The organism is Geotalea daltonii FRC-32 (assembly GCF_000022265.1).
GTDB classification, from domain to species: Bacteria; Desulfobacterota; Desulfuromonadia; order Geobacterales; family Geobacteraceae; genus Geotalea; species Geotalea daltonii.
In genome coordinates, this window is the sequence record NC_011979.1 from 1320937 (window position 1) to 2110000 (window position 789064).

At 53.9% G+C, this 789064-nt stretch carries 671 protein-coding genes, 6 tRNA genes, 3 pseudogenes, 5 riboswitches and 1 other annotated feature (2 of these 686 running past the window's edge); of the genes and pseudogenes, 436 read left to right on the top strand and 244 right to left on the bottom strand.

The annotated features are described in order from the left end of the window. The 3 genes from GEOB_RS06035 to GEOB_RS06040 all read right to left on the bottom strand — a co-directional run. Positions 1-20, bottom strand: partial view of an SDR family oxidoreductase gene (locus GEOB_RS06035; protein ID WP_012646298.1) — the 5' end (the start) only. 832 nt of this gene lie to the left of the window's left edge; 20 of the gene's 852 nt are visible here — the first part of the coding sequence; its start codon is at positions 18-20; the stop codon falls past the left edge of the window. A gap of 19 nt (positions 21-39) precedes the next feature. Continuing rightward, positions 40-201 carry a hypothetical protein gene (locus tag GEOB_RS20280; protein WP_012646299.1) on the bottom strand — a complete coding sequence of 54 codons (162 nt, stop codon included), beginning with the start codon at positions 199-201 and terminating at the stop codon, positions 40-42. An 81-nt stretch (positions 202-282) separates the two neighbouring features. Next, a complete protein-coding gene (locus GEOB_RS06040; protein WP_012646300.1) occupies positions 283-885 on the bottom strand; it encodes a hypothetical protein in 603 nt (200 codons plus the stop codon). Positions 886-1317: 432 nt separating this feature from the next. Between GEOB_RS06040 and GEOB_RS06045 the strand changes: the two genes are divergently transcribed. The 10 genes from GEOB_RS06045 (at position 1318) to GEOB_RS06085 (ending at position 16529) form a co-directional block, all read left to right on the top strand. Next, the gene (locus GEOB_RS06045; protein WP_012646301.1) at positions 1318-1968 is read left to right on the top strand and encodes a DUF922 domain-containing Zn-dependent protease; all 651 of its coding nucleotides are present in this window, start codon (positions 1318-1320) and stop codon (positions 1966-1968) included. 192 nt (positions 1969-2160) lie between these two features. Further along, entirely contained in the window at positions 2161-2313 is a 153-nt protein-coding gene (locus tag GEOB_RS19705) for a DUF3309 family protein (protein ID WP_012646302.1), read from the top strand. Between the two features lie 55 nt (positions 2314-2368). Further along, on the top strand, positions 2369-2737 hold the full coding sequence (locus tag GEOB_RS06050; protein WP_012646303.1) for a sll1863 family stress response protein: 369 nt from the start codon (positions 2369-2371) through the stop codon (positions 2735-2737). Positions 2738-2938: 201 nt separating this feature from the next. Then, on the top strand, positions 2939-4798 hold the full coding sequence (gene treZ / locus GEOB_RS06055) for a malto-oligosyltrehalose trehalohydrolase (RefSeq protein ID WP_012646304.1): 1860 nt from the start codon (positions 2939-2941) through the stop codon (positions 4796-4798). Positions 4799-4900: 102 nt separating this feature from the next. Continuing rightward, positions 4901-7342 carry a DUF3536 domain-containing protein gene (locus GEOB_RS06060; RefSeq protein WP_012646305.1) on the top strand — a complete coding sequence of 814 codons (2442 nt, stop codon included), beginning with the start codon at positions 4901-4903 and terminating at the stop codon, positions 7340-7342. Positions 7343-7556: 214 nt separating this feature from the next. Then, entirely contained in the window at positions 7557-10547 is a 2991-nt protein-coding gene (locus tag GEOB_RS06065) for a malto-oligosyltrehalose synthase (protein ID WP_012646306.1), read from the top strand. A 53-nt stretch (positions 10548-10600) separates the two neighbouring features. Next, positions 10601-12592 carry an alpha-1,4-glucan--maltose-1-phosphate maltosyltransferase gene (locus tag GEOB_RS06070; RefSeq protein ID WP_012646307.1) on the top strand — a complete coding sequence of 664 codons (1992 nt, stop codon included), beginning with the start codon at positions 10601-10603 and terminating at the stop codon, positions 12590-12592. Positions 12593-12613: 21 nt separating this feature from the next. After that, positions 12614-15958 carry a maltose alpha-D-glucosyltransferase gene (gene treS / locus GEOB_RS06075; protein ID WP_012646308.1) on the top strand — a complete coding sequence of 1115 codons (3345 nt, stop codon included), beginning with the start codon at positions 12614-12616 and terminating at the stop codon, positions 15956-15958. Positions 15959-16081: 123 nt separating this feature from the next. Further along, the gene (locus tag GEOB_RS06080) at positions 16082-16294 is read left to right on the top strand and encodes a hypothetical protein (protein WP_012646309.1); all 213 of its coding nucleotides are present in this window, start codon (positions 16082-16084) and stop codon (positions 16292-16294) included. Between the two features lie 158 nt (positions 16295-16452). Then, positions 16453-16529 (top strand) — tRNA-Arg (locus tag GEOB_RS06085). Between the two features lie 185 nt (positions 16530-16714). Here GEOB_RS06085 and GEOB_RS06090 read toward each other — a convergent pair. Next, positions 16715-17899 (bottom strand): AAA family ATPase, encoded by a 1185-nt coding sequence (locus GEOB_RS06090; RefSeq protein WP_012646310.1) that lies wholly within the window; start codon positions 17897-17899, stop codon positions 16715-16717. Positions 17900-18232: 333 nt separating this feature from the next. Here GEOB_RS06090 and GEOB_RS06095 point away from each other — a divergent pair, with 333 nt between their 5' ends. The 8 genes from GEOB_RS06095 to GEOB_RS06130 all read left to right on the top strand — a co-directional run bounded on the left by GEOB_RS06095 (position 18233) and on the right by GEOB_RS06130 (position 28875). After that, complete coding sequence (locus tag GEOB_RS06095; RefSeq protein WP_012646311.1) at positions 18233-19846, top strand: ArnT family glycosyltransferase; 1614 nt, start codon at positions 18233-18235, stop codon at positions 19844-19846. Next, positions 19830-20825 (top strand): glycosyltransferase family 2 protein, encoded by a 996-nt coding sequence (locus GEOB_RS06100; protein WP_012646312.1) that lies wholly within the window; start codon positions 19830-19832, stop codon positions 20823-20825. The genes GEOB_RS06095 and GEOB_RS06100 overlap by 17 nt, the downstream gene beginning before the upstream one ends. Positions 20826-21007: 182 nt before the next feature. After that, on the top strand, positions 21008-21580 hold the full coding sequence (locus GEOB_RS06105) for a TetR/AcrR family transcriptional regulator (protein ID WP_012646313.1): 573 nt from the start codon (positions 21008-21010) through the stop codon (positions 21578-21580). A 198-nt stretch (positions 21581-21778) separates the two neighbouring features. Further along, positions 21779-22981, top strand: a complete 1203-nt coding sequence (locus tag GEOB_RS06110) for an efflux RND transporter periplasmic adaptor subunit (RefSeq protein WP_012646314.1) — start codon at positions 21779-21781, stop codon at positions 22979-22981. Between the two features lie 11 nt (positions 22982-22992). Then, on the top strand, positions 22993-26151 hold the full coding sequence (locus GEOB_RS06115) for an efflux RND transporter permease subunit (RefSeq protein WP_012646315.1): 3159 nt from the start codon (positions 22993-22995) through the stop codon (positions 26149-26151). 1 nt (position 26152) lies between these two features. Beyond that, positions 26153-27583 carry an AdeC/AdeK/OprM family multidrug efflux complex outer membrane factor gene (adeC, locus tag GEOB_RS06120; protein WP_012646316.1) on the top strand — a complete coding sequence of 477 codons (1431 nt, stop codon included), beginning with the start codon at positions 26153-26155 and terminating at the stop codon, positions 27581-27583. Between the two features lie 170 nt (positions 27584-27753). Next, positions 27754-28200: a MarR family winged helix-turn-helix transcriptional regulator gene (locus GEOB_RS06125; protein ID WP_012646317.1), complete on the top strand. Its 447-nt coding sequence runs from the start codon at positions 27754-27756 to the stop codon at positions 28198-28200. 75 nt (positions 28201-28275) lie between these two features. Continuing rightward, positions 28276-28875, top strand: a complete 600-nt coding sequence (locus tag GEOB_RS06130) for a YceI family protein (RefSeq protein WP_012646318.1) — start codon at positions 28276-28278, stop codon at positions 28873-28875. An 85-nt stretch (positions 28876-28960) separates the two neighbouring features. On the opposite strand, the gene GEOB_RS06135 is transcribed toward GEOB_RS06130, so the two are convergent. After that, on the bottom strand, positions 28961-29152 hold the full coding sequence (locus GEOB_RS06135) for a twin-arginine translocase TatA/TatE family subunit (protein WP_012646319.1): 192 nt from the start codon (positions 29150-29152) through the stop codon (positions 28961-28963). A 166-nt stretch (positions 29153-29318) separates the two neighbouring features. Here GEOB_RS06135 and GEOB_RS06140 point away from each other — a divergent pair, with 166 nt between their 5' ends. Then, the gene (locus GEOB_RS06140; protein WP_012646320.1) at positions 29319-29765 is read left to right on the top strand and encodes a response regulator; all 447 of its coding nucleotides are present in this window, start codon (positions 29319-29321) and stop codon (positions 29763-29765) included. Positions 29766-29836: 71 nt separating this feature from the next. After that, complete coding sequence (gene uvrB / locus GEOB_RS06145; RefSeq protein WP_012646321.1) at positions 29837-31828, top strand: excinuclease ABC subunit UvrB; 1992 nt, start codon at positions 29837-29839, stop codon at positions 31826-31828. A 3-nt stretch (positions 31829-31831) separates the two neighbouring features. Here uvrB and pcnB read toward each other — a convergent pair whose 3' ends face one another. Then, the gene (gene pcnB, locus GEOB_RS06150; RefSeq protein ID WP_012646322.1) at positions 31832-33187 is read right to left on the bottom strand and encodes a polynucleotide adenylyltransferase PcnB; all 1356 of its coding nucleotides are present in this window, start codon (positions 33185-33187) and stop codon (positions 31832-31834) included. A 116-nt stretch (positions 33188-33303) separates the two neighbouring features. Between pcnB and GEOB_RS06155 the strand changes: the two genes are divergently transcribed. From GEOB_RS06155 to GEOB_RS06175, 5 genes are all read left to right on the top strand, one after another. After that, positions 33304-33663, top strand: a complete 360-nt coding sequence (locus GEOB_RS06155) for a nitrous oxide-stimulated promoter family protein (protein ID WP_041267380.1) — start codon at positions 33304-33306, stop codon at positions 33661-33663. Positions 33664-33675: 12 nt separating this feature from the next. After that, positions 33676-34401: an ATP-binding protein gene (locus GEOB_RS06160; protein WP_012646324.1), complete on the top strand. Its 726-nt coding sequence runs from the start codon at positions 33676-33678 to the stop codon at positions 34399-34401. A 210-nt stretch (positions 34402-34611) separates the two neighbouring features. Then, the gene (locus GEOB_RS06165) at positions 34612-35208 is read left to right on the top strand and encodes a peroxiredoxin (RefSeq protein WP_012646325.1); all 597 of its coding nucleotides are present in this window, start codon (positions 34612-34614) and stop codon (positions 35206-35208) included. Positions 35209-35358: 150 nt separating this feature from the next. Continuing rightward, on the top strand, positions 35359-35763 hold the full coding sequence (locus GEOB_RS06170) for an exosortase system-associated protein, TIGR04073 family (RefSeq protein WP_012646326.1): 405 nt from the start codon (positions 35359-35361) through the stop codon (positions 35761-35763). 1 nt (position 35764) lies between these two features. Further along, positions 35765-36145 (top strand): exosortase system-associated protein, TIGR04073 family, encoded by a 381-nt coding sequence (locus GEOB_RS06175; protein ID WP_012646327.1) that lies wholly within the window; start codon positions 35765-35767, stop codon positions 36143-36145. A gap of 107 nt (positions 36146-36252) precedes the next feature. On the opposite strand, the gene GEOB_RS06180 is transcribed toward GEOB_RS06175, so the two are convergent. Then, positions 36253-36507 (bottom strand): hypothetical protein, encoded by a 255-nt coding sequence (locus GEOB_RS06180; protein WP_012646328.1) that lies wholly within the window; start codon positions 36505-36507, stop codon positions 36253-36255. 310 nt (positions 36508-36817) lie between these two features. Between GEOB_RS06180 and GEOB_RS06185 the strand changes: the two genes are divergently transcribed. The 8 genes from GEOB_RS06185 to hemB all read left to right on the top strand — a co-directional run bounded on the left by GEOB_RS06185 (position 36818) and on the right by hemB (position 45478). Beyond that, complete coding sequence (locus GEOB_RS06185; protein WP_012646329.1) at positions 36818-39301, top strand: TIGR03960 family B12-binding radical SAM protein; 2484 nt, start codon at positions 36818-36820, stop codon at positions 39299-39301. Positions 39302-39383: 82 nt separating this feature from the next. Further along, on the top strand, positions 39384-40895 hold the full coding sequence (locus tag GEOB_RS06190) for an Rne/Rng family ribonuclease (protein ID WP_012646330.1): 1512 nt from the start codon (positions 39384-39386) through the stop codon (positions 40893-40895). A gap of 146 nt (positions 40896-41041) precedes the next feature. Then, positions 41042-42220, top strand: coding sequence for a formate-dependent phosphoribosylglycinamide formyltransferase (purT, locus tag GEOB_RS06195; protein ID WP_012646331.1), 1179 nt, complete (start codon positions 41042-41044; stop codon positions 42218-42220). A gap of 33 nt (positions 42221-42253) precedes the next feature. Continuing rightward, positions 42254-42556, top strand: coding sequence for a Rieske (2Fe-2S) protein (locus GEOB_RS06200; protein ID WP_012646332.1), 303 nt, complete (start codon positions 42254-42256; stop codon positions 42554-42556). Positions 42557-42644: 88 nt separating this feature from the next. After that, positions 42645-42953 (top strand): 50S ribosomal protein L21, encoded by a 309-nt coding sequence (rplU, locus tag GEOB_RS06205; RefSeq protein WP_012646333.1) that lies wholly within the window; start codon positions 42645-42647, stop codon positions 42951-42953. Between the two features lie 61 nt (positions 42954-43014). Then, entirely contained in the window at positions 43015-43272 is a 258-nt protein-coding gene (rpmA, locus tag GEOB_RS06210; protein ID WP_012646334.1) for a 50S ribosomal protein L27, read from the top strand. 73 nt (positions 43273-43345) lie between these two features. Next, complete coding sequence (gene obgE, locus GEOB_RS06215) at positions 43346-44362, top strand: GTPase ObgE (protein ID WP_012646335.1); 1017 nt, start codon at positions 43346-43348, stop codon at positions 44360-44362. Between the two features lie 102 nt (positions 44363-44464). Next, the gene (gene hemB, locus GEOB_RS06220) at positions 44465-45478 is read left to right on the top strand and encodes a porphobilinogen synthase (protein ID WP_012646336.1); all 1014 of its coding nucleotides are present in this window, start codon (positions 44465-44467) and stop codon (positions 45476-45478) included. A gap of 204 nt (positions 45479-45682) precedes the next feature. On the opposite strand, the gene GEOB_RS06225 is transcribed toward hemB, so the two are convergent. After that, entirely contained in the window at positions 45683-46015 is a 333-nt protein-coding gene (locus GEOB_RS06225) for a cupin domain-containing protein (RefSeq protein ID WP_012646337.1), read from the bottom strand. Positions 46016-46089: 74 nt separating this feature from the next. Between GEOB_RS06225 and GEOB_RS19710 the strand changes: the two genes are divergently transcribed. Beyond that, complete coding sequence (locus GEOB_RS19710) at positions 46090-47229, top strand: ribonuclease Z (protein ID WP_012646338.1); 1140 nt, start codon at positions 46090-46092, stop codon at positions 47227-47229. 52 nt (positions 47230-47281) lie between these two features. On the opposite strand, the pseudogene GEOB_RS20400 reads toward GEOB_RS19710, so the two are convergent. Both GEOB_RS20400 and GEOB_RS19245 read right to left on the bottom strand, forming a co-directional pair. Then, positions 47282-49411: pseudogene (locus tag GEOB_RS20400) on the bottom strand (PAS domain-containing sensor histidine kinase); the annotation flags it as partial. 71 nt (positions 49412-49482) lie between these two features. Further along, positions 49483-50853 carry a sensor histidine kinase gene (locus GEOB_RS19245; RefSeq protein WP_012646340.1) on the bottom strand — a complete coding sequence of 457 codons (1371 nt, stop codon included), beginning with the start codon at positions 50851-50853 and terminating at the stop codon, positions 49483-49485. Positions 50854-51183: 330 nt separating this feature from the next. On the opposite strand from GEOB_RS19245, the gene GEOB_RS06245 reads away from it, so the two are divergent. After that, the gene (locus GEOB_RS06245) at positions 51184-51549 is read left to right on the top strand and encodes a translation initiation factor Sui1 (RefSeq protein WP_012646341.1); all 366 of its coding nucleotides are present in this window, start codon (positions 51184-51186) and stop codon (positions 51547-51549) included. Between the two features lie 5 nt (positions 51550-51554). Here GEOB_RS06245 and GEOB_RS06250 read toward each other — a convergent pair whose 3' ends face one another. Then, positions 51555-51752: an RNA-binding S4 domain-containing protein gene (locus tag GEOB_RS06250; protein ID WP_012646342.1), complete on the bottom strand. Its 198-nt coding sequence runs from the start codon at positions 51750-51752 to the stop codon at positions 51555-51557. An 89-nt stretch (positions 51753-51841) separates the two neighbouring features. On the opposite strand from GEOB_RS06250, the gene GEOB_RS06255 reads away from it, so the two are divergent. From GEOB_RS06255 to GEOB_RS06420, 35 genes are all read left to right on the top strand, one after another. Beyond that, complete coding sequence (locus tag GEOB_RS06255) at positions 51842-52405, top strand: elongation factor P (protein WP_012646343.1); 564 nt, start codon at positions 51842-51844, stop codon at positions 52403-52405. Between the two features lie 63 nt (positions 52406-52468). Next, a tRNA-Phe gene (locus tag GEOB_RS06260) sits at positions 52469-52544 on the top strand. A 261-nt stretch (positions 52545-52805) separates the two neighbouring features. After that, positions 52806-56393, top strand: a complete 3588-nt coding sequence (locus GEOB_RS06265; protein WP_012646344.1) for a DUF748 domain-containing protein — start codon at positions 52806-52808, stop codon at positions 56391-56393. Between the two features lie 356 nt (positions 56394-56749). Beyond that, on the top strand, positions 56750-57931 hold the full coding sequence (locus GEOB_RS06270; protein ID WP_012646345.1) for a methyl-accepting chemotaxis protein: 1182 nt from the start codon (positions 56750-56752) through the stop codon (positions 57929-57931). Positions 57932-58090: 159 nt separating this feature from the next. Beyond that, positions 58091-59182: a glycine cleavage system aminomethyltransferase GcvT gene (gcvT, locus tag GEOB_RS06275; RefSeq protein WP_012646346.1), complete on the top strand. Its 1092-nt coding sequence runs from the start codon at positions 58091-58093 to the stop codon at positions 59180-59182. Between the two features lie 41 nt (positions 59183-59223). Continuing rightward, complete coding sequence (gcvH, locus tag GEOB_RS06280; protein ID WP_012646347.1) at positions 59224-59598, top strand: glycine cleavage system protein GcvH; 375 nt, start codon at positions 59224-59226, stop codon at positions 59596-59598. After that, the gene (gcvPA, locus tag GEOB_RS06285; RefSeq protein ID WP_012646348.1) at positions 59598-60926 is read left to right on the top strand and encodes an aminomethyl-transferring glycine dehydrogenase subunit GcvPA; all 1329 of its coding nucleotides are present in this window, start codon (positions 59598-59600) and stop codon (positions 60924-60926) included. Before gcvH ends, gcvPA begins: the two co-directional genes overlap by 1 nt. After that, positions 60923-62362: an aminomethyl-transferring glycine dehydrogenase subunit GcvPB gene (gene gcvPB, locus GEOB_RS06290; protein ID WP_012646349.1), complete on the top strand. Its 1440-nt coding sequence runs from the start codon at positions 60923-60925 to the stop codon at positions 62360-62362. Before gcvPA ends, gcvPB begins: the two co-directional genes overlap by 4 nt. A 314-nt stretch (positions 62363-62676) precedes the next feature. Next, positions 62677-63129: a thioredoxin family protein gene (locus GEOB_RS06295; protein WP_012646350.1), complete on the top strand. Its 453-nt coding sequence runs from the start codon at positions 62677-62679 to the stop codon at positions 63127-63129. A gap of 96 nt (positions 63130-63225) precedes the next feature. Then, on the top strand, positions 63226-63654 hold the full coding sequence (locus GEOB_RS06300; protein ID WP_012646351.1) for an NADH-quinone oxidoreductase subunit A: 429 nt from the start codon (positions 63226-63228) through the stop codon (positions 63652-63654). Between the two features lie 82 nt (positions 63655-63736). After that, entirely contained in the window at positions 63737-66115 is a 2379-nt protein-coding gene (locus GEOB_RS06305; protein ID WP_012646352.1) for an NADH-quinone oxidoreductase subunit B/C/D, read from the top strand. 117 nt (positions 66116-66232) lie between these two features. Beyond that, complete coding sequence (gene nuoE / locus GEOB_RS06310; protein WP_012646353.1) at positions 66233-66742, top strand: NADH-quinone oxidoreductase subunit NuoE; 510 nt, start codon at positions 66233-66235, stop codon at positions 66740-66742. Then, positions 66739-67083 carry a DUF488 domain-containing protein gene (locus tag GEOB_RS06315; protein ID WP_012646354.1) on the top strand — a complete coding sequence of 115 codons (345 nt, stop codon included), beginning with the start codon at positions 66739-66741 and terminating at the stop codon, positions 67081-67083. The genes nuoE and GEOB_RS06315 overlap by 4 nt, the downstream gene beginning before the upstream one ends. A gap of 92 nt (positions 67084-67175) precedes the next feature. Then, positions 67176-68438, top strand: coding sequence for an NADH-quinone oxidoreductase subunit NuoF (gene nuoF / locus GEOB_RS06320; RefSeq protein ID WP_012646355.1), 1263 nt, complete (start codon positions 67176-67178; stop codon positions 68436-68438). 65 nt (positions 68439-68503) lie between these two features. Next, the gene (gene nuoG, locus GEOB_RS06325) at positions 68504-70396 is read left to right on the top strand and encodes an NADH-quinone oxidoreductase subunit NuoG (protein ID WP_012646356.1); all 1893 of its coding nucleotides are present in this window, start codon (positions 68504-68506) and stop codon (positions 70394-70396) included. A 12-nt stretch (positions 70397-70408) separates the two neighbouring features. Beyond that, positions 70409-71413 carry an NADH-quinone oxidoreductase subunit NuoH gene (gene nuoH / locus GEOB_RS06330; protein WP_012646357.1) on the top strand — a complete coding sequence of 335 codons (1005 nt, stop codon included), beginning with the start codon at positions 70409-70411 and terminating at the stop codon, positions 71411-71413. A 28-nt stretch (positions 71414-71441) separates the two neighbouring features. After that, complete coding sequence (locus GEOB_RS06335; RefSeq protein ID WP_012646358.1) at positions 71442-71870, top strand: ankyrin repeat domain-containing protein; 429 nt, start codon at positions 71442-71444, stop codon at positions 71868-71870. 133 nt (positions 71871-72003) lie between these two features. Further along, on the top strand, positions 72004-72534 hold the full coding sequence (gene nuoI / locus GEOB_RS06340; RefSeq protein ID WP_012646359.1) for an NADH-quinone oxidoreductase subunit NuoI: 531 nt from the start codon (positions 72004-72006) through the stop codon (positions 72532-72534). A 91-nt stretch (positions 72535-72625) separates the two neighbouring features. Then, on the top strand, positions 72626-73111 hold the full coding sequence (locus tag GEOB_RS06345; protein ID WP_012646360.1) for an NADH-quinone oxidoreductase subunit J family protein: 486 nt from the start codon (positions 72626-72628) through the stop codon (positions 73109-73111). 47 nt (positions 73112-73158) lie between these two features. Further along, entirely contained in the window at positions 73159-73467 is a 309-nt protein-coding gene (nuoK, locus tag GEOB_RS06350) for an NADH-quinone oxidoreductase subunit NuoK (protein WP_012646361.1), read from the top strand. 4 nt (positions 73468-73471) lie between these two features. Further along, entirely contained in the window at positions 73472-75433 is a 1962-nt protein-coding gene (gene nuoL, locus GEOB_RS06355) for an NADH-quinone oxidoreductase subunit L (RefSeq protein ID WP_012646362.1), read from the top strand. After that, positions 75433-76923, top strand: a complete 1491-nt coding sequence (locus GEOB_RS06360; RefSeq protein WP_012646363.1) for a complex I subunit 4 family protein — start codon at positions 75433-75435, stop codon at positions 76921-76923. The genes nuoL and GEOB_RS06360 overlap by 1 nt, the downstream gene beginning before the upstream one ends. Continuing rightward, a complete protein-coding gene (locus GEOB_RS06365; protein ID WP_012646364.1) occupies positions 76920-78323 on the top strand; it encodes an NADH-quinone oxidoreductase subunit N in 1404 nt (467 codons plus the stop codon). The genes GEOB_RS06360 and GEOB_RS06365 overlap by 4 nt, the downstream gene beginning before the upstream one ends. Before the next feature lie 193 nt (positions 78324-78516). Then, positions 78517-80484, top strand: a complete 1968-nt coding sequence (locus GEOB_RS06370) for a sensor histidine kinase (RefSeq protein WP_012646365.1) — start codon at positions 78517-78519, stop codon at positions 80482-80484. Continuing rightward, positions 80474-81112, top strand: coding sequence for a response regulator transcription factor (locus GEOB_RS06375; protein ID WP_012646366.1), 639 nt, complete (start codon positions 80474-80476; stop codon positions 81110-81112). The genes GEOB_RS06370 and GEOB_RS06375 overlap by 11 nt, the downstream gene beginning before the upstream one ends. A gap of 288 nt (positions 81113-81400) precedes the next feature. After that, positions 81401-81907 carry a GNAT family N-acetyltransferase gene (locus tag GEOB_RS06380; RefSeq protein WP_012646367.1) on the top strand — a complete coding sequence of 169 codons (507 nt, stop codon included), beginning with the start codon at positions 81401-81403 and terminating at the stop codon, positions 81905-81907. A 31-nt stretch (positions 81908-81938) separates the two neighbouring features. After that, positions 81939-82235, top strand: coding sequence for a DUF6916 family protein (locus GEOB_RS06385; RefSeq protein ID WP_012646368.1), 297 nt, complete (start codon positions 81939-81941; stop codon positions 82233-82235). Between the two features lie 84 nt (positions 82236-82319). Next, on the top strand, positions 82320-82841 hold the full coding sequence (locus GEOB_RS06390) for a phage tail protein (protein WP_012646369.1): 522 nt from the start codon (positions 82320-82322) through the stop codon (positions 82839-82841). Between the two features lie 17 nt (positions 82842-82858). Further along, complete coding sequence (locus GEOB_RS06395) at positions 82859-83383, top strand: phage tail protein (protein WP_012646370.1); 525 nt, start codon at positions 82859-82861, stop codon at positions 83381-83383. A gap of 18 nt (positions 83384-83401) precedes the next feature. Beyond that, on the top strand, positions 83402-83956 hold the full coding sequence (locus GEOB_RS06400) for a phage tail protein (RefSeq protein ID WP_012646371.1): 555 nt from the start codon (positions 83402-83404) through the stop codon (positions 83954-83956). Between the two features lie 199 nt (positions 83957-84155). After that, positions 84156-90482, top strand: coding sequence for an InlB B-repeat-containing protein (locus tag GEOB_RS06405; RefSeq protein ID WP_012646372.1), 6327 nt, complete (start codon positions 84156-84158; stop codon positions 90480-90482). Positions 90483-90592: 110 nt separating this feature from the next. Continuing rightward, a complete protein-coding gene (locus GEOB_RS06410) occupies positions 90593-91126 on the top strand; it encodes a hypothetical protein (RefSeq protein ID WP_012646373.1) in 534 nt (177 codons plus the stop codon). A 98-nt stretch (positions 91127-91224) separates the two neighbouring features. Beyond that, positions 91225-91419 (top strand): hypothetical protein, encoded by a 195-nt coding sequence (locus tag GEOB_RS20100; protein ID WP_154650461.1) that lies wholly within the window; start codon positions 91225-91227, stop codon positions 91417-91419. A 65-nt stretch (positions 91420-91484) separates the two neighbouring features. Further along, positions 91485-91907: a MarR family winged helix-turn-helix transcriptional regulator gene (locus GEOB_RS06415; RefSeq protein ID WP_012646374.1), complete on the top strand. Its 423-nt coding sequence runs from the start codon at positions 91485-91487 to the stop codon at positions 91905-91907. A gap of 93 nt (positions 91908-92000) precedes the next feature. After that, positions 92001-92405 (top strand): pyridoxamine 5'-phosphate oxidase family protein, encoded by a 405-nt coding sequence (locus tag GEOB_RS06420; RefSeq protein ID WP_012646375.1) that lies wholly within the window; start codon positions 92001-92003, stop codon positions 92403-92405. Between the two features lie 75 nt (positions 92406-92480). Here the strand turns inward: GEOB_RS06420 and GEOB_RS06425 are convergent, their stop codons facing one another. The 3 genes from GEOB_RS06425 to GEOB_RS06435 form a co-directional block, all read right to left on the bottom strand. After that, complete coding sequence (locus GEOB_RS06425) at positions 92481-93218, bottom strand: SDR family oxidoreductase (protein ID WP_012646376.1); 738 nt, start codon at positions 93216-93218, stop codon at positions 92481-92483. Between the two features lie 19 nt (positions 93219-93237). Continuing rightward, on the bottom strand, positions 93238-93669 hold the full coding sequence (locus GEOB_RS06430) for a MarR family winged helix-turn-helix transcriptional regulator (RefSeq protein ID WP_012646377.1): 432 nt from the start codon (positions 93667-93669) through the stop codon (positions 93238-93240). A gap of 209 nt (positions 93670-93878) precedes the next feature. Then, positions 93879-94478 carry a nitroreductase family protein gene (locus GEOB_RS06435; RefSeq protein WP_012646378.1) on the bottom strand — a complete coding sequence of 200 codons (600 nt, stop codon included), beginning with the start codon at positions 94476-94478 and terminating at the stop codon, positions 93879-93881. 426 nt (positions 94479-94904) lie between these two features. Between GEOB_RS06435 and GEOB_RS06445 the strand changes: the two genes are divergently transcribed. Then, positions 94905-95585, top strand: coding sequence for a hydrolase (locus GEOB_RS06445; protein WP_012646380.1), 681 nt, complete (start codon positions 94905-94907; stop codon positions 95583-95585). Between the two features lie 153 nt (positions 95586-95738). Then, positions 95739-97601 (top strand): amidohydrolase, encoded by a 1863-nt coding sequence (locus tag GEOB_RS06450; protein WP_012646381.1) that lies wholly within the window; start codon positions 95739-95741, stop codon positions 97599-97601. 120 nt (positions 97602-97721) lie between these two features. Here the strand turns inward: GEOB_RS06450 and GEOB_RS06455 are convergent, their stop codons facing one another. Further along, a complete protein-coding gene (locus GEOB_RS06455; RefSeq protein WP_012646382.1) occupies positions 97722-98858 on the bottom strand; it encodes a radical SAM protein in 1137 nt (378 codons plus the stop codon). Positions 98859-98961: 103 nt separating this feature from the next. After that, positions 98962-100725, bottom strand: coding sequence for an aminodeoxychorismate synthase component I (pabB, locus tag GEOB_RS06460; RefSeq protein ID WP_012646383.1), 1764 nt, complete (start codon positions 100723-100725; stop codon positions 98962-98964). 236 nt (positions 100726-100961) lie between these two features. Between pabB and GEOB_RS06465 the strand changes: the two genes are divergently transcribed. Then, positions 100962-102089, top strand: coding sequence for a CapA family protein (locus GEOB_RS06465; protein ID WP_012646384.1), 1128 nt, complete (start codon positions 100962-100964; stop codon positions 102087-102089). A 17-nt stretch (positions 102090-102106) separates the two neighbouring features. Here GEOB_RS06465 and GEOB_RS06470 read toward each other — a convergent pair whose 3' ends face one another. The 7 genes from GEOB_RS06470 to GEOB_RS06500 form a co-directional block, all read right to left on the bottom strand. Then, positions 102107-102616: a DsrE family protein gene (locus tag GEOB_RS06470; RefSeq protein ID WP_012646385.1), complete on the bottom strand. Its 510-nt coding sequence runs from the start codon at positions 102614-102616 to the stop codon at positions 102107-102109. Between the two features lie 13 nt (positions 102617-102629). Next, positions 102630-103235, bottom strand: a complete 606-nt coding sequence (locus GEOB_RS06475; RefSeq protein ID WP_012646386.1) for a TetR/AcrR family transcriptional regulator — start codon at positions 103233-103235, stop codon at positions 102630-102632. 174 nt (positions 103236-103409) lie between these two features. Continuing rightward, positions 103410-104960: a uroporphyrinogen-III C-methyltransferase gene (gene cobA, locus GEOB_RS06480; RefSeq protein ID WP_012646387.1), complete on the bottom strand. Its 1551-nt coding sequence runs from the start codon at positions 104958-104960 to the stop codon at positions 103410-103412. 154 nt (positions 104961-105114) lie between these two features. Then, positions 105115-106071: a hydroxymethylbilane synthase gene (hemC, locus tag GEOB_RS06485; RefSeq protein WP_012646388.1), complete on the bottom strand. Its 957-nt coding sequence runs from the start codon at positions 106069-106071 to the stop codon at positions 105115-105117. 68 nt (positions 106072-106139) lie between these two features. Further along, on the bottom strand, positions 106140-107444 hold the full coding sequence (gene hemA / locus GEOB_RS06490; protein ID WP_012646389.1) for a glutamyl-tRNA reductase: 1305 nt from the start codon (positions 107442-107444) through the stop codon (positions 106140-106142). A 63-nt stretch (positions 107445-107507) separates the two neighbouring features. Next, positions 107508-108323, bottom strand: coding sequence for a c-type cytochrome biogenesis protein CcsB (gene ccsB / locus GEOB_RS06495; protein WP_012646390.1), 816 nt, complete (start codon positions 108321-108323; stop codon positions 107508-107510). Next, entirely contained in the window at positions 108320-109093 is a 774-nt protein-coding gene (locus GEOB_RS06500) for a precorrin-2 dehydrogenase/sirohydrochlorin ferrochelatase family protein (protein WP_230199023.1), read from the bottom strand. Before GEOB_RS06500 ends, ccsB (GEOB_RS06495) begins: the two co-directional genes overlap by 4 nt. 86 nt (positions 109094-109179) lie before the next feature. On the opposite strand from GEOB_RS06500, the gene trxA reads away from it, so the two are divergent. Together trxA and GEOB_RS06510 are read left to right on the top strand one after the other, a co-directional pair. Further along, positions 109180-109509, top strand: a complete 330-nt coding sequence (trxA, locus tag GEOB_RS06505; protein ID WP_012646392.1) for a thioredoxin — start codon at positions 109180-109182, stop codon at positions 109507-109509. Between the two features lie 9 nt (positions 109510-109518). Then, the gene (locus GEOB_RS06510; RefSeq protein WP_012646393.1) at positions 109519-110025 is read left to right on the top strand and encodes a TlpA family protein disulfide reductase; all 507 of its coding nucleotides are present in this window, start codon (positions 109519-109521) and stop codon (positions 110023-110025) included. A 10-nt stretch (positions 110026-110035) separates the two neighbouring features. Here the strand turns inward: GEOB_RS06510 and uvrC are convergent, their stop codons facing one another. Then, positions 110036-111904: an excinuclease ABC subunit UvrC gene (gene uvrC, locus GEOB_RS06515; protein ID WP_012646394.1), complete on the bottom strand. Its 1869-nt coding sequence runs from the start codon at positions 111902-111904 to the stop codon at positions 110036-110038. Positions 111905-112111: 207 nt separating this feature from the next. Between uvrC and GEOB_RS06520 the strand changes: the two genes are divergently transcribed. Both GEOB_RS06520 and GEOB_RS06525 read left to right on the top strand, forming a co-directional pair. Beyond that, the gene (locus GEOB_RS06520; protein WP_012646395.1) at positions 112112-115153 is read left to right on the top strand and encodes a tetratricopeptide repeat protein; all 3042 of its coding nucleotides are present in this window, start codon (positions 112112-112114) and stop codon (positions 115151-115153) included. Next, a complete protein-coding gene (locus GEOB_RS06525) occupies positions 115153-115749 on the top strand; it encodes a LysM peptidoglycan-binding domain-containing protein (RefSeq protein ID WP_012646396.1) in 597 nt (198 codons plus the stop codon). Before GEOB_RS06520 ends, GEOB_RS06525 begins: the two co-directional genes overlap by 1 nt. A gap of 145 nt (positions 115750-115894) precedes the next feature. Here the strand turns inward: GEOB_RS06525 and GEOB_RS06530 are convergent, their stop codons facing one another. Both GEOB_RS06530 and GEOB_RS06535 read right to left on the bottom strand, forming a co-directional pair. After that, a complete protein-coding gene (locus tag GEOB_RS06530) occupies positions 115895-116929 on the bottom strand; it encodes a LysM peptidoglycan-binding domain-containing protein (RefSeq protein WP_012646397.1) in 1035 nt (344 codons plus the stop codon). 20 nt (positions 116930-116949) lie between these two features. Continuing rightward, positions 116950-118074 carry a hypothetical protein gene (locus GEOB_RS06535; protein ID WP_012646398.1) on the bottom strand — a complete coding sequence of 375 codons (1125 nt, stop codon included), beginning with the start codon at positions 118072-118074 and terminating at the stop codon, positions 116950-116952. Between the two features lie 557 nt (positions 118075-118631). Between GEOB_RS06535 and GEOB_RS06540 the strand changes: the two genes are divergently transcribed. The 5 genes from GEOB_RS06540 to GEOB_RS06560 all read left to right on the top strand — a co-directional run bounded on the left by GEOB_RS06540 (position 118632) and on the right by GEOB_RS06560 (position 125928). Next, a complete protein-coding gene (locus GEOB_RS06540; RefSeq protein WP_012646399.1) occupies positions 118632-119987 on the top strand; it encodes a DEAD/DEAH box helicase in 1356 nt (451 codons plus the stop codon). A gap of 136 nt (positions 119988-120123) precedes the next feature. Continuing rightward, positions 120124-121311 (top strand): FprA family A-type flavoprotein, encoded by a 1188-nt coding sequence (locus tag GEOB_RS06545; protein WP_012646400.1) that lies wholly within the window; start codon positions 120124-120126, stop codon positions 121309-121311. 138 nt (positions 121312-121449) lie between these two features. After that, on the top strand, positions 121450-123696 hold the full coding sequence (priA, locus tag GEOB_RS06550) for a replication restart helicase PriA (RefSeq protein WP_230199025.1): 2247 nt from the start codon (positions 121450-121452) through the stop codon (positions 123694-123696). Positions 123697-123812: 116 nt separating this feature from the next. Beyond that, positions 123813-124649 (top strand): ribonuclease H-like domain-containing protein, encoded by an 837-nt coding sequence (locus GEOB_RS06555; RefSeq protein ID WP_012646402.1) that lies wholly within the window; start codon positions 123813-123815, stop codon positions 124647-124649. A 25-nt stretch (positions 124650-124674) separates the two neighbouring features. Then, positions 124675-125928 (top strand): diguanylate cyclase, encoded by a 1254-nt coding sequence (locus tag GEOB_RS06560; protein WP_012646403.1) that lies wholly within the window; start codon positions 124675-124677, stop codon positions 125926-125928. A gap of 15 nt (positions 125929-125943) precedes the next feature. On the opposite strand, the gene GEOB_RS06565 is transcribed toward GEOB_RS06560, so the two are convergent. From GEOB_RS06565 to GEOB_RS06570, 3 genes are all read right to left on the bottom strand, one after another. After that, the gene (locus GEOB_RS06565; RefSeq protein ID WP_012646404.1) at positions 125944-126459 is read right to left on the bottom strand and encodes a BCAM0308 family protein; all 516 of its coding nucleotides are present in this window, start codon (positions 126457-126459) and stop codon (positions 125944-125946) included. Between the two features lie 197 nt (positions 126460-126656). Beyond that, positions 126657-126818, bottom strand: coding sequence for a hypothetical protein (locus GEOB_RS20105; RefSeq protein WP_012646405.1), 162 nt, complete (start codon positions 126816-126818; stop codon positions 126657-126659). A gap of 116 nt (positions 126819-126934) precedes the next feature. After that, on the bottom strand, positions 126935-127471 hold the full coding sequence (locus GEOB_RS06570) for a hypothetical protein (RefSeq protein ID WP_012646406.1): 537 nt from the start codon (positions 127469-127471) through the stop codon (positions 126935-126937). Positions 127472-127606: 135 nt separating this feature from the next. Here GEOB_RS06570 and GEOB_RS06575 point away from each other — a divergent pair, with 135 nt between their 5' ends. The 4 genes from GEOB_RS06575 (at position 127607) to GEOB_RS06590 (ending at position 134839) form a co-directional block, all read left to right on the top strand. Next, entirely contained in the window at positions 127607-132175 is a 4569-nt protein-coding gene (locus tag GEOB_RS06575) for a glutamate synthase-related protein (protein ID WP_012646407.1), read from the top strand. A gap of 214 nt (positions 132176-132389) precedes the next feature. Then, positions 132390-133208 carry a lipoate--protein ligase family protein gene (locus GEOB_RS06580; protein ID WP_041267083.1) on the top strand — a complete coding sequence of 273 codons (819 nt, stop codon included), beginning with the start codon at positions 132390-132392 and terminating at the stop codon, positions 133206-133208. A gap of 105 nt (positions 133209-133313) precedes the next feature. After that, entirely contained in the window at positions 133314-134198 is an 885-nt protein-coding gene (gene lipA, locus GEOB_RS06585) for a lipoyl synthase (RefSeq protein WP_012646409.1), read from the top strand. 53 nt (positions 134199-134251) lie between these two features. Continuing rightward, positions 134252-134839, top strand: a complete 588-nt coding sequence (locus tag GEOB_RS06590) for a M23 family metallopeptidase (RefSeq protein WP_041267084.1) — start codon at positions 134252-134254, stop codon at positions 134837-134839. Here GEOB_RS06590 and GEOB_RS06595 read toward each other — a convergent pair. The 5 genes from GEOB_RS06595 to GEOB_RS06615 all read right to left on the bottom strand — a co-directional run bounded on the left by GEOB_RS06595 (position 134814) and on the right by GEOB_RS06615 (position 137880). Further along, positions 134814-135230 carry a DUF309 domain-containing protein gene (locus GEOB_RS06595; RefSeq protein WP_012646411.1) on the bottom strand — a complete coding sequence of 139 codons (417 nt, stop codon included), beginning with the start codon at positions 135228-135230 and terminating at the stop codon, positions 134814-134816. The genes GEOB_RS06590 and GEOB_RS06595 overlap by 26 nt on opposite strands. Beyond that, the gene (locus tag GEOB_RS06600) at positions 135227-135607 is read right to left on the bottom strand and encodes a hypothetical protein (protein WP_012646412.1); all 381 of its coding nucleotides are present in this window, start codon (positions 135605-135607) and stop codon (positions 135227-135229) included. The genes GEOB_RS06595 and GEOB_RS06600 overlap by 4 nt, the downstream gene beginning before the upstream one ends. 137 nt (positions 135608-135744) lie before the next feature. Continuing rightward, positions 135745-136665 (bottom strand): alpha/beta fold hydrolase, encoded by a 921-nt coding sequence (locus GEOB_RS06605; RefSeq protein WP_012646413.1) that lies wholly within the window; start codon positions 136663-136665, stop codon positions 135745-135747. Between the two features lie 64 nt (positions 136666-136729). After that, complete coding sequence (locus tag GEOB_RS06610; protein ID WP_012646414.1) at positions 136730-137512, bottom strand: RNA polymerase sigma factor; 783 nt, start codon at positions 137510-137512, stop codon at positions 136730-136732. 17 nt (positions 137513-137529) lie between these two features. Then, positions 137530-137880 (bottom strand): hypothetical protein, encoded by a 351-nt coding sequence (locus GEOB_RS06615; RefSeq protein ID WP_012646415.1) that lies wholly within the window; start codon positions 137878-137880, stop codon positions 137530-137532. A 366-nt stretch (positions 137881-138246) separates the two neighbouring features. On the opposite strand from GEOB_RS06615, the gene GEOB_RS06620 reads away from it, so the two are divergent. The 5 genes from GEOB_RS06620 (at position 138247) to GEOB_RS06640 (ending at position 142136) form a co-directional block, all read left to right on the top strand. After that, positions 138247-138978, top strand: a complete 732-nt coding sequence (locus GEOB_RS06620) for a DUF72 domain-containing protein (RefSeq protein ID WP_012646416.1) — start codon at positions 138247-138249, stop codon at positions 138976-138978. A 119-nt stretch (positions 138979-139097) separates the two neighbouring features. Further along, the gene (locus GEOB_RS06625) at positions 139098-140156 is read left to right on the top strand and encodes a hypothetical protein (protein WP_012646417.1); all 1059 of its coding nucleotides are present in this window, start codon (positions 139098-139100) and stop codon (positions 140154-140156) included. A 3-nt stretch (positions 140157-140159) separates the two neighbouring features. Beyond that, positions 140160-141338 (top strand): vWA domain-containing protein, encoded by a 1179-nt coding sequence (locus GEOB_RS06630; RefSeq protein WP_012646418.1) that lies wholly within the window; start codon positions 140160-140162, stop codon positions 141336-141338. 149 nt (positions 141339-141487) lie between these two features. After that, the gene (locus GEOB_RS06635) at positions 141488-141889 is read left to right on the top strand and encodes a hypothetical protein (protein WP_012646419.1); all 402 of its coding nucleotides are present in this window, start codon (positions 141488-141490) and stop codon (positions 141887-141889) included. A 61-nt stretch (positions 141890-141950) separates the two neighbouring features. Then, positions 141951-142136, top strand: coding sequence for a putative signal transducing protein (locus GEOB_RS06640; protein WP_012646420.1), 186 nt, complete (start codon positions 141951-141953; stop codon positions 142134-142136). A 149-nt stretch (positions 142137-142285) separates the two neighbouring features. Here GEOB_RS06640 and mobB read toward each other — a convergent pair whose 3' ends face one another. The 3 genes from mobB to GEOB_RS06655 are packed head-to-tail and all read right to left on the bottom strand — an operon-like array spanning position 142286 to position 144361. Continuing rightward, a complete protein-coding gene (gene mobB / locus GEOB_RS06645) occupies positions 142286-142798 on the bottom strand; it encodes a molybdopterin-guanine dinucleotide biosynthesis protein B (protein WP_012646421.1) in 513 nt (170 codons plus the stop codon). A gap of 11 nt (positions 142799-142809) precedes the next feature. Next, the gene (gene mobA, locus GEOB_RS06650; protein ID WP_012646422.1) at positions 142810-143406 is read right to left on the bottom strand and encodes a molybdenum cofactor guanylyltransferase; all 597 of its coding nucleotides are present in this window, start codon (positions 143404-143406) and stop codon (positions 142810-142812) included. A gap of 16 nt (positions 143407-143422) precedes the next feature. Beyond that, complete coding sequence (locus tag GEOB_RS06655) at positions 143423-144361, bottom strand: LysR family transcriptional regulator (protein ID WP_012646423.1); 939 nt, start codon at positions 144359-144361, stop codon at positions 143423-143425. A gap of 185 nt (positions 144362-144546) precedes the next feature. Between GEOB_RS06655 and GEOB_RS06660 the strand changes: the two genes are divergently transcribed. The 6 genes from GEOB_RS06660 (at position 144547) to extKL (ending at position 150973) form a co-directional block, all read left to right on the top strand. Continuing rightward, a complete protein-coding gene (locus tag GEOB_RS06660; protein WP_012646424.1) occupies positions 144547-145971 on the top strand; it encodes a rhodanese-like domain-containing protein in 1425 nt (474 codons plus the stop codon). Positions 145972-146194: 223 nt separating this feature from the next. Beyond that, positions 146195-147523 (top strand): selenite/tellurite reduction operon rhodanese-like protein ExtH, encoded by a 1329-nt coding sequence (gene extH, locus GEOB_RS06665; protein ID WP_012646425.1) that lies wholly within the window; start codon positions 146195-146197, stop codon positions 147521-147523. A 66-nt stretch (positions 147524-147589) separates the two neighbouring features. Beyond that, positions 147590-148795 (top strand): selenite/tellurite reduction operon porin ExtI, encoded by a 1206-nt coding sequence (extI, locus tag GEOB_RS06670; RefSeq protein WP_012646426.1) that lies wholly within the window; start codon positions 147590-147592, stop codon positions 148793-148795. Between the two features lie 75 nt (positions 148796-148870). Then, positions 148871-149182 (top strand): hypothetical protein, encoded by a 312-nt coding sequence (locus tag GEOB_RS06675; RefSeq protein WP_012646427.1) that lies wholly within the window; start codon positions 148871-148873, stop codon positions 149180-149182. Between the two features lie 50 nt (positions 149183-149232). Continuing rightward, complete coding sequence (gene extJ / locus GEOB_RS06680; RefSeq protein WP_012646428.1) at positions 149233-149565, top strand: selenite/tellurite reduction operon protein ExtJ; 333 nt, start codon at positions 149233-149235, stop codon at positions 149563-149565. 55 nt (positions 149566-149620) lie between these two features. Then, positions 149621-150973, top strand: coding sequence for a multiheme c-type cytochrome (seleno)protein ExtKL (gene extKL / locus GEOB_RS06685; protein WP_268741660.1), 1353 nt, complete (start codon positions 149621-149623; stop codon positions 150971-150973). 226 nt (positions 150974-151199) lie between these two features. On the opposite strand, the pseudogene GEOB_RS06695 reads toward extKL, so the two are convergent. Continuing rightward, a pseudogene (locus tag GEOB_RS06695) lies at positions 151200-151421 on the bottom strand (methyl-accepting chemotaxis protein); the annotation flags it as partial. 101 nt (positions 151422-151522) lie between these two features. Between GEOB_RS06695 and extM the strand changes: the two are divergent. The 12 genes from extM to GEOB_RS06750 all read left to right on the top strand — a co-directional run bounded on the left by extM (position 151523) and on the right by GEOB_RS06750 (position 165235). After that, complete coding sequence (extM, locus tag GEOB_RS06700; RefSeq protein WP_012646432.1) at positions 151523-153376, top strand: selenite/tellurite reduction operon c-type cytochrome ExtM; 1854 nt, start codon at positions 151523-151525, stop codon at positions 153374-153376. Beyond that, positions 153324-154574, top strand: coding sequence for a selenite/tellurite reduction operon b-type cytochrome iron-sulfur cluster-binding subunit ExtO (extO, locus tag GEOB_RS06705; protein ID WP_012646433.1), 1251 nt, complete (start codon positions 153324-153326; stop codon positions 154572-154574). The genes extM and extO overlap by 53 nt, the downstream gene beginning before the upstream one ends. Next, complete coding sequence (locus tag GEOB_RS06710; protein WP_012646434.1) at positions 154529-154927, top strand: QcrA and Rieske domain-containing protein; 399 nt, start codon at positions 154529-154531, stop codon at positions 154925-154927. The genes extO and GEOB_RS06710 overlap by 46 nt, the downstream gene beginning before the upstream one ends. A 1-nt stretch (position 154928) precedes the next feature. Continuing rightward, the gene (locus tag GEOB_RS06715) at positions 154929-155549 is read left to right on the top strand and encodes a cytochrome b N-terminal domain-containing protein (protein WP_012646435.1); all 621 of its coding nucleotides are present in this window, start codon (positions 154929-154931) and stop codon (positions 155547-155549) included. A gap of 21 nt (positions 155550-155570) precedes the next feature. Continuing rightward, the gene (extQ, locus tag GEOB_RS06720; protein WP_012646436.1) at positions 155571-155984 is read left to right on the top strand and encodes a selenite/tellurite reduction operon b-type cytochrome membrane protein ExtQ; all 414 of its coding nucleotides are present in this window, start codon (positions 155571-155573) and stop codon (positions 155982-155984) included. Between the two features lie 11 nt (positions 155985-155995). Continuing rightward, entirely contained in the window at positions 155996-156775 is a 780-nt protein-coding gene (extS, locus tag GEOB_RS06725; RefSeq protein ID WP_012646437.1) for a selenite/tellurite reduction operon c-type cytochrome lipoprotein ExtS, read from the top strand. 120 nt (positions 156776-156895) lie between these two features. Beyond that, complete coding sequence (locus GEOB_RS06730; RefSeq protein WP_012646438.1) at positions 156896-157090, top strand: ferredoxin; 195 nt, start codon at positions 156896-156898, stop codon at positions 157088-157090. Positions 157091-157138: 48 nt separating this feature from the next. Beyond that, complete coding sequence (locus tag GEOB_RS20110) at positions 157139-157303, top strand: hypothetical protein (RefSeq protein ID WP_012646439.1); 165 nt, start codon at positions 157139-157141, stop codon at positions 157301-157303. A 454-nt stretch (positions 157304-157757) separates the two neighbouring features. Beyond that, positions 157758-158513 carry a 4Fe-4S dicluster domain-containing protein gene (locus GEOB_RS06735; protein ID WP_012646440.1) on the top strand — a complete coding sequence of 252 codons (756 nt, stop codon included), beginning with the start codon at positions 157758-157760 and terminating at the stop codon, positions 158511-158513. Next, entirely contained in the window at positions 158506-161757 is a 3252-nt protein-coding gene (locus tag GEOB_RS06740) for a molybdopterin-dependent oxidoreductase (RefSeq protein ID WP_012646441.1), read from the top strand. The genes GEOB_RS06735 and GEOB_RS06740 overlap by 8 nt, the downstream gene beginning before the upstream one ends. Positions 161758-161904: 147 nt before the next feature. After that, positions 161905-162678, top strand: coding sequence for a substrate-binding domain-containing protein (locus GEOB_RS06745; RefSeq protein ID WP_012646442.1), 774 nt, complete (start codon positions 161905-161907; stop codon positions 162676-162678). A 73-nt stretch (positions 162679-162751) separates the two neighbouring features. Beyond that, complete coding sequence (locus GEOB_RS06750) at positions 162752-165235, top strand: methyl-accepting chemotaxis protein (RefSeq protein ID WP_012646443.1); 2484 nt, start codon at positions 162752-162754, stop codon at positions 165233-165235. Positions 165236-165293: 58 nt separating this feature from the next. Here the strand turns inward: GEOB_RS06750 and GEOB_RS06755 are convergent, their stop codons facing one another. Next, on the bottom strand, positions 165294-167525 hold the full coding sequence (locus GEOB_RS06755) for a methyl-accepting chemotaxis protein (protein WP_012646444.1): 2232 nt from the start codon (positions 167523-167525) through the stop codon (positions 165294-165296). Between the two features lie 68 nt (positions 167526-167593). Beyond that, complete coding sequence (locus GEOB_RS06760; RefSeq protein WP_012646445.1) at positions 167594-168415, bottom strand: phosphate ABC transporter substrate-binding protein; 822 nt, start codon at positions 168413-168415, stop codon at positions 167594-167596. A 350-nt stretch (positions 168416-168765) separates the two neighbouring features. On the opposite strand from GEOB_RS06760, the gene GEOB_RS06765 reads away from it, so the two are divergent. After that, positions 168766-171984: a molybdopterin-dependent oxidoreductase gene (locus tag GEOB_RS06765; RefSeq protein ID WP_012646446.1), complete on the top strand. Its 3219-nt coding sequence runs from the start codon at positions 168766-168768 to the stop codon at positions 171982-171984. Positions 171985-172018: 34 nt separating this feature from the next. Here GEOB_RS06765 and GEOB_RS06770 read toward each other — a convergent pair whose 3' ends face one another. The 5 genes from GEOB_RS06770 to GEOB_RS06790 are packed head-to-tail and all read right to left on the bottom strand — an operon-like array spanning position 172019 to position 175039. Next, positions 172019-172603, bottom strand: a complete 585-nt coding sequence (locus tag GEOB_RS06770; protein WP_012646447.1) for a hypothetical protein — start codon at positions 172601-172603, stop codon at positions 172019-172021. Next, on the bottom strand, positions 172600-172893 hold the full coding sequence (locus GEOB_RS06775) for a hypothetical protein (protein ID WP_012646448.1): 294 nt from the start codon (positions 172891-172893) through the stop codon (positions 172600-172602). Before GEOB_RS06775 ends, GEOB_RS06770 begins: the two co-directional genes overlap by 4 nt. Before the next feature lie 16 nt (positions 172894-172909). Continuing rightward, positions 172910-173692, bottom strand: a complete 783-nt coding sequence (locus GEOB_RS06780; RefSeq protein WP_012646449.1) for an acyl-CoA dehydratase activase — start codon at positions 173690-173692, stop codon at positions 172910-172912. Next, a complete protein-coding gene (locus tag GEOB_RS06785) occupies positions 173692-174690 on the bottom strand; it encodes a 2-hydroxyacyl-CoA dehydratase family protein (protein WP_012646450.1) in 999 nt (332 codons plus the stop codon). Before GEOB_RS06785 ends, GEOB_RS06780 begins: the two co-directional genes overlap by 1 nt. Positions 174691-174697: 7 nt before the next feature. Next, positions 174698-175039: a hypothetical protein gene (locus GEOB_RS06790; protein WP_012646451.1), complete on the bottom strand. Its 342-nt coding sequence runs from the start codon at positions 175037-175039 to the stop codon at positions 174698-174700. Between the two features lie 165 nt (positions 175040-175204). On the opposite strand from GEOB_RS06790, the gene murI reads away from it, so the two are divergent. The 12 genes from murI (at position 175205) to GEOB_RS06850 (ending at position 196184) form a co-directional block, all read left to right on the top strand. Then, positions 175205-176056, top strand: a complete 852-nt coding sequence (gene murI / locus GEOB_RS06795) for a glutamate racemase (protein WP_012646452.1) — start codon at positions 175205-175207, stop codon at positions 176054-176056. Further along, entirely contained in the window at positions 176031-176600 is a 570-nt protein-coding gene (locus GEOB_RS06800; RefSeq protein WP_012646453.1) for a GerMN domain-containing protein, read from the top strand. Before murI ends, GEOB_RS06800 begins: the two co-directional genes overlap by 26 nt. Before the next feature lie 68 nt (positions 176601-176668). Beyond that, a complete protein-coding gene (locus tag GEOB_RS06805; RefSeq protein ID WP_012646454.1) occupies positions 176669-179092 on the top strand; it encodes a homocysteine S-methyltransferase family protein in 2424 nt (807 codons plus the stop codon). A gap of 114 nt (positions 179093-179206) precedes the next feature. Continuing rightward, positions 179207-179587, top strand: coding sequence for a hypothetical protein (locus tag GEOB_RS06810; protein WP_012646455.1), 381 nt, complete (start codon positions 179207-179209; stop codon positions 179585-179587). Between the two features lie 27 nt (positions 179588-179614). Beyond that, positions 179615-180442: a transketolase gene (locus GEOB_RS06815; protein ID WP_012646456.1), complete on the top strand. Its 828-nt coding sequence runs from the start codon at positions 179615-179617 to the stop codon at positions 180440-180442. Positions 180443-180479: 37 nt separating this feature from the next. Then, a complete protein-coding gene (locus GEOB_RS06820) occupies positions 180480-181418 on the top strand; it encodes a transketolase family protein (protein ID WP_012646457.1) in 939 nt (312 codons plus the stop codon). Beyond that, the gene (locus GEOB_RS06825; RefSeq protein WP_012646458.1) at positions 181418-181963 is read left to right on the top strand and encodes a type II secretion system protein; all 546 of its coding nucleotides are present in this window, start codon (positions 181418-181420) and stop codon (positions 181961-181963) included. Before GEOB_RS06820 ends, GEOB_RS06825 begins: the two co-directional genes overlap by 1 nt. Before the next feature lie 34 nt (positions 181964-181997). Beyond that, the gene (locus tag GEOB_RS06830) at positions 181998-183503 is read left to right on the top strand and encodes an ATP-binding protein (RefSeq protein ID WP_012646459.1); all 1506 of its coding nucleotides are present in this window, start codon (positions 181998-182000) and stop codon (positions 183501-183503) included. A gap of 57 nt (positions 183504-183560) precedes the next feature. Then, on the top strand, positions 183561-184931 hold the full coding sequence (locus GEOB_RS06835) for a sigma-54-dependent transcriptional regulator (protein ID WP_012646460.1): 1371 nt from the start codon (positions 183561-183563) through the stop codon (positions 184929-184931). A 321-nt stretch (positions 184932-185252) separates the two neighbouring features. Beyond that, entirely contained in the window at positions 185253-188099 is a 2847-nt protein-coding gene (locus GEOB_RS19250) for an NHL repeat containing protein (protein WP_012646461.1), read from the top strand. 285 nt (positions 188100-188384) lie between these two features. Beyond that, a complete protein-coding gene (locus GEOB_RS06845; protein WP_230199026.1) occupies positions 188385-191279 on the top strand; it encodes a cytochrome c3 family protein in 2895 nt (964 codons plus the stop codon). 333 nt (positions 191280-191612) lie between these two features. Further along, positions 191613-196184 (top strand): CxxxxCH/CxxCH domain c-type cytochrome, encoded by a 4572-nt coding sequence (locus GEOB_RS06850; protein WP_195892562.1) that lies wholly within the window; start codon positions 191613-191615, stop codon positions 196182-196184. 429 nt (positions 196185-196613) lie between these two features. On the opposite strand, the gene GEOB_RS06855 is transcribed toward GEOB_RS06850, so the two are convergent. After that, positions 196614-197681: a hypothetical protein gene (locus GEOB_RS06855; RefSeq protein WP_230199027.1), complete on the bottom strand. Its 1068-nt coding sequence runs from the start codon at positions 197679-197681 to the stop codon at positions 196614-196616. A 567-nt stretch (positions 197682-198248) separates the two neighbouring features. Beyond that, the gene (locus tag GEOB_RS06860; protein ID WP_012646465.1) at positions 198249-199355 is read right to left on the bottom strand and encodes a DUF362 domain-containing protein; all 1107 of its coding nucleotides are present in this window, start codon (positions 199353-199355) and stop codon (positions 198249-198251) included. Between the two features lie 166 nt (positions 199356-199521). On the opposite strand from GEOB_RS06860, the gene GEOB_RS06865 reads away from it, so the two are divergent. Continuing rightward, complete coding sequence (locus GEOB_RS06865) at positions 199522-200256, top strand: response regulator (protein ID WP_012646466.1); 735 nt, start codon at positions 199522-199524, stop codon at positions 200254-200256. Positions 200257-200328: 72 nt separating this feature from the next. Here GEOB_RS06865 and GEOB_RS06870 read toward each other — a convergent pair whose 3' ends face one another. From GEOB_RS06870 to GEOB_RS06895, 6 genes are all read right to left on the bottom strand, one after another. Further along, positions 200329-201294: a DUF2950 domain-containing protein gene (locus GEOB_RS06870; RefSeq protein WP_012646467.1), complete on the bottom strand. Its 966-nt coding sequence runs from the start codon at positions 201292-201294 to the stop codon at positions 200329-200331. Positions 201295-201345: 51 nt separating this feature from the next. After that, complete coding sequence (locus GEOB_RS06875; RefSeq protein ID WP_012646468.1) at positions 201346-202596, bottom strand: DUF3300 domain-containing protein; 1251 nt, start codon at positions 202594-202596, stop codon at positions 201346-201348. Positions 202597-202709: 113 nt separating this feature from the next. Then, positions 202710-203201: a HyaD/HybD family hydrogenase maturation endopeptidase gene (locus GEOB_RS06880; protein WP_012646469.1), complete on the bottom strand. Its 492-nt coding sequence runs from the start codon at positions 203199-203201 to the stop codon at positions 202710-202712. Positions 203202-203264: 63 nt separating this feature from the next. Further along, positions 203265-206075 carry a GPMC system transcriptional regulator gene (locus GEOB_RS06885; RefSeq protein ID WP_012646470.1) on the bottom strand — a complete coding sequence of 937 codons (2811 nt, stop codon included), beginning with the start codon at positions 206073-206075 and terminating at the stop codon, positions 203265-203267. 139 nt (positions 206076-206214) lie between these two features. Beyond that, on the bottom strand, positions 206215-208059 hold the full coding sequence (locus GEOB_RS06890) for a TIGR04442 family protein (RefSeq protein WP_012646471.1): 1845 nt from the start codon (positions 208057-208059) through the stop codon (positions 206215-206217). A gap of 74 nt (positions 208060-208133) precedes the next feature. Then, positions 208134-208889 carry a GPMC system MBL fold metallohydrolase gene (locus GEOB_RS06895; protein WP_012646472.1) on the bottom strand — a complete coding sequence of 252 codons (756 nt, stop codon included), beginning with the start codon at positions 208887-208889 and terminating at the stop codon, positions 208134-208136. A gap of 181 nt (positions 208890-209070) precedes the next feature. Here GEOB_RS06895 and GEOB_RS06900 point away from each other — a divergent pair, with 181 nt between their 5' ends. Then, a complete protein-coding gene (locus tag GEOB_RS06900; protein WP_012646473.1) occupies positions 209071-210099 on the top strand; it encodes a GPMC system family 4 glycosyltransferase in 1029 nt (342 codons plus the stop codon). 32 nt (positions 210100-210131) lie between these two features. On the opposite strand, the gene rmuC is transcribed toward GEOB_RS06900, so the two are convergent. The 9 genes from rmuC to GEOB_RS06940 all read right to left on the bottom strand — a co-directional run bounded on the left by rmuC (position 210132) and on the right by GEOB_RS06940 (position 224029). Beyond that, positions 210132-211679, bottom strand: coding sequence for a DNA recombination protein RmuC (gene rmuC / locus GEOB_RS06905; RefSeq protein WP_012646474.1), 1548 nt, complete (start codon positions 211677-211679; stop codon positions 210132-210134). Then, positions 211679-212497: an alpha/beta fold hydrolase gene (locus tag GEOB_RS06910; RefSeq protein ID WP_012646475.1), complete on the bottom strand. Its 819-nt coding sequence runs from the start codon at positions 212495-212497 to the stop codon at positions 211679-211681. Before GEOB_RS06910 ends, rmuC begins: the two co-directional genes overlap by 1 nt. Positions 212498-212790: 293 nt before the next feature. After that, positions 212791-213192, bottom strand: coding sequence for a PilZ domain-containing protein (locus tag GEOB_RS06915; RefSeq protein ID WP_012646476.1), 402 nt, complete (start codon positions 213190-213192; stop codon positions 212791-212793). 70 nt (positions 213193-213262) lie between these two features. Further along, a complete protein-coding gene (gene recD / locus GEOB_RS06920; RefSeq protein ID WP_012646477.1) occupies positions 213263-215092 on the bottom strand; it encodes an exodeoxyribonuclease V subunit alpha in 1830 nt (609 codons plus the stop codon). Beyond that, the gene (gene recB, locus GEOB_RS06925) at positions 215089-218340 is read right to left on the bottom strand and encodes an exodeoxyribonuclease V subunit beta (RefSeq protein WP_012646478.1); all 3252 of its coding nucleotides are present in this window, start codon (positions 218338-218340) and stop codon (positions 215089-215091) included. Before recB ends, recD begins: the two co-directional genes overlap by 4 nt. Further along, the gene (gene recC, locus GEOB_RS06930) at positions 218337-221600 is read right to left on the bottom strand and encodes an exodeoxyribonuclease V subunit gamma (RefSeq protein WP_012646479.1); all 3264 of its coding nucleotides are present in this window, start codon (positions 221598-221600) and stop codon (positions 218337-218339) included. Before recC ends, recB begins: the two co-directional genes overlap by 4 nt. Positions 221601-221627: 27 nt before the next feature. Beyond that, a complete protein-coding gene (gene metX / locus GEOB_RS06935) occupies positions 221628-222731 on the bottom strand; it encodes a homoserine O-acetyltransferase MetX (protein ID WP_012646480.1) in 1104 nt (367 codons plus the stop codon). A 76-nt stretch (positions 222732-222807) separates the two neighbouring features. Then, positions 222808-222916, bottom strand: a riboswitch (SAM riboswitch). A 63-nt stretch (positions 222917-222979) separates the two neighbouring features. Then, the gene (locus GEOB_RS20285) at positions 222980-223150 is read right to left on the bottom strand and encodes a hypothetical protein (RefSeq protein ID WP_012646481.1); all 171 of its coding nucleotides are present in this window, start codon (positions 223148-223150) and stop codon (positions 222980-222982) included. A 15-nt stretch (positions 223151-223165) separates the two neighbouring features. Further along, positions 223166-224029, bottom strand: coding sequence for a TIGR02757 family protein (locus GEOB_RS06940; RefSeq protein ID WP_041267087.1), 864 nt, complete (start codon positions 224027-224029; stop codon positions 223166-223168). Positions 224030-224130: 101 nt separating this feature from the next. Between GEOB_RS06940 and GEOB_RS06945 the strand changes: the two genes are divergently transcribed. Further along, on the top strand, positions 224131-224502 hold the full coding sequence (locus tag GEOB_RS06945; RefSeq protein ID WP_012646483.1) for a pyridoxamine 5'-phosphate oxidase family protein: 372 nt from the start codon (positions 224131-224133) through the stop codon (positions 224500-224502). 5 nt (positions 224503-224507) lie between these two features. Here GEOB_RS06945 and dtd read toward each other — a convergent pair whose 3' ends face one another. From dtd to dapF, 5 genes are all read right to left on the bottom strand, one after another. Then, positions 224508-224960 carry a D-aminoacyl-tRNA deacylase gene (dtd, locus tag GEOB_RS06950; protein WP_012646484.1) on the bottom strand — a complete coding sequence of 151 codons (453 nt, stop codon included), beginning with the start codon at positions 224958-224960 and terminating at the stop codon, positions 224508-224510. After that, a complete protein-coding gene (locus GEOB_RS06955; protein ID WP_012646485.1) occupies positions 224957-225472 on the bottom strand; it encodes an O-acetyl-ADP-ribose deacetylase in 516 nt (171 codons plus the stop codon). Before GEOB_RS06955 ends, dtd begins: the two co-directional genes overlap by 4 nt. A 12-nt stretch (positions 225473-225484) precedes the next feature. Then, the gene (locus tag GEOB_RS06960) at positions 225485-226342 is read right to left on the bottom strand and encodes a deoxyribonuclease IV (RefSeq protein WP_012646486.1); all 858 of its coding nucleotides are present in this window, start codon (positions 226340-226342) and stop codon (positions 225485-225487) included. 1 nt (position 226343) lies between these two features. Continuing rightward, a complete protein-coding gene (locus GEOB_RS06965) occupies positions 226344-226775 on the bottom strand; it encodes an HIT family protein (RefSeq protein WP_012646487.1) in 432 nt (143 codons plus the stop codon). A 92-nt stretch (positions 226776-226867) separates the two neighbouring features. After that, positions 226868-227704, bottom strand: a complete 837-nt coding sequence (gene dapF, locus GEOB_RS06970; RefSeq protein ID WP_012646488.1) for a diaminopimelate epimerase — start codon at positions 227702-227704, stop codon at positions 226868-226870. A gap of 138 nt (positions 227705-227842) precedes the next feature. Between dapF and GEOB_RS06975 the strand changes: the two genes are divergently transcribed. The 5 genes from GEOB_RS06975 to larE all read left to right on the top strand — a co-directional run bounded on the left by GEOB_RS06975 (position 227843) and on the right by larE (position 230967). Beyond that, on the top strand, positions 227843-228052 hold the full coding sequence (locus GEOB_RS06975) for a hypothetical protein (RefSeq protein WP_012646489.1): 210 nt from the start codon (positions 227843-227845) through the stop codon (positions 228050-228052). A gap of 101 nt (positions 228053-228153) precedes the next feature. Next, entirely contained in the window at positions 228154-228546 is a 393-nt protein-coding gene (locus GEOB_RS06980; RefSeq protein WP_012646490.1) for a hypothetical protein, read from the top strand. Between the two features lie 126 nt (positions 228547-228672). After that, complete coding sequence (locus tag GEOB_RS06985) at positions 228673-229137, top strand: RrF2 family transcriptional regulator (protein WP_012646491.1); 465 nt, start codon at positions 228673-228675, stop codon at positions 229135-229137. 24 nt (positions 229138-229161) lie between these two features. After that, entirely contained in the window at positions 229162-230085 is a 924-nt protein-coding gene (gene cysK / locus GEOB_RS06990; protein ID WP_012646492.1) for a cysteine synthase A, read from the top strand. Positions 230086-230154: 69 nt separating this feature from the next. Beyond that, a complete protein-coding gene (larE, locus tag GEOB_RS06995; RefSeq protein ID WP_012646493.1) occupies positions 230155-230967 on the top strand; it encodes an ATP-dependent sacrificial sulfur transferase LarE in 813 nt (270 codons plus the stop codon). Positions 230968-231078: 111 nt separating this feature from the next. Here the strand turns inward: larE and GEOB_RS07000 are convergent, their stop codons facing one another. Both GEOB_RS07000 and GEOB_RS19950 read right to left on the bottom strand, forming a co-directional pair. After that, entirely contained in the window at positions 231079-231522 is a 444-nt protein-coding gene (locus tag GEOB_RS07000) for an Hsp20/alpha crystallin family protein (protein WP_012646494.1), read from the bottom strand. 285 nt (positions 231523-231807) lie between these two features. Continuing rightward, positions 231808-231981: a hypothetical protein gene (locus tag GEOB_RS19950; RefSeq protein ID WP_012646495.1), complete on the bottom strand. Its 174-nt coding sequence runs from the start codon at positions 231979-231981 to the stop codon at positions 231808-231810. 212 nt (positions 231982-232193) lie between these two features. Between GEOB_RS19950 and GEOB_RS19715 the strand changes: the two genes are divergently transcribed. Together GEOB_RS19715 and polA are read left to right on the top strand one after the other, a co-directional pair. Continuing rightward, positions 232194-232370: a hypothetical protein gene (locus GEOB_RS19715; protein WP_012646496.1), complete on the top strand. Its 177-nt coding sequence runs from the start codon at positions 232194-232196 to the stop codon at positions 232368-232370. A gap of 10 nt (positions 232371-232380) precedes the next feature. After that, entirely contained in the window at positions 232381-235056 is a 2676-nt protein-coding gene (gene polA, locus GEOB_RS07005) for a DNA polymerase I (protein WP_012646497.1), read from the top strand. A gap of 41 nt (positions 235057-235097) precedes the next feature. Here the strand turns inward: polA and GEOB_RS07010 are convergent, their stop codons facing one another. Then, positions 235098-236192: a GGDEF domain-containing protein gene (locus tag GEOB_RS07010; RefSeq protein ID WP_012646498.1), complete on the bottom strand. Its 1095-nt coding sequence runs from the start codon at positions 236190-236192 to the stop codon at positions 235098-235100. Between the two features lie 303 nt (positions 236193-236495). Here GEOB_RS07010 and GEOB_RS07015 point away from each other — a divergent pair, with 303 nt between their 5' ends. The 6 genes from GEOB_RS07015 to GEOB_RS07040 all read left to right on the top strand — a co-directional run bounded on the left by GEOB_RS07015 (position 236496) and on the right by GEOB_RS07040 (position 242066). Continuing rightward, positions 236496-236852: a PilZ domain-containing protein gene (locus GEOB_RS07015; RefSeq protein ID WP_012646499.1), complete on the top strand. Its 357-nt coding sequence runs from the start codon at positions 236496-236498 to the stop codon at positions 236850-236852. 159 nt (positions 236853-237011) lie between these two features. Continuing rightward, positions 237012-237875, top strand: coding sequence for an OmpA/MotB family protein (locus GEOB_RS07020; protein ID WP_012646500.1), 864 nt, complete (start codon positions 237012-237014; stop codon positions 237873-237875). A gap of 65 nt (positions 237876-237940) precedes the next feature. Beyond that, on the top strand, positions 237941-238636 hold the full coding sequence (locus GEOB_RS07025) for a Smr/MutS family protein (protein ID WP_012646501.1): 696 nt from the start codon (positions 237941-237943) through the stop codon (positions 238634-238636). A gap of 92 nt (positions 238637-238728) precedes the next feature. Next, positions 238729-238832, top strand: a riboswitch (SAM riboswitch). Positions 238833-238943: 111 nt separating this feature from the next. Next, positions 238944-240098 carry a trans-sulfuration enzyme family protein gene (locus GEOB_RS07030; RefSeq protein ID WP_012646502.1) on the top strand — a complete coding sequence of 385 codons (1155 nt, stop codon included), beginning with the start codon at positions 238944-238946 and terminating at the stop codon, positions 240096-240098. Beyond that, positions 240095-241231 carry a trans-sulfuration enzyme family protein gene (locus GEOB_RS07035; RefSeq protein WP_012646503.1) on the top strand — a complete coding sequence of 379 codons (1137 nt, stop codon included), beginning with the start codon at positions 240095-240097 and terminating at the stop codon, positions 241229-241231. The genes GEOB_RS07030 and GEOB_RS07035 overlap by 4 nt, the downstream gene beginning before the upstream one ends. 22 nt (positions 241232-241253) lie before the next feature. Beyond that, entirely contained in the window at positions 241254-242066 is an 813-nt protein-coding gene (locus GEOB_RS07040) for an epoxyqueuosine reductase (RefSeq protein ID WP_012646504.1), read from the top strand. Positions 242067-242133: 67 nt separating this feature from the next. Here GEOB_RS07040 and GEOB_RS07045 read toward each other — a convergent pair whose 3' ends face one another. The 4 genes from GEOB_RS07045 to thiD form a co-directional block, all read right to left on the bottom strand. Further along, positions 242134-243309 carry an acyltransferase family protein gene (locus tag GEOB_RS07045; protein ID WP_195892563.1) on the bottom strand — a complete coding sequence of 392 codons (1176 nt, stop codon included), beginning with the start codon at positions 243307-243309 and terminating at the stop codon, positions 242134-242136. Positions 243310-243639: 330 nt separating this feature from the next. Continuing rightward, positions 243640-243715, bottom strand: a tRNA-Thr gene (locus tag GEOB_RS07050). Positions 243716-243780: 65 nt separating this feature from the next. Then, positions 243781-245091 (bottom strand): phosphomethylpyrimidine synthase ThiC, encoded by a 1311-nt coding sequence (thiC, locus tag GEOB_RS07055; protein WP_012646506.1) that lies wholly within the window; start codon positions 245089-245091, stop codon positions 243781-243783. Positions 245092-245093: 2 nt separating this feature from the next. Next, positions 245094-246587, bottom strand: a complete 1494-nt coding sequence (gene thiD, locus GEOB_RS07060) for a bifunctional hydroxymethylpyrimidine kinase/phosphomethylpyrimidine kinase (protein WP_012646507.1) — start codon at positions 246585-246587, stop codon at positions 245094-245096. Between the two features lie 385 nt (positions 246588-246972). Here thiD and alr point away from each other — a divergent pair, with 385 nt between their 5' ends. The 18 genes from alr to GEOB_RS07150 all read left to right on the top strand — a co-directional run bounded on the left by alr (position 246973) and on the right by GEOB_RS07150 (position 269415). Further along, a complete protein-coding gene (gene alr / locus GEOB_RS07065; protein ID WP_041267088.1) occupies positions 246973-248100 on the top strand; it encodes an alanine racemase in 1128 nt (375 codons plus the stop codon). A gap of 126 nt (positions 248101-248226) precedes the next feature. Beyond that, entirely contained in the window at positions 248227-249267 is a 1041-nt protein-coding gene (gene selD / locus GEOB_RS07070; RefSeq protein ID WP_012646509.1) for a selenide, water dikinase SelD, read from the top strand. Continuing rightward, on the top strand, positions 249254-250519 hold the full coding sequence (locus GEOB_RS07075) for an ASKHA domain-containing protein (protein ID WP_012646510.1): 1266 nt from the start codon (positions 249254-249256) through the stop codon (positions 250517-250519). Before selD ends, GEOB_RS07075 begins: the two co-directional genes overlap by 14 nt. Before the next feature lie 110 nt (positions 250520-250629). Beyond that, on the top strand, positions 250630-252195 hold the full coding sequence (gene purH, locus GEOB_RS07080; RefSeq protein WP_012646511.1) for a bifunctional phosphoribosylaminoimidazolecarboxamide formyltransferase/IMP cyclohydrolase: 1566 nt from the start codon (positions 250630-250632) through the stop codon (positions 252193-252195). Between the two features lie 43 nt (positions 252196-252238). After that, positions 252239-253507, top strand: a complete 1269-nt coding sequence (gene purD / locus GEOB_RS07085; RefSeq protein WP_012646512.1) for a phosphoribosylamine--glycine ligase — start codon at positions 252239-252241, stop codon at positions 253505-253507. Between the two features lie 198 nt (positions 253508-253705). Next, the gene (locus tag GEOB_RS07090) at positions 253706-255877 is read left to right on the top strand and encodes an STT3 domain-containing protein (RefSeq protein ID WP_195892564.1); all 2172 of its coding nucleotides are present in this window, start codon (positions 253706-253708) and stop codon (positions 255875-255877) included. A 60-nt stretch (positions 255878-255937) separates the two neighbouring features. Then, a complete protein-coding gene (purE, locus tag GEOB_RS07095; RefSeq protein ID WP_012646514.1) occupies positions 255938-256435 on the top strand; it encodes a 5-(carboxyamino)imidazole ribonucleotide mutase in 498 nt (165 codons plus the stop codon). 294 nt (positions 256436-256729) lie between these two features. Further along, complete coding sequence (locus GEOB_RS07100) at positions 256730-257002, top strand: cytochrome c7 (RefSeq protein ID WP_012646515.1); 273 nt, start codon at positions 256730-256732, stop codon at positions 257000-257002. Positions 257003-257180: 178 nt separating this feature from the next. Next, positions 257181-258548: a cytochrome c biogenesis protein ResB gene (gene resB / locus GEOB_RS07105; protein ID WP_012646516.1), complete on the top strand. Its 1368-nt coding sequence runs from the start codon at positions 257181-257183 to the stop codon at positions 258546-258548. Between the two features lie 55 nt (positions 258549-258603). Next, positions 258604-259452, top strand: coding sequence for a c-type cytochrome biogenesis protein CcsB (ccsB, locus tag GEOB_RS07110; protein ID WP_012646517.1), 849 nt, complete (start codon positions 258604-258606; stop codon positions 259450-259452). Between the two features lie 106 nt (positions 259453-259558). Continuing rightward, positions 259559-260515, top strand: coding sequence for a cytochrome c3 family protein (locus GEOB_RS07115; RefSeq protein WP_230199029.1), 957 nt, complete (start codon positions 259559-259561; stop codon positions 260513-260515). A gap of 42 nt (positions 260516-260557) precedes the next feature. After that, positions 260558-261544 (top strand): cytochrome c3 family protein, encoded by a 987-nt coding sequence (locus GEOB_RS07120; RefSeq protein ID WP_012646519.1) that lies wholly within the window; start codon positions 260558-260560, stop codon positions 261542-261544. Between the two features lie 30 nt (positions 261545-261574). Further along, positions 261575-262672 (top strand): NHL repeat-containing protein, encoded by a 1098-nt coding sequence (locus tag GEOB_RS07125; RefSeq protein ID WP_012646520.1) that lies wholly within the window; start codon positions 261575-261577, stop codon positions 262670-262672. A gap of 302 nt (positions 262673-262974) precedes the next feature. Continuing rightward, positions 262975-263664 (top strand): cytochrome c3 family protein, encoded by a 690-nt coding sequence (locus GEOB_RS07130; RefSeq protein ID WP_012646521.1) that lies wholly within the window; start codon positions 262975-262977, stop codon positions 263662-263664. A 369-nt stretch (positions 263665-264033) separates the two neighbouring features. Further along, positions 264034-266274 (top strand): hypothetical protein, encoded by a 2241-nt coding sequence (locus GEOB_RS07135; protein WP_012646522.1) that lies wholly within the window; start codon positions 264034-264036, stop codon positions 266272-266274. A gap of 36 nt (positions 266275-266310) precedes the next feature. After that, entirely contained in the window at positions 266311-267270 is a 960-nt protein-coding gene (locus GEOB_RS07140) for a glycosyltransferase (RefSeq protein WP_012646523.1), read from the top strand. A gap of 20 nt (positions 267271-267290) precedes the next feature. Beyond that, positions 267291-268235, top strand: coding sequence for a glycosyltransferase family 2 protein (locus GEOB_RS07145; protein ID WP_012646524.1), 945 nt, complete (start codon positions 267291-267293; stop codon positions 268233-268235). Then, positions 268228-269415 carry a glycosyltransferase family 4 protein gene (locus GEOB_RS07150; RefSeq protein ID WP_012646525.1) on the top strand — a complete coding sequence of 396 codons (1188 nt, stop codon included), beginning with the start codon at positions 268228-268230 and terminating at the stop codon, positions 269413-269415. The genes GEOB_RS07145 and GEOB_RS07150 overlap by 8 nt, the downstream gene beginning before the upstream one ends. An 80-nt stretch (positions 269416-269495) precedes the next feature. Here GEOB_RS07150 and GEOB_RS19255 read toward each other — a convergent pair whose 3' ends face one another. Then, positions 269496-271433, bottom strand: a complete 1938-nt coding sequence (locus GEOB_RS19255) for a YncE family protein (RefSeq protein WP_012646526.1) — start codon at positions 271431-271433, stop codon at positions 269496-269498. Between the two features lie 276 nt (positions 271434-271709). Here GEOB_RS19255 and cysC point away from each other — a divergent pair, with 276 nt between their 5' ends. From cysC to GEOB_RS07370, 44 genes are all read left to right on the top strand, one after another. Next, entirely contained in the window at positions 271710-272321 is a 612-nt protein-coding gene (gene cysC, locus GEOB_RS07160; protein ID WP_012646527.1) for an adenylyl-sulfate kinase, read from the top strand. A 115-nt stretch (positions 272322-272436) separates the two neighbouring features. Beyond that, positions 272437-273234 carry a sulfate adenylyltransferase subunit CysD gene (cysD, locus tag GEOB_RS07165; RefSeq protein WP_012646528.1) on the top strand — a complete coding sequence of 266 codons (798 nt, stop codon included), beginning with the start codon at positions 272437-272439 and terminating at the stop codon, positions 273232-273234. A gap of 19 nt (positions 273235-273253) precedes the next feature. After that, complete coding sequence (locus tag GEOB_RS07170) at positions 273254-273649, top strand: four helix bundle protein (protein WP_230199045.1); 396 nt, start codon at positions 273254-273256, stop codon at positions 273647-273649. Continuing rightward, positions 273639-275498, top strand: coding sequence for a GTP-binding protein (locus GEOB_RS07175; protein ID WP_012646530.1), 1860 nt, complete (start codon positions 273639-273641; stop codon positions 275496-275498). The genes GEOB_RS07170 and GEOB_RS07175 overlap by 11 nt, the downstream gene beginning before the upstream one ends. 174 nt (positions 275499-275672) lie before the next feature. Continuing rightward, positions 275673-276485, top strand: coding sequence for an ABC transporter permease (locus GEOB_RS07180; RefSeq protein WP_012646531.1), 813 nt, complete (start codon positions 275673-275675; stop codon positions 276483-276485). A 142-nt stretch (positions 276486-276627) separates the two neighbouring features. Next, a complete protein-coding gene (locus tag GEOB_RS07185) occupies positions 276628-276885 on the top strand; it encodes a CopG family ribbon-helix-helix protein (RefSeq protein WP_012646532.1) in 258 nt (85 codons plus the stop codon). Next, the gene (locus tag GEOB_RS19720; RefSeq protein ID WP_012646533.1) at positions 276866-277150 is read left to right on the top strand and encodes a type II toxin-antitoxin system RelE/ParE family toxin; all 285 of its coding nucleotides are present in this window, start codon (positions 276866-276868) and stop codon (positions 277148-277150) included. Before GEOB_RS07185 ends, GEOB_RS19720 begins: the two co-directional genes overlap by 20 nt. 605 nt (positions 277151-277755) lie before the next feature. Next, the gene (locus tag GEOB_RS07190; RefSeq protein ID WP_012646534.1) at positions 277756-278478 is read left to right on the top strand and encodes a hypothetical protein; all 723 of its coding nucleotides are present in this window, start codon (positions 277756-277758) and stop codon (positions 278476-278478) included. 116 nt (positions 278479-278594) lie between these two features. Beyond that, positions 278595-279608: a radical SAM protein gene (locus GEOB_RS07195; protein WP_012646535.1), complete on the top strand. Its 1014-nt coding sequence runs from the start codon at positions 278595-278597 to the stop codon at positions 279606-279608. Positions 279609-279769: 161 nt separating this feature from the next. Continuing rightward, positions 279770-281101 carry an ABC transporter ATP-binding protein gene (locus GEOB_RS07200; RefSeq protein WP_012646536.1) on the top strand — a complete coding sequence of 444 codons (1332 nt, stop codon included), beginning with the start codon at positions 279770-279772 and terminating at the stop codon, positions 281099-281101. 92 nt (positions 281102-281193) lie between these two features. Further along, on the top strand, positions 281194-282000 hold the full coding sequence (locus tag GEOB_RS07205) for a sulfotransferase family protein (protein ID WP_012646537.1): 807 nt from the start codon (positions 281194-281196) through the stop codon (positions 281998-282000). A gap of 47 nt (positions 282001-282047) precedes the next feature. Further along, positions 282048-282419: a RapZ C-terminal domain-containing protein gene (locus GEOB_RS07210; RefSeq protein ID WP_049764335.1), complete on the top strand. Its 372-nt coding sequence runs from the start codon at positions 282048-282050 to the stop codon at positions 282417-282419. Beyond that, the gene (locus GEOB_RS07215) at positions 282416-283351 is read left to right on the top strand and encodes a glycosyltransferase family protein (RefSeq protein ID WP_012646538.1); all 936 of its coding nucleotides are present in this window, start codon (positions 282416-282418) and stop codon (positions 283349-283351) included. Before GEOB_RS07210 ends, GEOB_RS07215 begins: the two co-directional genes overlap by 4 nt. Beyond that, on the top strand, positions 283352-284125 hold the full coding sequence (locus tag GEOB_RS07220; protein WP_154650465.1) for a hypothetical protein: 774 nt from the start codon (positions 283352-283354) through the stop codon (positions 284123-284125). Between the two features lie 24 nt (positions 284126-284149). After that, the gene (locus GEOB_RS07225) at positions 284150-285187 is read left to right on the top strand and encodes a glycosyltransferase (RefSeq protein WP_012646540.1); all 1038 of its coding nucleotides are present in this window, start codon (positions 284150-284152) and stop codon (positions 285185-285187) included. Positions 285188-285298: 111 nt separating this feature from the next. After that, positions 285299-286288, top strand: coding sequence for a hypothetical protein (locus GEOB_RS07230; protein WP_012646541.1), 990 nt, complete (start codon positions 285299-285301; stop codon positions 286286-286288). A 27-nt stretch (positions 286289-286315) separates the two neighbouring features. Next, on the top strand, positions 286316-287224 hold the full coding sequence (locus GEOB_RS07235; RefSeq protein ID WP_012646542.1) for a glycosyltransferase: 909 nt from the start codon (positions 286316-286318) through the stop codon (positions 287222-287224). Positions 287225-287260: 36 nt separating this feature from the next. Further along, positions 287261-288106 (top strand): glycosyltransferase family 2 protein, encoded by an 846-nt coding sequence (locus GEOB_RS07240; RefSeq protein ID WP_012646543.1) that lies wholly within the window; start codon positions 287261-287263, stop codon positions 288104-288106. Positions 288107-288140: 34 nt separating this feature from the next. Beyond that, entirely contained in the window at positions 288141-289103 is a 963-nt protein-coding gene (locus GEOB_RS07245; RefSeq protein ID WP_012646544.1) for a glycosyltransferase, read from the top strand. Beyond that, positions 289100-289984, top strand: a complete 885-nt coding sequence (locus GEOB_RS07250) for a dTDP-4-dehydrorhamnose reductase family protein (RefSeq protein WP_012646545.1) — start codon at positions 289100-289102, stop codon at positions 289982-289984. Before GEOB_RS07245 ends, GEOB_RS07250 begins: the two co-directional genes overlap by 4 nt. A gap of 24 nt (positions 289985-290008) precedes the next feature. Further along, positions 290009-291019, top strand: coding sequence for a polysaccharide biosynthesis protein (locus GEOB_RS07255; protein WP_012646546.1), 1011 nt, complete (start codon positions 290009-290011; stop codon positions 291017-291019). After that, on the top strand, positions 291012-292145 hold the full coding sequence (gene wecB / locus GEOB_RS07260; protein WP_012646547.1) for a non-hydrolyzing UDP-N-acetylglucosamine 2-epimerase: 1134 nt from the start codon (positions 291012-291014) through the stop codon (positions 292143-292145). Before GEOB_RS07255 ends, wecB begins: the two co-directional genes overlap by 8 nt. Positions 292146-292244: 99 nt before the next feature. Beyond that, positions 292245-293210, top strand: coding sequence for a hypothetical protein (locus GEOB_RS07265; protein WP_154650466.1), 966 nt, complete (start codon positions 292245-292247; stop codon positions 293208-293210). Beyond that, positions 293203-294234: a glycosyltransferase family 4 protein gene (locus GEOB_RS07270; protein ID WP_012646549.1), complete on the top strand. Its 1032-nt coding sequence runs from the start codon at positions 293203-293205 to the stop codon at positions 294232-294234. The genes GEOB_RS07265 and GEOB_RS07270 overlap by 8 nt, the downstream gene beginning before the upstream one ends. Before the next feature lie 14 nt (positions 294235-294248). Then, positions 294249-295541, top strand: a complete 1293-nt coding sequence (locus GEOB_RS07275; RefSeq protein WP_049764338.1) for a glycosyltransferase — start codon at positions 294249-294251, stop codon at positions 295539-295541. Between the two features lie 19 nt (positions 295542-295560). Next, a complete protein-coding gene (locus GEOB_RS07280) occupies positions 295561-296682 on the top strand; it encodes a glycosyltransferase (protein WP_012646551.1) in 1122 nt (373 codons plus the stop codon). Continuing rightward, positions 296663-297529 (top strand): glycosyltransferase, encoded by an 867-nt coding sequence (locus tag GEOB_RS19260; protein ID WP_012646552.1) that lies wholly within the window; start codon positions 296663-296665, stop codon positions 297527-297529. Before GEOB_RS07280 ends, GEOB_RS19260 begins: the two co-directional genes overlap by 20 nt. Next, positions 297529-298242 carry a glycosyltransferase family 2 protein gene (locus GEOB_RS07290; RefSeq protein WP_012646553.1) on the top strand — a complete coding sequence of 238 codons (714 nt, stop codon included), beginning with the start codon at positions 297529-297531 and terminating at the stop codon, positions 298240-298242. Before GEOB_RS19260 ends, GEOB_RS07290 begins: the two co-directional genes overlap by 1 nt. After that, positions 298239-299051, top strand: coding sequence for a glycosyltransferase family 2 protein (locus GEOB_RS07295; RefSeq protein ID WP_012646554.1), 813 nt, complete (start codon positions 298239-298241; stop codon positions 299049-299051). The genes GEOB_RS07290 and GEOB_RS07295 overlap by 4 nt, the downstream gene beginning before the upstream one ends. Before the next feature lie 187 nt (positions 299052-299238). After that, positions 299239-301068, top strand: coding sequence for a tetratricopeptide repeat protein (locus tag GEOB_RS07300; RefSeq protein WP_230199030.1), 1830 nt, complete (start codon positions 299239-299241; stop codon positions 301066-301068). Positions 301069-301169: 101 nt separating this feature from the next. Further along, the gene (locus tag GEOB_RS07305) at positions 301170-301883 is read left to right on the top strand and encodes a glycosyltransferase family 2 protein (protein WP_012646556.1); all 714 of its coding nucleotides are present in this window, start codon (positions 301170-301172) and stop codon (positions 301881-301883) included. Positions 301884-301886: 3 nt separating this feature from the next. Continuing rightward, on the top strand, positions 301887-302255 hold the full coding sequence (locus tag GEOB_RS07310; RefSeq protein WP_012646557.1) for a DUF2304 domain-containing protein: 369 nt from the start codon (positions 301887-301889) through the stop codon (positions 302253-302255). Positions 302256-302339: 84 nt separating this feature from the next. Next, positions 302340-302951, top strand: coding sequence for a winged helix-turn-helix transcriptional regulator (locus GEOB_RS07315; protein WP_012646558.1), 612 nt, complete (start codon positions 302340-302342; stop codon positions 302949-302951). 51 nt (positions 302952-303002) lie between these two features. Then, positions 303003-303740 (top strand): FkbM family methyltransferase, encoded by a 738-nt coding sequence (locus tag GEOB_RS07320; protein WP_012646559.1) that lies wholly within the window; start codon positions 303003-303005, stop codon positions 303738-303740. A 143-nt stretch (positions 303741-303883) separates the two neighbouring features. Beyond that, complete coding sequence (locus tag GEOB_RS07325; protein ID WP_154650467.1) at positions 303884-305248, top strand: oligosaccharide flippase family protein; 1365 nt, start codon at positions 303884-303886, stop codon at positions 305246-305248. 3 nt (positions 305249-305251) lie between these two features. Beyond that, positions 305252-306241, top strand: a complete 990-nt coding sequence (locus GEOB_RS19265; RefSeq protein ID WP_012646561.1) for a glycosyltransferase family 10 domain-containing protein — start codon at positions 305252-305254, stop codon at positions 306239-306241. 102 nt (positions 306242-306343) lie between these two features. Continuing rightward, a complete protein-coding gene (locus GEOB_RS07335; RefSeq protein WP_012646562.1) occupies positions 306344-307117 on the top strand; it encodes a DUF268 domain-containing protein in 774 nt (257 codons plus the stop codon). Then, the gene (locus GEOB_RS07340; protein WP_012646563.1) at positions 307117-308295 is read left to right on the top strand and encodes a CgeB family protein; all 1179 of its coding nucleotides are present in this window, start codon (positions 307117-307119) and stop codon (positions 308293-308295) included. The genes GEOB_RS07335 and GEOB_RS07340 overlap by 1 nt, the downstream gene beginning before the upstream one ends. A gap of 4 nt (positions 308296-308299) precedes the next feature. Continuing rightward, positions 308300-309181 carry a glycosyltransferase family 2 protein gene (locus tag GEOB_RS07345; protein ID WP_012646564.1) on the top strand — a complete coding sequence of 294 codons (882 nt, stop codon included), beginning with the start codon at positions 308300-308302 and terminating at the stop codon, positions 309179-309181. Positions 309182-309200: 19 nt separating this feature from the next. Then, a complete protein-coding gene (locus GEOB_RS19270; RefSeq protein ID WP_230199031.1) occupies positions 309201-310187 on the top strand; it encodes a glycosyltransferase family 2 protein in 987 nt (328 codons plus the stop codon). Between the two features lie 21 nt (positions 310188-310208). Continuing rightward, on the top strand, positions 310209-311396 hold the full coding sequence (locus tag GEOB_RS07355; protein ID WP_012646566.1) for a glycosyltransferase family 4 protein: 1188 nt from the start codon (positions 310209-310211) through the stop codon (positions 311394-311396). A gap of 3 nt (positions 311397-311399) precedes the next feature. Then, complete coding sequence (locus GEOB_RS07360; protein WP_012646567.1) at positions 311400-313832, top strand: FUSC family protein; 2433 nt, start codon at positions 311400-311402, stop codon at positions 313830-313832. A gap of 107 nt (positions 313833-313939) precedes the next feature. Further along, positions 313940-314719, top strand: a complete 780-nt coding sequence (locus GEOB_RS07365; RefSeq protein ID WP_012646568.1) for a tRNA1(Val) (adenine(37)-N6)-methyltransferase — start codon at positions 313940-313942, stop codon at positions 314717-314719. After that, positions 314706-315446, top strand: coding sequence for a glycosyltransferase family 2 protein (locus GEOB_RS07370; protein ID WP_012646569.1), 741 nt, complete (start codon positions 314706-314708; stop codon positions 315444-315446). Before GEOB_RS07365 ends, GEOB_RS07370 begins: the two co-directional genes overlap by 14 nt. A 91-nt stretch (positions 315447-315537) precedes the next feature. Here GEOB_RS07370 and GEOB_RS07375 read toward each other — a convergent pair whose 3' ends face one another. After that, the gene (locus GEOB_RS07375) at positions 315538-316011 is read right to left on the bottom strand and encodes a DUF721 domain-containing protein (protein ID WP_012646570.1); all 474 of its coding nucleotides are present in this window, start codon (positions 316009-316011) and stop codon (positions 315538-315540) included. Continuing rightward, positions 316004-316258, bottom strand: a complete 255-nt coding sequence (locus GEOB_RS07380) for a hypothetical protein (protein WP_012646571.1) — start codon at positions 316256-316258, stop codon at positions 316004-316006. The genes GEOB_RS07375 and GEOB_RS07380 overlap by 8 nt, the downstream gene beginning before the upstream one ends. 140 nt (positions 316259-316398) lie before the next feature. Between GEOB_RS07380 and GEOB_RS07385 the strand changes: the two genes are divergently transcribed. The 14 genes from GEOB_RS07385 (at position 316399) to rsmI (ending at position 325516) form a co-directional block, all read left to right on the top strand. Further along, on the top strand, positions 316399-316656 hold the full coding sequence (locus tag GEOB_RS07385) for a DUF3343 domain-containing protein (protein WP_012646572.1): 258 nt from the start codon (positions 316399-316401) through the stop codon (positions 316654-316656). A 25-nt stretch (positions 316657-316681) separates the two neighbouring features. After that, positions 316682-317272: a sulfurtransferase-like selenium metabolism protein YedF gene (gene yedF / locus GEOB_RS07390; RefSeq protein ID WP_012646573.1), complete on the top strand. Its 591-nt coding sequence runs from the start codon at positions 316682-316684 to the stop codon at positions 317270-317272. A gap of 148 nt (positions 317273-317420) precedes the next feature. Beyond that, the gene (gene ffh / locus GEOB_RS07395; RefSeq protein ID WP_012646574.1) at positions 317421-318770 is read left to right on the top strand and encodes a signal recognition particle protein; all 1350 of its coding nucleotides are present in this window, start codon (positions 317421-317423) and stop codon (positions 318768-318770) included. A gap of 52 nt (positions 318771-318822) precedes the next feature. Beyond that, positions 318823-319089, top strand: coding sequence for a 30S ribosomal protein S16 (rpsP, locus tag GEOB_RS07400; RefSeq protein WP_012646575.1), 267 nt, complete (start codon positions 318823-318825; stop codon positions 319087-319089). A gap of 52 nt (positions 319090-319141) precedes the next feature. Next, the gene (locus GEOB_RS07405) at positions 319142-319372 is read left to right on the top strand and encodes a KH domain-containing protein (protein ID WP_012646576.1); all 231 of its coding nucleotides are present in this window, start codon (positions 319142-319144) and stop codon (positions 319370-319372) included. Beyond that, positions 319372-319896, top strand: coding sequence for a ribosome maturation factor RimM (rimM, locus tag GEOB_RS07410; RefSeq protein WP_012646577.1), 525 nt, complete (start codon positions 319372-319374; stop codon positions 319894-319896). The genes GEOB_RS07405 and rimM overlap by 1 nt, the downstream gene beginning before the upstream one ends. Further along, positions 319893-320627 carry a tRNA (guanosine(37)-N1)-methyltransferase TrmD gene (gene trmD, locus GEOB_RS07415; protein ID WP_012646578.1) on the top strand — a complete coding sequence of 245 codons (735 nt, stop codon included), beginning with the start codon at positions 319893-319895 and terminating at the stop codon, positions 320625-320627. The genes rimM and trmD overlap by 4 nt, the downstream gene beginning before the upstream one ends. After that, on the top strand, positions 320627-321208 hold the full coding sequence (locus tag GEOB_RS07420; protein WP_012646579.1) for an RNA methyltransferase: 582 nt from the start codon (positions 320627-320629) through the stop codon (positions 321206-321208). The genes trmD and GEOB_RS07420 overlap by 1 nt, the downstream gene beginning before the upstream one ends. Positions 321209-321299: 91 nt before the next feature. Beyond that, positions 321300-321656 carry a 50S ribosomal protein L19 gene (gene rplS / locus GEOB_RS07425; protein WP_012646580.1) on the top strand — a complete coding sequence of 119 codons (357 nt, stop codon included), beginning with the start codon at positions 321300-321302 and terminating at the stop codon, positions 321654-321656. A gap of 69 nt (positions 321657-321725) precedes the next feature. Then, positions 321726-322376 (top strand): ribonuclease HII, encoded by a 651-nt coding sequence (locus GEOB_RS07430; RefSeq protein WP_012646581.1) that lies wholly within the window; start codon positions 321726-321728, stop codon positions 322374-322376. A 3-nt stretch (positions 322377-322379) separates the two neighbouring features. Continuing rightward, the gene (locus tag GEOB_RS07435; RefSeq protein WP_012646582.1) at positions 322380-322763 is read left to right on the top strand and encodes a YraN family protein; all 384 of its coding nucleotides are present in this window, start codon (positions 322380-322382) and stop codon (positions 322761-322763) included. An 80-nt stretch (positions 322764-322843) separates the two neighbouring features. Continuing rightward, positions 322844-323695: a nitrilase-related carbon-nitrogen hydrolase gene (locus GEOB_RS07440; RefSeq protein WP_012646583.1), complete on the top strand. Its 852-nt coding sequence runs from the start codon at positions 322844-322846 to the stop codon at positions 323693-323695. Then, entirely contained in the window at positions 323695-324516 is an 822-nt protein-coding gene (locus GEOB_RS07445; protein ID WP_041267410.1) for an NAD+ synthase, read from the top strand. The genes GEOB_RS07440 and GEOB_RS07445 overlap by 1 nt, the downstream gene beginning before the upstream one ends. A gap of 136 nt (positions 324517-324652) precedes the next feature. Then, positions 324653-325516 carry a 16S rRNA (cytidine(1402)-2'-O)-methyltransferase gene (rsmI, locus tag GEOB_RS07450; RefSeq protein WP_012646585.1) on the top strand — a complete coding sequence of 288 codons (864 nt, stop codon included), beginning with the start codon at positions 324653-324655 and terminating at the stop codon, positions 325514-325516. Positions 325517-325675: 159 nt separating this feature from the next. On the opposite strand, the gene GEOB_RS07455 is transcribed toward rsmI, so the two are convergent. Together GEOB_RS07455 and arsS are read right to left on the bottom strand one after the other, a co-directional pair. Continuing rightward, entirely contained in the window at positions 325676-327268 is a 1593-nt protein-coding gene (locus GEOB_RS07455) for a glucose-6-phosphate isomerase (protein ID WP_012646586.1), read from the bottom strand. Between the two features lie 32 nt (positions 327269-327300). Then, entirely contained in the window at positions 327301-328257 is a 957-nt protein-coding gene (gene arsS, locus GEOB_RS07460; RefSeq protein WP_012646587.1) for an arsenosugar biosynthesis radical SAM (seleno)protein ArsS, read from the bottom strand. 362 nt (positions 328258-328619) lie between these two features. Here arsS and GEOB_RS07465 point away from each other — a divergent pair, with 362 nt between their 5' ends. Both GEOB_RS07465 and GEOB_RS07470 read left to right on the top strand, forming a co-directional pair. Beyond that, positions 328620-329201 carry a cytochrome c3 family protein gene (locus GEOB_RS07465; protein WP_012646588.1) on the top strand — a complete coding sequence of 194 codons (582 nt, stop codon included), beginning with the start codon at positions 328620-328622 and terminating at the stop codon, positions 329199-329201. 44 nt (positions 329202-329245) lie between these two features. Then, the gene (locus GEOB_RS07470; RefSeq protein WP_012646589.1) at positions 329246-329698 is read left to right on the top strand and encodes a hypothetical protein; all 453 of its coding nucleotides are present in this window, start codon (positions 329246-329248) and stop codon (positions 329696-329698) included. Between the two features lie 101 nt (positions 329699-329799). On the opposite strand, the gene GEOB_RS07475 is transcribed toward GEOB_RS07470, so the two are convergent. From GEOB_RS07475 to rpsB, 21 genes are all read right to left on the bottom strand, one after another. Then, a complete protein-coding gene (locus tag GEOB_RS07475) occupies positions 329800-331560 on the bottom strand; it encodes an MXAN_6640 family putative metalloprotease (RefSeq protein ID WP_012646590.1) in 1761 nt (586 codons plus the stop codon). Further along, the gene (locus GEOB_RS07480; protein WP_012646591.1) at positions 331560-332036 is read right to left on the bottom strand and encodes a carboxypeptidase-like regulatory domain-containing protein; all 477 of its coding nucleotides are present in this window, start codon (positions 332034-332036) and stop codon (positions 331560-331562) included. The genes GEOB_RS07475 and GEOB_RS07480 overlap by 1 nt, the downstream gene beginning before the upstream one ends. A gap of 125 nt (positions 332037-332161) precedes the next feature. After that, positions 332162-333712, bottom strand: a complete 1551-nt coding sequence (locus GEOB_RS07485) for a 2-isopropylmalate synthase (RefSeq protein WP_012646592.1) — start codon at positions 333710-333712, stop codon at positions 332162-332164. An 84-nt stretch (positions 333713-333796) separates the two neighbouring features. Then, positions 333797-334043, bottom strand: a binding site (T-box leader). A gap of 129 nt (positions 334044-334172) precedes the next feature. Next, positions 334173-334931, bottom strand: coding sequence for a CDP-diacylglycerol--serine O-phosphatidyltransferase (gene pssA, locus GEOB_RS07490; protein ID WP_054692543.1), 759 nt, complete (start codon positions 334929-334931; stop codon positions 334173-334175). A 20-nt stretch (positions 334932-334951) separates the two neighbouring features. Next, the gene (locus tag GEOB_RS07495; RefSeq protein ID WP_012646594.1) at positions 334952-335593 is read right to left on the bottom strand and encodes a phosphatidylserine decarboxylase family protein; all 642 of its coding nucleotides are present in this window, start codon (positions 335591-335593) and stop codon (positions 334952-334954) included. 104 nt (positions 335594-335697) lie between these two features. Further along, entirely contained in the window at positions 335698-336708 is a 1011-nt protein-coding gene (ilvC, locus tag GEOB_RS07500) for a ketol-acid reductoisomerase (protein WP_012646595.1), read from the bottom strand. A 38-nt stretch (positions 336709-336746) separates the two neighbouring features. Beyond that, positions 336747-337238 carry an acetolactate synthase small subunit gene (gene ilvN / locus GEOB_RS07505; RefSeq protein WP_012646596.1) on the bottom strand — a complete coding sequence of 164 codons (492 nt, stop codon included), beginning with the start codon at positions 337236-337238 and terminating at the stop codon, positions 336747-336749. A 64-nt stretch (positions 337239-337302) separates the two neighbouring features. Further along, complete coding sequence (gene ilvB, locus GEOB_RS07510; protein ID WP_012646597.1) at positions 337303-339003, bottom strand: biosynthetic-type acetolactate synthase large subunit; 1701 nt, start codon at positions 339001-339003, stop codon at positions 337303-337305. A gap of 76 nt (positions 339004-339079) precedes the next feature. After that, entirely contained in the window at positions 339080-340741 is a 1662-nt protein-coding gene (gene ilvD / locus GEOB_RS07515) for a dihydroxy-acid dehydratase (protein ID WP_012646598.1), read from the bottom strand. Between the two features lie 174 nt (positions 340742-340915). Next, on the bottom strand, positions 340916-341752 hold the full coding sequence (locus GEOB_RS07520; protein ID WP_195892565.1) for a carboxypeptidase-like regulatory domain-containing protein: 837 nt from the start codon (positions 341750-341752) through the stop codon (positions 340916-340918). Between the two features lie 32 nt (positions 341753-341784). After that, positions 341785-348660, bottom strand: coding sequence for a fibronectin type III domain-containing protein (locus GEOB_RS07525; RefSeq protein WP_012646600.1), 6876 nt, complete (start codon positions 348658-348660; stop codon positions 341785-341787). A gap of 12 nt (positions 348661-348672) precedes the next feature. Next, entirely contained in the window at positions 348673-353712 is a 5040-nt protein-coding gene (locus GEOB_RS07530) for a CxxxxCH/CxxCH domain c-type cytochrome (protein WP_012646601.1), read from the bottom strand. Between the two features lie 328 nt (positions 353713-354040). After that, positions 354041-354730, bottom strand: coding sequence for a tRNA (adenosine(37)-N6)-threonylcarbamoyltransferase complex dimerization subunit type 1 TsaB (gene tsaB / locus GEOB_RS07535; RefSeq protein ID WP_012646602.1), 690 nt, complete (start codon positions 354728-354730; stop codon positions 354041-354043). A 33-nt stretch (positions 354731-354763) separates the two neighbouring features. After that, complete coding sequence (gene rseP, locus GEOB_RS07540; protein ID WP_012646603.1) at positions 354764-355834, bottom strand: RIP metalloprotease RseP; 1071 nt, start codon at positions 355832-355834, stop codon at positions 354764-354766. Positions 355835-355889: 55 nt separating this feature from the next. Next, positions 355890-357044 (bottom strand): 1-deoxy-D-xylulose-5-phosphate reductoisomerase, encoded by a 1155-nt coding sequence (locus tag GEOB_RS07545; protein WP_012646604.1) that lies wholly within the window; start codon positions 357042-357044, stop codon positions 355890-355892. Between the two features lie 25 nt (positions 357045-357069). Continuing rightward, positions 357070-357864 (bottom strand): phosphatidate cytidylyltransferase, encoded by a 795-nt coding sequence (locus tag GEOB_RS07550; RefSeq protein ID WP_041267092.1) that lies wholly within the window; start codon positions 357862-357864, stop codon positions 357070-357072. Positions 357865-357893: 29 nt separating this feature from the next. Next, positions 357894-358643: an isoprenyl transferase gene (locus tag GEOB_RS07555; RefSeq protein WP_012646606.1), complete on the bottom strand. Its 750-nt coding sequence runs from the start codon at positions 358641-358643 to the stop codon at positions 357894-357896. Between the two features lie 174 nt (positions 358644-358817). After that, positions 358818-359375, bottom strand: a complete 558-nt coding sequence (gene frr, locus GEOB_RS07560; protein WP_012646607.1) for a ribosome recycling factor — start codon at positions 359373-359375, stop codon at positions 358818-358820. A 1-nt stretch (position 359376) separates the two neighbouring features. Further along, the gene (pyrH, locus tag GEOB_RS07565; protein ID WP_012646608.1) at positions 359377-360096 is read right to left on the bottom strand and encodes a UMP kinase; all 720 of its coding nucleotides are present in this window, start codon (positions 360094-360096) and stop codon (positions 359377-359379) included. Between the two features lie 85 nt (positions 360097-360181). After that, positions 360182-360832 (bottom strand): translation elongation factor Ts, encoded by a 651-nt coding sequence (gene tsf, locus GEOB_RS07570; protein ID WP_012646609.1) that lies wholly within the window; start codon positions 360830-360832, stop codon positions 360182-360184. Between the two features lie 47 nt (positions 360833-360879). Next, positions 360880-361647: a 30S ribosomal protein S2 gene (gene rpsB / locus GEOB_RS07575; RefSeq protein WP_012646610.1), complete on the bottom strand. Its 768-nt coding sequence runs from the start codon at positions 361645-361647 to the stop codon at positions 360880-360882. Positions 361648-361861: 214 nt separating this feature from the next. On the opposite strand from rpsB, the gene lptF reads away from it, so the two are divergent. From lptF to GEOB_RS07590, 3 genes are read left to right on the top strand one after another with little or no spacing between them, the layout of a single operon-like run. Further along, complete coding sequence (gene lptF, locus GEOB_RS07580; RefSeq protein WP_012646611.1) at positions 361862-363031, top strand: LPS export ABC transporter permease LptF; 1170 nt, start codon at positions 361862-361864, stop codon at positions 363029-363031. After that, the gene (lptG, locus tag GEOB_RS07585; RefSeq protein WP_327049817.1) at positions 362992-364101 is read left to right on the top strand and encodes an LPS export ABC transporter permease LptG; all 1110 of its coding nucleotides are present in this window, start codon (positions 362992-362994) and stop codon (positions 364099-364101) included. The genes lptF and lptG overlap by 40 nt, the downstream gene beginning before the upstream one ends. A 55-nt stretch (positions 364102-364156) precedes the next feature. Continuing rightward, positions 364157-365077 carry an IPT/TIG domain-containing protein gene (locus tag GEOB_RS07590; protein ID WP_012646613.1) on the top strand — a complete coding sequence of 307 codons (921 nt, stop codon included), beginning with the start codon at positions 364157-364159 and terminating at the stop codon, positions 365075-365077. A 32-nt stretch (positions 365078-365109) separates the two neighbouring features. On the opposite strand, the gene GEOB_RS07595 is transcribed toward GEOB_RS07590, so the two are convergent. The 7 genes from GEOB_RS07595 to GEOB_RS07625 all read right to left on the bottom strand — a co-directional run bounded on the left by GEOB_RS07595 (position 365110) and on the right by GEOB_RS07625 (position 370716). Further along, entirely contained in the window at positions 365110-365529 is a 420-nt protein-coding gene (locus tag GEOB_RS07595) for a VOC family protein (RefSeq protein ID WP_012646614.1), read from the bottom strand. 7 nt (positions 365530-365536) lie between these two features. Further along, complete coding sequence (locus tag GEOB_RS07600) at positions 365537-366265, bottom strand: cytochrome c biogenesis CcdA family protein (RefSeq protein WP_012646615.1); 729 nt, start codon at positions 366263-366265, stop codon at positions 365537-365539. A 16-nt stretch (positions 366266-366281) separates the two neighbouring features. Beyond that, positions 366282-366785 (bottom strand): TlpA disulfide reductase family protein, encoded by a 504-nt coding sequence (locus GEOB_RS07605; RefSeq protein ID WP_012646616.1) that lies wholly within the window; start codon positions 366783-366785, stop codon positions 366282-366284. Next, on the bottom strand, positions 366782-368146 hold the full coding sequence (locus tag GEOB_RS07610) for a sigma-54-dependent transcriptional regulator (protein WP_012646617.1): 1365 nt from the start codon (positions 368144-368146) through the stop codon (positions 366782-366784). Before GEOB_RS07610 ends, GEOB_RS07605 begins: the two co-directional genes overlap by 4 nt. Positions 368147-368171: 25 nt before the next feature. Then, positions 368172-369275, bottom strand: coding sequence for a two-component system sensor histidine kinase NtrB (locus GEOB_RS07615; protein WP_012646618.1), 1104 nt, complete (start codon positions 369273-369275; stop codon positions 368172-368174). Between the two features lie 88 nt (positions 369276-369363). Continuing rightward, the gene (locus tag GEOB_RS19725) at positions 369364-369612 is read right to left on the bottom strand and encodes a hypothetical protein (protein WP_012646619.1); all 249 of its coding nucleotides are present in this window, start codon (positions 369610-369612) and stop codon (positions 369364-369366) included. Positions 369613-369747: 135 nt separating this feature from the next. After that, the gene (locus GEOB_RS07625) at positions 369748-370716 is read right to left on the bottom strand and encodes a polyprenyl synthetase family protein (RefSeq protein WP_012646620.1); all 969 of its coding nucleotides are present in this window, start codon (positions 370714-370716) and stop codon (positions 369748-369750) included. Between the two features lie 175 nt (positions 370717-370891). Between GEOB_RS07625 and GEOB_RS07630 the strand changes: the two genes are divergently transcribed. After that, the gene (locus tag GEOB_RS07630; RefSeq protein WP_041267094.1) at positions 370892-371863 is read left to right on the top strand and encodes a response regulator; all 972 of its coding nucleotides are present in this window, start codon (positions 370892-370894) and stop codon (positions 371861-371863) included. 22 nt (positions 371864-371885) lie between these two features. Here GEOB_RS07630 and GEOB_RS07635 read toward each other — a convergent pair whose 3' ends face one another. Continuing rightward, positions 371886-373889 carry a sensor domain-containing diguanylate cyclase gene (locus GEOB_RS07635; RefSeq protein ID WP_012646622.1) on the bottom strand — a complete coding sequence of 668 codons (2004 nt, stop codon included), beginning with the start codon at positions 373887-373889 and terminating at the stop codon, positions 371886-371888. A 228-nt stretch (positions 373890-374117) separates the two neighbouring features. On the opposite strand from GEOB_RS07635, the gene GEOB_RS07640 reads away from it, so the two are divergent. Continuing rightward, complete coding sequence (locus GEOB_RS07640) at positions 374118-374747, top strand: LexA family protein (protein ID WP_012646623.1); 630 nt, start codon at positions 374118-374120, stop codon at positions 374745-374747. Between the two features lie 155 nt (positions 374748-374902). Here the strand turns inward: GEOB_RS07640 and GEOB_RS07645 are convergent, their stop codons facing one another. Then, positions 374903-375103: a cold-shock protein gene (locus GEOB_RS07645; protein ID WP_012646624.1), complete on the bottom strand. Its 201-nt coding sequence runs from the start codon at positions 375101-375103 to the stop codon at positions 374903-374905. Between the two features lie 201 nt (positions 375104-375304). Continuing rightward, the gene (locus GEOB_RS07650) at positions 375305-376333 is read right to left on the bottom strand and encodes an LOG family protein (RefSeq protein WP_012646625.1); all 1029 of its coding nucleotides are present in this window, start codon (positions 376331-376333) and stop codon (positions 375305-375307) included. Positions 376334-376486: 153 nt separating this feature from the next. Here GEOB_RS07650 and GEOB_RS07655 point away from each other — a divergent pair, with 153 nt between their 5' ends. The 6 genes from GEOB_RS07655 (at position 376487) to GEOB_RS20405 (ending at position 382983) form a co-directional block, all read left to right on the top strand. Continuing rightward, complete coding sequence (locus tag GEOB_RS07655) at positions 376487-377770, top strand: 3-isopropylmalate dehydratase large subunit (protein ID WP_012646626.1); 1284 nt, start codon at positions 376487-376489, stop codon at positions 377768-377770. A gap of 20 nt (positions 377771-377790) precedes the next feature. After that, positions 377791-378318, top strand: a complete 528-nt coding sequence (locus tag GEOB_RS07660; protein WP_012646627.1) for a 3-isopropylmalate dehydratase small subunit — start codon at positions 377791-377793, stop codon at positions 378316-378318. 154 nt (positions 378319-378472) lie between these two features. Continuing rightward, the gene (locus GEOB_RS07665) at positions 378473-379987 is read left to right on the top strand and encodes a hypothetical protein (RefSeq protein WP_012646628.1); all 1515 of its coding nucleotides are present in this window, start codon (positions 378473-378475) and stop codon (positions 379985-379987) included. Continuing rightward, complete coding sequence (locus GEOB_RS07670) at positions 379987-380763, top strand: MlaE family ABC transporter permease (RefSeq protein WP_012646629.1); 777 nt, start codon at positions 379987-379989, stop codon at positions 380761-380763. Before GEOB_RS07665 ends, GEOB_RS07670 begins: the two co-directional genes overlap by 1 nt. Before the next feature lie 45 nt (positions 380764-380808). Next, positions 380809-381858 carry an MlaD family protein gene (locus GEOB_RS07675; protein WP_012646630.1) on the top strand — a complete coding sequence of 350 codons (1050 nt, stop codon included), beginning with the start codon at positions 380809-380811 and terminating at the stop codon, positions 381856-381858. 234 nt (positions 381859-382092) lie between these two features. Further along, the gene (locus GEOB_RS20405) at positions 382093-382983 is read left to right on the top strand and encodes a carotenoid biosynthesis protein (RefSeq protein ID WP_012646631.1); all 891 of its coding nucleotides are present in this window, start codon (positions 382093-382095) and stop codon (positions 382981-382983) included. Between the two features lie 88 nt (positions 382984-383071). Here GEOB_RS20405 and GEOB_RS07680 read toward each other — a convergent pair. From GEOB_RS07680 to GEOB_RS07730, 11 genes and pseudogenes are all read right to left on the bottom strand, one after another. Continuing rightward, a pseudogene (locus GEOB_RS07680) lies at positions 383072-385021 on the bottom strand (diguanylate cyclase); the annotation flags it as partial. Positions 385022-385028: 7 nt separating this feature from the next. Continuing rightward, a complete protein-coding gene (locus GEOB_RS07685; protein ID WP_012646632.1) occupies positions 385029-386411 on the bottom strand; it encodes a TldD/PmbA family protein in 1383 nt (460 codons plus the stop codon). Beyond that, positions 386404-386676 carry a DUF4911 domain-containing protein gene (locus GEOB_RS07690; protein WP_012646633.1) on the bottom strand — a complete coding sequence of 91 codons (273 nt, stop codon included), beginning with the start codon at positions 386674-386676 and terminating at the stop codon, positions 386404-386406. Before GEOB_RS07690 ends, GEOB_RS07685 begins: the two co-directional genes overlap by 8 nt. 97 nt (positions 386677-386773) lie before the next feature. Further along, the gene (locus tag GEOB_RS07695; protein ID WP_012646634.1) at positions 386774-387667 is read right to left on the bottom strand and encodes a 4-deoxy-4-formamido-L-arabinose-phosphoundecaprenol deformylase; all 894 of its coding nucleotides are present in this window, start codon (positions 387665-387667) and stop codon (positions 386774-386776) included. A gap of 70 nt (positions 387668-387737) precedes the next feature. Then, a complete protein-coding gene (locus tag GEOB_RS07700) occupies positions 387738-388487 on the bottom strand; it encodes a substrate-binding domain-containing protein (RefSeq protein ID WP_012646635.1) in 750 nt (249 codons plus the stop codon). Between the two features lie 91 nt (positions 388488-388578). Next, positions 388579-389619, bottom strand: a complete 1041-nt coding sequence (locus GEOB_RS07705) for a bifunctional UDP-4-keto-pentose/UDP-xylose synthase (RefSeq protein ID WP_012646636.1) — start codon at positions 389617-389619, stop codon at positions 388579-388581. A gap of 147 nt (positions 389620-389766) precedes the next feature. Then, entirely contained in the window at positions 389767-390681 is a 915-nt protein-coding gene (locus GEOB_RS07710; RefSeq protein WP_230199032.1) for a formyltransferase, read from the bottom strand. A gap of 1 nt (position 390682) precedes the next feature. Then, positions 390683-391624, bottom strand: a complete 942-nt coding sequence (locus GEOB_RS07715) for a glycosyltransferase (protein ID WP_012646638.1) — start codon at positions 391622-391624, stop codon at positions 390683-390685. Positions 391625-391639: 15 nt separating this feature from the next. Continuing rightward, positions 391640-392803 carry a DegT/DnrJ/EryC1/StrS family aminotransferase gene (locus tag GEOB_RS07720; RefSeq protein ID WP_012646639.1) on the bottom strand — a complete coding sequence of 388 codons (1164 nt, stop codon included), beginning with the start codon at positions 392801-392803 and terminating at the stop codon, positions 391640-391642. Between the two features lie 68 nt (positions 392804-392871). Continuing rightward, a complete protein-coding gene (locus tag GEOB_RS07725; RefSeq protein WP_012646640.1) occupies positions 392872-394533 on the bottom strand; it encodes a glycosyltransferase family 39 protein in 1662 nt (553 codons plus the stop codon). Positions 394534-394547: 14 nt separating this feature from the next. After that, positions 394548-395780, bottom strand: coding sequence for a peptidase U32 family protein (locus GEOB_RS07730; RefSeq protein WP_012646641.1), 1233 nt, complete (start codon positions 395778-395780; stop codon positions 394548-394550). A 161-nt stretch (positions 395781-395941) separates the two neighbouring features. On the opposite strand from GEOB_RS07730, the gene ybgF reads away from it, so the two are divergent. The 4 genes from ybgF to topA are packed head-to-tail and all read left to right on the top strand — an operon-like array spanning position 395942 to position 401091. Further along, positions 395942-396667, top strand: coding sequence for a tol-pal system protein YbgF (ybgF, locus tag GEOB_RS07735; protein ID WP_012646642.1), 726 nt, complete (start codon positions 395942-395944; stop codon positions 396665-396667). Positions 396668-396674: 7 nt separating this feature from the next. Continuing rightward, entirely contained in the window at positions 396675-397673 is a 999-nt protein-coding gene (locus GEOB_RS07740) for a LysM peptidoglycan-binding domain-containing protein (protein ID WP_012646643.1), read from the top strand. Positions 397674-397728: 55 nt separating this feature from the next. Further along, entirely contained in the window at positions 397729-398808 is a 1080-nt protein-coding gene (gene dprA / locus GEOB_RS07745; RefSeq protein ID WP_012646644.1) for a DNA-processing protein DprA, read from the top strand. A 15-nt stretch (positions 398809-398823) separates the two neighbouring features. Further along, positions 398824-401091: a type I DNA topoisomerase gene (gene topA, locus GEOB_RS07750; RefSeq protein ID WP_012646645.1), complete on the top strand. Its 2268-nt coding sequence runs from the start codon at positions 398824-398826 to the stop codon at positions 401089-401091. 315 nt (positions 401092-401406) lie between these two features. On the opposite strand, the gene GEOB_RS07755 is transcribed toward topA, so the two are convergent. Both GEOB_RS07755 and GEOB_RS07760 read right to left on the bottom strand, forming a co-directional pair. Further along, a complete protein-coding gene (locus tag GEOB_RS07755; protein WP_012646646.1) occupies positions 401407-401607 on the bottom strand; it encodes a GSU3473 family protein in 201 nt (66 codons plus the stop codon). A 63-nt stretch (positions 401608-401670) separates the two neighbouring features. Then, positions 401671-401883 carry a GSU3473 family protein gene (locus GEOB_RS07760; RefSeq protein ID WP_012646647.1) on the bottom strand — a complete coding sequence of 71 codons (213 nt, stop codon included), beginning with the start codon at positions 401881-401883 and terminating at the stop codon, positions 401671-401673. 259 nt (positions 401884-402142) lie between these two features. Here GEOB_RS07760 and trmFO point away from each other — a divergent pair, with 259 nt between their 5' ends. The 14 genes from trmFO to rplI all read left to right on the top strand — a co-directional run bounded on the left by trmFO (position 402143) and on the right by rplI (position 411810). Then, complete coding sequence (trmFO, locus tag GEOB_RS07765; RefSeq protein WP_012646648.1) at positions 402143-403456, top strand: methylenetetrahydrofolate--tRNA-(uracil(54)-C(5))-methyltransferase (FADH(2)-oxidizing) TrmFO; 1314 nt, start codon at positions 402143-402145, stop codon at positions 403454-403456. A gap of 38 nt (positions 403457-403494) precedes the next feature. Beyond that, entirely contained in the window at positions 403495-403785 is a 291-nt protein-coding gene (locus GEOB_RS07770) for a hypothetical protein (protein WP_012646649.1), read from the top strand. Further along, positions 403769-404347, top strand: a complete 579-nt coding sequence (locus GEOB_RS07775) for a Maf family nucleotide pyrophosphatase (RefSeq protein ID WP_012646650.1) — start codon at positions 403769-403771, stop codon at positions 404345-404347. The genes GEOB_RS07770 and GEOB_RS07775 overlap by 17 nt, the downstream gene beginning before the upstream one ends. A 10-nt stretch (positions 404348-404357) precedes the next feature. Next, the gene (locus GEOB_RS07780) at positions 404358-405050 is read left to right on the top strand and encodes a YggS family pyridoxal phosphate-dependent enzyme (protein ID WP_012646651.1); all 693 of its coding nucleotides are present in this window, start codon (positions 404358-404360) and stop codon (positions 405048-405050) included. A gap of 158 nt (positions 405051-405208) precedes the next feature. After that, positions 405209-406048, top strand: coding sequence for a 4-(cytidine 5'-diphospho)-2-C-methyl-D-erythritol kinase (gene ispE / locus GEOB_RS07785; protein WP_012646652.1), 840 nt, complete (start codon positions 405209-405211; stop codon positions 406046-406048). An 18-nt stretch (positions 406049-406066) separates the two neighbouring features. After that, a tRNA-Gln gene (locus GEOB_RS07790) sits at positions 406067-406141 on the top strand. Positions 406142-406172: 31 nt separating this feature from the next. Beyond that, positions 406173-407123 (top strand): ribose-phosphate diphosphokinase, encoded by a 951-nt coding sequence (locus GEOB_RS07795; protein WP_012646653.1) that lies wholly within the window; start codon positions 406173-406175, stop codon positions 407121-407123. A 48-nt stretch (positions 407124-407171) separates the two neighbouring features. Beyond that, positions 407172-407762, top strand: a complete 591-nt coding sequence (locus tag GEOB_RS07800) for a 50S ribosomal protein L25 (protein WP_012646654.1) — start codon at positions 407172-407174, stop codon at positions 407760-407762. 21 nt (positions 407763-407783) lie between these two features. Next, positions 407784-408359, top strand: coding sequence for an aminoacyl-tRNA hydrolase (pth, locus tag GEOB_RS07805; RefSeq protein ID WP_012646655.1), 576 nt, complete (start codon positions 407784-407786; stop codon positions 408357-408359). A 9-nt stretch (positions 408360-408368) separates the two neighbouring features. Next, positions 408369-409463, top strand: a complete 1095-nt coding sequence (gene ychF / locus GEOB_RS07810) for a redox-regulated ATPase YchF (RefSeq protein WP_012646656.1) — start codon at positions 408369-408371, stop codon at positions 409461-409463. Between the two features lie 264 nt (positions 409464-409727). Then, positions 409728-410114 carry a 30S ribosomal protein S6 gene (gene rpsF, locus GEOB_RS07815; protein ID WP_012646658.1) on the top strand — a complete coding sequence of 129 codons (387 nt, stop codon included), beginning with the start codon at positions 409728-409730 and terminating at the stop codon, positions 410112-410114. Positions 410115-410118: 4 nt separating this feature from the next. Beyond that, entirely contained in the window at positions 410119-410394 is a 276-nt protein-coding gene (gene rpsR, locus GEOB_RS07820; RefSeq protein ID WP_012646659.1) for a 30S ribosomal protein S18, read from the top strand. Positions 410395-410406: 12 nt separating this feature from the next. After that, on the top strand, positions 410407-411348 hold the full coding sequence (locus GEOB_RS07825; protein ID WP_012646660.1) for a YybS family protein: 942 nt from the start codon (positions 410407-410409) through the stop codon (positions 411346-411348). An 18-nt stretch (positions 411349-411366) separates the two neighbouring features. Then, positions 411367-411810, top strand: coding sequence for a 50S ribosomal protein L9 (gene rplI / locus GEOB_RS07830; RefSeq protein WP_012646661.1), 444 nt, complete (start codon positions 411367-411369; stop codon positions 411808-411810). 58 nt (positions 411811-411868) lie between these two features. Here the strand turns inward: rplI and mutM are convergent, their stop codons facing one another. Next, positions 411869-412684 (bottom strand): bifunctional DNA-formamidopyrimidine glycosylase/DNA-(apurinic or apyrimidinic site) lyase, encoded by an 816-nt coding sequence (mutM, locus tag GEOB_RS07835; RefSeq protein ID WP_012646662.1) that lies wholly within the window; start codon positions 412682-412684, stop codon positions 411869-411871. Positions 412685-412913: 229 nt separating this feature from the next. Here mutM and glyQ point away from each other — a divergent pair, with 229 nt between their 5' ends. From glyQ to GEOB_RS07870, 7 genes are all read left to right on the top strand, one after another. Then, the gene (glyQ, locus tag GEOB_RS07840; RefSeq protein WP_041267414.1) at positions 412914-413789 is read left to right on the top strand and encodes a glycine--tRNA ligase subunit alpha; all 876 of its coding nucleotides are present in this window, start codon (positions 412914-412916) and stop codon (positions 413787-413789) included. Then, positions 413789-415852: a glycine--tRNA ligase subunit beta gene (gene glyS, locus GEOB_RS07845; RefSeq protein ID WP_012646664.1), complete on the top strand. Its 2064-nt coding sequence runs from the start codon at positions 413789-413791 to the stop codon at positions 415850-415852. Before glyQ ends, glyS begins: the two co-directional genes overlap by 1 nt. A gap of 184 nt (positions 415853-416036) precedes the next feature. Beyond that, complete coding sequence (gene ppdK, locus GEOB_RS07850; RefSeq protein WP_012646665.1) at positions 416037-418694, top strand: pyruvate, phosphate dikinase; 2658 nt, start codon at positions 416037-416039, stop codon at positions 418692-418694. Between the two features lie 154 nt (positions 418695-418848). Next, positions 418849-419049 carry a cold-shock protein gene (locus GEOB_RS07855; protein ID WP_012646666.1) on the top strand — a complete coding sequence of 67 codons (201 nt, stop codon included), beginning with the start codon at positions 418849-418851 and terminating at the stop codon, positions 419047-419049. Between the two features lie 77 nt (positions 419050-419126). Next, entirely contained in the window at positions 419127-419342 is a 216-nt protein-coding gene (locus tag GEOB_RS07860) for an outer membrane protein assembly factor BamD (protein ID WP_012646667.1), read from the top strand. 350 nt (positions 419343-419692) lie between these two features. After that, the gene (locus tag GEOB_RS07865; protein WP_012646669.1) at positions 419693-420139 is read left to right on the top strand and encodes a YaaR family protein; all 447 of its coding nucleotides are present in this window, start codon (positions 419693-419695) and stop codon (positions 420137-420139) included. Between the two features lie 112 nt (positions 420140-420251). After that, complete coding sequence (locus GEOB_RS07870; RefSeq protein ID WP_012646670.1) at positions 420252-422960, top strand: choice-of-anchor D domain-containing protein; 2709 nt, start codon at positions 420252-420254, stop codon at positions 422958-422960. Positions 422961-423407: 447 nt separating this feature from the next. On the opposite strand, the gene GEOB_RS07880 is transcribed toward GEOB_RS07870, so the two are convergent. The 15 genes from GEOB_RS07880 to GEOB_RS07945 form a co-directional block, all read right to left on the bottom strand. Further along, positions 423408-424064: a fumarylacetoacetate hydrolase family protein gene (locus tag GEOB_RS07880; RefSeq protein WP_012646671.1), complete on the bottom strand. Its 657-nt coding sequence runs from the start codon at positions 424062-424064 to the stop codon at positions 423408-423410. A gap of 95 nt (positions 424065-424159) precedes the next feature. Next, positions 424160-425119 carry a TIGR01212 family radical SAM protein gene (locus GEOB_RS07885; protein WP_012646672.1) on the bottom strand — a complete coding sequence of 320 codons (960 nt, stop codon included), beginning with the start codon at positions 425117-425119 and terminating at the stop codon, positions 424160-424162. Continuing rightward, on the bottom strand, positions 425116-425775 hold the full coding sequence (thiE, locus tag GEOB_RS07890) for a thiamine phosphate synthase (RefSeq protein ID WP_012646673.1): 660 nt from the start codon (positions 425773-425775) through the stop codon (positions 425116-425118). Before thiE ends, GEOB_RS07885 begins: the two co-directional genes overlap by 4 nt. Continuing rightward, entirely contained in the window at positions 425772-426551 is a 780-nt protein-coding gene (locus GEOB_RS07895) for a thiazole synthase (protein WP_012646674.1), read from the bottom strand. Before GEOB_RS07895 ends, thiE begins: the two co-directional genes overlap by 4 nt. A 180-nt stretch (positions 426552-426731) precedes the next feature. Next, on the bottom strand, positions 426732-426932 hold the full coding sequence (thiS, locus tag GEOB_RS07900) for a sulfur carrier protein ThiS (RefSeq protein ID WP_012646675.1): 201 nt from the start codon (positions 426930-426932) through the stop codon (positions 426732-426734). A 163-nt stretch (positions 426933-427095) separates the two neighbouring features. Continuing rightward, the gene (locus GEOB_RS07905; RefSeq protein ID WP_012646676.1) at positions 427096-427629 is read right to left on the bottom strand and encodes a hypothetical protein; all 534 of its coding nucleotides are present in this window, start codon (positions 427627-427629) and stop codon (positions 427096-427098) included. Positions 427630-427670: 41 nt separating this feature from the next. Then, positions 427671-428537 (bottom strand): hypothetical protein, encoded by an 867-nt coding sequence (locus tag GEOB_RS07910; RefSeq protein WP_012646677.1) that lies wholly within the window; start codon positions 428535-428537, stop codon positions 427671-427673. Positions 428538-428636: 99 nt separating this feature from the next. Continuing rightward, complete coding sequence (locus GEOB_RS07915; RefSeq protein ID WP_012646678.1) at positions 428637-429401, bottom strand: cytochrome c3 family protein; 765 nt, start codon at positions 429399-429401, stop codon at positions 428637-428639. Between the two features lie 48 nt (positions 429402-429449). Next, positions 429450-430811 (bottom strand): polysulfide reductase NrfD family protein, encoded by a 1362-nt coding sequence (locus GEOB_RS07920; RefSeq protein WP_012646679.1) that lies wholly within the window; start codon positions 430809-430811, stop codon positions 429450-429452. Beyond that, positions 430798-431730: a 4Fe-4S dicluster domain-containing protein gene (locus tag GEOB_RS07925; protein WP_012646680.1), complete on the bottom strand. Its 933-nt coding sequence runs from the start codon at positions 431728-431730 to the stop codon at positions 430798-430800. The genes GEOB_RS07920 and GEOB_RS07925 overlap by 14 nt, the downstream gene beginning before the upstream one ends. A 41-nt stretch (positions 431731-431771) precedes the next feature. Continuing rightward, complete coding sequence (locus tag GEOB_RS07930) at positions 431772-432296, bottom strand: cytochrome c3 family protein (RefSeq protein ID WP_012646681.1); 525 nt, start codon at positions 432294-432296, stop codon at positions 431772-431774. Positions 432297-432346: 50 nt separating this feature from the next. Then, positions 432347-432514 carry a hypothetical protein gene (locus tag GEOB_RS20290; RefSeq protein WP_012646682.1) on the bottom strand — a complete coding sequence of 56 codons (168 nt, stop codon included), beginning with the start codon at positions 432512-432514 and terminating at the stop codon, positions 432347-432349. Between the two features lie 34 nt (positions 432515-432548). Further along, entirely contained in the window at positions 432549-432794 is a 246-nt protein-coding gene (locus GEOB_RS07935; RefSeq protein ID WP_012646683.1) for a hypothetical protein, read from the bottom strand. A gap of 22 nt (positions 432795-432816) precedes the next feature. Beyond that, positions 432817-433218, bottom strand: a complete 402-nt coding sequence (locus GEOB_RS07940; RefSeq protein ID WP_012646684.1) for a response regulator — start codon at positions 433216-433218, stop codon at positions 432817-432819. Positions 433219-433254: 36 nt separating this feature from the next. Beyond that, entirely contained in the window at positions 433255-433497 is a 243-nt protein-coding gene (locus GEOB_RS07945) for a hypothetical protein (protein WP_012646685.1), read from the bottom strand. A gap of 443 nt (positions 433498-433940) precedes the next feature. Between GEOB_RS07945 and GEOB_RS07950 the strand changes: the two genes are divergently transcribed. Beyond that, entirely contained in the window at positions 433941-435362 is a 1422-nt protein-coding gene (locus tag GEOB_RS07950; RefSeq protein WP_041267097.1) for a sigma-54-dependent transcriptional regulator, read from the top strand. 15 nt (positions 435363-435377) lie between these two features. Here the strand turns inward: GEOB_RS07950 and GEOB_RS07955 are convergent, their stop codons facing one another. Continuing rightward, entirely contained in the window at positions 435378-437006 is a 1629-nt protein-coding gene (locus tag GEOB_RS07955; protein WP_012646688.1) for a sensor histidine kinase, read from the bottom strand. Between the two features lie 27 nt (positions 437007-437033). Next, positions 437034-437489, bottom strand: coding sequence for a universal stress protein (locus GEOB_RS07960; RefSeq protein WP_012646689.1), 456 nt, complete (start codon positions 437487-437489; stop codon positions 437034-437036). Between the two features lie 356 nt (positions 437490-437845). Here GEOB_RS07960 and GEOB_RS07965 point away from each other — a divergent pair, with 356 nt between their 5' ends. Continuing rightward, positions 437846-438625 carry an IclR family transcriptional regulator gene (locus tag GEOB_RS07965; protein WP_012646690.1) on the top strand — a complete coding sequence of 260 codons (780 nt, stop codon included), beginning with the start codon at positions 437846-437848 and terminating at the stop codon, positions 438623-438625. Positions 438626-438714: 89 nt separating this feature from the next. On the opposite strand, the gene coaE is transcribed toward GEOB_RS07965, so the two are convergent. From coaE to GEOB_RS07980, 3 genes are all read right to left on the bottom strand, one after another. Further along, positions 438715-439320, bottom strand: coding sequence for a dephospho-CoA kinase (gene coaE / locus GEOB_RS07970; RefSeq protein WP_012646691.1), 606 nt, complete (start codon positions 439318-439320; stop codon positions 438715-438717). A 51-nt stretch (positions 439321-439371) separates the two neighbouring features. Continuing rightward, on the bottom strand, positions 439372-440754 hold the full coding sequence (locus tag GEOB_RS07975) for a DUF342 domain-containing protein (RefSeq protein WP_012646692.1): 1383 nt from the start codon (positions 440752-440754) through the stop codon (positions 439372-439374). Between the two features lie 143 nt (positions 440755-440897). Continuing rightward, positions 440898-442022, bottom strand: coding sequence for an aminopeptidase (locus tag GEOB_RS07980; RefSeq protein ID WP_012646693.1), 1125 nt, complete (start codon positions 442020-442022; stop codon positions 440898-440900). A 248-nt stretch (positions 442023-442270) separates the two neighbouring features. On the opposite strand from GEOB_RS07980, the gene GEOB_RS07985 reads away from it, so the two are divergent. The 4 genes from GEOB_RS07985 (at position 442271) to GEOB_RS08000 (ending at position 448880) form a co-directional block, all read left to right on the top strand. After that, positions 442271-444289 carry a dihydropyrimidine dehydrogenase subunit A gene (locus GEOB_RS07985; protein WP_012646694.1) on the top strand — a complete coding sequence of 673 codons (2019 nt, stop codon included), beginning with the start codon at positions 442271-442273 and terminating at the stop codon, positions 444287-444289. A 175-nt stretch (positions 444290-444464) separates the two neighbouring features. After that, positions 444465-446993, top strand: a complete 2529-nt coding sequence (locus GEOB_RS07990) for a molybdopterin-dependent oxidoreductase (protein ID WP_012646695.1) — start codon at positions 444465-444467, stop codon at positions 446991-446993. Between the two features lie 77 nt (positions 446994-447070). Further along, complete coding sequence (locus GEOB_RS07995) at positions 447071-447721, top strand: tRNA-uridine aminocarboxypropyltransferase (RefSeq protein ID WP_012646696.1); 651 nt, start codon at positions 447071-447073, stop codon at positions 447719-447721. After that, entirely contained in the window at positions 447702-448880 is a 1179-nt protein-coding gene (locus tag GEOB_RS08000; protein WP_012646697.1) for an aminotransferase, read from the top strand. The genes GEOB_RS07995 and GEOB_RS08000 overlap by 20 nt, the downstream gene beginning before the upstream one ends. Here the strand turns inward: GEOB_RS08000 and GEOB_RS08005 are convergent. Continuing rightward, positions 448828-449751 (bottom strand): sensor histidine kinase, encoded by a 924-nt coding sequence (locus GEOB_RS08005; protein WP_195892566.1) that lies wholly within the window; start codon positions 449749-449751, stop codon positions 448828-448830. The genes GEOB_RS08000 and GEOB_RS08005 overlap by 53 nt on opposite strands. A 568-nt stretch (positions 449752-450319) precedes the next feature. On the opposite strand from GEOB_RS08005, the gene GEOB_RS08010 reads away from it, so the two are divergent. Then, positions 450320-451744, top strand: coding sequence for an OmpA family protein (locus tag GEOB_RS08010; protein ID WP_012646699.1), 1425 nt, complete (start codon positions 450320-450322; stop codon positions 451742-451744). A 36-nt stretch (positions 451745-451780) separates the two neighbouring features. Here the strand turns inward: GEOB_RS08010 and GEOB_RS19275 are convergent, their stop codons facing one another. Both GEOB_RS19275 and GEOB_RS19280 read right to left on the bottom strand, forming a co-directional pair. Next, complete coding sequence (locus GEOB_RS19275) at positions 451781-453322, bottom strand: sensor histidine kinase (protein ID WP_012646700.1); 1542 nt, start codon at positions 453320-453322, stop codon at positions 451781-451783. 2 nt (positions 453323-453324) lie between these two features. After that, positions 453325-455505, bottom strand: coding sequence for a GAF domain-containing protein (locus GEOB_RS19280; RefSeq protein WP_012646701.1), 2181 nt, complete (start codon positions 455503-455505; stop codon positions 453325-453327). 385 nt (positions 455506-455890) lie between these two features. On the opposite strand from GEOB_RS19280, the gene GEOB_RS08025 reads away from it, so the two are divergent. Together GEOB_RS08025 and GEOB_RS08030 are read left to right on the top strand one after the other, a co-directional pair. Beyond that, positions 455891-456463, top strand: coding sequence for a flavin reductase family protein (locus GEOB_RS08025; RefSeq protein ID WP_012646702.1), 573 nt, complete (start codon positions 455891-455893; stop codon positions 456461-456463). A 47-nt stretch (positions 456464-456510) separates the two neighbouring features. Further along, a complete protein-coding gene (locus GEOB_RS08030) occupies positions 456511-456699 on the top strand; it encodes a tautomerase family protein (protein WP_012646703.1) in 189 nt (62 codons plus the stop codon). A 76-nt stretch (positions 456700-456775) separates the two neighbouring features. Here the strand turns inward: GEOB_RS08030 and hcp are convergent, their stop codons facing one another. Continuing rightward, a complete protein-coding gene (hcp, locus tag GEOB_RS08035) occupies positions 456776-458410 on the bottom strand; it encodes a hydroxylamine reductase (protein WP_012646704.1) in 1635 nt (544 codons plus the stop codon). Positions 458411-458885: 475 nt separating this feature from the next. On the opposite strand from hcp, the gene GEOB_RS08040 reads away from it, so the two are divergent. Continuing rightward, a complete protein-coding gene (locus GEOB_RS08040) occupies positions 458886-466067 on the top strand; it encodes a kelch repeat-containing protein (protein WP_012646705.1) in 7182 nt (2393 codons plus the stop codon). Between the two features lie 335 nt (positions 466068-466402). Here the strand turns inward: GEOB_RS08040 and GEOB_RS08045 are convergent. Beyond that, positions 466403-466479 (bottom strand) — tRNA-Arg (locus GEOB_RS08045). 124 nt (positions 466480-466603) lie between these two features. Here GEOB_RS08045 and GEOB_RS08050 point away from each other — a divergent pair. Beyond that, on the top strand, positions 466604-467485 hold the full coding sequence (locus GEOB_RS08050; protein ID WP_012646706.1) for an MBL fold metallo-hydrolase: 882 nt from the start codon (positions 466604-466606) through the stop codon (positions 467483-467485). Positions 467486-467494: 9 nt separating this feature from the next. On the opposite strand, the gene GEOB_RS08055 is transcribed toward GEOB_RS08050, so the two are convergent. Further along, entirely contained in the window at positions 467495-468178 is a 684-nt protein-coding gene (locus GEOB_RS08055; protein WP_012646707.1) for a DUF1573 domain-containing protein, read from the bottom strand. Between the two features lie 72 nt (positions 468179-468250). Here GEOB_RS08055 and hpt point away from each other — a divergent pair, with 72 nt between their 5' ends. Together hpt and GEOB_RS19285 are read left to right on the top strand one after the other, a co-directional pair. Further along, the gene (hpt, locus tag GEOB_RS08060) at positions 468251-468841 is read left to right on the top strand and encodes a hypoxanthine phosphoribosyltransferase (RefSeq protein WP_230199034.1); all 591 of its coding nucleotides are present in this window, start codon (positions 468251-468253) and stop codon (positions 468839-468841) included. Positions 468842-468863: 22 nt separating this feature from the next. Further along, complete coding sequence (locus GEOB_RS19285) at positions 468864-470807, top strand: DUF3426 domain-containing protein (RefSeq protein ID WP_012646709.1); 1944 nt, start codon at positions 468864-468866, stop codon at positions 470805-470807. A 158-nt stretch (positions 470808-470965) separates the two neighbouring features. On the opposite strand, the gene GEOB_RS08070 is transcribed toward GEOB_RS19285, so the two are convergent. Next, positions 470966-471133 carry a DUF362 domain-containing protein gene (locus GEOB_RS08070; RefSeq protein ID WP_012646710.1) on the bottom strand — a complete coding sequence of 56 codons (168 nt, stop codon included), beginning with the start codon at positions 471131-471133 and terminating at the stop codon, positions 470966-470968. Between the two features lie 257 nt (positions 471134-471390). Between GEOB_RS08070 and GEOB_RS08075 the strand changes: the two genes are divergently transcribed. Then, the gene (locus GEOB_RS08075) at positions 471391-472656 is read left to right on the top strand and encodes an acetate kinase (protein ID WP_041267424.1); all 1266 of its coding nucleotides are present in this window, start codon (positions 471391-471393) and stop codon (positions 472654-472656) included. A gap of 191 nt (positions 472657-472847) precedes the next feature. On the opposite strand, the gene pta is transcribed toward GEOB_RS08075, so the two are convergent. From pta to GEOB_RS08100, 5 genes are all read right to left on the bottom strand, one after another. Further along, positions 472848-473849 (bottom strand): phosphate acetyltransferase, encoded by a 1002-nt coding sequence (gene pta, locus GEOB_RS08080; RefSeq protein ID WP_012646712.1) that lies wholly within the window; start codon positions 473847-473849, stop codon positions 472848-472850. A gap of 149 nt (positions 473850-473998) precedes the next feature. Beyond that, entirely contained in the window at positions 473999-474493 is a 495-nt protein-coding gene (gene moaC, locus GEOB_RS08085; RefSeq protein ID WP_012646713.1) for a cyclic pyranopterin monophosphate synthase MoaC, read from the bottom strand. Between the two features lie 13 nt (positions 474494-474506). Then, positions 474507-475721 (bottom strand): molybdopterin molybdotransferase MoeA, encoded by a 1215-nt coding sequence (locus GEOB_RS08090; RefSeq protein ID WP_012646714.1) that lies wholly within the window; start codon positions 475719-475721, stop codon positions 474507-474509. 61 nt (positions 475722-475782) lie between these two features. Beyond that, on the bottom strand, positions 475783-476466 hold the full coding sequence (locus tag GEOB_RS08095) for an energy-coupling factor ABC transporter ATP-binding protein (protein WP_012646715.1): 684 nt from the start codon (positions 476464-476466) through the stop codon (positions 475783-475785). A 3-nt stretch (positions 476467-476469) separates the two neighbouring features. Further along, the gene (locus GEOB_RS08100; protein ID WP_012646716.1) at positions 476470-477159 is read right to left on the bottom strand and encodes an ABC transporter permease; all 690 of its coding nucleotides are present in this window, start codon (positions 477157-477159) and stop codon (positions 476470-476472) included. 141 nt (positions 477160-477300) lie between these two features. After that, a riboswitch (molybdenum cofactor riboswitch) is annotated at positions 477301-477432 on the bottom strand. Between the two features lie 348 nt (positions 477433-477780). Here GEOB_RS08100 and moaA point away from each other — a divergent pair. Beyond that, positions 477781-478761: a GTP 3',8-cyclase MoaA gene (gene moaA, locus GEOB_RS08105; RefSeq protein ID WP_012646717.1), complete on the top strand. Its 981-nt coding sequence runs from the start codon at positions 477781-477783 to the stop codon at positions 478759-478761. A gap of 17 nt (positions 478762-478778) precedes the next feature. Then, positions 478779-479216, top strand: coding sequence for an MOSC domain-containing protein (locus GEOB_RS08110; RefSeq protein ID WP_041267099.1), 438 nt, complete (start codon positions 478779-478781; stop codon positions 479214-479216). Between the two features lie 72 nt (positions 479217-479288). On the opposite strand, the gene GEOB_RS08115 is transcribed toward GEOB_RS08110, so the two are convergent. Both GEOB_RS08115 and GEOB_RS08120 read right to left on the bottom strand, forming a co-directional pair. Continuing rightward, positions 479289-481280, bottom strand: coding sequence for a cache domain-containing protein (locus GEOB_RS08115; RefSeq protein ID WP_012646719.1), 1992 nt, complete (start codon positions 481278-481280; stop codon positions 479289-479291). Positions 481281-481283: 3 nt separating this feature from the next. Beyond that, on the bottom strand, positions 481284-482666 hold the full coding sequence (locus GEOB_RS08120; RefSeq protein ID WP_041267100.1) for a sigma-54-dependent transcriptional regulator: 1383 nt from the start codon (positions 482664-482666) through the stop codon (positions 481284-481286). Positions 482667-482991: 325 nt separating this feature from the next. Between GEOB_RS08120 and fdnG (GEOB_RS08130) the strand changes: the two genes are divergently transcribed. The 7 genes from fdnG (GEOB_RS08130) (at position 482992) to GEOB_RS08160 (ending at position 492095) form a co-directional block, all read left to right on the top strand. Next, a complete protein-coding gene (gene fdnG / locus GEOB_RS08130; RefSeq protein WP_012646721.1) occupies positions 482992-486024 on the top strand; it encodes a formate dehydrogenase-N subunit alpha in 3033 nt (1010 codons plus the stop codon). Further along, positions 486021-486875, top strand: a complete 855-nt coding sequence (locus tag GEOB_RS08135) for a 4Fe-4S dicluster domain-containing protein (RefSeq protein ID WP_012646722.1) — start codon at positions 486021-486023, stop codon at positions 486873-486875. Before fdnG (GEOB_RS08130) ends, GEOB_RS08135 begins: the two co-directional genes overlap by 4 nt. Continuing rightward, positions 486862-488058, top strand: coding sequence for an NrfD/PsrC family molybdoenzyme membrane anchor subunit (gene nrfD / locus GEOB_RS08140; RefSeq protein ID WP_012646723.1), 1197 nt, complete (start codon positions 486862-486864; stop codon positions 488056-488058). The genes GEOB_RS08135 and nrfD overlap by 14 nt, the downstream gene beginning before the upstream one ends. 156 nt (positions 488059-488214) lie before the next feature. Continuing rightward, complete coding sequence (gene mobA / locus GEOB_RS08145; RefSeq protein ID WP_012646724.1) at positions 488215-488877, top strand: molybdenum cofactor guanylyltransferase; 663 nt, start codon at positions 488215-488217, stop codon at positions 488875-488877. Next, positions 488877-489041 carry a twin-arginine translocase TatA/TatE family subunit gene (locus GEOB_RS08150; protein WP_012646725.1) on the top strand — a complete coding sequence of 55 codons (165 nt, stop codon included), beginning with the start codon at positions 488877-488879 and terminating at the stop codon, positions 489039-489041. Before mobA (GEOB_RS08145) ends, GEOB_RS08150 begins: the two co-directional genes overlap by 1 nt. A 98-nt stretch (positions 489042-489139) precedes the next feature. Continuing rightward, positions 489140-491320 carry a S8 family serine peptidase gene (locus GEOB_RS19290; RefSeq protein WP_012646726.1) on the top strand — a complete coding sequence of 727 codons (2181 nt, stop codon included), beginning with the start codon at positions 489140-489142 and terminating at the stop codon, positions 491318-491320. A 202-nt stretch (positions 491321-491522) separates the two neighbouring features. Beyond that, on the top strand, positions 491523-492095 hold the full coding sequence (locus tag GEOB_RS08160) for a quinol:electron acceptor oxidoreductase subunit ActD (protein ID WP_012646727.1): 573 nt from the start codon (positions 491523-491525) through the stop codon (positions 492093-492095). Positions 492096-492235: 140 nt separating this feature from the next. On the opposite strand, the gene GEOB_RS08165 is transcribed toward GEOB_RS08160, so the two are convergent. Both GEOB_RS08165 and GEOB_RS08170 read right to left on the bottom strand, forming a co-directional pair. Further along, positions 492236-492820 (bottom strand): mobile mystery protein B, encoded by a 585-nt coding sequence (locus GEOB_RS08165; RefSeq protein ID WP_012646728.1) that lies wholly within the window; start codon positions 492818-492820, stop codon positions 492236-492238. Further along, a complete protein-coding gene (locus tag GEOB_RS08170; RefSeq protein WP_012646729.1) occupies positions 492817-493287 on the bottom strand; it encodes a mobile mystery protein A in 471 nt (156 codons plus the stop codon). Before GEOB_RS08170 ends, GEOB_RS08165 begins: the two co-directional genes overlap by 4 nt. Positions 493288-493869: 582 nt before the next feature. On the opposite strand from GEOB_RS08170, the gene fdnG (GEOB_RS08180) reads away from it, so the two are divergent. From fdnG (GEOB_RS08180) to mobA (GEOB_RS08200), 5 genes are read left to right on the top strand one after another with little or no spacing between them, the layout of a single operon-like run. Continuing rightward, positions 493870-497043, top strand: coding sequence for a formate dehydrogenase-N subunit alpha (gene fdnG / locus GEOB_RS08180; RefSeq protein WP_012646730.1), 3174 nt, complete (start codon positions 493870-493872; stop codon positions 497041-497043). Positions 497044-497048: 5 nt separating this feature from the next. After that, positions 497049-497825, top strand: coding sequence for a 4Fe-4S dicluster domain-containing protein (locus GEOB_RS08185; protein WP_012646731.1), 777 nt, complete (start codon positions 497049-497051; stop codon positions 497823-497825). Beyond that, complete coding sequence (locus GEOB_RS08190) at positions 497818-498429, top strand: formate dehydrogenase subunit gamma (protein WP_012646732.1); 612 nt, start codon at positions 497818-497820, stop codon at positions 498427-498429. Before GEOB_RS08185 ends, GEOB_RS08190 begins: the two co-directional genes overlap by 8 nt. Positions 498430-498431: 2 nt before the next feature. Further along, entirely contained in the window at positions 498432-499274 is an 843-nt protein-coding gene (locus GEOB_RS08195; protein ID WP_012646733.1) for a formate dehydrogenase accessory protein FdhE, read from the top strand. Next, positions 499264-499938 carry a molybdenum cofactor guanylyltransferase gene (gene mobA / locus GEOB_RS08200; protein WP_012646734.1) on the top strand — a complete coding sequence of 225 codons (675 nt, stop codon included), beginning with the start codon at positions 499264-499266 and terminating at the stop codon, positions 499936-499938. Before GEOB_RS08195 ends, mobA (GEOB_RS08200) begins: the two co-directional genes overlap by 11 nt. 109 nt (positions 499939-500047) lie before the next feature. On the opposite strand, the gene GEOB_RS08205 is transcribed toward mobA (GEOB_RS08200), so the two are convergent. Next, positions 500048-501790 (bottom strand): hypothetical protein, encoded by a 1743-nt coding sequence (locus GEOB_RS08205; RefSeq protein WP_012646735.1) that lies wholly within the window; start codon positions 501788-501790, stop codon positions 500048-500050. Positions 501791-502320: 530 nt separating this feature from the next. On the opposite strand from GEOB_RS08205, the gene fdhD reads away from it, so the two are divergent. The 15 genes from fdhD (at position 502321) to GEOB_RS08275 (ending at position 516110) form a co-directional block, all read left to right on the top strand. Beyond that, positions 502321-503091, top strand: a complete 771-nt coding sequence (fdhD, locus tag GEOB_RS08210; protein ID WP_012646736.1) for a formate dehydrogenase accessory sulfurtransferase FdhD — start codon at positions 502321-502323, stop codon at positions 503089-503091. Between the two features lie 104 nt (positions 503092-503195). Beyond that, positions 503196-503657 carry an RrF2 family transcriptional regulator gene (locus GEOB_RS08215; protein ID WP_012646737.1) on the top strand — a complete coding sequence of 154 codons (462 nt, stop codon included), beginning with the start codon at positions 503196-503198 and terminating at the stop codon, positions 503655-503657. A 74-nt stretch (positions 503658-503731) separates the two neighbouring features. Continuing rightward, the gene (locus GEOB_RS08220) at positions 503732-504736 is read left to right on the top strand and encodes a sulfate ABC transporter substrate-binding protein (protein ID WP_012646738.1); all 1005 of its coding nucleotides are present in this window, start codon (positions 503732-503734) and stop codon (positions 504734-504736) included. A gap of 24 nt (positions 504737-504760) precedes the next feature. Next, positions 504761-505591, top strand: a complete 831-nt coding sequence (gene cysT, locus GEOB_RS08225; protein WP_012646739.1) for a sulfate ABC transporter permease subunit CysT — start codon at positions 504761-504763, stop codon at positions 505589-505591. Between the two features lie 82 nt (positions 505592-505673). Beyond that, entirely contained in the window at positions 505674-506552 is an 879-nt protein-coding gene (cysW, locus tag GEOB_RS08230) for a sulfate ABC transporter permease subunit CysW (protein WP_012646740.1), read from the top strand. 79 nt (positions 506553-506631) lie between these two features. Further along, positions 506632-507702: a sulfate/molybdate ABC transporter ATP-binding protein gene (locus GEOB_RS08235; protein WP_012646741.1), complete on the top strand. Its 1071-nt coding sequence runs from the start codon at positions 506632-506634 to the stop codon at positions 507700-507702. After that, the gene (locus GEOB_RS19740) at positions 507686-507895 is read left to right on the top strand and encodes a YezD family protein (RefSeq protein WP_230199035.1); all 210 of its coding nucleotides are present in this window, start codon (positions 507686-507688) and stop codon (positions 507893-507895) included. Before GEOB_RS08235 ends, GEOB_RS19740 begins: the two co-directional genes overlap by 17 nt. A 480-nt stretch (positions 507896-508375) precedes the next feature. After that, positions 508376-509575: a methionine adenosyltransferase gene (gene metK / locus GEOB_RS08240; protein WP_012646743.1), complete on the top strand. Its 1200-nt coding sequence runs from the start codon at positions 508376-508378 to the stop codon at positions 509573-509575. A gap of 69 nt (positions 509576-509644) precedes the next feature. Continuing rightward, positions 509645-510898, top strand: a complete 1254-nt coding sequence (locus GEOB_RS08245) for a radical SAM protein (protein WP_012646744.1) — start codon at positions 509645-509647, stop codon at positions 510896-510898. Positions 510899-510916: 18 nt separating this feature from the next. Next, positions 510917-511387, top strand: a complete 471-nt coding sequence (locus GEOB_RS08250; protein ID WP_012646745.1) for a hypothetical protein — start codon at positions 510917-510919, stop codon at positions 511385-511387. A gap of 115 nt (positions 511388-511502) precedes the next feature. Continuing rightward, positions 511503-512468, top strand: coding sequence for an aliphatic sulfonate ABC transporter substrate-binding protein (locus GEOB_RS08255; protein ID WP_012646746.1), 966 nt, complete (start codon positions 511503-511505; stop codon positions 512466-512468). A 39-nt stretch (positions 512469-512507) separates the two neighbouring features. Next, positions 512508-513299, top strand: a complete 792-nt coding sequence (locus tag GEOB_RS08260) for an ABC transporter permease (RefSeq protein ID WP_012646747.1) — start codon at positions 512508-512510, stop codon at positions 513297-513299. Positions 513300-513301: 2 nt separating this feature from the next. Next, positions 513302-514090, top strand: coding sequence for an ABC transporter ATP-binding protein (locus GEOB_RS08265; protein ID WP_012646748.1), 789 nt, complete (start codon positions 513302-513304; stop codon positions 514088-514090). A gap of 32 nt (positions 514091-514122) precedes the next feature. Further along, positions 514123-515475, top strand: coding sequence for a B12-binding domain-containing radical SAM protein (locus GEOB_RS08270; RefSeq protein WP_012646749.1), 1353 nt, complete (start codon positions 514123-514125; stop codon positions 515473-515475). A gap of 206 nt (positions 515476-515681) precedes the next feature. Beyond that, a complete protein-coding gene (locus tag GEOB_RS08275; protein ID WP_012646750.1) occupies positions 515682-516110 on the top strand; it encodes a toxin-antitoxin system YwqK family antitoxin in 429 nt (142 codons plus the stop codon). Positions 516111-516333: 223 nt separating this feature from the next. On the opposite strand, the gene GEOB_RS08280 is transcribed toward GEOB_RS08275, so the two are convergent. The 3 genes from GEOB_RS08280 to GEOB_RS08290 all read right to left on the bottom strand — a co-directional run bounded on the left by GEOB_RS08280 (position 516334) and on the right by GEOB_RS08290 (position 520247). Continuing rightward, a complete protein-coding gene (locus GEOB_RS08280) occupies positions 516334-517590 on the bottom strand; it encodes an exo-beta-N-acetylmuramidase NamZ family protein (RefSeq protein ID WP_230199036.1) in 1257 nt (418 codons plus the stop codon). A 113-nt stretch (positions 517591-517703) separates the two neighbouring features. Then, a complete protein-coding gene (locus GEOB_RS08285) occupies positions 517704-518645 on the bottom strand; it encodes a rhomboid family intramembrane serine protease (protein WP_012646752.1) in 942 nt (313 codons plus the stop codon). 36 nt (positions 518646-518681) lie between these two features. Beyond that, positions 518682-520247: a glucose-6-phosphate isomerase gene (locus tag GEOB_RS08290; RefSeq protein WP_012646753.1), complete on the bottom strand. Its 1566-nt coding sequence runs from the start codon at positions 520245-520247 to the stop codon at positions 518682-518684. A 170-nt stretch (positions 520248-520417) separates the two neighbouring features. On the opposite strand from GEOB_RS08290, the gene truD reads away from it, so the two are divergent. The 7 genes from truD to GEOB_RS20585 all read left to right on the top strand — a co-directional run bounded on the left by truD (position 520418) and on the right by GEOB_RS20585 (position 527293). Then, complete coding sequence (gene truD / locus GEOB_RS08295) at positions 520418-521650, top strand: tRNA pseudouridine(13) synthase TruD (protein ID WP_049764348.1); 1233 nt, start codon at positions 520418-520420, stop codon at positions 521648-521650. Positions 521651-521685: 35 nt separating this feature from the next. Beyond that, positions 521686-522009, top strand: a complete 324-nt coding sequence (locus GEOB_RS08300) for a DUF4212 domain-containing protein (RefSeq protein WP_012646755.1) — start codon at positions 521686-521688, stop codon at positions 522007-522009. Further along, positions 522002-523528 (top strand): VC_2705 family sodium/solute symporter, encoded by a 1527-nt coding sequence (locus GEOB_RS08305; RefSeq protein WP_012646756.1) that lies wholly within the window; start codon positions 522002-522004, stop codon positions 523526-523528. The genes GEOB_RS08300 and GEOB_RS08305 overlap by 8 nt, the downstream gene beginning before the upstream one ends. Before the next feature lie 93 nt (positions 523529-523621). Further along, positions 523622-524854, top strand: coding sequence for a putative nucleotidyltransferase substrate binding domain-containing protein (locus GEOB_RS08310; protein WP_012646757.1), 1233 nt, complete (start codon positions 523622-523624; stop codon positions 524852-524854). A 9-nt stretch (positions 524855-524863) separates the two neighbouring features. Further along, positions 524864-525673 (top strand): sugar phosphate isomerase/epimerase family protein, encoded by an 810-nt coding sequence (locus GEOB_RS08315; RefSeq protein WP_012646758.1) that lies wholly within the window; start codon positions 524864-524866, stop codon positions 525671-525673. A gap of 104 nt (positions 525674-525777) precedes the next feature. Next, positions 525778-526602 carry a polysaccharide deacetylase family protein gene (locus GEOB_RS08320; protein ID WP_012646759.1) on the top strand — a complete coding sequence of 275 codons (825 nt, stop codon included), beginning with the start codon at positions 525778-525780 and terminating at the stop codon, positions 526600-526602. 118 nt (positions 526603-526720) lie between these two features. Next, a complete protein-coding gene (locus GEOB_RS20585; protein ID WP_012646760.1) occupies positions 526721-527293 on the top strand; it encodes an endonuclease domain-containing protein in 573 nt (190 codons plus the stop codon). Between the two features lie 46 nt (positions 527294-527339). On the opposite strand, the gene proC is transcribed toward GEOB_RS20585, so the two are convergent. Next, complete coding sequence (gene proC / locus GEOB_RS08330) at positions 527340-528152, bottom strand: pyrroline-5-carboxylate reductase (RefSeq protein WP_012646761.1); 813 nt, start codon at positions 528150-528152, stop codon at positions 527340-527342. A 377-nt stretch (positions 528153-528529) separates the two neighbouring features. Here proC and GEOB_RS08335 point away from each other — a divergent pair, with 377 nt between their 5' ends. The 16 genes from GEOB_RS08335 to GEOB_RS08410 all read left to right on the top strand — a co-directional run bounded on the left by GEOB_RS08335 (position 528530) and on the right by GEOB_RS08410 (position 548161). Then, positions 528530-529075, top strand: coding sequence for a helix-turn-helix domain-containing protein (locus tag GEOB_RS08335; protein WP_012646762.1), 546 nt, complete (start codon positions 528530-528532; stop codon positions 529073-529075). Positions 529076-529267: 192 nt separating this feature from the next. Continuing rightward, positions 529268-530461 carry a saccharopine dehydrogenase family protein gene (locus tag GEOB_RS08340; protein WP_012646763.1) on the top strand — a complete coding sequence of 398 codons (1194 nt, stop codon included), beginning with the start codon at positions 529268-529270 and terminating at the stop codon, positions 530459-530461. A gap of 94 nt (positions 530462-530555) precedes the next feature. Further along, positions 530556-531710 (top strand): carboxynorspermidine decarboxylase, encoded by a 1155-nt coding sequence (gene nspC / locus GEOB_RS08345; protein ID WP_012646764.1) that lies wholly within the window; start codon positions 530556-530558, stop codon positions 531708-531710. 122 nt (positions 531711-531832) lie between these two features. Continuing rightward, positions 531833-533740, top strand: coding sequence for an arginine decarboxylase (gene speA, locus GEOB_RS08350; protein ID WP_012646765.1), 1908 nt, complete (start codon positions 531833-531835; stop codon positions 533738-533740). Between the two features lie 277 nt (positions 533741-534017). Beyond that, complete coding sequence (locus tag GEOB_RS08355) at positions 534018-535187, top strand: MFS transporter (RefSeq protein ID WP_012646766.1); 1170 nt, start codon at positions 534018-534020, stop codon at positions 535185-535187. Positions 535188-535741: 554 nt separating this feature from the next. Next, positions 535742-536956, top strand: coding sequence for a hypothetical protein (locus tag GEOB_RS08360; RefSeq protein ID WP_012646767.1), 1215 nt, complete (start codon positions 535742-535744; stop codon positions 536954-536956). Between the two features lie 15 nt (positions 536957-536971). Further along, positions 536972-537673, top strand: coding sequence for a cytochrome c3 family protein (locus GEOB_RS08365; RefSeq protein ID WP_012646768.1), 702 nt, complete (start codon positions 536972-536974; stop codon positions 537671-537673). A gap of 28 nt (positions 537674-537701) precedes the next feature. Further along, positions 537702-539474, top strand: coding sequence for a hypothetical protein (locus GEOB_RS08370; protein ID WP_012646769.1), 1773 nt, complete (start codon positions 537702-537704; stop codon positions 539472-539474). A gap of 122 nt (positions 539475-539596) precedes the next feature. Continuing rightward, a complete protein-coding gene (locus GEOB_RS08375; RefSeq protein ID WP_012646770.1) occupies positions 539597-540736 on the top strand; it encodes a DUF3108 domain-containing protein in 1140 nt (379 codons plus the stop codon). Between the two features lie 292 nt (positions 540737-541028). Beyond that, positions 541029-542255: a hypothetical protein gene (locus tag GEOB_RS08380; protein ID WP_012646771.1), complete on the top strand. Its 1227-nt coding sequence runs from the start codon at positions 541029-541031 to the stop codon at positions 542253-542255. 15 nt (positions 542256-542270) lie between these two features. Further along, a complete protein-coding gene (locus GEOB_RS08385; protein WP_012646772.1) occupies positions 542271-543044 on the top strand; it encodes a cytochrome c in 774 nt (257 codons plus the stop codon). A gap of 35 nt (positions 543045-543079) precedes the next feature. Next, complete coding sequence (locus GEOB_RS08390; protein WP_012646773.1) at positions 543080-545332, top strand: hypothetical protein; 2253 nt, start codon at positions 543080-543082, stop codon at positions 545330-545332. 103 nt (positions 545333-545435) lie between these two features. Next, entirely contained in the window at positions 545436-546008 is a 573-nt protein-coding gene (locus GEOB_RS08395; RefSeq protein ID WP_012646774.1) for a hypothetical protein, read from the top strand. Between the two features lie 201 nt (positions 546009-546209). Beyond that, on the top strand, positions 546210-546845 hold the full coding sequence (locus tag GEOB_RS08400) for an O-methyltransferase (protein ID WP_012646775.1): 636 nt from the start codon (positions 546210-546212) through the stop codon (positions 546843-546845). A 9-nt stretch (positions 546846-546854) separates the two neighbouring features. Continuing rightward, positions 546855-547481, top strand: coding sequence for a DNA-3-methyladenine glycosylase (locus tag GEOB_RS08405; RefSeq protein ID WP_012646776.1), 627 nt, complete (start codon positions 546855-546857; stop codon positions 547479-547481). Positions 547482-547574: 93 nt separating this feature from the next. Continuing rightward, a riboswitch (cyclic di-GMP riboswitch) is annotated at positions 547575-547659 on the bottom strand. Positions 547660-547828: 169 nt separating this feature from the next. Further along, positions 547829-548161 (top strand): PQ-loop repeat-containing protein, encoded by a 333-nt coding sequence (locus GEOB_RS08410; protein ID WP_012646777.1) that lies wholly within the window; start codon positions 547829-547831, stop codon positions 548159-548161. Here GEOB_RS08410 and GEOB_RS08415 read toward each other — a convergent pair. Beyond that, the gene (locus tag GEOB_RS08415; protein WP_012646778.1) at positions 548105-551524 is read right to left on the bottom strand and encodes an IscS subfamily cysteine desulfurase; all 3420 of its coding nucleotides are present in this window, start codon (positions 551522-551524) and stop codon (positions 548105-548107) included. The genes GEOB_RS08410 and GEOB_RS08415 overlap by 57 nt on opposite strands. Further along, positions 551524-552591: an L-histidine N(alpha)-methyltransferase gene (gene egtD, locus GEOB_RS08420; protein WP_012646779.1), complete on the bottom strand. Its 1068-nt coding sequence runs from the start codon at positions 552589-552591 to the stop codon at positions 551524-551526. Before egtD ends, GEOB_RS08415 begins: the two co-directional genes overlap by 1 nt. 100 nt (positions 552592-552691) lie before the next feature. Between egtD and GEOB_RS08425 the strand changes: the two genes are divergently transcribed. Next, positions 552692-553198 (top strand): ABC transporter, encoded by a 507-nt coding sequence (locus GEOB_RS08425; protein ID WP_012646780.1) that lies wholly within the window; start codon positions 552692-552694, stop codon positions 553196-553198. A 203-nt stretch (positions 553199-553401) separates the two neighbouring features. On the opposite strand, the gene GEOB_RS08430 is transcribed toward GEOB_RS08425, so the two are convergent. The 4 genes from GEOB_RS08430 to GEOB_RS08445 all read right to left on the bottom strand — a co-directional run bounded on the left by GEOB_RS08430 (position 553402) and on the right by GEOB_RS08445 (position 558268). Then, on the bottom strand, positions 553402-555330 hold the full coding sequence (locus GEOB_RS08430; protein ID WP_012646781.1) for a hypothetical protein: 1929 nt from the start codon (positions 555328-555330) through the stop codon (positions 553402-553404). Positions 555331-555345: 15 nt separating this feature from the next. Beyond that, positions 555346-556338, bottom strand: coding sequence for a FecR family protein (locus tag GEOB_RS08435; RefSeq protein ID WP_012646782.1), 993 nt, complete (start codon positions 556336-556338; stop codon positions 555346-555348). A 9-nt stretch (positions 556339-556347) separates the two neighbouring features. Continuing rightward, positions 556348-557826 (bottom strand): tetratricopeptide repeat protein, encoded by a 1479-nt coding sequence (locus GEOB_RS08440; protein WP_012646783.1) that lies wholly within the window; start codon positions 557824-557826, stop codon positions 556348-556350. 106 nt (positions 557827-557932) lie between these two features. Then, positions 557933-558268, bottom strand: a complete 336-nt coding sequence (locus GEOB_RS08445) for a hypothetical protein (protein ID WP_012646784.1) — start codon at positions 558266-558268, stop codon at positions 557933-557935. A gap of 204 nt (positions 558269-558472) precedes the next feature. Between GEOB_RS08445 and GEOB_RS08450 the strand changes: the two genes are divergently transcribed. Continuing rightward, positions 558473-559525 carry a cache domain-containing protein gene (locus GEOB_RS08450; RefSeq protein ID WP_012646785.1) on the top strand — a complete coding sequence of 351 codons (1053 nt, stop codon included), beginning with the start codon at positions 558473-558475 and terminating at the stop codon, positions 559523-559525. A gap of 10 nt (positions 559526-559535) precedes the next feature. Here GEOB_RS08450 and nuoB read toward each other — a convergent pair whose 3' ends face one another. The 7 genes from nuoB to GEOB_RS08485 are packed head-to-tail and all read right to left on the bottom strand — an operon-like array spanning position 559536 to position 567606. Continuing rightward, entirely contained in the window at positions 559536-560306 is a 771-nt protein-coding gene (nuoB, locus tag GEOB_RS08455) for an NADH-quinone oxidoreductase subunit NuoB (RefSeq protein ID WP_012646786.1), read from the bottom strand. A gap of 42 nt (positions 560307-560348) precedes the next feature. Beyond that, positions 560349-561872 (bottom strand): hydrogenase large subunit, encoded by a 1524-nt coding sequence (locus GEOB_RS08460; protein ID WP_012646787.1) that lies wholly within the window; start codon positions 561870-561872, stop codon positions 560349-560351. Next, positions 561869-563302 carry a proton-conducting transporter transmembrane domain-containing protein gene (locus GEOB_RS08465; protein WP_012646788.1) on the bottom strand — a complete coding sequence of 478 codons (1434 nt, stop codon included), beginning with the start codon at positions 563300-563302 and terminating at the stop codon, positions 561869-561871. Before GEOB_RS08465 ends, GEOB_RS08460 begins: the two co-directional genes overlap by 4 nt. A gap of 4 nt (positions 563303-563306) precedes the next feature. Next, positions 563307-563945 carry a hydrogenase gene (locus GEOB_RS08470; protein ID WP_012646789.1) on the bottom strand — a complete coding sequence of 213 codons (639 nt, stop codon included), beginning with the start codon at positions 563943-563945 and terminating at the stop codon, positions 563307-563309. 2 nt (positions 563946-563947) lie between these two features. Continuing rightward, positions 563948-564856 carry a respiratory chain complex I subunit 1 family protein gene (locus tag GEOB_RS08475; RefSeq protein WP_012646790.1) on the bottom strand — a complete coding sequence of 303 codons (909 nt, stop codon included), beginning with the start codon at positions 564854-564856 and terminating at the stop codon, positions 563948-563950. A 34-nt stretch (positions 564857-564890) separates the two neighbouring features. Continuing rightward, positions 564891-566894 (bottom strand): proton-conducting transporter transmembrane domain-containing protein, encoded by a 2004-nt coding sequence (locus tag GEOB_RS08480; protein ID WP_012646791.1) that lies wholly within the window; start codon positions 566892-566894, stop codon positions 564891-564893. A gap of 22 nt (positions 566895-566916) precedes the next feature. Beyond that, positions 566917-567606, bottom strand: a complete 690-nt coding sequence (locus GEOB_RS08485; protein WP_012646792.1) for a PTS sugar transporter subunit IIA — start codon at positions 567604-567606, stop codon at positions 566917-566919. 395 nt (positions 567607-568001) lie between these two features. Between GEOB_RS08485 and GEOB_RS08490 the strand changes: the two genes are divergently transcribed. After that, on the top strand, positions 568002-568763 hold the full coding sequence (locus GEOB_RS08490) for a TerC family protein (RefSeq protein ID WP_012646794.1): 762 nt from the start codon (positions 568002-568004) through the stop codon (positions 568761-568763). A gap of 15 nt (positions 568764-568778) precedes the next feature. Here GEOB_RS08490 and hflX read toward each other — a convergent pair whose 3' ends face one another. Together hflX and GEOB_RS08500 are read right to left on the bottom strand one after the other, a co-directional pair. Then, entirely contained in the window at positions 568779-570437 is a 1659-nt protein-coding gene (gene hflX, locus GEOB_RS08495) for a GTPase HflX (RefSeq protein WP_012646795.1), read from the bottom strand. A 60-nt stretch (positions 570438-570497) separates the two neighbouring features. Then, a complete protein-coding gene (locus GEOB_RS08500; RefSeq protein ID WP_012646796.1) occupies positions 570498-571268 on the bottom strand; it encodes an enoyl-ACP reductase FabI in 771 nt (256 codons plus the stop codon). 269 nt (positions 571269-571537) lie between these two features. On the opposite strand from GEOB_RS08500, the gene GEOB_RS08505 reads away from it, so the two are divergent. Beyond that, the gene (locus GEOB_RS08505) at positions 571538-573154 is read left to right on the top strand and encodes an HD domain-containing phosphohydrolase (RefSeq protein WP_012646797.1); all 1617 of its coding nucleotides are present in this window, start codon (positions 571538-571540) and stop codon (positions 573152-573154) included. A gap of 25 nt (positions 573155-573179) precedes the next feature. Here GEOB_RS08505 and GEOB_RS08510 read toward each other — a convergent pair whose 3' ends face one another. Further along, positions 573180-573434 (bottom strand): hypothetical protein, encoded by a 255-nt coding sequence (locus tag GEOB_RS08510; protein ID WP_012646798.1) that lies wholly within the window; start codon positions 573432-573434, stop codon positions 573180-573182. 83 nt (positions 573435-573517) lie between these two features. Then, the gene (locus tag GEOB_RS08515) at positions 573518-573760 is read right to left on the bottom strand and encodes a TIGR03905 family TSCPD domain-containing protein (protein WP_012646799.1); all 243 of its coding nucleotides are present in this window, start codon (positions 573758-573760) and stop codon (positions 573518-573520) included. A 143-nt stretch (positions 573761-573903) separates the two neighbouring features. Between GEOB_RS08515 and GEOB_RS08520 the strand changes: the two genes are divergently transcribed. Both GEOB_RS08520 and GEOB_RS08525 read left to right on the top strand, forming a co-directional pair. Then, complete coding sequence (locus tag GEOB_RS08520; protein ID WP_012646800.1) at positions 573904-574326, top strand: hypothetical protein; 423 nt, start codon at positions 573904-573906, stop codon at positions 574324-574326. A 22-nt stretch (positions 574327-574348) separates the two neighbouring features. Then, positions 574349-574675 carry a DUF2845 domain-containing protein gene (locus GEOB_RS08525; protein WP_012646801.1) on the top strand — a complete coding sequence of 109 codons (327 nt, stop codon included), beginning with the start codon at positions 574349-574351 and terminating at the stop codon, positions 574673-574675. Positions 574676-574693: 18 nt separating this feature from the next. Here GEOB_RS08525 and GEOB_RS08530 read toward each other — a convergent pair whose 3' ends face one another. Then, complete coding sequence (locus tag GEOB_RS08530; RefSeq protein ID WP_012646802.1) at positions 574694-575095, bottom strand: response regulator; 402 nt, start codon at positions 575093-575095, stop codon at positions 574694-574696. A 143-nt stretch (positions 575096-575238) separates the two neighbouring features. On the opposite strand from GEOB_RS08530, the gene ybaK reads away from it, so the two are divergent. From ybaK to GEOB_RS08575, 9 genes are all read left to right on the top strand, one after another. Continuing rightward, entirely contained in the window at positions 575239-575721 is a 483-nt protein-coding gene (gene ybaK / locus GEOB_RS08535) for a Cys-tRNA(Pro) deacylase (protein WP_012646803.1), read from the top strand. A 101-nt stretch (positions 575722-575822) separates the two neighbouring features. After that, positions 575823-576641 carry an SIR2 family NAD-dependent protein deacylase gene (locus tag GEOB_RS08540; RefSeq protein ID WP_012646804.1) on the top strand — a complete coding sequence of 273 codons (819 nt, stop codon included), beginning with the start codon at positions 575823-575825 and terminating at the stop codon, positions 576639-576641. Positions 576642-576744: 103 nt separating this feature from the next. Then, the gene (gene dusB, locus GEOB_RS08545) at positions 576745-577725 is read left to right on the top strand and encodes a tRNA dihydrouridine synthase DusB (RefSeq protein WP_012646805.1); all 981 of its coding nucleotides are present in this window, start codon (positions 576745-576747) and stop codon (positions 577723-577725) included. Beyond that, the gene (locus GEOB_RS08550; protein WP_012646806.1) at positions 577715-578800 is read left to right on the top strand and encodes a two-component system sensor histidine kinase NtrB; all 1086 of its coding nucleotides are present in this window, start codon (positions 577715-577717) and stop codon (positions 578798-578800) included. Before dusB ends, GEOB_RS08550 begins: the two co-directional genes overlap by 11 nt. 151 nt (positions 578801-578951) lie before the next feature. Continuing rightward, on the top strand, positions 578952-580394 hold the full coding sequence (locus tag GEOB_RS08555; RefSeq protein ID WP_012646807.1) for a sigma-54-dependent transcriptional regulator: 1443 nt from the start codon (positions 578952-578954) through the stop codon (positions 580392-580394). Positions 580395-580476: 82 nt separating this feature from the next. Beyond that, on the top strand, positions 580477-581040 hold the full coding sequence (locus GEOB_RS08560; protein ID WP_012646808.1) for an isochorismatase family protein: 564 nt from the start codon (positions 580477-580479) through the stop codon (positions 581038-581040). Between the two features lie 253 nt (positions 581041-581293). Then, entirely contained in the window at positions 581294-581566 is a 273-nt protein-coding gene (locus tag GEOB_RS08565) for a helix-turn-helix domain-containing protein (RefSeq protein WP_012646809.1), read from the top strand. After that, positions 581563-582801 (top strand): type II toxin-antitoxin system HipA family toxin, encoded by a 1239-nt coding sequence (locus tag GEOB_RS08570; RefSeq protein WP_012646810.1) that lies wholly within the window; start codon positions 581563-581565, stop codon positions 582799-582801. The genes GEOB_RS08565 and GEOB_RS08570 overlap by 4 nt, the downstream gene beginning before the upstream one ends. Before the next feature lie 102 nt (positions 582802-582903). Next, entirely contained in the window at positions 582904-584664 is a 1761-nt protein-coding gene (locus tag GEOB_RS08575; protein WP_012646811.1) for a cytochrome c3 family protein, read from the top strand. A gap of 130 nt (positions 584665-584794) precedes the next feature. Here GEOB_RS08575 and GEOB_RS08580 read toward each other — a convergent pair whose 3' ends face one another. Further along, positions 584795-585304, bottom strand: a complete 510-nt coding sequence (locus tag GEOB_RS08580) for a Kazal-type serine protease inhibitor family protein (RefSeq protein WP_012646812.1) — start codon at positions 585302-585304, stop codon at positions 584795-584797. A gap of 342 nt (positions 585305-585646) precedes the next feature. On the opposite strand from GEOB_RS08580, the gene GEOB_RS08585 reads away from it, so the two are divergent. From GEOB_RS08585 to GEOB_RS08600, 3 genes are all read left to right on the top strand, one after another. Beyond that, on the top strand, positions 585647-588886 hold the full coding sequence (locus GEOB_RS08585) for an nSTAND1 domain-containing NTPase (RefSeq protein WP_012646813.1): 3240 nt from the start codon (positions 585647-585649) through the stop codon (positions 588884-588886). A gap of 188 nt (positions 588887-589074) precedes the next feature. Continuing rightward, entirely contained in the window at positions 589075-590781 is a 1707-nt protein-coding gene (locus GEOB_RS08595) for a M3 family oligoendopeptidase (protein ID WP_012646814.1), read from the top strand. Positions 590782-590997: 216 nt separating this feature from the next. Further along, entirely contained in the window at positions 590998-591489 is a 492-nt protein-coding gene (locus GEOB_RS08600; protein ID WP_012646816.1) for a hypothetical protein, read from the top strand. A gap of 90 nt (positions 591490-591579) precedes the next feature. Here GEOB_RS08600 and GEOB_RS08605 read toward each other — a convergent pair whose 3' ends face one another. Both GEOB_RS08605 and GEOB_RS08610 read right to left on the bottom strand, forming a co-directional pair. Beyond that, positions 591580-591951: an HVO_A0114 family putative DNA-binding protein gene (locus GEOB_RS08605; RefSeq protein ID WP_012646817.1), complete on the bottom strand. Its 372-nt coding sequence runs from the start codon at positions 591949-591951 to the stop codon at positions 591580-591582. Continuing rightward, entirely contained in the window at positions 591948-592238 is a 291-nt protein-coding gene (locus GEOB_RS08610) for a toxin-antitoxin system TumE family protein (protein ID WP_195892567.1), read from the bottom strand. Before GEOB_RS08610 ends, GEOB_RS08605 begins: the two co-directional genes overlap by 4 nt. Before the next feature lie 208 nt (positions 592239-592446). Between GEOB_RS08610 and GEOB_RS08615 the strand changes: the two genes are divergently transcribed. Then, entirely contained in the window at positions 592447-592983 is a 537-nt protein-coding gene (locus tag GEOB_RS08615; RefSeq protein WP_012646819.1) for a hypothetical protein, read from the top strand. A 115-nt stretch (positions 592984-593098) separates the two neighbouring features. After that, complete coding sequence (locus GEOB_RS08620; RefSeq protein WP_012646820.1) at positions 593099-593323, top strand: hypothetical protein; 225 nt, start codon at positions 593099-593101, stop codon at positions 593321-593323. 19 nt (positions 593324-593342) lie between these two features. On the opposite strand, the gene GEOB_RS08625 is transcribed toward GEOB_RS08620, so the two are convergent. The 8 genes from GEOB_RS08625 to GEOB_RS08660 all read right to left on the bottom strand — a co-directional run bounded on the left by GEOB_RS08625 (position 593343) and on the right by GEOB_RS08660 (position 606197). Then, positions 593343-594239 carry a LysR family transcriptional regulator gene (locus GEOB_RS08625; RefSeq protein WP_012646821.1) on the bottom strand — a complete coding sequence of 299 codons (897 nt, stop codon included), beginning with the start codon at positions 594237-594239 and terminating at the stop codon, positions 593343-593345. Positions 594240-594425: 186 nt separating this feature from the next. Then, positions 594426-597443 (bottom strand): PKD domain-containing protein, encoded by a 3018-nt coding sequence (locus GEOB_RS08630; RefSeq protein WP_012646822.1) that lies wholly within the window; start codon positions 597441-597443, stop codon positions 594426-594428. Between the two features lie 18 nt (positions 597444-597461). Then, positions 597462-597869, bottom strand: a complete 408-nt coding sequence (locus GEOB_RS08635) for a hypothetical protein (protein WP_012646823.1) — start codon at positions 597867-597869, stop codon at positions 597462-597464. A 467-nt stretch (positions 597870-598336) separates the two neighbouring features. After that, a complete protein-coding gene (locus tag GEOB_RS08640) occupies positions 598337-601786 on the bottom strand; it encodes a PKD domain-containing protein (protein WP_012646824.1) in 3450 nt (1149 codons plus the stop codon). A 30-nt stretch (positions 601787-601816) separates the two neighbouring features. Further along, positions 601817-602281 (bottom strand): hypothetical protein, encoded by a 465-nt coding sequence (locus GEOB_RS08645; protein ID WP_012646825.1) that lies wholly within the window; start codon positions 602279-602281, stop codon positions 601817-601819. 332 nt (positions 602282-602613) lie between these two features. Further along, positions 602614-603678, bottom strand: coding sequence for a beta-propeller domain-containing protein (locus GEOB_RS08650; RefSeq protein ID WP_012646826.1), 1065 nt, complete (start codon positions 603676-603678; stop codon positions 602614-602616). Between the two features lie 92 nt (positions 603679-603770). After that, entirely contained in the window at positions 603771-604565 is a 795-nt protein-coding gene (locus tag GEOB_RS08655) for a cytochrome c3 family protein (RefSeq protein WP_012646827.1), read from the bottom strand. Between the two features lie 195 nt (positions 604566-604760). Next, positions 604761-606197, bottom strand: a complete 1437-nt coding sequence (locus tag GEOB_RS08660) for a sigma-54-dependent transcriptional regulator (protein ID WP_012646828.1) — start codon at positions 606195-606197, stop codon at positions 604761-604763. Positions 606198-606589: 392 nt separating this feature from the next. Here GEOB_RS08660 and GEOB_RS19295 point away from each other — a divergent pair, with 392 nt between their 5' ends. Together GEOB_RS19295 and GEOB_RS08670 are read left to right on the top strand one after the other, a co-directional pair. After that, entirely contained in the window at positions 606590-609013 is a 2424-nt protein-coding gene (locus GEOB_RS19295; protein ID WP_012646829.1) for a VTT domain-containing protein, read from the top strand. A 26-nt stretch (positions 609014-609039) separates the two neighbouring features. After that, positions 609040-609768: a YdjY domain-containing protein gene (locus tag GEOB_RS08670; protein WP_012646830.1), complete on the top strand. Its 729-nt coding sequence runs from the start codon at positions 609040-609042 to the stop codon at positions 609766-609768. A gap of 148 nt (positions 609769-609916) precedes the next feature. Here the strand turns inward: GEOB_RS08670 and GEOB_RS08675 are convergent, their stop codons facing one another. The 4 genes from GEOB_RS08675 to recO form a co-directional block, all read right to left on the bottom strand. Then, positions 609917-610609, bottom strand: a complete 693-nt coding sequence (locus GEOB_RS08675; protein WP_012646831.1) for a response regulator — start codon at positions 610607-610609, stop codon at positions 609917-609919. A 15-nt stretch (positions 610610-610624) separates the two neighbouring features. Next, the gene (locus GEOB_RS08680) at positions 610625-611923 is read right to left on the bottom strand and encodes an enoyl ACP reductase FabMG family protein (RefSeq protein ID WP_012646832.1); all 1299 of its coding nucleotides are present in this window, start codon (positions 611921-611923) and stop codon (positions 610625-610627) included. Between the two features lie 37 nt (positions 611924-611960). After that, entirely contained in the window at positions 611961-613334 is a 1374-nt protein-coding gene (gene dnaB, locus GEOB_RS08685) for a replicative DNA helicase (RefSeq protein WP_012646833.1), read from the bottom strand. A gap of 71 nt (positions 613335-613405) precedes the next feature. After that, complete coding sequence (gene recO, locus GEOB_RS08690; RefSeq protein ID WP_012646834.1) at positions 613406-614140, bottom strand: DNA repair protein RecO; 735 nt, start codon at positions 614138-614140, stop codon at positions 613406-613408. Positions 614141-614420: 280 nt separating this feature from the next. Here recO and GEOB_RS08695 point away from each other — a divergent pair, with 280 nt between their 5' ends. Continuing rightward, a complete protein-coding gene (locus tag GEOB_RS08695; RefSeq protein ID WP_012646835.1) occupies positions 614421-615668 on the top strand; it encodes a porin in 1248 nt (415 codons plus the stop codon). A gap of 152 nt (positions 615669-615820) precedes the next feature. On the opposite strand, the gene GEOB_RS20420 is transcribed toward GEOB_RS08695, so the two are convergent. The 13 genes from GEOB_RS20420 to GEOB_RS08760 all read right to left on the bottom strand — a co-directional run bounded on the left by GEOB_RS20420 (position 615821) and on the right by GEOB_RS08760 (position 630033). After that, positions 615821-616264 carry a tetratricopeptide repeat protein gene (locus GEOB_RS20420; RefSeq protein ID WP_012646836.1) on the bottom strand — a complete coding sequence of 148 codons (444 nt, stop codon included), beginning with the start codon at positions 616262-616264 and terminating at the stop codon, positions 615821-615823. Between the two features lie 67 nt (positions 616265-616331). Then, a complete protein-coding gene (locus tag GEOB_RS20425) occupies positions 616332-616799 on the bottom strand; it encodes a dihydrofolate reductase (protein WP_012646837.1) in 468 nt (155 codons plus the stop codon). 13 nt (positions 616800-616812) lie between these two features. After that, positions 616813-619167: an endonuclease MutS2 gene (locus GEOB_RS08710; protein WP_012646838.1), complete on the bottom strand. Its 2355-nt coding sequence runs from the start codon at positions 619165-619167 to the stop codon at positions 616813-616815. Continuing rightward, the gene (locus tag GEOB_RS19300; RefSeq protein ID WP_012646839.1) at positions 619164-621770 is read right to left on the bottom strand and encodes a hypothetical protein; all 2607 of its coding nucleotides are present in this window, start codon (positions 621768-621770) and stop codon (positions 619164-619166) included. Before GEOB_RS19300 ends, GEOB_RS08710 begins: the two co-directional genes overlap by 4 nt. Positions 621771-621834: 64 nt before the next feature. Further along, positions 621835-623022 (bottom strand): cardiolipin synthase, encoded by a 1188-nt coding sequence (gene cls / locus GEOB_RS08720; RefSeq protein ID WP_012646840.1) that lies wholly within the window; start codon positions 623020-623022, stop codon positions 621835-621837. Between the two features lie 249 nt (positions 623023-623271). Continuing rightward, positions 623272-623493: a NifU family protein gene (locus GEOB_RS08725; protein ID WP_012646841.1), complete on the bottom strand. Its 222-nt coding sequence runs from the start codon at positions 623491-623493 to the stop codon at positions 623272-623274. 59 nt (positions 623494-623552) lie between these two features. Continuing rightward, a complete protein-coding gene (locus GEOB_RS08730; RefSeq protein ID WP_012646842.1) occupies positions 623553-624953 on the bottom strand; it encodes an aspartate ammonia-lyase in 1401 nt (466 codons plus the stop codon). Between the two features lie 51 nt (positions 624954-625004). After that, entirely contained in the window at positions 625005-625643 is a 639-nt protein-coding gene (locus GEOB_RS08735; RefSeq protein ID WP_012646843.1) for an HAD family hydrolase, read from the bottom strand. Positions 625644-625737: 94 nt separating this feature from the next. Continuing rightward, positions 625738-626886 (bottom strand): class I SAM-dependent methyltransferase, encoded by a 1149-nt coding sequence (locus GEOB_RS08740; RefSeq protein ID WP_012646844.1) that lies wholly within the window; start codon positions 626884-626886, stop codon positions 625738-625740. A gap of 71 nt (positions 626887-626957) precedes the next feature. Further along, positions 626958-627968, bottom strand: coding sequence for a helix-turn-helix transcriptional regulator (locus tag GEOB_RS08745; RefSeq protein ID WP_012646845.1), 1011 nt, complete (start codon positions 627966-627968; stop codon positions 626958-626960). Beyond that, positions 627955-629325 (bottom strand): DEAD/DEAH box helicase, encoded by a 1371-nt coding sequence (locus GEOB_RS08750; RefSeq protein WP_012646846.1) that lies wholly within the window; start codon positions 629323-629325, stop codon positions 627955-627957. The genes GEOB_RS08745 and GEOB_RS08750 overlap by 14 nt, the downstream gene beginning before the upstream one ends. A 43-nt stretch (positions 629326-629368) precedes the next feature. Then, positions 629369-629791: a type II toxin-antitoxin system VapC family toxin gene (locus GEOB_RS08755; RefSeq protein ID WP_012646847.1), complete on the bottom strand. Its 423-nt coding sequence runs from the start codon at positions 629789-629791 to the stop codon at positions 629369-629371. Then, positions 629788-630033: a DUF6364 family protein gene (locus GEOB_RS08760; RefSeq protein ID WP_012646848.1), complete on the bottom strand. Its 246-nt coding sequence runs from the start codon at positions 630031-630033 to the stop codon at positions 629788-629790. Before GEOB_RS08760 ends, GEOB_RS08755 begins: the two co-directional genes overlap by 4 nt. Before the next feature lie 230 nt (positions 630034-630263). Here GEOB_RS08760 and trmB point away from each other — a divergent pair, with 230 nt between their 5' ends. After that, positions 630264-630896 (top strand): tRNA (guanosine(46)-N7)-methyltransferase TrmB, encoded by a 633-nt coding sequence (trmB, locus tag GEOB_RS08765; RefSeq protein WP_012646849.1) that lies wholly within the window; start codon positions 630264-630266, stop codon positions 630894-630896. Between the two features lie 16 nt (positions 630897-630912). Here trmB and GEOB_RS08770 read toward each other — a convergent pair whose 3' ends face one another. The 4 genes from GEOB_RS08770 to GEOB_RS08785 all read right to left on the bottom strand — a co-directional run bounded on the left by GEOB_RS08770 (position 630913) and on the right by GEOB_RS08785 (position 637593). Beyond that, complete coding sequence (locus GEOB_RS08770; RefSeq protein ID WP_012646850.1) at positions 630913-633369, bottom strand: methyl-accepting chemotaxis protein; 2457 nt, start codon at positions 633367-633369, stop codon at positions 630913-630915. 90 nt (positions 633370-633459) lie between these two features. Continuing rightward, positions 633460-636408, bottom strand: coding sequence for an NAD-glutamate dehydrogenase domain-containing protein (locus GEOB_RS08775; protein WP_012646851.1), 2949 nt, complete (start codon positions 636406-636408; stop codon positions 633460-633462). Between the two features lie 219 nt (positions 636409-636627). Continuing rightward, positions 636628-636828, bottom strand: coding sequence for a cold-shock protein (locus GEOB_RS08780; RefSeq protein ID WP_012646852.1), 201 nt, complete (start codon positions 636826-636828; stop codon positions 636628-636630). 132 nt (positions 636829-636960) lie between these two features. Further along, on the bottom strand, positions 636961-637593 hold the full coding sequence (locus GEOB_RS08785; RefSeq protein WP_012646853.1) for a DUF4136 domain-containing protein: 633 nt from the start codon (positions 637591-637593) through the stop codon (positions 636961-636963). Positions 637594-637686: 93 nt separating this feature from the next. On the opposite strand from GEOB_RS08785, the gene GEOB_RS08790 reads away from it, so the two are divergent. Next, the gene (locus tag GEOB_RS08790) at positions 637687-638970 is read left to right on the top strand and encodes a hypothetical protein (protein ID WP_012646854.1); all 1284 of its coding nucleotides are present in this window, start codon (positions 637687-637689) and stop codon (positions 638968-638970) included. 95 nt (positions 638971-639065) lie between these two features. Here the strand turns inward: GEOB_RS08790 and GEOB_RS08795 are convergent, their stop codons facing one another. The 3 genes from GEOB_RS08795 to GEOB_RS08805 form a co-directional block, all read right to left on the bottom strand. Continuing rightward, the gene (locus GEOB_RS08795; protein WP_012646855.1) at positions 639066-639332 is read right to left on the bottom strand and encodes a hypothetical protein; all 267 of its coding nucleotides are present in this window, start codon (positions 639330-639332) and stop codon (positions 639066-639068) included. 14 nt (positions 639333-639346) lie between these two features. After that, positions 639347-639943, bottom strand: a complete 597-nt coding sequence (locus tag GEOB_RS08800; RefSeq protein WP_012646856.1) for a chemotaxis protein CheD — start codon at positions 639941-639943, stop codon at positions 639347-639349. A 164-nt stretch (positions 639944-640107) separates the two neighbouring features. Beyond that, complete coding sequence (locus GEOB_RS08805; RefSeq protein ID WP_012646857.1) at positions 640108-641004, bottom strand: DUF4382 domain-containing protein; 897 nt, start codon at positions 641002-641004, stop codon at positions 640108-640110. Between the two features lie 80 nt (positions 641005-641084). Further along, positions 641085-641161, bottom strand: a riboswitch (cyclic di-GMP riboswitch). Between the two features lie 247 nt (positions 641162-641408). Here GEOB_RS08805 and GEOB_RS08810 point away from each other — a divergent pair. Continuing rightward, the gene (locus GEOB_RS08810; RefSeq protein WP_012646858.1) at positions 641409-641996 is read left to right on the top strand and encodes a class I SAM-dependent methyltransferase; all 588 of its coding nucleotides are present in this window, start codon (positions 641409-641411) and stop codon (positions 641994-641996) included. 848 nt (positions 641997-642844) lie between these two features. On the opposite strand, the gene GEOB_RS08820 is transcribed toward GEOB_RS08810, so the two are convergent. After that, a tRNA-Sec gene (locus GEOB_RS08820) sits at positions 642845-642942 on the bottom strand. A 209-nt stretch (positions 642943-643151) separates the two neighbouring features. Between GEOB_RS08820 and GEOB_RS08825 the strand changes: the two genes are divergently transcribed. Continuing rightward, positions 643152-643835 (top strand): hypothetical protein, encoded by a 684-nt coding sequence (locus tag GEOB_RS08825; RefSeq protein WP_012646861.1) that lies wholly within the window; start codon positions 643152-643154, stop codon positions 643833-643835. Positions 643836-643989: 154 nt separating this feature from the next. Beyond that, positions 643990-645291 carry a hemolysin family protein gene (locus tag GEOB_RS08830; protein ID WP_012646862.1) on the top strand — a complete coding sequence of 434 codons (1302 nt, stop codon included), beginning with the start codon at positions 643990-643992 and terminating at the stop codon, positions 645289-645291. Positions 645292-645346: 55 nt separating this feature from the next. Here GEOB_RS08830 and GEOB_RS08835 read toward each other — a convergent pair whose 3' ends face one another. The 3 genes from GEOB_RS08835 to GEOB_RS08845 all read right to left on the bottom strand — a co-directional run bounded on the left by GEOB_RS08835 (position 645347) and on the right by GEOB_RS08845 (position 648174). Beyond that, positions 645347-646276, bottom strand: a complete 930-nt coding sequence (locus tag GEOB_RS08835; protein ID WP_012646863.1) for a TerC family protein — start codon at positions 646274-646276, stop codon at positions 645347-645349. 87 nt (positions 646277-646363) lie between these two features. Further along, positions 646364-647221, bottom strand: coding sequence for a zinc metalloprotease HtpX (htpX, locus tag GEOB_RS08840; protein WP_012646864.1), 858 nt, complete (start codon positions 647219-647221; stop codon positions 646364-646366). A 377-nt stretch (positions 647222-647598) separates the two neighbouring features. Then, positions 647599-648174, bottom strand: a complete 576-nt coding sequence (locus tag GEOB_RS08845) for an ANTAR domain-containing response regulator (RefSeq protein ID WP_327049824.1) — start codon at positions 648172-648174, stop codon at positions 647599-647601. Positions 648175-648303: 129 nt separating this feature from the next. Here GEOB_RS08845 and GEOB_RS08850 point away from each other — a divergent pair, with 129 nt between their 5' ends. From GEOB_RS08850 to GEOB_RS08895, 11 genes are all read left to right on the top strand, one after another. Next, positions 648304-649314: an HlyD family secretion protein gene (locus GEOB_RS08850; RefSeq protein ID WP_012646866.1), complete on the top strand. Its 1011-nt coding sequence runs from the start codon at positions 648304-648306 to the stop codon at positions 649312-649314. Between the two features lie 40 nt (positions 649315-649354). After that, positions 649355-650293, top strand: a complete 939-nt coding sequence (locus tag GEOB_RS08855) for an ABC transporter ATP-binding protein (protein WP_012646867.1) — start codon at positions 649355-649357, stop codon at positions 650291-650293. Next, positions 650277-651248 (top strand): ABC transporter ATP-binding protein, encoded by a 972-nt coding sequence (locus GEOB_RS08860; protein WP_012646868.1) that lies wholly within the window; start codon positions 650277-650279, stop codon positions 651246-651248. The genes GEOB_RS08855 and GEOB_RS08860 overlap by 17 nt, the downstream gene beginning before the upstream one ends. A gap of 110 nt (positions 651249-651358) precedes the next feature. After that, a complete protein-coding gene (locus GEOB_RS08865) occupies positions 651359-652492 on the top strand; it encodes an ABC transporter permease (RefSeq protein WP_012646869.1) in 1134 nt (377 codons plus the stop codon). 10 nt (positions 652493-652502) lie between these two features. Next, positions 652503-652685 carry a hypothetical protein gene (locus GEOB_RS20125; protein ID WP_012646870.1) on the top strand — a complete coding sequence of 61 codons (183 nt, stop codon included), beginning with the start codon at positions 652503-652505 and terminating at the stop codon, positions 652683-652685. Positions 652686-652715: 30 nt separating this feature from the next. Beyond that, complete coding sequence (locus GEOB_RS08870; RefSeq protein ID WP_012646871.1) at positions 652716-653846, top strand: ABC transporter permease; 1131 nt, start codon at positions 652716-652718, stop codon at positions 653844-653846. Between the two features lie 204 nt (positions 653847-654050). Next, complete coding sequence (locus tag GEOB_RS08875) at positions 654051-655517, top strand: sigma 54-interacting transcriptional regulator (protein WP_012646872.1); 1467 nt, start codon at positions 654051-654053, stop codon at positions 655515-655517. Positions 655518-655834: 317 nt separating this feature from the next. Next, positions 655835-656845 carry a hypothetical protein gene (locus GEOB_RS08880; protein WP_012646873.1) on the top strand — a complete coding sequence of 337 codons (1011 nt, stop codon included), beginning with the start codon at positions 655835-655837 and terminating at the stop codon, positions 656843-656845. 95 nt (positions 656846-656940) lie between these two features. Continuing rightward, entirely contained in the window at positions 656941-657342 is a 402-nt protein-coding gene (locus GEOB_RS08885; protein WP_012646874.1) for a hypothetical protein, read from the top strand. Between the two features lie 5 nt (positions 657343-657347). Further along, the gene (locus GEOB_RS08890; protein WP_154650474.1) at positions 657348-658046 is read left to right on the top strand and encodes a C39 family peptidase; all 699 of its coding nucleotides are present in this window, start codon (positions 657348-657350) and stop codon (positions 658044-658046) included. Positions 658047-658066: 20 nt separating this feature from the next. Further along, complete coding sequence (locus GEOB_RS08895) at positions 658067-658549, top strand: hypothetical protein (RefSeq protein WP_230199037.1); 483 nt, start codon at positions 658067-658069, stop codon at positions 658547-658549. 163 nt (positions 658550-658712) lie between these two features. On the opposite strand, the gene GEOB_RS08900 is transcribed toward GEOB_RS08895, so the two are convergent. After that, positions 658713-659918, bottom strand: coding sequence for a transporter (locus tag GEOB_RS08900; protein ID WP_012646877.1), 1206 nt, complete (start codon positions 659916-659918; stop codon positions 658713-658715). Positions 659919-660185: 267 nt separating this feature from the next. Here GEOB_RS08900 and GEOB_RS08905 point away from each other — a divergent pair, with 267 nt between their 5' ends. Together GEOB_RS08905 and GEOB_RS08910 are read left to right on the top strand one after the other, a co-directional pair. After that, a complete protein-coding gene (locus GEOB_RS08905) occupies positions 660186-664706 on the top strand; it encodes a cadherin-like domain-containing protein (protein WP_012646878.1) in 4521 nt (1506 codons plus the stop codon). Between the two features lie 22 nt (positions 664707-664728). Beyond that, entirely contained in the window at positions 664729-666033 is a 1305-nt protein-coding gene (locus GEOB_RS08910; protein ID WP_012646879.1) for a hypothetical protein, read from the top strand. Between the two features lie 130 nt (positions 666034-666163). Here the strand turns inward: GEOB_RS08910 and GEOB_RS08915 are convergent, their stop codons facing one another. Beyond that, complete coding sequence (locus GEOB_RS08915) at positions 666164-666511, bottom strand: hypothetical protein (RefSeq protein ID WP_012646880.1); 348 nt, start codon at positions 666509-666511, stop codon at positions 666164-666166. 384 nt (positions 666512-666895) lie between these two features. Between GEOB_RS08915 and GEOB_RS08920 the strand changes: the two genes are divergently transcribed. The 9 genes from GEOB_RS08920 to galU all read left to right on the top strand — a co-directional run bounded on the left by GEOB_RS08920 (position 666896) and on the right by galU (position 672278). Continuing rightward, on the top strand, positions 666896-667207 hold the full coding sequence (locus tag GEOB_RS08920; protein WP_012646881.1) for a YggT family protein: 312 nt from the start codon (positions 666896-666898) through the stop codon (positions 667205-667207). 2 nt (positions 667208-667209) lie between these two features. Then, entirely contained in the window at positions 667210-667659 is a 450-nt protein-coding gene (locus tag GEOB_RS08925; RefSeq protein ID WP_012646882.1) for a DivIVA domain-containing protein, read from the top strand. After that, positions 667649-667957, top strand: a complete 309-nt coding sequence (locus tag GEOB_RS08930) for a DUF167 domain-containing protein (protein WP_012646883.1) — start codon at positions 667649-667651, stop codon at positions 667955-667957. Before GEOB_RS08925 ends, GEOB_RS08930 begins: the two co-directional genes overlap by 11 nt. A gap of 20 nt (positions 667958-667977) precedes the next feature. Continuing rightward, the gene (locus GEOB_RS08935; RefSeq protein WP_012646884.1) at positions 667978-668442 is read left to right on the top strand and encodes a CBS domain-containing protein; all 465 of its coding nucleotides are present in this window, start codon (positions 667978-667980) and stop codon (positions 668440-668442) included. A 70-nt stretch (positions 668443-668512) separates the two neighbouring features. Further along, positions 668513-668761 (top strand): FmdB family zinc ribbon protein, encoded by a 249-nt coding sequence (locus GEOB_RS08940; RefSeq protein ID WP_012646885.1) that lies wholly within the window; start codon positions 668513-668515, stop codon positions 668759-668761. A 157-nt stretch (positions 668762-668918) separates the two neighbouring features. Continuing rightward, positions 668919-669761 carry a bifunctional methylenetetrahydrofolate dehydrogenase/methenyltetrahydrofolate cyclohydrolase FolD gene (gene folD, locus GEOB_RS08945; protein ID WP_012646886.1) on the top strand — a complete coding sequence of 281 codons (843 nt, stop codon included), beginning with the start codon at positions 668919-668921 and terminating at the stop codon, positions 669759-669761. A gap of 77 nt (positions 669762-669838) precedes the next feature. Further along, positions 669839-670498 carry a methylenetetrahydrofolate reductase C-terminal domain-containing protein gene (locus GEOB_RS08950; protein WP_012646887.1) on the top strand — a complete coding sequence of 220 codons (660 nt, stop codon included), beginning with the start codon at positions 669839-669841 and terminating at the stop codon, positions 670496-670498. Continuing rightward, positions 670495-671373, top strand: coding sequence for a methylenetetrahydrofolate reductase (locus GEOB_RS08955; protein WP_012646888.1), 879 nt, complete (start codon positions 670495-670497; stop codon positions 671371-671373). The genes GEOB_RS08950 and GEOB_RS08955 overlap by 4 nt, the downstream gene beginning before the upstream one ends. A 29-nt stretch (positions 671374-671402) precedes the next feature. Then, on the top strand, positions 671403-672278 hold the full coding sequence (gene galU, locus GEOB_RS08960; protein ID WP_012646889.1) for a UTP--glucose-1-phosphate uridylyltransferase GalU: 876 nt from the start codon (positions 671403-671405) through the stop codon (positions 672276-672278). On the opposite strand, the gene GEOB_RS08965 is transcribed toward galU, so the two are convergent. The 4 genes from GEOB_RS08965 to GEOB_RS08980 form a co-directional block, all read right to left on the bottom strand. Next, positions 672279-673133, bottom strand: a complete 855-nt coding sequence (locus tag GEOB_RS08965; RefSeq protein ID WP_012646890.1) for an energy transducer TonB — start codon at positions 673131-673133, stop codon at positions 672279-672281. It abuts the gene before it with no gap. Between the two features lie 109 nt (positions 673134-673242). Further along, the gene (locus GEOB_RS08970) at positions 673243-673821 is read right to left on the bottom strand and encodes a TMEM165/GDT1 family protein (protein ID WP_012646891.1); all 579 of its coding nucleotides are present in this window, start codon (positions 673819-673821) and stop codon (positions 673243-673245) included. A 132-nt stretch (positions 673822-673953) separates the two neighbouring features. Then, entirely contained in the window at positions 673954-674739 is a 786-nt protein-coding gene (locus tag GEOB_RS08975) for an amidohydrolase family protein (protein ID WP_012646892.1), read from the bottom strand. Beyond that, positions 674736-675071 (bottom strand): hypothetical protein, encoded by a 336-nt coding sequence (locus GEOB_RS08980; protein ID WP_154650475.1) that lies wholly within the window; start codon positions 675069-675071, stop codon positions 674736-674738. The genes GEOB_RS08975 and GEOB_RS08980 overlap by 4 nt, the downstream gene beginning before the upstream one ends. A 753-nt stretch (positions 675072-675824) precedes the next feature. Between GEOB_RS08980 and GEOB_RS08985 the strand changes: the two genes are divergently transcribed. The 5 genes from GEOB_RS08985 to GEOB_RS09005 all read left to right on the top strand — a co-directional run bounded on the left by GEOB_RS08985 (position 675825) and on the right by GEOB_RS09005 (position 681729). Beyond that, positions 675825-676637 (top strand): electron transfer flavoprotein subunit beta/FixA family protein, encoded by an 813-nt coding sequence (locus GEOB_RS08985; RefSeq protein ID WP_012646894.1) that lies wholly within the window; start codon positions 675825-675827, stop codon positions 676635-676637. Positions 676638-676736: 99 nt separating this feature from the next. After that, positions 676737-678065, top strand: a complete 1329-nt coding sequence (locus tag GEOB_RS08990) for an FAD-binding protein (protein ID WP_012646895.1) — start codon at positions 676737-676739, stop codon at positions 678063-678065. A 24-nt stretch (positions 678066-678089) separates the two neighbouring features. Continuing rightward, positions 678090-680072 (top strand): heterodisulfide reductase-related iron-sulfur binding cluster, encoded by a 1983-nt coding sequence (locus GEOB_RS08995; RefSeq protein WP_012646896.1) that lies wholly within the window; start codon positions 678090-678092, stop codon positions 680070-680072. Positions 680073-680341: 269 nt separating this feature from the next. Further along, the gene (locus GEOB_RS09000; RefSeq protein WP_012646897.1) at positions 680342-681049 is read left to right on the top strand and encodes a type 1 glutamine amidotransferase; all 708 of its coding nucleotides are present in this window, start codon (positions 680342-680344) and stop codon (positions 681047-681049) included. Between the two features lie 77 nt (positions 681050-681126). Further along, positions 681127-681729 carry a DUF4410 domain-containing protein gene (locus tag GEOB_RS09005; RefSeq protein WP_012646898.1) on the top strand — a complete coding sequence of 201 codons (603 nt, stop codon included), beginning with the start codon at positions 681127-681129 and terminating at the stop codon, positions 681727-681729. 96 nt (positions 681730-681825) lie between these two features. On the opposite strand, the gene GEOB_RS09010 is transcribed toward GEOB_RS09005, so the two are convergent. Beyond that, entirely contained in the window at positions 681826-683133 is a 1308-nt protein-coding gene (locus GEOB_RS09010; RefSeq protein WP_012646899.1) for an acetate kinase, read from the bottom strand. A 315-nt stretch (positions 683134-683448) separates the two neighbouring features. Between GEOB_RS09010 and GEOB_RS09015 the strand changes: the two genes are divergently transcribed. The 3 genes from GEOB_RS09015 (at position 683449) to GEOB_RS09025 (ending at position 684430) form a co-directional block, all read left to right on the top strand. Next, on the top strand, positions 683449-683736 hold the full coding sequence (locus GEOB_RS09015) for a cytochrome c3 family protein (RefSeq protein WP_012646900.1): 288 nt from the start codon (positions 683449-683451) through the stop codon (positions 683734-683736). 116 nt (positions 683737-683852) lie between these two features. Then, complete coding sequence (locus GEOB_RS09020) at positions 683853-684059, top strand: AbrB/MazE/SpoVT family DNA-binding domain-containing protein (protein WP_012646901.1); 207 nt, start codon at positions 683853-683855, stop codon at positions 684057-684059. Continuing rightward, a complete protein-coding gene (locus GEOB_RS09025) occupies positions 684056-684430 on the top strand; it encodes a type II toxin-antitoxin system VapC family toxin (RefSeq protein WP_012646902.1) in 375 nt (124 codons plus the stop codon). Before GEOB_RS09020 ends, GEOB_RS09025 begins: the two co-directional genes overlap by 4 nt. A gap of 12 nt (positions 684431-684442) precedes the next feature. Here the strand turns inward: GEOB_RS09025 and GEOB_RS09030 are convergent, their stop codons facing one another. Then, positions 684443-686428 (bottom strand): APC family permease, encoded by a 1986-nt coding sequence (locus GEOB_RS09030; protein WP_012646903.1) that lies wholly within the window; start codon positions 686426-686428, stop codon positions 684443-684445. Positions 686429-686859: 431 nt separating this feature from the next. On the opposite strand from GEOB_RS09030, the gene GEOB_RS09035 reads away from it, so the two are divergent. The 11 genes from GEOB_RS09035 (at position 686860) to GEOB_RS19315 (ending at position 702624) form a co-directional block, all read left to right on the top strand. Beyond that, positions 686860-687591 (top strand): hypothetical protein, encoded by a 732-nt coding sequence (locus GEOB_RS09035; protein ID WP_012646904.1) that lies wholly within the window; start codon positions 686860-686862, stop codon positions 687589-687591. A gap of 95 nt (positions 687592-687686) precedes the next feature. Next, a complete protein-coding gene (locus GEOB_RS09040; protein WP_012646905.1) occupies positions 687687-688025 on the top strand; it encodes a P-II family nitrogen regulator in 339 nt (112 codons plus the stop codon). Between the two features lie 24 nt (positions 688026-688049). Continuing rightward, the gene (locus tag GEOB_RS09045) at positions 688050-689531 is read left to right on the top strand and encodes an ammonium transporter (RefSeq protein WP_012646906.1); all 1482 of its coding nucleotides are present in this window, start codon (positions 688050-688052) and stop codon (positions 689529-689531) included. Between the two features lie 218 nt (positions 689532-689749). After that, entirely contained in the window at positions 689750-690496 is a 747-nt protein-coding gene (locus GEOB_RS09050; protein WP_012646907.1) for a sensor histidine kinase, read from the top strand. 188 nt (positions 690497-690684) lie between these two features. Beyond that, positions 690685-691482: an inositol monophosphatase family protein gene (locus GEOB_RS09055; protein ID WP_012646908.1), complete on the top strand. Its 798-nt coding sequence runs from the start codon at positions 690685-690687 to the stop codon at positions 691480-691482. 124 nt (positions 691483-691606) lie between these two features. Beyond that, positions 691607-692800, top strand: a complete 1194-nt coding sequence (locus tag GEOB_RS09060; protein WP_012646909.1) for a pyridoxal phosphate-dependent aminotransferase — start codon at positions 691607-691609, stop codon at positions 692798-692800. A 120-nt stretch (positions 692801-692920) separates the two neighbouring features. Next, the gene (locus GEOB_RS09065) at positions 692921-694291 is read left to right on the top strand and encodes a sigma-54-dependent transcriptional regulator (RefSeq protein WP_012646910.1); all 1371 of its coding nucleotides are present in this window, start codon (positions 692921-692923) and stop codon (positions 694289-694291) included. 179 nt (positions 694292-694470) lie between these two features. Next, positions 694471-697200, top strand: a complete 2730-nt coding sequence (locus tag GEOB_RS19305) for a PAS domain S-box protein (RefSeq protein ID WP_012646911.1) — start codon at positions 694471-694473, stop codon at positions 697198-697200. A gap of 123 nt (positions 697201-697323) precedes the next feature. Continuing rightward, positions 697324-699594 carry a PAS domain-containing sensor histidine kinase gene (locus GEOB_RS19310; protein WP_012646912.1) on the top strand — a complete coding sequence of 757 codons (2271 nt, stop codon included), beginning with the start codon at positions 697324-697326 and terminating at the stop codon, positions 699592-699594. A 40-nt stretch (positions 699595-699634) separates the two neighbouring features. Then, positions 699635-700825, top strand: a complete 1191-nt coding sequence (locus tag GEOB_RS09080; protein ID WP_012646913.1) for an FIST signal transduction protein — start codon at positions 699635-699637, stop codon at positions 700823-700825. Between the two features lie 20 nt (positions 700826-700845). Then, positions 700846-702624, top strand: coding sequence for a sensor histidine kinase (locus GEOB_RS19315; protein WP_083767133.1), 1779 nt, complete (start codon positions 700846-700848; stop codon positions 702622-702624). Positions 702625-702659: 35 nt separating this feature from the next. Here GEOB_RS19315 and GEOB_RS09090 read toward each other — a convergent pair whose 3' ends face one another. After that, entirely contained in the window at positions 702660-703883 is a 1224-nt protein-coding gene (locus tag GEOB_RS09090) for a GGDEF domain-containing protein (RefSeq protein WP_195892568.1), read from the bottom strand. Positions 703884-704172: 289 nt separating this feature from the next. Here GEOB_RS09090 and GEOB_RS09095 point away from each other — a divergent pair, with 289 nt between their 5' ends. The 3 genes from GEOB_RS09095 to GEOB_RS09105 all read left to right on the top strand — a co-directional run bounded on the left by GEOB_RS09095 (position 704173) and on the right by GEOB_RS09105 (position 707031). Beyond that, a complete protein-coding gene (locus tag GEOB_RS09095) occupies positions 704173-705558 on the top strand; it encodes a DUF4403 family protein (RefSeq protein WP_012646916.1) in 1386 nt (461 codons plus the stop codon). A gap of 76 nt (positions 705559-705634) precedes the next feature. Next, on the top strand, positions 705635-706588 hold the full coding sequence (corA, locus tag GEOB_RS09100) for a magnesium/cobalt transporter CorA (RefSeq protein ID WP_012646917.1): 954 nt from the start codon (positions 705635-705637) through the stop codon (positions 706586-706588). Positions 706589-706734: 146 nt separating this feature from the next. Continuing rightward, entirely contained in the window at positions 706735-707031 is a 297-nt protein-coding gene (locus GEOB_RS09105; RefSeq protein WP_041267109.1) for a hypothetical protein, read from the top strand. A gap of 111 nt (positions 707032-707142) precedes the next feature. Here the strand turns inward: GEOB_RS09105 and GEOB_RS09110 are convergent, their stop codons facing one another. Continuing rightward, complete coding sequence (locus tag GEOB_RS09110; protein WP_012646919.1) at positions 707143-710703, bottom strand: HYR domain-containing protein; 3561 nt, start codon at positions 710701-710703, stop codon at positions 707143-707145. A gap of 32 nt (positions 710704-710735) precedes the next feature. Next, positions 710736-711149: a hypothetical protein gene (locus GEOB_RS09115; protein ID WP_012646920.1), complete on the bottom strand. Its 414-nt coding sequence runs from the start codon at positions 711147-711149 to the stop codon at positions 710736-710738. Positions 711150-711692: 543 nt separating this feature from the next. On the opposite strand from GEOB_RS09115, the gene GEOB_RS09120 reads away from it, so the two are divergent. From GEOB_RS09120 to GEOB_RS09155, 8 genes are all read left to right on the top strand, one after another. After that, entirely contained in the window at positions 711693-716897 is a 5205-nt protein-coding gene (locus GEOB_RS09120) for a CxxxxCH/CxxCH domain c-type cytochrome (RefSeq protein WP_012646921.1), read from the top strand. A 41-nt stretch (positions 716898-716938) separates the two neighbouring features. Beyond that, positions 716939-723034, top strand: coding sequence for an SBBP repeat-containing protein (locus GEOB_RS09125; RefSeq protein ID WP_012646922.1), 6096 nt, complete (start codon positions 716939-716941; stop codon positions 723032-723034). 202 nt (positions 723035-723236) lie between these two features. Next, positions 723237-723407: a type II toxin-antitoxin system RelE/ParE family toxin gene (locus GEOB_RS20755; RefSeq protein WP_327049827.1), complete on the top strand. Its 171-nt coding sequence runs from the start codon at positions 723237-723239 to the stop codon at positions 723405-723407. Positions 723408-723418: 11 nt separating this feature from the next. Beyond that, the gene (locus GEOB_RS09135; RefSeq protein WP_012646923.1) at positions 723419-723724 is read left to right on the top strand and encodes a HigA family addiction module antitoxin; all 306 of its coding nucleotides are present in this window, start codon (positions 723419-723421) and stop codon (positions 723722-723724) included. A gap of 84 nt (positions 723725-723808) precedes the next feature. Beyond that, positions 723809-724588, top strand: a complete 780-nt coding sequence (locus GEOB_RS09140) for an HAD family hydrolase (protein ID WP_012646924.1) — start codon at positions 723809-723811, stop codon at positions 724586-724588. A 122-nt stretch (positions 724589-724710) separates the two neighbouring features. Next, the gene (locus GEOB_RS09145) at positions 724711-725049 is read left to right on the top strand and encodes a zinc ribbon domain-containing protein YjdM (protein ID WP_012646925.1); all 339 of its coding nucleotides are present in this window, start codon (positions 724711-724713) and stop codon (positions 725047-725049) included. Positions 725050-725246: 197 nt separating this feature from the next. Beyond that, positions 725247-725948, top strand: a complete 702-nt coding sequence (locus GEOB_RS09150) for a DUF72 domain-containing protein (protein ID WP_012646926.1) — start codon at positions 725247-725249, stop codon at positions 725946-725948. Between the two features lie 351 nt (positions 725949-726299). Then, positions 726300-728411, top strand: a complete 2112-nt coding sequence (locus GEOB_RS09155; RefSeq protein ID WP_012646927.1) for a hypothetical protein — start codon at positions 726300-726302, stop codon at positions 728409-728411. Between the two features lie 258 nt (positions 728412-728669). Here the strand turns inward: GEOB_RS09155 and GEOB_RS09160 are convergent, their stop codons facing one another. Beyond that, positions 728670-729143 (bottom strand): PAS domain-containing protein, encoded by a 474-nt coding sequence (locus GEOB_RS09160; RefSeq protein ID WP_012646928.1) that lies wholly within the window; start codon positions 729141-729143, stop codon positions 728670-728672. Between the two features lie 292 nt (positions 729144-729435). Between GEOB_RS09160 and GEOB_RS09165 the strand changes: the two genes are divergently transcribed. From GEOB_RS09165 to GEOB_RS09185, 5 genes are all read left to right on the top strand, one after another. Next, positions 729436-730851, top strand: a complete 1416-nt coding sequence (locus GEOB_RS09165) for an aminotransferase-like domain-containing protein (RefSeq protein ID WP_154650477.1) — start codon at positions 729436-729438, stop codon at positions 730849-730851. A gap of 281 nt (positions 730852-731132) precedes the next feature. Continuing rightward, positions 731133-734780, top strand: a complete 3648-nt coding sequence (locus GEOB_RS09170) for a response regulator (RefSeq protein WP_012646930.1) — start codon at positions 731133-731135, stop codon at positions 734778-734780. 3 nt (positions 734781-734783) lie between these two features. Continuing rightward, entirely contained in the window at positions 734784-735614 is an 831-nt protein-coding gene (locus tag GEOB_RS09175) for a CheR family methyltransferase (RefSeq protein WP_012646931.1), read from the top strand. A gap of 28 nt (positions 735615-735642) precedes the next feature. Then, positions 735643-736185 (top strand): chemotaxis protein CheB, encoded by a 543-nt coding sequence (locus GEOB_RS09180; protein WP_230199038.1) that lies wholly within the window; start codon positions 735643-735645, stop codon positions 736183-736185. Between the two features lie 46 nt (positions 736186-736231). Then, positions 736232-738217: a response regulator gene (locus GEOB_RS09185; RefSeq protein ID WP_012646933.1), complete on the top strand. Its 1986-nt coding sequence runs from the start codon at positions 736232-736234 to the stop codon at positions 738215-738217. Here the strand turns inward: GEOB_RS09185 and mnmH are convergent. Further along, complete coding sequence (gene mnmH / locus GEOB_RS09190) at positions 738159-739244, bottom strand: tRNA 2-selenouridine(34) synthase MnmH (RefSeq protein ID WP_012646934.1); 1086 nt, start codon at positions 739242-739244, stop codon at positions 738159-738161. The genes GEOB_RS09185 and mnmH overlap by 59 nt on opposite strands. Positions 739245-739323: 79 nt before the next feature. On the opposite strand from mnmH, the gene GEOB_RS09195 reads away from it, so the two are divergent. The 6 genes from GEOB_RS09195 (at position 739324) to GEOB_RS09220 (ending at position 746292) form a co-directional block, all read left to right on the top strand. After that, positions 739324-742101, top strand: a complete 2778-nt coding sequence (locus tag GEOB_RS09195) for a cation-translocating P-type ATPase (protein ID WP_012646935.1) — start codon at positions 739324-739326, stop codon at positions 742099-742101. 176 nt (positions 742102-742277) lie between these two features. Beyond that, complete coding sequence (locus GEOB_RS09200) at positions 742278-743558, top strand: class II fructose-bisphosphate aldolase (RefSeq protein WP_012646936.1); 1281 nt, start codon at positions 742278-742280, stop codon at positions 743556-743558. A gap of 207 nt (positions 743559-743765) precedes the next feature. After that, positions 743766-744134, top strand: coding sequence for a PilZ domain-containing protein (locus tag GEOB_RS09205; protein WP_012646937.1), 369 nt, complete (start codon positions 743766-743768; stop codon positions 744132-744134). Positions 744135-744183: 49 nt separating this feature from the next. Continuing rightward, the gene (locus GEOB_RS09210) at positions 744184-744966 is read left to right on the top strand and encodes an HD domain-containing protein (RefSeq protein ID WP_012646938.1); all 783 of its coding nucleotides are present in this window, start codon (positions 744184-744186) and stop codon (positions 744964-744966) included. A 22-nt stretch (positions 744967-744988) separates the two neighbouring features. Continuing rightward, positions 744989-745276, top strand: coding sequence for a hypothetical protein (locus GEOB_RS09215; RefSeq protein WP_012646939.1), 288 nt, complete (start codon positions 744989-744991; stop codon positions 745274-745276). A gap of 50 nt (positions 745277-745326) precedes the next feature. Next, complete coding sequence (locus GEOB_RS09220) at positions 745327-746292, top strand: Tim44 domain-containing protein (protein WP_012646940.1); 966 nt, start codon at positions 745327-745329, stop codon at positions 746290-746292. Positions 746293-746367: 75 nt separating this feature from the next. Here the strand turns inward: GEOB_RS09220 and GEOB_RS09225 are convergent, their stop codons facing one another. From GEOB_RS09225 to GEOB_RS09235, 3 genes are all read right to left on the bottom strand, one after another. Then, positions 746368-747540 (bottom strand): hypothetical protein, encoded by a 1173-nt coding sequence (locus GEOB_RS09225; RefSeq protein ID WP_012646941.1) that lies wholly within the window; start codon positions 747538-747540, stop codon positions 746368-746370. 107 nt (positions 747541-747647) lie between these two features. Next, positions 747648-748034: an HsmA family protein gene (locus GEOB_RS09230; protein ID WP_012646942.1), complete on the bottom strand. Its 387-nt coding sequence runs from the start codon at positions 748032-748034 to the stop codon at positions 747648-747650. A 16-nt stretch (positions 748035-748050) separates the two neighbouring features. Beyond that, entirely contained in the window at positions 748051-748527 is a 477-nt protein-coding gene (locus GEOB_RS09235; protein WP_012646943.1) for a tRNA (cytidine(34)-2'-O)-methyltransferase, read from the bottom strand. Between the two features lie 49 nt (positions 748528-748576). Here GEOB_RS09235 and trpB point away from each other — a divergent pair, with 49 nt between their 5' ends. From trpB to ettA, 3 genes are all read left to right on the top strand, one after another. Further along, positions 748577-749800, top strand: coding sequence for a tryptophan synthase subunit beta (trpB, locus tag GEOB_RS09240; RefSeq protein ID WP_407638382.1), 1224 nt, complete (start codon positions 748577-748579; stop codon positions 749798-749800). 331 nt (positions 749801-750131) lie between these two features. Beyond that, on the top strand, positions 750132-750779 hold the full coding sequence (locus tag GEOB_RS09245) for a transglycosylase SLT domain-containing protein (protein WP_012646945.1): 648 nt from the start codon (positions 750132-750134) through the stop codon (positions 750777-750779). A gap of 94 nt (positions 750780-750873) precedes the next feature. Continuing rightward, positions 750874-752784: an energy-dependent translational throttle protein EttA gene (ettA, locus tag GEOB_RS09250; RefSeq protein ID WP_012646946.1), complete on the top strand. Its 1911-nt coding sequence runs from the start codon at positions 750874-750876 to the stop codon at positions 752782-752784. Positions 752785-752847: 63 nt separating this feature from the next. On the opposite strand, the gene GEOB_RS09255 is transcribed toward ettA, so the two are convergent. After that, positions 752848-754914 carry a cytochrome c3 family protein gene (locus tag GEOB_RS09255; RefSeq protein ID WP_012646947.1) on the bottom strand — a complete coding sequence of 689 codons (2067 nt, stop codon included), beginning with the start codon at positions 754912-754914 and terminating at the stop codon, positions 752848-752850. Between the two features lie 284 nt (positions 754915-755198). After that, positions 755199-756935, bottom strand: coding sequence for a hypothetical protein (locus GEOB_RS09260; RefSeq protein ID WP_012646948.1), 1737 nt, complete (start codon positions 756933-756935; stop codon positions 755199-755201). A gap of 237 nt (positions 756936-757172) precedes the next feature. On the opposite strand from GEOB_RS09260, the gene GEOB_RS09265 reads away from it, so the two are divergent. The 16 genes from GEOB_RS09265 (at position 757173) to GEOB_RS09340 (ending at position 776343) form a co-directional block, all read left to right on the top strand. Beyond that, entirely contained in the window at positions 757173-758534 is a 1362-nt protein-coding gene (locus GEOB_RS09265; protein ID WP_012646949.1) for a hypothetical protein, read from the top strand. Positions 758535-758567: 33 nt separating this feature from the next. Continuing rightward, complete coding sequence (locus tag GEOB_RS09270; RefSeq protein WP_012646950.1) at positions 758568-758927, top strand: hypothetical protein; 360 nt, start codon at positions 758568-758570, stop codon at positions 758925-758927. A 94-nt stretch (positions 758928-759021) separates the two neighbouring features. After that, positions 759022-761253, top strand: a complete 2232-nt coding sequence (locus GEOB_RS09275; RefSeq protein WP_041267450.1) for a methyl-accepting chemotaxis protein — start codon at positions 759022-759024, stop codon at positions 761251-761253. Positions 761254-761268: 15 nt separating this feature from the next. Beyond that, positions 761269-762063, top strand: coding sequence for a tryptophan synthase subunit alpha (gene trpA, locus GEOB_RS09280; RefSeq protein ID WP_012646952.1), 795 nt, complete (start codon positions 761269-761271; stop codon positions 762061-762063). Between the two features lie 142 nt (positions 762064-762205). Continuing rightward, a complete protein-coding gene (gene accD / locus GEOB_RS09285) occupies positions 762206-763054 on the top strand; it encodes an acetyl-CoA carboxylase, carboxyltransferase subunit beta (RefSeq protein WP_012646953.1) in 849 nt (282 codons plus the stop codon). Positions 763055-763186: 132 nt separating this feature from the next. After that, positions 763187-764461 (top strand): bifunctional folylpolyglutamate synthase/dihydrofolate synthase, encoded by a 1275-nt coding sequence (locus GEOB_RS09290; protein ID WP_012646954.1) that lies wholly within the window; start codon positions 763187-763189, stop codon positions 764459-764461. 54 nt (positions 764462-764515) lie between these two features. Further along, complete coding sequence (locus GEOB_RS09295) at positions 764516-766582, top strand: LPS-assembly protein LptD (RefSeq protein WP_012646955.1); 2067 nt, start codon at positions 764516-764518, stop codon at positions 766580-766582. Between the two features lie 48 nt (positions 766583-766630). Beyond that, on the top strand, positions 766631-767707 hold the full coding sequence (gene rfbB, locus GEOB_RS09300; protein WP_012646956.1) for a dTDP-glucose 4,6-dehydratase: 1077 nt from the start codon (positions 766631-766633) through the stop codon (positions 767705-767707). Further along, a complete protein-coding gene (gene rfbD, locus GEOB_RS09305; protein WP_012646957.1) occupies positions 767704-768534 on the top strand; it encodes a dTDP-4-dehydrorhamnose reductase in 831 nt (276 codons plus the stop codon). Before rfbB ends, rfbD begins: the two co-directional genes overlap by 4 nt. Continuing rightward, positions 768534-768899 (top strand): cupin domain-containing protein, encoded by a 366-nt coding sequence (locus tag GEOB_RS09310; RefSeq protein WP_012646958.1) that lies wholly within the window; start codon positions 768534-768536, stop codon positions 768897-768899. The genes rfbD and GEOB_RS09310 overlap by 1 nt, the downstream gene beginning before the upstream one ends. Before the next feature lie 36 nt (positions 768900-768935). Continuing rightward, on the top strand, positions 768936-770078 hold the full coding sequence (locus tag GEOB_RS09315; RefSeq protein WP_012646959.1) for a Na+/H+ antiporter NhaA: 1143 nt from the start codon (positions 768936-768938) through the stop codon (positions 770076-770078). A gap of 85 nt (positions 770079-770163) precedes the next feature. Further along, entirely contained in the window at positions 770164-771240 is a 1077-nt protein-coding gene (locus tag GEOB_RS09320; protein ID WP_012646960.1) for a mannose-1-phosphate guanylyltransferase, read from the top strand. A gap of 81 nt (positions 771241-771321) precedes the next feature. Then, the gene (locus GEOB_RS09325) at positions 771322-773061 is read left to right on the top strand and encodes an aldehyde ferredoxin oxidoreductase family protein (RefSeq protein WP_041267111.1); all 1740 of its coding nucleotides are present in this window, start codon (positions 771322-771324) and stop codon (positions 773059-773061) included. After that, complete coding sequence (locus tag GEOB_RS09330; RefSeq protein ID WP_012646962.1) at positions 773058-774212, top strand: class II aldolase/adducin family protein; 1155 nt, start codon at positions 773058-773060, stop codon at positions 774210-774212. The genes GEOB_RS09325 and GEOB_RS09330 overlap by 4 nt, the downstream gene beginning before the upstream one ends. Positions 774213-774220: 8 nt before the next feature. Further along, positions 774221-775789: a murein biosynthesis integral membrane protein MurJ gene (murJ, locus tag GEOB_RS09335; protein WP_012646963.1), complete on the top strand. Its 1569-nt coding sequence runs from the start codon at positions 774221-774223 to the stop codon at positions 775787-775789. Continuing rightward, entirely contained in the window at positions 775786-776343 is a 558-nt protein-coding gene (locus tag GEOB_RS09340; protein WP_012646964.1) for a methylated-DNA--[protein]-cysteine S-methyltransferase, read from the top strand. The genes murJ and GEOB_RS09340 overlap by 4 nt, the downstream gene beginning before the upstream one ends. A 273-nt stretch (positions 776344-776616) precedes the next feature. Here the strand turns inward: GEOB_RS09340 and mazG are convergent, their stop codons facing one another. Further along, on the bottom strand, positions 776617-777417 hold the full coding sequence (gene mazG, locus GEOB_RS09345; protein WP_012646965.1) for a nucleoside triphosphate pyrophosphohydrolase: 801 nt from the start codon (positions 777415-777417) through the stop codon (positions 776617-776619). Positions 777418-777675: 258 nt separating this feature from the next. On the opposite strand from mazG, the gene GEOB_RS09350 reads away from it, so the two are divergent. Continuing rightward, positions 777676-778218 (top strand): hypothetical protein, encoded by a 543-nt coding sequence (locus tag GEOB_RS09350; RefSeq protein WP_012646966.1) that lies wholly within the window; start codon positions 777676-777678, stop codon positions 778216-778218. Positions 778219-778279: 61 nt separating this feature from the next. Here GEOB_RS09350 and tgt read toward each other — a convergent pair whose 3' ends face one another. Beyond that, positions 778280-779389, bottom strand: coding sequence for a tRNA guanosine(34) transglycosylase Tgt (gene tgt / locus GEOB_RS09355; protein WP_012646967.1), 1110 nt, complete (start codon positions 779387-779389; stop codon positions 778280-778282). A gap of 406 nt (positions 779390-779795) precedes the next feature. Between tgt and GEOB_RS09360 the strand changes: the two genes are divergently transcribed. The 3 genes from GEOB_RS09360 to GEOB_RS09370 are packed head-to-tail and all read left to right on the top strand — an operon-like array spanning position 779796 to position 783161. Continuing rightward, positions 779796-780476, top strand: coding sequence for a succinate dehydrogenase cytochrome b subunit (locus GEOB_RS09360; protein WP_012646968.1), 681 nt, complete (start codon positions 779796-779798; stop codon positions 780474-780476). A 10-nt stretch (positions 780477-780486) separates the two neighbouring features. Beyond that, positions 780487-782403, top strand: a complete 1917-nt coding sequence (locus GEOB_RS09365) for a fumarate reductase/succinate dehydrogenase flavoprotein subunit (protein ID WP_012646969.1) — start codon at positions 780487-780489, stop codon at positions 782401-782403. Then, a complete protein-coding gene (locus GEOB_RS09370) occupies positions 782403-783161 on the top strand; it encodes a succinate dehydrogenase/fumarate reductase iron-sulfur subunit (RefSeq protein ID WP_012646970.1) in 759 nt (252 codons plus the stop codon). The genes GEOB_RS09365 and GEOB_RS09370 overlap by 1 nt, the downstream gene beginning before the upstream one ends. Positions 783162-783238: 77 nt before the next feature. On the opposite strand, the gene GEOB_RS09375 is transcribed toward GEOB_RS09370, so the two are convergent. Further along, a complete protein-coding gene (locus tag GEOB_RS09375) occupies positions 783239-784048 on the bottom strand; it encodes a c(7)-type cytochrome triheme domain-containing protein (RefSeq protein WP_012646971.1) in 810 nt (269 codons plus the stop codon). A gap of 165 nt (positions 784049-784213) precedes the next feature. Between GEOB_RS09375 and cas6 the strand changes: the two genes are divergently transcribed. Beyond that, positions 784214-785122 (top strand): CRISPR system precrRNA processing endoribonuclease RAMP protein Cas6, encoded by a 909-nt coding sequence (gene cas6, locus GEOB_RS09380; protein WP_012646972.1) that lies wholly within the window; start codon positions 784214-784216, stop codon positions 785120-785122. Positions 785123-785241: 119 nt separating this feature from the next. Further along, positions 785242-787092, top strand: a complete 1851-nt coding sequence (ftsH, locus tag GEOB_RS09385) for an ATP-dependent zinc metalloprotease FtsH (protein ID WP_012646973.1) — start codon at positions 785242-785244, stop codon at positions 787090-787092. On the opposite strand, the gene GEOB_RS19955 is transcribed toward ftsH, so the two are convergent. Next, positions 787086-787250, bottom strand: a complete 165-nt coding sequence (locus tag GEOB_RS19955; protein ID WP_012646974.1) for a hypothetical protein — start codon at positions 787248-787250, stop codon at positions 787086-787088. The genes ftsH and GEOB_RS19955 overlap by 7 nt on opposite strands. Positions 787251-787369: 119 nt before the next feature. On the opposite strand from GEOB_RS19955, the gene malQ reads away from it, so the two are divergent. Together malQ and GEOB_RS09395 are read left to right on the top strand one after the other, a co-directional pair. Continuing rightward, the gene (malQ, locus tag GEOB_RS09390) at positions 787370-788863 is read left to right on the top strand and encodes a 4-alpha-glucanotransferase (protein ID WP_012646975.1); all 1494 of its coding nucleotides are present in this window, start codon (positions 787370-787372) and stop codon (positions 788861-788863) included. Positions 788864-788957: 94 nt separating this feature from the next. Next, a protein-coding gene (locus GEOB_RS09395; RefSeq protein ID WP_012646976.1) for an O-acetylhomoserine aminocarboxypropyltransferase/cysteine synthase family protein crosses the window boundary here: on the top strand, positions 788958-789064 show its 5' end (the start). The gene runs 1180 nt beyond the window's last position; the window shows 107 of its 1287 coding nt (coding positions 1-107); the start codon lies at positions 788958-788960; its stop codon lies off the right edge, out of view.

Below are 789064 nucleotides of genomic sequence, written 5' to 3' on the forward strand. Positions count from 1 at the left end.
GGAAAACTCTTATCGCTCATGATCAAGCCCTCACATGGACTATTTCATTCTTTCCCTCACCATCCAATGGTGACCCTTGCTTTTGGCGTGATTCATGCCAGCTTCCTTGGCCACTTCCCTGCTGGGTAGCCAGCCGGTAATGGCGCCGCAGCCATCGGTGCAGTGGGGCAGATATTCATGGTCGGTATAGTCGAAATCCATTCGGACCTCCCGGGACTTTTGAGTCCCCAGGCTCCTGTCAAGTCTGATGATTAATGTCATCTCAAAGCCGGAAGCCTTTACTCAACGGCCAGTGCCGGTCGAACTGGAATACGTTCCCATGGTGCCGCCGGCGCCTTGACCCTCTACTCCGAATTTATAGCTGCCGGATCTGCCACCGGTAATACCACCCATACCCTGACTGGTGTCGGTCCCGGTGGTGGTGTCGGGAGAGACTCCGGGATAACTGCCGCCAGTGCGGGTATCCACATCGATGCCGTAATCGCCGTGGGTTGAGCCACCAGCACCGCTGCTGCTGTAGCTCTTATAAGTAGCTCCTCCCGCACCGCTGCCGCTCTCCACTCCGTAACCGGATGTTCCGCCTGTGGAAGTTCCGCGTTCCTCCCGGTACTCAATGGCTCCGCCTGGGCCGCCACTTTCGAAGCTTCTGTAGATGGTAGCTCCACCGGGTCCGCTACTGCTGTAGCTTCGGAAGATGGTTTCTCCGCCAGGGCCGCTGCTGCTGTAGCTCCGATAGATAGTTGCTCCTCCGGCACCCGAGCCGGCGTCAGAACCAAGACCAACTGCAGGTTCGTCCATGGTTTCGTTGTCGTCTGCGCTGAAAGCCAATCCTGACAGGGCAACCAGCGCTGCAGTGACAAAAATAAGACGTTTCGCATTGTTCATCGCTGTTCCTCCTTTGTCTGGGTGTGTTGTGCTGTCAGCTGTATCATGGGTTTTGTAAATTTACTGCGGGCCGATCTGCTCCGTTGACTCGTTTGACTCGGCTTCCAGCCGACCAGTCACTTTTTCAAGCCCTGGGGTAGAGCAGTCGCCTTGTGAAAGCGCTACGCCAGAGGCTACTGCAACTATAGCAATAAAATTAATTTTTACAAATTTATCGCCTCCTGGAGTCCTTGTTTCCCTCCCATGGACCTTTTCCCTCAAATTTTCCCTGCAGGCACCGACTGTAATTCCCATAATTCCAATTGCTCTGCCTGAGCTCACTGGATAGTTTGCGGTTTTGTGAGCAGGCGCACTTATGGCAGTGCCCCTTTCATGTTCTATTGGACCTGCGCTTTCAAACGGAAGGCGGTTCAACACAAGGAGGATCAGAAAGTGACCAGACAATTCATATGTTTGATTGCCGGAGCCCTGTTTTGCGCTTCGCCCGTGCTCGCAGAAAAGGTTGGGACGGAGACCATAAAGCTTGCCAAGTATGATGAAAAAAACCTTTTTCAGTTGAAGAGGCCGGAAGTGGCTTTGGATCTGAAGGAAAAGCATGAATACTACGACATCAGAGGCACCAGCTTGACGGAATTGCGCAAGCAGATGAAAGAAAACGGCACACGGTGGAATGACAACCATACCTATGCGGCCCTGACGACCTGGAATATCAGGTACAACTACGACATTAACGAAAGCGGCGGCAGATATTCTGTAGCTTCGGTGAAAACCAAGGTCGACATAGTCTACCGTTATCCGCGGCTTGCCAGCGCAGCCGGCATGTCCGAGCAACTGGCAGGACAGTGGAGCTCATATATGGAGAATGTCACTATTCACGAAATAGGTCATAAGGACATTGCCGTCAAGGCTGCCGCCGACATCAACGGGGCGCTGTCTTCATTGGGCAACTTCAGTAGCCGGAGGGAACTGAATAATGTGGTTGACCGGGTTGTCGAGGCAAGATTGAAAACCCTGAAGGAGGATCAGATTCGATACGACGCCGAGACCCACCATGGAGAAACCCAGGGCGCAATTCTTCGTTAGCAGGGCTAGTAGCGGACGGAGTAGGCCCGTCCGCTACTAAATCATTCCCCCATGTACTACACCCACCGTATTAACCCCATTCGTAACCCATTCGTCGTGAAAAAAATGACCTTAAGGTTGATTGTTCCTTAACTGCCTTCAATTACACTTGTTTTGTCTCCCGGCATTTCTCTCTCTTTCAAGGAGCAAACCATGAGAACCATCCTGCTCATTATCCTGATCATACTCCTGGTCGGCGCTCTACCCTTATGGCCCTACAGCTCGTCCTGGGGATACTACCCCAGCGGTGGTCTTGGGCTGGTGCTGTTGATACTGCTGATTCTGGCTTTGCTCGGGCACATCTGAAGCATTGTGCATTCCCGGCAGTTTTGACTAGCAGAATAATAAAGGGGCGAAGAATATGAGACGCACATGGATGGCACTCGTTCTGGCCTTTTTCACCTTTTCCGGGTTCCTGATGGCCTTCGGCGGCGAAGACGGCAAGAGAGAAGACTATCAGAAACAGATAGAACTCAGGCTCAGGACATTGAGACAGAATTTGGACGAACAGAAGGCCAGGTCATCGATCCTTAAGGACGATGCGAAGGTACGGTTCGACGAAGATATGCGGATCTTCCGGGAAAAGGAGAAGATCGCGGCTGCAAAACTGCAGAGGCTTAGGGCTGCCACGGCAAGGACCTGGGGGCGGGGCAAAGCAGGAGTGGAAGCTGCCATGCAGGATTTGAACAGGCAGTATGAGATAATGGAGGAACGCCTTAAAAACCCCTGACCGCGTCCCTGTGCAACAGGCCGGTTATCCCACCAGTGCCGCGAGTGTAACGTACCGTTCGGGACATTAGCCCGATCACAGGTAATGCGGCATCCACAAGTCTCATTCAAAATATATATCCCGGAGTCTTGCCGAGCATTCGACTTGGACCAGCCGATTGACGACGATTTGTCCAACGGGTTGCTAAAGACCGGAGCGATCATGTCTGAAAACAGATGGAAACTAGGTCTGGGCGCAGAACTGCTGGACAACGACAAGGCATATTTCAAGGTCTGGGCGCCAAAAGCAGGCAAGGTGGCGCTACGCCTCTTTTCCCCTGGTTCCGAGAGGTCGATCGATCTCGCTGCCGGTGAAGATGGCTACTTTACAACCGAAGTGGAAAAGGTTTCTGCCGGTGACAGCTATCTTTACCTGCTTGACGGCCACACCGAGCGGCCTGATCCGGTATCCCGCTTTCAGCCCCAGGGGGTGCACGGACCTTCCATGATTGTCGATCCCCGGCAATTCCCCTGGCAGGACCAGGGATGGCAGGGGATACCTCTTGAAGCTTACGTTATCTACGAATTGCATGTGGGGGTATTCAGCGATGACGGCACCTTTACCGCGGCCATTCCCCATCTGGACTACCTGAAGGACCTGGGGGTAACGGCGGTGGAGATCATGCCGGTGGCCCAGTTTCCAGGAAACCGCAACTGGGGTTACGACGGCGTTTACCCCTTTGCTCCCCAGAGCAGCTATGGCGGACCCGAGGGACTCAGGGAGCTGGTTGATGCCTGTCATGGCAAGGGGCTTGCCGTCATTCTCGATGTTGTCTACAACCACTTCGGACCGGAAGGAAATTATCTCAACGATTACGGCTACTATTTCACTGATCGCTACCGGACTCCCTGGGGTGATGCCATAAACTTCGACGGCCCCCACAGCGATCAGGTTCGTGAATATTTCATTGCTAATGCCCTCTACTGGATACATGAGTACCACTTCGACGCGCTGCGTCTGGATGCCATCGATCGCATCTACGACCTTGGCGCTACCCATTTCCTCCGAGCCCTTGCCGACGAGGTGCACCGCCATGGGCAGCAGCTGGGGAGGCGGATTTACCTTATTGCCGAGAGCGACCTCAACGATGTGCGGCTGATAAATCCGCCTGAAACAGGGGGCTACGGTGTGGATGCCCAGTGGAACGACAACTTTCACCACGCCCTGCATGCCCTGCTGACGGGGGAAAAGGAAGGTTACTACCAGGACTTCGGCCGCTTCGACCATCTCGTCAAGGCCTTTACTGAAGGCTATGTCTACAGTGGCGAGTATTCCAGGTATCGCAAAAAGCGCCATGGCAATTCGGCCAAGAATTGCCCAACCGTCCAGTTCGTGGCTTTCTCCCAGAACCACGACCAGGTGGGCAACAGGCTTCACGGTGACCGCCTTGCCGCCAAGCTGCCGTTGCAGAAGCTTTTGCTCGCTGCGGGCACGGTGCTTCTTTCGCCTTATCTTCCCCTGTTGTTCATGGGGGAGGAATACGGGGAAAAGGCGCCCTTCAACTACTTTGTCAGCTATGGGGACAGCTTCCTCATAGAAGCGGTGCGCAAGGGGAGAAAAGAAGAATTTGCCGCCTTTGCCTGGGCTGAAGAGGCCCTCGATCCCCAGGATCCGGATACTTTCATGCAGTCAAAGCTTGACCTGAAGGTGCGGCAGGGTGGAGAGCATGCCGCCCTCTTTGCCTGTTACAAAAAACTGCTCTCCCTTCGCCGGGAGGTGCCGGCCCTGGGCTGCGTGGAACGGAGAGAGATGACGGTCATACCCTTCGAAGAGAAACAGGTACTGGCGCTGACGCGGCGGGTGGGAAACAGCAGTGCCCTGTGCGCTTGGAACTATAGCGATACACCCCAGGACGTGGCGGTGGAGCTTGATAACGGCAAGTGGCAGAAGCTGTTCGATTCGGCTGCAACCCAATGGGGCGGGGCGGGAGAGATGGCATATTCGACCCTGACGGCAACCGAAGGACGAGTGCGCATCGCCCTGACCCCATGGAGCTTTACCGTCTACCTGCGGGAGGAGTGAAGGGTGAGGGGTGAGGGGTAAAACCTCGAACTTCGAACCTCGAACCTCATAGAACATAGAACATAGAACCTAGAACCTAGAACATAGAACCTCGAGGTAACAATGGAGCGCTTCATCTGCATTCATGGACATTTTTATCAGCCGCCGCGGGAAAATCCCTGGCTTGAGGCCATTGAAATTCAGGATTCGGCCCGACCCTATCATGACTGGAACGAGCGAATCGCCGCCGAATGCTATGCGCCCAATTCCGCGTCCCGTATCCTGGACGGTGAGGGGTGGATCAAGGATATCGTCAGCAATTATGCCAAAATCAGCTTCAACTTTGGCCCAACACTCCTTTCCTGGATGCAGGGTTGCGACCCGGAACTTTACCAGGCAGTGCTGGATGCGGACCGCCAGAGCATGGAGTGGCGGTCCGGGCATGGTGCTGCCATCGCCCAGGTATACAATCACATGATCATGCCCCTGGCCAATGCCCGCGACAAGTGCAGCCAGGTAGTCTGGGGGCTCAGGGACTTCGAGCACCGCTTCAAACGCTTTCCCGAAGGGATGTGGCTGGCGGAAACGGCTGTGGACCTGGAAAGCCTGGATATCCTGGCCGAGCAGGGGATTAAATACACCATCCTAGCCCCGCGCCAGGCAGCCTCCTTCAGGAAGATCGGCGAAGAGCAGTGGCAGGAATGCAATGGATCCATCGACCCGACCAGGGCCTATCTCTGCCGGCTTCCCTCCAAACGGACCATCACCCTCTTTTTTTACGACGGTCCCATTTCGCAGGCGGTCGCCTTCGAGGATCTGCTTAATCGCGGCGAGGCCTTTGCCAACAGGCTTCTGGGAGGATTCGACGATGGCAGGGACTGGCCGCAGCTTTTCCATATCGCCACCGACGGGGAAACCTACGGCCATCACCACAAGTTCGGCGATATGGCCCTGGCAGCCGCCCTGGACCATATGGAAAGCAACAGCCTGGCCCGTCTCTCCAACTATGGTGAATACCTGGCCAAATTTCCTCCGACCGTTGAGGTGCAAATCCATGAAAATTCTTCCTGGAGCTGTGCCCACGGCATCGAGCGCTGGCGGAGCAACTGCGGCTGCAATTCGGGGGGGCATGGAGGGTGGAACCAGGAATGGCGGGCACCCCTGCGCAGTGCCCTGGACTGGCTGCGGGACCGGCTGGCGGAAAGGTATGATGAGCTGGGACGCCAGTATCTCAAGGACCCGTGGCAGGCTCGAAACGAATACATCCGGGTGGTGCTGGACCGGGATGAAGCAAACCGCAACACCTTCTTCGCGGAGCAGGCGCGCAGGAACCTGAGCGATGATGACAAGGTGGCGGTGCTGAAGCTGCAGGAGATCCAGCGCCACGCCATGCTCATGTATACCAGTTGCGGCTGGTTCTTCGACGAGCTTTCCGGCATCGAGACGGTTCAGGTAATCCAGTACGCGGGAAGGGCACTGCAGCTGTCCCATGGGCTTTTGGGGCAGGATCTGGAAAGGGGATTCAAGGAAAGGTTGTCCGCCGCCCGGTCTAATATCCCGGAAAACGGCAGCGGTACCCAAATCTATGAAAAATTTGCCCTTCCGGCCCAGGTAGACCTGACCAAAGTGGCGGTCCACTTTGCTTTCAGCTCCCTGTTCAGGGAATATCCGGAACAGACCAGGATCTTTTCCTATACGGTCAACGTGGAAGACTACAAGAAGATGGTTACCGAAGATGCGGCATTGGCAACCGGCACGGTGCGCATTGTTTCCGAGATTACCCAGGAGAGCTCCAGACTCATGTTCTGCGTGGTCCGCATCGGCCACCACGATTTCAAGGGGGGGGTAAGTCCCTGCCTGATAGAAGCAGCATGTGCCTCCATCAAGGAGGAACTGCTGGAGGAATTTGACCGGGGGCATTACATAGAAATAGTCGGTCTGTTGGACAAGCATTTCGGCATGCACAATTTCTCTCTCCTGGATCTTTTCCGCGATGAACAGCGGGAAATCCTGAACCTCATCCTCGATGCCACCATGGAGGAGTTTACCCAGGACTATCGCAGCATCTATGAGCACAACCGCCATCTGATGGAGTTTGTCCAGGAGACCGGCATGCCGGTGCCGAAGCGATTTTTGGCTGCTGCAGAGATAAGCCTGAACACGGAGATAAAAGAGGCGCTCATGGCCGAGGATATGGATGGGGACCAGGTGCAGAGGGTTATCGCCAACATGCAGCGCTGGCAGGTGGCTGTGGATCTCCCCGAGGTGGAATACAGCCTGCGCACCTTTGCCGATGGGCTGATGGACCAGTTTTACGGGAACCCATCAGACCTTGCGCTGCTGCAGAGAATCAAGAGGTTCGTCGAGCTGCAGAAGTCGACACCCATTCAAGTGGATCTCTGGGACATGCAGAATGTCTATTACAAATTGGCGAAGACTGCATATCCCCAGTTCCAGAGCCGAGCCGGGGAAGGGGATGGGGCTGCTGCAGGATGGGTTGAGGCCTTCAAACAGCTGGGGGCGATGCTTTCCATGAATCTGGGAACAATATTGCCCGAGGGATAAGATGAGAAGCGAAAACCTTTGCCGCCGGAGGTGTTGATGCTTACCCATTTCCCTTCTCTCCATGGGAGAAGGTGGCCAAAGGCCGGATGAGGGGTAGCGCGCTGATTGCCGGCATCTCCCCTCACCCCTGCCCTCTCCTTCAGGGAGAGGGTGAACGGTAATAAGCGAGCGAGGTATGCTTTCCATGGTAGTCATTAATCCTGTTGGAGGTGCAATGGTAAACGAGAACCCGCCGGCTGCGAGAATACCTGTTGCAACCTACCGGCTCCAGTTCAACCGGCAATTCAGTTTTGCCGCTGCCCAGGAGATTGTCCCCTACCTTAACGATCTGGGGGTGAGCGATATCTATGCATCGTCCTACCTGACCGCCAAAGAAGGAAGCATGCATGGCTACGATGTTGTGGACCAGAACCGGCTCAACTGGGAAATAGGCACCGGCGAGGCGTATGCAGAGTTGATCGGCGATCTGGACAAATTCGGCATGGGGCACATCCTTGATTTCGTCCCAAACCACATGTGCATAGAAAGCAGGGAAAATGCCTGGTGGATGGACGTCCTGGAAAACGGTCCCTGTTCCAATTATGCCAACTTCTTCGATATCAATTGGCAGCCGGTAAAAAAAGAGCTGACCAACAAGGTATTGCTGCCGCTTCTGGGAGACCAGTACGGCAAGGTCCTGGAGAACGGGGAGCTGCGACTGGTCTTTGAAGAAGGGTCCTTTTCCGTAACTTATTATGAAACCAGGCTTCCCGTGGAGCCGACCACCTGGCTGCAGATCCTCAGGCATCGCCTTGACGTGATAGAGGCGGCCTTCTCCGCCGATGCTCCGCTTCTCCAGGAACTGTTGAGCATCATTACCGCGTTGCAGCACCTCCCCACCACCACCGAGCATGATCCGGAAAAGATCGCCGAGCGGTACCGGGAGAAAGAGGTGGTGAAGAAGAGGCTTTTGCTGCTATGCGGCCAGAGTGTGGAGATTCTCAATTTTATCACCGAAAACGTAGCCATCTTCAACGGCAGCAAGGGGGAGCCTGCCAGTTTCGATCTGCTGGACCAGCTTCTCTGCCGGCAGGTCTACCGCCTTTCCTTCTGGAAGGTGGCGACGGAGGAGATAAATTACCGCCGGTTCTTCGACATCAATGCTCTGAGCGCCATCAGGATGGAGGATCCCATTGTCTTCAGGGAAACCCATGCCCTTGTCCTGAGGCTTATCCAGGAAGGGAAGGTGACTGGACTCCGCATCGACCATGTGGATGGCCTTTATGACCCGTTGACCTACCTGGAGCGGTTGCAGCGGAACTGCTTCATCCAGTGCTGCCTGGGTCAATCGGGGGCGGGTCCCGAATTGGCCGATGCCGGAACTGCCGCCGATTGGATAAAGAGGTGCAACGACGACTATAACGGAGTGATTGCTGAAAATCCGTCATACAAGCCATTCTTTATAGTTTGCGAGAAGATCCTGCTCAAGGGGGAGCAACTGCCGGAAGAATGGCCTGTATTCGGCACCACCGGCTATGACTATCTCAATTATCTGAATGGCATTTTCATCGACCAGGAAAACCTCAAGTGGCTGGACCGCAGCTATACCAGGTTTATCCGCCAGACCATCAACTTTGCCGAAGCGGTCTACGAGAAGAAAAAACTGGTCATGCAGGTGTCCATGTCGGGGGAGATCAACACCCTTGGGCATTATCTGAATAACATCTCGGAAAAGAATCGCCTGACCAGGGATTTCACCCTTATCAGCCTGACCCGGGCCATCATCGAGGTCATTGCCTGTTTTCCCGTCTACAGGACCTACGCCAATTCTTCGATCATTCGGGAGAAAGACGTCCAGTACATAGAAACCGCCGTGGCTAAGGCCAAACGCCGCAATCCCGCCATCAGTACTTTCATCTTCGATTTTCTCCGTGATGTCCTGCTGCTCCGCCAGGGGGAGAATGCCAGCGAAGGGGACCGGCTGGAATGGCTGGATTTCGTCATGAAATTTCAGCAGCTTACCGGGCCGGTCACCGCCAAGGGGATGGAGGATACGGCCTTTTACGTCTATAACCGCCTCGTTTCCCTCAACGAGGTGGGAGGGGCTCCGGACAGGTTCGGTATTTCCGTCGATGCCTTCCACAGCCAGAATGCGGACCGTTTCAGGACCTTCCCCCATGCCCTTGTCACTACGGCAACCCATGATTCCAAGAGGGGCGAGGACGTAAGAACCCGAATCGATGTCCTTTCCGAGGTGCCGGAGAAATGGCAAAAGTCGCTGGTGAAGTGGAGCCGCCTCAACAAGCGGAAAAAAACCATGGTGGACGGCCAGCCGGCGCCGGGGCGCAATGATGAATACCTGCTCTACCAGACCCTGGTCGGTGCCTGGCCGGTGGAGGAGGCTTCGAATCCGTTTTCGCCGGGATTTCACGCCAGGATCAGGGAGTACATGGTCAAGGCCACCCGCGAGGCCAAGGTTCATACCAGCTGGATCAACCCCAACGGGACCTATGAAAAGGCACTGACGGACTTTATCGATGCCGTCCTGGGGGATGCTGCCTTTCTCAGGGATTTCAGAGCTTTTGCGGCCTTGGTTTCCCACCACGGCATGTTCAATTCCCTGTCCCAGGTACTGCTCAAGATAGGCTCGCCCGGCATACCCGATTTTTACCAGGGAACGGAACTGTGGGAATTGAGCCTGGTGGACCCGGACAACCGGCGGCCGGTGGATTTCCGCATCCGGCGCGAGATGCTCAGCCGGCTTAAGGAGCGAGAAGCTCAGGTGGGGGCAGGCCCCCTGGTCCGTGAACTGCTGGCGGCGAAAGAGGACGGCGGCATCAAGCTTTACCTCATATACCGCGGCCTCAATTACCGGCGCGCAGAACGCCGGCTCTTTGAAAACGGAGACTATCTACCCCTGGAGGTGCAAGGGGAAAAATCCAGGCATGGATGCGCCTTTGCCCGCAGGTGGGAACGGAAAATCCTGATTATTGCCGCCTCCCGGCTGACCGTCGGACTGGTTGGCGATCTGGGGCCTGTACCCGTCGGCAGGGATGTATGGAAAGACACCGCCCTTTTCTTGCCGTGGGAAGAGCAGGGGGCAAAATACCGGAATATAGTCACCGGCGGGACCATTGCCGGAGCGGACCGGGGTATGGGTACTGCCCTTGAGCTGGCCGAGGTTTTCAGCGATGCTCCGGTCGCCATACTGGAGCGTCTCCACTAACGCGCAGTAGTTTTCCTGTAGAGCAGACATGACATCTCGACGAGGGGGCTCATATGTCTGAAGGGAGAAAACGGGTAGTCATCGAAGGGGTCTTCCCCCAGGTGGATTGCGGCTTGTATCCTGTCAAAAGGATCTGCGGGGACGAGTTGACGGTGAAGGCCGATATTTTCTGCGACGGCCACGATGAGGTGAGCGCCGTTCTGCTCTACCGGGGGGAGACGGAGCAGCCGTGGCGCGAGGAGCAGATGAAGCATGTGGGCAATGACCGCTGGGAAGGCTCCTTTGCCCTCCGGAGCACCGGGGTCTGGCATTACACCATTATTGCCTGGGTGGACCATTTCAAATCGTGGCAGAAGGACCTGCTGAAAAAATACGAGGATGGACAGGATGTGACGGTAGAACTGGACATGATCAGGGATCAACTCAAGAAGGCTGCGGAAACGGCCGCCGGGAATGGGAATCATCAAGCCTCAGAGCGGCTGCATGCGGCGGCGGACGAACTTTCCAGCCGCCATAGCCCGGAACAGCGGGTGGCGCTGGGACTTATTTCTGAAGGACACCTTTACAGCAGTATCATGGACAGGCCACTGGCAACGCGTTATCACCATGAGCTTTCGGTGGTCGTCGAGCGTGAGAAGGCCGGCTTCAGCGCTTGGTATGAGCTGTTTCCCCGGTCCCTGGGGACAGACGGCAAGCGGCACGGTACCTTTCGAGACTGTGAGGAGCTTCTGCCCGAATTGGCGGGAATGGGCTTCGATGTGCTCTATATCCCCCCCCTCCATCCCATTGGTTCCACCAATCGCAAGGGAAAGAACAATGCCCCAACAGCCGACCCGGACGATCCGGGCAGTCCCTGGGCCATCGGCGCCATAAGCGGGGGACACGCCCAGCTTCATCCCGAGCTGGGTACCATGGAGGACTTCGAATCCCTGGTGGTCAAGGCGGCGGCCCATGGCCTTGAGGTCGCCCTCGACCTGGCCTTCCAGTGCTCCCCCGATCATCCCTATGTGCGGGATCACCCGGAATGGTTTTTCTGGCGGCCTGACGGCACAGTCCAATTTGCCGAAAATCCGCCGAAGAAATACCAGGACATCATCCCCTTTTACTTTGAGACACCGGACTGGCAGTCGCTCTGGCAGGAGCTGAAGCGGGTCGTGACCTTCTGGATCGAAAAGGGGATTCGCATCTTCAGGGTGGATAACCCGCATACCAAGCCCTTCCCTTTCTGGGAATGGCTGATAGGCGAGATAAGGCGCGATTATCCGGACGTGATCTTCCTGGCCGAAGCCTTCACCAGGCCAAAGGTCATGTACCGTCTGGCCAAGCTGGGCTTCAGCCAGTCCTACACCTATTTCACCTGGCGGACCACCAGGGACGAGCTGACCGCCTACCTGGGGGAGCTGACCCGCAGCGAGGTGCGGGAATTCTTCCGACCCAATTTCTGGCCGAACACTCCTGATATCCTCCCCATGCATCTCCAGTACGGGGGGCGGCCGGCTTTCATCATCCGCCTTGTCCTGGCGGCGACCCTGTCATCCAGCTACGGCATCTATGGCCCGGTCTTCGAGCTGGGGGTCAACGATGCCTTGCCGGGGAAAGAGGAATACCTGGACGCGGAGAAATACGAGATCAGGAACTGGGACCGCAATGCCCCCGGTAACCTGAAGGAGCTGATTACGACCATCAACCGCATCCGCCGGGAGAATCGCGCCTTCCACAGCACCTATAACGTTACCTTCTATGAGACGGACAACGACAACCTCATTTTCTACAGCAAGGTCTCCCGTGACGGCGGCAATATCATTCTCGTGGTGGTAAACCTGGACCCGACAAGGGTTCAAGGGGGGAGGCTGCACGTTCCCCTTGAGCAGCTTGGAATTGCTCCGGGGCATCCCTATCTGATCCACGATCTCATCAGTGATGAAAAATCCATCTGGCAGGGGGCCTGGAATTTCATCGAGCTGGACCCCCGCCGGATGCCGGCACGCATTTTCCAGATCCGTCCGCGTCTGCGCCATGAGGCGGATTTCGACTACTACATGTGACGAATCGGCAGGAGTAAAGCCATGACAGGACTGAAAGACGAACCCCTCCTGTGGTACAAGGACGCCGTTATTTACGAGGTTCACGTCCGAAGCTTTTACGACAGCAACGGCGATGGCATCGGCGATTTCCGCGGGCTCTTGAAAAAGCTCCCCTTTCTCCATGACCTGGGGGTGACGGCAGTGTGGATCCTGCCGTTTTATCCGTCGCCACTCAAGGACGACGGCTACGACATCGCCGATTATTACCGCATCCATCCCGATTACGGCACCCTCGGGGACTTCCAGGCGGTGCTGCGCGAGGCCCACCGGCTGGGTATCAGGATCATTACGGAGCTGGTGCTGAACCATACCTCCGATCAGCACGCCTGGTTCCAGAAGTCGCGCCGGGGTGGGCCACGGTCGGTGTGGCGGGATTTCTACGTCTGGAGCGACACCCCGGCCAAATATCAGGATGCGCGGGTCATCTTCAAGGATTTCGAGTCCTCCAACTGGTCGTGGGATCCGGTGGCCAAGGCCTACTTCTGGCACCGGTTCTATTCCCATCAGCCGGACCTGAATTACGATAATCCACGGGTCCACGAGGCTATGCTGCAGGTCCTCGATTTCTGGCTCGGCATGGGGGTAGATGGTTTAAGGCTCGATGCGGTGCCGTACCTGTACGAGCGGGAGGGGACCAACTGCGAGAACCTGCCGGAGACCTACGCCTTTCTCAACAAGATCCGCCAGTTCATGGACGAGAAATATCCGGGGCGGATGCTCCTGGCCGAGGCCAACCAGTGGCCGGAGGACGCGGTTTCCTACCTGGGGAGCGGCGCCTGCCACATGGCTTTCCACTTTCCTCTCATGCCGCGCATGTTCATGGCCCTGCAGATGGAGGAGTCCTTTCCCATCATCAACATTCTGGAACAGACTCCGGGCATTTCCGAACATTCTCAATGGGCGCTCTTCTTGCGCAACCACGACGAACTGACCCTGGAGATGGTCACCGACGAGGAGCGGGATTACATGTACCGGGTCTATGCCAGCGACCCCCGAGCCCGCATCAACCTGGGTATCCGCCGTCGCCTGGCGCCGCTCATGGGGAGTGACCGGCGCAAGATCGAGCTGATGAACGTGCTGCTCTTTTCTCTGCCCGGCACTCCCATCATTTATTACGGCGACGAGATCGGCATGGGGGACAACTATTACCTGGGGGACCGTAACGGCGTCCGCACCCCCATGCAGTGGAGTCCCGACCGCAATGCGGGCTTTTCTGCTGCCAACGCACAGCGTCTGTTCCTGCCGGTGATCATCGATCCCGAGTACCACTACGAGGCGGTCAATGTGGAGAACCACACCCGTAACCCGTCATCGCTGTTGTGGTGGATGCGGCGTCTCATCGATCTGCGCAAGCAGTATAAGGCCTTCAGCCGTGGCTCACTTGAGTTTGTCCGGTTACGCAATCCAAAAGTCATTGCCATGATCAGAAAATTCGAGGAGGAGACAATCCTCATCTTCATCAACCTGTCCCGCTTTTCCCAGGTGGTGGAGATAGCCTCTCCTGAGTTTCTCGGCCATGTACCGGAGGATATCTTCAGCCGCAATCGGTTCCCGGTGATCAAGGACAGCCCCTACGTGTTGATTCTCGGGCCATACAACTACCATCTCCTGCTCATGTCCAAGGCCCAGGAGGCGGAGGCGCCTGCAGCGGAATATGTGTGTCCCGAATTGTCGGTAAGCGGTTCCTGGGAGAACATCCTGAGACGGTCAGGTTTGGCCCAGATGGAGCGGCGGGTGCTTCCCGGCTACCTGCGAAAGACCCGCTGGTTCCGCAGCAAAGGGCAGACCATAAGCAAGCTGATCATCGGCGATAGTCTGCCCGTGCCGGCCGATAATACTTCCTTCTTCCTGAGCTTTATCGAGACCGCCTACACCGAAGGGCAGACCGAGACCTATCTCCTTCCCCTGCATTACCTGCCGTTGACCGAAGGTGAAGAAATCCTGCAGGAATACCCTGAGGCGGTCATTGCCCGGTTGAAGGTGAACAATGAAGACGGCATCCTTTACGATGCCATGTACAGCAGCATCTTCCGTCACGTTATTTTCGGCCTGATCGCGGGAAGAAAGCGTATTGAGGGATCTGAGGGAAGGGTCTTGTCCGGGCGTCCCGGACATTCCTTTGCCGCCATTTTCCGGGAAAAGAAGGCACCGCTGCAATCCAGAGTGGGCAAGGTTGAGCAGAGCAACACGGCTGTCCATTTCGACGAAAGTTTCTTCTTCAAACTTTACCGGCGCGTGGAGGAAGGGGTCAATCCCGAGGTGGAAATTGGCAGATTCCTGACGGAAAAGGATCGCTTTGCCCATGTTGCACCGCTGGTCGGGGTACTGGAGTATTGGCAGAAAGGGACGGAACCGATCACCCTTGGTATCATGCAAGGGCTGGTAGAGAACCAGGGGGATGCCTGGGGGCTGACCATGGACGAGGTTGGGGAATACGTGGAACGGGTCCTGGCAAGCAAGGAGGATATGAAGGTGACGCCGCGGCTGCCGGCCAATATCTATGATGCCGATCACGGGGCGCTTTCACCGAAAATGCAGGAACTGATGGGAGGCTTTTATCTGGAGATGGTGCCCCTCTTAGGCAAGAGGACGGCCCAGCTGCATCTGGCCCTGTCTGCCCACAGCAAATACCCGGCTTTTACCCCGGAGCCATTTTCCATCTTCAACCAGCGCTCGCGTTTCCAGTCCATGCGCAACAGGGTCCGCACCGTCTTCGATCTTCTGAAGCGGAACCTGAAAAACCTCAAGGACGAGATCCGGCAGGAGGCGGAACACTTGCTCTTGCTGGAACAGGAAATCATCAAAAAGCTCGGCAAATTTACCGGCCGCCGGTTTTCTGCAATGAAAACACGCATCCATGGGGATTATCACCTGGGACAGGTGCTCTATACGGGCCAGGATTTCATCATCATCGATTTCGAGGGGGAACCGGCGCGTTCCATGCGGGAAAGAAGGATCAAGGATTCGCCGCTCAGGGACGTTGCCGGCATGATCAATTCGTTCCAGTATGCGGCCTATGCAGTGCTGGTGCAGCATGCCCATATCCGTACCGAGGATATTCCTTTCCTGGAGCCATGGGCCGAAGCCTGGTACCGTTACGTGGCCGGCACTTTCCTCCATGCCTATCTGCAAAATGTGAAAGGTGCCCAATTTATCCCCAGCCTGGAGGCGGACGTACAGACCATCCTCGACATATACATCCTGGACAAGGCGATCCATGACCTGGGCTATGAGATCAACAACCGTCCCGACTGGCTGTTGATACCTCTGCGCGCTATTCAGCGTCTGATGAAGAATGCGGATCAGGCAGAAGAGATGGTCAAATGAAAAATATTTAAAAATAAGTTGCTTTTAATTTAAAACTATTTATACTTGTCCTGCATGCTCGCTCTGCATAGCCTGGATTGCAGGCTGTTGAAACCCAACAGCTTGCTATAAGGAGGTACGGCAATGACAAGGTTCTATCAGGGGATAGTGATGGCGGCAGTTATTCTTTCCGCCGGAATCATCGGCCAGATCGATGCGGCCAACGAGATGAACATGAAGCTGGAGAACCATGCCGAAGCCAGGCGGCAGGAACAGGCAACCGTGCGGCAACAACAGCCACCGGAGATGAAGACAGCAATGGCCGGGCTTAACGAAAAAGATAACCACTTCCCCTGAAAATGGAAGATTCTCTGAGACGATGAAAAAGACCCGAGCTTGCTCCGGGTCTTTTTTTATGGCGAAGGGCAGTTGCATGACCAGGAATGGTCTTGACTGGCAAAGCGATTGCGGTTAGACTGCATCGGCTTTCACAAAGCCGCTCGAAGCGGCATCAGGCGCCCGTAGCTCAGCTGGATAGAGTACCTGGCTTCGAACCAGGGTGTCGGGAGTTCGAATCTCTCCGGGCGCGCCAATAATTAAACAAGAGGTTATGGTTTTGGCCATAGCCTCTTTTTTTGTGCCGTAGTAAATGCTAATGAAATTTTTCCGGATAGCATTGGGTAGGATTGACTGTCATTCCTTCCACAACACTGCTGAAAGTCGCAACTCATTAAGCCCGGCGCGAGCTTCCCGCCAAGTAGGAAAATGCTCTCTATGTCAGGGTTCGAACGTGGGGATTGCGCGCCTCATGAACTCGTCAAACAATGGCACAGTGAAAGCCACATCTCCGTATGATGGGCTATAGATCATTCCTTTTTTTATCAGGCCGGCACGTAACGGCCCCATGGCGCTAATCTTTATATGCAACTGATCTGCAACGTCACTGGTGCGACAAGCGCCACCACCAAGTTCGGCCATTGCTCGCAGAAACATCTTTTCGCGCGGAGTCAACCGGTCGAACCGCACCCTGAAGAAGTTTTCATCCAATCGCTTTGAGACCAGATCGCTGGCTTCCTGCACAACCTGCAAAGAAATTGGGGAGGCAACGGCATGGTTCCAGACCTGATAACCCCATTCTTGCAGGAAATAGGGATAGCCTTGAGTCAATCTGAATATTTCTGCCAGGGCGTCAGGGGCAAATTCTTCGTGAGCTGCCCGTACGGGATCTTGAAGTGCCTTATTCGCATCCGGTTCCGGCAGTGGGCCAACCTCTGGAAAATTAAATAATCGCTCGGCGTACGATTTGGACTCTCCGGCCAGACCCGGCAGGATTGGCAGACCGGCGCCAATAAGCACCAGTGGGAGCTGACTCTGCTGCATTTTGTGCATTGCCATGATCAGGGCACTCAGTTCCAGTTGCTTGAAGTACTGGATTTCGTCGATTAGAATGGTTACTGCAACACCGCGTTCCTGTGCTGCTTCAGCCACGGTCATGAAGAGGCTGGGAAGATCGACCTCAAGGTCGCCGCTGTCAGCCGCACCCGACTCCGGTTCAATGTCCAGACCGATGTCGAACTCGCCCATCGAAATCTTGATTGCGCCGACAAAGCTCTTGAGCACGGCAAGCCCCCTACGAGCCTTATCTCCGGCTCCGGCGATCCGGTCTAGATCGAACAAAAGGCGCCGCAGATGTGGGGCCAGCAGGACAGCCAGGGATTTCCCTTCGTGCGCTTCAACCAGGATGGTACGATAGCCAATATTTTTAGCTCTCCGTTCAATCTCATTGAGCAGCACAGTCTTACCAACTCCGCGCAGCCCGGTGAGCAATAGGCTCTTCTCCGGCCGTCTTGCGAGCACCCGGCCCAAAAGGACTTCCGCCTGTTCCAATATGGCGTTGCGACCTGCCAATTCTGGTGGTGGAGAACCCGCTCCGGGGGAGAAGGGATTTTTGATTTTATCCATAACCACCTCACTTCTATAAAGATATATAAGGTTATATCAGAAAAATGCTATAAGTGTATATAAATTGCTATAACCATCAGCCTGATAGAGATAGATCACACCAACCGTGTCCTCCTGTTAATAATTCCTGCATCATCCCCCTCGCAAACCCGCATGTCTGCTGGGCATGATTTCCTTCAGGCGGTAGCATCTTTATTACGTGCGTTCGAATACGCCACCTCTGGCAATTTGCGGCATTTAATAAATTGACAATGTGCCGTAAATAATATAGTCACATCCAATGTGCTGCCGCAACGAGGGATGCAGTTCAGGAAATAACCGGGGAGTTGATGCATGAACAAGGAACGATTCCTGAACAGGAATGAGCTGACACTGCTGGTTTCACTGTTTACCGTGGCCCTCCTGGTAAGGCTTTATTTCATTCCTTTCTATCGAGTCATTTCAGCCGATGGCGTTGGCTATGTATCTGCGGCGAGAAATCTTATCAACGGCAACTTTGCTCCGCTTACTACCTATGGTGTCATATATCCGTCATTGACGGCGATGGTAAGTTTATTAGGCGTAGATACGGAGTCAGCCGGTCGCCTCGTATCGGCAGTGATGGGCAGTCTGCTGATCTTTCCGCTGTACCTGCTTGCCAGGGATTTCTTTGAGCGTTCTGTTGGCATTATTGCCTGCATTCTCGTGATCGCCTGGCCGCCACTGCGCTCCTGGGCTTGCGAGGTCATGACCCAGGCAACATACATCACCTTGCTCGTCACATGGTACTGGCTTTTGTGGCAGGCTTTCCGCCGCGGGTCCGGGCGATGGGCGCTTGTCGCTGGCGCTGTAGCCGGGCTTTCATACCTTACCAGGCCGGAATCTCTGGTTGCCTTTGCCTTTATGGCGCCGGTACTGCTCCTGCCGTGCGGCGGCACCAGGAGCGTGAAAAAACGACTCCTTCTGATTTCAGTATGTGCAGGTTCTTTTATACTGATGTTGTTGCCCTTTGTCCTGCTGGTTCACAATGTTACCGGCCAGTGGCAATTGACCGGCAAGGGGGGCGCAACCCTTGCCGATGCCTTGAGCGAGTACCTGGGCCGGCCGGATCTGAAAAACGAACCCGGCTTTAAGGGAATCGGATTTCTTGAAGTGATTCGCTCCTACCCGGATTTTCTCTGGATAAACCTTTCGCAAAATCTGATCAAAGTCTTCCAGACCATGGTGCCCTTGTATATGTGGATCGCCGTGGTAACCGGTTTCTTTTGGGGAAGGTGGAAGCGGGAGCAGATAACCCGGCGAGTGTATTTATTGGCATCTTTTGCTCCCTTCGGCATCATCGTGGTCTTTTTCTTTGTTGGGCCTGAATACCTGCAACCGTACCTGCCGGTGCTTTTTCTATGGGTGGGTAATGGTCTGTATTCCGCTGAACTTTGGCTGTCGGGACTGTTTACTGCAAACAGTGGCCTTTCTAAATATATGGCTTGGGCACCGGTTTCCATTATCGCGGTCTCACTGCTTACCCTGTACACTTTTGCCGCGCAGATTCCCGCAGATCGCAACAAGCCTTATCAATTCGAAGATGATGGCGGTCGTTACGACCAGCGTCGTATCGGAGAGCTCCTGAAAAAACATCTCCCCCCGGGAGCAAAAATAATGACCCGGTGGGGAAGAATATCCTTTTATGCCGAAATGGAAAATGTAGGCATGCCCCAGACGGACCTTAAGGAGATGGTATCCACGGCCAGGCAGAAAGGGGCAAGATATATAATAATCGATGGTATGCTGGCCGGTATGCGACCGCAATTCGAGCTGCTTTTCCTGCCTCTTTTCAATGCACCTGCGTCAATCTTCAGTACAGCCCCACGGGACGGAGACTCTTTCACCCCCTTGGCCGGGGTGCGCCTCCATCTGTTGTATAAAGATCCTTCCAGTGTCGGAGTAGCGGTTTATGAAGTCACACCTTAAAGATTCAGAGGCACTGTCGGGAAACGGGAGACAGTCAGTCGCCGTAGTTATCCCCTGTTATGGCGTCCGCAATCATATACTTGGCGTGATCAGTGCGATTGGCCCGGAAGTGCAGGCAATTTATGTGGTAGATGATGCTTGTTTCGAACAGACGGGAAGATACGTCTCGGAAAAGTGCCATGATTCACGGATTCGGGTTCTTTTCAACAGGGAAAACCGTGGTGTAGGGGGGGCTACGATTGCCGGTTACCGGCAGGCGATCAGTGACGGCGCCGACATCATTGTCAAGCTTGATGGTGACGGGCAGATGGACCCCAAACATATCCCCATCCTGATTTCACCCATTGTTAACGGTGTTGCAGATTACACCAAGGGCAACAGGTTCTACTACCTTGAAGGGGTGCAACAGATGCCCCTGGTGCGCCTGCTCGGCAATGCGGCCCTTTCCTTTATTGCCAAATTTTCTTCCGGGTATTGGGATATTTTTGATCCCACCAACGGATTCACTGCCGTGCACTCCAAGGTGGTGGAACATCTACCCCTGGAAAAGATAGATAATCGCTATTTCTTTGAGTCAGACATGCTGTTCAGGCTGAACATCATTCGTGCTGTTGTGATGGATGTGCCGCTTCCCGCAAGATATGCGGATGAAAAAAGTAACTTGAAAGTCTTCCGTTCGATCCCTGAATTCGCTTGCAAGCATATGCGGAATACCTTGAAGAGAATCTTTTACAACTACTATCTTCGTGATTTCAGTGCCATGTCGCTGGGTCTTTTGCTGGGACTCCTGGCCCTTTCCATAGGCATGGTTGTCGGAAGTACGGCATGGGTGACATCTGTGCGCACTGGAGTGGTGGCAACCAGCGGCACGGTAATGCTCGCTGCATTACCGACGCTGGTGGGCATCCAGTTGATTTTATCTTTTCTGGCGACAGATTCTGCAAACGTACCGAAAATACCACTGCAAAAACGTTTATAATCCCGTCTTGTAAAGAAACTCTCCTCGCTGGCACACTTGAGATACATTTCTCGTCACCTCATCATTCACTGACAACGCACTCTGCCTTATGTGAAGGTTTCCCTATTAATTTTCCGTTGACAAGGAGCCGCATCAGTAGTTATAAAGAATGAACGTTCATTCCGTAAAAGAGGATTTGTAGAATGGAAAAATGTGACAAAAAGGAAACGATAATCCAGGCGGCTCTCGAACTTGTTGCGGAACATGGCTTCCATGGTGCCCCCATGGCGATGATCGCCGAGAAGGCTGGGGTTGGAGCAGGGACCATTTACCGTTATTTCGACTGCAAGGACACCCTGATCATGGAGATCTATGGCATTGTCGAAGAGCGATTCGTGACGGCGCTCATGGAGGGGTACCCGGAGAAAGGCTCAGTGCGCGAGCGGTTTCTCCACATGGGCGCGGTGCTGGTCAGGCACCTTATAGCGGCCCCGCTGGAGCTGCGTTTCGTCGAACAGTTTCACAATTCTCCATACGGCGTTGCCCATCGTCGGGAAAAGCTTTTCGGCGAACGGGAAAAGGACATCATAAGGGAACTTTTCGACGAAGCCAAGCAGCAGCAGATCTTCAAGGACCTGGATTTACCCATACTTTTCGCCCTGTCTTTCGGGCCGCTGGTGGACGTGAGCAGGGATCATATCCTGAAGTTCATCAACCTCACCGATCAGCTGATCGAACAAACGGTCGGTGCCTGCTGGGATGCGGTAAGGCGCTGAGTACAAACGGAATGAATATTCATTTCTACTAATTTTGAGGTTACAAGTGCTTACCAAGCTGTTTCTTTTATTGCTGGCTGCCATGTGGAGCTTGATCATAATCATCGCTTTTTCACGGCGCAAATGAACCCGCTGCTGCAGCCGCAATGGCGGTGTTTACTATAGGCTTTATTCAACAAAATCATACGAGGTATTTCAATGCAGATCACGAAGAGAGCACAATTAATCGCCGTCACCACCATTATCAGTGGTTGCATGCTGCTTTCCGGTTGCGGAAAGAAGAAGCAGGCAGGTCCGGTAAAATCCGGACCCCCCGAGGTAGGTGTCATCGAGGTGAAGCCGCAGCGGGTTGCCTTGACTACCGAACTGCCTGGCCGCACGTCGCCTTATATGATCGCCGAAGTCAGGCCGCAGGTGAGTGGCATCATCCAGAAGCGTATTTTTACTGAGGGCAGCGATGTGAAGGCCGGGCAAGTGCTCTACCAGATTGATCCGGCCACCTATCAGGCTGCCTATGCCAGCGCCAGAGCGGCAGAATCCCGCGCTGAAGCCAACCTGGTCCCGGCCCGACTCCGCGAGGAACGTTTCCGTGAACTGGTTAAAATAAAGGCCGTGAGCCAGCAGGATTACGATAATGCCTATGCCTCACTGAAACAGGCCGAGGCCGATCTGGCTTCAGCCAAGGCGGCGGTCGAAACGGCCCGCATCAATCTGGCATACACCAAAGTGACTGCACCGATCAGCGGCCGTATCGGCCGCTCGACCGTGACCAACGGCGCCCTGGTTACCGCCAACCAGCCGGCTGCCCTGGCCACCATCCAGCAGCTCAGTTCCGTATATGTGGATGTGACCCAGTCCAACTCGGAGATGTTGCGACTGCAACAGAGCCTGGCCAGTGGTCTGCTGAAAAAGGACAATGCGGGTCAGGCGCGCGTCAAGCTGATATTGGAGGACGGGACTGCCTATCCCGTGCCCGGCACGCTCAAGTTTTCGGAAGTAACCGTGGACCAGAGTACCGGTTCCATCACTCTGCGGGCAGTGTTCCCCAATCCGAAACAGACATTGCTGCCGGGCATGTTCGTCAGAGCCGTCCTGGAAGAAGGGATAAATGAACAGGCAATTCTGGTGCCCCAGCGTGGCGTGACCCGCAATCCGGCCGGCAATGCCATGGTCTTGGTGGTCGGGGCTGAGGATAAAGTGGAGCCCAGGGTAATCAATGTCGCCCGGACCGTCGGCGACAGCTGGCTGGTGAGCGACGGCTTGAAAACCGGGGACCGGATCATCCTGGAGGGAATCCAGAAGGCCCGGCCCGGTACCCAGGTCAAGGCCGTGCCCTTTAACAGCAACCCGGAACCAGCGCCCACCGGCGCAGGACAACCTGCCGCAACAGCTAAAAAATAAGGAGCCTCTCCATGCCTCGCTTTTTCATAAACAGACCCATATTTGCCTGGGTAATCGCCATCATGACCATGCTGGCCGGTCTGCTGGCCATCAAGACCTTGCCGGTTTCCCAGTATCCGCCGATCGCGCCGCCGCAGATAACCATCAACGCCATGTATCCCGGTGCTTCAGCCCAGACCGTTCAGGATACGGTCACCCAGGTGATCGAGCAGAAGCTGAACGGCATAGACAACCTGATTTACATGTCATCCACCAGCGACTCGGCCGGCGCCGTGGCCATTAACCTGACCTTCAAGGCAGGCACTGACCCGAACATCGCCCAGGTGCAGGTGCAGAACAAGCTGCAGCTGGCCACGCCGCTCCTGCCGCAGATCGTCCAGCGCCAGGGGATTCAGGTGGTCAAGTCCACAAGGAACTTTCTGATGGTGGTCGGACTGGTGTCGGAGGATGGTTCCATGGGCCGCCATGCCCTGACCGACTATATGGTGGCCAATATTCAGGACATCATCAGCCGGACGGAAGGGGTCGGCGAGGTAACGGTCTTCGGCTCCCAAAATGCCATGCGCATCTGGCTGAACCCGGTCAAGCTGAACAATTTTCATCTGACTACAAGCGATGTGATTGCCGCAGTTCAGGCACAGAACGCCCAGGTTTCGGCCGGCCAGTTCGGCGGCAATCCGGCGCCGCAGGGGCAGCAGTTGAACGCTACCATCACGGCGCGGACCCTGATGCAGACGCCGGAACAGTTTGATGCCATAGTTCTTCGCACCAACCCTGACGGCTCGACAGTCAAGCTCAAGGATGTGGCTGAATGTAAAATCGGCACCGAGAATTACGATATCGAGGCACGCTACAAGGGTAAACCCATTGGCGGCATGGCCCTAAGACTTGCGGCCGGCGCCAACGCCCTGGATACGGCCGATCGGGTCAAGGCCAAGATGGCTGAACTGGAAAAATTCGTTCCCCAAGGGGTGAAGGTAGTTTATCCCTATGACACCACCCCCTTTGTCAAGATCTCCATCGAAGAGGTGATCCAAACCTTGATGGAGGCGGTTTTCCTGGTCTTTGTCATCATGTTCCTATTCCTGCAGAACATCCGTGCCACCCTGATCCCGACCATCGCCGTGCCGGTGGTGCTGTTGGGGACCATGGGGGTGCTCTCCGCCGCAGGTTTTTCCATCAACACCCTGACCATGTTCGCCCTGGTCATTGTCATCGGTCTGTTGGTGGATGACGCCATTGTCGTTGTGGAGAACGTGGAACGGATCATGTCCGAGGAGGGATTATCCCCCCATGATGCCACCATCAAGTCCATGGGGCAGATCACAAGCGCCCTGTGGGGCATTGCCACCGTGCTGACGGCAGTCTTTCTGCCCATGGCTTTCTTCGGCGGTTCCACCGGCGTCATCTATCGTCAGTTTTCCATCACCATCATCTCAGCGATGATCCTTTCGGTATTGACGGCGATGATCCTGACCCCCGCCCTCTGCTCCACCCTCCTGAAGCCGGTGGCAAAGGGCCATGAGGCGTGTGAGTCGGGATGGTTCTGCGGTTTCTTCCGCCTGTTCAACAAAGTGTTTGACTGGAGCAGAGGCAAGTATGAAGGGATTGTCGGCCGATCTTTTGGTAAGCCGGTGCGCTATCTGGTGGTGTACGGCGCCATTGTCGCTGCCATGGTGTTCTTTTTCCTGCGGCTTCCCACCGCCTTCCTGCCTGACGAGGACCAGGGATTCATCATCTGCCAGGTCCAGTTGCCTGCCGGCGCCACCCAGGAGCGAACGCTGAAGGTTATCGAGCAGATGGAACAGCATTTTCTTGAAAAGGAGAAAAAGTCCGTAGAATCAATTATTACTGTTGCCGGCTTCAGCTTCGCCGGTCGTGGGCAGAATATGGGCCTTGCCTTTGTAAGGCTCAAGGACTGGAAACTGCGCCCAACTCCTGATTTGAAGGCGCCGGCCGTTGCCGGCCGTGCCATGGCGGCCTTTTCTCAATATAAAGATGGTCTGGCCTTTGCCTTTTCGCCACCGGCGGTGGTGGAACTGGGGCAGGCTAACGGCTTCGACTTTCAGCTGCAGGACCGTGGCGGTCTGGGGCATGACAAACTGATGGAGGCGCGTAACCAGCTTCTGGGGATGGCCATGAAGAACCCCAAGCTGATCGCGGTGCGGCCCAACGGCCAGGATGACTCACCCCAGTTCAAACTGGATATTGACGATGTTCGGGCCGGCGCCCTCGGGGTCTCCCTGGCGGATGTCAACAGCGTTCTGTCCACTGCCTGGGGGAGTTCTTACGTCAATGACTTTATCGAGAACGGCAGGGTAAAGAAGGTCTATCTGCAATCCGATCCCAAGTACCGGATGCTGCCGGAGGATATCAACAATTGGTATGTGAGCAACAAGACCGGCGAGATGGTGCCGTTTTCAGCCTTTGCCACAGCACACTGGCAATATGGTTCTCCCCGCCTGGAGCGCTATAACGGCATTCCGTCGGTGGAGATCATGGGGCAGGCGGCCCCTGGCGTGAGCACTGGCGAGGCGATGGCCGAAATGGAAAAGATGGCTGCCCAGTTGCCTCCCGGTATCGGTTATGAATGGACCGGGCTCTCCTATGAGGAAATACAGTCAGGCAAACAGGCTCCGGCCCTCTATGCCATCTCGCTTCTGGTGGTTTTCCTCAGCGTGGCGGCTCTTTATGAAAGCTGGACCATTCCCTTTGTTAACCTGCTGATGCTGCCGCTGGGCCTGGTGGGGGCGGTTATGGCCATTACCCTTCGCATGTTGCCCAACGATGTCTATCTCCAGATCGGCCTGCTAACTACCGTCGGGCTTTCAACCAAGAACGCCATCCTGATCATACAGTTCATCAAGGATCAGATGCATCAGGGCCATGAGCTGGTCGAGGCTACCCTGGCGGCGGTGAAGATCAGGCTGCGCCCGGTTATCATGACCTCGTTGGCTTTCTTCTTCGGCACGCTGCCCCTGGCACTTACCAAGGGGGCTGGGGCCGCAGCCCAGAATGCCATAGGAACGGCGGTTACGGGAGGATTGCTCTCGGCAACCTTCATCGATCTGCTGTTTATTCCATTTTTCTTTGTGCTGGTCTCGCGCATCTTTGCCCGAAAGCGGGTCGTTGAACCGGCTGCCGGCGCCAATGCCCAGGAGGTGCATTGAGATGAATAGAATAAAAAATATGTTGTATCTTTCCTTGGGGGCACTCCTCTGGTTGAGCGGTTGCGCCACGACCATGGCCCCTGAATATAGCCAGCCCGCCGCACCGGTGACCAATGCCTGGCCCAGCGGCCCCGCTTACAAGACGGAAGCCGCCAAACCGGAACAAAAACCGCTGGCTGAAATCCCGTGGCAGGAGTTCTTCGTCGACCCCCAGCTGCAGAAACTGATCGCCCTGGCCTTGGACAACAACCGCGACCTGCGAGTTTCCATTCTCAACATGGAGCGGTTCAGAGCCCAGTACCAGATCAGGCGCGCTGACCTGTTTCCCAATGTGGATGCCACAGCAGGAGCAACCTATCAGCGGATTCCTGAAGATTTCTCGGCCACCGGCCGGGCAACTACCGTTCACCAGTACGACGTGGGGTTGGGAGTCAGCTCCTATGAGGTGGACCTGTTCGGCCGGGTGCGAAGCCTGAAGGACCAGGCTCTGGAACAGTATCTGTCCACAGAACAGGCCCGACGCAGTGTCCAGATCAGTCTCGTATCCCAGGTGGCTACTGCCTATCTTACACTGGCGTCGGACTTGGAGCGCCTCAAACTGGCCAAGGACACCCTGGCTAACCAGCAGGAATCTTTCAAGCTGACCAAAAGCCGTTTCGACTCCGGCGTTTCTTCGGCTCTGGACCTGCAACAGGCTCAGACCAGCGTGGATGCTGCGCGGGTGGACATTGCGCGCTTCACTGCCCTTACAGCCCAGGATGCAAACGGTTTGAACCTGGTGGTAGGGGCATCTGTGCCAGCGGAACTGCTGCCCCAGTCCCTTTCCGAGACGCTGACAGCATTGAAAGATGTGGCCCCGGGCCTCCCTTCTGATGTGCTCCTGTATCGTCCAGACATTCTCCAGGCCGAATTCCTGCTTAAGGGTGCCAATGCCAATATCGGCGCGGCGCGGGCTGCCTTCTTTCCCCGCATTACGCTGACCTCCAACGTCGGCTTCGGCAGCGACGAACTGGGGGGGCTCTTCAAAGGAGGCGCCTTCACTTGGGGCTTTACGCCGAGGATATCGGTGCCGATCTTCGAGGGGGGGCGCAATCGCGCCAACCTGAAGGTGGCGGAAGTTGACCGGGATATCGCTGTGGCCCAGTATGAAAAGGCCATTCAAGTCGCCTTCCGCGAGGTAGCCGACGCTCTGGCCCAACGGGGAACCATTGACGAGCAGGTGGCGGCGCAACAGTCACTTACCGATGCCACTGCCGAAAGTTTCCGCCTTTCCGAGGCCCGTTACGAAAGAGGGGTCGACAGCTACCTCAATGTCCTCGATTCGCAGCGTTCCTTGTATGCAGCCCAACAGAACCTGATTAGCGCCCGTTTGATACGGCTCAACAACCTGGTTAGCCTGTACAAGGTGCTGGGGGGTGGGGCAGGCAAGTAACAGAAGGGGAGGATGTTACCGATGTTCTGAGCCCGACGGAAATTTTCCGCCGGGCTCTTTTTATTTCCCCCAGTGGCTTTTCCGGTTAAATAAACTTTCCTTGACAGATAGATAAAAATGAATTAGTTTGATATTAAATTATATCCACCTGAACAAAATGAGGTGCTCTTATGTACGCAAAGAACAATCCATCATTCCTGTCCTTGAATACCTACACAAAGCTGATGCGGGCTGCGGAGTCGGTTACGGTCAGGGTAAACCGCCACATGTCGGCTGCGGACCTGACCATCAGCCAGTTCGGCGTTCTCGAAGCCCTGTACCACAAAGGGCCTCTCTGTCAGCGGGACCTGGCAGCGAAGATCCTCAAAAGCACCGGCAATATCACCATGGTCATCGATAACCTGGAAAAACGCCACCTGGTCAGGCGGGAACGGGACAGCGAGGACAGACGTTACCTGACCATTTATCTGACGGATGAAGGGACAGCGCTGATCGCCGAGGTTTTTACTGCAGTGGAAGCAGCTATCGTTAAAGAAATGTCGGAACTGTCCGAAAAGGAACAGGAGCAGCTGGGCATTCTGTGCAAAAAACTCGGCTTGAAAAAAGGGAGAAAGTAAAAAAAGGAAAAAATTTAGTCAATTAGTTTAATATCAAACAGTATTGTTCCTAACCAACACCAAAAGGAGAAAACCATGAAAAAAGCAATCGCATCCATAACTGCCATTATCGCCCTGGCACTGCCGCTGGTGGCTTCAGCCTCCACCTGGAACATCGACCCCGACCATTCAAATGTTGGATTTAAGGTACGACACCTGATGGTTTCCAACGTGAAAGGCAGTTTTGACAAGTACACGGGAAAAATCGAGCTGGATGACAAGGACATTACCAGATCAAGGGTAACAGTGGCCATCGACACCAACACGGTCAACACCAACGTGCAGAAACGGGATGAGCACCTGCGGAGTGCGGACTTCTTTGACGTTGCCAAATATCCGACCATGACTTTCGTTTCGAAAAAAATTGCCAAGGCAGGCAAAGACAAGCTCAAAATGACGGGGGACCTGACTCTTCACGGGATTACCCGCCCGGTAGTGTTGGCTGTGGAAGGGCTGTCAAAAGAGAGCAAGGACCCATGGGGTAACATCCGCCGCGGTGCTATGGCTACGACCAAAATAAATCGCAAGGATTTCGGTCTGGTGTGGAATGCTGCATTGGAAACCGGTGGGGTTACGGTCGGCGATGAAGTGACAATTACTCTGGAGATCGAGTTGATCAAGGCTCAGGCAAAATAGCGGGATCCTGGGGCTGTACGCAAAAATAAAGGGGGTGGCAGGCAGCCATCCCCTTTTGTCTTTAAAGCAGGGTCGTCAGAAAGAATCACCTTTCTTTTTTTGCCTCATCATCTTTGGTGGGCTTGATTTCTATTTCATCCTTGCCGTCAGATGCACGCTTGAAATTTTTAATGCTTTTGCCCAGTGCGCTGCCGATTTCCGGCAGTTTTCCCGCTCCAAATACAACCATGACGATTACCAGGATGACAATAAGTTCCGGCATGCCGAATCCAAACATAGATCCTCCACATTTTGTGCAAATTTGTAGCAAGTATTGCATTGCACATGTAAAAAATCAAGAAATTACCTGTTCTTTCTGACCTTCCGGGGGCGACAAATTAATTGCACATTAATCTTGGGACCAGTATATTAGGGAAAAAATAAGAAGGTGAGGAATAACTGAAGTGAAAAGGATTCTGCTGGTTGAGGACAATCCCGATGATGAGGCTTTGACCCTGCGGGCATTGCAAAAGGTTGCTCTCAATGACGAAATTGTCATTGCCCGTGATGGGGTTGAGGCTCTCGATATTGCCTTCGGCCGAGGAGAGTATGGCAACGGTAACGGGAGCAGTAAGCCTCGTCTGATACTGCTGGACCTCAAACTGCCAAAGGTGGACGGGCTGGAAGTGCTGCGCCAGTTGCGAGCCAACAGCGAAACCCGGACAATTCCGATCGTTGTTTTTACCTCTTCTTCGGAAGAGCTGGACATTCTGCACAGCTATTGTCTTGGGGCGAACAGCTATATCCGCAAGCCGGTGGAATTCAGCCAGTTCTGCGACGCACTGCGCCAGATAAGTGGCTATTGGCTGTCTTTATGCCAGCTGCCTCCGCAAATTGATTGCCAACGATGACCGGCAGCTGAACAGTGTCTCCCCCTCTCCCCTTCTATGCAAGACCACGCATAACATGATATCATCCTTCTATGGATTTCAGACTAAGCAGTGACTACAAGCCACGGGGTGACCAGCCCCAGGCCATAGACGAGCTTACCCAAGGTATTATTCGGGGGGATCGTGATCAGGTGCTTCTGGGGGTGACCGGCTCCGGCAAGACCTTTACCATGGCCAACATCATCGCCAACATCAATCGCCCGGCGCTGATCCTGGCCCCCAACAAGACGCTTGCAGCCCAGCTCTACGGCGAATTCAAGGAGCTGTTTCCTGACAATGCAGTGGAGTATTTCGTCTCCTACTATGACTATTACCAGCCCGAGGCCTATCTTCCCACCACCGACACCTTCATCGAAAAAGATTCATCCATCAATGACGAGATCGACAAGATGCGTCACTCGGCTACCCGCTCCCTGCTCACCCGTCGCGACGTCATCATCGTTGCATCTGTTTCCTGCATTTACGGCATCGGCTCGCCCGCTTCCTATCAGGAGATGCACATCTTCTTCCACCAGGGGGACGATGTTCCCCGGGACGAATTTCTGAAAAAGCTGGTCGCCATCCAGTACGAAAGGAATGATGTCGATTTCCACCGCGGTACCTTCCGGGTCAGGGGGGACATCGTCGAGGTGTTTCCTGCCCACGACGATGAAAGGGCACTGCGCATCGAATTTTTTGGCGATACGGTAGAGGCCATTTCGGAGATCGACCCCCTGCGCGGCCAAGTGATCCAGAAACTGGCAAAGTGCGCCATCTATCCGGCCTCCCATTATGTGGCCAACAAGGAGACCCTGGACCGGGCCATCGAGCAGATCCGCCTGGAACTGGAGGAACGGATCCGCTATTTTCGTGAGCAGAACATGCTGCTGGAAGCCCAGCGCATCGAGCAGCGCACCTTTTTCGACATTGAAATGATGGAAGAGATGGGATTCTGCCAGGGGATAGAGAATTATTCCCGGCATTTCGATGGGCGCTCAGCCGGCGAGCCACCCTATACCCTGATCGACTACTTCCCCGGAGATTTCGTGCTCTTTATCGATGAATCCCACATCACCGTTTCCCAAGTGGGGGGGATGTATCGGGGGGACCGCAGCCGCAAGGAAACGCTGGTCAACTACGGCTTCCGCCTTCCTTCGGCCCTGGACAACCGGCCCCTCAACTTCCAGGAGTTCACGAAAAAGTTGAACCAGACGGTCTATGTATCCGCGACGCCGGCTGAATACGAGCTGAAACAGGCGGGGGGCGTAGTTGTGGAGCAGGTGATCAGGCCGACGGGGCTCCTGGACCCGCAGGTTGAGGTCCGCCCTGCTTCGGGACAGGTGGATGATCTGCTCCATGAGGTTCGCCTGACCGTGGAAAAGGGTGAACGGGTGCTGGTGACAACCCTGACCAAGCGGATGGCCGAAGAACTGACCGATTACTACCGTGAACTGGGCATTAAAGTCCGTTATCTCCACTCGGATATCGACACCATTCAGCGCATGCAGATTATCCGTGACCTCCGGCTCGGCGAGTTTGACGTGCTGGTGGGCATAAACCTGCTCAGAGAGGGATTGGACATCCCCGAGGTGTCCCTGGTGGCAATCTTCGATGCGGACAAGGAGGGTTTTCTACGTTCCGAGCGTTCTCTGATTCAGACCTGCGGCCGTGCCGCCAGAAACCTGTCGGGCTGCGTCATCATGTATGCGGATAGTGTTACCCGATCGATGCAGGCTTGTATAGATGTCACTTCGAAGCGGCGGCAGATTCAGCAGGAATATAACAGGGAAAACAACATTACCCCCCAGAGTGTGAAGAAACAGATACGCAACATTCTGGAATCGGTGGAGGAGCATGACTACGTCACCGTGCCGCTGGCGGCGGAGACCATGGAAGAATACGTGGCGGTGAAGGATATTCCCAAGCTGGTGAAGAAGTTGCGCAAGGAGATGCTTGCTGCGGCGAAGGAGCTGGATTTCGAAAAGGCGGCAGGCTTACGGGACCGGATCAAAAAGCTGGAAGACCAGGAGTTGAAGCTTCGTTAGGGTTCATATACCGGGTTTTTCCGAAGTTTTTTTCCTTCGTTTCCTGCGCCGTCGACGTTTTTGCAGAGGCTCCCCATCGGGTCGAATATCAGATTGAGGTTCCAGCTGAAATTTTTCCCACCATGCCAGGACCTTTTTGTCTTCTCCGGTAATGGCGGAAGCAAAGCGCAGGTAAGACAATGCCTCGGCAAAACCATGGCGTGTGGCGAAAGTCTCCGGGTGGCGCCCCGGTATCTTGCGCAGACGGTGCTGGCTGGTGAGGATATCGCGAATGAGGATAGCGACCCGATTGGGAAACTGGACGGTAGGGGCTACTTCACCCATGAATTCGGCAACAGCAGCATTAACGGCAGGGTGAGCAGGCAGGCCCGCCTTGCGGAAGCTTTCCGCTTTCTCCTGCAGGTATTGGCTGAACATGAGGGCAAAAAGCAGGGGAGGTTGCACTTTTTCCCCGTTTTGAATCGCATTGTCCAAGTGATCCAGGGCCTTGCCGACCCAGGTGTGGGGGAATCCGTCACTTTCCCTTTCGAGCCAGTCATTGAAGTGGGGGAAGAGAGCGGAAAAAATGCCGCTCTGTCGCAGGAGCTGGTAGGTGCGTTCACCTGCCCCCAGCAGGAACAGCTTGAGTACTTCCTCATAAAGTCTGGGTGGCGAAGCTTTCGTGACAGTGGGGCTGAGCTCCAGAATGGTCTGCCAGGTTGTTTCTTCGACGCGGAAGCCCAACATGGCGGCGAATCGCACAGCGCGGATCATCCGTACCGGATCTTCCACGAACCGGATTCCGGAGTCGCCGATGGTGCGGATCACCCCTCTTTGCAGGTCATCCAAGCCGCCCACATAATCGATTAGAGAAAAATCACTGATATTGTAAGCCAGGGCGTTGACGGTGAAGTCGCGCCTGACCGCATCTTCTGCGGGGGTGCCGAAGATATTATCGCGCAATACCATGCCGTCTTCGCTTTTCAGCAGCAGTGGCGAGCGGCCGGTTAAAGTGTGGCCTTCCGATTCATCCATGGCGGCCGGTTCTTCTGCAGGTACATCATCCAGTCTGGCAGAGCGGAAGGTTGCCACTTCGATTATTTCATCCTGAAAATGCAGGTGGGCCAGCCGAAAGCGCCTCCCGATCAGGCGGCAGTTGCGGAACATCTTCTTGATCTGCAACGGAGTGGCATCGGTAACGATATCAAAATCTTTCGGCTCCCTGCCCAGCAGCAGGTCTCGTACTCCACCTCCGACAAGATAGGCGGTAAACCCGTTGTCCTTGAGACGATAGAGAACTTTGACAGCATTGGGACTCAGGGAGCGGCGAGAGATGTTGTGGTCTGCACGGGATATTATCAGCGGCTTGAGTGGTTCCATATGTGTAGTAACCTACCACATCTGTAGGAGAAAGGCAAAGCGCCGCACCCTATAAAAAAATGGATATTTGACTTTTGTCATATCCTGCCGGACCTACAGCTATTATGATGGCATTCATGGAACAGTTTACCGACAAGCAGAAAAAGGACCTGAAGGTCCTCATTACTTTTGTCAGTTTCTATTGCCGGGCCAGGCATGGAAAAAACGCGGAGCAAAGTCCCCTGGCATTGCCGATGGAGCTTGTCTCCGCATTTAAAAGGAATGCCCACCTTTGTGGCGAGTGTGCCGGCCTTGTCGCCTATGCCATTGAGAAGCGTCGCAGGTGTCCTCTTGACCCGAAACCATCCTGTAAAAAATGTCCCGTCCACTGTTACAGCAAAGAATATCGGGCCAGGATCAGGGAAGTGATGGCCTTTTCCGGCAAGCGCATGATCATGCGGGGACGGCTCGATCTTTTGTGGCACTATTTATTTTAGAAGGAGAACGACATGATTAGAAAAATCGTACAGATAGACCAGAAGAAATGCAATGGCTGTGGGCTCTGCGTTCCAGCCTGTGCCGAAGGGGCGATAAGGATCGTTGACGGTAAGGCAGTGTTGTCGGCGGATAATCTCTGCGACGGGCTGGGAGCTTGTCTGGGAGATTGCCCACAGGATGCCATTGCCATTATCGAGCGGGAAGCAGACGAATTTGACGAGGCTGCAGTGGAAACCCACCTGAAGGAAAACAAGAAAGCATCTGCTCCGGTTGCCGAACCTCACCATCATGGCGGCTGCCCGGGGTCCCGTGCCATGTCCTTTGCCACTTCTTCTTCAACCTCAGCCGGCAAAGGGGAGGGCACGCCGAGCCAGTTGCGACAATGGCCGGTACAGCTAAACCTTGTTCCGATCACGGCACCATATTTCCAGAATGCCGACCTGCTCATTACCGCCGATTGCGTCCCTTTTGCCTACGCCGATTATCATAGGGATTTCCTTGCCGGCAAAGCAGTGGTCGTCGGCTGTCCAAAGCTGGACGACAACCAGCACTACCGGGATAAGCTTACCGAGCTGTTCAAGGCGTCCTCGCTAAAATCCATAACGGTCCTGCGCATGGAGGTGCCTTGCTGTGGTGGCATTGTCATGGCTGCCCGTCAGGCATTGGCAGCCTCAGGAAAAGAAATCCCCTTCAAAGAGGTGACCATCGGTATCCGGGGTGAAGTAGTCCTGGACTGAATGATGGAAGCGGACAAAAGAGATAGCTGACAGCCGGGTTCGTTATACTGCATTTTTGCCTAACCCCCCGGTTTTTCACGTGCCGATCAGGCTTTAAATTGGAATAGGACAAAAAGGATAATTTTTATCTTTTTTCCGTTGACAAGGGTCAGATGCACTGGTATTTTTCAGACAGATTGAATTGATTGCCATTCACAAAGGAGAAATACCATGAGCGTTTGCACTTTAGTTACACAGGAAGCCCCGGATTTTACCGCTGAGGCGGTTATGCCGGACAACACCTTTGCCGAGATAAAATTGTCGGCGTTCCGCGGCAAGTATGTCATTCTTTTCTTCTATCCCCTAGACTTCACCTTCGTCTGTCCTTCTGAAATTCTTGCCTTCAACAAACGGCTGACCGATTTCAAAGGCAAGAACTGCGAGGTCATCGGCGTTTCTGTAGACTCAAAATTTACCCATCTGGCCTGGAAAAATACCCCTGTAGAGAACGGAGGCATCGGCGCCATCCAGTATCCTCTTGTTCAGGATCTGAACAAATCCATTGCCCGCTCCTACGGCATTTTGTTTGATGATGCTGTTGCCCTGCGTGGCCTGTTTCTCATCGATCCCAACGGCAAAGTCCGTCACGCCGTTATCAACGATCTGCCGCTGGGGCGTAGTGTAAATGAAGCTCTGCGTATGGTGGATGCCTTGCAGTTTGTGGAAACCCATGGCGGCGAAGTCTGTCCGGCCAACTGGCAGGAGGGGGATGATTCGATGAAGGCTTCAAGCGAAGGCGTAGCCGCTTATCTTGCCAAACACGGCTAGTGAGGGGCATCGAAAGCTGACAACTGCCGCGTGGGAATATCTCCATGCCGTTTTTGTTTTGCCTTGGGAATGCTGGTCTTGCCAGGGTGGGGTATTTATGTTAAAAGGATAAAATCTGTAAGCAGAAACATGGGAAAAAGGAGCGTCATCATGCGTGTTATTGTTGCAGGTTTACCCCTTTTACTGCTCTGTATCCTTACTGTACCTGCCTTTGCCCAGGAGGCCCAGCAACCCGAAGCCATTGCAGAAAAGATGTCCTTTAAGCTGGTGCGGGGATTGACAAACGTGGTGACCGGGGTTGTGGAGGTTCCGAAGCAGTCATATCTGACGGTGCGCGACCGTGGCAATATCGGCTACGTCGTGGGCCCGGTAAAAGGGATGGGCATGGCCTTGTACCGGACACTGTTGGGCGCGGTGGAAACGGTATTTTTCATGGTGCCGCAGCCGGGGTATTACGATCCCATGGTTAATCCCGAATACGTGTGGCATGGTTGGGAAAAGCGGCCTGAAGTGAGCCTTGTTAACGACGCCGAGCCCGTGGAAAAGGGAGAATAGCATGTCACTACGGGGGATGTTCCTCATTGCATCAGCTGCGGTAATCTGGCTCCTTGCTGCTACAGCCAATCTCGCCCATGCCGATGATTACCGCACCGTTGAAAATGCCGGTCCCCAGGAAGTGGTCGATGCAATGGCTACCAAGGCCGCGCGCGGTCTGGCGAACACGGCGACTGGGTGGGTTGAATTTCCCAAGCAGATATATATAACTGCCAAGGATGATGGCGTAGCCAAGGGGCTTTTCGTGGGGCCACTAAAGGGTCTCGGGATGACACTGGTGAGAACAGCATCAGGTCTGCTTGAAGCCGTTACCTTTTTTATTCCTTATCCGGGATTTTACGACCCTTATTTCGACCCGGCCTACGTTTGGCAGAAGGAGTAGTCAGACCAGGGGAGCAGAATAGGATCAGCAATTCAAAAATTTATATGCATAATAAAAAAAAGCCGCACCCCTTGGGGATGCGGCTTTTTAATTCCTGTCGAAGGAAATTACTTTGCAGCAGGAGCAGCAGGAGCAGCAGCGTCAGCAGGCTTAGCTTCTTCTTTCTTCTCAGCAGCTTTCTTGGCAGCTTTTTTCTTCTTGGCAGCTTTTTTCTTAACAACTTTCTTCTCTTCTTTCTTCACTTCGCCAGCAGCAGGAGCAGCAGCAGGAGCTTCGGTTTTTACAGGCTCAGCAGCGAAAACAACGCCAGCGAAAGCTACGGCTACGAGTGCAGCAACAACAGAAGACAGAACTTTTTTCATGGTGATTCTCCTTTAAAAATGTAAGATGCGTTTTGCTACAGCAGAGAGCATGCCAAGTTTGCAGGTAGAGATAAGATGCTGAAAGTAGGAATATCTTTGGCGGTGATTTTCATGGAGAGAAAACTGTCTGCCTGAAATCGTCGAAGATGTGCCCCATTTGGGGTATGGTGCGTCTGCTCTTTAATCTCTGGATATCCCTTGCCAGATATTGAATAAATTTGATAATATACGGCCGGTCGTGGCGGCAAGCTTCCGCCATGACCGTTTTTTTGGGGTAAGGAAATGATTAAATGCCTTGCCTGGAGGTTTCTTGAGTAACGATTTTTTGCTTTCTGTAGAAAAGCCTGCCCGCTATATGGGTGGAGAGATGGGTGCCGTTGCCAGACCAGACGCTGAGATAAGGTTTGCCCTGGCATTCCCTGACGTATATGAAGTGGGCATGAGCCATTTGGGACTGCGGATACTCTACAGCATTCTGAATCAAGAACGCTGGCTAGCTGCCGAGCGCGTCTATGCCCCATGGCCCGACATGGAAGATCAACTTCGGCTTGACGGAAAGCCGCTTTCTACGTTGGAAACCTCAACCCCTCTGGCTGAAACGGACATCGTAGGTTTTACCCTTCAATACGAGCTGTCCTACAGTAACATCCTCAATATGCTGGAACTGGCAGGCATACCACTGCTGGCTTGCGAAAGGGGGAAGGAATTTCCCCTGATCCTGGGGGGTGGCCCCTGTGCCTGTAACCCGGAGCCCCTTGCCGACTTTTTCGATGCCTTCCTCCTTGGGGATGGTGAAGATGCGGTCCTTGAGATTGCAAAAGTCTGCCGTCAATGGAAAAGTGCCGGTGAAGCCAAGGCAGACCTTCTCCATCGCCTGTCGCTGATCGAGGGTGTTTATATCCCGGCATTTTTCTCGGTTTCCCATGACGCTGTCGGAAGAATTGAGGCCATCAAGCCTCTGAAGCATGGCTATGATAAGGTGAGACGGCGCATTGCCCCTGACCTTAATGCCCTGAGTTACCCTACTGCCCCTGTTGTGCCTTTTCTTAAAACGGTCCACGACCGGGTCAGCATGGAGATTGCCCGTGGCTGCACCCGCGGTTGCCGTTTCTGTCAGGCGGGTTACATATACCGTCCTTTGCGCGAGCGGACCCCGGCGCAGGTCATGGAAAAAATAGAAGAGACCCTGCGCAATACAGGTTACGATGAAATATCCCTGCTTTCTCTTTCTGCGGGTGACTATGGTTGTCTTACTCCCTTGCTCCAGAAACTGATGCACCGCTATGCCCAGGAACGCATTGCTGTTTCGCTACCGTCACTGCGGGTGGGAAGCCTGACACCGGAAATGGTGGCAGAGATAAACAAGGTGAGGAAGACAGGTTTCACCCTTGCCCCTGAAGCAGGCAGCGACCGGCTCCGCCAGGTGATCAACAAGGGGATAACCGAGCCCGATCTGCTGGATACCGCCTATCAGGTCTATGGCGCAGGCTGGCGGCTGATCAAGCTTTATTTCATGATCGGACTGCCGACGGAGACTATGGAAGACGTTCTGGGGATTGCCGAGCTGGCCAGGCAGGTCAAATATCAAGGGAAGCGTGCCGGCCAGGGGGGCGAGGTCAATGTTGCCGTCAGCAGCTTTGTGCCAAAAGCGAATACTCCCTTTCAATGGGAACAACAGATCAGCTATGAAGAGATCCTGGAGAAGCAGCAGTTCCTGCGCCAGGAGTTGAAGAAGCGCAAACTCAACTTGAAGTGGCACGATGCCCCATTGACGGTTATGGAAGGGGTATTTGCCAGGGGTGACCGACTGCTGGGCAAGGTTTTGCTTGAGGCCAGACGGCTGGGCTGCCGATTCGACGGCTGGGGAGAGCATTTCAGGTTTGCCCGCTGGCAGGAGGCGTTCGCCGCTGCAGGCATCGACCCGCTTTTCTACCACCGTCGACGGGATCTGGATGAGATACTCCCTTGGGACCACCTGGACAGCGGCATCAGCAGGGAATTTCTGCTGGCGGAACTTGAAAAGGCTTCCGGTGGCATTTATACCCCCGACTGTCGTAATGGCCAGTGTTCCGGGTGCGGGGTCTGCGATTTTAAGGCTGTGCGCATGCGACTTAATGAGCCCGAAGAGGCGATTGTAGCCGCAGACGGAGCACAGCCGGATGAAACCGTCGATGCGGAGCGGATCAGGCTTCGTTTCCAGAAAATCGGCCGGATGCGTTTCCTTAGTCACCTGGAAATGCTAAACCTTTTCATACGAGCAGTGGGCAGGGCACACATCCCCATTCGCTATTCCCAAGGGTTTCATCCCCATCCGAAATTCTCCTTTGCCACGGCGCTTTCCGTGGGGGTTGAATCCTGGGCTGAATATATGGATATGGAGGTGGCTGCGGGCTTTGGTGCCGAGCGACTGCTGGAGGCCCTCAACCAGGTACTGCCGGAAGGTGTGCGGGTGATGGAATCGCAAGTAATCCCGTTGAAGAGCGAGTCCCTATCGGTTATCATTACAGGGACCCGTTACCGGGTAAAACTTCCTTCAGGCACGGTGCAGGGCCTTACTGGCCAGGTGGATCACTTTCTTTCCCTGGATTCTTTTCCCCATCGGCGTGAAAAGAAAGGCAAGCTTGTGGAGTTCGATCTGCGGCATGAGGTCATCAGCCTTTCTGCAACTGCTGATGTCGTGCTCATGGAGGTTCGGCGCGGCAAGCCGCTGGAATTTGTTACCGCGATTACCGGCCTGCCCCGGGAAGCGTTTGCCGGGGCAACCATAGAGAAGCTTGAGGTGCTGTTCAACTGAATCGTTTCCCCCATGGCAAAAAATCCTTTATCAACTTTTATATACGGAATCCGGTCATAAATTAATAGTAAACGAGGTTATCATGGGAAATGAGCTGGTCATCAATACCACCTCCCACGAAACCCGCATCGCCCTCATCGAGAACGGCACCATAGCCGAACTCTATATTGAGCGGAGTAGGGTCAAGGGGATCGTGGGCAACATCTACAAAGGGCGGGTTATCAGGGTCCTGCCGGGCATGCAGGCTGCCTTTGTCGATATCGGCCTGGAAAAAGCGGCCTTTCTCTATGTGGCAGATGTCTTTGATGCCATGGAGGAATACGACGGCTTCATGGACGGCAACGGCAAGAAAGAAGAGCCTGTGGAGGGGGAAGAGCCGGTGCTTCATCCCCTCCACCCCATTGAAGAGCTACTGCAGGAAGGCCAGGAGCTGCTAGTGCAGATATCCAAGGAGCCGATCGGCACCAAGGGAGCACGCATCACTGCCCACATCTCTCTGCCGGGCAGGCATCTGGTTTACATGCCCACTGTTGATCACGTGGGGATTTCCCGGCGCATTGAGGATGAGGCGGAGCGGGAGCGGCTGAAGGAGATCATCGACCGGATCAAGCCGGCTGGCGGCGGCTTTATCGTCCGTACCGTTTCCGAAGGCAAGAGCGAAGAGGACCTGATCTCGGACCTCAACTACCTGACCAAGCTCTGGGACGAGGTGGTGAAACGCAAGGAGAAAGCCAGCGCCCCTTTACTCATCCATTCTGATCTGGATGTGACCCAGAAGGTGGTGCGGGATATCCTTACCGAATCGGTGGAGCGGATCGTCGTCGATTCCAAGCCGGAACACGATAAGATAGTCCAGTTCATCAGTACCTTCATGCCCAAGATGAAGTACTCCATTGAACTCTATGACGAAGAGGAGCCGATTTTCGATCATTTCGGCCTTGAAGTGGAGATCAGCCGGGCGCTGGGACGCAAGGTATGGCTCAAGTCCGGGGGCTACATCATCATTGAGCAGACCGAGGCCCTCACTGCCATCGATGTCAACACCGGCCGCTTTGTGGGTAAGCACAACCTTGAGGACACCATTCTCAAGACCAATCTGGAGGCAGTAAAAGAAATCGCTTATCAGTTGCGGCTGCGAAACCTTGGCGGCATCATCATCATAGATTTCATCGATATGGAGCGGGAAGTAAACCGGGAAAAGGTATTCACTGCCCTGGAAGAGGCGGTAAGGGGCGACAAATCCAAGACCAACATCCTGAAAATTTCCGAGCTGGGGCTGGTGGAGATGACGAGAAAGCGGGTGCGGGAGAGCATCGGCCGGATGATGTGCGAGCCTTGTCCCTACTGCGAGGGGAGGGGTTACGTCAAGTCGAAGACCACCGTTTGTCACGAGATTTTCAGGGAGCTGCGGCGGGAGATGCTCGATATCCGCGGCAGCAAGATTATGCTCACTGTGCACCCACAGGTGGCGGACCTGCTCTACGATGAGGAACGGCGCGGCCTGGAGGAGTTGGAAAAGAACTTTAAGAAACGCATCACGGTGAGGGCGAAGCCGGGATTTCATCAAGAACAATTCGAAATTGCCATCTCATAGGAAGCGCCGCTTTTTGCCAATATCTTCGTTGCCCGTCAAGATTCCTTGTGCGACGTGGCGTAGCCACGCCTCCGCGTCACCCTTCGGGGCGCCTTGATCTTGGCTAAAAATCGACGCTTCCGGAAAAGCCTAAGAAGGATAAAAAGATGATCGGAACACCGTTAAAGAAATCTGCGACAAAAATCATGATGCTTGGTTCCGGGGAACTGGGCAAGGAAGTGGTCATCGAGGCCCAGCGACTGGGGGTTGAAATAATAGCCGTCGACCGCTATGCCCATGCGCCAGCCATGCAGGTGGCCCATCGCAGCCACGTGATCAACATGCTCGACCGGGACGAGCTGGCCAGGGTTATCCGTTTGGAGCGCCCGGACTTTATCGTCCCCGAGATCGAGGCGATCAATACCCCTTATCTGCTGGAGCTGGAAAAGGAAGGTTTTACCGTCATTCCCACGGCCCGCGCCACCAATCTCACCATGAACCGGGAAGGGATCAGGCGCCTGGCCGCCGAGGAGCTGCGTCTGCCGACTGCCCAGTACCTCTTTGCCGCCTCTCTGGATGAATTTTCTACCAGTGTGGAACGCATCGGCCTGCCATGCGTGGTAAAGCCGATCATGAGCTCCTCTGGAAAGGGGCAAAGCGTCGTCCGGGATGCGGCCGATCTGGAAAGAGCTTGGACCTACGCCATGGAAGGGGCACGCGGTGCCTCGGACAAGGTGATCATAGAGGAGTTCATTCCCTTCGACTACGAAATCACCCTGCTGACAGTCCGCTACAATGGCGGTACCCGCTTTTGCCCTCCCATCGGCCATGTGCAGATTAAGGGGGATTACCATGAGTCGTGGCAGCCCATGTCCATGACCCCCCAAGTGCTGGCAGAGGCGGAGCGGCAGGCAAAGGCGGTGACCGATGCCTTGGGAGGCTTCGGCATCTTCGGTGTCGAGCTCTTCATCAAGGGGGATCGTGTCTGGTTCAGCGAGGTTTCGCCCCGTCCCCACGATACCGGTATGGTGACCATGGTCTCACAGAACATGTCCGAGTTCGAGCTGCATGTGCGGGCCATTCTCGGCCTGCCGGTGCCGGAGATAATCAATCTTGCGCCGGCAGCTTCCCATGTCATACTTGCCGAGGAGTCTGCAGCAGAGGTGACCTTCGCCGGTCTGACAGAGGCGCTGTCGGTACCCGATACGAAGATCCGCCTCTTCGGCAAACCTGACACCCGCCCCGGACGTCGTATGGGAGTGGCTCTGTCCCTTGGAGAAGATACCGATCAGGCGCGCAACCATGCGGAAGAGGCCGCCCATGCGGTAAAGATCGTCAAAAACTGAGGGTGAAAAAAACGGCGCTGGAGGAGGAATCCCATGGTATTTGCAGCCAAAGTTTCAGAGGTGCCCCTGTGGGGGAAGAAGGTAGTGACGGTCGAAGGACGGGAGATACTGCTGGTCAATGCCAAAGGGAACATCTATGCCTGCGAGACGGAATGCCCGCACCAGGGGGCGCCATTGTCAGGCGCATTGATCAAGGATGCGGAACATCTTACCTGCCAGCGCCACGGCTATCGCTTCAATCTCAAGACCGGTGCCTGCCGTGAATTCCCTGAGTACACCCTGAAGGTCTATTCAATAGGGATGGAGGGCGATAATATCATGGTGAAGCTGGATTGACGGGATTGAAAAAAGTCCTTGACTTATAGGGCTTTTTTAGATATTTTTTGTTGCTCTTTGTAAAATCGCGATAAAGGTGGTGAAATACATGTACGCAGTAGTGAGAACCGGAGGGAAACAATATAAAGTTTCCGAAGGCGACTTTTTGAAAGTCGAAAAACTTGAGGGTGCAGTAGGTGATACTGTTAATCTCTCTGAAGTCCTGATGGTTGGCGGCGATAAGGTTGCAATCGGAACACCTTTAGTGCCCAGCGCCTCTGTGGTCGGCAAAATTGTCGAGCAGGGCAAGGATAAGAAGATTCTCGTCTTCAAATCCAAGCGCCGGAAAGATTCCAGGAAACTTAACGGGCACCGTCAACTCAGAACCATTCTGAAGATCGAAAAGATCAACGCCTAGGAAATAGATAAAGCGGTCACCACAGCTTGGACACGGGTGGAGCCGCCAGGAGGAGTAGAAAATGGCACATAAGAAAGGCGTCGGCAGTTCCAGGAACGGCCGCGATTCAGACGGCCAAAGGCTTGGCTGTAAAAAATTCGGCGGCGAGCACGTCAAAGCCGGCAACATCATCTATCGTCAGCATGGCACCAAGATCCACCCTGGCAACAATGTGGGTCTGGGCAAGGACTACACCCTCTTCGCCCTTATCGAAGGGGTAGTGAAGTTCGAGCGTCTGGGTCGTGACCGGAAAAAGGTTTCCGTTTACCCCGCCAGCTGAGCAAAAGCTGATATAAATCTGCAAAAGCCTGGAACCGTCGGTTCCGGGCTTTTGTTGTTTGTCTGAGGGAAATATGAGTTTCATTGATGAAGTAAAAATACATGTGAAATCAGGGGATGGTGGGCCTGGTTGTGTCTCATTCCGCCATGAAAAGTTCATCGAGTTCGGTGGGCCTGACGGTGGTGATGGTGGTAAGGGGGGCAATGTGATAGTGGAAGCCTCGCGAAACCTCTCCACCCTGCTTGATCTTCGCCAGCACCCGCACCAGAAGGCCGGTAGTGGCAAAAATGGCATGGGCAAGGATCGACATGGCGCCTATGGCAAAGATCTGAGGCTGCTGCTGCCAGTGGGTACAGTCATTAAAGATGCGGAGACTGACGAAGTGCTTGCCGATCTCACGGAGCCGGGGCAGCCTTTAGTGCTGCTCAAGGGGGGACGGGGAGGGCAGGGCAATGCCCGATTTGCCACTGCCACCCATAAAGCCCCCAGATTTGCCCAACCGGGTGAGCCAGGAGAGGAACGCTGGCTAAGGCTGGAACTGAAGCTGATGGCTGACGTGGGACTTCTTGGCATGCCCAGTGTCGGCAAATCTTCCCTGATCACCAAGGTCTCGGCAGCGCGCCCCAAGATTGCCGAATACCACTTCACAACCCTCAAGCCAAACCTGGGGGTCGTCGCCTATAAGAACTATAAATCCTTCGTCATGGCCGATATCCCTGGGCTTATCGAAGGCGCCCACGAGGGGGCAGGCCTTGGGCACCGCTTCCTCAAGCACCTGGAAAGGACGGGCCATTTGCTCCACATCCTTGACATCTCCTGGATGCCGGACCGGGACCCGATCCGGGAATATGAGGCGATCAACAAGGAGCTGTCCCTCTTCAACCCGGAACTGGCGGAGAAGAAACAGACCATTGTCATCAACAAAATGGATCTGCCAGTGGTAAAGGAAAACCTGGCGAAGGTGCTGCCATATTTCCAGGAGCGGGGCTTGAAGGTTTTTCCCATTTCGGCCGCTACCGGTGAGGGAATCCCGGCATTGCTGGACGAGATCGCCCGCCAGTTGTGGGGAGCAGCTGAGGAAGAGTGGTAAGAGGCTTGCTGCAAAATGGTTTGGGCAGCATCGATAGTTGATGTATTATAAGCAGATTGAACTGAAAATTCTGCGGCATTCCATGATAAAGGAGAAACAGCCATGTTCTATCCCACGTTCCGTGCCCGTCGCATCAGAAGCAAAGAAGTCTTCCGTAACATGGTCCGCGAGACCGCTCTTTCTACCAATGACCTGATCTACCCCATGTTTTCGGCCTTCGGCAAGGGGATAAGGAAGGAAATTTCCTCCATGCCGGGCATCTATCAGCAATCAATCGAGAACATCGTCGAGGAAGCCCAGGAGGCCTATGAATTGGGGGTGCCTGCAGTGATCCTCTTCGGCATTCCGGAAACCAAGGATGCGGTGGGAAGCGACGCCTATGCAGAACACGGTATCATCCAGGAGACGATCCGCGCCCTGAAAAAAGAGGTGCCTAAACTGGCGGTAATCACCGACGTCTGCATGTGCGAGTACACCGACCACGGCCACTGTGGCATCATCAAGAATGGTGATGTGGACAATGACGAGACCCTGGAACTGCTGGCCCAGGAAGCACTTTCCCATGCCCAGGCCGGCGCCGACATGGTGGCTCCTTCCGACATGATGGATGGTCGGGTGATGGCCATCCGCGAGACGCTGGACAACAATGGTTACAAGCATATTCCGGTGATGAGCTATGCCGTTAAATACGCCTCGGGCTATTACGGTCCGTTCCGCGAGGCGGCCGAATCCACCCCCCAGTTCGGCGACCGCCGTTCCTACCAGATGGACCCTGCCAATCGTCTTGAGGCTGTGCGTGAGGCCCAGATGGATGTGGAGGAGGGCGCCGACATTATCATGGTCAAGCCCGGCCTTCCCTACCTGGATGTAGTCCGGGAGATGCGCAACCAGTTCAACCTGCCGGTTGCTGTGTACAATGTATCGGGCGAATACAGCATGATCAAAGCAGCAGGCAAGATGGGCTGGATCGACGAGGACCGGGTAACAATGGAAACCATGCTCTCCTTCAAGCGTGCCGGTGCTGACCTCATCCTGACCTATCACGCCAAGGAAGTGGCAACGCTGTTGCACAAGGGGTATGAGATTGACCGTGCCTCCCGCTGCGGTTGCCCTTAACGGACCAGGCAAAAGTCAATCTGCTGCGTTACGCTCGCCCTTCGTCGCTGCCCGATTAGGGCCGCCCTAATCGGGCTACACCTAACTCCTCAGTGCTCGCAAGCCTCGCAGCTGGAGTTTTTTTTCCTGGTCCGGCAGGTTAATTCGCCCCATGGATGGCAAAAAGCCTGCGATACATTCGCAGGCTTTTTATTTGGTGCACCTTTAGGCCCGGATCATCACCAGCAGCATCTTGAAATTTTTTATTCCCTTCAGCGCATGGGGTTTGTTGGCCGGCATGATGATCATCTGCCCGGCAATCACATGGTGCGGTTCGCCGGCGATGGTGATCTCCGCCTCACCATCCAGGATCTGGACGAAAGCGTCATATGGGGCTGTATGTTCGCTCAGCCCCTGTCCTTCATCGAAGGCGAAGACGGTAATCGTCCCCACTTGCTTGTCGATAAGGGTGCGGCTTACCACCGTCCCCTCCTGGTAGGCAACCAGTCCATTCATTGCCAGCGCTTTTCCTGTCAACATCTCTTTTTTTTCGCTCATCTGAATTCTCCTCTCACTGATTACCGATCCTTTGTTGACTACAAGATTAGCCCCCGAGGCGACGAATTCAATTGATGCAGGTCAAGATATGTTATATTTGCATCATGAACCAGCGTCTGCCATTTCGTTATATGGAACCCACCTTTTTTGCCGGTCTTCTGGATGACCCTTTGCTTTTGGTCAATGTCCGCCCCTTTGGGCGGGCTCTCCTCTTCGACTGCGGCCAACTCCACCATTTGGCGAAGCGCGTGCTGAGATCCATCAACGCCATTTTTATAAGCCATGCCCATATGGACCATTTCATGGGCATGGATACCTTTATCCGCCACAACCATGTCTCCCCCAGAATTGTCGACATCTTTGGCCCCCCCGGCATCTCCGGCAGAATGGAGTGCAAGCTGCAGAGCTATGACTGGAATCTATCCGAACACTACTGGTGTACCTTTCGCGTCCATGAGGTCAGCTTTGAACATCTGCAGACATCGGTCTTTGCCGGCGCAGACGGCTTCAGGCGCCGGAAGCCTGAAAGCCGTGCCCTTGTTAACCGCAATATCTATGAAAATGCGTGGCTTAAGGTGGAGGCACTTTTGTGTGACCACAAGATTCCGTCGCTGATGTTCCGCGTCACGGAGCGGGAATCCTTTGCCATCGACGAGGGGAAGCTGGCTGCGGCAGGACTGGTAAAGGGGGATTGGCTCAGGCAGTTGAAGAAATGTTTTCATGGCGGAATTCTTGATGATGGGCGGGTTACTGTCACCAAACTGAAGGAAGGAGATGTCGTGTCTGAAGAAGTTTCAGACCTCAAAAGCCTTTACGAGTCCATCCGCCGTAAACAGATCGCCGCTTCTATAGGCTATGTGACTGATGTGGGTTTTACGGAAGAGAATCTGGACAAGATGGAGCGGTTTCTGAAAGGGGTGACACTGCTCGTTTGCGAATGTTCCTTTGTTGCCGAGGATATGGATAAGGCCAGAGCTTCACGCCACCTTTGCACCACGGATCTGAATCATCTTCTGAAATGCCTCAAGCCGCAGTTCATTCTCCCCATGCACTTGTCAAAGGCCTACCTGGAGCGGAGTCGGCTTGTATACCGTCAATTGAAGGCACCTCCAGGGGTGACCGTACTGAAAGTCGTGGATCGAGTGACGCCTCGCCCGCTGATAACAGGGGAGATTCCTCCCCCGGAACGGCTCCATTGTAACAGCCGAGGGTGAAATAGAAAGAGGCTCCATCACCGGGAGAACTTTCCGCCCATATTCTTCCGCCGTGCCGCTGGATGATACGTTGGACGGTGGCAAGGCCAATACCGTTTCCCGGAAATTCATGTTCGCTATGCAGCCTCTGGAACGGGGCGAATAATTTATCGGCATGGGCCATGTTAAACCCGGCCCCGTTGTCGCGGATAAGGAAAACTGTGCTGCCATTTTCGACCCGGCTGGAAAACTCGATGCGTGTGTCCGGCTCTTTGGAAGTATATTTCCAGGCGTTACCGAATAGATTTTCCATTACAGATCTTAATAAACTCGGGTCACCCTTAACCACCATTCCGTTATCAATGATGAAAGAAACATTTCGTTCGGGGCAGGTGATGTGCAGTTCGGCTGTGACCACTATGGCAAGTTCGCTGAGGTCAACATCTTCATGCCGTAGCTCCCTTCGGCCGATCCGGGAAAAATCCAGCATCGCATCGATGATCTGTTCCATTCGCCGTCCGCCATTTGCTATCACCTCCACATATTTCCGCCCTTGATCGTCAAGATGTTCACTGCAGTCCTCCAGAAGCAGTTGGCTGTATCCATAGATAGTGCGCAGCGGGGACCTCAAGTCATGGGAGACGGAGTAACTGAACGACTCCAGCTCGCGACAGGCCTCGGCCAGACGCTCTGTCCGTTCCGCCACCCGCTGTTCAAGTTCCGCATTCAATCTTAAAATCTCTTCTTCGGCTTCCTTGCGTGCAGATATGTCACGCACCGCCTCTATAGCCCCCACAACGGCTCCACTACCATCTTTGAGAGGCGAAGCGGTGATCTCCACATGTTTCTTGAATCCATTCTGCTCAACTGTCCTGACAGCACTGTGAACCTGCAGGTCTTGAATAGCCATTGCTACCGGGCAACTGCTGCAGACCTGAGATTGCCCCTCGTATACACGGTAGCAGTACTCGCCGATGTGATCGCCATAAAGCTTTTTGTGAATGTGGTTCTGGTAGGCAATCCTGTGATCGGTGTCCCGGATGCTCAAGCCATCTCCCAGGCATGACAAGATTGCTTCAAGCTTGTTCCGTTCATCCAGAAGCTCCTCAGCAACCATCTTCTGCTCGGTGACATCAGCGACCATGGCGTAAAGGATCTTTTCATCCGAGTCCGGTTGGAGGTGCCACTGTAGCCAGCGTTCGGGACCGTGGGAAGGCATGTATTTCTTTTCGAAACAAATAGGAGAAACTTTTCCATCTTCGGGTATGAATGACAGATTGCCGTCGCGGCGGGTCTCAAAACCGAAGTCGGTCAGCCGCCTTCCCTTGAGCTCGTCGGAAGGAATGCCCAGAACATGGCTGGATGCTGGGCTGGCGAGCAAGAATGTGCCCTCGAAGCTTATCAGTCCAAGCATGCCAGGGCTCAGATTGAAGACGTTTTTTATCACCTGCTCCGCTGTTCCCATGCGTCTGCTGAGATTGCCCCAATAGGTTCCCAGAAAAAAAGGTATGGACCAGATGTGCAGATTGTGCCTGATCGGGGCATAGATATCCACATGACGTTCATCGCTGATGATGTTGAAAATCATCAGGAACTCGTCGAAAAACAGGAATAAAAAACCGCACAGCAGGGTTTTAGAGACATTTTTTCCCTGTGCTGCAGCAGATATGAAGGCGCCAAGGACAAGCAGCATGAAAAGGGCTGCTGCAGAGCGGAAGGCCATATCCCCCCAGAATCTGCCGAATGAGACGCCGGGGTGGTGGGCCAGGAAACCCGGCCAATGGGCAGCTGTCAGCCAGTAAAGCACAATGGTTGTGAATAGGCTGCCTGCGAGAAAGGGGCGGGAGAAACTTGGAAAGTGAAGCTGGTAGTTGAGAAACGCATAGCCGATAAGGAGCCCGGAGATCATGGTGGCGGCATGTTCCAGGGGGGGATAATAATTATACATGAAGTCGAACGGTACCATTTGCCGCCAGGCACCATATTCGGCGGCAAACATCAGCAGTTCGCGGGACATGCCTGTGGTCGAAGCTATTGCAACCCATAAGTCTTTGCTTTCCCTGGTCCTGAGCCATTCCCTGAATGCTACACCTGCAAGAATGGACCAAAAAAAGGTCGGCAGGAGGAAACGCACTGTAACGTTGCCCGGTTCGCCACCCTTGCCTCCTCCGAATTGGGCCAGGATTTCCAGCAGTTCATTCATAGCAGGTATTCTCCATCAAAACAAAGGCAGGCCAAACTGAATGGCTTGCAGGCTCGTCTGGACCCGCGGGTCTAGCCGAGAGTGAAATAGAAGATTGCTCCCTCGTTAGCTTCCCCCTCGCCCCAGACATGTCCACCATGCCGTTCCACTATCTGCTTCACCGCGGCAAGACCGATTCCTGTTCCCTCAAAGCCGTCCTCTTCATGAAGACGTTGGAAGGCCTCAAATATTTTTCCGGCCAAGGCCGTGTCAAAACCGATTCCGTTATCGCTGATAAAGTAAGTTCTGATTTGATTGAGCTCCTTGCTGCCGAAACGAATAATCGTCTCCTGGCGGTTTATGGTGTACTTCCAGGCATTGTCCATCAGGTTCAGGATGGCTTTCCTCAACAATCGAGAATCGCCCCAGGCATTTATGTTGTCCTCAATGAAGAAGCGGGCACTGCGTGCCGGGTCCTGCACTTGAAGGTTATGGGCGATGGCACGGGCCAAATTGCTGAGGTCAATCTGTTCACGCCGCATCTCGATGCGTGATATCATAGAAAGATCGAGAAGGTTTTCTATCAGGGTACCCATTCGTTCACTGGATGAGCAGAGGCGGGTCAGGTGATTCTGTCCCTCCTCGTCCAGCTTCGAGCTGTATTTTTCCAGCAGCAGGTTACCGTAGCCGTTTATAAGCCGCAAAGGCGCGCGCAGATCATGTGCAACAGAATGACAGAACGACTCCATTGACTGATTGGCCTGTTCCAGCATGCAGGCACGTTTTTCCAGATCGTCGTTCAGGTGCCGGATTTTTGACTCAAAATCCTTTCTATCGTTGACATAACGGTTGATGGCATAAAAACCGGAAGCCAGGAGTAGCAGGTAGAGGAGCGTTCCGGTGATGATGGTGATCATCGTCATGCTGTTTTGCCGGCCTGCTTTCGAGATTCTTTCCTGCAGCAGATCCGATTCAGCTCTTCCCATCTGGCCGGTAATCCAGCGGATATTATCCATGCTTTCCTTACCGCTTCCCAGGAGGACCATTTGCTGGGCAGTGGCAAATCCAGCGGCTTTGCGCAGCATGATGGTTTTGTTCAGCTCGTCGAACTTGGCGGCGATGAGAGGCTTCAGCCGATTGAAGTTGTCCAGCTGAGACGGCCTGTTTCCGACCAGACTCTCCAGCATTGCGAGGCTGGTGGCGATCGAAGCCTGGGCAGACCTGTACGGTTCAAGATAGCTTTCATCCCCTGTTATTATGTAGCCGCGCTGTCCTGTTTCGGCGTCCTTCATCACTGAAAGGATCGTTTCCAGTTCTTTCTGCACCTCATATGAACGCATTACGTCGTTGTTTGCATCAAAGAGCCTGAAAGCATTACGGTACGATGTCAGGCTGATTATGAGCAGAATCATGACAATTGCAGAAAAGAAAAGAGCCATTTTATTGTGAATAGTCCAATCCATGGGTGCCCCCAAGACGCTGCTTCACTGCAGCGCTGCAATGGAACTGCCAACAGTCGCTTAAGACGAAAAAAAACCGCTCTAATCAGCTTTTCAACTGAAAAAGAGCGGTTTTACCGAATGTTCCGATAGAGGAAGAGCACATTCGTACTCCGGGAAGCTTTAAAAGCAATTTAATTTTATTAAAATAAACTTGTGTGATGGCGGGTGTCAATACAAAAATACCGGAGGAGGGAAGCGCACAGGCTGCTGCCCTCGGAAAGATCTACTTTCTCTTGAGAAAGCAGGGGAGATGTTGTTGCGGGAACCGGGGTTTTTTGATAAAAAGTGAGGATGAAAAACGATGAGCCCAAAAACTCACGATTAGTCTACTCTTCCGAGCATGGTCGTATCTGTCCCGTTTGCGGCCGGCCAAGCATCGCCTGCAGTTGCAAAAAAAATCCGGAAAGAGCCAGTGGGGACGGCATTGTAAGGGTTCAGCGCGAAAGCAAGGGGCGTGGGGGCAAAACGGTAACGGTTATCACCGGACTGCCAGGTGATGACTACGCGCTAAAAGCCATTGCCGGTGAATTAAAGCGCCGCTGCGGCACCGGCGGTACCCTCAAGGACGGCAATATAGAAATTCAGGGGGACCACCGCGACCTGTTGGTGGCTGAACTGGAAAAGAAAGGATTCAAGGTCAAACGGGCGGGGGGCTGATTTGTTCATTCAACGTGAAATGTTTTTCCACCCAGGCTGACCCGGTCTCCCGGTCTTAGTTTCCGGCCCCGCCTCAACTCAACCTCGCCGTTTACCTCAACCTCCCCTTCACCGATAATAATCTTTGCTTCGCCCCCTGAACAGACCGCGTTGACTGCCTTCAAAAAACTGTCAAGCTTGATGTATTCCGTATCTATTTTCATTTCTCATCTCCATTTCCGTGTCTGTCGTGGGTTGAATTTATCACCTTTTTCTGCTAAAGGTGAAAGAATTATTTTTCAAGGAGATAGCCATGTTCACCACTTCAGATTTCAAAAAGGGACTTGTCATCCAGCTGGATGGAGCCCCCTGCATATTGGTCGATGTCACCTTTCAATCCCCTTCTGCCCGTGGCGCCAACACCATGGTCAAAACCAAATACCGCAACCTTATCACCGCCCAGGTGCTGGAAAAGACCTTTCGCTCCGGCGATAAGGTAGATGAGGCTGATTTCGAGAGGCACAAGGGGCAGTTTCTTTATGCCGACGGCGACAAGGGGATCTTCATGGACCTGGAGACCTATGAGCAGTTCGAGCTGGAGGCGGATGCTTTCGAAGCTATCGCCCATTTCCTGTTGGAGGGAACAGAAGTGCAGCTGGGGCTTTTCGAGGGGAGAATGGTCAACGTCGACCTGCCCATGACCGTAGAGCTCACTGTTACGGATACGGCGCCGGTGCTGAAGAATGCCACTGCCACCGCCCAGACCAAGGAAGCTGTACTGGAGACCGGCTTCAGAATCCAGGTGCCGCCATATCTCAATAGCGGCGAAAAGATCAAAGTTGACACAAGGGATGGCAGGTTCATTTCCAGGGCTTAAGTTCTTACAGGGAAAAAATCATTGACAAAAAGAGGAATTGCCGCTATAAAGTGGGTTCCTTTTGCCCAGGTAGCTCAGTCGGTAGAGCAGAGGACTGAAAATCCTCGTGTCGGCGGTTCGATTCCGTCCCTGGGCACCAGTTAAGCTCGATAAAGCAGGCACTTACCATACCGACGTGAGTGCCTGCTTTCTTTTTTGACGCAGATGAAAAAACGCCGCAATATTTTTACAGCCTTATTGGACAAATTGAAATTGTAATTTTCAATTTGACAATTCGGTTGACGGCCCCTTACCAGGCACCTTCCGACAGTCTTTGCTCCTTTCCATTCCTTTGTTCTTGCTTAATAATTCGATGGTTGTAGACTAGCCCCATGAAATGTTCTTTCTGAAGGAGGCCGCCATGCCGTTATGGAAGAAACTCGCCATTGCTGCCGCTGCTTTTTTTACCCTCCTGGTCCTGTTCGTTGCCTTTGTCCTGCCGGGGATTGTCCGCAGCCAGGCTGAGAAGAAGGTCGGGGCCCTCACCGGAAGAACACTTGCCATCCGCCATATCTCCATCAACCCTTTGACCATGCGGGTCAAGGTGGATGGTCTGCAAATGCAGGAGCCAGGTGGTAAAATCACCTTCGTTTCCTTCAGCAGCGCCTCGGCGCGACTGAGCCCCGCTTCCATCTGGCGCCGGGCTCCCATCGTTACCGGCATCCACGTCATCTCTCCCTATGTGCGCATTGTCAGGACCGGCGCCAACAGGTACAATTTCTCCGACATCCCGGAAAGAATGCCGAAAAGCGAAAAGAAATCATCATCGCCCACCCTTTTTTCCCTCAACAACATTACCGTTACTGGCGGCTCCATCAATTTTGACGACCGCGCTGCAAGAACCCCGAAACTGCACACCGTGCGCAGGATGCATATTGCAGTGCCGTTCATCAGCAATATTCCTTATCTGGTAGATCAATACATCCAGCCGCGCTTTGCAGCCGAGGTCAACGGTGCCTCACTGGACCTGACAGGACGGCTCAAACCTTTTCAGAAGGGAATGGAGACCTTGCTGGATGTGAATCTGACAGATCTGGATATTCCTTACTATGCGGCTTACCTTCCTGTCCGATTGCCGATGGCCATAAAATCGGGAAAGTTCTCCTCGAAGATCGCCATTTCTTACAGGGTTACCCCTGACAAGAAACCGGTGATTGCCATTACCGGAGATGCGGCAGTGGTGCGGCTGGCCATGGCGGAGAAAAGTGAAGGCGAGCTTCTTTCCTTTGATCGCTTTGCCATAAAGATCAATCAGGCAGACCTGATGGGGGGCAGTTACGATATCGCTTCGGTCAACCTGGATGCGCCGGTGGTTACCCTGCTGCGGACGGCAGATGGTCGCTGGCCGAACCAGCGCATGATGCCACCGGCCGCTTTGGCAGGTGAGGAAAAGGCTGAAAAACCAGCGGAAAAGAAGCCCGCACCCTTGGTGCGTATTGCCGAAATCAGGCTCAACGGCGGCAAGGTGCGTCTGGATGACCGGCTGCCCGCCGGTGGATTCCGCTCCGAAATCCACGAGCTTACCGCTCTGGTGACCGGTCTTGCCACCAGGGGCGAGGATGCAGCCGATTATGAGATCTCCTTTTCCACAACCAGGGGAGAGCATCTGGAGCTTGCCGGGGACCTGGCCCTGGAGCCCATGGAGGGATCGGCAATGCTCAATGTTTCCGGTGTTCCCCTGGAAGCCTATCATCCCTACGTGGCGGACCGGTTGACCTCACCGGTAAGCGGCAGAGCAGAACTAAATGCCGAGGCCTCCTGGACGAAGGAGGACGGGATTGTTATCGACGATCTGGGGCTTAAGCTGCTGGATGTTGCTGTCCGGTTAGGCAAAGGTGATGGCGCCCGCATTGGAGAGGCAGTGCTGGCGGGGGGGAAGCTGGACCTGAAGAAAAGAACTGCGGCTGTTGGCTCCATTTCATTTCGCAAGGCCAAGGTTGCCGTTACCAGGGATGCTGCCGGAAAGCTTTCCCTGCTGTCCCTGTTGCGTGAAAACAAGCCCTCTGCCAGTGTCAACCCGGCTAAGACCGTGGCAAAACAGGCTGCTCCCTTCCATTACACTGTCTCATCCGTTGTCGGAAAAGGCATCGATGTCTCCTTTCGCGACGAAGCCCGCAGTTCTGCTCCCCGTTTCGACCTGAAGTCTATAGATGTCAGCGCAACCGGCATAACTGACATTCTGCGGATACCGATCCCGGTGCGGTTTAACGCCTCCTACGGCGGCGGGGCTAAACTGTCGGCCAAGGGAAATATCACCCGGGAGCCGCTCCGATACAACGGTGCCGTCCAGGTGAAAAATCTGCCGATTCCCGACTTCAGCCCCTATTTTCCCGATGATCTGAATATCTATCTGGCCGATGGCAATCTGGACTTGGCGGCGACCTTGGATGTCACCAAGGGTGAGCAGTTGACCGGCAGCTTTTCCGGCAATATGGGGCTGAGGAATCTCTATGCCCTGGACACGGTGGATACGGACGACCTGCTCAAGTGGGAAAGTTTGCAGGTGGAGGAGGTGCGGGGAACGCTGAAGCCGCTGGTGGTAAATGTCGGCGGTATTTCCCTGAACAGGTTTCTGGCGCGGCTGGTGGTTGACCGGGAAGGGATCATCAACCTGAAAAAGATCCGCTCTGGACCTGTTGCTCAAGCTGCAGTCGCAAATGTCCAACCAGCTCCTGCCGCTGTCCGTGTTGCACCAGACTTACCTTCGCCAGCAGCGGCACAACAAAAGCCTGAAGCGGCGCGCCCCGAAATCCGGATCGACACGGTCACTCTCCAGGAGGGAACGGTTTCCTTTCTCGACCAGCACACGCCGCAGCAGTTCGGCACGACCATGTATAACTTGGGGGGTAGAATCAGCGGCCTGTCCTCGGAGGATTTCCGCTACGCCGACGTTGACCTGCGCGGTGACCTGGACAAACACTCGCCGCTCCAGATCACCGGAAAGATCAATCCGCTGTCCCGTGAACTCTTCGCCGACCTGAAAGTGCGCTTCACCGATATCGAACTGAGCCCGGTTACCCCCTATGCCGGCACCTATCTCGGTTATGAGATCGACAAGGGAAAGCTCTTCCTCGACCTTACCTACAAGATCGAGAAAAAGACCCTGAATGCCCAGAACAAGGTCTTCATCGACCAGTTTACATTCGGTAAGGGGGTGGATAGCGGCAAGGCCACCAAGCTTCCCGTTCGCCTCGCCGTCGCCCTGCTCAAGGACCGCCATGGCGAGATCCATCTGGATTTGCCGGTGACCGGGCGGACCGATGACCCGGAATTCAGCATTTTCGGGGTTGTTCTGACGGTGCTTAAGAACCTGTTGGTGAAGGCGGCAACGGCACCGTTCGCCCTGCTCCAGTCGGCATTCAGCGGGGGTGAAGACCTGAGCAACGTAAATTTTGCCTATGGTTCATCACAGTTGAGCGCTGAGGAACGGACGAAAGTGGCCAAGCTGGCCGGAGCACTGGAACAGCGGCCGGGGGTGAAGCTGGAAATGACCGCTTATGTGGATCGGGAAAAGGATGCGGAAGGTTATCGCAACGAACTTTTGGCGAGGAAAATGAAGGGAGAGAAATTTGCCGCCCTGGTGAAGGAGCGAAAGAATGCGCCGGGAGAAACTCCGGAAAAGATGGAGATCCTGCCGGCAGAGCATGACCTCTACCTGAAGGCGGTCTATGTGAAGGAGAAATTTCCTAAACCCCGTAACGCTTTGGGTTTCGTCAAGGACATCCCGGCTCCCGAGATGAAAAAGCTCATTCTTGCCAACACCCTGATCGGCGACCCGCAGCTCCAGGCCCTTTCCCGTGAGCGTGTTGCCGCCGTCCGCACACTGCTCATCAGCGAAGGGAATCTGCCACCTGAAAGAATCTTTGAAAAGGGGGGGGACATGCTCCACCCGCCGGAAAAGAAGGGACAGCCGTTAAGCCGGGTCGAATTCGGCGTTAATGTTCAGTAGCCTTAAGGAGTGGTAGAGGAATATGTTGGCTGGCACTTATCCTGTTTTGCGCAAAAATATTTAACCCTTCTTGATGGTGATAAATGTAGGTCCATCTGGGAATTCTGTGAAATAAAGGCAGTCGCGACATCGCCCGTTCGCTCTGTCGCCACAGCCGCGGACCTTGCGGTGTCGCCCGTGTAATTAGTGCATGATGCTTGAATCGGCGGGTGTCCGCTCGCCGCTCACTCCCGATGCCACGACTGCTTTCCTTCGGAAATATCTGAAGAACCTAAATTTAAAGATGCTGCCCTCAATAAAACGAGGTTTCCGCCGATAAGTGTCAGTAGAAACCAGCAACTTATTGGAGGGAAGCAATGGAACGGCTCTGGAACTGTTATCTTAATTTTTCAATCAAGGTGAGGCTGTCCACCCTCTGCATCTGCTACAGCCTTTGCATCATCGCTACAGCCCTCGCCGCCCAGTCGGATTACCTGCTGGTCAAGTACGGCTCGATGCTGCTCTTTATCATAGCCGGCGGCTTTTTCGGCTGGATCAACATCTGGTCCATCAACAGGCCGATTCAGAGATCCATAAGCTATCTGCAGACGATGGCCGCCGGTGACCTGAGCCAGGAGATCACGGTGCTGCGCAAGAATGAGTTCAGCAGAATGTTGACGGCGATGATCGAACTGCAGAGCTCCATGCGCGAGATCATTTCGGGGATCAAGGCCACGGCGGGAGAGCTGACCAATGCATCCTGCCTGCTTTCGTCAACTTCGGCCGACATCGTCCATGGCACCGATGACGCTTCCAGCCAGTCGGACAGTGTTACCTGCGCCGTAGGCGAGCTGTCCATGGTCAGCGTCACCATTTCCGGAAATTGTCAGGAGATGGCTGATAAAGCGGCGGCAACAGAGGCTGCTACTAGGACCGGGACAGAGACAGTCGCCGGCATGTCGGCAGTCATGGCAGAGATAGAGCGGATGGTGATCAACACCATGGATGCAGTCAAGGCCCTTGGGGAGAATTCCGAGCGCATCGGCACCATAATCGATGCCATCGAGGATATAGCTGACCAGACCAATCTTCTTGCGCTCAACGCGGCCATAGAGGCGGCCAGGGCCGGAGAACAGGGACGAGGATTCGCCGTTGTCGCCGACGAGGTGCGCAGCCTTGCAGAACGGACGACCTCCTCCACCAAGGAAATACAGTCGATAATCGCAGCCCTTCAGGGGGATGTGAAAAACGTGGTGACGCTAATGGATAAAAGCGCTGACAGCGTGCGTAATGGCGCCCAGGATGTCCAGCTTTCCACCCAGGCTATCAGTACCATCAGCGAGCAGATCGCTCCCCTTGTGGAAAGGGTTTCCCAAGTGGCGACGGCAGCAGAGGAACAGTCTGCAACCAGCGCCGGCATAACGGAAAGTATGCAGCGCATTTCGCAGATTATTCATAGTGCGGCAACTGGAGCCCACGAAACGGCAAATGCTGCTGCGGTGCTTGCCAGCTCTTCATCAAATCTGGAGCAGATGGTGAACCGCTTCAAGCTCCAATGACAACCAAATCATTCCGGGGACTCCGGCCTCGCTTACGGCGAGGCTTTTTTTTATGCTTTACCGAGGGCTGTTAATGGTTTATGCCGAGAAACCTGTTTACAAACGTGTATAATTTCTTTAAATTTAGCCAATTTATAGCGCCTGGCAGGAGAAATTCCAATGGAAAATCTGAAAAATACCCCCCTCTTGTCGCGACACCAAGAGTTGCATGCCCTGCTTGCCCCTTTTGGCGGTTGGAATATGCCGATCCAGTATGAGGGGATCATAGCCGAACACAAGTGGTGTCGGGAGATGGCAGGCCTTTTCGACATCTGCCATATGGGGGAGTTTCTCTTTAAGGGGGATATTGAGACGAGCGGTCTTGAGGAGGTCTTCACCTTCTCCGTTAAATCAATCCCCGTCGGCCGTTCACGCTATGGATTTCTCCTCAACGAAAACGGCGGTATTATCGACGACCTGATCGTTTTTCGGCTGGGTGAGGAAGAGGCCATGGTCGTGGTCAATGCCGCCACCATCGACAACGATTTCGCCGTCATCCAGTCGCGGCTCAAGCAGGGGACATCCTTCACCAACATATCGGCCGCCACCGGCAAGCTGGATCTTCAGGGTCCCCTTTCCCGGCAGCTGCTGGCGGAAAAGTTCGGGCCTGAACTGGCTGCCATCCCCTACTTCAAGTTCGTCAAAACGAGGCTTTTGGGCGTCGATGCCATAGTCAGCCGCACCGGTTATACCGGCGAGCTGGGTTACGAGATTTTTCTGCCGGCGGAGAAGGTTGCCGAGCTGTGGGATCTGCTCCTTGCCGACCAGCGGGTAAAGCCGGCCGGTCTGGGGGCTCGGGACGTGCTCCGCCTGGAGGTAGGCTACAGCCTTTATGGAAGCGACATTGACGAATCGACGACCCCCCTGGAAGCTGGTCTTGGTGCTTTCGTCAACCTTGATAAGGAATTCATCGGCCGTGAGGCTTTGAGGAAGCAGCAGCAGACAGGACTACCCAGAGTCAAAGCTGCATTTCAGGTACAATCACGGCGGTCGCCACGGCACCACTACGAGATCTGCTTCGAAGGGGAGACCGTCGGTACGGTGACCAGCGGCGTCTTTTCCCCCATGCTCGGTTGCGGCATCGGTATCGGCTATGTGCCGCCGGAGATAGCAACCCTTGGGGCACAGGTTACCATCAGGCACGAAAAGGTGGCCATGGAAGCCAGTGTGGTGGAACTGCCCTTTTACAGGGGTGGTTCGCTCCGCTCGTAAAATAGATGTCATCATATTTGAAATAATATGGGAGGATGGCCATGGAAACGTATTACAGCAAGGAACATGAGTGGGTCAAGATCAAGGACGGCGTTGCCAGTGTCGGCATCAGCGAGCATGCTGCCCGCGAACTGGGTGACATCACCTTTGTCGAACTTCCCCAGGTGGGTAAGACGGTCAAGCAGTTTGACGTCCTTGCCGGCATTGAGTCGGTCAAAGCGGCCAGCGACATCTACGCCCCCCTTTCCGGTAAGGTGATCAAGATCAACGAGGCCCTTGAAGGCGCCCCCGAGATTGTCAACGAGGCGGCCGAGGAAGCGGGCTGGATTGCCTGGCTGGAACCGGCCGACCTCGGCGAGGTGAAGAACCTGATGAGCAAAGAGGAATACGACAACTACCTGAAAGGGCTTGCCTGATGAGTTACTGTCCCAACACGCCGGAAGATATCCGGGAGATGCTGGCCGCCATTGGCAAGGGCAGTGTCGAGGAGCTGTTCGAGCCGATTCACCATACGCTACGGGCAAAATCCTTCAATCTGCCTGCCGGTATTTCGGAACAGGAACTGCTGGTGAAGATGCAGGAGTTGGCGGCTTGCGATCGGCACCTGATCAACTTCATCGGCGGCGGTTACTACGATCATCATATTCCGGCGGTTGTGGACCATCTCTCCGGTCGCGCCGAGTTTTATACCGCCTATACTCCTTACCAGCCGGAATGTTCCCAGGGGACCCTGCAGGCACTCTTCGAGTACCAGACTGCCATCTGCAGACTGACCGGCATGGAGGTGAGCAATGCATCCCTCTATGACGGCGGCACCGCACTGGCAGAGGCGGCCATGATGGCCCTGCGCATCACCGGCCGGAACCGGGTCGTCATCGATGCCTCCGTCAACCCTTTTGCCCGGCAGATTGTCGCCACCTACCTGAAGAACATCGGAGTCGAGATGGTGGAGATACCCACCAGTTCCGGCAGTGCCGACCGCTCGGCCCTGACCGAGGCCCTCACCGGGGATGTGGCTGCAGTCATGGTGCAAAATCCAAACTTCTTCGGTTCCATCGAAGACCTGACAGCCATTTCCCAGGCTGCCCATGCCAAGGGTGCGCTCCTCGTAACTTCGGTCTATCCCATCAGTCTGGGACTAATCAAGAGTCCCGGAGAAATGGGGGCCGATATCGTCGTCGGCGATGGACAGAGCCTGGGTAATCCCCTCGCCTTCGGCGGGCCCTCCTTCGGTTTCATTGCCACCACGAAAAAATATATCCGCAACCTGCCTGGCCGCATCATCGGCGAGACCATCGACAAGGAAGGCCGCCGCGGCTTTGTTCTTACACTGCAGGCCAGGGAGCAGCACATCAAGAGGCACAAGGCCACCTCCAACATCTGCAGCAACCAGAGCCTCTGTGCCCTGCGCGGCCTGATCTTCCTTGCCAGCGTCGGCAAGGAGGGGATGGTGGAACTGGCCAATCTCAACCGGGACAAGGCCGAGTACGCCAAGGAAAGACTGGGCTCCATCAGGGGGGTGAGAGTCCTGAACCGTGGCGCAACTTTCAATGAATTTACTCTGGAACTGCCGAAAGATGCTGCAGATGTTGTGCGAACCCTTATGGAAAAGGGCATTGCTGCCGGGGTGCCCCTTGGAGAATACTATGCCGGCATGGCCAACTGCATGGTGGTCACGGTGACGGAAAAACGGTCCAGGGGCGAGATCGAGGCACTGGCCGAGGCGCTGGAGGCGTCACTATGAAACTGATTTTCGAACAATCCGTGCCGGGAAGGCGCGGCCTGAAGCTGCCTATAGCCGATGTGCCCAAGGCTGCCCCTTTGCCGGACAATCTTGTGCGCTTTGAACCTGCACAACTCCCAGAGGTGAGCGAGCTGGACCTGGTCCGACATTTCACCGGACTGTCGCGGCGCAACTTCTCTGTGGACGGCAATTTCTATCCCCTCGGCTCCTGCACCATGAAGTATAACGCCAAGGTAACCGAAAATGCCGCGGCCCTGTTCGCCGGCACTCATCCCATGACTGCCCTGCTGCCGGAAGGGGACACCAGTGCCCAAGGATCTTTATGCCTCCTGCTGGAAGTGTCCCGCCTGCTTGCCGAAATAACCGGCATGGACGAGGTCAGCTGCCAGCCCCTGGCTGGCGCCCACGGCGAGATGACCGGCATCATGCTCATCGCCGCCTATCACCGGGCCAAAGGCAACAAAAAGAAGTATGTCATAGTTCCCGATTCCTCCCATGGCACTAATCCTGCCAGTGCGGCCATGGTCGGTTACGAGGTAATCACCATCCCGTCTGCTTCCTATGGCGACATGGATCTTGATGCCTATCGGGCAGCCATGAACGGGGAAGTGGCTGCGGTGATGATGACCTGCCCCAACACCCTTGGTTTATTCAACCCTCACATCAGTGAGATTTGCGATATTGCCCACGAGCACGATGCCCTCATGTACTATGACGGGGCTAATCTCAATGCGATCCTGGGCAAGGTTCGCCCCGGCGATGTGGGTTTTGACGTCATCCATGTGAATCTGCACAAGACCTTCGGCACCCCCCATGGCGGTGGCGGTCCCGGCAGTGGGCCGGTAGGCGTTAAAAAGGCATTGATTCCCTTTCTTCCCGGCCCCAGGATCGTCAAACATGCCGACGGAAGATGCGGACTGGAAAAGGACAATTCGCAGAGTATCGGCCGGGTGGCCAACTTCTTCGGTAATTTCGGCGTCATAGTCAAGGCCTATGCCTACATGACCATGCTCGGACGGGAGGGTCTGATCCAGGTGAGCGAACAGGCAGTGCTCAATGCCAACTATATGCTGGCGCGGCTGAAAGGACATTTCGACGTGCCGTTCGATCAGACCTGCATGCACGAATGCGTCTTCTCTGCCTCTCGGCAGGTGAAGCAGGGGGTGCATGCCATCGACATTGCCAAATACCTCATCGACCGGGGTTACCACCCGCCGACTGTCTATTTCCCCCTCAACGTCAAGGAGGCGATCATGATCGAACCCACCGAGACCGAGAGCAAGGAAACCATGGATGCCTTCATCGAGATTATGATCGAGGCGGCCAGGATGGCGGAAACGAACCCGGACATGCTCCACGAGGCGCCAATAACGATGCCGGTCGGTCGTCTCGACGAGACCAAAGCGGCGCGGGAACAGAATGTCTGCTTCGGCTGAATGAAAGCCCCCTTCAGGAGTGAGCCGGAAGGGGGCTTTGCTTTTCGTGTGCTGCCTCGGAGGAAGGAACCGGCAGGATTTCTTCCGCTCCGGCCCATTCCGAGCTGCGGACCTTGACAGCTTTCCCTTTCAGTGCTCTGTCTGCTGGTACATTGTAACTCATGAACCTGTAACTGACAGCGGGCGGGTGTCCGCTCGCCGCTCGGACTGAACCTCCGCTCCGGAAACCCTGCCGGCTCCAGGGGTCCTGTGAAAGAACCTACCATCACTGTTTCTCGTTTACTTATCCACTCTTTAGCCGATGGAGGATAAATATGACTGAGACCAGCCACACCTACCTTGTCACCTGCCCGTCATGCAAGACGGGAAACAGAGTCCCCGCTGCCAGGGAAGGGCAAGCGGGAAAGTGCGGCAACTGCCGCGGCACTCTTCCTCCCCTTTACCTGCAACCGGTCCAACTGACCGACAGATCTTTCGACTCCTTCATCTCCAACTATAAGGGCACTGTCCTTGCCGAATTCTGGGCACCCTGGTGACCCCACTGCCGCGACTTCGCACCGGTGGTGCGGGACATTGCCAGGGAGCTTGCCGGAAAAGCGGCGGTCGTACAAGTAAATACCGAGGAAAGCCCAGCCGTTGCCGCCAGGTTTGCCATAGGCGGCATACCGGCACTGCTCATTCTCAAGCAGGGAAAAACCATCGCCAGCATGAGCGGTACGCGTCCCAAGCAGACGATCATTGACTGGGTCCGAAAAAATGCCGCCTGATCGGTTATAAACGGTGCCACGCGTTGACATGGGGCGTTTTGGGGCTATCATTACACTTTGTTTAATATTTAAAAATTGAATAAATTCGGATCAGCTATGCCTTTTCAAATGGAGCACGTATCCCCCCAAGCAGATGCAGTCTTGTCGCTGGCGCTTTACACTGCCGTCGCAACCCTGCTTGTAGGGTTCCTGCTGCTGGTTGCCTGGTGGCTGGGGAGCAAAAGACGGACGGTGGTAAAACAGAAGCCCTATGAATCGGGTATCTTTCCGACCGGGACTGCCCGCCTGGCATATCCTGTCCCCTTTTATCTCGTTGCCATATTTTTCATCGTCTTCGATGTGGAGGCAGTGTTTATCTTTACCTGGGGAATGGCCTGGGATGAGCTCGGTTTTCCCGGCCTTGTTCACATAACGATCTTCATCGTCATCCTGCTGCTGGGGCTGGCCTGGCTCTGGCTCAAGGGAGGGCTCGAATGGGGACCACGAAAGGCGGTTCGAGGTTCTAAGTTCGAGGTTCCAGATTAAAGGCCAGAAACCCAGAACCCAGAACATAGAACATAGAACATAGAACATAGAACATAGAACCGCTTCTAAATCAGGAACACGCATGCACGCAGATGCCGACAGGGCAGACAACATCCTCCTGACCAACCTGGACGACCTGATCAACTGGGGGCGGGCCAACTCGCTCTGGCCCATGTTCTTCGGCCTCTCCTGCTGTTTCGTTGAAATGATGACCTCCTTCACCTCCCGCTACGATATCTCCCGCTTTGGCGCCGAGGTGCTGCGTGGCACTCCGCGGGAGGCGGACCTGATGGTCATTGCCGGCACAGTCTTCAAGAAGATGGCCCCCTCCATTCTCACCCTCTACGAACAGATGGCCGAGCCACGCTGGGTTATCTCCATGGGGAGTTGCGCCAATTCCGGCGGCATGTACGACGTCTACAGCGTTGTTCAGGGGGTGAACCAGATCCTGCCGGTGGATGTGTACGTGCCTGGCTGTCCACCGCGCCCCGAGGCCTTCATGCAGGGACTGCTGCTGCTCCAGGAGAAGATCCGCAACGACGAGAGACCGGCCCGGCCGGTGCTGCACCTGCAGGGTGGGAGCCAGGGGACTACAGCGCCGATCCTCGTGGATGGAATATCCAAATCCCGCGATACCCGTGGTCCCGGTTTGGAAGGAACATCAAAAAGGGGGACGTCGGTCAATCATCCCAAATTCTGGCTGTCCCGCTCCGACGAAATGTGGCGGCCTCCGGCAGAAAAGCATCCGTACCCGGATTTCGGGCTTGCCGGTGAACTGGAAGGACTTTTCGGCGAGCAGGTGAAGGTAGACCCTGATGCCACCGACATGCTTACCTATCGCTGTCCGCCGGAACTGGTGCCGGAGGTGCTGAGACACCTCAAAAAGCGCAGTGGCAATGCCTTTGCCCGCCTGGAGGATATTGCTGCCGTCGATGATTCATGTCGGAGGCAACGGGAGAAATTCCAGGATTTCACGGTCAACTACCACCTGCTCTGCTTTGACACCCCTGGCCACATCCGCATCAAAACAGAGATCTCCGGCGCGACGCCCCAACTGCCGACAGTGACAGGCCTCTTCCCCGCAGCCAACTGGTATGAGCGGGAAGTATTCGACATGTACGGCATCCACGTTGCCGGTCATCCCAATTTGCGCCGCATTCTCATGCCCGAGGAGTGGCAGGGGCACCCCCTGCGCAAGGAGCATCCGTTCCGCGCCACTGAGATGCCCGCCTATACCCTTGACGATGCCCGTAAGCTGCAGCCGCTGCCGGCGGGGGACTTCTTCGAACGGGTCGACGAGGAGACCCTCATCCTCAACCTGGGTCCCCAGCATCCCGGCACCCACGGCGTCATCCGCTTTATCCTCAAGCTCAATGGCGAGGAAATCGTCGATATGGATTCCAATATCGGCTTCCACCACCGGGGGGCGGAAAAGATGGGGGAGAGGCAGCATTGGAACCAGTACATTCCCTATACGGACCGCATCGATTACCTGGCCGGGGTGCAGAACAACCTGGCCTATGTGAACAGCGTCGAAAAACTTTGCAGCATCACCGTTCCCGATCGGGCGATCACCGTCAGGGTCATGCTGGCCGAGCTCTTCCGCATCGCCAGCCACCTGGTCTGGCTCGGTACCTTTGCCGCCGACATCGGCGCCATGACCCCGGTCTTCTACACCTTTACCGACCGGGAGAAGATCTTCGACATCGTCGAGATGATTACCGGCGGCCGCATGCATCCCGCCTGGTTCCGCATCGGCGGCGTGGTGGAAGATCTGCCTGAAGGGTGGGAGGCGCCGGTGCGGGAATTCCTGGCCTGGTTTCCCCCGCGGCTGAAGGAATATGAAGACCTCTTGAACGGCAACCCGATCTTTACCGCCCGGCTCAAGGGGGTGGGGGTAATTACGAGGGCAGAGGCTATGGAATGGGGTATCAGCGGCCCTAACCTGCGTGCCTGCGGCTTTGACTGGGATCTGCGCAAAAAGATGCCTTATGCCGGCTATGACCGTTTCGATTTCCAGGTGGCAGTGGCTGAGGGTGGGGATTGCTGGGCAAGGTACCTGGTGCGCCTGGAAGAGATGCGCCAGTCCCTGCGCATCGTTCGCCAGTGCCTGGAGAACATGCCGGGGGGGCGCTGGATCAGCGAAGAATACCGCTATGCCATTCCCCAGAAACCGGACACTCTCAATGATATAGAATCGCTGATCCATCACTTCGTCAACTCAACCCGTGGCATGACACCGCCCAGGGGGGAAACCTATGCGGCGATCGAAGCCCCCAAGGGAGAAAACGGCTATTTCGTCGTTTCCGACGGTATCAACATCCCCTACCGGGTGCGGATCAGGACGCCGAGCTTTCCACACATCCAGGCACTCCCTATCATGAGCAAGGGGTGGCTTTTGGCCGATTTTCTGGCCATTATCGGGTCCATTGATTTCGTGTTGGCCGACGTGGATAGATGAAAAAAACAAGCTTAACCCCTCCTGTCCTCTTTAGGCCCTGCGGGTCCCCTTGACTGAGGGGAGGGACGTGTGTTCCCCCTCTTAAGACTAAGAGGGGGGGAATTATGAAGGAACAGAATGATACCCGAATCGCTGAAAAAGGAACTTGCATCCCGAATCGCCCATGGGGTTACCCCGCGTGAGGCGGCAGTTGACGTGATGAAGGAGCTGCAACTCCACTATGGCTGGCTGACCGACGAGGCGGTTGTGGAGGCTGCCGGTTTGCTGGGCCTGTCGCCGCTACAGGTGGAGGAATTGGCCACCTTTTACGAAATGATCTATCGCCAGCCGGTGGGAAAGCAGGTCATCCACGTCTGCGACTCCATTTCCTGCTGGGCCATGGGTGGGGAAACGATGATGGCTCATCTGGCAGGACTTCTGGGGATAAAGCCGGGAGAAACCACGGCGGACGGACAATTTACCCTGCTCCCCTGTGCCTGCCTGGGCAATTGCGGCGACGGCCCGACCATGATGATTGGTGAGAAAATATACGGCAAGTTGACCGTACCCCTGTTGACCGAGATGATCGGCTGGTTTCGGGGGGCGGCAATAGAGACGCCGGACAGCCACTCAAGGAGCATGCCATGATCAGGATCAAAAGGATTTACGACCCCCCCGAGGCAACCGATGGCAGGCGGCTTTTGGTCGATCGTCTTTGGCCGCGGGGGCTGGCCAAGGAAAAGGCCCAGGTTGACGACTGGCTCAAGGAACTGGCCCCCAGCAGCGAGTTGCGTACCTGGTTCGGCCACGACCCAGCCAAATGGGAAGAATTTCGCCGCCGCTATGAAGAAGAGCTGCAGGGGCAAAGGGAACAACTGGCAAAGCTGCATGCCGAGTCGGAAAAACGAACGGTGACCCTGCTTTATGCGGCCAAGGACGAAGAGCATAACAATGCGGCGGTATTGAAGGAATTAGTCGGCAATGCCTGATGCTGAAAATCACCCTCCTCCTTGCCCCCTCCCATCGAGGGAGGGGGAACTGATGGAAGCTTAAGTTTGGGCATATTGCCTCCAAGGCAGCTATGGAACAGGTTCTTTTTCGACATAACCGGCCCGGCCGGGCAGCGACCTTTGCCGAGTATTGCGGTGACGGTGGATTCGAGGCTCTGAAGAAGGCGCTCGGGGGGCTGTCGCCGGACGACGTGCAGCAGATGGTTGTCGACTCGGGGCTGCGTGGCCGCGGCGGGGCCGGGTTTCCCACCGGCAAGAAGTGGTCCTTTGTCCCCCGCAATCTCCCCGGTCCCCGCTGGCTCATCTGCAACTGCGATGAAATGGAACCGGGCACCTACAAGGACCGGGTGCTGCTGGAGGCCAATCCCTATTCCCTCATCGAAGGCATCCTCCTTGCCTGCTATGCCATCGGCGTCCATCATGCCTTCATCTTCATCCGTCGTGGCTATGAAACCGCGGCGGCCAACCTTCGCCATGGGATTGCCGAGGCAGATAAGGCGGAATTCATCGGCGACAACATTATGGGGAGCGGCTTCAGCTGTGCCATCGATGTCCATGTTTCCGCCGGTCGTTATATCTGCGGCGAGGAAACGGCACTGATGAATGCCCTGGAGGGAAAACGGGCCAACCCGCGCTCCAAGCCCCCTTTTCCGGCAGTGAAAGGGTTGTGGGGCGGGCCGACGGTGGTGAACAACGTGGAGACCCTGTCGAATATCCCGGCGATTGTCGCGAAAGGTTCCGCCTGGTTCAAAGGTCTGGCGAAAGTGCCCGAGGCAGCAGGAACGAAGCTCTTCTGCATCAGCGGCCATGTGCGGAATACGGTCTGTGTGGAGCTTCCCATGGGGATGACCCTGGGGGAGATCATTGACGGGCCGTGCGGCGGCATGCTGCCCGGCAGGAAGTTCAAGGCCTGCATTCCCGGCGGCGCTTCCACCCCCTTTTTTACTGCCGATCACTTCGCCGTCCCCATGGATTTCGATGCCGTGGCCAAGGCGGGATCCCGGCTTGGCACCGGCGGCATTGTCGTCTTCGACGAAAACACCTGCATGGTCGGCGTCACCCTCAACCTGATCCGCTTTTTTGCCAGGGAATCGTGCGGCTGGTGTACCCCTTGTCGGGAAGGGCTTCCCTTCGTCCATGAGGTGTTGACCCGCATGGAACAGGGTCGGGGGAGGGAGGAGGACCTGGAGATATTGAGCGAGCATGTCCATTATCTGAACTATTCCTTCTGCGCCTTGGCCCCAGGAGCCATGGGCCCGGTGGAAGGATTGCTGCGCCTCTTCAAGGACGAGATCCGGGAACATATCAGGAAGAATGGCTGTCCCTTTAAGTGATGCGTTCACACCCCCACTCCCTTGATGGAGAGGGGCCTTTTTTAAAGTCAAACACACAGAATCCTATGCCGAAATTGACCATCGATAACATACCCGTTGAGGTGCCGGCCGGGACCAACGTCCTGGAAGCGGCCAGGCAGGTGGGCGTCTGGATTCCCCACTTCTGCTATCATCCCGCCCTGGGGAGTGTTGGTGCGTGCCGGCTTTGCGCCATGAAATTCCTGGAAGGGCCGGTGAAAGGGGTGCAGATGTCGTGCATGATCCCGGCCCAGGATGGCATGGTGGTTTCCACCACCGATGGCGAAGCGGCGAAGATGCGGCAAATGGTCATCGAGTGGCTGATGATCAACCACCCCCACGACTGCCCTGTCTGCGACGAGGGGGGCGAATGCCTGCTCCAGGACTACACCATCGCCGGCGGTCACGGTATCCGCCGCTACCGGGGAAAGAAGCGGACCTTCAACAACCAGTTCCTGGGGCCGTACATCGAACACGAGATGAACCGCTGCATTGAGTGCTACCGCTGCGCCCGCTTCTACCAGGATTTTGCCGGCGGAACAGATTTTGGCGTCATGGGGAGTGCCGGCCGGGTATATTTCGGCCGCTTCAGGGAGGGACAGTTGCAGTCCCCCTTTTCCGGCAATCTTGTCGATATCTGTCCTACCGGCGTTTTTACCGACAAGACGGCAAGGTTCCGCGCTCGTTACTGGGATTACGACATGGCTCCGTCCATCTGCCCCCACTGCTCCCTGGGCTGCAATACCATTCCGGCGGCCCGTTACCGGGAGCTGCTCAAGACCATGGCCCGCAGAAACGATGCCGTCAACGGCTGGTTCATCTGCGACCGGGGGCGGTTCGAAAAATACCCGGTCAACGACCCGGCCAGACCACGCGCTCCAGGCATAGACGGTGTGGAGGCAAGCTGGGATCAGGCGCTTGATGCACTTGTCCAGAGGCTCGGGGAGGTTACGGCACTGCACGGCCAGGGAAGTATCGCCGTCGTCGGTTCTCCCCGTCTTTCTCTGGAGGGGCTGGTAATGCTTCCCCTGCTGGCGGAAACAATGGGGAGCGGCAACTTCTGTTTTTTTACCGACAAAGATGAGTCAGACAAGGCTAAGGCGGCAGTCGAAAAACTTACTCTAGCCAATTCCGCCTCCATGGCCGATGTGCAGACTGCCGATGCAGTGGTCGTCATGGCCTGCGACCTGCTGACGGAAGGGGCGATGATGGCCCTGGCGGTACGCCAGGCATGGCGCAACGGAGCACGCGTCTTTCTTCTGAAGGCCAACGTTAGTGCACTGACGGCGGGGGTCGGCATTGTTGTCGAGGCGGTGGATTCCCTTTCTGCCATACCTTTTGCGGATTTCAAAAGACCGGTGGTGATCTGCGGTACCGCCCAGGCAGATACAGCCACCATCGAGAAGGCGGCCAATGCAGGCGCTAAAATTTCCTATATGCTTTCCGGAGCAAATGCCTTTGCCGCGGCACGCTTGTCATTGAAACATGGTGCCCGCGATCTGCAGACCGCCGTTGCCGGTGGAAAAATAAAGGGTATCATTGCCTTTGAGGCGGACCTGGCGGCAGACCTAGTGGAAAAACTTCCCTTTGTGGCCATTGCCGATTATATGCCTTCGGATCTCACCGGGAAAGCCTCAGTTTTTCTTCCCGCCACCACTACTATCGAAATGGACGGCACCTTCATCAATAACGAAGGGCGAGCCCAGCGCTTCAAAAAGGTGATGGAGCCCGGGCTGCCCATAAAAGGACTCGACCCGGCGCTCCACCCACCCCATGTGCACCGGTTGTCACCACCCGGTGGCGAAGTACGGCCGTCCTGGCAGATCATAGCCGCTCTGATAGAGCTCCTCAGCGGAGAGAAGATAGTAGAACCCCTTGTCGGGCAATGGGAGAAGCTGCGCGATCTGGATGCGGAAAACGGCGGCCTGAGCATATTATGATGGTGAATTACTGTGAACATTGATCCCCTGGACATACTGCTGATCGCGGCAAAGATCGGCGCCGTCTTCCTCGTCATCCTCACCACGGCGGCCTACCTGGTCTTTGCCGAACGACGCATCCTGGGCTGGATCCAGGACCGGAAGGGTCCGAACCGGGTCGGGCCCATGGGGCTTCTGCAGCCAGTGGCCGATGTGATCAAGATGCTGACCAAGGAAGACATGCTGCCTGCGGCGGCGGACAAATGGCTCTTTTACCTGGCTCCGGCCATGGCGGCAATTCCGGCCATCATGACCTTCGCCATCATTCCCTTCGGCGCACCGGTGACTCTCTTCGGCCGGCAGATCCCCATGCAGGTGGCTGATCTGCACGTTGGGATTCTTTTTTTCATGGCCCTTTCATCCATTGCCGTCTATGGCGTTGCCTTGGGGGGATGGGCCTCCAATTCCAAGTATGCCCTTCTCGGCAGCATCCGCGGTCTTGCCCAGCTCATCTCCTACGAGCTTTCCATGGGACTCTCGCTGGTGCCGGTAGTGATGCTCGCCCGCTCCTTTCGCCTTTCCGAGATCGTCAACGCCCAGGCAGGCGTCTGGTTCATAGTTTACCAACCATTGGCATTCGTCATCTTCCTCATCAGCATCATTGCCGAATGCAGGCGCATACCCTTCGACCTTCCCGAAGCGGAAGGGGAATTGGTGGCGGGTTTCCATTCCGAATACTCGGGAATGCGCTTCGGCCTGTTCTTCGTCGGCGAATATATCAACATCATCGTCCTCGGTGCCCTGGCCACAACCTTTTTCCTCGGGGGCTGGCACGGTCCACTGCTTCCGCCTGTCGTCTGGTTCTTCCTCAAGACCCTGGCGTTCACCTTCCTTTTTATCTGGGTACGCGGCACTTTGCCGCGGCTGCGCTACGACCAGCTCATGCATCTGGGATGGAAACTGCTGACGCCACTGGCGCTGGTCAACATTGTGGTAACCGGCTGGTACTTAACGCTTTCCGGGAGCTTCCGATATTAACCATTCAGATGTAAAAGGAGGAGATGCAATGAGTGAGAATTTGAATGAAATCGATGACCACGGGCACACTCCCCTGATTGAGGCGGCAAAATCAGGGGATGTGGGGGCAATCAAGGATCTTGTCAGCCGCGGGGCCGATCTCAATGCCAAGAGCAACAAAGGCAAAACGGCCCTTCATTACGCCGCAGCCAACGGCAGGGCCATTGCCATCAAGGAGCTCCTGGCGGCGGGGGCCGAAGTGGACCCGCGAGACCGGGAATGGCATACACCGCTGATGCTTGCCGCAATTTACGGCTGCAACGAATGTGTCCAGGATCTTTTGAGTTCCGGGGCGGATGTCAATGCCCGAACCCTGGCAGGCAACACAGCATATATTTATGCAGAAAGCAATGATCATCCGGACACTGCCGGGATACTTAAAAAGGTGTTGAGAGCCAAGCCCCATGCCATTGGGTAAAATGGCTTTGAAAAACTACTGCAGGGCCGATCTGCGGTGTTTTCACTCGCTCGGGCCTTGCATATCGGCCTCTTTAGGCCCTGTGGGTCCCATTACGTTTTTCAAAGCCATTTAAAGACTGTTGAGGAGATTCATGTCTGTCTTTGCGGACATAAAAGCGCTGTCGCTCGGCCTGTGGACCACCTGGAAGCACATCTTCCGCAAGCCGGTGACCATCCAGTATCCGGAGGAAAAACGGACGCCCTATCCCCGCTTCCGGGCGCGGATCGTCCTCACCCGTGACCCGGACGGCGGCGAACGCTGCGTGGCCTGTTACCTCTGTTCTGCTGCCTGCCCGGTGGACTGCATCTCCATGCAGTCGGTGGAAGGTCCCAACGGGCGGCGCTATGCCGAGTGGTTCCGCATCAATTTCGCCCGCTGCATTTACTGCGGCCTCTGCGCCGAGGCCTGCCCGACCCTGGCCATCCAGATGACCACCGACTACGAGTTCTGCAAGCGGGACATCATGGAGATGATTTACGAGAAGGAAGACCTGCTCATCGACGGCTGCGGCAAGGACGATAGCTACAATTTCTACCGCCATGCGGGGATTGGCGTGGTCAACCCACGGGGGGGCAATGTGGATGAGGAACCAACCGTGGACCCGCGGGGGTTATTACCCTGATTTGTAGGGGCGGCCCCGCGTGGCCGCCCTCACTACCCATACAGAACACCAGGGCAACCACACGGGGTTGCTCCTACAGGATTGACTCACCATGGAACAGGCACTCTTCTACATCCTGGCGGCGGTGACGGTCGTTGCCACCATTTTTGCCATTACCGAAAAGCATGCGGTGCATGCCATCGTCTACCTGGTTACCTCGTTCTTTGCCCTGGCGGTGATCTTCTTCCTGCTCAGTGCGCCGCTGGTGGCGGTTTTCGAGGTCATCATCTATGCCGGTGCCATCATGGTGCTGTTCATGTTCGTCATAATGATGTTGGACCTGAGCCACCCGGAAAAGATCGGCCTGCCGCGCTTTGCCCACTGGTGGCCGGCCATCCTTCTTGGGGGAATCATCCTGGCAGCTTTCATCACACTGGTTATGGCCCGTCAGCAGGCAGTGCCGGGGGAGGTGGCAGAAATCGGCATCCGCGACTTTAGCCGCACCCTTTTCCAGAAGTACGGCATTGCCGTGGAGATTATTTCCATGCAGCTCCTCTTTGCCCTGGTGGGTGCGCTATATCTCGGGAGGCGCAGGTGAAAAAATATAGTTCGATGTTCGAAGTTTAAGGTTCGAGGTTAAACGGAATGATCGTGCCCCTGTTGCATATCCTGATTTTGGCTGGCATTCTCTTCGTCCTTGGCCTGGTCTGCACCATGGTCTGGCGAATGAATATCATCATGATGCTGATCGGCATCGAGATCATGCTCAATGCGGCCATGCTCGCCTTCGTCGGCGCTGCCAACCGCTGGGGGACAGCCGACGGTCAGGTCTTCTCCCTGATGATCATGGCCATGACCTCCGCCGAGGTGTCACTGGCCCTGGCGCTGGTGGTCTACCTGCACCGGTGGCGGAAAACCGTTAATGCGGATGACTTCAACAGCATGAAAGGCTGACGATTTGAAACTCTACCTGGCCCTCATAATCCTGCTGCCCCTGATTGGGGGAATAATCAATGCCGTCGTAGGCAGCAAACTGCCCCGCCGCATATCTGAGCTGCTCGCCTGCGGTGTGGTCTGGGGGTCTTTTGTCTGCAGCCTGCTAGCCTATGGTGCTTACCAGACCCCCACAACCGTCAAGCTTGCTTCCTGGCTAGCCGCATTCGATTTCGAGGCACCCATCAGCCTCTACCTGGACCCGCTGGCGCTGGTCATGGTGCTGATGATCACCTTCGTCTGCGGCCTGATTCACGTTTACTCCGTCGGCTACATGGCCGGTGATCCCGATTACGTCCGTTACTTCGCCCTGCTCAACCTGTTCGTCTTCGCCATGCTGGTGCTGGTGCTGGCGGAGAACCTGCCGTTACTTTATCTGGGGTGGGAGGGGGTCGGCTTCTGTTCCTACGCCCTGATTGGCTTCTGGTATCGGGAGGAGAAAAACGCCACTGCCGGACGCAAGGCCTTCATCGTCACCCGCATCGGCGATACCGCCTTCGGCATTGCCATTTTCTGGATGTTCCAGCTCTTTCACACCGTATCCATTACCGAATTGAACGGTCTCGGTTTCCTGATGCCGGTCGGTGTCATCACCGCCTTGGGGTTGCTGCTGCTTTTCGGGGCCATGGGCAAGTCGGCCCAGCTGCCGCTCATGGTCTGGCTTCCCGATGCCATGGCCGGCCCGACCCCTGTCTCTGCCCAGATCCACGCAGCCACCATGGTCACCGCCGGGGTCTACCTCCTGGCCCGGATGTTTCCGCTCATCGGAATGTCAACAACGGTGCAGGCAGCCATCGCCCTCACCGGCGCCCTGACCGCCTTTTACGCGGCCACCTGTGCTCTGGCCCAGCGGGACCTGAAACGCATCCTCGCCTATTCCACCATCAGCCAGATCGGCTATATGATGCTCGGCGTCGGCTGTGGCGCCATCTCCGCCGCCACCTTCCATCTCCTCGTTCATGCCTTTTTCAAGGCACTGCTCTTCCTCGCCGCCGGCTGCGTCATAGCCACAATGCACCATGAACAGGACATTTTCCGCATGGGGGGCTTGCGCAGTCGCCTGCCGCTCACCTTCTGGCCCTTTCTCGCCGGTGCCGCCTGCCTGGCCGGTATTCCCCTCACCGGCGGATTTTTCAGCAAGGATTCCATTCTCCTGGCGGCCTGGGAGAAGGGGGGAACCCTGTATGGCGGGCTCTACATCCTGGGGCTTGTGACGGCGCTCATTACCTCCATCTACACCTTTCGCATGGTCTATCTGGTCTTTGGCGGCAGCACCCATCACCTCCCCCCCCTAGAAAAAGGGGGGACAGGGGGGATTTATTCTGCAGTTTCACATAAAATCCCCCTCTATCCCCCTTTGTCAAAGGGGGAGGGCTTTGTACAGCCGCCGCGGGTAATGGAGCTGATGCTCATTCCCCTGGCGATCCTGGCCCTGTGCGGCGGACTGCTCAATCTGCCTGCCTACCTGGGTCCCGGCTGGCTGGAAGACTTTCTTTCCGGCACGGTAAGCAAGGAATCGGCTGGGGCGGGACACGCCATTGAACTGGTGCTGCAGGCAGTCGCCACGGTCGCGGCTCTGGCAGGCCTTGCCGTTGCCCATATGCGTTATGGGAAGAGGCGGGACCGGGTTATTGCCGCTGCTGCGCAACCGGAAAGCGGCCTCAACGCCTTTCTCCTCAGGGGCTGGTATGCGGATGATCTTTACCGCCTGCTGTTCGTCCGCCCCTATAAGGCGTTGGCGGGCATATTGTGGCAACGGATTGACGAAGGGGTCATAGACGATGCCCTGGACCGGCTGGCGGAGATCCTGGGGCGGGTGGGAAGGGACGTGGGGTGCTGGACCACCGGCCAAGTCTCTCTGTACATCATTAGTTTCGCTGCCGGGGGCGCCCTGATTCTCGGATACCTGGCATGGGTGGTGTGGTGATGGCCGAGCTGCCGTTGCTCTCCATACTGGTCTTCCTCCCCCTGGTCGGGGGGCTCTGTCTGCTGCCTTTCGGGCAGCAGCACCGGATAGCCAGGATCATCGCCATTGCCACGGCTCTGGCTGAACTGCTCATCTGCGTCATGCTCCTTCTCTCCGTCGGATCGGTTACCAATGCCGTTCCCGGCTTAGCTTTGCTGCTGGTGGAGGACTACCCCTGGATCGATCGTCTCGGCATCCGCTATACCCTTGGCCTGGACGGCATCAGCCTTTTGATGGTGCTTCTGACCTCCCTTATCACTCTTATGGCCATGCTCGTTTCCTGGCGCAGCATAAAGGATCGGGTGGCGCTGCACTATGCCACGATTCTCATCATGGAAACCGGCATCATGGGGGTCTTTCTCTCCCTGGACCTGGTTCTCTTCTACCTGTTCTGGGAGGTGATGCTGATTCCCATGTTCCTGCTCATCGGCATCTGGGGGCACGGGCGGCGCATCTATTCGGCGGTGAAGTTCTTCCTCTACACCCTTGCCGGATCGCTGCTCATGCTCCTGGCGATCATCGCCCTTTATCTCATCCACGGCGCCCAGAGCGGCAGCTATACCTTTGCCCTGCCGGCGCTGCTCCAGACCCGTATTGAGCCCACCACAGCCGGATGGCTCTTCGCCGCTTTCCTCCTGGCTTTCGCCATCAAGGTACCACTTTTCCCCGTCCATACCTGGCTTCCCGATGCTCATACCGACGCCCCCACCGCAGGCAGCGTAATCCTGGCGGGGCTGCTCCTGAAAACCGGCGCCTACGGACTGATCCGATTCGGTTTTCCGCTTTTTCCACAGGCAGCGAAGGCAAGCGCAACGCTGCTTTTTACCCTGGCAATAATCGGCATCATTTACGGCTCGTGGGTCGCCTATGCCCAACGGGACATGAAGCGGCTGGTGGCCTATTCCAGCGTCGGCCACATGGGCTTCGTTGCTTTAGGGATCGCCGCGTGGACGCCCCTGGCCCTCTCCGGCGCAATCCTGCAGATGGTCAACCACGGCATCACCACCGGGGCGCTCTTTGCCCTGGTTGGGATGCTGGACGAGCGGACCGGCACCAGGGAAATCGATGCTTACGGCGGATTATGGGGGAAAATCCCCATGCTCTCCTTTTTCTTCCTTTTCTTTGCCATGGCTTCTGCAGGGCTCCCCGGCCTGAACAACTTCGCCGGGGAATTCATCATTCTTACGGGTACTTTCCCCATAGCTCCGTGGGCCGTTGCCGTCGGCTTTTTCGGCGTAGTGCTCGGGCTCGTCTACCTGGTGCGCCTGGTGCAGGAGGTGCTCTTTGTCCGGGAGCGGCAGGCTCTGACCCTGCCTGACCTGTCCCTGCGCGAGGGCGCGCTTCTTACGGTGCTGGCGCTGATGGCGCTGTATCTGGGCGTCCATCCCGGCCCGGTACTGGAACTGGTACAGGCGCCGGTGCAGTTGTTGACCGTAGGGGGGGGGCCATGACCACCTTCGACCTGTGGAGTGTCATGCCCCTGGCCATCCTGGCCTTAGGTGCCCTGCTCATCCTCATCATCGGTGCTGTCAGGCCTGGGGGCCATTGCACCGGCCTCGGCGTTGTCGCTACCCTCGGCGCCGCCGTCTGGACCGTGGTCATGCCGCCGATACCCGCTTCACCAACACTGGGCATCGTCTTTGGCCCCTTTGCCCGCTTCTTCAGTACGCTATTCCTCCTGGCTGCCGCCGTGACCCTGCTCCTTTCCCACCAGTACAACAGGGAACGCCGCATCCAGGGTGAAGAATATCCGGCGACGGTGCTTTTTGCCGCCTTCGGCATGGTAACGGTCAGCGCCTCCACCAACCTCCTTACCCTGTTCCTCGGTGTCGAGGCCATGACTTTCGCCTTTTACATCCTCGTTGCCATGGACCTGAACAGTACCGGATCAGCGGAGGCGGGTCTCAAGTACCTCCTGCTCGGCGCCATTTCCGCTGCCTGCATCGCCTTCGGCATCGCTCTCCTCTATGCTGCGGCAGGGACCCTGGATACGCGGGAGGTGGCCCGACTGACCCTTGGAGGAGGCTCCGATCCCCTTGCCCTTGCCGGTTGGGGACTGCTCCTCACCGGCATCGCCTTCAAGATTTCCCTGGTTCCGGCCCATCTCTGGACCCCCGACGTTTACCAGGGGGCGCCCACACCGGTCGTCGCCTTCCTTTCCACCGCCTCCAAAGGTGCGGCCATTGCTTTCCTCCTCCTGCTCCTCTTGGGGGGCGACGGATTTAAGGCCCTCCATGGGCCGCTCTGGTGGCTGTCGCTACTTTCCATGGTGGTTGGTAACCTGGCGGCGCTGCTGCAGTCCAACGTCAAGCGGATGCTGGCCTATTCTTCCATCGCCCAGATGGGCTACGTGGTGCTGGCGCTTTTGACCGGAACGGAGGATGGCTTTACGGCGGTCATCTTCTATGTGGTGGCCTACACGGCCATGAACTTGGCGGCATTCGGGGCTGTGGCAGTTCTTTGCCGGGGGGAGGCGGGGGAGGAGATCGGCGATCTGCAGGGGATGGGTTACGGCAGGCCGTTTCCGGCGGCGGTGCTGGCCCTGGCCATGTTTGCCCTGGCCGGGATTCCTCCCACCGCGGGATTTATCGGCAAGTTTTTCATTTTCTACTCAGCCTTCAGGGGGGGCGAGATTCCCCTGGCCGTCATAGGCATTCTCACGGCCGCAACCTCGGCCTTCTACTACCTGCGGGTGGTGGTCAACCTCTACATGCACGCTGCAGTCTCGCCGGGCAACGGCAAGATCTCCGCCACCGAATCCCTCGCCCTTGCCGCTTCGGCGGCAGCCGTGTTCGCCATCGGCATCTATCCCCCTCCGCTACTCCAGGTAATCGGCAAACTCATCCCCTGAATCCCCGGTAATCAATGCGGCAGGAAACAGGGCAACCAGATACCCCCCTGCATCCTGAGCTGCCCATGGTTCTCTCGAAAAAAATTAAATCTTGTTTTATCTAGAAAACTAACTAAAATAATCATCTTAATTAATAGAAAAATTAATTTATCCGGCTTGTCCAATGTCAGGTGACTCAGTTTTGCTCTTGAGGATGTACAGAACAGCGCTTGCAATCGTCTTTGCGCTGCTTGTTTCTCTTGGCAGCGGATGCGGTGGGGCAGGAAAAACTCCCCAAGCCCACAGGGGGGTGCTCGATCTTTCCACCGTGCAATGGCCCATTTCAACCATCATACCCCTTGATGGCCAATGGGAATTCTATTGGAAACAGCTGCTGTCTCCCGATGATTTCCATAGAGTCTCTCCCCCGGCACCCTCTGCCCATATCTCGCTACCCGACCCATGGAACAACCTCTTCATCCAAGGGGAAAATATCGGCCCACGCGGCTATGCCACTTACCGCCTGGTGGTGGTCCTGCCGGGGAAAGGGGAACGGGAGCTTGCGCTCAAGCTTGCCGATATTTGTTCCGCCTACAGGCTTTGGGCAAACGGCAAGCTTATCGCCGAAGGGGGTAGGATAGGGAAGGACGCCGCCGGGGAAATTCCGAACCAATCCTTTCGCCAGCCCCGCCTCCGCGTGACCGGAGATTACGTGGAGTTAGTCCTCCAGGTGTCCAATTATCATTACTACCAGGCAGGAGTCGTCAATCCCATCCAGATTGGCCCGGTGGAGAAGGTTGAGGCGGCCCGCTTCAGGCAGTTGGGGGGAGTCCTCTTCTGCGCCGGCAGTCTGTTGATCATGGGCATCTACCATATTGCCATCTTCGCCTTTCGCAGAAGGGATGCGGCTCCCCTTTACTTCGGCGTCTACTGTCTTTGCTGGGTGGGAAACATACTGACCTCCAATGCGAACGGCTGGGTTGCCGGTCTTTTCACCGGCGGTTTACCCGATGCATCCATTTACGTGATCGACACCCTCTGCTTCGTGATAACGGTCGCTGTTTGCTACAGTTTTCTACGGACGCTCTATCCCGAAGAATTCAACCGGTATATTTCCTATGGGGCATGGTGCCTGGCCCTGATCTACTTGGTAATGGGGTTTGTCCTCCCAGCCATTACCGTTTCCTCAGGCCTCCCCGCCTATTATATTTATTCCATTCTGTTGATCGCATACAGCCTGTTCAGGCTCGGCGCTGCATTGGGGAACGACCGGGAGGGGGCCTTCTTCATTTTCATCGGCATCATGGTTCTCGGCGGGGCCGGTATCAACGACATGCTGCTCGACATGGGCGCGATTCACTCCGTGTACCTGGGACACATGGGGCTGTTCGTGTTGATCCTGTTCCAGGCGATGGCCCTGTCGCTGAGGTTTTCCCGTGCATTTTCGTGGGTGGAACAGTTGTCCGACGAACTGGCGGAGAAGAACCTGACCCTGGAAGAAGGGCTTGCGGAGAGAAACCGCCTGGAGCGGAAGATCATCCAGATCAGCGAGGATGAGCGCCGCAGCCTGAGCCACCACCTGCACGACGGTCTGTGTCAGCAACTTACCGGCGCCAGGCTGCTTTTTTCGGTATTGGGTAAGAATTTAGCCGGAGCCAAGGGTGTGAAGCCCGATATGCAGCGACTCTCGTCTCTTTTGGAAGAGTCGGTCAACCAGGCCTACGACCTTTCCCGCGGGCTCTGGCCGGTGGAGCACGATCCCCACGGTGTCAGTCCTTCCCTTGAAGAGCTGGTCCGGCGCCTGGGCGAGTCCAACGGCATCGACATTCAGTTCCGCCAGGAAAGGGGGTGTGCAAAATGCACCAATACCGATGTCACCCAAATGTACCGGATAGCTCAGGAAGCGGTTACCAATGCGGTCAAGCATGCCCGGGCGCAAAAAATCACGGTCACCCTCGACTGCGCCGATCGCACCACGATTTCACTGGCGGTGGAGGACAATGGTATCGGCAGAGCTAAAGCATCCATGGGCAAGAGTGGGCTCGGTATGGGAATAATGTCTTATAGGGCGGGCATTATTGGCGGCAACCTGACTGTCACGGATGCCGTAGGGGGAGGGACACTGGTTTCCTGCACTGCGGTATGCGAACAACATGCGGAGGTGATTTCCAATGGGTTTTAGAAAAAAAGCAGCCAGCATCTTCCTGATCGACGACCATCCCGCAGTAAGACAGGGATTGAAGCTGCTTCTTTCCCAGGAAGGCCACTCCATTAGTGGAGAAGCCGGTTCCCATGCCGAGGTGGCTTCCCTTCTGGCTTCCTCCCATGCCGATGTGGCGCTTCTGGATCTGTCCCTAAGCGAAGAAAGCGGCCTGGGTCTGATTAGCGGAATACGAAATGCCGGTATTGCAGTTCTTGTCTATTCCATGCATGAAGATCCGGATAGCATCGAGAAAGCCTTTACCGCCGGGGCCGACGGCTACGTCACCAAGCGGGAAATGGCCGAAGCGCTCCTGACCGCAGTATCGGACCTTGTGGCCGGTAAGCGGCATATCAGCCCCAGGGCGGCCCAGAGCCTGGCGAGCAGGGCCGTAGATCACCCCGAGCAGGGCCGGGAGAGGCTTCTCAGTGATCGCGAAAAAGAAGTATTGGTAAAACTTGCCCTGGGAGAAACAAATGGGGACATAGCCGCATTCTTCGGCATCAGTGTCCGCACGGTGGAGTCATATTTTTCGCGCATTATAGCCAAGCTCGGCCTTGCGGGAATGAAGGAGCTGAGACGCCATGCCATAACCAGAAACCACCGGTAGTAGATTCCTTCCCGATTTTTCCCTTCCTGCTTATCCTCCTGTAGGGGGATTCCCCCACAAAAAAACAGTATTTCCCCGTACATACAACGGTCCTGGGCGTGTTGTATAATGAGAGCCCATTAGACAGAGCGACCAGCAGCAAAGGAGGACCGGGTATGGGGATCATGTCCCATCGCGCCGGTCATTCAGGTTTTGTTTCATGGAGATTCTTAAAAAACCGAAAAATTCTGATGCAGCCTCCACGGTGGTGCGCCGGCAAGGCCAACGTTTTCCGCGCAGGGGGACCAGATGATTAAGGACGGTCAGATAGCCCTTCGATCCATAGGCGAAGGAGACCTGGAATTCCTCCTCCTGCTCTACGCATCGACCCGGGAGCCGGAGAAGGCGATGGTGGCCTGGCCGGACGAGCAGTGGGACCAGTTCATGCGGATGCAGTTCTCCCTGCAGCATGCCCAGTACATGAAGAACTACGAAAATCCCAGCTTTGACGTCATCCTGGTGAACGGCGTTCCGGCGGGGCGACTCTACGTCAATCGCAAAGCGGACGACTGCCGGTTGATCGACATCGCCCTCTTGCCGGAGTTCCATGGGCGGGGCATTGCCGGGTCGCTCATCGGGTTGTTGCTGCAAGAAGCCGATGAAAACGGTACCTCGGTCAGCCTGCACGTGGAAAAGAACAACCCGGTCCGCGACTATTATCTGCGGCTCGGGTTCAATGTCGCAGAAGACAAGGGGGTCTACGACTTCATGGTCCGCCCCGTTGGGGGCAAGGACCGTCGGTCGGGGGCAGTTTGAATCGGCAGTTGGAAGGGAGCAGGAGGAGCCTATGACAAAACTGAAAAAAGAGGATTTCGAACCCCATCTGGCAACTGTTTTCCAGGTTTTGCCGTCCGGCATGGAGCCGGTTCCAGTGGAACTGGTCCAGGTGGAGGATAAAAGTTCGGCAGCCCTGGAAGTATTCTCCCTGATGTTCAAGGGGAGCACGGACAATGTCTTTCACCATGACACTCACCGGGTGCGCCATGGGGTCATGGGGGAACTGGAAATTTTCCTGGGGCCGGTGCACACCGGCAAGTTGGATGCTGTCTACTACCAGGCGATCTTCAGTTCGCCACGGGGGTGATTGCCGCAACGGCAGGATGTGATGCACCAGATGTGATGCAGGTCGCGGGAGAAGATATATCTTCCAAAAAGAAGGAGGAAAAGGATGAGTGATCAGTTTATCGGAGAAATCAGGATGTTCGGGGGGAACTTTGCCCCTGTGGACTGGGCACTGTGCGACGGCAGCACGTTGCAGATCAGCCAGTACGACGTGCTCTATGCAGTGATCGGCACGTACTTCGGCGGGGATGGGATCACTAACTTCAAGCTCCCCGATTTCAGGGGGCGAATCCCGGTGCACATGGGAACGGGGCAGGGGTTGACGCCGAGGGGGATCGGCAATGCTTTCGGCACCGAGCAGGAGACGCTGCAGGTTGCCCACATCCCGGCCCATAACCATGTCGTCAGCGTCGGCGCCAACGCAACCACTGCCGCTCCGGCCGGTAACTATCTGGGGAACAGCTCCAATTTCAGCCTGTATTCAACTGCTGCCGCGGACTCCCTCTTAAATCAAGACACAGTGGGGTTTTTCCCGGCCGCTCCTGCCCAGCCCCACTCCAATATGATGCCCAGTCTGTGCGTGAATTTCATTATTGCCACCAACGGGTACTATCCCCAGAGACCTTAGGACAAAAGGAGAATTTCATGGCAGAACCATTTCTCGGCGAAATCCGGCTGTTCGGCTTCAACTTCGCCCCCGTCGGGTGGGCGACCTGTGATGGTCAAATAATGCAGATCACTCAAAACCAGGCGCTGTACGCCCTGCTCGGCACGACCTACGGCGGCAACGGCACCACAACCTTCAACCTCCCCGACTTTCAGGGCCGGACCCTGCTGCACGCCAACGCCACCTATGGCGAAGGGAAAGCCGGCGGCGTAGAGACGGTCGCCCTGGCGACAACCTCGGAGCTGCCGGTCCATAACCATGTGTTGGCAGCCAATACAGGTCCCGGCGGGTCCAACGTACCCCAAGGAAATATTCTGGCGGCGACGCAGAGCCCTGACAATACCAAAACAGCCTACGCAACGGCAAAGGCGACGCCGGTGGCCAATCTGGCGGGAGGCACGCTCTCTCCGGCCGGTGGTTCTGCCGGCCACAACAACGTGCAGCCGTCGCTGACAGTTAACTTCTGCATCGCCCTGACGGGGCTCTGGCCCCCTAGAAACTGACCACAAGGAGAGAATTATATGGCAGATCCATTTATCGGAGAAATCCGTGCCTTTGCCTTTACCTATGCCCCCTATGGCTGGGCCACCTGCGACGGACAGATCATGAACGTTCAGCAGAATACGGCACTGTTTTCCATAATCAGTAACACCTATGGCGGTGATGGCAGAACCACCTTCGGCCTGCCGAACCTGTCCGGACGGGCACCCATGGGCTTCGGCACCGGGCCGGCGCTGACCCCCCAGACTTTGGGCCAGTCACTGGGCGAAGCCTCGGTATCGCTGGCAACCAACAACTTTCCCCCCCATACCCACGGTTTCAATGCGGTGTCCAATACCACTGCTACACTGGCGACAGCAGCCGACAGCTATGTGGCAAAGGCGCCGTCATCGGGAAAGCCTCCTGTCACCACCAACTCATTCCAGCCGTCGGCCTCCGCAGGGACCCAGTTGGCGGCAGATGCCGTCCTACTGGCAGGAACTGCGCCCGGAACAATGCCGCACAAGAACATGCAGCCCTACCTGCCGGTTCTGCTCTGTATCGCCCTTAGCGGCATATACCCGGCCAGACCTTAACAGGAACATTCGGTAACCGGAGAGAGAACGGCACGTTCTCTCTCCGGTTACACCTGACGACGGACAGTTGCACCTTTGAACATCGAATATACCCATGCCTCTAGGCCGTGAGTGCGGCATGTACCTATATTATGCAGGACCCGCAGCGTGCATTGAAATGGAACATGTCAGTTCCAATGCGTCACAAAAGGAGATCCCCATGTTGAAGCGATCATTTGTCACTCTAATGGTCATTATGTTTGCAGCTTTTTGGTGCGGTCATGCAGACGCAGGCATCATCGGCACAGGCAACGGCACCTATGACTTCAGCAACGGCAATTCGGGCGCCAACGGAGGCATTGGCACAGACAACACCGCGGGAGCCGGGTTTGCCACCTTTTCCGACAAATTCGTCCTCAGTAACGGTATGTTGATCGACGACCTGGTGCTGACCTCCATCTGGGCCGGCAATCAGCAAACTGCCTTCACTACCGGGTCGTTTACCGTAAAAGCGGAAGGGGGATCGACCTGCAAGACCTTCACCTTCAAGGACCTGGCGATTCACGACTATGACGGCTCCACCAATTTGGAGTCCATCACCGTCACGACCAAGCGGGCTGACGGTTCGACCATCGCCACCCATGCCTCGGGTGTTCTCAGTTTCAACTCCACCACTCCCACACAACTGAGCACGCTTATAAACGGCGGCACTCAGTTCAATGACGCTTATGTCGATTCGATTGTCATAAACTGGACCTTTCAAGGGGGAGCAGCCCCTTCGAACCTTAATTTCGACAACATTACCATAGCCGATGTGGCAGCACCGCCAGCGCCGACCGTAACCGGCATCGCTCCCACCTCCGGGCCAACCGCCGGAAACACCAGCGTCACTATCACCGGCACCGGTTTCGTGAACGGCGCGACAGTGACCATAGGCGGCGCAAGCGCCACCGGGGTAACCTGGAACAGCGCCACCTCGATTTCGGCGACAACTCCGTCAGGTACTGCCGGAGCAAAAAATGTGGTAGTCACCAATCCCGATACGCAGAGCGGGACTCTGAGCGGCGGCTTTACCTATGTGGCCAACACCGCCCCGACCTTCGTCGGTGGCGTTACTACCCTGACAGTGAACCAGAACGCTTCCGCCACCGACATCAAGGGGCTGCTGCATGTCAGCGACACCGATCCCAGTCAGACCCTTACCTGGAGCCAGAGCGCTGCCCCGAGCCATGGCACGCTCAGTGTTTCCAGTGCCACGGCCTCTTCAGGTTCCACCGACATCACCCCGGGTGGCGCCATTACCTACCAGCCCACCGGCGGCTACAGCGGCAGCGACAGTTTCACCGTCCAGGTCAGCGACGGCAATGGAGGAACGGCTACCCGCACGATCACGGTGACGATAAATCCTTTCTACACCGTCACATACAACGGCAACGGCAGCACCGGCGGGACAGTCCCTGTTGACGGGAGCAGCCCCTACGTGACGGGCAGCACCGTCACCGTGATCGGTAACACCGGCTCGCTGGTTAAAGCGGGCTTCACCTTTGCCGGTTGGAACACGATGGCCAACGGCAGCGGTACCACCTATGCCGCGGGAACTCCCTTCACCATAAGCGGCAACACCACCCTTTACGCCAAATGGATCGGCACCGTCACCTACAACGGTAACGGCAATAACGGCGGCACAGTACCCACCGATGCCACCCTCTACCTGCCGGGAGACCTCGTCACCGCTGCCGCCAACAGCGGCAGCCTGACCAGGGCCGGCTACACCTTCGCCGGCTGGAACACCCTGGCCGACGGGACCGGCACAACCTATACCGCGGGCAGCGGCACTTTTGCCATGGCTGGGCATATCACCCTGTACGCCAAGTGGACCGCTGCCGTCACCTATAATGGCAACGGTAACACCGGCGGCACAGCTCCCACCGACGCCACAGCCTATCTGAGCGGGACCACGGTAACTGTTCTCGGCAATACCGGAACACTGGTGAGAACCGGTTATACCTTTGCCGGCTGGAACACCTTGGCCAACGGCACCGGTACCAGCTACGCCGCCGCAGATACCTTCTCCATCGCCGGCAACACCACCCTCTACGCCAAGTGGACCGCCACCGTCACCTACAACGGCAACGGTAACACCGGCGGCGTTGCACCGACAGACGCAAGCAGCTCCTATGTGGCAGGGGCTACGGCAACCGTTCTCGGCAACACAGGAACGCTGACCAGGACCGGCTACACATTTAATGGATGGAATAGTGCTGCCAATGGCAGCGGAACAGACTATTCTCCCGGCGCTACCTTTGCCATATCCGGCAATCTTACCCTTTACGCCAAATGGACCGGAACGGTCACTTACAACGGTAACGGCAACACCGGCGGTACAGTTCCCACCGATGCCACCGGTTACCTGCCGGGAGACACCGTCACCGCCGCCGCCAACAGCGGTACATTGGTGAAGACAGGCTACACATTCAGCGGCTGGAACACTCTGGCCGATGGCACCGGCACTACCTATGCCGAAGGCAGCACCTTCAACATGGCAGGGCACATCACCCTTTACGCCAAATGGACCGCTGCTGTCACCTACAACGGTAACGGCAACACCGGCGGAGCTGCTCCCACCGACGCCACAGCCTATCTGAGCGGGGCCACGGTTACTGTTCTTGGCAATACGGGAACACTGGTGAGAACAGGCTACACCTTCAGTGGATGGAACACCCTTGCCAATGGCACCGGCACCAGCTACGCCGCCGCAGATACCTTCTCCATCACCGGCAACACCACCCTCTATGCCAAGTGGACCGCCACCGTCACCTACAACGGCAACGGTAACACTGGTGGAGCCGTGCCAACCGACGGTAGCAACCCCTATGTGGCCGGAGCCACTGTGACCGTCCTCGGTAATACTGGATCACTGGTGAGAACCAATTATTCATTTGTCGGCTGGAATACCCTGGCAAACGGCAGCGGCACCCCCTACGCCCCAGGCGCAACCTTTACAATGACCGGCGACATCACCCTTTATGCGCAGTGGTTGGGAATCCCTGTTGCTACGGCAGCCTCTTCAGTTAACTTCTCCGGCTTCACCGCCAACTGGGGTGCTGTTGCAGGCGCATCCGGCTACTATCTCGACGTGGCTACCGACATCGGTTTCACCACCTTTGTCACCGGCTTCAACAATCTTGATGTGGGGAATGCCACGACCAAAGCAGTCACCGCTCTTTCGTCCGGCACCCCCTACTGGTACCGCGTCCGGGCCTACAGCGCCAGCGGCACCAGCGCCGATTCCAACACAATCAACCCCACAACCGCCACCACCCGCACCGTTATCAACACCAACGACAGCGGAGCAGGATCGCTCCGCCAGGCCATCATTGACGCCAACCCGGGCGACCAGATCACCTTTGACGCAAGCCTGAATGGCCAGACAATCACCCTTGCTTCAGCTCTGACTATCGGCAAGGATCTGACCATCAGCGGACCCGGTGCAAAGAACCTTACCATCAGCGGTAACAATGCTACCCGGATATTCACAGTAAACGGGGGAAATTTGACCCTGCAGGACCTGACCATTGCCAACGGCAGCGCTGGTGATGGTGGTGCGATGCATAACACAGCTACCACAACCATCGAAAGATGCGTCTTCAGCGGAAACCTGGCAACCAACGCCGGCGGCGCGGTAATTGCGTACGGCACTATGACAATTAAGGACAGCTCGTTCACGGGCAACAGCGCCCTGAATTACGGGGGTGCCATTTATAGTGACTGTAACTTTTCAATGACCAACGTCACCATAAACAACAACAGCGCGGGCATAGATGGCGGCGGAATATATTTTATGAACGACCCGGCTGCCATCTCTAATACCACTATTGCAGGGAATAGTGCCTCGATCAATGGGGGAGGGATAGCTAATAACGGGGGAGCAGTCAGCCTGAAAAACAGCATCGTCGCCAACAACAGTGCCCCGTCCGGTCCGGATATTTACGGTAGTCCTGTCACTTCCCAGGGATACAACCTGATCGGGAACACCTCAGGCGCATCAATCGCTGGAGACACCACAGGCAATATTACCAATCAAAACCCGTTCCTCGGCCCCTTGGCCGACAACGGCGGACCGACCCAGACGATGATGCTGCTCAACGGCTCCCCGGCCATTGACGCCGGTAACTGCAGCAGCGGTCCTGCCGCGGACCAGCGCGGCATGGCCAGACCCCAGGAAGGCACTTGCGACATCGGTGCCTACGAGCGGGGCATCCCGGCAGCCGTGACGGCAACCGGCGGCACGTCACAGTCGACAACCATAAACACGGCCTTTAGCACTCCATTTTCTGCCAAAGTCGCAGATTCTCTCGGCTTCCCCCTCGATGGCATAACAGTCACCTTTGCCGGTCCGGGGAGCGGTGCCGGTATAACCGCTGGGGGTAACGCGGCTACTAATGCCTCCGGCATCGCCTCCTTCAGCGCCTCGGCCAACGGCAATGCCGGCAGCTACTCTGTAACGGCCACCATCGGAAGCCTGACTGCCGGCTATACCCTCACCAATACGAAGGCGAACCAAACCATCACCTTTAACCCGCCAGCCAGCGCCACTTATGGGAATAGTCCCATTACCCTTACCGCCATCGGCGGCGCCTCCGGTAGTCCGATCACCTTTGCCGTCACTAGCGGGCCGGGGAGCCTCACCGGCAATGCCCTGACCATCACCGGCGCAGGCAGCATCGTTGTCACTGCTTCCCAGGCGGGAAACTCCAATTACAGTGCTGCGGCGGATGTGCCCAGGACCATTGTCGTCGGCAAGGCAACGGCCACTGTCAACCTTTCTGGATTGAGCCAGACGTACGATGGTACGGGCAAATTAGCTTCCGTCACTACCACACCCGCGGGGCTGACGGTGAATGTTACCTATGACGGCAGTGCCACGGCACCCAGCAATGCCGGCAGCTATGCAATCATTGCCACCATCAACGACGCCAACTACCAGGGGAGCACCAGTGGCACCCTTACCATCGGCAAGGCGGCGCAATCGGTCACCTTCGGCACCGCCCCGGCCATTGCCTATGGCGGAACAGGTATCGTCAGTGCTACCGCCAGTTCCGGATTGACACTTAGCTTAAGCTCCACAACGCCAACGGTTTGCACCGTCAGTGGTGCCACCGTCAGCGGCCTGGCCGCCGGCACCTGTACCATAGCCGCCGATCAGGCAGGTAACGGCAACTTCAATGCCGCAACCCAGGCCACCCAGAGCATCACCATCGGCAAGGCCAGCCAGACCATCACCTTCGGCACGGCCCCGACGGTTTTTGTCGGCACTACCGGTACTGTCAGCGCCACCGCCTCCTCTGGGTTTGCCGTAAGCTTCACCTCCACAACGCCCCTTGTCTGCACCATCAGCGGCACCGCCGTTACCGGCATATTCCCCGGCACCTGCACCATTGCCGCCAACCAGAGCGGTAACGGCAACTATAACGCCGCAACCCAGGCGACCCAGAGTATGACAGTGACCGTTCCCTTGAGCCTGTTGCTTTCGACCCTCAGTGACGGTGCCGTCACCACCGAAACCACGGTTAATGTCTGCGGTCTGGTCAGCAACCCGACTTTCCTCAGTTCCGTGACCATCAATGGGGTCGCCATTCAGGTCAGTTCTTTCGGCCTGTTCAGCTATCCCGTGCAACTCGTGGCCGGGGCCAATACCATCACCGTCATCGCCACCAGCACCTCCGGCAATGTCATTACCGATACCCGCACCATAATCCTCGATACTATGGCGCCTCGCCTGACCGTTACCTCTCCGCCGGACAACACGGTGGTGATCCGGCAGTTCGTCACCGTCACCGGTACCATTGTCGATTTGTTTGCCGGAAATGCAAAAATGGCCGCCGCGGATTCCGCAGGTATGACTGTCAGCTATACCGTCAACGGCTCATCCCCCCAGGCGGCCAGCCTGACCGATACGACGTACACCTTCACCGCCCCACTGAATGAGGGGATGAACACCATCCTTATAACAGCCGTAAGCCAGACAGGAAAGACAGCGCAGGCCAAGCGGACGGCCAGTTATGTGCCTGCCTTCTCCCTGGCCGTTACCGATCCGTCCGGCGATATCCGCACGGTGCGTGATTCCTATCCCCTTGCGGGAACAGTGGCGGACAATACAACTCCGGTAACTGTCACCATAAATATGGATGGCCAGACGTATACCCCGGCGGTGGTTGAGGGAGTATTCCGGCAGTTGCTGTCGTTGACCGATACCAAGGTGTACCAGGTGAGCGTTACCGGCACCGATCAGAACAGCAATACGTTGACGGTGCAGCGCAATATCATCCGCACCCTGCCGGTGGCGGTCGACGGAACGACGGAAGGTTTAAGTATTGTCGATGCGCTGCTTGCCCTGCAGATGGCGGTAGGGCTGAAAAATCAGCAACCGGACCAGGTTCTGAGGCTGGACATGGCGCCGATGGTCAACGGCGTTTCCACGGGGGACGGCGTCGTGGATATCGAGGATGCCCTGGTCATCCTGCGCCTGGTGGTGGGGCTAATCTGACAACGCTTGTCCTTTGGCAAAGGGGGTGTGATGCATGATCATGCCGCACAAAGATCGGCCGGACTGGAATGGGATTTTGTGCTTTATCTAAAACATGAAGGAGAACGAAGATGAAAAATATTATTGCGGTGGCGACTGCCGTCTTTATGGCTGCGGGTCTTTGGGGATGCGGAGGAGGCTCTTCCGAGCCTGCCGTCCAAAAACTGAGTACAGGCAAGGCGACGCTGGCATTTTCCGCCATGAGTACGGCCAAACTGGACAACTCCATCGGCGGCATCGACATCGAGGTGGCGCTGCCGCCGGGAATGAGCATTGCCACGACCGGTGGGGGATCGGGATCTGTGGACAGCGGTTCCCTAGTTCCCGGTGCGGCTGTGCAGGGCAGCATCCTGGTCTACGGCAATTATTCCGCCTCGACGCGCAAAGCTCGGATAGCCTTCACTACCAGCAGTAACAGCTACCGTTCCGGCGAATTCCTCCGCCTGGTTTGCAGCGTCGACGGCAGTGCGAACGTCACTGCCGCCGATGTTCGGGCACTGAACAACCCGGTAGTGGTCATCAAGGCTGCAGGTTACGATGGTGCTACCTTGAGCACCATCCTTCTGACCGGCAAGGTGAAGGTCACCATGGATGTGCTGCAGTAAATTTTGGATCGACTTAGCGGCTGTCAGACAAAAAGCAGATGGGAAGAAGACCTATCCCCATCTGCTTTTTGCTTTTTTTGAAGTCATCCGGGAATTCAATGGAAATAACAGGCCGGCGCCACATCGTCCGTTCACTCTGTCGCCACAGCTGCGGACCCTGCGGTGTTGTCCGCGTAACGGTGTGCGATGCCTGGAGTGGCGTGTCTTCTCCGCTCAAACATGGGCGGGTATCCGCTCGCAGCTGTGGCTCGTCGCTCTCTCCCGATGCCATGTCTGCCTTCCCTGTGGATTGAAGACTTTTTTTCTCCGAGGAAAAAATTGTTGACAAAAGGTTGGATGTCCAACTAAAGTTGCAGGCATGGATAGTTCAAAAATTGCCCATCTCATCGGTACCGTAAGGGAAAAGATCAACCGCTATCTGGCCGGGGAGCTGGAGCGCTGTGCCGTCAAGGGGCTCGTCGCCTCCCACGGCAGCATCCTCTACCATCTCTTCCGGGAAGAGCAGGTATCCATGAAAAAACTGGCGGAAGTGGTCGGGCGGGATAAATCTACGGTCACCACGCTGGTGGACAAGCTGGTCAACCTGGGCTACGTGACCAAAGGCAGCGGCGATGCCGATCAGCGCTACTCCTACGTCAGGCTGACAGAGGAGGGGCGGGCGCTGGAACCTTCGTTCAGGGAGATTTCCGACAACCTGCTGGCTGCTGTTTTCAAGGGCATTTCCGAGAAAGAGCAGCAGGAGGTCGTCAGGATTCTGAGCAAGATCGACCGCAATCTCTGATATTTTTTTGCCCAAATGGTTGGATGTCAAACCGAGTTGCCGTAGCCATGGTGGCTGTCGGCAGTAATTCACCAAATAAAAGGAGCGAAGATTATGAACACTGTAACTGAATTTCTCACCAAGAACAGAACTGTCTACCTGGCCACCATAGGTATCGACGGCAATCCGAAGGTGCGTCCTTTCCAGTTCATGCTGGAAGACGGCGGCAAGCTCTATTTCTGCACCGCGAACAATAAACCGGTCTATCAGGAGATGCAGAAGCATCCTGCCGTCGAATTCAGTATCTGCGACGAGAAGTTTGCCTGGCTGCGCCTCCATGGCAAAGCTGTTTTTTCTCAGGATCTTCGGATAAAGGAAAAGGTTCTGGAGGGGAATCCCCTGGTGAAATCCATCTATAAAACTGCAGACAACCCTGCCTTCGAGATATTCTATCTGGAAGGGGCCGGGGCCACCATTGCCGACTTCAGCGGCAACCCACCCCAGACCTTCACATTCTGATCGATACAAAAACGGCCCGGGGAACCCAATCCCCGGGCCGTTGCGTTTATGGTTGTTCCTGCCAATGGGGAAGTATCAGGCGGGGATCATCTTCCCGAATTCCCTTTCGGCCAGCTTTGGGTCCTGCAGCATCATGGCATGGGCCTGCCTGGACATCTCTTCGGGGAAAATGTCTTCGACACCGGCGGCAAGACCTTCGACGATTGCTTGCGCCACCCCTTCCGGTGAAGCCTTGGGGATTTCCAACCCTGCCGTCAGCCTGGTATCCACTGGGCCGGGATAGATGCCGACGACGCGTATGTTTTTCGGCGCCAATTCGCCGCGCAGCCCCTGCAGCAGCGAATGACCGGCGGCCTTGGACGCGCAGTAGGTGCCGTTGGCAGGCATATTGACCAGGCCCAAGATGGAACAAACATTGGCGATGACGCCTGAGCCGACATGGGCCATCATGGGGGCAAAGGCCCGGCACATGGCGAGGGTGCCGAAGAAATTCACCTCCATTTCTTCCCGTGCCGCGTCCGCACCTGCCGGCGCCAGGAACCACAAGCCCCGGTTGATGCCGGCATTGTTGACCAGAATCTGCACGTCTGCGCACTCTCCTGCAACCCGTGCGATCCCGGCTCCGTCCAAAAGGTCCAGTTGGACCGGCACGACTCGGCCTTCGCCCAACTGCACCAGGGGGGCGAGGGCCGTGTCGTCCCGTGCCGCAGCATACACTTTCCCCGCATCCCGCTCCAGGAATGCTCTGACCAACGCCTGACCGATGCCGCCATTGGCGCCGGTTACCATTACCACACTACCTTTGATATTCATAACTGCTCCTTTTCCGGTGTCACTTGCCACCCATGTTTCCCTGCAAATGATTGAGCATCCTGAAAAGCTGCCGGCGCTCTTCCTGGGACAGCCCACGGCCTGCGTCGTCGTTCATGGCCTCGGCAACGGGAAGGATTCGTTCCCGCAATTCCCGGCCGTTATCGGTGATGATAATGGTGAACGCGCGTCTGTCGCTGGTGCTGTCATCCCGCCGTACCAGTTCCAAAGCCATCAGCTTGTCCAGGATGCGGGCGGTCGTCGGCTGGTCCTTGAAGGTGCGGGTGGCCAGTTCCCGCTGGGAGATGCCGTCTTGTTCCGCCAGCCGGTTCAAGACCGACCATTGCTCCGGCGTCAGTCCGAAGGGCTTCAGGCGACGGGCCATCTCCGTGCGCAGTTTCAGGGCTGTCTGGTTGACCACGAAACCTATGGACTCATCAAGCAGGAAGGGCATGTGACTTCTCCTAAGAAATATAGCCACAATAATATGTGTTACAACAATAGTTGTCAAGACAAGTAATTTGGAAATTTCTTCCCTTTATATCCGACTGTTTATCGGTTCATTTTATGTTTCCGATCCGCCAACGCACTACAGCCCTTTCAGGGTATTCTGAAAGGGCTGTAGTGCGTTGTGCACCATTTGTATGCCCCGACCGTCGGGCATTATTTAAATAATTTCAGCCGTTCCGCCAAAGGTGCGAACTCTTTTTGATCGGGCTGGGCGACCGGTTTGCCGAACGGCATCTGGGCAATCAGCTTCCAGTTCGCCGGGAGAGACCACTCTGCCCTTACCGCCCCATCTATCACCGGGTTGTAGTGCTGCAACGAGGCCCCCCACCCATCCAGTTCCAGCGCCGACCACACGGCAAATTGCAGCATGCCCGACGACTGATGGGACCACACGGGGAAATTATCACTGTACAGGGGAAATGCCTGCTGCAGTCCTTGGATGACGTTTTCATCTTCGAAGTACAGGATCGAACCGTAGCCACTGCGGAAAAATCCGTTAATTTTCTCTTCAGTGGCCTGATAGCCATCCGCGGGCAGGATTTTTTTCAATTCGGCCTTGGCCAGGTCCCACAGCCGGTCATGCTGCTCGCCAAGCAGGACAACCACTCTGGCGCTCTGGGAATTGAACGGCGACGGCACATGTTTGACCGCCTCTCCCACGATCTCTTCAATCCGCTCATCAGGGGTTACCTGCTTCTTGCTGATGGCATAGTAACTTCTTCTTTCCTTTACTACATTCCAGTAAGTACTCATTTTTTTCTCCTTTTGTTTGGTAATAATATTGCCTGACTTTTCTTCCTGTCCCTAATCCCGTGCCAGACATCTCCTGGGTATGAGCCCTATCGTCGCAAACAGGGCGAACGGGATGAAAAACAGGCTTAAGAAAAGCCCCCACAACAACCCCGCCTCGGTGAAAATGGACCATTGTACCCAGGCGGTATTGATCAGTGCTGCAGATAAAATTAATAATTCGAACAGCCACATCTTTAGACTCCGATTGGTTTCATATTATATAATTTAAACTTAAACTATATTACCATGTCTAGTCAAGTAAATTTTTGTTCTGGCGTTTCCATATGTACACCCTGGGAAAAGATATATTTCAAAACAGTAGCGGCTAGGTATAATTTAATTACATGGAGTTGATTCGGATCAAAAAAATCCAAAGGAGATAAGATCATGGCCTCCATTATGGGAAAAGGTGGACCAAGCCAGCGTCTGTTAACGCCTCAAAACTCGATGCTGCTGCTTATCGACCACCAGCCGCAAATGGCATTTGCATCGCACTCCATCGACGTACAACTCCTCGTTAACAACGTGACGGGCCTTGCTAAATCGGCCAAGATTTTCAAGGTGCCGACGATCCTTACCACAGTCGCCGCCAAAAGCTTCAGCGGTCCCATTTTCTCCAATGTCCAGGAAGTCTTTCCGGAATATAACCCGATCGACCGCACGACGATGAACTCGTGGGAAGATCCGAAAGTGGTCGAAGCCGTGAAGCAGACGGATAGAAAGAAACTGGTAATGGCTGCGCTGTGGACGGAGGTCTGCCTTGCAACTGCCGCACTTTCCGCCCTTGATGACGGCTTCGAGGTTTACATTGTGACGGACGCCTCGGCAGGGGTAACGGTAGAAGCCCACGAAATGGCCATCCAAAGAATGGTGCAGGCAGGTGCAGTGCCGGTGACGTGGTTGCAGGTGCTCCTGGAATGGCAGCGCGACTGGGCTCGCCAGGAAACTTACAACGCGGTAATGAGCGTGGCAAAAGAGCACGCTGGCGGTTATGGCCTCGGCATCAATTACGCAAAAGCGATGCTCGGGGAACACGCCAGCGAAGCGCAGAAGGAGTTGGGGAAATAACCCCATCCAGAATATCTCGAAAAAAGGGGGCGATGGTTGCCCCTTTTTTGCTATTGCAATGGGCATTGTCCTGCTATTGACATGGGCAGTCATGCCGGTGCTGGTCAGAATCATGAGGCCGTGGCTGCACTAAGCAAACGGGAGGTAATCCTTATGAATACGCCCGATTTGATTTTGCACAACGGAAAAATTTCCACCCTGGTCGAAGCTCAACCCGAGGTTACGGCCGTTGCCATTGCTGGGGGACGCATAACCGCCATCGGGGGGGAGGAACTGCTCGATTCCGCAACCGATAAAACCGAAAGAATCGACCTCAAGGGACGCCGGGCAATTCCCGGACTCAACGATTCCCATATGCATGTCATCCGCGGCGGCCTCAGCTATAACCTGGAACTTCGCTGGGATGGTGTGCCCTCTCTTGCCGATGGACTGCGCATGCTGAAAGAACAGGCTGAGCGCACGCCGCCGGGGCAATGGGTCCGGGTTATCGGCGGCTGGAGCGAATTTCAGTTCGCAGAAAAGCGTATGCCGACGCTGGAGGAGATCAATGCCGTATCTCCCGATACGCCTGTCTTTGTCCTGCACCTCTATTGCCGTGGCCTGTTGAACAAGGCAGCGCTGCGGGCATGCGGCTACACGAGGGACACCCCTGATCCCCCTGCGGGAGAAATACAGCGGGATCGAAGCGGCAATCCGACGGGGCTGCTCATTGCCCGTCCCAATGCCGGCATTCTCTATGCCACGGTCGGCAAGCAACCCAAACTACCCCCCGAACATCAGATGAATTCATCCCGTCACTTCATGCGCGAACTGAACCGCCTCGGCCTCACCAGCCTGGTGGATGCGGGGGGCGGATCGCAAATCTACCCGGACGACTACGCGATAATCGAGGAGTTGCACCGGCGCGGTGAAATGACCGTCCGCATGGCCTACAACATCTTCACCCAGAGGCCCAAGGAGGAAAAAGAGGATTTCCTGCGCTGCATGAAGCTGACAGCACCCGGCAAGGGGGACGATTTCTATCGCTGCAACGGCGCCGGCGAGATGCTGGTGTATTCGGCTGCGGACTTCGAGGATTTCCTGGAGCTCCGACCGGACCTTCCAGCCAACCTGGAAAAGGACCTGAAGGATGTAGTCTCGCTGATGGCCGGGAGCAAATGGCCCTTCCGCATTCACGCCACCTATGACGAGAGCATCTCGCGCATGCTGGACGTCTTCGAAGAGGTGAACCGCGAGATTCCTTTCAACGGGACGCAATGGTTCTTCGATCATTGCGAAACCATCTCCGACAAGAGCATGGAACGGGTGAGGGCACTTGGTGGCGGCATCGCCATTCAGGACCGCATGGCATTCCAGGGAGAGTACTTTCTGGAGCGTTATGGGAAGCAGGCGGCAGAGCGGACTCCTCCTATCCGGAAAATGCTTGATCTCGGCATTCCTGTCGGCGCCGGCACCGATGCGACACGGGTGGCGAGCTACAACCCCTGGCTTTCCCTCTACTGGATGGTAACCGGGAAGACGGTGGGTGGTGCCTCGTTATACTCGAATTCGAACCGGCTCAGCAGAGAGGAAGCATTGAAGCTCTATACCCAGGGCAGTAGCTGGTTTTCGGGGGAAAGCGGCAAAAAGGGTGCGATTGCCGTCGGTCAACTGGCCGATATGGCAGTGCTCACCGACGACTACTTCACGGTACCTGAAGATCGGATCAAGGGAATCGAATCGATTCTTACCGTCGTTGACGGAAGGATCGTTTACGGTGCCGGGGAATTTGGCAACTTCGGTCCTCCTCCGCTGCCGGTGCTGCCGGAATGGTCTCCTGTCAAGGTCTATGGCGGGTATGGGGCACCGTTGGATGTCCGCAAAGCAGTCCGCGCCGGCGTCCCGATGACGGAGCATTCAGCCGGGTGCCTCTCCCACGGCTGTCTCCATACAAGTCGGCAACCCAAGACTGGCAAAGGTAAGGCTCCGCGGTTTAGTGAATTGTGGGGCCTTGGCTGCGACTGCTTCGCCTTCTGAAAACGGTTGCTGAAAAACAACCTGTGTTGATCAGGACTTTTCCAGAAGCGGGGTGAATGATCCAACTCAGACGGTGATTGTCCTGCCGCAGAGGTTCGTTCTTTTGCCCCGTTTCCCGCGCTAAAAAGGCATCCCCCGGCGCATGCGGTCCTGGACTATCTCATGGATGCGCTCGTCGGCGTTGTCCGGGGTGATGTCCGACTGCCTGCAGATGTCCCGCACCTGATTGACCCGTCCGGGATCAGCCATGTCTCCCAGGCGGAGGAAATATCCCGCCCGTTTTCCCACTTGGAAGAGGATTTGCTGCTCACGATCCATGGCGATGAATGTCCGCAGAACGCCTGCCAGCCGCTCCTGCTCCTGGGGCAGGGTGCCGTCGATTTCCTGGAAAAGGTTGTAACTGTGATCGCTTGTCATGCGGCTGGTTATGCCGTGCAGGTGCTCGATGAGGGTAAGGACCTCCTTGGCGAGGGTCAGATCGGGCGCCCACCGGTAGCGGGTGTCGCCATCGGGGTAGAGGGTGATCTTGTCGGGCAGGTGCAGCGTCCGGAAGCGGATGAAATCGGGGTTGATCCGGCTGAGGGCGTCTGCCGACTCCAGGGCGTGCAGTTGGGAGAATTCGGTACCCCCCAGGCCGATGAGGAAATATTCGGAAAGCTCGATGCCGGCCGCCTTGACCTTTAGCCCGGCACTGATGTGAGTCTCCTTGGTGACCCCCTTGCGCACCAGCTTGAGAACCGTGTCCGAAGCCGTCTCCATGCCGATATGGATGCGGTTCAGGCCGGCAGCGGCTATCTCCTTGAGCATCTCGTCACCGATGCGCGCCACACTATCGGAACGGGCATAGGAGGTGATCCGCTTCACCCCGGGAAACCTGGACCGGATGTGGCGAAGTATTTTCAGGAGGTTTTCCGGCCGGATCACCAGGCTGTCCGCATCCTGGAGGAAGATGGACTCCATCCCCCCCTCAAGCCAGTTGTATGCGGCATAAAAAGCAGGCTCTTCCCCCGGCGACAGGTTCTTCTGCAGGGCGGCCGGCGAGGTGCCCCGGTCCTGCAACCGGATGATGAAGTCATGGATGCAGTCGATGTCGTGGATGACTTCGTCCACTGGGCGAAGGGAAAATTTGCTTTTTTTGTAGATGGAGCAGAAGGTGCAGCGGTTCCAGGGGCAGTTGCGGTTGACGCGCAAAAGCAGGCTGGAAGCCTCACTGGGGGGGCGAATGGGGCCTTGTTCGAATCCGTTGTGCCGGTCCATGATCTCATCCTTTGGGCGCTTGGTGGAAGGTAAAGTAGTATCTTATGTAGAGTATCGGGAGAGATTAGTCAAGGCGGGGATGAAGCCTCCTTAGCCGTGATGGTCAGCGGATCGGGGGCGTGGATGCCACCTTGACGCGGTACATGCCCCGTACCGAGTTGATCAGGTAGACATCATGACCGTGAATTTGGTCCAGCGTGATGATCCCTTCCTCGATCCTCTTCATTTCCAGGAGTGACTGGCGGAAGGTTCCCGGCAGCAGACCGCAACGAATGGGCGGGGTACACAGCACCCCATGCAGATCGACCACCACGTTGGCAATGGTCGATTCGGTCACCTCTCCGTCCCCATTGTACATGATCACATCGTCATACCCGCTGCAGGCGGCGAGACATCGCCGGTACACATCCCGGCAGGTGGTCTTGTGATAGAGGAACGGGTCCGACTTATCCACCGCAAAGGGGGCAAGGGGTACCTCCTTGGGAGATGCGGTGCCGGACTGGATCAGCGGCTCAGCCTGTGATGTGAAGGTGCCGTCCTGCTCCAGGAGGAGCCTGACCTTGTGGGGAAATGGTTGCAGCCGCCGGGAGAGGTCGACCAGATGCCGGCGCAGGTCATTTTCGGCCATGGGATAATCGAAATATGCCGCCGACTGTGCCATGCGCCTCAGGTGGTGTTCCAGCAGCCGGTATCCTTCCTCAGGGTTCCAGAGGATGGATTCCAGAAGCGAAAAACCAGCCGGGCGCGTCCGGAGCACCGCCGCCTTGGTGCGTGATTCGGCCAGCTCGTTCTGCCAACGGGAATCCCAAACAATTCCCCCGCCGGTGCCGTATTCGACATCATTCTCTTTCCCGCTGAAAAGCATGCTCCTGATAGCCACATTGAACTGGGCCCTGCGTCCGGGGGCGATAAAGCCCATGGAGCCCGTGTAGATCCGTCGCGGTGATGTCTCCAGCTTGGCGATAATCTGCATGGCCTGGTTTTTTGGTGCTCCGGTAATGGAAGCGGCAGGAAACATGGCCGCAAAGATGTCGGTGACCGATGCCCGTGTCCGCCCCCTGACCGTGGAGGTCATCTGCCAGAGGGTCGGATACTTCTCCAAAGTGAAGAGGCGGGTAACATGGACGCTGCCGGTTTCGGCGATCCGGCCCAGGTCGTTGCGCACCATGTCCACGATCATCAGGTTTTCCGCCCGGTCCTTCTCCGAGTTCTGCAGGGCTTGCCCCTGGCGGCAGTCCTCCTCCTGGGTCAGACCCCTGGCGATGGTCCCCTTCATGGGCCGGGACTCGATCAGGTCGCCGTCAAGGCTGAAGAAAAGCTCCGGGGAGGCACTGAGGATGGAAAACGACGGGGTAATAAGAGCGGCGCCGAACGGTGCAGACTTGTCCTGCAGCAGGCCGAGGAAGTCATGGATGGTGGCTGCCGATGATGAACCGCGCAGGCGGTAGGTGTAGTTCACCTGGTAGGTGTCGCCACTTTTGATATGCTCTTTTATCTGCTCGAAAGCCGAACGGTACGCTTCAGGCGAAACCGAGGCAAGCCAGGCCACCTCGGGCCGGGTCAATTCCGATGGAGGAGGGACCCAGGTTGCCTTTTGCGGCCCATGGTAAAGCCCGAACCAGAGAAGCGGCAGATCACCGTCATCGTGGCGCACCTGCAAGCCAGGATCGAATGCGGGCGCAGCTTCGTAAGCGACCATTCCTGCGGCATACAGTCCGCGCCGGTCGACAGCCTCCTCCACATACTTGAGACAGGAAAGCACTTCATGGACGGCATATGCCTGTACGACCTCCACGGGGTGATCGAACCGAAGCCAGTGGCCCGCCGTGCAGTCCCGTACCAGGACTTGATTATGTTGTTCGTTCATGGACGGCCACCGGCTCTTTGATGAAAAACAACGGCTGCAGAAATTGGCGGGTTCTTTTATACCACAGATATGGGGACTTAAAACAAGAAGACGTGAAAAATCATAACTAACTGGGGGTGTCTCCACCTTTTCCTGCTTAAGGTCCGTAGGGATTGTCGCGGAAAGGAGATGGCTATCCGTCTTGCACATTTTCAAGAGTGTGGGAGACTGTTGTTATCTGCAAAAGGGGGACGAGCATGGGCAGAGACAAGCTGATCACCATCTTCATGTGTGGCGACGTCATGACCGGGCGGGGGATCGACCAGATCCTTCCCCATCCCGGTGATCCCGCCATCCATGAACCTTATATGAAGGATGCGCGGGGTTATGTGGCCCTGGCCGAGGAAACCAACGGGCTGATTCCGAAGTCGGCCAGCTTTTACTATATCTGGGGCGATGCCCTGGAGGTGCTTTCTTCTGCCGCTCCCGACTTGCGCATCATCAACCTGGAAACCAGCGTCACCAAAAGCGACGACTACTGGCAAGGGAAAGGGATCAACTACCGCATGAGTCCGGATAATTTTCCTGCCATTACCGCTGCCCGCATCGACTTCTGCTCCCTGGCCAACAACCATATCCTAGACTGGGGCAATTCCGGCTTGGCGGAGACCCTGTCAGTTCTGGATAAAGCCCATGTAAAACATGGCGGGGCGGGGAGAGACCTGGCAGAGGCACGGATGCCTGCAGTGTTTGATGTGGAAGGAAAAGGGAGGGTGCTGGTTTTTTCCTGCGGCACGGAGTCGAGCGGCATTCCCGGCAAATGGGGGGCCGGCGAAAAAAGAGCGGGAGTGAACCTTTTGCCGGATCTTTCCCGGAAGACGGTGGGGGAGGTGGCCAGGATGGTGCAGCGGCTGAAACGTCCCGGGGACCTGGTGGTGCTTTCCATCCATTGGGGGGCCAATTGGGGCTACAGCATTACACCTGATGAGAGAGCTTTCGCCCACGGCCTTGTGGATGACGCAGGGGTGGATGTGATCCACGGCCATTCTTCCCATCATGTGAAGGGGATGGAGGTTTACCATGGCAAGCCGATCATTTACGGCTGCGGCGACTTCATCAACGATTACGAGGGTATTCATGGGGAGGAGCGCTTTCGCGGCGACCTGTCGCTCATGTATTTCGTCAGTATTGACCCGGAAAGCGGCAGGCTGGCCCGCTGCACGATGAAGCCGATGCAGATGCGGCAGTTTCGCTTGCATCGTGCATCGGTAAGGGATGAACTGTGGCTCAGGGAACTGCTCAACCGGGAAGGGCAGAAGCTGGGCACGCGGGTGGAGCGGGATGATGGGGTATTTGTATTGCATTGGCAGGGAGGAATCAGCTGATCCTCCCTGCCAGCTTGTTAAAAAATTGGCACCAGTCCATAACCCTTGCTCTGGAAGCCGATCAGCGAAATGAAGCCGTTGCCGACCAGTTTTAGACCAGGCAGCAGCTTTTCTGCCGGGACTTTGAACACGCCGGTGGCGATTTCACACACTTCCATCCTGACCCCTTTCCCATCCAGTTCCTTGACGGTGGCGGCGACTGATTTTAGCGAATCCTGGTGTTTGGCCGCCAGTTCCGCATCTGGCACCGTCGTGAGGAAGCGGACCGTGGGACCGATAAAAACTACGACCAGATCGGGTCTTACCTTCTGCGCCACGAGACTTTTGTGGGTCTCGTTGATGAGATTCAGGTATAGGGCGGTCTTCTGCGGATTGTCCGTATCCACTAGAAATATCCCCTTTCCCTGCTTAACTCCTTTGAGGGCTGCAGCATCATTGCTGTGACCAGCCCAGGCATTCATACTCCCCAGCAGGGAGGCGACAAATACCAGTGCGGTTGCTGCCAGTGTGATACTTTTTCGTGCCATTAGTTTACTCCTTTCATTCAATGTTGTTAGTGGCCTGCGGCAGGGCCAGCAGAGCGCGGAAAGTGTCGAAGCAGGTTCGCAGGGGAGCATCGTTTTTGCGAAGCCTGGCGAGCATAATGGCACCCTCGGTTGCCGTTACCAGCTGCTGGGCAAGGGCGTCAGCCGCCAGATCATCTCTGACCTGGCCAGCCCCTTGCCCTTCTGCTATGATTTGCCGCAGTTTCATGGTCCAGTCCCGGAACACCTGGTTGATGAAACGGGCCAGCAGCTCATTAGAATCGGCCATTTCCAGGGCGGCATTGCCAAAAATGCATCCGCCGATGAATTCATGGCTGTGGTGCAATGCAATGGTCCCGGCAAAGTAGTTTTCCAGCGCGTCAGCGGGTGTCGCGCCGGTAGTCACTGTTTCCAGGAATTCCATAAGCTGTTCCCGGGCACGCTGCAGAACAAGCAGGGCGATCTCCTCCTTGCCGGAGAAATGGAAGTAGATGGTCCCCTTCTTCAAACCGCTGGCGGCCATCAAGTCGTTGATGCTGGTTGCTGCAAAGCCTTTTTTCTTGAACAAGGCGTATGCCGCATCGACAATGTTTTCCCGGCTCTTGTCCCCTTTTTCTGACATCTCGCTCCACCTCCCTTCGGTAAACCGACCGACCGGTACATTATTCCGGATAATGGTGCATGTCAAGGTAAAAAAAAGTCTCACAGCTTCAGTGGTCGCTGGGAGCGGGACAAGAGGGCATTGGCGGTAGAGAGATGGCCTGCGCAGGGGAGGAGGGTGAAAGAAGGGCTAAAATCAGCGACGAGAGTGGAAATGATTGACTATGGCGGCGGTGAGCGCATCGAGGGTGTAGGTGGCGGGCTCTATATCCACGGCCAGGCCTAATTCACGGCAGGTCTTGGAGGTAATGGGGCCGATGGAGGCGATGGCGACGCCGTCCAGCAGCTTGAGCAGGCGGTTTTCACCCACCATGGCCGCCAGATTCTGGACGGTTGAGGACGAGGTGAAGGTGATGCAGTCAATCTGCCCCTTTTCCAGTGCCTCCATGGCGGAAGCGGGGAGCTCTTCGGGAACAACGTTGCAGTAGGCGACGGGAGCGACCACTTCCGCTCCAAACCTTTCCAGTTCTACCGGAATGATGTCCCGGGCGCGGTCGGCCTTGGGGAAGAGGACCCTTTTGCCCTGCATGTCCAGCTTGCCGAAGGATTCGACCACCCCTTCCGCCTTATAGTTTTCCGGAATCAGATCTGCTTTGATACCGTGGGGTGCGAGGGCGGCGGCGGTTTTAGGCCCGACGGCGCAGACGCGGCAGCGGCCGATGGCCCGTGTATCCAGGTTCAGTTCATGGAGTCGACAGAAAAAGCTGCTCACGGCGTTGTAGGAGGTGAAGACTAGCCAGTGAAAAGACACAAGTTCGGCGATAGCCCCATCCAGTTCCGTGAAGCTTTCGGGGGGTACGATGCGAATGGTCGGACATTCATGGACGGTGGCCCCAAAGCCTGCCAGGAGCCGTGAAAAATCTCCCGCCTGATCGGCGGCGCGGGTGACCACGATGTTGGTGCCGAAGAGGGGTCGGTTGTCGAACCAGCGGAGTTTTTCCCGCAGGTTGACCACCTCGCCGACGATGGTGATGGCCGGTGCCTTGAAGGATGATGCCTTTGCCTTGTCGGCGATGTCGGCCAAGGTGCCTGCCAGCACTTCCTGATCGCTCCGCGTCCCCCAGCGTACCAGCGCCACGGGTGTTTCGGCAGGCCTGCCGTTTTCGACCATCTTTCTGGTGATGAGGGGAAGGTTCTTGATCCCCATGTAGAAGACGACCGTACCGCTCCCAAGCGACAGGCGCTCCCAGTCGATTTCCGAAGCCTCCTTGCCGGGACTTTCATGGCCGGTGACGAAGGCCACTGAGGTGGTAAAGTTCCGGTGGGTAAGGGGAATACCCGCATAGGCGGCGGCGCCGATACCGGCCGTAACGCCGGGGACGATCTCGAAGGGGATGCCTGCTGCGACGAGGGCTTCGCATTCTTCGCCACCACGGCCGAAAACGAAAGGATCGCCACCTTTGAGCCTGGCCACTATCTTTCCCTGCAGGGCCTTTTTCACCAGAAGTTCGTTTATCTGCCACTGCTCGTGATTGTGCGCCCCGCCGATCTTCCCTGCATAGATCAGTTCGGCCGCGGGAGCGGCATGTTTCAGCAACTCCGGATTGGCCAGGTAATCGTAAAGAATCACCTCCGCCCTGGCGATGCATTCCAGCCCCTTGACGGTTATGAGACCGGGGTCGCCGGGACCGGCGCCGATCAGGTAGACATAGCCCTTGTCGTTTTTGGATGGGAAAATATCGGTCATGGCAGATCTTTCGTTTAAGCCCGGAAAGTATGTTCACGGAGATACGTCAAGGCGCAAAGAACGACGGAAAACCCTTGAGCTTCTCCTAGCGTCTTTGCGCCTTGCGTGACGGATCGTACACGGTTTTATGCAGTGCGCGCTGCACTAACGGCAATTAAACAGGGATTTCCTTCTCCCTGGATACTTCCCGCTGATAGACCTCGGCGAGGATGGCATGGCCGCCGTCGGCAAGGAGCTGCTCGGCCAGCTTGATGCCCAGCTTTTCACAGTCCGCGGCCGGTCCGGTGATGGTGCCGCGTACGGACGTTTTACCGTCTACGGAGGCAATAAAACCGACCAGTTTCAGGTCGCTGCCGGTGACTTCGCCGAAGGCGGCGATGGGTACCTGACAGCCCCCTTCGCAACGCCAGAGCAGCGCCCGCTCGGCCCTGACGGCATAGGCGGTGGCGGGGTGGTTGAAGAAGTCGATGGTTTGTTTCACCTCTTCATTGTCAAGGCGACACTCGATCCCCAGTGCCCCCTGGCCGATGGCGGGGATGGACAGGTCGGTCGGCAGATATTCGGCCACTTTTTCCGTAAAGCCAAGCCTTTTGAGTCCTGCTGCGGCGAGAATGACCGCATCCAGTTTCTCGGTTTCCAGTTTGTTGATGCGGGTTTCCACGTTGCCGCGGATGATGACCATCTCCATGTCCGGGCGGACCTTGAGCAGCTGGGCTTGACGGCGCAGGGCACTGGTGCCGATCTTGGCACCCTGGGGCAGGTCGGCGAATTTGGTGCCACGGGATATAACGGCGTCGCGCGGGTCTTCACGCTCGGTGATGCAGTGGAGGCCGAGTCCTTCCGGAAATTCCGTGGGGACATCCTTCATGCTGTGCACGGCAATGTCGATGTCGCCGCGGAGCATGGCCTCTTCGATCTCCTTGACGAAGAGCCCTTTGCCCCCTACCTGGGCCAGGGGTACGTCCAATATTTTGTCGCCGATGGTCTTGATCTTCACCAGCGATACTTCCATGCCCGGATAACGCTGTTCCAGTTCGGACTTGACCCAGTTTGCCTGCCAGAGTGCCAGCTGGCTGGCGCGGGTACCTATTCTCAGCTGTTTTAGTGCCACGGAAATCTCCTTTTCTCTCTATATCTTCTCATCATCAAATTTTTTTTGCATATTCCAGCACCTGTCAACTATTCTTCCAGCTCACCCAGCTCCATTTCTTCGTGGGGGGCAGTTTCCAGATCGAACAGGTTCCGCAGCGCATCCACATACAGATCGTTGCGATTGCCCTGGTCGCTCCGTTTCAGGACACTGGTCGGCTGGTGAAGCAGCTTGTTCATGATGGCATTGGTCAGGGCTTCCAGCCGCTTTTCGCCTTCGGGGGGCAGGTCCTTCCAGTTGGCCATGGTCTTGGCCAATTCGGCCCGGCGGATCTCGTCGAACTTCGAGCGAAGGGCAACGATGGTCGGGGTGACTTCAAGGGAAGAGAGCCACTTGAAGAACTGGCCGATCTCCTGCTCAACGATGGCCTCGGCCTTTTCCGATTCCTTTTTCCGCTGTTCCAGGTTGGTGGCGACGACGCCATTGAGATCGTCCACTGTGTACAGGTAGATGTTCTCGATGTCGTTGACCTTTGGGTCGATGTCGCGGGGGACTGCGATGTCGATGAAAAACATGGGTTTCAGCTTGCGGCGACGGATGACGTCTTCGATATCCTTCGGTTTGATGATGAAGTGGGGCGCACCGGTGGAAGAGAGGATGATATCGGCTTTGTGCAGTTGGTCGAAGAGGTCCTCATAGTTGACTGCCTTGCCGTCGAATTCTTCGGCCAGCTTTACCGCCCGCTCGAAAGTCCGGTTGGTGACCATGACGCCGCGCACGCCGGTGTTGATAAAGTGCTTGGCCGCCAGCTCACACATCTCCCCGGCGCCGATGAGCATGACTGTCTTGTCGGAAAGATCACCGAAGATCTTTTTTGCCAACTCCACGGCGGCAAAGGCCACGGAAACGGCTGAGGAGGCAATCTTTGTCTCGGTGCGTACTCTCTTGGCCACTGAAAAGGCCTTGTGCAGGAAACGATTGAGAATGATGCCGGAGCTTTTATATTCGGCGGCATAGCCGTAGGAGGTTTTGATCTGGCCAAGGATCTGCGGTTCGCCAACTACCATGGAGTCCAGGCTTGATGCCACCCGGAAAACATGGCGTGTTGCCGCCTCACCATGATAGCTGTAGAGGTGCGGCTCCAGGGTTTCCAGGGGAAAGTTGTGATAGTCGGCCAGGAACCGCTTGAGGCGGGCGATGCCCCCGGCAATGTCACGGGTGGTGGCGTAGATTTCAACCCTGTTGCAGGTGGAGACAATCACCCCTTCGGTGATATCCGGAATGGATACCAGTGCGTGCAACGGCTTTTCCATCTGGGTCGGGGAAAATGCTACTTTTTCCCTTATCTCAACTGCGGCTGTTTTGTGGGACAGCCCGACAACGATAATGTTCATAGCTCAATCTGCCTCTGATTCCACAAATGCCCACTGGAGCAGCGGGGCATTTGCCAATTTCCCTCATTTGTAGCTGTGGAGCCCCGACAACAAGAGATTGACGCCGAGAAAGGTAAAAAGCATGATGAAAAAGCCGATGATGGAGAGGATGGCAGCCTTGCGCCCTCGCCAGCCGGTGGTAAGTCTGCCGTGCAAGAGAGCTGCATAGACAAACCATGTGATCAGCGACCACGTCTCTTTCGGGTCCCAGCTCCAGTATGTGCCCCAGGCGGTTTCAGCCCAGATTGCCCCGGTTATGATGGCGAAGGTGAGAAGAGGGAAGCCGAAAGTGAGGCAGCGGTAACTTATATCGTCCAGGGTGTCCAGGGAGGGGAGCCGCTGGAACATTGCACCGAGCTTTTTGTTTTTCAGGAAGTGGGACTGGATCAGGTACATGATGCTAGCGCCGAAAGAGACGGCAAAGGCGCCATAGCCGAGGAACGCAACAATGGTATGCACGGCGAGCCATTTGCTTTTCAGTGCCGGATTCAGCGGCGTTATGGCTGAAGGGAATGTGGTGGATACGGCCAGGAGAATCAGGGCCAGAGGGGTAATGAAAGAACCAAGGACAAACATTTTGTACTTGCGTTCGAAAATGATGAAAATGCCGATAACGGCCAGGCTGAAAAAGGAGAGAGACTCGTGCAGGTTGGTGATCGGCGTATGCCCCACCTCGATGAAACGATTGGCGGTGAAGGCCAGATGGGCAATGAACCCGGCGGAGATGGTCCAGTGTGCGGTACGCCCCAGCAGGTTCTCAGGTTTCACCAGGTAGATGAGATAAATGACGGTGGCGACAAAATAGATGCCGAGGGTGCAATAAAAGAGCAGGGCATTCATTGATGGTCCTTTTCTTCCTCCAAAAGATGGCTGATGCTGAATTCCGAACCGAAAATCTTGAGGAGAAGATGGTCCAGTTGGTCGTATCGCCGTTCTTTGATCATTCGTGGAAGGTCATGGGCTGCCAGTTGGCTTAGAAGGGCCTTATTGTATGCGCTGTTGCCCTTTGCAGTCAATAGCTTTTCACGCAGAATGCCCAATAGCTTCAGGGTCTGCTCATACTCCGGTCCAAACGACGCTTCCAACTGCTCGCGGATTTTTTTTGCCATTGCCGGGCTTTTGCCTCCGGTGGAGACGGCAATCACCAGGTCGCCCCTGGTCATCATTGCCGGCATGATAAAGCTGCTTAGTTCAGGATCGTCGCAGACATCGACAAGAATGCCGCGATTTTTTGCCTCATCGGCTACTGCCAGATTGGCGTATCTGTCGCTGGTGGCGGCAATGGCAAGAAATGCTCCATCCAGATCGCCTTTTTTGAAGTTCCGTGGCAGATGCTTGATGGAACCGCCTTCGCTCAGCTTTGCCAGCTTGTCTGACAGGTCTGGGGCAATCATGGTGATCAGTGCACCTGCTTCAAGCAGCTTGCATGTCTTGCGCTCCGCGATCTTGCCGCCGCCGACAACGGTTACCATTCTGCCGGCCATATTCAAATTTATGGGAAAAAAGGACATGGGATATACTATGGATGAGTGGCGGAATGGAGTCAATAGCCGGCGATACATAATGGTGATCGAAGGTACATGAACCGCGGAACCGCATGCCGCCTGCAATTACTCCTTGATTTTTTTTTCGTGTCGGCTATAGTTATAGCACTTTTTGCATGTATTTTACCGATTTAAATCCAAGGAGAGCAATCATGGCCAGCGAAAAAGTACTGACATTTACCGACGACAACTTTGAAGCAGCGGTGCTCCAGTCGGAGATCCCTGTTCTTGTAGATTTCTGGGCTACCTGGTGTGCCCCGTGCAAAGCCATCGCCCCCCTCATCGATGGCATCGCTGAAGAATATGAAGGCAAGATAAAGGTAGGCAAGGTCAATGTTGATGAAAGCCCTGGCATGCCGGGCAAATACGGCGTACGCGGTATCCCGACCGTCATTCTCATCAAGGACGGCAAGGTTGTTGATCAGGTGGTCGGCGCCGTGCCCAAGGCACAGCTTGAGGCGCTGATCAAAAAGGCTCTGTAAAGGATTGCTATGATGTTACGCAGTATCCGTTTCATTTTACTCGCCCTGTCGCTGCTTTTAATATCTGCCGCCCCGGTATCCGCCGCCTTGCAGAAAGGACAGCCAGCTCCTCCAATCAATGTGGTGACAACCTCCGGGCAGCCGGTATCGCTGGCCAACTACAAGGGACACGTGCTGGTCCTGGATTTTTTCGCCACTTGGTGTTACCCCTGCAAGGAAGCCATTCCCCATCTGTTGAATCTTAATCGCAAGTACGGCAAGCAGGGACTGCAGATCCTCGGTATGAGTGTTGACGATGGCAGCGATAAGGTGGTCAAGGCATTTATCGCCGAAAAAAAGATCAACTATCCGGTTGCCATGGTTGATGAAGATCTCCAGATAGAATACGGGCTACGCTCGGTGCCGACCATATTTGTCATCAGCAAGAAAGGGATCGTTGCCGAAAAGTTGCAAGGCTATTCGGAAGAGGTCGGAAGGACTCTGGAAAACACGGTGAAGAGGCTTCTTGCCGAATAATCCCTGGATGTTATTCAAAATTCACAAAGGGCGATGCGTTTGTATCGCCCTTTTCATTTTCATGTAGATGCTTCCATAGGGACTCAGCGACGGTGGCGGAAATACCCTGGACCTGGCGCAGCTCTTCCAGCGTTGCTTCACTTATCTTTTTCAGGCTGCCGAAGTGGCGCAGGAGTTCCTTCCTTCTCTTAATGCCAATGCCGGGAATCGCTTCAAGCTGCGAAGCCAGCAGCTTATTGCCGCGCAGTTTTTTGTGATAGGCCACGGCAAAACGATGGGCTTCATCCCTGATCCTGGCCAAAAGCAGGAGTGGTGCGGAGTTCTGCCGCAGCACTACCGGATTTTTTCGGTTAGGCAGAAAGACCCGCTCATCTGACCTGCTGATTTCCGTAGCGCCCATCTCCCGGTCAACCCTGCTCTTTGCCAATCCGGCAGCTTCCACATCTGTAATCTGCAAGTCGCCCAGTACATGGGTGAGAACGTTCAACTGGCCGATTCCTCCATCGACGATGATCAGGTCCGGGTAGTCGTCGGGAGCTGTTCCCGGTTTGAACCGCCTGGAAAACATTTCTCTCATCATGGCAAAATCGTCGGATTGGCTGACTCCCTTGATGCGATAACGACGATAATGTGCCTTGTCAGCCTTGCCGTCCACAAAGGCAACCTTACTGCCGACCGCCATCTGTCCCTGAATGTTGGAAATATCATAACATTCGATGCGGCGAGGGAGCTTATGCAGATGGAGACGTTCTTTGAGTGTCTGGAGAATCGCCTCACCAGATTCGGCCGCTTTTTTTCGTTCAGCGGCCGCCGTTTCCGCATTTTTGATGGCAAGTCTTACCAGTTCCAGTTTGTTGCCCCGTTGGGGCACTGTTATGGATACCCGCCTGCCGCGTAATTCACAGAGGAGCTCTTCCTGTGGCAAGGGATCGGCGATGGCAATGGGGAGCACTATTTCCGAAGGAATGAATACCTCCTGATTATAATATTCATTGAGGAAAGAAGCGATCCCTTCATGATCGTCCATTTCCCAGCTGAATGAATAGTTCCTGCTGCCGGTGAGGGTGCCGCCGCGGAGAAAAAGAAGGGCGATGTGCAGTTGTTCCCCTTCCCGGTAAAAGCCGATGACATCGGAATCTCCCCCTTGGGCAACCACCTTCTGCTTTTCCACCGTAACCTCGATGGAACGGATCAGGTCGCGGAACCGGGCTGCTTTCTCGTACTTTTCAGCGGCTGCTGCGGCACTCATCCGCTCCCTGAAAATTTTCAATATTTCCCGATTTTTCCCTTCGAGGAAAAGGGCGGCGCCTTCGGCCAGAGCCATGTAGTCTTCCCGGGAGATCTTGCCGTGGCAGGGGGCGGAGCATTGCTTCAGCTGGTAAAACAGGCAGGGACGATTTCGTCTCCTGCAGGTTTCCATTGGGTAGTGACGGAGGGGAAACAGTTTGTAGAGATGCTTGAGCACGGCCCTGGCATCGGAAGCGGATGAATATGGTCCGAAATAGCGGGCTCCGTCGCGGGTAACCTTGCGGATGATGGACAGGCGAGGAAAGTCGCTGGACATGTCCATTCTCAGGGAAAAATATGTCTTGTCGTCCCGGAGATTGAAATTGTACTTGGGACGGTACTTTTTGATCAGGGTATTTTCAAGGATCAGCGCTTCCTTTTCCGTATCGGTGACGATGAACTGGATATCGGTGACCCTGGCCATGAGGAAGCGGATCTGGTAACGGGAATCACCTGATGCGGCAAAGTAGGAGCGGATCCGCTTGCGCAAATCCCTTGCCTTGCCCACGTAGAGGACTGTTGCCTCGGCATCTTTCATGATGTAGACGCCGGGTGACGATGGAAAATGGCCGATACTGTCAATTTCTATCATAAGTTGTAAGTATAGAAGCAAAGGGAAACCGTTTCAAAGCTTTTCTACGGTTAGCTGTATCAGTGAAAAGGCTGTTCGTTTTCCGTGACACAAATGCCTTCTGCTGCCCATTCACGGAGCCATTCTCAATTGACAATCTTCAATTAAGATGGTAACTTTCGTCACTAATTTTCATACTATCCCAGATATGGCTCGGAAAGGTACACCGTGAATTTAAATAAGTTTTTCCGTGCTTTGCCATGCAGGACCCTCTTACCCCTTCTCCTTGTTGCGTCGCTTTTGACTACCCCCGCCTTTTGCCTTGATTCGGCAGATTCCCAGTTATTTATCACTGGCTTCAATGCCTATCAAAAAAAGGACTATCAGACCACGGTCGATAAGATGGGAACTCTGCTGAAGAGTTACCCTGACACCCCGTTGCGGGACATGGCCATTTTCTGGTTGGCACGTGCCAATTACAAGGCAGGGCACAAACAGGAAGCAGCCAGGTATATGGCCCAATTTTTCAAGGAATATCCGGATAGCCCGTTAAAAGGGACGGTGGAAGACGACCTTGTAGCCCTGGCGGGGAAATATGCCAGAGGAGAGGCAGTTGCTTCCGGTGAGAAAGCAGAAGGCGAAAGTTCTAACTCTGAAAGGGTGGCGCAGGAACAATCTGAAGCTGAAGCGAGGGCTGCCGCCAAGCGCGCTGAAGAAATGCGCCTGGCCGTTCAGAAGGCGGAGGCAGAGAAGGCTCGCCAGGAGAAAATTATAGCGGACAAGGCAGCAGCGGAAAAAGCGGCAGCTGAAAAGGCCGCTTGGGAAAAGGCTGAAGCGGAGAGAGTCGCTGCCGCAAAGAAGGCTGAAGAATTGCGTGTGGTGGCAGAAAAGGCTGCCGCCGAAAAAGCACGTCAGGAAAAACTTGCAGCTGAAAAAGCTGCCGCCGAGAAAGCAGCCGCTGAAAAGGCTGCTCGGGAAAAGGCTGAAGCGGAGAGAGTCGCTGCCGCAAAGAAAGCAGAAGAACTGCGCATTGCTGCAGAGAAGGCTGCTGCCGAAAAAGCACGCCAGGAAAAGCTGGCAGCTGAAAGAGCTGCTGCCGAGAAAGCAGCGGCAGAGAAAGCTGTTGCGGAAAAGGCCGCCAGGGAAAAGGCTGAGGCAGAAAGAATTGCCGCCGCAAAAAAAGCAGAAGAACTGCGCATCGCTGCAGAGAAGGCTGCTGCCGAAAAAGCACGTCAGGAAAAGCTGGCAGCTGAAAAAGCTGCCGCCGAGAAGGCAGCGGCAGAGAAAGCTGTTGCAGAAAAGGCCGCCAGGGAAAAGGCTGAGGCAGAAAGAATTGCCGCCGCAAAAAAAGCAGAAGAACTGCGCATCGCTGCAGAGAAGGCTACTGCTGAAAAAGCACGTCAGGAAAAGCTGGCAGCTGAAAAAGCTGCCGCCGAGAAGGCAGCGGCAGAGAAAGCTGTTGCAGAAAAGGCCGCCAGGGAAAAGGCTGAGGCAGAAAGAATCGCTGCCGCCAAGAAAGCAGAAGAACTGCGTATTGCAGCAGAGAAGGCTGCTAACGAAAAAGCGGCTCAGGAGAAAGTTGCTGCAGAAAAAGGTTCCGCCAGGACGGCTGCAGCATCGACCGGCAGGAAAAAAGAGAAATCAAAGGCCAGCAAAGCGGCAACCCTGCGAGAAAAGGCAATAACCGAATATAAATCTGTGATCGACCGTTTCCCGGGGAGTTCAGCCGCAGCAAGCGCTACAACAAAGCTCAAGGAGCTGGGCATCGTGTACCCTGCCGTTGCTGCAACCGGAGCGGCTGTTCAGGCCGAAAACGCCAAGGTACTGTCCCTGGAAGTCGGGCAGTTTGCCGATCTGGATTTTACCATTACGCCACCGGCGCAATCGCTGGAAGCTGGTAAGCGCTTCACTATCCCCTTTGACATTGTCAACCTGGGCAACGGCAGCGACAGTTTTTACCTGGAGTCGGGATTCCCCGCAGAGTTCAATGTTCAGTTCGCCTCTGCCGCTCAGCCGGTGAATCCCATAAATGTGACACCACCATTGCAAACAGGCGAAAAATTCAGGGCACTGATGACCGTAACCATACCCCGGGGAGTGATCGACGGGCAGAAAGCAAGCTTCCCCATCAAGATCGGTTCCGGTTTTGCCCCTGATGTTTCCCAATCCAAGGAAGTCAGACTCTCCTTTTCCGCTCCGTTGCTGAGGGCGGTGGTTAAGGCGGAAAAATCACAGTTGCTGCCGGGACAGAAAATGTCTTACCGTCTGGACCTTTTGAATATAGGTACCTCGTCTGCCAGGGGAGTCACTCTTAGGTTGACTTATCCCCCCCAGTATGAGCCGGTAAGTCTTGTCCCTGCCGGATTCAAACCGGAAATGAAGGCCACTCTCGTTCTGGATGGCCTGCAGCTTAACTCCGGCGAAAGCAGGGAATTCAACCTCACCTTTCAGTTGAAAGAGGATGCCCTGGCCTTGCAGGAACTCTTTCTTCGGGCCGATGTCATCAACAGCGAGCTGGAAAAAAGAGATTCCTTCCTCTCTCCTGCCACAGTCGTCCAAGGAGTCAGTGGCGTCAACGTCAAGACCAGTGCTGAAAAGCTGGTTGTGATCCCTGGACAGACGTTGCGGGTTCCTATCGTAGTCACCAACACCGGCAACATCCGCGACGACTTCAGCATCAAGCCACTCATTCCAGGAAATGCTTCCTATTCTTTCTATCAGGATTTGAACCGGGACGGGAAAAAACAGGACAATGAGCCGGTAATAACCCACGTGGGCCCGCTGGCTCCAAAGGAAGAAGCTTATGTGGTTCTGGAGGTGACAACGCCGATAAATGAGGCGGACGGCTCTAGCATGCCCGTAGCGGTAAACTTCGAGCCGGAAGGAGACAGGAGCAAAAGTGCCTCTTTGAACCTGCGTCTGGTTTATTCACGGCCGGTGCTTGACCTTATCATGACCGGCAAAGGGGGAAAGGTGAAACCCGGAGAGGTTTCTTCCTTTGAACTGAGCTGTACCAATCGCGGCTCCAATCTTGCCAAGGTGGTTGATGTGCAAACGGTCCTGCCGCAACAGCTGGCCATAGTTTCTGCCGATCCCGCCTTCTCTAGCGGTACCGGTGGCGTTTATACCTGGCGCTTCGAGGACATGGGGTCCGGTGAAAAGCGCAATATCAAGATCACCTACAAGGTAAAAACCGGTGCCGTTGTTGGCACTAACATGCAGATTAAAAATACCCTGAAATACCAGGATCTGCTGGGGATGAACTACTGATGCGGTGTTTGGCGTGGGGACTGACAGGCTGGTTGCTTCTGAGCGTTTCTCCGGTGACGGTTTTTTCGGCTGATTCCAAAATGCTCTATGTGCCGAAACCGGCGGAATCAGGGGGGGTCCCGGCAGGCCCGGAAGAGGGGATTCTTGTGGAAGGTATTACCATCCGCAAGGGTGACACCCTGAAAGGGCTTGCCAGGAAGTATCGAGGCAGGGCTTCCTATTTCCCCCAGATTCTGCTCTTTAATAAAATAGCTGATCCCGATCTTATTCTTGCCGGTTCACGACTGCTGGTTCCGGTAACTGCCGCCTATCCCGCCACCACGGGCGATAAAAAGAAGCGGTCTCTTTTGCGGCCTGCAAAGAAAGTGGCCGAGCCCGCCGCCCCAGAGGTACAGGCTAAACCACAGCCTGTTGTGGATGCCCCTGATTCTTCCCTTCTGCAGTACCAGAGAGCTATTGCAGCATACAAAAAAGGGCAGCTGAGCAAGGCGTTGCAGGAATTCGAAAGATTTCTTGCCGAATTTCCAAACTCGCCGCTGGCTGCCGATGCAAGCCTCTATCGTGCCGACTGTCTGTTAAAAATGTCCCGCCAATAGGCTGTTGAAAAACTATTGCGGCGCCGGCCTGCTGTGTTGCCGTTCATTTGGAAACTTCGCATATATCAAGCATATGTCTCGCTTCCACTTCGCTGGAGCCTTGCATTCCGACCGACCCATGATGTTTTTCAAACCAGGTAACCTCTTACCTTTGATCTGTTTCCTTACGTTCCAGTAATTCAGCCGTCAGAGCGGCGACAGGTACTTCAGTCAGCAGAATGAGTCGTGGCGGTGTCGTCTCCCTGGTGAAGAGAAAACCATTGAGGCTTGTGCTGGTGCGGTTTCTATCGTTAAGCAGAACCGCATGCTCCCCATAACGGAAGGAAATGTCCATTGCGGAAAGAATGGATGTTGCCACCTGTTTAAGATCGGCATCCCGATTGATCCTGATAAGCTTGATACCTTCAAGCTCCAACAACCGGTAAACCGTGTAAGCAAAGGGCTCTGCCGCAGAGAAACTGACCATGAAATGCTTGCCATTGCTTTCGAAAAAGCGATCGACCTTGGCGCTCAAACGCAATGCCTGCTGGGTTGCCGCCGACGTTTCGACAAAATGGTCTTTGCCCGGCTTGACGGCAAGTATGTTAAGGATTGAGTCGGCGACTTCGGAAGGATCTTTGCTCGTTACGGAACGTACAGCTATGGCAGCGCTGACCGGCGTTTCAATTGATTGAACTGTGGAAAACCGCTGTTGAATTGCAGGTTCCGCTGCCGAAGAAGCCGCCTCGGTTTCTCTTTTTTTCTTATGGGCAACTGCAGTGTGTGACAGCCCGGTTGGTATCAGGATCGTCTGGCCGATATTCAGTTTCCGGATATCCGCTATTTTGTTGAGAGTAACAACTTCGGGAATAAGTTTTTCAGCTGCAGCGTTAGTCATGCCAAAATGCTTCATCAATATCTTGAAGATATGATCGCCATTTTTGACCGTGTAGCTCATATGGCCGCTTCTTGATAATGGCTTCCGCTCTCTTCGGTCGCCTTTCCTCTGGTCCACGGCTTTGGCTGCTGCAGGATGAGGAGGCTTGGCGGCAGAGACTCTCTTTTTTGACGGGGCAGGTGTCGTATTCCTATCAAGTTCTCTGATATCTATTTCAAAGGGAGAATCCCCGGCAACTCCCGCTCTGGCGGAAAGCACGACAAAAATGGCGGTGGCAATTAATCCTAGTCTTAGTCTTATCATTTCTTTCCCATCTTCCGCTGTCACTGAAAATACAAGACAAATGCCTTCATCTGCCGATCAGATCTTCGCCTGTAAACTATGACACTGGCTTTGTCGGTGACGCCTTTTTCAATGATGTAGTTTCCTTTTACTTCGGTGGAGGTAATGGAATAGCTGACGGCAGCGGCACTTTCATGGAGGACATTTCGGACAAATGATCCTGAAAGCCCCTTGGCACTGCGGTCGATGATCTGCAGTGCGCTGATCACACCATTTTTCCTGAAGACCTTGAACTCATTGCTGCTGTCCAAGTAACGTTCCCATCCTGGATGTTCTTTGCCGTAGGCAAGATCAGGCCTGCTGGTGGGAATGAATGCGGGCAGCCTGGTCATGCCCGGGCCGGCCTCTGTTCGGGGGATGGTGGCAGTGGCGGATGTCGTGGAGGGCTTTCGGTTCACCTGCAGTTTTCCGCCGATGAAAAAGTAAAGTGAGGCGGCAAAGACAATGGAGATCCCCAGGTAAAACCAGACTCGTTGTCGTGGCGTCTCTTCCTCAATAACAAAGTCGCCCGCCCGTTCCGCGTAATGGGATTCCGATGGGGGGGGAGTCCGGTCCTGGATCGGGAACGGCTCCAGATCGGTAAGAGCGCCTTCCAGCTTATCGAGAAAAGGGGAATCTACAGTCGCTTTCTGCTGCAGGCTGATTTGGTCCCCGGAGAGGGAGACACGGTCAGTCACCTCCGTCACAGGTGCAGGTGCCCCCGGTCCTCCCGAGATAGCCATGTCCGGGGTATTAGATCCTGATTTGCACATATGATTGTTCAGGGCCTCGGTTACCCTCAGTGCAACTTCAGCATCACTTTGGTTCAAGTCTATGCAGTCATCGACAAATTTGAGCGCTTGGGGAGAGTCGCTGTTGTCAGCACTGAGGAGAATGACGGATCCGGCCTCAGAGCTGAAGAAAGTGCGCAGGTGTCTGGCAAGGATGTCGCCGGAGAGACCGGAAAGACGATTCTGGATAAAAATAACTGCAGGCGAGCCAGATTTGACTTCCTCAGGAATATTCAGGCTGACGATATGATGAACGTTGGCATTGCATGCTTTGGCGGCCGAGATGACGATTTGCTCCAACCGTACCTGATCTGCTATGAGGAGGACGTTAATCATGCTTTCCTTTGCCTTATGAAATGATAGCCATTTTATGTGACAGCGCCCTTATAATCAATAGCATTAATGTTGCCGAAAGATTTTTAATGCATTCGGCGACCTGACGCAGGTGTACAGGGATGTTCATCTGGACAAGCAGATGGTTCATCGGTCTTCGGCAAGTCATTTCGACCTCCATTTAATAAATATGGACTTTATGAGCAGCCAAATCGAGGCACCAGTTTTGCTAGCGATATTCAAATAAAAGCTTGCATCCCTGCCGTTTCCGTGTATATTGAAGAGTCTGTTCAATTGGGGACCTGTTTCTTACGTTGCTTCTCAGTCTCTCCCATCCCCTGTTTCATCGCTCACTAACCCCCATCTGCATATTCAGCACTCCCATGAAATGCAGTAGCACATATGGTTGGCGACGATGTAGTTGAGCCGGTCATACGTGTTATTGCCGTCATTTATGCGTCGCAATGGTTGCCGCAACGGCGTTTCGCGTCCCAACTTCAGCCGTTTCCGGCACAGGAGCGCCGTTTGTCGCTTCCTGTCCGAAAACCAAAGGAATTCACATGTCATTTGAATCATTGCAGTTGTCTCCTCTTATCCTCAAAGCCATTGCCGCCTGCGGTTACACGACGCCCACACCTATTCAGGAACAGGCGATACCGCTGGCTCTCGAAGGCAAGGATCTAATCGCCTCTGCCCAGACCGGGACAGGTAAAACGGCGGCATTTACCCTGCCTGCCCTGGAGCGACTGAGCGTTCGTTCCCCGATCCCCGGCCGCGGCCCACGCATCCTCGTCCTCACCCCTACCCGCGAGCTGGCCAACCAGGTAACCGATGCCGTACGCAATTACGGCAAGTTCATCCGCGTCACCAGCGGCGCCATCCTCGGCGGGATGCCGTACCGTGAGCAGTTGCAGCTTCTATCACGTCCGGTCGACCTGATCGTAGCAACTCCGGGGCGCCTGATCGATCACCTTGACCGGGGCAGAATCAACCTTTCCCGCCTGGAACTGCTTATCCTCGACGAAGCTGACCGGATGCTGGACATGGGATTCAGCGAAGACGTAGACAGGATTGCCGCCGCCGCTCCGGCCAACCGTCAGACATTGCTCTTTACGGCGACCATGGACGATGTCATGGCCAAGCTGGCCCAGAGACTGTTGAAAGATCCGGTACGTATCGAGATCGCCGGCAAGAAAATGACCCATGAGCAGATTGAGCAGCGCCTACATGTGGCCGATAATCTGCAGCACAAGACCCGCATGCTGCAGCACCTCATTGCCGATGGCACCGTTACCAAGGCTATTATTTTTTCCGCCACCAAGCGGGACGCTGATCTTCTGGCCCGTGACCTTCACGCCCAGGGACATGCCGCCGCCGCCCTCCATGGCGACATGTCGCAGAATGCACGCAACAAGACCATCCACAACATGCGTCGCGGCAAGATCAGGCTCCTGGTAGCCACCGACGTGGCGGCCCGCGGACTCGACGTCACCGGCATCAGTCACGTCATCAACTTTGACCTGCCCAAGTTCGCCGAGGATTATGTCCACAGGATCGGCAGAACCGGAAGGGCGGGAGCTACCGGAATCGCCATTTCTTTCGCCTCGTTGAACGACCTGAATTACCTTGATCGGATCGAACGGTACACCGGCCAGACCTTGCCGATGCATGTGATTCCCGGCCTGGAGCCAACCCGTCCCCTGCGCCGTCTCAGCACTTCAGGGAAGCGCAGCCAGCCCGGAAACGGACGCGGCAAGACTCCCTACGCCGGCAACGGTCGCCGTCAAGGCAAGGATGACACAAAGGGTGGCGGTTTTGCCCAGGCTCGGAAAAGCTCTGCTCCCAGGGCAAGAAGCTCCCAGCCGGTTGTGGAATACCGCAGTCTTAAAACCGGCCGCGATGCGCGGCACTCATAATGGTGATGTGACCGCTGAATAACATTGGAGCAACGACGCCCGGGCAACCGGGCGTTTTTTTTCTGGCCAATCTTGCCTAATGAGCCCTAGTTGGGTATTATTTTTTGACTTCAAATGCATTTACAAGGAGTTGGTAATGGCCGAAATTTTCGAGATCAAGCCTGACATTTTCTGGATCGGGGTAAAAGACCCAGAACTGCGCACCTTTGACGACCTCTTCCCCACCGAACACGGTACGACCTATAACTCCTACCTGATCAAGGGGAGGGACAAAATTGCCGTCGTCGATACTGTCAAGGGGAAAAGGGGTGAGGAGTACCTGGAGAAAGTCAAGCAGCTGGTAGATCCTGCCGATATCGATTATTTCGTCGTCAACCACACCGAACCGGATCATTCCGGCTCTCTTGCCTTTATGCTCAAGCATTGTCCAAAGGCAAAGGTGGTCTCAACCCAGGCCGCCCATACCTTTCTCGGTAATCTGATCCATAATCCATTCCCCTCGCAGATCGTCAAGAATGGGGAGGTAATCGACCTGGGAGGCAAGCGTCTGCGTTTTCTGGTCGTGCCGTTCCTGCACTGGCCGGACACCATGTTCGCCCTGCTTGAGGAGGACGAGGTTATCTTCACCTGTGACGCCTTCGGCTCACATTACTGCGGCTCTTCCATTTTCAATGACGAACTTCCCGATTTCAGCGCCGACATGCAATTTTACTTCGATACCATCATGCGTCCCTTCAAGGATAAGGCGCTGACGGCTATCGACAAGATGAAAAACGAGAAGATCGCGGTAATCTGCCCGAGCCACGGCCCTGTGCTGCGCAGCGATCCCTGGAAAACGGTGGGACTTTATGAAAGCTGGTGCCGCCCCGAAGCAGGGGACAAAAAGATCATCCTTTTTTACATTTCTCCCCATGGCAATACGCAAAAAATGGCGGCCAGCGTGGTTAAGGGAGCGGCGGCAGCCGGTGTTCAGGTTGACTGCCGGCATATTAATGAGCTTACGGCAGCAGCGATCCGGGATTTGATGGAAGTTGGGGATGCGCTGATTTTCGGCATTCCCACCATTAACCGGGATGTGCCGAAGCCCATGTGGGATGTTCTTGCCTATCTTTCCACCGTTCACCTCAAAACCAATATTGCCGCAGTTTTCGGCAGCTACGGCTGGAGTGGCGAGGCCTGCCGTCTGGCCGAAGAAAGGCTCAAGGGGCTCAACTTTAAACTGCCGGTACCCTTTGTCAGGGCACCGTTCACACCCCGGGCCGAGGCGCTGGAGCAGTGCGAGGCACTGGGACGTGCTATTGCCGAGGAAGTGCTGAAGAAATAGTTTCAACCCATGTACAGTTAAAAAGCCGGAAAGCCGTCATGAATTTCCGGCTTTTTTGCGTCCCTGTTTTCGGATATTCAATTTGACACGGTCCCTTGCCGGTCCCATAATGTCGTCATCATGACAGAGCACCACGCCTTGAAAATCATAGAAGTTGCAGTACCGCTCCCCCTAGATGCCACCTTTCATTACGGAGTGCCGCCGGAGCTGGTTTGTCGGATGAAAACGGGGGTGCGGGTGCTGATCCCCTTCGGCAGGCGCAAGATCACCGGCTATATGATCGGCAATGTGCCGGAGAGTGCTGAAAAAATCAGGGATATTATCGACGTTCTCGACGAGGAGCCGCTCTTTACGGAAAAGGAGCTGGATTTCCTGCGCTGGAGCGCCGGCTATTATTTCCATCCACTGGGGGAAGTGATCAAGGCGGCACTGCCTGCCGGTATCAATCTTGCCAGTCGGACACGCAGTGTGGAAACGGCAGACGGAACACTGAGCAGGGAAGAAGTGCTCAAGGGGGGACGAACGGTAAAAAGGGAGACCTTTTACCGGGCACTACCTGATGTCGAATTGCCGGTTAACCTGCGTGGCAAGGGGTTGCGTCTGCTGGAATATCTTCGCCGGGTTGACGAAGCGCCGGCAGGGCTGCTTCGCCGTGAGTTCGCTGCCACAACGGCCAATTTCCACCGTCTGCAGGAACTGGGGCTGGTTGAGTTCTCCGAGCGTGAAATCTACCGTGATCCGTTCCGGGAAGAGGTCTTCACCCACGATGCGCCGCTGGTACTCAACTTCCATCAGGCCGCGGCCCTTGAACAACTGACTGCTGCCGGGATCAAAGAGCAGTTCGCCCCTTTTCTCCTCCATGGCGTAACCGGCAGCGGTAAGACAGAAGTCTATCTGCAGGCCATTGCCCAGGTGCTGGAAAGGGGGCGAACCGCCCTGGTCCTGGTGCCGGAGATTGCTCTCACACCGCAGCTGGTAAGGAGGTTCAAGAGCCGTTTTCGTTGCGGCATTGCCGTTTTGCACAGTGGTCTCTCCGATGGTGAGCGCTATGACGAGTGGCGGAGGATCAGGCGCCGGGAGGTTTCCATCGTCATCGGAGCCCGTTCCGCCTTGTTTGCCCCCCTCTCCCACATGGGAATCATCGTTGTCGATGAAGAACACGAATCCTCCTATAAGCAGTCGGAAGGCTTCCATTACAATGCCAGGGACCTGGCACTGGTTCGGGGCAAGATGGAGGGAGCGGTCGTGGTTCTCGGGTCGGCAACCCCCCTGGTAACTACCTACCATGCGGTACAGCAGGGGAAAATCGGCTATCTTCAGCTTCCCGAAAGGGTCCGTAATCTGCCGATGCCGGGAACCGAGCTGCTGGATGCCCGCGGCCGGAAAGGCGCCACCTTCCTGCCGGAGTTGATCAAAGCGATCGGCGACAACCTGGCAGCTGGCGGGCAGACGCTTCTCTTCCTCAATCGTCGCGGTTTTGCCACCTATCTGGTCTGCGAGGAATGCGGCACCGTGCTCAGCTGCCCCAATTGTTCGGTCACCCTTACCTACCATCGCCGCCGCGAGCGCCACTTCTGCCACTATTGCGATTACTCCATTCCCGCCCCGTCCGTCTGCCCCAAGTGCGACAGCCAGTCCATCGCCCTGCTGGGGCGAGGAACTGAGCGGGTCGAAGAAGAGGTGCGGGAAATTTACGTCGATGCCAGAATCGGCCGCATGGACCGTGATACCACCACCGGCCGTGGCGGGCATGCCCGGGTGTTGAAGGGGCTTGAAAACGGCACCATCGATATTCTGGTCGGCACCCAGATGATCGCCAAGGGGCATGATTTCCCCGGAGTGACGCTGGTGGGGGTAATATCAGCAGATGCCACCCTAAATATCCCCGATTTTCGCAGCAGTGAGAGAACCTACCAGCTGATCAGCCAGGTGATGGGACGTGCCGGGCGCGGTGACGCACCGGGGAGAGTCCTGATACAGACCCTCAACCCGGAACATTATGCCATAACCCGCGCTGTTGCCCATGATTTCGCCGGTTTCTACGGCGATGAAATCATCTTCCGCCGGGAGACTGGTTATCCTCCATTTGCTTACCTGGCGGTGCTGGTATTCTCGGGGAATTCTGCCCCGGAGGTGGAGAAGGGGGCGACGACAGCAGCAGCATTACTGCATCGTCTGAAGAGGGAAGCCAAAAGCAGGGTGGAGATACTGGGGCCTGTTTCATCACCCCTGGCCATGATCCGCGGCCGCTATCGGCGGCAGATCCTTCTCAAGTCAGGGCAACGCCCGGAGTTGCACCGCATGATCGCCCGGTTCAGGGGGCAGGTCAAGCTGCCGGCGGTGGTGAGGATAGCAATCGATATTGATCCGCTGGATATGCTGTAGCAGGATTGCTTTCTGGAGACTGAAATGGAAACAGGGAGAGATTTAATAGCCTTCTCTGGCGAATTTGACGGCAAACGGCGCAAGCGGGTACTTGTGAAGATCATTGGCGGATGACCATGCTGACCAGAACCTTCTGTCATATCCCCGGGGTCAGCACCGCCATGGAAAAGCAGCTGTGGTTGCAGGGCATCCATTCATGGGACGCATTCCACGCCCAGACCAGGCCGGTTTTTTCTCTGACCAGAAATCATGCAGCTCTCCTATCCCTGGACGAGTCGGAAAAGTGTCTGCTGCAGCCGGATCCAGGCTACTTCAGCAAGTTGCTGCCGGCCAGGCTTCACTGGAGGCTGTTTCCCAGTTTTCGCGATGGCACTGCCTATCTTGATATAGAGACCAGCGGTCTTTCCCGTCACAGAGACATCATCACCACCGTCGCACTTTACGATGGAAAAGAGGTGCGCTATTACATACACGGACAAAACCTCGCTGACTTTCGGGAGGATGTCGCCAAGTATCAGGTGCTTGTCACCTACAACGGTAAGGCCTTCGACATCCCGTTCCTGGAGCATTACCTGGATATGTCCCTGCCCCAGTCCCACATCGACCTGATGCATGTGCTGCGCAGTCTCGGTTTCAAGGGGGGGCTCAAAGGATGCGAGAAGCAGTTGGGTCTGGTTCGCGAGGGACTGGATGGTGTCGATGGTTCCTTTGCTGTGCGTCTGTGGCGTGATTATGCCGTCAACGGGAATACTAAGGCACTGGAAACCCTGCTGGCCTATAACATGGCTGATGCAGTCAATCTGGAGACCCTTATGGTAGAGGCCTACAACTTGAAACTGAAGGAGACCCCTTTCTTCGACAGCCTGAGGCTCGATCTGCCAAAGCGGCCACAACTGTCATTCTCTCCCGACTGTGCTACAATAGAACGGCTGAAAAATTGTTCCTACCCATAACCGATGCGGGCAGCCAGGTGATTTCATGGCAGTTTTATGGCCAAAACCATTCCGTTACTTCAGCGATGTCAGGCTGTTCCTCCTCATCCTGTGCATCATTCTTTCGCTTTTTGTCGTTGTCGTCTCCTTTTTCCTCTATGAAAGAACCGGCAATCTTCTGCTTCAGCGGGTCCGGGAGCAGGCCCTTGCCTATGCAGACCTTATCGACCACACCAAAATGTGGAACTATGACTATGGCGGCGTATATGTGGAGAAAAGGAAGGGGGTCGAGTCAAACGATTACCTTCTGAGGATCGGGGTAAAACCGGATTTGAAGACTACAGACCGCAGGACCCTGACCCTTCGCAACCATGCCATAATGATCAAGGAAATCTCTGTTCGTAGCGAGCAGCAGGATGGACCAAGCTTTCGCATCGTCAGTGCCCATCCCCTGGACCCTGCCAATACTCCGGATGCCATTGAAATGACGGCCCTCCGCAAATTCGGACAGGGGGATCGTGAAATGTCGCAGCTGGTGATGCAGAATCCTTCAGGCCCCATTTACCGTTACCTGCTCCCCCTCCATGCCGATAAATCCTGCCTGGAATGTCATGCCACCAGGATCGGCGATGTCATGGGCGCTCTCAGCATAACGCTGACCATCTCCGAACTGGTCCGCCAGACCCATCTCAGCCAGCTGCTGATAGTGCTGGCGGCAATCCTGATTATCGGCTTGGTGGTAGGCATCACCTATTTCCTCACCTGGCGTCTAGTCATAAACCTGGACGAGGCCCAGCAGCGTTTGAAACGACTGGCCTCCACCGACGAATTGACCGGTCTGAGAAACCGGCGGCACATCATGGGGCGGCTGGAAGAGGAATTCGAGCGCTCTAACCGCCTGGGCGAGCCGCTCTGCATCATTATGCTCGACCTGGATCTCTTCAAGAAGATCAACGATACCTGGGGACATCCCTTTGGCGACCATGTGCTGAAATGGGTGGCCAACCGCATGAATGAGGTGGTGCGGGCCTATGACGTGGTCGGCAGGATCGGCGGCGAGGAATTTCTCATCATTTCGCCAAGTACGACCCTTGGTGAGGCGGTCGTCCTTGCCGAACGACTGCGGGAAACCATAGAGCAGGAAACCATCAATCATGGCGGGACGGTCATCCCCCTTACTATCAGCGCCGGAATAGCCCTCATGGGCAAAGCCGACATCAACAGCGACGATCTGATCCGCCGCGCCGATGCAGCCCTCTACCGGGCCAAGCAGGCAGGGCGCAACCGTGTCGTGGTGTGAAAAATTCCCCAGCAGCTAATCCCTGTTCCAGAACACGCGGACAAAGTTTTCATCATGGCCCCACCGGTAGCGAAGGTCTCCACTATGGGCCTTATGGATTTCCCGCCCCAGTTTCTGGGCCAGCTTGTCTTCCGTTGTCGTTATTGAAATCTCATCCTGTTCCTGCTTTATCTCCATGATGCGCCCCAGTGGGTTTTTTGCCCGTGAATGCGCTTCCGTATTTCTTATTGCATCCATAATCGAGGCCTTATGTTTTTTCAAATAATGGCCCGAAAGCGTTACGACCGCGGCCGGGGTGCCTTGCTCTATCATCAGGCAGGCGGGGCATTTTACCTTCTGAATGGCAGTATCGCCACCAGCCTTTTGCAATTCTGAGTCGTTCATGTACCAGCGTTTATTGTGGTATAACGCACCGCAGATGGTGCAGAGAGCATCCTGTTTTGGCTGAATGTAAGCCTGGGGGTTGCGCCCGGCTCTTTGCCCTTTCTCCTCGACGCTGATGCGACGATTCACTTCTCCGGAGACTGCCATAGGAATTACCTCCTTTATTGTTGGAGTACCTTAAGTATAGCACCCCCTGTTGTTATTGCCAGAGTGAGAGGGGGGTGGGTTTGGACGGGTATCCCGTTTCAAAAGGGGGGGCAGCAAAGGAGGATCGATATGAAAAGAGACCGCCCCCTCGTGTCGGGAACGGCCTCTTTTTTTTTGCCGGTGGGAACGGATTAGGCCTATCTGCGTTTATAAGTCCGGGAGTATACCCTGGCGTAGCGCAGGTACCAGCGATATTTGTCGCTGAGCATGGTGATCAGGCTGAAGCCCATGATGAGAATGAAGAAGGACCAGAAGATGAGGACACTGATAATCTTGGGTGCTGCAGGTTCGTAAAACATATTTATTCACCCCCTCCTGGTATTAAAAAGCTGTCCGAAAACCAACCTGTCTTGATGCTAATACAGATCGGTTCGATTTGGCAAACACTTTAATTAGAAAAGTGTCTTTGCCGGTCTTACAGCCGGGAAAAATAGAAAAGACCGGTGGCCAGGCAGCCATAGAGCAACAGTCCCGCCGGGTTGGAGCAGGCGACCTTCAGGTCCTTCGTGGAGGGGACAGCGCTGTAGCAAAAAAGATAGACGGCAGCATAGAGGAGGATGGTGTGGAGCGTGTCGGCGGGAAACCAGGCGAACCAGTGGCGGTACAGGTACCAGGCGATGACGATCAGGCCAAGGGGCGCCAGGGCGGTCGGCACTGTGGAAAAAATGCCGGCATTGCCGAAAGAAACGGAGCCGAGCACCCAGAGCCGGCTAGAAGAGCCGTCGGCAATGGTGCCGTATTGACGGCGCGGGATGATGCTCAAGCCGTGGGGCCTGCCGCCGGTGATGAAGGCGACGACAAAATGGGCCAACTCATGGAGAATGGTGCCGGGCAGAGCGAAAAGTATCAGCCAGAAAGAGCCGGCCCGGCCGACACGCTCCTGCATTGTGGCAAGAAAGATCGTCAGCAGGATACCGGTAAAATGGTTGGTCTGCGGATCGTTGGCAAGCATGGGTCCCCCGTGCACCGCAGAGAATATATCAATTCAATCGGGGGCGCAACAGCCGAATCCTGATATCCGTCTGCCCCGGAGTTGCCGTTTTTGCCTGCGTCTGCTATAACTTAACACCATCCATGGCTGGGCATCATGCGAAGCTTTGGTACCAATATCGACAATGGGGTTGCCATGAAAAGTCATGATCTGGATCCGTCGGGGCTGGTTCCTGCAGAACGGGATGCCTGTGCCATAATCGGCTATATCAACAAAGGCGCACAGCCAACCCACGGCAACCTGCAGCGCACCATCGGTGCACTGGTCAAGATGGGGCACCGGGCAGGAGAAATCGACGGCGAGGGAGACGGCTGCGGCGTCCTCACCGATATTCCCCGGATATTATGGCAGGAGATCCTGTCGGAGAACGGCCTTGATCCGGCACTGGCGGAATCGCCGGCCTTTGCCGTAGGTCATCTGTTGATTCCTAAAGATGAACTGCAGATCGACCCGGCTCTCAGTGAAAAAGTGGTCCGGCGTATGGAGGATGCCGGTCTCAAGGTTCTCGTGGAGCGTCCCGGCGTGGTGCGGAGCATGGTGCTTTCAACCAGTGCCCGGCTGGGGGAACCCTTCTTCTGGCAGATTGCACTTCTTTGCCGGGAAACGGCCAAGGTGCCTGAGATCCTTTTCAATCTCCAGGTGGCCTTGGAAGAGGAATTTCCCGTACATGTCGCCTCTCTTTCCACCCATGTTGCCGCATACAAGGTGCACGGGGCACCGGAACTGCTGCCCCGCTATTATCCGGAACTCAAACGGCGCGATTTCCTTTCCAGCATCACCATCGGCCACAGCCGCTATTCCACCAATACACTTCCTACAGTGCTCCGTGCCCAGCCCTTTTCCCTGCTCGGTCACAACGGCGAAATCAACACCATCGCCCGCCTCCGGGAAGAAGCGCGAATGCTGGGCATCGTCCTGCCTGCCGGCGGCAGCGATTCCCAAGACCTCAACCGTACCCTGGAGGGGCTGATGTTCCGCTTTGGACTGTCCCTCTTCGAGGCCATGGAAATGGTCTTTCCCCCCATTTTCAGCGAAATGGAGAGGATGCCAGCCGAGCTTTCATCCATGTATTCCTGGTTCCGGCGATTCCTCACTGCCTCCGCCCAAGGCCCCGCAGCAATCATTGCCCGGCACGGCAGCCAGTGTGTTTTCAGTGTCGATGCCATGGGGCTGCGTCCGCTCTGGTTCGGCGAAACGGAGAAGGAGCTTTTTATTTCCTCGGAGCTGGGAGTGGTGCCCCACGAGGAGATCATGTCCGACCCTAAACCCCTGGCTCCGGGGGAAAAGGTTGGCCTTGAGGTGATGCCCGGCAAGGGTGTGCGGGTGCTCTTCCATCCCGAACTGCGGCGGCACATCCATGAGCGATTCCGCAAAAGGACCAATCTTTCTGCCCACAGCAGGTCATGTGTCAGGGGTGGTGCCCTGCCGGAACCTAGTGGTGCCGGGGATAAGAGGTGGAGCCGAAACCCGAGGCTGGTGCTGGAAAACCTCATGTCGGCGCTGGCCTGGAAAAGCAGCGATGTGCAGAATTTGCGGGAGATGGCACGGTCAGGCAACGATCCCATTGCTTCCCTCGGCTATGATGGGCCCCTGGCGGCCCTCTCCCTGTCACGGCAGAACCTGTCCGACTATTTCAAGGAACAGGTGGCGGTTGTTACCAACCCGGCCATCGACCGGGAGCGGGAGTCCGAGCATTTTTCCATTCGCGTTTACCTGGGGGCAAGACCACGTTTCAAGGGACCGGCGCAGCAGGGAATAGAGCTTACCGTTCCCCTTCTCACCGGGGGAAGGCGTAGCGGGGTGGCGGCATCGGACGCTGCTGTCGCACGGCACTTCGGCACCTGCACATTGGAATCTCTACTGGGGGTGTTCGGGGGGCGGGGAAACCGCCTGCTCTCCTGCGTCATGCAGCAGAACGAGTCGATCCAGCAGGCCCTGAACCGGTTGAAAAGCGAGGCCATAGCTGCTGCCGGCAACGGCACCCGCCTGTTGGTGCTGGATGACAGTGCCGCCTTCGGCCCCGGCAGGAGTTTTCTCGATCCATATCTTGTGGTGGCCGTGCTGCACAAGGCGCTCAAGGAGGAAACGGCCGCAGGGGGCGAATCCCTGCGCCGCGGCGTGTCGCTGGTGGTCCGGTCCGGTGCCCTGCGTAACCTCCACGACTTGATTTTCGCCCTCGGCATGGGGGCCGACGCCCTTTGCCCGTACCTGCTCTGGGAACAGGCCGATGCCGAGGAGCTGGGGCTTAAGAACCTTCTTTCGGTCCTGGGCAAGGGGCTGGAGAAGGTCATCTCCACCATGGGAACCCACGAAATAGGCGGCTACGGCAAATATTTTGCCTCGATCGGCCTCTGCCATCACCTGGCCGAGATTTTCGAGACTCCCAACTTTTGCGGCTCAGGCCATGGGGGCCTGACGCTTGTGCGACTAGAGGAGGAAAACCGCAGCCGGACAGCTGTAGCGCGAAGCCGGGAAAAGCAGCCGGTCCCTGTCCAGTTTCGCCTCTATCCCCGGATCTGGAAGATGGTCGGCGCCGTGGCCAAGATGGATGAGACCTATGCCGACCTTTCGCGCCTGATCCGCCAACTGGAGGGGGAAAATCCCCTGGCCATCCGCCATCTCATCGACTTCCGCTTTCAGGAAGAGCTGAGCGTCGACCCCGACGAAGTTGATACCACCGTCGGCTGCCACGACTTGCCGATCCTCTTTTCCGCCATGAGCTTCGGTTCCCAGGGGGAGACCCCATTTCGCATCTATGCCGAAGCGGCACGCCGCCTCAACATCGTCTGCATGAACGGTGAGGGGGGCGAAATCGCAGACATGCTGGGGCGCTACCGGGAAAACCGCGGCCAGCAGATCGCCTCCGGACGGTTTGGCGTCAATATGGATTTTCTCAATTCCGCCGATTTTCTGGAGATCAAGGTGGGGCAGGGGGCCAAGCCGGGCGAGGGGGGGCACCTGCCGGGATTCAAGGTGACGGCAAAGATCGCCGCCGCGCGCAATGCCACACCTGGGGTGAGCCTCATCTCCCCCTCCAACAACCACGATATATATTCCATCGAGGATCTGGCCCAGATCGTCGAGGAACTGCGGACTGCCAACCCGCGGGCTCGCATCTCCGTCAAGGTGCCGGCGGTGGCCGGTATTGCCACCATCGCCCTCGGCATCGCCAAAGCCGGTGCCGACATCATCACCATCAGCGGTTATGACGGCGGTACCGGCGCTGCCCGCCGCCATGCCATCAAGTTCGTCGGCTTGCCGGCAGATATCGGCGTCAGCGAGGCACACAGGGCACTGGTGGAAGCAGGCATGCGGCACAAGGTGGAGATCTGGGCCGACGGCGGAGCACGCACCGGCCGGGATGTGTTGAAACTGATGCTGCTGGGGGCCAACCGGGTCGGCTTCGGCACCATGGCTATGGTCATCATCGGCTGTACCACTTGCCGTGGCTGCCATCTTGGCACCTGTCATGTTGGCATCGCCTCCCAGATCGAGACCACGGCAGAGGCCGAGGCCAAAGGGCTGAAACGTTTCGTCCCACGGGTGCTGGAAAACGGGGTCATCTACGAGACCACCTTTTTCCGCGGCATGGCCAGGGAGATCCGCATCCTTACCGCAAAACTGGGCGCCAGGAAGACCCAGGACCTGGTGGGGCGGGCAGACCTGCTTTTCCAGGAGCGGGGGCTGGAAAACCTGGATCTGTCCGATCTGCTGACCCCGGCAAAGCTTCCTGCCGCGACGGAGGTGGAGGACAATGTACGCATCATCCGCAAGCCCCTCAACTACCTGACCTCCCTTATCTCCAATCTGGTCCATAATGCCTTCCTCAGCGGTGAGACCCGGGTCCGGTACGACGACACCGATGCTTCCAGCTCTGATCGGGCCATCGGCACCCATCTGGCCGGAGCCATGGTCCGCGATATTCAACAGAGTCGGCTGTCCGGCCAGGAGCAGGCGCTGCTCCATTTCCAGCGCGACTCCATTCCCGGCAATGGTCTGGGTGCTTTCAACATTCCCCGCCTCACCATGCGCGTGGAAGGGGGAGCACAGGATGGGGTCGGCAAGTCGGCCCGTGGCGGAAAGATCGTCATCCTCAAGGGGGAAAACCGCAATGGGGTCCGAGTCGGCGGCTCAGTGGGTAAGGGGTTGGCCTATGGAGCCCAAGGGGGCACTTTCATCATTCAGGGCGATGCCGACAGCCGGGCCTGTATCCGCCTCTCTGGCGCCGATGTGGTCCTTGGCGGAAGGATCCGCACGCCACTGGATGATGCAGCCGGCAATTCCGCCGGCAGGGCCAATCTGAAGGGCTTTGCTTTCGAGTACATGACTGCCGGCAGGGTTGTCGTCCTGGGCGATCCGGGTCCCTGGATCTGCTCCGGCATGACCGGCGGCATCGTTTACTGCCATCTCGATCCGGAAACGGGCATGACCAGGGATGCCCTTCGCCGCCGTATTGCCGCCGGAGCAGGGGTGGAAATCCGCGACCTGGAAGAGGATGACATTGCCAATGTGGAGGAACTGCTGCTCCAGTACCATCGGGAACTGATCCGCTCCCAGCAGGAAGTGGAGGCGGACTGGGTGGAGGGTGTCGTTGCTTCCTGCCGCAGCCGCTTCGTCAAAATCATTCCGGAGAAGGTTACCGTTACGCCGCGCAGCACTGAGTAATGCTTTTTGTTGCCGGATAGCATGGCACCAACCCCGCCTGTCCTCTTTAGGCCCTGTGGGTCCCCTTACCTAAGGGGAGGGACGCGCAGATGTGACTATGGTGGAACTACCACCGGCACTTCCCTAACACGTCCCCCCTCTTAAACATATAAGAGGGGGACGGGGGAGTTATGAATTGATTGATCTTATGCTAAAGGGAGGAACCCACCCGGTAATGACTATCGTTGGAGAATCCTGGCGCTTTATTGACACTGGCCCATTGGACGGCCCGGCCAACATGGCCGTTGACGAGGCGCTGCTGGAGCATTTCCACCCGGAGACCTCGCAACCGGTGCTGCGCCTCTACGGCTGGCATCCGCCGGCTTTTTCCCTGGGCCGCTATCAGCAGGCTGCAGAGGTGCTCGATCTTGAGCTCTGTGCCGAGCGGGGGGTACCGGTGGTGCGTCGCATCACCGGCGGGGGCCTCATTTACCATGCCGAGGAGCTCACCTACAGCATCGTCTGCGCACCGAAACATATTGCCGAAGCCGGCACCGTCAAGGAATCCTTTGCCCGGCTCTGCGGCTTCCTCATTCGCACCTATGGGAGGCTTGGGCTTAAGGCCGGATTTGCCGTGGATAACACCCCGGCCGGTACCAGGCTCGGCGGAAGGACCGCTTTCTGCTTTGCCGGCAAAGAGGAATACGATGTCGTAGTTGCCGGTCGCAAGTTGGGAGGCAACGCCCAGCGACGGACCAAAAGGCTGATCTTCCAGCACGGTTCCATGCCACTGCGACCGGCCCTATCGTCGGCGATCCCATTCCTGCGGGAGAAGATGTCCGCCCTGGACAAAAGCACCGCCAGTCTGGCCGAACTTGGCGTGGCAGTGGACGAGGAGGCTCTGAAGCAGACGGTGGCAGAGTGTTTTGCCGAAACCATGGGCGTCATCCTGCAAACGGACGCCTTGACGGCCGGGGAACTGGAGACTGGGCGCCAGCTGGAAGAGAAGAAATATGGCAGTTTCTCCTGGAATGCCCACGGAATCACTGGGTGAGCGAAATCACCGGAAGTTCCCTCTACCCTTGATTTATCGTTCCTGGCCCATTAAAGTGTCAGTGTGTTGTCGCCTGTTTTTCTACGGAAAGAAACCGGAATAATTATGAAAATCACCCGTCGCCCCGAATGGCTGCAGAAAAAGGTCTCCCCCGCTGCCCATGCCGACATGGAACGTCTGCTGGGGGGGCTGCAACTGCATACCGTCTGCCAGGAGGCCCACTGCCCCAATATTTCGGAATGCTTCCGCCAGCGCCAGGCGACCTTTCTTATCCTGGGCAAGCTCTGTACTCGTCTCTGTTCCTTCTGCAATGTGACAAAGCAGACACCTCTGGCAGTGGACCAGGCCGAGCCGGAGCGGGTCGCTGCGGCGGTGGAGCTGTTGAAGCTGACCCACGTGGTTGTCACCAGTCCCACCAGGGATGACCTTGCCGACGGTGGGGCCGCTCTCTATGCCGCAACGGTGGCGGCAATCCGTAATGCTTCGCCCCAGACGAAGATCGAGCTCCTTGTTCCGGATTTTGCCGGCAATCAGGAAAGCATAGCCGCAGTCGTCTCGGCCTGTCCCCATATTCTCGGGCACAACCTGGAGACGGTGCCGCGACTTTATTCAATCCGCTCCGGTGCCGATTATCGGCGTTCGCTGCTGATGCTGGAAATGATTCGTCGGCTTAACCCGGCAATGAAGACCAAGACCGGCCTCATGCTCGGCCTGGGGGAGACGGAGGAGGAGCTTTTCCAGGCTCTCCGGGACCTGCGCCGGGTGGACTGTTCATACTTGAGTCTTGGCCAGTACCTGGCGCCGAGCCGCAGCCACTATCCGGTACAGGATTACCCGTCGCCGGAAACCTTCGACCGCTATCGGGAGCAGGCCCTGTCCATGGGGTTCGAACACGTGGAGAGCGGGCCTTACGTGCGCAGTTCCTACCATGCCGAGCATTACGGGACTGGCACGGGGCATGCAAAACTTTCCCCTGCCCCTGCCGATTGATTTGGGGAAATCAGCTGAATAAGGGTTTTAGGACAAAGATGGACAGAACAGGTATGAAAAAAATTCCTATTTCAGTGAAAATTTTGCTCTTTTTGGCCGTGGTCATCCTTGGCCAAGCGCCGGCATCATCCTTTGCCGCAGCAAGAAAGTCGCCGGTCGACGGCGGGTTCATCACTTCCGGCGTCGGTTACCGCCCGGACCCGTTCGGCAGCGGCCGCATGGTCTATCACAACGGCTATGACATCGCCGTGCCCCTCGGTACCCCGGTCTATCCCACCCAGGCGGGCACCGTCTATTTTGCCGGCTCATACAAGGGCTATGGCAACCTGGTGGCGGTGGACCACCAAAACGGCTATGTAACCTTTTATGGCCACAATTCAGAGGTAAAGGTAACGGTGGGGCAGAAGGTGGATACGACCACGGTGATTGCCCTGGCCGGGAGCACCGGCAGGTCCACCGGCCCCCACGTCCATTATGAGGTGAGGCAGTTGCCGGAATATGGAAAGCAGCGGCGAGAGCAGCTGGAAGCGGGCTTAAAGCAGGTATTGCAAGATAAGATAGATGGTTGGGTTGAGGACTATGTTGCCGGCAAGGGGGGACCCGAACCGGAGAAGATCATGCCTGAGGATAGCGGGGAGTAAGTTGAAGCCGGATCAAGGGGATCAGTGACCGATCCAGCTTACCCATGCGATCAGGGCCGAGCAGTTTCATTTCAGTGCGCAAGCGTTCGCATTTTGCAATCATTTCTGTCACATCTACCCCCCGGCAGACAGGCTCCACATGCCGCAACAGTTTAACGGCCTGCCCCAGCAGAAATACTGCCCCTGCATAATTTTCTTCCTGCCAGTGGTGCAGCGCCACAGCCACCTGTAGAATTCCTTGGTACAGATCACGCGCCGATCCACTTTCCCCTGCCCACAGCTCTTCCAGTGTCTCATGGCAGATAAACCATTCGCCGCGATTGAACTGATCGACGGCGAGGATGAATTCCTCCGGAGGCTGTGCCCGGTCATCCTTTCGGAGGCCTATCATGACCGCAGCAGCTCCTCTTTCAGCCGCTCATCGATCATGCTGTCCTCGATGGCTTCCCGGGCCCAGCTGTCCCGGCTCTGGGCAATAACCCGCGCCGCCCCCTCGCTTACCGCCGGGATCGGGCTCCACAAGGCATTGCGGATAATCCTCAGCTCATGATCTTCGGCTTTCCTGCCCTCGGCCATCCCCCGGCAGTTGCCGCAAAGCAGGGCCACAGTCTCCTCTGTCGGCTCCCGATTATTCCCATTCTCCCATGGCCGCAGGTCTTCCTTTCCTTCGCACCATTCGCAGACGAATTTGGCCCGCTTCGCCAAGGCTTTGCCCATGCCGGCGATTATTTCCTGCCGTTCCCTGTTCGACTGATAACCCTTAGCCATGATGTCTCCTTTTTCTCCCCTCTCCCTCAGGGAGAGGGGAGATCAGCCTTCCACTTTCGAATTATTAGCCGCCTGACTCAAGTTTACCATCATGCCACTTAAAGCTATGGTGCTCTGCCCGTGGCTTGTCAGTCAGCTCAGGCCTGCTGTCTGTTCAAAAAAGCAAGGATCAGGCGGTTTACAACATCCGGTTGCTCCTGATGCACGAAATGGCCGGCTGACGGGATAATATGTTTTTCAAAATGCTTGATAAAAGCGCTTTCCATCCCCGTGGTAGTTTCCTCGCCAATGCAGCCATCATCAGCACCATGCAGGTGCATTGCCGGAACCGGGATGGGATCGCCCAGACGTTTCCGGATGTCTGCCAGTTCCGGCCGCTGGAGCGCAGGATTGAACTGGGAACGATAATAGCCCAAGGCAGCCTTCAGCACGGCAGGCTGTCGGAATGCCGCCTTTATTTCATCCATGATCGCTTGCGGGCATTGCCAACCCGGAGACCAATCCTGCCATAACTGCTCGATGAACGTGCAATCGTCCTGAGCCACCGCCATTTCAGCGAACGGTAGCTGGAAAAAATACATGTACCAGGAGCGCCGCTGCTGAACCGGGTTGATCAAGAGCGCCCGACTGAAATTACCTGCTGTGGGAACCGACATGCTGACGATCCGGGCAACTTTCGCAGGTGCCATGATCGCCGCACCACGCACCACCGAGGTGCCCCAATCATGGCCAATGAGCGTTACCGGCTGATCCGTCAGCCGGTCTATCAGCGCCAGCAAATCCTGAATGAGAATGGCGACCTCGAAAGGACCGTTGGATTCGGGCTCTGATTCGGAGTAGCCCCGCAGGCAAGGGGCGACTACCCGGTAACCATTTGCCGCCAGCACCGGGATCTGGTGGCGGAAGGAGATTGGCAGGTCGGGAAAGCCGTGAACGGCTATGACTAACGGCCCATCACCAGCTCCGAGGGCGTGGACGTAACGGCCATTTGCCTGTAGGGTGAGCCTGCTGAGGTTAAAGAAATTTTCCAGTTCCCGTTTTGTACCTTCTGTTGTCATGTTTGCTGCCTCCTCTGATGGTTTGTCTATTAGACGCTACCGGAAGCAAAAGGTTACAAACAAATCAGGAAAAAATGGCCCATTCCTTATTTCTTATCCCGTCCCTGATTCTATTCACATAAGAGGCGTCGGCAGTTTCCCGGCACAGGCAATGGTAGACAGTGCGCAGAGCCTTCAGCTGGCTGATTTCCTCCCTGACCTGCATGGTGTCGGGAGGAGGTGAGGCGTCTGCTGTCCGGGGTTTGAACCATCCCTGGGACAGGCCGAAGCGAACCCATTGGTTGCACGAGCAGCTGCCGGACTTGTTAATCAGCTGACATCGGTCATCCATGTAACCAAACCATCGTTCCTTTGCCCGATGCAGGGCTGTTTTTACCGAACCCACCGAACATTCCAGGATTTCAGCCACCAGCTTGTGGGGTAGGCCCAAGGTGATCGCCAGGCAAAAAACCTTGCGCTGCTCCAGGGGCAGACATTCGGTCAAGCTGTGCAGGCACTTGATCCGCACCTGATTGGCCAGCAGTTCGGTTTCAGGATTGTTGGCGGGATTGGGGTCGAGGATATCTTCGAGCACATAACCGAAATCCTCGGTAAGTGCATGAACAGGGAACTTGGTTCGCTGCCTCAGGTAATCATTGGCAACATTCAGGGCAATGCGGTAGATCCAGGTAGAAAATGCGCATCCGTCGCGAAACTCGCCGTAGGAACGGAATGCCCTGAGAAAAGCCTCCTGGGTCACTTCTTCAGCGTCGTGGCTATTCCCGGTGAGCCCCAAGGCCAGTTTGTACAACATATCCCTGTTGTCGCGGTACAACTGGTCGAAAAGCTCAGCCAGATCATCTGACATGGGGACTAGCTCCTCCATTATTTACAGCTGCAGTCGAAGTCCCATGTGCATGAGGAATAAGTCTTTATGCACTTTCCATTTTGGTCGTAGGCGATGCATTCAGGCGTGCAGCACATGCATCCCTGCAATTTCAGATTCGTTCCCCCAGTCTGCTTCATCTGAATACCGTTGGCAAATCTGGCGACCTCACGTCCGTTCTGGTCTACGATGGCGTTTCCGTCATCAGAGATGCGCAGTTCCTTTTTTTCAACTTGAATCAGCTGCTTTGCAGCCTCGGGTTCTGCAGCATTGGCCAATGTGGTCCCCAGGTTAAGAAGCAAAAAGGTTGCAGTCGTTACCGTGGTGATTTGCAGAATTTTGTTGAGCATGTCTTTCTCCTTTTTTGATGTGGGTAGCAGAGTCGATCTGGTAATGCATCAGTTCAACGGAATTTTTTTACATGTGGCAATGTGTCTATGGATGAACCTGACATCAAGTGCTAATTTTGTGCAGCATTGTACCTGCAAAAGCCTTAAGAAAAAATAAAAATTAAGAGGAAGAAATGGATATGGGCAAATCTTTTGTCATCTGCGTGGTTTTTATTTGAGTCTGCTCGGATCAAGTGCATTCGCAGTAACAGATACTATGGCTGCCGTCTGATCCTGTCTTTCAGCTGGTTGTATTGGGCGTCATTGGGGAAAAGGATGTTAGACTTGTGGTAGGAGAATCAAACGGGCGGGTAGAGAGGAGGAGCAATGGCCAAGGTACAGATCGGCTGCAGCGGCTTCAATTACAACCACTGGCGCGGCACCTTCTATCCAGAGAAGCTGCCGCAACGGCTCTGGTTCGCCCATTATTTCTCCGTCTTTTCCACCGTGGAGCTGAACGTCACCTTTTATCGGCTGCCCCAGCTCTCGGTTTTCCAGCACTGGCGGGAACAAACGCCGGAAAATTTCCAGTTCGTCATTAAGGGGAGCCGCTTCATTACCCATATCAAAAAACTGAAAGAGGTTGAGGAGCCCCTGCAGCGTTTTTTTGACGCGGCATCAGGGCTGGGTGACAAGCTGCGGGTTGTGCTCTGGCAGCTGGCGCCCTCCTTTTTCCTGGATCTGGAACGACTTAGCCGATTCCTTGAGCTGCTGGACCGTTACCCGGTGCGCAATGCCTTCGAGTTCCGCAATGAAAGCTGGTTCTGTGAACAGGGTGTGGAGTTGTGCCGCGGGCACAATGCCGCCATCTGTCTGGCCGACTGGCCCCAATACCTCTATGAATGGGCTCCGACCGCCGACTTTATCTATCTGCGCCGCCACGGCCACGGGGGAGATTACGCCGCCTGCTACAGCGAGGAGGAACTGAGCCGGGATGCGGAACGTATCCGCTCCTATCTGAAAGACGGGCGGGATGTGTATATTTACTACAACAACGATGCCCTTGGTTTTGCCCCCCAAAATGCCCTGCGGCTCGCAGAATTGCTGCAACTTCGATAGGTTATTGTCTCTGTCCCCTGTTGTGCCGGCCAATTTCCAATGGAAAATCCTGCCAGTTTGTGTCTAAATGGAATGCGTGTTTGAAACAAAAGCAAGGATAACAAAGGAACAATCAGGTCATGAACGTTGAGCAGATGAAAACGGTTCTCAAGGAAATCCTCACCAAGACCGATCTCACTCCCTGTGTGGTCGGCCATCGCGGCGTCGGCAAGACCGCCGGCGTTATCCAGCTGTGCCGGGAGCTGGGGCGCAGCTACGTGCCACTTCGCCTGGGGCAGATGGAGGTTGGGGACCTGGTGGGGATTCCCTACCGGGAGGGGACGGTGATGCACTGGTCCCGGCCATCATGGTGGCCGGAGGACGAGGGAGCGGAGACGGTCATCCATTGCGACGAGCTGAACCGGGCCCAGCAGGAGGACACCCTGCAGGCCATCTTCCAGTTCGTCGAACCGCCTGCGGAGGGGCAGCAACGCGCCCTGCATACCCATAAACTGGGACTGCGCCACAAGGTGGTGGTGACCATCAATCCCCCCGACGGCACTTACCAGGTGGCGACCCTGGACCGGGCGCTCATCGACCGCATGGTCATGCTTTATGTGGAGAGCGATTACCAGTGCTGGGCCCGCTATGCCGCGGCTCGGGAACTGGACGGCAGTGTTCGCGGTTTTCTTGCCGGCAATCCCGCCTTCCTGGCCCGTCAGGGAAGCCCGCTGGATATGGATGTGGAGCCCACGGAACGTGGCTGGGAAATGGTCAGCGCCCTGCGCCGGCGTTGTCGTCTCCCTCGTGAACTGGAGATGGAGGTCTATGCCGGGATCATTGGCAAGGAGGCAGCCGTTTCCTTCTTACGCTGGTGTGTCGATCAGGCATGGCGGCCGGTACCGGCAACGGAGGTGCTCGATAACTGGCCGGCAGTGGTAGATGCCATCCGCAAGCAGCGGGACGATGCCCAGGCGGCGACCATGAACGAGCTCTTGGGCCTGCTCCAGGTATCACCCTCCCTGACGCTTCCCCAGGAAGAAAATCTCGTCGCCTATCTGGAATGCCTCCCCCGCGACATGCGCTTTGCTACCATAAAATCTCTGCTCAAGATCCCCCCTGTGGCTCTGGTCATCAGCCAGGACAAGTACGATACGGTGGTGCTGGACGCCATCCGTGCCATGAGCGCGGAAGCATAGACGGTGACCGATCGGGTCCTGGAAAATGCCATCATTCGCCTGCTGAAGCAGTATCCGTTCTATGGGCAGTTCCTCCTCAATTTCCGCCGGGAAAACATGGCCTGCAATGAGCCGCTGGGGGTGACCATCCGTTCGGGTCTGCCGGTCCTGACGGTGGACGGCGGGAGATTTGCCGCACTGCCGCCCATGGAGCAGGAGGGGCTGTTGCGGCATGCGGTCATGCATGTCCTCCATCTGCACATGTTGCGGCGCAAGGGGCGCAACAGCCATGACTGGGACATGGCCTGCGATCTGGCGGTCAATCCGGGGATCGAAGGTCTGCCGCCGGAGGCAGCCATGCCGGCGAGCTATGGGCAGCCTGATGGTCTTGCCGCCGAAGAATACTATGCCCGGCTCACCTCCCCCTTTGATATGGGGAATCTGGCGGGCGGCGGCATCGGTAATGCCGCACAGGATACGGGGGGACATGCGGGGGCGGATGCGAGGAAGGACTCGGCCTTTCACAGGGGAGCTACCATCGACAGTCATGACTCCTGGCATGAAGCGGACAGCACGCCTTTGAAATTGGGGGAGGAAGTGGTGCAGGGGATGGTCAAAGAGGCGCTGAGGGCTACCGACGGGGCGGTGCCGCCGGAATTGCGCCAGGTTGTCGAAGGATACCTGACACCTGCTCCCATTCCCTGGAAACAGGTGCTGCGGCAATTCCTTGCCACCGCCGGGCGGACTGGCCGGCAGACGACCTGGAGCCGCGAGCATCGCCGCTTCGAACACACGACGCCGGGAATCAGGAAGCATCGCAAGCTCAACCTGCTCGTGGGGGTGGATGTGAGCGATTCCACTAATGCGCCCGTGTTGCGGGAAGCCTTCGCCTGGGAGCTGCAGCAGATAGCCCGCGGTCGGGAAACAACCCTCACTGTGGTCTATGCCAACAGCCGCATCCAGAAGATCGAGCACTTGAGCGGCAGAGGAGTGGTGCAGAGCTACCACGGCGGCGGCTTCACCGATCTGCGGCCCCTCTTCGATCATGCCCGCACCATGCAGCCGCGGCCGACGGCGGTCATCTACCTTACGGATGGATTCGGCGAAGCGCCCGATACCATGGTGATCCCGACCCTGTGGGTTTTAACCAGGGAGGGGGATAGGCCGGTGCCGTGGGGAGTGGAACTGCGGCTGGATGTTTAGCCGGTTGTTGAAAAACAGCCATCTCGCCGCCGTCCTCGAAATTCTCCTTGTGCGGCGTAGCGCTGCTACGCCTCCGCGGTCCCCTTAAGCTAAGGGGACCCACAGGGCCTAAAGAGGACAGGAGGGGTTATGAAAGGAAAGGATAAACCATGGAAGAATATCAACCAATGTCCGCAGAATCGGTGGAAACTCTGCTGAGGGAAGCAGGTGCAGAGACCATGATCAGGGCCGGCCGCTCGGAAAGCTATGGTGCCCCGCGGGACTTTTCATTCGAGGTGAAGGGGGTCTTCGGCAATGGCATGGGACTGCACGTGGTTGCCCGCCAGTTCAATTATCGTGACCCATGGGAAGCGGAAGGGCGAGTCAACGACATGGTGGATGTGTCCCTGTTGCGGGACGGAAGCTATTCCCCTCTGCCCAAGGGGTACCCCTTTTTCCAGGAGACCGATCTGGAGGAGGGGGTGGACGAGGAACGGTTGCGGGAGATCATCCTTGCGGTGCGGGACCTGAACCCGAAGATCTATCTGCTGCAGGAACTGACCGGCGGCTGACTCTCTATGGGAATATGCCGCCGTGGTGATACACTAAAAGAAAAATCCGAGGTGTGCCGCCATGGTGAAATTTTACGATCCGAAAAACGAGGAAGAACTGGCGCGGGTGGAAAAGGTGCTGAAGGCGGAAGGGATAGAATATTTTCTGTCCCGGGAACCGGAGAAGGGGTTGTCACTCCAGGTGCAGGTGGCCGAGGAGGATCTGCCCAGGGCCAATGAGCTGATCAAGGAGCTCAGGAAAGATTGAAGACGGAATCTTTGCTCCCTCTCCCTGATGGGGAGGGCTGGGGAGAGGGAGAGATCTGCTGCTTCGAAGGAGTCCAATCCACCCTCCCCATCGCCCCCTCCCATCAAGGGATGGGATAACATCCAGACCCATCCTTCACCCTTTTCCCATCATTTTGTATCCCTGATAAACCGCTCCACGAGAAAATCGGCCACGGCAACGTAATCATTCAGATCCAGCACCGGCACGTCCAGAGTCAAAGGCTGATCGCTGGCAACGGCCACCAGGGTCGGGTCGTTGTTCTCCCCCCGGCAGATGAGGGTCTCGCTCCGCTCTTTCCTGTTCAGCTCGATCTTCGGCATCCCACCCATCTTATATCCTTCGGTGATAACAATATCTGCGTCGGCAAAATAGGTTGCTACCAGTTCTTCCACGGTGGGGGCTGTCTCGTGCTGCTTGACCATGGCCAGTTTCTGGGGGGAGCAGATGAGCATGGTGTCTGCGCCGGCGGCAGTTAGCCGGTAGCTGTCCTTTCCCGGATGATCGATGTCGAAGCGGTGGGCATCGTGTTTGATCACCCCTACTTTGTAGCCGCGACGTTTCAGCTCGGCAATGACCTTTTCCAGCAGGGTAGTCTTGCCGGTACCCGATTTTGCCACGAAAGAAACCGCTCTTTTTTCCATATGGACCTCGCTTACTGTTTTATCTGTAACTGTTGCACGTCTTCCGGGGTGTTGAGGTTGCAGAAACATCGATCTGCTCCTGCTATGGAGGCCAGCTCCGCCGGGGTTACGGTGCGGGTGGTGATTCGGGGAAAGAGGTCGAGTATGCAGGGATTACCATCTTCCAGTTGCAGGCGCATTGCCTCCAGACAACCCTTGCCATAGACGGCGAACAGCGGCTGGAGCGCATTGCCGCTCTCGGCAATTACCGCATCGAACCCATGGCGCAGGGAGAGGAGATGGTCCATGACCATGCCTGAAGGGTAGGGGATATCGCAGGCCGAGACGAAGATGTAAGGGGTCTCGGCAAAGGAAAGGCCGGTGTAGAGCCCTCCCAGGGCGTAACCGGGGTAGATATCCTGGTGATGGCGGACGTTGTACCCGGCAAAACGTTCCGCTTCCCCACCGATGACGAGGACAGCGGCGAATTTGCAGGCAAAGAGCCTGATGATCCGTTCCACAATGGGGAGCCCGTCGATGGGGATGAACGCTTTGTCCCGCCCCATGCGGCGGCTTTTCCCGCCGGCAAGAACGACGCCGGTCACTGAGTGATGAAAGGTGTTTTCCACAATGGCAGCCTGCGATCTATGAGACAGTGAGATGATCCGTGGCAAGTGATTCGGGTGGGTCGACATCCAGTGCCCGATAAATACCGAGGATGAAGTCGAGCAGGATGGGATCGATCTTGTGCTGCTCGTTCAACACCAGGTTGCGGGCCCTGGCTGATGCGAAACCGGTGGCGTGGTGGGCCACCAGAGAGCCCTCTTCCAGATATTTAGCCACCATGCTCCGGGAGATGAAGGTTATTCCTTGCCCAGCCACGACCTCGTTGATGATGAACGGAATGTCGTCGAAAAAGACCGTATTAGCAAAGTCGCTGCTGTTTTTCCCCAAGCCCAGCATGCTTTTGTCCAGAAATCGCCTGGCGCAGCATCCGGCCTTCTTGCAGTAAAGACGTTCCCCGAGCAGCAATTCGATATCGATAGAGGGAGTGGATAGTCCCAGTTTTGGTGAACTGACGAAGATCATCTCATCCTCTGGCAAGGAATATGCCTTGAATGCTCCCAGATTCAGATCCTCACAGTATTCGATCAGCGCCAGGTCGAATATCCCCTCCTTAAGTCCCTGCAGGGCAGTTTCGGGCATCTCGAAGACGAATTTCAGGTCGCTGGTTTCGGAATGGTTGGCCATGAAATCTTTGAGAATTCCCGGCAAATAGCTCGTGCCAAAGGGGAACGTGCAGCAAAAGCTGATCTTGCGACGTCCCTTTTGCGCCTGAAACTCCTCCAGTATCTCCCGTTCTATGTTCAGCACCTGTTGAGCTTTTTCCAGAAGGATCAATCCGGCCGGCGTCGGTTTCAGGACCGGTCCCGACCGTTCCAGCAGCAGTTGGCCGTAGTGCTCCTCCAAAGCCTGAATCCTTCTGGATACAGCCGATTGGGTGACGCACAGGTTCAAGGCGGCTTTGGAAAAACTGCCCACCTTGGCCAGGACAAGAAGTGTTTTGAGGTAGGTAAAATCCACGGTTTTTGCCTGTAGAATGCGGTGTATGCGCAAAGCGCATGGAGCCGATGAGAATGTTTCGTTTGAATATATTGCAGATATTCCGGTAGATTACAAGTCTAAAGTTGCTTGTTCACTGGACGAAGACAACGCCCGCCTTTCTTTGGCGAAAAGATTTAAATTGTACAAATAGAAATGGAGGTTGTATGTGGGGGCGTATTGATAAAAAGAGGTTCGTTGCTCTGGCTGCCTTGCTTGGCATAGGGGGGGCGGCAATGCCATCGGCAGCAGTTGTTTCAGCGGAAATCCCTGCTTCACCGGCAAGGCCGGTCATGGGCAAGATCTGCATGAATTGCCATAAGCCCGAAGGGAATAATGTCATTCGAGGCTATCTGGATGGTGTCTCGTTCAAGGCGAAAATGCTTCAGGTGAAGTTGGATGATCGGGTAGAGATCTTCAATTTCGACAAGAACACTATTCAGGTGGTCAATGAGCAGCGCAAAACCGGCTCTGGGGAGCTGCTCCAGAACAATCTGATCAGAAAAGGACATGAGATCAGGGTAGAATTCAGTCAAACTAATGGCGCAAAGACTGCCGTAAAATTGACTGCCAAGCCACCGGTGGAACTGCCCGCGGAGATGCTCATTTCGACATCTGAGCTTGAGAAACTGGTCAAGCTCGGGCCGGAAAAGGGGGGCTATTTTCTCTATGACTCCCGGCCTGCCCAGCGTTTCCAGGAGGGGGCAATACCCGGCGCCGTGAATCTGCCGTTCCCCGCCTTTGACAAAATAGCGGAAAAACTGCTGCCTGCGGATAAAAAGGCCCTGCTCATCTTTTATTGCTCCGGTCCCGCTTGCAACATGAGCCCCGGCTCGGCGGCAAAGGCTAAAAAGCTGGGCTACGGCAACATCAAGGTTTACAAGGACGGCATGCCGGCGTGGTCGGAGAAGCATTACGCCGTTCTGACTCCACAGTCGCTGAAGGAGGCCTGGTTGGACAAGGATATGAGCCACGTGCTGCTGGATGTGCGTTCAACCGGCACCAACAGGTTCATCGATGGGGCGATCAGCTTTCCGGCCGGCCAGGCGAAGCGTCTGGTAAAGGGGCTTGATCTGAAACCGAAGAAAGCGCCGATCATCCTCTATGATGCCGGTAAGGACAGGGAGGCGGTAACCGTTGCCAGGGCGCTGGTCAAGGCCGGTTACAGCAACGTGAAAGTGTTGGCCGGCGGCTTCAAAGGCTGGGAGTCTGCGGGTTTTCCCACTGAAACCGGAAAACGGTCAGCCAAGATCGCCTATGTACCGAAGCTGAAGCCGGGCGAGGTGGCCCTGGACCTATTCAAGCAGTATGCGGCGGTTTTGCCTGACGGCTTTGCCATTGTCGATGTGAGGCTTCCGGCGGAAGTTAGTGCCGGCAAACTGAAAAACGCCATTGCCGTTCCTCTTATGGAACTTCGTGATCGCCAGGCGGAACTGCCCAGGGACAAGACGATCATCCTCCATTGCAATACCGGGACCCAGGCGGAAATAGCCTATAACATGCTGAAAGACCAGGGGTACATGAACGTCAGATATTTCAACGGTAAGGTGACCTTCGAGAAAGGCGGGAGCTATTCCATTACCAAGGATTGAGGTAGTTAAAGCTAAGGATGTCCCTTGTGGACTGGCTATGCGTATAAAGCATGGGGTAATGAAAATTAATCATTGTAATAAAATTAATGGTTTCCGATACAGGTAGGGTCGACTGGCGTTTGAATTGCAACGTTGAAGTTGTAGAAGCCATCAAAGATGTAAAGGAGGGTGATGTTTTTTTTGATGACAGGAAAGCTAAATTGATTTCACAAAAGGAGGTTGTATGTCGGAAAAGGTGATGAACAAGAGCAGATTGATGCTGGTTTCGCTGTTGAGCGTTTTTGCAATAGCAGCACTTGCCATCTGGGGCTGCGGGACGAGCGGATACGAAAATCCGTCCACCGATGCGGTGACGACGAAAACCGCTACCGCCCTGATTCAGGCTTCCGATCTGAAGCAGTGGATTGACGCCGGGCTGGTGAATAAGGCGGGAGGGTATGACCGGGTGGTCGTCCTGGAAGTAAGTACGGAAACTAATTACAACGGAGCCCACATAGCCGGTGCCCAGTACGTCAACCTTACTAACGACCTGATGGAAAATCGCTACGAAGGGCCAATGCTGGCTGGACAGATGGTGCTCTCCGGTACCAAGATGGACGCCCTGATCCAGAAACTGGGCATTGACGCCAACACAACCATCGTCTTTACTTCCTCAGAGGCGGAAGTCGGCTCACCCTGGAATTTGACCCGTGGCTACGCCACATTCCGTTATTGGGGTTTTCCTAAAAACCGGCTGAAGGTGCTGGATGGCGGCAACAAAGCCTGGAAGGCTGCAGGCTATGCCATGACCACCGCTATTCCGACAATCACCAAATCCACCTACGTTGCGACCCCCAACAACATCAACCGGGTACGTACTGACCTGCGGGCCTCATTGCCTGAGATGATAGCTGCTGCCACTGCCGGCACTGCAACCAATGACTTTATCGATGGCCGCGCTACTTCCCCGACCGTTCCGGGGCCGACAACCGACCTGATCGACGGAACCAAATATGTTGTCTTCGAAGGTCTGATCAAGGGGGGCCGGGCATACAGTTATAACAACCTGCTCGACGCTACTACAAAACAATTCAAATCCATTGCCGACATCAGAACAGGCCTGAACATCCCTGCTACAGCCAAATCGGTCTACGCCCTCTGCCGGGCCGGCAATATCGCCTCGGCGCTTTTCTTCGCCATTGACGGCTACGCCTATTACAACGAGGTCGAAACCGGCGCTTTGAAAGCTGTATGGTACGACGGTTCTTGGGGACAGTGGGGCCTCATGTCGTCGAGCACGGCCAATGGGGGCAAGCTCGTCGCCGGTTCAGTGTGGGATACAAGTGCCTTGACAGATTCTCTTACCTACAATGTGGGCAGAACTCTTCCTGTTTCCGGAACACCCACCCTACTGACAACAACCCACATAATCAACTACGGCAGCCGTCTCAACAATCCCGAACCGTCTCTAGCCGATGGCAATCAGCTTGAAGCAGCCGATGCAGCCTATCACAGTCCTGTCACGACCAGTACCGGTGGTGGGGCCGCAGGCGGAAGTGGCGGCGGCTGCTGATCGGGCGGCACGGCTTGACACCTCCTGCACAGGCAGGGGTACACCTGATAAAAAAGGAGTGCATGCATGATAAAGATTACCAAGGCAGGAAAAATATCGACAGTGGCTGCCGGATTGCTTCTTGTTGCCGGCACCGCCTTTGCCGGGCCGCGGATGACTTTCGGCCCCAACGAGGAAGGCGCTCTCCAGATCGATTACAAAGGACAATTCCAGATGACGGTCCGGGATACCGGATCGGGTGAGAACAACGACGATACCACCACCAACTTCAACTTCCGGCGCAACCGGCTGGCACTGATGGGCAAATACGGCGACATGCTGAGCCTCTATGTCCAGACCGAATTCACCGAGGACCAGAACATAACGACCCTCGGTGTCGCCAATGCCAATCAGGGAACCGAATTTCAGCTCCTTGACGCGGTGATGCGCTTCAAACTCCATGACAGTTTCCGGCTGAATGCCGGTAAATTCAAGTACAACCTCTCCCGAGAGAACCTGGAAGCTTGCGAAATGCCACTGACTCTAGACCGGTCGCTCTTTATTCGTACCGCCTATACCACCACCCGTGACACCGGTGTAGCCGTGTGGGGGAACCTGTTCGACGACATTTTCCAGTACCGCATTGATGCCATGGAGGGGCGTAAGGCCGTGTCCGGCGAGACCTCGCCCAGTTCCAACTTCCGCTACTCCTTCCGCGGCCACGTATCCCTGCTCGATCCCGAGAATGATTACGGCTACAAGGGTACCTATCTTGGGAAAAAGAAGGTCCTGACCGTCGGCGGAGCCTATCAGTTCGAACCGGAGATCGCCTATGGCGATACGGTAGCCAGGACCGACAAGAAGGATTACCAGGCCTGGACTGTTGACGGCTTCTTCGAGTATCCCCTCGAAGGACTCGGCACCGTCACCGCATCGGCTGCCTATGAAGATGTGGATCTGGATGACGCCTATAAAGGCGCCAGCCCCGACGCAGGGGTCATCGGTATCAATGGGCAGAAGAACGGTTGGTACGCCAAGGCCGGTTACATGCTCCCCAACCTGCCGCTGCAGTTCTTCGGCCGGTATGAGAAGTGGCGGTTCGCCAGCCTCAACAACATCTTCGATCAGAAAGTCGACTGGTACGGTGGTGGCGCCAATTACTACTTCCGTGGCCAGAACCTGAAGCTGACCATGGAATTGTCCCGCACCGACTTTAACAACGAAGGGACCGTTAATGGACTGACGAGCAAAGACTTCACCAGCTTCGTCACCCAGCTGCAGTTGATCTTCTGATAATTCCGGACAAGGCGGCGGTCTCCGGACCGCCGCTTTAGATTCGCTTCCTCGGGAAGCATGGAAAGGAAAGCGATGAAAATGAAAATCCGGGCACTATTTTTTGCCTGCACGACTCTGGCAGGAGGTGGCGCCTACGCCGACCAGATGGTCATAGAATACCGGTCCGGCAATGTGCAGGCACTGCGCCTGGACGAACCGAGCAGCACGATCGTGGGCATCAGCTATCAGGAAGACAACTCATCGGCAGCCGAGCCCGTGTCATCCAGCCCTGCAAGGGCCGGCACCGATACAGCCGGGGATACTGCGGCACCAGGACAAGAAGGTACATCCCAATCAAAAAACAAGACGCAAGTTCGCATTGAATGGGCACAGCCCCTGGAATGAGGATTCCGGCATTGGGTTGTGCAACTACTAACTCTAAAGGAGATTTTGTAATGAAAAGAATGATTACGAAACTGGCCACCATCTTCGTTTTGGCCGCCTTTGCGACGGCCGCCTTTGCGACGGCCGCCTTTGCTGCCGGATCCGTTACCGGAAAAGTAACCGCCATCGACGGGGAAAAGGTATCGGTGACGGTAGAAAAAGAACTCCCCGCCTGGCTGAAGAAGGGTGACTCTGTTCAGGCCATGGGTGGGTCTCCCACCGTTGTCGACGTCAAGGGAAACGTGGTCGTACTGAAATTCGGCAAGGCCAAGGCAGCAAAGATCAAGGCCGACAGCAAAATGACCATCAGTGAATCGGCCGGCGACGAGCTCCAGGGATGCTGAAACCGGCAGAAAAAGCTTTGCACCCAGCATATGATCTATTTATGGGGAGAATATGATGAATCAATGCTTAATTGGCACCCTGGTCCTTCTTTCGGCTGCTGCCCTTCTGGCCGGCCCGGCATCTGCCGGCGGCAAGGCGGGAATCGGCTTGCAGGAGACCATTGCTGCAAAATCGGGCAAGGCGAAAACCCTTGCCGAACTGGCAAAGATGTACGATTCCAGCTCCTGCATCGAATGCCACCAGGATAAACATGACGAAGCGCAGAAATCCATACATTCGCGCTCCATTTATGGAACGGGAAGAACGGCGTCGACCATAATGTCCGCCATCGAGAATGGCCTTATGGAACAGCCCTATTCTGGGGTCAAGAGCCCGAAGGATGTCAAGGTGGAACACCTGATGGGGTGTGCCAAGTGTCACCTGCCGCAGCTGTCCGATGCCGAGGACTCGGTGGCCCAGGAGCTCGTCAGCACCCTCTACAGCTGGAAGGATGCCCTGAAGAAGAAGGACAAGGCAGTGGCCAAGCGCGAGGAAGACAAACTCAAGAGCGTCAACATCAACTGTCTGGTCTGCCACAATCGCAATGCCATCACCCACAAGTGGCAGGACGGCTATCCCAAGGCGGGAGTGGTCTACGGATCGAAGGACGGTGATCATCCTTCAGACAAGTTCCCCAAGATGGCAATCAGCCCCATCATGAGCGAATCGATCCAGTGCGGTCAATGCCATGGTATGGGTCCGAATATGGAGCTCGATGAGCCGACCCAATGCTGTACCTCCTACGGTAGTTATCTCTGGTCCTACAAATCGGAAGGTGGCCAGGAGAGCTGCCAGGAATGCCACATGAAGAAGAGCAAGCTCGGCCACAACATCCAGTCCTACCGTGATCCGGCCATGGCCAAGGCAGCGGTGGATTTCAAGATGGAATCCTACGGCTATCACTGGCGCGACGGCGCCGAAATAAAGCCTAAGGCGGTGGTCAAGGTAGAAATGACCAACCGGGCCGGACACTCCATCCCCGATGGCTGACCGACCCCCAACCGACTGGTTCTGTCGGTCATAGCAAAAACGAAGGATGGCAAGGAAGTTTTCAACCAGGAAAAGATTTACATGCCGGTTCCGCAGCAGTTGGGCCGGGGTGACCGGATGGGGCGCGGCCCCTACGAGAAGAGCGGCATCATTGAGGATACCGGCTTACCGCCGGGAAAAACGGTCCATGAAAGATTCGACATCATGTTCCCCCTTGAGGAGATGGAGGTTGACGGCAAATTTGTCAACAAACCGACCTCCTACGATCTGGATGTGACCGTTCAGCTCTGGTATCTCCCCTTCGGCACGAAGAAAACCGATCCATTCCTCTGGCACGAAGCGAGCAAGACAATCAGCATCAGCAAGAGCGGCAAATAGCAACAATCGTTGTACCTCCTTCCTCGTAATGGCCGGCGAACCGTTCGCCGGCCTTTTTTTGGGGTCGATGGGCAGAATGCGCATGGTGAATCCAGGGGACACGTGCAAAGCGAAAGGTGACGGAGACAGGGGGAATTGCAGCGCGGCCAGGACTGCAGCCCACTCCCGGAAACGTGGAAACAAAAAGGCCGCCCCAGAGGGTGGCCTCGTAATAGTGCCGGTGGTTTTATGATGCCAGATGAAACTGGCCGATGAGATGCTGAAGCTCGCTGGAGAGGTTGGAGAGTTGGCGGGCCGCAGCCGCCGTTTCCTGGGCGCCCCGCGCCGTACTCACGTCGGTGATCTGCTGGATGTTGCCGCTGATTTCGGATGTGGTGGCGGTTTGCTGCTCGGCGGCAGTGGCCATCTGATTGACCTGCATGGTAACGCTCCCTACCTGCGTGATTATGTGGCAGGGAGGCATTTTTTTTCGTATGCCGGGCAAGCAGCTGGATATTTCTGCATGGTTGAATTATAGTGACCTATCACGAAAGCATCTATCCATAGGCCATGTCAATCAAACCCAACAATACCGGCAAACTGATTCTGCTGATCTCTCTCATGCTGCTTCTTCTGCTTACCGGATGCGGCCGTGGGAGGTCAACTTGCGAATCATGTCACCGGGGAATCGAAAAGACTTCCGCCAGCCACACATCCTGCATGTCCTGCCACGGTGGCGATGACAAGGCACGAAACAAAAATATCAGCCACAGGACCATGTTCGGTCCGAAAAACCCTGCCGATCCCGAACACTGGGAGAAGAGCTGCGGGGCCTGCCACGCTCACCAGCTGGGGCGGATGCGCTCCAACCTCATGTATACCAATACCGGCATGATCAAGAATATTCAGTTGACCTGGGAAGGGGAGAACGGGCGTCTCTACGGGGGGCGTGGTGACAAGGTTTTTGACGCCGGGGGGCAGGAGCTCCACCTGGATGAGGTTGCCAAGCTCGACCACCTGTCGGGGGAACTCTACCGTAAATTCTGCTCCCAGTGCCATGTGGGAAGCGAAACCGGCAATGTGTACAGCGCCAGTCACGGCGCCGGCTGTACAGCCTGCCATTTTCCCTATAACGATACGGCAACCTACGAGGGGAAGGACCCCTCGATGAAAGGCAAGACCCCCTATTCCGCCAGCCATGCCATGGAGAAGCTGCCCGATAATCGGGTCTGTTTCCGCTGCCACAATCGCAGCGGTCGCATTGCCCTTTCCTACGAAGGGTTGTACGATGGCAATAACGGCCTTGTGCCGACCAGAAAGGGGTTGCCGGGACCGGTGATGGCCAGCGGCAGACGCAACCTGGTTCATATTGCTCCCGATGTCCACTTCGCCGCCGGCATGGACTGTATCGACTGTCACACTTCACGGGACGTGATGGGAGATGGCTATGCCTACGAAAACATGTACCAGCAGACTGAAATAAGCTGCGAAGACTGCCATGGGGGGGCTAGCAGGCCACGTTGGCAGACGATCAGCCGGGAAAGCGATGCGGCCATAAGGGAATCGAAAAGCTACCGGATGCAGATGCGCCATGGCATGCACATGGTGCTGACTGCCAAGGGGCGACCCTACTCCAATGTTTTTTACCAGGACGGGGCGGTTTACGTCCTTGGGAAGCGGAGCGGCAAATTGTTCAAGAGCAAGGTGATAACCGGTACTCCGGAACATGCTGTAATCGGCCACCAGCGCATGGAATGCTATGCTTGCCATTCCCGGACCGTGGTCCAGTGCTATGGCTGCCATACCACCTACGATAAGGGGGAGATGGGCACCGATTTCATCCGCCAGGAAGAAACTCCGGGGCGGTTCAGTGAAAAGGAAGACTACCGCATGCTCTATCCCTTTCCCCTTGCCATCAACCAGCGGGGGAAGATCTCCCCGGTTACGCCGGGTTGTCAGACCTTCGTCACGGTGGTCGAGGAAACAAAGCTGAAGTCGAAGGATGAGTATGTTGCCCGCTATAAGGGAAAGAAACAATTGCGCTTTGCCCCGTTCTATTCCCACAATACTGGTAAAAAGGCCATCGGCTGCACGGAATGCCACGGTAATCCGGCCTTCCTCGGCTTCGGTCAGCACGTTGTTGAGGGCAGCAGCATCGACGGCACCCAGATCTGTGAGAAATCCGCAGATAAGCCATTGGACGGATTCCTGGCACTGCGACAGGGAAAGGTAAAGGCGTACTCTGCAATCACCCGGGAGCGTTCCAGGCCCATGAACGGCAGGGAGGTGAAGAGAACCCTTGCCGTCAACCTTTGCCTTGTATGCCATGGTAGCGCCAAGGACCCCATTTACCGAAAGGAGTTGGATTATCGTGCGCTGGATGATGCCCTTCATCGCCGCTTGCTTTCTGATCGCAGCCGCTAGTACGGCGATGGCGGAAGAAAATTGCCGGGTCTGCCACCGGGTCGCTACCAGCGGTATCCATGCCGCCCTTGCCTGCAAGGACTGTCATGGCAATGATGGGACAACGACTCCCGATCCGGCCTCTGCTGCACATAAAGCCAAAGGCTGTACCAGTTGCCACAACGGCTACGGCCGGCTGTTCGACCATGCCATGGCTACCCGGACCAGGGAAAAGCAGTTTGTAAAGAAGACGTTCGCCAAGGCCGACCCGCATTTTTTTGACAGAAACTGTCAATCCTGCCACCTGCGGGGGTGCACCGACTGTCATGGCGGCAGCGGCCATTCCTTGGCCCAGGCACGGGACAGGAATTGCTTTGCCTGCCATCGGGGCTACTTTGTCGGCAGCGAATATTACGGCATGGCGCCCAGGGAGGACAGTCTCCGCTATCAGCGGGGGGAGACCGCCTATGGTGAGACTTTCCTCAAGATGCTGCCCGATGTCCACGCCGAGGCGGGCATTGCCTGCAGCAGCTGCCATACCATGCAGAGCCTGATCGCGGGGGCCAGGACGGCAAAGGGTTGTCTGGATTGTCACAAGCCAAGTAAAAAAGTGTTGGAACACCGGATAAAAGGACACCTGGAGCGAATGGAATGTTATGCATGCCACTCGGCGTGGGGGGCGCAGGAATACGGCACCTTCTATCTGCGTTTTACCGACAGCCCATCCCAGCAGGATTATCGCCTGAAAACTGTTAATGGCAATTATGTGAAGAGCGCCTACCTGAAAAAACAGGATGCGCCGCCGCTGGGGGTCAACGCCAGGGGCATGGTCACTCCGATCCGTCCCCAGTTCATCGCCTACTTCAGCGATATCCGCAACGATATGGTGGTGGGAGAGGAAAACCGGCTACTGACAGCGTCATGGAAGGCGTTTTTTCCCCATACGGTGCGTCGGGGAACTGTCATGTGCGATGGCTGCCATGACGCACCGCGGCGCTTTATCATGGAAGGAAAAGAGGACCGTATCTATCGGCTGCAGGATGATGGCATGAAACTTCCATCCTTCTGGGACAGGACCGGTCAAAAGGTCATGAACGGGGATTTTCTCAGCCCCGCCCGCTACCGGGCCATGACGGAGAAAAACGCAGCTTATCAAAGGGCATATGTGGAAAAATGGAAAAAACTGACCGATCGCGTCGAAAATTCATCATTGCCCTGATCGCCCTTTTAGCGGGCTTTTTCATCCTGCGGAAATACCTGGTGACTGGTCTGGCGCGAAAAAAAGTACTGCTTTCCATTGCCAAGGCCGATATTCCCCCACACGGAGCCCTGGTCTACAAGCAGTCGAGGGTTGCCGTCACCAGGGGGAATGACCGCATTACCGCCATAAGCTTGGTCTGCACACACCTGGGGTGCACTGTGACGGTGACCCCCAGGGAATTTGCCTGCCCCTGTCACGGCAGCACCTTCGACCGGCAGGGCAGGGTAATCAAGGGTCCGGCTGATCGCCCCCTGGCCCATTTGCCGGTTGAGGACCGGGGCGACCATATCGTAGTTCTGGCTGGGAGTTAGCGTGGTCAAGGAATTTCTCAAGCATCTCTTCCCACGGGTCGTGCTGAAGGACAACCTTCGCCTGACCTACACCTTCTGTCTCGGCGGCATGGCTTTCACCGCCTTCTCCTTACTCCTTGCCTCCGGAATGCTGCTTCTTTTTTACTACCAGCCATCCCCGGACAAGGCCTTCGGTTCCATTCTCTTTCTCGAATCATCGGTCTATGGCGGCCGCTATCTGCGTAGTCTGCACCGTCTTGCTTCCCATTTCTTTCTCGTGCTCATCTTTCTCCATACCCTGCGCGTCATTCTCACCGGCGCCTATCAAAAGCCACGGCACCTGAACTGGATCGTCGGCTTCATTCTGCTCTGTCTGTCCGTTTTTGCAGCTTACACCGGCTACCTTCTGCCCATGGACCAGCTTGCCCTCTGGGCAACCCAGACCGGCATGGAACTGCTTAATACGGCATATTTCGGCGGAATGATCAGGGATATCCTCGTTCCTGATGGGGTCGGCCAGTCCCTGTCGCTGCTTCGCTTCTATGTGCTGCATATTGTGCTGGTGCCGCTGGCCATTCTGCTCCTCTCGTTTCTCCATTTTTACCGTATCAGGAAAAACAAGGGAATTCTGCCTTACCTGTAAACCGTCACTATCGGGGGAAGTATGAAGGAATACGTGAAGAGTTCGCCGCAGTTCTTTCGCCTCATTAAAATATCGACCGTCGTTGTCGTCGCGGTGATTTCGCTCCTGGCAATCCTTATCACTGCCCCCCTTCAGGAACCAGCTGACTTGGCCAAAGTGCCCAACCCTGTCAAGTCGGCCTGGTTTCTCCTCTGGATCCAGGAACTGGTCAGCTATTCCAAATACCTGATCTATGCAGTGGCCCTGACAGCCGCCTTTTTCTTCATCCTTCCCTGGTTTCCTTCCGCCAGCACGACGGAAAAAGCCCGTTGGTTCGCCACGGGGCAGCCGGCGGTGAACGTCATAACTATCATTGTCTTCATAGCCATAACCGCTCTCACCATTATCGCCATGTTCTTCAGAGGTGCCAACTGGTCGCTGGTCGTCTTTTCATAATCCTTGCCCTGATGCTGCTCTTCCCTGCCATGGTATCGGCGGGCCGGAAAAGTGCCTGTCTAACCTGTCATCCATCCCACCATACCGGCCGCGGCAGCTGCACCGGCTGTCATCGTGGGAACGATCGTAGCGAGAGGAAAAATATTGCCCATCACGGCTTGATCGGCGGCCGCTATGCCCACTTCACCATCCCGGGCAGCAAGGTTGTAGAAGAAGGCAAAAAGCTGATCGGTGCTGGAGGCTGCCGGCGCTGTCACACGACGGGAGACCGTGGTAATCGGCTGGCTGCCGATCTGGACAAGCTTTTTCCGGGCGCATCACCCGAGGACGTCTTCAAGGCGATCAAAAACCCGGTGCTCTATATGCCTGATTTCCATTTTGTCGATACCGAAATCGTCTCCCTGGTCAATGCCATTGCCAGCGGCGCCAGGCAGGAAACGGACCGCCAGAGAGAAATTGTGCAGGTGGTTCATTTTATAGATGATGGCTTGGCCAGGGAAAACAGCTTCGTCAGACTGTGCGGCTCCTGTCATAAGCTGTTGAGCCACCGCTACGGCGGCCTGGGCAGCGGCCATATGGGGCCTAGCCTCTCGGGGCTTTTTAGTGAGTTTTATCCCGCCACCTTTGCCGGCAAGACCAGGTGGCGGGAGGATAACCTGAAAAGGTGGCTGAAAAACCCCCGCAAGGTTCGGCCAAATGCCTTGATGCCACCTGTTGCAGTCACGGCAGCCGAGTTGGAACAACTGACAGACGCCATGGTTGTCCCCTACCAGGAAAAGAATTCACGCTAAAATCAAGCAGAATGAAGACCTGTTCCCGACTTGACAGCAAGTTGTCAATTATTAAACACATGCTAATCTTTCTGTAGCAGGCTGACTAACAACAAATAATTTTGGGGCGGAGGTTGAGCTATGGCAAAAATAGCGTGGGTCGATGAGGACGTCTGTATCAGCTGCGGTTTGTGCGTTAACAACCTTTCGGGGGTGTTTCGCTTCAATGATGATGGCAAGGCCGAGTGTTACAATCCGGAAGGGGCAGCGGAAGATGAGATCCAGCGGGAGGCCATCGATGCCTGCCCGGTTTCATGCATCCATTGGAAAGAGTAACCCGGGTGGCGGAAGACCGGCAACCAAGCTGTCAAGGAGACGACGTTTATGGAGACGGCGAGGATCAATGAAGTCCTGGCGCAGCAGATAGCAGTAGTAAGGGGACAGGCGGACCGTCTCGATAACAGGGACGTGCCGCGGTTGCGGATTGAGGTTGCGGAGATGGAGAAGTCGGTGGGTAGATTGAAAGAACTTGTCGACGCCCTGCCATGAGTTGTTGCGAAGCTTTGCAAAACAAAAGTAGATCAGGAAGCCTGACCGGGAAAGGCGGGGCAGAAATGCTCCGCTCTTTAATTACCAACCCCGACTCCATACGGCAGAATGAGGATGATTGAGCAGACCCTGGAAAGGTCCAGGGCGTTGACCTGAGATGCGTCGCCTAACGCTGGCCGGTTTTTTTGACAGATGCCTCGGTATAATTCCCCGCAGAGACCACCATTAGACCTCAGAACCTCGTCAGTACCGAATTTTTATCAACTTTATTTTCATAAAATCCTTATAACTCAAGCAGATGCAAACTGTCAATTGCACTCTGCAGCGGATCGTGCTATTTATCGGCTGCCAGGATTAGAAACGATTATTCGAAAGTGAGTCGATTGCCACCTTTGTGTGGCCGAGGGGGCGGTAATCCGTTGTTTCTTAATGGCCTAAATTACAGGAGGGGTAGATGGAAAAGGACATTTTAATAGTCATGCAGGAAGACCTTGAGCGTGCCCTGAAAAAACCTGCGGAAGAGCGCCGTTGGGCCATGCTCCTTGACCTGCGCAAGTGTGTTGGCTGTCATGCCTGCACCATTGCCTGCGTCTCGGAAAACAAGCTCCCACCGAAACTTACCTATCGCCCTGTGTTCGAGTACGAGCAGGGAAAATACCCGAAGGTAAACCGCAGCTATTTGCCCAAGCCGTGCATGCAGTGCGACAAGCCGCCTTGCGTTGCCGCTTGTCCGGTTAAAGGCCCGGATGGTGCCACCTGGAAGGAAACCAAGGGGATCGGCAACGGCATCGTTCCGGTCAATTACGCCAAATGCATCGGTTGCGGCAATTGTGTTCCCGCCTGCCCCTATCAGGCCAGAACCATGGATGACGGTTCCTTTCACACGGCAGGCACTCCCCAGCTGCAGGTCTACGAAACACTTCCCGCATTCGAGTATGGCAAAAAGTGGCCGCGCAAGGAGAATACTCTTCCCATCGGCAAGGCGCGTAAGTGTCACTTCTGTATCCATCGCCTTGCCAATGGCATGCTGCCCCAATGCATCACCACCTGCATCGGCAGGGTCGGCTACTTCGGCGATGAGAGTGATCCAAAAAGCCTTATCGCCCAGGTGAAGAAGGGGAACAAGATTCAGATCCTGAAGAAAAAGCTCGGCACGGCGCCTCGTGTTTATTACATCGCCAATGAGAAGCTGGAGGTAATCTATGGATAGGCATGAAGATAAAGAACTTCTTGAAAATGAAGAACTTCTTGAAAATAAAGGTATGAGCCGCAGAAAATTTCTCAAGACCAGTGCCATGGTCGGTTGTGGCGCGCTGGTGGCTGCCCAGCTGGACTTTGCCAAAGGGTTGATAGCCCGTGTCGAAGCAGGCGAAATTACCGAAGCCGAGGCGTACGAGCTGATGAAGGCGGAAAACACTCTCTACACGGTTTGTCTCAATTGCAACACCGGTTGTGGCATCAAGGTGAAGATTTTTGAGGGAGTGGCGGTCAAGGTGGACGGCAACCCGTACAACCCTTTTACTCTCCATCCGCATTTGGAGATGAAAGAAGACATCGCCAGGGGAGCCAAGATTGATGGCGCCATCTGTCCTAAGGGGCAGTCAGGCCACCAGGGGGCATACGATCCCTACCGAATCCGCCAGGTCTTGAAGAGGGCCGGCAGGAGGGGAGAGGGAAAATGGCAGTCGGTTCCCTTCGATCAGGCGGTCAGCGAGATCGTCAATGGCGGTCTCCTCTTCAGCCATGTTCCCGGAGAAGAAAACCGCCACGTGGATGGTTTGAAATCCCTTTATGTCCTCACCGACCACAAGGTCTATGAGGAAATGGGGAACGATGTTGCCAAAATCCGCAAGAAAAAGATGACGGTTGCCGAATTCAAGACCAAGCATGCCGCCAATCTGGATAAGCTCATCGACCCCGACCACCCGGACTTCGGCCCGAAGAACAACCAGTTCGTCTACTGGTGGGGACGGAAGAAAGGGGGGAGAAGCGATTTTGCCAAGCGCTTTACCGAGCAATTCGGCACAGTCAACACCCACGGCCATACCACGGTCTGCCAGGGCTCCCTCTACTTTGCCTGCAAGGCCATGAGCGAGCAGTACGTGGGGGACACCTTCAAGGACGGTCAGAAATTCTACTGGCAGCCCGACCAGGAGAACTCCGAGTACATCCTTTTTGTCGGCTCCAACCTCTTCGACGGCAATTACGGACCTCCCAACCGGACACCTCGAATGACCCAGCGTATGGTGGAGGGAAAACTGAAGACCACGGCCGTCGACCCGCGCTTCACCAAGCTGGCTGCCAAGGCCAACCGCTGGCTGCCGATCCAGCCGGGCACCGATGCCGCCCTTGCCATGGGAATGACCCGCTGGATTCTGGAAAACAAGCGTTTCGATGCCAAATATCTGGCCAATGCCAACAAAGCAGCTGCCGCAGCCGACAAGGAGACCACTTGGAGCAACGGCGCCTGGCTGGTCAAGCTTGACAAGGATGGAAAGCCGGGGGTTTTCCTCCGGGCCTCGGAAATAGGCCTGAAGGCCAAAGAGGTACGCAAGGACAAGGATGGCAAGGATTTCGATTTCGAGTACCTGGTGGCCATGAAGGACGGCAAACCGGTTGCCTTCGATCCCAATGACGAGAAAGAGGCCGTGGAAGGGGAGCTGTTTGTTGCCGCCGAACTGACGGACAAGGACGGCAAGCCGGTCAAGGTGAAGAGCGGCCTGCAGGTAATGCTGGAAACTGCCAAGGAGAAAACCCTCGCCGAATACGCCAAGATTTGCGGCCTTGAAGCCAAGGTCATCGAGGAGGTGGCGAGGGAACTGACCAGCTATGGCAAAAAGGCTGCCGTCGATGTTCACCGCGGCCCGGCCCAGCATACCAACGGCTTCTATAACATTGCTTCTCTGATGAACCTGAACCTGCTTCTGGGCAACTTCGACTGGAAGGGGGGCATGATCGTCGCTTCCACCTATAACACCGACGGCACCAAGAGCGAAAAGCAGCCTTTCAACCTGAAGAAGATCAGCCCGAAAGGGGCAAAACCCTTCGGACTGTCCATTATCCGTCACGATGCCAAATACGAGGAATCGACCCTTTTCGAGACGGCCAAATATCCGGCCAAACGCAACTGGTGGCCGCTCTCTTCCGACGTTTATGAGGAAATCCTCCCTTCCATGGCCGATGCCTATCCCTATCCGGCCAAGGTAGTCTTCTCCTATATGGGTGCGCCATCCTACTCGCTACCTGCAGGCCACACCATGATCGAGGCGCTGGTCAACACCGACCGCATTCCTCTCTACTTCGCCAGCGATATAACCATCGGCACTACAACCATGTATGCCGACTATATCTTCCCCGACCTTCACTACCTGGAGCGTTGGGAGATGCAGGGATCGCACCCCAACATGCCGGTCAAGGTGCAGCCGATCCGCCAGCCGGTCATTCCTTCCCCCAATGAGGTGGTCAAGGTTTTCGGCGAGGAGCAGCCCATATCCTATGAGACTCTGTGGCTGGCCCTGGCCGAGAAACTGGGACTGAAGGGATTCGGTCCCAACGGCTTCGGTGAAGGGAAGCCCCTTACCCGTCCCGATGATTTCTACATCCGAATGGTCGCCAACGTGGCTGGAGACGGCAAGGAGCCGGTGCCCGATGCCGGTGCGGCGGAGATTGAGACCTTCCTCAAGGCCCGAAGGCACCTGCCGAAGAATGTTTTCGATGTGGATCGTTGGCAGAAGATCGCCGGACCCGCCTTTGCCAAGGTGGTGTATGTGCTGAACCGTGGCGGGCGCTTTGACAGCCAGGCCAATACCTACAAGGGAGATCATGTGGCCAACAAGTACGGCAAGCAGATCAACCTCTATCAGGAAAAGACCTACAAGTGCAAGGATGCTTTCACCGGCAAACATTACTACGGCATGGCCCGCTACATGCCGGTTGTGGATACCCTTGACCGGCCGCCCGTGGAGCAGTCGAAGGGGTACGACCTGCACCTGATCACCCAGCGGGACATTCGCATGACCAAGTCCCGCACTATCACCAATCAGTACTTGACCGACTCCATCCCGGAAAACAGCATCATCATCCATACCAGGGACGCCAAGCGGCTGGGCCTGAAGGCCGGGCAGAAGGTGAAGGTGGTTTCGTCCACCAATCCGGCAGGGGAGTGGGATCTGAAGAACGGGACGAAAGTGCCTATGATCGGCAAGGTGCAGATTACCGAGACTATCCGCCCGGGTGTTGTAACCTTTACCCTTGGCCACGGCCATTGGGCTACCGGCGCCGGCGACGTGACCATCGACGGCAAGGTGATCAAGGGGGATCCCAGGAGGGCTGCCGGCATCCATGCCAATGCAGCCATGTGGATCGACCCGCACCTGAAGAACACCTGCATGATCGACAAGGTGGGGGGAAGCGTGTCGTTCTATGATACAAAAGTGAAGTTGGTGAAAGTGTAAAGATCATCTGAAAATTCTTTTTTAACCCTCAGCGGGCTGCCGGAAACGGTAGCCCGCTTTTTTTGGGACCGGACTCATGAAATCAACTAAAGGGTATACCTCACATGCCGATACGTTGGAACATATGCTATCTAAAGGAGGATACTGATGAAGAAGACATGTGCTGTGCTATGCGGAATTGCTCTGCTAACCATGGGAGGGGCACTTGCCCAGGCTGAGGTCGTCAAGCTCCACGGTTCGACTACCTGCCAAAAGCGGATCTTCGAACCGGGCAAGGATGCTCTGAAAAAAGCCACCGGTATCGACCTCGAACTGGTGGGTAACGGTACCGGCAACGGCCTTGAAGACCTGGTAGCCGGCAAGGCTGATGCCTCCATGGCCTCTGAAGAATTGGTCGATGCCGTAGCCAGCATGAAGGCTGCCACCGGCAAGGATGCATCGGCTGACCTGAAACCGAATGTCATCACAACGGATGTCATCAAGGTAATAGTCAACCCGGCCAACCCGGTGAGCAAGCTCTCAAAGGACCAGCTAAAGGGGCTTCATACCGGCGCTATCGACAATTGGAAGTCGGTTGGCGGACCTGACCAGCCGGTTATTGTCGTTACTTCCCACTCGGGATCTGCAACCCGGAAAGTATTCTCAAAACTGATGATGGACAACGCCAAGTATGTTGATGGCGCCATTGAGGTGAAGACCACGAGGGAGGAAATAGACAACGTCGGCCAGCTCTCCGAGGCGATCGGCGCGGTCAGCATGGGGTTCATCAACCTGCCGGGCAACAAGGAAAAAGTAAAAATTGTCGAGACGTCGGAAATCAGCCGTCCTTTGATGCTGATAACCCGGGGCGAGCCGTCGGCCAAGGTGAAGAAGGTGCTTGATTTTTTCACCGGCGAGGGAAAGAAGTATATCAAGGACTAGGTAAAGCTTTTACTCAACAAAAGGGGGGCGCAGGCCCCCTTTTTTACCCTGTTGAAGTGAGGACATATCCCGCATGACCATCAAGACCAAACTCTTTGCCAATATGTTTCTGACCATTGCCGGTATTTTAATTATTGCCGGTTTCAGCCTGGGGGGCATGCGGTTCGTGCAGAGCAAACTGGCTGTTCTCACGGAGAAGTCCACCCCCTATCAGTTGAAGACCATTGAGCTCCAACGGGCAGTGCAGGAGCACACTTCGAACCTGCTCAAGCTGGCTACCGCAACAACGGCCCAGGAACTGACAGCAGCACGCGGGGAGCTGGAAAAAACATTGGCGGATGTGAAGAGCCTGTCAACGGAACTTTCATCGTTCAAAGGGAGCAATACTGCCGATGGAGCAGAAAAGCAGCACCTTGACGAACTTGCCTCCATCACTGCCGAATTGGTCCGAACTGTAGATGAGAAGCTGAAAGCCCGGGATGAGGCAAAAAAAGCCGACACCGAGACGAAAGGGAAGTTGCAGCAGATCGGCCAGAAGCTGAAGGAGATGGACGGGGCGATGAAGAAGCTGCAGAAGGGCTCCATGGGCCAACTCTCCACCTCCAACGAGAGCGTCAAGCAGATCAGCCAACGGGTCAAGATTGTGCAGGCGACGATGAATTCCATCAATGATGTGAAGATTTCGCTCCTCGAGATTGCCGCCGCTGAGAACAAGGCCGGCGTAACCGTCGCCCGTAGCCACTTTACGGTAGCTTCACGCTGGATAACGACCGGCGCCCTGGCCAAAGCCGAAAAAGACAGCGCTGCGGTGAAAAGCCTCATTGATGGTATTGGTGAAATAACCAAGCAGGTCACCGGCGCCGGCGGGCTGATCGAGACCAAAAATGCATTGCTTGCCACCCCGACCGATGATCTGAGAAAGCAGTTCAGCGAGACGAATGCTTCTGCCATGCAGAAACTTGCCCAGATGACGGTCCTGATGGGTGATCTGGTGGAAAAGGCTGCCGAGACCAATACCTCGGAAAACAAACGGTTTGAAGAATCATTGAAGGGCTCGGAATCAGCCAGTACCGTCATGGGGATGAACTCGGACCTGGTGGGCATAGGTGGTGACATTCGCAGTCTTACCAAAGAACTGTTCGATGCCGACAATCCCCAGGAACTGGATACCATACGGAGCGAACTGGAGCAGGAGTTTGCTCAGGCGGACGGGGTGCGAAACCGGATGCGCTCGGGCAAGAAAGGACAGGAACTGCGCCAGCTCGGCCAGGTGACGGCTGCACTGCAGGATATCCGCGGGCTGCTCCTGGCCAAAGACGGTGTGGTGGCGAAGCTGAAGCACTCCCTGGAGGTTACGCGACAGGCGCAAGCCCTCAACGAAAAGTTGAAAGGTGTCGTTGCTGCCCAGCGCGAGGAGGGTAAAAAAGGGATGAGTAGTGCTCAGCAGGAACAGAGCAAGGCGGTCAAATCTGTGAACAGGGTCTTCAAGACCAGCATAACCTCTGTTACCATCATAGCTCTGGCTGTTCTCGTGCTGGGTATCGTTTTCAGCACCGGCCTGGTCAGATCGATCACTGCCCCTATCAAGGAGCTGACAAGCATTTCCGAGAAATTCGGCAACGGCGATTTCAGCAGCAGACTGGACGAAAAACGCAAAGATGAATTCGGTACTCTTGCCGTACATTTCAACCAGGCCACGGTCAAACTGAAGGAAATAACTTCCCAGATACGGGGCGCCATCGGCAACCTTGCCCATAGCGCTAATGCGCTGACGACAACGGCCGAGGAACTCAGCGCCGGTGCCCGCCAGCAGGCTACCCAGACAGATCAATCGGCTTCAGCCATGATCGAGATGAGCCAGACCATTCAGGATGTGGCACGTAATGCCCATGAGGCGGCCGCCGAAACGAAAAACACCCTTCTGTTGGCGGCGAACGGGCAAAAAACAGTGGGTGAAACGGTGCGCGGCATGGAGGAAATAGCAAGCTCCGTGAAGGAAACAGCTGATACGATACGGCAGCTTGGGGAAAATTCAGCGAGAATCGGTTCGGTTGTGGATGTCATTAACGAAATTGCCGACCAGACCAACCTGCTGGCTTTAAATGCGGCCATAGAAGCGGCACGTGCCGGTGACGCCGGTATGGGGTTTGCCGTTGTTGCCGACGAAGTAAGAAAGCTTGCCGAAAAAACGGCCGAGTCCACCAAGGAAATAGCCCAGATGGTAGCCCAGATACAGGCAAACACCAGCAAATCAGTGGTGGCGATGGAAAAGGGCACGGTGAAGGTTGAGGAGGGGATGCAGCGGGCGACTGAGGCGAATCGATCACTGGATGAAATCGTCAATGCTTCAGATAAAGGTGTTGCCATGGTTCAGACTATTGCCACAGCCTCTGAAGAGCAATCGGCAGTCGCCGCAGAGGTCTCCACCAGCATGGAACACATTGCATCCATAACCCGCGCAGCGGAGACGTCAACCAACGATATTACCCGCTCCGCCGAAGAACTGAACCGCCTTGCTGAAGATTTGAATAACATGGCTGCATGGTTCAAGGTTTAAGGTGAAAATGCCGGAAAGGCAGGAAAAAGGGCTGCGGACAACGCAGCCCTTTTTTTGATCAGGCCGTTTCGGTGAGCACCACCGTTTCGCCGTCAATGTCCTCTATATTTTCTGCAATGCCAGTTTCATCTTCCATTTTAAAGACATTCATCTCTTTTTGCAGGATATCGGTCTGGTCTGAGAGGCTGGAGACGGCGGTGTTGAGGATCTGGGTCGCTTCCAGATTTTTCCCGGTCGACTTTTCTATTTTTGCCACAGCCTGAACTATTTTGGCACTGGACTCGGTCTGGACGTCGCAGGCAGATTTGATGCTGCTGATCATCTCCGTCATGCTTTCAGTGGATTTGGCGATGCTGCTGCTGGCTCTTGCCTGCTCCCTGGTGGACGAACGGACCTGGTTGGCGAAACCGGTCATGCGTTCCACCGTTGCGACGATGAAATCGCTGACCTTGGCCTGTTCCTTGGTTGCGCTGCCGATCTGCTGGACCATGGAAGAAACATTTTCCATTGCTTCATTGATGATACGGCTGCCCCCGGCCTGTTCCACTGCTGTGCGTGCGATGGCACGCATGCGGTCGGTGGACTGTTTGACGCCGCTGACAATCTTTTCCAGGGCCTCGCCGGATAGTCTGGAGAGATGTGCACCTTCCTGGATGTACTTTTCTGCAGAGCCTATTGCACTTACCGCCTTTTCGGTCTCCAGTTGCACACCCTTGATCAACGTGGTTATCTCTCCTGTTGAGCTCTTGGTTCTTTCGGCAAGCTCCTTTATCTCATCGGCGACAACGGCGAAACCCTTGCCGTGTTCACCGGCCTGGGCGGCAATGATGGCGGCATTCAGGGCCAGCAGGTTGGTCTGTTCAGTCACATCATCGATAACCCTGATAATGGCCCCGATATTCTCTGTTTTTTCTGAAAGGGCTGTTATGACTTCTGCCGTAATAAGCGATGCGGAGCGGATCTGATCCATGCCGGCGATGGTTGCCCCCACGGAATCTTTGCCGATTTCCGCGTCCTTCAAGACTTCTGCGGCGATGGAAGCTGTTTCTTGTGAATTCCTCTCGATCTCCTTTATGGAGGAGTCCATCTGGGAAACGGAGGAGGCCGTTGCCGCGGATGTATCCATCAAGGCCGATGCACTTTCACTGATCTGTTTTATGGCAGCGGCAATTTCGGTAATGGAGGAGCTGACTTCCACCACCGATTCGACCAGCGATTCCATGTTTCCTGCCACTTCTTCAACGCTGGCGGCCATTTCCAGAATGGAAGAAGAGGTCTCGGAAGCCGAAATGGACAGGCTGTCCACGCCATGGGCTACGTCCTTCACCGAGGTATTGATGGCCTGTACTGCCAGGGAAGTTTCTCCGATGTCGTTTGCCTGCAGGTCTGCAGATTCCGATACGGAACTGGATGCCTGGTAGATCTGCCCGGACACTGTGGCCAGATCCCGAGCCGAGGCGCTGATACGCTTAACCATATGGCTCAGGCTTGCCACCATCCTGTTGAGCGCTGCGGAAAGTTCACCGATCTCATCACTTGAACTGACGGCAACTGTCTCGGAAAGGTTGCCTTCTGCCACAGATTGGGCAAAGTTGACCCCCTTGACCAGGGGACTGGTAATGGAACGGGCAACCCAAGTGATCGCCAGGAGTACTACCAGGAACAGCCCGGCGCTGACACTGCCGGCAATGATGATCTTTTGTCTGATCAGCTTGGCCGTAACAGCCTCACGTTCCTCGATCTCCATGCGCAGCGTATCCACAGTGCTGCCAACCTGCTCGATAAAGCGGTCATAGCGCATTTTCTGCACATTCTGGGCAAGCTCAAGGGCCACGGCTCTGTTACCCTGCCGGGCGGCAGGAATCTGTTCATTCTGCATGGTATCCAGGAATTCCTGCCATGTTATTTGCGCATCCTGAACGGCTAGCTTTTTTTCTTCCGAATCAAGCTTGTTGATGATGGCAGTGAACTGGTCGTTGATCTCTGTGGTGATCTGCTGGATATCCCCGACAATAACTTCCTGTTCATCGCCATTTTCCTCGCTGATCAAGGTGATGACCTCGGCCCTCACCCGGTTAAGGTCGGATTTGAGAAAGGCGATCTGCTCAATGGTGTCTCTGGAATTCTTGATGTCCGTATAAATTCTGCTGCCAACCTTTACCTGGTTGATGGTGTAGTAACTCATGCCGAGGGAGACGGCAAAACCGAAAAAGACAACTGCCATGATAAGCAGCATCTTGGTTTTTATTTTCATGTGGCCGATGAAATTCAACCTCTGTCCCAGTTTCAAGGTTTGACTCCTTATGCAGTATTAAAGCGCCGCACAGATAGCATGCGGCGCTTTGGGCAAAAATTGAGTTATTTTACCTTCCGGACCGGGACGAAATTTTTGCCGACAATCGCCTGACCTTCGCTGGAGAGCATAAAGGAAATAAACTCTTTGACTTCCCCTTTTGCAACACCCTTGGTTATCAGGTTAAGGGGCCTGGAGATGAGATAGGCGCCGGAACGGACATTCTTGTCATCGGGGGCGGTGTTGTTGACGGAGATAGGTTTCACCTTTCCCTTGATGTCCCCTGGAAGGGTCGCGTAGAGGCCGAGGCTGACGCTGCAGATGCCATTTTCATCCTTTGCCACTTCAATGATCTGATCGCGGGGAAGGTCGATCTGCTTGAACTTGGCGTGGGGGGCGCCATCCAGGACGTGCTCCTGGAACATTTCGATAGTGGCCCGCTTGCCATCGAGAATTTCCGTATTGGGAACGATGGGTGCATTTTTCCCACCGACTTCCTTCCAGTTTTTGATCTTGCCGGTAAAAATACCCTTGAGCTGTTCCTTGCTGAGGTTTTTGATGGGGTTGTTCTTATGGACGAAGACGGTAACGGCATCATAGCCTATGGTGGTGGAAGAGAGCCTTTCCTTCTTCTCCTCAGGCTTCAGGGGCCTGGATGCTCCGGCCACCATGACCTTGCCCTCGATCAGGGCCTTTACCCCCTTACCCGAACCTGGAATTTCGATGGAGGACAATTTTTTGCCTGTTTTGTTCGCAAAGGCGTCGGCTGCACCGGCATTCAGTATACCGGTGCCGATTGTGGATGAGCCGCTGTAGGTGATATCTGCCAAGGCAAAGGTGGGAAGAATGAAGAGGGCGGAAAGGACCATACAAAACTTTTTCAACATGAAAACCTCCTGAGCATAAAATGGTGCAGATAGTGAAATATATCTATTTCACAGTTGATTCTAATCGTGTTTTCTGCTCGAACAATACTGCTGATGAGCAATAATTGCACCATTTTTATTAAAGTTCACGTTTGCGGATAAATAGCCTATGCTGCAGCTATTTGCGTATTTCCATGGCCGCCAGGGTTACTGCCGGATCACGTAGTTGCAGTGTGGAAATGGGGCAATAACGTATTTTGCTTATCCTGGGCGCAGGCAAAAGTCTTTGGTTGTCTTTATCGGCTTTTTTGCTATCTTAAATCCGGTCCAGGTTGCCATGGGCATCATTAAATCCCAGCCGGAGTACATGCATGAGTGAAGGGAGCAGGAGACATAAAGGGGGCGGCATCACCCGTCGCGAGTTTCTCAGAAACAGCGCCCTGGCCGGTTGCACTGCGCTGGTAGCATCGCAGCTGGAATTTATCCATGGCCTTATTGCCCTGGTCGAGGCGCAGGAACTGACAGAGATGGAGGCCTACGAGCTGATGCGATCCGATCGCACCTTGTTTACCGCCTGCCTTAACTGCAATACCGGATGCGGCCTCAAGGTGAAGATGATCGACGGGGTCATTGTCAAGATCGACGGCAACCCTTACAACCCATTTGCCCTCCATCCCCATCTTCCCATGTCGATGTCGCCATATAAAACCTCTAAGACCGATGGCGCCATCTGCCCCAAAGGTCAGTCTGCCCACCAGGGGGCATATGACCCTTACCGGATTCGCAAGGTTCTGAAACGGGCCGGCAGGCGGGGCGAAGGGAAATGGATTTCCATTCCCTTTGACCAGGCTGTCACTGAGATTGTCAACGGCGGGGTTATCTTCAGCCATGTGCCGGGGGAAGAAAAGCGGCAGATTACCGGTCTCAAGGAACTGCATGCCATGCATGACCCTGCGACATTTGCGGCGATGGCCGGGGATGTGGAGATGATCTGCAAGAAAAGGATGACCGTTGCCGAGTTTAAAGCCAGGCACGCCGAAAACCTGCATCTGCTCATCGATCCCGACCATCCCGATTTCGGGCCGAAGAACAACCAGTTCGTCTATTTCTGGGGGAGGATCAAGGGGGGACGGAGCGATTTCGCCAGGCGCTTTACCGATGCCTTCGGGACGATCAATACCCATGGCCATACCACCGTCTGCCAGGGATCTCTCTACTTTGCCTGCAAAGCCATGAGCGAACAGTACGCCGGCAACGGCTTCAGGGGGGGGCAGAAATTTTATTGGCAGGCGGACCAGGAGCATGCGGAATATATACTCTTTGTGGGCGCTAACCTGTTCGACGCCAACTACGGCCCTCCCAACCGCACGCCACGGATGACGGAACGGCTGGTGACGGGAAAGCTGAAGATGACGGTCATCGACCCGCGCTTCACAAAGCTTGCGGCCAAGGCCCAGCGCTGGGTGCCCATCAGGCCGGGGACAGATGCCGCCTTTGCCATGGGGATGACCCGCTGGATTCTGGAAAACAGACGCTTCGATGCCACCTATCTGGCCAATGCAAACCGGGCGGGGGCGACCAAGGATCAGGAACCGACCTGGAGCAACGCCACCTGGCTGGTGAAAATTGACGATAATGGTGAGCCCGGCGCCTTTCTCCGTGCCTCGGAGATAGGATTGAGGCCGAAAGAGGTGCGTAAGGACAAGGAAGGCAGAAGCTTCGAATTTGAATTCCTGGTGGCGATACGGGACGGGGAGCCGGTTGCCTTCGATCCCAATGATACCCGATTGCGGGTTCGGGGAGAATTATTCGTCGATACCGTGCTCAAAGGGGAGCATGGCCCGGTAAGGGTGAAAAGTTCCCTGCAACTCATGCTTGAGGCGTCACGGGAGCGGACGCTGGCGGAATACGCGGCCGTCTGTGGCATCGAGCCGGGAATAATAGAGGCCGTGGCAAGGGAGTTCACCTCCCACGGCAAGAAAGCCTGTGTAGAGGTTCACCGCGGCGCCGCCCAGCATACCAATGGCTTCTACGCCGTTTCGGCCCTGATGAACTTGAATCTGCTCATGGGCAATTTCGACTGGAAAGGGGGCATGATTGCTCCTGCCACCTTCAACTATGATGGCAGCAGTAATGACAGGCAGCCCTATAATTTGAAAAAGATGTCGCCCAAAACCGGCAAGCCCTTCGGCCTGTCCGTCATCCGCCACGGTACGGCCTATGAAGATTCGACCATCTTTGCCGGCTATCCGGCCAGACGCAACTGGTGGCCCCTTTCTTCCGACATTTACCAGGAAATTCTTCCCTCCATCGCCGACGCCTATCCATACCCGATCAAGGCCCTGTTCTCCTACATGGGGAGCCCATCCTATGCCCTTCCCGCCGGAGATGCGGGCATTGCCGCCCTGACCGATCTGGAGCGGGTGCCACTCTATTTTGCCAGCGACATTACCATCGGCAGCACCAGCATGTATGCCGACTATGTTTTTCCAGACCTTCACTTTCTGGAACGATGGGAATTCCAGGGCTCTCACCCCAATATGCCGGTAAAGGTGCAGCCGGTCCGGCATCCCGTGATCGTCTCCCCCAATGAGGTGGTCAAGGTATTCGGTGAAGACCAGCCCATCTCCTTTGAGACCCTCTGGCTGGCCCTGGCGGAAAAACTCGAACTCCCCGGCTTCGGCAAGGACGGCTTTGCCACCGGACTTGACTTGAAAACGCCGGAGCAGTTCTATTGGCGCATGGTGGCGAATTTGGCCTATGACGGCAGTGTCCCGGTCGCCGATGCCGGTTCTGAAGAGGTGGGGCTTTTCTATGAGAGCCACAGGCACCTTCCCACCAGCGTTTTGAGGATCGATCAGACCGGAGACCTGGATACGGTGCAGTTGAGCAAGGCAATCCATATCCTCAACCGGGGTGGCCGCTTCGATACCCAGGAATCTGCCTATGACGGCGATTATGCAGCGAACAGGTACGGTCGTCTCATCAACCTTTACCAGGAAAAGACGGCGCTGGTTAAGGATGCCTTTACCGGCAGGCATTTCCATGGCCTGCCAGGGTACCAGCCGGTGGCCGACACCCTGGACAGGGCGCCGGTGGCCATTTCAAAGGGCCATGACCTCCACCTTATCACCCAGAAGGACATCAGGATGACCAAGAGCAGGACGGTCAGTAACCAGTATCTGACCGGACTCTTTCCGGAAAATGCCATTATGGTCAATGCCGCCGACGGCAAAAGACTGGGACTGAAACAGGGCCAGAAGGTCAAGGTGGTCTCTGCCACCAACCCGAGCGGGGAGTGGGTTCTGGGCAACGGCGTGAAAAAACCGATAATCGGGCGGGTGCAGCTGACCGAGACCATCCGCCCAGGCGTCATAACCTTTACCCACGGCCACGGTCTCTGGGCAAGCGGTGCCACCGACATGGTAATTGACGGCATATTCATCAAGGGGGATCCCCGCCGGGCCGGGGGTGTCAATGCCAACGCCGCCATGTGGCTTGATCCCCATCTGAAGAACACCTGCATGATCGACAAGGTTGGGGGGAGCGTGTCATTCTATGATACGAAGGTCAGATTGGTAATGGTTTAGCAGGGTTCGCAACAGGAGGCATAATTAATGCCGGTCAGGCAGGATCGACTTTCATGCGGGGTGCGGCAAATTTACGGCCGACGATGGCAGAATGGCGCAGGCGCAGTTCGTCCATGCCCCCTTCCAGAAATGCCAGAAGTGATTTTTCTTCCAGCCCATGGATATGGGTATCGACCAATTTTCCCATCAGGGCGTTGTACTTCTTCGTTGAACTGCCGTGGGCGAAATTCCTGCCGGGGAAGCGGCGGAGGTCGCCATTGAAAAGCGGCGAGACGTGGTAGAGCTCGTGGAAGACGGTGATCAGCTTTTCCCGCAGGGGCAGGTTGAGAAAGCGCGGGACGAGAAAATAGATGAGGTAGAGAATCTGGGTGCCGCCATACTCCACCTCAGGCATGGTGCAGGTGAAGGTGCGCCGGCCGCGCCTGGCGGTGGTGGTCCTGGCTCCCCCTTCGAAGCGTAAGGGGTGGATCTTGGCATAGGTGCCGTGGATGCCGCCATTGCGGGTGGTCGAGATGCAGACGAGGAGCTGTTGCGGGTCGATGTGGCTGAATTCAGGCACCAGCCGGACGATGCCCCCGATCAGTCGCTCCAGCTCCCCGGTCAGGTTGAGGGTGGTCATTTTCCGGCTTTTTGCAGCTTGTGGCAAAACAGGCAGCGCATGGGGCCATCCTTCGGCTTCACTGGATGCTTTGGCGGAAAGGAGATTCCTCCCTGCTCGTTGTGGCAGGCCGGGCAACCCTTGTCGGCCTCCATCTTGCTGCCGGTCTTGGCTACGATCTCATAGAACGGCTTGTGTGTGTCATCCAGGGGAACCTTCTTTGTTTTCTCTTCGCCGGAAATGGCGATGAAGATGATGGCGACGATACCGATCAGGCCGATGAACAACCAGTCTTTTTTGCCTATTTTCATATGGGTCTCCGTTTTTTCATTTTTCTATGGCGGCACAGCCGATGGCGCCGTTATGCTGGGGATGGGGTGGGACGATGACGGTACTTCCCATCTCCTTCTCCAGTAGTTTCACAAGAGCCGTGTTCAGGGCGACGCCCCCCGTCAGGACCAGGTTTTCGGCCGGAAATCTTTTCAGCATGGGGATGACCCTCTTCACCAGGGTCTGGTTGACCCCGGCGCAGAGCTGTTCCACGGGAAAGCCGCGCAGGATCTGGCCAATCAGTTCCGACTCGCCGAATATGCCGCAGGTTGCATCCAGCGGTACCGGCTCTTCCCAGTGGGAGGAAAGCTCTTCGAGGCTCACCTCCAGAATGGCGGCCATATTTTCCAGATAACGGCCGCTGCTGGCGGCACACTTGTCGTTCATGACGAAATCGGCCAGTTTGCCTCCGGTGACCAGGGCAACCTTGGTGTCCTGCCCTCCCATGTCGAGCATGGTGAAGTTCTTCAGCCCGGTCTGCTTCAGGGCGCCGGCAACATGGGCACGGATCTCCGAAATGACCTTGGCGCCCCGCATGGACAAGGTGTTGCGGCCATAACCGGTAACGGTCACCGCTGCCGTCGCCAGTTCTTCTGGCGAGAAAAGTTCACTGGCTTTCAGGTCGAGCAGGAGCTCTTCTCCTTCGAGCCTGCCGAAGCGTTTGTAGAAGGTGACCGTATCCCGGTCCGCCAGCCTGGATACAATGCCGTCGACGAGCAGGGCGAATTTGGCCTTTCTGCTTCCCAGGTCGATGCCGATTCTGCTGCTACGGACAGCCATCAATCCTCCGCCATTGCCTGTTTGTCGGCAAGCATCTCGACGAAGCCTTCCAGCCTGATCCTGGTCCGGGCATCCAGCCGCGCCGGCTTGTCCCCTTCCAGGGTGAGGATGGGCAAGGACAGCTTCTTGCGTATGACCATGTCTTCTATCTGGCGGAAACAGAAGGACTGGACATAATGGATGACGCCGTCCACCTGCCGTTGGGCGATTTCCAGCTGGATGTCGGCAATGCGGTGAAAAATGTCGTAGGGATAGGTATAGCGGCAATACTGGTCCACGAGGTCTTCGACGTCGTAGGGCATGGCGTACTGCCGTTGCGTTTCATTGAAGACGACCCGCGCCCCGAGCGTTTCCATGAATGGGTAAAGCTCGCTGAGGATCGGCGGCACCCCCAGGTAGGCGAGTCTTATCTGTCTGCCGAAACTTCGTCGGGCTGCTGCCTCCCCAAGAAAGGCGTCCACTTCCCTCTCGAAGGCTTCAGGGGCACTGTTGAAATCGGAAGTACAGACCTGGAAGTAGTGATTCTCCTCGCCGGTAACCTTGTTTTCCTGCCAAGTGAGACGGTCTATCTCCCTGACCTTCCGCCGGATGGCATCGAGACGCTCTTTTGCCGAATTGACCTCAGTCCATCCCACACCGAAGTGGTCCATCAGCTTTTCCATCTCTGCCTTTAGGGTTTGCGGGTTACGGTCGATTGGATAGGCAAAGGGGACGACCCGGATGCCGGCCATGGAGAGGACCTCCATAAGGGCTTTTGTATAACTGCAGTCTCCCTCGGTGACGGCAATCATTTCGTCAATGCCGCTTTCCAGGACGGTGGCGTAAATTCCCTTGATCCAGCCGCAGACATTGCGCGGGAAACCGGCAACTTCGGCCTCTTCAATGAGCTGGCCGCTCCTGTCGCTGGTAATGAAGATATTGTTGAGGTCTACCGGGATTTTTCCTGCAGCTACCAGGATTTCTACGGGTATGGTTGTGGTAAAACCGACTCGGGACAAGGACAGGCTACTCCGTCTTGATGAAAATGAAGTAAATGAGTGCTCCACCGATGGCCAGTCCGCCGAAGGCGAAGGGGAGAGTGGAGCTGAGGGTGAGCTCGTTGCCGCTGTCGGCAGGGAGCGTGAAGCGGACCAGGAGCATGATGGAGATGGCGGCAAAGAGGGAGGCGAGGACGAATTTGGAACGCTTGATCACTGCATAAAAGGCGAGTACCAGGAAGAAGCCGATGATCCAGGGATTCTCCATGGCATTTTTCATGGTCAAGTTCTGAATGAAATGAACGATATTGCCGGTTTCGAAGGGAGAGAGGGTTTCCACCGTCTTGTTGAGCAGTTCCTGTTTTTCCATAGGGTCTCCAATGGTGACAGATTACCCGGAATACATAACAGATTTTCTTGGAAAATTAAAGATTTATTGTATTCATAAAGTAAAGCAAATGCCTTGACAATGGGGGTATGGCTAAAATACTATTAAACGTTTTCATTCATGATAACGGCGGTTTCGGGAGAAAAAGTGGCTTGGAAAGCTATCGGCGTATTTGATTCGGGTGTAGGAGGACTGACGGTCCTCAAAGAAATCATGAAGGTCCTTCCCCAGGAAGACACAATTTACCTCGGTGATACGGCCCGCGTTCCCTATGGGACCAAATCCCCGGAGACCGTTGTCCGTTACTCGCGCCAGATCACCTCTTTTCTCGTCAGCCGCGACATCAAAATGCTGGTCGTTGCCTGCAATACTGCTTCTGCCGTATCCCTGACCGCATTGAAAAAAGAGTTTTCCATTCCCATTGTCGGGGTGATCGAGCCTGGCGCCCGGCGTGCCGCCGCCGTTACCCGCAGCGGCAAGGTAGGGGTTATCGGTACGGCAGGAACTATCAAAAGCAGCGCCTATGCCAAGGCGATCAAGCGCATCAATCCCGGGATAGAGGTGGTGACCAGGGCCTGTCCGCTGTTCGTACCGCTGGCCGAAGAGGGGTGGATCGATAACGAAATTGCCCGGCTAACCGCACAAACCTATCTCAAGGGGCTTAAAGAAGAGTCTGTCGACACCCTGGTCCTTGGCTGCACCCATTATCCCATTCTCAAGGGGATCATTGCCGAGGTCATGGGCGATGGGGTCACGCTTGTGGACTCTGCCGAGGAAACCGCCTTTACCGTGGCTGAGATACTGGGCAAAAAGTCGCTGCTGCGTCCTACCTCTGAAAAGGGCAACCACCATTTCTTTGTTACCGATGTTCCGGCCGGATTCATCCGCGTTGGCAGCCGCTTTCTCGGCGAACGCCTTGGCGATGTATATCAAGTGAACCTGGACGATGAAGCCCATGAAGAGGAGCAGGCCGGTGAAGACAAACAGACAGCCCCGTAAAGGGATGAGGTTCATTATCATCGCCTTCCTGGTTTTCGCCGCAATTGTCGGCGCTCTGGTGGCGAAAAAATATCACATCAGCACAAGACCTCAGGTGCCCCCTCCGGCGGAACAAGCCGGGACTATCCTGGTAACGCTGTTCTTTGCCGATGAAAGTGGGGACGGCTTGGTGCGGGAAGGGCGCGAAATAGAGGCAGGCTCCGATCCTGCCGAGTCCATAGAGGCTGTTGTCGGTGAGCTGATCAGTGGCCCTGTGGGAGACCATGGACCGGTTTTGCCGGACAGTACCCAGGTGCGCAAGGTTGAAGTACGGGGAGACCAGGTGACCGTGGATTTCGGCAGGGAATTTTACGACGATCTGCCTGCCGGAAGCTCAGCCGAGATGACGGCCATTTATGCCGTCATCGACACCATTGCCGTCAATTTCCCCCAGGTGAAAAAAGTGCTCTTTCTCAAGGAAGGCCAGCAGGTGGAAACCGCAAAGGGGCACCTGGACCTGCGCCAATCCCTTTCCCCCGACTTCAGCCTGGAAAAAAAACAGTGATGGGGCCGGACCGGTACCATGATCGCTGACGGTTTATGCAAATACATTACATTCGAGAGGGTATATCAATGAAACAGCCTTTCTTGCAGTCCATAAAAGACCGGGTGCTGGTGCTGGACGGAGCCATGGGGACCATGCTTCAGCAGCGGGGGCTCAAGGCTGGGCAATCGCCTGAAGAGCTGAATCTTACCCTGCCGGAGGTGGTGGCAGGGGTTCACCAGGAATATCTTGATGCCGGTGCCGACATCATCGTCACCAATACTTTCGGCGGCAGCAGGGAAAAGCTCTCCCATTACGGGCTTGAGGGCAAACTGGCAGAAATCAATGCCAGGGGGGTGGAAATTGCCCGCCAGGTTGCCGGGGCCCGGGCGTACGTAGCTGCCTCCATGGGGCCTACCGGCAAGTTTGTGGAACCGGTAGGTGATATGACCTTCGACCGGATGGCCGCCCAGTTTCGCGAGCAGGCTGAGGCCCTGGTGGGAGCCGGCGCCGATCTCATCACCCTGGAGACTTTCCTGGACATCAAGGAGATTCGTGCTGCGATCATCGCCATCCGGGAGGTTTCGGCCGAAATACCCATCATTGCCATGCTTACCTTCGATGATAAGGGCCGCACCGTCCTGGGTACGCCCCCCGAGGCTGCCGCCATAACCCTGGAGGCGGTGGGTGCCGACATCATCGGCTCCAATTGCGGCCTGGGTGTTGAGGGCATCTATGAAATCCTCTCTGCCATGCGCCGTGTTACCAGCCTCCCCCTGATCTCGCAGGCCAATGCAGGGCTGCCGGTGCTGAAGGAAGGAAAGACCATTTTCCCGGCCACGCCTGACGAAATGACAGCCTACCATGACCGGATGCTCCAACTGGGGGTGCGGATCATCGGTGGCTGCTGCGGTACAACTCCCGCCCACATCGGTGCCATGAAGGATGCTCTGGCGGGAAAGAATCAGTCTCTGCCGGACATTGCTTCCTCAGGGGGAACTACCTGGCTTTCCAGCCGCGGCGGCCATGCTGCCCTCGGCAACGGCCGGCCAGTCGCCATCATCGGCGAGCGGATCAATCCAACCGGCAAGAAAGCGTTTGCTGCCGAGTTGCGGGAGGGGAAGGTTTCTTACATCCGCCGCGAAGCCATGGAGCAGGTGGTTGCCGGGGCGACACTGCTTGATGTCAATGTTGGCGCGCCCGGTATCGACGAACCGGCGGCTATGGAACAGGCCGTTTTCTGCGCCGCGGGGGCTGCCTCCGTTCCGCTGGTCCTTGACTCCTCCAACCCGGAAGCGCTGGAGCGGGGCCTCAAGTCCGCCGACGGCAAGGTGCTGATAAATTCCGTCAATGGCGAAGAGAAGAGCCTGGGGCGCATCCTGCCGTTGGCGAAAAAATATGGTGCGGCTGTTATCGGTCTCACCCTCGATGAGAACGGTATTCCCGAAACTGCCGAAGCCCGGACCGCCATTGCGGCAAAGATAGCCAACAGAGCAGTTTCACTGGGGATCAGGAGAAACGATGTGATCATCGACTGTCTGACGCTGGCTGTCAGCGCCGAGCAGAAACGGGCCTTGGAGACCCTTGAAGCCATCCGCCGGGTCAAGGGACAACTCGGGCTCAGTACGGTGCTCGGCGTGAGCAATATCTCCTTTGGCCTGCCGTGCCGGCCCCTGATATCCTCGGCCTTTTTCGCCATGGCCATGGAGGCCGGTCTCGATGCCGCTATTATCAACCCGAAGGAACAGGCAATGATGGACGTCTGGCGTTCAGTAATGGTGCTTCTCAACAGGGATGCCAATGCTGCCACCTATATCGATGCCTATAAAGGAGCAGTTGCGGCAAGCGCCGGGCAGGTTGAGGCCGCCCCCCAGGACATTCGAGGTATTCTGGCCAGGGCGGTCATTGACGGCGATGTGGAAAATATCGTCGTCCACGTGGAGGCTGCCCTTGCCCAGGGTTTAAGCCCGCTGGAGATCAGCAACAATGGCTTATTGCCGGGGTTGGAGGAGGTAGGGCGCCGTTTTGAGAAGAACATTGTCTTTCTTCCCCAGGTAATGCTCTCTGCGGAGACCATGAAGACCGCTTTTTCCCGGCTGAAGCAGGAAATGCAGGGGATGAAGCTCGAGAGCTCGGGCAGGATACTCATGGCTACCGTGGAAGGGGATATCCATGACATCGGCAAGAATATTGTCTGCACCCTCCTTGAAAACCACGGTTTTGAAGTCATCGACCTGGGCAAGAATGTTCCTGCGGCACGCATCGTCGCCGAAGCCAAGGCCCATGATGTGGATGCGGTCGGCCTTTCCGCCCTGATGACCACGACCATGTCCGAAATGGAGACCGTTGTGCAGCAATTGCGGACGGCGGGAGTGAAAACCTTCACCATGGTGGGAGGGGCTGTCCTGACCCAGGATTACGCCATTGAAATCGGTGCGGATATTTATGCCAAGGATGCCATGGAGGCCGTGTCAAAGATCAAGGCGATAATTGGGAAAATCAAGCGGAGCTGAAAGGCTTTTCTGAACGATAAACCATTGAGATAAACGCTGTTTTTTACTTGTTGCAACTCTCTGTTGCGTGTGGTAGTTTGACAACTTGTACGTCATTTGGCGGAGAGCGAAAAAATGGTAGGCGGCTTCAACCATAACATCAAATACAAAGGGGAGATTTTCCATGTCCAGACCGAGGACAGCGGCATAGCCAACCCCCACATCATTACCCTCCTTTACCGGGGCGGCACTATTCTCGCCTCAATCAAGACCAGCTACGCAGATATCATCAAGGTGGACAACCTGGAACAGGTGGTTGAAGACCTGATGAAGGAGCAGCACAAGGACATGATGCGCCGGCTGAAGTCGGCCGAGTTCGACCAGCGCATCTTCAATAAATCTCCGGATAATGCCGCTCCTGCCCCAGTGCCTGAAAAAAAACCGGCTGCCAATGGGGCTGGCACACAAAGTCTTGATGAAATCATCCTTGATTATCTCATTACCGACGATGACTAGCCAATTACCTGAAAGGAAGAGCTTTACGTGAACGATCGCAAAACACAACTGGAAGAACAGGCCAGGCAACTCCGCATTTCCATTGTCAGGGCACTGCACAGATCCCAATCCGGCCACACCGGCGGATCCCTGTCAGCCATCGACATGGTCACAGCCCTTTATTTTTACAAGATGCGCCACAATCCCGCCGAGCCGACCTGGCAGGGGAGGGACCGTTTCGTCCTCAGCAAGGGGCATGCTGCTCCTGCCCTCTATGCGGCGCTTTCCGAAGCGGGGTATTTCCCGAAAGAGGATATGATGACGCTGCGCCGCCTTGGCAGCCACCTGCAGGGGCACCCGGACAGCAAGGGGACTCCCGGAGTGGACGTGTGCACCGGTTCCCTGGGACAGGGCTTGTCAATGGCTAACGGTATGGCCCTTGGCCTTAAAGCCGATGGCAAGGACAACAGGGTCTATGCCATCCTCGGCGACGGTGAATTGCAGGAGGGGCAGGTATGGGAAGCGGCAATGGCTGCGGCCCATTACAAGCTGGACAACCTCTGTGCCATGGTCGACGCCAATAACCTGCAGATCGACGGCGAGGTGAGCCGGGTGATGAACGTTGCCCCGATCACCGACAAATTTCGGGCTTTCGGCTGGCATGTGCTCGATATCGACGGCCATGACATGGGGGCAATCATGGAGGCCCTCGATGCTGCCGAAACGGTCAAGGGACAGCCGACGGTAATTGTTGCCCGCACGGTAAAAGGAAAAGGGGTGTCCTTTTTCGAAAACAAGGCTTCCTATCATGGCGTTCCTCCCAGTGACGAAGAACTGCCGCGGGCGCTGGAATGTCTTGGCAGCTTCTGCGAATAAAGCTTGGATCATAAAAATAGATGAGGGGATTTTGCATATGAGTAAGATGATTGCCACCAGGGATGCATACGGTGAGGTTCTTGCGGAACTGGGCGAGGAAAATAAAGATATAGTTGCCCTGGATGCTGATCTTTCCGGTTCGACAAAAACCGGGGTGTTTGCCAAGAAGTTTCCGGAGCGATTCTTCAATATGGGCATTGCCGAAGCGAACATGGTCGGAACGGCAGCAGGCCTGGCTGCGGTGGGAAAAATTCCATTTCTTTCCACCTTTGCCATCTTTGCTGCCGGTCGTGGCTGGGAGCAGATTCGCCAGTCAGCCGCTTATCCGAAGGCCAATGTCAAGGTCGTTGCCACCCACGGCGGCGTTACGGTTGGTGAGGACGGCGGATCCCATCAGTCCATCGAGGACATCGCCATCATGCGTGCCATTCCCAATATGACAGTGGTAGTCCCTGCCGACGGAGTTGAGACCAAAGGGGCAATCCGGGCGGCAGCCGCTGCCAAAGGGCCTTTCTACATCAGGCTCGGCCGCAACAAGGTTCAGACCATTTTCCCTGAAGACCATGTTTTCCAGATCGGCAAAGGGAGTGAACTTGCCTCGGGCAGCGACATGACCTTCATCACGACCGGCCTCATGACCGCCCAGGCGCTGGCCGCTGCTGAACAGCTGAAGAAAGAGGGAGTCTCCGCCCGTGTCGTCCACATTGGCACCGTAAAGCCACTTGACCGGGAGATCGTTATCAAGGCTGCCCGGGAAACCGGTGCCATTGTCACCGCCGAAGAGCACTCCATCATCGGCGGACTGGGGGGAGCCGTTGCCGAACTGCTGGCGGAGACCTGCCCGACACCGGTGAAGCGGGTAGGCATCAATGACCGTTTCGGCACCTCCGGCAAGGCGGAAGAACTGCTCAAATACTTCGGCCTTATGCCCGAAGATCTTGTGGAAGCAGCAAAGGAAGTACTCGCGAGGAAATAATGTTCCTGCACCCGCTCAAATCTTCTGCCGGATTCACCTACCTTGCCGCCCTGATGATCGTCATCATCATGGGCATCATGCTGGGGGTGGCGGGGCAGTCGTGGAAGATGATCATGGACCGGGAGCGGGAAGCGGAGCTTTTGTGGGTGGGGACGCAATATCGGGAAGCCATGCTGCACTGGCGCAATTTTCGTCACGGCGAGGGGGCAATGCCCTTGGGTGATATCAAGCATCTAGCACAAGATCCTCGATCTCTACAGAATGTTAAGCATCTGCGCAAACTTTACCCTGATCCTATTACCGGAAAAGAGTGGAAAATAATAAAGGATCCCCAAAAGGGTATTCTTGGGATCGCCAGTTCCAGTGATAAGGAACCCATTAAGCAGGCTAATTTCCCTGCAGATTACACCCAGTTCGAAGGGAAAAAGAAATACAGTGAATGGGAGTTCCGGTGGGATGTCATCCCGCCTAAAAAGGCTGCAACAACGACTATCAGCGGCTTACAGACCTCCACATCACCGGTAAAAACATCACCAGGACCTTGATAAACTTTCCTGCCATTGCTTCACAGGAGTCTGATTGATCTTTAAGAGCCTCACCACACGGGTAATAGTCATCTCCATCCTGCTGCTCGTCTTCGGCATCAGCACCTTTGCCTTCGTCACCCTGCGCCGTGAGCAGATGCAGCTGATCAATGCCGCCCGGGAAAGCAGCGAGCTTCTGCTCAACACCATAGAGCGCAGTACCTACAATTCCATGCGCATCGGCAACACGGAAGATGTGCAGACCATCCTAGAGCTTGTAGGGCAGAACCAGAAACTGCTCTCCGTCCGCATATTTCATCCCCACGGCGTTGTCCTCAAATCCTCCCGGCCCAGCGAGGTCGGCAAGCCTGTTGACGACCGGGACTACCAGCTGTTCATCAACAACAGGAAAGACGGCGTTTTTTATCTGGAGGGTCACGGGGAAGTCCTGGGCATGTTGAAGCCCATCTATAACGATGAACCGTGCCACGTCTGCCATGGCCACAAGAGCCGGATCATCGGCCTGCTGAATGTCAATTATTCGCTTGTCGAGACCAGAAAGCGGATCATGGATGCCTCCAAGCTCTTTGTTTTTTCCACCATTGCCATCATATCCTTCCTCTCCCTTGCAATCTCCATGGTTATGGTGAAATTCGTCAAGAAGCCCCTCCATCTCCTGGCGGAAAACATGGCCAGGGTTGAGCAGGGTGATTTGTCGGTGCGGATGAAGCCCGATGGCAAGGATGAGATCGGCCGTCTCATAGTCAGTTTCGATTCCATGGTGGACCGACTCGATACTGCCAAGCAGGAGCTGGATCAATATCATTTCCAGCAGATGGAGAGGGCAGACCGACTGGCTTCCGTCGGCGAAATGGCTGCAGGCATTGCCCACGAGATAAAAAACCCACTGACCGGCATTGCAGCAGCCATAACCATAATAAAAGAGGACTTCGCTCCCTCCGACTCACGCACCACCATTGTCGATGAGGTACTGGAGCAGATCAAGAGGCTCGACAAGACGGTTAACGACCTGTTGTTTTTCGGCAAGCCGGCGCAACCGGAGCCCGCCTTTACCGATATAAATTCAACCATACGGAAAACCCTCAAGTTCGCTTCCCAGCATCGGGGAAGCAAAAATATCGAGAAAAAGCTGGAACTTCAGGAAGATCTGCCACCGGTGTATGTGGACCCGAAACAGATCCAGCAGGTTTTGCTCAACCTGATTCTCAATGCCATGCAGGCAATGCATGACGGCGGAACACTGACCATAAGAAGTGCATTCGAGAAAAAAGAGCAGGACTGGGTTCTTATCATGGTCAAGGATACCGGACAGGGGATTCCTGCCCAGATCCTGGAGAAGATCTTTACGCCGTTTTTTACGACAAAGGCACAGGGGACCGGCCTTGGTCTGGCCATCTGCCATAAGCTCGTGTCGCAGCACAATGGAACCTTGACTGTTTCCAGCGAGGATGGCAAAGGAACCGAATTCATCGTAAGTTTACCGGCCCTCAGTCTGCAGTTTCCTGAAAATCAGGCTTTGGAGACCGCTGCAGCAATATAGCCATACAATTAGATCCAGTCGCTGCTTTTTTACTACTTCTGGAAAAGGGGAATTGCCTTGAGAAAGACAAGAATACTGGTGGTTGATGATGAGCACTTGATCCGTTGGTCACTGGAACAGAATCTGAAAAAGCAGGGTTATGAAGTCTTTACCGCCGGCAATGGTGAAGATGCTCTTCGTCTGGTGCGTGAGGAGCAACCTGAGCTGGTACTGCTTGATATTCAACTGCCCGGCATTGGCGGACTTGAGGTTCTGGAAAAGGTCAAGGAATTCGATGACGAGATAGTAGTCATCATGCTCACGGCCCATGGCGGTCTGGAAACAGCCGTAAACACCATGCGTATGGGCGCCTACGATTATATCAACAAGCCCTTTAACCTGGATGAGCTCTCCATTGTCATAAAGAAGGCGCTGGAAACTTCCGATCTGCGTCGCGAAGTAGTTCAGTTGAGAAGTGAGCACAAAAAGCTGGGTCCCCCAAAGATTATCGGTACCAGCAAGCATATGAAAAATGTTTTGGACATGATGGGCAAGGTTGCCAAGAGTGAAGCATCCACCGTCCTCATTCAGGGTGAATCGGGTACCGGCAAGGAGCTGGTCGCAAAATGGATCCATTATCAGTCCAGCCGTGCAGAAAAACCCTTTGTCGCTATAAATTGTGCGGCCGTCCCGGCAACCCTTCTGGAGAGTGAGCTTTTCGGCCATGAAAAGGGGGCCTTTACCGATGCCAAAACCGCAAAAAAAGGGCTGTTTGAACTTGCCGATGGAGGGACCGTATTTCTCGATGAGATCGGCGATATGGAGATGGGGATGCAGGCAAAGCTCCTCAGATTCCTTGAGGACAGAACCTTCAGGCGCATCGGTGGCGCCAAGGTTATATCTGTCGATGTGCGGATTATTTCAGCGACCAACAAGGAGCTACTCAAGGCCATCGAAGAGAAGTCTTTCCGCAACGACCTCTACTACCGGTTGCAAGTGATCCCTATTTTCCTTCCTGCTTTGAGGGAGAGGAGGGACGATATCATCCAACTTGCCAATTTCTTCATGGAATCCTTCGGCAGGGAATTCAACAAGTCGGTAAAATCCATCTCAAGCATGGCTGAAAAGATGCTCATTGATTATAGCTGGCCAGGCAATATCAGAGAACTTAAAAATGTTATTGAACGGGCTATCATCCTTGGGACCGAGGACACCCTGCTCATCGAAAATCTGCCGCTTGAGATAATTGCGAAAAGTTCCGCATCCACAGTGCCAGTTTCTACGTTCAAACTGCCACCAGAAGGGGTTGATATCGAAGAGGTAGAAAAAGAACTCATAAGGCAATCGCTGGAGATAACCGATTGGAATCAATCAAAGGCCGCCAAAAAACTTAACCTGGGCATAGATGCTTTCAGGTACCGCATGAAGAAATTTGGTTTTTTAAAATAAAATTTTCAACTCTGCCTATTTCCGTGAATTGTGACAAACATAATAATAATGCCTCTTTACATTGAATTTCAGTTTTTGTTCCCTCCCCAATGGGGCTTTGCTTCACAAAGAAAAGCCCCACACATAACTATCTAAATCCTCAAGATATTTTTCTTTAAGTCTCTCAAGGGTCATGTCTGCACCACCGACTATTTAATCGGAAGATAAAATAATCATTGATGCGGGCATCGAAGTTGCATTAATAGCAGCCTAGTAACCCTGCAATCAGACTAGATTCTTAATTTATATTAGAATATCTCCAATAATTACGGAGGCTTTCAGATGATTCACGCAAAGCGCAACCTTACAACATTGCTTGTCGTCTCGCTGCTTGTCGCAGTCATTTCACTGCCGGGAACAATTTCTTTGGCGGCAGCGGTGGCCCCTGTGGCCAAGGCCATGCCTCCTGTCAGGGATGGGATGATGACGCCTGCGAGGATCGTTGTCGAATCTTCCGGCAACAATTACTATGTCACTGACCCTAGGGCCGGGGCTGTTTTGAAGTACAATCTTTATGGCCATCTGGTGCAGACCATAAAAACAACTGGTATTCCTCTTGGTATTGCCTTCGCGGGTAGTGATCTGCTGGTTACCTGCGGTAACTATGTTTCCGTTGTCAATCCCGGTACCGGCGCCGAGATCAGGCGTATTGGCGAACCAGGGGTTATCGCTAAAGCGACTGGTGTCGCTGTCGATAGCCTTGGCTCCACATACGTTGCTGATGCTGCAAAGCATCAGGTTCACGTCTTTGCTGCTTCCGGTGTGTATGTGCGCTCGTTTGGCGGCCTGGGCAAGGCGGCCGGCTTTTTTCAGTATCCAGCTGGCCTTGCATACGACAAAGACCTCAACCGACTTGCTGTTGCAGACTCTATGAACGGCAGGGTTCAGCTTTTCGATGTGAATCCTTCTAGCCCCACTTATCTAACCAATGTGAAAACTATTGGCCTTGGTACCTTGCGTGATCAGCCTTTGGATTTTGTTGCTCCCCAAGGCGTCAGCTTTGAATATGATAAAGCTGGAAAGTTGAAAAGGATGTATGTGGTTGATACCTGGAAAAGCGGAATTCAGGTCATCGATCCACTGGACGGGGTGAATGGTAGATATCTGTCTCTCGTTGGAGCTGGCGCAATCTCTGCTGGCTCCTATATCTACGGTATGCTGAATGGGGTTCAGGATTGGCAATTCCTGCTTCCCTCGGATGCTGCATTTGATCCAGTCTATAGCAGGCTTCTGGTACCTTCGGCCAACAGCAGTATTCAGATTATCGGTATTGACGGCGGCATGACCCCCTCTGACAATAACCCGATCTATCTCAATATTGATGCATCCCCACTGAACACGAATTCTCCGAACTATGCAATTAGTGGAACGGTTAAACCTGGCTCTCAAATCAAGATAACGACAAATACCGGTGCCATTGCCGGTCTGGTCGAGCCGGTAGGTCAGGTTTGGAATGCTACCATCACCGGTTTGGCGTTGGGTGTCAATAAGATCACTGTCCTGGCAACCGATGTAACGGGCAAAGAGTTGTCCAAAGAGATAAGTGTTCTGTACACCCTCAATGCTCCGTCACTTACCGTAACAACGGCCACTGGTACAGTGGTCAACGGTCTTTCTACGGCTTTGTCCGGCACCGTGGACGCCGATTGCACGGTAAATATAATAAATAATACTACGGGAATTACAAGCACGGCGGTTGTGACAGGAACATCGTGGAATGGAACGGTAACCCTTTCCAATAACGCCGCCAACAATTTCACGGTAACGGCAAGTAAACCCGGTAGCAACACTGCCTCTACAAGTGTGACGATTATAAGTGATACGACTGCACCTTCTCTGAATATATCCGCTCTTCCCGATAACAGCTACAGCAGTGGCACAATGACTCAGAATATTTCGGGATACGTGCAGGATGCAAATCCCTCTACCGTATCGGTTTCTGTGAATGGTGGTGCTGCGGCCATTTATTCGACACCGTTGCCCGCAGCCTCCTTCAGCGCTTCGGTCACTCTTCAGCAGGGTGCCAATACCATAACCGTTCAAGCGACTGACCTTGCGGGTAATACGTCTTTCGTCAACACCAGGACGATCAGCTACCAGCCGACCAGGCCTGTATTGACCCTGGGTGCTGCAACCCCTGCCGATAACTCCTTTACAAATTCAGCTACTGTCTCCGTCAGCGGTACGGTAACACCTGTCAATTCTGTCGTTACCATCACCAATAACGGCGTGGCTGTCGCCGGGGTCACTAACGATGCCGCCGGCAATTGGTCGGCGCCAGTCACGGGCCTGCCTCTGGTGAACGGTCAAAACGTCATAGTGATTAGTGCAAATGCCGGTGCTGGTGATGCCAGTCTGAAGCGTACTGTCACCCTTGATACAACCGTGCCTGGTCTGGCAATTACATCGCCTGCAGCGGACATTTCCATCAATGATCCCAGTATTGAAATAGCCGGTACGGTTTCGGCTGACGCAGGCGGTTACCCGACATTGACCGCCATGGTAAATTCAACTCCGGTCACCCCGACCTTGACCAATGGAACTTTTGTCTTGTACCCGGGTGCTTATCTTGCCGAAGGTCCTAACACCATCACGGTGACTGCGACTGATTCAGCTAACAATCCCCCTGTTATCCAGGTGCGCAATATCAATTACGACATAACGCCGCCTGCTCTTACTCTTGGTTCAACATATGCCGGTTACCCCAAGACCATAAGCGGTACAGTTGAAAGCCAAGCCAGTATCACCGTTAAAGATGGAGCTACGTCCTTCCCCGTAGTCGTTACTGCTGGCCAGTGGACTGCCAATCTGTCTTCGGCAAGTTACAGCAGGGATACCCTCCAGATTAAAGCAACTGATGCCGCAGGCAATATAAGTGTGATTACGGGTCTGAGTTCTTCCTATACCAAACCCTCCGGCGACTTAAATGCTGATAGTCTTGTCAATACGGTAGATGTGCAACTGGCGCTGGATTTTGCTTACGGGCGCAAGGTGCCTACACAGGAACAGCTATTGCAAGGCGATATCGGACCACTTCTGAATGGGTTTGCTAATCCAAACGGCGTCATAGATTTGTCGGATGCAATCCTTATTCGCAAAAAAGCAGTTGATAGCACTTTTACCTGGTAACCTCGGACACGGTAATCAGAAACTACGTATATAAATGCTTTCAGGAGCGTAAACATGAATGGACCAATTAAAAATGCTCTGCTGACACTGATCTTGGTCACAATTGTGACAATAACAGCGCAGGCGCAATACTTGCCACCTTCGCATGATTTCGGCCAACAGAGTTGCGGTGCCTGTCATGCGACTGGTACTGATATTACCAATGCTGCTAATAATAATGTCTGTATGATATGTCACAAGGTCGGTAGTGCTTCTACCACGAACAAGCAGTTCTTTGTGGGAGATATGGCCAATCCATTTGGGACGACTATCGAAAGCAACGAGAATGGCAGTTATTCACACAGTTCTCACGAGTGGTCTGCAACCGACGATAACCCGGCAGCAGGGGCTCTACCACCTGTTAATCCTGTCATGAATACCATTAATTCCTACAACGGTAGCTTGAGTTGTAACCGTTGCCATGGAATACACGCGCCATCACCGCTTCCTCACCTGCTCAGGCAGTCCATGAACAACGATGAGCTCTGTCTCGATTGTCATCGTCTTAGGAACACAAACTCTCACATATACGGCTCACATCCTGTAAACATGGACTACAACGCCGTTGCTTCAAGCAAACCCACTAAATATGCAGCTTCGCCGGTTAATAGTAACCCTGCCAACCCAACATCCGATATGAAATTGGCTAACGGCAAAGTCGTATGTACAACTTGTCACAATGCTCACTTCACCGACTCCAGCAGCAAGACCCTTGATAACTTTTCAACGGCAATGGTAAACGGGCTTGCCCCCTCCAAAGGTTACTTGCTGCGGACAGATTACCGGTACGTGAACTATACTACGCTGGACAGCCCCAATATCTGTACCAACTGCCACACAAGTAAGCATGAACATAATGGCGGCAACCAGAGGGTGCGTTGTACTGACTGTCACAGTGGCCACGTGGATTACGATCCCTTCGCAACTGACCCCGCGACAATGGTACCAAACGTTTATATGGTCAAACGTTATATGAACTGGTCATCGGCCACGGGCTGGAAGGATAACAAGAAGCTAACCACGCCCAAGCAGACGCTGTTCCAGGATGCATCTGCCCAGAGACTCTACAAAAGGGCGGATGGCAAGGGTGTCTGCCAGAGTTGTCATGAGGTGCCACCTTGGAAAGCAATTGCTCCGAGTGGCAATCCTTACCCAGAGGCACATGATATTGTCAATGCCGTTGCAGCTGATTGTAATCGCTGCCACAGCCACGACAGCCGGTGGAGTTTCGCCGCCTCCTGTTTAGAATGCCATGGTCAACCGCCCACCGCCACCACTGCCGCAGCCGGTTATCAAGGCAATGAAGCTGTTTCAGCCCATACCAAGCATTCCAACAATTACAGCTTCAAGTGTCTTGAGTGTCACTATGACGGTGCCTCTCTCGCACTGCATGACAAAGGCAATTACCAGGATGTCTACCACCGTCCCGACTATGTAGACGCCGATGCTGTGGCCTCAAAGTTTGGATCTCTCCCTTCCTACAGTACAAGCGCCAATAAATGTTCTACCGTTTACTGCCACAGTAATGGCGCACCCAAGCTTGCATTCAAAACCTACTCAATAGCATACAAAACGACGCCCAATTGGTTTGGCGAGCAAACAACATGTAATTCCTGTCATGAGGCAGCACCGACAACAAATGCCCATGGCGCCCACCTTGCTAAAAATTATACCTGCCAAAACTGCCATGCCGCCACTGCCAGCGGTTCAGGTGCAATAATCGACAAAACTAAACATGCCGACGGCAATAAACAGCTGGAGTTTGCATCAGTGGGGCTGTCCTTTGCCCTTAATGGAAACTCCTGCTCGACGATATACTGCCACAGTGATGGGTCTGGTAATTATTCCGCCCCCACTTGGACTGATTCGTCAACCGGCCAGTGCGGAACCTGCCACGGCACAACCGACAGAACCAGCGGTGCCCATCAGGCGCACCTGTCTCAGACAACACTCTATGGGCCAAAACTCACACAATTCGACACAGTGGTTGCCTGTAACAAATGTCATGGCCCCGACTACACAACCAAGCATCTTAACGGTACGACAGTAGATGTCAGCTCCTCAACCTGTTCGGCCTCATGCCATGCCAACGGCATCGGCTCTGCCTCCTGGGTAACCGGAAGAACCGGCATTACCTGTGAAAGCTGTCATACGGGCACCCTGTCCAATGTGAACGGTGCGACTGCACCCGATAAGTCTTTCGCAGCCAGCCGGGGCCATAACATGAACTCCAGCAGCACCGGCGTCATCATGAACTACAACTGTACCTCGTGCCATGATGCTAATGCCAAGCACATCGACCCTGCTGCTCACGACACCAGGTTGTTGCCGGCCTACACGGGTGCACTTAACAATGAGTGTAACGCTTGTCACAACACCGCAACGGTGCCTACGGAGAGCAAAAAGGACATGCTCACGCACGTTATTGATCTTGTAGGCACTCCGAGTGCTTGTAACGTCTGCCATGATCCCCATGGTTCTGCTAACCGGAACATGATTAGGGCGAAAATTGTGGCGCGTGATGGTTTTAACAATATAACCTGCAACATTTCTTACAAGAACAGCACTTCGTTGGTCTCAACAGTTAAGGTTGGTAACCTGTATACGGGCCTTTGCCAGGTCTGCCATACTTCGACCAAGTTCTACAAAAACAACACTGAGGAAACCAATCATTACTCGACCGGTTGTTTCGACTGCCACAAACATAAGGCTGCTGATAAGACCTATGCATTCGAGCCTGGCGGTGGTGGTTGCAATGGTTGTCATGGCTACCCACCTGTTCAGACAATGCAGGCGAATTACGGTACTCTTGGTAATTACTCAGGTGCTCGTCTTCAAAACTACTCCGGTGGTGGCGGCGCCCACGATGTGCCTGGTCACATTGCTGCCAACTCTCGTCCTTCACAAGGCTGGACAAACTGTCTCACTTGCCATTACGGGTCAAGCCAGCACATGAAGGGTGACTATACAAAACCATCCACCATTAATGTCACCGTTGATCCGAAATACAAATTCGATTCCAAACTGCCGATTACTTACTCCGGCAACCAGAATAATGATCGCAGCCTCTACCAATCCGGTACATGCTCCAATGTCAGCTGCCACTTCCAGGCGTCACCGAAGTGGAGTAGCGAAAAGTAATTGTGACGTTTTGCCAGAGTTAATTGGATAGATAAATATTATGTCAAAGGGAGGGTTCCCACCCTCCCTATTGAGGATGTCAGTATGAGATTACAATCGTTTTCAGTTATATTTAAGGAGTCAAGTATGAAGACATGTCACAGCGCAGGATACTTCAAACAACTGATTCTATTCTTGCTGTTGTCCTTAATGACTGTATTTGTCTTTACGGGGAATGCGCTGGCACTGACTGGCAACAAAATTGACAGTTGTTCAGACTGTCATGGCGAACGGCTAACCGGTGACGTCAGACCTGTAGACTGGGGTTATAGAAACATAAGCACCGGTGGTGTTGTGGGAAACCACAGGACCCATATGGCCAATGGTGCATCGGTGGCAAGTTGTGATACCTGCCATGTGAAGAATACTACTTTTGGCCACCGTGACGGCAAGATCAGCTTTCGGGCAGATATAAACGCTTCACCGGCGACTACCACCTATCTTAAAGCCGGAGTGCTTGGTTTTGTTAACCAGACCTCCAATCCGGTCATGACCAATGCAAACTGCTCCAATGTTAACTGCCACTTTGAAACAACCTCTCCAAGTTGGGGCCTGACTGCAGCGGCAGCCGGCCTTAATTGTGAGTCATGCCATAACTCTGCAAATACATCCTCCGCTCACACCAAACATAAAGAAAAATACGGCAGTTTAGGTTCCAACTACCTTGATTCTTGTTCTACATGCCATCCCAATAGAAGCACTTTTTCGCATGCAACGAGCGCAAACAATGCTGGTCGTAACATAGCCATTACAGTTAGCAGCTATGCTGGATCAAATTTTAAATATCTTCCAAGTGAAGCCGCCAGCCGTGTTCTAGGTTCCTGTAATAACCTTTACTGCCACAGTTCAGGGCAGTCTGCAACCGGTGGTTCAACTCCAGTTTACGCAACACCCAATTGGGGGGATACTGCCTCTGGTGCCTGCGGAAGCTGCCATGCAACAACAACCCTGGCTTCCGGCAGCCACACCAAGCACTTCAGCGGCATTTCCCCGAATACGAACTGCGGCAATTGCCACGCCGGTGCAACCAGCACCAGCTATGCATCAACGCTGCATGTTGATACCTTCATCAACGTAACCGGTGCCTATACACAGGGCAAGTCCCATGCGCCCGGCAACGGTTATGGTGCATGTAATGCCGCAAGCTGTCATGACAACGGCAAAGGCGTACCGGCAGCGACCCCGACATGGGGTAACTCAACAGTACCTGCATGTACCGCCTGTCATACGCTGATCCCCGCTGACAACAGCCATAACAAGCACGTAACCACCACCACATACAAGAAAGCAGCCTGCGGTGACTGTCACACCGGCTATGTTCAGGGGGCAACCGCAGCAGCAAATCACCTGAATACAACAATCGAAGTCAACACCGGCGGCTATCCGTCACCGAAAGCAAAAAACAGTACAGTAGGAAGCTGTGCCACCTCCTACTGCCACAGCTCCGGCCAGTCATTAACCGGTGACGCAGCACCAGTCTACGGCACAGCACCGACCTGGGGTCAGTCAGTAGCCTGCGGAAGCTGCCATGCAACAACAACCCTGGCTTCCGGCAGCCACACCAAGCACTTCAGCGGCATTTCCCCGAATACGAACTGCGGCAACTGTCACGCCGGTGCAACCAGCACCAGCTATGCATCAACGCTGCATGTTGATACCTTCATCAACGTAACCGGTGCCTATACACAGGGCAAGTCCCATGCGCCCGGCAACGGTTATGGTGCATGTAATGCCGCAAGCTGTCATGACAACGGCAAAGGCGTACCGGCAGCGACCCCGACATGGGGTAACTCAACAGTACCTGCATGTACCGCCTGTCATACGCTGATCCCCGCTGACAACAGCCATAACAAGCACGTAACCACCACCACATACAAGAAAGCAGCCTGCGGTGACTGTCACACCGGCTATGTTCAGGGGGCAACCGCAGCAGCAAATCACCTGAATACAACAATCGAAGTCAACACCGGCGGCTATCCGTCACCGAAAGCAAAAAACAGTACAGTAGGAAGCTGTGCCACCTCCTACTGCCACAGCTCCGGCCAGTCATTAACCGGTGGCGCAGCACCAGTCTACGGCACAGCACCGACCTGGGGTCAGTCAGTAGCCTGCGGAAGCTGCCATGCAACAACAACCCTGGCTTCCGGCAGCCACACCAAGCACTTCAGCGGCATTTCCCCGAATACGAACTGCGGCAACTGCCACGCCGGTGCAACCAGCACCAGCTATGCATCAACGCTGCATGTTGATACCTTCATCAACGTAACCGGTGCCTATACACAGGGCAAGTCCCATGCGCCCGGCAACGGTTATGGTGCATGTAATGCCGCAAGCTGTCATGACAACGGCAAAGGCGTACCGGCAGCGACCCCGACATGGGGTAACTCAACAGTACCTGCATGTACCGCCTGTCATACGCTGATCCCCGCTGATAACAGCCATAACAAGCACGTAACCACCACCACATACAAGAAAGCAGCCTGCGGTGACTGTCACACCGGCTATGTTCAGGGGGCAACCGCAGCAGCAAATCACCTGAATACAACAATCGAAGTCAACACCGGCGGCTATCCGTCACCGAAAGCAAAAAACAGTACAGTAGGAAGCTGTGCCACCTCCTACTGCCACAGCTCCGGCCAGTCATTAACCGGTGGCGCAGCACCAGTCTACGGCACAGCACCGACCTGGGGTCAGTCAGTAGCCTGCGGAAGCTGCCATGCAACAACAACCCTGGCTTCCGGCAGCCACACCAAGCACTTCAGCGGCATTTCCCCGAATACGAACTGCGGCAACTGTCACGCCGGTGCAACCAGCACCAGCTATGCATCAACGCTGCATGTTGATACCTTCATCAACGTAACCGGTGCCTATACACAGGGCAAGTCCCATGCGCCCGGCAACGGTTATGGTGCATGTAATGCCGCAAGCTGTCATGACAACGGCAAAGGCGTACCGGCAGCGACCCCGACATGGGGTAACTCAACAGTACCTGCATGTACCGCCTGTCATACGCTGATCCCCGCTGACAACAGCCATAACAAGCACGTAACCACCACCACATACAAGAAAGCAGCCTGCGGTGACTGTCACACCGGCTATGTTCAGGGGGCAACCGCAGCAGCAAATCACCTGAATACAACAATCGAAGTCAACACCGGCGGCTATCCGTCACCGAAAGCAAAAAACAGTACAGTAGGAAGCTGTGCCACCTCCTACTGCCACAGCTCCGGCCAGTCATTAACCGGTGGCGCAGCACCAGTCTACGGCACAGCACCGACCTGGGGTCAGTCAGTAGCCTGCGGAAGCTGCCATGCAACAACAACCCTGGCTTCCGGCAGCCACACCAAGCACTTCAGCGGCATTTCCCCGAATACGAACTGCGGCAACTGCCACGCCGGTGCAACCAGCACCAGCTATGCATCAACGCTGCATGTTGATACCTTCATCAACGTAACCGGTGCCTATACACAGGGCAAGTCCCATGCGCCCGGCAACGGTTATGGTGCATGTAATGCCGCAAGCTGTCATGACAACGGCAAAGGCGTACCGGCAGCGACCCCGACATGGGGTAACTCAACAGTACCTGCATGTACCGCCTGTCATACGCTGATCCCCGCTGATAACAGCCATAACAAGCACGTAACCACCACCACATACAAGAAAGCAGCCTGCGGTGACTGTCACACCGGCTATGTTCAGGGGGCAACCGCAGCAGCAAATCACCTGAATACAACAATCGAAGTCAACACCGGCGGCTATCTCTCCCCTAAAGCCAAGAACAGCCTGGTTAGCAGTTGTACTACTTCCAGCTGCCACTCAAATGGAAAAGGCAGCTCTCAATCAGTTACCTGGGGACAGGCTTCACTTAACTGTAAGTCCTGCCATCCAGCCTTGGGTGGCGCACATTCCCGCCACATGGGTGGTTTCGACGGTGTCAACGCCATGGATTGGGCCAACCTGCCCTTCTACCAGTATACCTCCACCAAATCCACTGGTGCTGACAGTGGTACGCCTGCCAACTATGCATTCGGCTGCGCCAACTGTCACCCAATTACTTCTTTGAGCCATGTCAATGGCACCATTGATGTCACACTCGATACCACCGGCAACGTTAGTTCGCTGCGTGCGAAAAATGCTTCGGCAGGTTTCGCCGGCACAACGGTAGGTACTAATACTCTCAAGTGCCAGAACGTATACTGTCACAGTGACGGTAAGGGTGGGCAAACCACCACTTTGGCCTGGAATCAGACCTCAACTGCCTCCGAACGCTGCGCCAAGTGCCATGGCAATTCACCAGCTGATGCCACACATCAGGCTCATGTAAGTGGCGGAATTCATGCTGACAATGTCTTCAACGGCACAAGCGGATTACTTTCTGCCGGCTCCACAGGGTCCGTGAGCCATGGCATCGCCGGCCAGCAAACGACAATCAACTGTAACATCTGTCACAGTGGAACAGTTACCTCTGCACGCAACGCTGCAAATAGTGCCTGTGTCTCCTGCCACGGCGGAGATGCATCGCCTGTCTACGGCTCCATTGCCGACCTGAGCAACCACGTCAACGGCAATGTCAATGTTTCCTTTGCCGATACGACCATCTACTCCAAGGCACAGTTGAGGCCTACCAGCTTCGCCGGATATACCAGCGGTACCGCAGGTTGGGTTCGCAACGGCGACAACTACAAAAATGGTGCAGCAGCCTTTGACTACTCTAAAAACAAGCTGGCTGCCCAGGCAACCTGGACCGCAGGTCCTGCTGGGCAAAGCTCCTGTTCCAACGTCGTTTGTCATAACATGAAAGCAGGCCAGCCAGCTGTAAAATGGAGTGATACCCTCTCCTGCGATAGCTGCCACACTAGCCTGTAACAAATACCTCAGTTGTTATTCCAGCCGGTCCATCTGTAAGAGATGGACCGGTTTTTTTTTTGCATCATTCACTCTTCCTACTTGCTGCCTGGGGTGTCTGCAGTAATCTGTAATAAGTTTCACAAAGCGAACCCAAATTCCCCTTGCAGAGAACTTACCGCAGGGGCAACACAGCCGGGGGCCAAAAGACCCGAAATTATCCGGCAACTGCCAAACTTTCTTGTACAGGGGGTTGAACTGAGGATTAAAGGGAGGGCAAAGGAATTCTTGAGATGATTAGCGATGACTAGCCGGAGAACGGCAGGACTTCGGAGCGAGTTTAAGCTACCAGTCGAAAATAAGCAGAAGCAGAGAAAAGGAGTGCTGACCAAGAAACAGTGACAGCCAAGCTGGTGGAAGATGTGGGTTTAAGATGATCAAGGCACCTGATTATCGGGCATCTGACTGGATAACATCGAAATCTGTCTGATCAAGCCCTACATCGGGTTTGAACGGCATCCCATTTTTGGGGTCTGTACCGGCCATGCCGATTGCCAAAATAATATAATCGCGCCCCTGGGGCATAATCGGTCGTGGTCCCCATTGCAGGAAAATAACTCGATTGTCTTTGCTATAAAGGGGCACCCTTTCCTTTTCTTCTGCAAATTGCCCTTCTTTATTGGAAAAGTAGACAAGGTTCGGTTTATTGTCCCCTATCCACTCAATGAAATTGGCCAGACCCGAAAATTTATTCTGTTCGCCGAGGATAACCGGATTACCAATATCGTACATGCCAGCATAAGAATATTGCTGAGGATCTAAAGATCCTTCAAAGTTAAAAAGCCTCCCCCTGGCCCAGCCAATATTGCCGCCTGAACTGCCGAATTGCCCTACCCAGGGCTCGTCGCCATAAACATAATAATAGTAGGCAGGGTCATTTCCAATGTTGCTTATCTTCATCATCAAGATGAAATAATTTTCGCCGGCCCGAAAAACTGCATATCGATCAACGCGCAGGGTTGTTGTGCCGAAAGGAAATTTGTGACTGCTGCGTATGATAAGTTTTTTGCTGTCGCTGAACAGAATCTTGCTGTTCAAGAATTGCCACGTCGAGGGATCATGCTTTTCCTCCGCTGAGGAAGCGATGGTTTCATTGGCATTACACCAAAGATGATGCCATTGTTTGCCGTCGAAATGGGCCATGCCTGTGGCACTCATGGTGAGTTGCGCATTGTCATGCTTGGAGTAGGGCAGACCGCCACCGAGAAAAAGACCTTTCGGAATTTCCCCCTGGCTGTCTCGGAATCGGCTGAAACAGGTCAAAAGCTGGGTGCCGTCTTCCCTGTAATTAAATATGTAGCCACTGCCATTCCTTTCATTCCAGCTGTAGGAGAGATGGGAGTGGTTTGGTTTGTGGCTGTGTTCGTAACGGAACAGGTCCAGAATCGGGTCAAGTTCGAACTTTGCCAACAGCCGATTTTCTTCACCTAGCAGCAGGTCGCTTTTCAGGTCGAACAATCGCCCTCTGTCGCATCTGAGGAGATAAAGGCCGTGCAGGTCGTCCGAAAAATCAAAATGTCCGGCAGCATATATGAAAATGACAGTAATTACTGCAATCACGGTAGCAGCCAACAGCTTTATCTGTTTTACCCAGGTGAGAAGAGGCGAAAGTAAAGAGTAAAGTTTCATGATTTAGAGGTCCTCCTGTTAGACAGGCAATAAGAGGCACTGGCTTTTAAATTGAATGAAGGGTACACATTCACTGGAACCAGTCTCATTAGATTTTAAATGAGCACGCAATTCCATTCAACAGGAATATGAACAAGGAGTGTTAATTTCTCTTACGAACATGACACGGCAGGCACATGTAAATATGGGTCGGGGAAACGCAGAAGGGAGTTTGATGCAGGAATGGTTGAGGCTCTATTTGCCTGATCCAGGCAGCATGCAGGGAACTAAGGCTGTCAGAATCCATATTGGAGCAGTGGGAGGCGCTACTGCTCGCAGGTGTCGTTTGCCACGATTAACATGCTGCTTGCAGAACCGGCAGTTTCTGAATAGTTATGAAGGATGTCCTTGTATCACTCAGACCTTCACAAGAATATAACGTCTAGTGCCGATATTGAGTTTTTGAGCATACTCAAGCTGAATTTCCCAATCAATCTCGGGGTGGACGCCACGAAATTTGTCTTCTCCAGGTTCAAAACCGGTCTGAAGGGCGGTGTTCCTGTTGCCGGGCGCCCCGTTTACCAGATCGGCACAAGCCTGGTCAAGGGCCACAGGATCGGTGGATGCGCAGATGCCTATGTCATTGACAATGGGTGCATCTGCATGACCATAGCAGTCGCATGAAGGTGATACCTGGGTGATGAAATTAAGGTAGATATTCTTGTCTTCTTTGCCGAGAACTGCGCCCTTTGCATGTTCGCACATCTTTTTCATGATGAGCTCCGAGGCTTCGTTCCACTGGATATTTACCGCTTGCTGCATGCAGGCGGTGACACAACGTCCGCAGCCAACACATTCTTCCTGATCGATGGCGGCCTTTCCTTCGATTATGGCAATGGCATCATGGGCACAGGATTTCAGGCAGGCACCACAGCCTGTACAGAATTCCTCAGCTATTTCAGGGGCAACAGTTGAATGCTGAACAAGTTTTCCGTTACGGCTGGAGCAGCCCATGCCGAGGTTTTTTAAGGCACCGCCAAACCCTGTCAAGTCGTGGCATTTAAAATGGGAGACGGTTACCATGACGTCGGCTTCAACAATTTCCCGGCCTATGCTGACACTTTTCAGAATTTCACCATCGATTGCAATGTCGACCGCGGAATGTCCACGCAGGCCATCGCACATGATAAGTGGGGCATTGACAACTGCAAAGGCAAAACCGTTTTCGACAGCGCAGGTAAGAGCTGAGACAGCTTCTTTCCGCTCTCCCGGGTACAGCGTGGACGAGTCGGTCAGAAAAGGCTGGCCGCCGCTGGCTTTTATTTCATCGACAATCCTTCGGATGAAGACGGGACGGATAAAGGTGTGGTTTCCCCGCTCACCAAAATGGAGCTTTACTGCCACCAGATTGCCGGTTGAGATGCGATCTTTAATGCGACACTTGTTGAGCAGAGTGCTGATTTTGTCAAAAAGACTATGTCCGCGGCCCGCCCGCATATCAGTGAAAAAAACAGGGCATTTCATGGGGTTTGACCTCGTTAAAGTATATAAATCAGGTGGCGTGATGGTGTATTTAACATATAAATAAAGGCTTTTCAACGGTTCGGACGGGATCGGGAGAAAGTTTTTCTTGCGGTTGGCGCAAAATGTGCTATTACATTAGAAAATTATACTGGCTACGAGGAATTTCATGAAAGAATGCTCTGAGCGCGAACTCTGGATTTTAGGCTTGGGCGAAAATCCGGGAAGAGGAGCGCTGATCTGCAGTTACCTTGCTGAAGCCGGTTACTGGGCGAGAACAGCCACTCTATCCGAGCTTCCAACCTGTAAGCCGCTTGGCATACTGCTGGACATCTCCCCCTATGCCAAAGACGGCTGGGGGATTCTGCTGGAGATCAAAAACAATCCTGAGACCCGCGATATACCGGTGCTTCCTCTCTATCTCAGTGAAGAAGGAAAAGTGGGTGAAGTTTTTCCTGTCGCCGGTTTTTTTACCCTGCCCATCGATCCCGAATACGTAATGGAGCGGTTGGCGGTATTCGGCCTCATCGACGATATAGAGGATTATGATCTGCAGGTCCTTGTCATTTCCCGCAAAGGGGAGGAACAGGTGGCAAAGACACTGCAAAACCTTGGCTTTGAAGCTGTTAATGCATATACGGGCAAGGAAGGTGTAGCGGTCGCCACCATCAGCCACCCTTATCTGATTTTCAGCACTCTCATGCTGCAGGACATGGGTGCCTTTGAAATTCTTGAGCGCTTTCGTCTCTATCCGCAGACACGCAACATCCCATTTTTCATCCTCCTGAAAGACAACATGAAGGCTGGGGAGCGAACTGCCATGAGCCGCCAGGTAGACCACCTGGTGAGGAAAAAGGTACTTTCAAAAGAGGAATTTCTCAGCTATCTGCGCAAGAAGATGTAAATCACACTCAGCAGAATTTTTGGAGAGTGGAGCAGCCAATTGCTCCACTCTTTTTTTTCAGCGTCAAACCGGTTATTGCTCCTCAACCACTTTCCAGGTTAGATCAGGGTTATAAGCTTTCATTGCCCTGGCAATCCGTGTTGTCTCCGGGCCGAGGTTTTTCTGGTAAACCCGGCCTCGCTGATTGACGATGAAGGTCATGATGCCGGATACTCCCCATCGGGCGGGATAAGCAATTAAAGCGTGTCCTGCAACCATGTTGCCGTTGATGATATAGCTGAACCTGCCGCCGGGGGCGCTGGCTCCTTGTTGCTTCAAAATATGGAAATAATAACCGTTGATCGGTCTTGATCCGTTTTCGCCTTTTGCCCGTTCCTGCATATACCCTTTTTCTTTGGCCTTGGTTATGAGCGGCCCCAGCGGGCTCTCCTTGGAACCGGGCAGTGTCGGCCAGTATAACCCGTCATGCCTTCCTTGGGAGCTGATAAGGCGCTGAGCATATTTGGGAATCTGCACTCCATCAGGTTCAGGCATGTTGTAGTACTCCCGCTGTGCTTCCACATAAGCCAGGCAAGCATTGATGGCCAGCAGTTCATTTCGCCCGATTCGACGATTGAGGATCTCATCGCGTCCTGCTTTTGTGTCAAAGAGCCAACCATTCCCCTTGCGGATGACCGGCACGGGGAACGGCCATTTTTCTTTGCCTATCTTCAGTATAGCCCTGTAATCCCCTTCCATGACCAATTCGGCGCCTTCTTTGAGATGCCGGGAAAAATGCCCGAACTCTTCAGATCGCTGGACTGGGTCTCCAGGATCAAGGTCCTGATAGCCTGAGCCGAACATTTTTTTCAGCTCTAGAAAATTTCTCGAATCAACTGCAGCTGTCAGTCTTTCTCTCGCTTCTTCGGGTGAGGTGAATATCTGCTGGTCGTAATCCTTCTCCAGGGCGCGAATTTGCAGGGGAAAAAGCAGCAATAGCAGCATGATTGGCACAGCAAGCATTGCCGGGTGCTTGGTTGTAAAAGAAGTTTTGGGCATGGCAGGATCCTTTCCAGAAGGAGCAAGTGCAATGAAAACTGTAATAGGCGGTTACCGCTGTCTTGCTGGGCGCGAACCGCCGGGAACACCACCAGGAATCTGGGGAGCAGATCTTGTGGACGGGGCAGGAGCTGGTGGCGCCTGCCGAATGGTCGGCGCAGGCGCAGAGCGTGTTGTCCCGATGCCTGGCACTGCCGAAGGCTGCCCCGTTGTCAGCGGCTGCCTGTTCAGCTGATGAACAGAGTCGCGGCTCATCCTGCCTCGCTGGCGGTAGGTCTTTAATTCACGGTCACTGCCATAGCCACCGAAACCAGAGTAGGGTTTCGACACCTCTCCTTGGGACAGGCGGCCGCGGTCAGGACTCCTTCTTTCAATAGTTCCGGGAGAAGCCGGCCTTGGTACAGTAGTAGCAGGAGGTGCAACCCTGGTACGCCTTTGCGGCACATTTGCGGGCGCGCCTGGTCGTCTTCCCTGTTCCCTCCGCAATTCTACATTCCTGCGTAGCTCATTGCGAAACCTGATGGTATCGTGCTGAACAACCCGGCGATTTATATGGATATCACGGTGCCGGCTGTTTATGTAGGTGCGGTTACGGGTATTTATGAATGGCCGGGCCCGGTTTATCCATCCCCTCCCGCGCCAGCCATGGTAGAAGATGCGGTGCCTATGCCAGTCGCAATCCCTGTTCAGCCAAGCCCCAATGCCGAAACCGATGCCGAAGGAAATGAACCCGTAGGAAGGGTAGAATCCTTCCACATATACGGCGACAGGATCATACTGGGGAACATAGATGACTTCCGCTTCAGCAGGGATGATCCTGATGACCTGGCCTTCCACTATTACCTGTTGCTGGGGAGTAGAAATGAGACTCCCGGCTGCTTTAGCATCGGCACGGAGTTGCTGGATGATGTCCATGACCTCCTGCTCCTGATTGACGAAGGCCTGACCGAGAGAAACCGTCCATTCGTATCTGTTGTCCATCATGAACAGTACAGTCGGATAATGGGCAACAGCTTTGACACTCACGTCCCATGGCTGAAGGTCAATCCGTGCCGATTTCCCATACTGCCGGACGTACCGCGCCGCTTCGTCGATCTGGTCGACGAAGGTTGCAGCAGGCAGGATTTGGGCAATCAGAGGGTCAGGATAAAGGGCAATGGGTGCCAGCAGGTCATCCAGTTCTTCAGTGGTGAACAGATCGTCACCGGCATTGTATGCTTCGGCTGAATATTCATCAGCCCCGGCTGGGGTGAAAATCAGGGAAAGCAGTGTGGCAAAAAGGACAATGGTGATTGATTTCATGATTATCCCCGCAAGGGTAAGGTAGCGCAGAGCAACTTGCTGTTAGTGTATCAGAATCTGATGGGGCATCAAGGGAAGGGCATGGAGCCGGAATCAAACGAAAATAGGAGTATTCAAATTTTCTTTTCAGGAGTCATTTCCTGCCTGATGCCCCATCTGGACAGCTGGAGCAGGACTTCATCTGCCAGGTGCCCAATCTGGGCAGAGACAGCAGGGGAGAGTTCGGTTCCTAGTCCAGTAAAAGCAGGTTGTATGCCGCATAAGACAATTTCTGCAGGTAAGGAGCCAAGGAGTTCGGCGACAGTGAGCAGGTCCTTCAGTTCGATCTGGTGAGGCGAAACTTTGGTAACGTTGGCAAGGGGAATTTCATTCCCGGAAAGCAGCACCAGTGTCCCTGGTATTTTGCCGGTATCAACGGCATCCACTAGAATCAGGCGCTCGACTCCTTCCAGTTTCGGCAGCAGATCGATCCCCATGGTGCCGCCGTCAAGCAGAATAACCTCTGAAGGGAAAATATAAAGGGACTGAAGAAGCTGAATGACTTTTGCTCCGACACCGTCGTCGGACATGATTGGATTTCCTATGCCGAGCACTAGAATAGGCAGAATACGTTCCTCCTGCGTCAGATTTTTAATCTCGACCTGCTATTGCTCCAGTGGAAGTTTCCCTCATATCTTCACCGTCTTGTACAAGAAATTTTTGAACTTGAAGAAGCGGCGCCGCTCTTCTTCATCATTATTGATATCCCCCTCAATTGCTTTCAGATAACGGGCAAGCTGCGGCATGCCTTTGCCTGCGGCCGTCTTGGATTTTTCGATAACCTGTTTCACCACATCCCTAGAAATGAGGTTCTGGGAATATGGTTCATAGACGGCTGTCCAAAAATCCTCTTCATGGGCGATCTTGGATAGAATCTCGTCGGTCACCTCTACTGTGAGTTTGGTAGTGGCCTGGGTCGTCACTTCGCGCATACCATCGGTGATGGCCCTGCGAATATCGGCTGCGCCAAGCGATTGCCCGGTCCGGAAGAAGAGGGCACGGAGAAGGATGCTTCTCAGCTCCCTGATGTTGCCCTTGTAGTTATGCTTGACCAGCACCTGTTTTGCCTCTTCAGTGAGGAAAGGGGCATCGTCCCTCGGCTCATCCTTGCCCCGGTAGGTGCGGTAGAGCTTGCCCAGGAAGTGGATTGCCAAGTCTGGGATGTCCTCCCGCCGTTCATTCAGGGACGGAACCCGTACCGAAAGCTCTGACAACCGGTGGTAGAGATCCTCGCGGAAATTTCCCCTGCTGATCTCTTCCTGAAGATTCTTGTTCGTGGCTGCCACCACCAGAACCCTGCTGAACCGTTCCTGGTTGTCTCCCAGGCGGACGAATCCGCCATTATCCAGAAAACGCAGGAGCTGGACCTGGGTCTTCAGATCGGCATCCCCGATTTCGTCCAGGAAGACGATGCCCCCTCCGGTCTCTTCCAGGATGCCCTTGCGGTCGCTGTAGGCCCCGGTGAAGGCGCCTTTTTTATGGCCAAACAGTTCGGAATAGGTCAATTCACCGCTGTAGGCGGCAATGTTGGTCTTCTTCACCGGCAGCTCGCCAGCCGGGTCGATTTCCTGGCGATAGAGCTCGTTGAGCTTGTTGTACAGGTTGTTGAAGAAGAATTCCTTGCCGGCTCCGGTCTGGCCGAGGACCAGGATAGAGGGAAGGCCGATTGTTGCTTCCTGCAGGACGTTCTTGCTCCAGAGGGCAATGCGGTTAAAGATCGGCCCTGAGACAGTGTTGATGAACTCGACTATCTCCTGGGATTTGCGGCTGTTGCCGATGATGTTGCCCAGCCGGTACGATGAGACCTGCGGGTCCTTGTAGGCCACATCACTCTGCAGCCTTGTCACTTCATTCTGCAGCCGTTCGATCCGCTGAATATCCGAAATGTGATGGGAGGTAAGGCGGTCGATAATCTGCAGAATCCGCTTGTGTTCCTCAGTGAAATAGGCCGGCTTCAACGAATTCAGGCAGATGACGGCTGTCAGTTCTTCGCCGCTGATAATCGGTACGGCAATTTCACTTTTGATCAGGTCGCTCATGGAGCGGTGAAAGCCGCCGCTACGCTGTTCGTCTTCGATATGGGCGATGATCTTGGGCTGCTTCGACCAGGCCACGTAACCGGTCAGACTGCGCTCGTCGGGTGGGAGTTCAGGTCCACCGATCTTGAAGGGGGGGATATATTTCTTCAGCCATTCCTTATTCTTTGCTCCTATGATATTGCCTTCTTCATCTTCCACAACCAGCCAGCGCTCCCCTTCCCGTTCTTCGACAATGGCGATGCTGCCCGTATCGGCGCCGATCAGTTCCGTAGCCTTGGAGAGGACCTTGGTCAGGAACGGCTGCAGTTCCTCATTCCGCTCCTGGAGAAGGTCGGTAATCTCCGCCAGGACCCGGATTTCAAGATGCTCGCTGCCGATTTCGTTGATGACGCTTTCCACCATTTCCGCGTGGGTCTGGAGCAGACCCATTTCAAACTCGGAAAAACGGTAAAGATCACGGGTGAAATAATTAACCAGGCAGATCAGCCGCCGCGTCTCCGGATCGAAACGCGGGACCACATAGAGCGAACGAAGCGCCATCTGCTCGGTGAGGGCTCGTTTCTGCAAGCTGTATTGGGTAAGGTCGGCAAAGAAGATCGGGCGCAGCAGCCTGTCATCGGTAATGACGCCGTGGTCATCCACATATTTGGAAATCAGTGATTTACCTTTCTCCAGATCTATGGCCCCCTGTTCATCATAGAGGGCCTTGAGGCCGGGTTCTTCGGAATGGCTGGCGAGAATTGCCAATGCCCCGTCCCCATTTTTGCCGGACACGGGAATTAAAACTGAAGCGAGCGAGAGCCGGTCGATCAGCCGTACCGCCGATCGCACCATGAATGCAGCTGTTTCCCGTTTTTTATACTCTTCGACGCTACGGGCAAGCAGTAGCTGTTGGTGATATTTTCTGGCGGAATCGAGCTGGTTGCCGATCTCGGCCTGAAAATCGCCAAGAACTGCCTTGCCGCGAGCACTGACTATCTCGCCCGGGTTCTGCCTGTCGATGCAGATTACGCCGATGGATTTGCCCTGGCTGGTCAGGGGAACAAGGTAGCTGGCCGAGATATCGAACTTTTCGGCGAAGCCCTTGTCGAGGCTAAGACCCGTGGCCTTGGCATTGCGGAATTCGGCAGGATACTGGGAGACGAAGACACTTGAAACCATGGCATCGCGGGAGATGATGGGGAAAGTGACCTCCCGGATCTCGCTACTGAAGGGACCTGAAGCGTAGGCGCAGGCAAGGGCACCCTTGGTCAGGTCTTCCAGGTAGATGCGAACTGTCTCCTGCCCGGACATAAGACGAAAGCCTTCTGCTGCAGCATGTAGCATCTCATCCAGATTCTCCTTGCCGAAGCCGGAGATCTTTTCACCAAGCTTGGTCAGCCTTAATACTAACGATTCCATAGATACCTCTGAGTAGGAAAAATACACAGGTGGGTACTCTAAATAAAAAAGGAGGGGGAGTCAAGCGCGATAAGGGGGGGGAAATTATGGAAGGCAGACGGGCTGTAACGGTAACCGGGGATGACTGCCGGCCTGTTTTTCAGTTCAGCCCTTTTCTGATCTGGTACAGCTCTTCCATGTTCAGGTCGTTCAGCTCGTAGTATTCCCGTTCCAGCTCTTCCACATAGAAGCGGTCAAGGCCTGAGTTTTCCAGGAAGTCTTCCCGCAGGGAAATGTCTTTCTGGGAGATGATGGTGGGCAGCAGGTTGTGCAGATAGATGGCCTCTTTCTTGATGGCAAGGATGGTCTCATCGAACAGCCTGTCCGGAATTTGACCGTCAAGCAGCTTTTTATGGTGGAGCTCTTCGCATACTTCCCGCTTCAGGGCATCCTGATCGGCTTTAGTCGCATATTTGGAGTAGAAGTTGCGTATTCTCTCCCGCACATGCTCCAGCAAAGTAATGAATATTCTCTCTTCTTCGTCGATCTTGAGCAGTTGATCCAGAAGCGCCGCTATGGAAAGGCGGTTCTCTTCAATAAGGTTCAGTCCCTTGATCAAGGTTGAGACTTTTTTCCGGCCGTAGGCGCCAAGGTACTTGTTTTCGAAAATGCCGGCAAGGAAAAGGCTGGCGAACAGGTCCGGGGCCAAGCCATCGAACTCGCTCTTGTTGCCCAGAAGGCTTCTTATCATATCTTCGGTTACCCGCACATTTTCCATAAAGGCCAATTGATTGATGATGGATGACGTGGCATCGTAACGGTCGAAATAAGTTATGATATGGGAAAAGCCTTCCAGAAGCTGAATGTCGGCGCCATCGCGGATTTTCTCGTCGCAGACTTTGCTGGCGTCAAGGAGGATTTCCTCGAAGGTGTGGTCGCGATTCTCAGCAGCTTGCTTCTTGGCGAAGAGCAGCTTCAAGAGGTCGTCGCGATCAATGGCATTCTCAATCTGCCGTTCGCTGAGGAACATCCCTTCGAGAATTTGTCGGGTTTCGGAAATGTAATTGTTCTCTTCCAGGTCAATCAATTTCTTGTCCTTTTTCAGCATTTCATCCAAGGTGTAGAAAAGGGCGCCGGGTATCTTGTTGCGGACGGAAAGAGTTTTCAGCCTGGTCAGACGCGCATTTTCCAGCTTGTTGATTTCACCTTTGCGATTGCAGGCGATGAGGATATTTTTGTATTCATCGACGATCCTCTTGTTGTCGGGATGTTTGTACATGATGTCAATGCGGATCCGTTCCTGCTGATAGCGGTCGATTGAGAACTGATCAGCCAGAGCGGACAGCCCGGCAAAATCCTCGTCGGCGATCTTCTTGTTCTTGAAGTAGAGGGATTTGAAGAAGTTGCTGTATTTCTCATGTTTCTTGTTGATGAGCTTGAAGAGGAAGAGCTGTGCCTTGGGGTCGTTCAGGAGGTCGAACATCTCCGAAATGATGCCGTTGTCATTTTCCTCCCAGACGGAAACGGATCTCTTCAGGGCTTTGCCCAGTCGCCTGACGATGATTTCCTGCTGTTTTTCAAGTGAACCCTGGGTTACTTCGGAGTTGATACAGAAGAAATAGTTGCAGACGGCATTGCCGTCAAAAAAGATTTTTTCATAGCTTTGGCTGCCGTCGGTGCGGTCACTGAATTTCAGGGTGCCGGCCTTGTTGTCGTAACGTGTGCCGTACATGACAAGGCGATTGATGACGTCTCCCTTGGCCAGGTCGGCAATGGGCTGATCGACGCCGAACATGTATTCGCAGAACGAGCCGCCGTTGCCGTAGTGGCTTATGGATTCCGTGCCGATAATGAATTCGTTGCCGGGGCAGAAGAAACGGAGGTTTTTTCCATCTCCCTGGTCGGTATTGAAAAAGAAACGGTTGTGCGCATCGTTTCCAGCCACAATGGCATAATATTCAATATGTTTATCGATGAAGCCATGGAGGCGAATATCGTTATGCATCAAATTCCTTCCGTTCCCAAGGATTGCGTAATATTAGCCTAATGAAGCCTTCATTGCAAGTTGGCTTCTCGGGATTAGAGAGCAAAAGACATGCCATCATATGCAAATTCCACGCCGCTGGGCAGTTTTGCCCCGTCAGAGTAAGAAACTTCATGGGTAAGATGGGTAAGGATAGCATGCTCAGGTCGGAGGTCTTCCACCACCTTCAGTGCTCCTTCAATATTGTAATGGTTGGGATGGGGTGTGTAGCGAAGAGCATCGAGTATCAGCAACCTGAGACCGGCAAGTTTTGCCCGTGAGGTGTCGGCTATGGAGCTGCAGTCGGTCAGGTAGGCCACATCGTCAAAACGATAACCGGTGGTCGGCATGTGGCCATGCATGAGTGGAATGGGTTCCACCCGGCAGCCGAACAAGTCCATGGGGCCGCTGATGATATTCTGCTCCATGAGCGGTGCATAGCCGGCGGCTTCCATGCCCTTGAAGATATATGAGAAATTTCTGGCGATGACCTTCATGGATTCTTCGCTTCCATAGCAGGGTATGATCCTTTTATGGATAAAATGGAAGCCGCGAAGATCATCAATGCCGTGGATGTGATCGGCGTGGGAGTGGGTGAAGAGTACGGCGTCGATATGGGGAATATGCTCTCTGATTACCTGCTTTCTCAGATCGGTGGAGGTGTCGACAAGAATGTATTTGCCATTGTTTTCTATGATGATCGAAGCGCGGGTCCGTTTGTCCCGGCGATCACCTGAGGAACAGACGGGGCAATGGCAGCCGACCATGGGCACGCCAGTGGAGGTGCCGGAGCCGAGAATCGTTAATTTCATAGCAGGTCCCTTGGAATGCCTATTAAATAGCATGTTTTGGCCGATGCAGGCAAGGGGTTTGTCCGGGTTCATGGCAGCAATGACTTGCAATAAATCAAAAGGAAAAGTACATATTAAGTGCAGCCTGAACCTCCGGAGCGAATCCTGCCGGTGGCACTCGTTTCTTTGAAAGGCCTGATGCATGAAGCTAGGCATTATCACTCCCCATTACTATCCACTCATGCGCGGCAACGCCGTGACCGTGCGCCGAATTGAGAAAAACCTTGCAAATGCCGGAGTCGAGGTAGCCGTTTATTCACTGGATGCTATGACTGCCGAAGAGATCGGCAGTGAGGTCGATGCTGCAAGACCAGAATTGATCCATGCCTTCCATGGCCATAGCGGCGGCAGGGTGGCTTACCGGCTCAAGGAGCAGTACGGCATTCCCTATGTCATCACTCTTACGGGTACCGATATCTATGAAGCGATCATCGACCACCGCCGGGAAGAAACCTTCCGCGCCCTCAATGGGGCTGCTGGACTGGTCGTATTCCACGAAAGCGTAAGAGACCGGCTGCTGAACCATCTTTCACAATTGGAGGCTAACACCGTCGTTATCCCCCAAGGGGTGGAACTGCCTGAGGAACCCTGCCGTCGAGCCAGAGAATTCCCTTTTTCATCCGACAGCTTCAGCTTTCTCCTGCCGGCGGGCCTGCGTCCAGTAAAGAACGTGCTTTTCCCCCTCGGGCCGCTGGCGGCACTGCATGACCAATATCCACGCATTCGCCTGATCCTGGCCGGGCCGGTCCTTGATCCTGCCTATGCCGCACAGGTCATGGACTCCCTTGAAGGGTACCCGTTCGCCCATTACCTTGGCGGAATCGGCCATGATGAAATGGGCTGCCTGTACAATAAGGCTGAGGTGGTGCTGAATACTTCGATCTTTGAGGGGGGGATGGCCAACAGCATCCTGGAGGCTCTTGCCTATGGCAAGGCGGTGCTGGCTGCCGACATCGAGGGGAACCGATCACTGATTGCCGATGGCAAAACCGGTTTTCTTTACCAGAACGAGCGTCAGTTTTTGCAGAAGGCGGAGCAGCTTGTCTGTCGGCCCGACATGCGTGCAGCATTCGGGGCGGCAGGGCGGACATTGGCAAGGGAACGGTTTGCCCCGGAAAAGGAAATTGCAGGCTATCTGCAGCTCTATCAGGGGGTATTGAGACAACGGTGAGGAGTGAGGAGTGAGGCGGCGCCTTCACTTGTTTAATCGGCTCTGGTGGTGAAGGGGACTGCAGGTCTTTCTGCTATCGCCTCAGGTAGCTCCAGGTTGCGCGGGATCTTGTCCAGCCCCTCCACCCGGTCGATATCCTTGCCGGTGGAGGCTCCCAGTTCCTTGAAGCGGCGAGCGGTCACCAGAACTCGTGTCTCCATGGATCCCACGGCCTTGTTGTAGGATTCGACGGCCCGCTCCAGTCCCTTGCGCATATCGGAAAAATGGCCGGCCAGGGTGGCTATCCGGTCGTAAAGGGATTTGCCCAACTCGGAGATTGCCTGGGCGTTTTCGGCGATCTGCTCCTGCCTCCAGCCATAGGCCACCGCGCGGAGCAGGGCGATAAGGGTGGTGGGGGTGGCGAGGATCACCTTCTGCTCGACGCCGAACTCGATCAAGCTCGGGTCCTGCTCCAGGGCGGCGCTGAAGAACGTCTCGCCAGGAAGGAAAAGAACGACGAACTCTGGTGTCGGCTGAAACTGGTCCCAGTATGACTTGGCCGAGAGCTTTGTCAGGTGGACCCTGATGTGACGGCTATGCTCCTTCAGCTGGCGCTGGCGCTCCTCTTCGCTGGCTGCTTCCAGCGCTTCAAGATAGGCCATCAGCGGCGCCTTCGAATCGACGACGATATTCTTGCCGTTGGGCAGCTTGATGACCATGTCCGGCCGTAGCCGTCCCTCTTCCGTGGTGGTCGATTCCTGCTCCTGAAAATCGCAGTAGTTGACCATGCCGCACATCTCCACCACCCGCTTCAGTTGAATCTCCCCCCATCGCCCGCGTACGGTGGGAGCACGCAAGGCCTTGACCAGATTGGCCGTCTCCCCTTGCAGCTGCATCTGCCCGGCTGCCATGGTCTTGATCTGTTCGGTCAAACCGGCATAAGCGGTAATGCGGGTTTTTTCCAGCTCCTGGATCTTGGTATCCACCTTTTCCAGGGACTCCCGCATCGGCCTTACCAGTTCGTCGATGGCCCTGTGCCGTAGCGCCAGGTCACCTTTGGCCCCCTCCTGGAATTTTTCAAGCGATGACTTGGCCAGATCTAGAAAAGCCTGGTTATTTCTGTTCAGGGCCTCGGCGGACAGAGACTTGAAGGCGTCGGATAACTTCACATGGGCCGCGTCGAGGATGGCAAGCTTTTCCTCTGTGGCTTTACGCTCCTCACCCAGCTGGGTCGCCATGGCCGAAAGCCTTGCCTTAAGGGAGGAATTTTCATCAGAGGCCTGCTGCAGTTGTTCTTCTTTTGCCCGGAGCTGCACCTCCAGCTGCGGGATGCGATTCACTTTCTCTTCGGCGGCGGCTTTTTTTTCGGCAATTGCCTGCAGTTCTGCCTGCAGTGAACCCTTTTCACCGGTGGCGTTACTAAGTGCAGTCCGCAGTTCGCCTATCTGCTGCTCCCTGTTCAGCAGCCGTTCATTGAGCGCCGCCGTAGCCGCTTCAGTTTCCCTTTTCCCCTGCTCATGGGCGTACTTCAATTTCGAGCTGTATATCAGCCATATTACCATGGCTATTACCAGTCCGGTTATCAGTATCATGTATTCCATCAGTTGCACCCGCTGGCCGTCCCATCCTTCAGTTCCTGCAGGAACTTCAGCAGGCAGGCGTTGAATTCATCGGCTTTTTCCATGTTGACCATATGTCCGGCCCCGGCGATCATGCAGTTGGAGGCATGGGGCAATCCGGAGACAAGAATGTCGAAGTTTTCCCGAGCCATGGCCCTGTCTTCGGTTGCGCCGATGACCAGTGACGGCATGGTTATCCTGCCCAGCAGGGGAGTATAATCCTGGCGGTCTCCAATGGCCAGCAGCCCACCAGCCATGCCGACCGGATTTGCTGCCTGCATCCAGGCAGAGACCTGCGCCACCATTTCGGGTTTTTTACCGGTTGTCTCCTCGGCAAAAAGCAGCTTGGCGAAGATGTCGGCCGCTATCCTGGCGCCAAAGGCTCTCACATCATCGGCCATGGCCTTGCGCTTTGCCTTGCCTGCCTCGTCGTCTGCGCCACTGCGGGTAACGATGAAGCAGGGGGCGATGATCCGGTCTGGATGCCGGGCAAGCAGGTTGAGGAGCACATATCCCCCCATTGACATGCCGCCGACCACAGCCTTCTTGATCTCCAGCCGGTCCATCAGGGCAATGAGGTCATCGGCAAATGTATCCATTGAATAAACGCCTGTTCCCGGCTCGCTCTCGCCGAACCCTCGCAGGTCGGGGGTAATCAGCCTGAATCCGGCACCGGTGACTGCCTTTGCCTGAGGCAACCACATCTGCCGATTGAGCGGAAACCCGTGAATGAGAATGACAGCCGGTCCGTCCCCCAGGTCGTCGTAAGAAAGGCATAATCCTTCTCTGTCGTATTTCATGGCGCAAACTCCTTGGGATATTTCTGCGGGAAAACTGTAACACTATTTTCCCACAGGTCGACACTTTTTTTCTTTCACTACGGGGTGGGGACAATTCATGGATGGGGTAGGAGATCTCTCTCTTAAGGGGGCTAGTGTCCCGTGCGGTTAGTTCACCGCAAGAATTCTGAGGGATTTTGGTTCCTGGCAAGGCGCGGCGACGCAGGCCTGGCAGGGCCTAAGCCAAGGAGACGCAACGCAGCCAGGGGCCAAAAGAGCCAGAATTGTAAGGAATGAATTAACCGATCGGGACACTAGTTTGTCCGGGCGAAGTTGTGCGCCAGGGGAATGCAGCTGATGTATTCGCAGAAATCCTCGGTCAGTTCATCCTGTTTGCCCTTGCGGTAGATGAAGAGATGCTCAAGATGAAGAATGGAGTACATGTTGATGTGAGGGGAATGAAAGGCGATGCCGTCTTTTGCTTTGCGAACGACCTTTGCCGGCATGGTGATGGTAATGGTGGTCGGACCTTCAGTGAAGCAGAGGGAAACGGATGCATTATCCTCATCCAACTGTTCCACCACGGGCACTTTTATATAAATCCCCTTATTGCAGAGATTGTACACTTCGCCGAGAATCGTCGTTTTCCCGCACTGGATTGCTGCCTGTGCATGGAAATCGATTCTTCTGTATTGTCTGTGATTAACAGGATACATGTCGGCACCGCAGGTGAAATAATTAAAATTTATATACTTATTAGCAATAATTTCAAGAAAAAAATATTTCTTAAAGCTTGCCCCATAGTGCTTCGCGCAAGCCGGATTTACGTAGCGTCCTACGTGCCGAGCTTTTGACGAAAACATCACCCGGACCGCATACTTCTACTCCTGTCTTGGCCCTGGTAAGAGCCGTGTAGATGAGTTCCCGGGTGAGGACCTCCGAATGCCGGTCGGGCAGCAGCAGCAAAATTCTGCTGAATTCGGAGCCCTGGCTCTTGTGAACGGTCATGGCGAAGGCGGTCTCATGTTCGGGAAGGCGCAGGGGTAGTATTGACCTGAGTGAACCGTCCGTTGTGGTGAAAAAGGCACGCAGTTCGTTGTCTGCTGCCGGGTCAGGCAGAATAATGCCGATGTCGCCATTGAAAAGCCGGAGGTTGTAATCATTCCTCGTCACCATGACCGGCTGGCCTGCATACCAGCGCCCATGGGGGCGAATCAGGCCTTTTTCGGCCAAGATTTTTGCTACAAGCCGATTTACTGCCTCTGTGCCGAACGGTCCCTGCCGCAGAGCACACAGAATGCGGAAATCGGCCAATGAGGCAAAGGCGCTCTCTGCCGTTTTCGCCATCAGGTACGGTCTAAAACCATCGGTTATGGTGACAGCCAGCGCTTCTTGAAGTTTCTCCATGCCGGTATTTTCACGAAAAAGGAGGTCCGCGTATTTTTGCCCACTCAGCAGCTCCAGGGCTGCAGCGCCATTCCCTTCATTGACCAGTCTGCCCAGTTCTCCGATACCGCTGTCGGCGCCAAAACGATAGCTTTTGCGCAGGACGATGATGCTATCGTTCAGATGGTGAACATCGGCATCGTCAGCATATTCAATTGCTGCCCCAGGGCCGATTACCTCCTCTGCCAGATCACGGAAGGCTTTGGACAAACGTTGGCTGCTGCCGGTGTTGCAGATGTCGCCCAAAACGGCCCCTGCTTCCACCGAGGCCAGCTGATCCCGATCTCCCAGCAGGATGAGGCGGGTTGTGTCCCGCAGCGCATCAACCAGTTTTGCCATCAGCGGCAGCGAGACCATTGATGCTTCGTCCACCACCACCACATCGAAGGGGAGGGGATTGTCCCGGTTGTACCTGAAGCGGCTTGAGCCCGGCACGTGCCCCAGGAGCCGATGGATGGTCGTGACCTGGTTGGGGATCTGTTGCAGCACATGCTCACTGACGGGCATCCCGCTTCTTGCCGAGATTATCGATTCACCAAGTCTTCCCGCTGCCTTGCCGGTGGGGGCGGCCAGGGCAATGTGGCATTTTCCGGCGGTGGCCTGCTCGATGAGCAGGATCAGGACCCGGAAAACAGTGGAGGTCTTTCCCGTTCCAGGCCCCCCGGCAATAACGGTAATTTGCCTGCTGACGCAGGCCAGCGCTGCGAGCTGCTGCCAGTCTGTTTCACCAGCGTTGCCCTCCGGAAACAGGCGGCTCATACCCTCCCTGAGCAATTCCCGGTCGAAAACCGGCTTATTGTCGGCAAGACGAAGTAATGCTCGGGCCAAGTCGCTTTCATAGCTCCAGTAGCGGTGGAGGTAGAGACGGTTGGCGCTGTCGAGGACCAGGGGGGTAAAATCCCCCGGTGCACCCACCACCGGCAACTCCCTGAGCCGGGCGGACCATGCTGCCGGGTCATCGATCTCGTAACCTGCAGCAGATTGGCAGACATCCGTCAGGTCGAGGCAGACATTGCCATTGCTGACGGCCTGACTGGCAAGGGCGGCCGCAAGCCACAGCTCTTTATCATCGCTGGAAGCCAGGCGACACATGAAGGCGGCAAAGTGTCTGTCCATATCGCTAAATGGCATGATCTCGGCCACTGGGCCCATTCCTTCCTCCCTGTTCATGGCAATGTCTCCACCAGCAGCCGGGACAGTCGATCAATGAGCTGAAAGGGGGGGCGGGCCTGGAAGATACCGCTGTCACGGCTCTCATCTCCGACTCCGCGGAGGAAGATGTAGAAAACACCGCCGAAGTGCCGATCATAATCGTAATCTGCCAATCGCAGTTGCAGATATCCATGGAGGGCAACGGTATAAAGCAGGTATTGCAGGTGATAGAGGTTGTCGGCCATTTCCCTGGCCATTTCCCCGCTGCCGTAGTTTTCCTGGCGATTGCCCAAATGGTTGGATTTCCAGTCGATGATGTGGTAGCGCCCCCCATGCTCAAGGACCAGGTCCATGAAGCCGCGCAGCATCCCCCTGACCGGAGTGAATGACAGCTTGGCTGCCAGTTCGGCCAGGTTTAACTCGGAGGCTGCGTCATTCCAGCTTGCTGCCGCTTCTCGAAAAGTATCGCTGGAGATCCGGGCCAGTGGAAAAAAGAATTCCAACTCGGTGAGCCTGCGGTCAGGCCCGATTTCGGAAAGCGTAAAAGAGCCTGCATCGGTCGTTAACCGTGTCTGGATCACGTTTCTGGTCATTGAAAGCACTGTTTCCAGCCATTGCCCGGCAAAACCATGCTTTTTCAACAGGGCTTCAACCAGGCCGGGGGCCGTGGCGAAATCGGTAAAATCAAGGTTCTCGAAAATTTCATGGAAAAAAATGCCGGCGGCGGTCCCCCGGGGGAAGGCGAAAATACCGGATGCAGGCAGGTCGGAGTAATCTTCTCCTTTGGCAAGGGCGGCAGCATCACGATCCGGAAGTTCTGCTGCATGGGCGCCATGTCTTGTGGAGGATGAAAAGGAGGTGAAGCTTGTGACCCGCCAATCCCGGTCAATGCGGCCGGTGAAGGTGCGGCAGACACATTTTTCCGGCTGCGGCGCCTTGGCCGGATAAGGTTGAGGCGTCCCCTGGAACGGTGCCTCTATGGCGATGCTACCGGCTGCATTTCCTGCTATTCGGTGCAGGTCGGCGAGTATTTCCTCGTCGGTGAGGCTGACCTGGCCGTTGTTGGCTGTCGCTTGAGGGTGAAGAAGGTAGTGGAGGGCGGAGTTTCCAGCATCCTTGAAAGCGCCCCAGGCCAGGTAGCAGCGGTGACGGGCACGGGTGACGGCCACATAGAGAAGGCGGAGGTTTTCAGCCATGGCTTCCCTTGCTGCTCTTTGCCGGTTAACCTCCAGTTCGGGCGAACCCATGTCGATGGTGGGGAGCCGGTCATCACCATGGAAGGTGACGGTTTTTTCCCTCCGGCCATATTCGGCCCAGTTGAAGGGGCAGAAAACCACTTGATATTCCAGCCCCTTGCTCTTGTGGATAGTGACCAGCTGCACAGCGTCTGAATCCGTTTCCAGGCGGATTTCGTGCTCCTCCCGTTGCTCCTTTTCGCCGATCCGTTCGGCCAGCCAGGAGACTACCCCCTCCATTCCCAGGCGATGCAAGACGGCCGCCCCATGGACCGCCTCAAAGCAGTGAAGGACATTGGTGAGTCTTCTTCTGCCATCTGACAATGCCAGGATGCGGCTCCGCACCTGCCTTGCAGCCATGAATCCCATGGCCATGGTCATGCAGCCGCCAGTCTGCCACTGGTCATGGTAACTGCTGAATTCCGCCAGCACTGCCTCCCACCGTGGCTCATTCTCACCGATGGCCGCCAGATCATCGCCGGATAGTCCAAGCAGATCGGTGACCAGGGCTGCCCTGACCTGCCGTTCATTGGCTGGGTCCGCAACGGCGGCAAGAAAATGGAGCACCTCCCTTGCTTCTGCCGATTCGAAAAGGTTGCCGGCACTGCAGACGACGCTGGGAATGCCCAGCCGGCTCAGGGCACGTTGGACTAGCCTGGCCTGGCGATTCGCCCGTACCAGCACGGCAATGTCTCCGGGAGCGATGGGCCTGTTGCCGATGCACAGCCTCCCTTCTGCACCGTCGTGCAACAGCTGGGAAATCTCCCCGGCCACCGCGTCGGTCAGCATTTGCCAGGCATCGCCCTTGTTGATGGGCTTGCCCGTTTCCCGGCGTCCGGCAAACCAGAAACGGAAAGGAGCGGCATCTTCCCTGCCGTCCAAAGTCAATAATTCCCGTTCCCGTTCGGCAGGGGTTACCTGGTGGAACTGTATCTCCTCCATACCGAAGGGGGCGGTTCGGGAGGAAAAAAGGCCGTTAACGGCCTGGATCAGCCGTGGCTCGGAGCGCCAGTTCTCCCCGAGGGAGTGCCCAACAAGGGGACTTTTGGCGGCATCCAGGTAGGCGAAGATATCGGCACCCCGGAAGCTGTAAATGGCCTGTTTCGGGTCGCCGATGAGGAAAAAGGGAGTCGTGTCGCCGGCTGGATAAATGCGGTCGAAGATTCTGAACTGGATCGGATCGGTATCCTGGAACTCGTCGATAAGGGCAGCCCGATAGTGCTCCCTGATCATGGGTGCCAGGGAACAATCAGTGGTTTGCACGGCGGCATGCAGGTCCAGCAGGAGGTCCTGAAAGAAACGGATGTTTTTCTTTCCCTTGCGTTTCGGCAGTTCTGCAGCCAGGTAATCGAAAAATCCCCTTTTCAGGGCGAGCAGCCATTTCTCTGCATGGTCGCAGTCTACTCCCCCTTGAGTGATGACCATGGCTTGCGGTTCGGGCAGTATCCTGACCAGGGGATTGCCGGCATGCCGGCTTGCCAGTTCCAGCAGTGCTTCCGGGGTAAGCCCAGCCTCAATGGCTGTCCTTGCAAGTGCAGGCGGGGCATTGTAACAGTGCGTGCGCCAGTAGTCGGCGGCAATTTGCCGTAGTACCGGCCGTTCGTCGGTCACCAGCTCCGTATCGTACAGAGAGCCGCTCTCGAAGGGGTTTTCCTGGAGCATGCGTTGGCAGAAGCCATGGATGGTGAAGATTGCCGCCTCATCAAAAGAGCGCAGAGCGTTGGTCAAGGCCTGTCCTGCAGCGGATCTGTCGGTAATGCGACCGATCAGGCACATAAGAAAGGAGTCGGTGCTTGTCCCCTGACCAAAAGCTTCTGCTGCCTCGGTGAGCCGTTTTCTGATCCGTTCCCGGAGTTCCTTGGTCGCCGCCTCGGTGAATGTCACCACCAGGATTTGCTCTACAGGCAGGTGTTGTTCCAGAACCAGTCGCAGGTAGAGGGCGGCTATGGCAAAGGTCTTGCCGGTTCCGGCACTGGCTTCGATCAGGTTGCGCCCGGCGATGGGGGTATTGAGCAGGTCCAGGGGGCTCATTTATCGGCCCCCTTTTTGCTCTTCTTCTCGCGCAGATGAGCCAGAAGCGGTCCGTAGACCGCCATGGACAGCTGCATGAAACCCTCGTCCAAGGGATCTGTCTCGCCGAAGCAGCGCTGAAACCAAGGATCATCCTTTTCTCCCGGATAGTCTTCGGAGCCGTGCCATTTTTTGCCTGCATCGGCCAGTGCCTTTGCCGCCTTCTTCGGATCGGAGGCTTTTTTCGCATATTCAAGTGCGGTTTCCGGGAAAAAACGCAGGGGGGTGGCTATGCCCCGCCGGTAGAGGGCCAATAATTTTGCCAGCTCGCTGTGGCTGTCGGAGACCGGGGCAGCGGTAAGAGTGGCGTCGCTGGCCAGGAGGAAGCCGCTGCGTGGATAGTTCTCCGGCGCGGCGCAGTTCAGGCAGAGATATTCGATCCACATGCGCAACCTGTCCTTTGCCTTCAACTTTGCGTACCGGTAATGGATGAGGCCGGTGGGCCAGATGCGCTCGATGCGGCCGACCAGACGCACCCCGCAGGACTCGATCTGGAGCTCCAGCGTGGGGAGAGGTGGTCCTGGGGCAACGGCTGCCACTTGAGCGGCAAATTCGCTTGCTGCCGCTGCCAGCTTGTCGTAAATAACCAGCCCCGGTTCCCCCGGCGGGAGATCGCCCCGGCTTGCGGCAACGGTTCGATGTACCGAAAGATCCTCCCCCTCCACCAACCTGGCCACCATCTCCTGCTCCAGGGCATATTTACACAGGTGATTCAGCGAAAAGGGTTCGTCTTCCTCCATGGTTTCATGGCGCAGTTCCAGAAAGATTCCCAGTTGCCGCTGCAGCAGGTGTCGGCACGGGTTGGCGAAAAAATCCACCAGCTCCGTAATGTTGATCACCGTCTCTGTTACCACTGGCAGCGGCCTGGTGAAAAAGCTGGCCGGTTCGGCTGCCGGCGGGGCCGCAAATGCTGCCAGCCTGTTTTCACGGCTATAGCTGAAAAGCAGGCCATTGCCGGGGCAGAAGTACCTGTAGCTGAAGGGCTGCAAGGGATGATCGATGCAGAGGGCATCTCCAGCTGCCTTGTCATCGTCCTCTCTGTCTGCGACCGTGAAACTTTTGCTGCAGTAGTCGATCAGCTCGCTGACCAGGGGAGAGGGGGGCAACAGGCTGTTATCCTTGATGCTTCGCCCCACGTAACTGATGTAAAAATGTTCCCGGGCAGAGAGGATCGCTTCCAGGAACAGGTAACGGTCTTCGTCCCGTTGGTTGCGGTCGCCCCGTCGGGGTGCTGCAGCCATGAGATCGAAGCCGCTTTTCCGGTTGCGGCGGGGAAAGACACCATCATTCATCCCCAGAAGGCAGATGACGCGAAAGGGGATGCTGCGCATGGGAAGCATGGCGCAGAAGGTGATCCCGCCGGTGAGAAAGCCGAAGCCCCGCTGTTGCCGGTCAAGTTTTTCCCCCACCCAGGACCTGATCACCTCAATCCCGACGGCGCCGGTGAACATGGCCATGCTGCCGCAACTCTCCAGCAGGTCGATAACCCGGAGCAAACCGCCAATGTCATCTTCATCGTTCAGGTCATCCGGGGCAAAGAAGGTCGTTATGAGCGTGCGCAGTTCCCCGGTCCATTCATGAAGGTGCCGCGGCTTTGTCAGGCGGGCTGCGGTCCGGAAAAGAGTTTCGCACAATTCGAGAAACCGCCCCAGCACGACGGTATCCGACCCTTCCACATGGTCATAGGGGAGAATTCCGGCGAAGAACCTGTTGTCGTTGCCGGCCATGGCGTAGCCGAGGAGGAGACGATCAAGCCCGGCCCGCCAGGAATTCTCTCCAAAGGAGGGAAGACCATGTTCGCTACGGGTGTGGGCATCGATTCCCCAACGGACGTTGGTGGCGGACAGCCACTGGCGGATCAGATCCAGATCGCCTGTGGCTAGCCCATAACGGCGCAGGATGGGTGCTGCTTCCACAATGTCGAGTACCTGGGTGACGGTGAAGCGGCTACCGCAGAGATCGAGAATGGCGAGGAATGTTTCGGCGGCTTCTCCCTCACGGCGCAGGCTGCGGTCGGCGATGGAAAAGGGAATCTTTTCCTCTGCACGTTCCGGGCTGCCGAACACCGCGGAGATATAGGGGGCGTAGCTTTCGATGTCTGGCGTCATGACCAGGATATCCCGGGGGGACATGGATGGATCCTGATCAAGTCGGTGGAGCAGCTGGTCGTAGAGCACCTCTACTTCGCGCATTGGGCTGTGGCAGGAGTGGATGCGCAGGGAATCATCCGTGCAGGAGACGATACTCTTCTGTTCACTGCGCCGGTCCCGCAGGTCTAGTATATCCCCTTGTATGGCGTGGAGCAGGCAGTTTCCGTCCGGCTCCATAAAAGATTCCTCAGGGGCAACTTCTCCGCAGTCGTTGATCAGAGTCTCGAAGAAGTCCCTTCCGGTGCGGCCGAAAGAGGCGAGCAATGGATTGCCGGTCTCGAAATAGTCCGCTCCGCCGCTGAAATCGAATTCCTGTTGGCCGATCCTGGGCAGCGTCCTCTCCGGTACGATCTTGCCCCAATACTGGCGGCATGGATTGAGGAGGAATAGGTTGACTTCGGTGTGCCGGGCGATGGCGGTGAGGACCTCCAGGTGAAAGGGTGGAAGGGTGGGGATACCGATTAGTGAGATACGCTGGGGAAGATCGACGGGTTTTTGTTTCCCGCGGCCCAGTTGGCGGCGAAACTGCATCAGCAGGGACGCCCGGTGGTGGGAGCTGTTTTTGACCAGTTCCCGCCACAATGACGCCTGCCAGCCGTCAGCTGCTCCATTCTCCCAGGAGGCCAGCAAGTCAGACCGATAAATAGTGTATTGATCGTAGGTATCGGCAATGACGCCTGCCAGCTGCAGGCGTTTCAGTCCGGCAGGGTCCTCGGCCAGATAGGCGGCCAGGGGTTGAAAATCGGCCTGTTCCAGATAGCCGGGTAACACCTCCATGATGCGCCAGGTGAGCACATCTGGATGGAAGGAAGATATTTCGGGGGGGGCGGTAAGGTTGGGAATGACGCTGGTGAAAAGCTGATCGATGAGGGCATTGGGAAAAGGAAACTCGGCATTGGCCCACACCCCCAGGTTCTTTGCCAGTTCCATGGCCAGCCAGCGTTGCATTCCCTTGCTCTGGACAACGATGATCTCCGGAACGAAGACGGAAGCAAGGGGCCTCTTCACCACTGAGGCCAGTTCCTCGACGAGGACTTCCATACGGTTGCTGGTAATTACTCTCAGCGCCATCGGCGGACCTCTGCAGAGAATGGCCTGTTATGCACCGGCTTTTTTCAGGAAATCCCTGACCATGGGGGTGAATGTTTCATGCTCAAGGAGGAAGGCGTCATGGCCATAAGCCGAATTGATCAGGTGGTATTCCACCGGTTTGCCGAGTTTTTTCAGCATTCTGACCATTTCCTCCGTCTGGGGAGGGGGATAGAGCCAGTCGGAGGAGAAGGCGAAGAACTGCATGGGGGCCTTGACTTGGGCAAAGGCTTCTTCCAGTGATTCATAGCCCCAGGCCACGTCGTAAAGGTCAAGGGCTTTGGCCAGGTAGAGAAAGGCGTTGGTGTCGAAACGGTCGACAAAGTTGTAGCCGTTGTAGTTCAGGTAGCGCTCCACCTCGAACTGGCCGAAGAAGTCGAACTGGCCGTCCTTGGCGGAAAAACGCCGGCCGAACTTGGCGGTCATGGATTCATCGGAGAGGAAGGTGATGTGGCCGATGCCCCGTGCAAGGGCCAGGCCGTCCCGTGGATTTTTGCGGTATTCCCCCTTTTTCCAGGTGGGATCGTTGAATATGGCCCAGCGGGCTACGGCATTGAGACTGATGGCCTGTGCCGACGGGCGCGGCGTGGTGGCGAGGATGACGGCCGAGGCAATGCGGTCCGGGAACTGGGTTGCCCACTCCAGTGCCTGCATTCCCCCCATGCTTCCCCCCATTACCGCATGAAGGCGCTCAATGCCCAGATGGTCGATGAGCAGCGCCTGGGCACGTACCATGTCGCGGACGGTAATGACCGGGAAGGTCAGGGCGTACTTTTTTCCGGTCTTGGGGTTTATGGATGCAGGACCGGTGGAGCCGAAGCAGGAGCCGATCACATTGGAGCAGATAACAAAGTAGCGGTTGGTATCCAGCAGTTTGCCGGGGCCGACAATTTCATTCCACCATCCCGGTTTCTGCTCACTCTCGCAGTATCTGCCTGCCAGGTGGGCACTGCCGGTCCATGCATGGGTAACCATGATGGCGTTTGAGCGATCGGCATTAAGGATGCCGTAAGTTTCATAGGCAATGGTGATCGGCCCGAGGATGCGGCCGCTTTCCAGGCGGAGGTCAGTTTGGAAGGTGATAGATTTTTCTTCAACTATGCCGACTGTCATAACATGCCTTTTGTATGGAAAAAGCCCCTTCCGGATAACGAGAAGGGGCTTTGGTGTTGATCGATCTAAAGCGCCTCTCTCATCTTTACCCAATGGGCAGGATTTAGCACCTGACGCCGTCCTTTCGGATCAACCGGTTGCTGTGGTTTCACAGGGCCTTTTCCCTCCACCACTCTTGATAAGCAGGTCTGCATATTCAATTGTAGGGCAAAGGATAAGGGAGCGGCTTTCTTTTGTCAACGGCAAATTTACAGCTGATTGCGGTACTTGACGAGCAGAAAGAGGCAGGCCACGCCTCCCGCGGCCATGGCAAGGTCCCGCAGCCAGGGGACCGGCTTGTCCAAGCCGGAGTAAATGATCGGGTCAAGAAATGCGGAGATGAGCAGCCCTGTGCCTCCCCAGGTGAGAAGTTTCTTCATCGGTTCATGCTCCTTTCAAGCCGTCTCTTCCGAAGGGTCGCACACTTCCCTGATCGGGCAGGACAGGCATTTGGTCAGATTCTTGCCGTTGCAGCCTTCGGAGATTCCCAGATGGCAAAGGCTGAAATCGTATTTGACCGGATCGTCGGGATCGAGCTTCTTCAACGCGGCGGTGATTTCCCTTGCCATTCGCCAGTCTGCCTGCTTGCGACTGGTGAAGCCGAGAAAACGGCCGATGCGCTGGATGTGGGCATCTACCGGGATCACCAGTTGGGCCGGTGAGACTTTTTTCCACAGTCCGAGATCAATGCCGTCCGCTGGCCGGACCATCCAGCGCAGATACATGCAGAGCCTTTTGCAGGCGCTTCCGGAGGCGGGAGAGGGGAAGAAAAAACGGAAATAAGAATCAGCCGGGATAGTTGACGAACCGAAGACCGGGGAGAAATCCATTGCCTGAATATTTTCGGTGAACAGGGTCAGGGATTCGGTGATGTCTTCGGCGGCAGCATCGTGGCAACTGAGGAAATATTCGCCGATGGAGTCGGCTTCGTCGATCATCAGTTGGCAGGCCAGCAGCAAGGCGCAGAGATCCCGACCATCGTTGAAGCGATGTTTAAAACCGGCGAATAGTTGGAGGGCTGCGGCAGGTTCTAACTCTTCTACAAACTTCCGGGGTGAATGTCCCATTTTACTGAAGATGGATTCCAGGTTTCTCAGGATTATTTTGACGTTGCCATAAGCGAAGGCAGCGGCGATAAAGCCGGCTATTTCCTGGTCTGCAGGGAGAATGTAGCGGTGACAGAAGGATAGAGGGTCGTTCGCCAGATGAACGGTAGATCTGTCGGCATAAAGGGATTCAAGAAGTTGTTTCAACTGCATCTGCAAACCATTGCTACCTCAGTGGGTGGACAATCCTCGCGGGAATGATAGATTAACATAGAGAAATAACCGCTGGAAGCAAAAAGGAGGAAAGAGAAATTATGAAACTTGCAGAGCTTTTTCCTGAGGAGGGGCGCGGTGTCATCGCTACAGCAGATGCTTCCGGGCAGGTAAATACGGCGGTCTATGCCATACCACACGTCATCGATGAAGAAACCGTGGCCTGGGGGATGACTCAGGGGCGGACTTACGACAATCTACTGGCCAATCCCAATGCATCCTATCTTTACCTGGCTCCCTCACGCGGAGGCAATGGCTGGCGCCTTACCCTGCAGCTGAAGGATTTTCAGGATTCAGGCCAAATGCTTGATGAAATACGGGCGCATACCTCACGGATTGTTTCGACACAGGCCGGTGAGGCTGTCCGGTACGTGGCACGGTTCAAGGTAACGGAGATCCGGCCTCTTGTTTGAATCATTCAGGGTTCTCTTTTCGGCGTCTCCAGAATGAAGGTAACCGGGCCGTCGTTGATGAGAGAGACCTTCATATCTGCCTGGAATATCCCTGACTGGACAGGAATTCCCATTTCCCATATCTTGCCGTTGAAATACTGATACAGGTGATTGGCGTCCTCCGGTGGCGCCGCCGTGTCGAAGGAGGGACGTCGCCCCTTGCTGCAGTTGCCGGCCAAGGTGAACTGGGAAACGGATAGCAGTTCACCTTTGATATCCATGAGCGACAGGTTCATTTTGCCCCCATCATCCTCGAATATGCGCAGGTTGACAATTTTTTCCGCAAGCCAGTCCGCATTCCGGGTCTCATCCCCCTTTTCAACGCCGAGGAGGACCAGGACGCCCCTCTCGATGCTGCCGACCTTCTTGCCGTCAACTCTTACGGTTGCTTCGCTTACCCTCTGGATTACCGCTTTCATTGAAATATTTCCCTGAGCTTCCTCTTATAAATGGCCAAAGCACCATCACTGAAGGTGACGAAAACTATCTTTTCCAACTCCGGGTATTTCTCCATGGCCAGCTTTGCTTCGCCCATGGCAATTTTGCAGGCCTCATCCATGGGGTAGCCATAGACACCGGCACTGATGGCTGGAAAGGCAAGAAATTTCAATTGGTTGGCATGGGCAACCTCAAAGCAGCGTCGATAGGCGCGCCTCAGAAGTTCCGGCTCCCCCTTGTCGCCGCCGTGCCAGACCGGTCCAACCGTGTGGATGACGTGAGCCGCCGGCAACTTGTATCCCTTGGTAATCTTAGCGTCGCCGGTCTCGCATCCGCCCAGTGTGGAACATTCGGCCACCAGTTCCGGACCTGCTGCCCTGTGAATGGCGCCGTCGACGCCGCCGCCGCCGAGCAGGGTATTGTTGGCGGCATTGATAATGGCATCCACAGCCAGGGTGGTAATGTCTCCTCTGATGATCTCAATTTTTGCCATGGTTGCCTCCTGCTATCTCTGTTTTACCATGTCCCGCAGCAGCTTCAGGTTGATCTCATCCATCTCGTTGTTGTCACCCTTCGGTGTTTCCAGGATCTTGGGTATTCCGGCAAAGCGGGGGTCGTTCATGATGAGGGAGAATGCGGTGGCGCCGATGGCTCCCTTGCCGATATGCTCATGGCGGTCGATCCGGCAGTTGAGCCCCTTTTTCGAGTCATTGAAGTGGAAGCACTGCAGCCGGTCAAGGCCGATGATCCGGTCGAATTCCTCCCAAACCTGGCCGTATGCGGCTGCGCTGGTGATGTCGTAACCGGCGGCGAAGGTGTGGCAGGTATCATAGCAGACGCCGAAACGATCCGGATGGGCCGAGCCTTCGATGATGGTCCTTAGATGCTCGAAGGTGTAGCCCAGGTTGGTTCCCTGACCGGCGGTGGTCTCCAGGAGGATTTTGCCAGAGTAAGCAGGGGTCTCGGCAATCAGGTAGTCGAAGGCCTCGATAATGCGTCTCAGCCCCACCTCTTCACCATCGCCGTTGTGGGAGCCGGGGTGCATGACGATCTTGCCGATGCCCAGGCGTGAGCAGCGGATCATCTCCTCCTGAAAACCGTTGAGGCTCTTGTCTCGTATTTCTCCCGGAGCGGAGGCAAGATTGATGAGATAGATATCGTGGCTGATGACCTCGTTAAGGCCTGATTCCGCCAGTTTTTCCTTGAAAAGAAGGATGTCCGGGTCGGAGATCAGTTTGCCACGCCATTGATTGGTGTTCTGGGTGAAGAGCTGAATGACGCCGCAACCGGCCTTGACACCGCGCTCCGGGGCATTATGGATGCCGCCGGCAATGGACATGTGTGCTCCCACATAATCCTTCATATCACCTCTGTTCCTGGTCTATGGATAAGAGCGTTTTCCCGATCAGGCGAGTACGCTCGGCATATTCGCTCTCGCCGAGAATGATCTCCTGGTGCGGTTCGGACCAGATGGGGCGTGGCCACAGCGGGTCTTCGGCAAACCTGGGGACGATGTGCCAGTGCATGTGCGGCACCATGTTGCCCAGAAGTTCATAGTTTATTTTAGCCGGCTGAAAGAGCTTGTAAAGGGTCGCCGCCACGGCAGAAACTTCTTCCATGACCGCGGTTCTCGCGGCACGGTCCAGGTGGAAGAGTTCGGTGACATGGCTGCGGGTAAAAACAAAGGTGTAGCCGGGGAAAAACTGGTCGCGGTTGAGCATAACCAGGCAGTGTTCGAGCTCGGCAACCCTCAGGTGCGGCTCATCGTTCCATTTGCTGCACATTGGGCAAGTCATTTTTTTCTCTCGTCTTGAGCTGAAAATATGAAGGCGAAGAAAAAAACTTCGCCTTCCGTGTAGCTGCAGCGGTGGGTTGTGCTGCTTTTCTGTTAAATGGCTATTTCGCCGCTGAAAACTTCGACTGCAGGACCGGTCATATAGAGGAAGCCATCTTCAGACCATTCCAGTTCCAGGTCTCCGCCGGACAGGTGGTTGAGGATCTTTTTATCTGTGAGCCCATTGAGTGCCCCCGCCACGCAGACCGCACTGGCGCCGGTGCCGCAGGCGAGAGTCTCTCCTGCTCCCCTTTCCCAGGTGCGCTGGCGCACTTCAGTGCGGGAGATGATCTGAACGAATTCCACATTTGTACGCCGGGGAAAGATCTCGTGGTTCTCGATGAGCGGCCCGTATTTTTCCACCTGGAAATTGTCCACGTCATCGACAAAAATGACACAGTGGGGATTACCCATGGAGGCGCAGGTGATATTGAAGGTCGTATGGAGAATGTTGAGCGGTTCGCTCACCACCCTGGCATCTGCCGGGCCGGACATGGGAATCTCGCCGCGGGTCAGTCGAGGCTTGCCCATATTGACACGGACCTTGTCCACTTTGTTGCAGCAATTGGTAAAGAGCTGCAGGGTCAATATTCCGGCGCCGGTTTCGGCAGTGATTTCCTTTTTGTCGACGATGCCGTGATCATAGGCATACTTGGCCACGCAACGGATGCCGTTGCCGCACATCTCCGACTCGGAACCGTCGGAGTTGAACATGCGCATCCGCACATGGGCCTTATCTGAAGGCATGATAAGAATCAGGCCGTCTGAGCCGATGCCGAAGTTGCGATTGGATACCTTTATGGCCACGTCAGCCGGATTTTCCACCTGCTCTGAAAAACAATCCACATAAACATAATCATTGCCGGCGCCGTGCATTTTGGTAAATTTCATTTGTATTACTCCCTTAGCCTCGTAATGGTCCCCATGTAATAGCAAAATCTCATTTCGGCAACAAGAAAAAAAACCGAGTTGCTTGACCTTAAGGCAATACTTTAAGTACAATCCACTTCCCATTTTTCGGAGGATTTTATGGAGCTCAAAAACAAGATCTGGATGAACGGCAGCCTGGAGTGGTTTGCCTATATCGGTGAGGACGAAGTATTTCTCGGCAGCCGCGAAGTTCCCTTTCCCCCTGAAGAAGGCGATGAATGGGTTAATCAATTTGGTGACCATTTTCAAGTGGTGGAAGGTGAAATACGGCATCTGGGCAGGGTCGAACCGCCGGAGAGACACTGGTAGCGACTGCCAGTGCATTGCACAACGGAAGACCGATGATAAGCTTTAGGTAATGAACCGACCGCATCATAGGGATATCTGAATAGCAGAGTCAGGAGGTGACTATGCTCAAGATACTCTTTCTGTTCAGTCTTGTGCTCGTCGTGTCCAGTATGCCGGGAGTCGCAGGAGCCGAGCCAATTCAGCATCATGGATATGTTGTCAATGCACAGGGGAACTCCCGGGAGTGCCTCGCATGCCATGACGGTTCCATGGCAAAGGCTGTTTCCAGCTGCCTGAATGGTCGCTGTCCTGTTGGCGGCTCCCATCCGGTCGATACGCCCTATCCCCCTGCTGGACATGAGGGGGAGTATGTTGCGACGGTAAGCGGAAGTATCAGACTGCTGAATGGGCAAGTCACCTGCATCTCTTGTCATAACCTGCAAAACCCGCAACCTGACCACCCCAGCGTTGATCTCGCCACCACCAATCTTTGTCTTAACTGTCACCGCAAATAGAAATGAATTCTCAAATCTGTCTTGCCCATTGAGTGAATGGTGTATGGAGGGATTTTTTTCTTAAAGTTCTTGACGAAAAAGGTAAAGGATTGTAGTCTCGAATTTATTTCTGAAGGGGAGTGTATTATGAGGCTTTCCACCAAGAGCCGTTATGGCTTGCGAGCTCTTTTCGACATCGCTTACAATTCCGGAAATTTGCCTGCCCAGATACAGGACATATCTCGCCGTCAGAACATTTCTCCCAGATACCTGGAGCAGATCTTCCAGGCGCTGAAAAAAAAGGGGATACTCAACAGCAAAAGAGGACCTCAGGGCGGATACTGTCTTGCTAGGAATCCTGACGAAATAACGGTTAGAGATATTGTCCAGGCAACGGAAGGGGATACCCTGCTGGTGGATTGCTCCGGAGGAAAGAAAAACAAGCAGCACTGCGGGTTTGACGGCGGCTGTGTTACCCAGACGGTCTGGGATGAGGCAAGCCGGGAACTGAACAGGCTGTTCGGCTCCATTACCCTGAAAACCTTGTGCGATCGTGGGCATGCCATGGGCATCAAGAGGGAACAGGACCACCGGTTCATGTATTTCATATGAGTGTTGGAAAAAAGGAGATTCCATATGCCGGTTTCAAGAAGCGATGATGTGATCAAGCAGATAGGCAATACGCCACTGGTGAGGCTGAGCAGGTTTGAAGAGAGCGGCTCGGCTGCCCTGTGGGGGAAAGTCGAGGCATTCAATCCGGGTGGCAGCATCAAGGACCGCATTTGCCTTTCCATGATCGAGGCCGCGGAAAAAGACGGCTGTCTGAAGCCTGGCGCGACTGTGGTTGAGCCCACCAGCGGCAATACAGGCATCGGTCTCTCCATGGTCTGTGCCGTCAAGGGCTATAAATTGATTTTGGTGATGCCTGATACCATGACCATAGAGAGACGGCGTCTGCTGGCCGCCTACGGTGCAGAGCTGGTTCTGACTCCGGGTGCGCAGGGGATGCGGGGTGCTGTGCAAAAGGCCGAGGAGCTGGCTGCAGAAAACGGTTACCTTCTGCCCCAGCAGTTTAAAAATGCGGCGAACCCCGAAATACACAGACTGACGACAGGACCCGAGATCATCAAAGGGATGGACGGACTGTCCATTGACGGATTTGTGGCAGGGGTAGGTACCGGCGGAACCATTACCGGGGCAGGCGAGGTGCTGAAAAAGCATAATCCTGCCATTCATATTGCCGCGGTCGAACCCGCCGATTCATCGGTATTGTCCGGTGGTGACCCTGGTCCGCACAAGATCCAGGGGATTGGTGCCGGATTCATCCCCGATGTCCTCAACAGCAAGATCTACAATGAGGTGATTCGCGTTTCCAATGACGCTGCCTATGGAGCGACGAAAAGGTTGTCCATGGAAGCGGGTCTTCTTGTGGGCATATCCTCGGGAGCTGCCCTGGTCGGGGGGATACAAGTGGCGAAGAAGCTTGGCCCAGGCAAAAATGTGGTGGTGATCCTGCCTGATACAGGTGAAAGATACCTGTCGACAGGGGTTTTCGATTGATTTCGCCGAGGTATTGCTGTTAAAACCGAGCGGCCCGTTTTGCGGGCCGTCTCCATTTTGAGGCTGAACATGGATGAATTGCACGTGAAATACGAGAAGCTGAAGAGCATCCTCCAGGAGATGGGCTCCGTGCTGGTGGCTTTTTCCGGTGGGGTTGATTCCACCTTCCTTCTCAGAGTTGCCCATGACCTTCTTGGTGACAAGGCCTGCGCCATTACCGCCACTTCTCCCACTTATCCCGCTTCCGAATTCCGGGAGGCAACCGCCTTGGCCCTGTCCATTGGTGCCAGGCAGATAGTCATTGAATCCAACGAGCTGGAAATACCCGGCTTTTCGGAAAACCCGAAGGATCGCTGTTATCACTGCAAAAAGGAGCTTTTTCAGCATTGTGTGGAAAAAGCTTCGCTAGAGGGTTTCGCCTTCATCGCCGACGGCAGCAATACGGACGATCTGGGGGACTATCGGCCTGGCCGTATAGCCATCGGGGAACTCAAGGTGCGCAGCCCGCTGTTGGAAGCTGGGCTAGGCAAAAGCGACCTCCGCCTTCTCAGCCGGGAACTGGGCCTGCCGACCTGGGACAAGCAGCCATATGCCTGTCTTGCCAGCCGTTTTCCCTATGGTGTAGAGATTACCCCGGAGCGATTGTCCATGATCGAGTCTTGCGAGGAATTCCTGAAGGGGCAGGGTTTTTCACTCTATCGGGTGCGATTCCACCACGAGACGGCGCGGATCGAGCTTTCAGAGGAGGATTTTGGGCGGCTGCTGCAGCCGGAACTGCGTCGATCGGTTGTCTCATTCTTTAAGAAGGCAGGCTTTACATATGTGGCGCTGGATTTGGAGGGGTACCGCACAGGCAGCATGAACGAAGTAGGTTTACGCTGAAAAACGCCCATCTGCGGCGTTGCCCTCATCGCTACGCTGCTCACATACTGGTGTATGCTCCGCTGCTCGCTCTTCGGCGCCTTGCACCTGGGCGTTTTTGGGCGCAAACGTTTATTTCACTCCCACCTTGATCTGTTTCGATTCGATTTCTTCCGTTTTCGGCAGGATTATGGTGAGGACCCCGCGGTCGCAGGAGGCTTGGATCTTATCCCGATCAATGCTCTGGGGTAGGGTGAAGCTGCGCTGGAAGGTGCCGTAATAGCGCTCGACCCGATGATAGTTTTCTCTCTTGATGTCGGTGTTCTGTTTTCTCTCGCCGCGCAGGGTCAGAGTATTGTTTTCAATCCTCACCTCGATGTCCTGCTGATCCATGTCCGGCACCTCAGCCTTGATGACAACCGCCTCTGTGTTCTCGTAAATATCCACCGGCGGCTGCCATATTCCCTCGTTCAGTTCCTCACCTGATTCCCTGTTCCAGGCAAGGTCCAGCAGGTGATTCATTTCCTCCTGCATGGTGCGGAGATCCTTGAAAGGGTTGTATTTAACAAGCGCCATAATCCACTCCTCCTTACTAGTGTCACGTGCGGCTAATTCTTTCCTGATAATTTCGGGTTTTTTTGTCCCCGGCTGCGTTGCGGCTCCTCGGCTTAGGCCCTGCTAGGCCTGCGTCGCCGCGCCTTGCCGGGAACCAAAATCCCTCGAAATTCTTGCAGAGAACTAACCGCACGGGACACTAGCCATGGGTTTCAATAAACATAATCAGTATGCAGGCAAAGTCAAGGGGGAGAAAACTTCGCCGTTTTCTCCCCCTGTCTTGATCTTGGTTTTATTTAATTGTGGTTATACCCTTTTTCCCTTGGGTACACTGTGTTTCAGTTTCTTTGAACCATCATATAGGTTTTGCTTGGCAATCGCCCGCCGTTCTTTCAGGTCTTTTTTGTCATAGTCGAATTTAAGGGTTGTTTCCGCATCTTTTGCCAGTTGATCGATTTTTTCCACGTCTCTCTCTGTCATACTGACTCCCTTTTTGGTTGTGGTGCAGTTGCAGTTATTTCGGCTGTTGTTTGGAAAAGACCTCCTGTCTTTTTCTCCCATGATAACAGTTTTCTCAGTGGATGCAACAGCTCTTTTCGCCGCAGGAATCAAGGATCTTCGGCATATTATTACCCTTGATGCCACTGGATTTATGGGCTACTATTTGCAGAAAATCAACACGAGGTGGCGTTATGGAAGTATATAAAGTCGTTGAGGTGAGCTCGGTAGCTGAGGACACTCTGGAGGATGTCCTGAACGAGTGGACCGGCAAGGGCTGGCTTCTGGACCGGATCCAGTTCGCCATGCGCGAATCGAGCAAGAGGCCGAGCATGGCCTTTGTCATCTTTACACGGGAACAGCAGGAATAGGGGAACAGATATGCCTGAAAAACCAAAGCTTTACCTCATTGACGGTTCGTCCTACATCTACCGGGCCTATTATGCCATCAGACACCTTTCTTCACCGAAGGGCTTTCCCACCAATGCTCTCTACGGCTTTATCCAAATGCTGCTCAAGGTGGTGAAGGACCGGAAGCCGGACCATCTGGCGGTAGTCTTCGATGCCGGAAAGCTGACCTTCCGCAATGAGATCTATCCAGCCTATAAGGCAAACCGTTCTGCCATGCCCGACGACCTGCGCCTGCAGATAGAGCCGATCAAAGAGGCAGTTCGCGCCTTCAGGATCCCTGTGCTGGAGCTGCCCGGCTTCGAGGCGGACGACATCATCGGCACCATCGCCTGCGATTGTGAAAAAAAGGGGATGGCTGCAGTCATTGTAACCGGCGACAAGGATCTGATGCAGATTGTCACCGACAGCGTCACTCTCCTCGACACTATGAAAGACAAGGCATCGGGCCCTGCCGAGGTGGTCGAGCGTTTCGGCGTTCCACCCGAACGGGTGGTGGATATTCTGGCTCTGGCTGGCGATTCTTCCGACAATATACCGGGGATTCCCGGCATAGGGGAAAAGACCGCCATCAAGCTGATTCAGGAGCATCATTCGCTGGATCAGCTCCTGGAAAACGCTTCTGTTGTCAAGGGGAAGGTTGGCGAACGTCTCCGTGAGTTTGCCGATCAGGCCCGCCTGTCCAGGCGGCTGGCAACCATTGAATGCAATGTGCCGGTTCCCTATTCCTATGGTGATTTTGCCGCTTCCCCTCCCGATAACCGTCTTCTCGGGGATCTATTCCGGGAATACGGCTTCACGACCCTGATGAAAGAACTGACCAGTGTCGCTACCCTCTCCAGCGACGACTACCGCACTATTCTCTCTGCCGGCGATTTTAGCGCACTGATGGATAAACTGGGCACCCAGTCCATCTTTGCCATTGACCTGGAGACCACCAGCCTCAATCCATTCGAAGCGGAAATTGTCGGGATCTCCTTCAGCTTCAGCGACCACCAGGCATATTACATCCCGGTCGCCCACCACTACCTGGGCGTTCCGGATCAGCTCTCCCTTGCCCACGTCCTTCAAGCACTGAGGCCCCTGCTTTTGGACCCGGCAATAAAGAAAATCGGCCAGAACATCAAATATGACTATCAGGTGCTGCGCCGGGCCGGCATAGAGATGGAAGGCATCTGGTGCGATACCATGCTTGCCTCCTATCTGCTCAATCCCAACCGTTCCAGCCATGGCCTCAATGCGTTGGCTGTGGAACTGCTCGACCACAAGATGATCTCCTATGCCGACGTTGCCGGCAGTGGCAAGGACCAGAAGAATTTTGCCCAGGTAGAGGTGGAAAAAGCCTCGATCTATTCATGCGAGGATGCCGATGCCACCTGGCTGCTGCATAAGCTCTTTTTGCCGCAGATTGAAGAGTCTGGCATGGAGCGGCTGTTGTTCGAACTGGAGATGCCGCTGGTGAAGATTCTTGCCGAGATGGAACTGTACGGAGTCAAGCTGGACCTTGTCCTGTTACAGAAGCTGTCTGCGGGTTTCGGTAGTCAGCTGGCAGAGCTGGAGCGTGAAATATTCCAGTGTGCCGGAACGACCTTCAACATCAACTCCCCTAAACAGCTGGGCGAGGTTCTTTTTGAACATCTGCAGCTACCCTGTGGGAAGAAAACCAAGACCAAGACCGGCTGGTCGACCAACGTGGATGAGCTGGAGAGGCTTGCCGCCGAACATGAGATAGGCAGGCTCATCCTCCAGTACCGAAGCCTGTCCAAGTTGAAGTCCACCTATACCGATGCATTGCCCAAACTAGTTTACAGCGAGTCCGGCCGCATCCATACCTCCTACAACCAGGCGGTCACCAATACCGGCCGGCTTTCCTCGTCGGAACCAAATCTGCAGAATATACCGATCCGTTCCGAAGAGGGGCGCAGTATCAGGCATGCCTTCATTGCCGAGGAAGGCTGTCTCATCCTGTCTGCCGACTACTCCCAGATTGAACTGCGGGTATTGGCCCATCTCTCCCAGGACCGGGTCTTCTGCGATGCCTTTGCCAAAGACGAGGATATTCACACCAGGACAGCTGCCGAGGTCTTCGGCCTTTTCCCGGGAATGGTTACCCCGGAGATGCGCCGCCAGGCCAAAACCATCAATTTCGGTGTCATCTACGGTCAGGGTCCCTTCAGCCTGGCAAAGGAACTGGGCGTATCCACCAAGGTGGCAAAGGAGTTCATCGACAACTACTTCGACCGCCATGCCGGAGCCAGAGTCTTTCTTGACGGCTGTGTCCGCGAGGCCGAGGCCAAAGGACATGTCACGACTATCCTCGGCCGCCGTCTGCCCATTCCCGACATCAACAGCACCAACGGCAACATCCGTTCCTTTGCCCAGCGCAACGCCATAAACTACCCGATCCAGGGCTCGGCAGCCGATATCATCAAGCAGGCGATGGTACGGGTAAGCGGGCGGATGCGGCGGGAAGGCCTGAAAAGCCGCCTGATCATGCAGGTGCACGATGAGCTGGTATTCGAGGTGCCGCTGGAGGAAAAACTAACTATGGAAAAACTGGTCTGCCACGAGATGGAAAATGCGTTGACTTTGAGGGTGCCGCTTAAGGTGGATGTGAACTTCGGGTCAAACTGGAGCGAAGCCCATTAGCAGCCTTTTGGCAGGCTGTCAGAAAGTTAAGATGCAGCAGGTCAGAGATTCCCGGCTCCGAGCATGGGGGCGCTAGCGGACTGGCTACCGGCATCTGGAGTTTTGCCGCGATTTTTGGCGATGTTGGCGCCGGTCTTGTCTGTGTGGATGCAGACCCGATTCTTCCCTTCCCGCTTTGCGCGGTACAGGGCGTTGTCTGCGCGGTGCACCAGCTCGCTGATCGGAATTTTTGCCGTATCGAAGGTACAGGCGATGCCGATGCTGACGGTCTGGCTGAAGTGCTGCCCGCCAAATGCAAAAGTCATGGCAGAGAACCTCATCCTCATGCGTTGGGCGATTTCTGTGGCTTTGGTTGATGGGGTGGCAGGCAGAACAACGGCAAATTCCTCACCGCCATAGCGTGCAACCAGGTCCGCTCCCCGACAACTTTCCCGGAGAATCGCGGCAAAGGTTGCCAGTACCTGATCGCCGGCAGCATGGCCGAAAGTGTCGTTAACCAGCTTGAAATCGTCCAGATCCAGAAGGAGCAATGACAATGGCATCAACTTGTGCAATTCTCCCTCTATAGACAATATTTCATCGAATACCCGCCGATTGTATAGTCCCGTCAACCCATCCCGCATTGCCAGTTCTTTGACCTTATTGAACTCCAGGGAGTTTTTCAGTGCCTGGGCAAAGTTTTCGGTGACGGTAGCAAGGAAATGCCTGGAAAAAACGCCTATTGCTTGCCTGTGGAGGCAGATCTCCACTTTTCCTATCTTTTCAGGTAGCTGGAAAGTAAACCAGCGTGTGGGTTTGTTGTCGCTGTCGGCCTCGCCTCCTGTCTCCAGTGTCGATTCTGCGCTTCTATCTTCCAGAGGTGAGAAGCTGAAGGTTTTGCAGCCGCTGTCCAGCTCAAGGGTAAAGACGATCCGTTGGTAGACGATGTAATCGAAGAGGATTCTTGATGCTATGGCACAGACATCATCGGGATCCAGAGTGGCATTTACTGCGCCCATGAATTTTGCCAGGAACAGTGCCTCATTCAGTTGTCGGATAAGATCCGGTGCTTTCTGACCACTCCCGTCATTGTCCTCGCCAGCCGGGTTAGATAAACCGATGTTTTCGACAGTCGAAAGTATCCGCTCCTTTTTCATGGTTCCCTATGCTCCCGAAGTTTTACAGCTTGAAATTGGATGTAAAACGTGAAGTAAATCACTATATGCAATATCTTTGCCATCTTTGTATAATGGTAATTGCTTTGCATTACAGGTATTTATTAGGTGCAGACGTAGAAAATTATCCCATTAGATTCATTTCAATGTCACCCAAGAAGTCAAAATAATGACTTCTTGGGTGACATTAGAAGGGATAACTCTTCCTTTCGCTTTAAAAAAAGATGTGGTAATCTGGCAACGTTTTAACGTAGACCCAAGGCATGGGTGAGGAAAGGACTTTTTGTGACGCAAAGAAAATTCGATCGGTTCAGTTTCAAGGCTGACGCTCATATTACCTATAATAATGTGACCTTCACGGGGGAAGTGGCAGACCTTAGTCTAAAAGGATTATTTGTCAAGACCACTCAGGTCATTGCCGTAAATGAACCGGTAAAGGTCAGCATAAACTTCAAGGGGTCTGAGGAGAAATTTTCCTTTACCATTCCGGCGACAGTTGTACGCAGGACTGATACCGGTATTGGCCTCAGTTTCAAAAGGATCGACATGGATTCGGTGCTCTGTGAAAAACGTGCCACAGATGGCCAAGAGGAAGCGGACGCTCTTAAGGAGTTTGTCGACGACGCGGATACATCTTCTTGATATTTTGAGAAACCTGCCGGGAGATGCCGGTTCTCCTGGTGGCATCTTGTCTCTGGGGTCAGTTCATTTGCCAACTGGTGCTTTATATCAATTGTCCATGGCTGCATGTTTTTGCGTAGAGGGTGGTTGACTGTCACCCATAAAAGGAGGAGGTTGATCATGTTGAGAAGAGTCTGCTTGATGGTAACGGTGTCGCTGCTTTCTCTCTGTCTGTCAGGTTGCCTGGTGGGCGAGGGCAAATATCTGAAGAAGGTGGAAGAGGCGGAATCGCTGAACAAGAGCCTGACATCGCTGCAGCAGCAATACGATGCCCTGTCGGCAGAAAATGAGATATTGAAGTCATCGGTGAGCAAGCTGACGAAGGATTTGGCTGCAGCCAACAAGGACAAGGAAAAACTTGCAGCCGATAACAAGGAACTGGACAAGGTGCTCAAGGCCAAATCGGATACCTTGTCAAAGAATATATCAGAGCTGAGGCAGAAGGTGACCGACCTGGAGACTGAGAATGCCAGGCTGAAGGACGAGATAGCAAACCTGAAGAAAGCAAAGGAAGAAGAGGTACAGAAAACCAGCAAGACATATGAGGATCTGCTGGAAAAAATGAAGAGTGAGATTTCCCAGGGTCAGGTGACCATCTCTGAGCTCAAGGGGAAGCTGACCGTCAATATGGTGGACGCTGTTCTCTTTGACTCCGGAAAGGCAGAAATCAAGCCGGAAGGACTCATTGTCCTGCAGAAGGTAATCGATATCCTGAAAAACATCAAGGACAAGTCTATCCGCATCGAGGGCCATACGGACAATGACCAGATAGGCGGTGCCCTGGCGAAAAAATACCAGACCAATTGGGAACTTTCCGCCGCTCGTGCCATAAATGTAACCCGTTATCTGCAGCAACAGGGCATTGATCCGCTCAACCTGTCGGCTATTGCCTACGGGGAATTCAAACCGGTTGCCGCCAATGATTCCCGTGAAGGTAAAGCAAAGAACAGGCGGATCGAGATCATCCTTGTACCAAAGGAGTAGGTGCACCTGCATTGTGAAAATAACTGAAAGGATAAGGGCCCGTCTTCGGCTCCCTCTGCAACTGGATGAAAAAAGAAAAAAAGCAGCCTTTGCCGAAAGAAGGAAACTTCTCCCATAACCCCTTCAAATCACTGAAAGGCATCGAGGCGAAACCAGCCACTGACTCCAAAAAGCCGGTGTCTCCTCCGCCAGCAACTGAACCACCGCCTGCCGTTGACGATGATCTGACTCTGTTTCTCCGTGAAGTGGCCGATGTGCGGAGAATGGACGAAAATACAAAGACTTCAGGTAAAGCTGTTCCATCGAAACCGCCAGTTGTACAGCGGATTGACGATAGCGAAAGGAAGGTCTTTCTCAAGGCGTTGGAAAAGCTGGAAATGGATGTGGTCTTTCAGGATGAGTTGCCCGATGATGTGGAACCCCTGCGGCCCTTGAACCAAAACAGGCTGCGGCAGCTCAGGCGTGGGACGATCCGCATCGACTTTCAGCTGGATCTTCATGGCCTGACCAGGGATGAGGCAGTGGAAAGCTTGGCTCGATTCGTGACAGGCGCCTATAATCGCGCACAGAAGGCAGTCCTGGTTATTACCGGAAAAGGAAACAACTCTTCCGGCGAGCCCGTGTTGCAAGCGGCTGTTGCCGGCTGGCTGCGCGACAAGGGAAAGGAAATGGTCGCCGAATTCGCCCCGGCCCCTCGGCAGATGGGGGGGAGCGGCGCCTTTGTCGTCTTTTTGAAGGACAAGGTTCGGGTCCAGAAATAAAGCAAAAAATACATTGACACAAGACTATCACATTGATAGTGTATCAGTACGCTTTGTTGCAAGTGAATTAGTAAACAAACAACCGAATAACATTCTTATCAAGAGCGACTGAGGGACCGGCCCTGTGACGTCGCGGCAACCCCCTGCAAAGGGAAGGTGCCAAATCCTGCGAAACTTAGGTTTCGGGAGATAAGGAAGAGAAGAACATCACCAGAATCCTCTTCCTGCCCCGGAAGGGGATTTTTTCATTGCGGCAGATAAATTACGGTTCTCCGCACTGGTGAATAAATTAAATGGGGGTGACGCGATGCACATTTCGACAGAGGCAGTACAGATTGGGCTGGATTGGGATTCAAGGACGGGGGCGGTTACCGTTCCCATTTATCAGACTGCAACTTTCAGGCATCCCGGACTGGGGCAGAGTACCGGCTATGACTACAGCCGCTCGGGCAATCCGACCAGGCAGGCATTGGAAGAGGGCATTGCCCGTCTCGATGGGGGGGCGAGGGGTTTTGCCTATGCCTCGGGGATGGCAGCGATAACTAACCTGCTCATGCTGTTTCAGCGTGGCGACCACCTGATCGTCACAGAGGACCTGTACGGCGGCACTTACCGACTCTTCGAGCAGATCTTCCACCAGTACGGCCTGGAGTTCACCTATGTGGATACTTCCTCCCTGGACGAGGTGGCGGCAGCTCTTAAGCCCAATACCAAGGCACTCTTCGTTGAATCTCTGACCAATCCGCTGCTGAAGGTGGCGGACATTAGGGCTTTGAGCAACCTCTGCCGGGAGCGGCAGCTGCTCTGCATCGTCGACAATACTTTTCTGACGCCATACCTGCTCCGGCCACTGGACCTTGGGGCGGACATCACCGTTTACAGCGCCTCCAAATACCTGGCAGGTCATAATGACACCATTGCCGGTCTCGTTGTGGCGAAAGATCCCCAGCTCGCTGAGCGCATTTATTTCCTGCAGAACTCGGTCGGTGCCGTGCTGGGACCCCAGGATTCATGGCTGGTGATCCGCGGCATGAAAACTCTGAGCGTCAGGATGGACCGGCAGCAGGAAAATGCAGCTGCCCTGGCATCCTGGCTGGAGGGACACCCAACGGTGGCAAAAGTTCATTATCCGGGGCTTGCAGGACATGCAGGTCATGATCTATTGAAAGGCCAGGCTCGAGGATTCGGCGCCATGATAGCCTTCGAGGTAACCGATCCGGCATTGGTGGAGACGCTGCTGCTCAAGACGCGTTTGATCTCCTTTGCGGAAAGCCTTGGCGGGGTGGAGACCTTGATCACCTTCCCCGAGTTGCAGACCCATGCCGATATAAAGGCCGAGATAAGAGCCAGGTTGGGCATCAATAATGTACTGTTGCGGCTGTCGGTGGGAATCGAAGATGTCAACGATCTCATTGCAGATCTGGAACAGGCCTTTGCACAGGAAGAAAAGGGGGAAGCATGAAGTTCGGCACGCAGATCATTCACAACAAGCATAGCATCGATCCATACGCAAAGGGGCTGTCGGTGCCTATCTACCAAGTCTCCACCTTCGCCCAGGAGTCTGTTGACCATTTCGGCAAGTACGACTATGCCCGCTCGGGCAACCCCACCCGGGATGCACTGGAGGAGACGGTGGCGCTACTGGAAAACGGCAGCCACGGCTTTGCCTTCGCCTCGGGGATGGCGGCTATCTCCTCGGTGCTATTGCTCTTTTCCCCCGGCGACCATCTGGTCGTCTGCGAAGATGTCTACGGCGGCGCCTTCAGGGTACTGACCACCCTTTTCACGCGCTTGGGCATCCAATCGACTTTCGTGGATGCCACTGATCCGGCGAGAATTGCCGAAGCCATCACTCCCGCCACCAAAGCCATCTACCTGGAAACGCCTTCAAATCCACTGCTGAAGATTACAGACCTCCGGGCTGCTGTGGATCTGGCCAAGGAGCGAGGCCTGCTCACCCTGGTGGATAATACCTTCATGACTCCTTACCTGCAGAGGCCCTTGGATCTGGGCTGTGACATCGTCCTCCACAGTGGCACCAAATTTCTAAACGGCCACAGCGACGTCATCTGCGGTTTTGCCGTGGTGAAGGACGAAGGGCTTGGCAAGCAAATCAAGTTCATCCAGAACGCCTTCGGTGCGATACTCGGCCCACAGGATTGCTGGCTGGTGCTGCGCGGTCTGAAAACTCTGCGGGTCAGGATGGATGAGAGCCAGAAGAGCGCATTCAGCGTGGCCAATTGGCTGACCCAGCAGCGACGGGTGACGGAAGTTTTTTATCCCGGCCTGGAACAGCACCCGGGGTATGGGGTGCACAAGTCCCAGTCGGCGGGGCCGGGGGCGGTGTTGTCCTTCAAACTGGAAACGGTGGAACTGACCCACCGCCTGCTTGAGAAAATGGAATGTGCAGCCTTTGCCGTCAGCCTCGGTGGCGTCGAATCGATCATCTCCTACCCGCCGAAGATGTCCCATGCGGCCATGCCTGCAGAGGAGCGTGCTTCCCGGGGGATAACGGACAACCTGGTGCGGCTGTCCGTGGGGCTGGAGGAGACGGAGGATCTCATTGCCGACCTGGACCGGGTGATCAATTTCTAGCGGTTTTAGTGCAGGAGGCGCTATGGAAAAGACCATTATCGACCTCATACGCAGTTTTGTCCGTGACGATCCGGGTAACCGCCTTTCCGGCAACCGGGCTCCTTACTTTGACGAACCGCTGATCGGTTTTGCTTCCGCCGCCGATTCACTCTTTGTGGAGTACAAACGGATCATCGGCCCCTTTCATCATTCTCCAGCCGAAATCTTACCGGGAGCGAAAACGGTCATCAGCTGGGTGTTGCCGATCAGCCGTGTCACCAGGGAAACCAACCGGCAGGAGGAGCAGTGGCCCTCCCGTGAATGGGCGGTGACCCGCAACAGTGGCGAGGCCTTCAACTCATCGCTGCGTCGCCACCTGGTAGCTTGGCTGGAAGAACAGGGGCACCGGGCCGTGGCCCCCCAACTGGCACCGGGTTGGCGGCAGATTGACGAGACTCCCATCGGTATTGCCTCCACCTGGTCAGAGCGTCACGCAGCCTATGCCGCTGGGCTTGGTACCTTCAGCCTCAACGACGGCCTCATTACCCCTCGCGGCATAGCCCACCGACTGGGGAGCGTCATCACCGACCTTTCCCTTGCTCCGACACCGCGCACCTCCCTTGACTATCGCCATAACTGCCTCTGGTACCGTCAGGGAACCTGCGGTGCCTGCATCGGTCGATGCCCTGCAGGAGCACTTTCATTTCAGGGGCATAACAAGAGCATCTGTCGGGATTATGTCTATGGCGCCGCTCCTGCAGCGGTCGCAGAAGCGTATGGCGTGAACCAGACGGGCTGCGGCCTATGCCAGACACGTGTGTCGTGCGAGGCCATGGTGCCTGCATCGAAGAATTAACCCCCTGGAAAGAGAAAGCAGATGATCAAGTGGATCAATGGAATGACGGGTTCGAAGAAGCGATGCTTCAGGATATGTTGTCAGCCACAGATCTTGGCACAACTCTGCTGTCCGTATCCACAGGCTTGTTCTCAAAAAATCTCTTTGCCAAAAGGAAATGCTTTTCATAGGCATGCCAAATAACTATTGATGTCAGCAGCGATACTATTATTGATGCTAAAAAAAACGAAAAGGAAATGATGAGATAACTTGAGGAGATATTTTTAAATAGCTGTTCCCAAAGGATGGCATTAATTACCATGTGAACGATATAAATACAGTAACTGTGCTTACCGAATAGCCGCAATGCTCCATTATCAAAAAAGCGAACCAATATATTGCGCTTTGGTAAGAAGAGGATGAGATTGATAATACTGACAAAGAAAATCGCATGTAGTGTGTAACCAAAACTCAGGCTGGCGAACCAGCTACCATTTTCTGCCCATCTATAGTTAAGATAAATTACAAATATATTTATAGCTGAAGCCAGAAATGCAAAGTAGTATTTCCAAATATTAAGAAATTCCCTTATTCCAGAGCGAATAAAAACGGCCAACAATGCCCCGATTAAGATGGCATCCATCCGACAGAATGTCCAGCTGGCAGCCCAGTAGCGCCAACCTCTAGCATAGAAAAAAAGGCTTGTCCTCAAGACTAATGCGATAATCACAAGGATTATGGCTATTCTGGCGACGCTTTGAGGTTTGCAGTAGAAGACCATAATCGGCCAGACCAGATAAAAATGTTCTTCAACCGCCAATGACCACATTGGTGCAAGCAAGTACTGGTTAAGTGTACCGTCAGGTACTATCAGGAAGTTCTGCAAGTATGAGTAGTAGATCAAGTGGATGTTTGGTGCTAACTGGCTATTGAAATAATCGACTAATTGCGGGGTTATAAAGAAAATGCCAGTTATGGCAAGATAATACAGTGGGAAGATACGCAAGATTCTTCGACTAAAAAAATTAATGAAGAACCTGTCTGTATTTTTGCTTTTTAGTAAAATGCCTGTTATTAAAAAACCGGAAAGGACAAAGAATAAATCAACTCCCAACCTGCCATATAAACTTGTCTCATGCATCGCCTTGTCAAGAGATGATAAACTTGGAACAGATACTCCGAAGGAATGTACATAAAGCACCATGAGTATTGCCCATCCGCGAATCCCGTCCAATGCAGGAATATTACGATCAACATCATCCATGTAACAAGCCATAGTCTCCCACCCCAAGGAAAGAAATAAATTCAAATTTTGCTTGGATTGTATTTGCTCTGTAACGTGTAGTTTTTCATTAATTTACTATACTCTGTGAAGGCTTTTGTATAAACCTTTTGGTAGGTGCATTCAAGGTTAATTTTGATGATGGCAGTATTTGTAGGCGCGGCAGATATAGGGCAATTGCATAAAAGCGAATATCATTGGCCTCTTTTCATAACTACACACCTGCTTAGCTTTTTATAGAGGCATGGACTGGGGACGTTGCATCGAAACAAAAAGGGTTTACAGCTGCGCGCTGTAAACCCTTGTAGTTACTGGAGCCATCTAACGGAGTCGAACCGTCGACCTACTGATTACGAATCAGTTGCTCTACCAACTGAGCTAAGATGGCCAATCGAGCTATTCTATTATATCAATTCCTGCGTCAAGTCAACCCATTTGCAGGCATACGGTCATTTACTTGGCCTTGGCCGCCTGTTTTTCCATGGCGTCATCCATAACCTTGTAAGCACAAAACTCACCGCACATGGTGCAGGCGCCATGCTCTGCAACCCCTGATTCGGCGCGGAGTCGCCGGGCTTTTTCCGGATCGATGGCCAAGGCAAACTGCCCTTCCCAGTCGAGCTTTTTCCTGCAGCGGGCCATCTGGATATCCTTCTCCATGGCGCCCTTGACCCCTTTGACGATATCCGCAGCATGGCCGGCGATGCGGGAGGCGATGACTCCCTCGCGGACATCGTCGACGGTGGGTAGGCGGAGGTGTTCGCTCGGCGTGACATAGCAGAGGAAGTCGGCGCCGGCGGCAGCGGCGATGGTGCCGCCGATGGCGCTGGTGATGTGGTCATAGCCGGGGGCGATATCCGTGACCAGCGGCCCAAGCACATAGAATGGTGCGCCGTGGCAGAGCCGCTTCTGCAACTGGATATTTGCCTCGATCTGACTTAGGGGCATGTGGCCCGGGCCCTCGATCATCACCTGGACGCCGAAATCCTGGGCCCGTTGTGTCAGTTCGCCGAGGAGGATCAGCTCATGGATTTGGGCGCGATCGGTGGCATCGGCCAGACAGCCGGGGCGAAAGCCGTCGCCGAGGGAGAGGGTCATGTCATAGGCCTTGGTGATCTCCAGCAGCCGGTCGAAGTGTTCGAAGAGCGGATTTTCCTTCCTGTTGTAGGTCATCCACTCGATGGTGAATGCACCGCCGCGGGAGACCACGTCCATGATTCTGCCTTCGTTGCGCATCCGCTCCACAGTGCTTCTGGTGACGCCGCAATGCACGGTGATGAAGTCGACGCCATCTTCGGCGTGCTTGATGATTCCTTCGAAAATATCGTCAACCGTCATGTCGACGATGGCCTTGTTCTTGGTCCGGACAGCATCCAGCGCTGCCTGATAGAGAGGCACCGAGCCGATGCAGGCAGTAGTTTCGGCTATGATGGCGCGCCTTATTTCGTCCACAGGCCCGCCGGTGGAAAGGTCCATGATGGCGTCGGCACCGTGTTTGACAGCGACCCTGGCCTTTTCCAGTTCCTTGGCGATATCCAGATCGTCGGCCGAACTGCCGATATTGGCGTTGATCTTGGTGCGGAGTCCTTTGCCCACAGCCAGAGGGCGGCCATTGCCATGTTTTATGTTGTGGCAGATGATGATATTTCCAGCAACCAGCCCGTCACGGATGAATTCCGGGGAAATGCCTTCGGCAAGGGCTGCTTCCTTCATTTCCTTGGTAACGATGCCCTGGCGGGCAGATTCCAGTTGTGTCTTTTCCATAGTTACTCCTGACATGGCACGCCTTGTTGACAGCGGACCTTTTGTGCTGCCATATAATGGTTTACCGGCCCGTGTCCTTTACCTAAAGGGTGGGCCAGTTTTATTGCAGCGGTGATGAATTCCTTGGCGCGGGCAACCGCCTGCGGCAGCGGCTCGCCTTGGGCCAGGAATGTGGAAATGGCCGAGGCCAACGTGCAGCCGGTGCCATGGGTGTTTTTGGTGAGAATGCGCGGCACAGGAAACTGGCTGAAGTTTTTCCCGTCAAAAAGGATGTCCACGGCAGTTCCTTCTGCCAGATGGCCTCCTTTTACGAGTACGTTCCTGGCTCCCATCTGGTGCAGGGTTTTGGCAGCCCGTTGCATGTCATCCTCACAGCTTACGGTGAAGCCTGTCAATTTCTCAGCTTCCGGAATGTTCGGTGTCAGCAGGTAGGCGCACGGGAGAAGTCTCTTCTTGAAGATGGCCAATGCTTCCCGGTCGATAAGTTCTGCTCCACCCTTGGCCAGCATCACCGGATCTATGATGATGATCTTTTTGCCATACTGCTGCAGCTTGTCGGCGATGATGCCGATGTTGTCTGCAGAGAAAAGCATGCCTGTCTTTACCACGTCTACATGGATGTCGGACAGAACGGAATCCAGTTGCTGGGCCAGGAATTCTGCAGGCACACCATGGATGGCTGCGACTCCGCGGGTATTCTGGGCTGTGAGGGCAGTCATTGCCGACGCACCATAGGAGCCGAGAAGGGTGATGGTTTTCAGGTCGGCCTGAATACCGGCCCCGCCGCCGGAATCGCTGCCGGCGATGGTAAGGACATTGCCGCGGGGGAATTGTGCTCTGCGGTTGAAAAGAAGTGCAAGTTCGGCAGCTGCCAGACCCGGCTCCCTGTGCCCCAGGATCGCCGAAATAACCGCCAGGGCGTCTGCGCCGTTATCGACTATCTGACTGCCGTTGTCGCGATTGATACCCCCTATGGCAACGACAGGCAGTTTCACCCGTTCCTTTATTGCCGGCAATGCTTCAGGACCGGCCAGATGGCTGATCTCCTTGCTGTCGGTGGGAAACATGGCGCCCAGACCTATGTAATCGGCACCGTCGGACTGAGCCTTGAGGGCTTCTTCCATATTGTGGGTGGATACACCGATGATCTTTCGCGGGCCAAGCTCCCGCCGTGCCTCCAGCGGACTGCCGTCATCCTGTCCAAGATGAAGTCCGTCTGCGTCAAGGGCCTTGGCCAGCGCCAGATCATCATTGACGAGAAAGGTGACGCCTGCTTCGGCACATTGTTTTTTCAGCTGCAGGCCGATGGACAGTTTTTCGCCAGGCTCCCCTGTTTTCTTTCGGTATTGAACTACGCTTACACCGCTGTTGATGGCTACCTTCACCCGTTCGGCAAGTCGAATCCCTTCATCGGTAACCAGATAGACTCCCCTGATGGGGGAATTATTCAACTCCCGATCGACTACAAGACGGAGAAAATCTTTTCTGTTTTCCATGGACATCCTGCTACGAACGTAAAAGCCGGGGCAAAGCAGGAAAAGCCGCGGCAATAAGGTCGCGGCTTTTCAGAGGTAAATCGGTTATGTCTGGCCACTTTTCTCTGCGCCTGAAAATCCGGACAGTGCAAATGATTTCAGCGTCAGCCAAACTCATTCTATTGTTTGCTATTTCTGGATGTATACAAAAGTCACATAACCTAAAATATATTTGCTGTTTAGTCAATGATTTATTGCGAGTGCAAGATGGATTGTGCAGGTACAAAAAGAGCCGTTTCCGAGAAAAAGCAATTCACTTTACAGTGTCGGAGATACGTGCTAGAAAATCTTCCATCGCCCCATTAGGCAATTAGTCAATTACGGCAGATGGAGTCTGAAACTGATTATCGACAGTCGCCCTACCATAGCCGAGATCGATTTATCCGCTCTCAGGCACAATTTTCTTGAGGTAAAAAAGGTGGCCAGGCCGGGTTGCGGCCTGCTGGCGGTGGTCAAGGCCGATGCCTATGGCCACGGTTTCATGGATATTTCCCTGGAACTGGAATCCCTTGGAGTTACCGCCTTCGGTGTCGCTTTTCTGGCAGAAGGGATCCAGCTGCGCAAAAGCGGCATCGATCGCCCCATCCTGATCCTCGGAGGAATTTATCCCGGACAGGAAAAGAAATGCGTTGGCTTTAACATTTCCACGGCGGTTTTCAGCCTGGAGCAGGCCAAGGCTTTGGATGAAACAGCCCGAAAACTTTACCGCAAGGCCAAGGTCCATCTCAAGGTCGACACCGGCATGGGGCGCCTCGGCGTAACCATTGCCGAGGCCGGGGCTTTCCTGCGGGAATTGCGAGGCCTGAAAAATATCGAGCTGGAGGGTATTTTTTCCCATTTTGCTTCAGCCGACGAACTGGATGAAAGCGGTAACCGTTATACTGCACAGCAGGCGGAAATTTTTGCCCTGGTGCTGCAAGACGCGAAGAAAGTCGGCTTCTCTCCCACCTATGTGCACATTGCCAACAGTGCCGCTGCCTTCAGCAGGGATTTACCCTTTTGCAACCTGATGCGTCCGGGGATTGTCCTCTATGGGGCCTTGCCTTCCGCCGACTTCAAAGGGAAAATAGATGTGAAACCGGTAATGCGACTGAAAAGCAGGGTTGCCATGCTGAAATGGGTTGAACAGGATACCTCCATAAGCTATGCCCGTCGCTATGTGAGTCAGGGTAAAACCCTGGTGGCAAGCGTTCCGGTAGGCTATGCCGATGGTTATGACCGTGGCCTGACCAACAAAGGTGAAGCATTGATTCGTGGCCAGCGGGCAAGGGTGGCCGGCACTGTCTGCATGGACTGGATCATGCTTGATGTGACCCACATCCCCGGAGTCCAGGTGGGGGACGAGGTGACCCTGTTAGGCTGCGACGGCCAGGGCAACTGCATCCATGCGGAAGAGCTGGCGGAGTTGGCGGGCACCATTCCCTACGAGATATTCTGCGGGATCAGCAAGAGGGTGCCGCGCGTATATATTTAACTTATTTAGTTTCCGTCCGGGAAGGGTTCTTTTCTGCCCTGGCGGCGTCAATCTGCGGGCTTACTTGTGCGACGTACCGATGTACGTCTCCGCTCCTTTCCGATCCTTGAATTCACACAGGAACCAATGACCAAGCAGAAGATAAAATTGACCAATATGGTGAAAGCGGCAGGTTGAGCGGCCAAACTGGGCCCGGCGGGCCTGGAGAAAGCTCTGGCCGGTCTTCTGCAGTCTGATGACCCGGCTCTTCTCGTCGGTCCGGAGACTGCCGACGATGCGGGCGTGTACCGTATCGGCGAGGATCTGGCGCTGGTGGAGACCACTGACATCATCACCCCGCTGGTGGACGATCCATTCACCTTTGGCCGTATAGCTGCCGTCAATGCCCTTTCCGACGTCTATGCCATGGGTGGGCGGCCGGTGACGGCAATGAACCTGGCCTTCTTTCCGGCCTGCAACCTGCCGGGCGAGATTCTTGCCCGGATTCTCGCCGGAGGCAAGGATGCCATGGCTGAGGCTGGGGCATGCCTTGTCGGCGGCCACACGGTTGAAGACGATGAGCTGAAATATGGCTTGGCCGTTACCGGGCTGATCCATCCTGACCGGGTGATCAGGAACTCTGCCTCACGGCCCGGGGACAAGCTGATCCTGACCAAGCCGCTCGGTACAGGTATTGTATCGACCGCAATAAAGGCGGACATGATTTCTGCAGCAGATGCAACAGACGCTGCCGAATGGATGTGCAGGTTGAACAAGGTTGCCGCAGAGCTGATGGTGGAATGCGGCGCCCATGCCGCCACCGACGTTACCGGTTTCGGCCTCATCGGACACGCTTGCGAAATGGCCAATGGTGCAGGGGTGACCATCGGCATCCGCCTTTCCAGCATTCCGATCCTCTCCCCGGTTGGTACACTGATTGCTGATGGCCTGGTTCCGGCAGGCTGTTACCGTAACCGCGATTATTACCAGCCTTTCGTCGGCAAAGGCGGAACCATGGTAGACAAGCTTCTGCCGCTCTTTGATCCCCAGACCTCCGGCGGGCTCCTGATTTCCCTTGCCTCCTCTGCCGCAGACAATTTTCTGGCACGTGCCGCCAAAAGCGGCTGTTTTGCCGTCTGCATCGGCGAGGTACTGCCGCGCGGAGACTTCCCCATTGAGATCATCTGAACAACTGGCCCTGGCCTTTGATGTGGGGACGACGACCATTGCCGCGTCCCTTTTGAATCGGGTAACCGGGGAACGGCTGGCCTCAGCAGGCCGCCTGAATCCGCAGCGCGAATTCGGCGCTGATGTGGTGACCCGTCTGGCTGCAGCGCTGAGTTCCCATGAAGAATCACAGACAATGACCAGGCTCATCAATGGAGAGCTGGAGTCCCTTGCTACGGAGCTGTGCACCAAAGCCGGTGTCAATGTGGCTGATATAGCCAGCATGGCAGCTGCCGGTAATTCAGTTATCCAACATCTCCTCCTGGGCCTTCCCGTCAATTCACTTGCCTTTCCTCCCTACCGGCCCCTCTTTCCTTCGGGAATGAAGCTGCGCACCATAGAGCTGGGGTGGGCAATGGATGTTGACTGTCGTATACTCCCCATGCCCGGGGGGTATGTGGGAGGAGATCTGGTCGCTTTTCTTTTCGGTGCGTTAACGGAAGGCAAAACCGATGATAATCCCTGTCTTTATCTCGATCTTGGCACAAATGGCGAGATTGCCCTGGCAGCGGGGGAAAAGATATTCGCCACCTCTGCCGCTGCCGGTCCCGCCTTTGAAGCAGGTAATCTTGCCTGTGGCATGGTCGCCTTGCCTGGTGCCATCGATCGCATCAACCTGGACAAAGGCAGACCGGAAATCAATGTTATCGGTGACTGCAGTCCGGTCGGAATCTGCGGATCAGGGGCCATCGCCGCACTCGCTGCCATGCTTGAGCAGGGGGTAGTTGATGAGACCGGCCGTCTGTTGGCGCCGGAAGAAATTCCCTCCAATCTGGCAAACCATGTTCAGGAACGGCAAGGGGAGAATATTTTCGTTCTCTATCGTGATGCAAACCGCTGCATCTACCTCAGCCAAAACGATATTCGCCAGATCCAGCTGGCAAAAAGTGCTATCAGTGCAGGAATCGAAGTGCTGCTGTCCCATGCAGGGCTGAATAAAACGGATCTGAAGCAAGTGATTCTAACCGGCTCCTTTGGGGTTGTGCTTTCCTCACAAGACCTAAAAAATATTGGAATTTTCAGTGAAAACATGGTAAAAAACTGTCGCTTTGTCCATGAAGGGGCATTGCATGGTGTGGAAACTTCAATCCTTGCCGCAGATGATTTTGCCTCTCTTGATAAACTTGCTGAGGCGATCAAAGTTATCCCCTTGTCTGGTACCCCTGCCTTTGAGAAAAATTTTTTTGAGTACATGAATTTCCCGAAGCAATAAAAGTGCAGCTTGTCACGGTTGCTTGTATCTAATATTCAGGTGCGACAGTCCGAGCCTGCCGCTTTTTATTTCCATTTTTAACGTTAAAGATCTTAAAAAAGGAGCATGACATGGCAAAAATTTCCCGCGCGCTGATCAGCGTATCGGACAAAACAGGGATTGTAGATTTCTCTAAAGAGCTGGCAGGGTATGGAGTGGAAATACTCTCCACCGGCGGCACAGCCAAACTTCTTCGCGAAGCCGGGCTTGCAGTCAAGGATGTATCTGAGTTTACCGGCTTTCCTGAAATGTTGGACGGCCGGGTGAAGACCCTGCATCCCAAGGTCCATGGCGGTCTCCTCGGCATGCGTGGCAACTCGGAGCATGTGGCTACCATGAAGGCCCATGGCATCGAGCCCATCGACATGGTGGTGGTGAATCTCTACCCCTTTGAGGCGACTGTTGCCAAGCCCGATTGTTCCCTGGAGGACGCCATCGAGAATATAGATATCGGCGGGCCGACCATGCTCCGCTCTGCGGCAAAGAACAACGCCGATGTGACTGTGCTGGTGGACCATAACGATTATCGCAAGGTGCTGGACGAGATGAAGCAGAGTGGGGGCGCTGTTTCTTCCGCAACCAACTTCGGGCTGGCAGTAAAGGTTTATCAGCATACGGCAGCATATGACGGGGCCATTTCCAACTGGTTGGGCGCCAGGACCGGGGAAGGTGTTGCAGAATATCCCGATACCCTGACTTTTCAGTTCAAAAAGGCCCAGGGGATGCGCTATGGCGAGAACCCACACCAGTCAGCTGCTTTTTATGTGGAGCGCGACGTGAAGGAGGCATCCATAGCCACTGCACTACAGTTGCAAGGAAAGGAACTTTCCTACAACAACATCGGCGATACTGACGCGGCTCTGGAATGCATCAAGCAGTTCAACGAGGGGCCGGCCTGCGTCATCGTCAAACATGCCAACCCCTGCGGCGTTGCCATTGGCGCTAATCTGCTCGATGCCTATGATCGCGCCTATAAGACAGACCCCGAATCTGCCTTCGGCGGAATCATCGCCTTCAACGGCGAGTTGGACGAGGCTGCGGCCAAGGCCATTGTCGATCGCCAGTTTGTCGAGGTGATCATCGCTCCCAAGGTTTCGGCCAAGGCCAGCGAAATCGTTGCGGCAAAAAAGAACGTTCGCCTTCTCCAGTGTGGGCAGTGGCAGGCTGAATCCCTGGCCCGGCTGGATATGAAAAGGGTCAACGGCGGTCTGCTGGTCCAGCAAACCGACCTTTCCCTCCACGGTGAACTGAAGGTGGTAACGAAGCGCCAGCCGACGGAAAAGGAGATGATTGACCTCCTCTTCACCTGGCGGGTGGCAAAATTCGTCAAATCAAATGCCATTGTCTACGGCAAGGACGGCATGACCATCGGTGTCGGCGCCGGCCAGATGAGCCGGGTCAACTCTGCCCGCATAGCCGCAATCAAGGCGGAACATGCCGGCCTGCAGGTCGCCGGTGCCGTGATGGCCTCAGATGCCTTTTTCCCATTCCGCGATGGGATAGACAACGCAGCCCAGGTTGGGATCACTGCCGTAATTCAGCCAGGTGGCAGCATGCGGGATGAAGAAGTTATCGCTGCAGCCGATGAGCATGGCATGGCCATGGTATTTACTTCCATGCGCCATTTCAGGCACTGATCACCTTCTTCACAGTACTTTGGTCAATTGACGGGAGGCTTAATTGAAAATTCTAGTTATCGGAAGTGGCGGACGTGAACATGCCCTGGTTTGGAAGATAGCCCAATCGCCGCTAGTGGAGAAAGTATATTGTGCCCCTGGGAATCCGGGAATCGGCACCATTGCAGAGAATGTACAGATCAAGGTCGACGACCTGCCGGGACTGCTCGCTTTTGCCAGGAAGGAGGCAATCGATCTGACCGTGGTCGGGCCCGAGTTGCCACTGTCGCTGGGAATAGTCGATCTTTTCGAGGAATACGGGTTCAAGATATTCGGTGCGCGCAAGAATGCCGCCATCATCGAGGCTAGCAAAGCTTTCTCCAAAGATCTGATGAAGAAATACCATGTACCCACTGCGGCTTACGAGGTCTTTACCGAGGTTGGGCCTGCCATAACCTTCATCGATAAAGTAGGGATTCCCATAGTGGTCAAGGCTGACGGCCTGGCTGCCGGCAAAGGGGTGATAATTGCCCAGACCCGTGATGAAGCAGTCGCTGCCGTTACGGACATGCTTTCCGGCAATGCCTTTGGTACAGCAGGTTCACGAGTTGTTATCGAAGAGTTTCTCAAAGGGGAAGAGGCCTCCTTTCTAGCCTTTACCGATGGCAAAAACATTATTCCCCTGGCCAGCGCCCAGGACCACAAGGCGGTCTACGATGGCGATACCGGTCCCAATACCGGCGGCATGGGGGCTTATTCACCGGCTCCCGTGGTTACGCCATCGATCCATGAAAAGGCCATGGAAGAAGTGATGCGGCGCACTGTGGATGGCATGGCGGCCGAAGGGCGGCCATATCGCGGCGTGCTTTATGCCGGTTTGATGATCGATGGCGATAGTGTCAAAACCCTGGAGTTCAATGCCAGGTTCGGCGATCCGGAGTGCCAGCCATTGCTGATGCGGATGAAATCGGATATCGTACCGGTATTAATGGCGGTTGCCGAAAAAGACATCAGTAATGTGCAGATCGAGTGGCATGATAAAGCTGCTGTATGTGTGGTAATGGCGGCGCAAGACTATCCGGGTGATTATGCAAAGGGTGACGTGATTAGGGGGCTTGATGTTGCCAATGCTGATGATCTCTTTGTTTTTCATGCCGGCACGGCCCTGGACAATGGCCGTCTGATTACCAATGGCGGCAGGGTGCTGGGTGTTACCGCTCTGGGGCCTACGGTAAAAGAAGCTATTGATCGGGCCTATTCAGGGGTTTCGGCCATTTCGTGGCGTGGGGTGCACTATCGGAAGGATATCGGAAGGAAGGCGCTCAGCAGATAACTGCGCCTATCAGATCTCACCGGCAATATATCTGTAGCTGTTGCAGGTCCTTCGACTGAGGATGGTATTCTGGAACGCAAAAAAATTGACAACCCGGCCGGCCCAGCTGCAGATGAGTCCGCCGAAAACAAAAGCAGGGGAAAGCAGTCAAAATGCCTGACTCCGGGCGCTCTGTTTTTTTTCGCCCTGACAGCATTTTTGCTACGTTCCTTACCCTGGAAGAACTTTGTCGGCCTGGACGGTCAATACCTATTCTACGGCCCTGACAGTTATGACCATCTTCGGCGTATAACCCTGGGCATGACCAGCTTTCCAGCCGTTCCCAGCTTTGATTCCTATTATGGCTATCCCCTCGGTACCGGCCAGATATGGTCACCGCTCTTCGATTATCTCATTTCCGCTCTTGTGCTGCTGTTCGGGGGGGATGTCCATACGGCTCATACGCTGGGATTCTGGCTTCCTCCGGTTCTTTCCTTTTTCACAATTTTTATGGTTTATGCAGCAGGCGTACGATTTTTCGGCAGAAGAGCGGGTTTTGTTGCAGCAGGCGTTACTGCTCTGCTGCCGGGTCACATCATCTATTCCCTTGTCTCCGAGCTTGACCACCATGTTGCCGAACCGATGGTCTGCCTGGCAATTGTGATCTCCCACCTGAAAGCCTTTGAACATCTTGACGAAGGGAGCCCGACAAAAGTCGACTGGTTGAGCACCGGCGGCTTGATGGTATTTGCTCTCCTGATCTGGCGCGGCTCGGTGATTTTCTGGGGGATTTTTTTTCTGGCCCTTGCTGTGCAGATCATAGCCGAAAGAGTTTCTCGACGGGACGCAAAAAATGTGTCCCGATATGGGCGCAATGCCTGCCTTTTTGCGGCTCTGCTGCTTTTGCCAGTGTGCTCCTTCGACCTGTGGGGGACTGCACAGGGAGTAAGTTTCGGCATCATTTCATGGTTCCATGTTATTTTGCTGGCTTCATTTGCTTTGTGTCTCCACCATTTAGGTAACCTGCAGACAATCAAAATGAAGTTTCATGCAGTCACTGTTACTGCGGGCATAGCTGCTTTGGTAGTATTTGCTCCAGGAGTTAAAAGGTTTTTTTTCGAACTGCTATCAGGGATTTCGGTAATCGGCGGGAAAGATCCCTGGCTGGATTCCATTTCAGAGCTGCGCCCGATGCTTTTCCCTGCCGGTAAATTTGATCTCCGCCATGCCACTGAAACCATGAGCTTTCTCTACTGGCTTGTCCCTGCTGCTTTAATCCTGTCCTGCATTCGGTGGCGCAACAGCAGCTTCAGGGATTTCCGCTACTCGGTATTCATCGTCTGGGGTGGAGTGCTCTGGTTAATTCCCTTTTTTCGCGAGCGATATATTCATCTGGCTGCACTTGCCACTGCGCTGTCAGCAGGATTACTTTTCCTTTACTGGACCGAGAGAGCTTCGACATTTTTGAAAAGATACTACGCCTGCGCTGCAGCATGCCTGTTACTATTGTTACTGATCAGCCCGTCTGCAGCTTATATCAAGGACCTTCCCAATATCACCCTGCCCGACCATGAGAAATCGGATCTTATGGCTTCTCTTGCCTGGCTTCGGGAAAATACTCCAGCTACCTCCTTTTTTCTTTCAGCGGAAAAGGTTCCGGAGTACGGCGTGCTATCTGACTGGGGCCTTGGCGCATACATAGACTATATTGCAAGACGACCGACAGTCTCGACAAATTTTGGCTGGGAGACCCATGGCCTTTTCGAGTCGGCATCTTTCCTGACCAGCACCAAGCCGGAGGATGCAGAAAAGATCCTGCGTCTGAACAAGGTTCGCTATCTTTTTCTCAATGAAGTCACCGGGAGTCTTCCACGCCTGAAATCAATTGCTGAATTCGGCATCAGGAAGAGCAGTTCAACAAGTTCTGTGCAAACTTTTAACCCTTTGGCTACAATGTATTACAGGCTTTACATCCAGAATGGCTCGATTTACCAGGTGGGGGGGAATACAGAACATGCGCTGGGTAAATACCGTCTGGTATTTGAATCTGCAAATGGTTTTGTTGATCCCTATGTGGGATTTGTCAGCCATTACAAAATATTCGAGCTGGTGCCTGGCGCTGTCATAAAGGGCAGAGTCCAGCCCGGTAAAAATATTTCACTAAAATTGCTGATCAGTACTCAGGCGGGCAGACCCTTTACATACCGCGAAGAAATAATAGCCGGAAGCGATGGTGAGTTTTCCATTGTCGTCCCTTATTCGACAACGGGTAACGCTGCCGCAGGCGTGGCTCCAGCTGGTAAATACAGCATAACTGCAGGAAATGAAAATTTTCTGGTCCATGTCAACGAGGCAGCCATTCAATTCGGAGAAGTGATTCAAATAAATTGAGCTGAAATCCAGATGGGGAAACCTGATCTGATACGTCAATCAACGGGGAGTTTACGAATAATGAGCAAATCTCTTGTTTTAATCGTCATGGGAAGTGAATCTGATCTGCCGGTAATGGAGGAAGCAGCAAAAGTATTGAAAGAGTTCGGCGTGTCCCACGAGATGCGCATCTCCTCGGCGCACCGTGCTCCCAAGAAAACCGGGCTTATGGCTGCAGAGGCACGGGATCGTGGTGTCAGGGTCATCATCGCCGGCGCCGGGATGGCTGCCCATCTGGCCGGGGTGGTGGCTGCAGAGACGACTCTGCCTGTCATAGGTGTGCCGATGCCTGGTGGCGCCCTCAATGGCGTTGATGCATTATATTCAACGGTCCAGATGCCCGGAGGGATACCCGTGGCGACCATGGCGATCGGCAAAGCCGGGGCGAAAAATGCCGGCTTGTTCGCCGTGCAGATACTTGCGCTGGCAGACAATGAACTGGCCGGGAAGCTGGCTGTCTTCCGGCAGAGCATGGCCGATGAAGTGGAAGAAAAGGATGCCAGATTACTGACATCATAACTTGTTTCCATCCGGAAAGGGTTCTTTTCTGCCCTGGCGGCGTCAATCTGCGGACTTACTTGTGCGACGTACCGATGTACGTCTCCGCGCAAGCCCTTGATTTCCTTGCCAGAACAAAAAAATCCCCTCTTTCCGAATCGGAAACCACTAGTTTCTCATCCGGAGTTTCCCGATGGAGACTAACTTGTTGAGACATTACTGCTAATTTTAATGAATGATTTGCCTTGACAATAACTGGCTGCCTGTATTAATTTTTCGCATGTTTTTTATTTTAATGTGAAGGAGGTGACTCGAATGAAAAAGATTTTTGTTGCGGTTGTACTGACCCTTACTTGTGCAGTTGCTGCCATGGCAGCTGATACCATTTCACTGCCTGCAAAGAATGGTAACGTAACCTTCGAGCACAAGAAGCACCAGGAATCCCTGAAAGACTGCAAGGCCTGCCACGAGAAGGGCCCGGGCAAGATTGAAGGCTTCGGCAAGGATGCCGCTCACAAGCTTTGCAAAGGTTGCCACGAAACAAAGAAGGCCGGCCCGACCAAATGCGGGGAGTGCCACAAGAAGTAGTAGCGCGATTTAAATCTGGTGATCGAGAAGGGATGACATTTGCTTGTCATCCCTTTTTTAGTTTCAAGGCGGAGCTTAATCAAATTTTATTTTGCCGCGGTTGATGATTTAGTTTATACTGCCCTGTCGGTTACGGTTTCCCCACCGAAGACGATCACAAATAACTCAGGAGACAGCCTTGACAACAAACAATCGCGGATTTGCACAAACGTTGTGGGATTTTTTCTGTTCACTGAAGCTTTCCATCTTCCTTCTTATCGGCCTTGCCTTAACGTCCATTATCGGCACGGTCATCCCCCAGGTGCCGGTCCCCCAGGAATACCTTCAGACCATCACTCCCTTTAAGATGCAGCTCTATGAGAAGCTTGGATTCTTCGACATGTACCACTCCTGGTGGTTCATTCTGCTTCTCTATCTTTTGACGGTCAACCTCATTGCCTGCTCCATCAAAAGGCTGCCGCGGGTATGGAAGATTGTTTCCGAACCGACGCTGGTCATGGATGAGGGATTTGAAAGGTCGCTTTCCCATACACACGAAATCAAAGTTCCAGGCAGCGCTCCAGCCTTGAAGGACAAAATGGCTGCATTTCTCAAAGCCGAATTCGCCGAGCCGACTGTGACCGAGGCTGGCGGCGAATATCACTTATTCGCCCAAAAAAGCCCCTATTGCCGTCTTGGCGTATACGTAGTCCATCTGAGCATTATTATTATTTTCATTGGCGCGCTTATCGGCTCCTTTTTCGGGTACAAGGCCTATGTCAACATCGCCGAAGGTACCGGCGTAGATTCTGTTGAGAGCCGGTCAGGCAAGAACATCCCTCTGGGATTCTCCGTCAGATGTGAAAAATTTGCCGTATCATTTTACGATACCGGTGCACCAAAGGAATTCAAAAGTATCCTCACGGTTCTGGAAAACGACAAGCCTGTTCCAGGCTATGAAAATGTTAAAGTTATCGTCAACGACCCGCTTACCTACAAAGGCATCACATTCTATCAGTCTTCCTACGGGGCTGCCGGCGATACACTTTATCGTTTCTCTGTCAGAAGCCGAAATGGCGGACAGCCTGTCCCCCTGATCGCCCACGAGGAAGACCGGGTACCGCTGCCTGATGGTGGTTTCATGCAGATCATCGGTGTTGCGCCTGAGGTCGGCAGTGACTTCCCCGGTTGTTCAGGGCCCGGGGCCAAGCTGGAGATTACCCGCCCCAACGGCAAAAAAGAATACGCCATAGTGCTGCTTAATCCCGCTTGCCGCGATTTCGATGAAAAACGTGGCAGTGACCTCATCTTCACTTTTGACGGCAAAGATGAAAAGTTCTATACCGGACTACAGGTTGCCAAGGATCCAGGGGTATGGGTGGTCTGGCTTGGTTGCTCCCTGATGGTGGTAGGCATTTGCATGGCGTTCTTCATGTCACATAAACGCATCTGGATCAGAGTCGCCAATGGTCGTGTTACGTTAGGGGGGACTGCCAGCAAGAATCCTGCAGGATTTGAGCTTTTATTCCAGGAACTGGCTGCCAAGCTCGACAGTAGTATTAAATAAGTCAATACATTACTCTCTAAAAACCCAACTGTAGCCACAGCGGAGGAAAGATCGAATGTCCAGTTCCATGCTCTTTAACGTTACGACAATTTCTTACATGCTCTCAACGTTGCTATTTCTGGCATTTCTTGCCACTAAAAACAAAAGCATAGGGCTTTCCGGTACCATTGCTGCAGGTTTCGGCTTTATAGTCCAGACGACCGCCATCGGCCTTCGCTGGAAGGAATCCTACGATCTGGGACGCGGACATGCTCCATTGTCCAATCTCTTTGAATCGGTAGTGTTCTTCGCTTGGACCATCGTCCTTATTTTTCTGATCATCGACTTCAAGTACAAATACAGGGCTGTCGGTTTTTTCGTGGTACCCTTTGCCCTGTTAGGCATGGCTTGGGCCCAGCTTGGCCTTGACAGCGGCATCGAGCCATTGGTGCCTGCTCTGCAGAGTAACTGGCTTTTGTATCATGTAGTCACCTGTTTTCTGGGTTATGCTGCATTTGCAGTAGCCTGTGGCCTCTCCATCATGTATCTCATTCGTGAAAAACAGGAGGATTCGTCGGCTTCTTCACCGGCAGGCGGGGTAATCGGAATGTTTCCCTCCGTCAAAGTTCTGGACGACCTGAATTACAAGGCGATCATGATCGGTTTTCCCCTCTTGACCCTCGGCATCGTCACCGGCGCTGCCTGGGCAAACTATGCCTGGGGCACATACTGGAGCTGGGACCCTAAGGAAACCTGGTCACTCATAGTCTGGTTCGTATATGCTGCATTCCTCCACGCACGCATAACCAGAGGCTGGGTCGGCAGAAGGGCAGCCATCCTTTCCATCGTCGGATTTGCCGCTACCATTTTCTGCTATCTCGGCGTCAACCTTTTCCTGTCCGGCCTGCATAGTTACGGCAAGTAAAAAAAATTCCCGTCCTGAGCCACCTGACTCGCACATGGATTAAATAGCTAAAATGGTGATGACAACACCTATACGTATAAAATACAGGCCTACGTTCCTGTCTGTCTTGACCATATTGTTGTCTTTGCTGGGTGCCGGTACCCTGAGAGCAGAACCCCTCGACTGCCGACGCTGTCACAGTGATTTGGAAAAAGCCAGGGTAACGCATTCACCATTTGCTGCCGGTGAATGCTCATCCTGTCATCAGCTTGCTCTGGACAAACGGCATCCTGAACAGAAAGAGGCCATTGTTCTTGTCAGCGATGGTTCAAAGCTCTGCAGCCAATGTCACGAAGCATTGGACACCGCCAAAAATGTTCATGGTCCGGTGGCATCAGGCGATTGCATTTTCTGTCACACACCGCATTCGTCACCAAACGACAAGCTACTCAAGGATACAGGCATTGCCCAGTGTCTGAACTGTCATGAGAATAAATTCCAGCAAAAGTACATGCATGGACCTGTTGTTGAGGGTAAATGTTTTATTTGCCATGATCCCCATCAATCCGACAATCCTTATATTCTGAAGATGGGCCTTCCTGCACTCTGTTTGAGCTGCCACGATGCCTCGGCCATGTCCGGCAAATCAATCCACGCCCCGGTCAGGAAAGGTAACTGCCTGGCCTGTCATGATTCCCACGGCTCACCATACCGCAAGCACCTGCGAAAAGATTTTCAGGAAAATTTTTATCTGCCCTTCAGCCCTGACAATTTTGCCCTTTGTTTTGACTGCCATGCGTCGGAGATGATCCTTGACCGGCGTACTGACAGCCTGACCGATTTCCGTGACGGTGACCGCAATCTGCATTATCTGCATGTCAACAAAATAGATAAAGGCCGGTCTTGCAAAGCCTGCCATGATGCACATGCGGCAGAACAGGCAAAATTAATCAAAAGAAAGGTCCCGGGTTTCGGAAAGTGGGAGATCCCCATTGAATTCCAAAAGACCTCTACCGGAGGCACATGTATCGTTGGCTGTCACAAGCCCAAATCCTATGACAGAATAAAAACCAATGAATTCTGATATCAAGGTTACGGTCTTCACATTGGTAAGAGGAGATTCTTTTTGAAAGGGAAACCAGCTTTTTTTGCGGCGTTATTGGTTCTGTTTGCGGGTTTTTCCTCTGACGCGGCAATAACCTTTATCTATCCCTCTCCGAAAACCCAGGTCAAACGTTCTGATTACCTGATCCTTAAAATGAATAACCCGCAGATTTCCGGGATCAAGGTAACTGTTAACGGCCTGGCCAGTGATACGATGCTGATCGGGTCCGCCGAGTACAAGAAGGCATTTCAGGACCTGGTAATACTCCAGCCGGTATGGGATGGTGGAAAGAACGAGATTATCGTTGAGGGGTACGATGGGGAGAAAAAGATTGAAGCGACCTCAACGGAAATTTTTTTCAGCGACAAGCCTGCCGCAAATGTTCCGTCCCAATATAAGCGGAATGTCATGCACGTACCTGAACTGGAAAAATATTGCAGCCCATGCCATGACATGAATCCCACTACAGCACAGCTGGACACCAACATGGACAAAAAAAATCCATGCTATGGTTGTCACAAGAAAATGGGGAATACTAATTTTGTGCATGGTCCGGCCGGAACCTTTTCTTGTGCTTACTGCCACAACCTCAAGGGAATGCCAAAATATGCCGTGATGCTCCGCGATGCCGCGTTGTGCAATGAATGTCACGCCGATAAGGCGACTGAATTCAAAAAGAAAAAATTCCTCCATGGTCCCGTTGAAGCCGGAATGTGCGAAATCTGTCACGACCCCCACGGCAGCAACTTCACCAGCCAGTTACGGCTACCCATAAACGAACTTTGTTTGTCGTGCCATGAATCTGTCGCCAAGGAAACACATGTGGTGAGGTTGACAGATGGGGCTGGCCACCCGCTGAAAGACAAGCCGGATCCCTCAAAACCAGGCTCGGGGCGTGATCTTTCCTGTATCTCCTGTCATAATCCCCATGGGGGAGAGGCCCGGTTCTTTTTCCAGAACAATGTGGAAGACAGGATGCAGCTCTGCCAGGTCTGCCATAATAAATAATTCGATCCTGTAAAAGTAAAAGGAGTTTGTATGAAAAGTGTAAAAGCAGTAGTCGTTGTTTTGCTGTACCTTTCGATTTCAAGCATCATCGCCGGCTGTGCGTCAGCACCCGTCGTGAAAAACCGTGTCTTTTGGCCACCCCTTCCGGATGATCCCAAAATCGAATGGCTGGGAGCATATCGTACGGAGAATGATCTGCCAAAAACGGGCAGTCAAAAGTTTTTTAAAAATATCATTGGCGAAGAGGAGCAGATCAGGTTCAACCGGGCCATGGGCATAGCGTCCGACGGCTCCGGCAAGGTCTACATTACCGACCCATCCGAAATGCAGGTTGTCGTCTATGATTTTAACAAGAACAAGGTCCATGTCTTTGCCGAAAAAGACAAGGAACTGCAATCCATGATGAAAGAACCTATGGGCATAGCCGTTGACAACAACGCAAATATCTATGTTTCCGATGCGAGTGCTAAAAAAGTGTTCGTTTTCAATAGGGACGAGAAACTGATCAACACCATCAACCTGACGCAAGACACAAAGCGCCCTTTTGGCATTGCAATCGATAATGATCGTAAAAGGCTCGTTGTGGCAGACCCTGTTGTTCACAACCTTGAAGTCTATGACCTCAATGGCAAACACATGAAAACCATCGGCAAACTCGGCTCAGGACCGGGGGAATTTTATGGGCCCACCTGGGTTACCGTATTGAGAAATGGTAACATTGCTGTTTCCGAATCCAGGAATTGCCGGCTGCAGCTGCTTGACCCGGAGGGTAAATCGCTTCAGATTATGGGCCAGCGGGGAGACCGTCCAGGCGAACTGCAGATGCCGAAGGGAATAGCTGCGGACTCTGAAAATCATCTTTATTCCGTTGACGGCAGAGCCAATGCGATCAATGTCTTCTCGGAAACCGGGGAATATCTGCTGACCGTTGGGGGAGGCTACTCCGCTGAAAGAAAGATCGCTCCCGGCGGTTTTTTGCTCCCCATCGGCATATTCATCGACCAGAAAGATACCATCTATGTGGTAGATCAAATGAATCTCCGCTTCCAGATCTTTCAATATATGAATGACAAGTATAAGAAAGAGAACCCTGTTGCAGCGGGTTCCTCCTCTTCTGTTGCCAAGTGATCTTGTCAACGGCTTTTTATTTTGCGGTTATATGGCTGGGTAAAACGTTATTGAACGATGAGTGCGCCGCGATTGTCAAATCTTGTTGGATTGAAAATATAGCAATAACAGCTCCTTAGGTTTGGCTGTTCTGCTGGCACGCAAGTTGCTATATGTTAAATCAAATCTAATATTGCTTTCTAAGCATCAGGCGCATTCATTCAATAACGAAAGGAAGGTGAAAGAACTAAGTATCACGGCAGTCGGTTTTACCCAGGCATCTAAATCAAGCAACAAAAAAATGAAAGAGGAGGATTATCAAGATGAAAAAAGTTTTATTGACAGCAGCAGCAGTACTTACCATGGCCGGTAGTGCAATGGCCGCATCAGTCGTCAGCAGCAAGCATGACCTTTCGACCGGTGGCCCACAGACTGTGTACAACACCAACACCCAGCAGGTATGTGTTTTCTGTCACACCCCTCACAATTCCAAAGAGACACGGGCTCTGTGGAACAGAAACAGCGCCACTTCTACAAGCTACAAACTGTATACATCCGGTGTCTGGGCCGAGCAGGCATCCTGGTTTGAGAGCGGCCAAAAAGGAGTGATCAAATCTGACAGCCCTTCACTCATGTGCATGAGCTGCCATGACGGCAGCAGCCTCAAGGCCGTTGTAAACAAACCGAAAGATGTAACCGCTCTTTCAGCAAGCAGCGACACAATCGGATCCAACCCTGCCAACCTTGGTACAGACCTGACCAACGATCATCCTATCAACATCAAGTATGCTGATTACCGGGCCAATACCCAGTACAGCGGTTCTGTTGCTACGCTTGCTACCGAGGATACCACAACTGGTACGGTTGGCGCTTCTACCCTCAAGCTGCCGCTTGCCAAGGGCGTTACCGTTGAGTGCAACACCTGCCACAACGTCCATGACCCCGCAAACGTGCCTTTCCTCCGTGGAACCATGGGTAAAAGTGCCCTTTGCACCGCATGTCATCTGAAGTAGTTTGAGATGTTAAGCCAAGAGGAGGGGGTAACCCCTCCTCTTTTTTTGTCCCATGAATTTTCCCCCTCAGTTTGCTCGCTTGCGGCACCTTTCTCAAGTTACCTGCCCACTCCCTCAAACTTGCCCGTTTGTTTGGCGAATTGGATAACCATCTCCAGGTAGGCTGGTCTGTTTTTTGACTGCCTGATTTGGGTTAAATGGCTAGTCGAAGTTGCTTCTCTGTGCATTAATAGACAATAACTCCTTATCATCTGTAAAATAAGCCAGTTACAGTGTTTTTAGTTGCGTCAAAAAAAGCCGGCAAGGTATAGTAATTGCAGAAAATGCTACAGATAGAGATGGCTACTGTTTATAACTATCAGAGTTGTTATGAAATCAATGTCTTATAAAAACCTGCTCAACAGGGTGAAGTTTTGCCGACTTCGGCTCGTGCTGGGGCTTCTTTTGGCAAGCAGTTCCGTGTCTTTGCCTATGGCCCAGGCTGCCCTCGTCGGTGAAGCGGAGCTTGGCTACGTTGACTACAGGGCCGATGTCAACGGAGCCAGGTCTGTGGACGCTTCAGCTTTCAGGCAGCGTTACTCGCTACTGTATTCCAAGTCTGATGTCCTTGCCAATGGCCGGCTCGGCAAATACCGATTTTCTTTAGGCTATGAATGGGCCGCCGTCGACTCCAAGATCAAGGAATATTCAGGGGTGCAGACTTCGGTGGAATCATCATCGGTCAGCGCCGGCCACCTGCTTTTCCGCGGCGACGTGATCTTGTCCCCGCAGCAACTGCCGATCAAGTTGAGAGCATTCAGCCATGATCTGAAGCGGGCCAGCTTTTCAACCATCGGTTATTATGGCGCTTCAAATTTGATTGAGCCGGGGATAACCAATTCGATCTTTGGGGGAACAAATATCCAAAGTGGTGTTTATGCGGAAGTAGGTCTGAAAGAGACCATGAGCCAGGGGGGGGCGAGCTTTTTTGCCCGGATGCCGCGTCTTTATATCGATTATCGCGATAACATCATCAAGGACCTGGACAGCTTATCGCCCACTGACAGCAGAATGAAAAAGCTTTCCTTTGTCAGCCTCAACAAAAAAGATAACTGGTTTCATGTCAGAACGATAAACTACACCGATTATCTCCGGTCAACCAATGATTACAACGAGACGCAGGTGATTCTGGGCACCATAGACCAGCACATGGACCGCAAATGGGTCGATTTCTCCAACTGGATAAAGCTTTCTGCGGATGGGCAGTTCATCAAGCATACGGAATACAACGACAATTATGAATCATATGAGCTCAACCTTTTCGGCATTGCATCCAGGAGCCGTTGGGAAGCCAGGTCCTTCAATACCTTCAGACGTACCCTTGACCTAAGTGGGCTCACCTACGATACGAAAATTCCCCTTTACGTGACTGGATATGCCGGTCCTGATACGGACTGGCGGGTCCGGGTCAGTACCGAACAAAGCAAGGTAAGTCTTATTCAGGACTATGACACCTCAGACACCCTGGTCTCCTATAGAATAAATACCTTCAAACGCGAGGCCTTTACTCTTGCGCATACAGGTGCCATTGAAAGCTACGAGCACACTGACATAGGTAAGACGTTGAGCCTGGATGCACGTGTTGAGATCGCCAGCTCCAGGAGATTCTCGACCAAGTTGGGAATTATTGGCAGCTACAACATCACCTCGGCGAAAAACCAGCCAATTAATGCAAGCGAAAATAGCTCGATGACACAGGTATTCGATTTAAAAGGCGTCTACACCCCTACCAATTCATGGAAATTTGAATTGGAAGAAAATGTCACCATAGGAAGTGGCAATAGCTCCGACGACCTGACCACTCAGAGTTACAACACCCAGAGCAGCTCCGTTGGCACTGGTGTCTCATCTTTTAATGTGCCTGACGACAGCTATACACGCTATCGGACCATGGTTAAAGCCGACTGGCAACCAGCAGCACGCTTGAAGGTGGGTTTTACCGTCACTGATGATTTACTGCAGGCAAAGGGCAAAAAGACGGAACATGGTACGGAGTATGCCAATACCATCGATTTCACCGACAAGCGCCTAACTGCAAGATTGACGACGCGTTATACCACATCCACCTTATCCAGTGGTTCATTGTCCGGATTCAGCAGTAACGGGCATATCTCTTATTCCCCCGACCGTTCTCTGGACAACTCGGTCTCTTATTATTACGGCAATATTAACGACCGTGACGGATCAAAATACAGCAGCTTCACTTTAAGGCAGAGCGCCAACTATTTTCTCTATACCGATTATGGAATAAGCCGCCGTATTCTCGAACTGAATCAGGGCCTTGAATACGAGGGACAGTCGTACAGTACAGGCCTCAGGAGGACCACCAAAAGCCTGATCGGCGGCTTCAGGTATTACCCGATCAGCCGGCTTTTTCTTGCCGGTAGAGCAAAATACTCACTCCTCACCTATGAGACACAGACAAATGCTACCCAGAGCATATATAATGCAACTATAGGCATGAATTTCAACCTGATACAGGCAACCATCGATTACAGCCTTGGCCGTCAGAATGGTAACGGTAACAGGTTTGAAAGACGTTTTGAAGCCAACCTGAAAAAAGTATTTTAGATATAAACAAAGGATGAACATCATTTCAAATTCAACATGGAATTTCTGAGAATATCCATAATCATTCCGGTAAAGCCTGCTGGAACCGTCAAGGCTTTACGGAACCTCGCCTGTGTTGAGTATCCTCCCGAACTGTTCGAGATATTTGTCGCAGAAGGCCGCAGACCCGGCACCCAGAGAAATCAAGCTGCTGCCAAGGCAACGGGAGACATTTTATACTTTCTTGATGATGACTCTCTGGTTGAACCACATTGTCTGGCCAAACTGGCTTCTCATTACTTGGGGGATCCTGCTGTGGCAGCTGTCGGCGGCCCTTCACTTACCCCTGACGGGGATTCGGCTTTGCAAAAGGCGATCGGTAAAGTATTTATCTCGCTTTTCGGCGGTGGCTGTAATCGCAATCGCTACCGGCAAAACGGAATGATGCGGGAAACTGACGACAGCGAACTTATCCTGTGCAACCTCAGCTTTCGCAGGGACGTATTCATGCAGAGTGGCGGGTTGGACGAAAGGCTTTATCCCAACGAGGAGAACGAATTGCTGCACAGGCTCAAAGAAGCAGGGAAACGGCTGCTCCATGATCCTGACCTTGCAGTTTTTCGCAGTCAACGAGCTTCTTATCCTGCCTTCGTCAAACAGATCTTTGGCTATGGGCGGGGCAGGGGAGAGCAGGTACGCATAAGCAAGGAGATAAAAATCTTTACCTTCGGGCCATCATTGTTTATCTTGTATCTGCTATTTGTGCCTTTTTTCTTTGGAACATTATATATAGCTCCATTGGTGGTTTACTTAGTCCTTGACCTGTGGTTTTCATTCTTGGAAGGGCCTAAGAACGAGCACAGATTTGCTTGGCTCAAAGTAATCCTTTTCCCCACACTGCATTTAAGCTATGGCGCAGGTTTAATCGCAGGTCTGGTTCTGCCACGCTTCCATAAAGCTGCGGCTGATTCCGGTGCAGTGGAAATAACAAGAATGAAGAACATGGATGCAAATTGATCGATGTACGGGAGCATTTCTTGGACTTGAGTGTAGTCGTACCAATTTATAACGAAGAAGAAAATATTCCGGAGCTATGCCGCAGGGTGTTCGCCGCTCTTGATCAAAGCGGACTCTCCTATGAACTTATACTTGTGGATGACGGCTCGGTAGACGAGTCATTTAATCGTTTAAAAGCAGTAGCCGCCCATAAACCTTTTGTGAAGATCATCAGGTTTCGACGCAATTTTGGCCAGACTGCTGCCATGGCTGCAGGCTTCAATGCTGCTAGTGGCAGCGTTGTAATCCCCATGGACGGAGACCTGCAGAATGACCCTTCAGATATCCCTCGCCTTGTAAAGAAGATCGATGAGGGGTTTGACGTTGTCTCCGGTTGGCGTAAAAATCGCCGTGACACCTTCGTCAACCGCAAATTGCCTTCACTTATTGCCAATCGTCTCATCTCCAAGATGACAGGGGTTCATTTGCATGACTACGGTTGCACCCTGAAGGCCTACCGCCGGGAGGTGCTTGATGCGATAAATCTATATGGGGAAATGCATCGATTCGTCCCTGCGCTTGCCTCTCAGGTCGGGGCAAAGGTCGCAGAACTCCCGGTTGCCCATCATCCTCGTCTACATGGCGTCAGTAAATATGGAATATCCAGGACCACCCGCGTCATTCTGGACCTGATGACCGTTAAATTCCTTCTTACCTATTCGACCAAACCGATACAGCTTTTTGGCAAGTGGGGGATTTATGCCTTATTTGCCGGAATGATGAGTGGTGCTGCCGTCGTCTATATGAAAATTTTCGAACAGATGAGCATGAACCGGAATCCCTTACTTATTTTGACTGCTTTTCTGCTGTTCATGGGGGTCCAATTCATCGTCCTGGGGCTTTTGGGTGAGTTGAATGCCCGCACCTATTATGAGGCCCAATCCAAGCCCATCTACGTTGTTAAAGAAAAAGTCAACATTGCCTGATAACCCGATCAAAGTCATCATGCTTGCCCCTACACCGTATTTTTCCGATAGGGGTTGTCATGTGCGGATTTACGAAGAGGCAAAAGCCCTGCGACAACTGGGGGTGGATGTCAGAATTGTCACCTACCACCTGGGCCGCGATCTCGGTCAAATACCCACATACAGAGCCTGCAGAATTCCCTGGTACAAGAAAGTCGAAGCCGGCCCTTCCTGGCAAAAGCCTTATCTTGACATCCTCCTGCTGTTCAAGGCGATGCGCATTGCCAGGATTTTTTCTCCCGACCTGATTCATGCACATCTTCATGAGGGTGCTCTGATAGGCTTTTTCCTAAAAAAATGGCTCCAGGTACCCTTGCTTTTCGATTACCAGGGTAGCCTGACCGCTGAAATATCGGCCCATCGTTTCATCAAAAAAAAATCACTCCTCCATAAAGTTTTTGCTGGTCTGGAAAGCACAATCAATAATCTTGCTGATTTCATAGTTACCAGCTCCAGCCCCAGTGCCTCGGCGCTTGTGAATGACTGGCACATGCAGGCTAATCGGGTTCAGGCGCTCATCGATGGCGTGGATACGGATGATTTTCGTCCCTACTCTAAGGTGGACTGTCGGAAAGAGCTGAACCTGCCGCCGGATGTGCCGATAGTAGGCTTTCTCGGGCTTCTCAACGAATATCAGGGCATCGATATTCTCCTTGAAGCCATTTCCATACTCAAGGGGCAAAACACCCGGACATTTTTTCTGGTCATGGGATTTCCTGAAACGGAATACGTTAAAAAGGCCAAGGATTTAGGCTTGGACAGCATCATTCGCTTTACCGGCAGAATCGATTACACCCTGGCGCCAAAATACTTGTCAGCATGCGATCTGGCTGTTTCCCCCAAAATTTCGCTCTCCGAGGCCAATGGCAAACTGTTCAATTACATGGCTTGCGGGCTGCCGACCATTGTTTTTGATACCCCTGTGAATAGGGAGATACTTGGGGAAATCGGTGCTTATGCTGCCTACAGCGATGCGTCAGATTTGGCTGTACAAATAGCCATGCTTGCAACCAACACTCCCCTGATTGAGGAGTTGTCGGAAAAAAGCAGGGAAAAGGCAGTCCAGGAACATTCATGGCGGGCAAGGGGGGAGACTCTTTTAGAATTGTATCACGGGCTATTGAAAAAGAGTAAAGCATAGATCACTGCTAATGGTGAAACAAAAAAGGGCAGCCACTTCAATGGCTGCCCTTTTTTAGTCCTGCAATAAATAGTGATTATTTATTTAATAGCAATGTTGTCTACAGTTAAAGTGCCCTGGGTAATGGTAAGGGTTCCAGTGATGGTGGAGGGCGTTGGCCCTTGCGCCGTGAAAGTTTTGTCTGCGTTCCACCCGCCGCTCAATTTGAATGCTGCACCGCTGACATTAAGATTCGGACTTTCGGGGAAATCTGCCAGGGCAAGTTGTATATCAGTTGTCGGTGCTGTAACAGCGTTAAAGGCGCCTTGAATAGTGGGGTAAAAGGTGGTCCCCGGTGACAGCATGCGAACAACGTCATTAACTGGCGTATCGGAGAAGACGGCGGTGAAGTGAGTGTAGGTGGACATGGTAAATGTGCAGCTCGTTGTAGTAAGGCCATCGCAGAGAGCACCGTTGTTGATCAAAAGTCCGTTTTTATCTCTGTCCCCGACCCATTTGACAAAGTATTTACCAGTGTTGGGTGTTGCCAGGATTGTTACAGAGGCACCTTCCTGAAACAGCACATTGCAGAGGCTGGGAGAAGTCGAGGCGCTGCAGTTTATGCCTGCAGGGGTGCTGGTGATCGCACCATTCGCTGTGACTGTATCTGCAGGCCTCGTGACTGAGACGTAGTCGAAGTCCTTGATGAAGGTAACATCGATCGATGGGTCGGAATTGACAGGGCTGAATGTATAGGTGGAGGTTGTTTGATTGTAGTTGGTATCGGTCCTGAAATCGATAATATTGCCATTTATGGCGATGTTATTCACCCGGTAATATTGCTTTGGCGCAAGAACATACGCCGGCCTGTCGCCAGGGCTGACGATCTGGGTAAATGTATTTCCATTGGCTTCGCTGGTGATTTTGCTGCCATCGATTGAAGCGACGGTGCCGTTGGTGTCGGATGTGGCCGTAACGGTGTAGAGTTGGGGGCCGATAAAATTACCCAGAGCTTCGGGGGAGTTGAAAAAATCAGGATTTCCCGACGTATTGGGGAGGTTGGTGATTGCGTTGCTGTACAAATTGATGGATGAAAGGCTTCCCAGGCTGGTATTGCCTGGAGCGGCATCCGCTGTGTTATTTACCGCATACAAAGTTGTCCCATCAGGGGTTATGGCGAGGCCCATTGGCGAATATCCCAAGGGAAGCAGATATGGAGTGGTGACACTGTTGTCGGCTGTGTTGATGACCGAGATGCTGTCACCAAAGGTATTGGTGACATAAGCCTTGCTTCCGTCTGGTGCAACTGCGACCGTGTAAGGGAATGCTCCAACCGGGACGGGGGTAACGGCCCTTGTTACAGCATTGATTATCGAAATGTTATCGGATCCTTGGTTGGCAACGAAAATCTTGACAGCGCTGCCGACAGTGCCCACCGCGATGCCGGTGGGCATAGAGCCGACCGTTATGGGGAGGCCGGAAACCTGGTTGGTTGCCGTATCGATTACCGAAACGGTATCTGAGCCGGAGTTGGCAACATAGACGAAGGTACCAGCCGGGTCCATGGCAACACCGACAGGAGCATTGCCTACTGCTGGGGATGCCAGCACTGTCGGTGCAACGGTACCGGGAGTAAGTGCCGATATATCGAGAACGGTAAGGGAAGCGGCATCATTGTTTGCAACATAAAGCCGCGTTCCCGCGGGATTGATCGCTATACCGCTGGGGGTGTTGGCAAGCGGGCTGATGGTAGTGATGACAGTTGGATTATTTACATCGGTGAGTGCATCGATTACCGAGATGCTTTTGCTCAGTTTATTGGAGATATAGACACGCTTTCCATTAGCACTGACAGCCACGCCAAATGGGGACTGGCCAGTGCCCAGCGATATTTTCGGGGTAAGATAATTGTTTCCATTGGTATCGACAACGGATACTGTGTTTTGACTGGGGTTGGGGATGTAGGCAAATGGATATGCCGCGGCGTAACCCGCACACATCAGTATGCCTGCTAGGGCTGTAAAAAGTCTGAAATACATGGTTTCCTCCTCGTCTGGTACGATATTTCTATGGTAATTTTGTATGGAATTGTAAGCTAAAATTAGAGAGTTCAAGATGAAGTATGCAAACTTTAAACCAAAAAACTGAGAGTGACGGCGGGTTGAAAATTATTAAATTCCTTTTTGCTTGGGCTGTTTTTATATATCATCTGTCACCGGGTTGCCAATAAACAACCACGAAGCCGGAAATTTTTAACTTTTTGTGTCTTACCTTTTTCTGATAGGATTTAACCACATTCAAAGCAGGAGATTTGCATGGGGGCAAACAGGCTGAATATCACCTGGCATGACAGGGTACTGACCAAGGGTGACTATCTTAAACGCAATGGGCACCAGCCTTTGGTGTTGTGGTTTACCGGACTTTCAGGGTCAGGCAAATCAACGCTTGCCCATGCCGTTGAAGAAGAGCTGTTCAGGAAAGGCTGCTATACGTATATACTGGATGGCGACAATATACGCCACGGACTCAACAGCGACCTTGGATTTTCTGAGGCTGACCGGAGGGAGAACATCAGGCGTATCGGGGAAGTTGCCAAGCTTTTTGTTGATGCCGGCATTATAGTTCTGGCAGCATTTATTTCTCCTTACCGGGAAGACCGGGAGAGGGTTCGGGCACTTTTCGAACCTGCTGAATTTATCGAGGTATTTGTCAATTGCGACCTTGCTGTATGTGAAAGCCGCGATCCGAAAGGGCTTTATCGCAAGGCACGTTCAGGAGAGTTGAAGCAGTTCACCGGGATCGACAGCCCATATGAAGTGCCTTTTAGCCCCGAGCTGGTTGTCAATACTGCATGCAGTACGGTGAAAAGCGGTGTCCAGTCGGTGCTTGCATTCGTTAGGGACCGGGGACTGATAAACGGTGATTAGTGATTGGTGATTGGTGAACTCCGAACTTCGAACTTCGAACTTCGAACCTCGAACCTCGAACCTCGAACTTCGAACGTAAAACGTAGAACCTCGAATTAGCTTACAGGGGTTGAAGATGACGCATCTGGAAGAACTTGAAAATAAATCTATTTATATATTGCGCGAAGCATACAAGAATTTCGACAATCTCTGTATGCTCTGGTCCATTGGCAAGGATTCGACGGTGATGCTCTGGCTGGTGAGAAAGGCATTCTTCGGTCACTGTCCGATCCCGCTGGTGCACATCGATACCTCATATAAAATCAAGGAGATGATTGCCTATCGCGATCAATTGGCCGAGGAGTGGGGGCTGACCCTGGTGGTGGGGCAAAACAAGGATGCTCTGGAAAAAGGCATGAACCCTGCGCTGGGGCGTATGGAATGTTGCACTGCCTTGAAGACTGAGGGGCTACGACGCACCCTTGCCGATAAAAAATACAATGGAGTCATCGTCGGAGTACGTTCCGACGAAGAGGGTACCAGGGCAAAGGAGCGTTATTTTTCCCCCAGGGACAAGAACAACGACTGGGACTTCAGGGAGCAGCCCCCCGAGTTGTGGGACCAGTTCAAGACCCGCTTCGAGCCCGGAACCCATGTCCGTATCCACCCCCTCCTGGATTGGACCGAGATCAATATCTGGGAATATATAAAAAAGGAAAATATTCCGGTGATTCCACTGTATTTCGACCAGGGTAGCGGCAGTCGCTATCGCAGCCTTGGTTGTGCCCCCTGCACCGGCGCCATCCAGTCCACAGCGAAAACTGTCGATCAAATTATCGAAGAGCTGCGCAATACCAAGGTTGCAGAGCGTTCCGGGCGCGCCCAGGACGCCGATCGCGGCATGGAAAAATTGCGCAAGGATGGGTACATGTAGAGGCGGTGATTGGTGATTGGTGATCGGTGGAAGTATGTCTGGGGATCGGCCTAAAGCTAGAAGTCATAAAGACCTTCAGGTGTGGCAGCGAGCAATGTCTTTGGTGGTGTCCCTTTATGAATTGCTCAGGTCTTTTCCTGCCGATGAACGCTTCGGCTTGGTTGACCAGATCAAGCGTTCGGCTATCTCCATCCCTTCGAATATTGCTGAAGGGGCTGCACGACAGACCTCAAGAGAATACATTCAATTTCTGTATATCGCTGCCGAGTCAGCGGCAGAGCTTGACACGCAGCTTATACTTGCCCAGAGGCTTGGTTTTTCCACAGAGATCGAAACTCAACTGGAAGAATTGCAGATTGTCCGCAAGCAGCTGAACGTAATGATCACAACACTGCGAGCAAACCATGAAAAGTGAAAAATCACCAGGCACCATTCACCAATCACCAACGTCCAATCACGAATCACGACGAATTACGAATCACCAATCACGAATCACCAATCACCAATTTTTACAAGTGGTTTTCGTCGGCCATGTGGACCATGGCAAATCTACCCTGCTCGGCCGCATTTACGCCGACACCGATTCCCTTCCCGTCGGCCAATTGGAAAAGGTACGGGCAATTTGCGAGCAGCAGGGAAAGACATTCGAATATGCCTTTCTTTTCGATGCCTTTCTTGAAGAGCAAGAGCAGGGAATCACCATTGACACTGCCCGCACATTTTTCAACTGGGGCAACAGGCACTACATAATCATCGATGCCCCAGGCCACAAAGAATTCCTCAAGAACATGATATCCGGTGCAGCAAGGGCGGAGGCCGCAGTTCTTATCATCGATGCAGCCGAAGGGGTTGCGGAGCAGTCGAAACGTCACGGTTACATGCTGAGTTTGCTGGGGATCAGGCAGATAGCCGTAGTCGTAAACAAGATGGATCTCGTAAATCATGATCAAAAAGTTTTTGAAGCAATAGTTACCGAATACTCAGCCTTCCTTAAAGAGCTCGGTGTCACACCGCGTCAATTCGTTCCTGCCAGCGCCAGAAACGGAGATAACGTGGTCACGGGCAGTGATGCCATGCCCTGGTATGACGGCCCTACCGTTTTGGAATCTCTCGGCCGTTTCGAAAAACTGCCCAGTGGAGAAGAATTGCCGTTGCGTTTTCCGGTGCAGGACGTCTATAAATTCGATGCCCGCCGGATCATTGCCGGCCGGGTCGCTGCAGGTATGTTGAAGGTCGGCGACAGTCTGGTCTTTTCCCCTTCCAACAAGACGGCGGTGATCAAAACCATCGAGGCTTTCAATGTTGCCCATCTGCCTCTTTCTGCCGGAGTCGGCAAATCTACCGGCTTCACTCTGGACGAACAGATTTTTGTCGAACGTGGCGAGGTAGCATCGCTGAAGGAATCCTTGCCGGAGGTAACCGACCTCTTCCGCGCCAATCTCTTCTGGATGGGCAAAAATCCCATGGTCGGCAATCGTCCCTATCTGCTTCGCCTGGCAACGAAGGAAGTGGAAATGGAGCTGGCCGAAATCCATCGCATCATCGATGCCGGCAGCCTTGACCCGGTAATGGCCAGGGAGCAGATAGAAAAGAATGACGTCGCCGAAGTCACCATAAGAACTAAAAAGCCTCTGGCTCTGGATTGTTTTTGCGACTGCGACATCACCGGGCGTTTCGTCGTTGTGGATGGCTATGATGTTTGCGGTGGGGGCATCGTCACCCAGGTACTGGACAACGACCAGGAGACCTTTCGCCGGGAGGCCAGGCAGCGCGATATTGCCTGGCGCCGCGGAGAAGTGCAACTTGGCGAGCGGGTGCAACGGAACGGGCACAACCCGGGCATCATCCTCTTTACGGGAGAAAGCGGCACCGGCAAGGCCCGCCTTGCACGTCATCTGGAGCGCCGGCTTTTCGATGGCGGGCGTCAGGTGTATCTCCTTGATGGGAAGAACCTGCTTCTCGGGCTTGGCTCCGACGTCACCGAACAAGACAAGGAGGAGATGGTCCGGCGGTTCGGCGAAGTTGCCCAGATTCTGTTGCGAGCCGGGCAGATTGTGGTATCGACCACCAATACCTTTGCCCAGGCAGATCATCAGATCATCAGCACCCTTGTTTATCCCCACCAGGTAATTTCCGTGCACATGTCCTTTGCCAGGGGGGCTGTACCGGAAAAAACCGATCTCCGCTTTCTCGAATCGGACGACCTGAAAAAGGCCGCCAAACAGATTGTGGAGAAGATGGAAGAGTTGGGGATCCTGCTGTAAAGGCGGTGATTGGTGATACTTCGGTGATTGGTGATTGGTGAAGGGTGAAGGGTGAAGGGTGAAGGGTGAAGGGTGAAGGGTGAAGGGTGAAGGGTGAAGGGCACGACCTCGAACATGGAACATAGAACGTAGAACATAGAACATAGAACATAGAACGGATTTTGCGGGGTAAAGATGCAAGCATTAAGGATGTTCAGTAACTTCATTGCCGAATTGTGGTCGCGTCGGCACATGATCATCGAGCTGGCAAAACGGGATTTCAAAACCAAGTACCTCGGCTCTTACCTGGGGATGCTCTGGGCTTTTGTTCACCCGACAGTGTATATAATTATTCTCTGGTTCGTTTTTCAGGTGGGCTTCAAGTCACAGCCCCAGGCCAATTATCCGTTCGTCCTCTGGATGATGTGCGGCATCGTTCCCTGGTTCTTCTTCAGTGAATGCCTGCAGAGCGCTACCATGTCCATCATCGACAACAGCTTTCTTCTTAAAAAGATGGCTTTCAGCATCGGCATGCTTCCCATCGTCAAAATTCTCTCCGCGCTGGTAATCCACTTTTTCTTTATCCTGGTCGTTTTCGTCATGATCCTTCTCTATGGGCTGCCGATTTCCCTTCACAGCCTGCAGGTTTTTTACTACCTGTTCGCCGCCATAACACTGCTCCTTGGCCTGTCCTGGCTTACATCCTCACTGGTGGTTTTCCTCAGGGATGTGGGGCAATTGGTTGCCATGGCTTTGCAGTTCGCCTTCTGGGTGACCCCCATCTTCTGGTCGGCAAAGATCCTCCCCGATAAGTACGCTAACCTGGTCAAGCTCAACCCTGTCTACTACCTGGTGGAAGGCTACCGGGAAAGCTTCATCTACAAGACCTGGTTTTGGGAGAGCCACTATGTGCTGACCCTCTATTTTTGGGCTGTTACCGGCATTATTTTTGTGCTGGGTGCGGTCGTGTTCAGGAGGCTGCGGCCACATTTCGCGGATGTTTTGTAGACGGTGATTGGTGATTAGACGGTGATTGGTGATTGGTGATTGGTGATTGGTGGATGGTGGATGGTGGATGGTGGAGCGCTTGACTGATGTCTTACAAAAGAATACAGTGTAAGCACATGTCTTGCATTTTCCGGAGGTAGCCATGCTGAAAGCAGCTAATATAACTGTTCGTATCAAACCAACAACCAAGATGCGCATCGATGCCCTGGCGCAGGCTACCAAGCGCTCTAAGTCCTATGTCGTCGAGGAGGCGTTGGAACAGTACCTGGAGGTAAACGAGTGGCAGGTTAAAGGGATCGAGGCCGCCTTACATGAGGCCGACAGTTCCGATGCTGAATGGGTTGATCATAAAGATGTCCTGGCAAAGTGGGAGGCCAAGTTTGCGGATAAAGTGGCTTAGACAGGCGCTTCTTGATCTCGATGAAGTAGAAAGCTATATTGCCAGGGACAATCCAGTTGCAGCTATAGGTGTGGTAACTAAAATAGTCAAAATGGTTTCTGTTCTTGAGAAGCAGCCGGGACTTGGTCGTCCTGGTCGCGTCCCAGGCTCCAAGGAACTTGTTATTCCCGATACTCCTTTCATTGTTCCTTACCGGGTGAAGGATGGCTTGGTGCAGGTATTACGGGTCTATCATACATCAAGAAGGTGGCCAGATAACATTTAGCAGGTTGTTGAAAAACTATTACAGGGTCGCTCTGCTGCGTTGCCGCTCGCTCGGAGACTCAACGTACATAGGGTACGCTTCGTCTCCTCGCTCGCTTGAGCCTTGCATAGCGGCCTCCTCGTGACGTTTTTAAACAACCTGTTAGTTGTTGCAGCGGGTTTTATTGTTGAACCACCGGTTTCCGTCTACGCTCCAGTTAATGGGCAAAAGGCAACCTGCTATTTAACGGATGAATTTTTATTTTCGCGATATCAACGTTAATGTATTTCTACTTTCAGCCTGTAGACCACCGTCTTCCGTCTTCCGCTCTTCCGTTTGATTTTTTGGTCTTTATCTTGCATCAATACCCTCGTCTTGTGTGTATTTGTCACTTTAATGTGAATAAATATTTTAAAAAACCTTTACCTTTTTTAATTCTTGCTTTATTTGTAGGGAAGTAGCTTCTCATTCATGATGCAACGCAAGGTGTGCGCGAGGAAAATGATCCTGAAAAGGGGAAAAATGATCCCCGCCAAATAGAGAAATAACTGGTTAAATAGCACGCAGCATATTCGAATCAGAGACATACCATAAGTCAAAAGACACATAAACAGGAGGCAAAGAACATGAAAAGTTTACGGCAGAAAATGTTGGCAATGGCGGCAGTTGTTGCAGTTTCGGGGCTGATGATGGCTTCGGTGGCAGGAGCGGCTCCTAAGTTAATTGTAAAGGATAATGCAACACCGACCCCAAATGATGTATTTACAGTAGCAGACGATGGACAAATAACAGCAAAAGATTTGACCTTTAAACCTGCTACAAAGAAATTCGGCTTTGGCACCAGCAACCCTCAAACATCCCTGCATTTGGTTGAGTTGGCTTCACCATTTGATAGAGGCCTAACCATTGGGCAACATGACGCGGGTACTGCAGCGGCTGTTATTAACATCAAGAAGTCCTCTGGGACTGATGCTTCCCCTGGGCTGCCTGCATCAGGATCAAACATTGCGGCTTTTCATGCACAAGTATATGACGGTAACACAACAGTTGCAGGGGCCAACGGTTGGTCTGCAAACGCTAGTTTTTTCTTCACTGCCGAACCGGGAACATATGCAGCTGAGTACATTCCAGTTGCCATTAGATTTGACACAGGTGTTGCACAGGCACAAAAGAAAGAGCGCCTGAGAATTACTAGTGATGGTCGGCTGCGTATATCAAACCAACCAACCGCACCCGCGAATAATGCTATCTGCACAGTTGGTGATATGGTACTTGACGCAACAAATGGATTCCTGTATCTTTGTACTGCTACTAACTCTTGGAAAAGAACAAGCTTTTCCACATATTAGTCACTATAGAGATTGATTGTTTAATAGACTGAAATGGGGACTGAAATGGGGGCGATTACAGCATTGTAATCGCCTCTTTTCATAATCAGATTTAAATTTATTTTGGCGGAATGATCATGAAGCTGGTGCAAATGGTTCAGAAGGTAAAAAATATTTGTCTTAACAATGTAGAAAAAACAAACACTATGGCGCAAAGACATTATAAATTTGCATATATAGAACCTGTCAGAGCATGTCCGGTAAAGTGTATTCCTTGTCCTGTTGGCCGAAACGTACTTTTTAAGCATCCTGTGGTGGTCTTGGATCTGGAGATTGCTCGCAGGTGTTTTGCAAAGCTCAGGGGACAATTCGGTATAGATACATTAATAATGGGGAATTGGGGGGAGCCATTACTTCATCCGCAATTCCCTGAACTCGTGCAGCTGGCTAGGAGTTCAGGGTTTAGACAGATAGAAGTATCAACTTCACTTTCAGTAAAATGCGATATGGCTAGTATTATAGGTGCAGGGCTAGACTGTATCCAGATTTCTATGTCAGGAATAACAAAAGACGTTTACAATCAAAGTCACAGATTTGGAGACTTTGACCTTATATTTAAGAATCTTGAATCTTTAGTCAGTCTTAATAAAGTAAAAACTACCCCGGCTGGCATTGTTATTCGCTGGCATCGTTATCACCATAATGAAGCTCAGTTTGAGGCAGTAAGCAACTTTTGTAAAGATCTTGGCTTAGGTCTATTGCCATACTTCGGCCATCTCGGTAGTATAGAGGCTATGCGGGACTGGTCCAATCATCAACTTGAAGAACCTCTTAAATCTTTTGTTTATAACTCTGTCTTTACTGAATTTATAGAAAAAGCATGTATTCTAAATAAAGGGGCCACAAATTGTAAGCAGTCGGAGTTTGTGGTTTTAGATGCCGACGGTTCGTTGGTATTTTGTTGCTCTTGCTATAAAAACTACAAAACGAATGCTCCCTTTCTAGCGATGAGTGCAAGCGAGATAGAATCTTTTAAATCCCCCAATTCAACTATTTGCAGTCTTTGTCTTGGTAGCGGCTGGTCTGGGTATATGAATAGACCAAAGACACTGGAGGAGTATGATGGGTGCATTTCTTTGGGCGCAACATAGGGGTCTATGAGTATGTATGCGTTAGAGGCAAAAGAAGGACCTACCACTGCAGATCGTCGCACACGGCGTCCGTGCTCTAAATTAACAATTTCAATATCTATAAGGAACCACTCAAAATAATTAATAAGCCTAAGGCGGGAGCAGCCCAGGAAATTCTAATTATGAGTCACGATAGGCAAATCGCAATTGCAGTAAAAAATCTAACCAAAGTCTACAAGCTTTACGATACCCCATTGGACCGAGTTAAAGAGTCGATAAATCCATTTAGCCGGAAGTATCACAAAGATTTCTATGCGCTCAATGATGTAAGCTTTGACATTGAAAAGGGATCCACTATTGGTATTATCGGCAAAAATGGATCAGGTAAATCAACTCTTCTCAAAACAATAACAGGAGTGCTGACACCATCAAGTGGTAGTGTTACTGTCAATGGAAAAATTTCTGCTCTGCTTGAGCTAGGCGCAGGGTTTAATACTGAGTTGACAGGTATTGATAACATTTACTTTAATGGGACCCTCCAAGGGTACACTAAAGATGAGATAGATTTAAAGTTAGATGAAATTCTATCTTTTGCGGATATTGGAGAGTTTGTGTTTCAACCTGTCAAAAGCTATTCAAGCGGCATGTTTGTTCGGTTGGCTTTTGGAGTGGCAATCAATGTTGATCCTGATATATTAATCGTTGATGAAGCTCTGGCAGTAGGGGATATAAAATTTCAGCGCAAGTGTTTTTCCAAGATCGAAGAATTTCATAAGAAAGGTAAAACTATAATTTTTGTTTCGCACGGTTTAGATACAATCAACCTTCTCTGCGACACTGCATATCTGCTTGATGGAGGCAGATTGATTGAAGAAGGCCTGCCCAAGAATGTTACTAAAGTATATCAAAAAATGATGTTAGGCGAAGACACTATTAGTTCTACAACGGACGTATGTTTGGGAAAAGAGTTAGAATTCCTATACGACCTACCGTCTGAGCAGGATTGTGAGTTTTATACAAATGAATACGACACCCAGAAATTAAACGAATTAGTTAAAGATAAAATCCAAAAGTGGGACGGCCATAAAAAGGCAGAAATCATAGATTGTGGTATTTGGGATGCGCTGGGTAATAAAGTCACTCTTCTGGAATGTGGTGCACATTACACTTTTTATTCGAAGATACTTATTCATGTAGATTTAGAAGTCATACATGTTGGTTTCCCTATCAAAAATGTTAAAGGCCTAATGCTTTTTGGTGTAAACAGCGAGATACAAAAAGTTGCAGTTACGCCAAAAACAAAGGGAAATGTTGTTGAGGGTCGTGTCGACGTTACGATGTGGCTGGCGCCAGGCAATTATTTTCTCTCGTTTAGAGCTGCTACAAGACAGGAAGTTTTCGACGAGTTGAATGATCAAGTACACTTTGTTGTAACAGGCGGCAACCATACCCTCAATGCTCTTTCCGTAGTGAATTTGGAGCCAAAGGTGACCCTCAGAACTTTGGCTTTCTAAGGATGACAGCTGAAGGCTCTGTTCAAATTTAATGTTGTTTTCGGGGTTTTTTAAAAATAATAAAACAACCCTCAGGAGTGTCCGCCTTACTTATGGGATTAAAATTATCGTTATTCAGACCAGAATCAAAGCCAATTGAAAAATCCTTCGTATTTATAACAGGAACGCCTCGTTCAGGCACATCAATGCTAACAAAAGTTATTGATGCGCATCCAGATGCTGCGATCTTGATGGAAAATCTCTTTGGAAATAGACGTAGGCACTGGGAGCGTGCAAGCTTCTGGAATGAACCTCAATTATTACAGGCAGAGATTGAAAAAGTATATTCTCCTTTCAAACAGCAACTGATTGGCAACAAGGTTTGTACTCCTGATGTTTGGTCAGCTGAGGACATAGTAACCTTTTGCCAGTTTTTTTCAGATTCCAAATTCATCTTCATTGTCAGAGATCCAATAGAAGTAGCACTTTCAAGATTCAGGCGGGAAAATTATGATAAAGAATTTAATTCTTTCGCAAGACAGCATATGCAATTAGACTTCAGAAGCAGATCTTTTACCTATACATCTTCATGGGCAGGCAGCATCCAAAATTATTGGTTTCTCAAAGAGCTTTTTCCAACTAAAACACTACTTATTTATTACGATGACTTTTGCAACACGTTTGAAGATCATTTACATACATTAGTTGATTTCCTTGATCTCCCTTTCTCAGAAAAAATGCTTAAATGGCATGAACTACCACATCATGACTCAGAAGGGGTTTTACAGGTTAACTTAAAATACGATGATGAGCCGGTTTTTGTTAACAAAAGCAAGAGTTCGTCCCTTACTGACGAACTAATGTTGGCAATGGCCACTATTGAACCATTGTATAATCGGTGGAAGAAGAGATCTCTCTGAAATAGTATGTTTTCTGTAGGGCTAAGTTCTAAAAAAAGGATGGAAATATGAGTACAAAGCAACTCTCTAGTGTTAAGATCATGTCCTTTGGATTTAAGTATGGCAGCCCAAACGCAAATTACTATTTTGATGTGGGCTTTATAAAAAATCCAGCAAGGGATCCGAAATGGAATTTTTTTTCTACGCCTGATGAAGAAATGCGCAACTTCGTGCTGAGCCAGAAACCTGTTGTTGAATTTTTAAAGTATATAATCCCCCTCATAAAAATACTGGCACCTCTTGATCAAGCCCAAGTTTTCGCTTTTGGTTGTAATTCTGGTCGCCATCGCAGTTATATTCTAGTTGAGGAGATTGCTCGCCAGCTAAAAGAGTGCGGGGTGCCCGCTAAAATCGTACACCGTGAGGATGATTTACAGTGAGCTCTAATAATGAACGTATTTGGTGCCCTAGCGGCGAACTTAGACCCTTAAGTTTTGCACAGGCCCCGAAAAAAGACCTTGCATTTATCGTCGTAAACCGAAATCGTCGCGATTTGACTGACTATCTCTGTCACCAGATTCTCAATTTTACGAACACTACGGATCTAACTTATGATCTGTTTGTAGTTGATATCGGTTCGGAACCTGCCCAACGTAGCCCTTTTACCACCATTGAATACGAAGATAGCGACTTTCGAGGCAAGTGTTATGCACACAATGTAGGGGTGCGTCAAGCGGCATTAACCGCTGATTACCGTTATTATTGGGCTATGATGAATGACCTACGTTTTGATGGGCAGCCAGATGCTATGATGCGGATGATAGAATTAATGGACAGTAATCCAGAAATTGGAATTTTAAGCCCTACAAATATTGGGGAAGGTAAGGAATATCCTGGTGCTGATCCACAACCAGGACACGTATTTAGAAAGGTGCCGGTGTGCGATTATCTTGCACTTATGTTGCGTGGCCAAGTCTTGCATGAGGTAGGATTTCTTAACCCCGAATTTCGCTATTGCTGGGGAGCGATACATGAACTGTCATATAAGGTATACCGTACAGGTAAATGGTCTATTGCGTATTGTGATACTGTTCATTATGAACATTTAGGTGGCACTACCTATGGTAAGACAAAAAATGTTGTTAGCCGCGACGAATACACATTGAATGCAAAAAGGTTCGCAGCTTCTTACTTTGTGAAGCAATACGGGCGGGACTGGGATGAAAAATTTACAGATGCATTGCCTACAGATGTCACCTTAAAAGAAACGTACTCACGTCATCGAACCTACTGGGAGGAATCTTTAGTTTCTGAAAAAAATTGCCGTAATTCCTTTTTTCATAATATCTGGCGAAAAATCAAAAATGGCTGAATGGGCATTATGAAGAATTGTATTATTTTGGGATCAGGAAGAAGTGGCACAAGTATGGTTGCCGGTACTTTGGCGAAATCAGGCTACTTTATGGGGGATAACCTTTATCCAGCCCGAGAAAGCAATCCTAAGGGGTTTTTCGAAGACCCATTTATAAATGGTATAAACGAGGAAATTTTAGAAAGGATGTGCTTTGGCGCCGTAGAGAGCATCAAAAGGAAATTAAGCGGTATACGATTGACAGATGGGCAGAGATGGCTAGAGAAGATACCACTGGATGCTAGACTTCCTTCGTCTATGGCACTAACAGAGAAAATACTAACGGCTGTAAATAAGGCACCTTTCTGCTATAAAGATCCGCGGTTTAGCTATACCCTACCGATTTGGCGTCCTTACTTACAAAACACGGTCTTCATTTGCGTATTTCGAGAACCTACTGTCACAGCACAAAGCATTATCAAAGAGTGCAGCGCGATGGAATATTTAAAGTCAGTTAAAATGAGTTTTAAGTACGCCTTGGAAATTTGGTTCCATATTTACAACCACATACTTACGACTCATATTCATGAGGGAGAGTGGCTGTTTCTGCATTATGATCAGGTGCTGAGTTTTGATGGAGCTTCGAGAATAGAGGCGATTGCAGAATCGGCCACAGACAAATCGTTTCCAGAAGAACAATTTAAACGTTCTTCTTCAACTTTAGAATGCCCAAGTAAACATCGAAAAATGTATGCCCAGTTGTGTGAATTAGCAAGATATCAGCCATCTTATTAGGTACATGGTCATGGCAGGAGGATTATGGATGGTGTAAGCCTGGTAATTTGTTGCCACAATAGCTCTAAGAAACTTGAAGAGACCTTGAAGCATGTGAGCCGGCAAAAATTCTCCAGTGAGGTTCCCTGGGAATTGATTATTGTTGATAATGCATCCACTGATTTAACTTCTGAGATGGCAACTGCTATAACTCAAGGTGCGACGTATAACTGTAGGATAGTCACTGAGGGAAAAGTAGGTCTTAAGAATGCAAGACTGAAAGGAATAGTTGAGTCTAAATACGATTTAATAAGCTTTATTGATGATGATAATTGGATTTGTGAATCATGGATTGAAAATGTACACAACATAATGTCTAATCGTCCTGAGATTGGTGCCTGTGGTGGAATAGGATTACCCAAATTTGAAACTTCTCCACCTGATTGGTTCGAGCTTCAGCAAGGTAGTTATGCTGTTGGCCTACAAGCTGAATCTACCGGTTATATACCTGATTCGAGAGGGTACCTATGGGGTGCCGGATTAACTATCAGGAGGTCAGCTATGGATGAAATTATACAGAACGGATTTTGTTTTTCCCTAACAGGGCGTCATGGCGCAAGCATTTCCTCGGGAGAGGATACGGAGTTGTGTTTAGCATTGAGGTGCCTTGGTTGGCGTCTTTGGTATGATGAAAGCCTTTCCTATTATCATTATCTTCCTTCCAGCCGACTCAGTTGGTCTTACCTGAAAAGGTTGCAATTCAGTTTTGGTGCATCTAGTGTTGTGTTGAATGCCTATAATGAATGCCTGCTGTATAACCCTGAAACCATCCAAAATCATAAAAAGCTGTGGATTGCAGACTCTATGGCATTGACAAAGTCTTTCTTTGCTAGAGACGGACACCTTTTTTCTTTTATCTGCGCCAAAGAAGGTTCGTCAGATGCATTATTTGGATACTATAGATTGGGCAGGCTTTTACAAATTATAAGCTTACGTCATAAATATGATGAACTCAAAAATAGCATTTTTGCTTTCTGGCAGAGAGCAAGCTCAATAAGAACTTATAGAACCGGGTCAGGTTAATGTAGGAATACGATGACATTGTACTCGTAGTCTCAGTTTAGCTTTTAGTGCATCCAACCATATAACTGCAGCTGCAATCGGCGTTAAGAAATAATATCGAAAGGATCGGGAATGGCTATCAATTTGATAGTCCAATACTATAGGTGTTTGGACGATGTAAGACAGCAGGAAATCGATTCCTGTCTACAAAATAATCTATTAAATGAATATCTAGATGCAATCCATCTACTGACAGAGATCCTTTATGATTTTCAAAACTTCAAGAACAGTGAAAAAATTGTCCAGTCTGTAGTCGGTAAAAGACTGTCATACAAAAAAGCTTTTGAATATGCAACGTCACTCGGTGGGGACCATATCTGGATACTAGCTAATGCCGACATCTATTTCGATGACAATTTGAAATATCTGAATGGATTTCCCTGCAATGTGGTTTATTCCTTGACTCGACACGAAGTGCAGCCTGATGGCTCGGTGAAATTCATGGATGAGCAGTATGCTCATGCAAGTCAGGATGCTTGGATATTCAGCAGCCAGTTGGACTTTACGGGTATGTACACAGAGTTTAATCTAGGTGTACCAGGTTGCGATAACAGGATCGCATACGAGTTTTTACGCACAGGCCACACCGTAGTAAATCCTTCAAGGATCGTTAAATGTTTCCACCTGGATTTAACAAAAGAGATAGACATCGAAAAAAGGACTGCCGCCTACATCACTCTCCACACGAATGAGAATATTCTCGATGGTAAGGTCGCCCCACCCCCTTATCAGTTTTTCATATATCCAACTGATCATCTTGGGGTGGAACAGATTGATGTATATAAGGATATGCAAAAGAAATTAATCGACCTCACCCATGCATACCAGGATTTAGACCGATATACTGCTCACAATGCTGAATTGGAAAGTAGAGTTGTCAATCTCAATCGAGAATTGGAAGAATGTCGCGAAATGATTTTAGAGCGAAACAATCAGATAGCCGAGAGGGATAACCAAATAGCGCGAAAGGATGCCCAAATAGCGGAAATATTAAACTCTGTAACATGGAAAATGATGACACCTTTACGAAAATGCCTCGATTTCATTAAAAGACATCACTAGTCTATACAAAGAACGGACTTTCTAGCCATGCATACGAATTCCGAGTGTTTTTATCCCAAAGTATCAATAATAATTCCGGTGTACAATGGGTCAAATTACCTAAATCAATCTATTGACAGTGCATTGGCACAAACTTATCAAAACATTGAGGTGATTGTCATAAATGATGGTTCAACAGACGATCTGGCTACAGAGAATATAGCTAAGTCGTATGGTGACCGCATCCGGTATTTTTGCAAAAACAATGGTGGAGTCGGCTCGGCGCTGAATTTCGGCTTAGATAAAATGACAGGTAAATACTTTTCCTGGCTTAGCCATGATGATATTTACCAGCCGAACAAAATCGAGAGGCAGATAGAACTTCTACGTAAACAAACTAATCCTGAAGGTGTCATCGTTTTTTCTGACTGGGAGAATATTGATGAGAATTCCTCGTCGATTGGGTGCAGAATCATTGACCAAGCAGAGATTGCGAGCAGCATTTATGTTGTCATGAACTGCACGGTAAATGGATGCACTTTGCTCATTCCTAAGAAATGTTTTGATGAGACTGCCTCATTTGATGAGAACCTCCCAACAACACAGGATTACGATCTGTGGTTTAAAATGGCCCGAAAGTACCAATTTTTACATCTTCCCGAGTCATTAGTCCGTTACAGAATACATTCTCAACAAGATTCTTACAAGCATCCAGAACATGTGAAAGAACAGAATATTTTGCATACCAATTTCATATCTAGATTGACTGTGGACGAGATTTTGAATTTAGAAAATTCATTGCCAGTTTTTTATATAAAAAGAGCTATTTTTTATAAGTATAAATTCCCGGTGGCCGAGGAACATGCCTTTAATTTATTTAAATGTACAGTCTCTCAAATAAATCTCTTTCAAATCTTGCAATGTTTACGGTTGTATATTAAGTATAAATCTCTTTAGTCTGTTGTTGCATATTAATAATTAGGTGAAGTTCCAATGGTTAAAGTCAGCGTAATAATACCAACATACAACCGTTCTGAGCTTTTAAAGTGTGCGATAACAAGTGTACTTGACCAGGCCTATGACAACTATGAATTACTAATTATTGACGACGGGTCAACTGATGACACCAAAAGTATTGTCAATGGCTTCGGTTCACCTAAAATCAGGTATATTTACCAGAGTAACAGTGGTCGATCTTCGGCACGGAATTACGGAATTAAGCTTTCCAAAGGTGAGTATGTTTCATTTCTAGATTCCGATGATATTTTTTTACCTAACAAGTTAAGTTTGCAGGTTCAGGCACTTGATGAAAATCCAAACTGCGGGTTGGTATATGCATATGCCAAAAATGTCGATGAAAATGGTAGATTTTTGGATTTTCACTTTGATGGTAATCTATCAGGTAAAATTTACCCCGAAATGTTGTATATAAAGAATAACTATATAACTACTCCGACTGTCATGGTTCGCGCTAAAGTATTAGCTCAGATTGGAGGCTTCAATGAATCCATGCATATGTGCGAAGATCTTGATCTTTGGCGTAGAATTGCTCGAAAGTATGAGGTTAAACAAATTTGTCAATCTTTGGCACATGTTAGAATAAGGACAACTGAGAAAATGAACATTTTGGAGTATATGAGAGGACGGAAACAATATTACGTCAAAGCAATGATAGATGACCATAATCTCAAAGCAATAGCACCTGCCTTATTCGTTGAAATGTATCGAGTCTACTTAAATTGTGCAAAATACCAGAAACAGTATTTCGTGTTATTATACATACTATTCCAATATTTGTTGTTTAGGGCTTTCAACATGGGCATAAAAAATCGTTGTTGACACTATAACTCTGATCAAAATTAGGCACTATTAAATGACTCCTTTAGTTTCGATCATAATACCTGTCTACAATGGCTCAAACTATCTAAAACAAGCAATTGATAGTGCCCTGAACCAAACCTACAAATATATTGAAATATTGGTGATAAATGACGGCTCTAACGATGGTGGCCTGACTGAGGAAATAGCCAGATCTTATGGTGATAAGATCAGGTATCATTGTAAGCCAAACGGTGGGGTAGCCACAGCACTCAACACTGGTATCAACCTGGCTGCCGGTGACTACATCTCCTGGTTGAGCCATGATGATCTTTATCTGCCCCACAAAATAGAGAGGCAAATCTCCACCATTGCATCAATTGGCGGTTCAGATGTTATTTCTTACTCTAACTATGAAACAATAGATGCAAAGAACAATGTCCTCCGTACAGTCAGATTGGAGACATCTGAAATTTACGACTGCAAACTCGCTTTCCTCTTGCAGTTGTTTATTTCTTCTATCCATGGTTGTTCATTGCTGATACCAAGAAAATGCTTTACTGAGGTTGGTTATTTCAAAGAATCTCTGAGAACGACACAAGATTATGACCTGTGGTTCAGATTGTTGCAAAAAGGATTTGCTTTTACCCATTTGCCAGAAATTCTTATTCAATCGCGCTTTCATAATGAGCAGGGGACCCATTCCTTGTATGCCGTCCATCTCAAAGAGGCGGAGCAGTTGTATCTGCGAGCGGTTAATACCTTCTATGACGATTTCGAAAAATTGCCAATAAAGAAGATTGTGGACCTGGTCATTGACCTGAGGGAAAGAAAGCTGAAGCAAACGGCCAATCATGTTTTAAAGTCGATCAAACAGCGCAACATGAGACTTTACATGCAAATGTACGGCGAATATTACAAACCTTTGATCGCAAGCTGGCTGATGTTCCATGTATCGAGACTGACTCAATTGGCCAAAGTTATACTCAGCATCTTGAAAAGAAAGGGGAGGGCGTGAAACAATCAGTTTTGATTCTCGGTGCCACCGGCATGCTCGGTCATACGCTACTTGAGCAATTAGCCGCACGAAAGGACCTGGAAGTCACCGCTACAGTCCGCTGTCAGGGCTCTGTTGAGGGGATAACGACAAAATTGCTAGAAAAGATTGTCGGTAATCTGGATGCCGATAATCCGGATTCTGTTTTGAAAACATTGGCCCAGGTAAAGCCTGACGTGGTCATTAACTGTATCGGCATCATAAAACAATTGCCTTCAGCCAAAGATCCCATAACCGCCATTACCATCAATTCGTTGTTTCCCCATCGGCTTGCCCAGGCTTGCAAAGCCGCCGGCAGCAGGCTCATACATATCAGTACCGACTGCGTCTTTTCCGGCAGCAAGGGAAACTACACTGAAAGCGACGTGGCCGATGCAACAGACCTTTACGGCAGGACCAAGTTTCTCGGTGAGGTGGATTATCCACACTGCGTGACCCTGCGCACTTCCATCATCGGCCACGAACTGAAAGGCTGCTACAGCCTCATCGACTGGTTTTTGGCCCAGGAGGGGGAAGTAAACGGCTATACTGAAGCCATTTACACCGGCTTTCCGACGGTGGAAATGGCGCGGATCATTGCTGACTATGTCATCCCCAATCCACAGTTGAATGGGCTTTACCAGGTCTCATCCGAACCTATCTCAAAATACGAATTGTTGCAGCTGGTGGCAAAGCAGTACAATAAGGACATTCAAATCAGACCATTTCATGATTTTCACTGCGATCGCTCACTTGATTCGAGCCGGTTCAGGAATATTACCGGCTATACACCCCCTTCCTGGTCTGAAATGGTAGCTGCCATGTGGATGGACTGGGCTCGTCACGCCGGCATTGGCGGTTAAAGATCGGTAAAAAGGAGTTCGAAGATGTTTAAGAACAAAGTCCTCTTGATTACGGGCGGTACAGGATCTTTTGGAAATGCGGTCCTCCAAAGGTTCCTGAACACGGACATCGGCGAGATTCGTATCTTCAGCAGAGATGAGAAAAAGCAGGAAGATATGCGTATTGCCCTTAACAGTGCCAAGGTTAAATTCTACATCGGCGATGTGAGGAACCTGGACAGTATCGACTCTGCCATGAAAGGCGTCGATTTTGTATTTCATGCTGCAGCGTTGAAGCAGGTACCTTCATGCGAATTCTATCCCATGGAAGCGGTGCGAACAAACATACTCGGTGCCGAAAACGTTCTGAATGCAGCAATTGCCAACAAAGTGCGCAAACTGGTCGTACTGAGTACCGATAAGGCTGTGTATCCCATCAATGCCATGGGACTTTCCAAGGCTATGATGGAAAAGCTCATGGTGGCGAAATCCCGGTCAACGGACGTCACCGGCACAGTTTTCTGCGCCACCCGTTATGGCAACGTCATGGCTTCCCGTGGTTCGGTGATTCCCCTGTTTGTCAAACAGATCAAAGAAGGGAAGCCGCTGACAATAACCGATCCCAGCATGACCCGATTCCTCATGTCTTTGGAGGATTCTGTCGATCTGGTGCTCTATGCTTACATGCATGCTGTTTCTGGAGATATTTTCATTCAGAAAGCTCCTGCATCCACGATCATGGATCTTGCTGTCGCCCTCAAAGAAATCTTCAATGCCGATAACGAGATCAAGATCATCGGCACTCGACATGGTGAAAAACTTTACGAGTCCTTGGTAAATCGGGAAGAAATGGCGCGAGCGGTTGATTTGGGTGGATTTTACAGGATACCGGCCGATTCCAGGGATCTCAATTACAACAAATATTTCGTTGAAGGCGAAGTCAGTATCTCCCAAAAGGAGGACTACACCTCCCACAATACTCGACGGCTCGATGTCCAAGAGGTAAAAGAGCTCATGCTGAAGCTTGACTACATCAAAGGAGAACTCCATGCTTAAAGTACTCACCCTGGTGGGGACCAGGCCGGAGATTGTCAAGCTCTCACGTGTCATTGCCGAACTGGATAGACACTTGGATCACATACTGGTGCATACCGGGCAAAACTACGACTATGAACTGAATGAAATATTCTTTCAGCAGTTGGAGGTGCGCAGACCCGATTTTTTTCTCGATGCTGCTGCAGAGACTACCGCACAAACCATCGGCAACATAATTTCAAAGTTTGACGAGCTGTTGGTCAGAGAAAAACCTGAGGCCATGCTGGTTTTGGGAGATACCAACTCCAGCCTTGCAGTTATTGCGGCAAAAAGGCGGAAAATACCTATTTTTCATATGGAGGCAGGGAATCGCTGCTTTGATCAGCGCGTGCCGGAGGAGATCAACCGCAAAATCGTCGACCACACCAGTGATATTAATCTCGTGTTCTCCGAGCATGCGCGGCGGTATCTATTAGCCGAAGGAGTACGTCCTGAAACCGTTATAAAAACAGGGTCACCGATGCAGGAAGTTTTAACTTACTATCAATCAAAAATTGATGCCTCGAACATTTTGTCCCAACTGGAATTGAGTCCTTCGGCATATGTGGTGGTTAGTGCCCACCGAGAAGAGAATGTGGACAGTGAAGAAAACTTTACCGATCTTCTGGAATCACTGAATTCGATTGCCGGCCGTTACTCGATGCCGGTCATTGTTTCCACCCACCCTAGGACCAGGAAGCGGCTTGAAGCCTTGGACATATCAGGGCACGATCCGAGAATACGTTTCCTGAAACCTCTCGGTTTCCTGGATTATGTAAACCTCCAGAAAAACGCCTTCTGCGTCATCTCAGACAGTGGTACCATTACCGAAGAATCGTCTATCCTAGGATTCCCGGCGATAACCATCCGCCAAGCCCATGAGCGACCGGAAGGGATGGATGAAACGACCTTGATAATGAGCGGTCTGAAAGCGGAAAATGTCCTTGCCTCCATTGATGTTGCCGCTGCTCACTATGCAGGTGTTAAACGACCTTTTAAGGTCCTCCCCGACTATGATACTGAGAATGTTTCCAGAAAAGTTCTGCGGATAATCATGAGTTACACCGAGTACGTCAACAGGACGGTCTGGTTTAAAAATCACGCCTAAGCATAATGGCTGCTTAAAAACTATTGCGCGCCGATCTGCTGCGTTACTGCTCGCTCAACACCTCAACGTACAAATTTCCGATGAATACGGTAATCCAATTTGGACCACATCGATAAAAGCCAATTGGCTGAAACAGAAAAATTATCTGCCGATAATACCCTTTGCAACGAAGGGGGTGATCCGGCAATGCTTCTGGCAAAGCGTGAATTGGAATTGGCCGAATGTAGATACCATCTCAAACTAATGACCTCCATGTACGAAAATATTGCCTCGTCCACTACCTGGCGATTCACTGCACCGATAAGGGGCTTTCTCGACGCAGTTAAGAAAAGGGATTTCAATTTTAAAACTTTTGCGGAATCGCTACAAAGGGCCGTGTCTAGAATAGTGAAGGCCCCACGGCAGGATTGGGTTGAAGCGGCTAATGCCTGCGACAGCAACGTTGCCATCATGCCTGCTGCTTTTGCAGAGGGTGATCCGACTGGTCAAGTGGCGCAAAGTTTAGTCAAGTTTCTTGCCGACCAGGGTTATCTGGTAATTCATGCGACCTCAGCAATCAAACGATGCAACTCCAGTACAGCAACGCTGAAAGCTGTGCCTTCCCCTGTCATTATTGATAGGTCCGCTTCCCACCCTAATGTCATTAAAGTTCCCTTTCATGAATTGCTGAGCAGGGCGGGCTGTTTGCAACCGCGCAATCCTAGTCAAGCCATCCTTTTTGTTACCATTCCTGCAAAAAATCTGATTGAGTGTCTACCAGCTTTTCGCCTGGCAGGATTTTCTGTCGTCTACTGTGTTATAGCCGATTGGAGTGCACTGCACGATACAGGAGATGCTGACTGGTACGAACGGGAGGTGGAGGAGCAGGCAGTGCTTTATGCGGACGTGGTTAGTGTCATGTCACTAAAACTGAAAGACACATTCTCCCACCTGCGAAGCGACATCTTCTATTTAGGCAATGACTCCCATAATGCTGAACAGTGTCAGGTTTTATTGGGGCAGGAATTTAACCGATTGCTCACCGTGGTAACAAACGAATCCGTCATAAAAGGCATTTATGCTTAAGCTGCTCTATGTTTACAGATTCGCCACATTGGGCGGAGTTGAGAGAGTGCTTATCAGCAGAGCTGAGGCATTTAGAGACCATCAAGTACCGGTAAAAATTTTTCTTTATTTTTTTAAAGATCTTGGTGCTATTGATAAATTAAATAATTATTTCGCGCTTCATGAGTTGTCAGATAACATACAGATAGTTAACAGAATTGATGAGAATCAATATGACTTTATAATTTCGATCGATACTCCCCAGATATTGAAATTTAATATTTCAAAGAGCAAGCTACTTTTTGAATGCCATACTACCTATCTAAACAGCAGGAAATATCTGATGGAATTGCCTGCCGAAGTCAGAGTCATAGTTGTACCTTCTTCTGGTATGAAGACCACCCTGGCGCAGGAGCGGCCAGAACTGAAAAACAAGATTGTTGTTGTGAGGAATTATGTTCCGGAGGACACGACTTCTTACCATGGAGGCAGAATCTGGGTGAAGCGCCCCCTTTTGTACTTGGGCAGAATGGATGAACATAAAAACATCTGCGAGCTCCTTGATGTTTTCGCCTATTATCGCAGCCATTATGGTGATGACATGATGCTGGTGCTTGTGGGGATGAGTGCCGAAACTATCAATCTCCCTCAGGAGTTGCAGCAACGGAATCTTACGGATCGGGCCGTCGTTTTGCCTCCTGTCGGATTTGATAAAGTGAACCGGCTATACTCACTAATAAAAAAACATGGGGGCATATTTATGTCTTCATCGGTAGCTGAATCGTTCGGTTTATCCGCAGCTGAAGCAATGGTAAATGGTTTGCCTGTCCTGTTGTCGGGGACTCATGCCCATGTAGATCTTGTGGAAGGAAACATGAATTTTTTGTACCCCCTGGGCAATGTGCCTACAGGCGCAGGAAAACTGAAACATATTGTTGATAACTATGCTGCACTGTTACCGGAAATCGAAAAGTGCAAAGGGCAGTTCTCCGTGAAAAGGTTCATTGAAGACTGGCAGCTGCTGAAGGATGTGCATGCAAAATGATGTGCAGACGTGGAATGTTTGAACAGATGGTGTGCCGTCTCCGTGAACGCCTTAACCGGGTTACGCCTTTACGCTACCTGTACGTATTCATTACGCTTCTTTCCGGCCAAGGGGGTGCTGCCACCTGGAAAGCCATAAAGCGCAAACTGCATGTGCTGCGCCTGGCAGTGGTACGGCCAAAGGACCGGCAGGACCTGTCCGCGATTCTGGAACTGCACCGTAATCAGCCCGTCATCGTCTACCCTCCTGTAATCAACTGGCACATCCCCCTGTTCCAGCGACCTCAGCAGTTGGCCAAGGCCCTGGCCGGTCAGGGGCTCCTCTATTTCTACTGTACCGATAATTGCCTTTACGATGATGTCCAAGGTTTTGAACAGCTTGTCCCTAACCTCTATCTTACCAACAGATTGTCACTGTTGCAGAGGTTGCCGGGGCGCAAGGTCCTGCATCTTTATTCGACTGATTATCAGACCACGCCGGGAGATATACGGCGGGAGCTCGCACAGGTAAGTTTGATTATCTATGAGTATGTGGATGAACTGAACGACAAGCTTGCCGGTTTTCGCATCCCCAGTTACACCTATGAGAAGCACCGGCTGCTGCTTGAGGATGAGCGCTGTATCGTGGTGGCCACGGCGGACCTCCTGTACCGGGAGGTTGTCTCCTGCCGTTCCCGGAATTGCGCCCTTGTGACTAACGGGGTGGACTATGCTCATTTTGCCGTGCCCCGTAATGCCGAGGCGATTCCGGAAGCTTTGCGACCGGCCATTGCTGCCGGCAGGCCATTGATCGGCTATATGGGCGCTCTGGCCAGTTGGTTCGACTATGAGCTGGTAAGACGCATTGCCAGGGAACGGCCCGATTATACGGTGGTGCTCATTGGCTTTGACTATGATGGCACGTTGGAAAGGCACCGGCTTCACTCTCTGCCGAACTTGATCTTTACTGGCCCCGTGCCTTATCAGCGGCTACCCGAGTACACCTGCTGGTTCGATGTGGCAACCATCCCTTTCCTGCTCAATGACATTACCGAGTCAACCTCTCCCATCAAGCTTTTCGAGTACATGGCCATGGGGCACCCCATTGTCACCACCGGGATGCCCGAGTGCCGAAAGTATCGCTCGGTGTTGGTGGGGGAAGACCATGATGACTTCATTGCCAAAATAGATCATGCGCTGACGCTGCGTGAAGATGCAGTCTATAAACAGCTCCTGCAAATGGAAGCCCTTGAAAATACCTGGGACGCCAAGGCAGGAGTCATCGCCGACCTCATCAGAAAAAATCTCGAACGCCCATGGCGCAATTGACCAGTAAGCGGGCTATTTAATGAAAAAAATTCTCTACCTCATGCATCTACCCTGGGGCTGGATCAAGCAGAGACCCCATTTTATCGCTGAAGGGCTGACCGGCCATTATTCTGTTGATGTTGTTTACCGTTTTTACCGGGTCCCTTTCGAGGGGAAATTGGTTAAAAATGCATCATTGCCGGGGCTTTCCCTCACCCCGCTGGTTATCCTTCCCTTCAACAGGCTCGTGCCGGTTGCGGCAATAAACGCCTGGATCCTCAGACTATACCTCAAGGGAAAAATCGGTGGTTACGACGTCGTCTGGATCAGCCATCCTGAGATGTATGAGGCGGTTGCGCAGATAATCCCTGCGGGTGCTCAGGTGGTGTACGACTGTATGGACAACCACCTGGCCTTTGACCTGGCCCGGCGCAATCCGTCCTGGAGCCGCCGCATGCTGGCTGCCGAAGGGAGCCTTCTTGAGCGGAGCGACACCATTTTCGCCTCCTCCGAGAGCCTTAAAAAAACGCTCATGGAGCGCTATGGCCCCAATAAAGAGATCAACGTGGTCAACAACGGCATTCACCTGGAGGATGAAGGTGCCTGCCAGGTACTGCCACCTGCTGTCGATGCTGCACTGGCCAGCCCAAATATGAAGCTTGTCTACATAGGAACCGTAGCCTCATGGCTGGATGTGGAGCTCCTCGTCAAGACCGTCGAGCGGCATCGGGAGGTAGTGATCCTGCTGATCGGGCCTTGCGAGATAAGCTTGCCGGCCCATGAGCGCATCCTCCACTTGGGACCAGTAGTCCATCGGCAGATTTATACGGTGATGGATAAAGCAGATGCCCTGATCATGCCCTTCACGGTCAATGAACTGGTTTTTGGTGTGGACCCGGTGAAACTCTACGAATATGTTTACAGCGGCAAGCCCGCCATCGCCGTCCGCTACCCGGAAAGCGAGAGATTCGGCGATTATGTACACCTCTACCGGGATATGGACGAGTTTCTCTCCCTGGTGGATCGCCTGATCAGGGGAGAACTGGGGGCAAAAAAAAAACAATCCGATTGCGTCGCCTTTGCCAGGTCTAATACCTGGGAAGAGCGTGTTAAGAAGATCGTATTGAATATTGAGGGGGCTGGTGAAAGAGTGCCTGAATGACATAATGGCGGTGGAAGTTATTTATCGCCGCAAGCTGGCTGACACCGAGACTTTTTCTTCCCTGTCACACTCTTTGGAAAAGCTGGGCGGCTGCCTCGAACTACTGGTCTATGACAACAGCCCCGAACCAATGGAACCGGCCCATCATGATTACCCGGCTTGGCGCATTCAATATGTGCATGACTCTGGGAACCCCGGCATTAGCAAGGCCTATAACGAGGGCTACCGCCTTGCCCGGCAGCTGGGCAAGAAGTGGCTTTTGCTGCTGGACCAGGATACCGTGTTTCCGGAGGATGCCCTTGCCGTTTACTGCCAAGGGATAGAAAAATGCCCTCAGGTTACCCTCTTCGCTCCGGTGCTGAAAGCCGGTGAAGTAATCTGCTCCCCCTGCCGCTATCTAATGCGGACCGGCTTTCATCCAAAAACGGTCAGAACAGGGATTCAGATGCTGCAGGGCAAGGCGGTGCTCAATAGCGGCATGCTGGTCAGGGTCGATGTTTTTGGACGCTGCGGCGGTTTTAATGAGCGGATCAGGCTGGATTTTGCCGATTTTGCTTTCAATAACAGGTTGCGCAGGCATTATGAAACCTTTTGCGTTCTGCCCATTCAGTGCCGCCACGGTTTCTCCGGAACGGGAACGGTGAGCCGCCCTGATGCCCTGAGGCGGTTTGAGTTGTTCCGGGAAGGAGCAGCAAATTCTGTCGAGAGTTTTACCGATGGTGTGCTTTACAGTCTGGTTGTGCTGAAGCGCTGTATTCGCCTGACGGTTCAGTTTCGCTCCTTTTGTTTTGTTAAAAGCTTGCTTGAGATGAGCAAAAAGAGGTTGAATAGGAAGAAGGACGATTAATGCGCATTTCCGTCTGCATGGCGACCCATAATGGCGAGAGGTTCATCCGCCGACAGCTGGAGTCCATACTCTCCCAGTTAACCACAGATGATGAACTGATAGTTTCCGATGATTCTTCAACTGATGGAACAGTTGGCATTATCAAGGGTTTTGGCGATGGGCGCATTCGCCTTTTCCCAAATAACACCTTCTATAGCCCCATCTTTAATTTCGAGAATGCCCTGAAGCATGCCGGCGGGGATGTGATCGTCCTTGCTGACCAGGACGATGTCTGGCTTGACAACAAAGTGGCGGTGATCAGAAAGAAGTTTGCGGCAAAGCCCCGTCGTTACTACCTGATCGCCCTGGACGGTTATGTCATCGATGAGAACGAGGCTATCATCAGTGACTCCATCTTCGCGCGGCTGAATGCCGGGAAAGGCTTCTGGAAAAATATCTTCAACAACCGTTACCTGGGATGTTGCCTGGCCTTTTCAAGGGAACTGCTGGAAATAGCCCTGCCTTTTCCCCGCCGGGTTCCCATGCATGACATGTGGCTCGGGCAATTGTGCGAACTGGCCGGAGAGACGGAGTTCGTGGAGGAGAAAACCATTCTTTACCGGAAGCACGGAGCAAGTCTCACAGATTTCAAGATCCGCTTCATGCCGGTTACCCAGATCAAGCGCCGAATGTTTTTGCTTTACTACCTTTTGTCCAGGAAGCATAGACTATGATCAAGCCAGAGGCGACGCCGTTTCAACCACAGATTTCCATCGTCATGCCTTGCTTTCAGCAGGTTGCATTTCTTGAGGAGGCAGTGCGTTCGGTGCTTGAACAGCCGGTGGATGTTGAACTGCTGGTCATGGACCCCGGCTCCACGGACGGTTCCAGGGAACTTCTGCAATCATTGAAGGGAGAGTTCGGCGAGCGGCTGATTTTGCACTTCGCTCCCGACAGGGGGCAGTCCGATGCCATCAATCGCGGCATGGGCATGGCGCGGGGACGCATCCTGGCATGGCTAAATTCCGATGACCGGCTGCGCCCGGGGGCACTGGCCAAGGTGGCGTCATGTTTTGCCGGGGATGAGCCGCTCTGGATATATGGTCGAGCCGGCATGATCGATGGCGACGGGCGTCCGGCTTCAAGTCTCATTGTCAAATACAAAAACTGGCGCGGGCGCCATTTTACGCCATTCAAGCTGCTGACCGAGAACTTCATCCCCCAGATGTCCACCTTCTGGACCAGATCGCTGTGGCTGCAGGCTGGAGAATTGAATCTTGAGAAGGAACTGGACATGGACTACGACCTCTGGTTCCGCTTTGCCCGCATAGTTTCGCCTCGGGTAGTGCATGAGATCCTGGCGGATTTCAGAATACACGGAGAGGCTAAGGGGAGCGTGAGAGCCTACGAGCAGCTCCTGGCCGCTTATGCCACTGCCCGATCCCATGCCTCCGAATACAAGATCAGGGGAAAAATTGCACTGGCGGTACATCTGTTATGCAGTTGGCGCACGAGGATTCTGTATTACTTTTTGAAGCCTTGACACCTCTTAGCAATGGTTTGGAACACATTAATGCACCTATACATTAGCCCGTAATCGTGCTATTGATGGCTACATACGATGAACAACAAAGGGCACAGGGACGCGACAGATGAGTGCATCTTGGCTGAACGGTAAAATACCCGCTTTCTTTTTTGGAAGGATACGACACGCAGCTGTTGTTCACGGCATGATACTGATGCTCGTGGGTTTTTTTGCCTACGCCAATACCTTCGACGCCCAGTTCAATTTCGACGACGTACCGGCGATTCTCGGCAATCCCACTGTCAGGAGCGCGGAATCAGTGACAGATCCCCTGGCGATACGAGGGAACAGGGGGGTGGGAAATTTCAGCTTTGCCCTGAATTACAAGATTGCCGCCGAGCTCACGGGAGACGGCTTTTCCGTCCGCGGCTATCATTATTTCAACCTTGCCGTCCATCTTGCCAATGCTTTGCTGGTCTATCTGCTGGTGATCCTGACTATCCGGAGGTCCACATCAGGGGAAAGCAGTGAGTGGCGGGGCAGGGGGATCGCTTTTTTGGCCGCTCTCCTTTTCGTCAGCCATCCGTTGCAGACCCAGGCTGTAACCTATATTGTCCAGCGCTTCACCTCTCTGGCCACAACCTTTTACCTATTATCACTGGTCTTTTACATATTCGCCCGCAGCCAGCGGGGTGACTCGACAAACGGCAACCGTTTGAAGGCTGCCGTGTTTTGGGCACTCTCAATCGTGCTGGCGGCACTGGCAATGGGAACCAAGGAAATTGCCATAACCCTTCCATTTACAATCATCCTCTACGAATTCCTTTTTTTCAGGGGAAGCATCGTCAAACGTTTACTGGCAGCCGGCGCCTTTCTCCTCACCCTGATCATCATTCCCCTCAGCATTATCGGTGCATCCGGCGGACAGCTTTTGAGCAGGATAGAGGCTGCAACAAAAGTTCAGACGGACATGTCGCGGCTGGATTACCTGTACACCCAGTTCAAGGTGGTAGTGACCTATTTGAGGCTGCTTTTTTTCCCGGCCGGGCAGAACCTGGAGTACGACTACCCCGTTTCCCATTCCTTTTTCGAGGCGGGGGTGATTCTCTCTTTCCTGCTGCTACTGGCGATATTTGGGCTTGGCGTCTATTTCCTTTATCGTTCGAAGTTCGAGGTTCGAGGTTCGAAGTTCGAAGTTGGCCAAGCGCATTCACCAATCACCAATCACCAATCACCAATAACCAATCACCGCCTCATCGCCTTCGGCATTTTCTGGTTTTTCATTACCCTGTCGGTTGAGTCCAGTTTCATTCCCATTGTGGATGTCATCTTCGAGCATCGCGTCTATCTACCGTCGGTGGGCTTCTTCATCGCCGTCGCCACCCTGGTCGTCCTGGGTGCCGAAAAGCTTTCCCTGGGAAGGCCCAGGGTTGCCGACGGCCTGCTGGTATCCATATTGCTGCTGTCCTGTGTGCTGGCGCTGCTTACCTTCAATCGCAACCGGGTCTGGGCCGATGAGATAACCCTCTGGGAGGATGTAGCCGCCAAATCGCCGAACCTTTCCAGGCCATGGAACAACCTGGGCTACGCCTATCTCAAGCATCGTCTGCCGAAAAAGGCCATCCCGGCCCTCATTACCTCCATAACCATTTCTCCCGGTTCTCCCGATGCCTGGAACAACGTCGGAATGGCACTCACGCAGCTTGGCAGCTATACCGGGCGCTTCAGTCCCACTTATGAACTGTTCGATATGAGTGCCGGCATCACCTCGACCTATCAGAGCGAGTGGTTTGCCCTGGCTTACAACAATCTCGGCCTGGCCTACGATTCCATGGGACAGGTCAATGAATCCATCGAGAACTTCCAGAAAGCGATCTCCATGAACCCGCGCCTGGCTCAGGCCTATTACAATCTGGGACTGGCCTTTCTTGCCATAAAAGACAAAGGGCAGGCTGCAGATCAGTATCGAATGTTGAGATCCCTCGATCCGGAACTGGCGGCAAAGCTGCGGGAAGCGGTGATTGGTGATTGGTGATTGGTGAAGAGTAAATCGGTGAATGGTGAATAGTGATTGGTGATTGGTGAAGATAACCTCGAACCTCGAACTTCGAACTTCGAACAGAAGTTAGGACTGGAATGGCAAAAACGATTGTTGTAATACCGGCATATAACGAAGGTGGCGTCATTGCAGGCGTCATTGAGAAGGTGCGCCGAGCGGTCCCTGATCTGGATATACTGGTGGTCAATGACGGCTCCCGGGATCGTACCGCCAGAGAGGCCAAGGATGCCGGGGCCATCGTAATCTCCCATTCATTCAATATGGGTTATGGGGTGACGATCCAGACCGCCTATAAATTTGCCTATGCAAACGGATACGATTACCTGGTGCAGATAGATGGGGATGGCCAGCATGATCCGGCCTTCATCCCGCACCTTCTCGCTCCTGTTGTCTCCGGAGATACCGACTTTGTCCTCGGCTCCCGTTTCATGGGGGTCGAGAGCTATCGCCCGTCGTTTTCCCGCCGACTGGGGATACTTTTCTTCCGCAAGCTCGTTTCCAATCTCATCGGCCGTTCCATAACAGACCCCACCTCCGGATACCAGGCCTTCAACCGGGAAGTGATGCGATTCTTCACCACCGACGTCTTCCCGTGCGACTATCCCGATGCCGACATGCTCATTACCCTCAACTTGTCGGGCTTCCGCATCAGGGAAATTCCCGTGCGCATGTATGCCAACACCTCGGGGAAAACCATGCATAACGGCTTCAAGCCCCTTTACTACATGTTCAAAATGTGTCTGTCCATTTTCGTTACCCTATTGCGGAACCGGCAACTGTACCGGAGGTAGAACATGCCGTTAAAACAGCAGATTTTTGCCATCATTGTCAGTCTTCTGGTTTTTGTCCTGACCATAGATATGGTGCGAAAGAAGCGGCTGAGGGAGGAATATTCCCTGCTTTGGCTCATCACAAGCGTCTCCATGTTTATTCTGGTCATAAAGTACGACTGGCTCGTGGCGCTTACCCACCTCATAGGTGCCGGACTCCCCACCTCCACCCTTTTCCTGGGATCGATCATTTTCCTCATTCTTCTGGCAGTGCAATTTTCCATAAAAATATCAAAACTTTCCGATCAGTTGAAAGACCTTGTTCAGGATAATGCCCTGATGCGTCATGAGTTTGAAAAGCTCAAAAAAGAACGGGGGAATGAACGAGATTGATGGTTGGCCGCCGTGGCTTGCCCATGGCGGTAGATATTGAATTTTCAATTGCTAATCTTTTCCGTTTCCTGTAGTGTTCACTGCATGAACGATCATGATGACAAGACCCTGGACAGTTATCGTGCCCTGCGGTTGATGGCCGAAATAGCAACAGAGGAACCCATCTCCCAAAGAGAACTGTCCAGTCGACTGGGCATTGCCCTGGGGCTCGTCAATTCATACCTGAAAAACCTGGTCAGCAAGGGTTTCGTCAGGGTGAAAAATTTCCCCCGAAATCGTTACGCCTACCTCCTTACCCCACAGGGGATTGCCGAAAAAAGTCGTCTTGCCTATCAGCATCTGGGTTATTTTTCCAGCCTGTACACCATAGCCCGCCAGGACTACCTGGTCCTTTTCAGGTCGCTCCATGGCCAGGGGGTCCAAAATGTGGCATTTTGCGGCGTCGATGAGGTGGCGGAAATTGCATACCTTTCGCTGAAGGAGACAGGACTTGAGCTTGCAACGGTCATGGATGATGAAGCAGCTGGAAAAACCTTTTTTGACAAAACGGTGACTACACTGGCTATGGGGCTGCTGTCGGGCAATCACCGCATCGTCATCACCTCACTGAAACGCAGAGAGGCTCTGCGGGAAGACCTTTTGAGACTTGGTGTCGATCCGGAACTGATTCTTGTGACGGGAAATTTAGAAAGCTAAAATATGATTATGTCGTTTTGCCATAGCTGACGGGGAAAGGGAGGTACGGAAGTGAGCCTGCTGCAACAGTTTAAAGAAATGATTCCCTACGGTGTCAGGAAAAGTTTGCTGGACTTGGCACGGCCGGACAGGCCGGGTATCGGGCCGGTACTGCGAGGAATGAACCGGGATATGTCAACCATCTTTGACATCGGCGCCAACGTGGGAGATGTTTCCCTACAGATGCTTTACTACTTCCCGAAGGCCTCTGTCTATTCATTCGAGCCTTGCTCAGAAACATATGACCTTTTGGTGCGCAAAATAGCCGAGGCTGGATACAGCGACCGTTCGCACACCTTCAAACATGGATTTTTTGACGAGACAAAAAAAGCGGCGCTCAATATCACTTCCTTCCACGGAGCCAACTCCATGCTTGATATTAGCGAAGAATACCACAGGGCCAACCCCCATATTGCAAAAGTTCGGACGGAGGAGATATCCTTGGTCCGTCTGGACGATTTTGTCGAACAGCAGGGCCTTCGGCACATCGATCTGGTGAAGATAGATGTTGAGGGTGTTGAGCAGCAGATATTGAGAGGAGGGGCGAAAACCTTTTCCACAATGGTGGATACGGTCATTGTGGAAATTTCATTTGTGCGCAATCCACGGGAGTCGGGTGAGTTTGTCAGACTGTTCCAACTGATGCATGAGTACGGTTTTGCCCCGTCGCAATTCTATGATGTGGAACATGTCAACGGGGATGCCAAGTGGAAGTTGGCGCAAGTGGATTGCGTCTTCAGGCGTTTTTGAGGTGTGGGCAAAGGGAAAACATGTAGATGAATAGGGACACCATCGTCATCACCTGCGGCAGGGTGCTCCAGATGGTCATTACCCTTGTTTCCGTGCGAGTTTTCACTTCTGTGCTCTCAGTTCACGAAGTGGGGAATATTTACTTGATCAACTCATTGTTCGGGTTCTTCGGCTTGGCTCTGATCAACCCGGTCGGGATGTATCTTAACCGCAAGATGCACCGCTGGGCAGAGAAAAAACTCGTCCTGAATCGATTTGCCATATTCAATTTCTTCCTTCTGTTACTGGCGATTCTTTCCAGCATCATCGTTTTTTTGGTTCATCGCATTGGGCATGTGGGAGGTTCGATTTCCCTGCCGGTACTGATGCTTTTCCTGATGTTGAGTATTTACTTTACCGCCTGGAACCAGACCATCATTCCGACGTTGAACCTTCTCAACCACCGGCTGAGCTTCGTGGTATTCACCCTTCTGACCCTGATATCCGGGCTTGGGATGGCTGTTCTGCTGGTTAATTTCTGGGCTGCAACTGCAGTCTCTTGGTTAAGCGGTCAGTTGATTGCCCAAGCGCTCTTTGCCCTTATCGCACTCTATCATCTGCGCAAGGTCGTTGGAGGTACGGTAGACCGGTCAGAAATGGGACAGGTCATTAAGCGGGAGAATCTCGTCCATGTGCTGAGTTTTGTGTTTCCTTTAGGGATCACCACCTTTTTTATGTGGCTGCAGAACCAGTCTTATCGGATCGTTATCGAAAAGACTGCAGGTGCCGAGTTCCTGGGGCTACTCGGTCTGGGGATAGGGGTTGCTTCCAGCATTGCTGCAGCATTTGAATCGCTTGTTCAGCAGTTGTATCTGCCGCTGTTCTATAGTGAAATAAGCACCTATGACCAAGAGCGTCGAACACAGGCCTTCAACAGGATGGTTCAGCTGACATTGCCGGTCTATCTCTCCATGACCGTGCTGGTGTCTTGTCTCGCGCCTTTCCTGGTGAATCTGCTGGCACACGAGAAATTCAGCACGGCTTTTCAATTTGTGATTTTCGGTGCCTGGATGGAGCTGTTTCGGGTATCGACAAATGTTTTCGGTTTGGTTGCCCAGTCGGAAATGCAGACACGATACCTCGTCAAGGCATATTTGACGGGAGGGGTGATTGCTGTCGGCGGTGTTTATGTCGCAGCAACCCATCAATATTTCCAGCAGACGGTGCCTTTGATTCTGGTGGCAAGCGGCCTCATCACGACGATTGTCATGTATGCCCAAATGAAAAAACTTATGAGGATAAAACTTGGGATCAGAAACGTAGTGAAATCCCTGCTTGTGTCATTACCCTTTCTCCTGGCGATACTTTTTTACAACCAGCCGAGAACGATGCTCTCGTCTCTTGCTATCCTTGCCGTATCCGGTCTGTATTTCTTGTTGACGCAGTACTTGATCTGCCGGCCTCTGCTGGCCCAGGCACAGAAGGCACAAGAAGATACGGTATCGCTAAGGGCAGGAAAGGCGTTCTGATTAATGCTCAGGATTAAGCTGACAACTGCTTCTCCCGAATGGCCCCTTTTGAGACAAACGCCACTGGCCAGGGGCATTTGGGGAGAGTGCCAGTTCATACTAAACCAGGAGGTTGATGAATGTGATTTCTGGGTGGTCTGTGAAGGCCTCCTGGAGCCTGAGAAAACCGTCTGTCCTCCGGAGAACCTCATATTGATAACGGCTGAGCCGCCTCCGGTAAAGCGGTACAGCCAAAGGTTCGTCGATCAGTTTTCGACGGTGGTGACCTGCCATCGGAAGCTCAAGCACTCCCATGTTATTCATAGCCAGCAGGCTTTGCCGTGGATGGTCGGGGGAAATTATAGTCGGGAGAGCAAAAGATGGGAAAGTTTCAGCAAGGATTACGATGAGCTGTCAAATCTGGGCGAATACAAAAAGGAACGGCTTTTGGCGGTCATACTGGCCAGAAAGACATTTACCTCGGGGCACAGGAAGAGATTGGCATTTGTCGAAAGACTCAAATCCCACTTCGGGGATCAGTTGGATATCTATGGCGTTGGAATCAGGGAAATCGCTGACAAATGGGATGGCATTGCCCCCTACAAATACTACCTGGCCATTGAGAACTGTTCTTATGAGGATTACTGGACGGAAAAATTGTCCGATGCATATCTTGCCGGAGCGTACCCTTTTTACTATGGCTGTCCCAATATTGAAGATTATTTTCCCATCGATGCGTTTACCCGTATCGATCCGGACAACATGGACAGCTCCATAGCCATCATTGAAAAGCAGATAGAGCATGGTCGCTATGAACAGAGCATTAATGCCATCCAGTCGTGCAGGGACCTCGTCCTGAACAAGTACAATCTGTTTCCGATGGTGGCTGAACTGTGCAGGAAACAATATATGGAACAAGGGATCAAACAGAAATCCACTGTTAATCTCCAGCCTGAGCCGAACTCCTACCTTCGGAGGAAGGTGAACAAAATAAGGAATATCCTGAATCTGTGACAGGAGTCTACCGGCCCACTGGGACCATGGCACCCCCCATTGACGCTGTTTAGTGTTGTTGCTGCTCATGAACGAAGCATGGAGTGAAGGTGAATAGCTAGCATGGCCATACCGTTAAAAGCAAAATTGGCAAAGATGAACCTCCTGCGGTGGATGTACGGGTTATACAAATTTCTCACCGGCTATGTCCGTTTTATCCGTGACTTTTTTTCTTTCCGCAGACAGGTGAAGAATGGCGAACGCTTCACTCTGCGATGGAATGACCGCTATCCTTGTCTTGATGACCGGACCGCCACTACCGGTTTTGATCGTCACTATATTTTCCATCCAGCCTGGGCTGCACGCATACTGGCCCGGACAAGGCCAGAGTTCCATGTGGACATATCGTCATCGCTCCATTTTTGCTCTTTGGTTTCCGCTTTTCTCCCGGTACGGTTCTATGACTATCGCCCGGCGGATCTGCATCTCAGCAATCTGACTTCTGAATCGGCCGATTTGTTGGCCTTGCCTTTCGGCAAAGACACAGTACTCTCACTTTCCTGCATGCACGTGATCGAGCATGTCGGCCTTGGTCGCTACGGTGACTCCCTTGATCCCGAAGGGGATCTGAAGGCAATCGCAGAGCTTAAGCGCGTTCTTGCTCCAGGAGGGGATCTTTTAATCGTTGTGCCGGTGGGGAATCCCCGCATCTTGTTCAATGCCCACAGGATTTATTCCTATGAACAGATAACAGGGTATTTTTCCCCTCTGTCATTGCAGGAATTTACCCTCATCTCCGATGACCCGGCGACCGGGCTGATTTTTAATGCGTTGCCGGAGCAGGTCGCAGAGCAACGATATGGGTGTGGTTGCTTTTGGTTCAAAAGGGAACCCTGATGCGCATTTTTTACGCGGCTGATAACACGCTCAATAGCTTTTTCCAGTCCAACCTGTGGAGGAACAACCTCTACCTGTCTCTGGTCGATCTGGGCCATGACGTGGTAGAGTTTCGCTACGATCTGAGGGAAACCTTTGAAAATCTTGACCTTGATGATCCCTGGCAACGGGCCTTTATCAACAGGAACAGACCGAAAGTAAGTGCTGAACTGCTGCGCCAGATAAAGGCTGCACACGCAGAAAAGCCAGTGGATCTCTTTTTCAGTTACTTCTATGATGCCTGTGTACTCCCTGAGACAATTGACAAGATAAAGGAAACAGGAATAAAGACAGTCAACTGGTATTGCAATGGCGCTCACCAATTGCACAGGGTGCGGGAAATTTCTCCCCGCTATGACTCATGCCTCGTCCCGGAAAAGTTCCGCCTGAAGGACTATCGCAGCATGGGAGCCAATCCCCTTTACTGCCAGGAGGCGGCCAACCCGAACATCTACAAGCCTTACGATCTGCCACAGGAGTTTGACGTTACCTTTGTCGGCCAGGCATATGGTGAACGCCCCGCTTACATTCGATATCTTTTTGATCAGGGATTGGATGTGCGAGTATGGGGATATGGCTGGAAGAGTTCTGCCAGTGGCGAGACTAAAGCATCTTCCGGTATTTACACCAGGATTTCCCGCGCAACCGGAAAACTTTTCTCCCAGGAGGGGCGTAGCGTCCTTCGTCGCAACCTGTTACGTGCCCTACATCTTCAGTCTGAGGTGGTTCTGCCGGAAAAAATACTGGGAGAACCTCTTTCGGATCTGGAGATGATCAAGATGTACAGTCGCTCCAAGATAAACATCGGTTTTTCTGCCTGTGGCGATACCCATCAAAGCGGCGAACGAATTGTACAAGTACGGTTGCGCGACTTCGAGGTTCCAATGAGTGGCGGCTTCTACATGGTTGAGTACATGGAGGAACTGGAGGAATTTTTCACTATTGGTAAAGAAATTGTTTGCTATACGGGGCCGGAAGACTTGGCAGAAAAAATCAGGTATTATCTGTCCCACGACAGTGAGCGTGAAGCGATTCGCAAAGCTGGATACGAACGATGCCTGCGCGACCATACCTGGCAGAAACGGTTGAGTAATGCTTTCCAGCAGCTGAATCTGCCGACAATCGGCACTCAGGTCTGAGACCATGGCTCAGGGTCCATTCTTCTCCATAGTTATACCGACCTATAATCGTGCAGAGAAGCTGCGGCGTGCCTTGGACTCGATTGCACAACAGACCTTCAAAAACAGCGAGTTAATCGTTTGCGATGATGGTTCATTTGACGACACTGCGGAAGTCGTTGAGAGTTTTTCGCAGAAAATTAATATCAACTATCTCTGGAACGAAAATTCGGGGGGGCCGGCCAGGCCCAGAAACAACGGGCTGAGGCATGCCCGTGGTGAATGGGTATGTTTCCTGGATGCGGACGATTGGTGGTATCCGGAAAAACTGCAACAGGTCTCCACATTAGTACAGGATGCCGACGTCATTTACCACCATACGAACATCTACGCTCCCCATGGTAAGAAGCTGCGCCTGATGAACGTGAGGCAACTGAAGCCACCTGTTTTTGTGGATCTGATGACCAAGGGCAGTGCTTTGATAACCTCCAGCGTCTGTGTGAGAAAGAGCATCCTCGACCAGGCAGGCGGATTTTCAGAAGAGGCGGCCCTTACCGCCATAGAAGACTTTGACCTCTGGTTGAGGATCGCCCGGATCACCGACAGATTTGTGCGGATCAACAAATGCCTAGGTGCATACTGGGTCGATGATGAGAATATTTCCACTTACTCTGATAGAGCTATCACGAGAGAGAAGGAACTGCACGCCCGGTACCAGGGCTACCTCCGTCCGGCAGAAAGGTTGGAGTCGGAACGGTTGCTGTCCTATAAAATCGGCTTGGCGAAGAAGCATATGGGGCTGTATAGGGAGAGTGCGTCCTATTTTCGGGAATCCTTGAAATCGGGATGCACCAAACGAAAACTCTACTCCCTGTTGCAACTGGCTCTGCTGTATGCAAGAAAATAATGTATTTCTGCGAGTGACTGTGCCTGCTATTGTTTCCGTGATAATTCCTGCCCATAACTGCGAGAAATACGTGGCCGAGGCGATCGACAGCGTTCTTGCCCAGACCTATCCGGCAGTGGAATGCATCGTTGTCGACGATGGATCAACGGACCGCACCGCAGAAGTTGTGAAGAGTTACGGGGAGCGCGTTCGCTATGTCTACCAGGATAATGCCGAACGGTCGGCGGCGCGAAATAACGGCTTGAGGTGTGCGACCGGCGAATATGTCTCCTTTCTTGATGCTGACGATTACCTGGCACCGGAAAAAATCTTCCAACAGGTGGCCCTACTGGGGGCCGACAGCCGATTGGAGATAGTATATTCGCGGGTGTGCTACTTCCGGGATGACAAGGAACGCAGATTCTATGATGTCCGGCGTCCCGCCCCAATCGGCGACATACTGGAGACGTTAATCTACAGCAATTTCATAACCGTTCATGCCCCGCTCATACGTGCAAAGGCTGTAGCCGATGCCGGCGGATTCAATCCGCGACGGAATCGCTATGAGGACTGGGAATTCTTTCTCCGCCTTGCTGCGCGCGGTGCAAGATTCGGCTTCATTGACAGTTGCCATGCCTTTGTCCGGATGCATGCCGAAAATACCGTGCATGATCGACTGCGGATGTTCGAGGCCAAGTTGCAGGTGGCGGAAGAGTTTGTCCGGGACCATAACCATGAACTGCAGGCGCGAGGGATAAATCCTGACGGAGTAGCGGCATTTCACCGGGCAGACTATGGCAGGCTGCTCATCCTCAATGGGCATCCGGACGAGGGTCGCGAGATGATCCGGGATGCTTGCCGTTGCAGCGACTTCCCCCATCGGCATAAGTTCTTGCTGTTTGCTTTCGCCGGCGGCATATGCGGTTCCCGCTTTATGGCAGGATTGCAGGTTTTAGTGGACCGTGTTTACAAGTACCGCAAGGGGACTGCAGTATTCGACGGGAAAAAAGGCAGGCGCGATGATTAATCTGCATCAGGCGGTGTTGCCATGAAAATCGTCTTCCTGGCCCCCTTCGGTATCCGCCCCAAGGGCACGCTCATTGCCCGCATGGTGCCGTTGGCTGCTGAATTGCAGCTTCTTGGTCATGAAGTGGTTATCATTGCTCCGCCGTATACAAATCCGGAAGACTCGGGAAAAACGGAGACGGTGCGCGGGGTTCGGCTCCATAACATTGCCCTTGGCCCGAGGAACAAAATCATGGCCGCTCCCATCCTGGCTTGGAGGATGTTCCGTGCCGCGCTGGCTGAAAAGCCTGCCATTATCCATCTCTTCAAGCCGAAGGGGTATGGCGGGCTGGCTGCCATGCTCCACCTTGTTCTGCAAAAGGCAGGACTGCGTCTTCCTCCCGTATTTGTCGACACCGATGACTGGGAGGGCTCGGGAGGGATGAATGAGCTGCATGCCTATTCATCCTTGGAAAAAAAGTTCTACTGCTTTCAGGAACAGTGGTTGATAAGGCTGGCTGTGGGGGTGACTGTGGCCAGCCGTGCTCTGCAGGCCATGGTGGTGCCCTTTGCCGGCGAAGGCAGGAAGGTATTGTATCTTCCCAACTGCGTTTCTGCTGCACCCGGCGGAGATGGCGAGTCCTTGCGCCAACGGTTGGATATGGGCACAGAGGTACCTGTTCTGCTCCTCTACACCCGTTTCTTCGAGTTCAGCCAGGAGAAGCTGTACTGGCTCTTCAGCGAAATTAAGCGGCGTGTACCGGGTGTCCGTTTTGCCGTCGTCGGCAAAGGGCGCAAAGGTGAGGAAACGGCACTTGTCGAGGCTGCTGCGGCAAAAGGTTTTGCCGATTCCCTGGTTATGCCGGGATGGGTGGAGCCTGGGGAAATCCTCCATTACCTGGCAGCAGCGGACGTGGCCATCTATCCCTTTGCCGATACCCTGGTTAACCGTTGCAAATGCCCGGCAAAATTAACGGAACTCCTTGTCGCTGGGCTACCGGTGGTTGCAGACAGGGTTGGCCAGGTGGTTGAATATATGAACCCGCAGCTCGATCATTTGTTATGCGACCCGGAGGATTGGCCGGCGATGGTGGAACGGGTTGTGACACTACTCAATGACCCGCTCCAGAGACGCGTGCAAGGGGATCTGGGTCGCCGGTACATCCTGCAGAATTTCAACTGGCGTTCATGGGCATTGCAATTGAGCCGTTACTACGAGGAGTGCATTTAAAAAATGAATTCACGAAAAAAAGACCTGCTGGTGTTGGGCGCCCTGCTGGTGCTCCTTATTCTCTTCTTCTCCAAGATCCTTTTTACGGACAAGATTATCCGGGCGCCGGACATCATGAATGAATTTTACTGGGGTGTGGAGTGGGTCAAGAAGGGGGACTTCTGGAGCTTGTTCAACGTCGACTTGCATGCGGCCTGGGATAAATTCGTCAACGGCGGCACTACCGACGAGGGGGGGGGAGTTTCCAACCAGTTTCTCATATACCGGTCCCTGATCCTTTATCTCTTTCCTGCACCTTCCTGTGTTGCTTGGTTTATCGTTTTCCAGCTTTTCTTCGGCGCAGCAGGAACTTATTGCTATTGTCGTCTGATCGGCGTCGGCAGGCTTGGGTCATTCCTCGGAGGGCTTATCTTTGCCGTTGCCCCTGAGAATGCATCCCTCATCAATGCCGGTCATGTAATGAAGATTGCCACCATCTCATTTGCCCCCTGGGCATTTTATTTTTTCGAGAAGGGATTTCTCAGTCGGCGGGTCTTTTTCTTTCTTGCCACTGCTGTTGTTCTGGCGCTTCAGTTTTTCAACACCCACTGGCAGGTTGCCTATTACACGTGCCTCGGTATTGGCATATACGGCATTATCCGCTCCATTGGCATCTTGGTTCATGAGAGCCAGGATGGAAAGCGGGACATGGCAAGGCTCTTGGGGCTGAACCTTGTGACCATGCTGTTCTTTCTGTCAACGGTTGCCATTTCTCTGGTTCCGTTGTCCAACTGGGCCAAGGACACCAATCGTGGCGTTCACAGTGGTGCGAATCAGGGGAAGGGGGGACTTGATCGGGAGGAAGCCATGTCCTGGTCGATGCCACCGGAAGAAGTTACCGCTTTCGTCATTCCGGGAGCTTTTGGCATTTCCCGCCAGGAGGCCGGTGCGAATCCCGCCAATATTTCTGCTTATTACTGGGGACGGATGGTCTTCACCCAGACTCTTACCTACATGGGATTGCTGCCGTGGTTGTTGCTGCCGCTGCCGCTGTTGTTCAGGAGGGATAAGTATACTTGGCTGGCCCTGTGTGCCATTGTCGGTGGCATCCTTTTTTCCATGGGGAAATACACCCCGGTCTACCAGATTCTTTATGACTATTTTCCAGGCATAGACCGGTTCCGGGTGCCGAAGATGATGATGTTTCTGCCGGTCTTCGGCCTTGGTGTCATTGCGGCCCGTGGGATGGATTGCATCCTTGACCGGGATGTGCGAGATAGCCGCATCTTCAAGCGATACGCCATGGGAGTGCTGGCGGTGCCCGTGGTTCTTCTTGTTCTGCTGGTTGTTGAGACCTTGGGTAAAGAATACTGGATCTCAACATTCCATGAAATGTTGGCCCAGCCGACCCGCTATGAGAGCGGAGCTGATCTGATTGTCCGGCGCTGGCGGAATCTGGTCAACGAAACAGCCATAGCAGCCATGCTTGCGGGTCTTTCGGCTGCAGTCATATGTCTTGCAGCCTTCGGGAAAAACAGCATGCGGTATGTTCCCATCCTGCTGGTCGCCCTTTACCTGGCAGACGTGGGGCGCATTGACAACAAGTTCATGTTCCTGGTCAATGTTCCGGAAAAGGTCAAGGGGGCTAAGACTCCAGCTATTGAATATCTGATAAAAGCAAACAAGGGAAATCGCGTTCTGCCCATGGACGGCTCTGATCCAATGCAGTATGTGGCCAATAAAATACCGGTCATGTTCACTTCCAACCCGGTGCAAAAAAAGCGCTGGCAGGATTTTCTCGAAGTTTTTTCCCTGGGTTCGCCCCTGCCGGATTTGATGAATGTGCAGTATCTTATCCTTAGTCAAGAACAATATCTGCAGGAAAAAAATCAGTTGAGTGCAAAGTACCTGCCGGTCTATGAGTCACCGGACGGTTCCCAGGTTGTATTGGAAAACCGCCAAGTATTTCCCAAGGGGTGGCTTGTTTCGTCTGTGCTGACGCTACCTGATCCCCAGCAGCGTTTGATGGTGCTGAATAATCCATCCGTGGATTTGCGCACCGTGGCTATTGTTGAATCCCCTCCGCCTGTTTCTCTGGCTGGCCCGGTGCCGGCAGATGGACCGGTCGGAGAGGTAAATGTCACTGGTAACTCAGGAGAAGAGCTTACAGTGATCAGTCATGTGACCCGCAACTCATTGCTCGTTCTGGGCGAAAAGTATGATAAAGGCTGGAAAGCTACGGTCGACGGCAAAGAAACTGAAATCTATCCGGTTAATCATGTGCTGCGGGGCATTTACCTGACGCCGGGCAAACATACCGTGGAGATGCGTTTTGATCCGCTTCCGTTCAAGATCGGCAAGTATCTGACACTTGCTTCGTTTGCCTTTTTCATCCTTATGCTGGCCAGAGAGCTTTTTTTGCAGCAGAAAGGACCGCATCGAGGTTTGCAGCAATGACCCTCTTGCCCCGTCGATGGACCATTTCTTTACGGCCTGAAGTGACAAACCATATGGGCATCGATGAATATCTATAACTGTAACCTGTGCCGCTAAAGGACCTTGGAGTGGATGAAATAACCATCGATGAGCTCCGCGGCGACGGTCTGAAAATAGCCCAACCATTGAACGGCTATCGTTTTTCCCTTGACCCCATACTGCTCAGCAACTTTGCCCGTCTGAGGGAAGGGGGCAGGATTGCCGATTTGGGGACAGGCTGTGGCATTATTCCATTGCTGTTGGCAAAGCAGAATAAAAGCGCCACCATTGTCGGTATTGACTTCCAGGAACACATGGCTGCGCTGGCACGACATAATGTAATCCTCAATGGCTATGATGACAGGGTTTCCATCCTTACAGAAGATATAGCCAGCTTGAAGGGACATTTTCCCGTATCATCCTTCGACCTGGTAGTGTCAAATCCCCCCTACCGCAAGCCTGGTACTGGTCGTGTAAGCCCTAAAGCAGGGAGGGACAAAGCACGGCATGAAACTACCGCAACTCTTGCCGATTTCATGTCCATGGCCAAATATCTGGTCAAGCCAGCTGGCAGAATTTGCTTCATTTATCATGTATCCCGATTGGTAGAGCTTTTTGCCGAGGCTGTTGCCCTGAAACTTGCTCCGCTTCGCTTGCGAATGATCCATGACAATGCCCTGTCAGAGGCCGGAATGTTCATGGTCGAACTCGCCAAAGGACGAGGGGGAGATATGATCATAGATCCTCCGCTGCTGGTTCGCGATGCACATGGTGGTTACAGTCCTGAAATGAGTATGCTGCTGGGAATCCAGCCTGTCGGGGATAACCGGCAAAAGCAGGGGAAGGGAGGGGTGAATGCTGAATGGTAAAAAAATTGCGGTAGTGCTTCCTGCCTATAATGCGGCGAAGACACTGGAGATGACCTACCGGGAGATTCCCTCTGAATTTGTCGATGAGGTGGTACTCGTCGATGACGCCAGCCGTGATGATACTGCCGAAGTTGCGCGCCGCCTTGGAATCAGGACCATTGTCCACGAAAACAACAGGGGGTACGGCGGAAATCAGAAGACCTGTTACAGAACGGCGCTTGAACTGGGTGCTGATATCGTGATCATGCTCCACCCGGACTATCAATATACTCCCCGGCTGATTACGGCCATGGCTGCCATGATCGCCTACGGCGAATTCGATGCTGTGCTCGCTTCGCGCATTCTTGGCGTCGGCGCACTCAAAGGTGGAATGCCCCTTTACAAATACGTCGCCAATCGTTTTCTAACCTTCTTTGAAAACCTGATGCTGGGTCACAAGCTTTCCGAATACCACACCGGTTATAGGGCTTTTTCCCGCGAAGTTCTGGAAAGGCTTCCCCTGCATGCAAACTCGGAGGATTTCGTCTTCGACAACCAGATGCTGGCCCAAATCGTCTGGTTTGGTTACCGCATCGGCGAGGTCAGTTGCCCCACCAAATATTTCGAAGAGGCATCATCCATAAACTTTCGCCGTAGCGTTGTATATGGCTTGGGTGTTTTGAAGACAGCCCTGCAGTTCAGATTGGCAAAGGTCGGGCTATGCAGGGTCCGGATCTTTAACATTTAAAGGGAAGGATTATCACTGTGCTTCAGTTACGGATGAGATTTGCCGTCTCGGACAAGGAATTTAATGCTGTGGTTTCTTGTGGGTTGCGGTTTTAGTTTCTTTTCAGATGGGTGCCCATGAGTCTTGAAATGACTTCCCTCAGTTCGGGATCTGAGATAACCGCCGCATTCTCTTCGATCTTTTGCCGTTCTTCAAGCGTCAGGATTCTACACTGTCTTGGGACCGGTGATTCATGGGGATTAGACAAGGGGGCGCTGCCCGCTTTGAGGTAGATTTCCTTCACCATCTCATCACCGATATTTTTATTGAGCCTGGCAATGATCTCTTCTTTAAGATAGGTCAACTGCTGCATCCATGGGGCATTGTCAACGGATATGGTCAGCGTGCCATCGCGGAATGCTGCCGGTCTGGCGCGGGCGGCTATCTGTTCTCCGACCGATCTCTCCCAGACCAGCCAGATTTTACCCTCCTTCAGGCGCTTGCCGGCGGGCTTATCCTGAAAGATTTCTGCAAGCAGATCGGCGATTGCTGCCGGACGCTTCATCCTTGGACGTTTGTCAGTCAATGGTTTTCCTTCTGCGAATTCTTCCGCCGATTATCTGACCCACGATGGCGCTGCCAAGTGTAAAGGGAATGAATTTCCAGCTGAGGCCCGATTTTATCCTCAGATAGATAATGATGGGGATGGAAATGTGAACGTAGAAATACCAGCCGAAGGTGAACTTCTCGTAATTCTGCCGCAAGTAGCCGAAGGGCACGTTGATGAGCAGGGCAAAGGCCAGCAGACCGCCGAATGTCAAAATGAGATGCATTCTTTACCTCACCCCGGTATACTATGGATTTCGATAATCTTTGTCAACGTGCTTGACAGCTATTGAAAAACTATTGTGATACCGGCAGGAATGCAGGGTTTTGCTGGTTTCGGGATTCAGTTTGATGAAAGGATTGGATTATGGTTCAGGACGGTGATTATGTCGCGGTTTTCAACTCCATTCATCGAGTCATGAAAGCCGAAAAGATATTGAAGCAGAGGAAGATGGCCATTCTGCTGATTCCTGTGCCAAGGGCGCTACAGTCCGATTGCGGACTGGCAATCAGATACCAATCGGCTCTGCGCCAAGAGGTCGAAGCAGTTCTTTCCGAAGAAGGGCTCCTTCCGGCAGAGCTGTATGCGAAGCAAAAGGGTCAGTTTGTCAGAGTGCTGGAGTAACATCATTGACGGTGGAGGTTCTGGATTGAAAACGATTGATTGCAGGAATATGGCGTGTCCTCAGCCGGTTGTGACGGTAAAGCGGGCGTTGGAAGAAAGCCCGGGCGAGTCGCTGACAGTGCTTGTGGATGGCGGCGCCCCTCGGGAAAACGTCTCGCGCTTTGCAGCGAACAGGGGGCTTATGGTGGCGGAAGCCCCTGTTGAAGGTGGATATTCCCTCGTTTTATCTGGCAATGGGATTTTCCCGGAGGTGGGTAAGACGAATGCTCCGGTGGGAGAGGGTAAATCAATAATGCTGGTGGGTTCCGACCGTCTTGGAGATGGGCCTGAGGAGTTGGGACGACTCCTGATGAAAAATTTCATGATTACGCTGCTTGATGTGACAGAACTTCCCGACAGGATCTTTTTCATTAATACCGGTGTTCTTTTGACCACTGCGGGTTCCGAGATCGTCGAGGTCCTGGAAAAGTTGGAAAATCAGGGCTGCGAAGTGTTTTCCTGCGGCGTATGCCTCGATTTTTTCCACTGCAAGGACAAGCTGGTTGCCGGTTCAGTGACCAATATGTTTACCATTGCCGAAAGCATGCTGAAGGCTCGATCGGTAATCCGCCTGTGAATTATCCAGATGGTAATGCAGTTTAAATTTATCTTGACAAAAAGCTGGACATTCCTCTAAAGTTACCCCTTTACAAGTGGCAAAGTGCGCTTTTTCGTCAGCTGTTTTGAAATGCTACCTAACTAACTGAATTTGCGACAGAGTTTTCATGTTTGATACCCTTTCCGATAAACTAGAATCGGTCTTTAAAAAACTGCGCGGTCAGGGAGTCATGACCGAAGACAATGTCAAGGAAGCCTTGCGTGAAGTGCGTCTGGCCTTACTTGAGGCAGATGTCAACTTCAAGGTCGTAAAGGATTTTATCGAGCGGGTCCGGGAAAAGGCCGTCGGCACACTTGTTCTGCAGAGCCTTTCTCCCGGCCAGCAGGTGGTCAAGATAGTCCATGATGAGTTAGTCGCTCTAATGGGTGGTGGCGAGGACAACAGCCTCGATCTGGCTGCCAAACCGCCGGTATCGATCATGATGGTCGGCCTTCAGGGTGCAGGAAAAACTACCAGCTGCGGAAAGCTGGCCAAGTTGCTGAAGTCCCAGCGCAGGAAGCCGCTTCTGGTCCCAGCTGACATTTATCGTCCGGCGGCAATCGAGCAGCTGAAAATCCTGGGCAGGCAGCTGTCCATTGAGGTATTCGACTCGCAGGCTGACCAGAAGCCGGTTGATATCTGCAGCAAGGCGCTGAAATACGCCCAACTTTCCGGCTTCGATACGGTCATTTTCGACACTGCCGGTCGTCATCAGATCGATGATTATCTGATGGACGAGCTTGTGCAGATCCGCGAGGCTGCAGAGCCCCGCGAAATCCTCTTCGTTGCCGATGCCATGACCGGCCAGGAAGCTGTCAACGTGGCGGCCGGTTTTGATGAGCGATTGGGCATAACCGGCGTAGTATTGACCAAGCTGGATGGTGATGCAAAGGGTGGAGCAGCCCTTTCCATCAAGGCTGTCACCGGCAAGCCGGTCAAATTCGTCGGCCTCGGGGAGAAGCTGGATGCCCTTGAGGTGTTCCATGCCGACCGCCTTGTGTCGCGCATTCTCGGTATGGGGGATGTGCTGACCCTGATCGAAAAGGCCCAGTCTACCTTCGATACAAAGGAGGCCGAGCGTCTCCAGAAAAAGCTCAAGAAGAGCAATTTCGACCTGGATGACTTCAAGGCTCAACTGCAGCAGCTGAAAAAGATGGGTTCTCTGGAATCTATCATGGGGATGATCCCAGGCATGGGCAAAATGATGAAGCAGATGCAGGGTGCCCAGCCGAGCGAGAAGGAGCTGAAGCGCATCGAGGCCATCATCGATTCCATGACCCGCCAGGAACGGGCGAACCATCAGATGATAAACGGCAGCCGCAGGCTGCGCATTGCAAAGGGAAGTGGCACATCTGTGCAAGAGGTAAACCAGCTGCTCAAGCGCTTCACCGAGGCGCAGAAGGTGGTCAAGCAGTTGCAGAAGCTGGGTCCGAAAGGTCTTATGAAAGGCATGGGCAAAGGGATGTTCCCCTTTTAACTAGATATAAAACAAGTTGCGGCGCAGGCCGTGATAATACCAGGAGGAAAAGATGGCAACAAAAATCAGGCTGGCACGGGCCGGCGCAAAGAAGAAACCATTCTATCAGGTTGTGGTTGCAGACGAGCGCTGCAAAAGGGATGGTCGTTTTATCGAGAATGTCGGTACCTATGACCCCAATCAGAATCCTGCCGTTTTCAAACTGGAAGAGGGAAAGACTCTTGAATGGCTTGGCAAGGGCGCACAGCCTACCGATACCGTAAAGCAGATCCTTAAAAAGGCCGGTATCTGGGAAAAGTTCGTCTCGAAGCTTGCTTAATACTGTTTTCCCTCCGGTACGCCGGACATTTTAACTCACAGAGGACAGCGACATGAAAGAGCTCGTAGAAACCATCGCTAAAGCACTTGTTGATGACCCCAGTCAGGTAAGAGCAACCGAGGAGATGGAAGAAGAGACTACCGTTATAAAGCTGACCGTGGCCAAGGAAGACATGGGCAGGATTATCGGTAAGGAGGGACGCACGGCGAAGGCCATTCGCACCCTGCTCAATGCCGTTTCGACAAAGGATAACAAGAAGGCGGTCCTCAAGATAGTAGAGTGATGTCCAGCGGTAACCAAACATTTCTGATCGGCAAAGTCTCGGCAACCCATGGGGTCAGGGGGCAGTTACGAATAACTTCCTTCTCCGGCGACATGGACAGCTTCATGGCCTTGCGATCGGTTATGATCAAAAAACCTGGTGGAGGGATGGAAACCCTTGCCGTTGCCGAAGCAAAGGCACATGGCAAAAAGATCATCCTCAGTCTCAAGGGCTACACCGATATAAACGATGTGCTTCACCTGGTGGGGCGTGAAATATACGTCCTGCGTGACCAGTTGCCGTTACTCTCCGACGGTGAGTATTACTGGTGCGATTTGTTGGGGCTGCAGGTAATGACCGAGGACGGAGATATCCTCGGTGAACTGGTGGATATCATCAGTACCGGCAGCAATGATGTCTATGTGGTTCATGGCGGCGGGGACAAGGAAATACTAATTCCCGCCCTTGACGACGTTGTGCTTGATGTTGATACTGTTGCCGGGCGTATGACAGTCAGCCTCCCGGAGGGGCTGCTCGATCTATGAAATTTGATGTACTGACCCTGTTTCCGGGCATGTTCGAAGGGCCGCTTACCGAAAGTATCCTGAAACGTGCCAGAGAAAAAGGCCTGATAGATGTGGCTCTCCATAATATCCGTGACTTCGCCTTTGACCGGCATAGTGTTACGGACGATTACCCCTATGGCGGTGGCGCCGGTATGGTCATGAAGGTTGAGCCGCTCGCTGCATGCGTTGAGCACGCTCAGGCTGGCAGTCCCGAAGCGCGTGTCATCCTTACCACCCCCCACGGTCGGCCCTTCAGTCATGCAGTTGCCGCGGAACTGGCACGGGAAGAAGCGCTGATCATCATCTGCGGCCGGTATGAAGGGGTGGATGAGCGGGTGCGGGAACTTTTCGTTGACGACGAGATTTCCCTTGGCGATTTTGTGCTGACTGGCGGCGAGATGGCTGCCATGGTAATTATTGATGCGGTCTCGCGCCTGGTACCTGGTGTGTTGGGGAGCGAGGAATCTGCCATCAATGATTCCTTTGCCGATGGCCTCCTGGAGTACCCCCAGTACACACGACCCTCTGAGTTCAGAGGACTGGAGGTGCCCAAGGTGCTTTTGTCCGGCAATCATCAGGAGATAGAAATGTGGCGCCGGCACAAATCACTGGAAGCAACCGCCTTGTTACGCCCCGATCTGCTGCAGAGCGCAAAGTTGACCAATGGGGACCGGAAATATCTTGAGAAATCGTCCAAGGATGCCCGGTAGTGGAGGCATACAGCCCGACAGCTCCTAACGTTAGCATAGCCCTGCTCCACTACCCGGTCTATAACAAGAACCATGATGTGGTGGCGACGGCCGTAACTAATCTGGACCTGCACGATATTGCCCGTTCCGCCAGGACCTTCGGTCTTTACCGATATTTTGTCATTACGCCGGTGGCAGAACAGCGCAGCCTGTCGGAGCGGATCAGAGCTCACTGGCTGGAAGGTTACGGAGCTGCCTATAATCCGAAGCGAAAGGCGGCCCTTGAACTCATAGAAGTAATCGATTCCCTGCAGACGGCCCTTGCCCAGTTGGAAAAGAAGTTCGGCAAGCCGGTAAAGGTTATCGTTACCGGTGCCCAGGGACGTGACAACAGCATTGATTGTTCCCGGCTTGCCCAACTCCTGCAGAACCGGGGTCAGCCCTATCTGTTGTTGTTTGGTACCGGCTGGGGCATGACGGAAGAGGTTTTCGGACAGGCCGATTACGTGCTTGGTCCCATCAAGGGGCCTGGAGATTACAATCACCTTGCAGTTCGCTCAGCGGCGGCGATTATTCTGGATAGATTGTTCGGCAACAGATGAGCAAATGTTGCCAAGGATGAAATAAATACGTCTGCAGTTATACTGTTACGATATACAGCACTTGTTGCATAGATAAGGGAGGAAGAAAAAAATGAACAAGATTGATGCCATTGAAATGGAACAGATGAAGAAGAACATTCCGGGATTCAGACCTGGTGATACGGTGAAGGTGCAGGTCAAGATCGTCGAGGGTGACAAGAGCCGTATCCAGGCCTTTCAGGGTGTGGTCATAGGTCGTCAGAACGGCGGTATCCGCGAGTCTTTCACTGTGCGTAAGATCTCCAACGGCGTCGGCGTTGAGAGAAGCTTTCCACTGCACTCGCCGTCCATCGATGCCATAGAGGTGATCACCCGTGGCCAGGTTCGCCGCGCCAAGCTTTACTACCTGCGCAAGCTGCGGGGCAAGGCTTCCAGGATCAAGGAAAAGAAATACGTGGCTGGAATGTAAACCTCAAAGCCCCGGCAGCCACTGCCGGGGCTTTTTTACTTTCAACATCATGCTATCTCAGGGTTTACCATGTCCAGTCTCGACTTGTTCCACTACGAAAAACCTACTCTGCTGGAATTCGATTCAATGGTTCGCTGTCAGGGCTATGCCAGCCTGGCCGGTGTTGACGAGGCGGGGCGCGGTCCCCTTGCCGGCCCTGTGGTGGCGGCGGCGGTTATTCTTCCCGCCGGGATCGGCCTGTCTGAAGTGGATGATTCGAAAAAACTCACTTCCGGCAAAAGGGATGAACTCTTTGAAGTCATTATGGCCAATGCTCTGGCTGTGGGTGTTGGTTTAAGTGATGCGGGAGTCATTGATCGGATCAATATCCTCCAGGCAACTCTTGCCGCAATGAAGGAAGCCTTAAGCCTCCTTTTCATCAAGCCTGATTATGTCCTCGTTGACGGCATTTCGAAGATTCCCGTCACCATTCCACAAAAGACCATCAAAAAAGGGGACGGCACCAGTCTTTCCATTGCCGCCGCTTCCATCGTCGCCAAAGTCCATCGTGATCGGCTGATGGTTTCTTATGATGCGGAGTTTCCCCAGTACGGTTTTGCCGCCCATAAGGGTTATGGCTGTGTAGACCACCTTAAAGCCATTGCAGAGTATGGCCCCTGTCCGATTCACCGCATGACCTTCAGCGGCGTCAAGGAACATGTAAAAAACTGTGAGGGGTGAGGGGTGAGGGGTGAGGGGAAAAACGACAATAAGACTCTGGGGGAAGTGGGCGAGGCGATTGCGGTAACCTTTCTCAAGGGACTGCACTTCTCGATCCTGGAGCGGAACTTTCGCTGCAAGTGCGGCGAGATCGATATCATTGCCAGGGATGGCAGGACCCTCGTCTTTGTCGAGGTCAAGACAAGAAAAAATACAGCCTTTGGCGTGCCGCAGCTGGCCGTGACCCCATTCAAGCAGCGGCAGATATCAAAGGCTGCTCTGACCTGGCTGGCCCAGAAAAAAATGCAGGATGCCGCGGCCCGCTTCGATGTCATTGCCATTTTACAGCCGGATCATGCCGTGCCGGAAATAGAGCATATCAAGGATGCATTCGACCTGGCCTATTGAAACACAGGTATCCTCAGAGCCGAACATTTGCCTCCTGTCTCATGCTGTGTTACCCTAAGCGAAAAAATGCGGAGAAGACCATGGATTTTACCGTTGCCTTGGCCCAGATAAAGCCGAAGCTTGGTTGTGTCACCGATAACTGTGCCGTTGTGGAGGCTGCCGTTGCCAGGGGGATTGATGAAAAGGCGGACCTGATACTTTTCCCCGAGCTGGCCCTGACCGGCTATTTTCTTAAAGACCTGGTGCCGGAAGTGGCTCTTGCCGTCGGTTCGCCCGAGATATGCCGGCTGAGGGAGCTGTCCAGAAAGATATCCATAGGGGTTGGCTTTGTCGAGGTCACGGCTGATTATCGCTTCTTCAATTCTGCCGTCTACCTTGAGGCGGGGGAAATCAAGCATCTGCACCGCAAGGTTTATCTTCCCACCTATGGCCTGTTCGATGAGCAACGCTACATGGCCCGTGGGGAGCAATTCCGTGCCTTCGATACCAGGTTCGGCCGGATGGGGATGCTGATCTGCGAAGACATGTGGCACCTTTCGGCCCCTTACATACTGGCCATGGACGGTGCAACTACTCTGCTTTGCCTTTCCAGCAGCCCGGGACGCGGGATTACCGAGGAAGAAAAGCTGGGATCTACCATTGCCTGGCAGAAACTTACCTCCACCACCGCCATGTTCCTTAATTCCCGTGTTCTTTACTGCAACCGTGCCGGTTACGAGGATGGGGTCAACTTCTGGGGGGGATCGGAGGCCGTAGCTCCTTCTGGTGCCGTTATCGAGCGGGGCAGGGTTCTGGAAGAGGATTTTTTCACGGCCAAGATGGAAGAGGGGGAATTGCGGCGCGAGCGGATTTTCTCCCCCATGATGCGTGATGAGAGTCTGAGTGTCACCCTGAAGGAGCTGCGACGGATCGATCGGGAGAGGGAGCGATGATGGCCGGACTTACTGTGAATGCGGAGTTGCTGCGCCGGGTACTTGTTGGTTTCATCCGCGAGGAGGTACAGAAGATCGGCGTGCGGCGCGCGGTATTGGGACTTTCCGGTGGAATAGATTCAGCGCTGGTGGCCTACCTGGCGGCTGAGGCGTTGGGGGCTGAAAACGTCTATGCCTGCACCATGCCCTACCGCACCAGTAATCCTGAAAGCGAAGCCCATGCCCGGCTCATTGCCGAAGACCTGGGCATCAATTATCAGGTCATAGAGATCACCCCCATGATCGATGCCTATTTCCAGCAGTTTCCCGACGCCAGCAACATGCGCCGCGGCAACAAGATGGCGCGGGAGCGAATGACCATCCTCTATGACCATTCCGCCGCCCATGGCGCGCTGGTGCTCGGCACCAGCAACAAGACCGAATTGCTTCTGGGCTATGGCACCCTTTTCGGCGACATGGCCAGCGCACTCAATGCCATCGGCGATATCTACAAAACCCAGGTATGGCAGCTTTCCGAAGCAATGGGGGTGCCCAGGGAGGTGATCGAGAAGAAGCCTTCGGCCGACCTGTGGGCAGGGCAGACCGACGAGCAGGAACTGGGCTTCACCTATCGGGAGGTGGACGAACTCCTCTACTGGATGGTGGACCATCGCTGCAATCGCCATGAGCTTTTGGACAAGGGATTTGCTGCAACTTTTATCGATACGGTCAGCGCCAAGGTACAGAATTCGCACTTCAAACGGCGGATGCCGGTTATTGCCAAGGTGTCCAATCGGACTATTGACAGGGACTTCCGCTACTCCCGCGACTGGGGAAAATGAAAATGCGGCTTTTCGGCAAGACCTGCGTTCGCCTGCGGGGCTCGTTGTGCGGCGTACCTGAGGTACGCCTCCGCCTCGCCCCTTGTCTGCCTTGTTCTTGCGCAAAAATCCACATTTTCTGCTGCAAAGGGTAAAAATGGAACCTCACTCCTCACCCCTCACCCCAAAAGGTGTTCTCTATATAGTCGCTACCCCCATCGGCAACCTGGAAGACATCACCTTCCGGGCCGTGCGTATTCTGCGGGAGGCGGACCTCATTGCCGCCGAAGATACCCGTCACTCGCGCAAGCTCCTCTCCCATTTCGGCATCTCCAAGCCGCTTACCTCTTACTTTGATCACAACAAGGAGCTGAAAGGGCGATACATCCTCGACCAGCTGGCCGAAGGGGTGTCCGTGGCCCTGATTACCGATGCCGGTACCCCCTGCATCTCCGATCCCGGCTACCAACTGGTCCGCGATGCGGTGGCGGCAGGCTTTGCCGTTGTCCCGGTGCCAGGTCCGTCGGCCGCAGTCACGGCGCTTTCCGCTTCGGGCCTGCCCACGGATGCCTTTGTCTTCGAGGGGTTTCTGCCGAATAAACAGGGGAAGCGCCGGGAGAAGCTCGCAATGGTGAAAGGAGAGCAGCGGGTGGTGATTTTTTACGAGTCGCCGAACCGTCTCTTGGCCACATTGATGGACCTGCGCGAGGTGCTCGGGGAACGGGAACTGGTGGTGGCGCGGGAGCTGACCAAAATCTACGAAGAGTTCATCAGAGGGAGCTGTTCCCCTGTCATTGAGAAGCTTCAGGATCGTACCATCAAGGGGGAAGTCGTTATCCTCGTTGCCCCTGCGGCTGCGGACCCTGAGCATGACGCCACAGAGTCTGTTGCCGAATTGTTGAGCTGTCTGATGGCGGGTGAAGGGCTTTCCCTGAAGGATGCCGTGAAGCAGGTGGTGCTCCGGACAGGCCGTGCCCGAAGCGAAGTCTATACAGAAGCACTGAAGCTGAAGGGGCACTAGGAGTCTGTCGGACTTAGAATGAATCGGCTGCGAAAATGGCAAATCGGTCCGGATCTCCGTAAATTTTCGACAAATAGGTCCACTATTCGCTCTCAAATTTCCAAATATCCGTCCTCGATTTTCCATTCTCTCGCTTCGATCCCTAAGTCCGACAGGCTCCTAGCCCCCATGGTAAAATTTTTTGTCGAAAACGGTTCGACCTTTTTCGGCAACAACACTATGATCTGGATTGGCAGCAGCATGAAGAAGGATTCTGTAAATAGCTTCAGCTTCTCCCTCGGCTCCAATTGCAGCAGCAAGTTCTTCGGCAGTAAATCCTCTTCCCTTTTTTTCTTGCAGATGTGCCAGCACCTTTCCCTGTATCTCTAGCACCACTCCTGCTGCTTTCTTGCCCGCCTCCACCCCCGGCTGATGATAAGCGTTGATGTTGACCAGGGAGGCATAGAAGCCAACCGCCCGCTCGTACAGGGCAATCAGAACACCAATAGTGCGCGGGCTAAGCTCATCGACAGTGATAGTTATCGATTCCCTGCCCTTTTCATAGAGAGCCTCCCGCGTTCCCTGAAAAAAGCCGCTGAGGTAATCCCCGCTTGTGACGCCGGGGTCCACCTCAATGGACCGACCATTCCTGTCTTTCAGCACCTCGATAAAGGTAACGAAAAAATTATTTATTCCCTCGCGAAGCTGCTGCACGTAGGCATGCTGGTCGGTGGAGCCCTTGTTGCCATATACGGCGATTCCCTGATTGGCTTGGGTGCCGTTCCGGTCAAATTCCTTGCCGATGGATTCCATGATCAGCTGCTGCAGGTAGCGGGAAAAAAGGAGCAGGCGGTCCTTGTATGGCAGAATGACCATGTCTTTCGCGCCGCAGCCGCCGGTTGCATAATGCCACATGAGCGCCAGCAGGGCGGCTGGGTTGTTCCTCGTTTCCCTGATGCGGGTTACCATGTCGCAGAGCCGGGCTCCTTCTAGCAGGCCGTCGATGTCAAGCCCCTGGAGGGCCGCCGGGAGAAGCCCCACTGCCGAGGTTACCGAAGTGCGCCCGCCGATCCAATCCCACATTGGAAAGCGGGCCAGCCAGCCTTCTGCGGCAGCAGTCCTGTCCAGTTCACTGTCCCTGCCGGTAACGGCAACTGCCTGTCTGGCGAAGAGAAGGCCTCTGTCCTCATATGCCTTCTTTGCCTCCAGCATGCCGTTTCGTGTCTCTTTGGTGCCGCCGCTCTTGGATATGACGATGGTGAGGGTTTCCTTCAGGTAACTGCCGATCCGAGCCAGAACCAGATCCATGCCGTCAGGGTCGGTATTGTCGAAAAAGAAAGGGGTAATCTTGTCCTTTGCCGAACCGAGGGCGTCGGCGACGAACTGGGGTCCAAGTGCAGACCCGCCGATGCCGATGATGAGCATGCGGGTATAGCGACTGCCGTTGGGGGGAGAAATGGCGCCGCTGTGGATGTTTTCGGTGAACTCTTTGATTGCCCTGAGTGTGAACCCTATCTCAGAAGATATTTCCTTCGTCGGAGCCAGTTCCGGGTTCCTCAGCCAGTAATGGCCAACCATCCGCTTTTCATCCCCATTGGCAATACCTCCCCGTTCAAGCTCAGCCATTTGTTCAAGGGCCTGTTGCATCAGCGGTTCCATGAGCTGGAAAAAATCATCCGGAAAATTCATCCGGCTTAGATCGAGCATCATGCCGATCTCCGGGTATACCCCCAGGTATTTCCTGTATCTTTGCCAAAGCTCAAGCTTATTCATAGCCCCTCCGGAAGATATTTTGTTTATCTCGGTCATGCAGTGGCGCCGGTGCAACTGGAGCCGCTTCCTGCCGTACAGCAGTAACAATGCTGGGCGAGGAAAAGTTCGGTACCGTGTTTTGTCGTCTGCTCCAGGTCATCTATCTTGAGGATGCACCCGGAAGGATCAGTAATGGGCAGACCTACCGCCTGGTTGAAATCGCAGTTGTAGATAAAGCCTTTCCAGTCGACGCTTACCAGGGTACGGCACATGAGGTTTCTTGCCGCATCGGGGTTGAAGCTGGTGGCAAGCAGGTTCAGGTAGTGATCAAGGGCTCCCTTGGACTCAAGATATTCCCTGAAACGGCCTATGGGAGCATTGGTGATGGCATAGAGGTGGTTGAAGGTAATGCCATGGCGCTCGAAAAGCTCAACCTTGTAGGCCGCTTCCAGCTCTTTCTGCGAGCCGGGGATAAAGGCTTCTCCCGGATTGTAGACCAGGTTCAGCTCATGACGGCAGCCATAGCCGACCTCGTTAAGCCGCTTCAGTGCGGCAATGGATTTGGCATGGACACCTTGCCCCCGTTGTCTGTCGATATTTTCCTCAAGATAACACGGCAGAGACGCGGTGATGACAATGCCGTGCTTGCTGTAAAACTCGGGCAGCCACGCCATTTCCGGTTCTTCCATAATGGTCAGGTTGCTGCGAACGATGCGACGTGGGGATAGGCCGGCGGTTGTCTCCATGAGATAGCGGAAATGGGGATTCATCTCCGGGCAGCCCCCTGTTACATCCAGAGCAATGCCTGACTGGCGGGACAGGAGGGCGATTACCTTGTCCATGACTTCCTTGCCCATGATCTCACGTCCATGGGGGGAGGCATTTACGTGACAATGGCGGCAGGACATATTGCAGAGGTTTCCCAGGTTAAGCTGCAGTGTTTGCAACGAGTCGAAGGTGATAAAAACCGGATCCAGACTTTGCAGGCGTTCTTTGAAAGCAGCTACCATGTATTCTCCATTGCAGTATTGTAAAGGGATGGTCATCCCTGAAAGAGGATTAATAATACCATAACTCCTTGCAGATTCAAGGCTGGAGCTGCTCAAAAAGCTGCTGTTCAAGTGGGGTCAGCTGTTCAGAAATGTTTTTTGATGGCAACTCTTTGAAAGAACAGTGAATTTTCAATTTTTTCCTGGATCTCTGTGCAACACCTGAACACTATTTCTTTCTGCAGAAAAAAAAGTCAGACAATCAAATTTGAATATATCTTATAAAAATCATGTACTTATAAAAAAAGTTGTGGGGGCTGCCGAATGGTACGGAGGTTGTAATAACAAAAGCAAATACCAAATACATTCCAGGAGGCCAGGCCATGTTAAACATCAATATCATATGGGGAACAAAGAAAACCATGGCAGCCGTTCTTTTTGCATGTGCCATGATAGCAAATTCGATTGACGTTTCTGCATCCACGGGGGAGCCCTGCACTTTTGTAAAGCAGCTTGAGGATCCTGTTGAAGACTACAACTTCCGGGGACGCATCAATGCTGTGAAGAAGGCATCCACTTCTCAATATGGGGAATTTTTTGCAGACAAGCCTTTTACCGTCGTCAAGGACGGAGAGACTTTCGAAGTGGATTCCTTTTCCTTCGACTGCCTGAGCTGCCACGACGGATCAACATCTCCCGCACACGATATCAGCTACAAGAATGCTGCCAATTCCGGGACCTTTTCGGGAGATGGGCTGAGAAGCCATCCCATCGGCACCCACTACGGCAGTGCAGCCTACATCAATGAACAGCTTCGCCGACTGGAAAACATCGACCCGAACATGGTGCTTGTTGACGGCAGGGTTGGCTGCCTGACCTGTCATGACCCGTTGAATCGGAACGCACCCCATCTGGTGGCGAGCAATGATCGCAGCAACCTCTGTCTGACCTGCCACATCAAATAGGGATGCGAGTAGTAAGCAACGGACCAACCTGGGAGGATACGGCCATGGGATACAGATACGTAGCACCTGAAGAAAAGGCAGGGGAAGGTGTTTTCCGGATCATGGAAGTAGTGATGGTGAAAAAGGGGCCAGTTGGCGTGGGAATGACTTCAAGCCAGATTCTGACTGTGGATAATCATTGGGATACCTTGAGGTATGTCCAGGAAAATATGGATGAAATAATTGCCACGATGGTCAAGGTGATGAGAATGGAAACGAACAGTCGCAGGAAAATCGATGAGAATGCCAGGCTCTTTGAGAAAAACCTGGAACCGCTGTTTTCACTGATTTCGGCAACGAGTAAAGAGAACCTGATGGACAAGCTGTCCAGTTCACTGAAAAAGGCATTGCTCTTGATGGCCTTGGATCGTTATCAATGTGACCGGGATACCATCTGTCGGGCCCTGGGGATCACCAAGGACAAACTGGACAAGGAGATGAAGGCCTGTGGGTTGTAAGGCTGCGCTGCAGGGAAGGAAGCGGCAGAAGGCCAACATGGAAAAGGATATTGATGGAAAAGATAAGGCGGAAGATGTTTGTTCCGCCTTATCTTTTTCCGTCAGCAGCTATGGCGCTGGGCACGTCGGAAGAAAAATACCCCGCCGAAGATTATCAGGATAAGCGGCAGTGCCAGGCTATGTTCAACGAAGAAGATGACTGGGGCAAGGACCACTCGGCACAGGGTTCTTGCTGTGGCATGTTCGGCTATGAATGCTGCCAGAGGCGGACTGACGCGGTAGTAGAGGGAGACGAAGGCCCTGCCGGGTGCATTCGTCAGCAGGTAGTGATCCCGGAACTGGCGCAGGAGCGTGACCTTTGGATGGAGATAGCTGCCGTAGGCAGCAGTGGCGATGAAGCAGCCGCTTTTGCCTCCCGATGAAGCAGTTGTGGTGCCGCCTGGTAGCGAGGGGAGCTGGGAGCCATCGGTATTGAAGTAGGCTACCTGGTTGTCGGACGAGCTGTTGTTGCAGATGAGCAGCATCACTTCTTCTGTCCCGGAGGCGTTGAAGGATGGAATGGTGATGGTGCCGTCGGCAGCCTGGGAAAACTGGTCGATGCTGCCGCTTGTGTTCTTCCTGAAGGCTGCAACCTTGATTCCCTGAGACTGGGATAAACGGAGCACCAGATCCTGCGGCGCGGTGGCTGACTTGACGAACCTGTAAAAGGCAAAGGAATAATGGGGCAGGCCGGGAGACGTGCCACTGCTTACCGGATAGGCTGAAAATGCCTGTTTAGGTACGACGGGGTGAATCAAAGATATGTCATTCTTGTGGCTGAACCAATCGCGCAGATACAGCCTTTTGCTGAAGGAGAAGAAATCGTTGTCAATACTGCTTCCCTTGGACCTGAGTACCGTGTCGATGACCGGCAGCATCGGTATATCGGCGCCTCCGCCAGGTGAAGACTGCGTTGCCAAATGCTCCCAGATCTGCCTCACCACCGGGCTCTGGGCATACCGCTCCGTCAGATAGCGGTTGAAGATCCAGCGGCCGTATTCGCTGTTGTCGCCGCTTTGAGCAGCGGCATCAAGGGACATGGTTTTGGTAAGATAATTGTTAACGTACAGGTAAAGCTGGTTAACCCCGTCATATACTTCGTCTTCGATCCAGGTGGCGGTAACTTCGGCAAACCAGATGTCGAAATAATAGTTGTAACCATACTGGATGGCGTGGTGATATTCATGGGCGGCTGTGATTTGCAGAGCCTTCTGCGGCGTGTATTCAGTGATCTGTGTGCCGAATTCGCCGGCGGAGAAGTCGTTGTCGATGGTAATGAAGCTGGTGAAAGAGTTTGATCCGGGAGAGGACTGGATATCGGTCTCGGTTATGCCAAAGGCCCTGGCTCCCATATTCTGTAAATATATGTCATATGGCCCGGCTGACGTCGGAGCTGCCCGATAACCCATCTGCACAACTTCCGAGTTATATACCTCCTCGAAGGTGGCGGCCACCGTCTGCACCCAGGCTGTTGAAGGAGGGGCATCTACCCCGCTTCCTGCATAGTGGATCTTAAAATGCCCACCTGTAGAAATGTAAACCTGTTCGTCTGCCCAGCTGGGTTTTGCAAGGTATTTAGCCAGGGTTTTCCGGGTCTCGGTGGACAGTTTCGGCCAATCCCTTGATAGCCCGTGATGGAGGGGGGTAAGGCAGCGTTCTCTGGGGCTTGCCGGTTGACTGGAGACAACCCCGGCGGTTTGCTGCTGAGTTCCGTACAGGGCGCCGAAGCGCTGCAGGTAATAGGTGTCAAGGGTTCCTGCCGTTACCAGAGATGGGAACAGGGCCAGCAGGGTAACCAGCAACAAACGAAGATTTTTCATCATCAATCGACCATCCTTTTCCCGCCTCTTATGGCGGCCAAGGTGTTTTTGCCTTTTTCGATCCTGATTTTCTTCGAGAAAGGTGCGTATTTTACCTCGTACTGCCCGGCCGGCAGTGACAGGAAGAGGTATCCCGTTTCGCCGGTGCGGGCCATGAGCTTGATCCTGGTGCCGTTGACTTCAATGGGAGCGCCGGCAATGGGATGGTAACCTCCCGTGCCGGTCAGTTTTCCGCCGGACTGCTGCACATAGCAGAGCAGGGCTAGGCCACCGCTGCCAGCCGGCAGTTTTGCCTGTTTAGCCGGTGCTTTTTCATTTTCGGCAGAGGGGAGATAGCCATCCACGGCGGATATGGACGTAACGCCGGTGCTGGCTCCTTCCTGGAAGGCAGTGCCGTCGAAATGAAATTGAGCCGCTTGGGCCATGGCCAAGCCGGCAATCGCCAGCAGCATAAGGACTGGTGCAAATAGTCTCTTCATCGGTGATCTCCATTGGAAAGCTGGCATCCACGATATTTCAGATGTGAGGAAAAAGCAACGGCTAAAATAAGAGCCCCTTCTCCAATTTAGAGAAGGGGCTCTTTGTGCAAAAACTGTGAAGATGATCAGAGGCTTTCCATCGGTCTTTCTACCTTGAAATGAAGTTTATTCAAGGCATCAATATAGGCTTTTGCCGAAGCTTCGATGATGTCGGTGGATGAGCCCTTGCCGATAACGGTGCGCGAACCTTCGGCGAGACGGACGTTGACCTCACCTTGGGCATCGGTGCCGCCGGTGATTGAACCCACGTTGTACTGCTGTAGCTTTGCCTTGGTCTTGGTGAGTTTCTTGATGGCCTTGAGGGTGGCATCCACCGGCCCGTCTCCCAGTTCGGCGGTGCGGACCGGGTTGCCTTCGATTTCCATCTGTACGGTGGCGGTGGCCACGGCAAAGGAACCGCAGGTGACTGTAATATGGCTCAATTTATAGACTTCGTGGGCTCTCATGATCTCGTCGGCCACCAGTGCATCCAGATCTTCGTCAAAAACTTCCTTTTTCAGGTCGGCAAGAGCCTTGAACCGCTCGAATGCCTGATTGAGTTTTTCGTCGTCCAGATCATAACCCAGCTCTTCCAGACGCTTTTTAAAGGCATGTCGACCTGAATGCTTGCCGAGCACCAACGAGCTTGATTTGAGCCCCACCGACTCAGGGGTCATGATTTCATAGGTGGTCTTATCCATGAGCATGCCGTGCTGATGAATGCCCGCTTCATGGGCGAAGGCGTTGGCGCCGACAATGGCCTTATTGGGCTGAACGACGATGCCGGTTACGGTCGTTAACAGGCGGCTTGCCGGGGTAAGGTGTTCACTGGCCACGTTGGTCTTGAACGGCAGAATGTCCGGCCTGGTCTTGATGGCCATGACGAATTCCTCGAGCGAGCAGTTGCCTGCCCGTTCGCCAATACCGTTGATGGTGCATTCCACCTGGCCGGCACCGGCCTGGACGGCGGCAATGGAATTTGCCACGGATAGGCCGAGATCGTTGTGACAGTGGACGGAAATGGTCGCATTCTCCACGTTGGCCACGTTGTCCTTCAGGTATTTTATAATGTTGAAGTATTCAAAAGGAATGGTATAACCGACCGTGTCGGGGATATTGACCACTGTTGCTCCGGCATCGATGACCGCGCCAACGATCTCGGCAAGGAACTTGATCTCGGTGCGCACCGCATCTTCGCAGGAGAATTCCACATTGGGGGTATAGCTTTTCGCCCTTTTAACGGCCTTAACCGCCGACTCAAGGACCTCCTTTGGCGACATTTTCAGCTTGTATTTCATATGAATATCCGAGGTGGCGATGAAGGTGTGAATGCGTCCCCTGTCTCCGGCATACTGCAGGGCTTCCCAGGCCCGGTCTATGTCCTTGAAGCTGGAGCGGCACAAGCCGGCTATTTCCGGCCCCTTGATGGTCTGGGCGATTTTTTTCACTGCTTCGAAATCTCCCTCTGAAGCAATGGGGAAACCCGCCTCTATGACATCCACCTTCAGTTTGACCAGTTGGCTGGCGATACGCAGCTTTTCGCTGATGGTCATGCTGGCGCCGGGAGACTGTTCCCCGTCCCTGAGCGTGGTGTCGAAGATCTTGATTGTCTTGTGCTCCGATTTCTTTGTAGCCATTACTGTACCCCCTTTTATTTTGCCATGTTATTATTCCACACCATTTCCGGAAAGCGAGCGGGAAACAAAAAAACCTCCGCCCCGACAAGGGGCGAAGGTTCTATCTCCGCGGTACCACCCTCATTCATCCCGAATCGATCAGCAACGATTCAAGACCTTGTTTGACCCTTGACGCGGGCAACGTCTCCAATTACACAGGAATCAGAATGATGATTCCCTTTCACGGGAGAAGCTCCGAGGCGAGTTCATCGTCTTCACCTGCTGACTCGCACCTGCCGTCAGCTCTCTTTGAGGTGATCGAACGACTACTACTCCTCTTCACAGCTTTTTGAATTGATCCGATAATAGAAAAATCCCTTAACATCTGTCAAGGGATTTTCTTAAGTATTTCCATAAGTTTTGCAATTATAAACTTACGTTTGATTTAGGTAAAAATAAAGCACGCTTTGCTGCTGTCGTGTTATTTTTTGCCGGGAGGACGCAATTCCTCATGCCCCCTGTGCATGGCCCGCTTGAGCCGGAGTCGTCGCGGCAGCGTCAGCACATAGCCGACCGGTCCGGAAAGCATGTAGCCGCAGAAGATGACGAAAAGCATGATCACCGGTTCGGCGGCAATGACGATGAGAAGAATGACCGCCAATACCAGGAAGGCGAATGGCTGGCGCTTGATTAGCTCCGGGTCTTTGAAGGAGTAGTAACGCACATTGGAAACCATGAGCAGGGCCAGGAAGTAGATGAGCAGGAGGATGGCCAGTTTTTTGAAAGAACTGGGCCAGCCGAAATGATAGAAAAGCAGGACGGTGGCCGAAACCATGCTGGCTGCCGCCGGCGTCGGCAGGCCGACGAAGCGCTTGCTCTCGACCGTTTCGACCTGCACGTTGAACCGGGCCAGGCGTAAGGCAGCGCAGGCGACGAAGAGGAACGCAGCCAGCCAGCCGATGCGACCGAATGGCTTCAGCGCCCAGGCATACATAAGCAGTCCGGGGGCAGCACCGAAGGAAACCAGGTCCGCAAGGGAATCGAACTCGACACCGAATTTGCTGGCGGTGCCAGTCAATCGTGCCACTTTGCCGTCAAGGCCGTCGAAGATGGAAGAGGCCAGTATCCACAGTGCCGCAGTCTTGTAATCATAGTTGAGCGTGGAGACCATGCAGTAAAAGCCGGCAAAAAGGCTGCCTGCAGTGAACAGGTTCGGCAGGATGTATATCCCTTTTCGCATCCCCTCCATATTTTCCCTGCTCATGTCGTTACCCCCAGGATGGTTTCTCCGGCAACCGTCTGATCCCCCATCGTTACCTGCAGTTCCGTATCCAAGGGTAGATATACGTCCAACCTGGAACCGAAACGGATCAGGCCGTAGCGTTCACCCCGCCTGAGCATGGTGCCGATGGTAGGATAGCAGACGATGCGCCTGGCGATGAGACCGGCAACCTGTACGACCACCAGCCTGATCCCATTTGCAGTTTCAAGAACCAGCCCTTTCTGCTCGTTTTCAAAAGTGGCGCTTTCATGGCGAACATCGAGGAATTTCCCCGGCCGGTAGAACTGATCAACAACTCTGGCGGATATGGGGACCCGATTGATATGCACATTGAAGACGGACATGAAAATGCTGATTTTCATCATATCCTGGTCAAGATGCGGCTCGCGGGCGGGGCCCAGATAGATGACGACTCCATCGGCAGGAGAGACGACTGCCTTTTCATTTGCCGGCGTAACCCTCTTGGGATTGCGGAAGAAGAAGATGATGAAAACGGTGACAACGATGAAGAAGGCGGCACCTACTTTCCAGCCGATAATGATGAAAATGGCGCTGATCAGGGCCGCACCAGCGACAAACGGCAGCCCTTCCACAGCAATGGGAACATTGTTATTACGCATTACCCGTCCTTGATTGGTCTAACGTCAAAGAGGCCGGTCCGGGCACAACTCACGAATGGGAGTAAATGGTCCGAATCCGGCCTCCGGTGCAACGAAAGAATAATTTAGTTCTTGCTCTTGTCCACGATCTTCTGGATCCAGGGCATCATGCTCCGGAGCTTCCCACCAACCTGCTCGATCGGGTGGGCGGCGTTGAGGCGGCGGCGGGCGGTCATTTCAGGATAATTGGCCATTCCCTCAAGGATGAACCGCTTGGCGTACTCGCCGTTCTGGATATTGGCCAGACACTCCTTCATCGCCTTGCGGCTCTCTGCGTTGATGACCTGCGGACCGGTGACATACTCACCATATTCAGCGTTGTTGGAGATGGAGTAGTTCATGTTGGCGATGCCGCCTTCGTACATCAGATCGACGATCAGCTTGAGCTCATGCAGACATTCGAAGTAGGCCATTTCGGGGGCATAACCGGCCTCCACCAGGGTTTCGAAGCCGGCCTTCACCAACTCTACGGCGCCGCCGCAGAGTACGGCCTGCTCTCCGAATAGGTCGGTCTCGGTCTCGTCCTGGAAGGTCGTTTCGATGATGCCGGTGCGGCCGCCGCCGATGGCGCTGGCGTAGGAGAGGGCAACTTCGCGGGCCTTCCCCGAGGCGTTCTGAAACACCGCGATCAGGTCGGGGATACCGCCGCCTTTGACGAACTCGGAGCGGACCGTGTGACCCGGTGCCTTGGGGGCGATCATGACCACATCCAAGTCATTACGGGGCACGATTTGGTTGTAGTGGATGGCGAAACCGTGGGCGAAGGCCAGGGTGGCACCCTGCTTCAGCTTCGGCTCGATCTCATCGCGGTAGAGACTTGACTGGAACTCGTCAGGGGTCAGAATCATCACCAGGTCTGCCGAGGCCACCGCATCGGCAACGCTCGCCACCTTCAGGCCGGCGTTCTGGGCCTTGACCACCGACGCCGAACCGGCACGCAGCGCCACGGTCACGTCAACGCCGGAGTCCTTCAGGTTGCAGGCATGGGCGTGCCCCTGGGAGCCATACCCCACGATGGTGACTTTCATCCCTTTGATGATCGCAAGATTACAATCCTTGTCGTAATAAACGTTCATGTACGTCCTCCGTTTGATTTATATGAAGCTTCCTGCTTTTAACTCTTCCATCCCTTGGCGCCGCGGCCGATGGCCACAGCCCCGGTCCTCACCAGTTCCTTCAGTCCCAGGGGCCTGAGCAGCTCCAGTATGGCGTCAATCTTAAGCGGAGCTCCGGTTGCTTCGATGGTATATGACTTGGGTGTGACATCGATGATTTTAGCGCGGAAAATATCGACGATTCTCAGTACCTCGGCGCGACTGTCGTCTTCAGCGTTGACCTTGATCAGCGCCATTTCACGCTCAATGGCATTTCCTTCGTTGAAATCGATGACCTTGATGACGTCGATCAGCTTGTTCAGCTGCTTGCATATCTGTTCCAGTATCTGCTCGTCACCACGGGTGACGATGGTCATGCGGGAAATGGTTTCCTCGTTGGTTGGAGCCACCGAAAGGGAATCGATATTGAAGCCGCGGCCGGAGAAGAGCCCGACCACGCGGGAAAGCACACCGAATTCATTTTCCACCAGCACTGATATTGTATGTTTCATTGAATCCCTCCGATTACTTTCAAGGGGCTATTGTTTCCCCCTCATGGAGCCTTATCTGTAAGGATCAGGATGCCAGCACCATCTCCGTCAACGATGCTCCGGCGGGCACCATGGGAAGAACCTTTTCTTCCCTGGCGACCTTGAACTCCATGATCACCGGCCCGGGGGTAGCGAATCCTTTCTTTATCACCGCTTCCACTTCTTCGGGTTTGGTTGCCTGAAAGCCCTTGGCGCCAAAGGCCTCGGCCAGCTTGATGAAATCGATGGGCAATTCCATACATGTTTGGGAATAGCGCTTGTCGAAGAACAGTTCCTGCCACTGGCGGACCATGCCAAGGAAATTGTTGTTCAGGATGCAGATTTTGACCGGAAGCCGGTTCTGAACCAGGGTTGCCAGTTCCTGCATGTTCATCTGAAAACCGCCGTCCCCACAGACGACGATCACCTGCCGCTTGGGGAATGCTGCCTGGGCACCCATGGCAGCAGGGAGGCCGAAACCCATGGTGCCGAGGCCACCGGAAGACAGCAGTGTTCTCGGCCGGTTGAATTTGAAGAACTGGGCCGTCCACATCTGGTGCTGGCCCACGTCCGTTGAGACGATGGCGTCCGGTTTACTCAATTCCCGCAGCTTCTGGATGACCAGCTGGGGCTTGATTACGGAAGCGCTGCTCTTGTATGTCATGGGGTGCTTGGCCTTCCAGGCCTCTATTTCCTGTGACCAGGGTACAATTTGCTTTTGGAAGGTAGCTGCTTTTTCAGCCTGACCGGCAAGTACCTTCAACAGCTGCTTGAGCACGTCCTTGACGTCGCCGACAATGGGCAGGTCAACCCGGACATTTTTCTTGATGGAGGTGGGATCCACATCAATATGGATAATCTGTGCATGTGGCGCAAATGAAGCAATCTTCCCGGTGACGCGGTCGTCGAAGCGGGCACCGACGGCTATCAGTAGATCGCAGTGCGAGACTGCCATGTTGGCATAATAGGTGCCATGCATGCCGAGGAGCCCGAGTGAAAGCGGATTATCCTCTGGAAATGCACCAAGCCCCATGAGGGTTGTAGTTACGGGCGCATTAAGCAGCTGGGCCAGCTTCGTCAGTTCCTCGGCGGCATTTCCCAGAATGACTCCGCCTCCAACATAGATAACCGGCTTTTTTGCTTCCAGAAGCAGTGTAATGGCTTTCTCTACCTGCTTCGGATGGCCGCCGACCGTCGGTTTGTAGCCGCGGATATCCACTGTTTCGGGATATTTGAATTCTGTGGTTGCTATCTGCACATCCTTGGGCAGATCGATGAGAACAGGACCGGGCCGGCCGGTCCGGGCGATGTAGAAGGCCTTTTTGACGATGGTCGCCAGGTCCTTCACATCCTTGACCAGAAAGTTGTGCTTGGTGCAGGGACGGGTGATGCCGATGATGTCGGCTTCCTGGAAAGCGTCATTGCCGATCAGTCCAGTGGGAACCTGACCGGTGATAATGACCATGGGGATGGAATCCATATAGGCGGTGGCGATGCCGGTTATGGTATTGGTGGCACCGGGGCCGGAGGTGGCAATGGCCACGCCGACCTTGCCGGTTGCCCGGGCATAACCGTCGGCGGCATGGACACCGGCCTGTTCATGGCGGGGCAGGATGTGACGGATCTCCTTGAATGAAAAAATCTCGTCATAAAGATTGATGACCGTACCGCCGGGATAACCGAAGACCGTATCGACCCCTTCAAGCTTCAGACATTCCAGAAGAATTCTTGCCCCGTTCATTTTCATAATAAATCTCCTGCCACTGTAAAACCGACTGGCGGTTTACAAGCTTTAGACTGCACCTTGCCGAGTTTGATTGGTATTAATCTGCAGAAGTAACTGCACCGGTGTTGGCGGAGGTGACTACCTTGGCATAGCGTGCAAGCCAGCCGGTGCGGATCTTGGGCGCCGGCGCCTGCCAGTTGCGGCGGCGCTTTGCCAGGGTTTCATCATCAACCAGGAGTTGCAACCGACGGCCGGGAATATCCAGCTCGATCCGGTCCCCTTCTTCCACCAGGGCGATGGGTCCACCTTCGGCAGCTTCGGGCGAGATATGGCCGATGCAGGGGCCGCGGGTGCCTCCGGAAAAACGTCCGTCGGTAATGAGGGCTACGGAGTCCCCAAGGCCAAGTCCCATGATGGCGGCGGTTGGAGCCAGCATCTCCCTCATCCCGGGACCACCCTTCGGGCCTTCATAGCGGATCACGACACAGTCTCCGGCAACTATCTTCCCTTCCATAATGGCAGCCATGGCGGCTTCTTCCGAGTCGAAGCAGCGAGCGGTGCCGGTGAAATTCATCATGGCCGCCGACACACCAGACTGTTTGACTACCGCACCTTTCGGGGCAATATTGCCGGAGAGGATGGCAATGCCTCCCTCTTTCTTGACCGGATTCGACAGGGGGCGGATAACCGTTTCGTCCACATTGGCGATGCTTGCAGCCAGTTGTTTGATGGTCAATCCCATAACCGTGGGATTATCCTTTATCTTGTCCCCCAGTTGCATGAGCACGCCTGCGACGCCTCCTGCCGTATCAAGATCTTCCATGAAGTGCTCCCCGGCCGGATTCATGGATGCCAGCTGCGGCGTTTCCTTGGCAAGAATATCGAAGGTTTCCAGAGGGAGTTCTACCTCGGCTTCATGGGCAATTGCCAGAAGATGCAGGACGGTATTGGATGATCCGCCCAATGCCAAATCGACGCGGATGGCGTTCTCGAAGGCGGCCCGGGTAAGGATGCTGCGCGGTGTCACATTATCTTTCACCAGATCGACGATGCGCTCTCCCGAGGCAAAGGCAATGCGGCGCTTCAGGGCGGATACCGCCAGGGCGGTGCCGCAGCGGGGCAGGCTCATGCCGAGGGTTTCAGTGAGGATGGCCATGGTGTTGGCGGTGAAAAGCCCTTGGCAGGAACCCATGCCGGGACAGGCGTTGTCTTCACAGACCTGCAGCTCCTGGGCATCGATGACACCGGCTTTGTAACGGGCCATGGCTTCGAAAGTGTCGGTAACAAATGAATATTTACGTCCTGCTTCGCCGCGGCCACTCATCATCGGCCCGGCGGTCACGACGATACAGGGGATGTCCAGACGGGCAGCAGCCATGAGCATGCCGGGGGTGATTTTGTCACAGTTGGTCAGAAGCACGAGTCCGTCAAGACGATGGGCCTCGGCCACCGATTCCACCATGTCGGCAATCAGTTCGCGGGTCGGCAGGCTGTAATGCATACCCTTGTGGCCCATGGAGATACCGTCGCACACTCCGGGAATACCGAAGAAAAATGCATAACCTCCGCCGCTGTGAATGCCCTTCTCTATATATCGTTCAAGATCCCGCATGCCCACATGGCCGGGAATCAGATCGGTAAAACTTGTGGCAACGCCGATGAACGGCTTCTCCATCTGGCTCTGGGGGACGCCGGTGCCCTTGAGGAGCGCCCGGTGCGGAGTCCGCTCCAGTCCCTTCTTGATCATATCGCTACGCATGGTAAACCCCTGACTGCACGAAAAAGTGAATATCGAAAATAATACATTATCCGGCAGCTGTCAACTGCAATAAAATGTCGTTATAACTGCTAAATTATGCTGGAAAGGCCTGTTTTCGATATGAACGAACCCATGGCGTGCGCGTGCGATGGCAAGTCAGAACGGTACCGGTGGCTAAAGGGATGCAGGGTCGGTAAACGGTACCGGCTTTGGCTTCCCCTGCGATTTTTCAGCGGGTGCCGGTAACGATGATGGTTGTCTACCGGAGGAGGCTGGCGCTGAATGGGTCCGGGGAGACAGCGTAATATGGTAACGAAGGGGGTTGTGGGGCGAGGATAGATCCACTGGCGCCGCCGGGCTCTTCATATTACCCAGCAAAGAGTCCGACTTGAAGGCCTGGAGCAGGTAAGGCCGAGGTCTTACTATTTCAATGACATATTCTCCACTGGCATCAGTAGGCGTACTGATGTAGATCCTGTTCCTGCCATTACTGGGCTGGTCAGGGTCCAGCAGGTTAACTACCGCCAGGGAGACAGGATTGCCTGCCGGGTCGCGTACGGTTCCCGTTACCGTGACAAGTTCCGTATCTTTTGATCGACTGCCGGTGGGGGAGGTTTCATGTGGCGGCAAGTTGCTCCTGTCATTACTCCGCGTCAGCGTTATGGTCGAGTTATTGGTTACAGTGACAATCTGAGCAAGGGGACCTTCAATCGGCAAACGGCGCTTTGGATCAGGCTGCGTTGCAAAAACACCGCTGCCGATGCTGATGCCGGAGGCGATCAGGTAGGTCCCCGGGGGGAGCATCATGGAGAATGCACCGTCCGCTCCACATGGAACAGCAAAAAACGGTGCGGAGTAGGACGAGGTTGGAGCTTTATCAGTGGTATAGGCAAAGGCCGCGCAACGCAGGGGTTCCTTTTCCATCTGCAGTCGCCCGTTTATCGTGCCATAGGCAAAGCTGGAGGTGGCAGTAGTGAAAAGGAACGCCACTGAGTATGTCAGAGTTTTCATTATTCCTGCCATAGTCGTTGCCGTTTCTCCGTTTATGGGCAGTAGTTTTTGCTTCCGTCGAAGCCAGGCATGGCAATGCTTGCCGGTGTGCTTGCCGTTCCGTAGGAGATGACCTCAACGTTGTCGATAAGGGTGCGTAGTTCAGTCGGAGCAGCGTTTGTACGATTGTTGAAGGTAACTATCCAGACGTAGTCGGGAGTCATGGTGCTAGTTTCCTCATTGGATGTTGTCTGGCTCCAGCCGTTACCAGCCTTGCGGTAATAATGCATCGTTTTGCCGCGTCTGCTGGCCTTGATGCCGCTGGCCTGCAGTTTTTCTCCGGTGTACCAGGAGCCAATCGTAGTGCCAACACCCCGAACCCATTTGATACTGTCAAAGTATGGCCCATAGGTACTGTTGTCGTAGCCGAAACCCACATCATTCCTCAGAGTGCCGGCTGCACTGTTGGGGAAATAGATGCGTAAACGGTTGTATACGTTGTAGGCATTCATGGTATCGGGAATAGTACCTGGCAGATCGATAGTGAAGTCATAGTTGATATCAAAATCGCCGGTAAAGAAATCGAGGCGGTTCAAGCCGAGCTGGGCAAAGTTGTAAGAGTTTACCGCGATGCCACCTGGAACTTGTGTATAAAGCTCTGCTTTGCCCGATGTATCCCACGATACCCGCACCGTGCCATCGATATCGGTGGCATTAACCGGCGGTGTAGTAAAATCTTCATTGCCGTCGCCGTGGCGGTGTCTGCCCCATGGTGCCCAGTCGGTGAGGGATAGCCCGGCAGAGAAGTCATCGAAGAAGCGGCGATAGGGCCGGACGCGGTAGGTGCGGTTTGCTCCGGGAAAAAGTCCGCTCTTGTCGGTAAAGGTAAGTTCCGGCATGGCTACCAGTGCCAGCGTCTTGATGGTTCCGTCAGCCTCGATGGCCTCCACAACATGACCGTCGATGGTTACGGTTGCAGACCCCGGTGTCCAGGAGACAGTGGTGGCAAATGGGTTTTGCGTTATCACCGTAACGGTGGGGGCACCCATGGCAGAGGTCCGGCCGCACAGTTCCTGCCCGATAGTCGAGTCACCGTTGGCATTTGTAGCTGCCAACGCGTAACAGTATACGGTGTCCGGCTGGAGATTCGAGTCTGTTACCACTGCGGTTCCTGCCTTGGGCGCTGCACACGAGATGGTCGGGTAGACAGACCCGCAATAATCTTCGAAATAGGGAAACGCTGCTGTCTTTATGTAATTCTGTCCTGCTGCGAGGCTGCCATCGCGGCGGTAGATCTTGTAGGATTCGGCCCCCTTTGTCAGGTGGAAAGCTATTTCCATGCTGGTGTCGGAGAGCTGGCGGGGCATAGGGTCCTCGGGGGGGCTGGGGACCGTTACCACCTGCACCGCAGGGGAAGGCACAGAGTCTCCGCCGCCATTGACTGCTTTGACACGGTACCAGTAGTTTCCACCGGCTGTGAGGCCGCTGTCCGGATAGGATAGGACATTCTGGTTGCTGACCAGTGTCCACGTTGCATTATCGGTGGAGCGTTCCAGCTTGTAACCGGTGGCACCGGTAGAACTGCTCCAGTTAACTGTTGCCTGGGTGGCTGTCACTGCCGAGACGGAGGTGATAGCCGGAGCTGTGCAAAGCGTCCAGAAGTTCTGGACTACTGCGTTGTTGGATTCCGTGGACTTACCCATTGACTCGACTTTTAACTGATATTGGGTCCCGGGAACAAGAGCGCTAATGGTCAAAGGACTCGGCGTCCAGTTGTGGGGCGCCGACAGTGGCCCGCTCCAGGCACTGTCGGCTGTTTTCTTGTAATAGATGTTATAGGAATACGCTTCATCAATTCGGCTGTAACTTACGGTGGCGGAGTAATCTGTCGACATAACCGAGGAGACAGCCGGCGGATTGGGCATAGTCTGGACATATTTGTCAGTAGGACTTATCGTCTGCGATTCGATTACAGTACCGTAGAAGTTCATCTTGACAGACCCCATGATGCCTGTGCCTCGCGAGGGGGTGTAAGTGTAGCTGCAGCTTTGGGTCGCGCAGCTGACAGTGGTTAACAGACTGGCTGAGGACCAGTAGGCCGGATAGGTTTCCGGAAGACCACCGGCATAGTACTGGTATGGTTGCACGTAAATATCAAAATTTGCGGCAGCCGGATAACGGGTATTATTCCAGTCAAATCGGATCGTTGTTGCCGTTTGGGTTGAGAGTGTCAGTGACGGTGGAGCCGGAGGAGCCTGGGCAGTATTGCAGGATTCTGCCGAAAAGGCATCTGCCGGGCCACCGGCGGCTGTATACGCTCTGATTCGATAACAATATTCGATGCCGTTGGCGACTGTCGTATCGGTCCAACTGAGGGTGTTGGCGGCAAGTCCCGACTTGACGGTTGTCCAGTTGGTATCCGGGGGCAGGCGGCGCTGGACATCGAAATAATCCTCCGTCGTATTGGTCCATACCGGTTTCAACTGAGTGGAAGCCGGTATTTCCACGTTAGTCAGGGTTACGGCAAGAGGCATGAAGACGAGAATCTTGTTGCTGTCGATAGAATTACCCCCGCTGTTCTTGGCACCGACAGAGACGTTATATGCGCGGTAACCGCCGTAAGGGGACACCGTGCCGTTGGTAACGTCGGCTGCCAGAGAGATATAGCTAGGGTTGCTGTTATTACAGTAGGTAGCGGGACTGGTAGTAATCTCGCTTACGGTACCGTAGCAGGCATAGGCTCTCAATTCATACCCCGTATTGCCGGTAACCTGGGACCAGGAGCCGTTGATGGAGGTCGTGCTGTTGGCTGTGGCGGTCAGCAATGTCGGCGGGTTGAGCCATGTTGTCACAGATATCTCAGGGCTTGGTGTGGGGTTCTCAATTCCCTTGTAGACCGAGAAATAGCGGTAAAAATAGGTCGTATTCGGTAATAGCCCGCTGTCGTCAAATCTTGGATGAGTCCCGATTGCCACGATATTGCCGACGGTGGACCATGTTCCTCCAGTGCCCGTTTTACGCTCGACACGGTAATCCGTTACATTGTTGGCAGCGTTGAATGATCGAATGGTCAACGTTGACGCACCGGTGGCATAGTAATCGATCCAGCCCCTGGTAATGGGTTCCGGCATAGTCGGCACCATGAATTCCGGCGAAGGCAGAGAAAAAAAGCCGCTGATATTCCTGGCGGAGAGGCGGTAATAATAAGTGGTTTGTGGTGTCAATAACGAATCGTCATAAAAAACGGTGTTGGCCGGCAGGTCGGCGATGGTTTGCCAGGCGCCGCCGGTGTCGGTTTTGCGTTCCAGGCGGTAGCCGGTATTTCCTGCAACATTCGACCACAGGGTGCGTGCAGAGGTTGTGGTGATGTCGGCATATGAAGAAATCACAGGTGCGTCCAGGGTAGTTGTGGAGCATATCTCGGTGTGACGGGTTGTTACCGAATTGAAGGATGCATATATGCGCCAGCAGTACTCGGTGTTTTTTCCCAAGCCGCTGTCGGTGAAGGTGGTTGCATTGGCTGCCAGTTGGCCGTTTGTCGTGCCCTGCGGTGCAACCCAGACGCCGGAATCCTTGATGCTGCGCATGACATAGGGTGTCGCCCCACTGGTAACGTTTGACCAGGCAAGGACAACCTTGGTGTAATCGGCCTGGGGCGTTGCTGTCACTCCAAAGGGCATTATTGCCAAGTCGTTGACAACCTTTAGAGCTAGAAAGTCCTTGTCTCCAGAGGCAGAAGTGGTGTAACCGGCGACAAAACCCTCACCGAACTTATTGACGGCGATTGTTGCAGCGTGATCGTCCTTGCTTGCCGCTCCGTTATAGAGGAACGATTTGACATAGTCCAGGCTATCGGTATAGATGGCCGCTATGATATTGGTGTTGGGGGATGCGCCGCTGTCCGCTGAAAGGTATACATAGCCCGATGGGTCGATGCTCAAGCCGGTAAGGATATCGTCGCTGCCGGGATTGCGCAGCTCAGCCTGCTTTTTAAGGGTCCCGGCAGTATCGTAGCGGAGCAGCGTAAGATCGCGGTCTGTGGTATGGGAATAGCCATCTCCGGCCACGACTACTTCATTGGCAAAGGGATCATAGGCTATCTTGCGGGAAGCGAAACTGGTTGCCGATGTATCGAGGGGATAGGTCCTGGTCCATCTGCGATCGGCCGTGCCGTTTGCCTCTCCCCAGTATTTGATGGTCGTCATTCTGGTATACCCTGATGCACTGTCGGTGATATAGCCGGTTACGTACACATCATTATTGGCGTCAATAGTCAGGGACAGGGCCCGGTTGTCTCCCGTATTGCCATAGGTGTCACTCCAGACCATTGAACCGCTCACAGCATCGAACTTTGCCGTAAACCAGCTGTTGTTGCCGGTTTTTTCCACCCGTCCTGCGACAATGACGTTGCCTGCGGTGTCGACAGCCACGGCTGCCGGGTATTCATTGCCCCCCAGATCCTTTTCGGCGGTGAATTGAACTGTACCGGTGGCGGAGAGCTTCCTGACAAAAAGATTTATGTTGGTGAGATCGGCGTTGCCATGACCGGCAACGGCAATCCAGTAGGGAGCTACCCCCTGCACGGCCACCACATCCGACTGATCGGCGAGTCTGCCGCTGCTGTTCAACTGGTCTGTCCACACGGGCTCAGCTTCACCCAGGCCGTCAAGTGCCGGTGAAAGTGCATACTTGAGGGTCCAGACGGAAGGAATGTTGCCGACTCCAGTCACATTCTGCATGGATGTGCCGGTAACTATCGTTTCCCTGTTCTGGTCTACGGCCAGGGCTACGATCTCATCATCCTCGTCATAGCCCCCATCACGCTGATCTTTCCAATTCAGAGCAAAATCAGTGCGATTGAGCTTGATTGTGTAATAGTCCTTTGACGGGGTGCTGATACCGTTTTGATCGGAGAATACTGTACCGGTAACTACCAAGTTTCCTCCCCAGTAACAGGCAGCGTCAGTGGCCATGTCGTCCCCGTTTGCCGGGTCTCCATAGGAATATGTCAGCACAGGTGCAGAGAAATTGACAATTCTCGTCAGGGCAGCGGCCTCTGGGGAATAGTCGCTGTAAGTAGTGTTGTCGAAGGCCCTGACTCTGAAATAGTATTCCGTATCGGCAAGGAGGTCGGAAATTTCATAGGAAACGGCATTCATCCCTGCCTGGTCCGGAGCGGCAATGGTATAGGCATTGTTGGTCCAGGCGCCGTTTACTCCGATCTTGATATCCACCAGAAAGCTGGTTTCCGTTTCCGAGTTGTCCTGAAAGGTCAGCCGCACCGAAGCATTGCTCAGCACCTCGGTGGACAGACCTGTCGGGGGATCGAGAAGTCCTTTTTCCTGGCGCAGTATAAGCAGGTCGATGTCGTCCTTGTCGTAAACGTAGTACAGGTCTCCTGCAGCAACCGCATAGGGGAGCGCTTCGGCGGAAGCAAGGAACAGGGTGGTGGCGTCGTTGCCTTGAATGCGGCGGAAAACGTCCTTGTTCTGGCTGCTGACCATGTAGAGGGAGTATCCAGCCCATTGGTTCGGCGTCCAGGACTTGCTGCTGTTCCGGAGGTCCGTTTTTGAACCGCCGGTTGCTGCCTGGGTGCCTCCGTCGAGGGGTTGCGTACGGTCTGTCCAGGCAGCGGCAGCAACTCCTTGTCCGGCAAGACCTATGCCCACCGGCAAAGAGCTGTTGCCGATTATCCCGCTCCATTCCTTGTTCCAGAGGATTCGCCCGTTTTTTCGGCTCAATTTCATGGTCACGATTTTTTTGATTCCGGCATAATCGCGCCACCCGGCAATGAATATGCCGCTGGAAGAGTCCACCGTAAGGGCGGTTGCGCCGGCGGCATTGGCCGATCCTGCATCGAAGGTCGTGCTCCATACGGTATCGGGAACAGGTGTGCCATTCTTGTGATACTTGATGGCATGGAGCTTTGAAAATGCAGGCAAGGTGCCGATGGTTGCCGCAACATAAACATCACCCGACGAATCCATGGCAATCGCTACCGGTTGATCATCGAAACCGGCATCGTGACTTGCTTCCCAGACAGGCGTTGCCGATGCAGGCGTAAGTTCGGCGGTGTAGAGATCGCCGCCACGGCCATTGGTAAGGTAGCCGGTGACCACAACATTGCCTGTCGCAGAAAATGCCAGAGCGGTCCCACGGTCGTTAAATGAAGTCAGTCCTCCTTTGGGCCAGACGCCGATGCGAGTGCCGTCCGCCTGCCACATGACCGTTGCCATGTCCAGATCGGTACCGTTGAATGTTTCACCAGTGAGGGCAATGGTCGCACCATCTGCGGAGACGGCCACGGCGTAGGCGCGGTCCTTACCAGTGCCGTTATGGGTACGTGTCCACAGCGGGGTATTGTCACCGGTTCTGTTGTTGTCGAAAGCGAGAAGCAGGTAGTCATCATCATTGCCGTTGCTGCTGTACCCTCCCAGATAAACCCGGTCCATGACCGGATCATATGCCAGTGCCTGGGTAACATCCGCCATGGTGCCGGTCCCGGACCATGTTTTGCTCCAGACCTCGGCAGGGATGCTTGTGCCGTTATCATGGTACCTGGTCACATGAACGTCATAACCGCCGCCATTCATAACAGTGGCGGCGACAATGGCATCCCCCCATTTATCGATGACCACTGCAGTGCCCTGATCACTTCCTCCTGAAAAATCTTTGCTTGCACGCCAGATAATTGAGCCGTCGGCGGCGTACTTGACGGTATAGAGATCGTCATTGCCGTCGCTGGCAAGGCTCTGGAATCCGGTGACAACCATTGCCCCGGTGGAAGGAATAACGGCTGATGCCTTCCCTTCCTGTTTACCTTTGCGCTGGTCCAGAAGAGGGTGACCGGGCAAATCGCTGCCGCCACTGCCGAAAACAGTCGAGGCTAAAGAAAGGAACATGGCTATGGATAAAAAGGTCTTTTTCATGTCATTTCTCCATCACTTGCTGTAGCTGCGGGGTGGCACGCTGCTCGGCCATGGCGTTACATTGTTCCACATGTTTTCCTGGGGCCATTGGTCCGGGACTGTCTGGAATTCATCTATGACGGAGGGGTAAGGAGGCGTAATGGTAATATCTGTCCGCCGTAAATGGCATTGGGTAAAGGCTTCATATTTGTACGGGTCTGCCTTGTAAGCTGCATCGCTTGGCAGTATTTTGTCCGTGATGGTACCCCCAATGGGAAAACCCCAGTGGCCACCGGTCAAATCTCCCCCGTACGTGGCGCTAAGGTCTGTGGCCGCAACCTTGCCTCCGGATGAGAGCCGGCCCCGATGCTGGTAGTCCAGGCAGTTTGTAACCATCAGCCGCGGCAGTCCCGATGAGTGGGGCTGGTGGCACTTGGAGCAGGTAAAAGAATGCTCGGTATTGGCTCCCCAGCCCTTGACGGTTTCGTGGACTCGGTCACGGGATTTCCAGGGGGTGTTCTTGTTGATGCCGTCGGTAAGTTTTTCCTGCTGATGGCAGCGCGTGCACAATCCGGCAAACTGCCTGTCATTTTCGGCAACACGGCTGGTATTGAAGGTATTACGATCACTGTTCCAGCCAAGCAGCACAGGAACTGTAGGCCTTCTGTTGTCCCAACCTGTGGGCACACTGTAATCCCTGGCAGGGGGGCCACCCCAGCTGTAGGGAGGAATTGCCCTGCCACCACTGGTACTCAGAGGTGGTGCATCTTCCTTATAGGGGTTGGTCATCCAGGTTCCCTTCAGCAGCGGCACAGCATAGGGCATCTGCTCTCCCATTGTCGGCGAAACGCCATGGGGATCGTGGCAGGGTGTACAGAGGCCGTTGATGCGCTCATGGGTCGTATAGTTGAGCAAGCTGGAGGCGGAAAAGTGGGTGCCGGCAACGGTTGTCTTGCTGCGGTAGGGGAAACGGGTGTAGCGCCCCTTGGTACCGCCGCCGAATTTGGGGCTGTCATCGTAGCCAATGATCGGCTGGCTGGCGCTGAAGGTGGACTGATACCCCCAGGGCCTGGTTAAGGAAGCATTCTGGGTTTCATGACAGTCGAAGCATTGACCGGCCCCGGCTTCATAGGCATTCTTGCCCGTTGCATTCTTCTGCGCCATGTACGTCGTGGCATATCCTCCCTTGCCGTTCTGTGTTTCCTTGAGATTTCCCCCGTTACGGGTGTTGTTGAAGGTCACGTAGCTGGTGGTGGTTCCGTTGACCTTTGAGCCGTGAGAGTTGTGGCAGTCATAACACTGAACATTAATTGAACTTGCTCTGGTATTGGGGGGCGCGGCGTCATAGCCGTTTGCCGCATCCCATCCTCCCTGGTTGGCGGTTGCATTGCCGTGGGCTGAGAATGCCTTGACGACGGTATCCTTGCGGTTGGCGTTGGGCCAGCTGCCGGAATTGACCTTGCCCCAGGTGGTGGTTCCCTTCTGCTGATAGCGTGAGGCGATGGATTGTCCATCCCATGCATACTGGCGCGGAGTCTTGCAGTCATTGAAAGGGGTAGCGGAATTATTCTGATCGGAATGGCAGGAGATGCAGTGGTTGTTGAGTTTACCTACCTCCTCTCGCTCATTGACCGTGGCAATGCGGTTGGCGGTGAACTGGATGGCGGAAGTTGCGCTGTAGAAGGTGGGACGCCGCTCCTTCTGCCAGACGACCAGGTCGACCTTTGCATCTTTCACTCCGGAGTAGGAATTGAAGTTGAAGCCTTCATGGTAGGTGGCATCGATGGTGCCGAACTCGGTTGCCTCCCAGTGACAGGCATAGCACTGGCGGCCGGTCAGCGTTACTCCCTGTACATGATGGGAATTGCTGTTGAACTGGCCTATCACATCTCCCCGGTTACCGATGGATCCCGCATGACATTTGACGCAGACAACCGGCAAACCGAAGGCCACGTGCTTGGGTACCGGCTTGGCATTGCTGTGACAGGAGTTGCAGGGCTGGGAATCGGCGTGCCCGTCGGCGAAGCGGTGCATGTGGCAGGTGGTGCAGATCTTGTTGGAATTGTGGCCGTCACTGAAATTGCTCAGATAATGTTTCGAATCGGGTCCGTGGCAGACATTGCAGAGTCTAGTTGAGTCACCGGCATAATCGAGGCCCCTCGTCTTTTGGGTAAAGGATACTGCGGCCCTGGTAATCGGGCGTCCATACTTGCCATCGGTGGTGGTGGCTACCTGGCTTTGGATCATGTAGATATTGCTGTCGCCGTGGGGATCATGGCAGTCCCAGCAGAATTTGCCTCCTTTCCAGACGCCGTTTGTCTGGTAGGAATTCCAGTGCTTTTTGCCGAAGTGTGCGGCCGAGGCCCGTGCCTGCTTCGGTTTGATGAACCCTGTTCCCGGATTGTAGCCCAGGGAGTATTTGCCGGGGTTGCTTGGCGGGGGCGCGTGGCAGAATGTACACTGTCCGCCCGAATCGTCGTCATGGCACTGCAGGCAGACACCCATCATTACGTACTGATTCTTTATGTCCGCTTTCTGGGCGGTGGTCCATGTTCCGGCACCAGTGGAATGCCCTTTGTGTCCGCCTGAAGAGAAAAGACCGTCGTCGCTGTCGTGACAGCCGGTAGCGGTGCAGCCATTCAGCCAGCCATGATCCGGCCAGTCCGTGCGCGTCTCCCCCGTTCTCAGTTTTACCATGATGCCGCTCATGGTTGCCTGGGGGGCAAGACTCTCAGTCTGGCTCACATGGCACTGGATACATTCATAATCCTTGTGTTCCATATGGCAGTATGCGCATTCCTTGTCGAAGCGCTGCTCGTACTGGGGGTGCTTTTTCAACCTGAAATAGTTTTCCTCGCCCCCGTGGACGACGGTGTTGTCGTGGCAATACCAGCAGGGGTTACTGGGGAAATTGGCAGCAGGATTATTGGACCAGGGATAGCGGCCTGCTGTGGAATAACGGCCATGTCCGGTGGTCACCCACTGGCTCAGGTTAACTTTTGCCATGGTGCCGTTATTGAAGGCGGTAAAGGTGTCGACATCGGTATCCATGGTCCCGTGACAGTTCAGGCAGATGATGCTGGAATCTATGGATGCCCCCCACTGCGGGTTGGAAGTACCCGTATGGCAACGGGTGTTTGAGCACGTCTTGCTACTTCTGTTGTATGAACCTCCTGCCCTGAACAAGACGTCGCTGATCTTGTTGACGTGATAGGCCGGGTTGATATGGGCGATTTCGCCCATGTTGCCGGCAGGGAGTCCCCCTGCATGGCAGGTCTCGCAATCACCATTGACGACAGTGGCTGTATGGCAGTTACCGCATGTGAATGATGTTCCGGTATGGCGGGGGTGGGAGTTTGCCCTTACTTCACCAGGCCCTTCATTGCGGAATATGGGCATCGCAGCACGCCATTCCGAACCTGTGGTCCAGCCGGTATAGACCGCCCAGGTTCTGCCGTCGTGGGTGGTACCGTCATGACAGCCGGAGGCGTTGCAAGTTCCGGTAATGGGGTGGCCATGGCAGGCATTGCAGCGTGACCATCCCTTGTTGGGCCAATTAGGCTGCTTAACTTCCTCGTCCAGGGGGTTGGCCGTACCGTCGGAGTGGCAGTAGACGTTGCTGCAGATTTTGGAATCCGGATTATAGGAGGGCGCAGGGCGCCCATCTATTGCCCATTGAGAATCGATTACCACCTGCTTCGAGCCATCGGCATGTCTGGTCATGTCCTTGATACTTCCTGCTGCATTCACTGTCTGGTTATGGCAGTAGCTGCAGGGATACTTGCGGATCCACTGGGGCCCCACATGCTTGGCATGGGCATTGGTGGAGATATTGACGAAGGGGGTACAGGCGCCGTGTTCGCTGTCCCAGACCCCGCCGATCTCGGCGCAATTGGCTACAGTAGAGTCGGAGGTGAGCCCCTTGTGGCAGTAAAAGCATTTATACGGTCCCGCTTCGTTCCATGCCGGTGTCCTGAAACCCTGCTGGCCAAGGGCGTTGGAATGACAGTAGGTGTTGGTGCATTGCTTTGTCGACTCGCCGAAACTGCCACCCTCTTTTAATGCAACATCCTTCTGCCCGTCAACATGCCTGTTCCGGTCACTAATGGCTGCCGAGCCAGTGACGGTGGTGCTGTGGCATTTGTCGCACTGGTACTGGTAATCACCGGCATGCTTGTCGTGACGAGGACTCATGGAGGAGGTATCGCTGTTTCCGCCATGGCAGCCGGTACAAGTGACGCTTCCTCCCCAGGTGGGGGTGGCGGAGACGGTACCCCTGCCGTCAGGACTGCCGTTGGAATGGCAGTAGATGCCGCTGCAGGTGCCATTTCTATTCTTATTTTGTGAAGGCAGATAATTAGTGTTCGTCATGACACCTGAATATGAGCCGCCACCGTTTGGGTGCGTTGTAAATTGAAGTAGGATGGGCCGATGTCCGGCGCTAGTTGCATGGGAAAAGGTGTTGTGGCCGGGATGGCATTTGCTGCAGCTGTGCTCGTCGGTACCGTAGTAGTCGCCATGTTTCTTCCCGGAACCAGTGGTGGCAGGGTGACTGCCGTTGGCGGGGGGGAGGCCATGGCAGTTGCCGCAGGCAGGCTGATTCTGAGGAAACGGGTTTCCCCACAGGGGGGTATCGGACTCGAAGTGGCAATTGACGTTGGTGCACTTGCCGAGGACAGGTTCTGCCGTCTGGGGGAACGGTGTTGTCCAGTTGCGGAATGCCGAGGTGTGGTTCTTGTAAAGCGCCGGTTCTGGCGAAGGGGAATTATTTATGTTCGGGGTGAGGCTGATCAGCCCGTCACGGTGGGAGGACGTATAGTCCTGGCTGCCGCGGTGGCAGATGCTGCAGCTTGCCGGTCCGGCTGCCAGGGGAAGATGTGCTCTGTGTTTGCCCTGAAAGCCGCCGGTGGTGATATTGCGGTAGGTGTCGTCAACCGGCCGGTAATCATGCGTACTGCGAGAGCCGTGACAGTCGTAACAGGAAATGGACGCTGCCGCAGTTCCGGATAACAAAGTCAGCAACATCAATGTCCATAAGCAGCTTGTCATCCGCCTTATAACGGTGCCGTACATGTTGCCTCCTGCAAGCCTGACAGGCCAAAGCTGTTGCCGTACGGCCAGCTTGTCCTATAGGCGGCTATTAATGTTATTTCTTTATAATGAGTTCTTAATCTCGCGCGTGAGCTATCGGTATATACTTTTTAAATAGAAAATTCCCGCTGAAATACAGGCAAGATCAGCCGGAACAATGGCTTATTGGCGGCCTCGATTGTCACTGGGAGGCGATAAACACCTGAAATAACTAAAAAATACCGTGGCAGAGGCATAAGGTGTAAAAAATAATGCAAATATACAACCAAATTGTATTAATTAAAACACGTTGTGAAAATGGCGCAGTGGTTCAGGGGTGCCTGTGAAGTTTGGCCAGTTCGGCTTCGGACGGCCTTATATAGATGGGATTAAGTTCGGCAAGCGGAATGGTTTTGCCTTTGGTGAAAAGGTCTGCTGCAAGGAGAGCCCCGGCAGAGGCGCGGGGTTGATGGACATTCCAGGGGGCGAAGAAGGCATCGGCTCCCTTGGATGAGGTGATCAGGTCCCGGTATTTTTCCGCCCCCTCACCGACGAATATGGCCGGACCGATGATCTGTTTCAGAAAATCGGCCGGAGGAAGGACGCAATCAGCAGCCAGAGGCAGGGGCACTTCATTGCAGCGGTATGCACCTGCGTAAACCTCTTTTTTCCGGGCATCGAACATGGGACAAACCGTATATGAGCTCCACGGGAGATTCCCGGCTAGCATGGCCAGTGAAGAAAAGCCGACGACCGGTTTGTCTGCGGCCAGCGCCAGGCCTTTTACCGTTGCCACTCCGACTCGTACCCCGGTGAATGAGCCGGGTCCAAGGGCGACGGCAAAACCGTCCAGATCGCAGGTCCGAATCCCGGCATCGCTTAGCAGGGTATCGACGCAGGACAGAAGCCGGTTGGTCAGTGTTCTGTCAAGCTGGAGCAGGTACTCTCCCGCCAGACGCTGATCAATGGTCAGTGCTACACTGCAGGTGCTGGTGGAGGTGTCGATGGTGAGAAGCTTCAATGGGTGGCTTCCTTGCAAAGGTCATTACGGTAGTTATTGATTTTGTCCGATGAAGTATCTGGCAATATCGTTATAGAAAGCAAGGACCATCAGGCTTATCAACAATACCAGGCCAATCTGCTGGGCGATTTCCCGCGCTTTTGGACTGATCGGCTTCCGGAATACTATTTCCCAGAGGTAGAAAAAAAGATGGCCCCCATCCAGAATCGGCACAGGAAGCAGGTTTAAAATTCCAAGGTTGACTGAAAGAAGTGCGACGAAGGCGAGAAAACTGACACTTCCTTCAGCGGCCTGCTGGCCGGCCATCTTGACGATCATGATCGGTCCGCCGATGGTATCCAGCGGAATGGCTCTTTCTACCAGTTTTACCAGGGACAGGACAGTTATCTTGATGACATTCCAGGTCTGGGCGCTACCTTTGGTAAACGCATCAACCGGACCGAAATGATCGATGACGATTTCCCCAGCCGAAACGATTCCCAAAACCGGTGTAGTAACAGTGTCCCCCAGGAGATTCTTTGCTGTTCGTTTTTCAGGAGTTATGCGGAAGTTGAGAGTCTTGCCCTCCCTCTGCACCTGCAGTTCCACCGGTTGTCCCTTTCCTTCGATAATGGTGGAGGAAAGTTCTTCCCAGCGATTGACAACCTTACCGTTAATGGCGGTAACCATGTCTTTAGCCTGCACTCCGGCGCGGGCTGCAGGCTTGTCCTTGACGACTTCGCCGATTTTGGTGGTTGCTGCCGGTACACCGACCATATAGACGATGATGAAGATGAAATAGGCAAAAAGAAGGTTAAACAAAGGTCCCGCGGCAACAATGACTATTCTTTGCAGGGGAGGCTTGGCTGCAAAGGAGCGGGCTTTGTCCTCTTCGGTAAGCTCGGCGTCTTCTCCTTCGCCGACCATTTTCACATAGCCGCCAAGGGGAAATGCGGAAAGAAGGTACTCGGTTTCGCCAATCTTTTTGCCGATTATCTTGGGACCGAAACCGAGGGAAAACTTGTCGACGCCGACGCCGAACCATTTGGCAAAGATGAAATGCCCCAGTTCGTGGATGAAGATAAGAGCCCCAAGGGCGATGATTGCCGATATTACGCTCTGCATTCGTTTCCCCTGTAAAATGTTGCTGGAGTAAAATTCATATTTTCAAGCATACGACTCAAAAGGATTGGAGAAGTTCCGAACACCTCTCGCGGCCCCATTGATCGATTTCAATTACATCTTCGATGCTGGAAAGGCTGCGGGGATGATGAAGATCCATGGTTTTTTCAATTGAACGGGCGATGTCCGTGAACTTTATTCTGCCGGATAAAAACGCAGCTACAGCCACTTCGTTGGCGGCATTCATGACGGTCGGCATGCTCTCCCCATCTTTCATTGCCCGGTAAGCCAGTTGCAGCGCCGGGAAGCGTACTACATCCGGATTAAAGAAGGTAAGTCCTGAAAGCGTTGTAAGATCCAGCGGCTTTACCCCAGTCGGCACCCTGCCGGGATAGGTGAGGGCGTAGGCGATCGGTGCCTTCATGTCTGGAATGCCCATCTGGGCCATGACACATCCATCATTATATTCTACCATGGAATGAATGATGCTTTGCGGATGGATATTAACCGAGATTTTCTCTGCCGGCATGTCGAACAGCCAACTGGCTTCGATGACTTCAAGTCCCTTGTTCATCATGGAGGCTGAATCGATGGTGATCTTCTGTCCCATGCTCCAGTTGGGATGATTGAGGGCGTCCTTTACCGTCACCTGTGCTAGTTTTTCTCCTGAGAGGTTGAGGAACGGGCCGCCGGAAGCGGTGAGAATGATCCGCCTTACGTCCTCCTTGCGATGTCCCTGCAGCGATTGAAAGACGGCGCTGTGCTCGCTGTCTACAGGATAGAGCTTGACACCACGGGTCTTGACCATATCCATGATAAGGCGGCCAGCCGTGACGAGAGTCTCTTTATTGGCAAGAGCGATATCCTTGCCTGCCTCGATGGCTGCGGACGTGGGAAGCAATCCGGCAGCTCCGACGATGGCTGCGACTACCATGTTGGTATCCGAGGCTGTTGCAGCAGCGATCATTCCCTCTACACCATACATGACTGCGGTCTTTCTGCAGGAAAGCATTCCTTCCAGTTTCAAGGCAAGCTCTTCATTCTTGACGGCGACCAGCTGCGGCGCAAATGCATCGATCTGCTCCTTCAGCAAATCAATATTTTCTCCGGCTGTAAGAGCAATGATCTTGAATTTTTCCGGGTGTGCCGCGACTATTTCCAGCGTGCTGACGCCGATCGATCCGGTGGAACCGAGGATGGTAAGATTTTTCATTGCGCCTCACTTTGAAGAATATGAATCATGGTCTGAAAATGAAATAGGCGTAGAAGAAAGCCGCCGGGGCAGCAAAAAGTATGCTGTCGAGACGATCAAGAATTCCGCCGTGGCCGGGGATAATGGTTCCCGAATCCTTGACACCGCAACTCCTCTTGAGAAGGGATTCGAAAAGATCGCCCAACTGCCCGAGCACGCCAAGGAGAACGGCGGTCAGGATACAGTCCAAAAAAGAGAGTTGGGGAAAAAAAATCAGTTTTGTTGCCACTGCACCGAAAATGCTGCCGAAGAGGCCGCCAAGGGAGCCTTCGACGCTTTTTTTCGGGCTTACTTCGGGGTAGAGCCTGGTCCGGCCCCAGGTCGAACCGCAGTAGTAGGCGGCGCTATCGCCGCTCATGACGATGACGAGCATGAGCAGAATCCACTGTTTGCCATATTCGAGATTGCGCAGCAGGATGAGATGCCCCAGTAGCAGCGGAACATATAGCAATCCCATCATCATCAGCGCCGATTCCTGGGCGGCTTGCCTGATGTCCCGGAACCTGAAGAGAATGACAAGTGAAAAGCAGAGGACAAAGGCTGATATGGCGGTAAGAATAACGATGCGATCGGCAGGGAAAAAGGATGTCAGGACCAATGCACCGGCAACTGCTGCCACTCGTCCCTCCGTCTTTCTGTCGGGCATTGCCATCTGATAAAATTCAGCAAGTCCCAGGAGGGAGACAATGATAATGAAACAGGAGAAGGCGAATGGAGTCCCCTTGACGATGAGCAGTATGAGCAGGGGCAAAAGAACTATTGCAGTGGCTAGCCGTTTGATATGTCACTCCTCTTCCGTACTGTGGCTTGTCAAGCGGTAGGCATTCCGGTCTGCAGCTGGTCGCTGGTTTTGCCGAACCTGCGTTCCCGCGATTGATAATGGTGGAATGCCTTATACAACTCCTTTTTGTCGAAATCAGGCCAGTTCACATCGCTGAAGTAAAGCTCGGTGTAGGCCAACTGCCAGAGGAGAAAATTGCTGATCCGCATCTCTCCACTTGTTCTGATAAGAAAATCGGGTTCCGGCATGGCTGCAGTGTAAAGGTAATTGTTGAAGGTCTTCTCGTCGATTTCCTCTGGTTTGATGTTGCCTGCAGCAACATCACAGGCAATCTTCCTGGCAGCACCGGCTATTTCCTGTCGCCCTCCATAGGAGAGAGCAAGAGTCAGGAGCATACCAGTGTTGGTCTCGGTCTTGGCGATGGCCGCACTGATTTCCGCGTTGATGTCGGCGGGCAGTTCGGTCCGATTGCCGATGACATTGAAACGGATGTTGTTGCTCATCATGCGGCCGAGTTCGGATCGGACAAATTTCTTCAGCAGGGCCATGAGGGCTTTTACTTCTGTTTTCGGCCTCAACCAGTTCTCGGCTGAGAAGGCGAACAGCGTCAGATAGGCAATTTCCAGCTTTGAGCATTCTTCCACTATCAGGCGGACGGTTTCCACGCCCTTCTGATGTCCAACGATTCTTTTCAACATCTGTTGCTTTGCCCAGCGTCCATTACCATCCATAATCACTGCCAGGTGGTGGGGGAGACTGCTCTTGTCAAATCTGTGCATACACCTTCCCAAGAAATCGACACCGTCAGGCTATCTGACGATAGAACATGCTGTTACCGGGTACTGGCCAAGGAACATCTCTTCAAATAAAAAAATCCCCTGGTGAGAGGGGGAAACCGCTTTTCAAGTATAGTGCAAGGCAAATTGTGCTGCCAATTGCTGACAGAGGAGGCATCAAACTTCCATAACCTCTTTTTCCTTGTGGAGCAACACTTCGTCAATCCGTGCCACATGGCTGTTGGTCACATCCTGGACATCCTTCTCCGCACGTTTCAAGTCATCTTCGGAGATTTTCTTTTCCTTTTCCAGCTTCTTCAGGTCGTCGATTGCTTCACGGCGGATATTCCTCACCGCGACTTTCGCATCCTCGGCAAATTTCTTAAGCTGCTTGACGATCTCTTTGCGCCTTTCCTCTGTAAGAGGAGGGAGGTTCAGACGGATGAGCTTACCGTCATTGGCGGGGGTGAGCCCCAGGTTGGCATTCATTATTGCCTTCTCAATGGGGGGGATCATTTTTGCATCCCAAGGCTGCAGGGTTATGGTACGGGGCTCGGGGACTGCAAGGGTTGCAACCTGATTCAGCGGTGACAGCGTACCATAGAAGTCGACCTTTATCTCATCGAGAAGGCTGGTGCTGGCGCGACCAGTGCGAACCTTCTGGTATTCCTTGCGCAGTGAATCAATAGTCTTGTCCATATGACTGCTCATGCCGCTAATGACATCCTTGGTCATGCTATTCTCCTTTCACTATGGTGCCGATCGGTTCGCCGCAAACGACTTTTTTAACATTTCCGTCAGTGGTGACATCGAAAACTATAATCGGGAGGTTGTTATCCATGCACAGGGAGGTGGCGGTTGCGTCCATAACCTGCAGCCCTTTTTTCAGCACTTCGATATAGGTGAGCTGGGCGAATTTGACAGCATTGACATCCTTTTTCGGATCGGCAGTATACACGCCGTCAACCTTTGTTCCCTTGAGGATCACCTCGGCGCCTACCTCCATTGCCCTGAGGCTGGCGGCCGTGTCGGTGGTGAAATAGGGATTGCCGGTACCTGCGCCGAAGATGACCACTCTCCCTTTTTCCAGGTGTCTGATGGCCCGACGGCGGATGTATGGTTCGGCAACTTCCTGCATGGCAATGGCCGATTGGACACGCGTATCAACGCCTACCTTCTCCAGTGCGTCCTGCATGGCCAGCGAGTTGATCATGGTGGCCAGCATGCCCATATAGTCGGCGCTGGCGCGATCCATGCCCTTGGAGGACGCTGCCAGCCCGCGGAAAATGTTGCCTCCGCCGATGACCAGGGAAAGTTGCACCCCGCAGGCAACGACCTCTTTTATCTCATTGGCGATAGTCGTAATGGTTTTGGGTTCGATGCCGTATCCCTGTTCGCCGGCAAGCGCTTCCCCTGAAAGTTTCAGAAGGACCCTTTTGTATCGTAGCTTGCTCATGATCGTTACCTTCATTTTATATGCGGAGTTATGTCTACAACACAAAAAAGGCCGGCCACTGAAATGGCCGGCCTCTTATTGCCTGTCAGGCGCCGGCAGCGGCAGCAACTTCCGCTGCAAAATCGCTTTCTTTCTTTTCCAACCCTTCGCCGAGATTGAATTTTGCGAACCGTCGGATGCTGATATTCTCACCGATGGTGGCGATCGTCTCATTCAGATACGTTTGGACGGTTTTGTCCGGGTCCTTGACGAACGCCTGCTCAAGGAGGCAGATATCGCCATAGAATTTGTTGACCTGCCCCTCAATGATCTTCTCGACTATGTTGTCGGGTTTGCCGCTTTCCTTGGCCTTTGCCCGGTATATTTCCTTTTCCCGCTCCAGTACGGAAGGATCGACCTCTTCACGGCGCACGTAGAGCGGGGATGCCGCGGCAATGTGCATGGCGACGTCTTTGACGAAATTCTGGAAACCTTCATTCTTGGCGACGAAATCCGTTTCGCAGTTTACTTCGACAAGCACGCCGATCTTCCCGCCGGCATGGATGTAAGAGCCGACCAGACCTTCGGTGGCAGCCCGACCGGCTTTCTTGGAAGCGGCGGCAAGTCCCTTCTTGCGCAGGTAATCGACAGCCTGCTCGTGATCTCCACCGGTTTCCGTCAGCGCTTTCTTGCAATCCATCAGGCCTGCGCCCGTAGCTTTTCTCAATTCATTAACTTGCGTAGCTGTAATACTCACTTTTATCCTCCAAGATCAGTGCTGATCTGAATGCGTTTTTTTTAAAATTATGCTTCAGCAACAGTTCCTTCGCCTGTTTCTTCACCTGCAGCAAACTCAGCTCCCTCAGTGTCTGTTTGAAGCTGGGTATTGCGCGCCTGGCCTCCTTCGATCATGGCGTCGGCGACCTTGCTGGTGAGAAGGCGAATGGCACGAATGGCGTCGTCGTTGCCAGGGATAACGTAGTCGATGTTATCAGGATCGCAGTTGGTATCGACGATGGCGACAACGGGAATGCCGAGTTTTTTCGCTTCGCTGACGGCAATCTCCTCGTTTTTCGGATCAATGACGAAAAGCAGGCCGGGGAGCTTGTTCATGCCCTTGATGCCGCCAAGGGTCTTCTCCAGTTTAACCCGCTCCTTTTCCATCTGCAGGGCTTCCTTTTTGGTATACGCTTCAATGGTTCCGTCCGCGAACATGGCGTCGATTCGCTTAAGCCGCTCTATGCTCTGTTTGACAGTGGAGAAGTTGGTAAGCATTCCACCCAGCCAGCGATCATTGACGAAGAACATTCCGCAACGCTGTGCCTCTTCGGCAACGGAGTCCTGTGCCTGCTTCTTGGTGCCGACGAAAAGCATTGTCTCGCCTGCTTGAGCCGCTTCAAATACGAAATTATAGGCGCTCTTGAAAAGTCTGACCGTCTTCTGCAGGTCAATTATGTAGATTCCGTTACGGGCGCCAAAGATGTAAGGCTTCATCTTCGGGTTCCATCTCTTTGTCTGGTGACCGAAATGGACGCCAGCTTCCAGCAGTTCCTTCATGGTGATGTTCGACATATTGTTTCTCCTTTGGTTTTCCCTCCGCCGCTCCCAACTTCCACCGGAATCCATCAGGACACCACCGGTTATAAAGAGGGCGTGTGAATTTGAAATAGCGAATTTATATAGCACAATGTCATGGTGTTAGCAAGGTAATTTTACCGCTTACGTGGGCATGTGGCATTCACTCTCCTTTACTTCACCGGTTATCTCATGTATCATGCGATCGTTTATGAACAGTACCCTTTACCGCTATATTTTCAAGGAAATACCTCCTCCGTTCTTCCTGGGAGTTGCCACTTTCACTTTTGTCCTGCTCATGGGGCGTCTGCTGAGGCTGACGGACATGGTCGTTACCAAGGGGGTGCCACTGGGCGACGTCCTGCGGATGATACTCTATCTGCTCCCTTCATTTCTCTTAGTTACCATTCCCATGGCCTTTCTTCTTGCCATCCTGCTTGCCTTCGGCAGGCTTTCCGGCGACAGCGAGATCATTGCCATGAAAGCCAGCGGCATAAGCCTGTATGGATTGCTGCCGCCTGTTTTTTCCCTTGCAGTCATCACCTATCTGGCTGGTGCCTTTATCACCATCTATGCCGTTCCCAAGGGGAATTCTGCATTCAAGGACCTGCTGGTAACGGTGGTGGAGAACCGAGTATCCCTTGGCGTGAAGGAGAAGGTTTTTAACGGTGATTTTCCCGGAATCGTTATCTACTGCGACGGTTACGACGAGCGCACTCAGGTCATGTCCGGCATCATCATCCAGGATGAGAGAGATCCCCTTGAGCCTTCCACCATTATGGCCGGACATGGGACCATTAATGCGGACCATGCTTCACGGTCGGTGAGGCTGCACCTGGCCAGCGGCAGTATCCACCGCACTGCCGGAAGAGAGGGTTATCGCCTGGTTCAATTCAGTGATTACGATCTGCATATAAACCTCAGCCAGGCATCCCAAGCGGTAAAAAGGGACGAGCGGGACATGTCCCTGGCTGAACTGCGGACCAACTGGAACTCCAACCACTTTGACAATAAAGGAAGGCTGGAAATGCGCCTCGAATACCATCGGCGCTTTTCACTTCCCTTTGCCTGCCTCATCTTCACCTTGGTGGGAATGCCCCTCGGCATACAGAACCAGCGTTCAGGGAAAGCTGCCGGGTTTGCCATAAGTATTTTTCTGCTACTTTTGTATTACATCATTCTTTCTGCATGCAAGACTCTGGGGGAAAAAGAGCTTCTAAATCCATTTCTCGCCGCCTGGGTCCCTAACATGCTCTTTGTCGCTTTCGGCATCTATCTTTTCCGAAAAACCGCGGCAGAGGAAAAAATAGCACTGTTCGATTACTTTTCCTGCATTGCTTCATGGGTAAGCAGATTGACGAAGAGGGGCTCAAGCCGATGAAAATCTTCAATCGGTTCGTAGCTGCAGCATACGCGAGAATTCTCTGTCTTTGCCTGGGAACGTTCATCGCCATTTTTCTCGTGGTTGATTTTCTGGAGAAGATAGGCCGTTTTGCGGGCGCCAATCCTGCTTATATCGCACTGTTTTTTCTGACCAGAATACCGGAGGTGATCTGCCAGACGTCGGCCATGGCAGTGCTGATGGCAACCCTCCTTACTTTGGGTATGTTCTCCATGAGCAGTGAATTGACCGCCATGCGTGGCTGTGGGCTCAGTCTCGGCCGTATAGCCATGCCCATACTTGTCATTGCCTTCAGCGTGAGCATTCTCAATCTGGCGATCAATGAATATGTCCTGCCGCGCTGTATCGTTCAGGGGCAATATATCCGGGAAGTCTTGATAGAAAAGAAGAGCCCTAACTTGTTTTTCCGGCAGATGAACATATGGCATCGGGATGATAACTTTATACTCAAAGCGAACCTGTTCGATCCTGCGAGCGGTCAGCTGAAAGGGATAACTGTCTGGAGAATGGGGGCAGGAATGCAGCCCGAACAGCGGCTGGATGCAGCTACGGCAAAACTTGATGCCGGCGGATGGCTACTGACGGATGTGGTAGCCCGTGAATTTTCGGAAAGTAATATCATCAAGACCAGTGAAGTTGCATCCATGCCGGTGCCATTGAATCTCAGGGCTACTGATCTCAAGGTCATGAGGAAGTTTTCCGACAATATGGGCATTCGGGAACTGGCTGCCTATTGCGAGAAACTGAGGAAAGGCGGGTACGACCCGACCCGCTATCTCGCACAGATGCATGGCAGGATATCCCTGGCATTTGCTCCACTGGTCATGGCGTTTCTCGGGGTCCCTTTTGCCGTTCGTGGCAGCCGTTCCAGCGGTATCGCCCTGGGCATAAGTGCCAGCCTGGGCATCGGCTTCGGCTTTTTTGTTCTCAATTCAATCGTCTTGTCTTTCGGCCAGGCTGGTGTCTTGTCCCCTGTGATTTCGGCCTGGTCGACCAATGGCATTTTCCTCATGATCGGCATATGGTTTGCCTTGAAAGCAGAAAATTGACAAGGGTGCAGTCGGTGGTTTAATTGCCAATAGCCGGATCTCAAGGAGGCTGACAATGAGATGTGCTGTAATTTTTTTTCTGTTGATGCTGCTGAATGTCCCACAAGCAGGTTTTGCGGCAACCGTTAAGGCTTCAGGAAAAAGGATCACGACTCGAACCGTTGCAGCAGAAGATCAAGCATCTGCCATGGGCATCCTGAGTATTATTCCTGCACAGGGAGAGCCCGGCACCACGGTTACCCTGAGCGGTACGGGCTTCACCGATAAAACAATCGCCTATCTGGGCAGCTTCAGCATGGCGACCAAGGTCGCTAGCCCCAAAATACTAACCTTTGAAATACCCGACCTCCCGCCTGGGCTGTATGCGCTTTATGTGAAGCGGGAGGATGGCGCCACCAGCAAGGCTTACAATTTTTCGTTGCAGGCACAGAAACCGGTGGTAACCGGAATCGTGCCAGATACCATCTATAACTGTGCAGCTGGGAGAGAAAGGGAGGTTGCCATCAGTGGCAGGAACTTTCGTGATGGAGCCCAGGTGCTTCTTGATGGGGCTGTCATAAAAAGCAGATTTCTTGGTAAAGAGGCGATCTCCTTTACCGCACCATCGCTGCTTGCCAGCGGTCTGCACCAGATCCAGGTGAAGAATCCGACAGATGAAGTTTCCGCTGCCATAGCCCTGTTTGTCAACAGCCGGCCAGAGGTTGCCAATGTGAGCCGGGGAGGGGACTTCGTCAACTACTATGAACTTATCATAGACGGCCGGAACTTTCTTCAGGGTTCCTTGCTGGTTGTGGATGGGGTGAGGCTTTCCAGTGGAGATGTGCCACCTGGGGGGAGGGAAAAGCTGATTTACCTGGATTGCAACCGGCTCATCTATCAGCGCCATCCATACGATTCAACAACTAAAAATTTCAGCATCCAGGTAGTTAATCCCAATGGTGAGGAAAGTCCGGTGGTGTCAGTGAATGCGCCATGAAAGCCCTGGTGCCCTGCTTACTGTGACTTTTTTTAGCCGGTGATTGTTTCCAGAGGCTGTTCCAGCACTACAAGATACCCGTCAGGGTCGAAGCACCATAGCTCGAAGACCCGGTAAGGTTTCAATTCCAGGGGGTAGAGTATTTCCAGCTCCTCATCCAGCAGGGCATCGTAAATCTCCTCTATTTCATCCACCCGAAAATGAATTGTCATTCCTATTCCTTTTGGGAAGGCGGTGAGTCTTTCCTCCAGAATGGCGTGCGCATGGAGCACCGCAGACTCTTCCACAAAAATGACCGTCCAACCATCCTGGGCCATCACCAGATGTTCCGGTGCGCCGGGAGACGTAAGTGCTCTCTCGACGGGCATCTGAAGGATGCCGCCATAGAAAGCTTCTGTTACTCCCAGATCTGAAACAACCAACTGTATGGAGACGCGAGTTTTATCGGACACGGAACAGTTACTCTCCACCGAACCAGATGGTGGCATATCTGCTGAAGAGAGAAAGATTGTTGGTGAAAATAAGGATTCCGACTACCATTAGAAAGACGCCGGTGATGATTTCAAAGATGCGAATGTACTTTTTGAAGCGGGTAAAGAGGACGAGGAATTGATGCAACGCCAGGGAAGAAAGGAAGAACGGTACGGCAAGGCCGATGGAATAAGCAAGCAAAAGGGATACGCCTCTATAGATGGTGCTTTCGGTGGCGGCCACCATTAGAATCGAGGCGAGGATCGGCCCAATGCAGGGGGTCCAGCCGGCAGAAAAAGCAACCCCGACGACAAAGCTGCCCAGGAACCCTGCGGGCTTGCGATGAAGAGTCAGCCTCTTTTCACCGAGCAGCATGCCGATGTCGAAGATGCCTGTCACATGTATGCCGAAAATGAAGATCAGTGCTCCCCCCACCTTCTGTAAAAGGGTCATGTGCGATTGCAGGAATGATCCTATAAAGGTGGCCGATGCGCCAAGCAGGACAAACACGCTGGTAAAACCCGCGATGAAGCAAAGGGAATGTATTATCGTCTGCTGTCTGACTTTATGTGACGGGTGCTCGGCCTGCAGATCGTTAAAGGACAGCCCGGTTATGTAGGTTATGTACGAAGGGATGAGCGGTAAAACGCAGGGGGAAAGAAAAGAAAGAAAACCGGCGATCAGAGCGCCGAAAATGGTTATGTTAGAAGATCCCATTGCAGTAGTCCCTCGATTAACGGCTGATTATTTCATTGAAATAGGCGATCACCTGGGGGTCGCTCCAGTCCATGCCACCAACGATTTTTTTCAGTATAACACCCTTTTTGTCCAGGATAAAAGTTTCGGGTACCCCTGTTGTCCCGTAACGCTTGCTTATGGCGTTATCCGCATCCAGCAGGGCCGGCAGCATCAATCCTGATTTCTTGAAGTAATTTTCAACTGCATCCTTACCTCCCTCATCTATGGATACCGCCAGCATCTCGAAAGGTTTACCTGCCATTGCCTGATTAAGTTTCATCATTGATGGAATTTCTTCCCGACACGGGGGGCACCATGTTGCCCAGAAATTGAGAAAGACCACCTTGCCCTTTAAGTCGGAAAGGTGAATTTCACGGCCCGAAAGATCCTTCAGAGTGAAATCCGGTGCGACTTTTCCCTCTGTGACAGGTTCACTGCCGCGGGTACAGGCAGTTACAAGGGTACATAGAATCAGCATTGCAAAAAAGAATCTTTTCATTTTTTCCGCTCCTGGGGAGTTATATTGTATTTTTCCATTCTATAAATAAGGGTGTGCCGGGGGATGCGGAGAAATCGCGCGGCGGCAGTCTGGTTCCAATCATTTCTTTCCAGCGCCTCGACCACGATTTCCCGTTCAAGTTGCTCCAGGGAATAGCCCGATGCAGGCAGGTTTATCACCCCAACCTCAGTTACCTTTCTGACGCCGAGGAGTTTCGGAGGGATGTCCCCGATATCAATGGTTTCACCATTACGCATGATAAGCAGGCGCTCGATGGTATTTTCCAGCTCCCGGACATTGCCCGGCCAATGATACTGTTTCAAGGCTTCAAGAGCTTTAGGCGTAAAATTGACCCCGCCTCCGCCATGTTTTGCCGTGAAGTGTCTGGTGAGAAGCAGCACGTCGTCAGCTCTTTCGCGCAACGGTGGAAGGTGGACCGGAATGATCGACAGACGATAAAACAGGTCTTCGCGAAAGGCACCTTCTTCGATTGCCTTTTCCAGATCAACATTGGTTGCGGCAATGACGCGCACATCAATTCTCCTGGGGCTTATTCCCCCCACCGGTTCCACGATCCTTTCCTGCAGAGCGCGTAAAAGCTTTGGTTGCAGGTCAACCGGCAACTCACCCACTTCATCCAGAAACAGGGTGCCACCATCGGCTGTCTCCAGTTTGCCCGTCTTATCCCGCACTGCACCGGTAAAAGCTCCCTTGACATGGCCGAAAAGCTCGCTTTCCAGTAATTCCCGGGGAATTGCCGCGCAGTTTATCGGCACAAAAGGCCGGCTGCGACGGGATGAGAGCGAATGGATCGATTTGGCTACCAGTTCCTTGCCGGTGCCGGACTCTCCTGTTATCAGGACGGTGGCATCCGTATCGGCTACTTTTCTGACAATATGAAATACCTGCTCCATGCCGGGTGAGATGCCGATGATGTTTCTGAATTCGGCACGTTCCGTCAGTTCTTCTTTGAGAAGCCGGTTCTCTTCGGTCAGTCCGCGCAGTTCCAGGGCTTTTTTCACAACCAGCTTCAACTGATCGCGGTTGAAAGGCTTGGTAATATAGTCGTGAGCGCCCAGTTTCATTGCTTCTATGGCAGTGTCAATGGCGCCAAAGGCGGTGATAACTATGACCAGCGTCGCCGGTGATCGCTCCTTAATGGTGGAGAGGACCTGGAAGCCTGTGATACCAGGCATCTTAAGATCGGTTATCACCAGGGGAGGAGAATGCTCGTTAAAAAGCGCAAGGCCGGTTTCACCGTCCACAGCTGTAATTACCTCGTATCCCTCCTCCTGGAGATTGTATTCCAGAACTCGACGTAATGAGGTGTCATCGTCTATGAGAAGAATTTTTGCAGTCATTGATTTATGGCAGCTCCCGTTTGCCTTATGCGGGCAATATTACGGTGAAGGTCGTTCCTTTTCCTTTGGTACTGGTAACCCGGATGGTGCCGCCGTGGCTTTCGACGATCTTCTGGGTAATTGCCAGGCCCAGGCCTGTACCCCCCTTTTTTGTCGTGAAGAAAGGCTGGAAGATTCGTTCAAGCATCTCCTGGTCGATGCCCTGACCGTTATCGGCGAAAGACAGTTCTATGACAGGTTGATTTTCACTGGTATGCAGAGGACCGACAGCACTGATCACAACTTCTCCGCCAGTTCCAGTGGCCTGCAGCGCATTCATCAGCAGGTTCAGGAAAACCTGTCGCAATTTTTCCGTGTCACCCTTGATGGGTGGTATTTCTGCCGGCTCCAGCCGGACCTTTACCTCCATGGATAATGCTTCCGCTGTAGTGAATGCAACAAGTTCCCTGAGCTCCAACATTATATCACATCTGTTCTGCTCCACCCGTACGGGGCTGGCCAAGCCCAGGAAGTTTTCTACGACCCTATTGAGGCGGTCTGCTTCCTTCAGCAAAATTTCCAGAAACTCATACTTTTTCTCTCCGGGAGCAAAGCTGTCTTTGAGAATCTCGGTCGTCCCCTTTATGGAGCCCAAGGGGTTTCTTATTTCGTGGGCAAGGGTTGCTGACAGTTCTCCGAGGGCCGACAGTCGCTCCGACCGTCTTAGTTGCTCCTCGGTCTTTATCAGCAGGTCAGCCTGCTCATGGAGTTTTCTGTAGGATTCTTCAAGCCCTTTTGCGGTTCTTTCCAGCTCTTCCCTGCGGGTCTCTTCCCGCTGGGAAAGAAGCCCTGTGACTCCGCCGACAACATTGTAGAGGAGAATTTCCAGGTATTTTTCCAGCTCAAGGGAAGGATGTATGCCCCATTGGAAAAGGATATGAGGAACATACATGATACTTACGACAAGTGATGCTGTAAGTCCGCCGCGTAAGCCGAACCACAGCCCCGATAGAATAATTGGCAGGTAGTAGAGCCTTTGGAAAACATCATGCAACATTGGCAGGTGCAGTGGCGTAAGGTAATGCAGCAGACTGATGCCGAGAATGGATGATGCTGCAATCAAAAGGCGGATATTTTTGATTTGTTGCATGGGGATATTTCTAAATGATGTGCGGATGGAAAGCAAGGTTTACATGCAGGAAATCATAATTGAGAAGGAACTCAGGGTGGCAAGTTCGCTAAAGGCGCTTTGTTCTGGATTTAAAAGGGTACCTTTTTAGTTGCCTTGAAACTACGGCAAGGGGAAGAAGTCTCTCATGCTTCCCCAACGCATCAAGCAGGCTCAAGCCATCACTTATGATGATGTCGTCATCCTCGAAAAGGGTCTGGGCGAAAAATCTGCCATCTCTGCGACAAAAGACCAGTATCTGGTAGTTGTCGCCGTCCAGTTCCATTTGTGTCTGGTGAACCAGTTCGCTGTCGGGCATTTGTGTAACCTGAGATGCTGAGGGGGGAGTGTTTTCCATGAAAACAGCACTAATTATGCCAAGAGCAAGGTGTGAATTGTTGGAGTGTTTAGAGGAATGGATTTGCGGGAGTTGTGATTTAACGGATGGAGGCTGCTATTTGACGCGAGTCAGGACGTAATCCGCCAAGTCAAAAAGCGCAGCTTTTTCAGTTGACTCAGGGAACACATTGAGGTGGCCTTTGCAACGGTTGACGTACTCGTTGGCAACGGCAATTGTATGTTTTATCCCATCATATTTCCCCACCAAATCAAAGACAGTTGAAAAGTCCTGGTCTTCGAGAATATCTTTTTCGATTATCGTCCCGATCTGACTTCTTTCCTCTGCAGTACATTGCCTGAGGGTATGAATCAGGGGGAGGGTTATTTTGCCCTCTTCAAGATCGTGACCGATACTTTTGCCAAACTGCTCTTCACTGGCAACATAGTCGAGGGTGTCATCCATGAGTTGAAAGGCAATTCCAAGGTCCATGCCGAATTCCTGCAGTGCGGTTTCATGCTGGGAAGACGCCTGGCCGAGAATGGCCCCGGATTGACACGCTGCCGATAGGAGAATGGCCGTCTTTGCCTTTACCACCTCTATGTATCTTTCCAGGGTCAGGTCCAGATCGCTGGTACAGATCAGCTGCAGCACTTCGCCTTCGGCAATAATTGTTGTAGCGCCAGAAAGCACCTTCAGTATTTTCAGGTCGCCATCGGCAACCATCAAGGAGAATGATTTTGAAAAAAGAAAATCGCCGACCAGAACTGAGGCCTCATTGCCCCACAATGTATTAGCTGAAGCTATGCCGCGGCGGAGATTGGCGTTGTCGACAACATCGTCGTGGAGAAGGGTTGCGGTGTGGATAAATTCTATGACACTGGCCAGGGCAACATTCCTGTTGCCGGTGTAGCCACATAATTTTGCAGAAAGCAATAACAGCGCTGGTCGGATCCTTTTGCCGCCACTGGCAAGAACGTATTCGCCCACCTTGCGAATCAGCGGTACATCCGAATGAAGATCCTTCTTGAACTGTAGCTCTACGTTTGTAAGATCTTCCCCAATAAGGGCAAGTGCTGCTTCCATTGCCAGACCTCTACTGAATTTTGGCCAATACTATAGGAAAGACTTAACTGTTGTCAAAGCTTTTCTGGTCAGCGCCTTGTCAGATGTAAGCAGAAAGAGACTTCATTTATGTTGATTTTTACATACTCTTGCACTAACATTCCCGTGCTGTTAATCAACCCCGGCGAGAGAACCTTTGGCAAATTTTTCACCCCATATACTAGTGGTCGACGATTCCCCTTCCTTTCAGAAAATGGTCTACGGGCTCCTGTTGAAGAAGGGTTATCGGGTTACCTGCGCCTCATCCGGGGAGGAAGCCGTCAGGCTTTTTCGGGCTGAGGAATTCAACATGGTGTTGACTGACATCATGTTGCCGGGCATGAGTGGCTTGAACATGCTTAAACTGGCAAAGGAAATGAAACCGGAGATAGATGTGGTGATCATTTCCAGCAATGCATCATCTTTTACTGCCATTAAGGCCTTGAGGCTTGGTGCCTACGACTATATCGTCAAGCCCATTGATGATGAGGCCATTCTCTACAATGTTGTAGCCAGGACCATGGAAAAACAATCGCTGACCGTTGAAAACCGGCGATTGATCCGTGACCTTTCAGAAAAGAACCATGCCCTGGAAGAAACGCTGCAGATGATGACTACACTAAACAGTGCCTGTGCCGCTCTGGCTTCGACTACGGATATTGGTACAATTTTGCGGAAACTGGTGGAGAGTGCGGTTGCACAGTTGAAGGCAGAAAAGGGTTATCTTTTGCTACTGGATAAATCAGGAATGAAATTTTCTATGAAGGTCTGTGTCGGCATCGATCACAATTTGGCAAAGACTTTCAGTATGCAGAAAGATCAGGGTATATCAGGTCTTGTCGCTGCCGATAATAAACCGTTGTCAATTGAGTCCGATATACCCGCTTCTCTTACTGTAAGGCTTCTTGAGGAAGACACCTGTGGAGATCTTTTCAGCACACCGGGAATACTGTCGGTGCCACTGCAGATAAAGGACCGTGTCGTGGGGGTGGTCAACATCTCCGGGCGCCCCGGAGGCAAAATGTTTACCGACACGGAGGTAGATTTCGTTACGACCCTTGCAACTTACGCAGCCATTGCCCTTGATAATGCAGGCACCTGTTATCGCCTCAGAAAAAACGGAATTTGATCCCTGTTGCATCAGGTATTACTCATGGCGTGTGTGCCACGACAATAGCGTTCCTGCCGCTAGTCTTTGCCTGATATAAAGCCACATCTGCAGCATGAACCAGTGACGTGAACGTGTGTCCGTCTTCCGGGAAAGAAGCAACGCCGATACTAGTCGTAAGCCTCCCCAATGGAAGATTTTCTTCTTCCGGAAAAGCCTCCTTTTCAATTCCTGCGCGGATCCGCTCTGCTACCGCCAAAGACTCTGTTTTTGAAGTGCCGGGTAAAATGGCGCAGAATTCTTCACCTCCATAGCGTGCTACGATATCCATGTCCCTGACCGATGCCCTGATTATGGCAGCTGTCTTTCTCAACGCCTCATCACCGGCAATGTGGCCGCATAGGTCATTGTAAATCTTGAAATGATCCAGATCTATGAACAGTATTGTCAAATTCAATTTTTGACGAATACTACGATTAAGCTCTTCTTCAATACGGTTTTTGAGGAAGCGGCGGTTATAAAGACCGGTTAAGGCATCAGTTACGGCCATTTTTTCGAAAATGACTGATTCCTCAATAACCAGAGTTCTTTCAATCATCAGAGAAGCAAGATTGGCAAAAGAGGTGAGAAGGTTTTTGTCAGATTCCGTGAAGGCTGCCATATCTTCCTTATCGGATAGATTCAGCACCCCGATGGTCTTGTCCTTAAGCTTCAACGGAATGCAGATGAGGGATTTGGACTTGAATCGTGGCCTGTTCCTGATGCCTATCCTGCTGTCTTTTTCGATGTCATCGACCAAAAGCGGGATGCCGGTCTTGGCCACCTTGCCGGCTATCCCTCTACCTACCTTGACAGTCATGCACTGGGCGAGATGCAGGCTCATCCCCATGGTATAAACAATATGCAAGCTTTCCCCGCTTTTATCCATCATCATAATTGATCCCTGGGTGGCATTTAGCAGGTCAGCTGCCAGTTCCAGTATAGTCTTGTAGAGTTCATCTTTATTTTCCGCGAACAGCAATGTATTGGTAACGGACAAAAGCTTGTTCGACAGGGCGTTCAGTTGCAGGTGTTCTGCCTCATTTTTCAGGTGTCTTATCTTGGCAGCTATCCTGGCGGCTATTAACTCAACCAATAAAACATCCACTGAATGTGGCGCGCTGTCAAAAACAGAAATAAAGCCCAGATGGCTTCCTTCGGCTTTCAAAGGGAAAAAGATCACTTGCTCGGCTGTTATACCTGTGAATATTGCTGCTGCTTCTTCTTCAAATCTCAGGGTTTTTCTGCTTCTGTCTCTGGTTAAAAACGATTTTATTTTTGTCTCAGGTATGTCGTGAATTTTCTCCAGTCCCAGTTTACCGACAATTGAGTAGCATTCTTTGTCCATGTCCAGTAACGCCAGAGCGACCTTGGGAAAGTCGAAGACAAAGCCGAGAAGGTCTGTAGAAAAAGATACGAGTTCATCGGTTGATTGCAGGTCATCGAGTTGTTCAAGCAGGCCGACTACTATGGACAGACGGCTTACAGTCTGATCATAAAGGGACTTATACAGTCTTTCGACCTGCAATGATGGCAAAATCTCATGAATCTGTTCTGCAACCCCTTCCAGTTCATGGATCGTCGCTACTGGTAATTTTTCAAGCTGATTAAGAAGGGAAAATACATCAACTTTATCAGCCCGTGAAAGTCTTTCCAGTTGCCAAAAGTCAATCAGTTTGTCTCTTACACCGTTGCCCACCAGGCAGAAGTCCGTACCGCCAATGTCAAAGGACACAACAAAACTTAAAAATCCTCCGTTGTATCTGTAAACAGCTGTTTTCTTTGTCTGTAGATCGGGCTTTAGCGGACTGCCAAAGAAGTTAAGGCCGATTTCATTGCTGAGAGCATCATGCACTATAGAGCCGCAGGGTTCAAACTGACAAGTCCCATTCGTTGAAGAGGTTTTACTTCGAGAATAAAGGTTGAGATTGTACTGGGCAAGGAATGGATAGCTTTTAAGTTTTGCCAGCAATTCAGCCGGTGGTGCTTTTTGAGCTTTTTCTTCCATGGCCGAAGCTCTCCGATAATACTTAGGTGTACCACAGCTTGTGAAATCGGTTTTGTCAGAGGTATTAGCGGTATTTACATAATCAATGCCGAACAATTATTACACGGTGATTTTTGGGTTGCATCGTCATGGGGAACAGATTATAAATATTGCTATGAGGTGCCATTCTGCCTGAGTATATTAACTGAGAGATATGCTTGTCAAGACATTGTAAGTTAGAGGGAGGGTATGTCTGAAAAGGAAATGAATTGCCGGATGGGCTTGCGCATCAAGGAAATACGGCAGGCCAAAGACATGACCCAGAAAGAATTTGCCGATTCACTGGGGATCGTTCAAGGTTTCCTTAGTGGTGTCGAAAGGGGTAAAAAAAACGTTTCCGACACCTTAATCATTGCTTTATGCCATTCATATGGAATTAATAAAGAATGGCTCAAGACTGGATATGGGGAGAAATTCCGTGAACTGCAAATAGAGGCGTCACGCCCATCAAATGTGCCACTTTTTAAAAAAATACCCCAAGATTTTCCGCATTTTTTCGTGAAGGAAGATATTTGCGACTATCTTTCCTTGCCACAAGGGGCGGAAGGGTCGTATGCCATTTTTTCGGTAGGAGATTTCATGGCGCCCACCATCTGTGATGGTGATCTGGTCGTAATCTCTACAGAGTGCGAGATCGAAAACAGGGATATTGTTCTGGTTAATAATCGATGGGGTGAAGCTATCCTGAGACGTTACAGAATAGTTGATTCAGATGTATTCCTGTCGCCGGACAATCGTGCTTATGTTCCTTTCAAGAAGGACAGCAAGCTGAAAATGCTCGGCAAAGTGGTTGATGTATGGCGGAGAATTAAATTGTAATAAGTTGTTATCGGAAATAATTATTGATTATTGCAAGGCTCGCGGCAATGCGTCCTGTCCGGAGCTTCCAAGTCAACCTTCAGCAGTTTGCCATATGAATAAAAAAACCTCGCAAAGCGAGGTTTTTTTTCGTCTTAAATCTATATGGGTCTACCTTAGATTTTTTTGACGTTTGCTGCCTGCAAGCCTTTGGGACCATTGGTGACATCGAAGGATACTGCTTCACCTTCGGCAAGTGACTTAAAGCCTTCTCCCACAATGGCAGAAAAGTGTACAAATACATCTTCCCCATTGTCTTGCTCGATGAAGCCGAATCCCTTCGCATCGTTAAACCATTTTACTTTGCCCTGTGCCATTTTTACTGCCTCCTTTTGTTGCCTCCGGGTCTCTGCCGGATCATGTTAATACTGCAGTTTCCGGAGTCTTGGGCAGGAAAACGTCAAAGTCAGATGCTTTGTGTTTCCATTGATTAACGAACTTCCGAAACTTGCCGCCTTGTAATAATTAACAGCATGTAATTACTTTGTCAAGAGCTTTACCGTCATTGCCTTCAATTTTTAGAACATATTTATTCTGCCTATGAACGCCATAAGCAGACCATAATGCTGATGGTCGAACTGAAGAGCTATGCGTGGCAAATCAAGAAGATCAGGTTCATCCTGTTCTTCCTGCAGCGGTGCTGTTGAAATAATTTTAGTGCCTGAATTGTGCAACTCCGGGAATTCTTTTTCCAGCTCGTCTATGTTTGCTCTGGAAAGTTCCTTGTTAAGCCTGATAATCAATCTTCTATTTACAAATCTCAAGGAATGGTAGTTGCGATAAAAATCTTCAATTACCTTTACAGCCTCTTTTTCACTACGGGTGATGGTGAAAATAGAGAAATCTTCAGCAGAGATAAAGCCTCTGCCCAGCATGCGTTCTTTTATAAATATAAACCATTGTTCCCAGTAACCGTCATCATCATCAATGAGAACAAGGGGTTTTGGTGAGGTCTTACCGGTCTGAATAAGGGTGAATACCTCCATTGCCTCGTCCAGTGTACCGAATCCCCCGGGAAAAACGGCGATAGCGTCTGCCTCCTTGACAAAAGCGACTTTACGATTGAAAAAGTATTTGTAGGTAATCAGACGTGGGTTGGCAAGCATGAAGGGGTTCGGTGCCTGTTCGAAAGGAAGCCTGATGTTTACCGCAAAGGAGCTTTCGCTGCCGGCGCCTTCGTTGCCGGCCTGCATGATGCCGGGACCGCCGCCGGTAATAATCATGTAGCCTTTGTCGGCCAGCAGCCTGCTGAATCTGACACACTTCTGGTAAGCTTCTTCCTGCGGTTCTGTTCGGGCTGAGCCGAAAATAGTGACCTTGGTTCTGTGCCGGTAAGGCGAGAACACTTTGTTGGTGTAACGCATCTCCTTCATGGTGTTACTGAGAAGTTTCAGGTCGGCCAGGTAATCAGTATCCTGGCCGGCTTTTAGCGCTGAGATAATCATTTCACGTACAAGTTCCTGATGATGAACTCCACCGGCTTTTCCGATGAGAGAGTCTATTGCTTCATCTATTTCCTTGTTCGTCCTGTTAAAACTAAGTTGCATATTAAAAATCCTCTCAAATTGATGCAATATATCATTTGATGACATCATAGGCAAATGTTTACTATTATTGAACAAATATTAAATTGATTTGTCTGGTGGATTTGTTTACATTACCACGCAATAGAACCCAATTAAGGAAAGGATGCATTTTATATGGGAATGACCATAGCCGAGAAGATATTTAAGTCGCACCTGGTAGACGAACCCTTTTCAGGAACCAGAGTGCTGAAGCTTGATGTTGTAATGTGTCATGAAATAACTACGCCGATAGCCATCGCCGACCTGATGGAGAGGAAAAAAGACCGGGTTTTCGATACAGGCAAAATAAAAGCGGTAATTGATCATGTGACTCCGAGCAAGGACAGCAAAACCGCTACCCAGGCGAAGATGTTGCGTGACTGGGCGCGTCGACACGCCATCCCGGATTTCTTCGATATTGGCGCCAATGGGGTCTGTCACGCGTTGTTCCCTGAAAAAGGCTATATCCGTCCCGGCTATACCGTAATCATGGGTGATTCACATACCTGCACCCACGGTGCTTTCGGGGCTTTTGCCGCCGGTGTCGGCACCACTGACCTTGAGGTGGGCATTCTTAAAGGTGTCTGTGCCTTCCGCGATCCAAAGACGATCCGGATCAACCTGAACGGAAAGCTTCCCAAAGGGGTCTATGCAAAAGATGTGATTCTCCATGTCATCGGAAGGCTTACGGTCAATGGCGCAACTGACCGGGTAATGGAGTTTCGGGGGGCTGTTGTGGACTCGATGACCATGGAGTCTCGCATGACATTATGCAACATGGCGATAGAGGCAGGTGGTACCTCCGGCATCTGCATGCCCGACAGTGTGACGGTAGACTACCTGTGGCCCTTCATCAATAAGGAGTATGCCAGCAGGGAGGCTGCTCTGGCAGATTTCAAAAAATGGTGGTCGGATGAAGATGCCACCTATGATCAAGTGGTGGATATTGACGTTTCGAGTCTTGAGCCTGTGGTCACCTTCGGTTATAAGCCGGATCAGGTGAAAACGATCGGCGACATTGCCGGCACCCCGGTGGATCAAGTCTACCTTGGTTCATGCACTAACGGCAGGCTTGAGGATCTACGGATAGCTGCAGCGATTCTCAAGGGAAAGAAGATAGCTTCATCGGTGCGGGCGATTCTCTCGCCGGCAACTCCTAAAATATACAGCGATGCTCTCAATGAGGGTTTGATCGCCATATTTATGGATGCAGGGTTCTGTGTGACCAATCCCACCTGCGGCGCCTGTCTGGGAATGAGCAATGGAGTGCTGGCTGAAGGAGAGGTATGCGCTTCCACCACCAACAGAAATTTCATGGGCCGCATGGGCAAAGGGGGAATGGTGCACCTGATGTCGCCCGCGACTTCGGCGGCTACAGCCATTGAAGGCAAGATTGCCGACCCCAGAAAATATCTATAATCTTAAGGAGAACAATAAATATGAAAAGCTTCGCCGGACCAGCACTGTTTCTTGATCGCTCCGACATAAATACGGATGAAATCATCCCTGCCAAATACCTGACGGAAATCACCAAGCAGGATTTGAAGCCATATATATTAGAAGACCTCAAGCTGCCTGGATTCGATCCTAAAGGAGAAAAGACCGCAAAGGCAAGGGTGGTAGTGAGCCGTGCCAATTTCGGTTGCGGCTCCTCACGGGAGCATGCACCATGGGTTTTTGAAGTCAATGACATCAATGTGGTAATAGCAGAATCCTTTGCCAGGATCTTTCGTCAGAACATGTTCAACTGCGGCATGGCAGCTATAGAGTTGCCTGATCAGAGTCTTGATGTCCTCTTCGGCTATTCGGGATATGGTGATACCGTCATTGCCGTCGATATCGAAGCCGAGAAAATTTCAGTCCGGGGGGGAGGGAGAGAAGACGCATTGTCCTTCCAGATTTCTCCCTTTGACAAGGCATTGGTTCTTGCCGGCGGCTGGGTCGACTATGCTGACAGCAAGTATTGATTCAGCTGCCTGATTGGACTTGATGCCCGAAAGACCCGATTCTGTCGGGTCTTTTTTGTTGACTAAACTTCCTTCATGAGGATAATATCCCTAGTTCTCTTCCTGGGTATCCTCCCCTTATCATGCCCAGAGATTGCATCCTCAGACGAGGTTTATGCGTATTACAATATCAGCCATAGCGGTATTTCTCATCATTCTCTCCTCAGTAACAGCTTCTGTTGCAGAGGGCGAGGATGCTAACGCCGAAGCCGGCACAATATTCACCCTTTGGCCCCTGCTGGATTATCGGGATAGCCCGAAGGACGGGTTTCGCAACATCTCCATGCTTGGTCCGTTTTTCAAGTTCCAGCACAACAAGGAAGACCATGACACGGCAGTTCGTCCGCTGTTTTACCAGACAACGAACCGGCACAATGGAACAAGCTCTGCAGACTATCTATATCCCCTTGCATCAAGGGATGTTTCGCCGGAAGTTGCCACATTTCAATTTCTGAAACTGGTGCAGAGCAACAGCTACCGAAAAGACGAGCCGGAACAGCAGGAAAAGGATGCGATGTTTTTTCCTTTCTACATCAGTGGGAAGTCTGAAAAATATGGCCCATATACCTCGGTCTTTCCTTTCTATGGCGACATCTATGAACGATTCTGGCGGGACGAGTACCATTACGTGCTTTTTCCCCTCTATGGCAGAACGGCTAAAAAAGGGACAACCACCCGTAACTACCTGTATCCTTTCTTTTCTACCGTCGAAGGGGAGGGGGAGAAGGGTTTTCAGTTCTGGCCCCTGTATGGGCAAGCTTCCAAGGAGGGAGCCTACTGCAAGCGGTTTGCCCTGTGGCCCATTTTCTCCGCTGAGAGCAGTCGTCTGAACACGGACAATCCGACCCATAAAGTGGCGTTATTGCCTTTTTATGCGGCGACCAATTCGCCGCAAAAGGTTTCCCGGTCATATCTCTGGCCCTTTTTCGGTTATACGGACGATATTGCCAGAGATCAACACGAAATTGACTACTTCTGGCCCTTTTGGCTGACAGTGCGGGGGAGTACAAGGAATGTGACAAGCGTGCTCCCTTTCTATTCGGTTGACCGGGGCAGAGAATCCCTCAAGCGCTGGTATATGTGGCCGTTGCTGAAGCGCGAGGAGATAAGTTCCAGCTCCTACAGTCAGCACCTGGACAGAGTCCTCTTTTTTCTATATACCGACAGCAGGGAGACATGGGCTAAAGACGGCAGCGAACGGCAGCGTACCGCTCTTTGGCCGCTCTTTGTTTACAAGAAGGATACCCGCGGTGTAATGTCTCTGTCCGTGCCCGCCCCTGTGGAGCCGATATTCGATCGGGACGGCATAGAAAAGAACTGGGCGCCGCTATGGCGGATATATCAACAACGGTGGAATGAAACCGGAGACTCTGCCGTATCCTTTATTTGGAACCTTTACTGGCATGAGGTCCGGAATGAATCACTGGCCTATGAGCTGTTTCCGTTCATCCAATTTCAGTCAGACAGCAAGATGAGCGATTTGAAACTGCTTAAAGGCCTGATAAGGTATCGGAGCAGCAACGGAACCAAAAATCTAAGTCTGTTATGGCTTCCCTTCGGTTTCAACTGGGGCAGTACTGCCGCAGATGTTGAGGCAGAGGCCTCTGCAATCCCAAGGAGCACACAATAATGGCGGGTGCCATCGACAGAATCGGCAGAAAGGTCATAAAGTTCCATGAAATTATCGGCGAGATGCTGATACTTTTGGGCCAGACTGTCTACTTTTTCCGTGAAGCGCCTCGCAACCTGGCAAGCATCTTTGCCCAGATGGCTATCATAGGTTATGAGACCTTGCCGGTTGCCTCAGTGATGGCGTTTTTCGTCGGCATGGTGCTCGCGCTACAGACCGGGGTCGAGTTGAACAAGTATGGCAGCCAGGACATAATCGGGGCGATTGTGGGACATTCAATGGTCAGGGAGCTGGGCCCGGTCATGACAAGTTTTCTGGTGGCAGGTCGGGTCGGATCGGCCATGGCTGCGGAACTTGGCGTGATGAAGGTCTATGAGGAGATCGATGCCCTGAAAACCTTGGATATCAACCCGGTCCGCTATCTGGCCATGCCTCGTTTTATTGCCTGTATTGTCTGTGTGCCGGCGCTGGTAATCTACTCCGACTGCATCGGTATTGTCGGGGGCGCGATCATAAGCAACCTTCATCCAAAGATTTTTGTTTCTTATTCCACATATTACGACAGTCTTACGGCAGCATTGAAATTCCAGGAGATAGGCAACGGGTTGATCAAGGCATTTGTCTTTGGCGCCATTGTCGCGCTGGTTTCCTGCTATGTGGGGTTTAAGACATCAGGCGGCGCAAGGGGCATCGGTATTTCAACAACAAGATCTGTGGTCTGGTCATTCATGCTTATTCTGGTTGCGGACTATTTCCTCACCAGGCTTTTAATGTGAGTTTTACAGTGGTAATTCAAGTGGTTCTTACTGGAGGTCCAGCTAATGGCGATTTCAGTTGAAAAAAAAGTAGGCATCTTTTTTATATTAGGACTGATTCTGTTCGGCTTCATGCTGGAAGTGGGGGAGAAATGGAACCCCTTCGAAAAAAAGGTGATGTATAAAACCTTTCTTACAAGCATTACCGGGTTGAAGATTGGTGACCCCGTGCGTTTGGCAGGCGTGGATGTGGGGAAGATCGATAAAATCACCATCCTTGAAGAAAAGGTCCAGATCGATTTCGAAGTGAAGCCCGGGACCAGGATCAAAACCGACTCGGTCGCCACCTTGCGTCTGACCAACCTTCTGGGGGGGCAATTTCTGGGGATATCATTCGGTTCTCCCGGTGCGCCAATCCTTCCCCCTGGTGGGACGGTGAAAGGACGGGATGTGGCAAACATTGACATTATCGTCGATAACGTGAGCGAGGTGGTCCAGGATGCGAAGCTTCTGATCACTCAGCTAAACGAAAACCAGAATGAGGTTATGGGCAAGATCAGCGCCATTCTCGATGATAACCGCACCAACCTGCAAAGCTCCATTGCCAACATCAACAGCATAACTACCAAGCTCGACCGTGGGGACGGTTCTCTGGCCATGCTGCTCAATGACAAGCTTCTATATGAAAACTTCCGCGATGCCTCGGCCAGTGTGAAAAACATTGCCCTTAAGATAGATAAGGGAGAAGGCACCATCGGCAAACTCGTCAACGATGATCTACTTTACAGCGACGCCAGGTCCGCCATGGCCAGAATCAATGACAGCATGAAGGATGTCAAGGACATAGCAGCCAAGATCAACCGCGGCGAAGGCACCATGGGCAAACTGGTGAATGATGAGGCACTTTATAACGAGGTGCGGGATGCTTCCAAGAATATCAAGGAAATAACGCGCAAGATAAATGACGGTGAAGGCACTCTGGGCAAGCTGGTCAACGATGACAAACTTTACCGCGACACTACCGCCACACTGAAAAAGGCGGAAAAGGCCATGGACGGGCTGGGAGATACCGGGCCGATCCAGGTACTGGGCAGTGTCATAGGCACACTGTTTTAGCAGGTTGTTGAAAAACTATTGCGGACCCGCGGGGCCTAAAGGGTCGCTCTGCTTCGTTGCCGCTCGCTCGGAAACTCAACGTACATAAGGTACGCCTCGTCTCCTCGCTCACTTGAGCCTTGCATAGCGCTCTCCTCGTGATGTTTTTCAACAACCTGTTAGAGAAATGCGTGGTGTGGAAAAGCAAAACGAAAATGGCGCTGTCAAAGCGCCATTTTTCATCTGGAGGGAATTGTGGTTGATTTTTTTTCGATTGCAGTGGGGACTGTGACCATGCGGCCCTATGTCTTTGCCTTCTTTGCCGTATATCTGGTGGCTGCGGTAACCCATCTGGGTTGGCGAAAGACTTTGTATTTCACGGCAGTCGGCTATGCCATTTCATTTCTTTCGGAAGTCAGCTCCATTAACACGGGTTTTCCCTATGGTTGGTATTACTATGTGGAGGCTACCAAGGGTAAAGAGCTGTGGATTTTCGGCGTTCCTTTCTTTGACTCTCTCTCCTATGTATTTCTTGCCTACTGCAGTTATACTGCTGCGCTGCTTGTGGTATCTCCCATCAAAGCCTCCCGCAGGGACGTAGTTACACTTGAAACCAGCTCAATTCGCAAGTCCTTTTCAGTGTTACTGCTGGGATCGCTGTTTCAGGTTTTTCTGGACATAATAATTGATCCGGTGGCACTGCAGGGGCACCGCTGGTTTCTCGGCAGGATTTACGGTTATCGGGAAGCAGGCTACCATTTCGGCATTCCATTTTCCAATTACGCCGGATGGTTTCTGGTAAGTGCACTAATGATTTTTGCCCTGCAGCGGATCGATGCCCGCACCGGGAAAAGGGGAGAACGGCCGAAAGGAGTAATTGTTGCTCCTTTCCGTTCGCTGTATGGGCCGGTACTCTATCTGTCCGTTATCGTCTTCAACCTGACCATAACCGTGATCATCGGCGAAAGGCTGATGGCCATGACCGGCATTTTCATCTTCACGCTGCCGATTGCTATTTCCGCCGTTCTGATTGCTCGCAGGGCAAACAGGTATACGGAGGCGGAACTGGCTGAGCATTTGGCTGACTATCCTTATATTGCCCGTTGTGGAACAGGGGGAGGAGTTGCCGGGAATCGTGAAGTATGATGCTGTTGCCCGACCTCAGGCCATTATTGATTGTGGGTGCTTGCACAGCGGCAGCTGAGGTAAAAGAGGTGGGGCGAAAAGTGGCTTTCTCCGCTGCCGTTACTATCTCGTCAACGTTTTTTCCGTCTTCTGGGAAGGCGGACAAGCCGATGGTTACACAGGCCTTGGCAAGTGGAGCGCCATCCAGCTGAGCAAGAGCATCGATTATCTTCAGGCGAATTCTTTCCCCCACCAGTGTCGATTCATTTTTCCCCGTATCCGGCAGTATGATGCAAAAGGAGTTTTCTCCGTATCGGGAAATCACGTCCATCTCGCGCAACATTCCTCTCAGCACAACGGCAATGGCTTTCATTGCTCTCTCCCCGGCATTGCCCAGGCTGAACAGCTCGACGCGCATCAGGGCCAGGCTGCGGGTCAGCCTTTTGCAGCGGCTGATTTCTTCCTGCATCCTTTTGAACAGAAACTTGCGATTATAAAGCCCGGTCGACGGGTCGCCGACCGCCACTGACCGGCAGCTCGCCCAAGCTGCCTTTGCCGTTGCATGGTGCACCACCCCAGCCACATGATCGGCAAAAAAGCTCAGGGTTTCAAGATCCTTCTCATTGAACGTTCCACCGTTTTCCTTGTCGGAGATGTTTAAAACGCCGATTACCTGCTGATTGTAACTGAAAGGAAGGGAGACGAAGGACTTCGTCCTGAAACGGGACCTATTCAGCCTTGCGGTGCGTGAATCGTTTTCGATGTCGCTGGCCACAATAGGAGACGCATCAGCTGCTACTTTGCCGGCGATTCCTTCGCCAACCTTGACCGTAAAACTTTTTGCCAGATGGGAATTTATTCCCCTTACCGCTTCGATGTGCAGCTCTTCGCCGTTCTTGTCCATGACCATGAAAGAGCCGTTGCTGGCGCCGACGAGGCCGGTGGCCGCATTGAGCAGTGAATCGTAAAGCTCATTGTGATCGTCGATCATGAGCATAGAGCTTATCAGCTCGAGCATTTTCTGGGATTGAGTATTCGCTCGAAGCAGCTGTTCTTCCTGCAGCAGTTGCTGTAACCGTGTTGCCACCCTTTTGCAGACAAGTTCAATCAGCGAAACATCACCCTCCCGCAATTTTGTGTCCAGAAGTGCTACCAGCCCGCAGTTATCGCCATTTGCCAGCAGCTGCAGGCAGGTAGCCATCTCCACATCTTGCTCCGGGAACAGGGAGGCTATTTCACCGCCAACAATGAAGCTCTTTCCAACGTTTTCCAGGGAGAACAGGTTATTGATCCGGTGCGGTATGATTTTTTTCACAGCAGCCGCAGGCGGTGCCCAGTCTTCAGCAATAAAAAGTTCCTGGCAGGCGCTACCGGTAAAAACTATGCCAAGACGGGGAATGTCGAAAATAATGGTCAGCGTGTCGAGAAAGAGGGAGATGGTTGCTGCACTGGTGGTCATCTTGTCCATCTCGGAGCAGATGCTGGCAACAGCGGCAAGTTTGTCCAGAATATCATCGGATGACCCTGTTTGGTGTTCTTCCGCCATATTTTCCTTGATTAGGCGAAACACCCGGTCTGCAGCGTCTTCAACATCTTTTCTGGAGACCACAGGGTATTTCTGGAAGAGCTCAAGTAGTTCCACAGGATCTCTCTGCGTCAGCTCTGCCAGTGATTCGACTCCGCCCAGATCCAATGCTTTATCTCTGACACCAGTACCGACCAGACAGTAAAGGGAATCATCCTGTAGATAAAAGGGAACAGCAAAAACATACAGCCCTTCCGGTGAGCGCAAAGTGGTCGGACGCTTGCCGATGCAGGCAATCTCGAGGATTTCGTCGAAGGCGGCAATGGGCAGGTTTACAGCCTGAGGCTGCTGATGGGCAAGGTGTAGCTTACAGCAATCGTTACCGGCGCTTGCGGCCGTACTCCAGCAGCAGAAAAGTAAAAGATGGTAGTCCTCGAGAAAGGAATAACCCTTCAGCGATTGCAGAATATTTGCAGGATCGTGTGTTGAAGAGGTGTTTACCGGCATTTCTTTCACCGTGTGGTTTTTACGCATGGGTACATCAGGCGGTACCCCCTACGGTAATCTCTGAAATGAGGAGAGTCGGTTGGGCATCGGAGACCGGAACCCCTTGACCTTCTTTGCCGCAGGTGCCGATGCCGAAACCCAGATCGTTGCCGACCATGGTTATTTTGTTGAGCACGTCAGGTCCGTTGCCGGTCAGTGTTGCACCACGGACCGGTTCAGCAATCTCTCCGTTTGCAATCAGGTAACCTTCGGAGACTTCGAAGACGAAATCGCCATTAACCGTATTGACCTGCCCCCCTCCCATTTTTTTAACGAAAAGGCCCTCCCTGACACTGTGGATTATTTCTCCAGGGGGGGTGGTGCCTGGCGCAATCAAGGTGTTCGTCATGCGGGCAATGGGTTTCGTCTGATATGACTCTCGCCTGCCGTTTCCCGTTGACAGGCAACCGTCCTTCATGGCAGACAACCTGTCGTACATGTATCCTTTCAGGATGCCGTTTTCGACCAGTACCGTCCGTTGGGCGGGTGTCCCTTCATCGTCGAAGGAGAACGATCCCCTGGCATTTGCTATTGTTGCATCGTCAATGACGGTGACAAGAGGGGATGCCACCTGGGTTTCTGCTTTCCCGGCATAAACCGACATTCCTGCCTGGGCCAGGTCTGCTTCCAAACCGTGACCGATGGCTTCATGGACCATGGTTCCCCCGGCTTCTGAGGAAAGGACCACTGCCATGGCGCCGCCGGGCGCTTTCCTTGCGCCGAGCATCATCAGGCTGCGTCTTGCTGCGGCCAGAGCAAGTTCTTCAGGACCCATCGTCCGAAAGATTTCAAAGCCGCGGCCACCGCCGATTGCCTCGTAGCCGGTTTGAACCAGGGATCCTTCTGCGGCAATGGCCTGAACCGTAAAAACGGTACCGGTTCTGGCTGTTTCGATAAATTCGCCGCAGGAATTGACGATCTGCGCTTTTGCTGTCCCATCGCGGTACATGGCAGTTACCTGGCGTATTTTCCCGTCCAAGCCCCTGGCGGCAAGGTCTGCGGCAGAGACGGTCGCGATTTTTTGCTTCAGCGGGATGTCCTCCGGTGGCAGAAGAATCGGGAAGCCTGTGCCCACAATTTTTCGCGTAAGGTCTATGACCCTGTCGAACTTCTTCCCCTTTACTGCCCGGCTCACCGTCTCGGCCAGGGCCAGGAGAGAAGACTCGCTAATCTCGTTGGTAAAGGCATATGCAGTTCTCAGATCGGAAATGACACGTATTCCCACACCCCGGTCGGCTCCGGCGAGGACTCTTTCTATCTTCGAGTCTTCGCAGACGATGGCCGTCGAGCTTCCCTCCTCGAAATATATATCGGCGAACTCGCCTCCTCCGGAAAGGGCTCGGCGCAGTATGGCGGCGCAATCGAAATGTTCAAGCATGGCAGCTTTCCTCGCAGCATGGCTGATTTTCTAAAGGCAGAAGCAGGGGCGGAAAAATCTCGTTGAAGGTTATATCCGCTTGAAGTGCATGCAGGAGCTTATCCAACTCCGAATCAAGTTCGCAGGGCACAGAGATACGGATAATGCCCTTTTTAGCATCCTCCGTACTCAAGGTGGCGAGCCCCTCATAGGCCTCCAGGATGAATTTCAGATAGACCAGGTCCTTGCTGTCCATGTGGAAATACCGCACCAGAGAATCAGGCATGAATACTCCTTCAAACAAACTTCGATAAACTATCATTTGGGAAGACAAAAAACAATAAAAGATTAAAGATTGGTAACATGAAATGATTGGGGCAGGGTCATAGCTGCAAGGCTACCGCTCCGGCCCGGCCAGCTAGTTCTCCCATGGCCATGGACGATTCGGCTGCGTTTGCGCCATGTTCCACGGCAGCTTCAGCTAGTGTGATGAAGCGGGCGCCGCGATCTTTCAGGCGTTGCAGAAGGTCAGTGAACTGGGCAGCCAGAACCCTGCCTTCAAGTTCGGCATGGATAGTGTGGACGTTGAGTCCGGGCCGCAGGCAGGCAAGGTAGTGATCGTTGATATTGTCGGCAGTTATACCGTTCTCGCCGATCAGTTCGTCCATCGTTGGCCAGGTGGTGGGAATTTGCAGGGTGGCGAAACGCCTGTTGTCCAATACCGGATAAAAGGGAGATGTGCCGCGTGAATCGCTGCAGTAGGAAAGATGCAAAGCATCTTGAATTTCCAGGGAATCTTCAGAAACCGTCCAGCCTGGAGCTGCAGTTGTTCTCGGCCGCCGCCCCATAATTTGTTCATAGAGCGCAAAAGCCCTGCCCATCTCCATGGCCACTGTTTTTTTTGGCATCCACGGCAGAAGATCGTGCCATTTCACATGGTCCCAGCAATGGATACCTGTCTCGTGCCCCATGGCGGCCGTCTTGCGCAGAATGTCCGGAAAGGCCGACCCGATCATCGGTGGCGGGAGAAGCGTGCCGTAGAGCATGGTCTTAATGCCATAGGCCGAGGGGGCGCCGGTGCGGAGCATTTTCTTCAGGAAGCCCTTTCTGGTGAAGATGCGGCGGATCGCTTTGCCGGAATTATCAGGCCCCATTGAAAAATAAAAGGTAGCCTTGATTTCTGCCGACTCCATGATTTCCAGCAACCTGGGTACTCCATCACGGGTGCCGATGTAGGTATCCACATCTACTTTGAGGGCTATGGTCGATTGGCTCATGGTTTCAGCACCTTACACTGATGCAGCAGGTAACACAAGAAGGTTTTTCCCACTGAGTTGTAGGTGGGGCTTACTGGATATATGCGGCATCTTTAAGGATATCGATGAGTTTATTTGTCAGGGGTGACGGCTTGCCTTTGGTTACCAGGATGACCGGCGAACTGACTTTGGGCGTTTTCGGCACCTTGACGCCTGGAGCGATGAAGCCGCTGGGGGCGATACCTATTGCGCCGGGGGTCTCCATGACGGATTTGCGGACTTCTTCGTAGCTGTCGGCTGACCGGAATTTGGCAGCCATAGGGGACTCTTTAAGAATTTTTTTGAGGAACGCCTCATTTTCAGCAGCTGAAGTTGAGTCCCAGACAATGATAATCTCTTGGTCCGGGCCGCCAAACTGGCGCCAATTTCTGATTTTACCGGTAAAGATGGACTTCAGCTGTTTCTGGTTCAGCTGCTTGATCCTGTTATTTTTATGGAGAAAAATCACTGTGCGATTGCTTCCAACCTCGACCATGTGCAGTGATGCCGGTGGCAGAGTAAGCCTTTTCAGGGCAGCTTCCTGCAGAAGTTCCTTCAAAGAACTGGTGGCTATAATTGCATCGACGTTTCCCTCGACCAATTGCACAAGTTCTTCGCCCGGCTCGATCTGCATTATGGAGAGGGAGGTCTTCGTTTCTTCCTCGAAGGTTTCTTTAACGGGTATGAGAAACCCGCTGATGTTTGCATCGTCGCCACCGACTTTCAAGGTCGTAGCCGGGCCAGCACAGCCGCCCGTCCAGAAGGTAATTAATAGAAGGGTCAAGAGTAGATGTGGTTTCATTACGCACTCCTTTCGGACTAAGTTTGAAAGCAAATGGCCGCTTCGATGGGAAAGCGGCCGATTTATATCATGAAGTTTATTCAGGGTATTTTTACAGCAGGTTGTCTATTTTTTCTTTTTCCTCAACCAGATAGAATTCAAGTGTTTTACGCAGGGCACTGTCTATAGCGGTGACAGGTTTCCATCCCAGTCTGGTCTCAGCATTTTTAACCGACGGTACGCGGGTCAGCATATCCTGGTACCCTTTACCGTAAAATGCATCGGAAGTGACTTCTATGATTCGACACTTCTCGGCCCGGTCACGATATTCGGGATATTCCTTGACCATTTCCCTCAGCTTCACAGCCAGTTCCTTGACCGACAGATCATTACCGGGATTGCCGATGTTGAAGATACCTCGCTCGGCACAGCCGTCCCTGTTTTCGATAATCCGCATCAGGCAGTCGATGCCGTCCTCGATGAAGGTGAAGGAACGGCGCTGGCTGCCGCCATCCACCAGTTGGATCGGTTCGCCTGCCAGAATGTTGTAAAGGAACTGGGTCAAAACCCTCGAGCTTCCCTCTTTGGCGGTGCTGATGCTGTCCAGCTTGGGGCCGATCCAGTTGAAAGGGCGGAACAGCGTATAGCGCAGGCCATCATGCTCGCCATAGGCGTAGATGACCCGGTCCAGCATCTGCTTTGCGCAGGAGTATATCCAACGTTCCTTGTTAATGGGGCCCAGCATGAGGGGGGATGTTTCTTCGTCGAACTCCCGGTCGGGGCTCATGCCATATACCTCGGAGGTGGAGGGGAAAATTACCCTCTTCCCGTATTTTACGCACTGGCGTATGATTTTCAGGTTTTCCTCGAAATCAAGCTCGAACACACGCAGGGGGTCCTTGACATAGGTGACCGGAGTGGCGATGGCAACCAGTGGCAGCACCACGTCGCATTTCTTGATGTTGTACTCGATCCACTCCTTGTTGATGGTGATGTCCCCCTCCAGAAAATGGAAACGGGGGTGACCGATGGAATGTTCCAGCTTGTTGTCGCTCATATCCAGGCCGAAGACTTCCCACTCGGTGGTGTCGAGGATGCGGCGGGTCAGGGCGTTGCCGATAAAGCCGTTGACGCCCAAGATCAGTACTTTCATTACAGTCTTCTCCTTGTAACGGCTTCGATAAAGGGCCATTTTGCGTTGTTGCCCCGCGTCGCTCGGCACTAGACGCAGCCCTGCTACGCTTTCGTACCCAGCTCCTTGGGCGCTTAGCAGCTGGCGCCTTTCTCGAAGCCGGCATGGTTATTCAAACTTTTCTGCCAACTGATATTGTTGGGAAAAACCTTCAGCGGTAGTTTCCTCTTCACCTTCCAATTGCAACTTCTTTATTGCCAGTAGTCCGTTGCCGGTTCCAACCATAAGCGGCTCAGCGGAAACGACTTTTCCCGGCTCACCACTCCCCTCTACCGGCCATGCTTGCCAAATGATGACCTTCTTCCCATTCAGAAACATGAAGGCGCCGGGATAGGGATGGGTGACGCCGCGGATAAGGTTGTAGATCTGTACCGCAGATTTGCTCCAGTCAATGCGGCCATCTGCCGGCTTCCGGCCGCCGCAGTAGTTGCCCGCTTTCAGATCCATGGGGATTCGGCCTGCCGTCCCTGCAACCAGCAGTGGCCAAGAGCGGGCAATTACGGTAACAGCGGCATCAGTCACTTTGTTGAAGACATCAAAGGAGGTGTCGGTGAATTCTATGGTTACCTTCTCCTGGTCGACAATGTCGCCGGCATCGGGTTTTTCCACCATGTAATGGAGGGTAGCTCCGGTTTCCGTCTCGCCGTTGATCACCGCCCAGTTCACCGGCACCCTTCCCCTGTACCTGGGCAGGTATGAGCCGTGCAGGTTCAGGGCACCGCACCCGGGCAGGCTGAGAATCTCCGGCTTGATCATGTTCCGGTAATAGAAGGAAAGAATGAAGTCCGGGGCGATCTCCTGCAACAGGGCCGCATTTTCCGGGAGATTGATATCGGAAGTCATATAAGGAATATAATGTTTTTCCGCCAGCTGCCGTACCGATTCAAACCAGATTTCTTCGGTGGGGGAGTCCTCGTGGGTGAAGATCATCCTGATATCCGCCCCTTGGCGGATCAGCTCTGCAATGCAGCGATAACCGACGTTATGGTAGGCGCAGACGACAATTTTGTTGAGTGCATTCACCTTAATTTTCCCTGAATCCATGTAGCTTTCTCACCACGTAGCGCGGCCGTTTGCGTACCTCCTGGTAGATCCTTCCCACGTATTCACCTACCAGGCCGATGCCGAAGATGATGATGCCGATGAAGAAAAAGAGGATGGCGAACAGGGTGAAGACCCCTTCCACCTCGGCGCCGATGATGAAGCGCCTGATAAGGAGAAATACCGCGAAAGCAATGGAAAAAACAGAAGTAAGTATCCCCATCAGGGCGAAGAGTTGTAGCGGTACCACGGAAAAACCGGTCATCAGGTCGAAATTGAGGCGAATCAGCCGGTACAGGGAGTATTTGCTTTCCCCTTCGGCCCGTTCCGCATGGGCCACCTTGATTTCAGAAGGATTTGCGGAAAAGGTCTGGGCCAGGGCCGGTATGAAGGTGGTGGTTTCCTCGCAACGGTTGATATTGTTAATCACGTTGCGGTGATAGGCTCGCAGCATGCAGCCATAATCGCTCATTTGCATGCCGGTCATTTTGTTGGTGGTGATGTTGACGATGCGTGAGGCGACCCGGCGGAAGAGGGTATCCTGCCGCTTCTGGCGGATGGTGCCGACCACATCGTGCCCCTTTTCGATCTCTGCCACCAGTCTGGGAATTTCTTCCGGTGGATTTTGCAGGTCTGCATCAAGGGTTATGACCACTTCACCGTGACTTTTCTCGAAGGCCGCCAGAATAGCCATGTGCTGGCCGAAATTGCCATTGAATTCAATAACGCCGATCTCCGGGTATTTCTCCGCCATCTGGCTGAGAATGGAGAGGGAGTCATCGCGGCTGCCGTCATCGGTAAAAATGATCTCGAAAGGTCGCCCGATTTGCTGCATGACCGGGTAAAGCCTGTTTATCAGCGGCGGGAGATTGGGCTCCTCGTTGTAAACGGGGATGACTACAGTTACATACGGTTTTTCCTGCATAACCTGGTCCTGTAACTACTTTCTATGTTTTACGATAACTTCTTTCACTGCGCCGACCACGTCCCGCGCGTCCTCATCTGTCATTTTCGGGAAGAGGGGCAGGGACAGAATGCGATAAGAGGCATAGTCGGCATTGGGGAGGCTTCCCTCAACCTGGGGCAAGTTCTCACGGTACCAGGCGTGGTGGTGAATGGCCTTGTAGTGCAATCCGCTGCCGATATTGAGCTTCTTCAGCTCCGCCATGAATTGGTCCCGGTCGATGGCCAGCATTTCAATGCGAACCAGTGGGGTATAGAGGTGCCAGGCGTGGAGTTGGTCGTACGGGGCATATCGGGGAAGTGCCAGTTCGGCCACATCGGCGAGGGCTTCATTGTAAAAATCCGCAATGGCTGTGCGCCTTTCAATGAAGCCATCCAGTCTGGGGAGCTGGTGGATACCGATAGCAGCCTGAATGTCCATCATGTTGTATTTGAAACCGGGGAGCATGATGTCGTAGTTGGGGGTGCCGGTGGCGGCAAAGCGTTTCCACGCCTCCCTGCTCATACCGTGGAATTTGAGGAGGGAAATTTCCTCTGCCAGGGATTCGTCACGGGTACAGACCATCCCCCCTTCGCCGGTGGTAATGTTCTTGTTGGGATGAAAGGAGAAGATGGAAATGGAATTGAAGGAGCCGATCTTCTCTCCCTTGTATTCTGTGCCGGCGGCGTGTGCAGCATCTTCGATAATGGCTAGATTGAATTCTTTGGCAAGGGCAAAGAGCGGGTCCATGTCACAGGACTGGCCGGCAAAGTGCACGGGGATGATGGCTTTGGTGCGGGGGGTGATTCTCTCCCTGATCTTTTGTACGTCGATATTGAGGGTGCCCGGTTCGATATCTACCAGCACCGGCACTCCTCCGCAGAGGATGATCATGCTCACCGTGGAGGCAAAGGTCATGGGGGTGGTGATGATCTCGTCACCCGGTTCGATCTTCAATGCCAGGAGCGTCAGGTGCAGCCCTGCCGTGGCCGAACTGAGGGGGACAGCGAAGGGGGAACCCACATAGGCCTTGAATTCCTCTTCAAAACGCTTCACCTTCGGGCCTGTAGTGATCCAGCCCGATTTGAGGGAATCGACTACTTCATTGATTTCGTCATCCCCGATGGCGGGAGTGGAAAAGGGTAAAAATTCTTTGCGCACCTGAAACCTCCTCTGCCCTTGCAGAACTTGCAACTATCGCACAAAATGGCTCAGGATACCATCGCTTTTTAATGGTTGGTGATGAGTATTCGTCTCCCCTGTCTCCCCAGTTCCTTGATGGGAGTGGACAGGAGTTTCTCAAGGACGACAAGCTCACGTTGCTGAACGAGGGCGAAGACCGGCCTTGATGAATTCCACAAATCGGCGAACTGGTCCAGCCCAATGAACCAGGCGGATTGGTCTCCCTGGTTGCTGCCGAATTCCAGCTCTCCCCGGCCACCGACTACGACAACGCGCCGCTGGCTGTAGAAAGGAAGCCCCTGTTCGTATTCGAAGGTGGCGACCACCGCATCTTTGCCTGCTTTCTCACGAACAATCAGGGCCAGCTCACGGGAAGATTTTCTCTGGGCGATTTTGGCGTAGATGACAGGTGGTGCGAAAAGACCAAATGAGTAGGAGAAGATGGTCAGGCTGCAAAAAAGGGCAGCCGTCTGCCCTTTCCATGAGGTTACCAGCGCGGGCAAGCCCAGGCCGAGCAAGCATAACCCGATGATGATTCCTCCCTGCATGGCTATTTGCGGCTTAGCTGCCACAAGAGGATACATGATGGCTGACAATCCCGCCAGGGTGAGGGCTATGGAGGCAACAATGACGTTTGCCTTCAGCGGTCTGAATCCCTTCTCCATTGCTGAAACAAAAGTACCGCCGATAAGTATCGCCAGGGGCAGGTAGATTGGGAGGATGTAGGGGATGAGTTTTGAATTCGATTTGGAGAAAAAGACGAAGATGACAATGACCCACAGGGCGAGAAACAGCCGTGCATCTGCTCCGGTGGTTTTCCGCTCTTTCCAGGCGTTGATGAAGGCGGAGGGGATGAAGAACGACCAGGGCAGCATGCACCCCAGGAGCACCGGGACATAGAACCAGAACGGCTTGTACCGGTTGTGCACCTTGGTCAGGAAGCGCTCGAAGTGTTCATGGATGAAGAAAAAACGGGCAAACTCCGGGTTCCTCTGGGAGACCATGACGAACCATGGAGCGGCGACGAGCAGAAAGACCAGGATGCCGGTGGGCAGACGCATCTCTTTCAGGAGCGACCATCGCCTGGTGATGAGCAGGTAGCAGAAAATGACGGCGCCCGGCAGGACAATGCCGATCAGCCCCTTGGCCAGCACCGCCAGGGCGGCAAATGCATAAAAAAGATAATAATGCAGGCTCTTATTCTTCTCTTGCGACCGTATGGCTATGACAAAAAATGCCAATGATGCTGTCATGCAGATGGTCAGGGTCGTGTCGGTGATGTTGGTGCGGCTTTGGATGAGATATCCTGCCGATGTCCCGAGAATGAGGGCTCCATAGAGCCCTTCCCGGCGGCCGAACAACTTCCGTCCCAGGTAATAGGCGAGGGTAATTCCAAGAACCCCCCACAGAGCGCCGCTGAAACGGCCTGCGAACTCGGTAAGGCCGAAGAGCTTGATGGAGAGGGCGTTAAACCAGTAATGGAGAGGAGGTTTCTCGAAATATTTCACATAGTTCAAGGTCGGCGTAATGAAATCGCCCCGTTCGAGCATTTCCCTCGGGATCTCCATGTAGCGCCCTTCGTCCGTTTCCAGCAGGGGAAGGCGTCCCAGGAAATGAAAAAACGACAAACCGAAGACGAAGAGGAGCAATCCAAGGTCACGGATGGGGCTTCCGTCCTTGTTGCGAAAGAAGTCAATCAGGCTTTGCATCTAAAGATCCTTTTTCACTGCCGGGATGGTATCTGAGAGGATTTTTCGCGTCTGACAAGATCATATCTTTCCGCATTAAACGCGAGTCTGAGGATAATGCGCTGGTTGGGATTGGCTGCCGGCACTGTTTCGCCGCCATCCGTAGTGATTTCCCGGAGTTGGTGAAAATGAGATGAAAGCGCCGGGCCGATGAATTCAAGGGTGTCGCCAATCTTGATCCTGTTGCGGACTTCCAGGATAACCGTGCCGTCGGAGAGGATATCTTCGACGATGGCGACAAATTCATGATTTCGTATATAGCTGGAATGGTACTGGTGGTCAATATCTTTCGGCGGCCCGAGAAGGAAGCCGGTAGTGTAGCCCCGGTGGCTCACTTTGCACAATTCTTCAAGCCATCGGGGGTCATATTGATAACCCTCCGGATCGGCAAAAAAGGAGTCAATGGCATGGCGATAAATTCTTACTACGGACGCAACGTAGTAGATCCCTTTCATTCTTCCTTCTATTTTCAGGGAGTCCACTCCGGCATCGATCAATCGTGGCAGGTACTGCAGAAGGCACAGGTCCTTAGAGTTGAAGATGAAGGTGCCGCCATTGTCCTCGAAAATGGGAAAGTATTCTCCCGGCCTGGTTTCTTCGACAATGGCGTAGTTCCAGCGGCAGGGTTGGGTGCATTCCCCCTTGTTTGCATTCCTGCCGCTCATGACGCTCGAAAGCAGACAGCGTCCCGAGTAGCTGATACACATGGCACCGTGAACGAAAGCTTCCAACTCCAGGGTGGTCCTTTTCCTGACCTCTTCCATTTCTGTCAGTGCCATCTCCCTTGCCAGATTGACTCTGCATAAACCTTGTTTTTGCCAGAAGAGGGCGCTTTTCCAGTTGGTGGTATTTGCCTGGGTAGAAAGATGGATGTTCCTTTGCGGAGAAACCTCGCGGATCATCTCAATGACTCCCGGGTCGGCAGCTATATAGGCGTCGAAGGGGATATTGCCCAATTCTTCCAGGTACTGCTCCAGTTCTGCAAGGTCCTTGTTGTCCGGAAAGGCGTTAATGGTGAGATAAACCTTGACTCCGTGGTCATGGGCATATTTCACTGCTCCGCCAAGTTCAGCGGTGGAGAAGTTGTCGGCCAGGTTGCGCAGACCGAAGTTTTTGCCCCCCAGATAAACGGCATCGGCGCCATAATGAACAGCAATTCGCAGCTTCTCCATGTTGCCTGCAGGGGCAAGCAGTTCAGGCTTTTTCATCATTTACCTCATTTGTTGATCATTAATCGGGATTCGGCCCCCGCTTCCGCCGACGGATGGTAGCACAATCTGTTTTGTTGTCATACCGCAAACCGTGCTTTCTCCTTGACAAAAATGGCGAAAAGGCTTTAATTGTGTTAATTTTTTGTTAAGGAGCCGGCATGCGGGTCTGGATAATGATTGTTGTCGTGGTGTTCTTTGCCTTGCTTGCAGGATGCGGCAGCAACGATCTTGTCGTCAGAAAACAGATGGAGATGGAAGCGAGAATAGAACAGCTGGCACAAGCCAATGTCTCCGCCAATACGCGTCTCACCACTCTGGCAACCGAGGTGAAGGAGCTGCAGAGCCGCCTCAACGCCAGTACAGCTGACATTGATGCTATGAAACCAGGCATGGCTGAACTGAAGGCATCCCTGGAATCTATCCACGAAAAAGTGGCGGAGTTGAACAATCCGAAGGTGTCCAAGATCGAGGTCGTCAACAGGGAACCCTCTGCAGCAGAAGGCGATTCCGCCCATCAGGATACATATGTGAAGGCATTCGGGCTTTTCAGCGCCAACAACTACAATGCGGCGATAGATGCTTTCGAAGCATTCATGAAGGCATACCCCGACAGTGAATATGTGGGCAATGCCATGTATTGGGTCGGTGAATGCTATTATACCCAGCATAACTATAATGAGGCTTTGGAGTCTTTTTCCAAGGTGATCTCCACCTTTCCCGACGGCAACAAGGTTCCCGATGCCATGCTCAAGGTTGGTTATACCCTGATCAGTATGAACGAACCGGCCAAAGCAAAGGAATCGTTGCAGGCACTGGTTGATAAATTTCCGAAAAGTCAAGCTGCAGCAAAGGCCAGAGAGAAGTTGGTACGTCTTTCAAAGTGAGGTTACTATGAAGAAAATTCTGTATGCCGCATTCCTCCTCCTTGTTGTTTGTCTGCCTTACCCGGTATTAGCCCAGGATGAAGAGCCAACAGTATATGTGATTCAGAAAGGGGACACCCTGTGGGGCCTTTCTGATCGCTTCATCCGCGATCCCTTTTATTGGCCGAACCTCTGGGAGCGTAACCAGGTGATCACCAATCCCCATTTTGTCTTCCCGGGCCAGCGGGTGAAGATTTATCCTGACCGGATCGAGGTGGAGAAGCCCGCGGAAAAGATTGCTGAGCCACCGCAACCTGTTGCTGAGAAAAAAGAAGAGCCTGCGCCGGCCAAGACTTTTACTGTTACCGGCGGTGAAGGTTTTCTCCTGGAAAAGGACCGGAATCCGGCTGGTTTCATTGTCTCCACCTATCAGAACAGGCAGATGGTCGGAGAGGATGATGTGGTCTATACGGACATCGGCAGGAGAAATGGCGCCGAAGTCGGCAGCAGGTTCTCGGTATTCAAAAAGGTAGGTCCTGTTACCCATCCCATCAGCAATGTCGTTCTCGGTTATAAGGTGTTGCCTTTGGGGACCCTCCAGCTTTCCGAGCTGGAGGAAAAGGTTTCGAAAGCCATCATTACCAAATCCTTTCTTGAGATCGGTGCCGGCTCTTTCCTTATGCCCTACCGCCCTGGAAAGACCGAGGTGGCTCTGAAAGCAGCCAACAGGGAACTGGCTGGCTATATAGTAGAGACGAGGCTGGGCAATAACGCCGTTGCCGCCGGCGACGTGGTTTATCTGGATCTGGGCAAGGCCCAGGGCTTGGAGACCGGCAACCTGCTCTACATTGTCAGGGATGTGGTTCCCGACCAGAAATACGCCCTGGACAAGATTGACAAGCTGCCGGTTGATGTGATTGGCGCCCTGGTCGTGGTCGAAACCGGTGAAAGCACCTCGACCGCACTTATCGTGAAGAGCATAGAAGCTATTTATCGCGGAGACCGAGTCGAGTTGAAAAAAAACTGACATAGTCAACAATAGCGAGGGGCTGACATCCGGTGTCAGTCCCTTTTTTTCTCTTATGGACCATTATTACTGGTTTGCCCTTAAATCTGTTCCAGGTGTGGGAAACGTCACTTTCCGCAAGCTTCTGGAAGCCTTCGAGACACCGGAGCGAGTGCTGAAGGCTTCAGTCAATGAACTGGCGCGGGTGAAAGGAATTTCACCGAATCTTGCTGCTTCCATCGTCACTCATGAGTATAGGCGGATTGCCGATCTTGAATGCGAGGCGGTGGCGAGGCAGGGTGTCATTATCGTCGATTTTCTGGCTGCGGAATACCCGAAGATCCTGCTGCAGATAAACGATCCTCCTCCTTATCTTTATGTGAAGGGGAAACTGTGCGGCTCGGAAACTTCTGTTGCCATCGTCGGTTCCCGTCGTGCTTCCACCTATGGCTTGATGACCACCGAGCGACTGGCAGGTGAACTGGCCCTGAATAACGTGACGGTGGTTTCAGGTATGGCCAGGGGGGTTGATACGGCAGCCCACCGTGGGGCTTTGAAGGCTGAAGGCAGGAGCATCGGCGTCCTGGGTTGCGGCATAGATATAGTCTACCCGCCGGAGAATCGCCCGCTGTTCAAGGAGATGGAAGAAAAGGGGGCGCTTGTCTCCGAATTTCCCATGGGTACGACACCTCTGGCAGAAAATTTCCCCCGCCGCAACCGCATAATCAGCGGCATGTCCCAGGGGGTCCTGGTGGTCGAGGCGGTTCAGAACAGCGGATCTCTGATTACCGCACGCTATGCCCTGGAGCAGGGGCGAGAAATTTTTGCCATTCCTGGTAATATCAACAGTAGTAATTCCAGGGGGACAAATCTGCTGATCAAGCAAGGGGCGAAGCTGGTGGAAGAGGTGGGGGATATCCTGGAAGAGCTGCATCTGCCCACGGCACCAGCAGGTCAGGCACCTGCGCCGGCCTTCAGTCTTACTCCCCAGGAGGCAGGAATCTTTACCCTGCTGGCCGAATCGCCACTGCATATTGACGATATCATCGTCAGAAGTGAATTGACAGTGCCCGACCTTTCGGCTATTTTACTCCGCCTGGAGCTGAAGGGGGCTGTGGTGCAACTCCCCGGCAAACATTTCTCTATAACTAAATAATTATCGGTGAAAACTATGCCCCAACACCTTGTCATCGTCGAATCTCCGGCCAAGGCCAAAACTATCGAAAAATTTCTCGGTCCGGACTACAAAGTCCTGGCATCCTTTGGTCATGTGCGGGCCTTGCCCAGCAAGCAGGGATCGGTGGATATCGAACACGACTTCGAGCCGAAATATGCAGTTCTGCCGGAGAGCAAGAAGCATATTGACGCCATAAAGAAAGAGCTGAAACAGGCGGATGTGCTGCTTTTGGCCACTGACCCGGATCGGGAAGGCGAGGCCATTTCCTGGCACCTCCTGGCAGCACTGGGGCTCGATAAGAAGCCAAACATCGACATCAAGCGGGTGGTTTTCCATGAGATAACCAAAGGTGCCATCGTCAATGCGGTGGAAAATCCCAGAGGCATATCCCACGAACTGGTGGATGCCCAGCAGGCCCGCTCGGTGCTGGATTATCTGGTCGGTTTCAACCTCTCCCCATTTCTCTGGAAGAAGATTCGTTACGGCCTTTCCGCGGGCCGCGTGCAGTCGGTGGCGCTACGCCTGATCTGCGAGCGGGAAAAAGAAATCCAGGCCTTCGTCGAGCAGGAATACTGGACCATTGGCGCGGATCTGTCTACAGCCGGCAAGCAGAATTTTACCGCCAATCTGGTAGAGGCGGACGGCAAGAAGCTGGGAAAATTCGATATCCCCGGTAAGGAAGCTGCCGACAAGCTGATCGAGATTCTTGACAAGGCAACCTACTCTGTGGAGAAGGTAACGAAGAGTGAGCGTAAGCGGCAACCTTCGCCCCCCTTCACCACCTCTACCCTGCAGCAGGAAGCGGCACGCAAGCTGGGTTTTTCTGCCAAAAAAACCATGTCCATAGCCCAGAAGTTGTATGAGGGGATCGATATCGGCGAGGGGACCATCGGTCTCATCACCTACATGCGAACGGACAGCGTCGTTCTTTCCCAGCAGGCTCTGGATGAGGCTCACCAGGTCATCACTAGCCTCTACGGCAAAGAATATGCCCTGGCAAAACCGCGGGTCTTCAAGAATAAGGCGAAGAATGCCCAGGAGGCCCATGAGGCTATCCGCCCTACCTACATCAGCAAGACCCCGGTGGAGTTGAAAAAATTCCTCTCTTCGGACCAGTTCAAGCTGTACGACCTGATCTGGAAACGGACCGTTGCCTGTCAGATGGCTGAGGCCCTTTTGGACCAGACGTCGGTGGAAATCAGTGCCGGGAAAGGCTATAAATTCAGGGTCGCCGGCACGGTTATCCGCTTCCCCGGCTTTATGAAGCTCTACATCGAGGGGGTTGACGACGAGACCGAGGAGAAGGAAGGGGTGCTGCCGCCACTCAACGAGGGTGATAGCCTGCAACTTAGGGACCTGCTGCCCGAGCAGCATTTCACCCAGCCCCCACCTCGTTACACCGAGGCGACGCTGGTCAAGACCCTCGAAGAATATGGCATCGGCCGGCCTTCCACCTACGCCAGCATCATGAATACTCTGGTGGAGCGCAAGTATGCCCGGTTGGACAAGAAGCGCTTCTTTCCCGAAGATGTGGGGATGGTGGTCAGCGAACTCTTGGTCAATCACTTCACCAAATACGTGGATTACAACTTCACAGCTTCCTTGGAAGAGGAACTGGATCAGGTTTCCCGTGGAGAAAAAAAATGGAAACCTCTTCTCCACGAATTCTGGCAGCCATTCCACAATCTGCTCAAGCAGAAGGAGGGGGAAGTCAACAAATCTGACCTGACCACTGAGGCCACCGACGAGATCTGCCCCGAATGCGGAAAGCCGCTGGTGGTGAAGCTGGGTAAATTCGGCAAGTTCTTTGCCTGTTCCGGGTATCCCGAATGTAAATACATCCGTCCCTTGGACAAGGACAAGAAGGAGTCTGCCGAGCCGGTCTTTTCCGAAGAGAAGTGTGAAAAGTGCGGCAGCCAGATGCTGATCAAGGAGGGCCGCTTCGGCAAATATCTCGCCTGTTCGGCATACCCTGCCTGCAAGAACATGCAGCCGTTGGTTAAACCCAAGGGAACCGGCATTAAATGCGTCGAGTGTGGCGAAGGGGAGCTGACCGAGAAGAAATCCCGCTACGGCAAAATGTTTTACTCCTGCAACCGCTATCCCCAGTGTAAATTCGCCCTCTGGGACCTGCCGGTAGAGAAGCCCTGCCCCAAATGCGGTTTCCCGCTGCTGGTGAAGAAGGTCTACAAGCGTGAAGGGGAATTCCTGAAGTGTCCAAAAGATGGATGCGATTACAAGGAAGGGGGCAAGGAGAAATAAAATTGCCCCTGGATAGAGAGAAAAGGCGCGGGAATATTTTCCTTCGCTTTTTTTGTTGCTGCAAAGGAAAGTGTCGTCTTGCGCCATTGCGACGAAAGAATTTCAATGTTGGCAGGGACTTCTGAAGCCTACTCTAGTTTCCATCCGGAAACTCCGGATGAGAACTAGTGGTTTCCGATTCGGAAAGAGGGGATTTTTTGTTCTGGCAAGGAAATCAAGGGTTTGCGCGGAGACGTACATCGGTACGTCGCACAAGTAAGCCCGCAGATTGACGCCGCCAGGGCAGAAAAGAACCCTTTCCGGATGGAAACTACTCTAATTCAGATATTCGTCATACCCTCTTTTTCCCGGTCCTCCATAGGGCTGCATCCTCTGCCTGATGGGGTCTTCCCCTATGCAGACCCAGCCGGATGACCTTTCAAAGGCAACAATCTGATGCAACTCTATCAGCCGGCCAATGACCGATGCCGGCACCGAATCAACGACTCCGTCTGCATACATCACCCGTACCTTCATCGCCGATTTCCTTCCCTTAAGTGGTTTATGTGTTCAGGAGCAACCGTGATGCCTAAGCCATTGCTATCCTATATAATCATCGTAATCCGTTATCCGCTTCTTTGAACCGGAATAAGGTCTACTCTGATAGTCCTTACGCAACGGGCCACTCTCGATCAAAACCCAGCCGTCGGATCTTTGAAATGCGTGGATTTCCTTTTTGGCAATCCGGTATTCCAGCGAGGTGGCTGGAACTGCTCCGACACTGCCGTCGTTGTAGATGACCTTGATATCCACAATACTCCACCTCCTGTTTGGAATGGGACTCAAGGTAAAATTATACCTGATAATGGGAGATGTTTGCAGATGGCTTGCGATCTTTTCCGGGTTTTAGAGGCAGCTTTTTCAAGGGAAGGGCTTTATGGGATGATTGAACTTGTAAATGACTGACCCTTTTGATACACAGTAGGTGTTGGCATGCGCACAGGGCCTATTTGTCGACCAGACCAGCTCGAATGGTGATTACGGCCATTGCGGGCATTAAGACTTGGGGATTATGAACAATAATAAGATTAAGATAATCGGTGGCGGGCTGGCCGGCTGCGAAGCGGCGTGGCAGGCGGCTGAACGCGGTGTTGCCGTAAAACTGCACGAGATGAAGCCGGAACGCTACTCTCCTGCCCATCACCTGCCCGGGCTGGCAGAACTGGTCTGCTCAAACTCCCTCCGGGGCGAGTCACTGGATAACGCTGTTGGCCTCCTCAAGGAGGAACTGAAGAGAAGCGGTTCACTGTTCATTGCCGCTGCCCTTGCCACCCGTGTCCCTGCCGGAGGGGCGCTGGCCGTTGATCGGCAGCTTTTTTCCGATTATATTACCGAGAAAATCACCAATCATCCTTTGATCGAAGTGGTGTACGGCGAGGTTGCCCAGATTCCTGAGGAAGGAATCGTCATTGTCGCTTCCGGCCCCCTTACCAGTGACCGCCTCGCCGCCAGTATCGCCACCCATACCGGCAACTACCTTTATTTTTATGATGCAATTGCTCCCATCGTCACTGCCGATTCCATCGATTTCGGCAAGGCCTTCCGGGCTTCACGCTATGGTAAGGGGGACGGCGACGATTACCTGAACTGCCCGATGGATGAGACAACATACAAAGCATTTGTTGCCGCTCTGTTGGGGGGGGACAAGGTTGCTGCCAAGGATTTCGAAAAGGTGGTACACTTTGAAGGGTGCATGCCCATTGAGGAGATGGCGGAGCGCGGTCCAGAGACTTTGCGTTTCGGGCCGATGAAGCCGGTGGGGCTTCCGGACCCCCGGACGGGTGTGGAACCTTATGCGGTGGTTCAGCTCAGGCAGGAGAATCGCGATGGAACCCTGTTCAACCTGGTCGGCTTCCAGACAAAGCTAACTTATTCCGAGCAGAAGAGGATTTTCAGCTTGATCCCGGGGCTGGAGCATGCCGACTTTGTCAGGCTTGGCTCGATGCACCGCAATACCTTTATCAACGCACCGCAGCTCTTGTTGCCCACATTCCAGCTGAAGAATACCCCTCGTATCCTTTTTGCCGGACAGATAACCGGCGTTGAGGGCTATGTGGAATCGGCGGGGAGCGGCTTCATGGCCGGAATCAATGTTGCACGACTGGCAAAGGGAGGGGCGCTGACCGTGCCGCCGCCGACCACGGCACTTGGCGCTTTGGTGCACCACATAACAAGCGTTGACACGAAACATTTCCAGCCGATGAATGTCAATTACGGCCTGTTCCCTGAGCTTGGCGGAAAGGTGAAAAAGAAGGACAAGCGGGCCCGCCTGGCAGAACGTGCTTTGACTGATCTGACAGAATGGCAGGGGATGGTTCAGGATTAATGCTACGAAGGCAGCTTTTAGAGCGAATAGAGGTGTAAATGGACAACGACAAGCAGAAGCAGGAGATCTCACTGATAGGCAGGCTTCTTTCAATGGAGGCGTTGCTGATCCTGATGGGCCTTTTTTGTCTCATCTCGGGATTTGCTACCGGGGAGGCAACCCAGATATTCTGGGGGGTGATGATCATTGGCGGTGCCATTCTCCTCCACTTGGTCAGAAAAAAAGACTGGAAAAAACATTGGGAAGAGCAGGAGCGCCAGAAATCCCTTTATGAGATGAAGGCTCGGGAAAGAAAGGAACGGGAGCGCCAGGATGCCGAAAAACTTTAATATCGTTCTGGCTTCGGCATCGCCGCGCCGGGTTGAATTGCTTTCTTCTGCCGGGATCGATTTCGAGGTGATGCCCGGTGATGTTGACGAAACCCTCCTGCCGGGGGAAACACCCGAACAGCATGTGCTGAGACTGGCGAAGTCCAAGGCGGAAACCGTAGCGCGGAAAGGACATGGCCGTTATTTCATCGGCGCCGATACCATTGTTGTCTGTGACGGCGAAATAATGGGCAAGCCGCAGGATTCCACCGATGCGGAGCGGATGCTGAAGAAACTGTCGGGAGTTGCCCATGAGGTCATCACCGGCTTTGCCGTGGTCGACAGGGAAGCAGGCTGCACCGTTGCCGAAGCGGTGAGGACGAAGGTATATTTCAAGCCGCTACGCGACGAGGAGATTGCCGCATATATCGCCACTGGCTGCCCATTTGACAAGGCCGGAGCCTATGCCATCCAGGGGGGTGCTGCCCATATGGTGCGTAAGATCGACGGCTCCTATTCCAACGTGGTCGGATTGCCCCTGTGCGAAGTTGTTGAAACGCTCAGAAATATGGGAGCCCTTTGACAGGTGTTCTATGTCCATAGCTGATAACCTCGGGCAGATAGAGAAAAGAATCGAAAAAGCCGCTGTTAAAGCCGGTCGGGAACCTGCCTCAGTGCGTCTGGTGGTGGTATCCAAGATGCAACAGCCCTCTGCGGTTGATGATGCTGCGCGGGCAGGTCAGCGGCTATTTGGTGAAAATTATGTCCAGGAACTGGTGTCCAAAGTCAGCCAAGTGGGAGAGCAGGTGACCTGGCACTTCATCGGCAGCCTGCAATCCAACAAGGTGAGGCAGATTGCCGGACTGGTGGAAATGATCCATTCGGTGGACAGGCTCTCGCTGGCCCGGGAGATTGACCGGCAATGGCAGAAACTGGGCCGGATATGCAACGTGCTGGTCCAGGTGAATGTTGCCGGGGAAGCTACCAAATCCGGATCTTCCGCCGGGGAATTGCTGGAGCTGGTGCGTAATATCTCCCTTTTGCCAAATGTGCGAATCAAGGGGCTGATGACCATGCCTCCCTTCTTTGATGACCCCGAAGGGGCGCGCCCCTATTTCCGCGAACTGAGGGATCTGTCACGGATGATCGCAGATGAACCTATTGCCAATGTGGAGATGAACGAGCTTTCCATGGGGATGTCCGGAGATTTCGAGGTGGCCATCGAGGAAGGCGCTACACTGGTCAGGGTCGGCTCGGCCATATTTGGCGAGCGGCAGGCGAGTTAGCACTGAGATATTATTGGATTGAAGGTACAGGGAGATGCCCCTTATGCGTCTCCTTTTTTTGTGGCGCTACAGCAGAATCGCGAATTTTTGCCCTTGATTTATAGCCGGATTTGCTTTAGATAGAGCGGTCTGCTGAAAAACAAAAGGATATGAAAGCCATGAAAACAATTGAATGTAAAGCTCCGGCAAAGGTCAATTACCGTTTGGATGTCCTGCGCCGGCGGCCGGACGGGTACCATGACCTGCGCATGATTATGCAGCGTATCGACCTCTGTGATGATATCCGCATTTCTCTGTCGGAAACTCCCGGAGTGCGGGTGGCCTGCGGCAAAGAGGGGGTGCCCGATGGACCGGGCAATATCGCCTGGCGGGCTGCCGATGCGTTGCTCAAGCTTTCGGGGCGATGCACAGGCATCGACATCAGCATCGTCAAGAACATACCGGTGGCTGCCGGTCTTGGTGGCGGCAGCAGCGACTGTGCCTCTGCCCTGATGGGGGTGAACGAACTCCTTGAACTGCATCTGACCGATGAACAGCTGATGGAGGCAGGGAGCAAGCTTGGTGCCGACGTTCCATTTTTTATCTTCAAAAAGACGGCCCTTGCAGAGGGGATAGGCGATAAGCTTGCTGCCGTTGAGGCTGCCCCCGCATGGCTGGTTATCGTCAATCCCAATCTCGCTGTATCCACCGCATGGGTATACCAAAATTTGCAATTGACAGCCGGAAAAGATGAATATATAATTCCTCGCTTCTATGGGAGTGTCTCGGATATCTGCGCGATCCTTGCCAACGACCTGGAGAAGGTTACCATCGGCAGGTTTCCCGTCATAAACCAGATCAAGCAGAAGCTGCTCCAGGTGGGCGCAGCCGGCTCGCTTATGTCCGGCAGTGGCTCCACAGTCTTCGGCATCTTCGCAGAAGAAGCCCCCGCCCGAAAGGCGGCGGAAAAGCTTTCCAGGGAGAGCGACTGGTTCGTAGCTGCGGTCAAAACACTGTAAGCAGCGTTAAGCATGTATTGGGGCGTCGCCAAGCGGTAAGGCACCGGATTTTGATTCCGGCATTCCCAGGTTCGAATCCTGGCGCCCCAGCCATAAAATCTGTTGGAACAAGAGGTTGCAGTCAATGGAAAACAAGATCAGGGTCTTCAGCGGAAATTCCAACCCGGTACTGGCGGAGAAAATCTGTGAAAGTCTGAAGGTGCCGTTGGGGCAGGCAAAGGTAAAAACCTTTTCCGACGGTGAAATCATGGTGGAAATAGGTGAGAACGTCCGGGGACGCGATATCTATGTTGTTCAGTCCACTTGCTCTCCCACCAACAATAACCTGATGGAACTCCTGATCATGATGGATGCCCTCAAGCGTGCTTCTGCCGCGACCATCACGGTTGTTGTGCCCTACTACGGGTATGCCCGTCAGGATCGCAAAGCGGCCCCCCGTACCCCGATTACCTCCAAGCTGGTTGCCGACCTTATCACCACCGCCGGTGCCGATCGCGTCGTAACCGTTGATCTTCATGCCGGGCAGATTCAAGGCTTTTTCAATATTCCGGTCGATAACCTCTATGCAGCACCGGTCCTTATCGATCACCTGAAGAGCAGGTTTCCCGATGGGGCTGAGCAGATTGTCATGGTCTCTCCCGATGCCGGCGGTACAGAACGGGCCAGGGCCTTTGCCAAGCGCCTTGGTTGTACTCTTGCCGTTATCGATAAGCGTCGCACCGGCCCCAATGTTGCCGAGGTGATGCATCTGATCGGCGACGTCAAGGGCAAGGTTGCCATCATCCTTGATGATATGATCGACACTGCAGGAACCTTGACTCAGGCAGCCAACGCCTTGAAAGCCCACGGTGCAGAAACAATCTATGCCTGTGCCACCCATGGTGTTCTTTCCGGACCGGCTATCGAGCGGATCAACAATTCAGTCATCGAGAGAATAGTCATTACGGATACCGTTCCCTTGGGGGAAAAGGCCGGGCAGACGCAGAAAGTCATGGTGTTGTCCGTTGCCAATCTGCTTGCCGAGGCCATCAGACGCATCCATGAAGATGAGTCCGTCAGTTCACTGTTTATTTGAGATTGCAGCCAGTTTAAATATATTCAAATTGTTAACATCGGAGGATGTATGGACCAGAGGATATTGAATGTCGAGTTGAGAAGCAAAACAGGCAAGGGCATTTCCCGTCAGTTGAGGAGGAGTGAGTCAATCCCCGGCGTCGTTTACGGGAAGGGTATCGAGTCCGTATCCGTGTCGCTGAAGACCAAAGAATTGAGCAATGCCATTGCCGGCGAAGGGGGCCGCAATCACATCCTGACCCTGAAGGGAGGAGGAAGCCTTGACGGTCAGATGGTGATCGTTGCTGACCTTCTCCAGGACAGCCTCAAGGGCCTGCCGCTGCATGTGGACCTGCATAAGATCAATCTGGCCGACAAGATCAAGGTGAAGGTGAAGGTTAATCTTGTAGGTACTGCTGCCGGTGTCAAGGAAGGCGGGCTGCTTGACTTTGCCATGCATGAAATTGAGATCGAATGTCTGCCATCGCATATTCCCGAGCATCTGGATGTTGATGTGACTTCTCTGACCCTCGGTCATTCAATTCATATCGGCGACCTGAAAGAACTGCCCGGCATCAAGGTGCTTGGCGATCCCAAGGCCTCTATCATCAGTGTTCTTGGCAGGGCCAAGGAAGAAGCTGCTCCGGTTGCAGAAGCTTAAGCCGTAGTCGCTGGTGTAAACATGGCCGTAAAAATTATTGTTGGGCTGGGTAATCCCGGCCCGAAATACCAATGGACCCGCCATAACGCGGGTTTCATGGTTTTAGACCGTCTTTCCCATCTGGCCGGCATCGCAATCTCGAAAAAGACCTTTTCGGGGGTTTGTGGAGAAGGCAATTGGCAGGGAGAGCGGCTGATTCTTCTCAAGCCCCAGACCTTCATGAACCTGTCAGGCCGTTCCGCCGCCGAAGCAATCAGATTTCACAAGCTTCCAATAGAAGACCTCATTGTCATCCACGATGACCTGGATATCCCCTTCGGACGCGTAAAATTGAAACAAGGTGGTGGGCACGCCGGTCATAACGGTCTCCGTTCACTGGCACAGGAACTTGGCAGCGGTGATTTTGTCAGGGTCCGGGTTGGCATCGGCCGGCCGGTCCATGGAGATGTGGTCAATTACGTACTCAACAACTTTAGTCCGGAGGAAATGGCGTCGTTGCCTCGCCTGCTGGATGGTGTTGTCGACCTGGTGGAGATGCTGGCCAGAGAGGGTCTGCCGAAAACAATGAGTCTGTATAACAACAAGGATTTGATCTAGAGGTAGAAAATGGGTTTCAACTGCGGCATAGTAGGACTCCCCAATGTGGGGAAATCAACCATATTCAATGCACTGACCTCGGCAGGGGCGGAGTCGGCAAACTACCCCTTCTGTACCATCGATCCTAACGTGGGGATCGTTCAGGTTCCCGACGAGCGGATGAAGAAGCTGGCCGAGATCGTCCATCCCGAGCGTATCCTGCCCACTACCATCGAATTCCTGGACATCGCCGGCCTGGTCAAGGGTGCCAGCCAGGGGGAGGGCTTGGGCAACAAGTTCCTCGGTCATATCCGCTCTGTGGACGCTATTGTCCATGTGGTTCGCTGTTTTGAAGATGAGAACGTCGTTCATGTGAGCGGCGGGGTCAACCCGGTCAATGATATTGAAGTCATCAAGACTGAACTGGGGTTGGCTGACCTGGACAGCGTCGAGAAAAAACTGGTCAGGGTGGAAAAGCTTGCCAAGAGCGGCGACAAGAAAGTGAAGGACGAAGCCGATTTCTATCAGCGGCTGAAGGGGGCAGTGGAGCAGGGGAAGCGGCCACAGGATGTGGTGACCAGCGACGATGAGAAATTATGGCTTTACGACCTCCATTTGCTGACTGACAAGCCGGTGCTCTATGTGGCCAATGTCTCCGAAGACGACCTTGAGGGAAAGCATCCTTTTGTCGCCCGGGTACAGGAATTGGCAGCAGCGGAAGGTGCCAGGGTTGTTACCATCTGCGGTCGTATCGAAGCCGAAATCTCTGAGCTGGACGGTGATGAGAAGGAGGCCTTTCTTGCCGAGATGGGGCTGAAAGAGTCGGGGCTTGACCGTCTGATCCGTTCCGGCTATGAACTGCTCGGCCTGATCACTTATTTCACCGCCGGTGTCAAGGAAGTACGCGCCTGGACAATTACCCGTGGTACAAAAGCGCCCCAGGCGGCCGGCGTGATCCATTCCGACTTCGAAAAGGGCTTCATCCGTGCAGAGGTTATCGCTTACAGCGACTTCATTGCTGCCGGTGGTGAAGCCGGGGCCAAGGAAAAAGGATTGATGCGGCTGGAGGGGAAGGAATATGTTGTGCAAGATGGAGACGTCATGCACTTCCGCTTCAACGTGTGAGGAGGAGCGCGGCTTTTTCAAAATGGCGGCGTTCATTTTCGCGCTTCCTTGTGCGGCGTACCCGGGGTACGACTCCGCCGCCACTCAATTGCCTTGCCCTTGTAAAAAATCCGCACTCCTGCAATTTGGTGCGTTTGGAAGAAAGACCTTGAATTATCGGATAAACTGTAGTAAAAGTTTCAGTTTCCAAAGAGCGGCAATTACGCCGTATCTCCTTGCTCCGGGTTGGTCCGGGGCTAAATAAACCGTGAGGAGGAAGTACCAATGAGGATGTATGAAACGATTTTCATCGTCCAGCCGGACCTTGGCGAAGAGGAATTGAAGGGCATTTCCGCCAGGGTTCAGGAAGTGATCGTCAGCATGAAGGGCGAGCTCAAAAGGCTGGAAGATTGGGGGGCGAGGAAGCTTGCCTATCCGATCGAGAAATTTAACCGTGGTCGCTACTATTATCTCCGTTTCGACGGCGATGCAGCGCTGATCGCCGAACTTGAGCGGCGTCTGAGACTGAACGACAAGATCATCAGATATCAGAGCGTGAAGCTGGAGAAAGAAGCTCCGGCCGCTGCCGCCATTCCTGCCAAGGTAACCGAGGAAGAGCCCGTAGAGGCCGCTCCCGAAGCCAAGGTAGAAACGACAACCGAGGAGGAGTAATTAGATGAGCGACGAAAGAGCACCCCAGAGAAGCACAGGTCCGCGTAAAAAGAGACCTTTTCAGCGGCGCAAGGTATGCCGCTTCTGTGCAGACAAGCAGGTAACCATAGATTACAAGGACCCGCGCACCCTTCGCTACTTCATCAGTGAGCGGGGCAAGATCATTCCGAGAAGGATCTCCGGCAACTGCGCCAAACATCAGCGTGAGATCACCGAAGCGATCAAGCGTGCCAGAAACATCGCGCTGCTGCCCATCGCCGGCAGCCATGCAGCACAGTAACGGTAGGTATAAATGAAGCTTCCCGTACAGGGGACGCCACTGGATATTATAAAGGGGAGCGTCATTACCCTGGCGCTTTTTCTTACCTATCTGACACTGCCTGTTTTTGGCATGCTGCCGGGGCTTTTGGCTCCGACTGCAGGGATTTACTACTTCCTCAAAAGCGGCAGAGCGGCAGGTTATGCCATAGTTGTTATTTCCATGGCTGTGCTGGCAGCATATGATCCCGCTTCTGCTGCCATTTATATGCTGCAATGTGGCATCATGACAATGTCTCTGGCCGAATTCCTTTCCCGGAATAAGGGGGGCAGCCGGTCCATTGTCTATGGGATGGCCATTAATCTTGCAGTGATGCTGGTTGCTGCAGCTGTATATTCTCTTGCCACCGGCAATAATATTCATCTGCAAGTGATAAAGGGGATTAACTCGAGCATATCCCAGACAGCAGCTCTTTACGGAAAAGCCGGCGTCGGGGCGGATGAACTCAAAACCTTGCAGCAGTCCATGGAGCAGGCTGGCGTATTCATAACCAGGACCTACCCGGCCTTGATCACGGTGAGCCTTGGCTTCATTGCCGGAATAAACCTGCTTCTGCTGAGAAGGCTGTCGACCAGGTTTTCCCTGCCGGTCTTACTGGGAGACTTCAAGAGATTCAAAAATCCGGACCAACTGGTCTGGGTGTTGATATTCGCCGGTTTTGCCATGCTGGTGGAGAGCAAGACGGTGTCGCTTCCTGCTCTCAATCTACTGATCGTCATTGCTTCAGCCTATTTCATTCAGGGAATGGCGGTGATGGCTCACTCTTTCGAGCGTTTTGCCGTACCCTTTTTTGTCCGTCTCATATTTTACCTGCTGCTTTCCCTGCAGCCATTTCTAACGGTGGTAGTGGCGGCACTGGGTGTTTTTGATCTGTGGGGCGATTTTCGCACCCCGAAAAACAAGGAAAACCTGTAAATCAGGCTAGGAGGAAACATGAAGGTAATTCTCAAGGAAAATTTGGATAATCTCGGCCACATCGGCGATATCGTCAAGGTAGCTCCCGGCTATGCCCGCAACTATCTGCTTCCCAAGGGCCTTGCCCTGGAAGCCACTACCAAGAACGCCAAAGCCCTGGATCATGCGAAGAAGCACCTGGAGTACAAGAAAAACAAGGTGCTTGAGCAGGCAAGACAATTCGCAGCCAGGATTGAAGGCATCGCCCTTACCCTCAGCCACCAGGCCGGAGAAGAGGGCAAGCTCTTCGGCGCCGTAACCAACATGGAGCTTGCTGAAAACCTCAAGGCCCAAGGGGTGGAGATCGACCGCAAGAAAATCGTTCTTGCCGAGCCGATCAAGCAGGTGGGTGATTTCACTGCTATCATCAAGATTCATCCCGAGGTGAACGCAACCTTGAAGGTGACTGTTACCAAGGCATAATTGCCCGGCAGGTTGAGAAGCTAAAAAAAGGCGGCACGGTTTATCCGGCCGCCTTTTGTCATTTCTGGCAGAGGGGACAGAAAAAGGTCGATCTGCCACCCAGTCGCATCATCCTGATTGCTGAGCCACACTTCGGGCAGGGGCGGCCTTTCTTGCCATAAATGCTGAATTCATAAGGAAAATAGCCTTGGGGCCTTTCGCCTGTCAAGGCACTTTCGATGTTGGAGGTTCCTGCTTCGACGGCATCAGTCAGGACCCCCTTAATGGCATCGACCAGCAACAGGTCCTTATCGGGTGAAAGATCACTGGCTGACGTCTGCGGGGCAATGCCGGCACGAAAAAGGGACTCGTTGGCGTAGATATTACCGATACCTGCTACCACACGACTGTCCATGATCAGCTGCTTGATGGGAATCTTCCGTCGGTGTCTCTTCAGATACAGATAACTTGCTGAGAATTCTGCTTCCAGAGGTTCTGGGCCATGGGCAACCAAAAGAGGGTGCTGCAGCGGATCATTATCCGTCCAGATGATGGTGCCGAAGCGGCGTGGATCGGTAAAGCGCAGTATGTAACTTCCATCCAGCACCAGGTCCAGGTGGTCATGTTTGCCGTGGGGAGAGCTTGCCTTGACCAGGTAGAGCATGCCGGTCATCCCGAGATGAAAGATTATCGTGCCCCCTTTGCATCGTAAAAGCAGATATTTACCTCGCCGGTCCATGGCGACTATTAGCTGCCCGACTAGCAGCCGGTCCAGTTCAGGTGGAAGTGGATGGCGCAGTTTTGTGGCGCGGACGTTGGTGTGAATGATTCTTTTGCCCCTGACCTGTGGTCCGACGGCGCGGCGTATGGTTTCAACTTCCGGTAGTTCCGGCATCCAGCTTCTCCCAATCCCAAGGTGGTTTGAGCAGTATATGTAAAATGCAATGATAAGACAACAGGGGATAAGGTCGCATCAAATGCGTATAAATCCTTGACACACAAGCATATAAATTGTAATCTACCGCGGCTAACTGGTTGTATACAGTATACTTTTTCATTATCATCAAATCTGCGTTTACACTCGTTAAAAAAGATATTTCGACACAAACCGAGGAGGTAGTGTGCTGACCTTTCAGGATCTGATTCTTTCCCTTCAGGGATACTGGGCCGGCCAGGGATGCGTCATTCAGCAACCCTATGACTGCGAAAAGGGTGCAGGGACCTTCAATCCTGCTACTTTTCTGAGGGTGCTGGGCCCCGAACCCTGGAATGTTGCCTATGTGGAGCCTTCCCGCAGGCCGACCGACGGCCGCTATGGTGAGAATCCCAACCGCCTGCAGCACTATTACCAGTTTCAGGTCATCATGAAGCCTTCCCCCATGAACATCCTCGATCTTTACCTGGATTCGCTCCGCTCCTTCGGCATCAACCCAAACCAGCATGACATCCGTTTCGTCGAGGACGACTGGGAATCTCCGACCCTTGGCGCCTGGGGCCTGGGCTGGGAAGTGTGGCTGGATGGCATGGAGATCACGCAGTTCACCTATTTCCAGCAGGCGGGCGGCATCGATCTTAAACCGGTTTCCTCCGAGATTACTTACGGCTGCGAGCGCATCGCCATGTATTTGCAGGGGGTGGACAACGTCTACGACCTGGAGTGGGTGAAGGGTGTCAGGTATGGCGATATCCACCATGAGAGCGAGGTTGAGTTCTCCACCTACAATTTCGAGGAAGCGGATGTGGACATGCTCCTCCAACTCTTCAGGATGTACGAGAAGGAATGCGTCAGGCTGGTGGAGAAGGGGCTGGTTTTGCCGGCCTACGATTATGTCATGAAGTGTTCCCACACCTTCAATCTGCTGGATGCACGTGGCGCTATCTCTGTCACCGAGCGGGCTTCCTATATCGGCAAAGTGCGCAATGTGGCCAGGCTCTGTGCCGAAGGCTACCTGCAGATGCGTGAGCGGCTCGGATTCCCGCTTTTGAAAGGAGGCCGCTAATGGCGAAAGAACTGTTCCTTGAAATCGGCACAGAAGAGATCCCGGCTGGCTTCCTGCCCAAGGCTATGGCAGACATGGAAGGGCTGATCAGGAAAGAGCTTGAATCTGCCCGCATCGGCTTTGGTGAGGTGAAGACCATGGCGACGCCGCGCCGTCTTGCCCTGGTGGTGAAAAATGTTTCCGCGCAGCAGACTGATGCGGAAATCACCACCATGGGACCGGCAAAGAAGGTCGCCTTCAATGACGACGGCACCACGACCAAGGCTGGCGAAGGTTTCGCACGGGGACAGGGGGTGGATGCTTCTGCCTTGTCCATCATTGCCACGGAAAAAGGGGAATATGTGGCGGTGACGAAAAAGGAGATCGGTGTTGCCACTGCCGGCCTGCTTGCCGAGATTCTTCCCCGGCTGATCAACAACATACCATTTAAAAAATCCATGCGCTGGGGCGATCAGGAGGTACGCTTCGCCCGGCCCATGCACTGGATCGTGGCCCTGTTTGACGGTACCGTCATTCCATTCGCCTTCGGTAATGTCCAGAGCGGTTCCATGTCCCGCGGCCACCGCTTCATGGCCAACACCTCCTTCCCGGTCCGAGATTTCGGCCATTACCTGGAAGAGTGCGAGCGGCATTTCGTCATTCCCGATCCGGCAAAGCGGAAGGAGATCATCAGCAGGGAAATCGAAAGGGTGGCAAAGGCTGCCGGTGGCAACGTCCTGCCCGATGAGGGGTTGCTGGAGCAGGTGACCTATCTGGTTGAATATCCCAGCGCCGTCCATGGTACCTTTTCCGCCGAATTCCTGGCCGTGCCCAAGGAAGTGCTTATTACCTCCATGCGCGAACACCAGCGCTACTTCTCCCTGGTGGACGATAAGGGCAAGCTGCTGCCGGGCTTTATCACCATCAACAACACCCTGACCGAGGATCCCTCAGTAGTGGTGAAGGGCAATGAGATGGTGCTGCGTGCCCGTCTTTCCGATGCCCGGTTTTTCTTCGAGGAGGACAAAAAGGTTCCCCTGGAAAAGCGGGTTGAGGCATTGAAAAGTGTTCTCTACCAGGCAAAGCTGGGTACCTCCTATGAGAAGATGGAGCGGTTCAGGACCTTGGCCGAGGGATTGGCCGAGCAACTGCAACCCCCCCTGAAAGCCAAAGTGTTCCAGGCGGCTACCCTGTGCAAGGCAGACCTGGTAACCGGCATGGTGGGCGAATTTCCGGAAGTGCAGGGGATCATGGGGCGCGAATATGCACTCCTGCAGGGAGTCGATGCAGAGGTTGCCCGGGCCATTGCCGAACATTACCTGCCAAACCAGGCGGGAGGTGAGTTGCCGGCCTCGGATACGGGAGCCTTTGTTTCCATTGCCGATAAAGTGGACACCATCTGCGGCTGTTTCAGCGTCGGCCTTATCCCTTCAGGTTCTGCCGATCCCTACGCCTTGCGCCGCGCCGCTCTGGGCATCATCAATATCATTCTTGCCAAGGGTTACAACCTGCCTCTGATTCCCCTGGTGACGAAAGCCATTGGGCAGCTGGAAGGCAGGCTGACCAGGAAGAAGGAAGAGGTTCTTGCCGATGTGCTGGACTTTTTCAAAGGGCGCTTCATCAATCTGCTCACCGATCGCTTCCCTGCCGACGTGGTGGAGGCAGTTGTGGCGGTTTCCTTCGATAACCTTGTGGAAGCAACGGCCAAGATCGAGGCTCTGGCCCAGTTCAAGAAGCGTGATGATTTTGAGCCGCTGGCTGTGGCGTTCAAGCGGGTTTGCAACATTGTCAAGGAACAGGTGACGGTTCCGGTAGATGACAAACTGTTCCAGGACGCAGCCGAGGGGACACTGTTCCAGTCATTCAAAAGCGCCAGCAGCATGGTCGAGGAGAAAGTCGTCCAGCGGGAATACCTGGCGGCGCTGACGCAGATCGCCTCCTTGAAGGGTGCGGTAGATGACTTCTTCGACAAGGTCATGGTCATGGCCGAGGACGAAGGGGTGAGAAACAACCGGCTGGCGCTCCTCCAGGAGATAAAGAGCCTGTTCAGGGACATAGCAGATTTTGGGAAACTAACCGCTTAGCCGAAAGGCAAGCGGTTTTTTTACGTTTTTAATCTGGCTAAACTTGCTTTGAATGAGCCTAAATTGTTTTTAATGATAATAAAGACCCGTTGACTTTTAATAAAAACAGCCCTTGAAAAACCGGACATCGGCAATATTCTTTATAAGGTTTTCTGTGGTGGGGCAAATAAAGAGGAGGATGCAAATGGCAGCGAAGTATGTGTATTTCTTTGGTAATGGCAAGGCGGAAGGTCGCGCGGAGATGAAAAACCTGCTGGGTGGCAAGGGGGCCAACCTGGCCGAGATGACCAGCATCGGCTTGCCGGTACCGGCAGGCTTTACCATAACTACCGAAGTCTGCACCGAATTCTACAAGAATGACCGCAACTATCCGGCCTCACTGAAAGCAGAGGTTGATGAAAATCTTCGTCAGGTCGAGGAGTTGATGGGCAAACGCTTCGGTGATGCCAAGAATCCCCTCCTGGTTTCGGTCCGCTCCGGTGCTCGTGCCTCAATGCCCGGCATGATGGATACCATCCTTAACCTTGGCCTGAACGATACCACAGTTCAAGGAATCATTGAGCAGAGCGGGGATGAGCGCTTTGCCTATGATGCCTACCGCCGTTTCGTGCAGATGTACTCAGACGTGGTCATGGGGATGGATAAGGACGAACTGGAGCATATCCTGGAGAAAAAGAAGGAAGAAAAGGGGGTCCATCTGGATACGGACCTGACCGCTGCCGATTGGAAGGAACTGGTGGGAAAATTCAAGGCGAAGATCAAGGAGTCCCTGGGCCAGGAATTCCCTGAAGATCCCCAGGCCCAGCTTTGGGGGGCAATCGGCGCCGTTTTCGGTTCCTGGATGAACCAGCGCGCCATTACCTACCGCAAACTCAATGGCATTCCCGCCGACTGGGGGACCGCAGTTAATGTCCAGTCCATGGTCTTCGGCAACATGGGCAACGACTGCGCCACCGGTGTCGCCTTCACCCGCGACCCATCCACAGGCAAGAACTACTTCTATGGTGAATACCTGATCAACGCCCAGGGCGAAGACGTGGTTGCCGGCATCCGCACGCCTCAGCCCATCAACAAGGTTAACGGCGACAGCACCCTTCCCTCCATGGAGGAAACCTTGCCCGAATGCTACAAGCAGCTGGTGGAAATCCGTTCCATCCTGGAAAAGCATTACAAGGACATGCAGGATATAGAGTTCACCATTGAGAAAGGCAAACTCTACATGCTGCAAACCCGTAATGGCAAACGTACCGCCTCTGCCGCCATCAAGGTTGCCGTGGACATGGTCACGGAAGGACTGATCGACGAAAAAACTGCAGTGTTGCGTGTTGCACCGAATCAGCTTGATCAGCTACTCCATCCTTCCCTTGACCCCAAAGCGCCGAAAAAGCTGATTGCCAAAGGGCTGCCCGCATCCCCAGGCGCTGCCTCAGGCGAAGTCGTGTTCACCGCCGATGAGGCTGAATCTGCTGCAAAACTGGGGCACAAGGTGATTCTGGTGCGGGTGGAGACCAGCCCGGAAGACATTCACGGCATGCATGCGGCACAGGGCATTCTTACTGCCCGTGGCGGCATGACCTCCCATGCGGCAGTCGTTGCCCGCGGCATGGGCAAATGCTGCGTAGCCGGCTGCGGCGACATCAAGGTGGATTATGCTACAGAGCAGTTTGTGGCCAATGGCGGGGTCATTGTTAAAAAAGGGGATGTGATCACCCTGGATGGTTCCACCGGCGAAGTTATGCTGGGAGCTGTTCCGACCGTTTCTCCGCAGATGACCGGCGACTTTGCCACGCTCATGGGATGGGTGGACAAATTCCGCCGGCTCAAGGTGCGGACCAATGCCGACACGCCGAAGGATTCCAAGACTGCCCGGGAATTCGGTGCCGAAGGTATCGGCCTCTGCCGCACCGAGCACATGTTCTTCGAGACTGACCGTATTGCTGCGGTGCGCGAGATGATACTTTCCGAAGACGTGGAGGGAAGACTCAAGGCGCTGGCCAAGATACTCCCCATGCAAAAGGGTGACTTTATCGGCATCTTCAGGGAAATGAAAGGGTTGCCCGTCACCATCCGCCTGCTCGATCCGCCTCTCCACGAGTTCCTTCCCCAGGAAGAAAAGGATATCGATGATCTGGCAAAGACCATGAAGGTCACGCCGAAGGTGCTGAAGAACAAGGTGGAATTCCTCCACGAATTCAACCCCATGCTCGGCCACCGCGGCTGCCGTCTGGGCCTCACCTTCCCGGAGATCTATGACATGCAGGTGCAGGCGATTATGGAAGCAGCCTGTGAGCTGGTGAAAAATGAAGGCTTCCAGATCGTCCCCGAGATCATGATCCCGCTGGTAGCGGTGGACAAGGAGCTGAAGACCCTTCGCGAGAATGCCATTGCCGTCTGTGAAGACGTGATTGGCCGCTATGGAGTGAAGATCGAATACCTGATCGGCACCATGATCGAGCTGCCACGAGCGGCCCTGACTGCCGACGAGATCGCCAGGGAAGCTGAGTTCTTCTCCTTCGGCACCAACGATCTGACCCAGACCACCTTTGGGCTGTCCAGGGATGACGCCGGGAAATTCCTGCCTTTCTACGTGGAGAGCGGTCTCCTGGAGAATGACCCCTTCGTTTCCCTTGATCAGACCGGCGTCGGCCAACTGGTGAAGATCGCCTGCGAAAAAGGACGGGCCACCAGGCAGGGCATCAAGCTCGGCATCTGCGGCGAGCATGGCGGCGATCCAGAGTCCGTTATTTTTTGCCATAAAATCGGTCTCGATTATGTTTCCTGTTCCCCCTTCCGGGTGCCCATTGCCCGACTTGCGGCTGCCCACGCGGCATTAAATGAATAATTATCCATATGTGTGGGGACGTAGCAGTTTGCGTCTCCACACAAATAATCATCTTGACAGTTTTCTGCAAAACGGTGTAAATACGCAGGAGATTCCACGGGCCCCGGAGTAAGCCCTATTTATAGAACAAGCGGTTGTTACAGGAGAACAGAGCATGGCAAAAGGTGTGGTGAAATGGTTCAATGATGCGAAGGGGTTCGGGTTTATTGAGCAGGAAAATGGCGAAGATGTATTCGTTCATTTCTCCTCCATACAGGGTGACGGATTCAAGTCACTGGCCGAAGGGCAGGCAGTGACCTTCGATGTTATCCAGGGAGCGAAAGGGCCGCAGGCGGCCAACGTCAATAAAGATTAGGATTTAGCTTATAACCACAAGGCCCCGAAGCGATTCGGGGCCTTTTTATTTGGTGCAATCTTATGGGAGGTACATCCATGCGTCATCTCTTTCTGGTTCTGTTGCTGATCTGTCCGCTCAGCTTTGCGGGCTGCTCAGGCGATAATGGCAAGCAGCTGCTGGAAACCGCACAGTTCGAGGAAAAACAGCACAACCTGGAACATGCCAAACAGCTCTACGGGGAAATAGTCAGGAAGTATCCGGGCACTGAGAGTGGCAGGCAAGCCGAAGAGCGCTTGAAAACTCTCAAATAGAGGGGCTGCCGGATGCCCAGCTACATCGAACCCTTACTCAGGCCTCCCAATGAAGCGGGGAGCCTCATTTTCCAGATTACCCTTGGTTGCTCCCAGAATCAGTGCACCTTTTGCGGGATGTACAAGGGAAAACCTGTCAGACTAAGTCCTAAAAAACCATTCTCCGCTCCAACCGTGTCTCCAATTTCCTCAACCTGGCTGGCAATTACCTAAAGGACCACTTTCGGCCCATGGCAAAGGTGGATTCCGCCATTGCCATGGCCGCTACCATGCCGGGATACCTGAATACGCCCCCGGAGTATGCGGAAGAATACTATTGAAATGCAAAAGCAAATGTGCAGGAGATGACGATGCGTATCAACGACAAACCGGGATCGCGGCAGGTCGACAAAAAAAACAAGGGTGTTGCCTCCAGAAAGGTTCTTGAGTCCGGAAGTTCCCTCTTTGCCAAAAAACTTGGGCTGATTTCCAGGGATGCAGCCGACTATGCCGGGCAGCTTCAGGAACTCAAGGAAGAGATTGACCAGGCCGGAGATAGTCTGGAAAAAGAACCCACCATCGTCAACTTCAAGATCTTTCGCAGCCTCATTTCCGCCTTTGCCAAAAAAGTGACCGCAGAGGCCTACCGACTGGAGATTGAAGGCAGCCCCGGCCAGCGCTGTCATGAGATTATCACCATCATAGATCGGGAGGCGGACGCCCTCTACCACCTGATCATGCAGGAGCAGAGGAACCACATCAAGATAACGGCCCAGATCATGAAGATAAAAGGAATGGTGGTGGATTTTCACCTGTGAGACTCGGCAATGATCCATAATTGCAGTCTTATTGCTTGAAAAAAGTTGCTTGCAGTATTATTGTCATTCATTGTTAAGGGGCTTTAAAAATAGAGCTGGCGGGAGGGGCTTCATGAAACTGTTGAGGGAAAAGTTTTCCATCTTGGGTTTTCTGGCTTTCTTTTGTTTCTGCAGCATATGGCATTTCCCAAGTGTGGCATTTGCCGCCACCGGCCAGTGGACCGGCCTCGGCCCCTGGGGTGGGGATGTGGAATGCCTGCTGGCAATTTCTCCTTCCATCCTCTATGCCGGAACCCAGAACGGCGGTGTCTTTAAAAGCAGTGATGGTGGCGCCCATTGGGTCGCCGTCAACAATGGCCTTGGCAATCCCACCGTCTTCGCCCTGGCGGCCGATCCTGCAGCCCCCGCCAATCTTTATGCAGCAACCTATGGAAACGGAATTTACAAGAGCCTTGACGCGGGCAGCAGCTGGAGCCGACTTGCTGCCTCCCCTGCCTTTGTTTATGCCCTTGCGGTAGATCCTGCAGACAGCAGTACTCTCTATGCCGGCACCGACGGCGGCGGGGTTTACAAAAGCACCGATGGCGGTGCCACCTGGAATGGAGCAAATGCAGGTATTCCCACGGCTCAGGTCAACGCTCTCGTCGTCGATCCCCGCTTGACCACAACAGTGTATGTAGCCACCGCAAACGGGATTTTCAGGAGCCCCGATGGGGGAGCCAACTGGAGCCTGGTTGCCGATACGGGCTGGACACGGGATATTGCCATTTCCTCCGTGACACCAGCCACGCTTTATGCGGCAACAGGTGCCGGAATCTTCAGGAGCAACGACGGCACCACCTGGACCTCCGCCGGACTCTCCGGCAGTTCCGCTTATGCCTTGGCCATAAATCCTGCCGACCCGGCAAAGGTTTTCGCCGGGACCACCGCCGGAATATTCGGCAGCGCCGATTCAGGTGACAACTGGACCCTCGTTGCCAATGGCCTTACCAATGGCAATGTCCAGACGATAATATTCGACCCCAGTGACACAACCAATAGCTCGCTCTTTGCCGGCACCTGGGGTGGAGGGGTCTTTAAAACCAGTAATTCGGGTAACGACTGGCAGAGTGCCAATCTGGGCTTGGGCAATACCTTTGTCCAAGCGGTTGTCACCGATCCCAGCGCACCTGCAACAGTTTATGCAGGTTCCATCGACGGAATTCATATAAGCACCGATGGCGGCGCAACCTGGTTATCAAGTTCAAGTGGGCTGGGTAATAGGGATGTGGAGGCGTTGTTGGTGAATCCCATGTCTCCCACCCAGCTTTATGCCGGTACCTGGGGCAGCGGCGTCTACAAAAGCGCCGACGGCGGTGCAAGCTGGATGGCTGCCAATACCGGGATATCTTCTGCTCTGGTTCATGCGGTGGCCATGGATGCGGCTAATCCGCAGGTGGTCTATGCAGGCACCAACAGTGGGATCTTCATCAGCAGCGGCGGGAGCGCCTGGAACCTGTGCAGCAATGGAATTCCTGCAGACACCGAGGTCTGGTCCGTGCTGACTGCAGCCAACTCGGTTGTCTATGCCGGAACAGGGACAGGTTTTTACCGGAGCAGCAATGGAGGGGTTGAGTGGATCCAGAGCAATACCGGGCTAGCCCCCTGTGGTGTAGTCTACGGGCTGGCTGCCGATCCGACTGCTGACAGCACCCTTTATGCGGCCACCTGTGGCGGTGTATATAAAAGCACCAATGGCGGTGTCAACTGGACTTCGGCCAGTAGCGGCATTGGCGAGATTAACGTCTACAACCTGACATTTACCGGTACTGCTCCCGTCATAATTTACGCAGGTACAGACAGCGGCGTCTTTGTAAGCAGAGACGCCGCTGCAACATGGAACACCTTGAACACAGGGCTGACCAATGGGGACATTTATGCCGTTGCCGTTGCCGGGACATCTCCGGCCACCATATATGCGGGGACCTGGGGGGGCGGTGTTTTCTCCCTGACCAGCACCCAGGACATCTGCGTTTCTCCCCCCGCCCTGGATCTGGGATACCGCGTGGCATCGGGAAACTCGGCTTCACAAACAGTGACTATCAGTAACGGCGGAGCATCTGACCTTGTTATTGGTTCCCTTGCCATCACAGGCGCTGGCGCCGCGGCATTCAGCGTCACTCCCGGTACCTGTTCCAGCCTCACCCCGACCATCCTCCCCGGCGGCAGTTGCACTCTAAATCTGATTTTTGCGCCTCCTTCCGGTGGACCTTACGCAGCAAATCTGGAATTGGCATCCAACTCCGGGAATACGCCCATTGTAAATGTCGGCCTCAATGGTATAGGCGCTTTTTCACTCTCCGTCTTTCTCGGCGGTACCGGTAGCGGAGGAGTATCTGTGTCAGCAGAACCTCCAGTTGATGCAGGCTTGGTTTGCAGCCCCGCTTCCATATACTGTGGTGCTTTTGAAAGAGGCAGCTCAATCATTTTAACTCCATCTGCCGACAGCACTTCCTACTTTTCCGGCTGGAGCGGCTGCCCCATGACCATGGGCGATTCCTGCTTCATAACAATGAACAATGCAGTTAACGCCACGGCAAGTTTTATCCGTGTGACGTCACTGCAGGCCATAATTGATGCTGCCCTTGGCGATGACATCATCAAGCTTCCCATCACAACATACGTGGAAAATGTGGTCATGAACCAAGCGGGAAAAAGCCTGACTTTGAGTGGCGGGTGGTCTGACTATTCATTTCTAAGCCAGACCGGATTTACTAACATCCAGGGTTCGTTGACCATCGCCAATGGGACATTGATTCTGGAAAATTTCCAGATCATCTAGGAGTCTGTCGGACTTAGGGATCGAAAGCGAGAGAATGGAAAATCGAGGACGGATATTTGGAAATTTGAGAGCGAATAGTGGACCTGTTTGTCGAAATTTACGGAGATCCGGACCGATTTGCCATTTTCGCAGCCGATTCATTCTAAGTCCCACAGACTCCTAGCGCAACAAAAAAGGCCTGCTTTCCCGAAGGAAGCAGGCCCTGTCATTTTTGAAGCTTCAATTGCACCCGCAGCTACCGGCATCGCTGCCGCCGACCGACTGTTTCCTGCCGCACTTCTGGCACCGCCAGAAGAGGCCACCTCAGCCGGGAAGCAGGATCATCTCAGCCTGACATTCCGGACAGATCTTTTTCGAATCCATGGTCACCTCCACATTTTTATCTTAATGAGAAGGTAACGTTTTGCCGCCTGAAATGTCAAGTATGCAAGAATTATAATAATATGATTATGCGACTTTTAATTGCAGTTGTCCGACCCCGGGAATCTCTGCTTCGATGCTGTCTCCTGACTTGATTGGTCCGACTCCGGCCGGGGTCCCGGTGAGAATGACGTCGCCGGCCTCAAGGGTGAAAATGCCGGACATATAGCTGATCATGGCCGCCACGGAATGGATCATCAGGGAAGTATTGCCGTCCTGCCTGAGCTGGCCGTTGACGGAGAGCCTGATCTGCAGATTCTGGGGATCGGCCACAGTTGCAGCAGCCACGAAGCCCGAAAGGGGACAGGCCGTGTCGAAGCCCTTGGCAATATCCCACGGCAGGCCTTTCTTTTTCAGTTCTGCCTGCACATCCCGCAGGGTCAGGTCGATGGCCATCCCATATCCGGCAATGTGCTCCAGTGCCTTTGCTGCAGGAATGTCTTTGCCCGGTTTCCCGATAAGTATGGCCAACTCCGCCTCATGGTGGCAATCGCTGGAATGGATGGGGATAATGATCGGCTCACCCTGAAAAATGACGGAAGTGGCAGGCTTCATGAAGACGACAGGTGCCTGTGGCATCTCATTGCTCAATTCTTTGATATGATCCACGTAATTGCGGGCGATGCACAGGATCTTGCCTATCTGGAATTCTTTGTCCGTGCCGCTTATGGTGATAGTCTTCATTGTCTACCTCGCAAGAATAAAAGTTCCGACGGCTGGCCCAGAGCCCTTTTACCTCGCTGGGCAGTGATTGGTCGTCATGGAAAGCCCGCCTCCTATCAGAGGTTGCTGACGTTCCGTCCGCCTTCTGCCAGCCTGCATCCCTGCCAAGTGCCGCGTCTCTTGAGTTCGTTCACCACCGAATACCACATCTGGTTGTTTTTAAGGCCCCAGGTGGGAGCAACGCGAATGGCCAGTGGGGCGGAGCCGTAGAGCCGCTGGATGGTAACGGACGGGGGGGTGAGCTCCAGGAAGTCACAGAGGTCTGCCACATACTGCTGATGTGTCAGTGGAACAAAACGGCCGTCATAATACCACTCCGCCAGCCGGGTATCTTTCACGGCATGCAACTGGTGGATCTTCAGGGAGTTGACCGGCAGCGACGAGATCAGCTGTGCTGTTCTGATAAAGTCGGCGGAGGACTCGCCGGGGAAGCCGTGGATGAGGTGGGTGCAGATGTCCATGCCCCTGCCGGAAACCCTTTCTACGGCCTGTAAATAGTCGGCAAGGGTATGGCCGCGATTAATCTGCGTCAGTATACTGTCATCCATTGACTGCAGGCCCAGTTCCAGGCAGACATAGCTGGTTCGGGCCAGGTCGGTCAAAAGATCGATAGCCGGATCACTGAGGGCATCGGGCCTGGTACCGATGGAAATGCCTACCACATCGGGATGGGCCAGGGCGCGGCTGTACAGGTCATGTAGTTTTTCCACAGGACCATAGGTGTTGGTGAATTTCTGAAAGTAGATGATGAATTTTTCGCTGCCCAGTCTCTTTCTATGGTAGGCCATTCCCTCTGCCATCTGGATTTCAACAGGGATTGCCGCCACGGTCCCCCCGGGTGAAAAGGAACTGTTGTCGCAGTATATGCAGCCGCCCGTGCCACGCACCCCATCCCGGTTGGGGCAGGTGAACCCGCCATCCACGTTGACCTTGCTGATACGACAACCGAAACGCCGTCGCAGGTATGATCCATAGGAGTTTATATGCAGATCGGGATGTATGGAGGTGCTGATCATGTTTCTAGGTCGGATTCCGGAGCAGGAAGAAGGGATAGTAGGGTTCTGGCAGCCAGGCGTGGTTCCTCTGCCGACAGGATGGCGGAAACAATACCGATACCGTGGGGGGCTGCGGCCATCACTTCCGCAACATTGTCAGTCTTGATACCGCCAAGGGCGAAAATCGGTATCTGTACGATATTGGTGGCTTCCTGCAGTCTTTTTAGACCCACCGGGTCACCATAAAGAGCTTTTGAAGGGGTGTTGTAAATGGGGCCGAAGGTGATGAAATCAGCGCCTTTTTCCTGGGCGATGATGGCCTGAACCTGATTGTGGCAGGAGACGCCGATCAGTTTCTTTTCCCCGAGGACCATCCTGGCCCGGTAGATGGGCATACTGTTGTATCCCAGATGAACTCCGTCCGCATCCACTGCCAGGGCAATGTCGATACGGTCGTTGATGATGAGCCTTGCGTTGTGGCGAGTCGTCAGCTTGCGCATCTCATAGGCAAGCTCATACAGTTCCTTGCTGGACAGATCCTTTTCCCGCAGCTGGATGGCACGGACGCCTCCCCGGAGTGCGTCCTCAACCACGAATTCCAGGTTCCGGCCACCGGTCTGCTTGCGGTCTGTGATCAGATAGAGATCGAAATCTATCCAGGGAGAAGAGGATCTCACTCAATTATTCCTTCAATGGGGCTGGAGGCGGTCGCATAGAGTTTTTTCGGGATCCTGCCGGCCCTGTAGGCGAGGCGTCCGGCGCGAACGGCAAGGTTCATAGCTTCAGCCATGGCGATGGGGTCTTTGGCTCCGGCAATGCCGGTGTTCATCAGAACGCCATCACAGCCCAACTCCATGGCAATGGCGGCATCGGAAGCGGTGCCTACACCAGCATCGACAATTACCGGCACTTTGACTGTCTCCATGATGATGCGAATATTATACGGGTTCCTGATGCCGAGGCCGCTGCCTATCGGCGCACCCAGGGGCATGACCGCTGCACAGCCGATGTCTTCCAGCTTCTTGCAGAAGATGGGATCGTCGGTTGTGTAGGGGAGGACGGTGAATCCCTCCTTGATCAGGACTTTTGCTGCCTTGAGCAACTCTTCGTTGTCAGGAAAGAGGGTCTTCTCATCCCCCAGCACCTCAAGCTTGACGAAATCCGAGAGTCCGGCTTCCCGTGCCAGCCTGCATGTGCGGATGGCGTCTTCGGCGGTATAGCAGCCGGCGGTATTGGGCAACAGGGTATATTTGCCGGTATCGATGTGGTCCAGGAGCGATTCCTTGCTCCTGTCGGAGATATTCACCCGGCGCACGGCGACGGTGATGATTTCGGCGCCCGATACCTCAATGGCCTTGATCATCTGCTGGAAATTTGCGTATTTGCCGGTACCTACCATCAGGCGGGAATTGAACTCCCGGCCGGCTATTATCAGTTTATCGGAACTTGACATTGGTTTGTCTCCTGGGTGATTAGCAGGTTGTTTAAAAACTGTTGCGTGGCCGATCTGCTGCGTTATCGCTCGCTCAAAACCTCAACGTACAGTGGGTACGCTTCGGCTTTTCGCTCGCTTAAGCCTTGCATTTCGGCCTACTCTCGACGTTTTTCAACAACCTGTTAGGGAATGATTGCGTTAACGGCCTCCGCCGACGAAATGAACGATCTCCATCTGGTCGCCATCCTTCAGCATGGTCGTGCCATAGTCGGCTTTGGGCAGGATATCGAGGTTCAGTTCAACGGCGACCCGTTTCGGATCGATTTCTATCTTTTGCAGAAAGGAGAGGACTGACATCGCGTCGATGGCTGTTTTTTCTCCATTTACGGTTATTTCCATGATGACTCCATCCGATTAAACCAGCTGAGAAGGAAACAATAAAAGCCGCTGATGCGGCTTGTGGTTGCGATGACGCCTGGGGTAAATTACAATGTTACCCAGTTGCTGTCAACTCTTTTCTTGGGGTAGAGTATTGTTTTTAAAGGGGTTTGCGGCGATGAGGCTACTGTTGCAGCCGCTGTTTTCTGCCGGACTCGTCCAGGGCTTCAAGCTCCTTCCTGATCTCTTCATTGCAGAAGGTCCAGATGTGGTAGCTTTCCAGCCCTAAAACAGTGACCCCTGCGGCAAAGACTGCCCAGACATTGTCAGGCAGTACCCCTCCCAGGTGATAAAAAAGATAAAAGCCGGAAAGATATCCCACATGAGCCATGCCGCTGTAACTTTGAGAGCCCCCCATCATCCGTGACAGAATGAGGATGATGGCGGAAAAGGCATAGAGCAGAAGTGCGGTGCTGATCATGTTGGCCGATGGTGGTGTACCGAGAACGTTTCGCATCCCGGTTGGAAGGGAGGGGAGAAAGTCGAAATCCCTGATCGCCCCGATGCTGACGGCAGTGAACAGCGCCAAGGCGTGAAGCCCATGGCTGGACCTGGCTTTCAGTCGCCGGATCTTTTCCCTGCTTTCCCGGAAGCCTGGCGGCTCAGGCAACGGCTCATCATTTGCCTGCGTGTTTGAATGGGGAGCTTGCTTGCTCATGGCCGATGGTATCTCCCGGGCCTCTGCGGCAGTGAAAGCAGTTACATCATTTCTTCAGCTTCCATGGCCGGCTTGTGATCGGTTTTGCGACTGCCTTTCAGTTTTCTCAGTTCCTCTTCAGCCAGTTTCAGTTGGGAAGCAATCGACCTGACATCACCGGCCAGATCGGTCAGTTCGCCGGAAATGCCTGAAAGATCATGAGAAAGACTACCACTGTTCACATTTGATGTAAATGTCCTGATTTGCCGAAGAGGCATGAAGACCTGTCGTCTCAGGAGAGCCGCGACTCCCCCGACCGATAACAGGAGGACCATGAAGCTGAAGACGATCATGCGGCTCTGCAGGACTGTCAAGTTGCTGTTCAGGTGCTCAGCCGAAAGGCCGATATCGAGGATTCCTAAAATCTTCTGGTCTGCGCTGTGGAAGTGGCACGAAGCCGTGTAGCAGGCAGGGTCATTGTAAAGGGGTGATGTTATGGCGATTATATCCTTCCCCTGCGGGTTTTGATAGCGCCTTGCCCGCTCCATCTGCTTGAGGGTTGATTTCGCTACCGGCCCGGCATGGCAGCCGATGCAACCCGCAGCCTTTTTGTCCACATAGGTGAAGACCTCACCGTGGTTGCCGGAGAACATGACCAGCCCCTTCTTGTTGAAGATGCGCACATGCTCCACTTCATCCTGACTGCTGACGTTGTCGATGATGTTTCTCAGGGTCTCCCGGTCCCCTTTCAACATGGCGTAATGGGTCGATCTGGTGATGGTGTCGGCAAGCTTTGTTTCATAGGAGACGGCGTCGCTGATCATATCTTCTTTAAGCGCAGAGAAGAGAAGGATGCAACAGACAACGACGAATCCCGTTATGGCCACTGCTACCGGCACGATGGCTCTGGCTGTCAGGCTCTTCAACATGATTGCACCTCCCCGGTCCTGCGTTTGTCCCGTGATTTCAGGTGTTTAAGGGGCTTCTTTTGGGGGACAAGAGGCCCCTTCGACATCATCTTATCCCTATTAAACTTTATGGCAGCGATCGCAGTTTTCCTTAACCGTAAATGCGGTTTTGCTGTCATGACATGCACCGCAGGATTTCCCTTTTTCCATTTCAGCCATGGTAACTGCTTTTTTGTGGCCGCGGTGGCTGTAGAGGTGGGCATGGCAGTCCTTGCATCCATATGCATCCAGGTGGAATACGTGGCTGAATTCCACATTGCCCGCCCCGGCTATTTTATAGCTTCGATCTTTTACGGGGTGGCAGCGGGTGCACTTGCTCAGGGCAAAACTTTTTTTCCCGTCATGACAAGCCCCGCACGACTTTCCTTTTTCCATTTCGGCCATATTCACTCTTTTGTTTGGCCCCGGTTTGAAGATCGCGTTGTGGCAGGAACTGCACTGCATTGTCTTCAAATGCACCGAATGACTGAAGGTGGTTGGCCCGGTTTCCTTCACGTTATAGGTTATCTGGCGCACCTTATGGCATGATGTGCATCCGGAAAGGGCAAAGGCCTTGGCTCCGTTGTGGCACATGCCGCATGATTTGCCCTTGTCCATGTCTGCCATGGTATAGCGGACATTCTCTTTAAGATTGCTGTTGTGGCACGATTTGCAACCCACGTTGGCAGTTCTTGCATTTTTCTTTTTCAGGTGCGATGAGTGGCTGAAGACAACCTTGCCTGCCTTTTCCGTGTTGAAGGTTTTGTCTTTGAGTTCCATGGAGTAGGCCAGGGTGAAGCTGCCAAAGAGCATCGCCAGAATGTATGTTGTCCATCGGACTCTCATGACTGTCTCCTGTTACCTGGATTTAAATATGTGCCTCAACTGTTCCAATTACTGGAATGAAGCCTCTTCCTTCGTCTTATAGCTGGCACCCACAGCAAGTCTTTCCTCACTCGCGTAAGCTTTGGCGACCCTGACCTTTTCCGTTGCCGGTTCCAGCGCGTCAGCGGTTTTCCATGCGTAGAGGATGGGCAGCCGGTAGAGAATGAAACGGTATACGACGATATAAATGGCGAATATGGTTACCGAGATTATCGCTTCACGCCAATGGGGAATTTCCCGCTCGGCAAGTTTCCAGTTGAAGGCGATCATGGCGGTGTTGATCCTGTTCAGAACGACGCCGAAGACGGTCAGGACGGCACTGAAACGGACGACACCGACGAGGCGGTTCTTGATGCCGTATGCAAACAGCACAAGCGGGGCGATGACGCCGATAAAGATCTCTAACATGAACCATTGGCCCCATCCGGTTGCCAGGTATTCCCACTCATTATCGTGGGCAATGCCGATCAGCTTGATGGTCAAATAGGTTGCAAGCCCCATGCTGGCCCCTTTGGCCAGAGCGATGGTCAGTTTGTCCAGGTTTTCCTTGAAACGGTCGTCACAACGCCAGGCCATGGTCTTGCTGACAATGGTGCTGATGGCGATAACCATGCAAAGTCCACCCGGCAGGGATGAAACGAAAAAGTGCAACCATTGAAACGATGCCGAATACCAGAGAGGGTGTACCTTGCCTGGCGCATAGGTGAAGAGTGCCCCAAGGGCGCCCTGGTGCAAGGTAGAGAGGATGATTCCGGCCACTGTCAGGCCGAGGGTTATTTTTCGCACTCCCCGCTTGCCGACCGGGAAGCCGATCCACTCGAAAAATGATGCCGAGACCTCCGCGACCTGCACGGAAAGATAGGTAGCCACATGCCAGGCGACCAGGAACAGTACTGCAGCAGGCCCAAAGGATACGACCATCGGGTATGGCAGGCGCCAGGGTTGCCCCAGGTCCACCAGCAGATAGACGACGGCAAAAAAGTAACCCAAGAGGCCATTCAGGAGGCCCAGGCGCTCTATGGGCTCAAAATCGTGCCGGCCGAAGATCTCGACGGTGGTGCCCAGTTGAAAACCGGAGGAGGATAGGGGGACCATGGCGAAGAGACCAAATCCGAGAAATAACCCCCATGGATAATCATTGGAGCTGTGGGTGACCCAGCTGAGACCGAAAATGAAACGGCCGAGAATGATGGGAATGCCCACGGCGAATATGGCCGCCAAAATCCAGTTGAATGGGTTACGCAGGGCCTGGGCCACATATTGCTGTGGGGTGAGGCCGAGAAGCAGTTTTTCCATCAGCGTCCATTTTTTCTCGTCCTGCCGGTAATGGGAATCGACTATATCTATTCCTTCCTTTTTATATCTTTTCATTGTCGGAATCCTCCTGCGATGATTTTGGATGATCGTGCCCGTGCTCTTCTTCATGCTCCTTTTTGCGAGTGGACAGCAGGTGGAAGCCGGTGAAAAGTGCCGGCCAGATTGCCAGTACCATGGGTACCGTGCCGAGGAATTCCTTGACATTGGAAATAATCGGTTCATTGCCCAGCGTCGTATCAAATCCCACCTTGTCGAAGGGAACACCGGAGAGATAGAGCCAGCCGGTTCCTCCCAGCTCCTTTTCGCCATAGATGTGATCAACATATTTATCCGGAGTCTCTCGAATGCGCTCATGGCCCATTTTGATCAGATCTTTCCTGTAGCCGAAGGTCAGGACCTCCTGCGGGCACACTTCGACACAGGCTGGTGGTTTTCCGTATTTGACCCGCGTGTCGTAGCAGAAAATGCATTTTTTGACCACAGGGTTGGTGGCGCTGGAATAGCTGTAACCAGGGACATTGAAGGGACAGGCAATCATGCAGTTACGGCAGCCCACGCAGATCTTCGGGTTGTAGATAACGGCCCCTTCCTTGGTTTTAGTATAGGCATTGACGAAGCATGAGGTGAGGCAGGCCGGTTCATTGCAATGGTTGCACTGGATTTTGCGATACACCGGGCCGCCCTGGTTTTCATAGCGATTGACAACGGTGTATGCTTCCTCCGTCGGCCGCCTTTTTTCTTCAAATACCGACTGATCGTCAAAGGGGATCTTCGGTTCGGGCAGTTTCTGCTCCTTGTTGCAGGCAGCTTCACAACTGCGGCAGCCGATGCAGCGCGTCAGGTCAACCAGGACCCCCATTCCCTCGGAATAACCTTCAAAAGAACCACTCCCCCAAGCTTTCTTTGCAGGCAGGCCAAGGGAGGATGCTGCTCCGCACAGCATGCAACCTTTCAGGAAATCTCTCCTCTTCATAATTGTCTCCTTGAAATACGAAGATTATTTTAGGCAAGGCTTTAATGCCCCTTGGCAACTTTTCCAGTCTTCTTGGGTGTGAAGCTCCCGGAGTTATAGAGAGCTTCCCCGGTCCTGTTCATCCGGTGGCAGTCCCGGCAACCTGTCGGTCCGCCCATTTTTTCATGGCATCCCATGCAGTTCAGGTGGTAGGCCCCTTTCAGTCCGGGCTTGTCCTGGTGATACAGTTTCAGGTTTGCCCGTTTCTCCTTTAGAGCTTCCGCCGAGAAGGGCTGTGCGGAATGACATCCCCGACAGGCTACCACCTTGGTTCCGCTGCTGTTCTGGTGGCATCTGGCACAGTTGGCGTCTTCCACCAGATTGCCGGTGGTGTGGTGATGGCATCCAGCGCAGTCCTTAAGGAGCCGGATATGCTGGGCGTGATTGAATTCAACACTGTCATAGTTTTTCACAAGCGAGTCGAGGGATATCATGTCGGGCAAATCGGCTCCCTGGCATATGTAAGGGATCGCCCCCAGCGCAATCATGAAAATGAATGTTTTTATGTTCTTTAGTCCTGTGTACATGTGGGGTTCTCCTTTGGATTGAGATAGCAATTCTTTCCGTGGCCCAAGCTTTACCCGTGCCTATCCCCGTCTTTGTGGATATAGCGGTAGAAAATGGGGAACCCGACAAAGAATGCAATGCAGATCAGGTATTCGACCCCTTTTATGTACTGGTAGAAATCCACCAGGGTAAAAACTTCCTTTATTTCTCCCATTGATGACAAGGCTTGATCGAGCATGGAATTTTCCTCCTTTTCGCTATTTGTTTAATGGTCAATGTCTGATTTCAGCCTTCGCTTCTTTCTCTTTTCCTTTGCCGGCCACCAGTTCCTTGACTATTCCCCACAGGGTAAGGATGGCTGGAATCATCTGGATGACCACCACCAGGGCGCAGAAGCCGAGAAATGCCAGGACCAGAAGGCCGCTGCTGTAAACACGCGTGGTATTGGCTGCAAAAGCCTGGGGTACTGCCAGCATCCAGAGGGTAATTGTGATGATCATTGTTTGTAGAGTTTTCATGGCTTTCTCCTTTATACTTTTATTAGCTCTGGGTTTTATGGGGCTTGTTTCCCTGCAGGTTCTCGAAGGCACATTCCACTGCCTGGCGTATCTCCTCCCGGTCTTCGGGTTTTACCGGTTTCAGTGCGTGATAAAAAATGCCTTCTTTCCGCAGTTTGCGCATGAGTGGCAGAGAGATTTCATTTGAAACCAGAATGATTGTCAGGTTCTGATCGCATTTCTTCAGAATCGGCACCAGGTCAGTTGCCGTCAGTTCGTCGAATTCGCTGCTGAGCAGTACCACCTGGGCCGTCTTCTTCAGGATGCCGTAAAGCACGTTGGCTGCAGAATTGGTTACCATGACGTTGTATCCTGCTTCGATGAAGAGATCTGCCATGGATTTCCGGCTATCCAGATCTTCGTCTGCTATGAGAAGTCCTTGCATATCTAAACCTCTCTCCTTTTGGTTTAGCAGCTAGCTTTAGGATGTCTTGTCTGTTTTCTTTGCCAGAACTCGCTCTTTAGGAGCGACGAAAATCCCTTTCAGCATGGAAAAGAACAGCATAATGCCGGGGACCGCCTGAAATACGATGATCAACGCCCCGAAGCCAAGAAACAAGTACAGCAGCAGGCTTGGTTCTGTTTTTTCCGCTCCGTTTGCAGCAAATGCTGTTGAAATGCTGCCGATGAACGCCAATAATGCGTTTTTAATCGTGCTTTTCATGACATCCTCCTTTTTGTCTCCTCAGTAAGCTTCCTTGCATATGCATACTGCATTGGTTATGCCTGATTAATAAATTTAAAATTTCTGTGGATAACTATTGGAAATTTCATGGTGTTATGCGTGACAAGTCAGGTGCAAGGCTTTGGCAGGCAACCCAAGGTGTATAGTGAATTCATACGCACAAGCAACATCAAAACCAAGCTACGGCTGCTGATTCGCCCGACACTCATGCTTTAGAAAGGCCTGCACGGTCAGAACTGTGCCTGTATGAAAAAAAAATACAGCTGTATTTTTTTAACTATCAAGATTTCATATTTTAAAATTAAAGTGCTTGCTTGATTTATCATTGTTCATTACTATGATTAAAATGGTTAAGGCAGATTAAGTTTTAGCCCGGAACGCAGTGGGAGCATGACTCAGATGATGAAGTGAAGGGACGTGGCATGGCTGGAAGGCGCATAATGGTGGTTGACGATGAGGCTATCATCAGGGAAGGGATTAATCGCATTCTCAGTGGCAGCGAATTTTTCGTCGAAACGTATGCCAACGGTTATCTTGCCCTGGAAAAGTTGCAGGAATCTTCCTTCGATCTGCTCATAACCGACCTTAAAATGCCCGGAATGGGGGGGATGGAGGTGCTGAAAAGCATCAGGGTGCTGCAGCCGGAAATGCCGGTCATCATCATAACCGGCTATTCTTCTGTGGATACTGCCGTCGAGGCTATGAAAAACGGCGCTGTGGACTATGTGTCCAAGCCGTTTACTCCCGACGAGATCCTTGCCAAGGTGAATAGCGCCCTGGAAAAAAAAGCGGTCCTGGTGGATGATATTTACCTGCGCAAGGAACTCCGCGACAATCATGGCTTTGATCGGTTTATCGGTGCCAGCGCGGAAATGCAGAAGGTCTACCGCCGCATTATGCAGGTAGCCCCCACTGACAGCAGTGTGCTCATAACAGGGGAGAGCGGAACGGGAAAAGAGCTGGTAGCCTCTGCTATCCATAAAAACAGCCAGAGAAGAGATCAGGTTTTTGTCGCGGTTGACTGTACTTCTTTGGCGGAAAACCTTCTGGAGTCCGAGTTGTTCGGCCATGTGAGGGGCTCTTTTACCGGTGCTGTCCAAACAAAGACAGGGCTTTTCAAGGTTGCCGATGGCGGCACGCTTTTCCTGGACGAGGTGGCAAACATCAGCCTCACTACCCAGGCAAAGCTGTTGCGCGTCCTCCAGGAGCGCGAGGTTACTCCCATCGGCGGCACGCAGCCGGTTCCCATCAATATTCGTCTCATCACCGCCACCAACAGGAATCTGAAAACGATGGTAGCAGACGGCAGCTTCAGGGAGGACCTGTTCTTCCGGCTTAATATTATCCCCGTCGATCTGCCCCCATTGCGGGAGCGGAAAGGGGATTTGCCACTTTTGATTGCCTATTTTCTGAAAAAATTCGCCGATGAAATGGGCAAGGAAGTCAGGGGGCTTGCTCCCGATGCCCTCGCTCTGCTGGAAGAATATCCCTTCTCCGGCAATGTGCGTGAGCTGGAAAATATAATCGAACGGGCCGTGGTGCTGGTTGAGGGTGGGTTGATCAAGAAGGAAGACCTTGAACTGACTCTGCCTGAGGATGAAGAAGGTGAGAATATCCATGCATGCAGTCTAATACCCCAGAGTGTCTATGAACTGAAGGAAAGGAAACGGCATCTGCGCGAGATTGCCGTTGAGCCAATTGAAAAGGCTTTTGCACTGAATGCTTTGAAAAGGAACAACTGGAATGTGACGAGGGCGGCTGAACAGACTGGCATGCTTCGTCCGAACTTTCAGGCGCTGCTGAAGAAGCTGGGAATTTCCATCAGAGGGCAGTGGGACAACTGATCTCTATCCACTGCGTCAGGTCGGAGCAGGAAGCATGCTGTCTTTTCTACTATACATCTCCCCGCCGCAAGCAATTTCACCTCTATCTTCCCCGTTTATGGGCAGTTCGATGGTAAAGGTAGTTCCATTTCCCACCACACTCTGCACGCAAATATCGCCGCGATGATTGCGGATGATGCCGTAGGAAACCGACAACCCAAGGCCCGTTCCCTTGTTTTCTTTCGTGCTGAAAAAAGGATCGAAAATCTTCGTCAGATTTTCTTCCGGGATGCCGCAACCGGTATCGGATATGCCTATAAATTCACTCAGGCCATCTTCGGTAATACCGGTCCTTATATTGAGGCTCCCTCCATTAGCCATTGACTGTCCCGCATTGAGCAGCATGTTGATGAAAACCTGCTCGAACTGATTGGGGTCCAGCATGATGTCCGGCATATCGAAGGTATAGTCCTTGATTAGGGCTATATTCTGAAAAAGTATCTGGTGTTCCACCAGTGAGAGGGCCAGGTCCAATATGTCATTGATGGATGACAGCTTTTTCTGGGGCAGTGATTCCCGGGAGAAATCCAGAAGTCCCTTGACGATTTTGCTGCAGCGTTCCGTTTCCTGAACGATGGTCTTCAGGTCATCTTTGAGCTCCGGATCCAGTTTCGGATCGTCATTGACAAGGGAAGAAAAAACAAGAATACCGGTAAGGGGATTGTTTATTTCATGGGCGATCCCGGCCACCAACTCGCCAATGGAAGCGAGTTTTTCCGACCGGATCAACTGGGCCTGGATTGCTGTGATCTCTTTGGTACGTTCTTCAACCTTTGTCTCAAGATTCTTGGCCCAGTCTTCCAGCTCATCCCTGGCTTGCTTCAGTTTTAGGGTCATCCTGTTGAAGCTGTCAGCCAGATCACCCAGCTCATCGCCGGAGGCAAGGGATACGGTCCCGTCCATTTCCCCCCTTGCCAGCTTTTCAGTGTGTTTCACCAGTTGCTGTACCGGCTGATTGACCAGCTGTTGGATGAAAATGGTCAGAAACAGGGAAATGAGCCCCATGAGAAGGAGCGTTATGGCGATGGTGGTACCGCGGTAAGTGGCAAGCTGCTCATTCATGTGGTCTAGTGGTATGGTCACGTCCAGCACACCGAGCACCTTTATATCGGCTGGATGAAAATGGCAGGCAGCAGTATGGCACTTTTCGTCATTATAGATGGCCTTGGCCAGGCCGAGAAGCTGCTTGCCGTCGTGTCTGGTAAACTGCCTGCTCCTGTTCATGGAAGATGCATGAATGGCGGGATTGCCGGTTTCATGGCACATGTTGCATGCCTCGTCCTTTTTGTCCAGCAGGGTGCCGATTTCTTGAGACTGGGTAGAGCAAATGATGGTTCCCGTCTTATCCATCAGCCTGATGTTGCCGATACCCTTTTCCTTGCCGATTTCTTCAATGATCTCCTGGGTGCGACCCCGGTCATCGTAGAGCATCTGGTGCTGGGTGGCCCTGATTACCGTGTCTCCAAGCTTGTCTGCATAGGTTACCGCTTCTTCCAAAAGCAGTTTTTTCAGGCTCTCAAGGTTTATATAGGCAAAGAGCGCCATGAAAATCAGCAGGATAAGGTTTATCCAGATGACAAGTTTTGGCAGCAGGCGCAGACTCAAAGCTTGGCTCCACGGAGCTGAAAGTTATCAGCCTCGGATGATGTAGACGGAACACTTGGCAAATTTTGCCACCTTATGGGAAACGCTCCCCAGCAGTTTCCTCTTGATAAAACCCTTTCCCGAGCTGCCGATAACAATGACATCTATCTCTTCAGTTTCCGCGAATTTCAGCAACTCCTCGGCGGGATCGCCGTAAACAACCTTTATTTCCAGCGGAATGCCGGCTTCCCTGGCGTCTTTTTCAATCACATAGAGCACACGTTCCCTTAATTGCACCCACTCATCGGACTCGGTAATGGGAGCCGCCGGGACAAAGTCGGTAAATGTATTCCGGGGGGCATTGGGCAGAACCAACATGGCGTAGATTTTGCTTTTGAACTGGCTGGGGTTTCCGGCTGCCATGCGCACTGCTTCTTCGGCAGCCTTGTCGGAAAGTGGTGAGCCATCTATGGCCACAAGAATTTTTTTTCTGAGATTGAGCATCTGGCTAACACCTCCGCAAATTATAACAGAAGAAAAGATAAAACGATTCCGGTTGCATGAGATTTAATTGATTTAGGCATTAATGCCAACAAGAAAACAACAAATCTTTGTGAAAATTATAATTTTTCTTCCTTGACAAGTATAAAACACTATTCTATATTCTCAAAAATAATAATCGTAGCGAATGTAAATTTTCAAAACAATTGAATATTTTCTCTGGAATGTAAGTATTCATGCTGATGTCGTAGTTGGGGCTTGCCGGACCTGAGCCGGCACAGGCGTATAAATTACCATTGACATCTTTAATAAAAAAGCATATGAAATCCTGTTGAATCTAACAGGAACAGGTGTTACCAATGGCGAAAAAAGAGAAATCGGAATACATCATACAGGCAGTTTCCCACGCACTCGATCTTCTTGAGCAGTTCCATGACGACGTGGATGAATTGGGCGTAACTGAGTTGAGCAAACGGCTTAAGTTGCATAAAAACAATGTCTTTCGGCTTCTTGCCACTCTTGAATCCAGGAATTACATTGAGCAGAACAAAGTTACCGAGAACTATCGACTTGGGTTGAAGACTCTGGAACTGGGGCAGACATTTATCAAGCAGATGGGGCTTCTACGTCAGTCGCGACCGGTTCTCGAGTCCTTGGTGCACGACTGCAATGAAACCACCTACGTGGCAATCCTGAAGGAATTCCATATCATTTACCTGGATGTCGTGGAAACCGATCTTACGGTAAGGGTTGTGCCTCGTGTCGGTGCAAGATTGCCTGCCTACTGCACTGCCGCCGGCAAAGTACAGATTGCCTACATGACCGACGAGGAGCTTGCCAACTTCCTGCCCAAGGAAATGAAACGTTTCACTTCCAATACCATAATCGACAGGGAAGAATTGAAAAAGCATCTGGCGCTGGTGGCCACGCAAGGATATGCCATCGATAACGAAGAGCTGGATGTGGGGGTAAAGTGCGTTGGAGCGCCTATTCGTGACTATACTCGCCGCATTATAGGTGCAGTGAGCATTTCAGGGCCATCAATGCGCTTTACCGATGAGCGGCTGGAAAAAGAGCTTATTCCCATGGTCATACAAGCCTCCGAAGAGATATCTTCAAAGCTTGGCTACCATAAATAAAAAGAACCTTTTTACACAATAAAAAAGGCCCACATCTGCAGGTAACCTATAATCGGCTCAGATGTGGGCTTTTTGATTTTAATTATTTGCTATTGCTGCTTTTGCAGAACTTCCCTTTCCCACAGCTCCCTCACCAGGGTTGCCAGTTCCTTCTTGCTTCCCCGGTTGTCGATCACCACTGATCCATGAAGCTTCTTAACTTCCATTGGCATCTGGGCGGCTATTTTCTGCTGAGCCTCCTCCATGGTCACTTGGTCCCGTGCCATCACCCGTTTTAGCTGCGTTTCCCTGTCAACGTAAACTACCCATATTTCGTCGACTCTTGAGGTGGCTCCCGCTTCTATGAGCAGGGGTGCCATATAAATGACAATCCGGGCGCCTGTTTGCTTCAATTGCAGCAATTCTTCTTCTGCCCGCCTGCGTATGGCGGGATGGGTAATGGCTTCCAGTCTAAGCCTGGCGGCAGGATCAGCAAAGATAACTTTGCCCAGGGCAGTGCGGTTGATGGTAAGGTCGCTGTTGAGGATGCTTGTGCCGAACTCGGATACAATGGCATTATAGGCGGATTCCCCAGGGATCATAACCTGGCGCGATAGCTGGTCCGCATCAATGACCGGGATTCCCATATCTTTGAGTAGTTCGGCCACTGTGCTCTTTCCCGAGGCTATTCCCCCCGTAAGCCCGATTATACGCACTGACTTCTCCCGATATACCCGATATATTGCAGTTTTCCCTGGGGGCTGAATTCAGTAGACAATGCCGTCTTCACCTCTGCTGAAAGTTTTTGACTGCAGATCGTCCTCAATCGTCAGCATTTTGTCGCCGACCATGATCTGCACGCCGAAGTAGACACTGCTATCTACCTCAACTTTGGCGTTATTGACCAGTTCAAGTCGTTTCTGCAGCCTTTTTTTCTGCCTGTTCAACTCGGCGATCTCGGACTGCAGCAGGCTGTGTACCTTCTCCTTGAGCGCTGCCATGCCCGGATCTACTTTATTCGCATTCTCACGAATATAGGTCAGTGTCTTATCAATCTCTTCCTGGCGCTTTTCCTTGTCCGCCAGTTGCTGTTTTACTGCTGAAAGCTTTTCGTTAATGGCTGGGTCCACACCCACTTCAATCCTGGTGGGAACGTTGGCGGGGGACCCGGCGATGATGGCATGGACAAGGGTGGCTGCCCGGCAGACGCCCCCTATGATATGTCCCTTCCGCATTCCTTTTTCACCAACAGTTATTGAATTTCCGGCGGTGATGTCGCTTTTCATGGCAACCTCGCGAATCATAACGTCCTGGCCGGCATGAATTAAGGCATGTTCCGCAAATTGAGCTGAAATCGAGCCCTGAGCACGGACGTGAGCGATGTCCGTATTCAGTTCCCCCCTGTCATTTCTTACCTCTTTCTGGCCTATTATGCCCCCTTTTATCTCGATGTTTCCTCCAGCCTCGACCTTTGCCGACTCTACCACGCCACCGATGATGATATCCCCTGTGGCGGTCACTTCCATGCCGGCTTTTACGTCACCGGAAATATCGATGGCGCCGGTAAAATGCAGGTTGCCCGAGGACAGGTCTACTGTTTTGACCTTGAGCACAGGTTCGACGATGATACCACGATCTATCAGGACCGGCAGCCCTGAAATGGCAGCCAGGAGGAGATCGCTGTCATCGGGGGCAGGCGCCGTGCCGCTGAGGTTTGGCGCAAAGGCTATGTCGATGCCGTCGCTAGCGGGCAGTAGTGCCCCCTGAAGATTCTCACCGGGAACTCCTTTGGTCGGTGAAGTCCGCCGCAGCAACGGATCCCCGGGTTTGACACTTATGATGCCTCCAATATTGCGGTAATCCACATTGCCCTCTTCGTCCGCCAATGGACACCGCTCCCTCATCTCAGGAATGAGGCTGATAAACTGTGAATCCTCTCCCGGTTGTGGTGGACGGCCTGCCGCAACCATTCTCTTGATAACTTCACCCTCGTGAACGGCTTTTTCTATCTCGTCATGGAGGATGCCGGTGATCACTCCCGCTCCAGTGAGGGCCTGGACAACCTCATCCGAAGTGACCGACGTGCCCCCTTCGCCCGGTACAATGGTGACATAAGCCGACATCATATCCGGGTCAACAATCACTGTCATTGCACCGCCCCGGGCTTTTTCTAGCGATCCTGCTGTTTCTTTTTCATCCGTCATCGCAGCTGCCCCTGTTCCAGTCGGTTTTTCTTTATTATATATGAGAAATATCGGCACGGAGTGGCATTTTCTTAAATCTTTGCAGTCAATCAGAGCACAGATTTTCCCTCGGTTAAGAGTACTTTACGTGTGCCATTTGGCAGAATTGCTGTCAGGGTTGGTTTATAAAAGACGTAATCCTCATGGAACGGGGTACTTACGGTGCCGCCGAAACCGGAATTGTCACCAAGGGCGATGTGGATGGTGCCCAGTATTTTCTCTGCTTCCAAAATGTTATCCGGTCGTTTGGCCCTGTCATTGGTGCCGATTCCCAGTTCGGCAATGTTGCGATTATTGACGCTTTCGGCGAATTTCTTCTCCAGTTGTTTCCGGTGCGCATCTTCGCCTTCAATATCCACCACCTTCCCCCCTTTTACTGTCAGGACAAGTGGAGTGTCAAGTTTACGCGTCGGAGCATATTCAAGAACCATCTGCCCCTCCGACATGCCTTCCACCGGTGCCAGGTAAACCTCCCCGGCCGGCAGGTTGCCGAAACTTCCCGGAGTCGTCAAAAGTCCGTCGTCTCCCTCAGCCGTACGTCCTTCTTTTCCCATCAGCATTCTGGTGCCGTTCGGTGTCGTAACCTCAAGGGTTGAAGCGAGATTGACTGCTGCGGCAAGTCGCCTGGTCCTCTCGGCGAGTGCAGGCCAATCAACCTGCATTGATGTAAGGAACATCTCTGGGTCGAAATGGGGGAGGCTGGCAAATCTGGCGCCAGCAGCAGTGGCTAACGAACGGAAACGGGTGTGACTGGTTGAATTGTTGGCCAGGGCGATGATTATTTCTGTGACGGCATCTTTTCCGGCGATAACGGTCTGTTTTGCCAGGTCCAGATCTTCAACTGAGGCTGTCTTGGATAAAAGTCTCTGCAGTATGCCTGCTACGGCTAACCTGTTGACGGTGTTGTCCCCCAGTGCCGCTCGCCAGACTTCTTGTGGTGGCTCGGCCCCAGAGGCCGCAGTTGCCGGAAAGGAGATGAAGGTTGTGTTGCCGTAGGTTTTCTTTGCGAAGGCAGCAGCTGCGGCAGCCGTTTCAAGAAGACGCTTGCGGCGGTCTGCATCGTCTGCGGAGGGCTGTTCTTCGGGCCTGATCATGTCGCTGAAGACAAGGATTCTTTCACCTGCTTTGATGCCCATATTTATGGTGAAAAGCGATGCGAAGGCTGCAGTATACATGACCGGTTCTCCCTTACAGCTTTATTTGTGCAAAAAAGTGCTGCTGTTAACTATATAACAGAGCCTCTTTCGGCTGGCAACCATTTGCAGAACCCGCCTAAAGCAGTGATTTTTCCCTTGATTACCCAGCCTTGTTGTGCTAATTATTTGCATACTGTATACAATGATTGGTTGTATATTTATTTAGTAAATACAGGTAGATAAACGCTTTACCAGGTATAATTTAACGGGTTTTTGTGGAGGCTGATGTGGCACAGGTGGTTTTTTCCAGCTGGGGTAGAAATATTATTGATAATCGCAGCGGAGGCGAGGCTAAGGATGCCCAGTTCCGGTTGCCGGTCACCTATGACGGGGAGCGTCCGCTGGCTGCATTCATGGGCTGGGATGGTCTCATCGTCTTCGACAGGAGTGTGGATGTACCAGCCATGGCAGCGGAATATATGCGGCGCGTACAGACCCTTTACTGTTGCGGTAAGTGCACCCCCGGCAAAAAGGGTACAAAAGTGCTTATGGACACCCTGGCTGCCATTCTCGGCGGAAATGCAACCGAGGCGGACCTGGACACCATAGAAGATCTGACGAAGCTCCTGGAAAACTGCAAGTGTACGCTTTGCCAGAGTTCCACAGTGCCGGTCCTGGACGCGGTAAAAAACTTCCGCAATGATTTCCTTGCCTATATCAATGGCGGCAAGAAAACTTCCGGAGATTTCCGTTATATCGAGAAGTATACGGCCCCCTGTCAGGATAAGTGTCCTGCCCACATCGACATACCTGCCTATATCGAAGCGATCAAGGAATATTATTACGATCATTCCCTTGGCACTATCCGTGACAGCATGCCGCTCCCCTCGGTCTGTGGCCGTGTCTGCCCACATCCCTGCGAGACAGCATGCCGGCGTAAGAACGTGGATGAACCGATCAGCATCATGGTGCTGAAGAGAACGGCCTCCGATTACGAGTGGAAGCACAAGTTCGAGCCTCCCATGCAGCCAAAACCTCGCAAGGGGAAAACCATCGCCGTCGTCGGCGCAGGCCCTGCCGGCCTGGCCGCAGCATATTATCTGGCACTTGAAGGTTATCCCGTAACCATTTATGAAGCGCTTCCCGAAGGTTTCGGCGGCGGGATGGTTGCCGTCGGCATCCCTCCGTATCGGCAGCCGCGCCATCTGTTGCAGCGGGACATCGACATCATCTCCTCCATGGGAGTCGAGATGATATACAATACCCGCATCGGTAAGGATATTTCCCTTGAGGACCTGAAGAAGAAATACGATGCCGTCTTCCTGGCTCCCGGCGCCCATCGCTCCAAGCCGATGGGAGTGGAAGGCGAAGACAAAGGATACAAGGGCTTCCTTAAAGGCGGAATCGATTTTCTCCGCGAGGCATACATGGGTAAGCCTACCGGTATGGGGAAAAAGGTGGTTGTTGTCGGCGGCGGTAACACTGCCATTGACTGCGTTCGCGTCGCCCTTCGCGAAGGCGCCGAAGTATCGACACTCCTCTATCGTCGTTCCCGTAAAGAAATGCCTGCCGACGTTTGGGAGGTGGACGGTGCCGACGAAGAAGGGGTCAAATTCGAATTTCAGGTTCTTCCTACCAGGATTATCGTTGACGGTAATGACCAGATAACCGGTGTCGAATGCGTACGTATGGCCCTTGGCGAGCCGGACGCCTCCGGACGCCGCCGTCCTGAACCCATGGCCGGCAGTGAGTTTGTCGTCGAATGCGACACGGTCATCCCGGCCATCGGCCAGGATCCCGATCTCAGCTTCATCCCGGCAGACATGGGGATCGACATTACCAAGTGGAATACCATCATTACCAAGTATGTCCCTTACAAAGATGCGGCCGGCAAGGATCTGAAAGACGGCATGGGCAACTACCAGTCAAGGACCCTGATCACCGATTGTAACGGAGTCTTTGCCGGTGGTGATGCTGAAATCGGACCGCTTACTGTCGTCGCCTGCATCGGCAGCGGCCATCGTGCGGCCAAGGTGATGCAGCGCTGGCTGGAGGAAGGAAAGGCGTACCTGACCGATGACGAGTACATGGAAGACATTCTCAACTACATGGGCGTCTACGACAAAAATGAAAATGTTTCCTGTCTTGATTCTGCGGCCAGGGCTCACCAGGGTGAGGTTCACGGCAAGGAGCGCGCCAGCTACAAGAACTACTGCGAGGTGGAGCTAGGCTTCACCGACAGCCAAGCGGTGAAGGAGGCGCAGAGGTGTTTGCGCTGCTACCGCGTCGCCATGGTTGCGGTATAGGGGAAGGTCACTTTTCCGCCCTGGCTGTGTAAGTCTTCGCGATTGCTTGTGCGGCGTACCTTCCGGTACGCCTCCGCGCACTCCCTTGACAGCCTTGCCAGAACGAAAAATTGTCCTTCCCGGTAAAGTATTAGCTATAAACAAAGACCTGAAAAAAATCTGAGGTAAAGATAACATGGTTAACCTGATAATCGACGGCAAGAATGTAACGGTGGCCAAGGGGGCAACGATCCTTGAAGCTGCGGCGACAGTGGGCATCAAGATCCCGACCCTCTGCTGGCTGCAGAAGGTTTCTCCTACCGGCGCCTGCCGCGTCTGCGCGGTTGAGGTCGAAGGGGTCGAGCGGACCATGACGGCCTGCAACACGCCCGTCAAGGAAGGCATAAACGTTACCACCCAGTCCGAGAGGCTTTCTGCCATCCGCCGTAAGGTCATGGAGCTGATGCTGGTTAATCATCCGCTGGATTGCCCCGTCTGCGATGCCGGAGGGGAATGTGACCTTCAGGATGCCTGCTACGGACTGGATGTGGCGAAGCAGGAATACTCCGCCCTTCTGGAAAGACGCAAGATCCGTTACGACTGGCCGTTGATCGAAAGCGATCCCAATCGTTGCATTCTCTGTGAGAAATGCGTCAAGGTCGATCATGAGATTGTCGGCTGTGATGCCATTGCCGTTGTCAATCGCGGTGAAGCGACCATTATCGATACCGTGGATGGCAAGCCGCTCAACTGTGAATTCTGTGGTAACTGCGTTGCCGCCTGTCCTACCGGAACTCTCATCAGCAAGCCATTCAAATTCAGAGGCCGCCCCTGGTCATTCAACGTGACCAAGAGCGTCTGTGCCTTCTGCAGCAATGGTTGCCAGATCGAATACCACTCCAGGAACGGTCGTGTTGCCCGCGTTACCAGCGACGACAGCACCTTTAACAATGGAAATCTCTGCATCAACGGCCGTTTCGGTTACAGCTACCTCAATTCCGCCGATCGTTTGACCGTCCCACTGGTGGCAGAGGGAGGAAGACAGATCGCTGCCGACTGGAACCGAGCCATGGCTTTTGCTGCCGAGAAGCTGCAGGCGATAATCAAGACTTCGGGCGCCGATGCGGTAGCAGGCATCGCTTCGCCCCGTGTAACCAATGAAGAAAACTTCCTTTTCCAGAAATTCATACGCACTGCAGTCGGTACCAGCAATATCGATTCCGAGGCGAGGTTCGGCTATGCTGCGGCGCAGAGCGTGCTCAGGGAAAAACTGGGGCTGACGGGCGCCAGCGCAACCATCGACAAGATAGATAATGCCGGCGCAGTTCTGGTCTTCGGGAGTGACCTCAATGCTGAGGCAACCGGTGCCGAGTACCGGGTCATCAAGGCTGCTTTTAAAAACGACGCCAAACTGGTGGTCGCCAACATGCGCCGGGTGAAGCTAAGGAAATATGCGAACAGCATGCTGCAGTATCGGCCCGACAGCGAGCTGGCGCTGATCAACGGCCTGATGAAGGCTATCATCGATGGCGGTCTTGAAGATAAAGGATTCGTCCAGGGAAAGGTGGCCAATTTTGAGGCACTGAAATCTTCTCTTGCCTCCCTGTCTTTGTCCGAGCTGGCAGCAGCGGCCGGTGTCGGCGAGGGTGAACTGCGTGAGGCCGCTGCCCTCATCTGCGGCAAGAAAAGTGTCGCCATTCTTTTCGGTGCAGACCTCATGCGCAGCAAAGGTGCTGCAGAAAAGGTCGCAGCCCTTGCCGACCTGGCGCTGCTCGTCGGTTGTATCGGCAAGGAGACCGGAGGTTTATTTCCTGTCGATGCCAAGAATAATACCCAGGGAATGCTGGATGTGGGTGCAGCTCCGACCCATTTGCCCGGCTATCAGCCACCCACTGCCAAAGGCAAAGATTTCTGGCAGATTTTGGATGGTATCGAACAGGGCATTATTAAAGCCCTTTACGTGATAGGTAGCGACCTGACCACCTATCCCGACAATAACCGCATCAAAAAAGCACTGGCCAAGCTGGAGCTTCTCATAGTTCAGGATGTTCTTGCCAGCGAAACCTCAGCGATGGCCCATGTGGTCTTCCCTGCTTCAGCTGCTGCCGAGAAAAGCGGTTCCTTTACCACGACCGACAACAGGCTGCAGCTTCTTGGCAAGGCTGTCGATGCAACTGGCGATGCCCGGGAAGATTGGGATATCATCGGTGAGCTTTACAACCGTCTCACCCATGCAGGTCACGCGCACCTCCCGGCGGAGCTGTTGGAGGAATTCAAAAGCCTTACGCCCCTTTATGCCAAGGAAGTACCAGCCATTGAGGGTCGCGGCATCGCCATCAACACCAAGGCATTCGAGCTGAAGCAGAATCTGGCATTTTCCGGGGCTGTTTCGTATAAATCTGCCGCTCAGTCCCAGTTCAATCTGCTGGTCGGTCCCATCGGCTACCATAACGGCACCACCACCACCCGGTCAGAGAATAACCTCAGTGTTTCAGCTGAAGGATACATCGAAATATTTGCCGGCGACGCAGCCAAGGTTGGCGTTGCTGACGGGGCAGCCCTTAAAATAAGCTCCCCAGCCGGTACCATCACAGGCAAGGCCAAGGTAAGCGACAAACTGCAGGCCGGGTTGCTTTTTGCTCCGTCCCACTTCCGCGACCTCAATGCCAACTCTCTTCTCCAGGGCAGTGTAAATATCGTCGGCGTAACGGTGGAAAAGGCTTAAGAGAGCAACTTAAAAACAAACTCAAAGCCCCTGTGCACTTTTGCCAGGGGCTTTTTCTATACTGATAAAGGCTTTTTATGGGTAGCAGATCGAAAAGAGCTGAGCGTTGCCAAAACTGTAGAATGCATCTGCATCTGTGCATTTGCGACCTTATTCCGATCTACGACCTGGCGACCCGACTTGTCCTCGTCATGCATCACAGGGAATTTACCAAAACAACGGCAACCGGTCCCCTTGCGCTTAGAGTGCTAAAGAACAGTGAACTGCGCATTCATGGCCACCTGGAACAGCCCCTTGACTGCAGTGACCTGATCCATCCTGAGCGGCGAACCCTGCTCCTCTATCCGGGGGAAGAAGTCCCGGTTCTTGACCAAAAACTGCTGGATAAGGATCCTCGTCCGATAACACTGGTGGTGCCGGACGGCAACTGGCGGCAGGCCTCTCGCATGGGTCGCAGGCTGCCGGGGCTGGAAAATGTCGAGATGGTCCGACTTCCTGCGGGGCCACCGAGCGAGTGGGGAATCCGCCGTGAACATCACGAGGACGGGCTGGCCACCTTTGAAGCGATCGCCAGGGCCATGGGTATAATCGAAGGTCCGGTCGTGCAGAAGGGGATGGAGGAACTTTTCCGCCAGATGGTGCATCGCACGCTGGTTGCTAAGGGGGCTACGCCGGGTATTAACCTGCCGGGCGAGGGGAGGGGAATCGATGAAGTTTACCATCAGTGATCAGATCAGCAGGGTGCATTTTCCCCCGATTTCCGAAGTAAAGGGGTGGCTGGCGGCAGCTCGACCTGACCTGCCGCTCATCGATCTTTGTCAGGCTGTTCCCGATTATCCGCCGGCCACTGCTCTTACCGAATATCTGGCTGGCTTGATCAGCGATCCTCTCATTGCCAGGTATTCTCCGGACGAGGGACTCCCTGAGGTGCGGGAGGCGATCTGCGCCCGCTATGGCCGTACCTATGGGGCCAACCTTGATCCGGCGCAGCTGTGCCTGACCATCGGCGCCAGTCAGGCCTTCTGGCTTGCCATGGTTACCCTGTGCCGGGAAGGGGACGAGGTGATCCTTCCTCTTCCCGCTTACTTCGATCATCCCATGGCCCTGGAGATTCTTGGTATCTGCCCTGTCTATGTTCCCTTTGATGAGGCTGCAGGGGGGCTGCCTTCAGTTTCCTGCATGGAATCCCTGATTACATCACGCACCAGGGCCATTCTCCTTGTGACGCCCAGTAATCCCACTGGTGTCGTGACCCCGCCGGAAATCATCCACCAACTTCATGCATTAGCTGCCAGACATGGCATTGCTCTGGTCCTTGATGAAACCTATTGCGATTTCATTGCCGGTGGAGCCCGGCCCCACGACCTTTTTACCATGAGTGGCTGGGGGGACAACTTCGTCCATATTGCCTCCTTCGGCAAAACCTATGCCCTTACCGGTTACCGGGCCGGCATGCTGGCAGCCTCTGCACAGTTCATCCACCATGCATTGAAGGCACAGGATACCATGGCTGTCTGTCAGCCAAGGATCACCCAGCATGCGGTTGGCTTCGGTGCGGAGAATCTGGATGGATGGGTAAGGCAGAATAGGGTGATGATGGAAGAGCGGCATGACTGCTTCTGCCATGAATTTACCAAGCCTGGCAATGCCTTTGAGCTCGTCGCCAGCGGTACTTTTTTCGGCTGGGTGCGGCACCCCTTTGCCGGCAGGACCGGCAGGGAAGTGGCAAAAAAGCTGGTTGAAGAGGCAGGACTACTGACTCTGCCCGGGGAAGTCTTTGGTCCGGGCCTGACCGATTATCTGCGGCTGGCTTTCGGCAACATTCGAAAGGACTTTATTGCCGAAGCGGTGCAGAGATTCCGTGATTTTCAACCCGCCCAATGGTGAAATAGAAGGTAGCGCCTTGGTCAACGGCAGCCTCAGCCCAGACCCTGCCTCCATGATGACGAATAATGCGCTTGACCGTTGTGAGGCCGATGCCGTTCCCTTCAAATTCATCTATACGATGCAACCTCTGGAACGGCTCGAACAGCTTGTCCGCATGCTCCATGTCGAATCCTGCTCCGTTGTCGGAAACAAAATAAACCTTTCCCCCGGCAAGGTCTTTTGCTCCGAACCTGATGACAGTCTTGTCCTTCCTGGCAGTGTACTTCCAGGCATTCCCAAGCAGATTTTCCAGGACGGCACGTAGCAGTACCTTGTCCGCCATTGTTGTTAATCCGGCAGTTATCTCTAATTGAAGATTGTCCCGTGGCGATGTTTCACTCAAATCCCGCATAATGTCCAGGGCTATCTGGCTCAGGTCCACCTGGGATACTGACAATTCAGTCAGATTCATTCTCGAAAAATTGAGCAGAGCCTCGATCTTTCCTTTCATTCTGTCAGAGGCGGCGATGATTCTCTCCATATACTGACAGGCCTGATCACTGAGACTATCGCCGCAATCCTCCAGCAAGGCGTTGCTGAAGCCGATGATACTGGTCAGTGGTGAACGCAGGTCATGGGAAACGGCAAAACTGAAAGATTCCAGTTCCTGATTTGCAGTTTCCAACCGTCTGGTGCGTTCCCTCACTCGCCTTTCCAGTTCCACCCGCAAGTTCTGAACCTTTTTTTCCGCTTCCTGCCGATCATGAATCTCTTTGTTGAGTCGCTGATTCAACTGACATAGTTCAGTGCTTTTTATCGAGACCAGATTCTCCAACTGCTCCTGACGGTCGATCACCTTCTGTCTTCTCATATCCCGAACATTTCCCTGCACTGGGCACCTCCCCCTGCCATTTTCATTGGCGGTGTCTGTTTCCATTTTTGCAGCAGAGCAGTACCTGGCTTTCGGGCCAAATTGGCATGGGCCGGCAGCTTCTCCGGGAAAGATGGTTGACTGAGCAGCGATACGGAAGAACGACAGGTATCCGGCAACTATCACCGGTATAATGGATAGTGAGGTGATTGCGAATCCAAAGGTCCGATAGACAGGTATGAAAACAATGACAAAAAAGAGGAGTGCTGTCACAACAAACAAATTTTTTGGCTGCATGGGGTAAACGAGTTCTCTCATGGATTGCCTGTCTCAACATCATTAGTGCTGCAATTGGGGGCACGATAAGGTTTAGATAAGCTGTCAATAATTAATTCGCAATAATTCTAGCATGGAAAAACCTTATGGCAATCGAAAATTTGAATAGGCTGAATATTTAGCTGAGCCCTGATACCTCAATTTCAAGAGATAAACGTTTTTTCCCAGGGGCTGCGTTGACAAAAGGAAACTGTATTCTAGAGTTGTTAATAAATTATTGTTAATATTTTAATTCGTCATAAGGGGGCGCGATGTGAAGAAAATCAACTTTGTAATTTGCCTGGTTTCCCTGGTCACCCTTTCTCTGCTTTCTCCGGCGATGGCCGAAGGAATTCGTCCCGGCTCCTTCACACTTTCCGGGATTATCGGTGGATACACATTCGACGGCAGGCAGCATATTGAAACCAGGCCCGTCTATGGGGTGCGTGGCGGCTACAACTTCACCAAACACTGGGGCGTCGAGGGATTGTTCGACTATGCCAGGACAGAATCGACCCGGGCCGATCAGGATATCAACTTCTACCGTTATGGGGGAGAGGTGCTCTTGCATGTATTCCCGGACAACAAGCTGGTACCGTACCTTGCGGCAGGCTATGTGGGGCTGACCAGGGATCCGGAAGGCCAGCACACAGTCAGCAAGGGAGCCTTTGACTACGGCATCGGCGCCAAATATTTTCTTACCGATGACCTTGCCCTGCGCGCCGATTTCCGCAATATGGTATTTCGCGAAGGGGCCAATGTCCAGCGTCCGGGGGAATACCACGATGAAGGCACCGGCTTTAATTATGAGTACACGATAGGTCTTGCCTGGCAGTTTGGCGGCAAAGGGCCCGAGCCTGCGGTGATGGCCGCGCCGGAACCTCCATTACTGCAGGTAGTTCCCACTCCCCCTGTTCAGGAGGAAGCTCCGCCTGCTCCGGTTCCGGCAGCCGAACCGACCCCCGGCCGTTACAAATATTGCATTTCATTGAATCTTCAATTTGACATAGACAAGGCGTTGATTCGGGCAGAAGACCACCGGGAAATTGCACGGGTGGGGGAGTTCATGCAAAGGTACCCGGATACGACCGCCGTGATAGAAGGGCACACCGATAACGTGGGCACGGATGAACATAATCTGGACCTCTCACGGAGAAGGGCTGAGAGTGTGACCAACTATCTGGTGGACAAATTCGGCATAGATCGCTCCCGCCTGTCGTCAACCGGCTACGGATTCAAACATCCTGTTGCCGACAATGGCACCGAAGCAGGCAAGCAGAAGAACCGTCGTATTGATGCCATCATCGACTGTGCTTTCGATGTGACAAAGATTTCGCCACCGGAGCGCCTGTGCATGTCGCTGCTGATGGAATTCGAAACCGGCAGGGCAGAAATACAACCACGGTACCATGACGAGATTGCCAAGGTCGCTGAGTACATGAAGCGGTACCCGACCACAACTGCACTCATCGAGGGGCACACCGACAATACCGGTACGGCGGATTTCAATCAGAAACTTTCCCAGGAAAGGGCGGAAAACGTGGTGAACTATCTGGTGGAAAAGTTAGGCATAGAGCGGTCTCGCCTCTCCGCCAAGGGATATGGTGCTTCACGGCGCCTTGCCTATAACACCACTGCCGAGGGGCGAAAGAAAAATCGAAGGATAAATGCGATCTTCGACTGCGTAGTGGAAAAGTGACCACCGTTACCCCTCTCCCTTTCCGGGAGGGGGGCTTCAGACTCCCAGGGTAAAGAAAATGGTGGTGCCTTCATTAAGCCGGGACTCTGCCCAGATCTTTCCCTGGTGTTTTTCAATGATTCGCTGCACGGTGGCAAGGCCGATTCCGGTTCCCTCGAATTCGGTGGGATGGTGCAGACGGGAAAAAGGTTTGAACAGGTTGCTTGCATAGGCCATGTCGAACCCGGCCCCGTTGTCTCTGACAAAGTAGATATTCTCCCCCCCTCTTTTTTCCTGTCCGACGCTGATCACCGACTCAGGTTTTTTCGACGAATATTTAAGCGCATTGCCGAGAAGGTTATGCATGCAGAGGGTGAGCAGCTTCCTATCACCCTGGACGATGGTTTCCGGCCTGTTGTCGAAGTGTATGGTGCGGCTGCCGTACTCCTCCATCAGGTCGATCATCACCTGCTGGGAGAGATAGGCCAGATTCACTGCTTCCAGGGAGATCTCAGTTTTGGTCAGTCTGTACATCATCAATAAGGCATCGACTGCAGCCTTCAACTGCTGTGTGGAATAGCCAAGCCTCTCCATGTAATACGGAATGTCCAGGTAATCCCGGGTCTCGATACATTCGGAAACAGCTTGGTGGAACCCTTCCAGTCGGGCGATTGGAGCTCTCAATTCATGGGAAATGGCATGGCAGAAAGCTTCCATTTCCCTATTGGACTGCTCAAGGTTCCACGTTCTTTCTTTTACCCGTTGTTCCAGTTCGGCATTGTGCGTTTCAATTTGCTTTTCATATCTTTTCTGATCAGTCACATTACGGGAGACGCCGAAGGTTGAGTTTATATTTCCCTGGTCATCGTGCAACGGACCTTTGGTGGTGAGGAAAAAGGCAGTTTCTCCATTCCTGTCGACGAGGGTTTCCACGAAATTTATGGGATTGCCGCTCTTGATGGCCAGAAGATCGTTCCTGCGAAAAATCTCAGCCGTTTCAGGAGGGAAAATGGCAGAATCGTCACGGCCGACGATCTCCTCTGCGTATTTGCCTGTCATTAGCGCGGCTGCTGTGTTAACCATCAGGTAACGCCCTTCGAGATCCTTTATGTAAACCCCATCGCAGTTGCTTTCGATTATGGAGTTAAGAAGTTCCCTGCTCTCCCGGAGCTGCTTCTGATGTTCTTTGAGCTCTCTTTCCATGGTAATTCCCGCAATGGCATTTTCCATGGTGGCAAAAAGCTTCATCTTATCGACCGGTTTCAGGATGTACCGGTTTATTCCCAGCTCGATCGCCCTGATGAGATGGCGGGTATCGCTGTGAGCAGATATTATTATGATGACGGCGCCGGGATGCAGTACCTTGATCTTCTCCGCCATGCCGATGCCGTCCAACCGGGGCATGTGGATGTCGGTGAGAACCAAATCCGGATTTTGTTCCATGCACAATTTAAAGCCTTCCTCACCATTTTCCGCTGTCAAAAGCTCGCTTTCAGGGAACCTGATGGCGAGCATTGTCGACAACAGGTCTCTTGAGAGCGGGTCATCCTCAACATAAAGAATTTTTATTCCCTTGCCGTAATTAGCCGATTGCCCCATCTTCATACCTCAATTCTGAATTCTGCGCCTTCACCGGTGTTGCGGGCTGTCAGCATTCCTTTCATATTGTTTTCGATAATTGTTTTAGCCATATGGAGTCCGATGCCCGTACCCTTGTCTGGGCCTTTAGTGGTGAAATAAGGATCGAATATTTTCGGCAGGAAGTCGTCCGGTATTCCTCCTGCGTTATCGGTAATTGTCACGACCGTTCTGCTGCCGTTCATGCCAAGTCTGATGATTATGCGAGGCTGTGCAATATCGTTGCGTTGGAGAAAAGCATCCCTGGCATTGATCAGTATGTTGAGGAGGATCTGGGAGTATTCGTTAAGATATCCGTTTACCAGTGGATCATCCTCTGCTCTTATCTCCAAGGTTATCCCCAGGTCGTTGAAACTGGCTTCAACCAGCGACCGGGTTTTTGCCACTACTTCGGCCAGTTTGAATGTGGTTCTGCACTTTTCCGGTTTGAAGAAATTTCTGAAGTCGTCGATGGTCTGGGACATATGATTGACAATGCTCATACCTGTATTTACATTATCTTCCAAGAATATGGTATCCAGTTTGCCCGCCGTATGAAATAACGGCAGCCTTTGGAGCAGGAGCGCCAGCGAGTTGAGAGGTTGGCGCCATTGATGGGCAATGTTGCCGATCATTTCGCCCATGGCAGCATGCCGGTTCTGTTCCATGAGCATACGTTCCCTCTGGTGAAGCTTTTCCATGGTTTTCAGCCGTTCATCGCTTTCCTGGGCAAGTTTGTGTTCCGTCTCCAGCCGGCGGCAGGCCAGATCCACATTTTCCAGGGCAAATGAAATATTAACTGCCATCTGCTGCAGCAAGCAGATCAGCTGTCTGTTGAAATAGCCCGGCTCCTCCGCATAGAGGGTGAAAGCGCCGATGACATTTCCATTCAGTTTAAGAGGAAGGGCGGCTGCAGAACCAAATCCCCTTTTTGCCGATTCATTGCGCCATGGCTGCAAAGCTTCTTTGGCAATGTCGTCGCAAATCCATAATACCTCATTTCTTATGGCGGAACAGGTCGCAGGCATTTCAATCGGTTGTTCCTGTGAAAAAACAGGAATCAGGTCCAGGAAACCTTGGTCAAATCCGCTCCATGCCTGTGGTCCGATAATGCCGTTTTCATCCAGAAGCCCGATCCAGGCAAGCTTGAAACCGCCATGTTCAATTGCGATCCGGCAAATCTCCTGAAACAGCGAATCACGATGGGTGGTGTGGACAATGGTCTGGGTAGTTTCACTCATTACTGCATAAAGGCGGTTCAAATGCAACAGCTGCTGCTCGGTCTTTTTCCGTTCATCAACTTCTTCCAGTAGGGAACTCACCATCCGGGCAAGCTCTCCGGTACGCTCAGCTACGCGGCATTCCAGCTGTTCATTGATCCTGAGCAGGTTTTCCTCTGCCATCTTGCGTTCGGAAATGTCGGCCCAGTAGATGGAAATGCCTTCTGGATTCGGGAAAACTCTCACATCGAACCAGGTGTTCGGTGGGCCCCATGACACCTCGGTATGCCTGAATACTCGCTGGGTCATGGTCTTGCGATAATCCGTTTCCAGCCTGGTGTTGATCAGCTCGGGAAAAACCTCCCATAGATTGCGACCCAGAAGCTCATCCTGTTCATAAGGGCTGTTTAGTGCGGCGCGCTGGTTGGCATAGGTGATCTGCCATTGATAATTGACGGACAGAAAGCCGTCGCTGATATTTGCCAGGATGTCTGAAAGTCTGGCCTGGGAGCGGAAGATCTCGTCTTTCCACCGTTTACGTTTGGCAATGTCTTCAGCGATAAAGGTGAACCTTGGGTGGTCACGATCGGCCGAACCAATCGAGGCGATGACGACCGAAAGCGGGCGCTTGCTTCCCGCGACCGCATGCTCGTACTCAAAACTGACTGGCAAACCCTCCTTTAGGCAATGGTTGCACTGGGCAGCCCAGAAGGCATTGGCATCAGTTGCCATGCCAAGGAGTGGCTCAGGCTGATTGCAGCATTCGAGCGCAAAGCATCGGACCGCTGCGTTGTTGACATCTATGGCAAGGACCACCTGCTTCGCGACTTCTATTACTCCTATAAGGAAGGGGGAATTGCCATAGATGTTGTGCAGGATGACTGTTTTCTCATGCAGTTCTTCTTCCACCCGCTTATGCTCAATTTGCACCCTGGTATCGGCCATAAAATTTTCTCCAGACGCAAAAGATGAAAGTGACAACCGGGTGGATGTGAGAGCGCGGTGCCCGGGCGGGGTATAATTATAGTGAGTAAATTAACTAACATGAATTTGGTGTATCTGGCTATAAAAAATTGAAAATTTGCTGAGGCTGGGGAACAGGTGGGGGGGAGGGCAACGAGGCTAATACTGCTTGACATGAAAGAACAGCCGGTCTAATGTTTTTCCACCACGAAGAGACGGATAACTTCAATGGAATAATTTGCAAACAGGGCATCAATGCATAGCTGCCCGGTTCCAGCCTGCCCGTAAGTGCCTGCCATTATTTCACGGAATCCATGCAGTAAAGAAATAGCCAACCCACACAGTTGAAATTTACAGGAGGTAAATCATGAAGCAATCTTTGGGGGCCAAGACCCTGCTATTTCCTACGCCGGTACTGATGGTAGGAACTTATGACCACGAAGGCAAGCCCAATATCATGAATGCAGCCTGGGGAGGTATCTGCTGTTCCCAGCCTCCCTGCATTGCTGTTTCCCTGCGCAAGGCGACACATACCTATGCCGCCATCGTGGAACGAAAGGCCTTTACTGTCGGCATAGTGTCGGAAAATCAGGTGAAACAAGCGGATTATATGGGCGTTGTCTCTGGGCGGGATGTGGACAAATTTGCGGTCGCCGGCCTGACCGCTGTGAAAAGCGATCTGGTTGACGCCCCCTATGCGGCAGAGTTTCCCTTTGTTCTGGAATGCCGCCTGCTGCATACTCTTGAGATTGGCTTGCACACCCAGTTCGTGGGAGAAATCATGGATGTAAAGGCAGATGCCGATGTGTTGGGTGCGGATGGTTTGCCGGACATATTAAAGCTGAAACCCCTGGTCTACGATACGGGTCATCGGGGCTACTACGGCATCGGATCGCTGCTCGGTCAGGCATTTTCCATTGGCAGGGAGCTGGTGGAATAAGGCGGGGACGGGAATCACCGTTAAATCAAACTAAAAGGAGAAACACCATGCCGTTTATCAGAATAGATATAGCCTCAAAATTGTCCAAGGAGCAGAAGGCGCTATTGGCCGAAAAAATTACCGAAGCAGTCGGTTCGGTGACCCAGGCTCCAGCCCACGTTACCTATGTGATAATCAATGAGCTTGAGCATGAAGATATCGCCGTGGGGGGCAAGCTTCTGACGGACCGGGCTTAAATGGCTGTTGTATTAAAATGGCAATAAAAAAAGGGGCAGCGTCGGCTGCCCCTTTTTTGTTGCCCGACCGAATTCTTTAGCCGAGAATCTGTTTCAAGTCCCCTTCGGCTGTGCCGATCGGGGCTATATTGAAGTTCTCAACCAGGAAGTTGAGCACGTTCGGGGTGATGAAAGCTGGAAGGCTCGGTCCCAGCTTGATGTTCTTGATACCCAGGTGGAGCAGGGTGAGGAGAATTGCTACAGCTTTCTGCTCGTACCAGGAGAGGATCATGGACAGCGGCAGGTCGTTGACGCCGCAATTGAAGGCACCGGCTAAAGCCACGGCAATCTGGATCGCCGAGTAGGCGTCATTGCACTGGCCGATGTCGAGAAGGCGCGGTATGCCGCCGATGTCGCCGAAATCCAGCTTGTTGAAGCGGTACTTGCCGCAGGCCAAAGTGAGGATGACGCAGTCCTTGGGCACCTTCTCGGCAAATTCGGTATAGTAGTTACGTCCGGATTTGGCGCCGTCGCAGCCGCCGATGAGGAAGAAGTGGCGGATCTGGCCGGCCTTGACCGCATCGATGACCTTGTCTGCCACACCGAGGACGGCATTGTGGCCGAAGCCGGTGAGGATCTCCTTGCCCGGGTTCTCTTCAAAACCCGGCAGTTCCTGAGCCTTCCTGATTACCGCAGAAAAATCATAGCCATCCAGATGTTTCACATCGGGCCATTGCACCAGTCCCCAGGTGAAGAGCCGATCCTTATAGCTGTCTGCGGGACGCTGGATGCAGTTGGTATTGAAGATGATGGCGCCGGGGAAGTTGACAAACTCCTTGGCCTGATCCTGCCATGCACCGCCGAAATTGCCCGCCAGATGAGCGTACTTTTTCAGCCCCGGGTAGCCGTGGGCGGGGAGCATTTCGCCGTGGGTGTAGACGTTGACGCCTGTACCCACGGTCTGCTTCAAAAGCTCCTCAAGCATGCGCAGGTCATGTCCGGAAACGAGTATTGCCTTGCCCGCTTTGGTCCCAAGCTGCACCGGGGTCGGAACCGGATGACCGAAGCTGTCGGTGTTGGCTTTGTTGAGCAGCTCCATGGTTACAAGGTTGATTCGCCCGCATTCCATGGCCAGCCCGACGAAATCCATGAGGCCGAGGCTCTTGTCCAGGGTGGCGGCAAGGGCCTTGTGGGTATAGGCGTAAATCTCGTCGTTTTCCAGACCGATGACCAGGGCGTGGTGGGCATAGGCGGCATAGCCTTTCATGCCGTAGATGATGATTTCCTGAACCGATTTCACATCGGGATCGATGCTGTCATCCTTGACTCCGTGCTGCGCCCCAAGAGTGACAAGTTCGGCAGTCGTGCCGGGATTGAACGCCTGGGCTGCAGCCGGTACAGCGCCGCCATATGCACCGCCATTGGCCTTTTCAAAAATATTTTGCGCCTTGACGCGCATTTGGGCAGCGGTGCGGACCAGCTTGGCAATCTCTTCGGCGCTGAAATCCACGTTGGTGACGGTGGTAAACAGGCCGTCCAACATGAAGCGGTCGATCTCCTGATCTTTGATCCCTTTCTGCCGGGCCTTGTCGGCCCAGAAGGCGATCCCTTTCATGGCAAAAACGAGCTGGTCCTGAAGGGCCGCCACATCCGGCTGTTTTCCACAAACGCCTACCCTGCTGCAGCCGCCGTTGGCGGTCTGTTCACACTGGTAACAAAACATTTCTGACATTTTTCTTCTCCTTTATATGTTGTTTTTGTTCTACACAAGCCGAAAACCTGCAGAATCCTTTTCATCGGTTCACTCTTTTTCTCTTTAATTAGCCTTCGATGGAGCAACATTATCCTTTTCGGCCAAGCAAAGCTTTGACAAAAGTCAATAAAGTGAAGATGCAAACACCAAGGATAACTGCTGCTTTGCACTGGTGCTTTCCCATTGTACTAAACCCCTGGGCACGGAAATCACCTTCCGCAATTATCAAAATCAGAATTAGTGGATGAGGGGTAAAATTAGAGCATTTAAATTGACAAATAACAGATTAGGTGATAGTTGTGCGCTACATGATTTTTATTTAATTCTAAGGCAATAATTATACCATCCTCGTCAGACTCGTCGCACGGCTTCACTGGAAACTTCCATCCAATGGGCCTCTAATTTTAGGATCCATGCCTTCGCAAATAAAATCATTTTCAGTTGGGAGGACCATATGCCACGGTCTAGTAAAGTGGAATCCAGTCATCGCTTTATCTGGTTGCGGGGGGCACTGCTTGCTCTGTTGACACTTTTGGCAGTGATGCCGGGCGGAGCTATTGGCGGTGAAGGGATCTGGAACCCGGCTGCTTCACTGGCAACCTCACGCTACCAGCACACGGCAACTCTACTTCCCAATGGCAAGATCCTGGTGGCTGGGGGCTATCGATCTTCCTGGCCTTATGCTGTTGCCTCAGCAGAATTGTACGACCCTGTCACCAACAGGTGGAGCCCGGCGGGCTCCATGTCCATAGAACGCCGCTATCACACTGCCACGCTCCTGCCGAACGGAAAGGTCCTCGTCGTCGGCGGAAATGATAACACCAACACCCACTCCACCGCCGAGTTGTACGATCCTGCCACGAATAGCTGGAGCGCTGCGGCCTCCATGTCTTCCATACGTCAGATGCATACAGCCACTCTGCTTGCCGATGGCAAAATTCTGGTTGTTGGCGGTCATGGCAATGGAGATCTGTCCAGTGCCGAAATCTACGATCCGGCAGCTAATAGCTGGAGCGCCGCCGGATCACTCGCCACTGCGCGCCGCGTTCACACCGCAACGCTGCTCCCCAACGGCAAGGTGCTGGTGGCGGGTGGTGGCAATAACAGTACCCAGTTTTACAATGCAGAGCTTTACGACCCTGCTACGAACAGCTGGAGTTCTGCCGGTTCACTGGCGACTGCACGCGCCGACCACACAGCAATGCTCCTCCCAAACGGCAAGGTACTAGTGGCGGGTGGCTATGCCAGTCTCGGCGACCAGTTCCTCAGCAGCAGCGAGATCTATGATCCGGGCACCAACAGTTGGAGTGCCGGCGGAACATTGGCAACCGGAAGAGCCTATCATACCGCTACCCTGCTTCCCAACGGAAGACTGCTGGTGACCGGAGGACATAATTACACCAATTTCCATATCAGTAATGCCGAGCAGTATGATCCAGCCAGCAACAGCTGGAGTGCAGCCGGCTCCCTGGCAACGCCACGCTATCAGCATACGGCAACTTTGCTTGCCAGTGGCAAGGTGATCACGGTGGGAGGAACGTCGACCAGCGGAGAAATCGCCAGCGCAGAATCATACGATTCATCTGTCGCCGGCTGGACGCCCGCCAATTCGTTGGCGACAGGACGACTCGGCCATTCTGCAACACCCATGACAAACGGCATGGTCCTGGTGGCGGGGGGAGAGCAGTCTGGCAGCGTATTTGCGACAGTCGAGCTGTATAATCCGGGGAACAACAGCTGGACAGCCGCCGCTTCCATGGCAAATCCCCGCTCCGGTCATCGTGCAATTCTCCTTCCCAACGGCAAGGTTCTGGTTGTCGGAGGACGCAGCAACCCAAACAGCGGTTATCTATCCAGTGCCGAGCTCTATGACCCTGCCACCAGCAGCTGGGGCGGAGCAGGAAGCATGGCTGTTGCCCGTTCGTTGTCCACGGTGACCCTTCTTGCCAACGGTAAGGTGCTGGTCGCCGGGGGGGGCAATGATGCCGATGAACCGCCAACGGCGGCAGAATTGTATGACCCGGCTACCAACAGCTGGAGTCCGGCAGGTTCGCTGGTGTTGGGCCGCTACAACCATACCGCCACGCTGCTTCCATCCGGCAAGGTAATGATAGCAGCGGGGAACTGGGAATACGTTCCCACAAGCGAGTATGCCTCTCTGTCCAGTGTCGAGATCTACGATCCGGTCATCAACCAGTGGAGCACTGCCGGCACCATGGCAACGTCACGTGCTCGTCATTCCGCAACGCTTTTGCCAACCGGCAAGGTCCTCATTGCCGGGGGTACCCATTACCAGGGAGGGTATTTCTACGACCAGACAAGTTCCGAACTCTACGACCCGGCCACCGATACCTGGAGTGCCGCAGGTTCCCTGTCTGTTGCGCGCATAGATCATACTGCGACGCTGCTCTCTGACGGCACCATTCTTGCCGTGGGAGGGTACGGCAGCGACGTGGGTGAATACCTCGCCAGTACCGAGTCTTTCGATCCGGCCAGCAACAGCTGGAAAGCTGCTGGTTCCCTGGCGTCAGGCCGTGCAGGCAACTCGGCGACACTGCTGCCGAATGGTTCGGTGCTGATCACCGGGGGGGTCGGTTTCGTCGGCATGGGCAACGGCGTTCTTGCCAGTGCCGAGATTTTTAACCGGGGCCTCGGTTTCACCGAGAGCCGCCGTCCGGTCATCTCCGGCATCAGCAATAATTCCGGCAATCTCCTCTTTACCGGCATCGGCTTCCGTGGCGACTCTGAAGGCTCTGGTGGCTCCACCAGCAGCTCGCCAAGCGATTATCCGCTGGTGCAGCTGCAGCGGGTCCAGGAGGGGCAGCAGGCCTTTGTGCTCATAAATCCTGCCACCAACTGGTCGGCAACTTCAGTTGCCATCAACGGTGGAGCCATTTCCCACCTGGTGAACGGCACCTATCTGGCAACTGTCCATGTCAACGGTGTCCCCAGCGTCGCGTCCTTCTTGTCCCTCAGTCTTGACCCGAACACATCGGTCACCCCGGCCGGGCTAATCATGGGTAATGTTTATGTGGGGGAAACGGCGATAAATACAGTTACCCTGTCCAATACCGGGACACGGGAACTGCGGATAGCCTCTACCGTCATAACTGGCGCCGATGCCGGCATGTTCGCCAGGGGGGCAGGGGGGACCTGCGGCGCAACATTGGCCATTGGCGCCACCTGCACCATGGAAATAGCTTTCACCCCGCCGGTCGCCGGCAGCAGGACCGCTTCTCTGGAGGTGATATCCGATAATCCCACAGGGATTAGGGTTTCCCTCACCGGTACCGGAATTCTGCCCCAGTACCTTCTTACCCTCAGCATGAACGGCACCGGTTCCGGCACGGTCAGCGGCACGACCTCGACCGATCCACCAATCTTGTCATTCTCCACCAGTGCCAGCCAGTCACTGGTATCGGGAACCACGGTTACCCTTAATGCCACCCCTGCTGCAGGTGCGGCATTCACCGGCTGGAGCGGTGACTGTACCGGTACCGGCTCCTGCAACCTGACCATGAGCGAGGCAAAGAGCATCACTGCAACTTTCACCCTTGACAGTACCCCCTCCGTCACCACCGCCAATCCTGCAGGGGGGAGCTATTCCTCGACCCAACTGGTAGCACTGACCAGCAATGAACCGGCAACCATCTACTATACCATCGACGGTTCCGAGCCGACTACCGGGTCTACCGTCTACTCCGGGCCGATCACCATCTCCAGTTCAGCCACCCTCAAGTATTTCGCCATCGATGGAGCGGGAAATCGGGAAACAACCCAATCCCAGACCTATCAGATTTCCGGTCAAAGCTCCGGCTGGTCGGTCAGAGCGTCACTCCCCTATGGGCTGTCACGCGCCTTTTCCGCGGTGGCAGACGGCAAGATCTTTATTCTCGGGGGGACGCCGGCCACCGCATCGATCATCAGTTTCGACCCTGCTGCAAGCAGCTGGAGCACGCGGCCTTCGTTGACCACTCCCGTTTTCGGCGGCGCAGCGGTAGCACGGGGATCGACCATATACCTCATGGGCGGCTTGGATGGGCAGTTCAACTACCTGAACAGCGTTATCGCCTACGACACCATTAATGGAACAAGTACCCCGGTGGGTTCGCTCATCTATTCGCGGGCCCGGATGAATGCCGTGCTGTTCAACAACAAGATCTACGTGGTAGGCGGCAGCAATGCGGAAACCACCATTGAGGAATATGACCTGGCCGGCAACTCCAGCAGGGTGGCGGGAACCCTGCCGGAGCCGACCCTTCTTGCCGGGGTGGCGGCATACGGGGACAGGATCATCATTGCCGGAGGGGGGACGGGCAATACCAAGACCTGGTCCTTCGATCCGGCAACCGGGAGCTTCACCGTTCTTGCCTCCCTCCCTTCAACCGCCGAAGCGCGGAATCTCATCGTCAACAATGACCGGTTATACCTGGTGGAGAGCTGGGGCTATGACAACATCAATCATATCTATGAATACAACATCAGCGCCAACACCTGGAGCATAGCCACCAGTGTCCCGACCTTCCGTAATGTCCCCATGGTGGAGGCGCTGAATGGCCTCCTCTATGTCATGGGGGGAGACGACGCAACCGGCTCCAAGGCCAACGAGGCATGGACCTTGAGCAGCGGCTGGACAGTCAACAGTGTCAACCCTTACCGGTCCGACATGATCGACTGGCCAGCCTCACAGCATGGAACGGTTACCGCCGGAACCAACATCAAAATAGGGTCCCTCTATTACTACGTCACCGAATCGGATGTGCCAAGCTGGAGCGGGTCGGGCTATGTCAGGGCTGCTCTTTCCGATTGCGACCAGATTACCGGGCTTCCGATCGGTCCCGCCAACATGATTGGTTCCCAGGGAAGACCGATAACCTATGATACCAATCCCCCGTCAGTAACAGCGACTCCTGCAGGCGGCACCTATGCGGGGCCGCTGACCGTCACCCTGACCACCGACAAACCAGGGACCATCTATTACACCACCGACGGTACTGAGCCGACCTCTTATTCACCCGCTTACTCCGGGCCTCTGTACATTACCGCATCCACCACGCTCAAATTTTTCGCCCGCGATGCTGTGAATAGCGAACCGGTCCAGACGCAAGTTTATTCAATTACTTTGGCAGAGCAGGGTATCATCAACACTGTGGCTGGGAACGGCGTGGCGGGATTTACCGGAGACGGGGGCATCGCTGTCGGATCATCCCTGAACTACCCGGAAGATGCTGCTGTCGATCTCGATGGCAATATATATATCGCGGACTCTGCAAATAATCGCATCAGAAGAGTGGATAAGGCCAGCGGGAGCATCGCCACCATAGCAGGAAACGGCCTTGCAGAATTCAGCGGCGACGGAGGACCCGCTTACATGGCCGGACTTAACCGGCCATTCGCCGTAGCATTGGACACCAGCGGAAACATCTACATAAGCGACAACCTGAATTACCGGGTCAGGAAAATAGACTTGGCTTCCTTTATCATAACCACGGTTGCCGGTAACGGGACCAGCGGTGCTACCGGCGACGGGGGGCTCGCTACTGCTGCATCCCTGGGGGATATACGCGGCCTGGCCGTTGACACGGCAGGGAATATCTACATTGCCGATAGCGGAAGCAACGGCATCAGGAAAGTAGAAAAGACAACCGGCATCATTACCACCATAGCTACCGGCAATCATCCGGAAGGTGTCACCCTGGACAGGGCCGGTAACCTGTATTATGCGGAAACGTGGGGCAACGTAATTGTCAGAATAGACAAGGCAACATCAACAAAAAGCATCGTGGCGGGTAATGGTATGGGCGGTTATTCGGGTGATGGGGGCCCAGCTACCCAGGCGAGCCTTTATGCTCCCCACCGCATCGTCCTGGATGGCAATGGAAATATCTATATAAGCGATACATTCAACCATCGTATCCGAAAGGTGAACAGTGCAACGGGACTTATATCAACCCTGGCCGGAACAGGGACAGCCGGTTATTCGGGAGACGGAGGTGCCGCCACTGCTGCCATGATTGCCAGTCCGCGAGGCATTTCCATTGGCTCAAACGGCACCATCTTTTTTGCCGATTCATCCAGCCGTGTGCGCACAATATCAGGCGGAACAAGCGACACCAACCCCCCGGACACCACAGCCACGCCGCCCGGTGGCACATACCAGGCACCCCAATGGGTTACCCTGAGCGCCAACGAACCGGCAACCATTTATTACACAGTTGACGGCACGTTCCCGACCCCCGCCTCACCGGTCTATGGCGGGCCGATTTACGTTGGAAGCTCGATGACCCTGCAATATTTTGCCAGGGATGCAGCCGGAAACCAGGAGCCGGTAAAGAGCGAATACTTCACCATCAAGCAAGATCAGTACATCAGCTTTCCAGTAATCGATGCCAGGACTTACGGCGATGCGCCATTCACCCTTGGCGCCACGGCCAGCAGCGGGCTGGCTATCAGCTACACCAGCGACAACCTGGCCGTGGCCACGGTCAGTGACAATACCATCACTATTGTCGGTGCCGGTACCGTAAACATCACGGCAACACAGTGGGGAGATTACTATTACAACTCCGCTTCGCCTGTAATACAAACCTTGACAGTCTACAAGTCACCGGCAACTGTAGCCCTTGGCAATCTCAGCGCCACCTATGACGGCACTGCAAAAACAGTTTCGGCGACAACAAGCCCCTCCGGGCTGTCAGTGACCTTTACCTATAACGGTGCCGGCACCGTTCCCGTTGCAGCCGGCACCTATGCCGTCGTCGGCGCCATCAGTAGCGCCAACTACCAAGGGAGTGCCACCGGGACCATGATTATTGCCCCGGCGGCAACAAGCATCAGCATTAGTCAATCAAGTCCCAACCCTTCCACCTATGGCCAGCCGGTTACCATATCGGCAACGGTTGCTCCGGTGGGGGCTAGCGGCAAGGTGCGGTTCAGCAATGGTATCGGATGGGCAGAGGAGGTCGATGTCAATCCTGCCAGCGGCAGTGCATCACTATCCGCCGCGATGATACCGGCGGGAGTGAATACCATAACAGCCCAGTACACGGGTGACAACAATCATCTCCAGAGTCCGGTTTCCACCGGAGTGACTCAGATCGTCAACAAAGCTAACCAGACCATCAGCTTTGCGGCCATAGCAAGCAAAATTGCCGGTGGCCCGGAGTTCACCCTCAACGCAACAGCAACCAGCACACTGCCGGTCAGCTTCATCAGCAGCGACCCGGCAGTTGCCCAGGTAAGCGGCAACACAGTGACAATCGCTGGTCCCGGCACGGTCACCATCATTGCCAGTCAGTGGGGGGACAGCAACTACAATGCGGCGAATGCGGTTACCCAATCTTTTACCGTGCTTCCTGTGGAGCAGGGCATCAAGCTGATTGACAATGGGGCCGACTCATATTTCACCACATTCTCAGCTGCCTACAACGGCATAACAAGCGGCATCGGCACTTCAATCCGGTTGCCGATAACCACGCTGACCGAAATCCTTGTGTTCGACAAAAATCATGAGCTGATTATTCTGGGGGGATATGATCCGATTGGGGGAACGTATTCTGGTGTAACAACAATCCAAGGGAGTATCACGATTCAGAATGGGACAGTTATCATCGCTGAGCCATTAAGCATAAGTTGAAGGTCAACCTGCAGAGAGCCATCCCCGAGCCCTTTGACGAAATGAACTTTTAATTCAGGCAGAAGATTTAGAAAAACATGATGAGGAGGCTGATGTGCAAGGCTTTGAGAGCGAGGAGGGGAAACGTAAATCGCAAGCTTTATGAATTCTTCTTTTGAACATTAAATATAAAAAAGATAAGGCCATCCATTTAGAGGATGGCCTTATTTGTTTGTTCAATTTCTTTGCCAAATTTTGGAATGAATAAGGGGTAGACGGCACTTGGCAGGACAAGCTGTCACTTTTCGCCCTATTATGGTTCAAGTGATAGTAGTAGGTAAGTAAAGATTTTAAAATGGCGGGCGGCATGGGATTCGAACCCACGACCCCAGGCTTCGGAGGCCTGTACTCTATCCAACTGAGCTAACCGCCCGTGAATTTTTACTTTTACACTATTTTTATCCATAACTCAAGGTTTATTCTCCGGATGTCAAGCCTGCGGCCTGTCCTTTTTGTTCAGAATTTGCTAGTATCAATCGGGTAAAAAGGAGGCTGCCGTGATCAGCAAAATAGCTCTTTTTCTTCTTCTGACGGTAACCGTCTGTTTGAGTGCCACGCCGTCGTCCGCTGCCATAGACGGCAGCCCTGCCGGGTACTCCAGAAGCTATGCTATCGAAAAGCTGGCTGAAAATGTTTTTGCTGCCATTGCTCAACCCAGGGGAAAGGCCGCAAGTAACGCCGTTATTGTTGTTACCGGCACACATGTTATCCTCATCGGGTCCCATTTCGTGCCGGATGGCATCACTGAACTGATGGAAGAGGTCGGCAAAATAACCTCTGCACCGCTGACCACTGTAATCCTCACCCACCACCATCGAGGTTACAATTATGTTGACTATGATTTCCCTCCCGACATTGAGATCATCACTTCATGGCAGACATGGCAGACCCTGAAGGAAGGGTATCGGGAGCTGAAGAATTCGATCATGTTTTTTGACAAGAGCCTTACCCTGCGGCACGGCAAAAGCGTCATCGTTGCCAGCAATCTGGGACGCGGCCATGGGGACGGAGATGTGATAGTCTATCTGCCGGAGGAAAAGGTGCTGTTCACTTCAGACCTTTTTTTCAATGACGTGATCGGTTACATGGGGGATGGTTATCTGCGGGAATGGGTGCTTAACCTGGAGATGCTGGAGGGGCTGGATGCCAGGCATGTGGTCCCTGGACTGGGAAAGGTGACGGACAGCGAGTCAATCGGAAAATTTCGTGTTTTTTTTACGGACTTTACCACGGAAGTGTTGCGCTATCTGGAAAAGAAGAAGACTCTGGAGCAGACGAAGAAGAATTTCCGTCTGCCAAAGTATGAATCTCTCCCTGGTTACAGGGAATTTTTCAATCAGAACATTGAGCGTGCCTACAGGCAGTTGAAGGAACAGTAGCTCTGTTGCTTATCGTGTCGGCGAACCGTAAACAGGAATGACAATCTCGCCCTTTTTCGGGCTGTCGGTGGTGATGGTCAGATATCCGCTCAGGATCCTATCGGTAGCTTTAGGCGTGACGGTAATCTCAATGGTAGCGGACTCACCCGATTTGAGCTGCTGTTTTTTTATTTCGGCTGTTATTTGAGGTATCTGCGCTTTTACCGATATTATTTTTAGAGGTCTGTTTCCTCTGTTGATCAGGGTTACATTCGATTTTGTGGAATTCCCTGCTTTTATCTGCCCCAGATTCAACTGCCGGGGGGTGATCTGGACTTCCTCAATGATGGTTCCGTTGAGGCTCAATGTATAGGTAGAAGCTTTCGGATCGTTTGTTTCAATGGCAATGTTTTTTGTCACTTTGCCCGTGAAGTTCGTCGAATCGAACACAATCTTGATCTCGCCGCTTTTGCCCGGTTGGATGACCGGTGATGAGACATTTGCAGCTGTGCAACCGCATGAAGGAACCACTCGCAGAATTGACAAAGGGGAGTCGCCGTTGTTTTTGATGGAAAACGTATGATGCAGCTTTTCTCCCTGGACAAGGGTGCCGAAATTGAAACTCGATTCAGGAACAACAAGTTGTGATGAGGTATGGGCTGTTGTGAAAAATAATAGCACGAGGCAGATTGTGAGAAGAGAGAGCTTTTTCATGTTATTCCCCATTTAATGTGGTTTCCAGGTTCAATTTTATATCACAAAAAAAGGACAAGGGTCCATAATGATTTGACCTGTTCTCTCTATTCTGCTATAGAGGAGCGTAAAAAATGTAAGGGTGAAGCGGGGTTATGGATGAACGGGCCCTCTAATGGAGACTTGTTATATTCAAAAAAACAGATCGCCGGGGAAATCAGGAGACTGGCACGGGAAATCACCATTGCCTATGCAGGGGAAGAATTGATTCTGGTGGTGGTGTTGAAAGGAGCTTTTTTCTTTGCAGCAGACCTTGCCCGCCAGATACAATTGCCACTCATCCTCGAATTCGTCAAACTCTCCAGCTATAGGGACATGAACTCTACCGGAGACGTGACAATGACAAAGGATGTGGAGACGTCGCTAACCGGCAAGAATGTACTTATTGTGGAAGATATTGTGGACACTGGCTTATCCCTTGCATTCCTCAGGGAGCGGTTGTTGGCAAGGGGACCGAAAAGTCTGAAGATATGTGCCCTGATTGATAAGAAAGAGCGTCGAAAAATCGAGGTTAAAACCGATTTTACTGGTCTTGAGTGTCCAGGGGGCTTCCTCGTAGGATACGGTTTGGATCTGAACGAAAAATTAAGAGAGTTGCCGGCTATTTATGAATTGAATGAATAGGAATCTTCCGGCGGAGGCATGAATGATACTACAGTGCGATCAATGTAATACCAAGTTCAAACTGGATGATGCAAAAATAAAGGAAGGCGGGGTCAAGGTTCGCTGTTCCAAGTGCAGGCACGTCTTTCTCGTTACCAAAGAACCGCAGGAAGAGACAGATTTCGATGCCATCCTTGGCGGACTGGACGCGGCAACACCTCCTCCCCCGGCAGCACCTGCTCCGGCAGGTGATCGTGCAGAGGCTGAAAACGCAGGCGCCGCTGGCCCGCAGAACAGTTTTTCGCAGCTGAAACAGATGCTTGCAGAGCCAGACAGTGATGAAAAAAAACAAGAAGAATCCATGGACGAAGAGGGGTTTGACTTCAGTGATTTTAATTTCAGTGAGGAGCAGAAGCCGGCGCCACAGGCTGAGCGGGAAGAAGTAGTAAAAAGCTATGATTTGAGTGGCTTTAATCCGGATGAAGATGACACCTCTGAAACTACCTTTACTGTTGACACAAGTATTGCTGACAACCCTGAAATTGCTTCTAGCGACGCCTCCCCGCAAGAGGAAAACCGTTTTGAATTCGATTTTGAAAGTGGGGCTGAACCTGAGCCTGCTGCCAAGATCGATAGTCAGCCTCCGGAAGATGCCTTCGGTTACAAAGACTTTTCCTTCACTGAAGAAACACTATCGTCCGATACTGAGGCAGCAAGCGATTCGAAGCAGAGTGGCGAATTCGATTTCAATGATTTCGCATTCGATGCAGAAGATAAACAAGCCGAACATGCCCCTGTTGCTGATACAGGTAATACTGCACCGGGGCCAGGAGCCGGAGTTGATTTTGATTCATTCGATTTCGAGACGGCCGAAGACTCCCCTGAAGCACCGGCAGGTCTCGCCGTTGCGACTGATTTCGAGGCTGCAACCAGTGAACCGTTCACCAGGGAGATGGAACTCGACTTGACAGAAAAAGGTCCGGACGAACAGCTTCAAGCTCAGCCACCGGCACTCCCTGACAGCGATGGCAATGGAGAATTTGCCTTTGATTTCGGCGATGGGAACGGTGATGAAAACTTGTCGCCTGCAGCAACGCCGGCTGCCGCTTCTGCTGCAGATAATGCCGAGGTGCCGGATATCCCCGAGTTCAGCTTTGGCGACCTTCATGATCAACCCTCTTTAGCAACAAGCCCGGTTGAACAGGCTGCAGGCAAGTCATCAGCGGTGGGAGAAATCGTCGAAGCAGGAAGAGATCAAGATTTTGCCGCCATCGATTTCGGCCAAGTTGCTCCTTCTGCCGCTGCTCCGGAGGAGACGCAACATCAGCCGTTGTTACACGGTCTTGTCGGCGGCGATAAGAAAGAAACGCCGCTGTCGGGAGCCCAACCGGAATTTTCGGATGAATATCCTCCGCTGTCAATTTCTTCCCGTCGAAAGAATAGTTCTTTCTTTACCTTTGCCGGTCTTGGAATCTTTTTACTGGTTCTGCTGGGGCTGGCCGGAACAGGCATCTTCTTCCTCAAAAACTGGCCGGAGGCATTCAATAAGGTGGGTTTGGGGTCCATAGTCCAGCGACTGGGCATCAAGCCTGCCGAGGAAGGATATATCGGAGTAAGAAACCCAGTGGGGGCGTTCGTTGTCAACAAGGAGGCCGGGGAACTTTTTGTCATTACTGGTGTAGCCGTCAACGAATACCGGAAGCCGCGTGCATCAATTCAGGTCAAGGCGTCTCTTTTCGGCAAAAACGGTGCAATAGCTATGCAGAAAGTCGCATATTGCGGCAACAATCTATCTAAGGAACAGCTTGAGTCCATGCCGATGGAAAAACTGGAAGCTGCAATGAACAATCAGTTCGGCGATTCCCTTTCGAACCTGGGGATTCAACCGGGTAAAGAAATACCGTTTGTGGTGATTTTCAGTAAGGTACCACAGGATGTTACGGAATTCGGGGTTGAAGTGGTCGGCTCGACGGTTGCCGGGCAATAGAGGTCTACTACCAACTAAATGATGGGAAAAGGCCGGGTTACCCCGGCCTTTTTTTAATGTGGCCAGGGAGGCAACGCCAGGCGATGTTGTCTGGGCCAGAAAAAGGAACGGCCGATGCTCATGGAGCACCGGCCGCATTCAATCCTCTCGATGAAGGATTAAGCGCTGATAGCACTTACGGGACAGGTATCCACGCATGCACCGCAATCAATGCAGGTATCAGCAGAAATGGTCCTCTTGCTGCCTTCTTCGCTGATGGCGTTTACAGGACAGGATTCGTCGCAGGCACCGCAGTTGATGCACTCGTCAGAAATTTTGTGAGCCAATGTATTCACCTCCTTCGTCGTAGTTTGGATTAGTTGTTTGATTTTTTGAAAAGTAACATACACTTTAAAAAATGTCTACCACAAAGGTCGTTTCGGAAATAGCGACTAATGCAGAAAAATCCTTGAACTGACGAGTAGTCTGCGGTATTATAAAAAGCGGTTTTATTTACGTTAAACTTTTTCCCGCCATTTTTACCACCACCGAAATAATCGGTTGCTTTCATTATATTTTCTGTGTTCAGGGGGATATGAAAAACATGGATATACTTGCCCTTAACTGTGGTAGCTCCTCGGTAAAGTATCAACTATTCGACTGGGCAAAGAAGGAAGTAATCGCCAAGGGGATGGTTGAACGGGTTATCATAGGTGATTCTTTCATAATGCATGAAGTGCCGGGGAGGGAAACCTATCGGGAGGAATCGGAATGTCCCGATCACCAGGTCGCCATCGATCTGATCATCAAAACACTGACCGATCCGGTGCACGGCGTTCTGAAAGATATAAAAAACATCTCCGCCATTGGCCACAGGGTGGTCCACGGTGGCGAAAAGTTCACCTGTTCAGTGTTGATCGATGACAAGGTGCTTGATGCGGTAAAGGAAGTGCAGCATCTGGCTCCCCTGCACAACCCGCCGAACATTGCCGGCATTGAAGCAGCCCAGGCCATCCTGCCGGACGTTCCTCAGGTGGCGATTTTCGATACCGCTTTTCATCAGACCATGCCGGAGCATTCCTATCTCTACCCACTGCCCTATGAATGGTATGAGAAATACGGCGTCCGTCGTTACGGGTTCCACGGCACCTCCCATCTCTATGTCTCCAAGCGGGCTGCTGTCCTCTTGGGCAAAGCACCCAAAGATACCAATATCATCACCATGCACATCGGTAATGGGGTTTCCCATTGTGCCATAGCCAATGGAGTTTCAGTTGATACGAGCATGGGGCTGACTCCTCTGGAAGGGGCGGTAATGGGAACACGCTGTGGCGATATCGACCCGGCTATTCCTGCTTTCATGATGCAGAAAGAGAATCTGTCGGCCAAGGAGATCGACAGCATCCTCAATAAAAAAAGTGGTGTATTGGGTATTACCGGGCGCTTTACCGATCGCCGCGAGGTCATTGAGCATGCCGGAAATGGGGACAGGCTCTGCAAACTGGCATTGGATATTGAGGCCTACCGCTTGCGAAAGTATATCGGCTCATACATGGCCGCCATCGGCAAGCTTGACGCGGTTGTCTTCACCGCCGGTGTCGGCGAGATGGGCTGGCCGATAAGGGAAAAAACTATTGAAGGGCTGGAGCATCTGGGCATCAAGCTTGACAAGGAGCGAAACAAGTCGGCCATGACCAGGAAACGGGAGACCCTCATCACCACCGACGATTCACCGGTGAAAGTCTACGTCATTCCTACAGACGAGGAGCTGGTCTTCACCGAAGACGTGGCGGCCATTCTGGAAGGAACCTACACCGATCATATGCAGTTCGAGTACTCTTTCTCGCGGCCGGATTTCGTCAGAAAATAACTTATAAACTGTCGGCAGACGGTAGTCGGCAGTCGGAAACAAAACATACCCCCCTGCTCACTGACGTTTGCTTCCCCCCTATGGAATAGGGGAGGATTGATGGGGGGAGCAAGTAATGGCAAAAAAAGAAAAAGGCCGGGGAATTTCTCCCGGCCTTTTCTTTTTTGCCACCGACCGCCTTTAAACGGCTTTTATCCTTGTGCCTGAACAGCTGTGATTGCTGCGACATTCACTATGTCATCCACGGAGCAGCCGCGGGAAAGATCGTTTACCGGCTTTGCAAGTCCCTGGATGACCGGTCCGATAGCTTCTGCCCCGGCAACACGTTCCACCAGTTTATAGGCGATATTCCCGGCATCCAGATCGGGGAAGACCAGGACGTTGGCCTTACCGGCAACCGGGCTTCCGGGCGCCTTCTTTTCCCCGACTTTTGGCAGCAGGGCTGCATCTGCTTGCAATTCCCCATCAATCTGCAGTGATGGATCGATCCCCCGGGCGATTTCCAGAGCCTTGAGCACCTTGTCCACATCGGCATGGGCTGCGCTTCCCTTGGTGGAGAAGGAGAGCATGGCAACGCGGGCGGGGACGTCGAGGAAGGATTTGCAGTTGCGGGCGGTGGCGACGGCTATTTCGGCCAGGGCCTGGGCATCCGGGTTGGGATTGACGGCGCAGTCGGCAAAAAGGACGATGCCGTTTTCACCGAAGTCGGTATTTTTAGTGACCATGAGAAAAAATGAAGAGACGGTTTTGATCCCCGGAGCCGTCCCAACTGTCTGAAATGCAGCCTTAAGCACATTGCCGGTGGTTCCGGTGGCACCGGCAACTTCACCTCCGGCGTCTCCCAGCCTGACCATCATGCCGGCATAGTACAGGTAATCCTTTGCCGTGAGAAGGTTACGGGCCTCTTCCCTGGTCAACCCCTTGCTTTTCCGCAGTTCCACCAGTGCATCGATGTAGGCTTCGAGTTTTGGCGAGGTTGCCGGATCGAGGATCTCCACTCCCGCAAGATTGACCCCTTTGTTCTGGGCAGCGGCGGAAACCTCCGTCTGATTACCAAGGATGATTATTTTGGCCAAACCTTGTTCCACTATTTTCTGAGCGGCAAAAAGCATCCTCTCGTCATAACTTTCAGGTAGCACGACAGTTTGCAGGTTTTTTTTTGCTTTGGCCTTGATCTGCTCCATTAAGTGCATAACTTTCTCCCATTTGATATTTAGAACAAGATTTGATTTTATACCGCAAGCATTGGGCACGGTCAATAAAAAAAGGCGGTCCGAAAATTAAAAACCCTCTGCCAAGCAGCTGAAGGCAGAGGGTTTGTTGGGCTAATGGTAGTAACAGTTCAAGCAGAGTCGGAGGATTTATTTTGCTGTTTACGATAGGTGCCGCTCTTCCCACCCTCCTTGTAAAGCAGGGTGATCTCGCCAATGGAAATTCCCTTGTCTGCACCTTTGCACATGTCATATATGGCAAGTGCTGCCACGGAAGCCGAAACCATTGCTTCCATCTCCACACCGGTACGTTCGAATGCCCTGACCGTAGCCTCTATGGTGATGACTCCCTTGTTTTCGTCCGTGCTGAACTCAATGGCAGCGTGATGGATGGCAAGGGGATGGGATAAGGGTATCAGTTCCGGGGTCTTCTTGGCGGCAGTGATCCCTGCCAGTCGGGCAACGGCGAAGACATCCCCCTTGCTGATTTTTCCTTCGATTATGGCAGACAGAGTTTCTTTTTTCAGAAAAACCGTTGCTGCAGCAACTGCCGTGCGCAGGGTCGGTTGTTTGCCGCTGACATCGACCATGATTGCCTGGCCCCGGTCGTCAAAGTGGTTGAACATTGATCACCTCGCTTTATGCTTCTTCCATTTCGAAATTGTGGTTAAGGATATGCACGTCAATCTGTTCGCCGGCAGCGAACACCGATTTATCGGCTGGCAGCAGGGCCAGTCCGTCCGCCTGAATCATGGTTCTGACGATGCCGGTTTCCTGGTTGCCGCTGCTGGTCGCCAGGTAGCCATCCTTTCCTTTCCCGAGGGTGACGCGAAGGAAATGCAGCCGCCCGGGTTTCTTGCGGATCTCTTCCGTCAGTGTTGCCTTGTATGTGGGGGAGATAATCCTCTTTCTCCCCATCATCTTCAAAAGCGCCGGTTTTACCAGTTCTTCGAAGGTAATCATGGTCGAAACGGGATTGCCGGGGAGGGAGAAGACGGGGATATTATCTTTCATGGCGAAGGCGGTGGGGCGCCCCGGCTTGATGTCAACCTTCCAGAATAGTTGCCGCACTCCCAGTTCGGTTAGGACCTCCCGCACCAGGTCGCGATCGCCGGCGGAAACGCCTGCAGATGTCAATAGCACATCCGCTTGTAGCCCCTGGCTGAGGAGATGCAAATGGCTTTCCCTGTTATCCCTGGCGATGCCGATGATGACAGGTTCTCCGCCGATTTCCTTGACGGCCGCCGCCAGTGATAACGCATTGCTGTTGATGATTTGCCCTTGTCCAATCTGTCCCCCCAGTTCAACCAGTTCATCACCGGTGGAAACTATGGCAACTCTGAGTCTGCGGAAAACAGGCACCAGGGCAGCGCCCAGAGATGCAAGCATGTTGATGCCCGACGAAGTAATTGCTGTGCCGGCTGCCAGGACCTTGTCTCCAGCCTTGATATCTTCGCCGGCAAAGCGGATATGCTGCCTTTTCTTGACCTGCTCCAGTATCTTTACCGAATCAGTTCCTTCGACGGTTTCCTCGACCGGCACTACTGCATCGGCTCCGGGAGGGATGGGGGCGCCGGTCATGATCTTTATGGCGCAACCCGGTTCCACGGCAGCAGTGGCTACGGCTCCGGCAGGAATATATCCGGTGACCCTGAGCGTTGCCGGCCCTTGGCAGTCTTCGGCCCGGACGGCAAAACCATCCATGGCCGAGTTGTTCCACGGGGGCATGTCCCATGGGGCGGCCATATCCTCGGCGAGAGTCCGGCCTATGGCATCAAGGAGGGCAACACGCTCCATGTTTATGGTTGCAACATTGTCAAGAATGATTTTCCTGGCTTCAGTGAAGGTGGGCATGGAGTTTACCTCGTCTGGCTTCTTAAGATTTTGAGACAAAAGCCTCTACTGCAAAGAAGGGCTATGCAGCAGTAAGGCAATTAACTTGCGGTGAGCCTGCCAGCCTTCCCTGGACGAGGTGAATGCTTTCGGCAAAGAGCAGAGGCTCCCGCGGAGGTTCATGGGTTGCCATGATCACCGTCGTTCCTCCTTGAGGGAGGGAAGCCAATATGTTTTCCATCATTTCCGCAGTTTTCCTGTCGACGCTGCTAAACGGCTCATCGAGCAGCAGCACCAGCGGTTTCAGTATCAGGGCCCTTGCCATTGCCACCCGCTGTGCTTCGCCCCCGGAGAGGTCCAGAACCGGCCTCGCCTGAAAGCCACTCAGTCCGACCGAGTCGAGGGCTTCATCAACCAGCTGCTGTTGCAGTCCATGGGGTATCTTGCGGGCATTGAGTCCATAAGCCACATTGGCAAAGACGGTCCCGGCAAAAAGATACGGGGATTGATGGAGCAGGGTCACTTTTTGTCTGCAGGCAAGCAAGGTGCGGCTTTTCCAATCAACCCCGTGCCCCTCGAAAGAGATATCTCCCGAAGTGGGTGGCGAAAGAAAAGCCAGGATGTTCAGCAGGGTGCTTTTGCCGGCTCCGTTCTGACCGGTCAGCAGATAACAGCGCCCTTGATGAATATCCAGATGATCCAGGTCAAGTACTATATTATTCCTGTAGAACTTACGAATCGATCTCAAAGTGAAGAGCGTGTTCATGGTTTACCTCTGTTGCTGAAGAATGTTCAGTGCCAGGTTGACGAGAAAAGCCACCGCCAGGAGAACAATCCCCAATGCCAGTCCGAAGGCGAATTCTCCCTTGCTGGTTTCCATGGCAATGGCAGTGGTCATGGTACGGGTATAACCGCGAATGTTTCCTCCGAGCATCATGGCAGCGCCTACCTCGGCGATGACTCTTCCAAAGCCGGCAATGACGGCCGCCATCACGCCATACCGCTCTTCACGTACCAGCTGCAGGACCCCTTGCAAAGGGCCAGCTCCCAAAGTGAGAGCCGTGGGAAGGATCCGCTTGTCGGCACCTTCGATGGTACTGAGGGTATAATTGGTAATGATGGGGATGGCCAGCAGTGTCTGTCCCAAAACCATCGCCTTTGGTGTAAAAAGAAGCCCGAACTGCCCGAGAGGTCCTTGGCGGCTTATCATGCCATAGACCACCAGTCCCACAACAACTGTAGGTAGGGCCATCAGCGTGTTAAGCGTTGTCGTCAGGGCTCCTTTCAGCGGAAATGTGCCGATGCCGATAGTAATACCGGCAGGGATGCCGATGACCGATGCAAAAAGCGTTGACCATATGGATACGTAAATGGAAGTCCAGACGGTCGTATAGACCTCCCGGTCCATGGACATGATGAGGCTGAAAGCTGTCTGCAGTGATTCGGAAAAAAACCCCACCTAGTTCATCCCCTCCTGTGGATACAGAATGTACTTAAGGGCCTCTTTGCCAGCGACATTGAAGGCTCCTTACCCCGTGCTTCAGAAATAAAAAAAGGTCCCTTTCTTGATGGAAAGAGACCCCGCGGGTAACGGTTTTTTATGCCGTTCGGTGACTCTCCTTTCCAAAAGGGAGGCGCTGCCGTTTCCAGCAGGACCCAATGGTCGGTTGCCATGGGAATGACAGCTTTGTCATCCCCGGTAGGCAATTACGACTCGGAGATTTAGTTTTTAAAACAGTGTTTTTGTATAATTCAAGTGCATATGGCTGCTAGAAGCCTTGCTGCACAGCGCCCATGTATTAATTTCTTAAAGCATGTATAAAATACCACAAAATTTTTAAAATTTGTGATATTTTTTATCACGGCATTTTGCTAGCTGGTGTCCATCCGGAAACTCCGTATGTGACACTAGCAGTTTCCAGATCGGAAATGAGGGATTTTTTGTCCTGGCAAGTCAATCAAGGGGTTGCGCGGAGGCGTACATCGGTACGCAGCACAAGCAAGCCCGCAGGTTGACACCGCCAGGGCAAAAAAGAGCCGTTTCCGGATGGAAACTAGCTAAAAATAATTGGTGGAGTCAATGAAACTACTTGATACCCATGGCCGTCATATCAACTATCTTCGCCTTTCCGTGACCGACCGCTGCAACTTGCGCTGCAGTTATTGCATGCCTGAGCAGGGGATCGAAAAGCTTTGCCATGGTGATATCCTCAGTTACGAGGATTTGGTCAGCGTGGCCCGGCAGGCTGTTGCCATCGGCATAGAAAAAATTCGCATCACCGGTGGCGAGCCGCTGGTGCGCAGAGACATCATCCGATTTTTAAAGGAACTGTCCGCTGTGCCAGGCCTGAAGCAACTGGTGCTGACCACCAACGGCTTGTTACTGGCGGAAATGGCTGAGGATCTGTTTAAGGCCGGAGTCCAGCGGCTTAATATCAGCCTGGATTCCCTGAAGGAGCAGACTTTTGCCCACATTACCCGCGGTGGTGACGTGCACAGAGTCCTGAGAGGATTGGACGCAGCTGAAGCAGCCGGTTTCCCGCCCCATAAGATCAACATGGTGGTGATGCGTGGCATCAATGACGAAGAGGTGCTGGATTTTGCGGCTATGACCTTGGAGCGCCCCTATGCTGTGCGTTTCATCGAATACATGCCGACCTTGCAGGCTGACAACTGGCGAGACCTGTCAGTTTCCGGAAGTGAGATTTTAGAGCGGATCGGCAAGAGATATGAGTTGGTCCCCTATGGCAGCCAGGAACTGTCCGGCCCGTCACGGAATTTCAAGATCAAAGGGTCTGCCGGCTCAATCGGCATCATTACTCCTATTTCCGGGCATTTCTGTAGCGACTGCAACCGCATCAGGGTCACTTCTGCCGGAATGGCCAAGGGCTGCCTGCTGTCCGGGGATGGTATGGATCTTAAGCCGCTTCTGAGACTGGGAGACGAAAAACGGCTGCGGGAGGCGTTACGACAGATTGTTGCCGGCAAGCCGGACCGGCATGGCCTGGATGATAACAACAAGGAATTGCAGCCCTTCGCCATGTCAAGGGTCGGGGGCTAGGAAAGGATATGAAAGATATGTCGGCAAAGGTACTAGCAGTATGCATCAGTGAGAAAAAAGGGGAGCGGAAGACTCCGGTTGCTTCGGTGGAGTTGAAGGAGAATCACGGGGTTGTCGGTGATGCCCATGCCGGTGATTGGCACCGTCAGGTGAGCCTTTTGGCAATGGAGAGCATCCGCAAGATGCAGGCGCTGGGACTTTCCGTTGATACTGGAGATTTTGCCGAGAACATAACAACCGAAGGGATAGAGTTGGTCTCTCTGCCCATCGGCACCAGGCTCACCATCGGACCCACGGAAATGGAAGTTACCCAGATCGGCAAAGAGTGCCATACCCGCTGTGCCATCTACTACCAGGCCGGTGACTGCGTCATGCCCAAGGAAGGGATCTTTGCCAGGGTCATTACCGGCGGCACGATCAAGCCCGGTGATGGGATTGCGGTGAAGGAGCGTTGATTGGTGATTGGTGATTGGTGATTGGTGAGGTGGTAACTTCGAACTTCGAACTTCGAACCTAGAACCTAGAACCTAGAACCTGCCTTTAATAGGCAGCGAAACCTTAAAGGTGCTTCCTTTCCCCGCTTTGCTTTCTACCCGAATTGTCCCGCCGTGGTCATTGACGATACCGTATGATACTGACAGGCCCAACCCCGTGCCGTTTGCCTTGGTGGTAAAGAAGGGGTTGAATATCTGCTGTAGATTATCTGCCTCTATGCCGGTGCCGGTGTCGGCAATCATTATCTCTGTCTGCTCCCGTTGACGGTCCAGCTGAGTTCTTACCGTCAGGATACCCCCCTTGTCCATCGCCTGAATCGCATTTAGCACCAGATTCGTCAAAACCTGTCGGATCTGTTCACTGTCCCCCTCCAGGATGGGCAACCCCGGCTCATATTCCTTGATAATACGGATATGGGAAAGGGGCACCTGGTGCACGATCTGAGCGAGAATTTCCTCCATCAGCTCATTGACCCGCACGTGCCCCAGCTGTTTCTTTTCCTGGCGGGCGAATCTGAGCAGGTTGCCGACGATGCGCTCCACTCGCCCCACCTGCTGATAAATGGTATCCACCTCGTCCCGGTTGTCCGCCCCTTCCGGCACCGACATCTGCAGCAATTCCGTGTTGCCCCGGATGATGGCCATGGGGTTGTTGATCTCATGGGCAACGCCGGCGGCCAGCTCGCCGATGGCGGCAAGTTTCTCCGCCCGGACCAGTTCTTCCCTGGCCTTCACCAGCAGCCGGTTCTTCTCCTCCAGTTCTGCCGTTCGCTCCCGGACCTTGTTTTCCAATCCCCTGTTCAGCTCCCTGATATCATCCTCGCGCTGCATCAGAGCCCGGTTCATCTGGTTGAATTCCTCTGCCAGATCCCCCAGTTCATCCCGGCTGGATATCAGGCACTGCACATCCCGTTCCCCCGCAGCCACGCGCCGTGCCGCATTTTCCAGTTCCTTGACCGGTTTTGCCAGGCGGGCCGCCAACCAACCTGCTACGGCAATGCCGATCACCGCTCCCACCAGCAGGACGCCGCTGAAGAGGAGTCCCAGCCTAAACTTGATGGCGGTGTATGGCTTCTCAAGCATCCCCACATAGAGGGAGCCGAGGGGGACGCCATCGACGGAGAGGATCGGTTCATAGGCGGTAAAATACCAGTCATTGACGACGAAGGCCCGGTCGATCCATTTTTCCTTGTGCAGGATGACCCGATTATAGACCTCTTCCGAAAGCCGGGTGCCGATTGCGCGCGATCCGCCTGAGGTCAGGACGTTGGTGGCGATGCGCAGGTCGCCGAGAAAGATGGTGGCGCTCCCCACGTCCTTGCCATCGGCCTTCACCCCTTCGTAGACGATGCTCTTGATCTTGTCCACCAGGCTATTGTTCTTGTTGAGGAGGACGCCGCCGCAGAGGGCGCCGATAATCCGCCCTGCGCCGTCCCTGACCGGTGCGGCGGCAATGAGCATCATTCCGGCCCGTTCCATGGTCTCGGTGGTGGGCCGTGCATGGGGGGTGGAGAGGATGGGTATGGTAGCTTGTTCTGCCAGCTGATTTCCTTCCATGGCCATGGCCTCGGCCGACACGATCCAGGTACCGGCAATGATTTCCCCCTTGAGGGCACGGGTGATGACCGGGTTACGGGACTTGTCGTCACTGGAGGCGGCCGGGTTGTTGGCGCGGTACAGGACTCTGCCCTGGGCATCCAGCGCCATGAACAGATCAAGCTGCTCTGTCTGCCTCAGGGGGGCGAGAATGCCGGCCAGCACCTCCCTGTTGCCGTGGAGGGCTGCGGCGGTGTAGGGGGCGGAAGCTGTAAACCTGACCACGTCGCGGATGTGGCCCACTTCGTGGAGGTAGACCTCGCGAGCGGCGTTCAGGTCATTGCGCACCTTTTCCTGGGCTTGCCTGACGACCCTGGTGTTGAGGATGAACACCCCGGCAAGCCAGCAGATAAGGATAGCCACGGCGATGGGAATGAGAATGGCGATGGACAGCTTTCTTTTGATGGAGAAGCGCTTCTGCTGCGGCAATGGTTACTCTCCTTCGGGCTTCAGCCCGAATTCCGCAATCTTGCGGTCGAGGGTCTTGCGGGAAATACCGAGAATTTCGGCAGTCCTGCTCTTATGAAAGCCGGTCCGCGCCAGCGTCTGCCGGATGTGCTCCCGTTCCACATTCTCCAGGGAGACCAACTGGTGGCTTGACAGGGCAGATGCCGGCCCAGTTGCAGCGGTCGATGCAACATTTTTCTTCCACATGGGCAGGTGGTCGGTGGTGACCACGCCGCTGCGGGCCAGTATCACCGCCCGCTCGACGACGTTTTCCAATTCCCGGATATTGCCCGGCCAGCTATAGCCCAGCATCAGGTCCAGCGCTTCCCTGGTGAAGCGGTCGACCTCTTTGTTCATGCGCTGGTTGTACTTTCTCAGGAAATGGCGGGCCAGGGGCTCGATGTCCTCTTTCCGTTCTCTGAGCGGCGGCAGGGGTATGGAGATGACATTCAGCCGGTAATAGAGGTCCTCCCGGAACCTTCCCTCGGCCACCTCCTTCTCCAGGTTCTTGTTGGTGGCGGCAACGAAGCGGATGTCCACCTTCTTCGCCCTGGTCGCCCCCACCGGAATGAAATCTCCCTCCTGGATCACCCTGAGCAGCTTGGCCTGCAGCATCAGGCTCATGTCACCGATCTCGTCCATGAAGAGGGTGCCGCTGTCCGCCTCTTCCAGGAGCCCTTTCTGGTTGGTGGTGGCGCCGGTGAAGGCGCCGCGCACATGGCCGAAGAGCTGCGATTCCAGGAGCGTATCGGACAGGGCGGCGCAGTTGATGGAAAGAATGCGCCGTCCCCTGCGCTTGCTGTGCCGGTGAATGGCGCCGGCAATGAGTTCCTTTCCCGTCCCCGATTCGCCGAGGATGAGGATGTTTGCCTCGCTGGCCGCTACCTCCAGGGTCAACTCGTAGACTTCGCGGAAGCGGTCGCTGGCAAAGACGATGGCGTCCGTCAGGGTAACCTTCCCCAGTTCCTCCTTAAGCTGCTGATTCTCCTTGCGCAGAAGTTCCCGCTCCAGAACATTTTCCAGTACGCCCAGGATCTTTTCCTTGGGAAAGGGCTTGGTCACGTAATCGTAGGCCCCCAGTTTCATGGCCTCAACCGCGGCATCGATAGTGCCGAAGGCGGTCATGATAACTACCGGCAGCCCGGGGCGGAGCTTTTTCACTTCCTGCAGGATCTGGAGCCCATCCATGTCAGGCATTTTCACGTCCTGCAGCAACAGGTCGGCATTGGGCCCTTGCTGCAGCCGGGCAAGGAGCATCTTTCCGGAGGTGAATGTTTCAACGACCAACCCCTGAGACTCCAGGAGCTTTTTCATATATTTGAGGATGCCCTCTTCGTCATCGCAGATGAAAATTCTTGTCTCTGACATGTAGTTGCACTCCATACTCCCCTCGCATCCCCCCCTACTCTGCATGGGGATGCGAACGTACGTGAACAGGAGGGTGAAATAATTGTGTCAAAATGATACATGAGATGGACAGAACAGCGCAAGACAACTTTTCTTCCCGCTACCGATGTTCTTCCCGGCATAACAAAAAGAGGAGGTATTCCAGCTAGTTGAACCCCTTCGGATCATTTTGTAAACGTGTAAACGTATTGGCACGGCTGTTGCCGTATACGGCTCGGTTGAAGCCACATTTGTTTACAGAACGCAGAACGTCTTGCACGTTTACTTATCATGGAAGGGAGCACATATGGCAGTTTCACGAAGACAATTCCTGCAGGGGGGCGCATTGGCAGCGGCAGGGCTGGCGCTTACCGGCAAGCCCGGGGAGGCAAGCGTCGATGCGCCCCAGATGCGGACCAAGGGCCTGAAGTCATCCACCACCATCTGCCCGTTCTGCGCCGTCGGCTGCGGTCTGATCGTCCACACCCGGAACGGCAAGATCGTCAATATCGAAGGAGACCCGGATCACCCCATCAACCATGGGGCGCTCTGTCCCAAGGGGGGCGCCCTGTTTCAGATCGCTAACAACGAGCGGCGTCTGCAGAAGGTCATGTACCGTGCCCCCCGTTCCGACAAATGGGAAGAAAAGTCCTGGGATTGGGCACTGGAGCGGATCGCCAAAAACATGAAGGAAACCCGAGACAAGACCTTCAAGACGACAGAGATCAACAAGAAGGACAATAAAGAGTACCTGGTGAACAGGACCGAGGGGCTTGCTTTTTTCGGTGGCGCAGGGTTGGACAACGAGGAATGCTACCTCTGGTCCAAGTTTGGCCGGGCCATGGGTGTGGCTAACCTGGAACACCAGGCCCGACTTTGACACAGTGCTACAGTCGCCGGTCTGGCGGCTTCATTCGGTCGTGGTGCCATGACCAATCACTGGATTGACCTGAAGAACTCCGATGCCATTCTGGCCATCGGCTGCAACCCGGCCGAGAACCATCCTATCTCCTTCAAATGGATCGAGGAGTCACTGGATAACGGCGGCAAGCTCATTGCCGTCGATCCCCGTTTTACCCGGACCGCCTCAAAGGCGGACATTTATGCCCAGATCCGGCCGGGCACCGATATCGCCTTTCTCGGCGGGCTGATCAACTATGCCCTCAGCCATAACCTGATCCACCAGGAATACGTGCGGGAGTACACCAACGCCACCTTCATCGTCAACGATAAGTTCGATTTCGAACAGGGAATGTTCTGCGGCTTTGACGACACGGAGAAGAGCTACGATTTAAAGATGCTTGCCTATGAGCTGGACGGTGCCGGCAACCCGAAGCAGGACCGCTCCATGCAGCATCCCCGCTCCGTTTTCCAGCTGATGCGTAAGCACTTCTTCCGTTATGACGTGAATACCGTCTGCGCCATCACCGGCACGAAAAAGGACGAGTACCTGAATGTAGCCAAGACTTTTTGTGGCACCGGCCGTCCCGACAAGGCCGGGACCATCCTCTACGCCATGGGCATCACCCAGTCTACCCACGGCACCCAGAACGTGCGTGCCATATCAATGCTGCAGATGCTCCTGGGCAACATCGGCATCGCCGGCGGCGGCATCAATGCCCTGCGCGGCGAGAGCAACGTCCAGGGTTCCACCGACTACGGGCTCCTCTTCCACATCCTGCCGGGCTACCTGAAATCCCCGGAGTTCGACAACGTGGACCTGAAGACCTACCTGGAGAAATGGACCCCCAAAACCAAGGACAAGAAGAGCGCCAACTGGTGGGGCAACACGCCGAAATATACGGTGAGCCTCCTGAAGGCCTGGTACGGCGACAACGCCACAAGGGACAACGACTTCTGCTACAGCTATCTCCCCAAGCGGAGCGGCAACTACTCCTATATGAAACTGATCGAGAAGATGGGCAAGGGGGAACTGGAGGGGCTGGTCTGCATGGGCATGAACCCGGCCATGGGGGGGCCCGACTCCACCAATGCCAGGGATGCCCTGGGCAAACTGAAATGGCTGGTCACCGTGGACCTGTGGGAAACGGAGACCTCCATCTTCTGGAAGCGCCCCGGCGTTGACCCGAAGAAAATTGATACTGAAGTATTCATGCTTCCTGCCGCCTCCAGCGTGGAAAAGGAAGGTTCCATTTCCAACTCGGGCCGCTGGGCCCAGTGGCGCTACAAGGCCCAGGAGCCGGTAGGCGAATCCAGGAGCGACCTGCACATCATCCACGAGTTCTTCACCAGGGTCAGGGACCTCTACAAGAAGGAAGGGGGCGCCTTTCCCGAGCCGATTACCAAGCTCGCCTGGAACTACGGCACCGGCCATGAGCCCGATGTGCACCAGGTGGCCAAGGAGATCAACGGCTACTTCACGAAAGACATGACCATCAAGGACAAGGACAAGACCCTTGAATTCAAGGCAGGGGATCAGGTCCCCATGTTCAAGTACCTCCAGGACGATGGCTCCACCGTCTCCGGCTGCTGGATCTACTGCGGTTCCTATACCAAGGAAGGCAACCAGATGGCCCGCCGCGATGCCAGCGATCCCACCGGCCTCGGCCTTTTCCCCAAATGGTCCTGGTGCTGGCCGGTCAACCGCCGCATCATTTACAACCGCGCCTCGGTCAATCCCGACGGTGTTCCCTTCAATCCCAAGCGGGTGGTGATCGCCTGGGACGGGCTGGAGAAGAAGTGGCAGGGGGATGTGCCTGACGGGCCGTGGCCTCCCATGAACGACGACAAGGAGGGGAAATATCCCTTCATCATGCTGGCCGAGGGGCATGCCCGTCTCTACGGCCTGGATCTGAAAGATGGCCCGTTCCCCGAGCACTACGAGCCGGTGGAGAGCCCGGCCAGGAACCTTTTGTCGCCGGTGCAGAACAACCCGGTGGTCAAACTGCCGAAGAACGTCTCCTCCGATCTGGCGAAATTCCCGTATATCGGCACCACCTACCGGGTCACCGAGCACTGGCAGGCCGGGGCCATGACCCGCAACCTCCCCTGGCTGGTGGAACTGGTGCCCGACATGTTCGTGGAACTCTCGGAAACCCTGGCCAAAGAGAAGGGAATCCACCAGGGGGACAAGGTGAGAATCAGCACCGTGCGCGGCACCATCGAAGCGACGGCGCTGGTGACGGCACGGCTCAAACCATTCAATGTTGATGGAAAAATGATCGAGCAGGTGGGGATGCCTTGGCACTTCGGCTATGCGGGCCTGGCCAAGGGGGACAGCGGCAACGTCCTGACCCCGTCCGTTGGCTGCGCCAATACCAGTATTCCCGAATTCAAGGCATTTCTCTGTAACATCGAAAAAGGAGGTAAACGCTCATGAGTGGCGAGAAGACGGATTTCAACAGCAGCGGAGCGTTCCTCATCGACATGACCAAGTGTACCGGCTGTCGGGGCTGCCAGGTGGCCTGCAAACAGTGGAACCAGCTGAAAGCAGAGAATACCAAATTTTTCAACGGCGAGGGGTATCAGAACCCTCCCGCCATGTCCGAACATACTTTTACGCGGATCAAGTTCCGCGACTACCAGAAAAACGGCCAGAACGAGTTCGCCTTCTACAAGGAGATGTGCATGCACTGCAATGACCCGGCATGCGCCTCCGTCTGTCCGGTCGGCGCCTTCAATAAAACCAAGGAAGGGCCGGTGGTGTACGACACCAAGCGCTGCATCGGTTGTCGCTTCTGCATGGTGGCCTGCCCCTTCGGCGTCCCCAAGTACGAGTGGAGCAAGGCTTTCCCCCTGGTGAAAAAATGCACAGGCTGCTACAGCAGGATCAGGGCAGGCCATAAACCTGCCTGCGCCACCGCCTGTCCGTCTGCCATTACCTACGGGCCACGGGCTGACATGCTCAAGGAGGCGGAACGGCGCATTGCCGCCCGTCCTGAGCGGTATCTCAACAAAATTTATGGCAAGGAAGAGGCGGGTGGCACCAGTGTCATTTACCTGACCGCGCTCCCCTTCGACGAGCTCGGTTTCAAGCAGGTAACCAAGCGGCCGCTTCCCTCCTACACCTGGCAGGCACTGCGCCTGGTGCCGGGGGTCTTCCTCACCGTCGGCGGCTCCCTGTCGCTCCTTTCCTGGTTCACCCACCGGAAAGACCGGCTGAAAAAGGAAGAAGAGCAGCGACAGGCCTGCAAACACCAGACGAAGGAGGATCATCATGACTGCTGCTAAACTGATAATCAACGAGATCAAGGGCTACCACCGCTTCCTCAAGTTCCTCATGGTGCTGGTTGGCCTCGGCGCCCTGGCGTCCCTGGCCCGCTTCATTTTTGGACTCGGAGTCACCACCAACCTGAACGACACCTATCCATGGGGGCTGTGGATCTCCTTCGACGTGGTCACCGCCGTTCCCCTGGCCGCCGGCGCCTTCACCCTGGGGGCCATCACCCACTGCTTTCACATCAAAAAACTGGAGCCGTTGGTGCGGCCCGCCATTGTCACCGGCTTCCTCGGCTACTCGCTGGTGAGCGTGGGACTGTTGCTGGATCTTGGACAGCCCCAGCGTTGCTGGCACACCATGGTCTTCTGGAACCCCCATTCCCCAATGTTTGAAGTTTCCATGTGCATCATGGCCTACACCACGGTGCTTTTCCTGGAGTTTTTGTCGCCGGTCTGCGAGAAACTGGGCTATTACCTGCCGCTCAGGGTGCTCCGAACCCTGGAGATGCCGCTGGTGGTAGCTGCAGCCGCCATCTCCACTTTGCACCAATCGTCCCTGGGGACCTTTTTCCTCATTGCCGTAGATAAGCTGCACAGCCTCTGGTATAACCCGCTCTTGCCGCTCTTGTTCTGGATCTCGGCCATTTTCAGCGGCCTGTCCATCATCATCCTCGAAGCAACCATGACTCACAAGTGGCTGGGGCAGGAGGATGAGTCCGAACTGCTGGAGACCCTGGCCAAGATCATCCCGTGGGTGATCGGGGTCTACATCCTGGTCAAGGTCTATGCCCTGGTTTTTCTCAGCCAGGGCCCGTTCTTCGATAGGCCCGGCATGTTGATTCTCTTCGGCGTCGAGGTGGTGATAGGTGTCTTCGTGCCGTTCTTCATGTTCCTGCAACAAAGAGTGCGCAGCGACAACCGGCTCCGGGCCATCGCAGCCGGTCTGGTCATCTTCGGCCTGGTGGTCAACCGCTTCAACGTCTCCATGTACGGCATGATCCACGAAGGGGCAGCCTACGTGCCGTCGCTCCTGGAGACGATGGTGACCATCGGCATCATTGCCGCGGAGATTCTCTTCTTCGTCCTCATCGCCAAGTACTTCCCCATTTTCGAGCACCATCCGGAGACGGTAGATTACTCCCTGCCGGACAAATTCCGCAAGGTGGAGAAGGGCGTAGTGGCGGTGGAAAGCTGACTGTTCCCTCTCCAGGAGGACCCATAGGGCCTAAAGGAGAGGGCCAGGGGGAGGGGGAAGAATGCCACTGCTGTTTCCCCTCATCCGGCCTGCGGCCACCTTCTCCCCGGGGAGAAGGGTTAGGAGCTTCACTTTTAGCTTTTAAATGGAACCGTCATGAATTTCATCGACCTCAGCAATCAAAGTACCAATGTTACCGGCGTCATCCTGGCCGGTGGCGCCTCCAGCCGCATGGGGAGCAATAAGGCGCTCCTCCCTTACCGGGGCGGGCGATTCATCGAGGCGATTCATCGGCAGCTTGCCCGGCACTTTGCCGAGATCATTGTCGTCACCAATACGCCACAGCAGTACTCGTTCCTGCCTTGTCGAACGGTCTGCGACCTGTTCCCCGGCATGGGGGCGCTGGCCGGCATCCATGCCGGGCTCTTCCACAGCACCACTCCGGCCATCTTTGCCGTCGCCTGCGATATGCCCTACCTGGATGACGAACTGATACGCTACCTCACCAGTCGCTATAATCCGGCCGGGGTTGTGATTCCCGAAAGCGACGGCGGCCTTGAACCACTCCATGCGGTCTATGGGCGCGGCTGCCTGGGGGGCATGGAAAAGAGCCTCGCGGCAGGTAAAAAGCGGGTAGTCTCTTTTTTCGATGGGGTTCCCGTGGAGGTCGTGCCGGCCGGTCTGGTGGCCTGTTTCGACGGTGGGTTCAATTCCTTCCGCAACATCAATACCCCCGCCGACTACTTCAGTCTGCGCGGGGAGCAGACGGTCGTTCACAGCAGTGACAACAGCAGCGCCATAAGCAAAAGGAGAGAGTAATGTTCGGATTCGGCATGCCCGAAGTTATAGTCATAGGCATAATCGCCCTGGTGGTGGTTGGCCCGTCGAAACTGCCCCAGTTGGGTCAGGCCCTGGGGAGCAGTATCAGGAACTTCAAGAAAGCCAGCCAGGGCGAGGATATGGCGAAGATCGAGAAGGAGTAAGGGGAGGGGAGGTCGTTTTCGCCGCTGAGCCGTTGGGAATGCAAATTGCTATACCTTTTGCCAAGTTACAGTGTTTATCAATGTATTGGCGGGGCGGAATGACAAGGCTTCTTATATGTAAAATCCACCTGGCGGCGCTGCTGCTGGTGCTGATGGCGGGGCGCGGCAATGCCGTGGCAGCCACGACCGATCTGTTTGTCAACCAGGCTATAGCGCGGTACCTGGCAGCTGGGCGCGTTGCGCCTGCGGTGAAGGAAAATCTCGACCGGGACGGCTTGGCCGAGGTCCTGGCTGTGCTGGCCGATGACGACATGGAGTCCCAAGTGGCGCTGCTTCGTCAAGGCCAGAGGCCGGGGGTGGATTCGGCCGAGTTGGTCAGCGAAAAGGCACGTCTGTATAAGGTTAAAAAGCGGAGTATTCTTGCTCCCCTGCCCATGGACGGTTACGAACAGCTCCAGGAATTCGAACATGCGCCGGTGCTGCACCTCCGTGTCAATGCTGCCGGTCTGGCCGTGCTGTTGGAGAATCCGGAGGTGGTTGCCGTCAGTGAGAACCGTGCCCATCGCCACCATTTATCCCAGAGCCTGCCGTTGATCAGGGCCGCTCAGGCCCAGGCCATGGGTGCGACTGGGGCGGGTACGGCGGTGGCGGTGCTCGATACCGGGGTCGACTACACTCGCAGCGCTTTCGGTGGCTGCTCGGCGCCCGGGGTTCCCTCATCATGCAAGGTAATTTACGCCCAGGATATTGCCCCCAGCGATGGGCAGTTGGACGGCAACGGCCATGGCAGTAACGTGGCGGGGATCATCCTCGGGGTAGCTCCGGAAACGGGTATCATCGCTTTGGATGTATTCCGCACCGATGGTTATGCTTACACCTCCGACCTCTTGAGTGCCCTCAACTGGGCACTCTCCAACCGAGCCACCTACAATATCGCTGCCGTCAACATGAGCCTGGGGGGAGGGAGCTACAGCGCCGTCTGCAGCAGCGATCCCCTTGCCTCGATAGTCAACAACCTGCGAAACGCCGGGGTGGCGTCGGCCATTTCCTCGGGGAATGAGGCCTACAACGGTTCCATGGCCTCGCCGGCCTGCGTGCCTGCTGCCGTTTCGGTGGGAGCGGTATACGACTCCAATATGGGTTCCATATCCTGGGCCGGCTGCACCGACGCCACCACGGCTGCCGACAAGGTTACCTGCTTCACCAACATGGCCGATTTCCTGACTATCCTGGCTCCCGGCGCCTTGATTAACGCAGCGGGTTACACCTATGGCGGCACTTCCCAGGCGGCGCCCCACATCGCCGGTGTTGTGGCGGCCATGAAAAGTGCCCATCCCTCTCTGACCGTCAACGACTTGGTGAGCAGGCTGACCTCCACCGGCCAGTCTGTTTCCACAAAGCGACTGGGAACCACCTATGTGAAACCGCGGGTCAATCTGGAAGCGGCCATGCAGTACCCCAGAATCGTTATGCCTGCAGGGCCCCAGGATTACGGCTACCATCCCCAGGGGAGCTCGACTATCAGGACGCTTACTATAGGCAACAACGGCACAACCGATCTGCAGCTGGGCACCTTGAACCTGTCCGGCACCGATGCCGATCAGTTCCTCATTCAGAACGACAGCTGTTCAGGGCGGGCCGTGGCCCCCATTGCCACCTGCACCTTCGACCTGGTCTTTCAGCCTTCCCGTGGCGGCGATTTCCTCGTCTCCCTGTCCATCCCCTCCAACGACCCCGATTTACCCCAGGGTATGATCTCCTTGAGCGGTTCATCATTGGCACGCTACCAGCTGACTGTCTCCCCGAGCGGCAACGGCACCGTTACCAGCCAGCCGGACGGCATTGCCTGCGGCGCTTCCTGCAGCGCCCAATTCGTCATGGGAACGGTGGTCACTCTTACGGCGTTGCCGGCAGCCGATTCCATCCTGTCCGGCTGGGGTGGTGCCTGCAGCGGGAGCGGGCCCTGCCAAGTGAACATGAACGGCCCCTTGACCGTTTCTGCCGCCTTTACCACCAAGCCCCCCGTGGCGCTTTCCGGTGCGCCTGAAAACTATTTCACCTCCCTGTCCGACGCCTATGCCGCAGCTCCCGACGGCAGCACCATCCAGGCCAAGGCTGCCACCTTCACGGAAAGCCTGCTCCTGCAAAGGAATGTGGCGGTGACGCTGGCCGGCGGCTACGATTCGGCCTACGGAGCAGTTGTGGGGATGACCGTGGTGAATGGAGACCTGACAATCAGCGCCGGCTCGGTCACGGTCCAGGGGCTGACGTTGCAGTAGCAAAGCCCTTTTCCCTTTACCTGCCCGACAGGTGAGTGTCACCCTTTAGTTTCCGAATTTAAATAGCCGAAAGGTCTCTTGTTACTGTACCTGTTCATAATTAAACTTATCTTTTAGTCTCTGTGATCTTTGCTCTCATCCGGGAGATAAAGCAGGCCTGAGTGGTTGTAAGGCAGGCATTACAGGGAAAAAGGAGGTCATTATGGCAGGCAAGAACACGGCGGTTTACGGGATATACACCAACAGGGCGGATGCGGAGAATTGTGTGGACGCATTGCGTGATGCAGGGTTCAGAAGCACGGATATTTCAGTTCTCTTACCTGAAAATGTGGGGTCAAAGGATTTTGCCCATGAGAAGCACACCAAGGCTCCGGAGGGTACGGCAGCCGGGGCCGGGACAGGCGCAGCAATAGGTGGCGCTTTAGGGTGGCTTACCGGCATAGGAGCGCTGGCCATCCCCGGCATTGGACCATTCCTCGCGGCCGGGCCGATTGTTGCCCTCCTGGCCGGAGTGGGGGCAGGCGGAGTGGTAGGGGGCATAGCAGGTGCACTGGTCGGAATGGGAATTCCCGAATACGAGGCTAAGCGTTATGAAGGCCGCGTAAAGGAAGGGGGAATACTCATGTCGGTCCATTCCGACAATTCGGAATGGGCAGACCGGGCAAAGGAGATCCTGGAGCGTACCGGTGCCCGTGATGTCTCATCCCACGGGGAAGCCAAGGCGGATTTCGCCAAGAGCGACAAGCCCGAATATCGGGGTGGGTCGCAGGTATAAAAAACAGAGCTTCGTTGTTCCCACAGGGGCAGGGCCGATCATAAGCCTGCCCCTGTTGTTTTTAGAGCAAGAATTTCTTTCGCCGCTACTTCAACTCTTAGAGTTCCCCTGGGGGCAGATACCTTGTGCTTCTAGTGGATTTATGAGCGTACAAATGCCAGCAACTGGCTGTAATCGTGCCGGTCTGCGGCACGGAGTGCATTGATGTACTGTTGCCGACAGTCACCGGCATTGACCAGATTACCGCTACCCCAGGTAAAGTGCGGTTGTCCCAACAGATGCACCAGAAGAATATCGGTCATGAGCCTGGCATGACGTCCGTTGCCGTTGGGGAAGGGGTGAATTGCCGCAAGGCGGTGATGAAAGCGTGCTGCTATCTCATCCGGTGGGTAGGTGCCGTATTCAATCCAGGTGGCGCAGTCGGCGCAGAGATTTTGCAAGTCGGTATCTATCTGCCATGCCGCAACACCAATATTCTTGCCGCTGTTGCGTCTTTCTCCTGCCCAGCGCCAGACATTACCGAACATCCTTTTGTGCATCCGCTTGATGAAGCCAATGGTGAGAATATCTTTCGGCTTGCGGCGAAACGCCCATGCTTCCGCTTCGCTGATGTTTTCCTGTTCCCAGCGGTCAAGCTCAAACCGGCTGGTGATATGAGAAAGCAGCAGACCTTTCGCTTCGTCGGCGTCAAGCGGTGTTGCCCCCTCTGGATAAACAATGTTCATGGCTTACTTTCCCAGAGTTCTTTCGGCATTTCCTGCACTAGTTCATCAACGGCGGCGTCAATCGATGCGCTTTGCTCCTGGTCAGACAGGTTCTGCGCTTCGAGCAGCATGGTGTGCGACACCCTCTGCGTTCTGGCGTCGGCAACCTTGCGAGCCTGCGCTCGAACGGTTTCCTCCAGGGTGGTACGGGGAATCATGGCGTAGACAAACACGCAATCCAGTGCTTCAGCAGCTTGCCGCATGGTTTTAATAGAGACGACGCCTGACAGCTCATCCCGTTCCAGTTTGGGAATGCGCGGCTGGCTGACATTCAGGCGCTTTGCCAGTTGTTTACCCGACATACCGAGTGCTTCACGGATTGCCCGTATCCAGCCTTTAACCGGCGGCGAGTTTTGTTTTAAGGCGGCATAGTAGGACAGCGTATTATCTAGCTGTTGACGCGCGATGAGTTTGTATTTTGGTAGCATATAAATAACCTCTATATTATTCTGATACGTCAGATAATAACATAACAATTATTTTTAACAATATAAATAATAATCTATGGGTTATTTATGTGACGCCCAGTGGGCAGTGAGTTGGATGAATCTTCAGGCTGAGCATGACCTTGAATGTGCTGAGACCGCTGCAACGTCCCCTATCTCTGCCCAAATTTCATTTTTTTCAGGTTAAGGCAAATAGAGTCTAATCCAGGGAAAAGAGCCTCTCTACTGATTCTAAGATTTCAGATTTTAATGGCTGTCAAAGGGGATGCGCCCCCTTCTGGCGGACAGATCCTTTTGCCATGGAGACGGTCTTCTTTTCTGTTCATGAAAGAAAAAGCGGAAATAGCTAAAGCTTCGACAGGGATGTGACGATATTTTAATATGCAGCGCTATATATCGTTTCACTGGACCAATAAAACAATGTCATATTAATTTATAGCTAAAAATAGCCATGGTGGAGTTGGTAATAATTGCTGACTTGAGAATATAAAACATAGTATTATAATGACGTAAACCAGGTTGCCATGTGATTTCAGACTTTTTTTCACAGAAGGAGGTTGTGCTATGGCAGTTTCGCGCAGGAACTTTCTCAAGCTTTCAGGGGCCGGTCTGGCGGCGTCGGCGCTGGGGCTGGATCTGGCCCCGCTGGAGGCGAAGGCGGAGGACCTTCCTATCCGCTTTGCCAAGGAGACCACTTCAATCTGCCCTTACTGCTCGGTGGGGTGCGGCATGATCATGCATACCCTGGGAGGGAACCTGATCAACGTGGAGGGGGACCCGGACCATCCTATAAACGAAGGGGCCCTCTGTCCCAAAGGTTCGGCGGTTTTCCAGCTGCGGGATAACCCGGCCCGGGTGACCAAGCCCATGTACCGTGCGGCAGGCTCCAAGGAATGGCAGACGGTCACCTGGGACTGGGCCATGGACGAGATCGCCAGGCGGGTGAAGAAAAGCCGCGATGCCAGCTTCGTTGCCACCAGCAAGATCAAGGTGAAAGAGAAGGTGGGTGACGCCGAGGTGGAAAACGAGGTGACGGCGACGGTCAACCGGACCATGGGCATGGCCTCGGTGGGTAGCGCCGCCCTGGACAATGAAGAGTGTTACCTGTACCAAAAACTATTAAGGGGGTTGGGCCTGGTGTACATCGAACATCAGGCGCGCATTTGACACAGCGCAACTGTAGCGGCTCTGGCAGAGTCGTTTGGACGCGGTGCAATGACCAACCACTGGATAGATCTGAAGAATTCAAATGTTATTCTCATCATGGGCGCCAATCCCGCTGAAAACCACCCGGTCTCCTTCCGCTGGATATTGAAGGCCAAGGATGCAGGGGCCAAGGTTATCTGCGTCGATCCACGTTTTACCCGCAGTGCGGCCAAGGCCGACATTTATGCTCCCCTCCGTTCCGGAACGGATATCGCCTTCCTGGGGGGCATGATCAATTACATTTTGCAGAACCACCTTTATTTCGCCGAATATGTCAAGCACTACACCAATGCTCCGCTTCTGGTGAATGCAGCCTTCCGGATGCCCGATGAACTGGATGGCCTTTTCTCCGGCTACGACCCCAAAAAGCGCAGTTATGATGCCAAATCCTGGGGATTCCAGAAAGATGGAGCAGGTAATCCCCTTGCCGATCCGACCCTCAGTGATCCCAACTGCGTATTCCAGCTTCTGAAGAAACACTACGCCCGCTATACCCCGGAGATGGTCTCCAGCATTACCGGTACCTCCAAGGAGACCCTGATCGAGGTGTACAAGGCATATGGCTCCACCGGCGCCCCCGACAAGGCGGGAACCTCCCTCTATGCCATGGGCTGGACCCAGCATACGGTGGGGACCCAAAACATCCGGGCCATGTCCATCATTCAGCTGCTTCTGGGCAATATCGGCATTGCCGGGGGCGGGGTAAACGCACTGCGCGGCGAGTCAAATGTCCAGGGCTCAACCGACCATGGCCTGCTTTTCCATATCCTTCCCGGTTACCTGCCAATGCCGTCTGCTGATTTGAAAGACCTTGCCGCCTACAACGCCAAGTACACCCCGAAGAGCAACGACCCCCAGAGCGCCAACTGGTGGCAGAACCGCCCCAAATACATCGCCAGCTACCTGAAGGCCATCTACGGCGCCAAGGCCACCAAGGAGAACGATTTCGGTTACCAATGGCTGCCCAAGCTGGATCCGGGGATGAACGGCTCGTGGCTGATGATCTTCGACCAGATGATCAAGGGGAAATTCAGCGGCTTCTTTGCCTGGGGGCAGAATCCGGCATGTTCCGGCGCCAATTCCAACAAGGTGCGCAAGGCCCTGTCAAGGCTTGACTGGATGGTGGCGGTCAACCTCTTCGACAATGAGACCGCTTCCTTCTGGCGCGGTCCGGGCATGGATCCCGCCAAGGTGAATACGGAGGTTTTCCTCCTTCCCGCCGCCGCTTCCTTCGAAAAGGAGGGATCGATAACCAATTCGGGGCGCTGGGCCCAGTGGCGCTATGCGGCGGTGAAGCCCCTCGGCCAGTCCAAGGCCGATTCGGAGATAATGAACGAGCTTTTCTTCCGCATCAAGGGGCTTTATCAGGTAGAAGGGGGCGCGCTCCCCGAGCAACTCCTCAACCTGACCTGGAACTATGGGTTCAAGCGGGCCGATGGCATCATCCGCAGCGTCGATATCCATGCCGTGGCCAAGGAGATCAACGGTACCTTCATTGCTGAAGTGGAGGACAAGCCCAAGGCCAAGCCTGGAGAGCCACCGCCACCGCCACCGCAGCCGTGGGAGAAGAAACTGCTCGGCAAAAAGGGTGAGCTGGTCGACGGCTTCGCCAAGCTGCAGGCAGACGGCAGCACGGCCTGCGGCAACTGGATCTATTGCCAGAGCTACAACGAAAAGGGGAACATGATGGCCAGGCGGGTGAAAAAGGACCCCACCGGCCTGGGGATGTTTCCCGAGTGGTCCTGGTGCTGGCCGGTGAACCGGCGCATCATCTACAATCGGGCTTCGGTCAACCTGGAGGGCAAGCCGTTCAATGTGAAGAAGGCGGTTGTTTATTGGAACCCGCTGGCGGTTCTGCCCGACGGCAAGCTGGGCAAGTGGGAAGGGGATGTGCCCGACGGGCCGTGGCCACCCATGGCCGATGCCAAGGACGGGCGCAAGCCGTTCATCATGCGTGCTGACGGCCTGGGGGCACTCTTCGGGCCAGGCTTGAAGGATGGGCCGTTCCCCGAACATTACGAACCTGTGGAATCGCCGGTAGCGAAAAACCTGCTGTCGAAGCAGCAGATCAATCCGGCGGTGAAGATCTTTGCCGATGGCACAATTCCTGAGGATGTGCTGGCCTCGGCTGACAGCAAATTTCCCCTTGTGGCGACTACCTACCGGGTTACCGAACATTGGCAGACAGGCGTTATGACCCGTAACACCCCTTGGCTGCTGGAACTGCAACCGCGGCAGTTCGTGGAAATGAGCGTTGAACTGGCCAAGGAGAAGGGGCTGAATAATGGCGATCAGGTTGTAGTTTCCTCGGCCCGGGGAAGCATCGAGGCTGTGGCCGTGGTTACGCCGCGCCTGAAGCCCATGAAGATTGGAGACCGTCTTGTGCACCAGGTTGGGCTGCCATGGTGTTTCGGCTGGTGTACACCGGGAGTGGGGGATGCGGCCAATCTGCTGACACCGACTGCCGGGGATGCCAATACCATGATCCCGGAAACCAAGGCCTTCATGGTCACGCTGAAGAGAAGGGGGTGAGCGCCATGACCGATACCAGGAAAGGATTTCTTATAGATACTTCCCGCTGCATCGGCTGCCGTTCATGTCAGGTGGCCTGCAAGCAGTGGAACAAGCTGGATGCGGAGAAAACGGGCAAGGAGCAGGTGGTTGCCGATGCAGAGCTGACCGCCAACCTCTATAACCGCATCCACTTTATGGAAAGGGCAAACGACGCCGGGGTCACCTGGGCCTTCTTCAACGAGCGCTGCATGCACTGCGGCGATGCCGGCTGCCTTAAGGTCTGTCCCTCGCCGGGGGCGCTCTATCGTACCAGGGACGGCATTATCGCCTATAACAAAGAAAAGTGTATCTCCTGCAAGTACTGTGTTTCTGCCTGCCCCTTCAACATCCCCCGTTATGGCGCTGACGACAAGTTGGCCAAGTGCCACGTCTGCCAGGATCGTGTTGCCGGCGGCATGGCACCGGCCTGCGCCAAGTCATGTCCTACCGGGGCCATCACCTTCGGCAACCGCAGCGAGCTCATTACCAAGGCCAAGGCCGCCAAAAAGAAACTCTACGGCGAAAATGACTTGCTCGGGCTCGGTGTGGTCTATGCACTGGAGGGGCCGCCGGCCGATTACGGTCTGCCTGCCAAGCCATCGATCCCCCTTTCCATTTTTCTCTGGAAAGACGTGGTCAAGCCTTTGGGAATCCTCGGCTTCTGGGGGAGTATCGGCGCCATGCTGCTCCACTACGTGACGGTGGGGCCGAAACGGCCTGAACATGAGAATGGAAACGGCACGGAGGAAAGACATGAGTAACTATATCGATCGTTTCAATACCAAGGAACGGGTGCTGCACTGGTTCGTCACCACGACCTTTTTTACTCTTCTTCTCTCGGGACTGGGGCTTTACTCGCGGCTTTTTACCGGCTACTTCAACCTCTTCGGCGGCGGCCAGAAGGCTATTACCATTCATAAGATCGCCGGTGTCCTTTTCTTTGTCAGCTCCCTCATTCTTTTCCTCCACAACCGTGCCAGAACCGTTGATTTCAACCGTGATGACCTGGAATGGTGCCGCTACCTCGGGGGGTACCTGAGCCGGGAAGAAATTCACCTGAAGGTGGGCAAGTTCAACGCCGGACAAAAAGTATTCGGCGTCTTCATCGGCCTGGCGACACTCTTTCTGGGCATCACCGGCGTCTTCATCTGGTGGCCCCTCGCCTTCCCCCGCTGGATCGTGCAGCTGTCCCTTCTCATCCACGGTCTGCTGTTTGTGCTGTCGGCCATGTTCGTCGTTGTTCATGTCTACCTGGGAACCATCGGCAATCCGGGCACCCTTGAAGCAATGCTCTGGGGTAAGGTTTCCCGTGCCTGGGCCAAGAAGCACCATCCAAAATGGTACAAGGAAGTGACAGGGGAGTGAACATGCCCAATACAGCAGCGAAGCTTGAGTTTCTGCGCAAAACCGTTTGCGATCATCCGGAATACGGCGAGATCCTGCCGCTGTTCCAGGCCCTGTATCAGGTCATCGACGGGCAGGAAGAGCGGACAGGCATCCATTTCAACCAACCGGCCGACCATGTGCAGGAAAAAGTGAGAAATGGCTTTCCTCTTCTCACCACTGAACATCTGGAGATCGATCCTTTCCAGGCAGTCGCCTTTCTCACAGTAGTCATCGAAGCCATGTTGCAGGTGAGCAGGGAGGGGCTCGACGAACTGAGCCGCTTGCGGCAGGCAATCGCTTCAGGGGACCTGGACCTGCAACCACTCTTTGCCGGCTGCCTTTCCCGTGAAAGAAGTGCTGTGGAGGAAGCTGCCGCCCAATTGGAGGTCCCTTCGCCCCTCATGGAATTTGTCCTGGAAATCCCGTTGAAAACTGCCCTGGGAATTTACGCCGAGGCAATCTCTCCCGAGCAGGTTTCGGGCTGGACAGAAGGGTACTGTCCCATCTGCGGCTCCAGGGCAGGCATGGGGGAAATCTGCGGAGAGGATGGCAAACGTTTTCTCTCCTGCTCCAGCTGTTTCTTCAAATGGCCCTACAAGCGGTTGAAATGCCCCTATTGCGGGAATGACGATCCGGATACCCTGTCATATTTCATGGTCGGGGAAGGACCGACGCGAGTGGATGTATGCCGCAAATGCAGCAGGTACCTGAAGACCAGGGATGCCAGGATTGGCAATTCAGAAGTGCCCCTGGAAGCGGAAGACCTGGCGACCATTCACCTTGATCTGCTTGCAGGCAAAGAGGGATTCGAGCGTGGCAAATAAGATACCCAACGTAACCGGCGTCATACTGGCCGGCGGCACGTCGAGCAGGATGGGGAGCAACAAGGCGCTACTTCCTTACCAGGGGCGCAGGTTGATCGAAACCGTATACGGCCACCTGGCAGCCGTTTTTACCGAAGTTATCGTCGTCACCAATGCACCACAGCAGTACCGTTTTCTTCCCTGCATGAAAGTGAAGGATGTTTTCGCCGGCGGGGGGGCCTTGGCCGGCATCCATGCCGGGCTCTGCCACAGCGGGAGCCCGGCCGTCTTTGTCGTTGCCTGCGACATGCCCTATCTGAACGAGGCCTTCATTCGCCACCTGGCTTCAAAAGCTGCCAGTGTCGATGTGGTTATCCCCAGAGGCCCGGCTGGTCTTGAGCCGCTCCATGCCGTATACGGCCGTGGCTGCCTGGCTGCCATGGAAGCGAGCCTGGCCAGGGGTGAAAAGAAGATTTCCTCCTTTTTCGGCGAAACGACCGTGGAGATCGTTACTGAGGAGCACATCACCACTTTCGACCCCGAATTCAAATCTTTCCGCAACATCAACACCCCCATGGACTACTACCGGCTGCGCGCCGAGAGGCACAGCGAAAGCCCCTTCTTCAAGCATGCGCAGCGGTACGATTCCGACTCCTGCTCTCTCACTTTCTTTAATTTGATTTGACATCTATTTGCCGTTACAGGATTGCTTACCAAGCCACGGCAGTTTATCCTCCAGAAACAAAAAAAGCGGGGCACAAGGCCCCGCCGAGTAATTTACAATTTTCCTGCAATCATTGCCAGGCATTCATGGATATGCCCAGTTGTCTACCGTAGCTGTCATATGCTCCCAGCCAGATGTTCCCCCAGGTTATGGTGAACCTTTGCCCGGTGCTGGTGACTGGAGACAGCACTAATGATCTGCTGGTCTCGGCCGGCAGGAGTCCTGCTTCAAATCTGGCAGTGTTGCCTGCATTGTCGCCTACCCATACGGACAGCCAATCATTGGTGAGCCCGCTAGGCAGGGTCCAGGTGACCGAATCATTGATATCGGCACTGGATCCCAATAGAGCATACAACTCGGTCGCTGTCGGTGAGGTGACCTTCGGGAAGTTGTCGACCGTCAATTCTGTGCTCAGGTAAGGACGCTTGACGAGTTTTTCGGTGTAGGTTGCTGCAGGTGTGGTGTTGGTGCCGATGTACAACTCTACGGTATAAGCCTCTCCCGTGTCGGCTATTTTAGCAATATCCGCATCGGTCAAGGGGTAAAGGTTGCCGTAGCTTTGAGTTGGATTCTGAATCTGAAATTGATCGTAGGCAACATTGTTGATCAGGGTGACGCCATCGACCGGCAGCCCGGCTCCCTTCACCACTGCACTTGTAATATTCAGGCCACCACGATCTTCAATGTTAAACCGTATACCGGTAATGATCTGGGGTGTAGTACTGGTAACATGATATTCCGCCACCGGTTCGATATCTATCCCGACAATGTACTGGTCCCCCTGCATGTACCACTTGCCGTCAGCCTTTTTGATCATGTGAAACGCAACCGGCGCGTCCAGGGAGACCTTGCCGTTTTCAAGGACGGTAAAGGCGACTGTTGCTGTTCCTTTGGCTACGTCCATTGACTGAATCGAGATGTTGGTAAAGGAGATGCCGATCATTTCTTTGTCGGTGGTGATTTCGGAAAGGAATGAAGCAAGGTTCTGACCCTGATCCAGAAAGGTGGCGCTGTCGAAAAGTCCCAGCAAGGTTGCATTGGTTTCACTGGGCAGACTGGTGGCGAAGAGGTCGGAAAACTGTTTGAACCCGGCGCTGATTTTCTGGATGTCGGTCATGCCGGTTGCAACGTTGGTTGTGTCGGTAAGAACTGCTGTGGTAGTAGAAGAAATGGCCTGCTTCGTAATAAGATTGGTGATAGTAGCTGCCCCAGTCGTTGTATCGGTGGTTTCAACTTTGATTATATCGAGAGCGGCATCTAGACCGCTATGATCCGTGCTGAACGAACTCCGCAGGAGGTCGATGGAATCGCTGACGCCCACCGCCTGGAGAACCGGCAGCAGCTTGGCCTTCAGGGCATCCGACTCGGTTTTCAGCTCGGTCGCGGTCAGGTTGGAAAAATTGCCGCTTTCGAAATAATTTGCGGCCACGGTGTTAGCAATGTTGGCCACGATCAGGTCGGTGAGCGGTGTGACGTTAATCGTCCCACCCACATCTGCCGCGGTGCCTGCAGAATAGAGGTGATACTCGTTGCCCCCAACATAGCCGTCGGCCCTGACCATGAACGGCCCGGTCATGTCCGAAACATCAACGGTGTATTTGCCGTCGGCGGCGATTTGAACGGTTTTCGTGGCTCCCTTGCTGTCCTTGATGGTGACGGAGCCGATGATGGGTGCGCCGGCGGCTGCTGTGCCGGAGATGGTTGTTGCTGCAGGAGTGGTGCTGCCTCCTCCGCCGCCGCCACACGCGGCAAGAATGAGTGCCGATGTGCCGATCAGGATCAGCGTTTTTACGATCTGCCAGGTTTTTCGCATAGTTAAATCCTCCATGTTAGTAAAAACAACATCAATAAATGGCGCTAATGGTATACATCCGTTTATTGATATGTCAAGATTTCATAAATTATCAAAAATTATTTTTCGTTATAAAAATTAATATCAAAAACTGAAGCTGGATTTTGCAATGCCAGTTTTTGAGGGGGAACCCATTGGTTTTCCTCCTCCGGTATTTATAAGCTGCTTCTGTGACTGCCTCCTTTCATCAAAAATTCAGCGGCATCTTCCCTTCGGCAAAATAGTTCACCTCCTGCGCGTGTTGAAGTCCGGCGCTGCTTCTGCGCTTTTTCTACAGCGACTTAGCCTCCTTTCGGTAAAACAATGATTTATTGTTTATCAATATATCTCTTAGGCATTTGTATTGTCAATGAACTTGAAAACTGGTATTGTTTTACCATTGTAAAATGCTGTTTGCATATATAGCTGGGGTGGCAGCAGCAAGCTTCCCCTTGTCTTTGTGCCGTCACTTCCGGTAAACTTCATCAATCCCCATATCGACGAGGTTCCCTTTGAACAAAGATATCCCTGTTTATCATTATGACGGCGGCGTACTTGCCCCGGTTCAGGTCCATCCGGTTAAGGAATTTCCCATGAAACTGCTGGTCAATGAGCGTGAACTGGCGACGCTGGTTGCCTCACCCCACGACCTGCGTTTTCTGGTTGCCGGTTTTCTCAGACTGCAGGGCTTCGTCAAAAGTCTTGACGACTTTGTCCTGTTCAGCGTCTGCAACGACTTCGGCGTCGCCAACATCCGTATCAAAGGCGAACTGCCTGACAAGTTGCGACCGATCCTTACTTCGGGCTGCGGTACCGGGGTGACCTTCACTCTGCCGGGCTCTGACAGTGTCGGCAAAGTGTCTCAGCCTGACGGATTGAGTGTTCCTCCCGAAGCAGTGTTTGCCCTGATGGATGATCTTGGGAAGAAGGCCGAGCAGTATCGCAGTCACGGTGGCATTCATTCTGCCGCCGTCGGCGATGGAGAAGATTTGCTCCTCTATGCCGAGGACCTTGGCCGCCACAATACCCTCGATCGTATTGCCGGCGAGGCTCTCTTCAAAGGGGTCGATCTCACCGGCAAGATGCTGGTCACCTCAGGCCGCGTCTCCAGCGAGATGGTTGCAAAGGCAGCTCTGCTGGGCATCAGCCTCATCGCCTCACGAACCTCGCCCACCGATATGGCGGTACAGATAGGCGACCAGTTGGGGATTACCCTGATCGGCTATGTGCGTGGCAGAAAATTCAATGTCTACACCCACTCTCAGCGCTTGGTCATATCGTAATCAGTCGCAGCAATTGCCCAGGGGGCAATTTTAGTGATAAAAGTTCTTTACAAAATAACGCAAGAATGTTAATTACTATTCTATCAAATAGATAGGGTAATGTATTGATCTCCAAGAAGACAAAATACGGCTTGAAAGCGATGATTTACCTGGCAAAGGTCTATGACCAGGGGCCGGTACTGATTGCCGATTTGGCAAGGGAAGAGAAAATCCCGAAAAAATTTCTGGAGCTGATCCTGCTGACACTGAAAAACCATGGGGTATTACAGAGCAGGAAAGGGAAAGGGGGGGGCTATTACCTGGGCAAACTCCCAAAGGAGATCAGCCTCGGTAAACTGGTGCGAATCCTGGACGGCCCGTTGGCTCCCGTTCCTTGTGTCAGCGAGACCGCCTATGCAAAATGCGATGAATGTCTGGATGAGAGAACATGCGGTATCCGGCTGGTGATGAAGGATGTGCGGGATGCAATAGCGGAAATTCTGGACGGAACATCCCTGGCAGACGTGCTGGAACGAAGCGAGAAGGCAGAGCAGCTGGAAAAGGGCATTTTTACATATAGCATCTAAAATTTTTTTACTCATAAGACTATAAAATTGATAGAGATATAATATTATAAGTAGTAAATAAAGGAGGGCAATTCATGTTGACAACAATCAGTAGAGCCATTTTCTTTGCCGCTTTGGCAGTTGGCCTGCCGTTGGCGGCATTCGCACAGGTCAACCTTTTGAACGTTTCCTACGACCCGACCCGCGAGCTTTACCAGGATTTCAATAGCGCCTTTGCCAAGCAGTGGAAAAAACAAGCCAAGGAAGATGTTAGCTTCAAGCAGTCCCACGGGGGGTCCGGCAAACAGGCCCGGGCGGTTATCGATGGTCTGGATGCCGATGTGGTCACCCTGGCTCTGGCCTACGACATTGACGAGATCCATGACAGGGCGAAACTCATCCCACAGGCGTGGCAAAAACGGCTGCCCAACAACAGTTCACCCTACACCTCGACTATTGTTTTCCTGGTTCGCAAGGGTAATCCGAAGAAGATCAAGGACTGGAGCGATTTGGTGAAGCCAGGTGTGGCAGTTATCACCCCCAATCCCAAAACCTCTGGCGGTGCACGATGGAATTACCTGGCTGCCTGGGGGTATGCCTTGAAACAGAAGGGTGGAAATGAAGCCAAGGCAAAGGAATTTGTCACGAGGCTCTTCAAGAACGTGCCGGTCCTTGATTCGGGAGCGAGGGGCTCTACGACTACATTTGTCCAGCGCGGACTGGGAGATGTGCTCCTTGCCTGGGAAAACGAAGCGTTTCTGGCAGTGAACGAACTGGGCAAAGACAAATTCGAGATTGTCGTGCCATCTGTCAGCATCCTCGCCGAACCGCCGGTGACCGTGGTCGACAAGGTCGTTGACCGGAAGGGGACGCGCAAGGTGGCCGAGGCATATCTGAAGTATCTCTACACGCCGGAAGGGCAGGAGATCGCTGCCAGGCACTATTACCGGCCCAGGGACAAAAAGGTGGCGGCAAAATACGCCAAGACCTTCCCCAAGGTGAAGCTCTTTACCATCGATGGGCAGTTCGGCGGCTGGCGAAAGGCGCAGAAGGCGCACTTTGCCGATGGCGGTGTATTTGACCAGATCTACGCCAAGTAAAGAGTGAAGGGCGAGGAGTGAAGAGTGAGGAAGAGCCAACAACATAACGTGCTTCCTGGTTTTGGCCTGACGCTGGGTTATACGATCTTTTATCTCTGTCTGATCGTCTTGATCCCCTTGTCGGCCCTGGTCTTCAAGACTGCGACCATGTCCTGGGGCGATTTTGTCGCCGCCGTCACTGCGCCGCGGGTGGTGGCCTCTTACCGGGTAACCTTCGGCGCGGCGCTGCTGGCCGCTATCAGCAATGCCGTCTTCGGCGTGCTGGTGGCCTGGGTGCTGGTCCGTTACCGTTTTCCGGGGAAGAAGCTGGTGGATGCCCTCGTGGATCTTCCCTTTGCCCTGCCAACTGCCGTGGCCGGCATTACCCTGGCTTCGGTCTATGCCCCCAACGGCTGGATCGGCAAATGGCTTGAGCCCCACGGCATCAAGGTGGCTTACACGCCCCTGGGTATTCTGGTGGCGATGATCTTTATCGGCCTTCCATTTGTGGTGCGGACGGTGCAGCCGGTCCTGGAGGAACTGGAGGCGGAATTGGAGGAAGCTGCTGCCTGCCTGGGGGCCAACCGCTGGCAGACCTTCCGCCGGGTGCTGTTCCCGGTGATGCTTCCCTCAATTCTCACCGGCTTTGCCCTCTCCTTTGCCAGGGCGGTCGGCGAGTACGGCTCGATCATCTTCATCGCCGGCAACATGCCCATGGTATCGGAGATTACACCACTTCTGATCATCACCAAGCTGGAGCAGTACGATTATGCAGGGGCTACGGCTATCGCCTCGGTGATGCTTCTGGCCTCGTTCGTCATGCTCTTTGCCGTGAACCTGTTGCAGAAGTGGAGCAGACGGTTCGCCGGCAATTAGCAGGGAAACCTGAACCACGAATAACACGAATGAACGCGAATGGTGAGACGATAAGCCACGATGATCTTCTGGAGAGGAAGCAATGAATAGTACCGGGGTGCTGACAAATAATAGGGAACTGAGCAACAGAAATGAGCTGACCGAACCCGTGCTGGTGCGCTGGCTGCTGATTGCCGTGGCACTGGCATTTCTGGGCCTGTTCCTGGTGGTTCCCCTGGCGGCGGTCTTCAGCCAGGCCCTGGAGAAAGGGTTCGACGTCTATCTTGCTTCCCTGAAGGAGCAGGATGCCGTTGCCGCCATCAAACTGACCCTTGTCACTGCCTTGGTCAGCGTGCCGTTGAACCTGTTCTTCGGTGTTGTTGCCGCCTGGGCCATTGCCAAATTCGATTTCCCCGGCAAAAGCTTCCTCATCACCTTGATAGATCTCCCTTTTTCCGTGTCACCGGTTATATCAGGCCTCATCTACGTGCTGCTCTTCGGCCTGCAGGGGTGGCTGGGCCCGTGGCTCCAGGAGCACGACATCAAGATCATCTTTGCCGTGCCGGGTATCATTCTGGCTACCATTTTCGTCACCTTTCCCTTTGTGGCCCGTGAGTTGATTCCCCTCATGGAATCCCAGGGGAAAGACGAGGAGGAGGCAGCACTGGTATTGGGAGCGAGCGGCTGGCAAACCTTTTGGAGGGTTACCCTTCCCAATATCCGCTGGGGTATCCTTTACGGCGTCATTCTCTGTAATGCCAGGGCCATGGGGGAATTCGGCGCGGTATCCGTCGTTTCCGGCCACGTGCGCGGCTCCACCAATACCATTCCGCTGCATGTGGAGATTCTCTACAACGAGTACAATTATGTGGCCGCCTTTGCCGTGGCGTCACTTCTGGGGATGCTGGCAGTCGTCACACTGGTTGCCAAGAGTTTAGTCGAGTGGCGGATAAAGGCTGTGAAGAGGGACGGTGATTGGTGAAGAGGGACGGTGATTGGTGATTGGTGATTGGTGCCGGGTAAATAGTGACGTGAATTAAAGAAATGGGGCTAGATAGAGCATGAGCATTGAAGTCAGAAATATAACCAAGACCTTCGGCGGTTTTACCGCCCTCAAGGATGTCAGTGTCAATATCCCCACGGGAGAGCTGATCGCTCTCCTGGGTCCTTCCGGTTGCGGCAAGACCAGTCTTTTGCGGATCATTGCCGGTCTGGAAACGCCCGATGGGGGAAGTATCCATTTTAACGGCGCGGACACCACCAGGCACGAAGTACGCGAACGTAAAGTGGGTTTCGTGTTCCAGCACTACGCACTGTTCAAGCACATGACCGTCTTCGACAACATCGCCTTTGGGCTGCAGGTGAGGCCCCGCAAAACGCGGCCGACAAGGGAAGAGATCGCCGCCAAGGTTCACGAATTGATCCGGTTGGTGCAGCTGGAAGGAATGGCCCAGCGCTATCCGTCCCAGCTTTCCGGCGGGCAGCGGCAGCGGGTGGCCTTGGCCAGGGCGCTGGCCGTGGAGCCCCAGGTGCTGCTCCTGGATGAGCCCTTCGGCGCCCTGGATGCCCGGGTCAGGCAGGAACTGCGCCGCTGGCTGCGGCGGCTCCATGATGAGCTGCACATCACCAGCGTCTTCGTCACCCACGACCAGGAAGAGGCGCTGGAAGTGGCCGACCGGGTGGTGATCATGAATGCCGGCCAGGTGGAGCAGGCCGGCACCCCGGAAGAGGTTTATGATCATCCGGCTACCCCCTTTGTCTACAACTTCCTCGGCAACGTCAACCTTTTCCATGGCCGGGTAAACCAGGGGCAGGCCAAACTTGGGGAGATGGAGCTCTCCACCCCGGAACTGGCAGCGGTGCCGGACCGTCCTGCAGTGGGTTACGTGCGTCCCCATGACCTGGAGCTTGAGCGGAACTACTCGAACAGTTCCTCGGTGGAGGCTTCGATTCGTCACATCCATGCCGTCGGGCCGGTGGTACGGATAGAGCTGGAGCGGGGAGATACCTTCGAGATTCTGGAAGCGGAATTGACCAAGGACGTTTACCAGAAGCTGGCTCCCCAGGTGGGGGAGAAGGTCTTTGTCCGGCCGAGGAAATACCGGGTATTCGTCGATGACTACCAGATCTGATGCGGAGGCAACAACCGGGGGTAATATGCAGAACAATGGGGAGGGTTCGGGCAGACAGCTCTGGAGCATTGAACTGGAAGAGAAGGTCAAGGATTCATTGGCCAGCATTCGCTTCGGCACCCTCACCCTGATCATTCAGGACGGCAAGGTGATCCGGATGGATCGCAACGAAAAGATAAGGCTGACCCAATAACGATGGCGGGCGGAAGATTCTCCGCTAGGAGTCTGTCTGACTTAGGGGATCGTAGCGAGAGGATAGCAGGTCGAGGACAGATTTACGGAAATTTGAAGACGAATAGTGGACCTATTGGTCGAAAATTTCCGGGAATATGGACCGATCTGCTATTCTCGCAGCAGATTCATTCCTAAGTCCGACAGACTCCTAGGCATTGATAATCATAACCATTAGTTGACCAGGCTGACTGGAGGCTAAGTTAATCCCACGGGATAGCTTGGCCTTTTTTTTTCTCCGGGCTTTGAAAAACTACTGCGAGGCCGATCTGCGGCATTACCGCTCGCTCGGAAACTCAACGTACTTCGTGTACGTTTCGTCTCCTCGCTCATGAGGAGGCCGAAATGCAAGGCTCAAGTGACGTTTTTCAAGGCCCTGATATCTGCACGTTTTTTCCAGTTCCTTCAACTGAAGGATATTTCAATAAAAGGAGCGATAGCTATGGCGAAGCAAAGGTATCTGTTTACATCGGAATCGGTCACCGAAGGCCATCCGGACAAGCTGGCGGATCAGATTTCAGACTCGGTGCTGGATGCGATTCTGGAACAGGACCCCCTGGCGAGAGTTGCCTGTGAAACCAGCCTCAATACTGGATTAGCCCTGGTGACGGGAGAAATTACAACACTGGCACGGCCGGAGATAGCCAAAATCGTCCGCAACACCATCAGGGAGGTTGGCTATGATCATCCCGACTATGGCTTCGACGGGAAAACAGCCGCAGTCCTTGTTTCGGTGGATGAACAGTCGCCCGACATTGCCCAGGGAGTGAACCGGGCGCTGGAAGCACGCCGGAACGGTGATCATGACGGTTATCTGGACTCGGTTGGGGCAGGAGACCAGGGGATGGTGTTCGGTTTTGCCACCGATGAAACGCCGCAGTTTCTCCCCACCAGTATTGCCTTGGCCCATGGCCTTTCCCGCCGCCTGGCTGAAGCAAGGAAAAGCGGTGACATATCCTATCTACGCCCGGATGGCAAAAGCCAGGTGACGGTGGAATATGAAGGAGACCGGCCGGTGCGGGTGGATACTATCGTTATCTCGGCACAACACGCTCCCGAGGTTGAGCTTGAACAGATTCGCAAAGACATCATCGCCCAGGTGATCGAACCGGTCATACCTGATGGATTGCTGGACGACAAAACGAAGATCTATGTCAATCCCACCGGCCGTTTCGTCGTCGGCGGACCCCATGGCGATGCGGGGCTGACCGGCCGCAAGATTATTGTCGATACCTACGGCGGTTTTGCCCGGCATGGGGGGGGCGCCTTTTCGGGAAAAGATCCCACGAAAGTTGATCGTTCCGGCGCCTATGCGGCACGTTATGTGGCGAAGAATGTGGTTGCTGCAGGCCTTGCCAGGAGGTTGGAAGTTCAGATTGCATACGCAATCGGCGTGGCGCGGCCGGTTTCCATATTTGTCGACAGCTTCGGCACAAGTGAATTCACCAATAGCGAACTTGCCGAGCTGATAGCAGCCAACTTCGATCTGCGCCCAGCGGCAATCATAGAGCAGCTCGATCTGCGCCGCCCGATCTACCGGCAGACTGCCGCCTATGGTCACTTTGGCCGGACTGATCTGGATCTTCCCTGGGAACGAACTGACAAGGCTGAGCAGCTCAAGCAGGCGGTAATAAAACAGTGAATGGTGAATGGTGAAGAGTGAAGAGTGAAGAGTGAAGAGTGAAGAGTGAAGAGTGAAAGGAGAATTGTCATGTCCGTTGCTTTGAAACGAACATTCGAAAATGAACTGAGCCTGAACGAGGTGGTGGAAAAGTATCCCGATGTGCCGAGGCTGATTGCGCTGAAGATCGACGCGCAGAGGCGGGGAGTCCATTACACGGAGCGTGCCCTGGCCTCTATCGACGATACGGTGCAGATGCGCAGCCCTTACATCTTCGGCTCCCGGGACGGCGAGATCAAACCGCTGCCCGAATCGATCCTGCTCAGGGACGGAACCTCAATCCTCACCGATCCGACGCCCCTTGAGCAGAATCCCTATCTTGTCGACCTGGTGGACGGTCGCTTGGCGCTCGTTGATGGCGGGGAACCGGTCGAATTTGTGGAACTATGGCCGAAGCCGCTCTACTACGACAAAAAAACCAGTTCCGGCGTGCCAATGAGTCATATCGCCAGCGCCAGGCCGCAGCGGCTCAACATCTTCCAGTCAAGCTTCTGCCATTTCTGGGCGGAAAAACAGGAATGCCGCTTCTGCGACATTGTCAATCATACCAAACAACAGAAAGACGCCCTGGGAGTGCCGACCAGGTTGAAACCGGAAGACGTGTCGGAAACGGTGCGCGAGGCGCTCAAGGAGCCGGGTCGTTTCACCAGCATGTGCCTGACTGCCGGCTCAGTTCTCAAAGGTGAGGAGATCTTTGACCGGGAGGTGGACTACTACATCGAGACCCTTCAGGCCATCGGCGAGAATTTCACCACCAAGAAGTTTCCAAGTCAGTTGATCGCTTCAGCCTTCAATGAGAGGCAGTTGGCGCGCCTCTACGAGCAGACGGGACTTACCAGTTATACCAGCGATCTGGAGGTGCTGGGGGAAAAGATGTTTAATTGGATCTGCCCTGGCAAGGCTCAGTCGGTCGGCTATCGGGAGTGGCAACAGCGCCTGATCCGGGCTGTGGATATCTTCGGCCGGGGGAATGTTGGTACCGGTTTGGTGGGAGGGGTGGAACTGGCCAAGCCGAGCGGCTTTACCCGTGAAGACGACGCCTTGGCATCGACCCTGGCTGAAGCGGAATACCTGGCGGAGAATGGTGTGACGACCGTTTACATCGTTTGGGTGCCACGCCCCGGTTCCTATTTCCGCGATCAGCAAAATCCATCACTTGAATACTTCGTCCGGTTGGCCAGGGGACTCCACAACCTGCGGGTGAAATACAATTTAGGCGTCGATTTCGATGATTATCGCCGTTGCGGCAATCATCCGGACACGGATCTTTCACGGCTTCTTTAAAGGGAAAGGAGACAGATAATGGCTGTACAACTGACCAAGGAAATTATCGACCTGCTGAATAATCACGAGAGTACGAAGGTGTTGTCCACCCTGGATGGTGACGACTTTCCCCATGCAGCAGTGAAAGAGTCGCTGCTGGCAGGGGAAGACGGCAATATCCTTTATCTGGAGTTCCTGGAATCGTCCCGGACCAACAAAAATCTGGTGAGAAGCATCTGGTTCAATAAAAAAGTGGCGATAGCGGTGAAAGGTAAACAAGGCGAGAGCTATCAGATAAAGGGCATTCCCCTGAAAACGCACATTACCGGCCCGCTCTTCCAGGAGCACTATAACGCTGTCCGGGAAAAGCACGGCGACGTGGATTTGGCTGCGGTATGGGTTATCGAGCCGGAGGAGATCATCGACGAGAGCTTTGCCAAGCGCAAGGCCGAGGAAGACGCGGCGCATTCCGTCTTTTTGCATCTGGACAGGATCGCTCGCCGCGGCTGATGTGAGACTACTGACTGCTGCGGGGATGTCTGCGGTGTTGCCGCTCGTTTTTTTTGTTTGTGTCCTGCATCCCCGGGAAAGCCTCTAAAAGCTATCATTAAAAAGGAGAAGATCCATGAAAAAAGTTTTCAGTACATTGCTCGGTATATTAACCATCGCCGTCATGACAACAGGGCCGGCCGCGGCCGGGGAACTGCGGATCGCTACCCAGCCCATACCCCAGTATGCCCCAATCTTTATCGCCAAGCATAAAAAGTGGGTAGAGGAGGAGTTGGCCAAGGTGGGGGCAAAACCTGCTATCAAATGGTCTTCCTTTTCCGCCGGTCCACCCATCAATGAATCCTTTGCGGCAGGGCAGCAGGATGTCGGCTTCCTCGGCGATACCCCGGCCATTATCGGCAAATCGGCAGGCATCGACACCCGCATCATTGGCCTTACCTCCACTGGTCCCAAGGCTTTGGCTGTAGTCGTGCCTAGAAAATCAACCATCAAATCGGCAAGAGACCTGAAAGGGAAGAAAGTGGCGGTGGTCAAGGGTTCCTATGCACACCATCTGCTGGTGCTGGTCCTGCAGAAAGGGGGACTGACCATCAATGACATTGAATTGATCAACCTCTCCCAGGCAGACAGCACCACTGCATTGCTGAGCGGCAACATCGATGCGGCGGCGATCTGGGAGCCGGTGATTACCAAGCTGGAGAGCCAGGGGGCGGTACGGGTGTTGGCCGACGGTAGCGGCATTAAAAAGGGGCTGCTGGTGATCATCGCCACTGATAACCTGGTCAGCAAAAACCGAGAGCAGGTCAAGGCACTCCTCAAAGCCTATCAACGTGGCGCTAAATTCATCAAAACCAATCCCAGGGAGGCTGCCCGGTTGATAGCCAATGACGTAAACCTGACGCCTGAGCTTCTGCTCAAGGTCTTTCCCCGGTTCGACTTCAACCCGGCAATCCAGGCCGATGATATCGATGAGATCAAAAAGACCGAAGCATTCATGCGTAACGCCGGCTTGATCAAGAGTTCAGTCAATATCGGCAATTTTGTCGACCTGAGCCTTACCCGCGAGAGTGGCATTAGGTGATTTTATGGGAACTGCCGCGCTTGCATAGGAGAAATCGTCATGGCTTACGACACCAATCAGCGCTTGCTGAAGATTAAACACCTGCTCCAGTATTTATCACTGTCGGTAGCAATCCTGGTTGTATGGCAGGCGCTTTTCCAGTTGGGTTATATCAAGCCGATTATCCTGCCCCCTCCATCCCGGATCGCTCTGACCTTTCTGGATCTTTTGAAAAGTGGTGAGATGGCAAAGCATTTGGGGATCAGCGTTCTGCGGGTACTGGAAGGTTTCGGCATTGCCGCACTGCTGGGGCTGAGTCTCGGCATTGCCATCGGTCTTTCCCGGACTCTGGACCGACTGACCGATCTCGTCATTCAGGTGATAAAACCGATCCCCCCCATTGCCTGGATACCACTCGCCATACTCTGGTTCGGCATCGGTGAACAATCCAAGGTCTACATTATCTTTCTAGGGGCCTTCTTTCCCGTAATCATCAATACCATCGATGGCATCCGCCAGACCGATCATAAATTTGTCGAAGTAGCGAGAATTCTCGAAGTGCCACGGCGCAAGTTCATTGGGCAGATGGTCATTCCGGGGGCATTGCCGGCGATAATGACCGGTATCCGTATCGGCCTCATGGTGGCATGGATGTGCGTGGTGGCGGCCGAGTTGATAGCTGCCAGCAGCGGCATCGGTTATCTCATCATGGATGCACGGCAGTTGTCACAGTCGGACGTGGTACTGGTCGGCATGATTACCATCGGCGTCATCGGCAAGCTCATGGACAGTGTACTGAAGCGCCTGGAAAAGCGGCTTATCAGCTGGAGAATTTCATTCGCAGGAGATTGATCATGGCGATATCAGGATGCATAGGTGGCAGTCTTGTTGTGGAGAGGCTGAACAAAAGCTATCAGGTTCGTGGCAGCAAGGTTCCCGCGCTGCAGGACATAAACCTCGCCATAGGGGAGGGAGAATTCATCTGCATAGTAGGTGCGAGCGGCTGTGGCAAGAGTACCCTTTTGCGCATCATAGCCGGTTTGGAGAACGGGCATGACGGGGTGGTCAAACTTGGCGAAAAACCTATCGTCGGGCCGGGGCTCGACCGGGGAATGGTCTTCCAGGAGCACCGCCTCCTTCCCTGGCTGACGGTAGAACAGAATGTCTCTTTCGGTCTCAATGGCCGGCCCGCTGGTGAAGCAGAGCAGACGGTGCGGGAGCACCTGGAACTGGTGGGACTATCAGGCTTCGCCAAGGCACACCCACACCAGCTTTCAGGTGGAATGGCCCAGCGCGTTGCCATCGCCCGTGCCCTGGTCAACCAGCCGAAACTTCTCCTGCTTGACGAGCCGTTCGGCGCTTTGGATGCCCTCACCAAGATCCAGATGCAGCAGGAGATTCTCCGCATATGGGAAATGGAGCGGACTACCATGATCCTGGTGACCCATGATATCGATGAGGCGATCTACCTGGGGGACCGGGTAGTGATCATGTCCAGCCGCCCCGGTACGGTGAAAAGGATCATCCCGGTGGACTTGCCCAGGCCAAGGGATCGCAGCAGCTACGAATTCGTCCAGCTGCGCAAGGAGATCTATGCCGAGTTCTTTGCCGAAGCGGAGAAACCGTTTGTCTATGCCATTTAGCCCGACAGTAAAAGTCAAAGGAGAGCGATATTATGAAAATACTACTCATCAACCCGGCTTTTTACGACAACAAGGAATTCAGCAACCGTTTCGACGACTATATTGACTGGATCAAGGGGGGGAATCTATACGTTGCTCCCTTTGAGCCCCCCATTGGCCTGGCTTTTCTCACCGCTTATCTGAAGGAGCGTGGGCACGAAGTAACCCTTCTCGACATGCAGGGACTCCTCATGGACAGCGACAAACTGGCAGCGCAGATTGCCGCAGCCGGGCCTGACATTGTCGGTATCACCGCCATGACCCCCACCGTGCCCGAGGCTCTGCATGCTGCCCGAATTTCGAAAAAAATCGCGCCCATTGCCAAGGTGGTACTGGGTGGCGTTCATCCGACCCTCGACCCGGCCGGTGTCCTTGCCGATCCCCATGTGGATTTCGTTATTCGAGGCGAAGGGGAAGAGGCCTTCGCCGCTCTGGCGGAGGCGCTGGCTAACGGTTCCTCTCCCTACGACATCGACGGCATATCGTATTGTCAGGACGGCGAAGTGGTCATCAAGGACAAGGCTCGTGCCATAGCCGATCTGAACACGCTACCGATGCCGGATTATGAAGCGTTCCCCGTTGAGCGCTACATCGAACATAACCGCTATCTGCGCAGTGTGCGCGGTATTTCCATGATCGTCTCCCGCGGCTGCCCCTTTCAGTGCACCTTCTGTGCTGTCCACCAGACCATGGGGCGCAACTGGCGGATCAAATCGCCCCAGCGGGTCGTTGACGAACTGGTTGCCCTGAAGGAGCACCATCAGCTGGAGGGTGTCTGGTTCAAGGACAGTATCTTCAATCTTAACCGGGAATGGATAAAGGAGTTCTGCCGATTGATGATCGAGCAGAAGGTGGAGATCGCATGGCAGGCTCTTACCCGCATTGACCTCATTGACGAAGAGGAGTTGCAGCTTATGAAAAGAGCCGGCCTGACCCAGCTCGATCTGGGAATAGAGACCGGCTCTCCCAAAAACCTGGTGCGGTTGAAAAAAGGTATTACGGTGGAAAAGATCAATGAGAGGGTCCGGCTGGCCAAGCAGTACGTAAAGGTTTTCGGCTTTTTCATGATCGGCATTCCCGGTGAAGATGAAACGGATGTGCAGCAGACCTTTAATCTGGCCAAGGACCTGGACCTGGACCGCTGGACATGGAGTATCTACAGCCCCCTTCCCGGATCCACCCTCTATGAAGAGCTGATTGCAGAAGGGAAGATCGAGCCGTACCGTCTTGACTATCATCAGGTTCACTTCACCGAGGCTTACGCCGGGATTTGTGCAATTCCACCGGCCAGGCTCAAGGAGCTTTACCAGGAGATCAATGGATATTTTTATGGCAGAGCCGCATGATACTCCAGCGGCATCTGCAGGAAAGATGGATAATAGGTGAACCGGGGACCGGTGCACTCATTGATGAGGCCGAGGGCTGACGGGAGAATTTAGCGGGATGCACAACACAGCATTTTTTGTGGATTTTATCCTTGTTGAGGGGGGGATGTTAGATATTATTTAACTAAAGAAGGTTGCTATCCGGAATGCTGAGTGCCGGAGATACCATGAAGCTTATCCTGCTCATCGCTCTTGCCTCCATCATTGCTCTGGCCGATTGCTTCGCTGCCGATCAATCCATCTGTAATCCGGGCACCGAAATAAGCTACTTCCCCAATGGGGCGGTTCGTTCCTGCTTGCTGAGGGACTTTTACCCCATCGACGGCATCACCTGCAACCACCTGGAAAGAATCACCTTTCACGGCAACGGCAAGCTGCAGAGCTGTGTTTCAAGCGATGAAATCTTGGTTGGCAACGTGCCTTGCGCCAGATACGGCTGGATAAGTTTCTATCCCTCAGGCCGGCTTGAGAGATGTACCCTGAGAGTCGTCACGGAGATTGAAGGTAAACAATGCAATGAGCAGGAGGAGGTGAGCTTTCTGGAGAACGGGAAGCTTCTTTCCTGTTCATCGCCGCCAGGAACGATGCCTTTTTAAGAATTCTGTGAAATAAAAGGCAATCGCGACATCGTCCGTTCGCTCTGTCGCCACAGGTGCGGACCTTGCGGTGCCGTCCGCGTAATGGTGCACGATGCTGAATTGGCGGGGTTGCCTCCGTTCCTCATGGGGCGGGTGTCCGCTCGCCGCTGTAGCTCGTCACTCTCTCCCGATGCCACGACTGCCTTCCCCGAAAATGTCTGAAGAACCTTTTAACAGCCTGTCAGATTTGCCTGGTCGGTTCGTCGACGTAGAGGAGGTAATTTTTACGTAGCTGCAGAAAGTCAGCAATCTCTTCCGCCCAAAGGTGAGTGATTTCCTCCGGTGATTTCCCCTCTTCCACCGCCTGTCTTGCCAGGTTTGATCCGGCCATGTCTTCAAAGCCGTGGCGGAAGAAAGTCCTTCTCTCTGCAGGGGAAAGCCCGTCGTATAATTCCGAGACTACTGCAATGCCCACCTCCACCGGCTGGACTGCCAGGTAATCGTCTATTACCAACTCAACCCCGTCTACGGTTTTGTTCATCTGTTTCGGCAGGGATGATTTTCCGGGCAAAGAAAGGGGGGTGAACTGCACTGCGTCGAAATGTATACCGGCAAGCTCTTGCCGGTTAAGCTTTTTCGCCACGGCTGCCCTGTCCAGGCCTGGAATGCCGGCTAGGCGGAATGGCCTGTCAGTGCCTCGTCCTTCACTGGCGTTGGTTGCCTCCAGAAGGCCAATGCCCGGATAAAGGAGGGCGCTTTCAAAATCCGGAATATTGGGACTGGTCGGCAGCCAGGTCAGCCCCGTGTCCGGCCAGCGCATCCACCTCTGCCAGCCCTCCATCCTGACGACGATTATCTCCAGTTGGGCCAGCCCAGGCAGCATTCCAGCTCCCTTGATCATCAATGCCATTTCGCCGACTGTCATGCCATGGGCAACGGGGATGGGGTAAAAGGAAGTGAAAGTTGCCGGCAGCTCTTTCCTGACAAAGCCTGCCACATAATTGCCCCCCAGAGGGTTGGGCCGGTCGAGGACCATGAAGGGAATGCCTTTTTCCGCTGCGGCTTCCATCACCAGCCCCATGGTGGAGATGTAGGTATAGAACCGGACCCCCACATCCTGGATATCGAAGACCACCAGGTCGATATCCTTCAGGTCTTCCTGTTTCGGTTTCTTTGCCGAACCATAGAGACTCCTGACCGGAATGCCATCGCAGGTGCCGTTGCCGATATGGATGCCGTCTTCTGCCGTCCCTTTCAATCCGTGCTCGGGGGTGAAGACGACTGCCGGGGGAACCTGGGCCTTGATCATCAGGTCCATGAGATGGATGCCATCCACCACGGCGGTGTGATTGGTTACCAGGGCGAATTTCTTGCCGCGCAGAGGCGAAAAGTCTTCGCCAGCCAGTATCTGGGCGCCGGTTTTGACCGGTGCGGCAAACGAGAGGGAGGAAGCCCCGAGGAAGATAAGGAATGTCATGGCAATAACGCAGCGGAACACGTAAGCACCCTTTGTCCGGTAGAAGCCGCAACAGCTTAGCTGAAACGACATGCGACAACAACAAATTTTGCGTTTAAATTTTCTTATCGGCGGAGGGGCTTTTATCTTGAGTGTTACCGAGCGAAGAGAGCCAGCCACCAGGCGCCAAGGACAACTGCAGCACTGGTCATGGCAAGAAAGACATTGAGAAATTTCTGGGGCTGACCGAACCTGGCTGTGGAGAGCCCAGTGATAAAGCCCAGGGCTATGCCGGAGATAAAGCCGAAAAGATGTGCGCCCAGATCGGTGTTTTTCCCTTCCGTACCCAGGATGGCCAAAAGTGACAGGGCTGCGGCAACAGGTAGAATTCGGCGCCCCTGAAGGGCGTATGGGTGGTGGAGCATGTTGACTGCGGCAAGGATGCCGACGGCGCCGAAGACGGCGGTGGATGCACCTATGGAGCTATGCTGCGGCTGGTTGAGGTAAACGTTGGTCAGATTGCCGAGAATGCCCGACAGGAGGATCAGGCTCCAGGCCAATCCGGAGCCGAGCTGACGACAGAGCCAGATGGTAAAGATGCCGCCGATGGCCAGGTTGCCCAGAAGGTGCGCCGCGTCAGCATGTAGAGTGAGCGCCGTTACCAGCCTCCACCATTCGCCCGAGAGAATTCTGGCAGCATTGCCGCTGCCGAGAGCCTGCCAGTCGACGCTTGCATGGTTGGCGATGGCGATGTCCAGGCGGGTGATATTGTGAAATGTGGCCAGCAGTATCAGCACCGACAGTGTGCTGATGGCATTTTCCTTAAGGGGCGGTGCCTGGTGGTATATATGGGGCGGCCAGGCGTGGTTTTCCTTTTCGAAGAGGCGCAGTTCATCCCTGGCGGCAATGAGAAAATCGTCGGGTACCAGTATCAGCCAGCCATCTTCGCTTTTCTCGGTGCGGAACGGGATGCCGCGGGCTTCCAGCACCAGTGCCCAGAGGCGCACCCGTCGTTCCGGCAGGGGCGAATTTTCTCTCCATACCCCAAGTTCCGCAGGGATGCTCAGCCATTCGGATTGTTCAGCTTCCCGTTCCATGCCTGCCAGTATGGCAGATAGCCTGGCCCTCGTCCATCAGGAAACATATATCTTTCCCGTTGTCCCGGAAAGATTGCGGTAATGCCTGATGAGACAGCTGGTGGAGCTGTCATGACCTGTTGTGGTCGAGCCATTTTCCAGTTCCATCGCGATATTTCGCGCCTCCAGCTTTCCGACTTCCATCCCTTGCCGGTCCATTATCCCCCATTGGCCGACGACCTGCTGGGTGTAAACAGCATGTTCGTAGAGAGCCAGGAGCTCGCCGAATACTTCCGGCGTCAAATTTTCCGCAAGAATGGTATTGCTTGGATGATTCCCCTCCATGGGCAGGTATTGTTTCAGTGAATCGGGACACTTCCCCCCCTGGAATTCGCTTGCATGCCTGCCAAAGGCAAGGGACTTTGTCAATGCGAACATCTTTGCCATGAGTAGATTGCTGCTCCCTCCGTCAAGCTCTTCATCCCGGCAGAAGCCGATAAAGTCGCATGGGCACATGGTGCTGCCGTGAAGGATCTGCTGGCAGATGGCATGCTGCATGTTAGTTGCCTCCTTGCCATTCCTTTCATCAGGTTCCCCGATGGGCATTGCTTCCATGCTGCTGCCGCTGCAGGTAACAAGCCGGTTGACATATACCGGAAGATTGGACAGCCACCGGTGGTATGGCAGGAGCGCCATTTGCCTGCTGCCGTAGAAATTGCAGTACCAGACCCGCAGAAGTCCCATGGTTACCGGCAGATTGCGGTTTAACGGCGCAGTGCTGAAGTGCTGGTCCATGGAACGGATGCCGGCCAGCATGCGCTGGAAGATCCCTGTTCCCAATCCCACCATGGTTGGAAAATCCACCAGCCTGCTTCCCAGACTCCGGCTGGCAAAGATGTTTCCCGGATCGATGCCGAATTTTCTCGCTTCTTCCTCGTTGAGGGAAACGGCAGTAAAGTGGCGAGCTACAGCGCACTCATCTCTCATGGCTTTGAGAACCCAACGGCGGGCGGTATGGGCACAGACCATCGTTTTGCGGCAGGTGAATGTATCGGAAACAACATTGAAAAGGGTTTCCGCCGGATTGAGTTCATTGAGGATGCTACAGAAGTTCAGGTTGTTGGTCCTGGTAATGAAAATTGTCGCCACATCACCACGGATGAAGCCTTTCAATGCCTGATAAGCCATGGGCGGGCCGGGATCGCTTTCATTGACATTGATGTTGATGACCGTCTTGATGCGCATGCCGCTGTGACCGGTCCATTCGCCGTTCCAGATCCTGTTGGCAAGGTCAGTCATCCTGGCCGATTCCTCATCTTTCTGCAAAGCCTGTCGAAAGGCAGACTGGCAGCCTATTTCACCAAAGGCCATGAACCGTTCATCTATTTTTTCAGGCAATTTCCTTGCCCTGGCAAGTTCCAGGAGAAGTTCCATGGTTTTTGCCGTGATCAGGTTCTTTGAGTAGTCCAGGTAAAGACCCTTTTCCTCCATGCTGAAACGCTCGCCACGCTGGTGGTCTTCGGCGAAGAGCTGAAGGAGATGGGAGTTCTTCATCAGCTGGTGATGAACCTTAAGTGCCTGCAAGGGGATGTTCATCAGAGGTGTGTTCTCTGCGGTTGGCATTGGTTCTCCTTTTAATGTCGCGGTTGTATATGGAACCGATGGCTGCCATAGATATTAAACTATTCTAAGTGATAACGTGAATAAGGCAAACCCGCTCGGGAAAATTCTCAATTTTCCCAGCTGCTGAAACTTGATTAATCTGGTTGAAAGATGGCCTGTCAGACGCTATTATGTGGCCAACAAATAACAGGGTTTTACAGGAGCACCTATTGCATCCCTATCTCACCGGGAATATACCGGGCACGGGCGGAATATTCAAAGAGACACCGGAAGATTTCCTGGTTACGGAAATCCCCATCTACACCCCCTGCGGTGAAGGGGAGCATATCTATGCCGAGATCGAAAAGCGAGGTATCACCACTCTTGAAGCCATACGTCGTCTGGCAAAGGCGCTGGGCATAGGGGAGCGTGATGTCGGTTACGCCGGGATGAAAGATGCAAAAGGGATTACCCGCCAGACCATTTCATTGCCCAGGGTGGCGCCGGAGCAAGTGCTCGGGCTGGAACTGCCTGGGATTAAGGTCCTGTCGGCGGTACCGCACAGGAATAAACTGAAGGTCGGTCATTTGCGGGGCAACCGTTTCCGTATCCGAATAGGCGGCGTCGGTGCCGATGCTGCAACTATCGCCATTGCGGTACTGGACATCCTGGAGAAAAGGGGGGTGCCCAATTTTTTCGGTGAGCAGCGCTACGGCGCTCAGGGCAACTCCCATCTCATTGGTGGAGCAATATTGCGCAACGATTATCGTGGCGCAGTGGATGCCCTGATCGGAGAGCCGGACAAGGTAACGGACGAACGGTGGCGAAGGGCTATTGAGGCATTCAAAGCGGGAGATCTGGCGAAAAGCCTGGAGACCTTCCCCCCCCACTGCCGCACAGAGCGGGAACTGCTCCAGAAACTGGTCAAGCAGCCGGAGGCCCATGAAAAGGCTTTTCGTGCCGTTCATCCTCGCCTGAGAAAATTGTACCTGTCCGCCTTCCAGGCCGATCTGTTCGACCGGGTAGTGCAGCAACGCATGGACAGCCTGGACCAGGTTGTCCATGGAGATGTCGCTTTCAAGCATGATAACGGCGCATGCTTTCTGGTCACAGATGCAGCTGCCGAGGCACCAAGGGCAGCCGCCTTTGAAATTTCGGCCACCGGGCCCATGTTCGGCTGCCGTATGAAAGAGCCCGAAGGGGAGACACTGGCCATGGAGCGCCGATTGCTGGAGACGGAAGACTTGACCCTGCCAAGCTTTGACCTGGAAGGGGGCCTGCGTATGGAGGGAGAACGGCGCCCTCTGCGTGTGCCGATTGCAGAAATCGGAGTGGAGGCGGACGGGGCAGGACTTTTCCTGGAGTTTTCCCTGCCCAAAGGCTCCTATGCCACGACCGTGCTGCGAGAGGTTATGAAGTCATAAAAAACATCTGCAGCATGATCCGGGGAGGTGTAATCATGAAAGACAGCAAAGAGCCCTATAGCGTCAATATTTTCAAGCCGAAGAATGGCTACATGCATGATGAGGTACGAATCATCCTGCTGATCCTTCTGGGCTGGCTGGTTATGACCTTCGGTTTTCAGCTGCTCGTGGTTCTCCTGGGGGATGTGAACGGGCAGAGTCTGCTCACCATCCGCACCTTTTTCACCCTCCCGTTCCATTTCTGGTTTACGGGCCAGTTTCTTCCCCTCTGGTTCATCATCCTCTGCATCGTTTTCAATCTCTGCATCGATCGCCTCAGTGAAAGTCACAGCCGCAGGAGAGACAGATCCTATGACTAGTGAGAACCTATCGGTCTGGCCACTCATTTTTATTGTCGGAGTTCTCATTGCCTTCGTTCTGGCGGGGCTGAGCGCCAAGGCACGGGATAGCTCAAGCTACGGTTTCGGCGGGCGATATATCGGTCGTGTCGGCGGGGGGGCTGCCATTGCCAGTAACTGGATGAGCGCGGCCAGCTTCTTGGGCCTTGCCGGCATCATCTACCTGCAGGGCTATCAGGGATTTGCCTATGTCATCGGCTGGACCGGCGGATATGTCCTGCTGCTGGTGCTGATGTCGGGGCAGATACGCCGTTTCGGCAAGTTTACCACCCCCGATTTCGTCGGCGACCGCTATGATTCCGACGCTGCCCGGTTCATTGCCGCCGTTATTTCCATTGCTATCTCCGTTATCTACAGCGTGGCCCAGTTCAAGGGCCTGGGCATGGTGTTCGCCTGGCTGCTGGGGAGCGATTACACCACCGGTCTCATGGTGGGATCAGCTGCAGTGGTGTCATACGTGGTCATCTGCGGCATGCTGGGGGTGGCGAGAAACCAGCAGATGCAATACTTCGTCCTGATCGTCTCCTTTATCGTGCCCCTGATGTTCCTGGCCTGGCGGCTCGGCTACTTCTGGATACTTCCCCAGTTCGGCTACGGGCAGGGGATTCAGGACCTGGCAACGGAATTCCATGTGGATTTCGCCGCTCCCTTTGTTTCCGGTTCCCTGTTCCAGTGGGTCGCCCTCTGTTTTACCCTCATGGTGGGCACTGCCGGACTGCCCCACATTCTCTCCCGCTTTTATGTTGTGCCCAATATCCGGGACGCACGCTGGAGCCTTGTCTGGGGGCTTTTTTTCATCGCCCTCATTTACTGGTCGGCCCCCGCCTACGCCGTTTTTGCCAAGCTGTTCGAGGCGAGAGGAGGTGCCGTGCCGGACATGGCGACCGCCAGGCAGATTGCCGACATTATAGTTCTGAAAGCTGCCCAGGGTGCGCCGGTCTGGCTTACCGGCATTCTGGCCGCCGGAGCAGTCAGCGCCACTTTTTTCACTGTGGCAGGCCTGCTCATGAACGGTGCTGCTGCCTTCTCCCATGACATCTACTACCGGCTCATCAATCCCCTCGCTTCCGAAGCCCGCAAAATGGCCATTGCCAAGGGTGCTATCCTGGCGTTGGCCGCCATAGTCTTTCTCCTGGCTTTAAAACCGTGGGCCATGATCGCCGAGATAACCGCAGTTGCTTTTGCCCTGGCAGGCAATACTTTTTTTCCCGTCTTCCTACTGGGAATCTGGTGGGGAAGGGCCAACCGCCAGGGAGCCATTGCCGGCATGCTCACCGGGATCATCATCACCTTTTCATCGCCGCTTCTGGCCAGTACGTTTCCTCTCGTGGGAAAGCTCTTCCCCCTGACCGCCTCCGCCCTTTGCGGAGCACCATTGGTTATCGCAGTTATAACAGTCGTTTCGCTGCTGACACCTCCCCCTGACGAAGAGATGCAGCGTTTTCTGGCCGAACAGGTCCACGGCATTGGTGATTTGTGATTTGTGATTGGTGATTGGTGACGGGTGACGGGTGACGGGTGACGGGTGACGGCGCGGACTACCGAGCCCGCCTGAATAAACAGGAGTAATTAGATGGCAATTTTTCTCGGCGCCAAAGGTGGCGATATCGTCGCCACCCAGAGTGCTTCCCGTCTGCTGACTGCCGTACGCGAAAAAGTGGCAGGAAAGATGGCCTATCTACTTGCCGGGGAAGATGCTGAGCTCCTCCGTAACTTGCGGTTGCGAGTGGGAGATGAGCTGGCTTTCGAAGAGGATTTTTCCCATCGTTTGGACTTGCAGTTGCAAGAATTTGCCCAGGTTGAATATGCAGATCAGCTGGCCGGCGCTTGCATCCGATTCACTTTGCTGACAAAGGAATATTTCACAAGAAGAAGCTCTGTCATTGCCTTTCACGGGCTGTGTGCAACGTTTCACGACCTGCTGTTTCGCAAGGCGCTGGTGTTGGCCCAAACCGGCGCCGGGACCATGTATCCCGACGACATACCGTGCTGTCTTTTGGCAACAGGCAGTGCCGGGCGTAAGGAGTTTATGCCGGGGACTGACTCCCGTTACTTTCTCGTTTACCCTGATTCCCAGGTGCACCATGCCGGGTACTTCGAGGAGATGAGGTACCGGCTGATCGCTCTTCTTGACCAATGCGGAATTTTCGGCGCCGGCCACCGGCCTATTGATGATGGCGGGTTGTGGAAAGGCTCTGAAAGTGAGTGGCGAAGCTGGAGTTCCAGCCAGATGCAGAGGATAGGTAAACTGGGGGAAATTCTGGCCGTACTTGGCGATCTCAGGGGAATTGCCGGTGATGAAACTTTGGCGGCCGGTTTGAAAACCATTTCCTCAGAGTTACTGGCAAAAGAGCAGGGGAAAGACCTCTATGGCCAGGCAGCAAGAAAGCTCTCTTCCATGCCGGTGGCACTGGGCATGTTCGGCAACTTCAAAACCTTACGCAGTGGCGAGCATCGTGGCATGTTCAACCTCGATGAAGCTGTCTTGAATCCACTGCTGATCAACGTGCGAATCCTTGCAGTACATCACAGCCTTGTGGAAACAGGCACCGTAGAGCGGATCAAGGGGCTTGTCAATGCCGGACATCTGGGGGTGGACCTGGCAGACAGGCTGCTGAAGGCCTATCACCTTTTTGCCGGCTACAGGATTAAACAATCCATGGAAGCGGAAGATTACAAAGTGAACGAGCTTTACCTGAATCCCGACGAATTGGGTGAAGAAGAGGCTTTCCTGTTCAAGAGCGGCCTTGAGGCGGTGATCAACCTGCAGAAGATAGTCTACCAAGTCTTTTCGGAGCAAGGGTAGGGGCGTCCCATGAAACTTTCCATATCCACAGGGACACTGTTCACCTTCCCCCTGGAAAAAGTCTTCACCATTGCCATGGAGACAGGCTTCGACGGGGTGGAACTGATCATCAACCACGAGTTCCAGAAGGTGAACAGCCGCCGTCTGATCAAGGACCTCTCGGAAATTTTGCCCGTCTTTTCCATGCACGCCCCGTTCATGCCTCTCGACGGATGGGGCACCCAGATCGATTCCCTGAAGAGATCGGTGGAAATAGCCGCCGACTGCGGGGTGAAGCTGGTTAATTTCCATCCCCCCTCATGGTTGGGAGGCGAATTCCGCTTCTGGCGCTGGCTGTACCGGATTATGGATTTTCAGGAAGAGGTGGGGCAGGAAGGAGTGATCGTCACCCTGGAAAACATGCCCTGGGTGGGGAGATTCAACATCAACCCCCACATCCTTTCCAATACGGAGAAGATGATCGATTTTCTCCACGAGAAGAACCTTTTCCTCACCTTCGACTGTACCCACATGGGCTCGGGAAAAGCCAACTTCATCAACGACTTTTACCTCTTTTACAACTCCGGCCGCATCCGCAATATCCACTTCTCCGATTACGGCCACGGCAGAGAGCACCTGCTGCCCGGGCGGGGCATTCTGCCCCTGACCCGATTTCTCAATCACTTGCGCAACACGGATTACAGCGAGACCTTGACCCTGGAACTTTCTCCCCATGAGTTTCCCAAAGACGAAAAGATCATTATCGGCAGTCTCAGGGAGATCAGGAGATACCTTGAGCGGGAGACGAGGCAGCCGAGCCCGGATGAGGTGAAGTTATAACCCCTCTAATCTTCCCCGCGATTTTCCCATGAATTTTATTCCCGTCCCTGTGAAATTCGGCTACACTGACCGGAGCAAAAATCTCCGGAGGTATGAAATTCGTTATGAAGTTCCGTCTGCTGCTGTTCGTCCTGCTGTTCTCTCTGTTTACCGCCTTTTCCGTTCACGCCGCTCAACCTGACACAAAAAAAGCCGTCCCTGCTGCACCCCAGGCGGTTAATGTGCCGATCCTGCTCTACCATCGCTTCGGTCCCACCGTTGCCGACGGCATGACCATCACCACCCCGGTATTCGAGTCCCATCTTAAATTCTTGCGCGATAACGGCTACAAGGTCATTCCCCTGCGTCAGCTGATTGACTACTATCAGAAGAAAGGGCCGGCGCCGGCGCCGAAATCGGTAGTCATCGTCGAGGATGATGCCCACAAGAGCGTTTACACCGACATGCTGCCCCTGGCCAAGAAATACAACGTGCCGGTGACGATCTTCGTCTATCCCTCCGCTATCTCCAACGCCAAGTATGCCATGACCTGGGATCAGCTGCGGGAGCTGAAAAAGACCGGGCTTTTCGACATCCAGTCCCATACCTTCTGGCATCCCAATTTTAAGCGGGAAAGAAAAAAGCTGCCGCCGGCAGAGTTCGAGAAGCTGGTTAACATTCAGCTGAAGAAGGCCAAGGAGAGGCTGGACAAGCAGTTGGGCATCTCGGTGGACATGCTCGCCTGGCCCTTCGGTATCTTCGATGATTACCTGCTGCAAAAGGCCGCCGAAGCAGGCTACAAAGCCACCTTTACCATCCAGGCCCACCATGCCGGTCCAAACGACGCCATCATGAAGCTACCCCGTTACCTGCTCATCAACGCCGACCAAGGCAAGGCCTTCGCCCAGATCGTCACCGGCGCAGCTCCGAAACGGAATATCGCGTTCTAAGTGAAAGGCTTCCCTCACCCGGCGCGTTGCGCCACCCTCTCCCGGAGGGCGAGGGTTAGCTTTTTACTCCCTCTCCCCCTGGGAGAGGGTTGGGGTGAGGGGGGTGTAAGGATTTCATATGAAAATCCCAGAAGACATTCTGCGTTGTGCTCGTGATCTGCGAGGCGCACAGACCGACGCAGAAACTCTTCTCTGGCACCTATTGCGGAACCGAAACTTTTGCGGCTACAAATTTCGCCGACAGCATCCGGTTGGTCGATACATTCTCGACTTTTTCTGCCGGGAAGCAAACCTGGCAATAGAGTTGGATGGCGGTGGCCATGGTGATGCCGATCAGTCTGAGTATGACGAACAAAGAACGAGAGAGCTTGAAGGTGCAGGAATTAAAGTCCTGCGCTTCTGGAATAATGACTTGCTCAGAAAGACCGAAACGGTCTTAGAGAGCATATACGGCGAATTGCAGCAAAGGCTTCCCTCACCCGGCGCTTCGCACCACCCTCTCCCGGAGGGCGAGGGTAAGAAAAAGCACTCCTGCCCCGACTGCCATTTCTGCCAGTGGTGCTCCGATGACCGCTGCCGCATGTGTCGGGGGAAGGGATGCGGCGGGAAGCGAAAGCTCTCCATCGCTGAGCAGATCGCCCTCTACGATGCTTTAAACCAAAAATCTTCAGTTGAAAAAAAGAGTGGTTGAGCTTCCTCGGCTCAACCACTCTTTTTTTCCTTATCCCACGAAATCGTTATTTCTTCCCCAGCTCCATGGACCGTGCCGTAGCCGCATCCACTGCCGTGATGATGGCGTTGCGGAATCCCTCTTTTTCCATGGCAACCAATCCGGCAATGGTCGTGCCACCCGGCGATGTCACCTTGTCACGGAGGACGGCGGGGTGTTCGCGGGTCTCCAGGAGCAGCTTTGCCGTGCCGAAAACCGTCTGCGCTGCCAGGCCTGTGGCCGCTTCGCGAGTCAGGCCGTTCTTTACCCCGGCGTCTGACAGTGCTTCAATAAATGTGAGCACATAGGCTGGGCCGCTGCCGGACAGCCCGGTGACGGCATCCAGCAGCTTTTCTTCCACAGTCCAGCTTTTCCCCACCATATCGAAGATGTGCCGGGCCAGGGAAAGATCTGCTGCAGTGGCATGACTGCCGGCACAGAGAGCGGAGGCTCCTTCCATGACCAGTGCCGGCGTATTTGGCATCACTCTCACAACCCGCGGCGCTCCTCCCAGGGAATTCTCGATGGCCTCGGTTTTGACCCCTGCCATGATCGATATGAACAGCTGGTCCTGGCGCACGGTCCCCTTTATGTCCTGCAGAGCCTGATTGCAGGTTTGGGGTTTGATACAGAGCAGGATGGCATTGCAGGCACCGGTGACGGCGCAGTTGTCATCGGTGACAGTCACCTCATATCGCTCCTGAAGAAAATCACGGCGTGCCCCCATGGGTTCGGCAATCAGCAGTTCCCTTGCCGGTACGCCACCGCCGATCAATCCTTTGATTAGGGCTTCCGCCATGTTGCCGCCGCCGATAAAACCGATTTTCCTGTCAGTAATCATCGAATTTCTCCAATCATGCATTCAGTTATTGGTGCTCAATAGGTAATAAATTCACCATTAAAAGTCAATAAAAAGGAACCCCCATCCGCCTTCCTGCTTTCGTCGTTGACACTGCTGCCTTTTCCATGACCTCCAGGCCACCACAACTAATAGATTTATTTTCCTTTCTTCGATGTTATTTGCATCCAAAGTTTGACCTTTTTCTGCCGCTAAAAAAGATTTGACTTGTTGAATTACTTATATTATAAACCTTAGCCGTTTGTGTCGAGATTAAACATAAAGTTTAGAAATGCTAAACAAGGCATCAGACAAAAAGTTTACCATTACTAAACCATCTTTGTGCAAAGAGGCTGAAATGGTAAACTTTGGAGGAATGCTTGAAGATCGGTGAAAGGTTGAAACGGCTGAGAATGATCAATTCCCTGACCCAGGAAGAGCTGGCAAGCCGCGCCGACCTTACCAAAGGCTATATTTCGCAGCTGGAAAACGATGCCACATCCCCATCCATTGCCACCTTGAAGGACATCATCGATGTCTTCGGCGTGAGCATGCAGGAATTTTTCAGTGAGACCATTGACGAGGATGTGGTCTACGGCAAGGACTATCGGGTGCAGGCCTCCGGTGACGACGAGAAGATCCGGGTGGAACTGCTGATTCCGGCCGCCCAGAACCGGGATATGGATCCGGCCATGGTGACCCTTGAGCCGGGTGAAGAGATGGAGGAGCAACCGTTCCACGAAGGGGAGGAGTTCGGCTTTGTCCTGAGTGGAAAGGTGCAGTTGAAGCTGGATGACAAGCTCTACACGGTGAAAAAGGACGAATGTTTCTATTTTGGCTCGGATAAAAAGCATTCGATCAAGAACATCGGCCGGACCCAGGCACGCATACTGTGGGTAGTAACGCCACCCACCTTTACCTATTGAGAGGGATGTGATCTTTACGCCATCTCGACGCGTCCTCGGAAATCCCTTTGTGCGGGTGCGCCGACCTGACGCAAATCTCGCATCCCTGTGGCAGTATCGCTTTTAAAAACCTATGGGGCGCCATATTTGCGCGCTGACGAGCCGGCGTCGTCAGCGCGCAAATATGGCGGCCCTTTCTATGGAGGAGTTGCCATGAGCAATGTACTGATTATTGGTGCCGGGGGTGTCGGCCAGGTCGTTACCCACAAATGCGCCCAGCGCAGAGACATCTTCAGCGAGATCACTCTTGCCTCGCGTACCAAAGCCAAATGCGATGCCATTGCCGACCAGTTGGGGGGCAGCATCAAGACCTCCCAGGTGGATGCGGACAACGTGCCCGAGCTAGTGGCCCTGATCAAGCAGGTGCAGCCGAAACTGGTAATCAACGTGGCGCTGCCGTACCAGGACCTGCACATCATGGATGCCTGCCTGGAAACCGGCGTCGATTACCTGGATACCGCCAACTACGAGCCGCTGGACACGGCCAGGTTCGAGTATTCCTGGCAGTGGGCCTATCAGGACCGCTTCAAGGAGAAGGGGCTCATGGCGCTGCTCGGCTCCGGCTTCGACCCGGGCGTGACCAACGTCTATACGGCCCTTGCCGCCAAGAAATATCTGGATGTGATCGAGGAGCTGGACATCATCGATGCCAACGCCGGCTCCCACGGCCAGCCCTTTGCCACCAACTTCAATCCGGAGATCAACATCCGTGAGGTAACCGCCACCTGCCGCCACTGGGAAAACGGTGCTTTTCAGGAGTCCCCGGCGCTATCCACCAAGCGGGTCTTCGACTTCCCCGAGGGGATCGGGCCGATGAACATCTACCGTCTCTACCACGAGGAGATGGAGTCCATCGTCAGGCACATCCCGACCATCAAGAAGGCCCAGTTCTGGATGACCTTCTCCGATAACTACCTGAAGCACCTGGAGGTGCTGCAGAACGTGGGAATGACCCGCATCGACGAAGTGGAGTTCCAGGGGCAGAAGATCGTACCCATCCAGTTCCTGAAGGCGCTCCTCCCCGATCCGGGGAGCCTGGGACCACTGACCAAGGGAAAAACCTGCATCGGCGTCATTGCACGGGGATTGAAAGACGGCAAGCGCAAGCAGGTCTATATCTACAACATCTGCGACCACGAGGCCTGCTACAAAGAGGTCAAATCCCAGGCCATCAGCTACACCACCGGCGTCCCGGCGGTTGTGGGCGCCATCATGATGCTGACCGGCAAATGGCATGGACCCGGGGTCTGGAACATGGAGCAGTTCGATCCGGAGGTCTTTTTAGCAGAACTCGGACCGATGGGGCTGCCGACGGTGGTGGTGGAAGGGGAGTGGCCGGAACTGTAGCGTTTTTCACCACGAAGGCACGAAGAGCACGAAGTTGTCATGATCTTTTTCTTCGTGCCCTTCGTGTTCTTCGTGGTGAGTGAGGTTTTTTCTTTTGACCGGTATCGATATAGACAAAATCCTTAAGCTGGCTCCATCCCCCGCCTATGTGGTGGACCTGGGACGGCTGCGCCATAACCTGGCTATCCTCGATGATGTGCAGAAGCGAAGTGGGGCCAAGATCCTTCTGGCGCTGAAGGCTTTCTCCATGTGGTCGGTGTTTCCCATTATCCGGGAGACACTCTATGGGGTCTGCGCCAGCAGTCCATGGGAGGCGCGGCTTGGGCGGGAAGAGTTCGACCGCGAGGTGCATTCCTTTGCCGCAGCATTCAAGGAAAGGGATGTGGTTGAGCTGTTGCCGCTCTCCAATCACTTGGTTTTCAACTCTTTCAACCAGCTGGAGCGGTTTCGCCCCCTGTGGGAAAAGGAGCGGGGCAGGGTGTCGGTTGGGTTGCGTGTAAACCCGGAACATTCCGAGGGGCATACGGCCATCTACGATCCATGTGCGGTCAATTCCCGGCTGGGCATCCCCCGACGGGAATTCGAAGGTCGGTCGTTGGAGGGGGTTGAAGGGCTTCATTTTCACACCCTCTGCGAGCAGCTGTTCGAGCCCCTGGAGCGGACAGTCAAAGTATTCGACGAGAAATTCGGCTCCTTCATGCCGGGTATGAAGTGGCTGAACCTGGGGGGCGGCCACCACATCACCCGTGAAGGCTACGATATCGATGGCCTGGTGGAGCTGGTCAAACACCTGAAGGCTAAGTACGATGTGGAGGTTTACCTGGAACCGGGCGAGGCTATCGCCATCGGTACCGGCATTCTGGTCGGCGAGGTGATGGACGTGGTGAAGAACGGCATGGATATCGCCATTCTGGATGTTTCCGCCACCTGCCATATGCCTGATGTGCTGGAAATGCCGTACCGTCCCGGCATCACGGGCGGTTTCGACCCTGGTGTCAAGGAGCATACCTACCGCCTGGGCGGGCCGTCATGTCTGGCAGGGGACGTGATCGGCGACTGGTCATTCGAAAAACCGCTGCAGCCTGGAGACCGGCTGGCTTTCGAAGACATGTCCCACTACACCATGGTGAAAACCACCACCTTTAACGGCATCCAGCACCCGGCCATCTGTACGTATGAACCGGAGACGGAGGAGCTGAAGGTGGTGCGGCAGTTTGATTATTCTGATTTCAAGAGCAGGTTGTCGTAACGTTTTTCTGTCCCCCTTTGACAAAGGGGGACAGAGGGGGATTTGTCTTTGGTATCCGGACAAAATCCCCCCTTACCCCCCCTTTTATAAAGGGGGGATTCGCATTATAAAGGTGGCAATGTATGGAACGCTGGAACATCAACGATTCTTCTAAAATCTACAACCTGGACAACTGGGGAGCGGATCTCTTTTCCATTAACAAGAAAGGGAATGTCTGCGTGCATCCATCCCCCAGTTCCAAGAGTTCCATTGACCTGCGGGTGTTGGTTGACGACCTGATCAAGCGGAAGATCAAACCTCCCATTCTGCTTCGCTTCATGGACGTGCTCCAGGGACGCATTGCCAGCATTAACCGGGCGTTTAAAAGTGCCATCTCGGAAAATGACTACCCGGCAAAGTACCAGACTTTCTTTCCGATCAAGGTCAACCAGCAGCGTCAGGTGGTGGAAGCGATTGCCAGCTACGGCAAACGTTACAATATCGGTCTCGAAGTCGGTTCCAAGCCGGAGCTGGTGGCCGGCATCTCCATCTCCAGCGGCAACAACCTGCCTATCATCTGCAACGGCTACAAGGACAGTGAGTATATAGAAACCGTGCTCTATGCCACAGCCATCGGCTACGACATCACTCTGGTCATTGAAAAGCTCTTCGAACTGGAGAAGGTTATCGAGCTGGTGAAGAAGACCGGTATCCAGCCGCGGCTGGGCATCCGCGTCAAGCTTTCCTCCAAGGGGACTGGCAAATGGGCAACTTCTGGAGGGGAGGATGCCAAATTCGGCCTGCGCATGTCGGAGATCATCGCTGCCATCGACCTTCTGGAAGAGAACGGCCTCCTCGACCGGGTCAAGCTGATCCATTTCCACATCGGCAGCCAGATCACCAAGATCGACAAGATCAAGACCGCCCTCATCGAAGGTGCACGGGTCTACACCGAACTGCGCAAGATGGGGATGGGGATAGAATTCGTGGATATCGGCGGCGGATTGGGGGTCGATTATGACGGCTCCAAGTCCAGCTACTTTTCCAGCGTCAACTATTCCGTCGAGGAATATGCCAACGACGTCATCTATCAAATCAAGAATATCTGCGACGATGCCGGGGTGGAATGCCCCAACATCATCTCCGAGTCGGGCCGCGCTACCGTTGCCCATTACTCGGTGCTGGTGACCAACGTGCTCAATACCAATACCCAGCGCCTTACCCCTGATTTCGAGGAGGAACTGGCAGCGGCGGAGAAACTGGCGCCGACGGTGAAGAAGCTGGTGGATATCCACAAAAGCATCGACCGCTATAGCCTGCGTGAGGATTACCACGACACCGTGCAGCTGATCCAGGAGGCGGTGAGCCTTTTCAACCTGGGCTACCTGACCCTGAATGAACGGGCCATGGCCGAATGGCTCTACGGCAAGATCATCAAGAAGATCAACAGCATCGTCGAGAAGATCAAGCCGATCCCCGAGGAGCTGCAGAATTTCCAGTTGGCGCTACGGCAGACCTATTTCGCCAACTTTTCCCTCTTCCAGTCGATCCCCGACTCCTGGGCCATCGATCAACTCTTCCCCATCGTGCCTATTCAGCGCCTCAATCAGAAGCCGGACGTTATCGCCTCCATCGCGGACATCACCTGCGATTCGGACGGGGAGATCACCAGCTTTGTCGGGGAGAACGGCCGGACCAAGTTCCTTCCCCTGCACAAGATCCGCAAGGACGAAGATTATTACATCGGCTTCTTCCTCATCGGCGCATACCAGGAGATTTTGGGGGACATGCACAACCTGTTCGGCGACACCAATGCCGTACACATTACCTTCAACAAGAAAACAGGCTACATGATCGACACGGTCATTAACGGTGACGCCTGCTGGGAGAGTCTCAAGTATGTCCAGTACAAGGGGCCAGAGATCCTGAAGCGGGTCAGGGAGCATCTTGAGAAGGGAGTGGCCCAGCGCAAGGTCTCCATCGAGGAAAGCAGCCACTTCATCGAGCTGTTGGACCGGACGCTGCTAGGATACACCTACCTCGGGGAGTGAGCGAAGGTCTATGAAAACTTGTGTCCTTCGTGACTTCGTGGTGGATTAGAAAAAAACCAAAACCTTTATCACCACTAAGACACTAAGAGCACTAAGGAAAACCCTTTGCAAGGGCAAAAACCAAAACCGCTACCACGAAGAGCACGAAGAAAATCTTTAAGGTTGATTCTCTTAGTGTCCTTGGTGGTTGGTTAGAGCCCCTCTTCGAAGCGCAGGCTGGTTGCCCGCGCTTTTTTGTTGGGTAAACTTTGAACCACTGTTCCCATTGGAGGTTCCCGTGTTCCGCGGCATTACCGGCAATGTCCTCATTCTCGGTATAGTCAGTTTCTTGACTGACGTTTCCAGCGAAATGATCTATCCGCTCTTGCCGCTGTTTCTCACCACCGTCCTCGGTGGCGGGCCTGCCTTTCTCGGTATCATCGAAGGGGTTGCGGAGTCCACGGCCTCATTCCTCAAGCTTTTTTCCGGCATCGTTTCCGACCGGGTGACAAACCGGCAGAGGCTTGTTTTCTGGGGCTACACGCTTTCCTCTGTTGCCCGCCCCCTGATGGCCGTTGCCACAGCCTCCTGGGCAGTACTGCTGATCCGCTTTTCCGATCGGATAGGAAAGGGGATCAGAACGTCGCCACGGGATGCCCTCATTGCCGATTCTGTAGATCCATCACTGCGGGGCAAGGCCTTTGGCTTTCACCGTTCCATGGACCATGCAGGTGCTGTTATCGGTCCTCTCATTGCCACCTTTCTTCTGGCCTACGTCATCAAGGACTTGCGGACCGTATTCTGGCTGGCGGCTATCCCCGGCCTGCTGGCGGTACTGATGATCATGCTGCGGGTCAAGGATGTCCCCCGCACCAGAAAGGAGAGCGACGGCCGTTTTCTCCAGGCCGTTCCCAAAGGAAGTTTAAGAACCTATCTGCTTATCCTTTTCCTCTTTACCCTTGGCAACTCTTCCGATGCATTTCTCCTGCTCAAGGCGGGTCAGCTCGGCGTTACTCCGGCACGCATTCCGCTGCTCTGGACCTTTTTCCATGTGATCAAGATGACTTCCTCCATGCCCTTCGGCGCCCTCTCGGACCGGATTGGCCGTCGCGGCATAATCCTCAGTGGTTGGGGGATCTATGTCCTGACCTACCTGGGCTTTGCCCTGGCCGTAACTGAACTCCAGGTATGGCTTCTCTTCGCCTTCTATGGGCTCTTCTATGGTCTCACAGAAGGGGTCGAAAAAGCACTTTTGATGGATATTGCACCGACAAACGAGCGTGGGACCGCCTTTGGCTGGTACAATTTCGCCATCGGCGCCGGCGCGCTGCCCGCAAGCCTCCTCTTCGGCTTTGTCTGGCAACTGGCGGGGGCCGGGGCTGCCTTTACCTTAGGCGCCAGCCTGGCTGCCGTTGCTGCCTTGCTTATGTTTTTCTTCATAAAAACGGCAAATCCGCCGGTGCGCTAGACTGTCCCCAGGCTTCTACTCAGTTTTCGAAGTTTCTGTTCGATAATCCAGCCTCTGAATTCAATCCACCGATAGAAGAAAATCTCCCTCCCCATATTTTTCGCTCAAGTTTTCAACTCTCCCTGTCGACTAGGTAACGGTGCGGCCGATTCGGTCATAAGACTGCTAAAGCCGCCAGTATTCCGGCCATACATGTCAACTATGTGACGTCAGTATCTTGACTTGTGGCAGGGGGGGCACCGCCCTGTTATCGTCCAGTAAACCTGTTTTTTAATCTTTCACAAATTCGGCACGATAAGCCAGCAAGCTATCGGGCGGGGTGTTTGTTGCTTGGTTTTGGCTGATTAAATGCCGTTAACTGAAGTTGGCAGGAAATATGCTGAGTTATCTGATATTTGTCCTGCGTGGGTAATTGTTGACAAGACTCCTTTTTTTCATTAAAACCAAATGCCCCTGCTGTTTAAGGCATTACATGTGGAGGAGGTGATCGGTAACCGTAAGCAGCAGCTTGTTATGTTTCAGATGTATTAACGCAAGGAAAGGAGGTTCAATTAATGGGGATTAAAGGGTTATTACGAATGCTTCTGTTCTGCTCTCTGCTCAGCGCTTCAACAGGCTTGGCGGCTGAGATCCACGGCAGAAGTTCCACCCAGTTTCTCTCGTTTAGTAACGAACTGTTGGATGACAAACGCCAGATCGAGCTGAACGAGTATCTGCGATTCTCTATCACCAACATCGACAAGGCCGGCAAATTTTCCATCCACGGCTACGGCAGAGCCTCGCAGGACTTCACCAATGGAGAAGGCCTGAACGGCCGGCTTTACTACCTGTATGGTGAGTATCGCGACCTCTTTGACAAGGCAGATATCAAGATCGGCCGTCAATTTGTCAATCTGGCTGCGGGAAGCGCCATCATCGACGGCGGTCAGGTTGACGTGAAAAATGTCGGTCCTGTCGCCTTTACCATCCTTGGCGGGCGAGATGTCCAGTTCGGGATTAACGGTGAGATTGGCGACGCTACCAATACCGTTCTGGGGATGGGCGCCTACCTGACCGGCTTCAAGAACACCGATGCGGAAGTCAGCTGGTTCCGCAAGTGGGATCAGGGTGACATCGCCAGGGATATTCTCGGCCTGTCCGGCAAACAGTACCTGTTCAACAACGTCAAGGTCTATGGTAACGCCAGGTATGACCTCACTGCCGAAACCTTCAACGAGGTGCAGGGGGGCTTGAAGTTTTATCCCCTCTCAAACCTGATCTTTACCGGTGAATATTACCAGAGCTATGCCACCTTCGACACCACTTCTTTCTACTCGGTGTTTGCCGTTGATCAGTATCAGGAAGGCCTCTTCCGGGTCGACTATACCTTCAACGACATGGTCTCCGTCAACGGCGGCTACAATCGCCAGTTCTATGGCGAAGGCGCCCATGCCAATGTCTATCATGTGGGCCTTTCCCTGCGTCCCATCGAACCACTCCGGGTCAATGTGGAATACGACAACCGCAATGGCTACTACGGTAGTACCAACGGCGGCATAATCGATGCTTCCTACGACATCAACAAAGCTGCTCAGGTTGCAGGTGGTATTACCTATGACGTTTACCAGCGGGATTCTTTGACGGGAGACGAGATAGCCCGTCGGTACTGGCTGGGTGGAAAATACAAAATAGCAAAGAATATGGCGGTATCCGGCCGTATTCAAGATGATGTCAATGCCCGTTACAGCACAAACGTTTCCGGACGTGTGACGTTCGATTACGATTTTTAGAAAGGAGGTGCCACTGTGAAGAAATTGTTGTTTATATGTATGCTTCTGCTGATGTCTGCTCTTTATGTGCAGCAGGCGACGGCTCAGAAGCAGCCCCACAAGGAATATGCCGAATCCAAGCTTTCCGAGTGTGCCAGCTGCCACAAGGCTGAAGGCATATCCCCCACCCATGATGGCGACTGGGTGCGCAGTCACCGGACCCTGGCAAGCAAGGCCGGCAACAATTGCGCCCAATGCCACGACCAGTCTTACTGTCTGGATTGCCATAAGGGTGGTGGAATAAACGCCGACCTGTCGGTGGACAATTTCGGCCGTGATTATGTGCCCAAAAGCCATCGCAGCGATTTTGTCAACATCCATCCAATCAAGGCACAGGATAATCCCCAGACATGCTACCGTTGCCATGACCAGAAATTCTGCAACGCCTGTCATGACCGCTTCCCTAAAGGAAGCATGCGCATCAAGTCGCACTTGATGTCAGGCAATACCCAGTCCATAAACAGCGTTGCTTTTGGTGAGCATCCTGCCGAGGCACGTCGTAACCTGCAGTCCTGCCAAGCCTGTCATCCGGATGGCGATGTCTGTATTCAATGCCACAGTGCGAAAACCAGTGGAACTAACCCCCATCCCCGCAACTGGAGAAGCATCAGCAATAACTACAAGGACAAAGCAGGAAGCAAAGTCTGTACTAAATGTCATCTGCCCGGAACCTATTGATAGTTAAATAAACCAAGGAGGATACAGCATGAGTAGAAACATTTTCAGTTATTCGGCAGTAATTGCTTCACTCCTCGCGACGGCGCTGTTCGCCGGTTGTGGAACAAGCAACAAAGAGGGCAACCTCTCGGCAGCCGATGTGGCAAAAGTTGAGGAAACGGCATGTGCACAATGTCACAGCACCGCTATCGACCATATCGCCGGTACTCCCATTTACGATGCCTACCTGCAGTCAGCCCACTTCACCAACAACTTCCGTGTTGTAGGCTGCCAGGACTGTCACGGTGGCGGCGCACAGCATAACGGCGTCGGGCCTCTCCCCTATCCCAATCCTGACGCAGCAGGCAAGTGCTTCGAATGCCACGAGAAATATCTGCCGACAAACCATTTTGCCTCTTACACGGCAGCTGCTCATCCCGGCCAGTACGTGAGCACCAACTACAAAAATTCCTGTACCAGCTGTCATGATCCCCATTTAGCCCAAAACGGCATACTTAATGGTGAGATCAATACGGTCACCGGTCTGCCGAAGGGCACAGAGCACACGGACTGGGCCGAGTCCGGTCACGGTGAAGTTGATGGCGAAGCTTGGGCCCACTATGATTTCAAGCTTAGAGACAACTGCAACCGCTGCCACACCTCGACCGGCTACATTACCTATGTCAGCTCAAACTATGCTTATCCCGTACCTGCCTGGGGAACTGCCGGGGACAAGACCAACGAGGTCCTGACCTGTAAAGCCTGCCACACGGACTACAACTTCAAGAACCGCATCCGTCGTGCGGGGGCATTTTCCGCACCCTTCAACGGCAATAAAAATCCCATCGCCTTTCCCGATTCCGGAACCTCCAACCTGTGTATCGCCTGCCATAGCGGGTACGAGAGCGGCGGTGCCATCGGTGGCTTTACCGGAACTCTTACCGCCCTTACGGGGGATATGGATACCAAATCAGCCGTCAACTCCCATTATCTGGCTGCAGCAGCATTGTTTTACGGCAAATCAGCCTTCCATTTCTACACATCAAATGTCAAGTATGACACTGGCTATAACACCGGCAAGAACTTCGGTACCTGGAGCCATGGCAGACTGGGCATGATCGATCCGGCGACCAACCAGCCTTATGTTGCTTCCGGTGTCTCTACCGGTGAAGATGGTCCCTGTGTAGCCTGTCACCTGGGCTCCGTCAACGGCAACACCAAAACCCATACCTTGAGCGCTTCTGAGACATGGAATGCCCAGGGCAGATGTTTCGGCTGCCATAGCAACTTTGCAGCAGAAGGTGGCGTTGATGCCGTCATCGAAGAAGAAAAAGAGCTTTTCGACAGGGGGCTGGACTTCTATCTCTTTACCCTGGCCAACCACAATATAGGCAACAAAACCCCTATCTACTATGACGTGACCACCTATCCGTACTTCCACAAGTCACTGCCTGCCAAAAGGGGCACAACCGACTTCAAGACCTGGACCATGGGCACGGCTGACAGCACCATCGGTAAGCAGGTCATGGGCGTTGCATTCAACTACAACCTGATCAACAGGGAGAAAGGCGCCCACGTCCATAACCGCGCTTACACACGTCGACTGATGTTTGACGGGATCCAGTACCTGCAGAAGGGTGCAAATACTTACTCTACCTCCACAGGTTCCATTGGTGGAACCGCTGACCCCAATGCCCAGCTATCCTTCACGGGATACTCAACGGCAGTGGCTGCAGGAACTCGTCCGGCTAACCCTGTCAGCATTTCAACCCTCAAAGGCTGGCTGCTGAGATCGTCCGGTGGTCTGTACTACAGAAGGTAATATTGTTTATCTGCTGTAACTAGAAACCCCGCTTCGCAAGAAGCGGGGTTTTTTTATCGCTGAGGATCTTTTTCTGTGCAAATCTTTGGGCCGCGGATAAAATAGGTTCTGCGGCAGAAAATATGAGCGATACCTTCAAAAAAAATAGCGCGGTCTGTGCTGCCTTCGGGCTATCCCTGGCTCTGCATGTGGCCCTGTTTTTCCCGTTTACCGATTACGGCAGCTACAACTTTGCCAGGCCAGTGTCTTCGGCCGGAGCGGTCATGGTCGATCTGGCAATGGCCCAAGGTAAATCAGCGGCCAAGTCCCATGTGGCTAAAACATCATCGGCCGGTGCAAAAGCCTGGAAGCCTTCAGTGTCTCGTGCAGCACTCTTCCACGACACACATGCAGATCAAGAAGCGCTTTCCGGTGGACCTGCTGCCGAGCAAACCACTACCATCCCTGCAGACCAAGCAGCATCGAAAAAAGAAACAAGCACCGAGCACCTTTCCAAGCCCCTGCTGCAAGAATTGCCTCCTCCCCTGCGCACGGCCGGCGAGTTCACCACCACATCCCATGAACGGCTCAACTACCGCATCAGCCTTCTGGGAATGCCCATCGGCGTTGCCGAACTGGAGGCGAAAAACGACAAAGGGGAAATGAAAATTTCCCTGAAGGTAAAATCCACTCCTGCCATTTCCGCCGTTTACCCGGTCGATGACCTGATCGAGACCCGCCACATCGCCGGCAACTTCATCATTACCAAGATCAAGCAGCAGGAAGGGAACTTCAGGAGCCATCGGGGCTTCACCATCTTTCTACGTGACAAGAGTGTCTTCTGGATCGACCTTTTGCGCAATCGCAGTAGCAGGGAAACCATTCCCAATTCCCAGGTGCTCGATCTCATGTCTGCCTTTTATTACCTGAGGAACCGTCCGCTGCAGATCGGCAGCACGGAAGAGCTCCATGTTTATGACAGTGATACCTATGCTTCGGTCCCGGTGGAAATCCTCCGTCGCGAGCGGATCAGCCTGCCCGGATTCAGGCACTCGGAAACGCTGGTGGTGAAGCCCAACCTGAAGACCGACGGCATCTTCAAGAGAACCGGCGATGTGACCATCTGGCTTACTGACGACGACTACCATGTGCCAGTGCGCATGGAAACAAGCATACCCCTCGGCAAGATCACGGCAGAACTGGTTTCGTCCCAGGTGGACAAGCTGGAACCGGCTACACCCATTACTTCCGCCCCCCCGTTACCCAAAGGGGTAACGCCCTAAACAACTCAAAGCTCTCTTCTTCACCTTCAATCCCCGTTTTATTCGTGTCCATTCGTGTCATTCGTGGCTACAGCATGCCTTGAAAAGCTTTTTTTTGCCACTAATTTCACGAATCTGCACGAATGTTAACATCTAAATTAAACTGATTAACACCTACCTTCCGTAACTAGGAAAATAATTTTCCCGAGTGGTGGAATAATAGAGAAAGGATGGTAAATTAGTACAAGCAAATTAAGCGTAACTAATTAAATGAGCTGTCGTTCTACCAATAATGGAAAGGAGGGTTCACTGAATGGGCTACAAAAGGGTCTGGCATTGGTTGTTACTGGTCTTTCTGCTGAGCGGGACAAACGGCTGGGCAGCGGAAATACATGGCCGCAGTTCCACCCAGGTGCTCTGGTTCAATGACTTCTATAACGGTCGCCAGATTGAAGCAGCCGAGTATCTTCGTCTTTCTGCAACAAAGCTGACCAGTGACGGCAAGTTTTCCATTTACGGCTATGGCCGAGGAACACAGGACTTTACCAATGGCGAGGGGCTGAATGGGCGCCTATACTTTCTGTATGGCGACTATCGCGATCTGCTGAATGTACTCGATGTGAAGGTCGGCCGTCAGTTCGTCAACCTTTCAGCAGGAACCACCATTATCGATGGTGGCGAACTGATCGTGAAGAATATCGGTCCTGTTGGCCTGACGGTACTGGGAGGCCGTGATGTGGTTTTCGGGATCGACGGCGAGTTGGGGCATGCCGGAAACTATGCCTTTGGCGCTGCGGCTTACCTGAACGGCCTGAGAAAGACCGACCTTGATATAAGCTGGCTTCGCAAATGGGATTCGGGTGATGTTTCCCGTGACATCATGGGGGCGTCCTTCAAGCAGTATCTGCTGGACCGGGTGAAACTTTACGGCAATGCGCGCTATGACCTGACTGCCGAGGTATTCAACGAGGTTCTCGGGGGGGTCAAATATTTTCCCTCTGCCAATCTGGTGCTGACCGGAGAATGGTTCCAGAGCTACCCCACCTTTGATACCACCGATATCTTTTCCGTCTTTGCCGCCGACAGATACCAGGAAGGGGTTATTCGGGCAGATTACACAATCAACAAAATGCTGTCGGTCTATGGTGGCTATATCAGGGAGGAGTTCGGTGACGGTGCCAGCGCCAACGTCATCGAAGCCGGGATCAACTTGCGGCCGCTGCCCGATCTGCAGCTCACCTTCGAATACGACCGGCGTGTCGGTATCGGCAGTGATGACAGCAAGCTGGACGGCGGGCTGTTCGAGGCGGCGTGGGATATGACCAAAGCCTTTCAGCTGGCAGGCGGTTTGAGTGTCGATGCCTATGATCGTGAAATCTTCCACAGCTCGACGGGTGAGCAGATTGCGCAGAAATACTGGCTCGGCAGCAGGCTGAAGCTGGCAAACAATATGAGTGCCTCTCTGCGCATCGAAGATGACATCAATGTGACCTACAACAACAACGTTCAAGGACGTTTCATCTTTAATTACGATTTCTAGAAAGGGGGTATGGCGGTGAAAAACTGGTTTTTTGTCTTTCTGCTGATTTCCTTGCCGGCTGTCTATGTGCAGCAGGCAGTCGCCCAGAAGGAGTCCCACCGGGATTATGCTTCCATGAAAGTTGTCGAGTGCAACGACTGTCACAAGAATGAGGGGGTCGCACTCAATCACGATGCCGACTGGCTGCGGGGGCACCGGCTGCCGGCCCAGAAGGGCGCCTCCAACTGCGGGCAGTGCCATGATCAGTCCTATTGTCTTGACTGCCATACGGGGGGAGGCATCAATGCCGATCTTTCAACCCAGAATTACCGGCGGGATTATATCCCCAAAAGTCACAAGAGCGACTGGATAGAGATCCATCCCATAAAGGCCCAGGACAATCCCCAGTCCTGCACCCGCTGTCATGACCAGAAAAACTGCCAGGATTGCCATTCCCGGTACCGGTCCACAGACCTGCAGTTCCAGTCCCACCGGCGCCAGTTCCGGGACATCAAGGTCAGCGATATCGGCCCGAACCATGCCATCTTCACTACCGCCCAATGTCCCACATGTCACCAGGGGGGGATTCTGCCGAGCCATCAATGGTCATCGGATCATGCCTCGGAGGCGCGGCGCAATCTGCAGTCCTGCGGTACCTGCCACAGTGACGGCGATGTCTGCATGACCTGCCATAGCGCGCGCACCGGTCTCAAGGTCAATCCCCATCCACGGAACTGGAACGGTGTCAAGGGCAACTACAGGGACAAGAGCAGCGGCAGGACCTGCGTCCGCTGCCATGACAGATTTTAAACAAAGATAAATATACTGGAAAGGAGGAATCATCAATGGGCAGAAGCGTATCGTTGCAGTTGTTCCTTGCCGTTTTCCTGGTGTCCGGGTTGCTTGGCGGCTGCGGCTCGTCCAAGAAAGAAGGTGAGCAACAGACTCAGGTGAGTGCCCCAACCAAAGTGGGTTCCGAAAGCTGTACCAACACCTGCCATAGTACCACCAGGGATATTACCGGCAATATCATCGCCCAGACCTGGGCAAATACCACCCATACGACCGTGCAGGGTGTCCAGTGCGAGGATTGTCACGGCGGCGGCAGCATGCACTGGGGGGTCGGGCCGATGCCGTTCCCCATTCCCCAGGCCGAGCAATGCAGCCAGGCCAGCTGTCATGCCTCTTTCCTTTCGGGCTTCAATCAGACCGCCCATGCCAACACCCACGCGGAAGGGGCGCCTTTCGGGCCTGACAAGTTTTTCTTCCAGGGAGACCCCGGCAGCGGCCAGGCAAGTCTGAGAACAAGAAACGGGGCTGATATTCAGGAGGTTACGCCGACCGGTCAGCCTGTGAACAAATCCCAGCACATTGTGGAATGCTCGGTCTGCCATAATCCCAACCAGCGTTTCGTCGCCTACAGTACGAACCTTTTCAGGCCCGCCCAGAGGGTCTTCACCAGCAGTGATTCTCAGGACCAGGACGGGGAAAGCAATTTCTTCCAGAGCCGCTACATCAACCCTGCGGTTTCCTGTGCCGGTTGCCACGATGCCCATCAGCCCCAGCAGATGGTCAAAATCCCCCAGCGTAGCAACCAGGTCGGTTACCCCATCTACCGACGCTACAGCACCCCTGAACTGGGCAGAATCCAGGGAACCGTCTTTCAACCAAATGGGGTAGTGCTTACCGGAGTCCCAGTTGCCGGCGCCGCCACCAACAACAATGAAGTCAGCCCGGAACTACTCTGCGCTGCCTGCCATACGGTCAGCAAATACAAGTTCTCCAACCTTTCCACCCACCAGGATAACGTCTATCCCCAGTGGACCCATTCGGGACACGGTGAAAGAGAAAAGCCGGCCTGGGCCGAGTTTTCGGCAAACCCTGCAGGATACATCAATCCACTTACAGGACTCGCTTATACTGATCTCGGCCATGCCACCAGCTATCCCGTCGATATGGCACTCAGGAGTTATGGCGCCACCGCAAGTGCAACGAGCAATCAGGGTAACAACAATTTTGCCTGCTTCAAATGCCACAACGGCCTCACCTCAATTGCATACCAGAAAAATATCCAGGGAACACCGGCAGCGCCGGTAGTTTTCGGAGATGCCAGTGCTACCTGCATCACCTGCCACGATCCCCACCAAAAAGGCACCTTTGCCGGCGGGGCAAATACCACCAGCAACATCCGGGTTCCGGTGGCAATGACCAATTACTCAACTGTCAACGTCAAGGTCTTCGGCAATGTCTTTCTGGACAACCAGCCGATCCCCCAGAACAATGCCAACGAGACCATCTGCATTTTCTGTCACCAGGGCCGGGAGAGCGGCTTTACTCTCTACCGCGCCAAGCTGGCTCCGGGTAAATCAGCCGCCGGTTCCTTCTTCAATCCCCATTACCTGGGTACCGCCGCAATGCTGTGGGGAGCCAACGGTTACGAATTCAGCGGAAAATCCTACAGTGCCAATGTGGCCCACCAGCAAGCAAACTGTGCCAGCTGCCACATGGATAATGCCACTGAAGACAACACCATCGGCGGACATAGCTGGAATCCGAACGTTGCTTCCTGCAATACCTCCAGTTGCCACGGCGGAGGAGTCGGCCCAGCTGTTGCGGCAAAACCGGGCACCGCCGCACCTGAGGTCAACGCTTACCGGGCTGCCTTCGATACCAGCGATTATGACGGCAGCGGTGCTCTTGAGCCGATAGCAGTTGAAATAAAAGGCCTTCAGGACAAACTTATCGCCCTCCTTGCCGCCAACGGCATTTTCTACACGGATCTCAAGTATCCCTATTTCTTTGCTGATCCTGCCTTTACCACCAACTACACGGCCTGGAACACGGCGACCGGAGGTACAACAGCTTTCAAGGCTGCGTTCAATCTGCAATTCATCATCAAGGGGCTACCATCCGCGGCGACATCTCAAACGGCTGTGCCCAATGCTTCTGCAGCCGTGCATAACTACAAATACATTATCCAGTTGCTCCGCGATTCATACGAGGAATACAATGCGGTGGCAGCAGCCAAAGGGGCAACCCTTTCCGGTGTAAGGCCGGCGGGTACAAGACCTGCAACTGTCTATGGTCCGGGTCAGTAAGGAGTTTTTTTGAGAATGGAACAGCAAAAAGCCCCGAGGTTTCTTTCGGGGCTTTTTGCATTGAATCGAACACAAATCCGATTCGTTTTGCTATAGTAAGACCATGGGATGGGTAATTGCCTTCATAGCCGTGATGCTGGCGGCATCGCCTGCTGCCGCTATCGACCTGGGTGCACCGAAACTGTCGGAAAGCCTGGCGTCTCGCAAATTTTTCGACCCTGACCGCTATCTCCTGTCGGTAGCGGATAAATACCAGGTCCTACGGGGATATACCCTGCAGCCGCAGGTGGGCCTGGGCTATGTGGCCAGAGAAAGGGAGGCTGGAGTCGGGTTTGACGAATCTCTCCATAAGATCCAGGCCCACGCAGGGGGCAGGCTCGATCTGGACAACCGGTTCTACTTTTCAGCCGCAGCCAAGCTTCCTGTCTATACCTATGGCCTCACTGATACCAGGCTCGGCCTCTTTTCTTCCCAAAACCCTTCTTCGGTTCACAGGTACGATTTTGCCCATCTTTCTTCTTCCAATCTGCTCTGGACCGGGGAATTGGGCATTCACCTGGGCCTTGGCGCCGATCTGACTATCTATTACGATCAGAACGCCTTCGACCTCTATGAGGCAGGACGCACTCTTTCCGAAGAACGGATCGGCACGCGCATCATCTTCAGGTTCAAGTAATCCCTTGAAAAACTGCTGCGGGCTGATCTGCTGCGTTGTCGCTCGCTACACTGTGTCGTTTCGTCCCATCGCTCACTCGATCCTTGCATATCTGCCCCATCGATACGTTTTTCGTGCTCGGCCAGCTGTTTCCCCCGCTTGTGCAGCCAACCTTCCCTGATATAATAGAATGAATTTAAATTAATCCTCTGAGGTTACGTCATGATCGAGATCACCGATCCCCGTATCGATAAATATATAATGGGCCTTGCTCCCGAATCCGATTCCCTGCTGCTGGAAATGGAAAAGAAGGCAAAGGCAAGCGGCTTTCCCATCGTCGATCCATTGGTGGGGAGGCTGCTTTATCTGCTCACCCGCCTGAAACAGCCGGCGCTTATCGTGGAGATGGGCTCAGGCTTCGGTTATTCCGCCTACTGGTTTGCCAAGGCCCTGAGTATCCGCGGCAAAATCGTTCTTATCGATAAGGAGGAAGCACACATATCCCATGCGCGGAAGGTCTTCAGCGATTCGGATCTTTTTGACCGGGCCGAGTTCAGGGTAGGGGACGCCCTGCAGGTCGCCAGGGAATACCAGGGGATAGATCTTCTTTTCATCGATATTGACAAGCATCAGTATCTCGATGCCGTCATGGCCATTGCCCCCATGCTGGCCAAGAATGCCCTGGTCATTGCCGATAACAGCCTTTGGCACGGCAATGTTGCCGAAGGAATGACGGACAGGGACACGGTCGGAATCGACAAATTCAACCGCCACATGTTCAGCAGCAATGATTTTTTCACTTCGATCGTCCCCCTGCGCGATGGGGTTCTGCTTGCCTACAAGCTGACGGAGAGCTGAAAAAGCGTCATGGCGCCATTTGATATTCTGCGGCTGAATCGGGATGAACTGCCGAGCGAGACCCAGGCCATGGCCCGATTTCTCATCGGCAAAACATTGGTTATGGATCATGATGGAGCGAGGCTCAGCGGGCGCATTGTCGAAACGGAAGCATATCCCCCCGGAGATGCGGCAGGTCGGGCATTCAGTGGGGAAAGCCGGGCAAACCGTTCCCTGTATATGAATTATGGCCATGCCTTTGTCTATCTCATTTACGGACGTTACCACATGTTGAACGTGGTCAGCGAGCAGCCCGGAATCGGGGCTGCCGTCCTCTTGCGTTCGCTGGAACCACTGGAAGGCGTCCGGCTCATGGAAGAGCGTCGCGGAACGACCCGGCTTCAAGATCTGGCGCGGGGACCCGGCAGGCTGACGGCAGCCCTTGGCATCGACAGGCGTCATGACGGTATCGATCTTCTGGATAACCGAAATCTGTGGCTGGGCAGGGAAATAAGGTCTGTGACGCATATGGGCATGAGCGCCCGCATAGGCTTGACCAGGGAGGTTAATCGGCTTTGGCGGTATTACGAGGTAGGCAGTTCCTTTGTCAGCGGCACTCGGGGTATGAACAGGTTCTTGACTGAAATGACATTGTGAGATGATGGGCAACCGGTGCCAACCGGATGACAAACGAAAAGCCGCGGATCGGAGGGTTGTGATCCGCGGCTTTTTTAGTTTTTCACCTGTTTCTTCGGCAGCCCGGCTATCTGTTAGTTAATAACAGATCCGTATGCTTTGTGTCACTGGAATTTCTTCCAGATTACCCTTTCGGAAACAGGCTGATATAACTATAACGCAGCTTAGGGTCATGTAAAGATATTTTTGTGAAATTAATTTAATATTACTCCTCCTTCTGCCCACCAGGTGATGCTCCTCACTCAACAATAAAAATCCCTGGGTTAGAGTTAGATATAAAAATGGAAAAACTGAAAGGAGTATCACCGTTGATACGCTCTCTTTACGCCTTGAATGGCATCGTCGCCGTATTGCTTTATTTGCCGCAGATCAGGACTATTCTCAGGAACAAGGAAGAAGTGGGATCTTTTTCGCTGATAACCTTCGGCGGTTGGTCTGTCGGCTCGATCATCACCGCCCTTTATGCCTGGACCTTAATCGGGGATCCCATGTTTGCGGCAGTCAGTCTGGCGAACATGCTCGGCTCCGGCACCGTTTTCACCCTTGTTGCGGGCAGGCGCCTGAAAAACCGCCACCTGCCCGCGCTAACGACAAGGCACGAAACGGATGACGCTGATAGTCTCGCCGAGAACTTCGGCTAAAGAGCGAAGGACATACTCGATCTCTTCCTCGGTATTGTCGTTCCCCAGGGAGAAGCGGACCGAGCAGTGAGCCTGCTGGGGGGTAAGCCCCATGGCGGTCAGGACGTGGGATGGGTCCGGATTTCCCGATTTGCAGGCAGATCCGGAGGAAAAGGCGATTCCCTTCCTGTCCATGAGGAGGACCAGCGATTCCCCCCGTATTTCCGGCAGGGTCATACTGAGGGTGTTGGGGAGCCGCCCGTTTGGTGGCCCGTTGCTTTTTGCCATCGGCAGCAGCGCCCTTATTCCTCTTTCCAGCTTTTCACGAAGGGCAGCCAGCCGCTTGGGTCCCTCACCATTCAACCGGCAGAGAGCCAGCTCTACTGCCCGGCCAAAGCCGACAATTCCGGGCACATTCTCAGTGCCGGCACGCAGCCCCCATTCCTGTCCTCCCCCCTTGACCAGCGGGGCTAACCTCAGATCCTTCCGCACATAAAGCGCCCCGACCCCCTTTGGTCCATGGAGCTTGTGGGCGGATACCGAAAGCAGATCAATCCCCAATTCAGCCACATCGATGGCTATCTTGCCGAAAGCCTGCACCGCGTCGGTGTGAAAAAGGGCACCACAGCCATGGGCAATCTCGGCCAACTCCCTCACCGGCTGGATGGCGCCGGTCTCATTATTGGCGAGCATGATGGACACCAGCAGTGTATCCGGTCGGATGGCAACGGCCAGAGCTGACGGTTCGACAACTCCGGCCCGGTTTACCGGCAGGATCGTCAGCTCGTATCCGAGTGTCGCCAATGCCCGGCAGGGGACCAGCACTGCGGGATGCTCGATGCTGCTGGTGATGATGTGCCGGCGTTCCCCACCTGAAGCCGCTGCCAGACCTTGAATGGCGAGGTTATCCGCTTCTGACCCTCCACCGGTAAAGACGATGCGCCGGGCGGTGCAGTTGAGCCCCTGGGCAACGACTCTGCGGGCAGCTTCTATGGCTGTCCTGGCCGCATTGCCAAAACTGTGGATGCTTGAGGGATTGCCGCATTGCTCCCCCAGGAAGGGAAGCATTACCTCACGTACCTCAGGGGCAACATGGGTGGTGGCATTGTGGTCCAGGTAGACCGCCTGCCGGGATTCCCTTTGAACAGTGAGAGGCTCGTATGCCGGTATTTCTTCAGCCTTGTCTTCTGTTTCAATACCTTGATTCCTTTTAATAGATCGGCTGCCATCGGCCAGTTTCATTACCCGGCAGAGCAGGGTTTTATATATGGGGAAGCCGGAGATGGGGTCGAATCGGCCGATGTCCGTAAGTTCGTTGACGTTGCATTGCTGCCATTCTGCCGGTCCCAGCGGACCGCCTCCCCCCATGGCGGCGTCAATGGTGCCGCGCATCATGTGGTCGGAAAGCCTTGCCGTAAACAGAGCGCGGCCACGGGGCGTTTCCACCCAGACCTGTTCACCTTCCCCTATGCCCGATTCCATTGCTTCCCCTCTGTTCATCATCACCGGCGGACTGTCATGATGTTCGGCAAGTGACCGGACCCCATGGTGCTGGCTGCGGAAATCGAATCTGGTCCTGCCACCGGAGTTGAAAACCAGGGGATATTCCCGTGCCAGCTCCGGGGCGGCCAGCGGCCCTTCTGCAGGCTCGGTATAGACCGGCAGAGGATCATACCCATGCTCGGCCAGGATTGAGGAGGCAATCTCGAACTTGCCGCTGGGGGTGTTGAAGCCGGGGCGGCCGTCGGCCCGAAGCAGCCCCTTTTCCCACTTCCGGTACTGCATCATGGCTGTCGGCAATCGCACTTCTCCCCCGGCTTTCCTTACCTCATCCAAAGAAAAGCCGCTGCCGTCCAGGGCATGGCGCAGGAGTTCCTCTTCCGATCTTGGATAAAGGTGCCCGTAGCCCAGGCGCCCGGCCAGTTCTGCCAGGATGAGGAAATCATTGCGCGCCTCCCCCTGCGGCTCCACAAGGCGTTCACGGATCTTGAACATCGGGCCGAAACGCATGTATGAAGTGATCTCGTAGTAGGTGGCAGCGGGCAGGACGATGTCCGCATAGGCGGAGTCGGCAGTGTGGTAGCGGTTAATGCTGACCATGAAATCCAGGGCATCCAGGGTCTTGCGCCATATTTGCGGTTGCGGCCAGGCGGTGATGATCGACCCGCCGAGGACGGTCAGGGCGCGGATCGGGTATGGTTTGTCATGCAGGACCGCATCGGGAAGGGCAATGGCGTGGGATTCACCACGATATGCGCTATAGACCGGGAAGCGGTCCCGCCCCAGAGCCTTCTTCATATCTGGATTGGGGATGAGGCGTGAGCGATTCTGGGGAAAGATATTTTCCTTCATGCGGAAGACCAGTCCTCCCGGCACGTCCAGTTGACCGGCCAGAGCCCACAACGTAAAGACGCCGCGGATGGCCTGGACGCCGCTGTCGGAATATTCCAGCCCGGTGTACATGACCGGCACGGAACCCCGAGCTGCCACCACTTCCCGTGCCAGCTCACGCACCGTTTCTGCCGGTACCCCGGTTATGCTTTCCACCACCTCCGGCCGGTAGTGCTGGACCAGCTGCTTCAATTCCTCGAATCCCACCGTCCAGTTGGCGGCGAATTTTTCGTCATAAAGCTCTTCCTCAACCAGTACGGCAATCATCCCCAGGGCCAGCGCTCCATCGGTACCGGACCGGATGGGGACCCACCTGGCGCCGGTCTCACGGGCGGTCTCACCCAGGCGCGGGTCAATGGCGATGATCCGTGCGCCACGCTCCCGCGCCTTCAGGATCTGCAGGTGATTCAGCGGCGGCGAGTCGGTGGCGGGATTGGCCCCCCAGATGACGATCAGCTCTGCCTGCTCGATGTCCGCCTCCATTGTCACCAGCATCTCCCCCATGGTCACATGGGGAGCGATCATGGCAAAGGAGACGTAGCAGAGGGCGCCGACACCAAGGGTGTTGGGGGACCCGAAGGGGAAAAGGACGCTGGAGGCGGAGGACACAGCCACATCAGCCGGCTGGAAGACATCGCACAGTGCCATGTCGAAGCTGCCCCGGCCGGTATAAAAGGCTACCGCTTCCGGTCCCGAACTATTTTTTATTTCCTGAAAACGGGAGACGATAGTATTGAAGGCTTCATCCCAGGAAATCCGTTCAAATTGATAGGTTCCCTTGGGGCCAGTGCGGCGCAGGGGATGAAGAAGCCGGTCCGGATCGTGGACGATTTGGGGAGAATGCCGGCCGATATGGCAGATCATCCCCAGGGGGTGCCCATTATGGGGCTCTACCTTTAGTAACCGGCCTTCCCTGATGGTGGCCGTTATGAAACAGCCGGCAGGACAGATGCCGCACAGGCCATGGCGGATTTCGATCCTGTCCTCCGTCACTATGAAGTACCTCCGGAGACTGCCGGGGAGAAGCCGTTCCGGCGTAACAGGAGAAGGGCGAACCAGCTACGTTCGTCAGTAAAGATCTCCTCGGCGGTAAAGCCATAGCCCTCCAGGAAAGGGAGGAATGTCTCAAGACGGAATTTCCGGCTGATCTCAGTATTTATGGCTTCACCTTCGTCAATGATAACATGCTGCCCTAGTGGCGCGATGTGGATCGCCTGGCGTTGGCTGAAGCGGGCACAGATATCCACCTGCTCCTTTGCCTCGTTGTAAACCGCCACATGCTGGACGGCAGACGGGTCTATGGAACTTCCCAGTTCCCGGTTCATGCGGATGAAAAGATTCCGGGTGAATTCCTGGGTTACGCCGGCAGCATCGTTGTAGGCGGCTTCAATGGTCTGACGCTCCTTGACCAGGTCGATGCCCAGCAGGAAGAAGTCGTCCCGGCAAAGGGACAGGGCAAGGTCATGGAGAAACAGGGACATCTCTTCGCCGGCGAAGTTGCCGATGCTGCTGCCAAGGAAGAGCACAGTCACCGGCGATATCTCGCGCAAGAGGGGGAAGGCACCCCTGTAGTCGCTGTTTATGCCGAGGACTTGTGTTGCCGGATGGCTGGCGGTTATGTTGCGGGAAGCTTCTCGCAGGGCGGCCTCGCTCACGTCGATCGGGATATATCTCACCGACTGTGCCTGGGCAAGCCAGGCCCGCAGCAGATAGTCGGTCTTTGTCGAATTGCCCGAACCGAGCTCCGCAAGTGTTGTGGCGCCGCATATTTTCCTGATGAAGCGTGCTTTGGTTGCGAGAATTTCAGCTTCAGTGCGGGTCAGATAATATTCGGGTTGACGGGTGATAAGGTCGAACAGCTCGCTGCCGCGGGCATCATAGAGAAAACGGCATTGGAGCCTGCGGGGCATGGAGCTGAGGCCGGCGGCGGTGGCGGAGGCAAAATCGATCAGCTGATCGGCCTCCGTCGAGTGCTGTCGAATGATCAGGCCGGAACGGTTCAGTGCTTTGCGAAAAGACTTGCGGACCGGCCAGGGGGCCGACGGAAAAGTTGCTTGCATATGACTCCCTTTGGACAGCAGGGGCAAAATGGGCAATAATATTAAAAAGTATAAATAAAGTCGGGGGAGAGTCAAATCAGGCTGAAACTCTGGAGGTAACATGAAGGGTAACGACCTGTTGCGAAAGGAATTACTGGCCCTGCTGTCCGGTGGGGAAGCCCATATGGATTTTGCCGATGTTGTCGCCCGGTTCCCCATGGAGCACATTAACAGCAAGGCACCGCATACACCCTATTCCTGCTGGCATTTCGTCGAACACCTGCGCATTGCCCAGTGGGACATCCTGCAGTTCATGATCGATCCCGATCATGTGTCGCCGGACTATCCCGAAGGTTACCGTCCGGCTCCTGACAAAAAAGCCGATGAAAAGGATTGGTATGTGAGTGTGGAGGGGGTACTCTCAGACCTGGAGAACCTGAAGGGGATAGTCAGTAACCCGGAGACCGACTTTTTTGCCCCCATCCCCCATGCCAAAAGCTACACAATATTTCGGGAGATACTGCTGGTGGCGGACCACAACGCCTACCACATAGGCGAGCTGGCCCTGCTGCGTCAGGTACTGGGGATATGGCCGAAGGGGTTCGAATACCTTACCGGCAGGGCCTGAGGCAGAGCCGTAGGTGGGAAATGTTGCCTGGAAGGGTGCCGCGATTTCGGCCGTCAGTTCGGCGCGTTTCAGCTGTCTTTGGGGCTGATCAAAACCATTCAGGTGCAAGGCGCCCGAAATCTGAGGCATGAGGCGTACCGGCAGGTACGTCGCAGTGCCGAATGGTGAGGGCAACGCCGCAGATGGATGGTTTTCATCAGCCCCTAGGGCGAAATGATGAATGGTGCCGACAGCGCCCATACATCGCCTGAGGTGGAAACCACCATGATCCGGCAGCCGCTGCCGACTATGCCCAGGGTTTCCACTGGTGCCGAAAGGGTGAAGGTGCCGGTGGAAGCAGGAACCACCGTCGGCGTCAGCTTGACCCAGATGCTGCCGGGGAATGGATCGCCGGAAGAGAGGGGTGTGGCCAGTTTGCCCGGATCGTCAGCCAGCAGGAAGACCTCGACACCCGACGCAAAAAGAAGCGATCCGCCCCAGGTAACCGTGGGAGGCGCCGTGCCGAATTTCCAGATGGTGCCGCCTGCGGGGGCGGTGACCCCGGTGGGGTCCTGGAAGGTGGTCGTCATGAACGGTATGACCGAGGAAATCTGCATGGGGGATGGAGGACCGTAAAACAGCCAGGTGGTCTCGATCTCCCGCCGGTTGTCGAAATCCTCTGCGGCGACGGTGAGGTTGCCGCCGATGGCAAGGACCGGCAAGGTGCTGCTGAAGGAGGCGCTGGTATCGCTTAGGAGCAGGTCCCTATCGAAGAAATACCCTGCTTTGCCGAGGGAGTCCCAACCGTAATAGTTGAGGTAGGTGTCGAACCAGCTCGCCTTGAAGGCGGTGGGCACGGCGACGCCGTAGGTCAGGGTGCCGCTGATTCGTGCGTCGGCCAGATAATGGCCGTCGGTTGCCCCTGTGACCGGGGATATACCGGAAAGGGCTGGGAAATAGGCAGCTGTGACCTCGGAGCGCAGCCATGGCCTTGCCGGCATGGTTACCGTCCTCGTTTCCACCACCACGTTGTTGCTGTCGTAAATACTGAAGGTATAGACGGAGTTCGGGGCTATGGAGCCCAGGGTGGCATCGTCAATGACATACATCTCCCACTGCTTGGTGGGCAGTTGAGGGGAGGCCCAGTAGGCGTTGCCGAGCCGCATCTGCTGCGGGTACATGGCGTCCTGGGCGAGAACTATGCCGCCGGTGGGGAGACCGGGTCCTTTAACGACAGCGGAAACGAGGCCGATGTTGTCCCGGTCTTCCACCCGGACCATGAACCCGGACTCTATCCGGACGCCTGTCGGCAGGCCCAGCCATTGGGCGGTAATTCCCCTCATCTCAACTGCCGACCGATAATTGTTGCCGGTGATCTTCCATTCCCCGTTTTCCTTGACCATGATGAAGCCGTCATCGGGGAAGCCGTAGGAGCCATCCTTGAAAAAGCCTTTACCGGTAACCTTGACCGGGCTGCCGACTGCGGCGGACAACGGTTTGGCTGAGGCGGTCAGGCTGACCATCCCTTTGGAGAGAATATCCCCGAATTTATAGTCCTTCACATCGAAATCAATGGCTGCCGCCCGTCCCAGACCGTCATGGATGCCGAAACTCGTTGCATAGAACCGATCCAGATCTGCAGCGGTCAGGGCGGTCCCCTTGGCCTCTATGGTATCCTTGAAGTACAGGTAAAGCTTGGCGGTTATGGCTTGATTGACGTCTTCCTGCATGGTGACCGGCACTGCCGTGTCGGTTCCGTTAAGATCGACGGTGGTGCTGCCGGTATAGGGGGTGTTATTGTAGTTATCCTGGGCAATCACCTTGAAGACACGGCCGCTGCCATTGGGAACGGCAAAGGAGTCGGATGCGGAAGTCTGCCCGGGGGCAACGGTGATGACCCTGACGATGTCCGTCATGTCCGGTGCGGTGACGGTAATGGTTATCTTTTTGACGATGGAAGGAAGGATGCCTGTGCTGGTGGCTGCGGTGGTCATGCCGGCAAAGACCGTTTTTGATGTTACGCCCCCTTTTGCCGCAGCCTGGCCGAAACTTACCGTAACCTTGCTGGTTCCGGCAGTGCCACTCCCGGAACAGCCTGCACATGCCATCAATATGAAAAAGAGGAGGGTGGAAAAAATGAACCGGTTACCCATGGAAGCTACCCCCTGTTAGAAATTTACATTCACATTGACATTTGTCGTGGTCGGAACAGCCGGTGGCGGAGGAGGGGGTGGTGTGGCTGTTGCCGGTGCAACCACCGGCGGCGGAGGTGGCGGTGCCTGTGTGGTCGTCTTCACTGAAGACGTGGGAGCTGTTGTGATTGCCGACGGTATGGTGCTGCCCATAAGAGCGGTTCCTGTGGATGTCGGTGCAATAGTGGTGGTCAACGATGCTGACTGACTGAGAATGTCTGTGCCTTCTGTCTGGTTTCCGTTTGCTGCCGGGGTTGACTGGGCCGCCGGCTGACCGGTCCCCTGGGTGCCGGATTGACCGCCGCTTTCTGTCTTGGGCGTCGTTACACCTTTTTCCATATGCTGTGTTTCTGCCGGCAGCGCCTGGCGCGGGGGCTGTGGCGGAGCGCCGGGGGCAATGGTGGTTATATTGCCAGCCGTGACGGTGACTATCCGGTCGGGCATGCGTCGATTATAGGTATAGACGCTTCCCTGGCGGACCAGGACGCCGGTCATGCTTCGGTCGTGGCTGACGATGAAATCGGTTCCCCTGACGCCGGCAACGGCATTGGGGGTATGAACCTCGAAACGCCGCCCCTCTCCGGCCCGCTTGACCCTGACAGGATCGACGATGGCTTCCACCTTGCCCCTCGGCAATCGCACGTTGGCGCCGTTTTCCCGCTGTCCGGAAAAATATGTCCCGATGTCGATACGGCTTCTTTGAGCAACCTTGAGGATGGTGCCGTCCTTGAACTGGATCTCCGCAAAGCTGCCGCTCCTGGTGCGGACAAAATCACCCTCACCGAGCTTGTCCCCGGTTTTGACCGTAACTGCCGGCAGTTTGCCGTTACGCAGCACATCAACGGTTCCGCTTACGATTTTGAAAGAGGCAATGTCCTCTGCCGCCAGGACTGTGCTTGAACCCATCACAACCAAGGTGAAAAGCAGAGCCAGCTGCAGGAATAGTGATCTGCCCGGTATGTCGATCATGTGTTCACCTCAAAAGCGGACTTCAACCCCTGTTGAATAGACATTGCGGTCATACTCGTAGAGGGCCAGGTTGGAAAAATCCGAGGCGTGGAAATACTGGAAATTGACAAATATGCCGTCGGTTAGTTCATGGCTAAGGTTGACGGTAGCCGCATAGGTGGCGTCTTCCCGCTTCATGCCATAGACCGTGTGATTGTTGAGGTAATTCTGCCAAAACCCCTCAAGAGATATAATGACGCTGGTCCTTGAAGCGAGGGGCAGAAGCAGATCTGCATTAAGCCTGTTCCCCAGATAGGACCAATTGTTACCCTGTGCATCCTCCAGGGAAAATTCGTAGCGAAGGTTGAAAAAGCCTCTCTCTTCGGCAAACAGATAGATGTAGCCCATCTGCCCTGCATAGCCGTCGGCATCGCGATTTTCAGATGAGACGGTATTCTGCAGGTAATTGCGTCTGCTGTAACCGAACGACGCCTGCCCCAGGTGATCAGATGCGAAAAAGGCGGTGGCGGTTGGTTTGACCGTAACTTGATTGGAGTATGCCTCGTAGCTCAGAAGTGTGTAGTTGAAAGACACTGGCAGGGAGAACATCAACTGTGGCGTCAGGCGATAAGCGGGCGCCAGGGTGACTCCCTGGGAGAGCTGACTGTATTCGTCACGCTTGAAGTAAGAGTTGTTGTACAGGGAATACTGGCCATTGAAAAGCCATGGTCCCCTGGCAGGCATCTCATAAAGGATGCGCAGATTTTGATTGCTGCTCCAGTCATGGGGCGTGGGCAGAAAGAGACCAGGTACATCCTGGGACGGTTTTACCACCACGTTGTCGTCGTACTGCAGGTTTACTCCGGCGAAAATATGCCAGTTCCGGGGTGCAGCTGCCGTCAATCTTCTTTCATATTCTCGTGCAAAACCTGCCAGCTCGGATGAAGGGTCGCCGGAGATGACCGATTTGAGGCTTTCCTGTGCCTTGTCCCGGTCCCCCTGCTTCAGGTATATCTGGGCGATCTGGAAGTCCGCCTGCTGTGCCAAGGCGGGATCGATTTCCTTGGCCTTGATCAAGGCGGCCACTGCTCCTTCGCTGTTATCGTTCCCAGCCAATACCTGCCCTTTCAGGAAAGCTACTCTGGCCGGTTTTACCCCGGCACTCTCTGCCATGGCAATGAATTTGCCCGCCTCTGCGAAATCGTTCTGCAGATAAAGTAGCTCAATGAGCTCAGGATATGCGTCAGAAACCATCGGTTCAAGCTTCAGGCTCATTTTCAGGTTGGCCACGGCTTGTTCCAGGTTGCCGGTTTGCTTCAGGGCCAGCCCGAGATGGTAAGCGACTGCTGAAGATGTTGGCTGCTCCTTTTGAGCTGCAGCCAGAATTTCCTGGGCTTCCTCGAAACGTTCCGCCTGATACTCGTTGATTCCGAGTTCAAGCTGTTCCTGGCCTGCCAGCGCGGTTGACGGCAGCAGAAAGACCATCAGCAATAATAATATACGTGGCATGGCAGCTCCTGAAACAATGTTTTGTCAGGAAAAGTTTTTCACTAAATTTTCTTTCCTGTCAATACTTTTTACGTGTAATTGCAACAGATTTCCGTAAAAATAAATTTTAAACATCGTTATTTTTGCCCCACCTTTCATTCATTCTCTTATGGTGGATGGCATTTTCGGCGCTGACCTCGTCCAGTATCCGCTCGGCCTCTTCTGCAGTCAGGCCGACACTGGGCCGGACGCCCATCCAATGGGTGAGGTCGCCGCTGGGATTATCAAGGGGCTGTGGGATGGGGGGGCCCGGTTTGAACCGGTCATTGAGAAAAAGGGCGGCCTCATATTGGCCATTTCTCATCACCAGCCGCACTTCTGCAAAGAAATCGTTTTGCAGCCGTTTCATGATGATGATGTCTTTCACGGTCATGTCCGGGGGCACGTCTATCAAATCAGCCATGGTTTTTCTCCGATATTTTGGTAGAGCTTCGATAATGGTATTTATCGGCATGTGGTAAAGTGGCTTTAGTTTTTTTGTCGGGTGCCTGTGCAATGGCAAAGGGGGGGCAGGTTTTTCTTGAAATAGACAAATCACTACTTTATTATGGCTGGCCAGTGCTGATAGCGGTCAATTCCGGATCAGACGACGCAGCCAGGGGGGGCAATGGCTTTTAAAATAGCGAAAGTACGAAGAAAGCTGTTCATTCCCCTTGTAATGTCGATGGCGGTTTTTCTCTGCGGCCTCATCTACACTGTCTATCGTTTACAGTGGGATCACATCCAGTCTGATACAGTGTTGAGGCTAGATGCTTTCCACAAGAACTACCAGAGCCAGATCCAGAACGAAACCGATCTCCTCAATGCGTTTCTCGTGCTGCTCAAGGAAGATGAAAAGCTGCAGAAAGCCTGGCTGTCCGGGGACCGTCAGGCCCTGCTGCGCGATGCATTGCCAATATTCGAGGGGTTGCGCAATCGGAGCCGGATTACCCACTTCTACTTCATTACCACCGACAAAATATGTTTTCTCCGCGTGCATAAGCCGGAAAGCTTCGGCGACCTTATCGATCTGACCACCGTCGACATTGCCGCCCATTTGGGTAAGCCCGCCAATGGCGTGGAAATGGGACCCTATGGCACTGTGGCGTTGCGATCGGTCCACCCGTGGTACATCGACGGCAAGTTGACGGGATACATCGAACTGGGTGAAGACGTGGAGCAGCTGACCGCACGTATCTCCAAGTTGATGAACATGGAACTTTTGTCGGTTGTGGACAAGAAATTTCTCGACAAGGGGAAATGGGAACAGGGATTGAGGATGTCGGGGCGTTATGGGAACTGGGATCAGTACAGGAACTACGTCGTTGTTTCCACCAACAATGATAGGCAGTATCCAGGATTGGACCGCATCCTGGAAGTTTCGGACAAGGACAGGAACTTTCTCCTAAGATCGGGCGGGCGGTCGTTGAGTGGCGGTTTTGACGCATCCATAGACGCTGCAGGAAATATTATCGGCAAATTTGTGCTTTTTTCCGATGTAACCTGGGAAGAGAGAAGCATTTACGGACTGCTGTTGAGGCTGGGGGCGCTTACGCTGGTGATCTCCGGCCTGGCCCTGGCCTTCTTCGACTGGTACATCAGCCGCATTCATTTTCAGCAGGCAGTGTCACCGGTGGAGGAGCAGAATGTTCCGGAGGCTAAGAAGCCGGCGGAACTATGACCGGGGCGGCTTATTTCCCCTCCTGAAGGCGGCCCAACAGCCTGAGCAGGCCGTCAAGTATGGTGAACGGGTGGGGAGGGCAGCCAGGGATATAAAGATCCACAGGTAGCAGCCCATCCACACCATTGTGCACCTCCGGCGAGTCCATGAAAGGCCCTCCGTTGATGGCACAGGCACCGCTGGCGATGACGATTTTCGGTGCCGGCACTGCCTCATAGGTCTTCAGCAGCGCTTCCCGCATATTTTCAGTAACCGGACCGGTCACCAGGATGCCGTCGGCATGGCGCGGCGATGCCACGAACTGGATGCCGAATCGTCCCAGGTCCCAAGCCACCGTTGACAGAACGTTCACATCTGCCTCACAGGCATTGCACCCCCCTGCACATACCTCACGCAGTTTCAGAGACCGGCCGAAGAGGGAAAGCATTTTTGCTTCCAGCGCTTCGGTTAATTTCCGCTCTCCATCCGAAGATACGATCAAATCCCGGCGAGTTCTTGCCGCCAGCTTCTCATCGCGGCTGAACCTGATGGCTCCATGGGGGCACGACAGGGTGCACTCCGGACAGAACAGGCATTTGCCCATATCCAGTGCCAGACAGTTTTCATTGCGGCTGATGGCGCCGAATGGACAGGCATTGGCACACAGACGGCAGTCGGCAGGGCAGGCCTCGGCGTTGAGGACAGGGTAACCGCGGAAAAGCTCAGGCAATTGTGCCGGTTCATCGGGATATTTCAGGGTGCGGTGTTTCTGGTGGATGCGGGCGAGTATGGTTTTAAGCATAATATCCTCAGCTAAAAATATCGTCGGCAGATCGTTCGTACGTTAAAGGTCGAATCCGCAGTAGGACAGGTTGAAGCTCTTATTGCACAGGGGAAAATCCGATATCTGCTGGCCGCGCAGGGCCATGGCCAGTCCCGGCCAGTTATGGAAAGATGGATCGACAATCTTGTAACGACTGAACCTGCCCGATTCGTCGGTCAGCGCCACATGACAGACCTCTCCTCGCCAGCCTTCGGTCAAGGCCACGGCAAGCCTTTCTCCGGCCGGCGCCCCCATATGGGTAGCATGGCGACCGCTGGGCAACTGACGCAGCTGTTCCTCCAGGAACTCCAGTGATTTTTCCGCTTCCAGCCATCTGACCAGAGTCCGCCCGTAAACGTCTCCGCTTCTGGCGGTAACCACGGGAATCTGGCTCATCTGATAGATGCCGAAAGGGAAATCCTGGCGTGTATCGGTGGCAATGCCACAGGCTCTTGCTGCTGGGCCGGTGAGGGCGAGCTCTTTGGCCGTTTCCCTGCTGACGGTACCAGTGGCTTCAAGGCGGGCAAGCACCGAAGGGGTCGCCCAGATAAGATCGACGGCATTGGTCAGATCTTTTCGCGCTGATGCCAGTCGCTGCAGGAGTTCGTCCGACTGTTTCCGGCTGCAGTCGAAGCCGGTACCGCCGGGGCGGATCAGCCCCCGGCTGAAGCGACTGCCGCAAAGGATGGCGCTCATATTGAGGAAATCGCCCCTGATACGGCCACAGTAGGACGAGGTGGGAAGGTAGCCGGTGTCGCCGGCGATGGCCCCCAGGTCCCCGGTATGATTTGCCAGTCGTTCCAGTTCCAGGCCGATACCCCGTAGTACCTCTGCCTTGGCCGGCAGATGAATATTGGCCAGAGACTCCAGGATCATGCAGTGGGCCCATGCGTGGCCGACGGTGGTGTCTCCGGCTATGGTTTCCATCTCATAGAGGGTTCGTGGTTTCGGTCCGCCGATCAATGCCGCTTCGATGCCCCGGTGCTGGTATCCCAGGGCTATTTCCAGGTGGAAAACCTCTTCGCCGTGGCATTGGAAACGGAAATGTCCCGGCTCTATCACTCCGGCATGGACCGGCCCGACTGCAACTTCGTGGACTTCCTCTCCCTCGACCCGGTAGAAATCGGTGACACCGGGGAGGATGGCGCTCCTGTCGGCTCGTCCCCAGGCATCGTAACCGGGCCTGAAGGATTGGTGGAAACGGAGCGGTTTGAACCAGGGGTGTCCTTCCGGTACTATCCCGAATTGCTCGGCGATTTCACGCTCGAAAAGATTGGCCTGTGGACAGTAAGGGGTAATGGAGGGAAAATTGCCGCTGCATTTGCTGCGCATCACTCCGATCAAGCCGTCGGCTCTGGCTGTTAGCACAACATAGAGATTAAGCTCGGCAGGGTTTCCTTCACCGAAAAAAGCGGAGATTTTCCAGCCGTGGTCTGCGGCGTTTATAATGGCCTGGAGAAATTCTTCCAGTCTCACCTCGGGGACTGCGGCAAGTGGTAAGGACTCGCCGTTGTAAAACGTCTTCATAAAGGAGGTGTCTGTCATGGCCGTACCTCCAAAAGCTGGGCCGATTGCTGCAGGAGTGCTTTCAGCGGGGCCGGCAGCCATAGCCCCAGTACCAGAATGATGGCCATCAGGAACAGGGGCGGCCCGACCGTAAGGAAGCTGTCACGATAGGAGGTCCTGGTGACGGCCGGTGTCATTCTGCCCATTACCACCGGCAGCACGGAGGAGGCCATACCGAGGAAGATGATGGCCAGGAAGAGCAGGAACAGGGCTCCGACCAGGGGTTGTTTTTGGCTGAAGATGCTGCTGACGATGGTGAATTCACTGAGAAACGGGCTGAAGGGGGGGGAGCCGGTGATGGCGATGAATCCTGCCAAAAAGAGCGCCCCCGACCATGGGACCCGGTGCAACGCTCCTTTCACCTGTTCACAATTCTTGCTGCCATAGGCCCGGTGAATATTCCCCGAGGTGAGGAACAGGACCCCTTTGGTCAGGCCGTTGTTGATGACGTGGAACAGCGCCCCGAAGAGGGCATCGCCACCTATCCCCAAGGCTATGGCCAAAATTCCCACGTGCTCCACGCTGGAATAGGCGAGCATTCTCTTGAAATCGGCCTGCCGCACGACAAACACGGCGGCGAAGGCCATTGAAACAAGACCCAGGACAATCATGGCATTGTGATAGAAGGCGGTTTCGCTGGCCCGCATGCAAACCTGGTAAACCCTGATGATGGCCAGGAAGGCGCAGTTAACCAGTCCCCCTGCCAGCAACGCTCCCACCAGGCCTGGAGCCTCTCCGTAAGCGTCCGGCTTCCAGGTGTGAAGCGGCGCCAGACCCATCTTCGTGCCGAAGCCTACCAGAAGGAAGATGAAGGCAGCATTTAGCCAGGCCGGTGAAAGCTGACCCGCTGAAGCGATCAGTGGTTCCAGCAGGAGCGTGGCTTCCTTTTGGGCGACAACGGTAGAGTAGGCAAGAAAGAAGAGGCCGAGCAGGGCCAGGGCGATGCCCACCGAACAGATGAGCATGTATTTCCAGGTGGCTTCAAGGGACCGGGCATTGCGGTTGAAGTAGATGAGAGGCGCCATGGTGAGGGTGGTGGCTTCCAGGGCAACCCAGAGTAGCCCCAGATGATGGGAAATGGTTACCAGGGTCATGGCGGACAGGCAGACGAGAAGCCCCATGCACAGGACGCGGTTTGATCGTTCCTGGCGGTGGGAGAGGTAGCCCACCGCATAGACGGCGCAGGTAAGGAAAAGAAGGGTCTCGACGCCGAGAAACAGTTTGCCGATCGGGTCCAGCACGAGCCATCCCCCCGGAGACGGGGCGGGGGGGGCAATGAATGCATCGACGGTCAGGCTCAGATGCAGAGCGGCAAAAAGGGGAAGCACCAGCGGCCGGTGGCGGTTGGAAGGTATGAACCAGGCCAGTAGTGCGCCGACCAGTGGTAGCAGAACCAGGCTGTAAAACATCTACTTACTCCTTCAGTGCGGTCAGCCGCGATGTATCTATGGAAGAAAACTCGTTGCTGATGTGATTGATGACAATGCCCATGACGAAGATGCCGACAAGCAGGTCGAGAAGAACCCCTGCCTCTACCATTACCGGCATGGCTGTCGACAGGAGCAGGCCGAAGATGAAGATGCCGTTTTCAAGGATCAGGTAGCCAATAACCTGGCTTATGGCTTTACGTCTGGTGGTCAGGGCGAGAAAACCGGTCATCATGGTGGCGATGGCCGCAGGGACAAAGAGAAGCCCCTGGTGCTCAGGCGCCAGCGGCAGTTTGGCAGCGAAGACAAAGGCAAGGGCGGTGGTTATGGCACCGATGATCAGTGTCGAAACATAGCCGATGAAGGGCTCCACCTCCCGCTTGATCTGGATCTTGTTCATGGCCCCGAAAAGAAGCCAGGGGATCATCACCCCTTTGGCCAGGATGATGCCGACGGTTATGGCTACCAGGTGCCAGGAAAAATGATGAATTATGCCGGGAAGTAGTCCCAGGACAACTCCTTGTACGGCAACGGCGCGGATGGCGATTGCCATTCGGCTTGAGCCGAGCACGAGGAAATTGATCAGCATGACGAACACCAGCAATTGATCGGCAAATATATTCATGGTCACCTCAGGATCAACAGCATTGAAAAGCCGGAAAGAATGCAGGCTGCAACCAGCAGCTGCGGAACACGGATAAGTCGAAGCCTGGCCATTATTGATTCCACGACCCCGATGGCCACTGCCAGCCCGAGCATGAGCAGGATGAAAATGCCCCAGTCGAGGATGGCGTTGCCGCTTTTCAGGGGCAGGGCGATATTGATGAAGAACGCCCCCATGACGAACAGTTTCATGGCCGCACCGTAGAGGATATAGGCAAAGGCGGGTCCGCTGTGATCAAGGACCATCACTTCGTGGATCATGGTCAGTTCCAGGTGGGTATTGGGATCATCGAACGGAATACGGCAGTTTTCCGCAAGAAGCACTATGAACAGCCCGCCGACGAGAAGAAGGAGTGCGGCGCCGGAGCTGAACCACATGGAGACCGACAGGTTGGACATCATTGGGGAAAGGGAAAGGGTGCCGCTCATCCTGCTCAGGGTCATCAGGGCAAAAAACAGCGTCGGTTCGGCGAGGCAGGCAAAGGTCGCTTCCCGGGCCGCGCCCATCCCCTCGAAGCTTGAACCGGTGTCAAGGGCCGCCAGGGTGGTGAAAAACCGTCCGAGGGCAAAGAGATAGGCAAAGAGTATCATGTCCCCGGCAAAGGCGATGGGAGCCTGATGGTTGCCCAGGGGGATCAACAAGGCTGCAACCAGAGTAGCGGCCAGGGTGATCACCGGCCCAGCGGTAAAGACCCAGGTGGTGGTGTCGCTGATTACCATACCCTTGCGGATCAGTTTTGCCAGGTCGTAGTAGTGTTGAAAATATGACGGGCCGATCCTGCCGGCAAAGGCGGCCTTGGTTTTTCCGATCACCCCGAGGAGGAGCGGCGGCATGAGGATGATGAGAAGTGCATGGATCAATATATCGGTCATGATGAAACCTCTGTCCGGCTAGGCTGGCACTCGTCTAGTAGGACCATGCCAGCAGCATCACCAGTGTGACGAAGATATAGAATACGTACAAATTCGGCTCGCCATGCTGCAGGCGGCGCATGAAAGAAAAGACCAGCCCGGCAAGCCGTACGAAAGGCAGCAGCAGTCTTTCGAGCACCGTTTCCGGGATGCGGCTGGAAAACCGCGAAGCAGCGGGGAGAAAGCCGCTGATTTTGGGTGTGGCATAGGCTGGCTGCAGAATGCCGCGGAAAAAGTGTACCAGCATTTCGGCAAAAGAGGTGGCGCTGTACTGAATTCGTGCAGAAGATTGCAGATATCCGCACCCCCAGGTGGATGAGGGAACCGGAGGATTCATCTTCAGCCGCCGCAGGTAAAGCGCGGCAAGGGCGATCATGACCAGGGCGAGGATCAGGCCGCATGCCTCCAGGAGACCCAGCGGTGCAAGAGAAGAAACGTCCGTTCCGGCCGCTAAAACTGAGGGGAATATTGCCAGAACCGGAATCTTGACAAGATTGACGGCGGAAAGGGGCAGCAGCCCTATCCCCAGACAGCATGCAGCCAGGAGCGCCATGGGGATGAGCATCGTCAACGGGGCATCATGCATTTCTGCCCGATCCGGAGAGCGGTTGTGGCCAAGAAAGGCAATGCCGCAGAGCCTTACGAAACAGGCGAGTGCCAGACTGCCGATGAGTGCCAGGGAAAAGATGGCAAGCCCCATGCTGGCAAAGACCGGGATGCCGGTACCATTGATGCCGGAGAAGAATCCCAGGTAGAGGAGGTATTCGGAAATGAAGCCATTGAGAGGCGGAAGACCGCAGATGGCGACACAGCCGATGAAGAAGAGAAGGGCAGTGCGAGGCATCTGCCTGGCAAGTCCTCCCATGCGCGAGAGTTCCCTGGTGCCGGCAGCATGAATTACCGCGCCGCTTCCAAGAAACAGCAGAGATTTGAAGAGGGAGTGGTTCAGCACATGGAGCAGACATCCCCCCATGCCCATCATTACCAGTGTGACATTTCCCACTGAGATGCCGATAAGGGCGGTGCCCAAGGCCATGGTGATGATGCCGATATTTTCAATGCTGCTATAGGCAAGAAGCCTTTTCAGATCTTGCTGGCCTATGGCGGAAATAACCCCGGCCAAGCCGGAAATGATACCCGCTCCGAGAATGACGAATCCCCACCAGAGAGGCACGGGAGAGAACGTGGAAAGGATGCGGATGATGCCGTAAATGCCCATCTTCAGCATTACACCTGACATCATGGCTGATACATGGCTCGGTCCATTGGCATGGGCAGCCGGAAGCCAGATATGGAGCGGCATGATGCCTGCCTTCATGCCGAAGCCGAACAGGGCGGTGAAGAAAATCACTGCTGCTCCAGGCCCCAGGGGGGACAGCGTTGCTGCGAGGGGAAAGGCAAATGAACCGGTCATCAGTCGGAGGATTATAAACATGACAAAAAGCGCCAGGGTTCCCACATGGGTGCAGACCAGATAGACGAATCCGGCTTTGCGCACCTCGTGATCCTCATTTTCAGCTGTGATGGCAAAATAGGCTGAGACGGCCATCACTTCCCAGGAGATGAGGAAGAAGACGCTGTTGCCGGCGGTGATGAGCAGCACCATTGATGATGAGAGGAGCCCGAGAAAAAAGCCGAGGAGTCTGGAGGTGCCGGCATGCTTGTCCGCAGGCCAGTAGCCGTTGGCATAAACGGCACAGGCGCCGGAAACGAGAAAAATGGGTATAAGGAAAAAAGCGGCCAGAGGGTCGATCCGGATTTCACAGGGGCCGAAGGGGAGGCTCCAGTCAATGACAAAGTACTCCGTCATGCCATTGACAGCGACAAAGACTGCTCCGCCCAGACCGCACAGGGAGGCGAAGCAGGCAAGAAGGGTTGTCAATTTTTGGGCGACGGCAGCGCCAAGGCGTGGGAAAAGGCCGGGAACTCCTGAAAGGCCGGCGAAAATTGCCCCTGTCATGATAATACGTGCAGGGTCAATCATCTCCGATGTATTCATGGTTTATACTCCTGTGGAATATTCAGCGGGCGTTTCCACCTGCCAGTTCGCCTTCTATCAATTTCACAGCGGCGATAATCTCGCTCTGTGGCCCCTGACGCTGCAGAACTGCCTTAAAACGCTGATCTCGCAGGATATACGCCAGTTTGGACAGAAGGTGCAGGTGAACCTTTACCGTGGGGCTGATGAGAAGAAAAATGGTATCTACGGGTTTATTATCAATGGCTTTGAAATCAATGGGATTGGTGAGGAAGCAGAGGGTGATCATGGCGGCATTCACGTGGAGCAGGATGGGATTTCTCACATGGGGGATGGCGATGCCGTCGCCGATGGCTGTGGTGCCAAGGGCTTCTCTAGCCATGAGCACCTGGAGGATGTAATCCCGATCTGCCTGGGGAGGGAACTTGAGGAGAGAGATAATGTTTTTCAGCACCTCGTCCTTGGTCTTTCCCTGAATATCATGATGGGTTCCCCCCGCTTTCAGGACCTGGGAAAGATGCGGCAGATGTATATCAGGTTCTTCGGGTTCGGCGAATATTTCGGGGGAAAGGTTCAGGCGCTGTTCTGTGGCCAATTCAAGAAGGTCCACCCGGTTCAGGCGGTATTCTTCATTGACCGTGCATGCTGAAATCTGGTCCTTTTTTATCCATCGCAAAACGGTTTTTTCCGGGACATGAAGCAGTTTCGCCGCTTGGGAAACGGTCAGGAGCATGTCAATTCCTTATCAAACGCATTGGGGCTAATACTTGACAGATTTTGTAATGATATATCCCTTCATGGGGCAGATGTCAACAATTAGGTGGAGTTTCTGGAGCGTCAAATGTGCATTGGTGCAGGTGCCGGCAACCATTCGAGGAAAAATCTTGACACGGAAAGGCCCATTCAATATATTCCACTGCTGTAAAGGGGAGTAGCTATCGACCGGTTTATGGTCGACCCATAGCCCGTCAATACGGTGGCGACACCCGGGCATGGGGCATTTCTTCTGCATGCAAGACCTTTATCTGAAGCGACCATCTGCGCCGAAGGTAAAGGTTTTTTTATTTCTTCAGCTTTTCTGATTTGACAATTCAAGGCAGCTCATTTACTGGCAAAGGAGTTTATAAAATGGAATGGTTGACAGACCCACAGGTTTGGTTGGCGCTTGTAACACTGACGGCACTTGAGATCGTGCTTGGCATCGACAACATCATCTTTATTTCCATACAGGCGGGAAAACTCCCCGTCCACCAACAAGAGAAGGCCAGGCTGGTGGGACTGGGCCTTGCCATGTTTATCCGGATCGTTTTGCTCTTTTCTCTTGCCTGGCTGATGGGGCTGACAGCTCCACTTTTTTCCATTCTGAATAATGAGATTTCCGGTCGCGATCTGATTCTCATTTGCGGCGGGTTATTTCTGCTCTGGAAGAGCACCATGGAAATCCATGAAAAACTGGAAGGGGAAGAAGGTCATGCCTCGGCCAAAGGCGGAATAACTTTTGCCAGTGTCATCATTCAGATTCTGATGCTGGATATAGTCTTTTCCCTTGATTCGATCATCACTGCGCTGGGGATGGCCAACAGGGTGGGGGTAATGGTTGCGGCGGTTGTTGTCGCCGTCTTCTTCATGATGCTTTTCTCGGGAAAGATCAGTGCTTTTGTCGATAGACATCCAACCATAAAGATGCTTGCTCTCTCATTTCTGATTCTGATCGGGGTGGCTTTGATCGGCGATGGTTTCGATATGCACATTCCCAAGGGCTATATCTATTTCGCCATGGCATTTTCGGTGATTGTGGAGATGCTTAATTTAAGGATGAGGCGACAGGGAGCGCCGGTGAAGCTGCATCAGCCATATGTGGCAGAGCAGTCAGAGGGGCAGGACAAATAGCTGTTGGTAGGAAATCTATTCCGGGATCACTTGTCCGGCGATGGCTGTTTCCTGGGGCCAGAACCGACGTTGCAGTTCTTCCATCAGGGGGGCCAGGCTCTTTCGGTCGGCAGCAGAAATAGCGATTGCGCTAAGCCGCCGCGAAGCCTGGCGCACCTTCATGGCGGTCAAGGGATCCTTCTTCTTCATCTCGGTGAGGAGGTCCGTCTTGTTGAAAACCAGCAGTCTCGGTTTTGTCTCCAGCTCCAGTTCATCAAGTATTGTTTCCACCTGGGAAATGTGCTCCTCGAAGCGTGGGTTTGAACAATCAACCAAGTGGAGCAGCAGATCGGCATCCTGCAATTCTTCCAGGGTGGCCTTGAATGCACCCATCAGCGACTTGGGAAGCGAGCGGATGAAACCGACGGTGTCGGTGATGATTACTTCCCGGTCACGGGGAAAGCGGAGCCTCCTGGTGGATGTATCGAGGGTGGCGAAAAGCAGGTTTTCAGTGAAGACATCGCTCTGGGTAAGGGTGTTGAGCAGGGTCGATTTGCCGGCATTGGTGTAGCCGACGATGGAAATGATCGGCAGCCCGGCCTTGACCCGTTTTTGCCGACGCTGATAGCGTCCGTGGGAGAGTTCCTTCAGTTCCTTTTCCAGGCGAGCGATCCTGTCGCGGATCCTTCTTCTGTCCATTTCCAGCTTTGTCTCACCCGGCCCACGGCCGCCTATGCCCCCCATCAACCGGGACATCTGTACTCCCCGCCCGGTGAGGCGCGGCAGCAGGTATTTGAGCTGCGCCAATTCAACCTGCACCTTGCCGTCAAGGCTCTGGGCCCGCCGGGCGAAGATATCCAGAATAAGCTGGCTGCGGTCGATGACCTTAAGTTCGGTCATGGCGGAAATAGACCTTATTTGGGTCGGACTGAGTTCCTGATCGAAAACGAGAAGTGATGCCCCGAGCTGGAGAGCGCGGATCACCACGTCGCGCATCTTGCCTTCTCCCATGAGAAAGCGGGGGTTGAACTGACGTGGGCGCTGAATGACCGTATCGAGCACCTCTACACCTGCAGTTCTGGCTAATTCCTTCAACTCCTCTATGGAGTCCTCTGCCTCATCAAGGGATGCCTTTGTTACCGAAATGAGAATACCCCGCTCTTCTCCCTTCATTATCACCCGCGTCCCGTTGGCAGCTTGGTGAAGAGAGGACTCGAGAGTTTCGACAAAGCTGGCAAAGTCAAGCTCGAAGCGGCTGAATGGCTGCGGGCGCTCGGTTCTGTAAGGGGCTTTGCCAGGGGTGTGGGGGGCGAGGTAGGCGGTTTGAATGGAAAACTGCCCCTCCACCGGGGAGATCTGCAAGGCGGCTATCAGGTCGAGCCGGAGCAACGCCAGGTCGGTAAGATCGTCATCGGTCAGCGATTCTCCCTTCAGGTGGGTATGGATCAGGCGCAATTCCCGCAGGAGCTTCTTGCCCAGTGGGTAGTCGGAAAGTTCAGGGATGTAGAGCCCCCGTTCATCGCCGACGATGACGTATTCCACATCGCCGGAACGGTTGACCAGCAGCCCCAGTTGGCGTCGTATCTCCCTGGATAGTTCCACCAACTCCCTGGCAAGGTCCAGGGTTATTACTTCTTCCGGGGGGACGCGTCGGCGGTAGAGCCTTTCCAATCCTTTATGCTGGCTCGGTTTCAAGCCGGTGAGATTGCCATGCAGTTGTTTTATGTGAGTTCTCCCGACAGCGAGGAATAAAAATCAGAGACCAATTATATTATACCCGGAATCGACGAAATGTATCTCCCCGGTGACACCGCGGGCCAGGTCGCTGGAGAGGTAGATTGCCGCTCCGGCCACATCCTCCTGGGTGATATTGCGGCGTAGCGGCGCCTTTGATGCCACGTGGCCTGCTATCTGGTTGAAGCCGCCGACACCCGATGATGCCAAAGTGCGCAACGGACCGGCGGAAATGGCATTGACCCTTACCCCTTCCGGTCCCACTGCTTCGGCAAGGTAGCGGATGCTCATTTCCAGTGCGGCCTTGGCGACTCCCATCACATTGTAATTGGGGAACACCTTCTGTCCGCCATAATAAGTGAGCGCCAGGATGCTGCCGTTGCTCTTCTCAAGTAGCGGCATGGCTTCCCTTGAAAGGGCGATGAGGGAGTAGGCGCTGATGTCCAGAGCCATGGCGAAGCCTTCCCTGGTCGTATTGAGAAATGATCCTTTCAGTTCATCCTTGTTGGCGAAGGCGATCGAGTGGACTAGGATGTCGAGCCCTCCCCACTTCTTTTCAACCTTGGCCATGACAGCCTTTATGTCATCGTCGTTCCTCACATCACATGGCAATGTCATTGCTGCATCGATACTTTCAGCGAGGGGAATCACCCTCTTGGCCACCGCTTCATTGGCATAGGCAAGGGCAACTTCTGCTCCCTGCTGCCGGAAAGACTCCGCTATGGCCCAGGCGATGCTCTTGTCATTGGCTACGCCGAATATCAGCGCTTTTTTCCCTTTCAATAAACCCATTCTGCACCCTCCTCAAATCTACTTTCAGATGAGGCCCTACAAAACTCTGGCGGGGCCGATGCTTATTGCCTCTCGCTTTAAGGTCAGGTCGATCCGGTACGCTGTGCTGTCTCTTGCTTGCACCGTTCATATCGGCCGGCCCATCATGTTTTGTAAAGCCTCAGATTTATCTGTCATTTCCACAACGAACGGCGATATTAGTAAAAAATCACCTTTTTGGCAAGAAATATGGCCGCATTGTGGTTTAATAACATTGGAGGAGACCGGCTGTGGGTGAAAAGTTTTCCGAGATTGTGGAGGAAACCGAGAAGCGTGCCCGCATTGCCCATGTGGACAATGCGGTGCTGAGCCTTTGCCGGTTGCTGGCTAAAATGGCAGGCTGCAGCTGGGCCATTGTTTACCTGCTTGATCGGGAACGCCGGGAATTCACCCAGGGACGTTCCTGCGATTTCCCTTCCGCGCGGCTCGACCTGCTCAAGGACATTCCCTTGATGCCTGGCAAGGCCCCTCTTCTGAAAAAGCTTTTACGGGAACGGGGCCACCTTCTCCCCGATGAGCCGGCAGGCGCGTTGCTGTTCACGCCGCTGCTCAATCGGTTTAAAGAGGAGTTCAATCTGCTTGTGGTGCCGATGAAAGTGAACAATCAGATGACGGGTGCTGCCCTGGTCGCCAGGGCGCTGGTTCAACAACCCTTCAGCGGGTCCGACATAGGTCTGATCCAGGATATTGTTGCCAATGCCGCACTTGCGGTCAGCTATTCAACCCTGTTGGATGAATCGCTGGATCTGGCCGTTGACATGGGCAGACGGCTGGATATCATCTTTGCCCTGGACGAGATCAACAAGGCGATTTCATCTTCCCTGAGCCGGGAAAAAATCATTGCCTCGGCCATGCAGAACATCGAACGGCTCATTCAGTGCGATCTGGTGGTCCTGTTCGGAACGGAAAACGGCTCCTTGTCGATTATGGCATCAGCCTGTTTTTCTGCAGAACTGCCCCATGAGCTGAAGAGCGGAGCTCGTCCGGAATTGGGCGGAAGTTGCGTTGATCAAGCATATGTCAAGGGGGAGAGCTGCTATATAAGCAGCCTGAGGGACTTGAAGAAGCTGCCTTACCTGGACAACCTCCTCCGGGAGACGGGCATGCAGTCTCTGATCGCTATTCCCATGGTCAGCAAGGAAAAAGTCAATGGCGTGCTGCTTCTTGGCGATTGCGATACCGATCGTTTTATGCAGGATGACGTCTTTGCCGTGGAGAAGATTGCCGGGCAGATAGCTGTGGCGCTGGTGAATGCGAACCTTTATGAAGACCTGGAGAATCTCTTTATCGGTACCGTCGCAAGCCTGGCCAATGCCATAGATGCCAAATCGGCCTGGACCAAAGGGCACTCCGAGAGGGTCATGCGCGTTGCCGGTGATCTTGCGAGGGCTCTCAAACTGGACGAAGCGACCATCGAGAGGGTGAAGATAGGAGGCCTCCTCCATGATATCGGTAAAATCGGCATAATAGAGGCACTACTGGAAAAGCCGGAAAAAATCGCCGAGGACGATTTTCCTCCCATGCGCCTTCACCCGGAAAAGGGGGTCGCGATACTTGCTCCCATAGAGCAGTTGAAGGGGGTATTGCCCGGTATACTGCACCATCATGAGCGCTACGACGGCACCGGGTATCCAGACCAACTGAAGGGCGAGGCGATCCCTCTGGAGGCGCGGATCATAACCGTGGCCGATTCCTTTGATGCCATGGTTTCAGTGCGTCCATACAAAAAGGGCTATACGGTGGAGGATGCCTTGCAGGAATTGCAGAGATGTGCCGGGACCCAATTCGATCCGGTGGTGGTGGCTTGTTTTTGTGACCATATGAAGCAAAAGCTCAAGAGATTATAGCTTATCTCGCCGCTCCAGTTGTAGGTCAGTCTTCGGCGGCAAGTATTTCGGCTGGGAGGGTGGCAGCGGAGTCATTGGTCAATGGGGTCTTTTCAGCCTCCAGCCTGGCCAGCCGCGTTTCGATTTCCCCAAGTCTCCGGTCAGCCTCTTCAGCCAGGATGAGAGTCCGGTCGACCTTGCCCTTTATGCTGAAGATGACAAAGGGCAGAATGAACCAGATAACAGTCAGGAAAAATCCGAGAATAGACGCCATCATCATAAAGCCGCCGAAGATTTCCATGCAGCACTCCTTCGTCTTGCGGGTTAGCAGGTTCCGTCCGGAAACTCCGGATGAGAAACTAGTGGTTTCCGGATGGAAACCAGCTATAGCAGTGCCTGTTCCAGTGCCCTGGCCAACTGATCCGGACATGAGGTGTCTCCCTGGCAGGCAATACCCTTAAGCCTTCTGATTGCCTCTTCAACGGCCATCCCCTTGACCAGTGCACCGACTGCCTGGGTGTTTCCGGCGCAACCATCGATAAAAGCGGCTGATTGTATTACGCCGTTGTCAATTTCAATATCAATCCTTGATGCACAGGTGCCTAATGTATTATATCTTATCTGCATGCTATTTCTCCTTGTCGACATCAGGATATAGCTTTGACCGCCGAAAATGTCAATGTAGAGAATTAAATTGCCTGTTTTAATTTGGAAAGTCCGGCAAATTTTGATAAAAGATACCGCAGGAAAAATCTCACAGGGAGAGCTACATGTTCGGCTGGCTGAAGAAGAAGGATGGTCGGATACTTGCTTTCGAGAGCAACGCAGCAGCTTTCGACTATGCATGCACGAACTTGCCGAACAAGCTGCTGTTGGAATCGGTTGTCCCTGCCATGGTTGAAGCGGTCGGGGCCATTGGCTCGGAAGGGGAACGGAATTTTCAGCTTCGCATCGCAGACAAAACCGGCGGTTGGGAAATGTGGGGCTGTACCCTGAAAGGCGCGCCATCCTGCCCCGAGGTTGGTGAGCTGGTCGGATTCAGAATTGTCAGGATAGCCTCAGAACTTCCGGCCGGCATGAATGTTATCGGATACATTGCGGTAAAATTGGCGCCGGTGCTGGTTCCGGGCAAAGGCTGGAAAATTGACCGGTCCTATGTTCCCGACAACATAAAACAAACCATTCGTTTCTAATAACTTTCAGGAGGAGTACCCCATGAACAAGTTTCTGCTTTTTTTTACTGCCTGTCTGCTTGTCGTTGGTTTTGTCGAGGCCGGCTTTGCCGTCGAATCCAGCACATGTCGCTGCACTAATGGAATTGTTTCCACTGGCGATGCCATGGTTGAAGTGATCGCCAAATGCGGTGAACCGACAATGAAGACCCAGCGCGAGGAGAAAAGGCTTGGGCCGGACAAAAAAGGTTTCAGTATCGTCACCATCGATGAGTGGAATTATAACTTCGGCCCCAATGCCTTCATGTATGCCTTCAGGTTTGTCGATGGCCGGGTTGAGCGGATCGACAGTCTTGACTACGGATATTGAGCTGGTTTTAGGCACCTGCTAAGCAAGTGCACTCAAAATAGCGTCTAATTCCGCTTTCTTGTATAGCAGTCGTTTATCTACAGCACCATGAAAACCATGGACGGCAAAATCCTGCATTACCGGGTCGGTGGGATCACCGCTCATGACGAAACCCTTTGCTGCCGGATCAACATCCAGCAAGCGTTTCATGGTCTCCTTGCCCCCCATACCCCCGGGGATGTTGAGATCGAGAAAAACAGCGATGTATGGCCTATCCCCCTTGCAGGCGGCAACATATGCTTTCACTGCCGCTGCCCCGTCGGCGACACAGGTTACATCATATCCGGCCTTGCTTAGCGTCTGCTCGGCGATAAAACGGATCATTTCGTCGTCGTCCATGACGAGTATCTTCCTTGCCGGTTTTGCCCCCGGGTTTTCCATTCTCCGCCTTTCAACCCGTTAGTCGGGCCAGAAACGCTTTCTCTTTTGAATAATAAAAATTATATTTTTACCGTGGCCGATTGCCCGGAGCGGCAATACGCTACCGGCAAAGATGTCGGTATGGAAACACAGGGAAGAGGACAATGTCAAAGGAAAAAATAGCGGTAACACCTGCAGTGCGCATGCTTCGCGCCGAAAAAGCCCGGTTCGTCCCCCATCTATACAATTACGAGGAAAAGGGGGGCACGGCCGTATCCGCACGAGAACTGGGAGTTGATGAACATTGCATCATAAAGACACTGATTATGGAGGATGACGCCAGGCAGCCCCTGGTTGTGCTCATGCATGGGGATTGCCAGGTTTCCACCAAGGAACTGGCCAGGGTCCTGGGGGTGAAGAGTGTTGCTCCCTGCAGCCCGGAGGTTGCCAACCGGCATTCGGGGTATCTGGTAGGTGGTACCTCCCCATTCGGTACACGGCGTACCATGCCGGTTTATATGGAAGAGACCATTCATGAGCTGCCACAGATATACATCAACGGCGGCAAACGGGGCTTTCTCGTTGCCATGGACCCACAGGAGGTGGAGCGACTGCTGAAGCCCGTCCTGGTAAGGGTGGGGATATGACGGTGATTGGTGATTGGTGATTGGTGATTGGTGATTGGTGAGGGGTGATTGATGAGGGGTGATTGATGAGGGGTGAGGGGTGAGGGGTGAGGGGTGAGACGATGGATGACATGTTCTTTCGGGCTGCCGAGGCTGTCAGGAACGCCGGGGCGCTGGTGATAACGGCCGGTGCCGGGATGGGGGTGGATTCGGGACTTCCCGACTTCCGCGGGGACAAGGGCTTCTGGCAGGCCTATCCCATGTATGAACGGCTCGGCATCAGCTTCATCGGCGCTGCCAATCCTGAACATTTCGAGCGGGATCCCGCCTTTGGCTGGGGTTTTTACGGCCACCGCACCAACCTTTATCGCCAAACCGTTCCCCATGCCGGATTCTCCCTCCTCAGGTCCTGGGTTGAGCGTTTCAATCTTGATCATTTCGTCGTCACCTCCAACGTGGACGGCCAATTCCAGAAGGCGGGCTTTCCTGAAGACCGTATTTGGGAGGTTCACGGCTCCATCCACCATCTCCAGTGCACGGCACCATGTTCCCTCAATATCTGGGGCAACCGGGAGAGCATCCCGGTAGATACGGATACCATGCGTGCCCGCTCCATCCCACGCTGCATCAGCTGCAAAGGGGTCGCCCGGCCCAATATCCTCATGTTCGGCGACTACGGCTGGATCAGCGCCCGTACCGATCGCCAGGAAGGGCGCTTCGAAGAATTCCTGGATTCCGCCAGGCAGAAGCCCATGGTGGTAATCGAAATGGGAGCAGGAACGGCCATTCCCACCATCCGCCATCTAAGCGAGCACCTGGGCTCAAGGAAAGGCGTCACCCTTGTCCGCATAAATCCCCGTGAAGCGCAGGTTGCAGTCCCCCACCTGTCCCTGGCATGTGGAGCCCTGGAGGGAGTGACAGCCATAAACGGTTCCATGTGAGACCTGGAGAAAATCTTCCGGTCCTAAAATTACCTTGCCTTTTCCTCTTCCTGTGTTAAAATGCCCAAAATTTAGGCACATCCAATCAGTTCACCGGTTATCATTGAAAACTTTGCTTTCTCTCGGCTCACTGCAGCTGGAAAACAACCTTATCCTCGCTCCCATGGCTGGCCTTACCAATCTTCCCATGCGTATCCTCGCCCGGGAATGCGGTGCCGCTCTCACTTTTACCGAAATGATCAGCGTCAACGGCCTGGTCCGGGAAGGGAAGAAAACCTTCGATCTTTTGCGCAGAGATCCCATGGATCGCCCCATGGGCATCCAGATCTTCGGCGACGACCCTCAGCTCTTGGCTGAAGGGGCGCGGCTCGTGGAGCAATACGGCGAGCTGATCGACATCAACATGGGTTGTCCGGTGCGCAAGGTGGTGGGCAGCGGCGCCGGCAGTGCCCTGTTGCGAGAGCCGGCAAAGGTGGGGATGATTATCAAGGCAGTGCGCAAGGCGACTTCCCTGCCATTGACCATCAAGATCCGCACCGGCTGGGGGGCCGCCGATCATACCTTCCTCGAGATCGGGCGAATTGCCGAGGCCGAAGGTGTTGATGGAGTGACTCTGCATCCCCGCAGCCGAGCCCAGATGTTCGAGGGTCATGCCGACTGGTCCAGGATCAGGGAATTGAAAGAGGCGCTTTCCATACCGGTCATCGGCAGCGGCGACATCTTCACTGCCGCCGACGTGGTTGCCATGATCGACCAGACCGGCTGCGACGGAGTCATGGTCGCCCGCGGCGGATTGGGTAATCCTTGGCTTTTCAGGGAGGCTCTGGCCCTGTTGTCGGGGAACGAACCAATACCCCCGACCGCTGCCGAAAAGCGGTCGCTGGCTTTGCGGCACCTGGATCTTTTCCTGGAGGCAACCGGTGAACATGTTGCGGTCAGAGAAATGCGCAAGCACCTATCCTGGTATGCCAAGGGGATGCCGGGCGCAGCCCATTTTCGTGCCATGATCAATCACATTGAAGACAGAACGGCACTGATAGCGGCACTGGAGGATTTCTTCTCGGAGCCTGCACATGCCCATTGAGCATCTTGAGGAATACTATGCCAACGTCATCGACAGCGTCGGCGATGGGGTGATCGTTCTTGATATCCAGGGGCTGGTGACGCTGCTCAACCCGGCAGCCGAAGAGATGGTCGGCATTTCCCTGCGCCAGGCCCGAAAGGCGCACTTTTCAGACCTGTTCAAGGGTGAGGAGATCCTGCTGGACATGGTGCATAAGACGGCACAGACCGGCATGACCATCTCCGACCACGAAAACATCATTCTGAAGAAGGTGGGCAGGCTGATACCGGTGAGCGCCACCACGTCGCCGCTGATGAAGGCTGACGGCGACAGGATCGGCACCATCCTTATCCTGCGGGATCTGACCAATATCCGCGAGCTGGAAGATGCTGTCCGCCAGGCAGACCGGCTTTCTTCACTGGGGGCACTGGCTGCCGGCCTTGCCCATGAAATAAAAAACCCTCTGGGGGGAATCAAGGGGGCGGCGCAGCTCCTGGAGATGGAGCTGCCGGACAATCCCGAGTTGCGTGATTATACCAGGGTAATGCTGAAGGAAGTGCAGCGGGTCAATCGCATCGTCGAGGATCTCCTGGCCCTGGCGTCTCCCCGCAAACTGGAACTTTCCAAGGTCAACCTGCACAAGGTCCTTGGGGACATCCTCCTTTTGCAGAAGAGGGCAGTTGACGGGCGCAGGATTACCTTTATCCAGCAGTTCGATCCCAGCATCCCTCCCATATTAGCCGATGAATCGCTGTTGACGCAGCTTTTTCTCAACCTGATCAAGAATGCCGTGGAGGCGGTGGGGGATGGAGGGCAGGTGAAGGTGAAGAGCCGCATCCTCTCGGACTACAGCATGATGCCCAAAGGGGAGGGCCGCTCCCGCCTGGTGGCCATCGACGTGTGCGACGACGGCCCCGGCATCGACAAGGAAGAGCTGGATCATCTTTTTACCCCGTTCTACACCACAAAGAGCAAGGGTACCGGTCTCGGGCTTGCCATCTGCCAGAAGATCATCGCCGAGCACCGGGGCATGATCAGGGTAGATTCGGAGCCCGGCAAGGGGACGGCATTCACGGTGATGCTGCCGTTAATTTAAAAAACGTTCGGAGTTCGGCGTTCGAGGTTCGAGGTTGAAAAGCCTTCAACGTCGAACTTCGAACTTCGAACATCGAACTTGAGGTTCGGTTCTATGGTTGAAAAGCCTTCAACATCGAACGTCGAACTTCGAACATCGAACTGAGGTTTTTATGCCGATCAACAACATTCTAGTCGCCGACGACGAAGAGAGCATGCGCTGGGTCCTGTCCAAGGCCCTGAAGAAAAAAGGGTTCAACGTGGACCTGGCCAAGGATGGCGACGAGGCCCTGCGCAACATCAAGATGCACAGCTATGATCTGGCGATTCTCGATATCAAGATGCCCGGCCTTTCCGGGCTGGAACTGCTGGACCGGGTGCGGGAGCTGAAGAGCGACCTTCTGGTGGTGATCATGACAGCCGAGGCGAGCATGAAGAACGCCGTGGAGGCCATGAAGCGGGGCGCCTATGACTACCTGACCAAGCCCTTCGACCTGGATGTCATCGACGCCATTGTCGAGAAGGTGAACCGGGCTAGGGAGATGACCACCCAGGTGACCCTGCTCAAGGAGGAGCTGAAGGACCGTTACCAGCTGGAAAAAACCATCATCGGCAATTCCCCTGCCATGCGGGAGATCTACAAGACCATCGGCAAGGTGGCTCCCAGCGACGTGACCGTCCTTGTCCAGGGCGAATCGGGAACCGGCAAGGAGCTCATTGCCCGGGCCATTCACTTCAACTCCAAGCGCCTCGGCAAGCCGTTCGTTGCCCTCAACTGCGCTGCCATTCCCAAGGAACTCCTGGAGAGCGAGCTGTTCGGCTTTGAAAAGGGGGCATTCACCGGCGCCGTCGAGCGGAAGCTGGGCAAGTTCGAGCAGGCCAACAACGGCACTATTTTTCTCGATGAGATCGGCGACATGCCCTTCGACCTGCAGTCGAAGATCCTGCGCGTTCTCCAGGAAAAAGAGGTCACCAGGACCGGCGGTAGCCAGACCATTTCCGTAGATGTACGGGTAGTGGCGGCGACCAACCAGGATCTGGAGGAAATGGTGCGGAAGAAGCAGTTCCGGGAAGATCTCTTCTATCGCCTCAATGTCATCCCCCTGCACCTGGTGCCGCTACGTGAGCGGAGCGAGGACATCCCGCTCCTGGTGGACTATTTCCTGGCAAAGGTCTGTGCCGAACTGGAAGTCCCGGTCAAGACCTGTTCACCCGATGCTATTCGCCTTCTTACCTCCTACAACTGGCCCGGCAATGTCAGGGAACTGGAAAATACCATCAAGCGGGCCGTTATCCTCTCTGTCGATCCACTGCTGACAGCTGCCGATTTCTCCGGCCTGCGGGTGCAGAAGGGTGGAGAACCGGTGCAGAGCGAAGATCTCTCACTTGAAGGAATCGTCGATATCAAGCTGCGCGGCTCCTTTACCAACATGGAAAAGATGGAGAGCGGCGACGTCTACACCATGGTGCTGGAGCAGGTGGAGCGGCCACTTATCCGTTTTGTCCTGGAAAAAACCCGGGGCAATCAGGTGCGTGCCGCAGATATTCTCGGCATCAACCGCAATACCCTGCGCAAGAAGATTACTGAACTGGGGATCGAGGTGAAGAAGGACTGAAACTTCAGTGATTGGTGACTTAAGGCAGTGATTGGTGCTTGGTGATTGGTTATTGGTGACTTGTCTAATTAAAGGGGGGGATATGGGCGTGAAGGAAAAGTTTTTTCTCGACAGCGGTAATGCGGTACTGGTGGTGATCGATGTGCAGGAAAAGCTGTGCAAGGCCATGGACGACAAGGTGCTGGCCAAGCTTTGCGCCAATGTATCCATCCTCCAGGAAGCGGCCGCCGAGCTCAGCCTCCCGGTCTTTGCCACCGAGCAGTACGTGAAGGGGCTTGGGGAAACCCTGCCTGAGCTGAAGGAGAAGCTGTGTTCGCCGGCATTGGAAAAAATGACCTTCAGTTGCTGCGGTGACCATAATTTCACCGATGCGGTCAGGAAGACCGGCCGCAAGCAGATCATCATTACCGGCATGGAGACCCATGTCTGCGTCCTGCAGACGGTGCTGGAGCTCCTCGATGCAGGGTTTTATGTGCACTTGGTGAAAGATGCGGTCATGAGCCGCAAAAAGGATAACTGGCAAGTGGGTGTGGACGCTGCCGCCGCCGCCGGAGCGGTCATCACCTCCACCGAGGCCGTCCTCTTCCAACTGTTGCGGGTGGCCGGAACGGATGCCTTCAAGAAGCTGTCCAAGCTGGTTCGGTAAGCGCTGCCATATTTTTTCATCACAAAAAGCCCGGGGATCACCTGGGCTTTTTTATTTCCCGGGGTTTACACAGGCATGCATGGGTACCTTTATAAGCATGTTCGTATGGACAAATTTATGGTTCATCCCGCTTTGTATTGAAAATTATGTCAGTACGGAAATCTTTGTTGTCTTTATATATGACTAGGCTATAGTATGTCCGTACGGGAAATTTTTTTAGGACAAGAAGCATGTCATCAGGAAGGAGGCTGAGATGGCCACCGATGAAGCGGATCCGGCTACCAATTACGGTAAAGTTTCCACATCCCGAGATATTGGCAGGATTATCCGGATGAAAAGAAAGGAAATCGGCGTTCGTCAGGAAACCGCCGCCGGCATGTCGGGAGTGGGAACGAAATTTTTATCCCAGCTGGAGAACGGCAAAGAAACCGCTGAACTGGGCAAGACCCTGCAGATTTTACGAAAGCTGGGCCTTGAAGTATACGTGTTTCCCCGTTCCCGAAACCCTCTCAGGGGGGATAAATGAGCCGGAAACTGTTGGTGTTCCTGCAGGACAGCTGCGTGGGCGAACTGGTGCAAAGGGGAGACAGTCTCACTTTCACCTATGCCCCATCCTACTTCTCAACAAGCGGTTCGCTTCCCCTTTCCCGTCATTTGCCTATTCGAGCGGCGTCATTTGGACATGAAGAGACCCATGCCTTTTTTGCCAACCTCTTGCCCGAAGGTGCCATGAGGGACTACCTGGCCCGGCAACTGGGAATTTCGGGCGAAAACGTCTATGCTCTTTTGGAAGCCGCAGGGGGCGATTGCATCGGTGCAATATCCCTGCGACCCGACGGAACCCCAGGTAAAGGAGGGACCTACAGGCCCATTTCCGAAGAGGAGCTTGCCCTACATCTTGACAATCTGCCGGTCTTTCCCTTTGCAGGTGAGGAAAATGTGCGCCTGTCTCTGCCCGGTGCCCAGAACAAGGTGCCTATTTATTTCGATGGTACCGGCTTCTTCGTTCCAGAGGGTGACTGTCCGTCGTCCCATATTATCAAGACACCCATAGAAAAACTGGATGACACAGTCGTTAACGAGGCCTTCTGCATGACGCTGGCAGCGAGAATAGGCCTGCCGGTACCTATGGCCAGGCTTGCCTCCATTGCCGGCCGGCAGGTCTACATGATTGAGCGCTATGACAGGAAAAAGATCGATGGCGCTGTGATGCGGTTGCATCAGGAGGACTTCTGTCAAGCATTGGGAGTTCCACCGAGGCTTAATAAGTACGAGAAGGAGGGTGGCCCTGGATTTCAGGCCTGTTTCAGGCTTGTCGAGGAGTGGAGCGATGAGCCGCTGCTCGATACTGGAAATCTGCTGAATTGGGCCTTGTTCAATTTCCTTATTGGCAATGCCGATGCCCACGCAAAAAACCTGTCTTTCCTGTATGCCGGGGGGACCATAAGGCTGGCGCCATTTTACGACCTCATCAGTACGGCCGTATACCCGCGGGTGAACAACAAATTTGCCATGAAAATGGGGGGGCAAAAAGATCCGCGATATCTTCAGCAGACTGACCTGCAGCATTTTGCCGCTGAAACAGGCATCAATGTCCGTGCTGTCAGGTCAGCATTCCGAGAGTTGGCAATGGCTTGCGAACCGCTGGCTATGGCCGTGGCAGAGGAGTTTAGGAAAACAGCGGGTCCGGCCCCGATTATAGATGCGATTCTGAAAATCATTGCAGAACGCACCGGGAAAGTAAGAGCTTTGGCATCCTGAGCGAGCAACTGGGAGTGCCCCTGTGCAGCGTTAAGGAACAAAAATTGTTGTTTATGTATCTAAAAATTTATATAAACGAATATTATGTCATATGGAGGGTCTATGAATCCCATTATCACCGTCTTTGTACTATTTGCGACCCTGTTGCCATTTACAGCATTGGGTACCACAGGCAACGACAGCTGCCGCAACTGCCATGAGAACCCAACGAGGATGCTCGAATTGGGAGCTCAGGCATTCACCATAACCCAGCAGGACGTGGAACAGCAGAGCCACATGCCGGCCACTTGCAGCCAGTGTCATTTGGGAAATCCGGATGGGGCAAGCAAGGATGAAGCGCACCAGGGCTTGGCCCGCCTCATACGGGTACGGAAGAAGGGCTTGACCGCGGATATTACCCCCCGCAATGCCCCTTTGGAATACGGCAGTAATGAGATGAACAAGATCTATGTAACAACTGAAAAGGACGGCAAAAGTATCAAGGATGCCAATGTTGTCGCCCTCTCATGGCATGATAAAAGGACCGACAATCTCACCCAGGACTTCGTCACTCTCAAAAAGACCTGTGGAACTTGTCACCCACAACAGTTTGAGGAATTCAGCAGAAGCACCATGGGGACCAACGCCAAACAAACCCAGTACAAAAGCTGGATCGACAAAGATCGCGGTCCCCACAATTGCGGAACCTGGTTCGACGGCAATTACGCGGAGATACAGGCCAATACCATGACTGCCATACCCAAAGATGGGTATGCCATCAACCAGAGGGCCTGCAATACCTGTCATGTCGGCTGCCTTGATTGCCATTTCAATCCGCAGCCGCGGAACGCGAAATTCCCGGCAATTGGTGCCCATAGCTTTGTCAAAACCCCCACATCCCAGAGCTGCTACGGCAACGGTCGTGCTTCCATCTGTCATGCCGGTCCCGAGGACAGGCGGCGCGGAGCCGGCTACTTTGGCGGATCATTCTCTTTCCCCGAGGGGAACAAACCCGATGTTCATGTTGCCGCCAATGTGGGTTGTCTCGATTGCCATGAAAGCACAAAAACCAACAAGTCCCTTGGCCATGGCATGGTCAAACGCCAGGCCTATGATGCCTGCCCCCGTTGTCATTCCAAGGCCGTAAAGAGCCACGTCGCCTCTGTGCATAAAAACCTGTCCTGTGAAGCCTGCCATATTCAGCAGGTGGCTGGTTACCAGGGCACCTACTGGGGACCCGGCAAAATAGGGGGGGCCGAGACTGCTTTTCTGAAATACAAGGCCTATTACGGCATCATGCAGGAGCCGATTCTGATCAAGGACCAGAAAGGGAGATGGATTCCCGTCAAGCCTTTCCCCATGGCCGTCATGAACCAGAAGCAGTCACCCTACAAGCCGGGGCTGCAGTGGCGTTTTCCCGCCACATTGCCGGATCTGCAGCGGACCGACGATGCATGGGCTTACACCGGCCTCCATGGTGGCTTGCCTGAGAACAACAAGGCGCTGACCTGGCTTCAGATCGACAAGATGTCCCATAAGCTGGGAAAAGCCCGCAGCTGTGATTCATGCCATGAAGACTCGGCAGGCAGGCAGTTGCAGAAGGTTTCATGGGATTATTCCGATCCCGGTGCTGCCCCATTCAGTGGGTCCCACACGGTGATCGCGGATAAAACAGGCCTTTACATAAAAGGGATAAAAGCAGACGAACCGATAATCCTTGAGAAGGGGTATACTCTATCCGCATTTGCGCCATGGTTCTATCTGAAGGAGATCTGGGCAGTGCCGGGGGATTTCTCCCTGCCCGCCCTTAAAGACCGGGTGAACTACGACCGGACGAAAGGCAACCTTCCCAGGCTGCGGGAAGATGGGATCGTGCACAAGTAGGCTAATTAAAGGGGAGCGTCCAATAAGCAGTCCAAGCTGGTGCGGCAGCACTGCTTAACGCAATAGGTGTGACAAAGCCCGGGAGACATGCTTCTCCCGGGCTTTTCTATTCAAAATCCTTCTGTGTCTGCTATTGCAGGATAATATTTCCCACGTCCACGGTGCCGTCAGAGACAACCATGGCATAAAAGGTAGAAGTGCCAGTCACTGTCTGGGAACCGGTATCGAAACCTCCCAAGAGCGTAATCGATTTGGGAAGATCGGCAGTGAAGGTCTCGCCGTAATTGACATTGCGCATGTAAACAGTGCCCCCCTCCGGGGCATTGGCGTAAACCTCGTACAGGCTGCATTCGTTTGCACCCGCCACCGCAACACCGGCCCTGCTTGCTTCACAACTGTTCCCATAGGTGCGATTGTCGCAACCGCAGACCGGATTCCACATGGTAATGCACATCTGCGGCATGGCCGCGCATGTCCCCGGCCCACCGCAGGTCCCCGCAGGCTTGGAACAATAGTTGCCCGCTCCACATTCGCTTTTGAAGTAACACGTTGTGGCACCGGCTGCACACAGCGGTACTGCAGCGGCAAACAGGCAAACCGTTACCATCACTACCCACAGCCTTCTCACTATTCCTGTCATGTTCCCTCCTTTATGCCATTTGTAGCGGAGTTTAGTTAAATATCTTTATAGCTTTTATTTTGGGGAGATCAATAGATCTGTGGAGCTTTATTTGTGTGCCGTGTGCGGAGGGACTTTGAGATCAATTGCGCTGGCTACTTGGGCTGTTGCGGTTCTTTTTAATTTTTCCCATTGAGCTGCGTACATATTTGGTGTAGTGATTAGCATGCGCTGCAGGCGACCGGCAGTTGCAAGATGGGGAGATTTGCCTTTAGAGGCAGCGGATAAGCAGCAAAAGAGCATACCGGGCACTAAGCGTTCAATATCTAGGCAGAAATATTAATTCACTTATAAGGATAGGCTATGTTCTCCTTTTATCACAGTCAGCAGGGTGTAGATAATGTCAGTTATTATAAAGGAACTTTGTTTGAGAGCTTACTGCAACAATATTTGCTCTCAACAGGTTTCGAGGTAGAGCTACGGAGGAAGAAGAACAGTCTCGAATATGATATTGAAGGCAAGAACGTTATTACCGGCCAGCACGTCATAGGGGAAGCTAAGGCATATGAAAACCCGATCAAAGGAAAGGAACTCAGTTCATTTGTCGGGAAGCTCGTACCGCTTGGTTTATTCCAAAATCGCGTTCATGGAATATTCCTATCAACATCGTCGCTCACCCCTGATGCCGAAGATTATTTTTCGACAGTTAAAAATTACGGTATCACCACAAAAAATGGTAGGGAGTTATACGCAGCCATTGAAGCTGCGCTGAAACTACCGACATTTATAGGACTGTCAAAAGTAATTGACAGGGCAGGCTACACTCCGATCACCAGCAGTATTCTTACCACCGATACCGGCATTTTTATAATTGTGATCGCACGTGCCCACAGTTCGGGCACACCGGCATATTTTACTATTTTTGACGAACATGGACATCAGATTGACGACACCACCTTCATAAGTGCCGTCCGCGAAGCAGATCAGTCACTCCAGTCGTTGCAGCCCATTCTTCCCAAGAAACAGTCTAAAAGTGTTACGGCTGAACAGGAACGCAGTATTCCCTTTGGATTAACGCTTGGTGCAGAATGGACAGACTATTGGCTTCCGGCAAGCCCTCAATACTTTGTTGGCAGGCAGAAGTTTGTTGATAAAGTTTTTTCGCTGTTGAACCAGCGACAAACGCCAAACATCATTCAAATTAAAAGCCGCTCCGGCGTTGGTAAAAGCTCGGTGTTAGCCTACATAGAAAGCTTGTATTCGACGCTTGGCAATATTACCGAAATTCATGATGCCCGTGATATCAAGTCAGTTCTTGATGTTTTTGCTGTAGTCCAGAGGTTTACTCAATCGGAGCGATTGGCACACGACTTCAAGGAGCTTGAATCGCAAATTCAAGCATTTTCTGCATCAAACACGGCCGCCCTGAAGCTGTTTTTCGTGGATCAGTTTGAGTCAACATTTCACAATCCCGAAGTTTTTCATGCTTATGAAAACGTTTTCGACGCCTTCTCGCGCATCGGAAATGGGCTTTACATTCTCATTGCCCGCAAGAACGATCAATTGACGACTTATGACGATACGAAGATAACTCTGGACAAGTTGAATGCAACGTCCAAGTCGTTCGAACTGAAGGATTTTACAAAAGATGAAGCTATACAGCTTATCCGTGAAATTTGTCGTGAACATACAAAACAGATCGGAAGTGACGTAAGAGCCTATGTTCTCGAATTCGCACAAGGTTTCCCATGGCTGTTGAAACGGACTATGGCGCACATTGTGCGCCTCGTGAATAAGGGGGTATCGCAAAAAGAGCTTTTCGCAACAGGCTTGAGGCTGGATGACCTGTTTGATGAGGAGTTGGAGGGGCTAGATGAGATCGAAAGGGATTATATTGCCCGAATTGCCAGTCGCTTGCCTGCAGATTACAACCAACTGCAAAGACAGTTTGATGAAGACCCGTTACTACCAAAAATTTTGGACAAATTAACCCGCTCACGACTGCTGCGTCTAACCGGGGCTACCTATGACACCTACAATGATGTTTTCAAAGAATACCTAAAATACAACAAGCTGCCGGAGTTCAGTTACTTGTGCATCTACAGGCAACCTCCGAGCACTGTTTTAGCAGCATTCCACGATTCATTCGAAAAAGATCCCTTTACTTCGGAAGAGCTGGCAAAAATCCTGAAAAAGACCCAAGGTAGCGTTTTCAATATCGTCAGGGAGCTCCGAAGTTTTAACCTGATAGTGGCCGATGGCGACAGATGGTGCATACCGCAAACCGTCAAAGACATATACAATCGCGGCCGCCTTGGCGAATACATCAGACGCCAATTGCTGGAAAATGAGATCGTCTCTCGCCTGATTAGACACATATCCCAAGATGGCCGATTTCCTAGCGACAGGTTGACCGATTATCTGCAAGAACAATTTCCGTTTATAGAAGCAGCACCAAAGACCTGGGCCATCTATGCAGCTATCTTGCGGGCATGGATGACTGAAACCAAGCTGCTTCAATTTACGAATGACTCATATTTAGTGCAGCCTGTCGAAGCTCGTGCCACGCAAATCGAGAACCTCGGCAATATGATTGCCACTCCAACGCTAGGAAGAAGAGGTGCATACTCACAACACCAATCTTCTTATATATTCTTGCCGAACTGCGCAAATTTAAAATCTGTGGAGCAGGCGCTTGTCTCCCTGCAAAACGGGGTGCCAATTGCTGAAATAAAGGACCGCACCACCCTGACTGACCTAAGAAATGGCGGATGGCTTATAAACAATTGCCCAACTTCCGCAACCGGGGAAGAATTTAGAACTCTGGTAAAAGAAGCGATTACGAAGGAATGCTTCAACCCGGTCTGGGAGGCAGTTAGGACTGGCCAACCAGCATTGGTGGCTTTCCAGCAGCTGGCAGGTGGATATTCAGAGGAGACCTTGAAATGGAAACTGAAAATGTTAATCAGATGGGCTAAGGAACTTGGCATCATTGCAAAAAGCAGGGTTTCCGTTACCACACATAAAAGGATTTCCCGGCCGCTTCATTCAACGCGAAAAGGCACTACCCCGCCTGTGCCGTCAAAGCCGTCACATCCATTTGAAGGTGTTTCCTACGAGCAAATCAAACACTACATTGAAGAACACTTCCCTAAAGTTAGGGGCGTCACCAGAATTGATATTGCTCGCACTAATACTCATGGGTGGGAGATTAGAATCAGGCGACGAGGTAACAACATCAACGAGTTTTTCTCAGATATGGGATCTGGCGGGATCAGGGAGGCCTATGAAACCGCGATTGCACGGCTTAACGTTTTGGAGTTGGATGCAAACTTACGTCCATATACTCGTTCAGAGCTTTCAGGTTTGGCTTCTAAACGAAACACATCTGGCATTGTAGGGGTAAGAAAATCCAAGCGTTCAAACAAAAGCGAAGGGTACGATTCCTGGATAGCTTTTGGAGCACCTCGCCCTGGGGATCACATAGTGAAGAGCTTCTCTATCAATAAGTATGGAGAGGAAGAGGCAAAGCGGCTTGCCATTGCGCAGAGGAAGGAATGGGAGGAGCAGATGATGGCGTATGAACGTGAGCAAAGAAAATGATCTCCAAGAGAACGAACGAAAGAGGGGAAACAAGGGGGTCGCATCTTCAAATTCTAATTTTGAGTTTTGGAGACGCAACCCCATATGCCTCCTCCAGTCAATTGTTGGTGGCAGTTCTTAGCTATTCTCTATTTGTAATGCAAGTAGTCACGGTCCTTCTCGGAAAACCGAAAGATCTATAAGAGACCATGAAAAAAATCTACCTTGTCGAGACAGAAACATTGCTGAAATGGACCTGGGCCGAAATAGAGCCCCATTATCAAAAGTTGCAAGCTTTTGAATTGAACACTGGCAATGTGGATGCCTGGTTGAAGGATTGGTCGGATCTGACCCGACGTGTTTACGAAATTCCGACCCGGCTGGTGGTGCGCACGTGGGTCAACACGGCGGATGAAGAAGGCAAAAGGCTTTATTCAAACTTTCTGGACACGATTTTTCCCAAGATCGAGGAAGCCGAAAACGGCCTGAATAAAAAAATTCTCGATAGCAAGCTGGAGCCAAAAAACTTGAGGATTGCTTTGCGGAATATGCGTGCCGAAGCCGATTTGTTTCGCGAGGAGAACCTGCCGCTACGCTCCGAAGAAGAAAAGACTGGGCTGGAATACAACAAAATCAGGGCTGCGCAAACGATCGAATGGGCGAACGAAGAGCGAACCGTTGCTCAAATGTACCCGTTGCAACTGGAGAAGGACCGCGCCACGCGCGAAACAGCCATGCGGATGGTGCTCGAACGCCAGTATGCGGACTTTGAAGCGCTGGGCGAAATCTGGATAAAGCTGATGGAAATTCGCCGACAGGTTGCGCGCAATGCGGGCAAAGCCGACTACCGGGCCTACCAGTGGCAAAACAAGCGACGTTTTGACTATACCCCCGAAGACGCCAAATCTTTCCACCGTGCCATCGAAGAAGTGGTCGTCCCAGCAACAGCGCGCATCCGCGAGCGAAGGCGGAAAATACTGGACGTGGCGACTCTGCGTCCATGGGATACGGAAGCTGACTCCAATGGATTGGACCCCATCCGCCCATTCAAAACGATGGATGAGTTGAACCGGGGAATGAAAAGGATTTTCGACAAGGTTGACCCGGATTTTGGCGACCGCTATCAAACGATGTTGACCGAAGGCCTGCTCGATCTGGAAAACCGCAAGAACAAAGCTCCAGGCGGCTACTGCACGATGTTCCCGGTGGCGCACCGACCATTCATTTTTATGAATTCGGTCGGTACGCATGCCGATGTGAATACCTTGCTGCATGAAGGCGGGCACAGCTTCCACGTCTTTGAAACCGCCGGGACTGATCTGTTCCACAATATCAAATACTCGCCAGCGGAATTCAATGAAGTAGCTTCAATGGCTATGGAACTTTTGGGGGGGCGCTACTTGATGGAGAGCGGCATGTACACAGCAGCCGAAGCTGCTCAAGCACGCATCAAAGATCTTGAAACCCACCTGCTTTCCTGGCCGAGTATGGCCGTGGCAGATGCCCTCCAGCACTGGATTTATGAAAACCATCACTTGGCGAGCGACCCAGTCAGGGTCAGCGAAAAATGGAGCGAACTCTATGATCGCTACATGGTGGGATTGGATTGGAGTGATCTGGAACAGTACAAAGCAGCGTGCTGGCAAAGTATCCAACATATCTACCTTTGGCCGTTCTATTATGTAGAATACGGGCTGGCACAGCTTGGCGCGTCGCAAATCTGGGCTAATTCACTGGCGGATTACCCGGGGGCGGTCAAAGCCTACCGCAAAGCACTCTCCCTGGGTGCAACGGTCACCCTGCCCGAGTTATTCGCGGCAGCCGGCGCCAAATTCTCTTTTGATGCCGCCACACTCAAACGCTCGGTCGATCTTATCGAACGGACGATAGAAGAACTTGATTCCGCGCACTTATGAAACGCAAGAATAGAGGATCGATCAATGGATGTAGTAGGCATTGTCGCGAGCCCAAGGAAACAGATGAACACGGATACCGTGGTTCAGAGAATATTGGATGGTTGTCAGGCTTCAGGTGCCGGGATTTCCAAGATCTATCTGAGTGGCCCAGGGGAGAGAACTTAGTTCGTTCATTACGAAGGTAATCAAGCAATTGCAAACAACGGAGGAGGCGCTATGCAGATGAAAGCTTCTTCGGAGAAAACAAAGCCGGCAACTCCCTTTACCGACGATTTCCAGATGCTGTGTGCCTTGATCACCCATCTGGGCTCCCACGAGAAGTGGCAGTCGAGAACTCCTTCGGAAATAGGGGGAAGCCTTGCCATGCCTCCAGCGGAGGTAGAGCGGGTATTGGCTGCTTTTCCCTGTTTTTTTCGGGAATCCACAAACCGTAAAAACGGTGAGAGGCTCTTCACGGTGCATCTCCGCTATGCGCGCAGAAAAAAGGACCCGGTCTCCGGTGACAATGTTTCCGAACCGATGACCCCCGAGGAGATCGGATTGTTAATGACTCTCCTGACGCAAATGGTGTCCCTCGAAAAGCAGGAATCACAGTTTGTGGTTGAAATGCGGGAAAACAATAAGAGCCACGCCCGTACCGTTACAACAGCAATCATCGTCGCCGTTATATCCGCCCTGGCATCTCTCCTTGTTGCTCTGCTGAAATAAAGACATTGCCTGCGAGGAAAAAAGAGGGTCGCGTTTCCAAATTCCAATTTTGAGTTTCGGAGACGCAACCCCATATGCCTCCTCCAATAATTACGCAGCTTTGGAGCCGGAGAGTGCAATATGTATCTCTATATCATCCCACGGTACCAAAACATTATTTTCCTCGTCCTTGGCAATGAGACCAAGCTCAATCAATCTGGCGACGGAAGAGTGGACGTTGCTGTAATTGCGCCCCAGGGTTTTCGCTAGTCGATAGACAGACTGCGGTCCTGTTCTCTTCAGGGTATCAAGAAGCTCCATGCGCTTCGGTGTCAATTCGGCGAACAGTTGAGCCGCGGTGGCAAAGTTAAGACGATAATCGGCGGGAGCAAGTTCCTTGCCGCTATCCATGGCAGCCGCGAGAGCATGGAGTTCGCCGGCAGTTTCCTTGAAACTGGATATGCCAATGATTGCTTTAGTCATGGTTTTTCTCCTGTCAGCCGCTCAATGTCGGCATAGAAATCCTGGACAAGCTGTCCGAAGGAGCTGAAGTGATAGGGCTGTTCCCTTGAACCGTAGTGGATATGATCTCCTTTGCCGGACTCATTGTCGTAGCGGACGATGCAGTCACCATTTCTTCCGCAGTAAAGGCGATATTTAAAGCCATGAGGCCGCTCAAGGCTCGGTTTCGGCAACTGCCATATCACGGCTTCTATGATGAGGCCGGAAGGATATTTGTCCTTTTTTGCATATACCAGCGTAGCGTCCATGTATTGCATTATATGCAATATGTGGTGCTGGTGCAACATAACAAATTTGCAATGTAACCTTTCCAAAGGCGGGCGATATTAAACGACCTGATATGTATACTCTGCGAGAGAAAAGGGGGTAGGCTACTTTTCTGCCCAGTGGCATTAAAAAACCGGGGGTGCCTCCTAACCGATTATGACGAAACTAATAACTGAGGGGGAAAATGCTATGAGGATTACTAAAATCAAAATGCAAGTTAGCCCAATCTTTCTTATTTGGATTTTGTTGATGCTATTACCCGCCATTTGCTGGGCGTCTTCAATTCCAAAAGAAGCAGAGGCGGCGTCAAACCTTGTGGGCCTTAGGTACGGACCGGGTTTGCCTGAAGGATATGCATTGCAAAGAGCCGCTCTAATCGACGCAATGAATGGGAAAGAATTCGGAATCACCCATGTGAAAAAGGGGAGTACCCAAATGGTGTGGTTTGATGTGATGACTCATCGCGTTTCAAAGAAAGCACACTGGATGATACTCGATGTTCTTGTGCTGCCATCCTTCACGATCAATGAAACCCTGGAAATCGGTCAGTGTTTTCTTAACGGCGTGATTGACTCAGAAATTGTCGCCATTGTGGAAGAGGAAAGAGATCAGGAGTTTCTTTCTAAAATTCATCGGGCCTGGAGAGCGAACCGCGGCACTGGTAAGTTTGAGAGCATTCCGCCCATAGGGATCAAATGCACCAACGAGAACTATGGGATGGATTGAAGCCTACGACGAAAATGAATCTTTAACAACGAACGAATGGACCCTGTTTCGGTCACTCACAGGTCATCCACAACCCGGTTAAACGTATGAGCAACCACAACCCAAAGGAAATCCAATGTCGATACATCGCTGGTGGCTGGCTCTTGTTGCGGCGTTGCTCACGCCATGGGTCGGGCCTCACATGGATCGGTATCTGCCCGTGGGGTGGGTGTTGATCAAGGCAAGTACCGAGACGGCCGATGCAGGATTTTGGGTTATCGCCGGTGTATTGCTCGGGCTGGGTTATGGCGTTTGGCTTTTGATCCTGAGCGGGATCGCTGCCTGGCGTTCGCGTCATTAGCAGGTTGTACAGACGTTTTTCAACAACCTGGCAATACCGCCTTAATATGACTGACGAAATCGATGAGGGTGGGGTTTTCACTGTGGCGGCGTTTGAAGATGATGGTGCGGTAGCGGGTGCAGTTGAAGCCTTTGACCATGTGCTCATGGAGCTGCCCCCGTTGGATCTGGTCCTTGACCAGGCTGCGGGACACAAAGGCGATGCCGCTTCCCGCCAGAACCGTCTGAATGGTCAGGTGCAGGTCATCGTGCATGATGATCCCCTTGAAGTCATCGATGCTCCTGCCATGCTCCGCTAGATTCTTTTGCAGCAAGTGACGGGAACTGCACCCCTCACGGCGGGCGATCAGCCGCTGCTGCAGGAGCTCTTCCAGGGATAATTCGGTGGGGATGGCCAAAGACGGTGACGATATGAAAACCAGGTCATCGGGAGGCAGGGGCATGGTGACCACATCGGCTGCTTCCACCGGGTTGCAATGTTCGATCACCGCCATGTGGAATTCGTTGGAGAGGAGCCCCTTCAATGACTGTTCGGGGGGATTCAGGACAAATTTGAAATCAAGATCGTCAGAGTTGGAGAGGAAGAATTTGTTCAGGACCTTTGGCAGGTAAACGATGCCGAAGGTTGGGGTACAACAGAATGCCAGCCTGCTTTTTCTGCCAAGACTGTTCAATTCTGCTTCCAGCTCTTTTTCCAGCAGCAGGATCTGTTCTGTCTTTTGCAAAACAATCCGCCCTGCCTCGGTAGGGGTAACGCTTTGGCCGGAGCGATCGACCAGCGACAATCCATAGCGCTCCTCCAAGAACTTTATTCGCTGTGAGACGGCCGATTGGGTGATGCAAAGATCGCTTGCCGCCAGGGAAAAACTACCTGTCTTGACAACCGTGTGCAAAGTCTTCAGGTATTGGGTCTCCATTGTCTCTCCTGTATTCCTCCGGCGAACATCTGCCAAACAAAGAACGTCACATTGTATTCAAAATTACAAATATATCAAACCGTATTATTGCTCCTGCCTGATGAATAAGTCCTTGCACTAATTGCTGGAAAAGCCCGGGAGAAAACTCTCCCGGGCACTTTTCCCGCTGTTGTACTTGAAAATGAGTTACAGGGTTACGGTTATGTAGTTGTATTTCGTGTCCACCAGCACGCCACCTTTGTAGACAAGGACGGTGAGCTTCTTGATGCCGGTGGTGCCATAGGTATGGGGCGCAGTTGCCGAACTGCCGGTTCCCCCCACATTGGCCAGGACGGTTGAAGTACCGTCAGCCCAGAATATCTTCAGGCTGTCGTGGTCCTTGAGGTTGGCGAAGGTATAGGTATTGGCAACCCCTCGTGTGGCGGTGGTGGGGGAAATGGTCATTCCGGTCGCCGGTGGATTGACCACATAAAACGATTTTGTTGCCGTGGCAGTTTTTCCTTCCTCATCGGTTACCTTTAGCGAAACAGTCCAGTTGCCGGTGCTGGTGAAGGTCTTGCTGATGGAAGAGGCGCTGGCCGTGGTACCGTCGGTTATGGTCATGCTGTAGGTAAAAGTCCCATTGGTGTTGACGCTGGTGTCGGCTGCCAATGTGTACGGGGCGTTGACCAGCAGCTGGTTGCCCGCCGTGTTGGGATCTGCATCGGGGAAGGCTGCGGAGAATTGGGCCACCGGATTAACCCCTATCCCTACTTTTGTCTGCTGTGCCGGGTCGCCGAAGCTGTTCAGGTAGGCAACCCATGTTTTCCTGTCATTTGTAGCAATGGCTACCCCGGTCAGATCAGTGGCTGCGCCAGTGTATGTCTTGTCTACCCACAAAGATCCTGCCAGGCCCAGTGGTCCGACGTCACTCTGTGGATGCAGGCGGATAGTGTAACCGGGACGTGCTTCGATGAGTAGACCGGTGCCGGCAGCGTTGACCCTGATGCCGAATTCCGGCTGGCCACCGGTGTAAGCGGTGCCGTCCCAGGTGCCGGTAAAGGAAGTACCCAGGTTGGTCAACAGGCCTGTCATGTCAGTAACCAGTGCAGATACCTGTTTGGTACGGGCTACCACATCTCCCGCAGCATTCTTCGTCTCGATCTTCAACAGCCAGCCCTGGCTTGTGGTACTGGTGCTGGTAGGTGCCGGGAAGGTGATGGCGGTGCCGGTGATGCTGTTGTTGAAGGCAGTGTTGCGTGTCTTGAAGGCATTTTCATACAACCCTTCGCTTCTGTCGATGTCGCGGATGGTCGTCCCATTGGAGGCGAATTGAACGGCGATTGAGCGGACACCGCTTTTCTCCTTGACGCCAGGGTGGAAGTCGGAAGGCTGGGTCGAACCGTTAACGGAGGCAAACGGTGTCACCTGTGTGCCGGCGGTCCAGGAGATATTAAGGGTATCACCCTTGACCATGAACTTGCCGTTGTAGAAGCCTCCGGCAGCGGTGTCGCCTGCAGTTCCTGCAATTGTATTACTGGTTGAACCCTTGTGGCAATCGGCACAACCACCTGCACCCCAGGCCTTAGCCGCCGGGGAGATGTCATGGTTGGTTTTGAAGGTGACCCCCATGAAGGAAAGCCTGGTCACATGGGTTTTGGTGTTGTCCGATGTCGACCCGGGAGATGCTTTGAGGCCCAGCTGATATTCAAGGTCACGATCAATGGCGCTGAGATGATCGGTAATATCAGCTGCTGTAACAGTGCCGAGCTGTGTCAGTGCCACCAGTGGCTGTCCACTTCTCGGTCCCTGGCTGTAGGTGTTGGCTCTGTTTATTTTGGCCACGTGGGTCTGGAGCAGTGCATCCATGCCACCCCCCCGGCCGTCGTTGTTGGCGTCGAAGTTGACGTCATTCTTGTCTCTCCAGAAGGCTGACGTGGAAAGGTTTGCGGCGTAGAGTTTGGTCCCCTGCCAGGACATGAAGTTGTTGTTGGTCATGTTCTGGCGCGTTACATTCTCGTTTTCATGGTCGGCAAGGCGTCCTTCTGCATCGGTACCGGTGCCGTCAACCATGGCGCCGCCGGTGAAGTTTCCTTTGCGGGAGTGGCAGGCTTCGCAAGCCATGAGGTCGATGTGGCTGGCATTGGCTACGCCGTTCATGGTGCCGCCCTGTTGGACGATCTTCGCCGTCAGCCCTTTTGCCTGGTGCGATGCTGTCGGGTTCGGTGCGTTGAGGGTGTCGTAGGTTATTACACTTTGTGTCGTCGGATCATAGTCGCCGCCATAGATATGGCAGCCGGCGCAGTTCTTCGTGCCGTTGTCCGTGCCGTTCCACAGAGACCCGTAAGGAGCGTTGCCCTTGGCAGGATCGCACTGTCCCAGTTTCTTGGAGTCGTCCCCCGGACTGGCGGCACTGATATTGTTAAAGCCATAGGTGCCCTTGAGACCACTGAAGCCGGAAGTCCCCACTTTGGAGTAGTCGGCGTCCTTGCGCTTGTGGCAGCCCATGCAGCCTATGCTGTAATGGATCTCGGAATCGCTTCGCCAAGAGTCGCCCCGCTTTTTCCAATCGACGGCGTGCTCTGCCATATGGCAGCTGACGCAGTTGTTGGAATCGGGTGTCGACAGAATGTTGGCGGTAACGGTGCTTGCCAGCTTCAGGGCGGTAGCATCGCCATTGGCCACAACCCTGGTCGCGTCATAGGTGACATTAATGCCGTCCGTGGCAGATGCAGTGCCCAGATGGGCGCCGGTTACACGGGAGGCATCAAACTTGCCGGTACGAACTGCCTTCTTGCGCTCCTCCCAGGAATAATCCTTCAGATGGCACATGAGGCAGTCCATTTCCAGGACCCCGGTCTGGCTGTAATCGTTGACGGTAGGCTCGAAGCTGGCAGGACTACCGTCGGTGTTGAAGCCATCTCCCCTGGTGCCATAGCTGTCAATAAAATAGTTGAAGGCCGTAACTGCTGCACCGAAGACATAATCGCGCAGGGAAGTTCGGGTTTCAGGGCTCTTGTTGGGGACATACTCGTTGGCGCCGCCCCCCACATGGCATTCGCCGCAGTCCCGCATGGAACCGGCCATGGAGTTGTCGACCTTCTGCTTGAACAGAATTGCGTCGGCATAATTGAATGGGGTATAGGTGCTGAACGGGACTTTTTTGAAAATGGCATTTGTTGCATCATAGGTGGTGCCGGCACCATCCTGAAATAATCTCGCCAACTGGCGAGCAGAGGGTGGTCACCACGCCCCCACATGGCCGGGGCCCTGGACCCAGTTCTTGCCCTGGGGGCCGGCGCCGCTGACTACAGGGTCTTTTGAATCATCAGGATTCCAGCTGTTCCAGCCCCTTTGCTCGTTGGCTGCCAGCTGGGCATGGTAGCTGTGCCGCTCGATCTGGTCGTAGCTTTGCAGTGCCTTGCCTGTGGATGGGGCAATAGTTGAACCATTGTGGCAGGCTCCACAGGTGTTCTTCATACTGAATGCCTTGGTGCTGCCGGGGGCGATAATATTGCTTCCTGCATCGCGTAACAGAATGTTGTTATGGGCAGGGTTGTAGGCCGCAGCTGTTCCGGCAACCAGCAATACTGCACCGGAAATCAGCCCGAGCCTGAATCTGCCCATGGATGAGTTGATCGTTCTCTTCATTATCTTGGATCTCCTTTTGTGATTCCGGTTTCAGTAACCTGTTGCCGGGTTCAGAATTGTTTTCACTTTTCAACCATTCTGAAAATCGGGTCCTCCTTCCGGAAAATGATTCCCGCTCCCGTTGGGGGACAGGATGCGGGCACTTGAGCCAAACGGAACAAGAAAGCAACTGCTGCCATATAAGCAGGAATTAATCCAGAAGAGTGGTTGATGCGTCGTAATATTTCTTATGAATCCATTGCTTGAACTTATAATTTTGTCGTTGTTGGGGGCGTTGCAGAATTTTTAGAAGCAAACAGCCTGCAGATTGGGAAAGGCCAAAACAGGAGGTGGGTGAAAATGTGGGGGATATGCCCCAGTTAGGATGTTCCATGGTTATAGCACCGGTAATCCTGGTGGTTTTGCCTGTAATTAATAAGGCCCGGGGAATCCCCGGGCCTTTTGCAGCGGTGACGCTTCCTTTCTCTTTACTGCAGGGTAACGGTTATGTAGTTGTACTTCGTGTCCACCAGCACGCCACTCTTGTAGACAAGGACGGTGAGCTTCTTGATGCCGGTGGTGCCATAGGTATGGGGCGCAGTTGCCGAACTGCCGGTTCCCCCCACATTGGCCAGGACGGTTGAAGTCCCGTCAGCCCAGAATATCTTCAGGCTGTCGTGGTCCTTGAGGTTGGCGAAGGTATAGGTACCGGCAACCCCTCGTGTGGCGGTGGCGGGGGAAATGGTCATGCCGGTCGCCGGTGGATTGACCACATAAAACGATTTTGTTGCCGTGGCAGTTTTTCCTTCCTCATCGGTTACCTTTAGCGAAACAGTCCAGTTACCGGTGCTGGTGAAGGTCTTGCTGATGGAAGAGGCGCTGGCCGTGGTACCGTCGGTTATGGCCATGCTGTAGGTAAAGGTCCCATTGGTGTTGACGCTGGTGTCGGCTGCCAATGTGTACGGGGTGTTGACCAGCAGCTGGTTACCCGCCGTGTTGGGATCGGCATCGGGGAAGGCGTCAGAGAACTTCGCTACCGGATCTGCGCCTATGCCCAGGGCCGCAACATTGTCACCGATGCTGAGCAGGTAGCTCAGCCACTGGCTACGTGTGTAGGACCCATTTGCTCCGGTTCCACCGGGGGATGTGCCGTCTGCCTTGAAATATCCGTCAGCATCGGGGTAGAGGGTCTCGCCACGATCCAGGTCCTTCGTCCGGGTATAGGCAATGCTGTTTTCAACGACCTCTTCCTCAAAAGCAACGCTCCGTGGCTGACCGAGCTTGTTGAAGAGTTCGGTGCCGGTACGGAGATCACCCTTGTAGGCCTTGATGGTCGGGATGAATACCGCCGGCCTCTGCATCATGGTTGAGGCGGTTGCAGGGATGATGCTGGGGGCCGGTGTCCAGGTGGCGTCGGCGGGGATGGCGGTGCCGGTCATGTTGAAGCCCCCGTCAAAGAAGTTTTGGGAGGTTGCATGACAGTCGCTGCAGCCGTAGACGGTAACCTTGCCGGAGGCATCGAAGGCGCGGGGCTTACCCAGCGCATACTGGGCGACGCCCTTGACCCCATGGGTCACCTGGTAAAGGCCGCCGATGTAATCAAGCCGGGTGCCTTCCCAGGATCTACCCGATTGACCGGGCTTATCTTTGATGCTGGTTCGGTAGGTCTTATAGTCCCTGATTTCGTCAGGGGTGGTGAAGATGGCGTTGCCGCCGTAGACCCCGACATACTTCCAGGCGCCGGTGAATGAGCCGTCGGCGTTGTAGGCGCTCTGGTACTTTCCGCCGGTTACACCATCACCTGCATTGCCGAAACCGACCGGAATAGGAGCAAAACCTCCGGGGGCAAAATTAATCCCGGCCTTCAGGTCGCGCTGGATCCACGGGTCGAAAATGGGCTCGCCAAAGCCCTGTGTGGAATTGGCATCACCAACGGTCAGAATCTGTCCGTTGACACCGTCACCGTTAGCGTCAACGGCGGTGTTTTCATCGTTGTTGAACAGTGCCGAAACAATGGTGTTGGTCAGGTAAATCTTGCGCCTGAAATTGGGGCTGGTCTTGAGACCATTGCCGACCTTGGACCAGGTTCTAAGCGGCAGCCATTCCTGGAGCGCGCCGCCGATCACGTGGGTACCTGTCGGGATCTCGGCCTGGAAGCCGGGACCGGGCTGGCCGGTAGCCGTGCAGATGGTGCCGGGACCGCTCGATGAAGTGTAGCCGCAGTTGGTATTGATCATGGAATTCATGAAGTTGTACTGCTGTCTTGCCCCTTCGTTTGCAGCTTCAGTGGCAGGATCTTCGAACATGCCCATCATGCCTTTGCTGTAATCGAAGCCGACCATGGTCGGGTAGCGGTTGCCGCTGGTGCAATCCAGGGCGCGAACAGCCATGCTCTTCTTCTGTACGTGGCAGACGGTGCAGTCGATGACGTCCAGATGGCTGCCCGGAATGAATTTCTGTCCACCGCTGCCGTCGGGGCCCATGGCCCTGGCGATCATGGCGGTCAGACCCGCTTTCTGATGTGCTGCTGTGGCATCCGGCGCATTAAGGTTGTCAACGCTGTTGCCGTCCGGATTGGTGCCGGTAACATGGCAGCTTTCACACCGTTTGACGGTGTTGCGTGTATCGATCTTGGTTCCTATCTGTGAACCGTCCTCAATGGTGCCGGAACCGTCGAAACCACGCCCCGGGTCGCATTGATTCTTGTCGGAATTGGAGCTGTTGGTGTCCATGTGGCAACCGGCGCAGCCGAACTGGGTGTGGACATCCTGACCGGCCTGCCATGCGTCCCCACGCTTGAACCAGTCTGCCCGCGGGAAGGGAACGACCGATTTCTTCAGGACGTTCTGGTTCTGTTGCCCGGGGTAATCTGCCGTGAGTCCGATATCGGTAACGGGGGCCTCATAGAAGATGGGGCCGCTGCCACCCTGGTTGTCGCCGCCGAAGGAGGTCATGCCGTTGACGGTCGTTCTGTTGTAGACGGTGGAACCCTGGGCGGCAAGCAGCCCTTTCACCATGTAGCTGTACAGATTGGTGGCGTCAACGAGCGGAGATTTGACGGTATTGGGCAGCCATGGCGAATTGAAGTCATAAGCGGGCATGATCAGGCCGGTTGGCCCTACCATCGGATTATTCGCGTTGGTATTGAGGATCATTGGCGCCGAGGAGAGGAAGCCGTTCATCATGTCGGGCAGATCCTTCATATTGTTCGGGCTGTGGCACTGCTGGCAGTTGGCGCTGGGAGGCAGGCGCTTGATGTTATCCACCACCGACTGCTTCAGGCTGACCGTCTGCATGCCATTGGCATCTTTGGGACCCAGATCGACCATGGCGGCATTGTAGCCACCCTGTGTCTGACTGCCGGGCATGAGGTCCATGAGGCCCGCCCCGGCCATGGGTGCTGCATTGAGAATGCCCATCTGGGCAAAGACAGAGCTCATTACGTTGTTGTAGCCCTGGAAGTGGCAGAAGAGACAATCCATTTCCCGCACGTTGGGCATCATCAGCTGGCCGTTCTGGATATACGGCTCGCCATCTGCTGTTCCACCCTGGTTCATGGCAACACTGCCCCATCCATTGGGCGCGATCATCGCATTTGCACCACCCAGTGCCGGTGATTTGCTATCAGTCGTGGCGGGATAGCTCCACGGTGCGCGGATAACGCTGCTGGTAGGGGCCCCTGATTTGGGATCCCAGGATTCATATACGGTGTTCAGATACGGGTTAATGGTTTGGTCACCCAGCCCCCGTTGCGCGAGGCGAAGGCCATTGCGGTCTTTTTCCACCAAGCCGCCCCCAACGTGACAACTGCCACAGTTGGTGGCCATGTCCCAGACGGAGAGGTCCACTTTTGTAAATTTGCTGCCTGGTGTTGTATCGCCATACAAAAATAGATCAGAATTAGGGTAGGTCAGATCTTTACCATCAGTTTGCCGCATTAAATTCGCCACCTGGCGAAGAGAGGGGCTTCACCACTTACCCCACATGGCCTTGGTCTGGTTCCATGGCTTCTGCCGGTTGACGGTGGTATCGAAGCCGCCGGTGGGAGAATCATTCCATTCATTGGCGCCTAAGGCTGAATGGAAAGCATGGTCGGCCAGGGCTTCATAGCTCTTCAATATTTTACCAGACGACGGGGCGACCGTCGTGCCGTTGTGGCAGGATCCGCATGTGGCCTTGGGACTGTAAGGAAAGCCCTGCATCGGGTTCTGGGGATTGCCACCGACCATGACCGGCATGGGGCCTGCGGGTACCTTATTGCCCTTTGCATCTACTGAAAATGGTACGCCATACTGTACTGCCACTTCGTCATAAGTCTTCAGCTCAATAGGTGGATGAGCTGCGAGACCTGTGCCCATGGAGAGCCACAGGCCGGTGAATGTGACACCGACCGCGGCCACCAGTGGCAGAGAGCCTTTAATTCGCTTCTTCATGTTACCTTCCTTTCTTTTTGTCTGTTTCGCAATCTCTATGAAGATTGCATCTCTGCTTCCCTGATTGTCCGGCATTGGGGGATGCCGCACCCGGGGAGAGCTACCCTTTTAAAGGCCAAACGGTATATTGCTGAAAGCGCGCTTATTAGATTGCATTATGTATACCTTTATTTAGATAAAACTATATTGATGGACAATCGGTTCCAGGAGCTGTTGTACCGTATTATGTGGTTGTCTGAATGGTGAGGAACGATTGGGTCACATGACTCAACCGGGGGTGCAGTTGGGTGATGTGACCCATGTTTGGGGAGGGGGAACTGATGCTTTAGGAACTAGTTTCCGGCAATTTCCTTGCGGTGGCCGAAGCCGTAGATACTGATCTTTCTCGGACCGGACTGATTAGTAACCAGAATAAGCTGCTCCACCTCGAAGGAAGGATCGGCAAAGGTCCTGAAGTATTCAAGATTTTCCCGGGTGATGGCGATATCGGCGGGGATGCTTAGAGTCCCCTCTTTAGAGCCTCTTTCACCGAAGAACATCAGCAGCTGTCCGTCAGGATCAAAAATCTGCACCACCTGATTGCCGGCGTCCACCACGTAGATCAGCCCTGCATCGTCCACTGCGATACCTTTTGGTCTGCTGAACTGCCCGGGGCGGTCCCCAAGTGCACCGAAGGCCTTCAACACCTTGCCATTTGGATCCATTTTGATGATTCGACAGGTGCCCAGGTTGGTAACATAGATATTCCCTTCCTTGTCCAGTGCCATATTAGTCGGCAAGGAAAGGGTCTCACCTTCTTTGCTGTCCCTGCCGACTGCACGGGTCTGCTCGCCGGTTTGCAGGTCAAATATCTTGATCTCACTGCTGTTGTAGTCTACTACGTACAGTTCTTTTCCCCTGATGGCCGCATCAGTTGGCTTCATATCGCCGATTGAGAACGTGCCAGTGGGATTATCGTCATTGAAACGAATTACCTTCTTGCTCCCTGTATCTGCAACAAAGGCATTGCCCTCATCATCGAAGGAGATGTTGATGGGAGATTTCAGTACCTCAGTGTCCAACTGGTGGAAGGTCTTTTCATTGAGATCTATGGTGGTGATTCGACCCAAGGGTACATCAGATATAAAGATTTTACTCCCCCTGACCGCGATGCCGTAGGGTTTGGCGATCACTTCATTAACGCCTGGCGTGTCTGCAAAAATCGATGATTTGATATCATTGATTGAAGAGATGCTGGTCAGATATTGAACATGCGACGCATCGGGAGCAGGCGGGAAGAAAACCGGGGCTTTAACCTGTTTGGGTGCAAAACAACCGGGAAGGTAGATTAAAAGACAAAGAAAAAAAAGGATGTGCCGATACCTGAGGGTGGAGTTTGTGGAGCTGTGGATCTGCATTCTCGTCTCCGGATACATGATGTTTGTGCAGCTTGGAGTGGCGGAAGGAGCAGGCCGCCTGAGACGGCCTGCTTTCAGGTGGATGTATCGAGTTACTTGTCGTGGCAGGTCAGGCAGAGTTTTGATCCATCCATTTTAACCCGCAGCAGTGGTTTGGCTGCCGTCCTGGCTGCAGTGTTATGGACGTCGTGGCAAGAGGCGCAGGTGAGTTTATCTGCCTTGTAGAGCAGTTCTTCTATCTTTGTGCACTTCCTGTCCGCGGCGGGGACCCACCCTATATCCACATTGGCCGGCCGGATAAAAGAATCATTGGCTGCAACCTGCTTGTAGCTGAAGCCGATAGGGTGGTCGTTCATGAGATTGCCGCCACTTTCTCCGGAGTGGCCGTCACCGAGAGGAGCCAGTACTACCTCTGGTGCCGTAGGGGTGAACGAGCCGATCTTGCCGGCGTAGGAGTCGATGGCGGTGGTACCGTCGTGGCAGCTCATGCAGAGACGGGATGGCCCGTCCATCATGTCGGCGGGATCGATTACCGCTTGCAGGGAGAGGGCTTTATCCAGATACGTCGGATCCGCCATGTAGTCTTCTTTGAGAAGGCCGTTGTAAGGAAGGAAATTTTGCGTGACCGGGTTCCTGTTCCACAGCGGGTTGTAACCGGTTTCACCGGTCGATCTGGCGCTGTGCGGCGTGTGGCAGAACTTGCACACCTGCTGATTCGGGTCGCCCGAGGTTGTTCCGCCGGAGGCGATGGGGAGATAGAGGTTCATGTTGTGGGGGGAGGTGGCCACACCCGTCCCTTCGGTATAGTTGACCAGTCCGGCGTAAGCGAACGTTGCGCTTGCGACGACAAGTAGGGCGGCTATACCTGCTCTGATTTTTAGGTTCATAATTCATCCTCATTTGAAAGCCGATTTTTTGTATTGCCGCTTTCTTTCCGTTTGGCTTTCTTCCTTTTTATGGGGCCAGGCGTAGCGCCGTGGACCACACTCCTTGACCCTTCCCCCAAAGGATCAAGAATGGGAATCATGAGAACGATGTTGATGCAAGGGCGAGAATTTTTTAAAAACAAGCTCTTGGGCAGATCAGGTAGCAGCAGCTCCCGTTCTTTTTCTTTCGCCCCGGAGACCGAATTTTTTCATACGGTAGCGCAGGGTGTCGCGGCTGATGCAAAGATATTTTGCCGCTTTGGTCTGATTTCCTCCGGCAATCTCCAATCCTTGACGGATCATTCGCCGTTCCAGCTCCACAATGGAGACGCCGACGGTCTCAGATACACCACCAAAGCGAGTCGAATTGCCCGGCTGGCCATGGTTGGCCGTAGGTTGCGGTTTCTGCTCGAAATTATGCTTTATTTCAATATTTAAAAATCGGGGTGAGATGGTTTTTTCCTGTTCCAACATCATGCTGCGCTCGATGGCATTGCGCAACTCGCGGACATTTCCCGGCCAGTCATAGGCGGTCAGGTACGCCAGGGCTTCTTCGGATATGCCTTCCACCTTTTTTCCATATTCCTCATTCAGACGGCGGATGAAGTAGCCGACCAATAACGAAATATCCTCTTTTCGATCCCGCAGAGGGGGCAGGCAAATGCTCATGACGTTCAGACGGTAGAACAGGTCGCCTCTGAAGGTGCTGCTTTTGACCATTGCCTGCAGATTCTGGTGGGTGGCGGCAATGATGCGCACATTGGCTTGAATGTCCTCTTCACTTCCCAGACGTCTAAAACGCTTGGTTTCGATGACCTTCAACACCTTGGACTGCATGGACAACGGCATGTCGCCGATTTCATCAAGAAAGACCGTTCCACCTTCGGCCAGCTCGAAAATTCCCTTTCGCCTTTTGCCGGCGTCGGTATAGGCTCCTTTCTCATGGCCGAACAGCTCACTTTCCAGAAGGTTTTCCGGGATAGCCGCGCAGTTTATTTCGGTAAAAGGAGCGTCTGCCCTGGCGCTGTGGTAATGGATTGCCCTTGCAACAAGCTCCTTGCCGGTGCCGCTTTCACCCAATAGCAGAATAGTTTTGGCATCTGTTTCGGAGCAGACCTTGATCATTTTGAAAAGATCTACCATGGCTTCGCTGGTTCCTACCAGTTTGTCGTCTTCCGTTTTCTTGCGCAATTCCTGGTGAAAAAAATCGGCGGTCTCACCCAGATGCCGCTTTTCAAAGGTTCTGTTGATGACATGGAGAAAGACTTCCATGTTGAAAGGTTTGCCGATGAAGTCCTCAGCTCCCAGTTTCAGAGCTTTTACTGCCGAGTCGGCATCGGCGTTGGCCGTCATGACAATAACGCTTATATCTTTCCTTTCGGATTCGATCCGGCTGAGCAGATCCAGGCCGCTGCCGTCGGGAAGCCAGAGGTCGAGCAGCACCACGCACGGCCTGAAGCTTTTCAATTTCTCTTTCGCCTCAGCAATTGAAGCAGCTGCATCTACAATGAAGCCTCTTCTGTTGAGCATAAAGGACAAGGAAAGAGAGATAAGTTTTTCATCCTCTACGATCAATATCCTTTTTTCCCCCATTTTTTATCTTCTCCACGGTGACTTTGATGACTGTTGGAGCCTTAGCACAAATTGGTCCGTAAATTTCGTATGGTGGATAGAAAAATGACAACTAATTCAGGAAAACGCATATATGGTTAGAATGTTTAAGGTTATAATTTAATTAGTTAGGGCATTTTTTTGCTGATCACTCGCATGCAGTATAGATATATTCAGGTTTAATGATAATTGGCGGATTAGAATTAAAAACAATTTCGGTAAAATAACGGGTGTTCTTCGTGGTTAGGCGAGGTTGTACTGCCGTCGTCAATATTTAAAAAAACGATAGATATAATCATTTTTTTCGATATTTCCAATTTGACTTTGCCCGAATGTGTTTGTTAGGGTGTCAGCGGTTTTCAGGAGGCACCGGGATGAATTCTTCAATGGGCAAAATTCGGCCATCCTTGGCTAAGATGTTGGCAGAGGCAATGAATGGCTGCACCGGCTGCGGCGTCTGCGTTCGGGAATGCGCCTACCTGAAACTGTACGGCACTCCCCGTGACATTGCCGGCTCCTATGATCCGGTGGACTCCAAAAACAGCAGCATCTGCTTTGAATGCAGTCTCTGTGGCCTTTGTACGGCTGTATGTCCGGAGGGAGTAGATCCGCAAAAACTATTTCTTGAGATGCGACGCGAGGCGGTGGATCGAGGCAAAGGTTCATTTCCTGAACACAAGGGGCTCCTGGCATACGAGCGGACCGGCATGTCGCGGCGTTTCACCTGGTACGGCCTGCCCGAGGGGTGTACGACCGTATTTTTCCCGGGTTGCGCTTTGCCGGGAACAAGGCCTGCTGCAACCATGGCGGTCTATGAAAAACTCAAGGAGTCGGTTCCTGCCCTTGGGCTGGTAATGGACTGCTGCGCAAAGCCTTCCCACGATTTGGGCCGGGAGCAGTTTTTTCAGCAGATGTTCAATGAAATGACCGATTGGTTTAAATCCCACGGCGTGCAGCGGGTCCTGGTTGCCTGTCCCAACTGTTACAAGGTCTTTTCCGACTATGCGCCCCAGTTTGAGACAAAGACCGTTTATGAACTGCTGGCCGAGATCACCCCCGAAAGGATCAGCGATGCCCCTGCTGTGCCGGTGACCATCCATGACCCGTGCGTGATCCGCTTTGACGAAGCGCCGCAGGGGGCAGTGCGCACGCTGATTGCAACAGCCGGCCACAGTATTGAAGAGATGCCGCATGCCAGAAAGACTGCCTTGTGCTGCGGTGAGGGGGGAACGGTCAGTCCGCTGGCCCCGGATCTGGCGGGCAGCTGGGGAGCGCTGCGTGTGGATGAAGCTGCCGGGAGGCGGCTTGTAACCTATTGTGCCGGATGCGCCAACCACCTGGGAAAGAAGCTGCCGGTAACCCATGTCCTGGATATGCTCTGCTACACTCCCAAGCCATCTTCGGGGCTGATTACCTATGTGAATCGACTGCGTCTCAAATCCCGATTCAAGGGTACCGTGCCCGCGGCGGTAACGAGGGAGCGGGTTAATCCCAACGCCTCCCGAAGCGGAAAGCTCCGGCCTCTTTTGTTCCTGGCTGCCCTGGCGGCGGTAATTATCCTGGTCCGGGTGGGTGGGGCAAGCCAATATCTGGAGCCGGAAAAACTGCGGACATTGTTTGCCGGCTTCGGGGTGGTCGCACCACTCGTCTACATCGCCTGCTACATCGTCGCTCCTGCACTGATGTTCCCCGGCCTGCCCCTCAGTATTGCCGGGGCTACGGTATTCGGGCCATTCTGGGGTGTCGTCTATACGATCATCGGCGCCACCTTGGGCGCCTGCGCTGCATTCCTCATCGCCCGTTACGCCGCGCGGGACTGGGTAGAGCGCCGTCTGGTCGGCTCCCGCTGGAACAAACTGGACGACGAAACCGGGAAGAACGGCTGGAAAGCGGTGGCGGTTACCCGGCTGATTCCGTTGTTCCCCTTCAACCTACTCAATTTTGCCTTCGGTCTCACCCAAATATCCTTCCTCCAATATGCCGTGGCGACCTTTATCTTCATGCTGCCCGGCACCATTGCCTATATTACCTTTTCCAGTTCATTGCTCGGGGTATTGAAGGGGAGGGTGTCGCGGGAGTTTTTCATCGGCATTGGTTTGCTGGTGGCGGTCTCGCTGATTCCCAAGGTCGCTGCATGGTACAAAGGTCGATCTCTTCAGGCGCCTCGGCCGGCGGTGCCCTGGAACCTGCGGAGAAGCCTGCAAAGAAAGGCGGCCGTTCTTGCCGTGCTCTGTTTATTGTCTGCCGGTACGTACACCCTGATCCGGAAATTTTTCTGGGCGCTGGACGCCTATCTGTACACCATCGAGTTCAACCTGCTCTTTGTGGCAAGCCGTTTACAGGATGCAGAGCTTGCCCGCTTTGTAGAATACCTCGTGCCCATGTCCGGGATGCGGGCCGCAGGAATTGCGCTGGCTTGTCAGGCCATGGCGGCATTTGCTTTCCCGTTCTCGTCGTTAAGGACCGACGTGGCCTTTACTTCGGCATTCGGCACATGGACCGGCATGGCTTATTTTGCCGGAGCTGACCTGCTGGTGACCGGAGTTGCCGCTTCGATCGGCAGGTTTATCCTGGGGGACCTGTTGCCGATGTACTACCGGCGCAAGGGAAAGGATACACTGTCTCCGGCGCCCATCTGGATAGGGTGGGCTGCGGCGGCACTTTTGGCCGTTCCCGGTATTCCGTTAGTGCTGGGCGCTTTGGTCGTCGGCGGATTTCGTCTACATCCCGGCCGCTCGCTTGCAGTCATGGCGGCCGGGGTTGCCGTAAGAGCACTGGCTCTGCTGCTGACAAGATAGAAAATCAAAATTACAGGAGGTTTCACATGTACCGATTGGCTTTGCGTATTACACTGCTTGCTTCGTTGATTCTTTCTTTTGCCCTTTCGGCGAGCGCAGCAAAGCAGAAGCCGGCTGCCGTAAAAACAGACAAGTATGGGAGCGATACCCTGACCACCAATGGCCGGACACGGGAGGTCAGGGTGACCGCAACGGTCGTTAAAGACTGCTCCCAGCCCTCGGTATGCGACTGGGGCCGGCGTTTCCAGGGTTTCTTCGGCAGCAAGGACGGGAAAATGGCCCCTTTTTTCATTTTTTCCACCGAAGTACATCGTGCTGCACTGGATAAGGCGATTAAATCGGTAGGTATCAAGTCGCGACGCCAGATTCCCATGACGGAAGTGAAACAGCGTTCAGGGTTGAAGTCGACCACGCAGATGGACGATTACCTGGACGGCGATCCGATACTGGTTTCGGTTCGCTGGAAGCAGGACGGCAAAATGGTGGAACGGGCTATGGAAGAGTTGATCGAAGAAAAGATACTGGTGGACGGCAAGGAGGTCATCAAGCCCTACACCCCTCATTTCGTATACCATGGAACCGCTGAGGCCATCAACTTTGCCTCCGGGTGTATTGTCTGCCCATCGGGTTGCAATGGCGGAGTTATTGCCGACAACTCGGTTCCCCTCAAGGAGACGAAAAACTATTACCGCTTTAACTGGAAGAAGATGCCCCATCCGGGGACAAAGGTGGAAATCGTCCTGAAATCGGTATAGGTTCAGATTAGCAGATGGAGAAACTTCGGCACGATTGACCGCTGGAACAGATAGGGCTCCTCTTGGTGTTTTTCAACAATCCGGCAGGAGCCCTTAAGAATTTTTGCTGCAAGATGCCGTGTGGCCGGGATTCAGTCGCAATAACAGGCTAGCCTGCTGCGGCAATGAAGCTTGTCAGGGCTGCCTTTGCCTCCGGGGAGAGATCGAGGAATTCGACACCGAAGCCCTCGGGCAGGCTCTTTTTCTTGCGGGCGCTGGATGTGTTGAGCCAGGCCACCCGGCCCTTGGCCTGGATGATGGCGCCATCGCCGGGAAGGGCAAAGATGATGCTCAAGACGGCATTGGCTTCCATATTGTAATCGGCGGCTATGTATGCGCCATGGTTGCTGATATCGCAAATTTCACCGGAGAGGCTGACGCTGAATACGGTGAATCTGACTTTCGTGCTGCAGCGCAGCCTATCTTCACGGCGGTCGATCTGGGGAAGGTAGGTGCGGGCCAATTCCAGGTAGTCGTTACGATCAAGCGGTTTGGTAAGGAAACTGTCGCAGCCTGCCTTCCTGCACAGAATTTCATCGTCCGGTTTTCCCACAGAGGTGATCAACACCACCGTGGTGGAGCGCAAGGCGGCGTCGGCCTTGATGGCGGTGCAACATTCTGCCCCCCCCATGTTCGGCATATGCAGGTCCATGAAGACCACGTCGGGGCGCTTGGCGCGAGTGATCGCCAGGGCCTCTGCCCCATCCCTTGCCGTCAGGATAGTGACCGACGAACGTTGAAGGAACCCTTTCTGGATTTCCAGGAACATGTTGACGTCATCCACCAGCAGGACCTTTGCCATGTTGTTTCTCCCGTCCTAAACAGTCGCCAGCCGTTTGGCGATTACATCGTGGTTCAACCAGACAACGGGTGCATCGGGCATCCAGGAAAAGTCGAACATCAGCCTTCCTACTCCCCGGAAAACCTCCTGGGAGAGGACCGCGCAGACGATTTCTTTGGGGTTTCTGTTCATGGCGATCAATTTGGCGGAGCTGTTCAGCATCAACTCTTGCAGGGGGAGGCTATTGTGCTGGGGCCAGCTGCTGAGATCGCGGCCGGCAACGGTTAACGGATCGGTCAGGTAGTCATGGGCGGTGGTGAGCAGGTCGTCGATGGTTATGCCATCGGCAAGGAGGGCGAGGCATGCGGTCCTGATGCCATCGGCTGCGGGGCCGGGCGCTTCTTTCTCCAATGCCGCCAGCAGCATGTAGAGCGAGTTTTCAACGCCGAGGAAAAGGGCGCTGGAATTGGTCAGGATTTCGGGGCAGTTGAAGACGGTGGCCTTGATCCCAGACTTCCATGCTTCTTCGGCAATCTCTTCCAGTCTTATCTTTGCCCAGCCTTGCAGGTAGGGGGTGTATGACTGCCAGGTGTAGTTGCCATCGATAAGAACCTCGCAGCCATGGTAGCCGTAAGCCGTGTAGCGCCCATTGATCTTGTCCCTGAGACCGGCGGTGGCATCGATCAGGTAGCGGAAGGTGTCGCCGGTGACATCATCGAAGCTTATCTTGCACAGCTTGCCCAGATCGGATTTCCAGAAGGTCTCCGATGGGAGGAAGCGCTCTCCCTGCCCCTTGAAAACGCGGTTGAGAAGGGGCATGAAAATACGGGCTCTTGGTATGCCTCCTGCCATGGTGTGGGCAAATATTACATTGGCTCCTGAGGGAAGTAGCCGGGCAAGCTCGTCGGCAACAAGCCCCAGGTTGGCTTTGAAACGACGGGCACCCTGCTGGCGTGCCTGCTCGATTTGGTTCCAATCAAAACTCACCTTCTCCCAATCGTCAGGCTTCACCCCCTTGAGCTGGTCAGCAATTGATCGGCCATCAGGGCCGCATGGCTCCATATCGAAACCCGCCTCCAGGGGGATATTTATGATCTTGCCGCCGATGTTTGCTTCAGCCTCGGCAAGTTCCTCACCGTTCAACGAACGCAGGGTGCCGTCACCGTCGCGTCTGCCCACGGTTGTGCCGATAATTGTCATCCCGGCCTTCCGTGCCTCGTCGACAATGCCGTTGGCGTAGCCCCGGCCGAACAGTTCGCCGCAGAGGACCAGCACGTCCCCTTCCTTGTATTGAGCCGCTGCCGGTACCTGGCGTAGTGCGTGATAAGTAGTCATATCTACAATATTCCTTTCGTAAGTAACTGGTGTGAGATCAGAAATCTTCCCGTTTGCTCAAATTCTCGAACCTGGTGTGTTCGCCGAGGAAGGCGAGATCGACAATACCGATGGGGCCGTTCCTCTGTTTGCCGATGATGATCTCCGCCTTGCCCACATGGCTTTCTTCACAGGTTTGCTCCTTGTTCTTGCATTTCTCGCAGTAGACCGACTCCCGGTAGACGAACATGATAATGTCGGCATCCTGTTCGATAGCGCCCGATTCGCGGAGGTCGCTCATCATGGGCCTTTTGTCGGTGCGGCTTTCCAGACCGCGATTCAGCTGGGAAAGGGCGACCACCGGCACATCCAGTTCCTTGGCCAGCGCCTTAAGCGATCTGGATATTTCCGAGATCTCCTGCTGGCGGGATTCCGGGTTGGAGCTGCCGCGCATGAGCTGCAGGTAGTCGACGACGATCAGGCCGATATCATGCTCAGCCTTCATGCGCCGGCATTTGGAACGCATTTCCAGCACCGAGATGGCGGGAGTGTCGTCGATGAAGATCTTTGCATCATGGAGAGCGCCTGCCGCCTTGATCAGCTTCGGCCAGTCCGTTTCCTGGAAATGGCCGGTGCGCACCCTGCTGGCGTCAACTCTGGATTCGGAGCAGAGGAGACGGGTAACCAGCTGCTCCTTGCTCATCTCCAGCGAGAAAACGGCTGCCGGGCATCTGGGATCGCCATGGATGGCTGCGTGCTGGGCAATGTTCAGGGCAAAGGCAGTCTTGCCCATGGAAGGTCGCCCGGCAATGATTATCAGGTCTCCCCGTTGAAAACCGGCGGTCATGCCGTCAAGGTCTACGAACCCGGTGGGAACGCCGGTTACGTGCTCCTTTTTCTCATAGAGCGCCTCCAGGTTCTTTATGGTGTCCTTGAGGATGGCGCCGACCGGATAGAAGGCGGGGCGCAGCTTGTTCTCGGAGATTTCGAAGATCACCTTCTGGGCGGTGTCCAGCAGTTCTTCCACGTCCACCTTATCCTCGTAACCCTGGCTGACGATCTCGGTGGCGGCGCTGATAAGCTTGCGGGTGACCCCTTTTTCTTTGACGATCTTGCAGTAATAGGCAATGTTGGCCGCCATGGGGACGTAATCGACCAGGGTGGCCAGATATGCGCCCCCTCCGGTTTCCTCCAGTTCCCCTCTTTTTTTCAGGATCGAGGTGAGGGTGATGAGGTCGCACGGCTCGTTGCGGTTGTTGAGTTCGATCATGGCGCGCATGATCTTCCGATGGGATTCGCGGTACAGATCGTCGGGGGTGATGATCTCCAGAGCCCGGTTGATAGCATCGTTATCCACAAGAATGCCGCCAAGGATGGACATCTCGGCTTCGAGACTCTGTGGCGGCAGTTTTCTCATATCTGTTGTTTGCATCTGCATATCCGTGGGCAATAAACCCGGTAGTGAAAATGAACGCGTCAATATACCTTGCTGCCGTTATGGGGTCAACAGGAAACCTGCTCCATGAAGTTCAGGGATTTGAGCGGGCGGGTTAGATGACAGGCGATTGCTGCATCAAGGATGGCGCCTGCCTCTGCCAGCCCATCCGGCGAAAAGTGCACCAGCCCGAACCTGCCCGTTGTCAGGGACCGGATCAGCAGGGAGAGGGTTTCGGGCGAAACGGGCCGGCCGGTTCTGCCGCATGAGCTGCAGAGGATGCCGGCAAAGGATGGTGAGAAGCGGAGCTGCGGCATGTTGGCCAGGTCCTGATCGCAAGATGCGCAACGGGCGAGCTCCGGCTGGTAGCCGAGCACCTTCAGCAGATTTGCCTCGAAGAAGCGACGGTCGGAGGGGGCGTGGTCAGTCAGGTTCAGGTGTTCGAGGTAGGCGGTAAGCAGCCGAAAGAGGCGCGGGTTTTGTTCGCCTTCGCCAACAAGCTGCTCCACCAGTTCGCAGGCATAGGCAGCGTTGGCTATCTTCGACAGGTCGGCACGGATATGGGGGAAGACGTTGATCACATCCGCACCATTCAGGGTGGAGAGCCCTTCCTTCAGCGTCAGCTGCAGGCGTAGCCTGGCAAAGGGCTCCAACGCACCCCCAAAACGTTTGCGGCTTTTTTTCGCATTCCTGGCCAGCCCCTTTACTTTGCCGTTTTCCAGTGTAAAAAGGGTCACGATTTTATCCGCATCTGCGTAATCCAGGACGCCAAGCACCACGGTGTCACACTCTATACTATGCATCGGCACACGTTACCATCTTGTCGCGCCGACAGTCAATCCTGCTCGTTTAAGAAAAAAATAATGATAATCACGGTTGACAGGGAAGAGGGCTTCGTGTTATTTGAAATCTACTTTCAGTTTTAAAAAAGGTGGGCTGGGGAAGTGTATGTGCTGTTGTATAGTGCAATGGCAACTGTGTATAGATTTATTTAAATCGAGAAAATGAAAATCACAATCAGTGGTCGAAGGAGGGTTAACGTTGCCACGCGTGAAATGTAATCAAAACAAAAGGAGAAAAGAGATGAAAAAATCATTTGTACTTATGGCTGCAGTAACCATACTGGGCAGCATGGCATCCATGGCCCGCGCGGCAACAGTTGAAGAACTGCAGCAGCAGGTTGATGAATTACGTAACCAGGTGAAGGCGATCAAGGCGCCGGCTCCTTCAGCGGAGAGTGGAGGGGACGGGTATGCGAAGAAAGTCTGGGATAATACCCGCTTTGGTGGATACGGCGAGCTGGATTACATCGTGACACGTGAAAACGGCAACGGCAAAGGGAGCAATGCCTTCGATCCGCATCGCTTCGTCCTGTATGTAAATTCCGACCTGAGCGACTGGATCACCTTGAATACCGAACTGGAATGGGAGCACGGCGGCGTCGGTGGTGACGTGAAGGACGGAAAAAAACTTTCGGGAGAGGTCTTGGTGGAGCAAGCTTTTCTCCAGTTCAAGCTGTCGCGTCCCCTCAATCTCAAAGCAGGTATCATGCTCGTTCCTCTAGGTGCGACTAATCTCTACCATGAGCCGACAAACTTCAATTCCAGCGAAAGGCCACAGCTGGACCGTTATCTGATTCCCTCAACCTGGTCTGAGATGGGAGCAGGGATCTATGGCTCTCTGGGGACCAAGGTAGATTACGAGTTGCTGGTGATGAACGGATTGGACGGCGCAGGCTTTTCGGCCAAGGACGGCGTCCGTGGCGGCAGGCAGAACCTGAATGCCGACGTAAACAGGAACAAGGCTGTTGCCGGCAGGTTGGAAGTACGTCCCTTCACCAACCTCTACACCAACTTCTCCTTTTACACCGCCAATTCAGCCAAGGTAGGCACTGCATACACCACCATCGCAGCCTTTGACGGCAAATACAGCATTGGCGATCTTGACTTGGCAGGAGAATATGTGCATGTCTACCAGGACGATCCTCGCGCATTGGGGGTAACGGATATCGGCCACAACATGTCCGGCTATTGGGTCGAGGGTGCCTACCATGTCCTGCCGAAGAGCCTGAAGAAGGGTAAGCTGTCGGAGGCCGATGCCCTGATCTTTGCCCGCTATTCTGAATTCGATACCCAGCAGGGTTCAATAGGTGATCCGAGCAAGGCCAGCGGCAAATACGACCGAAACTACACCAATTTCGGCATCGTCTTCAAACCGACGACAACCTTATCGGTGAAGGCCGATTACCAGGTTTACGACGACCATCGCAAAGCCGGAGAGAAAGCACTTGATAACGACAAGTTCCAGGTGACGCTTGGTTTCGTGTTCTGATGAAATACTCCTCTGCTTACATCCCCTCGATCTCCCTATGAAATAGGGGGGATCGAGGGGGGAAGCCGGAGAGCTTCACATCGTAAGTTTTCCGGATGGAAAACAGAAAAAAGGGCACCCCGGTCGGGGCGCCCTTTTTTTCTGTCCATGATTTATCGCAACCCCAGGCGGGAGAGCAGTAATCCCAGATATTTGTTCAAAGGGTGGCTTCGCTTGAGGGAGGGGAACAGCGGAGATTTCCTTCTTCCGCAATGGGCCAGTTCACGGCTTATCCTGTTGCCGCTGTCGTATTGGATGCCGTTACGCAGGGTCTGCAGTGCCTTTTCCTTCTCTCCTGCCAGCCAATAAACCTTTCCCAGGTTGAGGTGCAGAAGCGGGTTGGTCTGGTCGGCAGCAAGGGCTTCTCTGGCCATGCCTATGGCATCGGCGTATTCGCGCCGCGTTTTAGCCAGGCAGAGAGCCAGGCAGGACAGGTTTTCCGGTGTCTTTTCCAGAGTCGCTGCCCGCTCGAAACAGGTGCGGGCAAGATAGTCATGATCACGTTCGAGTGCTTCAAGTCCCTTGTCGTGCAGTTCCTCTGCTTCTTTCGACTTCATTGCCACACCTCTTACTGCACCCCGTTCTGTCCAGGTTGTCAGAACCGATGCAGGTATTGAACCAGCTTCACTTGACCAGCAGAAGGAAAGTATATGAGGGAAGATTATCTGCGGTGTTACTTTCCACTTCGACAAATTCTTCGGTTATTTTAGGGAAATAAGTATCACCTTCATAAACCTGGTGGATGACGGTCAGGTAGATCCTGTTGGCCAAGGGGAGCGCCTGACGATAAATGTCACCCCCCCCGCAGATAAAGATTTCCTCTACGTCGCCGGCTAGCTTGATGGCGGCAGGCAGATCATGGGCAACCAGACATCCCCTGGCTTGATAGTCTTTCTGCCTGGTGACGATGATGTTTTTCCGCCCATCCAAGGGAAAACCGATGCTTTCAAAGGTCTTTCTTCCCATTATTACCGGATGTCCGAGGGTGAGTGACCTGAATCTTTTCCTGTCTGCCGGCAGGTCCCACGGGATGGTATTTTTATCACCGATAACCCTGTTTTCTGACATGGCAGCTATTAGCGATATGATCATAAAACCGCCAACATCAGCGCATTGTAGCAAAGGTTACGCCGTTGCCCCCCTCATGCTGATCGCCGACGCGGTATTCCCTTACCAGCGGATGACCGTCCAGATGCTCACGCACCCCTTTCATCAATGCACCGGTGCCTGTGCCGTGGATTATCTTCACTTCTCCCAGTCCTGCGGTCGAAGCCCTGTTGAGGAATGTCTCCAGTTGTGAAAGGGCTTCGTCCACCCTCAATCCCAACAGCCTGAGCTCGTGAGAGGTCTCGGGCTCCTCGATGGCCTTTCGCCGTGATGGTTCTTCCTTCATCTTCACCCCGCGCTTTAATGCCACATCACCGGCAGATACTTCCACCTCCCTATGCCCTACCTTCAGTCTTAACCGCTGCTGTTTTTCGTCAATGCGGGCAATGGTGGCGTCAAAGCCAAGGGATCTGACAAAAACAGTGTCTCCCACCGAGAGTTCCTGCAAGGCAGGGGATACATCTTCCTGGTATTCCCGGAGTTTCTTTTCCAGCTCCCCCCCCATTTTCTCCAGTTTTTTCAGGGAATCCCCGGACTTTTCCCGGCGTGCCTTGTCAAGGATGGCCCTTGTCTCGCGTTTGACCGTGGTGACCACATCCCTGGCTTCGGCAAAGGCTTTGCCCATTGCCTGCCGTTTTGCTTCTTCAGCCTGGGCCAGACGCATGGAAAGAAGGCGTTCCCGCTCGGCAGCCCTCTGTTCCCGCGCATCCAGGTCCGCTATCAATTCCGAGTATCGCTGTCGTTTTTCCTTGAGCTCTGCCAGCAGGGCATGAAAATCGGCCTCTCTCGTGCCGATCATCCTTTCGGCAAAGTCGATGACTTTTGCAGGCATACCATAGCGCCTGGCGATGTCGATGGCGTGGGATTGTCCCGGCTCGCCGCTCTGCAACCGGTAAAGGGGGGTCAGGTTAGCATGGTCGAATTCCATGGAGGCGTTGGTCATGCCGGGGGTCCGATGGACAAAGGCCACTATGTCGGTCAGGTGAGTCGTGGCAATGACAAGGGCTCCCTTTTCCTGCAGCTCTTTAAGAACGCCGCAGGATATGGCGGCCCCCTGTCCGGGCTCGGTGCCGGTTCCCAATTCATCCAGGAGCACAATACTTAGTTTACCAGTTTTGTGGAGGATTTCAGCCATATTTGCCACATGGGCTGAGAAGGTGGACAGGCTGCTTTCAATGGATTGGTCATCCCCCATGTCCACGAGCAGGTTGTCGGCCAGGGGAATGGACGAAGAAGGAGCCGCCGGGATCGGTATCCCGGAGAGCCCCATGGCCAGAAGAAGTCCCACAGTCTTGATGGCGATGGTTTTTCCCCCGGCGTTGGGGCCGGTGATGACCATTATACTGTCGTCTGCCGGTGGTGTGCCGAGGCGGATATTGAGCGGTACCGGTTCGTGGCCGTTGCCCCTGTCGCGCATAAGCATCAACAGCGGGTGGCGCGCCCCATTCAGTTCGATTTCACCGCCATCGTTGATAAAGGGTGCATTTGCTCCGAGCTGATCGGCAAACCGGGCTATGCTGTTGAGGGTATCAAGTCGGACGAGGGTCTGGAATTCCACGTTTATGTCATCGGCGGCAATACGAATCTCCTGGCAGATGGCCCGGATGATGCGGATTTCCTCCCCCTTTATCTCTGCCCCCAGGTTTTCCAGCTCATTGGCTAGGCTTATGATCTCCAGTGGCTCCATGAAGGCTGTTTCACCGGTATTTGAAACATCGTGGACAACCCCTGCCACCATTCCTTTTGAATCCATGCGCACTGGAATGACCCATCTCCCCCCTCGCTGGGTTACGAACTCGTCCTGAAGGAAGAGAGCTATCTTCGGCTCGCGGATGATCTCCTCCAGCCGTTTTCTGATCCGCGCCGTCAGGCTCCTTTTTTTGCCACGCAAATCCTGGAGCAGTGGCGAAGCCGAGTCAAGGATATTGCCCTCGAAATCCAGGGTCGTTTCCAGTCGATCGAGGAGGTGTGGAAAACCGGTGAGATTTCCCGCCAGGTCCTTGATGAGAGGTATATCGTTGCGATAGGCAAGCTGTTTAGCCAGGGAAGAGAGCACCTGAAAAAAGGGGGTGAGGATGGCAAGGTCGTGGTGGTCGAGCACTGCCCCTTCCGGGCGCACTGCTTCCAGGAGCGGTGTTATATCCTCAAAGGTCGATAGCCGCAGGGGTACCCTTACCTGAGCCAGCCTTCTGATTTCTTCAATCTGGCCGAACTGTGTTTCAAGCCTTTCCCTTATATGGAAAGGGAGGATTTCCGAGATGAATTTTCGGGAGGGGGCACTATTGGCGAAACCGGCAATGAAGGAAAGAATTTTTTCGAATTCAAGGAGGTGCAGGGAATCCTTTTTTATCATCGATTCTCCGAGAGACGGTGCAAAACCGGTATTTTACCTATTGCCGCTTCCCTGCCGGCTTTGTCCGTACCCAGCTTTATCATGCCGGTCATGAAGCCGATCAGCTCCAGAAATTGCACCGCATCCGCGATGACCCCGGGGAGTTGGGCCGCAGAGGCCGGCTGGTTATCAGTGTTATAGACAAGTATCTTGTTGTTTTCAGTTAGAACGATGGCCACATAAACGTAGCATTCTTCCCCACGTTTCATGGCACAGATGTAGCCTTTACAACTCTGACTCGGATTCCCTTCCAACGCTACCCGTGCCAGGTTTGAGGATTCATGCAATTCAATGATCTCTTCTTGGGAGGAATATTCAATGCTGTGAAGTGCAGGATCGCAGGTGAAGGTACTGCCGCTGCCCCCTGTTGAAGAGTTGTTGCTGAAAAAGGTGCCATCATCGTTGTCGGGAAATGCAAATGGATCACTGCCGGCTTCCACGGGCGGTCCGCCGTAATCGATGGGGTCAGAAGCGGTCATGGCAGCTCTTTTCCATGCCCCTACCGAAGAAACGGATACATTGAGTTCCCCTTCGGAGGCCATCTTGCGCCCGGAAGATTTGTCCTGGTGCCTTTTTTTCTCCTCCTGGACGCCAGGGGCCGACGCTGAGCCAGCATTTTCCGATTGGAGGCTGAGTCGTTCTTCCTCAGCTTTCAATCTTAAAGCCATCAGACGATCTGTTTCTGCTTTCAGGCGGGATGCTTCCTCTGCTGCAGCTTTCCATTCCGCTTCGGCCTTTGTCTTTTCCTCACGCAGTCGCTCGATCTCTGCCTTATGCAGGCTGATATCTACTGCAGAGGAATGATCTTCCTTCTTTCGATCTTCCTGTACATCCGCAGACCTGTCCACCTTTCCGCCAGGGGGAGTGGGAGGTTCAGTAACTGCTTCTATGGTTTCTTCACGGCGAGCATCAGAAGCTGTCAATGGGGTGTCTGCAGCCTGATAAGCTGCTTGTTCCGCAAAGATTTTTTTCTCGAGGATTTTTTCGATCATTATCCTCTCTGCTTCAGCGGCTTCAAGTGCGCTTCTCAGTTCTGCGGTTTTTGCTGACAGCAGCTCTTCAGCAGCAGCCTTTTCAGCCGCCGCAGCTTTTGCCTCATTTTTTGCACTTATGCACCGTCCCGTTGCACGCTCTTCGAACTGGCCGATGATGTCTACGGTTTCTTCAGCAGCGATCCTGTCCTCATTGGTCTTTCTTACAGTGCGTCTTACCTCCTCCGCCTGCTCCTCTGCAATCTTTTCTTCCTCGTTTTTCTGCAGGAACAGCTGTTCTGCTTCCATACGCGCTGCAGTGGCGGCTGCCAGGGTGTCCTGTGCTGCAAGGGCTCTTTTTTCAGCCAGCTTCTCCGCTTCCAGCAGTTTCACCAATCTTTCTTCTGCAGCAAGTCTCTCCGCCCGGGCTTTTTCAGCAGCCTCTTTTTCTTCCAAAATGGTGTCTGCGGCATTTTTTTCAGCTTCCGACAGAGCTGAAATCCGTTCTTCAGCAGCCAGTTTTTCAGCTTCAAGCTTTTCCTTGATCTGCCGGGCGATTTCCGCCTTTTCCGCCACCATCTTTTCAGCTTCCTGCCGCTCTTCGGTGGCCAGTTCGGCGAGACGTCGGTTTTCTTCAGTTTTTATTCTCGCCGCTTCCTCGGCAGCCTTCCGCTCCTCTTCGGCCTTGACCCTCGCCGCTTCCTCGGCAGCCTTCCGCTCCTCTTCGGCCTTGATCCTCGCCGCTTCCTCGGCAGCCTTCCGCTCCTCTTCGGCCTTGATCCTCGCCGCTTCCTCGGCAGCCTTCCGCTCCTCTTCGGCCTTGATCCTCGCCGCTTCCTCGGCGGCCTTCCGTTCCTCCTCGGCCTTGACCCTCGCCGCTTCCTCGGCGGCCTTCCGTTCCTCCTCGGCCTTGACCCTCGCCGCTTCTTCGGCAGCCTTCCGCTCCTCCTCGGCCTTGACCCTCGCCGCTTCCTCGGCAGCCTTCCGCTCCTCTTCAGCCTTGACCCTCGCCGCTTCCTCAGCAGCCTTCCGCTCCTCTTCAGCCTTGATCCTTGCTGCCTCTTCAGCAGCTTTGCGCTCTTTATCTGCCTTAGCCTTTGCTGCTTCTTCAGCTTTTTTTCGCGCTGAGTCTTCCTCGACACGGCGCGTTTCTCCGTCTTCTATAGCTGCTGTTTTTTCTGTGGCTGCCTGTTTTCTGGCAGCCAACCTTGCGGCGCTTACCGGCCGGATAACGCGGATGCCGCGCAGCACAACTTCCCTCAAGGCAACACTGTAATTCAGGTCAACATGCTCCATTTCGAAGCCCATGTCCTTTAAAAATTCCAGGGCTTCCTCCAGCAGCAGTTCAGGTCCCGCCAGGATGGCTGCCTCACCTGCAGCAATGTAGACAAGAGCTTTTTTGCTGTTGCGGGTGGCGAGTGCAACGTAGACCTGCAGTGCTTCACCTTCTTTAATTGAACAGATGAATGCTTCGTATAGCTGCTTGGGAAGGCCGTTTGGAGTGATAGCAACGGCAGATCGCGATTTATAAATGTCTGTAATGTCCGATTCTGCTGCTTCTATGCAGTCAACCGATTCTTTCAAAGTGAACATGGAAACTCCATAAACAGGACTTCGGTGATAATAACATTAAAATTTACAACTTTATTCAAAAAATTCACAAAAACCAGCTCACTGGTGCGCAGACGCGCTCCATCATGCGAACCAACCAACCACGCTGCTCATGCTCAGCAAGTACAATCCTTCTTGATCTTGCCAGGTCAGCCATCAGCATCTGCGAAACCTGCGCGCCGAACGATGGGCTGTCGACAATGACATTGACCTCATAATTGCGATGAAAGCTGCGCTGGTCCAAATTGGCCGAGCCTATCACCGACCAGCAGCTGTCGATTATCATGACCTTCGCATGAAGAATAGTTCCTTGCCGTTCGTAAATTTCGATGCCGTTCTTCAACAGCGATGCGTAATAGCTTCTGCTGACGAGGCGGACTATGGGGACGTCGCTTTTGGCCGGGAGGATGAGGCGCACCTGTACTCCTCGGCCGACAGCGCGAAGCAGCGAGCGGATTACACGTGGCCCGGGGACAAAGTAAGGATTGGCGATGACGATGCTTTCCGAAGCACCGGCAATAGCCATGCGGAAGGCGCTGCGAATGAATGAACGGTTATGGTGGGGGCCGCCATTGACGATAAGCACTTCGTCCTCACCGGCACTGTCCAGCAGGTAAGGGTCAACGCAACCTTCAGGGATGGTCGACCTCTCCCTGTGCCAGTTTTCCCGGAAAAGCCGGTTCAATTCCGGTACGGCAGGACCTTCAAGGCGTATCCCCACATCGCGCCAACGGTCGAAGTCCTCGCCGCATCCGGCATATTCATCGCCGATGTTCAGTCCGCCGGTGAAGGCTGTTCTGCCATCGATGACGGCAATTTTCCGGTGATCGCGCTTATCGAACCAGCCTATACCCTTGCTGAAGGTGGGGGGATTGAAGGGGCAGCAGACGATCCCCCCTTTCTCAAGCCTGCGAAAATAGGCACCGGGGGTGTCGAAGCAGCCGATATAGTCGTAGAGGAGATAAACCTTTACTCCGCGTTCTGCAGCCTGGAGAACGGCATCAGCCAGGGCACGGCCGGTGTTGTCGTCACGGATGAGATAGAATTCGAGGCAGATTACCTTTTCTGCCTGGCCAATTGCCTGAAACAGAGCAGAAAAAAACTCTTCCCCGTTTCTGAAGAGTTCCACCCTGTTTCCTCTGGAGGCAGCGGCATCGGTGTTTCTTCTGAACATGTTGAAGAAGCGGGGGGTGCGAAAGATGCGATATTTTCTTTTCCGCCGTATTAGGGACATGGAATCAGCCGATGCAGGTGAGGTAAAAGTCTCCGGATTGCGCCCGAAAAAAAGTAAAGGCGCGGTTTAAAGCCGCGCCTAGGAGTCTGTCGGACTTAGGGATCGAAGCGAGAGAATGGAAAATCGAGGACGGATATTGGAAATTTGAGAGCGAATAGTGGACCTATTTGTCGAAAATTTACGGAGATCCGGACCGATTTGCCATTTTCGCAGCCGATTCATTCTAAGTCCGACAGACTCCTAGGTGAATCAGACGGAAATTACTTCTTTAACTCCCGGCACTTTTTCTTTCAGGGTTCTTTCAATACCCATCTTGAGGGTCATGGTGGACATGGGGCAATGGCCGCATGCTCCCACCAGTTTAACTTTGACGACGCCGTCTTCACCGACCTCGACCAATTCAACATCACCGCCATCCGCCTGCAGATTAGGGCGGATTGTATCGAGCACTTTTTTTACATCTTCGATCATTTCGTCTTCTCCTTTTATTTTGCGTTGCTTGTCATTATAGAACGTATTGCTCTCGTTCATCAAGCCTTTCCAGGTACTCCCGGATTGGTGAGTGGATACGGAGCCAGGATCTGCGCGAGTTCTTCCGGTGACAGGAGGTTCCGGGAAAGAATTACCTCTTTTATGCTCTGTCCGCTTCTCATGGATTCCTTGGCCACTTCCGCTGCCGCAGCGTAACCCACATATGGGGCAAGCACCGTTGCCAGACCCACCGACTCTTCCAGAAACCGGCTGCAGCGGTTTTCGTTGGCGGTGATGCCCAGGATGCAGTTTTCTCTGAATTTGGCGATGGTGTTTTTCAGGATCTCCAGGGAAAAAAGGAGGTTGTAGGCGATAACCGGCATCATTACATTCAGTTCCATCTGTCCTGCCTGGGCGGCCAGGGTGATGGTGGTATCGGCGCCGATTACCTGGAAAGCTACCATGTCGGTCACTTCAGCCATTACCGGGTTGATCTTGCCCGGCATGATCGACGAGCCCGGTTGCAGCGGAGGAAGATTGATCTCGTTGAAGCCGGTCCTGGGCCCTGAGGAGAGCAGGCGCAGGTCGTTGGCGATTCTGATCAGGTTGACGGCAAGCCCCTTGAGGGCTGAACTGAGGACAACGAAGGGGTCCATGTTCTGGGTCGATTCTATCAGGTTACCGGCATTCATCACCGGCAGGCCCGTTTCCCTGGCAATTTCCTCCACCACCAGTTCTATGTAGCGCGGTTCCGCATTGAGACCGGTGCCCACAGCGGTCCCGCCGAGACCCAGCTTGCTCAGGTCCGGCAGGCATCGATCAAGGCCGGCCACGTTCTTATCCATGGCAACGGCATAGGCCTCGAATTCCTGGCCGAGGCGGATCGGCACAGCGTCTTGCAGGTGGGTGCGCCCGGACTTGAGAATATGGTCGAACTCTCGCCCTTTTGCGGCCAGAGCATCGCGCAGCTGCTCCAGTTCATGGCGAAGGAGGGCTACCATTTGCAGGGAAGCGAGGCGCATGGCAGTGGGAAACACATCATTGGTGGACTGGGCCATGTTCACATGATCGTTGGCGTTGACCTGTTCGTAACTGCCGATCGGGCAGCCGAGAAGCTCATTGGCACGGTTGGCAAGAACTTCATTGGCATTCATGTTGTGGGAGGTGCCGGCACCCGCCTGAAAAGGGTCGACGACGAAATCCCCGGCAAATGCACCGGCCAGGGCCTCGTCCGCCGCCTGAATGATGGCCGTGGCAATCTTTTCATCCAGACGGCCTGTGGCCATGTTTGCCTTTGCCGCGCATTTCTTGATGATTAGCGTTGCCCGGAGCAGAGCTGGGTGGGGCTTCAGGCCGGAAATGGGGAAATTGGCCACGGCACGGGCCGTCTGGGCGCCGTAATATGCCCCGGCCGGGACCTGGACTGTGCCGAGAGTATCTTTTTCCTGACGGTTTACCATTAGTTTACCTTTTACCTTCTACCGTCTGCCGGCCGATTACCTTCCTGCTGCTCACAGATTGTCCTTCGCCAGAAATTTGGCCAGTGAAAGCAGCTCGATGACGCTGCTGACGAGAAAGACGGCGCTGCCCATGCCCGCTGGAATGCGCAGGTCAACATCATAGCGGTCGCCGATAAAAAGGCACTCGCTGGGATCTCTCCCGATCTGCCTGAAGATATGTTCCAGGGCTTCCGGGTCAGGTTTTGGCCGCCAGTCATCTTCGATGGTAAAGACCCTGGTGAACAGACCCTTTACCCCGATCAGCTCCATGATGCTGTTTGAGAGGCGCAGGTTGTTGTTGGTGTAGATATACATCTCGAACTTGTTGGCGAGCCCCTTCAGCATTTCCCCTACCCGACGGTCCCGGGATAGGAAGTCATCCGGGGTGATCTCCTCGGAGAAGCGGTTGTGAAGGGTTCGCAGATCGCCGCCCAGGGCGAGAATGGTGTGGCTCAATGTGGAATCCAGCCCGGTGGCCCGGGAAAGGTCCCGTCTCGTCTGGTTTATCAATTCAGCGGCTTCGTCGTTGGTGATGCTTTTCAAATCGGAGACATATCTGCAGGCGGCACGTGATATTTCCATGCCCAAGTCGTTGTTGACATAGAGGGTCCCGTCCAGATCGAAGATCAGGGCTTTGATATCGCTTTGCACGTGTGGTTGTTTCCTTTCTTCCGGCTGTATGTCTGCCCAATGCCATCAGCAGCTGATTTTCAGACTAAAAGTCTAGCAACCGGATGCCGCACTGTCAAAATTTTCCCCAGTCTCTCATGCACAAAAGACGCGGATCTTCAACTTCCTTTGCCTGGATGAGGACGCGAAAGGTGTCACCCATGCCGCCATCCGGCAGCATGAGCTTTTTAAGCGCCAGGCGGGTCTTCAAAAGTTCCGTTTCCGTTGCCCCGCTCTTTTCCAGGGCGAGCATCTCCTCCATCAGCCCCGCTCCCAGCAAAAAACGGTACTGTTCGCCGAACCAGGCCCTGTGCAGCCCGCATTTCACTCCTTCCCTGATAAGCGCGGTGAAGTTGACGTGGCTGGTTATGTCCTGGGCTCCGACGCGGGTGTATGGATCTTCGCAGGTGGTGTGCTGATAATAGCAAAGCAAGGTGCCGTTCTTGCGCATGGGGGCATAAAGCTCATCCGCTTCATAGCCATAATCGATGGTCAAGACAAAGCCCTTTTCCAGGGTATCTGCCACCGACCTCAGCCAGCCCGTAGCGGCAAGATTTATTTCCCCCCGCTGTCCGGCAAGAAGAGTCACGCCGTTTTCTTTCAGATAATCGGCCAGAGCCGGCGTGGACGGTTCATCGAGCATCTCGCCGAACTCGCCGTCAATTGCCGTCACATAAACTTCCATCAGTCCGGCGGGAGTCATCTCCACCAGGTGCACCGGCATGGCATCGATCAGCTCGTTAGAGAGCACGCAGCCCGAAAAGTGCAGTCTGCCTGCGGCAAGATCCTCCGGTGCCGACCAGCTGAGGCGGGCAAGATGCCGGGTAAGTTTTTCCTGCTGGGCCTCTTTGAGAGTCGGTTCTTTTTCAATCAAGCGATAGGTCAGGACGTCGTAGAAGGAGCGGTTTGTCTCGGCGATGGTATCCAGGATATCCCTGGCCAGCTGTCCTCCCCCTGCTCCAGCTTCGGCGATGGTGAAACTTTCCGGCGAGCCGAGTATCTCCCACATCCGGGAGATCTCCCTGGCAATGAGCCGGCCGAACATGAGATGCACGTTCATGCTGGTGTAGAAATCGCCCTCCGCGCCCACTTTCCGCCCGGGAGAGGTGTAATAGCCGAGCCCCGGCTCATAGAGGCAGGCAGCCATGAAATCGGCGAAGGTGAGCCGTCCTGCCTTCCATATCCTCTCAAGGAGAATATCTTTTAAAGCTGGTGTACTTTCCATCGGATCTCCAGAAAATGTAACTTTATAAAACAAGGGCTTTCAAATGTCAACGTGACAACCCCTGGCCGGAATCAGGGGTAGGAGGGACTACACCCATAGATGCCGGTCATTTCCATTGCGATGGCCTTCAATTCTTCCCGCAGGTCGGACGGTTCCAGGACCTCCGCATGACGGCCGTAGGAGAGGATCCAGGCGATCATCTCCATCCTTCCTCCTGCCGTAAATGAGAGTACGATGCTGCCATCCTGCTCTTGGCGGATCGTTTGCGTCGGGTGCCAGATCCGGTCGCTGATGGTATGGGCAATGGTGGGGGAAAAGCGGATGCTGACCGCCATCGGTGTTTCTTCCACCATGCCGAATGCCGATTTGAACTGGTCCTCCGGGCGGAATTCCTCCGGCATCTCGAAGCGTTCCTTCGTCACTTGGACTTTTTTTATCCGTTCAGCAGCGAAGGTGCGGATTGCCCGGCGGTTGTGGGCATAGCCCAGCAGGTAGAGCCCTCCCTTGTTGTAGATGAGAGTGTAGGGATCGACCTGGTATTCCTCGGCAGATTTTTTGGTGGGGGGGCCATAGGTGATGGTCAAACGATACTGGTAGAGAAGAGCGTCGCGGATGGTTTTCAATTGTTCGGCGACACCGCTGTAGTCGCGTGCCCCCTGCAAGAGCGGCAGGGACACCCGGGCTATGCGGTCCATATGGGCGGCATAGCGTGGGGGGAGAACCGAGTTGACCTTGTGAAAGATGGCATCCATGTCTTCGTGGAAGGACGTGCCCTTGAGAATGTCAAGCTGGGAACGGAGGAAGGAGAGGGTCATCAGTTCCTGGAGAGTGAAGTTGATGGGGGGAACATCCTTGAAGCGGGTGAGGAAGCGGTAGGTCTTCGAGCCGTTGACCCAGTCGGAGACCAGCGGGTAGCCGGCCTCCTGGATAGCGTTCAGGTCCCGGTGGATGGTGCGGCGGTTGACTCCCCCTTCTTCGGCCAGTTCTTCTATGGTGATGCCATGGCGGGCCTCGATCAGCCGGATGATGTCATGGAGCCGTCCGGCCTGGGAATACTTCTTTGCCGGTTTACCCTTCTGCATTTGGCTCCTGTCCCCCTTCACCGGCAGGTTTCTTCCTTTTCGGACGCCGCCGCCTTTTTTTCTTTACCGCTTCTCCCTCTACCGCCACGGTTTCAACCGGTTTTTCCACTGTCCTGGCAGGAGCTTTCCCCCCTGATTTGCCGTGGTTTCTACCCTTTGGTTTGGCTGCAGGTTTCGATTCAGGCTTCGGCCGTGGCTTGGTCCGCTTGTAATCATGGACAAACAGCTCGTCTTCGGCCCATTCAACAGGAATCTTTTCTTTTATGTATTCGTGTATGTCCTCGATGTGGAAAGCACCGTCTTCATCGGCCAAGGAGATAGCTTTGCCCTCGGCCCCGGCCCGGGCGGTGCGGCCGATACGGTGGACATAGTCTTCCGCATCCTGGGGCAGGTCGTAGTTGATGACATGGGAGACCCCGTCGATGTGCAGACCCCGGGAGGCGACGTCAGTGGCGATCATGATGGGAAGCTTGCCGTTTTTAAAGTCCTCCAGAATGCGCATTCGCTTGCGCTGCTCCACATCGCCTGAGATGACTCGCGCCGGGAATTCATTGGCGTTGAGCCGGTCGTAAAGATATTCGGCTTCCCGCTTGGTGTTGACGAAGATCATGGTCCGGTCCATGCCCTTTTTCCTCAAGAGCCCCAACAGCAGCGGGAATTTCTCCTTCCTCGCCACATGGTAGAGAACCTGCTCCACCCGCTCCGCCGTCATTTGCTCAGGGGTGACGGCCACCTTTTCCGGCACGTTCATGAACTCGTAGGCCAACTCCATGACCCGCTGGTTGAGGGTCGCCGAGAACATCAGGTTCTGCCTCGCGTCAAAGGGGGGAAGACGGCGGAGGATGAAGCGCAGGTCGGCAATGAAGCCCATATCGAACATGCGGTCGGCTTCGTCGATGACAAGCGCCTCGATGTTCTTGAGGCTGTAGACCTTCTGCTTCAGGTAGTCGATGAGCCGCCCCGGTGTACCGATGACAATATCTACCCCCTCCTTGAGGGCGTTTTTCTGTTTCATGTAGTCGACGCCGCCATAGATGGCCTGGATGTTGAAGCCCGTATATTTGCCAAGGGCCTGTGCATCCTTTTCGATCTGCACCACCAGTTCCCTGGTCGGGGCAAGGATCAGCGCCCGTGGATGGTGTTCGGTGCCGGCTTTTTCCTGGTTCAATAGTCTGGTGAAGAGGGAGATGAGAAAGGCGGCGGTCTTGCCGGTGCCAGTCTGGGCCTGTCCGGCCACATCTTTTCCCAGAAGAGCCGGAGGCAGGGCTTTTTCCTGGATAGGGGTACAATCGGTGAAGCCGGTGTCGGCGATGCCCTTCAGCACCTGTTCCGGCAGATTCAAATCGGTGAATTTCATGGGTTTAATCCTTCTTTTGGTATTTTGCAGTCATCCGGGCTGGTCAGGCCGAAGCGCGGCTCGCGAGGAATTCCTCAGCAGTGCAGACCGTGAGAACCGGCTTCCGGTAATCCTTTATGTTGCGCGTGATCAACCAGGCGATCTCCTTGCTCAGTGCCGTCTGGTATTGAATGGCATCCTCGAAGTCGTTGAAGCCTGTGTTCAGCGCCAGGCCGATAATCTTGTCATCCACTGCCAGCACCGTCACCAGCTGCCGCAGCTTTTTCAGCACCTCTATGGCCTTTGGGGAGGAGAGCTCTTTTCTCAGGATGTAGAAGAGGTTGGCGAAGGTGAGCGACGACACGCATGCCTTAATTTCTCCCCTTTCCACGAGAGTGAAGAGCCGTGCAGCAGGCTGATAGAATGGTTCACGGCTGGTTAATATGTCGAGAATGATGTCCGTATCGACGAAGACGGTTCTTTTCACCGGTATTTCTCCGTCAGGTATGCAGCATATTCGTCCTTGCGACGTTTTACCCGGTCCGGTTTTATGAGCCCGGACAGTTCGGCCACCAGGGGAGTGATATGCTCCTCATGGGGAACAGAGCGGGTGATCTGCTGCAGATAGTTCTCAACCAGCTTTGACAGACTCTTATGCTGCTTTCGGGAGAATTCCTTTGCTTGCTCGATGACGTCCTTCTCCAAGCTTAGTGTCAATTTTGCATTCATGATAGTACTCCTTTACGTATTATTTATCAGAATAAATACGTAAAGGCAAGGGTGATTGTAAGCAAAGCAGTGGTGCTGGCGCGACTACAAGCAAATTCTGGCAAAATTCCACGTTACGCTGTATGTTAACGTTGTAGTTAAGCCGCATCCGGGCTTCGGTCAGCCATGGATGACCTGGAGAGGCTGAAGGGAATGCTGCTCTAAAAACCAAAAAGATCACGGAAATTGATATGACCCAATCCTTCATCCACATCGAATCCCCCAATTACCTGAAAGCCGAAACCCTGGCCAGCCCGGCCGACTGGTCGGCCATCTTCGGCAACGATCGGCCGCTGGCCCTGGAAATAGGCTGCGGCATCGGCGATTTTATTGTGAAAACCGCCATGGATATGCCGGAAACCAATTTCATCGCCATCGATTATTACAATAAGGGGTGTTACAAGACCTGCCGCCGCATTGATCTCCACTGGCTGAACAATGTGCGGGTTCTGCGGGAAGAGGCACGGCAGTTTATCGTCGAGCGCATCGCCAAGGGCTCTTTGTCGGCTGTCTACATCAACTGCCCAGACCCGTGGCCGAAGAAGAAGCACCGTAAACGACGGCTGGTGAACCCCCAGTTCATGGACTTCCTCCGGGACTACCTGGCTCCTGGGGCAGATTTCTATTTTGCCACTGATTTCGACGACTACGGTATTGACGTGGCGGGGATGCTTCCCGGCGTGGAGGGATTCGAGAACTGTCTTGCCCCGGACCTTTACCGGCATGAGTTGGAGGGATATCATCTCTCCAAGTACATGCTCAAGTTCATGGGGGAGGGGAAGCGGATCTACTTCGTGCACTATGGGAAATCAGGTGCCCTTTGATCAGGCACCTGTTTGACTACTCTTCCTGAAACTGTTCGACAGCTGCCTGCAATCTGCCTATCTGTCTCCCGAGCTTGTCGAGGGAGTCATTCAGAGTCTGTACCGAACTTAGTTCTTCATCTGTGGCAATGCGGATGTTTTCCACCGCATTTATGATGCGCTCACTTCCCTTGCCCTGCTCCTGTGTTTCAACCATGATCTGACTGATCATGTCGCTCACATGCTCGGTTGCCTTAGTGATCTGTCCCCCCACGAGACATTGCTCCTGGGTGGCGTTTTTTACGATCCTTGCCAGGTCTCCCATGCTTGAGGCGGCCTTTTGAACTATTTCTCCACCTTTCTCCTGCTCCCGGTTGGCCGTTGCAATCTGGCTTACCATTTCACTCATCTGATGCATGGCCGTACTGACATATTGACTGGTGGTCGCCTGTTCATCCATGGACCGAGCGATCAAGTCGACCCTTTGTGAATTCTGTTTCACTCCCTCGACGATCTTGATGAGAGCCTCTTCCGAGGATCGGGAAAGTTTTTCTCCCTGCGTAACCTGGCTGGTCGCATCCTTGATGGCCTTGACTGCACGCTCCGTTTCCCCCTGAATGCCGCGGATGACGTCGGCGATCTCCCTGGTGGAATTTTTTGTCCGGTCAGCCAGTTCCTTGATCTCATCGGCCACTACAGCAAAGCTCTTGCCGTGCTCGCCCGCCTGCGCCGCAATGATCGATGCATTGAGTGCAAGCAGGTTTGTCTGGCCGGTCACCTCGTCGATGACCGCCAGAATGGTTCCGATATTGTCCACATTGGCTGACAGATTGTTGATGGCGTCTGCAGTGACCATAGTTGAAGAGTTGATGGCCTTAATGCCCTCGATGATGGCGTCCACCGACTGTTTCCCGTGGTTGGCGTCATTCAGTACCTGCTCCGCTATCAACACGCTTTCTCTTGTCGTTTTCTCAACCTGCTTGATGGTGGCATCCATCTGGGTGGCAGATGCGGAGGTATTTGACGCCGAGTCAGACAGGGTAGTTACGTTGGCGCCAACCTGGTGAATGGCTGCCGTCATCTGGGTAACAGAAGCGCTTACCTGTTCCACCATGTCGGCAAGAGCATCCATGTTGATAGCCGTCTCTTCGATGCCGGCAACCATTTCCGTAATCGAGGAAGAGGTCTGGGAGGCGGAAGAGGAAAGACCATCGACACTGCCGGTAACCTTTTTCACGGATGAACTGATTTCCATGACTGTAGCTGAAGTCTGCTGAACATTATCCACCTGCTGCCTTGCCGAAACCACAACTTGGGTGGAAACCTCTTGCAGCGTTGATGAAATCTGTGCCAATTCATTGCTGGACTGGCGGACACGATTGACAACCATGCTCAGATTTTCAGTCATGTTATTTATATCAACCGCGAGCTGACCTATCTCGTCGGATGTGCCCACTTCCAGTTTCTCTGCCAGATCCCAGTTTGTCGTCACATGCTGGATGTGATTTCGCAGGGATGTGAACAGTTTCATGCTTTTCTTCAAGGATAAATAGAGCGGCAGCAGTGCTCCTGCCATGATGCCTGCGAAAAGCAGTATATTGATAAGGATTCCCTTCCAAATGGAGGTATAGAGCTGAGAGACATCTTTGGTAGAAAGGAGGATGCCGGCAGCGGTGCCGGACGCGTCAAGTACAGGGCTGATTCCGACCACATATCTGCTGTTGCCGATGGTGATGGTTTGCACAAGATCTTCTTTTAGGCCCTGGTTTAACTTTCGGCCCAGCTTGGCCGCCAGTTGCAGCGTCTTTTCAGGGGCTGTCGATTCGAGAATGGTGAAATTGCCTGCCTTTTTCTTGTTTATCTCCGCCTTCCTCAGTTTGATGAAGTCTTCCACGAGAAAAAGGCTCACATCATTGCCGGTAATCCCCTTCATCTGGTCAAAGACGTGGTCGATTTCCTGGGCTACTTCCAGATATCCGACCGGGTTCCCTGCGTGGGAAATGGGACGGACGCTGCGCAGTGAGAAGAAATTTTTTCCCATCTCGAGGCCGCTTGCTATATTGCCGGTGGCGGCCGCCTGAAGATAGGTCGCCCTTTGCAACCGGTCTCCTGACTGCTCGGGTTTGTGGGCTCTCAAAAACACCGTGCCGTCAGGTTCGATGAAATAAAGATGGGTGATGTTGTTGTTCTGTTTCAGTTCTGCGAGAATTGCCGCAGCGTTTAGCATGAGGAGTTCGCGGTTTTTTGCCGCAAAAGGGGCGATTATGTCATCGAGCCGGTCCAGGCCCGAATGGGCGCGGGCAAGTCCTTCGCCGTCGATGGCGATCATTGATTTGAAAAGCCGGCTCTCATCGTGGGCCAGTTGACTATGACTCTGCTCTATTTGACGTAACTGGTTAAAGTAGCTCCATAAGCCCATCACCAGACTTCCAGCGAAGAATATGCCGGCTAGGGTAGCCAACACCCGCTGCTTAATGGTGAACCCCTTCTTCATGAAACCCCCTCTTCAATCATAATAGAAAAAGGGATGAGCAAATGTTGTACCGTGCTCATTAGGTGAGGGTCCTCCAGGATATGAAGACGCTTATCCGTGGCCTAAAGTCCGCAACAGGTGCAGTCTGATGGCATCGGCGAATGCTTCGTCCCGATCACCCTCATAGACTAGCGAAGAGCCTATCTCGGCTGCCAGGATGGCAAAAAGGTATTTCTGAGGCAATTTTTTGACACGCTGCCGGTAACGGGGCTCCTCCCTGAGCATGCGGGGGAGGTGATTGAGAATGGCCTTACGGAACAGAGGCTGCAGGCACAGCTCCGGGTGGCTCTGGAAATATCTGAAGAGACGGGCGTAATGACCATTGATCTCGCTGCTCAGTGCATCGGAAATTTCCGTGTAGAGGAGTAGCGGGTCCTCCCGGTGGCGTTTCAGAATGATCCTTGCTTCATCGGCGGCTCTTTTCTCCAGGATCTGCAGCACGTCCGACACATACCGTTCCTTGTGTTCCATGAACTCCTGCTCGGTCAGGAGCAGATTGGCTATGATCTCGTAGGAAGAGGAGATGACGCCGCATTTGTTGGCCGAGGCATCGCGCATGATGATGACTCCCTTTTGCTGCAGCTGGACACGGGCTTCCGGGGTGAGAAAGGAATTGGCTCCCTCGATGACGACCCTGGACGATGGTCTGCCGTCGTCCAGGAAATACTGCTGCCAGTTGTCCCGGTCGATGGTCTCGGGGCGTCCCCCTGCGGGTATGAACAAATCGGCTTCCACCGTGAAAGGCAGGCTGTCGAATTCCCTATGAAACTCATCATTGGAGATCCATTCCTCTGCCAGACCGGTTTCGGTTTTCCTGACCTTGCGGTAGAGCTCCTTCAACCCGTCCTTGCGGCTGCCGGTGCGAAAGAGCATGAATCCCCCCTGGTGCAAAGCCGCCGGATCAAAGGCATCCAGATCTTTTTTCAGCACTATCCGCGAGAGCTCGTTCCTGTCTGCCCCTGAAGGATCAAAGAGGGCAGCCGTGCCGTCGAGGATGAGACGGATGGACATCCGGGGACAGCGGTCAAGCATGATGCGCATGGCGTTGCCGGCCACATCGCCGTTAGGCCCGCCTGTGAACTTGACGCTGAAAAGATCCCGACCCATGCATATGCCCACATGCTCCATGGTGATCTCGGCAAACCGCACCACGCCTGTGGAGGTTACGCCATACTCCTTGTGGTTGATGCCCACTTTCTTGCTGGAGATGATGCCGATGCCGAGCATGTAGCCCCTTTGGGCGGAAAGTCTGGCGATGGTTTCGATCATGGAGTCGTGCATATTTTCATCGGGACCTATTTCAATGGGCTCGTCTTCCCGGTAGTAATCCTTGACCCGAGGATCGCTGGCAATGCCGCCGTCAGTTATGAAAATATCCAGGAAGGCGTTGATGATGCCGTATTGCAGCTTGTAGAGGCGCCAAGTCTCCATTTCCCGCTCCCGCGGACTGAGATCGGAAACATTCAGCACCATCACCAGTTTGGAGCCCCCCTCGTAAATATCCTTGTTTTTCAGGTGCTGTGTATGGGCGAGAACGAAGTTTTCCCGAAAGAGGGTGCTGACTGCAGCACGAAAATCATCATCGCTGCGGGCGATGATCGTGCGCCAGCCTCCCCGGGCGATGTCGGAAAAACCTATGTGATAACCAAAACCGAAGCGACTGAAGAAAAAGGTAATGCGAAAAGGTATTGCCTGGGGCAGGTCGGCGGTGAATTCGGGGCCAAGTGCGGCCAGGTAGGCAGGGTCCAGGCGAAAAGCCAGGGCTTGTTTCTCAAGGACGAAAAAATTTGTCTTTAAAGTATGGGTGATGAAGACCAGGCAAGAGCGGAAGATCGTCCGGCGAAGTTCGTCAAAATGTTTATGCCCGGTGTTGTACTCGTCCACCTCCCGTTTGGTATCGGCGAGTATCGTTGCATAAGTGGCTTCAGTAGTACCGGTTGGATCGAAGCGTGTCCGGAAAAGGCGGACCAATTGCAGGGCCATTTCCGGATGTGAGTGGAAGGCACTTTTCACTTCCGATTCATCGAATCTGTCAGGATTGTTGTGGGACAGACTGCTATGACAGAAGGCCATGAAGGCGCTGATCAGCGAAGCGTCTTCGCCATTCATCAGGCTGTTCATGACCAGATCACGGTACAGCAGGGATTTCGTGGATAAAATCTGGGTATTATAGAGCTCCTGCTGCAGACGGGTGAAAACCTGATCCTCTTTTGCCAGCGGTTCTCCGTCCCGGTGCAGCACATAGAACGTGCCAAGGAAATACGGGTGGACGCCGTTGGAGACGGTCAGGCAATAGGCCCGGTTGACGGCCAGCGACAGCCGGTTGAAGACCTCCATTACCTGAAAGAGAAAATCCTTTTGTGGGGGATTGCCGACAGCAAACAGGATTCTGGACTCCCTGCCCCCTGGCAGTTGTTCCAACCCCAGATAAAGCCCCCCCTGCTGATTACCCCTTTGGAGCAGCTGCAGAATCCGGGCAACCCTGATCGGCGGCGATATCCTGACATAGTTCTCATTATTCAGCCAGAGGATGCGGAGTAGCCGGTCCAGGTCTTTCAAATCAAAGGCGGGAAACCGGCTTTTCAGCTCGCTGACGATCTTTCTTCTGATGGGAGATGGTACCTCAACGTTCCTGCCGCCAACTATCTCTTCATTACTTTTGCGGTCGAACTCGAAACGCTGGATTTCCAGTGCCTGTTCCATGCCCGGCATCAGTCCATGGGAATGGGTAAACATGGCATAGGAAATATCCCGCTCCTGAAACCGGCGGAGTGAATCATACAGGGTCCCGGGAGCGTTGACCATGGCCATGATGAAGGTCTTGTCCCGGTCGGCAAGGATCAGTCTGCGGTTTTCCCGCAGTGTCCCCAGTCCCTTCTCCAGCAGAGTGAGTGCTCCGGGTTCATCCTTCATGGAGATGAAAAAGTAAGGGTTCATCTGCTCTTTGAGCCAGTGAACGTTTGCGTTTTCGCCTTTTTTCGCAGTGATTGGACTCTTCATTGTTGTCGCCTCCATAACGCCAATAGCTCGCGCCACTCCATTACCTTAGGAGTATATCCTTCGAATTAGAAAATAAACCATGGGAGTGGCAGGGATGCAAGGTGAAAATTGGAGGGAAGCAGCGGAGGCAAGTGGCCGACAGCATGCATTGGCAGGTATCAGAGGTAAAAAAAGCCCCGGTTTTCACCAAGGCTTATTAAGCATCCATTTGTTCGAGAACTACATTCTGGTCACATTTGCCGCCTGGAGACCCTTGGGTCCTCTGGTTACGTCAAAGGTTACCTTATCGCCTTCGGTGAGAGATTTGAATCCATCACCCGTTATGGCAGAAAAATGGACGAACACATCCTCACCGTTCTCCTGCTCAAGAAAACCGAACCCCTTGCTGTCGTTAAACCATTTTACCGTGCCTTTTTCCATTACTTTTTATCTCCTGGTTGATGTGATTTTATCCGGAGTATTTCCGGATATTGAAAAAACTCTAACAAATAATTCAACGTTGTCAAAAGAGGGCTAATTATATTTATTTAATTTTTAAATGCAACAAAAAAATCAGATCAAACCTTCCCTGGAGAGGGAGTCTGTAATCTCATCAGCCAGATCCTTGCTCACACTTACGGCATTGCCCGGTTCCGAACTCTCAAAAGTAGCTGCCCAGACCAGTTTGCTGCTGCTTGTATCGAAGAGATGCACCTGTATGGTGGCAACGTTATAGGTGGTGACCACGGGGGGCTCATAAAAGGTCGATGCGCCTCCGTAATAGCCATACATGTCCCAGTATGGAAATGCTGAGGGATACCAGTAGCCTGGATAATTATCCATATAGCCGGGCTGGACATTGGTCCTTTTTTCCATGTTGGTGGTCTGCATGCAGAGAATCCCTTCGGCTCCCGATTCCTGCACCGCTTTTTCCAGCGCCTGCCTTTTGGCGAGTGTATCTCCATTCTTCAGGTACATGTGGGCAGGCACCGCTTCGACACCTCTCTGCTTGAGTTCTGCACTAAGCACGTCTTCATATATTTTCTGGTTACTGTGGTTTTTGGTAACCCGTGAGACCAGCAGCTTCTGATACTTCTTGCCCTGGTTCGGTGCATGCCATGAGTCGACCATACGGGTTGCTGCACAAGAAGTAACAAACATCATCAGCAACAGGAGCACCGGGAATTTTGCATGGAATGGCTGCATGTGGTAACCTCCTAAATGAAGTATGTTTAATTATACCATGAATCTATTCGGTGCAAGACAGATTGGGAGCAATGTGGCTGGATCGGGGGAGGAATGCCTCAGAAGGTATTTGAGACAATAAGGACCGGTATCGAGGCCTTTTATGGTGGGGCCGCCGCCCTGGTTGTCAAGTACGATGAAGTTTCTAAAACCGAGCGAAACGGCCGGTTTGCCTTTGCCAGGAAAATAAGAACAGAGGCGGGTGATTTCGCCTTTCACTTTAAGCGGAGCGATATTCCCTTCACCGATACCGAGAGGAAATTCGGGGAGGAGCTCGCCTCTGCCTTCCAGGTGCTGTTCAACGGCTTCAAGAAAAATGGCCATGAAGCCCATTACCGGACAGCCCTGCTTTCTTCGCTGATGGATATAGCCATTGCCCGGTATCTGCGCCGTGAGCACCATCGGGCTTTCTGGTCCATCCAGAGGCTCATCCAGATGCTGAAGAACCTGTCTTATCACCGCAACGAGGGGGTACCGGCCACTACCGGCTTCATCATCTACCGAAAGCAACTGCATGCCTTCCGCGATGCCTGCAGCGGTCCCGAATTTTCCTGGAATGTTTTCAAACCCAACCTGAGTATTTCGCCGGAATTCTTCGCCTCTCCCCTGACATACCGGCTGGTGGACGGCATGGGAACCTACTTCACCAGCAACATCAACATGCGTGTTACCGGCATGATCAAGTTCGACAGTTATGGACACTGCGATGCCGTAGAGCGCCTGTACCATGCCAACACGTTCGGTCTTTTGAACAGGGCAGGGAAAGGGGCTTTTGCCGTGGATATCAATTTCAGTTCCGAGCTGGAGGTAATGACCTGTCCCGACAAGCTCTTTGTCTGGCGCAGGGGAAACTGGAGCCTGTTCGATCCGGACATCTACAAGTATTTTCTCGATGGGAGCATGGACGAGCGGGAACAGGAGCTGTTGATCATGACCCTGTACTCACTGTCCAAGATCCGCCACGGTACCATTGTTCTTATCTGCGAGCAGGAAAAACGAGTTCTGGATTCCCTGAAGAAGGGCTCGGTCGGGGGGCATGATTCGCTGAGCAGCATGCTCATCGACCAGGTGAAGGATCTGAAGGTGAGTGATCTGAAGAATTCCGGGCAATTGGTGAGGATTCTTTCTTCTGATGGCTTGACGGTATTCAACGAAAAGGGTGAATTGCTGGATACGGGTCTGATAATAGACACATCCATGACCCCTGACCTCATAACCGGCGGGGGGAGAACAACGGCGGCAAGCGCTGCGTCGCTGTTGGGGAAGGTGATCAAGGTCTCGGAAGATGGGCCGATACAGCTCTATGACAAGGGAAAGCTGGTCTACATGTTCGGCTGACGGACAGGAACCCTGGCATACACCAGATACTTTCCAACCCCTCGCTCACTTAAGTCCGGCATCTCGGCTGCCTGCTTGCGTTATTCAAAGGCAAGTCAGATGAAAAAACCGCTCAGGCGTGTATGGAGATCAGTGTCGGTGCCGGCTTCCTTTGTTACCAGTGCTTTGCGTTCCCTGAGGGGCATCAGCTTGATGAGGTGTTTCCGGGCACCGGCTTCATTGCCGGCTATGGCAGTTGCCATCGTGCAAAGGATCGGCAAGGGGAGTCCGTTACGGTATCCTTCGATGAGCTTGCCGATCTCTTCCCGCCGCTTTTCATCGGTCCATGATCTGTAAATATCGGCGCCTATATTTTCAATCATACATACCTTTCCTGTTACCAGATGTCGATTGCCGGCAGAGTCCTTTCCTGCATTTCGATGGCTTTCTGCCAGCAGTCCCGGTCTCTTATGAGGAGGCTTTGGCTTCTATTCTGGCCAATCTTTCGCACATAAACGGCAAAATCTCCGTTGGAAAAGTGGATAACGCGGCCATGATCTTTGCCAAGGTCTTCGGCAACGATATCGATATTCTCGTTTTTGAGAAACTCCCGGATGAACCTGCAGTTTACTTCGCTGACGCAGGCGAAATTGCCTAATGATTCCTTACTGACCATGATATTAGCCCCGCCGAATACCTTTGCCTTGAGAAAGCGCTTCTGCGCCCCCTTTTTCAGCATCTCGTTGATCAGGAGTTCCATGGCATGAATGCCGTAACGACCGGCTTCGGAGACATAGAGAGGAAGATCCCTGGAATATCGCCGGTTGCTGAGCAGGAAGTGGTTCATGCCGATGACCTTGCCGATCGGATCATAGAGGCATGCGGAAACGCATGAGCCGAGCAGGGTCGAAATCACGGTCGCATCTGTCGCCGCATGATATTCGCCCGGGTCAAGAATAACCCTTTTGAACCTGCCAATTGCTTCGATTCTCATGCCGTTTTTTCCGCGATATGTACAAGGGCTCGTAGAAGTTTATGAGAAAATATCATAGCAGGATGTGATAAGGAAACAACTATTTATCGATAACCGATGGGGGAAACGGCGGTTGAAGGCGGGGCAGGGGCACCATTGCACGGTGCCCCTGGGGAAGAGTATCGCTACTTCAGAAGCTGGATGATGTCCACGGCAGTCGGATTACCTGTCGTAACCGTTTGCAGAGAGGATGAATAGGGGAGGAAACCGCTCGCGTCAACATGGACACGATAGGTCCCGCTGGGGACGAAGGAGCTGAAGGGAACCCGGGGACCGCCGCTTGTGGCGTTGGCGAAAATGCTGCCGGCAGCGATGGCGGTGCTACTTGCCTGGGGAACGACGGAGACGGTAGCCGTCGACCAGTTGCCCAGGGTCGAGACGTAGCCGGTCAGTGAACCGAAGCTGTTGTAAACATCTCCTGACTGAACGATGCGGATGCCGGTGGGTTTGAGGACATACTTCTGATTGCTCTGGTTGCTACCGGTGATGACAATGGCGGTATTGGGGTCAAAATCGATGACGATGGCGTTGATGACTCCCGCCTTGACATCGACTTTCCCGATAATCTTCAGCCCCGACTGCTGACCGCTGGGAGTATCCAGGGGGATGGTCTGACCCGTTTTCAGCACGACATAGTTGGCCGCGTTCTGCCCCTCATTGGGTGCCAGGACAAGCCGGATCTGGTTATACTTCCCGGCCGGCAGAACGACCTCGCCCAGCGCTTCCTGCACAAAGCGCAGCGTCAGGATGTCGATCTTCCTGGGTGTTGTGAATGCGGCGACGACGGGGAGTCGGGCATCGTCGTCCTTGGCATTTTCAAGGCCTGCCGGTACGACGCGGACTTCCTTGATTGTGATGAACACGTTGGCAAAAGCATCGCTCTGGGCATCGGTCAGCCCGACCTTGAGTGTGCCGGTGGGGGTGGAACTGCCGCCACCGCCACAACCTGGCAACTGCGAAACCGCCAGTGCCAGCAAAACCGCCAATGTCAATCCCCATAAACTTCTTACCTTCTTCAGCATGACAACCTCCTAGCAGCGAATTTCCCCTTGTTCCCGGCCTTTCGGAAAAAGAAAAGCCGGGGCAGAAATATCGATGACATTTCGGCAACCCGGCTGTCTCAGAGAGACCCTTTAGGCTTTCCGCCCCATCCTCGCGGATGGTTGAGTATTATCGTCTACCACCAGGGGTATTAATGTTGTCGACATTATGCATGGCGTCCAGTGAAAGTCAAGGCATTCGGAAAACGGGGGTTATTGCAGACGGTAGCGTATCGGATAGGATTAATGTACAGGGTGCAGTCTGAACTTTTCCGTAGAGAAAACTCTATAAAAAAAGTAGAGTATGTAATAATTTTGTTGATCATTTTTATAGTAAATGTTTATATGTATTGAAGTTGTATTTAGCTTGAATGTGAGAGGCAATTATGAACGCAGCGACCAGCATCATGCGCTATTACAGGTTTTTTCAGCAGCGGAATGCAAGGCGTGTCCTTGATTATGGTGCCGGCAAGCTTCGCAATTCTCTCTTCCTTTCCGGTAAAGGATTTAACGTTTTCGCCGCAGACTTGCCGGAGCAGATAGGCCGGATGAAGGAAGAACCTGCTGCCAGTCGCCTTGCCGGACTGATTGAAGCTACTGAACTGGAACAGACAAGGCTCAATGTGGATCTGGTCATCTCAAATTTTGTCTTTAATATTATTCCTGATGGTCCGGAGAAACAGCTTTATCTGAGAAATACGGTGAGAAACCTGCGCCGGGACGGCTATCTGCTGGTTGAGGTGCGCTGCCGTCAGAACCTGGTACCTTGCGGCAGCGGCTGTACCCATTACATGAAATGCAACAGCTGCATCAAAACCTATTCCCATGATGAGTTGGACAGGCTGGTCACTCCCTACGGCTTCAAGCGAATCTGCCATTATTACCGTCACCGGGCTTTGGCAGCCGTTTATCAGCTGGTGGACGACCATGGGTGGGAACTCCGGGTGCGACCTCAGAGCGTTTACTGCTGTTAAACCAGGCGAGGACCTTTGCTCGCTCTTTCTACTTTCTTGAGATTTTCAGCACACACGGCGCGGAACGTAGATGAAATCCTATTGTCGCCGGCAGCCCGGTCCCTAGGTCAAGCTGAGCCGCTTCCAGGTATCGCGCGAGAGACTCCTCTCCAACGATCAGGTCGCCAATGATATCCTCTCCGCGACGCGCCAATGCCACAAGGGCATGATCATCATTCCAGTCCGGAAGTCTTGATGGCAGCCCGAGAGTTGGGCCAACGCGCTGAGCAAAGGCCATCCCCATAAAGCCATCGGGACGCATGTCTTGAACGAACCAAGGAAGATGACGGTATGTCTGCTCCCGGGTTGTAGCCGGCTGCCAATGGAACCCTCCACGGATGGATAGAAGATCACCCAACGGATGGGCATTACCCTCTTCATCAATGCGATATGCCGGAAAACGGCATCCTGCTCCGCGGACATCTCGCGGCCGAGCATAATGGGTTGCCTTCGACTGCCCTAAGGTTAAGACCTGGTCCTCCAGACTCGCTATCAATCGAGGCATGGTTGCACGACATAAAAATATAAAAAGATGCTGGGTTTATGAAACGCAAGATCAAACGGAATATTGATAGCGGCATCACAGGGGAGGGCAGCAACCTTATCTGTCTTTATGTCCCTTGTTTTCAGGATTTTACAAGCTTGGAAGCAGTGATTACACCAGTGAAGTCTGAGGGGATGCGGATATGGATGGGATAGTTGCCGTTCCTGTCGAGCAGATAAGACGACATAAGCCTCCTCCTGTGTAGCAAACTGGGTACACTGGGGCAACAAGGCTAAACTGTAGTCAAAACAATGGGTTAGGGTTCTGGCGGAAGCACATGGGAATCGAACCCACCAGGGAGATTTCTCATCCCCCTCACCGGTTTTGAAGACCGGGCCGCCCACCAGCGACGGTCGTGCTTCCCCTTTGTTTTCTGTATAGATAAAGCATCGGGTCTTGCTAGTCAACACAAAGTTTATTTCAGGAAATTTCCCTACCCATATTGGTTATTCGCGACCGAAATATGCTTCGGATGCTGCCGGTTTGTCTGAACATTACAGGTGCTTCATTTAGGCAGAACTTTTGCAGGAGGACAAACGCTGTGCCAGAAAATGGATCGGAGATATCGAACAATGAAACTAACGATTTTTGCGATTATGGCATCTTTGCTGTTTGGCTGTACCAGCTCCTTGCATCCTACCTTGAAAAAGCTGGATACCCTTGAGCCTGGCGTGGTGAAAACGGCGGCGCTGGGGGGGACCATGTATGAAACAGGCTATATCAGGGCTTTACCCGGTTTTGTTGCTTCGACTAACTACTACCTGCCCGAAATGGACAATCTGGTCTTTCCACCGGTTAAAAAAGGGACTGTCTGGGTGTGTAACGGAAAATTGTCCAGCGGCGATTACCTTTGTCTCTGTCCTGATATTTCCGAAAAGGATGTTACCACCAGCACCGGGATTCCACTGGCGACCAAGCTGCCCCTTTTTATCATCAAGCCCTGGGGGGAGTTTGCCGGCTTGTATTACACCGACACCGATCGGGAGTCCGGGCAGGTAAATCATCTCCACGGGCTTTTTGTTTACACGGATGTTCCTCTGGAAGACAGTTACAAGGCGCGCCTTGTCTACAGCGGCAGAACGGATTCCGCCATTAGCCTTACCTATCAGGAGTTCAACGGGACGATGAAAACTCCCACGCTTTCCCAGGTCCTGACCTACGAGATGACATCGGCGAATATGATCAACGTGAGAAATGTCATGATCGAGGTGATGGATGCGACCGAGTCGAAAATTAAATATGTAGTGAAGAACTGAAAAAAATTACGGTTGTTTCTTCAGAGGGGGGCATTGCCCCTTTTTTTGTTTTTGCTACGCAGACTCACGCTTGGTGGTGCTTCGGCAATATCAACAGTTGACAAAGCCGGTTGTTGAATGGAAAATGAGAAAATTTTTTTAACGGGAGGATTTTTTGGAAACCGTTTCAGTGGAACTTGTTGTAATTGCAATCCTCATTGTCATCAATGGTTTTTTTGCCTGTTCCGAGTTTGCCATTATCTCGATCAGAAAAAGCAGGGTAGCTCAGCTTGTGGCTGCCGGCGACGAAAGGGCGATGATAATTGAAGCCTTGCAGAAGGATCCCCACCGTCTGCTCGCTATTGTCCAGATTGGCGTGACGGTGGTAGGTTCGACCGCCTCCGCAGTGGGGGGGATAATCGCTGCGGAGCACCTGAAACCGCTTTTGCAGCAGGTTCCCTACGAACTGGTCAGTGATGCGGCCGAGCCTCTGGCCGTGTCCATCGTCGTCATCATTGTCTCCTACCTGAGTCTGATTATCGGGGAACTGGTACCGAAGACCATCGGCCTTCAATATGCCGACACCATGGCCTTATATATAGCCAAGCCATTGAACCTTCTGGCAAGGGTCAGCACCCTCGCCGTTTCATTTCTGACTATTTCAAGCAAGGCTGTACTTTCCTTGATGCGCATCGAAGGGGAGGGGCGGGCCTTCATTACCAGGGAAGAAGTGCAGCATATTGTTGCCGAAGGCCATGAAACCGGGGTTTTCAGTGCTGCCGAATCGGAATATATCCGCAATATCTTCGATTTCACCCACACCAGTGTCCGTGAAGTAATGGTTCCACGCACCAGGATGGCTGCCCTCGACCTGGACCTTTCCCGCAAGGAAATGCTGGATTTTGTCCTGGAAAACGAATATACACGCTATCCGGTATTCCATGGCAGCGTGGAGAACATTGCCGGGGTGGTCCACCTGAAGGATCTCTTGGGGCGAATCGTCACCGAGCCTGATTTTGATATCAACACCATTATCCGGCCTCCCTTTTATGTCCCGGAGGGAAAGCGTGTCAATGACCTGTTGAAGGAGATGCAGAGGAAGAGGACCCATATGGCCCTGGTTGTGGATGAATATGGAGGCTTAAATGGTCTGGTGACCACGGAAGACCTGCTGGAGGAACTGGTGGGAGAAATAGAGGACGAGCATGACATCGGCCCGGGACGGGTGCAGAGACTGCCTGACGGCAGCCTCATGGTTGATGCCCTCATTTCCATCAATGATGTGGAAGACCTGCTTGGCATCAAATTGCCGGAGGATATCCCCTATGACACCCTGGCCGGCCTGATTCTGGACCAGTTGGGAAGGTTTCCTGAGAAGGGGGAACGGGTGGAATGGCATGATTACACACTGGTTTGTGAAGAGGTGAAAAAGACTTCGATAGTCAAGGTGAGGATTGTCGGGAAGAACGGTGATTAGTGATTGGTGATTGGTGATTGGTGATTGAGGGGCGCTTTTGGGCGCCCCTTTTCATTCAGGCATGTCTGCTTTTCCGTTTGTTGCCGACGAATACCGAGATGAGTATGGCAATGGTCAGGGAGCCGACGATGACGCCCAGGGAAAAATAGATGGGCATTTCGAATACATCGCCGAGCAGCATTTTTGCACCGACAAAGCAGAGGATGAATGAGACGCCCAGTTTCAGGTAAACGAACATGTCCATGACGTGGGCCAGCAGGTAGTAGAGTGACCGAAGCCCCATTATGGCGAAGACGTTTGATGTGTAGACGATGAACGGGTCGTGGGTGACCGCGAGAACGGCGGGAATTGAATCGACGGCAAAGATCACGTCGCTGGATTCCACCACCAGCAGGGTGAGGAAAAGAGGTGTGGCGGCAATCTTGCCGCACTTTCTGATGAAAAAGCGGTCGCCGGACACCCGCTTGGTGACCGGAACGAATTTCCTCACCAGGCGTACCAGCAGGTTTTTCTCCGGCTCGATATGATCGTCTCCGCCGAAGGCCATTTTTATTCCGGTTACAACCAAAAGCCCGCCGAAGATATAGATCATCCAGTGGAATCGCTCTATCAGCCCGATACCGAGGATGATGAAGACCCCTCTCATGACCAGTGCCCCCAGTATGCCCCATTTCAATATCTTGGGCTGGTGGTGCTTTGCCACATGAAAGTAGGAAAAGATCATGATGAAGACGAAGAGGTTGTCCACGGACAATGATTCCTCAATCACGTAGCCGGTCAGGAACTCCAGCGCCTTGACCGGTCCCATGAAATAATATACGCCGGCATTGAAAATCATTGCCAGGGAGATCCAGATGATAGTCCAGGTAAGGGCTTCACGGAATTTGACCTCATGGGTCTTGCGGTTGAAAACCCCCAGGTCGAGAACGAACATTACGGTCATTACAGCGGCAAAAGCCACCCACATGATTGTCTGATTTGACACTAAGATCTCCTGACAGCATATTTATTTGGATTCAAAAAGGAAAAAACGAGGGAGAGCCTGAAACTCAGGCTCTCCTCCAGCGTCGGATTACCGGGGGCGGTAGGCCATCGCCTCAAGTTTAGCGATCCGCTCTTCCATGGGGGGGTGAGTGGAGAAAAGATTGAGCAGTGCGCCGCCTGTCAGCGGGTTGACGATGAATAGATGGGCTGTTGCCGGACGGGCTTCGTGCATGGGAAGCATCTGTGATGCGCTCTGCAGCTTGCGCAGGGCACTTGCCAGAGATAAGGGGTTGCCGCAGATTTTTGCCCCCGATTCATCCGCCATGTATTCACGGGAACGGGAAACTGCCATCTGGATCAGCATTGCCGCTATGGGGGCGATGATGGCCATGGCCAATCCGCCTATTGCACTTCCCCCTCCTTCTTCGTCGTTATGCCTGCCGCCGCCGAAGATTGCCGCCCACTGGAGCATGTTTCCGAGCATGGCGATAGCGCCGGCGATGGTGGCGGCAATGGTGGAGATGAGAATGTCGCGGTTCTTCACGTGGGACAGCTCATGGGCCATCACCCCTTCCAACTCCTCTTGGGTAAGGATGCGCAGGATTCCTTCCGTGGCAGCCACTGCCGCATGCTCCGGGTTTCGCCCGGTGGCGAAGGCATTGGGGCTCTCCGACGGGATGATGTAAACTTTAGGCATGGGAAGGCCTGCTTGAATGGCCAGCCTGCGGACCATGCCGTAAAAGGCCGGGTTTTCCATCTCGGTTATCTCTTGGGCACCGTACATGCGGAGAACGATCTTATCGGAAAACCAGTAGGAGAAGACGTTCATGGCGCAGGCCACGAAAAAGGCGAAGACCATGCCGCTTCTGCCGCCAATGGCGCTGCCCATGGCAACCATCAGCAGGGTGAGGCAGGTCAGGAGCAGGGTAGTTTTCAGTCGATTCATTTTTAACCTCCATTGAGTTTCGTCCGGGCAAACATAAAAGACCTTTACCCAGACGTGTTGATATCGCGTTGGATAAAGGTCTTGCATGCGTTGACATATGTCGCGGCCCCTGGTCCGGGCCTTTAGCAGAATGTCGAAAAACTGCTGCGGAGCCGATCTGCTGCGTTACCACTTGCTCAAAACCTCATCGTACAATGGGTACGTTTCGGCTTTTCGCTCGTTTTAGCCTTGCATTTCGGCTTCCTCTCGACGTTTTTCGACAACCTGCTGGCCGTCCTGACGAACTGAGGGTCGGCCATTTCTCCGGCCGATTGCTACTCCCCTTTACTGCTACAAATATATGCAAAGCGGTGGGCTATGTCAAGGATCGTGACAATTTAAGATTCGGTCAACAGGATAGCATCGGCTATCTGGCGCAACGACTTTCGCTTGTCCATGGCCAGTTTCTGCATTTTGCGAAAAGCCTCCGGTTCTGTCAGACCCTGGCTACGCATGAGCACCCCCTTTGCTCTTTCGATGACCTTTCTGCTTTCTATGGTTTCCTTCAGATCTTCCACCTGTTCCCTGAGTTCGTCCATTTCGTGGGCGTGGGCAAAGGCCAGCTCCATTGCAGGCCACAGGTCCTGGTCGCGGAACGGCTTGGTCAGGAATGCGGCTACACCCGCTTCTTTTGCCTTGGCCACTGTCTGCTGGTCCATGCAGGCGGTCAAGAGCAGAATCGGCACTTTCAGTTTTTTGCGGATGGCCTTTGCTGCGCTGATGCCATCCATTTTCGGCATGGAAACATCTAAAATGGCAATGTCCGGCAGGCGGCTCAAGGCCGATGCAACAGCCGCCTCTCCGTCACTGCATTCTATTATTTCGGCAAAGCCGAGATCCTTCAGCTTATTTTTTAGGCTCATCCTCAGAACCGGCTCGTCGTCGCATATCAGTACGCTTCTCAATAGAATCACCACCTTATCATGATTTTGCCCTGTAATTACAGCTCTCTACATTATTGAAACAGCACAAAGCATTCCAAAGGCGAAGAAGTGGTGGTATATAGATAGGCAGGCTTGTTACAAATTTTTCAGGAGTCAATATTGAAAAAGAAAATTGCCATTATTGCCGTACTGGCCATATTGACTGCGGCTATTGCTTACTTCGTGTTGCGCGAAGAACCCGATACAAAAAGACTGGCTGTTTCCGGCACCATAGAGGTGGTTTCGGTGGAGGCCAGCTTCAAGGTCCCCGGCAGGGTCAAATCCCGCCTGGTGGATGAGGGAGAGACGGTCCGAGTCGGCCAGGTTCTGGCCCTCTTGGAACCGGAGGACCTGAGCCATGATGTGGCACGCCTTGAAGCGGATAGGTCGGTGATGGAGGCTTCACTGGCCGAGCTTGAAGCCGGGTCGCGCCGCGAGGAAATTGCCCAGGCCCAGGCAGCTGCAGCCAGGGCAGAGGCTGAAGCCAACCGGCTGGAAAAGGAATATCAGAGGGACAAAGCCCTGTTTGCCAGGGAAGTGATTTCCCAGAGACAACTGGATGCATCCGGAACTGCCTTTGAGACTTCCCGGGCGGCTGTCAGCGAGGCAAGGGAGGGGCTGGCTCTGGTGCGCAAAGGCCCTCGCCGGGAAAAGATCGATCAGGCCAGGGGACGGCTTAAGGAAGCGCAGGCGGCCCTCGCCCAGGCTGAGACGAGACTTGGATATGCCACGTTGACCTCCCCCATCTCGGGATTGGTGCTGTCCAAACATGCGGAACCGGGTGAACTGGTGGCTGCGGGCACCCCCGTTGTCACTCTGGGGGACATCACCGATACCTGGCTGCGCGCTTACATCAGTGAGACCGATCTTGGTCGCGTTAAGGTGGGACAAGCGGTGCTGGTGAAGGTAGATACCTATCCAGGCAGGAGCTACCGCGGCAAGGTAACGTTCATTTCTCCGGAGGCCGAGTTTACGCCGAAAAATGTACAGACCGAAAAGGAGCGGGTAAAACTGGTCTATCGCATCAAAATTACGGTCCCCAATCCACAGATGGAGCTGAAGCCGGGCATGCCTGCCGACGCGGAAATTCTTCTATCTGCGCACCCTCCCTCAATCCCCCCTGTGGAATAGGGGGGATTCGAACGCAAGTGAGTAGAGGGATGTGAGAATTATGGATGCCATCAAGATCGACAACCTGACCAAACGCTTCGATGCCATGATTGCCGTTGATGGCCTGACACTCACCGTCTCCAGAGGGGAATTGTTCGGCCTGGTCGGTTCCGACGGGGCGGGGAAAACCACCACCATGCGCATGCTCGCCGGTATCATGGATCCAAGCTCTGGTGATGCATGGATCATGGACAGGCATGCGGGGCGGGAAGGTGAGTCCCTTAAAGGGAGCATTGGATACATGAGCCAGCGTTTCGGACTGTATCCCGACCTGACGGTGCTGGAAAACATCCATTTCTTCGCTGATATCCACGGCTTGCCACAAAAGGGGCGGCAGGAAAAAATCGACCGGCTGCTGGCCTTCAGTAACCTCACCCCGTTCAAAAAACGTCGCGCCGGTAATCTTTCCGGGGGCATGAAGCAGAAGCTGGGGCTGGCATGCGCCCTGATCCATACGCCGCAGGTACTTTTCCTGGACGAGCCGACCAATGGCGTCGACCCGGTTTCGCGGCGCGATTTCTGGCGCATTCTTTACCAGCTGCTCAAGGATGGCGTGACCATCTTCGTCGCCACCGCTTATCTGGATGAGGCTGACCGGTGCAACAGGGTGGGGCTGATCCACAAGGGAAAGCTGGTCGCATGCGGCACTCCCCAGGAGTTGAAACAGCTGATGCCGGGGGGGATTCTTGAAGTGCACACCGGCAATGCTCGCGCCTGTTTGCAGATTCTGCACCGGAAGCTGGAGGGTTACCAGGTCGGACTGTTCGGCGATCGTCTGCACATTGTCAGCGAAACCCCGGAGAAGACGCAGCTCCTGGTGCAGGACCTGCTAGGGGGCGAGGGTGTCGAAATTGTCAGCATTCGGCAGATCGAACCGTCCCTGGAGGATATATTTATTTCCGTCATAGGGGAAGAGGACGTCCATGCCACAGCCGGATGAATATGCCGTGTCCCTGCGCAACCTGGAAAAGCGCTTCGGCGACTTTGCCGCCGTGGACAGGATCAGTCTCGACGTGGGGAAGGGGGAGATCTTCGGCTTTCTGGGACCGAACGGCGCCGGTAAATCCACCACCATCCGTATGCTCTGCGGCATCTTGCCTCCCAGTGACGGATCGGGAACCGTTGCCGGTTTCGACGTCATCAACGAGACCGAGTCCATCAAGAAGAACATCGGCTATATGAGCCAGCGGTTTTCCCTCTACGAAGACCTGACAGTCGAGGAAAATATCGACTTCTACAGCGGCATTTACAGGATTGCGCCCGAAAAACGGCAGGTGCGCAAGGATTGGGTCATCAGGATGGCCGGGCTGGAATCCCACCGCAATTCCCCTGCTTCAGTCCTTTCCGGAGGCTGGAAGCAGCGGCTGGCACTTGGCTGTGCCATTCTCCATGAGCCCCCCATCGTCTTTCTCGACGAACCCACCTCCGGTGTGGACCCGGCAAGCCGCCGCAATTTTTGGGATCTCATCTATCGCATGGCCGGAGAAGGCACAACCGTCTTCGTCACCACCCATTACATGGACGAAGCTGAGTACTGCGACCGCCTGGGCCTCATCTATCGGGGCCAACTGATTGCACTGGGAACACCCGCCCAGCTGAAGACGGAGTTCATGACGGAAGAGGTCATCGAGCTGAAATGCCATGGGGCACAGGAACTGATGGAGGAAGTGGAGGCTCTGGACGGGGTGAAACATGCCGCCCTTTACGGCAACGGCCTGCATGTGGTGACCGTTGACGGGGAAAAGTCCATTTCAGCTATCAGTGCACTGCTTGCCGGGAAAGGGATTGCCGCCGACCGGCTGGAGAAGATCGTGCCCTCCCTGGAGGATGTGTTTGTTTCCCTGATCGAGATGCGGGACCGGCAGGAGTCTCCCCAGCGGGAGTTCAGCCGGTAAGATTGCTTGAGGCCTGGCCGGAGTAAGGGGCAAACACCGGCAACGTATGCAGCCTTAGCCCCTCCCCCTAACCCCCTCCCATAAAGGGAGGGGGGACGAAAGTATAAATCATGAAGATACAGCGCATCAAGGCCGTTGCCCGAAAAGAATTTCTCCATGTCTTCCGCGACTGGCGCAGTCTGGGTATGGGCATTGCCATACCCATGATCATGCTTTTTCTTTTCGGCTATGCCCTGACCCTGGATGTGGACCGGGTTCCACTTATCGTCTGGGACCAGAGCAATAGTCCTGCCAGCCGGGAATTTGTCAGTGGTTTTACCGGTTCGCACTTTTTTGCCCTGCAGGGCCATGCTGCCGGTTACCAGGAGATAGAACAGGCTATAGATGACCGCTCGGCGCTGATTGCCCTTGTTGTTCCCCGCGACTTCGCCCGTTCCATCGAAGCGGGAAAAACCGTGGCGGTGCAGGCCATACTTGACGGCAGCGATCCCAACACCGCCACCTTTGCCCTGGGTTATGCCGAGGCCGTCACCGGCAGCTTCTCCCGCAAGGTGGTCCTGGAGAGACTCAACCGAATGGGGATGCCTCCGTCCCGTGCCGGGATAGACATAAGGCCGCGGGTTTGGTTCAACAGCGACATGGTCTCCAAGAACTACATTTTTCCCGGCCTCATCGCCATAGTCATGATGGTGATCGCCTCCCTGCTTACCTCACTGACCATAGCCAGGGAATGGGAAAACGGTACCATGGAGCAGCTCCTGGCGACGCCGGTGACAGGTCCCGAGCTGATCCTGGGCAAACTTACGCCCTACTTTGCCATCGGCCTCCTTGACCTCATCCTCTGTGTCATCGTCGGCGAGTTCTTCTTTGCCATCCCGCTCCGGGGGAGCCTGGTGCTGCTTTTCGCACTGTCGCTTCTCTTCCTGCTGGGGGCTCTGGGGCTCGGCATGCTGATCAGCATCGTCACCAAGAGTCAGCTGGTCGCTTCCCAACTGGCCCTGGTGGCGACCATGCTCCCCGCCTTTCTTCTTTCGGGATTCATCTTCCCCATCGAGAACATGCCGGTCCCGATCCAATTCGTTACACGCCTGGTATCAGCCAGCTATTTCGTCGTGCTCATCAGGGGGATTTACCTGAAGGATGTGGGGCTGAACATTCTTGCGGTGGAAACCACTTTTCTTGCCGTCTTTTGCTTGGCGGTCATAGCCCTTTCGGTGGCGAGGCTGAAGAAGAAGATAGAATAAGGAGTGAGGAGTGAGGCTGGCTGCTGTGACTTCGTCCGTTCGTTCGGTCGCCACAGCTGCGGACCTTGCGGTGTCAATTTATATCAACGAGCCGGTAAACGATTGCCGCGAATGCGCCTCTGTTGCATCATTGGGCGGGTGTCCGCTCGCCGCTGCGGCTCTGTCACTCTCTCCCGAAGCCACAGCAGCCTGACCGGCTGCGGTTAAAAATAATAGGATGGGTATGCTGGAACGGCTCAAAGCCATGCTGATCAAAGAGTTCATCCAGGTGCTGCGGGATCGCCGCATGCGCTTCATCATCTTTGTGGTGCCGGCGGTGCAGACGATAGTTTTCGGCTATGCCGTAAATACCGATGTGAGGAATGTGGCGACGGCCGTCTATGACCTGGACAACACCAGGGAGAGCCGGGAGCTGGTGGCCCGCTTCGTTTCCTCCGGATATTTCAATGTTAAGGAATACATAGCCCGCGAGAGCAGAGTGCGGGATCTGGTTGATCGTGGCAAAGCGAAGGCGGTGCTGCGCATCGACAGCGGCTTCGGCCGGACCCTTGGCGCCGGCAATACCGCTCCGGTGCAGCTGATACTCGATGGTACCGACTCCAACACGGCCGGTATCGTCTTAAGCCACGCGGTCAGGATTGCCGCCCGTTATAGTGAGGATCTACAGGCAGGACAGCTGGCCAGGAGCAGCGGCCGCGTGCAGTCTCCTGGCGGCGTGCACCTTGAGAGCCGGGCCTGGTTTAACAGCAACCTGGAGAGCCGCAATTTTTATGTGCCTGCGGTCATCACCAATATCGTCTTCATCATTACCATGCTTCTTTCCAGCATGGCCATCGTCCGGGAAAAGGAGATCGGCACCATTGAGCAGATCATCGTCACCCCCATCAGGAAGACCGAGTTTATCCTCGGCAAAACAATTCCTTTTGTCATAATCGGTTTTATCGATGTGGGACTTATCTCGGCAGTTGGCGCCTACTGGTTTGATGTACCGATCAGGGGCAGTTTCACACTTCTCTTTGCTGCCACCGGGCTTTTTCTCATGAGCTCCCTCGGCATCGGGCTTCTCATCTCAACTGTCAGCCGGACCCAGCAGCAGGCCATGATGAGCGCCTTTATGGTCATCTTTCCCGCAATGTTGCTGTCGGGTTTTGCCTTTCCCATCGAGAACATGCCCACCCCTGTCCAGTGGCTGACCTTGCTCAATCCGATCCGCTATTACCTGGTGATCATTCGCGGTATTTTTCTCAAAGGAACGGGCATGGATATCCTCTGGCCACAGCTTGCAGCCCTTGCTGTTCTCGGCCTGGTAATCCTTCTCTTTTCCGTGCGGCGCTTCCGCAAGACGCTCTCCTGATTCGGCGGCTTACCCTTGCGCGGTCCTTGCGGATCAGGGCTTAGCTGAATCATCTCCAGATGGGTATGCACCCTCTCTTTGCTTCCATTCCACCAGACTGCTGTTCAAATAACTAATTTTCCACCATTCCCGTTGATTGAATAAATCTCCCGGCGTGGTACACTCCATTAATAATTATATTTTAATGTGTGGTTGGAGAAACCTATGCCGCGACAGAGTCCCAGGATAAAAGCGATTCTTCCCGCAAAGCTCGACACCTCTTCATCAAAAATTGAGACAGAAATTATCGATCTTGGACTCGATGGTGCCTATCTCAAGGTTTTACCTCCTGCTTTCCGCGACAAGATCCCATTGAACACCAAGGTCCTGTTGCAGTACGACCTTTTTGGTCAGGGACTTTTCGAGCATCGGGGAAACATTGTCAGAAAGGATGGCCTGGGCTACGGAGTGCAATTTGCCGGCATCGACCGCATGACAAAAAACAAGCTTTGGCAGCTCATTGCCGGAAATTTCGACAACACGGGGAGCTGTCCCTTCTGCGGTGAAAGTTATGGCCTTCTGCCGCCGGTATGCAAAAGTTGCGGCTGGCAGCTGGATTTCAATCCCCCTGGTTATCTTGACTACCATGAAAGGACCTGTCTGCTGAACAGGGTAAACGGCAACCTTGCAAAATTCGATCTGGACCAGCTGCAAAAGGTCTCCGGTTTTATCGATACGGATATCCTCAAGCTGAAAGGGAACGATGACCTTGACCAGTTTGTCGGCACCGGCAAGGCGATGCTGGATGTTTTTGCCAATATCCGCAAGGTGGCGCCCACCGATCTCACGGTGTTGATTTTGGGCGAAAGCGGTACCGGCAAGGAACTCACCGCCCAGGCGATCCACGAAAGAAGCCCACGCAAGGACAAGCCGTTCGTGGCGATAAACTGTGCCGCAATCCCGGATAATCTCCTGGAAGCCGAGCTGTTTGGTCACGAAAAGGGTGCTTTCACCGGTGCACATACCACGAAGAAGGGAAAATTCGAATATGCCGACAACGGCACGATCTTTCTCGACGAGATAGGGGACATGCCTTCCAACCTCCAGGCCAAGCTGCTGCGCTTCCTGCAGGACAAGATCGTGGAAAGGGTCGGCACCGTCGGCGGAAAAAAAGTGAACGTAAGGGTTATTGCCGCCACCAACAGGGATCTCAGCGTGGCCATTGCCGAAGGCAAATTCCGCAGCGACCTTTACTACCGCCTTGACGAATTCGCCATCAACCTGCCACCGGTACGGGAAAGGGGGGAGGATACCCTGATACTGGCTAAATATTTCCTGAACAAGTTTTCCCGGGAGGGGGGGCTGGCGAAGACCTTTACCAAGGAAGCCATCGATGTCATCAATAATTACGACTGGCCGGGAAATGTCAGGGAGATAATCAACAAGGTCAGACGGTCCATCGTCATGGCTACGGGCAGATATGTGACCCCGGCGGATCTGATGCTGGACGTGGCGAAGGTTGAGGACGGAGCAGGCAACAGCGATCTGAGCAGTGCCGTGGCCGTTCTGGAGAAGGAGAAGATAAAAGAGGTGTTCAAAAGCTGCAACTACAACATCTCTACGGCTGCCAAGCTGCTGGGGGTGAGCCGCCCCACCCTCTATCGGCGGATGAAAATCTACGGCATAGAGTGAGATGTAACAAGGAGAAAGGACGGCCAGGTGTATCAGAATTTTACAGATTCACTGCTCCGTTGGATGTCCAAGTTGCTGAAAAATAAAGAACCACCGATGACCGTAACACCTGCTTAACAGATGTCAGGTTACACATTTTTAACAATCTTTACAGAAATGGTTGCCACAGGAACCTGAACTGGAAGCAAAAAATAATAAAGATGTAGGAATAGCAGTGGGTTACAAATAAAGATGAGAGGTGGCACATCAATTGCCATAAGAGAAATAAGAGCAACGGCAGAGCGCCTTGCCAAAATCTAATTCTAGGAGGATATGTTATGAAAAAGGGAAAAATGATCGTGACGATGGCTGTGGTCTCTGCCTTGGGGTTTGGCGGGCAGGCATTGGCAAATGATGAACTCGAAGTGGACGTGGATATCACCAAGACAGTGGAAGTGAACAAGAATTCCAACAATACGCTAGAGGTTGATGCCAGCAAAAACATTGAAGTCAAAAAAGAAGTCGAGGTAAATAAAACAATTGATTCAAATAACACCAAGGAGATTGAAGTTAATAAGACCGTAGAAGTAAAGAAAGCTGAAGGCGAAGCTGAAGGTAAAGGCAATGCAGTAGCCGTCAACGGCTCCACTTCTGACGTGACCGACAATTCAAAAAAGCTTGAAGTCGGTGACGTCAACATAGACAAATCTACCGACAATTCAAAGAATCTTTCTGTCGGAGATGTGGACATCGATAAATCAAGCAAGGAAGTAGAGATTGAGAAAACTGAAAACGAAGCCCAGTACGGAAGCGTTGCAGCCATAGGGGGGAATGCTACGAAGGAGGAAGTGGACGGCGACATAGACAATCTGTCAGGCGGCGCCGTGGCAGCTACCACCGGCGGCACTGCTTCCATGACAGACAGCTTCAACACTGACTCCAGCATCAACGCCACCGCCGAAGAGGGTGCCATTGCCGTCAATGCCGCAGGCGACGCTGACATCAGCACAACCGAGGAATCTTACAACAACCATGCCGAGGATCACAGTGCAGCTGCCTATAATGGCGACGCCTACGCCCAGGAAAACTTCAACAATACCACCAACAGCAACAACCAGACCACCACCCTGACCGTCGGTGATGTGGATGTTGAAATCGCCTCCAGCGTTCTTAACGGTACAGTATCGAGCAACGTTGCCCCGACCGACGCAGAGGATGTGCCTCTGACCGGATACAATGAAATCAACGATTCCCTGGAATCTCCGAGTGGCATCACCGTCCTTTCACAGAACACCGGCTTCAGCTCACTGGTACAGCAGTCGGTCAATGTTCAGGTTAACAGGCCGTAAGTGCAAATCACATGTTCACCCCGGTGATGCATACGCGTCACCGGGTGCTTTTTTGCCGAATTTAAATTTAGCTGCACCCATAAGGAGGCAGGAAAATGCGAAGATCGACAAAAGCCCTGTTTGCCCTACTGGCTTTGTCTGCTGCCACCATCTCGGCTCAAGGGGCTTCGGCCAATGGAATCGGCCCAGGATCAGCCGGGGAGATGGTGACTACGGCCGACCTGGAACTGGGGCAGTCATTAACCAACGAAAATCTGGATGACTTGACCGGACGGCAGAACATGAACGTGGACCAGCTCGACATGCAGCTAAACACTGCAACGCAATTGGGTGAGGCAGATGGTAACCTTATTAATGATTCGAACCTCACCACCGGCGCCAACGGCATCAGCGGCAACGCCTTTGCCCAGGCGAGCGGCCTGGTGACGGTGATCCAGAACTCTGGCAACCAGGTCCTGATTCAGAACGACCTGATCATGAATCTGACGGTGAAATGAAGCGTATGAAGCATTCCATATTACCCGTTGCCTTTTTTGCATTGCTACCCATTCTTTTTGTGATATCGCCGGTCGAGGCGGGTACCATAGTGGTCCCCGGCGTGACCGGCGGTGCTTTTACCGTGAAGGTGACGAGTATAAAAGAAGCGCGTTTCCGTACCACGGTCCACCAGCAGTACGACTTCAGCTGTGGATCGGCGGCGCTGGCAACGCTGTTGACCTATAATTACGAAGAGCCCGTTACGGAACAGGAAGTATTCAAGGCCATGTTCGACAAGGGGAATAAGGAGAAGATCCGTAGGGAAGGCTTTTCATTGCTGGATATGAAGAATTACCTGGAGGAGAATGGCTACAAAGCTGCCGGGTACAAGGTAACCCTCGACCGGCTGTCGCAGATCGGCGTGCCGGCCATTGTGCTGATCAACATCAGGGGGTACAAACATTTTGTGGTGGTCAAGGGGGTTTCGGCAAAGTCGGTACTGGTCTCGGACCCGGCCGTTGGGGCCAAGACCATTCCCCGGGCCGAGTTTGAATCCACCTGGAACGGACTGATTTTCATCATATTGAACAAGAAAAATGTAGCTAAAAATTACTTCAACCGCGATCGAGAATGGCATGTCAAGGAGAAAGCGCCACTGGGCTTGGCCTTGAGCCCCAGCGAGCTTGCCAGCGTGACCTTGATGCTGCCGGGAGTATTGCGATGACGCCAAAGGGGAAAGACCATATGTGGAAAATCGCCCTATTGTTGGCAATAGTGATGTCTGCAACCAGTACGGCTTATGGGGATTGGGCGGAATGCAGGGACTGCAGCTCCCTTGCTGCCCAGGACCTTGAGCTGATCCGCGGTGGCTACCAGACCGGAGACGGCCTGGAGGTTTCTTTCGGCATCGAAAAGGCTGTGTTTATTAACGGCATACTGCAGGCTACCAGTACCTTGAACGTCCCGCTGCTGGGTGGCGAGTCGAGTCAGGCCCTGTCGGGCAACGTTCTGGCCGACAGGGCCATGACGATCCAGAAGGGCGCCGGCAATTCCATCGATATGGCCGGTGGTCGGGAGGGACTGTTTACCTTCATCCAAAACAGCCTCGATTTTGCCGCGATCAAGAACGTTACCCGCATAGATGCCACGGTTAATGTCCTCAATACTTATCGCAACATGAATCTGAGGTCTTTGATCAACGAACAGCTGATCAATGCAATGAAATAAAACATATCTGCCATGACGGCTCATATGAAAAGCCGCCAATCCCAGTTTTTGGGGCTGGCGGCTTTTTTTTCGGACAATGGACAGCCCCGGCTGCCGCGATTCGGCAATTTCATAGTAGTGAGCATGGGGTGCTTCCTTCCAGGAGGGAAAAGTACCGGACGATCTACTTTCCCGTGAGCAGGAAACTGGTGGGAAGCCTCAAGGTCAACTGCACATTGGAGGCGGCCGGCGTCAGTCCTGCGCCTATGGAGAAATTGGCCGATGTTTTTTCGGTCAACTTGTAGGAAAAGCCGAAGAGAAGGCTCCCCACCTGGGTGATGATCGAGCCGGGAATTTCGGTGCCGTCGATCTTCGGCTTGCCCAGGACGATATGGTCGTAGCCGATGCTGAAGGAGGATTTTTCGTTGAGTGCCACACCGATACCGAAGTTGAAGCCGATGGTGTCCCCCGGGTCCATTCTGCCTTGGCCCGGGACCTTTCTCGCCATATTCCACATGTAGCTCACGGTGCCGAAAAATACTGCCGGGTCGGAAGAAAAGATGGCGCTGATCCCCGGTTGGATGCCCCAGAAGCCCGACCCCGTGGGAAGTTCCGTCTGCAACGGTACCCCCGATGGGCTGGTCACGTTGGTCGCGGTGGGAACCTCGAAGGGATCCTTGCCGGTGATGGATTTTACCCGCAGGTTGGCGATGAAATAGGGACCGTTTCCCCCCGGCTGGTTAAGCTGAAAACGGGGACCGAATTCGACGTCACCCATATTGTTCCCGTCGGCGGTGAACACACTTGCCGGTATCCGGTTGCCCGTATTGGGATCGGTAGTCGGTTCGAACGAGGTGGAATCGGAACGGTAGACGTAGGGGACCCTGGCTTCGAATTCTACCCGGTTGGTGATGCCGTAGCGTGCTCCCAGGGAGACGACGTAGGTATTGCTGTTGACGTTCCGCACATCGATGAGCCCGATGGTGAAGGAGGGAATGATAGTATAGCCGCTCAGTGCCACACGGTTGGAGGAGGAATTGGAGAACTGGAATGATGGCTCCAGGACCAGCGTTCCCTTGGGGGTCAGTACCCCCGGTTGATCGAAGATCGGAGCTATATCCGGCGTCCGCGCTTCTCCAGGCTGCCCAACCGGCGGCTCATGAATATGCGTCCTAGTTGCCTCGGTGCGCATTTCTTTTTTCGCCTCGTCTGCTTTGGCAGTTGCCTTCTTTTCATTTCCTTTTTTGGTGGAGGTGATTTCCCGGTCCTGTTCCGGCGGCCGGTTTTTTCCTTTGCCGGGGGGGGGAGACTCTGCGCAAAACGAATTTGCAGACAGCAACATCAAAGCCACCCAGACGCAGGCGGTAATGGTTTTTCCACGAGCAGGCATCGAAATCCTCCAAAGAAAAATTAATTCGAATTAATTTGATTGCTTAAATTAATCCAATGGCGGCCGGATGTCAATGACCAGCTCAAATTTTTTTTTCAGGGAGACGCGAGCAAAAATATTTTTAAGTAAATTTGTAAAAATTAATTTGTGATATATAATTAGTCACGCCCGCCGGTCATGTGGATGACAGGTGGAGAGCAAGGTTAAGCGATCGGCGCCCAACCAATGAATACTTGTTTCTCTTGTTATCGGACAGGAGGGGGTAACGTGAACGGTATAAAAACGATTATCTGGTTGTATATCCTCATTACATTCGCTGTTTTCTCGGCCGTTCCCGACATTCATGCCGCCACACCTTCCGCAACACCAATAGCAGACGTCACCCAAAACGAGGCTGATATCATCAACCTTGACGTGGCAGGCTCTTTCAGCGATGGGGATGGCCACACGCTTACTTTCACCGCCACCGGCCTGCCCGAAGGCATTGGCATCAGCTCTGCCGGGCTTATTTCGGGAAAGCTGCCGAAGGTGACGGCGAATACCTCCTATAGGGTGACGGTGACCGCCACAGACCTGAGTAATCTTACTGCCGACCAGAGTTTCACCCTGACGGTCATCAACAGCATTAACGAGCTTCCTGTCCTGGCCCGCAATACCGTGCTCAGAATCAACCAGGATGCCGCTGCCGGTACCATCGGTAATAACTATTTGCAGCTTACGGATGAAAACAATCCCGGTGCCAGCTCCCTGACCTACACCCTGACCGCCGTGCCGGTCAAAGGGACCCTGCAAAAAGGGAACTCACCCCTCGCTGTCGGCGCCACCATTACCCAGGCGGACATCGACGCCGGTTCCATCAGCTTCGCTCCTTCGGGGAGCGCCAACGGCGCCGACGGTTTTTCCTTTACCTACACGGACGACGTCGGGGAAACACAGGGTCCAGCGGTTTTCACCATCACCATCGTCGATAATATACCGCCGACCATGAACGGCACTGCCGTGTATGTGGACTCGACCCATGTGGAGGTGACCTTCAGCGAGGAGGTTAAAGGCGCGGATCTCCCGGCCAATTACACGGCAGACAACGGCCTGACCATAACCGGAGCGACGCCGGTTAGCGCGAATACCTATCGTCTCACCACCTCAGTCCACAAAATCGGCGTTACCTATACCATTACCGGCAAGAATATCGCCGATCAAGCCGGCAATGGGCTGGCCGCAAATGGCAGAACTGCAGAGTTAACCCGGCCTGCCACAGCTAACAGTGCTCCCGGCACGCCGGTCCTCAAGGCACCGGCAAGCGGGGAAGCCAATTCGGCCGGAGAGGTAACGACCTTGACCCCGTCTCTCACCGTCAATGCCGTCACCGATCCGGACGGCGACCTGGTTACCTATACGTTCGAGGTTAGTACGACCGGCAACTTCGCGACTCTTGCAGTTTCAGGGGAGATGACCATTGCCGTTGATGGGGCTGTCTCCTTTGCCGTACCCACAGCAACGCCCCTTGCCGAGAACACCCTCTATTACTGGCGGGTTCAGGCCAGTGACGGCAACTTGAACAGCGGTTACATGCCGACGGCTACTTTCTTCGTCAACACAACCGCGGAGGCACCGACCGATCCAGCGGTGAGCTATCCTGCCGCCGGCACCGAAGTGCCCTTACTGACACCGGCACTTACCATTACCAATAGTGCCGATGCGGACCAGGATACCCTCACCTATGACTTCGACCTGGCAATGGATCAGGGGTTCGGCAACGGCAGTATCGTGGCCAGTGGCACCGGCATTCCCCAGGGCACTGGAGGGAGCACAGCCTGGACTGTCCCCCCGGACAAAGCAAAGGATAACAGTCGGTACTTCTGGCGATGCCGGGCCGTAGACCATGATGGGAAAACCAGTAACTACGTCACCTCATCCTTTTTCATCAACACTGCCAACGACGCCCCCACTGCACCCACTTTGAGCGCACCGGCAAACGGCTCGCCCAATGTCAATGAGGTGAATATCCTCACCCCCACACTGGTGGTCAATAATGCAACCGATCCCGACCCGGTGAAGGCGGCTCTCACCTACACCTTCGAAATCGATACGGTCAACACCTTCGATAGTGCCGGCAAGCAGGTGTCGCCGGCTATTCCCGAGGGGGCGGGGACCACCGCCTGGCCTGTAGCGGCAAATCTTACCGAGAACACCACCTATTATTGGCGCGCCAAGGCGAACGACGGTGCAGCTGACGGCCCATGGATGACCACCGGCAGCTTTTTCGTCACCACTCGCAATATCGCACCCAACGTTCCTGCACTGGTGAGTCCACCAGCAGGCGGCGAAGCGGATTCAGTGACGCCGGTGCTTTCCGTTCAAGGAAGCGATGTCAACGGTGATACCATGACCTATACATTCGAGGTGTTCACCGACAGCAGCTTGGATTCCCGTACACGAGTGGCCTATGCCGTAGACCAGCCTGCCAACTGGATCGTCACTCCGCCTCTTACGGATAACACACGATACTACTGGACCGCCATGGCAAAGGACCTCCACGGCGCCTTCAGCAGACCCATGGCGGCACAATCCTTCACGGTAAAAAACAAGGATAGCGGCAACATTGCGCCGAACATGACCATAACTGCCCCCGGTGCAAATGAACCGGTGATGAACAAATACTCCATAAATTCCTATACCATTACCTGGACTGCCGCCGACCCGGACAGTCCGGCCCTCATCGCCCTGTACCACGCCCCGGATGCCGGCGGTACCGGAGGGACCCTGATTGCCAGCGGCCTCAGCAAGAATGTGACCAGCTACACCTGGGATACCTCGGTCCTTCAGGACGGGAGCTACTACGTGTACGGTGTCATCGCCGACGGCAAGTCGCAGGTTACGGCAGTTTCGGCCGGACCCATCGTCATCGACCGCACTCTACCCACCCCCCCGGAGGTGTCGGGTGTGACGCTGACCAACAATCCCACGCCCACCTGGAGCTGGACCGGGAAAGGGGGAGGGAGCGGAACTTACCGCTACAAGCTGGACAGCGAAGATTTGACAACCGGTGCAATCGAGACGCCAGACCTTACCTTTACTCCGGCGTCGGCACTGGGCGGAGGAGAGCACACGCTGTATGTGCAGGAGCGGGATGTTGCCGGCAATTGGTCCCCAAGCGGCAGCTACAGGACCAATATAGATCTGATACCCCCTGAGGCCACAATCAGCGGTGCTCCCGTTCAGGCAACAGCTGATACCAGCGTTACCCTGACTGTCAGCGGAGATGACGTGATCATCTACCGGTACCGGCAGGATGGTGGCGAATTTTCCGGTGAAAGACCGGTCGGCGATCCCATCCAGTTGGCGGCTCTCGGGGATGGTGGACATGTCGTCGCCGTTATCGGCAGGGACAGTGCCGGAAACTGGCAAACCACCGAATCGACGGTGCAGTGGGTCGTAGACATAACCCCGCCGGGTGCTGTTATCAACAGCGTTCCATCGAGCCTAACGAACAGGACTGCGGCCACTTTGGTAGTCGGTGGGGAAGGAGTTACTGCCTACCGTTACAAGTTCGACGACGGTGCATATTCCAGCGAGACGCCCGTTTCCACCCCCATAACGCTTGCCTCCCTGACCGAGGGGAACCATACGGTGTCGGTAATCGGCCGGGACGGCGCCGGAAACTGGCAGGCCGAGGAGAGCGCCGCCACCGCCGCCTGGATGGTGGATTTGACTCCTGCAGTAATGAATGTATCCACCCTTTTGGATGGCAACTATACCAACGTGGCAGAGTTGAACATTTCCGGGACCGTCACCGATGCCAGCGGCATTGCGAGTCTTGCCCTTGAATATGCGGCCGAAGGCACTACCGGCTCCGGCGAGGTCATACTCGACGGGAAGGGAGCCTTCAGCCACATTGTGACCTTGGCCGTCGGGGCCAATAAGCTGACCCTGACTGCCACTGACCGTGCGGGTAACCGGACCGGCAATACGAGAACCATCAACTACGATCCGTTTGGGCCAGAGCTTACCATTACGAGCCCTGCAGATAATCTGAAGACCAACCAGTCATTCGTCAAGATCAACGGGACGACCAACGAAACTGCCACCATCGAGGTCACTACCTACGACCGGAATCAGATACCTGCTTCCCCCCAATTGGCGTCCATCAGCGGAGCGGATTTTACCGCCACCGCCAATCTCTTCGAAGGACTCAACACCGTCGTCATCACCGCCCAGGACCAGACCGGGACCAGAAGCTCCTACAAAAGGACCGTTACCTACGACAACCAGAAACCCAATCTGGCCATTACCGAGCCTGTCCAGGACCTGAGGACCAATCTGCACATCATGACCATCAAGGGAGCTGTTTCCGATGCCCTCAGTGAGGTTGCCGTGACGGTGAAACAGGATGGCAATGAACCCGAGCCGGTTTTCCTGATTACCGGCGAGTCGGGGCAGTCCTTTGAGAAGACGGTGACCTTTACGGATAGTAAGGTCTATCATTTTGTGGTGACGGCAACGGATGCCGCGGGGAACGAGACAACTGTCCAGCGGAACATCATCTTTGCCGCTCCAGCCTGGGGGGATATCAACAGCGACGACAGGGTGGATATCCTCGACGCCCTGATTGCGCTGCAGATTTCCAATGGCATGCTGACCCAGACTGATTTTGACCTGATCCGCGGGGATGTTGCTCCATTGATAGACGGCAAACCGGTCTCCGACGGCAGGATCAATGTGGGTGATGCCGTCGTCATTCTCCAGGCTGCAGTCAACCTGATCACACTTGAGGCACCTCAAAAATAAAAAGAAAGCGAGTGTTGCAGGTATGAAAGTGAACAGAGCGATATTATCAGGTTTTATCCTGTGGGTTTCCATTCTTTCCGGTTGCGGTTTCGGCGGTTTCACCGACAATCCCAACAACGATGCAGCATCCGCCAACCAGTCGAAGACCGACACCGATACCAAGATAACCGGCGTCGTTGCCAAAGGATTGTTCAAGGATGGTACGGTGCGGGTTTATGCCCTCAACACCGACGGCACCGAAACGTTGCTCAGGACCTCCAAGATCAACGCGTTCGGCAATTATTCATCGCGCATCAGCGCATTCAAGACCAGTACCACCGGGTCCTATAACGGTATTTACCTGATCAAGGCGACCGGCTCCTATCTCGACGAATCGACCGGCTCGGTGCTGACCATCGACGAGGGAAATCCCCTCAGAGCCGTTATCGCCAATCCGTCGGGGATCTTTACTGCCTCGGTGACCCCGCTGACGGAGCTTGCCGCCAGAAAAGTCCTGGCGCTCCAGCAGGGGGGAAAGAGTCTGGCCTCCACCGATGTAACGGCAGCAAATGCATTGATTTCGGAGATGTTCAAGGTGGACATTATCGGTACGAAGCCGGTGGAGCCGGATCAGACGCCAGCCGGTATCAAAGCCGATACCGGGCAGGGGCAGAGGGATTATACCCTGGCGCTTGCCGCCATCTCACAGATGGCCAAAGCTGATGCAGGGGCACTGGCCGGGACCTTGAATGCCCTGAGCGGCGATATCGCAGACGGCGCCATGTCAGTGGAGAGTGCCGGCGCCTTTCAGTCAGCGCTGACCGCTTTTCTCGGCTCGGATAAGAATGCCACCGGTATCACCAGCATCAACAATACCAACCTGGCCAACGCCGGCGGCACGACAAAAACCATCAAGATTGCCACCTCTGCAAAGGAGGGTGCCAACGCCCTTATCCGGGGCATAACGGTGACGCTGGTGTTGCCCCCCGGGGTTACTCTGAGAGCGAATTTTGTAACCTCCAAAGAGAAAAAAGAACCCTTGTCTGCGGTTGTTACCCTGCCAAGTACCATGTCCGCGAATACCCAATTTCAGTCGGCATATAGTCCACCTGCCTCGGGTGCTCGGGGGATGGTCACCATATCTCTGGGTAATGCATACGGTTTTGCAGCCGGGGAGTTTTTGATGATCAAATGCGATGTGGCCCCGGGGGCGGTACCAGTGACTTCGGATTTCACCATCTACCGCAATCCCGATAATCCTGAAGATCCGAAGAATTTCCAGGCGGTAGACGGCAATGGGGCGCTCTTCCCGCCTGAGGTGCTCAGCGCGGAGATAATGCCCGAGTAAACGGGGGCGATTTCACCGAGACAGGCCGATCGGGATGTATGGCAAGTCGGGATCGGCCTGTCTTTTGGATTTTTGGCAGCTGGGGCGATGGGGCGGCTACGGCAGCCGTCCTGGAAACACGGCAGCAATCTTACTTGCTGCCTATGGTGGAAAGAGTAATTCTCCGGAGGCAATTGCCGTTGTCGGTAATGCCCTTGTCTGCTTCGTCCCACAGTTTTATTTTCGATGCCGCCAGTTCCAGCTTGCCGGAGGACAGGACCCCAATGGGAATGGCAGTCTCAAGGCCATGCCCCACTATCTGCACCAGTTCCTCGTCATTGACGTTCACCTCCGAAAGGAGGCGGTCACGCCAAGCTTCTTCCTCTGCGGACGGTTGCAGGGTGTAGTTCGGTTGTGTCGAAGGGGCAGGCTCCTCTGCCTTCAGCCAGGCCGGCATCAGGCAAAGGAAAAGACAGGCAAACGCGGCGGTTTTTTTCATGTTAGCGGCTCCTTGATGGGATATTTCGCGAAAGGGCACTCCTAAATGGGGACGCACTTTTGCTGTCCATTGAAAAAAAGGAGAGCAATTCAAATGCCAAAGTGCAACTAGCCGATTTTCCACAATTTTATTGTGGCAACACTTTGATCTGTAAAGAAATCGTACAGGCGGAAATTCCATTCATTCCCGGTGATGCGGACAAAACGCAATTATTTTCAGTATGTTAAGTCTGCAATAGGGGGTGTTTGCCGCCTGTAATGATTCCATACATTCAGGAATGATGATTCCGTTCCGGGCATGCATTTGTCAGGTTGCCGTCCTTGACAGGCTATTCCTTTTTCTGTATAAAATTCTGTGCTTTATTAAAGCAAAAAGGGGCGCCTGATGTTCATAATTGCCAATTTTCTCAATGCCATTGCCTATGTCCTTGAGTTCTCACTCAACATTTACATGTACATCATAATTGCCAGGGCAATTCTTTCCTGGGTCAATCCTGATCCATACAATCCGATAGTCAATTTTCTCTACCGTGCAACCGATCCGGTACTTTACCGGGTCCGGCGTATGCTCCCGGACATGGGGGGGCTGGACTTGTCCCCAATGATCGTACTGCTTATTATCTTTTTCCTGCAGAAGTTTCTGGTCAATTCCGTTTTTGAATTGGCAAACAGGCTGAAGTTCGCCGTGGGGGCATAACTGTGAAAATAACTCCCATAGACATCCAGCAGCAACAGTTCAAGGGGAAAATGATCGGTGGCCTCGACCCGGAGGATGTGGATGCCTTCCTGCAGATGGTAGCCCAGGAGATGGAAGGGCTTCTTCGGGAAAATAACGAGCTCAAGGAACAGCTGAATCGCAACAGTGCAGCCATGGCAGCCATGGAAGGCCAGGAAACGAAGCTTCGCGATGCAGTGCTTGCTGCCCAGAACATAGCTGAAGATATGAAGGCCAATGCCCGTAAGGAGGCTACTTTGCTTGTTTCTGAAGCCGAGTTGAAGGGTGAAAGAATTATTGCCGCTGCAGAACAGAAACTGGTGGAACTGACCAGCCAGATCCAGGACCTGCGCAGGGAGAAAGTGCAGTTTGAAACTTCCTTGAAGTCTCTTCTAGATGCCCACTACAAAATGCTCTCCTTCAATGAAGAATGACGGCGACACAGGCAGTCTCAAGGTAACCGAGACCGCTGATGGGGTGATTTTCACCGTTCACGTTCAACCCCGTGCTTCTCGCAATGAGATCTGCGGCGTTCAGGGAGACGAACTCAGGCTCCGCCTCACCGCACCGCCGGTCGATGACGCGGCCAACAAGCTCTGTATAGAGCTTTTGGCCAAGGCTCTCGGCGTGGCAAAATCCCATTTGGCCCTGACCTCTGGGGCGAAATCCCGGCACAAGACCATCAGGGCCGAAGGGGTCTCAAAGAATACTGTTCTTTCTCTGGTAAAATGATTAGCAGTGCAGGAGGAGATATGAAAGCCAGAGATATAATGGTTTCGGATGTTCCGGTCATTACCACCAAGGCCACAGTCGCACAAGCGGTGCAGATGCTGAAGGATAACTATGGTGACGAGAGCTTCATCAATGCCGCTCCCGGTCTTGTGGTGCTCTCCGAACGTGGAGGTCTTGCCGGCATCCTCACCCCTCTCAGCGTCATCACGGCCCTTATCGGGGACATGACCGGCGTGACATCGGCGGCAAAACTTGATGATTCTTTTTTTTCCGAACGCTGCGACATGATAAAGGGGCTGCCGGTTTCGGAGATCATGGAACGTCAGGCAATCTCCGTCACCGAGGACGCCCACGTTGCCGATATTGCCGAACTCTTCGTCAAGCACCGGTTTCAGCGCCTGCCGGTGGTCAAGGGAAGCCGGGTCGTCGGCATTATCTACCGTTCGCGTCTGCTCTTTGCCATGACTGAAAAAATGACAACTTGACTTGACAAAACTAACTGCAAATACCTATATTAGCTACTGTGATTCATGAGAAAAAGGAGGTAGTTGGAAAATGCCACTCTACGAATATGCATGCAACAGTTGCGGAAATAACTTCGAATTGCGCCAGAAGTTCTCGGATGCCCCTGCCAGTGAATGCCCCAGCTGTGGTGGACCTGTACAGAAGCTGATTTCCCAGGCAGGTTTCTCCCTCAAGGGGGGCGGATGGTACAACGATGGGTACAGCAGTAGCAAAAGTTCCGATGCCCCGGCTTGCCCTTCGGGTGGCAGCTGCGCCGGATGTCCGTCTGCCGCTGCATAGCAACATCCCAAAAGACTGCAGCTCCGCAAGGAGCAGGGAAAATCCTCCGGCGACGGGGGATTTTTTTTGCCCTGCTTTCCCAGGAAAATACTTTACAAAGGTCCCGCTGTTACTTATTATTTCTAATTTCTACAAATGGTTAAAAGGAGCTTATCTTATGGCGAAAATAATAGACGGGAAAGCAATTGCGGCAAAAATTCGCGGTGAAATTACCGCAGAGGTGGCGAAACTGGCCGCTCAGGGCATAACACCGGGTCTTGCCGTGGTGCTTGTGGGCGAAGATCCGGCAAGCAAGGTCTATGTCAGCATGAAGGAAAAGGCGTGCAAGGATGTGGGGATCTTTTCCGACGAATACAAACTTCCTGCGGAGACGACAGAAGAAGAGCTTTTGCAACTGATTGACAAGTTGAACAAGGACAGGAAGATACATGGCATCCTCGTCCAGCTTCCGCTGCCGAAGCAGATAAATACGGAAAAGGTGCTGGAGGCAATTTCTCCGGAAAAGGACGCCGATGGGTTCCACCCCTACAATGTGGGCAGGCTGGTCATCGGCAAGCCTCTTTTTCAGCCATGCACACCTTATGGAGTCATGGTCATGCTCAAGGAAACGGGGGTCGATCTTGCCGGCAAGGAGGTGGTCGTTGTCGGCCGCTCCAACATCGTCGGTAAGCCGGTTGCTTTCATGTGTCTGCAACAGAATGCCACGGTAACCCTCTGCCACTCCAAAACACGTGACTTGGCAGCCAAAGTGGCCATGGCCGATGTGGTGATTGCCGCCGTCGGCCAGCCGGAAATGATAAAGGGTGCCTGGATCAAGAAAGGGGCGGTGGTCATCGATGTGGGGGTGAATCGTGTCGGTGAAAAGAAGCTGGTCGGCGATGTTGAATACGAAGCAGCCTCTGCCCGCGCTTCAGCAATCACTCCGGTGCCCGGTGGTGTCGGACCGATGACGATTACCATGCTCCTTTACAATACACTGGAATCGGCGAAAAGGCGGTAATTAAGGCGGTTGCAGTCGGTGATGAAAATCTCAGATTTCAAACCGCCGACTGCCGACCACCGACCGTTTTTAAAAATATGATCGTAAGCAAACAAAAACCAATAGCTGAAATCCTTGCCGTTCTCGCCGATGATGATAAAATTTTTCTCATTGGCTGCGCAAAGTGCGCCACTGTCTGCAAGGCGGGGGGCGAGGAAGAGATTTGGCAGATGCAGGATACGTTGACTGCCGCCGGCAAGGAGGTGACCGGATCGGTGGTCATCGACGAGGCTTGCCACATGCTGCGTTCAGGCCGGGACCTGCGCGCGAAGAAGGAGATGGTGGACGAGGCGGATGCGTTGCTGGTATTGGCCTGCGGTGCCGGCATCCAGTCAATTTCGTCAAGCACCCCGAAGAAAACGGTTGCCGGCCTGAATACCCTTTTCCTCGGTAATATCCGCCGTTTCGGACACTTTGAACAGAAATGCTCCCTCTGCGGCGACTGTATCCTCACTGAAACCGGCTGCATCTGTCCGGTAACCGTCTGCCCCAAGGGACTTTTGAATGGACCTTGCGGTGGCATGGACAACGGCCGGTGTGAGACGGACAAGGAAAGGGAGTGTGTCTGGTTCCAGATCTACGAGCGCCTCAAGGCCAGGGATGCATTGGATAAGCTGAAAAAAACCGTTTCTCAGAAGGATTATTCCGGAATGCTCAAGCCGGGGACCCTGAAGCTGGAGAAAGAAATCCCCCGATGATCTCCCGACTGCAGCAAAAACTCATGACAGGCAGCTTTGTCCTGACTGCTGAGGTCTGTCCTCCCAAAGGATCCGACTGCAGCGAATTTCTGGAAAAGGCCCGAAAGCTGGCACCGTTGGTGGATGCGGTCAATGTCACCGATAACCAGGGGGCGACAATGCGAATTTCCCCCCTGGCTGCAGCTGCTCTCCTGGTGCGGGAAGGGATTGAGCCGATCTATCAGATTACCTGTCGCGACAGAAACCGGCTGGCCCTGCAGAGCGACCTGCTTGGTGCGGCAGCGCTGGGCATAAACAATGTCTTGGCACTGTCCGGAGATCACATTTCTTTCGGGGACCACCGTGCAGGCAAACCGGTCTTCGATCTTGATTCGGTCCAGCTGCTACATGCCATAAGGGGGCTAGGTGAAGGGATGGATCTGGCTGGGAAGAGCATCACAGGTTTACCGTCTTTTTTTGTCGGTGCGGCCGCAGCCCCCGAAGCCGAACCTTTTGAACTTACCACCTTCAAGCTGGAGAAGAAGGTAGTTGCAGGAGCAAGCTTTTTTCAGACCCAGGCTATTTTCGACCCGGAGCGCCTCGCCCTTTTCGCTGAGGCGATAAAACCGCTTCAGGTGAAGGTAATAGCCGGTATCCTGCTTCTCAAATCGGCGGGCATGGCACGATATGTCAACAACAATATCCCTGGACTGAAAGTGCCGGCTGCATTGATAGAAGAACTGGAAAAAGCGACAGATCCGCTGGCAGCCGGTGTCGACATTGCCAAAAGGCTTGCCGCTGCCTGCAAACCCCATTGCCATGGGCTGCACATCATGGCCATGGGGAGAGAAGACCTGATTCCTGAAATCCTGGAGTCGGTGAAGAGTGAAGAGTGAAGAAAAAACATCTATCCAGGAGCTGAATCATGCAGGTGAAAAAAGCAGTATTTCCCGTTGCCGGGCTTGGCACCAGGTTTCTTCCCGCAACAAAGTCCACCCCAAAAGAGATGCTCCCCCTGATTGACAAGCCTCTGGTGCAGTATGTGGTTGAAGAGGCGGTTGCCTCGGGCATCGAACAGATACTCTTCGTCACCGGCAGGAGCAAGCGGGCTATTGAGGACCATTTCGACATCTCTTTCGAGCTGGAATCACTGCTGTACGACAAGGGGAAGGACGCTGAACTCAGCCAGATCAGGGATATTGCCGAGATGATGAATATCTTCTACGTGCGGCAGAAACAGGCACTCGGTCTTGGCCATGCCATCCTCTGCGCCAAGGAATTCATCGGCAACGAACCCTTTGCCGTTCTGCTGGGTGATGACATCATCGACGGCAAAAAACCATGTCTGGGACAACTGCTGGAGGTCTACCGCAAGTATCGCGGGCCGGTCCTGGCGCTGGAACAGGTGCCCATGGAGAATATCTCTTCCTATGGCTGTGTCGCCGCCAACACTATCTCGGACCGGATCTACGAGGTGGTGGATATGGTGGAAAAGCCGAAGCAGGAGGATGCCCCGTCCGATCTGGCGATAATCGGCCGCTACATTCTCACCCCGGATATCTTCCCCATTCTTGAAAAACAGGAGCCGGGCAAGGGGGGAGAGATCCAGCTTACCGATGCCATAAAGAAACTGGCAAAGGATGAAGCTATTTACGGCTGCCGTTTCGAAGGCATCCGCCATGACTGTGGCGACAAGCTGGGCTTTCTCAAGGCCACAGTTGATATGGCCTTGAAGCGGGAGGAATTCAACGGCGACTTCGAGAGGTTCCTGCGGGAACGGCTGGACTGCGTCAAACGGTGATTAGTGAAGTGATCCTCTGATGCCGCTGCTGCTGTTGATGTACTGAAAGAAAGCTATCAGCTTGAAGGTGTCTTTCGTGTAGCCACGGGGGAATGAACCTATACGGCCGATTTCACGCAAAGTCCTCAGGACCTCTTCATCAAGAATTCTGCTTCCCGAGCTCTCCAGCAATTTGACATCAACCACTTCGCCCTTTCTGTTGAAGGTGATCCTTACCGGTGTTACGCCTTGAATGCCATGTCGGGCCGCTTCCTGTGGGTAGCGCCATACCCCGTAAACCGCCGTCTCGAACCGGCGCAGGAATGACCCGAACAAAATATCATCGGTGTTGAGAAAAGAAGCCTCGCCGTCCTCCACCTCGGGTCCATATTTTTTGCGGTAGTTTTCTTCTATTTTGGCCATTTTGCCGGAGCTTGGAAAAAGCTTTGCCAGGGATGGCTGCTCCTGCCGGTTTGGTTTAAAGACGCTTTCTCCCCGTGGGGCTTCCTCACGGGGTATGATGCCACGCTCCTGCCGTTGCGGTATTCTTATCTCCTCTCTTGTCGCCTGTTGCCCCGGTTTCGCCACTGGTGGCTGTAACGGCGGCGCCAGCCGCTCTACTTCCCGCTCACCTTTAGGTGCGATTTCTTTTGGAACCCGTCGCTGCTTTTCCGCCAGTCTGCTTGTCTTTTTTTGCTCTTGAGGGGGCGGCGCCTTAACCTCCGGCAGGTCCCGCAATTCGACCATGTACGGTTCCTGTTTCGGGGGGTTCTTTTCCTGGGGGAACAGGATAAAGAATGCGAATACCGCCACGTGGAGGAGGAGGGATATTGCCAGGAGATAGAGGAATATCTTTTCTATGTGCTTGTCGGACATTCACTTGCCGGAGAAAATGGATTTCTCGAAAATTGTAAGCTGTCAGCGGCCAAATTGCAAATGGCGTTAAAATTTACCAGTGCCTTGAGGCGGAGCCAACGGTGCCGGATCAGAACGCCTGGTAGAGAATGGCGATGCCGAAGATAAGAAAAAGGCAGCCGGCTCCCTTGTGAATGGTGGAAAGAGGGACAAAGCGTGTAAGTTGTTTACCGACGAATATACCGAGCAGGGAAACAATCCACAAGGCCAATGTTGACCCAGCAAAAACTGACAGCGTGGAATCATGCTGGGCAGAGAGGCTGGTGGTTACCAACTGTGTCTTGTCACCCAGTTCCGCCAGCAGAATCATGATAAACGAAGTTGCTACCGGTCCCTTTGTTTTCAATTGATTTTCTTCCGCCTCTTCTTCCTCCTGGGAAAACCCGGCCGACCTCAGGGTGGTGATGCCGAAGAAAAGGAAGAGTATGCCTGAAACCATCTTGATCCAGAACAGGGGAAGGAAGGAGAACAATACCTGGCCGATGACGACTGCACCTATATTAAGCACGGCGAAGGCTGCAGCTATGCCGATGAAGATCCTTTTCCAGGGATATTTTGTCGCCAGTGCCATGGCGGTAAGTTGTGTCTTGTCCCCTAATTCTGCAAGGAAAATTATGCCGAAGGTGCTGATAAAAACGCTGAGATCCATTTGAACGCTCCTGATATGTGGTGGTGGGGATGGTAAAAGATAGCTGCACCATTTGCAAGAATGAAATGGTTGCCGGGTGTGGCGTTATTGGATATTCAAGGGAAGCCGGAGCAACTGCTGAAGTGCTTCTGACTAGCTTTTCCGGGCGAGCGCCCCGGTGACGCCATAAAAAGCAGCAGCATTCTCCCAGAGCACTTTTTTTGCCTTCTCCTCTCCCAGGGTCTCTATCACCAAGGTAAAATCGTCATCTCGGTAGGGTCTCGGCGCCCTTGTGGAGGGGAGATCGGTTCCGAACATCAACGTCTCCGGGTTTACCGCACAGAGCTCCTTAAGGGCTGTCGGCACATGGAAATCTATCCGCCCAAAGCCCGTTGCCTTGACTCGTACCCCCCGTTCTGCTAGCTTGAGGAGCACGGGAAAACCGTCACCTGAAAGCCCCAGGTGATCGATGCTGACAGCAGGCAGGCCGACCAGCGTCTCATACAGGTCCCCCAGCTCCCGGGCATCCACGTACAGCTCCACATGCCACCCTGCCAGATCGTATACCCGCCGCGCAAACTTTTCCAGATGCCGGATATCCTCCGATCCTCCCCGTTTCAAATTGAACCTCACGGCGCGTACTCCGGCCCCATTCAGCCGCAGCAGCTCCTCATCGGAAGCTGAAGCCGGCAACTGGGTCACACCGACAAAGCCGGGGCCCAGTTTTTCCAGGGCGTCGATCAGGTAGCTCTGGTCGTATGCCTGAAAGGAGCCGGATACTACGGCACCCCCGGCAAGCCGGTACCCCTTCATCCTGGCAAGATAATCCTCGCAGGTGAACATCTCGGGCAGGTAGCCCTGGTTCGGAACCAGAGGAAACCGGCCGTCGATGATGTGAAAGTGGGCGTCAAACAATTTGAAATTTTCAGCCGGCTTCATTGTTTGACCCGTTTCTGTATCTCCTGGACCTGGGGGTTATTGAGGATCTCAAGGAATCGAGGGTTTCCGGCCAGTGCGTCGATGTCCCCATTGGTAACTGCTGTCACCACATCAGGATCCTGAAGAAGTGCCTGCACTTCCGGGTTGTCCTTAAGCATGAGTATCAGTGCGACTATTTCCTTGTCCGCCAGCAGAGCATCCTGCAACTCCTCCAACTGCATCTTGACCTGCGGTTGCTTAATAGTGCTGTCGGCAGGTTCCAGTGCGGATGCCTCAAGTTGGCTGCAGCTCAGCACAAATACCAGCAAAGCGAGAATGCGGAATTTCATCATCTACCCCCGGTGTTATTTTGATTTGGCGCCTCAACGACTAAATAGTTTCCATCCGGAAAGGGTTCTTTTCTGTCCTGGCGGCGTCAATCTGCGGGCTTACTTGTGCGACGTACCGATGTACGTCTCCGCGCAAGCCCTTGATTTCCTTGCCAGAACAAAAAATCCCCTCTTTCCGAATCGGAAACCACTAGTTTCTCATCCGGAGTTTCCGGATGGAAACTAAATAATATGTCCAGGCACTGGATAATACAAGAACACTTTCCCTTGTCGCCCAAACTTAAAAAAAATCCCATCAATACTGGCAAGCCTTTTGTAAAGGGTTAAATATCCAGCCGATGATCAGCATTGGTTCCAGCGACCGACTTGCCAAAAGAAATCAGGTGCGAACGCCCTGTTTTCAGGTTTTGCAGTTGCCACTACCTCAAATCGGGGTAAGATTGAAAGTCTGATCAAGCTGGAGAAAAAAACTACATCTGCCTCTTTTTTGTGCGACAGCGCAGCCAGCTCTTTACTTGACTATCTTTGGGTTCGATGACATTCAGCAGGCATTAGTAGCGGAAATAATTTTATTGATACTAAAAAAATTTGCTCAAATTATAAGCAGCTCTATGCTTGTTTCTCTGCGGGCTTTTTGTTATTATCCCGCCTGCACAAAATTTAGACTCTGATTCATTCGACGTTATTGATCTGGCTCAAGGCCCAAACCTTTGCCACAGCTATAGTTGCTTATTACTTTATTTACGAGGTTTTCCCATGCTGATAGTCGCCTGCATCAAACAGGTTCCGGACACCACCCAGGTGCAGATCGACCCGGTTACCAACACCCTGGTCCGGGAAGGAATTCCCTTTATCGTCAATCCCTACGACACCCATGCACTGGAAGAAAGCCTGCGACTGAAAGATCGTTTCGGTTGCCGGGTTGCAGCCATCTCCATGGGGCCTCCCAATGCGGAGGCCACACTGAAAAAGGCCCTGGCCCTGGGCGTTGATGAAGCGATACTGCTCAGCGACCGGGTTTTCGGCGGCGCCGATACCCTGGCCACGAGCAATGTCCTGGCTGCTGCCATCCGCAAATTATCGGAAGAGGAAGAAGTGGGGCTGGTCATCTGCGGCAAGCAGACTATCGACGGAGATACGGCCCAGGTCGGCCCCGGTATTGCCACCCGTCTCGGTTTCACCCAGCTTACCCTCATCGACCGTGTCGAGGATTTCGACCCTAAAGGCCGCAAAATACGTGTCAGGCGCAAGCTTGAAGGGCGGCACGAGATGGTCGAGGCGCCGCTCCCTGCCATGCTGACCGTCGTTCGCGAACTGAACCGTCCCCGTTACCCGACGGTTCCCATGCGATTGGCATCAGTGGATGCGGAGGTAAAAGTATGGAACAATCAGGTGTTGAAGCTCGATGAGCAGAAAATAGGACTGAAGGGCTCGCCAACCTGGGTGAGCCGGATCTTTTCCCCTGAACGTGAAAAGGGAGAGATCATCGGCGAAGGCATCCAGGACCCGAAGCAAACTGCCCGGCTGCTGGTGGAGAAGCTGTTGAGCAAGGATCTGCTCTCAATTTGAAAACAGTGATTGGTGATTGGACAAACAGTGATTGGTGATTGGTGACGGGTGACTTCGAACCTCGAACCTCGAACTTCGAACGTTTTTTAAGAGGCTTACATGACCGAAGAAATAAAAAAACCCCTGAAAAAACCACGCGGCAAGGCCTGCGTTCTGGAAGGTAAGTGCATTGCCTGCGGCGCCCGCTGCCAGAGTTCCTGCCCGGTGGATGCCATAGAGATGAATGAAGCCGGCGAACCGGTGATCAACCCGGATAAGTGCATCGGCTGTGTCAAGTGCGTCAAAGTCTGCCCTGCCCAGGCCATCGAGATGTTCTTCACCCCCGAAGAGCAGAAGATTCTCGACGAGATCCTGAAGCAGGGTGCCCCTGCCGTTGAGGAAATGGATGAAGAGGCTGCTTCCCTGGCGAAGAAGCTCGCAGCCTACCGTGGAGTCTGGGTTTTTATCGAACAGACCGAAGGTGAAGCCGCCAAGGTATCCTGGGAATTGCTCGGCAAGGGAAAAGAACTGGCTGCGGCCCTTGGCGTTGAGCTTTCCGCGGTGGTCATTGGCGAAAATGTGGAGCATCTCTGCCGCGAAGCCTTCGCCTATGGTGCCGTCAAGGCCTATCTCATGGACGCCCCGGTCTTCCATTACTACCGTACCGAAAGCTATCTCAGGGGTATCAACCACCTGATCGACAAGTACAAACCGGAGATCATCCTCATGGGCGCCACCGGCCTTGGCCGCGACCTGGCCGGCGCCGTGGCCACTGTCGTCGGCACCGGCCTCACCGCCGACTGCACCGGCCTTGCCATCGATGACAAGCGCAACCTGATGCAGACCCGCCCCGCCTTCGGCGGCAACATCATGGCCACCATCATGTGCGATAAGTTCCGTCCCCAGATGGCCACAGTCCGTCCCCACGTCATGCCCATGGCCGAACACAAGCCCGGCGCAACGGGTGAAATCATCCGCGAAACCTGTCCCGTACGTGAAGAAGACATCCTGGTCAAGGTGCTGGAGATTATCAGCGACAAGAAAAAAGACCAGGTGGATGTGGCTGGCGCCGATTTCATCGTCTCCGGCGGCCGGGGCATGATGGGCAAGGAAAACTTTGCCATGCTCCAGGAATTGGCCAATGAATTGGGCGGCGTGGTCGGCGCTTCGAGAAGTGCAGTGGATGCAGGCTGGATGCCGCAGGAGCGCCAGGTGGGGCAAACCGGTAAGACCGTTCGCCCAAAGATATATATCGCCTGTGGCATCTCCGGAGCTATCCAGCATCTGGTGGGGATGCAGGATTCCGATGTCATTATCGCCATCAACCGCGACAAGGAGGCCCCCATTTTCGAGGTGGCCACCTACGGTATCGTCGGCGACCTTTTCCAGATCGTGCCGGCCTTTACCAATCTCCTGAGGGAGATGAAGGCTGCGAAAGGCTCAAAGTAACAATAACCAGAGATGAGGATAACCATGTCACCCAATCCGACACTATTCACCATATTACTCGTTGCTGCCCTGGTTTTTTTCGCCTGGAGCTGCTACAGGCGTTTCAGCCTCATAACCCTCGGCCGGGAGGAGAATCGCTACGACAACCCCGGGCTGCGCATCTGGGACATGCTCCTCTATGCCTTCGGCCAGAAACGGGTTGTGCAGAAGCCGTTCGGCATCAACCATTTCGTCATTTTCTGGGCGTTCGTCATTCTTCTCATCGCCAACCTGGAATTCCTGGTCCATGGCGCTTTCCCGCAATTGGGCCTGTCCGCTTTACCGGCACAGATCCACCATTTCCTGCTTTTCGCCTTCGATGGGGTATCCCTTCTTACCCTGATTGCCATTGCCTTATCCTTTGCCCGACGGATCTTCTTCCCGCCTCCATACCTCAGTACCCAGTACGTAAAGGCGAGAAGCCCCGAGGCCTTTCTCATCCTTGCTTTCATCGGCCTGCTCATGCTGGCCTACTTCGGCTTCCACGGCGCTGAAATCGCCCTGGGAGAAACGGAAGCCGCAGCTTATATGCCCGTTTCAGCCTTTGTTGCACAGCTTATCGCACCTTACCCCTCACTCCTCGCTCCTTTCGCCGCCATAAGCTGGTGGATCCATGCCCTGGTGCTGCTCGCTTTCATGTGCTTCCTTCCCCACAGCAAGCACATGCACATTCTTACCGCCATTCCCAACTGCTTCTTCCAGACCCTGGGCAAGGCCAACACCCAGCCCCGGGAGGAATTCATCAAGGGTAACTCCTTCGGTGTCGCCAGGGTGGATCAGTTCACCTGGAAGGATCTCTTCGATGGCTACTCCTGCACCGAATGCGGCAGATGCCAGGATGCCTGCCCGGCCACCAACACCGGCAAGCCCCTCAATCCTCGCCAAGTGATCCATGCCATCAAAACCAACCTCCTGCAGAACGGCCCGCTTATGCAGGAAGGGGGCAAACCGGTGGTGCCGCTGATCGGTGAAGAAGGGGAGGGGACCAATACCGAGGAGACCATCTGGTCGTGCACCACCTGCGGCGCCTGTCTGCAGGCCTGCCCGGTGATGATCGAGCAAATGCCGAAAATCATCAAGATGCGCCGCCACCTGGTGCAGATGGAGAGCAAATTCCCGGAAGAACTCCTGAACCTGTTCGAGAACATGGAACAGCGATCCAACCCATGGGGTATTGCACCGTCGGAGCGGACCAAGTGGGTTTCGACCATGAACGTGCAGCCTTTTGAAAAGGGAAAGACGGAATATCTTTTCTATGTGGGCTGTGCCGGTTCATTTGATTCCCGGGCCAAGCATATCACCGTGGCCATGGCCACCATACTTGATGCCGCCGGTGTCTCCTGGGGCATCCTGGGCAAGGAAGAGAACTGCTGCGGCGACAGTCTGCGCAGGCTCGGCAATGAGTTCGTCTTCGACAAGATGGCGAAGGAAAATGTCAGGCAGTTCCAGGAGAAAGGCATCACCAAGGTTATTACCCTTTGCCCCCATTGTTTTACTACCTTCAAGAACGATTATCGCCAATATGGGCTGGAACTGGAAGTGATCCACCATACGGAGTTCATCAACCAGTTGTTGCAACAGAACAGACTTAAGCTCACCCATCAGGTGAAAGAGCTCGGCAATATCGTTTTCCATGATTCCTGCTACATGGGGCGGCATAATGATGTCTTTGACGCCCCCCGTCAGGTGATAGAGGCCGCAACAGGCAACATGCCCCGAGAAATGGAGCGCAGCAGGGAAAATTCCTTCTGTTGCGGCGCCGGTGGCGGCCGCATGTGGATGGAGGAGTTCAGCGGCGAGCGGATCAACCTGAACCGGGTCAGTGAGGCTCTGACCACCAACCCCGACACCATCTGTGTCAGCTGCCCCTATTGCATGACCATGTTCGAGGACGGCCTCAAGGACAAGCAGGCGGGGGAGACGAGGGTGAGGGATATAGCAGAACTGGTAGCCGAAGGCCTCAGGTAGGACGAGACGCGGCAAAAGTCATCTGCTGCGTTACGCGCACCCTTCTATCTTCCCCCCTTTATTGGGGGCGATTGAAGGGTGGAATGCTACGCCTTACTTGGCAGGTTCGCAAGCCTTGCACATGGGCTTTTCCCTGATTCGTGCGACATGGATAGGGCCAATCGGCATTCACTGTAAAAACCATCTGAGTAACGATCTTCCGCTCCTTACTTATCCACTCCCTTGATGGGAGGGTCGGGGGAGGGTGAAAATGAGTCTAAAGGCTACCCATGCTGCTCGTAGTACAAAACGATCCGCGAGTGCCCCTTGGAACCTATGCCGACTATCTCGCGGAGGCCGGGGTACCATTCCGCACTATTCATCCCTATGCCGGCGAAACGCTCCCTAACCCTGCCGGTATCGGTGCCGTGATCGTTCTTGGCGGCGCGATGGGGGTCCATGATGTGGATCAGCATCCCTTTATTGCCGAGGTAGAGTTTTTCATTGCCCATGTGGTTGCTAAAGAAATCCCATTTCTCGGCATCTGCCTTGGCGGCCAGTTTCTTGCCCATGTCCTCGGGGCGACGATAACATCCAACTCTCCATGGAGAGAGAAAGGGATGCTGTCGGTGACGCTGACCGAATCGGGTTCGGCTGATCCCCTATTCAGAAAAATCGGCCGCCAGTTTATGACCTTCCAGTGGCATAACGACAGCTTTGCCATCCCCGATGGAGCAGAACTCCTTGCCTCGTCCCCTGCCTGTCCCAGCCAGGCCTTCCGCTTCGGCTCAAATGCCTACGGCATCCAATTCCACCCCGAGGTCAACCGGCAGATCATCGAAAACTGGAGCGGCTGGACCTCTGAAACCAGGGGCCGGAGGCAGGAATTTCTCTCCATCTTCGCTGCCGCTGCTGCTGCCTATAATGCAGCCTCCCACCGCCTGCTTCTAAATTTCCTGCAGCTGTCCGGGTTGGACAGCAAAACCCAAACACAATAATTCTCTTATCGGGAAAACTGTGCTATAAAGCGGCTGGCAGCAATCATCTTCAGTGTACTTCAATATCAGGAGGAATTATGAAACTTGTTCGTGCAGTACTTTTGGCGTCGGTTGTATCCGCATTTAGCGTATCGTCGCTCTTTGCGGCTGATGAAGCACCGCTCCCCAAGCCTGACGTGCTTACGGAAGAGGCGGTAATGACTTCCAGGCGCCTTTCCACTTACGATACCATCATTTTGCGTGATCTGAAGGTGGAGGGGGCGGAATACTCCAACATCGATGAAGAGGAAAAGCCGAAAGTCGAAGCAATGAAGCCGTTTCTGGTGCGTACGGTTGCAGAGTCACTGGAGATGGAGTTGAAGAGACGGAACATGTTCAAAAAGATCCAGAAAAATGGCGAGGCAAAGCAGAAGGCGGTAATACTGGAGGGAGATTTCACCGAATTTAATGCCGGTAACCGTGCCGTACGTTTCTGGGTGGGCTTCGGCGCAGGCAAGACCTATCTTAGGATGAAGGGGCGTTTGATCGATGCCGAGACCGGCAAGGAGCTGGCAACGTTCGAAGACCGTGAAACCGGCTACCGTGGTTCCATGACCATGGAGAGTTTCGACGATCTGTTCCCCCATCAAGCCAAATCTCTTGGGGAAAACATCGCTAACTTCATCGAAAAACTTTACTGATCAACCGATGAAGAAAAAAAGCCGGGACTGTCACTGCAGTCCCGGCTTTTTTGTTTATAGAGGATAAAGGCCGCTGTGGGAAAATCTCTTCAATTCTTATCCCTCGCCGGCATCTCTGCGGTTGGAGTCCGGCAGGTGGTAGGTCCTTTTGAAGTCTGCCCGGGCGAAGGAATAGGGGAAGTGGGCCGGGTCGGTATAGGTCCCGGCCAGGATGGCAGCAGTGTCCTCGGCAAAGACCAGCTCCTCGGCGGTGGGGATGACAAATATCTTTACCGGCGAGTGATTGGCGGAAATCTTCATTTCGGACTCAAGGGAAACCGCCTTGCGGTTGGCCTCCTTATCCAGAACAATGCCGAAAATTTCCAGTCCCTGCAGCGTCTGCTCCCTTATCTGCCAGGCCATGACTCCCACTCCTGCGGTAAATACCAGCGCATCAAGCGGCCCGATGGCAGCCAGATAGGCGCCGATATATTTTTTCAGCCGGTACGCCTCTATCTCGAAGGCGAGCCTGCACCGGTCATCCCCTGCCTCCATTTCACGGATGATGTCCCGCCGGTCCTTGTATCTGCCGGTAATGCCCAGCATGCCGCTCTTCATGTTGAGGATGGTGTCCATCTCTCGCGGCGAAACATCCTTCTCCTGCATGATGAATGGGGGAATGCCAGGGTCGATGTCGCCGCAACGGGTACCCATGGCAGCCCCCTCGATGGGAGTGAGTCCCATGCTTGTGTCGATGGAGGCGCCATTCTTGATGGCACAGAGCGACGCGCCTTTTCCGATGTGCAGGGTGATCAGATTGCACTGGGTGGCGGGTTTACCGAGAAGGGCTGCAGCCCGCCTGGAAACAAAAAGGTGGGATGCGCCATGGAAGCCGTAGCGGCGGACGCCGTATTCTTCGTACCATTCGTGGGGGAGGGGATAAATGAAGGCATGTTCGGGCATGGTTTGGTGAAAAGCGGTATCGAAGATGGCTACGTGGGGAATGCCGGGCAACAGGGCCTGTGCAGCCTCGATGCCGGCTATGTTGTTGCTGTTGTGCTGGGGAGCCAGTTGAACCATCTCCCGCACCGCTGCCATCACTTCATCATCGATGAGCAGCGAGTGGGTGAACTTTTCTCCGCCATGGGCAACGCGGTGGCCGACGGCGCCGATCTCCGAAATGTCGCTTATAACTCCCAGTTCGGAACTGGTCAGGGTTCTCAGAATAAGTTCGATGGCAGTGCGGTGGTCCGGGCAGTCCTGCTCGATGCGGACGGTCGGAGAGCCGGGTATTTCATGGTCGAAGAAGGAATCACCGATAATGACCCGTTCAACAGTGCCTCCGGCCAGGACCTTGTTGTTGTCCCAGTCGAAGAGCTGATAACGTACCGAGTAGCTCCAGCAATTGATGGTTAAAATGATCACGGACACTCCCGAAGCGGACAGGAGCCCAGCAAATAAAAAAGCCGGCCTTCAAAAGCCAGCTCCGTTGCCGATTAAGTTTCTGGAGCAATACTGTCCAAGCTTCTATAGATTTCGCTGCTCATCTTCTGCTTTTATACACATATTTTTCTACTCCATGCAACCGGTCGAAATCAACCCAAAACTGCGATAAAATGTAGGATAATTAGGCCAAGCAAATGTGGTGGTGTGGTCGGGAAATGAAAAGAGGGCTTCTTTTCCTTTGTTTTTTCGTGCTATAACAATCGACCCAGATCACAGAATATACGGGAGTTGTACATGAAACCAGCCTGGTTATCCATTCTCTGCCTGCTTATCTTTGCCACTTCAGTATGTGCCGTTTCGGAAGTGATTCCCATGAAGAACAAGGTACGCTTCAACCATTTCAATCATATGAATTATACGGAGACCTGTTTCCAATGCCATGTGGAAGAACCGGCGAGAATCAAGGGGTTCGGCAAGGACTGGGGCCATGAGAAATGCAAGGGCTGCCACACCAAAATGACCAGGGGGCCACAGCGGTGCTCCGGGTGCCACAAGTGGAATGAAGCTGCGCCGAATGATTAGCCTTTAGGCATTTTGACAAACGGATATCAAGCCTACCCCCATCTGCTTTCATTGCTTGACACAGCGCATCCACGGGTATATCGTTTTACGAAATACAGATCGATAAAGGATGCTAAATGGAAGCGGTCAAAATCTCTCCTAAATTTCAGGTAGTGATCCCCCGCGAAGTCCGGGAAAAGCTGCGCCTGGTTGCCGGCCAACGGATGCAGGTAATCGCCTATGGTAACAGGATCGAGCTGATTCCGGAGAGGGATATTGCCGATATGCGCGGTTTTTTGAAGGGGCTTGATACTAACGTTGAGCGGGAATCGGACCGCTTATGAATGTGGTGGACTCGTGTGGCTGGCTCGAATATCTCGCCGATGGCCCCAATGCTGAGTCCTTCGCCGGTCCTCTTGCCGATCGGGACTCCATTATTATCCCAACCATAACTATTTATGAGGTATTCAAAGTTGTGGCCCGACAGCGTGGTGAAGATGCTGCATTACAGGCTACTGCCCTCATGCAGCAAGGAAAGGTAGTGGAACTGTCGCCATCACTGGCAATGATCGCTGCACACATCAGCCTTGAGCTGGCACTCCCCATGGCCGACAGTATTATCCTGGCGACAAGCCGATTCCATGGGGCAGTCCTCTGGACCCAGGACGAGCATTTCAGAACCCTTTCCGAAGTTCGATATTTTCCAAAACGATAATTTCAGGACCGTTCACACCTTTACCCGGATCGGCAGGATTACCGTCGTGATTCCTTCCCACTGCAAGCGGCGCTGAATGGCGAAAGCCGTCTCATTGTGAAGTAGCCGGTGATAGAACTTTTCCAGCCTGAAGGTGAGTTGTCCGGAAAACACCGCTGAGCGGGGAAACTCCTCCGCAATTTCTCTGCATAATTTTATAGCAGTTTCTACCACGTCGATGCCGGTTGCCATGCGATACTCGGCGGCAAAGCCGAGACGCCGGGCCAGATCCACATATTTCTCCAGCCCTTCTCGCACCGAATCCTCCAACGCCTCCATCTCATGCACACCTTTGAAGGACCCGGAATCGATGACTGCCACCGAGACGAAGACGATATTTTTATAGGTTTCGGGAAAGGTCGTAAGAATTGAGAGCAGGGTGTGGATGCCGAAACCATTGTAGGATGTGACGAGTTGGATGGCGGTGGAATCGTTGGCGTTGAGGGGATCGGTATTGACCGGTCCGCTGGTGGGGAAGTCCAGCAGTGTTTCGTCCAGCTCGGCAATCCCCTTGCGTACCCTGAGATAATGGCTCCTGATCAGGTAGCAGAGCCCGATTACAAGTGACGTGATGACGAGGGTCAGCCAGCCCCCTTCGGTGAATTTCTCCACCGTAGTTATCACCAGGATGGTGGCACAGAGGGCGAGACCCACCAGGTGAACCGACAGGTGCTGCATCCATTTCGGGTCCTTGTCCCGTCGTTTAAGATAGAGCCTGGACATGCCGAGCTGGGACAGGGTAAAGGTGACAAAGACATTGATCGAATACATGACCACCAGTGCGGAGACCGAGCCGCGCGTATAAATGAGGAGGGCAATCGCCGCCCCCCCCATCATGAAGATGCCGTTGCGCATGGTCAGCCGCTCCGACAGGGCGGCAAAGCGGTGGGGGAGCCATGAATCCACCGCCATGTTGGACATTACCCTGGGGCCTCCGACAAAGCCTGTCTGTGCTGCTACCAATAGAAGCGCACCTTCTGAAAAGATGGTGACGAAGGCGATTGCCCCTCCCAGGGGCCAATCGGAGAACAGCATGTCGGCGAGAACGGCGTTCAGCGTTTTGCCTTCTATGGGTTTTACTCCTAAAAGTGCATAGCAGATGAACAGCGCTGCTGCGGTAAAAGCAAGGGATGTGGCCATGTAAAGCATGGTCCGCTTGCCGGTCTTGACTCGCGGCTCGCGCATGATCTGCATGCTGTTGGAAACTGCTTCGATACCGGTATAGGTCCCGCCCCCCAGGGAGTAGGCGCGGAGGAAAAGGAGGGCAATGCCGACGAAGCCCATGGTGGAAAGATCGTAATCCAGTCCGCGCTGGAACTCCTCCGCCAGCGGCCCAAAGCGGTCCCGGTGGGTGATGACCCCGTCCAGCAGCATGGTCAGGTGCATGATGACGAAGACGATGAAGATTGGAGCCATTACGTAGATGGATTCCTTAAGTCCGCGAATATTGAGTACGATGAGCATCAGGGCCAGGAGGCAGGTAAGCGGCACCTTGTACTGGTGGAGATGGAGCGGCAGGTAGCTAAAAATTGCGTCGGCACAGGACGCGATGGAAACGGTAATGGTTAAAATGTAATCGACCAGCAGTGCGCAACCGGATATTACCCCCGCCCGTTGTCCCAGCATGTGGGTGGCCACCATGTAACCCCCGCCGCCATGGGGGAAGACCTCGATGATGCGGGCATAGGCATAGGAAATGATGAAAACGGTGATGGCGGTTGCCAGTCCAAGCACGATTGCCAGATAGGTATGGGAACCCAAGGCACGGAAAGCTTCTTCCGGGCCGTAAGAGGAGGATGACAAGCCATCGGCGCCAAGGCCAATCCAGGCCAGCACCGGAATGAGCGACATCCTGTGGAACAGGGTCGGATCATTGAGCTGTTTAGGGGCGCCTACCACGGCCCGCCTGATTTTATTGGCAACGCCCGGCCTTCTCTGATCAGGACTGTTAGGGCTCACCCCGCCTCCTGGAAGAACTCCATTAGCTTCTGCCCCCCCCTAACAACTATACGATGCGGCGCATCATTTTCAATTGGCCCCTGCCATTGATGGTTTTTATTTCCTTGTTGCACAAAAAATAATCAGCTGTCCCCTGTTGGCAAAATGCCCGTTTGTCTCCTTATTATTTTAAATTCATTTTTATCCGGTAAGTGATTGAAAATAGATGTGCTGCTTGATGAAAAACAGGATGGCACGCCTCGTGCTACCACCATAACAAAACCATAACTAAACAGTGCACAAGGTTGTGCAGATTGATGTGACGGCAATGGCGCCTTTCACCTTCCGGTGAGAGGCGCCTTTTTATTTAAGAACCGGAAAGGGGGCTCACACGTCAACACTTGTTCTACCAGATATTAAAATTTCAGGGATTAACTACAAAGGAGTATGAAATGAAAAAGATCACCAGAGTTCTCACAATGGCAATGACGCTGACAATGGCAGCAACCGGCATGGCACTGGCAACCCCGTCGACACAGATCTGGATTCCTTCCACTGATGTGAGGGATTTCAAGCAGGTTCACCTGGATGTGGACAACTATGTGCGGACCTCCACCACCAAGGGGGGCAACACCTATGACCTTGGCCTTGGCGTCGGCGTTCTTCCCTTTGAGAAGCTGAAGCTGGAAATCGGCGTCGATTATATCAGCACCGCCGGATCTGCCGATGGGCACCCCATATATTTCAATGCCAAGCTCGGCACCCCTGAAGACTCGATGTTCAAAGGTTCTCCGGCCCTTGCTGTCGGCGGGTATGGCATCGGGACAAAAAAAGACGTGACCAACCAGAACGTCCTGTACGCCCTGGCCGCCAAGACAGTTCCTGTGCTGGGCCGTCTTTCCGCGGGTTATTACAATGGCAACGGGGACGTCCTTTTGAGCCTGGAGGACGGCCGCAAGGACAACGACGGCGTGCTTCTTTCCTGGGACCGCACTTTGAGCGAGATTTCCGACAAGCTCTGGGCTGCCGTCGACTACCAGGGTGGCAAGAACTCGTTGGGTGCCCTCAATTTCGGTGTCGCCTGGTGCTTCACTCCAAAAATCTCCCTGATTCTGGGTTACGATATCTATAACGCAAAAAATACAGCCGATACCTTCACCACTCAGCTGGATATCAACTTTTAACAGGCTGCCAGTCTCCTTCAATGTTATGGGGCTTTCCAGCCCCCCATTTTTCCGGGAAGGGAAACGACAAAAGGCCGGCAAAGGGGAGAAACAACATGAAAATCATAGAAGCGATTATAAAGCCGTTCAAGCTGGATGAAGTTAAAAACGCACTCAGCGAGGTGGGCATAGAAGGAATAACAGTGACCGAAGTAAAGGGTTTCGGCCGGCAGAAAGGCCATACCGAGCTTTACCGCGGTGCAGAATACGTCGTCGATTTCATTCCCAAGGTGAAACTGGAGATCGTGGTAGCCGACGAGTTGGTGGCAAAGGTAATCGAAACAATCGCAGAAAGCGCAAAAACAGGACGGATTGGCGATGGCAAGATATTTGTCCTGCCTTTGGAAGAAGCACTGCGGATCAGGACCGGTGAAAAAGGAAATGACGCAATTTAAGCAATTATAGTTCTGGAGGCTATTATGAAAATCAAACTTTCTTTAATCAAACTGCTCATGGCTGTGACAATTGTCATGGTGCCAATGGCAGTCCTGGCTGAAGAACCGGCCAAGGGCACTGAGTCAGTGGCAGCTGAGACTAAACTTGCACCAGCCCCTTCGGCTTCCGCCGCGGCCCCTGAAGCTGCTGCATCGGCCGCTGCCGCCCCTGTCGAGGCTGCTACGCCTAAACCGGTCGATCCGGTGCTCAATACCGGCGACACCGCCTGGATACTTACTTCGGCAGCGCTGGTCCTGTTCATGATCCCAGGACTGGCCTTCTTCTACGGCGGCATGGTCCGGAGCAAGAACGTTCTCTCCACGCTCATGCATTCCTTCGTCGCCATGGGCATCGTCGGCGTGCAGTGGGCGGTCATCGGCTATTCCCTCTCATTCGGACCCGATGCCTTCATGGGGCTCATAGGCAATACCAGCAAGGCATTGCTCAACGGCCTCATCACCTTCAAGGACGGCAATCCGGTTTATACCCTCTTCCAGAATGTGGCGACCGAACCGGGCGCCATTCCCGAGTACGTTTTTGCCATGTTCCAGTGCATGTTCGCCATGATCACCGTGGCTCTAATCTCCGGCGCCCTGGCCGAGAGGATCAAGTTTTCCGCCTACTGCCTCTTCGTCCTGCTCTGGACCACCCTGGTCTATGATCCTCTGGCCCATTGGGTATGGATGGTCGATGGTTGGTTGTTCAAAAAAGGAGCACTGGACTTTGCCGGCGGTACCGTCGTTCACCTCTCTTCAGGTATCTCCGCCCTGGCAGCGATCATGTTCCTCGGCAAGCGTCATGGATTTCCTCAGGAAAGGATGGCCCCCCACAATCTGCCGCTGACCATGCTCGGCGTCGGTATGCTCTGGTTCGGCTGGTATGGCTTCAACGCAGGCTCGGCCATTGTCGGCGTCAACTGTTCCGATGCGGCAGGCGGCCTGGCCGGTCTCGCCTTTGCCACAACCACCATCGCCCCGGCAGCAGCCGGCCTTTCCTGGATGATTGCCGAGTGGATTCATGCCGGAAAACCGTCGGCCCTTGGTTTCGGTTCGGGCGTGGTGGCGGGGCTGGTCGTCATCACCCCGGCAGCCGGTTTCGTGCAACCCGGTGCGGCCCTGATCTTTGGCCTCGTTGCCGGTGTCGTCTGTTACGGTGGCGTCTTGCTCAAAGCCAGGATGAAATATGACGACTCCCTGGATGCCTTCGGCGTTCACGGCATCGGCGGCACCACCGGCGCCATCCTGACCGGCGTCTTTGCCACCGTCGGCGCCACCGGCCTTATGTCGGGCAATTTCAAGCAGCTTGTGACCCAAATTATTGCCGTAGTGGCGGCAGGCGCCTATGCTTTTATCGTAACCCTGGTCATCGCCTTTGTTCTCGACAAGACTATTGGTCTCAGGGTCGAAAAAGACGACGAGATCGTCGGACTCGACCAAACCCAGCATTCGGAAAGTGCCTACAACTGATCATCTGCAATCGCACTTGTCATACCAGGCCGCTTCCTTAAGGGGGCGGCCTTTTTTCTTTGCATGATTTTTGTGCAGAAAGCTGCCTTGTTTTTACGCATCACTCAGCTATGCATAGGGCTTTATACTGATAACTAGCTGGAATTCTGTTCAGGTCCTCTTGGCACGACTTGTGCCTCGGAAAAGGCATCTAACGCGCCCCGGTTATGGGGGGATAAATGGAAAAAAGTCTGGGAAAAATAGTTGATGCCAACGGCCTGCTGCTGGACGAGCAGGTTCTGGAACAACTGGCGTTCAACGAAAAGATGGCTGAGCTGGGCAAGCTCTCAACCGGGTTGGTGCATGAGCTGAATTCTCCCCTGTCGGTGATAGTTTCCGCTGCCCAGATGATCCTGCGCGAAGAGCAGCTTCCCGACTTCGTCAAGGAAATGGTTGAACGGATCGGAATGGAGGCCCAGCGTTTGTCTCTTTTTACCAGAAGCCTCCTTTCCTTTGCCCGCAGCGACGCCGGTGTCGATTCGGAAGCGGATGTGAACCTGGTGCTGCAGGAGGTGATGGACTTTCTCAGGTATGAGGCCCGGAAAGACTCCATAATGGTGATCGAAGAAAAAGATTTCGACCTTCCACCCATTGCTGCCGACGCCAACAAGCTCAAGCAGGTATTCATCAACCTGATCATGAATGCTTTTCAGTCCATGGAAGACGGCGGGACGCTGCTGCTGAAAACCTACGCTGTCGATGGCCCTTTTGTGGCGGTGGAACTGGCCGATACCGGTAAAGGAATCCCTGTCGGGGCCATAGACCATATTTTCGAGCCCTTTTTCACCACCAAAGCGGCCAACGAAGGGACCGGCCTTGGCCTCTATATAACCCGTCACATCATCGAGCGCCTTGGCGGTAAAATACAAGTCCAGAGCGTCGTTAACGAGGGTACGACGTTCACTCTCCTGTTTCCTCTCCCGTAATTCCATCCGTTTAGCGTCGATTTTTCTGCTGACCCTTCTCCTTGGGGGAGAAGGTGGCCGATCCCAGCAGGGTTTTTCCCGTTATTTCTGCCGTTCATCTTGCCGATGGACGGCTTTTTTGTCCCTTGATTTATCATTTTTAACGGTTTAGCATACCGCAACTGCCAATTCAAATGGAGGAATCGACAATGCAGCAATATCTGGAAACAGCCGTCCGTGCCGCCAGGGCTGCCGGGGCAATGCAGAAGGAGCGGCTTTGGTCCGAGCATGACATAGAGTTCAAGGGCGAGATCAACCTGGTGACGGAGGTGGACAAGGCCTGTGAAGACCTGATTGTCCGGACCATCCGCGCCGAGTTCCCCGATCATGACATCCTGGCCGAAGAGAATGATTATGCCGCCGTCAACTCCCCATGCAAGTGGATCATCGATCCTTTGGACGGCACCACCAATTATGCCCATGGCTTTCCCTGGTTCTGCGTCTCCATTGCCCTTGAGATCGAGGGGATTGTCCAAACCGGTGTCGTCTACCACCCGATGATGGGTGAAATGTTCATCGCCATTAAAGGGCAGGGGGCCTTTGTCAACGGCAGACAGCTCCATGTCTCATCGAAGGGGCCGCTGAAGAACTGCCTGCTGGCCACCGGCTTCCCCTATGACCGGTCCTGGGACAACGAGAACAACTTCAACAACTTCATGAATTTCCAGATGACCGCCCGCGCCGTGCGTCGATTCGGCGCAGCTGCTCTTGATCTTGCCTATGTTGCTGCAGGGAGGCTGGATGGCTATTGGGAGTGCAAACTGAAGCCGTGGGATGTGGCGGCTGGACAGCTGCTGGTTTCCGAAGCCGGGGGAAAAGTTACCAATCACGATCTTGAGCCTTTTTCCGTCTACGATCATCGCATTCTGGCCACAAATGGAATAATTCACCAGGAAATGGCCGGGGTGCTGGCAAGCAAGGAAAGTCGCTCCGCTCTCGCCGATTGATACCATCCTGTCTAAACCGGCGTCTGCCACCATGGAGGCGCTGCACCATTCCCTCATTCCCCTTGCCCCCTGATAATGAATATGTTAAAAGTGTTGCACAAATAACACACAAGGGGGTCGGGCCATGGCCATAGCAACAAAAATTCAGGCATCCATCGAGAGCGCCTCATGGATTCGCAAGATGTTCGAGGAAGGGGAACGGCTACGCAAGATCCATGGCGCCGACAATGTCTATGACTTCACCCTCGGCAATCCCAATATAGAGCCGCCGGCTGAATTTTACGCCGAGTTCCGCAGCCTGGCCCAGAATCCGCTGCCGGGCATGCACCGTTACATGAGCAACGCCGGTTACGAAGATACACGCCGGGCGGTGGCGGAATTCATGGCCGGGGCATCGGGCCAGGCAGTCACCGCTGGCCAGGTAATGATGGCCTGCGGTGCCAGCGGTGCCCTGAATGTTGTGTTGAAGACCATCCTCAACCCCGGCGAAGAGGTGATCATTCTCACCCCCCATTTCGTCGAGTATAAATTCTATATCGACAATCACGGTGGCGTTCCGCGAGAGGTCTGGACTGACCGCAAGACCTTCCAGCTCGATCTTGCCGCCATCGAGGCCGCCATCAACAGCAAGACCAGGGCCATCATCGTCAACAATCCCAATAACCCGACCGGCGTCGTTTATAGTGCAGAGAGCCTGAAACAGCTGGGGGACCTGGTGCAGAAAAAAGAGCGGGTGCTGGAGCGGCAGATCTATGTCATCTCAGATGAGCCCTATTCCCGCATCGCTTACGATGGCAAACAGGTGCCGAATATATTCAACGCCGTCGACAACTCGGTCATCGTTACCTCACATTCCAAGGATCTGGCCCTGCCCGGAGAGCGGATCGGCTTCCTGGTTGCCAATCCGCGCATGACCCATGTGGATCTGTTCATGGAAGGCGCCGTTTTCTGCAACCGCACCTTGGGCTTCGTCAACGCTCCGGCCCTGATGCAGCGGCTGGTGGCCAAACTGCAGCACGCCTCGGTGGATATGAAGGCATACGAGCGGAAGCGGGACCTGCTCTACAACAACCTCACCGCCATGGGCTTCAGGATGGTCAAGCCCGACGGGGCCTTCTACCTCTTTCCCCAGTCCCCCCTTGCCGATGACGTTGAGTTCGTAAAGGCCGCCCAGAAGCACAACATCCTCCTGGTCCCCGGAGCGGGCTTCGGCGCCCCCGGCTTCTTCCGCATCGCCTACTGCGTGGATGAAGCCATGATTGAGCGGAGCCTTCCTGCCTGGCAGGCCCTGGCCGAGGAAGTGGGGATTAAACAGTGATTGGTGATTGGTGATTGGTGATTGGTGACTGGTGACTGGGGACGGAATTTGAACTTCGAACTCCGAACTTCGAACTTTGACCAAGAACCTAGAACATAGAACATAGAACTGGGGTTAAAGATGAGCGCAACGATATTGGTGGTGGACGATGAGGAGAGCATCCGCACTTCTCTGGCCGGAATTCTTGAAGACGAGGGTTACAAGACAGCCTTTGCCGTGGATGGTGTCGAGGCCCTGACCGTGGTCCAGCAGGAGATGCCTAGCCTGGTGCTCCTGGACATCTGGATGCCGCGCATGGACGGTATGCAGACGCTGCAGAAACTGAAGGACCTTTATCCAAACCTGACCGTGGTGATGATGTCGGGCCACGGCACCATCGAGACCGCGGTCAGATCGACAAAAATGGGGGCCTATGATTTTGTCGAGAAGCCCCTGTCTCTGGAGAAGGTTCTCGTCTGCGTCAATAATGCCATCAGCATGAGCAGGCTCAAGGAAGAGAACACCTCCTTGCGCAGCATCGTCCTCAAGGATCATGAGATGATCGGCAACTCAGCGCCCATGAAGCAGTTGCGCGAGCACATCAGGCTGGCCGCCCCCACTAACGCATCGGTCCTTATCACCGGTGAAAACGGCACCGGCAAGGAACTGGTAGCCCGCTCCATCCACTATGGCAGCCAGCGAGGGGACAAGCCCTTCATCGAGATCAACTGTGCCGCCATTCCTGAGGAGCTGATCGAGTCCGAGCTGTTCGGCCACGAAAAAGGGGCCTTTACCGGCGCCATTGCCCAAAAGAAGGGTAAATTCGACCTTGCCGACGGTGGCACCATCTTTCTCGATGAAATTGGCGATATGTCCCTGAAGACCCAGGCCAAGGTCTTGCGCATTCTCCAGGAGCGGAAGTTCGAGCGTGTAGGCGGCACCAGAGTGGTGGAGGTGGATGTGCGGATAATTGCCGCCACCAACAAGGTATTGGAGGAGGAAATCCGATCGGGCCACTTCCGCGAGGACCTTTTTTACCGGTTGAATGTCGTGCCGTTTCACGTGTCCCCCCTACGGGAGCGGCAGGATGACATTCCCCTGCTTGTGGAGCACTTCCTGGATAACTTCTGCCGGCGGGAAGGTCGTGACCGCAAAACCGTCGTTCCCGAGGCTGTGGAGCTGATGAAGCGCTACGAGTGGCCGGGCAACGTCCGCGAACTGAAAAACATCATCGAAAGGCTGGTGATCATGACCCCCGGCCGCACCATATCCGCCGCGCAGGTTCCCTCCTATATCGGAGCTCACGAAGGTCCACGGGATGGGGGAAAACATGGCAGTGCCCTGGAACTGAGCTCCCTGCGAGAGGCCCGGGAGGAGTTCGAGAAGGAGTTCATCATCCAAAAACTGGAAGAGAACGACTGGAACATCAGCAAGACCGCCGATGTCATCGAGCTGGAACGGAGTAACCTGCACCGCAAGATCAAGAGCTACGGCATCGATATGAAGAAGTAACCTTGTTGCCTGCCGCTCCGACGCTGCCGGTGGCCGGAGTGGCCGGTATCCCATCCCGCTTTCACTCTGCTGTTTTCATTAGATAATTTGTGTTTTCCCGAATCGGTTCTACTATTTAGGTAGAAGTTATCGCCACCATTGCATTTCTGAGCCATATGCACCCGGAGGCAGAAATCAAAATGGAGCGTCGCCTGCGATGCTTTGCCGTCGGGGCCGGAGCCGTTGCTGCGGCAATTGGTGTCGTCTGTCTCCTCGCCTGGCTCTCCGGCGCCATGACCTACCGCGGTTTATCCAGCCTGACAATCAAAACCAACGCCTCACTCTGTTTGATTCTATGTGGTACGGCCCTGATGCAGGCAGTGCCAGCCGACCCCTCTCCCCTATTGCGCTGGACAGCACGCTGTTTTGCGGCAATTTGCCTGGTGGTGGGAGGGCTGACGGTCATGGAATACCTTCCCGGCTGGGAACTGGCCATCGACCAGCTGTTGGCTGTCGAGCCCCCCGGCGCACTGGGTGTCGTAAGCCCCAATCGCATGGGGCTGCCTGCCGCTGTCAGTTTTACCCTGGGAGGAATCGCCATTTTATTCCTTCTGCACACCCCCAGGCCTTTGGTGCGCCAGAGCCAGTGGATCGGCATCATACTATGCCTGATTGCACTGCTGGGCCTGCTTGGCTATATCTATGGGGCCAGAGCATTTCATGGCGTTTCCAGTTATACGTTTGTTGCGTGGCCGACTGCCATAGCCATTGCCTTTCTTGGAGCAGGGCTCCTCTGCGCACGACCTAAGGAGGGGCTCATGGTTTCGATCACCTCTGCTGATGCGGGAGGTGTTGCAATCCGGCGGTTGCTTGCAGCCGCGATTCTGGTTCCCATAGCTCTGGGATGGCTTCATCTGCAGGGGGAGTCGCACGGGTTTTACGGGCGCATTTCCGGCACCAGGTTCCTGGTGATAGCCTGGATCGTCATCTTCTCATGGCTGGTGCATCAGACAGCGAAACGTCTTTTCCGCGCAGACGAGGCGAAGCGATCGGCACTGACGGCGCTTCAACGGACCCAGGCCCTTCTCCTGGAGGCAGAAAGACTCTCCCACACCGGCGCCTGGGAGTGGGACCTGACCAGCGACATCTGGACCTTTTCCGACGAATGGCAGCGGCTTCACGGCACCCGTGACCGGTCCCTGCGTCCCGACGAACTCTTTTCCATCGCCCATCCCGAAGACCGTCCGGCCATACGGTCAGCATTTGATGCGTTGCGCCGGGGGGCAAGCCCATACGAGATGGAGCACAGGATCGTTCGCCAGGACACTGGCGAGGTGCGTACCGTCAAGGCCAGTGGCCAGTATCTCAGGGACAGATCTGGCCGGGTGGTGAAAATATATGGGTTCGTTCAGGACATCACCGAGCAGAAACGGGCCGAGGATGAGCTGCGGAAGAGCGAAGCACGCCTGAGTACGGCACTGGATAACCTTCGTGAGGGTGTCGTCATCGCCACCGAGCGGGGGGAGGTGTTCTACTGGAATCCGTCGGGCTGGATGATGCATGGCTATGCCAATCCCGAAGAAGGACGCCGTCATCTTGCCGAGTTTGAGCAGATATTTCAACTCTCCCTGGCCGACGGCCGGGTACTGACACTCGATGAGTGGCCCATGCTCCGCATCATCCGGGGGGAAAAGGTGCAGAACTTGGAACTCCGGTTGCGCCGCCTGGATCAAGAGTGGGAGAGGGTGGTCTCTTATTCCGGCACCATTCTCCAGACCCTGGGGGAAGAGCGCCTCGTCTATCTGTCCATATGTGACATGACGGAGCAGAGGCGGGCGGAAGAGGCCCTGCAGGAACGGGAGGAGCGGTTGAGGATTTTTATCGAGCACGCCCCTGCCGCCCTTGCCATGTTCGACCGGCAGATGCGCTACGTGCATGTGAGCCGGCGCTGGCTTACGGACTATGACCTGGAAGGGCGCAATCTGCGCGGCATATGCCATTATCAGGTCTTTCCCGAGATCCCCGACCACTGGCGCCAGGTCCATGCCCGTGCCTTGGCAGGGGAGATTTTACGGGCCGATGAGGACCAATTTGTTCGCAGCGATGGTTCCATTCAGTGGGTCAGGTGGGAGGTGCGCCCCTGGCAGGACGCCAGCGGAAGAGTTGCCGGAATACTGGTATTCAGTGAGGATATCACCCACCGCAAGCACGCAGAGCAGGAGCGGGAGCGGCTGATTACCGAATTGCAGCAGTCGAACGCAGAACTGCAGCAGTTTGCCTACGTCTCGTCCCATGACCTTCAGGAGCCCATTCGCATGGTAACCAGTTACGTCCAGCTTCTGCAGAAACGCTACCAGGGAAAACTGGATGAAAAGGCAGAGATGTACATCTCGTTTATTGTCGAGGCCGCCCATCGCATGTCGTGCCTCATCAACGACCTGCTTGCCCTGTCCCGGGTGGGAAGGCGGGAACGGGAGTTCATGCCGGTAGAAACGGAACTGGTGGTGAAGGAGGCGCTGGATAACCTGCGGTTTGCCATGGAGGAAAGCGGGGCACGGATAACGAAAGACACGCTGCCGATGGTCATGGGGGACCCAGTGCAGTTGCTGCAGCTCTTCCAGAATCTGCTCGGCAATGCCATCAAATACAGGAAAAAAGAGGTGACCCCAGAGGTGCATATCTCGGCAGAACGGAAGAAAAATCAGTGGCTATTCGGGATTCACGACAACGGCATCGGCATCGAGCCCCAATACCATGAGCGAATTTTTGTCATCTTTCAGCGGCTGCACCAGAGGGAGGAATACCAGGGGACCGGCATCGGGCTCGCTATCTGTCAGAAGATCGTGGAAAATCATGGCGGCAGAATCTGGGTAGAGTCAAAGCCCGGCCTGGGCAGTACCTTTTTCTTTTCCCTTCCCATCAATAAATGAAGCCCGCCTGCACATAACCCTCATCATCCGGAAACTCAATGCTTCACTCCATTGCCGTTCCTGAGAGGGAGGATAAAATTAAAGAGAATTAAATAAATGCCGGTCTTCCAGCAGGGAGCAGGAATGCTATCTCCTCCGCACAATCGGAAGCGGACTCTACCGTCCCAGGAACAGCTCCACAGGATCAGTCTCGGACTTCTTCGGCTGCCCCTTGCCCTTGTGTCGGCCGATGCAGACGGCATGGTCGATTTCGTCAATGACAAATTCACGGAAATAACCGGCTACGAAGCCGGGGAAACCGTCGGCCGGAGTCTCTGGAGCCTGCAGTGCCAAGAAACCCCCACCTGCACCGACCTGGAGAAGTTTGTTCTCACCCGCGGGGATTGGCATGGGGAAATGGTGAACAGGAGAAAAGACGGCGCGCCGTACTGGGAATCAGTCTCCATTGCCGTGGTCAGGGATAGGGATGGTGCGATCTCCGGGTACGTGGCGGTGAAACAGGACGTATCCGAGGGAAAACAAACGGAAGAGCGACTGAAGGCGAGGGAGGCAGAGCTTAGCGAGGCCCAGCGAATCGCCCGGGTGGGCAGCTGGACCTGGGATGCGGAATCGGACACGGTCTACTGGTCGGAGCAGACCTATCGTACCTGTGGTTTCGACCAATCAGTGGCGCCGCCATCTTTTTACGGGGGCCATGGCAAGCTTTTCCCCCCCGAAGACCTGGCCCGCCTTACGCAATGTATCGATCTTGCCCTGCGGGATGGGACTCCCTATCAGTTGGATCTTCAGATGTTGTGCCCGGATACCCCCCGTTGGATAACGGTGCGGGGGGAGGCTACCCGGGATGCGGAGGGGCGGATCAAAGGCCTCAGAGGGAGCATCCAGGACATCACTGAACGGAAGCGGGCGGAGGAGGAGATTCAGTGCCAGCGCCGGCTGTTGGAGTCGGTAATCATGAATTTACCCGCCGCAGTCCTCATTGCCGTGGGCCATGACCTGCGCATCAAGATGATAAATCCTGCCTATTCCCGGCTCGCCCCGGGAAAAGAGATAATCGGCAAGACTTTTCCGGAAGTGTGGCCGGAAATTCCGGCTTTGAGGGATGTGTTTCTAAAAGTGCTGGAAACGGGTGAGCCCTATGAAGTGGTGGACGAACCCTACCATATCAGTCGCTTCCCCGGTGGCCTCCTGGAGAAGAGATACTTCAGCTGGTCACTGTTCCGGGTTCGGCTTCCGGGCAATGAGGAGTGGGGACTGCTGAATACGGCATGGGAGACTACGGAACGGAAACGGAGCGAGGATGCCCTGCGTGTCAGCGAGGAGAAATTCCGGTCCTTTTTCGAGCACGCTGCTGTCGGCATGGGAAGGGTCAGATTCACCGATGCCTGCTGGATAGACGTGAATGGGGCCTTCTGCAGGATGCTGGGTTACAGTCCCGACGCAATGAAGGCGACTCCCTGGCCCCAGATTACCCACCCGGAGGATGTGGACATGGATTTGATCCCGTTCCGCCGCATGGCCGTCGGTGAGCTCGACACCTACAGTGTCGAGAAACGCTTCATCCACAAAGACGGCCACCACGTCTGGGCCCGGCTGGCCCTGTCCCTGGTCAGGAATGCCGAAGGCCTCCCCGATTACGAAATTGCCGTCATCGAGGACATTACCGACCGGAAACGGTCGGAAGCGGAGCGGGAGCGGCTGCTGTCGGAAGTGCAACGATCCAATCAAGAACTGCAGCAGTTTGCCTATATCGCCTCCCACGATCTCCAGGAGCCCTTGCGCATGATCTCCAGCTACATTTCCCTTCTGGAACGGAAGTATAGCGGGCAGCTTGATGAAAAAGCTATAACCTACCTCAGTTATGTTGTCGATGGCGCCAAAAGGATGCAGAAGCTCATCGAGGGGCTTCTCAACTATTCCCGCATTTCCCGCGAAGCCCGGCTTGTTCCCGTGGACACCAATGAGAGCTTTTCCGCGGCAGTGGCCAATCTGGAGCAGCGGATACGGGAGTCGGGAGGGGATGTGACCAATGACCCGCTCCCCATTGTTTTAGGGGATGAGACGCAGCTCGTACAGCTCTTTCAGAACCTGGTCGGCAATGGCCTCAAGTACCGGAAGCCGGGCAGCATTCCCCATGTCCACCTGTCGGCAAGGCCCGCCGGACTGGAGTGGCTTTTTTCCGTCAGCGACAACGGTATCGGCATCGAATCCCAGCACTACGACCGCGTCTTCCAGATATTTCAGCGCCTGCACACGAAGGAGGAATATCCTGGGACCGGCATTGGCCTAGCCTTGTGCAAAAAGATCGTCGAGCGGCATGGGGGGAGGATCTGGGTTGAATCGAGGCCGGGAGAGGGAACCACCTTCTACTTTATCCTCCCCGGCGAACACTGACAACAACCTGTGAATCTGCGGGAAACAGAAGGAGAATGGGATGGCGACAGTGGCAGGGGTCGGCTTCAGCACCAACAGGAATCCCCGGGAGGCGGGTAGAGAGGCTGCTCTCAAGGCCCTTGAGCAGAAGGGGATAGGGGTGCCGGATTTTGTTTTCGTCTTTGCCTCGGTTGGGTACGATCAGCAACTCCTGATCCAGACTATTCGTGGGGCAACCGGGAGAGCCCCCCTGGCCGGCTGCTCCGGAGAAGGGATAATCACCCAGAGGGTAGCCCTTGAAACAAACTTCTGTGTCTGCGTCATGACGATAAAGTCCGATGAGCTGCATTTTCTCGGCACCCATGTTACCCATATCGCCCATGAATCGGATTATGGCGGAGAACGGCTGGCGGCTGAGATACGGCCATGGCTGGGTGCCGACACCATCGGCTGTTTTCTGTTCATAGACGGCCTTATCTTCGATTTCGACCCATTCAAAGCATCCCTGGAGAGATGCCTTCCCGGAGGAAACGAACTGCGCCTTTTTGGCGGCCTGGCAGCCGACAACTGGGTTTCCCGCAGGACATACCAGTATCATGACGATGAGGTCTTTTCGGAAGGGATCTCCTGCGTCCACATGTCCGGCAGCGGCCGCATCGCCTGCGGCATCAACCATGGCTGCGTGCCCATAGGGACAAAACATGTCATCACCCGCAGCAAAGGGAATGTGATCTATGAGATCGACGGGATCCCCGTTCTTGAACTGTTGAAGGACTACGTGGAAGGGGACTGGGAGAGCCAGTGGAACAAGATCTCCCTTAACCTCTGTCTCGGCTTCAGGGCTCCCGAGTCGATCAAGGAAGAATATGGCGATTTGGTCGTCCGCTACATGATGGGCAAGGATGACCGGCAGGGTTGCGTCATGATCCAGTCGGACGTAAGGGCTGGTACGGAGCTGTGGATCGTGCGGCGGGACAAGGAATTGATCCGCAACGGTCTTGTGGCCATTTCCGACCGGATCAAGCAGCAGACCGGCAACCGGCAGCCGAAATTCGTCATGCAGTTCGAGTGCATGGGGCGAGGGAAGGTGGTCTTCAGGGAACAGGAAAAGAACGACTTGATAACGACGCTCCAGCAGAGGATCGGGCAGGATGTACCATGGATCGGCTTTTACACCTACGGCGAAATCGGACCGGTGAGCCGTTACAACTGTCTCCATAACTTCACGGCGGTGGTCACTGCCGTTTACTGACCGGCATTTGCGGGAGCGGCATGAGTAGAGACGGTGTCCCGATAGACCCCGATGACGGCAACAGGATTCCAATGCTGCAACGGGAGATCAAGAACCTGTCCGAGCAGGTAAAACGGCTGGTCAAGGCCGAGAGCCGGCTTTACCGCTACCAGGAGGAACTTGATGCCCAATTGAAGGAGTACAAGGACCTCTATGAGCTGAACAGGAAGCTGAATGAAACCTTCGATGTGACCAGCATATTCCTGCACACGGTCGACTATCTTACCCAGCACCTGGAATACGAACGGGCCATAGCCCTGCAACGGACCGCTAACGGCGACTACCGGGTTGCAGCCTTGGCCGGATATTACGATGACCTGGAGAAAAGCTGCGTTGCAGCGCTGACCATCAGCCCTGACGCTCCTCTGCTGGCACCTCTGTCAAGGGGTGAGGAATTCCTGATCAGCACAACAGATGCAGCAGACGGTGCATTGAGAGAATTCGGCGCCAGGGGCTACCTCAATGAATTTTTCATTTTTCCCCTTGGCCGCTACGCGCCACGCGCCTTGATAGTTGTAGGGAATTCGGCAGACAAGGCGGAATTCTATCGCAAGGTGGATGCCGGTCATGAAAACCTGGTCAGTACGGGCAATGTCATCGGACTTGTCTCGTCGGCCCTGGAAAAAAACTCCCTCTATGCCGCCCTGGGGGAGAGCGAGTACCGGCTGAAAAGCGTGGTCGAAAACCTTACCGAGGGGTTGATCCTCATCGACCCTGCCGGCGAAGGTCTGCAGTGGAACCGTGCTGCCTTACTGATGCACGGGTATAGCCGTTCTGTGGACGAGGTGGCTTCTTGCCCGAAACTCGATCAGGTTTTCCAGTTGCTGCAGGTGGACGGGAAACCGTTGCCGATGGAGCAATTGCCCATCAAGCGGATCTTGCGCGGGGAGGAATTTAAAGACTACCATCTGGTTGTCCGGCGCAGAAATACCGATTGGCAGCGGACCTTCTCTTTCAGCGGCGTTCTAATCCGTGACTGTCGGGGGGAGCCGTTCATCGGCGTTCTTACCCTCCATGATGTCACATCCCGGAAGCAGTCCGAGGATGAGCGGGAGCGGCTCATTGCCGAGCTGCAGCGGTCCAATGGGGAACTTCAGCAGTTCGCCTACGTCTCGTCCCACGATCTCCAGGAGCCGATTCGCATGGTAACCAGTTACGCCCAGCTTCTGCAGAAACGGTACCAGGGGAAACTGGACGATAAGGCAGACTCCTACATATCCTACATGGTTGAAGCAGCCCACCGCATGTCCTCACTCATCGACGACCTGCTTGCCCTTTCCCGCGTCGGCCGGAGCAAAAGTCCGCCGGCCCCGGTGGCGCTGGAACCGGTGGTGCAACAGGCCCTAGATAACATGAGGATTTCCATCGGGGAAAGCGGCGCCGAGGTCACCTATGGACCTCTGCCGACGGTGCCGGGGGATGAAATACAGTTGCTGCAGCTTTTTAAGAATCTCATCGGCAATGCGGTCAAGTACCGGAAGAAGGATGTGCCGCCACGGGTCCATATCTCCGCGGTGCGCAAGGGGAATCAGTGGGTATTCGGCGTGCATGACAACGGCATCGGCATCGAGCCCCAGTACCATGAGCGGATCTTTGTCATCTTCCAGCGTCTCCACTATCGCGAAGACTATCCCGGGACCGGCATCGGGCTTTCCATCTGCCAGAAGATCGTGGAGAACCACGGGGGGAGGATCTGGGTTGAGTCAACGCTGGGGGAAGGTTCCACCTTCTATTTCACCCTTCCGGCAAAGGATGACTGATTTCGGCCCTGTTTTCTGCAAAGACCGGGCAGGTATCAGGTTTCGGCTATCTCGATCCTGTTCCTGCCCATGTTTTTTGCCCTGTAAAGTGCAGTATCTGCACGTCTGATTGCCTGGGAGAGATCCTTTTCACCCGGCAGGGTGCAGGCCACCCCTACGCTGATGGTAACGGCCAGGTCGTGTTGCTCCACATGGAACGGCTTTTCCCCCACCGAGCGGTGAATCCTTTCTGCTATGGCGATTATCTCCGTCATTGCCGTATCGGGGAGAAGAACGATGAATTCTTCTCCACCTATGCGCCCGGCCAGGTCGGAGGCGCGGCAGGAATCGGTCAGCCGGCGCGAGATTTCTTTCAGCACCTCGTCTCCCACCAGATGCCCGTAAGTATCGTTCACTGACTTGAAATAATCCACATCCATATTGAGGACGCCAATCGTCAGTTCCCCCTCCCGTTGTCGGCTGATGGCCTTGAAGTTGGCTTTGCTGAGAATATGCCGTCGGTTGAAGATGCCGGTGAGCTCATCCTTGATGGCCATCTGCTCAAGTTCAGCATGTACCTTTTTCAGTTGCCCGGTCAGTTTCCTGACCACGACGAGGGCGCCCACATGCACGGCTGAAATTACGAGCAGCAGCATGATTGCCGATGTGACCACTACATTGATGTGCTCGTTCCGGTATTTGGTCACATCAACGTAGATTTCGAAACTGCCGATGATCTTGCCGAGCTTGTCCCTGATAGGGACATAGGTTTCCACCACATCCACGTCGAAATGTTTTTCATCGGCCAGATCCAGCACCTCTTCCTTCTTTTCCAGCAGCGAATCGTTATTTCCCGCCAGTGCCCGTCCCAGCCGCACGTTATTTCCGTCCATATGGCCGATGATCTTTCGGTCCGTACTGTAGAGGATTTCTTTCTGCGGGGAATAAATCTTGATCTTGATGATGGAAAAAGGTTTGAGAAACTTGCGCAGATCCCGGTCGAGAGCCTCCACGGAATTATCGTCGATGCGGACCACGCTTCTTCCGTTTTCTTCGGAAAGAAGCAGATTCCGGTGGGCATTCAGCAGGGCGTTGCTCACATCCACCGCATCATCCTCCGCGCCGGCGACGATATGCCGCGCATAGACGGTATACAAGCCATAGGTGGAGGCAGTCATGATGAATAGCACTGAGATGGTGGCGATTATCGTCAGTGACCTGAGCAGTGAGGCAGGGTTGCTTGCGTGGGGTTTTTCGAATTTCAGGTTAGGTCGGTTCATTTGGTCCGCTTTGGTCATCTTGATAAGATTCATCGGCAAAATTTGTCATATATGAAGTTTTTTGTTGCATGGGCGGCAATTTTACGAATTTCTTCGAAGCCATACCGACCGTCAGGCGACTCTACCAGATGTGGATTAAAAAAACACGTAAACATGGCGAAGCCATGGCTATTTTGTGCCGGCGGCAGACGATAAAACATTTAATGGAGGTGGCAACTGTGCTATAGATATGCAGGCATTCCTGCTACAATTCTTACCCTGCACACCCCACCAATCGAAGGAGCCAGTCATGTATCTGTTGCGAAAGGCTATTTCTCTGCTGAAAGTGGCAGCACTTTTCATTATCCTGACTTCCTGCGCTGCCGGCAATGCCCCACTCACCAAGGGAGCGAATACTCTGAATGCCGAGCGCCCCAAAGACGAAGCGTGCCGCACGGAATTGAAAAGGGAAGTTTCCACGCTGAACGTGGGTGTGGAGGCGTCGGCGGGGGAGCTTGCCGACATGTTGAACCGGATGATACCCAAGGAGCTCTACAAGGGCTCGACCAAGACCAAGGGACTTACTGCCGACCTGCTGCGAACTGGTCCCATTGCCGTCAGTGCCGCCGATAACTTCATCCATCTGACCATTCCCATCTCCATGTCCCTGAGCTACGGCATGTTCGAGACTCCGGCCGTGGCCACCAAGCTCAAGTTCAAGATGGGCGCCAGGGTCGCCCCGGACTGGAAAGTCAACGCCGAGGTCTATTATGTGGGACTTACCGACCTTCTTGCTGAAAATGTGGGCATCGGCCCCATCTCCATCAAGCCGCGCAGCATCGTCGAAGGAATCACCCAGCCGGTGCAACGGACCCTGTCGGAGCTCATCAGCAGAAAGCTCAACGAACAGTTCCCCCTTAAGGCCCAGGTGGCAAAAGCCTGGAGCGCCGCCCAAAAGCCGGTTCTGCTGGATAAGAACTACAACGCCTGGCTGACCATCATCCCCCAGGAGGTGATCCTTTACCCGCTCTATGCCCAGAAAAACCAGGTGAAGCTCAGTGTCGGGCTGAAATCTTATGCCGAACTGGTGGTGGGTCCCCAGCCACCGGTTCGCCCTATCGTTCCCCTGCCGAACCTGAAACTGATCAGCGGAAGCGAGCGGAATTTTCGCGTCGCCCTCAACACCGACCTCTTTTACAGGGATCTTCGCGCCATTGCCCAACCGCTTCTTCTCAACAAGGAACTGGGCAGCGACGGCAGAAAAGTGATGCTGAAGGACCTGGACCTGTACGGCAACGGCGAGCGGCTGATGGTAAAGGTGGTGACGACCGGTGACCTGGAGGGAACCTTCTACCTTACCTGCAAGCCATCCTTCAATGCACAGACCAATGTTTTTTCCGTGGAGGACGTGGATTTCGAGATGCAGACCAAAAGCCTGCTGCTCCAGTCAGCCGACTGGTTCCTTCACGGCACCATCAGGAACACCATCCGGGAAAAGCTCAACATGGACCTGACCCAGCGCGTAACACAGGCCAGGGAGATGGCTGGCAAGGCCATGGCAAAGGTCAGCCTGGCGGAAAATGTCTTTCTCAACGGCAGCGTCAAGACTTTGAAGCTGAATGACGTCATGGTACAGAAAGACAAGATCTCCATTCAGGTCTATGCGGAAGGGGAGACGGCGGTGGTGTTTCATTGAGTGTGGCCGGCAGAGTTTTGGGATTTCCCGGTGCGGAGAGCACATAAAAGGTTGAACAATTGCGAAGGAGTAGGTTGTGCTGAGACTTTTCAGGATAGAGAACGGGCTGATCAAGGAGATGGTAGTGGATCCGGCGGCGCTGTCGGACCAGCTCCGGCATGCGGACTGGATAGATATTCACGAGCCGAACGACAGTGAGCGGGAGCTCCTGGAGCTGCTGCTGCATACCGATCTGCCCGAATCGGACGAGTACGACGAAATCGAGACTTCGGCCCGCTGTTTCGTGGATCAGGCGGGAATCCACGTCCACTCGCTGTTTTTGTCCCAGTCGGAGGGGCGGCATTCAACCGTTACCGTGGCCTGTATTCTCCAGAGCAGCCATCTCATCACGATCCGCGAGGGGGACCTTGCCGACTTCCGGCTGCTGCGCATGCGCGCCCGGCGGGGGCAGATCGAGTGCCGTTCACCATCTGAACTGCTGGTCACCCTTTTCGAGCAGAAAGTTGAGAACCACGCCGACATCCTTGAGGACATCCATCGTCAATTGGAGAGCGTCGGCCACCTGGTCCTGGAAAATGAGGAGGCCGACCTGGAAGACGCCATCAGCAAGCTGGCCAGGCTGGAAGACAGCAACGGCAAGATCCGCCTCTGCCTCATGGATACCCAGAGGATCGTCTCCTTCCTCCTGCGCCATCTGCGCGACCAGCCCGGTCACGGGGACACCCTGCGCGAGATCATGCGGGATACGGAAACCCTCATGTCCCACACCACCTTTCTCTTCGATAAGATCAACTTCCTCATGGACTCCACCCAAGGGTTCATCAACATCGAGCAGAACAAGATCATCAAGATCTTTTCCATCGCCGCCGTGGTCTTTCTGCCCCCCACACTGGTGGCCAGCATCTACGGCATGAACTTCGACTTCATGCCGGAACTGAAACTGCAACTTGGCTATCCCGGCTCCCTGGTCCTGATGCTCCTTTCCGGCATCGCCCCGTACTGGTATTTCAAGCGCAAAGGATGGCTGTGAAAAGGCTTCGCTTTCTGCCGCTAAATTAAAGACTTCGCAAGAGGTGTCGTGTCTACACATTGACAAAAAATATCTCAACCAGCCGGTTGCACACCGCCCAAAAACCGGCGGGTGAACCGGGCACCCCGTTGGGCAATTAAGAGAAAATGATAGAAACTGACCATAAAGCACTGAAGCACATCTATCGAGAACTTATTATGATCGTTACCGCAGCGGTCAACGAATGGGATCCTTATGCCCTCATCAAAGGTGGTGCACCAGAGGATGAATTTTCAGAAGAGGTCTCGAGAATAGCTGCCAAGGTCTTGGACATTAAATCGTCTACAGCGAAACTAAAACCGATAAAAACTAGGAACAGTGATGTATTGCAAGGGAAACGGCTGGTTGTCTTGGATATTCCCGATAACTATGGCCATATAAACCCAGAGCTGGTGAGGATCTAGAAAACAAGATTCCCCAGTATTGAAATGATACAACAAACCCCGCTGGCAACAGCGGGGTTTGTTGTTGTGGCGCGGACTCCCAAGGGGAGTCCACTCATATGGCAGGGGGGGCTACTGCTTCAGTAAGAGGGAAATGGTGCTGGTCGATCCGTCGTCCAGGACGGCCCGGATCTGGTAGGTGCCGGAAGTAAGGTCCTTGGTGTAGAGATTGTAAATGTACATGCCCTCACTGACCCTGAAGTAATTTCCGGTGTCTGCGTTGGTGGAAGTCACTTCTATGGGATCTCCAACCGGCTCGCTGGCCGAGTATTGCTGCAGAAAGAGCATTGCGACTGCAGAAGTGACGGTGGAGCCGTTTGCATCGCACAGAGCAAGTTTTACCGGTATTGTGGAGCCAAGTTTGAAGGGCCTGAGCAGGCTTACCGGGGTTAAGAAGTTGCCGCTACAACCATATCTAACCTGAATAGTCGCTGTAGCGGTCGTAGTGTTGCCGAAATCGTCAACCGCGGTGAACACTACCTGTTTTGCCCCGACACTGTCAAGAACGGGAGTTGTGAAGGTGATGGTGACCGATTGATCCACATAATCAACGGCTGTAGCGCCATTGAGAAATGCCTGCACAGCGGGATCATTGACTGAGGTGTTCAGCAGCACGGTGATGGCGGCGGGTACCGTCAGAAGTGGTGATGTCGTGTCGCGTACAGTAACGGTGAAGCTTCCCGTGGCTTTATTGTTGTAATCATCGGTTGCGGTGCAGGTTACGGTCGTTGTCCCCAGCGGGAATACAGACCCGGAAGGGGGCGTGCAGACCACGGCTGGCGCCGCTGTAACGAGATCTTTTGCGGTCACGCTGAATTGCACCGTCGCGCCGTTTGCAGACAGAGCTTCGACGGTCTGAGCGGCAGGGATGGAAAGTTCCGGAGGGGTGGTATCGACAATGGTTATGGTCTGTGCGGCCGTTCCCTTATTACCTGCCTTGTCCACTGCGGTCCAGGTTACGACGGTTGTGCCGATCGGGAATCCTGCAGGAGGGGCATCGCTGGTGACTGAGACGACGCCAACGAGATCTGTAGCGGTGGCAGTGCCGATGGCTACGGCCGTAAGCTTACCGGTTGCCTCGACGGTCAGGTTGAGTGGGGGCGTGACGAGCGGCGCAGTGGTATCGACGACTGTGGCCTTTCGGGTTACCTCTGGGGCGAGGTTGCCCGCGGCATCGGCGACGTTATAGGTAATGGTGTAGTCTCCGGGCTTCAGGGTATCCACCAGATTGACCGTCACGATGCTGCTGGTGATGTCACCGTCACGATCGTCAAAGGCTGTGGCTCCGGCATCCGCATAGGCATTTCCTGCTTCCACCGATACTGTCGGGGAACCAAGGAGGGTGATGACCGGCGGAACCATGTCGCGGGCCAGATAGACTTCGATTATGCTCTCGAATGTGGTGCTGTTTCCGGCCCGATCGGTGGCAACGGCGGTAATGACGTGCTCACCGATAGAGGGCCGGTCCAGGGTTCCTGCATAGGAAACGGCAACCGGTGTTGTGTCGTTTTCAGCACCGGTAGTGGTGCTGATCAGGGCGCCGTCCAGATAGACTTGAAGCGTGTAGCCATACCCCTGATCGGAGGCCTGGACGGAGAAGGGAATAACCGTCTCGGTGTCGGGGAAGCGGGTACCGCTGGCTGGGGTTATGGAAACCGCAGGCAGCCAATGATCGGCAAATACCACACGTTGGTCGGTTGCCTGGGCGTTGGACACATCGGTGGCGGTTATATTCAGGATATTCTTGCCGGAAGAAAGGGGGATGGTGTGATCGAAGGTAACCTCATTGGTCGAGCTCCCCGGTACGGGGGTGACGACCGCGGCTTCACTGTTCACGACTATGTTTTCTATGGTGGAGCCACTGTACGATCTTCCTGTTACCGGTACGGAACTGGCATTGGTGATCAGGTCCTCCTGGGGGGACATGACGATCAGCGTCGGACCGGGGACGTCGAAAAATTTAGTCGTATTGCAGGCCAGACTGAAGGTTATGGGAGGAAAGATGATCTGGCTGCCGTCTTCCGCATAGACACGAACGGTGGTCAAGGTGTAGTTCGCTGCGGGGCCGAAAATTTCCAGGTCGGGGTTGGCAATCTTGTTAACCGAAGAGGATGCGCTGACAGCTGCGGAAAGGTCGTCAACATTATTGGTTTTGTGGGTGCCATTGCCGGACATGTAGGGGGAACTCAGCAAACCGCCTCCCACGGCGCGGAACCTGAAAATAGCCGAGCCGAAACAATAATTGAAATCTTTCTGGTTTTCCGCTCCTGAGGCAATGTGCACAGGATTGCCGAAATAGTTTCTGCCATCGTAGCTGAGTTTGTAATCGTTAAAGCTCAAGATTGAATATTTTGTGTATGGAGCGACGAAGTCTTTTCTCAGGCTGAAACCAACGGTATCCCAATCGCCGGTTGTCATGAACAGTTTGTACTGACGCACCGGCGGACGCTTGTAGTTCCCCGTTACATCTCTGCGGAGGTAGACGTAGGCATAATTGGTGTTTTTATAGGCCCATTTGTTCGTTTCCCAGATGGCATCCTGTCCATTCAAGGTCATCGTGTAGTATCTCAGATCCTCGTTCTTGACGGTGCCGGAGAAGTTGATCGAACCGTTCAGGAAGGCTCCTTCGCCGGAAAAATCGAGAAGGGTGGTCTGGTTGGGATATACCGTGAACCTGTTGTTGATTTGGCTGCCGTTTTTGTACGGCCAGCGCAGGTTGCTGTCTATACTGCTGTCAAAGAAGGTGTAGGGATAGACGTAATAGCTGTAGGAGTTGCCGGAAAAGGTGTAATTCCTGGTGTAGCTTCCAGGGTTTGCAGGTATGGTGATGCCGGCAGCCGAGTGGCTGGCGAAATTTGCAGCGGGCAGCCCGGCGAGGTCGACATTCCCGGCCAAAGTACCCGTATAAGTGGTCGGTGGTGGGGGCGGGTCGCTGGGGACAGGGGCGACAAAACTAATATTCAGGGGGACGATCACCGTTTCACCCGGTTGCACGTCCTGCAGCGACAGGTTGTATGGGGCGGCTGCGTTCGAGTTGAAGTAATAATACCTTCCTCCGGTGGCGCTATAGACATACACCGCGGCGGCAAGGGCAATCTGCTGGTTCGGCACCACGGGAATGTCCCAGTAATAGCTTCTGGTCGTAAAGCTGGTCGTATAGGAGCTGGTCGTGTATGTTCTTTCGCCCGTCGTTACATTTTTAACAGCGCTGGAATTGTAGCCATAGGAATAAGTTGTGGGATCGCCGGTGATATTCACCTGGAATCGCACCGTGCCCACGTTGTAGATGTAGTCGTTGGCAACCGTCTGGTTGGGTGCGACCTTGATGGTCCTGTTGTTGAAGGAGACGGTCGAGTACGGTGCATTCGCCCCCGAGACACCGCAGGAAGCGGCTACGCTGTAATTCCAGTCTCCACCCTGGACTGTCAGCTGATAATTGGGACTGTTGTAGGTGGTTTTGCTTGCCGTATAGCCGCCCCCGGTGGCGTTCAATGAAATACTGGTAGGGGTGTAGCCGGGAAGGCTGACCTGACCCGCGATGTAGCCTGGGTCGAGCGTAACTGCTGCGGCTTGTGACACGGGAAGTAAAGTGATAAAAAGCAGCAGGATAATCCTAAGATAGTGTGATGTCATATATGAACTCCTCTGAAATGTTCATTATAAAATCAGAACCCGTTCTCTCCCTTGACGTCGACCGATGTACGTTCACCGGCCTGGTTGGTGTATTCGATCCGCCACACCAACTTTTCTTCAGGCTCAGCTGCCGCAATGATGTCGTTTGCCAATGTCGCTATCTGTAGCACCTCTGACTGGCGGCCATCAGGAATGGTGCCGAAAAAAACAGGAACATCATTGGGCAGGTAGGGGTTCTGCATGGGAATTGAGACAAGGATGTCCTGGGCATCACTACCACTGCGGTTGATGACATTGATCATCACGTTAGCGCTGGTTTTCACCTCGTCCTTGACTACGTTTTCCTGCCGGAAAATCAGATGAAACGGGGGCGGGCCCTCCGCCGCCAGGGTCGGTAGCGCGGGTAAGGACAGGAGCAGACATACCACGATAAGAGCTTTTCTCATTTGACGCACCTCCATAGATTTTGTGACCTCGACAAGTCAGTAATGTAAAACAATTAAGTAGAAATGTGTAATATTATAAAATTAATTTTCACATATTAAGTGTGGTGCTCGCCCCCATGTTTTGGCAGGTATGTGAGGATTTAATGTTGGGACCATTCCTGTGTGCTGCTTTCTTCCTCCCCCTCTTATCCAACCGTCGTTGAGCTCATTGTAATGAAAAGATAATGTCGTTTTATAATAATAGTTTAATAATTCTTTGCGTTGGGCCTTGAAGCCGAAGAGTAGATGCCCGTGTCTTGAATTGGCGGGAGCAAACTTTAAAAAAACTTATGTTTTATTTCGCGCCAGAAAGTTTTATAAACTAATTAAAATCCGACAAGTGTTTTGCTCGAGAATCTCCTTTTTCCCCTTTCTTGGCGCCCCTTCCTTCGTCCGTTCGGTGTTTGTCAGTCGGAAACCATCGCCCGGCACCTGGTGCAGAGTCTTTTCTTGTTGGGTTAATCAATAACTTTTTTATTTTCTGATGATATGCAGGGGGGTGGCGTGGGCAGAATTGTTACTTTGGTGCTGGTATTGGTGGTCATGGGTGTGTCCGTACCGGCAATGCCGGCGGTCGCATTTCAGTGCAACGACTGCCACGGTCAGAAGGGTACGGCCGATCTCAGGCCGGTGGATGAATCCTACCGAAACATTACCACCGGCGGCTTTCAGGGGAACCACCGCAGCCATATGACCGCTGCGGCCACTGCCGCCAGCTGTGCTGTCTGCCATCCCGGCAGCCGGGATTACACCAATGGCCATCGCAATGACGTAATCTCCCTTTCTTCCTCCATCAATGGTTCACGCAACACCACCACCTACAACAACCGGACTTCCGCCCATCCCCAGACTTCGACCCCGCAACTGGCAAGCTGCTCCAACGTCAACTGCCACTTCGAAAAGGATACCCCACGCTGGGGAAGCCAGATGCTGGCTCAGCCCCAGGATTGCAACGTCTGCCATGGCGCGCCCCCTGCCGATGGCGGACATCCGGCTGGTGCGGGAAGCGGCAAGAAGCATGGCGACTATCTCGGCACCGACACCGACAGTTGCCGACATTGTCACACTGACCACCGGGCCGGCGCGGCCCCCTTTGCCCACGCCACCAGTGCGGGCAAGAGGGGACTGATCGTACAGTTCACCACCTCCCCCAACAGCGGCGGTTCATATTCCGGCGACGTAAGCTACCCCACCTACCTGGACAACGGCAGCAGGACCGGTACCTGCAACGGCATATACTGCCACAGCAACGGCGCTCCCTACGACAAAAGCAACGAGTACCGTTCCCCCACCTGGGGAGGGACTTTGACCTGCAGTGGCTGCCATGACTCAGCCGGAGCCCAGACCGGCCTCAGCGGCAGGCACGGCAAGCATACCGCACCCACCGGTTATGGATTCACCTGCGAGCGCTGCCACCGTGACACGGTCACAGGCAGCGACACCATCATCGACACGACCCTCCATGTGAACGCCTCCAAAAACGTGGCCTTGAACAGCGGCGGCAACTACGACAGCGAAACCAGGGGCTGCAGCAATACCTACTGTCACAGCAATGCCCTTGGTGGGGCGCCCACCACCGGCGTCAAGTGGTCTGACACCCAGGAACTGAAATGCTATTCATGCCACAAGGGAAGAACCGCCGACAACAACGCCACCGACTGCGTTCAGCCGGTGGGGGGCTGGGACCCGTCAAGCCAGCTCTGCACTCCGTACATCAACATCACTACCAATGGCCACAGCACCCTGGTCGGGCCTCAATGGGTGAGAAAATATCCCTGCTATTACTGTCACGATGCAACCGTTGACGGCGACGGCGCCATCAAGGACAAGTCACGGCATGTGAACCAGCAGAAGGACATCCAGGTGGCATCCCAATGGGCGATCATCGGCCGCCCCGCCCCAACCTACAACGGGGAGACCAAGGAGTGCGATAACGTCTACTGCCATAGCGACGGTACCGGTTCCCCCGAGGTTATCCGCCCCCTGGGCTGGACCGGCAAGGACAAGAGCAAGTGCAACTCCTGCCATGGCCATCCCCAGGGTACCTGTTCCAGCAGCGGCTGCCACGACGGCAGAACGGACGCCAATGGCAAGACCTGGACCGTGCGGACCGGCTGGGCTCCCGGTGAAGAATGGAAGGAGGCCATGCCCATCTATCTCAACCAGGGGCCCGGTACCTCCCGCGCCAACTCCCATGCCCGCCACATGCAGACCAACTTCACCTGCGACAACTGCCACGACGACACTATCCGCAACGGGGTCTGTACCGACTGCCACAACGGCGCCGCCCCCAGCGGCACCATGCGCGAAACCGCCCATATCAATGCCCAGCGCCACGTCAACAAAAGCAGGGACGTGGTCTTTAAAAACAACAGCGGTGCCTTCGTCGTCAACCCACAGAACAACAACAAGAGTTGTTCGAACACCAAGTGCCATCGGGCAGGAGCCGATCCGGTCTGGGGCGAGTCGGTAAATACCACCATTCTCTGTATCAACTGCCATGGCACCACCGGCCAGGATGTGGACGACTTCAGCCCCTTCAACGGCAAGCAGGCGAAGATCAACCTGACCGAGTTCAACTCCTCCGGGCATGGGCGTAGCGCTTCCCTGGGGGCGTATGCCTGGTCGGGGAATCCGGCGGCAAATTTCCCCGGCAACCCCTGCTGGTATTGTCACGATAACAACGTCCTCCATAAGGACAGCGAAAATCCTTTCCGGCTGCGTCGGCATGCCCAGTACCAGAAGCAGTTCGACCATGAATGCGTTTACTGCCACATGGAGGGCAAGGAGTCTGAGTGTCTTGACTGCCACAACTCCACGTCGTCGCTGGCACCGCAACTGAGCACCATAACCGGGCGGCAGGACCCATACCGCCCTTCCCACCAGGGAATGACCGGCGGCTGCCTGGGCACGGGCTGCCATGAAACGGACGACAAGCGGCACAAGACGGGCGCCGGTCTGTGGACCGCCGAGCAGAAGGAAGACGTCAAGAATGCATACGTGATGATGGGGGTCTGCCTCAAATGTCACGACGACGACAGCGACGACAAATGTACCAGTTGCCACAACAACAGCCAGTACACCCCCGGTTTCGACCCCGGGACCGGGCTGGTCAAGGCAAAATCCAGAGCCACCTCCATGCACTTCGGCTACAAGCACTACCGTGGCTTCCTTGCCAGCGGCGGCTGGAGCAAAGATGCCAACGGCAAGACCATCGGCACCTGGAAGGGGGGCAAATTCTGCTGGGATTGCCACGATCCCCATGGCGATTCCAACATCTACATGATCCAGTCCAAGGTGGCCACGGCCACCGACGGCAAGTTCGGCATTCCCAAGACCGGAGCCAGGGCTGACGTGGTCTTCACCCAGAAGGTGAGCGGCAGCGATTATGCCAAGGTCCAGGACCCGCAGAACCCGGTACCCATAAACGGTATCTGCAACGTCTGCCACGATAAGGCCAATAAGCAGCACTACCACAAGGATGGAGGGGACAGCCACAACAGCGGCCGAATCTGTACCGGCTGCCATGAACACCGGTTTACCGACAGCCATGCTTCCAGGCAGAAATGCGACACCTGCCACCGCAACAAGGCCGTACCACGCCACAACGGCTTCAGCCTGCCGCGGGATTGCACAAAATGTCACAATGGTGCAGTGGGTGGACGTATAGACGTCATGGGGCAGATGAAAGCATCGTCACATCACGTGCAAGGGGTAACGGTTACCAACAAGCACTGCTATGCCTGCCATTGGGAGGCCACCAGCCAGGGGCTCATCGATCTCGACCATCATGCCGGGTACAACTACAAGCTCTACACATCAGTGAAGAAGCAGGCCTCGGACCTGGTCATCTGGGGACCCGGGGTAAGGCCCACCGCCTACCGCACCTATTCCACCATGGAGGGGAGGGCGACGGCACAGCCGTTTGTGGCCACCAACTTAAGCTTCGGCATTCTTTCCACCGAGCGGAAAGAGGTTAACAAGCTGACTAATGTCTGTCTCGGCTGTCACAGCGACCAGAACAACGATACCCAGCCGTTCGGCGACTGCAAGACGCCGCGCCAGTATGCCTGGGACAGGCAGAGTATCGCCTCCCGCTATTCCCAGACCGGCACGACCACCTGGGGCAAGTACGCGGGCACTCCGGGCGCTTCCCAGAAGAACCAGGCCAAGGCCTTCTCCGCCCACGGTAATGCGGTGAACAACGCCGGAGGCGGCTGGGACACGACTCCTGCCTCGGAGAGCGGTGCGGAAACCGGCACCGGCAGTGACGGCACCCTCACCAACAGCCGCGGTGGCGCCTACAATGTGGCTTGCTATGACTGCCACAGCTCCCATGGCTCGAAACTGGTAGGAGTCACCTCCAGCTACGCCGGTTTCAACGGGCTGAAAAACGGCGGGAACCTGAAAGAAACGGTAGCCGGCAAGGGGGGCTACATGAATAACTATAAGGCTGCCGACAACACCACCGGCATCAACCCGTACAGCGCCGGAGCGGGGCAGTGTTTCGACTGCCATGAATCGGCAACACCGGGCACCCAGACCCGTAACGGCAAGACACCCTGGGGCTACAGCACCACCTTCGGCGCCACTTCGCCGATCATCGGCTATAAGGACACCCCGCGCTTCGGCCAAGGTGTCAAGGCCTCCACTGCCCGCTTCGCCTACCGCAACAGCAGGCAGACAATCATCGGCGGCCATATGAAGGCATCGGAGCCGAACGGATCTCTGCCGCACCTGGCTAAGGAAACGGGCACTGCCGCCGGCGGTACGACAAGCACCATAGAGGACGCTAAAGGATGGGCTGTCGATAAGTGGAGGAACTTCTACGCCCTCATAACCAGCGGCACCAATAGCGGCCAGGCACGGCGGATCACCGGCAACAGCGCTGGAACCCTGACCATGGAACCCTTCGGCAACACCATCAATGCCGGCGACACCTACCAGATCGTCCCCTATGCCGCCAGCGTCGACGGCCTGTGCACCCCCTGCCATGATCCCCATGGGGTCAGCCCAATTCTGGGGGCGAACCAGGGTTACGCGGTTCCCATGCTGAAAGGCACCTGGCTGACCTCTCCCTACAAGGAGGATTTCACCGCTCCGGCGCCCTACGGCAATAACGTGACCAATGACAGCTCCGGCAACCCCCGTTCGTGGGGACGTTACCAGGGCAACCCCTATCCCACGCAGCCTTACGCCAATTACAACATCGACCGCAACACCTTCGGCGGCGCCAATAACCGTATGAAGGAGAACGACGAGCAGTTTGCCGGGTTATGCGTCACCTGCCATAAGAAAGAGGTCCTCACCGACGGAATAAACAAGAACCAGAGCTGGAAATCCACCGACCGGATCCATGAATCGGTCAAGGGCTGGGGAGCCAATACCGAGCATTCCTACAGTTGTTCCAAATGTCATCAGCCCCACAACTCGGGCCTGCCCCGGTTGATGCGCATCAACTGCCTTGATTTCAACCATCGCGGGAAAAAGGCCTCCGGCGGAGTGCCTTGGGCAGCCGACAAGCAGGACGGCAATGCCCACTGGCAGGGAGGGGGTGGAGGCCAGCACAGGGGTTACCCTGTCGGCAACGTCTATAACGGTGCCGGCGGCGACGGTGAGGCGCTGACTGCCTGTCACCTGCGCAGGAACGAGCTTCCGGCCAATCCTTGGCCCAACCAGAACCTGTGGAACAACGTGACGCCATGGTAGTTGGTATGGACTCTCCCAGCGTGGATACGAGGAATGCGTTTATGAATAGATCGACGACGGAAAAATGCCGGAACAAATGGGGTGCAGGCACCCTCCTTCTTATGGGGCTGCTCCTCCCGATGATGATGGTTTGGACCGGTACGGCCCTGGCCGCCGGTGGCGACCTGCTGTGGCAGGCGGGTGACCTGCAGGCAGGACGACAAATGCCGGTGGCCAGTGCCGTGGACGGCAATGGCAATGTTGTCGTCACCGGTTACCGCAACTTGGGTTCGGGTATCGACGACGACTTTTATACGGTGAAATTCAAGCAGGACGGCAGCGGCGTTGCCTGGACCGCTGCCTATGACGCTGCAGGCGGCTCTGACAGAGGGACGGCAATAGCGGTTGACCGGGACAACAACGTCATTGTCGCCGGCAATGCCTGGAACGGCCAAAATTACGATATCCGCGTCATCAAATACAGGGGGACCCCTTCCGGGGCCGCTGCCGAGGTAATCTGGGCCGATACCTATGCCTATCCCGGTTCCCCCGGAGGGCAGGATTACGCCACCTCCCTGGTGGTGGACGGGGATAACAACATCTATGTGGGGGGGTACACCAACGGGGGAGGGAACGACGATTTCCTCATCGTCAAGTGGACAGCTGCCGGGGTTCGTGAGGCCGCCTGGCCCCTGATCGACAATGCCGGCAGCGGAGACGACCGCATCACCGTCCTTGCCCTTGCCGGCGACGGCATTGTTGCCGGCGGCTATTCCCAGAATGCCGGCGGCGACTTTGATTTTCTGGTGCGCAAATACGACTACAACCGGGGGCTGCTCTGGGAAAAGCGGCATTCTTCCCCGGGGAGCTTCGACGACCGGATCGTGGCCCTCAAACTGAACGGCGCAGGCGATGTCATCGCCACCGGCTATTTTACCGATGCCGTCGGCAAGCATATCAGCACCATCAAGCTGGCCGCGGCAAGCGGCAACTACCTCTGGACTCTGCCACGGGGAGAGCAGGTCTACAAAGGCGTTTACGAGGACGAACCCACTGCCGTCGCCCTGGATGCCGCCGGAGATATTTATGTCACCGGTTATTCCTTTACCCTTGACGGCAAGCACGATTTCTTCACCGCCAGATACAGTGGCGCCACCGGCGATACGGTCTGGCAGAAAACCTTCAATTCCGGCAGCGACTACACGGATATTGCCACCGGTATCGTGGTGGACGAGGCGGGGGATGTCTCGGTTGCAGGTTATGCCGGCATCGAGGGGAGTTATGATTTTCAGACCGTCAAGTACCACAAGGGTTCCGGCGCCCAGCTCTGGACCCGGCGGTTCAACGGCAGTGCCAACAGGACCGACAAGGCGGTGGCCGTTGCCCTTTCCCCGGAGAGGGACCTCTACGTGGTCGGCTGGTCCGACAAAAACGGCGGGTCCAATGACTACGATTACTACCTGGTCAAATACGACTATGGCCGCATCAATCCCCCCACCGGGCTTACGGCAGCCGCTGCTTCCGACACCTCGGTCAATCTGGCCTGGACCGATAACGCAGCCAACGAAGAGAAATTCGTCATAGAGCGCAAGCTGGGCGAGGGGGGAACCTGGGCCGCCATTTCGCCCGAACCGGCCCAGGATGTCCAGAGCCTGACCGACAGCAGCGGCCTTGCCCCCAACAACTATTATTACTACAGGATCCGCGCCTACAACACGGCGAACGGCTATTCCAGCTACAGCAACGAAGCGAGGGTGTTAACCAAGGTCATCACCTATGGCGTGCCCGACTGGACATTCGGCTACGGCGGGAGCAATGAAGACGTCGCCACCTCCGTCGCCGTCGGGGCGGACGACCACCCCGTCGTCACCGGTTACAGCAACCTGGTGGAATCGGGCACGGAACTGGATCCGGAGCCGACCGTCTCCTTTGATTACTATACACTGAAGGTGGACCGGGCCGCCAAGACGTCCCTGTGGCAGGCGCGCTACGACAGCGGTTCCGGCGGCAACGATAAAGCGGCGAGCGTGGCTGTGGATGCCGAGAAGAACGTTATCGTTACCGGTTCATCCCTGGTGCTCGGCACGGGTGCCCAGATGGGCGACCCCTACAGCGATGACCTCTATACCATCAAGTATCAGACCTATCAGGGCCCCAACGGCAGCGATACCCTCTCGCCTCCGCCGACGCTGTGGGAGATGCAGTACGGAAACAAGGACGACCTTGACCGGGCAGTGATGGTCACCACGGCCACCGATGGCTCCAACAACGTGGTTGTCGTCGGTTTCGGCAAGAACAACGCCGTCCCCGGCAACGACGATATTAAAATCGTCAAGTACACCCCGGCAGGCACCATGGCCTGGACCCCGAAGGTGTACGACGGCGGCCGCAACGACTATCCCACCGGTGTTGCCATGGACGGCGCCGGAGACATCTTCGTCACCGGATTCAGCGAAAATGCCCAGGGAAGCACGGATTTCTTCACCGCCAAATACAGCGGCACCAACGGCACCCTGCTCTGGGCCGATACCTATGCCAATCCCGTCGCCGCCGGAGATGCCCGAGCCATGTCCATTGCCGTCGACAAGGCAGGCGATGCCTTTGTAACCGGCTACCTGGTCAACGACCAGACCCCTGCAAATCGCGATTTCTTCACCATCAAATATGCGGGCGCAGCCGATGCGGTCAAGAGGCGGGTGTGGGAAAAACGGTACCAGGGGGCAGGCAACGGCGACGACTGGGGTGTTGCGGTCAAGCTGGATCCAATCGACGGCGCGGTGGTCGTGGCCGGAACATCGTTCGCCACACCCGCCGAAACTGACATCCACCTCATCCGCTATCGTGGTACGGACGGAGAGGTGGTCTGGGAGAGGAACCTGGATCGTTCCGGCAGCTACGAATACCTTTCCGCCATGGAAATCGACTCTTCCGGTTACATCTATGCCGCCGGCAATACCCGCATTGGTCCCCAGGGAGATGCGGGGTACGATGCCTCTTCCGACATGCTTTCGGTCATCTGGGATTTCGAGGGGACCTTCCTCGGCGCAAAGATCCATGACAACGGGGGCAAGCAGGATGAGGCCAGGAGCATTGCCGTCAACTACCAGGGAGAGGCATTCATCGCCGGCTTCAAACGTACCGCGGTAGGGGATGCCGACTATTCCCTGTTCAAGCACAAGAACGACTATATTCTGGTCCCGGCTCCCTTTGCCGCCGTTGCCCAGGCCGATTACAGCAAAATAAACCTCTCCTGGAGGGAGAATACCGGGGGCACCGGTTTCAGAATCGAGCGGACCTTTGGGCCGGCCAATGATGCCAGCACCTGGGAAAGCATCGGCACCTTTCCATCCGGAACCCTTACCCATCAGGACACCGGAAGGTCCGCCGGGGTCAGCTACTGCTACCGCATCGATGCCTTCTCCGGCAGCATCAGCTCCAGAAAGCTGATTACCTGCGTCACCACCACGCTTCCGGCACCGGTCCTCTCCCCACTCACCGTCGATTCCTCCAGCCAGATCAGCCTTTCATGGAGCAGCGTTCAGGGCAGCACCGGCTATCGCATCGAGCGCAAAACCGGAAGCGGCGGCAGCTGGGGAGTTGTTGCCGATAAGGGTGCAGGCGAGACTACCCACCAGGATTCGCCCCTGTCGCCGGGCACCACCTATTACTATCGCATCATGACCAACAGCCCCTCCGGCTATTCCCAGGCAGGCAACGAGAGCAGCGCCATTACCCGACCGGCAGCCCCAACCCTCAATGCCCCCACTGACGGCAACACGGCTAAGAACCAGATCGCTCTGAATTGGAACGGGGTGACCGGTGCCGCCGCCTACACGCTGCAATTCAAAACCGAAGGAGGCGCCTGGGCCGATGCCGTCGGTTGTACTGCCATCACCGGCACCTCCTGCACGGTCAATTCCCTGGTCGACGACACCTTGTATTACTTCCAGTTGAAGGCTGCCAATGCCGGCGGTGATTCCGCCTGGAGCAACACGGTGCAGAAGTACACCAAGCTGGTGGAACCGACCCTGCTGACAGTGACTCCGGCTTCAACCGGCCAGCTGAACATCGGGTGGACCGACAACACCGACAAGGAAACCGGTTATGTGCTTGAGGAAGCATACTGCTACGATTCCAACAACAATCCTGCCAACTGCGGCATTAACGGTTGGTGGAGCGGCTGGACTGCCGTCAACGGTCTGGATGCGGCCAGTCAGCCCTTCCAGCGGAGCGGATTGAATGCAGGTTCAGCATACAAGTACCGCCTGAGAGCGGTTAACGCAAACCACGGCAATAATTACTCGGCATACAGCAGCGATGTAGTCGGCTGGACATGGCTCAACCCCCCCACCTTGTCTTCCATCGAGCCCATGACGCAGAATTCGCTCAAGGCCATCTGGACGGACGTTTCAGGGGAAAACAAATACACCCTGGAGCGGAAGCAGACCTCGACTGGCTCCTGGGCTGAGGTCGCAGCCGCGGCCAGCCTCGGCGCCAATGTTCTTACCTATACCGACGGCTCTCTTTCCGAGCAGACCGAGTATTGCTACCGAATCAAGGCGACCAACACCTATAACGGCAATGCCGTTTACAGTACCAACGAGCTGTGCAAGACCACCCCTCTTCCTTCACCAGTTGTTGCGGCGGTGACAGCTCTGTCCACCACCCAGATCAAGATAGACTGGACCAGTGTCGCCGGCGCCAATGGATACGAGATTCAAAGGGCACAGGGTAATTATCCGGATTCGCCAGGTTATTATATTTATTCCGATTGGACCACTCTGCCGAAGATCTCCGCCGATCCCCTGGAGCCGGGTGGAACGGCGCATACCTTCACCGATACCGTGCCCAATGTGGGTTATACCTACAGGTACCGCATCCGCGTTACCTATGGCGTGTCTGACTTTTCCGGCTGGAGTGCGGAGCCGTACAAATACGCCACAACAGTACCGGCCGCGCCTGCCATGTACACGCCTACCGCCAACTCCACTTCCCAGTTGACTCCTTCCTGGGGAAATGTCTACGGCGACACCGGCTATAAGCTGGAATGGAAGGAACGGGTCGGTGGAGACTGTACCGCCGGCACCTGGAGCGATCCCATATGGGTCGACTCATACAACAACTACTACAGCCACGGCGGACTGAGCCAAGCCACCTGGTACTGCTACCGGGTCAGGGCGACCAACGGCCTCGATTCCGCATACAGTAATGTGGTTTCCCAGACGACCCTCCTGCCGGCGCCGGTACTGGAATTGCCGACCGGTGTTACAACCGGCAAAATCGATCTTTCATGGAACAATATCACCGGCAATATCGGCTATGACATCTATCGCAGCACCGATGGGGTTACCTATACCTACAGGGGAAGTTCTCCACAGGATTACAGCTATTACTCCGATACCGGGCTTACTGCCGGGACCCTTTACCATTACCGGGTCTCCGCCAAAAATGCAGGGGGGCTGTCAGCGGCAAGCAATGTCCAGTCGGCTACCACTACCCCCGCGGCAACCAGCGTCACTCTTAAGGTGGCGTCGCCATGGCAGATCGACCTGGCATGGCCGGTACGCCTGGGGGCCACCAATTACAAGATCGACCGGAAAGAAAGCGGCGGCTCGTACAGCGAGATCGAAAACGTTGCCGTATCCTACGAAAAGCTCTACTGCGGCTCTGCCTACCCGACGACCTCCTGCCAAACCCTGAGCGACAAGGTGGCCGCCTATGCCGCCACGGGGCTCAAGGCGAATACCTCCTACTGCTTCCAGGTCAGGGCCTGGAACAGCACCGGCGGCGACTCGATACCCAGCACGGAAGCATGTCTGTCCACCCTGAAGCTTGCCGCACCCACATTGTCGGCTGCGCCTGTCACAGGTGCCAGCATCGGTTTGACGGCTACCTATGACGCCAGTGCCTGCGGCAGCGTCAGTTGCACCGATATTGACGGCTTCGAGCTGGAAGTGAACCTGAACGGCAACTGGATCAGGCTGGCAACCATCGCCGGTACCGCCGGCGCCACCTATACCGACCGGGTAGGTGTCGGTCCAAATACCCGGCACGCCTACCGGGCGCGGGTCTTCAAGGGAGGGGAATTCTCCAACTACAGCGCCGAGGCAGTGACCAGTACTCCGTCACTGACAGCGGCGCCGGATACCTGCCCCTGACGGGCGGCGTAAGGAAGTCGATATAAAGCGTCGGTTGAAAATATTATATTATCCCTTGACGATAATATCTGGTCGGGATACTATTTTTCCATGATCAAGTCGTTTAACTGCAAAGAGACCGAAAAGCTTTTTTTCGGGCGCTTTCCCACGAAGTTGCCGCAAGCGATCCAGCGCTCGGCTGCGATCAAGCTCAAAATTCTTAATGCTGCGACTATTCTTGAGAACTTTGCGAGTACCTCCTGCTAATCACCTGGAAGCCTTGCACGATGACCGGGAAGGGCAACACAGCATCCGGATCAACAAGCAGTGGCGCATCTGCTTTGTGTGGAAAGACAGTGATGCCTATAACGTCGAGATCGTCGATTATCATTGAGAGGTGACATTATGGCAAAACGTGATTTTTCTCCGATTCACCCTGGCGAAATCCTGTTGACGGAATTCCTGGAGCCCCTGGGCGTTACTCAATATCGGCTGGCCAAAGATATTGGCGTGACGCCACGGCGAATAAATGAAATCGTCCATGGACGGCGCGCCATAACCGCCGACACTGCACTGCGCCTTGGGCGCTTCTTTAATATGGAAGCACAATTCTGGCTGAATCTTCAGACACATTACGATATGGAGGTGGCCCTGGAAAACCTTCAGGACCGTCTTGACAAAGAGGTTCATCCACTTTCCCATGCCGCATAGGGGGGCGTCGGATAACAGGATTGACTCCCTTCTACCTAATAGAGGAGCCAACCTCACTCCAGTTCGGTAATAAAGGAATGATAAATGGTTGAACTTATCGCCTTTGATGCAGATGACACTCTCTGGCATGACATGCCCTTATTTCAATGTTTAGTAGAGAAATTCAAGGCGCTCTTGAGAGAATACCAGTCTGAAGAATTGATCGAAAAGGCTTTGCTTGAAACAGAGGCAAAGAACCTGAAGCATTTTGGCTACGGGGTAAAAGGCTTTACGCTGTCATTGATCGAAACAGCTTTGGATCTCTCAGAAGGACGTATTTCCCCATCCGTGATACGGGAAATCCTGGAACTTGGAAAAGAGATGATGGGGGCACCGGTTGAACTGCTTCCAGGAGCAAAAGAAACAGTCGAAGCTCTTGCAAACAAGCACAAACTGATTCTTGTGACCAAGGGGGATTTATTTCATCAGGAATCAAAATTGGCCAGATCGGGAATGGGAGATAACTTTTCTGAATTGGAGATAGTCGCAAGCAAAGATAGTCGTACATATGAAGCAATACTGAAAAAATTCAAGGTCAGGGCAGACCGGTTCATGATGGTCGGCAATTCCATCCGGTCTGATATTTTGCCTGTTTTGGCATTGGGAGCATATGCGGTTCACATACCGTATCATGCAGAATGGGCACATGAAACCGTACAGGAGAAGCAAAAGCAGAAATTGAAGTTGGAGAATAGATACATCCAAATCGAGAACATTGGCATGCTTCTGCAGGTGGCAATCAAAATCGAGTCGAATCATTTTTGTGCTCAGGCAAGCGAGCAGTCCGAACAATCGGCGGCAGACGGACAAGCCGCGACGCCTTGAACCGTTGCGGAAGGGCTGAAATTGCCAATGTATCGGATCAATACCTATTCCATGTGCTGGATGCTTCATGCCGAGGCCTTAACAGTTTCATTAACAAGTGCAACAACATACAAAGGACAAACATGACGACTTTACCCAAATGCCCCTCATGCAGTTCTGAATATACCTATGAAGACGGCGAACTTTACGTCTGCCCCGAGTGCGCCAACGAGTGGGCAAAGACGGCAGCGGAGACCGCAGAGGCCGACAGTGTCGTCCGTGACGCCTTCGGCAACCTGCTCAGCGACGGCGATTCGGTGACCGTCATCAAGGATCTGAAAATAAAGGGATCGTCATCGGTGGTCAAGGTCGGCACCAAGGTCAGGAACATCCGCATTGTATCGGGAGACCACGATATTGACTGCAAGATCGACGGCATCGGCGCCATGCAGTTGAAATCGGAGTTCGTCAAAAAGGCGTGAATGCCTAGGAGTCTGTCGGACTTAGGGATCGAAGCGAGAGAAAGGAAAATCGAGGACGGATATTTGGAAATTTGAGAGCGAATAGTGGACCTGTTTGTCGAAAATTTACGGAGATCCGGACCGATTTGCCATTTTCGCAGCCGATTCATTCTAAGTCCGACAGACTCCTAGCAATCCCCCTTGCCCCGGAGTGACACATGAACCTCTACGTCGGCACCAGCGGATATTCCTACAAAGAATGGAAAGGCACCTTCTACCCGGGGGATCTGCCCGACAGGCAGATGCTCCATTACTACGCCGGGCATTTTCGGGCGGTGGAGATCAACAACACCTTTCATAGAATGCCCAAGGTGTCGGTTCTGGAAGCATGGGCGAGCCAGGTTCCGGCCGACTTCAAATTCGTGCTCAAGGCGCCGCAACAGATCACCCACGTGCAGCGGCTGCAGAATGCCGATGATTCGCTGTCCTATCTCCTGGAGGTGGCGGGGGTGCTGGAGGGGCGCCTGGGGCCGCTGCTGTTCCAGTTGCCGCCGGGCTTGAAAAAGGATCTGCCTAGGCTGGCGGATTTTTTGTCGTTATTGCCGCCCCGGTGCCGCGCGGCATTCGAATTCCGGCACGCATCCTGGTTCGTGGATGAGCTTTTCGACCTGCTGCATAAGCATCGGGCGGCGCTGTGCATTGCCGACGCCGAAGGGGATCTGCAGGTGCCCTTTGTTGCCACTGCCAACTGGGGCTATTTCCGGCTGCGCAGGCCGGACTATGGCGACCATGAACTGAACTGCTGGGTAAAGCGGCTGCGGGAGCAATATTGGGAGGATGCCTTCGTCTTTTTCAAACACGAGGAAGAGGGAAAGGGCCCACAGATGGCGAAGCGATTCATGGAACTGGCTGAGGGTTAAGACGAGGAAAAATTATTTATCATTAATGATTTGTGGCCGAAACCGGAATAATATCAAGAACGAGAGGCCCTCAACCTCTTGCAGGAAGGGACACGACGGGCATGCGTCACTGATGCGTGACGGTTAAAATCAAGATTTTTCAGCAACCTTCTTTTTGTCCGGCAGAACCCCCACTTGTTTATCAATTTGGGTGAGGTAAATTATGTGCAGATTAAATTGCTCATAATGATTCCACATCCACCAACCCAACAGGCCCACACTAAGACAAACGATAAAACATGCTGTCCAAAAAAACAGCTGCCTGATCAGGATTTGAGATGCCGATGCAATTTTCGACGCGGGAGGTGCAGAATGTATAAACGGACCCTGTTTTTGATTTCGATCTGTCTGCTGCTGGCGGGTATCACCGTTTCGGGATGTTCAGATGATAGGGGCGATTCCCGGACTGCTTCCGACAATGTCACCAAGGTTTATTACGACTATCTGGCAGAGGGCAAGCATGTGGCGCTTGCGGCAGCCCAGCCACAATTTCCTGCCAGCGGCGAACTTTATTCCGATAACGCAAGCATCTTTAAATTGTTGCCGGCGAAAGCGACCGCACTGCAAAAAAGCCAGGCTGAGCCGATACTCACCGACTTCGTCCTTTATTCACCTCCTGCGCCCTTAAGCAAACGGGTAGCATCGACGGTCACTGACGCCCCGTTTTCCTCCGCACCAGGTATCCCGAGCCTCAAAAAACCGGATGTTATTCCGCTCGCCTGCTCGGGGCTGACCGGCACCGATCTTCGGCTCTGTCTGGACAACCTGGGGGTAAGCTCGGCCCCAGAGAGCGAGCATGTTTCCCAGCATGACCCGCAATCACTGAGTATCCAGGTGGGGCAATCGATCATCGATGCAATACCCGATAAAAGCATCCAGTCTCTGACCTCCAACGTTTCCAAAGCGGATCGGGATGCCATACTGGCCAGGCTCACCGATTTCACCAATGATGATTCAGCCCATGCAACCGTCGATATGGCCGCGTTCGATCCCTTTGACGAAACTGATTACTCCCTCAGCACGGTAGCCATCTCCGACAATAGCAGTTCTGACATCGATGGTGACGGCGCACTGGAACCACATTCGACAATGATCACGGAAATTGTAAAGCCCGTGGCATACAACAGGAATCCGTCTCCAACCCTGGATGCCTGCATCAGCAAGTATGGGGTGGCGATCAAGGATCGTTATGTGGTTAAGCTGAGTACCTATGTTCACCTGGACTATCTGAAATCACAGCGACAGGTAATACCCCCGGTGCAGGACGGATCTTCCGGAAATGCCATCGACATGGAGGCCTCTCTCACCAATTACGAAGCCACCCACAATCTCAGAGCCATCAATCAGGCACTGGACGCGAACATAATCAAGGCAATATATGGCTCACCTGCCATATTGCCCGGATCAGCCACTGAATATACCTTCATGTTCCAGTTGGCGCCCGATCTGATCAGTGGAGATTACAAAGAGCTATTAGGTCAGATATCATCTGCAGAAGATGCTGCTTGCCAGGAAGTTGTCGAGCAGCATATCAATCCCCGTACCGCCATTATCAGCGGCGTCTCCTCGGTAGGCAGCCGCCTGCAGAAAGGCACCGGCAATTCTCTGAGCGTTTTTTACCAGGTTCCGGCTGCCTTCAGCCGGCAACTGTCCGCCAAGCTTGCCTCGGCTCTAACCGGTGAGGCTGCTGCGTTGACGGCGGATGATGAGCCCATACGCGACTATTGCATGGTTGACGGCAATGGCCAAAAAGTTGCCGTGGTCGATCCACTGAATGGGGCCGTCATTCCTGCCTGCGAAAAATTCGATCAGAAGAGCATGGCCAAAATGGCGCTGTTCACCAAAAGCGGCGCCTGTAGCAATAATAAAGATGACTGGGCTTTTTACTACCCGTCACGGGCACGAACGCCGCGCTTCGGCAGGGGCATCCAGTTCATTCTGACCGAGTGGCTTTTGCACGACCAGGTGGGGGATTACAAAAATATCCACTGGTATCAGAGCCATTGGAAGAGCGCCTTTCAGGTGCTGGTGAAAGGGTCGAAATTCGTCGCTGCCACCTATTTCAAAGTCCAACTGGGAGCGATCAAATATCCAAAACAGGCAGAGGCCACGATAGCTGTCTACATGGTCAATGCCCTTTTCCCACTCATGGGGGACATGCTGGCTAAATCAACCGGGATGAAGATTGCCGGCGTGGCCTTCTCCATGCCGGCCTATGTGGTGAACTTCTTTCTCGACATGGGTGCTGCCGATGCCGGCAATGCAACCTTCGGCGACAAGGTGGCTGCTGGTGCAAAAGGTGCGTTGATCGGTTTTCTCGTCGACCGATTTACCGATGCGGTGGCCCAGATGATCGATGTGGAGGTGACCGGCTGGCAGGATATTTCCGATGACAGCCACCATGGGTGCTTTCAATTTGATTGACCAGGGGAGTAGCAACGATTCCCGTTACAGTAAAATTTGACCCGGAGCGCAGCAGTGACGCTGCTGCGCTCCATTTCCCTTCCCATGCCCATTCAGTTCGGCCTCGATTCCGGCTCTCCTTCCTTCTCTCTTCCTTTCTATAAATTGTGTGGCCCCTCCCTTGTTTGCAACTGCCGACACCCAAGTCACCCTTCGGGCCGCTTCTGTTCAGGCCCGCAAAAGATTGCGGTACGTGGATGAGGCTAGACGGAGACCCCATCAAGTATTTTCATAACGCTCGATTCTTACTAAAGCCAAGTCCCCAACCTTCTCAGTTGAAACCTGCAATATGTATGGCATTATTTGATTGGATTTTTGAATTTGCAGTGAGGTTGAAACCCTGCTGTGTGACTTGCCGGTCGTGAAGGTATCTATGATCCCATCTCTGATCTTGCAACCTTCGCAATGACTATCTTTCCCGCAGCCGTCTTCTGTAAATGCATAAATGCAGTCAAAGACCTGCCCACCTCTGCGTCCTTCTACTTCATGGAGTTCTTTCCCGAACAACTCAAGAGCTCGACGGTTTGCCGTTATAACTTGCCTGGGATTTCCCTGCATTAAAAGAGTTGGTACATCGATTGCGTTGATCCATTCACGGCAACTCAACTCATCAGGTACTTGCTGGGATGATTTTTCACTGATGTCATTTTTAACGGCAATCTTCTCTGCTCCACAACAATTAGTCTGTCTCATATGTGCCTCCATCTATGGAATTGACTGCTTCGGCTCTCTTGTGTAACGTGATGGTTCACCTGACACTCGGTCACAAATAGAGTGGCCATACCGTCCTTGAATGAGGTTACACCCTTGATTATCTTAAGAATAGAGGCAATAAAGAGAAATGCACAGATGCAACTCGACACTTTTTCGACACCAGCAGTTGAGCGGAAACAGCAACTGTTACCCTGTTATTTCCCTTGAACTGTATCTGTTTTGCATGACTGCCACGCCGATATATAAATCAAAGAATACAAGGGGGGGCGGAGTGCTGCTCTACGAAGAGATTGTTGCCAAAGTCCGGGAGATGATTAAGGTGGGTACCTACCTGCCCGGCGAGCGGATACCATCTGTCAGGACCTTGAGCAGACAGATGCGCGTCAGTGTTAATACGGTCATGGAGGCTTACCTCCGGCTGGAAAATGCGGGGTTGATCGAGGCTCGCCCCCGGTCCGGCTACTATGTCTGTGCTCCCCAACGGCAGGCGGTATGCCGGCAGGCAAGCGGCGCCCCTTTGCCCGCCATCGTCCCTAGCCCCGTAACCATAGATGATGCCGCCTTGCAGGTCATGCAAGCCATTGGGAACCCTAAACTCGTCCCGCTCGGCTCCGGGGTTCCCAACATCGACTTGCTGCCGATTGATCGACTGAACCGAATGCTTGGCTCTGAATCGAAGCGTTTCCCTCTCCAAAGTGTTGCTTATCCGTCCGCACGGGGGCACAAGCGTTTGCGCACGGAGATTGTCAAGCGATTGCTCGACGCCGGTTGTTCCTTGATGCCTGATGATATCATCATCACTTCGGGCTGCGTGGAAGCGACTACCCTCGCGCTCCAGGCTGTCTGCCGCCACGGCGATACCGTTGCCATCGGTTCTCCGGTTTATCCCACATTTCTCAGGGCGATCGAGTGGATGGGGCTGAAGGTGCTTGAAATCCCCTACAATAGCGAGGGAATGAACCTGGACGTTCTTGACTATGCCATCAGGCAAAACCCGGTCCATGCTTGTATCACCATCGCCAATTTCAATAATCCACTGGGAAGCCTCTTGCCCAATGAACGCAAGCATCAGCTGGTGGAGCTACTGGCGAAACACGAAATCCCGCTGATCGAAGATGATGTTTACGGTGACTTGTGTTTTGGCTCTAATCGTCCCGCCGCCATCAAGTCCTTCGACAAATATGGGCTGGTTCTCTACTGTTCCTCGTTCTCCAAAACCTTGGCACCTGGCTACCGGGTCGGTTGGATAGCACCCGGTCGATTTTTGGACAAGGTGCTACATTTGAAGACGTTGCTCAATATTGCTACTGCGTCACCGACTCAACTCACCGTGACGGAGTTCCTTACCAACGGAGGCTACGACCGCCACCTGCGGACGCTCCGCAAGGTCTATGCGAGGCAGATTGCAAAGATGCTGGATGCCGTCGGACGTTATTTCCCCCACGGAACCCACGTCAATCCCCCTGAAGGTGGCTATATTCTCTGGGTGGTGATGCCGGACGGATTCGATAGCTTCAAACTCTACGAACTGGCCTTGAATGAAGGTATCAGCATTGCTCCAGGGAACATCTTTACATTAAGTGACAGGTACCGAAATTGTTTTCGGCTCAATGCCGCGTTATGGTCGGAACAGATCGAACAGGCACTGGAGACTTTGGGGCGGCTGGCAAAAACGTTGATAAAATAAATCCCCCGCCATAGCATTTTTCCCCCCTTATTAATTGGTTTCCATCCGGAAAGGGTTCTTTTCTGCCCTGGCGGCGTCAATCTGGGGGCTTACTTGTGCGACGTACCGATGTACGTCTCCGCGCAAGCCATTGATTTCCTTGCCAGAACAAAAAATCCCCTCTTTCCGAATCGGAAACCACTAGTTTCTCATCCGGAGTTTCCGGATGGAAACTAATTGAATCTCCTGCGAAAATGCCGATAAGTAAAGTGGACTTAAACACCGGTGACGGAGGTTGCGACATGGGGTGGTACGCCAATCTGAAAATAGGCAAGAAGCTTGCCTGCGGTTTTGCGGTCGTCATCGTTTTTTCCATTCTTATCGGCATCGTCGGCTTCCAGGGCATGCGAAGCATGGACGATACCCTTGATGAAATCTACAACAAAAACATGCAGTCGGTCTTCCTGGCCAATCAGCTCTATGTGGAAGTGCTGTACCACTATCGGAGGGTCTACCGCCACGCTTTGGCTCCAAGCCTGGATGTCAAGGATACCGTTGCGTCACAGACCCAGATAAACGAAAAGACCATCGCCGAGGTTCTTGCCAAGTATCACAAGATGGAGCTGAATGCGCAGGAGGCGGAACTGGTGGACCGGTTCGAAAAGATCTGGCCTGAATATCTCCTGGTCAAGGAACGGGTCTTCAAGTTGTCCAGGGACAAGAGGGCGCCGGAAGCGGACGCTATTCTGGAAAAAGACGGGCGGGAGATTTTCAAGAAGCTGGACGACACCCTGGCAGAGCTGATCCGCAGGGAAATGTCCCATGCAAAAGAAGGGCGGGATCATGCTTCAAACCTGTTTCACTCCCGCATCGGCTGGTTTGTGGCCATGGTGCTGTTTGCCGTAACGACCGGGTTCATCATGGCCTCATACATTACCCGGAGCATTGTCCGACCCATAACGGCCATCCTCGATGCCCTCCTCGGTATTTCCGGCTCATCCATGGAAAAATCCCATCTAGCCGAGGCTATCGCTTCGGGCGACCTGAGCCGCGACCTGCCCGACAGCAGGCCTATCCAGGTTGACCGCTCCTCCATCTCGAAGGATGAGACCGGCGATCTGGTCAGGGCTGTCTGCAACCTGGAGGAGGCGCAAACCACTCTGGACAGCGCCTTTCGTCAGATGACCAGTTCTCTGCGGCACAACCGCCAGGTGGAGCAGGATCTGGACTGGCTGAAAACGGGGCAGAACGAGTTGAATGCTTTGCTGAGGGGCGAACAGGCCATGAATGAAATGGCCGAAAAGGTGCTGGCCTACCTGGCCCGATACCTGGATTGCGGGGTCGGAACCTTCTACTTTCATGATACGCAGGAGCAGAATCTGCGCATCATTGCCACCTATGCCTTCACCCGGAGGAAAAACCTTAACGACCGTCTCAATATGGGCGAAGGAGTCGCAGGTCAGGCGGCCAGGGAGCGGAAGATGATCTGCCTCTCTAATGTCCCCGACGATTACCTGGCCATTGCCTCTTCTTTGGGAGAGGCGGCGCCGCGCAATGTGGTGGTGCTTCCCCTGGTACACGACAATACCCTGCTGGGGGTGGTGGAGCTGGGGGCTTTCCACGGTTTTAACGAAAGGGAGTTGCAGCTGCTCGATTCGGTAATGGAAGGGCTGGCGGTGGGAATCAGCGTCAACATCTCTCGCCAGAGGGTCAATGAACTTCTGGAACAGACCCAGCAGCAGACCGAGGAGCTGCGCGTCCAGCAGGAAGAGCTGCAGCAATCCAACGAGGAACTTGAGGAACGTGCCCAGATGCTGGAACAGCAGCGGGAACAGATTCGGAACAAGAATAAAGAGGTGGAGGAGGCGAGCCGGGAACTGCAAAGGAAAGCCGACGAACTTGAACGGATCAGTGCCTATAAATCGGAATTTCTGGCCAATATGTCCCACGAGTTGCGCACGCCCCTCAACAGCCTGATGATCCTCTCCCACCTGCTCATGGACAACAAGGAAGGGAACCTGAGCGAGAAACAGGTGGGGTTCGCCCGCACCATGAACGATGCAGGGAACGATCTCCTGAACCTGATCAACGACATCCTCGATCTGTCCAAGGTGGAGGCGGGGAGGCTGGAATTCCACTTCGAGGAACTGAAAGTAATCGATCTGCTGGAACCGCTGGAGACCATGTTCAGACCACTGGCCGAGCAGAAGGGGCTTGCTTTCCAGATAAAGACCGGGGCAGGGGTGCCGGAATGCATCAGCACCGATATGCAGCGCACCCAGCAGATCCTGAAAAACCTCCTTTCCAATGCCTTCAAATTTACCCATAACGGAGGTGTAGAAGTGCTGGCCGGGATTCCGGCCCCCGGCGAAAATATCCTGCCGGTACCGGCCCTGGCCATTGCCATCAGAGACAGCGGCATCGGCATTTCTGCGGAAAAACAGGAGATCGTGTTCAATGCCTTCCAGCAGGGGGACGGCAGCACCAGCCGCAAGTTCGGCGGTACCGGCCTTGGCTTGTCCATCTCCCGGCAGCTTGCACGCGGCATGCAGGGCGATATTACCCTGGCAAGCCGCGAAGGGGAGGGGAGCGTCTTCACTGTTTACCTGCCATTGACCCTTTCGCCCGATAACTCTTCAACCAAAGCCGTGCCAGATAACTCTGCTCCGATTCAAGGCGCTTCTGCCGCTGGCCCTGCTCCGGTTCGGCCAATACCGGTGCCGTCTGCTGCATCAACCCTGGCCGATGACCGGGAGAAGCTGCAGAAGGGACAGCGCAGTATTCTCCTCATCGAGGATGATCTCAACTTTGCCCGAATCCTGATGGAGATGGTCCGGGAACGTGGATTTGCAGCCCTGGCGGCTGCCAATGGCGAGGATGGGCTCTACCTTGCCGACCATTGCCTGCCCGATGCCATCATCCTTGATGTCATGCTCCCCCATGTGGACGGTTGGGGGGTAATGCGCCTCCTCAAGGAAAATCCCCGCACCCGCCATATTCCCGTCCACTTCCTTACCTGCCTGGAGGACCGGCAGAAGGCCATGTCCATGGGGGCGATCGGCTTCGTCTCCAAGCCGGTGGACCCGGATCAACTGGCGGAACTGTTCGCCACCATCGAAAATGCCATCTCCCGCTCGGTACGCAAGCTGCTCATCGTCGAGGATGATCCGGCCGAGTCCAGGGGGCTGGTGGCACTTCTGGAAGGGCGGGATGTGGCGATCAGTGTGGCGGGGAGCGGCAAGGAAGCCATCGAGCTGCTCTCGCGGGAAGCCTTCGACTGCATGGTCCTTGACCTGGGCTTGTCGGACATGTCCGGTTTCGATCTGCTGGAGCATATCGAGCATGAGGACGAAAAACGGCGCCTTCCGGTCATCATCCATTCGGGCAGGAGCCTTTCCCATGAAGAAGAGCTGAAACTGCGCCGCTACACGGAAAGCATCATCATCAAAGGGGCGAAAAGCCCCGAGCGGCTGCTTAACGAGGTGACGCTTTTCCTGCATCAGGTGGAGAGTTCCCTGAACCCGGACAAGCAGCGTATGCTGCGCGCCTCCCTTGACAAGGAAACCATGCTGGAGGGGAAAAAGGTCCTGCTGGTGGATGACGACATGCGCAACATCTTTTCCCTGACCAGCATCCTGGCGGAGAAGCACATGGTCGTGGTGGAGGCGGAAAACGGCCGGGAAGCCCTGGCGCGCCTGCAGGAACACCCCGATGTGGACCTGGTGCTGATGGATATCATGATGCCGGAAATGGACGGCTATGAAACCATCAGGACAATCCGCAACGATCCACATTTCAGCAGGCTCAGCATCATCGCCATGACCGCCAAGGCACTAAAGGGAGACCAGGAGAAGTGTCTTGAGGCGGGGGCGAGCGATTACATTTCCAAGCCCATCGAGGTGGAAAAACTGCTTTCCTTGATGCGGGTCTGGCTCTATCAAAAGGGGTAGCCCATGGAAGACGACGAGCGGTTCGCCATAGAGAGCGATCTGCTGCTGGAAGCCCTCTACCGCATGTACGGGTACGACTTCCGCGACTATGCCGAAGCCTCCATCAGGCGCAGATTGAGCGCGTGGCTTGCCGGTTCCGGCTTTTCCAGCCTTTCGGAAGCCCAGGGCAAACTGCTGCGGGACCGCTCCCTCTTCGACCAGTTCGTGCGGGGCATTACCGTAAACGTTTCGGAGATGTTCCGGGATCCCCTGTTCTTCAAGGCGTTGCGGGAGCAGGTCGTTCCCCATCTCAAGACATATTCTTTCGTCAAGATCTGGCATGCGGGGTGCTCCACCGGTGAAGAGGTCTATTCCATGGCTATCTTGCTCCAGGAGGAGGGACTGGCGGGGCGTTACCGGATTTACGCCACCGACATCAACGAGAATGTGCTGGGCAAGGCGCGGGAGGGAATCTATCCTCTGCAGGAGATGCGGCGCTTTACGGAAAACTATCAGAAAAGCGGTGGCCGCCGGGATTTTGCCGACTATTACACGGCGCGGTACGATCACGCCATGCTCATGCCGGCTCTTAAGAAGGACATTGTTTTTGCCGCCCATAATCTGGCGGTGGATGCGGATTTCGGTGAAATGAACATGGTTTTCTGCCGAAACGTGCTTATTTATTTCAAGGCTTCCCTGAAGGAACGGGTGTTGAGCCTTTTCGACCGGGCCCTCCTGCCGGGTGGATTTCTCTGTCTAGGTACCAAGGAAACCCTGGAAAACCGGGATATATTCGCAGACTACCATGAAATCGGGCGGGGTACGCGCATCTATGCCAAGTGCTACAAGTCATGAGAGCCCAAAACGTTTCCGGGTGATTGTCATGGGTGTTTCCACCGGCGGCGTGCAGGCGCTGAAAAGGGTACTGGGAGGTCTGGCGGCAGACTTTCCCCTGCCGATCCTCATCGTCCAGCACATGAGTCCGGCATCGGGAGACGGCCTGGCGAAGCTGCTTGATCAGCTGTGTCTTTTGCGGATCAAGGAAGCTGACGAGGAGGAGGTTATGCAAGGGGGATGCGCCTATCTGGCCCCGCCCAACTACCACCTGCTGGTTGAAAGCAACGGCAGCCTGTCCCTTTCCGCCGAGAAGCCGGTCAATTTTGCGCGGCCTTCGGTAGATGTGCTCTTTGAATCGGCAGCCGCCGCTTTCGGCCCGGCGGTAATCGGCATCGTCCTTACCGGTGCCGGCTATGATGGTGGGCGAGGCTTGCTTCGGATCAAGGAACAGGGGGGGATGGCAATTGTCCAGGACCCGGCAGATGCCGATGCCTCATCCATGCCGAAATATGCCTTGAGCCTTGTGACCGCCGACCATGTGGCAAGGTTGACGGAGCTGCCGGGATTGCTGACGAGACTGGTATCTTAGTGACGGCCGCAACAGGCTGATGGGCAGATAGGAAAGGAGAGCTGCAATGTGGAAACAACCGGTTTCCATTCTACTGGTGGATGACAGGGAGGAGAACCTGACGGCGCTTGAGGCGCTACTCTCCGATATGGGGCTGGATATGGTCAAGGCTCTGTCCGGCAATGATGCCCTGCGGCTGGCCCTGAAGCAGGATTTTGCCTTGGTCCTTATGGATGTGCAGATGCCGGAAATGGATGGATTCGAGACCGCGGAACTGATGCGGAGCAACCCGAAGACCCGGCATCTTCCCATTATCTTCGTTACTGCCGGCATGAAGGATATGAGTTACCAGTTCAAGGGGTATGATGCCGGCGCTGTCGACTATCTGCTGAAGCCGCTGGAGCCGGCCATCCTGAGAAGCAAGGTCAGGGTCTTTCGCGCGCTGTACACGCAACGCTGTGCCCTGGAAGAGCGCGAGTCCACACTGGAGGCCCTGGTGGAGGAACGAACCGCCGAACTGGTACGAACGACGGAGAATCTTCAGGAAAGCGAGGAGCGATACCGGAATGCATTCGAGCTGGCAGCGGTGGGTATTGCCCATGTTGCGCTGAACGGGCTGCTGGTCAGGGTCAATGCCAGCATGTGCCGTGACCTTGGGTATGACCCTGGCGAATTGCAGAAGCTGACCCTGGCGGAGATCACCCATGGGGAGGATCTGGCACTGGACCAGGCCGAGGTGCAGTCACTGCTGTCTGGATGCACCTCCTCCTATGAAATGGAAAAGCGATTTCTCCGCAAGAACGGTTCCATCGTTTGGGGGCACATGGCCGTTGCCCTGGCCCGTGGCGAGAGCGGCGAACCGATCCACTACATAACCGTTTTCGAAAACATCACTGCCCGCAAACAGCTGGAACAACAGCTGCGCCAGGCACAGAAGATGGAGGCCATCGGCCAGTTGGCGGGGGGCATAGCCCACGACTTCAACAATCTGCTCAGCGTCATTATCGGCTATGGAAACTTGGCGCAGATGAAAATGGATGCTGATGATCCGCTGAAATGCAACCTGGACCAGATTATTGCCGCAGCAGAAAAGGCTGCCCAGCTGACCAAGGGGCTTTTGGCCTTCAGCCGCAAACAGGAGATGAAGCAGCAGCCGGTGGAGCTTAACGGCTTGATCGAAAGCGTAACGAAGATCCTCAAGCGGGTGATCGGTGAGGACATTCAGCTTGAGACCTCTTTTCATGAAGGAACTCTTTTCATCAATGGGGACAGCGGCCAGATCGATCAGGTGCTGATGAATCTGGCCACCAATGCCAGGGATGCCATGCCGGATGGCGGGAAATTCACCGTTTCGACGGCTCTGCAGGAAATAGAAGATTCCTTCATCGCCATGCACGGTTTCGGCAAGCCCGGCGCCTACGCCCTGATCAATGTTTCCGACAGCGGCAAGGGAATGGACCAGCATACCCTGCAGAACATCTTCGATCCTTTCTTTACCACCAAGGAAGTGGGCAAAGGGACGGGCCTCGGCATGTCCATAGTTTACGGCATCGTCACCCAGCACAACGGCTATATCAAGGTGTACAGCGAGCCGGACATCGGCACCACCTTCAGGTTGTATCTACCCTTGATCGAGGACAACCAGGTGGAGGAAGCAAAGTTGTCTCCCGCTCTGCCCAGGGGGGGCACCGAGACCATCCTGCTGGCCGAGGATGACCAGGCCATCAGGGATATGGAAGTGAGTATTCTGCAGGATTTCGGCTATCTTGTGATGGTGGCCAGGGACGGGCAGGAAGCGGTGGATATTTTCCAGGAAAACCGCGGCAATATAGATCTGGTGCTCCTGGATATGATCATGCCGAAAAAGAACGGCTCGGAGGCCTGCCGCGAGATCAGGGTGCTGGCCCCACAGGTGAAGGTGCTGTTCATAAGCGGTTATACCGCCGATCTGATCCAGGAAAAGGGGTTGCTGGAGAAAGGAGTTGAACTGGTTATCAAGCCGGTTTCCCCTCCCGAGCTGGCGAGAAAGGTGCGGGAGTTGCTGGATCGCTGACGGCTCTCGGTTTCATGTGCAGGAATCCCTTCAACTCCTGCTCGGCAGCCTGGTAGTCCTCCAGTGACAGGTTGCAGTCCTCCACCCAGTCCCGGTTCTTGTAATAGACCTTGTCATAATAGTTTTTCACCAGCTCGGCCATGAATGGCTGCAGTTCCCAGCGTTCCAGATGGCCCTCGATCTCGGCGTATTTGTCGCCTCCCAGCCTCTTTTTGATGCGCAACAGGGCCACCGCCATTCCCTCTTTGAACTCCGGACGGCCGTATTCCCGGATCAGCCTTTCCACCCTGGTTTCCAGCGATGCATGGCACCAGACCTTGGTGCTCTCCTGCATTACTTCGTACATGTTGCCGGGCAGGGACAGCTTGCCGATCCTTTTGCTCTCACCCTCCACGATGAGCGGCTTGTCCCCGGGCAGTTTGCGCAGGGCGTCCCACAGGAGGCTTTCGAACCATTTCTGGGAAAGATCCTGGGTAAGCCCCAGTTCGCCGAAGGCTGAGCCCCGATGGCAGGCAAGCCCTTCCAGGTCGATGAAGGAAAAGTCATTCCGGTCGAGACCGAGGATGAAGGGGGTCTTGCCGATGCCGGTCATGCCGTGGATGACCACCAGCCGGGCGGGGGGCTGGAAGTTCTCGAAACAGGCCAGGACCTGGTTGCGGTAGGTCTTGTAGCCCCCCTGGAGCTGGACCGCATCGTAACCGGTCAAATCGAGGATGGCGGAAACGGTCTTGCTTCTCAGGCCGCCGCGCCAGCAGTAGACGAGGATGGGTCTTCCTGCCGCAAGCCCGCCTATCTCGGCAACCAGCTCGGGAAAACGGGGGGCGGTGAGCTCCAGACCGCGGATGCGGGCTTCCCTGGGCCCGGTCTGCTTGTAAAGGGTGCCGATCTCCACCCGCTCTTCATTGGACAGGAGCGGCACGTTGACGGCACCGGGGATATGGTCTTCCTCGAACTCCAGCGGGGTGCGCACATCCACTACCAGATGGCTGTCGAGAAGGGATTGGTTGAAAGTTACGGGTTGCGGCACAGTTATCTCCTTAAAAAAGCACCCCATTATAAAGAGCAGGGGACCCTATTGCAAGGAGAAGGAATTTTATGTTGCAGCCATGACTATTGACGATAACGGGATAGAATTGAGCCTGGGTTCTTTTTCTAACAACCTGCTACGAGAGCAGCGTATGCATCAGATCGCCATTGAAGAATTTTGCCGCAGGCTTAGAACCTCTGCAGACAGCGGGCTTGACCCGGCTGAGGCTGCCCGGCGCTTGCTGAAGGAAGGGCCCAACGCCCTGGTTCAGCATAAGCGTGAAAATGAGATCATCAAGTTCCTGCGGCAGATGTTCAATCTCTTTGCCCTGCTCCTCTGGGTCGGGGCAGGGTTGTCCTTTGTGGCGGAGTGGCTGACTCCCGGCGAAGGAAATATCTTTATCGCCATCGCCCTGGTGGGCGTGGTGCTGATTAACGGCAGTTTCAGCTATTTTCAGCAGCACAAGGCCGAACAGATCATGGCCTCTTTCAGGGACATGCTTCCCCACATGGCGAAGGTGATTCGCGGGGGGGAGCTTAAACAGGTCCCGGCGGCGGAGCTGGTCAGGGGGGACCTGATCATGGTGGAGGAGGGGGACCAGGTGCCGGCGGATGCACGCCTGGTGGAGGTATCCGGCCTGAAGGTGAATAACGCCTCCCTGACCGGAGAGTCGGAACCGCAACTGCGCACCACCTATCCGACCGACAAGCATCTTCTCGACAGCCGCAATGCCGTTTTTTCCGGGACCATGGCCCAGGCAGGCCAGGGCAGGGCGCTGGTCTTCGCAACCGGCATGAAAACCCAGATCGGACGTGCTGCCGACTTGACCCAGGCTGTGTCGGTGCGGGAAATACCCATCCGCAGCGAGATTCACCACTTCACCAGGTTAATTTCCACCATTGCTGTCATCATGGGAGTTGGTGTCTTTCTCGTCAGCCTGTTCTTTCTGCAAAATCCGATGCTGAGCAAGCTGATCTTTGCCATCGGTATCATCGTTGCCAACGTCCCGGAGGGGCTTCTTCCCACAGTCACCCTGTCCCTTTCCATTGCTGCCCGACGCATGGCGGAAAACAAGGCACTGGTCAAGAACCTGGAATCGGTGGAGACCCTCGGCTGTACCACGGTTATCTGCACCGACAAGACCGGCACCCTGACCTGCAACCGGATGGAGGTAAAGAGGCTTTTTCTCAACGAGTGCATCCACACGGAGGTAGACACAAACCTGGAGAAGGAGGAACTGGAAAGGTTCCTGCTGGTGGCAAGCCTTTGCAACAACGCCCATTTGCAGCAGGATGATCGGAACCGGTACCTTGGCGATCCCACAGAGGGGGCGTTGCTGGTTTTCTGCAGCAGGTTTCAGGATGTGGCTGCCGTGCAGGCAGCCTCTCCCCGGCTCTATGAAGAGCCGTTTACCGCCGCCACGAAACTGATGATCACCATCAATAATGTTGATGGAAAACAGATTGCCTGCCTTAAAGGTGCTCCCGATGTGGCAATTTCCATGTGCGACAGTATTCTCATCAATGGAATGGCGCAGCCTTTGACGGATAATCATAAAAGGGCTTATCTCGCTGCCTATGAGGAGTTTGCCGGCAAAGGCGAACGGGTGCTGCTTCTGGCCTATTGTGAGGTTGCGCCCCGTGAAGCATGGGAAAACAAGGATCTGCCATCCGGCGGTTTTATCTTCGTCGGCCTGGTGGGAATGTTCGATCCTCCCCGTGCCGGTGTCGCGGAGGCGGTGAAGGCTATCCGCAGCGCAGGGGTGCGGGTTATCATGGTTACCGGCGATTACCAGACGACCGCCATTGCCATCGGCCGCATGATCGGCATCGTCACCACGCAAACCCCCAGGTTGATTCTCGGCAAAGAGCTTCGTGACATGAGCGATGCCATGCTTGACTGGGAACTGGAGGAGAAGGAGGTCCTCTTCGCCCGATTGTCGCCCGAACAAAAGCTGCGTATTGTCCAGGCCCTGCAGCGCCACGGCCACGTGGTGGCTGTAACCGGCGACGGGGTCAATGACGCCCCGGCGCTGAAGCAGGCTGATATCGGCGTGGCCATGGGGCTTTCCGGGACGGATGTGGCACGGGAGGCTGCGGATATGGTGCTTCTGGATGACAACTTCGCCACTCTGCTGCCTGCCATCAAGGAAGGGCGCACCATCTTCGACAACCTGAAGAAGTCCATCGCCTATACGGTCACCCATGCCGTCCCGGAAGTGGTTCCCTATCTGGCTTTTCTTCTCCTGGGCATTCCCTTGCCGCTGACGGTGATGCTGATTCTTGCCATAGATTTGGGTACAGATATGCTGCCGGCCATTGCCCTGGCTTCCGAACGGTCCGAGCGTGACATAATGCAGCTTCCCCCGCGCTCCCGGTCGGAGAGGCTGGTGAACGGCCGGCTTATCTTTGTTGCCTACGGATTTAAAGGGGTGATTGAGGCTGCAGCCGCATTTTTCGCCTACTTCAGTGTTCTCCATGCCGGGGGCTGGCAGTTCGGCATGCCTCTGGCTGCAGGGTCAGGTCTTTACCCAAAAGCAGTATCCGCTTTCTTTGCGGCAATTGTCCTCTGCCAGATGGCCAATGTCCTTGCCAGCAAAGTCCAGCGCCAGTCGCTGCTGCAGCAGGGCATTTTCTCCAATTTTCGGCTTTGGTTCGGAATAGGGGTCGAACTGGTCCTGGCGCTGTCGATCATTGAATGGTCGCCGCTGCATCTTCTTTTCGGCAACGCATCGCTTTCTGCAGGGGAGCTGGTCCTTGCCTGGCCGTTCGCCCTGGCGATTCTTCTTCTGGACGAACTGCGACGTTGGTTGATAAGACGCAATGTGCGCTGGGTGGTCAGGTTGACTGCAGGTTGACAATAGAGATATCGGTTATAAGATATGAGATGTTTAATTAATATAACTGTTTGGGGCACCGTTTCAGATGTGTTTTTTCTGATTAACACCTTGATCTTAAGCTGTTTACGTGCTATAAAAATCTGATTTTTTTTGTATACATAAAAGTATTTTAAATACCACTAAAAGGAGGCGATATGGCAAACGGTTCGGATTTTACAAAAGCACTCGAGATTGGCCGTCCACCCAACGTGGCAAAGCTGTTCCCCAACTCGAAAGCACTGCTGGTGAGCGGCAAGGTTATAGATAGGGCGATGGGTGCGAAGGGGAATGCCATTGCCCTGGCCGCCAACGGCAGGAATCACTTCGTCATCAGAGGCGTACTGCAGGCTGCCCAGCGCGCAAACGCGGCTGTAATTATCGAGATAGCCAAGTCGGAGGGGGGCAGATCCGCCTATTGTCCTGTCAACTACTGGAACATGGCCCGCCAGGTGGATGCTGTCTGCAACGAACTGGGCATCACCGTGCCGGTGGCTATTCATGCGGACCATTACGGCATCAAGAGCGACAAGGACCTGGCCGAAGCAAAGGTAGAGGTTCCCACCATGTTCGAGGCAGGCATTACCTCCATTGCCATCGACGCCTCCCATCTTCCCGACGACAAGAACCTGCTGGCCAATATCGCTATCAACCCGTCGATTCCTTCCTGGGCAGGCCTGGAGACCGAAGTTGGTGAGATCAAGGGGAGTCAGGGCCTTTCCACGGTGCCCGAAGCGCTTTTCCTTATCCAGGGGCTCAATGCCCATGATATTTTTCCCGACTGGATCGCCCTGAACAATGGGACTACACATGGCCTGGAGGCAAGCGATGCCGGCATTCAGGTAGGTCTTACCGCCGAGATTCACCATGCCCTGGAAAAATACAAGGTCTCTGGCGCCCAGCACGGCACTTCGGGCAACAGCTCGGACAGGTTGCGCGAGATTGCCAGGAAGACTGCCACCACCAAGGCCAACGTCGCCACGGCGCTGCAGATGATTTCCTGGGGCCTTGAAGTAAACGATTACGGCAATGCACAGCTGGACGCCAACGGCAACTTCATCAAGGTAAAGGGCGAAGGCGTCACCGAGGAGATGTGGGTGGAAATGGTTGCCTATGCCGAATCCAAGGGCTGGAAAAAGGGAGACTACAAGAGCCTTAACCTGCCATTCGAAAATAAACTTCTGGCTCAGCCGAAAGAAGTCAGGGAGAGAATGGCCAGGCGGGTGGAAGATTTTGCCTACAAGATGATCACCGAAGTTCTGAACTCGCAGGATACGGCGCAGCTGGCAATCCAGGCCATCCTCAAGGCGGGCTCCTACGATGTGGGCGCCAAGATTGGCCGTATCGAAGACCCTGCCCAATGGACCGAGGGCAAGATCGTTGAAAGGGCGGCTACAATCGGCGGGGACAAGGGACCGTCCGGAAATTTCGACGACTGATCTTTGTCGGCCGAAGTTAAGTCGATAAAAGCCCCCATCTGCAGTACAAGCCCTAATCGTGAGACATGAGGTGTGTATACCCACATGTGGCAGGAGACAAGATAAGGGCAGTGCTGCAATTTGGGGGCTTTTCATGTCTTTTGCTTATGGAACTTTCATCACTGTTATGCTAACTTGCCCCTATGACTGATTTTAAGGAGGTAGACGTTGGTAAACAATCGCAATTTTTCCCGTGTGAGCTTTGCCATCGATGCTTTGGTAACCCAGGCGGAAATCACCATCAAAGGCGAAGTGAGGAATATCAGCTTGCAGGGGCTGTATATTGAAACCGATGGGAAGCTTGATGCCGGTCTCCCGGTGGATGTCTCCATTCAACTCAGTGGTACGACGCCGGAAGTGGCGATCAAGGCGACCGGCAGTGTTGTCAGGATCGATGAAAACGGCGTCGGCATAAAATTCAGCAAAATAGATGTGGATTCTTTTGCTCACCTGCGCAACGTCGTCTCTTATCAGTGTGGGGATGGAGACAAGGTTATCGGTGAATTTTTCAAGTACCTTGATGGTCAGAGCAAATGATCGGATGCCATGGGCTTGGCCCGAGCAGGGAAAGCCTAAGGATGCTGAAATGACAATGCTGGAAATTCCCTTACTAAAGGCCTGGTTTGCCGAGTATTGCCGTTCTTTCGCTTCTTCGGATCAAGAGAAACAACGGAACTTTTCTCTCAAGGAATACCACACCCACAAGGTCTGCGAAAACATTCGGTCTATTACGCTGGGTGAATCGCTTAGCCCGGAAAAGCAGGACATTGCCGAGATCATTGCTCTCTTTCATGATCTGGGGCGTTTTGAACAGTACCGCCGCTACAAGACGTTCAAGGATAGCGACTCCATAAATCATGCTGCCCTAAGTGCCGATATTCTTCAGGAAAAAAATGTGCTTGCCGCCCTCGCCAACGCTGAACGGGAGCTCATCCTGAAGTCCGTTCGGCTGCACAATGTCTTTAGCATCCCGCAGAACCTGACTCAGGAAGAAATCCTGTTTTTGAAGCTGATCCGTGATGCCGACAAACTTGATATCTGGCGTGTTTTCATAGACTTTTATGCTTTGCCGGAGACTGAGCGTGCCTCGGCGGCTGGACTCGGCTTTCCCGACCTTCCCGAATACTCTCCTGAAGTGCTGGCAACTCTGAACAGCAGGCGCATGGTGAGCCTGTCCATGCTGAAGACTTTGAATGACTTCAAGCTACTGCAGCTTTCCTGGGTCTTCGACCTGAACTTCACTACCTCGTTCAGAATATTGCAGGAGCGGGCTTATATAGACCATCTCTCGGCAACATTGCCGAAAGACGAGAGAATCCTGGATGCCGTGGTCACCCTCAAGACATTTGTTCATGAAAGATTGACATAGTCTGTACTTTTGGAGAAGTAATATGAAATTTTTCAATCTGCTTATTCTGCTGCTTTTGTTTTCCTCGGTGGGGACTAGCTTTGCCGACTGCATATGTAAACAGCCGCCAAAACCGGAGCTGCCATCGGATCGAGCCGACGCCAGGGAGATGGAAAAAGCCGGCAAGGACGTGGACCAGTACAACAAGGAGATGAAAGGCTACCGGGGCTGTATTTTAGCCTGTCTGAACAAGGCGGACAATGATCTGGCCGGAGTGATCTCTGGATGGAACTATGCCGTTGAAAGATTCAATGCAGAAAAAAAGCAATAGAAACAGGTTGGTCCGCAAGCAATACAGCTGATAACACAAGGAGTAAAAAAATGAAAAAAACAGCGAGAATAATGGCAGTCTTTGCAGTTCTTTCGCTTCTGACAGTGACCTTCATGGAATCCGCAGCCGATGCCCGGATTGGGGGAGGTCGTTCCAGTGGAAGTCGTGGCTCGCGCAGCTATTCCGCGCCTGCCAGCCCATCCACCAGGACCAGTCCTTATCAGACCAGTCCATCGAATCCAGGGGCCGGAACATATTCCCGTTCCCCATACCAGCAGCAACCGGGAGGCGGCTTCTTACGCAGCATGGCGGGCGGGATCATGGGGGGAATGCTCGGCGGCATGCTCTTCAGGAGTCTGGGGTTCGGCGGAGGTGGAGCTATGGGGGGCGGCGGTATCGGACTTTTCGAGATCCTGCTTCTGGCCGGTATCGGCTATCTCATCTATCGCTTTGTAAAAAAAAATCGTGAAACTGCCCCAGCCACCTATGGACAGACAGGATATCAAGGGGGGACGGTGACTCCCATTTCCAGCGGCAGTGGCTATGAGGCAGTTCAGCCTGCGTCCGATGACTTGACTACAGGGCTTTCCCATATCCGGCAGATGGACCCCTCCTTTGACGAGCAGCGTTTCAACGATGGGGTCATGGACATGTTCTTCAAGGTTCAAGGGGCCTGGATGAATCGGGATCTGTCACCGGTGAACGGAATTTTCACCGATGAGATGAGGCGTATCCTGCAGGAGGATGTGGAACGGCTCCTGCGCGACAGGCAGGTGAACCGGCTGGAAAATATCGCCGTGCGCAATGTGGAGATTGCCGAGGTCTGGCAGGAATCGGGGCAGGATTTCATAACAGCCCAAATTTACGCAAACCTGCTGGATTATACCACCGACGATACAACGGGAGCGGTTGTCTCCGGCAGCAAGACCGATCCGGTAAAATTCGAGGAATACTGGACTTTCACCAGGCCGGTGGGGAACAACCAATGGCGGCTTTCGGCGATTAACCAGAAGTAACCGCCGGTAAAGGTATGAAAAAAGGGAGAACGGCTGAATGCCGTCCTCCCTTTTTCTTTTTTTGCAGAGCTTGCTTTAGAGGCCGAATTGGGTGCAGACACCGCTCAATTCAGAGAATGAGGAATAAGTTTTCGTTGGCTGACCTGTGACGGCAACGGTAACGCCGGTCGAGCTGAAGGTGATGGTCGTGTTGTCATTGACGGTCATTACGCCTGCCGTGCGGTCATCCTTGATTGGAGTAATGGTTTTTATGGCGAACGTACCATCGATGCAGGTTGAAGGGGTGCTCTGGATGGCGAAGGTGCCGTTTACGCTGTAGGTACCTGTTGAGAAATATCTGTCGACACCGAAGTTCTGGAAGGTGACTCCCACCGAACGCTCCTGGTTGTAAACACCGTTGACGAGGGTGTATTCCTTGTCGACAAAAGATCCACCGGTGATGTCTACTGAGTAAATGCCATTAATGAATTCATAGCTTGTTTTGAAATTGGAGATAATGGTCTCGTACTTTGTTTTTAATACATAATCTTCTTCAGTGTATGTGCCGTTCAGGGTGGCAGAAATTGCACCGGTCGTCGTATTAGCTGTGAAACCGGTCATGGTAAGGATACTTCTGTCTTCGGACTCTTTTACGCTAGATGTGGTGTCGGCATAGAAGGTGGTAGTGAAGGGACTTGAAGCTGAACCGATGCTGTAGTTGGCACTGACGGTGTTGCTGGTGTTGGAAGTACCGCTGACAGAGATGGTGCCGTTTAACTGAATGGAACCAAAACGGCAGTTACTATAGTCGATACTTGCGCCTGATTCACTGCTTGTTATGGTGGCGGTGCCGGTGGTGCAGAGTGAAGCACTCATATCCGTAGTTGCTGCAACAGTTTTGGCGGTGCCATTGCGCCAGTTGATGACGGCATTGAGCGGCGCGGCATCATTTGCCAATCGCTGCATCCACAGGTTGATGGTGGTGCCTTTAACCGCGCTGGTTTCCTTGCTAAGGCCGCTAGTGGTGCCGAAAGCCAGTCCCTGGAAGCTACTTGAGCTGCTGCCCATGTCGTAACCACCCTCTGTGACAGCCACTCCGGACAATGCTGCTTTGGCGCCACTGTCAGCACTGACTATGGCAGTGGGTTGCGAAGAAATGGCCGGGGCTGTAGTGGCGCCGGTGGTGGTGCCGCTGCTACTGCTCCCTCCACCGCCACAACCTGCAACCAGTAGTGCCAGAGCAATTGATGCAAAAATCCGCTGTTTCATACATTCTCCTTTATTCATTAAATTGAATGTACGCAAATTAACACATCAGATTGAAAAGTAAAATTAAAATATTAAATACCTGCAACAGTATTGTTAATACAAGATGGTTATTTTTTTACCATAACCCGCGTCATGCCTGAAAGGGCGCCACTGGCGAAGGCGATAAGCCAGAGGCTGTAAATGGTGAGGCTTACGCGGTGAAAGGTGCGGTTGATGACCTCGGCGCGGTTGAGGCAGGAGGCGATCAGCGCCAGAAGGAAATGGAAAGCCATGCCGGCCAGTGAAGAGATGCCTGAGATGTTGTGCCATTCGGGCGCTTTTCCGTAAGCCATGGCAAAGAAATTCATTTGCCGGGTGCCCAGGTAGTCGAAAAAGAGGCCGATGCCGAAAACCAGCAGGTGTTTGCGGTGCAGACCTTCCCGGCGGCCGCTGAAGACCGCATAGGTGTAAAAGATCAGCGCCAGATTCATGAATATTACTGCTTTGGCAAGCATACACTGCCCCCTGTTTTTATTTGCCTTCCAGGCTGCCGGTCTGACGCAATGCTTCGTAAAGTACGATGCCCGCAGAAGTTGACAGATTGAGACTGCGCACCTTGCCGAAAATGGGGATACGTACGGACGTTGCCGGGTTTGCCTCGATAAGGTCTTCGGGCAGGCCCTTGGTTTCCTTGCCGAAGACGATGAAATCCCCGCACCTGAATTCCAGTTCCACGTATGTCTTTGCCACCTTTTTACTGGTGTAGATGAACCGTCCATTGGGGTAAGCAGCTTTCAGTGTATCCAGGTCCGGCCAATAGTGTATTTCCACCTCGCTCCAGTAATCCAGACCTGCCCTTTTCAAGGTCTTATCATCGGTGGAAAAACCGAGTTTGCCCACCAGGTGCAGTATGGTTCCTGTCGCTCCACAGAGGCGGGCGATGTTGCCGGTATTGGGGGGAATTTCCGGTTCCACCAGCACGATATTGAAAGATTCATTTTTAACCATTTCCATACTCCCGTTGCCGGTCTTGCAAATTTTCATTTCTGGGGATATGATGCAGCCTCATTTTCAGTATCTGGAGGTCCGTGTGAGAGTCCCTGACAACAAAGGACATTTTGGTCAGTTCGGTGGCAGATATGTTTCTGAAACACTGATGCCGGCCCTGCTCGAGTTGGAGCAGGCATATAAATATTATAAAAAGGACCGAAAGTTCAAGGAGGAATTCGCCTATTACCTGCACCAGTATGTGGGGCGACCTAATCCACTCTACTATGCAGAAAAATTGAGCAAGAAACTGGGTGGCGCTAAAATCTACCTGAAGCGCGAAGATCTTAACCATACCGGAGCCCATAAGGTCAACAATACAATTGGCCAAGGGCTTCTGGCACGACGCATGGGGAAAAAAAGAGTTATTGCTGAAACCGGTGCGGGGCAGCATGGTGTTGCCACGGCAACCATTGCTGCTCTTTTTGATATGGAATGTGAAGTATTCATGGGAGAAGAGGATATTCAGCGGCAATCTCTGAATGTTTTCCGCATGAAGCTCCTCGGCGCCAAGGTTACGCCGGTCACTGCAGGCACTGCCACCCTGAAGGATGCCATGAACGAGGCTATGCGGAACTGGGTTACCCATATCCAGACCACCTTTTACGTGATCGGCACCGTTGCCGGCCCCCATCCTTATCCGCTGATGGTCCGTGACTTCCAGTCCGTCATCGGCCGTGAGGCGAAAAAACAGCATCTGAAGGTTGAAGGAAAGCTGCCCGACTACCTTGTGGCTGCCGTTGGCGGGGGAAGCAACGCCCTCGGCCTGTTTTATCCATTTATGGACGACATGGATGTAAAAATGGTGGGCGTTGAGGCTGCCGGCTATGGAATAGCCTCTGGCAAGCACGCGGCACCGTTGTGTGCCGGGACCGTCGGGGTTCTACATGGTAACAAAACCTACCTGCTCCAGGATGAATTCGGCCAGATAGCCCATGCCCATTCCATTTCCGCAGGCCTTGATTATCCCGGAGTCGGTCCTGAGCATGCCTGGCTGAAGGATTCCGGGCGTGCGGAATACGTGTCGGTAACCGATGATGAGGCACTGGAAGGATTCAAGCTCCTGACCAGGGAAGAGGGGATCTTGCCTGCACTGGAGTCATCCCACGCCATTGCCCATGTCATTAGACTGGCACCGACCCTTCCCAGGGAAAAGACTATAGTGGTCTGTCTCTCCGGCAGGGGGGATAAGGACATCCATACCGTTGCCGATGTGATGGGTGTTGAGTTGTAAAATATTGTTTTGTTGTTGTAACTAGCTGAAACTACAACTAAAGTCCAATTTTTGCTTTGACATACGGAAATTTTTATTATATAAGGTGACACCCTGCCATAATGACAGGTGAGAGAAAAAGGACCCGGTGAGTGGGTCCTTTTGGCGTTTAAATGGGGGGAGGAAAAATTGCGGCTTGCAAATAAACGTGAATCTATTATAATGCACTAATAATGAGGATGGATTAATTCTCAAATCCAAAGAAAGGAGATTTTGGCCGGAAACGATACTGGAAATTCTGAGGGTCGCATGGACCAGCCGGCAAAGCCTGATAAAACCGACACTCTTTATTATGAAAAAAACTATCTTGATTTTGGCAGCAATGCTTCTCATGGGGGTATCGTGCGACAAGTCTCATGTAAACCAGGCTCAAGCGCCTGTTGTTGGCGGAGACACGGAGCTCGATCGCGAGATTCGCAAGGTGATGGAAAAAGGGATAAATCTGGAGGAAAGAAGGCGCCAGGTCCCCGCCATAGCCGCGGCCTTTGCCCGCCGGACCAATCCGGAGCGGGCACGCTGGCTGGCCGCGCTTTGCTACTTGAAAACGCTTGGGACTTCATTCATGCCGATGGATTTGGCAGAAATTGCCTTGGCAGAGACAGGCAACCATAGACTTTCGGCAAGGGCCGTGTCCCATAAAGGCGCCCTTGGCGTATGGCAGCTGATGCCATACAGGGCAAGGAGCCATGGCTATGAGCCTGAAGACATGGCTGACGATGAAAAATGTGCCGCTGCTGCAGTTCGAGAACTGCTGAGCAAGATGGATATGGCCAAGGGAGACCTGGTCAGGGCAAAAAAACTATACTGCGGGGTGGGGCCGGCTGCCAATGCTTATGAGGCCAAGCGCCGCCAGTTCCGCAGGGAAATTCTCGATGAGCTGGGTAAATTAGGGCTCAAAGAGGCAGTGGTAAAGCAATATAAGGCAGAACAGCCTTCATAACCGGAATACGAATCCGGTGTTGCTGACAATCTGAATGTGCTATGCTGGGCGGGTCCGAAAGGATCCGCCCAGTCTTTTTGAAAGAGAAAATTAAATGAATGTTATAGATGTCGTTGGTCTGGAAAAGAGTTTCGGTGCCAGGAAGGTCATTGACCATATCACTTTTGCCATTGGGGAAGATGAAAAGATCGGTCTCATCGGCAGAAACGGTGCCGGTAAATCAACCCTGCTCATGATCCTCGGGGGGCTGGAGGATAGTGAAGGCGGAGTTATAGCCACTAAACGTGGCGCAACAACCGGTTATTTGTCCCAAGAACCGGCACTGGACCTGGATTTGACCGTGGCCGAGGAGATCGAGCGTGGACTGAAAGAAATACGTCAGGCCATGGCAGAGTTCAATGAGCTGTCTGCTCGAATGGCGAGCGGCTCCCCGGATATTGACCGCCTTTTGAACAGACAGGGGGAGCTTTCCGGCTGGATAGAGCATCACGGGGGGTGGAACACCGACTACCGGGTTGCGGAAATAATGACCCATCTGCAGCTTCCCGAACCGGACCAGCGGATCGCTGAACTTTCCGGCGGCACCAAGCGACGGGTGGCTTTGGCCAAGTTGCTTCTCGAGGCGCCCGACCTGCTCATGCTGGACGAACCCACCAACCATTTGGATGCGGATACCACCCAATGGCTGCAGGAATATCTCAAGAGTTATCCGGGGGCGGTACTGCTCATTACCCACGACAGGTATTTTCTCGATCAGGTGGCAACCCGGATGCTGGAGCTGGATGAAGGGGTGATTTCCTCATTCAGCGGCGGCTATACCAGCTATTTGGAACAGAAGGAGCAGCAGCTTCTTCAGGAAGAACATTCACGTTCGCGTCTTTTGAACCTGCTGCGTGTGGAAACCGCCTGGATCAGGCGCGGGGCCAAGGCAAGATCCACCAAACAGAAGGCCCGCATCGACCGCTATCAAGCCCTGCAGGAAAAGAACGTCGTCCCGCAGGCAAAGGACAGCAGGATCGCCTTCACCACCGAGGAAACCCTTGGCGGAACAGTCCTGGAATTTCACGCTCTCACCAAATCATTCGGTCCGCGGATACTGCTTTCAGACCTGACATTCCTGATGAAGCGGGGGGATCGCATCGGCATCATCGGTCCTAATGGTTGTGGCAAGAGCACCCTGTTGAAGATGATCATGGGGGAGGAGTGTCCCGATAAGGGCTCCGTCATCATCGGCAAAAAGACGCGCATAGCTTATTTCGATCAGGCCCGTGACATACTCGACCCTGAGCAGGCGATTTATGATTTTCTCGGCGAAGGGGATTACGTGCAGGTCGGTCCGGACAAACGCCATAAAATCGGCTACCTGGAGGACTTTCTCTTTTCTGCCTCCGATCGAAGACGTAAAATCGGCACCCTTTCCGGGGGAGAGAAAAGCCGCCTCATAATGGCAAGGCTGATGCTTCAGGATGCCAACCTGCTTATTCTCGATGAGCCGACCAATGATCTGGACATTCCCACCTTGCAGCTGCTTGACGAGTCGCTGTCCAGTTTCCCTGGCTGTGTCCTGATGGTTACCCACGATCGTTTCTTTTTGGACAAGGTAGCCACCGGCATCCTTGCTTTTGAAGGAAACGGCAGGGCCGTCTTTTACGAGGGAAACTACACCCAGTATCGTGAGCGCAGGGAGCAGGCACGGCTGGAAGAGAAGGTCGAAAGCAGGAAAGAGGAGCGGAAGCCAGGTAAACCCGTTTATGCTGAACCTAAGGCAAAAAAGGGACTCACCTATGGCGAGCGGATCGAGCTGGAAAAGCTGGAACTGGTGATTGAGGATCTGGAGCAGCAAAAGTCGGCCCTGGAGGCAATGCTTGCCGATCCACTGCATTATGAGCAGGCCGAAGGGGGTATTGCCGGAATTTCAGCCCGCTATACCGGGGTGGAGCGTGAACTGGCCGACAAATATGGACGCTGGGAAGAGCTTGAACTGAAGAAAGAAGGTAACAGCTGAACTGCATAAGTTAAGATGGCTGAAAAAACCCGCCCCTTGAAAAGGGCGGGTTTTTTGTTGGGCCTATGGCACCGGTCGTCCTCCACCGGATTCAGCCAACAGGTAGTTATATGCTCGTTGCCATGTGGTGGCGCCGAGCTTGGTGCTGAGCGTAAGATCGTCGTTCAAGCCGTGAAGAGTTCCATTGAACGTGGTGCTGACGCTGCTATTCAACAAACCATCATCGAGCCAGTCTATGGAATCATACATGAGCCTTTTGGCGTAGGCGGGATTATGGGCAAAAGCACCGGGGTCGTAATAAAACATGAACCAGTTGTAGGTTGCTCCCATGTTATAGGCGGCTTTACGTATTAACTTCGGACTTCCGCCGTCAACCGGATCGATGAAGCCGGAGCCGGGGACGGTCTCGTTGGTACTGGCAGAACGCAGCCAGGGCTGAATGATCTGGCCTGTAGTGTTGGTCCCGTACCAGTTGCTGGAGGTGGGAACCCGTCCCTGGGTATCGAAATCCACTCTTGTCAGGCGGACGTCGAGAGCAAAGGCTAGTACCTGTCTGAAGGCTTCAACTGCGGCGCGGAAATCATCCTTTTCCGCTTGCAGTTTTGCCGGTGTCCAGGCATTGGAACCGGTATGGCAGGTGGCGCAGGCTCTGCTGGTTATCGCTGTGATCGGCAGGGCCGGATTCCTGACATCATGCAGATAGGTGTTGCTTGCTTCGCGATTGACGGGCAGGAATGTATGGGACGTGGCGCCGTCGGAGCCATTGCTGTTCAGGTGACAGCCAATGCAGGGACCATGGCCGCGGCTGTCGCCGGCGAAAGGCCCTTTGCCGTTCGGTGCTGTCTGATTCATGCCGATGTAGCGATGGGAAAACTTGTCGCTTGAGTACATGGCGGCGCTGGTATAGAACTCGAAGCCACCTTTTTGATAGAGCATCTGGGCTGCGCCACGGAAATGGTTGACGATCCTTCCGGTACTCGCCCAATCGATACCCCTTAAGTCGGCCATCTTGATGGTATTACCCACAAGCCGCCCTGAGTGGCAGGCGACGCACAGGTTGGAATCTCCCGCATCATCGAATGTCACTACAGACCGAACGGCACGAGTTATTTTACTTGCCGGCCTTCCGGAGTAGTTGGCATAGATGAGGGTTTGGGGCACTTTGCGCAATTTGAAATTGTAGGTGTTCCCCTTGCCGTCGTCATGACAGACGTCGCAGTTGGTCAACTCCCTCGTCTTGTCTGATGAAAGCCTGCTTCTAAGGGCGGAAAAGGTGGCGCTTGGCAGGTTCATATAATCGTCAAGCCGATATGGCTTTCCGGTTTTAGGATCGGCGGGTCCAAAGGGACTGAGATTGGTAAATCCCGATTTGACATAATTGATGAAACCGGTCGAGGTGTGGCAGCGGAGACAGCCGGAGTTGTAAGTGGCGCTGGCTGTGCCTGTAGAATTATCGCTCCACTGCTGCGATGCCGGACCGAACGAACCTGCGGTCTTGAAATCGACTTCCTCCCGGGAAATGTTACGGAAATCGTATTGGATGGGGGCACTCGTTTCATTTGGATTTTCCAGGCCAAGAGTAGTGCCATGCCCGCTGCGCGACCAGTCCTTGTTGTACGTGATCAAGGTACTGGTGTCGTGAGGATTATGGCACTTGCGGCAGTTGTTTACATAATTATAAGAAACAAAGGATGCCGGGTACTCATAGCCGGTCATGTTGTTGAAATGGGCGCTCTGTGTGTTAAGCGGCAGACCGGCGTAACTCTTGCGAGCATCGTAGCCGGTTGTTGCATTATGGCATTTGCCACACATGCCGGCTTTTTCAGGGTTGTAGAATTCAAGCCCGGCCGTTGTCGAGCCGCCGTGGCAGCTGCCGCAGGTGTTTGGATGGCCGTTGCCGCTGCCGTGGCAGTCGATGCAGCTGGCTCCATGAAGTGTCCCGTGTGCCGACCGTGCCCACTCATCATTGATTTTTGCACCGGTAACGGATGAAATAGCCTGTGATGTATTGTGGCAGTCAATGCATTTTTCCGAGGCAGCAAAGGTTGACCCATTCTGACTGGTTTTATCACTTCCGCAGCCACCCAATAACAGTGTGAATAACAGGAACATTAATCGGCAATATTTCATGCTGGTGCTGCCTCCTTTACTATAAAAGCATTGTTTATTATGGTTCTTCAGACATTTCCCGGGAAGACAGTCGTGGCATCGGGAGAGAGTGACGAGCTACAGCGGCGAGCGGACACCCGCCCCATGTGGAACGGAGGCAACCCACCAATTAAAGCATCGTGGCCACGCCGGATGGAAATGCATGCATGGTGGGAAATACTGGAAGGGAGAAGGCATTCTTTTGTGACCCGTTAATAGTTGGGAATGGAAAAGAGCCCCTGAATTTCGGGGGCTCTCTTTTCAGGTTAGTACGGTCTGGCGGTGGAGTAGAAAGTTCCATCCTGTCTTTGAAAGAACCCTGACGGGAACGCGGTACTCACATATGATTCATTCAACAACCCATCATCGAGAAAATCGAGAGAGTCATAGATAAGTCGCGCTGTGTAGCGGTGATTGTGAGCATAGCCGCCGGGGTCACGGAAGCAGAGATTCAGGTTGAAGGCGGCACCGAGTGTCCCCTCGTTAGGCCATGGAGCCTGAGCCGGGACCGGTGGCGTCACGGTAGTGTTACCTGCGTAGCCGTAGGCTTTCGTCCGGTCATTGTGGTTCACTCCCCCGGGCCAGAAATAGGGGACGCGGTCCGGGTCATAGTATATCCCCTTCGCAGCCAGGGCGTCCTCCAGTTCCTTGAGCCTTTCGGCATATTCGGCCTTCAGGGTGCGTATGTCGGCTGGGTCTCCGAATGCCAGAGAGACGCTCCCCACGTGGCACTTGACACAGACACGGTCGTTTGCCGGGAAGGAAGAGATCGTTGCGTTGATAACCTCCCTGGGACTTTTGGGTCCAGTACCATCCAGTTCCACCACCTTCATTGTGTGGTTGTCGTCGTACATATGGCAGGCAACGCAGGGACCACGGGTGGTGCCCAGATTTACCGTGTAGGTTTTGATCACATTTTTGATGCCCAGTTCACCGTGCATGAAATAGACACCGCCGTTGTAGATAAGCTGGTAATCGCTATGGGGGCGGTATTCATAGCCCAGGGTACCGTAGAGGGTGCCTGCGGCTGCGAAATAATGGGAATTTTTTGCCGTTGTCTGGGCAGTACCGGGGTAGGTACCGAAGAAGTTCCTGCCTGAGGTCAGGCCCGAATGACAGTTGATACAGAGATTGGAATCTCCTGCGCTCTGATAGGTGGTGCTGGTGGCACTTTCATTTGCTTTTCCGTAGGTAAGGATGGCGCTGCTGAAACTGCCGTAGGGAACGGTCACGCCATTGACGCCGCTTGTCCTGCCGTCGACCCTCTTGTAGGAGTAATCCGTATGGCAACCGTTGCAGCGGAGCATTTCCCTGCTCTTGTCAGCTGAAACCGTTGCCCAAGGCGATGTATCTCCGGTCTTTATGTATTTCAAGAATCCGGTGGTGGTGTGGCACCTGTTGCATGGGTTCATGGTCTTGAAGTCGTAGTGGATCCAGGGATCGGCATTGACTTCCCCGTGGCCCGATTCGGCCCATTCCCGGTGCTGCGGCAGGAGGGTGCTTTGGTGGGGAGCATGACAGCCGGTGCACTTGTTGACGTTTTGCGTTCCAACGTAGCTGGAGGTCGGGACTTTGTCTCCATAGGTGTTGAGAGTGGTGTAGACATCGAAGTGTTTTTCCCCTACGCCGAGTGGGAAACGTGTTGCATTGACACCATGGCATTTATAGCACTGACCGGCAGAGTCGGGGTTGTGGAATCCCGTGCCGGCAACAGTGGAGCCGCCGTGGCAACTGCCGCAGTTGCTGGGGTGGCCGTTACCGCTGCCATGGCAGTCGATGCAGCTTGCTCCTCTCATGAGGTTGTGGCTGGACGCGGCCCATTCGTCGTTAATCTTGGCTCCGGTTACCTTTGACACAGGGCTGGAGATGTTGTGGCAGGTGATGCATTTATCGGAGGCAGCGAAGGTGGATTGGGTCAGGCTGTCACTGCTATCGCTGCCGCACGCTGTCAACAAAAGCAGCAGTGAGAATAAAATCAGCGTTAGAGGATAAGACAATCTCATTCATTTGCCTCCTTTAATCAAAATGACGGTATTGTGACTGTCATTTTTCAAAGCATGGGAAATATAAGTTAGGTTACTGTTTTAGTAAATATTTTTCTTTGCCTGGACGCACGGCAGTTGACTTACCTGATTCAATATTGTAATAGTGGTTGGGCTCATTTTTGTTTAAATGGTGGATGTTTAAAAGCTTTCTGCCTTTAATTTAGTATTTTTAATTCTGTGGGGAGGGTGTTTTTCATGCAAAATCGTGCCGCGATTACCCTGCTTTTGCTGGCAGCAATAGCGCTTCCGCTGGTGGCCGTCGACTGTGCCCATGCGATTCCAGCTTTCAGCCGTCAACACAAAACCGAATGTTCCACCTGTCATACGATATATCCGGAATTGAACGAGTACGGAGAAGCATTCCAGAAAAACAGCTATGTGCCCTTGGTGAAGAAATCGGAGGTTAGTGCGCCCGCGCCTGCCGCCGGTCCGGTAGTTTCCGGTGAAGGCGATCCCGAACTGCTGGCGCAGCTGAAGTCACAGGCGGCTGCCGGCCAAGGGCAGGAAAAAAGAGCCCCGGAACAAAGGGTGCAGGGAAACGAAGGACTGTGGCTCTCCGGCATTCCGGAACTCCTCCCCGTTTCGTTCAGGGCAACCCAGAACGTGGTCTACAACAATGATGCTGCCGATAATCACAAATTCGATTTCGCCACCCGCACCTTTGTCCTCAACGGCGGCGGTGCGTTCAGGGACAAGGCCGGCTTTTATGCATCCTACATCCTCAGCAGTCATGCCCAGGACAGCACCAGCCGGAGCAGGGATCTCCACGAGTTGTTTCTCCAGTGGCGCAACCTTCTCGACACCCCGTTCAATATCAAGTTCGGCCGATTCGAGCCGAAGCTCAACCTGTGGAAATCCAACAACAAGATCACGACTGCGTCCACATTGGCACCACTGTCCTACAGCGTTGCCGGAGTATTCCCCAGCCGCTTTACCCAGACCTCAAGCCAGGACGCACTTGAGGCCAACGCCATCCTCTGGAAACGGATCTTCGTTGCCGGCGGCATAGTGGATCGGGACGGACAGGACCGCAAGGAAGGTTACGGCCATATCTCCTTGAAGCTGGGAGGGGCGGATTTCCATGGTGAAGAGCCCGAGATGGACCTGGAAAGCGAGAGCATCTTCGATTATCTGACGGTGACCTTCGGCGGCTTCGGTTATGTGGGACGCAACACCTTCGACGATACGGGTATCGGCGCCCAGAACCGTTTCTACCGCGCTGGTGGCGACATGGACCTTCAGTACAAACGGCTGAGGATCAAGGTGAGCGGTGTCCACGGCTGGGATGAAAACCCTGATTACAGCAGCGCCCCTGTGGAGAGGGATTCCGTTGTCGTCGGCTCTGAGGCCGAATACTACCTGGGATCACCGATCGACGCCGCGGTGCTTTTCCGTTATGAATACCAGGATGACGGGCTGGAGATTACCCGTCGCTATGTGCCCGCTGTAGTTTACACACCACTGCAGAACGTCAAGCTGTCCCTTGAGTACCGATATGAAGACATGCGGGAGAAAATTTCCCGAATTGCCCTTCTTGGTGTAACGTACGCTTTTTGATAACAGAGTCAAAGTATTGCGGAGGAATATCAAATGAATAAAGTGTTTTCTTTTCTGATTTTATTCTGCCTTTCTACGACCGCTGCCCACGCCGGGTTGAAAGTCATCGGCAGGGGGGACAGCATGCGGCTTGATCCTGCAAAATTCCCATCGGCAATGAAGGCTAATTATGAGATCATGAAAACCAAGTGTGTGAAATGCCATACTCTGGAAAGGACAATCGTGGCCATTCAGACAGGTGTTGCACCTATTTCCGGACAGATCTTCGACCGGAACGCGACCAAGGCATATGGCGTGAAAATGCTGCGCAAGCCCGATTCCAATATGAGCAAGCCGGAGGTCAAAGCTACAGTTGAGTTGATGAACTACCTGCTTAATGAAGCTGAACACTAAACTTTCAGCCCGATACTTATACGAAACCATAAATATTCAGCAAGTCCGTACCTTGTAATAGTTTGGAAATCACGAGGGTTCGCACGTGAAAAATATGAAACTCAGTTATCGCCTGGTTGGCTCCTTTCTGATCATGGCCCTGATTGTCGCCTTGACCGGCGCCTTTGGCTCATGGAGTATGAAAAGGGTGGGGGATCAGATCCAGAACATCATGCAGAACCTGGCAAGCCAGCAGAAACTTGTCCTGCTCATGGGAGTGACCCAGAAATACTGCCATGTGAGCCTGATGCAGGCCGCCATGGTTCGCGCCGAAAAGGACAAATTCGAGGAATATGCCGAAGACTATCGCATGAAGCGGGATTTGTTTCGCAGCCAGTGCGAAATCATGCTGAAAGGAAATGCCAAACTCGGCATCAAGCCTGCCAAGGCAGGAAGTGTTATTGAGCAACGAACCAACGCCGCCCTTGCCAGCTGGGAAGAGTTCGAGAAAATAGCTGACGAACTTCTGGCTCACAAGGAGGGCCTGCTGAAAGGCGTGAAGCCTGGTGTCGTAGATCAGGCAGCAATGGCTGCCCTGGCTGACAACAGGCTCAACAAGCTTGCCCAGGAAGATATTGCCGATGCGATTGAAAAGGCAAAGGCCGACACTGATGATCTGCTCCTTGAGGTCGGAACGCAGATGACCAAGGCGGACAAGCAGGTTCATGAGATTCAGAGCACTTCGGTGATCGCCTTTGTCGTTGTGATTATCGCAGCGGTCATTCTCGGTATACTCCTGGGTATCAAAACCACAAGGAATATCGTTACGCGCATCCATTCAATGGCAAAAGCACTTGATGAAGGTGCAGATGGAAATCTTACCACAAGGGTAGCTGTTGATTCCGGCGACGAGTTGGGAAAACTTGGTGCGGATTTCAACGTCATGGCTGCAAAACTCTCCGTGGTGGTCGGTAAAGTCAATCGATCTGCTGCCGAGCTCACCTCTATCTCCGGTACCATAAATGAGTCATCCCAGAAGGTTGTCGATACTGCCAGAATACAGGCTGACAGTGTCAACAACACTTCTGCGGCTATTTCCCAGATAAATACCTCGGTCAAAGGGGTTGCCAGGGGGGTGGACAGCCTGTCCCTTTCCGCCTCCGAAAGCTCTTCCTCTATTCTCGAAATGGCCGCCAGTGTCGAAGAGGTTGCCCAGAATGTTGAAACACTTTCCCATTCCGTTGAGGATGTGAGTTCTTCCATCACCCAGATGGCCGCATCCATCAAGCAGATCGGCAACGGGGTGGTGAGCCTTCTCGATGTGGCCACGTCAACTGCTTCGTCGGTTATGGAAATGGACAGCACCATCAAGCAGGTGGAAAGAAATGCCATGGAGACAGCTGCCATCTCCGATGAAGTCCGCAAGGATGCTGAAACCGGCAAGGAAGCCGTTGAGGCTACCATCGAAGGTATTGATGAGATCAAGCGTTCTTCCCGCATTACCTACGAAGTTATTGATACTCTCTCCGGACGGACCACCGATATTGGCGCCATTCTTTCAGTTATCGACGAGGTGGCGGAGCAGACAAATCTTTTGGCCCTGAATGCAGCCATTATTGCTGCGCAGGCTGGGGAGCACGGCAAGGGGTTTGCCGTGGTGGCCGACGAGATAAAAGAACTTGCCGAACGTACCAGCAGTTCCACCAGGGAAATTGCCATGGTCATCAAAGCCGTGCAGGATGAGACTCACCGGGCGGTAAAGGCAATGGAGCAGGCTGAAAAGAGCATTGCCGACGGCGAGCTCCTGTCACGGAAATCCGGTGAAGCGTTGAACAAGATCGTAACCGGGGTGCAGAAAGCAACCGAACAGGTGGATGAGATAGCCCGCGCCACTGTCGAGCAGGCAAAGGGCAGCCAGATGATCCGCGAAGCAATGGAGCAGGTGTCCGAGATGGTGGAGCAGATTGCCAAGGCCACTCGCGAGCAGGGGCAGGGAAGCGAATTGATTATGACCGCCGTGGAAAAAATGAAGGCACTCACCGGACAGGTCAGGTCTTCTACCCGGGAGCAGAGCAAAGTCGGCAGCTTCATTGCCAAATCAACGGAAAACATAACCGACATGATTCAGCAGATAAAACGCGCCTGTGATGAACAGAACCGGGGCAGCGAGCAGATCGTTGTCGCCGTCGAGGACATTCAGCAGTCGACCCATATCAACCTGGAGGCCACCGGTGCCATGAACGAAGCGGTTTCGGGCCTTTTCCGCCAGATCGAAGTCCTGCGCAAGGAGATGGACATGTTCAAGGTGGACGAGGAAGAAGTTACTGAACTTGAGGAAACGGCATAATTCGGAGAACTCGTGATGGGCAGAATTGACAATACTTTTGCCAAGCTGGCAAAAAACAAAAAAAAGGCGCTGGTAACTTTTATTACCGCCGGTGATCCGGACCTTGAAACAACCGAATCACTGATCATCGATCTGGAGAAAGCAGGTGCCGACCTGATAGAACTGGGGGTTCCATTTTCGGATCCCATGGCTGACGGTCCCACCATACAACTGTCTTCGGAGCGTGCTTTGGCAGCCGGTACCACTTTGCCAAAAATTTTAGCCACAGTAAAATCGGTACGCAGAAAGACCCAGATACCTATCATTCTGATGGGCTATTACAATCCGATTTTTCTTCACGGCGTAGAGCGATTTGTTTCTGATGCCGTTGCTGCCGGTGTGGACGGGGTTCTGCTGGTAGACCTGCCGCCGGAGGAAGCCGGGGAATTCAAGGCCATTGCCGACAGGAGCGGATTGGCGGTTATCTTTCTCCTGACTCCAACTTCCGATGAGGAACGAATCAGGAAAGTGGCGCACCTGGGAAGTGGTTTCATCTACTACGTCTCGGTTACGGGTGTTACCGGCGCCAGGTCAAGCGTAGCCGAAAATGTGTTTTCCGACGTGCAAAAGATCAGGAAACGGGTGACTCTGCCTGTGGTTGTCGGATTCGGCATTTCCGACCCGGCTCAGGCCGGCAGCATAGCCTCGGTCGCCGACGGAGTCGTTGTCGGCAGTGCCCTTGTCAGGCAGTTCGAACAGTTCAGCGGCAAAGAGCTCCACACGAAGTTATCAACCATGGTTTCAGCCCTCAAGGCAGGCATTGCAGCGTGAAACTTACCATTATAACCTCTGAAGTCCTTAGGAAATCCATCGTCGCTTCCATAAAAATTGACTTGGCACATCCTTTCTGCTAATAGAACATTTCATTTTCAATAAAACCAACCCGGCAAATGATGCCATGAAGAGGGCAAATATGGGCTTGTTCAGTAAACGTAACGGCGTTCAGGCGACTACCGAAAAAAAGAGGGTTCGCGTTCCGGAAGGGCTCTGGACGAAATGCCAGAGTTGCGGCGAAGTCATCATATCCAAGGATATCGAGAGCAATCTCAATGTCTGCCCAAAATGCAATTTTCATTTCCGCATTTCGGCACGGAAAAGACTTGCCATTCTTCTCGATGAAGGGAGTTTCGTCGAGCATGATGCAAATATTGTGTCGGTGGACTGCCTCAACTTCAAGGATTCGAAAAGCTACCAGGAACGTATCAATGCAGCCGTTGCCAAAGGGGGCTCCAAGGACGCCATCATCTGCGGCGAAGGAAAGATTGAAGGAACGCCGCTGCAGGTTGCCGTCTTCGATTTCTCCTTCATGGGGGGCAGCATGGGGAGCGTGGTCGGCGAAAAGATAACCCGAGCCATCGAACGGGGTATCGAAAAACATACCCCGGTGATAATCATCTCTGCATCGGGAGGGGCGAGGATGCAGGAGAGTATCCTGTCGCTGATGCAGATGGCCAAAACCTCTGCGGCACTGGCCAAACTGAAGGAGAAGGGACTCCCTTTTATTTCCATCCTCACCGATCCCACCACCGGCGGTGTAACTGCAAGCTTCGCCATGCTCGGAGACATCAACATGTCCGAGCCCAAGGCACTCATCGGTTTTGCCGGTCCTCGAGTCATCGAACAGACCATCCGTCAGAAACTGCCAGCCGGTTTCCAGCGGGCTGAGTACCTCCTTGACCACGGCATGGTCGATATCATTGTCGAGCGCAGGGAGATGCGCCAGAAACTCTCCCAGATGCTGAAGATGTTGTACCGGCAATAATTCAACGGTTTTGTCGGTGCCGGGACCAAGGCCCCTGCTTTTCGGATGGTGAATGGCAGGGGTTTTCCATATTCTTCACTACCGCAAATCTGTAGACTTTTCCACGTGCTTTCCCTATAATTCCGGCCTGCCATGACCTATCAGGAGATTCTCAACCACATATACAGCCTTGGCCGTTTCGGTATCAGGCCGGGTTTAGACCGAATAACCGCCCTGCTGCAAGCCCTGGATAATCCCCAGTCGACCTTCAAATCCGTTCACGTGGCCGGTACCAACGGCAAAGGCTCCACCTCGTGTTTTATGGCATCCATGCTTGCTGAGGGAGGCTATCGCGTCGGGCTTTTTACCTCACCGCATCTGATCAGCTTCACCGAGAGAATCCGCATCAACGGCATGGAAATTTTCGAAGAGGACGTGGTCAGGCTGGGGCAGAGGGTGCTGTCGGCAGCACCGGCGGAAACGACGTTTTTTGAAATGGTCACTGCCATGGCCTGTCTCCATTTTGCCGAACAGAAGGTGGATTTGGCTGTCATGGAAGCAGGCATGGGGGGAAGCTTTGATGCCACCAACGCCCTTGACGGCATTCTCTCGGTCATTACTCCTATCTCTATTGACCACAGCGAATATCTGGGGTCATCCATTGCTGCCATTGCCAGAGAGAAAGCGGGCATCATCAAGGCGGGGCGACCGGTGGTCATTTCCTCCCAAGAGCCTGACGCAAGGGGGGAACTGGAAATGCGTTGCCGTGAACTGGACAGCCCCCTCTATTGCTGTGGCAGAGACTTTGACGCGGAGTGGCTGGAAAACGGCCTTTCCTACAAAGGGGGGGCCATTTCACTGGCAGGCCTCAGGCCGGGACTTTGCGGCAGCTATCAGAAATTCAATGCTGCTGTAGCTCTGGCCGCAGTGGAGGCCCTTGGCCAGGCGGGATTTTCCATGGCAATGACTGCCATGTCTGCCGGGATCGAAGTGGCAAAGTGGCCGGGCCGGATGGAGATGCTAAACACTTCACCTCGCATACTCCTTGACGGAGCCCACAACCCGGCCGGAAGCGCGGCACTGGCTGGTGCCCTGTCTGAAATCCCACGCAGGCGGCTGCTGCTGATCGTTGGCGTTATGGGGGACAAGGATCTGGGGGGCATTCTCGGACCTATCCTGCCTTTCGCCGATGAGGTCTTTGCCGTAGCACCTTTGTTGCCGCGGGCTCTCCCAGCGGCGGAACTTGCAGAATTCTGCCGTCGACAAGGGCTGATGGCCCATGATGCGGGGAGCGTGACGGCTGGATTGGCTGCTGCCCGGAGTCGGGCCGGGGCCGATGACCTGATCCTTGTCTGCGGGTCCCTCTTCACGGTGGGGGAGGCAAGAGCCACCCTTTTTTCCCGGCAATACGAGCCGTTCCGCGGTTGAAAGCAGTATTAATATCGGTCCAGCTTTTCAAATTTTAGCCTGTCAGAGTCCTAAATGAAGCTTTCAAGAGCCCTTGGGCCGTTTTGCAAAATTCTCTTTTTCCTTGCCTGCGCCAGTTCTGCCATGGCCACCGATGTTTCTCCATCGGGACCGGTGCGTATTTCTGCCGACAGCCTTTCCTATGCTGAAAGGAGTTCGTCTTTTCAGGCCGAAGGCAATGTGCGTATCAGGTATGACGGCGTCACACTTCTGTCGGACAGCGCCGTTTTCAGTGAAGAAGAGGGCGAAGCCATTGCCGAAGGCAACGTTGTCCTGGAAAAAGGGGAAGATACACTCCATGGTGACCGGGTCAGGCTGAATACGGTGACGGAGCAGGGAGAGGTGGCAAATGGCTATCTTTTTCTGAAGAAGCCTAATTTCCATATTCGTAGCGGCCTGATGAGCAAGGTGGGCACCGATGACTACCACATGGAGCGGGGTGCCTTCACCACCTGTGACGGCGATTCTCCCAGTTGGCATTTTACCGCCAGGAATCTGGATCTTACTCTGGAAGAATATGCGACCGGCAGCGATGTGCTTTTTTACGTGAAGGATGTTCCCCTCTTCTATCTTCCCTATTTTATTTTCCCCGTTAAAACCGAACGGCAGTCAGGATTTCTCTTTCCGCGCCTCGGCAATTCTACGAAAAAAGGATTTTATCTGGACATTCCCTTTTACTGGGCCATCACCCCGAGCCAGGATGCCACCCTCAATCTGGACATCCAAACCAAACGCGGGGTGGGTACCGGTATCGATTACCGCTACATGGCCAAGGGGGGAAGCGAAGGGTCAATTGCCGGCTACGGCATTTACGATACCTCCCAGTCAAGATTCCGCGGCGATATCCTTCAGCGGCATGTGGATGCCACTGCCGGTAGCCTCACCTTCAGGTCTGACATCAATCTGGTGAGTGACCGGGACTTTTACCGGGACTTTACCAACGATGCCGGGGAATATAACCGCCAGTACCTGGATTCAAGGGCGGCCTTGACAAAGCATTGGCAGGACCAGGTACTGAACGCGGAATTGGGCTATGTGCAAAACGTCGACATCGGCAGCAGCGACAAAACGACCCTGCAGAGGCTTCCCTCTGTTTCCTTTACGGCTGTCCGGCGCAAGATCGGCGACAGCCCCTTTTTCTTTTCACTGGATTCAAGCGCCGTAAATTTTTACCGCCCACAGGGAATTGAAGGGCAGCGCTTTACCGTGCACCCCACGGTTACCTCGTATTTTCAAGCGGGTTTCCTCGATCTATCGGCTTCTGCAGGCTACAGCCAGCGTCTTTACAATGCCTACGGCGGCGATTCGGGTAATGGTACCCATGGCGAAGGCGTTGCCGATGCCGGGCTGACCGTATCGAGCCGCTTCGCCAGGATATTCGATACCCGGATGCTGTCGATGCCCAAGGTGCGCCATCTGCTGATACCGGAGGTTGCCTATTCTTTCGTTCAGGAACGCAATCAGGATGAACTTCCCTTTTTCGACTATGACGACCGGATGCTGGGGCAGAATCTGGTCACCCTTTCATTGGCCAACTATGTCACCGGAAAATTCACCCAGGCCGACGGGTCTTCCCTTTATCGGGAAATCATGTTTTTGCGGCTGAGCCAAGGATACCAGGCTACCGGTTCCCGCCGCGACCTGCTGACCTTGGTGGACGAAGGGAGGTCGCTGACCGATCTCAGGATCCAGTCACGGCTGTCGCCCATGAACGGGCTGTCATTGGACCTTGACAGCCGTTTCAACACCTACCGGGGAAGCTTTTCCTCGACCATCCTTGCTGCCGGATACGATGGGGAAAACGGCAACAGGTTCGGGGTCGGCTATCGCTTTACCAGGGACTCGCTGGAGTACCTGGAAGGTACACTCGGCGTTGGTCTTGTAAAACCCTTTGTTTTCAATTACACTGGCCGCTATTCTTTCGACAAGGGTGATTTTCTTGAGTCTATCTACGCACTTGAATACAAGCATCAGTGCTGGGGAGTGACCTTGTCCTATCGTGACCGGCCGGATAATCGGGAATTCATGCTGACCTTCACCCTGGCCGGGGTGGGTGCCGTCGGTCCCCTGAAGACTTTCTAAAGCTTCGCACAATTTATAAATACTCAGCAGGGTGAGACAGGAGGAATGATGTCGGAAAACTTTAAACCGCGTGCCGTTCTCGTCACCGGTGGCGCCGGGTTCATCGGCTCGAACTTCATCAACAGCTTTATGCCGGCCAATCCCGGTTGTCGGATCATCAATCTGGATCTTCTCACCTATGCGGGAAACCTGGAAAACCTGAAAGAGGTGGAAAATAACCACTGCTACCGCTTTGTCAAGGGCGATATCTGCGATGCTTCTCTGGTGGCAAGGTTGCTTGTAGAGGAAAAAATAGATGCGGTGGTGCACTTTGCCGCCGAATCCCATGTGGATCGTTCCATCACCGGTCCGGAAGTCTTCGTCCGCACCAACGTCCTGGGCACACAGGTGCTCCTGGAAGAGAGCCGCAAGCACTGGCAGGCCAAGGTCGTGCCGCAGTTTCGCTATCTTCAGGTCTCCACCGACGAGGTCTACGGTTCACTGGGAGATACCGGTTTTTTTACCGAGGAAACTCCCCTTGCCCCCAACTCTCCCTATTCGGCCAGCAAGACCGGTGCAGACCTCCTGGTCCGCGCTTACCACGAGACCTACGGTTTTCCTACCCTCAATACCCGCTGTTCAAATAATTACGGACCATGTCATTTCCCCGAGAAGCTGATACCCCTCATGATCCACAACATCATGAACAGAAAGCCGCTCCCCGTCTACGGCGATGGCCTCAATGTGCGGGATTGGCTCCATGTGAAGGACCACTCCATCGCCATCGAGACAGTACTGAAAACCGGCCGGCTCGGCCAGGTCTACAATATTGGCGGCAACAACGAATGGAAGAACATCGACATCGTCAACCTGGTCTGCGACCTGCTTGATGGCAGGCTCGGGCGTGCAGAAGGGGAAAACCGGCAGCTCATTACCTTCGTCAAGGACCGCCCCGGCCATGACCGCCGTTATGCCATCGACGCATCGAAAATGCGTCGGGAACTGGGGTGGGAACCATCCTATACCTTCGAGCGCGGCATTGCCGAGACCATCGACTGGTATCTGGCTAATCAGGACTGGGTCGAAGAGGTGACCTCCGGCGCTTATCGCGACTACTATGAAAAGATGTACGGGGGACGCGGATGATACTCATTGTCGGTGCAAAAGGGATGCTGGGCCAGGATCTGATGGCGCTATTCGGTCCTGGGGCCCGTGGCGTGGACCTGGAAGATATCGATATCACGTCACTGGAATCGGTGCAGAAGGTTCTTTTTACCATCAGGCCACGGGTTGTGATAAATGCCGCAGCCTACACGGATGTGGACGGCTGTGAAACGAACCAGGAACCGGCCATGCAGGTAAATGGCGAAGGGGTCGCCCATTTAGCCCTGGCCACCAGCGAGATCGGCGCCAAACTGGTGCAGGTGAGTACCGACTATGTTTTTGACGGCGGTAAGGGGAGTCCTTATCTGGAGGATGAACCGACTGCGCCCCTGAGCGTCTATGGCGAATCAAAGCTGGCAGGGGAAATGAATGCCCGCTTCAACCCCGACCACGTTATCGTCAGGACCCAGTGGCTGTATGGCATAAACGGCAAGAACTTTGTCGAAACCATGTTGCGCCTGGCTACGGAGAAAAGGGAACTGGCGGTGGTCGATGACCAGATCGGTTCTCCAACCTGGACTGTCGATCTGGCCTTGGCCATCAAGGCGCTCGTCGAAAAAGATTGTCGTGGCATCTACCATGCGGCCAACGCCGGTTTCTGTTCCTGGAATGAATTTGCCCGCGCCATTTTTGCTGAGTCGGGCCTGGATGTCACTGTCAATCCCATGTCGACCAAGGATCTCGGACGACCGGCGCCGCGGCCGCTTTATTCCACCCTGGACTGCGGCAAGCTGACCCGTGACACCGGATTTCAGCCACAGCCGTGGCGAGAGGCGCTGAAGCATTATCTGAAACTGAGGAGGCTGTGATGGAGCATGGCGAAAGACCTTGGGGAACCTACACCGTCCTTGAGGAAAACAAAAGCTACAAAATCAAGAGGATCGAGGTCAAGCCCGGCCAGCGCCTTTCCCTGCAGATGCACCATCACCGTAGCGAACACTGGATTGTCGTTTCGGGAACGGCAAAAATAACCTGCAACGACCGGGAACAGATCGTCAATATCAACGAATCCACCTTCATCCCCATGGGGGCAACCCATCGCCTGGAAAATCCCGGTTTGATACCATTGACCATTATTGAGGTCCAAAGTGGTGAATACCTTGGGGAGGATGATATCGTCCGCTTTCAAGATGATTATCACCGGGTGGATAATGGGGAAGAAACACTCCCCTGATCTTCTGCTGCGTCCTACCAACCAAAGGAATCCCTGGTGAAGAAACGTCTAAACATGCTGCGCGAATTTTCGGTACCGCTTCTGGCCGGGGTCGTCACAGCCCTTTTCTGGATCAACCTCGACCCGCATGGCTATCACTCTTTTGTTCACTCCCCGTCCATTGCTGGGCTCAGTTTCCATTTCATCACCAATGATCTGTTCATGGTGCTGTTCTTTGCCATTGCAGCAGTGGAAATAACCCAGAGTTTTCATCCCGGGGGAGATCTCAACCCGCTGAAGAAGGCATTGAATCCGCTGTTTGCCACCGTTGGCGGTGTTACAGGTCCGATCATCGCTTACTTCTGCATCAATTTTCTGATTGGCACTCCCGCGCTACGCCATGGATGGGGAATTCCCACGGCGACCGATATTGCCTTCGCCTGGCTTGCCGCCCGCCTCGTTTTCGGCAAAAACCATCCGGTTGTTTCCTTTCTGCTGCTCTTAGCCGTTGCCGACGATGCCATCGGCTTGGCCATCATCGCTATATTTTATCCAGATCCACACCTGCCTGCCGCACCCCACTGGCTGCTGCTGACTGCAGGTGGGGTGTTGGCGTCGCTTGCCTTGCGCTGGGCCAAAATCAGGAATTACTGGCCCTATATCATTATCGGCGGCGGACTGAGCTGGGCCGGGCTGTTCAATGCCCATCTGCATCCTGCTCTGGCACTGGTCTTCATCATTCCGCTGTTACCCCACGCGGCACGGGAAAGAAAGCATATTTTCGAAGAGGATCCGGATGATCTGTCCACCCTCGCCAGGTTTGAACATGATTGGAAAGTGTTCGTCGATCTGGGGCTGTTCATGTTCGGCCTGGCCAATGCCGGAGTGGAATTTACCGCCGTTGGACCAGCCACCTGGATTGTCCTGTTTTCCCTCATTGTCGGTAAAACCCTGGGAATTTTCGCTTTCGGAACGATCGCGGAGCTATTCGGCTACCAGCTCCCCAAGGGGATGGGGCGGCGGGAGTTGTTTCTGGCCGGGGTCATTGCCGGGATCGGCTTTACCGTTGCGCTTTTCGTCGCCGGGGAGGCTTTCGTCGAGCCTGGTGCACAGGGTGCTGCAAAAATGGGTGCCATGTTAAGCATTCTTGCCGCGCCTTTGGCCCTGTTACTGTCAAAGCTTTCAAAGCCCTCCAGATAGCCCACTGGGCTTGACATATCCTGGACAACAACCTAGACTTTGCAGCGTCATCAGCGATAAGAATTTCCCTTTCAGGAGATGCCAAATGTACATAGTGATCCTCGCCGGCGGATCCGGCACCCGCTTCTGGCCCCTTTCTCGCAAAAAAACTCCGAAACAGCTCATGTCGGTCTTCGGTGGCAAATCAATGCTGCAACGGACCTTGGAACGTGTCCTGCCGTTGAAGCCGAAAAGAGTATTGATTGTGACCAACGCCATGCAGGCTGAGGAGACCACCCGGCAGTTGGAATATGTAAAAGGGGTTCCTGTGGATATCATTGCCGAACCGGTTGCACGCAATACTGCCCCCGCCATCGGCCTGGCTGCATCCATCATCGCCTATCACGATCCTGACGGGGTGATGGCGGTCCTACCGGCAGACCATTACATCTCCGAGGAGGACGGATTCTGCCGGGTTATCACCCAGGGCAGAAATGCGGCCATCAATGGCTATCTGGTAACCCTTGGTATCACCCCCACCAGGCCTGAGACCGGCTATGGTTATATCGAAGCAGACAATGCATTTCGGCAGCACGGTCCGTTTCCGGTCAAACGATTCGTTGAGAAGCCGAACCGGGAGAAGGCGCTGGAATTTCTCACCGCAGGAAATTTCTTCTGGAACAGCGGCATGTTCATCTGGAAGGCCTGCACCATACTCGATGGCATCAGTCGCTACATGCCTCCGCTGGCCGTTTCATTGTCAAAACTGGTTTTTTCGGAGAGCGTCTGGGAGCTCAGAGACCTTAAGCCGCAGATCGAAGCAATCTACGGGGAGATCGGGGGAGAATCCATTGACTTCGGCGTTATGGAAAAGGCGGACAATGTCCAGGTAATTCCGGCTGACTTCGGCTGGAGCGATGTGGGAAGCTGGAGCGCCATTCCGGAAGTTGCCGATGCCGATGATCTCGGCCACGTGGCCATCAACGCCAAAGAGGTGATCTCCGTCGATGCCGGCGATTGTCTCGTCTATGGCGACAACCGATTGGTGGCCCTGGTCGGAGTCAAGGACCTGATCGTCGTCAATACCCCTGATGCCCTGCTTGTCTGCCCCAAAGAACGCGCCCAGGATGTGAAAAAGGTGGTGGAGGAGCTGGAGCGGCGGGGACTTACGGAATATTTATAGTTCGACGTTCGAAGTTCGGGGTTCGACGTTGCCTATTGTTACCTCGAACTTCGAACTGCGAACTTCGAACGGGTTATGTATATGTTTGGTTGGACCGGAAAAATTTTAAAAGTAGACTTGACCAGTGGCCGTTGCTGGCGTGAAGATATCTCTCTGGAACTGCTCCATTCCTATCTGGGTGGGCGGGGGCTGGGGGTGCGGTTGATGCGGGATCACTTTCACCTGGATCCGTTTGACCCGCAGATGCCGTTGATCTTTGCCGTTGGGCCACTGTGCGGCACCTCTGCCCCCACGGCGGCAAGACTGGCTGTCGTCTCCCGGTCGCCTCTTACCGGCACCATTTATGATTGTTCGGCTGGAGGACGCTTTGCCTGGCGCTTCAAGGCCGCAGGGATCGATGCCTTGTTCATAACGGGCCAGAGCAGCCAGCCGGTAGTGCTTTCCATTGCTGACGAGAAGGTTGAGCTTCGGGCTGCTGACCACCTTTGGGGGCAGACGGTTCATCAAGCCATGTCTGCGCTGGGGGCAGGAGGCAGCACTGCCTGTATCGGCCCGGCCGGAGAGAATGGCGTCCTTTATGCCAACATCATGATGGGGGAAGGGAATTCAGTCGGCCGAGGCGGCCTCGGGGCAGTGATGGGCAAAAAGCGGCTGAAGGGTATTGTCGTAGAGGGCAGTAAATCTACTGCGGTCTTTGATCAGGCCCGTTTCGACCACGCCCGCCAGGATGTGATGCGCCTTTTTCGAGCTTCTCCGGTCATCTTCGGCGAACTGGGCATTGGTGAATACGGCACTCCGGCCCTCGTGGACCTGATGCGCCAGCGGCGCATGGCTCCAACCGAAAACTTCAGCAAGACCTTTTTTGCCGAATCGGGGAACTATTCAGGACCTGCCATCCGCAAAGCTTGTGCCGCAAAAAAGGACGGCTGCTATGGCTGCCCTATCCAGTGCAAGAAGAGCACTCCGAACGGGGAGCATCTTCCCGAGTACGAAACGGTTTCCCATTTTGGCGGTCTAAATGGCATTGCCGATCTCCACGCCATCGTCAAGGCAAATACCCTCTGCAACGAGCTGGGTCTGGATACCATAACCGCTGCTGCCACCCTGTCTGCATGGGGAGAGATTCGTGGCAGGTTCCCCATAGCAGAGGAAATTCCCCAGCTTCTCCAAGACATTGCCTGCCGATGCCATGACGGGGAACTCCTTTCCTTAGGCTCGCGCCGGGTGGCAGAAGCACTGGGCCGGCCGGAGTTGTCCATGTCGGTCAAGTCCCTGGAACTGCCGGCCTATGACCCCCGCGGTGCCTACGGCATGGCGCTTGCCTACTGCACCAGCAATCGCGGGGGCTGCCATCTGCGCGCCTATCCCATCTCCCACGAAATTCTGAGGAAGCCGGTCCCCACCGACCGCTTCTCCTTCTCGGGCAAGGCACGGATCATCAAGATCGCCGAAGATACCAATGCTGCTGTCGATTCCCTGGTTGCCTGCAAGTTCTCCTTTTTCGGCGCCACCCTGGAAGAATACGCAGAGTTTGTGACCGCCACAACCGGCGTTGAATATACGCCCCAGTCACTGAAGGAAACAGGGGAGCGCATCTATTTGACCGAACGATTCTATAACTGCGCCAACGGCTTTACCGCAGTGGATGATTTCCTTCCGGACCGGTTCTACAGTGAGCCCGGCTCCAGTGGTGATGGAATCGACATTCATCCGATCGACCGGGACCGTTTCCATGGGGAGATGCAGAAATACTACCGGATTCGTGGCCTGACAGAAGACGGGACCTTTGCTGATTCGAATTTTCTGGAGCGTCTGCCTTGAAAGATCAGGTCGCAAAATACCTTGGCAAGCTCCTTTCGGATCGTTCGGCATCTGCCGGGGAGATTGCTTTTGCCGCCCAGGACGATGTTCTGATCACCGAAGGTAATCCCCATCTGGCAAGACTTGCAGGAGATTCTCTCTCCCGCCTCAATTGTCTTGGCCTCGTTGCCGCCCGTCCTTCGCTCCCCTTTTCCGACTTTCTGGTGAGGCGCGCTCCCATGTCCGAGAGCCGCATCGTCCCCAATGACACTGAGACCCGCACCTTTCTCCATGATATCCCCTTCTTGCGCCGGTCCGAGTTGAGCGCTGAACCCAGCAGGCAGGTTACCCAACTTCTCGGCAATCGCAAGGGGATCATCATCGAGGGAATCGGCATAGTTGCCAGCGGTGCCGTTACCATCGAACAGGCCTATATCAACTATTCCTCGGTTTTTCATTCGACTTTTGTCAAATATCTGCAAGATGTGCTGGATCGGGGTTTTATCTTTTCCGACGAAGAAGCGGCATTCACGGAGTTCCGGCGCAGCTGGCTGCATACCCTGACTGCAGAAGGACTGAGTTTTGCGGAAGCGCCACTCATCGGCGGCGAGGCGATTCTAGCGGAAGTGGAGCGGGTGGGGCGCTACACGGTGGAGCGGGGGCTGGTGGATTCCTTCTTTGGCAACATCTCGGTCCGGGATGGTGATGTCATCTATATCTCCCAGACCGCCGCCAGCCTGGATGAACTGGCCGGATGCATCGATCCGGTCCCCATGGACAATTCCTCTACCACCGGCATCACCGCCTCCAGCGAGCTTCTGGCCCACCGGCGCATTTACGATGAGACCGGCACGGCGGTCATCCTCCACGGTCATCCCAAGTTCGCCGTGGTCATGAGCATGCGCTGCGCAGAAAAAGGCTGCAGGATCAAGGACTGCTGGAAAGACTGTCCCAAGGTCCGCTTTCTCGGCGACACCCCGGTGGTGGCCGGCGAAATCGGCGCAGGCGGCCTGGCCAAAAGGGTGCCGCCGGTGATCGGCACACCTGGCAAGGCCATTGTATACGGCCATGGGGTCTTTACCACCGGCCGCGATTTCGGCGAAGCCTTCCGCGCCATGGTGCAGGTGGAGAACTGGTGCCGGGAAGAGTATTTCCGGTTGCTGGGGGAGTAGTAGGAGCGATGTCCGAGAAAAAAAACATCGTCAGGGCCGCCGGGGTGCTCGGTTTCGCCACCATCCTCTCGCGCATCATGGGCATGGTGCGAGACATGGTGCAGTCGCGGCTGTTCGGTGCCGGTTTTGCCACCGATGCTTTTATTGCCGCCTACCAGATCCCCAACATGCTGCGGCGCTTTTTTGCCGAGGGTGCTCTTACCTCTGCCTTTGTGCCGACTTTTTCCGAATGGTACACCCAGAAGGGGGAGGAAGAGGCCCGGGCGCTGGCCAATGTCTGCTTTACTCTGCTGATTGTTGTCATGGCCGTCGTCACCCTGCTTGGGGTCGTCTTTTCCCCGCTGATCGTCAATCTCATGTTTCCCGGCTTCAAGGCCGAGCCCTCCAAGCTGGAGCTGACCATCCTTCTCAACCGGCTGATGTTTCCCTATATATTCCTGGTCAGCCTGGTTGCCCTGTGCATGGGGATATTGAACACCGTACGCCATTTTTTCACCCCCGCCATCTCCACGGTTTTCCTCAATATTTCCGTCATTCTCTGCGCTGTTTTTCTGCACAGCCGCTTCCAGGTGCCCATCGTATCTCTTGCCGTCGGTGTTTTGCTCGGCGGATTGCTGCAACTGCTCCTGCAATTGCCGGTTCTCTACCGCAAAGGGTTTCCCATCCGCCTCCGCTTCGACTTCCGCCATCCGGCAGTGCGCCGGATCGCCCTTCTCATGGGGCCGTCCATATTCGGCGTCGGTGTCTATTACCTGAACATTACCGTGGGGGCGATCCTGGCCTCCTACCTTCCCCAGGGGAGCGTTTCCTACCTCTACTATGCCCAGCGGCTTTTTGAATTTCCCCAGGGGATTTTCACGGTTTCGGTGGCCCAGGCGGTGCTTCCCTCCATGAGCAGGCAGGCTGCTGCCGGCGATATGGAGGCGTTGAAGGAATCCCTGGCCTTTGGCCTGAAACTGACCCTCTTTATCACCATTCCTGCCATGGCAGGCTTGATGCTTTGTTCCACCCCAATTTTTTCCCTACTTTTCATGGGGGGCGCCTTCGATTACGCAAAGGCAGAGCAGTGCGGCGTGGCCCTTCTTTACTATTCCCTGGGGCTTTCCTTTGTGGCCATGGTCAGGGTGCTGGTGCCCGCCTTTTATGCCTTGAAAGACACCAGAACTCCTGTGGTGACTGCTTTTATCGCCTTTATTCTAAATCTCTGCTTCAGTCTGCTGCTAATGGGGCCGCTCAGACACGGCGGGTTGGCGCTGGCTTCCAGCCTCTCCGCCCTTGGTAACATGGTGCTGCTTATCTGGTTTCTGCGGAAAAAGATTGGTTCCTTCGGCGGGAAAAGCATCCTGGTCGCGGCGGGGAAGGCCGCTGTGGCATCTGTTCCCATGGCCTTTGCCGTTTACTGGTTCATGACCCTTGCGGACTGGTCCAGGCATGGGAACAAAATATCCAAGGGCCTTGTCCTGGGCGGTGCGGTTGCTGCGGGAATTATTCTATACTATGCCTTTGCCCATCTGCTGCGGTGCGAAGAGGCCCGCGAGGCAACACGGCTCGTGCGCCGGAAGGTTTTGAAACGATGAGAAAACCAGCCAGGCCATCGGCGCAATATTTCTCCCTGTACAGCTCCCCCATGGGTTCGGGGGGCGTCGTGGCCGGTGCTGCCGGCCTCATTGAGGTTTTTCTTCCTTTTGCCGGGGGAAATAGGGCTGAAATGCATGCCCATATCGGGAAGCTTCATCCCGGAACACGCTGCAGCAATGAATTGACGGAAAGATGTGCCGCCCTTCTGCAGCGATACTTTGCCGGAGAGCGGGTGGAGTTCCCCCTGGAACTGGACAAGACCGGATTCACTCCCTTCCAGACCCGCGTCTACGAATTGGTTGCTGCCATTCCCTATGGATGCGTCAAAACCTACGCGCAGGTCGCTGCCGAAATGGGATGCAAGGGGGCCGCAAGGGGCGTTGGTACTGCCATGGCCCGCAATCCTTTGCCCATCATCATACCCTGTCATCGCATCGTGGGAGCTTCAGGCACAATGACAGGGTATTCTGCTGCCGGAGGCATCTCCTCGAAAAGGATCCTCTTGATGATGGAAGGAATTTCGCTGGATGCGAAGGGGCGGGTGGTGTCGTAAAAATGGGTTTTGCTTAATTATTGTTATAAACATGCAGATAAATAGATTCTGGAAAATTTTCCATCAGCATCAGAATGATGTTTACATTGTAAAAAAAAGCATGATGAAGTGGTAAATAATTGTTTTTATGGTGGAAAAAACACTGCGTAAAAAATATGCAGATTGCAGAAAGGCTTTGAAAAGTATCAATTTATGGTTTTGTCCACAAGTTTATTCACAGATTATCCACAGAATTTGTGGAAAATCTGTTACAACGTTGAAAAATCGTAACAATTATTGTTTCCCCTCCCCCCGTTCTTTTCTTTTTGCCTCCTCCCAGAGCTTGTCCATTTCTTCCAGGCTTGCTTCCTGCATGGTCACTCCCGATGCATGGAGGGTGTCTTCGATGTGGTTGAAGCGGCAAATAAAACGATTAATGGTTTTTCGCAGTGCTTCCTCCGTATCAAGGGATAGGAACCGACCAAGATTGACAATGGCGAACAGCAGATCCCCCAGTTCCGCCTCCATTCGCTCCTGATTCCCATCGGCCAGGGTCTCCTGAAATTCATGGAGCTCTTCAAGCACCTTGGCAAAGACCTGATCCGTATATTCCCAGTCAAATCCCACCCGGGCAGCTTTTTCGGTGACCTTGTGGGCCTTCATCAGCGCCGGCAGGTGAGGGGGGATGCCCGACAGTGCTGATTTCCGCTCTTCGCCTTTCTCCGCTTTCTTGATTCGCTCCCAGTTCGCCACCTGTTCGTCGGCGCTTTTTACGATCTGATCGCCAAACACATGGGGGTGGCGGCGGATCAGTTTTTCGTTGACGGTATCCAGCACGTCGTCAATGGTGAATTCGCCGCATTCCTCGGCAATGGCCGCATGGAAAACCGGCTGCAGCATGAGATCGCCCAATTCTTCTTTCAGGTTGACGGGATCCTTTGCGTCAATCGCCTCTAATACCTCATAACATTCCTCCACCAGGTAGCGCTTGAGGGACTCGTGGGTCTGTTCCGCATCCCAGGGACACCCACCGGGAGCCCGCAGTCTCCGCATTATCTCGATCAGTCGGTCAAAGCCTTTTTTTCCTTCGTTCATGGAGTCTCTCCGTTTCACTTTATTCCAGCCCACCTTATCATGGCGGTGATTGCAGCTGCAAGTGCGTCATTTTCGGGCGAATTCCCAGTGGAGTTTCAAGTGACTGATTTTAGAGGATTTAAGGGATTGCGGAAGGGGACCGGCCGGGCCGGTATGGACCCGACATCGGGTCGAATTGCTATAGATGTCCGTAGAAAACGGACTTTAACAGGGATAACCTCGACTCATCGGTAACGAATACCGCTCAAGGAGAGAGACATGAAAAAATTGATGGCAAGTCAGTTATTGGCGGTGGTGGTTATTTTCGGCGGCGCGACAGCCCACGCGGGAAATGTGGGGGTGGGTCTGAACATCCACCTGGGGGACCGGTACCGGACAGCGAGCGTCAGGGAATATGCCTATGGGGAGCCGGTGCCTACCCCGGTGGTGATCGAGTATCCGGCGGTAGAGCGGATCAGATTCGTCTACCCTGAGCGGTTGGGATTCCAGGTGGCTGTTGGCGTTCCTTACGACCTGTGCCGCGTAGGGAACAGCTATTACCTGTTCCGTGACGGTTACTGGCTGAAGGCGCGCAGCGGTCGTGGACCATGGGTTGCCCAAAGCTTCCGGGATCTCCCATGGGAACTGCGCAGGCAGAGGATTGAGCGCATTCGCTCCTACGGGCAGTGGCGGCAAGGGGACATGGTGGCCTATGGAGAGCGCTCCAGCGACCGGGATGGCGATTGTGACCACCGGGGTCGCCATGACCGTGAAATGGAACAGCGGGAGGAAGGACGGCCGGGGATGGCGCGATGGAGATGAGGTGTCTGCATTGGTGACTCAGGCAGCAATCGGAGCCCGTGAAAACGGGCTCTTTTGTACCTTACTTTCCTTTCAGGTAGCTTGCAAGGAACTCCTGCTTGAACTGGGGGAAACGATCCTCTTCAATGGCTTTGCGAATACCTGCCATCATTTCCAGGTAGAAATGAACATTGTGGATGCTGGCAAGTATTGCCGAGAGCACCTCATTGGCGTTAAACAGGTGGTGGATATAGGCACGGGTGAAGTTACGGCATGCATAGCAGCTGCAGTTGGGATCTATGGGGTAGAAATCCCGTCGGTAGTTCTTGTTGGTGAGGCGGATCTTGCCCCTGTTGGTGAAGAGGGTGGCGCTCCTTGCATAGCGGGTGGGTATGACGCAGTCGAACATGTCCATTCCTCGCTCCACGCTCTCCAGGATGTCTTCGGGGAGACCGACTCCCATCAGGTAGCGAGGTTTGTCCTCCGGCAGAAATGGTGCGGTCATGGCGACCACTTTCTTCAGCAGCTCCAGTCCTTCACCTACTGAGACGCCGCCGATAGCGTAGCCCGGGAAATCCATTCCAACAAGTTCTTTCGCGCACATCTCCCGCAGGTCTTCAAAGACACTCCCCTGCACTATGCCGAACAGCGCCTGGTCCTTTCTCGTCTGGGCTTTTTTACATGCCTCCGCCCATCTAATGGTTTTTTGGGTCGATTGATCAGCATACCGCTTGTCGCACGGGTAGGGAATGCATTCGTCAAAGGCCATGATGATGTCGCTTCCCAGTGCCTCCTGGATGGCAATGGCCTTGGCCGGATCGAGAAAGACTTCTTCTCCTGTTATTTCATGCTTGAAATAGGCCCCATCATCAGTTATACGCTTGTTGGGCAGAGAGAAAACCTGGAAACCGCCGGAATCCGTGAGGATCGGTCCTTCCCAGGCCATGAACCTGTGCAGGCCCCCCGCTTTTTCCACCAGGCTTTCGCCAGGTCTAAGATGAAGATGGTAGGTATTCGACAAAATGATCTGGGCACCGGTTTCCTTGACCTGCTGAGGAGTCATTGCCTTCATTGCGGCATGGGTGCCGACAGGCATGAAGATAGGGGTCTCTATCGTGCCATGGGGGGTTGTCAGTTGACCGCGTCTGGCAGCGGTTTTTGAGTCTTTTTTTATAAGCGTGAACATTGTCATTTATCACTTCCGGGTAACTAATTTAAATACCTAATTGAATTAACAGAATGGCTGCTAAAATGCAACCAGACAACGGGTCGCAGAGAAAAAATAGCTGTTAAAAAGGGATAATTTTGGTTGCTTTTTTATAAAACGACGTTTAGTATACAGTATACATTTCCTAAGTATTATAAATTTTTAATATTTTGTCCGATTAAGTACATTGTCCATTGTTTTTTAATTTATTTAGAAGGAGGTAGGTTATGCTCACCGGCACAGAATGGCGCGCACCCCCTTCGTAGTTCACGTTTCCATTTCTTCCGGCTGCGATTTAAAAACGGATAGAAAGGGATGCCCGGCAATTTAGCAAAAGGGTTCCTCATACCCCTCAGTAACTCTTTTCCAATTCATTCAAAGGGACTAAATTATGGAATTTTTTAAAAACTCTGTGGGAAGAAAGATTTTGATGTCGATTACTGGTCAGTTGCTGATCATTTTTGTAATCGTCCATATGATCGGCAACTCCTCAATTTTTCTGGGTGCCGACGGAATCAACGCATATGCGAAGCATCTTCATGACCTGCCACCCCTGGTCTGGATTTTCAGGCTGGTGATGCTGACCGCTGTGGCTATCCACATCATCTATGGCATTCAGGTTACCCTCGAGAACAACAAGGCCAATGCAAAGGGGTATGCAGTACAGAATCATCTGAAAGCAACTTTCGCTTCAAAGAACATGATCTGGACAGGCATCTTGATTGGCGCATTCGTCATCTATCACTTGCTTCATTTCACTCTTCATATTACCAATCCTGAAATCTCTGCTGGAGTTGCCGCCAACTTTGATGCACTGCAGAGACCTGACGTGTTCAAGATGGTCGTACTCAGCTTCCAGAAGGGCCTTATTGCTCTCATCTATGCTGCTGCAATGGTTATTCTTTTCCTTCATCTCAGCCATGGCATCCAGAGCTTCTTGCAGACAATGGGCTGGAACAATGACAAGACTCGTCCTGTCTTCTCTACTGTCGGCAAGGTTATATCCGGCATTCTGCTGGTAGGATACGTCTCCATTCCATTGGTCATCTTAACCGGATTATTGAAACTTTAGGGGGTTCATAGTGATACTCGACGGAAAATGTCCGCAAGGACCGATTGAAAAAACATGGGACAAGCACCGCTTTGATCTGAAGCTGGTCAATCCCGCCAATAAGAGAAAGTATACGGTTATCATGGTGGGTACCGGTCTGGCCGGTGGCGCTGCTGCTGCATCTTTGGGCGAACTTGGTTACAACGTTATGGCTTTCTGCTACCAGGATAGCCCGCGCCGCGCCCACTCCATCGCGGCTCAAGGCGGAATCAATGCTGCAAAGGCATATCCCAATGACGGCGACTCTATCTACAGACTCTTTTACGACACCATCAAAGGTGGCGACTTCCGTGCCCGTGAGGCTGACGTTTGGCGTCTTGCCCAGGTATCCAATAATATCATCGACCAGTGCGTTGCCCAAGGCGTGCCCTTTGCACGTGATTACGCCGGTTACCTTGACAACCGCTCCTTCGGTGGTGCCCAGGTTTCGCGTACCTTTTACGCCCGAGGCCAGACAGGTCAGCAGCTCCTTCTTGGCGCGTACTCTGCACTTTCCCGCCAGATCAAGGCTGGCACGGTGAAGATGTACAACCGTCGCGAAATGCTTGATCTGGTTGTTGTGGACGGTGTTGCAAAAGGCATTACCTGCCGTAACCTGATTACCGGTGAGTTGGAGTCCTATGCGGCTGATGCCGTATGTCTTGCAACCGGAGGTTACGTCAACGTTTTCTATCTTTCCACCAATGCCATGGGCTGCTCTGTCACGGCAAACTGGAAAGCTTACAAAAAAGGCGCATTCTTCGCCAACCCCTGCTATACCCAGATTCACCCCACCTGCATCCCACAGGCCGGCGATTACCAGTCAAAACTGACCCTCATGTCCGAATCCCTTCGTAACGACGGTCGCTGCTGGGTACCGAAGAAGAAGGAAGACCTGGGCAAGCATCCCAACGAGATAGCAGAAGAGGATCGCGACTACTATCTGGAGCGTAAATACCCGAGCTTCGGTAACCTGGCTCCCCGTGACATCGCTTCCCGTGCTGCAAAAGAGCAATGCGACGACGGCCGCGGCGTCGGCCCCGGTGGCCGCGGTGTGTACCTGGATTTCTCCTCCTCCATCAAACGGGTTGGAGAGAATACCATCAAGGAGCGTTATGGCAACCTCTTTGAAATGTATGAGAAGATCACCGATGAGAATGCCTACAAACGGCCGATGCGTATGTATCCGGCACCCCACTACTCCATGGGCGGTCTCTGGGTAGATTACAACCTGCAGAGCAACATTCCTGGCCTCTTTGTCCTAGGCGAGGCAAACTTCTCCGTCCACGGTGCAAACCGCCTTGGCGCTTCCGCGCTCATGCAGGGTCTGGCTGACGGCTACTTCGTCATCCCTTACACCATCGGTGGCTACCTTGCTACTGTTAAGCCCGGCACGGTCGGCACCGACAACGCCGAGTTCAAAAAATCCATTGAAGACGTGCAGCATAACACCAAAAAGCTTCTTTCAGTCAATGGCAAGAAGACCGTTTCCGAATTCATGCGTGAACTTGGTTCCCTCATGTGGGAAAACTGTGGTATGGCCCGCAGCAAAGAAAGCCTCGAAACAAACCTGAAGAAAATCCCTGCCCTCCGCGAGGAGTTCTGGAAGAATGTCAAGGTTACCGGCTCCGGTGCAGATTTCAATCAGGATCTTGAGAATGCCGGCCGTACCGCCGATTTCCTTGAGTTTGGCGAACTTCTTTGCCGTGACGCCCACCATCGCAACGAGTCCTGCGGTGGCCACTTCCGGACTGAGTTTCAGACTGAGGACGGCGAGGCCCAGCGTGATGACGAGAACTACTGCTATGTCGGGGCCTGGGAATACAAAGGGGACGGCGCGGTTCCGGAACTCCACAAGGAGCCACTCAAGTTCGAGAACGTACATCTTGCGGTAAGGAGTTATAAATAATGAGCGATCACAAAACCATGACTCTGACTCTTAATGTCTGGCGGCAGAAGGGACCTAATGATCCCGGCAAGTTCGAAACCTACACCGCCAAGGGAATAACCGAGCACCACTCCTTTCTGGAAATGATCGATGTGGTCAACGAAGACCTCATCAAATCAGGAAAAGAGCCGATCGTTTTCGATCACGACTGCCGTGAGGGAATCTGTGGTATGTGTTCTCAGGTGGTCAACGGTGTTCCCCATGGCGGCCAGGAAAGAACCACTGTCTGCCAGCTTCATATGCGGAAGTTCAAGGACGGGGATACGATTTTTATCGAGCCGTGGCGTGCCACTGCGTTCCCCATCATCAAAGACCTGGTCGTCGACCGTAGCGCTTATGACACAATCATCCAGGCCGGCGGTTACACCTCCTGCCACACCGGTGGTGTGCCTGACGGTAATGCTGTGCTGGTGCCCAAGCCTGATGCGGATTATGCCATGGACGCAGCCGAATGTATTGGTTGTGGTGCCTGTGCCGCCGCCTGCCCCAACGGTTCGGCAATGCTCTTTACATCAGCCAAGGTGGCCCAGTTGGCTGCTCTTCCTCAAGGAAAAGTTGAGGCCGCTGCCCGTGTCAAGGCAATGGTTGAGACAATGCAGGAATGTGGATTCGGCAACTGCTCCAACCACTATGAGTGTCAGGCAGCCTGCCCCAAAGGGATCGATGTCAAATTCATTGCCAGGCTGAACAGGGAGTACCTGAAGGCTCAGTTTAAGTAAGAACATAATGACAGCTTCACCAATAAAAAAGGGCGGATCTTTTGGATCCGCCCTTTTTGCGTCCGCTGTAATGGGTATCAGGACTTCTGAGGCAGTGTGCTGTGGCAGCGCTGACAGTCCTGTAATGGAAAAGCCACGGTTGTATGGCAGAGGCCGCAGTACTTCCCTTCGTTTATTTCTGCCATGGAATATTTGGTCATTCCTTTTTTGATCCCGGCAAACACCTCTGGATGGCAGACTTCGCAGCCGTTCCAGAAGGTATGTTTTTTGTGGGAAAAGATGATGTCAGGCAGTTCGTTTACCTTTGCTTCCAGGGCAAAATCTTTCTGCACGGCCAGAGGCGCACGTTTTATGGACACTTTGTCCAGAAAATCAATGGGAGTGATATAACCGTCGCTTTCAGCTTTTTCCCAGTTTATGCCATTGCCGAGACGCTCTTTGGGCAGGTTGTCACTGAAGCGAAAGAATCCATCCGCCTTGGCCTCATTTTTTTCCTTCTCATGGCATTTATCGCAATATTGATCATGGACACCAGTTTTTTCCAGCGAGCAGGACCTGAAAATCTTCCGCCCTTCATACTCTCTTTTTCCGTCATGGCATGTGCCGCACATGTAGCCGCGCATATTATCGGCGGCCCTGATATCAGTTGCCCCGCGTTTCATGGAAAAGCCGATATCGGCGTGACAAAGCCTGCAGGTATACTTAGCCCTGTGGACCCAGTGATCGAAAACAGCCGGAGGCATTGCCGGTTTAACGCCGGACAGTGGTAAAACAAGAAGGCTGCCATATTCATATACCTTTGGTCTTTTCTGCTTTACGCCGGTCTGGGCAATGGCAATTCCTCCCAACAGGACTGTGCAGAGTATGGCGGTGAGGAGTTTTTTCATGTGTCCTCCATAATATAAATTGTTGCTAATCATAGTGGAAAGTTCATTATTGTCAAGAAGCATAAGTACTGACGAAAAAAAAGTTGCAAATTTTAGTTTATTTTTGACAATTCTTTTACCACATGGTTGTTATAGAGAGTAAATTTAACCCTCATCGAGACAGGAATGGCTCTGACCTTTACCAAAATTGTTATTACACTTCGGCTGCAAAGAGACATTCGCGGACGATATGCCTTCTTTAATTTGAAGAATGTATTTGAGAGCGTCTTTCGTCAAAATATAAACTGCTGCCAAACAAGTTGCTACGGCTGCCGGAGCGGAGAAGAATGTTGTTATCCTGGTATTTTCTCACAGTCTCTGTCCGCAGACCCATTGGCCTTGAAAAGGTACCAGAAACCTTCTTTGCCCTTTGTCTTCCATATCCCACTCGTGCCTGATCTGCCCAACAAAGGTATGACCGTCGAGATGGCGGTCGTATTGATTGGATCCGCAGCTGAATACTACCAGCACTTCATTCATTGTGTGTCCTCTGTCTACTCGGGTTTTGCTGCTCTGGTAAAAGCGGAATCCGAAGACTACATGGGGAACCGCTATCTGATAATGGGGGAGCTGGGAGAAATGCATCATGACCGCTTATTTCTTTTTTCCGCAGAAGAGTTGCAGAATAACTGCCAACATATTTCAGGTATGATCGAAGTCACCTTCGTTACTCCAGTTATTTTGTTCCGGCAGGGCCATGCCATGCGGGAAATGTCCTTTTCCACTTTCATCCGCGCATTGTTCAGGCGAGTTTCTTCTCTTGCCTATTATTATGGCGGAGTTGAAATGAATTATGATTTCAAATGGCTGGCAGAACAAAGCTACCATGTTGAAACGATAGAATCGGAGTTGGCCTGGACTGAGTGGAAAGTGGCCACGCCGGGGGCGAGGCTGAGCGGCATTATGGGTAGAACTGCTTTTTCCGGAGATATGGATATCTTTTACCCGTTTTTACTGCTTGGCCAGTATTTCAATATTGGGAAAGGGGCATCCTTTGGCCGTGGCAGGTATCTGATGCATGGGATTTGCCGATAAGCCAGCTGGGGGCTTGTTTTGCTTGTAAAACCGCCGGTACTGGGTAAGCTGTTATCTAGTGGTCCGGAACTCCAAATGTAAACAATTTTTACATCAGAATAAAATGCAAGGAGCCGTTCATGGGGTCTTCTGTGTGGAAACCGGTTGTGTTAATGCTGGTATTGGTTGTTTTTTTCAATTTTTTCTACAACCTTGCCAATCAGGGGGCAGAACAGGAATTAAGCGTCTCTTACAGTCGCTTCCGAAACGAGCTGGCTGCGGATAATGTCAATAAGGTAACCATAAAAGGGGTTAACTTGCGGGGCACATTTCGCAACAAGATCAATCTGGTGGAGAATCTTCAGGGGAAAGAGGTGACGCGCCAGGTGTCGGCCTTTAAGACGGTGTTGCCCGCTATGGCCGATCCGACACTGATGCCGGAACTTGCAGAAAAAAAGGTCGATGTAACGGCAGTTTCCACAGAGACTTCTTCATTTGCCAGCGTGTTGATCTATATACTGCCGTGGCTTCTGATCATAGGAATCTGGTGGCTGATGATGAGAGGGGTCAAAGGACAGGGGCCGGGAGCCATGATGGGGGGCTTTGCCAAATCCGGAGCAAGGATGTATGTGAGTGGTGAAAGGATCAATGTCACCTTTGAAGATGTGGCCGGCATGGAAAACAGCAAGCAGGAGCTGAAGGAGATGGTGGACTATCTGAAGAATCCGAAACGTTTCCAGGATATTGGTGGAAAGGTTCCCAAAGGTATACTCCTGGTCGGGCCGCCAGGTACCGGCAAAACGTTGTTGGCACGGGCCGTCGCCGGAGAGGCCGGTGTGGCATTTTTCAGCATTTCTGCTTCTCAGTTCATAGAGATGTTTGTCGGTGTTGGTGCCAGCAGGGTGCGTGACCTCTTCAGCAATGCCAAAAAGGCCGCGCCGAGCATTGTTTTTATCGATGAGCTGGATGCTGTCGGTAGAAGCCGTGGCGCCGGCTTTGGTGGTGGCCATGACGAGAGAGAACAGACCCTCAATCAGCTTCTTTCCGAAATGGACGGTTTTGATCCACATGAGGAAGTTATCGTCATTGCTGCAACCAACCGTCCAGATGTACTTGATCCTGCCCTGCTCAGGCCTGGGCGGTTTGATCGTCACGTGGTGATTGATCGTCCCGATCTGCGTGACCGCGAGCAGATCTTGAAGGTCCATGCAAGAAAGATTCGGCTGGACCCACAGGTGGATCTTTCCATAATTGCCAGAGGAACTCCGGGCATGACTGGGGCCGACTTGGAAAACCTGATTAATGAGGCGGCAATCCAGGCGGCTCGTCAAAATTCCAAGACTGTTTCCATGGATGATCTGGAGAGGGCCTTGGACAAGATATTGATGGGGGGAGAGCGGAAGATCGTAATTTCGGACCACGAAAAGAATATTACCGCCTACCATGAGGCAGGCCATACCCTGGTGGCAAAGCTTCTACCTGGCACGGACCCTGTGCACAAAGTGACGATAATTCCCCATGGCATGGCTCTCGGGCTTACCCAGCAACTGCCGGAGGATGACCGCTATCATTATCCCAAGGCCTATCTCACCAACAGGCTATGCGTGGCTTTGGGGGGGAGGGTGGCCGAGCGGCTGGTTTTCAATGATATTTCAACCGGCGCCCAAAGTGACCTGAAGACGGTGACCCAGCTTGCGGAAAAGATGGTCTGTCAGTGGGGCATGAGCGAAAAGATCGGAGCTGTTATCTATAGCCGGGGAGAGGAACATCCCTTTTTAGGCCGCAAGCTAGCAGAGGAAAAATCTTTTTCCGAACAGATGGCCTGGCTTATTGACCAGGAGATAGCTGCCATAATAAAGGAAGCAGAGTTAAAAGCCGAAGAGTTGGTAACTTCCAACAGAAAAAAACTGGATGCTTTGGCGAGTGCTCTGCTTGAGGCTGAATCACTTGACGGACGTAAGGTGGACGAGATCCTGAATTCTGTTCAATAGATAATTATGTAGCCATGATTCTGGGCTATCCTGGATATTTCCAGCGTGTCCTTGATCTGGTAAATTTCCCCTTCCAGGGTGAAGGTGAACCCGCCTGATTCATTGGGAACTGCGCTTTCCAAAAGAGTTTCAAACAATGCTGTCTTGATGGTTTCCATAACAGATATTCCTTCCTTCCCTGTTTCCCCGCCACAAGTTATATCTCCTGAAACGGAATTGCATTATAGCAGCTTTATGGCATAGTTGACACCAGTCAATTTTGTAGCGGGGTCAGATTATGCAACGAAGAAGAAAAAGCGGCATCCTCCTTCATCCGTCTTCTTTGCCGGGACCAGGCGGTATCGGTTCTCTGGGTGCGGATGCGTACAGATTTGTAGATTTTTTGCAGCAGGCTGGCCAGACAATGTGGCAGATATTGCCCTTGGGACCGACAGCCTATGGGAACTCTCCCTATTCCTGCTATTCTGCATTTGCCGGCAATCCATTGCTCATTTCACTGGAATCAATTATTGATGACGGCGATGTGGATTCCAAGGACCTGAAGCCAAACCTGCCAAGCGGGCGTGTAGATTATAGTCTGGTTCAGCCGTATAAACTTGGTGTCCTGCGTAAAGCTGCGTCTCGCTTTTTTGAAACAGCTGACCAGCGGCGTAAAGATGATTTCTGGTATTTCTGCGACAATACCTTCTGGCTGCATGACCATGCGCTGTTTATGGCGCTCAAGGAGCACTACTCCGGCAAAAGCTGGTGCGACTGGCCGGAAGATATTGCCCTGCGCAAGCCTGAAGCCGTGGCAGAACACTCAGAAAAGCTCGGAACGGCCATCGGTGAACATAAATACATGCAATGGCAGTTTTTCCGGCAATGGCAGCGCCTCAAATCCTATACCAACGACAGGCATATCGAGATCATCGGCGATATGCCCATTTTTGTTGCCTTTGACTCAACCGATGTATGGGCCAATCCTCACCTGTTTCACCTGGACAAAAAGGGAAGACCAACGCTGGTTGCCGGCGTCCCCCCCGATTATTTCAGCAAGACCGGTCAGCTGTGGGGCAATCCCCTTTACAACTGGGAAAGGGTTGCCGAAGAAGGTTTTAGCTGGTGGGTGGCACGGGTGCGAAATGATTTGTCTCTTTACGACCGGGTCAGGATAGATCACTTCCGTGGATTTGAAGCTTACTGGGAGGTGCCGGCGGGAGAAAAAACGGCAAAAAACGGACGTTGGATCAAGGGGCCGGGCGATGCACTCTTTTATGCCCTGGCCAGCCAGTTGGGTCCAGTTCCGCTTATTGCCGAAGACCTGGGGGTCATAACGCCCGAGGTGGAGGCACTCAGGGACAAGTTCGGATTTCCCGGAATGAAAATCCTTCAGTTTGCATTCGGCTCCGGACCATCGAATCCGTATCTGCCCCACAATCACGTGCAGAACTGCGCCGTCTATACCGGAACCCATGACAATGACACGACATCCGGCTGGTTTGCTTTACTTAAGGAAAAAGAAAAACAGGATATACTTTGCTATCTCAATATCGGGGCCGAGAACATCAGCTGGGATTTTGTCAGATCTACCCTGGCATCGGTAGCTGATATGGCCATCTTCCCGCTACAGGACATATTAGGTCTGGACAGCGAAGCGCGCATGAATATTCCCGGTGTAGCGGGAGGCAATTGGTCATGGCGATTTTCTGCGGAGATGCTGGACAATGGCGTGGCCAAACGGCTCAAGGCTTTGACGGAAATGTATGGAAGAGGCAGAAGCAATCTGTAGTATCTCGATAGATGAAAAGGAACGCAAAAAAGAATCTATTCTATAGATTTTTATGGTAAAACTTTTTGATACTATTTCACAAGGGGGAATGAAAATGCCTGAAACAAAATTTAACTTTGATACCCTCACTCTGCATGCCGGGCAGTCGCCTGATTCAGCGACGTTATCCAGGGCGGTTCCCATCTATCAAACGTCCTCATA

Bases quoted from the DNA above. Each gene is read 5' to 3' on its own strand.
- GEOB_RS06745 (WP_012646442.1), top strand. From the start codon at position 161,905: ATGAAGAAGACATGTGCTGTGCTATGCGGAATTGCTCTGCTAACCATG.
- GEOB_RS07855 (WP_012646666.1), top strand. From the start codon at position 418,849: ATGGCAAAAGGTGTGGTGAAATGGTTCAATGATGCGAAGGGGTTCGGG.
- hemB (WP_012646336.1), top strand. From the start codon at position 44,465: ATGTTCTATCCCACGTTCCGTGCCCGTCGCATCAGAAGCAAAGAAGTC.
- GEOB_RS07965 (WP_012646690.1), top strand. From the start codon at position 437,846: ATGGCGAAAAAAGAGAAATCGGAATACATCATACAGGCAGTTTCCCAC.
- truD (WP_049764348.1), top strand. From the start codon at position 520,418: ATGTGGCCAACAAATAACAGGGTTTTACAGGAGCACCTATTGCATCCC.
- GEOB_RS08360 (WP_012646767.1), top strand. From the start codon at position 535,742: ATGGGGATTAAAGGGTTATTACGAATGCTTCTGTTCTGCTCTCTGCTC.
- GEOB_RS08635 (WP_012646823.1), bottom strand. From the start codon at position 597,869: ATGAAGAGAACGATCAACTCATCCATGGGCAGATTCAGGCTCGGGCTG.
- rplS (WP_012646580.1), top strand. From the start codon at position 321,300: ATGAACAAGATTGATGCCATTGAAATGGAACAGATGAAGAAGAACATT.
- GEOB_RS09260 (WP_012646948.1), bottom strand. From the start codon at position 756,935: ATGAGATTGTCTTATCCTCTAACGCTGATTTTATTCTCACTGCTGCTT.
- ispE (WP_012646652.1), top strand. From the start codon at position 405,209: ATGAAAACAATTGAATGTAAAGCTCCGGCAAAGGTCAATTACCGTTTG.
- cobA (WP_012646387.1), bottom strand. From the start codon at position 104,960: ATGACCGATATTTTCCCATCCAAAAACGACAAGGGCTATGTCTACCTG.
- GEOB_RS20425 (WP_012646837.1), bottom strand. From the start codon at position 616,799: ATGATCATATCGCTAATAGCTGCCATGTCAGAAAACAGGGTTATCGGT.
- nuoE (WP_012646353.1), top strand. From the start codon at position 66,233: ATGATACCCGAATCGCTGAAAAAGGAACTTGCATCCCGAATCGCCCAT.
- GEOB_RS07370 (WP_012646569.1), top strand. From the start codon at position 314,706: ATGCTGAATGGTAAAAAAATTGCGGTAGTGCTTCCTGCCTATAATGCG.
- GEOB_RS07885 (WP_012646672.1), bottom strand. From the start codon at position 425,119: ATGATCAGCACCTCCATACATCCCGATCTGCATATAAACTCCTATGGA.
- GEOB_RS08300 (WP_012646755.1), top strand. From the start codon at position 521,686: ATGAAAGACAGCAAAGAGCCCTATAGCGTCAATATTTTCAAGCCGAAG.
- GEOB_RS08875 (WP_012646872.1), top strand. From the start codon at position 654,051: ATGCCGCGACAGAGTCCCAGGATAAAAGCGATTCTTCCCGCAAAGCTC.
- extM (WP_012646432.1), top strand. From the start codon at position 151,523: ATGTCAATCAAACCCAACAATACCGGCAAACTGATTCTGCTGATCTCT.
- GEOB_RS06780 (WP_012646449.1), bottom strand. From the start codon at position 173,692: ATGGCTGTCCGTAGCAGCAGAATCGGCATCGACCTGGGAAGCAGAAAG.
- tgt (WP_012646967.1), bottom strand. From the start codon at position 779,389: ATGACAATGTTCACGCTTATAAAAAAAGACTCAAAAACCGCTGCCAGA.
- GEOB_RS07340 (WP_012646563.1), top strand. From the start codon at position 307,117: ATGCGCATTTTTTACGCGGCTGATAACACGCTCAATAGCTTTTTCCAG.
- GEOB_RS09115 (WP_012646920.1), bottom strand. From the start codon at position 711,149: ATGAGAAAAGCTCTTATCGTGGTATGTCTGCTCCTGTCCTTACCCGCG.
- extQ (WP_012646436.1), top strand. From the start codon at position 155,571: ATGAAGGAATACGTGAAGAGTTCGCCGCAGTTCTTTCGCCTCATTAAA.
- GEOB_RS06265 (WP_012646344.1), top strand. From the start codon at position 52,806: ATGCCGTTATGGAAGAAACTCGCCATTGCTGCCGCTGCTTTTTTTACC.
- GEOB_RS20285 (WP_012646481.1), bottom strand. From the start codon at position 223,150: ATGAAGAAACTTCTCACCTGGGGAGGCACAGGGCTGCTCATCTCCGCA.
- GEOB_RS06360 (WP_012646363.1), top strand. From the start codon at position 75,433: ATGGCCGAGCTGCCGTTGCTCTCCATACTGGTCTTCCTCCCCCTGGTC.
- nuoK (WP_012646361.1), top strand. From the start codon at position 73,159: ATGATCGTGCCCCTGTTGCATATCCTGATTTTGGCTGGCATTCTCTTC.
- GEOB_RS06425 (WP_012646376.1), bottom strand. From the start codon at position 93,218: ATGAATATCAAAGGTAGTGTGGTAATGGTAACCGGCGCCAATGGCGGC.
- GEOB_RS07430 (WP_012646581.1), top strand. From the start codon at position 321,726: ATGTCCAGTCTCGACTTGTTCCACTACGAAAAACCTACTCTGCTGGAA.
- cls (WP_012646840.1), bottom strand. From the start codon at position 623,022: ATGTCCCTAATACGGCGGAAAAGAAAATATCGCATCTTTCGCACCCCC.
- GEOB_RS07255 (WP_012646546.1), top strand. From the start codon at position 290,009: ATGTTTAAGAACAAAGTCCTCTTGATTACGGGCGGTACAGGATCTTTT.
- gcvPA (WP_012646348.1), top strand. From the start codon at position 59,598: ATGAGTTACTGTCCCAACACGCCGGAAGATATCCGGGAGATGCTGGCC.
- GEOB_RS09360 (WP_012646968.1), top strand. From the start codon at position 779,796: ATGGAATTTTTTAAAAACTCTGTGGGAAGAAAGATTTTGATGTCGATT.
- GEOB_RS08805 (WP_012646857.1), bottom strand. From the start codon at position 641,004: ATGCTGAAGAAGGTAAGAAGTTTATGGGGATTGACATTGGCGGTTTTG.
- purE (WP_012646514.1), top strand. From the start codon at position 255,938: ATGAGCAAATCTCTTGTTTTAATCGTCATGGGAAGTGAATCTGATCTG.
- GEOB_RS09050 (WP_012646907.1), top strand. From the start codon at position 689,750: ATGGAAAAAAGTCTGGGAAAAATAGTTGATGCCAACGGCCTGCTGCTG.
- GEOB_RS07590 (WP_012646613.1), top strand. From the start codon at position 364,157: ATGAGATGTGCTGTAATTTTTTTTCTGTTGATGCTGCTGAATGTCCCA.
- GEOB_RS06885 (WP_012646470.1), bottom strand. From the start codon at position 206,075: ATGGAATCGTTAGTATTAAGGCTGACCAAGCTTGGTGAAAAGATCTCC.
- GEOB_RS07200 (WP_012646536.1), top strand. From the start codon at position 279,770: ATGAGTCACGATAGGCAAATCGCAATTGCAGTAAAAAATCTAACCAAA.
- GEOB_RS08605 (WP_012646817.1), bottom strand. From the start codon at position 591,951: ATGACTAAAGCAATCATTGGCATATCCAGTTTCAAGGAAACTGCCGGC.
- GEOB_RS06635 (WP_012646419.1), top strand. From the start codon at position 141,488: ATGGAAGAATATCAACCAATGTCCGCAGAATCGGTGGAAACTCTGCTG.
- GEOB_RS08440 (WP_012646783.1), bottom strand. From the start codon at position 557,826: ATGCCACGTATATTATTATTGCTGATGGTCTTTCTGCTGCCGTCAACC.
- GEOB_RS07615 (WP_012646618.1), bottom strand. From the start codon at position 369,275: ATGCAACAAATCAAAAATATCCGCCTTTTGATTGCAGCATCATCCATT.
- GEOB_RS07960 (WP_012646689.1), bottom strand. From the start codon at position 437,489: ATGCTCAATCTCAGAAAAAAAATTCTTGTGGCCATAGATGGCTCACCA.
- GEOB_RS09125 (WP_012646922.1), top strand. From the start codon at position 716,939: ATGAATAGATCGACGACGGAAAAATGCCGGAACAAATGGGGTGCAGGC.
- GEOB_RS08680 (WP_012646832.1), bottom strand. From the start codon at position 611,923: ATGACTACTTATCACGCACTACGCCAGGTACCGGCAGCGGCTCAATAC.
- GEOB_RS19315 (WP_083767133.1), top strand. From the start codon at position 700,846: ATGAGTAGAGACGGTGTCCCGATAGACCCCGATGACGGCAACAGGATT.
- topA (WP_012646645.1), top strand. From the start codon at position 398,824: ATGCCCCAACACCTTGTCATCGTCGAATCTCCGGCCAAGGCCAAAACT.
- GEOB_RS09055 (WP_012646908.1), top strand. From the start codon at position 690,685: ATGCAGCAATATCTGGAAACAGCCGTCCGTGCCGCCAGGGCTGCCGGG.
- mazG (WP_012646965.1), bottom strand. From the start codon at position 777,417: ATGAACGAAGGAAAAAAAGGCTTTGACCGACTGATCGAGATAATGCGG.
- GEOB_RS08170 (WP_012646729.1), bottom strand. From the start codon at position 493,287: ATGCTACCAAAATACAAACTCATCGCGCGTCAACAGCTAGATAATACG.
- GEOB_RS07755 (WP_012646646.1), bottom strand. From the start codon at position 401,607: ATGAAGGTACGGGTGATGTATGCAGACGGAGTCGTTGATTCGGTGCCG.
- GEOB_RS09265 (WP_012646949.1), top strand. From the start codon at position 757,173: ATGCAAAATCGTGCCGCGATTACCCTGCTTTTGCTGGCAGCAATAGCG.
- rpsF (WP_012646658.1), top strand. From the start codon at position 409,728: ATGAGGATGTATGAAACGATTTTCATCGTCCAGCCGGACCTTGGCGAA.
- GEOB_RS07295 (WP_012646554.1), top strand. From the start codon at position 298,239: ATGATCAAGCCAGAGGCGACGCCGTTTCAACCACAGATTTCCATCGTC.
- GEOB_RS08310 (WP_012646757.1), top strand. From the start codon at position 523,622: ATGGCAATTTTTCTCGGCGCCAAAGGTGGCGATATCGTCGCCACCCAG.
- GEOB_RS09145 (WP_012646925.1), top strand. From the start codon at position 724,711: ATGACGACTTTACCCAAATGCCCCTCATGCAGTTCTGAATATACCTAT.
- metK (WP_012646743.1), top strand. From the start codon at position 508,376: ATGGCGAAGCAAAGGTATCTGTTTACATCGGAATCGGTCACCGAAGGC.
- treS (WP_012646308.1), top strand. From the start codon at position 12,614: ATGACAGGACTGAAAGACGAACCCCTCCTGTGGTACAAGGACGCCGTT.
- mutM (WP_012646662.1), bottom strand. From the start codon at position 412,684: ATGCCGGAACTACCGGAAGTTGAAACCATACGCCGCGCCGTCGGACCA.
- GEOB_RS07700 (WP_012646635.1), bottom strand. From the start codon at position 388,487: ATGAAACCACATCTACTCTTGACCCTTCTATTAATTACCTTCTGGACG.
- GEOB_RS06575 (WP_012646407.1), top strand. From the start codon at position 127,607: ATGCGAAGCTTTGGTACCAATATCGACAATGGGGTTGCCATGAAAAGT.
- GEOB_RS09195 (WP_012646935.1), top strand. From the start codon at position 739,324: ATGACTATTGACGATAACGGGATAGAATTGAGCCTGGGTTCTTTTTCT.
- GEOB_RS07690 (WP_012646633.1), bottom strand. From the start codon at position 386,676: ATGCCTGATTCTCTGGTGCGGTATTTCCACATGGACAGCAAGGACCTG.
- GEOB_RS07280 (WP_012646551.1), top strand. From the start codon at position 295,561: ATGAAAAAAATTCTCTACCTCATGCATCTACCCTGGGGCTGGATCAAG.
- GEOB_RS09015 (WP_012646900.1), top strand. From the start codon at position 683,449: ATGAAACCAGCCTGGTTATCCATTCTCTGCCTGCTTATCTTTGCCACT.
- GEOB_RS06765 (WP_012646446.1), top strand. From the start codon at position 168,766: ATGAGTGAAGGGAGCAGGAGACATAAAGGGGGCGGCATCACCCGTCGC.
- GEOB_RS06110 (WP_012646314.1), top strand. From the start codon at position 21,779: ATGCAGATCACGAAGAGAGCACAATTAATCGCCGTCACCACCATTATC.
- thiC (WP_012646506.1), bottom strand. From the start codon at position 245,091: ATGGAAAAGACACAACTGGAATCTGCCCGCCAGGGCATCGTTACCAAG.
- GEOB_RS07740 (WP_012646643.1), top strand. From the start codon at position 396,675: ATGAAGAAAATTCTGTATGCCGCATTCCTCCTCCTTGTTGTTTGTCTG.
- GEOB_RS08750 (WP_012646846.1), bottom strand. From the start codon at position 629,325: ATGAAATTCACCGATTTGAATCTGCCGGAACAGGTGCTGAAGGGCATC.
- GEOB_RS06915 (WP_012646476.1), bottom strand. From the start codon at position 213,192: ATGTATCCTGTTAATCACAGACAATACAGAAGAATCGATTTCCATGCA.
- cysK (WP_012646492.1), top strand. From the start codon at position 229,162: ATGCCGGTTTCAAGAAGCGATGATGTGATCAAGCAGATAGGCAATACG.
- GEOB_RS08570 (WP_012646810.1), top strand. From the start codon at position 581,563: ATGAGCCGGAAACTGTTGGTGTTCCTGCAGGACAGCTGCGTGGGCGAA.
- dnaB (WP_012646833.1), bottom strand. From the start codon at position 613,334: ATGCAAACAACAGATATGAGAAAACTGCCGCCACAGAGTCTCGAAGCC.
- GEOB_RS07275 (WP_049764338.1), top strand. From the start codon at position 294,249: ATGTTTGAACAGATGGTGTGCCGTCTCCGTGAACGCCTTAACCGGGTT.
- GEOB_RS07305 (WP_012646556.1), top strand. From the start codon at position 301,170: ATGGCAAAAACGATTGTTGTAATACCGGCATATAACGAAGGTGGCGTC.
- GEOB_RS20420 (WP_012646836.1), bottom strand. From the start codon at position 616,264: ATGAAGTCGAAAGAAGCAGAGGAACTGCACGACAAGGGACTTGAAGCA.
- htpX (WP_012646864.1), bottom strand. From the start codon at position 647,221: ATGAATCGACTGAAAACTACCCTGCTCCTGACCTGCCTCACCCTGCTG.
- GEOB_RS08565 (WP_012646809.1), top strand. From the start codon at position 581,294: ATGGCCACCGATGAAGCGGATCCGGCTACCAATTACGGTAAAGTTTCC.
- GEOB_RS08510 (WP_012646798.1), bottom strand. From the start codon at position 573,434: ATGGAAATCTTCGGCGGCTTTATGATGATGGCGTCTATTCTCGGATTT.
- GEOB_RS09320 (WP_012646960.1), top strand. From the start codon at position 770,164: ATGTACATAGTGATCCTCGCCGGCGGATCCGGCACCCGCTTCTGGCCC.
- GEOB_RS07635 (WP_012646622.1), bottom strand. From the start codon at position 373,889: ATGGAAGAAAAAGCTCAAAAAGCACCACCGGCTGAATTGCTGGCAAAA.
- extJ (WP_012646428.1), top strand. From the start codon at position 149,233: ATGAAAAGAATGATTACGAAACTGGCCACCATCTTCGTTTTGGCCGCC.
- GEOB_RS06130 (WP_012646318.1), top strand. From the start codon at position 28,276: ATGAAAAAAGCAATCGCATCCATAACTGCCATTATCGCCCTGGCACTG.
- GEOB_RS07995 (WP_012646696.1), top strand. From the start codon at position 447,071: ATGGGTAGCAGATCGAAAAGAGCTGAGCGTTGCCAAAACTGTAGAATG.
- GEOB_RS08855 (WP_012646867.1), top strand. From the start codon at position 649,355: ATGGATGCCATCAAGATCGACAACCTGACCAAACGCTTCGATGCCATG.
- GEOB_RS06180 (WP_012646328.1), bottom strand. From the start codon at position 36,507: ATGAAAAAAGTTCTGTCTTCTGTTGTTGCTGCACTCGTAGCCGTAGCT.
- GEOB_RS08595 (WP_012646814.1), top strand. From the start codon at position 589,075: ATGAAAAAAATCTACCTTGTCGAGACAGAAACATTGCTGAAATGGACC.
- trpB (WP_407638382.1), top strand. From the start codon at position 748,577: ATGCAGCCTCATTTTCAGTATCTGGAGGTCCGTGTGAGAGTCCCTGAC.
- GEOB_RS07480 (WP_012646591.1), bottom strand. From the start codon at position 332,036: ATGAAGAGACTATTTGCACCAGTCCTTATGCTGCTGGCGATTGCCGGC.
- GEOB_RS20110 (WP_012646439.1), top strand. From the start codon at position 157,139: ATGGAGACGGCGAGGATCAATGAAGTCCTGGCGCAGCAGATAGCAGTA.
- GEOB_RS07940 (WP_012646684.1), bottom strand. From the start codon at position 433,218: ATGCAAGGACTTCTCATAGCAGACGAAGATCTGGATAGCCGGAAATCC.
- GEOB_RS07290 (WP_012646553.1), top strand. From the start codon at position 297,529: ATGCGCATTTCCGTCTGCATGGCGACCCATAATGGCGAGAGGTTCATC.
- GEOB_RS07010 (WP_012646498.1), bottom strand. From the start codon at position 236,192: ATGAAAAAGGAGCGGATACTTTCGACTGTCGAAAACATCGGTTTATCT.
- GEOB_RS07605 (WP_012646616.1), bottom strand. From the start codon at position 366,785: ATGAAAAGATTCTTTTTTGCAATGCTGATTCTATGTACCCTTGTAACT.
- GEOB_RS08405 (WP_012646776.1), top strand. From the start codon at position 546,855: ATGGCGCCATTTGATATTCTGCGGCTGAATCGGGATGAACTGCCGAGC.
- GEOB_RS07445 (WP_041267410.1), top strand. From the start codon at position 323,695: ATGGCCGGACTTACTGTGAATGCGGAGTTGCTGCGCCGGGTACTTGTT.
- malQ (WP_012646975.1), top strand. From the start codon at position 787,370: ATGCAACGAAGAAGAAAAAGCGGCATCCTCCTTCATCCGTCTTCTTTG.
- GEOB_RS08825 (WP_012646861.1), top strand. From the start codon at position 643,152: ATGAAACTAACGATTTTTGCGATTATGGCATCTTTGCTGTTTGGCTGT.
- arsS (WP_012646587.1), bottom strand. From the start codon at position 328,257: ATGGTAGCTGCTTTCAAAGAACGCCTGCAAAGTCTGGATCCGGTTTTT.
- GEOB_RS06940 (WP_041267087.1), bottom strand. From the start codon at position 224,029: ATGCAGTTGAAACAACTTCTTGAATCCCTTTATGCCGACAGATCTACC.
- GEOB_RS08285 (WP_012646752.1), bottom strand. From the start codon at position 518,645: ATGGAACGGGAAGCTGAACAATCCGAATGGCTGAGCATCCCTGCGGAA.
- GEOB_RS07705 (WP_012646636.1), bottom strand. From the start codon at position 389,619: ATGAAAGTACTGATCTTGGGCGTCAACGGCTTTATCGGCAACGCCCTG.
- GEOB_RS19300 (WP_012646839.1), bottom strand. From the start codon at position 621,770: ATGTTCACTTTGAAAGAATCGGTTGACTGCATAGAAGCAGCAGAATCG.
- GEOB_RS07600 (WP_012646615.1), bottom strand. From the start codon at position 366,265: ATGGGATCTTCTAACATAACCATTTTCGGCGCTCTGATCGCCGGTTTT.
- GEOB_RS08935 (WP_012646884.1), top strand. From the start codon at position 667,978: ATGAAAGCCAGAGATATAATGGTTTCGGATGTTCCGGTCATTACCACC.
- GEOB_RS20280 (WP_012646299.1), bottom strand. From the start codon at position 201: ATGGATTTCGACTATACCGACCATGAATATCTGCCCCACTGCACCGAT.
- ccsB (WP_012646517.1), top strand. From the start codon at position 258,604: ATGTCCAGTTCCATGCTCTTTAACGTTACGACAATTTCTTACATGCTC.
- dtd (WP_012646484.1), bottom strand. From the start codon at position 224,960: ATGAAAGCGGTAATCCAGAGGGTAAGCGAAGCAACCGTAAGAGTTGAC.
- GEOB_RS07870 (WP_012646670.1), top strand. From the start codon at position 420,252: ATGAAACTGTTGAGGGAAAAGTTTTCCATCTTGGGTTTTCTGGCTTTC.
- GEOB_RS09140 (WP_012646924.1), top strand. From the start codon at position 723,809: ATGGTTGAACTTATCGCCTTTGATGCAGATGACACTCTCTGGCATGAC.
- GEOB_RS09185 (WP_012646933.1), top strand. From the start codon at position 736,232: ATGTGGAAACAACCGGTTTCCATTCTACTGGTGGATGACAGGGAGGAG.
- rplU (WP_012646333.1), top strand. From the start codon at position 42,645: ATGTACGCAGTAGTGAGAACCGGAGGGAAACAATATAAAGTTTCCGAA.
- GEOB_RS06175 (WP_012646327.1), top strand. From the start codon at position 35,765: ATGTCACTACGGGGGATGTTCCTCATTGCATCAGCTGCGGTAATCTGG.
- GEOB_RS07385 (WP_012646572.1), top strand. From the start codon at position 316,399: ATGGTTCAGGACGGTGATTATGTCGCGGTTTTCAACTCCATTCATCGA.
- GEOB_RS08150 (WP_012646725.1), top strand. From the start codon at position 488,877: ATGTTCGGATTCGGCATGCCCGAAGTTATAGTCATAGGCATAATCGCC.
- uvrB (WP_012646321.1), top strand. From the start codon at position 29,837: ATGGATTTCAGACTAAGCAGTGACTACAAGCCACGGGGTGACCAGCCC.
- accD (WP_012646953.1), top strand. From the start codon at position 762,206: ATGGGCTTGTTCAGTAAACGTAACGGCGTTCAGGCGACTACCGAAAAA.
- GEOB_RS08995 (WP_012646896.1), top strand. From the start codon at position 678,090: ATGTCACCCAATCCGACACTATTCACCATATTACTCGTTGCTGCCCTG.
- GEOB_RS06570 (WP_012646406.1), bottom strand. From the start codon at position 127,471: ATGCTTGCCAACGATCCGCAGACCAACCATTTTACCGGTATCCTGCTG.
- ppdK (WP_012646665.1), top strand. From the start codon at position 416,037: ATGGCAGCGAAGTATGTGTATTTCTTTGGTAATGGCAAGGCGGAAGGT.
- GEOB_RS19280 (WP_012646701.1), bottom strand. From the start codon at position 455,505: ATGGCCGATACCAGGGTGCAAATTGAGCATAAGCGGGTGGAAGAAGAA.
- GEOB_RS09340 (WP_012646964.1), top strand. From the start codon at position 775,786: ATGAGAAAACCAGCCAGGCCATCGGCGCAATATTTCTCCCTGTACAGC.
- proC (WP_012646761.1), bottom strand. From the start codon at position 528,152: ATGATTACTGACAGGAAAATCGGTTTTATCGGCGGCGGCAACATGGCG.
- GEOB_RS06980 (WP_012646490.1), top strand. From the start codon at position 228,154: ATGCTCAAGATACTCTTTCTGTTCAGTCTTGTGCTCGTCGTGTCCAGT.
- ftsH (WP_012646973.1), top strand. From the start codon at position 785,242: ATGGGGTCTTCTGTGTGGAAACCGGTTGTGTTAATGCTGGTATTGGTT.
- purH (WP_012646511.1), top strand. From the start codon at position 250,630: ATGGCAAAAATTTCCCGCGCGCTGATCAGCGTATCGGACAAAACAGGG.
- GEOB_RS09275 (WP_041267450.1), top strand. From the start codon at position 759,022: ATGAAACTCAGTTATCGCCTGGTTGGCTCCTTTCTGATCATGGCCCTG.
- GEOB_RS07920 (WP_012646679.1), bottom strand. From the start codon at position 430,811: ATGAAAAGATATAAAAAGGAAGGAATAGATATAGTCGATTCCCATTAC.
- GEOB_RS06470 (WP_012646385.1), bottom strand. From the start codon at position 102,616: ATGGCACGAAAAAGTATCACACTGGCAGCAACCGCACTGGTATTTGTC.
- GEOB_RS19305 (WP_012646911.1), top strand. From the start codon at position 694,471: ATGGAGCGTCGCCTGCGATGCTTTGCCGTCGGGGCCGGAGCCGTTGCT.
- GEOB_RS08985 (WP_012646894.1), top strand. From the start codon at position 675,825: ATGCTGATAGTCGCCTGCATCAAACAGGTTCCGGACACCACCCAGGTG.
- GEOB_RS07905 (WP_012646676.1), bottom strand. From the start codon at position 427,629: ATGAGCAAGCAAGCTCCCCATTCAAACACGCAGGCAAATGATGAGCCG.
- GEOB_RS08640 (WP_012646824.1), bottom strand. From the start codon at position 601,786: ATGCGGCAAACTGATGGTAAAGATCTGACCTACCCTAATTCTGATCTA.
- GEOB_RS07035 (WP_012646503.1), top strand. From the start codon at position 240,095: ATGAAGTTCGGCACGCAGATCATTCACAACAAGCATAGCATCGATCCA.
- GEOB_RS08490 (WP_012646794.1), top strand. From the start codon at position 568,002: ATGGAATGGTTGACAGACCCACAGGTTTGGTTGGCGCTTGTAACACTG.
- GEOB_RS06660 (WP_012646424.1), top strand. From the start codon at position 144,547: ATGTGGGGGCGTATTGATAAAAAGAGGTTCGTTGCTCTGGCTGCCTTG.
- GEOB_RS09155 (WP_012646927.1), top strand. From the start codon at position 726,300: ATGTATAAACGGACCCTGTTTTTGATTTCGATCTGTCTGCTGCTGGCG.
- GEOB_RS08135 (WP_012646722.1), top strand. From the start codon at position 486,021: ATGAGTGGCGAGAAGACGGATTTCAACAGCAGCGGAGCGTTCCTCATC.
- GEOB_RS06600 (WP_012646412.1), bottom strand. From the start codon at position 135,607: ATGGCTAAGGGTTATCAGTCGAACAGGGAACGGCAGGAAATAATCGCC.
- extH (WP_012646425.1), top strand. From the start codon at position 146,195: ATGTCGGAAAAGGTGATGAACAAGAGCAGATTGATGCTGGTTTCGCTG.
- GEOB_RS19290 (WP_012646726.1), top strand. From the start codon at position 489,140: ATGACAAGGCTTCTTATATGTAAAATCCACCTGGCGGCGCTGCTGCTG.
- GEOB_RS09220 (WP_012646940.1), top strand. From the start codon at position 745,327: ATGAAAAAAACAGCGAGAATAATGGCAGTCTTTGCAGTTCTTTCGCTT.
- thiD (WP_012646507.1), bottom strand. From the start codon at position 246,587: ATGGAAAACAGAAAAGATTTTCTCCGTCTTGTAGTCGATCGGGAGTTG.
- GEOB_RS09375 (WP_012646971.1), bottom strand. From the start codon at position 784,048: ATGAAAAAACTCCTCACCGCCATACTCTGCACAGTCCTGTTGGGAGGA.
- GEOB_RS08880 (WP_012646873.1), top strand. From the start codon at position 655,835: ATGAAAAAGGGAAAAATGATCGTGACGATGGCTGTGGTCTCTGCCTTG.
- GEOB_RS08185 (WP_012646731.1), top strand. From the start codon at position 497,049: ATGACCGATACCAGGAAAGGATTTCTTATAGATACTTCCCGCTGCATC.
- GEOB_RS07780 (WP_012646651.1), top strand. From the start codon at position 404,358: ATGTCCATAGCTGATAACCTCGGGCAGATAGAGAAAAGAATCGAAAAA.
- GEOB_RS08910 (WP_012646879.1), top strand. From the start codon at position 664,729: ATGAAAGTGAACAGAGCGATATTATCAGGTTTTATCCTGTGGGTTTCC.
- trmFO (WP_012646648.1), top strand. From the start codon at position 402,143: ATGAACAATAATAAGATTAAGATAATCGGTGGCGGGCTGGCCGGCTGC.
- GEOB_RS06545 (WP_012646400.1), top strand. From the start codon at position 120,124: ATGGCCGAAATTTTCGAGATCAAGCCTGACATTTTCTGGATCGGGGTA.
- GEOB_RS09035 (WP_012646904.1), top strand. From the start codon at position 686,860: ATGAAAAAGATCACCAGAGTTCTCACAATGGCAATGACGCTGACAATG.
- GEOB_RS08560 (WP_012646808.1), top strand. From the start codon at position 580,477: ATGGGCGTGAAGGAAAAGTTTTTTCTCGACAGCGGTAATGCGGTACTG.
- GEOB_RS06370 (WP_012646365.1), top strand. From the start codon at position 78,517: ATGTACAGAACAGCGCTTGCAATCGTCTTTGCGCTGCTTGTTTCTCTT.
- GEOB_RS09370 (WP_012646970.1), top strand. From the start codon at position 782,403: ATGAGCGATCACAAAACCATGACTCTGACTCTTAATGTCTGGCGGCAG.
- GEOB_RS08205 (WP_012646735.1), bottom strand. From the start codon at position 501,790: ATGCGAAAAACCTGGCAGATCGTAAAAACGCTGATCCTGATCGGCACA.
- GEOB_RS08400 (WP_012646775.1), top strand. From the start codon at position 546,210: ATGATCGAGATCACCGATCCCCGTATCGATAAATATATAATGGGCCTT.
- GEOB_RS09080 (WP_012646913.1), top strand. From the start codon at position 699,635: ATGGCGACAGTGGCAGGGGTCGGCTTCAGCACCAACAGGAATCCCCGG.
- GEOB_RS09200 (WP_012646936.1), top strand. From the start codon at position 742,278: ATGGCAAACGGTTCGGATTTTACAAAAGCACTCGAGATTGGCCGTCCA.
- pcnB (WP_012646322.1), bottom strand. From the start codon at position 33,187: ATGGAACCACTCAAGCCGCTGATAATATCCCGTGCAGACCACAACATC.
- speA (WP_012646765.1), top strand. From the start codon at position 531,833: ATGGAACGCTGGAACATCAACGATTCTTCTAAAATCTACAACCTGGAC.
- GEOB_RS06870 (WP_012646467.1), bottom strand. From the start codon at position 201,294: ATGCCCAAAACTTCTTTTACAACCAAGCACCCGGCAATGCTTGCTGTG.
- GEOB_RS06385 (WP_012646368.1), top strand. From the start codon at position 81,939: ATGACAAAACTGAAAAAAGAGGATTTCGAACCCCATCTGGCAACTGTT.
- cysW (WP_012646740.1), top strand. From the start codon at position 505,674: ATGAATAGTACCGGGGTGCTGACAAATAATAGGGAACTGAGCAACAGA.
- GEOB_RS09150 (WP_012646926.1), top strand. From the start codon at position 725,247: ATGAACCTCTACGTCGGCACCAGCGGATATTCCTACAAAGAATGGAAA.
- GEOB_RS08190 (WP_012646732.1), top strand. From the start codon at position 497,818: ATGAGTAACTATATCGATCGTTTCAATACCAAGGAACGGGTGCTGCAC.
- GEOB_RS08315 (WP_012646758.1), top strand. From the start codon at position 524,864: ATGAAACTTTCCATATCCACAGGGACACTGTTCACCTTCCCCCTGGAA.
- GEOB_RS07980 (WP_012646693.1), bottom strand. From the start codon at position 442,022: ATGTATACTGCAGCCTTCGCATCGCTTTTCACCATAAATATGGGCATC.
- GEOB_RS07860 (WP_012646667.1), top strand. From the start codon at position 419,127: ATGCGTCATCTCTTTCTGGTTCTGTTGCTGATCTGTCCGCTCAGCTTT.
- GEOB_RS09160 (WP_012646928.1), bottom strand. From the start codon at position 729,143: ATGAGACAGACTAATTGTTGTGGAGCAGAGAAGATTGCCGTTAAAAAT.
- GEOB_RS09215 (WP_012646939.1), top strand. From the start codon at position 744,989: ATGAAATTTTTCAATCTGCTTATTCTGCTGCTTTTGTTTTCCTCGGTG.
- GEOB_RS06530 (WP_012646397.1), bottom strand. From the start codon at position 116,929: ATGATAAGACTAAGACTAGGATTAATTGCCACCGCCATTTTTGTCGTG.
- GEOB_RS07800 (WP_012646654.1), top strand. From the start codon at position 407,172: ATGGACCAGAGGATATTGAATGTCGAGTTGAGAAGCAAAACAGGCAAG.
- GEOB_RS09295 (WP_012646955.1), top strand. From the start codon at position 764,516: ATGAAGCTTTCAAGAGCCCTTGGGCCGTTTTGCAAAATTCTCTTTTTC.
- GEOB_RS09000 (WP_012646897.1), top strand. From the start codon at position 680,342: ATGCTGCTCGTAGTACAAAACGATCCGCGAGTGCCCCTTGGAACCTAT.
- GEOB_RS08025 (WP_012646702.1), top strand. From the start codon at position 455,891: ATGAAGCAATCTTTGGGGGCCAAGACCCTGCTATTTCCTACGCCGGTA.
- GEOB_RS08305 (WP_012646756.1), top strand. From the start codon at position 522,002: ATGACTAGTGAGAACCTATCGGTCTGGCCACTCATTTTTATTGTCGGA.
- GEOB_RS07650 (WP_012646625.1), bottom strand. From the start codon at position 376,333: ATGCAACTTAGTTTTAACAGGACGAACAAGGAAATAGATGAAGCAATA.
- GEOB_RS19245 (WP_012646340.1), bottom strand. From the start codon at position 50,853: ATGGATTGGACTATTCACAATAAAATGGCTCTTTTCTTTTCTGCAATT.
- GEOB_RS08255 (WP_012646746.1), top strand. From the start codon at position 511,503: ATGAAAAAAGTTTTCAGTACATTGCTCGGTATATTAACCATCGCCGTC.
- GEOB_RS07355 (WP_012646566.1), top strand. From the start codon at position 310,209: ATGAAAATCGTCTTCCTGGCCCCCTTCGGTATCCGCCCCAAGGGCACG.
- GEOB_RS06735 (WP_012646440.1), top strand. From the start codon at position 157,758: ATGGAAAAGGACATTTTAATAGTCATGCAGGAAGACCTTGAGCGTGCC.
- GEOB_RS20105 (WP_012646405.1), bottom strand. From the start codon at position 126,818: ATGTTTTACGAACCTGCAGCACCCAAGATTATCAGTGTCCTCATCTTC.
- GEOB_RS19275 (WP_012646700.1), bottom strand. From the start codon at position 453,322: ATGGGGCAATCGGCTAATTACGGCAAGGGAATAAAAATTCTTTATGTT.
- GEOB_RS06890 (WP_012646471.1), bottom strand. From the start codon at position 208,059: ATGCATAACGATATTCGCCTCCATGGCTTCATCGATAAACATATTGAA.
- GEOB_RS07125 (WP_012646520.1), top strand. From the start codon at position 261,575: ATGAAAAGTGTAAAAGCAGTAGTCGTTGTTTTGCTGTACCTTTCGATT.
- dprA (WP_012646644.1), top strand. From the start codon at position 397,729: ATGGACCATTATTACTGGTTTGCCCTTAAATCTGTTCCAGGTGTGGGA.
- GEOB_RS09040 (WP_012646905.1), top strand. From the start codon at position 687,687: ATGAAAATCATAGAAGCGATTATAAAGCCGTTCAAGCTGGATGAAGTT.
- GEOB_RS19255 (WP_012646526.1), bottom strand. From the start codon at position 271,433: ATGTATTTCAGACTTTTTACAGCCCTAGCAGGCATACTGATGTGTGCG.
- GEOB_RS07210 (WP_049764335.1), top strand. From the start codon at position 282,048: ATGAGTACAAAGCAACTCTCTAGTGTTAAGATCATGTCCTTTGGATTT.
- GEOB_RS08265 (WP_012646748.1), top strand. From the start codon at position 513,302: ATGGCGATATCAGGATGCATAGGTGGCAGTCTTGTTGTGGAGAGGCTG.
- mobA (WP_012646724.1), top strand. From the start codon at position 488,215: ATGAATTTCATCGACCTCAGCAATCAAAGTACCAATGTTACCGGCGTC.
- GEOB_RS08435 (WP_012646782.1), bottom strand. From the start codon at position 556,338: ATGATCGACATACCGGGCAGATCACTATTCCTGCAGCTGGCTCTGCTT.
- GEOB_RS06955 (WP_012646485.1), bottom strand. From the start codon at position 225,472: ATGGCAAAAATTGAGATCATCAGAGGAGACATTACCACCCTGGCTGTG.
- lipA (WP_012646409.1), top strand. From the start codon at position 133,314: ATGAAAATCACCCGTCGCCCCGAATGGCTGCAGAAAAAGGTCTCCCCC.
- nuoF (WP_012646355.1), top strand. From the start codon at position 67,176: ATGGAACAGGTTCTTTTTCGACATAACCGGCCCGGCCGGGCAGCGACC.
- treZ (WP_012646304.1), top strand. From the start codon at position 2,939: ATGTCTGAAAACAGATGGAAACTAGGTCTGGGCGCAGAACTGCTGGAC.
- ilvN (WP_012646596.1), bottom strand. From the start codon at position 337,238: ATGAAACATACAATATCAGTGCTGGTGGAAAATGAATTCGGTGTGCTT.
- hcp (WP_012646704.1), bottom strand. From the start codon at position 458,410: ATGTCAGAAATGTTTTGTTACCAGTGTGAACAGACCGCCAACGGCGGC.
- GEOB_RS09210 (WP_012646938.1), top strand. From the start codon at position 744,184: ATGACAATGCTGGAAATTCCCTTACTAAAGGCCTGGTTTGCCGAGTAT.
- pth (WP_012646655.1), top strand. From the start codon at position 407,784: ATGGCCGTAAAAATTATTGTTGGGCTGGGTAATCCCGGCCCGAAATAC.
- GEOB_RS09110 (WP_012646919.1), bottom strand. From the start codon at position 710,703: ATGACATCACACTATCTTAGGATTATCCTGCTGCTTTTTATCACTTTA.
- GEOB_RS06125 (WP_012646317.1), top strand. From the start codon at position 27,754: ATGTACGCAAAGAACAATCCATCATTCCTGTCCTTGAATACCTACACA.
- GEOB_RS07660 (WP_012646627.1), top strand. From the start codon at position 377,791: ATGAAAAGCTTCGCCGGACCAGCACTGTTTCTTGATCGCTCCGACATA.
- GEOB_RS07670 (WP_012646629.1), top strand. From the start codon at position 379,987: ATGGCGGGTGCCATCGACAGAATCGGCAGAAAGGTCATAAAGTTCCAT.
- nuoB (WP_012646786.1), bottom strand. From the start codon at position 560,306: ATGCTTAAAACCATACTCGCCCGCATCCACCAGAAACACCGCACCCTG.
- GEOB_RS06465 (WP_012646384.1), top strand. From the start codon at position 100,962: ATGGGCAGAGACAAGCTGATCACCATCTTCATGTGTGGCGACGTCATG.
- GEOB_RS07945 (WP_012646685.1), bottom strand. From the start codon at position 433,497: ATGAAAAGCACGATTAAAAACGCATTATTGGCGTTCATCGGCAGCATT.
- GEOB_RS07470 (WP_012646589.1), top strand. From the start codon at position 329,246: ATGGGATACAGATACGTAGCACCTGAAGAAAAGGCAGGGGAAGGTGTT.
- GEOB_RS08480 (WP_012646791.1), bottom strand. From the start codon at position 566,894: ATGAATACATCGGAGATGATTGACCCTGCACGTATTATCATGACAGGG.
- GEOB_RS07775 (WP_012646650.1), top strand. From the start codon at position 403,769: ATGCCGAAAAACTTTAATATCGTTCTGGCTTCGGCATCGCCGCGCCGG.
- GEOB_RS06985 (WP_012646491.1), top strand. From the start codon at position 228,673: ATGAGGCTTTCCACCAAGAGCCGTTATGGCTTGCGAGCTCTTTTCGAC.
- GEOB_RS09175 (WP_012646931.1), top strand. From the start codon at position 734,784: ATGGAAGACGACGAGCGGTTCGCCATAGAGAGCGATCTGCTGCTGGAA.
- GEOB_RS09005 (WP_012646898.1), top strand. From the start codon at position 681,127: ATGAAACTTGTTCGTGCAGTACTTTTGGCGTCGGTTGTATCCGCATTT.
- GEOB_RS09310 (WP_012646958.1), top strand. From the start codon at position 768,534: ATGGAGCATGGCGAAAGACCTTGGGGAACCTACACCGTCCTTGAGGAA.
- GEOB_RS19265 (WP_012646561.1), top strand. From the start codon at position 305,252: ATGCTCAGGATTAAGCTGACAACTGCTTCTCCCGAATGGCCCCTTTTG.
- GEOB_RS06590 (WP_041267084.1), top strand. From the start codon at position 134,252: ATGAAAAAAATTCCTATTTCAGTGAAAATTTTGCTCTTTTTGGCCGTG.
- GEOB_RS06875 (WP_012646468.1), bottom strand. From the start codon at position 202,596: ATGAAATCAATCACCATTGTCCTTTTTGCCACACTGCTTTCCCTGATT.
- GEOB_RS07475 (WP_012646590.1), bottom strand. From the start codon at position 331,560: ATGATGAAAAATCTTCGTTTGTTGCTGGTTACCCTGCTGGCCCTGTTC.
- GEOB_RS08160 (WP_012646727.1), top strand. From the start codon at position 491,523: ATGGCAGGCAAGAACACGGCGGTTTACGGGATATACACCAACAGGGCG.
- GEOB_RS07405 (WP_012646576.1), top strand. From the start codon at position 319,142: ATGAAAGAGCTCGTAGAAACCATCGCTAAAGCACTTGTTGATGACCCC.
- GEOB_RS06960 (WP_012646486.1), bottom strand. From the start codon at position 226,342: ATGAAGGATTATGTGGGAGCACACATGTCCATTGCCGGCGGCATCCAT.
- GEOB_RS06060 (WP_012646305.1), top strand. From the start codon at position 4,901: ATGGAGCGCTTCATCTGCATTCATGGACATTTTTATCAGCCGCCGCGG.
- uvrC (WP_012646394.1), bottom strand. From the start codon at position 111,904: ATGATAGAAATTGACAGTATCGGCCATTTTCCATCGTCACCCGGCGTC.
- GEOB_RS08530 (WP_012646802.1), bottom strand. From the start codon at position 575,095: ATGGAAAACCCGGGGGCAAAACCGGCAAGGAAGATACTCGTCATGGAC.
- GEOB_RS08920 (WP_012646881.1), top strand. From the start codon at position 666,896: ATGTTCATAATTGCCAATTTTCTCAATGCCATTGCCTATGTCCTTGAG.
- GEOB_RS06390 (WP_012646369.1), top strand. From the start codon at position 82,320: ATGAGTGATCAGTTTATCGGAGAAATCAGGATGTTCGGGGGGAACTTT.
- GEOB_RS08460 (WP_012646787.1), bottom strand. From the start codon at position 561,872: ATGACAGACACCTCCTTTATGAAGACGTTTTACAACGGCGAGTCCTTA.
- GEOB_RS09270 (WP_012646950.1), top strand. From the start codon at position 758,568: ATGAATAAAGTGTTTTCTTTTCTGATTTTATTCTGCCTTTCTACGACC.
- ettA (WP_012646946.1), top strand. From the start codon at position 750,874: ATGAATGTTATAGATGTCGTTGGTCTGGAAAAGAGTTTCGGTGCCAGG.
- GEOB_RS07135 (WP_012646522.1), top strand. From the start codon at position 264,034: ATGAAATCAATGTCTTATAAAAACCTGCTCAACAGGGTGAAGTTTTGC.
- GEOB_RS07530 (WP_012646601.1), bottom strand. From the start codon at position 353,712: ATGTACGGCACCGTTATAAGGCGGATGACAAGCTGCTTATGGACATTG.
- GEOB_RS07950 (WP_041267097.1), top strand. From the start codon at position 433,941: ATGGCTGGAAGGCGCATAATGGTGGTTGACGATGAGGCTATCATCAGG.
- GEOB_RS08245 (WP_012646744.1), top strand. From the start codon at position 509,645: ATGTCCGTTGCTTTGAAACGAACATTCGAAAATGAACTGAGCCTGAAC.
- GEOB_RS07695 (WP_012646634.1), bottom strand. From the start codon at position 387,667: ATGAGCCAATCGACCATAGCCCTCAAAGTAGATGTGGATACCTACATC.
- GEOB_RS08860 (WP_012646868.1), top strand. From the start codon at position 650,277: ATGCCACAGCCGGATGAATATGCCGTGTCCCTGCGCAACCTGGAAAAG.
- GEOB_RS08425 (WP_012646780.1), top strand. From the start codon at position 552,692: ATGAAGGGTAACGACCTGTTGCGAAAGGAATTACTGGCCCTGCTGTCC.
- GEOB_RS09290 (WP_012646954.1), top strand. From the start codon at position 763,187: ATGACCTATCAGGAGATTCTCAACCACATATACAGCCTTGGCCGTTTC.
- GEOB_RS07910 (WP_012646677.1), bottom strand. From the start codon at position 428,537: ATGTTGAAGAGCCTGACAGCCAGAGCCATCGTGCCGGTAGCAGTGGCC.
- GEOB_RS09225 (WP_012646941.1), bottom strand. From the start codon at position 747,540: ATGAAACAGCGGATTTTTGCATCAATTGCTCTGGCACTACTGGTTGCA.
- GEOB_RS09180 (WP_230199038.1), top strand. From the start codon at position 735,643: ATGGGTGTTTCCACCGGCGGCGTGCAGGCGCTGAAAAGGGTACTGGGA.
- GEOB_RS07685 (WP_012646632.1), bottom strand. From the start codon at position 386,411: ATGCTTGAACATTTCGATTGCGCCGCCATACTGCGCCGAGCCCTTTCC.
- GEOB_RS06975 (WP_012646489.1), top strand. From the start codon at position 227,843: ATGGAGCTCAAAAACAAGATCTGGATGAACGGCAGCCTGGAGTGGTTT.
- pta (WP_012646712.1), bottom strand. From the start codon at position 473,849: ATGCACTTAATGGAGCAGATCAAGGCCAAAGCAAAAAAAAACCTGCAA.
- GEOB_RS09255 (WP_012646947.1), bottom strand. From the start codon at position 754,914: ATGAAATATTGCCGATTAATGTTCCTGTTATTCACACTGTTATTGGGT.
- egtD (WP_012646779.1), bottom strand. From the start codon at position 552,591: ATGCAAGCAACTTTTCCGTCGGCCCCCTGGCCGGTCCGCAAGTCTTTT.
- GEOB_RS08930 (WP_012646883.1), top strand. From the start codon at position 667,649: ATGAAGAATGACGGCGACACAGGCAGTCTCAAGGTAACCGAGACCGCT.
- GEOB_RS07455 (WP_012646586.1), bottom strand. From the start codon at position 327,268: ATGAATAAGCTTGAGCTTTGGCAAAGATACAGGAAATACCTGGGGGTA.
- GEOB_RS08785 (WP_012646853.1), bottom strand. From the start codon at position 637,593: ATGCAGCCATTCCATGCAAAATTCCCGGTGCTCCTGTTGCTGATGATG.
- GEOB_RS06620 (WP_012646416.1), top strand. From the start codon at position 138,247: ATGGCCAAGGTACAGATCGGCTGCAGCGGCTTCAATTACAACCACTGG.
- pssA (WP_054692543.1), bottom strand. From the start codon at position 334,931: ATGCGAAAAGGGATATACATCCTGCCGAACCTGTTCACTGCAGGCAGC.
- trpA (WP_012646952.1), top strand. From the start codon at position 761,269: ATGGGCAGAATTGACAATACTTTTGCCAAGCTGGCAAAAAACAAAAAA.
- GEOB_RS06845 (WP_230199026.1), top strand. From the start codon at position 188,385: ATGGCCAATCCATTTGGGACGACTATCGAAAGCAACGAGAATGGCAGT.
- GEOB_RS09045 (WP_012646906.1), top strand. From the start codon at position 688,050: ATGAAAATCAAACTTTCTTTAATCAAACTGCTCATGGCTGTGACAATT.
- extI (WP_012646426.1), top strand. From the start codon at position 147,590: ATGATAAAGATTACCAAGGCAGGAAAAATATCGACAGTGGCTGCCGGA.
- ffh (WP_012646574.1), top strand. From the start codon at position 317,421: ATGTTTGATACCCTTTCCGATAAACTAGAATCGGTCTTTAAAAAACTG.
- GEOB_RS08770 (WP_012646850.1), bottom strand. From the start codon at position 633,369: ATGAAGAAGGGGTTCACCATTAAGCAGCGGGTGTTGGCTACCCTAGCC.
- GEOB_RS06100 (WP_012646312.1), top strand. From the start codon at position 19,830: ATGAAGTCACACCTTAAAGATTCAGAGGCACTGTCGGGAAACGGGAGA.
- GEOB_RS06170 (WP_012646326.1), top strand. From the start codon at position 35,359: ATGCGTGTTATTGTTGCAGGTTTACCCCTTTTACTGCTCTGTATCCTT.
- GEOB_RS08660 (WP_012646828.1), bottom strand. From the start codon at position 606,197: ATGGGGGAAAAAAGGATATTGATCGTAGAGGATGAAAAACTTATCTCT.
- GEOB_RS19310 (WP_012646912.1), top strand. From the start codon at position 697,324: ATGCTATCTCCTCCGCACAATCGGAAGCGGACTCTACCGTCCCAGGAA.
- moaA (WP_012646717.1), top strand. From the start codon at position 477,781: ATGAAACTACTTGATACCCATGGCCGTCATATCAACTATCTTCGCCTT.
- GEOB_RS06560 (WP_012646403.1), top strand. From the start codon at position 124,675: ATGGCAGTTTTATGGCCAAAACCATTCCGTTACTTCAGCGATGTCAGG.
- GEOB_RS07525 (WP_012646600.1), bottom strand. From the start codon at position 348,660: ATGAAAAAGACCTTTTTATCCATAGCCATGTTCCTTTCTTTAGCCTCG.
- GEOB_RS08695 (WP_012646835.1), top strand. From the start codon at position 614,421: ATGAAAAAATCATTTGTACTTATGGCTGCAGTAACCATACTGGGCAGC.
- GEOB_RS07185 (WP_012646532.1), top strand. From the start codon at position 276,628: ATGCTGAAAGCAGCTAATATAACTGTTCGTATCAAACCAACAACCAAG.
- GEOB_RS08745 (WP_012646845.1), bottom strand. From the start codon at position 627,968: ATGCAGAAGGGTAAACCGGCAAAGAAGTATTCCCAGGCCGGACGGCTC.
- GEOB_RS07315 (WP_012646558.1), top strand. From the start codon at position 302,340: ATGAACGATCATGATGACAAGACCCTGGACAGTTATCGTGCCCTGCGG.
- GEOB_RS06410 (WP_012646373.1), top strand. From the start codon at position 90,593: ATGAAAAATATTATTGCGGTGGCGACTGCCGTCTTTATGGCTGCGGGT.
- moaC (WP_012646713.1), bottom strand. From the start codon at position 474,493: ATGTTCAACCACTTTGACGACCGGGGCCAGGCAATCATGGTCGATGTC.
- GEOB_RS08645 (WP_012646825.1), bottom strand. From the start codon at position 602,281: ATGAAGAAGCGAATTAAAGGCTCTCTGCCACTGGTGGCCGCGGTCGGT.
- GEOB_RS06580 (WP_041267083.1), top strand. From the start codon at position 132,390: ATGACTATCGTTGGAGAATCCTGGCGCTTTATTGACACTGGCCCATTG.
- GEOB_RS06050 (WP_012646303.1), top strand. From the start codon at position 2,369: ATGAGACGCACATGGATGGCACTCGTTCTGGCCTTTTTCACCTTTTCC.
- folD (WP_012646886.1), top strand. From the start codon at position 668,919: ATGGCGAAAATAATAGACGGGAAAGCAATTGCGGCAAAAATTCGCGGT.
- GEOB_RS07725 (WP_012646640.1), bottom strand. From the start codon at position 394,533: ATGCAAAGCCTGATTGACTTCTTTCGCAACAAGGACGGAAGCCCCATC.
- GEOB_RS06380 (WP_012646367.1), top strand. From the start codon at position 81,401: ATGATTAAGGACGGTCAGATAGCCCTTCGATCCATAGGCGAAGGAGAC.
- GEOB_RS07220 (WP_154650465.1), top strand. From the start codon at position 283,352: ATGGGCATTATGAAGAATTGTATTATTTTGGGATCAGGAAGAAGTGGC.
- GEOB_RS07770 (WP_012646649.1), top strand. From the start codon at position 403,495: ATGGACAACGACAAGCAGAAGCAGGAGATCTCACTGATAGGCAGGCTT.
- GEOB_RS06810 (WP_012646455.1), top strand. From the start codon at position 179,207: ATGGTAGGCGGCTTCAACCATAACATCAAATACAAAGGGGAGATTTTC.
- GEOB_RS08895 (WP_230199037.1), top strand. From the start codon at position 658,067: ATGTGGAAAATCGCCCTATTGTTGGCAATAGTGATGTCTGCAACCAGT.
- GEOB_RS06540 (WP_012646399.1), top strand. From the start codon at position 118,632: ATGTCATTTGAATCATTGCAGTTGTCTCCTCTTATCCTCAAAGCCATT.
- rfbB (WP_012646956.1), top strand. From the start codon at position 766,631: ATGTCGGAAAACTTTAAACCGCGTGCCGTTCTCGTCACCGGTGGCGCC.
- GEOB_RS06615 (WP_012646415.1), bottom strand. From the start codon at position 137,880: ATGCTCAACAAAATTCTGCAAATCACCACGGTAACGACTGCAACCTTT.
- GEOB_RS06105 (WP_012646313.1), top strand. From the start codon at position 21,008: ATGGAAAAATGTGACAAAAAGGAAACGATAATCCAGGCGGCTCTCGAA.
- rpsP (WP_012646575.1), top strand. From the start codon at position 318,823: ATGGCAACAAAAATCAGGCTGGCACGGGCCGGCGCAAAGAAGAAACCA.
- GEOB_RS08940 (WP_012646885.1), top strand. From the start codon at position 668,513: ATGCCACTCTACGAATATGCATGCAACAGTTGCGGAAATAACTTCGAA.
- GEOB_RS08075 (WP_041267424.1), top strand. From the start codon at position 471,391: ATGGATATACTTGCCCTTAACTGTGGTAGCTCCTCGGTAAAGTATCAA.
- GEOB_RS06640 (WP_012646420.1), top strand. From the start codon at position 141,951: ATGGTGAAATTTTACGATCCGAAAAACGAGGAAGAACTGGCGCGGGTG.
- GEOB_RS08055 (WP_012646707.1), bottom strand. From the start codon at position 468,178: ATGAAAAAGCTCTCTCTTCTCACAATCTGCCTCGTGCTATTATTTTTC.
- GEOB_RS08580 (WP_012646812.1), bottom strand. From the start codon at position 585,304: ATGACAGGAATAGTGAGAAGGCTGTGGGTAGTGATGGTAACGGTTTGC.
- GEOB_RS08670 (WP_012646830.1), top strand. From the start codon at position 609,040: ATGTACCGATTGGCTTTGCGTATTACACTGCTTGCTTCGTTGATTCTT.
- GEOB_RS08165 (WP_012646728.1), bottom strand. From the start codon at position 492,820: ATGAACATTGTTTATCCAGAGGGGGCAACACCGCTTGACGCCGACGAA.
- nuoI (WP_012646359.1), top strand. From the start codon at position 72,004: ATGTCTGTCTTTGCGGACATAAAAGCGCTGTCGCTCGGCCTGTGGACC.
- GEOB_RS08810 (WP_012646858.1), top strand. From the start codon at position 641,409: ATGAACGCAGCGACCAGCATCATGCGCTATTACAGGTTTTTTCAGCAG.
- GEOB_RS07895 (WP_012646674.1), bottom strand. From the start codon at position 426,551: ATGTCAAGTTCCGATAAACTGATAATAGCCGGCCGGGAGTTCAATTCC.
- recC (WP_012646479.1), bottom strand. From the start codon at position 221,600: ATGGCGCTGAGAGTAATTACCAGCAACCGTATGGAAGTCCTCGTCGAG.
- GEOB_RS06080 (WP_012646309.1), top strand. From the start codon at position 16,082: ATGACAAGGTTCTATCAGGGGATAGTGATGGCGGCAGTTATTCTTTCC.
- rimM (WP_012646577.1), top strand. From the start codon at position 319,372: ATGTCCAGCGGTAACCAAACATTTCTGATCGGCAAAGTCTCGGCAACC.
- GEOB_RS08795 (WP_012646855.1), bottom strand. From the start codon at position 639,332: ATGATTGAAAATATAGGCGCCGATATTTACAGATCATGGACCGATGAA.
- GEOB_RS07645 (WP_012646624.1), bottom strand. From the start codon at position 375,103: ATGGCACAGGGCAAAGTAAAATGGTTTAACGATGCGAAGGGATTCGGC.
- GEOB_RS08980 (WP_154650475.1), bottom strand. From the start codon at position 675,071: ATGATGAAATTCCGCATTCTCGCTTTGCTGGTATTTGTGCTGAGCTGC.
- GEOB_RS08030 (WP_012646703.1), top strand. From the start codon at position 456,511: ATGCCGTTTATCAGAATAGATATAGCCTCAAAATTGTCCAAGGAGCAG.
- GEOB_RS06395 (WP_012646370.1), top strand. From the start codon at position 82,859: ATGGCAGAACCATTTCTCGGCGAAATCCGGCTGTTCGGCTTCAACTTC.
- GEOB_RS07545 (WP_012646604.1), bottom strand. From the start codon at position 357,044: ATGAAAAATCTTACCATCCTCGGTTCCACCGGATCGATCGGCGTCAGC.
- GEOB_RS08380 (WP_012646771.1), top strand. From the start codon at position 541,029: ATGGGCTACAAAAGGGTCTGGCATTGGTTGTTACTGGTCTTTCTGCTG.
- GEOB_RS06405 (WP_012646372.1), top strand. From the start codon at position 84,156: ATGTTGAAGCGATCATTTGTCACTCTAATGGTCATTATGTTTGCAGCT.
- ilvD (WP_012646598.1), bottom strand. From the start codon at position 340,741: ATGCGTAGCGATATGATCAAGAAGGGACTGGAGCGGACTCCGCACCGG.
- GEOB_RS06065 (WP_012646306.1), top strand. From the start codon at position 7,557: ATGGTAAACGAGAACCCGCCGGCTGCGAGAATACCTGTTGCAACCTAC.
- GEOB_RS06365 (WP_012646364.1), top strand. From the start codon at position 76,920: ATGACCACCTTCGACCTGTGGAGTGTCATGCCCCTGGCCATCCTGGCC.
- GEOB_RS20100 (WP_154650461.1), top strand. From the start codon at position 91,225: ATGGAAATAACAGGCCGGCGCCACATCGTCCGTTCACTCTGTCGCCAC.
- GEOB_RS08955 (WP_012646888.1), top strand. From the start codon at position 670,495: ATGATCTCCCGACTGCAGCAAAAACTCATGACAGGCAGCTTTGTCCTG.
- GEOB_RS06860 (WP_012646465.1), bottom strand. From the start codon at position 199,355: ATGAAATGCCCTGTTTTTTTCACTGATATGCGGGCGGGCCGCGGACAT.
- rsmI (WP_012646585.1), top strand. From the start codon at position 324,653: ATGGAACCTCACTCCTCACCCCTCACCCCAAAAGGTGTTCTCTATATA.
- GEOB_RS09025 (WP_012646902.1), top strand. From the start codon at position 684,056: ATGAATGTGGTGGACTCGTGTGGCTGGCTCGAATATCTCGCCGATGGC.
- GEOB_RS09230 (WP_012646942.1), bottom strand. From the start codon at position 748,034: ATGCTTGCCAAAGCAGTAATATTCATGAATCTGGCGCTGATCTTTTAC.
- GEOB_RS08395 (WP_012646774.1), top strand. From the start codon at position 545,436: ATGGGATGGGTAATTGCCTTCATAGCCGTGATGCTGGCGGCATCGCCT.
- GEOB_RS08575 (WP_012646811.1), top strand. From the start codon at position 582,904: ATGAATCCCATTATCACCGTCTTTGTACTATTTGCGACCCTGTTGCCA.
- GEOB_RS07205 (WP_012646537.1), top strand. From the start codon at position 281,194: ATGGGATTAAAATTATCGTTATTCAGACCAGAATCAAAGCCAATTGAA.
- ychF (WP_012646656.1), top strand. From the start codon at position 408,369: ATGGGTTTCAACTGCGGCATAGTAGGACTCCCCAATGTGGGGAAATCA.
- GEOB_RS08625 (WP_012646821.1), bottom strand. From the start codon at position 594,239: ATGGAGACCCAATACCTGAAGACTTTGCACACGGTTGTCAAGACAGGT.
- GEOB_RS19955 (WP_012646974.1), bottom strand. From the start codon at position 787,250: ATGGAAACCATCAAGACAGCATTGTTTGAAACTCTTTTGGAAAGCGCA.
- GEOB_RS07880 (WP_012646671.1), bottom strand. From the start codon at position 424,064: ATGAAGACTATCACCATAAGCGGCACGGACAAAGAATTCCAGATAGGC.
- gcvT (WP_012646346.1), top strand. From the start codon at position 58,091: ATGGAAAATCTGAAAAATACCCCCCTCTTGTCGCGACACCAAGAGTTG.
- GEOB_RS08340 (WP_012646763.1), top strand. From the start codon at position 529,268: ATGAGCAATGTACTGATTATTGGTGCCGGGGGTGTCGGCCAGGTCGTT.
- GEOB_RS06435 (WP_012646378.1), bottom strand. From the start codon at position 94,478: ATGAGTACTTACTGGAATGTAGTAAAGGAAAGAAGAAGTTACTATGCC.
- GEOB_RS06315 (WP_012646354.1), top strand. From the start codon at position 66,739: ATGATCAGGATCAAAAGGATTTACGACCCCCCCGAGGCAACCGATGGC.
- GEOB_RS08515 (WP_012646799.1), bottom strand. From the start codon at position 573,760: ATGCAGATAAGATATAATACATTAGGCACCTGTGCATCAAGGATTGAT.
- GEOB_RS07665 (WP_012646628.1), top strand. From the start codon at position 378,473: ATGCGTATTACAATATCAGCCATAGCGGTATTTCTCATCATTCTCTCC.
- GEOB_RS06525 (WP_012646396.1), top strand. From the start codon at position 115,153: ATGCGGTGTTTGGCGTGGGGACTGACAGGCTGGTTGCTTCTGAGCGTT.
- extS (WP_012646437.1), top strand. From the start codon at position 155,996: ATGCTGCTCTTCCCTGCCATGGTATCGGCGGGCCGGAAAAGTGCCTGT.
- GEOB_RS07335 (WP_012646562.1), top strand. From the start codon at position 306,344: ATGGCCATACCGTTAAAAGCAAAATTGGCAAAGATGAACCTCCTGCGG.
- mobB (WP_012646421.1), bottom strand. From the start codon at position 142,798: ATGGAAAAAAGAGCGGTTTCTTTCGTGGCAAAATCGGGTACCGGCAAG.
- GEOB_RS08730 (WP_012646842.1), bottom strand. From the start codon at position 624,953: ATGGTAAACCGTCAGGAAAAAGATACTCTCGGCACAGTCCAGGTCCCG.
- GEOB_RS07310 (WP_012646557.1), top strand. From the start codon at position 301,887: ATGCCGTTAAAACAGCAGATTTTTGCCATCATTGTCAGTCTTCTGGTT.
- GEOB_RS08775 (WP_012646851.1), bottom strand. From the start codon at position 636,408: ATGAAGAGTCCAATCACTGCGAAAAAAGGCGAAAACGCAAACGTTCAC.
- cas6 (WP_012646972.1), top strand. From the start codon at position 784,214: ATGGCTCTGACCTTTACCAAAATTGTTATTACACTTCGGCTGCAAAGA.
- GEOB_RS08525 (WP_012646801.1), top strand. From the start codon at position 574,349: ATGAACAAGTTTCTGCTTTTTTTTACTGCCTGTCTGCTTGTCGTTGGT.
- rpmA (WP_012646334.1), top strand. From the start codon at position 43,015: ATGGCACATAAGAAAGGCGTCGGCAGTTCCAGGAACGGCCGCGATTCA.
- obgE (WP_012646335.1), top strand. From the start codon at position 43,346: ATGAGTTTCATTGATGAAGTAAAAATACATGTGAAATCAGGGGATGGT.
- GEOB_RS06415 (WP_012646374.1), top strand. From the start codon at position 91,485: ATGGATAGTTCAAAAATTGCCCATCTCATCGGTACCGTAAGGGAAAAG.
- GEOB_RS09095 (WP_012646916.1), top strand. From the start codon at position 704,173: ATGTATCTGTTGCGAAAGGCTATTTCTCTGCTGAAAGTGGCAGCACTT.
- GEOB_RS06300 (WP_012646351.1), top strand. From the start codon at position 63,226: ATGCCTTTTCAAATGGAGCACGTATCCCCCCAAGCAGATGCAGTCTTG.
- cysC (WP_012646527.1), top strand. From the start codon at position 271,710: ATGGGGGCAAACAGGCTGAATATCACCTGGCATGACAGGGTACTGACC.
- GEOB_RS08540 (WP_012646804.1), top strand. From the start codon at position 575,823: ATGGATGACATGTTCTTTCGGGCTGCCGAGGCTGTCAGGAACGCCGGG.
- rpsR (WP_012646659.1), top strand. From the start codon at position 410,119: ATGAGCGACGAAAGAGCACCCCAGAGAAGCACAGGTCCGCGTAAAAAG.
- GEOB_RS06345 (WP_012646360.1), top strand. From the start codon at position 72,626: ATGGAACAGGCACTCTTCTACATCCTGGCGGCGGTGACGGTCGTTGCC.
- GEOB_RS07270 (WP_012646549.1), top strand. From the start codon at position 293,203: ATGCTTAAGCTGCTCTATGTTTACAGATTCGCCACATTGGGCGGAGTT.
- GEOB_RS06760 (WP_012646445.1), bottom strand. From the start codon at position 168,415: ATGTTGAAAAAGTTTTGTATGGTCCTTTCCGCCCTCTTCATTCTTCCC.
- GEOB_RS07990 (WP_012646695.1), top strand. From the start codon at position 444,465: ATGGTTAACCTGATAATCGACGGCAAGAATGTAACGGTGGCCAAGGGG.
- GEOB_RS06775 (WP_012646448.1), bottom strand. From the start codon at position 172,893: ATGAAAATAGGCAAAAAAGACTGGTTGTTCATCGGCCTGATCGGTATC.
- GEOB_RS08950 (WP_012646887.1), top strand. From the start codon at position 669,839: ATGATCGTAAGCAAACAAAAACCAATAGCTGAAATCCTTGCCGTTCTC.
- GEOB_RS09135 (WP_012646923.1), top strand. From the start codon at position 723,419: ATGGCAAAACGTGATTTTTCTCCGATTCACCCTGGCGAAATCCTGTTG.
- GEOB_RS06535 (WP_012646398.1), bottom strand. From the start codon at position 118,074: ATGATTAACGTCCTCCTCATAGCAGATCAGGTACGGTTGGAGCAAATC.
- GEOB_RS08970 (WP_012646891.1), bottom strand. From the start codon at position 673,821: ATGGATCTCAGCGTTTTTATCAGCACCTTCGGCATAATTTTCCTTGCA.
- GEOB_RS06200 (WP_012646332.1), top strand. From the start codon at position 42,254: ATGGTATTTGCAGCCAAAGTTTCAGAGGTGCCCCTGTGGGGGAAGAAG.
- GEOB_RS08195 (WP_012646733.1), top strand. From the start codon at position 498,432: ATGCCCAATACAGCAGCGAAGCTTGAGTTTCTGCGCAAAACCGTTTGC.
- GEOB_RS06565 (WP_012646404.1), bottom strand. From the start codon at position 126,459: ATGGCAGTCTCCGGAGAAGTGAATCGTCGCATCAGCGTCGAGGAGAAA.
- GEOB_RS08760 (WP_012646848.1), bottom strand. From the start codon at position 630,033: ATGAATGCAAAATTGACACTAAGCTTGGAGAAGGACGTCATCGAGCAA.
- GEOB_RS06245 (WP_012646341.1), top strand. From the start codon at position 51,184: ATGAAAAACGATGAGCCCAAAAACTCACGATTAGTCTACTCTTCCGAG.
- GEOB_RS08740 (WP_012646844.1), bottom strand. From the start codon at position 626,886: ATGGAAAGTACACCAGCTTTAAAAGATATTCTCCTTGAGAGGATATGG.
- GEOB_RS07485 (WP_012646592.1), bottom strand. From the start codon at position 333,712: ATGGCTACAAAGAAATCGGAGCACAAGACAATCAAGATCTTCGACACC.
- GEOB_RS06115 (WP_012646315.1), top strand. From the start codon at position 22,993: ATGCCTCGCTTTTTCATAAACAGACCCATATTTGCCTGGGTAATCGCC.
- GEOB_RS08790 (WP_012646854.1), top strand. From the start codon at position 637,687: ATGCCTCAGAAGGTATTTGAGACAATAAGGACCGGTATCGAGGCCTTT.
- ccsB (WP_012646390.1), bottom strand. From the start codon at position 108,323: ATGAATGCCCTGCTCTTTTATTGCACCCTCGGCATCTATTTTGTCGCC.
- GEOB_RS07175 (WP_012646530.1), top strand. From the start codon at position 273,639: ATGAAAAGTGAAAAATCACCAGGCACCATTCACCAATCACCAACGTCC.
- GEOB_RS06270 (WP_012646345.1), top strand. From the start codon at position 56,750: ATGGAACGGCTCTGGAACTGTTATCTTAATTTTTCAATCAAGGTGAGG.
- GEOB_RS09090 (WP_195892568.1), bottom strand. From the start codon at position 703,883: ATGAACCGACCTAACCTGAAATTCGAAAAACCCCACGCAAGCAACCCT.
- rpsB (WP_012646610.1), bottom strand. From the start codon at position 361,647: ATGTCGAACATCACCATGAAGGAACTGCTGGAAGCTGGCGTCCATTTC.
- gcvH (WP_012646347.1), top strand. From the start codon at position 59,224: ATGGAAACGTATTACAGCAAGGAACATGAGTGGGTCAAGATCAAGGAC.
- GEOB_RS09060 (WP_012646909.1), top strand. From the start codon at position 691,607: ATGGCCATAGCAACAAAAATTCAGGCATCCATCGAGAGCGCCTCATGG.
- ybaK (WP_012646803.1), top strand. From the start codon at position 575,239: ATGTCAAAGGAAAAAATAGCGGTAACACCTGCAGTGCGCATGCTTCGC.
- GEOB_RS08550 (WP_012646806.1), top strand. From the start codon at position 577,715: ATGCCCATTGAGCATCTTGAGGAATACTATGCCAACGTCATCGACAGC.
- GEOB_RS08370 (WP_012646769.1), top strand. From the start codon at position 537,702: ATGAGTAGAAACATTTTCAGTTATTCGGCAGTAATTGCTTCACTCCTC.
- GEOB_RS20290 (WP_012646682.1), bottom strand. From the start codon at position 432,514: ATGCTCGATCAAGCCTTGTCATCAATGGGAGAAATAAAGGAAGTTTTT.
- GEOB_RS08780 (WP_012646852.1), bottom strand. From the start codon at position 636,828: ATGGAAAAAGGCACGGTAAAATGGTTTAACGACAGCAAGGGGTTCGGT.
- GEOB_RS08865 (WP_012646869.1), top strand. From the start codon at position 651,359: ATGAAGATACAGCGCATCAAGGCCGTTGCCCGAAAAGAATTTCTCCAT.
- purT (WP_012646331.1), top strand. From the start codon at position 41,042: ATGATCGGAACACCGTTAAAGAAATCTGCGACAAAAATCATGATGCTT.
- GEOB_RS06740 (WP_012646441.1), top strand. From the start codon at position 158,506: ATGGATAGGCATGAAGATAAAGAACTTCTTGAAAATGAAGAACTTCTT.
- GEOB_RS08220 (WP_012646738.1), top strand. From the start codon at position 503,732: ATGTTGACAACAATCAGTAGAGCCATTTTCTTTGCCGCTTTGGCAGTT.
- GEOB_RS08470 (WP_012646789.1), bottom strand. From the start codon at position 563,945: ATGAATATATTTGCCGATCAATTGCTGGTGTTCGTCATGCTGATCAAT.
- larE (WP_012646493.1), top strand. From the start codon at position 230,155: ATGGATGAATTGCACGTGAAATACGAGAAGCTGAAGAGCATCCTCCAG.
- GEOB_RS06790 (WP_012646451.1), bottom strand. From the start codon at position 175,039: ATGGAAAAACAGGAACTGCTCAACAAGACGGTGGAAACCCTCTCTCCC.
- GEOB_RS08450 (WP_012646785.1), top strand. From the start codon at position 558,473: ATGGCTTTTAAAATAGCGAAAGTACGAAGAAAGCTGTTCATTCCCCTT.
- GEOB_RS19285 (WP_012646709.1), top strand. From the start codon at position 468,864: ATGATACTACAGTGCGATCAATGTAATACCAAGTTCAAACTGGATGAT.
- GEOB_RS08375 (WP_012646770.1), top strand. From the start codon at position 539,597: ATGAGCGATACCTTCAAAAAAAATAGCGCGGTCTGTGCTGCCTTCGGG.
- GEOB_RS08320 (WP_012646759.1), top strand. From the start codon at position 525,778: ATGAAGTTCCGTCTGCTGCTGTTCGTCCTGCTGTTCTCTCTGTTTACC.
- GEOB_RS07915 (WP_012646678.1), bottom strand. From the start codon at position 429,401: ATGAGAGTCCGATGGACAACATACATTCTGGCGATGCTCTTTGGCAGC.
- GEOB_RS06805 (WP_012646454.1), top strand. From the start codon at position 176,669: ATGAAACAGCCTTTCTTGCAGTCCATAAAAGACCGGGTGCTGGTGCTG.
- GEOB_RS07730 (WP_012646641.1), bottom strand. From the start codon at position 395,780: ATGAAAAAGCCTGAACTGCTTGCCCCTGCAGGCAACATGGAGAAGCTG.
- GEOB_RS08890 (WP_154650474.1), top strand. From the start codon at position 657,348: ATGAAGCATTCCATATTACCCGTTGCCTTTTTTGCATTGCTACCCATT.
- adeC (WP_012646316.1), top strand. From the start codon at position 26,153: ATGAATAGAATAAAAAATATGTTGTATCTTTCCTTGGGGGCACTCCTC.
- pabB (WP_012646383.1), bottom strand. From the start codon at position 100,725: ATGAACGAACAACATAATCAAGTCCTGGTACGGGACTGCACGGCGGGC.
- rfbD (WP_012646957.1), top strand. From the start codon at position 767,704: ATGATACTCATTGTCGGTGCAAAAGGGATGCTGGGCCAGGATCTGATG.
- GEOB_RS08475 (WP_012646790.1), bottom strand. From the start codon at position 564,856: ATGACCGATATATTGATCCATGCACTTCTCATCATCCTCATGCCGCCG.
- lptF (WP_012646611.1), top strand. From the start codon at position 361,862: ATGAACAGTACCCTTTACCGCTATATTTTCAAGGAAATACCTCCTCCG.
- GEOB_RS19740 (WP_230199035.1), top strand. From the start codon at position 507,686: ATGACTACCAGATCTGATGCGGAGGCAACAACCGGGGGTAATATGCAG.
- GEOB_RS09065 (WP_012646910.1), top strand. From the start codon at position 692,921: ATGAGCGCAACGATATTGGTGGTGGACGATGAGGAGAGCATCCGCACT.
- recD (WP_012646477.1), bottom strand. From the start codon at position 215,092: ATGAACAGGGAGGAAGGAATGGGCCCAGTGGCCGAGATCATGCCATTT.
- GEOB_RS19295 (WP_012646829.1), top strand. From the start codon at position 606,590: ATGAATTCTTCAATGGGCAAAATTCGGCCATCCTTGGCTAAGATGTTG.
- GEOB_RS08620 (WP_012646820.1), top strand. From the start codon at position 593,099: ATGTCGATACATCGCTGGTGGCTGGCTCTTGTTGCGGCGTTGCTCACG.
- wecB (WP_012646547.1), top strand. From the start codon at position 291,012: ATGCTTAAAGTACTCACCCTGGTGGGGACCAGGCCGGAGATTGTCAAG.
- rplI (WP_012646661.1), top strand. From the start codon at position 411,367: ATGAAGGTAATTCTCAAGGAAAATTTGGATAATCTCGGCCACATCGGC.
- pyrH (WP_012646608.1), bottom strand. From the start codon at position 360,096: ATGAGCAAGCTACGATACAAAAGGGTCCTTCTGAAACTTTCAGGGGAA.
- GEOB_RS07640 (WP_012646623.1), top strand. From the start codon at position 374,118: ATGTCTGAAAAGGAAATGAATTGCCGGATGGGCTTGCGCATCAAGGAA.
- GEOB_RS08725 (WP_012646841.1), bottom strand. From the start codon at position 623,493: ATGATCGAAGATGTAAAAAAAGTGCTCGATACAATCCGCCCTAATCTG.
- GEOB_RS20755 (WP_327049827.1), top strand. From the start codon at position 723,237: ATGCTGCGACTATTCTTGAGAACTTTGCGAGTACCTCCTGCTAATCAC.
- GEOB_RS06965 (WP_012646487.1), bottom strand. From the start codon at position 226,775: ATGACTTGCCCAATGTGCAGCAAATGGAACGATGAGCCGCACCTGAGG.
- GEOB_RS08390 (WP_012646773.1), top strand. From the start codon at position 543,080: ATGGGCAGAAGCGTATCGTTGCAGTTGTTCCTTGCCGTTTTCCTGGTG.
- GEOB_RS06450 (WP_012646381.1), top strand. From the start codon at position 95,739: ATGAATACGCCCGATTTGATTTTGCACAACGGAAAAATTTCCACCCTG.
- ybgF (WP_012646642.1), top strand. From the start codon at position 395,942: ATGCGGGTCTGGATAATGATTGTTGTCGTGGTGTTCTTTGCCTTGCTT.
- galU (WP_012646889.1), top strand. From the start codon at position 671,403: ATGCAGGTGAAAAAAGCAGTATTTCCCGTTGCCGGGCTTGGCACCAGG.
- GEOB_RS07935 (WP_012646683.1), bottom strand. From the start codon at position 432,794: ATGAAAACTCTACAAACAATGATCATCACAATTACCCTCTGGATGCTG.
- ilvB (WP_012646597.1), bottom strand. From the start codon at position 339,003: ATGAAAATGAACGGGGCAAGAATTCTTCTGGAATGTCTGAAGCTTGAA.
- GEOB_RS06510 (WP_012646393.1), top strand. From the start codon at position 109,519: ATGATGTTACGCAGTATCCGTTTCATTTTACTCGCCCTGTCGCTGCTT.
- GEOB_RS06040 (WP_012646300.1), bottom strand. From the start codon at position 885: ATGAACAATGCGAAACGTCTTATTTTTGTCACTGCAGCGCTGGTTGCC.
- GEOB_RS07625 (WP_012646620.1), bottom strand. From the start codon at position 370,716: ATGGAAGCAGCACTTGCCCTTATTGGGGAAGATCTTACAAACGTAGAG.
- GEOB_RS07225 (WP_012646540.1), top strand. From the start codon at position 284,150: ATGGATGGTGTAAGCCTGGTAATTTGTTGCCACAATAGCTCTAAGAAA.
- GEOB_RS19725 (WP_012646619.1), bottom strand. From the start codon at position 369,612: ATGCCCGACAGCGAACTGGTTCACCAGACACAAATGGAACTGGACGGC.
- nuoG (WP_012646356.1), top strand. From the start codon at position 68,504: ATGCCGAAATTGACCATCGATAACATACCCGTTGAGGTGCCGGCCGGG.
- trmB (WP_012646849.1), top strand. From the start codon at position 630,264: ATGACCCAATCCTTCATCCACATCGAATCCCCCAATTACCTGAAAGCC.
- thiS (WP_012646675.1), bottom strand. From the start codon at position 426,932: ATGGAAATAACCGTAAATGGAGAAAAAACAGCCATCGACGCGATGTCA.
- GEOB_RS08250 (WP_012646745.1), top strand. From the start codon at position 510,917: ATGGCTGTACAACTGACCAAGGAAATTATCGACCTGCTGAATAATCAC.
- GEOB_RS07045 (WP_195892563.1), bottom strand. From the start codon at position 243,309: ATGGATGATGTTGATCGTAATATTCCTGCATTGGACGGGATTCGCGGA.
- trmD (WP_012646578.1), top strand. From the start codon at position 319,893: ATGAAATTTGATGTACTGACCCTGTTTCCGGGCATGTTCGAAGGGCCG.
- GEOB_RS06865 (WP_012646466.1), top strand. From the start codon at position 199,522: ATGAAAGAATGCTCTGAGCGCGAACTCTGGATTTTAGGCTTGGGCGAA.
- GEOB_RS06155 (WP_041267380.1), top strand. From the start codon at position 33,304: ATGGAACAGTTTACCGACAAGCAGAAAAAGGACCTGAAGGTCCTCATT.
- GEOB_RS20585 (WP_012646760.1), top strand. From the start codon at position 526,721: ATGAAAATCCCAGAAGACATTCTGCGTTGTGCTCGTGATCTGCGAGGC.
- GEOB_RS07140 (WP_012646523.1), top strand. From the start codon at position 266,311: ATGGAATTTCTGAGAATATCCATAATCATTCCGGTAAAGCCTGCTGGA.
- GEOB_RS08900 (WP_012646877.1), bottom strand. From the start codon at position 659,918: ATGCCTGCTCGTGGAAAAACCATTACCGCCTGCGTCTGGGTGGCTTTG.
- GEOB_RS09170 (WP_012646930.1), top strand. From the start codon at position 731,133: ATGGGGTGGTACGCCAATCTGAAAATAGGCAAGAAGCTTGCCTGCGGT.
- GEOB_RS07825 (WP_012646660.1), top strand. From the start codon at position 410,407: ATGAAGCTTCCCGTACAGGGGACGCCACTGGATATTATAAAGGGGAGC.
- GEOB_RS07380 (WP_012646571.1), bottom strand. From the start codon at position 316,258: ATGCATCTCATTTTGACATTCGGCGGTCTGCTGGCCTTTGCCCTGCTC.
- GEOB_RS09105 (WP_041267109.1), top strand. From the start codon at position 706,735: ATGATAGAAACTGACCATAAAGCACTGAAGCACATCTATCGAGAACTT.
- GEOB_RS06910 (WP_012646475.1), bottom strand. From the start codon at position 212,497: ATGAAATACGACAGAGAAGGATTATGCCTTTCTTACGACGACCTGGGG.
- GEOB_RS08600 (WP_012646816.1), top strand. From the start codon at position 590,998: ATGCAGATGAAAGCTTCTTCGGAGAAAACAAAGCCGGCAACTCCCTTT.
- GEOB_RS06305 (WP_012646352.1), top strand. From the start codon at position 63,737: ATGCACGCAGATGCCGACAGGGCAGACAACATCCTCCTGACCAACCTG.
- rmuC (WP_012646474.1), bottom strand. From the start codon at position 211,679: ATGGAATACATGATACTGATAACCGGACTGGTAATAGCCATGGTAATA.
- GEOB_RS06420 (WP_012646375.1), top strand. From the start codon at position 92,001: ATGAACACTGTAACTGAATTTCTCACCAAGAACAGAACTGTCTACCTG.
- GEOB_RS07930 (WP_012646681.1), bottom strand. From the start codon at position 432,296: ATGTACACAGGACTAAAGAACATAAAAACATTCATTTTCATGATTGCG.
- recB (WP_012646478.1), bottom strand. From the start codon at position 218,340: ATGAGCCCCCTGGACCTGCTCAATACCCCCATCGCCGGGCGCAACCTG.
- GEOB_RS08095 (WP_012646715.1), bottom strand. From the start codon at position 476,466: ATGAACACGCTCTTCACTTTGAGATCGATTCGTAAGTTCTACAGGAAT.
- GEOB_RS07100 (WP_012646515.1), top strand. From the start codon at position 256,730: ATGAAAAAGATTTTTGTTGCGGTTGTACTGACCCTTACTTGTGCAGTT.
- GEOB_RS07235 (WP_012646542.1), top strand. From the start codon at position 286,316: ATGCATACGAATTCCGAGTGTTTTTATCCCAAAGTATCAATAATAATT.
- nrfD (WP_012646723.1), top strand. From the start codon at position 486,862: ATGACTGCTGCTAAACTGATAATCAACGAGATCAAGGGCTACCACCGC.
- GEOB_RS06475 (WP_012646386.1), bottom strand. From the start codon at position 103,235: ATGTCAGAAAAAGGGGACAAGAGCCGGGAAAACATTGTCGATGCGGCA.
- GEOB_RS06750 (WP_012646443.1), top strand. From the start codon at position 162,752: ATGACCATCAAGACCAAACTCTTTGCCAATATGTTTCTGACCATTGCC.
- GEOB_RS08500 (WP_012646796.1), bottom strand. From the start codon at position 571,268: ATGGGTTTATTGAAAGGGAAAAAAGCGCTGATATTCGGCGTAGCCAAT.
- GEOB_RS07240 (WP_012646543.1), top strand. From the start codon at position 287,261: ATGGTTAAAGTCAGCGTAATAATACCAACATACAACCGTTCTGAGCTT.
- GEOB_RS07230 (WP_012646541.1), top strand. From the start codon at position 285,299: ATGGCTATCAATTTGATAGTCCAATACTATAGGTGTTTGGACGATGTA.
- hemA (WP_012646389.1), bottom strand. From the start codon at position 107,444: ATGAACATTATCGTTGTCGGGCTGTCCCACAAAACAGCCGCAGTTGAG.
- GEOB_RS07715 (WP_012646638.1), bottom strand. From the start codon at position 391,624: ATGCAGGAAAAACCGTATGTAACTGTAGTCATCCCCGTTTACAACGAG.
- GEOB_RS06430 (WP_012646377.1), bottom strand. From the start codon at position 93,669: ATGCCCTTCCTGCTTGATGAGTCCATAGGTTTCGTGGTCAACCAGACA.
- GEOB_RS07610 (WP_012646617.1), bottom strand. From the start codon at position 368,146: ATGACTGCAAAAATTCTTCTCATAGACGATGACACCTCATTACGTCGA.
- GEOB_RS08275 (WP_012646750.1), top strand. From the start codon at position 515,682: ATGAAGCTTATCCTGCTCATCGCTCTTGCCTCCATCATTGCTCTGGCC.
- GEOB_RS08260 (WP_012646747.1), top strand. From the start codon at position 512,508: ATGGCTTACGACACCAATCAGCGCTTGCTGAAGATTAAACACCTGCTC.
- GEOB_RS07025 (WP_012646501.1), top strand. From the start codon at position 237,941: ATGAAAAAAGAAAAAAAGCAGCCTTTGCCGAAAGAAGGAAACTTCTCC.
- GEOB_RS08520 (WP_012646800.1), top strand. From the start codon at position 573,904: ATGTTCGGCTGGCTGAAGAAGAAGGATGGTCGGATACTTGCTTTCGAG.
- GEOB_RS06610 (WP_012646414.1), bottom strand. From the start codon at position 137,512: ATGTCAGATGATCTGGCTGAGCTTTTCGACCAGTTGTACCGCGACAAC.
- GEOB_RS06455 (WP_012646382.1), bottom strand. From the start codon at position 98,858: ATGGACCGGCACAACGGATTCGAACAAGGCCCCATTCGCCCCCCCAGT.
- gcvPB (WP_012646349.1), top strand. From the start codon at position 60,923: ATGAAACTGATTTTCGAACAATCCGTGCCGGGAAGGCGCGGCCTGAAG.
- GEOB_RS08090 (WP_012646714.1), bottom strand. From the start codon at position 475,721: ATGCCCACCTTCACTGAAGCCAGGAAAATCATTCTTGACAATGTTGCA.
- GEOB_RS06625 (WP_012646417.1), top strand. From the start codon at position 139,098: ATGAACGTTGAGCAGATGAAAACGGTTCTCAAGGAAATCCTCACCAAG.
- GEOB_RS06730 (WP_012646438.1), top strand. From the start codon at position 156,896: ATGGCAAAAATAGCGTGGGTCGATGAGGACGTCTGTATCAGCTGCGGT.
- GEOB_RS07020 (WP_012646500.1), top strand. From the start codon at position 237,012: ATGTTGAGAAGAGTCTGCTTGATGGTAACGGTGTCGCTGCTTTCTCTC.
- GEOB_RS07795 (WP_012646653.1), top strand. From the start codon at position 406,173: ATGGAAAACAAGATCAGGGTCTTCAGCGGAAATTCCAACCCGGTACTG.
- GEOB_RS19715 (WP_012646496.1), top strand. From the start codon at position 232,194: ATGGAAGTATATAAAGTCGTTGAGGTGAGCTCGGTAGCTGAGGACACT.
- GEOB_RS06710 (WP_012646434.1), top strand. From the start codon at position 154,529: ATGGAAAAAACTGACCGATCGCGTCGAAAATTCATCATTGCCCTGATC.
- GEOB_RS09245 (WP_012646945.1), top strand. From the start codon at position 750,132: ATGAAAAAAACTATCTTGATTTTGGCAGCAATGCTTCTCATGGGGGTA.
- GEOB_RS19250 (WP_012646461.1), top strand. From the start codon at position 185,253: ATGATTCACGCAAAGCGCAACCTTACAACATTGCTTGTCGTCTCGCTG.
- GEOB_RS08975 (WP_012646892.1), bottom strand. From the start codon at position 674,739: ATGAAGCCGGCTGAAAATTTCAAATTGTTTGACGCCCACTTTCACATC.
- GEOB_RS07495 (WP_012646594.1), bottom strand. From the start codon at position 335,593: ATGCGTAATAACAATGTTCCCATTGCTGTGGAAGGGCTGCCGTTTGTC.
- GEOB_RS08465 (WP_012646788.1), bottom strand. From the start codon at position 563,302: ATGTTTTACAGCCTGGTTCTGCTACCACTGGTCGGCGCACTACTGGCC.
- recO (WP_012646834.1), bottom strand. From the start codon at position 614,140: ATGCATAGTATAGAGTGTGACACCGTGGTGCTTGGCGTCCTGGATTAC.
- GEOB_RS08290 (WP_012646753.1), bottom strand. From the start codon at position 520,247: ATGCCAACCGCAGAGAACACACCTCTGATGAACATCCCCTTGCAGGCA.
- GEOB_RS07655 (WP_012646626.1), top strand. From the start codon at position 376,487: ATGGGAATGACCATAGCCGAGAAGATATTTAAGTCGCACCTGGTAGAC.
- GEOB_RS07360 (WP_012646567.1), top strand. From the start codon at position 311,400: ATGAATTCACGAAAAAAAGACCTGCTGGTGTTGGGCGCCCTGCTGGTG.
- dapF (WP_012646488.1), bottom strand. From the start codon at position 227,704: ATGAAATTTACCAAAATGCACGGCGCCGGCAATGATTATGTTTATGTG.
- GEOB_RS06090 (WP_012646310.1), bottom strand. From the start codon at position 17,899: ATGGATAAAATCAAAAATCCCTTCTCCCCCGGAGCGGGTTCTCCACCA.
- polA (WP_012646497.1), top strand. From the start codon at position 232,381: ATGCCTGAAAAACCAAAGCTTTACCTCATTGACGGTTCGTCCTACATC.
- GEOB_RS08445 (WP_012646784.1), bottom strand. From the start codon at position 558,268: ATGGCTGATTTGATAGACGTGCCCCCGGACATGACCGTGAAAGACATC.
- GEOB_RS07675 (WP_012646630.1), top strand. From the start codon at position 380,809: ATGGCGATTTCAGTTGAAAAAAAAGTAGGCATCTTTTTTATATTAGGA.
- GEOB_RS08870 (WP_012646871.1), top strand. From the start codon at position 652,716: ATGCTGGAACGGCTCAAAGCCATGCTGATCAAAGAGTTCATCCAGGTG.
- GEOB_RS07440 (WP_012646583.1), top strand. From the start codon at position 322,844: ATGGATTTTACCGTTGCCTTGGCCCAGATAAAGCCGAAGCTTGGTTGT.
- GEOB_RS06190 (WP_012646330.1), top strand. From the start codon at position 39,384: ATGGGAAATGAGCTGGTCATCAATACCACCTCCCACGAAACCCGCATC.
- GEOB_RS07030 (WP_012646502.1), top strand. From the start codon at position 238,944: ATGCACATTTCGACAGAGGCAGTACAGATTGGGCTGGATTGGGATTCA.
- GEOB_RS06820 (WP_012646457.1), top strand. From the start codon at position 180,480: ATGAGTAAGATGATTGCCACCAGGGATGCATACGGTGAGGTTCTTGCG.
- GEOB_RS06675 (WP_012646427.1), top strand. From the start codon at position 148,871: ATGAAAATGAAAATCCGGGCACTATTTTTTGCCTGCACGACTCTGGCA.
- GEOB_RS08885 (WP_012646874.1), top strand. From the start codon at position 656,941: ATGCGAAGATCGACAAAAGCCCTGTTTGCCCTACTGGCTTTGTCTGCT.
- rseP (WP_012646603.1), bottom strand. From the start codon at position 355,834: ATGCAGAGCGTAATATCGGCAATCATCGCCCTTGGGGCTCTTATCTTC.
- GEOB_RS08965 (WP_012646890.1), bottom strand. From the start codon at position 673,133: ATGTCCGACAAGCACATAGAAAAGATATTCCTCTATCTCCTGGCAATA.
- GEOB_RS09325 (WP_041267111.1), top strand. From the start codon at position 771,322: ATGTTTGGTTGGACCGGAAAAATTTTAAAAGTAGACTTGACCAGTGGC.
- GEOB_RS09235 (WP_012646943.1), bottom strand. From the start codon at position 748,527: ATGGTTAAAAATGAATCTTTCAATATCGTGCTGGTGGAACCGGAAATT.
- GEOB_RS07925 (WP_012646680.1), bottom strand. From the start codon at position 431,730: ATGAAGAGGAGAGATTTCCTGAAAGGTTGCATGCTGTGCGGAGCAGCA.
- GEOB_RS06135 (WP_012646319.1), bottom strand. From the start codon at position 29,152: ATGTTTGGATTCGGCATGCCGGAACTTATTGTCATCCTGGTAATCGTC.
- GEOB_RS08120 (WP_041267100.1), bottom strand. From the start codon at position 482,666: ATGTCAGAGACAAGAATTTTCATCTGCGATGACGAAGAGGGCATCCTC.
- GEOB_RS06250 (WP_012646342.1), bottom strand. From the start codon at position 51,752: ATGAAAATAGATACGGAATACATCAAGCTTGACAGTTTTTTGAAGGCA.
- GEOB_RS08485 (WP_012646792.1), bottom strand. From the start codon at position 567,606: ATGCTCCTGACCGTTTCCCAAGCGGCGAAACTGCTTCATGTCCCGGAA.
- GEOB_RS06335 (WP_012646358.1), top strand. From the start codon at position 71,442: ATGAGTGAGAATTTGAATGAAATCGATGACCACGGGCACACTCCCCTG.
- GEOB_RS07465 (WP_012646588.1), top strand. From the start codon at position 328,620: ATGTTAAACATCAATATCATATGGGGAACAAAGAAAACCATGGCAGCC.
- GEOB_RS07130 (WP_012646521.1), top strand. From the start codon at position 262,975: ATGAAAAAAGTTTTATTGACAGCAGCAGCAGTACTTACCATGGCCGGT.
- GEOB_RS06595 (WP_012646411.1), bottom strand. From the start codon at position 135,230: ATGATAGGCCTCCGAAAGGATGACCGGGCACAGCCTCCGGAGGAATTC.
- cysD (WP_012646528.1), top strand. From the start codon at position 272,437: ATGACGCATCTGGAAGAACTTGAAAATAAATCTATTTATATATTGCGC.
- GEOB_RS08270 (WP_012646749.1), top strand. From the start codon at position 514,123: ATGAAAATACTACTCATCAACCCGGCTTTTTACGACAACAAGGAATTC.
- GEOB_RS08800 (WP_012646856.1), bottom strand. From the start codon at position 639,943: ATGAGAATCGAAGCAATTGGCAGGTTCAAAAGGGTTATTCTTGACCCG.
- GEOB_RS07245 (WP_012646544.1), top strand. From the start codon at position 288,141: ATGACTCCTTTAGTTTCGATCATAATACCTGTCTACAATGGCTCAAAC.
- GEOB_RS06225 (WP_012646337.1), bottom strand. From the start codon at position 46,015: ATGAGCGAAAAAAAAGAGATGTTGACAGGAAAAGCGCTGGCAATGAAT.
- GEOB_RS08710 (WP_012646838.1), bottom strand. From the start codon at position 619,167: ATGATAAAAAAGGATTCCCTGCACCTCCTTGAATTCGAAAAAATTCTT.
- GEOB_RS07300 (WP_230199030.1), top strand. From the start codon at position 299,239: ATGATACTGATGCTCGTGGGTTTTTTTGCCTACGCCAATACCTTCGAC.
- GEOB_RS08585 (WP_012646813.1), top strand. From the start codon at position 585,647: ATGTTCTCCTTTTATCACAGTCAGCAGGGTGTAGATAATGTCAGTTAT.
- GEOB_RS08235 (WP_012646741.1), top strand. From the start codon at position 506,632: ATGAGCATTGAAGTCAGAAATATAACCAAGACCTTCGGCGGTTTTACC.
- GEOB_RS07180 (WP_012646531.1), top strand. From the start codon at position 275,673: ATGCAAGCATTAAGGATGTTCAGTAACTTCATTGCCGAATTGTGGTCG.
- GEOB_RS08990 (WP_012646895.1), top strand. From the start codon at position 676,737: ATGACCGAAGAAATAAAAAAACCCCTGAAAAAACCACGCGGCAAGGCC.
- metX (WP_012646480.1), bottom strand. From the start codon at position 222,731: ATGACAGTCGGCATAGTTGAAGAAAAATCTATCACCTTCCAAACTGAC.
- GEOB_RS06825 (WP_012646458.1), top strand. From the start codon at position 181,418: ATGTTCCTGCACCCGCTCAAATCTTCTGCCGGATTCACCTACCTTGCC.
- GEOB_RS06255 (WP_012646343.1), top strand. From the start codon at position 51,842: ATGTTCACCACTTCAGATTTCAAAAAGGGACTTGTCATCCAGCTGGAT.
- GEOB_RS07345 (WP_012646564.1), top strand. From the start codon at position 308,300: ATGGCTCAGGGTCCATTCTTCTCCATAGTTATACCGACCTATAATCGT.
- GEOB_RS19705 (WP_012646302.1), top strand. From the start codon at position 2,161: ATGAGAACCATCCTGCTCATTATCCTGATCATACTCCTGGTCGGCGCT.
- glyS (WP_012646664.1), top strand. From the start codon at position 413,789: ATGGCGAAAGAACTGTTCCTTGAAATCGGCACAGAAGAGATCCCGGCT.
- GEOB_RS08040 (WP_012646705.1), top strand. From the start codon at position 458,886: ATGCCACGGTCTAGTAAAGTGGAATCCAGTCATCGCTTTATCTGGTTG.
- GEOB_RS06400 (WP_012646371.1), top strand. From the start codon at position 83,402: ATGGCAGATCCATTTATCGGAGAAATCCGTGCCTTTGCCTTTACCTAT.
- GEOB_RS08615 (WP_012646819.1), top strand. From the start codon at position 592,447: ATGAGGATTACTAAAATCAAAATGCAAGTTAGCCCAATCTTTCTTATT.
- GEOB_RS06375 (WP_012646366.1), top strand. From the start codon at position 80,474: ATGGGTTTTAGAAAAAAAGCAGCCAGCATCTTCCTGATCGACGACCAT.
- GEOB_RS08650 (WP_012646826.1), bottom strand. From the start codon at position 603,678: ATGCAGATCCACAGCTCCACAAACTCCACCCTCAGGTATCGGCACATC.
- GEOB_RS08000 (WP_012646697.1), top strand. From the start codon at position 447,702: ATGAAGTTTACCATCAGTGATCAGATCAGCAGGGTGCATTTTCCCCCG.
- GEOB_RS07040 (WP_012646504.1), top strand. From the start codon at position 241,254: ATGGAAAAGACCATTATCGACCTCATACGCAGTTTTGTCCGTGACGAT.
- GEOB_RS19950 (WP_012646495.1), bottom strand. From the start codon at position 231,981: ATGACAGAGAGAGACGTGGAAAAAATCGATCAACTGGCAAAAGATGCG.
- ilvC (WP_012646595.1), bottom strand. From the start codon at position 336,708: ATGAACGTTTATTACGACAAGGATTGTAATCTTGCGATCATCAAAGGG.
- GEOB_RS06900 (WP_012646473.1), top strand. From the start codon at position 209,071: ATGAAGCTAGGCATTATCACTCCCCATTACTATCCACTCATGCGCGGC.
- GEOB_RS07195 (WP_012646535.1), top strand. From the start codon at position 278,595: ATGAAGCTGGTGCAAATGGTTCAGAAGGTAAAAAATATTTGTCTTAAC.
- GEOB_RS09350 (WP_012646966.1), top strand. From the start codon at position 777,676: ATGAAAAAATTGATGGCAAGTCAGTTATTGGCGGTGGTGGTTATTTTC.
- GEOB_RS06770 (WP_012646447.1), bottom strand. From the start codon at position 172,603: ATGACCACCCTCAACCTGACCGGGGAGCTGGAGCGACTGATCGGGGGC.
- frr (WP_012646607.1), bottom strand. From the start codon at position 359,375: ATGACCAAGGATGTCATTAGCGGCATGAGCAGTCATATGGACAAGACT.
- GEOB_RS08110 (WP_041267099.1), top strand. From the start codon at position 478,779: ATGTCGGCAAAGGTACTAGCAGTATGCATCAGTGAGAAAAAAGGGGAG.
- GEOB_RS06070 (WP_012646307.1), top strand. From the start codon at position 10,601: ATGTCTGAAGGGAGAAAACGGGTAGTCATCGAAGGGGTCTTCCCCCAG.
- GEOB_RS06605 (WP_012646413.1), bottom strand. From the start codon at position 136,665: ATGACAACAGAAGGTACAAAACGGGAACTGGAAAATTTCTTTAACCTC.
- GEOB_RS08555 (WP_012646807.1), top strand. From the start codon at position 578,952: ATGCCGATCAACAACATTCTAGTCGCCGACGACGAAGAGAGCATGCGC.
- GEOB_RS08610 (WP_195892567.1), bottom strand. From the start codon at position 592,238: ATGGACGCTACGCTGGTATATGCAAAAAAGGACAAATATCCTTCCGGC.
- murJ (WP_012646963.1), top strand. From the start codon at position 774,221: ATGTCCGAGAAAAAAAACATCGTCAGGGCCGCCGGGGTGCTCGGTTTC.
- GEOB_RS08655 (WP_012646827.1), bottom strand. From the start codon at position 604,565: ATGAACCTAAAAATCAGAGCAGGTATAGCCGCCCTACTTGTCGTCGCA.
- GEOB_RS06095 (WP_012646311.1), top strand. From the start codon at position 18,233: ATGAACAAGGAACGATTCCTGAACAGGAATGAGCTGACACTGCTGGTT.
- GEOB_RS06160 (WP_012646324.1), top strand. From the start codon at position 33,676: ATGATTAGAAAAATCGTACAGATAGACCAGAAGAAATGCAATGGCTGT.
- GEOB_RS06165 (WP_012646325.1), top strand. From the start codon at position 34,612: ATGAGCGTTTGCACTTTAGTTACACAGGAAGCCCCGGATTTTACCGCT.
- GEOB_RS07520 (WP_195892565.1), bottom strand. From the start codon at position 341,752: ATGAAAACTCTGACATACTCAGTGGCGTTCCTTTTCACTACTGCCACC.
- GEOB_RS06555 (WP_012646402.1), top strand. From the start codon at position 123,813: ATGCTGACCAGAACCTTCTGTCATATCCCCGGGGTCAGCACCGCCATG.
- GEOB_RS06895 (WP_012646472.1), bottom strand. From the start codon at position 208,889: ATGAAATTAACGATTCTCGGCTCCGGCACCTCCACTGGCGTGCCCATG.
- GEOB_RS08915 (WP_012646880.1), bottom strand. From the start codon at position 666,511: ATGAAAAAAACCGCCGCGTTTGCCTGTCTTTTCCTTTGCCTGATGCCG.
- GEOB_RS06445 (WP_012646380.1), top strand. From the start codon at position 94,905: ATGGCCTCCATTATGGGAAAAGGTGGACCAAGCCAGCGTCTGTTAACG.
- GEOB_RS19710 (WP_012646338.1), top strand. From the start codon at position 46,090: ATGCAGGTCAAGATATGTTATATTTGCATCATGAACCAGCGTCTGCCA.
- GEOB_RS07975 (WP_012646692.1), bottom strand. From the start codon at position 440,754: ATGACAGTGATTGTTGACCCGGATATGATGTCGGCTTATGTCACCATT.
- GEOB_RS07000 (WP_012646494.1), bottom strand. From the start codon at position 231,522: ATGGCGCTTGTTAAATACAACCCTTTCAAGGATCTCCGCACCATGCAG.
- lptG (WP_327049817.1), top strand. From the start codon at position 362,992: ATGGGTAAGCAGATTGACGAAGAGGGGCTCAAGCCGATGAAAATCTTC.
- GEOB_RS07555 (WP_012646606.1), bottom strand. From the start codon at position 358,643: ATGCACAGATTTGACAAGAGCAGTCTCCCCCACCACCTGGCAGTGATT.
- GEOB_RS09020 (WP_012646901.1), top strand. From the start codon at position 683,853: ATGGAAGCGGTCAAAATCTCTCCTAAATTTCAGGTAGTGATCCCCCGC.
- GEOB_RS07865 (WP_012646669.1), top strand. From the start codon at position 419,693: ATGCGTATCAACGACAAACCGGGATCGCGGCAGGTCGACAAAAAAAAC.
- trxA (WP_012646392.1), top strand. From the start codon at position 109,180: ATGGCCAGCGAAAAAGTACTGACATTTACCGACGACAACTTTGAAGCA.
- GEOB_RS08675 (WP_012646831.1), bottom strand. From the start codon at position 610,609: ATGGCAAAGGTCCTGCTGGTGGATGACGTCAACATGTTCCTGGAAATC.
- GEOB_RS08430 (WP_012646781.1), bottom strand. From the start codon at position 555,330: ATGGGTAACCGGTTCATTTTTTCCACCCTCCTCTTTTTCATATTGATG.
- GEOB_RS07190 (WP_012646534.1), top strand. From the start codon at position 277,756: ATGAAAAGTTTACGGCAGAAAATGTTGGCAATGGCGGCAGTTGTTGCA.
- GEOB_RS06945 (WP_012646483.1), top strand. From the start codon at position 224,131: ATGAAACTTGCAGAGCTTTTTCCTGAGGAGGGGCGCGGTGTCATCGCT.